The following is a 922,746-nucleotide window of genomic DNA, read 5'->3' as shown; positions in this document are numbered from 1 at the left end:
CCCATGTTTCTCCATTATCCACACTATACTCCATAGAAGAATTTATTCCTTCTACAATATTTTTATTATCATCAGCTTGAACATTTGGAACGTTAGGAGCATGATTAATATCAATTTTAGCAATACCTGCATTATCTTTAATTCTAACTTTGATTCCGTGTTCAGCTTTAATTGCATTTAAGTCATTCTTAGCAAGCAACATGTTATTTTCAGTGATTGACTTCCAAGTTTTACCGCTATCTATGGTATATTCCATTGACTTATCGGTTCCCATCATTCTTCCTGCATTCTCACCATCAAAGCTAAAGCTTACATCTGGAACAACTACATTTTTAACATAAGATACCTTCCAAACCTGATTATTATTATGAACAAGTTTACCAAGAGTGATTTTTTGACGGTTACTATCTGCTGTGATAGCATACCCAGTGGCTACATTAATTATCTGGTATTCATCATTGCCTAAATTTACAATATTCCATTTTTGAATATCAAGCCCAGTATAAGTGGTTTGAGCCAATACAGTACCTTCTTTATCACTTAGTTCTTTTGGCGATAATACTTTTCCGCTATGTCTCATTACAATTTTGTATTCATTTTCACCTACAGAAACTAAATATGCAGTTTGGTTACCACCTCCACCGTATCCATATTGAATAAATGTAGCATTTTCTGAACGGCTACCACTAGCAACATCGATACTCTTTCCAGTAGCCTTATTGATGAACTTATATAATACTCTTTCGTCAAATTGTTTTTCCTTTTCTGCTGTGTAATGTAATATTACATCACTTCCCGCAAGAGTTGTACCTGTCGCCGCAGTTCTTACTATTAATTTTAAATCACCTCTTAAATCCACATTGAATTTTCCGTTATATCTAGTCCAAGTTGCACCATTATCCGTACTATATTCCATCGTGTTATCGAGCCCAGTAATTGTATTTTCCGTATCATTTCCTTCTACTTTCGGGGTCTTTGAACAAGCTGCAAAACTAATTTCAGCAGTTTCTTTTGAATTTTTGAATCTTACCTTCATAATTGTATTAGGACGAATATTCCTTAATTCTTCTGATGTTAGTGGCATATTCACTTCTGTTACTGCTTTCCAAGTTTTTCCGCCATCCATGCTGTATTCCATATCTATATTTGTACCTATAAGCTCTCCAGCATGGTTACCATCAAAGCTAAAGCTTGCATGGGGTGTTGGATCATTCGTTTTGAAAAGTCTTATTTCTGCAGCAGATACAAAATTTCTCCCTGCTTTTATCGCTTCAAGCTTTATATACTTTGTATTTCGCGCATTAAATGTAGCAGTTTTTGTTTTATCATCATTTGCCCATTTACCTTTTGAAACAAGCTTATAGTTTACACCATCTTTACTTGCATAAATCTTATACTCAGTTATACGCCCATTAGAGATACCGTCTTGTCTTGGCACATATTCAAGCTTATAGAGATTACTTATGTCCTTAAGCTCAAATGTGATTGCCTGTGGTAGTGGCTTCACATTTTCGTGAAAATTAGTATGCCAGAAAGAATAAATATTCCCATCATACGCATATTTAACTGGATTATCCCTATCAGCATCAGCTTTAACACTAACAATATCTGATGGAAGAATAAGTGAAGGATCAACTTTACTACTAAAGTCAAAGCTCTTTATTTCGCTTCCCAAAGTCTTGCCTTGAGCAGGAATTCTAGTCATAAATTTTAAATCTCCGGATAAATCTGGAAGCTTATCTTCTCCTTCATACTTTGTCCAAGTTTTTCCGTTGTCAGTACTATAATAAACCTTGTCATTCATTCCGAATAATTTATTTATATCATCGTTGGCATAAATCCTAGGAAGTGAAGGTGCTTTGTATATAGGAATTACAAGGTATTCCTTGGTACCTATAAGTCTTACTCTAATACCATTTTCTGCGGTAATAGAAGCTATTTCTTCATCACTAAGCTTCATATTATCTTCCATTACAGGCTTCCATGTTTTACCTCCATCAAGGCTGTATTCCGTATCAGTTTTACTTCCCATTAATTTACCAGCATTGTCTCCATTAAAATTAAAATCTGCTAAATACAGTCCATATCCAGACATTTTATTTCGAAGGAACTCTGCAATCTGTCTTTCTTTCCAATTGGAGCTGTAAGCTTTTTCTAATACGGAATGTAGATCAACAACATACTTCTGATACTTTTCTCTGGAAATTTCTGAATTTAATACTAAGTCTTGTATGGATCTAAACAAATCGTATACAACTGCTGGTTGGTCTTCAAAATTGTTTATGATAGAGTGAGCTGTTTCATCCCACTCATCCTGTGTAATCGGTTTGTTTTTCAACGGCTGATATACTTTAAGTTCTGAAGCAGATGCAAAATCGTTATGACCTTTTAAGGCTTCCAGTTTAAGATATTTTGCATTTCTCGTTTTAAATTCTAACGTTTTTGTGCTAGAATTGTTTGCCCAATTCCCATGTGAAACTAATTCATAATTTTCTCCATCAAGGCTTGTATAAAGTTTATATTCCGTTATATTCCCATTTCCTCCTCCTTTTCTTGGAAAATATGAGAATTTATTAATTTCATATACTTTATCAAATGAAAGAGTGATTGATTGTGGAAGGGTACTTCTTTTTCTGCCATAGTTTGTATGCCAAATAGTATCACTGTTTCCATCAATCGCTTTGTCAGCTCCTTCATTTGCATGGAAACTGGTAGTTGTTGCTGTTATGTTAGCGGATGGTATTTGTGTATTATCTACCGCATCCTGCCATAAATCCTTCATAGAATGTAGATAATCTCTCCATACATCTATATTCCATTTATCCACTTCCATTGCAACTTTACGTACGGATTGAGTTTTATCGTAATCTTTTAGTGCATCTGCAATCCATTTAAGCTGAAATGATTTGTGAAGCTTATCTTCATCAACTCTTGACTCTTCATATGCAAACCAATAGGCAACTCTATTGATTACATCGTTATAGTTCGTATAGGGAATCTTCGTACGCTCACCTATGCCTGAACTTCCCCAGCCTGATACATCGTAACCAATATCCCATTTTCCTGAAGATTTAGGTGAGTGAAAAACGTGAGCGGCATGCCCGGGTTGTCCGATTAAAAATCCAGGAATACCAAATGAATTGTGCACAATACTACCAAACATAGATGCAGTACCACAAACTCCACCTATTTCATGTACTTCTTTAATTGTTGCATCAGGACCAAAAAACTGATCTCCACTAGCACGAAATACACTGTATGGCTTTCCATTTGCATCTTTATACTTACTAATAGAAGTATACGGTGGATACCATACAGATACTTTTTGATTATTTGCATTATATCTATCTTTATGAATTACTTCTCTTACATAATCTAAATCCCAGTTACTAGCTGGAGCAGCTATAGTATTTCTAAGTTCCCATACCGTTCTTGTTTTCATACTTACAGGAAACTTACCTTCCGCTTCACGAACCTTATAATATTCATATCTCTCATATGGTGTTACTAAGGTTCTTGAAGTATACCATTTGGGCACACCATTTCCGAACTTCATCGCAGAGGCAATTGCCAACTTTAATTCATAACCAGTATGTGAATCAGGGTCTTTACTCCAAATTTCATACCATACGTTAAATGCTTTTGCATATTCAGTATCCGGCTCCCCACCTTCTAAGAAAAGATTCATCGCTTCTGTGTTGTCAAGCAGCCAGTCCATAAATTCCTTCTTTTCTGGTGTAGTTACGAAGTCTTCAATTGCTGAGGCACCTGCCTTATGAAGAAACTCTCTCTGTGCTATAGCTTTTTTAAAATTCTTATCAGCCAGATTATTTTCTAAGGAATCAGAACTTATGTCACTACCAACTTTTTGATTAATAAACAAAGTTAGTTTATTAAAAAAATCAGCGTATTGGTCTTTTTTATCCGGTATAGCTGGCACAGTTGCATTAGCTTCCGCTAGGGACACATTTGAAACAAATAAAAACAGTATACTAAGCAATAATAATAAGATTACCTTGTGTTTCTTTGTAGTTATTAACATGAATTTCACCGCCTTTAAATTAGATTGTATAATATTGAGCAATGCTGATTTTTTAAGCTCATCGTTTATATCGTACAGTTTTAATTTAAGATGTAGCAAAAAATGTGAAAAATTGAACATAAAGGTAAATTTATGTTCAATTGTTTTTTTACGCTTGCGTTAATCTTCTCGCTCTCTTAGTTATAGCAAAGGTAGTTCACCTCTTCCGTCATTCTAATCACCTTCTAAAAGATAAAAAATGTAATTAAAGCCCTTACATAACATTTTGTTATGCATGGCATCTAATATCGGCATTTTACGAAAGCCACCATTGGGGAATATAATAGACCTGAGTAGGAAAGAATAAAATTGAATAGATAAGGTGATACAATGCGCGCGAAAAAGTGTAAAGATACGCGAATCGTTCAAAATGATCAAGTTTTGATTAACGATTTAAATAATTACCACACTTTGTTCGGTGGAGTTTTAATGAAGAAGTTAGATGCATGTGCCACCTTGTCAGCAAGGAGACATGCACGAGTAAAGGAGTGCGTGACCGCTTCTACAGACTCAGTGAACTTTAATTCGCCAATTCGACAAAGTGATTCGGTATGTATTGAATCCTTTGTATGTTATACAGGTAGAAGCTCTATGGAAATCTTCTGTAAAGTGATTGCAGAAGATATGATAACCGCTGAGCGTCGAATTGCAGCTACGGCTTTCCTAACCTTTGTTGCATTAGATGAAGCTAAAAAGCCAACAGAGGTACCAGAAATTATTCCAGAGTCAGAAGAGGAAAAATTTCTCTATAAGACTGGAGAAGAAAGGGCAAAAATCCGTAAGCTGAAACGGCAGCAAAATAAGGATTTAGTTGCTAAATTATCAGTTAAAAAGCCTTGGGATGAATAAGAAAGAAGGGGAGATAAGAATTGATTATTACATCAAGCTATGAAGAGCTAGTTCAGGCAAAGCGGGCAATTGCAAAATTTAAAGCAACTAAACCTGAAGTATACCAGCAATTTTTACGTATTATTCACTTAACAAGACAATTACAATTTAACTTCCAATATATGGGTTGTATCATTATGGATGAAGACCCAAGCAAGTTTCGCCCAAAAGTGCATGACGAGTATATTTTAAAAGTGTATGAGGAAGAAATAGACAAGTTAAAAAGAAACCAAAAAGTTAAGGAACTAAAACAACTATTAGATGCGTATAAGCAAATAGGATATGGGAAATTAACAGGTCTTATTTTAGGTAAACAGCCGCTTTCCTTAGTTGGTCCAGCTGTTGTATAAACGAAATTACCAGTGCCGAGCTAACTACTAGCTCGGCATATTATATTCATCAATGTTGTTTTTTCTAGCTCCCCACCAACCTGTATATTTGTAAACTCCAATAATAATTGCGGTACCGAGTAAAAGAACAAGCGGAATGACCCACGTGAGCCCAGCGGCAAACAGAATTGGTGTAAAGGTGATAACGGCGATCTCAGCCGGCGCAACACCGATATAAGCCAGTGCATAATCTTCCGGAGTTTTACTTTTGAGCTCCGGATCAACAATGCGCAAAAGAGCAAGTCCCATTGCCACTGTACCCGTACTCCAGCCCCAACCAAACAGGGACTTTTCCAACCAGAAGTCCTGAAATATATTAGGACCCACAAAGCGGAATAAAATATATGCCCATAAGATCCCGAATGCAAACAGAATAATAAGTGGTAGAGCATACTCCATAACGACCGTAAGATTAATGGATGCAATCCCAATAGCTACAAGGAAATCAGTTGCTGTTCCGCCGATTCGCTCCATGACTCGTTGATCAATATAATCATCTGCTTTTACTTTGCGACTAAGGGATTGAAATAAAAGTCCAACGACAAAAGCGATACTGAATAATGGAACAGATACTGCTGGCATTAAATCAGACAGTATGTTCGTAATCCAATAAGCTATTCCAATGACAAACGCTATAACAGCTACATGTAGCACGAATGGATCAATGGAATTGGGAGAAACGGTTTCGACCCCCATATAGGAACGCTTATGATGTGGAATTAGTCCCGATTGTAATTCATTGGGAAGATCTTTAAAGCTGGTGATGAATTTGGTTTTTCCTTGTTCTGTACTGCGCTTGACGAGAAACAACCCTCCCAGTACTGCAACTAAAATTCCAACTGTAGCTGAGGTCATGGCAAGATCCATTGCCTCGTTCCAGCCAGCATGAGCAAAGCCTTCTCCAACTGCTGCTGCTGTCCCGTGACCGCCAACGAAGCCCGCTCCTAATATCAGACCAAAGCCACTTGGCAAATCAGAAAATAATGGAGTTAAAAAGAGTATTCCGAATAATGCTCCTGCTCCCCACATCGATAAGATGAGGATCATGGAATAGGAGAACATATTACGAACGCGTTGAAACACTTCTGACATATGGACTTTTGCTGCACCAATTGGGATGGCAGCGAATATCACTGCAATTAACAGACTAGGGTAGGTACCGAGCTGATCCGAAAAAGGTAGAAGGTTCCAGCCGCTTGGCCCAAGTGCAAGTCCAATAAATCCGGCAATCATACTAGCAGGTAAAAACAAAGATTGAATCCATTTAACTTTTGCCCGAAGTATCGTACCAACTAAAAGTAAAGCGGATATTATACTAATATCCATCATTAAATGCCAAATGGTAAATTGATTCATGTTGCTAGATTCCCCCTTGTATGAAACTTTTATAATAAATGAAAGGCATGCGTTTAATACGCGTGGTTATTAAGTAGTTTAACTATCTATCAAAGCGGGCTGATAGAGTGCGGAAATTTTATTATAACACCGTTAAAAGTGATTGTGAACGGTTTCAAAAAAACACATAATTTTACCATTAATTGAATATATGTGACTATTTATATAATTGCGGTGAGTGATTGATACAATTTCTGACATAAAAAAAGGGGGTAAGCTTATTTGTATAAGCTTTACCGCCATTTGATTAAAAAGTGAAAACCGTTACATATTTTCTTTGATTAATGCTGCTAATCGATCTGATAAATCGTCAACATCATCAAAGCCGTAGCGAATCGTCGCTTTACTCTCATCCAATTCAAACAAGTCTGTAAAGAAGTCTTTGTTTCTCATTTTTCGATCGACTTCTACAAGCACTACTACTTCCGATTCGTATACGAAAAATGCAGCTTCTAACTCATCTAATTTTCGTTTGTATTTTCCGCTAGTCGGTTTAAACTCAAATTCTTGAACAATTGGAAACTCTTTTTTTAATGGAAATGTACTTGGGGCAAATTCACATTCCACTTCTCTTAATTCAAAGCCAAGACGATCTGCTGCATCGAGAAAAGCATCGACTAGCGGGTGGGGTTTGACTTGTATGTAATCACTATCCCTAGGGTCCAATGCTTTTTTAATATCCATCCCAGTTTCCAACCATACTTTAGTTTTTCCTAATGATGCTGGTGTACGTAGAGGTAGTTGGAAGCTAAAAGGGATGGACTTTTTTTCATCTGGTTTTATAACAAACGCATCCGTGAGCTGGTAGCGTTTAATCATGTGTCGATTATTGGTATATTCTTTATCGCTACTTTCCACAGTATAATTCGTTAAGATACTTACATAGACTTTATCAATCTGTTGTTCAGAGTTTCCACCTTCTACTTCCAATACACCTTCTACAGTCTCTCCTGGTATAAAGTCTGTTTTATTTATTTTTGCATCGACCTTTGCTGACCCAATCCCCATGGAGTTAAATAGTTTTTTAAACATATATGCCTCTCCTCCTTTACTCCTAGTATACAAGAAGTGTATGGATAATTATAGGATCGTTTTTTGCAGAAAAAGTAACAGAACATAAACAAAATGACTCCTTCAACGTAATTTCGTAGGTTAACTTGATCATACTTTTTCAACAAAAACCAAATCAGAGATAATATCTTACTAAAGCTGTTCGGCTTATGGAATATTATCTTTTAAACTTGAAAGATTAAATAAAATATTAAAATCCGCCTTTCTGTCTATCTGGCAGAAAGGCGGATTAATAGTAAATCCTAGATTCGCTTTGCGTTGTGTGCATCTACTTATCTAGCACTTTCTTCTTTGTTATTATTTTCGAATTTTATCAATTTCATCGGCAACAAATTGAACATTTGTACCAACGATAACGTGGATACTCTTTGCTCCAACTTTATTGATACCAGGTACACCAGTAGCTTTGATTTTTGCTTCATCGACATTATTTATATCTCTTACCTCAACACGTAAACGGGTGACACAGTTCTCGATGGATGCCACATTAGTATCTCCGCCCAGTCCGTCATAAATTTGTGCTGCCATTTTAGCAAAGCGTTGATCAGACTTGATTTCATCTACACTTTCTTCTTCTAATAATTCATCATCTTCTCTTCCTGGTGTTTTTAAGTCTAATTTTTTAATGAGGAAGCGGAAGAGGAAGTAATAAATAACTGCAAATACTAAACCTTGAACAATTAACATGTATGGTTTATTAGCTAATGGTAATGGATAACTTAAGATATAATCGATAAAACCGGCGCTAAAGCCAAAACCAGATGTCCATTGGAAGAAAGCAGCAATTGCTAAAGAAAAACCTGTAAGCATTGCGTGAACAACATAAAGTGCAGGAGCTAAGAACATAAATGAGAATTCAAGGGGTTCTGTAACACCTGTAAAAAATGCGGCGAATGCTGTTGCTAAGAGCAATGAAGCTGCCTGCTTTCTTCTTTTTGTTTTTGCTGTATGGTACATAGCAAGCGCGGCAGCTGGTAAACCAAACATCATAATTGGGAAGAAACCTGCTTGATACATACCAGTTATACCCTTGATACCTGTACCATCACGGAATTTACCAATATCATCAATACCTGCTACATCAAACCAAAACACGGAGTTTAAGGCATGATGCAAGCCGGTTGGAATTAATAAGCGGTTAAAAAATCCGTAGAGACCTGCACCGATAGCGCCTAAATCACTGATTGCCGTTCCAAATGATACTAGTGAGTTATAGACAACGGGCCAAATGAAAAATAAAAGACCGGAAACAAACATCATAACTACGGATGTCATAATTGGTACAAGCCGTTTTCCACTAAAAAAGGCTAAAGAATCAGGAAGTTGTACATGACTAAAGCGGTTATACATAATGGATGCAACAATACCAGATATAATACCAATAAAAACATTTTTGATTTGCTCAAATGCCGGATTTACACTTTCTACCTCAATTCCTTGCAGTAGGGCAACAGAATCAGTAGAAAGCAGGGTTGTCACAACTAAAAAACCGACCAGGCCACTTAATGCAGCTGAACCGTCCTTATTTTTTGCCAATCCTAATGCAACCCCAATCGCAAATAAAATTGGGATGTTACCAATAATAGAATTACCTGCTTGATTTAGAAAAACAGCTACAGGATTTACTTGGTCGCTGTCAATCCAATAGCCAATCCCCGATAATATTGCAGCCGCAGGAAGTACAGCTACTGGAAGCATAAGAGACCGACCGAGTCGTTGCACATAATTCATCATAATAAATTCCTCCTTATAATTGTTATGAACGAAGGCCTGAATGATACTGTAATGACATAATAGTTAGTCATTGGTTTGAAAGCGCTACCAACTTAAAAAGGAATAAAATCAGCTTGTATTATTGGTATTTTTTAAGGCGTTCGATATGCAATGTAATATAGCCCAATTCTTCCGGAGGCAGCTCAATTCCATGATTTGCAGCAACTTTTTTAGCTACGTTAACAGAACAACGGTACGATCGTTTAAACTTTTTTTTAATCATCGCTAGCATTTCATCATCTAAGGAATGAGCTTCACAGTGATTTACTCTATTCAAGGCAAACCTTAGATGGGTCATTAATCGTTCATAAGCAATTGCACCTTCATTAAAGGTCATGTTTAAATCATTCTGAATAGCTTCAATCATGTCTTTTACAATCGCTGTTTGTCTTACCGTTTCATGCAAATCACCTCCTTTAATTTTCATTGTGTGGATGTGAAGAGCTATAAAACCTGCTTCATCGATGGGCAGTTCCATATTTAGTTTGTCTTTTACGTGATTAATCGCCCAAAGTCCAATATTGAATTCTTCTCGGTACATAATTTTAATTTCTTGCAAGAGCTTATTTTTTAAGTGAATTCCTTCTTTGCTGCGTTCAATAGCAAATGAGAGATGATCAGTCAATGCTAAAAGAATATGCTCATTCAGGTTTGTACTTAATTGCTTTTCAGCATAAGCGATAATTTCTTCTGATATTAGCAAGTGTTCTTCCGGGATTCGCATAATCAACTCCTGCAATTTTTCATTTTCTTTTAGTACAAATAGTTTTTCAATTTTTGCTGGATTAACAATATCTTTTCTCTTTTTATTAAAGGCTACACCAGCACCAATTGCGATTTTTTCTTGCTTGCCGTCTGTTACGATTACTGCGTTATTATTTAAGATTTTTGTAATTCTCACCGGAGGTCACCTCCTTTAGATGCCTGTATTCTTACCAGTGGTTTTAGGGATCTATGATATTTCATTTTACGCAGAATAAATTGCGAATAGTATATGCTTCAGCTTTGCTTAGGAGAAATTTTATTGATTAGCTATGTTACTGTTATCCAATTTGCATACAAAAGAAAACTTTAACGTGAGATAATTCGTTATCCGAAAAACACTAGGTTTTATCCCGTCTCTAAGGTGCTGAAAGACTCTCAATTCAAGAGTTTAGCGAATACGAAGAAGTTTAAGTTGGAGATAACGGCACCTAAATGCCCGTTTTGTTCGGGTCGAAAGGACAAGAAAAAACCACGACAGCGACACATCGCATGTAGAAAAAGTGAACTTCTTTTTCAAGGACGCCTGAGATGTTAACCTTTGTTTTTATTTCTATCAGTAGTGGGTGAAGGAAAAGCTCTACTGATAGATGTTTCATTTTATGTATAAATGTACCTAAGTTGTTTACACCAGAAAATGGATACTAGCCAGTTTCTAAGAAAAATCCAGGGCCTTCAAGACATGTATGGAAAGGCAGCAACTGGAATCCCCTAAAGTCAAAATAAACACCGACAAAATTAGTAACCTTCTTGGGGAGCGCAACGTCGTCCGCCCCTGATAAGAGGGCGGTTTATCCAGTTGCTAATCAAGTGTTTCCGTTTGTTAAAAAAGCACAAACTAGAAACCATCCAATACCGTAATTTATAATGAAGCTTAAGCAGTTACATTCATAATAACGGTTTCACTTGCAACACTTTGTTTTTCCTCTGTAAATGTAAGCTTTCGCTCATTGCTGTTTGTGATAATAATCGGCGTAATGATGCTAGATGCGTGTTGTTTAATATAATCTAAGTTTATTTCCATCAGTGGTTGCCCTTTAGTGACCGTATCGCCTGCAGCAACTTTTAGTTCAAATCCTTCCCCTTTTAAACTAACCGTTTCCAACCCTACATGAATGAGGATTTCCGTGCCATCGTTTGTAGCAAGTCCAATTGCATGTTTTGTTTCCGGTATTTGCACAACTTTTCCATCTATCGGTGAAAGTAGTTTTCCTTCACTGGGGATAATTGCAATTCCTTCTCCCATCATTTTTTGATTAAAAACAGGATCAGGTACTTCTTCTAACGGAACTATTTCTCCGTTTAATGGTGCATAAATAGCTTGTTCTTTTGATTTTTTAAATAGGTTCTTTAACATTTCTTGCACTCCTTGCTATTCTGAGTTTGATTTTTACTATTTTGTGACTAAGGGAGTATGTCTTTTTAGTTATAGCAAAAAAGGCACGGTAGTATACAGAGTCACAATAGTCACTCTATTATACCACCATGCCTAATCGTATTAGTAACATGTGATCGAATATTTATTATTACAATTATCATAACACCAATATTAGGAAAAATCAATGCATAAACGAAACCGTTTCCTTTTGCAATTGATCAAGTCTATAGAAATAGGATGACAAGTATACCAACAATAAGACAGTAATATGAAAAATAACCTAAATTGCCTTTAGCCATGATATTTTTAAGCCATTTAAATGCAACATAAGTAGCTATAAATGAGGCAAAGAAAGCAATCAGATTAGGGACTAGCAATGTACTAAATTCTGGACTTATTATAAAGTCAGGAACTTCTATGATCGTTGTACCTAAACTAACCGGTATATATAATAGAAAGGAGAAACGAAGTGCCGTTTCCTGCTTCATACCAACTAGCATGGACGCGACAATGCTTGCTCCGGAACGGCTAATTCCAGGCATAACAGCAAAAGTCTGGGCAATACCAACAATGAGTGCATCTTTTGTTGATAAATCTTCATCTGCTTTTTTCCCGCTCCGATGACGAATAATCCATACGGCAGCAGCTGTGATTAACAAGGTAAATCCAACGACATTTGTACCACTTAGGACTTCCCCAATCACATCGTTAAACAATAGCCCAATTACCCCTACTGGTATTGTAGCGATGATAAGATACATAATAAAATGAAAGTCATTTTTATACGTATCGTTTCCTTTCATGAGGTAAAGACTCCCATTTTTTATTAACCGCATGATATCATGACGATAAATCAGTAAAATAGCTAATAGAGAAGCAAAATTCACAAATATTTCAAAGGAGAGCCCTTTTGTTTCAATCCCAAACAATTCACGAACAATAACAATATGTCCACTGGAAGAAATGGGGAGCGGTTCAGTAATTCCCTGTACCAGTCCCAGTATTAAATATTGAATGATTGTCCACGTATCCGTAATTATTTCCATGTATGTAATTCCCCCTATAAGATGATTGGCTAAATTTATTTATGTTTACATAAACTGGGTTTGAAGCGATGAAGTTGGGAGACAATATTCAATCCACACAAATAGTAACATGAGAGAAGGAATTATTAGTTTGTTTTTTCTTACAATCATCTTTCAATTTTGTCACATATAAGGGAAGGTACTAAAAAGTTCATTTGTTTTGTATAATAAAGGAAATAACATCCTCCCAAAAGTGGTAAAACGTTTTTTGTCCTTGCTAAAACTTTTCCTTTATCTCTATCAATATACTTAATATAATCTTGGTATTCTTTTGCCCTTGGTATAACAAACGTACTTACTATAATTATTGCTGATCTAGTCATAGCTTACCTTTACAAAAAAAGACTTCTACCAAATCGTAAGTAGTAGAAGTCTCCACAATCATTAAATTTTTTACGCAATCTTCTGTTTTTTGCTTTTTCTTTTTAAAAGGTTCATGTCATAAAATCCATTTTAAAAAACAGTTCCTATTTCCACTTGATCATTTTTATTTTGAAAAAGTTTTTTTAGTGTTAATCCATCTATTTATTTTAGCTTTTTCTACAAACTCTTCCTCATTTTTGATATTTGGGGTTAAATTTTCTCCTTCGTCGTCTAATAAAACTCTTCCTTCTTTGTAATTAGGAATAAAATACCCTTTATTATTATAAAAAAACTCAATTTCTCTTCCTTGCTTCAATATGAAGTGTTATTGGCAAATCTTCAAAGTTCTTGTTTTTCAAATTGATCCCCCTACTTTCTTAATGTCCACTTCTTTTGCCGTTTTCTAATAATATCCGAAATTTTATATTTTTTTCTGTACTATGGAAAGTATATAGGCTTTATAGTATAAGAAAAACGATAGCTTTCGCCATAAAGATTTGGACAAGCCAAGTTTTTTTACCTTTTCCATTAAAGCATGTCGCTAAAGGACTTTTCTCTGTATGTACTAATACCTAATTTTGATGACAGTGAGTATTTTAAATTTCAGGGATTATTTATGCAACACTCGTGATCTACTTATCAATAATTGCATCATCCAATGTTTATGACACACAGCTTTAATGGAAGCAGAAAAGCTTGCTTACTTGATTTTCCCAAAGCATAACTTCATTGACCGACCACTTTGTTTGCTTTTATTTGTTCATCATTACTGTATAGACAATATTCTAAAAAGGGAATTAAAAAAGAACAAAAGTACAGGAACTTATTTAATATGAACGAACGGCAGAACTTCTGACGGGTTAAAGAAAACATTGGGGATGTGAGGAGCAATGTGGAAAGAAATTGAAGTTCACTCATAGCTAGCAATGCAATTAAACGACGAAGCTACCTTCAAATGAAATATTCACCATGTAGTACCGGGGATTTTTCCCTCGACAAATAAGGGCATGTTAAAAATCGGAATAATTGGTTGAGTATTTGCAGATGGATTAGGTTCAATGTTTATTTTTGAAAAATAAGATAGCCAATTAAAAAAAGGAAGAGAGCAGGGAATAGGAAAGCAGCTCTCTTCCTTAGACATCTATGATTATTGTCCTGCAACGTCTCGTTTTATAAACACGATCCACGAAGTCAATATGAAAACAACATAGTAGACAATCAAGACAGTAATGGAAAAGCCCAATGTCATCCCTTCAATCATTGGCGAATTCCCTCCAAAGTATTGTCTTAAATCCGTATTGGCGAACAAAATATATTTTACCCATTCTTTATCTGCAAGCATCTGAACAATAGAAGATCCGCCCATCAATAAAAACAGGGAAACACCGATTGCTAAGGAGCTATTACGGAACACGGTTGAAATCATAAATGCTAGGGTGGTCATCATAAGAAGATCCACTAGTCGAAAACTATAATTAGTGAATATATCTTTTATTAAGGGAATAGATGTAAAACCATCTTTAGCATCTTTAACAATGGTAGCGTCTATATCGCTAACCCCAAAGAAGATTGCTCCGATTAGCCATGCCGTGATAAAGAGAAACATAAGCGTATATAATGCGAATAATAAAACTGCAATATATTTGGAAAGCAGGATGCCACTTCTTTTAATTGGGCGAATGAGTAGCAGCTTAATGGTTCCCCAACGGAATTCGTTGGCAACGATTCCCGCGGCAATAATAATCACTAATAAACTGACAACCGTTAATAACCCAGCGTTTTCTCCAACGAACTGCCAGGCGTCATAAGCAGCTGGTTGAATATTCTGTTCTAAATAATAATTGTTTTTCTCAATAAGATAAGGATTATTGCTTGCTGCAAATTCGTCTTTTTCCATTTCCTTAGTTAATTTTTGATTTTCTTCTTTCAATTCTTGACGCCAGTTATCACCTTGGTAGTTTTCATTCGGAACACCATAGTAATTGGTGGTAAAGGCAAAAGTGAAAATTAATCCGGCTAAGATGAGATACATAAGCCAGGTAGATTTTCTTGTATATATTTTTACTTGTTCATTATGAATAAGCTTTATCATTCTACTCAATTGTATTCTCTCCAATCAGTTCAAAGAATTGATCCTCTAACGAACCATTTGCTGTTGTTATTTGATAAATAGCGCAATTGTTTTCAACCATACATTTAATAATTTTTGGAATTTGTTCTTTTTTACAGCGGAATGATAGATTTCCATCTAATTCTACTGCCTCTAATTGGAGTTGTTCATTTAATATTTGTTTTGCTTGATCCATAGGGGCTACTTTCAGATGATGCAGCAGGTTATCATTTTCTACTTCTCCAACTTGTTGAAGCTTAATAAGCTTACCATTTTTAATAATTCCGATACGATCACACATTTGTTCAATCTCAGACAACAAGTGGCTGGAAATGATAATAGCTACATTTTCCTCCTTGGCTAACTTGCGAATATGCTCACGCATTTCACGAATTCCTGCTGGGTCTAACCCATTAGTAGGTTCGTCAAGTATTAATACGGATGGTTTATGTAACAATGCCTGGGCGATCCCTAAACGTTGCCGCATTCCTAATGAATATTTTCCAGCCCTTTCATGGATTGGCTTTTCAAGGCCCATTAGCTTGACTACTTCTTGCATTCGTTCTTTTGTAACACCCGGCATCATACGAGCGTAATGTTTTAAATTTTGCCAACCAGTCATAAAAGGGTACATTTCCGGATTTTCTACAATCGCACCGACTTCACGAATGGCTTTTTTAAAGTCTGTTTTAATGCTGTTTCCTTGAATTAAAACGTCTCCTTCCGTGATGTTGATTAATCCAACCATCATGCGAATGGTTGTGGTTTTCCCGGCACCATTTGGTCCAATAAAACCGAATACTTCCCCAGATTGAATAGAGAAGGAGAGCCCTTTGATAATTTCTTTTTTTCCAATCGTTTTTTTCAAGTTAACTAATTCCATTGCTGCATTAGCCATTAGGTTACCTCCGTAAATTTAAAGTTATTGCTTGGTCATTTTTTTGCAATTAACATACTAGATTTTTGAATGATCGTAACTAGTAGCATGACTGCTAAGCCAGCCAAAAATAAGAATGACGTTACAAGTATTTTTTTCATTATTTTAATTCCTTTCTAAAGTTTTAGTTGAAGTAATGTAAGGATTACAACAAGAAAGCAATTTTATATGATTGGGTGAGTACAATTATTTATAACCACTTCATTATTGTATAAATTATAAATCCCTTTGTTAATTGGCTAAAGGAAATAAAACTAGGTACGACTTAAGATGTATTTTTCCAAGTAGCGCTGCGATAGGATCACTTCTAAATGAATCATACCACTAGAAAGTAGAATGATCGTTTGTTTTTCCTTACATTTATCTTTCAATATTGAAAGATATAAATCTATCCATTCATAATTATGACAAAGCTGAGTCTAATTGATTTTTATTCGTTTATGATGTTGATATAAATAACCTACATTTAAGTCTTCATAGAAGAGATTCACCTTATTTAACTATTGTATAATGTATAATACCTGTCAATAGTATATACCTCGATATTGAGTAATGCAAGATACTTATTTTAAATTAGGAAAAAGCATCCTTTCTTCTTCATTTATCAGATGTAAGCCGTGGTAAGACTCCCGCTTCCAAAGTGATAGAGAATACGAATAAATCTAAGTAGAGGCAATTTAAGTGGCCCTCGTTTGGATTGACAGGACAAGAAAGAACCACGACAGCAACACATCGCACGTAGAAAAAGTGCCTTCCTTTTTCAAGGACAAGAAAAAACCACGACAGCAACACATCGCGGTTTTTCAAGGAGAAAAGCTCTCCTTGAATGAAGTTGCATATCTCGTCAGAAGTCGCTAACCTATTTCGAGTCTCAATGGCTAATGTTTGTAGTTTGTTTAAATAAAATGTTTCTGCATGTTTCATACTTTCAGTGGTCGATTTCTTCCCTCCATTTACCAAACTATGCGTGTTTGCTTTTTACCTAACCTGCTGATGCTATGGGCAATGAAAAATTGAGCAGCATAATACGTAGACATAACGAGTACATGCTCATAGTTAACAGGCGAAACAAACATATTCCATGCCAAAATAGAGTCCGAAATAACAAATAAGATACTGCCTAAGATGACAAAGCCATTTCCTGTCATAATGGCAAACCAAGCCATACTAGCGATGGCAATAATATATAAACTAACAGGGAAAATGAGGGCTTGTTCTTCAGAATTCGAAAGTGCATGGATAAGTTTACTTCCAAACAGCAAGGAATAAATCATGATGGGGAGAACACATGCAACCCTCCATTTGGAAAATCTCCATTGAAAAAGAAAACTAGTTAGATAGAATAAATGACCAATCAAAAAGGCTGTAAGACCAACAACAAACCAATGCAACGTTCCATCACCGATGGTGCAAAAGCCTAATCCAATCAAAAGTAGCCAATGTGTTTTTGTTTTTTGCTTTGGTAATTTCAAGAAGGCGTACATTATAATTAGTATCATTGGGACTAATTTAAAAAACAATTTTAACTGGATAGGTTCGGAGGGAATAATAAAAATATATAAGACACTAATAGCAAAAATAAGAGCTGGCAAACGATTAACTTGCAAATTACCACCTTCTCCCTTTGGTTTTGTTCACACTTTTATTCCGAATGTAAGGTGCCGTAAGACTCCCACTTCCAGAGTTATAGAGAATACGAGTATTCTAAGCGATAGATAACGGCACCTAAATTCCCGCTTTGTTTTCCCAACATTCAGTAGGGGTGAAGCAAAATTCTGACTGTTTCACTATATAAATCTTATAAAGTATCATACTATATTGTTACGTCCAAAGAAATAAGAATTCCTTTTTTTCTAATAAAAACATGTTACTGATAGCTGAGAGGCTATTTGATGTAAAAGTTTTTATACTTCAAGAGACATACAAGAAGTTCGGAAAACAAGCGTTCATATTTATCAACGGTTTATTTTTGATTAAGTGTAACTAATTGGCTTGGAAAAATATCATGTAGTAAAAATTTCTTCCTATTATGCTTTTCTTTTTAAATATACACTTATAGTAATAGAAAATCTGCTATGATGATATTCCATAGAAATAGTTTATAAAAAGCGCTGATTTCATCATATCAGCGCTTTAATTTTGCTATTTTACTTAGCGGTTCTGACAACAATAGCCTGCGTTATCTTTGTGTCTTTACAGTCAGCAAAGTCCTCTTCATTTACTAACCCCAACCTAATTGCAGCTTCCAGTTTTTCGGTGTCTGGACGTTTTTCTGTAATAACAAAATCGGATAATTGCATTTCCTCTAATTTGTTCACTGTTATCTCAGGGGTGTAATAAATAGAAGTGCGAATTTGTCGCTGTATACAGTAATCACCGCGATGAATTTCCCCCCTTTTATTCTTACCCGCGGATTCATCTAAAAAATGATGAAATTTTTTCTTTAATTGTTTCATTTCATGCTCCATTTCTTTTTTCTCCTGCTGTAAAATATAATACCTTTTCACTTCTTCTTCACTAATCGCCACTGTATTTTCCATCTCATTAGCTCCCTATTAGAGTTTCTTAATCTATATGTATGTCCATGAAATTGGGTTCATGCCTGGATTTTTAGAAGCGGTATAAAGAATGCTAAGGAAGATTCCATATTCTTATAAAAGAACCGAGCGAATCGTTTGTCACAAGGTCAAGCTGTATTTAGTTGTAAAACATTTACAAATGAATTATACTATCCATAAATCGATTTACTAAACCGATTTAGTAATTGGAAAAGGAGTACCGAATGAAAAAAGTCACCATTGCTGATGTAGCAGCATATGCAAATGTTTCTAAAAGTACTGTATCGCAATTCTTAAATAAACGATTTGATTATATGGGGGAAGATACCAAAAAACGAATTGAGTTAGCAATTGCGGAACTAGGTTATCAGCCAAACATCATCGCTAGAAGTTTGAAGCAAAAATCTACCAAGACAATAGGTGTTATTGTTGCAAATATTCTTCATGGTTTTTCTACGCAAATTATTCGGGCAATTGAAGATTATTGCCATAAAGAAAAATTCCATGTCATTGTTTGCAACGCCGATGACAATTCGGCAAAGGAAAAAGGTTATATTGATATGTTACGTGCTAAGCAGGTTGATGGAATTATTACGTTTCCAACTAGCGAAAATAAAGACTTGTACCAAGAATTAATTGATGAAAAATATCCTTTTGTATTTATGGATAGACTAGTACCAGAAATAGACATGGATGCTGTATTACTGGATAATCATCAGGCCTCTCAATTAGCGGTTGATCAATTTATTGCTTCTGGATATCAAAAAATAGCTATAATTTCCCCGCCAATACAGCAACCAGTAACACCGAGACTAGAGAGGATAGCAGGTTACAAAGCAGCATTAGCAAACAACGGTATTTCCTATAATAAAGCATATTTAGCAAGTGGCGATTTTTCTGAAATGCAGCAACTCATTCGAAACCTATTGACATTATCGGACCCACCTGAAGCTATACTTGCTTTAAATGACCGTATCCTGTTTGAAATACTGCAATATATAAAGAATAATCACGTTCGCATTCCAGATGAATTGGCAATTATTGGTATTGATGATGTGGTGTTTGCCTCATTTTATCGTCCAGCATTAACGACAGTTGCGCAACCGACTTTTGAAATGGGCAAAAAAGCTGCTCAATTACTATTTAGGCAAATAAAGAATAGAGAAGTACGAATGAAAGCAAATGTTTATCGTTTTACACCACAATTAATAAATAGAGAATCTTGTTAAAGGAAGGGGATTTTACAAGCAAAATGAGGAAGACACTAGATGCTATAGCATCAGAAGTAACTCACGTATTACAAGCAGTTAATTCAGATGAACTAGTGGTATTAGCAGAAGAGCTAAAACGGGCGAAATCTATCTTCGTAGCAGGAACAGGAAGATCAGGTTTGATTGGAAAAGCGTTTGCCATTCGGATGATGCATAGTGGTTTTTCTGTTTATGTTGTTGGAGAGACAATTACCCCAAGTATGGAGTCTGATGACTTATTATTAATTATTTCTGGTTCTGGCAATACAGGGACACTGACGTACTTTGCTGAAAAAGCAATGGCTATCCATGCGAAGATTGCTTTAGTAACAGCCAATCGGCGATCTAAAATTACGAAGTATACGCATTGTCTTGTAGAAGTTCCGGCTGCTACAAAACAGCGGCTGACCTCAGAGCCGATTACTATTCAGCCGTTAGGCAGTCAATTTGATCAAGCCGCCCATATCGTGTTAGATGCTGTCATTGCCTATTTAATACGGCAGTATCCCGAGCAAACGTCAGAACAAGCATTATTGCAAAAACATGCCAATTTAGAGTGAAATGGAGAGAGGTAACATGGAACCTATAAAAGTTATTAAAGAAACCAAGGTAGTTGCTGTGATAAGAAAGGCAAATGAGAAAAATATTGTAGCGATCTTACAAGCTTTAGCTGCTGGAGGAGTAAAGGCAGTAGAAATCACTGCAGAAACTCCAAATGTAGCAAGCGTCATTGCAGTCGCACACGAAAAAATGAAAGACGATATTTGTATTGGAGCAGGGACAGTACTTGATCCAGAAACAGCGAGATTGGTTATGTTAGCAGGAGCGGATTTTATTGTTTCGCCAACATTAAATATAGCGACACTTAAGCTGGCAAATCGTTACGGCATCCCAGTGATACCAGGAGTGTTAACCCCAACAGAGATTGTGACAGCCTATGAACATGGAGCAAGCATGGTAAAAATCTTTCCAGCTGAAACGGTAGGAACTTCCTATATTAAAAATATTTTAGGCCCACTTCCACATATTGAAGCAATGGTAACTGGCGGCATAACGTTAAATAATATGAATGATTATTTAAAACAAGGTGCTAAAGCAGTAGGAATCGGCAGTAATCTTGTTAACGCACCATCATTAACAACAGAAGCAGACTATGAACAGTTAACCAAAACGGCAGGGGAATATATAAAACGAGCAGCGGAATAACTCCGCTGCTTTCGCGTAGGGGAGATAATTAGTGAAGGTTATGGATAGGACTCTCTCTTTTGGAGTGGCTTGTTCTAATGATGGTAATCCAGATGGCGACGTTTTGCTGCTCACAATCAAACATCACCTGATAATCCATATCAAACTGGTATGCCTAAGTTTAAAGAAGTTATAGACAAGAATCAAATGGAACTATTAAAAGTTGACGTTCATGCAGGAACTATGGGAGCAGAAGAGACAGTGGTGGATTAACTCATGCAAACATACTTGTTTCGATGATGTTTGCAGGTTTGTGCGGAACATCACAAGCAGATGCCGCAAGTGTATTAGGAGAATTATTGAGTTATTATAAATGAGGTAGTATAGCTCAGGAATTTTTTACAAATCACTGAGGAGTGTGGAACAATGAATGATGTAAATAGAGATAAACGCGCAGCTGCAAAAGCTGCCGTGGCCTACGTTAATTCTGGGATGACAATTGGGTTAGGAACCGGTTCAACGGTAAATTACCTGTTAGATGAATTAGCAAAGCAAATTGGTCAAGGATTAGAAGTAGAAGGGATTCCTACATCGATAAAAACGGAAAAGCTAGCAAGAGAAAAAGGGATTCCGTTGACTGACTTTTCCGAAACGACGAAGGTTGATCTTGCCATTGACGGGGCCGATGAAGTGGATTCACAGTTACAGCTAATTAAAGGTGGCGGTGGATCGCTCGTACGCGAAAAAATTGTAGCAGCAGCAGCTGATCAGCTTATTATTATTGTTGATGCTTCAAAGAGAGTGTCTAAGCTAGGAGCTTTTCCATTACCGATTGAAGTCGTGCCCTTTGGCTGGGAAAAAACAGCGGAAAGAATTGCGGCATATGGATGTACTCCGGTATTAAGGAAAAGCGGAAGTGATCCGTTCATTTCTGATAATGGTAATTATATTTTGGATTGCTTATTTCAAACAATTGCACAGCCGGAGCAATTACATCAACAAATGAAACAATTAGTTGGCGTAGTGGAAACAGGGTTATTTCTCCACATGACCGATAGACTTTTAGTTGCAAGAAATGGGATTGTCGACGTAATCACAAATCATACTATAGATTAGCAGAAATTTTGGAGGAAAAAATGGGATGGATGTTATAACGATAGGCGAAGCAATGATCGTATTTAATCCAGGATCTACGGGACCATTGAAGTTTGTTCACACATTTGAAAAGCAAGTTGGCGGTGCAGAACTCAATGTAGCTATTGGCTGCTCCCGATTAGGACTCAAATCAGGTTATATTAGCAGGCTTGGAAATGATGAGTTTGGCTGTTATATCCGTAATTTTATTCGCGGGGAAGGTATTGATATATCACAACTAGCTTTCGTTGATGGTTACCCTACCTCGCTGAATTTTAAAGAAAGAATGGAGGATGGCAGCACTCGAACGTTTTATTATCGGGATAAATCACCGTTGGTAACGATGACGGTGGATGATTTAGATGAAAGCTATATCCAACGAGCAAAGATTCTGCATCTTACTGGGATATACCCAGCCATTGATGATCGAAATATTGCTGTCATGGAAAAAGCCATTGATCTTGCTAAAAAGCATCATGTAAAAGTTTCTTTTGATCCAAATATTCGCTTGCGGATGTGGTCTAAGGAAAAAGCGAAAGAAGTATTAGAACAGTTTTTGCCTCAGGTCGATATTTTGCTTACCGGTGATGAGGAAATGGAAATAATAATTGGTGAAAAAGACCCGTTATCGATTATTAAAAAAACAAAGGAATTAGGAATTTCTTTTGTAGCAGTTAAGCAAGCTGATAAAGGATCAGTCGGTTATTATCAAGGAGACATTGTAAAGGCAGCTCCTGTTCCAGCTCTAAAAGTTGCTGATACCGTAGGAGCGGGTGATGGTTTTAATGCTGGCGTACTTTACGGCTTGCAACAAAATTGGGATTTAACTGAGATATTACATTTCGCCAATACGATAGGTTCGATGGTGGTGCGGGTTGTTGGAGATAACGAGGGACTCCCATATTATGAAGAAGTACTTCAACAGCTTGGCAAAATCAAACGGATTGACAGGTAAAAGAGTACCAAGAAATGTGAAAGTTCATGAAGTACTCTTAATGACAAATAAATTTATATAAGTCAGTTCCTTATCCTCAACTTGTTCCAAAGGAAATTAAACAACCGGAGTCCCTATCAGTTCAGGACACAGGCTGGATAATTTGCTTTTTTAATACTGTCTACTTGACAGGGGACACATCAATCAGCGGGAGTTTTCTTTTACCTCCCACTATGGTTAATAACACATGGGTATGACCTAAAGGCCTCTGAACAGTATCGGACATTTGACTTGCAGTTGATTTCCCCACTTATCTAGGTTTCACCTCGTAACATGGAACGGCAGGTCTTACTGGCTAAAAGTTAGATGGAGGCAACTGATATTAAGGGAGTACAATAAATTTCCAAATATCACTTTTAACACGATGCTTTAACAAGGATTGCTGAAGCTTTCGATAACAACACCATCAGATAATCTGAAATTTTTGCTATTTATACTGAATTTATAATGGAGGTTGAATCAAAATCGATTGCTAAGGAATTTATGCAATCATGCTGAAATAACGAAATAAGCAGGAGTACGTACGATTATATTGCAAAGAATATGAACAATAAAGATTTTGTGTTTAAGATTCCCGGATGAAGGAATAATACAGATAAGACAATTAGTTGGATATGTCTATGAAAAGGGGTGTAAATATTGAAGCAAGAAGCATTAAGAAAAGAGATTGAGCATATCTTAGAAAATAGCTATATAGGTCCGATGGCAACAGTAAAAAGGAATATGCCTCACTCTAGGTATATGACATTTTATCATAATAACTTAACTCTATATACATTAACCGATAAAGATACGGAAAAAATGGAGGATCTTGAAAAGAATCCTTATACGCATATTATTCTCGGATATGAAGGAGAGAGAATGGGCGATGCGTATGTTGAATATGAAGGCAAGGTAAGCTTTAACGAATCTGCAGAACTAAAAAAACAATTATGGAGTAATCAACTAAAGCAATACTTCTCTAGCCGAGATGATCCAAACTTAATCGTTTTAGAAATAAAACCCTTGCATATCCGCTTAATGAATAAAAAAGGTGAAGAAAGTCCACAAGAATTAGAAATAACGTAACGAATAAGCATTAGAGTCAACGGTTAGAATTCGTCATATAGAGTGCAACAATCCGCTGTGAAAGCTGAAAAACAAAAAAGATGTCGTAAAATCGGAACAGAACACTGTAAAGTCGAACCCAATATACCCGAAAGTCGAAACAAAGCTTCATCAAACCGTACTAAAATGCCCAGAAATCGGAACAGAACACTCCGAAGACGAACCAGAGTATCTCCACAGTCGGGCGAACATACCACGAAGTCGGACCAAAAATGTATGAATAAGTATAACTAAAACAATGCAAATTCAGGGCACGAAAAAAGTAGCCAGTTGCGGTATTCATGCAACTGGCTACTTACTTTATCGTGCTTAGTATATCTGCTTTTTTCGGAAGAATCAATAATGGTGCGGTTAGCTCTTGGTTCTTTCTGTTTGTAAGCTAAGTCTTCCATCGGTAATCTTGTATACTTTGTTACAGTAGTCAATGAGTCGCGTATCATGCGTAACGACAATAGTTGTTTTATTATTGTTTACGGTTAGCTCTTTAAGCATTTCCATAACTTCAAACGCGCGATCAGAATCAAGCGAAGCAGTTGGTTCGTCAGCAAGTATAATACTTGGATTTGTATACAATGCTTTTGCGATAGCTACACGCTGTCTTTCACCACCTGATAAATCGGCTGGAAAACTGTTTAAAAGCTTCTCCATTCCTAAAGTCTGATAAAGCTCTTGAAGTTTTTCTAAAGGTAAATTATCTTTTTTCACCTTATCTAATAACTGCAATTGTTGTTTGACATTTAGATAAGGAACTAAATTTGAGGCTTGCAGAACAAAGCCAATTTCCCTTAATCGGATTGCTGAACGTTGTTTTTCTTTTAACTTGGTAATATCCGTACCGTTGATCAACACAGTTCCATTCGTCGGAGTTTGTAAACCTCCTGCAATCGTTAAAAAGGTACTTTTCCCTGAGCCGGAGGGACCAATTACGGCAATTAATTCGTTCTTATTCGCGGAGAAATCAGTTGGCTTTAACGCTTCAATTTCCGTATGACCTGAACCAAAAACTTTATTTACTTGCTTCATTTCAAGAGTTGCCATGGTTTAACCTCCAATCGCTTTTAGTGGATCTACTTTTACAATTGTTTGAACAGAGAAGAGTGCTCCTAATATGGAGACAAAAATAAGCACGACTCCATAGATAATCAGGTCTAGATAGTTAAAGTCAACAGGTACGGCTTCAGGTAAAAATAATCCAGTAATTATCGTTAAAATAAAGCCAATGATAACACCGGCAATGGAAAGCAAGAATGTTTGGGCAATAACAGACCCTGCTAAGTATTTACTGGAGATCCCTTGAGCCTTCATTACACCAAAAATACTTACTTTTTGAATGGTAAGGACGTATAAGAAAATGGCGAGTACTAGAGCAGAGATAACAAATAAGAAATAAATCATCAATGTTAATGTTAAATTTTGCTCCGAGTAGCCGGGAAGATTTTCTATAAATGTAGAAGTATCCACGACTTGCAGATTTTCGTTTACTTCCACATTTGACAGATCAGTAGTCCGAATAACAAAGGCATTTATCTGATCTTGATAGCTATCAGCAGCTTCCCCGTAGCGAATTTTTTGCACGGTATCTAAATCAGTATAAAGGACAGGAGAAGCACTGAATTTCGCATTCTTCGTAAAGCCCACAATAGTCAGCTTTTCCTCTGTCGACGAAAGATTTAATTCATCACCAAGCTCAAAACCCTCATTTTTTAGGGAATCATTTGCGATGACTTCACCTGTTTTGTCAAACTCTTCTCCCTCGGTTACATTTGGCATAATAAATTCATTTTTATTTATACCAAAAATTGCTACATTGGACTTATTGTTTCCTGAAGTAGCTATGGAACTGATCTGAGCAAGGCTTGCATATTCATCTGCGCCTTCGCCATTGTAATCATCCAGCTTTAAACTGGATTGAGGTAGATTAATGTCTGATTCCTTTGTCAAAATAACTCCTTGACTATTCCATTTATCAACAGCTGCTTTATTCATATTTTCTAAACCATTTGCCAGTCCCGATAAAAAGAAAACAAGGTAGGAAACGAGTATTAATACACCAATAATCAAGGTAAAACGCAATTTATTGTTTTTTATTTCATTCCAAGCTAGAAACATGTTCTCCCTCCCAATAATAAGTTTCTTTTTATGACATAAACACCCTTAATAAATTGTAAAGGATTATTTTAGCGATTCCTAGCATATAAGCTTAAGATAGCAGAAACAGAATGGTGATTGCTGAAAGTAAATTGCGTTATGTTATAGTAATGTCAAGAGGGGAAGGGGTCGATAGTCAAAGCAGTTGTATGGGTTTGGGCTATTATATAAGTGGAGAAACAGAATTTGCTAGTTAGTTGTCAAAAGATATGGCGGAATATGTTAGGGGAGGATGGACTGGGTATATATGAAAGACGTGATTGTTTTTTGTGGTAAACGTTCCTGTCGAAGCTGGAAAATGACGGTGCCAGAAGTTGCTCGAATATAATGATGAATCCATGCATAGTTAAGATGAATGAAAAAATTTCTCATCTTAACTATGCAATAGCTTTCCAGGACTATCTTTGCAGGAATAAAATAACGTTTTTTTTTGCTAAATGACTAAAAAAATTACATTAAAATATATTGCGTTACGCTTTACTTTTCCCTTACCTTTAGGGTCATATAAAGCAGTCATTCGTTGCAAAATACCTCTAGATATTTCCGTACAATATGTTTTGTGGTAAAGTTATATGCTTTTACTACTTCTTCTCCTTTACCAGAAGCGCCAAACTTATCAACACTTATATTTATCCCGTCTAAGCCAGTATATTTACTCCAGCCAAAATTAGAACCTAATTCAATCGAAACTCGATTTCGTATATGATTTGGCAGAACATGAGCTTGATACGTTTTATCTTGTTGATCAAATAAATCAAAACTTGGCATAGAGACAACAGAAACATCAATTTCGTTTTCTGATAATTTCTTTTGAACTTGTATCGCTAAGTTAACTTCAGATCCGCTTGCTATAATAATGCCATGTTGGGTGGTACTTCTAGCGGGGGATAATATATAAGCCCCTTTTTCAACTCCCAACCTGGCTTTTTCTCTAGTACCAGGTAAGATAGGTAAGTTTTGGCGACTTAAAATAAGCAATGTTGGTTTAGATGTTGAGCGAATCGCCATTCTCCATGCTTGAGATGCTTCATTTCCATCAGCAGGACGGATAACACTAATATTAGGCATGGAGCGAAAAGATGCTAATTGTTCAATCGGTTCATGAGTAGGACCGTCTTCACCGACGCTAATAGAATCATGGGTGAGAACATAAATTCCAGGAAGATGAGAAATCGCTGCAACTCGGATCGCTGCCCGTAAATAATCAGAGAACACAAAAAAAGTCCCCACATACGGTATCGTTCCACCATGTAAAAGCATTCCATTCATTATTGCACCCATAGCAAATTCTCTAACGCCAAACCAGATGTTACGTCCTGAGTAATCCAGAGGCGAAAAGTCTTTAGATTGGTGGATCATAGTATTATTAGAAGAACTTAAATCTGCTGAACCTCCCCAAAATGAAGCTAGCTTTTTGCTAATTGCCTGAATAGCGGCTTCACTTGCTTTTCGTGTAGCTATAGGTGTATCTGTAGTCGAGTATCTTGGTAATAGATCTTCCCAATTTGCTGGTAGATTACCGTTTAGAGCATCTATTAACTGTTTGCCCTTCTTAGGAAATTGCTGCTCATAGGTAGCAAGTAAACTATTCCATTGTTGCTCTCTTTTTTCACCTGGTTTGACTAAATGTTCATGAAAGCAGAGCGCAACTTCTTTTGGTACAGTAAATGGAGGAAAAGCCCAACTATACTTTTCTTTAGCTATCATGGTATTTTCTTCTCCTAAAGGTGATCCATGTACTTTATTCGTACCTTGATGAGGAGCACCATAGCCAATAATTGTTTTAACTTCAATAAGCGTAGGCCTTTCTATTTCTGCTTTTGCTGTTTCGATTGCTTTAGAAATAGATTCCAAATCATTTCCATCTGCTACTACAATATGCTGCCAACCATAAGCAATAAAGCGGGCTCCGACATCTTCCGTAAATGCTTTACTAGTTGGACCATCAAGTGATATATCGTTGGAGTCATATAACACAATTAACTTTCCTAATTTTAAGTGCCCGGCTAATGAAGCGGCTTCTGCAGCTACTCCTTCCATTAAATCACCATCGCCACACAAAGCATACGTATAATGATCGATAATGGGAAAACTGTCTTGATTATAAGAAGCAGCTAAGTGTGCTTCAGTCATCGCCATACCTACTGCATTGGCAATACCTTGACCTAAAGGTCCCGTTGTAGCTTCAACGCCATCTGTTACACCAAATTCAGGGTGTCCAGGGGTACGGCTTCCCAACTGGCGGAAATTTTTTAGATCATCTATTGTAACATCATATTCTGCTAAATGTAATAAACTATAAAGCATGGCAGAGCCATGACCGGCTGATAGTACAAAACGATCCCTATTAGCCCATTTTGGGTTTTTAGGATTTACTTTTAAATGCTTTGTCCACAGTACATAAGCCATTGGTGCAGCTCCCATTGGTAATCCGGGATGACCTGAATTTGCAGCGTTGATTGCATCAATGCTTAATGCCCGGATCGTATTAACTGCTAAATGATCAATATTATCAAACATAGTAAACACTCCTAGGAAAAACAGAAAAGGGGACCTTCTTTAACCATCGACTAGAAGTATTTCTAATCAAGAGTTATTGAAGGAAACATCTAGTAATAGTAATAACCCGATTGGCAAACGATTAAAATCAGTGGGGATGAGTAGTACCTTCCCCATCCCTATTGATTAGAGCTATCTATCCCTTCAATTCTGCTTTTTTATAGTTTTTCTTTAATTCTCGTCGTAGCACCTTGTAGGTTATAGCATTCTACATAATCGCGTATCGGTCGTTTAATATGTTCCACAATAAAGCGCTGTCCATTAATATTCACCTGATTTAAATTAGCATATAATTTATCAATCTCCTTCTTCACTTCTGCAAGGTTGAATGTGTAATGTCCGGCAATGTCTAAAATAGCAGTAGATAGTTCAGCGTCCTTCATAATTTCATCAACCGTGAGCTTTGTTTGGTCTCCAACCATCCATTTTCTCCATCGTTCACTTTTAATAGCATGATAGAGCAATACATCTCGTAAATTAGATGGATTTTCAATCAAACCATAATCTTTTAACTTCTGTTCGACACTAGCTAATTTTAAATAGCCTCTTGTTTCCTCTGTTCCATACTGAGGTGCTACATTTGTTGCTGCAATCTGTGATGGAATATGCTCTAGTAACGAGACATCATCTAAATAATCACCATTATGTTCTTTTAAACCAACACCATATTTTTTGGCCATTTGGGCGAGCTCATAGGCATTTTCAAAATTAAATTGTCCCACTTGTTCCGTTTTTCTCACTAAAGTTCCGGTTTGTCCAACAATAAAAGTAGGCATTGGTAATCCCTTTTCATCTAATTCTTCTTGTAAGCGAAGAATAAATGTTTCATAAATATTTGTAGATGTTAGTCCCCCATTTGTTTCTTCTGTACCTACTTCATAGCCAATTTCCGGCAGATTTCGAGCTTTTCTCTTCTGTTCGCAATACTCAATTAATTCCACGGTGCGTTCAATTACCGTCTCAAGTGGTATTACTTTTCCCACTTCGAAGGGATCTTTTGTCGGGTCAATCATTAATAAGTCAAAGCCCGCTTCAATATCCGCTAAATATGATTTTTTTCCTAGAGCCATTGCTTCATTTACTGGTAAATGCTCATTTCTTTCTTTGTCTCGTTGCCACGGACCACCGTGATCTCGACAAACATAGTACAAGCCGTTAAAGTTTGTTTTTACTGCCATTTCTTTAATAGCTTCCATAAAGGTAAACTGATTCCATCCATTTACATAACCACCGCCAAGTTCATCCATATCTACTTGGTTTCTGCTAGCAATGAACATTAATGGAAAATCATAATCTCTAGCTAATTCAAAGCTTGCTTGTAATAAATTCTTTGACATTGGGCCAATACCTAATAATGTTGCGCTTTTATCTTCTTCTTGCAATTCTAACAATGCTTTAACAGTTGATTTGATAGGTGTTTTCATAATTATGATTCCTCCTGTTGTAAATAATGGTGCTGTTCAAAAAGCGGGCAGTGAAGGTCAAGAAGTACTAGAGTGCCAACGTCTTGGTTAGATTTAATAATTGCCGGTTAGATGTTAGATCTATTGGAAACCAATACAGATATTCGTATGGTTAATTTCTTGAAGAAGCTTTATTAAGTTAAAAGATTCACATAAAGACCAACATTTATTTAGTTTTAGGTAGCTCAGCTTCTGGAAGATCAGGTTTTGTAAAATGTAATATTAAAGCTGTTACAAGTGACCCTATCAGCATGGCTAAGAAGAACCATAGTTTCCCATCAACTGCGCCAATGACGATTAATCCTCCATGCGGAATATACGTACCTACATTTTGCAGCATGCCGATTCCACCGCCAACAGCGCTACCAATCATAATGGCAGGAATTACTCGTTTTAAGTCATTTACGGCAAACGGAATTGCTCCTTCGGTAATACCAATCAATCCCATAAAACCAGCACTAACACCCATTCCACGCTCTGCCTTCGTATATTTTCTTCGTGAAATAAATGTAGAAATAGCAAGTCCTAATGGAGGAATAGCAACAGCGATACGGTGGGCACCATTTGGCTCAAAAATACCTTCTGCCATTAAAGCTAACGTAAAGGCAGTCACAGTTTTATTAATTGGTCCTCCCATATCAATAGCGGTAAATGCACCAATGACCAATCCTAAAAGTAAGGCGTTACCTCCCTGTAATGAAGATAGGAAATCAACGAGTGATGTTACAAACCCAGATAGTGGTTGAGCTAGGATATAAATATAAACCATCCCAACAATAAATGTAGTAATAATAGGAATGATTAAGATAGGCATAATAGTCCTTATCGTAGGACCAACTTTCCACGTTTTTACATATTTTGCAAGATAGCCAGCCATAATTCCGACAATCATAGCTCCTAAAAACCCAGTAGATACACCTTCATCACCCAATGGGGTATTAGCAATATGACCTAGTATCATACCAGGAATAAGTCCAGGCTTCCCTGCAATAGAATAGGCAATATAGCCAGCTAAAATTGGGATCATCATAGCAAAACCTGCTACTCCGATTGTGTTTAAATTTTGTAGAAACGGGTTTGTTACAACCATTCCTTCATCTGTTGGCGTTCCTGAAGATAATGCGATTGCTAAAAATATCCCCCCGACAATTACGGAAGGCATCATGTACGATACCCCAGTGCTAAACGCTTTTTTTAAATCCTCTCCTACTTTTTTACCATTGAAGGACATAATTATCCCCTCCTAATTCAGAATGTTCAAATAAAATAACTGACACGAATAGTAGGACAAATGTATCGCTTTTTTAAATTATAAGTTTTCTAGCTGATCAATGACATTGCTTACATTTTTAATAACGACAGATGGATCTAATGTAATAACTTTTCCTTCCTCTCTTTTTTCATCAAAACGCTCATCACCTTCAATGCCAATAGAAATAGCGAGAATGACTGCGTCTGCGTTGGCAATTTCTTCATCAGTTAATTCATTTTCAATTCCCATTCCACCTTGGGTCTCTATCATTGCTTCATACCCTCTTTTTTGGCATTCCTTTTCTATAGCTTCTTGTGCCATGTATGTGTGTGCAATTCCCGTTGTACAAGCTGTAACACCTACGATTTTCATGGTTCATTTCTCCTTCTTAATAGTTAGTTCTTGATTCTTTCATTAATTTCATTTAATTGTTTAAATGCAGCTTTCGCATCCGTACATGCGAATAGTTTTTTTCTAAACACTTCATCCATTAGCTTTTTGCTTACTTGAGAAATATATTTAAGATGAATTTTACTACCGCCATTTTCAGGAACACCGATTAAAAATATATGCTTTACGAGATCATCTCCTCTCTCATCCCATTGAAAGCTGTTTTTTGTACTTAAGTAAGTTATAAATGGTTCATTTATAACATGGGATTTTCCATGGGGAATAGCAACATTAAAATCAACAGAAGTTGGAACTTGCTTTTCTCGATTTAAAACAGCTGTCATAAACGTTTGTTTATCAGTAATTAAATGGTTTGTAAACGCTTGGTTAACTAAAAACTCCAATACATCAAGTCTATTATGAAGGTCGACATTTAAAAAAATCATTTCTTTGTTGATCAAGATATACCACTTCCTAACAAGCTGATAAATTTATCTTTACTGGATTTTATCCATAATTGTTCTACTGTTTCTTTATCTTCAATTAAATTGTAAACACAGCTAAGTATTTCTTTAACATGCTGTAAGTCTCGTTTGGAAATACAGATAAAGAAGACAACATGGATTAATTGCTCATTCCATTTCAACGGTTTCTTATTAACATAAATGGCAAGTACGGATTTTTTCACGAATTGTGGGTTTCCGTGCGGAATAGCAACTCCAGTTGGTAACACAATATCTCCTACTCGCATTCTCTCGAATACGCTTTCTTTATATGCCGTATTTACATAACCTTTTGCAACTAAATTATCTATGACATCGTGCATAGCTTCAGTCATACATTTATATTCACAGTCAAATTCAATCAATCTTTTGTCGATATATGGTTTAATTTTAGTCAAGCAATAATGGACTTCTTTTTTTGCTTTGCGTTTATTGTCTGTTAAAACAAAATTAGCATTGTAAAATCTCGAAATATTTTCCATGTCATCATTGCTTATAAGCGGTGACACCACAATTAATGGTGTATTCTGTACTTTAATATGTGCAGTTGAAATAATAAAATCTACTTTTTTTAGATTGACTTTAGTCATTTCATCAAAAGATGCTATTTCTATTAGATCAAGGGGCGGAAGTATTTTCCGAACTCTATTTAATAATAGTCCAGACATGGTGATTCCGGTTGGACAAATAATTAGCACTCGTTTTCTTAGCTGCATACGATCAAGTGCAGATTGGAAATAAATCATTAGAAAGCCAATTTCATTTTCGGTAAATTTTATATCTAATTGATCTTCAAATCCGCTCATCACAAACCATGTAATGTTGTACATTAATCCAAATTCATGCTTGATTTGCGTTATGAATGGATTTTGAACAGAATAATTATGTTTTAGTCGATAGATCATCGATGGAAAATGCTTTTCTAATTGACTGGATAATTTATTATCTTTTGTTAAGTCTACCTTTAGCATTTTGCTGACTTTTACTAATATCTTTTCTATAATTGGCTTAAAATCCATGTCTATTTCGCCTAAGCTCATTTTATTGGCAGCCATATGACGATTAAGATATGTTGCGTCACCTTTAGTAAATTTAATTCCAGTCATACCAGATATTTCTTCTAAAATGATGTTAGGTTGATTAGAGTTTATTGATTGCTTTAATGACTTAGCTTGAATATGGTGTCCTAATGATGCTCTGTAGGTTAAAACAATAATGATACTTAAAATATTGTATACATAATAGTCGGCAATCAATTCCAATTTATTAACGGCAAACTTATAAAGCGAGTTATGACATATTTCTACTAATTCTTTTCCATAAAGTTCATTGAGAAAATCATATTTTTGTTGTTTGTTTTCTGAAAAAGCCATCTTTTTTGCTTCATATTTGCTGATTAGTGCATTGAACAAGACAAGTGTGTTTTGCAGCTCTTGCTCGGTTCCTTCTATTCGTGTTCCTTGTGTATCGCTCACTAATTGTACAGTTGATTGATTTAAGAATTGTTCCTTAATAAAATTTAAATCATTATTAATTGAACTCTTGCTGACGAAATAGTGATCGGCTAGATTACTTAGTGTGACCGTTTCCTGATTAAACAGTAAGCGTCTAATAATTTGAATTCTTCTTTCTTTCACACCATATAGCAATTTAGAAGTTAACGTATCTGAATGGTCGAATTCAACAGCCTTTTTATTACCAATTAATTTAATTCCTACCCCCCTTTTTCTGACAAGTTTAAAACCTAATTTATGAACGTAAAGCTCCATTTTTTTGATATCTGAGTGAACCGTTCGTGTAGATACATGCAATTTATTTGCAAGATACTCTGCAGTTTTCATTTCAGATTCTTTCATAAGCAATTTGATTAAAAGCATTTGTCGATTCGTTAACTCCACTGTTGTAAACCTCCTTTAGAGCAAAACTTAAAGAGATTTTTATGACGATAAAATGTGAACCTCATTACATATTTAAGTTTATTCCTACCTGCGATTAATGTAAATGACAGTTTGTTTCAATAACTAATTGCAAAATTATAAACGCTTTCATAATAAGCATTGCAGAGATATTGGAACCTTTTCCCAATTAATGGGGAGGTGAATGATGGTATTTGACAACCCGGTATTATCTGATACTATCTTGTACTATAAGAAAGTATAAAATTTTAGGGTTTATCCCGCATGTAAGGTGCCGTAATCTCCCACTTCAAGTCCTGAATTGATACAAAAGGGTCAAAGTGGGAGAAAACGGCACCTAAATGCCCGATTGGTTCAACTAACATTCCGTGTAAAAAGCATTCCACGGAATAAAGTTTCACTTTATCCCGCATGTAAGGTGCCGTAATCTCCCACTTCAAGTCCTGAATTGATACAAAAGGGTCAAAGTGGGAGAAAACGGCACCTAAATGCCCGATTGGTTCAACTAACATTCCGTGTAAAAAGCATTCCACGGAATAAAGTTTCACTTTATCCCGCATGTAAGGTGCCGTAAGTTTCCCACTTCAAGTCCTGAGTTCGTGCAAAGGGTCAAAGTGGGAGAAAACGGTACCTAAATGCCCGATTCGTTTAACTAACATTTCTTGGGAAAAGCATTCCAAGAAATGAAGTTTCACTTTATCGTATAAGAAAAACTACAGCTTTCGCTAAAAACTTGGCGATAAGCCAAGTTTTTCTAATAAGAGTACTCAGTTTAAGTTGAGGAGCGAAACCATGACTATCATAGCCTTTGATTTAGATGACACCTTATATGATCGAACCTTGCCACTACAGAAGACATTTAAAGAGTTTTCAGCAACGAAACAGCTTAACTTTAGTCAAATTTATCCCATCTATCAAAAAAATAGTGATATCGGATTTGAACAGGTGACTAGAAAACGTTGGACATTAGAAGAATCTTATGTATTTCGTATTCAAGAGACGTTACAGGAATTAAATATTACGATTACTGAGCAGGAAGCTCTAGCATTCCAAGCAATGTATAAAAATAATCAGGAGCATATCGAATTAAGACCTTATATAAAAGAGATATTGGATTTCTTGCAAGATAAAGGGATACAAACGCTTATTATCACGAATGGGCCATCACGTAACCAGCGGAAAAAAGTAAAAAATCTAGGGTTAAATAACTATTTTTCTGACAAAGAAATTATCGTTTCAGAGGAAGAACATCTTGCAAAACCAGATCAGAAAATATTTGAATTAGCCGAAGATAGATTCCGCTTTACGAAACAGGGTGCCTGGTATATTGGCGATAACTATCAAATCGATATGATTGGTGCCCATCAAGCCGGATGGACAGCCGTTTGGCTTAATCCAGCAAAGCAATTACCCGCAAATCAACCTAGTGTAGCGAATAAAACAGTACACACTACGGAAGAATTAAAGTCTTACTTATTTCACGTGTTATAAAGCAATGTTAAGTGATTTTGCTATACGTTAGCTGTAACTAGTACATGTATTACGTAGATACATTACTAGTAGATTGTAAGAATTATCCGCTTTCTGTACTCCATTATTCTAAAAGTGATGTTAGGATAATGGATTTTCTTATTGTATAAGAAATTATACATTTTATTGATGTTTTAAGAGAAGAGTATTCCTTGAATGGAGTTTCACTTTACCCCATGTAAGGTGCCGTAAAACTACAACTTAGTGAATAGAGAAGTATACATTGTAGAAACGGCACCTAAATGCCCGATTGGTTCAGAGGCCTTTAAGGTCATACCCTTGCGGTACTAACATTTCTTGGTTAAAGCATTCCAAGAAATGAAGTTTCACTTTACTGTTTTCAGAAGGTTTGCCGTTTGTACGCTGGAAACCAAGTGTTTTAGATTTTGTTCGGTGAACATGATTATCTGTAATTTATGGTATGTAACATAAATAAGTGCATTTGGGAATACATCTAGTATAAGTAGACATAAGTAGTAATTTATGTTATTTTTATTATGAATTAAGATATTTTTAATTCATAATAAATTCGGTGGGAGGTTTTAATATGAATCAGTTAAAGGGGATTCATCATGTATCGGCTATTACGAGCAGTGCAGAGAAAATTTATGAGTTTTTCACATATGTACTTGGGATGCGCTTAGTTAAAAAGACAGTAAATCAAGATGATATTCAAACGTACCATTTGTTCTTTGCAGATGATAAAGGCAATCCTGGTACGGATATGACCTTTTTCGATTTTCCGGGAATTCCTAAAGGCTCACATGGAACGAATGAGATTTATAAGACGTCTTTTCGTGTTCCTTCTGATGCAGCTCTTACCTATTGGGTAGAACGATTTGATCGCTTGGAAGTGAACCATACAGGAATCCAAGAGCAATTTGGCAAAAAAACAAATTGGAAAACGCGAATGGAAAACGTCGGATTCCAGACTTCCGGGTTCGTTAATCGATATTATTTTGAATCGCTTTACACGCGCGTGGTACCGCAAATTTTGTTTGAATTCGCAACAGAGGGACCTGGATTTATGATTGATGAACCATATGAAACACTAGGGGAAAAGCTGTCTTTACCGCCATTTCTTGAGCCGAAACGAAAAGAAATTGAGCACATGGTACGACCGATTGATACAGTTAGAAGCACGATTAAATTTACGAAGGAATAGCTCTGGTATATTGTGACAGCAAAATTAATGAGATAAGCTTTATTTATAGAAGCGTAACGAAAGCAAGGAAACACCTTCCATTCAGTGTGTTTATGAATTTGTATAATGGATAAGCAAGACTAGTCCTATCATGATGGAAGCCATTCGATCTTGACGGGGAAAGCTTTAACGAATACGATAAGATATAAGATGAAGCATTCTCTATACTCTTTCCGTTTAAAGTTTGTAAAGGTAGTTTACAACGATTAATTGTTGAAATGGACTGAAATATCCCCCACTAGCGGGTGGGGGAAAACGTCATTTTCTAACGATCAGTAGGGTTGAAACCCCCCTGATTAGTATGGCATATTTCTGACGTACCCCATGAATGGGAGGGTTAACATGGACAAGCCTTTATTCAATATTCCTCATCAAACGTATTCCATGCTCAGTCAAAGTGAAAGGTACTTACTTGAGTTCATTCATGAGCATATGGATGAAATAGCTGATATGTCAATTGTTACACTTAGTGAACAGGCAAATGTATCGACAGCAACGATTGTCCGATTAATGAAGAAAATTGGTTATAATGGTTATACTTCATTTAAATATCGGTTGAAACAAGATAAGCAAATGGTGGATACCAATGATTTACTGGCAGATATTGATGATGATATTAAACAGGTCATTAAGAAAAATGAAGAAGAAGTATCGCGAACGATTCAGCTACAGAGCATTGGACAAATTGAAGATGTTGTTCAGAAAATGTATAAAGCAGAGCGGATTTACATTTTTAGCCGCGGTTTTTCAGAGATGATTGCAAAAGAAATGATGATTAAGCTGCAAGCATTAGATAAAATCTGTGAAACGCATGAGGATCCGAATATTATTCGGGTGAAATCCCGCAAAGTTACGAGACATGATATCGCGATTTTTATATCGTTAAATGGTGAAACGGAAGAGCTGGTAGAAGCGTGTCAAAACTTAAATATTAGACAAGTAACGACAATCACCTTAACCACCAAAGTGGATTCGTCCTTAAGCCGTTTATCTGACATGACTTTATTAGGTTATAAAACAGAGCATTCCCTGTTTCCGGAATATGAAGTACGCTCTCGTCTATCGCTTAATGTCATTGCGAGGATACTGCTTGACTCTTATGTGATTCGAACAAGAAAATAAGAAGTTGTTTTAGCCACTTACTGAGGTAGGAATTGTTTATCAGTGAGTGGCTTTTTTGTTTAGGAACTGATATCTGTTTCCCCATGGTGGATAACTTTTTTTAAAAGAGTAGCTTCGTCGTCTAGCTTAAGCGCTCGTGTTGCATATAGTAAACTTCGCTTTTTTCCTACGCTAAGTCAGCATGGACTTGAATCTAAAGCGGGCTTGCCACTTAGGTATCGGCATATCCCTAGGTTTCCTTTATCCCAATCCCGAATGAAAGGAACCATACTTTCCTTATTCTAAAATCTGCTTATGTTTTGCGAACATAATAAGAAAAACGGCTCCTAAATTCCCGATTCGTTTAGGGCAACAGGGCAAAATTGCTGCGGTAGCAATACTCGCGATTTTTAAAAGGATGTCGATCACAAAGGCGTTACAACAAAGAAATTACGAACTTCGCCTTTGATCTACTGTTTTATCCTGTCAGAAATTCTCCAGTTTGTACGTCTAACTTGAGTGCTTTTAGCTTTTGCTCTTGTATATGGGTTTACATAAACTGAAAACATTTACATAAAAATCTGTGCCATACTAAAAGTAACAAAAGAGAAAGAAGGTGAGGCTGTGATCTATACATGCACAATGAACACCGCAATCGATTTGTACGTGGCGATGGAAGCGTTAAAGCCGAATACTGTGAATCGAACATACGATGAAGATTACCAGCCAAACGGAAAAGGTGTCAATGTCTCTTTGATGCTGAAAAAAATGGGAATAGCTAATACGGCGTTAGGATTTATCGGTGGATTCTCAGGTGATTTCATTCAAGAAGAACTAGAGAAATTAGATATTACTACGGATTTTATTAAAGTCGATGGCAATACACGTATTAATGTATTTATAAATGCGGATGAGGAATACAAAATTGTCAATCGAGGACCAGTTATTCATCAACAGGCTTTAGCTAAACTGTTGAAAAAAATAAACGAAATTCCTGCAGAAAGTATCTTAATCCTATCCGGAAGTCTTCCGCGTGGGGTAGATGAACGCGTTCTAGTTACCATTGCAAACATTTGTAATAAGAATGATGTGAAACTGATCCTTGATTCTAGTTCACCTGTTGTATTAGAAACACTTCCTTATGGTCCATATTTATTAAAGCCGAATGAAGATGAACTGGCACAGCTATTTGGCGAAAACTCCTTATCGGAAGAGCAGATGATAGCATATGGCGAAGAATTGATTCAACGGGGAGCAAGACATGTCATTATTTCCAGAGGAGAAGACGGGGCATTATATATAGATAAGCAAACTGTCATCAAATCGAGTTCCCCTAAAGGGAAAGTAGTCAACACTGCTTGTGCGGGAGATGCTTTATTAGCTGCTTTTATCGCCAAAACAATCGGTAATAAAAGTCCGGTTGAGGCACTTGCTTATGCTGTAGCTACAGGTGCTTCGACAGCATTTTCTAAGGGATTAAGTGATTTAACGGATATACCAGAGTTAATGAATCAAGTTCATATAACAAGTTTAGGGAGGTAAAAAAGCATGACAAAGAAAAAAATTGTTGCTGCTACAGGTTGTCCAACTGGTATTGCACACACATTTATGGCTGCGGAAGCTTTACAAAAAGCAGCTGAAAAATTAAATGTGGAAATCAAAGTAGAAACACATGGGCAAGTCGGTATTGAAAATGCATTGACACCACAAGATATCAAAGAAGCGGATGGTGTCATCATTGCTGCTGATAAAGATGTACAAGCAGACCGTTTTCATGGCAAGCCGGTCGTAGATGTTCCGGTTGCAAAAGGAATTCGGGAACCAGAAGCACTTATTCAGCAAATAATAAATGGACAAGCTCCAGTGTACTATGCTTCCGATTATGAGGGATCCGGTGAACAGGACGCAAATAATGTTGAAGGTGCAACTCACCATACGAATGGGAAGTGGGTCCATACGATTTACAAACATTTAATGAATGGTGTATCTCATATGCTGCCATTTGTTGTCGGTGGCGGGGTACTCATCGCTGTATCATTTTTATTTGGTATCTACTCCGCTGACCCGAAACATGAGCAATACAATGAATTCGCAGCTCTTTTGAAAGAGGTTGGGGGTTTGAGTTTTAGTCTGATGGTGCCAATTTTGGCAGCATTTATTGCCGAATCGATTGCGAAACGACCGGGTATGGTAGTTGGCTTTATTGGCGGTTTATTAGCTAGTCAAGGTGGAGCTGGGTTTTTGGGAGGTATATTAGCAGGATTTATTGCAGGTTATATTATCATCTTCTTACAAAAACTATTTAAAAATTTACCACGCTCGTTGGATGGATTAAAGTCGATATTTTTGTATCCAGTACTTGGTATTTTTCTAATCGGTTTGATTATGAAACCAATTATCATTCCGGTTACAGGGTTAAATGAAGGTTTGATGGATTTCTTAGCGTCTGTTCAATCAACGAATCCATTATTACTCGGTCTGATTGTCGGTGCTATGTGTGGATTTGATATGGGTGGTCCATTTAACAAGGCGGCCTATGTAACAGGCACTTTATTACTAGCTGAAGGTAACTTATATTTTATGGCTGGTGTTTCAGCTGCTTGTATTGCCCCACCATTGATTATTGCTTTTGCAACTGTCATGTTTCCAAAATATTTTTCTAAAGAGGAGCGAAATGCTGGAGCTGTTAATTTTATTTTAGGCTCTACCCATATTACGGAAGGTGCTATTCCATTTGCCGCTAAAAACCCAATCGTCGTTTTACCAATTATTATGCTTGGTTCGAGCATTGCGGCAATAATGACGTATCTGTTTAAAGTACAGGTACCAGCACCACATGGAGGATTTTTAGTTCTACCTGTCGTAACAGGAGCATTTCAATGGGTACTATCTATCCTTGTAGGATCGTTAGTAGGAGCATTTCTCTATGGAATATATCGGAAAAACGCTGCTCAAAAGAAAAAAATCGAAGGGTGATGAAGTTATGAAACAGATGATTCAGCCAGAATTTATTAAACTTCAAGCAACAGCATCTTCACAGCAAGGAGTCTTTCAAACGATTGCTGATATCGCTGTTGACAATGGAATTGCCAATTCTGCCGAAGCTGTTGTAGAAGGGCTAAAGGCTCGAGAAGAAGAGAGCACAACCGGCTTTCAGGAAGGGTTTGCTATTCCACATACCCAAGTGGATGAAGTGGAGAAGCCAGCAATTATTATTGTACGTACGGAAACAGGAATAGAGTGGGAGTCATTTGATGGGAAGCCGGCATTTTTCTTTCTATCCTTGCTCATTCCGAAATTAGAGGCAGGGACAACACATTTACAAGCACTATCTGCATTATCGCGAGCATTAATCAATGAAGAAATCAGACAAGCGATGCTAACAGCAACAACAGAAATCGAACTTGCTCGTATTGTAAGTCAAGCTATCTCAGGAGAGGACGATTAATATGCCACTTATATCAACGACACCAATGCTAGAACAGGCAAAAAGCGAAAATTATGGAATTGTTGCTTTTAATATTCATTCTTTTGACAGCATTTATTGGGTATTGGAAGCAGCAGCGGAAATGAGATCACCAGTTATTTTACAAACAACTGTAGGTACTGTGAAAGCACTCGGGGCAGAAAATATCGTGAAAGTTGCTACAGCAGCAGCAGATTTTTATAACATCCCAACAGGTCTCCATTTGGATCACTGTACTGATTATGAAGTCATTAAGCAAGCTGTTCGTGCAGGCTACACATCTGTCATGATCGATGCTTCCAGGCAACCATTTGCGGAAAATGTGCAGCAAACGAAGCAAGTGATGGAACTGGCAGGATCTTTAGGTGTAAATGTAGAAGCAGAACTAGGCAAAGTTGGTGGGGTAGAAGAAGATATTGTCGTTTCTGAAAAAGATGCCCAAAAAGCGGTACCAGAGGAGTGTAAGAAGTTTGTTTCCTTAACTGGTGTACCAACGCTTGCCCCAGCAATAGGTACAGCACACGGGATATATAAAGGTGAACCTGAGATTGACTTTGCACGAATTGAACAAATTAGTAAAATCGTAGACATTCCGCTCGTATTACATGGAGGTTCGGCTGTACCAGAAGATGATGTACGTAAATGTGTAGCACTAGGTATGGCAAAGGTTAATGTTTCGACAGAACTTAAAAATGCCTACTCTATCGCCATTCGGGAGCATTTTGTAGACAATCCTGATAGCCTGGATCCACGAGCTTATTTACAAAAAGCGAAGGAAGCAGCAAAATCAATGGTAATATCCAAAATTAAAATGGTTGGCAGTGAAGGTAAGGTGGAGGATGCGGTTATTAAATAATGGGGATATAGCTCACGTTATTAACCAATTTTATTTTAGAAACCTCAATTATAATTCGGATAGCATTCACTATCAACGATCAATTTGTGTATAAATAAATACCTTTACGCTGCACCTTATACGAAGCACATTATGAAAAGGTCTTTCTCGAGCATTGAGGAAGACCTTTTGATACAATAATAGAGTAGATAATGTGAAGAGGCTAACATTAATACGATTGCTAAGTAAATGAGGAGGGGACGCATTGAAGCTAATTGCGATTGACTTAGATGGAACATTACTAGCAGATGATGGGACGATAAGTATGGAGAATGTTCGTTCTATTCGCGAGGTACAGGATAAAGGACATGTTGTATCCATTGCTACCGGAAGATCTTTGCAGGATACGAAGGAAATTCTTCGTCGCTCTAATCTTGATTGCCCCATAATTGTCGGCAATGGTGCAAGATCATTTCATCATGGAATAGATTTACATCAGCTATATTTAAAAACCGATGTAGCGAAAGAATTAATATCATTTTTACGAGACTTGGAAGTATACTTTGAGATGTATACAAATGATGGTATATTACTAGAAAAGCACATGGAAACAATTTTACGAAAAGAGTTACCTAATGTCAGTAAAGATATCCCCGTGAGTCTTGATCAACTGATTGCAATTCAGCGTGGACAACATGGCTTACAAATAGTTGATGACTATGAAACGGTCTGTTCATCGTATGAGGGAGTGTATAAAGTATTTGTACTATCTCTGCTTAGCAAAAAGCGGGATCAATTAAAGAATTGGATTGACTCAAGGAAGGATATATCCATCACTTCTTCAGGGAGAGAAAAACTTGAAATTGCTCATCATCGAGCAAGTAAAGGATATGCACTTGAACTACTGGCAAAACATTTTAATATCCCAATGAAAAATACAGTTGCAATTGGGGATAATTTTAATGATCTATCTATGTTCAGAGTAGCTGGAATAAGCATTAGTATGGGAAATGCCGAGGATGAAGTAAAGCAAGAAACGACATACACAACTAAAAATTATGATCAACATGGAGTCGCTTATGCATTGAGAACCTATGTCCTTGATGATGCAGTGGTGAAGAAATGATGAAGACATGTGTCAATCATTAGTGGATCTATGCTATCACAAAGCACTATGTAAGATAACGTAGTGCTTTTGTTGTCGATATCTGCTTTTTTTTACTAGTTTGAAAGTAGCTTCGTTTAGCCAAACCCAGTGATAATTCGGCTCTTTCCGTCATTTTATTTTTTATTGGTGAACGTATAAATGTTAGCGAAATAACCATATTTAGTTTTACTCGTATCAAGTACTTCTATGTTAAGAGTAAAGATAATACGTCAAGTCTAAGGGGGAAATAACAGTACCTAACCTGATCCGTTGGAACAAGAAAAAGAAAGATTTCTTGGTAGTTCTGTGCGGTGTTGATGTAACTTCCGATGCTGCTCCGACAGAAAAAATGTTTTTCATTTTCGGAGATAACAAGTAAAACGATAGAGTGCACGCAAAAAAATGTCTTTCTTTTTCAAGGAGCAGTTAGATAATTTAGTGTTTGTTTTACTTCTATCAGTAGGAAATAAAGGAAAAGCGTTATAGAATGAAGCTTCCCTTTACTTATGTATAATAAATACACTAAATAGAACACCTATATTTACTCCGATTAAGATGGCGATGGCAAATAAACCAATCCCTATCTCCGCCCACTTTCCATCAGCAAAGATACTAAGAATAAATAGGGTAAAGCTAAGCAGGCTAACAACTGTAGTAATCAGATAAACAATGGTTCGATGGAGATAACGTGCTAGTACAATGATTGTAATTGCTGCGAAAAAACCGGCAAGAATAAAGGGGCTCCATCCATTAATAAGATATTTATACATCATAAAACCTCCAATAATAAATAAAAATCCCTACGAAGTGTTTCTAGAAAGACGGTTACATGTAAATTTTAAATAGGAATGGGTGGACTAATAATGGTACGAATTTTTTATAAAATATCAATATTATAGATCACGAATGAAGTCCTTTGTATGTATATTCTTGTACCTTTAAAAACAGCACTATTTTGGTCTAATCTGCCGCCAACTTTTGATTCGTTATAGTCTATGCCATTGCTCTAACTGAAGTAATTGCTTACTTGTACTTAAGTGACAAAGAATTATTTCTAAGCTGGAATATTTCCTCATGTACAAGTAAAAACAAGCGCCTTTTTCATAAAAAGGACACTTGCTTGTATCGCTTACATTCAACAATGCTACCTTTTTAACGATTTTCTCTAACTATATAGGCATCTGGCACACCTGCGCGTTTTACTTTGGCCAAATGTGCTTCAGCATTCGTTTTATCTGTAAATGCACCTGCCTGAACTCGATACCACTTTTCTCCAGATATCGTAATTAATGCAACAAAGGAATCAATCCCTTTTGTTTTTAGCATCTGAACACGTTGCTCCGCATGATCTTTTGCTTTAAATGAACCAGCGACAATTCGAAAAACGGTCCCGGAGCCTGCCTTTTTTTTCAGATTGAACGCTTTTTCCAACCCATTAATGTGGCCGCGAGCAACTGTTTCTCTCCATGAAGCAGTGCGCATCAATGCAGCATCATTAGGATTATCAATAAAGCCGTTTTCCGTTAACAGAGCTGCCATAGCCGACTCTCGCAATACGTGAAAATTTGCTTTTTTCTGTCCCCGATTCTGCAAATTATTTACTTTCGTAATCTCAGCGTGAAGCAAGTCTTGATAACGCCCTGTTTCAGAACTATCGGAGAGCGAAGAATGAATATAGTCCTCATACCCCCTAGCAGAACCATTAAAAGCATTACAATGAATCGAAAGAAAATAATCTGCACCCCAGCTATTTGCATCATTAGTACGCTGAGCGAGGCTAACGGTAGTGTCTGTCGTTCTGCTCATCCTTACTTGAACATTGCTATACTCATTCGTCAAGATATTTTTTATTCTTGTAGCGATATCTAATGTTATATTCTTTTCATATAGTCCATTACCAGATGCGCCGTTGTCAGATCCGCCATGACCAGGGTCTAAATATAGCTTCATGATCATTCCTCCATTCTTTTATTTTTCCTTCCCTACCAAAATATGCTGTCGAATTTAATCGAATTGGATAGTCATCATATTTTAGCTGCAAATCCATACCTGTCACCTTGTTTATTAATGGATAGATTAGTGAGTTACATGTAGATCAACTAAAGTTAGCCTAACTACTCAAATTAGCAAGGAGGTTTCATGAAAAAAGGGGAAAAGGCTTGATAAAAAAATGATAGGAGAGTCCGCTCGAAGTTGAACCAGAACATCGAAAAGTCGCGTTTAAAGCTACAAAGCCTGAAAACGAAGCATGCAAAAGGAGCTGCCCAATACATCAACTGATTGGACAGCTCCTTACCTTACCTGCTAGGAAATAAAAGTTGAATTATAGTAAATTCTATACATCTTTGTCAACTTTTTTTGTAGGCACTTTTTTTTCTTTTTGTCCGACTAATACTTTCTTCGCTTTTACTCTATTTTTCTTATTACTCAACACATAAACAGTATCGTCCTCTAAAAGAGCTGTATCACCGGTTGGTGTGATAATTTGTTTGTCGCGAATGATCCCAATAACTAATGTATCGTCGGGAAATTCAATATCATTTAATGTTTGGTTAGTAGCAGGCGACTGAGAAGAGATACGTACTTCCATAATTTCTGCTTCTGTGTTGCCTAAGTGAATTAACTCCAGTGATGGCTGACCAGGCTCCCTTTTTTCTCCGGTTAAATCGAGCTTAGAGGCCAGCCAAGATAATGTGCTTCCTTGTACAAGTGCGGATATAAGCACAACGAAGAAGACAGCATTAAAAATAAGATCACTATTTTCAACATCAGCAACAATCGGGTAAGTTGCTAGGACGATTGGTACAGCGCCTTTTAGTCCTGCCCAAGAAATAAACAGCTTTTCCTTTAGGCTATATTTCATAAATAACATCGTAATAAATACAGCGACAGGTCTTGCGATAAACATTAAGATAAGTGTTAATAATATGCCTTGCCAGAAAACAGATGGCAATTGATTGGGAAAGACAAACAGTCCAAGTAAAATAAACATAAGAATTTGCATCATCCAAGCAAATCCTTCGTTAAAGCGCATAATCGAGAAGCGATACATTAAATCGCTATTGCCGACAAACACTGCCATCACATAAACAGCAAGTAAGCCACTACCACCGAGGAAGTCAGCAATAAAATATGTAGCTGTTGCCATACCAACTGCAAGAGCAGGATATAGTCCCGATGTATCCAAATCAATATTATTAATGAAAAGCACGGTAACTTTTCCAAGCACTATTCCAAGAATTAGACCTAAGCTCATTTGTAGAAAAAAGCTGCCGACTGTTGTCCATATGGAAGCATCGGGAATTTGAATTAACTCGATAAAAGCTACGGTGAGGAAGACAGCCATCGGATCATTCGAGCCTGATTCTGCTTCCAATGTTGATTTTAGTTTTGCTTTTATATTTTTACCGCCCAGAACCGAAAATACAGCAGCGGCATCAGTTGAACCTACAATTGCTCCAAATAACATACCTTCTAATAAGGTAAGATCTAATATGTACATTGCAGCAATTCCAGTTAAGATGGTCGTAAGTAAAACACCGATTGTTGCGAGTAATCCGGCTGCGCCAAGAATTGGACGAACAAGCTCCCATTTTGTTTGAGTGCCGCCTTCAAATAGGATAATGATTAATGCCATAATTCCAATTAGCTGCATCAAGTGAACATTTTCAAAGTAGATGAATCCATTTAAGCCCATACCGATTAAGAGGAATAAAACAAGGGCAGGTAATCCGAGTCTTGAGGAAAATTTTGCGGCAACTACTCCGACAATAAGCATGGCAGATACAAGAAAAATAAGCATTTGCAACGATAAGTCCATGTTGAACAACCCTTCCAGAAAATAATCTTCTTTTATTATACCGATAAATTTTATGTTTTGAAAAAAATTGAAACTTTGTCTTATATGTAAGCGTGTAAAATTGTATAAGCGATGAGAGCAGACCAATATAACGCTTTAATGTTCCATTTATTTCGGAATGCAGAATGAAACATTGCTTGAATCAAGATTACATGAAGAAAAGGAATAATGCACCTACCACATAGCAGCAACAAAAAAACAGGCTTCATTGACAGCTTACTTTTATTTTGTTTTTTCCGCCATGAGAGAAAACTAAACTTTCTTGGAAGAGTTTTTACTAACAAATGTATGTTTATTGGAATAAGTTAAGCCATTAAACGAATACTAAACATAAAAAAATATAGCTAGCTATTTCATTTTTGCAAGGAGGTAACGTGATGACAGATAAGCAGCGACAATTCAAAGAAACGAGTAACCATGGAGAGCATCGAAATGGACGTAAAAGTCCATATAAAAATAGTAATTCACACGGGCAAGATATACCAAATGAATATGTAAGTGATCGGAAAAAATAACATGATGGGCATAAGCTAAATAGCACAAACCGAACAATTATAAAAGAATTGTTCGGTTTGTTTGTGTTTAGAAAAACTTGGCTTGTCACCAAGTCTTTAGCGAAAGCCGTAGTTTTTCTTATACGATAAAGTGAAACTTCATTTCTTGGAATGCTTTTCCCAAGAAATGTTAGTACCACAAGGGTATGACCTAAAGGCCCTTGAACCAATCGGGCATTTAGGTGCCGTTTTCTCTCACTTTGACCCTTTGCACGAACTCAGGACTTGAAGTGGGAAACTTACGGCACCTTACATGCGGGATAAACCATAAAAATTTTATTCTTTCTTAATATAGTGTAAAAAATTCCCATCCTCGCTACGTCAACATATTTCGCTTTCCGCGGGCACGGCTTCAGCTTCCTCGGAAAGCAAAGATCGCTTTCCTGCGGGATCTTCAGCTCGAGCTATTCCCGCAGGAGTCTACATATGTTGACTACGCTAAAAACTTGCGTATACATTAGAAAAGCTTGGCTTATCGCCAAGTCCTTAGCGAAAGCCGTAGTTTTTCTTATACTATAAACCCTAAAATTTTATACTTTCCTATAGTACAAGGGCGATTTTTTGTTCGTTTTTTACCCAGCTGTTTTCGTTATGTCCCAGCCCCTTTATCAATGTTTAGACTTAAGTAACTTAGGTTTTTATACGTTAAAAAGTAGATTCGAAAGGGAATTAGAGAGTGGTCTGTACTAAATGCCTTTCGAGTTTTCTTTATAGTTAAAGTAACAAAAAAGTATAAGTTAAAAATTTTTTATAAAAAACCTTAAACATTCTATGAATCTACCGATATAAAGATTGAGTCAGCGAAAGGAGAATAGTTAACTATTTGAACCGATAAAAAAAAGTTTATCAACTGCGAGTGCTATTCCCATAACTGATTAGCATTAATATTGGTAATAACTCCTTAATAGGAGATTATTATAAATAAAACTAGCAATTCACAAGGATAGGGCTTGCTAGTAAAAAACAATCACATGGAGGTAGGAAAAACATGATTATTAATCACAACATTGCGGCGCTAAATACGCACCGTCAACTAGCAGCAAACAACACTGCTGTACAAAGCTCTTTAGAAAAACTTTCTTCAGGTCTTCGCATCAACAAAGCTGGAGACGATGCAGCTGGCCTAGCTATTTCTGAAAAAATGCGTGGTCAAATTCGTGGTCTAGAAATGGCTCAAAAAAATGCACAAGACGGTATTTCTTTAGTTCAAACTGCTGAAGGAGCTCTAACAGAAACACATGCGATTTTACAACGTATGAATGAGTTAGCAGTACAATCAGCAAACGATACAAACATGGATGACGTTGACCGTGAAGCAATGCAAGAAGAAATCAACGCATTAATGGAAGAAATCGATGAAATTGCAAATAGCAGAACTGAATTTAACACGCAAAAATTACTTGATGGATCATTTAAAGATAAAGTATTCCATATTGGTGCAAATAAAGGTCAAAGCATCACTGTTTCTATCGATGCAATGGATACGAAGTCAATTGGACTAAATACTGAAAAAACAGCGACAGCTGAGACTCTAGATAAAGCTGGATTAGAAGCTCTAGGATTTACTGGTGTTGATGCTGCTGCAACAGCAGATGTACTAAAAGATGAAAACGACCAAGTGATCGGATTGGAAGTAGCTGGTAAATTCTATAAACAATCTGATGTACAACTAAATGCAACAGGCGATGCTTTAGAATTAAAAGCAGGCGTTGATGCAGATGCGGCAGCTCTTAAAGCTACTGACGGAACGGATCTTGCAGATGGTGGGAAGTTTGGCGGAACTATCTCCATTGCAACTCAAGAAGATGCAGATGCAGCTATTAAAACGATTCAAGATGCAACAAATGTTGTATCTACACAGCGTGCTAAGCTTGGTGCAATCCAAAACCGCTTAGAGCACACAATTAACAACCTAGGAGCTTCTGCAGAGAACTTAACTGCTGCTGAATCTCGTATCCGTGACGTAGATATGGCTAAAGAAATGATGGCATTCACAAAGAACAACATTCTTACTCAAGCAGCTCAATCTATGCTTGCGCAAGCTAATCAAACGCCACAAGGTGTACTTCAATTACTTCGTTAATTTTAAAGAATTTATTGGGAGTTCTAGTTATGTCTAGAGCTCCTTTTTAATTGTCTAAGAAACGATATCTGTTTGTACATGTTGGATAAATTTTTTTGAAAAGTAGCATTGGAGACATCCGACGAAGGAAAAAATCTAGATATTCCCTACAAATTTATCAACATTTACATTTATTTTACATTTACTTAATATTCAATTGATATACTAAGGTAAAGTAGGTAAAAAGTAGGGGGTATTTCGTTTGAATAAAAAAAGACAACCATGGAGAAACAACATGGTTTCGTTTACGAAAAATATCCAAGCAAAGTTCAGCTTGCAAAGCCGGTTACTCATTTTATTTATCGGATTATTACTTGTTTCCGTTATTGCCGTTGGTATTAGTTCCTATACGCAGGCTAAGCAGATGACGACAACGACGATAGAGAATCGTTTGGAACGGGAAACGGAATTGATGGGATACATAGCAGATAATTTAAATTTTTTATACGTAAGTGATGAAGATTACTTTAAACAACAACTAGAAGCAAATGTGCGTACACAAAAAAATAAGTTAGCTGATGAAGGAATCCGTTCCGAATATTTTTACATAGAAGCTGGTAAAGCGATCCCATTTAAAGAAAGTGAGGGTAACCTTCCAAGTGTTTCCAAATCCATTCTTAATGAAATAGGGGACAAGGAGAACGGATTAATACGTAAGAAGATAGACGGTGAATCTTACACGTTTGCATTTCAGAAAATGGATGAAATAAACGGAATTTATGTATTAGTCGTACCAACTTCCTCCTACATGGGGCCAGTTCAAGAAATGGCAGTTGATATGAGCACGATTATTATTATCGGTGTTATTATAACGGGTATAATAGTTGCTTTGTTTGTACGAAGCTTAACCAATCCATTAACTGCCTTACGGGAAACGATGAGAGAAGTTAGAGATGGTCAAATTAAAGCACCTGTACCCTTACAGACGACATTGCCAGATCTTATTTCGCTACATAAGAGCTATGAAATGATGATTACGTATATGCGAACCATGCTTCGAGACATTAAGGAGACAACGGTTCAGTTAAAGGAAACGGGAGCAGACTTGCAAGCATCAGCAACAGCTAGTCTTGATTCTGGTGAGCAGCTGAAAGAAGCAATTCTTATCGTTAAAAATGGTGCAGAAGAAACAGCATCAAGTTCTGAAGAAAGTGTGGATCAATTTCGTGAAGTAAAGGAAAATCTCGAACAGACGATGGAGCATATGGATCGCTCTTATCGAAGTTCAGAGGTGATGAATCATTCTGCGAAAGTGGGCGAACAGCAAATGGAAAAACTTATGAATACTATTACATCATTTGAGTCTGATTTTACGCATCTAACAAATACAGTTTACCAGGTACGAGAAAATTCCAGAGTGATTACGAAACTTGTTGATATGATTCAAGGCATTGCGGAGCAGACAAAGTTGTTAGCCTTAAATGCAGGAATTGAGGCAGCCCGAGCCGGTGAAGCTGGGAGAGGATTTACGGTTGTTGCTCAAGAAGTACGTAAACTGGCAGAAAAGTCCTCCGAAGCAGCAGTTGAAATTACGGGTTCAATTGCGCAAATGGATGCAAATACGGTATCTGCTGTTGATGAATTTGAACAAATGCTAGCGAAAACAAAAAAAACGTTAACCATGTCAGAAGTTGCGAAAACATCATTTGACGAATTATTGCAGGAAATAACGCAAGTTACTAGCCATTTGCAGGGGATGCAACATCAGTTGCAGGCAGTTGAAGCGATGTTACCCGGACTAGAGGAGCGAGCGGCAGGGTATGAATCTGTTTCTCAAGAGAATTTAGCAAGTGCTGAACAAATGCTTACGACCAGTGATGAACAGGTAGTACAATTAAGGGCGAATCAGCAGATTGGAAAACAGCTAACGGATATATCTGCTGCTTTAGCTCAACATACGGAGCAATTTCAAATTTCTTAGGAAGAATTGAACCCATGACAGAAAAGCATTCATTTAGAATACATAAGAGTGAGGATACTACGATTAGAGCTAGAAGAGCGGTCTCACCCGTAAAGCAGAACGCTGTAAAGTCGGAAAAGAATGCTGCTACGGACGAAGAACAAGATAAATAAAGTCAACAAAGTAAGAACAGCTAGCTGAAAGCCGGAGTAGTCTAACCATAGCAAATGCATAAAGGATTTGCTGTTCATATTACAGTTTGATCTAGCTTTCTTCTTGTGCGCGTATAGTTTTTAAACTTTATAGACGAATAAAAAATCCTGTTCGTTAACGGTCAGGATTTTTTGCTCGTCTACAAACTTGCGTCCGATATCATTTAAATGTGGACACAGAAATAACCGAAAATGATAGATAAACGCAATTAGGCAATCACCAGTATAAAGCTTAGTGATTGCCTAGTTTTTATATATATAATATATAGGGGAGCGATTTTACAAAATATCTTTAAACTTCATTCACATCGTATCCAATGAATCATTTTATCCAAAGCGGCCGGAAATATAATCTTCTGTACGGCTATCTGCCGGGTTGGTAAAGATAGTATCTGTTTTGTCAAATTCTATGACTTCTCCATTTAGGAAAAACGCAGTACGATCGGAAATACGTGCCGCTTGCTGCATATTATGCGTAACGATAATAATTGAATAATCCTTTTTCAATTCTTGAATAAGCTCTTCAATACGTAAGGTAGACTTCGGATCGAGGGCGGAGGTAGGCTCATCCATTAAAATAACATCTGGCTCGATCGCTAAGCAGCGGGCAATACAAATTCGTTGCTGTTGTCCACCGGAAAGGCCGTAAGCATTTTCTTTCAATCGGTCTTTTACTTCATCCCAAATCGAAGCACCACGTAAACTTTTTTCCACGATCTCATCGAGAATCTTTTTGTTGCGAATGCCATGGATTTTTGGGCCATAGGCGATATTTTCATAGATGGATTTTGGAAATGGATTTGGTTTTTGGAACACCATACCAACGCGCGTGCGTAAATCTTCTACTTTAAATGATTTATCTAAAATACTTTTGTCATTATACATGATTTCTCCAGTAGTTTTAACACCGGGTACGAGCTCAACCATACGATTTAGTGTTTTTAAATAAGTTGATTTACCACAACCGGATGGCCCGATAATAGCTGTAACTTCTTTTTCATAAATCGATAGGTTAATATCTTTTAACGCATGCGTATCGCCATACCATAAATTTAAGTCTTTTGAATCAAAAACGATTCTTTTATCTGATTTTGCTTTTATTGTTGCAGCAGTTTCTGTAATCGTAACCTGAGCATTCGTTGTAACCTTTGGTTTTGTTAATGTGGCCATTTGCTTCACTCCTCTTAATATCGCTTTTGGAACTTATTGCGAATAAAAATTGCCGTTGCGTTCAAAATGAATAGTAATACAAGCAGGACAATGATTGTTGCGGCAGCTAAGTTGGCATATTCTGCAACTAAGGAAGAGTCAATTGTCCAATAGTAGACTTGCATTGGGAGCACGGTGAATTTGTCAAATAGTCCAGTTGGAAAAGGAATAAGCAATGCTGGAATTCCAAGCACAACTAGTGGTGCTGTTTCCCCAATCGCTCTGGACAAAGAAAGGATCGCTCCTGTTAAAATACCAGGAAGTGCTGCCGGTAAAACGATGTTTTTTACGGTTTGCCATTTTGTTGCTCCCATTCCATAGGAAGCTTCACTAAGATGTTGTGGTACTGCACGAATAGCTTCTTGTGATGCTACGATGATAATTGGCAGTACAAGTAAAGACATGGTTAGACCACCAGCCAATACAACATTGCTAAATTCAAGCGCACGAACAAATAATGTCATCCCAAGAATCCCATAAACAATGGAAGGGACACCGGCTAAATTGGCGATGTTCGTTTGTACAAATGAATGGAATCTTCCTTTTTTGGCGTACAACTCTAAATAAATAGCTGTACCAACTCCTAAAATTAGAGTTACGGGAATAACAACGACCATGAGCCAGAATGTCCCTAAGATAGCTCCCATAATTCCTGCTTGTTCAGGAGAAGTAGATAAACGATTGGTTAAGAAATCCATATTAATCCAGCTGGCACCTTGCACGATGACACGGATAATTAAAATGGCAAGTACGACTAAGCCAAAAAGGGTAGATAGAAAGAAGATCGTTTTTAAGATATTATTTTTTAAAATTCGTCTGTTCATTTTTTGTTGAACTTGCTCTCTATTTACATGTTTCATAATTAATATTCCTCCCTAAACTTACGAGAGACATATCTTGCCAATAGATTCATAATTAACGTGAACACAAACAATGTCATAGCCACCGCATATAAACTATAGTAAATAGTTGAGCCTGCAGGTGCTTCCCCGCCGGATACTTCAACAATGTAAGCCGTCATTGTTTGCATGGATTGTGTAATATCAAATGTAAAGTTCTTAGAGCTTCCACTTGCGATCGTTACAATCATTGTTTCGCCAATCGCACGAGAAATACCAAGTACAAAGGATGAAATAATTCCAGATAGCGCTGCTGGAATTACAACTCGAAAAGTAACCTCTAGTTTCGTAGCTCCCAATGCAAGTGCACCTTCACGCATCGCATTGGGAACGGAAGTCATTGCATCTTCAGAAAGGGATGCAATCATTGGAATAATCATAACCCCCATTACTAATCCAGGACTTAAAATATTCGTTGCTTCCACATTTGGGAAAAACTCACGAATAAGTGGTGTTACAAATGTAAATGCAAAGAAACCATAAACAATTGTAGGGATTCCCGCAAGTACCTCGAGCATCGGCTTTAGCATTCTTCTTACCCGATCAGATGCATATTCACTTAAGAAAATTGCTGTCATAATTCCAATCGGACCGGCAACGAGCATAGCGATAACCGAAGAAATAATAGTACCGTTAATAAGTGGAAGTACACCGAATTCAGGATTTTGACTTAATGGTTTTAGCACGGTTCCAGTAAAGAATTCTAAGATGGGAACGCGCTTAAAGAATTCTACCGTATCCGTTAATAACGTATATACAATACCAATTGTTGTTAAAATAGAAACAGCAGCAATCAAGAAAAGGAGCACTGGCATTATCTTTTCCATTGCTCTATTTATATTTGGACCGTTTTTTTTCTCTGCAATCATGTGTTTAATACTAACTTTATCGTGATTGTCTATCTTGCTGTTCAGTGCCATCAAGGGGCCTCCTTTCTTGAACGAAAAAACTCACAAGAAGATGAGAGCGTATCAGCCCTCATCTTCTTAAGTTATATGGTAAATGTTAACAATGAATAGAGGATGTACAAAATGGTAGTTTATTAAACTTGTACTTAACTAAGACGAGTTAGATCATGTATGCAGCTGCCTTCCTCTATTTGAAAGAAGCACTTTTTCTAAAAAATAAGAGTGAAACCATTAGTAGGTTTTCCTACTAATGGTTGAGGTCACTATATTATTTTTTTAGAGCTTCCAAATCGCTTATTAGGGTTTTTGCTTCTTCTTCTGGAATTGGTGCAAAGCCAGTTTCACCAGCGAATTTATTCACGTTATTCATAATAAATAGTGCATAATCAAGTACTTGAGGCTTCTCTTTTGCATGATCTACATTTAAGTAAGTGAATACTGGACGAGTGTAGCCAGCGTAGTCGCCGTCTTCAGCAATGGTGTCAAGAGATGGTTCAACTGGACCTTTACCAAAGTCAATTTTTACAGCTTTCACTTTATCTTTGTTATTGTCATAGTAACCAAAACCAAAGAAGCCAATTGCATTTTTATCTTCAGCAACAAGAGTTACAAGCGTTGAATAATCTTGTTGTAGGTTAATTCCACTTACTAGATCTTGTTCTTCTAAAATATTTTCATAGAAAAATTCGTATGTTCCATGGTTTTCGTTTGGGCCATAAGTTTGAATTTTTTCATCTGGCCATTCTGGATTTACATCAGACCATTTTGTGGACTTACCAAGGAAAATATCTTTTACTTGGTCTTGAGTTAATTCAGTAGCCCAATCATTGTCCGGGTGAGTTACAATTGTAAGTCCATCTAAAGCAACTTTTAATTCTTTTATTTCCATTCCAAGCTCTTCAGCTTTTGCTTTCTCTTCATCTTTAATTACACGAGAAGCATCATTAAAATCAGTTCCATCTTCTGCTAAGAATTTTTTAAATCCTGCACTAGTTCCAGCTCGGCTAACTTCTACAGAGACATCAGGTTTTTCTGTCATATACTCTTCAGCTAATTTAGCCATTAGAGGATAAACCGTACCAGATCCGTCGATAACGACGCTACCTTCTACTTTTTCCGAACCGCCTTCTGCGCCAGTATTTTCAGATGTTTCGTTTTCTTTCTCTTTGTTGTCTCCTTCTTTTGAATCTGAGCCACAAGCTGCAACTACTACTGCAAGTGCAGCGATAAGAAGGAACATAAGATACTTCTTGAACTTCATTAAAATTGCCTCCCCTATTTTGAGTAGATATAAAATTGAGGTTTATGCCTCTCACTAGCTAGTATAGTAGGCAAATATTAAATAAGTATGATGTGAATGTAAAGGTTTTGTAAATTATTAAGAAATTCTCTCACATTTTGCTAGTAAATTTAATAGTAGGCTTGAAGAAAACGAGGGAGTTTTTTATTTAGGGAAACGTGATGGGACGAGGGGAGTGCGTTTGCCATGTAACAAAATGAGTTGCTACAATAGATGAGGAGATAGATATGATTGTAACATGTTAAGCGAATGTAAAAATGCTAAAAGTGTGTATGCAAAAGGAGCTTGATAGAGTATGCAAACTTATGAAGTTATATATAAGAAGTTGCTACATTATTATGGTCCACAAGGTTGGTGGCCAGCAGAAAGCATATTTGAGATAATGGTAGGAGCTATTCTTGTCCAACGTACAAACTGGAATAATGTCGTTAAAGCAATTCAAAATCTATCTCCTGTTTTGACCCCGGAGAAGCTAGCTTCGATGCCGACAGAGAAAGTAGCAATTGCAATTCGGTCAAGTGGATTTTATAATCAGAAGGCTAAGCGTCTGAAAGCCTTTCTTCATTGGTATAAAAACTATGATTATCATCATGAAAAATTACAATATAAGGAAACAGAACACCTAAGAGCAGAGTTGTTGGGTATTTACGGAATTGGGGAGGAGACAGCCAACGTCATGCTGCTTTATGCGTTTAATCGTCCTGTCTTTGTTGCAGATGCGTATGCGAGGCGAATTTTTAAACGATTTGGTTTGGATATGCCAACGAGTGACCAATCTTTTCGACTCGAGGTTGAATCAAATTTCCCCACTAATCTCCAAGCATATCAAGAATTCCATGCTCTCATTGTGGAGCATGCAAAGGTATATTGCAAAGTAAAACCACTGTGCAGGAACTGCCCTTTATTTAATAATTGCAAGCGAGTAGGTGTTTAACAAGTAGAACGGATTTTGTCCCGCATGTAAGGTGCCGTAAGACTCCCACTTCAAGAGCCTTAAGTTGATACAAAAGGTCTAAGTGGGAGAAAACGGCACTTAAATGCCCGATTGGTTCAACTAACATTCAGTAGGAGTTGGAAGAAAACTCCTACTGAATGAAGGTTCATTTTATTAAGGATTTGCTTTCCTCTGATAGATGTTAAAAAATACATGAAGCAGTAGAGTCAGCTACCGAGAAACTAGCTGTGATGTACATAGCAGCCTATGTATGGCTATTCAACTGTGTAGAATTGTACATGTATGCAGTTTATTTGCTTCCCCCTTATTTGTTTGTCATAATTAAAAAACAGGGATTTTTTTACAGTTGCCTCCATAAATACATGCAACCCTTTTTATACTATAGGAAAGTATAAAATTTTAGGGTTTATCCCGCATGTAAGGTGCCGTAAGACTCCCACTTCAAAATCGTGAGTTGATACAAAAGGTCAAAGTGTTAGAAAACGGCACCTAAATGCCCGATTCGTTCAAGGGCCTTTAGGTCATACCCTTGTGGTACTAACATTTCTTGGGAAAAGCATTCCAAGAAATGAAGTTTCACTTTATCCCGCATGTAAGGTGCCGTAAGACTCCCACTTCAAAATCTTGAGTTAATACAAAAGGATCAAAGTGGTAGAGAACGGTACCTAAATGCCCGATTCGTTCAACTAACATTTCTTGGGAAAAGCATTCCAAGAAATGAAGTTTCACTTTATCCCGCATGTAAGGTGCCGTAAGACTCCCACTTCAAAATCTTGAGTTAATACAAAAGAATCAAAGTGGTAGAGAACGGCACCTAAATGCCCGATTCGTTCAACTAACATTTCTTGGGAAAAGCATTCCAAGAAATGAAGTTTCACTTTATCGTATAAGAAAAACTAAAGCTTTCGCTAAAGACTTGGCGACAAACCAAGTTTTTCTAATAATTATCGTACAAAGGAAACGAGTTTTTTATCCATCATGTACGAAAAAAGCGAAAAGGAAAGGAGTTAGCTATCATGAAGGTATTTTTAGTTGGTGCAAATGGACAAATCGGTAAACAGGTGTTACAGCAGTTATCAGCGAGTGATAAGCATTCGGTTAAAGCGATGGTAAGGAAGCAAGAGCAACTGGATGCTCTAAAAGAACAAGGGTTCGACGCAGTATTAGCTAATTTAGAGGGATCTGTATCTGAACTTAAAAAAGTGATGCAAGGAGCGGATGCGGTTGTCTTCTCTGCCGGCTCTGGTGGAAGTACAGGCTATGATAAAACCTTATTAATTGATTTAGATGGAGCAGTAAAAACGATGGAGGCGGCTGAGAAAGTAGGAGCCAAACGGTTTGTCTTGGTAAGTACGATACAGGCACATCGTAGGGAAAACTGGATTGAAGAACTAAAGCCATATTATGTTGCCAAGCATTATGCGGATCGAATGCTCGAGGCAAGTAAGTTAAATTATACGATTATCCGTCCAGGCTGGTTATTAAATGAACCCGGTACTGGAAAAGTTGTTGCTGCAGCTGATTTAGAGATTGGAAAGATTCCAAGAGCAGATGTTGCTAAAGCCATTGTTAGAGCATTAGATGAACCTAACACAATCCGTAAATCTTTTGATCTTATTTCTGGAGAGACAAATATTAAAGAAGCGCTACAGCATGTGTAGCTGAATGAACCTGTCGAATGGATATGTATATCAATTTGGCAGGTTCTTTACATCTTGATAAGTATAAATTTAGTTTCATATCGAATACGATGGTGTTGTTCTTTATCCGGTTATTGACGGTCCATTTCTAAAAAGGTTTTACATCACCATATGTTTTTTAAAAGTAAACTATATCCGTTTTTCTACATTGTGAATAAATTTATTAGAATAGCGCCGTTTAGCTTGAATGCTTAAGCTGTAGCAAATGGTCTTACTTTCGATAAATTCATCTAAGAAATGAACAGAGAGTTTATTGATTAAACTTTTCATTTACCAACTGATTTAACACATGATTAATTCCAATAGTTTGTTCCACATCAATCACAAAAGCAATTCCTTTTCCTGCCGTGTTTAATTCAGCTTCTTCTTCAATCGCCTTTAATACATCATTTGTTCTTTCCTTGTTAATTAACGTTAGAACGATTTCTTTTTCTGGTTCAATTAATATGTTAAATAGTTTAGCTTGTTCATGGATGCCGGTACCGCGCCCGCTTAAAATAGTACCACCTTCTGCTCCTGCGCGTTTAGAAGCATCAACAACCTTTTCATAATCACCTTTATTTACAATGGTAACAATCAGATCGTACATGATTTTCTCTTCCATTTTGAGTCCCACATCCTCTTCATCTGGTTCGTTATCTGTATTATTTAAGTCCAGTAAGTGTTGGACGCCGGTAATGTGTTTTGCGTTAATGACGAAACCAATTCCTTGCTTGGGTTTATTTAAGTTAACGGAGTCGATAATTGCTTGCATAACGGCTGGATAAATATCTTCGTCTACTAATGTTAAGATAATTTCCCGCTCACGCTCAATCGGAATGCCAAGAAATCTCTCTTTGTCATGCAGTCTGAAGCCTTTTCCAAATAAGGTCGTTCCTCCGCTAGCACCGGCTTTTTTTGAAGCAGATATGACCTTTTTTGCTTTTTCTTTTCTAACGATCGTGACGATGAGCTTTTGCTTGAGTTTCTTGGGCATATTGCTCCTTCTCCTTTCTACTGTATAAAATGCCTAATGTAAGTACAGATAAAATAGGAGCTAAAGCTACAAGCGCTACCATACCAAATCCATCAAGTAATGGATCACGGCCTTCCGTTACGGAAGCTATACCAACAAACATAGCTAGTATGAATGTAGCTGTCATTGGGCCTGTAGCAACCCCTCCAGAGTCAAACGCAATGGATGCGAACGTTTTCGATGAGTATTTTACCATAATTAATGCAATTATATAACCAGGCAAGATAAAATACCATAGAGAAATCCCTAAAAGAATCCGGATCATGGAAAGAGCGACCGAAATGCCAACACCAGTTGAAACGGTGTAAAGTAATATTTTTTGTGGAATGTACCCACCGGATGCTTTTTCTACCTGATGAATCAGCACTTGAACAGCGGGTTCGGCATATGCAGCAAAGAAGCCTAAGATAAAACCAATTGGGATGAGAAGCCAAACGAATTCAATGGAACCAAGGTCAATTCCAATCATTTCACCAATTGGTAAAAATCCGATATGAACCCCTTGCAGAAAGAAAGACAGTCCAAGAAATGTTAAGATAAATCCAACGGCTATATCCATTAATTTTCGATGGGGAAGTTTTAAAAAGAAAAATTGGAAAAACAAAAATAAACCAATTAGTGGAAGCAAGGCAAGGGCAACCTCTTCCGTCGTTTGTTGAAAGCCTTTAAAAATATGCAGGTTCATCCATAAATCACTCCTAAGATCAATACAGATATAATTGGACCGATGGAAGCTAAGGCTACTAACCCAAAACCATCCTGAGATGCTGTCTTTCCTTTTAATACGGAAGCAACTCCTACTCCAAGTGCCATGATAAAGGGCACGGTTAACGGCCCAGTGGTTACACCGCCTGAATCAAATGAAAGAGGTACAAATGTTGTCGGTGTAAATGCAGCTAAGAGAAATATAATCCCGTACCCACCTGCAAGCATATAGGTAATAGGGATAGAAAAGACAATTCTTATCATAGATAGCGCTACGAATATACCTACACCAAGGGCAACAGCTAGAATAAGTACACTTTTGGAAATACTCCCGTTTGATACTTGATCCACCTGTGTCGAAAGTACACGCACATCAGGTTCAGCAATCGTAACAACAACTCCTAGTAAAAAGCCAAAGATCACAATGAGCCAAATACTTTTTGTCTTGGATAGGGCAGAACCTATCATTTCACCTACAGGGAGTAAACCAATATTAACTCCTAATAGAAATAGAATTAAGCCAAAACCAACCATGCCAACACCAATTAAAAATTGTAAAAATGTTTCTGTTGGCAACCAGATCAATGTGAACTGTAAAATAGTAATAACGATCGTTATTGGTAAAATCGATTGGATAACTTCAATAATTGTGTCTTTAATATTGTCCATTAACTTCCTCCTTTTATTGGGGGTGAGATCTAAAATGGTGGTATTAACATAATCTTCAGTTTGTTAATCCAATAGAGCAGAAAACAGCTTTAACAGAGTTAACATTTGGGTGCAATAATTAGATGTCTGACCATGTCAAGTGCTTCCTTCCTATAATGGTTTTATCCTGTTTTCTTATAGGCAAGAATACAAAGCTAGAAACAAGGAAGCTGGAGCAGTTAGCCTGTATCTAAAGCCTAATAATAGTAAAGGTGAAGAAGAAACATAGTGAAGTGTCAATGCTTAAATTTTTTAAAGTGGACATACTTTTTTTCATTTGTAAATGGCAAGATGATATGCCTAGCTTATTGTCTAGGAAGTGATATCCATCTTTACATGGCGGGATACCTTTTTTGAAAGTAGCATCGTCTAGCTTAAGTGCTCAAGCGGTAGCAAAAACTTCAATATCGGCTCGAATCTAAAGGGCTTGCCATTCAGGCATCGGCATACCCTTGGTTTAGAGGCATGTTTCCTTTACCCCGAATGTAAAGATCCGTATTTTTCTCATTTCAAAAATGTGCTTATGGTAAGAAAGACACTCCTAAATCCCTCATTCGTTTGGGCCAACAAGACAAGGAAAGCTACGACAGCGACAAATCGCGGTTTTTCAAGGACAGGGTATGCTTGGACAGCAATACACCGCAGTTTTAAGGATAAGGAAAGCTATGGCAGTGACGCATCGCGGTTTTTCAAGGAGAAAACACGCCTTGAATGAAGCTTCATTTTTCTCGTCAAAAGATCTGCCGTTTGTACGTCGCTAACCGAGTTTTTGTTCTGAAATGGTCTTGTATTAAGGTGGGAAAAGAAAATATATCTATCAACCCTGCAATTTTTTATTGGATAGCTATTGCAGGCAATTGAAGACTCTTATACAAAAAGCTTGATACATAAATTATAACATTTTCGATCTAAATGAAAAAACGATAAAGTTCAAAACAAAGAAATTTTGCAATAAATGAAATTAAAGCTTGAATATTTATTCGTGATGGTGCATAATATTTCAATAATAGAACGAATAAAGGAGTGGTCGGTGTGGAAAAGGAAAAAATTGTGTTAGCTTATTCGGGCGGATTAGATACATCTGTAGCAATTAAGTGGCTACAGGATAAATATAATTATGATGTAATTGCTGTAGCGCTTGATGTTGGGGAAGGAAAAGATCTTGATTTTATAAAAAATAAGGCACTGCAGGTAGGTGCAATTAAATCATATGTGATTGATGCTAAATCATTATTTGCCGACGAATTTGTATTACCGGCATTACAGGCTAATTTATTATATGAAGGAAAGTACCCATTAATATCTGCTCTTTCTCGGCCTTTAATTGCCAAAGTACTGGTCAATATTGCTAAAGAAGAAGGTGCAGTTGCCGTGGCACATGGCTGTACTGGAAAAGGAAATGATCAAGTTCGTTTTGATGTGGCCTTTACAGCTCTGGATCCGGAATTGAAAATTGTTGCACCTGTCCGTGAATGGGCCATGTCACGGGAAGAAGAGATTGCATATGCACAGGAACATGACATACCTATACCGATTGATCTTGATAATCCGTTTAGCATTGATCAAAATCTCTGGGGACGCAGTAATGAATGTGGCGTGCTGGAAGATCCTTGGGTAGAAGCACCAGAGGAGGCATATGAGTTAACAACAAATCCAACTGAAGCACCCGATGAACCGCAAATTGTCGAAATCATGTTTACACATGGGAAGCCAATATCTTTAGATGGTAAGAAGCTTGCACTGGAAAATTTGATTCAAGAATTAAATAAAATTGCTGGAAAGCATGGGGTTGGTAGAATTGACCATGTAGAAAATCGACTCGTCGGGATTAAATCACGGGAGATATATGAGGCACCTGCAGCGATAACATTAATTACTGCCCATCAAGAGTTAGAAGCATTGACATTACCAAGAGAGGTAGCACAATTTAAGCCGATAATCGAACAAAAATTAGCTCAAATAGTTTATGATGGTTTATGGTATTCTCCGCTAACAGAAGCATTATTGGCATTTGTTACACAGACACAGAAGGATGTTTCCGGAACGGTTAAAGTAAAATTATATAAAGGTCATCTACAGGTAGTAGGACGCGCTTCGGAGCAGTCATTATATAATTATGATTTGGCCACATATAATGCAGACGATTCATTTGATCATGAAGCGGCAATAGGCTTTATCAAACTGTGGGGACTACCAACAAAAGTACATGCAACAGTGAATCAAACCCATGCTTCTGTAGACGAAGCTATTAAGGATGCAATTTTAGATGTAAAAGAAGCAAAAACAATCGAACCATAGTCAATGTATTACTGCTTAACTAGAAGTAGAATGGAGAAGTAGTATATGGATAGTTAGTTTCGGCGATTCCAAGTAATAGCCCGGATCTTTCCGCTAATCGTAAACGAATTCTCTTATGGATCAAGCGTTGCTCTGTACAGAGAACGATTCTATTTTAATCTGTATGGTTAGTGGTGAAGGCAGTAGATAAATAGTTTGTCCAAACCGAACACGTTTAGTGTGATTACCCCCAAAAGTTAGAGTTTTATTATACAGTTGATTGGCTGGATTGCGTTCGATACTCGACTGGGCTCAGCCCGGCCAATTTTTCTTTTATTCGTTCATGATTATACCAATAGATATATTCTTCAATCCGACTTTTTAATTCTTCATAGCTTACTAATTTTTCTCCATAATACATTTCTTGTTTTAAAATGCCAAAAAAATTCTCCATGGAAGCATTATCCGCACAGGTTGCTTTTCTAGACATGCTTTGGAATACTTTATTCTCTTTTAATGTTCTCACCCATTGGTTGTGCTGGTAATGAAAGCCTTGGTCAGAATGGATGGTGGTGCGATAGGTTGCATGATTCTTTATTATCTCTATCGTTTCTTTTAAAGGTTCTATGACAAGATCTAACGTTGGACGTTCCTTGATTTTATACGCAATAATTTCTCCGTTATAAAGGTCAAGAATCGGATTTAAATATAACTTCTCTTCACTTAGACATTTGAATTCTGTAATATCGGTTACTAATTTTTGAAGAGGAATTGGCGTGTTAAAACGGCGAGACAATCGGTTTTTCGCCACTTTTCCAACGTTTCCCTTATAGGAATTGTNGAACAGGATAAAACTTCCTAGCTTTTTTTCTTTTTAACCCATCCATTCCCTGAGACTTATAGACTTTCACCCATTCAAATATTGGTGTTGCGCTACCCATATTATATTTTTTTGCTAATAATTTATATCCTAGGTTGCCATATAAATACTCGGTGACAAGATTTATTTTAAATTCTTCACTATATTTAGCCATAAAAACACCCCCGAAAATTAGATTTCTACTCTAACTTTGGGGGGTCGGTACCTAGAAGTTCGGTTTTTCTTTGTACTATAGGAAAGTATAAAATTTTAGGGTTTATCCCGCATGTAAGGTGCCGTAAGTTTCCCACTTCAAGCCCTGATTTCGTGCAAAGGGTCTAAGTGGGAGAAAACGGCACCTAAATGCCCGATTCGTTTAACTAACATTTCTTGGGAAAAGCATTCCAAGAAATGAAGTTTCACTTTATCGTATAAGAAAAACTACAACTTTCGCTAAAGACTTGGCGACAAGCCAAGTTTTTCTAATCTGGAAAACGATTCATTCTTTCATGGTGGGTATCTTCTTTGGAAGTATGTTTTGTCTAGCTTATGCGCCCAAGCACCAGCAAACTAAACTTTAATCATTTAAGTGTACAATGAAAATTCAACCCGTCTCTTTTAACCAGTTTTTTAATAATTCTTGTTAAGCGCTTAACAAGATTATTTAACTAAAAACGGAGTAGAATCCTTAACATATCATGAATAATACTGCTATAATATAGATTATCTTTTTAAAAAAGGCAAGGAGGAAAAAGAGTGGTTAAGTTAGGAAAAATGATAGGGAGTATTGTTTTATTGTATATCATTTTTCAATTTGGAAACTGGGTACAACGCACATTTCATTTGTTTATACCCGGGAGTGTTATCGGAATGATAGTTTTACTTTTATTACTTAGTACAAAGCTTGTTCGTATGTCCTGGATTGAGGAAGGGGCTAATTACATCATTACGAATTTAGCTTTCTTTTTTATTCCGGTAACCGTTGGGATTATTGAGTATTATCATCTGTTTATGGGGAAGGGCTTCTTATTAATTGTGATCGTGTTGGTAAGCACGATTTTTGTTATGGGAGGATCTGGTTATGTTAGCCAGTGGCTTATTCGTAGAGAGGAATGGAAGCATGAGTGAGTTTATTATTGCTGTCTTAGCAATTATCGGAACGTTTGTTATCTATCATTTTGCGTTATTGATTCATCGGACGTGGAAGTATTCATTAACTGCGCCCGTTTTAGTAGCTACCGTAATTATTATTATTCTATTATTTATATTTAATATTCCATATGAGACGTATATGGTGGGTGGAAAGTGGATCAATGAGTTACTTGGACCAGCTGTTGTAGCACTGGCATACCCGTTATATAAATATCGCAAAACGTTAAAGAAGGTAACGATCCCCATTTTAGCAGGTACCTTTGTCGGCGGTATCGTTGGTATTTCTACCGGATTATTACTTGCACAATGGGCTGGATTCGAGTCAACCATTGTTTACTCCTTAACGCCAAAATCAGTAACGACTCCAGTAGCGATGGCTGTAACGGAGACGATTGGGGGAGTAATCCCATTAGCTGCAATCTTTGTTATGATAGCAGGAATTGGTGGTGTAATCATGCATCGCTATGTATTTCGCTTGTTTCAGATTGACCATTATATTGGCCGAGGTGTAGGAATGGGAAGTGCATCGCACGCCGTTGGGACAGCCACGTCCATGGAGACGAGTCAATTAGAAGGCGCCATTAGTACAATCTCTATGGTTGTAAGTGCCGTGCTAGTTTCGATGATTGCACCTGGTCTTGTACATATCATGATGTAGATAGATAACCTTAGGAAAACCCGAAATCATTGGTAACTGATTTTGGGTTTTCCTATATTTTTAGTGTCGTTTATTTAGCCACAGCACACCAGATTTAGCTACTCGTGGTAGCCAGCCAATTATTGGCTTTTGCATCATATTTCCAAATCCGTCTGATTTTCCGAGAGAGCCAAGTGTTCCCTTCAGTTTAATTTCCTTTGGTTTTTTCGGTTCTTTGCCTTGAAGAATGGCTAATAGAACTTCTGCAACACGCTCTCCCTGTTGCCCTGCTAGCTGTCCACTTGGGGAAAACTCCGACGAAGCGCAATCGCCAACAATATAGATATTCGTGTTTTCCGGTACTTGGAAAAAATCATTGACAATGATTTTTTCTTGTTCGTCTTTAGCAAAAGGCAACTCTCTTACTAAATAGTTCGGTCGTACCCCGGCTGTCCAAATAGTCACATCATTCACATAACAGACGCCGTTATTACAAACACCATCTTTTTCCACGTACTCTACATTGGCATGGTGTATCACATCAACATCATTAGCAACAAACCATTCAGCTACGTACTGTTGAATCTTTGGGTCAAATGCTTTTAATACGGTTGCTCCACGATCGAGTAAGCGAATGTTTAAGTCTGGTCTGCTTTCTCTTATTTCAGAGGCTACCTCAATTCCACTTAACCCGGCACCAACGATAGAAACCTTTCCATAGGCTTTTAAATCGCAAACAGCAAGTCCTGTTCTTCTGGCATTGGAGAAAGTCTGTACACTGTTTGTGTATTTTTCGGCACCCTTAATCCCATGATAATTATCCTCACAACCCAGTCCAATAACTAAATAATCGTAGGGGATGACTTCACTCGTGTTGGAGAATAAAATTTCTTCATTGGCTGTATCAATTTTTTTAATTTCTCCATAAAAATAACGAACACGTTGGTCGTCTGGAAAATTCAGCCTAACATCCTTGTCCGCAGAGGTGCCAGCAGCAATCGTATAAAATTCTGTTTTTATAGAATGATACGGGTTCCTATCTACAAGTGTAATCTCCACATCATCTGGCAGCTGATAATCAAGCAGTCTTAATAGCGCTTTCAGCCCACCGTATCCCCCACCTAAGATGACTAATTTTTTCATACCACAAAACCCCATCTCTCTATTTCTTATTGTTTGGTGTTCTCTCATCTCCTGTAAGTGTTAGAACTTAAAATGGTAGAGCTCTAAAATTTATTGTGGAATGGAGAAGATAGTAAACTATTCATATACTTTTATTCTAGCGAACATCTAATACAATGTCATCATTTGATTCTTGATACTGTAGATAACAGAACTTTTTAATAACTATAACAGTTAACTAAATGATGAAAAGTCGCTATCATACCTTCATATTAAGCTACTATGCTATACTAGTCAAAAAGAGGAGGAAATGCAGGTGGTGACAAAAGCAATTCAGGATATTTATTTAGATGATTATGCTTGGTGTTATGGTTGCGGAAGGCTAAATCAGGATGGACTCCATTTTAAAACAGTTTGGGAAGAAAATAAAACCGTTACGGTTTATACACCTAAAGAAGAGCATACTGCTATTCCTGGTTTTGTTTATGGGGGCTTAATTGCTTCATTAATTGATTGTCATGGTACAGGATCAGCGTCGATGATGCTTCATCATAAAAATGGACATCGCATTGGTGATGGAACAGAGCCACCACGTTTTGTAACCGCTTCATTACATGTTGACTTCATAAAGCCAACACCTCATGGTGTGCAGCTAAAGGCTGTAGGAACTGTGGAAGAAATTCACTCAAAGAAATTTAAAGTGAAGACAGAAGTGTTTGCTGAGAAAGTATGCTGTGCCAAAGGGGAAGTCATCGCAGTTATTATGCCTTCTACATTTAAATAAAATGAGAGATAAATAGAATCATAGTAGGTTAGGGAGATAGTAACGAAACATAAAGGGGTAACGAAAGATTATGCAACGACTTACAACAAGTTCTTTACTAGATGTTATTGGGGAGCTCTTTTCCGATGAAATATCAATTGCGGTTACATCGACGACAGAATATATTTATTACCGACCCAGCGTACGTGTTGATTTGAAGATTAGGCCGGGAGACCCCATTAAGGAAGGGACGCTAGCCAACAAAGCAATTGTTACGGAACAAAAGGTATCAGAGTTTATTCCTCGTAATGTCTATGGTGTTCCTTATCATGGAATGGCTGTACCATTTCATTCTCAAGGTAAGTTAGAAGGATGTGTCATGGCCATTTATCCTGCATTAACAGAGGGGAAATCTGTTATTACTGTGAAAACATCAGATGGCTGGAAGCCGCTTCCTTTTAACGACGTAGTGTATTTGGAAGTAAAAGAAAGAAAAACCCGGATAGTTACAAACGCCTTTACAGGTGTTCATCGTAAGGCTTTGCAGGAGTTTGAATATATGCTGCCCAAGGCATATTTTATTCGTTGCCATCGCTCTTACATTGCTAATGTAAATCATATTGTGCATATATACCCGGATACTCATTCAACATTTGTATTGGAAATGGATAATGGAGACCAGTTGCCTGTTAGTCAGTCCTATTCAAGTTATTTTCGCAAATTGCTAGGTTTTTAATGTTATAGTTAGTGAATTTCCAGATCTTAGCGAAGCGGTGGATTAGACATGGAAGATGTTGATGTATTACGTGTAAGTTCTTATTTGTTTGATTGCGAGCTTTTGTAACGAAAATTAAAAGGAAGTAAGATAAGAATTCATGAAAAAATATAAGATTTATTTAGGTTTAATTATTTATTGTATAATTGTTTTTACTGCCACTATATTATTTTATTTACCTAATGTTCCTTATGCGTTTGTAATCATAGGATTTGATGTTAATGCAATTGTAAATAAAATAAAAAACAGGTACTTGTTTTTTAACTAGACGTCGTCTGTACTTAAAAGCCTGTCATTAGCCAAGTTTCGTGTTCTGCTTTAGCCATTAATTATGCTGTCTCATACCGATTATAGCTCTTTTTGACACCTATCCACAAAAAAGAAAGCGCTTCATATAAAATAGATTGTAAATTCTAAATAAACTAGAAAGGGGTCTGGGGATGGGTATAATGCAGGAAAGAATCGAGGACAGTCGATTACATGATCGAATTGTCACCGCAGACGAAGCAGCATCATGGATTCAGGATGGCATGACGTTGGGACTTAGTGGCTTTACCCGGGCAGGGGATGCAAAAGCTGTTCCAACTGCGCTCGTCCGAAGAGCAGAGAATGGTGAGCAATTAAAGGTAAATATATTTACAGGTGCTTCTTTAGGCTCCGATATTGATAAAATGTTGGCGGAATCTGGATTAGTAAATAAACGCTTGCCGTTTCAGGCTGATCCAAGCATGCGAAAGAAAATAAATGAAGGGGAACATTTATTTGTTGATCAACATCTTTCACATACCGCAGAATTATTAAGAAGCAATGTACTCGATCGCGTTGACTATGCAATTTTGGAAGCGATTTCCATAACGGAAGATGGGCAGATCATTCCGACAACATCTATTGGAAATTCGCTTGCTTTTGCAGAAAATGCGAAAGCAATTATTGTTGAAATTAATACAGCTCATTCGCCATTGCTAAAAGGGGTGCATGATTTATACAATCCAAATGAACAAGGTAATCGTGATCCCATACCGTTAACAAAAGTAGATGATCGTATTGGCTCAATTGGAATTTCGGTAGATATGAATAAAATAAAGGGCATTGTCTTCACAAATCAACATGATTCGCCTTCTACCATTGTTCAGCCAGATAATGAAACGGAAATAATGGCGGGGTATTTATTGGACTTTTTGCGTGATGAGATTGCAGAGGGACGTTTGACGAAGAAGTTAGCACCATTACAGTCAGGTATAGGATCAGTTGCCAATGCAGTTTTGCATGGAATAATCAATTCTGAATTTGAAGACCTGCAAGTATATTCAGAAGTATTACAAGACGCTGTTTTTGACCTAATTGATGCTCATAAAGTTAAGACTGCATCGGCTTGCTCGATCACGTTATCTCAGGAAAAGATGGAACAGGTCTTTAACAGCTTTGAAAAGTATCGAGATAAAATTATAATGCGACCACAGGAAATTTCAAATCACCCGGAAATTATTCGCCGTTTGGGAATTATCGCTATTAATACCGCATTAGAAGTTGATATTTATGGGAATGTGAATTCAACCCATGTGCTAGGAACGAAGATGATGAATGGAATTGGCGGATCAGGTGATTTCGCGCGAAACGCAAGATTGTCTATTTTTGTTACGAAATCAGTTGCTAAGCACGGCAAAATTTCGAGTGTTGTCCCATTTGTATCTCATGTTGATCATACAGAACATGATGTAGATGTACTTGTTACCGAGCAGGGCTATGCTGATTTAAGAGGACTTGCACCAAGAGAGAGAGTACCATTAATCATTGAAAACTGTGCTCATCCTATGTATCGGGAGCAATTGTGGGAGTATTATCGAGAAGCATTAAAAGGTGGTGGACAAACACCTCATAACTTGGAGAAAGCGCTTAGCTGGCATATTAATTTTTCAAAAAATGGAACAATGCGTAGTCTTATCCATCAAAGATGATGTTTAGCTTTTATATTTAGTTTTTGCTTAGGATTTGTTAACTTGGCAGTATCATACTAAACTGCAACAAACAATCTTTTATAGTAATAATCGTTTGAATCAACATTAATGGAGAACAAAATAGATAACGTCTTACGTTATCGTAAATCGATGTATGGAAACAAAGGGGTATGAAATAATAGTAATAGGGGCTTCATTTCTTAAAAAGAAATGAAGCTTTTTTATACTATAGGAAAGTATAAACTTTTAGGCTTTTTCAAGAGCCTTTAGTTGATGCAAAGGGTCAAAGCGGGAGAAAACGGCACCTAAATGCCCGATTGGTTCAACTAACATTCCGTGTAAAAAGCATTCCACGGAATGAAGTTTCACTTTATCGTATAAGAAAAACGCTAGCTTTCGCCATAAAGACTTAGCGACAAGCCAAGTTTTTCTAATGTCTAGGAGATGATATCCGTTTTTCCATGATGGCTATCTTATTTGAAATTGCATCGTCTAGCTTATGATCTATGCTGAATAAGTTTTAAGGTGTTAGAGATTCGATGATGTCGAATAAATACAATTGACAGCAAGCTTTCTAAAATAAGTGAGCCTCTAATTACCTAGACTAAACGTGGGCTTGCTCAAGTTAGTTCGATTTCATTTTCCGTACTTTAAAGTTTGAATAAGCACATCGATTGTAAAGGAGCTATCTTCTGAATAAGGGATGGTACGGGATTTACTATCTTTTCTGTCGGTAAATCGGTACGGAAAAATATCCATTCGTTTGTTAGTGTAATACCCGTTGCTGTATAAAACAAGCGCTTTTTAAAGAAAGAGGTGATAAATATGGGAAAACGAGCTGTATATTTGGATCGAGATGGAGTAATTAACGAGGTACTGACAAAACGAGTTACGTTTGTCAATCACCCTGATGATTTCTATCTATTACATGGGGTTGGGCCGTCTATTAAGCGGTTTAACGAGTTAGGTTATTATGTATTTGTTGTAACTAATCAAGGCGGTATCGGGCTAGGATATATGACGGAAGCAGAATTGACTCGTGTACATGAAAAAATGATAGCAGAGCTTGCAGCATACGGTGCAGAAATTCATGCAATTGCTTATTGTCCACATAAGCCTGATGCTGGATGCAGTTGCCGAAAGCCTAGTGCAAAAATGATTAACGATTTAGCAAGACAATATAACGTTGATTTAGCAACTAGTTATATGATAGGGGATCGTGATGTGGATATAACAGCGGGGAAAAATGCTGGGTTAACTACCATTTTGATTGGGAAACGTGAGAAAACAAGTAAGAAGGCAGATTTAAAATTTTCAGATTTAACAGATGTAGCTGATTATTTGACCGATCAAGCACACAGGTAGATATAATAATGGTCTCCCGGGCAGGACTTTTGTCTAGGGATTGGGGGACATTTTAATATGGAATAGCTGTGTTCAAAAAGTTCCGTAAAAATGACCCAGTCACCTAATGTCTCTATATAAAACCATTTTGCTCCTGTTCCACTTTAGAACTTAAGAACAGGATGTAGAGAGTTAGTGTTTTAACCGATAAGGAAAATGGAGGGAGCGATATATTGCTCGCAGAAAAAAGTGTCTTTCTATTATAAGGTTTATTCCTTTGTTCTACTTCTATCAGTAGCAGGGGATAAAGGAAAAGTTCTACTGATAGAAGTTTCACTTTATTTTAAGCGGCTAATTCTCTCATCCAAGCTTGGATGTGTGGAGAAGAAGGAGGTCTTTTTCGTGCCATTTATTTTTAAGGTGGCAATCGCAGTTTCTTCTTCCCGCATGCGATTTGAATAAAGCTTTAGTGATTCTAAAGCATGTTTCATTTTATCCTTTCCAGCTAAGTCAGCTCCGCCGCGATCTGCATGAAACTCACGGTGTCGTGAGTAAGCAAAAACAACCAGACTGCCAAGTACGGAAAAGATGAGCTGGAAGAAAATAATCGCTATAAAATGAATAATAGGAGCAAGTTCCTCTTTTACAAATCGTGACACAATAAACGCTGCAATCCGAGCCAGGAAGACAACAAATGTATTGACGATACCTTGTAATAAAGTCATAGTTACCATGTCACCATTGGCAATATGAGCAACCTCATGAGCAATGACTCCTTCAATTGCATCATCGTCCATTTCATTTAATAGCCCACTTGAGACAGCTACTAAGGAGCGTTTCTTTGATGGACCTGTTGCAAAAGCATTCACTTCTTTTGCCTGATAAATGCCTACCTCGGGCATATGCATTAATCCAGCAGCTCTTGCTAGACGGTGAACTTTTTCCACTACTTCTTTTTCTTGCTCTGTTAAACGACCATTTGGTTCGATAATTTGCACACCCATGATTCTTTTTGCCATCCAACGAGACATGGATAATGAGATAAATGAACCGGTAAAACCGATAATGGCGCTAAAGATTAATAGTGTTCCCAACTGTAATTGACCATCTTCTCCAATATACTTCCAGGTTCCGGGAATCAGTGTGAAAATAATGGAAATGGTTAACAGTACAAGGATGTTTGTTAACAAAAAATATAAAATTCGTTTTCCCATTGTTTCAATCCTTTCTTTTTTCCCCTCTAAACTAGTATTAATTATATGATGTTATTAATCAACTAACAACAATAAGGTATAAAAAGTTACAGAAAATTTATAAATTATTTTTATAAATGATGAAAGTAAGAGCGAATACCTAACAATGGCAAAATTGAATCATCCAGCATGTTTGAAGACTCTGGATCTAACTGAAATAAGTCAGCTCCCCAAACTGAATCTAGCTGGATTTTCAGTAGCTTTTTTGCTAATTTGGACAATGCTATAAAAACAACGAGCTGAACTTGAGCAACACACTAATTTTATGTATGAGTTAGTTAGTTGACAGAACATATTTTGTTGATTATTATAGTTACGTAAAGTAACTAGTTTATCAAACGATATTAATGTTGCTTTCATGAATAATTCAGTGCAGTAAGGGAATTTTATGTAACAACAATTTCATAAACATTAACTGCAAGAACATAAAGGAGACGATATAATGGAAAAAGTAAAATTATCTATTATTTACTACAGTTCAACCGGAATTAACTATCAATTAGCTACATGGGCAAAAGAAGCAGCTACAGAAGCTGGTGCAGAAGTCCGCCTAGTAAAGGTTCCAGAACTTGCACCAGAATCAGCAATTGCACAAAATCCAGCATGGAAAGCTCATTATGAAGCAACAAAAGATGTAAAAGAAGCTACATCTGATGATATTGAATGGGCAGATGCTATTATCTTTTCAACGCCGACACGTTTCGGGAATGTTGCTTCTCAAATGAAGCAATTCATTGATATGCAAGGTGGACTTTGGAGTGCCGGGAAAACTACCAACAAAGTAGTTAGTGCGATGTCCTCAGCATCCAATCCACATGGTGGACAAGAAGCTACTGTTTTATCATTATATACTTCCATGATGCACTGGGGAGCAATCATTGTACCTCCTGGATACACGGATGATAGTGCGTTTGTTTCAGGTGGAAATCCTTATGGTGTGAGTGTGACACAAGACCAAAATGGTAAGATGGTGGAAGATGTAGAAGCAGCAGTTAAACATCAAGCAAAACGGACGATTGAAATTGCGAAGAAAATAAAAGCATAACCCTTTTAAAAACAAGCTGATCGGCTAATCGATCAGCTTGTTTAGCTTATTTCAATCGTGAAGTGATAGCTTAAAAAGCTGATATTAATGAAACTTTACTTAGTGAGTTTTTTTCTACGAAAGAGTAAGGCTAAGATTGCAACGCCTATGTATCAGTGAGAAGTTTTTGCTTATTGTCAGGAAACGTTTTAACATGGTAGCTATCTTTTTAAAAGGATCTTCATTTAACTTTATCACCTTAGAAGCTCTCCAATTTGTACGTTCAAATCGAACGTGTATTTCTATGGTGCCCGAGTTGTAGATTTCTTAAATCTTCGAAGTAAACGGTATCTATTCGCAATAAATAAAGGAAAAGAAATTAGGAAAATAACAGAAAATTTGCTATAATTTTTAAAATACAATCTTTTAAAAAAGGGTTCCATTCGGCACCTATTATCTATAAAAAAGAGTAGCTATAGAGAATGTTTGAAGATTTACCCTACTTTCTACCAAGACTGGAGGATAAAAATGAAATCAACAACCGATTTTCGGCAAATGAAACGAGCAGGAGAAAAAATTACCATGCTGACTGCGTATGATTATCCACAGGCGAAGCTTGCTGAACAAGCAGGTATAGATTTGATTTTAGTCGGCGATTCACTAGGAATGGTTGTTCTTGGCTATGATTCAACCGTTCCTGTTACTATAAGCGATATGATTCATCATACTAAAGCAGTTAAACGGGGAGCACTAGATACATTCATTGTAACAGACTTACCTTTTATGTCCTTTCATATAAGTAAAGAAGAAGCGCTTCGAGCTGCGGGTAAAATCATGCAGGTAGGTGGAGCACATGCAGTCAAGTTGGAAGGCGGAGGAGAAGTAATAGAAACGATCAAAGCTCTAACCAATGCCGGTGTTCCAGTGGTGGGACATCTTGGATTAACACCACAAACAGCTGGGGTGTTTGGCGGGTATAAAGTACAGGCGAAAACTGCTGAGCAAGCGACAAGGCTGATTAAAGATGCCAAAAGATGTGAAGCATCAGGTGCTTTTGCACTTGTGTTGGAATGTATTCCCCATCAGCTTGCAAAAGAAGTCTCTTCCCAGCTAAACATTCCCGTCATTGGGATTGGTGCAGGTCCTCAAACGGATGGACAGGTGCTTGTATTTCATGATGTGGTTACATTTGGAATAGATCGCATTCCTAAATTTGTTAAAAAGTTTGCTGATGTAAATCATGCAGTTTCTCAGGGGCTAAGTGACTATATTCGAGAGGTGAAAATAGGTACGTTTCCCGAAATAAACAAGCATACATTTAAAATGGATCAGGAAGAAATTGCTTCCTTGTATGGAGGGGAATAAATTGAAAATAATTTCATCAAAGCACGATATAAACCAATTGGCAAAGCAATCAAAGGCAAGTGGTAAATCAATTGGGTTTGTTCCGACAATGGGATTTTTGCATGAGGGACATCTAGCACTTGTAAAAGAAGCTAGACAAGAAAATGATTGCGTAATTATGAGCATTTTTGTTAATCCAATTCAATTTGGACCAAGCGAGGATTATGATATGTATCCCCGAGATGCAGAACGTGATAAAAAACTGGCTAAGGAAGCGGGTGTTGATATATTATTTATGCCAAGTGTAGATGAGATGTATAAGAAGAAACAGTCTGTAAAGATGATGGTAACAGAAAGGACAAATAGGCTATGCGGAGCTAAACGACCAATGCATTTTGATGGTGTGGTCATGGTTCTAACTAAACTATTTCATCTCACCATACCCGATCGTGCTTATTTTGGCTTAAAAGATGCACAGCAGTTTGCAATTGTATCAGCACTTGTCGATGATTTCGATTTTTCTGTGGAAATTGTTCCGGTTAATACTGTAAGAGAACCTTCTGGATTAGCAATCAGCTCTAGAAATGTCTATTTAACGGCTGAGGAAAGACAGAAAGCTCCTGCTTTGTATCATAGCTTATTGTTAGGGAAAAAACGGATCGCAGAGGGAGAGACCGACGTCACCGTTATTACCGATGCTGTTAACGACTATCTCCATCAACATCTGACCGCCAAAATTGATTATGTAGAGCTATTAAGCTTTCCTGAATTAGAAACAATATCTGTAGCCAGTGGCAACATGATTCTTGCAGCAGCAATTCAATTTTCAGCGGCAAGGCTTATTGATAATATTATTATGGAGAGCTAGCCTTTGTTCTCAGCAAAACAAGAAGTTAATTGTAAACTAGAAACCTTTTACAAGTGCTGAAAGAGAAAGCAAATATTTACAATATATTTGTTTGGGAATGGGAAAAAGAAGTGTAATTAAAAAAGCGGTTTTTATCATCATTCTAAATGCTGTACAAATGAAGAATTTTTATACGTTCTAACGCTCCAGGAAATTCGATGCGTCATTTTTACCCCATATGTAACTGGCAGTTAGACCTGCCCTTTAAATGCTTTGAGGTGAAGCCTAAGAGGATAAGTGGAGGATCCGACTGCAATTTAAATGTCGATTCTATTCTTTCTAATCACATCAGTGGGGGATAAAAGAAAACCCTACTGATGGAAGATTTACTTTATCCTACCTTTTGAACACCTCTTAATAAGCAATGATAAGTGTAAATTAATGGAGCGTCCAATGATCAGCTTCATAAATGATGCTTGAATATAGGATGGGGATGATTAAATTATTCACGGAAACGGCAAAAGATTTGAATTTTTTATGACAAACTGCTTTCACTCAAAAGTAGTTGAAATACATGCATTTATCATGCATAAGAAAATATCCAACCATTTGATCATAGCGTTTACAACTTTTAAATTTAAATAAAAATGCATGAAAATAACTTATCTGAATTTTGAGTTAATCGTAATTTTGTGATATAGTATTTCTACTACACTATTTTTCCGAAACAATTAGAAAATTAATTATTGGAAAAATAGGTATAATAGGATTTTTACAAATATTATCAGTGACATAACCGATGTCAAGGAAGGGGATAGTTGGATGCCAAGAAATAAACTCCCTGAAGCGCAGGGATTATATCATCCACAATTTGAGCATGAAGCATGTGGAATTGGGATGATAGCAAATATCAATGGAAAACAAACTCATCATATTGTCCAAAATGCCATTAGTCTTTTATGCAATTTGGAACATCGAGGCGGACAGTCTGCTGATACGAGTACAGGTGATGGTGCAGGAATTTTGACACAAATTCCTAATCGCTTTTTTCAAAAGCAATGTGTCAAAGAAGGGATTCAGCTTCCACCTAAGGGTGAATATGGAATCGGGATGATCTTTCTTCCGAGAGACCATGGGCTTCGTCTGAAAATCAAGGCGATGTTTGAACAAATTATTCAAGAAGAAGGTCAACATTTTCTCGGCTGGCGTCCTGTTCCGACGAATGAATCATTTATAGGAAAATTAGCCGTAACATCGATGCCAACGATTCGCCAACTCTTTATCCAAAAATCACCGGATCTTCAAGATCAAAAAGCATTTGAACGAAAGCTTTACGTGATTCGCAAACGCATGGAGCAAGAAGCTGGTAAGTTTCCAGAACTGGAAGATATTTATATTTGCAGCTTGTCCTCTCGTACAATTGTATATAAAGGTATGCTCATTCCAGAGCAATTAGATGCCTTTTACATTGATTTAAACCATCCTGATTTTAAATCTGCACTTGCTTTAGTTCATTCTCGATTTAGTACAAACACATTTCCAAGTTGGAAGAGGTCACATCCGAATCGTTATACCATTCATAACGGAGAATTTAATACACTGCGAGGAAATGTTAATTGGATGCGTGCTAGGGAGAAGCTATGCTCATCTGATTATTTTACAGAGGAAGATATGAAGAAAATTCTTCCAATAATTGATTACGATGGCAGTGATTCATCTATTTTTGATAATACATTTGAATTTCTTCATTTATCTGGACGTTCCTTAGCACATACAGCTATGATGATGATTCCTGAAGCCTGGTCCCATGATCAAGCGATGAAGGAAGAGAAACGTGATTTCTATGAATATCATAGTACATTGATGGAGCCTTGGGATGGACCGGCAGCACTTGTCTTTTCGGACGGTAAACAAATAGGCGCTTGTCTTGATCGAAACGGTTTACGGCCAGCTCGTTATTATGTAACGAAAAGCGGTATGATTGTCTTGGGGTCAGAAGTAGGCGCACTGGATATATTTGCAGATGATATTTTGTATAAGAAACGTATAGAACCTGGAAAAATGCTATTGGTAGATTTGGAAAAAGGTATAATCGTTCCTGATGATGATATAAAAATGCAAATTGCCTCCGAACAACCGTATAAAGAATGGTTAAAAAACAAGTTGGATTTAGATGATCTCCCAGAAGTCAACTATCAACCACCTGTTGAGGAAGATTTAATCAAGCTGCAACAGGCATTTGGGTATACACGAGAAGAACTAAATAAGATGATCAAGCCACTGATTATCAATGGTAAAGATCCGATTGGTTCAATGGGATATGACTCACCTCTAGCTGTATTATCAAAAAAGCCGCAATTATTATACAACTATTTTAAACAACTATTCGCACAAGTAACGAACCCGCCGATTGATGCCATTCGCGAAAAGATAATCACGATGACAGAAACAACCATTGGGGCGGAAGGTAATCTCGTTCGACCTACAGCCCTAAGTTGTCGACAGATTCGCCTAGGGACCCCCATTTTGAAAAATGAGGAATTAGAAAAATTACGCGTTCAGCAATTGGATGGCTTTAAAGCAGAGACGTTACCGATACACTTTGAGACAACTACAACAAAGCCTGGCATGGAAAAAGCACTTAATCAGCTGTTTCTTCAAGCAGATCAAGCGATTAAAAATGGAGCAGTTCTCTTGATTTTATCTGATCGTGGAATTGGTAAAGAGAAGGCGGCTATCCCGGCGCTGTTAGCTGTATCGGGCTTACATCATCATTTAATTCGCCAAGGAATTCGCACGAAGGTTAGTTTATTACTGGAAACTGGTGAGCCGCGTGAAGTTCATCATTTTGCTGCACTGCTTGGTTACGGTGCAGAAGCGATCAATCCATATCTTGCAATTCATTCCATTAAAGATCTAGTTGAAAAGCAGCAACTGGAAGGATATTCGAAAGATCAGGCGATTGAAAAATATATTCAATCTGTCACTGACGGTATCATTAAAGTGTTATCGAAAATGGGTATCTCGACAATTCAGAGCTATCGTGGAGCACAAATCTTTGAAGCTATCGGTATTAAGCGAGATGTCATCGATAAATACTTTACTCATACCGCTTCTAGATTAGGTGGAATTGGACTGGATATCATGGAACAAGAAGCGCAAATGCGTCATCAACATGCCTTTCATGAAAATCGTGGGGCAAATAGCACCCTGGAAGCAGGGGATGAATATCAATATCGCCAAGGTGGAGAAGACCATCAGTATAATCCTAGAACGATTCATACTTTGCAGCATGCTTGCCGTACTGGAAATTATGAATTGTTTAAGGAGTATTCAAAGCTATTGACCGACGAAACGAAAAACTTGCAAACGTTACGAGGTTTAATGTCTTTTAAACAACGTAAGCCAATTCCGATTGATGAAGTAGAGTCTGTAGCGTCTATTTGTGCTAGATTCAAGACAGGGGCGATGTCATTCGGTTCCATTAGTAAAGAAGCGCATGAAGCGTTGGCGATCGCCATGAACCGTATCGGCGGACGAAGTAATAGTGGAGAAGGTGGGGAATCACCAGATCGGTTTACCCGAGATGCTAATGGTGATTTACGACGCAGCGCCATTAAGCAAGTGGCTTCTGGAAGATTCGGGGTGAACAGTCACTATCTTGTCAATGCCGATGAAATTCAAATAAAAGTTGGGCAAGGAGCAAAACCGGGAGAAGGGGGCCAATTACCTGGTAATAAAGTATATCCATGGGTGGCAGAAGTGCGTGGATCTACGCCAGGAGTTGAACTGATTTCACCACCGCCTCACCACGATATTTACTCCATCGAGGATTTAGCCGAATTAATTTATAATCTAAAAAATGCAAATCCTCAGGCGCGAATTAGTGTGAAGCTCGTATCGGCAGTTGGTGTAGGTACAATTGCTGCAGGTGTTGCGAAGGGGCGTGCAGATCTCGTGTTAATTAGTGGCTACGATGGTGGTACAGGAGCGGCTCCACGGACAAGTATAAAGCATACGGGATTACCGTGGGAAATAGGCTTAGCAGAAACACATCAAACGCTGTTATTAAATGGATTAAGAGACCGGATCGTAGTAGAAACAGACGGAAAATTGATGACAGGAAGAGATGTAGTGATTGCTAGTTTATTAGGAGCTGAAGAATTCGGTTTTTCCACAGCGCCGCTTGTTGTTCTTGGGTGTGTCATGATGCGTGTATGCCATTTAGATACATGTCCTGTTGGTATTGCTACCCAAAATCCAGAGTTACGTAAAAAATTTATTGGTGATCCACATGATGTTGTTGCCTTTATGAAATTTATCGCCCAAGAAACAAGGGAAATCATGGCACAATTAGGGTTTCGCACCATCAATGAAATGATCGGCAGGACAGATGTATTGGAGTTTAATGAGGCGCTGGATCATTGGAAGGCAAAAGGCATTGATTTATCGGCAATTTTTTATCAGCCTGATGTTCCGGAACATGTCGGGCGTTACGCTACAATGCAACAAGATCATGGCATGGAAAAGACGTTAGACTATCAAGAATTAATTCCAAATTGTAAACCAGCTCTGGATAATGGTGAACCAGTTGAGTTTACTACTGCTATTCGTAATATTAATCGTGCGACAGGTACGTTATTGGGAAGTGAAGTATCAAGACGATATGGGGAAAGAGGGCTTCCGGAAGATACAATAAAACTGAATTTTAGTGGATCAGCCGGACAGAGCTTTGGTGCTTTTACCCCTCCTGGTATGACGCTTCGATTAATTGGTGATGCAAATGACTTCGTTGGTAAAGGACTATCCGGTGGGAAGATTATTGTTCATCCTGACCCAAATGTTACCTTTACCCCGGAAAAGAATACGATCATTGGTAATGTTGCTTTTTATGGATCATCACGGGGTGAAGCATATATTCGTGGACTTGCAGGAGAACGGTTTGCTGTTAGAAATAGTGGTGCCACGATTGTCGTTGAGGGTGTTGGTGACCATGGCTGTGAATATATGACAGGAGGAACCGTTGTTGTTTTAGGTAAAACAGGACGAAATTTTGCCGCAGGAATGTCCGGTGGTATTGCTTATGTGTTGGATGAAAGTGGATCGTTCCGTTCCCAGGTAAATCAGGAGTTAGTAACGCTGGAAACCTTAGTTGAACAAGATGAAATAGACCAATTAATTCAGCTGATTGAACAACATGTGATCGAAACAAATAGTGCACATGCAAAGCGAATTTTAAACTATTGGGACAACTATATGCATTATTTTGTCAAAGTTATTCCGACAGCTTATCTGCACATACAACAGCGGATCGCTGCGCTAAGAAAAGAAGGACTCAGCAAGTTTGATGCAGAAATGCTTGCCTTTGAAGAAAGAAAACAAGTAGTAACAGAAAAGAAAAAACAGCGGATCAGTGTCGTGTAATAGGTCTTTTCAGCTACTTATGAAGCTTCGTCAATGGACAGACAATGATAAATGTTATAAAGGAGGCATATGATGGGAAAACAAACCGGATTTATGGAATATGACAGACAAACAAGAAGAGAAAGAGATCCGCTTAAACGAACGAAGGATTGGTTTGATTATACCATTCCACTAACCGATAAGGAAATTCAAATTCAAGGGGCACGCTGCATGGACTGCGGCGTTCCTACTTGCCATACCGGTATGGAATTAGATGGAGTTACTACGGGTTGTCCAGTCTATCATCTGATCCCTGAGTGGAATGAGTTGGTTTATCAAGGAAAGTGGAAGGAAGCTTTGGAATTGGCGCATGTACAAAACAATTTTCCGGAATTTACAGGGATAGCATGTCCGGCACCTTGTGAGGGAGCATGCGTACTCGGGATTAATAAGCCGCCAGTTGCTATTCGGACAATAGAACGAGCAATCATTGAAAAAGGATTTGCAGAAGGATGGGTCGTTCCAAGTCCTCCTAAAAAGCGAACCGGAAAGAAGGTGGCAGTTGTTGGGTCAGGACCAGCGGGTCTTGCTGCAGCAGCCCAACTCAATAAAGCAGGACATCTTGTAACGGTCTTTGAACGGAGCGATCGAGTGGGGGGATTATTAACATATGGGATTCCGGAAATGAAGCTCTCCTATGATATTGTTATGCGACGTGTAGCTATTTTAGAGCAAGAAGGAATCAAGTTCCTAACGAATACGGAAGTTGGCAAGGATATTACCAAAGAAGCGCTAAAACAGCAATTTGATGCAATCATACTTTGCAGTGGAGCAACGGTACATCGGGATCTCCAAGTAGAGGGAAATCATCTAAAAGGAATTCATTTCGCCATGGATTTTCTTCATGCTAATACAAAAAGTCTATTAGATTCGAATTTACAGGATGATAATTATATCTCAGCAGCAGGTAAAGATGTGGTAGTAATCGGCGGTGGAGATACGGGGACGGATTGTTTAGCGACCGCTGTCCGTCATAATTGCAAAAGCCTCGTTCAATTTGATATTTATGATAAAAAAGGGTTCGTACGTGAGATGGAAACAAATCCTTGGCCGCAATATCCAAAAATTCATCGTGTTGAATACGGTCATAAAGAAGCTGGTCGTGTATTTGGCTCAGACCCTCGAGCGTATACAGTGATGACGAAAAAGTTGGTAGGTGATGAATACGGGAATGTAAAAGAAGTTCATACCATGAATGTAAAGCTTTGCTACGATGAGGCTGGTAATAAAATACGTAAGGAAATTCCCGGTACAGATAAAGTTTGGCCTGCTGATCTCGTATTAATTGCTATCGGATTTCGTGGTCCGGAACAAACGTTACTCCAGCATTTTGGTGTAGATACTACAGATAAATCAACCGCTTTAGCAGAGTATGACGACTATCGCACGAATGTAGATGGAATTTTTGCAGCTGGCGATATGCGCCGTGGCCAAAGTTTGATCGTTTGGGCTATTCATGAAGGGCGAGGTGCAGCAAGGGAGTGTGATCGTTATTTAATGGGAGAGACAGTATTGCCATAGAAGAAACAATAGAGCTGTTCAATAATACTCACAGGTTTGAACAGCTCTTTATGATGCCTCGATAATTATATTTATTCTACATGGTGGATATCTTTTTTGAAAAATAGCTTCGTCGACTAGTTTAGGCCCTCGTCCTCATGTTGTTAGCTTTTGGTTTAGAGTTATATTTTAGCTGTCATTGTTAAAAATATAAGATATAAAAACATCGGTATTTGCAACAAGCTCATTCATGAAGTAAGATAATATGGTGAATCATAATTTAAACGAGATATCTAATGTTTTTACATCACTCTGTAGACTAGATTTTCTAGAAATGAGGGTTAATCATGAGTAAACCGTCCATTTATGGAATGACATATGAACAATTAAAGGATTGGCTAATGGACCATGGACAAAAACGGTTTCGTGCGGATCAGGTGTGGAATTGGTTATATAAAAAAAGAATTAATCACTTTTCTGACATGAAGAATATCAATAAGGAAACGATTGGCTTACTAGACGAACATTTTGTCCTTGGTGTGCTTGAAGAAGAAGTAAAACAAGAATCAAAAGACGGTACGATTAAGTATTTGTTCCGCCTGACAGATGGAAATTTAATTGAAACCGTATTAATGCGTTTTAATTATGGTCTATCTGTTTGTGTTACGACCCAAGTAGGGTGTAATATTGGCTGCAGTTTTTGTGCCAGCGGTTTGCTAAATAAAAGTCGTGACTTAACAAGTGGTGAAATTGTTGAGCAAATAATGATGGTGCAAAAGAATCTCGATTTAAAAGGAAAAGACGAGCGAGTAAGTCATATTGTCGTTATGGGAATTGGCGAACCATTAGATAATTTTGATAATTTAATGGATTTCATCTATATCGTTAATGATGATCGTGGGTTAAATATTGGTGCTAGACATATTACTGTATCAACCAGTGGTCTTGCTCATAAAATTTATAAGTTTGCGGATACCGGAGTTCAAGTGAACTTAGCTGTTTCCATTCATGCACCAAATAATGAATTGCGCAGAAGTATTATGAAGATAAATAAGGCCTTTCCAATTGAAAAATTAATGGATGCCATTCATTACTATTTACAAAAGACAAACCGACGCATTACGTATGAGTATATTATGTTAAAAGATGTGAATGACCACCAAGAAGAAGCAATTCAGTTGGCTGAGCTATTAAAGGACCATCGCAAGCTCGCTTATGTCAATTTGATCCCATATAATACCGTTGATGAGCACAGTCAATATCAACGCAGTGATTCTGCTACCATTCAAGCTTTTTTTGAAACATTGAAAGAGCAAGGAATTAATTGTGGTGTACGTTGGGAAAATGGTGCAGATATTGATGCAGCTTGTGGTCAGTTGCGTAGTAAACAAATCAAGAAGATGAAGCCAAACAGATCAAGAAGCCTAAGTAAATAGTTTTTTATAATCCGTACTATACAACAAATAAGAAAGTGTTTCTCCATCTATACGTATTGTAAGGGAAGCTTAGTATAGATAACAATATTAATATTCAATTAAGTAAATTAAGATTCAGCGGAGGCTTGGAAGAACGCCCCGCTGAATTACATTTTAACCTGGATAGACAGGAGTACCTCCTCTGTTAATTAATAACCTTTTGTTTTCCCCCTCTAAAACTAAAAGTTCCTACAAAAATACGAGGCGTATTTATATAAATAAGTTTGCTTTACTTTTAAAAGTTGAAGTATAGGAATTATTAAAAGTTACCCTATTATCTGAGGCAAATGATGAGTCTGTTTGGGGTTTAGGGATGACGCTTGAAAGTTCAATAGTTTGACAGGATTGCTCTTCCATTTGTTCAACGTTTAGCTCAAGAACGTTAACTATGGAAATGGTAGGCTTTTGGAATTATAAAAATCGCTTTCTCGTTTTAGCGGAAGGTAAACTGCAACTTTTCTTTTGTCCAAACCATTGATAACGATGGTTTGCAATAAATTGATAAACAAAGTCGCGAATTGGTCTGGGAATGATGATGAGACCGTATAATAGCTTCCATACCCCTGCAAGCTCTTTACAAATGCGAAGCGCAGCGGTTGATTTAACATAATACTTTTCTCCGTCAAGCAGAACAAGGCTATTCATGTTCGAAGGAATTCGGTATTTTTTGAATAGCTTTTGCCCGACACCTCCTTGTAGCGAGGCAAACAGAAACTGTTCTTGTTTATCCCGTTTTAAAATAAATTGGACACTTCGATCACAAAAGTTACATATCCCATCAAAGAGTATTATTTTGTCCATCACTGCTCACTCCTTATACTTAAAAAAGTCCACCGAAGGCTTATTTCTAGCGATTTATGTTTTTAATTGAAACCCTTTCTCCACGCAAAAATTACGTCGCCTTGCACTTTGACGCACAGACATGCTGTGTCGGCGTCCAACATGTCAAAAAGCTTGGCAACATACACAACGTTTTTTCACGGACAAGAAAAACTCAAGCCGCGATACATCGCGTTTTTTCAAGAATGATGCGGTCTAAGCCAGCCTTAATGCTTTTTGAAAGGTAATCTAGTTTAAATTATAACACCACTAATATTCTGTTTCACTTACTACACGATATGAAACGTCGAAATAAATCTTCTCTATTTCCCTGTGCATGTAGTTCCAATAGATCGTCTTTTTTGGACCTTTGATTAGATGTTCATCATGATAAGTATTAAAACAGTTTTAATTGGCAGTCAACTCGTGCAGTGTTTCACTTAGGAGTAGATACGTAACGAAAAAGCGCCACCTATCCTTATTAACCACCTTAAATTAGCGGAGAGATAAAACGTCAACCTTGATTACAGTGATAAAAGTTTCGGTTTAAACAGGCAGACTAGTTTAACTGTTTCGTCATTCGGGAACTGGGTTAAGGAAAGGTTTCCAAATAGTACTACAGCACGGTGTGGAATTTGTTATTCTCAAAATTGTAAGGAGGAAAAAGGTAATGGCTGATGGGCAGAAAGGAAATAGTAAGCAAAAACAATTAGACAATTTTCGTGTCGATGATAATGGGAAAAAAATGACAACGAATCAAGGGCTAAAGATTTCGGAAGATGAATTCTCTTTAAAAGTTGGAGACAGAGGACCAACATTGATGGAAGACTTTCATTTCCGTGAAAAAATGACGCATTTTGATCATGAACGGATACCGGAAAGAGTAGTTCATGCTCGTGGATCTGCAGCGCACGGGGAATTTGAACTTTATGAATCGATGAAACCTTATACAAAAGCAAAGTTTTTACAAACCCCTGGTAAAAAAACACCTGTATTTGTCCGGTTTTCAACAGTCGCTGGCTCAAAGGGCTCTGGCGATCTTGCTCGTGATGTAAGGGGTTTTGCTACTAAATTTTATACAGAAGAAGGAAATTATGATCTTGTTGGTAATAATATTCCCGTTTTTTTTATTCAGGATGCCATTAAATTTCCGGATTTCGTCCATGCAGTGAAGCCTGAACCTCATAACGGCAATTCCTCAGGCTGCTTCTGCACATGATACTTTTTGGGATTTTGTTGCAAATAATCAGGAAACAGCTCATATGGTTATGTGGCAAATGTCCGATCGGGCTATTCCACGCAGCTATCGAATGATGGAAGGCTTTGGTGTGCACACGTTTCGATTAGTCAATGACCAAGGAAAAGGTACGTTTGTAAAGTTTCATTGGAAGCCAAAATTAGGCGTTCATTCAACCGTGTGGGATGAAGCGCAAAAGATTAACGGGAAGAATCCTGATTTTCATCGCCAAGACTTGTACGAATCGATTGAAAACGGGGATTATCCAGAATTTGAACTAGGCGTTCAGTTAATCTCTGAAGAGGATGAAGATTTGTTTAGTTTTGATCTATTAGACCCTACAAAATTATGGCCAGAAGAAGATATACCAGTAAAAATAATTGGAAAAATGACATTAAATCGAAATATCGATAATGTGTTTGCTGAAACGGAACAGGTAGCTTTTCATCCGGGTCATGTTGTTCCTGGCATTGATTTTACAAATGACCCATTATTACAGGGCCGTTTATTTTCCTATACAGATACACAATTGATCAGACTCGGTGGTCCTAACTTTCATGAGCTACCAATTAATCGACCTGTTTGTCCGTTTCATAATAACCAGCGTGATGGCTATGGCAGACACACAATAAACGTTGGACAGGTCAGTTATCACAAAAATTCACTAGCTAATAATACTCCTAAGCCAGCAACTGTTGCAGAAGGGGGTTATGAGCATTATCAGGAAAAAGTAGAAGGACGGAAGATTCGTGCCCGCAGTGATAGTTTTAAAGATCATTTTTCACAGGCAACCTTATTTTGGAACAGTATGAGTAAAATAGAGAAGCAGCATATTATTGATGCTTTTAGCTTTGAGTTAGGTAAAGTAAAAAATCAAACTGTTAAACAGCAAGTAGTGGATATGTTTAGTCATGTAGATTTAAAAATGGTGCAGGAAATTGCAACAAATATTGGGGTGACACCTCCAGAAAAAGGAGGTTCTTCGATTACGAAGCGGTCACCAGCGCTTAGCCAAGAAAATACTACTAAAAAAGCTGCAACAAGGAAAGTCGCTGTACTCATAGATGACGGGTTTCTTACCGATAAAGTCGTTGTTATTTTAAATCGTTTAGCTAAAAATGGAGTCCATCCGATATTAGTCAGCAATAAACTTGGACACGTAACTGGCTCAGACGGGCAAACACTAAATGTTAATAATAGTTTTTTTACAGCTGATTCAGTATTGTTTGATGCTGTATATATTGCTGGTGGAAAACGAAAAAACATAGAATTTCATTATAAAGCACGCTATTTTGTACATGAAGCGTTCCAACATTACAAGCCTATTGGTGCGATGAATGAAGGAAAGAAAGTCTTGGATGAAATAGGTATCAGAAGTGATGCAGGCGTAATTACGGATTCATCCGTGGAGCGATTTATTGAACGATTTACAGAGGCTATTTCTGCTCATCGGTTTTGGTATCGAAAAATAGACTAAATATAATTAGCGTAAACGAGTGCTGTACAACAGCACTCGTTATGTTAGTTATCTAGGAAATACATCCGTTTTTATCTTGTGATATATTTTTGAAAAGTAACTTCGTCTAGCTTAAGCGCAGTCTTGGTCATACCCGTCAGACCAGCTTGTCAATTTCAAAATAGGCAAATCCTGCTTCTTCATCCATATTAAGAGATTGAATTGTAAATGATTCCTTATGAAGCAAGAAAGCCGATGACTAGTTCTTTTGCATATTCCGGTGAGCAAACCAGCGTAGCAAATTCTTTGCCATTTACAATAATCGTAATCGGATTTTCAACAGCAATCGAAGTTGTTTGTTTTACCATTGTTCCGTTAAGAAAATGAGCAACCTCCCAATCGGTTAAATTATCCACCATACGATCTCTCCATATCGTAAGTATCCATCTCCAATTCCTCCATTCGCTTTTTAGCCTATTTTCTCTCTTTTTGCGCGTAGTAAGTGGTAGCCTTTTCTATTATAACGGTTGTATATATTCTGGTAATCCGCCATGTTTTTCGTACACACTTATAGGAATAAGTACATTACCTTCTGGAAAGTACCTCCGGATTTCACGGGAGCAAATTTTGTTTTTCAGCAAAGAGACCGTGCTGATTATCATTCATATTAATGGCTCTTTTCGTAATGTAGTATTGATTTGGGTTCTTACTAGATAGTAGTATTACCAAAGTTAACCTGCGAAGTTATGATCCAGAAGTCTATTTTCGTTCATGATAACTTTGCCAATCCCGAATAGAACTTTGCCCGCCTAAGTGAGGCTTGAGATTTCTTGACAGCTTAATTGGCCCGGTATGTTTGGTTTTTTCCGTAATTCTTTCCCTATAGATGCAAGTACGTTAGTTGTTCTCATCCTATCATGAGAACGGGTACATTTCAATTTGCTTTTATTTGTTAATGGGCTAAGGAGGATGCAGCTATTTATAGAGGTAAAGACCTATACCTATCAGGGAGGCTTTACCTGAGTTTATTCTACGTATAAATCGGCAATGGTTAATTTCAATAAATGAAGGTTAAAAGAAGGAGTGAAAACTTCAAGTGGATATAACTTGAGTTTTTAAAAGCCTATATCCATTGTAATTGCAGGAACACTTTTAATATGCTTAAATAACGTTACGAATGATTCTTCATTACCGAGTTAAGCAAATTTATTTCAGGAAGTAGCAAGTAACAACATAATGATCGACCAACTTTACCTTTGCAATTAGATTCATTTCAATGAAGAAGAAAAGAGGATTCAAAAAATAAATTTCTGCATGGCTTGTTTCTGACAACTCTACTTTCTAACTGTTTACACTACTCGAAATCATACCGCTCACAAATTTCCATTGTACAAGACTATCGGCATTACAACAGGAAGAGAGGAATTTCGGCAATCATACATCATACATCGCGATTTTTTCGAAGGACGTTGTGATCTTAGTCTCAGGTCTATATCCTCTTTTTGAACACCACTTGAAACATATAAACTATTAAATAAAGAAAGGATTGAAAAATGCCTGCAAAGGGAACGTGTAGAGTATAAGAACGATTCATACCATGGATGATATGAGGAAAATCAGCATTTTGAAAAATTGTTCTCAACTACCATTTTAAAAGTGAAGAAAAAAGTATATAATAGAGTTTGTGTGTTTTCAGAAAGAGTTCAATTTACAGGTAAGATGTAAAATTTACGGCTAGATATAAAATCGTACACGAAGCTGTTTTTTGAAATGATTGTTTTTTGACTGAAACGAAGAGGAAAATTATTTTTTCTAGCATATAACGTTGTTCTCACATCGTCTTAAGAAAATTTCTCTCCATTCTCCAGCTTTAATAGATTGCAATAATAGAATTTATATGCTAAGCTTTTAACACAATATATTGTTGGTGTAATCATACTAACATACTATATATTGTGTTTTAAATGTATGAATCAGTATTTACTTATAAGAAAATTAAGATCAAGCACTACCATCCCCTCAAGATGATGGGCAGATATGCCTCTACGTTTTTCAGATTCACACCAAATAATATACATACAATACACGATTAAACTTACTACTACGTTGGACTACTATCAACTATTTATAGAATTTCGATTTTGAGGGAAATAAACTCATGTAATCAAAATGTTTTTAGCATATAAAGGGAGGATAAGGAATGATCACCGATATCGCATCTACAAGGGATAAACTTGTAGAAATCATTGATCAAGCACAACAGGGACTGTCTATTGAAACAGATGCCTACAAACAGAAATCTTTTAAAACTATTGAGGAAGATACACCACTTGATAAGGCACTTGACACGCTTGTGCAAAACGCATTGGAAAATATTGATGAATCTGCGCCGGATTGGTCATATTTAGCTAGCCGGATTTATTTACAGCTGCTTTATCATGAGGCACGTCAGAATCGGAAGTATGAAGCAGATAGATATGGTGAATTATATCAATTAATTACGATGCTTACAGAAGAAAATATTTATCAATCTACAATTTTGGAAAAGTATACCAAAAAAGAGATTGACTTCTTCGCTAAACATATCGATCCGTCAAGAGATTTATTATTTACTTATTTAGGGTTGTACACACTAGCGACACGTTATCTTGCAACTGACCATGAAAAAAACGTCTATGAATTGCCGCAAGAGCGCTGGATGATTATTGCCATGACATTAATGCAAGATGAGGATAAAGAAAAGCGAACAGAACATGTTTTAGAAGCTTATTGGGCATTAAGCAATCTATATATGACAGTAGCTACACCGACATTAGCCAATGCCGGAAAGACGCACGGGCAATTGTCCAGCTGTTTTATCGATACGGTTGATGATAGTTTGCAATCCATTTACGACAGCAACACTGACATTGCTAAGCTTTCTAAAAATGGTGGCGGAATCGGTGTTTACGTGGGGAAAATCCGTAGTCGCGGAAGCTCCATTAAAGGTTTTAAAGGAATGTCGAGCGGTGTTGTTCCATGGATTAAACAATTGAATAATACTGCGGTGAGCGTAGATCAATTAGGGACAAGAAAAGGTGCGATTGCTGTTTATTTAGATGTTTGGCACCGTGATATTGAGGCATTTCTTGATTTAAAGCTTAACAATGGCGATGAACGAATGCGAGCACATGATATCTTCACGGGCGTGACGCTTCCAGATTTGTTTATGGAGCAAGTAGAAAAGCGCGGTGATTGGTACTTGTTTGATCCGCATGAAGTTCGCCAAGTGATGGGCTATTCACTAGAGGATTTTTATGATGAGCAAAAAGGCAGCGGAAGTTTTAGGGAAAAGTATCAAGAGTGTATGAACAATGAGCAGTTAACGAAGCGCAAAATCCCGGCAATTGATATTATGAAACGAATTATGAAGTCGCAATTAGAATCGGGCACGCCATTTATGTTCTATCGCGATGAAGTGAATCGCCAGAATAGCAATAGTCATGAAGGAATTATTTATTGTTCCAATCTATGTACGGAAATTACCCAAAATCAGTCCCCCACGGAGTTTATCGAAGAATTTCTAGAAGGTGAGAATACCATTGTAAAGAAATATAAATCAGGGGACTACGTCGTTTGTAACTTAAGTTCCATTAACCTTGGAAAAGCTGTGCCAGATCAAGTGTTGGAGCGTCTGATTAAGATTCAAGTACGCATGCTGGATAATGTCATTGATATTAATCATTTACCAATTATGCAGGCGCAATTGACAAATAAAAAGTACCGAGCTATCGGGCTAGGTACATTTGGTTGGCATCATTTGCTCGCTCGTAACAATATGAAGTGGGAAACAGAAGAAGCTGTTACTTATGCAGATGAATTATACGAAAAGATTGCTTTCCTTACGATTAAATCCAGCATGGAACTAAGTGAGGAGAAAGGAAGCTATCCTGCATTTTCAGGAAGTAAGTGGAGCACCGGAGAATATTTTGAGCTTAAGGGATATACAAAAGATGAATGGCTTGCTTTAAAAGAAGATGTGAAACAGCATGGAATAAGAAACGGATATTTAATGGCTGTTGCCCCAAACTCTACAACAGCAATGATCGCAGGTTCAACTGCTAGTATCGATCCGATCTTTAAGCCGTTTTACTATGAAGAAAAGAAGGATTTTAAAATCCCAGTAACGGCGCCTGATTTAACACATCGCACCTATGATGTTTACCGTCGTTCTGCCTATATCGTGGATCAGCGCTGGTCCGTAAAACAGAATGCGGCTAGACAAAGACATATTGACCAGAGTATTTCGTTTAATCTATATGTACCAAATACCATTAGAGCTTCCATCTTATTGGGTCTTCATTTACAGGCGTGGAGGGAAGGGCTAAAAACCACCTACTACGTTCGTTCTACTTCTAATGATGTGGAAGAATGCGAATGGTGTCAAAGTTGAAGGCACTCATTGCTTATTTAACCTATAGCGGTAATACACAGGAAGTTGCGAGACTGATCGCTAATGAATTGCAAGCAAAAGGGATAGACACGGCGGTTCACCGAATTGGGATTGATCCGCCAGTCAATCCTTCTAGTTATGACGTTATCTTCATTGGCACTTTCACCTGGGATCGGGGAAGTACTCCTGAAGAAGTAAAAGATTTTATTCTTGAAGTAGGTTATAAGCCAAACAATGTCGCTGTATTTGGTACTGGAGATACACAATTTGGTGGAGATGATCTATTCTGTAAAGCTGTCGATAAGCTGGTTAAATTTTACGAAAGTCCATGGCCTGGATTAAAGGTTGAACAGTCACCAAGAGGAAAACAGGAACAGAAAGTGAAAGAATGGGTGGAAGGAGTATTATATCATGGCAAAAGTATTGCTGGAAAAAGCGAAGACACTGGAACCGTTAAATCCTAATAAGTCAACAGGAGTATTCGGTGGTAAATCAAGCGGAATATTGAATTGGAATGATATTGCTTATCCACATTGGTATAAAATGTATAAACGGCTGATAGGAAATTATTGGCAAGCAGACGAAGTCAATATGCAAAGTGATATTAAGCAGTTTCCAACACTTACAGAAGAAGAACAAGATGCGTATTTGAAGATAATTGGCTTATTATCGACATTGGATGCGCCACAAACAAGGACAGCATTATTAATTTCATTATACGCAACAGATCCTTCTGTTCAATCTATTATGGCGGTTATTGCTCAGCAAGAGGCAGTGCATAATGAAAGTTATTCTTACGTACTGTCCTCTGTCGTATCCTTGGATGAACAGAATAAATCATTCCAGTTAGGAAGAACGGATCCTGTTCTATTGAAGCGTAATAAAAATTTAACCAAGCAATATAATACATTTGTCGAAGAACCGACAATTGAAAATATTTTGAAAACACTAGTATACACAGCCCTACTGGAAGGAATGTTTTTCTATTCTGGTTTTGCGTTTTTCTATAATTTAGCTCGTCATAATAAAATGGTCGGAACCTCAACAATGATTAGCTATATTAATCGTGATGAGTTAGAACATGGCCGGTTTATTTCCGAGCTGTTCCGGGCTACATTAGCAGAAAACCCGGAATATAATAATGAAACATTTATCCAATGGGTTTATGATCATTTTAAAGAATCCGTGGAATTAGAAATCGAATGGTCCAATTATGTTCTCGGAAATGTGGAAGGTATTGATTTGGATGAAATGGCAGGATATGTTAAGTACCGCGCTAATAAGATGTTGCGCATGATGGGATTACATGATGTTTATCCAGATTATACGGACAACCCGATGAAATGGATTCGTGCTTATGTTGATAATTTTGACGGAACGAAAACGGACTTCTTTGAACAGAAATCACGTCAATATACAAAAACAAGTGATTTGAACGGTTTTGACGATCTATAAGTTTCGATATTGTACCATTCAATTAGTGAATGGTAATCGAGAAGAAGCAGGCAGTTTATAAGGAACATAACTAGTTCTCATAAATGCCTGCTTTTTTAATTGTTTAAAACTATATCCGTTTGTACATGGTGGATAACTTTTTTTTTGAAAAGCATTTTTGTCTAGCTTAAGTGTATAAGCAAACTTTGAACTTATTCCTGCGATAAGTAAACATCGCTCGAATCTAAAGGAATGCCTCTAAACAGGGGCTTACCACTCAGGCGTCGGCATCCCTCTGTTTAGAGGCATGTTTTCTTTACCTGTATGGTGCGGTAAAACTTTCACATCTAACGTAATGTATATGCGATAAGTTCAAAGCTACAACAGCGTACATCGCAATTTTTCAAGGATGTTAATCAACAGGACAAGAAGGAGGACTTCTTATCTGTAGGGATGAGGGCAAAGCCCTGCTGAATGAAGCTTCATTTTACATTTTGCTGTTAAATATGGAAGGAAAATATGGCAAGAGGTGTTGTGTTTGAATATTGTTAAGTGATGCCAAAACGCTTAAATCTCAATACTCATCCAAATCGATCACCTTCTCAGATACTGCATCTACTCCGTATTGACATTCTACCTTACCGCTAAGTACATATCGTTTCGATTCTTGATGATAAATGTAAACAGGAGTGACCTCTATCTGGTTGGAGAGCTTTTCAAAAGCTATATCTCGTGAAATAAATTGGTGGCTCTGCAGCAGAGAAATCTTCAAAAATCGTAAGTAAAAAGCGATTATCAATGTAATTAAGTACTACTTTAATTGTATCGGCATCTAAGATAACTTTTAATCGAGGCTGGATAATACGATTAGATGAATCAACCAAATGTAATGTTGCAAATAGGAAGTATGGCTCGCGTTTTATCGATGTTATTTTCCATTTACCACTTTCATCAGGTAATTCCTGCTGCAAAAGTAACTTAATCTCTTGGCTCGCTTTAGACACAATTGATTCAGAAATCGGCTCTAACTCACTAATAGCTTCAGCTGTTAAAGCTTCCGTCTCGGTAATCTCCATAGTTATATCAATCGGTGTAAGAGAAATAGATTGTTCTCCTTCTCCCTTCCAAGTTAGGAGCTTATGGAGAGTAGTACGAGGATAATAATCCTCTACGGTTTCGTAGGCTAGGACCTGCTGATTCCTATTCATTATAAAAACGGTTGCTATCCCAAATACCGTCTTCCATGTTTGTAAATCCTCCATCGGAATTTCTAATAGCCTGCATTGCTGCTTCGCTATTGGTTTATAACTGGCAGGAGTTAGTGAAAAAGGTTCCCATTCAACCTCTTCCTGTTTCGGAAAAACTCCGTCTATATAAAACGTTGTTAATTGTCCATCTTGATTAAAGGAAACCTCGATGGTTCCTTCTGGATAAATCGGGATATTATCAATTGCTGCACGAAAACGCATCGTATCAGCAGTTTCATGAACAAGCTGAAATTGTTTGCCAAGCTCTAATCCGGTCAATACCTCCAACCATTCAATTGTCTTCTCACTGTCTTGATAAAGATTGCTTAACTCTTCTCTCTTAGCATAGGAAATATCCCCAACAAAAAGGATGCTTTTAATTTGCTCACTTTCTACCTCAACATCGACAACTGCTGTTCCTGGGGGATTTAACCCGTCATCGGTTTCTGCTTTTCCATTAGGAAACCATTCCATTGTTACCACGTAGCATATTCTTCCCTCGATATTTTGTTCCTTAGAAAAGCTATGTCGTTTCAAATAATACGCATCTAGTCCAAGCCAATTTGCTGTATTGTCTATAATTTGTTGGATTCTTTCATGCATATAATACCCTCGCTTATCTTAGTTTTTTTCAGTATACCATTTTTTCCTTAACTTACAGAACGATTTTTTCCAGCGTAAATCAAGATGACGGAGAAATAAATATTATTACGTTTGAAACAGATAAACGTTTTTGCTTGTTACGAAAGCAAATTCATCCTTCATAATTATTTGGAATATGTAGGAAAGTATCAAAATGTAAGTTCAGGAGCTAAGACAACGAGTTATTTCTTTTGATAAAGTATAGAATGCCATTAATTATGTATACAAAAGCTATCCTCTTTAGCTTTAAAACAAGCTGGCCTATAAAAAAAGGATAGCTTATTTAATTGTCTTAGATTTATCCGTTTTATATGGAGGATAACTTTTTTGAAAAGTAGCTTCATCGTCTAGTTTAAGCACTCAAGCTATAGCAAACTTTGATTCATCCTACGATAAGCCAACATCGGTTCCTTGTACCTAGTTTTCTTTATCTCGTAGGAAAGGTGCGCATTAACGTAATGTGTATGCGATAAGTTCAGTATGAAGTGGGTACCTAATGCGTAATTCGTTTGGGGCGACAGGACAGTGTTGCTACGACAGCAATACTTCGCACGCAGAAAAAGTGGTTTTCTTTTTCAAGGACGAGAGAAGTTACGACAGCTATACATCCGTGGTTTTTCAAAGACGCCTGCGAAACGTAGCCTTTGATCTACTGTTTTAAGGAAAAATAACAACTTGAATAAGGTTTCATTCGCTTTATTTCATTAGAAGTTCACTAGTTTTCCCATTGCTAAGCGAGTACTTCTAGCTTTTATTCTAGATGATTACAAGTTAATGTGATTGAAAATAATGTTGTAAACCATTGGTAATTCCTTCTGCTACTTCCCGTTTGAATTGATTCGTTTGAATAATTCTTATATCATCAGGGTTGGTGATAAATCCGAGTTCTAATAAGATAGCAGGTGCAGTATTATTCCGTAAAACATAAAAGTTTTTTTGTACTACCCCACGGTCTTGTAAGTTAACTTTTGACGTTAAATTACGATGAACATGTTTAGCAAGTTCTTTGTCAACATTAGAATAATAAAATGTGTTCAATCCTTGTGCGGAAGCATCTGCAAATGCATTATAATGCACACTAATAAACACATGCGTCAAATAAGCTTTACTAATAGCTACTCGATCTTCTAACGACACATATTCGTCCTTCGATCTAGTTAAGAATACATTGGCGCCAATTGATTCTAGCTGCTTAGCTATCTCGTGTGTCGTAGCTAATGTTAAAATTTTTTCTTCCATACCATCTACTCCGATCGATCCAGGATCATTTCCACCGTGACCAGGATCCAGCATAATATTGTAACCGTTTAGAGCTGAACTCTCTGTGGTATGCGAATTAGCCACTTGTGGTTGCTCTGATTTGGTAATTGCAGTGGTTGACTTTTTTCGTGTTTTGGGTTGAAGATGGTTCATTTGTTTGCTTTTTAATAAATATTGCTTAGCAACCCAAGCTTCTTTCCCTCCATAATATGTTTGAACCCAGCCATGTTTTTCCTGAAATTCTACTACCTGTTCACCAACTTGCAGTTTTCCAATAATTTCTGCATTGATGGATGGTTCACTTCTTACATTTAAGTTGGTTTGTCCAACATCATAGATATCACCGCTTGCAGCATATGTTTGATTTGGAAAAAGTAACAAGATTGCTAGAATAATTGCACAACAAGTTAACGAAATATAGAGTTTTTTCAAAATAATAAACTCCTCCTTTTTATTGATAACTTAACTGTTTTACATGCATTTTGTTGTCTATTATCTGTCGCTACAAAGTTGATGTCTTCTTGAACGTAGCTTCGTCCAGCTTAAGTGCTTAAAAACCTTTTTATATGCAGGAGACAATCGTATAGAGAAAAAAACTAGAAAATATTGTGTATTGTTAAAAGCATTAAATGAAAGCTCGTTAATAGAAATTTTCTCCAATAAATCTATGATTTAAACAAATAACGTGAAAAAATCATGCAAAAGTACTAAAAGGTTAACAGATTAATAGGCCAGGGGAAATTGCAAAAAAAATAACAACCGCAAGTTTTGCAGTTGTTTTCTCCTTTAATAAGTAACATTGGCTTCTTTTGTCCCCATGTTTTTTAATATGCTATCGAAGGTATGTAAAATTCCGACTTCAAAATTGAACGAGAATAGAAGAAGTTTAAGCAGGAGATAAAGGCATCTAAAATCTCGATTCATTGATTGACAGGACAAGAGAAGCTTCGTCAGCGACACATCGCATACATAAAGAGTATATTTCTTTTTCAAGTATGTTGTGAACTTAGTTATTGTCTATTGTTTTAAGGAAAAAAGCGCTCCTTATAACGAAATTTCACTTTATCTCGTTAGAGCTCTGATTTGTGACCGTTTATCTTTTGTTCTTTGTTAAATCGTCTGGTTACTCAATGACATAAACGGCTAGTTTTCTATTAAAAATTGCATCTCTACATGTTTTTAAGTGTTCCACATACATTTGAGAGAACAGGTTCAGGTTAACTGGAAGATTATAAGTTTATGTTAATTAATGTGAAAAATAATTTCGTAAACCATTTGTAACTGCTTCTGCTACTTGTATTTGAAACTGGTTCGTTTGGATATTTGCTAAATCAGAGTAATTCGTAATAAACCCAAGCTCTAATAATATAGAGGGCGCATAATTATTTCGCAGTACGTAATAATTTCCTTGCTTCATTCCTCTGTCTTGCAGGTAAATGGATGAAGCCAGGCTAGCATGAACTTTAGCTGCCAGCTTTTGATCTGCTGAGGAATAATAAAATGTGTTTAGACCATGTGCACCAGAGTTAAAAAAAGCATTATAATGTATACTAATGAAAGCATGCGTGTAATAAGCTCGACTAATTTCTACTCTATCACGTAAAGAAACATATTCATCACCTGATCTAGTTAATAAAACACTTGCTCCAGCATTACGTAGTTGTTCAGCTATCTGTCTGGTTGTTGCAAGTGTTATAGCTTTCTCTTGCAATCCACCAATCCCAATAGATCCAGGATCATGGCCTCCGTGGCCTGGGTCTAACATAATATTATATCCTTTAAGTGAAGCATTTCCTCTTGTTGACACTTCACGTTTTTTCTGTGGTGCAGTCACTGGCTTGTGAGCTGTTGGTTTTATATTTGTTTGTTTATCTTGTTGAAGAGGAATTAAATGTTGTTTAGCTACCCAAGCTTCCTTTCCCCCATAATAGGTTTGAACCCATCCATATTTTTCCTGAAATTCTACCAATTGGTCACCTGTATGAAGTTTTCCAATAATTTCAGCATGGATAGAGGGCTCATTTCTTACATTTAGAATAGCTTGTCCAACTTGATATACTTCACCTTCGGCAGCATGGCTTTGTTTAGGAATGAGAAAAAGGGAGGTCAACATAATGATTAAGCTTGTGATGATAAGATAGATTTTTTTCAAAATAAGCAAATCCTCCTTAACGTTTAATTTAGTAAGTTGTTTTAGTTGTGCTTTATACCTACGTTTTTCCTGGATATTTTTGTTACAGTTAATTTCGAGCAAACGGAGTAACCTTGAATTTGATAGGTCTTTTCTCATTTTTATATATACAAGCTGTAGGTATTACCTACTCCTATAATAGGTTTTTAAACCCAACTAAAAATATTATTTAGTACTTTTATAGTATCGGTATAATAGATACATATTTTAAGAGAACTATAATAATTTTTATAATGTTAAATAGCGGCCGGTAAATTATGTTTATGCATACATTGTTAGTATAACTACTCAGAAAGGCTATGTTTGAACAGCTAAATACAAAGAATTCTCTTTAAGCATGTAAAAATTCTATAAAGCTACTACAAATTTATAGTAAGGATTCTTATTTCTTGATTTCCTCTATTGGTAAACTGGTTATGGGGGAATAGGAGAATAAATTACTACTAACAGTATTTTAAAAAACAGAAGGCATTTTTATAAAAAAACATCATTCAGCAGAGATTTTAGATGCAGGAGACAACATTTAGAAGATATAGAAAGGAGATGTCAAAAAAATAGACATCTCTCCGTATCATATAGATTATAGAAGAATAAATAAAAATATAGCTTTAAAGAAACAGGGAAATTAAGAAGAGTAAGATAATAGATCAACTAGAAGATTATTTACGAATTGTCGCTAATGAGATACTTGGCAGATCGAATTGCTTTTTCATTGGCGATAATATCACCTGGTTTTCGAGCTTGCCCAATCACATAATCAATTAGTTCCATATTAAAAAACTGGCATATATAACGGAATTGTTGGACAAGTGGGAGGCCTTTTATATGTGGGTTGTCTCCTCCTACAAGTACAAGATATACTTGTTTTCCTTTTAGTGCTTGACGAAAACTAGGATATTTTGGATCCCTTAATGTTTGCGACCAGCGATCAATGAAGCGTTTCATCGGCCCCGACATTCCATACCAGTAGATTGGGGTGGCAAAGACGATGATGTCATGATTTAGCAACTGTTCAATGAGGTGATTATGATCATCCTCTATGTTGGGAAACCCTTTTTCAGAATGTCGTTCATCTACAATCGGCTGAATATGATAATCTCTTAAATAAATATGTGTTGCTGATTCCTTAGGCACTGCTTGGTGTGCTAAGTATTCCGTATTTCCATTCTTTCTGGTGGAACCGTGAAAGACTACTGTATTCATTGTATATCCTCCTTTTTTTCTTAAGAAAGTACTGTAATACTTAATTGAACTGTTTAACGGTTTTATATTTTAATAATACACGATTGCCAAGTTTTTCCCGAGATAAAAGTGCTAGACGATAAGCTTTCCCTTTTAAAATTGTATGCATTCATAGAAAAATTAGAAGTGTAAACTAAATAATGCAAAGTAATTGGAAGGATGAATAGTGCTTTAAGAGGTTATTCAAAAAGTTAGGTAAAACTTTAGGAAATAACCAGCTGGTAAATATTTTATATATATTACTTTTCTATAGTATAAAAAAGTAACGTCTTCGTTGCGTTAGCCATGATTGGTTCTTTCCTATTTTAGTAGAAATCAAGAAACTTTTTGGTAATGGTTTCCGTATAAATAGATAAGACGTGATAATTAATCCTGGGTCAGCTATAAGTAATGTTAATATAAAGAAAAAAGTCAAGGTGACACAATGAAAAAAATAGCTATCTTTATTTTACTAATCGGCATCACTATATATACGTTTTTCTTAAGTTACTGGACCGGTTCTTATTTGATGTTGGAACCGAATTGGAAGGATATCGTCGTATTTACGCCGGAAACGGTAACGGATCGCAGGGATATTTATCTGCTTGATAAGTGGATTTTTGCATTTAAGGCACAGCCATTAGCTAGTATCACCTTTCTTTTATCAGGAATCGCTGTTACTGGCTTTTGTATTTATTTTTATCGAAGGTTTAGAGAAAAACAAAACCAAAAAAAGGAAATTTAAATAGCTAAACTGGGGGTTGTTCGTTCATGGAGCGTAAGAAAAAAAGCGATAAAGAAGATAATTATAACCATTTTATGTTATTCGATATACTAACGGATGCCTTGGATATGCTTCTTTTTATCGGTAGAATGCTTGGCAAGATGATCACATCGGTCTTTAGATCATGGAATTAATGAAGCGGAGATTCTGTTGAAATCGCCGCTTGTATGAACTTGCTTTAAGCTCTAATCCATTTCCAAATTTCTGCAGGTGTTACATTTTTCCCGTACATCAATATCCCCACTTTGAATATTTTTCCAGCAAGTATGATAAAGAGCAACACACTTATTATTAGAACAGTAAGCGATATTGCTATTTCCAACCACGGCCACTCTTCTAAAAGTGTGAGCCGTAATAACAGGACACCTGGTGATGTGAAAGGAATATAAGTACCGATTTTAGCCATTAACCCACTCGGATCACTAATAACTGAACTTATAAAGAGAAATGGTAAAAATGGCAGCATCATCACCATACCTTGAAAATTTCCTGCAGTAGTCATATCGGACATCGTTGCTCCAATTCCTACAAAAACAGCAGCAAATAGTAAGTAGCCTAAAATAGCAATCGCTATATATAAAGCGAGCTCTGGTACAAATAAATACTTTACAATCTCAAGGTCAAACCGCCATGAGATAACTGGTAATAAAATAACAAGCGAGATGATGGATTGCAGAATACCTAATGCAAAATAACCGATAATTTTTCCTTGCATTAGTTCTGCTGGTGTTAGGGAAGATAAAATGATTTCAGCAATTTTATCTTTTTTCTCTTGTGATGCACTTTGGAAGATAGCCATACCGGTAAACACGATGGAGAGCATAATAAATCCGGCAAATGCCCCCGGTATAATTCGTTTTAATGGATCACTGTTGTGAGAACCGCTTGCTTCTTCGGCAGGAGATTCAGGTTCTCCTACAGCCGTCTCTTGTATAGTAATGCCACGATTAATTACAGCTAGCTGTTTATCTGATAATCCGAGTTCTTTCATTTGCAGTGCTTGAATGGGTGCTGTTATTAAATGTGCTTGATCCATAAAATAAGGGTCTATTTCTTCAGAAGTATATACAGGGATTTTCCCGTCATCTATAGCTTCCTTATTAATAAAAAGATAGGCAGTGTTTTCTGCATCTTGTAATTTTTTTCTTACTTCTTCCTCACTAATATCCGTTTGCTTTACTTCCCAGGATAAATCATTTGCTTTCACCACTTTTTCAACCGTAGAAAATAAATTTACTTCATCATTAATATATACGGTAGTAGCTCCTGTTTCTTCCCCTGAGCTGTCACCGAATAATTCACCAAGTAGCATAAAGCCAACGATTAATAATGGGGTTAAAAAGATACCAATAATAAAAGATTTATTTTTCATATATCGTTTTACTTCCCATTTAGCAACCTTTATGGAGTTATATGCATGCTTCTCACCTGCTCTTTGAAGTACCTGTTTATCTGTCGCAATATCAATAAAGATTTCATGTAAGGAAATACGATCTAAAGTAGTTTCTGAACGTCTAAATGGTCGGGTAATTGTTTTAACCATTTAACTGGGTCAACTTCTTTGTCTAGATAAAGAATATGTTGGTATTCACTTGTTCTACCCGCTGTACATAGGGCAATCTTTCTAATTCATACCGGTCATTTTTTCCATGGATAGTACATTTAAAATTAGCATATTCTGTTTTTACGGTATCCATATCTCCGTAAATCACTTTTTTCCCATGGTGGATCATAAATAAACGATCTGCCATTTCTTCAACCAGGTTCATCTGATGGGAGGAAAGGAGAATAGCCGTTCCATGTTGAGCCAGCTGTCGAATCTCCTGTTTAAACAACTCTTGGCTAACAGGGTCAAGACCTGAGAATGGCTTATCCAGAATTAATAACTCCGGTTCATGAATAATGGAAGCGATAAACTGAACTTTTTGCCCCATTCCTTTGGAAAGTTCCTCCACACTAACTTTTTCCTTTCCTTCCAAATCAAATTTCTTTAAATAATCAAGTGCTCGTTGTTTTGCTCGGTTGAGTGGATAATCTTTTAGCTTTGCTAAATAGAGGAGAATATCCATCACCTTTACATTTTTATACAGTCCTCGTTCTTCTGGTAAATAACCAATTTTATTTTTAGGAATACTGTCATTATAAGCGTTTGGGAACATAATTTTTCCTTCGTCTGGATACATAATTCCCATGATGTTACGAATAGTTGTTGATTTTCCTGCACCGTTTGGTCCAAGAATAGCCATAATCTCTCCCTGTTTTACTTCAAACGAAATATTTGAAATAATTTGTTTGTCCTTAAATGACTTTCCTAAGTTTTCAACCGTAAGAATTGTATTCAATGGAACCCCATACTTTTCATTTCACACTGTGAGCAGTGTAATAATTTCTTCAATTTTTAAAGCTTCCTGTGTCGTCCATTTGATTTGCTGTGTACTAAGAAATGTTTCCGTTTGTTCAGGAGAGCTAGAAATAAGGTAATTGGCAGTTCGCTTCACTTCTCCAGGAATTGTAATAGCTGGAAGCTTTTCCGTAAGCCAATAACGCTGATAGGTTGCAAATAAAGTTTCTTTTTCAAAATTAGCGATTAATTTCCCATTCTTTAGTACGTTAATATAATCAGAAAGTTTCATAATATCTGCAGATTGATGACTTGTCATGATAATTGCCCGCTCGCCTTGATCTATCCAGTCTACAAGCAGATCCATCAGTAGTTGTTTTGCTGGTATATCCATAAATGAAGTCGGTTCATCAAGCAGTAATAATGGTGTATTTTTTGATATTGTAAGAGCGATAGTTAGTTTTTGTTGCATTCCCTGTGATAGCTTACGAAACCGTCGATTTAGCGGGATTCCGAATAAGGAGACCATTTTTTGAAACAGTTCTTCGTCCCAGACACGATATAACGGAGCAATAAATTCTTTTAATGTTTGTCCGGTAAACGCATCCCAGCCAATAATCGTTTGTGGTTGATAGGCAATAAATTGCTTCCAGCTCTCATCTTGCCCATGTGTAAATACATCCAGCAGTTTAATGTTCCCTTGATCCGGTTTTACTAGATTCATTATCAGCTTGAGTAAGGTGCTTTTTCCGGAACCATTTCTGCCAACAAGGGTTGTGATAGTTCCAGATTCAACTGTTAATTGAATTGGTCCGATATGCAAGCTCTCCAGCTGCTTTTCTAAATTGGTTATCTCAAGCAATGTTTCCATCGTTATCGTCCTTCCTTTTCCTGTATGACTTCTGTAAAGATTTCTTTAATTTGCTCGATCGTATAGTCATAGCTAATGGCAATGTCAACGGCATGTTCAATCGCTTGATATACTTCAGAAACTTTAATTTGTTGCTTCATTGTATCGTCTACTGCTGCCACAAAGGTTCCTTTTCCTTGAGTTGTTCGAATAAAGCCTTGATATTCTAAATTTTGATAGGCGCGGCGAATAGTAATGACGCTTGTTTCCAAATCCTTTGCCAGTACTCGAATGGATGGCAATGGTTCGCCTTCCGCCAGCTGTCCACTTGCGATCAACGTCTTTAGTTGATTTTCAATTTGATGATAGATTGGTTCGCGTGATGTTTTTGAAAGACGTATTGGCAGTTTCATGGCTGCTCTCCCTTTCTTTAATCTATAAATAATCCAGCTTGTTTATTTTCTTTTTCATATACACTTGATGTACGTTCACTGCTGTAAAGCCGATGATTAATGAAATGGTGGCAGCTAACCATGGCCATTTTTGAGCTAGTATAATGGACCAGTAGACAATTCCGTGGTTGGTAAGGATATAAATAGGAAACATAAAGATAAAAACGATAGAAAAATATAATAATGCTCCCAATATTCCTCCTATTTTAGTAGAAAAAAATCCTTGTTCACCGGCATCATTGATGGGGAAAATTGTTCCAGCATAAAGAGTGACAGAAAGCCACATAATCGAAAAAATGAGATATGCCGTGACGGACAAGACTTCATTTATTGATGAAGCATAGAATAAAATTAGAAAGCAAATTTGCCAAGGCAGGGAATAGAAAAAGTAAACGATAAATCTGCTTTTAATTAGAATATCTTGTTCAATCGGCAATTGTAGCTGCATAAGGAATACAGGAGCAGCAATAAAACCGCTAGATTGATGTTGAAGTTGGAAATAATTTGGTTTGGCCCATACAAATCCGAGAAAGAAAAATGTGATAAATAAGAGATCGTAGCCCATAACTTGAGTATTTAAATAAGCGTCTAAATTATAGATAAACAGAAAGCTTAAGAAAAAAGTTAAGATTAGACAAAGAATAAAGCCTTGCCATGAATAGCTTAACTCTAGCTTAGCAACTTGGAAAGCCTGCTTCCATTTTTGCATATTAAATCCCTCCAAAACTGTTATACTGTGTATGTGTATATACACAGTAATATATTGTTGGTGAGATGTCAAGTATTATTTGAAGGTTAGTAACAAATGAAGTTGAAAATGAGCCTATGGTATTGGGTATCTTAAGAACTTTACAATCCCATTTCTATCTTAAATAACCTGTTATCCCACATGTAACTGGCAGTAAAATCTGAGAGGATAAACGAAAGATCCAACTGCAAGTCAAATGTCCGATTCTGTTTATCTAACCCTCAGTAGGGGATAACAGAAAGCCTTCACTGATTGAAGATTAAACTTTTATATCTATTAATGGACAATATCCCCTCTTAAAGTCTTTGTGTTAAACAAAAGTATAAGTGAGGACGTTAAGCAACCTGTGCAGACAATGCTTCAATGGAGATCTTTTTTGGTATTGTAAAATAAGAAATGTATGATGGAGAAAAATTAGGAAGCTATAAAGAATTAAAAAAAGTCGGATTGAAAAATATATATCTATCTACTGGTATAAACATGAGCGAATAAAAGAAAAATTGGCTGGGCTGAGTTCAGTCGAGTACCGAACGCAATCCAGCCAATCAGCTGCATAATAAAACTCTAACTGTTAGGGGTAACCACCTGCTCTTACATACAAAGCTAATTTTATACTCTCTTTTTCTTTTTAAGACAAAGATCGTCTCATCCTAATATACTTCAAATTTTATAACTATTTAATATAAACTTCTTCTGTTATTTACATATCTTAGCCGCAAACATAATTAGCTAAAACTGCCTGAACTTTATATATGTTTAATTGTTTGTTGAAGGTCTTTTCAATTGGTTCGGAACTTCCAGAAACCCACAACTTTAATTCTGCATCTAAATCAAATGTTCCAGCTGTCTCTACAGAAAAATGAGTAATATTCTTGTATGGAATTGAATGATATTCCATTTTCTTTCCGGTCACTCCCTGCTTATCTAGGAGAATTAATCGTTTGTTCGTGAAAATCAACATGTCCCGTATTAGCTTATAAGCATGTTCTACATGTTCTGCATTCGCTAATAAATCCGCTACTTCTTGCTCTGCTTTTTTGGCATCCATCTCGGAAGCATTTCCCATCATTCCATCAAATAAGCCCATTAAAATCTCTCCTTTCAATTGTACTCTTATTATACGCTATTGGAAACTTTCTGCGAAATCGTCCGATGTTTAATTCGCTAAAGTAATGTAGAGACTGGTAATAAATGTTTTTGAAAAAAGAAGGTATAACAAGTCCGGCAAAACTTTTAACGTTGGTCAAGTTTATTAACGACTATTAAGATGCCGGGAAGGATACTTGAAACCTTTTTTATCCTGCATCTAAGGTATCATAAGACTTCCGCTCAAGAGTTAGAATAAGTCTAAATGGAAGATGAAGGCACTAAATTTCCGATTTGTTCGGGGAGTAGGACGGGGTAGCTTCAGTAGGAAGATAACTGGGATGTTGAAGACAAGGAAAGCTTCGATAGCGATACATAGCGATTTTGAGGGGGATTGCTATTTTGGTCTTTGATCTACTCGTTGTAGCGAAGAAAGCCCTAGTGAATGGAAGTTTCATTTTACCCTCTTTTACAAACGATTGAAAGGAGCAAAAACGATGAGGCTAAAACATGTACGTTTATTTCTTGCAGTAACTTTCCTTGTCCTATTGAGCTTGGTAGCTTGTAATGTAGATAATAACGAGCAACATCGAGATGACGGACGTGGAAAGAACGAAGAAACAGACGAAACAACAGCTACTATAAATGAAGCAGCAAAAGAGGTACTTGTTTCTCTAAAAAATCAGAGTCAACAGATAGTAGCGACTGCAACATTAACGGAAAATAAAGATGGTGTTCAAATTAAACTAAAGGGAGAAAAATTACCTCCAGGAAAACACGGATTTCATATTCATGAGACAGGTTCTTGCGAAGCGCCTGATTTTTCTTCGGCAGGTGGACACTATAATCCTAATCATGCGAAACATGGAAAAAAAGTATCAGGAGGGCCCCATGCCGGAGACCTTCCCAATATTGAAGTGAATCAAGATGGAACAGTACAAACCGAAGTAATTGCAAACTTGGTGACGTTGGAACAGGGAGAGAGCCATTCGCTGTTTAAAAAGGGCGGGACAGCGTTAGTTATTCATGCGAAAGAAGATGATTATAAGTCCCAACCTGCAGGTGATGCAGGGGAGCGGATTGCTTGTGGAGTGATTGAATAAGAAGGAAGTCAGCAGGATTCACTGTATAGCTTTACGCTATGTAAAATTAATAAAGCGAGCTGAATGCACAGCTCGCTTTATTAATTTTTACGGTATATGGTTTACATGGTTTGCGCTGAAAATCGGTAATGTTTTTGTATTCTCTTTAATAAGACGGGGGTAAACAAATGAAGGTTGGCAACAATTCTGGATAAATAATGACGCTATTCGTTTCATTTGGTTCATGCCCTTACCTATTTTCAATTTTTATAGCACGCTATTTTTCCCGAATGTTCAAAATTGCACTAAACTTTTTAAAGTTATTACATATAGCTTTCCTTGATCAACGAATACAAATGCCTCTGAATAGTACCAATCGATTGTCTTGTTTTTTCTGTAAAGGATGTGAAGGAAGGATACTTTTTAGACGTTTTTTTAGGATTGAGAGCCGTACAAATTGCCTGTGAAATCCCTTTAACTAGCGTACCCTCAAAACGATGAACAGGATCCAAAAAACGGTTTATTTCACATCCTGCGCTTTTTTTATTTTTCGTCATCGAGAGAAAAATTCAAGTGTTCTAACCCTAAAAAAGCGGACTGGAAGTTTTCATTCTATCCGTGATTAAGTTATAAATAAATTGGGAGGTCAACCATAAAAACCAAATTGCTGAATGGAAAAATACATGATTAAGATTGCGTGTTATTATTTACGACTGCGTGACCACCAAACTCATTTCGTAATGCTGCTACAACCTTACCAGTAAATGTATCTTCTTCTAGCGAACGATAACGCATCATGAGTGATAGAGCAATGACTGGTGCAGCGACTTGATAGTCTAAAGCCGTTTCGACCGTCCATTTTCCTTCACCTGAAGAATGCATAATTCCGCGAATGTTGTCCAGCTTAGCATCCTTTCTAAAAGCCTGTACCATCAATTCCATGAGCCATGAACGAATCACAGAGCCATTATTAAATACAGTTGCTACTTGTTCATAATCATAATCGAATTCACTTTTATGGAGAATATCAAAACCTTCAGCAATTGCTTGCATCATTCCATATTCAATACCATTATGAATCATCTTTAAAAAATGACCACTGCCGGATTTTCCAGTATATAAATAGCCATCTTTAACAGCGATATCTTTAAAAAGCGGCTCGATCTCTTTAAACTTAGCTTCATCTCCGCCAATCATTGTACAAACCCCATGGCGAGCACCATTGATGCCACCGCTTGTACCACAATCAAAAAAGTATATGCCTCTATTAGCTAAAAATTCATTTCGTTTTATCGTGTCTTTATAATTTGAATTACCTCCGTCAATAATAATATCTTCTTTATCTAGGAGAGGTGCAATTTCCTGAATGACTCGTTCTGTGATATCACCCGCGGGAACCATTAACCAAATAATACGGGGAGCTGGCATACTTTTCACTAATGTTTTAATCGAAGTGTGGAACTGAAAGTTGTCATGTGTTATTCCTTCTGCCTGTTTTTCTATTTTGTCAAAGCCACGTACATTGTGATGATGATCTAGTAAGTTAAGCGCTAAATGATAGCCCATCTTTCCAAGTCCGATAATACCGATTTCCATTATTTTCACCTCATGTTTTATTACATTCCATATCCATTATATCAAATATTTTTCCGTATTCAAATTATATAAAAGAAATTTTTTTCGTGTATAATAGATGATATAAATTCATTCTATTCTTTAAACGAATTACATTTAAGTGTTTTAGAGCGGTGGATAAATATGATTCATTCAAATTTGGTAAGAGATGACATAGTAGGAATACTTTTCTGTTTAATTTAGTCAAGATGCCATCAGATTTCAGAGATGTAGGGAATACGGAAAAGCCTAAAGGGAATATTGGTATTCAAATGTCCTATTCGTACGGGCAACAGGATAGAGAAGCTCCTTGAATTAGACATCGCACAGCAGAAAAGTGTTTTTCTTTTTTAAGGATGGAGAAGCTCGGTAAGCACATACCACATGCAAGAAAAGCTTCGGTAGTAATCCATCGAAGGGCCCCCGAGATTATAGCCTTTATACTACTTCAAGGAGAAAAGCGCTCCTTGAATGAAGTTTCTCTCTATTAAAAAAGGAGTACGTTAATATGGAACAAGAAACTCAACACGGCTTAGCACGTATCCGCAGTAATTACAGCAGGCTTAGTGAGAAAGAAAAAAAGATAGCCGATTATATCTTAAAGCATCCGAAAGAAATTACTCATTATACGATTAATCAGCTTGCTGATAACTTAGAAGTTGCGGAGTCAACGATTTTTCGCTTTTGTCAGCGAATTGGTTTTAAAGGATACCAAGCTTTAAAGATTGCGCTTGCTGCAGAGATTGTTACACCAATCGCAGATATACATGAGGATATACAAGCTGGCGATGATGTGGTTACGGTTGGTGAAAAAGTATTTCGTTCAAATATCAAAACATTAGAGGATACATTGAAAATTATCGATGAAGAGGCTCTGAAAACAGCAGTTCAAGCACTTGTTCGAGCAGAAAAAGTGGAGTTTTTTGGGATTGGTGGATCGGCAATTGTTTCCCTTGATGCATATCACAAATTTATTCGTAGCGGGATAAATGTGTATTCCAATTTTGATGCTCATATGCAATTAATGTCAGCTTCACAATTAGGAAAACAGGATGTTGCTGTAATTATCTCTCATTCCGGTTCTACAAAGGATATTATTGATTTGCTTCAAATATTAAAGGAGAAACAGGTGATGACAATTGCGATCACGAATTTTGCTAAATCTCCTTTGACAAAGAATGCTGATATTTTACTATATACAGTTGCAGAGGAAACTGAATTTCGTTCAGAAGCGTTATCCTCAAGGCTTGCTGAGCTTAGTATAATTGATGTATTGTATACGAATGTGATGCTTGTAAAAGGAGAGTCTGCTCAAGAAGCATTACAATATATGCGGAAAGCAATAGCTCTAAAACGGCTATAAAGAACAGAATAGTGAAACTTCCATTAGAAGAATAAACTTGATAACTAGTAAATAGTAAGTGGGAAAATAATCGTTATATACGGGTAATTCGTAAATACAAAGGGAGTTGGGTGAAAGCAATTTTGTTTGATTTTGATTGATGGAACATTAGTGGATACGTTGCCAAACTGCTATCATGCATTTCAAGAGGTTTTTAAGCACTATGATGCGAAAACGCCTCATTGATGAGGAAGTAAAGGCTATGTTTGGCCCTTCTGAAACAAATATCATGAAAGAAAATTTAAATAGTAAAGATTTGGGATGACGCTATTGAGTATTTCTATGAACAATATATGAAGCATCATGCGGAGTTAGTTGATCATTATCAGGAGATAGATGACATGCTCTTCCTTTTAAAAAAAACGCTGGGATGACGTTAGGAATTGTTACGGGGAAAACAAGAAGAAGTCTAGATATATCTCTAGAGGTGTTGCAAATGAGAAATTTATTTAATGCGATCATTGCAGGAGACGATGTGAAGCAATCTAAGCCCTATCCTGAAGACATTTATAAAGCATGAACAAAAATAAAAATAAGTAATCATGAAGCAATGTTTATTGGTGATAGTGATGCTGATATTCAAGCAGGACTAGAAGCGAATGTTCATACGATTGGGGTAAAATGGTTTCCTAACGCACAAACGTTAACATTCTCGAAGCAGCCTGATGCGTATTTTGATGATATTACTGAGTTCGTCAATTATGTAGAAAGGCAAATAGATAATTTGTTACACTGCTGTACTGAGAATACAGCAGTGTTTATGTTTATAATTGAAAGGAAAATAAACATTTTTTAATGGAAGAGCAATTTACTATATTGGTAAAAAAAAGTGTAAAATTCTTGCGGTAAATAGGATTGATTTGACATCTTTTTGCCGTAGGATTTATCAGGCAAAAGGCTAATCAGAGACCTGACTCTGGCTGGTTTTTTTATACTATAGGAAAGTATAAGACTTTAGGCTTTATCCCGCATGTAAGGTGCCGTAAGTTTCCCACTTCAAGTCCTAAATTGATACAAAAGAGTCAAAGTGTGAGAAAACGGCACCTAAATGCCCGATTGGTTCAAGGGCCTTTAGGTCATACCCTTGTGGTACTAACATTCAGTAGGAGAGGGAAGCAAACTCCTACTGAATGAAGTTTCACTTTATCGTATAAGAAAAACGATAGCTTTCGCCGTAAAGACTTGGCGATAAGCCAAGTTTTTCTAACACTATAGGGAATTATAAAATTTTTATGGTTTATAGTATAAGAAAAACTATGGCTTTCGCTAAAGACTTGGCGATAAGCCAAGTTTTTCTAATCAGATTTAGCTCCCCTAAGGAAATAAATGAAATGAGGAGTTATACTAGTAGGTTGTACGGATTCATTGCTTTCTTCCTTGATTTCTGTATAATATATTTCGAGTGTCGAAGCAAAGTGCTGAACCGTTTTTTATACTATAAGAAAGTATAACTTTATGGTTTATAGTATAAGAAAAACGATAGCTTTTGCTATAAAGACTTGGCGATAAATCAAGTTTTTCTAATAAAGGAGGGCGATTAATGGACGCACAATCTGCGATGATTGATAAAAAAGCGGAGAAAATTTGGACACGTGACTTTATTCTTATTTGTTTAGCTAACTTCTTTATTTTTTTAGGCTTCCAAATGACTTTACCGACCTTGCCATTATTTGTTAAGGAGTTGGGAGGAAGCGATCAATTAATTGGTGTTATTGTTGGAATATTCACATTTTCTGCATTGATCATGCGCCCATATGCTGGATATGCTTTAGAAACGAAAGGAAGGCGCTTTGTCTATATGCTCGGTTTGCTAATCTTTGTTTTATCTGTCGGCTCATTTGCTGTCGTTTCTACTATTTTCTTCTTACTTGTATTACGAATTATTCAAGGTATTGGTTGGGGATTCTCAACGACAGCAACAGGTACGATTGCAACGGATCTAATCCCGCCTTCCCGTCGTGGAGAGGGAATGGGCTATTTTGGACTCGCAGGTAATATGGCACTGGCAATTGGCCCTTCGCTAGGCTTAATGCTAGTAGATGTTATTAGCTTTTCTCACTTTTTCCTTATCTGTGCTGCTGGTGGAATAGTAGCATTTATTTTATCTAGTAAAATTAAATATAAGAAAGTAGAAGAATCACCGCATAAGACAGTAGCTTTAAAGTTTGATATTTTCGAAAAGACTGCTATACAGCCATCGCTATTATTGTTTTTTATTACGTTTACTTTTGGAGGGATTGCTACATTTTTGCCGCTTCATGCTGCAGAGAAAAGTATTGCAGGTATTGAAGGGTATTTTTTAGTGTATGCTCTATTCCTGATGGTTTCTCGAACCTTTGCCGGAAAAGTATATGATCAAAAAGGTCATTTATATGTTTTCTTACCTGGAACGATACTTATTTTTATTGCGATGCTGTTGCTAGCTTGGCTCCCAAGTACTGTTATTTTATTAGTGGCAGCTGCAATGTATGGACTTGGCTTTGGAACCATTCAGCCGGCGTTACAAGCTTGGGCGGTTGAGAAGGCACCGGAAAACAGAAAAGGGATGGCAAATGCTACCTTTTTTTCCTTTTTTGATTTAGGTGTTGGACTTGGAGCAATTCTATTTGGACAGATTGCTTTTCTATTTAATTATGCAGTGATTTATGTAACTGCAGCAGGTTCTGTACTTGTTTCCATTGGCCTTTACCTCTATTTAGTATTTCTCGCTGTACGTAAGATCGATTAAACTTTCAATTACTGGTACAGGATGTTTAGCTATCTAGGAAGCAATTTTTTGCATGTTGGCTATCTTTTTGAAAGTAGCTCGATCGTCTAAGTATGTGCTCGAACACCTAGTAAATCTCACACTTCTTCCTGCTACGATAAGCCAACATTGGCTCGAATCTAAAGGAAAGCTGACTAAAAGCGGGCTGTTGCTAGGCGTTGGTAACCCCTGTTAGAAGAAGGCATGTTTTCTTATCCGGAATGTAAGGATCTGTATTTTTTTCATTTCAAAACACTGCCTTCATGTTTAAAAAGCTTACATTCGGCAATTTGTTTACTAACGATTAAATGATCAATGACAAAGCTCTTAATTTTTTATTTTTTCTTGTAATATAGCATACTAAGAACTCATTGGAATCGAGTAGTAACTAAAATTTTATAAGATTACAAATTTGGTATATACCAATTTTTTTGTATCCAGTATTTCAAGAAACGCTAAACATCCTATAGGTATTTTGCTATTACGTCGTAAAGCAGGAAGAGCAGAAGGCGGAAGGAGATAATTACCTACCTCTATCTTGATCTAATTGTCGAGTGCCCACCAAACCCTCGATACATTTCTCTCCAGAAATGTTCTGGATTCTCTATTTCTATATTATCATATTTGCATATAATCTCTTCAAGTCCCATCGGAGTGTCAATATCAATTTCATGCCATGGATTCATGTCTGGTGGACCAAAACTAACCTTTAAATTCTTCTCTGATACATCAAATATCATACTTCTAAGCGTGCCCATTCCACTTGAATAGAAATGGCAGCAAGGACCATATGGATACGGAGTGGAAAGTAATTTCCTTATTTTTTCATCATTAATATTAGGTGCATCTCTTAATAATGAGTTCCATACAGAGGTGTATCGCAATTCAGAATTCCAAAAATGATGTTCATCAAATTCGTTCATTTCATGGCTCACATAGTGATTGGTAGCGACTAATAAATCGCCAAATGGTTTCCGTTCGATCATTCTTTTTTTGTCCGTTGAAAAGCTTGCCACCTCAAATATAGCAGCATGATTAGAAGCGTCTGCCACTAAGAAATTCGTATTTGTGCACAATGGGATTTCTTCAAGTAAACATTTCGCTTCATAAACGTTTTTACAGCGGTCTAAAATGGCACGAATGGCAACCCAAAATTCACACCCATTTCCATCGAGAGGTTTCAAGTAGGCTGTACTTGACATGGAAACAACTAAACCGTGTTCATTCATGCCGTCCATTCTTCCTGCGTTTTGGAGAGAGAAGCCAATATGCTTTGGTTTTCCTGTTACACGGGTAATGCATAAACTTCTTTCGTCCCTTACAAAGTATTCATAGCTTCTTCCAACATAAAAATGTCCATCGCTCGTGTTTGAAGGGAGTACTGCAAATTGACAACAATTATAAGAATTGTGATATGAATTTGCATAGCAAATTATTTTTTCCGATTCTACTCCTATTTCATCTGCAAATCCCTGTATTTCATCTGTAAAGCCGGGACATATTTTATCAATTAACATCATCCTCTTATGGGCAGTCGCTGCAGATATATAACCCTGTCCTTCCATGGGACTGGTGTAATAGGGAATGTCGTCCGGATAGTGTTCTTTTAAAGTCTCGGCCCGCTGTTTACCCACCTCATAATTGCTTCCCTCAGCCACATGGATGTCAAATATCATTGGTTCTTTCTTTTCTGTATTTGCCATATTCATCAACCCTTTCTGATATTAATTTTACGTTGTCTTTAAAAGTTACTGCCATCCTAACATAATAAAAAAATTAGGTCTATAAGAAAAATGATGAATTAGCATACAATACACAATAACTAAAAACAATTTGTTTTTTCCTTATTAAATTAGTTTAGAATGTAGAAAAAGATAAAGCTTACTATTTTCCTGTTTAACTTGACGGGATAAAATGTTATACATATTTTTGATTTAGATAATAGGTCTGGAGAACTTATATTTGAGCAGCTCGGTTTTCTATTTCATTATGTGATGCTTCTACGTCCTTTATCTCTATAATATATTTTAGTAACATGTAGGAAGGAGGCCATAAGCTTTCTGATCGTTTGGGAATATTCACCTATTTAAGTAGTCTGCAATAGGTTCTTTGTTCGTTCTCATGTATAGTTTGATAGAATATTATTTAAGAAAATCCTTACATAAGGATTTTATAATGAATAAAGAACCAAACAATTTTACCTGCTTGGTTCTCGAAAGGGTTAATGGTTCTTAGGCAGTACAATTCGCTTGTACAATTGGACAGTAATAACATAATATGAACCGTAGATCAATAAGAAAAGGCTAATTGGCAACCATATTTTTGTATAAGGCTCAACTAAGATGAAAGAGAACATTTGCATGCCAATTAAGACGTGTACTAAACCAACGATTGCAGGGAATAAGAATAACAGGAACAGTTCTCGGTAAATCGAACGGTTCAATAGCGATTTACGTACGCCAATTTTTCGTAACATTTGATAGCGTTGAATATCTGCTCCGGCACTTGATAATAATTTAAACATCAGCACACTAGCCATCATCATTAAAAAGGCAATGCCTAAGAAAATACCCATAAAGATTGTACCACTGGAAAAACTTTTTAAACTAACGTAATTATTGTATTTTCCTCCTGCGTTTTCTACAGGTTTACCAACATAACTTTCAGCAACCTTTCTTTGCCTTTCTTCCAATTGCTTAAATTCCGGCAAATAATTTGAAAAGTCGTCTGCCTTAACTAAAATAACTTGTTTTTCTTCGGCTTTTACTTGTTGATAATGACTCTTATCAACAACATGGATCACTCTTTCGCCAAACATATTATAGCTTGCATTTAATTCATAAGAAAAGGCAGTCAACCATTTATCAGGAAGTTCCTCTCCTTTTGTCCCTTCCATCGAATATACAGGAGCAGGGAGTTTGTCTTCTATCCGTTTTATTTTTACATCTGACAGCTTTTCCATTCCTTTTTCCATACTAGGAACTAAAGGTGGCTGCTTTAATAGACTCTCTTTAAGAAAAAATACCCCATCATCGCTTACTTTATATACATACGTATGTTTTTCAGTTAATTTCATCTTTTCCAATGTATTTAAATCTTCTGCTGTTGGTTGATAAATAGCAGCATCATTCGCTTGGAGCTTAGATGATTGAATTTCAACATTATGGTAAAACGAAATTCCTGCTGTCATCGCACCTAATCCAAGTGCAATTAACATAGCTACTGTTCCTAGTACTTTTGTTAAGTTAAGCATCCGGAAGCGTAATTGTCCTAGTGTAAATGAGTTGATACCAGTTTCATTTAAAGTACGGTTTTGTTTCAGCTTTTTCACAAAGAATGGTAAAAACGAAATAAAAATCAAGTATGTTCCTGGAACGACGGTAATGGATGCTAAGATAACTCCGAAATGTTGAAGCTTAGCCATGTTAATCATAATATAATAGCCAATGACGATTAGAATAATGGAAAAAAGCACGCCGAAAAATGTTTTTACTCCACTTGTTTTAATAAAGTCTTGTTTTTTATTAGCTTGTAACAAATCAAGAACTTTTTTCTTACCAATTTGCCATGCATTAACCATTGATGTTAATAAAAACAGGGCAACATAGAAAATGATTGTTGTCAAAATCGATCCTGTATAAATAGCTTTAAACCCAGTAGCTTCTGCTGAAAAGTCAAGCTTTTCCATTAATAAATCAGCGATAACTGTCGTTAATCCAATCCCGATTATAATGCCGATCACAAGGGAGATCAGCCCAATAAACAGTGTTTCCATAAACATCAGTTGGGTAATTTTGCTTTTTTTAGCACCCAGTGTCATATACATAGCCATTTCCTTTTGCCGTAATGTTTGAATAAACGAAGTGGCATAAAAAATATAAAAAATGGTAATAAACCCGAGAATAAATGTTCCTACATGAAAAACAAACATCGTTGCACTAATCATAGAATTTGCTTCAACAAAGGCTTCATTTTGTGCCAGTGTTTGGAACATATAGAAAATGGCGATCGAGATCGTTAGCCCAAATAATAAAACTAAATAATCTTTGAACATTTTCCGCATACTCGTTAAAGACAGCTTTAATAACATTGTATGACCTACCTTCTAATTCAATTCGCTTGGTGTGTTAAATTCAGAAAGAACATCCAGTATGTTTTGATGAAACTCGTTTCGTGTATGATTCCGATGGATTTCTTTATACAGTTGACCATCTTGAATAAATAAAATACGCTTGCAATAACTGGCGCTAAGCGGGTCATGGGTTACAAGCATAATGGATGTACCGAGGTTTTCGTTCATATGCACCAATGTTTCCATTAAGCTTTTCGCATTTTTGGAATCGAGTGAACCCGTTGGCTCATCAGCCAGTATCATGGCGGGTTCGTGGATAAGGGCACGTGCAGCAGCAACTCGTTGCTTTTGTCCACCTGATATTTCCGTTGGATATTTTGTAAGGATGTCCTGGATGCCCAGATTATTTGCGACTTTTAATACACTTGGTTTAATCTGCTTTGTTGCTACTCCCTGTAAAGATAAAGGCAAGGCGATGTTTTCATAGACAGTAAGGTTTTCTAATAGATTAAAGTCTTGAAAAATAAATCCAAGCTGTTGGGAACGAAAATCGGCCAATTGATTTTGTTTCATTGTAGTAATATTGGTACCGGCAATTTCAATGGTGCCGCTTGTTGGCTGATCTAATGTTGAGATAACATTTAGTAAGGTTGTTTTTCCTGCACCAGAAGGTCCCATAATCCCAACAAATTCGCCTGCTTCTATATGGAAAGCGACATCTTTTAAAACGTGAAATTGATTCTCTTTATTTTTTCCATAACATTTATTTAGATGATTTACTTCTAATACGTATTGACTCATGATCATACCTCCAACGTTAATTGCTATGAATAGCTTATCGCTAACTGGAAAATGAAGGTATGGATTTTCCTTTCAACAAGCTTACAGTTTTGTAAGCCTTTAAATAATAGCAGTTAAATTAAGATTGGTTTAAAAACAGGGGAAACTTGTTTACAATAGAAACATACGAATTAGTAAAGGAAGGTAATTCTATTTTGAAAAGTATGAAACATATTAATGTGGAAAAGTTATTTCCTTCGGCTATTTATAAACGTGGATTAAAATACTATTTGCAAGATAGAGTTAGTGATCTTTTATACGATATAAATTTTCAGGAATGGTCAGCGACGGTATATGGATCTGAGGATTATTATGTTGAAATAAATGTAAAAAATTTAGCCCAAGGTTCGATCGATACGTCTTGTGACTGTCCAGCATTTGATACGTTTGGAACATGTAAACATATTGCTGCCGTGCTTATTAAACTAGTGAATCAAGATAATCAAGTACGACCGGGTTTTTCATCTTATGACTATGATTTGACGCAAAGCTTTATGAACGCATTAAATAATGCACCGCAATTAGAGAGAAAACATTCGCAGATCATGAAGCAAACAGAACTAAAGGTAGAGTACATTTGTAAGTTGGAGGTTCAAAAGCAAATCCAAGTAGAGATAAAAGTAGGAGAAAAGCGGTGTTACGTTGTCAAAGACGCCGAAGCACTTCTTACACATATTATAGAGGGAAAGGAATATCCACTGACTAAGCTGTTTGCTTATAGTCCAGAGTTCCATACATTTTCCCGTGAAGATATGAATATTCTTGAAAAGTTATATGCCATTTTACAAAGTGAGCGTGTTTATCACTTTGATTATTCCTTTATAAAAAATCAGGAAAGCAAACGTTCTATTATTATACCTCCGCTTGAAGCAAAGCCGTTATTAGAACAAATGGCTGAGCGGTCACTTACGGTGATCACACGTGAACAAAACTATTCAGCTGTCTCCATTCAAAAAGGACAAATGCCGTTTGCTTTTTCCTTATCGGCAAACGATAAGGAAGGGTTAGTCCTTGAGATGAACCGAGTAAACGATCTAGTCTACTTAACCAATTATGAACTGTTATTTGCTGATGGCATTTTCTATTTTCCCAGACAACAGCAAGTGCCTATTGTAAAAGAGTTAAGTCAATTTCAACGTTATGACTTAGAGTTGCCGATAGCGAAACATCAGGCTGATGAGTTTGTTTCAACGGTTATTCCTTCGTTGAAACAGGTTGGCGACGTAAAAATTACAGAAAAAGTAGCTCAAGAAATTGTTCAGTTTCCGCTTAAGGCTGAGTTGTATTTAGAATTTAAGGATTCATGGATCGTTGGTCAATTGAAATATCATTATGGAGAGGAGATAATAGATCCATTTAATGGTAGAGAAAAAAATGATGTTATCATCATTCGAGATGTTGAAAAAGAACAGCAAATTATGCAGCTGATTGAATATGCTGATTTTCATTATAATGGAAAAGAACTATATATTCATATGGAAAACGAAGAGGATATGTATGAATTTGTTTACTATACATTGCCAAAGCTAGATGATTATGTAGAACTGTTTTTAACAGCAGAAATCCGTAACTTATTAGTAGAGATGGAGCCAATTGCTCATACAAAGGTACAGGTAGAACGTTCCTCTAATTTACTAGATATTGGATTTAATATTGATGGGGTTAGTGAAGCAGATATTAGCCGCATTTTAGAAGCTGTTATTGAGAAAAAACGTTATTACCGGTTAGATAGTGGGGCTTTCATGTCACTCGAAAGCGACTCGTTTTCATCTGTAAGACAATTTTTTGCTGATATGGATATTGATGCAAAGGATATTGCCGAAAATAACATTAAAGTTCCTGTTTATCGAGGAACGCAGGTGGATGAATTACTAAAAACAGATAAAAATTATGATGTATCATTTCGCAAACTCTTGCATCACCTAAGGTCACCCGAAGAGCAGGTATATCCGCCTCCGGAAGGAATAAATGCTACCTTACGCAGTTATCAGGAAACAGGGTTTCAGTGGTTTAAGTCGTTAAGTGAGTATAACTTAGGCGGGATTTTGGCAGATGATATGGGTCTTGGAAAAACATTACAAAGTATTTGTTATCTTGCTTCAGAAAAAGGAGAGTATCCACACTTAATTGTGACACCATCTTCCGTTGTTTATAATTGGAAAAATGAGTTTGCAAAATTTACCCCACATTTAGAAGTAGCTGTTTTAACAGGAACACCACAGGAACGAAAAGAGAAAATTGCCAGTTCCCAGACAATGGATGTGTGGATTACTTCTTATGCAACAGTACGGCAAGATATTGATATATACAAGGAGCTATCATTTCAAACGTTAATTCTTGATGAAGCTCAATTTATTAAAAATTACGCAACAAAAACCTCAAGAGCAGTCCGGAAAATAAATGCATTACGTCGATTTGCCCTAAGTGGTACACCGATTGAGAACTCGATTGATGAACTATGGGCTATTTTTCAAGTCATCCTTCCCGGACTTATGCCGAATCAAAGAACGTTTAAACAAATGTCTTATGACAAAATTGCAATGATGACAAGACCGTTTATTTTGCGCCGATTAAAGCAGGATGTGTTGAGTGAACTGCCGGATAAAATCGAAACTGTTCATACATCTGAACTAACCAAAGATCAGAAAGAATTGTATATAGGGTATCACCGACAATTACAGAAGGAAGCTCAACAGACGATAAGTGAAAGCAGCTTCCAGAAAAATCGAATGAAAATTTTAGCGGGGTTAACCCGACTTAGACAGATTTGCTGCCACCCTTCCTTGTTTATTGAAAATTATCAAGGAGAATCTGGAAAGCTTATCCAGCTCATGGAAACTATTCGCAATGCTAGAAGAAATAGAAAGCGTATGCTGATCTTCTCGCAATTTACATCCATGCATGAAATTATTAAACATCGGTTAGAAAATGAAGGAATTGGCTATTTCTACTTGCACGGGCAAACATCATCACAGGAACGCTTAGAGATGAGTGAACGATTTAATAATGGTGAAAATGATGTATTTTTAATCTCTCTTAAGGCTGGTGGCACGGGACTAAATTTGACAGGCGCAGATACCGTTATTTTATATGACTTATGGTGGAATCCTGCTGTTGAGGACCAAGCGACAGGGCGAGCTCACCGATTCGGACAAAAAAATGTCGTTCAAGTCATTCGTTTAATAACAGAAGGAACGATTGAAGAAAAAATTTATGAGTTACAACAGAAAAAACGTGAATTGATTGATCAAGTTATCCAACCAGGAGAGACAATGCTTTCTTCCTTAAGTGAAGATGATATTCGTGAGTTGTTAAATATCTAGAACATTTTAACCGGCTATTAGTTGTACGAAAATCTTGTTTTAAAATCATCAAGGGAAACGAATCAAGGTAGAAATGATTAAATCCTTTATAAGAATATCTGATGTAAATTGACCAAAAAACATAGGCGGACAGGATAAGAAAAACGACTCCAACATTCCTGATTTATTTGGATTGACAGGACAAGGAAAGCTTCATTGAATATGTATCCCACGCAGAAAAAGCGTTCTTCTTTTTCAAGGAGAAAGGTACTCCTTGATTGAAGTTTCCCTTTATCCCGTATGTAAGGTGCCGTAAAATTACAACTGAGAGAATACGGAGAAGTTTAAGTTATCGAAACCGGCACCTAAATCCCCGATTGGTTCAAGGGCCTTTAGGTCATTTCCTTACGGTACTAACATTTCTTGGGAAAAGCGCTCCAAGAAATGAAGTTTCCCTTTATCGCTTCAGAAGCTTTCCGGTTTGTACGCTGCTAACCGAGGCTTCTAGCTTTTGTTCCTATAAATGTAATGAATCATTTTCTTCTTTCTGACCGGCTATGTTAGGAAGCTGTTTGTAAACGGTGGATCATAAATTTAAATTAAACAGCTTTCTTGGTCTTCCTCTCACGTAAGGCTTCTCTTCGCCGGCTATTTTAATAACCTTGCCTGATAACAGCTTATTAATAGTACGCTCGGCGCTACGCTTGGTCACTTTATAGTGTAAGGCGAAATCATGGGAGGAGAAAGGTTCGTTATTTCGTTTCGTAATAAACTGGATAAAGTTATAAGATAGATCATTGTTTAAACGTGCTTCATGAATGAGTGCATGGTATAGTTTGGAAGTGTCAAAGGTTTTCGGGACACCAATTGGACCAATGATATCTTGGCACTGATTAACGAGGTAGCACTTACTATCATTTGTAGCTTGAGCGGATTTTAATGCTAGTCGGGCATTTTTTTCTGCTTCGTTGGCGTTTAAAGCTACACCAAATCCCATAGCAACCGGAGCTTCTAGTTGTTGCTCAATGATGTGTAATAATGGAAAGTCACGGTAATACTGTTTTATTTGCTCTAAGACTGGGTTTGTGCCGAAAAGTACAAGTTGTTTATCATGATTGGTAACAACCGTTGCCTTCGTTTGCTGAACAAATTCGGCAATAAGCTGATGTAATGTATAGCAAGCTTCTTTGCCTGGTTGGTTTACTCCTTTCAATTCTAGGTATCCTATTACAACTTGAACGTTGTTTTTTTGGTAATTGTATAATTGTCCGATTTTCCTTGCTTCATCAATTGCGGCTGCCAGATTTACTTTGGGGATTGACATACAACTAACGGGAATGTTTTTTTGTTTTAGCGTATGCTTTACCTCATCTAAGGAGGTCAATACGAAGTCAATCTTCCCTTGCTCCCATAAATGCTGATGATAGTTGGTAACTTGGTGATAATTGATAAACATTGTTTCGTCCATTTTTAAGATGTGAACTTCATTCTCTTGAATGCCTAATTCAGACAGGACATTTTTAACCGGTCTGTCATCGCAAGCATCGATAGAAAATCGCTTGTGTGCTTTTGTTTTTTCTGTTTGCAGCTGATGCAATGTAGTTAATAACATGTATTCATCAAACGAAACATGAATACAGGGAAGTTTTTTTCGAATTAATTTCTTCTTGATAAACAAGTAAGGGAGTTGTTCTGTAAACAGAAATATATCACATAGGTATGCTTTATCGATTAATAATCTGATCTCTTCCATGTTAGAGTAAAGAAAAAAATTAAATTCCATATCCTTGTAACTATTCATAACTTTATTCGTATGATTGACCATTGCTTTTCTGCCAAATATGGCCACTTTCATCCTCATCGTATCGCCCCTATAAATTATATTTTGTAGTACTTGCCACATGATAGATAACATGATTAATAAGAAAACGCGCTAATGTATTAAAGTATTAGTGTGATTTATACAAGTAAGAAAGTTGTAGTCCTATTTAGATTAGCAATATGGTAGCCAATCTTCTGATAATTGTCAAGATTATATTTGAATATACCTGTTAAATCTATTTTGTAATATCATCTAATGAGAAAATAGTTTCTATTAAAAACAGATTTTTAAGAATGGGGGAAAATGCTAATCTATTAATGTTTTCATGGTATGATCAAATTATCTGGAAATTAGAAGGAGGAGAAAATGGGATGAACCGTTTTTTGCAACTTACAGGTGTTAACATACCAATTATTCAAGCAGGAATGGCTGGTGGGATTACTACGCCTGAATTAGTAGCAGCAGTGGCAAATGAAGGAGCATTGGGAACAATTGGGGCAGGCTATATGAACCCGGAGTCACTGCGAAAAACTATTCAGCAAATAAAGCAACAAACAAAAAAGCCATTTGCGGTGAATGTTTTTGCCACCAATTTAAAGGCTTTTTCAGATGATGTCTCGGGTATGCAAGCGGAATTAAACAAATTCCGTGAAGAGTTAGGGATTACCAGTGGCATGGATCATGTACAGACAATGGATTATTTGCTGGAAAATATAGAGGTTATTTTAGAAGAAAAAGTGCCAATAGTCAGTACCGCATTTGGACTGCTTTCCAAGGAGCATATTCTAAAGCTAAAAGCAAATCAGGTAATTCTAATTGGTATGGCGACGAATGTTGAGGAAGCGAAGCAGCTTGAAGCAGCAGGTTATGATATGATCGTTGCTCAAGGGTATGAAGCAGGTGGACATCGTGGAACTTTTCATATGGAGAAATATCCGAACGGCTGTGATATAGGGTTAGTTTCTTTACTTGCTTCTATAATTGAAGCAGTAGAGGTTCCTGTTATTGCTACTGGGGGAATCTATAGCAAAGAGCAGATAGAAGGCTTATTAGCGATGGGAGCAGCAGCGGTACAGCTTGGTACACGTTTTCTTGTAGCAAAGGAAGCGGGTACAGCTGATTCTTATAAGGATGCATTAATCAAAGCAAATGATGAGGATACAGTGATTACTAAATATTTTTCCGGTCGTCCTGCAAGGGGAATCGTAAATACATTTATTAAAGAATTGGAGCAAAAACAGGTACCAGCGATGCCATTTCCGATTCAAAATGAATTAACAAAGGATATCCGAAAAGTAGCTCAACAACAAGCTAATCCGCAATATCAATCATTATGGGCGGGGCAGCGGGTCGGTAGTATAACAAGAGAAGAAACAGTAAGCGCAATAATTCAATCATTAAGTAATAGATGACAGAAAACAGATTAGTTGTGGCGAACTAATCTGTTTTCTGTTTATCCCGTATGTAAGGTACCGTAAGTCTCCCACTTTGAGAGCCGAGTATTACATTAAGAAAAAACCTTAGCTATCAGAAACGAGTCAATTATAGACAGTTTCTTTTAATTTCGTTAGATGATCGCCTTTGTTTCGTTCCTATTTCTAAATAAAATGTTTTCAAATAATATTGTTTTCGCTTACAGTTATAATATTTAACCTATTTGTTCTGTTTATAATAGTTTGACAATAAAATACTAAACAGGGTAAAATATATTCGATATTATGCTAAAAGGGGGAGAATTTTCATGAAACAGAAAAAATGGCTATGGTTGATATCAATTCTATTTGGATTTACATTATTTTTAGCTGCCTGTGGTGGAAATGATGAAGGAGAAAAAGCTAATGCAAATAATAAAGGAGACAATGAAAAAACAACTGAAAAACCGGAATTCTTAAGCATGTTGACGGGCGGTACAAGTGGTACCTATTACCCACTGGGTGGAGAGATGGCCAACATTATTAGTAAAGAAACAGGTATTCAAACAGATGCACAATCATCCAATGCTTCTGCGGACAATGTGGTTGCACTAAGGGATGGGGATGCACAAATAGCATTTGTACAAACAGACGTCATGTCGAATGCTGTTGAAGGTATTAATACATTCGAAGGTGATCCTATTGATAATGTTGTAGCATTAGGTTCGCTTTATCCAGAAACCATTCAAATTGTTACAACAAAGGATTCTGGCATTAATTCTGTGAAAGATTTAGCTGGAAAATCCGTTTCAGTAGGAGCCCCTGGTTCTGGAACGTATGTCAATGCTGAACAAATTCTAGAAATTCACGATATGTCTATGGACGATATTAAAGCACAAAACCTTGATTTTGGTGAATCCACTGGGGGTATCCAAGACGGAAACATTGATGCAGCATTTATTACTGCAGGGACACCAACTGGAGCAGTCGAAGGATTAGCAGCACAAGTAGATGTTAGCATTGTGCCAATTGAACAGGATAAAGTGGACGCCTTAATAGAAAAGTATCCATATTATGCGAGTGATACAGTAAAAGCAGGAACGTATGATATAAAGAATGATGTACCAACAGTGGCTGTTTTAGCCATGTTAGCTGTTACAACAGACCTTTCGGAAGATGTTGTTTATGATATTACGAAAGCAATATATGATAATACAGATAAAATTTCCCATGATAAAAGTGAGTATATAACGAAGGAGTCTGCTCTTGAGGGTATCGGTGTTGACTTACATCCAGGTGCTAAAAAATACTTTGACGAAGAAGGAGTATCTTCATCGGAGTAATGTTATTTCATGGCCGGCTTTAAATCTATAATGAGTAATTTGCTGCCGGCTCTTTCATGTTTAACTCGAATGCCTTTCAGGTTTAGGAAAGTTTCATGCTATCTGTGCTTTAAGTTCGTGTTCAAAAAGGTGGTAAAAGCTTAGGATCGGATACGACCTTGGAAAAACGCAATGTATTTTTGTTGACGATTTCATTATTATCTAGAAACAATATCCGTTTGGAGCATAATGGATATTGTTTTTTGAAACGAGCTTCGTCTAGTGTGCGCTCAAGCTGTAATAAACTTCCTACTCCCTACGATAGTATCAGCATTGTAACAGGATAAGGGAAGCTCCGTAATCGTACATCCCATATAGAAAAAATGTCCTTCTTTTTCTAGGAGAACAAAAGCTAGAAGCAGTCGGTTAGCGATGTACAGACTGGAGAGTTCTTTACGAAAAAGAAAACATTCTAAAGGGGGATGCCGACGGTGGACGGCAAGCCCGTTTTTCGTCGGCCTTTCTTTAGATTCGAGTCCATGTCGATTGACGTCTTGTGTATCGAAGTTCGAAGGAAAGCCGTCTCGAGTGGCAAAGTGAATGTATTTGAATACACGAAGTAGCGATGAAATAAGCGGGTAAAGAAAACGTAGCTGCTGGCGTTGTGCTTTTTATGTTGAATTTTAAAATTCTGTTCGCGTTATTTTAACGTTAGCAGTAATGTTTTATACGTTCTAATGACGAGGAATTTCGACATATCTTTTGACCATCCTCTTTAATTTATTAAATCTAAGGTGAGATGAATATGAAGGGAATATACAGAAAAAAATATCTTCTCATCACTATTTTGCTCCTTTGCATAATCGTATGGATCATGCTATTTGTACCTTTTCGTTCGGCATTAATATTCTATCAAGAGAATACAGAGCGAGTTGCTGCATTTTTACCAATTAATGAAGGCGAAGAATTTCAATTAATTTTCACACATTCTATTCATTTAAAAGATGTGATCGAAAAATATGTTGTTACTGAACAACAATCGATTCGGCAAACGGAAATCATTTTTGAAGAATTTGGGATCGGTATGCCTGCTAATGCACAAAATGGGGAAGAGTTTTCCTATGAGAATGGGAAGTACCATATTAAAAATTTGAACAATCAATTTCAACAAATTAAATTACGAAACGGGAAAGTTGTTTCTGAAAATCGTTTAGTATGGGGAGAATATGCGGAAAATCAGATTTACTTAAATGAATTTTTTAAGCCTGGTGATTGGTTTACGTTGAAGATTGAGAACCTAACGTTATGGCAATTCTTGAAAGGAATGAGGATACATGAATGATGCAAAAGATGAGATTACGAGACAAGAGCAAGAAGAGTTGCTACAGAAGTATGATGCGGAATCTAATACGCGAAAGTTAGCCGGAGTAGCTGCTGCCATCGTCTTTATAGGTCTACTATCCTTCTCTATTTTTCAATTATATACGGGTGCATTTGGACAAAAGACAGCGTATATTCAGAGAACGATACACTTAGGATTTGCTCTATCATTAATTTTCCTGCTATTTCCCGCTAGAAAAAAACAAGGGATAAAGCATAAAGTGGCATGGTATGACTATATTCTAGTAATGTTGTCAATCATCGTATGTGGGTACTGGCCATTATATTATGATACGATTGTTCAGCAGGTTGGCGGTATCTCCCAAGTACAAATGGTTATTGGGGGATTAGCGATAATATTGGTCATAGAGGCAACAAGGCGCGCTGTCGGTTTACCAATAACGGTAATTGCCGCTCTATTTTTAATTTACGCTTTCTTTGGTAGACAAATGCCTGGTATGCTTGCGCATAGAGGATTAAGCCTAGAGCAGCTTATCAATTCCATGTTTTTTACAACAGAAGGTATCTTAGGTACACCTTTGCAAGTTTCCTCGACCTATATTTTCCTCTTTCTATTATTTGGTGCATTTCTTGTCCAAACGGGCGTCGGAAATTATTTTAATGATTTGGCCATTTCTCTTGCTGGAAGGCGTACTGGTGGACCAGCAAAGGTTGCAATTTTTTCCAGTGCATTAAATGGAACTATTTCTGGAAGTTCTGTTGCCAATACGGTTACAACTGGTTCGTATACAATACCAATGATGAAGCGATTAGGATATAAACCAAATTTTGCAGGTGCAGTTGAAGCAGCTTCGTCAACCGGCGGTCAAATTATGCCACCGATAATGGGTGCAGCTGCTTTTTTGATGATTGAGTTTGCGGGTGTAGGATATTGGGAGATAGCTAAAGCGGCTTTAATTCCAGCTATTTTATACTTTTCAGGGATTTGGATCATGACACATTTAGAAGCGAAACGCCTCGGGCTTTATGGTTTACCAAAGGAGCAAATTCCACCAAAAAAGGAAGTTTTAAAGAAGATTCATTTGCTTTTGCCTATTATAGCGATTGTTTGGTTGTTATTTGAAGGATTTAGTATTGAACGAACAGCATTATATGGTATTGGGATAACGGTTTTAGTGAGTTTGTTTAGAAAAGATACAAGAATTACGCCGAAAAAGTTTATTATAGCGTTGACTTCAGGAGCGAGAACTGCTTTAGGAGTCGCTGCAGCAACAGCATGTGCGGGAATTATTGTAGGTGTAGTAACGAAAACCGGGCTTGGATTAAAATTAGGAAATAGTTTAGTAAGCATGGCAGAAGCTATTACAACCTCTGCAGAAATACAATTACTATTGACTCTATTTTTTACAATGATTACTTCCATTGTTTTAGGAATGGGTTCACCGACAACAGCAAATTATATTATTACCTCGACAATAGCTTTACCAGCTATTTTAGCGTTAAACAATCAACTTGAGGTTGCAATTCCGGTTTTAGCGGGGCATATGTTTGTATTTTATTTCGGAATTGTTGCAGACATCACGCCTCCAGTTGCGTTAGCTGCTTTTGCAGCGACAGGAATTTCCGGTGGCGAACCAATTCGTACCGGGGCAAATGCTGCCAAACTGGCAATTGCGGCCTTTATCATCCCATACATGTTTGTATTACAACCGCAACTGTTGATGATTGATGCAACGATTCTAGAGGTTACTTGGATTTTGATTACGGCAATTACTGGGATGATTGCTATTGGAGCTGGGTTAATTGGGTTTTGGTATATAAAACTTCATTGGTTAGCTCGTTTGCTAGCAATAGCAGTTGGTTTATTATTAATCTATCCGGAAGGTAATACGGATCTTTTTGGTCTTGTGGCATTTATTATTATGATCGCTGGGCAATTTTATCTGAAGCGATCAAAAGGTTCGGATGAAGAGGAAATACAAAAAACAGCCAGTGGTTAATGGAATAATCACATTTATAAAGAACCAATATTCAGAATAGATAGTACTCTCGGAAAGGTGATCAAATAAACGGATCACCCTTATTTTATGCTTGAAAAAAGTGAATTACAAGAATCTTATCACCTTATTCCAAGCGCATTTGCAGCTTGTCTCAGATAGAGATGGAAGAGAAGCTAGTTTTTAGGTGAGTAGGGGGCATTATGAATGAAAAAATAGATTTAAAGGTAAAACCAAAATTAATCCTTCCTTTAAACAACCTAGATGAAATGCAAGTGGTAAAACAATCTGACTCGAATCCATTCGGTCTATCCCTGTACTAAAGCGCATTTTGGCATCACGTCCTGTTTTTCAAGGATTAAAGTGTTATTGCTCCTAAGAGGCATTATTTTTACATAAGCAGGGATTTGATGACATTTTGATAGGGATCTATCATTAGATGAAGAATCTATAATAAATATTGCTCGAGCGAATAAGAATGGAGCTAAAAAAATCACTTCCAGCAATTAGAGACACTGCAAGCCATTGCTAAAGAACATGGTGTGCTTATTTATACATGTTTGGATATAGATATAAGTGTAAAAATTACTGGTTTCCATTTTGGTGTTCGTCGTTCCCCTCTAAATCATGTAGACGAGGTATTGCCGCATATATAAAAAAACAAACCCATTTACTCATATTTTTCAAGTCTATTTGGACTTAATATAGAAGATGAATGAACTGTTTCTCATTCATTCACTTTGAAATAAAGAAGAATTGTTTTAATATAATAGATACAGAGTAAAGGGGAATATTGGGAATTAGTAAACTAGTAACAATTGGCTTATTACGGATTTTAGATTGGAGGTTGTTTAAAGCTTATTCAACTAGTTGCGTCCACATGATACACCTTATTACTAAATGTTGACTATATCCCTGTTTTTAACGCATGGAACGAATGAAGCGAATTTGGTCTTCATATGATGGTTTCTATCATACTTGTTGCTATTTTGTACTATAGTTTGAGACAAATAAGGCGTGAGCAGAGTATATTAGTATACATATTGGTTAGCAGTTTAATTGGCGTGATTCTGTATGTTACTTCAAGCTTTTCTGATTGGACACCAGATATATCTGATAAAGCAGCCTTTCTTTTTTGCTATTCAGGTGGGTTGTCAGCACACTTGTATCTTACATGATAAAGGATTAAGATAAGATGAAACACAACAAGAGATTATCAAAATCAATTAAAAAAGCTATGTTTATTGCTATCGTTTTTATTGTCTTGTTTACCGGGATTCCGCTATTGGTTAATCAAACAGACAACAACCAGTCTTCTGGGCAAACGGATTCGTTGATTAGCGATAACGTAAAAGCCTATCGTCCGCTTGTCGAAAAGTATGCAAAACAATTCGGTATCGAAAAACATGTTGACACCATTCTTGCGATCATGATGCAAGAATCTGGCGGGCGAGGAGATGATCCGATGCAAGCATCTGAGAGTTATTGTGGAAAGAGAAACTGTATCAAAGATCCAGAGATATCCATTAAGCAAGGTATTTATTATTTTTCTCAAACGTTAAATGATGCAGACGAAGATTTACTCGTAGCAGTACAGGCTTATAATTTTGGCAGAGGATTTATTAACTATCTCAATGAACAGGGAAAGGGCTTTTCACAGGAAGCTGCAATTCACTTTTCGCAGGAAATGTATGCTAACGATCCTGATAAAGAGAAATATCGTTGCTTACGTGATGGGGCGAGAGAACTTGATGCTTGTTATGGAGATATATACTACGTGAAATCCGTAATGGCGTATAGGGATGAGTTAAAACAAGAGAAGTAATCGAAATAGCATAATTGTTTAAAGGAGGAAATAGGATGAATAAAGCAATTCAAACCGAACAAGCACCAGCTGCTTTAGGCCCGTACTCACAGGCTATCCAGACCGATAATTTGCTGTTTGTATCTGGTCAAATTGGTATCAATCCAGAAACTGGCCAGATGGTAAAAGGGATTGAGAGCCAAACAAAGCAAGTTTTACAAAACATTGAAGCAATAGTTAAGCAAGCAGGAGCGGATTTATCAAAAGCGGTTAAGTTTTCTATTTATTTAAACTCGATGGATGATTTTGCAATTGTTAATGAAATATATGGAAGTTTTTTACAAAAACCGTATCCTGCGAGATCTACCATGGAGGTTAGTAAGCTACCGAAAGATGCTTTAGTAGAGATGGATGTTATTATCAATATGGACGCTTAAGAGACCGAGGATGCAAAATTTTATGTATTATAACCCAACAAAATAAATCTTTATTAAAGGTCAATTAGTCATTTTGTACTATTTATCCTGACGTAACTGGCAGTAAGACTTCACCACCATGCTAGGGGGTAAGCCCTAGGAGGAAAAGCAAGGAATCCAGCTGCAAGTCAAATACCCAATTTTGTTCATTCTAACAATCGGCGATAAAGAAAAACCCTCACGGATAAGATTTACTTTATGCTGATGTGATTTACGACATATTTCCCGGGAAATTGCCAAAATAAATAAGTTGGCTATACAGCTAACGCAGGTTACCTGCTAGTTGTACATATGCAACCCCAAAATTCTACCACGTTTAATTAATCTATGTGTAAATTTTTCTAATATAAAAAGAAGAACGGGCTCTTATTCATATTTAGCCAGTTCTTCTTTAATAGCTGCTCTAATTTTATCTAAGCATTCTTCTGGTGTGTTTCCGAAAATGCGTTTATTGTTTACGATTGCAAATGGTTTCACCCGGCATAATCCGCAAAATGATAAACAATCGTTTATAAGCACAGCTACTTCGGGAAATTCCCGTTCTAAAATTTCCTCTATATCAATAGAAGTGATTGCATTTCCGTCACAGACTTCAACTACGACAATGCCCATTTTGTGCTATCACTTTCTTTCTATTTCAAGTTACCCTAGATAGGATGTTCAAAACTCGCATAAAAATGACACGTCGAATTCCTGCGTTGTCTTGTTTCTGCGCTGTTCATGTATTACTGTATACATTCCACTGCTCGAAACATCGCCGCCTTGAACTTCTTGGTCCTTTTTATCCTCTTTTGAACTTTTAATAGGATAGGATGTTCAAAATTCGCATAAAAATGACACGTCGAATTTCTGCGGCGCTTTATTAAAACTGTGTCGTCCAAATTTACATTTCTTTTTTGAACACATCATAAGGGGCTTTGTTAGTTGTAGCATATATTCACTAAGAAATCAATCTTCTAAAACGTACTAGGTTTATTCTCCTCACTATCTACAAAGCTCATCGATACCCAATTCCGCTTCTTCCAACGTCGTAACATGAACATACCCCGTAACCATTCATCGGCAATAAAGGAAATCCAAATACCTATAAGCCCGAGATGTAAATAGATACTGAAAAACCAAGCAATGGTAACCCCAATTCCCCACATTACAGCAATGCCAATATATGCTGGAAATTTCACATCACCAGCAGCACGCAGGGAACTAATCATAACAATATTTATCGCGCGTCCAGGCTCAAGGATGATGGTCATTAATAATAATGCACCACCTGTTTCTATAATCGAAGGGTTATTGGTAAAAATGCCCAATAACGAATCAGAAAACAAATAAGCAATAGTGGCAATGCTTAAGGAAATAACGATAGAGATCTTCAAGCTTTTTATTGCTCGTTGATAAGCTTCTTCCATTTTTCCAGCACCGATCATATGTCCAATTAAAATTTGTGTTCCTTGTCCAATCGCAATCGAAAACAAAAAGATGAACATCATTAAATTTTGTGCATATACTTTTGTCGTTATTGCCAGTGTTCCCAATTGAGCAACAAAGTATGTGATCATCATTTGACTGGCGTTATAAGATAATTGCTCACCTGCTGAGGGAATCCCAATTTGCAGCAATGGTTTAATATGTTGTTTTTGGTACCGGAAAAAATTAGAGAAATCCATTTTTTCTTGACTGCGCTTTAGTAATAAATAGAAAATAAATAGAAATCCGATGAAGCGGCTTATAGCTGTGGAGTATGCTACCCCTTCAACTCCTAAAACAGGAAATCCAAATGGTCCAAAGATAACAATGTAGTTACCAATCACATTTAAAATATTCATCCCGATTGTTACAGACATCGTATCTTTGGTGAATCCGTAGCTACGTAAAATAGCTCCTACTGTCATGATTAATGCTTGTATAAAGATAAGACCGCCAACAATTTTCATATAGCTAGAGGCTTCATCCATAATTTCTAATGGCAGATCGATTAACTGAAGGATTTCCTTTGTTCCTAGAAACAGAGCAGTACTTAGTACGATAGCGAATAATAAATTTAAGCTAATAGCAGTTACTGTTATTTCCCTAGCTTGCTTACGGTTATTTGCTCCAAGATGCTGAGCGATTAATATAGCTGCACCTTGAGCTACAAATCCAAACATAACAATGACTACAGAGAGAACTTGGTTAGATACCCCAACAGCAGCTACTGCATTATCGGAATATTGGCTAAGCATTAACGTATCTGCATTACCCATTAACATATGAAGCAGTATTTCAATGAATATTGGCCATGTTAAGCTAAACAATGTAATTTTTCTTAGTTTGTTAGAGGACATATCATCCCAACTTTCCAAGCAAATGTAAAGCTAGTTTATCTTTATTTGCTAAAAATGGAAAGCTTATTTTGAAAACGGTAAAATTATTGTCATCTTTAATCGTTTTTTATCCGATTCTCTTGTACTATAGGAAAGCATAAAACTTTATGGTTTATAGTATAAGAAAACGATAGCTTTCGCCATAAAAAATGATCGCTACATTTGATAAGAATCTATATGAATAAGTTAAACCGAGAACAAAAATGTCCTCGGTTTAACTTTTCCGTGTAGATAATGAGCGGGAATGGGAATGATTGTATTCGTACTTATACCAACAAACGAGCATGGTAATACCACCTGTTAAGAGCAATACACCTGTAACAACAAATACTGCTGAAAACCCGAAAAAACCTGCTATTGCTCCACCTAATACAGGTCCAATAATATTTCCAAGGAAGCGTAAGCTTGTGTTATATCCTAACACTTCACCTTGCATAGAAAGTGGTGCTGTTTGCCGGATGTAGGCAATTCGAACCGGAATAATACCGCCAATTGAAATTCCCAACAAGAAGCGTAAGATGACAAGCTGCCAAATATTTGTAACTAAAGCGCCCGGAAGGTATACAATCCCTGCCATGAATAGTAGTGTAGTCATCACTTTAATGTAGCCAACTTTATCACCAAGTCTTCCAAGCCTTCTAGACATGAGTAAGTTACCAAGACCCGCTGCGGAGAAAGCTACACCGGAGAAAAAGGCAACATTTACTGGTCCGTGAATATCAGCAACAAATAAAGATAATATTGGTTGAATGCTAAAGTGAGCGATCTGAACTAATGTTGACATTAGCAAAACTGCTAATAAAATTGGATTAGCTACAATATGGTGGATAACTTGCTTACTTGTATATAGTTTGTTTTCCTTTTCATCATCAACATGTAGTCTTATTTCTTTAACGCCAAAGAGAACGATTAGAGCAGAAAGAAAAATCGTAACGGATACCCATTTGAATGTACTAGCAAAGCCAAATGTATCAGCAAGCGTTCCTCCTAATAAAGGTCCCATTAACGCCCCCGTAATACTCCCTGTCTGTAGTGTACCAAGTACTCTTCCAGCGATATTTTTTGGTGTTTGTGTTGAGATAAAAGCTTGTGACATAGGGATAAACCCGGTTGCAATCCCCATAATGAAGCGGAGAAAAAATAATTGCCAAACCGTAGTGGCAAAGCCCATTAGGAAAATGGACAAGCCAATTCCAATTGCAGAAAATATAAGAATGTTCTTCCGTCCGTACTTGTCACCGATTCTTCCCCAAATAGGTGAAAAAATAAATGCGGTAACAAAGGTAATAGCAAAAATCCAACCTGACCAATTTTGTACATATGAGTCCGAGAAATTACCCATAGATTCAATGTACAAAGAAATAAATGGAAGTACCATTGTCATACTTCCAGAAATAAAAAAGTTAGCAAACCACATGATTGCTAAGTTTCTCTTCACGATCGGATAATCGTCAATAATGGCAATACCCTTCTTTCTGATAAGATATTTCGTCACCCTAAATATTATCGCATTTATGAAGCAAAGGAAAGTTATCTGCTTAGCACGAAATATTGAAAGCGTCATTGTCGATTTTAACAACAAAGACACGTTAATCTTTTAAAGAATACAACGAAAATGTTCTATTGATTCTTCTCATAGGTATTGATGAGTTTTTTTACACTATAGGAAAATATAAAACTGGCTTTATAGTATAAGAAAAATTACAGCTTTCTAAAAATAATTTTATGTTCCAATGGGCATGTTTTCATATAAAGCAATATATATGATGAACAGTAAGGGGCTGTTCAAAGATCGGTTAAACATCAAACTCAGACGGCTTGCTTTGGTCTCTAATAGTGTCTATTCTGCTTATCGCTAACAGCTGAACTTCCTGGTTCTTGTATTTGATATGCACTTTAGTGCTGTTGCATACATTAGCAGTAAAATACATCCCAGGTTGTAATTTTTTTCAAAAATGTATTCATACATAAAAAAAAGAGGTATAATGATATTTAGCTTGAAGAAAGCATAAAATAAAGCAAGAACTGATAAAGGAGAAATAAAGGATGATAAGAAAAGGAAGTAAATTTCTACTAATCATGTTAATTGCTTTACTGGTAATAGGGACAAGCTTGTCTGTTCATGCTGATAGTGGAGCTAGTAATTCAGATAGTATTAATGAAAAGTTGGGACAGCCAATTGTTGTTTATGGGGCTCAATTAACGAGTGATCAGCGTGCTAAAGTTCGTGAATTGTTAAATGTAAAAGATGGAGATGCTGTTGACGAATATGATGTATCTGGAAAAGATGCAGCCAAGTATATTAATGGAAACCCAAATTCAAATATGTATTCAAGTGCTAAAATAGCGCTTCAAGAAGAAGGAAATGGACTAACTATTAATATTGTAACTCCAGAAAATATTACAGAGGTCACGAAAGAAATGTACGCAAATGCGTTGCTTACAGCTGGTGTCGAAAATGCAACGGTTGATGTGGCTTCTCCTGTAAAAGTTAGTGGTCATTCTGCATTAACGGGGATTTATAAAGCGTATGATGTAGACGGGCAAGAGCTTGATAAAGAGCGGATGGAGCTTGCTAATGAAGAACTGGGAGTAGCAACACAACTAGCTGGAAAAAAAGGTGTTGGAGAAGAAAAGGCTAGTCAACTGCTTACGGAGATCAAAAAGACGATTGCCGAACAGAACCCAGCTACGAAAGAAGATGTAGAACGGATTGTTCAAGAGCAACTGGATAAGCTGGAAATATCTTTAAGTGAAGCAGATCGACAAATGCTAATTAATTTAATTGATAAAATGCGCGATTTAAATATAAATTTTGACCAAGTGAAAAGTCAATTAGATGATATCTCGACAGCAATCAAGGATAAAGCTGAAGAACTTGGTTTAGATGAAGGGTTTTGGGAAAAAGTAGCTAACTTCTTCAGTGAGCTTTTCCAAGCAATTGCCAACTTTTTTAAAGGGCTGTTTAGCTGATATTTAATAGAACAGACAATAAACATATCCTTCATGGAACTGCACCCGAAATGTTGAACTTTCAAACAACATGTGGTGGTGCAGTTTTTTTACTATAGGAAAGTATAAAACTTTATGGCTTATTGCGTATAAGAAAAACGATAACTTTCGCAGACTTGGCGACAAGCCAAGTTTTTCTAATGGCTAAATTTACAGCTAATGAAAAATTAGTGCGGTCAAAAATTATTTGGAAGGAAAAAAGGTATAAAAGTATGTATCCCATACAATTGGTGTTGGCGTCGTAATCATTTTATACTGTCTAAGGTGCTGAAAGATTCCCAGTTCGATAGTTATGCCGAATATGAACTAGAATGCTTGATTCGTATGAAGGAACAACCCCACTAACGAAATTTCACTTTAGACGTTTTAAAGGTGTAAAAAGTGATGAGGATATCGACGACCTGTCTTCTGCGCGTTACGTGATAAGTTAGTTTATGTCAGCTTTCATTCTAAACGAAAGGAGACAAATTTTTGGTGTTCGTTTTTTCCGGAATAGAGGATGCGATATTACAGGATAAGTGACTCTATGACTATAGTAAGTCAAAATGAAAGATTGGTAGTCCTTTTGTCTCAAACACATTACAAATGTAATATAATTCATTGGTTTTGGTAATTCTTGTAATGGAGTTTTAAACATTCTGTAACTGCACTACCTGAATTGCTGTGTTAGGATAGGCTATGTCAGATATTTAAGGAGGGAAAACGAATGAAAAAGATTATGGCTTCATTCGCGACTGGTATGATTATCGCTGGCACTGCTGCTACTACAGTATCAGCAGATGAGTATGATGTAAAAGCAGGAGATAACCTTTGGAATATTGCTAACGAACACAATACGACAGTAGAAAACTTAGTTGAAATAAATGATTTGAAATCTACAGTAATTTATCCGAAACAAACATTACTAATAAATAAACAAGCAAAAATGAAATATAAAGTCCAAAAAGGAGATACATTGTTTGCTATTTCTCAAAAATACAATGTATCTGTAGAAGATCTAAAAAATTGGAATAACCTAGGCTCAGATCTTATTGTAATTGGGCAAGAATTAACTTTAGAAGGAGTTACTGTTTCCCAAAATAAGCCAGCAACAAATGTAGAACAGGCAGCACCACAACCGAAAAAACAAACGGAGCAAACAGTGGATAAGCAGGAGACAACTCCAGAACCTAAAGCAGCGGCTCCAAAAGCTCCAGAGGCTAAAGCAACAGCAGCAGCTCCAAAAGCTCCTGCAAGTAATCAAGCACCCGCGCAAGAAAAACAGGAAAAACCTGCAGGTAAAACATTTTCTGTAACAGCAACTGCTTATACGGCAAGCTGTGACGGCTGCTCGGGTATTACGGCTACAGGTGTAAACTTAAAGGAAAATCCAGATGCAAAAGTAATTGCTGTTGATCCAAGTGTTATTCCACTAGGTTCAAAAGTTTATGTTGAAGGGTATGGCTATGCAACAGCTGCTGATACTGGTGGTGCAATCAAAGGTAATAAAATTGACTTATTTGTCCCAACAAAAGGTGAAGCAACCAATTGGGGTGTAAGAACAGTTAACGTAACTATTGTAGAATAAGAAAATTTATATCATTTCATACATTTCCTGTAATCCATTGAGTGGGATACTTATCTCACTCGATTTTGTTATTGTTTTTAAGAATTATATCTGTTCTATACGTTGGATAACTTTTTTAAACACTATAGGAAAGTATAAAACTTTAGGCTTTATCCCGCATGTAAGGTGCCGTAAGTTTCCCACTTCAAGTCCTAAATTGATACAAAAGAGTCAAAGTGTGAGAAAATGGCACCTAAATGCCCGATTGGTTCAGGGCCTTAAGGTCATACCCTTGCTGTACTAACATTCAGTAGGAGAGGGAAGAAAATTCCTACTGAATGAAGTTTCACTTTATCGTATAAGAAAACGATAGCTTTCGCCAGAAAGACTTGGCGACAAGCCAAGTTTTTCTAAAAGTAGCTTTGTCTAGCTTAAGCGCCCCTGCTGTGAGCAAACGGAGCACATAATTGCCGGTTCTAGAAGAACTACGATTTTACAACCTTTACCTTTAATTTAAAAACTAACCAAATTTGATGCACGAATTCCAATTGGTTTGGAGATTATTAACGCCCCAACTTATTATAAAGTTGTTTCTACATAACTGCTACACTTAATTTGTTCCCATTTATTAAAAAAATAAAACTACCAATATGGAAAAACAGAAAAAAACTTTTAACATTTTCTTCAATTCTAAAATTTAAAGACAACGAATTTTATCCCGCATGTAAGGTGCCGTAAGCCTCCACATCAAGACCTGGTTGATACAAAGGGTCTAAATAGGAGAAACGGCACCTAAATGCCCGATTCGTTCAAGGGCCTTTAGGTCATACCTTTAAGGTACTAACATTTATTGGGGAAATATTCCATAAAATGAAGTTTCACTTTATCCCGGATGTAAGGATCCGTATTTTTCTCATTTTAAAATTAGCTAATGATGTTGCGAACAAGATGAGAAAAACGGTTCCTAAATCCCCGATTTGTTTAACTAACATTCAAGGAGAAAAGCACTCCTTGAATGAAGTTTCACTTTATAGCATGTCTCTACAGATTGATTTTTTCAACCTGTTTAAATGGTGATGTTTTCCTTAATTAGAAGATATATGACATTTGTCAATTTAGAGTAGTGACAGAAGCTACTGCAATTCGTTTTCCTAGTTAGCTATCCTTATAGCAAGGAGGTATTCTATGGATGACATGATTGTTCAGACAGATCAATTGAGTAAAACTTTTAAGCAAACCCAAGCATTATGTGATGTATCTTTTTCCGTTAGGCAAGGGGAAGTAATTGCAATTCTTGGACCAAATGGTGCTGGCAAAACAACAGCTATTTCACTGATTTTAGGACTGTTAAAACCAACGAAAGGGAGTGTGCATATATTTGGTCAAGATCCAAGGAATATACGTGTTCGCGAACGATTAGGTGTTATGATGCAGGAAGTTAGAATGATGGATGGGTTGACCGCTAATGAATTGTTGCAATTATTTCGTACGTATTATCCGCAACCTTTGGCGCTTACGGAGATGATTACGTTAACAGGATTATCGAAAGCCGATTTAAAAACAAAAGTAGAAAAACTTTCCGGAGGCCAGAGAAGGAGGGTAAACTTTGCTGTTTGTTTAGCGGGAAATCCAGATTTTATTATTTTAGATGAACCAACAACTGGAATGGATACCACTTCCAGAGCAAAGTTTTGGGAAACAATTCATTTTCTAGCGGATCAAGGGAAAAGCATTCTATTCTCAACACATTATTTACAAGAAGCAGATAATGCTGCTAATCGTATAATTTTACTTGATCGAGGACGAAAAATTGCTGATGGCATTGCTGCAGATATTAAGCAAACGCTTTTAAAGCAATATGTATCGTTTCGTATTCACAGGAAACTAGAAAAAGCAAAGCTTGACATCCCGGACATATTAAGCGTGGAGGAGCGGGATCAGCGAATCTGTTTAGAAACGAAGGATACAGACGCTTTAGTTTCCTATATTATTCAGCATATTCCGGATGCATATGATCTGCAAATTGACAAAGGGAGTATGGATGATGTGTTTAAATCATTAGTACAAAGGAGTCATGCGGATGGATAAATTCATGTATCAATGTAGTGCTGAGATAAAACGAGCAATTCGTAATCCGTATTATGTTTTTTGGTCACTATTTGTCCCAGTTTGTTTTTACTTTATTTTTACGAAAGTATTTACATTTAATGAAAGTACTGAGGATCAAGCATTATGGGCTGCGCATTACTTAATGTCGATGGCTACTTTTAGTGTGATGGGTTCTAGCTTAATGACACTCGGAATTCGTATGGTACAAGATAAGCAACAAGGGTTTACTAAATTTTTAAAAGTGATGCCACTTCCTGAGTCTGTCTATTTAATTAGTCAAATGCTTGGTCAAAGTGTCATTCATATATTTTCCATTGCAGTAATTTTCTTAGCCGGAGTGTTGATTCATGATGTATCGCTTCGTGCTGTAGAATGGGTGTCGAGCGGATTATGGGTCTTACTTGGTTCTGCTGTATTCTTGGCATTAGGAACGCTTGTCGGTACGATGAAAAAAGTAGAGACAGCTAGTGGTGTAAGCAATATTTTGTATTTAGGAATGGCTTTACTCGGAGGCATGTGGATGCCATTAAATGTCATGCCTTCATTTTTACAAGATGTCGCCAAGTGGTTGCCTTCCTATCATTATGCAAATGGTCCGTGGGAAATAATTCGGGGAAATTGGCCAGAATGGCAAAATGTACTATTGCTTGTCGCTTACACGGTTCTATTTATGATATTATCGATCTATATTAGACGAAAACAAGAAGTGGTGTAATTTCAATGACAAAACAAGTAAGAAGGGAACTATTTCCTAAAAAATATGGCTTTTTTCCATATGTGTTTCTCATATATTTAATTATGCCAGCAGTTTTATTGTTAGAGGTAGAAGGAATGAAGCAAGTATTTGGCTACTTGCTTTTACTTCTATTTCTAATTAGCTATCATCAGCTGTTTCATAAAGAAGGTACGCGGATGTTTTCCTGTTGGCTTGGAGTGCAAATGGGAATTATTTGTGTTCAAAGCATTGTTTACGATTACAACTTTCTATTTCTTGGCTTTTTCACAGCGAGTTTTATTGGCTGGTATGGGAATAAAAGGAATTTTTGGATTGGTTGGTCAGCATTATTTATAACATTGCTGCTACCAATTATGTATCATTTGATTATGATGGAACATGTTTATGTTATCAATATTATTCCATTTATGATAGTCATTTTAGCCTCTCCATTTGGAATCCGCTCTATAAATAAGAATATGCAGTTAGAAAAAGAATTGGATGAAGCGAATGCTAAAATAGAAGAGCTTATCAAACGGGAAGAGCGGACAAGGATTGCGCAAGATCTTCATGATACACTTGGTCATACATTATCGCTGATTACGTTGAAAAGCCAATTAGTCGAACGCTTAATAACCAAGGATGCACAGCGGGCTAAGATGGAAGTGAAGGAAATAGAAACGACGTCAAGAGCAGCTTTGGACCAAGTACGGGAATTAGTAACCGATATGAAGGCACAAACACTAAAGGAAGAATTGACCCAAGTGGAGCAACTATTAGATACAGCCAATATGGATGTACATATCCAGTTTCACGAAGATATCAGATTTTATTCAGCAGTTACTGAACATATGCTTAGTCTTTGTTTAAAAGAAGCAGTAACAAATATTGTTAAGCATAGTCAAGCAAGTAAATGCTGGCTTGAGCTTAAAGAAAACGACAGGATGATTTTTTTGTACGTAAAGGATAATGGCGTTGGCATGTCTACACAAGGTGTGGAGGGATATGGTTTACAAGGAATAAAAGAAAGGCTTGCCTTATTAGGTGGTACCCTGTCTCTGGTCACAAACGGCGGTACTACTTTGGAAATGACGGTGCCAAAAGTAAAAAGACCGGAGGGAGGAGGGAAGCTTCATGTATAAAATTGTCTTAGCAGAAGATCAAAAAATGTTATTAGGTGCTTTAGGATCATTATTAGATTTAGAAGCTGATATGGAGGTTGTGGGTCAGGCTACTAGTGGTGACGAGGTAATAAAACTAATCGAAGAAAAGCAACCGGATGTTTGTCTATTAGATATTGAAATGCCTGGCAAAAGCGGGCTTGAGGTAGCTAAGCTTGTAAACGAGATGGATCAACGACCACGGATTATTGTATTAACAACGTTTGCTAAGCCGGGTTATTTTGAAAAAGCAATGAAAGCTAGAGTAGATGGATACTTATTAAAAGATCGTTCCATTGAAGAGTTAACAACAGCCATTCGTAAGGTTGTTGATGGGGAGCAAGTATATAGTCAAGAATTAATGGTCGATTTCATACGGGAAAAAAATCCACTAAATGAACGAGAACAACAAATTTTGAAGTTGATCGCTACTGGTATGACGACAAAGGAATTAACAACTACCTTATATTTATCTTATGGTACGGTTCGTAACTATGTATCGGAAATCATACAAAAACTAGAGGCAAAAAACCGTTTGGAAGCGATTGAAATTGCTAGAAGTAAGGGATGGATATGATGTTGTACACGTAATATAGCTGCTTACATCATTCATTGTATACAGCAAATATTGACGAAACCTTGTAAATAACGTAAGCTAACTTTGATTACTTTTATTTTATTGGAGGAAATTTACCCGCATGATAAATGTATCTAATGTTAGTTTACGATATGGTGATAAAAAGTTATTTGAGGATGTAAACTTAAAATTTACTCCCGGTAACTGTTATGGATTAATTGGTGCAAATGGAGCTGGAAAGTCAACCTTTTTGAAGATTTTATCTGGGGAAATTGAGCCTCAGACCGGTCACGTCTCACTTTCCCCAGGTGAACGGCTTGCTGTTTTAAAACAGGATCATTTTGCTTATGAAGATGATCATGTATTAGATACTGTTTTAATGGGGCATGAAAAACTCTATGCTGTAAAACAAGAAAAAGATGCTATCTATATGAAAGGCGATTTTTCTGAAGAAGATGGTATGCGTGCAGCCGAATTGGAAGCGGAATTTGCTGAAATGAATGGATGGGAAGCAGAATCAGATGCAGCTATTCTTTTAAAAGGTTTGGGAATTAGTGAGTCCTTACATGATAAAAAGATGGCTGACCTAACTGCAGATGAAAAAGTCAAAGTGTTACTTGCCCAAGCTTTATTTGGTAACCCGGACATTTTGTTATTGGATGAGCCTACTAATGGTTTGGATATTCAAGCAATTCAATGGTTAGAAGAATTTTTAATTAACTTTGAAAATACGGTTATTGTTGTATCTCATGACCGCCATTTCTTAAATAAAGTATGTACCCATATCGCTGATGTTGACTATGGAAAAATTGAAATTTATATCGGAAATTATGATTTTTGGTATGAGTCCAGTCAGCTAGCCACTAAAATGGCACAAGAGGCGAACAAAAAGAAAGAAGAAAAAATCAAAGAATTACAATCATTTATTGCTCGCTTCAGTGCTAATGCTTCAAAATCGCGACAAGCAACATCACGAAAAAAATTATTAGAAAACATTACCTTAGACGACATTAAGCCTTCGTCGAGAAAGTATCCATATATTGCCTTTTCCCCGGGAAGGGAAATTGGTAATGATCTTCTCCGTGTTGATGGTTTAACAAAAACGATTAATGGTGTAAAAGTGCTTGATAATATTAGCTTTACAATGAATAAAGATGATAAAATTGCCCTTCTAGGTAAAAACGATATTGCAAAAACGACGTTATTTAAAATTCTTATGGGTGAAATGGAGCCTGATTCCGGCATGTATAAATGGGGTGTAACTACATCTCAATCTTATTTCCCAAAAGACAATAGTTCCTATTTTGGAAATAGTGAACTTTCTTTAGTTGATTGGCTCCGGCAGTACTCCCCAGAAGATGAAACAGAAACCTTTTTACGTGGGTTTCTAGGAAGAATGCTTTTCTCTGGTGAGGAGGCATTAAAAAAAGCAAATGTTTTATCAGGAGGAGAAAAAGTTCGTTGCATGCTTGCTAAGATGATGTTGAGCAATGCCAATGTTCTATTATTAGATGAACCGACAAACCACCTTGATTTAGAATCGATTACTGCTTTAAATAATGGGCTTATTAAATTTAAAGGCTCGATTTTATTTACATCTCATGATCATCAATTCATTCAAAGTATTGCCAATCGGCTAATTGAAATTACACCAAATGGCATGATTGATAAAGAAATGAGCTATGATGAATACGTACAGGATAAAGAATTACAAACTAAAGTAGCTGCTATGTATTCCGGTTAATGATAATAAACAAAGAGCACTCGGAAAAAAATCCAGTGCTCTTTTCTTGTTTAGCGAGCTATACCCTATTTTTACATCGTGGATAATTTTTGTATGACTTTTATCAATATCCATTCTCCAGAGCCAGACTCTAGAGGCCGCTCTACTCTTACAGCCTCATCGGTTGAGTTTTTAGCACTTGTCTGTACTGAATAAGAGCACATGCTTTTATAGGAAAGTATAAAACCTTAGGCTTTATCCCGCATGTAAGGTGCTGTAAAACCACAACTTCCGAGAAGTTTAAATTGGAGAAAACGGCCCCTTAATGCCCGATTGGCTCAAGGGCCTTTAGGTCATACCCTTGTGGTACTAACATTCCGTGTAAAAAGCATTCCACGGAATAAAGTTTCACTTTATCGTAAAAGAAAAACGATAGCTTTCACCATAAAGACTTGACGACAAGCCAAGTTTTTCTAATCGTCTAGGAATTTATACTCATTTCTACATTATGAGTAACTATTTTTGAAATAGCGTTGCCTAGCCTAAGTACTTGTGTTGCTAGCTTTTGCTCTAAGTTTTATCTTTCGATTTTGATTTTGATTTTTTCAAGCATGTTACTTGTCATCTTATCAAGATCATATTCTGCTTTAAAGCCCCATTCTTCCATTGCAGCTGTTGAATCTAAGCTGTTTGGCCAGCTGTCAGCGATTTTTTGTCTAACTGGATCAACCTGATATTCTAATGTAAAGTCCGGAATATGTTTTTTAATTGCACTGGCAAAATCTTCTGGTTCGGCTGAAAAAGCAGTGATATTAAATGCATTTCTATGTTTTAAATTGGCTGGGTTTGCTTCCATTAACTGAATGATAGCGTTAAGCGCATCCGGCATATACATCATATCCATATAAGTACCTTCGGCAATATAAGATGTATAAGTTTTATTTTTAACTGCTTCATAATACATCTCTACTGCATAGTCGGTTGTTCCTCCGCCAGGTAATGTAACATAAGAAATTAATCCTGGAAAGCGGACACCGCGAGTATCAACACCAAAACGAGTATAATAGTAATCTGCTAACAGTTCACCGGCTACTTTGTTAACACCATACATTGTTGTTGGACGTTGCAAGGTATCTTGAGGTGTCTTATCTTTTGGTGTAGTTGGACCAAAAGCACCAATGGAACTAGGAGTAAAAAACTGTAAATTTAATTCCCGTGCAGTTTCTAATGCATTTACTAAACCACCCATATTAATATGCCAAGCGAGCTTAGGATTTTCTTCTGCTTTTGCCGATAATAATGCAGCTAAATGCATCATCGTATCTATTTGGTATTTCTTTGCCACTTCATAAAGTTGGTTTGCATCGGTCACATCAATAACTTCACATGGACCTTCAGCTATGATTCCTTCTGCCTTACGAATATCAGTCGCTACTACATTATTTATTCCATAGCGTTCCCTTAATTTAATAACAAGCTCTGAGCCTATTTGTCCTAAAGCTCCTGTAACAAGTATTTTCTTCATTACTCGAAATCCTCTCTTATTGCTTCACTTTCTGCTTAAATTAGCCCAAGTTCTTTTCCAACTATTTCATAGATGCTAATCGCTTTATCCAACATTTCTTTTGTATGTGCTGCAGTCGGCATATTTCTTACACGCCCTGTTCCCCGCGGTACTGTTGGAAAGACAATTGATTTTGCATAGACTCCTTCTTCATTTAATCGTTTACTAAATGCTTGTGTTGCGTTTTCATCTCCAATTATACAAGGCGTAATAGGTGTTTCACTATTACCAATATCAAAGCCTAACTGTTTTAAGCCAGTCTTTAAATAATTTCCATTTTCCCATAACTTTTCATTTAGTTCCGTACTTTCCATTAGAATATCAATAGCCTTCGCACTAGCTGCTGCATCAGCTGGTGAAACTGCTGTTGAAAATAGAAATGGACGAGAACGAACCTTTAACCAGTCAATTAAGTTTGCTTTTCCAGCAACATAGCCGCCAATAACACCGATCGCTTTGGATAATGTTCCCATTTGGAAATCAACTTTATCTTGTAGGCCAAAATGCTTTACTGTTCCTGCACCTTTACCTAATACACCAGATCCATGTGCATCATCGACATACGTGATAAGGTCAAATTCCTCAGCAATTTCAACAATTTCCGGAAGCTTCGCAATATCGCCGTCCATGGAAAAGACCCCATCCGTAATTACCATAATCTTTTTATATTGACCGGACTCTGCAGCTTCTTTTGCCTTTTGTCTAAGATCTTCCATATCCGAATGGTTAAAGCGAATAATTTTTGCCTTTGATAAACGGCAGCCATCGATAATTGAGGCATGGTTTAACTCATCTGATAAAATGGCGTCATGCTTATCCATTACAGCAGAAATTGCAGCCATATTACAATTAAAGCCGGATTGGTAAGAAATAACCGCTTCTGTTCCCTTAAAAGCTGCTAACTTCTTTTCTAATTCAAGATGTAGATCAAGTGTACCGTTAATGGTTCGAACGGCTCCTGCACCGGCACCATGAGAATCAACCGCTTGTTTTGCAACTTTTTTTAACCGTTCATCTGTAGCTAGCCCAAGGTAGTTATTGGAAGAAAGGTTAATTAGCATTCTTCCACCTATTTTGATTTCTGGACCATTTGGCCCTTCAACCGGATCAATTTCATTATATAAACCACGTTCTTTTAAATCTGCAATATTTTCATTTAAAAAAGAATCCAATGCTTTACTTGTCATTTTGCTTGTTTCCTCCTTTTATGTGAGTTTATGTAGTTTCTAAATATTTTAAACAAATAATGGATAAAAGCATGTTTCTTTTTCAGTTTAACACAACTTATACGAAATGTTTAATGGAAGAATACGTACAAACAGTAGTTAAGAAAAACTTAAAAAATAAATCGTTGTAAACATATTGTTAACTTTCTGGGAACCTATATCTGTTTCTACATCGTGGAGATTTTTTTGATAATAGATTCGTTGTCTAGTTTATCCCGCATGTAAGGTGCCGTAAGACCACAACTTCCGAGAAGTTTAAATTGGAGAAAACGGCACCTAAATGCCCGATTGGCTCATCTAACATTTCTTGGGGAAAGCATACCAAGAAATGAAGTTTCCCTTTATCCCGCATGTAAGGTGCAGTAAGACTCCCACTTCAAGTCCTGAGTTGATACAACAGAGTCTAAGTGGGAGAAAACGATACCTAAATGCCCGATTCATTCAAAGGTTTTTAAGCTCAAGCTTCTAGCAAACCTGTTCCTCCTCCTGTGATAAGTTCACATTGGCTCGAATCTAAAGGAAGGCCGACGAAAAGCAGGCTTGCCGCTTAAGCGTCGGCATACCCTTGTTTTAGAGGCATGTTTTCTTTTACCTCATCAAAAGCTAACCGGTTTATCCATCGAAAAACAAGCACGTGCACTTTTATTCCTTGCTTATGCTTAAGTTGCAAACTTGTAAGATTTACCTGCGAAAATGTCACCAAAAACAATGGTTTAAGCGTGTGAACTTTTTTATACTATAGGAAAGTATAAAACTTTAGGCTTTATCGTATAAGAAAAACTACAGCTTTCGCCATAAAGACTCGACGGCAAGCCAAGTTTTTCTAATACTGAATATAGATACTAGGTAGAAAAAACGAAGAACCAATCGCTCCCTATCTCTACTTTGGGCGAAGGGAAAGGAAGAGGACAATGAAGAAAATTCTTGTTGTACTATTTTTAATCTTAATCATTACTTTTGGCGTGTTTGGATATATTGAATTAAGCAGTAGCAATACTAATAAAATTGTCCAAACTGTATTAAAATAAATCTTTAGAAGTTTGTGTTTAATCATAACGTATGAAATAACGTTGTTGATATTCAATCAAATAGACAATTGTATTTTTAAGTGTGATGAAGTGATTGAAGTCATCGACAAAACAAAAATTTATTGTAAAATAAATGAAAGGTAGTAATTAGCTTTCATTATCATTTAGTTGTACTTAGAGAAAATAGCTTTTTATTAGACTTGTGCAATTTGCTTTTTTTTGTACTATAGGAAAGTATAAGAAAAAACGATAGCTTTCGCCATAAAGACTTGGCGACAAGCCAAGTTTTTTCTAATATAGTAATAGAAGGGGGAAGCTTAGTTCTTTCATTTACGGCTGGGGAGGAGGACTGGATATTGAGTGAGAAAACCATTTATTTTCTTTTTACAGATACGGGAACAAACTTAGCGAAAGCGATTAACTTTTTTACAAAACAATCTTTAAATCATGTTTCTATTGGATTTGATAAAGAGTTACATGAGCTTTACAGCTTTGGACGTAAACAGCCAAGGAATCCGTTTATTGGTGGGTTTGTAAGAGAGGATATTCACAGTGATTTTTTGAAAAAGTCAAACTGCGCTGTTTATCGCTTTATTGTAACAGAAGAGGAATTTAGAAAAATAGTAGATCATATTAAACGAATTGAGAACCAAAAACGGGAATATCGTTATAATTTTATTGGGCTAATTGGAATATTGCTACAAATTGAGATTAACCGTAAATGTGCATTTTTCTGTTCACAGTTTGTTGCTACTGTTTTAAAGGATGTAAAAAGCTTCCGTCTTGCTAAACCAACATGTTTTGTTACACCAGGAGATATTCGAGCACAAAAAGGGATGGAGCTTATCTATCAAGGGGTGTTAGAAGAATATCCGTATAGTAAAAAGAAGCAGAATAAAACTAACATAGAGTCAACAAAAGTGAAGCAATCATTTATTTTTTTATTATCTTCAAAGGTAAAACGGTTTGTAATCCGTTAAACAGAATTCAAAAGAGACTGGACGAAATCCCAGTCTCTTTTTTGACATATCAAGTTTTGGGGGATAAAAAATAAAAATTTTTACGTTTGCAAGTGGAAAAAATGGGAGACAGAGATTTGGTATCAGCTATGTTTTTTGAGGAAAAGTCTTCGCAGGCACAGGTGGCTTTTTTACACTATAGGAAATATAAAACTTTAGGCTTTATCCCGCATGTAAGGTGCCGTAAGACTCCCACATAAAAATCCTGAGTTGATACAAAGAGTCAAAGTGGGAGAAAACAGCACCTAAATGCCCGATTCGTTTAACTAACATTTCTTGGGAAAAGCATTCCAAGAAATGAAGTTTCACTTTATCGTATAAGAAAAACGATAGCTTTCGCCAGAAAGACATGGCAACAAGCCAAGTTTTTCCAAACTAGTTATCTTACTGTAAGGTATGCCTGACACCTGAGAATCCATGTTCTCATGGTACAAAAAGATACAGTTTGATTATTCAATTCCCAATGTTTGATATGGCACTCTAAATTTGAATGCTATATTATTTGCTTCTAAATCAATGTGCTCGACCTCAATCTGAAAGTTGCTTTTTAGCTTTATATCGGTAACAGCAAGATAAATTTCTTCTTTTTTCGGATTAACTATAACCCACTCTGGCATTGGCAAATATTTTTTAATATACTCCATAATCTTTTGGTTTGGTAATGCCAATAAACCAATGGAGATAGATCTTTGTTTTAAAATAATATCCCCGTTTTCTTGAACAAATGGTTCTAAATGGACAGATAATGGAACAGTTGAAGAAAATACCGGCAATTCTCCAATTAAATGCACATCTTCACCTAATTCAACACGATATCGATGATTTGTTCCCTCTAAAAGCTGATCAATATAAGCATTAACCAGTTCGTTCAAATTTTCTTTTGTTGTTCGTACTACAAACTCGGAGCTTTCACTATTTGGCTTAGCAGAAGGATCAGGATAATCCACTTCTGAAACCGGCCAGAAAATAAATATTAGAAATAGCAGGAACAAAATGATATTTAGAGATAATAAGGCTATAAACCATTGCTTCCATTTCCTTTGTTCAATCCTATTCCCCATACGAGTCATCTTCTTTCTCTTTGTTAATATACTCCAGTACGCGTTCGGCTATAAGCTGATAACCAAGACGATTAGGGTGAAAGTTGTCATCTGCAAATACTTCTTTGGCAGTATTATCAAACAAATCCATCATAGGTATAAAATACGTATGGTCGATTTTTTTTGTAACGTTTCCACCAGTTGTGTTCCAATCTTTAGCTATGATTTCTAATTCTTGAATATCTTTAAAATACCTCGCAAAGGGGTTGTAAAAGCCTAATAAATAAATGTCTGTAGCAGGATTGATACGCTTTATTTTTCCAATGATTTTAACTAAGCGATTTTCATAGTTTTGTCGCTCGATAGTAAAATCGTCCATTTCCAAATTTGTGATATTTTCCTTCAATACTTGCATAATATCATTAGCTCCAATGGTAATTAATACAATATTTGCCCGTTGAATAGAGGAATTAATATCTGGTTCATTTAAACTTTTTAGCAATTGATCGGATCGATTGCCCCGTTTACCAAAATTATCAAACGTACCAGTACTTTTGCGCTTGTTGAACATTTGCTCTAAAACACCTATATATCCTCCTTGCTTCGTTTCATCCCCAATTCCTTGTGTTAACGAATCACCAATCGCAGTAATATGGACCGGTTCAGAAAAATATTTAATCACTGGCTGTTCTTTTTTTAATGCTGATGTATGATATGGGCGCTGTTTATGTTCTTTTATTATATTCACTTTTCCATATGCTTTTGTCTTATGTGGCTGCCCATTTGTTTCTTGATCTTTATTGGTTAAAGCGATTGGCGATTGGAACAGAATGAATAACCCTATTCCAGTGATTAGCATAAAGATAATGCCAAAAAAGTACTTGTTTTTACTGTTTTTTTGCATATTTCATCACACCGCTGCTGTATTTATTGTGTAAATTTAATTAGGGGGTAAACTCGTTAACTCCAAATGATATGTTATGTATAGAGTTCGGTCATCTACTCTTAGTTTACCGCAAATTGACTATTATAAACCTTTCTATCTGTGAAAAATAAAGATCGCCTCCAAATTTGTAAGGCGATCAAGAAAGGGAAGGTTACTTATAATTTTTCCAATTTTATAATAAAGTAAACCTTTAAATATAATAATATTGACTTTTAGAGGCTGTTTAAAAAGTAGGGTAAAATGGACATCGAGTTTCTTCGCACGTTAGAACGGATAAATTTTTTTTAGCGTTGAAGTTCATTCAACGTAGTTAAAAATTTTTAAGTTCTAAGTATACGTGTAACTAAGGCTATGGTCTGCGCTTTGCTGCTAGCCAAGTTTTTCTAAACATACACTTTTATTGGATTTTTTAAGAAAAATCAAGTTTAGCAGAACTTCAACTGGTAACAGAATCTTTACTATTGCTTGATTTTCTCTGATTTTGAAATTTGATTTAATTTGAGACCATAATCTGGATCCTATTCGTCCAAAATCTCAAACCCAGCAAATAATGCTGAAAAAGATACCATTCATTATACGGTAACCAGACTTTTTTGATTACATCGGAGAGAAACAGCCAACTCATAAGGATTCTTCCCAGTAATAATCGGTATTCCTGCAGCTTTTACATTCTCTAACACAGTAAGATTGGCATCTGGATGTTCGATCCATAAAATCTTACCATCTTTATTAATGAACTGTTGCAATACAGTAGCCGGTAACTCAGGTTGAATGAACCAGATTGCATCCACTATGGTTGGAATAGCAGACAATTCATCATATTGAGGAAGCGTTTCTGAATGAAAGGTTTTGCCAACTTCGACGAGATCAAATCCTAATTGTTGCAATTGCTTCACTTTTTCTTTACTGCTATTATTTGCCTGTCCCAGCCCATATACTACAATCGTTTTCTTACGGACATTCCCATCTTCTCTAGCGAATGGAGAATGGAGTAACCATTCAATGGCATCATCTTCATCAGATCCAATTGTTTCAGCATTCCCAGTTGCTTTGGCAATGGCAGTATCTAATGTTTTTAGCAAATCATTTATCGATTCCAAACCGATAGATAAACGAACCATTTCTTCTGTTGTTCCACTTACTGCTAATTCTTCTGTTGACAGCTGTTGATGGGTGGTGGATGCCGGGTGAATGATTAATGATTTTGCATCACCAACATTAGCGACATGTGACCATAGTTCAATGTTGTCAATTAACGTACGACCTGCTTCTAGCCCTCCCTTGATACCAAAGGTAATAATCGATCCAGCACCATGACTGAAATATTTTTTTGCTAAATGATAGGATGGATGACTTTCCAGACCTGGATATGATACCCACTCAATTGCCGGATGGCTATTCAGATATGCAGCAACTTTCTGGGCGTTTTGGACATGCTGTGGCAAGCGTAAATGCAATGTTTCCAATCCTTGTAATAATAAAAAGGCATTGTAAGGGCTCAAACAGGCACCTATGTCACGTAACAATTGAACTCGTAATTTTGTAGCAAAGGCAGCTGGTCCTACATCGACAAACCTTAGACCATGATAGCTTTCATCTGGAACTGTAAATCCCGGGAATTTTTCATGATTCCAATTAAATCGTCCGCCATCGACGACGACACCTCCAATCGTGGTACCATGTCCACCTATCCATTTGGTCGCCGAATGTACGACAATATCTGCACCCCAAGCTAGGGGTTTTGTGATATATGGTGCAAATGTGTTATCAATAATTAGTGGAATATGATGGGCATGGGCAATCGCAGCTATTTTTTCTACATCAAATATCTGGAGGCTTGGGTTCGTAATCGTTTCTCCAAAAATAGCTTTTGTTTTGTTTGTAATAGCTGCTTCAACCTCGTTCGGATTCGTTCCATCAACAAATTTTACATGAATACCATAACGCGGCAATGTATTCGCAAATAGATTGTAAGTACCGCCGTAAAGGTTACTATCTGTGATAATTTCATCTCCTGCACTTGCTACATTAAGAATGGCAAATGTAATGGCGGCCATTCCTGAAGAAGTTGCAACAGCCTGAACTCCATCTTCTAATTCTGCTACCCGTTGTTCAAACGCAGCAACGGTAGGATTGCCAATTCGCGAATAGATATTGCCTGCTTCCTTTAATCCAAATAAGTTTTGTGCATGTGTTGTATCGTTAAAAACATAAGATGTCGTTTGATAAATTGGTACAGCTCTTGATCCTGTTGTAGGGTCAGGTATTTGCCCTCCATGTAGTAATACGGTCTCCCTGTCATGCTTTTGAAAATTTGTCATTACTTATTCCTCCCTAATAGTTTTGATGAAGAAAAAGTGAACAGCTCTTAAGAAAAAAATTTTTGACTATGCCTAGTCAGCATCGGTTCCTTCTGTTGCCTTGTTTTCTGTTTGGACGTTGCAAACCGACTCCTTTCGTTTTTGCTCACTTGAGAAGAAGAGGTAAATAAAAAAACCTCTTCCTAATAAGAAGAGGGTTTGGGTCATTCTGTTCCTCCTCTTATCTTTCAGATCATTTACAAGATGATCTGTAGGATTTAGCACCGTAAAAAGCAATATGCAGAATTGCTTTCAGGTTGCTGGGTTTCACAGGGCCTATTCCCTCCACCGCTCTTGATAAGAGATACAATTGTTAAATTACTGAATATTATATGAGTATAATGGCTTTATGTCAACTCGTAGTTTTAGAAGATGACATCTGTTTGTTTCTAAACGGATGATAAAAACTCGACAGCATATAGTTTATTAACGCAGCCCAAATAAATAAAAAAGCGATAAAATGGGCTGATGTGAAAGCTTCATCATAGAGAAATACACCTATTAACAGCATTAATGTAGGAGCAATGTATTGTAAAAAGCCAATCATTCCTAAAGTGATTCGTTTTGCTCCACTAGCAAATAATAATAATGGAACAGCAGTCATTACTCCAGCTCCCATTAATAAAAAGTTAGTGTTTGAAAAAAATTCGTTTATTTGAAAAGCATGGTCTGGAATCATAATCACATAAATAATAGCGATTGGTACAATAAGCATCGTCTCTATGGTTAGTCCAATCATTGCTTTTATATCTAGCTTTTTTTTCAATAATCCATACAGTCCAAAGGTAGTTGCAAGCAGTAAAGAAACCCAAGGAAACGTGCCATAACTAAATGTTAAATACAGAACTCCAATAGTTGCAAGAATAAACGATACGGTTTGTCTCATGGTAAAAGCTTCTTTTAGAACAATGATTCCTAATAAAATACTGATTAATGGATTAATATAGTAACCTAAACTTGCTTGTACAACATGATTACTATTTACTGCCCAAATAAAGGTTAGCCAATTTAGGCTAATGACAATAGTTGCCAATGAAATGCCTATTAATTTCCGTTTATCATGAAGCAAAGCCTTCCATTCATCTATAAATTCTTGCCAGTTTCGGGTAACTAAAACGATGATAAACATGAAAATAAATGACCAGATACTGCGATGAGCTAACGTTTCTCCAGGTGAAACATGATCAAGGAATTTCCAATAGATTGGTAGAAACCCCCATAGAACGTATGCCCCTATTGTATATAAACTACCTGATCTAATCTGAGAAACATCATTCATTTTTCTCCTTCTTTCTTTGGATAGAAGTATGGATATGATTTCTTCTTCCATTGTATGTAAGCAAAAGTCTAGCTTTCCTATGCTCGGCTAATTATATTTATTTTAGAGTTGTCTCATTAAATAATCAAGCATTGATGTTTAAAAGATTTGAATACTATTAAAAAAGGTAACATCGTGAAGGAATACTAAAGAAAAGGGACTAACACTATGTATCAGAAAAACATTTCCAATCAAATGGATGAATGTGCTTTTGAAAATAGTCGTTCCTCTAAAACAAATGAGTAGAATATTTTTCATATTCTAAAAGCAGATATTATGGGAGATGACAATAAAAATGGGAACAAATGTGATTTATGATGGAATGATTCAGCAGAATTGCTGGCAAGCTTAGCCGCATCCATATTAACCTTTCAAACTGCAAAGCAAAGCTACGTCAGCAACACATTTCCATTTTTCAAGGTCAAGGAAAGCTACGTCAGCGACACACCGGACAACGAGTTTTATGGCTTCTTAGATGTTTAACAAAGAGAAAAAGCCCTGCCAAAAAGAAGTGGATCTTAATAACATAGTTGTAAGCGGTTTTGGCTCTATTTATAGGGCTGAGGCCGTTTTTTATGTTAAGCGTGTATAAAATATATGAATCTGAAGATAATGGTTGCCTTTAAGAAATGTTAGGAAAATAACTGAATCATTAATAATAACAAAAGTGATCTAGGTCATTTTTGTTTACCTATGTAAGTTAAAAGGATATGAAAGCGCTTTTTATCTTTGGTTTTGCTGATAAAATAAAATATAAAATGCTGGTTGAGGAGGTTTAAATGGATGAGTAAGAGGAAAATCAGCGACACTATCCAAAGATTCGGGCGAACTTTACTCCTGCCAATTGGAGTACTGGCACCAGTTGGTATGATCTTAGGAATTAGTGGAGCATTGGTTCAAACTTATATGATTGAAAGGTTTCCCTTTTTAGGCTATGAAGTAGTAAACACAGTATTAATTAGTATTCGTACAATAGCAAGTGCCGTGTTTGATAATATCCCATTATTATTTGCAATGGGTGTAGCTTATGGAATGAGTAAAAAAGATAAGGGGATATCTGTCTTTGCCGCTACAACTGGTTATTTAACTTTAATCATTGCAATGCATGTTTGGCTAACCGTAACGGGTAAAATGGCAGATCCGGAGATCATGACTCAATTTGGACAAATAGAAGTATTAGGTATTCAAACAATGAATATTAATGCGGCAGGGGGGATCATCACCGGATTAGTAGCTGCCTGGGCAACGGATAAGTTTTATAATCTAGAACTGCCAACGGCTTTTGCATTCTTTTCGGGAAAAAAATCCGTCCCCATTATTACAATTGGTCTCATGACCGTCATTGGCCTGGTGATTCCTTTTATCTGGTCTTTGTTTGTAGGACTTTTAACGAATTTATCTGCCGTATATTTAAGTGTAGTTGGTCCGTTCTTTACTGCTGCAGGAGAAAGATTGTTTATTCCCTTTGGGCTTCATCATGTGTGGAATGTTCTGTTTAGATTCACGGAGGCTGGAGGGTCATATGTTATTGATGGTGAAACATACGTAGGAGTTGTCCCTGCGATGACGGAGATTTTATTTAATCAAGGGCCTAATAGTGAGTATTGGTCGATGATGCCAAAACTAACTCGTTTTATGGCACAGCAGCAAATGTTGGTAACGTTATTTATTTTTCCGGCGATTGCTTTTGCAATGTATAAAACGGCTTATAAAGAAAATAAAGCCTACGTCAAATCAATGTTAATTACAATGGTCTTAACTGCTGTTCTTGGTAATGTTACCGAACCGTTAGAATTTACATTCGTATTTATAGCTCCATTGTTATATGTTGTTTATTCTTTTATTGTTGGAATTGGTGCTGTTTTATTATCTTTTGCAGGGGTGGCGATTGGATATATACGTGGAACTATTTTTGATTTTACTATTTTCGGATTGCTTTATGAAAAAACAAATTGGATTTTTCTTGTATTGATTGGTACAGGGTTAGCTATCATAACTTATTTTTTGTTTCGTTGGGCTATCGTTCGCTTTGATATTAAAACTCCTGGACGAGAAGAACAGCAAAATTTGGATAACTCATTATTAAAGGAAAAACGTTATGGTGATATTGCAGGAATTGTCGTTAAAGCATTAGGAGGAAAAGAAAATATTTTAAATGTCGATAATTGTATTACCCGACTACGGATCGATTTAAAAGATGTTCGGGTTATCGACAAAGATTTATTAACTACCTCTGGGTGTACAGGATTTTTCTTTCCAACGGCAAAACATATTCATGTTGTGTATGGTCCCCAAGTTGAATTTGTAAAAAATGCGGTTGATGATGAAATACGAAACTAAAATGGAGAGAGATAAATGAGAGCATTATATGATTCAAAAAGTAAGACAATGGATGATCAAGGTATAAAAAAATTATTTACACAAGAGGAAAAATATAAAACATGGTTATTATTTGAAGCTGCTTTAGCACAGGCACAAGCTGAATACGGATTTATTCCCCAAAAAGCGGCAGACGATATTAAACAAGCAGCTAAAATAGAAAATATCGATTTTGCAGAAATGGATCAAATATATAAAAAAATAGGACATGGTTTTGTTCCTTTTTTAAAGGTATTAGTAAAAGCTTGTCCAGAAAATAGTGGAAAATATGTTCATTATGGGATAACAACACAAAATATACAACAAAGCTCACAACTTTATATTCTAAAAAAAGCACATCATCAGTTTATGAAAATAATCGGTAAAATTTTAGGTAATTTAAGTGCTTTGGCATATGCAAATAAGAATACGGTAATGCCTGGAAGAACCCATGGGAGACATGCGATTCCTATTACATATGGGTATAAGGTTTCGGTATGGATTAGCGAGTTTATTCATTGCTATGAACGTATGGCAGAAGCAGAAAAAAGGGTTTTTAAAATTATGATGGGAGGGGCTGTAGGTACATTTAGTTCGATGCCGGAAGTTGGCATTCAAGTACAAGAGCGTGTTGCTGAGTTAGTAGGAATGTATCCGATGGAAGTTCCTTCAAGAAATATAAGTACACATAAATTAGAGTATATGATGAACTTGTCATTACTAGCCAATGTCTGCCATAAAATAGCTGAAGAAGTATATAGTACAACATTGGAAGAAATAGCAGAGGTTTCGGAAGGATTTAGTGAGGGTACGATTGGCAGCAGTACCATGCCACATAAAATTAATCCGAAACTAGCTAAAGGGATTATTGCAAACTCTCAAAAACTGTATTCTTTACCTGGAGTCGGAATGTATTCAGCCGTACGTCCATATGAAGGGGATAGCAGTTCCTATATGCTATTCGATGGTTTGCTTGAAGAAGCAATGGAATTAATTACGGAGGTTTTATTACGGTGTGAGGAATTAACAAGAACAATAGTCGTTCATAAAGACAGGATGCTGTATAATGCTTTACGTAACAAGGGATTGGATAATAGTGAATATGTGATGATGAAATTAGCAGAAAAACTGGGTAAAGATCAAGCGCATTCACTCATGTATGAAATTGCAATGAAGACTGCTGCGGGGGGCGAAGACTTCTTTGCTAATTTAAAAACAAATGAAAAGATTGCCAGTGACTTTACAGATGAAGAAATTAAAGAGATGATTGACCCGAGAAACTATATCGGGCTTTCCGTTACAATAGCGGAGAAGGAAGCCAATAGAGCAAAAGAAGTTAAAGAAGAGATATTAAATAAGTATAACTGATGACATTACCCCTTCCTACTTAGATGTAAGAAGGGGTAATGTCATTTTTGTATGAATGTTTTTATCCCGCATGTAAGGTGCCGTAAGACTCCCACTTTAAAATCTTGAGTTGATACAAAAGGTCTAAGTGGGAGAAAACGGCACCTAAATGCCCAATTCGTTCAAGGGCCTTTAGGTCATACCCTTGCGGTACTAACATTCAGTAGGAGATGGAAGAAAACTCCTACTGAATGAAGTTTCACTTTATCCATAAATCACTGGTGAGAATAGTTTAACATGTTATACTAAATCGTAGCAATTTGTCTAAGAACATAGCCAGATAACAGGAAATATTTGAATGGATTGAGGAATGAAACATGTTGAATTTTTTAGATAATTATGAAGAGATGACGGCGAGTGAACGAAAGGTTTTGAATTATATTGTTGAAAATATGGATGTTATCCCTTACATGAAGATAAACGATTTAGCGGAAACCACTTATGTATCAAAAACAGTGATAATCAATCTTGCTCAAAAACTGGGTTATAGTGGGTACAAGGAATTAAAATATCATATTAATCATTCTGTAAAAGATAAAGTACTTGATCAAAAACAAAGTGTTTTATCTTACCGTGAAATTTTAGATCAAAGTATAAATAAAACATTATCTATTGTTAGTGAAGAAATGCTTCAAAATTGTGCTAAAAAAATACAAACATCGGAAAATGTGTTTATTATGGCTAGAGGCACTAGTAAGGCAGTAGGTTATTATTTAGAGCATCTTTTATTATCAATCGGAATTCAATGTATTTTTATAAAAGATTATAATCTATCTGAGCTATTTACAAACTTTGTGGCAAAAAACGATATGGTTATATTTATTTCCATGTCGGGAAATACCAAAAAGATTATTAATACAGCAAAAAAAGTACATTTTAAAAAAGCAAAAATAATTAGTATTACTTCTTTTCAAACAAATGAATTAACTAAATATACAAACGATAACTTATATTGTTACTCTGATAACAATGATACAAAGAAAAATGATAAAATATCGCGGATTGGATTTTTCTTAATTGTTGATTTATTAATTAATGAATTAACACGTTTAAATGAATATTAACTTTTTCAGGTAAATGGTGAATGCTTCAGGGGTATCTCTCTATATATAGAATGTCTCATGGACTTTTTAAAATCCGTGTTATGGAGCTTGCGATCAATAAGTATAGTTTTAGTTGCAGGCTCTTTTGCATGAAACGTAACACCTACTTATTTACCTCATACATAAAGTGGGAATTAAACAATACAATAACGTATAATAAAGAAACCGACTATTTTAGCGTGATATCTAAGATTGCGAAGAATAAGTTAATTAGTCGAGTAGTAAAAATAAAATGCGCTAGCGTTTTAACGCAAATGTTAGGACGTAATGAAATTTTAAATGCCAACTGTATAAGTGAAAGAAAGCCAATAATCTGCACGAAAGTCTTGTGTTGGTCACGTTTTCTCTAGTACTATAGGTAAGCATATAACTTTAGGCTTTATCCCGCATGTAAGGTGCCGTAAGACTCCTGCTTCAAGAGCCTTTAGTTGATACAAAGGGTCAAAGTGGGGGAAAACGGCACCTAAATGCCCGATTGGTTCAAGGGCCTTTAGGTCATACCCTTGTGGTACTAACATTCAGTAGGAGATGGAAGAAAACTCCTACTGAATGAAGTTTCACTTTATCCCGCTGTAAGGTGCCGTAGGGCTTCCACTATAAGATCCTGAGTTGGTACAAAAGGGTCAAAGTGGAAGAAAACGGCACCTAAATGCCCGATTCGTTCAAACTAACATTCCGTGTAAAAAGCATTCCACGGAATGAAGTTTCACTTTATCGTATAAGATAAACGATAGCTTTCGCCATAGAGATCCGGCGAAGCCAAGTTTTTCTAATAAAATATTAGAAATTAAAGTCGTTTTATAATTGAAACTAACGACAATTGTTGTTGTATGCTATATTATTGGTGAAATGTTTGTCATTATCATCCAATTTTTGTTAGGGAGTAACAGTTTATGGGAAGGGGAATCATAAGTAAATGGAAATTATGTCTTATTTATTTGGTTCCATGTTAATTTTTAATATTACATTAGGAATTTCTATCGTCTTTCTAGAGCGGAAGGATGCAAGTTCCACATGGGCATGGTTAATGGTTCTATTGTTTATCCCAATTGCAGGATTTTTTTTGTATCTAATTTTCGGAAAGCCTATCAGTAAACGAAGAATCTTTACATGGGACACGAAAAGCAGGCTTGGTGTGAAGGCAGCCGTACAAGCCCAACTGCGTGCACTGGAAGAAGGTACATTCGCATATAAAAATGAAGACATCGCTGAGTATGAGGATTTATTTTATTTACATTTACGAAATGATGATGCTATTTTTACGCATAATAACAGTGTGAAGATATTTACGGATGGAGCTGAAAAGTTTGAAGCTTTAATCGAGGACTTAAAAGCGGCAACAGATCATATTCATTTGCTCTATTACATTATTCGTAGTGATAATCTTGGTCAGCGAATTGCCGATATTTTAGTTAAAAAAGCAAAAGAAGGGCTTGAAGTGCGTGTTTTGTTTGATGACATGGGTTCTCGTTCGCTCAAGCGCAAATACATTAAGCGGCTACGTAAGGCTGGAGTAGAGGTGGAAGCTTTCTTTCCGCCCAAAATACCAAAGATCAATTTTAAAATAAACTACCGAAATCATCGTAAATTAGCAATTATTGATGGCAAAATAGGCTATATTGGTGGTTTTAACATTGGTGATGAATACTTAGGAAAGAAGAAAAAGTTTGGATATTGGCGTGACACGCATTTACGTATTTATGGAGATGCGGTACATCAGATGCAGACGCGCTTTATCTTGGATTGGAATCAGGCTTCCCGTAATGATATTTTATATGAAAATCGTTATTATAGTTCCGTTCCAACTGGCGATGTGGGGGTACAAATTGTCTCTAGTGGGCCGGATTCTGACTGGGAACAGATCAAAAATGGTTATATTAAAATGATTATGAGTGCAAAAGAATATGTATATATTCAAACTCCTTATTTTATACCCGATGAGAGTTTACGTGATGCATTAAGAATCGCTTCGTTGTCCGGAGTTAATGTAAGAATTATGATTCCAAACAAGCCGGATCATCCATTTGTCTATTGGGCAACTTTGTCTTATATTGGAGACTTACTGGAAGCAGGCGCAGAGGTCTTTATTTATCAAAATGGTTTTTTACATGCAAAAACAATTGTCGTTGATGGGAAAATTGCTTCCGTTGGAACTGCAAATATTGATGTTCGCAGTTTTCGTTTAAATTTTGAAGTGAATGCATTTTTATATGATCCGGACCTGACTCAACGGTTAGTCTTTGAGTTTGAGAAGGACATGATGCTATCTACACAAATGTCGAAAAATCTTTATCGTCAGCGCTCCATAGGTATTCGTTTTAAAGAATCCATTTCTCGACTTCTTTCACCAGTATTGTAAGCATCAACTAAATACTTAAGAGGTGATAACATGAACAAGAAGACATGTGCCAAATCTTTAGCTGTTAGAACATCTTATGTATTACCGCCAGACACGAATTCTTACGGTACACTATTGGGTGGTAAACGGATCTCAATGGATGATGTAGCGCTGATTGCAGCTTCTAGGCATGCCAGAAAGCCGGTAGTTACAGCTTCAACTGACTCTGTTGATTTTTTATTCCTGTCAAAAATGGTCATTCTATTTGTGTAGAGGCGTTTGTCACATACGTCGACGGAGTATTTGTAAAAGCATTGACAGAAAACTTACGAACCAGCGAAAGCATGTTTGCTCGACTGCTTTTTTGCACTATAGGAAAGTATAAAACTTTAGGCTTATCTCGCATGTAAGGTGCTGTAAAACCACAACTTCCGAGAAGTTTAAATTGGAGAAAACGGCACCTAAATGCCCGATTGGTTCAAGGGCCTTTAGGTCATACCCATGTGGTACTAACATTCCGTGTAAAAAACATTCCACGGAATGAAGTTTCACTTTATCGTATAAGAAAAACGATAGCTTTCGCTAAAGCCTTGGCGACAAGCCAAGTTTTTCTAAACGTTTGTGGCAATTGATGAAGATGGTAACCCAAGTCCGGTACATTGTATGATTCCCGAAACCGATGATGAAAAAAGGGTTCATCAATCAGCTCCGATCCGTGCTGCACAACAGAGAGAGCGGCAAATACCAGTCAAGAGAATTCGCAGAGATTTTTGGGACAGATTATCCATGGAATCAGTAAGGATTTTGGTTTAAAATATTAAAAATAGGTTTGGAAGGTCTTTTTATTTTTAGCAAATAAAGAGTATTTAGAAATAAAAATCTTCCATTTTAAAGGAGGGATGTCCTGAGATAAATTTACACGATCTTTACGTTAAGCAGTCTTACAACGAAGTCCTTGTTGTAAGCAGAAGGAGGATACGAAAATGGTTTTTTTAGAAAACATAGTAAGTCAGGTAAATGACGTATTATGGACGTATGTGTTGATTGCTGTTTTATTAGGTTTAGGACTTTGGTTTACGATAAAAACTGGATTTGTCCAGTTTAAGTTTTTACCTGAGATGTTTCGCGTGATTACTGATAAACGCGCAGTTAGTGCCTCAGGGAAGAAGGGTACCTCTTCTTTTCAGGCGTTTGCAATCAGTGCTGCATCAAGAGTCGGTACAGGAAATATGGCTGGTGTTGCAGCGGCAGTAGCTACTGGTGGGCCCGGTGCAGTATTTTGGATGTGGCTTATTGCTCTGTTAGGAGCAGCTTCTGGATTTGTAGAGAGTACATTAGCACAAATATATAAAGTTCCCGATAAGACACAATATCATGGTGGACCGGCCTATTACATGGAAAAGGGTTTGAATAACAAATGGCTTGCAGTATTATTTGCGGTTACAATAACATTTACTTACGGACTGGTATTTAATTCTGTTCAATCGAATACAATTAGCTTAGCATTTGAAAATGAGTTTGCTATTAGTAAAAACGTAATTGCAGTTATTTTATTTATTTTTACAGCTGTTGTTATTTTTGGTGGATTAAAAAGCATAGCCAACGTGTCGCAAATTATTGTTCCGATCATGGCAACCTTATACATTGGTTTGGCAATTTATGTTTTAATCGCAAATATTACTGCAATTCCTGATATGATTTCTATTATTTTTACGAATGCATTTGGAATCCGTGAAGTAGCTGGTGGTGGATTTGGTGCAGCGATTATGATGGGAATTAAACGAGGTCTTTTCTCCAACGAAGCTGGTATGGGAAGTGCACCAAACGCTGCTGCCACTGCTGAAGTAACGCATCCGGTAAAGCAAGGTTTAATCCAAGCGTTAGGAGTATTCTTTGATACTATTTTAATTTGTAGTGCTACTGCTTTTATCATTATTACAGCTGGCGGTTACGAAGGGAGCAAAGCCGATGGCATTCAAATCACACAAAACGCGTTTGCATTTCATATTGGCGACTGGGCGAGCGCTTTTATAGCTATTGCCATCCTTTTATTTGCTTACAGCTCCATTTTAGGAAATTATTATTATGGTGAAACAAATATCACCTATATTCGCAATAGCAAGATAGGTTTATTTTTATACCGTCTTGCAGTGTTAGCGATGGTAGCCTTTGGTGCGATTGCTACCTTCGACTTTGTTTGGGCATTAGCGGATTTGACAATGGCCATTATGGCATTAATTAACTTATACGCGATTGCAAGATTGTTTAAAATTGCTAATCAAGCATTGCAGGATTATCGCAGGCAACGGAAACAAGGAAAAGATCCAGTATTTTATCGTGATGTACTAGATAATCAAGACGGGATTACTTATTGGGGGCGCGATCAAGCCTCTGATCATGAATAATAAAAGGTGCGAACTCCTTTAAAAGAGTTCGCACCTTTTGCTTTATCCATACACCTCGAATATCATCCTAAAGGAAGCTATGTTAAATTTTGCTACATACATGAAGGAAAAGAGAAATCCTGTTGGAATTCTTATTTTGTGTTTTCATTTAACTCGTCTAAAGAGATATAATTCTCTGCCCAATTTTGAATTTCCTGAATAACGGGTGCTAAAGCTTTGCCTTTTTCAGATAAAGAGTACTCAATTCGCACAGGGAATTCTGAATATATGTCCCGTGTTACAATGCCTTCTTTTTCTAACATTTTTAGTCGATCAGAAAGTAATCTTCCACTAATTGGCAAGTCAGCTTCCATTTCAGAAAAACGTTTGGTTCCCTTTAATAAATCAAAAAGGATAAGCCCTACCCAGCGTGTACTTAAAAGGACCATAGCCTTTTCAAAGCGCGGACAAAGGTTTTCCATCATTATCACCTCAGATCGTATCTATTCCAACAATTGAAACAGTTATTACGAAAAGTAACCTATTATTAGGTTAACATATTCTAAATAACACGTAAAGTTTAGTATAGAGAGCTAATCCAGTGATAATAAGGTAAGTATCATCTACTCTCTTAAAATGTCTAGGAAACATATCTTTTTTTATTCCCAGCATGTAACTGGAAGGAAAACCTGCTCTTCTATGCTACGACCCTAGAAAGATAAGTGGAAGATCTAACTGCAAGTCAAATGCTTGATGTTTTTACATTCTAACAATCAGTGGGGGATAAAGAAAACCGCTGATTGAAGATTCACTTTATATGAAGGATATCTTTTTTTGAAAGTAGCTCCGTCTAGCATATGTGCTCGAACGACTAGCAACTTCGATCTTCTTCCCAGATAAGTCAACATGAACTCCTCATGTCACAGTTTCCTTTATTTCGTTAAAATACGCTCCAATTTGTACGTAGCTAAACGAGTGCTTCTAGTTTTTGCTAATTGACTACACCCATTATTCGCATTTGACGTGTTCTCTGTAATAAAATTCTTATATACTAATACTATTATTCGAAACGGGAGGAAACAGTCTTTAATATGGCTTTTGGTGGAAGATAAAGGAACTTTGTTGATTAATGCACAATATTTTTTGGTAATTTTTTTTGGTTTGTGAAATAATATTAGTGTGAAATAATTTGAGTGGAGGTAAGGTAATGGTTAGCCAACGAACACAAGAAAAATATGCTGAATTAGCATTAAAAACAGGTGTGAATTTACAACAAGGTCAAGCCCTTATGATAAATGCGCCTATTGAAGGTGCTGAATTTACAAGGATCGTTGCCCGAAAAGCATATGAAATGGGAGCAAAAGATGTACATATTAATTGGGTGGATGATGAGCTGACAAGACTAAAATTTGAACATGCCCCGGATGAAGTCATCGCAAGTTTTCCTGATTGGAAGGTTAAACTTCATGACAGTTTTGCCGAAGATGGAGCAGCTGTATTAAATATTCGAGCTACGAATCCGGACTTACTAGAGGGGATTGATCCTACAAGAGTTGCCAAAGCGAATAAAGTTGCAGCAGAAGCCATGAAAAACTATAGAAAATATACGATGAACGACCGGATCGCCTGGTCAATTATTTCGATCCCAACTGGAGACTGGGCGCAAAAGATTTTCCCAAATAAGTCCCGAGAGGAAGCAGTTGAAAGTTTGTGGGAGGCAATCGTAAAAATAGTTCGAGTTGACCAAGAAGACCCAATTGCTGCTTGGGATGCTCATAATGAACGACTAAGAACAGCACGGGAAAAATTAAATCAGAAGAACTATAAGAAGTTAATTTTTACGGCACCAGGTACTAATTTGGAAATGGAACTTCCAGAAGGGCATATATGGAAAGGCGGGTCTGCGCAAACAGAGGGGGGAGTAACATTTAACCCAAATATGCCTACAGAAGAAGTGTTCTCTCTTCCACATAAGTATGCCGTTCATGGAACAGTGGCCAGCACCAAACCACTTAATTATGGCGGCAGTTTAATTGACGGTTTCAGTTTAACTTTTAAGGAAGGTAAAGTAGTCGACTTTCAAGCTGAAGAGGGAGAAGCTGTGTTAGAACAAATCCTAAATATTGACGAAGGATCGAAGCGTCTTGGAGAGGTTGCACTTGTACCGCATGAATCACCAGTTTCACAATCAGGCTTAATCTTTTATAACACATTGTTTGATGAAAATGCGTCTTGTCATATCGCCCTTGGAAAGGCATATCCAACTAATCTGAAGGGTGGTTCTTCTATGAATGAACAAGAGCTTGATCAACATGGAGTAAACGATAGCCTGGCACATGTAGATTTTATGATTGGCTCAGAGCATTTAAATATTGATGGTGTTCTTCAGGATGGTACGACTGAACCAGTATTTCGGAACGGAACATGGGCGTGGAAATAGAAAATTAAAGATGAAAACAACCAATCGATTTGGTTAAAAGAGATGGATTGGTTGTTTTTTAATTGTTCAGGAGACTATAAACTTTGTTCATTGTGGATAATTTTTGAATGATAATTTATCCACATCAGTTTCAGTGCCTAGCCCCTCGGGGTCGCTTCATTTCTCCTGAGGCGCGAGCAGCCTCTTTGTTGGAGTTTCAGCACTTGGTGGGGGCTGTCTAATGCGCTTCTAGCTTTTGTTCTAGAAATTATCTTTGCTTCTATGTTATAAATAACTTTTTTAAGTAGCGTTGTTGACTAGCTTAAAGTTCTCTTGTTCATTGAGAATGGCTTATCTTACATATATCCATTTTTTGTTAGAACAGCTTTAATTTTTGTATAATCAAATGTTTCAGGAAGTGACTCCTTTAACGGTTTCAGTTTGGAAGCATTCAGTTTGTCTCTAGACTCTAAGACAGTATCTTCTTCCTCGGGTGTAAAAAAGATTTCCCATGCAATTGGATATCCATCTTTGAACGCTTTAAATAAATGTGCCTCGACAGTTTGTAGCGACAATTCACGTATAATAGCAATATCCTTAATCGACTTGCCAGATTGGAACATTTGGTAACTAACTAAGTGACTTGGGCGGTTATCCGGTCGATGAGAGTCTCTTTTTTGGACAGGAGCATTTTGAATGGGAATTACTTTTTTTACATCGGGATGGTTTCTTTTCCAGTCTAGAAGCACACTCAAAAAGGCTTCCCCAAATTGCTCGAACTTTTTTTCTCCTACACCCTTGATCATGAGCATTTCATCTTTTGTTTCTGGTAAATATCTGCTTAGATCCTTCAATGTTACATCGGAAAATAACACATACGGCGGGACGTTTTTTTCATCGGCAATTTGTTTTCGCAGCTTGCGCAGCATGTTAAACAAATCTTCATGGTAGTCAGCAGCCTCATTTACTGGAACGGAGGCAGTAAACATGGTTACCGTTTTCTTTCCCATTAATACAGCTACCGATTGCTTGTTTAACCGTAAAGTTGGATATTTTCCTTCTTCAATCGTTAATACTTGTTCAGCTACTAAAAAATGAATGAACTCGGTTAGTTCTTTTTCTGTGTAGGAAGAGAGAATTCCATACGTAGACAACCGATTCAGTCCAAATTCTTTTATTTTTTTATCTTTCGAACCTTTTAGTACTTTTGCAGTCATACCTACACCAAATCGTTCATCCATTCGCTTCACACAAGATAGGATTTTTTGTGCTTCTTCCGTGATATCGACTTGTTCTTGGCGCTCCACACAATTACTGCAGCGTCCGCAGTTCGTCTGCTGATTTGTTTCATGAAAATAATTTAAAATAAACGATGTTAAGCAGCTATGTGTATGGCAATAATTAATCATTGCTTGTAGCTTTCGATATTCTCCCTGTTTTTTTAGCTCATCCATGAAAGACTGCTCAATTAAAAATTTTTGCATTTGTACATCCTGAGGGGAAAACAACAAAATACAATCGCTTGGCTCGCCGTCTCTTCCAGCTCTTCCAGCTTCTTGATAATACGATTCTATATTCATTGGCATGGCATAATGAATAACAAAACGAACGTTGGATTTATCGATTCCCATCCCAAAGGCATTGGTTGCTATCATTAACTGTTTTTCATCATGAATAAACGAAGATTGAGCAGTTTTTCTTTCCCATTCTGTTAATCCCGCGTGATACTTGCTAACTTCATATCCTTGTTTCATTAATCGTTCATAAAGTGTGTCCGCTTGTTTTCGGGTAGCCGTATAAATTATTCCTGATTCTCCTTCTCTTTTTTGCAGAAAGGAGCGGATATACGACAGTTTATCTCTTCCTTTAATAAGATAAAAGGATAAGTTTTTTCTTTCAAATCCTGTATTAACAACGTACTGAATATGTAACTGCTGCTGTATATCTACAATAACTTCCTCCGTTGCCGTCGCTGTTAAAGCTATGATAATTGGGTTACCAGATAACTGTTGCAACTGAGGAATAATGGAACGGTAACTAGGACGGAAATCATGTCCCCATTGCGAAATGCAATGTGCTTCATCGAAAGCAATTAACGATATTCGAATTCGCTTTAGCACACGAATGAATGAATTCGAATCAAAACGCTCTGGTGCCACGTATACAAATTTATACCTGCCTAAAGCAATATCTTTAAGGCGAGTCTGCTGTTGCTCCATGGACAATGAGCTATTAATATAAGTTGCGGCAATCCCTAATGCAAGCAAGGAATCAACTTGATCTTTCATTAATGAAATGAGTGGTGAAATAATGATAGCTGTTCCTTCTAGAGCTAGACCAGGAATTTGATAGCAAATCGATTTTCCTCCGCCAGTTGGCATGACAGCAAGAACGTTGTTTCTGTTAATAATATGGTTAATGGTATCTTGTTGGCCTGGTCGAAAATGCTCATAACCAAAATAGGTCTGTAATAACTTTTCTTCTCGTACACCCATTTGGAGCGTCCTCCTTTACATCCTTTATCTTAACATAATATCCCCTTTAGTTTAGCTGAAAAGGTTAGGATAACTGATCTTTGGATTGTAAAAAAGTAATTTGCTTTCATAGGGATCTCTTACCCCTGTTCATGAAGAGGTCGATGTTGTCGAAATAGAGATAGAATCCAGCCAAGAATACCCCCGATTAGAGCAGGTACCAGCCAGCCTAATCCAATATTGCTAAATGGAAGCACGGCAAAATAATCAGTAACTAGTGGAATGGTTACTTCTAACTCTTGTAAGCCATCATACAAGCTCACAATGGAAGTAAATAGAATAGCTCCTCGGTAAACAGCTTTCCTACTACCAAATAAAGGTTGCATAAATGTTAACAGAATCAGCACAATAGCGATTGGATATAAAAATACTAATGCTGGAACAGAAAAGCGAATAATCGTATTAAGTCCTTGATTAGCAATTAAATAACTTGCTAGTGTAATAATAACCGCAAGCCATTTGTATGATAGTGGACTGATTTTTACGAAAAATTGAGCAGTTGCAACGACGAGTCCTACAGATGTTGTAAAACAGGCTAATGTAACGATAATCCCAAGTAATAATGTGCCTGACGTGCCAAAAATGCTTGTAGCAGCATGAGACAATATCTCGCCACCATTTGCAAACAGTTCCCCTTTTGGCAATTTCGCACTAATCCAACCGAGAGTAGTATAAACAATAATTAAGCCTATTCCGGCGATAAATCCTACCTTTAACGTAGCTTTAATTAGCGCTTGTCGAGATGAAAGTCCACGTTCTTTAAATGTTTGTACAACAATAATCCCGAATGCCAAAGCTGCTATGGCATCCATTGTTAAATAACCTTCAATAAAACCAGTGAAAAACGGGCTTTCCTTATAATCTCCTGTAGCTGGCTGAAGTGGTTTATCAAATAAAAGAAGGCCGCCAATGACAAGGATGGCTATCGAAAGCAATAAGATCGGCGTTAAAATTTGGCCAATTCGGTCAACCATTTTGGAAGGATTTAGGCTCACTAAAAAAACAGCTAGAAAAAATATACTTGTAAACAACCATAAACTTTCTGAGGAGGCTGTTGTTAGAAAAGGTTCGATACTCATTTCATAACCTACTGTAGCAGCTCTAGGAATTCCAAAAAAGGGTCCGATCGCTAAATAAACAAGACAAGTAAAAAATAGTCCAAATAACGGGTGTACGGGGTTACCTAATTCCCTAGCATCTTCTTTTACATAGGAGATAGCAGTAACAGCAAGGACAGGGAGCCCGATTCCAGTCATGATAAATCCTACAATGGCTGAAAAAAATGAAGAACCTGAAGACACCCCTAATACAGGTGGGTAGATTAAATTACCGGCACCAAAAAATAAGGCAAATAACATAAAGCCGACGATAAACGTATCTTTTTTCAATTTCTTTCCCTCTTTCTAAAATATAAAAATAAAATAAATAATAAGCTGATTTTTCCAAATTAACTGACAATAAAAATAAAAGTGCTTGAATCCTTAAGGTTACTGCTAAAGCATTTGGACGTTATTTTCTGAAAAATAATGAAAGCAGCAACTATAATAACAGTAGTTTGTTTTAATTGTCAATAAATACATGGAAAAGAAAAAAAGTTTGCAATTATTATTTTACAATCATGTTTCTATAAAACAGTTTACATTCTTGCTATTCCCCTTTAAAATGTTTTTATCTTATGCGTTAAAAATGTATAAGTGCAACGAACAGGTTGCTAAACGTCAGGGCTGAAGATAGCCAAGCTTTCTTGCGCTATAAGTAAAGTATAAAACTTTAGCTTTATCCCGCATGTAAGGTGCCGTAAAGCCACAACTTCCGAGAAGTTTAAATTGGAGAAAACGGCACCTAAATGCCCGATTGGTTCAACTAACATTCAGTAGGAGAGGGAAGCAAACTCCTACTGAATGAAGTTTCACTTTATCGTATAAGAAAAACGATAGCTTTCGCCATAAAGACTTGGCGACAAGCCAAGTTTTTCTAAACTTTGGAAAGGTGTTTTAAAAAGGAATGCATAGTCTGGGTTTTCTAGCTCGTTTCGCTAGCACAACTTAGATTTATATTTTTAAGGTTGCCTTAGCAGAAACTACTCGCGATCCAAGAAGTGTGGGAGTCATTATTGGGGATGGAATGAATTCAATATTGGCGCCTTATAATATATTTAAACTAGGGGGTATGACATGGTTCCGTCTTTATTATTTGAAATCATGCTAATAGGTCTTTTAGGGATTGGTTCACAATGGGTTGCATGGCGTTATCGAATGCCGGCAATTGTTGTAATGTCGATCACAGGTCTGTTGGCTGGGCCTGTTTTAGGTATTATGAATCCTGAGGAAGACTTTGGTAATTTATATAGCCCGATCATTTCTGTAGCTGTTGCTATTATATTATTTGAGGGTAGTTTAAATTTAAATTTTAAAGAGCTGCGAGGGCTTGGTAAGCCGGTATTTCGCATTTCTACAGTTGGTGCATTTATCGCCTGGATTCTCGGCTCTCTTACTGCCCATTATATTGCCGGGCTTTCCTGGGCCGTTGCATTTGTGATTGGCGGCTTGTTTATTGTTACTGGCCCAACAGTTATTATGCCATTGTTACGTCAATCCAAGTTAAAGGCAAGGCCTGCAAAAATCCTGAAATGGGAAGGGATTATCGTTGATCCGATTGGTGCATTACTAGCCGTTTTTGCTTTTGAGATTATCACCTTTTTAACGGCAACAAATCCAGATATAAACCAACTGTTACTATTTTTTGCTGCTTCCATATTTGCTGCTATCTTTGGCTGGGCATGTGGAAAAGGGATTGGCTGGATGTTTGAAACCGGGCATATTCCGGAATTTTTAAAGTCGCCAGCTGTCGTTATTGTCGTGATTCTTTGTTTTACAGTTGCGGATGAGATTGTTCATGAAACGGGCTTGTTATCCGTTACCGCAATGGGAATTACGCTAGCTAATATGGGAATCAGTTCTATTTCAGATATGCGCCATTTTAAAGAAAATATCTCTATTTTGCTTATTTCCACGATCTTCATCATGTTAACTGCATCTTTACAATTAGAGACATTGCTGCAAATTTTTAGCCCCAATATTATCGGTTATGTTTTGTTAATGATGTTTGCCGTTAGACCATTATCGATTTTTCTTTCAACCATTGGAACAAGCCTATCCTTTAATGAGAAAGCATTAGTAGGATGGATTGCTCCAAGAGGAATTGTAGCACTAACCGTGTCTGGCTATTTTGCGGGTGTTTTAACCGAACAGGGTTATGAGGATGCACATATTTTAACTACTCTTACCTTTGGTCTTGTTTTCTTTACCGTTGTGGCACATGGTTTTTCGATTGGCTGGTTATCAAAAAAGCTACATCTATCTATGGAAGGAAAACCAGGGGCTTTAATCATTGGAGCAAATCGATTTACAGTGGAGTTAGCAAAATCGTTGTCCAAGGCGAATTTTCCAGTCATTATTGTCGATTCTTCATGGGAAAGACTTCGCCCCGTACGTGAGGCCGGGATTAATTTTTACCATGGGAATATTTTGTCTGAGCAGACCGAATACAACTTAGACACGATCCCTTTTGAGTATCTGCTGGCTGCAACGGATGATCATGCGTTTAATTCATTAGTGTGTACGACATTTATGCCGGAGTATGGTCGAACAAATGTGTTTAAAATAAGCCCATTCGATCAATTGAGTAAAGAAGCAACAGTTGTATCTAGAGTTGGCGGGCGTATTTTATTTGATAAAAAATTTACGATGGAAGATTTATTGGATAAGTTGGATAACCATTATGTTTTTAGACAGACGACGTTAACTTCGCAATATAATTATAAGCAATATTTAGCGGATAAAGATGATTCGACCGTTTTTCTGTATTTGATTAAACCATCTGGACAACTCAAGTTTTACTCCGAGGAAATGCGGACAGTACCGGCAGTAGGTGACCGAATTGTTAGCTTAACTCCACCAAATAAAGAAAAAGCAAAAATTCAAGCAAAATTGGATAATCAGCGAAATGGGCAAAATAAAGAAAATTAATTTTGAGGATAACTTGAAATGGAAGAATAGAATTAGAAAAATAGCTTGGGGATGAGCCAAGCTATTTTTCTAATTCAACTAGTTGTTTATTTACTTCCGCAATTTCCCCTTCCAAACGAATAAGCTGTTCTTCCGCAGATGAAACTCGACCACCTACATATTCCAGCTTATCCATATCCCCTTGGATCCGGACATAATCAGATTTTAATTCATCCAGTTTAGCAAGTAATTTTTGTTTAGACATCTCCAGTCTCTCCCTTTTTACTCTAGTGTAACGAAGAATTGCTTTACAAAACAAGAAGAACCTTTTCTTTTATAACGACGCATTAACTTCTAACATGTTTAATGATAAAGGGTAACTACTATGAGGGGTTGTTTTCTTTCACCCCCCACTCATGGTAGTACCGGCAAGGGCTGTGACCTAAAGACCCTTGAACCAATCGGACATTTATTGCAAGTTTTCTCCACCTAGATTTCTTGATTCCTCTTACTCCTCTAGGTGGAGATCTTACTGCCAGTTAGATATGGGATAAAGCGGAAGCGAAGTCTTACATCTCGCTTCCGTTTTATATGAATTAAAGTAATGCATCCTCTTTATTTTTTTTTGAATCGACATATGTTTGGTAAAAGTGGATAATGATCGTTTTAATAACGGCATAAAATGGTACAGCAAATAAAATACCTAAAAAGCCAGCAATACTTCCTGCCGCTAGAATGACAGTAATAACTGTTAACGGATGTAAATCCAACGCTCTTCCCATAACATTTGGCGAGATTAAATTACTTTCAATTTGCTGGGCCGTGATCATGACTATCGAAACCCAAATGACCATTATAGGTTCCTGAAAAGCACCAACGATTAATGCAGGAATAACGGCAATAAATGGCCCGACAAATGGGATAACATTCATCACCATAGCAAATAAGGCAAGTGTCAGGGAATAATTTAAATCGATAATTAAATAACCAATAAATAATAAAACCCCTACAGCAAAACTTACAATCAGCTGTCCTTGAATAAATGAAGTTAACGTTCCGTCAAGCTTTGCAAGCAATGCACGAATATTCGCAGCTTTTTTCTTAGAAAATACTTGCGTAATAAATGGAACTAGCTTTTCTTCGTCTTTTAACATAAAGAACAAGAAGAATGGTACAAGTACTAAGGATGTAACAAAGCCAATTATATGACCGATAAAACCAAACAGATAATTTAACATGCTGTCAATATGTGATTGCAAGTTATTTGTAAAGTCATTAATGGCTTTGTCTACCTGTTCTGGTATGGCTGTTTGATTCGATTGCCATAAAGAAATCAAATCCTGTGCCCAGTTTACCATTTTAGGAACATTATTAATTAAGTTCCTAAATTGCTGTTGAGCAATAGGTGCAATATACATATAGACAAATACCCCAACAAGAATTAAAACCACAAATACAAGGATAATAGAAATGATTCGATTTATTTTCATCCGTTCAAAAAAATTTACTAACGGTTTTGTTAAATAATAGAGTATTCCTGCTCCGATAACTGGTACGGCTACCGAACCAACAATTTTTATAAACGGAGTAAATATAAAATTAGTAACAGAGATTAATAGAACTAACGTAAAAAATAAGATAAAAAATACTAAAACCTGAAACCAACGTTTATTGACCAAATACATCCCCTACTTTCCGAGTTCATCTACGGTTTATTTTACCTTTTTATCATAAAAATAGAAAGTGTAACTCTTGAAAAAAGCATGTGATAAGGATCAGCTTTTCGTTGTCATCAGATAAGGAAACTATTTGTTCCCTCAACCATGATAAGAAGTAGAATAAAAGCTGAAACTCTCAGGCGGCCTTTGAAAAACGCCGTTATTGCTGAAAAAGCACACTTTGTTCTTAAAAAACGTTTTTTTTGCCTAATTAAGAAGCCTTACATTCTTTGAAAAAGGAAAGCACTTTTCTGTCGATGGATCGATGTCGTAGTCCCTTGCTGTCTATCGTTCCAAATAATCGACCATTTAGGCGTCATTTCCACTTGTAATTTTTTGTATTCTCTATCAATCTTGAAGTAGAAGTCTTATGTCCCTTAGAGGTGGGATAAAAATAAAGGTCAGCTAAAAAAACATTTTCTATTAATTTATCCATTTTACACGTATTCTAAACGAGGGAAAGGGTTACCATAGAATAATTCGATGAAATATGCTAAAATTCGTATAGATTAAATGGTTGGAGGACAGACAATGAAAAGCTGGGAGCACATATATGAAAAGTGGAATTCCTTTCGAGATCTTGAACCAGATTTAAAAACACAACTAGCAAAGTTAAAAGACGATCCTATAGCATTGGAGGATGCATTTTATAAGGAATTAACCTTTGGTACCGGCGGCATGCGTGGTGTGATTGGACCTGGTATCAATCGGATGAACGTATACACCATTCGTAAAGCAGTAGATGGTCTAGCAAACTATTTATTAGAAAATACCGTGAATGTGAGAGATCGCGGTGTTGTTATTGCTTATGATTCTAGGCATATGTCAAAAGAATTTGCCTTAGAAACTGCAAAAGTATTAGGTGCATATGGTATTGCTGCATATGTATTTTCTTCGCTTAGACCGACTCCACTATTATCATTTGCAGTGCGTTATTTAGGAACAGTTGCTGGAGTAATGATTACAGCCAGCCATAACCCGCCAGAATATAATGGTTTTAAAGTATACAATGAGGATGGTGGGCAAATTACACCGAGTCAAGCTTCTGATATTATTACATATATTAATCAGACAGAAGATGAATTGACAGTTCCAGTTATAGAAAAAGCGGAGTTAGAGGAAAAAGAACTGCTAATTTGGATCAAAGATGAAGTTGATAATGCATATTTACAGAGATTATTGCAAATATCAAAGTTACCATCTACGGAAATAGCCAAAGAAAAAAACATGCCAGTTGTTTTCACACCTTTACACGGAACGGCTTATGAATTAGTTCCTCAAGGTTTAAAACAATTGAATTTCAAAAAAGTTCACATGGTCAAGGAACAAGCTATTCCTGATCCAGAGTTTTCCACTGTTGCCTCGCCGAATCCTGAAGAACATCAAGCATTCGCTTTGGCAATAGAAAAGGGGAAGCAGACCGATGCGGTTATTTTATTAGCAACAGACCCTGACGCAGATAGATTGGGAGTAGCTGTAAAAAACAAAGCTGGTGAATATCAGGTATTAACTGGAAATCAGCTTGGGGCTTTAATGTTCGATTATATTTTATCCCATAGTGATTTAAATTTATTAAAGAGTGGCCGCATGTTAAAAACAGTAGTTACATCCGAGCTTGGAAAGGCTGTAGCCGACTATTATGGTATTAAAACGGTTAATACACTTACAGGGTTTAAATTTATTGGTGAAAAGATTAGACAGTTTGATTCAACCGGTGAATCATTTGTATTTGGTTATGAAGAAAGCTATGGTTATTTAATTAGCAGCTTTGTTCGTGATAAAGATGCCGTACAAGCTTCAATGATGGCATGTGAAATGGCATATTATTGGCATAAGCAAGGGAAGACATTATTGGATGTATTAGACGATTTATTCGCTAGACACGGCTATTATTTTGAAGGCATGGATTCGTTAACCTTGAAGGGAAAAAGAGGTTCAGAGCAAATCACAGCGATTATGGATTATATTCGTAAAGAACCTATGCACAAAATTGGCGGACTTCGAGTTGAACAAGTGGAAGATTATCTAGTTAGAACGCGTAAATGCCTCCATGATGAAAAACAAACTGAACCCATCGAACTTCCAAAAGAGAACATGGTAAAGTTTATTCTTGAGCAAGCATGCTGGGTATGTTTGCGCCCGTCTGGTACAGAGCCGAAGCTTAAATGCTACTATGGAGTGCGCGGCAATAGTGAAGCTGAAAGTAGAGAAAAATTAGCTGCTTTACAAGCTACGATGAATCAGGTTTTAAAACAAATACTAGAAACAGAGTAGAAGTTAGATTTATAACTTAGTAGTTGACATTGTATACTTAAATGATGTTTAATATAAAAGTAATTTCAATTTCCTAATTAAAGGGGAGTAGCTGTACAATTTTAGTCGTCATTACGAGATCATTCTCCGGCTGAATTGGCAACGATAGAACGTTGTTAGCGAGACCTTTACCAATCGTGGTAAGGGTCTTTTTTGATGAGTTCTTACCGATTGGTAGGAACCATTTTTTATTGACTAGGAAACGATATCCGTTTTGCATGGTAGGTATCTTTTCTAAAAGTGGCTTCGTCTGGCTTATGCGCTTCAGCTATAGCGAACTTCGCTTTTCTTTATGCGATAAGTTAATATCGGCTCGAATCTAAAGGAAGGCCGACGAAAAGCGGACTTGCCGCTCAGGCGTCGGCATACCCCTGTTGCAGAGGATGTTTTCTTTATCCTTTCAGAAGATCTGCCGTTTGTATGTTGCTAACCAAGTGCTTCGAGCTTTTGTTATACTAATCTCTTTAACAGATTGGGATAACTTGGAAGGTTTTCATGAAAGAAAAGGTTTCTGCCGACGTTTAGAAGTTTCCGGTCGTAACCAGAGAAAGGAGAAGGATTTTATGGGCGCTGAATTATTCATTGAGTATTTATGGGTCTTAGTTGTACTTGTTGGTTTGGAGGGGCTGCTTGCAGCAGATAATGCGCTTGTGTTAGCGATTATGGTAAGGCATCTTCCAGAAGATAAACGAAGAAAAGCATTGTTTTATGGATTGGCTGGGGCCTTTGTACTTCGCTTTGGTTCGTTATTCATTATTTCGTTCCTTGTTGATGTTTGGCAAGTACAGGCACTTGGTGCTATATATTTACTTTTCATATCAGGTAAAAATTTGTATGAAAGATTTAAACCAAGAAAAGAAACGGACAAGAAAGGTACAAATGATAAAGCTAAAGGAAGCGGATTTTGGATGACTGTGGTAAAAGTTGAGTTCGCTGACCTTGCGTTTGCCGTGGATTCTATTCTAGCAGCTGTCGCATTGGCTGTAGCTCTTCCGCCAACCGGTTTAGGTCATATAGGAAGTCTGGATACGGGACAATTTCTAGTTGTTTTTGCAGGTGGCATGATGGGTCTTATAATTATGCGGTTTGCAGCTAATATTTTTGTAGATTTATTAAATAAACGACCTGGATTAGAGGTAGCTGCCTTTGTGATTGTCGGCTGGGTCGGTGTAAAGCTTAGTATGATTGTGCTTGCCCACGAAGAGATTGGGCTAATTCCAGAAGGGTTTCCACATTCTACCTTATGGAAAACCACATTCTATATTGTTCTAGTAGGAATTGCTATAATTGGCTGGTTTGCGTCAAATACGTCAAAGAAAAAGACAAAGGATCGCAGCTGATTATTTACAAGATTTTATAATTTAATGTTCTTATGTATAAATTAAACTCGATGTATTAATTTTACGTGACTTTATGAACACCCTGTACAACCATTTTTTAATTACAACAATGATTCTGCTAAATAGGCATTTATCGTTTCTTCACTGCCTGCTTTTGATCGCAGGCGGTGATTGCTAGGAAATTATATCTGTTTTTACATGGTGGATATCTTTTTTGAAAGTGGCTTCGTGGTCTAGCTTATGCCCTCAAGTATTCCTACGATAAGTTACCATGTTTTCTTTATACCAAATGCAAGGTATCGTAAGAGATTAGCTTAAACTACTGTGCAGTCTGTACAGTAGTTTTTCTATATATATAATATGAAAGGTTACTATAAATAGATATCGATGGGGAAACTATTTTCTTGACATCAGCGATAAAACATTGTATTTTTATGAAGTCATACTATTTTTATCGGATTAATATTGTATAAAAATGGAACGATAAGCGACAAGTTGCATATTTATATGCAAAAAATAAATATAGAGAGGGAGTCAAAAGAAATGGATACGCTTTTTGTGATTATTAACATTATTGTGTTACTAGCACTTATCGGTTTACTTATTTGGATGCAAAGAAAGCATTTTTCATTTACTAAACGTGTATTCACTGGACTAGGTGCAGGAATTGTATTAGGTGCGGCTCTGCAATGGGCTTATGGCGCTGGATCTGATATTTTATTAAAAACAACCGATTGGTACAGTATTGTTGGAAGCGGCTATGTTCGTTTTCTGATGATGATTGTTATTCCACTTGTACTCGTATCGATTATTCAGTCAATTATTAACTTGGAAAAAACAGCAGAGTTAGGAAAAATGGCTAGCTGGATCATTGGAATTCTTATTTCAACAACGATGATTGCAGCTTTAGTTGGGATCGGAACAGCTACTGTCTTTGATTTAAGTGCTGAAGAAATTGAAGCAGGGCAGGCAGAGAATGATCAAGGGGCAATGCTTGAGACAAAATTAACAGAAGAAGTAGAAAGTCAAACAGCTGCTCAAAAGATTGTCAACTTTATTCCGTCTAATATCTTTTTAGATATGACTGGAGAACGTTCTACTTCGGTTATTGCTGTTGTTATCTTTTCGATTATTGTCGGTATTGCAGTACTAGGAGTAAGAAGGAAAAACCCAGAACAAGCGGAAATGTTTACAAAAATTATTAATTCATTGTACGCTGTAGTAATGCGAATTGTAACTCTAATTCTTCGTTTAACTCCATATGGAATATTGGCATTGATGGCAAATACAGTAGCTAGTACAGATTTTGCAGGAATTGTAGAGCTTGGTAAGTTCGTTATAGCTTCTTACGTTGCATTAATCACTATGTTTATTATCCATCTCCTTCTTGTTGGTTTGTTTGGCTTGAGTCCATGGATGTATTTACGTAAGGCTATTTCGGTATTAGGTTTTGCCTTTACTTCGCGTTCAAGTGCGGGTACAATTCCATTAAATATCCAAGCTCAACAGCATTCTTTAGGAGTGGATCAAGGAATAGCAAATATGTCTGCTTCCTTTGGGGCTACGATGGGGCAAAATGGGTGTGCGGGTGTATATCCGGCGATGCTTGCTGTCATGATTGCACCTACCATTGGTATTGACCCCTTATCACCGGCGTTTATTGTCCAGCTTGTGTTAATTATCGGTATTAGTTCGTTTGGAATTGCCGGTGTTGGCGGTGGTGCAACATTTGCAGCGCTGATTGTTTTATCATCGATGAATATGCCTGTCGCTTTAGCCGGATTATTAATCTCTATTGAAGCGTTTATTGATATGGGACGTACAGCGCTAAATGTAAATGGATCTATGGTTACCGGTACAATAACAGCTCGCATATTAAAAAAATTAAATTTAAAAACATATCAGGATAAAACAGCGATTCAAGAATCAACGCAATTATAAAAGTAATGGAGTATCATCTTTCATTGTGTAAGATAGAATTCACATTTAATCAGCCACCCTTGCATGTGATGCAAGCGTGGCTTTTTTCTGTTCTGGACTATCAAATAGTGCGGAAACCGATTGGCAAATACAACTTTAGCAATGACTGGTCGCTTATGCAAAAACGTGCGACTGACCAAGTTTTTCTAAGCAACTTACAGGTGGAAATATGTTACTATTTTATTATTCAGGAAACGAAATAAGAAGAGGGAGAGTATATGATATTTTTTAAGCAATTATTTGTTAAAGTTATTAAGCTTAATAATTGGTTTTTATCATTGGCGACGTTGGCATTGGTTCTTGGAAGCGGTTATTTTATTTATTTTTTAGAGCCAGATACGTTTTCCAGTCCTTTTGAAGGGCTTTGGTGGACAATGACTACTGTAACAACGGTAGGCTATGGTGATATTTCCCCAACGACTGCCAGCGGTAAGCTGTTTGCCATATTTTTATTTGTTATCGGAATCGGATTAATGACGATTTTTATTGGGAAAGTTATTGATTTTCTCAGTGTACGCAAGCGATTAAAGGAGGAAGGAAAATTGAAGATCACGACGGAAGGTCATATTATTTTAATTAATTGGACCAAGAAAGCAAAAATCGCTTTAGACGAAATTTTGCATACGTTTAATAATATATCAATAGTGATTATTGATGAAAAGCTAAAAAAGACGCCGATTCTACATGAACAAGTTGAATTTGTACATGGTAATCCTGCAAATCGAGATGTTTTGTTACAAGCAAATTTGTTGAAAAGTAAATCTATTATGATTTTTGCCCCAGAGGATCTTGTCGCTACCTCTCAAGCAGATGGTCAAACATTATTAATCGCTACAACGCTTGAAGGCATGGGGAAGGAATTTAAGCAAAATATGTATACGATATGCGAAGTTTTGGAGTCTACGCATATTCCCGCTTTTAAACATGCTAACGTCGAAGAATTTATTACAGCGAATGATACCGCAGCACATCTGGCAGCCCGCTCCATTTTATTTAATGGTTCTAGTGAAATTATTAGGCAATTAACGAGCCATCAGGGCTATGATCTTTACTCAATCCGGAAAAAGGAAGATTGGAAAACATATGAACAAGCTCGTGCAGATTTAGCTGCACAGGGTGCTATACTGATTTCCAATCGAAATGACTTTTCTATTATCAATCATTTAAAAGACCCAATTCCTGAAGATGCAGCGTTATTTATCATCTGTGATGAGGAAGTTTACACAAAAATTATAGCTCAAGCAGTACTCTCTTAAGTACTGCTTGTTACCATCACGATCTTGTTATGAAAACAGATCTTAAAGTAACGTAGGTGAAATTTTTGTGTATAGGCTTTGTTCTATTTCATTCTAAGGCAAAGTCCATGGAGTGAAGTTTCACTTTCATCATGTGTTACCTTGTGTTAAAGAGTCTAGTTGCAGTTAGGATTTCTTTATCTTGAGCAATAGTCACTTTGCTTTGTACAACCTATCCGGATAGGATTCTACTTAGGTTGCTGGCCGGTTGTTCCCTATTAATTGGTACGATTTTGCAGAAAGGTTAAAACAGGATCAAGCTGCTGTTTTTCCTTTACGTCTTGATAAAATTGCATGGGACAACTTCTTTTGTTAATGAGCTCCAGCACATTTTTTATTGTAAAATTCAGAGGAGATAATTCATCTGTTACTTCATGCCAAAATAGAGGTGTAGCAACAGTACCTTCTGGAGTTTTTCGCGGCGAATAGGGAGCAATAATCGTTTTCCCTTTTCCATGTTGGACAAAATCAATGTATAGTCGGTCTCCACGCTTACGTTTCATTCGCTCGGTTGTAAATAAATTAGGATATGCACTTTCCATTGTCCATGCGATTGCTTTTGTAAATACAGCAGTTTGTTCATAGCTCATACTTCCCGATGGAATTGGAATATATACTTGGAGCCCTTTATTTCCAGAAGTTTTTACAAATGATTTGAGACTCAGTTCATCTAGTAAATGCTTTAGCAAATTAGCAGCTTTGATTGCCAAATAAAAGCTATCTCGATTGGGCGGGTCTAAATCAAATACAATCTCTTCCGGGGTGCTAGTGTTCATTGTTTGAAAAGGGGTGTGAAATTCAATCGTACCATGATTGGCATACCATACTAGTGCTTCGATATTTTCACAGAGAATAAGGCTTTTTCCTTCCTGAACAGAACGTCTTGGTATAAATGCAGGTGCATAATCAGGTAAATGCTTTTGAAAAAAAGTCTCACCCTCTACTCCTTCAGGGGCACGGATAATAGTGAGGGCACGTTCTTGTAAAAAGGGAAGGATATAAGGCGCGATTTCCCTAATGTAGACGATTAAATCTCCTTTTGTATAATTTGGGGCAGGCCAGAACAGCTTGTCGGTATTTGCTAATTCTACAGATTCTGGAAGCATTGCGAGTGATAACTGTAACTGCTCCCAGGTCATATCTTTTACTAAGGCGTCTGGAAGCAATTCTTTAAACTCCGGTTCGCGCAGCTCTTGCTCGTATAAATCAAGACTATATATTGATGCACAAATGGCAGGTGGTAAATGATAGAGGTTATGTTGCTTTTTTCCTTCCGTTTTAAACAGCTGTTGTAGTGCTTGAAATGTTTCCTGATTTAGACCATGCTTACATTTTCCGATTCCAATTGTTTCATCATTTTTAAATACAGCCACATGAAAATAGTGATTACTTTCATCAAAAGTCGTTAAAACTCCGGATATTTCTCGCCAGTTTTTTATTTTAAACCAATCCTGATGACTTCTTCCCTGTTTGTATGTACTTTTCTTTCGTTTTGCAACAATCCCTTCACCTAGATAAGTATAAACCGTATTCCATAACTCCTCTGCATTAAAAGAGTGAGTGACATAGCAAAGTTTATCCGTATTTATTTGTGCAAAAACTTGTTGTAATAGAGTTTTTCGTTGTTCGAGTGTTTGATTTGTCATTGGCTTCCCCTGAAACAAGATTAAATCAAATGCCATAAAGCTAGCTGGCCGCTTCATTGCCGCTGCTTGAATGGAATCCATATGATGCATTCTTGCACGCTTTTGTATCCAGGAAAAATTAGCTTGATAAGAATTATTTAATACGACTAATTCACCGTCAATGGTTAAAGGCAGATGCTGTTGCAGTTGGGCTTGTTGTGATTTACAATATTCTATGATTTCGGGAAATTTATCAGTTAAATCCGTTTTGTTTTTACTAAGTAATTGCAGATTATCTTTGGACCAACGTAAGATGCATCGGTAGCCATCATATTTAACTTCATATAACCACTCGTTCCCCAAGGGAATTTCAGAACTGGAAATCGGTTTCATTACGTCCATTTTTTTTCGCTCCATTCTCTTTTTATATTTGTATAGAGGTTATTGTAAAGACGACAGAGGGCAAATTTCGCGGGGCTTCAATAGGAAACTATACTCGCTTTACGTAGTGGATATCTTTTTAAAAACATCACGCCTAGCTATCAACTCCAGCTGTAGGAAACCTCGATCATCTTCTTACATAAAGGCAACTTTGGCTGAAAAGCCGTATTTCTTCATTTGAAAAATTTCTTTATTATTTTGAAGACCTTTCTGAGAGAAGCGGCTCCTAAACTCCTGATGCGTTTGGGTTGACGGGATATGGAAAACGATGGTAGCGACACATCGCCGCAGAAACAGCGTTCTTCTTTTTCAAAAGGAAAAAAGCACTCCTTGAATGAAGTTACATTCTATCTCGTTCCGCTATTTGTACGCCGCTAATCGAGCACTTCTGGCTTTGTTCTTAGTATGAGCTGTTCAAAAAGAAATTAACCATAGAAGGATAAAATGACCTACTTGTGTCAAACTACCAGTAAGGAGGGATTAGTGTGCATACGATGTGGAAAGGAACGATAAGTTTTGGGTTAGTCAATATACCTGTAAAAATGCATGCTGCCACAGAAAATAAAGATATTAAACTAAGGCAATTGCATAAAGAATGTCAGTCACCAATTGAATATGAGCGGAAATGCCCGGTTTGTGAACGTCCAGTCGAAAATAATGAAATTGTTAAAGCATATGAATATGCAAAAAATAAGTTTGTTGTATTAGATGATGAGGAATTACAAGCTTTAAGACAGGAGCAGGGAGATAAAGCAGTTGAAATCATTGACTTTGTTCAACTTAAAGAAATTGACCCGATTTATTATGAAAAAAGCTATTACCTTTCTCCAAATGAAGGAGGGAGCAAAGCATACGGTCTTTTACGAAGTGCTTTACTGGACACAGGAAAAATAGGAATTGCTAAAATGATGATTCGTTCAAAAGAACAGCTTGCTGTAATCCGTGTGTACAAGAATACACTAGTCGTAGAAACCATTCATTATCCGGATGAAGTTCGCAATGTAAGCGATGTCCCTAATGTTCCTAAAGAGATTGAGATGAATAAACAGGAACTAGATACGGCAAAAATGCTAATTGATCAGTTAACAACTGAATTTAATCCGGAAAAATATCAAGATGAATATCGTAGATCGCTGCTTCATTTGATTGAACAAAAGAAACAGCAGGATCAAACGGCAACCGCAAAGGATAAACCTGCAACTGGTGTCGCAACAAATTTAATGGATGCTTTACAAGCTTCTTTAGAACGAGCAAAGCAGGATCAGCCAAAGGCAAACCAACCTCAACAATTAAAGCAACCAAAAAAAGTAAAAAAGAAAAAAATAGAAACTTCTTAAAGGAATAAACTGAAGTTAACTAATCATATTTAGAAAGGTTAAGTTTTAAGTGGATAGAAGCTTAATTTATCTGTAAGTGCGTCTTCAAGAAAACCGAGAAGTTCGAGGCGGAGAAGTGTCGAGTAGCTAGAGTGTATGCAGTACAGATACATGAGCACTAGTGAAGCTTCCTCGAAACAACTTTCACGCAGGAAAAGGGATATCCTTCTTTAAGGAACGGAGAAACAAGCCGATAAAGAAAACTTGGCTTAGCAGTAAGTGAAGCGCAGACGATAGCCTAGTTGTACTTATATTAGAACCTAAAAATTTTTAACTACGTTGAATGAAACTTCAACGCTAAAATTTTATCCGTTCTAACGTACGAAGAAATTCGACGTGTCATTTTTAGTGCACTTTTTGAACAATCTGATTCAAAAAAAGAAGTAAAAATAACACAGATTTTTTTCATGGCTTGTATCCAGTGGCTAGTTAGAAGATGCGCAATCTTCTGCTCGCAAAAATTGTTGTCACTATAAAGCCTTTTTTGCGCATTTTTGAACACGTATATGAGAATAACTAGAATGCTTTTCATTATTCCCGTTTTTTAGAAAATAGTCTCTATTGATTAGAGACTATTTTCATATTCAGGATTACATAGAAATGATTATTTTTCAGCTTGGTTACAAACTGCTAACAAGTGTATGAAATCAAGCGTTAAACCATGCAAAAACATATGAAAAGGGGTAAAGTATATAGTGCACACTTTATTAATTCACAAGTTTTTAGGAGATTTTATTATAGAGAAGGATGGGATATATCAATGGAAAGGAATTCCTTTTTTGATAATGCTAAAGTAATCCTGATCTTTTTAGTTGTGTTTGGACATATGATACAGCCGCTTACGGATGGATCAAAAAATATTAATACTCTTTACCTTTGGATTTATACGTTTCATATGCCTGCATTTATTTTTTTATCAGGCTTTTTTGCCAAAGGGGCAGGAAATATGAATTATGTATTAAAATTAATGAAAAAACTACTGCTGCCATACGTAATTTTTCAAGCGTTATATACAGGATACTATTTTTTAATCGGAAAATCAGACTGGCAGACGGATTTATTTAGCCCACATTGGTCATTGTGGTTTTTATTCAGTCTGTTTTGTTGGCATATCCTCTTATACTGGTTTAAAAAAATTCCTCCGTTCTTAAGCGTTATCATTTCTGTGCAGATTGGATTGCTAGTAGGATATTTTGGTGAAATCGGCCATACGTTTAGCTTGTCGCGAACATTTGTATTCTTCCCGTTTTTCTTAATAGGCTATTTATTAACGGAAAAACAAGTGATGGTAATCAAAAATATAGGGGTGAAAGTTGCCTCGCTTATTGTGATGGGCGGCATTGCTGTTACTATTTATTCTTTACCTGAATTTAATTCCGGCTGGCTGCTTGCTTCTAAATCATATGCCGATTTGAATATGGCTGAGTTTGGCGGGTTAGCCAGATTACTTGTTTATATAACTGCGGTTATTATGGTAGCAAGTGTACTGGCATGGGTACCAACAAAAAGATTCAGATGGACTGCACTTGGAACAAGAACATTATATGTCTATTTGTTACATGGTTTCTTCATTCAATTTTTCCGTCAGGTAGACTTGTTTGAAGTGAACGGATTTCTCGACTTTATCGGCTTAGCTATTCTGTCTTTGCTCATTGTACTGCTATTATCCAGTCGACCAGTCCAAGGAACTTGGCAGCCGATTGTTGAAGGGAAGGCATCGATTCTCAAAAACATGTATCAACAAGTTGCTAATGAGAACAGTCAAAAATAACAGCATATAAATATATAAAAACAGCCAGCTACGTTTATTCTGGCTGTTTTTTCGTTATTTAATAGGCCTGAGAACGTAGCCTTGGATTTACTGTTTCAAGGACATGGAAAGCTACGATAGCGATACATCGCGGTTTTTTAAGGAAAAAACACTCCTTGAATGAAGTTCTACTTTTTCCTTGTTCAAAGCTCTTCCGTTTGTCCGCCAGCACCCAGCGCTTCTAACTATTGTCCTTATGCGTATAAGAAATTTAGTGTAGAAGTGAATCCGTCATCGGATGGTTTTAATTGTTCAGCAACTAAGTTATCGCCAAGCTCATGACACAGGTGACTGTTCGTTTTTCTTAAAAGATAAGGTGAGCGATCAATGTAATTACTGGTAAAGTAATCAACGTCCGTAATAGAAAAATAACAGTAAGATCTTTAAAGGATACAGGGACTTTTGAACCTAATAATAATCCGCCTACCTCTGACATATAAATTAATTGAGTAACCGATAAGGCAGCGATAATAAACCGAGTTATTTCTTCTTCAATGGAAGAAGCTAAAATAGAAGGTAAAAACATGTCAGCAAAGCCAATCAAGATCGTTTCTGATGCTTCCTTAGCAGATGGGATTTGCAACAGCTCTAACAGAGGGACAAAAGGTAGCCCCAACCATTGAAATAATGGGGTTGTTTCGGCAATAATTAATGCTATTAAGCCAAATGCCATGACAACGGGAGCAACACCCATCCACATATCTAAAATGTTTTGTCCGCCCTCTTTTAAGAATTGATATACACTTTTTTCTTTTTTTGCCCGATCGAGAGCTTGTTTGTAACTGTACGTTAGTATATTTTCTCCATTTGGTACGCTTTCAGATATTTTTTCTGTTTTTTCATGAATATACGTATCTTCTTTTTTGGAAAGTGGAGGGATACGTGGCATAATTAAGGCAGCGATAAAGCCAGCTGCTAAAACAGTACCATAAAACGGTACGAACATATGCTTAAGACCAACTTCTCCAATAATTACTAACGAAAAGGTGATCGAAACAACGGAAAAAGTGGTGCCAATAACGGCAGCCTCTCGTTTAGTATAATAACCATTTTCGTATTGTTTGCTGGTGATTAATACACCGATTGTTCCATCTCCAATCCATGACGCTAAAGAATCAATGGACGATCGACCGGGGAGACGAAATAATGGTCGCATTACTTTTGTCATAATCGTTCCAAATAACTCCAGCAAACCAAAATTCATAAGAAGTGGTAAGAATAACCCGGCAAAAAGGAAGACAGCAAATAAAACATGTAACAAATCTCCTAGCAGCATTTGCCCAGTACTTGCTCCATGGATAAATTCTGGTCCAATTCGAAAAAATACCATTATTGCAAAGATGGCAGCAACGATTCGGGTTATCGTCCAAAACGTATTGACGCAAAATAGCTGCTGAAAAAACGGTGTGACAGCAAACTTTTCTTGGCCGACAATTCTAGCGATAACCGTCATTACTGCAGTAATGACAATGATGATCATCATGATCTCTGATATTCTATCATTCAAAAGTGTTTGTACACTTTCGGCTAGGATAGCAATCGGAATTGTTAACCCAGCTTCTGTTTTTATTGGTAACATAAATAAAAAAACACCTACAAGAGATGGTACAATAAATTTTAAATGATCTATAAGTGAATATTGATTGTTTTTCATAAGAGCCCCCAACGTTTAAATGTTCATTAATTATTATAAGTGAAAATGAATGATTATCCAATGATTAATTTAAAATTAACTGGAATTTCTTAATTGTTACCTATAATTAAAAGCGATTTTTCCTTTTGCGTTGCTCGTTTTGTGAAATAGGGTTATCGTTAATTTATATCGTAAGCATTTTAGTTTAGTTTATAATAGGGTATACATATAATGAGGTGTTCAATGGTGAATAAGCGTTTAAAATATAATTTAGGCTATCGCTGTACGGTGATGGTATGGATGACACTAAAATTTATTATGCAAATTTATGTGTTCCATTTTAAAAACCGTATATGGGACGATCAGACAGTTGCAAAATGGAATTGTCTCGTTACGAAGATGGCAACGGAATATCGTGAGAAGGCTGGAAAATTAGGAGGAGTATTAATTAAGGTAGGTCAGTTTCTTAGTACGCGGACTGATTTTATGCCAGATGCATTTATTAAAGAGCTTAGCGAGCTTGTTGACCGTGTACCTGCAATGCCTTATTCGTATGCTCGAAGTATTTTGGAAGAAGAATGGGGTACTTCTATCTACGATGTTGTAGAGGAAATTCAAACCCCTTCGATTGCCTCAGCTTCCATTGGTGAAGTATATCGGGCAACATTAAAGGATGGAAAAACAGTGGTAGCCATAAAGGTTCAGCGCCACCGAATTAGTGATGTGTTTCACAAGGATTTTAAAGCATTACGGATTGTATTTTGGTTAATTGAAACGCTTACTACGTTTGGAAAGAAGGCTGATTTACCGTCATTATACCGAGAGCTTGTTACGGTGATGAATCGAGAACTTAACTTTGAACAAGAATTGTCAAACGCTCTTTATTTTCAAGAGCGGTTTAAAGACAATACTTCGATACATATTCCGTTCTATGTAGAGGAGTTATGTACGAGAAAAATACTAGTGATGGAATGGATAGAAGGAGCAAAAATAACGGATCTGTCCTTTATGAATCAACATCAGATTGATCCGCAGCGAATAGCTAAAACTGTATTTGATTTTTACTTGGAACAATTTTTACAGTCGGGTAAATTCCATGCTGATCCACACGCAGGAAATATTTTGATTCGCACAGATGGCACGGTGGTGATTATTGATTTTGGTATGATTGGAGAGGTGCGTAAACAGGATAGCCATTATTTTAAACAACTGATTCATAGCATTATTGTTGATGACTATGATAAAGTGATTCAAACATTAGATGAAATGAATTTTATTTTGCCAAATGCGGATCGAAAGAAATTAAAACGAATTATTCGTGAAACGGTTGAAATGTACCAAACTGGTACAGTGAATATGCAGGATACACATATTATTGAGCAATTGAAAGAAGATATTCGTCTTATTCTTCATGAACAACCTATCCAGCTTTCAGCAGAATATGCTTATTTAGGACGGGCTATTTCGATTGTAATTGGCATATTAATTGCAATTTACCCAGAGGTTGATCTCCAAAAATGGGCGACCCCGAAGTTTAAACAATGGTTTGGTGGTAAACGATTTGCTGAGTCCATGTATACGGATTATGTAAAGGATACTATTAAACCTATTTTATCTTATCCACAGGCAGTGTTAAACTGGTTGGAAAATGGGGAGAAACAGCGACAGTGGGAAAAACAAAAACAACAACGCCAACAAAAGCATCATTATTTTATCATCCTTGAGGTTTTAAATGTGACATTTTTATTGGTCACTTTAGGCTGTATGAGTGTAGGATTTTATGTAGGTTTGCAACTAATGGCGCTCATTGGACTAGTTAGTGCAAGTGTTTTCGCCGTTATGTTAATCATAGTAATTAGAAAGCATTATAAGATGATTCAATCTTTATGGTAAAGGAGGTGTAAATTATGAATGACTTATTAAAAAAAGGATTTTTACTTGGCTTAGGTGCAGCAGTTACAAGTAAAGAGAAATTTGAAAGTAAAGTGAAACAATTAGTAGACAAGAATGAATTGACACAGGAACAGGCAAAAGCCGTCTTGCAGCAGTTTATTGAAAAAGGTGAAACAAAAAAAGGTGAATGGCAAGCACAACAATATGAACAAATGAAGAAATTTGCACAAGAGATTGGCTTAGCTACGAAAGAAGATATCAATGAACTTCGTGCAAGAATTACAGAATTAGAAAGCAAACTGGAAGAAAAATAGATCGTAAAAAAGGCAGATTACCTTAGGTGGTCTGTCTTTTTTATATCGCAAGAAATATAGTTCAATACCTAAAGTTTTTTACCTGTTACACGCAATTCGTTCTCTGCCAGGGATTAACGCTTGCCCAAGTTTTCTATTTATGAAAGTAAGCAGATCTTAAGGAAAATGATGCAGCCACTTAGTATTGAAAATTTTTGTGTTAACCATATTTTTTAGAGAGGTTGTTTAAAAAGTCGGGTTAAAAATGACACTTCCAATTCCTTTGTTTAGACTTGTTTCTAGCCAGTTCTGATATCTCATGCATACATTCTACTGAATGTCTTCATTTTGCTAACAAGTAGTAAAAAACACTATGTTTTACTCCTTCGTGAAGTAGGGTAGAGTATAATTGTAGCTGATTTTACAAAAGTATCTTGCTTGTTACTATTTTTTCTTATTACTGGCGTTTTGTTGATAGCCGTTTGGGTGTTTATTATTTTAATTGTCTATTTACTTTATTTGTTATAGGTTGTCAAACAATAGAAAAGATAGTAGATAAGTTGTAATCTTTACAAAAAATCTGTCGGTTAAGTTAGCGTCTATTTTGTCAAAACGAGTAGTTATCTGTAAATTCTGCCTTTTGACCAGAAAGTTATTGCGCTTCACTCTAAACAGCGATACAATGGAAGGAAATATCAGCTCCAATAGGGGGAATTTCAAGCGTATGGTAACCTTTTTACAAATCTGTCAGGAAACCGAAGAAAAGTTAGGCAGGCAATTACAAGATAATGAAGTAGTTTTTTTGCAATGGGTGTATAGTCGATATTTAGAGGAGTTACCCAAGAAAATGTTAAATGCATAGACAAGATAAAAAATGGAACATCTGAAGGAATGTCTCTACCTGAGTTGATAGGGTAAACTGAAAATCGAATATGGAAAGAAACACAAGGTCCTGCCATTACAGGACTTTTTATTTGTCTAGGAAAATCTATCTATTTTTATATGGTGGATAGTTTCTTTAAAGGTAGCACTTGAGCGACTAGCAAATTTCGATTTTCTTGTTGCGATAAGTCAACATTGGCTTGAATCTAAAGGAAGATCAACTAAAAGCGGGCTTGCCGCTCAGGCATAGGCATACCCCGTTTTAGAGGCATGTTTTTCTTTTTACACATATAAGGTGCCCGTAAGACCCCATTTCAAGTTATAGAGAAGACGAAGAAGTAAGTAGGAGATAACATTAACATTCAAGGAGATAAGTACTTGAATGAAATTTCACTTTATCCTATCAGAGTTTCTGTCATTTGTATGTCGCTAACCGAGCGCTTTAAGATCTTTTGTTCGAGGATGTTCAAGGACGCTTGAGATTTTTTGTTCCTATTTATCAGTAGGGAATAAATAAAAAGCTATACTGAATGAAGTTCCACTTTATCTATTTCATAGCTCAAGGGAAACTGTTTGTTTTCTACTTGAACTCCTAATATAATGAAACTAGGTATTTTAAGGAAGGAAGATAGGCTATGGCAGTAGCTAATGCAACAATAATAAATAAAATGATAACTGAATTAAATAAAGCGAAAGCTGATCCTGAAAATACAATCGAAATAACTAAACATATTAGTCATGTTCGTTTGTTATGTGATTTGCTACTTGAGGAGCAACCAAAAACAGTAAATCAGACGGATGAACACACCATTTCACAGCTTGAGCTAAAAGCAATGATCGGAGAACGGGATGATAGTAAAGTAATCCAGCAACAACATCAAGATTCAGGTAATTCATCAAAGCTTGATCATGATGATGCGAATGGAGACTCTATTTTTGATTTTTAACACGATAGGAAAGTATAAGACTTTAGGCTTTATCGTATAAGAAAAACGATTGCTTTCGCCATAAAGACTTGGCGTCAAGCCAAGTTTTTCTAATAAAGAGGGGGAAGTTCAAACATGAAGGTATTTTTACTTTTAGGAGTTATAAATGGTTTTTTAGCAGTTGCCTTAGGGGCATTTGGTGCGCACGGCTTAGAAGGAAAACTGTCTACAAGTGCCATTGCCACTTGGGAGAAGGCCGTAACTTATCAGATGTTTCATACGATGGCATTATTCGTAACCGGGCTAATCATGATGAAAGTAAACAGCAATGGAGTTATGTGGGCAGGTTGGATGTTTTTAATTGGTATTGTTTTATTTTCAGGAAGTTTATACATCTATTCGACCACTGCTATTAAAACCTTTGCGATGATTACACCATTTGGGGGAGTTGCATTTCTTATTGGCTGGGTGCTTTTAGGGCTATTTATCTTAAAATATGTATGATGACATAATTAAAACTGGAACATTAAAGCTACTGCAAATAAAATAAGCAGCAGTGCTCGTACTGCTTGTTTGATGATGTAGAATGGTTGCATAATAAATACTTGTAATTGAATGAATATGTCAAAAGCGAGGCTCGCTGCAATTAGTAAAAGGCAAATGATGATAAGGAGCGTATACCCATTTATGAGGGCAATTAACCCAAGGATGACAGCTCCAAATAATGATACGGTCTCCATAAGAATGAATTTTTCATAACTTCGTTTCATCGTATCAGCCTCTCTATCAAACCTCTATTACAATCGATTAAACTGAGGAGGGATGACACAGGGGATATTGCCCGTGTCATCCCTTATTTTTCGTCTAGGAAATTATATTTGTTCTTGTTTAGGAAACGATATCCGTAGTACTGGCAGATTCCTGTTTTTAAAGTAGCTTCATCTAACTCAAGCGTTCACGCTGCTAGCAAACTTCGATCTCCTTCCTGGCACGAGAGAAAAAGTGTTCTTCTTTTTCAAGGAGAGAACTCCTTGAATGAAGTTGCCCTTCCTCCTGTCAGAAGATTCTAATTTGTACGCTGTTTTATGAGCGCTTCAAGCTGTTACTTCAAAGTAGGTATTTACCCTACATCTAAGTGCCGTAAGATTCCCACTTCAAGAGTGATAGGGAATACAATAGGCCGAAGTGGGAGATACTGGCGTCTAAAGCTGTTTCCTTAGCAAAAAATGAGTCTATCTCTGACATCGTTTTAATTAGAATCATTGTAAGCCATGCTTGCAGTCGAGTCTTTCTATTGTGCCATCTTTGTTTAGCTAACGTGGTGAATAAGTTGCGTTTGCATAGGGATAAGCATAGGTTAACTCTTCATCAAAGACAATATAATCAAGATATACCATAAGTAATAAGTATCTCTTTCCTGTTTGAGGATCGCTAAGTACAATATGGTCCCGACCTGCTGCTTCAATAATTCCATGAAATACTTTAGCATTCCACTGCTCATTATTTTCAAACGTCATATAGACAGTTGCTTCTTTACCGCGATTTAAACGTAAAATATTTTCAATGTAGGATTGTTGCTCAGGCAGCATGGGTTGGTTCTGAATGGTACTACCTGATGCAGGTGGGTACGGTTGTGTTTGTGATTGTTGATAAGGTTGATTGGTTGGTTGTTGCCGTATCGGGTACATAGGATAATAAGCAGGTGAAGCTGTTGGATAATAATAGTAAGGATAAGGCTGGTGAGAAATTTCTTGGTTATTATTCTTTTGAACTTTGGTCATATAAAAACCTCCTTATTTAAGTTTAAACTAGTACGTTACCAGTAAACGTTCGGACATTCGGATTCTAAAGGGACGAAAAAGCAATGTGATTTATAGCGTCCCGAATTCCACTGTCCATACCATTGAGCAGGACAGCTTCCTTCAGGCTCAAAAAACCATAAGGAATTTGTGGCAGGGTGTTGCCGTTCACCTTGAATAACTCTTCGTGCTAAGCGCTTTTCCTGTTCTCTTGCTCGCTGATAAAAATAACCTTTTTGGGTTGCTTCAAACCCCCCTGGGCTTTGATATACCATATCGCTAATTGTTGTTATTCCAATAAAATCTAGACAATTAGCAATCACTCGGTTAATTCCGGTATTTCCAACCATTAACATCCCTAATTGACCATCACCTTCTGCTTCCGCTCGCATTAGTCTTGCTAATAACTCTATATCTTTTTCGGTATGTGCTACAAGCGCCATTTGCATTCCTCATTTCTGTCTAATCTGGTTGCATTAGTATATGTATGAAAAACTGGTTAGGAATATGTGTAATAAAAAATTCAGGCAGAAAAATTTTTCAAAAAGCTTTTGCCTGAATTAAAACTGGCTTCAGTTTTTAATCTAGTTTTAGTATCAACAGGGATTGGGTTAGGAGTGTGTCGATTCTCCTGCATCAACATGTAAAACTTGGCCAGTAACAAATCGTGAATCATCAGATGCAAGGTACACATATGTTGGTGCAAGTTCGAATGGCTGTCCTATGCGTTGATATAAGTTGGATCCATGTAATGCATTTAAATCTGCAGAAAAACTTGCTGGAATTAATGGTGTCCAAATTTTTCCCGGTGCCACAGCATTAACGCGAATTCCTCGTTCAACCAAGCTTTTTGCCAATGATCTGGTCCATCCGACGATTGCTCCTTTAGTTGCTGAATAGTCGATTAATAATGGTTCACCTTTATACGTAACGACCGATGTAGTACCTATAATAGAGCTTCCTGCTGTTAAGTATGGCAGGGCTGCTTTTGTTGTATAAAAATGTGAATAAATGTTAACTTTAAAGGTATGGTCAAATTGTTCGTCAGTAATATCGAGCAGGTCATTTTGCTGAAATTGTATCCCGACATTATTACAAAGTATGTCTAATTGACCGAATGTATTGATCGTTTTTTCTACTATTCGCTTACATTGTTGTTTCTCACCTAAATCCCCTGGAAGTAGCAGGCAAGATTGACCATGTGCTTCTATTCGTTGCTTCGTTCGGTTGGCATCGTTGTGTTCGTTCAAGTAAGCAATTGCAACATTTGCCCCTTCTTTAGCAAAGGCAATAGCTACAGCAGCACCAATCCCGCTATCCCCACCAGTAATTAAAGCTACTTTGTTGTCCAGTTTACCACTTCCCTGATAATTGGGGTTCTCAATAATCGGTTTAGGTACCATGAATTCTTCTTGACCAGGTTGAATTAACTGACGTTGCTCCGGATTACTTAAAGGTATTTCTTCATAGCGTGTGATTTTACCATAATTCGGATACATTGGATATGGATATGTTTGTTTATTTTTTTCAAACCAATGCTGGAGCTGATGAATTTCATGTAAATGTTGTTCAGGAGAAAGTTGATGATGGGGTCTGTCTTTTTTCATCATAATATAGCCTCTTTTCTTTTTTCTTCTTGTGTCATTAATGTATGTATAGGCGTCCGCGGATGTGAAAAATAATTGAAGCTAAGTGTCCATGCTTCATTTTTAAATAAATAACGTACAATGAAAGAAAGGAGGGATTGTGTAATTGGACGTTGTATTTAACAGTGAAGTGGTTTGGTTATTAATTGGAGGAACACAGAAGAAAGTACGAATGAAATATATTAATGAGAGTTGGCTCATGCCTGTTATTGGAAGACGACCTCCGTTTTACACTTCTCCGCGCTATGACCCCTTTTATTCCCGTATATGATAAGAAAAACGCCTTGTTATGTGATGGTTACCACATAATAGGCGTTTTTTAGTTACCAATAGGTTTTCATATTTAAATAACTATATTTCAAGAAAGGATACAATATCTTGGTTGGAAAGATAATTCCCTACAAAAAATTCACCAAACTCACCATATTTAGAGCTTACTTCATCAAATCGCATTTCATAAACAATCTTCTTGAATTGTAGTGGATCATGGGCAAATAATGTTACGCCCCATTCCCAATCATCAAACCCAATCGAACCGGTAATAATTTGCGAAACTTTTCCAGCATATTTTCGTCCAGTCATGCTATGTTCATATAGCAGCTTCGCACGAACATCTTTTTCTAATGTGTACCAGTTCTCATCTCCATAACGCCGTCTATCCATTGGGTAGAAGCATATATGTTCCCATTTTGGCAAAATCGGTCTTAGACGTTTTGCTACCTCAGGAATAAGCTCTGGATGTTCTTCCTTATAAGGACGATATTTTGATAATTCTACTACAGAAAAGTAAGAATGGGCAGGAATTAAAAACTCACCCATTTTCGATTTATTAATTGCTGTTTCAATAGCAGCTAATTCATTCGTAGTTGGTCGGAGAAACATAAACATTAAATCTGCTTTTTGTCCAATAATGTTATAGAGAACGTGACTTCCGTTTTTAGCTTCTTCTGTTTCATCCCATTTAGCTAATAATTGCTGGATATCGGTGATTGCTTCCTTTCGTTCTTCTTCACTGGCTAATTTCCATGAAGTCCAATCAATTGTTCGGAAATCGTGCAGGCTGTACCAGCCATCCATTGTTTCTACTGGCTCTACCATCGTAATCTCCCCTTTAATTAATAATTTGTTTCTTTTAAGCGGTTGCGCAAAAGCGACGGGTAAAATGACACATCGAATTTCGCGTTAACTTATTTCTCTTATTACCCTAATTTTAAAAACAGCACTTTGAGCGGTTACTAAAATGCAAATCTGCTTTTACTATAGCATAATTCGGGCAAGCTAATCATGATATAGGCTTTAAAATGGATAATGGATATATAATTGTCATGATACTGTCAAAAAAAGACGGATGCCAGGGAGGAAATGCTTTAATTTAAACACAAAATCATCTACTATTTAAATATAACCATTTAGGAGGTTTAGAAAAAGTGAGTGAATTATTTGAGCAAATGAAAGAAAAAGTGATTGACCAACCCAAATCTATTGTCTTTCCGGAAGGGACAGATCAACGTATATTGACTGCTGCGAGTAAACTTGCTGCTGAAGATGTCTTACTGCCAATTCTAATTGGAGAAAAGTCAAGCGTAAAACAGAAGGCAGAAGAAGCAGGTGTAGATATTACTCGTTGCAAAATAATGGATCCAAAAGAATTCGCGGAGTTTGATTTAATGGTTGAAACATTTGTGGAGCGCCGTAAAGGAAAAGCAACCAAAGAAGATGCGGAAAAGATACTTTTAGATGAGAATTATTTTGGCACCATGCTTGTTTATATGAATCAAGCAGATGGTCTTGTAAGTGGTGCAGCTCATTCTACTGCAGATACGGTAAGGCCAGCACTGCAAATTATTAAAACAAAAGAAGGAGTTAAGAAAACATCCGGTGTTTTTGTTATGGTTCGCGGCGAAGAAAAGTATGTCTTTGCTGATTGTGCGATCAACATAACTCCCGATAGTCAAGATCTTGCGGAAATAGCAGTGGAAAGTGCGGAAACAGCGAAGCTATTTGGTATCCAGCCACGTGTTGCTATGTTAAGCTTCTCGACGAAGGGTTCAGCAAAATCTGAAGAAACGGAACGGGTAGTAGAAGCACTAAAATTAGCGAAGGAAAAAAATCCGTCACTTGTGATCGATGGTGAGTTTCAATTTGATGCTGCGTTCGTACCAAGCGTTGCAAAGCAAAAAGCTCCAGGGGCTGTACTGCAAGGAGATGCGAATGTATTTATTTTCCCAAGCCTTGAAGCAGGGAATATAGGTTATAAAATTGCTCAACGATTAGGGAACTTTGAAGCAGTAGGGCCAATTTTACAAGGTTTAAACAAGCCGGTAAATGATTTATCACGCGGATGTGATGCAGAGGATGTTTATAATTTAGCACTAATTACAGCTGCTCAAGCTTAATAATAATCAGGAAGATAAATAATTTTGTACCCTATAGTGAACTTATTCACGAAGTTTAACTACAGGGTACTTTTTATGAGAGTTCCTTTTCCTAATACAATAATTATCTATGGATATGTTCATTTCGTTTCTTCATTTGTGCTAGTCTTTTTGTATAGTCTCGATATTCTGATTCGCTGAAAGATGATTTTACCACTTGTTGATTTGCTTCTTCTAATGCTGTTATGACACGTTTCTTCATATCCGCAATCGTTAAAGGAGTGTCTAGTAATTGAGATAAAGAGCACATCACATGAGGATCGACTTGTGGATAGGAAAATTTAGTTGCTTCTCCCTTTTTACTGATGGCGTAGAAATCCCGAATAAGACTAGCTCGTTTATAGCTATTTCCTTCTACATCGAGATAAATTTGCACCGCGGCACCATCTTTTACCCGCCGCTGAGAAATTCCGGCAAATTTCTTTCCGTTAATACTTAAATCATAATCACCCGGACAATAGGAATGAACGATTTCATAAGCCTTAATTTCATCAGTTAAATCCCTTAATAGATACTGTATAAAGCTCACCATTGCTTCATAGCCATCATGAATCGACAGTTCCTTTACTCCGGGCAAAATAAAGGATATATTTAGTACACCATGATCCAACGCCACTGCAAGTCCCCCAGAATTACGAATGACGACATCAAAACCAGCCTTACGTAATAGATCAACACCTTCTTTGACAAAAGGGAGCTTACCATCAGGAATCCCCAATACAATTGTATTCTCATGCACCCAAAGGCGGATGATCGGAGGAGAAAGCCGGTTACTAACTGAAAGTGCTAATGCATCGTCAATAGCAAAAGAATGTAGCGCTGTGTAAGGTTCATGATGAAACGTTTGCAGCGATGTATGGTCTAAATAGCGAATGGTGTCATGTGCGATAATGTCTTTCCAATTTTTCATAAGCAACTCCTGACTTTCTTTATCTTTATCCCGCATGTAAGGTGCCGTAAGACTCCCACTTCAAGACCTTGAGTTGATACAAAAGGGTCTAAGTGGGAGAAAACGGCACCTAAATGCCCGATTCGTTCAAGGGCCTTTCGGTCATACCCTTGTGGTACTAACATTCAGTAGGAGATGGAAGAAAACTCCTACTGAATGAAGTTTCACTTTATCCTTTTTTATTCGGCTTATCTATTATATAATAAAAAGAAATAGTCGAAAAGAAACGGATGAATCAGACATGGCATATAAGGATGAGCAGCTCCACGAGGAAAAGGTTTTCAAAGATCCCGTACACCGTTATGTTCATGTAAGAGATAAGGTGATTTGGGATTTAATTGCTACCCCGGAGTTTCAACGATTGCGAAGAATAAAGCAGCTAGGCACTACAAATTTAACATTTCATGGTGCAGAACATAGTCGTTTTAATCACTCGCTTGGAGTTTATGAAATTGTCAGAAGAATCATATCGAACTTTGAAGGGCGTCCACATTGGAATAAAGAGGAGCGTCTTCTTTGTTTATGTGCGGCTTTATTACACGATTTAGGTCATGGTCCATTTTCCCACTCCTTTGAAAAAGTATTTAAACTGGATCATGAGTATTTTACACAACAAATTATTTTAGGGAATACAGAAGTAAATGCTATTTTAGAGCGAGTGGAAAAGGGATTTGCACAAGATGTTTCCGATGTGATTGCTAAAACATACCGTGATAAATTAGTCGTCAGTTTAATCTCCAGTCAAATTGATGCGGACAGAATGGATTACCTGCAACGGGATGCCTATTTCACCGGAGTCAGCTATGGACATTTTGATATGGAACGAATTCTTCGAGTTATGCGACCAATGGAGGATCAAGTAGTCATTAAGTCAACAGGGATGCATGCTGTTGAAGATTATATTATGAGCCGTTATCAAATGTACTGGCAAGTTTATTTTCATCCGGTAACAAGAAGTGCGGAAGTTATTCTGTGTAAAATACTACAGCGTGCGAAAGTACTGTATGAAGATAAAACATACGAATTCAAGTTAAAGCCCACTCATTTTGAATCTTTTTTTACAGGGAATGTGAAGCTTGAGGATTATTTAAAATTAGATGAAGGTATTGTCTCTTATTATTTTCAGTTATGGCAAGAAGAAGATGATGTTATCCTTCGTGATCTTTGTGAGCGTTTTATGAATCGCCGTTTATTTAAATATGTTGAGTTTAATCCCAACTTACAAATGAATGATTGGATGGAACTGCATCAATTATTTACAGAAACAAATATAGACCCGGCCTATTATTTAGTTGTCGATTCGTCTTCTGATTTACCATATGATTTTTACCGTCCTGGTGAAGAGGAAGAACGGTTGCCAATTCATTTATTAATGCCAAATGGGGAGTTACGCGAATTATCACGGGAGTCCGATATTGTGGAAGCAATTTCTGGTAAGAAGCGAACCGATCATAAGCTCTATTATCCTCATGATTTTTTAGAAAACTTAGAGGATGAGCAGAAAAAGGCGCGGATGAAAGAAATATTATCTGGTCAGGGAGAGGTAAAACATGTTAACTAACCATGCAAAATTAATGCAATTTTTTTCGGTAGCAAATGAAGTAACGGGCAGAAAAAAACTGCAAAAGATGATTTATATTTTGCAAAAATGCAATATACCTTTTGAGGAGAAATACGCATTTCATTTTTATGGTCCTTATTCAGAAGAGTTAACGTTGCGCGTGGAAGAATTATGTAATCTAGGTTTTATAAAGGAATCTAAGGAAGAAAAAAGCAATTATTATCAATATCACTATACAATTACGGAAGATGGAGCAGCTTTTTTAGAACAATTTAAAATGGACATGCCTGATTTTTCTGCACAAGTAAAAGCGATGCAAGAAAAAAGTTCCCGTTTTTTAGAGTTAGTTGCTACGCTTCTTTACTTTGATGACTTACCACTTGAAGAATCGATTGCTAAAGTTTATACAGTCAAGCCAAAGCAAAAATATACAGATGAAGAAATTCAAGAGGCACTGGCCTTTATCAATGATATTCGTCACTAATGTTCCATTGAAAGTATACGTAGGCATCATGAATATCATTGTTACTAGCTTTGAATATAGAGACCCTTTATGTCGTGGAGAGTTTTCATCACGCTTCTTGTAGTTATACATACTCGTATGTATTTGGATGCGGGGTACATGCTAAGTAAGTTAAACCTATGCTACAATGGAAACCACATACATTGGAGAAGGAGGGGTTAAATGAATTCCGATCAATCTTCGAATCAGAAAAAGAATAGATTTACAATTATTAAAGATGATTCCACAGACGGTCATAGCGGCTACGGCTATGGTTCTATCAGCTTAGAGAATATGTCTTCCATAATCGTTGATCCGAATGAGAATAAAGCATATGTTGATATGGCAGCGATGCATGCGCGAAGTGATATTGAACGTCGAGTTAAGTATTTCTCCGATAAAAGTGAGGTACCTAATGGTAAGCTTTATTGGATTGTATGGGTGAATATCGATCGTAACGAAACCGGCCCTTACTATGCTGGTGTGGCTGGAAGCGAGCTACGTGTTGACAAACCGAATAAGCGTGCATATAAATCAATGCCTGAGCATGTGACACATATGGAAAAATCACTAAAAGGAAAAGTAGTCGTTGATCATATGGACGATCATTCTAAAAAATTATTAAAGGACTTTTTAGTTGAGTTTAATCAAGATATGTGGAACAATTCTTCAGAAGAATTAAAGTCAGCTCTGCCAAAGTAAACTATCTAAAGGTAATATGGATTCTTTACTTCGAGAAACACTTTTTATTAGTATGAAATTATTTTCTTGAAGTTAATAAAAAATGAATATTTTGTGACTTTGTTATGAACCTATTGATTTTTCCTTGTACTTTGTAAAGGAAGTTTGTAAAATATAGGCACATGGGCTTACTCATGTATTACTAGGACAAAAAAGAGGCTGAATTCAGACTAGCTGGATTCAGCCTCTTTTTCCTAGTAAGGGGTTGAGAAGTTGTTAAAAAAGTCCGGTAATAAGGGCGCTTTGAATTTCTTCGTACGTTAGAACGGATAAAATCTTAGTGTTGAAGTTCATTCAACGTAGTTAAAATTATTAAGTGCCTTGTATACGTGTAACTAGGTCAGCGACGCATCGCGGTTTTTTTAAGGACACCTGAGACATTAGCCGACCGTTGGCCCTTTTTATCCCTTTTTAATGGAAAAGGTCAAAAACTTTCTCCAAGATGCTTTTGTCTTTAGGCTTTGGATCGGTTTTATTTGGTGAATCTTCCGGAAAGTGAAGGGAACAATATTCTTTCGGTTCACTTCCTTTTTCAAAAAACATAACCCTGCTTGATGAACAATAAGGAGTGGCACGTTGTCCAGTAGCAGGGTCAACGGGAACACCAATAACTCCTGAAGGGATAGGCAAACTGCTTTTTGGCAAATCTTGATGAGCGGCATCCATAAAATTAGCCCATATATCTTTGGCATAACTTGTTTCTTCTACCTGCTCTATTTTTCTGTTATCATCATAACCTACCCAAATACCAGTAACAATAGACGAGCTAAATCCAATCATCCAACTATCGGAATCTGTCGACCCTGATTTTCCTGCATATGTACGGTCGAGTTGGTCAATAATGGAAGAGCCTGTCACTTGCATATAGCCGTCAAGAGCATGGTCAAACATTCCTGTTAGCAAATGGGCTAGGATGTATGTCTTCTTTTTATCAAGAATTTGCTCTTGGGGGTAGTTCGGATGTTCATAGATTGTCTCACCTTCTCGATTAACAATTTTTTTGATCGCATACGGATCTACTTGTTTCCCACCATTTGCAATCATTCCATAACCGCGAACGATTTCCTTCATTGATACAACTTCTGTTCCAAGTGCTAAAGATGGAATCGGACTAAGCTTACTAGAAAAGCCAAATTGTTTAGCTGTATCAACGACATTTTCTGGACCCACATACATATTGGTCTTCACGGCATAAATATTATCTGAAAGAGCTAAGGCCTGGGCAAGTGAAATAGGTTTATTTGCATAATACCCATTAAAATTACCTGGTTGATATACTTTACCTCCGGACAGTTCAAATGTAGTTGGTTTGCTCATTAACATCGTTGTTGCATTATATCCATGTTCCAATGCTGTATAATAGACAAATGGTTTAAAGGCAGATCCAGGCATTCGCTTTGCACGGATTGCTCGATTAAAGGTACTTTCATCATAGTTACGACCACCAATCATAGCGATGATTTCTCCGGTTTGTGGGTCAATAGCGAGCCCACTTGCTTGGATCTCGCTGGAATTAGCAATCGTAGTTCCTAGCTCTTTTTCAAGTTTTAACTGGTGATCTTTGTTTAATGTAGTGTGAATCCGATATCCTCCCGATCGAACTTCATCAGCATCCAGATTTAATACTTTACTTGCTTCCTGAATGGCGAAATCCTGAAAGTAAGCACCTGGATTCGTTTGCTTTTGCTCTTTCGTTTGTCGATATGTTAATCGTTGTTGTTTAGCTTGTTTATACTCAGCTGAACTAATTTTATTTTGTGATAACATTGTTTTTAGAATATGGTGTTGCCGTTGGTTTGCCTTTGTATCATTATTGAATGGAGAGTAGTAGGTTGGGCCTTTAGGAATACCTGCGAGCATAGTAGATTCTGCCAAGGAAAGTTCATTGGCTGATTTATTAAAAAATACTTCACTAGCAGCTTCAATCCCATATGCTCCATGACCGTAGTAAATCGTATTTAGATAGCCTTCTAGTATCTCTGATTTCGAATAGAACATTTCCAAACGAATGGTAAAGAAAGCCTCTTTTATTTTTCGCAACCATGTTTTTTCGTGGGTTAAGTATAAGTTTCGTGCGTATTGTTGTGTTAATGTACTTGCACCTTCTTTAAGCGAGAAAGACTTTATATTTTCAATAACTGCACCAAAAATACGCTTTAAGTCAAAACCATGATGATCGTAAAAATGCTGATCTTCAATTGCAAGCGTTGCTTGTACAGCGTCATTTGCAATATCATCAAGCTTTACCCATCCTTCGTTATTTAATTCACTTGTTTTGCCAATGACTTCCCCATTACTACTGTATAGAACCGTTTTTTGGTCAAGTGATAATGGTGGGGGGCCAAGCAGAAAGCTAATGAAGTAGATGCCAGCAATAAATGCTATGCCTATTGCAAATAAGATACCTGATCCGAACAGGATAAATCTGTGTTTATGTTTTCTTCTATGTTTGCTCATAACCTTTTCCCTCTTTAAAAGTATACAACTAATACCATTATGGGAAAACAAACGAGCAAATAAACGTACAAATTATTCCTTTATTCAACAAAATAGTGTTCCCAACCGTTATGGTTTGGTTAAGGATGAGGTTTGGGGGATTAAATGTTAAATTATTTTATTTTTTACTTTGAAAAGATAAAGTTGATTCCTTGCGTTACAAGATCTCTAGATTTACGAAGAAGTACAACCGGTAGAAAGCTTAACCAATCTTGTCATTTAAGTTTCAATAAGTTTATTCACCAGGTAAATTAAGGGAAAATACGTGCTTGAACTGCTTTTAATGTTTCAACTGATTTAGCGAATTTTTTCTTTTCATCTTGATCTAATGAAAAATCTGCGACGCGCTTAACACCGGTCCGATCGATAATAGAGGGAACACCAATAAATACATCTTCGTAACCATGTTCTCCCTCTAATAAAGTTCCTATTGGTAATACAACTTGTTCATTATTTAAGATCGCCTTCGTGATTCGTGCTAATGCTATCCCAATGCCGTAATACGTAGCTCCTTTTAAACTAATAATTTCATAAGCTGCATTGCGAACCTTGGCTGCGATTTCGGTTTTTTGTTCTTCGGATAGTTTTTCTGCAATGAGTGATCCTGAAATGTTAGCTGTACTCCAAATAGGGAGTTGGGAATCACCATGTTCTCCGATAATGTAACCATGAACACTTGTAGGGGCAGTTGCAAATGTTTGGCTTAATAAGTAGCGGAATCGAGCTGAATCTAATATCGTACCGGTACCAATAATTCGTTCTTTTGGCAAATTGGAAAATTTCCATGTCGCGTAGGACAAAATATCGACAGGATTGGTTGCAACAATAAAAATTCCGTTAAAACCAGCATTCATAATAGATGCGACCATGGACTTGAAAATTTTTACATTTTTATTAACTAGGTCTAGTCTTGTTTCACCTGGCTTTTGTGCCGCCCCGGCACAGATAACAACTAATGCAGCATCGGTACAATCTTCATAAGTTCCATGCTTAATTTTTATTGCACTAGGAGCGTAGACAACTCCATGACTCAAGTCCATTACTTCTCCTTCCGTTTTCTTCGTATTAATATCTACTAAAACAAGTTCATTGCTTAAACCTTGATTTATTAGTGCATAAGCATAACTTGATCCAACTGCACCTGTACCAACAAGAACAATTTTATTTCCTGGTGTAATATTCATTAAGAAGACCTCCATCATGTTTAATTTGAAGTATTTGCTTTCCAATATAATAAAGTAATTCATCATCCGTTTTAAAAAAACAACTTTATTACTATATTACCTCTATGAGAAAAAAGAAATCCTATTTTTAATAAATAATTATTTTTTGCGCTTCGTAAAAAAGGTAATGTTTAATGTGGTTACCATTTTCCATTGTTCGTATAAGTTTATTTGAAACGAATGTTGATCATTACCCAAAAACAGTCGATTAGAAATTCGCTTAAGAAAAATAAAACGCGTTTTAGTGACGGAGATCCTTGTATAGTACAGCTTGATAAATACGTTTAGATATAATAGAATACACAAGTATACGTCATTATATACAAGGTTAACTCCATCCGTTATCTGTATAAAAATGGAGGGAATGTTTACGATGAGTAAGCGGCAAACACCAGTAATAATCGAGCTTTGTACAACTATTGAAGAAAATGGTGAAAAGGAATATCATAAAGTAGAACAGCGTGGCACTTTTTATCGAAAAGGTCATATAGACGTTCTTACATATGTAGAAGCAGGAGAAGGAATGCCTACCGTAAGCAACTTACTCACTATCCAGCCAAATAAGGTCAATTTGAAGCGATCTGGAAATGTAAAGATGAACCAGCAATTTCTTTTAAATAAGAAGACAGAAAATATAGTGAAGCATCCTTATGGCAGTTTATATATGGAGACTTTTACGACAAAGATTGTCTACGAGCCTATCCAGCCTGCAAAGGTTGGGAACCTCTATATCGCTTACGAAATAAAGCTAAATGATCAACATATAAGGCGGCAGAAGATCAATTTAATCATAAAAAAGGAGGACAATAAGGCATGAATGTCTTAACAGAGACAGAAGAAGCGTTAAAGCAGCAAATTAAAGAAGCTGTATTAAAGGCAGAGCTTGCAAGTGCAGAAGAAATACCCCCAATTGTTTTAGAAAAGCCTAAGGAAAAAAATCATGGTGACTTTGCGACCGCAATTGCCATGCAATTAGCTCGGATAGCGAAAAAATCACCTCGGTCGATTGCTGATGAGATCGTGAACCATCTGAACCAAACAGAAGCTTCGATTGAAAAAGTAGAGATTGCCGGGCCAGGGTTTATTAACTTTTTCATAAAAGAGGACTTTCTCGGCTCTATTATCCCTGCAATTATAAAGGAAGGGGATGCATATGGAAAGTCAACAGCAGGTCAAGACAAACGCATACAAGTAGAGTTTGTATCCGTTAATCCAACGGGGGATCTTCACCTAGGTCATGCCCGTGGAGCGGCGTTTGGAGATGTGCTTTGTAATGTGTTGGCTGCAGCAGGTTATCAAGTAGAACGAGAATATTACATTAATGATGCAGGCAATCAAATCGATAATTTGGCACTTTCTGTGGAAGCACGTTATTTACAAGCGCTTGGTCAAGATGCATCTATGCCTGAAGATGGATATTACGGTGAAGATATTATTCAGATTGGTAAAAAATTAAGTGAAGAGTATGATGATAAGTGGGTACATAGCGAACGAGAAGAGCGTCTTGCCTTTTTTAGAGAGTACGGATTAAATTATGAATTAGGAAAAATTAAAGAAGATCTGGAAAGCTTTCGGGTGAGCTTTGATTCATGGTTTTCGGAGAGGACCTTATATAAAGAAGGAAAAATTACCGAAGCGCTTCAGGTTTTAGATAAATATACGTATGAGAAGGACGGAGCTACTTGGTTTCGTTCAACTGAATTTGGTGATGATAAGGATCGCGTTTTAGTTAAACAGGATGGAAGCTATACGTATTTAACCCCGGATATCGCGTATCATAAAAACAAGCTGGATCGCGGCTTTGATCAAATTATTAATGTTTGGGGAGCAGATCATCATGGATATATTCCTCGTATGCGTGCAGCTATTCAAGCATTAGGGTATCCGGTTGACAAGTTCAGTGTCAAGATTATTCAAATGGTTAATCTGTATGAGAATGGTGAAAAGCTAAGGATGAGTAAACGAACAGGTAAGGCTGTTGCACTGCGTGAATTAATGGAAGAAGTTGGCGTAGATGCTGTCCGTTATTACTTTGTTATGCGTTCGAACGACTCACAACTTGATTTTGACATGGATTTGGCGCGCTCTGAATCGAATGATAATCCGGTATTTTATGTACAATATGCTCATGCGCGAATTTGTACGATGTTAAAACAAGCACAAGCAAAGGGATTCTCGATTGATGATTCAGCAGATGTATCATTATTAACGAGAGAGAAAGAAACAGACTTGTTAAAACAACTAGCTAAGTTTCCGCAAGTCATCGCTGATGCTGCGGAAAAACAAACCCCACATAAAATAACACAGTACGTCTTTGATCTAGCGAGTTTACTGCATAGCTTTTATAATGCAGAGAAGGTTTTGGATATAGAGAATCAGGAGCTAACAAAAGCCCGTATTCTTTTAATGAAGGCGGTCAAAATCACGCTTGCTAATGCTTTAAGAGTACTTGGTGTTACTGCACCAGAAAAAATGTAGAATAATGGTTTCACCATTACAAAAAAGAGAGCTTACTATCTTCAAGCTCTCTTCTTTAATTGGCTCCTTATTATGGGCTGCTATCTATCTTCTTTGGATGGCTGAGATGAGGGATGATGGCATCTATTAATCGGTTTATCCTAGAATGTATGCTGTCGTAAAATCCTTGCTCCAAGAGTTGAAGATAAAACAAAGTAGTTGAAGTGGGGACAGTGCACCTAAATTCCCGATTTGTTCGGATCACAGGACAAGGAAAAGCTACATAGCGACGCATCGCACGCAGAAAAAGCGTCTTTCTTTTTCAAGGACAAGGAAAACCCCGACAGCGATACATCGCTATTTTTCAAGATGCCCAAGATTTCAGCCTTTTTTTTATCAGTAACAACCCGCTGAATGAAGTTTCACTTTATTTTGACGTAATGGATAGTATTTGTTCAGCTCGCTCTACTTCTTCTTTGGAAGGCGGATTGACGTTAGCAAGTGGGTAGTCTAGATTTAACTGTTCCCATTTGTAGACGCCCATCGTATGGTATGGCAGAATTTCTACTTTTTTTACATTGCCAAGTTTAGTAATAAATTCATTTAATTTGGCAAGCTCTTCTGGATCGTCCGTTCTGCCGGGCACAAGTACACGGCGAATCCAAACAGGGACGTCTTTTTCAGCTAATAATTCAGCGAATTTTAAAATGTGTTCATTAGGCAGACCAGTAAGTTGTTTGTGTAATTGCGAATCTAAATGTTTTAAATCTAATAATACAAGATCGGTAACTTTTAGTAATTCATCAACTTTCCTTAAAAAAGTAGGGCTTTCACGGAAACATCCAGCAGATGTATCGATAGCGGTGTGGACACCTAGCTTTTTACATTCTTTAAACAGTTCAAGCAGAAAGTCAATTTGTAATAAAGGCTCTCCACCACTTACGGTTATGCCTCCGCTCTCCTTTATATATGGAAGGTAATCCTGTAAGTCATTTATGATGTCTTCTACACTTCTTTCTGTGCCTCCTTTTACATCCCATGTATCGGGATTGTGGCAAAATTGGCAACGCAGTAGACATCCTTGTAAAAAAATTACATAACGTAGTCCAGGTCCATCCACAGTACCGCAGGTTTCAATGGAGTGAATTCTTCCGATCATTGGTAAAGCCCCCTATCTTAGTGGAAGGGCAGTTTAATTGCCCTTCCAAGCAAATGATATTTAAAATTTACAGGTTATCGTTTCTACACCCATGACTTGATTACAAACCTTCATGGAATGTACGGTTTATAACGTCAAGCTGTTGTTCTCTTGTTAATTTTACAAAGTTTACAGCATAACCACTAACACGAATGGTTAATTGTGGATATTGTTCAGGGTGCTCCATCGCATCCTTAAGTGTTTCACGGTCAAATACGTTAATATTTAGGTGATGTCCTTCTTTTTTAGCATAGCCATCAAGGATGGATACTAAGTTTTTAGAGCGATCATCTACTGTTTTTCCAAGTGCTTTTGGAACAAAGCTCGTTGTGTTAGAGATGCCGTCTAAAGAATTTTCATAAGGTATTTTAGCTACGCTGTTTAGAGATGCAAGCGCTCCAGATTTGTCGCGACCATGTAATGGGTTTGCGCCCGGTGCAAATGGTTCTCCAGCACGACGTCCATCTGGGGTATTACCTGTTTTCTTACCATAAACGACGTTTGAAGTAATCGTCAAAATGGATAATGTTGGAATAGCATTTCGATACGTTTCATGTTGACGGAATTTATTCATAAATCTGTTTACGATATCCACAGCTAGGCTATCAACTGCATCATCGTTGTTTCCGTATTTTGGATAGTCACCTTCAATGCGGAAGTCTACAGCTAGTCCATCTTCATCACGAATGACATGTACTTTAGCATGTTTAATTGCACTTAGACTGTCAGCTACAACACTTAATCCGGCAATTCCGCCTGCCATCGTACGTTTGACATCTTTATCATGTAATGCCATTTCAATTCGTTCATACGCATATTTATCATGCATATAATGAATAACATTTAACGTATTCATATATAATTTTGCTAACCAATCTAAAACAAGATCATAACGTTCCATAACTTCATCGAAATCTAAGACATCAGAAGTAATTGGACGAAGCGCTGGGGATACTTGTGCTTTTGATTTTTCATCAACTCCACCGTTGATTGCATATAACAATGCTTTAGCTAGGTTAGCACGAGCTCCAAAGAATTGCATTTGCTTACCAATTTCCATGGCACTTACACAACATGCAATACCATAATCATCACCGTAGTGTTTTCTCATGATATCATCATTTTCGTACTGGATGGAGCTTGTATCAATAGACATTTTCGCACAATATTTCTTGAAGTTTTCTGGTAATTTGGTAGACCATAGAATGGTTAGGTTTGGCTCAGGAGCAGGTCCTAAGTTTGTTAAAGTATGCAAGAAACGAAAAGAGTTTTTGGTAACCAGTGGTTCACCGCTTATGCTTACTCCGCCGATTGATTCTGTTACCCAAGTTGGATCTCCGCTGAATAATTCGTTATATTCAGGGGTACGGGCAAATTTTACTAAACGTAATTTCATAATAAAATGATCAATCAACTCTTGTGCTTCTTGCTCGGTTAAGGTGCCTTCTTTTAGATCACGTTCCATATAAATATCCAAGAATGTGGATACACGACCGAGACTCATTGCTGCACCATTTTGTTCTTTAATCGCAGCTAAATAAGCAAAATATAGCCATTGGATAGCTTCTTGCGCATTTGTAGCTGGTTTAGAAATGTCAAATCCATAAGATGCTGCCATGTCTTTTAATTCATGTAATGCTCTAATTTGTTCTGCATGTTCTTCACGCTGTCTAATAATATCTTCTGACATGATACCATCATTTTCTAATTGCACAAGTTCTTCTTGTTTTTGCTTAATTAGAAAATCTACTCCATAAAGGGGAACTCTTCGATAGTCACCTATGATTCTTCCACGTCCATAAGCGTCAGGTAATCCAGTGATGATTCCGGCTTTTCTTGCTCTTCTCATCTCCGGAGTATAAGCATCAAACACACCTTGGTTATGGGTTTTTCTGTACTCTGTGAAAATATGCTCAGTTTCTTTATCTAATTCATAACCATATGCTTCGCAGGAGTTTTTTGCCATACGAATGCCACCGAACGGCATTAGCGCACGTTTAAATGGTTTATCTGTCTGTACACCAACAATTTTCTCTTTATCTTTATCTAAATAACCAGGACCATGTGAAGTAATCGTCGATGGAATTTTTGTGTCCATATCTAATACGCCGCCTGCTTTACGCTCTTTTGCCGTAAGCTCAGTAACTAGATCCCAAAGATCCAGCGTATTTTGTGTTGGCTCAGCTAAAAACTCCTCATCACCTTCGTAACAGGTGAAATTTCGTATAATAAAGTCTCTAACATCAACATTTTGTTCCCATTTCCCTGTTTGGAAGCTTCTCCATGGGGATGCTGTAGTTGTAGTAGTCATAAAACTACCTCCTTTGGTATTGAATAAATGAAGCTACTATTATTATAACGAAAAATCGACAATTGTGAAAGAGTTCACGTGTGATGTTTTTTTGACATTTACTTTCATTGAAAATTTAGTATAAGGCAATACGGAAGTTGTTTAAAAAAATTGGCCCTACCTTAGATAGTGGCATTTCTTTCATTGTGATTTCATAAATAGTTAGAGAAAAACAGTTGACTGAATGATCATTCATATTTATAGTAGTATATATAAGATTTAAAAAGAAGCCATTTTTCTGAATAATGCAATCGCTATCAAGCGGGGATGGAGAAAGGATGAAAACATAATAAGATGTATTACGACATGATAAGGGGGATCGGGCAAATTGGATACATTTCTACTTATTAATGCGATCGCTTTTACGGTGATTACAATTTATGGCGTATACCTGTTTGCTAGGGCGGTAGCAACGCGTGTTGCCTATATTCGACTAGGGAGAAAGTCTGAATTTGATCGGGAGTTTAAAGAACGCTTTAAAAGAATAGGGAAAATTGTTTTTGGTCAGTCAAAATTATTAAAGGATAAAAAATCAGGAATCATTCATGTTATGATGTTTTATGGCTTTATTCTTGTCCAATTTGGAGCCATTGATATGTTTATTAAAGGGCTGTCTCCAGAAGCTCATTTACCATTCGGTCCACTTTATCCGGGCTTCGTATTTTTTCAAGAAATAGTAACATTAATGATTCTAGTGGCAGTGGTCTGGGCTTTCTATCGTCGTTATATCGAAAAGCTTGTTCGATTGAAGCGCGGATTTAAAGCAGGGTTAGTACTCTTATTTATTGGTACCTTAATGCTTTCTGTGTTATTCGGTAACGGAATGGTGCAATTATGGCACGGTCATGAACCAACGTGGATGGAACCCGTTGCGAGTGTTATCGCCATGGCTTTTTCATGGCTTTCTCCTACAGGGGCAATGGTACTTTTCTATGTTGCGTGGTGGATTCATACGATCACTATTCTCGTTTTCCTAATTTATGTTCCACAGTCTAAGCACGCGCATTTGATTGCTGCACCGATCAATGTATTTCTAAGTAAACGAGTTCCAGGTAAATTACAGAAAATAAATTTTGATCTAGATGAGGAGGAAAATGAAGAGGATATTTCCTTTGGCGTTGGCAAGGTAGAGGATTTTGAACAATATCAAATGATCGACTTCTATGCCTGTGTGGAATGTGGCAGATGTACAGATGTCTGTCCTGCATCTGGTACGGGGAAAATGCTTTCGCCAATGGATATTATGATCAAGATAAGAGATCATTTAACAGAAAAGGGGGCTGCAATTACTGGAAAGTCACCTTGGGTTCCTGCTTATGCATTTGCCAATACAATTGGTAACCAAGCAAGTGCTAAACAAGAAGCCGCAGCAACGGTACAAAGTGCCAGTTTAATCGGGGATGTAATTACAGAAGAAGAGCTGGCAGGGTGTACGACGTGCCGAAACTGTGAGGATGCATGTCCAGTAAATAATGAACATGTAGGTACGATTATTGATATGCGCCGTTATCTTGTTATGACAGAAGGGAAGATGGACCAAGATGTACAGCGGGCGGTAATGAATATTGAACGTCAAGGTAATCCATGGGGGCTATCGAAAAAAGATCGAATTAAATGGCGCGAACAGGATGAATCCATTTATATTCCAACTGTGAAGGAGTTAAAAAAGGAAGGAAAGGATTTTGAATACTTGTTCTGGGTCAGTTCCATGGGTGCTTACGATAACCGCAGTCAAAAGATAGCTCTCGCTTTTGCAAAATTGTTAAATCAAGCAGGTGTTAGCTTTGCCATCTTGGGGAATAAAGAGGCAAATTCGGGCGATACAGCTCGTCGGATAGGAAATGAGTTTTTATTTCAGGAAATTGCCGAGAAAAATATAAAAGAATTCACGAAGAATGATGTGAAAAAAATTGTCACGATTGATCCACATGCATATAACATTTTTAAAAATGAATACCCAGATTTTGGTTTTGAAGTAGGGGTTTATCACCATACGCAATTGTTATATGATTTAGTAATGGGCGGTAAATTAAAACCAAAAAAGGCTATCAATCAACGACTTACCTATCATGACTCATGCTATTTAGGAAGGTATAATGGAGTTTATGATCCACCTCGAGAAATTCTTAAGGCGATTCCGGGATTGGAATTGGTAGAGATGGATCGTACTAGAGAAAATGGTATGTGTTGTGGCGCAGGTGGTGGTTTAATGTGGTCCGAGGAAACAACCGGAAATCGAATTAATGTAGCACGCACCGAGCAGGCGTTGAGAGTTCAGCCGAATATGATATCAAGTGCATGTCCATACTGCCTGACAATGATTAGTGATGGCACGAAAGCAAAAGAGGTTGAAGAAGATATAAGCACGATGGACGTAGCCGAGATATTAGCACTATCTGTATTTGCAGATAAGGAAGAAAAAAGCGCATAGTTTAATATAAAGTGAAACTTCATTTCTTGGAATGCTTTTCCCAAGAAATGTTAGCTGAACGAATCGGGCATTTAGAAGCCGTTACCTACCACATAGACCCAACACAAGGTCTTGAAGTGGGGTGGGAGTCTTACGGCATCTTACATGCGGGATAAACGATCAATCAGCAGTTTTTTTGCAAACAGCCAAATTCTGTTAATCTACTAACAAAATGGAAATATGTACAAAAAGGGAAAAATCCTCCTTTTTGTACATATTTATCGTTATTTTTGAACGAGCGTTCAATCAAGAAAAGGAGTGGAAAATGTATGAAAGAATCTGTAATTGTAGCTGGTGCAAGAACACCATTTGGAAAATTTGGTGGGGCATTGCAGCCATTTACAGCATCACAACTTGGAGGGAAGGCGATTGCCGAAGCTTTAAAGCGGGCAGACCTAGCAGGAGATGATGTAGATGAAGTAATTATTGGAAATGTGCTACAAGGTGGACAAGGACAAATCCCATCACGACAAGCTGCAAGAGAAGCTGGTATTCCATGGGATGTAAAAACAGAAACGATAAATAAAGTTTGCGCTTCTGGATTACGCAGTGTGACATTAGCGGATCAATTGATTCGTCTGGGCGAGGAAGAAATTATTGTAGCTGGTGGTATGGAGAGCATGAGTAATGCACCTTACTTTTTACCAGATGCACGCTGGGGAAATCGGATGGGTGACAAAAAAGTAGTCGATATGATGGTACATGATGGATTAACCTGTTCTTTTCAAGGAGTTCATATGGGGACATATGGAAATGCTACAGCAAATGAATATGAAATAAGTCGTGAAGAACAGGATAAATGGGCATATCGCAGCCATCAACGGGCAATTCAAGCAATAGAAGAAGGGAAGTTTGCTGAAGAAATTGTCCCTATTGAAGTATTACAACGAAAAGGAGCCCCGCTTATTATAGATCGAGACGAAGCACCAAGAAAAGATACAAGCATTGAAAAGCTGGCAGTGCTTAAACCGGTATTTAATAAGGACGGTACGATTACAGCAGGGAATGCACCAGGCATAAACGATGGAGCATGTGCGCTTGTGGTAATGTCGAGTAACAAAGCTAGTGAATTAGGAAAAACTCCACTCGCAACGATTAAAGGGCATGCAGAAATAGCTGTACCTGCTGAAGATTTTCCAAAGACTCCAGGGCTAGTCATTAATAAATTACTTGAAAAAACAGGTCATGTTAAAGATGAAATAGATTTGTTTGAAATTAATGAAGCATTTGCCTCCGTATCGTTAGCAAGTTCTAAGATCGCAGGGATTGATCAAGAAAAAATTAATGTAAATGGTGGGGCAGTTGCATTAGGTCATCCGATTGGAGCTAGTGGAGCAAGAATATTACTAACTTTAGTCTATGAATTGAGAAGACGAGGCGGTGGACTTGGTATTGCTGCTATTTGCAGTGGGGGAGGCCAAGGTGACGCTATTTTAATCGAAGTACCAAAATAGAATATTTATTAGGGGATGGGCGAAATGAATATAGAGAAAGTTATGGTCATAGGCGCTGGGCAAATGGGGGCAGGTATTGCCCACGTCTGTGCTCAAGCTGGTTTTCATGTTCGATTATATGATAATCAGGCGAAAGCATTAGAAAAGGGAATAAATACTATTGAGAAGCTGTTGCAACGTTCTGTTGATAAACAACGAATGACAGAGCAGGAGAAAAATGAAACATTTACAAGAATTCAGGCAGTAGATACATTATGGGAAGGAAGTAAAGCAGATTTAATAATTGAAGCTGTGATTGAAAATATGGATGTGAAAACAGATATCTTTCAGCAGCTGGATCATATTGCTCCGACACATGCTATTTTAGCTTCGAATACATCATCCTTGCCAATTACGGAGATCGCGGCAGCAACAGAACGTCCGGAACAAGTAATTGGCATGCATTTCATGAATCCTGTACCTGTGATGAAATTGGTAGAAATTATTCGTGGTTTACAGACGAGTGATCAAACCTATCAGGCTATTGACCAAATGGCAAAGGCTTTAAATAAAACACCCGTTGTAGTAAATGATTTTCCGGGGTTTGTTTCAAATCGTATTTTGATGCCAATGATTAATGAAGCGATATATACGCTTTATGAAGGAATTGCAACGGTCGAGGATATTGATACTTCAATGAAATTAGGGATGAATCATCCGATGGGACCGCTAACTCTGGCTGATTTTATTGGCCTGGATACATGCCTTTATATTATGGAAGTATTGCATGAAGGGTTTGCGGACAGTAAATACCGCCCATGTCCATTACTTAGGCAATACGTAAAAGCAGGGTGGCTCGGTAAAAAATCAGGTCGAGGCTTTTATACGTATACGAAACTATATACGAATGCCTAAGGGAGGAAAGCGGATGCTACATGAAACAGAAGAACAGGCAATGTTGCGAAAAATGGTCAGAGATTTTGCGCAAACAGAAATAGCTCAGGCCATACCACGGATGGAGGAAGAAGATAGGTTTCCAAAAGAAATTATTAAAAAAATGGGAGATCTTGGTTTAATGGGCATCCCTATTCCTGAAGATTACGGTGGTGCAGAGATGGGTTATACCTCCTATATTCAGACCATTCATGAAATATCAAAAGTAAGCGCTACAGTAGGAGTTGTTTTATCGGTACACACATCTGTGGGAACCAATCCTATTTTGTACTTTGGTACGGAACAGCAAAAAAATCATTACCTTCCAAAGCTTGCTAATGGAGATTACCTTGGTGCTTTTGCTTTGACAGAGGCACACGCCGGTTCTGATGCAGGAAGTATTAAAACAACCGCGGTAAAGGAAGGTAATGGTTATATATTAAATGGTTCTAAGCTATTTATTACAAATGGTGGCGAAGCAGATACGTATATAACCTTTGCTCGAACAGGTGAGGAAAAAGGTGATATAAGTGCGTTTATTATTGAAAAGGATACACCAGGACTTACGATTGGAAAAAAAGAAAGAAAAATGGGGCTACATGGATCAAATACGGTTTCACTCATCTTTGAAAATTGTAAAGTTGATAAGAAACAGCTGTTAGGTGAGGAAGGGCAGGGCTTTAAAATTGCGTTACATAATCTAAATATCGGCAGAATTGGTATTGCGGCGCAGGCATTAGGTATTAGTGAAGCGGCTTTGGAATATGCGACAGAATATGCTAAAGAGCGAATCCAATTTGGCAAGTCAATTGTTAACCAGCAAGGAATTTCCTTTAAACTAGCAGATATGGCCACCCGTACAGAAGCGGCAAAGTTATTAGTCTATCAAGCCGCTGTTTTAGTAGAACAAGATGTTCCTGCTGGAAAAGAGGTATCCATGGCAAAGTTATTTTCATCAAGAACAGCTATGAAAAATGCTATAGAAGCTGTACAAATTTTTGGTGGCTATGGTTATACAAAAGATTACCCTGTTGAGCGACTATTTCGCGATGCTAAAGTTACTGAAATTTACGAAGGCTCCAATGAAATCCAACGAATTGTTATAGCGAAGCATCTATTAAAATAGCAAACATTTGTTAAAAACATGAAGGAGGACAAGTGAGAATGAACTTTCAACTAACTGATGAACAAGAAATGTTGCGAAAGATGGTGCGGAATTTTGCGGAAAATGAAGTAGAACCGTCAGCTGCTGAACGTGATGAACAAGAACGATTTGATAGGGAAATATTTGATAAAATGGCAGAATTAGGGTTAACCGGTATTCCATGGCCAGAAACATATGGCGGCATTGGTGCAGATTATATGAGTTATGTTATTGCCGTAGAAGAATTATCAAGAGTCTGTGCATCTACCGGGGTTACTTTATCGGCTCATGTATCTTTGGCTAGCTGGCCGATTTATAAATATGGGAATGAAGAGCAGAAAAAAACGTTTTTGTATCGTCTGGCCAGTGGTGAAGCGTTAGGCGCTTATGCGTTATCGGAGCCTGGAGCAGGAAGTGATGTTGTTTCCATGTCAATGACAGCAAAGGAAGAAGGCAACCATTATGTATTAAATGGTAATAAAGTATGGATTACCAATGGTGGAGTTGCTGATATATATATTGTATTTGCTAAAACAGATGCCGATAAACGACATAAAGGCATTACGGCTTTTATTGTAGAGAAGGGTACAGAAGGTTTTACTTTCGGTAAAAAAGAGAAAAAGCTAGGCATTCGTTCTTCACCAACAACTGAACTTATTTTCGAGAATTGCAGTATACCAAAAGAGAATCGGTTAGGAGCAGAAGGAGAAGGCTTTAAAATTGCGATGACTACGTTGGATGGCGGTCGAAATGGAATTGCAGCACAAGCGGTTGGAATTGCTCAAGGAGCATTGGATGCAGCAACTGCCTACGCAAAAGAAAGGGAACAATTTGGGAAACCAATTGCAATGAATCAAGGGATTTCCTTTAAGCTAGCAGATATGGCAACAGAGGTAGAAGCAGCCCGCTTATTAACTTATCAAGCAGCCTGGTTAGAGTCGCAAGGATTACCTTATGGTAAAGCATCGGCCATGTCAAAATTATTTGCAGGAGATGCAGCAATGCGGACTACTGTAGAAGCCGTCCAAATTTTCGGCGGCTATGGCTATACAAAAGATTATCCAGTTGAACGTTATATGCGTGATGCGAAAATTACTCAAATATATGAAGGAACAAATGAAATTCAACGTCTAGTTATTGGTAGGATGCTTACGAAATAGGTCAAGGAAAGTATTAAAGTTGAACAAATAAGGAGGTAATGGAATGCAGAAGGATTCAATTCTTTCTTCCATAAAAGATCAATCCTTAATTGAAAAGCGTCGGAATCAAATTATAAAAGGAGCCATTACCTTATTTAAAGATAAAGGGTTTCATCGGACTACAACTAGGGAAATTGCCAAAGCAGCCGGTTTTAGTATTGGAACATTATATGAATATATACGAACAAAAGAAGATGTTTTATTTCTTGTTTGTGATTCCATTTATCTTCAAGTTCGTAAGCGATTGGAAGCGCAAATAGATTTGAATAATTCTTCCGCAGAGCATTTCATGAATGTAATTCGGTCATACTTTTATTTAATGGATGAAATGCAAGAAGAAGTGCTAATCATGTATCAAGAAGTGAAATCATTAAAAAATGAGAGTAAAGAATATGTGTTAAAAAAAGAATGGGATATGCTAGCTATATTAGAGCGGTTAATAGTGGCTTCTTTTCCGGATTCATTGTCCCCTCGAAAACGTAAACTTTTAGCTAATAACATATTTATTATTGGACAAATGTGGGCATTTAGAAGATGGATGCTGCAAAAGCAATTCACACTTGAGGAATATACAGATTACCAAATCCATTATTTAATGAATTCTATTAAGGGATATAAAGAGAGTGTTTAAAGAAAAGTATAAAGAACCAAGACAACAAAAAAGTATTAATGAACGTATGGAATAACCTTTTAAAACGGGTTATTCCTACACAGAGATAATAAAGGGGAATTTTTGATATGTCTTTTAGAGCCTTGTATGAGTATAGGTTCATACAAGGCTTTTTACATGTAAAACGCACTAGTTTTCAAATGAAATAGACTTGGTGAATTTTAGATTTGTATAGAACAATTAGGCTGGAATGCATGCATAAAAAGCTGTTAACAATGTAAAAAATTTAGCGGAGAAGTTAATATTGACTTCGGAATTTTTAAAGTACAACGAAGTAATAAAGGTTCCTTTCCTTTCAATCTTATTTTTGTCTAGGAATTGATTGATATGTTTTTGCATATGGATGTTTTTTCTGAAAGTAGCCTCGTCGTCTAGTTTAAGCGCTCAAGCTGAAGCGAACTTCGCTCTTCTCCCTACGGTAAGTCTACATCGGCTCCTTTATTCCGAATGTAAGGAGCTGTATTTTTCTCATGTAAAAAATCTGCTTATTACTTTTTCAAACTTTATAAGAGAAACGGCTCCTAAATTCCCAATTCGTTTGGGGTGACAGATAAGAAAGATTACGGCAGCGACGCATCGCAAGCAGGAAAAGCGTTTTTCTTTTTCAAGAAGAAAAGCAATACTTGAATAAAGCTTCATTTTATCGTATAAGAAAAACGATAGCTTTCGCATAAAGGCTTGGCGACAAGCCAAGTTTTTCTAAAGTTACTGTGGTTTTATTTTTTTCTGCTTTATCTCTAGCATAAACCCTATAGAATTGTTTATAATGTATGGTATGGTTATTGGTATAAAGACGTTAGATATATGTAAATTATTTCAGTATCTAATTGTTCTTAAGACTTTTACCTAAATGTTAGTTTAACAACAAAGCGTGAATACGATGGAGTTAGCAGTACTTCAATAGTAGATTGATTTAACTGCTACTTCCATGTGCGAAAGAATCAGCTATAGATTGAAGTTTAACTTTTATCCTACATGTAACTTGTAGTAAGACCTCTACTTCCATGTAACAAGGTAAAACCTGGAAGATAAGTGGAGGGCCCAACTGCAAGTTAAATGCCCGATTCTGTTCATTCCAATAATCGGTGTGGGATAAAAGCAAATCCCCACTGATTGAAGATTCACTTTATTAAAGTTAAGTAGCAAAGTTATTAATATAAGTAAAGGGAGTGCATGACCGTGAGCTTAAAAAAATATAGCCACGAAGAAATTCAAAAAATGTCAATGATTGAATTAGCTACTTTATTAATGTTAGAAGAAAAGAAAGCTATTCATTTTAAGGACATATTTGAACAGGCAGCAGATTTAAAAGGTTTTACTAAACAACAAAAACGGGATCTAATTGCTCAATTTTATACGGATTTAAATGTGGATGGCAGATTTTTGACAACAGGAGATAATATGTGGGGGCTGAAACGTTGGTATCCTGTTGAACAAATGGACGAAGTAGTCCACGTAACTCCAAAAAGGAAGAAAAAGGTGAGGCAAAAGTCAGAAGAGGAAATAGAGGAAGAACTGGATATTGTTGATGATGAAATTGAAATTTTTGATGAAGATTTCGTAGAAGAAGATTTTGAAGAAGATGAAGATTATGATGAAGCCTTCGATGAGGATTATGATGAGGACTATGACGAGAAAATAGAAGAAGATGAAGAATTGGTGGATGAAGATTACTTAGATGATAAGGAAAAAAAGTAAAGGAAGTATTTAATTTTTAGAGTGGATGGCAGTTCTTGGAGTCTTGACTTTTTTATTTGAGATCAGTACAATTTAACTTGGGCTCTTTCAATTAATTATCAAAGCGTTTCCCCAGCAGTTGGGGAGGCGCTTTTATTATTTTATTGTCACCTTGTGCATGATAAAGACAACAGATAACACGATTAAAATTCTTAGTGCATCCCAAAATATGAGAGAAAAAGTATTGTTAGCTTATGTTAATTAGACAGTTTAAGAATGATTAAAATCAAATCAATACTAACGGAAATTTACTTGGGATTCCTTATCTGAAAAATTCATGTATGGTCTTATTTGTGACTAGTATGCAATTATTTATAAAGAGCTAAATTCCTAAAAAAACCTTTGATTTAATAAAAATATAGAGAAAGAGGGAGTAAGATGACTAAATATATTTTTGTTACTGGAGGCGTTGTATCTTCATTAGGGAAGGGAATTACAGCAGCTTCACTGGGACGATTACTAAAAAATCGCGGTTTAAAAGTTACGATCCAAAAATTTGATCCTTATATTAATGTCGATCCTGGAACAATGAGCCCTTACCAGCATGGGGAAGTTTATGTCACAGAGGATGGTGCAGAGACCGATTTAGACTTAGGCCATTATGAACGGTTTATTGATATTAACTTGAATAAATATAGCAATATTACAACAGGAAAGGTATATTCCAGCGTTATTCGTAAGGAGCGCCGTGGTGATTATTTAGGTGGAACAGTTCAAGTTATTCCACACATCACGAATGAAATAAAAGAACAGGTATTTCGCGCAGGGGAAGCAACAGAAGCAGATATTGTGATTACGGAAATCGGCGGTACGGTTGGTGATATCGAATCATTACCTTTTTTGGAAGCAATTCGTCAAATTAAGAAGGATGTTGGCAGAGATAGCGTCATGTATATTCACTGTACACTTGTTCCATATATTAAAGCAGCTGGTGAGATGAAAACCAAACCAACCCAACATAGTGTGAAGGAATTGCGCTCTCTTGGTATTCAACCTGATGTTATTGTTTTACGAACAGAACAGGCGATTAGTAAGGAAATGAAAGAAAAAATTGCTCTGTTTTGTGATATTAATGAAAAAGCAGTGATTGAGATGATAGATGCTGATACACTTTATCAGATACCAATTTCTTTGCAAGAACAGCAGTTAGATCAACTCACATGCAATCACTTTGGTTTAAAGTGCCAAGAAGCGGATATGGGTGAGTGGAAGGAATTGCTTAATAGAGTACGGCATTTATCAAAGCAAGTTGATATTGCGCTTGTAGGAAAATATGTTGAATTACCTGATGCATATTTGTCTGTCGTAGAAGCATTAAAACATGCTGGATTTGTATTTGATTCGGATATTCATGTACATTGGATTAACTCAGAGCAGCTTGATGAACAAACGATTCATCAAGAGCTAGAAAATGTGGATGGTATTCTCGTTCCCGGTGGTTTCGGTGACCGAGGAATCGATGGTAAAATTATCGCCATTCAACATGCAAGAGAAAATAAGATCCCATTTTTAGGTATTTGTTTAGGGATGCAATTAGCTACGGTGGAATTTGCTCGTAATGTTGTAGGGCTTGAAAGTGCTCATTCAACAGAGATTGATCCAAATACACCACATCCGATTATTGATTTACTCCCGGATCAGAAGGACATTGCCAATCTAGGGGGAACTTTACGACTTGGCGCTTATCCATGTAAATTAAAAGATAATACCAAAACAAAAGCAGCCTATAATGGTGCAGATTGTATTGAAGAGCGACATCGTCATCGTTATGAGTTTAACAATGTTTACCGGGAGCAAATGATTCATCATGGATTCGTCTTTTCCGGTACAAGTCCTGATGGCCGTCTTGTTGAAACAATTGAAATTGCCGATCATCCGTGGTTTGTAGCATGTCAATTTCATCCGGAATTTACATCTAGACCGACTAGACCACAACCTTTATTTAAAGGGTTTATCGGTGCTGCCTTAGAGTATCAAAACGCTAAATAATAAAAAAAATAAAGAAGGGGCTAGAACAAAAAAACAGCTGATTAAAAAACGAACCATAAATCGTCCTAGTACTATAGTAAAGTATAAAATTTTAGGCTTTATCCCGCATGTAAGGTGCCGTAAGACTCCCACTTCAAAATCTTGGAGTTGATACAAAAGGGTCTAAGTGGGAGAAGACGGCACCTAAATGCCCGATTCGTTTAAGGGCCTTTAGGTCATACCCTTGCGGTACTAACATTCAGTAGGAGATGGAAGAAAACTCCTACTGAATGAAGTTTCACTTTATAGTATAAGAAAAACGATGGCTTTCGCTAAAGACTTGCGACAAGCCAAGTTTTTCTAAACACAAACAAACCGAACAATTATAAATGAATTGTTCGGTTTGTGCTATTTAGTATCTGCTTATGTCTCAGCTCTTTTTCATTTACAGTCATTTACATGAGATTTTTACGTCGAAATTTAGCTGGATAAGAAAAACTTCTTCAGCGATACTTCGGGGTTAGCCCTTGATTTACTCTTTCGGAGAAAAAAGCCTTAGTGAAAAAAATTTAACTTATCTTTTTGAACATGAACTTAAGACTTCATTATTATTCACTCTTCTTTATTTGGCAAAACCCGTAGAAATTGCAGGATATCTAGCAATTGATAGCGAATATTAGTGTTGGGGGACAAATGCTTTAGAAAGGGGAAGTCTATAAATGGAAAAAGCAATCCTAGTTGTTGATGACCAACCGGGAATCTGTATGCTCCTGAAAGATATTCTTACTGAAGAGGGTTATTATGTGGAGACTGCCAATAATGGTAAAGAGTGTATAGATAAAATTAATTCTTTTACTTTTCATTTATTAATGATCGATTACCATTTGCCAATTTTTAACGGTATAGAAGTATTGCGGCAAATAAAGAAAACAAACCATTGCATTCCTACTATTATGATGAGCGGAATGTGTGAAGCTGTCCTTGCTGACAATATAGAATGTGCTAATATTGTAACGATTATAGGCAAACCGTTTAATATTAAGGAAGTATGTCGGGTTGTAAATTCGATTCTTGGTTAAAATAAAATAAAGTATTGTTGCGCCTTTGGACGGTTGTTGGTATTCTTATAGTGTAATTTATTTTGACATAGGTGTAATGTTCATCTAAGAGGAGGATATACATGCCATTAGTATCAATGAAAGAAATGTTAGAAAAGGGTAAAGAAAATGGTTATGCGGTAGGTCAGTTTAACTTAAATAACTTGGAATATGCGCAGGCAATTTTGCAGGCAGCAGCAGAAGAAAAGTCTCCAGTTATTTTAGGTGTTTCTGAAGGTGCCGCAAGATATATGGGTGGTTTCAATGTAGTAGTGGCAATGGTAAAGTCACTTATGGATTCATATAAAACAACTGTACCAGTAGCTATTCATTTAGATCACGGATCTAGCTTTGCAAAATGTGCAGAAGCTATTCATGCTGGCTTTACATCAGTAATGATTGATGCATCACATGATCCATTGGAAGAAAATATTGAGGTTACAAAAAAAGTTGTTGAACTAGCTCATCTACATGGCGTTTCTGTAGAAGCAGAATTAGGTACAGTTGGTGGACAAGAAGATGATGTTATAGCAGACGGTGTTATTTATGCAGATCCTCAGGAATGTAAACAGCTAGTTGATGCAACTGGAATTGATTGCCTTGCACCAGCACTTGGATCTGTTCATGGACCGTATAAGGGAGAGCCTAATCTAGGGTTTAAGGAAATGGAAGAAATTCTTGATTTGGTAAAAATACCATTAGTTTTACATGGAGGAACTGGTATTCCTACAAAAGATATTCAACGCGCCATTTCCTTAGGTACAGCAAAAATTAATGTAAATACAGAAAACCAAATTGCACAAGCGAAAAAAGTTCGTGAAGTGTTGAACGAAAGCCCTGATTTATACGATCCACGTAAATATCTAGGACCGGGTAGAGAAGCAATTAAAGAAACAGTTATTAGCAAAATGCGTGAATTTGGCTCATCCCAAAAAGCTTAAGATGTTTTCAAACAAAATGTGGAGGAGGGGTATGAATGAAGTTTTTTATTGATACAGCAAATATTGATGAGATCCGTGAGGCTAATGCTTTAGGAGTACTGGATGGAGTAACAACCAATCCAAGTTTGGTAGCAAAAGAGAATGTTTCATTTCATGATCGTCTGCGTGAAATTACAGCAGAGGTTTCTGGGTCTGTTAGTGCCGAAGTAATCTCTGAAGACGCAGAAGGTATGATTCGTGAAGGAAAGGAATTAGCGGCTATTGCACCAAATATTACCGTTAAAGTTCCAATGACTTTAGAAGGCTTAAAAGCAGTAAAGACCTTTAGTGATTTAAATATTAAGACGAATGTTACACTTATTTTTAATGCAAATCAGGCTTTACTTGCAGCTCGAGCAGGTGCTACCTATGTATCACCGTTTCTGGGGCGTTTAGATGATATCGGTCATAATGGAATGGATTTAATCCAAACAATTGCTACTATATTTGAAAAGCACGATATTAAAACAGAAATTATTGCTGCATCCATTCGTCATCCTTTACATGTAATAGAAGCTGCTCTTCATGGTGCACATATTGCGACAATTCCGTTTAAGGTTTTAGAGCAACTTGTTAAGCATCCGTTAACCGACCAAGGAATTGAAAAATTCTTAGCAGATTGGAATAAACAAAATTAATTGCATAATAATGGAAAAACAGCGCAACCTAAGGAGCAAATGCAGTTGTATTCACTGCGATAAAGATTGCAAGTGGTGTGGACATACACTAGGATCCACATGATCCTTGCCTAAGTGGGGTTTTTATATGCAAAAAATGTTCGTTGAAGGTGGCCATCTACTAAATGGCAAAGTAAGAATCAGTGGAGCAAAAAATAGTGCAGTTGCATTGTTGCCAGCAGCGATATTAGCTGATTCTAGTGTGACAATTGAGGGACTTCCACAAATTTCTGACGTATTTACGCTTGGTGATTTATTGGAAGAGATAGGTGGATCGGTTTCCTGGGATGGACAAACCGTTAATATTGATCCTGCAAATATGGTGGCCATGCCACTTCCAAATGGAAAAGTAAAAAAGCTTAGGGCATCGTATTATTTTATGGGTGCGATGCTCGGTAAGTTCAATAAAGCGGTAATCGGTCTTCCTGGCGGCTGCTTTTTAGGCCCACGTCCAATTGATCAGCATATAAAAGGGTTTGAAGCACTTGGTGCAGAAGTCACAAATGAGCAGGGCGCAATTTATCTTCGTGCTAAGGAGCTGACTGGCGCACGCATTTATTTAGATGTTGTAAGCGTAGGTGCAACAATTAATATTATGCTAGCAGCTGTCAAAGCTAAAGGAAAGACGATTATTGAAAATGCCGCTAAAGAACCGGAAATTATTGATGTAGCTACATTACTCTCCAATATGGGCGCAAAAATTAAAGGTGTGGGTACGGATGTTATTCGTATTGAAGGCGTTCCACATTTGAGCGGATGCCGTCATACGATTATACCGGATCGTATTGAGGCAGGGACATATGCAATTGCAGCTGCTGCTATGGGAAAAGAAGTTGTTATCGACAATGTAATTCCTACACATTTAGAGTCTTTATTAGCTAAGCTGCGTGAGATGGGGCTTCCTATCGAAGAAAGCAATGAGTCACTCTTAATTAGACCAAAAGGTTTATTGAAAAGTGTTGACATAAAAACATTGGTTTACCCCGGATTTCCTACCGATCTCCAACAGCCGTTTACGTCCTTGTTAACAAAGGCGGATAATACAGGTGTCGTAACAGATACGATATATTCTGCAAGATTGAAGCATATTGATGAGTTAAGAAGAATGAATGCTTCGATTAAAGTAGAAGGTGGGTCAGCTATTGTTACAGGTCCTGTAAAATTACAAGGAGCAAAAGTAAATGCAACAGATCTTCGTGCTGGAGCTTCGTTAATAATTGCCGGTCTAATGGCAGAAGGAATTACAGAAATTACGGGTCTCGATCATATCGATCGTGGCTATGAAAATATCACAGAGAAATTAACAAATCTTGGCGCTAAAATTTGGCGTGATGAAATGACTGAACAAGAAGTACAGGAGCTGCAGAACTCTTAAATTGTTGTTCAAGAAGAGGATAAATGGACCTAAGGTGAATGTAGATTGGTAACGTCTCTTGAAAATGCGCGATGTATCGCTATCGACGCATTTCTTGTGGTTGTAAGCTGACACTGCACATCTTATGCGTTAAAACTGTAAGACGGAGGAGCTTCAAGTTGCAGAGTGTATGTATTTCAATACAGCGCCATAGAGAAAAACAAGACAATAATGAAAACTTGACCAGCACCACATATAGGTACAAGTGACCATCTAGTTATGTGTATACTCTGGAAATTAAAATTTCTATTTCGCCGTCTTAACTTTTTTACACGAAAGTTTAATGCATCCTAAGCGATGAATTGGACACATTATTTTATCTGGTCTTTTTTAATACTATAGGAAAGTATAAAACTTTAGGCTTTATCCCGCATGTAAGGTGCTGTATTTTTCTCATTTCAAAAAATGTGCTAATGATGTTGCAAACATGATGAGAAAAACGGCCCCTAAATGCCCGATTGGTTCAAGAGCCTTTAGGTCATACCCTTGTGGTACTATCATTCCGTGTAAAACGGAATGAAGTTTCACTTTATCGTATAAGAAAAACGATAGCTTTCGCCATAAAGACTTGGCGATAAGCCAAGTTTTTCTAATAATCTCTTAAATAGATATAATACAACAACAGTAGCCTTTGTAAAATTTCTTCTTGGGATGAGGATATTTTACTAAAGGGAGAGATTTATTATGGAAAGAAGTTTAACGATGGAGTTAGTACGTGTCACAGAAGCAGCTGCATTAAAATCAGCACGCTGGATGGGTAGAGGAAAAAAAGAAGAAGCTGATGATGCAGCAACTACAGCCATGCGTGCTGTTTTTGATACAATACCAATGCAAGGAACGGTTGTTATTGGTGAAGGAGAAATGGACGAAGCACCTATGCTTTATATAGGTGAAAAATTGGGAACCGGTAATGGACCGGGAGTTGATGTAGCTGTTGACCCACTAGAAGGAACAAGTATTGTGGCAAATGGTTCTTGGAATGCCCTTTCTGTTATTGCTATAGCAGATAAAGGTACATTATTACACGCACCAGATATGTATATGAATAAAATTGCAGTTGGTCCAGAAGCAGTTGGTCAAATTGATATTGATGCTTCTACCTTTGAAAACTTGGAAGCTGTTGCTAAAGCTAAAAATAAGGCAATAGAGGATATAGTTGTGACTGTATTGGATAGGCCTCGTCATCATAAGTTAATCGAAGAAATCCGCGAGGCCGGTGCTCGCATTAAGCTTATTTCAAATGGTGATGTAGCAGGAGCAATTAATACTGCCTTTGATGAAACAGGCGTTGATATTTTAATGGGAATTGGTGGTGCTCCAGAAGGTGTCATTGCAGCTGTTGCTCTAAAATGCCTTGGTGGTGAAATGCAAGGGAAACTTTTTCCAACCAATCAAGAGCAAACCGATCGTTGTTTGAAAATGGGTATAGATGATTTAAATAAAGTATTGTACATGAAGGATTTTTGTAGTGGTGATGACGCAATTTTTGCTGCTACAGGTGTGACGGATGGTGAACTATTGAAGGGAGTCCAATTCAAAGGCAAGCAAGCAACAACGGAAACTGTCGTGATGCGAGCAAAAAGTGGCACAGTCCGTTTTATTGATGGTACGCATAGTTTACAGAAAAAGCCTAATCTTGTCATTAAGTAATGTATGAAACCATCAAAAAATGGTAACAAATAAATGATAAGTATACTTTCTCCGTTATAGATAAAAGGAGAGGAAGCCAACAAACGGCTTCCTTTTCTATTAGTTTTACCTAAGAAAAAACTTTCGTATAAGCTGGTTACGGTAATAGTGTTGAGGATTTACGGATAAGCATAACTAGCAATCGGCTGCGTAAAAGGCTTAGCGCTAACCAAAAATTTAAAGCGGATGGTTGCAAGCTTCGTATATAGTGTTAAACTTATGATGAGGAAGAAATGATTTCCTGTATTACTTCTTCTTAAGAGAAAAAGATAAATTCCTAGAAAAGTTACTGTAGTCTACGTGTAATGCATGTTCAAAAAGAGGTGAGACTAGAGGTGAGGTCGGCTTAAGGCTTTTCAAAAATTGCGCACTGGATTGCTGTCGCGGCTTTCCTTACTCTTTTGTAACGCCGACACTAGCAAGTCGTGGGCCTAGGTTCGAGGCATTGCAGTTTCGAGTAGTGCATAAAGTTAGAAACATGTGCTAGAGAGAAGCATTAAACACGAATTGAACGCCTAATTGCAACTATTTAGAATTTAAAGTGAAACTTTATTTCAGGAGTGTAGTTCTCCTTGAAAAACCGCGATGCGTCGCTGCCGTAGTCTTTCTTATCCTGTCAACTTAAACGAATAGGAGCCGTTTCGCTTGCAATGTTCAAGTTAATAAAAGCTGTTTGAAGCCAGAAAAATACGTTTCTTAACTGAGGATTTCACTACCTCATCTTCATCTTCAGTGTCAAATTTTATCCATTTAATGTTTGATGTAATTTGATGAGTCATTTATTATGGGCTTTTGAACACCCTCTTAAAAAATTTTTTCCTGATGTGCTATACTAAAGTAATCGTAATCATAGAATTTCTTTTAATATTTATCATTATATTGTTGAATCTTAAGTGGTAAAAGGTTATTATGGTATATGTTTACGATATATGTGTGTAATTTGTTGAACTTCTAATCTAGCTTCTAAATCTTTCTTCTTTTCTGCAAGGACAGACCTTCCAACAAAGAAGTGAAAACTCTAATTTATAGAAAGCCGTTATGCAAATGGCATAGTATAGAAAGGAACGTTTTTTATATCTGCAGATACTTACTATAATTTTCAAGAACGTACATGCGAATGATTAAGTGGAATAAGATCTAAGAGAAAATAATTTATACTCATGATCCGTGAACGTTTTTATCATAGTTTTCTAAAGATTATAAACAAGTAAGAGTTCCATACTCAAGTAATATTTATTAGAAAAGCAAATTACTTAATGAGTATTTTTTCAAATTCCCAGTATTCAAATCATTGGTTACCTGTATCCTAGATTTGCTTGAACGAACTCTACAGTTAAAATATTTTAATAGGCGTGGTGATTATTAGATGGCAGGATTAACTATCTCCCATTTGGAGACGTTAACATTAAAGGAAATATACCAATTAGCTAGAGAATATAAAATTTCTTATTACGCAAAGTTAACGAAAAAAGAACTTATTTTTGCAATATTAAAAGCACAGGCAGAAAAAGATGGTTATCTATTTATGGATGGGATTTTGGAAATAATTCCTTCCGAAGGTTTCGGATTTCTCCGTCCAATTAATTATTCACCGAGTGCAGAGGATATTTACATTTCAGCTTCACAAATTCGCCGTTTTGACTTACGTAATGGCGATAAAGTATCCGGGAAAGTACGTCCTCCAAAGGAAAATGAAAGATATTATGGTTTACTCCATGTGGATGCTGTTAATGGAGAGGACCCGGAAACAGCAAAAGAACGAGTTCATTTTCCTGCGTTAACTGCATTATATCCAAACCGACTAATGAAGCTGGAGACAGAAACAAATAATTTATCAACCCGAATTATTGATTTGATGACCCCAGTTGGTTATGGGCAACGTGGATTGATTGTAGCACCCCCTAAAGCCGGGAAAACAACTTTATTAAAAGAGATTGCCAACAGCATCTCGCAAAACCATCCAAATGCGAAGCTCATTATTTTGCTAGTTGATGAACGTCCAGAGGAAGTAACTGATATTGAACGCTCAGTTCATCCGGATGTAGATGTAGTAAGTTCTACCTTTGATGAAGTTCCAGAAAGTCATATTAAAGTGTCTGAATTAGTATTAGAACGAGCAATGCGTCTAGTAGAGCATAAACGAGATGTTATTGTGCTAATGGATAGCATTACCCGCCTAGCAAGGGCTTATAACCTTGTCATTCCTCCTAGTGGCCGCACATTATCTGGGGGAATTGATCCAGCTGCTTTTCACCGTCCAAAACGTTTTTTTGGAGCTGCACGTAATATTGAAGAAGGTGGCAGTTTTACCATTTTAGCTACTGCATTAATTGACACTGGATCTCGAATGGACGATGTTATTTATGAGGAATTTAAAGGGACCGGAAATATGGAATTGCATTTGGATCGCAATTTGGCACAGCGTCGTATTTTTCCGGCTATTGATATTCTGCGTTCCGGAACAAGGAAGGAAGAATTACTTGTCAATAAATCACACCTGGATAAGATGTGGGCAATTCGTAAAACAATGCAAGATTCCAACGACTTCTTAGAACGATTTTTAAGAAGATTAAAGAGTTCAAAAAATAATGAAGAGTTTTTTCAACTGATGGACGAAGAAATGAAACGGCGTGGAGTAAGACGATCTTAAGCGAAACTGGAATAAAATTCTTTATATAGTATCAGACTATTAATAGAGCATCATAGCTTTGACAGCTCAGATGGTAAAGTTAATATAACTATACCGTTATGATAAAGGTAAAACATACTATTGCATTCCATGAATCATCCTGTTATAATCTTTTTATGTGAGTTTAGATAAGGTATTATACCTGTGACGGCTCTTGCAATAACTCTGTTTCTAATGGATTCAGGGCAAAAAGGAGTGGAAAGACATGAAAAAAGATATTCATCCAGAGTACAGAAAAGTAGTATTTCTTGATACAAGTTCTGACTTTAAATTCTTGAGTGGTTCTACCAAATCTTCAAATGAAACGATTGAATGGGAAGACGGAAATACGTATCCATTAATTCGTGTGGAGATTAGTTCAGCTTCACATCCATTCTACACTGGTAAGCAAAAAGCTGATAAAGTAGGTGGACGTGTAGATCGCTTCAAGAAGAAATATAATATGAAGTAAGTGGAAGAGAAAGATTCTACTACAAAAGATTTTACAATAACGTATAAAACAGGCAAAATGTCGCATCTTTGCCTGTTTTTTAGTTTTTATTGTTTATGAAACGATAAATCTTGTCATTGCAGGTAATTTTTCTATGACATTTCGTCTTATCTAGCTTCTGTTTTAGGATTAACATAAATTAAATGGACACGTTAATAGGTAGAAGAACTGATATGTCTAATTGACTAAGGCTAACAAACAGCGGGAGATAAAAGTCAGTCTCGGCTAGATTAAAGTTTTGCCTTGTAAAATATGTGAAACCGTTCTTTTTTAGAAGTATAAATTTAAAGGTTTTGTACCTTCTCGTAGTTATAAATAGATCAGATGCGGGTAAACAATTTTAGAAATGATTGAAAGAGAGGGCATAGAGCATGTATGTGATGAAACAAAGTGGCTGGGTGGAAGTGATTTGCGGTAGTATGTTTTCTGGGAAATCTGAGGAATTGATACGTCGTGTGAGACGTGCTACATATGCTAACCTGGTAGTTCGGGTATTTAAACCGGCTATTGATAATCGTTATGAAAAGGATGCTGTTGTTTCTCATAACGGTGCTTCACTAATTGCTAGACCGATTAAAGATATAGCAGAACTAATGGAACATATAGACGAAAAAGTAGATATCGTTGGGATAGATGAAGCCCAGTTTTTTAGTGAATCTATTATTACAATTGTTGAACAATTGGCGAATAAAGGGATACGTGTTATCGTTGCCGGTTTAGATTCGGATTTTCGTGGTGAACCATTTGGTCCAATGCCGAAGCTAATGGCTTTAAGTGAATCTGTCACTAAATTAAACGCAATTTGCCCAATTTGTGGATCTCCTGCAAGCAGAACACAGCGTTTAATAGATGGTAAACCTGCCTCTTATCATGATCCGGTCATTCTGGTTGGCGCTTCTGAATCCTATGAGCCAAGATGTCGGCATCATCATGAGGTTCCTGATAAACCAAACTATATCATAGCTGAAAAATTGTCCAAGCTTAATCCATAAAGGCGCTATCGAAGCGTCTTTTTCCTGTTATTAAGACTTTATTCAGTTGAGTTCGCTGCAGCATGCGAAATAGAAATTATGCGGTTGGATAACAAATGGTTCTACCAAATAAAAACTCACTTTCTTCTTATAATAGAGATTTTTTAAGCCTCTAAAAATAGGAAGGGAAGTGAGTGAATTGGTAAATAAAACTATTAGTTTGACACATAAAATTGGGTTCTGTAAATACCATATTGTGTTCCTTCAAGTATTGACAAAAAATAAATTATAAGCAATATTGAAAAAGTATAGGTGAAATGCTACGAATGTCAATATAAAGGAGTAGAGATAATCGAGCCCGATCATGTGCATATGTTTAGTACGTATTCGTATTCTGCCGAAAATATCTGTTTTAAGTTTTTAGGATCTTTAGAAGGTAAAAGTGCACAATCCGCACATATGATATATAAGCATGCAAACCTAAATTATAAGTTTGGCAATAACATTTTTGAGTGGAAAAATATTATGTAAGTACGGTTGGACTGAATGAAGCAACGATTTGAAAATATGTCCAAGAAAATGAAACAGCACATAAATTAAGAGATAGTTTAAATCTTTATACATAGGAAAAATCCGAACTAATTTAATTTCTATTTGAAGAATTTTAATAAAAGTTCGGATTTTTCTTCATCTAAAACTCTTTTGTCTCAGCTTCTTATATTTCGAAGTTAGTTCATAACGCATTCGACAATTACTGGAACGCCGGGGTTCAGTGTATCACCATCTGGGATCGTTATTTCAGTCGTAGTAAGTGTCGAAGTGTCACCTGTTTGAAGTACGCCGTTGAGGTAAAGGTTGTAGTATGCAGGTGAAGTTGGAAATGCTGTAGCAGCTCCTCCAGTATCATCTGTAAAAGCTGTTGCAGGAATAGTAAATCCGGCGCCGGTACCTGTCCCATCTCCAATTGTCGCACTAAATCTTTCTGCAGTCATAAATTGTTTAATAATTGCCATCTATATACCACCTTTCATTTTTTTAGAAGCGTATTATTTTTAAAGTCTTATGAATAAATAGACTCTCGATAAAACTCCTTGATACTTACAATATTCTTTTCAATTTTTCTTGACGCTACGTTAACCTAAAAATGAAAGGATTCTTGTTAAAATGGTTCTTTATACTCTTTAAGCACTCTTCATTGGCTAATTTGAAAGAATTTTGATGAATTGCAAAATAATCGGGACCCCTTTTCGTGGGATGTCGCTTTGCCCGACAAGAAGTTGAAGACTCCCTGGTTGAACATTATAGACGATAGCAGGTTGTAAGATTCCATTAATAAACAGATTGATATAAGATACATCATTGGGATTTAAAATATCTGAAGTACTGTATTGTGGCACTTTATCTTGGTTTGTATATACTGTCTTTACTCCATCGGATATCGTTGTGTATTGAAAAACATCTGTTTTTAGAATTTCAGACGGTGGAGGAGGTGAGGGCGGACAGTAGTTAATATCATTGATGATTTTTATGTTGCATTTACAGCAATTGGAAGTCGGCTGCTTTTTTCTGCAACATTTAAGGGTATTATAACAATTATCAGGAGACCGTTTACATTTTGTCTTTTTTATAATCACAATTGTACCCCCTTCCCCTTGTGTTAATTTTTCAGGCCTAGTTTTTCTTTATTAACGTATTCAAATTAAAATAAAAGGGAACGACGTCTATCCTGTAAGCAGTTAATTAAGAAAGTGTAAATAAATTAAATTAGAGAAGGGTTTATATTTAATTGGATGATTCATCAATTGTTATTTCTATATGTTTACGTTAAGTCTTAACCAAGACTCTCTTTGCCCTCAAAGGAATTTAAAGATTTTTTGCAAAAAACATCTTTCTTGCCTATACGAATACCAGCCTTACAATTAACAACTGATTTAAACATTAAGCAACCTGTTGGAGAGTGTACGATATTGAACTGGACCCCATGCCTTTTAATTTTGTCTTTATTCTTTTGTTGTTGTAGTAAGCCATTATATCAGTACCCACTTCCAATTTAGCATATCTGCCTTAAAATTATGCTCTAGAATATTAGATGCAACTATTCCTGCCTCCCTTTATAAGAGCGATATTTCTGTCATTCGTACCAAGCTTTTCAACCTAATTCCTTCATAATTCGCTATACTTTATGATTGACTTTGTACCCTTGAAGATCAAGTTCTTGCTTTTTACGACATTATCGGTAACAAGCGCCTGAGCTTTTGTGTCTAGCTTATTCTCCTTGAGCTGAAGTAAACTTCGAACCGCTTTCTGCGATGAGTAAACGGTGTATGTGTTGTTGGTTAATTATATGTAATAACGCTAGATATTTAGCGCTTACTTTAGCTACAAGCGATGGGCTTTCATGTCTTTTCAAATAATAAACCATGCCATTCGTTTTTCAACATTCTTATACACATCGATTTTGACCTTGAAACGGGAGTATACTATAATTATACTGTTAATCAGAAAGAGGTGACCGTGATGTTAGAACGTTTACAATCGTTAGAAGATCGTTATAATAAATTAAATGAGTTGTTAAGTGATCCGGAAGTAATTAGCGATTCAACAAAACTCCGAGAATATTCAAAGGAACAGGCTGGACTAGAGGATGTTGTTCAAGTATATCGTGAATATAAAGATGTGATGCAAGAGTTAAAAGATGCGAAAGAGATGCAAGAAGAACAGCTGGATGAAGAAATGGCAGAAATGGTGAAGCTGGAAATTGCTGATCTTACTGAGAGGAAAGAAGTCTTAGAGGAAAGGCTGAAGATTTTATTATTACCCAAAGATCCCAATGATGATAAAAACGTCTTTATGGAAATACGCGGTGCAGCAGGTGGAGATGAGGCTGCGTTATTTGCTGGTGATTTATATCGTATGTATAATCGTTATGCCGAAAGTAACGGGTGGAAAACAGAGGTAATGGAAGTCCATTCGACAGGCGTTGGTGGATATAAGGAAATTATCTTTATGATTAACGGAAAAGGTGCTTATTCACGCCTTAAATATGAAAATGGTGCACATCGCGTGCAACGGGTTCCAGAAACAGAATCAGGAGGACGTATTCATACGTCAACAGCGACGGTAGCTGTACTTCCTGAAGCCGAAGAAGTTGAAGTGGAAATTCATGAAAAAGACATTCGCGTTGATACATTTGCCTCTAGCGGACCAGGAGGACAAAGTGTTAATACAACGATGTCTGCTGTTCGTTTAACACATCTTCCAACAGGCATTGTTGTTTCTATCCAAGATGAGAAGTCACAGATAAAAAATAAAGAGAAAGCAATGAAGGTTTTACGAGCTCGCATTTATGATATGTACCAACAAGAAGCACAAGCAGAATATGATGAAAATCGTAAATCTGCAGTTGGAACAGGAGACCGCTCTGAGCGTATTCGCACGTATAATTTTCCGCAAAATCGTGTGACAGATCACCGGATTGGTCTTACCATTCAAAAGCTTGATCAAATTTTAGAAGGCAAATTAGATGAAATTATTGATGCGTTAATTATGGAAGATCAAACAAAGAAGCTGGAGCAAATCGGTGAATAAAAGGATGAAAGTAATGAAGCAATATGAAGTCCTTCAATGGGCTTCCCTTTTTTTAAAGAAACATCAACGAGAAGAACGGGTAGCAGAAATTCTTTTAGAGCATTTTTTACAAGTATCATCATCAGCTTTTTATATGAACATGCAAGAACCGGTTTCAGAGGAAGTGTTAGAGAAGTATAAAAGGGCTATTCAGCAGCATGCTGAAATGGGAATACCTGTTCAGCATATTATGGGTTATGCTTCATTTTACGGACGAAAATATAAAGTTAATAAGCATGTACTTATCCCGAGACCAGAGACAGAAGAACTGGTTCATTACGTCATTCAAACAGTAAAGAAGCAGTTTGAAAATCAGGCACTTACAATTGTTGATATTGGAACAGGAAGCGGGGTGATTGCAATCACCCTCGCTTTGGAACTAAAGAATGTAAACGTCTATGCTACTGATATTTCAAAGTTTGCTTTAACTGTAGCCAGAGAGAATGCAAAAAAACATCAAGCTTCTGTCCAATTTTTAATGGGAGACTTTTTAGAGCCAGTACACAAAAATGATATTCAAGCAGATATTATAGTTTCTAACCCGCCATATATTGCACAAACGGAAGCTAGTTTGTTGACAGATACGGTAAAAAATTTTGATCCAAAGCTTGCTCTGTTTGCTAAGAATGAGGGATTAGCTGCGTATCAACAAATAATAAACCAAACAAAGGAAATGCCTACACCGCCTTCATTTATCGCTTTTGAAATCGGTCATCGTCAGGCTGCAGCGGTATCTAAGTTAGTGCATCAAGCTTATCCAAATGGTGATCTGCAAGTGTTAAAGGATATAAATAGAAAAGACCGCATTGTCGCTGTAAAAATATAATTTATAAGAATACTAGTTTAAAATCATCAGCCCTTGTCCATAATGATGGATAGCAAAGGAGGAAATAATGATGAAGAAGCTAGTATTTTTTGTTTTTATATGTTTCATAGTATTTCTTAGTATTCCAGCGCAAGTAGTTAGTCAAAAAGATAATGCGAACGTCAAGGAGGATTTTCAAGTCATTCCTGATGAAGCGATTCGCTTACGTATATTAGCTCATAGCGATAATCAAGAAGATCAAACATTAAAGCGTCTTGTCCGTGATCGGGTTAATGAAGAAATTACAACATGGGTGGAAGAAATTACAGATATTGAGCAAGCTAGACAAATAATAGAACAACGTATTCCTGAAGTTGAAAGCATAGTTAAAGAAGTATTGGAAGAATCCGAGGTAAATCAAGAATTTGAAGTAAAATATGGTAACAACGTATCCTTTCCAGCAAAAGTTTATGGATCTTATGTATATCCTGCGGGAGAGTATGAAGCAGTGTTAATCACGATTGGAGAAGGAAAAGGGGATAATTGGTGGTGTGTGTTATTTCCACCGTTATGTTTTCTCGACTTTTCTAATGGCACAAACGCTGTCTCTGCTGAAGATGCACATCGTGAAGAGATGAAGGAAGACGAAGAAGAAGAACCTGAAGTAACGTTTTTTCTTTTTGAATGGCTAGGCTGGTCATAGTTTTAAGAAACCCTGCATAAAATAAACTAATTCGGTAAAGACTATTAAATCGTAATAGAGGTGAGTAGAAATGAATTTAATTCAGGCAAATAAGGCATCAAAGGAACAATTAGAGCAATTTTTACAAACGAACCCAAATGTGAACAAACATAGTTTATTCCAATACGGTTACGTAGTAGAGATGAGAGGGAATATTGAAGGCTGTTTTACCTTGGAAGAGATTGAGGAAGGTACGTATTGGTTGAAGCAGCTTTACATTACGCAGTCCGAAGCGGCGATCCTTCCTGTGCTTTTGGAAGCTATTTTAACAATGGCCAAGCAGAGGCATGCTCAACGTGTATATGTTCACAGTCATCAGCCGGTGGTGGATATTTTGCTGGAAGCGCTACAATTTCATCCACAAAAAGAGAGAGTATCTGTGAATAATTACGATAAAAGTAATGGGAATTGGTGGTTATACCATGTTTCTTAACATATTCACAGTATTACCCACAGAATTTGTGGATAACCATCGTGGTTCCTGTGGATTATGTGAATAAATATAATTAGCAGGAGTAATAGGCGAATTGAAAATAATAAGTCTGTGGATATCTCTGTTGAGTAATTGTCCACAGATTTTGTTTTCTATATTAAATTACTATCGTTACATAAACTTTTTAAGCAAAGGTCAACTTAAGATAGTGTCAGGGCTTTATTAATGGAAATCTAACTAAATATATAGAAAACCTTATAATTAAGGAATGGTAATCCTGTCCAACTCCCTAATTATAAGGAGCATACATCTATGAAGAATCGTTTCGTAAAAACTATATTCAAGGAAAATATACATCCATTAGATGCGATACTTATCGGAAAAAATGATTGCTCCTGCTGGGATTGAATTGGACTAAGATGATTGCGTAAATAATCTTGTTCTACTAAAATGATGATAGTAGAAAAGAGGTAAAGCCATAATGGAAACAAAATATTGGGATAGCTATAATAACGCCGACGAACAGCAATTGGCTATCCAGCAAGCAGCAAAATTACTTCAGCAAGGAGAAGCTGTTGCTTTTCCAACGGAAACGGTCTATGGTTTGGGTGCAAATGCTACGGATGAACAAGCTGTTAATAAAATTTTTAATGCAAAGGGACGCCCACAGGATAACCCATTAATTACTCATGTTGCATCGAAATCACAAATAGCGGAACTTGTTACGGATTGGCCGGATTATGTGGATAAGTTAATGGAACTATATACTCCAGGCCCCATTACGTTTGTATTACCGAGTAATGGCCGATGCGCCCCCAATGTAACAGCCGGACTTAATACAGTTGGAGTACGTATACCGAGTCATCCTATTGCTCAACAATTATTAACAGCATGTGGTTTGCCGATTGCAGCTCCAAGTGCGAACATATCTGGAAAACCGAGCCCTACTACTGCTTTACATGTATGGGAAGATTTAAACGGAAAAATTGCCGGAATTTTAGATGGAGGTCCGACCGGCGTTGGTCTAGAGTCGACAGTGATTGACTGTACAAATAGTATTCCTATTATTTTAAGACCGGGAGGGATCACCAAAGAACAAATAGAACAAGCAGCTGGATCGGTAATGGTAGATCCAGGATTAGCTGTTAAAACAGAAAAACCAAAAGCTCCTGGTATGAAATATCGGCATTATTCTCCAGAAGTACCTTTATGGATTGTTAATGGAGGAAAGCAAAACATTAAACAAACGATTGATCAACTTCAAGCTGAAGGTAAACGAGTTGGGTTGATGGGTACTGCTCAAATGATTGATGGTATCCATGCCCACTCAACCATTTCATTAGGGGAAACGATAGAGCAAGTAGCGACAAACTTATATGACGCTTTACGAACCTTTAAACGAGAGGATGTAGATGTTATCGTTTGTCAATCTTTTTCAGAACGGGGCATTGGACAAGCTGTCATGAATCGGTTGACGAAAGCAGCGAGCAACCATATTCACGTATAATACACACTAGCGCATTTTGTGTATTGCACCTCAAACATTACTAACATTAGTATGTTTGAGGTGTTTATTTATGTTTAAATCCAGGGAAAGAGTGTTAGAAATTGACCTAACGTATCTATTTTAGGGATAAGCATAATTAATCTATTTTTGTTTCAAAAATCAAATGAAATGAAGTGAAACTTAACCAGGTTGTACATATTTTTTCTTGGGCACACATATAGTTTATAAGCATGTCCAAGGAGGATTGTAATGTCAGGTTATATTGGAGAAATAACTGCTTTATTGTTTATAGCATTTGCACTTGGATTAGATGCTTTTTCCGTTAGTCTGGGACTAGGTATGCAACGGCTCCGATTAAAGCGGATAGCTCTTATCGGTACTGTTATAGGTATATTTCATATTATGATGCCGTTTATTGGAATTGTATTTGGCAAGCTGATTTCTGAGCAAATCGGGCATTTGACAACCGTTGTTGGAGCATTTTTGTTAATAGGGATTGGGGCGCAAATGTTTTTTTCTGCATTTAGCGACCAGATAAAGATCATTCAACCGATAGGAACGGGTTTATTTTTATTGGCATTAAGCTTAAGCGTCGATAGCTTTTCAGTTGGATTGAGTCTCGGTATCTCAGGGATTAAAACAGCTTTTTCCCTCATTTTATTTGGAATGATAAGCGCAGTACTTTCTTGGATAGGCATGCTAATCGGAAAAAAAGTTCATGGATATTTAGGAGTGTATAGTGAATTATTAGGTGGGAGTATTTTAATCGCATTTGGCATGCGTCTCCTATTTGGTTAGCTGTTTATAACAGGGATCTCTTAGTTGGTCAATAGTTTAAACATTATTTAGAAATGATCAGTTTAAAATATATCCTCATTTAATATTTAATTACTAGCTAAATAAAAAGCAAGCATAATTGTTTAAATTATGAATAAGGATAGACAATACATATCCCTCCACATCCGTTCTTCAATTGGATAGACAGATGAGGAGTTTTTTGCTTAACCATGAAAGAACTGTATGGATATGGTATATTAGTAGGAGAGTAACGTCTCTTAAATAAGAATAGAAGATGTGTTACAAGGATTAACAATAGAACGTATGTATTTTGGTGTTGGAAATATGCTTCAAAATTAATATGTTCTATTGTGAAAAACGTAACGACAAAAGAATGGGAACTATTTTTGTCATATTAGCACGAAAAATTTTTAATTGGAGGTACCGGCTGCAATGAAGTTGTTATTTGTATGTACAGGTAATACGTGCCGAAGCCCTATGGCTGAAGCCTTAGCAAAGCATAAAATCTTAAATATAGAGGTGAAATCAGCTGGTGTTTTTGCCGTCGAAAATCAACAAGCCAGTCCCAAAGCAATTGAAGCTCTCAAAGAGAAAGGAATCGAGCTTGATCATCGTTCCCAACCAGTTACGCAAGAATTGCTTAATTGGGCAGATATTGTATTAACCATGACGACTCAACATAAACAGTCATTAATTATGGAGTACCCCAACTTTCAAGAAAAGTATTACACTTTTAAAGAATATGTATTAGAAGCCGATAAAAAAGTATGGGAGCAATTGAAGAAGGCATATGCGGATTATGAGGAAAAAAGGTCGATATTTATCCAGAAAAATCAGCATAAATTAGACAATTCTTTGCTAGACCAACAAATACAAGAACATCTTGCAGAAGAAATAGAAAATATTAGACGATTGGAAGCAAACTTAATAAATTATGACATCTCAGATCCTTTCGGCGGTGATTTGCGTGTATATAAGAATACGTTGGAGGAATTGGATAATTATATTGACCTATTACGAAAAAAAATCTCGAAATAGGTGGGGGAAGTTTTATGGAGACAAAGAAGTATCGGTTCAGTTTACGGTTGAAGCTGGTATTATTTACGACTACTTTAGCTTTGGTAACGTATTCAGTAAGCGCTATATTCATTTATGTTGTTTATGACTATGTAAAAGATTTTATGGATGTTTCTGAACATTTTTTTACAATAACAACTTTTATATTGGGAATTATTTGGTCAGGCATTTTAGCCTTTTTTGCAGCAAGATTTATTGTCAAGCCGCTTGAAAAATTAGAAGCTGCTGCATCTGAGGCTGCTAAAGGAAACTTAAAACAAGTCATTGAAATTTCGAAGTCGGATGATGAAATTAAAGCATTAGCAATATCTTTTGATAAAATGCTTAAAAATCTAACCGATATCGTACATAATATAGACAAACACTTTGAAACCACGAATACATCAGTTATTCATATTCGGGAGGCTTCTGAACAGGCAAACCAGCACTCACTTTCAATTCGCTCTTCAGCAGATGAAATTTCCAAGGGAGCTGAAAGTGCTTCAGAAGCAATTCAAAATACAGCAGAAGCAGTGGAACTCGCTACAGAGCTTGCAGAAGAAGTCCAACGAAAAGCAGCTGATTCCAAGAATAAATCCAATGCTATGCTGGAGATTTTGGAAGATAGCAAGCAATCTGTTAATCAATTAGTAGATGGAATACAAAAACTAGCGAATGAACAAGAAGCATCTTTAAAAGATGTAGATCATTTAAAAGAAAATGCTTTGCAAGTAGAGACAATTATTACGATGGTTGGAGAAATTGCTGAACAAACAAATTTATTAGCATTAAACGCTTCAATTGAAGCAGCACGTGCTGGTGAGCATGGTAAAGGGTTTGCAGTTGTAGCGGATGAAATTCGTAAATTAGCAGATCAAAGTGCTCAGGCTGTACAACGAATTTCTGGATTGATTACTGCTATTCAAGAAGACGTTGCTGCTGTAGTAAATAAAATAGATGATAACGTATCCTATGCTAAACAAGAAGCCGATAATGGGAAGAAGACAAATACTGTCATTGCCGAAATGTCTGGATCTGTGGAAGATGTGGCTACAGAAATTGGTCGGATTACTAATTTAGTTGATCGACAGCTTCAAGCAATTCAAGAAACGGTAAAACAATCTCAGGAGGTTGCAGCTGTTGCTGAGGAAACGTCAGCTGGTGCGGAGGAAGTTAATGCCTCCATTCACGAACAAGCATCAACGATTGAAAGGGTTGATGAGCTGGCGCATGAATTAGAAGAACAAGCAAGTATTCTAAATCAACAAATCAATCAATTTAAAGTAAAGTGAAATTCTCCGACGGAATGTTAATAGAACCAAGTGGGCATTTAGATACCGTTAATTCTAGATAGAATTCTGGGGTGTACGGTATCTTTGATGCGTGATAAAGTGGACTTAGAAGCTTTTATCCCGCATGTAAGGTGCCGTAAGCCCCCCACTTCAAGAGCCTTAGTTGGTACAAAAGGGTCTAAGTGGGAGAAAACGGCACCTAAATGCCCGATTCGTTTAAGGGCCTTTAGGTCATACCCTTGCGGTACTAACATTCAGTAGGATATGGAAGAAAATTCCTGCTGAATGAAGTTTCACTTTATCTTCTGGATAAGAAGTAAAACCAGAGAAAAATAGTTCAACCATAAGAAAAGGAGTTAATTCAAATGAAAGTAATTATTACGGCTGACCATGCAGGAATGACAATTAGAAACGAGATCAAGGAATTATTAAAGGAAATGAATATTGAATTTGAAGATACTGGTTGCAGTTGTGAAGAGTCAGTTGACTATCCGGATTATGCATTACCGGCTGCAGAACGAATTGCTAATGGAGAATTTGATCGTGGGATTTTTATTTGTGGAACTGGAATAGGAATGTCTATTGCGGCAAACAAAGTCAAAGGTATTCGTTGTGCGTTAACGCATGATGTATATAGTGCAAAATTAACTCGACAGCATAATGATTCCAATGTGATCGCATTGGGAGAACGGGTTATAGGGCCTGGGTTAGCTCGGGAAATAGTAAAAGTTTGGTTAGAAACGGCGTTTGATGGTGGTCGGCATGAAAATCGAATTAATAAAATAATCAAATATGAGGATAGTTAACATACAAACCAATAAAAGTGCTTGTTCAATAGAGTTATTAAACCAGCTATACTTTTGCGCTAGAAAATTTTACGTCAACTAATTTAATTTTTAAGCTATGCTTACGTTTGTAGAAATTTGTTTTTCATTTTTAATGTGAACCACCTTGAAATTAAGTATTTCCCATTCCAAAGAGAGCCAAGTAGCGTTAACTCCTTATATAAAGCTGCTAAGTTTCATTTATCCCGCATGTAAGGTGCCGTAAGACTCCTGCTTTAAGTCCAGAGTTTGTGCAAAGGGTCAAAGTGGGAGAAAACGGCACCTAAATGCCCGATTGGTTCAACTAACATTCAGTAGGAGATGGAAGAAAACTCCTACTGAATGAAGGTTCATTTTATGTGTAAAACTTAAAAAGTTACCCTGAATGAAAGTTTCCGTAAGACTCTCACTTCAAGAATTGTAGGAGATACAAGGAAGAGTTTAAATGGGAAATAACGGTCTAATTTCCTGATTCGTTTCGGAGGTCTTTAGGTCATACCTTTGTGATACTAACATGCAGCAGAGATGGAGGAAAATCCACTACTAAATGAAGTTTTGCTTTATGGTATGACCAACTATACTTTAAATTTTACTTTCTTTTAATATAAAGGACAGGTGTTATTATCATGGATAAGCAAAAATTGTTAGGTCAATTAGCTACAATACGAGAAGAATGGCTGCAATCTAATTATTTAAAACAAGGGGAACTATTTATAGTCGGCTGTTCCACAAGTGAGGTAGCTGGAGAGAGAATTGGGACAGCTGGTAGTGAAGAAATTGCAGTAGTAATTTATAATGAATTATTGAAGCTGCAAAAAAAATCTGGTATTCAGCTTTGCTTTCAATGCTGTGAACATTTAAATCGAGCAATTGTAATGGAAAGAAGTACGATGGAGCAACTTCATTTAGAAGAGGTGACGGTTATTCCCGTTCCAAATGCTGGGGGGGCAATGGCAGCTTATGCTTTTAAACAACTTGAGAATCCAGTTGTAGTCGAATCGGTAGTTGCCCATGCAGGTATGGATATCGGTGAAACAATGATTGGTATGCATTTAAAATCAGTAGCCGTCCCCTTCAGATTTACGGAACGTTTTATTGGAAACGCCCGAATTACTGCAGCCTATACACGACCGAAACGAATTGGCGGAGCCCGTGCTGTTTATCCTAAAGCTTAATTTGAATTATTTCTAAAGAGTGTTCAAAAAATCGGTAATAATCATAGAGCGAATTGGAAGGGAAAAGCTTTTCCTACGTGGGGTAGGGTTTCGAGGAAGTCAACTTAATAACTCATGTATCTAAATAACATACACTGTACTTCGATACTACGACGCTTTAATCTTCGACTCGACAGGATGTGCTAGTCTCGGCGTTGCAATATACGGATTAAGTAGTAATCTCAATTTTTCAAAGAAGTTGATCATAGCTGACCTCGGTCTAGTTATCCTTTTTTTGAATACACCCTTCAATGAATAAATTTGTCCTTAAAACGAAATGACGATAAAATGAAATTATTACATTCGAGGAGGTATTAACGATGGAACATGTAAAGCGGACAGATGTTGAATTATACCAAGCCATCCAAGCTGAAAAAAAGCGCCAGCAAGATAAGATTGAACTAATTGCCTCGGAGAATTTTGTCTCTGAAGCAGTTATGGAAGCAATGGGCTCCGTACTGACGAATAAATATGCAGAAGGTTATCCTGGAAAGCGATATTATGGTGGCTGTGAACATGTAGATGTTGCAGAGAATTTAGCTCGAGATCGTGCAAAGGAGCTTTTTGGTGCTGATCACGCTAATGTACAGCCTCATTCAGGGGCACAAGCAAATATGGCTGTCTACTTTACCGTATTAGAACCAGGTGATACGGTGCTCGGTATGAATCTTAGTCATGGTGGTCATTTAACTCATGGCAGTCCTGTTAACTTCAGTGGTACACTTTATAATTTTGTTGATTATGGCGTAGATGAAAAAACAGAAAAGTTAGACTATGATGCTGTTTTACAAAAAGCTAAGGAAGTAAGGCCAAAATTAATAGTTGCAGGAGCTAGTGCCTATTCACGAATTATTGATTTTGCAAAATTTAAAGATATTGCAGATCAAGTAGGAGCCTATCTAATGGTTGATATGGCGCATATCGCTGGTTTAGTCGCAGCTGGTTTACATCCTAATCCGGTACCATATTCAGACTTTGTAACAACAACTACCCATAAAACATTACGTGGTCCACGCGGTGGTATGATTTTATGTAAAGAAGAATATGCAAAAAAAATTGATAAAGCAGTATTTCCTGGTATGCAAGGCGGACCACTTATGCACATTATTGCAGCAAAAGCTGTTTCTTTCAAAGAGGCTTTATCGGATTCATTCAAAACATATTGTAAGAAGATTATTGAAAATGCTAATGCTTTAGCTGAAGCTTTGCAATCAGAAGGAATACGTATTGTCTCTGGCGGGACGGATAACCATCTTTTATTACTTGATGTTACTCCACTTGGATTAACTGGAAAGATAGCTGAGCAAGTACTTGATGATATCGGAATTACTGCGAATAAAAATACAATTCCTTTTGATAAAGAAAGTCCATTCATCACTAGTGGTCTTCGTATTGGAACGGCAGCAGTAACCACTCGCGGTTTTGGAAAAGAAGAAATGAAGGAAATAGCAAACATTATTTCGCTTACATTAAAAAATCATGAAGATGAAAATGCGTTAACAACAGCTGAACAACGTGTAAAAGCATTGACAGAAAAGTTTCCGCTTTATACCGTATATGCTTAAAAAACAGAGATGCTCAAGACAAGAGCATCTCTTCTTTGCGTACAATTAACAGGAGAACTTAATTCGACATATATAGAAGTTTATAATATGGATCTATTTTTCCCGCATAAATTGGCAGTAAGAACGCTATTTCAATGCTGCAAGGTTGAACTTAGGAGAATAAGTAGAGGAATCCGCAAGTCAAATGCCCGATTCTGTTCATTCTAATAATCAGTGAGGGATAAAAGAAACTCCACTGATTGAAAATTCAGTTCTAAATATAGTTTTTTGTACTATAGGAAAGCATAAAACTTTTGGCCTTATCCCGCATGTAAGGTGCCGTAAGACTCCTGCTTCAAGTCCTGAGTTCGTGCAAAGGGTCAAAGTGGGAGAAAACGGCACCTAAATGCCCGATTGGTTCAACTAACATTCCGTGTAAAAAGCATTCCACGGAATGAGTTTCACTTTATCGTATAAGAAAAACGATAGCTTTCGTCATAAAGACTTGGCGACTAGCCAAGTTTTCTAATATCTATTCTCGAGATTTCGGCACAACTTGCAAGCAAGTCTAATATTGAGTACAATTTTAAAGATGCAACTTAAATTAAAGGAGTGAACGGCAACATGGGAAAGGTTTTCGTACTAGACCATCCACTAATTCAGCATAAACTAACGTACATAAGAGATATAAATACTGGCACGAAGGAGTTTCGTGAGTTAGTTGATGAGGTTTCTATGCTGATGGCGTTTGAAATTACTAGAGATTTACCACTTCAAGAAAAAATAATTGAAACACCAGTTACGAAAACGACCTCGAATGTACTGGCTGGTAAAAAAATAGGATTAGTTCCTATTCTTCGGGCTGGGTTAGGTATGGTAGATGGGATGCTGGATTTAATTCCTGCAGCAAAAGTAGGACATGTCGGTCTTTATCGTGATCCCGAAACACTGAAACCAGTAGAATATTATATTAAATTACCTTCAGATATCCATGAACGTGAATTAATTGTGCTAGATCCAATGTTAGCTACAGGAGGATCGGCGAATGATGCGATCCACTCATTAAAAAACAGAGGTGCAAAGCATGTTCGCTTAATGTGTTTAATTGCAGCTCCTGAAGGTGTAGAAGTAATTAAAAAAGAGCACCCGGATGTTGATATCTATTTGGGAGCTTTAGATGAAAAACTAAATGAAAAAGGATATATTGTTCCCGGTTTAGGTGATGCTGGAGACAGGCTTTTTGGTACAAAATAACGATATTTGCATTGATGGAGAAGTTACCAATATAACAAATTGGCTGATTCGTATGTGAAGATAACTTTTTAATTTTATACTTTTAAAACAATCAGCTTACGATTGTTAGCTTATTTCCCCGAAGTTAGGGACAAAGTAAAAATGATGGGTCCTGGAGTGAAAAAAATGAGTAAACGAATTAAAGTAATGACGATTTTTGGTACACGACCGGAAGCAATTAAAATGGCTCCACTTGTACTTGAATTAAATAAACGCTCAGAGGAATTTGAATCGATTGTTACCGTTACGGCACAACATCGTGAAATGTTAGATCAAGTGTTGCAAATATTTAACATTACTCCAGATTATGATTTAAACATTATGAAAAAACAGCAGACTTTAGCACAAATTACCACTCGTGCTTTAGAAGGCTTAGACGATGTAATGAAAAAAACGAAACCAGATATTGTGCTAGTTCATGGAGATACAACGACAACTTTCGCTGCTTCCCTTGCTGCTTATTATAATCAAATTGCAGTTGGACATGTAGAAGCCGGATTAAGAACTTGGAATAAATATTCTCCTTTTCCGGAAGAAATGAATCGGCAGTTAACAGGGATAATCGCTGACTTACATTTCTCTCCTACCGAAAAATCGAAACAAAATTTATTGCAGGAGAACAAGGCAGAAGAAACAATTTATGTAACGGGAAATACAGCGATAGATGCGCTAAAAACAACTGTGGATTCCTCTTATAACAGCCCTATTCTAGAACGTTTAGGTTCAAAGCGATTAGTTTTAATGACTGCTCATCGGAGAGAAAACTTGGGAAATAATATGCAACAAATGTTTCGTGCCATTAAACGCTTAGTTGAAACACATCATGATATTCATGTTATTTATCCTGTTCATCTCAACCCAGTTGTTCAGCAGGCGGCTCAAGAAATTTTAGGAAATCACGATCGAATTGATTTAATTGAACCTCTAGGGGTTGTAGATTTTCATAATTTCGCCTCACATGCATATTTAATTCTAACAGATTCTGGCGGGGTGCAAGAAGAGGCGCCATCATTAGGAGTTCCTGTGCTAGTACTAAGAGATACAACAGAACGGCCAGAAGGTATTGAGGCTGGAACATTGAAATTAGCTGGTACGGATGAAGAGACAATTTACAATTTAGCAAATGAATTATTATCAGATAAAGCTGCGCATGAAAAAATGACAAAAGCGTCTAATCCCTATGGTGATGGACAAGCCTCCCGTAGGATTGCCGATGCGATTATCGATTATTTTAGTAAATAATATACAAGGCTGGGACAAAACTAAAAGAGCTGATTAAAAAACGAACAAAAAATCGCCCTTGTACTATAGGAAAGTATAAAATTTTAGGGTTTATCGTATAAGAAAAACTACGGCTTTCGCTAAGGACTTGGCGATAAGCCAGGTTTTTCTAAACACAAACAAACCGAACAGTTATAAATAATTGTTCGGTTTTTGCTATGTAGTATTTGCTTATGTCCCCAGCCCCTTTTATGTATCTGGAGATTTGTTCATGGTGGATAACTTTAGTATGTATTTATCCACAACCCTCCAGCGACTAGCACCTCGAAGTCGCTTCACTCTTCCTGTAGTAGTACATTCTTTTTGTCGAGGAATTTTTCTCTTCTTTTGTAGTGAAGTAGGTGATCAAAGTTTTCTGCTTGTAGAATTACATCTGGAACCATAAGGAGTTATAACTAAAGCCAATAATGAAATTGGATACTTAGGCTTTGAACATCATTTTATGGGTGTATATTTTTTCCTTCACCTTCAAAAGCTAGTTGGAGAAAGGGGGAATAAGTTATGCGTACCCGTGCTTGTCTTCTGTTTTTTATATTGCTAGCAGTTATCATGGTCCCATTCCATGTTCCTAGTTTAGCTTTGCAGCATACGAAAGATAACGACGAGCTTCATTCGTTAATTATTGAAGTAGAAGGAGATCCGAAAAAGCATAAAGACTATCTGGAACAGTATCATCCTTACATTGAAGTTGTAGCAGTTTATACGAAGTTATTTCAAGGACTTGCGTTACAAGGTGAACCAAAGCAATTAAAGCGTATGGAAAACTTAGAGTTTGTGAAAAATGTTCACCAGGTCCAAACCTATCAAACCCCTAGTTTTCCCCATGTAAAACGTATTGAAGATAATTCAAATATCGTGTTTCCTTCAGAGTTGAATAAAACAGACTACACAGGAAAAGGTGTAAAAGTTGCAGTGATTGATACAGGGGTCGATTACCAACATCCAGATTTAAAAAAAAATTACCAAGCTGGTAGAGATTTAGTCGATTTGGATGATGATCCAATGGAAACAAAGCCTGAGGAAGGATTACCTACCATTCATGGTTCACATGTCGCAGGAATTATTGCGGCCAATGGTCAGTTAAAGGGTGTTGCTCCTGATGCAGAACTTTACGCATACCGTGCTTTAGGGCCAGGGGGTACAGGTACTTCTATTCAAGTGATTGCAGCGATGGAGCAAGCCATCAAGGATGAGGTAGATGTAATTAACCTTTCTCTAGGTAATCGTGTCAATGGTCCTGATTATCCTACAAGCGTTGCTGTAAACAAAGCAGTGGAAATGGGAGTAGCGGTTGTTATCGCAAATGGAAATGATGGCCCCGGTGATTGGACGGTTGGTGCACCGGCAACCGCAAATAAGGCTTTGTCTGTAGGAGCAGTAAGTAATAAACAAAAAGTGCCACACTTATACGAACGATGGGCTGATAAAAAAATTGAAATGGTAAACATGGCTGGTTCTATTCCTTGGGAACTAGATACGTTTTATCCAGTCGTAAATGCAACAGAAACCATGGACTTGAAAGGAAGTATTGCACTATATCAGCGCGATGAAATACCATTTATTGAAAAGGCTAAACAGGCTCAAGAAAATGGTGCAAAAGCAGTAGTCATTGCTAATAATGAGGATAAACTTTTTCAGGGGGATATTTCCTCCGTTAACGAACAACTTGATATTCCGGTTGTATCGATTTCCGAAGATGATGGACAATGGTTAATAAATAAATTAAAAAATCAGGAACAATTGTTATTAGAAACAATATACGAGCACCAAGAAGAAGCGATTGCAAAGTTTAGCTCTAGAGGGCCGGTGACTGTAAACTGGAATATTAAACCGGATCTTGTAGCGCCAGGGACACGAATTATTAGTACAGTACCTAATGGCTATCAGGCTCTTCAAGGAACTAGTATGGCAGCTCCTCATGTTGCCGGTGTGATTGCTTTAATAAAAGAGGCAAGGCCAAATTGGTCTAATCAGCAAATATATGGAGCTTTAAAAACAACAGCTCTACGTATGGAGTTAGACGGTAAGCCTATAAAGTCGACAGAACAAGGTATGGGAATGGTTCGGCCACAAGAAGCGATTCAAACGGATACGATTATTGATGATCCTAAGTTAACATTTGGTTTAGTTGATTCATATAGCAGCACGAAAGAAAAAGAGGTTACGATTGAAAATATGAGTGATCACACACAGACGTATTATTTTGATACCCCTTATAAACAAAAAGGAGTGAGCTGGCAATTACCAAGATCATTTACTTTAGCTCCACATGAAAAAAAGAAACTAACGATAGGAGTAAAACTAAACGCTCAACAATTAGATAAAGGTGTGCATCAGGGTTGGATGACTCTCCATCAAAAAAATAAAACATATTATTTGCCTTATTTATTTGTCAATGAATCTGCAGATAATCCAAAAGCAATGGGATTGGAATTTACTCTAAAACCACTTTCAAACCGCATATTTAATTATCGGTTTTATATGGCAGAGCCAGCGAAGCAAGTAGAAGTAGATCTATACAATTCAGATACGTTAGTTTTTGAACGCAATTTATTCATCCATAAGGATGTAAAGCGAGGAGTAAACGAAGGACAAATAGAACGGAGCGAAGCTGGCCCCCCGGGGATTTATTTAGCTATTATTACAGCTCACTTAGAAACCGGAGAGGTAGTTAGTTATGAATCAATGATCCATATTCCCCCCATTTAAAAACGTAATTCACAAAAACATAGACCATCCTTTGGTCACAAAATTGTCGCAATTTGGACAAGAAAAATCCACTATACCATTAATTAGGTTTTTCTTGTCCATTTCTATGTGAAACTTTATTTTTAAATTTGGTAAAAGATTCCTTAAAATCATGCTAATTATGCATGAAACCAATTGACATTAAATGTTTGCTAATGTAAACTTGCTTAGTGTGGAATAGTAGTGATTTAAATCATGTTTTAAAATTAGCTTCATTATGATAACTACCTGTTCATTTGTTCACATAATCTTCATAGTAAAGTTAAATCGATTATTATATACTAAGAAGATAGAGATTTTTTATTACATACGGACTCCACAATTACTTTCTTTTTTAGGTACGGTTATTACCTAAAGGCATGTCGATTTTTGTCTATAAGTTTACATGCTTTATCAATTACAAGGGAAGAGGGAATTATGGCGGAATATAAAAAAATGGTCGATCGCCAGCGAAAATGGATGTTCTATCTTCTTGCCGTTTTTGTTTTAGGAGCCGGATTTACACCGTATGATCGAATCTTTCTTGGGTTGTTACTGGGGGCCGCTATTAGTTTTTATAACTTATATTTACTTCAGAAGAAGGTGGCTCTATTAGGGGATTTAGCAGCAAACCAACAGAAGATAAAAACGTTGGGAACGCTATCACGACTAGCAGCTGCTGTCCTGGCAGTGTTAATTGCAATTCGATTTGAAAATTATTTTCATCTCATTGCTGTAATTTGTGGATTAATGACATCTTATATCGTCATTATGATAGATTTTGCTCTAAATAACTTTATACAATCGAGCAAGAAAGAGGGGTGAATAACGTGGAACATACTGCACCGATAGTAGAAGACATATTTGGTATTTCCTGGTTAGATGTCAATTTAGCAAATCTCCTTATGATAGCTGTTGCTTCAACCATCGTGTTTATACTTAGTGTCATAGCAAGTCGCAATTTGAAAATGAAGCCTACAGGACTACAGAACTTTATGGAATGGATTGTTGAATTTGTCAGAGGTATTATCAGTGATACGATGGACTGGAAAACCGGTAAAATCTTTCTGCCGCTTGGTTTGACCCTGATAACGTATATACTTGTAAGTAATTTATTAGGTGTAGCAACTGTAGGGATAGTTGGACATGATTTATGGTGGAAATCTCCAACAGCTGATGCGACACTAACATTGACGTTATCTGGTATGGTTATTTTATTGACTCACTTTTATGGGATAAAAGTTCAAGGGATTAAACATTATCTAAAAGGATATGTAAGTCCCGCACCAATTATGCTCCCATTTAAAATTATTGAAGAGTTTACGAATACATTAACGTTAGGTCTTCGTCTATTTGGTAACGTTTATGCAGGAGAAGTGCTATTTGGATTGATTATATCTTTGGCAAAAACAGGAATATTTGGATTTATAGGTGCAGCTATTCCTATGCTTGCTTGGCAGGGATTTAGCGTGTTCATCGGTGGTATCCAGGCATTTGTATTTACGATGTTAACAATGGTATATTTGTCTCATAAAGTGAGCAGTGACCATTAATAAAAAACATAAATAAAAGGTTTATTATAAAAAAGGAGGAAGTATTAAATGGAAGCTTTAGCAGCAGCAATAGCAATTGGATTGGCAGCGATAGGCGCTGGTTTTGGTAACGGAATGATCGTTAGTAAAACAGTGGAAGGAATTGCTCGTCAACCAGAATTAAAAGGTTCACTACAAGGTACTATGTTTATTGGGGTAGCACTAGTTGAAGCCATTCCTATCATGGCAGCCGTTATTGCATTTATGGCTATTTTTATGTAAACCTTCATAAGTTAAGATGGCGAGGATTAGCTTTAGAGTCTTCGCCATTACTTTATGTGATTAAATAACAATTTAATTTCAGCATGTTAACGATCACGAAAGGAGTGAAGTTCATGTATTCATACATTGACGCATTAACAGTTGGCGCAAGCGTTGGTGGGTTAAGAGTAGGCGACATGCTAATCCAACTCTTCTTTTTCCTACTTTTACTATTTCTAGTAAAAAAGTTCGCTTGGGGTCCTGTCATTAATATGATGCAAAAACGTGAAGAATATGTAGCTGATGAAATAGAGGCAGCAGAAAAAAGTCGCGCGGATGCAGAAAAAGCATCTAAAGAGGCGGCAGAACGTTTGAAACAAACGAAACAGGAAGCTCAACAGATCATCGAGGATGCAAAAGAAGCGGGACAAAAACAAGAACAGTTAATTATTAAAACAGCTCGCGAAGAGGCTGCGCGCTTGAAAGAATCCGCTCAGGCTGACATTCAAAATGAAAAAGAAAAAGCGTTACAGGCTTTACAGGATAAAGTTGCTTCACTATCTGTATTAATTGCAACAAAAGTAATTGAAAAAGAAATTGATGAAAAAGATCAGGAGAAACTGATCAATGAATACATTAAAGAGGTAGGAGAAGAGCTATGAGTCATGTAACGGTAGCAAAGCGTTATGCAGATGCTCTTTTCCAACTAGGTAAAGAAACGTCAACATTGGATTCACTTGCTCAAGAGCTGACAGCGGTAAAGAAAGCTTTTGAAGAAAATAAAAATGTGTACACTTTTTTAACACACCCTCGCATAAGTAAAGCGAAGAAGCAACAAATTCTAGATGATGTTTTTAAAGATGGTCAGAAAGAAACGCGTAATATGTTAAAACTTCTCGTAGAACGCCATCGGATTGAATTGCTTCCAGCTATTGTTGATCATTTTATCCAGTTAGTAAATGATGCGAAGGGAATTGCGGCTGCAACGGTCTATTCCGTTCGAAAATTAACGGATGAAGAGTGCCGACAGTTAGAGGCTACTTTCGCGAAGCGTTTTAATAAACGAGCGATTCAACTTACTAATGTTGTTGAACCCTCACTGATTGGTGGCATGAAGATCCGTGTTGGTAACACGATCTATGATGGTTCCGTTAGTGGTATGTTAAAACGAATTGAACGAAACCTTGTAACTGCAAACAAATGAAGATAGGGGTGAAATGGTATGAGCATCAAAGCTGAAGAAATAAGTAGCTTGATTAAGCAGCAAATAGAAACATTTGATACAGATATCGAAGTAAGCAATGTCGGTACAGTTATTGAAATTGGTGACGGTATTGCACGTGCTCACGGTCTTGATGATGTTATGGCTGGTGAGCTGCTGGAATTTTCAAACGGTGTAATGGGATTAGCCCAAAACCTTGAAGAAAGCAATGTTGGGATAGTTATCCTTGGTCCTTATTCGGAAATTAAAGAAGGCGATGAAGTTCGTCGTACTGGGCGTATTATGCAAGTACCTGTTGGGGAGGAATTAATTGGACGAGTAGTAAATCCACTAGGCCAACCATTAGATGGAAAGGGAGCAGTGGAAACAACAAAAACTCGCCCAATTGAAGCGCCTGCACCTGGGGTAATGGATCGTAAATCCGTTGATGAACCATTACAAACAGGGATTAAAGCAATTGATGCCCTCGTTCCAATTGGTCGTGGTCAACGGGAATTGATTATCGGAGACCGTCAAACAGGGAAGACAACTGTAGCTGTCGATACAATTCTAAACCAAGCAGATCAAGATATGATTTGTATTTATGTCGCTATTGGTCAAAAGGATTCGACGGTACGAAGCACTGTTGAGACTTTCCGTCGTTATGGTGCATTAGATTATACAATTGTTGTATCAGCTGGTGCATCTGATCCAGCACCGCTATTATACTTAGCCCCATATGCCGGTGTAGCAATGGGAGAAGAATTCATGTACAACGGCAAGCATGTACTTGTTGTTTATGATGATTTATCTAAGCAGGCAGTAGCCTATCGTGAACTTTCGTTGCTATTGCGCCGTCCTCCTGGTCGTGAAGCATTTCCTGGAGATGTATTCTACATCCACTCACGTTTATTGGAAAGGGCAGCTAAATTAAGCGATGCAAAAGGTGGCGGTTCTTTAACGGCTCTACCATTTGTAGAAACACAAGCCGGTGATATTTCAGCATATATTCCGACAAACGTAATTTCGATCACAGATGGTCAAATATTCTTGCAATCTGATTTGTTTTTCTCTGGCGTTCGTCCGGCAATTAATGCTGGTCTATCAGTTTCTCGTGTTGGTGGTTCGGCTCAAATTAAAGCAATGAAGAAAGTTGCTGGTACGTTGCGCTTAGACCTTGCATCTTATCGTGAACTTGAAGCATTTGCCCAGTTTGGCTCTGATCTTGATAAAGCAACACAAGCGAAGCTAAATCGCGGAGAACGCACCGTAGAAATTCTAAAGCAAGGACTTCATAAACCAATGCCAGTTGAAAAGCAAGTCATGAGTCTTTATGCTTTAACCAAAGGTTTCCTTGATGATATTGCAGTTGAAGACATACTTCGCTTTGAGGAAGAAATGAATACCTGGATGGATAATAATCGTAAAGAATTATTAGCATCTATTCGGGAAACTGGACAATTACCAGATGAGTCAGAGATGAATGAAGCAATTGAAGCATTCAAAAAAACATTTTTGCCATCTGAGGACAAATAGTTCTATGTTTACGTAACACGTAACCTTTAGCGGAAAGGGCGGTGAACAAGCTTGGCATCACTTAGGGATATTCAAAGTAGAATTAACTCTACGAAGAAAACAAGAAAAATAACTTCTGCTATGCAAATGGTATCTGCATCTAAAATGGCAAAGGCAGAGCAAAATACAAAAGCTTTCGAGCCATATAGTAAAAAAATTCAAGAAGTAGTAGCTCATATTGCCAGTTCTGCAACGGATGCAACTCATCCAATGCTTGAGAAACGGGAAGTGAAAAAAACGGGCTATATGATAATAACAGCAGATAAAGGTTTAGTTGGTGCTTACAATAGTAATATTTTAAAAAGCCTTTATCATAAAATTCAAGAACGCCATCAATCCAAAGAGGATTACACGATTATTACGATTGGTCGAAAGGGTTATGAATTTTGTAAAAAAATGGATCTGCCAATAGCTCAGAGTATTATTGGTATTGGAGATCAACCTGACTTTGCAGATATAAAACAGATCGCATCAGAAACTGTTCAATTATATGCAGATGAAGAAATCGATGAGCTATATATCCTATATAACCATTATGTTAGTGCCATTTCTCAACAGGTGACGACAACTAAATTGTTACCAATTACTGATATAGAGGAACATAGTAACAATACAAGCTTTCATGATGAATATGAATATGAACCAAATGAGCAGCAAATCCTCGAAGTACTTTTACCGCAGTATGCTGAAAGTCTTATTTATGGAGCAATATTAGAGGGTAAAGCGAGTGAGCATGCGGCAAGTATGACAGCGATGAAGAGCGCCACAGATAATGCTGGTGAGCTTATTGATAAACTAACATTGACCTATAACCGTGTGCGTCAAGCTGCAATTACACAGGAAATTACAGAAATTAGTGGTGGGGTAGCTGCACTAGAGTAGCTTCCTCGAATCATTTCTGAAAGTACGTTAGGAGGGAAATTCGATGAGCAAAGGACGTATTACACAAGTAATGGGACCTGTCGTTGACGTTAAATTCGAAGACGGTCTGTTACCAGATATACACAACGCTCTTGTTGTTAAAGCTGCTGATGGAGCAGTTAATACAGAGCTTACTTTAGAAGTTGCTCTTCATTTAGGTGATAATACGGTTCGTACGATTGCTATGTCATCTACTGATGGCTTAAAGCGCGGATTGGAAGTAGAAGATAAAGGAAGACCAATTTCTGTTCCGGTTGGAGATGTTACATTAGGGCGAGTATTTAATGTACTTGGAGACAATATTGATTTAGAAGAGCCGTTACCAGCGGATGTCCGCCGTGACCCTATCCATAGAAAGTCACCGGACTTTGAAGATTTAACAACCGAAACCGAGATTTTAGAGACAGGAATTAAAGTTGTAGATTTACTAGCACCTTATGTAAAAGGTGGTAAAATTGGTTTATTTGGTGGTGCCGGTGTTGGAAAAACGGTACTTATTCAGGAACTGATTAATAATATCGCACAAGAACACGGTGGAATTTCTGTATTTGCCGGTGTTGGTGAACGTACACGTGAAGGAAATGATCTTTACTTTGAAATGAAGGATTCAGGGGTTATCTCTAAAACAGCCATGGTATTTGGGCAAATGAACGAACCGCCTGGAGCTCGTATGCGTGTTGCATTAACGGGATTAACAATGGCAGAATACTTCCGTGATGAACAAGGACAAGATGTGTTGCTATTTATTGATAATATTTTCCGTTTTACGCAAGCAGGTTCCGAAGTGTCTGCATTATTAGGACGTATGCCTTCTGCGGTTGGTTATCAACCAACTTTGGCAACAGAGATGGGACAATTGCAGGAACGAATTACGTCAACAAAAAAAGGTTCTGTTACATCAATTCAAGCTATTTATGTACCAGCTGATGACTATACAGACCCTGCACCAGCAACCACGTTTGCTCACTTGGATGCTACCACTAACCTTGACCGTGGCTTATCAGAACAAGGAATTTACCCAGCGGTGGATCCATTAGCTTCTACATCTCGAGCACTAGATCCTGAAATTGTTGGAGAAGAGCATTATCAAGTAGCAGTAGAAGTGCAAAAAACACTTCAACGTTATCGTGAATTACAGGATATTATTGCTATCTTGGGTATGGATGAATTAAGTGATGAAGATAAACTTGTAGTCGCTCGTGCACGGCGTATTCAATTCTTCTTATCCCAGAATTTCCACGTAGCTGAACAATTTACTGGGCAAAAGGGATCTTATGTACCAGTAGAGGAAACGGTTAAAGGGTTTAAAGAAATATTAGAAGGAAAGCATGATGATTTACCTGAGGATGCGTTCCGTTTAGTTGGTCGCATCGAAGAAGTTGTAGAAAAAGCAAAAAGTATGCAATAAGTGACATAAAAGGTGAAGCAGCAAATTACAATTGCTGAAACGGTTGATGAATAATTATTATTTATTGGCCGCCTTTATGTCAAGTGGAGGAGGGGTTACTTTGAAAACACTAACTGTAAGTGTTGTTACTCCTGATGGACCAGTATTGGAAGACGATTATGAAATGGTAAGCTGTAAAGCAGAAAGCGGGGAGTTAGGGATTTTACCCGGACATATTCCGCTTGTTGCTCCACTGTCAATTAATGCTGTACGTCTCAAGCGTGGTAATAGTGAAGATAAATTGGCAGTTAACGGCGGTTTCATGGAAGTCCGACCAGATCAAGTGACAATTTTAGCACAGTCTGCTGAAAAGCCTTCAGATATTGATATTGAACGAGCAAAACGAGCAAAGGAACGCGCTGAACGCCGACTCCAGTCTAAGCAGGATCATATTGATATGTTAAGAGCGGAGTTAGCACTACGTCGGGCGTTAAATCGTTTAAATGTCAGTAGTGTCAGCAGGTAGCCAAAAAATCTCTTATAACCTTGTTATAAGAGATTTTTTGCATATATAAAGCTTATATGTATGCTTAGAATTGGAAGTGACGGTTTTACATTTTCATTATTAGCAACGGTAAACAAGTCACCTGCCCAAAATATTTGCGTTTACCAATTTCCCTGTTTAGGAAAAGCTATCTTTTTTTATATGGTGACTATCTTTCTTGAAAATAGCTTCGTCGTCTAGCTTAAGCGATCGAGCGGCTAGCAAACTTTGATCTCCTTCCTACAATAAGTCAATGCCGGCTCAAATCTAAAGGAAGGCGTCGGCTAAAACGTACTTGCTGCTTAGACGTCGGCATACCCCTGTTGCACTCCTTAAATGAAGTTTTACTTTAATCAGAAGTGCTGTTGTTTGGATGCCGCTACCTGAACCGAGCATCGGGACTTTGGTCTTGCTATATTTACTCTATTTAAAATTACTCCAATGGACTCCCCTTAGAACTTAATGTTAAATATATTAATATATCTCCCCTAAAATGAATGTATATTCATTTTACCTTTAGATTACTGGCTTTTTGTCGATATTTCCCGGGAAATGAGGAAGTATCAACGTAGTTTTGTTATGTTTTTGTCATCAAGATCATAGGAAGATGCAAGAGAAAATTAGGAAAAGGAAAAATATGATTAGTATGAAAGGGGACTTAATAAACAACACGTAAAAACTCACATTGACTTTTTTCTGTATTCATGGCAAAGTACTAATAGTATGTGTTTTAAAAAGAGAGTAAATTTGATTGAAAAGTTCGTGAGAGAAAAAGTTTCAGCCATTTAAACAAGCTGCTCTGTCATTTTTACTTGACTTCTTGAACATCTTCTAACAGTAAAGATTAAAGGTGGTTTGTATGTTTTCGATAGGTCAACAAGCGATTATTGGCATCATATCACATCTTCTGTTTATTTACTTGACATGGCGATTAATGATGTCGGTTAATTTTGAACCGTTAATAAGGAAAGGAAGAGCGAAAGAAGCTCAAATTTTGATTTTGTTTTTGACGATTGTAATAGGTTCTGGAGTAAGCCGATTCTTCTTAGAAGTGTTACAATGGTCTAGAGACTTAAATCATTTATTTTAATAAATTTGTCGCCATTTGTACTGTATGTCTTTATGTCTCCCTGATCATACTATAGATAGACTATGTGTGAAAAATGGGGGATTTTATTATGAGAAAATCTATTATTCTATGTATCCTATTATTATTTATATCGAATAATATGATGACTCAACCAGCAGAAGCTTATACCGATGAGTTGACAGATATGGCTTCGTTTGTAGTCAATAATCAAGTGGAAATAGAAAATTGGCAAACTACTTGGAAAGAATCATTTTCACATCAACAAGCAGAAGCGTTAATTAAAGCATTGAGTGCTAAGTATGACAAAACAGTGACAAAACATAAAAAAATAATAAAAATTTCTTTTAAAAACAGTCGCATTACTGGAAATATAGACGTATCTTATAGTGTGAGCCTTCCGCGTCAGAAAAAACTATCTGCAGAACTGGTAGTTGTCATTCAAGGAAGTAGTTGGAATCACATTATTGCACAAGAATATAGAGAAATCGTCAACTCCAGTGTAGATAATTATTTTTCAGCCAAGGCAAAGAGATTTTCTTGTCTGGCGACTAAAGAAAATGATATAATTAATGGTGACTATTTTTTAAACATGCTCATAAATTATTTTCAAGTTGAACAAATACAGACACAATTCGATACAGTTAAAAAATCAGTGCATAAAAAAATTATATACGGGTATACACCACTGTGGAATCAACAGATTTCAATCGACAGTGTTCCCATGAATTTTCAAATTGCAGTAACAGAAACTGGATCGGACAATCCTACATACATGATAGGAACACCTATCCTAATAAATGAATATTAATATAATGAAATTGGATCTGAAGGAGATTTGGAATATGGAAAAAATCATCGTAAGAGGCGGACACCAATTAAAAGGCACTGTTAAAATTGAAGGTGCTAAAAATGCTGTGCTTCCTGTCATTGCCGCTAGTCTTATTGCTAGTGAAGGAAAAAGCGTTATAAAAGATGTTCCTGAACTTGCTGATGTATATACAATAAACCAAGTATTAAGGAGTATAAATGCTAACGTACATTTTGAAAGTAATACAGTAACGGTAGATGCTTCCAATCAATTGATCACAGAAGCTCCATTTGAATATGTTCGGAAAATGCGTGCCTCTGTCCTCGTTATAGGACCTTTATTGGCACGCTATGGTCATGCAAAAGTTGCTATGCCAGGGGGGTGTGCCATCGGTTCAAGACCTATAGATTTACATCTAAAGGGTTTTGAAGCAATGGGGGCAGAAACTCATGTTGGTAATGGGTTTGTTGAACTAAAAGTCAGCAAGCGTCTTAAAGGTGCAAAAATTTATTTAGATATGCCTAGTGTCGGTGCAACTGAAAATATTATGATGGCAGCAGCATTGGCTGAAGGAAAAACAATCATTGAAAATAGTGCAAAAGAGCCTGAAATCGTCGACTTAGCAAATTACCTTAATAAGATGGGTGCCAAAATAGTTGGTGCGGGAACAGAAACGATCCGTATTGAGGGCGTTGAAAAGTTGCGCGGCGTGGAACATTCAATTATTCCTGACCGTGTGGAAGCGGGAACGTTTATGGTAGCAGCAGCAATTACACAAGGTAATGTGTTGATCCAAAATGCAGTTCCTGAGCATCTGCGCTCTGTTATTTCAAAATTAGAGGAAATGAATGTAAAGGTTATTGAAGAAGAAAATGGACTGAGAGTTATAGGACCAAAGAAATTGAAAGCTACAGACATTAAAACATTACCGCATCCTGGGTTTCCTACAGATATGCAATCACAAATGATGGCTTTGATGCTGGCAGCAGAAGGTACAAGTGTAATCACAGAGACAGTTTTTGAAAATCGATTTATGCATGTTGAAGAATTCAGACGCATGAATGCAAAAATGAAAATTGAAGGTCATAGTGTAATTATTGAAGGGCCTAGTGATTTACAAGGAGCTGAAGTAGCAGCTACAGATTTGCGTGCAGCAGCAGCATTAGTATTAGCTGGATTAGCCGCTGACGGTGTGACGAGAGTAACAGAATTAAAACATCTTGACCGCGGTTATGTTAACTTTGCTGGCAAATTAGCAGCTTTAGGGGCAGATGTGGAAAGGGTAGATGATAATGGGAATACAGTCGTTCCATTTATGAAAGTCGAACATTTAAACAAAACGATTGCGGCAGAGCTGTCCTAATAGTTTACCTGTCTCTTCGTAATACCTGTAAGTTAAGAATTAACTTGGTGAAATGAATCATTTGGAATTTATAGTTATATACAATTCTATTTCATTCTGTCAATTCACGCTTATATATTCCAAGTTCTATTTTAAATCACATTCAATTAATAGATAGTATAAAAACAGATGAAGAATTGTATCATCTGTTTTTATTTGTTTATATGTTATACATGAAACATATAAGGAATTGTGCGGAAATTATCTATACATTAATTTATGTATAATAGTTAGCATTTGAATTGCCAAAGATTTCAACGCTAAAAATAAATATATTAGTTTACTTAAAAACATTATATTGATACAGGACAAACTTTAAAAGCTGCCTCGAGCCTATGAAAAAACCATGTTCATTTTATCCGCCCCATCAAGACTGTGAATAAGCCTATTATTTTGATGGAAACTCCTGCTACTATATTCTCCTTTTTCACATCTTATCAACTTCACATTCACAAGTAACCTGCTTTGTTATCCTGCATCTAAGGCATCGTTAAGACTCTCTCTTCAAGACTTTAGAGAATACGGAGAAGTTTAAATTGTAGAAACGGCGCATCGAAAATTAAAATAAAATTACAGTTTTAATCATAAGAATATGCACTTTTCTTTTCATTCTATATATGGTAAAATTTAAGAAAATTTAAACATTAGAGGAGTGATCGTTCAATAATGAAATTATATATTTCTGCAGATATGGAAGGGATAACGGGCTTGCCGGATGAATCATTTGTTAAAGCTACTATGCATAATTATGAACGATCAAGAAAAGTCATGACAGAGGAAATAAATTGCGTGATTGTTGCTGCTTTAAAAAAGGGATGTACAGAAGTATTAGTTAATGATAGTCATTCCAAAATGAATAATATACTTATTGAGCATCTACATCCAGAAGCAAAACTGATTACCGGAGATGTTAAGCCATTTTCTATGATGGAAGGTTTGGATAGTACCTTTGATGGAGCAATGTTTATTGGTTACCATGTACGTGCCGGTCAGTTTGGGGTAATGTCGCATACCATGATTCATGCTGTAAGAACCATGTATCTTAATGATCACGAAATTGGAGAAATGGGATTTAATGCATATCTTGCAGGTTTCTATGATGTACCCGTTTTAGCCGTTACTGGTGATGATCAAGCAGCTCAAGAAGCAGAAGCGCTTATTCCTAATGTCACTGCTGTAGCAGTAAAAAATACGATATCTCGATCCTCTGTATATAGCCTTACACCAACAAAAGCAAATGAGATATTATCTGCCAGAATAAATGATGCGATGGAACGACGTCATCATGTTCAACCACTTATTCCTCCAAAACAACCGGTGCTGCGAATTGAATTTGCAAACTATGGCCAAGCAGAATGGGCAAATTTAATGCCGGGTACGTACATAGAGCCAAATTCAACGATTGTTACATTCAAAGCAAAAGATATTTTAGAAGCGTATCAAGCGATGCTTGTTATGACAGAACTTGCTATGAATACGAGGTTTTCATAAGGAGGAAAGTCCATGCTTCGTTACATATTAAAGCGCTTACTCATTATGCTGGTAACTCTGTGGGTAATTGTAACATTAACCTTTATTCTGATGGTTACCATACCAGGATCACCGTTTAATAGTGAGAGAGGGACTAATGAGGTCGTACAGGCTAATTTAGAGGCGCATTATAATCTGGATGAACCTTATATTGTGCAATACTTTTTATATTTAAAGTCGATTGTAACGTTCGATTTTGGTCCATCCATAAAGCAGCCGTCGCAAACAGTGAACGATATGCTGATGCGCGGTTTTCCAATTTCATTTGAATTAGGGATTATAACCATTATTGTTGCCGTTTTATCTGGAGTAACACTGGGGGTTTTTGCAGCATTAAAACATAATCAAATTATTGATTACGTAGCAATGGGATTTGCTGTTTTAGGTATATCAATTCCAAATTTCGTGCTAGCTACACTTCTCATTCAGCAGTTGGCTGTTAATATTGAACTTTTCCCTGTAGCCAGATGGCTGAGTCCAGCCCATATGATCTTACCAATTACTGCACTTGCTACTGGACCAATGGCTATTATTGCTAGATTAACAAGGTCAACCATGCTAGAAGTATTAACACAAGATTACATAAAAATGGCTCGAGCAAAGGGACTATCTCCATGGAAAATAGTTATTAAACATGCATTAAAAAACGCATTAATGCCCGTTATCACAATTATGGGCACGCTCTTAGCAGGAATTTTGACAGGAACATTTGTGATAGAAAAAATTTTTGCTGTTCCGGGCATGGGCAAGTATTTTGTAGAAAGCATAAATCAGCGTGATTATCCAGTTATTATGGGAACAACTGTATTTTATAGTGCGTTCCTCATTATCATGCTATTTCTCGTTGATATTGTATACGGACTTTTAGATCCGAGAATTAAGTTGCATAAGAAGGGAGGAAAATAAGATGAATGTGGCAGAAAAAACATCCAAACAACTTCCTTCTCCAGCAAATATTCCGGATGCTTGGTTCACTTGGAAAGAAAAGGATAAAGCGGAGATGCAGACTGTATCCAGACCATCCTTGTCTTATTGGAAGGATGCTTGGAGGAGACTTGTCAAGAATAAACTTGCAATGACGGGTCTCATCTTTTTAGTTATCCTTGCTATTTTTGCAAACGTTGGGCCAATCCTATCACCTTACGATGTAAATAAACAAGATTTGCCGAATCAATATCAGCCCCCATCCAAAGCGCATTGGTTTGGAACAGACAATGCAGGACGTGATGTGTTTACTAGGACTTGGTATGGGGCGCGAATATCATTGTTTGTTGGAGTTATGGCAGCACTCATCGATTTTACGATAGGAATAGTTTATGGCGGTATAGCTGGTTATAAAGGAGGGCGAACCGATCATATAATGATGCGGATTATTGAGGTTTTGTACGGTCTTCCATATCTGCTCGTCGTTATTTTATTATTGGTTGTCTTGGGTCCGAGCCTAGCGACCATTATTATAGCCTTAACGGTCACCGGTTGGGTAGGCATGGCCAGAATTGTTCGGGGGCAAGTATTGCAAATTAAAAATTATGAGTTTGTTCTGGCCTCTAAATCATTTGGTGCAAAGACATCACGGATTATCCGCAAAAATTTATTACCAAATACGATGGGTCCAATCATTATACAAATGACCTTAACCGTCCCCAGCGCCATTTTTGCAGAAGCATTTTTAAGTTTTTTGGGTCTGGGTATTCAAGCACCGTTTGCGAGTTGGGGTGTGATGGCGAATGACTCCCTAGGTGCAATTTTATCCGGTCACTGGTGGACATTATTTTTTCCAGCCTTTTTTATATCCTTTACCATGTTTGCATTTAATGTGTTAGGTGACGGGCTTCAGGACGCACTAGACCCGAAACTGAGAAAGTAGGTGAGCAAATGGAGAAATTACTTGAAGTAAATGATTTACATGTTACATTTTCCACCTATGGAGGAACTGTTAAGGCGGTTCGTGGTGTTGATTTTAAATTACATCAAGGAGAGACCTTAGCGATTGTTGGCGAGTCTGGTTGTGGTAAAAGTGTTACGGCTAATGCGATTATGCAGCTGATTCCCGATCCGCCTGGAAAAATAACAAAAGGGACGATTACATTTAAAAATAAAGTATTGACAAGTTTATCGGAAAAGCAAATGCGATCTGTTCGCGGAATTGATATTTCCATGATTTTTCAGGACCCGATGACAGCATTAAACCCAACGCTAACCATTGGAACACAAGTAATGGAGGGTGTACGCAAACATCAGCAACTTAGCGCCGACCAGGCAAAAGCCAAAGCATTAGAAATGCTGCAATTAGTTGGCATCCCCAATCCAATAGAACGTTTGAAGCAATATCCTCATCAGTTTAGTGGTGGGATGAGGCAGCGAATTGTAATTGCAATGGCGCTCATTTGTGAACCAGAACTATTAATTGCTGATGAGCCAACAACCGCGCTCGATGTAACAATTCAAGCACAAATTCTGGAGTTGTTTGAAAAGATTCAGGCAGCAACTAAAGTAGCTATTATTCTAATCACGCATGATTTAGGCGTTGTTGCTAAAATAGCAGATCGAATTGCTGTTATGTATGCAGGAAAGATCATAGAGGTTGGGTCTAAACGTGAGATTTTTTATCAAGCGCAACATCCCTATACAAAAGGGTTGCTAAATTCAGTTCCCCGTCTTGATGTAAAGGGAGGGAAGCTCAAGCCAATTGACGGGACTCCACCTGATTTATTCTCCCCACCACAAGGCTGCCCATTTACTGCGAGATGTCCGCTAGCAATGGAGGTGTGTGATAAAGTTTACCCGAACACGATTGATAAGAGCAAATCTCATAAGGTGAATTGCTGGATGCAGGATAGGCGGGCGAAGCAGCTGTTAGAACTAACAGCACTTAAATAAAACTAAGGAGGAAAAAGGTGTGAAGAAGTGGTTAGTCAGTATGGTCATCATTCTTTTTGTTGTCGCTTTAGCTGCATGTACTGCGAAGAAAGGAGCTGGAGAAGAACCGAAAGATAACAGTAAACAAAACGGAGCAGAGGAAAGCATTGGTCAAAAAGTTTTAAAATTAAATAATGGCCGGGAACCGACATCTTTTGACCCGGCAATCGGCTTTGATAATGTTTCGTGGGATGCTTTAAATAATTTGCTGGAAGGGTTAACTCGCTTAGGAGATGATCATCAACCGCAACCAGCAATTGCAGAGAGGTGGGATGTTTCGGAGGATGGAAAAACGTACACATTTCATTTACGAAAGGATGCAAATTGGTCAAATGGAGACCCAGTTGTAGCAAAGGATTTTATTTTTGCTTGGGAAAGGTTATTAAATCCGGATACTGGTTCAGCTGCAGGATTTCTCGGTTATTTTATTAAAGGTGGCGAAGCATTTAACAATGGTAAAGGCTCTAAAGATGATTTAGGTCTTACTGCAGTAGATGAGAAAACACTTGAAGTAGAATTAGAGAGTCCAACAGGCTTTTTTCTGCATTTAATAACAAACCCGGCTTTTTTTCCGGTAAATCATAAAGTTGCTGAAGAAAATCCAGAATGGCACACCGAAGCAAATACATTTGTTGCGAACGGTCCATTTAAGTTAGATGCTTGGAAACATGATAATGAAATGGTGTTTAGTAAAAACAAAGAATATTGGGATGCAGAAAATGTACGATTAGATGGTGTGCATTGGACGATGATTGATGATGTAAATACAGAATATCAAATGTTTGAAAGAGGGGAATTAGATTCAGCAGAAATTCCAGCAGAATTATCCGATCAATTGATTGATGGGGAAAATGTACAAATTGTTGAGCAGGGCGGGTTGGATTTTTACCGGTTTAATGTGACAGAGGAACCGTTTCAAAATATAAAAATTCGGAAAGCATTTGCTTTGGCAATTGATCAAAAAGAGATCGCAGAATTTGTAGTGAAAAACAAAGTAGAACCAGCTTTCGGTTTTGTATCCCCAGGATTTACGAACCCGGAAGGAAAAGATTTTAGAGATGTTAATGAGGATCTTATTTCTTTTAATCCAGAGGAAGCAAAAGCATTATTGGAAGAGGGAATGAAGGAAGAAGGGTATGATGAACTTCCTAACGTAACATTGTCATATAATACGGATCATGTTAATAAAGATGTAGCAGAAACATTGCAAGGAATGATTAGTGAACATCTTGGTGTTGATGTAGAACTTGAAAATACGGAATGGAATGTATTTCTAGAGGATCAAAAAGCATTAAAACATCAATTGTCACGAAGTTCTTTCTTATATGACTATGCTGATCCAATTAATTTCTTAGAAAGTTTCATTACCGGTTCTTATATGAATCGAACTGGCTGGTCAAATGAAAAATATGATGAGTTCATTGCAAATGCAAAGTCAGCAGTAGACGAAAAGAAACGTTGGGAATATATGTATGAAGCAGAAAAGCTATTAGCTGAAGAAATGCCGATTTTTCCAATTCGTTATTACAACCAAGTAGAAGTGTTACAGGAAGGAGTTACGAATATTCACCGCCACCCAGTTGGTTACCTGGATTTAAAATATGCTGATAAACAATAGGTTAACAGGGGCCCATAAATCAGCCCCTGTTTCTAGGAAAGAAGGGATCAAATGATTTATCCTCCTAGACTTCACCAAGGAGATACTGTTGGTATTCTTGCACCTGCAGGTCCACCAGATAGTAGCAGGTTGCAGCAAGGAATATTGTTTTTGGAAAAAATGGGACTAGAGGTGCGGTTAGGGGAACATGTGAATAAAGTGGATGGCTATCTCGCAGGGAACGACAGAGAACGACTGGAGGATTTCCAAAGCATGATCGTGGATCCGTCAATTAAAGCAATTATCTTTGCTAGAGGAGGATATGGAACGGCACGGATAGCATTACAGCTTCCTTATAGCTGGATGAAAAAGCAACCAAAAATCATTTGGGGATATAGTGATATAACATATTTACATACAGCCATTCGTCAACGAACAGGACTTGTCACATTTCATGGTCCCATGCTTTCCTCTGATATTGGAAGAGATGATTTTGATTCTATATCTGCAGTGATGTTTAAACAGTTATTTCAACCAATGACGTATACCTATACAGAACAAATCGCTCCTTTATATGTTATTGCTAACGGAGAAGCGACAGGAATGCTCGTAGGGGGAAATTTATCTATCTTGGTCAGTACACTAGGTACTCCGTTTGAAATCGATACAACAAATCGAATTGTTTTACTCGAAGACATTGGGGAAGAACCTTATAAGGTGGATAGAATGTTGAATCAATTAAAGCTCTCCGGAAAGCTTGCTAGTGCAGCCGGAATTGTATTAGGCGATTTTGCCGGTGCTTGCCCAAAGATCGTTCCGTCTTTAACATTGGAACGTGTTTTTAATGATTATTTGTCTGATTTAGATATACCTGTATTAGCAGGCTTTAAAATAGGCCATTGTATGCCAAATATAGCTATTCCTTTAGGGACAGAAGCAAAATTATCGACGAAACAAAAAACATTGAAAATTCAGCCGGGTGTATGCTAGTAGGATGTGGGGGATAAATATGGTCATAAAAGAAATAAAAACATTTCGTCAGCAGTGCCTTTATATACTCCGTTTAAAACAAAACAGCATTACGTACGGTTACTACAGCTGAAACAACAGTTGTCAAGCTAAGGTATGTGATAATAGAATAACTGGTTGGGGAGAAGCTCCGCCAACACATGTCATCACTGGTGAGAGTATTGAGTTTAGTATCCATCATGTGTTTAAACCGTTACTGCTTAGGAAGACATTATTATATTGAGAATGATTTTATGTTTACTAGGTTTAGTTAGTCAAGAACAAGTTAAGGGAAGGAGCACTATACATGAGTAGACAAAAGCCGGCGCAAAGTAATTATGATCTTTGGGTTTCAAGTGTTCCAGTGGCTACGGTATGGACAAATCCCGAATCACCGAGAAGTATAGATTTTCCGGGTATTACAAATCCAACCAATATGGATACGTGGATTAGTCAATTAGATGACAAAGCTAAACTGGCTTTATGTGAAGAAAATCGAATTCAGACACAATTACTATATGGTGAACAGGTTGTAATTACAGAGAAAGTAGGGGATTGGGTACATATTGTTATCCCTTCACAGCCTTCTGCTAAAGATGAAAGAGGGTATCCGGGATGGATACCATTATGTCAGCTAAAAACAGTAAAACGGGAAGAGTGGCAACAGCAAATATTAGTAATTATTCGAAGTGATAAAGCATGGCTGAGATTAGTAGATGAGCCAAAAATAAAACTAAGCTATTCAACTATTCTTCCAGTAAAAGAATATGATGAAAGTGAAGTTATGGTATGCACTCCTCATGGAATTGGGTATTTAAACGTACATGATGTGGAACTTTTTTCTCGGGAAAAGGGACTTTCACGTGGTAATGGAACTGCAATCTTAGATTCGGTGAAAGACTTTGTTGGATTAGCTTATTTTTGGGGAGGGATGAGTTCTTTTGGTTATGACTGCTCAGGACTATCATATACAGCTCATAAAGCAAATGGATATCAGATTGCTAGAGATGCTGTAGACCAGTCGAAAGGCGGTAAGGAAATCACCTTTTCGCAAGTACAACCAGGAGATTTACTGTTTTTTGCGTATGAAGAAGGAAAGGGGCGCTTGCATCATGTCGGGGTATACTATGGTGAAGGGAAGATGCTTCACTCGCCGCAAACTGGCAAGGGAATCGAAGTCATCCAGATAAAGAGTACCATCTATGAAAAAGAGCTATGTGCTATTCGACGCTATTGGTGTGATGAAGGGAGTGAATCTATATGACAGAAGAAATCTTACAAGTAAATAAACTAACAAAATATTTTAATGTTGGCAAAAACCAAACTTTACAGGCAGTTAATGATGTTTCATTCCGTATTTATAAAGGAGAAACATTTGGTCTTGTCGGAGAATCGGGTTGTGGGAAATCGACGGTCGGCCGAACTATCCTTGGTCTATATGATAAAACAGCCGGAGAAGTTATTTACGATGGGAGAGATATTCAAACACTGAAGGAAAAAGATAAAATTCAATTATACCGGCGCATACAGATGATTTTCCAAGATCCTTATGCATCTTTAAGTCCGCGTTCGACTGTCAAAGACATCATATCTGAACCGATGGAAGTGCATGCATTGTATAAGACGAATCAAGAACTGCAGGAACGTGTGTATCAGTTGCTCGAGGAAGTCGGACTAAATCGTGATCATGCCAATCGCTATCCACATGAATTTAGCGGAGGACAGCGACAACGAATCGGAATTGCAAGAGCATTGGCATTAAATCCTGAATTTATTATCGCAGATGAACCTATCTCTGCTTTAGATGTCTCTGTACAAGCTCAGGTTGTTAATCTATTGAAAGAGTTACAAATGGAGAAAGGGTTAACCTTTTTATTTATTGCCCATGATCTATCCATGATCAAACAAATTTCCGATCGGATAGGAGTTATGTATTTAGGTAATTTGGTTGAATTAACTAATAGTGAAGCCCTCTATGTCAATCCGCTTCATCCATATACACAGGCTTTACTCTCCGCCATTCCCATTCCCGATCCAGATATAGAGGAGAAAAGAGAACGAATAATATTGAAAGGAGAATTACCAAGCCCCATTTATCCACCAAGTGGTTGTGTATTTCGAACTAGATGCTCTGCAGCTATGGAAATTTGTGCTAGTCAAAAACCGCAATGGCAGGAAGTAGAACCGGGACATTATGCAGCTTGTCATCTTTATCAATAATAAAAACATAGTTAAAAATCCTACGTCTCCAGTAAATTACCCTTTATTATGGGTATATCTTAATAAGTGGCTAGGATTTTTTAAATTACCTAGAAACGATATCCAATTTCTAGTGGATATCGTTTTTGCAGATAGCTTCGCTGTCTAGCTAAGTGCTTGAGCGTCTAGTAAACTTCGCCTTTCTTCCTACGTTAAGGTAACATCGGCTCCTTTGTTTCTACATTTAAGGTGCTGTAAGAATAAATCCTCAAGCGTAAGGGACACCTAAATGTCCGTTTGTTCGATTGAACTGGAGGGAAGGCTTCTTGAACAGTCATCGAGTGAAGAATTCTTTCTTTTTAATTCTCTTTTGAATGCAAATTTGGTTAAAAAAGTAAAAGTTCCTAGGTGTATGTTTAGTTTTAATTCTACTTAATTTGTAGTGAGTTTTTACAGAATGCGTTTTCCTTTATTTTTTAAGTTCTATTGTTTTCTTACAATGTATACATATATTAGTAGGTATGCTAGATTAAATAAACTGAAGGAGGAAAGGAATGAAACGAGGTAACTATTCAACAAAGAGTGGTTCAAAAGCATGGAAGAAGCGAAACGCCACGTTGTTAAAAAAGATTAAATCAAAGCAACAATCATCCTTTCAACAACAGAGTATTTCAAAAAAACCATCAGGTAACAAACAACTGTTTTTAAAAACGAAAAAACCTTATTACTTACAAAAGTCACCAAAGCGCCCATCTGTTTGGAAAGTTCCGACCTCACTTCTATTAGCTAGTTTAATTATTGCCATCCTTGTTATACCAACTATGATCGTTGTTCCATACACAAAAGCTGATAAACAGGAGGAAAAAACAATATCCCATGCGGGCGATAAGGAAAAAGTGGCGAGTGAAGCAGAACTAGGTGCTTCGCCATTCTCTGTGTCTGTTATGCGGACAGCATCTGATAAGGTCGAAGGTATACCATTAGAGGAATATGTTGTAGGAGTGGTAGCATCTGAAATGCCAGCAGATTTTGAAAAGGAAGCATTAAAAGCACAATCCCTTGCTGCAAGAACGTATATTGTAAACCAAAAGCTTCATGGAGAAACGGAAAAAAAAGAATCTGATGTTACAGATACTGTTCAACATCAAGTATATAAAGATGAGTATCAGCTACAGAAAATATGGGGCAGTGATTTTGACTGGAAGATGAAGAAGGTGAAGGAAGCTGTTGCAGAAACAAAAGGAGAAATTTTAACATATAAAAAAGCGCCAATAACTCCAGCATTTTTTTCTACTAGCAATGGATATACGGAAAATTCAGAGGATTACTGGGAAAATAAGCTACCTTATTTAAGGAGTGTAGAAAGTCCGTGGGATAAGTCATCTCCTAAATTTTTGGATCAAAAAACCTTTTCCCTTGAGCAATTAGAGACAGCGTTAAAAATGGATTTGCCAGATCAGTTTCCATTGCCAATTGAGATAACACATACGGACAGCAAACGAGTAGAGAAGGTTAATATCGCTGGAAACAGCTTTTCAGGTAGGGACATACGAGAACAGCTCAAATTACAATCTAGTGATTTCACCATTAAACAAAAAAACAATCATTTTATATTTACCACTAAAGGGTTCGGTCATGGGGTTGGAATGAGTCAATACGGAGCAAATGGAATGGCAAAGGAAGGGAAAAACTATAAAGATATTGTTGGCTACTATTATAAAAATGTAGAAATTAGTAAGGTTAATGATATTGCTCAAACTCTCGTCGCAAAATAGGCGGGAGTTTTTAATCACTGTAGGAAAATATAAAACTTTAGGCTTTATCGTATAAGAAAAACGATAGCTTTCACCATAAAGACTTGGCGACAAGCCAAGTTTTTTTATTGCGCTTCTCTATTCTGTGCTCACCACTTCATGAACAAAAGTGCTTATGCAAAATAAAGTCTGGCTTTATCCTAGTAAATCTCCTTAATTTACCCTTCTTTTTTTAAAAAATACAATAAACTGCAAAATATTTTTTGAAAGATGTATATAAATACCTTTTTCTGATCAGAATGGTTGTTGAGGTGATGTTCTAATGAATGAAGAAAACAAAGGGACTTCAAAAAATAAGTGGAGTCGAATTTTTCGTAAAAAGTGGTTTTTCCCTGCTGTCTATTTAACTATTGCTGCCGTATTGTTATCAGTAGTTGTTTGGTATCAAAATAATGATAGTCAGGTTCCAGATGCTCAAGATGAAGGAAATGAATATACACCAGCACAACATGGTGAACGAGCGGAGCCTGTAATGGAACAGCAAGAAACAATTAAAATGCCAATAGCAGACGAAGAAGAAGCAGAAATTGTAACTAAATTTTATGATTACAACGCTGATCAAAAAGAGCAGGAGCAAGCATTGGTCTTGTACAACAATAAGTACTACGAAAGTGATGGTGTAAATATTGCTTCAGCAAGCGGTAAGTCATTCGATGTTGTAGCTGCTCTAAGCGGTGAGATTACCGAAGTTAAGGAAGATCCATTGCTTGGAAATGTTGTTGTACTAGAACATGATGATGAAGTGACAACATACTATGCTAGTTTAGAAGAGGTTAATGTCAAAGCAGGAACAGAAGTGAAGCAAGGCGATAAATTAGGAGTAGCAGGAAAAAATGTTTTTGGAAAAGACAGTGGCACACATGTTTATTTTGAATTGCGCAAGGATGGAAAAGAGGTTAATCCTGAAGAATACTTTAACCAGCCTGTAAGCAGTCTGAATAGTGTGACAGACGAAGTATCTGAGAAAACTAAATCACAAGAAAAAGAAGCAGATCCGTCTCAAGAGGATGAAGCTGCAGAAGAGTCATCTACCGAAGATCAATCACTTGATAAAGGTCAAGAAGACAAGTCTGACTCTGATGAAATAGAAGGTCAATTAAATGAGCAATCTGATAGCTCGACAAAATCTTCTAAAGATGAATAATTGGTCAAGCTCCCTTAGTAATCATAGCTGAGGGAGTTTTTATCGTTATCTTACGTCATTAACCGTTCGGTGTTACTTTAGAAAATTATAGAGCTTTTTTAAAAAATTGCCTGTCCTACTGCGCAAAGATGCTTTTTTAAGCATAAACCACATCTACTCATAATAAACTTATACAAACTAATCATTCTAAAATGTCTGAGGTGAGAGCATGTGGGGCTACTTTTCAATTGATAAGGATAGAAAGCGTCCTAAGTATAAGAATAAAATACAGAATATTATTAATGTTAAACGTATTTAGTTGTGAAATAGGTAAGCAACTACATATTGTTGCACTGATGTTTTCGGTCAATCATTTTATTGCAAACTATTCCATCCATGTAACACCTGTCTCAAACTACCACCTCGGAAATATACAACTTAGGGAGGCGAACGGTGTGCACGACTACATCAAAGAGAGAACGATCAGGATAGGAAATTATCTTGTGGAGACGAGAAAAACAGTTCGTGTAATAGCAAAGGAATTTGGAGTATCTAAAAGTACGGTCCATAAAGATTTGACAGAGAGGTTGCCAGAGATTAATCCAGAGTTAGCAAGCAAAGTGAAAAGCATATTGGAACATCATAAGGCCATTAGGCATTTACGTGGAGGAGAAGCGACGAGAAAAAAATATAAAGTCGATGCTACAAAAAAAACGGAAGCAAAGCCAGTAGGATAAATAGAGTCTAGAGCATCTTCTATTTACCCGTCGATGTGATCCAAACTCATCCAATTATTATGTAGGAACAAACTTTTTTACACTATAGAAAAGTATAAAACTTTAGGCTTTATCCCGCATGTAAGGTGCCGTAAGTTTCCCCCTTCAAGTCCTGAATTGATACAAAAGATTCAAAGTGGGAGAAAACGGCGCCTAAATGCCCAATTTGTTCAGGACGACAAGCTAAGGAAAGCTTCTTAAATTAACATCACGGTTTTTCAAGGACAAGAAGGACGACGGCAGCGATATATCGGACGATGATAAAGAGCTTTTCCTTTTCTAGACTCCTGCGATTTTAGCATTTATCTCTACCCCTATCAGTAGGGGATAAAAGAAAATCCTTACTGAATGAAGTTTTACTTTATTAGTAAAAAGCCTTCTGCTAAAAAAAGAGGCGGGAGGTTTTTTCTGTTTTTGTATAATACTTGGGAAAGGTTTACATCCAATTATATTTTCCTTAACAAAATTTAAATAAAATGCAGTTAAATGTAGAGATTTGTGGTAAAATATTATATTAGTAGCAGTATGGACAAAAATAATACATAGTAACTAATTAGGAGGATTTGAGCCCATGTTTTCAAGGGATATCGGTATTGATCTTGGGACAGCAAATGTATTGATTCATCTTAAAGGAAAAGGAATAGTTTTAAATGAACCAGCTGTTGTTGCCATGGATCGTAATACAGGAAGAGTACTGGAAGTCGGTGAGGCTGCTAGAAAAATGGTTGGTCGTACACCAGGGAATATTGAAGCTATTCGCCCGTTAAAGGATGGGGTAATTGCTGATTTTGATGTTACAGAAGCGATGCTAAAACATTTTATTAATAAAATAAATGTAAAAGGTTTTTTATCCAAACCAAGGATTTTAATTTGTTGCCCGACAAATATTACCAAAGTTGAACAAAAAGCGATTAAAGAGGCTGCTGAAAAATCAGGTGGAAAAAAGGTTTATTTAGAGGAGGAACCAAAAGTAGCAGCAATTGGTGCAGGTATGGAGATTTTTCAACCTAGTGGCAATATGGTTGTCGACATTGGTGGTGGTACAACAGATGTAGCTGTACTATCCATGGGTGACATTGTAACGTCAGAATCCATTAAAATGGCTGGGGATAAATTTGATGCGGAAGTTCTTCAATACATAAAGAAAAAATACAAACTTTTAATCGGAGAAAGAACAGCAGAAGACATAAAAATTAATGTAGCTACTGTTTTTCAGGGTAGCCGTGATGAGCAAATGGAAATTCGTGGTCGGGATATGGTATCAGGATTACCACGAACTATCTCCGTAAATTCTCAAGAAATAGGGGAAGCTTTACGGGAATCTGTTTATCTGATCGTTCAAGCAGCAAAATCCGTATTGGAGCGTACACCGCCAGAATTATCAGCAGATATTATTGATCGTGGGGTAATTTTAACAGGTGGCGGGGCATTAATTCATGGCATGGATGAATTACTTGCTGAGGAGTTAAAAGTTCCCGTGTTTATTGCAGAAGAACCTATGAACTGTGTAGCAAAAGGAACAGGCATGATGTTAGAAAATATTGACAAAGTTGATCGGAAAAAGATCATTTAATTGTATGTTAAAAAGAAGATAAAGGTAGCCAAGATCGCAACATCTTTAAAAATTGCGATGGTCGCTGTTGAAGTTTTCCTTGTCTTGTAAATGCAGAAGTGCTTTTTCTGCGTGCGAATGTATCGCTGTAGCATATGTTGTCCTTGAAAAAGAAGTGTATACCGATACAACAGAACAATTAAATGAAGGGAATAAAGAAAAACTAGGTGTACAGAAATTGTCTAAAATTTTTATTCGCTTCGTTTTAACTTCAACGCTAAAATTTTTATATTTTAACAAGAGATATTTCAAGGTGTCATATTTACCAGACTTTTTAAACATTCTCTTTGATTGAAATAAAGGAAGAAATTGTAAAAGGAGGGGAATTCTTTGCTAAGAGGTTTTTATACAGCTGCCAGCGGAATGATCGCTCAGCAGCGTCAGCAGGAGGCTTTTGCAAATAATATATCCAATGCAAACACCCCGGGTTATAAAGCAGACCAGACAGCTTTACGAGCTTTTCCAGAAATGTTAATGAATAGAATGGGGGGAGAAAAACTCCCTACTCAACATTCGCTTAGCGTAAGAAAACAACAGCCAATAGGGGCCTTGAATACAGGCGTGTATGTACAAGAAACGATTCCAACATTTACGCAAGGGGACGTGCGTCAGACAGGAATTTCTACTGACATTGCGCTTATTGATGGGCAGTTACCTGACGATACAGGAAGGCTTTTTTTCACTGTGCAAAACACTGCGGGAGATGTTCGCTATACTAGAAATGGAAATTTCACGGTAGATGGTGATGGATACTTAGTTACAAATCAAGGTTATTATGTTTTGGATCAAGCAGGTGAACCAATTCAAACGAATGGATTAGAATTTACTGTAACCTCTGATGGCTTATTACAAACAGCTGATGCTGCTATTCCGTTAGGCATTGCCTATGCTGCTGATGCTAATGAGTTAGTAAAAGAAGGAGATAATTTATACGCTGGGGATGCTGTAGCTGTACCAGCCGGAGCAACTTTTTCTATTAAACAAGGCTTTTTGGAACGCTCAAATGTGGATGCGATGCAATCAATGACCCAAATGTTGGAATCTTACCGTATGTTTGAAACAAATCAGCGAGTTTTAAAGGCTTATGATGAAAGTATGGGTAAGGCAGTCAGTGAAATTGCTCGTTTAGTGTAAAGGAGAGATTAGCATGTCAAGAACAATGATCCAAGCTGCAGTTACAATGAACCAATTACAAAACAAGCTCGACGTGATCGGAAACAATCTGGCAAATAGTCAAACAACAGGTTATAAAAACAGGCAAGCTAATTTTTCCTCGTTACTGTTTCAACAAATGAACAATTTAACAGATCCTAGAAACGCAGAAGGCAGATTAACTCCGGACGGTATTCGTATCGGATCGGGAGCCAAGCTTGGGTCAATTAATTCCAATATGCAATTAGGCGCATTGCGAAACACAGACCGAGCGTTAGATACGGCATTGCTAGATGCAAATCATTTATATCAAGTTCAAGTAATTGAAAATGGAGTAACCGAGACGCGTTATACACGAGATGGTGCATTTTATTTAAGCCCAGTTAATAACAATCAACAAGTAATGCTAACAAACAGTGATGGCAATCCGGTTCTTGGTATAAACGGCCCGATAGTTATTGATGAAGGGTTTGATGATATTACACTACTACCTAATGGGGAAATTAGAGTGACACGTGGAGCCACAACTGAAATAGCCGGGAGAATTGCTGTAGTTGAAGCAGTTCGTCCTCATTTGCTAGAAGCAACTGGAGAAAATTTATTCCGTTTACCTAATCTAGTAGAGCTCGGCTTTAATATAGCTGAAATTATTCAACCGGTGGGAGAGAACGAACAAATTTTAAAAAGTGGCACATTGGAGGCATCGAATGTCGATATGTCTCAAGAAATGTCAGAGTTAATTATGACACAGCGTGCCTACCAATTTAATGCAAGAACGATATCTATGAGTGATCAAATGCTTGGTCTCATTAATCAATTACGCTAAATATCAATTTATTCCTAAAAGAGGTAAAAGCTCTGAGACCGGTAGATGGTAACGTTCATGAAAATCATGTGTATCATTGCTGGAGTGTTCCTTATTGCTTAGGGAATTATACCTTTTTTCGTTGGGGAAATTTCTTTTGAAAAGTAGCTTCGACTAGCTTAAGCACTGAAAGCTGTAGAAAACTTCGAACTTCTTCCTATGATAAGTTAACATTTGCTCGAATCAAAAGGAAGACCGACTAAAAGCGGACCTGCCACTCAGGCGTCGGCATAGCCCTGTTTTAGAGGCATGTTTTCTTTATCCCGGATGTAAGGGGCCATAAAATTACCAACTTATAGAGAATTTGGAGACGTTTAAATTGAAGATAACGACACCTAAATGCCCGATTGGTTCAGAGGCCTTTAGGTCAACATTTCTTGGGAAAGCACTCCAAGAAATGAAGTTTCATTTTATCTCGTCAGAAGATCTCCAAGTTTGTACGTCGCTAACCAAGGGCTTCTAGCTTCTGTTCTGCTTGAAAACCCTGATTGTATTGCTGTTGAGGCTTACTCTGTGCTGTGATTCTGCTGATAGCAGCATGTCCTATCGAATCGAAGTTCAAGAGACTGTTACGAACAAAAGGGCAAATTTACATCACAGAGATTCATAAGCTATAAGGAAATTTGATGTGTCATACAACCTCTAGAAGTAAGGAGAAACAAAACTATGTTCCTAAACCAGAATCTCGTCAAGGGGAAAGGCTCTACCAAAGCTTTAGAGGAAGATGGTAGTAAATTAATCTATCGTTCCCAACAAAAGACTGATTCAAGCACTGCTAAATTACGACAAAGAAGTGAAAAACACCAAATGCAGCGAGCAGGGACTACGAAAAAACGTCCGAGACTACGCATTTTTCCTATTTGGTTAAGGATTATTGTCGTTTCACTTCTATGTATAATTGCCTTAGTGATTGGACTAATGGTCGGCTATGGAGTCATTGGTGATGGCACGCCTATCGACGCTTTAAAAAAAGAGACATGGCAACATATTATAGACATTGTTACGAAAACAAATTAAGTAAAGCATCTAAGTCTAATGTCGACTCAGATGCTTTCATTTCAGTTACCATATCAATTTAAAGTAGAAATTTCATTCAGTGCGGGGAATCCTTCATCCTCCACTAGATGATAGTATCGCAAGGGCACGACCTAAAGGCCTCCCGAACGAATCGGAGCTTTTTAGGTGCCATTATCCCCCACCTTGACGTGGGAGTCTGACGGCACTTTAGATGCGGTATAAAACAAGAAAAGAGGCTGATAAAATGAATATTGAACAAATAAAAGAGATAATTCCTCATCGTTATCCGTTTCTATTAGTCGATCGTGTAACAGAATTAGAAGAAGGAAAACGAGTTACTGGTTTGAAAAACGTTTCTGCAAACGAACCATTTTTTCAAGGCCATTTTCCGGAATATGCTGTTATGCCGGGTGTTTTGATTTTGGAGGCGTTAGCACAGCTGGGTGCAATTGCCATGCTTGGCTTAGAGGAAAATAAAGGGAAAATTGGATTTCTAGCAGGTGTTGATAATTGTCGTTTTAAACAACAAGTTCGTCCTGGTGATCAATTGCAAATGGAAGTGGAGATACTTCGATTAAAAGGTCCAATCGGTAAAGGAAAAGCAGTTGCTAAAGTGGAGGGAAAAACTGCTTGTGAAGCAGAAATTTTATTTGCTATAAAATAAACTTTGCAGGAAGTTCAATATTTGGCGAAAATGCCATAGCTAATGTTTTTGTGGGTTAGGAAAATTTTTGTGCTAAAGTTAAGGTAACATAGTTATTGTCTGACGTTTATAAAAATAGCCTAATTAAAAAATCAATCTTAATTAGGTTCTCACGGTTAAAAATAACCATTCAGCTTTCCGAAACCACCTTGAAATTTCCGGCCCTTTTTAAACCTTAAAATTAATGATTATAATTAAAAAAATCACTTCATCTTTCAACTTTAGGAAAAATTGGATAAAAAATTGTATGACTTCTTTCGATTTGGTTATGCTAAAAGCGAACGAATACAAAAGGAGGCATTACAATGAAATCAAAACTTCTTATGAAACTTGGAGCATCTATTTTAATGTTATCATTAATTGCTGCTTGTGCAACAAATGATGATCAAGGCCCTGCAGATAATAATGATACACCAGTAGAAGATCAGGGGGGTAACAACGATCGTCCTGCAGATGACAACGGCATGGATGGAAATGATAACGATCTCCAAAATGAAGAAGATAATACTGACACTGATAATAACGATGATAATATGATGGACGATCAAAATAAAGATAATAACCAAGGAAATCAATAATGGTTTGATTTTTTTCGTTCCATACTTAAAAGGGGCAGAACATACACAGTATGTTTCCTGCCTCTTTTTACGTTAAAAAGCATAAAATTTTAGTACTAAAGTTAATATCTTAACCCATTATATCGATCTGTCTGCCAAGCGTAGGATGAGTTATTTTAGAAACAGAGGAATCTACAATCATTTTTTGAAGCTGTGCGCCTTGAGTTTCCATAACTCCTAATGCATTTTTCATCACCGCTATACCTGCATTAGTTTGTATTTGCTGATTAGCTAAACCAATTGATAATGCAGCTATATCCATCCAAACATCAACTCCTTAATCCATTTAAAATTAGGTATAATTATAACATAGCATGACAACAAAAATTGAAATTGAATGAAAGCTTTCTGTAATTAAGGTAAAAGGAACTGCATATCCGATGATCATCCTCCTCAGTTTAGAGAAAGAGACGAGTAAGCAAAAATGATACGCAAGATAAGATGAATTACTTCCTAAATAAAAGTCTTTCATCATCTTTTAGTTATTGAAACTATTTGTCGTTAAGTAAAGACAAAGTATAGACAAAATAGTAGAATTAATGTTAAAAGTCTAATAATTACTAGAGGAGGAGACTAAGTTGAAGCAACGTATTACATCAGTGTATATTGTATCAGTAAAAACAAAAGCTATATTTTGGAGTGAATATACTTATTATCGTTCACTCATTTTAGAAGATGATGTACAAAGGAGATCATTGCATCGACCAGAACAAATTATTGATTATAGTTGTCTGTTATATGGATCTACCTTAGAAGGCAGGAGGATGGCTGTAAAAGACGTTTTACATTCATCCAGCAAGCTCCCAATTCCAGTAATACCAGAACAAGGTGTTTATATGATGCCGACAGCTTCTATTAAAAATAAAAGCAATGCTTGGATCGCTTATCACCACATATATCGATATGAAAAAAAGAATTCCGGCACATACGTTACGTTTTATGATGGGAGCGGCTGTTATGTAGAAATATCTTTAAATGCATTTGATCTACAATATAAACGAACAAGTCAATTAATCGTACATCTAAATCGCCCTGTTTTATTTGGACAATCCAGATTTCCTACAATGAAATTATTTCACCAGCATTTATAACACTGATAATTTTTACAGTAAGGTAAAAAGGAAAATAGCAAGTTTTATAACCGGTATAAGTGAATTAACTTAACTGTTTTGTCTACCATAACCGATAAAGTATGAATCGTTATTTAGTACCAATAATTAAAAATGGTAATTAATCTTAAAGTATTTTTACTTGTTTTTCAGATGGTTCGCTTGTTATTATGAATACGTTTAAAAATACTCGTATCTATAAAAGATTAATATTACTTAACAAGTAGTAGTTAATCATGTAAAGACCGAAATCAAACAATAGAAACTAGAAAAGTAAAAGTGATCTTTATCGTTAGAAATACATCCTAAGTCGTAGTTAGTTATATTACCTTAGCCAGTTATCAACCAATGAGATATTCTATACAATAATGTTAGACATAACTGGAACAGATACGGAACTTATCGTTTTAAGTTAGAAGTGTATAAAACAAATGTACAGGTTAGTTTATTTCATTAAAAGTGACAATAATTAGGTCCATATGCACACTAAAACATAATTCAATTGTACTAGGTTTTTGGACTTCCTCGAATACGAAGTATTTCGCTTGTACATTACCTTACGTAACACCTCATAGTAGTTAACAGATGATAAGATTTAAAAGTTAAAGCTAGGTTCATTAGAAAATGCTAAGCAGTCATGTTTGTAATTTGATTTTTTGCAGTTACTATTCTGTACTATAAATAAAGGAGAAACTTGTGTAAAATTAAAGCAAGCATGTAGTTGTCTAACTTAAATCTAAATCTAAGGTGCTGTGGCAAGACCACTCCTTTAAAAGTTATAGAGAATACAAAAGTTTAAGTGAGATAACGGCGCCTAAATACCTGATTTGTTCGCATCCTTAAAAAATGTCCTACTTTTTTAAGGATGCCAGAGATTTTAGCCTTTTTTCTACTTTTATCTGTATGTGATGAAAGAAAGTCAACATTGAATGAAGTTTCGCTTTATAGCCATCGCCAGAGATATGGAAGCCTCACGAAGATGGATAAAACGAATGAGTGTAAAGGAGTCAATTTTCTACAGAGAATTAGGAATCACATTTGAGAGGAACAGGAAAAACCACCATGCGTACAATTTGGTCGTTTATAATTTATGTATTTCGTGAAACAAATGTTTAACCAAATACGTATATACTGATAATGAAAAAATGGGTTGAATTCAATAGAGGGGAAAAACGGTAGTTTCCTTACCTGTACGTTAAAAGCATATCTTTGAATTTTACTGTATACTAACAGACATATACATAAGAATGCTGAATACGAAGCCTATCAAGTTAGATATTTTAACTAAAAATATCCTACCAAAAAAATAATCTTCAAGAGTTGGTAGCAATAGATGCTATCCAAGAAAATACATTAAATTTCAGCAGCAGCTTTTCTGAATGGAACCTAAATGATATTAATTCCTATACAAACACTTTAAGTATATCTATAACATGATATGTATGTTCTTGTATAGGAAATGATATCTGTTTCAGCAGAGGTTGTGCTGTTAGCAAACTTCGATCTTCTTTCTGCGATAAGTCAACATCGACTCCTCGTAGAAGTTTTCCTTTATCTCGGATGTAAGGATCCGTATTCTCTCAATTCAAAAATGTGCTAATGATGTTATGAACATGATGAGAAAAACGCTCCTTGAATGAAGTTTCACTTTATCTCGCCTGAAAGCTCTCCGGTTTGTACGTTTCTACACGAGGGCTTCTAGCTTTCGTTCTTCATCTAGTTTTATTTACTCAATTAGAATTAGATATACTGCTCGTTTTTGTGAAGGGTTAAAAGATAAATCTAGATTACATCATGGTTATGTGACAATTATTTGTGGCTTATCCAGGCTCTATAAAAGAATCCATTGGTGAAAAACATTACAATAGTAGATAAGAGAGGAGCATTATTTAAGTGAAAAAAATTTATTTTGGCTTAGTCATTATCGTCATAGCTTTAATGCTTACTGCATGCAATGAGGAAGATGATAAAAAGGTAAAAAATGAAGAACGTGTTATTCCTGTTGAAACAGAGAAGATAAAAGAAGGAGATATTGTTATTGAAAAAAGCATCTATGGCAGGACAGAACCCAAAGGGGCCATGCCCGTAATGGTGCAAAACCCAGGTGAGGTTGATCAAGTAGAAGTTAAAACTGGGGATAAAGTCGAGAAGAATGATCCAATTGCAACCATTCAGTCTCCAGCTGGTAAGCAAACAATTCGTGCTCCTAAAGATGGAAAAATAACTCAGCTTAATGTTAGCGAAGGAGAATTGGCTTCCACCGAAGATCCGTTAGCGATTATTGCTGATTCTGACTCGTTAAAACTGACCTTTACCGTCACGGATGACGATCGTGATTTACTAGAGGTAGAGGATGAGTTTGATGTATCCATTGATAATAAAAATTATAAAGCTAAGATAACATCAGCTGATGCAATGCCAAACGATACTGGATTATATCCAATCAAGGCAACCGTAAAAAATAAAGAAAATAAATTACTACCTGGTATGATAGCAAAATTACAAGTTCCTGAAACAAGAATAAAAAAAGCGTTAATCGTTCCTACTCAAGCTGTTGAGGAAGAAGGAAATGAATCGTTTATCTATGTGGTAAAAGATAATAAAGCGGTCCGTACTGTTGTTTCCATAAAGGAATCTCAATCGGATCAGACAGCTATTGAGGGAGACTTCAAAGTTGGTGATACAGTTATCGTAAAAGGACAACTATCTCTAACGGACGGTAGTAAGGTTAAAGTTGTGAAAGGGGAATAAACTTGAAGCTAATTAAAACATCTGTAAAACGTCCAGTAGGCGTTATTATGATAGTCCTTGCAATACTCGCTCTCGGTGCAGTTTCATTGCGCAGCTTAACTGTTGATCTTTTCCCCAAAATAGATCTCCCAGTGGCTGTTGTGGCAACATCATATGAAGATGCGGCACCACAAGAAGTTGAGAATCTAATCAGTAGACCGATTGAGTCGGCAGTGAGCACTGTAGAAGGGATAGAAACAGTCCAATCTCAATCTCAATCAGGCTCCTCCTTAGTTATTATGATGTTTAGTAACGGAACAGATTTGGATCAGGCTTTACTTGATGTCCGAGAAAGTGTTGACCAAGTAAAGGGGATGTTGCCTAGTCAAGCAGGCGATCCGAATATTATGCGATTTAATCCTGACCAACTGCCGGTGATATGGGTTGGCTTGACTGGAGATGACACAGCTTCCCTAACGAATATAGCTGATGATCAATTGGTGCCATTTTTTGAACGGCAAGGTGGAGTGGGATCTGTCAGCGTCGAAGGTGGTAAAGAAAGAGAGATTCAGTTAGTTCTCAATGAAGCCAAATTACAGCAATATGGTGTTACAACGCAAACAATTATTCAATCATTAAATAGTAGCAATCAGTCAGCTTCGGTTGGGACAGTTGAAAAAGGTGATAAGGATCTTCAACTGCGTGTGACTGGTGAATTCAAGTCGATGAAAGATATTAAACAAACGCTTGTTCAAACGGAAGCAGGAGCTACTGTACAAGTAGAAGATTTAGCAGAAGTAAAAGATGCTTATAAAGACGAATTTGGATTGACGTTAGTAAATGGAAAACCTTCCGTAGTTCTATCTATACTTAAAAAAACCGACAGTAATACGGTTGAAGTAGCAACAAATATTAAAGAAAGTATGAAAGAGATAGAACAGGATTTGCCAAAAGATGTTCATTTAAATGTAATTATAGACACATCAGATTTTATTCAAATGTCCATTGATTCTGTGGTGCAAAACATTTTAATTGGTGGTATCATATCAATCTTTATTTTGTTGTTATTCCTAAAGAGTATTCGTGCAACCCTTGTAATAGGCTTGTCGATTCCTATTGCGATCATTACCACTTTCATTTTAATGTACTTCACAGGAGAGACATTAAATATTTTAACCTTGGGCGGGTTGGCATTGGGATTAGGAATGATGGTGGATAGCTCAATCGTTATTCTGGAGCATATTTATTCTTATCGCCAACAAGGATACAATTTAAAGGAAGCAGCGATTAAAGGAGCGAGTGAATTGGCTCCTGCTGTAATTGCTTCAACAACAACTACATTGGTAGTATTTCTACCGATTGTTTATGTAGAAGGAATAGCATCTGACATGTTTACACCACTTGCATTAACCGTATCTTTTTCATTAATTACTTCGTTGGTGGTAGCTATCACATTAGTCCCGATGCTTTCTTCCAAGCTCCTGCAAAAAGCAATAAAAGATAGTGGCAGACGTTATTGGTTTGATCGCTTCTTAGGTTGGTTAACGAATGGCTATAGAAATAGTTTAAAATGGGTGCTTGGTCATCGAAAAACAACTATTTTTGCAACCATTTTAGCGATTGTTGCCAGCTTGGCGCTTACACCATTTATCGGAGCGGAGTTTATTCCTTCTGCTGATCAAGGGCAATTAGAAGTACGTGTGGAAACTCCTCCAGGAAGTTCGTTACAACATACAGAGAAACTTGTTGAACAAGTAAACAAGGAATTAAAGGAATTTACGCCATTGATTGAAACAAATTATGTAAATGTTGGCAGTGGAACCTTCACTTCCGGAGGAGGAATTAGTAATAGTAATCAAGCAATTTACACGATTCAGCTCATTCCTTCTGGAGAACGCGAAAAAACAACCGTCGATATTGTTAAAGAGATGGACGATAAATTAAAAGAGATTGCCGGTGCAGAAATAACCGTTAATTCCATGGACTCAGGAATGAATATGGGTGATCCGATCCAGATACAATTAAACGGACCAGAACACGAATTGTTAAGGGAGCTTGCTGGTGAAGTTACTAAGGAAATTGATGATGTAAATGGGGTTTATAATCCGGAAACCTCTGCATCGGAAGGTGTTCCACAACTGAATATTGAGATTAATCAAGACCGCGCTGCCATGTATGGTTTAAATCATGAACAGATATTAGGACAAGTTCAAATTCAGTTTACTGGTCAAGTAGTTACACAATATCGAGAAGATGGTAAAGAAATGGATGTTACATTAATTTACCCTAAGGAACAGCGTAGCAAAATAGCCGACTTGCATGATATGAAAATACAAACTCCACAAGGTACAACTATTTCACTAGATGAAGTAGCAGAATTTAAGCAAATGAGTGGACCTGTTAGTCTACAACGAGAAAATCAACAGCCACAAATAAATGTGAGCAGTCAAGTTGTTGACCGTGATTTAGGAAGTATCACAGCGGATGTGGAATCCGTATTAGATAATATGAACTTTCCGGAAGGCTATAGCTATCAAATTGGGGGACAGGCGCAAGACATGACAGAATCATTTACAGACCTTGCAATTGCGCTAGTTTTCTCGATTTTCCTGGTCTATGCAGTAATGGCTGTTCAGTTTGAAAACTTCTTATTCCCGTTCATTATTATGTTTTCAATGCCAGCAACTGTTATTGGAGTAGTGCTTGGGTTATTTATCATGGATATTCCGTTAAGTATACCTGGCTTTATAGGAATAATTATGCTGGCGGGAATTGTCGTTAACAACTCGATTGTGTTAGTAGACTATATTAACCTTTTACGGCGAAAAGGAATGTCGCGTTATGAAGCAATATTAGAAGCTGGGAGAAGCAGACTCCGTCCAATTTTAATGACAACTTTAACCACTATTTTAGCTATGGTACCATTAGCTCTAGCATTAGGTGAAGGTGCAGAAATGCAACAGCCATTAGCAGTAACGATTATTTTTGGTCTGGGTATTTCCAGTATATTTACATTATTATTAATTCCAGTAATTTATACGTTGTTTGATGACTTAACTGCAAAGTTCACAAGAAGAAACAAAGGAAAAGAAAAAGCATAATTAAAAAAATCCCCTTAAGGAAAACAGATTTTTATTTTTTAATCTGTCTACTTAAGGGGAGCATATCACAAAATTCAGGCGAGGATTTTTTTAATAAAAGTGATATAGGTTAAGGTATTCGTTGCTAACGATAATACGTGAATAAAGTTAGTGTTGGCATATTATGGAGTAACTCGGTACGCAGGAGTGTGTTTTCCTGTACAAATCTCCAAGAAGTAATATATTTATAATGGGCTGAAATGTTTCAGCTATTTTTTACTTGTTAGTCCTTCATAAATCTTATCCATGTTATATTGCAAGTATTTAACATACGTATCTCCTTCTTCGCCAGGTTTACCAATTTCATCTGAGTAGAGTTCGCCATATATTTCAACCCCGGATTCTTTTGATACAGTCTCCATCGGCCGTGGATCTACGTTTGTTTCCACAAATAAGACGGGTGGATCATGTTTTTCAATAAACTTAAGCAATGAAGTGATTTGTTCTGGTGAACCATTTTCCTCTGTATCAATAGCCCAAATGAATCCTTCTTTCAATCCATAACGTTTTGTCATATACTGATAAGCTTGCTCACTTGTAATAAACACGCGATCTTCTTCAGGAATTTCATTGATTTTAGTTTTATATTGTTCATCAATTTCTCTTAATTGATCCAAATATTTTTCGGCATTTTCTTTATAATGCTTTTTGTTAGCAGGATCAATTTCGACTAAAGCATCACGTACATTTTCAGTCATTTGTATGCCAACAATAGGATCTAGAAACGCATGGGGATTAATTTCCTCCGCTTTTTTATCGCCAGAACCTGATGTTACATACATTGGTTCTACCCCTTTTGTCAGTTCAAAAGCATTATCCCAATCTTGACCAACCGATTCCATCATTTTTGCAAACCAGCCATTTTCGCCACCTTCTAAGTTCAGCCCGTTATAAAATAAAACATCAGCATCTGTCGCAGCTTTAATATCTTCTGGAAGTGGTTCATATTCATGCGGGTCGGTTCCTGTTGGTACAAGATTATGTACGTCAACACGATCTTTACCGATTTCTTTAACTATATCCTCTAGCAACGTAAAAGAGGTTACAGCGAGAATTTTATCCCCTTCCCCAGTTGCTTCTGTATTTGCTTTACTACTTTTGCTTGCACTATCTTTCGTTGTTTCATTATTTCCACTTCCACATCCGGCTAATACAATGAGTGTCATCGATACGACAGCCATTAATTTAATAATTTTTCTCATAAAAACAAATTCCTCTCCTTTAATGATAAATTATATTTTACTATTTTTAACATATAGAACATTTAGCCCGTATCTAATGTATTGAAAAACTCCCCCTTCCCGAGTTATAGAGAATAACACATAGTGATTGATTAAGGAATATAACACTGCATTAATGTTCCATAGCAGTACGTGATTTTCTTGATCGTAGTGACCGCCATAATACTCCTTGTTTTGGAGAAAAAATAAAGACTAGGATAAATAAAGCAGTTGCAGTTAAAACAATGACAGCACCAGATGATAAATTATGTTTAAAACTAATATATAACCCTATCACTGACGACAATGCTCCAAAGAAGGAAGAGAATAGGAGCATTACCCAAAAACGATTTGTTAATAAGTATGCAGTCGCCGCTGGAGTAATAAGCATTGCAACAACCAGTACAACTCCTACAGTTTGTAAAGACGCAACAGTTGCCATTGTGAGTAACACCATAATCCCATAATGAATTAATTTCGTTGGTAATCCATAAGCCGCCGCCATTGTTTCATCAAATGTACTTATTAATAATTCTTTGTAGAAGGCAGTGACAGCGAAAATGATAATTCCACTTGTAATCAATGTCATAATCATGTCCGAATTTCTGATTGATAGCACATTACCAAATAAAATTTGGGTTAAATCTGTAGCCGTTTGGGCCTTTGCTATAAGGATAATGCCTAAAGAAAAAAATGCTGTAAAAACAATTCCAATTGAAGAATCACTTTTGATTCGACTATTCTGACTGACAACTCCGATACCAATAGCTGTTAATATTCCAAATGCTACAGCACCGTAAAAATAATTGATTCCAAGCATGTATGAAATGGCTACACCAGGAAGTACAGCATGGGATATAGCATCTCCCATTAATGCCATTCCTCGTAAAATGATAAACGAACCAATAATACCGCAAATGATTCCTACTGCAATAGAAGTTATTAACGCCTTCTGCAGAAATTGATAATTCATAATATCGGTTATAAAATCCACTATACCTCGACCCCCATTTTATGAAGTAAATGAAAGTCCATTCTGTATGCTCTTGTCATTAATTCAGGTCGGATCACTTGCTGTACAGGTCCAGATTCAATCAATTCTTTATTCATTAAAATCAATTCATCAAAATACTCTTTCACTTTTGTTAAGTCGTGGTGTACAACAAATATGGTTTTCCCTTCATCTCTTAAAACTTGTAAAATATCAATAATCATTTTTTCACTAGCAACATCAATCCCTACAAAAGGTTCATCCAAAAAGAAAAAGCTTGCTTTTTGTGCTAGTGCCCGCGCGATAAATACTCGTTGTTGCTGTCCACCTGATAATTCTCCAATTTGAGTTTTACTGTAATTTTGCATTCCGACTTTTTCCAAGCAGTGATATGCCCACTCTTTATCAGATTTTCTTGGTTTCTGAAATAGTCGAAGCTTCGGATAAGTTCCTAATAGTACTGTATCTCGAACTAAAATTGGAAAATCCCAGTCAATGTTACTTCGTTGTGGAACATAAGCAATATTTTTTTGGCTCTCCTTGATTGATTTACCACAAATTTCAACTCTTCCACTATCACGTGGAACTAATCCTAATACAGCTTTCATCAAGGTGGATTTTCCAGCACCATTGGGACCGATAATTCCTATTAGATTACCAGTTTTAAAGGAGAAAGAAACACCACGAACTACTTCTTTTCCATAATAGGAAACACTTAGATTGCTAGCATTTACGAAACCATTCATTATTTCACACCCCCACAAATATTAAACTATCAATAAAAATTTTACTCATTTCTATTATTTTTACCTAATACAAAATTTATTAACAATAGTCTACTACATAATATTTTGTTTGTAAATAAGAAGGGATGATTTATCTTTCATGCTTTTTAGATACAAATCAAGGAGAGATAAAAGGCAAGGGGGAATCAATTGTCCATAAAATCTTTTACTAAATTAACTATGGAAATAAAAAGATAACAGCAAATCCAAGGCTGGTTTTAGATGATTGGTTCAAATACTTCACTGAAATAGCCTGAAGATCGAACATATTTATAAATCTGTAACAAAGCCGCAATTTAAATTACATAAAAAATAAAATCTAGTAGAGTGGAGTAAGTGTGAAATTAATCGAAACAGTTAAGTATGTAGATTAGAAAGGGAATTGTGAAGACAATACCAAACGATAAAATACCGAATTAATCTTTATCCCGAATGTAAGGAACCGTATTTTTCTCAATTCAAAAATGAGCTAATGATGTTACGAATATGAGAAAAACGGTTCCTAAATCCCCGATTGGTTTAACTAACATTTCTTGGGGAAAAGCATTCCAAGAAATGAAGTTTCACTTTATCCCGAATGTAAGGAACCGTATTTTTCTCAATTCAAAAATGAGCTAATGATGTTACGAATATGAGAAAAACGGTTCCTAAATCCCCGATTGGTTTAACTAACATTTCCTGGGGAAAAGCATTCCAAGAAATGAAGTTTCACTTTATCCCGAATGTAAGGAACCGTATTTTTCTCAATTCAAAAATGAGCTAATGATGTTACGAATATGAGAAAAATGGTTCCTAAATCCCCGATTGGTTTAACTTTTTTAGTAAGAGTTGGTGGGTTAGGAAATTCAGGTTTCATCCGTAAAAGCATATTGGAATTTAACGTGAACATGAGGTTATAAATCTTATGTGATTTTTTGTGTTGTTTGTAGTCATTAAACAGCAGATTGTTAATAAGTATGCCTGTTAAAAACCATATAAAAAATAAATGCCAAGGCTCTAGCAATACAAGCTTTGCCTTGGCATTATCTTTCATTTTCAAGGAGGTCATATGCGTTTCTTGGCATTGTGGATAATCTGTTTCGATAGTAGCTTCGTCTAGCTTAAGCACTCGTGCTGCTTACAAACTCCGATTTTCTTCCTGTGATAAGTCAACATCGACTCGAATCTAAAGGAAGTCTGACTAAAAGTGGGCTTTCCGTAAAGCGTCGGCATACCTCTGTTTTAGAGGCACCCTTTTCTTTTCGTGTCAGAAGATCTCCAGTTTTCGTCGCTTACCGGGTGCTTCTAGCTTTTGTTCCACTATAGGAAAGTATAAAACTTTAGGCTTTATCCCGCATGTAAGGTGCCGTAAGACTCCTGCTTCAAGATCCTTTAGTTGATACAAAGGTTCAAAGTGGGAGAAAACGGCACCTAAATGCCCGATTGGTTCAAGGACCTTTAGGTCATACCCTTGTGGTACTAACATTCCGTGTAAAAAGCATTCCACGGAATGAAGTTTCCCCTTATCATATAAGAAAAACGACAGCTTTCGTATACAGACTTGGCGACAAGCTTAAGTTTTTCTAATTTAAGTATCACGAATTTAATCATCATAAGTATGGAGTATATACAGGATTTGTCCTACACGTGAAGTAAAGCATGATTTTATAATAATACAATATGTTTTAATTGAGCAAAATAGGATAAATTATAACTGAAATTAATTTGGAGGTGAAGTTGTTGTCCATATCACAAATTTTGAAATGGATTACAGGAATTTTTGAAGGTTTACTTGGTTTTCCTATTCTTGGAGGAGTATATATTGTTTCGAATTTATATACACCATTATTTGTTATGCTTATCCTTCATATCATTACATTAATTTTAACGAAGAGAGACGAAGGAGCAAGTGCAGGCAGTATTTTAGGGATTATTACATCCTGTATAGGCTGGATTCCGATTGTAGGAATGATCATGCATATAATTACAGCAATTGTATTAATTATTACTGCATTTATGCCGGACAGAAGAAGTTGGATTTCTTAAGGCTATCCTTGTTGTCTAGGAAATCATGATGGATATCTTTTTTGAAAGTAGCTTCGTCTAGGTAAGCGCTCAATCTGTAGTAAACGTAGTTAACCGAGCATTTCTAGCTGTTTTTCTTTTCGATAAAAGGTATAGGTGGTTGTGCAATAGTAAAGTATGGATAATTGGTAGCTGCTTTTATGAAAATTGGAATGTTTAAGCAGCATTTATCCCGCATGTAAGGTCCGCAAGTCTACCACTTCAAGTGAGAGAAAACGGTTCCTAAATCCCCGATTGGTTCAAGGGCCTTTAGGCCATACCCTTGTGGTACTAACATTTTTGGGGGAAAAGCATTCCATGAAATGAAGTTTCACTTTATAGAATAAATCAAGCAACAGCGACTTTCTTAAGATGAATCAGCCTTTACATTAAACTTTTATTAAAATAAAGCCAAGGCTTGTCACAATTGATAGCCTCGGCTTTTTAGATGGCAGTAGGATTTTTCTCTGAACATCAATTATAAATGGAGAAGGTGAAAGAAACTTTCACTACTTTATCTTAGTCTAAAATTGGCCACCAGTGGAAGCCGTCTTTTTCTAACAGACGATTTGCTGCTTCAGGTCCCATGGAGCCAGCTGGATAGTTAGGGAAGTTCGGTTCTTTTTTCGACCAAGCATCCAATACAGCATCGACAAATTTCCAAGAGTAAGCCACTTCATCCCAATGTGTGAAATTCGTTGTATCGCCAATAATACAATCATAAATCAATTTCTCATACGCCTCTGGTGTATTGATACCATCTATGCTACTGTGCGTATATGATAATTGTATAGGTTGAGCAATTGATCCTACACCTGCTTTTTTAGCATTCAAATGAAGTGTGATTCCTTCATTTGGCTGAATATTAATGACCAGTAAATTTGGATGTTTTTCTGCTCTATGCTTATAATAAAGATTCATTGGTATATCTTTAAATTCAACAACAATTTTAATTGATTTTTCTTTCATTTTTTTACCAGTTCGAATATAAAAAGGTACTCCAGCCCAGCGGTAATTATCTATCATAACTTTTCCGGCAACATACGTTTCAGTAGTCGAATTCTCTAATTCCGGGGCTTCTTCCCGATAGCCTTTTCCTAAGCTGCCAGGACCATATTGACCACGGACAAAATAATCATCTACTTGTTCATGCTCAACATTTCGCATAGCACGAAGCACTTTTACCTTTTCGGAACGAATTTCATCCGGGGTAAGTTTAATGGGTGGTTCCATTGCTAAAAGAGCGACCATTTGCAGCATATGATTTTGTACCATATCTCTCGTGGCGCCAGACCGATCATAGTAACGAGCTCGATCCTCCACACCTAACTTTTCACTGGAGGTTACTTGAATATTAGAGATAAATCGGTTGTTCCACAAATGTTCAAATATTCCGTTTGCAAATCGAATTACCTCAATATTTTGTACCATTTCCTTGCCAAGATAATGGTCAATTCGATATATTTGATCTTCATCGAATGCTAAACGAATTTGACTATTTAATTCTTTAGCTGATTCAAAATCATGTCCAAAAGGCTTTTCAATGACTAATCTTGTCCAACCGGCACCATCCTTCAACCCATTCTGTTCAATTTCTTTAGCGATGGATCCAAAGTATTCTGGCGCCATTGCTAAGTAGAAAATACGATTGCCATCTGTCTCATAGTGCCCTTCCAACTCATGTAGTAAAGTGTTTAAATGATTGTAGGAGGAAGTATCAGTTACATCAAATGGCTGATAATAAAAATGGGATGCGAAAGCTTGCAAATCATTTTCTTTCTCTTGATCAGCTACTTGAACAGACTCACAAACTTTTTCTCGAAATATATCATTCGTCCATGGACGGCGAGCAAGACCAATTACAGCAAAATCCTTACCAATTTTTCCACTTTGATAAAGACGATAAATGGAAGGGAATAATTTTCTTTTAGATAGATCCCCTGTGGCTCCAAATATGACAATAACAACGTTTGGCTTATCTATAGTTTTCAATAAAACCCTCTCCATCTGTAGTGTATTAACAAAACTATCATATAAGGTTAAAAACGGAAAAGCAACTATTCGGGACGCAACCAATTCCATGTTTTCTTCAGCAACTGATTAGCCACTTCGGAAAACATTAATCCGATAGCGATCCCGCCAGCTAGCAACATAACCTTTGCTGAGAGCTGAACAGCGTTGTAGTAATCATTTTCCACAAATTTACGCATCGCATCATAAGCCATGCCCCCTGGTACTAGTGGAATAATACCTGATACATTAAAGATAATAATCGGTGTTTTATATAATTTTGCGCAAAGCTGACTCAGAACAGCTACTAGCATGGAACCGAAAATCGTAGCAGGAACGACATCCATTCCTTGGTCGGCTAAAATATAATAGACAATCCAACCAAACATACCTACCATTCCACATTGAACTAGCGTATTTTTTGGAGCATTAAAGATAATGCCAAATCCAAGAGCAGCAATAAAGCTTGTAATAAGTTGAGCAAGTACCATTAAGATCAACTCCTATATTTTAGTACATACTCTAAAAAGTCAAGGACAAATTACAGCATTGATGATAATTTAGTTCTATTTAGAAATAACTGTATGGAGCATATGTGTGTAATCTAGAAATGTAACTTTCCATTTAGATAAAGGCGAAAACTACAGCAACGCCAGCTCCAATTGCAAAAGCTGTTAAACATGCTTCCACACCTTTGGATACGCCAGATACAAGGTGACCTGCCATTAAGTCACGAACAGCATTTGTAATATGCAGCCCAGGAACGAGCGGCATCACTGCACCAATAATAATTTTATCCATTTGTACACCTATTTTATACTGAATTGCTAGTACAGCCATAACAGCAATAATAAATGAGGCAATAAATTCAGCAATAAAACGAATTTCTAATAACTTTTCAAACCAGATCATCGCTGCATAACCAGCTGCACCAGCAATAGCAGATGGTACGAAATCACTCCACATGCCACCAAACATTATGGTAAAGCTACCACTTGCTAAAGCAGCAGCAACAAGCTGTAACCAGAAAGGAAATGTTTCACTTGAATGCTGTATCCCTTTTAATAGTAATAGCGCTTCTTTAACATCAAGTGCTTGAGCAGTTATTTGTCGCGAAATGTGATTGACATCTGCAATTTTTTGTAAATCATTAGAGCGATTGGAAATTCTCCGAAAATAAGAAGCCTCTCCTTCAGTAGAAAACTGAATTCCGGTAGGTGTAGCATAACTTTCCGCATTTTCGAGGCCAAAAGCTGTAGCAATCCGGTTCATCGTATCCTCAACTCGATATGTTTCAGCTCCATTCTCCAGCATGATTTTTCCCGCCAGTAAACAGACCTTTGCAATTGTTCGTGAACTATTATCGCTCATCTGCTTCCCTCCGTTCGCCGTTAAAATAAGTGAGTTTGTTAACTGTTCAAGCTTTTCACCCAGTTAGGCATCTTTAAGGAGCAGAGTAAATNTTCTCCAGAATTTTTTTCCCCGCCAGTAAACAGACCTTTGCAATTGTTCGTGAACTATTATCGCTCATCTGCTTCCCTCCGTTCGCCGTTAAAATAAGTGAGTTTGTTAACTGTTCAAGCTTTTCACCCAGTTAGGCATCTTTAAGGAGCAGAGTAAATCTAATTCCTCTTTTCGCTTATCTGTGTAGGAACTTATTTTACGCAAACCATCATCTACAAAGCCGGGATGAGTCATCACTTCTACGCTATTTGCAGAAAGATGTTTGAGCTTTGAAAAAAGATCTTCATTTACACCGTCCCCATAAAAATCTAACCAAATGTCCTCCGTTAATAAAATATCTGGCTCCGATCGCAATGATTTTGTAAAGCGAACGGGTACATTGTATTTTTTGGCTAGTTGAATCATTACGGGCTTTAATGGCTCCCAACCGTGAACATGATGGTGACTGTCAATATGGTGAAGTGGTAAACCTACTGATAAAAAAGCTTCTAATTGGGTCTGCCACTCTATTTTTATTGCTTCTATATCTGTAGCTAGAAGCTGGGAGTCTGGGTTAAATTTAAAAAAGCCATCTCGGTCTGTTAACTCTGTTACATGTTTGTTCATCGGTTTTCCCCATGTTAACACAAGATGGATTCCAACCTTGAGACTAGGGTGCTTTTTCGCTTGGGTTACAGCGTAATCAGTAGCATTTCCATTCATCATTAATGTTGTGGACTGTACAATACCATCTGTATGAGCTTTTATAATACCATCTGTGACCCCTTTTGTTAATCCAAAATCATCTGCATTAATTAAAATTTTCAATTTTATACCTCCCTAATTTTCTCTGATTTAAAAAACCTTAAAAAGCATGGGCGAAAAAGACACGTCGAATGATTTTTTGCTGTGCTTATTAGTGGAGGAAGAAAAGCCCATCCATGAATAAAAATTTTACGCTATAAAGGATAATTTCGTTCAATTACAAAGTTTGTTTTGTCTCCTCTAAAATAGGCACGGGAATATTCTATTTTTTCTTTTTTATCATTTTCAGCAATTGTTTCAATATGAAAACAAGGGGCGTTTAATTCGCAATGAAGATGTTTAGAACAGCGTTCATCGGCAAGTGTTATTTCAATATGCTCGATGGTTTTTGCAATATGCACATTAAAATCATCTTTTAATGCTGCATAGAGCGATGTTTTGGCTTGTTTTTCCGTTATCCCGGGTGCAATGTTCCAAGGAATATAAGAAATTTCATACTGAGTTGCATTTCCATTAGCCTTTCGCACTCTGTCAATTCGTTGGATCGGATCATTTAACGTGACATCCAGCTGATTCACTAAATAATCGTCTGCAGGGATAACAGTAATAGCAATTACCGTTATTTCAGCTTCTTTACCTTGTATAGCAACTTGATCACTATAGCGTTTGACTGTTTGGGTTAATGTTTGTTTTACTTTTTGATCCGCTACAAATGTGCCTTTTCCTTGTTTACGCACCAAGTAACCTTCAAGTGTTAGCTGGTTTAAAGCAGTTCTAACCGTTGTTCTGCTTACGCCAAAATCCTTGCATAATTCAAGCTCTGGAGGGATCTTATCGCCAGGAAGATATTTATTAGCTTTAATTCGATTTAATAATTCTTCTTTAATATATGCATGTAAAGATTTGTTTTTTTCCATTTTTGTTTCCTTTCGTAGTTATTTTAAATTATTAGTTACTTTACTTCATTTTTATCCGAATGTAGATCCGTAAGACTCCGACTCATGGAGAAGTCTAAGTGGAAGATAACGGCACCTCAATTAGCGGTTCACTCCGGTCGAAAAGACAATGAAAGCTACGTTAGCGATATATCGCGGTTTTTCAAGGATGTCGATAACAAAGGTGTTGCAACAAGACAATGAAAGCTACGTAGCAACGCATCGCACGCAAAAAAAGTGTACTTCTTTTTAAGGACAGAGTATGCTTCGACAACAATACACCGCACGGAGAAAAAGTGTTTTTTTCCAAGGATATTGCAACTTTAGTGGTTGTTCTACTTCGATCGGTAGGGGATGGAGGAAAACTCTCACTGATAGAAGTTTTACTTTATATTTTGGTTTAACATAAAATCTATTTGTATTCATACATGATAGGTATATCAGACGTAACTATATCTTTATTAAAGCTTTACCATGTTTAAAAGAGCGAAACTTGTATTTTTAACTTTAATGAATTAAAAAAGAAATATTTAAGTTATAGCATTGCTGCAACTAGATGGTTGTTAGTTGAGTTTTCTAACATCCCTATTAGTCAAAGTTTACAGGATAATTCTATTGAATACAACTTTTTCAATTGTTGTAACAATATATTTAAATTGTTATTTACAATCAATTAATTGTATGGTACATTTTGGGTAACATTTCAATTGTATATGTAACCTCATTAATTTGACAAACGTTGTAAAGGAGAGCATAAAAATGGCATTAAAACTAGTAGTAATTGGTGGAGGTTCTAGCTATACACCAGAAATTATTGAAGGGATAATTTTACGCCATTCCTCTTTTCCGGTAGAAGAAATCGTATTAGTAGATATAGAAGAAGGGAGAGAGAAACTTGAAATTGTTGGAAATCTGGCTAAACGGATGATTAAAAAATCTAATAAAAACATTTACTTATCGTGGACATTGGACAGAAGAAAAGCTTTAAAAGGTGCTGATTTTGTTTCGACTCAAATTCGAGTTGGTGGACTGGAGGCGAGATCTAAAGATGAGCGCATCCCACTGAGCCACGGGTATATTGGGCAAGAAACAAATGGTGCGGGTGGAATATTCAAAGCTTTGCGGACTATCCCTATTTTAATAGAACTGGCAAACGATGTACATGAGCTTTGTCCGAATGCTTGGATTATTAATTTTACCAATCCTGCAGGTATTGTTACGGAAGCGTTATTAAAACATTCACCACACAAAAAGGTAATCGGTGTCTGTAACATTCCCTATAATATGCGCTACTCAGCTGCTGAAGTGCTAAACGTGAAACCAGAGGAAGTAATGATTGAATTTGTCGGCTTGAACCACTATGTATTTGGTCGAAAAGTTTTAGTCAATGGAGTCGATCGCACACAAGAAATATTAAAAAAAGTTACTGAAGGATTAGATTATTTACCAGCAAATATTATTAATCTCGGCTGGTCTAAAACTTTTATTGAAGCCACTTCGCTCATTCCAAATCCATATCATCAGTACTATTTCCAAACAGCGGATGTACTAAAAAAAGATATGCAATCATTACAAGAAAATGGCACACGAGCGGAAGTTGTACAAAGACTAGAAAAGTCCTTGTTTGAACTATATAAAAATCCTGATTTACATGAAAAACCTGAGGAATTAGAAAGGAGAGGAGGTGCATTCTATAGCAATGTAGCATGCAGTTTAATGGACTCTATTTATAATGATAAAGCAGATGTGCAAACCGTTAATACATTAAACAACGGGGCGATACCAGAATTACCAATTGATTCTGTTATTGAGGTGAATTGTGTAATTACTAAAAATGGTCCTAAGCCGATTGCAGTCGGTTTTTTACCACAAAGTGTCAAAGGACATATTTATCAAATGAAGGCATTTGAAGAACTAGTTATCCGTGCAAGTATGTCTGGTGATTATAATGAAGCTTACTTGGCGATGGTAATGAATCCATTAGTAGCAGATGAAACCGACAGCAAGATCATTCTTGACAAGTTATTACAAGCTCACCAAGCTTACTTGCCACAATTTTTTAAAAAATAGGGAGGGGTATCCATGGATAATAAAATGATGCAAAAGTTCATTGAAATTGCTGGTCGTATTGGATCACAACGTCATCTTATAGCAATACGTGACGGGTTTGTTGCTATTATGCCGTTGATTATAGTGGGATCTTTAGCTATTTTAGTTAATAATTTTCCTCCATTTGGATCATTTAATTTTGTGGAGTGGATGAATACAATCTTTGGTGAGGGTAATTGGCAGACAGTAGGGGGAAGTATTTGGAATGGCACATTTGCAGTATTAGCTCTTTTAGTAACCTTTGCAATCGCATATAATTTAGCTAAGTCGTATGAAGTAGATGGGTTAGCAGCTGGTATAATTGCAACATCCGGATTTATTATGTTAGTACCGTTTACAGAGGATGGTGGACTAAATATAGGTTGGTTAGGAACACAAGGATTATTTGTCGGTATCATTCTTGCATTAATTGTAACTGAACTTTTTCGAATACTTATAAGCTCCAATATGAAAATAAAAATGCCTGAAGGTGTTCCGGATGGTGTGGCCAGATCCTTTGAAGCCTTAATACCTACAGTGATCATATTAATTATACTTGGATTTTTCCAAGCGCTTATGAATGTATTTGCTAATATTAGCATTTTTGAAGTAATTTTTAATATACTTCAAGAGCCTTTACAGGGACTCGGAAATACGTTACCTGCTGCTATGCTTGTTTCCTTTTTAAATCATCTGCTCTGGTTCTTCGGATTACATGGTACGAATATTATAGGTTCGGTTATTGAACCGGTATATTTACCGTTAATTGAAGAAAATCTTAACTTATTCAAGGATGGTATGTCAGCATTTGATGTTCCAAATATTGTAACTAAACCATTTTTGGACTCATTTGTATTTATGGGGGGTTCCGGTACCACAATTGCTCTATTAATTGCTATCTTTATTGCTATTCAAAAGGAGAAAAACCATCCGTATCGACAAGTTGCTAAACTATCTGCTCCAGCTGGAATATTTAATATCAATGAGCCCGTTATCTTTGGACTACCAATTGTGTTGAACCCTGTTATGTTGATTCCATTTATCTTAGTTCCGGTAACCTTAACAATTACATCGTACATTGCTTTAGCCACAGGTCTGGTGCCCAGAACAGTTGCTATTTTACCATGGACAACACCACCAATCTTAAGTGGATATCTTGTAACAGGGGGAAGTTGGCGAGGAATCGCTCTGCAAATCGTTAATTTAGTTATCGCTGTTGGAATGTATATACCATTCATTATGGCAGGAGCAAGAACAATGAAACGAAATGGGGAAAAATCATCATGATTGGAAAAGAAGAATTACAACGATTATCATTTTCTATTATTTTACATGCTGGAAATGCCCGTTCGCTTTCTATGGAAGCGATATCAAAGGCGAGAGTAAATCAAATAGAAGAAGCCCGTAATATGATAGGAGAGGCTGAAACTGAATTTACCGAAGCCCACCACTTACAAACTAAGCTGCTACAACAAGAGGCAGAAGGGAAGCATACAGAAGTATCAGTTATCCTTGTTCATGCGCAAGATCACTTAATGACAGCACTGACAGTAAAAGATTTAGCCATAGAAATGATTCATATGTATGAAAAAATAAAAAAAATAGAGGAGGAAAAATGTTGAAGATTATCCTTGTTTGTTCTGCAGGTATGTCTACATCCTTGCTTGTTAAAAAAATGAAAGAAGCTGCTGAGAACAGAAAATTAGAAGCAGATATCCGTGCAGTAGCGGAAACTCAATTGAAACATGAACTTGATCAGCTTGATGTTGTATTAATTGGACCACAAGTTCGTTATTTAGCAACAAAAATAAAGGCTCAGCTTGAACCAAAAGGGATAGCGGTAGATGTAATTGATCAAGTGGCCTATGGAATGATCCAAGGAGAGAAAGTGTTAGATCAAGCGCTATCTTTAGTGACCCATTAGAAATATTTTAATACTGTAATGAATTAATCTATACAAAAAAAGAAAATCTCACTAACTGAAAAATGCTTGTGATACCTGCTTAAATTTGAATATAGCAGGTTTTTTATTTTATAGGAATCTATTTCTATGGTAGCTTTTTTTAGCTTAAGCGCTAAGCTGTAATAACGAACTCTTTTCTAAAATAAGCCAAGCAGAAAGTTTCAACTCTAAAGCTTTGTATCTTCCTAGTATCTTCTAAATTTTAAAGAACTAAAAATAACTCTTGATTAAAATAATTTTCATATATATAATTAAAATGTAAATAGTTATCAAAATATAATTTAGAAAGAAAATCATATTTAACCAATTTTACTAGGATTCCTGGCAGAATGTCTGTAGAGAGTTCACCTTATATTCACAGATAAGGTAAGCGGTTTCATATAAGCATATGCCTTATAAAACTTTTAATAAAAAAGAAAATGAGGTGCTGACATGGGAAAAGGTTTTTTTGAACAGGCACAACGCTTTGGTAAGTCATTTATGCTTCCTATTGCTGTGTTACCAGCTGCAGGCTTGCTTCTTGGAATTGGAGGGGCATTCAGTAACCCGACAACAATCGAAGTATATTCTTTCCTGGATCAAAAAGGCTTACAAGCTATTTTTACCGTTATGAGTTCAGCTGGTAACATCGTATTTGCTAACCTAGCCTTAATCTTTGCTGTAGGGGTTGCTATCGGACTAGCGAGAAATGATAAAGGAACAGCAGGATTAGCAGCGGTACTCGGGTATTTAGTAATGAATGCTATGTTAATAGTTACAGAGGAATTAGCAGAAAGTAATTGCGCAACTCGTTTGCGAGTAAGTGTGTGTAACCCAGAGCACGTACAAAAAGAAACATTGATGAAAACAGGGGCAAAAGGCGTTGTTCGAAGGGCAGTGGTATCCAAGTGATTTATGGACCTGAAGTGACAACAATAAAAAATAATGTAGACAAAACAATAGGAGAGTTATGATATGTATTTAAAGCAATTAAAGAATCAACTAATTGTCTCCTGCCAAGCGTTAGAGAATGAACCATTACATTCTTCAGAAATGATGGCGAAAATGGCATTAGCTGCTATTGAGGGAGGAGCTAAAGGAATTAGAGCCAACTCTATAGCTGATATAAAAGCAATTAAACAACAAGTAAATGTTCCTATAATAGGAATTATTAAACAAGACTACCCAGATAGTGATGTTTACATTACACCAACAATTAAGGAAGTAAAGGACTTATTATTTGTGGGTACAAACATCATAGCAATGGATGCAACAATGAGAAGGCGTCCAAACGATCAACGCTTAAAAGAGATGATCTCATTTATCAGGGAACAATCAGCTGCTATGATTATGGCAGATATTTCGACGGTTGATGAAGCCAAACGTGCAGAAAAGCTTGGATTTGATTGTGTATCAACGACATTAGTTGGATATACGGAAGAAACAAACGATCAACATATAGCAACAAATGACTTTACATTATTAAGGGAGATTATTGCTCAATTAACTATACCTGTGATCGCAGAAGGTAAAATAGATTCGCCACAAATGGCGCTTCAAGCTCTAATGAATGGTGCTTATTTTGTTGTAGTTGGAAGTGCCATCACTAGACCGCAAATCATCACGAAAAAATTTACCGATGAAATGAAAAAATATAGCGCCAATGAATAAGTTGGTTGCTATATTTTCTTGTATTCTTCTAATTTTTTCAGTGTTTGTCGATATGAACGGATTGCCTCTTTATCGGATAATAAAATCATACTAAGTATATCTAAACAAATTAAAATAGATAGTTGACTATTCATAAAACCTTTTGAATGATATAGATGCAGGCTTGAGGTATACAGAATCAAATCGGATTGATTTGCTAAGGCGGTCTCTGAAAAATTAGTAATAGAAATTATTTTTGCACCATTGGACTTTGCAACCTTTATACTGTCAATTACCTCTCTTGTCTGTCCGGAAGAAGAAATAGCAATAACGACGTCTGTTGATGAGAGAATGGAAGCATTAATGATCATACCATGAGAATCAATATGTGTATCAACACTAAATCCCATTCTTGATAGTCTAATTTTTAATTCTTGTGCTGATAAACCAGAACTGCCCAGACCATAAACATGAATTTGTCTAGCACTTCGTATCCAATTTGCAGCTAGTTCGTAATCCTTGATTTCTGCTACTGAATGTGTTGATTTGATAACAGCATGATAAAATTGAGCAACTGTTTCAATTGTTTCGCCTAATTCAAACGTTTGTTCCACGGCATCACGTAACAATATTTTAAACTCAACAAAATTTTTTGTACCAATTTTTTTGCAAAAGCGCGTAATCGTAGCAATGGATACATCTATTTTATCTGCTAATTCCTGAATATGAATATTCAACAAATTTTGGCTGTTGTTTATCACATAATCAGCGACTTTTTTTTCGGTATTACTTAGTGTTTGATATTTCAAGAGAATTTGGTCAAGAATAGAGCCCATTGTTTATTTCCTCCACAAACCTTTATTTGTCCTGTAATAGCTGATAGTAAGTCCTTTACATGAATAACTTCAAAAAATGTTAAGGTGAGGTTATGCTAGTAATTGTCAGATTAACCCAACTAACCATCCATAAGAAATAAGGACATATTTTAAAAAACTTCTTTGATAAGACTAATACTAATTATATAAAAGTATAAGATGAATTGCTAATTGCGAACGTAAGATAATCAACATATACCTTTTCAAATAATCTAAACTAATTTGTTGAAAACAGTCGGAGGATTCCATTTTTTACTTTACAATTAATACCATCGTTGTTAAGCTAAAAATAGCTAAAAAATTGAAACTGAACCTTTAAACACTAGGGGAGCTAGAGAATAGCTGAGAAGAACATGTATGTTTTGACCCTTCGTACCCGAACAGGATAATGCCTGCGTGGGAAAGTGTAGTCATATTTGGCTGCATTCACGTGGTGGATGCAGCTTATTTTATACGTTAAGAGGGATAAAATTTTTTAAGGGGAACATTCTTTAACCGTGAAAATTTGTAATGGCATTTGTACAAGATGCTATAGCTTACGATACGTAAAGAGCGACTAATCCTTTTACTTTAAGCGGCAAGAAAATAGGAATAATCGAGCTTAAACAACGATTAGTCAGCCCATAGCAACTTTTCACTTATAGACGATGTGCAAAAATGCTAATAAAAAGACACATCGAGTTTTTATCGTTGGTTTGTTTTCTTAAAATGATCCCATCTTAAAATCAGCTTTATTGCATTCCGATCAAGTTTAACTGCTGATTTATCCCGAATGTAAGATGCCGTAAGACTCCCACTTCAAGAGTATAAGAGATCTAAAGAAATCAAAGTGGTAGATAACGGCATCTAAATACCCGATTCGTTCAACTAACATTCCGTAGAGGATGAAGGAAGACTTCTACGGACGGAATGAAGTTTCACTTTATCCCGAATGTAAGGTGCCGTAAGACTCCCACTTAAGAGTGTAGGAGATTTGAAGAAGTCAAAGTGGTAGATAACGGCACCGATAGCGTATAAAAACGTTCCAATTCTATGACTAACTGCTTACCTCTATGCAATATTTAATCTAAATATTGCATTAATAGGCGGACTTGTTCCTTTTTTAAAGAATGATTTCAATTTTAGAGGGGTCTCTCACAGAAAAGAAGGTTAGGGACACGTCTTTTTTCTAACCTCTTATGTATGAATGTACAATTTACCATGCTTCTCGCTCCCTCATAAACAAATATGAAAGTTTTAAAGGTTCTCTTATTCTGGAGGCGATTTTTCATGAAAGAACAATGGGGGCTTTTAGAAAATGTTCCTCATGATGCAGCGATTAATATGGCTTTAGATGAAGCATTGCTAAATTGGCATCATGAAGGAGAAATACCGCCAACATTACGTTTCTATCAGTGGATTGCTCCTACTCTGTCTGTAGGGCATTTTCAAAAAATAGATGGAAAAATTGATTTGGATGGTATACGTAAGCATCAATGTCAGTTTGTACGCAGGATGACAGGGGGAAGTGCTGTCTTACATGATGATGAATTAACGTATAGCATCGTTATTTCCGAAGATCATCCATCCATTGCGACTTCTATTCGCCAAGCGTATTATGATTTATCGAAAGGAATTCTTCAGGGGTATAAAAATTTGGGGATTGAAGCAACGTATGCAGATTCACTTTCTAAAGAAAGAAGCAGTATATGTTTTGAACGGCCAGCATTTTATGAATTAGTTGTTGATGGAAAAAAACTATCCGGAAATGCACAAACTAGAAAGAAAGGTATATTGCTTCAGCATGGGTCCATTCCGATATCAATGAATATCGATATGTTATTTGATTTATTTGTATTCCCAAATGAGAGAATAAAGCAAAGGAAAAAACAGGCTTTTTGGAATAAGGCAACAACCATTAGTCAGCTATTACAGGAGCATGTTTCCTATGAAATAGTAAAAGAAGCATTTAAGAAAGGTTTTTCAGATACGTTAGATATTGAACTTAAAGCTTTCTCTTTAACAAAGAGTCAGTGGAGTGAAGTTTATGAGTTAGCTGAAGTAAAGTATGCAAATACACCATTAAAAGGAGCGGTTTCTCATGTCTAAAGAAGCAACATATATAAGAAAGCCGGAGTGGTTAAAAACGAAAATTAATACGAATAAATCGTATCGGGGTCTAAAAAAATTAATGCGCGATAATCGATTAAACACGGTATGTGAAGAGGCGCGTTGTCCTAATTTACATGAGTGCTGGAGTGAAAGAAAGACAGCTACCTTTATGATTTTAGGTGATACATGTACAAGAGGTTGCCGCTTTTGTGCCGTAAAAACAGGGTTGCCAAATGAATTAGATTGGGGCGAGCCGGAACGAGTAGCTGATTCCGTTAAAATAATGGGGCTGAAGCATGTTGTAGTAACAGCTGTTGCACGTGATGACCTAAATGATGGCGGTGCAGCTGTTTTTGCGGAAACAGTTCGGGCAATAAGAAGGAAAAATCCAGGTTGTACGATTGAAATTCTTCCTTCTGATATGAAGGGGGATTATGAAAGCTTACATATGCTTATGGATAGTAAGCCGGATATCTTTAACCATAATATCGAGACAGTGCGTCGTTTAACAAAACGAGTACGTGCAAAAGCTACCTATGATCGTTCATTACAATTATTACAGCGTGTAAAGGAAATTGCTCCACATACACCAACAAAATCGAGTATTATGGTCGGGCTAGGAGAAGAAAAAGAAGAAATTATCCAAGCAATGGATGATCTTTTAGCCCATCAAGTAGATATTATGACAATCGGACAGTATTTGCAGCCAACGAAAAAGCATTTAAAAGTTGAGCGTTACTATCACCCAGATGAGTTTGAAGAATTAAAGGAAATTGCATTACAAAAAGGATTTAAGCATTGTGAATCAGGGCCATTAGTTCGTTCTTCTTATCATGCTGATGAACAGGTAAGTCAAACAGCTGCACAAAGAAGAATTAATTATATGAAAGGCTACGAAGAACAAGAAAACAAAGTAGTTGATTTTAAATTTACTAAGTAAAAGGAAGCTGCATTTACCGTGGACCTCTCACTAAAAATAAGCATAAAAATTGGATAGACATGAGACTATACATTCTAGAGCACCCCCGTTTTGGAGGGTGTTCCTTTTGTCCATATGCATGAACAAAATAATAAAGAGACTCCCGGTTGGTAACAATCAGCATGGACGTAATGAACTATTTACGCAGTTTCGTAGCTAATAAAGTTTATCCCGCATGTAAGGTGCCGTAAGACTCCCACTTCAAGAGCCTTGAGTTAATACAAAAGGGTCTAAGTGGGAGAAAACGGCACCTAAATGCCCGATTCGTTCAAGCTAACATTCAGTAGGAGATGGAAGAAAACTCCTACTGAATGAAGTTTCACTTTATACTTCCGATACGAACTCTCTATTTCGGGTTTATTGTATTAACATGTATAATAGGATTAAGTTTATCCCGCATGTAAGCATGTAAGGTGCCGTAAGACTCTCACTTCAAGACCTGAGTTGGTACAAAAGGGTCTAACTTGGGAGAAAACGGCACCTAAATGCCCGATTGGTTTAAGGGCCTTTAGGTCATACCCTTGTGGTAGTAACATTCCGTGTAAAAAGAGTTCCGCGGAATGAAGTTACACTTTATAGGATTTTAAGGTGTTCAAATAGTTAAGAAAAATTGATGAAAATGCCCATAAAATTTATACTTTATCGTACGTCTCATAAGTAACCGCAGAAGTTTGAGGCATCGCCGTTTCGGAAAGATGCCACGTTCATGGGAACAAGTTAATAAAGAAAATGTCTAGCGTCAAGTCTTTTAGAGAGATGACTGCCTAGTTATACGGATGCGTTGGACATTAGCATTTCCACTTGCGTTACCTTTAACTTCAGCATGTAAAAAAATCATCCATTCTAACATAGGCAGAAAATTCAACGTGTTATTTTTAAGCAACTTTTGAACAATCTCTTATAGGTAAAAGAAATGGAGCGTATAACTATGAAGTCCGTCACCGTTCAAGATTTGGCACAACAATTTGATTTGGAAGTACTGGTGGGAGAGGATAAACTACATCGGAGAATAACGAAGCCAAGAACCCATCGCCCAGGACTGGAATTTATCGGATATTTTGACTTTTTTCCAATGGAGCATGTTCAAGTACTCGGTAAAAAGGAGATAACTTATTTACACCAGTTGACCCATAAACAGCGGCGTCTACGAATTGGTAATATTGTAAAATACCATCCGCCTTGTTTTATTGTAACTTCTGACCAGGGGGGGCTGCAATATCTGACTCAATTTTGCAAGGAAGAGGGGATACCACTACTTCGTACGAAAGAGCCTACTTCGACGTTTATTGAAAAGTATGATGCTTATATGATCAAAGCATTAGCACCAGAGACAGCAATTCACGCTGTATGTGTAAATATTTTTGGGCTTGGGGTATTACTCCGTGGGAAATCAGGAATTGGTAAAAGTGAAGTAGCTCACACACTAATTGGCAGAGGACATCGATTAGTTGCTGATGATATTGTCGTTTTAAAAAAATTAGGTCCTGATACATTGCTTGGTACACATAACCGGACGAATAAAGAGTTCCTTGCCTTACGCAGTGTTGGACTTTTGAATGTCGTTCGATTATATGGACGAAAAGCATTTCAAGAGGAAACAAGAATTGCATTAGATATTCATTTAACCGAATGGGAAAAGGATGCACTAAATAATGAATTGGAATTAGAAACTCAGACTTGTAATTATATGGGTGTAACGATTCCGAGTATTGAAATTCAATTACAACCAGGACGTGACGTGGTTGGGTTAATAGAAGCAGCGGCTAATAATTGGTATTTACAACAGCAGGGCTATAGTGCGGCCGAAGAATTTATTCAACGATTAGAATCGGATATGGAAAAAAAGGAAAAATGAGCCCCTTAATGCAAGGGACTTCCCTACATCGGCGAACTCCAGTTAGTACGGCGTGCTTTTCCGCTTTTGTTCTACAAGAATACTATTAAAAATTATCGATAGATACAATAAAATTTGCTAAAAACTGCTAGGGTTCGATATAATTTAAGACGATTACATGTTAACGAAAAGCAAGGAGAAATACAGCTAAGAATCTTAGGAGAATGATATGTTAAATTATGTGGATTTAATTATAGCCTTTAGTATCGCCGTGATAACATCTTTTCTGCTTACCTATCCAGTAAAGAAATTAGCCTTTTTTATCGGTGCTGTTGATTTTCCTAACTATCGAAAAATACATACAAAAGTCACCCCTCGTCTGGGGGGGTTAGCCATTTTTTTGGGAACAGTAGCTGGATTACTTTATCTGCAGCCATATCATCCACATTTGCCTGAAATAGCTGCTGGAGCAATTGTTATTATTATAACTGGTGCACTAGATGATCGATTTAGTATTCAGCCGATGGTTAAACTAACGGGACAATTAATTGCAGCTTCATTTTTAGTTTCATCAGGGCTGATTATTGAAAAATTAACTCTTCCACTTTTCGGAACCGTTGAACTGGGGTTTATTAGTGTAATGATTACAGTTTTATGGGTAGTCGGAATTACAAATGCGATTAATTTAATTGATGGCTTAGATGGTCTAGCAACAGGTGTAACGACGATCGCATTGATTAGTATCTGTATTATGGCATTTATAGATATGCAAATTATTGTTGCTTATCTTTGTATTGTATTAATTGGGAGTAATCTTGGCTTTTTGTATCATAATTTTTACCCTGCAAAAATTTATATGGGAGACACAGGATCAAACTTTCTTGGGTATATGATCGCAGTTGTTTCCATGTTGGGTTTATTTAAAAATGTTGCTTTATTTAGCTTTATTATTCCAATCATTGTCTTAGCTGTTCCAATATTTGATACATTGTTTGCCATTGCCCGCAGAGCTTATAATAAAGAAAATATTATGATGCCGGATAATAAACATATCCATTACCAGCTTTTACAGGCAGGCTATAGCCATCGTAAAACAGTGTTAATTATATATGGATTTAGCGCATTGTTTGGAACTTTAGCTATATTATTTTCCAATGCAAGTATCACCGTTTCATTTATTATTACGATTATCGTACTGGTTCTCCTCCATCTTTTTGCGGAAATGGCAGGGATTGTTATGGGAGGGAAACGGCCTGTATTGCGCATGCTTCGTTTAATAGTTACACGACAAATAAGGCGAAAAGGTGAAGATAAAACAAAAACAAAATAAATCGTCAAAATGATTAAAGTCTACTATAATAAAAAAGAAGTAAATGAGGTATATACAGTTTAAAGTTGGAAAGGAATGATATACAAACATGGGTAAACAACAAATTGGTGTAATTGGCTTAGCAGTTATGGGAAAGAACCTTGCATTAAATATTGAAAGTCGCGGCTATTCCGTCGCTGTTTATAATCGATCCAGTGATAAAACCGAAGCTTTTTTAAAAAATGAAGCAAAGGATAAAAATTTTAAAGGTGCTTTTTCCCTTGAAGAATTTGTTCAGTTACTGGAAAAACCACGTAAAATTCTTTTGATGGTAAAAGCAGGGGCAGCTACCGACGCAACCATTGAAGCACTCCGCCCGTATTTAGAAAAAGGCGATATTTTAATTGATGGTGGAAATACATTATTTGAAGATACGATTCGTAGAAATAAAGATCTTGAGAAAGCTGGTATTCATTTTATCGGTACTGGTGTATCCGGTGGAGAAGAGGGTGCGTTAAAAGGACCATCCATCATGCCTGGAGGCCAAAAAGAAGCTCATACACTCGTTGCTCCAATTTTCGAAGCTATCGCAGCTAAGGTAGAGGGTGAGGCATGTACAACGTATATCGGACCGGATGGTGCAGGTCATTATGTGAAAATGGTTCATAATGGTATTGAATATGGAGATATGCAACTTATTTCAGAAGCATACTTTATTTTAAAGCATGTACTTGGTTTAAATGCAGACGAGCTTCATGAGGTGTTTGCAGAATGGAATAAAGGTGAGCTCGATAGCTATCTTATTGAAATTACAGCAGATATTTTTACGAAAAAAGACGAAGAAACGAATCAACCATTAGTTGAAGTTATTTTAGATACTGCAGGTCAAAAAGGTACTGGAAAATGGACGAGCAAAAACGCATTAGACTTAGGGGTTCCGTTACCACTGATTACGGAGTCGGTATTTGCACGCTTTATTTCAGCAATGAAAGAAGAACGTGTATTAGCAAGTAAACAATTAAAAGGGCCAGAGTCTACAGCATTTACAGGAGATAAACAAGCATTAATTCAAGCAGTTCGTAAAGCATTATATATGAGTAAAATCTGTTCGTATGCCCAAGGTTTTGCGCAAATGCGTGCACAATCAGAAGAATTTAATTGGAACTTAAATTATGGCGAAATTGCCATGATTTGGCGTGGTGGCTGTATTATCCGTGCTCAGTTCCTACAAAAAATTAAAGATGCGTATGATCGCAATCCTGAATTAGCTAATTTACTGCTTGATCCTTACTTCAAAGAAATTGTTGAGACTTATCAAGGAGCACTGCGTGAAGTTGTTGCTGTTGCCATTAAGCATGGTATTGCTGTACCAGCATTTTCAAGCGCCATTGCTTATTATGACAGCTACCGTTCTGCTGAATTACCTGCGAATTTAGTTCAAGCACAACGTGATTACTTTGGCGCACATACGTATCAACGAAAGGATAAAGAAGGCGTCTTCCATACGCAATGGTTTTAAGTAAAATAAGCTCTCTTCAGATAGTCTGAAGGAGCTTTTTTATTGGAAAGAAAACCATATCAATTTGTTCGTCACTAACCTAGCACTTGCGCTTTTGTGACCAGCTTTCGCGCTCGTGCTGCCAGCCCAAACTGTACGATAAGTCAACATCGGCTTCATCATCAATGTACTTCCTTTATCCACCAGTTAAGATTTTCGTATTTCTCTCATTTACATAATCTGCTTCTTATTTATAAACCTTGATTCGAGATACCATTACCTATTATAAATGTGCATAATTTGACGAAAAAATAATCTATATTACCTATGGTTTTGTCGAAATATCAAAAAGTTATTTCATATATTAGAGATTTTCAATAAGCTATCTTCTTAAACATGATAACTAAAAGAATGGAGGAAAAAGGGAAGAATATAATTTTGTTCAAAACATGGTTATACATGCGACGCTAATTAAGCAAAAGCTTCTATATATCATAAATACGTATAATTCCCCTTATCATCTGTTCCACAATCTATTTATAAACGTATCTCTGCTAAAAAACAATTGCTAGATAACTTCAAATTATCGCTCTAGAAATAACCATAAAAATTCTTTTTAAATATATTTTTCTTGTAGTTATTTGTCGATTAATACACAGACTTCATTTGTATACGGGACTATTAGCACTTCTTTAATAATCCAAATTTTACTATTATTAAATCTATCAGAATATTATGTCTAAAGGAAGGAGGCAAATGTAGCAAACGGTAAATGATTAATAAAAATAAAGGGGGAACATGTATGAAGTCTCATTCGACACGAAAACGTTCTTTTATTGTTTTATTTGTCTTTTTGCTCATATTTAGTAATTTTTCTACGGTGCAAGCAATGAAACAATTACCTCAACCAGCAAAAAAGTCAGATTTGTTATCAGATAAGTTAATGGAAACAGAGAATTCTGATCAAGAAGTTCGTGTTATTGTGGAGCTAGAAGATCAACCTACGATTGAAATAGCAACAAAGAAAGGTATAACATTTAATAGCATGCCGGAAAAGGAAAAAAAGAAGCTGGATAAAGCTGTAAAGACGAAGCAAAAGTCGATTAAAGATGAGATCAAGCAAAAAAAAGTAACAGCAAAATATCTGCAGGAATTTACCACTGTCGTAAATGGTTTTAGTGCAGAGGTAAAGGAGAAAGACATTGGAAAAATTCAGGAAATTCGCAGTGTAAAAAAAGTGCATATCGTAAATGAATACGAGCGCCCAATTGCCAAACCAGAAATGAAATATAGTAAAGAACTAGTAGAGGCCCAAACGGCTTGGCGAGAATACCAGTTCAAAGGTGAAGGGATGCTAATTGGTATTATTGATACAGGTATTGATCCGAATCACCAGGATATGAAAATATCGGATACAAAAACTGCTGCATTAACTAAAGAAGTAGTTCAATCAGTCATTAAAGAAGAGTCACTTCCAGGTAAGTTTTATTCAGATAAAGTACCTTATGGCTATAATTATATGGATAAAAATGAGGAGATAAGAGAGATTCATTCCAAAGCAAGTTACCATGGAATGCATGTAGCGGGTACAGTAGGGGCGAACGGAGATGAGGAGAATAAAGGAATACTTGGAATCGCACCAGAAGCTCAATTACTTGCTTTAAAGGTATTTGGAAATGATCCTCAGATGCAATCAACATTTGGAGATGTTTATATAAAAGCGATTGATGATGCGATTAAATTAGGGGTAGATGCTCTAAACTTAAGTCTAGGTTCACCTGCAGGCTATGTGAGTAAAGATTCACCAGAGCAACAAGCAGTCTCACGCGCTGTTGAGAATGGAGTGTTAATGTCCATATCCGGTGGCAACTCAGCCTTATTTGGAGATGGATTTTCTTTCCCATTTGCTACTAACCCAGATTATGGGCTAGTCGGTTCTCCAGGTGTTGCTACAGAATCATTGCAAGTTGCTTCTTTTGAAAATACATTTATGGAAGTAGATGAATTAACGCATAAAATTGACGGCGAGGAAGACACTGCTGCATTCCTCTCAGCAGGTAATACAAGTCCACCAACAGATGGTAGTGAATTTACTGTCTTTGATGCTGGGCTAGGGCTTCCAGAAGATTTTAAAGGAATAGATGTGGAAGGGAAATATGCATTGATTCAGCGTGGAGAAATTACGTTTACAGATAAAGCGTTAAATGCACAAGCTGCAGGCGCTGCCGGGGTTATTATTTATAATAATACAGATGGTGTCGTCAGTATGGCGACAGATTCAGAAATTACAATTCCTCATTTGTTCATGTTAAAAAGCGATGGAGATAAATTAGTTGAGGCAATTAGGAAGGATCAATCTGTATCCATTGCCTTTTTTGGAGAATCGGGAACGATGGACAATCCTGATGCAGGTAAAATGAGTGCTTTTTCTTCTTGGGGTTTAACACCGAATCTTGACTTTAAACCGGAAATTACTGCTCCTGGTGGACAAATTTATTCCACTTTAAACGATAATCAATATGGATTGATGAGCGGAACTTCCATGGCAGCCCCACATGTTGCGGGAGGTGGAGCATTAGTTTTACAACGTGTGGATAAGGAATTCGGTTATGAACAAGCTGATCGGATCAAGCTAGCTAAAAATTTATTAATGAATACATCTAAACAAGTGACATTTGAAGATGAGCTTGTTTCTCCTCGCCGTCAGGGTTCTGGTTTGATGCAATTACATGCGGCACTGGCTACTCCAGTAATGGTAACAGAAGCAAAAACGAAAGAAGCGAAAGTAGCGTTAAAAGAAGTTTCTGCTGATCGAGTTTCCTTTGAATTAACAGCAGAAAACTTTAGTGATGAACCGATCCAATATGAAGTGGAAGCCAATGCTCAAACAGATACAACAGCAATTAGCAATGACAAGATTGTAACGGCTCCAAACGTTTTAGCAACAAATGATCTAGGTGACATTGTTAAAATTAATGGTAAGGACAAAGCTTCTATCGAAGTGCCGACAAACGAGGCGGTAACCTTTACCGTAACGATTGATGTAAGCTCTGTAGACGATTCATTAATAAAACAGTTTACAAATGGTTACTGGCTGGAAGGTTTCGTCACATTGACAGATCCGACAGACACACATCCGAAATTAACAGTTCCTTATGCAGGCTTTAAAGGTGATTGGAATCGTGCACCAATTTTTGACCAGCCTATGTGGGAGGATGACTCTTTTTATGGTATGACAGGTGTTATTACATCGGCTGGAAAAGACGCGGATGGTGAGATACAATATGACTTTTTAGGCAAGGACTTGGTAACTGGTAAAATGAACCCGGAAAAAATTGCATTCTCCCCAAATGATGATGGCGTTCAAGATGATGCATTAATGATATTATCATTTTTAAGAAATGCCAAAGATGCAAGATTTACTGTCTTAAATGAAAAAGGGGAAAAAATACGTACAATTCGCTTGGAGTCTAATATTAGGAAAGATTTCTATGATTCTGGTATTGGAACCTCTTATTCTATTTCAAGTGCAAGGGCATGGGATGGTAAAATCAAAGGTAAGCCTGCGCCGGAAGGTAAATACTATTTACAAGCAGAAGGGATCATTGATTATGAAGGAGCAAAATGGCAGGCTCTAAAGCTGCCAGTTATTTTAGATAAGACGCCTCCAAAGCTTGAAGCTTCCTATAGCTTTGATAAAGAGTTGCTTACGGTTCATGTGGAAGACACAGAAGTTGGAAGTGGTGTTGCTTCCTGGGATGTATTGATAGATGGTGAATCGGTATTAAAGGAGCCTTATGTAAATGGTGAGACAGAACACTCCTTACCAAATATGGACCCAGAATCAACTATTACGGTTGTTGCTACCGATTATGCCGGAAATAAAGTAGAAGCAGAAGCGGAAATGGTGAAGCCAGATACAACCGTACCTGATCTTCGTTTACAATCTCCAGAATCATTGAGTGTAAGCGATAGTAAGGAAGTTGTATTCTCAGGCTATGTAACAGATGAATCGGAAGTAAAGGAAGTAACCATTAATGGTGAGAAGGCAGAATTAACTTTTAATAAAGAGAAAAACCGCTATAATTTTTCCTTACCGGTAACACATAAAAAAGACGACTATCATTTTGCCAAAATAAAGGCAATTGATAAACGTGACAATGAGACGGAAATTGGCCGCCGCTATTTCGTTGATAGCCAACCTGCTAAGTTAAGTGTAAAAGGAAAAAAGAAAACGAAAGCAAATACGATCACAGTGAAAGCAAAAGTCAGAGATAATTTTGATGCCATCCATTTATTTGTCGATGGTGATCATGTATATAGACATGACCTATCTCAACCATATGGGAAAAATCGTTTTCATGAAGAAATTGAGGTAGAGCTCGATCTAACAGAAGGAAAAAATAAATTTGAATTTAAAGCAGTCGATTTAGCTGGACATGAAACAATTGCAACCTATACAGTTACTAAATTAGTGGATAAAAATGAAGATAAGAATAAGGATAGCGGAGAAGGCAGCTTGTTCGGCTATATTTTTACTAAATTAGCATTATTATTTGGGTGGTTTTGGGAAATTTTTGCTTAAATAAAGAAAATTCAGTATTTTATGCACCTCAAACGTTAGAATGAAATTAGACTTTTGAGGTGCTTATTTATATTTAATTTCGTTTTTTAACAGATGATTGTAGGCGTACAAGGAAGGGTTCAAAAGTGTGCTACGAAGATGGATAAAAGTTGCTTCCAATTATTTAAAAGTTTTCTAAGTTTAAGACTATGTAAAAAGAAACAGTACTAGATCAAAACCGAGATGTATGATCGCCTTTTGTATGCCTTAAGACGAACAGTTTCTAAACTTGCTGCTCACATGGCATTTTATAGTAAAAATTCTGGATTATAAGGTAGAGCGTAGGGGATTGTAAAAAACAATTGAAAATGAGCCAAGAGGTATTGAGCATATATAAAGGTAGAATAGGCTAAATAGAGAGTGGTTAAAATGAGATTAAAAACCATCATTTAGGGTAAGGAGCTTGCTATGGGAATAGGTAAAGAATATTTACAGATAATTATGAAGCGATTTAAACATGTAAAAGAACAAGGAGATAAAACCTTGAACAGTTGTCAGAAGAGGATATTAACTGGGCACCAAATGAATGTTCAAATAACATTGCCGTTATTGTGAAACATTTGCATGGAAATATGCTTTCCAGATGGACGGAGGGATGGGGTGTATTATTTACAGCATTATGTGAACTAACTGAAAAAGATTTAGAAAAGCATGTCATGATTCGAGCAGAACCACTATTAGTAATAGATGCAATTGAGAGGCAGCTTGACCACTATTCTGGTCATGTTGGTCAAATTGTATATATCGGAAAACAGCTAAAAGGAGATAAATGGAAGAGTTTAAGCATTCCAAAAGGAACATCGAAAAAATATTTGCAATATATGAAAGATAAATATGAGGGAGGAGGTGGATAAATACGGGGGTTAAATAGTAAGAAATGCAGTTGACAAGAAAAGAGAGCCGGATGACTTACAAGCACTAGCTTTAAATAAGAAAGTTTAAATAATTAGTAGGATGTCGTAGAACTTATGATATCCTGCTAAATATTTACCGTTTAATAACCGGTATAAAAATATTTTTAAATTAATATTTGTTAAAATTTACAAAAAATTTACCTTTGGCTAATATTTAATTAATATACAATGTTTACACTAATAAGTATATCAAAAATAATTTTGAAGTCCCCCAGTCATAGTAGGGTGAAGTATGTTTTTAGGATACCCTCTTTTTTGGTGCAATTGAAAATGAATATAGCGATTAAAACAAGTGAATAATAATTAAGAAGGCACAATTTAATCTTGTACTATAGGAAAGTATAAAACCTTAGGCTTTATCCCGCATGTAAGGTGCCGTAAGTTTCCCACTTCAAGTCCTAAATTTGATACAAAAGAGTCTAAATGGGAGAAAACGGCACCTAAATGCCCGTTGGTTCAAGGGCCTTTAGGTCATACCCTTGTGGTACTAACATTCCGTGTAAAAAGCATTTCACGGAATGAAGTTTCACTTTATCCCGCATGTAAGGTGCCGTAAGACTCTGCTTCAAGAGCCTTTAGTTGATACAAAGGGTCAAAGTGGGAGAAAACGGCACCTAAATGCCCGATTGGTTCAAGGGCCTTTAGGTCATACCCTTATAGTACTAATATTCAGTAGGAGAGGGAAGAAAACTCTTACTGAATAAAGTTTCACTTTATCGTATAAGAAAAACGATAGCTTTCGCCATAAAGACTTGGTAATAAGCAAAGTCTTTCTAAGAGAGGGGTGGGAAGATGGTTATAAAAGTACCAAAAACATTGATTATCGTTCCAGCTTACAATGAAGAAGCGAGTATTGCTTCTACATTGAACAGTCTAATGAAATTAAAAAGTAACATAAAAAGCTTGGAAATATGTGTCGTAAATGATGGATCCACTGACAAAACTGCAGACATTGTAGCAAGTTTTGATGTTGTACTGTTAAATCTTCCAATGAATCTGGGGATAGGCGGAGCAGTTCAAACAGGATATAAATATGCTTATAACCATGGATATGAGATTGCAGTTCAGTTTGATGCAGATGGTCAGCACAATACCAATGATTTTCTAGAGTTAATTAAGCCAATCATAAAGAATGAAGAAGATATGGTTGTTGGTTCAAGATTTTTACAAAAGACGAGCTATAGCGGAAGTAAGACAAGAAGAATAGGGATTTACTATTTTTATTTAATTTTAAAATTACTGACTAACAAAAGTTATACAGATCCAACTTCAGGTTATCGTGCTATAAACAGACGAGTAATTTGTTTATTTGCACATGATTATCCTAAAGACTATCCTGAGCCTGAGGTTCTTATGCATCTGAACAGAAAAAACATGCGAATTAGAGAAGTAACCGCAAATATGGCAGCTCGGCAAGGTGGAGAGTCTTCAATAACATTTTGGAAAAGTGTTTACTATATGGGGAAAGTAACACTATCCATATTGATGCAATCAATTGTTAAGGAGTAAGTTGTTCTATGGATATTACGTTTTTTAGTTTTATTATCGTATGCGCTCTCTTTATTTTAGTAATAGAATCGGTTCGTAGAGGGATCTTAGAAACGAGGGACTCCATAATTTGGATCTTTACCTGTGTTCTGTTAGGAATATTAAGTTTATCTAGAGGCTTGTTAGAATTTTTAGCTGATTTATTAAATATAGTATACGCTCCAAGTTTACTGTTTTTGTTTGGATTACTAAGTATTATTGTGATGATATTCGATTTAACAAAGCGAATATCGAAATTGAACAATAAAGTATTTGTTTTGACTCAAGAATTTGCGTTACTTAAAGAAGAGTATCAAAAACAAGTTTCTAATCAGAGGAATAAACAAACATGAATTACTTATTGTTAATTATAAATATTATATTATTAGTAAGCGGGCAAATGTTATGGAAAGTCGGAGTATCGAAAATTGGAATAATGGGGTTGGGAAATATTATTTCAATTATAAAATCTCCGTATATTATTGGTGGGGGCATTATTTATGTATTTGCAACAGGTCTATGGCTCTATATACTTTCAAGAATGCCATTTAGCATTGCCTACCCATTTCAGAGTTTAGCATATGTACTAGGTGTTTTTATTGGTTTTTTTATATTTAAAGAGGTTGTGACGCCAATCCAATGGGTTGGAGCAGTAGTAATCGTATTCGGGGTGTATTTAATTGCAAGATAAATTTAATCACATACAAAAAAAATTAACCTTATATATACTTGTAACCATTTTAATTGGATCAACTTTATTACATATTTATTATTTGATAGAGCATCCAGGAAGTAATTTCATAAAACCATCAAAAGAGGAAATTGAAGAACAATTAGAAAATGGAGAAATAAGTGAAGAGGTAGCTAAACTTAAGGAGCATACTTGGAAATATGGCAGCAGAGATGCTTATTTATATACTAAAATGGCAAACCAAATCATTGAAGATGGTATATATGGCTACAATACAGATTTAAAAAGTAATGCGTTTGTAACACCCGGTTTTCCGATGTTACTTGTTGCCTTATTTCAAATTGCAAATTTATTGAATATGGAACAGATGACAATAGTAAAGGTATTTAATTTATTATTAAGCGTAGGGACAATATGGTTAGTTTATTTAATTGCAAAAAACGTCGTTAAAAGCCGTTGGGCAGGAGTTATTGCAAGCGGACTGTATGCAACTTATTTTACACCGCTTCATTTTTTTCGAACCGCTTTAACCGAAATACCAGCGATTTTCTTTTTTTGTTTAGCAACTTATATATTTATTCTAGCAATCAAAACAGACAAAAAATATCTCCATTTTTTGTTTGCAGTTATTTTCTGTTACAGTGTTATGATTAGACCAGTTATTGCACCTTTAGTTTTGATTGGATTTTTAATAATATCTATGAAGTATCGGTCCAATCTAAAGCAATGGTTAATTACGAGTGGAATTTGGGCTTTAGGAGCTTTTATTGTAATTGGCCCTTGGGTTATTAGAAACTTTATTCTTTTCCATGAATTCATCCTTTTTTCTACTCATTCTGGCAATAGTTGGTTTGCCGGTAGTAATCCATTTAATATGTATGATTTCTCTGATTATTTTAAGGAACAAGAGAAATTAGGGTTGGACAGTAAAGAATATGCTTTGATGAAAATCAAAGAAGGTTTCCAAACTAACTTTGGATTATGGTTCGCTTGGTTTACTGTAGGGAAGACTTATGAATTGTTTAAGCTGCCGGATGCCATTTACTTTTATCCGGCATCTAATATTACTTTATATTTTAAAATTGTGCATACTATTATTGTTAATACAGCCTTTGTATCATTATTTATTTCTATGTTTATTCGCAATAAAAGAATAGTCGCAATTTCTGGAATGATTATCATGTATATTGCATTATCTAATTTGTTTTTAACGATCCCACGTTATGGATTTTTTATAATTCCAATGATGTGTGTATTAAATGGCTGTGTAGCAGTAACTATTGTAAAGAAATTAATGAGTGCTGTTACGAATAGCAAATCGAATTATCAAATTTCATGAGATGGATTACTTATATTAGGTAAAGCTTCCCTATAAGGATCTTATTTTGTTGGCTAAGAGTTTATTCTAAAAGTGGCCTCTAATATGGTTTCTTGATTTTCCTGTTATGATTTAGTAATACCTTTAGCCTAAAAGGAAGTTAAAATTTACAAATAATTTACTTTTTTCTAATATGATTTTAATAGTCTAAGTTTATAATGAAATAAACAAATGACATAAATTTTATTCTCAAATCTAGGAAGGAGAATTCATTTGCATATTAGAGGAATTGGTCATAGAGGCTATCCAGTTAAGTATCCAGAAAATACATTGTCTTCTTTTCAAGCCGCTATTGAACTAGGCTTTACGCATATTGAATTAGATGTGCATTTAAGTAAAGATGGTATTCCTGTTGTTATGCATGACCATAAGATCGATAGAATGACTAATGGGAGTGGAGAAATACGTCATTATACGCTATCAGAACTATTACAATTTACAGTAGGAGAGTTTGAGAGGATCCCCACTCTAGAGGAAGTACTTCGATTAGCTAAAAATAAAGTGATTGTTTCTATAGAAATGAAAAATACGAAATTATATAATTGTATGGAAGAAAAAGTTTTTGCAATTATAAAGAAGCTTGATATGTTAGATCAAGTTTATGTTATATCATTTGACCATCAATCATTAGCAAAATTAAGAAAAATTTCTAGCGATATAAAAATAGGTCCACTCGTAAATAAGTTAAAACGGTCCCATTTTAGATTAATAGAAAAGCTTCATGCAACTTATATTGCTGTTAAGTATGATGGTTTAAAAGAAAAATATATTCATAAATGTGATAAATTAGGAATTCAAGTTGTAGCCTGGACGGTCAATAGCGTTGACCAAATGAAACGCTTTAGAAAATACCCATCCGTACTTATAACCACAGATGAATTGGAAAAATATAAAATATATGCTTATTCCACTGAAATTAACAGGGCAATTGTTTAACAAAATATAGTACAGTGTATGTGAAAATAGAGGATTAAAAAGCTTAATATCGATTAATTCGCAATGTCCTTAAAAAACACTTTTTCTTCCTGTGATGTATCGCTGTCAAAGTCTTACTCCTAAAAAACGCGATATATCATGCTAGCTTTCCTTTTCTGTAACAACGCTGACATACCAACACGTCCTGTGTGTTAAAGTTCTGAGTGGTGCAGTGCATCTAGTTACGAAGCATGAGCAACAAGAAACAAGCCAATGAAAAAATGGATGTGTCATTTTTACCGGACTTTTTGAACAGCTTTCTAAAAGTAGAGATTGTGCTTCGATGTTCTTTTGCGCATTTTGTTTTAAAAAGGGAAGGTTATAAACTATTGCCTAAGTAGGAGGATCTCCGTGAACTACAGTAGTATTATTATATGCTTTATTGCAGCAATTGTTTTAACACCACTTGTAAAAAAACTGGCTATTAAATTAGGTGCTGTTGATAAACCAAACCATCGTAAAGTTCATAAAAAGCTTATGCCTAGACTTGGAGGATTATCTATTTATGTTAGCTTTTTTATTGGTTTTTTGTTATTTCTTCCAAGTACGGCTCCTTTTTGGCCAATTGTTGTAGGATCAACCATCATTTTATTTGTGGGAATAATGGATGACTTGTTCCAGCTTTCCGCAAAAGTCAAGTTAATTGGTCAAGTTATTTCAGCGATGGTCCCTGTCTTTGGGGGATATAGCATAGAATTTATAACGGTGCCTTTTGGAGATAAAATAGAATTTGGTGCAGCATCAATACCTCTCACTATACTTTGGGTTGTTGCGATTACAAATGCAATTAATCTTATTGATGGTTTAGATGGATTAGCTGCAGGAGTATCTTCTATTGCATTATTAACGATATCTGGTTTAGCAATTTCAATGGGGAATTTCCCTATAGCTTTAATTTCTTTAATGTTATTAGGAAGCACTTTGGGATTTCTAGTATATAATTTTCATCCTGCAAAGATTTTTATGGGCGATACTGGATCTTTGTTTCTTGGATATATGATCAGTGTAATAGCAGTTATTGGTCTGTTTAAAAATGTAGCTATATTTTCATTAATGGTGCCAATTATTATCTTAGCTATTCCAATACTAGATACGTTATTTGCGATTATTCGTAGAATTATTCATAAGAAACCATTGTCCTCACCGGATAAATCCCATTTACATCACTGTATCATAAAAATGGGATATACACATAGGCAAACAGTGATCTTACTATATGCTATTAGCGGTTTCTTTAGTTTAGCAGGGATTATCTTGACGCGATCAGCGATGTGGGGATCAGTCATTATAATAGTTTTGGTATTAATTATGGTAGAGTTACTAGTAGAATTAACAGGTATTATTAGTGAAAAATATCGACCGGTTTTAAATTGGCTTGAGGGAGCTAAGATAAAATCGAAATGAATGATGGCATCTAAGTAAAATTTTGCTTTTCAACTACAGTTATCCTGAATTTAAGGTGACATATGATTCTACTTCTGAGTCATTGAGAATACGCAAAAGTCTAAGTAGGAGGTAACGATACGTAAATACCTAATTTGTTTGGAGCGGCAGAACAAGGAAAGCTACGACAGCGATACACCGCACGCAGAAAAAGCGTATTTCTTTTTCAAGGACAAGGAAAGCTACGACAGCGATACACCGCGGTTTTTCAAGGATAAGGAAAGCTACTTGAATTGCCATCGTGGTTTTCAAGGATGCCGAAATTTTAGCTTTTGTTCTACTTTAATCAACAGGAGATAAAGCACACTGCATAAAGTTTTATTTTACAGTCGGCAATCCTGTATATGTAAATTATATTAGTTTGGGTGATATTTGTGAATACAGTAAAAAGGCCATCATTAGATGAAATACAGCTTGCTAGAGCATTTGCCATTTTAGCAGTGGTGGTAGTTCATGCCTCATCAAGCGGAGTAACAAATATTCCTACAGATTCAGTGCTATTTCCAATATATAACTTTTTTAATATAGCTGGTAAATTAGGAACACCAACATTTATTATGTTAAGCAGTTTTGTATTGTTTTACAATTATTACCCTAGAAAATGGAGTATGGGATTAATGAAGCGGTTTTATATGAAGAGGCTGAAGTTCATTTTAATTCCATATTTTATTTTTTCTTTCATCTATTTTATCGTAAAAATGTATGTATATTATGATTATTCTAGTATCTCCTATGCAGTTAGTAGGTTTTTTACTTTATTAGCTTTAGGAAAGGCGCATACACACTTATACTTTGTCTTTATCAGTGTTCAACTTTATTTGTTATTTCCACTGTTTTTAATCCTGTTTAAAAAATCTTTATTTCTAAGAAAGCATGCTATCTGGATTGGGTTATTATTACAATGGGCATGGGTCATATTAAATAAAAGTTATTTTCATATTCCATGGAAAAATTCTGTTTCACTTTCTTACCTTTCTTTTTATTTTATTGGGGCTTATCTTGGTATATATTATAATGAAATTAAACTTAAATTAAGAAAATCTACCTTCAGAGATCGTATCTTAATAGTGATAGGTACTGGATACGGTGGATTATTAATTCTCTATACCAGTTATATGTATGCTGTGCGCACGAATATATTTTCTTCTGTTTCAAATAACATTCCAACAATGGTAAGTAATTATCTTGGAGAGTTCGCCTGGGCGACTCACGCGTTATTTGCTGGATTGTTACTGTTTTATTTAGCACATATAGCAAATAAAACATTTAGTTTAAAAACTAAATTAATTTTTATGGAGATTGGTGCAACTTCATTTGGAATCTATTTAGTACACCCATTATTTCTAATGATTTTTAGAGGATTAATTAGTTCGGGAGCTCCGATAATCTATCACAGTTGGCAATTGGTTACTTTCGTGCTTGTAAGCTTACTTAGCTGGTTAACCGTTAGGCTTGTATATAAGTTTATACCATTCTATTGGTCTATCTTTGGAAAAATGGATCCGTTTCATTTGAGTTTAAATCGTGCTAAGAAAGAAAATATCTTGTTAAGAGATATTAAATAAAATGCGAACAAAGCTTCAAGTTTTGTTCGCATTTTATTTATGTCTTTAATCAGAGGAGTTTGGTTGGCATGCAATACAAAAATACGGACTGTTTTACGGTCTATATTCTCAATAAGGATATTTTAAAAGAATAGGAGATGAAAATTCCAAATAACGTGAATAATTTGGAACACTAATTATGTAAAAATTTGTTCATGTCTGTAAATCTAAATCCGTTTCGTCTAGCAGGCGGCAGCAGCTAGCAAACTTCGAACTTTTTCCTTCGATAAGTTAACCTCAGTTCGGTTGGAATCCAAAGGAAGGGATTGGGACATAAGCAAATACTAAATAGCAAAAACCGAACAATTCACTTATAATTGTTCGGTTTATATGTGTTAAAAAATCCTATCCTCGCTACGTCAACATATTTCGCTTTCCGAAGAAGCTGAGGCTTGAACTATTCCCTCAGGAGTCTACATATGTTGGCTACGCTAAAAACTTACTTATAGATTAGAAAAGCTTGGGCTATCGCCAATTCCTTAGCGAAAGCCGTAGTTTTGCTTATACTATAAACCATAAAATTTTATACTTTCCTATAGTACAAGGACGATTTATGGTTCGTCTTTTAATAAGCTGTTTTAGTTTTATCCAAGTCTCTTCCTTTATCCCGGATGTAAGGATCCGTATTTTTCTCCATTCAAAAATGAGCGAATGATGTTGCAAGCAAGCTGAGAAAAACGGATCCTAAATCCCCGATTGGTACATCTAACATTTCTTGGGGAAAAGCGTTCCAAGAAATGAAGTTTCACTTTATCCCGGATGTAAGGATTCGTATTTTTTTCCATTCAAAGATGAGCGAATGATGTTGCGAACAAGCTGAGAAAACCGGATCCTAAATCCCCGATTGGTTTAACTAACATTCAAGGAGAAAAACACTCCTATGAAGTTTCACTTTATCCCGTTAGAAGATCTTGAGTTTGTACATGTACATTGCTAACTGAGCACTTGGCTTTTGTTCTTGCTGAAAAACAAAAGCCAGTATTCTAATACGCTCTGGTTAAGAAAGCCTTCGTTATTAATATGCCTTTTTTGAAAAAACACTTAATGCTAGCTCTGGTGTCTTACGAGCCAGATGTTGTAAAATCTGGACTTTTTCTTTAAGTATGTCAGTGTTTCGCTCATAATTGGATAGCATATTTTTTACTTGTTGATATAATGTTTGACCATTCCAGTTATCTGACTCTACATTTCCACCTATTGGTTGCTCACATAGCGAAGCAAAAGCATCTATTTTTGGATCATAAGATATTGCTACAAAAGGAGTATAGTTTATTGCTGCGAAAATTAATGAATGTAGACGTAGCCCAATTAAGAGTTTAGAATCCCCAATCAGTGAAATTTTAGATTGTAAAGGCGTGTCAGCAGGTGATATATAGCTTTTTTCTTGCATTATTTTAGCAATCTCCTGCGATTTTATTTTATCATGTTTGCCATGCATCGGTACAAAAACAATTCCATAACCATCTTTAACAAGTAGATCTAGACAATGAGCAAGCTTTTCGTTAAATGGATATTTAGTATGCCAATTACGCACACTTACAGTAATAAATTCTTCTTGGTTAAGTTCATTGATTGGTTGCCAATTATGTTTATAATCATGCGGATTTAACCCTAAAACAGGATCAGGTACAATTTTTGCCGGCTGTTTAATTCCGATATCCTTTAATAAATGTTGGGAGGCTTCATCACGAACGGTAATTTGGTCAACTTTATTTAGAGTTGCTTTAACTAGCAACTCACTTAAGAATCCATTTATTGGTCCCATTCCCTGAGCGTAAATAAAAACAGGTTTATTTAAAAGTTTTGCTAGCTTTATAATTCCTAAATAATAAGGAATTGTAAAGTGCCCTGTTTTGTCTTGTAATAAGCTCCCTCCACCACTAATTAATCCATCAGACTTTTTAAGCGCTTGGATAATTTTATTTATGTTATTACGACTAACGGACTTAACATCATAAATTTCTGATGTTTTTTTAGGATGATGCGATAAAACAGTGAGTTCTATATCCGGCTGTAATTTTCTTAATGCCTGAATAATCGAAAATAGTATTGCTTCATCTCCAACATTGTCAAACCCATAATATCCAGAAAGTACGATATGCATTATGCCCACCTCTTGCTAATCCATTTTTCAACTACAGGTGCACATTTTTTATATAAGAATATAAATAGCAGCCCAATAACATAACCAATTATTATACTATAAGCTGACCTTAATAATGAAATATGCAAAGGAATATGAATATGCGTAAAAGTATTCATAATTGATAAAAATCCAATTACACCAGGTATTAATAGTAACTTTCCTAATAGGCTTTTGAAGTTAATTACATAAATAGCTAGCAGATAAAGTGGAAAACCTATTAAAAATTCCTTCGTTCTTGGTCGGACATATAATAATTCTTCTAACGAGCTTCTAACCATTAGCTCAATGCTGCTTACTGCAGCATTATTACCTGTACGAGTAATATAATATAATCCAACTATGCCAATTAGAGATAATAAGGCAAGATGCCAGTATTTCACAGATTGGTTTAAAAGCTTCAAACCTTCTCTCCAAAGCAAATATACGCTTATGAAAACAATCGGGACTATATATACTAATTTAACCCCTCTAAATATTTCAAATCCCGTAATAAATTCGTTTCCATTTAATAATCCGATGACAATTAATATCCCTACAAAGGTAATACTGAGAGCTTTTAAATATTGTAACGATATATAGCGTATGGTAGTTCTCTGCAACGTCATTGTAGACAATATACTAAAAATTGGCGCTACTATACCTATGATTAGTGCAAATCCTTGCAGTAATAATAATTTTTGGCTAACTAGATATAAAATAGCTAAACAGGTCATAAATATACTAGCAGCAATAACAAGCATTCTACTTCTAAGTGTTGATACTTCTAATCCAGTGAAGAGGATACCTGAAATTAAAATAACAATTTGGGTCCATTTTGGTATATTTATTTCCTTAAAAGTTGATGGAGAACCACTATGGTAATTTGGCGATAATTTTGTATGGACATTTTTAATAAAATGTTTAGCACTTTCTATACTCGCAATAGCATCACCATCTTCAAAACGAAAGAAAATAGAACGTATTTTTCTTTCTTTTACTGCTCTTGCAGCTTGGTCGATGTTTTGTTCCATTGTTTTATTGTTCAAATTAATACTATGGAGCCTAATCATATCATAATTGGTTTGGCGAGCAACGGTCTGTATTCCTCTTTGAAGACTAAATTCGATAGCATAAAAATGATACCCTACTTTAGATAATTGGTTTGTCCATTTTTTTAAGTTATTAATATTCGGGTAACCGATAACTTCTTGGCCCGAAAATAAAATGTTAGCATTATATTTATTTTTTACATTAATAAGTTGATTTATTACTATTTGGTTTAATGGTTTCGTTGAATTTTCAATTCTAAAAATGGGATTTAAGTCATATTCATGTACTTTATCAATGATTTTTTGATTATATGCAAAGTTATGCGATAAAATATCTTCTTCTTTTTTTAAAAAGTAGAAGTTTTGATTTTTTATCGAAATTGTAGCTGGTTGTAAAAGTTTTTCGATTAAATTTTTAAAATAGGGGTCTTGCGGTGGTGTAATATAATAGCCTTGTTGCTTTACATTAATAGCGCCTTTTTGCTCGCTAAACAGTAATGCACTAGCTAGCTCCTGTTCACTAAAAATGTTAATTATACTTTGATCCTCCATCCAATTTAATGAGATTGGCGTTATGCTGACGGAGTTTAAACCAGCTTTTTTTAAAGAAGTAAGAATAGAGTCGATTGTTAATCTTTCATCTTCAATGGCCAGCTTCTCAACTTCTTCATATGGGACAACTATTTCATATGTATTATTTTCAGATTCTACGTTTATTCTCTCCATGGTCTTTGGCAAAGTGATTACTAATAATACAGTTAAGATCATCCATATCCATTTACGTTTAAACATATTTTTATTATCCTTTCCAGCTGGTTTATGAGCCATTTTAAAGATGGATTTTATTGTTTCTTTTATAATTGAACTATCAACGACCTTGAATATAAGTAATTGCAATGTATATAATCCAGCCCCGGCTAAAATTGCAAAGATTAGATATAGTAAAGCTTGCAGGCGTGACCAGTTTTCTATATTTATATATAGAAATGGTAATGCTATAACCAGTCCCATTATAATTGAAGAGCAGATTATTTTTACTACGGTTAATTTCATGAAAGAAAAAGGTTGATTTTTATAAATAAAAAAGGAGTTTATTAAAAATAAGCATAAGTAAACAATTAAAGTTGATAGAGCGGCACCGGTTAAGCCAAAAAGCTGAATGAAATAAATATTTGCTATGGATTTTATTAGTACACCAAATATAATAATGGTGGCTGCTAATTTAGCTAAGTTCATTCCTTGCAAAATTCCTGTACTTAAAATAGTTAAGGAAGTAAATACAGAGCTGAAACCAATAATAGCTAACACCCAGCTTCCTTGTAAGTCCGTAAACAAAGCAATATTTATAGGGAGTGTCAAACTAAAAAGTCCCAATGCTGCTGGCCATGAAATAATATGTGTTACTCGTTGAGTTTTCTCAATAATGTTTTGAGCGCCGTCCCGATCCCCTTGTGCTACCTTTTTTGTTAATAAAGGTATTAGTGGTAATACAATGGATGTTGAAAAGACGGTTGCTATTTGAACGATTGAGAGGCCTCGTCCATAAATTCCATATAAATAGTTAATATTTTTTTCACTTACTCCTATACTCCGTAATCCATAGGGGATAGTGAACGAATCAATAAAATTTATTAAAGCCATCGTTATAGCACCAATAGCAATAGGAATGGAAAGCTTTAGTATTTTTTTACTCCATTTTGAAAATAACAGAAGAGTGTATTTTCTATTAGAAGAATGGTTTAAGTTAAAACGTTTATATCTGATCTTTAAATAAAAAAGGGAAATAAACGCACCTGCAACGGAACCAGTCATAATCCATCCACCTATAGTTTCATCCGAAGCCTCTTTTTGCACGAAGTAAAATGCTGTAATAAGAATTAATCCTACTCGTACCAACTGTTCAATAACCTGTGAAATTGCTGTTGGCCTCATATCCCCAAATCCTTGGAAGTATCCTCTATAAACAGCCATGTACGGTGCTATTAGTAACGTTGCAGTTACGACTAGTAAAGCTGGCTTAATAGAAGTACCTCCTAATGCATTAGAAATCGGAGTCGAAAAGATATAAATAAGGATAAAACTGCTGATTCCAAAAAGTAAAGCAAGTATACTTGCTGTCATGTAGATTTCTTTAATATATGTAAAGTTATTTTTTGCTCTTGCATCGGCAATTAGTTTTGAAATTGCGATTGGTATTCCTGCCACAGAAAGGGTAAGAGAAACCATGTAGACTGGATAAACAAGACTAAAAATACCTAATACCGTATCACCAGCTATATTTTGTAAAGGTATTCGAAAAATACTGCCTAGAGCCTTTGAAATGAATGTAGCAATCGTTAGTAAAATTGTGCTCTTTACAAAGGCTGATTTACTCATGAAGTTTTCCCCTTTAGTTTCTGTTTAAAAATTTTAATAGCAAATTGCGGTAGAACAAGCATCCGTTTCCATCGACTAGGTTGCTTAATTAGGCGATAAAGCCATTCTAAGTTTAATTTTTGAAATAATACAGGTGCACGCTTCACTGTTCCGGAGATTACATCAAAAGAACCGCCAACTCCTATGAAAATTCCATGTTTAAAATAAGAAATATTGTTAGCAATCCATTTTTCCTGTTTTGGAGAACCTAATGCAACAAAAGTTATATCTGGCTGTAATTGCATGATTCGTTCGGATATATCATTGTCCTCCCAATTAAAGTAGCCATCTTGGGAACCAACTATTTTAATATTCGGATAATCCGTATTTATCTTTTCAATTGCTTTTTTTAATGTTTTCTGTTTCGCACCAATTAGAAAAATTTTATACGAATTTTTGTTGGCAATTTTTAGTAATTGGATCATTGTATCGTAACCTGTAACTCGTTCTGGTAGAGGTTGTTTTAATATTTTAGCCGCTTTAACAATTCCTATTCCATCAGCAACGACAAAAGTAGCCAGTTGAATATGTTGCATTAGTTCCCTGCTTTTATTAGCTCTCATTACAATTTCAGGATTAGCCGTAATAACAAAAGTTTTTTGCTTTTTCTCAATACGTTCTTGCAATAACAAAACGAAAGATCGTTGATTAGTATTTAAAAAAGGTACATTCATAATGGTTACAAATTTCATATTTATTAAACTCCTTTATGCTTAAGCAAAAGTTGGCTCAAATTCAGTCTAAATATTATCTTATGCATGATGAAGCCATCCATACATATATTAAAACGCAGTGATTTTGAACTTGTGTTTAATTGTAATTTATTTATCCCCGTATCTAAGAGGCAACAAGACCCCCGTTATCAAAGGTTGTAGATAATACAAAGAAGTCTGAATGGGAGATAACAGAACCTAAAAGCCTGATTTGTTCGGGTGCCAGGTCAAGAAAAAATCACGGCAGCGATACTTCACGATTTTTAAAGGATAAGGAATGCTTCTTGAATGAACGTCGCGATTTTTCAAGGACATGGAAAGCTACGATAGCAATACATTGCTGTTTTCCAAGGATGTTGATCGTAAAAGCGTTTGTAACAAGATGTCACGATCTTAGCCTTTATTATGCTCCTATCAGTAGGGGAGAAAGAAAGCCCCCCTAATGAATGAAGATTCACTTATTAGTTTAACTTCTAAGCAGTCGAATTAAGATAATTTTGATTTGTAATCTCCGTTTAATTTTTAATCAGTAATAATTGATCTGTATTAAATATACAATAAGAATCTAAAACCTTTATTACCTCAAACTTTTGGTATAAGTAAAGTGCATTTGAACACATGCTTCTTGTTGTCTTCTAATAGTATGTATTTAGGTGCATTTAATGTTTTTTAAGTGGCTAAAGCTATTAAATCTTATTGTATCTTATTTGTCTTTTGCTTTCTATGAGTAGATAACTCAATTAAAATGATTTACTTTTGCACCTAATAGAGCTATCCATTCGAAAATATGATACAGCTTTCAAACCATATAACAAGAGCATCATTTGCTGTTCTACAGTAAGAAGTCGGGTATTAATAATTCTTGCTTCTTCTTTTGCCGTTATTGCTAATGATCATGGGTATCTGAATTACCCGCAATACTCTTCATTTATCCATGAGGTTGCTGTTTTGAGTAGTGCCCTTGTTCTAACTAATACGTACATAATCTATTAAAGAATATTATTTGTTTAAACAAAACAATAGTAGTATATTTTAGAAAGAATTTCAGTAAAGTTTACAGATAATTTACATTTTTTACGAAAACTTAACAGTAGAAGGGGGGGTTATATGGTATTCTATTAATGAACTTAAATAAAAGCGGGGATAAAAATTGCACATACATGTAACTGCCTTTCATCTTTTTAAACATTAAAAAAGCACCCTGATTAACGAAGGTGCTAGATAATAACTTTTTCTTTCTTTGTTTCTTCTGTACGTGTAATGTATTTTGCTAAGTGAATACTAGAATTTCCTTTTGAATATTCATTCCATGTATTTGCAAATTCTTGAATTCTTTTATAATCGAACTTATTGTTTTTAATTGCCAAGATAATAGCTTCTGTTGAAAATACTACGGGACCAGGGACTTGATGTTCATAATCGCTAATTAGCCCACTTTTAATTCTGTATTCTTCCATATCATACGCGAAAAAGACCATTGGCTTTTGCAGCAATGCAAATTCAAATGGGATGGAAGAATAATCTGTGATTAATAGATCTACAATCAGCAAGAGCTGATTCGTATCATAGAAATCCGATACATCATATACAAAGCCTTCATATTGTTCACTAATTTTATAGGTTATTGCAGGATGTGGTTTTATAAAAAGAACATATTCATCTGAAAGTTCACGATACAATTTATCTATATTTAATTGCGATTGGTAATTGGACAGTTGATTACTGCGAAATGTAGGTGCGTATAATATAATTTTCTTATCTTTAATGCTTGGATGTTTTTCTACCATTTCATTGTAAACATGTTCCTTCATTGAATAATCAAATAAAACATCAGACCGCGGTATTCCAGTTCGAAGGATGCGGTTATCAGTCAGACCAAAGCTTTCTTTAAAAGTCTTAGCCATCATTTCGGAACCTACTACAGTATAATCAAATTTACTGTATACTTGTTTAAAACGTTTAATTGCTTTTTGGGATCTAACCTTATTACTAGGATCCAATAAGCCAAATTGCTTTATGGCTCCACCTGCATGCCATAGTTGAATACATGTCACATCTTGTCTAAAATTGCTAGCAGCCAAAAAACCGTAATACGTATCTACTAAAATTGTAGTAGCTGTTGCAAGATGATAGATCGATTGAATATAGGCAATTGGATGACGTAAAGTAAAAGGAATGACGGTTGTATTTAGTCCGTTAAAGCGATATTTACATGAAGCCGTTTTTAGTATAACCATTTCTTCATTGGATAATTTCGTCATTGCTTCCATTGTATAGAAAATATTATCTCCAAAAGTAGCCACACCAACAGTCTTTCTTTTCAGTGGAAATATCTTAAAGAAATTAAAGAGTATACGGAAAACAAATAAGTATACGCTTATAATAATTTCTTTAGCCATTTTTCGCCATGTTCAAATCAGTTTTAATTTTAGTTGTTGAGATTCCGACTGTTCTTGGTAAATAAATGACTTCACAGTACTCCTTTAAAAAGTCAAATTTACCTGTCCAGTCATCCCCCATAACAAATACATCAATATCGTGTTTTTTAACATCTTCTATTTTTTGTTCCCACGTATACTCCGGGATAACCTCATCTACATAGCGAATGGCTTCTAAGATAGCCTTTCTTTGTTCAAAAGTGTAGTATGCTTTCTTTCCTTTTAGAGCATTAAACTCATCTGCTGAAATGGCAACCACCAAGTAGTCCCCATACTCCTTTGCGCGACGTAGTAAATTTATATGACCTATATGCAGTAAATCAAAAGTTCCGTAAGTAATTACTTTCTTCATTTTAAAACCTCCATATCATAAACATGATAAATATATTATACTATAATTAATTTACTTTGTATTTACAATTAGTTAACAATAGCTTAATAAGCAAGACCTTTAAAATTAAGCGAACCGTAGTTAAGTATTCGTTCGTTTTGACTGTTTAGTTTGAAAAATATGACAATATTTTTTTAAAAATAAACTTTACAATTAACTCTATCAAAAATATTGAAACAAATCAAAGTAAAATGTGAATAAAATGTTAAATATCTATGAAATTTGTAGAATAAAATAAAACAATATTTCGTAGAATTTAATGTTTTTGATACTTTCTACATTTGTATGCTTTAAGAAAGCTAAAGCTTCTTAAATGGAACGAAAGTTGATAGTATGTAACTTCAGATGGACTGTGCAAAACAGATCTTTTCTATCGTAGGAAAAGAAGGATATAATCATATTTCAAAAAAGTGAATGGCGCCAAAGTTCAGTCAATAATTTCAAAATACTAAAAGTCTGAACTTATATAAAAAAAAATATGTTATTATATAATTGTTTAGTTTGCTCTTAATAAGTTATTAGACTAACCGATATAAGATGTAAACCCGAGCAAATAATATAGGGGGGAGTAGAATGAGGAAACTATCGGTTTTATTAATTGTTGCACTCATATTGTGGAGCTTTATTAGTCCACAACATTTTGCGGGCGCAACCAGTGAAGTAGAGGTTCAAGACTCTTCACAAGTACCAGATAAACAGGAGGTGAATATACAATCAGATGATAAGGCTAATGAGGATACCTTAATCGAAAGTGAAGATGCAAAAAAAGATGAAATTGATAGTGTAGAAGAAAGCGTAAGAGAAAGTAAAAGTCAAGCAGAAGAAATACATGAAGAAAATGAAGTAACTGTTAATAAAGAAGAGTTACAAAATGGAAAAACTATTGACAAGGAAGAACCGCAAAAAAATAATATTGAAACAGAGTCTGTTTCTAACAAATTGAATTTGTCGTTAGTAAATAAAAGTAAAACTAGTAGATTAGGGCATATTAGACATGAAAATGTAAAAATTTATCCAAATGCTGATAATGCTGAAGCCTTTAGAGCTGGTAGTACATATACCAATGCTGTATACTACATTAAGTTGCAGGCAAAAGTAAACAATGAAATCTATTACTTAATTAGTAAACAACCAAGTTCTATAAAAGGCGTTGTAGGTTGGGTAAAGGCATCCGACCTTTCCACTCACAATCATACCGGAGTAGATAGGAAAGCAAAGACGCTTTATTTTAAAGGAACCGGAAGTGCGTACGACACAGCATGGGGAGGCAGTAAAAATCTAGTATATAAAGATATGTCACCATATGCGGGTATGCAATTTAAAGTAGACCTAACCGAAAAAGTAGGAAACAATACCTGGTATCGCGGACAGCTTAATGGTAAGACAATTTGGTTACATTCTTCTTACCTCAGATCAGAAATTACCATAAGTAAATTAGGACATATTCGAAGCAGTAAGGTAAAAATATATAATGATAATTTTTCTTCTTCCAAGCAAGCAGGATCCACGTATACCAATGCGGTTTACTATATTAAAGCACAGACAACCTATCAGGGTAATACTTACTATTTAATTAGTAAACAGCCAAGTTCTACCAAAGGTGTAGTAGGCTGGGTAAAGGCATCCGACCTTTCCACTCACAATCATACCGGAGTAGATAGGAAAGCAAAGACGCTTTATTTTAAAGGAACCGGAAGTGCGTACGACACAGCATGGGGAGGCAGTAAAAATCTAGTATATAAAGATATGTCACCATATGCGGGTATGCAATTTAAAGTAGACTTAACCGAAAAAGTAGGAAACAATATCTGGTATCGCGGACAGCTTAATGGTAAGACAGTATGGTTGCATAAATCATTTATAGCTGCTGACAGTATATATTATTCGAGATATAATCTTACATTGGAAGAAGCAGTTAAAATGCAAATGGCATTATCAACTCCGCCGCAAACTGATAAACCATATGCTTATGTTTCAGCAAAGTATATAAATAATAAGAATGAAGTAACTGCTGATGTTTTAAATGTAAGAACAGGTCCTGCCACATCAAAAAAAGTTGTCGGTAAACTTACTCGTGGGACAAAGGTTAAGGTGTTAAGTAAAATAGGTGATTGGTATCAAATTGAATTTCAAGGTGCTGGTTGGGTAGACGCTAGTAAAAATGATGTGTTGTACTACCTTAACCCTAATAACTTTATAAATGACACGATACTTAGATTTCAGTTTTTAGATCTCTCAAAAACAAGTAATGCATCAGTTACTCTTTTAAATAATTATTTAAAAGGGAAAGGAATATTAGAAGGAAAAGGGCAAGCCTTTATAGATGCAAGTAGAACACATGGAATAAGCGATATTTATTTATTGTCACATGCTTTGTTAGAAACAGGAAACGGTCGTTCGGATTTAGCAAATGGGATTGAAGTAGGAAAGAATAAAAATGGTAATCTAGTGTTGGTTACATCAAAAAATAGGAAAGAACTAACTCAAATAAAAACAACATATAATATGTATGGATATGGGGCTGTAGATGGCGATGCTCTAAAGGGAGGCGCGTTTACAGCATATAGAGAGGGTTGGTTTACACCAGAGAAAGCGATTATTGGTGGTGCTAAATTTATAGGTAATAGCTACGTGAAATCTGGTCAAAATACTTTATATAAAATGCGTTGGAATCCTTCCGCAATGGTAGCAGGAAAACCTTCACATCAATATGCTACAGATGTCGGCTGGGCAGTGAAGCAAGTATATACGATGTACAATTTATATAAAGATTTAGGAATAATAAATGTTCGTTTAGATGTTCCTTCTTATTCTTCTAAATAGTTATCGCAGTGTTCTAATAAACTATTTGCAAAAAATTACTAAATGAACCCTGAAAAGAGCTCTGTAATTCTTTGAAAGGGTTCATTTTTTTATTACAAAATATAATAAGATTTTTTAATAAAACCTTAATAATTCTCCATTAAAAACAGCACTACAGTTGATAATTTTTAAAAATAAGAATCTCGATGCTTTAAACATTTTAAGTTAAGTGCAATAGTTAGAAATTAGTAGGAATATTTATTTCAAAATAAAATACATTCTGAAAACAGAACTATTTAATATGCTTTGAAAAAAAGTACTAAAAAAAGGAGAAGAATGGTTTATTAGAAAAAAGATATATAGTAAAATTAATTTTTAGGTATTTATGTTTTAATAGGGAAGCAGCAAGGTAATTTTATATTTCAGAAAACTAATCTTTAATTCTATTGTTTATAACTTCCTTAATTCAATAAAATCCAATTTATGAAGGAGTGAATGAAATTGAAAAAAATTACACCTGTAATAATCGTTAATTCATTGAATGTTCAACGGGGAGGAATTACAAAAGCTACAATAAAGCGTGCTAATTTTTTGGCAGAACATTACAATGAGGTTCTTATCATAACGTTTCTTTATCAACAATATCATAATCAAATAATACAGCAGCTATACAATCAAAAAATATTAAGCAAGAAAGTAAAAGTATACAACTTTTTTGAAAATATAAAACCGAATAAAAATATTAGAAAGAATAAAAAAGTTCAACAAATAGAAGAGAGGGGATTTGTAGTTCTTCCAGTAGAAAAACTACAAAAGGAACCCTCATATCGATACTATAAAGATGGTTTATATGTCAAATATAAAAGGTTTAACTCAAATGGGTCTTTAAAGTTTATTGACTATATGGACGAAAGCGGAAGGAGGAAACGGCGAGAAGAATTTAATGAACATGGTATTTTGGTTAGAACACGGCATATGGATATCTTAAATAACAAACCTAAATATGATCAATACTTTGATAATAAAGGAAAGTGTTTTTTAAGTGTGCATATAAATTCAGAGACAGGAAAAGAAGGAAGAGTGGCAACTTTCCTAAATAAAGCGAAAGAATATCCAGAGTTTTATCATTGTCAATTAGAATGGGTGAATCATATTTTAAGTGAAATTGAATATCCCGTAGTATCTAACGAACTAAGGAGGTTCTCTAAGTTACTTATTAATGTTAAACATAAGAATATCAAAAAAATAGAAGTATTTCATTCAAGTCATCTCTCTGAACCTTTCAATGATATTAACAAAATAAAACCAGGTAGTCACTATGTTTTTGAAAATGCAAAGTACTTTGATAAAATAGTATTTTTGACAAATGAACAGAAAAGTGATGTAGAAAATGTGTACGGAAAAAACAATAATTTTACAGTAATTCCACATTCGACTTATATAAATAAGGAAAAAGAGTATGCTGTCAAGCGTAATCAGAAGCTTGCAGTAACTTTAGCACGATATCATGATGTAAAAAGATTAGACGAAGCAATCAAAGCATTTAAACATGTCGTTGCAAAGATCCCGGAAGCAAAGTATTATATCTACGGATATGGTGAAATGAAAGAAAAACTTCAATCATTAATTAAGGAGCTAGGCTTAGAGGATAATATTTATTTAAAACCATTTACCAGTACACCTCAAAAATCATACAAAGAGGCAAGCTGTTCAATTTTAACTTCTCGACAAGAAGGATTTGCGATGGTTATTACAGAAAGCATGGCTGCAGGTACACCAGTTATTGCATATGCTTTTAAATATGGGCCAAAAGATATAATTTCAGATGGCGTTAATGGCTATATAGTTGAAGAAAATAATAGAGAAGAACTATCACAAAAAATAATAAGAGTAATGGAGGATAAAAATCTTAGTAAATCTTTATCTGCAAGTGCATTGAAAGTAAAGGAAACCTTTAGTGAGGAAAGGTATAGAAGAAATTGGCTTGAAATATATCAGTAGGGAAGATTACAATTAAATTAATATCTTTTAATTAAAAGTCTGTATGTTTCTTAAAGTGAACTATTCAGTTATTTATTGATGGATTATTAAAGATTCTTAGATATTGGATGAATAGAAGTATAGAAATAAAAAGTATTTCCTGGTAAATTGAAGAATAGATGTTGTTAAACAGATAATCGTCTCATAATGTTATAGCTAAGTAATTAAATTAGTCTACAAATTTTTGTTATATTACTTTGATTGGTTTATAGCTTAAGAATTAATTTTTAAGAGAAGATAGTGAACGTTTTATTTTTTGCAGTAGATCGAGATAGACCTTCCGATTTTATTTATAGGGGGTACTTTCTGTACGTACCCTTTATTGGGCTGTTTGTCCAACTTTAATTTTTTATAACCATATTACATGTAACTTATAAGTTTATAGCTTGATACTAGTATACCCCTTCATGGACACATCTTAGTTTTAAGTATTACAATCAATCTTAGGAGAAGGATGTGTCCAAATAAACATAAAAAATGGAAGGATATAAAGATGTTTTGTAAAATGGTTATTAAATTATATCACTCTAGTTATTAGTTAGAGATCTAAGTTGCGAATATGTTCTTTCGAAGTATCGATTTATAATTGGATTAAGGATTTTACTCGAGTTTGATGGTATTGATAAAAATTTACTTTCCACTAAAAGAAGTAGCTGAAATTCAGAAAAAAATCTAAAGCTAAAAGAAACTCAATATATAAATCCATTGAATTTTTCCAATACAGCTTAGGCTGGTATAATTGTAAAAGCATTCATGGTAGCATTTGGCTAAAACGACTTAAAAAATGGAAAATCTACATACTTGACTTTTTCGCGCCTGAAATATTGACGTAGATCCAATATATACCGTTTCCGGCTTTTTACTTATAAGTTTAAAAAGAGAAAAAAAGATAAGAGTTTGCTAATTAAAAAAAACCACCATATAATATTGATAGATATGCAATAGAGAGGAGCCTTATTTGTAACATGGATTTAGAGAACATAAGGGATAACCAAATTTTGGATATTACCCTTAAAAATTATACTTATGACTTTTCGGTTTCTATAAAAGATAGCTTTCTTCATGAAATAGAAGAGTGTTTTTTTATATTAGAAGAACGTTATAATAGTAATCAGTTGTCTTTAAACTATACTAAAATTCAAGAGGTACAAGAATATCAAATTTTCCGATGTGAAATTCCTTTTAATGATTATAAACAAATCTTTTTAGAAAATACTATTTGGGATTTATACCTTGTTCGAAAAAAAAACAGCGAGGACGTTTATAAAAGTAGAATAAAAAGTAATTATGATAATATTCGCTTTTTAACAATTATATATGAAAAAGAAAAGAAAATGTTTTATCCTTACACTACTAGAAACGGGAATATATCCTTTAGACTAAATGATTATTTCTTATGTTCTAAATTTGAAACAGTTGATTTAGAGAATGATAACTTTTCCTTTTCCGGGTATTTTAATTTCCCCCCATACTATAAAACAAATAAAGTACAAGTGAATGAATTAAAATTAGTAGTGGCTAATAATTTTAATGAACATGAAATTGAATTGCCTGTAAGGAGATATGAAAGAGAGGATTTAGCAAAAAATTACTATTGTAATACGAATATTTTGGATATAGGAATAAAAGGAGAAGTTAACTTAAAGAAACTCATAAATGAAATTAACCAATTAGATAACAAAGTTTATTTTAAATTTTATCTAATTATGTATTATCAGTATGAAGATCAAATGGATGTATTAAGAAGTACTAGAATACGTTTACACCATTTATCGAAATTTCCCAAAAAGAAAATTATCGAGTTTAATAATCATAAGATAAAGTTTTTAGTAAAGCCTACTAAAAAGTCGAAATATCTTTCCGTTCAAGCATCGAAATATAATTTTAAGAATGAAGTGGTTAGATCCATGAGGAAAAAGTGGATAAAAATTAGAAGAAGTAAAGAGTTAAGAAGAGTTTATAAAGCTGTTTTTTCATTATTATCTAAACTGCCGAGAAAGAAAAACACAATTATGTTTGAAAGCTTCCATGGTAAACAATTTAGTGATAGCCCTAGAGCAATTTATGAATATATGATGAATAATAAGATGAATTTTGATATGTATTGGAGTATGGATAGAAGACATACACATGTTTTTAAAGATAAAAATGTTAAAGCGGTAAGACGATTTTCTGTAAAATGGCTTCTTCTTATGGCTCGAGCTGAATTTTGGGTTTCTAATAGTCGATTACCATTGTGGATACCTAAGCCGAAGCATACGAAATATTTGCAAACATGGCATGGTACTCCTTTAAAAAGATTGGCAGCCGATATGGATGAAGTTCATATGCCGGGAACAAATACCACAAAATACAAGGAAAATTTTATAAAAGAATCGAGCAAATGGGATTTCCTTATATCCCCAAATGCATATTCAACAGAAATATTTAAAAGAGCGTTTCAGTTTGAACGAAAGATAATAGAATCTGGTTATCCACGAAACGATTTTCTAATTAATTCGAATAACCAAGAAAGCATAAATAATATAAAAAAATCTAACAACCTACCATTAGATAAAAAGATTATCTTATATGCTCCTACCTGGAGGGATAATCAATTTTATGCAAAGGGGAAATATAAGTTTAATCTACGAATGGATTTAGATCTAATGAAAGAAAAGCTAGATGAAAAATATATACTTGTATTAAGACTTCATTATTTAGTAGCTGAAAATTTAGACCTTACAGGATATGAAGATTTTGTTTATGATTTTTCAACGTATGAGGATATTCGGGAATTATATTTAATAGCTGATTTGTTAATTACCGATTATTCATCTGTGTTCTTTGATTACGCTAACTTAAAAAGACCAATGCTTTTTTATGTCTACGATATAGAAGAGTATAGGGATAATCTTCGTGGTTTCTATTTTGATTTTGAGAAAAAAGCCCCTGGACCTTTAGTAAAAACAACTGAAGAAATAATTAGGGAAGTACTGGAAATAGAAAGGCAAGGATTTAAGCCTTCCACAAATACAGAAGAATTCTATCGGAAATTTTGTTACTTAGAAGATGGCAGTGCTAGTGAACGAGTAGTAAATGAAGTATTTCTGAAATAGATATAAAAATCAGGCCTTAAGAGCACGGGTCTGATTTTTATATCTATAAATTTAATTGTATTTTATTACTTTTGCTTGTATAATTTAATAGCGTTAGAGAAAGTATATTTTATACTTGAAAGGGTTTATATAGATGAAATCTGCATTAAAGGTTATAAAAGAACAAGTAGATCATTTTTATTTAGTAAGAAGACTTTCCATGTATGAACTAAGAAGTAATAATAAGAGTAACTATTTAGGAATACTATGGGAAGTATTAAATCCGTCAATACAGATAGCTATTTATTGGTTTGTTTTTGCTACCCTTAGGTCTAGAAAGCCGATTATTATGAATGGAGAAGAAATAGAATTTTTTAGTTGGTTATTGGCAGCTTTTTTCCTTTGGACATTTTTTTACCAAGGTATAATACAAGGTTCTAAATCCATTTATACTCGATTAAAAATGCTATCAAAGATGAACTTTCCAATGAGTATTATACCAGGTTATGTTATCTTTTCTCAATTTTACATTCATTTAATCATGCTAGCTATATCTATTGTTATTTTAAATTTGAGTGGATACCTTGTATCTATTTATTATTTACAGTTAATCTACTATATAATTGCAGCCTTATCCCTGATATTTTCACTTTCATTAATTACTTCAACACTATCAACAATTATTAGGGATGTGCATATGTTATTAAACTCAGCATTAAGAATGCTTTTATACTTATCTGGTCTGTTATGGCCGTTATCGTTATTAGCCAACCAATTCCCTGATATATTTAAGATTTTGCAGTTAAATCCACTTTATTATTTGATTGAAGGTTATCGAGCTGCACTGTTTGGCACTGAATGGCATTTTATTACTCATTGGGAGTATACTTTAATTTTTTGGGGAATTGTAATTGTACTATTCCTATTTGGATCTATGTTACATGTGAAATTCCGTAGGCATTTTATTGACTACTTATAAAGGCTTGTGATGAAAATGGAGAAAGCTATTATTGCAAAGAATCTATCAAAAAAATATAAATTATATAAAGATGCGAAGGAACGTTTACTAGATTTAATTATGCCTAAAAGCTACGGTAAAGATTTTTATGCGCTAGCTGATGTCAGCTTTGAGGCTGAAAAAGGAGACATTATTGGATTTGTAGGTATAAATGGATCAGGAAAGTCTACCTTATCAAATATCATTGCCGGTATTGTTCCGGAAACAACAGGTAGTGTAGAAATAAATGGACAGGCATCTCTTATTGCGGTAGCCGCAGGATTAAAAAATGACTTGACAGGAAGAGATAATATTGAATTAAAGTTACTTATGTTAGGTTTTAATAAAGGAGAAATAAGAAAATTAGAACCAGAAATTATTGAGTTCGCAGAATTAGAAGAGTTTATCGATCAACCTGTTAAGTCATATTCCAGTGGAATGAGGTCAAGACTTGGTTTTGCTATTTCCGTTAATGTTGATCCTGATATTTTGATTATAGACGAAGCCCTATCAGTAGGAGATAAGGCATTTGCTGAAAAAAGTTTAAACAAAATGATGGAATTTAAAGAAAAAGGAAAAACAATGATTTTTGTTAGTCATTCTATAGGACAAATGAGGCAGTTTTGTGAAAAAATATTGTGGTTGGAGTACGGTATGGTGAAAGATTTTGGTTCCGTGGAAGATGTTTTACCAAAATATGAGAAGTTTTTAAAAGATTATAGAAAGATGTCCAAGCAGGAGAAAAAAGCCTATCGAGATGAGGCGTATAAAAAACAGCAGGAAGCCCTTAAATCTCTTCAATTATAATTTTTTGTCTTGGAGTATAACTTATGGAATAAACATCAAATCCTTATAGAGTAATATAAAAACTGAAGTATTCGTGTTTATACTTCATTTAAATTACCCAAAATCAAGCAATTGAATTCTCGAAATTCATTGCTTGATTTTCTTTATATGTTAAGGTATTTATGGTTTATAGTATAAGAAAAAAGATAGCTTTTTAATAGTATATGTGAAACAAGCTTTATATCACGCTCATCATATATCGTTTAATTACTTATTCAACTGGAAACAAAAATAACAAGTCTATCTTGGCATTACGTGTTGGTTGATGAATACATCATTTATATTTGTTTTCATCGCTTTGAATACATAAATAAATAAAAAAATAAAACAAATGATATCAGTACATTAAATGTAAAATATTGATCAAATGGATAGGTGTCTTTATTGAGTACTTATTTTTCACAAAAATTATCTTGAAAAGACAATGATGCTGGCGATTATTTTATATAATTACTGGAAATTTTTAGATGAAACTATTCGTACATTTTTATTAAATATAAGGGTACATTACTACTATTGAGGATAAGTTTTTTATCCGAAATTTTGATGATAATATTTGCCATGTTTATCGGATCTAAAATTGATATTTTATATGATAGGGGATGAGGTAGGCTCTATGCTAAAAATAGCTTTGCTCGCCGGAGTAACCCTGTTATTTTCGCTTATTATACCCCCTTTTATTATAGCAATTTCAAAATTCTTGGATGTTAAAGATAGGCCGAATAACAGAAAAGTTCATAAAGACCCTGTTCCTACTTTAGGTGGGTTGAGTATATTTATAAGTTTTTTATTGGGAATAACCATCTTACAACCCCAAAGTGATTATCATCTAGCCATTATGTTAGGGGCAACATTAGTTATTATTTTAGGGTTCCTTGATGATATTTTTGATTTACCGCCAAAATTCAAGTTTGTTGCTCAAATTTTTATAGCTTCATTTGTCGTTTTTGGGGGAGGATTACAGGTGGAATTTGTTAACCTTCCTTTTGGGGGACAGATTGAATTTGGGCTACTGAGTTCAGTAATAACCATATTTTGGATTGTAGGCGTTACCAATGCAATGAATTTAATTGATGGACTAGACGGGCTTGCTGCAGGAGTATCTGCAATAGCTTTGTTTACAATTGCCGGAATAGCGGTAAGTATGGGAAATGTATACGTAGTTACTCTCGCGTTCGTGCTATTTTTTAGTACACTTGGGTTTTTGCGATATAATTTTTTCCCCGCAAAAATATTTATGGGAGATACGGGATCTTTATTTTTGGGTTACATGATTTCGGTGTTGGCATTATTAGGTTTTAAAAGTGTAACGATTGTCTCTTTTCTTATTCCAGTATTTATCCTGGCTGTACCTATATCGGATACATTAATTGCAATGGTAAGAAGGTATGTGAATAGTCAACCATTATCAAGCCCAGACAGTTCTCATTTGCATCATCGATTATTGCAGATGGGTTTTTCGCATAAGCAGACAGTATTATTAATTTATGCACTAAGCACTATGTTCAGCGCTGCCGGTATTTTATTTTCAATGGCAACATTGTGGGGGGGAATAGTTATTTTTGTTATTTCAATGGTGTCCCTGCAATTGCTAATTGAAAATCTCGAGTTGATTAGTAGCAATTATAAGCCATTGACCAATTTTTTAAAAGCATTAAAACATAAATTGTAAAGTCCAGCTCAAGTAGTTAGAAGCTTTAAAGGTAAGAACAATGTTAGAACATAAATAACTTTTCTGTAAATAAAAATAGGTTCGTTAATCTTTGACTTATAAAACCAAAGATTAACGAACCTTAAACTTTTATCTTTTTAGAAAGTAAAAATAAAATGGGAATGTACGATTTTCTTATATCTTTATCTTATTAATTTTTGTTTTCTCATATCGACACACAGTAACCGTGAATTTTGTACACATATGTGTGGCTTTTATTGAATATCAAGATGACGTTTAAGCATATTTTGAGTTTCACTTAAGGCAGTATCATCAAGCTGCCAGTAATAAGATCCGTTTTGCTGATAATCTGCTCCTTCAAGTGTATAGGTTTCAAAGTCAAGACGTTTTCCTTCTGTACCATAAGCAATGAAACTTTTCATTTCACTAAAAGTCATATTCGTTGTCATATTGCTACCGATAGCTTCTAGAATATCATCATATTTCAATACTGAATTAACCGAAACGGCTTTTTTTACTATAGCTTTAATAATTTCCTGTTGCCTTTTTCCGCGCTCAATATCATTATCGAGCTTACGAGTTCGAGCTAGGGCTAGAGCTTCTTCACCGTTTAATTCTTGTTTGCCCGGTAGAAGGTGAACAGCATTAGCTTGATCTTTTGAATTTTGTTCTCTTAGTTCATATGGAACGTCAACGGTTATACCATTTACTGCATCGACTACCTCAATAAAAGCTTCAAAATTTACTTTTACATAATAGTCAATAGGTATATCTAATAACCTTTCTACTGTTTCTCTAGTGGCCTGAGTTCCTCCATAGGCATGAGCATGATTTATTTTACTCTCATATCCAACCTCTGGAATATAGACATACGAATCACGTGGGATACTGACTAATTTTATACTTTTGTCTTTTTTGTTTAAAGTAGCTACCATTAAAGTATCTGTTCTAGCGTTATCTTCATTTTTTCGCAGATCGCTAGAGTCAACTCCCATAATGAGCACAGAAACATTATCTACTGATGGATCTACTGTTGATTCTCTAAGAGCAGACTTATCCATCCCATCATCTTCATAAGAATTTGACAAGACACTATCTGCTTTAATATATAAATATGAAGCGTAAATTACTACCGAAAAAAATCCAAGGATTAGTGGAATTAATATAAAATACGCCCTTTTCCTTAACTTTCTTTTTTTTCTTTTTACTATCCTGGTTTGTGTAGGCATTTTTGACATCGGACTCCATCCTTAAAAAATTAGATATCGAATTGTAGATTTTTGTCGAATTATAGACATGGTAAGGTTTCAATATAATTAATCTTACTATGAATAACCATATTAGTAAATAACATATCTGCAGATTTAAGAAATGTCTAGGAAAACGAAGGAATAGAAAACCGTAATTTTATAGGTTTAACCGCTTGTCTAGGGTTGACTTTTATATTTAGACAATATCATACATTTTATGGTGAAATTTAGATAATTTTTTTCTTATACTATAAAACTTTAGGTTTTATAGTATAAGAAAAACGATAGCTTTCGCCATAAAGACTTGGCGGAAAGCCAGGTTTTTCTAATATGAAATTACAAATTTTCACTAGTTTCTTGCGTATATTCTTGCCCATTAGGAGTGGTTGTTTGAAAATTAAGGTGATCTCTTAATTGATTCTCCGCTGCACTCCTACTTTGTTCGTCTACCTGATAATACCATAATCCGTCATTTAATTTGGTTCCTGTTCCTTCTAAATTTATCGTGTTTATTGCCAAACTGTTATTTAAACCATAACTAATGAAGCTTTTCATTTCATTGAAGGATAAATTGGTGCTCATGTTATCACCAACAGCTTTAATTAGTTCATCTACTTTTAATATCGAAGAAGCTGTGGCAGCTTCTTTGCTATCGTACTTTCTTGTTCTAGCTAATGCTAATGCTTCTTCGCCATTTAATGTCTGATATCCGGGATTTAATTGGACGGCATTTGGATTATCGTTAGAATCCAATTCATTTATCGCAAACGGTACATCATATTGAATTCCGCCAATTGTATCAATAATTTCAATAAAAGCTTCAAAATTCAGACGTACATAATAATCAACAGGTACATTTAAAAAGTTTTCAACTGTTTCTATTGTTTTTTTTGGTCCGCCATAAAAGTAGGCATGGTTAATCTTTGTAAAACCATAGTCGGGTACATTTACATACGAATCTCTAGGGATACTTAAAATATTTACATCTTTCTGTTGTTTGTTAAAGGTGGCAAGCATTAGTGCATCAGATCGACTTTTCCCTTTAAAATCACGTTTTACGGTGTCGTCTACGCCGATGATAAGGACAGAAACATTATCCTCAATAGGAGTGACTGCTTCGTCTCTTAATTTAGATTTTTCACCATTTCTTCCTATTCCTTCATAAGAATCATCAGCTGCTTCTTGAGCAGTGTTATATACATAAATTCCATAGGAAGCAGCCCCAATTAAAAGAAGGGATAATGGAATGATTAAAAAAAGCAAGCGTTTTTTACGCTTTTTTTTCTTATGATTCCTCACTCTATATATATTTTCACGGTTTTTCGACATAAATACACCTCATTAAAAACCTAACTATTCACTATTTTACTACTATATTTGTCGAACGTAAATTACAATTAGGTTACATTGTTGTAAGGCTAGATATATAATTATACTTATTATGAAGTTTGCATAAGACAATTATGCAATAATATCCAGAATATGTATGAATCTGCTAGGAAGTATTGTTATTATACATAATATAGAGCAGATTTACATTTATGCGAAATAGTAAAACGTAACTTGAAGATTTTTTGAAAACGTTACAATATGTACATATACTATATTTTGTATTTTGGATTAAGAATCAAATAGGATTGGAAGGTTATGTAGTGACAATTAAGAAAAGAATGATTTTAGCTGAGAGAGAAATAGGCAGATCCGTTGTTACGTTAAACCCATCTTTAAAATTACGCGTAAAGGATAAACATCCATTATTGTTTTACGGAATTAAAGACACAAATTAAATACCAAAGCAAGTGTTGGTTAGATTAACTCTGAAAATCACAAATGGTGTTCTTAACAATAGATAAAGCAGCCCATCTTGGAAGAGCTATTGATCCTGATTTGAATAACCCTATAACCTACAGAGAAATGACAGGATCTACTAGTGGTAGTCCGATAAATATTTTAAGAGGATTAAACGACTTTGCCATAGGAACAGATGGCGGTGGTTCTTGCACCTATGAGCTGTCAATTGCCTTCTGTAATAGGAGCTGGGCTTGCATGTAAGGTGCCGTTATCTCCCACTTAGACCCTGTTGTATCAACTCAGGTCTTGAAGTGGGATTCTTACGGCACCTAAATGCTCGATTCGTTTAAGGGCCTTTAGGTCATACCCTTGCGGTACTAACATTCAGTAGGAGATGAAAAAAAACTCCAACTGAATGAAGTTTCACTTTATTTACGAAGAACAAAAGCATTTCAACAGATGGAATTGAATTTAATGCGAGTGTGGGCGTTATTGCAAAGAACATATCTATGCTGAATAACATAATGGGGGGTTATAACAGCCAAAAAGCTTACTGGAAATATGGTCGAAAAGTTAAGCATAGTAATCCCAAAGAAAAGTACAGTAAATTGCCCAGTAAGTGGATATGAATGACAAAGTAATGCATTGCTGTCAAAAATTGATCAAAGACTGTTCGATTGTAGAGAAGTAGATATGACCGGAATAGAAGATCGAAAAATTGGAATGAAGTTAATTCAGGGCATTCTAGAAAAAAATAAGCAGGAATTAATTATAACCTGTGAAGGGCCTATAGATGTTTTTGGATACGGAGAAACAATAGCTCGGAATTTTGGAAAAGTAGGCGAAAAAATTACTGAGAATAGTGGAAAATATTTAGTGCGCTCTGCAAATATTTATCAAACAACTGCTATTACGGTTCCAACAAATAACTTGGCAACTGGTTTATTAATCATTGCTAAAAAAGGTTTTGAAAATGCTAAAAAGCATTGTTTTTGCCAAAAAATTAGAAGAAGCATTTCACTTCCCGCTGTTTGGAAAAGGTATTTTTTTACATCAGGAAAAGAAGTTGACAGATTTACATTTTACTAACCGATGGTTTTGAAGAAATAAATAATTAAAATTATCATATAAACGGTTGCAAAGATAAATGAAAACGTTATAATATAATTATACAAAATATAGTATATTGATTTAAGGATGATAATAATGTGGGAAAAGTTTTACTCTAAAAATGGGCTAACTGCTAAAAATATTGCCAAGGAGTTAATACAATTAGAAACAGGAAATAAAATACCGCGAGTTTCTGATTATAGTAAAAAATTATCAATAGGTAGAGGAACTGTACAGAGTGCACTTAGTTTATTAGAAGAATTAAGAGCAATTAAGTTAGAAGCTCGAGGTCATCTTGGTACATTCTTAACAAATAAAGATAATGATTTATTACTAGAGATTGCAGGAATTGCACCTTTAGCTGGGTCAATGCCACTGCCATACTCTAGAAAATATGAAGGTTTAGCTACAGGCTTAGTAGAAGTGTTTGAATCAGCAGGAAAGAAAGTAAACTTAATGTACATGAGAGGCGATTTAAATCGAATAGAGACTGTGCGAACTAAAAGAAGTGATTTTGCGATTGTTTCAAAATTGACAGCAAAAAGCGTACTATCTAAATATTCTAATCTAAAAGTCTTCAAGGAATTTGGTGCTAATAGTTACGTTTCTACTCATAAAATTTTTTTGGCTGATCCAAACCAAAGTAAGGTTCAGGATGGAATGAAAATTGGCGTTGATATGGAATCTCCAGACCAAATGAAGTTGACATTTGCAGAATTTGAACATAGAAATGTGGAATATGTTAATACCAATTATATGCAATTATTTGATATGTTAATGTCTCTCCAAATTGATGCTACCATTTGGAATGCAGACGAAAGTAAAATGAGTCAAACGTTTAGATCAACAAGCTTTCAATCACCAAAAGCGATAGAGATATCAAAAGATACTTCAGAAGCAGTGATTGTAATTGATGGTGATAGAGAAAAGGAAATTATCGAAAAATGGCCTTTGGTTGAAACTAGCCAAATATTAAACATACAAAAAGAGGTTGAAAAAGGTATAAAAATACCAAGCTATTAAAAGTTTAATTTTTAAATTCAAAATACTAAATACTGTACATTGGAGGTTGGTGTGGTGGAAAGGTTAGAAATCCAGGAGAAATTAAATATTTTGCTAACTAATCAAGTCATTATACAAAATGCATCTGATATAACTTTAAGCACATACGACTTTTTAACAAAGAAATTTAATGTAAAGATCATACAAGATTCTGAGATGTTCTGGACGCATTTGTGTATGGCTTTAACAAGAATGGAAAGGGGGGAACAAATTGAAGGACCTCCAGCAGCAATACTTAAGGAAATAGATACAATGCCACATAAAGAAGCCATCGATGAGATTATCACCTATGTTAACTCACAAATAAATAAAAAGTTACCAAACGAAGAAAGAAACTATTTTTACCTTCACCTTCATCGAGTAATAGAATCAAATAAATAATTAGGAGGTTTTTAAGATGTTAAAGATTGTTATTGGTGGACAGCTGAATAAGCAGGCAATTGAAAAACAGGTTAAAGAATTGGGGGGAAGCAATCTTGAAGTGACGGTAAAAACCGATCTAAATGCTGTTATGGATTTAAAGAATAATAAGGCGGATTACTATATCGGCGCCTGTGAAACTGGTTCAGGTGGAGCGTTAGCCATGGCAATTGCATTATTAGGTAAAGACAGATGTGTTTCGTTAGCTTCACCAACTTCCATAATGAAGGAAGAAGATATTTGTAAACAAGTAAATGAAGGTAAAATTGCATTTGGTTTTACTGCTCCATCTACAACAAATGTTTTAAATATATTAATCCCTGCACTATTAAATAAGGAATAGAAAGAAGAGGTAGAGAATATGGACTTTAATCTGATTCAAATTATTGTCATAGCTGCTCTAGGTGCATTAGGTTCTATACTTGTGAATCGTGGTGTTGCAGTATTTAACGATGGTCTTCGTCCCATTATGCCTGAGTATTTAGAAGGAAGAATTACAAGGGGGGAACTTGCAGCAACTAGTTTTGCATTAAGCTTTGGTTTAATCATCGGTTTTGGTATCCCACTTTCTATAGGGGCTACAATTATTATCGGGCACAGCATTTTACTAGCATGTGACATAATTGGTATTTGGACTCCTTACAATAAAATAGGAATGGCCCTTGCGGGTATTATTGGTGCTGTCTATAGTATTGGCATCGTTTTAGGACTACAATTCGTAGTTGATATATTTAATCAGTTGCCTGTTAACTTCTTGGATTCCTTAAGTCTTATTGGCAATCCGATTATTATTGCGTTTACAGTATTTCCGGCGGTTGCAGTTGGGTATCAACACGGTTTAAAGAAAGCTGCTGTGACTGCCCTTATAACATTGGCTTCTTACTTGCTTTTAGCAAAATACGGAACATTTACTTTAGCAGGCTATGACGTTTCTCTAAGTCCTGAAGGCATTTCTCTATTAGTAGGTATGCTAATGATGGTTTACTTAGCATCACGAATTAAAGACGATGAAGAAACAACAAATGCAGATTTAGTAAATATTTTTGAAGAACGTGTCAATCGGATTCGGAAAAATCGATGGTTATTAGCTTTAATGGGAGGTCTTGTTGCTTTGGCCTCGGCAATGTTGATTCTAGCAGTTGATGCAATGCCTCAAGCGTTAATTAATGATGGAAAGATAACAGAGGCAGCTATTACTACGTTTGCTAGAGCAATAGGTTTTATACCTCTAGTATTTTCTACTGCTATTGTTACCGGGGTTTATGGATTAGCAGGAACTACACTTATTTTTGCGGTTGGTCTTATTTTTAGAGATATTCCGATTTTGGCATTTGTATTGGGAGCGCTTGTAATGTATGTAGAGGTAATTTCTCTATCAGCAGTTTCAAAGGGAATGGATAAACTACCTGGTATTCGTGAAATGGGAGAGCATATTCGTACGTCTCTTACAGATGTTCTTGGGATCGCTATTTTAATTGGTAGTGCGATGGCAGGTGAAAAAATTGCTCCTGGGATCGGGTTTTTCTGGGTGATTGGTTTCTATTTAATCAATCGTATCTCCAAAAAGCCACTTGTTGAGTTAGCTGTTGGTCCGATAGCAGTAATTCTATTAGGTATTTTAGTAAATATTCTACATTTAGTTGGCTTGTGGTAAATCTATATTCGTCAATCAATCTCTCCAATTAAATAAAACTAGTTGGAGAGATATTACTCCAAGAAGAAAGAAGGTAATTTTTTTGTTAGAAAGCGGTATTACTTATATGCATGAGCATACGACGATTGATTTGTCAGAAGTAAAAAATAATGAAGATTGTCATTTAGATGTATTTCCGGAAACGGTTAGAGAGTTTAAAAAGCTATACCAAAAGGGAGTTAGAAATATTATTGATGTGACTAATTTTGGAATGGGAAGGAATATCCCATATGTACAAAAAGTTTCCAAAGCAAGTGGAATAAATATCATATTTTCTACTGGGTTCTATCAAGAGGCATTCTATCCCATTTTAGTATTTCGAGAAACAAGGGAACAACTTGCGAAAAGAATGATGAAGGAGATCGATGAAGGAATTAAGGGGACGAAGATGAAAGCAGAAATAATTGGAGAAATAGGTACTAGTTATAACAAATGGACAGAAGCAGAAAAAAGAGTGTTTGAAGCAGCTGTAATTGCTCATAAAGAAACAAAAAAACCAATAACAACTCATACTTCAATTGGAACACTGGGTCATGAACAGGTTGAATTCTTTAAGAAACATCACGTCGATTTAAGTCGCGTCATTATAGGGCATGTTGATTTAACTGGTGATGCAGATTATGTCTTAAACATGTTAAGAGAAGGTGTCAATGTAGAGTTTGATACAGTTGGAAAGGAAAATTATATGCCTGATAGTGTTCGTGCAAAGATGTTAAAAAAAATACAGGATGAAGGATATATAGAACAAGTGTTTTTATCCATGGATATTACAAGAAAATCCCATTTAGAATATAAAGGTGGTTTAGGCTATTCCTATTTATTAGATACTTTTGTGCCTCTTTTACAAAAGTATGGCATTACGGAGGAAAGTATTGAGAGAATGCTCGTTAAAAATCCAGCTATATTTATGAGGGGGTAAGCTGAAATGCAAACTTTTCCTTTAGAGAATATTTCAATTGATGAAGCCCAGCAAAGACAATTTACATTAATAGATGTAGTTACTAGACATTTTCGTGGAGATGAATTGCTTACATTAGGCGATTTAGGGGTTACAAAAGGTATCAATAAACCAACTTTTACAAAAAAAGTAGAAGAAACATTAGCAGATTTTTTTAATGCAGAGCGAGCAGTATTAGTACGTGGAGCAGGTACTGGTGCATTGAGAATGGGATTTTTCTCTTTTTTAAAGGCTGGTGATCGACTGCTTGTTCATGATGCGCCAATCTATCCAACAAGTAAAACTACCTTAGAAATGATGGGGATTGAACTTGTATACGTTGATTTCCATGACTCCAAGGAACTAAATCGTATTATTTTACAAACTCCAAATTTAAAGGGTGTTTTAATTCAGCACACGAGACAGATAATAGATGATCATTATGATTTGTCTGAAGTTATCCAAATCATCCAATCGCTAAGTCCAAATCTAACCATTATTACGGATGATAACTACGCTGCCATGAAGGTGAAACAAATTGGAGTACAGGCTGGAGCTGATTTATCAACATTTTCATTATTTAAATTAATGGGACCAGAAGGGGTTGGATTAGTTCTAGGGAAAAAGGAATTAATTAATAAAATTGAACAGGTAAATTATTCTGGAGGCAGTCAAGTACAAGGGTATGAAGCGCTTGAGGCTTTAAGAGGTCTTGTCTATGCTCCTGTTATGTTAGCTATACAGGCAAAAGTTAATGAACAATTACTGCTATTCCTTAATAGTGGAGCTGTAAAAGGAGTGAAAAATGCTTACTTGGTAAACGCACAATCAAAAGTGATTTTGGTTGAGTTTTCTAAACCAATTGCAAAAAAAGTTCTTTTATATGCGAATGAGTTTGGAGCCACTCCTAATCCAGTAGGTGCAGAGTCAAGATATGAATTTGCACCGATGTTTTATCGTGTGTCAGGAACTTTTTTAGCGGCTAATCCATCGCTTGAAAATAGCATGATACGAATTAATCCTCTGCGCAGCGGTTCCGAAACAATCATTAGAATATTGAAGAGTTCAATTGAGCGAGCCTTAGAAAGATAAAAGGAAAGAAGGATATCATCATGGAAAGAAGAGTCATCATCATCATATTAGATAGTTTGGGTGTAGGATATATGGAGGATGCAAAATATTATCATCCTCAAGATGTAGGTGCAAATACGTTTAAACATATAATCGACAAAGTGCCTTCTATAAAAATACCCACCTTTCAAAGACTAGGTATAAATAAGATTTTACATCACCCAAATCTAAACAATGTGTCTAATATAGCAAGCTTCGGTGTTTTAAGACTGATGCACCATGGGGCGGATAGTTTCGAGGGGCATAACGAAATTATGGGAACTAAACCAAAGAAAGCCTATTTAGCTCCATTTATTAAAAACATGAACCACGTAAAAGCTGCACTCGAACAAGCAGGCTACACGGTAACTATACCAAATCCTGATTTGCCTTATTTGTTGGTTAATCATCTTGTAATTGTAGCGGATAATATTGAAACCGATTATGGACAAATATATAATGTAAGTGCCCCTTTAGACTATATCACGTTTGAGGAAGTGCTAAAAGTTGGTAAATGTGTACGTGATCATGTAAGAGTAAATCGAGTGATCGCTTTAGGAGGTGAAAATGTTACTGCTGAAGAATTACAAAACTCAGTAGAAAGAAGGAAAGATGGTTTAGTAGGAGTGAATTCTCCTAAATCTAAGGTATATAACCAGGGGTATCAAGTCCGACACTTAGGGTTTGGTATTTCACCAGAATATCAGTTGCCAACATTAGCAACAACATCGGGTCTCGAAGTATCTCTCGTCGGAAAGATGCAAGATGTCATTTATTGTGAAAAAGCAAAGAAGTTTCCTGGTGTGGATACCGAACAAGTAATGAAAGATATTCTACATGAAATGAACAGTTTAAATCATGGCGTTATTGCTGCAACAGTTCAGGAAACCGACTTAGCAGGGCATGCACAAAACCCAGAACGATATGCTGATCGTATTGAAATAGTGGATCGATATTTATCAGATATACTACAGAATATGAGAGAAGAGGACCTATTAATGTTAAGTGCTGATCATGGCAATGATCCTACCATTGGTCATAGTCAGCATACGAGGGAGAAAACTTACTTGTTGGTTTATAATAAGCAATTCTCACCAGTTCGTATTGGTGAAAGAACAACATTATCTGATATTGCTGCAACTGCAGCAAATTATCTGGGATTAAACAAAACAGAAAATGGAACATCTTTTCTTCCGTTATTACAAGACATGTAGAGAGGGGATACAATTATGTTTTTAGAAGCTGTAAAAAAATACAACAGAAAATTAATAGATGTCTCATTAGAACTTCATCAACAAGGAAGTATCTCCCCAAATACGTATGTACTTGATTTAGATATGATACGAAAAAATGCAGTAGCTTTAATTAAAGAAGCCAAAAAACAGGATATTGAACTACTCTTAATGACAAAACAAATTGGTCGTAATCCTGTAGTGACAGAAGCGATTGTTGAAGCTGGAATTAAAAAAGCAGTTGCTGTTGATCCTTGGGAAGCAATTACACTAAGCAAAACGTCAGTTAAATTAGGACATGTTGGTCATTTAGTACAAATACCAAAACAAATAATATCACAAATATTAGACCTTTCCCCTGAATTTGTTACAGTTTTCAGCTATGAAAATGCCAAAAATATTAGTGATATAGCATCGCAAAAAGGAATAAAACAAAAAATATTTTTGCGTATAGCTAATAAAGGCGATTTTGTTTTTAATGGGCAGGAAGGCGGATTTACGTTAGCTCAATTAGCCGAAGACTTCAAAAGGATAGAACATTTAGAAGGGATTGAACTAGCAGGATTAACAAGTTTTCCTTGTATAATAATTGAAAATGATGTTCCTATGGTTACTGCAAATGTTACGTCAATGCAAAAAGCCAAGGAATTCTTAATGGCTAATGGACATACCAATCTGGAAATGAATATGCCCAGTGGTACATCTGTTGCAACAATGGATATATTGAAAAAAAACGGGGCAACACAAGGGGAGCCAGGACATGCACTAACGGGAACAACACCACTTCATGCCTCAAAAGAATTAGCTGAGAAACCAGCAATAGTTTATGTGACCGAAGTTTCTCATATTTATAACAATCATGGATACGTATTTGGAGGAGGATTTTACCCCCGCTCACATATGAAAAACGCGCTCGTAGGGACAAGCAAAGATAACTTAAGAGAAGTTAGGATTATTGAAAATGATCCGACCAATATTGATTATTATGGGAAGTTGGCTACGGATAATGTAGAAGTTGGAGATACTGCCCTTTATGCATTTCGTACCCAAATTTTTGTTACAAATGCTCAAATTGCTGTTGTAGAAGGAATCTCTTCCAAGCCTAAGCTAATAGGTATTTATGATTCTATGGGCCGACTAATCCGTTGAGATGTTTAATTTACTAATATATTCTCTTATTTTCCTATATGGATATCTTTATTTACTAATGGGCTTATATTAAGTTAAACATTTTTAGGTACGGGCACACATTTAGCAATGTACAAACTGGGAGAACTTTTAACGAAATAAAGTGAAAACTTCATTCATGGAGCGCTTTCTTCCTTGAAAACCGCGATGTTTATTTAAGAAGCTTCTACTTCCTAGAAAAAGAAAATCACTTTTTCGTCGTGCAATGTGTCGCTGTCGTAGTCTTTTCTTGTCCTGCCGACCGTAACGAATCGGGATTTAGAAGCCGTTTTTCTCATCGCAGCATCATAAGCAGATTTTTGACATAAGAAAAATAAGGCTTCTTACATCCAGGATAAAGAAAAACATGCCTCTAAAACAGGGAGGGCCGACGCCTGAGCGACTAGCCCGCTTTCAGTCGCACTTTCTTTAGATTCGACGAGATTGACTACTTATCGTAGGAAGAAGATCGAAGTTTGCTAGTCACTGAGCACCTGATTTAGATGAACAAAAAATCCACAGTGCATAAATGGATAAAATGCAAAAAGACAAAGCAACAATTTGTTTTGCTTTTTTCACTTTGATAATACGTATTTTAAATTATAATAGGAGTTCTTTTTGCCACCTTTTTGATGCTACATTCGAATGTTAGGTCAGAAGGAGGTGATCAAATGGCTTTGGCAACAATTACAGATTCATCATTACGTTTGGAGTTTAATAGCGGATTGGATGAAGGATCAGGGAAGCCGCTAGTAAAAGCCAAGAGCTTTAACAATATTAAAATCGATGCTACCCCTGATCAGCTTTACGCTGTTGCACAAGTGCTTGCAGGATTGCAACAACATTCATTAAAGAAAATTGAACGTAAAGACACTTCGAGTATTGTTTAATAATACGTTTAGAAACATATGGAGAAGGAGGGATAATGTGAAAAGGCTAGAATTAAAGTTTACGAATGAGGAAGGAAAAGTAGTTACTTATTCGATTGACAATCCAATAGAACCAGCTAATCCATCGAAAATTAATGCCGCAATGGATGAAATTCTGAAACAAAATGTATTTACCACAGGTGGCGGAGATCTTACAGCCAAGAAAAGTGCAATGATTGTAGAAAGGGTTGTTGAAGAAATTGAAATGAATTAACCCGTAGCGACCAGTTAACATTTCAGGTTAACTGGTCGCTTTTTTATAAGCTATAGACAAAAAAGTAGACGGATGGGGAACTTTTATCCAGCATGTAACTTACAGTAAAGATCCCACTTCCATGCTACGAAATGAACCCTGGGAGAGTATAGTCGAGGAATCAAACTTGCAAGCCAAATGCTCGATTCTGTTCGTTCTAACAGTCAGTGGGGGACAGAGAAAAATTCCACTATTGAAGATTCACTTAATAATGGAGATCGGGTTTTTATTGCGGTAACCTTTATTTGCTTAATCACATTAAAGGAAAGTTAAATATTTTAATTATATCTATCTCTGGTTGCCAAGTAAAATGAAGAATTAATCCTAATAGCAGTTATAGACTATCTAGTATAAAAGGTGCCGTAACACCACCTTAAATCGGTTAAAAGTTAAAGTGATGGATATTACGGCACCTCATGCTCAATTGATTTAGTGGAAGAAAAGAGCTTCACTAACTGGAGGTTTACTTCATCATTGTCCTTCTTTAAATAAAGATAAGTAATAAATTAATATTCCATTTCCTTTAACTTAAGTCACTTGGGCGATATTTGTCAAAAGTCTTATTCATTTCCCGGGAAATATCGACAGCTTGCTTAATAATTTTCTCCTGCATGTAACTGGTAGTTAAGATCTCCACTTCAACACTACGAGATGAACACTAGGAGGATAAGTGGAGGATAAAAGAAAAAACACGGATTGAAGATTCACTTTATTAAACAGTTCTATATATAATAGGCATAAATGGATTTAATATGTGAATATTGTTCAATTGGAGATGACAACGATATAATAGATTGTGGCTGGTTATGTCGTCGGAGGTGATAAGGTGAATGCGACTAAGGTAATAGCAAAATTAAGGGATCGTAAGCCAACTATTTTAGGACGTGAACACTTTCGAGAATTTGGTATATTTATTCCTATGGTAGAAATTAAAAATGAAACGCACTTGTTATTCGAAGTACGCTCATTAAAAATGCGCAATCAGCCTGGCGATATTTGTTTTCCGGGCGGGAGAGTAGAAAAAGATGACGAAAGTGAACTGCATTGTGCGTTACGGGAAACATCAGAGGAAATAGGTGTAGATATTACGAATATAAGTGATGTTGTTCCACTAGATTATATTGTATCTGATTTTGGAAGAATCATATTTCCATTTGTTGGAGTGCTTCATCATCCAGAAAAAATTGTACCAAATCGTGCAGAAGTAGATGAGGTATTCACAGTCCCTTTACAATTTTTCCTAGAAACAAAGCCTGAAGCATATAAGGTGAATTTTAAAGTCATTCCTGAAGTTAATTTTCCATATGAACATATTCAAGGTGGGAAAAAATATGAATGGAGTGTGCGAGCAGCAGATGAATTATTTTATTACTATAAAGGAAAGGTGATTTGGGGACTAACTGCAAGGATAATTGCTCATTTTGTCGAGCTAATAAAACAGTGACGAGTAATTTGAACTACGCTTCTATTAATTAATAAGAGCCGAGTGTTTTATAGCATATGCTTAAACGAATTTTTGCAATTATAGATAAAGAATTTTGTTTCGTTAGCCCGATACTGGAAGACTTCAGTTTATGTGCTGGAAATAATTGTATAACAGTGCACTATTAATTTGTCATCAGTGGGGCATAGAAAATCCCACTGAATGATTTCTCTATCCATAACAGATAAGCAAGAATGGCAGATTAATTTTCCGATTAACCTACCATAAAGAAATACAAGTATTGCAATAACGATAACTTTGTAAATCCTCTCCATTAACTTTTTTATACTATAGGAAAATATAAAACTTTAGGCTCTATAGTATAGGAAAAAGGATAGCTTTCACCATAAAGACGTGGCGACAAGCCAAGTTTTTGTAATAGTAACCGATCTTTACATATGGAAACTGAAACGCGCCTCCTCTAGCTTACATAAGGCGTCTATTGTTCAGCCAATATGAAAGCGTTCTTTAGGTGCATGTACAGACCTTACTCTTTCTTATCCACGAGCATGAAAAAGTAATACATTAACTAAGTGAGAGTATTGCAAGATATTTAACTCATTGTAACATGTACGGAAAAATGAGCATGCTATCCTTTTTAAATTCTGTTTATAGTTGGCTTCTTCGTTAATATTTCTGCTCAAAGAGACTTTGTGTCAAGTTGCAACATTCTCAATTTACAATTGCATTTCTCTTGTAAAATACATCTCTGTCTGAATTCTAGTATATGATTATTTTACTAAGACATGATAGAATACTCCTTAGTGTATAAGTATGTTCTTAGAAACAAAAAAGCGTTCGTTTAAACTAGCAATTAGTGAAGAACACAGCATGGGAGATGACATGAAGTGAATCAGGTTTTAAAAAATAAATGGGTTGTCGTAGGCATAGCTGTTTTCTGCTCCATTTTATGGGGCAGTGCATTTCCTGTGTTAAAAGTGAGCTATGAGGAATTGCAAATGGCTGCAGATGATACAATTGCTAAAATTGTGTTAGCAGGAATGAGATTTTTGCTAGCTGGAATCATGATCCTAGTCGGTTTACTAATAGTAAATCGAAAGTACTTAATGGTAACAAAACGACAACTGTTTTTTCTTACCATATTTGGGTTCATCCAAACAGGATTACAATATTTCTTTTTTTATAATGGATTGGCCAATGTTTCCGGTATGCAAGGAGCAATTTTAATATCTAGTGGAACGTTTTTTACCGTTGTACTAGCGCATTTTTTCTATACAAATGACCGCTTGAATTGGAACAAAGCAATTGGCTTAGTAGCAGGATTTACCGGAATTATTGTGGCTAATTGGGGACAGGAACTACAGCTCAGCTTCCAGTTAACCGGTGAGGGGTACATGATTTTATCAGGACTAACAGGGGCTATCGGTACCATTATGGCAAAGGAACTAGCAGTTGGTATCCACCCATTTGCTCTCACTGGATGGCAATTAACTATTGGATCCGGAATAATGTTAATCGTAGGGGTGCCTCAGCTGAGTGATCATGCAATGACTTTTACGACTTTGGGTTGGTGGTTATTTATTTATTCAGCAGTATTATCGGCAGCTGCTTTTGCTTTGTGGTACTCTATTTTAAAATATAACAAAGCTGGGGAAATTAGCATGTATAAATTTTTAACACCTGTTTCTGGCGCAGTGTTATCAGCAGTCTTTATTCCTGAGGAAAAACTAACGATCTTTATTATTAGTGCACTCGTTTTGGTAGCAATGGGTATTATCTCTGTGAATTACAAAAAGAAAGTGCAAGGGAAAGAAATGCAAACTTAGTGAGCAGAGATTGTAGATTGTCTTGAAGGATACATGAAATAAAATTGAAAGAAAATATTTATAAAAGACGGAATAGTGTGTTGTGAAAATTATAATAGAGCTTACTGGAAAAGAACGATATTCTGGTAAGCTCTTTTGTTGAAAAAAGCTTTTAGAGCGGTTGTTGTCTGTGAAGAGTACGTAAAGAGAGGTTAAAATGCGGAATAAATGATTTTTGTTTGGTGAAGACTTTTTTATTTGCCCAAACGTCATCACGGAGGACTGAAAAATTCAAGTTTACATTGTTCAGCTCTTTTTTTATATGATCGAATTCTTTAGCATTGTCCATACGCATTCCATCAATTTCTGCTTTTAGATGTTCCTGTCCGGAACGAAGGGCAACTAGAATAGATTGTTGTTCCTCGAATCTTTTTCCGTGCTCATCCAGTTTTAAGTTGTCTTCATCTAATTTTCTGCCTTGCTCATCCAATTTATCGTTGATTTGTTCAAGTGTCGTTAATATTTTTTCTTTCTGTTTCATATAATTCACCTCCTAATATAACAAGAGTATATCATAAATAATACATCAAATACTTCATGTAAAAAGAAACAAGCTCTTTCATAAGATCCACATAATTTCCACATAAATTCTTCATCTGTTATGTGTATGATTTACCAGTAAGGGAATAGTATCTAAAAATTGATTTTTATTCTAGGGCTGTTTAGCTTCGCCTTGCTATGACGCTCATAAATATTCAAAACAATCAAGATTCATTAATAGTATGAGCAGTGGAAGGAACGATAAAAAGGACCTAGACTCTATGCGTCCTTTGTTTCAGGGAGAAGAATATGTACAATTACATACATGGACACCAACAAAACAAGTCGCATCCATTGTAACGAACTTTTTTGAACAGACTCTAATAGCAATTTGAAAGGAAGTTCAAGATGAATAAACAAACAGAAACGATTAAAAAAAGATACAATCGTATATCAGGTGTTTTTGATTTAATGGAGCATATCATGAAAGAAGAGTGGCGAAAGGAATTGATTCAACAAGCAGATGGAAGTGTACTAGAAGTTGGTGTAGGTACAGGAACTAATTTAAAGTACTATTCTAAAGAAGTTCAAGTGACGGGGATAGATTTTAGCCCGAACATGCTTAAAAGAGCAAGGGAAAAAGCAAATCGACTTCCTGTAGATATTCAATTACTCGAAATGGATATTCAAAACTTGGAATTTCCCGATAATACATTTGATACGGTTATTTCTACATGTGTCTTCTGCTCTGTTCCAGATCCTGTTCAAGGACTTAAAGAGATTCGACGTGTTACGAAATCAAACGGAAAGATTATCATGCTTGAGCATATGCGAAGCGAAAACCAAATCATCGGAAAGTTTATGGATATTCTTAATCCAATTGGTCTGTATTTTATTGGTGCTAATATTAATCGGAGAACAATAGACAATATCCATTCTTCCAATATGAAAATAGTAAAACAAGAATTTTTTCTATCATCTATCTTAAGAAAGCTAGTCCTCTCACCGAATAAAAACGAACTTTAGTCCTTGGCTTTTTTACCCTTGGATGATGAGGTCAACCCCCTTAATATATTATTGCCTCTGCAAGTGGAGATTTCTATGAGCGGAACTCTTTCGTAACCTCTACTAATAGAAGGACAATAGCTCAGTTAGCAGCAGCTTACAAACGGGAACCTTCTGATGAGATAAATAATATAAGAAAGTTAGCTACTTTCGAATATAGCGATAGTTGGTAACTTGATTCAATTATTAGAGGATTAGTTTTTTTATGTATCTCATGTTTGGCAATTGGACCAACATGAACTATTCATGGTATCGAACGAAACAGGCTCTAATTTGTAGCACTTAGATATATGTAGAAAAATAACAGTATATAGAATATTTTTCTCTATGTTCAAAAATTTGTCCTGTAACCTTGATAAAAAATGGACAGTTATGGATTATGATTCAATTTGAAAAATAATTGAAAGGGGATTTGGCTTTGAAAAAAGTTTTACTATCAGCTGTTTTATTGTTTCTTTTCTTTCTTGCTGCTTGTGGTGGTGAAGATGATTCTGAGCAAGCTAACGGAACGGATGCTACGGAGAGTAATGCAACGAACCAAATCGATATGACTGCTACAAACTTTACATTTGATAAGCCTGAGTATGTTGTGAATGCTGGTGAAGAAATTACAATATCGCTAACTAATGAAGAAGGACAGCATGGGATTGGGATTAATGAGTTTGATGTTAACATTCAAGGAAATGGAAAAGTAACTTTTACACCTAATGAACCAGGAGAATATACAATTTATTGTAATGTACCGTGTGGAGAAGGTCATGCCGATATGAAATCAACATTAACTGTTCAATAAAAAAACGGGCTGGGATAAAACGAAAACATGGATTAAAAAACGAACAAAAAATTGTCCTAGTACTATAGTAAAGTATAAAATTTTATGGTTTATAGTATAAGAAAAACTATGGCGTTCGCTAAAGACTTGGCGACAAGCCAAGTTTTTCTAAACGCAAACAAACCGAACAATAATAAGGTACCGACCCCCCAAAGTTAGAGTAGAAATCTAATTTTCGGGGGTGTTTTTATGGCTAAATATAGTGAAGAATTTAAAATAAATCTTGTCACCGAGTATTTATATGGCAACCTAGGATATAAATTATTAGCAAAAAAATATAATATGGGTAGCGCAACACCAATATTTGAATGGGTGAAAGTCTATAAGTCTCAGGGAATGGATGGGTTAAAAAGAAAAAAAGCTAGGAAGTTTTATCCTGTTCAATTTAAATTAAATACGATACAATTTGTGTTAAAGACAGGTGCTACTTTTTTAGAAACTGCTGTTCAATTTAAATTGAACAACCCTTCCTTAATTAGACGCTGGATGAAAGAATTTAAGGAACAAGGAGTAGAAGGCCTGAAACCAAAGGGGGAGTCTTCTATGTCTAAGAAACCCAATAAACGGAAGAAAAAGGAAGAAAAAAAGTTAACACGTGAAGAAATATTAGAACGAGAGAATGAACTATTAAGGCTAGAAAATGCGTACCTAAAAAAGCTACGAGCTTTTCGGGAGAATCCAAATGCCTTCCACGAAAAGCACAGGCAAAGGTAGCATTTGGACTTAAAGAAGAAGGATTCCGATTAAAAGATATTCTCCTTGCTGTGGGCATACCTGAAGCAACCTATCACTATCATGTGAAAAATTTTGGCAGAGAAGATTCAGACAAAGTACTAAAAAAAATCATTATAGATTTATTTAAAAAGTTCCATGAACGTTATGGCTATAAACGTATTACTAGAGAACTAAATAAATTAGGATACGTTATCAACCATAAAAAAGTATATCGCATTATGTGCGAATTGGGATTGAAATGTGTGAAATTTATGCGAAAATCCCGTAAATACAATTCCTATAAGGGAAACGTTGGAAAAGTGGCGAAAAACCGATTGTCTCGCCGTTTTAACACGCCAATTCCTCTTCAAAAATTAGTAACCGATATTACAGAATTCAAATGTCTAAGTGAAGAGAAGTTATATTTAAATCCGATTCTTGACCTTTATAACGGAGAAATTATTGCGTATAAAATCAAGGAACGTCCAACGTTAGATCTTGTCATAGAACCTTTAAAAGAAACGATAGAGATAATAAAGAATCATGCAACCTATCGCACCACCATCCATTCTGACCAAGGCTTTCATTACCAGCACAACCAATGGGTGAGAACATTAAAAGAGAATAAAGTATTCCAAAGCATGTCTAGAAAAGCAACCTGTGCGGATAATGCTTCCATGGAGAATTTTTTTGGCATTTTAAAACAAGAAATGTATTATGGAGAAAAATTAGTAAGCTATGAAGAATTAAAAAGTCGGATTGAAGAATATATCTATTGGTATAATCATGAACGAATAAAAGAAAAATTGGCCGGGCTGAGCCCAGTCGAGTATCGAACGCAATCCAGCCAATCAACTGTATAATAAAACTCTAACTTTTGGGGGTAATCACATAAATGAATTGTTCGGTTTTGCTATTTCGTATTTGCTTATGTCCCAGCTTCGGTTCATTTCATGTCTAATCAAAAATTTTCTGATGTTAAAGGTAAGATACTAAAGGGCGGTATCGATTCGATGTTTTCGGTATTGACCTGGAGTAACACCTACTGATTTTTTAAACTTTCTAGTAAAATTAGCCACATCATAATAGCCAATCTGGGCAACGATATCTTTGATAGGAATGGAAGTATCTAATAGAAGTCGTTTGCATTCTTTCATTCTCATTTCCCAGATAATTTGTGTAAAGGTATATCCTGTTTGTTCTTTAATAAAGCGACTAGCATAGGGAACAGATAAGTTAAAATAATCCGCTAGTTTTTCCAAGCTTAGCTCAGGATTAGTAAATTCCTTTTGCAAGTACTTCATCAACTTATGACAGAGATGATTATTTTTATTGCGCTTCTTTTGATTCATTTCCTTGCAAATATAAACAGCAATTTTATCAAGAGTATTATACAATTCATCTATCGTTTGAAACTTGAAAAGCTGTTTAATATAAGCAACATCATATAGTAAATTTTGTTCTGCAATGACTTTTAAGATAGAATTAATAAGATCATATGCCATAGCTTTGGTCATATAGATAGAAGTTTGAATAGAAGTAGTATGGTTTAAAATTTCTTTTAATGTTTCATTAGCAACAACGTAATCTCCTTGTTTTAAACTTTGCGAAAGTTTAACTTGTAATTGTAATGGAAACCAAGAGGCGGGAGTCATATTTAAAATTCGATAAAAAGTAAGTCTAGGACGAAACATGATTGTCCGTTATCGTTTTAATAAATTTTTCAAAATGAAGTAATGTAACCCCTTTACATATGAAGCTAAATGTTCTATACTAAAGACAACTGGTTATAACCACTTAGTAAGAGAGGTAGGAGGAAGGCTTGGATAAAAATAGTAAGGTGCCCTTATATTTACAATTAATGGAAGAAATCATTCAAAAAATAGAAAATAAAACATATACAGAGCATCAAAAGTTGCCATCTGAACGTGAACTTTGCAGTATGTATAATCTTAGTCGAATAACTGTTAGACAGGCGCTTCAAGAGTTAGAAAGAGAAGGTTATATTTATAAATTACATGGTAAAGGTACCTTTGTTGCAGCGGCAACATTTGAGCAAAATTTAGTCAAATTATATAGTTTTACAGAGGAAATGAAAAAATTGGGGAAAACTCCAATGACACAAGTAATATCGTTTGAAGAAATTGCGGTTGAAAAGCGGTTGGCAGAAAAGATGAATTTACAACCACTTGATGAAGTATTTCAAGTTGTACGGTTACGATTAGCAGATAACGAACCGCTCATGTATGAAACATCGTATTTACCAAAGAGAATATTTCCTAAGCTGACTAAATTACAGCTAATGGAAAAACCGATGTACGATGTCTTTTATCAAGATTATCAAATTACTGTAACAAGAGCTGTTGAGAAGTTTTCAGCAACTCATTTACGTGACGCAGAAGCCGATTATTTAAACGCAACCGTACAGCAGCCGGCAATGCTTATTAAACGATTTGCATTTCACCAAGACCAATTAATTGAATATACGGTAAGCGTAGCCAGAGGAGATAAATTTGATTATACAGTTGAATTAACGTAAAACAGCTCTATTGGGCAAACAAAAAGCAATAGAGCTTTTCCACAGACTAACTGGTTATGTCAACATGACCACATGATAAAAGGAGGAATAACATGTTTCACTTAACAGAGAAAGAATTACAAAAAAATTTGGCTGGGCACACGGCACAGGAGATTTATCAACAACCTGAAATTTGGCAGGATACTATCAACATCGTAGTAGAAAACCAAACAAAAATTGAACGTTTTTTAACAGCTATTTATGATCAGCATGAACAAGTACGAGTCGTAATGACGGGAGCAGGAACATCGGCTTTTGCTGGAGATATACTCGTTCCTGAACTGCAAAAGCAGCATCAAGGTAAGATACAATTTGAAGCAATTGCAACAACAGATATCGTATCTAATCCTACCCATTATCTATTTAAAGAGATACCAACTATTTTAGTATCCTTCGCAAGATCAGGTAATAGTCCAGAAAGTGTGGCAGCAGTAAAACTAGCAAAGGACATCATTGATGATTTTTATCAAGTAAATATTACCTGTAATCCGAATGGTCAACTAGCTGAAAATACGGAGCATGATGAAAACAGTTTAACGATACTTACACCAGAAAAGGCGCATGATCAAGCTTTTGCAATGACTAGTAGCTTTACGAGTATGATTTTAGCATGTTATATGATTTTTTCTAAACACTCTATTTCCCATAATACAATAGAAGGAATAATAGCGAATGGTAAGCGGCTTGTTAAGCAAGTAGTAGAAGTTGTTGAAGAAGTAATCGCTCATGATATGGAACGAATTGTCTATTTAGGCTCAGGATCGCTTGGCCAATTAGCTCATGAAGCAGCGTTGAAAATGCTTGAACTCACGGCAGGAAAGGTAGTAGCAGTTCATGAGTCATCACTTGGTTTCCGACATGGTCCTAAGTCAATTTTAAATGATCAGTCTGTAGTAGTCCTATTTTTGTCTCAAGATGCGTATACAAGAAAATACGATCTGGATATGTTAAGAGAGCTATCTGGTGAGACGACTGCAATCAAGACGATAGCGCTAACAGAAAGGCAAGATGAAGAAGTAAGTAAATTAGCAGACTGGGCCATTTCTGTAAATCCTGAAGGAAAAACGTTAGGGAATGATTTTTACTTAGCCATACTTTACATCCTATTTGCTCAAGTCCTTGCATTGAAAAAGTCGATTCAGTTAGGAATTACACCTGATAATCCAAGTCCAGACGGATCGGTTAATCGGGTCGTAAAAGGTGTAACGATTTACGACTATGAAGAGAAATAGTAGCTGTTTTAATGTATGTTCAAAAAGAAATTGAAAAGGAATAGGTCGGCTAAATCTTAGGCCCCCTTGTTGCAAAGCTATCACGAGTACGTCACGTGTGTTGAAGCACGAGACGATGTCATTTCAAGGAGTAGCATGATGCATGAAGTACATGTGCATTTGGGAAGGCTTCATTGAAAACACCATCCCAAGCGCGAAAAAATAGCTTTCTTTTTAATGGAACAAAGGATCAAGCCAATGATGAAATTGGATGTGTTATTTTTGCCGACCTTTTAATCCATCTCTTTTAAGGTCTTTAATTGAAGCTGTATTGGTAGCGCTTATATAAATTTGAATTATAGAAAGGATGAATAAAATGACAACACCAAATATTTTATTAACAAGGATTGATAATCGATTAATTCATGGACAAGTAGGGGTAACATGGGTAAATCATTTAGGAGCGAATTTAGTATTAGTTGCCAATGATAAGGCAGCAAAAGATAAAGTACAACAAAGTTTAATGGACATGGTCCTTCCAGATGTTATTCAAGCGAGATACTTTTCGTTACAAAAAACCATTGACGTCATTCATAAAGCATCACCAAGGCAAAAAATATTCCTCGTCGTAAAAGATGTACATGATGCCCTTACATTAAAGGAAGGAGGAGTGCCGATAGATCATATTAACATAGGAAATATGCATTATGAAGAAGGAAAAAAACAGATCTCTGCAACGGTTTCTGTAGATGAAAAGGATATAGAAGCATTTAAACGGCTTGATGAATTAGGTGTAACTCTGGATGTAAGAGGAGTTCCTAATGAAAAAGGTCAAAATATAATGGATCTAATTTGATTTGTGGAAGGAGGAAATTAAATGTTACTAGAAGCCATTTTAATAGCTATCTGGGCAGGAATTATTGGCATTGATTTATATGTTGGATTAACGCATGCGCATCGTCCTGTTGTTACTGGGCTTGTTGTTGGTTTAATTTTAGGTGATGTTACTACCGGATTAATAGTTGGAGGTACGTTGGAATTAATTTGGATGGGAATGGTTCCGTTAGCAGGAGCTCAACCCCCAAATGTGGTTATTGGTGGTGTGATTGGTACGGCATTTGGCGTTATAGCTGGTCAAGATCCTAAGGTTGCGGTTGGGGTAGCCATACCTTTTGCGGTAGCTGTTCAAGGTTTAATTACTCTATTTTTCACTATTTTTGCACCAGTAATGCACAAAGCTGATCAATATGCATTAGATGCAAATGCTAGAGGTATTGAAAGAATAAATTATTTAGGTATAGCCATTCTGTTTACGTTTAATGCTCTCATTGCATTTCTTCCTATTTATTTTGGAGCAGAGAAAGCAGCAGCCTTTGTAGAAACAGTTCCGCAATGGATTATTGATGGATTGTCGATTGCTGGTGGCATTATGCCTGCTATAGGCTTTGCAATGTTATTACGGATCATGATGAAGGTCGAATATATTATGTTTTTCATTGTTGGATTTATTTTAGCAGCATATTTAGAATTACCAATCTTAGCCATAGCTTTAATTGGTCTAGCCATAGCACTATATGATTATTACCAAAATAAACACAAGCAATCCCCAGCCCTAGAGGAGGAGATAACCGATGGTATCTAATAGTTATCAATATGAAGATATTACTCCTGCACAAGACTTACAGCCAAAACAAATTAGAAAATTAGCTTGGAGATCATTGTTGTTACAAGCATCCTTTAATTATGAACGTATGCAAGCAGCTGGTTGGTTGTATGCTATACTCCCTGGTTTAAGGGCAGTTCATAAGAATAAAAAAGATTTGAGCAAGGCAATGAAGGATCATATGGAGTTCTTTAATACGCATCCTTTCTTAGTTACCTTTATCATGGGAGTTATTTTAGCCATGGAGCAAAAAAAGGAAGATAGAGAAGCCATTCGTGGAATAAAAGTAGCTACAATGGGCCCATTAGGCGGTATAGGCGATGCATTATTTTACTTGACCTTACTACCAATTACTGCAAGTATAGGTGCTTCGTTGGCAGTAAATGGTAATATGTTTGGGCCGTTTGTATTTTTGATCCTATTCAATATTATTCATTTTGGTGTACGATTTGGTCTCATGAGTTACGGTTATAAAACAGGCGTTAGAGCTATTAGTAAGTTGAAAGAAGGTACCAAACACGTTTCACGCGCCGCTTCGATCGTAGGCTTAACAGTAGTTGGTGGATTAATTGCAACCTATGTTGCTTTCAAAATTGATTATACATGGGTACAGGGAGAAGCAAAATTAAATGTGCAAACTGATATTTTAGATCAAATCATGCCAGCTTTGTTGCCTTTGGCGTATACGCTTTTAGTTTATTGGTTATTAAAAAAAGGACGTTCACCATTAGTATTGATAGGACTTACAGTAGTTGTCGGACTGGTTGGTTCGTATTTTGGAATCATGTAAATAAAAAAGCAAGAAAACAAAAGTTTAATTTTAAAGGGGAATTCAGAATGATTGGAATAGTAATAACAGGACATGGATCATTTCCAAAGGGAATATTAGAGTCACTCCATTTAATTGCAGGAGATGTAGAAAATTTAGTGATGGTTCCCTTTGAAGATGATCCAGTCGAATTAGAAACATCTTTACAGCAAGCTATTGAACAAGTGGATTCAGATAGTGGAGTGGTTTGCTTTGCTGATCTAGCTGGGGGTACACCTTTCAATGTAAGCTCTCGGATCGCAGCGTATAAGGACGATCTTCGGGTAATTGGCGGGACAAATCTACCAATGATACTAAGTTGTTTGTTTAAGAGAAATCAACCTTTAGATGATTTTGTAAAAACTGCTTTAAATGAAGGGAAAGAAAACATAAAAGCTTTTGAAATTAAAAAGAGTGAACGTGTAGATGAAAATCTAACGATGGATGGTATTTAACAAATTTTAAAATTTAATTTCAATTCTTAATAAATAAAGGAAGTATATGAATGAATTATTATATCAAAGCAGATCAGTTTATGTTAGAAGATCGAATGCTAGAAGCAGGTTATCTCGCAATTACAGACGGTCGATTTGGAGAATGGAGTCCATCATTGCCGGAAGAGGCGGAAGTTGTCGACTGGAGTGGATATACAATTGCTCCCGGATTGTTCGATACACATATTCACGGAATAAACGGCTATGACGTGATGGACGGGACGAAGGAAGCAGTCCATCAAATTTCTAAAGCGTTATTGCCCTTAGGAGTTACCAGGTTTTTACCAACCACCTTAACTTCTTCAACTGAGGCACTGGAACAAGCCATATCTGTTATTGTAGAAGCAACAAACGAGGGTCTGTTAGGTGCTTTATCGGAAGGGATTTACCTTGAGGGCCCTTTTTTTACCGAGCGTTATAAAGGAGCGCAAAATCCAAAGTACTTTCGTGATCCAGATATCGATTTGTTCCAACAATGGCAACAGCTTAGCAATCATACAATTGTAAAAATAGCCCTTGCACCAGAGCGAAAAGGTGCCATTGATTTTATGAAGGAATTGAGTAATTACAATATTTTAGTAAGTATTGGTCATAGTGATGCAAGCTATGACTGTTCCAAACAAGCAGTTCAGGCAGGTGCAAGAAATTTTGTTCATTTGTTTAACGGCATGTCTGGATTGCATCATCGGAACCCGGGTGTTGCTGGTACAGCTTTGATGACAAACGATACATTTGCTGAATTGATTTGCGACGGTCACCATGTTCATCCTGATGTAGCCAATTTTGCTTGGCAGGTGAAAGGCGAGAAGATTGTACTGATTACAGATTGTATGCGTGCAGGTTTAATGCCAGATGGACATTATTATTTAGGTGAATTTCCTGTAGTAATGCAGGATGGAATTGCTAGGACAGAAACAGGTTCACTAGCAGGAAGTACCTTGAAACTGATTGATGGAGTTATACATCTACAAAGCTGGTCACATCGCCCTTTACATGAAGTTTGGCATTTAGCAAGTTTAAGTCCTGCTAAAAGCATCGGACGTGACCACGAGCTTGGCAGCATCCATCCAGGAAAATATGCGGATTATGTAGTAGTTGATAATGAACTGAAGATACATGCTGTAGCAGTAAATGGCGAAGTGAAATTTCAAAGGAAAGCAACTGAATAGAGGAGGAATAAAGATGGGTCATGTACAAAACACAAAAGACATGTTAATAAAAGCTAGAAAAGAAGGGTATGCGGTACCTGCATTTAATATTCATAACTTGGAAACCATTCAAACCGTTGTTGAAACAGCTAGTGATATGGAATCACCAGTGATTTTAGCTGCAACTCCAGGAACAATGAATTATGCAGGTCGGGCATATATTCAAGCAATGATTGAAGTTGCTGCTAAACAGCATGATATTCCAATCGCATTACATCTTGATCATCATGAGACGTATGAATCGATTGTCGAATCGTTAGAACTAGGTACCAAATCAGTAATGATTGATGGTTCACATTATCCATTTGAGGAAAATATTGCGCTTACTAAGAAAGTAGTAGAGAAAGCTCATTCTTATGGTGCGACAGTAGAAGCAGAACTGGGTAAATTAGTCGGTCAAGAAGATGATTTGATTGTAGAAGCAAAAGATGCCGCCTATACAGATCCGGATACAGTAGTAGAATTTGTCGAACGCACCGGAGTGGACTCATTAGCAGTAGCAATTGGTACAGGACACGGCTTATACGAAACCGAGCCTAATCTTGATTTTGACCGGTTAGAAAAAATTAAAAACTTAACATCTCTTCCAATTGTTTTACATGGGGCTTCAGGTATTTCTAAAGAAGATATTCAAAAATGCATTTCGTTAGGCTGTGCAAAAGTAAATATTTCTACGGAATTAAAAATCCCATTTTCACAAGGACTGCGTGAACACTTAGTTGCACACCCAAACGAGACAGATCCACGAAAATATATGGCACCAGCAAAGGCTAAAATGCGAGAAGCAGTAATCGATAAAATAAACATTTGTATGAGTAATGGGAAAGCATAATAGGGGTTGAAACTATTATTTAAATACATGGTACATGAATGTGCTTATAAAAAAAGATTCCATGGTTTAAAGAAGGAAATCGACTAAAAATGACATGCGATAAGCTGAAAGAGGATAAGGAGGTAAGACATTGATTTTAACGATAACGTTGAACCCTTCTGTTGATATTCAATATCGGCTTCCAGATTACCAAGAAAATGCCGTAAATCGGGTTTCAGATGTTAGTAAAACAGCTGGTGGCAAAGGGTTAAATGTAGCAAGAGTTTTGAAGCAACTTGGAGAAGATGTGGCTGCCTCGGGTTTTCTTGGTGGCAGCTTAGGAAATTTTATTGGCTCAGAGTTAATGCGATTGGGAATTCAAAACTCTTTTGTGCCAATAAGTGGTGAAACACGTAATTGTATTGCTATTATTCACAATGGAAAACAAACGGAAATACTAGAAAGCGGACCAGAGATTAGCCAAGAAGAAGCAAACAAATTTCTTGCTGCGTTTCGTAATTATGCTAAACAGGCAAAAGTAATTACAATTTCTGGGAGCTTACCGAAAGGGCTTATGAACGATTATTATGCTAAAATGCTGCAAATTGCTGCCGAAGAAGAAACACCTGTCCTGTTGGATACAAAAGGGGACACGCTAAGACAAACCTTACAAAATAACCAAAAACCATATTTAATTAAGCCAAATCAAGAGGAGATAGCAGATCTGCTTGGGGAACGCAATCTCTCTATAGATTCTATAAGACAAGCACTTAAGTCCTCTATTTTTAAGGGGATCACGTGGGTTGTCGTTACGTTAGGAGAAGCAGGAGCATTAGTAAGATACAAAGATAACGTATACCGTGTTCTTTCTCCAGAAGTTCAGGTAATTAATCCGGTTGGTTCAGGGGATTCTGTTATAGCAGGATTTGCAAGTGGAATATCACGCGAGTTAGATGGAACGGATTTGATTAAATTTGGTTTAACCATGGGTGTTTTAAATGTAATGGAACAGCAAACGGGCTATATTAACCCGGCTAATATTGACTGGTGTGTCCATGAAATAAAGATTACGGATTACTAATCATCGCCATCTTTTAATCAACACAATACAAACAATCCGAGTATTTAGGTTTACTCGGATTGTTTTTCGTAAAATAAAATACTGGCCGATATACCTATTATAAATAAAATAATGACAAATACGGCTATCTTCATGACAAAAATGAATGTTGAACATTACCAAGACTTTTAAAACTTACTTGGATACACTTTGAAACGGACTTGTTTTTTTACAATGCATCCTATAATAGGAGCTCATGTTTTTAAGGAAATAAGTTAGATCAAAGCGAAAGTTTTTACATAATTAAACAAGAAAAGGATAAGGTTTTTTGACTTTGATGGGACATTGTCGGATTCTAAACGGTGTAGATATATCAAGAAAAATAATACCTAAAATCAAAAAAAGGAGGTATTCTTATGCTTTCTGATGTGATGTGGACAGGGTTTAACAGGTATATTGGTGATTACTTTTTCTGTCGCCGTTAGAAAGAGAAAGCGGGCTGGGATTAGTGGGTTAAAAAGTACAATTCCTTCTATTGCACTATTCTTAATAGTGTTAATCCATATCATCGCTTATTGGTTTCAATTTTTTGGCTTCTTTAGTTTGACAATAACTGTCGGTCTAATAATAGTGGCTGCTTATTTTACAACATACATTCCTAGCAAAAAAGCAAAAGAACCTCTTGAAATTCCTCCTTAAAATAAAATTCGCGAAACATAAATAACAGCTGTTACCGTAATCGTACTAAATAAGGTAGAAAATAAGACGATTTGAGCTGCAAATTCTGGATGATTATTGTATTCTTGTGCGATGACGGAGCTGTTAACAGCTGTTGGCATAGCTGCAGCAATAAACAATGCCTGTGCAATTATTCCATTGATTTGCAATAAGTAAATAATACCCAAAGCAATTACTGGACCAAGGATTAAACGAATAACTAAGCTTACATATACAGTGGAAAGACTTTTACTCAATTGTAGCTGTGCAACTTGTGCGCCTAATGTAAGCAAGGCCATAGCGACCATGGCATCGGCAATATAGTTAGCTGGAACCCAAATAAAAGAGGGAATCACCACATTAAAAATATTTAATAGAATACCTGCTAACATAGCATATAAGACTGGCATTTTAAAATAGCTTAGTATCGCTCTAAGCTTGCCGATTTTAATCACTTGCAGAGAGAAAATTCCATACGAGAACAGCAAAATATTTTGCATTGTCAGTATCATTACTTGAACGGACATGGCCAATGGATCACTTTTAAATACGAGATCATTTACGGGAACGCCGTAATTTCCCGAGTTGAAAAATATCGTGCTGTTGGAAAAAGTCGTTGCTTTTCCTTTATCAAATCCAATCATTCTTGCAACAATGGATGATACGATATAAAGCACGATAATTAAAAGGAAAAAGAAAACAACTATGTTAAGGAGCAATCGACCGGAAAATTGTGTATCATATAATTTAACAAAAATAAAACCAGGAACAAGAAAGAAAATATTAAGTCTGGCAAGTGTTTGTAGCTCAAGCTGAAATTTTTTCTGTAAAAAGAAACCGATCCCCATGATAATAAATACAGGTAAAATAATATCTTTTAAAATGATTAAAAATGCTTGCAATCCTCTTCCCCTTTCTGTCCTAATAACGTAAATAAATAACCTTTTTGTCGATTGTAGTGATTACCTGTTAATGGATATCTCTCTGAGTATATGTACTCCCCATCCTCTGAAGGAGGCGTCTTACCGCCGCGTTAGATGTGTGAAATAAGCAAACGCTTACTATTTTAGTATAGCATGAATGATTTTCTTCCTTGTCTAATCTTATTTTCCACCATCGTAAAGATTTGCGAATTTAAAAAAATAAAAAGCTCATTTCGTGCCCTTCCCTATTTAAGGATTAAAAAATTTCTTTACAAATCTTCTGTCAATATTTAATATATTTAACAAATACAATTAAACAGGGGATGAATAGGTGCACCAATTTCCTATTTCACAACTGTTAGAACGTTTACCGCAGTAATTTTTTGCCTAAATTTGCGTAAAAAGTGCAATGGGTTATAGGATAAAGGGTATGATCAACTTGGATCAAGTAAATTCAGATTTACCAACACTCTGGCACTTTGGCTAGGAATTAAAGAAGGCTCTAGCTAGTCCATCACATCATAAATATTCGCTATTTCTGGGCAGGCTGTCTTGAAAGCAGTAGTTTCTCGCGAGGTATGGAGTAAATGACCCGGAAACAGATGTGGCGATTTTTGGAACAAAAACAAGATGGATAGAGATTAGCCCAATGATATTGTTTTGTTACCTGATTCCGGATATCAGAATTATATGTCAGAAATTAGAGAAAATCAATTTTTCCCAGATTTTACAAGAAGCTATTTGTTCATCCGGAAAGCTTATGCTCTTTAATTATTCGAATAAACTGATCTATAGTGTTGCAACACCCCTTTTTTCCAGCCGGTAGCTTTTGCAAAAAATAACACATATATGTTGTGCATGATTTTGCCTAAGGTGCAATTGGCTTTCGTGGTAAAAAACCGTTAAGCTTTTTGTATAGTCTTAAAACAATCGTTGTATTAAATGCAGTATTTCAGTTCCCGTTTATGACGGGGCGGTGCTAAAGATATTGGGGTAGAATTATATATACATCAATATAATATGGCGGGCTGGCATATTGGCTTTGCAGTTGATAACGCTTTTATGAAAAGCTTGAAATTGTTACAGGATCATTTATACGTAAGCCTATGTCGTGCTATACAGCAAGCAGATGAAAAAGCGTTGCTTGGAGATCCATCAGTAGTGGGGAAATCTTGTTAAAATGTATAAATGAACAAGAAATGTTTACATTAACATCTTATTGTCATGAAATGGAATGTTACGTCGTCCAAAGGTACATTTTTCTCATTGTTATCTGTTCCAAAAGGTTATTCTCCGGAATTTTGCCGAACGATATTAAACGAAGCACATGTGGAAGTAGTTTTGGGTATTGGTTCCTGAGAATATTGAGGAAGGGTATGTACGAGTTGGACTGTTAGCGAGCGAAGAGGGCTAAACGAAGCTGCAGCAAGAATTGACGCTTTGGGGTTATTGACATATAGCTTGAATAAAATAGGTTTTTAATGAAAGTGGGAGGAAGTTTATGATAAATTTTAATTGGAGTAAAGAAGCGGCACAGGAGTGGGATAAACGAGCAAGCGATTGGAGTGAACGAAGCCAGCACATGTGGGATACTGGAAGTAGAAAGCAAATCATCCCTTTGATAAACAAGTACATCAAAAAGAATCAATACGTGTTAGATATCGGTTGTGGTGATGGCTATGGTACATACAAACTATATCAACAAGAATATCAAGTTACTGCCATTGACCTTTCTCAAGAAATGGTTCGTTATGCAAAACAACGACTTCCTGCTTCCGTAACTGTCATCCAAGGTGATGTTAATCATCTGCCGTTTGATAATGGTACTTTTGGTGGGCTGATGGCAATAAATGTTTTAGAATGGACGGAAAGCCCGAAAAACGCACTCAAAGAATTAAAGCGTGTTGTAAAACCAAGGGGATTTTTATGCGCAAGTATATTAGGTCCGACTGCGGGACCGCGGATAAATAGTTATCCGCGGCTTCATGAACAGAAAATAATTTGTAATACAATGATGCCTTGGGAATTTCACAAGCTTTGTTTAGAGCTCGATTTAGCATATATAGATGGGCTCGGTGTATTTAAACAAGGGGTGAAACAAAAGAATTACGAGAATTTATCACTGGAGTTACAGCAGGCTTTATCATTCTCATGGATATTTATGTTAAGAAATGGTGATTCAAATGAACAATAAAGATAAACGGATTATTGAAAAGTATCAACAAGATGAAAAAGCAATGATTTTGGCATTTGCTCAGTGGTGCATTAATCATAATTTAGACCCGATGAAGGTCTACCAACGAGCCTATCCGCAACAAAAGGAAAATAAAGCTCTCTTAGAAGCCATAGAATTAACTGTACCAAAGGAAGAAGGCGAAGTTATTTCAACGGAGATGGTTTTACAAATCCTTCAGTTATTTGGTAATAATGACTTAGCATTTATCGTACAGGAGGAAGCAGATAAAGATAAGCTTTAATCAGTGGGGATTACTGTCCATTCCCCACCGAATATACTAACTTATCGTGCTAAGTTCGAAGTATTGTAGTTTCGATGAAGCAAGTGTATGCATATTAAAAATAGGAATAGAAAGAAGCCAATGATGAAAATTCACTGTGTCATCATTGGTGAACTTTTGGAAAAATCCGCTTATGCGGTGAATAACTTGATTAATGCTTGAGTTCCACTATTTGCTTCTCCTTGTTCTTCCATCTCCTGATATAGCTTTAAAGATAAGGATAACCCGGGTGTAGAGAGTCCTAGTTCTTCTGCGGATTCGAGTGCGATTTTCATATCTTTAATAAAATGCTTTACATAAAATCCAGGCTCATAATCCCCTCGGATCATTCTTGGGGCTAGATTAGAAAGGGACCAGCTTCCAGCGGCGCCGGCTGTTATACTGTCCAAAACACGTTCAGGATTGAGACCTGCCTTTAGCGCATAAGCAATAGCTTCACAAACGCCGATCATGTTCGAGGCAATCGTTATTTGATTAGCAAGTTTTGTATGTTGGCCAGCACCTGCATCCCCTTGTAAAATAATATTTTCTCCCATTGCTTTCAATATTTCTAAAACATCTTCGTATACTTGTTTTTCACCACCTACCATAATGGTTAATGTTCCATTTTTTGCTCCAATATCGCCGCCTGAAACAGGAGCGTCTAAAGCATAGCAATGATTGGCTTTAGCCATGTCGGCAATTTTAACTGCCAGGCTTGGTTTGGATGTAGTCATATCAATTAAATATGTTCCTTGTTTAACGTTTTGTAATAGTCCATCTTCGTCAAAATACACTTCTTCTACATCATGAGGATAACCGACCATGGTAATAATCACTTTAGCTGATTTTGCTAGTTCAGTAACAGATGCTTTCCATTCTGCTCCAGCTTCGATTAAAGGTTTAGCTTTAGCTTTTGTTCTTGTGAAAATTGCTAAACTATACCCTGTTTGTAATAAATTTAACGCCATTTTAGTACCCATGACACCAGTTCCAATAAAGCCAATTTTATCTGCTTTAGTAATCATATTAAAAACTCTCCCTTATACTCTTTTATTATCAAAGTGCAGAAGTTTTTCCACTTCAACATTCACATACTATAGGAAGATGATACCAAATATATATTCATTATTTACATTAAATAAAACTATTCTACTCAATGAATGTTACATGATAGAAGATGTTCAACATGTTCGGTAAAATGATGGTTCTCCTTCTCATTTCAACATACGTTAGAATGAATAAAATATTCACGCTGAAGTTAAGATACGAAGCGAGTGGAGATGTAATGGTCTAAATATCATGTTAATTAGCCGATTTTTAGTTCTGAGTCTTTTTTAACTACGTTTTCTTTAGACGTTAAGAATGGATATGATTTTTCATAGAAGTTAAAAAAGTTTTATTTATAGCTTCGACTAGCAGAAAGTATCTGTTCAATACTTCTAAGTTAGCCAAGTTTTCTTTTGGATTGGTTCTTCGGTTCGCAAAAATTATTGACTACACTCCGTTATTTAACGACACCGGACTATTTATCCTCTATAGCTTTCTTTCGACATGAGGTTATAAAAATCCTGTTATACTGAAAAGAAAAAAGAAACCATTTGGAGGTTGCAATATGGAGTGGGTAGTTAAATCATTTCGAGAGCTTGAAAAAGATGAATGATTTCACTTGTTAAAAACAAGAATTGATGTGTTTGTAGTAGAACAGCAATGTGCTTATTCAGAAATCGATGAATTTGATTTACAAGCTACCCCTATTTTTTTGCAAATGAATCAGAAAATAGCTGCATATGTGCGGAATTTTACCACCGGGAAGTAAGTATACAGAAGCTTCTATCGGCCGTATCTTGGTCGTTAAAAGGACAACGACTTGGAAAGATAAAAATGCAAGCACAGCAGTACTTAATTCATTTTTATGAAAGTTTTGGATTCCGCCAAATTTCGCCAGCCTATTTGGATGATGGAATTTGGCATATTGACATGAAATAGTTGCTAACAATGGACGATTAAGCTGCCACGACGGTGAATTTAATATTGATGAGGTAGACGATTACTTAGCAGAAAGTTTTTTAACTCTACTAGATTGAGTAGAAGCACTCCGGTTGGGATGCTTCTTTAATTTTACAATATAACAACCAATTAGTTAAACGGCTAGTCCAATAGGGTAGTCCGTTTTTAAATATTTTTCAAGTAGGAATCTTTATGAAAATCAATTGGAAAGTAAAGCAAAGAAGAAATCATTTTGGTTGATCTTAGTTCCTGCGATTGTATTGTTGGTACGCTCTGGAACACGGTATCTAAGCTTGTGCGGATTAACGGAATTAAAAACCCGAATATTATTTATGTGGTCAGAACATCAAGATAACAGGTTCTCCTGCCAAAAAATCCAGCAAAAAATATCACACGTTTAAAAGTGTTGATACGGTCAGTGAGCTAGCTGTTAAATATGGTAGCACACAGAAACAACTTCAAAAATGGAATAACCTTTTTAATCCAAATAAGATTTATGTTGGACAGCAATTGCGGGTGAAATAACATAAAACCCCTCAACTGAGAGGGGTTTGTAAGAATATCCTATAGGAGGTTGAAGGAGAATTTTTTTCATAATATAATAATGAATAAACTAAAAAATCGTGTATTAAATCGCAATCGTTGACTATAGATTAAAAAGCCTTCACTTATTATGAATAATATCTATTCAATGTATTGTATTCCTGCAACTAGAATAGTTAGTAAGTATTTTGTTTGTGTTTAGATTTATAAAAGATAATAGCTAAAGCCTATTCCTTTTATGAGGGGAGTAGGCTTTTTTCCAAAACGATTCCTACAGGAGGATAAAGCAAATAGTTACAGTATAAGGTGTTTGCAATTTTAATATATGAATAAACTACAAAACTGTGTAATGATTTTAAGGCCTAAGATGTTCGCTCAATCATATCGGATACCGTTATACATTGAAAGTTATTTTCCTTTAAAAACTTAAGAATCTTTGAAAGTGCTTCTACTGTCTGTCTTCTGTTACGCCTGAATCGTGGAAAAGAATAATGTCTTCAGGAGAAATATTAGAAATATTACATCTTAATTATATGATTAGTCCCTGGACGACTCCAATCTTGTGTATCTTGAGCGCAAGACCATAGAACGATAGTATAACCTTTCTTCAGTATAAGCATGTAAATTTCCATCAGTTGGAATGATCAATACTGCAGCATAACAGAATAGTAAAACTCACCTTATCATTCAATCTTGTTTTAATTATCTGTTAAAGGAATGGTCTCATTAAAAAAGATGTAGCTTTTGTTTTCAAAAGTTGTGATGATTTTATATTCTTTGCGTTAGAAATATTTTTATACATAATTATTATTTAACTATGCAGCATAAGATAGCTATCTGCTTTCTTCATTTTAAAGGAAAATGGTGGAATTTTTTAATGTCTACTAAGAATCAACTAATCATGGCGTTTTTTACGTTTTTCTTCATCAATATCAACATCAACACGTTCTTTTTCATCAATATCAACATCAACATTAGAATTACCGCTTCTAATAACTTTAGCAATATTAACATTGCGATTTTTATTTTTTAGATCGTTATCGTTATCATTATCATTGTCATTATCTACTCGGATGTCACTATCAAAATCTACGTCCGTTCTTGCATCAGCATCGGCGTCAGCTTTAGCGTCTGAAAAACTGAACTCCTCTTCTCTACGCTTGTTTCTTTTCTTCTTATTTACTTTCCTCCACATAAAGATTTACCTCCTTCATTATTTTCGTTCTAATTTATCTTATTCGTTATTTACTTTTTGGAGTTGGCTTTTATCTTGAGTAAATAGTCTCTTTTAATCACATAATAAAAAAAGAGTTAACTTCCATAGACAATTCAATAAATTTTGCACTTTTAGTGTAATGCAAATAAGTGGGCAATGGAATTTCAACTAAGATGGGAGGAGATGGCCATTAAGGCGCTTTATGTAGGGGAATGTCATAGCTTTATCGACAAAACATTAGCGCAGCTAGAACAACTACATAATCAGATTAAAAACGTCCAGAAAAGCATAGAAAGCATTATCGCCTTAGAGGAAGCTTTTAAAGGCAAGACAGCAAGTCTATTCGAACCTTTTATTTAGGAGGTACACATGCAGTTCCTATTGTTCTTGGAGGGTTTTAATACCAATTACTCGGATACGTTACGCGAAATAAAACAATCCCCTCATTCAACAAAGAAGAGGGGGATTTTAAAAAAGTTGTGATGCATTTAAAAATTAGGATTCACTTAATTAGAACCTTTGTTCCCATCGAATTATATAATGTCACAAAAATGTACGGCAAAAAATAAGCAAAACATGCTATATGTCAATGCTCAGTAACGTGCTATATATACCAAAAAACAATGAGAAGAATCAAGAAAATACCTATATTCTTATTGACATGATTTGGGAACAAAAATAAAGCATGATACCGTCCTTTTCTGTGCATAGTATAGATACATAATTCGTGTCAAGAGAGGACGTATCGTTTTATGATTACAAATCAGCAAATAGCAGCATGTAAACAAGCTTTATTACAACGACAATCAGAATTAATATCACTAATCCAAAATCATTTAGGGCTCACTTTAGAATCAGTACAACAGTCAACCGGAGAGCTTTCCAATTATGATAATCACCCTGCAGATACAGGTTCTGAACTATTTGAAAGATCAAAAGATGTGGCACTTAATGAGCATGCTGAAAAAGAGCTAGAAGCGATTAATAAAGCATTGCATGCCATTGAAGAAGGAACATATGGCATCTGTCGTGAATGTGGGGGAGATATTCCTTATGAACGACTTACCGCTATACCAACTGCAGATCGTTGCATGCAACATGCGATAAAAAATTCATTTAATCAGTATCGAACGATAGAAGAAAAAGTCTTTAGTCCCAATATAAACCCTGATGAAGTTACCGAGGAAGTGCAGGTTGGGTATGATGCAGAAGATGCGTGGCAGGAGGTAAGCGCCTACGGGACGTCCGAATCAGCTTCTGATTTTTTCGGGGATAAAAAAAGTTATTATGAAATGTATCCAAATAGTAAGGAAGCAGTTGGTTCAGTAGAAGATGTTGAAGCCTTTTTAGCAGCAGATCTGCACGGTAAATATATCGAGCCAGCACCTAATCACAAAGATTATGAAGAAAGTTCCGATTAAATGTTACACATGTGAAACCTTCTTTCTGTTAAGACGTATAAAAAGGAAAGAGGTGAAGACATATGGAACAAAAAGGTTGCATTAAATGTGGAAGTAGAGATGCGGATAAAAAAGAAGTTGCGATGACAGGAACAGGATTATCGAAAATGCTTGATATACAAAATAATCAATTTTTAGTTGTCTCCTGTAAAAATTGTGGTTACTCAGAATTTTATAATAAGCGCAGCTCGAAAGGGAGCAATATACTTGATTTGTTTTTTGGCTAAGCTTAAAAACCAGTACTATTTGACAATGACGTAATAAAGAGAGATCAGCGATACGATACTGATCTTTTCTTTTTTTTGGAGAGAGCACATTGAGACGAGGTAAGACAGCGCAAAATGGTCTAGAACGCTGAGCTGCAGCAAAGGTTTAAACGGAAACTCCGTAAATCGAAACAGAATGCCTTCAAACCGAACCAAAGCGTAGCCCAATTATACAAAAAGTGGTAGTGCTGAACAAGCTAATTTTTAAATCAAAATCAATAAAAGATAATAAAAAACTCCCCCAAGCAGCAGCTTGGAGGAAGGGTTCTTCTATTGTTCGGTGTTTTCTTCAGGGTTATCTCTTGCTTCAAGAGTTATGTTTGTTGTCTTTTTCTTTCCGTCTCGATAGTATTCAATTTCAACTTTATCACCAATGGAAGCTTCAGAGTAAAGAAGCTTACGTAGTTCTAAGATGGATGTAACTTCTTTTCCGTTAATTTTAGTGATGACATCAAATTTTTGAAGGCCAGCCTTAGCTGCAGGTGAACCTTCTTGCACCTCTGCAATTACCATGCCGCCTTTTACACCTTCAGGGAGTGGGAAATTCATGCGGTATTGAGGCGGAACTTGATTAATAGCTGCAGTTGTAATACCGATCATTGGCCGCTTAATTTCTCCTTCTTTCTCCAATTTTTCAGCAATTGGTAATGCTGCGTCTACAGGAATGGCAAAACCAATTCCCTCTACTTCTTGGCGAGCAACTTTCATAGAATTAATCCCTACAACAGCACCGTTGCCATTAACCAGTGCTCCACCACTGTTACCGGGGTTAATAGCAGCATCGGTTTGAATGACTTCTGTTATCCAATCAGGTTGTCCATCTCCATTTGTATCGATCGGCACAGAACGATCTAAACCGCTTACTACACCTTTTGTAACAGTATTGGCAAATTCCATACCTAATGGGTTACCAATTGCCATCACATTTTCACCTACTTTAAGATCTTTGGAAGACCCCATATTAGCAACGGTAGTAATTTTATCTCCATTAACCTGTAAAACAGCTAAATCGGTTAATTCATCTGTTCCTAATACTTTTGCTTTTAAGCGCTCGTCTGAATAATTAACCGCTACCTCTACTTCCTCTGCACCATCTACCACATGGTGGTTGGTAATTACATAAGCTTTACCATTTTCCTTTTTATAGATAATCCCAGAACCAGTTCCTGCTTCTTCACTTTCCGTCCAAATGTTTTGTTGTTGCATATTAATGACACCAACCACTGCTTTGGATGTTTCCTCAATATTTGTCGCAACATCTGCATCCTCTGAGGCAAGTGTCTCAATCACTTCAGGAGATTTATCCTCTTCTGCAGAAGAGGATCCCTTATTACCTCCATTGTTTAGGGGAATAACATTTGTAAAAACTAATGCTATAATTAAAATAATAGATACAATACCACCGGAGATTCCCCCTAAAACAAAATGTAGCAAGGATTTATTTTTAGGATTTTTTGTTTTTGAGGTTGAATGGTTATCAGCAAAAGTATCATTATTTTCTGTTTCTTCGGTGAAGTGCTGATCGGAAGCCTGGTTGGTTACTTTATTTTTTTCAAGTTCTTCTGTATTTTTATTTAGCGTGTTGTGCTGATTTTCATCTTTGTAATCCATTTACCTCACACCCTTTTAGAAAATTAGAGTACAGGCCTATAAGCAAACATCTGAAAGCGCCGAGGGGAGTCAGGGGGACGCGGAATAGATGCTTGTTACGGCCTGATATAATGAAACGGTCACTTCAATGGTAATAGATGCTTTTGATGAAGTTCCCATTGTTACTTTATAGTATACCCACTTACTTTGGTAAACATTTGGTATAAATGTGGAATAAATGTGTAAAACCGTTTTAGCTGTAACATCGTATACTTTATGTAAAAATAGAAATAAATAATGGAGAAAAGGTGAAGCTATATGAATAATCATATCGGTATTGTCGAAGATGATGCAAATATACGTAATATAGTATCAGCATATTTAAAAAACGAAGGATTTAAGGTTAGTTTACTGGAGTCCGCTGAGGAGGCTTGGGAGTTATGGCAAACGAGTCCTCCGAATATGTGGATATTAGATATTATGCTTCCGGGAATGGATGGTTACGAATTTTGTAAAAGAATTCGAAAAGAAAGTGAAGTCCCGATCATTATTATTTCTGCAAAAGATGAAGAAATTGATAAGATCCTTGGTTTGGAGCTTGGTAGCGACGATTATTTAACAAAGCCATTTAGCCCTAGAGAATTGGTTGCAAGAGTAAAAAGACTATTTAAACGTTCCAGTGCAACTTTTAAAACGTTAGAAGCAAATGATGGAAGAATCACCGTCGATAAGCTAACGATCGATAGAGAAGAACGTCGAATATTTTTTAATAATGAAGAATGTGAAGTAACAACCAAAGAATTCGATATGTTGTTAATTCTTGTAGAAAATGTTAACCGTGCCTTTTCAAGAGATGAGCTATTAGTTAAAATTTGGGGAGATAATTATTTCGGAAGTGACCGTGCGGTGGATGATTTAGTAAAACGAATTCGTAAAAAATTACCTGATTTACCATTAGAAACAGTATGGGGATATGGTTATCGGCTTCGTCATGAAGGAGATACAACATGAGACTACAATCTCAATTAAATTCCGCTTTTACCACGTTATTGCTAGTAATTCTGGCAATAACAGGTTATGTTATATACTCACTGATTTTAGATATGCTTATTCAAGATGAACAGCGACAATTACGACAAAAAGGAGACTTAATCGTCGATGTTTTAAACAATCAATATGAAGGTACAAACCTTAGTAATTTAAATAATTTACTGGAAGATCAAGGTTTGCAAATGTTTATTTATGATAGAAATCAAAATGTCGCTGTATCCCCGACACTTCCGGAAAATGTTGTTGCTGGTTTTTTCAAAAAAAATGATTTTTCCGATAAAAATAAGACTTTATGGGAATATAAGGGAGATAAATTTGTTACATCACGCATCATTTTTGCACCAGAAAGCACTGGGGTTGAATTGATTCTCTTAACACCATTGAGTGATCTTGAATCCGTCCAACAAAGCTTTATTTTTCGATTAATGATCGTGTTTTTATTAGGTGGTGCTATCGCGATTATTTTAAGTTACTTTTTAACTCGTAAGCTTGTGACACCACTTTCCCAATTAAAAAAGCAATTAAAGAAAATAGAAAAAAGACAGTTTAATGCCGTTGAGAGAATTAAAGCAACTGGGGAAATCAAAGAGGTTGAGCAAAGTGTATATGATATGGCAAAGGAACTGGAACGTTACATTAATTCTCAGCAGACCTTTTTCCAAAATGCTAGTCATGAGTTAAAGACACCACTGATGACTATCCAAGGTTATGCAGAAGGGATACGCGATAAGATTTTTGATGAGCAAGAAGAAGAAAAAGGTCTTGAAATGATGGTAACAGAAGTAAATCGGTTAAAGAAAATCATCAATGAAATGATTTTATTAGCGAAATTGGATAGTGAACCTGACGTCTATACTCCTGAAAACTTGCAGCTTTCACAAATTTTGGAACAGGTGATTGATCGGACACTTCCAATTGTGAATGAAAAAGGAATCGAATTAAAACATATGATCGATGGTTCTCCACAATTATATGCTGATGGAGAAAAGTTATTACGTGCAATATTAAATTTAACGTTTAATGCGATCCGTCACGCGAAGTCAAAAGTACATCTCCATATTTTTGAACAAAATAAGAATATTATGATTACCATTGAAGATGATGGAGAAGGAGTATCGGAAGAATTAATACCGCATATTTTTCACCGCTTTGTGAAGGGAAAAGGCGGCGAGACAGGACTAGGTCTTGCAATTGCCAGAGCGATAATTGAACAATCGAATGGGAAGATCCGTGTTAAACGTTCGGACTTAGGAGGAGCGAAATTTGAAATTGTGTTTACCAGGTGACAATTATGAATCCTTTTACTTTTCATAGGTGATTGTGTTATAATTGAATGGTTTTCTTATTCCCTACAAAATAGAGGAGAGTACGTATGCAATTAAGAGAAGATATTCGTAACATCGCTATTATCGCCCATGTTGATCATGGGAAAACAACTTTAGTTGATCAGCTGTTGAAGTATTCAGGCACTTTTCGTGAGAATGAACAAGTGCATGAACGAGCGATGGATTCTGGAGATATTGAACGAGAACGTGGGATTACAATTCTGGCTAAAAATACAGCCATAAAATATAAGCATACAGTAATAAATATTTTAGATACCCCCGGTCATGCGGATTTTGGCGGAGAAGTAGAACGGATTATGAAGATGGTCGATGGCGTTATCTTGGTAGTTGATGCTTTTGAGGGAACGATGCCGCAAACACGATTCGTTTTGAAAAAAGCTTTAGAGCAAAAGCTCACACCAATCGTTGTGTTAAATAAAATTGACCGTCCAAATGCCAGACCGAATGAAGTAATTGATGAAGTATTGGATTTATTTATTGAACTTGGAGCGGATGATGATCAATTAGAGTTTCCAGTTGTCTATGCTTCAGCACTAAATGGTACGTCTGGATATGAAGCCGATGATCAGGAAGCTACTATGGATCCAGTGTTTTCAACTATCTTAGAGTATATTCCTGCCCCAGTGGATAATCGACAAGAGCCACTACAATTTCAGATTACATTACTTGATTATAATGACTATGTTGGCAGGATCGGTATTGGTAGAGTAGTCCGCGGAACCATGAGCGTTGGCCAGCGTGTTGTGGTGTTGAAAAAAGATGGAACACAAAAATCATTCCGTATTACTAAATTGTTTGGTTTTATTGGTTTGAAACGAATTGAAATAAAAGAAGCAGTTGCCGGAGATATTGTAGCAGTAGCTGGAATGGAAGATTTAAATGTAGGAGAAACGGTTTGTCCAGAAGATCATCCTGAGGCGCTTCCTTGGTTGCGAATTGATGAACCCACATTACAGATGACTTTTCATGTCAATAATAGTCCATTTGCCGGAAAAGAGGGTAAATATATTACGTCACGGAAAATTGAAGAACGCTTATATAAACAGTTGGAGACAGATGTCAGTCTCCGAGTAGATTCTACAGACTCTAAGGATGCATGGACTGTCTCTGGTCGTGGCGAATTACATTTATCCATTTTAGTTGAAAACATGCGACGTGAAGGTTATGAATTACAATTATCTAAGCCAAAAGTTATCATTAAAGAAATTGATGGAGTTAAATGCGAGCCTGTGGAGCGTGTCCAAGTAGATGTGCCTGAAGAATATACAGGGGCTGTAATGGAATCACTTGGTGCAAGAAAAGGCGAAATGCTCAACATGATAAACCAAGGGAATGGACAAGTTCGACTTGAATTTAAGGTACCATCTCGGGGCTTGTTAGGTTATTCAACCGAATTTATGTCGCAAACACATGGATATGGAATTCTAAATCATACGTTTGAGGGGTATGAACCTGTAGTTAAAGGACAAGTTGGCGGAAGAAGGGAAGGCGTACTTGTTGCTTTAGAAAATGGGAAAGTATCAAGCTATGGGATTATGCAGTTAGAGGATCGTGGAGTTATCTTTGTCACTCCTGGGACTGAAGTATATGCGGGTATGATTGTTGGAGAACATAATCGTGATAATGACTTGACTGTAAATATTACGAAAGAAAAACATTTGACAAATGTTCGTTCAGCAACAAAAGATCAAACGATAACGATTCGTAAGTCACGTCATATGTCTTTGGAAGAAGCTTTACAATATATAAATGAAGATGAATACTGTGAAGTCACACCGGAGTCTATTCGTCTACGGAAAAAGATTTTAAATAAGAGCGAACGTGAAAAAGCAGCGAAAAAAAATAAGTAGAAATTTACCCCAGCGATAGGAAAGTGATATGCTCCCCTTAAGGTAGACAGATTAAAAAATAAAAATCTGTTTTCCTTAAGGGGAGTTTTTGGTATGTTAACAGTGTAAGATACTGTAGTACCATGCTGTGAATATATAGCGCTTGGGCTCAAAAAAAGTTAAAGTTCAAGATAGTGTAGTTTACTGTAAAGAAAAATCGGTTTAAATAGAAACCATGCCCAAACAACTTAGTAGAGGAATGTTCAGGGACAAAAACTCCGTACAAATTAGACAAGAAATTTTTGTACTTCCTTCTTGGAGTTTTTATGGCACTTACTTACCTTTCTCTTGGAATTAATAATTTTAAAAAGTACATCGTTTTTTGTCCTTTTACAAGGAAATTTGCCATATTTTATACCCAGACTTTATCAAAAAGCAAAGATAAATTTGCTACTATTATAATGTGCTATCCCTCATTTTTACAAGTATTTGTTAAATCATACATAAACTGGTCTAATGGTCAAGCTTGTTAACAAACAGATCGTGATTGGGTAAGAAGTAACGATAATGGTAAAGTGAACAAGCTTTTTAATTGAGCTACGGGAGTTAGGTATGTTATGCTTTTTCATACAATTTATTCTTTATAATAAAGTTGTTTAGAAGTCTAGAGATTAAAGGTGTTTATAGATGAGAAAAATATGGTCGAGAATCCGTTTTTTGTTTACATTTCATAAGTCAATTCCTTTTGTAAAAGATTTCTTTTTATCAAAGGAAGTTAGTAAATCCAAAAAGCTTCTATTTGTAGCTGTTATCACCGGTTATTTTCTGTTTCCTTTTGATATAATTCCCGACTTCTTACTTGGTTTTGGTATGGTGGATGATGTTACACTGTTACTATTTATCCTGCAGTGGATGGTTAAAATAGCACCCGAAGATATAAAAGATAAGTATTCCTTTTAATCGGTAATAGCGCTGAAAGTTTTTTACTTGCCTCTATTAGAAAATATTTAAAAAAGTGATCTTTGCTTTTTGTTGTGCAAAGATCACTTTTTTTGACAGTACTTTTTCTTGGGGTGTGAAAACATTTATCCTGCATGTAACTTGTGGTAAGGCCTCTATTCCAGGCTACGAGGCAAACCCGAGGGTGGAGGATCCAACTGCAAGTCAAATGCCGATGCTGTTCATTCTAACAATCAGAGGGGGATAAAAGAATCCTCCCCTGATTCCAAGATTCACTTTATTTTCCTTCATCTTCGTTTGAAATATATTTTGTAAAATATGCAGCGCATATTAAGAATATAAAGGATAATCCCCAGGAAACAATACCGCTCCATTGAGTATTTGTACGTAACCCAATTACTAAAATAACTGCGCTTAAGCCAATGAAAAATATTGTTAAGTACCGCTTCACTGAAAACACCTCAATTGCAAAGGTCGATAACTTTAGGGTATAGTTATGCATCTATTATAATACGCTACTTTAAAAATTAATACTCCCATGTTGCTTATAGTCATCTGTTATTGACCAGCGACATCTCTTTTTGTGAAAACAATCCATGACAAAAGCATGAATATAACATAGTAAACGATCAGTACAGTGATTGAAAAGCCAAGTGTCATCCCTTCAATAATCGGTTCATTTCCTTCAGCATACTGGCTTAAGTCAGTATGGACAAATAGAATATATTTTGCCCATTCTTTATCAAGGAAGAAACTTACAATGGTGCTGGACCCCATCATCAAGAAAATGGCGACACCAATTGCTAACGAGCCGTTACGGAATACCGCTGAAATAGTAAAAGCAAAAGTAGCCATTACTACAAGCCCCACCAATTGATAACCATAATTAATAAAAATTTGCGGCACAACTGCGAGTTCTTTAAAGCCATTCGCTGTTTCTGCTACTATGGAAGGATTTAAGCCATTAACCCCGAAAAAGATAGCTCCTAATATCCAGCTAAAAATAAGACCAAAAATAAGGGTATATAACGCAAATAACAAAATAGCGATATATTTAGATAATAGTATGCTGCTTCTAGAAATTGGTCGAATTAACAGGAGTTTGATCGTCCCCCAATTAAATTCGTTAGCTACAATTCCTGCAGCAATAACTATAGTAAAGAGACCAGCAAGAGAGCTGACTGTTAAAACTGCATCTTTCGTAAATTGCCAAGCATCATAGGGCTCTGGTTGAATGTCGTTTTCCAAATAATAATTATTTTTAGCAATAGTTGAAGGATTCATTTCTGCTGCAAATTCATCTTTTTTCATTTCTTTCTCTAGTTTTTTATTCTCATCTTCCAAAACTTGACGCCAATCATCATTTTGATATTCCGTATTTAAATCAGCAAAGTTTTTCTGTATAAAGACAAACCCTATAAGAATGGCGGCTAAAATAATATACATCACCCAAGATGACTTACGGATATATATTTTTGCTTGTTCATTTTGAATTAATTTTAACATTCTACTCAATCGTATTCTCTCCAATCAGTTCAAAGAATTGATCCTCTAGTGTACCGTTTGCTACATTTACTTGATAAATAGCACAATCATTTTCTACTAAACTTTTAATAATCGAAGGCACTTGCTCTTTTTCGCAACGGAAAGATAAGTTACCATCTAATTCAACCGCTTCTATTTGATATTGATCTTTTAATAATTGGATTGCTTTATCTAGTGGTTTTATTTCAATGTGGTGGATTAGGTTATCTGTTGTTTCACCACCAACGTTTTGAATTTTAATCAGTTTTCCATTTTTAATGACGCCAATACGATCACACATCTGTTCAATTTCGGACAACAAGTGACTAGAAATAATAATCGCTACATTTTCATCAGTGGCTAACTTTCGAATATGTTGCCGTATTTCCCGAATTCCGGCGGGATCTAATCCATTAGTTGGTTCATCAAGTATTAATACAGACGGTCTATGTAGCAATGCTTGGGCAATCCCTAATCGTTGGCGCATCCCTAACGAATATCTTCCAACCTTTTCATTAATCGCTTTTTCAAGTCCTATCAGTTTAACTACTTCGTGAATGCGTTCATTCGTAACTCCCGGGACCATACGAGCATAATGTTTTAAATTTTGCAGTCCAGTCATAAATGGATACATTTCCGGATTTTCTACGATAGCTCCAACTTCACGAATAGCCTGTTTAAAATTCGTCTTGATACTATTTCCTTGAATTAAAATATCTCCATCCGTTAACTTCATTAGACCAACTATCATCCGGATCGTCGTTGTTTTACCAGCACCATTTGGCCCGATAAAGCCAAATACTTCTCCTTTTGGAATTGAAAAAGAGAGACCTTTAATAATTTCTTTTTTGCCGATTGTTTTTTTGACATCGACTAACTCAATTGCTGCTAAAGACATTCAGTAAACCTCCTGGTTATTTTGTTAGTAGGTAGTACGATATAAGTGACAAATTTGTTTCAAAAAAACTCCCGATTTGTAAAAAACTTTACAAATCGGGAGTTCATAATAGGGGAAAACTATGCTTACAGTATGAAGTTGTTTAATTTTGATTAGGATTTTCTTTATTTGCTTGTTTCACACGTGGTTTACGAAAGCCACCAGCAATATCTGCTTGCTTAAATGCTTTAGCATAGAGCACTTCTTGAGCAGCGGTCAGCTGCTTATTCTTGGTAGGCTGATATGGTGTGTGTTGCATTATCAAAAATCCTTTCATAAGTAATATGGTTATATTTCTCTTATTCCCTTAAGGAAAAAAAATAAACATAGAATTCTAAAAAATTACTGTTGTAACGGAGTATTTTAAAGAAAAACGAGAAAATGCGTTATAATCGGGAACGATAGTTCACAAATTAAGCTGTGAGCATATAGTTAGTTTCAATATTTATGCCACATCTAACGAAGGGTTCCCACTGCAAGAGTTATGAAAAATTTGAAGAAGCCTAATGGGAAATAACGGCACCTAATGTTGCCCAAAAAATAATATACATTAATCACCATTTATCCTAGTATTAATAAAGTTAATATATATAGTAAATAAGGAGGATAAGAGGTAGAAATGAGGGGAAAAAAATTAAAGAATATATTATTAATATGACTTGTTCTGATAGGCAGTTTCTTTACTTACGTTAGCTACAAGAAAAAAAGTCTAGAGAATAATGTGATTGAATATGTAACAACTAAACAAAACGTTCCCAAAAATGATATTCTCTCCAGTGAACCATTTATCTCTAATTTAAAAGGCGATAAAAATTGTATGGTAAGTATTATCAAATTGAAAAACGATAATAAAATCTACTTTTACTATCAAAATAATGACAATAAAATAATTTTAGAATCTTACAATGAAGATGGAGTAGAACACATAATAGACAAACAGGAATAATATGTAGGAAATTATGGTTTTGGTCGATAAGGAGCTCGATCATAATAGCGTGTAATCAACAAAAAAACTTCGGCAGCGATATATCGCATTTTTCAAGGACGTTGTGTCATCTTTATTCATTCAAGGATAACAGCAATCCGTGAATGAAGTGTTACTTTATACTTGAACAGGTAATTTTTTTCGTTCTAAACATGTGCATTAGTACTTCCGATATGATAAAAAAGTACAGCTACGATAAGGAGCAGACAAAATGGTTAAACGAATTGTAAAAGCAATTATTGTCATTTCTTGTTTTTTGATCATTATTGGTTGTAGCAATGACCGACAATTGGAAGTAAATAATCATCAGGAAAAAAAGCTAATGATAGAGAAAAAAGACCAGCTAAAACAACAAATTTCAATAGCTGCAGTTGGTGATATGCTCATTCATAGTGAGGTATATGAGGATGCAAAAACGAAAAACGGTTATGATTTTACGCCGATGCTCAAAGACGTAAAACCATTTCTTAAAGATGCAACCATAACTACAGCTAATCAGAAAACAGTGATTGGTGGACAAGCTCTTGGATTATCCTCATATCCTTCTTTTAATAGCCCCTTTGAAGTTGGTGATGCATTAAAAGATGCTGGTGTCGATATTGTAACACTAGCGAACAATCATACGCTTGATCGTGGAGAAAAAGCTATCCAACAAGCAATTAAGCATTGGGAAAAAATTGATATGATGTATACTGGTGCTTATAAAAGTAAGAAAGATCAACAGAGGATACGCGTTTATAAAACAGAAGCAGGAATTGATGTCGCTTTTCTAGCTTATACGTACGGTACAAATGGTATACCTGTTCCAAAGGGAAAGGACTATTTAGTGAACTTAATCGACAAGGAGAAAATAGCAAAAGATGTTGCACAGGCAAAAAAACAAGCTGATGCTGTTATTCTCCAGTTGCATGTTGGCACAGAATATAAGATGTTACCAAATCAAGAACAGAAAGATTTAGTACAATTTGCTGCGGATCAAGGGGTTCATGCTGTTATTGGTCATCATCCGCATGTTCTTCAGCCATTTAATTGGGTAAAAGGAAAAAATGGAAATAAAATGTTTGTAGCTTATTCTTTAGGAAATTTTTTATCCGGACAAGATGAAATATATCGTCGTTTTGGCGGGATCGTAAAATTTCAGATTACCAAGTCAGAAAAAGACGGAAAAACGACCATTGAAGTTAATCACCCTGCATTTTTACCTACCTTTGTAAAATTCAAACAGGAAGCTGATTTTCAAGTGTTGCCGTTAGCTAAAGTGACGAATGAAGATTTAAAAGGTACAAAGGAATACTACTATGAAATAAAGGAACATGTATCTCAGTGGATGCCTGAATTAAAAATTATGGAGCCATAATTTACTAAAAAAGGAAAGGCAAGCGAATTAAATTTGCCTTTCTTTTTTCGATAGCGAAATAACCGACTAGTCACGTCCGGCTCCATCGCCCAGCAACGATGCGACTTCACGAAATCGCCCTACGATAAGTCATCATCGGTTCGTCAACTCACCGTGATTCCTTTATCTCGGTTGATTCGTTCCATTCACTACGTTGCTAAACGGGCGCTTGCGCCTTTGTTCTTAACAGATAAGAAACAATATATAAAGTAAGACCTATCCCGATCAGTACAAGTGTTGGTATTTGAATTGCTGGTCCAAATTCAGGAATTAAATACACAATTGCTAAGAATAGTAAAATAAAGATGGTGGAACCGATCCAAGCTTGGAGAAATTCTACCCATTTTTTAGTTCGTTTTCCTGCGAAGGTGGAACGTTTTAACCACCAAAATACTAATTTAATAAAGATATAGAGTAGAAGTAAAAAACATATAAAAGAAATCAAGGAGGAGCCAAGGTACAAGGTAGCCGTATTCTCGCCTTTATGAAAGAAATAATAAAGAGCAGAGCTAATTACTCCATCGACGATCGAGAAAATAGCTGCAACTTGGATAATGATTCTCGTTGCAAATAAAAGATTATATTTGCGTTTTTCTTTAGGGAGCTCATTAATTAGTTCTTCGCAATAAACCCTCGGATCACGACCAAATATATTCTCTGCTGTTTTCCCCTCGGATTGGGCTTCAATTAAATGCTCCAACAATTCCAATAAAATTTCTTCCGTTTGTTGTTCAGATTTATTACTAGCTGTTCGAATATAAACAAGCATATCTTCATAGAAAGCTAAATTCTCTTCGTTTAGTTGGTTGCGCTTTTCGTTATTTATGGAGATTAATTCGTTTGCATTCATTATCTATTCCCTCCCGATTTTAAAATTCGATCGACTGGATGCTTTATCAATTCCCATTGCTGATTAAACTCAGCTAATGCTTTTTTTCCTTTAGCAGTCAATTGATAATATTTTCGTTTTGGTCCAGCTTCTGATTTTTTCATTTCTCCGCTGATCAGTTTTTCTTTTTGCAATCGTAGTAAAATTGGATAGATGGAACCCTCACTAATATTGGTTAGTCCAAATTCTTTTAAGACAACGGAAAGCTCATAGCCGTATATAGGTCTTTTATTCATAATCGCTAAAATACATCCTTCCAAAATCCCCTTTAGCAATTGACTTCGTAACGACATTTGTTCACCTACCTTGCATAACAATATAGCGTTTTTAAAAACAGCTACCTTGTTATACAAAGTAGCCTGTGGACTTATTTTACAATTTACTGCTATAAAAAGCAAGGATTATTTGATATGATAATTTTATGTATTCTGGTTCATGTTCCTAAAAGGATGGAGCGAGTTCGATGTGACTTGGAATAGTGCAATTACTTTGAACTGTAAGAAGCTAGTCTATGAAGAAGTTAGCTACGTTATGTTACTAGACTTTTAGCACATCATTTATAGCAATTGACATGAATTTGTGAATGACTAATCGACGATGGATAATATAAATATGACTTTGATCTGAAGGGTGATTGATCAACATGGAATGGAAAAATATTTATCGGGGAATTTTAATGGGAGCAAGTGACGTTATCCCAGGAGTAAGTGGAGGGACAATTGCAGTATTATTAGGAATATATGATAGATTAATAGCGGCCATCAATGGTTTGCTAAGTAAGGATTGGAAGAAACAATTAGGCTTTTTAATACCGCTTGGTATCGGTGTTGTAACTGCGATATTAGTGCTGAGCCGTGTTATTGAGTGGTTATTTGATCATTATCCAGCACCAACTCAATTTTTCTTTTTAGGCCTAATAATCGGTATCTTGCCATACTTGTTTTATAAAGCAGATGCTAAGAAAACATTTAAGTTAAACCATGTTTTATTATTGCTCATTGGTGCTATTATTGTAGGATCAATGGTTTTTCTAAATGAAGGAAAGGCTGCGGTCATTACACAAATAGATACTTCTACGTATATTTTGCTGTTTTTTTCCGGTATGATTGCTAGTGCTGCAATGATTTTACCTGGGATCAGCGGGTCGTTTTTATTACTTGTTATCGGTGTTTACCCAACGGTTATTAGTGCAATAAGTAATTTTCAACTCGATATTATTGCAGTTACCGGCGTTGGTATTGTGATTGGGATAATTTTTATGAGTAAGGTGGTTAATTATTTTTTAACCCATTTCACCACCGCCACATTAGCCATTATAGTCGGTATGGTTATTGGATCTATTTTTGTTGTATTTCCCGGCTGGCCAACATCTGTGAATATCGGGCTGCTTAGTATTGGTTCATTTACTGTTGGATTAGCAGCAGCTTATATTTTAGGAAGAGTAGAGTATGTATAGTTCAATCTAACGGCAAAAAGCAAATGGTAAGACAAACGATATAAAAATGGTTACAATAAAGGGCAGGAGAGGGGGAGTTAGTATGGAACGATTAAGTACAGAACAAGCTTTCAATCAAGTTATTCAAAGCGAGAAGCCTGTAATCATTAAATTTTTTGCCGACTGGTGTCCGGATTGTAAACGACTGGATATGTTTATTGGCGATATTATTAATAAATATAACAATTATAAATGGTATGAAATAAATACGGATGACGTGAAAGGTATTGCTGAAAAATATGAGGTTATGGGAATTCCAAGCATCTTGATTTTCCAAGCTGGGGAGAAAAAAGCACATCAACATAGTGCTTACACAAAAACTCCTGAATCGGTAAAGGATTTTCTGCACCAACATTTAGCATAAATATTAGGGTTTGCTGATGGTTATCGGCAAACCCTTTTTTATGTGTAGGCAGGTTGGTGCTTAAAATAAGCACCCAATGTAAAACAACAAGCTTCTAAATAACATCTTTAATTTATTGTAAAGGATAGACCTTTTTCACTTTCTAGTTGTAATTGAGTATTTTGTAACCGGATGTTTTTCTTAGCTGGAACTTGATAAAGCACCGAAATCGTACTAACTGGTAAGTGGGAGGTAATTTCGGTAATTGTTTGTGGGTTAATCGAATGAGGATTATCTGGCAAGTTTATTCCCTCTTTCCATTCAATTAGAAACGGAACAGAATCATCTGCATGGGGAAACAGCATGTTCCATGATAGGGATGACCCGTTTGGTTTTTTTCGATTTCCTGGGATTGGCTCCGTTACCTGTATGGAGGCTTGTAAATAATAATCGGCAAAGTAGGCAAGTTCATTTGTTCTTAATGCAAATTGTATTGGTCCTTCCTGTGATGTTTCTAATGAATGAACAAGTTGGATAATAAGCGGATTTTTAGCCTGTGCTGCAACTTCTTTATTTACGACTCCAAGCCATTCAATATAACAATCATTAGCAAAGTATGCTAAATAATTATACGTTCCCCAGCTTCCATGCTCTCCACCAGCAACTATTTTTACATGATGATTTTGGCTAAATTGTCTCGCTGCTTCTTTTGGATTGTGTGTGGCGATTACAATATGATCAAGTGCTAACACGATCATTCCCCCTTTAACGTTTTTACCTTGCAATTTAAGGTGTTGGTTACTCCCAGTTTCAAGAATTGTATAGGTATGATCAGCCTTTTTATTTAAACGTTGCCAGTGTTTCTTCAGAGAAAACTTTATACGGAGTGGCAGGCATAATAACCTCGTTGGTTTAGTCAAAGGCTTCTTTTCTTTTTTACTTTCCAGATTACATCTTATAGAACAAATAGTTTAATTTAACCAGTAAAACAAGCAAGTTCCGTTAACTAACAGCATGGCACCTCTTTTCATCTTTCTTATTACTAAGTATAATAGATAAAAATTATTCGTGAAAGGAAGAGAGCGATGGTAAATCCAGTTTTAAAGGAGTTCCCCCATGAAATTCATACCGAAAGATTACTGATTCGTCTACCACTTCCCGGAGATGGAAAAGCTGTTCATGAAGCAATTCAGGCAAGTCGACCAGAGTTAAAAAAATGGTTACCGTTTGCAAAGCAGGAGCAAACGCTTGAAGAGACAGAAGCAAATGTTCGTGAAGCACAGATCCAATTTTTGCAAAGAGAAGATTTACGCTTCCATATATTTCATAAGCAATCAAAAGCATTTCTCGGCTGTACTGGACTGCATCGGATTAATTGGCAAGTACCAAAGTTTGAAATAGGTTACTGGATTGATACGAGATACGAAGGGCAAGGTTTTATGTCCGAAGCGGTAACTGGATTGACGAATTTTGCATTTCAAGAGCTAGAAGCAAATCGAGTGGAAATACGTTGTGATGAACAAAATAATCGTAGCAGGGCAATACCAGAAAGGCTAGGGTTTGTATTAGAAGGCATTTTTTATAATCACGCTAGATCAGTAGAAGGGGATGAACTGCGGAATACATGTATATACGCTAAGACCCAACGATAGCAGACTTTTTTCCAATTATTTGTTATGTTTAAGTTAAGTCGAAATACGGTTGAAACCTATTACCTATAAAACATTTTATTAAATTTAAAGAGATACTTTTTTACAAATACAAGAACTATTATTTAATGTAATGATTTGCGTCATTATTATTTTTCAATAATCGACGGTAAGGTAAATTTGTTTTTAGAAGCCATAGGGAGTTCGTTAGCTATTGCTTTGATAACTAATCTAATTGTATAAATAGCTATTTATATATTATTGCAATTATATTTTTAAGTAAACACGCTATATCCTATGACATTTAGGTAGCCTACTATTTCACAAGTCCATAAGTACAGAGAATGAAACATGTGAAAAAAAGATAAAACATACTAACTTAGGTAATAATATACAGAAAATGAATGAGTTAGCACTATATAAAAAGCAGGTGTAAACATGGAGAAACCCAAAATATTGATTGTGGAAGATGAAAAAAAATTAAGCAGAGTACTTCAGTTAGAGTTGGAATATGAAAATTACGAGACAGAAATAGCTGAAGACGGTAAAATCGCGTTAGCGGAGATGGAACAGAAAAAATGGGATCTCGTGCTACTTGATATTATGTTACCAAAACTAAGCGGATTGGAGGTTCTGCGGAGGGTTAGAAGATTCGATGAAACAACTCCAATTCTATTGTTAACAGCACGTGATCAAGTACACGATAAAGTTAGTGGTCTTGATTTAGGGGCAAATGATTATATAACAAAGCCGTTTCAAATTGAAGAGTTACTAGCCAGGATCCGTGTACACTTACGTAATCCGATTAGTAAACGAGAAAATGGGGATGTTTTTACAGTCGGTGATTTGTATGTGAATGTTAGCAGCAGAGAAGTAAAACGCAACGAAAAACAGATTGAATTAACACCTCGAGAGTTTGATTTACTCGTTTGTCTATTAAAAAATAAAAATATCGTGTTAACTAGAGAACAGCTTATCGAAGACGTCTGGGGATTTGATTATTATGGAGATACAAATGTTGTTGATGTTTACATCCGTTATTTGCGACAGAAAATAGATAAAGGATATGATCAGACATATATTCAAACGGTTCGAGGAGTAGGCTATACAATAAAAAATAAGGATATGGAAACATGAAGCTAAAGACAAAAATCCAATTATACTCCAGCTTGTTTATGCTAATTGTAATATTAATTATTAATACAGCAATCTACATGTTGTTTTATAAAATTTCTACAGATGGTTACTTAGAGGATCTAGTACATCAAACGGAAAGATTAGTTGAGACGATTAAAAAACAGCCTGATGTCGCTTCGAAAGAGTTATTTCGCTCCTTCTCTCCACAGCAAGGGATGATTCGTGTAGTTAATCAAGCTGGCACGGTATTTATTTCTGGTGGGCAGGCAGTTAAGTATGATGTACCATTAGATTTTTCCACGAAAGAAACACAGCAAATTATCAAACAAAAGAATGCGCCCAATGTTGCAGTTATAAATAAACCAGTTATTTGGGGGACCGGTAGACATGCAGGTGAAGTAGTTACGCTTCAGGTATCGAATCAGTTAACAACCTTGGATAGTACGATGACAACTTTATTTTATGTGTTACTTGTCTCGTCTGGAATTATATTAGTTCCAATTATATTTGGCGGAAATATATTGAGTCGATTTTTATTAAATCCAATTAAAATGTTAATTCAAACGATGCAAGAAAATATGAAAAAGGGCAATTGGAAAAAAATTAATGTAGAAAACCGTTCCCGTGATGAATTATATGAAATGGAAATGACATTTAATGAAATGATTGATTATTTAAAAGATAACTTTGAAAAACAGGAGATTTTTGTTTCCGATGCTTCCCATGAATTAAAAACACCAATCTCAATTGTAAAAAGCTATGCACAGCTTCTAAAGCGTAGAGGAATAGACAACCCAAAACTTGTTAAGGAAGCAATGGAAGCAATTGACTCGGAAGCAGATCGCATGAGTAAATTAGTAGAGCAAATGCTCGTATTAGCAAAAAATAAACATGCTGCTAGTATGGAACAGGTTGATCTTGTTACTTTAATAGAGGAAACGGTAAAGACTTTTCAAGGTGCGTACGGAAGAGAGGTACGATTTCATAAGCCGGAAAGTTCCATTATTCTTACTGGAAATAAAGATCAGTTGGAACAAGTTATCTATATATTGATTGATAATGCCTTAAAGTATAGCAACGATCGCGTAGAGATTCGTTTATCAGAAAAAAATAAGCAGGCTATCATCAACGTAAGAGATTACGGATCGGGTATTCCAGAACAAGAACAGAATCGTATTTTTGAACGCTTTTACCGGGTGGATAAAGCGAGAAGTCGGGATACTGGTGGAACCGGACTGGGCTTAGCAATAGCTAGGACGATTGTAAAAGAACATCAAGGTGAGATTAGGGTGAAAAGTAAGATGGGCGAGGGGTCAACGTTTATCGTTACACTTCCTATCGAAATTCTTAGCAAATTTTAATGTCATTAACATTTACTTCTCAGCTAGCTATTGTATGCTATAAGAGGATAAGTTGAAACAGAACACCGTAAAATCGAACACTTCGAATTTCTTCTTTTGCACATACATGATAAGAAAAAAGCAAGGGGTGATGAACATTGAATAAAAAAACAGGAGTTATCCTTGCATGTATTATTGGTTTAGCTTTAATTGGTTTTAGTGTATTTTATTTTGGTTCCACATCTTCAAGCGCAGAAATAACAAAAGTAGAAGCTAAGAATATTATTTCAAACCAGTATCCTGGTAAAATTAAAGGTGATGTGGAAAAGGATGAAAAAAGCGGCTATTATTATGCCCTTATCGATCATGAGGGAAAGATTTTCGAAATAAAAATAAATGAGAAAACGGGAGAAGTTATGAATTTAAGAGAACGGAGTACTCCAGATAAAAAGAAGGATAAACAAGAAAAACAAGATAATCAACCGAAAGATGTACAAGATTCTACTGAAAAAGATAATATGATTAAAGATAAAGACAAAAGCAATTCCGAAGAACGTAAAGTAGTTGTTCATGAGGAGCAAGCCAAGGAAGTTGCCCTTGAAAAATTTGCAGGAACGATTGAAGATTTTGAACTAGAGGAGGAAGAAGGTAGTTTTGTGTATGAAGTAAAAGTTGTTAATGGGGAAGATGAAGCAGAGATAACGATTGATGCTTTTACTGGCGAAATTTTATTTACAAAAATTGAAAGAGAAGATGATGATTAGCTTCTGGTGAAAAATGACCAGAAGTTTTTCATTTGTCCTTTTTTAGGAAATTATCTCCGTTTTTACAGGTGGAATTAATTTCGCATCAATTAGTAAGTTAGCGACACTAATGCTAGCTGTATAGCAACATTTCTAAATATACTTACCGAAAATCCTTCTATTTCTCATTGAATTCTAATCTTATTCACACAGTGTTCTTATTCCCTATGGTTATGATATAAATAACAACAAACAAGGAGTGAAGAAAAATGAAAAAAAAGCTAGGTATTATTATTGGAGCTGTAGCAGGAGCGGTTATATTAGGGTCAGGTGTTTACTATACAAATGCTGATGAAGTAAATCCAAAACTTGATAGTGAGAAAATAAGAAGTATGGTTCAGGAACAATATGACGGAACCATTACAGAGTTTGAGTTAGATAAAGATCAAAACAAAGCGGTATATGAAGTCGAAGTGCAAAATAGCAATACCGAATATGATTTAGAATTAGATGGAGATACAGGCGAAGTTTTGCATGAAAGTAAAAAAGAAATAAAACAGGATAGAACCAAAGAGGATCACGATGATGACGCTGCTTTGGAAAATATGGATAAAAAGAACTCTATTTCTGTAGAAGAAGCTAAGAAAATTGCTAATAAGCAATTTGACGGTGATGTTATAAGTGTTGAATTAGATAAAGACGATAATCAGTTAATTTATGAAGTAGAGTTAAGGAATGGCAAGAAAGAAGCAGACTTTGAAATTAATGCAGAAACAGGAGATATCTTAGAGCAAGATATTGAAACGGAAGCATATGATGATTAATTTAGTGTAGAAGGGTATAAAAAACCAAGAAGTTCGGGATGGCATAGTTTTGTCGAGTGAACAGTTTGCATTTAAAAAGGAGCCGTATTTTTCTCATTTCAAAAAATATGCTAATCATGTTGCAAACATGATGAGAAAAACGGCCCCTAAATGCCCGATTGATTTAACTAACATTCCGTGTAAAAAGCATTCCACGGAATGAAGTTTCACTTTATCGTATAAGAAAAAAGATAGCTTTCGCAGACTTGGTGATAAGCCAAGTTTTTCAAATTCGTTGGCATTTTGGCAGCAAGACATTCCTGTTTTTCAAAGACACCTACGAACGGAGATTGTGATCTGCTCATTCAAGTAGAAAAGTATCTTTTGAATGAAGTTTCACATTATTTCTGGGGAAGCTTCCAGTTTGTACGTCACTGACCAAGCATTTCTAGCTTTAACGCTCGGCTTTTAGTAAACTTAGCTCTTTAAGCTTTTGTTCAGTCGCTTACTTAGCCACGACGGAAAAGTTTTCCGTTACAGTAGCTTCTACGGTTGTATATTTTTCAAAATATGCTCGTATCAACTCAACCGCATCTTTTTGAATTTCTTTAACAATCGGTTTATTTTGAAACATGGTGTAATCTCCTCCACCACTTGCTCTATAGTTATTTAATACCACATGATAGCGGTCATGTTCTATAATTGGTTGATCATGATAACACAATTTCTCGATTCGTTCGCCAATTGGCTTTGCAACGTTTATGGTGTAGGTAATTCCTTCCCACATATCATAATTATAATGCTGGGGTTTTGGTTGCTCATAACTAGGATTAACTATAATATTTCCTTCTTCATCCAGCATAAAGTAAGCTGCACTTTTTTCTAGAGCTGCTTTCATGTCTTTTCCTTGCAATTCTAAAACGACGAGCGTATTCGGATACATATAGTTAGCGACAACGTCTCGCATAGTAACTGTAGACTTAAAGCCTTTGGAGTTGTTATTTAATAATGACGTAACTGATATATCCACATCACTTGCCTCCATCTGTACCTTTTGGATAAATTCAATAAATGGATGTTTTTTTATTCTAGCAAAAAAAGGATCATCAATCGTCATATCACCTTTAATATAACCAACCGGTTGATCAAGCCATTTTTGGGTAGACTGTTCAATCTCTTCCGTTTCTAATAATATTTCCTTGTCAGGTGGTATATCCGATAAAAGTTGAACAGAAGCCTGCTTGTCCTTTACTTTCCAACCCGTTCTGCTGTTTTCAAATACTACTTCAATCTCTCCATAGGCGATCCCATTATTTCCAGGTTGGATAACTAATACATTATTAATATAACCGGTTAATTGCCGATGTTGGTGACCAGTGAGGAGTATATCAATGCCATCAATCTGACATATTTCGTATCCTTGATTTTCACCTGTTAATGGTTCTGTTACTTCGTGAGTTTCAATATCTCGCTCGAACCCACCGTGATAAGCAACGATTACTAAATCAGGTTGCTCCATTTTACGAACAAAAGGAACTAATTCCTTTACAGTAGTAAGGGCATCAGTAAAATGAAGACCAGTAATATGTTCTTTTGACTCCCAATTGGGTATGTAATGGGTAGTCACACCAATAATAGCGACTTTTATACTTTTATTGATTATTTTAATAATATAAGGTGGTCCGTATTTGGGCTTGTTTGTATTTTTATCAATAATATTAGCTGAAATCCATGGATAGTTTGACTGATCAATGGCCGCCTGTAAAATTTGTTGACCAAAATTAAATTCGTGATTCCCGATCACTCCGGCATCAATGTTGATCCTATTCATTGCTTTTATCATAGGATTAGGTTTGTTACTGTGTTGCTTTATATAATGGGTCATCAATGGTGTGCCTTGAATCAGATCTCCATTGTCAAGAACAAGGACATGATCAGATTTACTGCGAATCTCTTTTACTACAGTACTAAATCTTGCCAAGCCGCCAACAGCTTCTTGTTTTGTTCCATAATTTATTGGCATTATATGACCATGAACATCACTTGTGTATAAAATTAGCAGCTTTGTATTATCATTTTTCAACATAAGCATCCTTTCTTATCGTTATGAATTTTAGCGAGAGAAGTGGATTTCGCATAAAAATTTTTATGTTTATAGAGTCAGTACATGTTCAGAAAGAGGATAAAAAGATCATGAAGTCAGATGTCAACATTTTATCAGTTTTTTGAATGTTTTCCATACAATGCAATCTCGACTTTACTTGGTTAAAAAGCAAAAAGTTAGTCATCCGTGGAATGAAACCACGGATGCCCCTTTTTTTAGATGATTTTTCGCCGAATCCGTGCAGAGATAAAGTCAATAATGGTGACAACGATGATAATAGCTAATAAAATTAATCCCATTTCGTTCCAGTTACGGTTACTGGAAGCGAAAATAATCATTGTACCGATCCCGCCAGCACCAACAATACCTAAAATGGATGAAGCCCTAATATCTACTTCAAAGCGGTAGATCGCATAGGATAAAAACTCAGGGATAATTTGTGGGATAACGCCATAAAAAAGAATTTGAATTTTGTTTGCGCCATTTGCTTCGATTGCTTCAATAACTTTCATATCAATCGATTCAATGGCTTCCGAATAAAGCTTTCCCAGCATTCCAGTTGAACCAATTGCAATCGCCAGAACACCTGCAAAAGCATTGGGACCAACAGCCACAACAAATAAAATAGCAAGAATAATATCTGGGAATGCACGTACTGCTGATAAAATCCATTTACCAATGGTAGCAAGGATTTTACTGCCTGTCATATTTTTTGCAGCTAGAAAGCCTAATGGAATAGCTAATATTGCTGCCATTAGTGATCCAGCAAAGGCAATAAGCACCGTCTCCCAAATCTTTAAAGCAACTTCTTCTGTAGCTGACCAATCCGGACTAAATAGTCTAGGTATAACACGGTCAAAATTACTTAGCATCCGTTCAAATGATCTCCCCCAGTCAATTTCAATCCCTAAGAACGTCCAAATATAAATGGAAATTAAAGCTAAAGCGATGAGGATATACTTTATTTTCTTAAACACAGACTTTGGTTGCTTTGGAGGTAATGAATAAGAGCTCATTAAATCAATGCCTCCCTTAATTTAGTACTTATATATTCAATCACAATGACGACAATAAAAATTAAAATAATGATTGCCATCGCATTTGGATAATTATAAAAACCAAGCTGTTGATCAAGTATTAAACCAATTCCACCAGCACCAACGAGTCCTAATACAACAGAAGCTCGCACGTTAATTTCAAATACATACAGTACAAATGATGTAAACTGTGGTAATACTTGCGGGATAAGCCCATAAAAAATGACCTGAAAAATATTTCCTCCTGAAGCGCGCATAGCTTCAAGTGGATCCATATCAACTGCTTCAATTGTTTCACTAATCAGTTTTGCTAAAATGCCTAATGAAAAAATAAACAACGCTAAAATGCCTGGCAGAATCCCAACACCAAATAAACCTACAAATACAACTGCTAATACTAAATCAGGAATGGTACGTAAAATATTTAAAAAGGTGCGAGTAATGACATACAATGGCTTAAAGGTTGTAATATTTTGTGCTGATAAAATAGCTAATGGCACTGTTAAAATCGCGGCTAATGTAGTTGCAATAATTGCCATTTGAACAGTTTGAGCCATCTCTTTCCAGACTTTAGGTATTACTTCAAAATTAGGTGGAAAAAACTTTTCAATAACGACATACATATTACTTACTGCATTACCAAAGCCACCAACCATCTCTTGTTGTGTCCAGAACATACTAAATAAATAAAAGCCGAGTACGAAAAAGAATACAATGGTAATTTGCAATTTTGTTTTGACTGGATATATAGATGGTGCTTTTCCCGCCGGCGAATGATGTGTTTGTTTTATCACGATTCTTTCGCCCCCCCACGCAAGTCATCTTCACGTATTGCTCGACCGTAGATCTCTTCGAACGTTTTTTCTGTTACTTTAGACACCGGTCCGTCAAATACTATTTCACCTGCTCGCATGCCAATGATCCGATCTGCATATTCCATCGCCATATCAATAAAATGGAGATTGACAATCGTTGTGATGTTGTCTTCTTTATTTATTTTTTTTAAATAGGTCATTACTTGGTGAGATGTCGGTGGATCCAGTGAAGCAACGGGTTCATCCGCTAAAATATATTTTGGCTGTTGGGTAAGTACACGAGCAATACTGACACGTTGCTGCTGTCCGCCACTTAGCTCATCAGCTCGATTGTATATTTTTTCTCCTATATTTACACGCTTCAGGCTTTCATATGCCAACGCGATATCTGCTTTTTTATACAAATTTAAAATAGACCGTAATGTACCTGTATGACCTAAACGGCCTGCCAACACATTTTTTAGCACATTGGTTCTGTTAACAAGGTTATAGTTTTGGAAAATCATACCAACTTTTGTCCGCAACTTTCGCAGTTCTCTACCTCGGTAATGAAGAATATTTTCATTGTCAACGGATAATGTCCCGCTTGTCGGAGTGACAAGACGATTAATACTGCGAATTAAGGTGGATTTTCCAGCACCTGATAGTCCGACAATAACGACAAATTCACCGTCATTGATAGTTAAATTAATATTTTTTAACCCTTCTGTCCCATTTGGATAGACGAGCCCAACATCTTTAAATTGAATCATATATGTATAGCCCCCCATTATAGAAATAAATTGTTTAAAAATTGGGAAAAAAGGGACAGATTGAGCTCTCCCTTTTTACAATGATTTTAAAATATATCATGTTTTGCTTTAAATAAGTTTGTTGTTTACAACTCTATATCGTCTTTGAATTTTTGGTACGTATCTTTAACGATTTGATATTCTTCGTCCGTTGCTTCATCGATGCCATCCCAATTATACACGTTGTTCATAATTTTAATCATTTCTTCATCGTCATTAAAAGAAAGGAATGTTTCTTTAATTTTTTTCACTAATTCATCATCCAGATCTTTGGTTACAGATATGGTATCGTTAGGAATTTCGTCTGTGTAGCCAATAACTTTTAATTTTTTCATGACATCAGGATACTCTTCTTCCAGCTCTGTACGGGCATCAACAAAAGTTGTAGCTACATCAGCGTCCCCTTCATAAACAGAAATGGCTGCATTATCATGCGCACCGGTGGCAGTAGTACTTGCGAAAAAGTCACTCTCTAATTCTGTGCCAGAATCATAGCCGAATTCTTCCATCATTTGATAGGCTGGGAATAAGTAACCGGATGTAGATCCTTTATCCGCGTATGCCCATACCTTCCCTTCTAAATCTTTTAAGGATTCAATATCAGAGTCAGAACGAACAACGTATTGTGCTTTGTATGTACCAGAACCATGTCTGATGGATTTAAGAATTACTTCTACGTCATACTGTACGTTGGCAAGGACATAACCAAATGCCGGGATAAAACCGATATGCACCTGATTAGCACCCATTGCTTCAACTAGGGCATTGTAATTGGTCATTACTTCTCCTTTTACCTCTATATCTAACTCTTTACTTAAGCGTTTTGCTAATGGTTCTACTGTATCAGCGATTGTGTCAGAATCTTGTGAAGGAACAAACCCCATAACTAATTGATCCGGTTTTCCTGCTTGCTCATCGACATCACTTGCTTTGTCTTCTCCCTTGGAATCATTAGAACTTCCACAGGAAGCCAGTAAGAAAGCTAAAAAAAGTATAATAAATAGGCTGTACCACTTTTTCATGTAGACCCTCCTAGAAAAGATATTATTTAAAAAGCATTTCTCTCTTATTAAATACTATTTTAGTTAAAAATTCTATAACAACTTTATAAATTTTATGTTGCTTTAATATAAAACCGCTAAAAATCAATGATCTAACGGTTAAGTTTTTTTAAATAAAATTTTAAGGTAATAAATATAAGGTATTACCCCCTAAAAAGACAGGAAGTATGATATGTTTCAAAATAGGAAACAATAATCGCTTTCAGTGAAAGAAATATCAGCTATGCAGTGTTAAGATTACTATTTGAGCAGAAAATAACAACAAGAAAGCCAGCCCAGCCAAGCTTAACAATCAGTTTATGGCAGAGAAAATCTTATCATTAAAATTTTGTTTTATTTCGCATTTAAGGTACCGTAAGACCCCTGCTAGAGAATACAAAGGAGTCTAAAGTGCTGGGATAACGACAACGGCATCTAAATGCTCGATTCGTTTGGGTCGACACAACAAAAAAGATGCGACAGAGACATATTTCGGTTTTTTCAAGGATAACAAAATGTCGACAGCGATACATATGATTTTCTCAGGTTGTTTGATCTTAGCTGACCTTCGTCTTTTTATCAAAAGCATTTTTAAAGACAAAACGACGCTATTTTTAGTCGGGATAGTGTTGTTAGATGAATCTTTTTTATGTAATTTTACGTACTATTATATATACATATCTAGTATTTTTTGTAGAGAGGGGAATTAGATTGAAAGCGTTAGAAGTGATTGAAGTAACGACAGAAATTGATCAAAAAAAACTTATTGATCATGCCTCGTTTTCATTGCCCCAAGGAACCATTACGGCACTTGTGGGGCATAACGGTGCTGGAAAATCAACGTTACTAAAGACAATAATGGGAATGATAAAAAAGGCTCAAGGGAAAATAATCATTAACGAGTCTTTCCATCAAGATGACGATTTTATAACGTTTAAGCTATTACTCTCGTACCTGCCTGAAGAACCGATGTTATTAACAGAATTAACAGTTATGCAGCATTTTCAGCTCTATGGAATGAGCTATGAAATAGCAAAAAATGAATTGAACGAACGAATTGATCGAATGGTAAAAGGCTTTGAGCTTGTAGATAAGCTTGACGAATATCCTGAATCGTTGTCCAAAGGAATGAGGCAAAAGGTGCAAACGATTTGTGCGCTCTTGCCGGATACACCGTTATTATTGATCGATGAACCATTTATGGGGTTAGATATTTATGCCGTAGATTATTTCGAACAGTTGATAAAAGAGAAAATAGCAAGCGGAACAACCGTTCTTGTGACTAGCCATCAGCTGGATCGAATGAAGGGAATAGCTGATGCCTTTATTATGCTAAAAGAAGGGAAAATCCATAGTCAAGGACCGATTAATCAATTTGCAACGATAGATAGGAGAATTAAGAAATGATTCGGCGTCCATCGCTTTTGAAGAGTTTCTTATTCATTCGCAGAAACCGGTTTAAAAAGAAACGAAAATTGAATAAAATGGCTTTAGAACTGCTACTGGATAAAACAACCGCTATTTATGCAGGATTACTATTTGCTTACTTGTTTGCCGCCATGTTTATCTTTGGTGATATCATGGCAGAATTTAATGATTACTTTTTAATTGTAGAAGAACATGCGCAAAAAGGGGTTTGGTTATTAATTGCTGTTCTACCGATTCGTTATATGTTCAATGCTTTTCGTGAGCCAGGTGTCTTGTTTTCCACTGCTGAATATCAATTGTCATTACTACCGTACAAAAGGGGAAATATTTGGTTTTTGACATTGGTGGAAAGGTGGATAAATAAGCTGTTCAGTTACGTCTTTATTGGTGGAATTACTGCACTTTTAACACCTATTGATACAAAAATTATTTTTATGTTTGTTGGTTTGACTCTCAGTTTTGATATTTTCATGTCGATTCCTCAGTGGAAGTTATTTCAACAGCGGTTGTCTGTTAAAATAGGGCTGTTTTTATCGATGCTTATAATCAGTGGAATTGGTTTTTTGGTAAATAGTGAAAGGGTAGGAATTGCAATCATTGGAGCAATTGTTTTCATAAATATCATTCTAATACCAGGTTTGTTTTGGCGAATAAATTGGTCAAAAGTAACGGAAATTAGTGATTTTACGCTTTGGCGAATGCAGCTGGCAGGATTCGCTTCAAAAACTAAGTTTAGGCGGCCTAAAAGCTATACGATATTTCAAAATAGCTATAAACAAAAGCAGTCGTTTCAATCAACGGTACAAATGTATAATCGTTTATGGAAATTGTATGTTACGAAACAACATGAGTTAATCTTTCGTTCTCTTGCTTCGCTTTTTATCATGCTGACTGTTTTTATATTTGTACCTAAATGGCTGTTTTATGTAGGCGTAGCTGTTACCATTTATGTGTATACTTCAATAGCTTCTAGCTTTTACCTAGATCGGTTTAGTAATGATATGATACAGATACTACCATGGTCACTTGAAGACTATAAAAAAGGTTTCCTCAAATTGGCACATATTGGAATCCTGTTCTTATTTATTCCAATAATTATTTTTTATATTTTATATCCCACTTGGTGGATACCTTTACATGCACTGCTGTTTTTGACTTCGTATATTTATTTAATGCATGTAAAAATAATTAAAACAAATCAGATGATAAAAAACCAAAAATACGTTTCACAGCTAGAAGAGAGTCTGGGGTATTTATCTGTTATTTGTATAGCTATCAGTGGAATATATCCAGCTGTTTCCATAAGTTCTTTTCTATTTGTTTTTCTACTTTATTCCAAATTAATTGAAAGTAAGTCTCCAGCTCAAGATCAAGTATCAAATGAAGGGTAAAATGAGAGATTGAGTATGGTAATGGTTCGAATTGGCATGGTTTTATGTTTTTCGAGAGAAAAATAATGCCTAAACATAATATATGAGGGGGAAATGTGATGAACTACGATCGTTTATTAAAAGAGAAACAAGAAAATAATTCGCTTAAATTATTTGTTGTTTTATCGAAGGCTTATCGTAGTCTAATGGAACAAGTAGAAGCAGATATTCAAAGCAGAGGGCTTAATTTAACTGATTTTGCTGTGTTAGAATTACTTTATCATAAAGGTGCTCAGCCATTAAAAGCAATAGGTGAAAAAATTCTACTAACAAGTGGAAGTATTACGTATGTAGTAAATAAATTAGAGAATAAGCGTTATTTAGTTCGAATTCCCAATCATCATGACCGTCGTGTTACGTTCGCAAAAATTACTGATAAAGGTGCTGATTTACTTCATCATATCTTTCCCGGGCATTGGGCACGAATTGCAAAAATTACTAGCGGTTTAAACGAAACGGAAAAGGTAATGGCAATTGACTTATTACGTAAGTTGGGAAAATCAATTCAGCATGTATCAGCTGTAAAAAAATCTTCCATCTAAGCTACTTCACCATTAGTTTTAACCATACAATTTTTCAAAGGCGTACGAGATTCTAGCCTTTGTTCTACTTCTATCCGTAGGGGTGAAGGAAAAGCCCTACGGATAGAAGTTGCACTTTATAAGAGTTTCAAGGGGAGGGATTTTTCCTCTCTTTTTTTTTGCACTATAGGAAAGTTTTTCTAAGAAATGAGGAATAGCAATAACTAAAATAGGGAAGAAGGTATATTGTCTACTTAGAAGTCCTTAACTAGTTTTTCGGCTGCCTCTAATTACTTACACTATAAAAATGAAAAATTTCTTGTGTGCGTTGATTCGATTTCATTAAGGGTTATAGGTAAGGTGGCTAAAACCATCTGCGCTAAGACTTTATACTATATGGAGTTTTTATAGGTCAAAAGAAATATGTCAAAAGTGTGGCAAATAGGATGCAATTTGGTATGACTTTGGCCTTTTTTACTATAGGAAAGTATAAAATTTTAGGCTTTATCCCGCATGTAAGGTGCCGTAAGTTTCCCACTTCAAGACCTGATTTCATGCAAAGGGTCAAAGCGGGAGAAAACGGCACCTAAATGCCCGATTGGTTCAAGGGCCTTTAGGTCATACCCTTGTGGTACTAACATTCCGTGTAAAAAGCATTCCACGGAATGAAGTTTCACTTTATCCCGCATGTAAGGTGCCGTAAGTTTCTCACTTCAAGTCCTGAGTTCGTGCAAAGTGTCAAAGCGGGAGAAACGGCACTTAAATGCCGATTCGTTCAAGGGCCTTTAGGTCATACCCTTGTGGTACTAACATTCCGTGTAAAAAGCATTCCACGGAATGAAGTTTCACTTTATCTTATAAGAAAAACGACAGCTTTCGCTAAAGACTTGGCGACAAGCCAAGTTTTTCTAACGTTTTTGTTATTTTGTCCCGGGTAATTATATAATTGTTGGTTCAATTCAGTTGAAAGGGGGTTAAAAAATGGAAGAACCAGAAGTACTTGTTTATATTAGTGACTACAATAAGGAATGCGAAAGAGTAATACAAAACTTAAAAAAGTGGAAGATCCCTTATGAAATAAAAAATATTAATGATATTAATCATATGAAGGAGTTACAAGATAAAGGTATATACGGCACACCAGCAATATTTATTAAAGGCGTGAAAGAACCAATTCTTGGATTTCAAAAAAACAAAATAAAGTATAGCCTTGGCTTATTAGATAATCACATATCCTATTACAGTTCATTCTTTGATGGTTATAAAAATGATTCAAAGTGATCACACACATGAAGGAGTAGTCATAAACTATAAGAAAAGATAAAGAAGGTGTGTAGGAAATGTATTATGGCCCTTATTTTGATTATGTCAATCATAACGATGATGGTTTTCGAAATTATCCTTTTTCTATACCTTATCCACCTTATTTTGAAAATAATCCGGGACAAATGGATTTCTTTGGGGGTATGCAACAAAGCCTACAAGCAAATCAGCAAACTCCTTATGATTACTTCACCAAGCCACCACAACCAATGAATTGGCCAGGAATAAAATCAGAATCATCCCAACAAAATGCACAACAAAATATAAATCCACAAGCAAATTATCCGCCAAATCAACCACCTGGTCCAGGGCAAGCATTAAATTTAGATAAGATGTTATCTACGGTAGGTCAATTAGCTAATACGTATCACCAAGTTTCCCCAATTTTTAAGCAGTTCGGCTCGTTAATAAAAACATTCAGATGAAAAAGCTGATGTTTCCTTTCATCAGCTTTTTTCATACGTAAGAAAACGCGGAGGTTGATTTAATACTTACAAATTTTTCAATGTAAGTAACAACTATACTGGTAGGACTATAAATTAACGGGATTGATTCTTTTAAGAATGGACAAGGTAAAACGGTAAAGACCTTAGAAGTTCTAGCCAAGAAATTATGCTAATTATGGAAAACAAGGAAAAATAGTTGCATATGTAAAAGGCTGTCATAATTTTTGCCAGAACGGGTAAACAAATATAGACAAGAAAGAGAGGAATCGAGATGATAGCTTGTTTAATTATCCATGGATATACTGGTGGTCCTTATGAAGTGGAGCCTTTGGCAAATTATTTTAAAGAGCATACAGATTGGCATATAGCTGTACCAACCTTACCTGGTCATGGGAGGAGGTTAAATTTAGAAGATGTATCCCATGATGAATGGTTGGAAGCAGCGGAACAAACATTATTGCAATTAAAAAAAACATATGAGACAGTCTATTTGATTGGTTTTTCCATGGGTGGCATGATTGCAGCATACCTCGCTGCCATGCATCATGTAGAAAAGTTGGTCCTTTTAGCTACATCAGGTAAATATTTATCGTTTAAACAAATAGGTTTAGATATTGGAACAGTTATTAAGGACGCGATAAAAGGAGACCTGAAAAAAAACAAACTGTACATTCATTATAAAAAAAAGCTTGGTGCTGTACCATTTCGGGCTAATATCGAATTTTTAAAATTGGTTAGATTTACCAGACGTTATTTAAATAAAATTCAATCACCTGTACTTATAGCTCAAGGTCAGCAGGATGGGATGGTTCCTTACAAAACAGCTTATTACCTAAATAATGAAATTACATCAGAGGAGAAAGAGGTTGTATTTTTTGAGCGATCGAAGCATTTAATTTGTTTAGGAGAGGATAAGGATACACTTAATCAAATGGTATATTCTTTTCTTACTAAACAAAACAAACATTAGAAAAACTTGGCTTATCGCCAAGTCTTTGGCGAAAGCTATCGTTTTTCTTATTATACTTTCCTATAGTATAAAAAAGAGTCTGAAGTAGTCAGACTCTTTTAAAAAAGCATAGGGATGGATAGGATTATAAGCTTGCTTTCTCCCTAAATTTCTTCTATGTATGGTTGTAAGAAGCGCATTCAGTATCCATCAGTTTACGCTAAAATTATTGTGGCCAAATTTATACGTTAGATTAGAATCCTACAAAAAAACAAGGGATAACATCGGATGAATTACTGTAAGGTCCATTTCTTTAAGCCGCTAGCAGAAACAATTCTCACTTATTTATTATGTTTAAAAAATGAAATAACTAGCGCACCTTTTCCGCCGTATGTGGAAATTAATGGACCTGTGTCCATGATATAGGCATCTTTAAACGGGTATTTGCTGCGTATTTCAGACAGCACATTTTTAGCGCGTTCTTCTGCATTACAATGGGATAAGGAGATAACTTTATCTTCAAAGCTCTTTGTATATTCACCAATTTGCTCGATAAACCGTCGGATTGATCTTTTGTCTCCTCTAACCTTTTCCGTAACTTCAATTTCCCCGTCTTCACTTGCACGCATTAGTAATTTGATGTTTAATGTCTTAGCGATTTTTCCTTTTACTCGATCCAGTCGCCCTCCTTGAATTAAATTCTCTAATGTTTTTAATACAAATAAAGTGGCGGTTTGATCTGCTCGCTTTTGTATATGCTCAACTAATTCAATGAATGTATAGTTTTCTTCTATTTTTGTTATTGCTTCATGAAGTAAGAGTGCAATTCCACATGATGCCGTCTTTGTATTAATTACAGCAATGGTTCGCTCTGGTTCTTCCTCTAATAGCATATTCATCCCAGTAACTGCATTTTCATACGTACTGCTTAACCCTTTTGTTAAGCTGAGCATTAAAATCGATGTTTGTTTATCCACTTGTTTATACGCTTTATAAAAATCATGTGGGCTAGGTGCAGAGGATCTCGGTAATTCCTTCGTTTCTTCTATTTTCTTATAAAAAGAAGGAAGATCCATATCCACCCCAGCTCTGTATTGCTTATCACTAAAATGTAAATAAAGCGGCACTTGAATAATATCAGCTTTACGTGCTAGACGCTCTGGAATATCAGCTCCGCCATCTGTCATTAATTGAATGTTCATATGCTCACCCATTTCATGTATTTTATTCATGTTGTTCTTTTTTGGAAATCGTTAAGGTTGACTTACGATTAGTACTGAGGATAAATAAAAACAGCCCAAATAACACGATCGTACCACCTAGTAATTGGAATGCTGTGATCTTTTCGTCCAAGATAAAATAGGCCAGAATGGAGGCGCCTACGGGCTCGAATACAATTGCCATGGAAATAGTTGAAGTACTCAACCATTTTAGTGCCCAATTAAACAGGGTATGGCCTAAAAAAGTTGGGAAAATAGCTAAAGCTAGAAATATCCACCAGTGGTCAACTGGATAACCGATAAATGAATTGCCCAGCATGAGGTTATACATAATTAATGTAATGGAACTTATACCATATACAACAAAGGTATAGGTCATGATAGACAAATTTCTTCTAACTTGTTGTCCAAGCAAAAAATATGCCGTTACCGTTACAGCTCCAAGTAATGCCAATATATCGCCAAACAAGGCTGTTCCACTAATCTGAAAGTCTCCCCAGCTGATAATAATACTTCCAATTAGCGCAATAAGCATACTAATAATTGCACCATATGAAAAACGTTCCTTAAAGAAAAAATAGGTTCCCAAAAAAGCAAAAATAGGTTGAAGCGTTACTAAAACAACTGAGCTTGCTACCGAGGTGTAATTTAACGATTCAAACCATAATATAAAGTGAAAGGCTAAAAAAACGCCTGCAAAAATGGAAAAGATCCAATCTTTTCGATTTATTTGTTTTATTTCATGACGGTATTTCCTCAAAATAATTGGAGCCATTAACAGTACAGCTAATAAAAGCCGGTAATTGGCAATAATTGCAGCCGGTGCTTGGTCTGCTAACTTTACAAAAATGGCTGAAGTAGAGACAGATATGACTCCGATGGTTACTGCAATATATGGATTAAATGGAGGAAGGCGCATTCAAAACCTCCTTATCTTGTTTGTATTCTATATAAATAAGTAGTACATATCTAATATATTTTACCACGGTTAGAATAAAAAATCATTTATCTAATTAGTATCATTATAAAAAATATGTTATGATATTCTTTGCATGAGTTCACGTGAGGCCTCTTACCATTCGGTGAAGCCTTTTTGTACTTTAGGAAGTAAAAAACACATTCTATGATAAGTGCGTGTTCAAAGAGGAACTAAGATTTTATTTGTCTTTCCCCTTCTTTTTGAATAACCTCGGAAAAAGATGAATTTAGAAATACGCTTTATTTATATTCCCTTGTGGTCAAAAAGGTGTAAAAAAGACCTGAGAAGTTCAAGGTGAAGTTTTGGCGAAGAGAATGATAAACAAGCCGTCAGAAACAGACTAACGAAGAAACTACATGTGTCATTTCCTTAACTTTTTGAACAACCTCTTTAAATAATTACATTTAGTATGATACGACTGCATTTTTGGGAACTATATTAAGAACTAAAGTATATAGAAGCGTCCAAGGCCTCTTGTTATAATAAAATTTTTTACAAAAAAAGGAGTAGAGGAATAGGTGACAACATTTAAAGAATTAGGCATCTCCAATCCGATAATGAAGGCATTGGCAAAAATGGGATTTGAAGAAGCCACCCCAATTCAAGCGGAGACCATTCCACTTGCGCTTGAGGGCAATGATATGATTGGACAGGCTCAGACAGGTACAGGAAAGACAGCCGCATTCGGAATACCAATGATAGAAAAATTAAATGCAAAACTACGTAAAATTCAAGGTTTAGTAGTAGCTCCTACCAGAGAGCTTGCTATACAGGTAGCTGAAGAGCTAAACCGTCTTGGAAAATTTAAAGGTATCCGTGCGTTTGCAGTGTATGGCGGTCAACATATGGAACGGCAAATCCGTGCATTAAAAGACGGTCCACAAATTGTTGTAGCAACACCAGGAAGATTGCTGGATCATATGCGCAGAAGAACAATACGCACAGATTATATTCGTATTGCTGTTTTAGATGAAGCAGATGAAATGTTAAATATGGGGTTTATTGATGATATTCGCGATATTCTAAAACAAATACCAGAAGAACGTCAAACCTTACTTTTCTCAGCAACTATGCCTAAAGAAATACGCGATATCGCTACAAATTTAATGAAAAACCCAAAAGAAATAAAAATCAAAGCGAAAGAAATGACCGTAGAGAATATTGACCAATATTTTATCGAGATACCGGAAAAATATAAATTTGATACGTTAAATAACCATTTAGATATCCATTCTCCTGATCTCGCAATTGTATTTAGCCGTACGAAAAAACGTGTTGATGAAATTACGGAAGGCTTACAGGCTAGAGGCTATCGAGCAGAAGGAATCCATGGCGATTTAACACAAGGAAAACGGATGTCCGTTCTCAATAAGTTTAAACATGGTCGAATTGATGTGTTAGTCGCAACAGATGTTGCTGCAAGAGGTTTGGATATTTCTGGTGTTACGCATGTTTATAATTTCGACATACCACAGGATCCAGAAAGCTATGTTCATCGAATTGGACGAACTGGGCGTGCGGGACGTACGGGTGAGGCTATTTCGTTTATTACTCCAAGAGAAATGGCACATTTACAATTGATTGAAAAAGTAACGAAAAGTAAAATGAAACGGATGGCTCCACCGACATACCATGATGCGCAAAAAGGACAACAGCAAGTAACAGTAAGTAAAATAATTGAAACAGTTGAAACAAAGGACTTGAAAGATTATCACCAAGCAGCTAATCAATTATTAGAAGATCATGATTCCATTAGCGTTATTGCTGCAGCATTGAAGTTGCTTACGAAAGAACGTAAGGATACTCCAGTTAAAATTTCTTCTGTAGCACCAGTAAGCGTGAAGAAAGCAAAGAGCATAAAGGATAATCGCAGGTCGAATAACAAGCGTTTTTATGGTAAACGCAGTCAAAGTGGACGTGGTGGCCAAAGTGGACGCAATCAGGGTGGCCGTAATCGGAAGGGTAATTTTCAAAAACGAAGAAACAGAGATTACTAATACGAAAAAAGCTTCTTTCAAAAAAAGAAGCTTTTTTCGTTGTATATAGGAAAGTATAAAATTTTAGGGTTTATCCCGCATGTAAGGTACCGTAAGACTCCTGCTTCAAGGGCTTTTAGTTGATACAAAGGGTCAAAGTGGGAGAAACGGCACCTAAATACCCCGATTAATTCAAGGGCCTTTAGGTCATACCCTTGTGGTACTAACATTCAGTAGGAGAGGGAAGAAAACATCTACTGAATGAAGTTTCACTTTATCGTATAAGAAAAACTAAAGCTTTCGCCATAAAGACTTGGCGATAAGCCAAGTCTTTCTTATCTAAGAAACAATAGTAGTTTCTACATGGTGGATATCTTTTTGCAAACGAGCTAGCTTATGTACTTGAGCTGTAGCAAACTTGCTCTTCCGCTTAGGATGAGTCAACACCGGCTTGAATCTAAAGAAAGGTTGATTAAAAGCGGGCTTGCCGCTCAGGTGTCGACATCCCTCGGTTTTAGTGGCAGGTTTTCTTTATTCCGAATGTAAGGGGGGCCGTATTTCTCTAATTTGAAAAGCCTACTTACATGAAAACTTAAAAGAGAAATGGCTCACAAGGTTAGTGGATTTTGGCAACAAAATAACTTAAACTGAAACTAGTTTGATTTAGATCATATACATAATTGAGCATGAGTGTTAGTTCAGATATTTGTAGGTAAGGACAGTAATGGCTTATTTCAAATGTGATTCCTGCTAGCTTAAAAATGGGGGGTGGTTCGATAAAAATAACACTTCGAATTACAATATTCGTTTGAAAGTATAAAATCTTTTCATAGAAGTTAGTTCAACGTAACCAAATTTTTTACTCGTATGTTAAAAAAACATATTGCGTTAAGCATCTGTTATTATCTTGACGACATTAGAATTTCACTTTAAATTGTTCAAAGTAGTACAATAGGCAGTCCCTGTATGCCAAACTTACTTTAGTGCTGGTTTCTTGCTGTATAACCAGTCGAAACTACGTCACCTCTCTTTTTTAGCTCCTTTTTGAACAAGACTTATAACTATATTGGCGTAAAGGCGAACAAAATCAAAAGAAAGGATGAAACAATGAGACAACCCCCTAAGCATGAAATAGCTAAAGATGCGATTAAGGTGTGGAAAATAACGTCAGCAATTTATTTTGCAATTATAATTGTAGTAGGTGAACTGATTGTTAGTTTTCTCTTTGATTTTTTTTCGTGGTATAACGTGTTAGCTCTAGTAGTGACTGTTCTACTAGGATATATATGTACGTTTGTGGTTCCTAAACTTCGCTGGAGACGCTGGCGGTATGAATTGTTTGATCAAGAAATATATGTACAGCATGGTATATTAATTGTCTCTAGAACACTCGTTCCGATGGCGCGGGTTCAGCATGTGGATACGAAACAAGGTCCAATACTAAAGCGGTATGGCTTGGCAAGTGTAACGATTTCAACGGCAGCAACAGTACATGAAATACCAGCATTAAACGAGGAAGATGCTTCAATTTTAAGAGATCATATTTCTGAGTTAGCGAGGACGGAAGACGATGATGTATAAACCAAGACGTATGCATCCTGCTGTGATTATCTTTAAAGTCATTCATTTATTTTCATATCGCGAGGTTATTATACCAATTATTGTTTCATTTATTTCGTTTTCGAAAGATTACTTTTTATATGTCTTTAGTGGCATCGCGTTACTACTCGTTATTTTTACCGCATTTAGTATTATTTCTTGGCTTCGTTTTACCTATGTTGTAACAGAGGACGAGCTACAAATAGAGTGGGGAATATTCGTTCGCAAAAAAAGATATATATCTAAAGGGAGAATACAATCGATTGATCTAACAGTTAATGTTCTCCATCGAATTTTTAAGCTGGCAAGGGTACAAATTGAAACAGCTGGATCCGGAAAAGAAGCAGAGGCTTCGTTAACAGCTGTAAAACTAACAGAAGCAGAGCGGTTGCATAAAGAATTAAAAGGATATTCTAAAACTGCTGCTTTAAGAAAACAAGATGTCGAAGCTCAAGTACCATTTCATCAAATTTCCAATAAACGATTATTTATTGCCGGAACAACTTCTGGTAGTATCGGTTTCCTTTTAGCTATTATCGCTTTTTTCTTTTCTGAAGTAGAGCAATTTATTCCAAAACATGTTTACGATGATATGCTTAACTGGATTATAAGTCTAAGTGTATTTCTTTTAATTATCATTATAAGCAGCATCTTATTGATTCTTTGGTTACTTGGAATCGCTGGTACGATGATTAAATTTTGGAACTTTAGAATTGAAAGGCATGAAAATGAATTATTTATCACCCGCGGCTTATTTGAAAAAAAACAAACAACGATACCTTTAAAGCGAATTCAGGCAATTGGAATGGAAGAAAGTATTTTCCGACAGCCATTTGGCTATGCTACTATTTTTGCTGAGGTGGCTGGCAATGTTGAGGATAGCGGAGGAGCTTTTGTGCTGTATCCGCTGTTAAAAAAGAAAGAAGTCGAGGAATTATTATCAAGCCTTTTACCTGCCTATACATTACCGAAAGGACAAATCCAAACACTTCCTAATCGGGCATTAAAATATTATTTATTACGAGCTTGTGTACCTATGGTTTTAATTAGTATAGCTATTCTTATCTTTTTACCAACCTTTAGCTGGACAGCTCTTATATTATTGGCAGTAGGGATCTGGTTTGGTTATTTACGCTATCGTGATGCGGGATTTCTGCTGGAAAAGGAGCGGATAATACTTACATATCGAAAATGGTATAAACAGACGTTGATTATTTTTCACAAACGAATTCAAACTATGGGAAAACAACAGCATATCATACATCGAAAACAGCATTTAGCAAACATCGAAGCATCTATTCTTGGAAATTATAGCTTAGGTAGTCATTATAAAATTAAAGATTTAGAGGAAAGAGATGTGGATCGCATAGCATCCTGGTATTCCTATCGAAAACGGTCTTCCTCAAAAAATGTAACGAAGAAATATGATTGTGATGTTTAACGTTTGTAAGCTACCAAAATTGGATTTTAACCTTGAAGTATTTAAAGATTGTAACTTATAATTTAACGGACCATCCAAGGCTTCCACTTTTCATGGATGGTCCGTTTCAACCGTCTCCATACTAACGAGGTTGTTAGACTTTGCCAATCTGAAAGCTGGGAAGTGTAACGAAGTAAAGTAAAGGTATTGACAACGACAAAAACGATAGGTCTGCCGATAAAGGAAAGGGGGCAGTTATTTAAATGATTTTCGGCATGAATATAACTAGCTTCTTTCCTTGTTAAGAATGACAATCAGATTGTGTTCCAGCAATAAGAAAACGTTACGCATTCTGAAGAAAATACGTTTTCCTTTTAGAAGACTTGTGATCTGATTCGTTCTTCTTAGGAGGGTCATCTCTCACTAAAGCAAATTTATATGATATAGGATGTTGGTGTGTTGTCTGCTTTTAAACGCAAGATATCATTAGGAGTCTCGAAAATATAATCCGCTTCGATAAATTTAGAAGTTGAAGTTAACCCCCAAGCAGCTACCCCAAATTCTACGCCTGCTGCTTTAGCACAGCGCATATCATAGATGGAATCTCCAATGTAAATGGCTTCATGTTTTTTAATTTTTAATAATTGTAAAGCAAATAATAAAGGATCTGGATTAGGTTTATGTTTTTCTGTATCATCTGCACAGACAACAGTTTTAAAATAAGGAGCGATCCTTAGTTTTTTAAATCCTGCTTGCAATTCTTTTCTGTTTTGGGAAGTTACAATAGCTAAGTTTGGTAGTTGTTCAAGAACCTCCGTTATTCCAGGAAATATAGGGACATTTTCCATAAATGGTTTCTGCTTTTCAAGCCAACTATGGAGTGCGGTTGGAATGTCTCCAATTTCCAAGATTTCTAGGGTTCTTAATCCGGGTATACCTATTGAAAAACGAAGTTCTTCTAACGTTTTATTTATTCCTATCTCTTTTAACGCTGCTTGTAACGCTTCAAGACCAATTGTTTCTGAATCGATAATCGTTCCATCTAAGTCAAAAATAAATGTGTGATACAAGTTGTTCATCTCCTTTTTTGTTGTTTGATATTTAGTTTAGAAGATGAAACGCATTTCAGGTCAACACATTTTATAGTCTCTTTATATTTTTCATCTGTGTAATCAAAAGAAATGAAAGTATGGAGAGTGTGTAATGTTATGAAGGAAAAGTAAAATGCTCTAACATTCTCCATTCGTTTGGAAAATAAGAGTGGCCGTTTTACATATTGCGGGTAGTGGGAATGGACTGTAAGAAGGGTTGACTAATTTTTCTTTTATACAAGGGGGAAACTATATTCCCCACGTAATAAAAGAATTTTTTACAAGGATAAGAAAGCAATAATTATGTTTCATGTATAACCGCTATAGATGAGGTTGATACAAATTCCATTTGTATTTTTAAATGGAGGCTCGTTGAATAATTTCATATGATGTTTTTACTTTAGCTGAAGATTTTTTTACTGCAAGCTCAAACGCCTGCTCACCAACTGTTCCTAAACGGTGATGAAGCGTTGAAATTCCGAGAGCGACCCCGATTGGCTGATTTTCTTGACCGATAATTGCAATGTCTCGCGGCACATGAAAGCCAATGGATTTTGCATACTGATAAATGGCGCCGGCTATCTCATCGCCGTTAGCAAAGATTGCAGTAGGCCGATTTTTTAATGCTAACAATGTTTTAGCTGCTTTATAACCATCTTCAAAGCAAAAGCAGTTTGAAATATGCAATTCTGAATTTACATGGCCAATGACAGATTCATAAGCGGCAATTGTTTGTCTTGTACTTAAGCTTTCAGCGGCTTCTCTTCCGGTAGTAAAAGCAATGGTTGTATATCCTTTATTTTTTAATGTTTTAAAGACATCGATATAAGATGCGTAGCGATCCAAATATGAACAACCGATTTCCTTGAACTCCGTATATTCACAAGAAATGATGGTACCGTATTTAGTAAAAGGAATGATTTTATCCCAGCTGTTTGACCTGGAAGTTATAATTATCGCATCCAGCAGTTTATTTTTAAGCATTGCTAAATATTCTAGTTCTTTTTGCTTGTTATATTTTGTTGGAAGAACGGCAACAGAATAATCAAGTTCAGTAGATTTATTAAGAATGCCATGTAGCATTTGATCAAATGCCTGATTATTGTTATACGGAATAATAACACCAATCATTCTCGTCTCTCCTCGTATCAAATCAACAGCATTTCTATTCGGAGTGTAGTTCAATTCTTTGATTATTTGTTGTACTCGTTTTCTCTTTTCTTCCGATACATATTTATGGTTATTTAATACTCTGGAGACAGTCGAAACAGAAACATCAGCTAATTTAGCAATTTCATAAATATTTGCCATATATTTTTCTCCTCCTAATGCATTTTTTAATGGTCTATGGCAATTGTTTTAAGCTAACGGTAGAGTTTTGGGAGAAAGATCGTATTAAAAAGTTAAGGATTCTCTATGTCCAACTAATATTAAGAGAAGTCCGCAAATAAAGTTTCACAATACCAAGCATTAACTGGTAGTCATTCATTTGGACTGCTTTCAAAATTAAAACATGGCGATATTTGATTATGGACTATAATAGACATCAAAAAAACCGGCTAAGGAGTCCTAGTAATGCTAAAACACCTAAAATAATCCACAAAATGTTTTTCTTTGTCGAACGTGGAAACCGGCGTTTTTCCCAACGGTTAGGATCGAATTGAATGCTGTCATCATCATTTTTATAACGTTTACGTCTTACTAAAGAAGCCCAAGGGTTATATGCTTTAGCACCAGCTAAGACGACCGGGGCTATAATGAATCCGCCAATAAATCCAAAGATATGACCATAAATATTTATATTTGGACGAATGAATGTCATTATTAGTCCAATGACTAATATGGTTGTTATTATTTGTGAACTTACTTGATCAATTAAATGCTTACGAAAGGACACCATAAATAGATAAATACCAAATAAACCAAATATAGCTCCAGAAGCTCCAACATGAGTAAAAAAGTAGTTAGATGGTGCAAACAGATAGGTTCCTATATTACCAATCAGTCCTGCAAGCAGATAGGCGAGAGTAAACTTACTTCTTCCTAACATTTGTTCTAGAGCCGGTCCAAATAACACGAGTGAAAAGGAATTGAACAGTACGTGCATTAAATCGGCATGAAGAAAAATTGGCGTAATTAATCTCCAATATTCCCCTTGGGAAATAAAGTAATTATTACCCTCGCCTAATTGATAAATCATTATTCCAATAGGTAACTGTAAGAAGTTAATAATGAACCATAACACTAGATGGATGATAACTAATGCAGAGACAACCGGATAAGATTGCATAAATTCTTTTATACTTCTTTCGTTTCGAATAAACATTGGACTCCTCCAAATAGTTTTTTTCAAATTGAAGCGATCAATGGATTGGTGCTGAGTGAAATCGATTAATTCTATATAGATATTTTGATTCTAGCGTTGTTTTAAATATACATGCTTTTTATCCCTGTTTCTAGCGGGTGGTAAAATTCGCTTATTTAAGGTTCAAGTATATTAGGATGAGTCTAAGAACAAAAGCCTGAAGTACTCGGTTAGCCATACAAACAGGAGATCTTTTGACGAGATAGAGGAAATATGCCTCTAAAATAGAGGTATGCCAACGCCTGAGCGGCAAGCCCGTTTTTAGTCGGTCTTCCTTTAGATCCGTGTCGATGTTAACTTATCGCAGGAAGAAGATCGAAGTATGTTGCAGTTGACCGCTTAAGCTTACGAAGATACTTTTCAAAAAGATTATCCACCATGTAGAAACGAATATAAATTCCAAAACAACAAGGAGAGAATATTGCTTAAGTTCACAGTTATTGGTTCAAGGTCGAAAAGTTCCCTTAAATTTGACCTTAAAGAAAACTATTTTCTAATTTCTAGGATGTTGCATTTAGATTTTTTAACTCGTTATTTTTTGTAGAAATGGAAGAAAGGCTCTTATTAATCTTTAGAATATATTTTCATACGATCATAAATAGTTTTCTCTACACGTTAAAATAAAATTAACATGTAGAGACTTCGACGTTGTAAAAATTTCAAGGATTTAAGTATAAGTGCAACTAGGCAATCGTCTGCACTCCGCTTGAACGCTAGCCAAGTTTTCTATATACGTTAAATAAATAAACGTAGAAGCAGATTCAATGTTGCAAAGATTTCAAGGTAATAAGTATAAGTGCAACTAGGCAATCGTCTGCACTCCGCTTGAACGCTAGCCAAGTTTTCTATATACGTTAAATAAATAAATGTAGAAGCAGATTCAATGTTGCAAAGATTTCAAGGTAATAAGTATAAGTGCAACTAGGCAATCGACTGCGCTCCGCTTGCCGCTAGCCAAGTTTTCTTTATCATACCATAATTATTACTTATTATTACAGTATAATTATGAAATAAGAGCAGGATGACATTCCTTCTTGGAAGAGGTTTTAGCACTGTTATATCGAACAAAGTAAAGTGAGAAAAAATACAATCTAAATGTCTAATTTGGGCTATTCCTACTTTACTGTGAATAGAGGTTTAAAAATGCATGTTAATTATTTTGTGAAAGAGGTAGAAGAGTTATGATTAAAGGGATTGGAATTGATATAATAGAATTGTATCGGATTAAACAAAATCTTGAGAGAAACTGCCGATTTATTGAGCGTATTTTAACACCAAAGGAAAGAGAAATTTATGCTTCGTTAAAAACTGATAAAAGGAAGGTAGAGTTTGTTGCCGGAAGATTTGCAGCAAAGGAGGCTTTTTCTAAGGCAGCTGGTACTGGGATTGGAAAGTTAAGTTTTCAGGATATGGAAGTGCAAATATTAAAAAGTGGTGCACCTCATCTATATGTAAAAGGATTTGAACAAACTAATTTATTTTTATCAATCAGCCATACAAGAGAATACGCGGCTGCTCAAGTTATTATTGAAGAGCTTTAAAAAAGCGATTAAAAAATGACTGATTATGGTTCTAAAACAAGATCTGTAAATGCATAATCACTTAGGTTGTCTCATATTATTTTAGTGCGGGTAGGAGGGAACAGATTTGTATATTGTCACCGCGAAAGAAATGTACGATATCGATCATTTCGCAATGCATACGATCGGTTTAGATGGGAAGCTGTTGATGGAAAATGCCGGACGAGCAGTTGCTGAAAAAGTAACTCGTAAAATCTCCAAGGAAGATAAAATATGTGTGCTGGTAGGAGCAGGGAATAATGGAGGGGATGGATTTGTTATCGCACGTACGTTGCTTGATGACGCGTATGATGTAAACGTGTTACAAATAGTTCCAGATGAAAAGATAACTGGTGATGCCCATTACCATAAGCAAGTTTATGAAAACTGTGGAGGTACTTTATTAAAGTTTGCTGGTGAAGATGTACGTGCGATTAAAGAAGCTAATGTGTTAATTGATGCAATGATCGGAATTGGTGTAGATGGTGATTTGCGCGAACCCTTTGCATCATTGGTTCCGTTTATCAATAAGCAAAAACAAAAGCTCATCATCTCTGTTGACATTCCATCCGGACTTCCAGCGAATGAAGGTGTGGAAGCTTATACTGCTATTAAAGCAGATCACACGATTATTATCGGTGCACCAAAGCTAAGTGTTTTTCTTAATGACACGTTTTCTTATTATGGATCTTGGGAGGTTGTCTCCATTGGTTTGCCTACATTAGCCTTCAAGCAACATACAACTAAATCTGTTTGGAATTTAAAAGATGTGAAAAGAAGTCTTCCAAAAAGAGAGCCGAATGATCATAAAGGCAAGCATGGAAAAGGTATTATCATTGGTGGGTGTATAGGAATGCCCGGTGCACTGTCCATGTCGATAAGAGCTGCATTAAGAGCTGGTGCCGGTTTAATTACCGGAGCTACTTCGGAAAAGGTAATCCAAGCCGTAGCTGCAAATTGTGTAGAAGCAATGTATATGGTTTTATCTGAGAAAAATGGGTTTCTTGATAATCAAGCGAATCTTATTTTGAGCGGTTATCATGCTGTAGCTATTGGGATGGGGATTGGGAGAAGAACTTGGACAGGAGAGCTTGTTCAGAATGTAATCGATAATGCTAACTGTCCTCTTATTATTGATGCAGACGGTTTATATCACTTATCACAAGCTTTAAGCAAGTTAAAAGAACGAGATCAACCTACTGTTATTACACCACATCCAGGAGAAATGGCCATGCTGTTAGGAGTATCCATTCAGGAACTGCTACAAAATCCTTTTCGATATGCAAGCGAATTTGCAAAAGAATACCGTACTTATGTGGTGTTAAAAGGACAGTATACCATGATAACTTCTCCGGATGGGAAACAAGCGGTAAACCAAACAGGTAATCCTGGGCTTTCCAAAGGTGGAAGCGGGGATGTGTTAACGGGCATTATTCTAGCTATGATCATGCAAAAACAAGATCTGTTTCAAGCTTTATGTAATGCATGTTTTATACACGGTCTGTCTGCAGATTTATTAGTTATCCAACAGCATTCTGAACATGATCTATTGGCAAGCGATGTGATCAATGGAATTTCGGCTGCATATCGTATGATTTCTGACGAGGTATAAGGTGATAAGGTTCCCTTTGTTTTAACTGAGACAAGGGAGATATGTCCATGAAGAAGAAAATCGGTAGTTTGATTATTTTAATGAGCTTCGTATTGTTATTGTCAGCATGTGGAGAGAAATCGCAAGAAGATGTTATAGCAGATTTAAAAGAAAATATGGAAAAAATGGACGGGTACAAAGCAAAAGCTGAAATGAACATGAATACAGGCCAGGAACAGCAAACATTCCAGATTGACATCTGGCATAAGAAAAAAGACATGTATCGAGTTGGCTTGTCAAGTCAAGATGATGACAAGGGCAATCAAATAATTTTAAAAAATAAAGATGGTGTGTTTGTCTTAACACCTGCATTAAAGAAAAGCTTTAAGTTTCAAGCGGAATGGCCACAAAATAGCAGTCAACCGTATCTTTATCAATCATTAATCAATGATATCAAAAAGGATAAGGAAGCCAAATTTGAAGTAACAGATGCACACTATGTTTTTAAAACGAAAACAAATTATCAAAGTAACAACAATTTACCTTATCAGGAAATTTACCTTGATAAGAAATCATTAAAGCCAGTGCAAGTAAAAGTTCTAGACAAAGATAAAAAAGCTTTGGTGGATGTAACTTTTTCTACTTTTGATCAAAAAGCCAAATTTGCAGACGATGATTTTTCTATGAAAAAAAATATGGGAAGTGAAAAAGCCGAAGAAACTACTGCAACAGCTGGTGAACAGCCGCTTACGGTTTACTATCCTTCTTACATGGCAGGAGCTGAACTAACAGAAAAGAAAGAGACGTCTACGGATCAGGGAGATCGAGTCATCTTAACGTTTGAAGGTGATAAGAGCTTTACTTTAATTGAAGAACAAGCAAAACCTCAAACAGCGATGAACTCTCCAAATGAAGTAAAGGGGGAAATTGTTAACCTGGGATTTGCGGTGGGAGCCATGACTGAAAACTCCGTGGAATGGACTCATAATGGTGTCGATTTTATGCTGGCCAGTGAAGATCTAACAAAAGAAGAACTGATTGAAGTAGCTAAATCTGTTACAAATAAAGAAGTGAAATAAATGTTAGGCTAGATAGCAGACTCTTATCATATAAAGAGTCTGCTTTTTACATGGTGAAATTTAATGTGCTGTAAATAGAAAAGTACGGTCATACTATACGTTTTTGAGATAAGCTCATAAGGGTAGTCTGTTTTTTCATTTTGCAAGATGTAGTACAATCTGTATAAAGGGAGAAATAGTTCTAAACGATAAATAACGGATTTAAATGCGGATAAGTTAAGCTTAATAGCATAGAGAAATGTGTATATTTAAAAACGCATGGTAATTATTGTAAATGAGCTTAAATTTAATTTATTTAACATGATTAGAAGTAAAATAAAAATAGTATCATTTAGGCTAGGTTTACCCCCGCGATTAAGATCAGCGGAGGCTTCAGTGGGGGGGAATGCCACCTAAAGCATTAAAAAATAACCAAAGGAGTTAGAAAATTGGATTTACATAGAAATACATGGATAGAAATAGATCTGGATGCAATTGCATATAATATAAAACAAATAAAGAAAAAGCTGTCAACTGAAACAAAGGTAATGGCAGTAGTAAAAGCCGATGGATATGGCCATGGCAGTATACAAGTTGCGAAGAAGGCTCTGGAAGCCGGAGCGGATTATTTAGCAGTAGCACTGTTGGAAGAAGCCATTAAATTGCGGAAAGCGTCTATTACTGCTCCTATTTTAGTACTTGGGTGGGTTCCGCCAGAATCTGCTGTAGAAGCCTGTAATAATGAAATAACGCTTACTTTTTTTCAAAAAGAATGGTTGGATGAGGTGAGTACGTATTCGCTTCCTAAGCCGCTTCATCTTCATTTGAAAGTTGATACGGGTATGGGGAGGATAGGGATAAGAACGGAAAAAGAACTAGATACTATTTTAGAAGCATTAAAAAATAATCGAAGCATATATTTAACAGGAGTATTCACGCATTTTGCTACAGCCGATGAATTAGACATAACCTATTTTAACAAACAGCAATCACGTTTTACCCATTTCCTTTCTAAATTAAAGGAGCGCTGGCAAGGAAACCTCGATGTCCATGTTGGTAATAGCGCTAGTGCGATACGTTTTCCCGCTGAAATGTATGACTATATTCGGTTTGGCATAGCAATGTATGGCTTGTATCCATCTAATGCAGTAAAAGAAAAGGGGGAGATAGAGTTAAAGCAAGCCTTCTCTTTACACAGTAAACTTGTTCACGTTAAACAAATCCAGCCAGGTGATTGTATTAGCTATGGATGCACATATAAAGCAAGACAACAAGAATGGATAGGTACGGTTCCAATTGGTTATGGAGATGGATGGCTGCGCAGAATGCAAGGCTTTTCTGTTTTGGTCAATGGAAAAAGAATGCCGATAATAGGTAGAATTTGTATGGATCAAACAATGGTGAGGTTGGATAAAGCGTATCCTGTTGGTACAAAGATAACGTTCATTGGTCGTCAAAATGAGGCATTTATTTCCATGGATGAAGTGTCTAAATATGCTGAAACGATTAATTATGAAATCCCTTGTGTAATAAACAACCGTGTTCCGAGAATCTACAAAGGTCTTTAAAGAGCTCGTCTGTAATAAGGTATTCTACACTATATACCACGTCGTATAAAAAATAAACGACAAAACAAATGATTTTTCGGAAAAAATTCCTACAACCCTTTGCAAATGGGCGAATTCAATGATATTATTAAAATTGAATTTTACAAAGTTCGTTCAACAGTTGGCGGAGGTGTATGGTTTTGTCAGAAAGCTTACAAGAAGTTTTAGTTAAAATACCGAAAAACCTGTTAAATGAGGTGGATGGTCTGGTGAAATATGAGAACAGTGATTTGAGTGATTTCATTTGTCAGGCAACAAGAAACTATCTTCAGCAAAAACGAGATGAGCATTTTCGACGATTTCGTGAAACCATGGAAAAGGGTTATGCAGAAATGGGCCGCATTAATTTGACAATTGCTTCAGAAGCTTTCCAAGCTGAAGAGGAGGCAAAAAACACCTTGGAACGTTCTGTGATCGGGGTGTAACCATTTGATCGTGCAAAGAGGCGAAGTATATTTCGCTGACCTTTCCCCTGTTGTCGGGTCAGAACAGGGAGGCGTCCGCCCGGTATTGATCCTGCAAAATGATATCGGGAATCGTTTCAGTCCTACCGTTATTGTTGCTGCTATTACAGCGCAAATTCAAAAAGCCAAGCTCCCAACACATGTGGAGATTGATGCAAAACGATATGGGTTTGATCGTGATTCCGTTATTTTGCTAGAGCAGATTAGAACACTTGATAAACAAAGGCTAACAGATAGAATAACAAAATTGGATAAAGAAATGATGTCTAAGATCAATCAGGCATTGGAAATCAGTTTAGGACTGAAGGATATGTATGGTCAATAATACCCTTGTGTTAGTACAAGGGTATTTTTGTGTTGAAAATTCTGCATGTGAGGTGCCGTAAATATCTAAATATTATACAGATTGTCAAAAAAAGAATAAAAGAGAAGCAAAACGGCGTCTGAAAGATTGATTGGTTCGCATCGAACAGGAGGAATTATGAAGAGGCATCGCGTTTTTTCAAGATAAGAAAAACCTCGATAGCGAGACATGATATGCAGAAAAAGTGTTTCCTTTTCCAAGGGTGCTTGAGATTTTAGCCTTGTTCCACTTCAAGAAGAAAAGCACTGCGTAAAATAAAATTTCACTTTATCCCGCATCTAAGGTGCCGTAAGACTCCCACTTCAAGAGCCTTGAGTGGATACAAAAGGTCTAAGTGGGAGAAAACGGCACCTAAATGCCCGATTCGTTCAAGCTAACATTCCGTAGGAGCTGGAAGAAAACTCCTACGGAATGAAGTTTCACTTTATCCGTTTTTTGTTTCTATGTTACAATTATTGTTGATAACTTTAGAAAAAAGTACAATTTTAGGGCTTTGAAGCAGCTCTATAACATGACTTAGAATAAAAATTATATTTTAATTAAGTGGGGGTAAGGAAATGGACGAGAAGTTTAAAAAGATTGCAATCGATAATAGTGATGCCATTGTACAAATGTGGCTGGAAGAAATAAATTCATTAAAAAGTGATAATTATACAGCTAGTATTTCTGAAGAACTATTTGATAGTACTAATAGGGAATTTGTGAATGTGATATTTACAAGCATAAAAAATGCTGGTTTTTCAAAAGCAGTTGAGAACTTTTCTGAAAAGATTATTAATCTTGGATGGCCATTAAGTTATATTACCGACGGCTTACAAGTGTTTCGTAGAGTTACAATTGATTATATTTTAAGTCAAACAGAGCAAATAGGTTCTACATTTATTTCCAATGTATTAGAAAGTGTAGATAATTGGGTTGAACCTCTAATTCGGCAGCTCGTTAATGAATACTCAGGGAGTTGGGAGAACACGGTGTCGTTACAAAGGGTAGCTCTTCAAGAGTTATCAGCTCCGTTAATTCCTGTGATGGACGGTATTACAATTATGCCTTTAATTGGAACGATCGATACGGAACGGGCAAAATTAATTATGGAAAACCTGCTTGATGGCGCGATTAAACATAATTCGGAAGTTGTTTTAATGGATATAACGGGTGTTCCAGTTGTTGATACAATGGTTGCTCATCATATTATTCAAGCGGCAGAAGCAGTACGCTTAATCGGTGCAACATGTATCCTTGTAGGAATCCGTCCGGAAATTGCTCAAACCATTGTTAATTTAGGGATCGATTTAAGTAAATTCCCAACGAAAAGTTCTTTAAAGAAAGGGTTTGAAAGAGCTCTTGAAATAACGAATCGTCAAGTTGTCGATATTGAAAGTAAAGAGGATAGTATTGAGCAATTAATTCAATCATTGAAGGGAGAGTGAAATAATGCGAATACCCATATTAAAGCTACATAATTATTTATTAATCTCCATACAGACAGAGATTGATGATCAAACAGCTATCCAATTTCAAGAGGATTTATTAGATAAGATTCATAAGAACGGCTCAACTGGAGTGGTTATTGATTTAACATCGGTTGATATTATTGATTCATTTATTGCCAAAGTGCTTGGTGATGTTGTTACAATGTCAGATTTAATGGGGGCGAAGGTAGTTTTAACAGGTATTCAGCCTGCAGTTGCTGTAACTTTATTAGATTTAGGAATTCATTTAAAAAATGTGTCAACTGCATTAAATTTAGAGCAAGGCCTTATTAAACTCTACCAGGAATTGGGGGAATAGTGGATGCAACCTCAATCTTGTGTGAATATAAAAAAAGAATGGGATATAGTAGGTGCAAGACAGTTAGGTAGAGATATTGCGAAGAAATTAGGTTTTGGAACCGTCGACCAAGCACGTATTGCAACAACGATATCGGAGCTGGCAAGAAATATTTATCTATATGCAGATCACGGCCAAATATGTTTTGAAGTGATCCATACAGTCGAGCATAAAGGAATCTGCATTATTGCCATTGATGTAGGCCCCGGGATTGTGGATATCGGACAAGCGTTAGAAGATGGCTATTCAACCTCCGGAGGTTTGGGAGCTGGATTGCCAGGTGTCAAAAGGTTAATGGATGAATTTGACATCCGAACAGAGGTCGGTAAGGGAACGCGAGTGAAAGTAATTAAATGGTTAAGGTAGTTGTTCTAATTTGAAATGGTGAAAGAGAGTATACTGTGAAGACTTTTATCTATACGGATCTTAGATATGAGTCTGACAGCTTCCTTTTATTTGGAGTTAATTCACTTGTAACCATTCAGTTGTTTTGGCTACGATGGATAGTGAGGGGGAAAATAATGGAGAGTATACTGAAATTAGATGCAGAAACTTATAAATTATTAATGAAGCGTTATATTGAAACAAGAGATGAGCGCTCCCTTTATGAAATTGAACAAGCTAGTAAATCTTTTATAAAGAATAATATTTTGCCAGATGAAATCGTTAATATGCATATTCAGGCCCTCGAAGATTTATATCCTAATTTAAGTGAGGGTATTAAATATTCCATGAATTTTCTGTTAGAGGCGATGATTGCATATGGAATTGCTCATCGAGAGTATCAACAGCTTCGGGAAAAACAGTCAGAGTTAAAATCAGAAATATCGGTAGCGGCTAGTATGCAGGAAACGCTTTTAGAGACCAAAAAGCCAGATATTCAGGGGTTGGATATAGGTGTTATTAGTATGTCTGCTCATCAAATGAATGGAGACTATCATCATTTTGTAAAAGGTAGAGATGGATCATTAGGAATTGCTATAGCTGATGTTATAGGAAAAGGGATTCCCGCTGCGCTTTGCATGTCAATGATTAAGTATGCCATGGACAGTTACCCTGAAGATGCGATGACACCAAAAGCAATTCTTGTTAACATGAACCGAGTTGTTGAAAGAAATGTTGATCCCAGCATGTTTATTACAATGTTTTATGCACAATACCTTCCCTTTGAACATACACTCCGTTATGCCTCAGCAGGTCATGAACCTGGTTTTTATTACAATGCAAAGCGAGATATATTTACAGAACTAAAAACAAAAGGTCTTGTTTTAGGTGTAACTCCAGATACAACTTATCCACAATATGAACTTAAAATTGAACAAGGGGACATGGTTATTCTATTGACAGATGGAGTTACAGAGTGCAGAGATGGTGAACGATTTATTGAACGCCAAGAAGTGTTAGATGTGATTAGAAAGTATATTCATCTACCAGCTCAACAGATGGTTAATCAAGTTTTTAAATATTTTGAGCGTTTACAGGACTTTGAACTGCGAGATGATTTTACTTTACTAATTATAAGAAGAGAAGTTTAACAGATTGTTTTAATGGGTAAATGTAAGCAGGATCTAAACAACAATCTAAAAAATATGTTTATGTACATATTCTATATATTTGGCGCTGTAAACCATTCTTTTTAAATAGAGTGGAAAAGAAAAAACGGCGACTAATCTGATTGCTTCGGGAAAAAGGAAGCAGCAATAGATGTGCACGAATAAGAAGCGTTTTTCTTTTTCGAGGACAAGAAAAAACTTCGGCAGCGATACATCGCAATATTTTCAAAGTTATCGATCAAAATGTGTTGAATAGAACAGAGTATGCTTCGATAGCAATACACCGCAATTTTTCAAGGGCTCCCAAGTTTTTAGCCTTTGTTCCACTTCAAGGAGAAAAACACTCCTAGAACGAAGTTTTACTTTTCTAATACTATAGGAAAGTATAAAATTTTAGGGTTTATCCCGCATGTAAGGTGCCGTAAGTTTCCCACTTCAAGTCCTGAGTTCGTGCAAAGGGGCTAAGTCGGAGAAAACGGCTCCTAAATGCCCGATTGGTTCAAAGGCCTTTAGGTCATACCCTTGTGGTATTAACATTCCGTGTAAAAAGCATTCCACGGAATGAAGTTTCACTTTATCGTATAAGAAAAACTACAGCTATCGCTAAAGACTTGGCGACAAGCCAAAGTTTTTCTAATATTTCGTAGCCAAAGATCGTCTACGAAATAAAGTTTCACATATATAGGAGGAGAAATATGAATCTAACTATTAAAATCACAGATGAACCAAATAAGTCTATTGTCCACTTATCTGGAGAAATAGATGCATATACTGCCCCAAATTTGAAAGAAACGTTAATTCCCCTTACACAACAAAAAGGCAGGATAGTGGAGGTTGACTTAGAAAAGGTAAGCTATATGGATAGTACAGGTTTAGGTATTTTTATTAGTGCACTTAAATCAACAAAGGAGCATGATAGTAAGTTAATATTAGTAAATATACAGGAACGTGTACTGCGCTTGTTTAAAATTACAGGGTTAGATGAGATTATAGATGTAAATGCTGCGATTCGGGGTGGAAGTGAATAATGGAAAAATTTGATTTTATTGAATTGAAGGTTCCAGCAAAGGCGGAGTATATTGGTGTTGTGAGGTTAAGTATTTCCGGAATAGCCAATCGTATGGGCTTTTCTTATGAGGATATTGAAGATTTAAAAGTAGCCATTTCTGAAGCAATTACGAATACCGTCAATCATGCTTATCATGATGGTGAAGGTGAAGTTACGATCGGTTTTGGTGTCTACGATGATCGCTTAGAAATTATGGTGGCAGATCGTGGTGACAGTTTCAGTCTAAATGAAATAAAGGATAGTATTGGCCCATATAACGAAACGGAATCAATTGAAGATTTACGAGAAGGAGGGTTTGGTCTGTTCTTAATTAATGCATTAATGGATAAAGTTCAAATCAATAATAGTTATGGTGTCATTGTACTAATGACGAAGTATATAAATGAAACTGAGGTGGGCTTTGATGACGACCAAATCTCAACCACACAATAACGGAAGGGATGAGGTTTACCAATTAATTGAATCATTGCAAAAGGAGCCCACGAATGAGCAATTACAAGAGAAATTTGTTCTGATATATAAGGATCTTGTCGAATCAATCGCTCGTAAGTATTCAAAAAATAGTGCTATTCATGAAGATCTTGTCCAAGTGGGAATGATCGGACTATTAGCTGCAGTACGCCGATATGATTCAACATTCGGTAAATCTTTTGAATCTTTTGCAATACCTACAATTATTGGAGAAATAAAACGCTTTATCCGTGATAAAACATGGAGTGTACATGTTCCAAGGCGAATAAAGGAATTAGGACCAAAAATAAAAAAAGCAGTAGATATATTAACGGCACAAAACCAAAAATCACCATCCATTAAAGAATTAGCAGACTATCTAGAAGTGTCAGAGGAAGAAATATTAGAAACAATGGAGATGGGAAAAAGCTACAAAGCACTTTCGGTTGATCGAAAAATTGAAGCAGATTCAGATGGGAGTACCGTTGCTATTTTGGATTTAGTAGGAAATGAAGAACGTGGGTACGATCATGTCGATCAAAAGATGCTGCTAGAAAAAATATTTCCAATTTTATCTGAAAGAGAACAACAAATTTTACATTATACTTATTTTGAAAATAAGAGCCAAAAGGAAACAGGGGAACTGTTAGGGATTTCACAGATGCATGTTTCAAGACTTCAACGCCGCTCATTACGGAAGCTAAGAGAAGCTATTCAGATGGAAAGCACGGAGGTCTTTGATTAGTATGAAACATGTAGATGTGTCTGTCTTTCAACAAGCGAAGGTCGGTAACTATCATTGTGGAGACAGTTATTTTTATAAAGAAACAGAGCGTGAATTTGTTTGTGCCATTGCGGACGGATTAGGAAGTGGTGAGTTTGCCAAGGAATCCTCACAAATTGTTATTGATATTATTAAAGAAAACATGAATACTAATATTGAAACGATTATAAAAAAATGCAATGAACAATTACATGGAAAACGTGGTGTTGTTGTTGGTATTCTCAAAATTGATTTCCAAACAGCAATGTATTCCTTTTCTTCCATAGGCAATATAGGTATTTTAATCATTACGGAAAACCAGAAGAAAAAGCGTAATATTCCCAATGCCGGCTATTTAGCTGGATACCATTGTTCGTTTAAAGTTATTCGAGAAAAGCTACAGCCAAACATGATGTTTTTAATGTTTTCTGATGGTGTAACGGATAAAGATTTGTCACAAAAGTATTTAACGACCAAAAATGCTCAGGAGATTACGCATATATTCAAGCATATAAACGATTCCCCTAGACATGATGATACTACTTTAATAGCTATGCACTATAAAAGAGCTGACTAAGACTGCAGCTCTTATTTTTTGTCTAGGAAACTAAATTTTTTTCTGTATGGTCATAGCTTTTTTGAAAGTAGCATTGTCTAGCTCAAGCGCCTGTTCTGCAATCAAACTTTGATTTCCTTCGTTTGATAAGTCAACATCAGCTTATGTTTTGTGAGAAACGGCACCTAAATGCCCGATTGGTTCAACTAACATTTCTTGGAAAAAGCATTCCAAGAAATGAAGTTTCACTTTATCCCGCATGTAAGGTGCCGTAAGACTCCCACTTCAAGGACCTGAGTTGATACAGAAGGATCTAATTATGAGAAACGGCACCTAAATGCCCGATTGGTTCAACTAACATTTCTTGGAAAAAGCATTCCAAGAAATGAAGTTTCACTTTATATCGATCCCTTTTTAAGATTTATAAAGAATACGAAGGAGTCCAAGTAGGAGATAACGACATTAGGAAAGTTCTGCTATTTTTGATAAAATAGACAACGTAGTAAAGGAGGAGAACTTGTGACAAATGAAATAAATCAAGATTTAACTTTTTGGGTAGCGAATGAGACAAAAGTAAAAGTACCTATTGTAAATAAAGTGATTGCATTATTGAAAGATGGAAATACCGTTCCTTTTATTGCACGTTACCGTAAGGAAGTAACAGGTGGTCTGGATGAAGTACAAATTAAATTAATTCAAGATAAATGGAATTATGTCGTAAACCTATCTGAAAGAAAGCAAGAGGTTTTAAGAAGTATTGAAGAACAAGGAAAGTTGACAGACGAGCTAAGACAGGAAATTCTACAAGCTATGCAACTGCAACGGGTAGAGGATCTTTATCGTCCTTACAAGCAAAAACGCCGAACAAGAGCTACAATTGCAAAAGAGAAAGGATTAGAGCCATTAGCAGAGCTGGTTTGGCAACAGGAGATTACCAAGCTTAATGAGGAAGCGGTCAAATATATTTCAGAGGAGCATGAATTACATACTGTCGAAGATGTGTTAGCGGGGGTAAATGATATTATTGCAGAATGGATATCAGAAGAACCTGCATACCGAGAATATATGAGAGATGAAACGGTCAAGCGAGGATCGATTGAATCGGAAGCAAAAGATGTTGAAAAAGATGAAAAGCAAGTATATGAAATGTACTATGAGTTTCATGAACCCATTCGTTCCCTTGTTTCTCATCGAATTTTAGCACTTAACCGAGGTGAAAAGGAAGGGGTTTTAAAAGTCTCCATTCATCCATCAACAGACAGAATTGTTGAATTTTTAAACGAGCGAATCATTAAACAGTCTGTAAGTAGTGACGTCAAAGAACTGCTACAACATGCGATTGATGATAGTTATAAGCGTTTAATCCAGCCTTCTATCGAAAGAGAGATACGCAGCAGCCTAACAGAAAAGGCAGAACAACAGGCGATCGATGTGTTTTCTAAAAACTTAAAAAGCTTATTATTACAACCGCCTTTAAAAGGGAAAACCGTACTTGGTGTTGACCCCGCTTTTCGTACTGGATGTAAGCTGGCAGTAGTTGATGAAACAGGAAAAGTTCATCATATCGGTGTGATGTATCCTACTGCACCGAAAAATGATATAGCGGGGGCTGAGAAAATTGTTTTGGAGCTTATCCAAAAATATCATATTGAATTAATTGCAATTGGTAACGGCACAGCTTCAAGGGAAACGGAACAGTTTATCTCAGATGTAATTAATAACAATGAGTTAGCTATTCCATATATTATTGTAAATGAAGCAGGGGCTAGTGTATATTCAGCATCAAAGCTTGCTAGAGAAGAATTTCCCGATTTACAGGTTGAAGAGAGAAGTGCTGTATCCATAGCACGACGTGTTCAAGATCCATTAGCTGAATTGGTAAAAATTGATCCAAAATCGATTGGAGTAGGTCAATACCAACATGATGTCAGTCAAAAAGCATTGAATGAATCACTTTCTTTTGTTGTCGAAACAGCCGTAAACCAAGTAGGAGTAAATGTGAATACGGCTTCTTCATCGTTATTACAATACGTGTCCGGACTTAGTAAAACAGTTGCTAATAACATTGTTAAGCGTCGTGAAGAAGAAGGGAAATTTACGAATCGTAAGCAATTGAAAAAGATTCCTCGTTTGGGGGCAAAAACATATGAGCAAGGAATTGGTTTTTTGCGTATTATGGATGGAGATAATCCCCTCGATCGTACACCAATTCACCCTGAAAGCTATGCCAATACCGAAAAATTACTTTATATTTTAGGTTGTGAAGTAGAAGATATTGGTTCAGACAAGCTGCAAGAAGCAATTCGGATGATTGATAAAAAAGAAATTGTGAACCAGCTCAAAATTGGCGAACCTACGCTTAATGATATTCTAGAAGCATTAATGAAACCAGAGCGAGATCCTCGGGATGATTTTCCACAACCGATTTTAAAGAAAAATGTATTATCTCTTGAAGATATAAAACCTGGTATGGAACTGGAGGGGACAGTAAGAAATGTTGTCGATTTTGGGGTTTTCGTTGATGTTGGTGTAAAACAAGATGGTCTTGTTCATATATCAAAGATGTCGCATAAGTTTGTAAAGCATCCAATGGATATGGTATCCGTCGGGGATGTAATCACAGTTTGGGTAGATAGTATTGGTGCAAATAAGGGTAGAATAGGTTTATCCATGATTAAAGAATAAAAGTCTTTTGTCTACCTACCTATACAGAATGTTATGTTTAGAGAGTGTAAAGTTAGATAACGTAGTCACATAGCTAGACAGTTAAAATTTATGATATGGAGAAACAATATATTAGAATATATGTACTGTCTAATAAGGAAAACAAGCATGGTTTTTAGCCATGCCTGTTTTTTTAAAGCTGACGTGGATTCTGCCTTTACGATGATGTGAGACAAAACAGACGATGTTAACTTCGTATAGTTCCTCATATGTTACTTTACACTTTCAGGAACTTGAAGACCGAGTCCTTGTGCAATTCGCTCGCCCCATTCAGAGTCAGCTTTATAGAAGTGACTGATTTGACGGAGCTTAATTTCGTCTTTGGTTACCGGCTTCATATGGTCGACAAATGCTTTAATTAATCTATCTTTTTCATCGGAGGACATTAAACGATATAAGTCACCAGCTTGAGTGTAATGATCATCACTGTCATAAGGAACACTATCTGCTTCGCCATAAACTTCAAATGGTTTTATTTTTGTTGAGGGGTCTTCAACAGGACCATGAAAGCTATTTGGTTCATAGTTTGGCTTACCTCCACCATTTCCATTAACAGTCATAAATCCATCACGCTGATAATTATTTACTTCTACTTTTGGTTTATTTACAGGAATTTGGTGATGGTTTACTCCGAGACGATAGCGATGGGCATCAGAATATGCAAATAAACGCCCCTGAAGCATTTTGTCCGGTGATGCCTCAATACCGGGTACAAATTGGCCAGGTGAGAACGCAGCTTGTTCTACTTCCGCAAAGTAATTCTCTGGGTTTCTATTCAATACCATTCGACCAACTTCAATGCGCGGGTAGTCTTTCTTAGACCAAACCTTTGTTACATCAAACGGATCCCATTTATATGTTTTTGCATCTTCATAAGGCATAATTTGTACATATAGCTTCCAAGCTGGATAATCGCCATTTTCAATTGCATTATATAAATCTTCTATGTGATAATCAGGATTTTCTCCGGCAATTTTCTCAGCAAGCTCTGCAGCTAAGCCTTTTACTCCTTGCTCGCTGATGAAGTGATACTTAATCCAGAATGCTTCCCCCTCTTGATTAACCCATTTAAATGTATGACTTCCATATCCATTCATATGACGGAGAGTAGCGGGAATACCGCGGTCTCCATGAAGATAGGTTATTTGATGGAGTGATTCCGGTGATAGTGACCAGAAATCCCATACCATGTCTTTGTCCTTCAAATGGGTTTTTGGATTACGTTTTTGAGTATGAATAAAGTCAGGGAATTTAATAGCATCACGGATAAAGAATATTGGTGTATTATTTCCAACTAGATCATAATTACCTTCGTTTGTATAGAATTTAATGGCGAAACCACGTGGGTCTCGTACGGTGTCAGCAGAACCTAACTCTCCGGCAACAGTTGAAAAACGAGCAAATACTTCTGTACGCTTTCCAATTTCACTAAGAAAATCTGCTTTTGTATAGTTAGAAATTTCATCATTAGTTACTTCAAAGTATCCATGAGCACCTGCTCCCTTTGCATGAACGATTCGTTCAGGAATACGTTCTCTATTAAAGTGAGCTAACTTTTCCAGCAAGTGGAAATCTTGAAGTAGTGTTGGTCCGTGATGACCAGCAGTGATTGAATTTTGGTTATCGCTAACCGGAGCTCCAGCAGCTGTTGTTAATCTATTATTAGGCAAAATACTTCCTCCTTCTAACATTTAGTCGAACTATAACTATATTATAATCTAAACTAAATAAAAATCAATACTTTTTTATAATGATTTTAAATAAATAAGTATAATAATTAGGGACATTGATTAAAAAACTATTTTTGTGCAAGAGAATGTATTTTTTTATATGATAATACTGTGATATGGAAGAGGTGAATTTTCAAATGTATCAACTAACTGATAAAGAAGTATATGATTTAGTGAATACGTTGTCACTCCGTTATTTTCATAAACCTTTTTTACATGAAGTGAAATTCAATCATCGACTGCGTACAACGGGGGGAAGATATATTCCGGCAAAAAAGCTGATTGAATTAAATCCAAAGTATTTAGAAAAAGAAGATGAATTTATTGGTATTATTAAACATGAGCTTTGTCATTACCATCTGCATATTGAAGGAAAAGGTTACAAACATGGAGATCAGGATTTCAAGAGGCTTCTACGTGCAACGAATTCACCAAGACACTGTAAACCCCTTCCTTCACAACAAAAATGTAAATATATTTATAAATGTGAAGTTTGCGGTCAGGAATTCAGGCGGATGAGAAGAATGAATACGAATAAATACAGATGTGGCAGATGTAAAGGAAAAATAGAATTACAACAAAGTTAACGAGTTGGTATATTAAGTAGAAACAAATAAACATGTTAACTTAGGAGCGCTTTCACACATTTTTAATGGTTTACGATGAAAATGTGAGTTCTAAAGGTGGCTAATAGACCTGAGACTGACTAATACCGCAACATCCTTGAAAAATCGCGATGATCGCTGTCACCACTTTTTATTTGTTGCAACTCCTACACGGTCATATCCTAATGCGTCGAAGCTCAGTTCGGCCTAGTTTCTAGTTTCAAGTAGCGCAGTAAAAACCACTCAAGGTATACGAGCCACAAGAAACAAGTAATTAAAGAAAACCCAGTTAGCAGCAAATAATAACTTAGTTGCAGCACGTTTACTTCGGATATAAAACTTCCACTCAAATGTATGATGATATTGAGTACGACATTTTTATCGAGCTGTTTGAATAACCTCTAGTAAATGAGACAATCATTTTTATCCCGCATGTAACTTGCAGTAAGACCTCCACTTCTGTGCTTCAAGGAAAAAACTAAGAAGTTAGATGGGAGGATCTAACTGCAAGTAAATGCCCGATTTGTTCAGCTAATATTTCTTGGGAAAGGCATTCTAAGAAATATAAGTTTCACTTTATCCCGCATGTAAGGTGCCGTAAACCTCCCATTCAAATCTTGAGTTATACAAAGAGGATATGCGGTAGGTATAACGGCACCTAAATGCCCGATTCGTTCAGCTAATATTTCTTGGGAAAGGCATCCAAGAAATATAAGTTTCACTTTATCAGAGCTTGGATATTGCTAAGTTGTCTTTAAAATTATAAATATAAAAAAATAGTCGTAACCCATTGACGAATTATGTCATTCATGGTACATTAAATTAGCTGTCAATTATAACAGGTCTTATTACATAAAGTTTCAAATAAAATCACATAAAATGTTGACAATTTTCCTTAGATAGTGTATTATATTTTTCGTTGCAATTCTTTATTTGCATTTATTCCACAGTAGCTCAGTGGTAGAGCAATCGGCTGTTAACCGATCGGTCGTAGGTTCGAATCCTACCTGTGGAGCCATACAAGGAGAAGTACTCAAGTGGCTGAAGAGGCGCCCCTGCTAAGGGTGTAGGCCGTTGATAACGGCGCGAGGGTTCAAATCCCTCCTTCTCCGCCATTAAAAAATTGGCCCGTTGGTCAAGCGGTTAAGACACCGCCCTTTCACGGCGGTAACACGGGTTCGAATCCCGTACGGGTCATCTGGTTTTTACTTTTATAATAAAATAGAAGGTCCGGTAGTTCAGTTGGTTAGAATGCCTGCCTGTCACGCAGGAGGTCGCGGGTTCGAGTCCCGTCCGGACCGCCAGTGTTGGGCTATAGCCAAGCGGTAAGGCATCGGGTTTTGATCCCGTGTATCCTAGGTTCGAATCCTAGTAGCCCAGCCACTTTTGTTTAGTTTATAACTTCACAATGTTTTATTAGTTCGGTACAGCAACAAGCTGAACATCTACCGAATACGCTACGAGTAAACCCGATGCACAAAGTACCTGTGAAAAAACAAGAAGAAGCAGGGGTCTACTTTGAACAGAGTTGTTTTTACAATCACTTATCCATTATGAGCCATTAGCTCAGTCGGTAGAGCATCTGACTTTTAATCAGAGGGTCGGAGGTTCGAATCCTCCATGGCTCACCATTACAATGAAAGACTTGCGGGTGTGGCGGAATTGGCAGACGCGCTAGACTTAGGATCTAGTGTCTTCGGACGTGGGGGTTCAACTCCCTCCACCCGCATTGGAATTTTGAATCTATACCATCCTTTAAGTTTTTTATAAATGAATTTAGGCGGTCGTGGCGGAATGGCAGACGCGCTAGGTTGAGGGCCTAGTGGGTGTATAACCCGTGGAGGTTCAAGTCCTCTCGACCGCATTTAATGGTCTCGAATCTATTGATGGATTACACTCTATTAAAAGATTGAAATTAGCGCCCGTAGCTCAATTGGATAGAGCGTTTGACTACGGATCAAAAGGTTAGGGGTTCGACTCCTCTCGGGCGCGCCATGATTCGGGAAGTAGCTCAGCTTGGTAGAGCACATGGTTTGGGACCATGGGGTCGCAGGTTCGAATCCTGTCTTCCCGACCATTTAGTTATTTTATTTCCTTATTATATTACATTATTTTATATTCGCGGGTGTAGTTTAATGGTAAAACCTCAGCCTTCCAAGCTGATGACGAGGGTTCGATTCCCTTCACCCGCTCCAAAACAAATTCTTGTGGGCCTGTAGCTCAGCTGGTTAGAGCGCACGCCTGATAAGCGTGAGGTCGGTGGTTCAAGTCCACTCAGGCCCATTTGCAAAAAAACAAAAAAACATTTGACAAAACAAAGTAGTATATGTTATTCTAATAAAGTCGCTGTTTTAAGAAGAGCGATTTTAAAATCAAAAAAAGTTATTGACAGCTACTTCTTAAAATGTTATATTATAAAAGTTGCTGTCGCAAAAGACATTAACAATATTTGCTCTTTGAAAACTGAACAAAACAACCAGTATGTCAAGAAAAGCAGTCTCTGTTTTTCTAAGAAATAACTCAAGAGAGATCTTGAGAGAAGCTAAGAAATAATGAAGAACGGTGTTTTTCATTACAAACTTTTTTGGAGAGTTTGATCTTGGCTCAGGACGAACGCTGGCGGCGTGCCTAATACATGCAAGTCGAGCGCGGGAAGCAAGCAGAACCCCTTCGGGGGTGACGCATGTGGAACGAGCGGCGGACGGGTGAGTAACACGTGGGCAACCTGCCTGTAAGACTGGGATAACTCCGGGAAACCGGGGCTAATACCGGATAATACGTTTTCTTGCATAAGGAGACGTTAAAAGGCGGCGCAAGCTGTCACTTACAGATGGGCCCGCGGCGCATTAGCTAGTTGGTGGGGTAAAAGCCTACCAAGGCGACGATGCGTAGCCGACCTGAGAGGGTGATCGGCCACACTGGGACTGAGACACGGCCCAGACTCCTACGGGAGGCAGCAGTAGGGAATCTTCCGCAATGGACGAAAGTCTGACGGAGCAACGCCGCGTGAGTGAAGAAGGTTTTCGGATCGTAAAACTCTGTTGTTAGGGAAGAACAAGTGCCGTTCAAATAGGGCGGCACCTTGACGGTACCTAACCAGAAAGCCCCGGCTNCCACGAGAGTTGGTAACACCCGAAGTCGGTGAGGTAACCGTAAGGAGCCAGCCGCCGAAGGTGGGACCAATGATTGGGGTGAAGTCGTAACAAGGTAGCCGTATCGGAAGGTGCGGCTGGATCACCTCCTTTCTAAGGAATAAGATAAAGCGTAAGCGTTCGTTTAGCGACGTATGAACTGGACGGAACCGAAGGAGATAATGGAAACACGAAGAGCCGAGAGGCGAATCGATGTTGACTTATCGTACGGAGGGGAAGGAAGTTTCACTAGTCGCTGAACGCTGGAGCTGGAATAAGATAAAGCGAAAACGACGATAGACGTTTGAGCTGATTATACGGAAGACATACTAGGTTGTTTGGTTCAGTTTTGAGAGAGTAAATAGTCTCTCTTTAAAGATGGTACCTTGAAAACTAAATAAGAGTAACAACGACATCAAACCAAAAGCAATAAAGGCGAAAAAGCGTCTAGCTTATTTCACATAAAGCGAGTTAGTTAAGTGAATAAGGGCGCACGGTGGATGCCTTGGCACTAGGAGCCGAAGAAGGACGGGACTAACACCGATATGTCTCGGGGAGTCGTAAGTAGACGTTGATCCGGGAATTTCCGAATGGGGGAACCCACTGTTCGTAATGGAACAGTACCTCTATCTGAATACATAGGGTAGAGGAGGCAGACCCGGGGAACTGAAACATCTCAGTACCCGGAGGAAAGGAAAGCAAATGCGATTTCCCAAGTAGCGGCGAGCGAAACGGAACGAGCCCAAACCAGAAGGCTTGCCTTCTGGGGTTGTAGGACACTCCATAGGAGTTACCAAGAAGTTCTTTAGATGAAGCGATCTGGAAAGATCCGCCAAAGGAGGTAACAGCCCTGTAATCAAAAAGGAACTTCCTCCGGAGTGGATCCTGAGTACGGCGGAACACGAGAAATTCCGTCGGAATCCGGGAGGACCATCTCCCAAGGCTAAATACTCCCTAGTGACCGATAGTGAACCAGTACCGTGAGGGAAAGGTGAAAAGCACCCCGGGAGGGGAGTGAAAGAGAACCTGAAACCGTGTGCCTACAAGTAGTCGAAGCCCGTTAATGGGTGACGGCGTACCTTTTGTAGAATGGACCGGCGAGTTACGATCGTATGCAAGGTTAAGTGGAAGACACGGAGCCGCAGCGAAAGCGAGTCTGAACAGGGCGAACAGAGTATGCGGTCGTAGACCCGAAACCGTGTGATCTACCCATGTCCAGGGTGAAGGTCAGGTAACACTGACTGGAGGCCCGAACCCACGTATGTTGAAAAATGCGGGGATGAGGTGTGGGTAGGGGTGAAATGCCAATCGAACACGGAGATAGCTGGTTCTCTCCGAAATAGCTTTAGGGCTAGCCTCAAGGAAAGAGTATTGGAGGTAGAGCACTGATTGAACTAGGGGCCCTCATCGGGTTACCGAATTCAGTCAAACTCCGAATGCCAACTACTTATCCTTGGGAGTCAGACTATGGGTGATAAGGTTCATAGTCGAAAGGGAAACAGCCCAGACCGCCAGCTAAGGTCCCAAAGTATACGTTAAGTGGAAAAGGATGTGGAGTTGCATAGACAACCAGGATGTTGGCTTAGAAGCAGCCACCATTTAAAGAGTGCGTAATAGCTCACTGGTCGAGTGACTCTGCGCCGAAAATGTACCGGGGCTAAACGTATCACCGAAGCTGCGGATTGTTCTTCGGAACAATGGTAGGAGAGCGTTCAATGTGCAGTGAAGTCAGACCGTGAGGACTGGTGGAGCGCTTTGAAGTGAGAATGCCGGTATGAGTAGCGAAAAAAGAGTGAGAATCTCTTTCACCGAAAGCCTAAGGTTTCCTGAGGAAGGCTCGTCCTCTCAGGGTTAGTCGGGACCTAAGCCGAGGCCGAAAGGCGTAGGCGATGGACAACAGGTAGATATTCCTGTACCACCTCATGAGTGTTTGAGCGATGGGGGGACGCAGTAGGATAAGGAAAGCGCACGGATGGAAGCGTGCGCCCAAGCAGCAAGGGAGTCGGATAGGAAAATCCGTCCGATAATTCTAAGCTGTGACGGGGAGGGAACATGAGTACCGAAGTTCCGGATTTCACACTGCCAAGAAAAGCCTCTAGTGAGCTCATAGGTGCCCGTACCGCAAACCGACACAGGTAGGCGAGGAGAGAATCCTAAGGTGAGCGGGAGAACTCTCGTTAAGGAACTCGGCAAAATGACCCCGTAACTTCGGGAGAAGGGGTGCTCCTTGTAGGAGGAGCCGCAGTGAATAGGCCCAAGCGACTGTTTAGCAAAAACACAGGTCTCTGCGAAGCCGAAAGGCGAAGTATAGGGGCTGACACCTGCCCGGTGCTGGAAGGTAAAGGGGAAGCGTTAGTACTTCGGTACGAAGCGTAGAACTGAAGCCCCAGTGAACGGCGGCCGTAACTATAACGGTCCTAAGGTAGCGAAATTCCTTGTCGGGTAAGTTCCGACCCGCACGAAAGGTGCAACGACTTGGGCACTGTCTCAACGAGAGACCCGGTGAAATTATACGATGCGTGAAGATGCGCATTACCCGCGACAGGACGGAAAGACCCCGTGGAGCTTTACTGTAGCCTGATATTGAATGTTTGTACAGCTTGTACAGGATAGGTGGGAGCCATCGAAGCGTGAGCGCCAGCTTACGTGGAGGCACCCGTGGGATACCACCCTGGCTGTATGAACCTTCTAACCCAGGGCCGTGATCCGGTCCGGAGACAGTGTCAGGCGGGCAGTTTGACTGGGGCGGTCGCCTCCCAAAAGGTAACGGAGGCGCCCAAAGGTTCCCTCAGAATGGTTGGAAATCATTCGCAGAGTGTAAAGGCAGAAGGGAGCTTGACTGCGAGACCTACAAGTCGAGCAGGGACGAAAGTCGGGCTTAGTGATCCGGTGGTTCCGCATGGAAGGGCCATCGCTCAACGGATAAAAGCTACCCCGGGGATAACAGGCTTATCTCCCCCAAGAGTTCACATCGACGGGGAGGTTTGGCACCTCGATGTCGGCTCATCGCATCCTGGGGCTGTAGTCGGTCCCAAGGGTTGGGCTGTTCGCCCATTAAAGCGGTACGCGAGCTGGGTTCAGAACGTCGTGAGACAGTTCGGTCCCTATCCGTCGTGGGCGTTGGAGGTTTGAGAGGAGCTGTCCTTAGTACGAGAGGACCGGGATGGACACACCGCTGGTGTACCAGTTGTTCCGCCAGGAGCACAGCTGGGTAGCTACGTGTGGCAGGGATAAGTGCTGAAAGCATCTAAGCATGAAGCCCCCCTCAAGATGAGACCTCCCATCACGTCAAGTGAGTAAGATCCCTCAAAGATGATGAGGTAGATAGGTTCGAGGTAGAAGCGTGGTGACATGTGAAGCTGACGAATACTAATCGATCGAGGACTTAACTAAGTCTAATGGAAAGATAGTCGTTGAATGATCTCTTATTTAGTTTTTAAGGTATAAAATCTTTTTTTATGAAGAATAATAAAAATCACAAGTATGTCTGGTAGCAATAGCGGAGAGGTCACACCTGTTTCCATACCGAACACAGAAGTTAAGCTCTCCAGCGCTGATGGTAGTTGGGGCTTTGCCCCTGCAAGAGTAAGACGCTGCCAGGCGGTATTTCTCTCTATATAGAGAGAAATTGTCAATACCTCTGAACTATAAAATATCTTGGTTAAGCTAAAAGTTGTAGGGATCTTCAAGTAATATTAACCTTATTTTTCATCATACCGCGGGGTGGAGCAGTCTGGTAGCTCGTTGGGCTCATAACCCAAAGGTCGCAGGTTCAAATCCTGTCCCCGCAACCAATCTTATTTAACTACATAGAATAACCTCATTAATTAAAATCTAGTTTATTTCGAAAAAACATAAAAATTATTCTGAAACAATGACTTTAAGTAGCATATACATCCAAATAAAGAATTAATTTGGTTCGAATATCTTCTATATAACTTTCTATACAATACATATTTATTTACTTCTTAACTAAGAAAACCCAAGGCAGATCAACTGATCAGCGGAAAATTGGGATTAATATAGCCTTGGTTCGGTAGTTCAGTTGGTTAGAATGCCTGCCTGTCACGCAGGAGGTCGCGGGTTCGAGTCCCGTCCGGACCGCCACTTCATAGTATTGGTATACACAGGATTTCATGTTTGAAAATCGTGTGTTTTTTATATGTTTAAATTAATCTCATATTATTGGTAGTAAAACTCCTTGCTTCAGATTCTATCGTTAAATTGGGATTAGTTGGGCAAGAATACTGCTAATAAGAGCTAGATCGGTGCCATTATAATCATTAGTTATTGACCTCCCTATGTTAATTTGTGGTAAACGCTTCTACACGGTAAATAACCTATTTGAAAGCAGCTTCGTTTAGAGTACGTATTCAAAAGGACAAGAAGGAACTACGATAGCGATACATCGCGACTTTTTCAAGGATAAGCGCTCCTTTAAAGAATTTTTACTTCATCTTGTCAGAAGCTCTCCAGTTTGTATTGCTACCTAAGCGTTTCTAGATTTTGTTCTTTCTATCCAGAATATATCATCTTCGTCAGATAAAAATCATTTAAATATCTTTTCTTCTAAATCCAGTATTTCCTTTTTCCTTTTACAATAATTTTTGCTATCATTAAATATAGTTAGAAAATGAAAATGGTGATAGATAAATGGATGAGTTCACCTTTATTAATTCAATTAAACAGCAATATTATAGACAATCTTCATTAGTTAAGGGGATTGGTGACGACGCTGCTGTATTTCGACAATCGAATACAGATATTGTTACTGCTGTAGATACTTTTGTAGAAGATGTACACTTCAAGAAGAGTACGATGAGTGCTTTTCATATAGGTTACCGAATTCTAGCTGCCAATATTAGTGATTTAGCTGCTATGGGTTCCACACCTGCTTTTTATTTGGTTTCCATTGTTATTCCAAAGTCGTGGACGCATTTGGAAGTTGCCGATATTTTTAAAGGTATGAAAAAAATTGCCTCCTATTATAAGATGGATTTAATTGGCGGTGATACGGTCTCTGGGAAAGAAATGACAATATCTGTAACAGTAATTGGGTATTCGGAAAAAAGAGTTCGTTATCGAAGTGATTCAAAAGACGGAGATATTGTATTTGTGACCGGAACTTTAGGCGATTCACAAGCTGGTTATCATATTTTGACAAATCCCGCAAATTATCAGGAGGATCAATACTATATCGCAAGGCATCGAATGCCAACGCCTCGTGTAGAGTTTGCGACAGGTTTATCCAAAGATGTTCGAGTGGCACTTAATGATGTGAGTGATGGTATAGCAAGTGAAGCTGCAGAAATTGCTGTTGCTTCTAATGTAAGTATATTAATACATGATGATAAAGTGCCAGTGCGTGATAGTTACAAGCAATTTCCAGAGCATTCTCAGTATCAGTGGAAATATTTTGGTGGAGAAGATTTTGAATTAATTGGGACAGTAGCAAAGCAAAATTGGGAGCATATTGTATCACTCGCTAACCAATTAGGACTTAGATTAACATCGATTGGAGAAGTATTTCTCGAGGATAACAATCATGTCTATTTGAAAAAAAATAATAAGATTAAAATTTTACCAAAGCAAGGCTATAACCATTTAAAGTAGGTGAAATGGATTGGCAATATATCAAATTACAACAAATACGGAAGAAGCGACAAAAGGTCTAGGAGAGAAATTAGCACTTTTGTTAAAGCCAGGAGATGTTGTTACATTAGATGGTGATCTTGGTGCAGGCAAAACAACCTTTACGAAAGGGATAGCCGCAGGTCTTGGAGTAAAACGTAATGTTTCAAGTCCAACGTTTACAATAATTAAAGAATATGAAGGAGAAATTCCACTTTATCATATGGATGTTTATCGTTTAGAAGGATCAGATGAAGATATTGGTTTTTTAGAATATTTTAATGGAGATGGGGTTACCGTTGTAGAATGGTCAACATTTATTTCTGATTTTTTACCAGAGGAAAAACTGGAAGTACATCTTACTTCTAATGGTGAGCATTCGAGAACGATAACATTTATTAGTCATGGCCCCGATTTTGACAGAGTAATAAATCAATTAAAAAGTTAATAAATATAGAGGAGTAATTTACATGAATATACTTGCAATCGATACATCGAATCAAGTATTGGGTGTTGCCATTCAACAAAATAAACAGATTGCTGGAGAAATTATAACCAATTTACCCAAAAACCATTCTGTACGATTGATGCCTGCTATTGATCAATTAATGAATGAATTAGCATTAAAGCCTGAACAGCTTGATTTAATCGTTGTAGCAAAAGGCCCAGGTTCATATACTGGAGTAAGGATCGGTCTTTCTACTGCGAAAGCAATGGCGTGGGCTTTAAATATTCCAATCATTGGCGTATCAAGTTTGGAAGTGCTTGCTTATCAAGGACGATTTTTTAATGGTATTATCTGCCCTTTTTTTGATGCTAGACGTGGGCTTGTTTATGCAGGTGGTTACCAATGGAATAACTTTTCCATGCAACATGTTCGAACTGAAGCAAATCTTGTCATGGATGATTTATTAGAAGAGCTTAAAAACCGTAATCAGCCAGTCATGTTTTTAAGCCCTGATATGGATATGCACCGTGAACGTATAGTGACAAAGCTTGAAGGTATGGCTGTAATTCCTGATGAAACTTTTCACTTAACTCGTGCTTCTCATTTAATAGCTGCAGCTAAAGGAAAAGAACCTGATCCAACACATACGCTAACTCCTAATTATTTGCGGCTGACTGAGGCTGAAGCAAAGTGGATAGAACAAAACAAGGGAAAACATGAAAATGCATAATAAAGTAATTAGGGAAATGGAAATAAAAGATATTGAGGCAGTACTGGAAGTAGAAAGAGAATCCTTTCATACAGCGTGGACAAAGGATATCTTTCACCAGGAAATTTCCAAAAACCCACATGCACATTATTTTGTAATTGAAGTAGAAGGAAATATTGTTGGCTATGCGGGCATTTGGATTGTGTTTGATGATGCGCAAATTACTAATATAGTAATACTACCAGCCTACCGCCGGAAAAAACTTGGTGAGCAATTATTTCGTCATATTATGCGATACGCCGTGTTGAAAGGGATTAGTCGTTTATCTTTAGAGGTTCGCCAGTCGAATATAGTTGCTCAAAGACTTTATCGAAAATTTGGCCTTGTTCCAGGTGGAATTCGTAAAAACTACTATACAGACAACCAGGAGGACGCAATCGTCATGTGGGTGAATATACTATGAAAAAAGATATTATCATCTTAGGAATTGAAACAAGTTGTGATGAAACAGCTGTTGCCTTTGTTAAGAATGGAAAAGAAATTCTAGCTAATGTTGTAGCTTCACAAATTGAAATTCATAAACGGTTTGGTGGTGTGGTTCCGGAAATCGCATCACGGCATCATGTGGAACAAATTACGTATGTACTTGACCAAGCAATGCAGGAAGCAGCTGTTAATTGGGAGGATATTGATGCAATAGCTGTAACAGAAGGACCAGGACTTGTCGGAGCGTTATTGGTTGGGGTAAATGCGGCAAAAGCAATAGCATTTGCAAAACACAAGCCATTAATTGGTGTTCATCATATTGCGGGTCATATTTATGCAAATCGTTTAGAGCAAGAGTTTGAATTTCCATTGCTTGCACTAATTGTATCTGGCGGACACACGGAATTAGTTCTTATGAAAGAACATGGTACGTATGAATTAATAGGAGAAACGAGAGACGATGCAGCTGGAGAGGCTTATGATAAAGTAGCTCGGATGTTGAATCTGCCATATCCAGGTGGTCCACAAATTGATCGATTAGCTGAAAGTGGAAAAGAAACGATTGACTTTCCCCGTGCTTGGCTAGAACCGGATAGTTATGATTTTAGCTTTAGCGGGTTAAAATCATCGGTCATAAATAAAATTCACAATGCAAAGCAGCGTGGAGAACAGTTGAATTCTGAAGATATTGCAGCAAGTTTTCAAGCAAGTGTTGTTGATGTATTGACTACAAAGACCGTTCGAGCAGCAAAGCAATATAAAGTAAAGCAAGTCATTGTTGCTGGAGGTGTTGCAGCCAACAAAGGGTTGCGTAATGCGATGGAAAGAGAGTTTTCTAAATTGGAAATACCTTTACAAATACCACCACTGCATTTATGTACAGATAATGCTGCAATGATAGCAGCTGCCGGTACGATTGCTTTTGAACAAGGAATTCGTTCCACACTGGAATTAAATGCGCGTGCTGCGTTGCCGTTAAAGTAATCCACACTAATCCACAGGCTTGTTCATATAACGAGAGAAACCCTAGTGTAAAAGGGGGTATAGAGTGGATAACTTCTGTGGATAACACGGGATATTTTTGTGGATAATGTGTATAACTTTTCAAAAAGCTTTTATCTTAGTCTAGGTATTAATAATTTCAGTTTGTGGATAAGTTGTAGATAGAGTAATTTAGAAATTTGGTGATAACATTGACTAAAAAGCAATCTTTTTATGTACAAACAGATTTAATTACATTATTTATTCTGTTTGTTTGTGTAAGCTTACTATCTATTTATAATGCGCAGCAATTAGAACAATATGACGGTAAGAACTTTGTGTTACAGCAAATTGTATGGTTTGTAGTGGGGGTCGGGATTGTTGCAGCCATTCAATACCTCGATGTGGAACAACTGTATAAAGCAAGCTTATACGTTTATATAGCTGGTTTACTTGTACTTGTCATCTTATTAATAAGTCCGGCTAGTATAGCGAAACCGGTTAATGGATCGAAAAGCTGGTTTACGCTTCCTGGTCTGTCATTACAACCATCGGAGTTTACTAAAGTAACAACGATCATGTATATGGCTGCGATCATTCAAAAGCATAAAGAAAAATTTCAAGTAAGTCATATAAAATCAGATATTCAGCTGCTTTTGAAAATTTTGGCCATTGTTGCTGCACCAGTATTATTAATTATGAAACAGCCTGATTTTGGGACTTCAATGGTGTATTTATTTATAGCAGGGATTCTTATTATTTTATCAGGTATTAACTGGAAAATTTTGGCTACTTTAATTGCAAGTATTTCTGCTTTTATCGGAGGAATATTGACGTTTATCGTAAAATTTCCGGATTTAGCAAAGGAAATTGTCGGTAAAAGTAATGCTTATCAAATTGACCGAATTATGACCTGGTTTGATCCAGCGCAGCAAACCAGTGATGCAAAATGGCATTTTGAACAGGCTTTTATGGCGTTAGGTTCCGGGCAATTATTTGGAAAAGGAATAGGAAATCAGCAAGTATCCTTTCCAGAGGCCCAAACCGATTTTATCTTTGCCATTATCGGGGAAAGCTTTGGCTTTGTTGGTAGTGCTTTTGTTGTTTTTCTTTATTTTATACTGTTGTATAAACTAGTCATGCTTGGTTTATCTATTTATAAGCACTCAACCTTTGCGGCATATGTTTGTTTTGGTTATATGAGCTTAATGCTTATTCATGTATTTCAAAATATTGGAATGGCATTAGGAATTATGCCGGTTACAGGCATTCCATTATTGTTAATAAGTTATGGCGGAAGCTCGGTGTTGTCCACGATGCTAGGATTAGGAATCATATATCGAATTGCTGTTGAAAACTCGATACAAAATGACTATTTATTTAAATAAACCTTGTGGATAAAGTGTAATGCTCCCTTTTAGGTAAGCAGGTTATATAATAGCTCGCTTACTTATATGGGAGCATTTTTATTGGAATGCGGAGCTAGCCCAAAGTTATCATACTTTGGACTTAGTTGAAGTTTAAAATGGCAGAATATTACCGAGATTATTTAGGATATGCTAAAACAAGGTCTAAAGTAACTATACTTTCATTAAATAGAAAATTAATGGAGTTTTAATTGGTGTGCAAACGTAAATGTTATGTTTAAAACTATCAATTATTTAGTTAAATAGAACAATGTGGGCGTAGACATCCCAATGCGGTACAATTTATAATATCAATCCTACTTTATTTCATTATAGATAGATTTTTAATTTATTCTTGCAGTTCAGCCCATTCCTCCATGAGCTGTTCTACTGTTTGCTTTCGCTTGTTCGTCTCATTGGATAACTCCAATGCTTTTTCATGATCTTGATAAATTTCAGGACTTTCCATGCTCTTTTCTAATTGTTTAATTTCTATTTCAAGTGCTTCAATTTTTTCTTCCAGTGCTGCAATTCGTCTTCTTTTTTTTCGCTGTTCTCGTTGAATTTGCTTATCCCGCTCATAGTTACGCTTCGTTTCTTTTACAGGTTTTTCTTTTAGCACAACTTGTTGCTGTATCTTCTCCAGACGTTTTATTTCTGCTTCTTCTGCTTTTTTTTCTAAATAATAATCATAGTCTCCCAAATAGACAGTGGTTTTGTGTTTTTGTAACTCGGCAACTTGGTCAGCAATTTTATTTATGAAGTATCGATCATGAGAAACAAATAAAATACTTCCCGGGAAATCCATTAATGCCGCTTCCAGCACTTCCTTACTATCAATATCTAAATGGTTTGTTGGTTCGTCTAAGATCAATAGATTTGCTTTTTGCAACATTAATTTAGCTAATGCCAATCGTGCCTTTTCCCCACCACTTAGTGCTTGCACAGGCTTTAACACATCATCCCCTGAAAAAAGAAAGTTTCCCAATACAGTACGTATATCTTTTTCGTTCATCGTTGGGTAATCATCCCATAGTTCCATCAGCACTGTCTTGGTGGAATGTAAGTCTGCCTGTTCTTGATCGTAATAACCGATTTGAACGTTTGTACCTAGCTGAACGCTACCTTGACTAGCTTTAAGTTTACCAATAATTATTTTTAAAAGCGTCGTCTTTCCTACCCCGTTTGGTCCAACAAGAGCAATTCGCTCGCCTCGATTTATTTGTAAATGGACGTGTTGAAATAAGTATTCCTGTTCACCTGGGTAGCAAAAGGCAAGCTCGTTTACTTTCAGCACATCATTTCCACTGCGCCGATTAATTTGAAATGAAAAAGCAGCAGAGGCCTCATCTCCAAGGGGACGATTCAGCTTCTCCATTTTTTCTAACTGTTTACGTCTACTCTGAGCACGCTTTGTGGTAGAAGCGCGCACAATATTTCGCTGAATAAATTCTTCCATTTTTTTAATTTCTGTCTGTTGCTTTTCATATTCTTTTAATTCTCTTTCAAAATCAAGCGCCTTTTGTTCTAAGTATTTACTATACGTACCAATATAGCGCTTAGTTTGGTGACGTGCTATTTCATAAACGATGGATACGGTTTTATCCAGAAAATAACGATCATGTGATACCACTACAACGGCACCAGGGTAGCCAATTAAGTAGTTTTCCAGCCAGTTTAATGTCTCAATATCTAAATGGTTTGTTGGCTCGTCCAAAATGAGTAATTTCGGCTTTTTTAGCAGTAGTTTTCCTAGCGAAAGACGTGTTTTCTGTCCACCACTTAATGTCTGGATTGGAGTGTCATAATCAAATTTATCAAATGCCAACCCTGTTAACACAGATTTCATTTCTGCTTCGTAAGTATAACCACCATTTTGTTCAAATGTATGTTGAAGATGATCATATTCATGTAATAACTTTTGATAGGCTTCTTCTGTTTGGTTTCCAGCTTGTTGCATCTGCTTTTCCAGCTTCCTTAGTTCAGCTTCTTGCTTACGTAATTCAGAAAATACATCAAGCATCTCTTGCCAAATCGTTTTTTCCGATTCTATCCCCACGTGCTGTGATAAATAACCAATTGTTAAACCTTTTGGCATGATTAATTCGCCTTGATCATAGCTCAATTCTCCAGCCATGATTTTCAGCAATGTCGATTTACCAGAACCGTTTCTGCCTACAATTGCAATTCGATCATTGTCTTTTACTTCTAGTTTTATATTTGATAAAATTTCATCAGCACCAAAAGATTTATAAAGCCCATTTATTTGCATTAATATCATATAATGTTCACCTCATCTCCCCTAGTGTATCTTACTTTACTAAATATAATCAATATAATTGTGAACTAGGTCACGACTTATTTCCAGTTTTCTGCTAGAATAGAAATATGGATCTAGTATGTATGACTTAAATTTTATTTTGTGAGATTTTTTTATCTTACAAATGATAAAGCAGAAAGTAGAAGGAAGAACAAAATTACCACAGCGTGATGCAGGTGGAACTTGATTACGTCCGTCTCGATTAACAGAAGATACTTTCATGGTAATATCGAAAGAGACTTCTATTGTGAAAATTTGCTTAAATAGAGAACATAGTAGAGTGAGCAATTATGGTATTCTATTACTAGAGGGGGGTAAAAACTTCTTGTATACCAAATGCTTTATTAAGCGTGCAGGCTTAAAATGAATGAAGATTCATTTCGTATTTTTATTCTTTAGCATACGAAACACAAGTAAAAGTATAGGACTCTGAATAAACCGTCCTGTTTTAAGTAAGAAATTTAGTTTGTAAAAGAATTACATTATTATGTAAGCGATACATAATAGAGTAATTCCTAAAAAATAGTTTCTTTTACATTTGTATGAAGATGCTTTATTTTAAAGTGAAAGATTATACAAATCTAACGAAAAGGAGAAGAAAAAGAATGATGGAACAAAACAAAATACCTCAAGCAACTGCAAAACGATTGCCCCTGTATTATCGATTTATTAATAATTTAAACCACCAAGGAAAGAAGCGTGTGTCTTCTAAGGAGCTTAGTGATGCAGTAAAAGTTGATTCGGCCACAATCCGGAGAGACTTCTCTTATTTCGGTGCATTGGGCAAAAAAGGATATGGATATAACGTAGAATACTTACTTGAATTTTTTCGTAAAACTCTAGATCAAGATGAAGTAACGGAAGTAGCCCTGATTGGTGTTGGTAATTTGGGTACTGCTTTTTTACATTATAACTTTATGAAAAATAATAATATTAAAATCAAAATGGCTTTTGATAGTGACCCTGAAAAAGTTGGTAAGACGATTAGCGATGTTCCAGTATACCACATCGATGAATTAGAGCATAAATTAGGAGATATTCATGTTGCCATTCTTACGATCCCAGCAGGTGAAGCTCAAGGAATGACAGAACGTTTAGTAGAACATGGTATCGAGGGTATTTTGAATTTTACTCCTGCACGAATTACGGTACCTAAGCATATTCGTGTTCACCATATTGATTTAGCAGTAGAGCTGCAAGCACTTGTGTATTTCTTAAAGCATTATCCATTAGTGACAGAAGAAGATGAGGAAGCAAAATAAAGTTATTTATTCTTGAAGATAATGGAGAAAATCTAATTAGTTGACGATAAACTAGAATAGTCATGCTAAATAGATATGCAGTTATTAATCGTTATAATGTTTTATTATCTAGGAAGGAATTTATATTTGTTTTAGAAGATCTGCCGTTTGTACGGGTCGCTAACCGCGCCCCTGAACTTTTGTTCTTACTACATACGAATTGATTTTCCTTGTAGTAAATATAGGAAAAAATAAGAAGAAAGAATAGAGCTGTTAACCGCTATTCCTTCTTCTTATTTTTATAGCGAAAATGAATGGACAACAGACGAATAGTGACTCCTATTTCAAGCGTCGCAAAAATTGCTAGTACAATGGTTGTGATATTCCAAACTGTTTCTTCTACACTTAAAATAGCAATATAGGTAAAGAATATGCCCATTATAAAATAAATAATCCCCATTGTTTTGGGTGAAATTTTCATGTTAAAGCCTCCAAAAATAAAAACATTTATCGATATGATTTTGTCATAACCCTTTCCAAAAGAAAACATGATAATAGGTTTAACCATATTGTTCGTATTTAAAAGAATCAAGCTGTTTCTTACACTATAGGAAAGTATAAAACTTTAGGCTTATACCGTATGTAAGGTGCCGTAAGACTCCCACTTCAAGAGCTTGAGTTCGTGCAAAGGGTGTAAGTGGGAGAAAACGGCACCTAAATGCCCGATTGGTTCAAGGGCCTTTAGGTCATACCCTTGTGGTACTAACATTCCGTGTTCCACGAAATGAAGTTTCACTTTATCGTATAAGAAAAAAGATAGCTTTCTAAAATATTGAGTGCTAGTGGATAAGAAAGGTGCTAAAGCTATATTTAGTAAAAACATCTACACCTTTTCATCTTTGTTTATCAACATAAAGCTTAATAACGATGAAATAAAGAACGTTTTGCTTGGTAATGTTGGAATGTCAAGTAGAATTACTTAAAAAAAGTATATATAATCGCTTTATAAATGTAGGATGGTCTGCAACTTATTTAATTGTCGTTCAATTTCTGCAGGATCCATATTGTATTGTGAGATAACAACAAAAGCGTTCATAGCCATGTGAGCAATAATTGGCACTATGATACGTTTTGTCTCTACATATAGATAAGCGAATACTAAGCCCATAGAAGCATATACCAAAATATGTTGAGGTTCACGGTGGATAAATCCAAAAATCACTGCTGATAAGATTGCTGCAATTAAGAAATTTGTTCGCTTATATAATGTACCAAAGATGATTTTTCGAAAAATAATTTCTTCCAATATTGGTGCTGCAAAAATTGGAATAATCATAAATAACGGTGTCGCTCTTGTAATGTCCATGATCGCTTGGGTGTTTTCCGATCCTGGTTTAATTCCAAATACCATTATTTGAATGAAATTGGCTAAGAATTGAGCGAAGAAAGCCATAAACACTCCTAAAATTGTCCAGAGAATCAGCTGCGTTTTAGAAAAACGGTCACGCTGATGAAGACCTTCTTTAATATCAGGCTTCATCAAGAGCAGTACAATAATAACCCCTAATATAAAACTAATTATGGACCAATAGCTTACAGCTTCCACTTTAGTAACAGGAAATAATTTATACAATATCGGGGCGAAAACAACTCCGGAAAATTGCATAAGGATATAACTGATAATGACCCACCAATATCTTTTTGGCAAAATAAAACGACTCCTTTTTCCTGTACGTTATCCAAAGTATAAAATTTTTTGTACAGATTGATTTCAACGTTGTAAAAATTATATGTTTTCACATAAGTAACTATATGTTTTGGTCTTTGATCTTCTATAAATAAATGAATTTGTTCAAAGATAACAAGCGATAAAATCGTAGCAATATTAAACAGAACAGGTAAGTTTTAATGTAAAGAAGATGTGTAGTTTTGATAACGGCATAAGTTTAAAAAAACGATTGTAATACGTGTATTATTAAACACATCTTAATCAAGCTGCATCAGTTGGGTGCCATTCAGCATTCATAGCATCCCCCAATAGTTTATGTTTGAATAAATTAGTCTATTAACGATAAAATGAATTTGTACATTTTATTTTATCATAAATCCTTCATGTCATATAATAGAATGATTTTATCAATAGATTTTTAAAGAGAACGTTTAACAGTTCATCAAAAATAGATATCGATTTTCATCTTACGTTAGACTGGATCAAACTTTAGTGCTAACGTTAAGGCGATTCAAGTAGAATTTATAATCCTTTTAAAGATGCCAATTTTTCCTTTTCTAATGGTTTTCGTATTTTAAAGGTCCGTGAGAGGATACATAATCTAAATGTCCAATTCATTCAGGAAGAAAGGATAAGGAAAACGACAACAGCGATACATCACGGTTTTTCAAGGACGATTATATCTTAGAACTCTGGCTTGATTAACTCTTGTTTAAAAAAATGCTTAAAATAAATAAAAAAATATGCTTTCATGCTTGCATTTTTTCCAATAATTATTTATCATATTAAGTGGAATTAGCACTCGACGGAATAGAGTGCTAACAAAACAAAAATGATAATAGAATTAAGGAGGCTTTCTACATGATTAAACCACTAGGAGATCGCGTTGTTATCGAGCTTGTCGAGCAAGAAGAGAAAACTGCAAGCGGTATCGTACTTCCAGACTCTGCAAAAGAAAAACCTCAAGAAGGAAAAGTTGTTGCAGTTGGTTCTGGTCGTGTAACAGAAAATGGGGAAAAAATTGCCTTGGAAGTAAAAGAAGGAGATCGTATCATTTTCTCTAAATTTGCTGGCACAGAAGTTAAATACGAAGGCAAAGAGTACTTAATTCTTCGTGAAAACGACATCTTGGCTGTAGTAAGCTAATCTAGATATACAAAAATACTTAACTTAAACAAACAATTGAAGGAGGATATATATCGATGGCTAAAGAAATTAAATTTAGTGAAGAAGCACGCAGAGCAATGCTACGTGGTGTTGATACATTAGCGGATGCTGTAAAAGTAACATTAGGACCAAAGGGACGTAACGTTGTATTAGAGAAAAAATTTGGTTCACCACTAATTACAAATGATGGTGTTACAATTGCTAAAGAAATTGAGCTAGAAGATCATTTTGAAAATATGGGAGCTCAGCTTGTTTCAGAAGTTGCTTCCAAAACAAATGATGTTGCTGGGGACGGTACTACAACAGCAACAGTATTAGCTCAATCCATGATTAGTGAAGGCCTTAAAAACGTTGCTTCTGGAGCAAATCCAGTAGGCGTTCGTCGTGGTATTGAAAAAGCTGTAGAAGTAGCAGTTAAAGAACTAAAAGCAATTTCTAAGTCAATTGAAAGCAAAGAATCCATTGCTCAAGTAGCTGCTGTTTCTTCAGATGATGCGGAAGTTGGAAATCTAATTTCTGAAGCTATGGAACGTGTCGGTAAAGATGGAGTTATTACCGTTGAAGAGTCAAAAGGATTCAATACAGAGCTTGAAGTAGTAGAAGGGATGCAGTTTGATCGCGGATACGCTTCTCCATACATGGTAACGGATCAAGATAAAATGGAAGCAGTGCTAGAAGATCCTTATATTCTAATTACAGATAAAAAGATCAGCAATATCCAAGAAGTGTTGCCAATACTAGAACAAGTAGTTCAGCAAGGTAAACCACTTCTATTGATTGCTGAAGATGTTGAAGGTGAAGCATTAGCAACATTAGTTGTGAACAAACTTCGTGGAACATTTAATGCAGTAGCAGTAAAAGCTCCTGGATTTGGTGATCGTCGTAAAGCAATGCTTGAAGACATTGCTACACTTACTGGCGGAGAGGTAATTACAGAAGATCTTGGTTTAGACTTGAAGAGTGCTACAATGGATCAATTAGGTCGTGCTGCTAAAGTAGTCGTTACAAAAGAAGATACAACGATTGTTGAAGGTGCAGGAAAACCTGAAGATATTTCTGGACGTGTTGCACAAATTCGCTCACAAATTGAAGAAACTACTTCTGATTTTGATAAAGAAAAACTACAAGAGCGTCTAGCTAAATTGGCTGGCGGAGTAGCAGTAATTAAAGTTGGTGCAGCAACTGAAACAGAATTAAAAGAACGTAAACTACGTATTGAAGATGCATTAAACGCTACTCGTGCAGCAGTAGAAGAAGGTATTGTTGCCGGTGGTGGTACTGCATTTATGAATATCTACCATAAAGTAAGTGAACTTCAATTAGAAGGTGATGAAGCTACTGGTGCAAATATTGTACTACGTGCTATGGAAGAACCAGTTCGCCAAATTGCACAAAATGCTGGTCTTGAAGGTTCACTTATCGTTGAACGCCTAAAAGGTGAAAAAGTAGGTGTTGGATATAATGCAGCTACAAATGAATGGGTAGACATGGTTGAGACAGGTATTGTTGACCCAACAAAAGTTACTCGTTCTGCATTGCAAAACGCTGCATCTGTAGCAGCTATGTTCCTAACAACTGAAGCAGTAGTAGCTGACAAACCAGAAGAAAATGCTGCTGGCGGCGGAATGCCTGACATGGGCGGCATGGGTGGAATGGGCGGCATGATGTAATAAATCCACTCAAGAATGTTGATATAACAACATCTTAAGCGGATATGCAACCGTTCAAAACCCTAAAAAATAACATAAAAATAACAATTTTTAAGAAATTAAGTTTGAAAGGGCGTCTTCGTATAAAGTTCTTACTTTTGCGAAAGCGTCCTTTTTCATTTTATTCGTTGTTACCGATGGTTTATATTTTGAACCAAGAAGTTACCAAAAAATGCTTCAGAAATATCTTTGCCTGATGGAATGTACAGACCTCCAAAAAATCCAGTAAAAGATACCAAACTGTTAAAAGTGGTGACACGGTTAGTGAATTAGCTGTTAAATATGGCAGCACCCAGAAACAAATTCAAAAGTGGAATAACCTTTCTAATCCAAATAAAACTTACGTTGGACAGAAATTGCAGGTTAAATAAAATAAGCGTCCCTCTCTTAGCTGAGGAGCTCCCAAGGTGGGATTCGAAAGTTATAAGCTTCCTATCTTTTTAGTTTGTCCAGATTGAGATTTTTATAAAAAACAATGATGAAATTAGTCGATTCCAAAATATTGACTAGATCCAACAAAAATGAATCCAAATCTATAGGTTAACCTGTTTTTAATTCGTAATTAATAACAATTTCTTTTTTGTTTAGGTAAATGACTAGTACTTCACTATCTATACGGATTAACCCCTGTTCTGAACCAAGATAATATTCCAATTCCTTATCATTCTCGTTTTCAGGTTTCCCAAGTAATGAGTATATTTCTCCCTTTGTCATTCCTTTTAATTTATAATCTTCTAGAAAGTCATCTATCATATACACTCTATCATTAGGTTTATTTAACCATTTTTCTGTATTAAATTGAGAATTATAATGATTAATTCCTAATAAAAGAATACAGAAAAAAGGTAGAAATATGCTCATGATAAGAATACGTTTAATTATTTTTTTTCTATTATTATTATGATTTGACTTTTTTAGTAAAAATAAAACCCAACATACCACCAAAACAAAGGGAAATAAAACGAAAAGCATATTTAAGAAACTATAGGTTAGGTGAAAATAAATAATAAAAAGAAATAACCCAATGTATGCTAAAATGTAAAATAATATATGCAAACTTAAAAAAATACTAATCTTTCGTTTATTAGTCATAGTAAACCCTTTTATTTGTAAAAAAATACATTATTTTAAATTGTTTATATTAAATTGTATGTTAATTATACATAACAGTAAAAAAATATCAATATTAAGGGGGATCTTGCTGTGAAGAAAAGATTAGTTTTATTAAGCGTTATTTTAGCAACTACTATTTTTGTGTCATCACCCGCATCGGCTTCCACAACCTCAGAAGATCTTAAACCATACAACTATGAAAATGTTATGGACTCCTATTTTTCTAACATCCCAGAAAAAGTAAAAAATATCGACGTCAATGAAGTAGAAAAAGAGAGTAAAGAATATTTAACAGATAAAGAAATTACTAAAACCACTCCAGAAATGTTAACCAAAATAAATGATAAGATTGAAAATAATCCAGATATGGATACATACACAGAACATGAGGCTAAGAATTCGTAGCTAAATTGATAAAGGAAAGTATAAATAAAGAAAAGCAGCCTAGATATGGATTGTCGGCTTATATTCCTGGATATAAAAACTTAAATTCTGCTGAAAAAAAGCTTGCTAAAAAACATCCAACTGAATTTGTAAAGTATACAGATGCAGCACTTGAGGCTAAAAAAGAATCTGAAAAATATTATGGTAAATCTCAATTATATCAAGGCAACGGTGATGCTTTTAGACATGCTTTTTGGAACGCTAGAATTGTTCAAAAATTTAATGGTCCTGTTATGGATAGAGTAACCAGAGCTCAGGTTTGGACTAATGCTCATGAAGCAACTTCTTCTGGAATTGATAAGGAAATGGATTTAATTAATAATGAAAAAGGACGTTATCATGCTTATCTAAATCTTTCTGATATTAGATCTAAAGTGAGTAGAGACTTGAGAAAAAAGGTAGCTAATGGAGTAATGGTAAGAATTGTTAACGGTAAATTAATGGCTACAAGTAGATATACGGGAAAATAAATTTATTAAACTATAAAAGGAGATCTTCTTAAAAATAACTAAACAAATAGATTATAAGATGAGGAAATGTTCATTGATTATATAACAAAACTTTTTAATGATATTATACCGTTAGTATAAAAATAATCGCAATCTATGAATATACGAATAATTATTGAACACCCTTATTCATAGATTATCGCCATTTAATTTATCCTAATGTTAAATATATTAAATCATCAACTTAACGGTTTTATTTTTAATATTATAGTATAAATAAGAAAAGAAGCCCTCTATTTATGGAGGGCTAAGCTTATTTAAACAACTTCTTTATTAGTTTGAATAAATCAAATGTCGTTTTATTATTATTGCCTTTTTAGGATTACGTACCCATCCATATCCTCAGCAGGTCAAATAACCCAGTCAACTGCCCTGGCATTATTCTTTCCACAACAAAACCACCTCCCTATGACCATAATCGAAATGAGTTACAAAAAGGTAGCATTATTCAAGATTATTTTTAGGATAAAAGATCTATCTAAAATTTACGTAGTTAAAAATATTCATTTAAAACTGGGAAAAATGATGCATGGTGAATGGATGAATTTAACATTATGATTTATATAGAGATAAATGCTCTTTAAACAGAAGCAACTAAACGTTCTAGTGATTGAAAAATTAGAAAACAGCATATAATTCTAGCATTAAAGGGGTGAAGGGAAAGAGCTAATTATGAGGGGGATGGTTCGTGAAGCGGGACTTACAAATCAATTATGGGGTATTGGATGATATTATAAGAGAACTACATACATACAAGCATGCTCTGGTAAAAATGAATGATTCCCTGGATAAGGTTTCTACATTTATTCAAACCAACAAGGGAAAAAGTGTCGAGGCATGGGATCAAAATATTGATACTTCTAGGGATAAAATCGAAAAATACGAAACACAAATTAATGACTTGTTGTCATTATTTGAAAACTATGTACAAGACACGACGGCTTACATATCTCCTATTTCCAGAAACCAGATGATGCGGGTAGACAGAAATGATATATGGGCGAATCTCAAGCAAATAGACAAGGGCATGGAAAGAAACGTGCTTAAGGCATTGAACCGAAGTTATCAGACACCTTCATCTTTTTCGAGCTTGTTGGAAGATCCAACCGATTCGGAAAAGGATGCAAGCGAGAGTAATAGAAGGAATATGGAACGAATCCAGGAAAGCATTCGATCAACAATAACAAAACTTCAAAACAACATGGATGACTTGTGGGAGCTGTATAACACAAAGATAAAACGGTTTGAAAATGTTGATGACGCTTATAATGATTTAGCTGGAAATGTAAAGAAGAAATATACGAACTTCTTTGAAGGAGTACAGGATATTGCCGATAGTATAAACAAAGGTGTGGACAATCTCGTAAAAGGGTTGGCACATAGCATAGCTGGGTTAGTTGAAGGGTTAGTAACGGTTGCGATGGATGTAGGTGTTGTTGGAACATCAGGTATTATTCCTGATTCCATTGAACCAGCTTGGTTAAAGGAAAAAGCAGATCAAACGGTTGATAATTATAAGCAAGCTATGATACAACTTTTACAAGACCCTATACGTGTGGCGGAATCCGCTGCACAGTCTTTTACCGATACAATTGAACAAGAAGGAATTATGTATGTAACCGGTGCTGCCCTGCCCTCTTTAATTCCAAGCGCTTTGTCTGTCAAAGGAGTAAAAGGGGTTTCTAAATTAGGAAGCGGGGGAAAATTGCCAAAGCTGACTGGCGGGAAACCATACAGTAAAAGATATTTTCAAGAGAAGGTAAATGCAGGTAAAGTAGCACTATCTAAGGTGAGAATGCCTGTGTTCTATCGAGAGCAACTTTCGACAGGATATTCTACAATTCCGATGATTGGGGTTGGCTCAAAGCCTCTTGGTGAAATTCGCCCGCATATGTTTTCTTTAAAGAATGGCGGGGGAAGCTCGCAAAAAGAGGTTGAGGTTAAGGGTACACGTAAAGGTACTGAGCACGTAGGTAGGTTAAAAGGAAAAGAAGTTTTATTAAAGAATATCATGGAAAAAGAAATAACCTATACTAAACGTGATCGACAAGAATTTAAACAATTAAGAAATAAATTTAATAGTTCTGTGAGAAAAAACTTTTTACAAGATTTAGTGAATGATGAGAAAAAAGTCAAACAACTATTTGATGCCGGTTTAACGGAAACCGATATCAAAAATTTAAAAAATGGGTTAGTACCAGATGGATATCAGGTTCATCATAAACTGCCTTTAGATGATGGAGGCACAAATGATTTTGAAAATTTAATTTTAATTAAAAATGACCCATATCATAAAGTTTTAACTAATTCACAAAGGGATTTAACTAAAGGTTTGAAAGTCGGAGATTCAATTAATATAAATTGGCCACTTCCCGAAGGATTTATATATCCTACTACTAAAAAATAGAGGTGAGAGCATGATTTTAGATTTATTAGTTGAGATTGAAAAAATTAAAAACCAAGATGGAAAGTCAATTATGTTTCCTGCGAGCGATAAAAATATTCAAACTATAAAAGAATGGATTGCAATAAACGTGAATGGAAATGTATCTATAAGAGAATACGAAGATTTATTAAAAATAGTAAATGGATTAGAATTTAATGGGCTTGTTATCTATAATGCAAATCTTGATGATGAAAATAATGGCTTTATTGGGGCAAATGAAATTTGGCAAGAAAGTGAGTGGGAAAGTAATTATTTGTTTTTTGGAGATTCAAATATTTCATGGTATTGCCTAGATATAGACAATAATGTATTCCTTGAACTCGATAAGCCAAGTGGGGATATAGTGGAGGAATATAATAGTTTTCAAGAAATGATCAACGAAGCTATTAAGAGTGTTTTATACAATTGAAACTCTACTTATTTGCAGATTTTTAATTGTAAATTTCCTATGAAATAAGGTATATAAGGTAATACTTCTGACCTTCAATCCACACCACACTGATTTTAAATCCTGCCGCCAGATGTAGGGGGACAAATATACTATATTATAAAGCAGAGTGAAAAAAACATAGAACGCCTTATATGACTAATTTCTATTTTTTTAAACCGTTAAAAATATGTACTAAAAAGTAAACAAAGAGAGGAGATTATAAAATGACTATAAACGATTCAATTTTTGGTGAACTTGTGTATGATTATGGTTGGTCAAGAGTCATAACTATTGATTTCTTTAGAAATGAAACAGAAATAGATTTACTAATAGATGGTGAAGAGGATGGCAGTTTGATGAAGGCCAATATACTGCATACCAATTATTGGTGAAAATTGGTATGATTTACAACAAAGCCTATTGGATTCCATCTTGGAATATTACAAACAAAAGCGACATGAACTAGGCTATGATATTGAATTAAATGAAAATTACCCATTAGTTGAAACAACTAATCAAATGTTAAAAATGATAAGTTTAGATGGAATTGTTGTTCCATATGCGGATATTTTTGAAGCTCGACATATCGGAATTACATTTAATTGTACTTGGGATACAGAAAATGGACTAGGGCTTCGTCTATTAAATGAAAAAGTAACCGAGGTAAGTTACCATGATGTTGCAATTTAAATATCACTATTTAGTATATTATGTATTTTGGACATAAGTTAATATTAGACTCTTTAAGTTAGTTAAAAACTTTGATTAGCATAGCCTTTAAAGGATATTTTTTTAAAAAAAAATAATAAAATGAAATTCGACGAAAAACAATAGTTAAAGTGCATTTAAAAGAAATGAAGTAATGCGGAGAAACAATATCAATTATGGACGACATGATGTAATTCATGCACCCATAAACCTTGATATAGCAAGGCTTGAAGTGTTAGTCAGGTGATTTTGAAGGAGAATCTTACAGAAAAGAATAGACATCTTTTCGGTTGAATATCCTTTTTCATTTTTTATCTGTTACATATGTACAGATTCACAAGTAGTTCTATATCTTCATGTCCAACTCTTTTCATTAAATGTAACCTAGTAAATGCCAGCTGCAGTCATCATTAAATATGAGTATGTCTAAAAATAGAGATAATAGATTTTTTCGTTATTTTGTATATTATCATAACCAATTATTCTGGTTATGATATCCCTTTAGATATAAGGGTATCCATAGCCTCTTAAAAAAGTATAACTTCAATGAATTCTTCATTTCTTGAATAGGTATCCATAAATCACTCTTTTGGAGTGTACGTTCGGTTTAGGGTGTAAAGAAAAGGTGCACAATATATTTGTACACCTTTAGAAGATTATTGACTTAATTGATCAGATGGAATTTTCCAGATCGCTTTACCAGATTTGAACGGATCAGAAAAATGTAATTCATAGTTACCTGATTTTGGTACATCAAATGGGATTTCTCCCTTAAGTTTTCCGCCTGGCTCAATGGATCCATCAAACTGTCCCTTAGTGCCTTCAGTTAATATTGTAGTTGAATAAGAATAACCTTCAGCATCTTTTAATTCTACATTCATTATTGATGACATTACTTGTTCTTTATCAGTATTATTTTCTGCTGTGAGATTTACTACAACAAATTGTTCTTCTTGAGGTTGATCGAATTCGCCACCAGACTCAATTCTTGCTTCGTTTAATGTTATTTTTATGCCATCAAACTCTACTGTATCACCAATAGCAAGCTCTTGAGTTTCAGGCTTTTCTTTGCTCTTTTTTTCTGCTTTATTTTCGCCAGCTTCTTCTGCCTTATTATCTGCATCTGCCTTTTTTACTTCTGCTTCGCCACATGCTGCTAGCATAAAAGTTAATAATACAGCAAAAGATAAGCCTATTAACTTTTTCATAATAATTATCCCCCTAATTATGCAGCCTTTTTCTTTTCGTTATCTTTTTTAAAAACGCCCATTAGTCCAGCAATGCCTATCAAGATTGCCGAAATCAAATAGAACATAGAAATACTTATTAGACCGCCTATTGCTGAGATCAGTAATAATACGCCTCCGACTTTAGCCTTTGATTTGACTACAACTGAACCCACGATGGCTAATGCAGAAAATATAAAAGCTGCCCAACCTAGACCAATTACGTCACTTGTACCAGTATCGCTAAAGGCAGCGTCTACACCGCCGATGAATAATGCTAAGATTGCACCAATAAAACCAAAAATACCGCCAATTAGACCTAGCACAAATTCAGTAGTTCGCATGCAAACTCCCCCTTCCCATTTTGAATTTATGTAATCTATGCAAATGCATAGAAATTACCATCTTTTTTCTTAAACGTTTCCCATATCCTCTTTAAACGACGTAAATCTTCTTAAAAGGGATGATTTTTGGGAAACTAAGTTACGGAATGTAAGAATTAAAAAAAGGTTTAAGATGTTGGAAATAAAGGAGAAGGACGATTTTTTATTGGAGTTCGAGAAATAACGGGAAAAGGGTAATTTGATTTTGTTATTCAGCAATTGCGCTAAAAATTAAACAATTTTTCTATCATTACATAATAAGTTTATAGGGAAAGCTGGAACAGATGAATTGCTTTACTCTTAAATCCCCAATACTTCACTCGTCTTTTTTCTTTCAGAGATATTCATGATATTAAGTTGATTGGGATGTTTAATGTTTAAAAGCATATCTTCAGTTCTTGAATAGGGTGTACTCGAAATTTCTTTTTTTAGAATGTACGTTCGATTGGAGGGTTTAAGAGAAGGTGCGTGTAAACGCACCGAATTTTTAGCGACTAGGGAGTTAGAATTTATTCACAAGCTACTCCGTCGCCATCTCTATCTAAATGACTGCCATATCCAGGGTCGCCTCTCCTTACTGGAGCAGCTCCTGCTTGTCTAGCAGCATCACAATTTTTGTAGTAAACATTTGAGTTAGATGAGTTCGTACTGCTTGAACTAGAATTTGTCCCTGAACCGGTATTTTTACTTGCAGAGTTATTTGATTTTGAGTTTGATGTTTTCGTCTCTGATAATTCAGTATTTAGGTTATCAACTTTGTTTTGTAACGTAGAGTTTTTTTCTTCTAAGTTGCTGATTTTTTCATTTAGAGATTCTTTTTTAGAATTAAAGTCTGTTCGCTCTTCTTCAAACAAAGCTATTTCTTCCTCATACTCCGTAATTTTATCTGTAGTATTTTCAAGCTTAGTTTCAAGTTCATCAATTTCTTTTTGAAGGTTTTTATTTTCAATCTTTAAAGAATCATTTTTAGTCGATAGTTTTTCATTGTCTTCAAGAGCAGCATTTAGTTTCTCTTGATCAGTTGTATCAGTAAAAGCACTTCCAATTGACAAAAGTAGAAAGCCACCAAACAATGTTGGATAGAATAATTTTTTCGAGAGTACTTTCTCTTTATTTTTTCTTTTTTTGACTAAATGAATAATAAGATAAAGAATTGAAAAAATGAATGTGAAAAATCCCATTAGTAAAAAGAAATCAGCCATCATTATCCCCTTTTTTCTTCTAAAACAACATAAATGTTTTATTATTATTTAATATAGTGGTTTAAACTCACATAAGTAGTGGATATAGTCTTAGTTCTATTTTACTATTAAATGGTTAAAAATTTTTATTGCAACCTTATTTAGCGCTCCCTAAAAATGGTAACTATATCAAATTGGTTAAATCTTTACCTTGGAGCGATATTATCATTTTAAATATTTCCCAATGCTTATAAATTTACGATTAAAAACTTAAAGGTAATTCGATATCTTCACCAAGAGAATCAAGATTTTCATTTGAAGCACCATTGATGATTAACTTAATTTCCGAAATATCTTTAGCCGGTGTATCTAATGTAAAGATGACTTCTCCTTCTTTTTTTGTAGGTCCAAAAAAGTCTCCCCCAATATCTGCACTCAAAATTAATTCTGCTTCTACTTGATCTCCAGCATTTGTTGTTAGTGTGGCTTGATTTGGATGGAATGAAACTGTTTCTTCTGATGTATTTTCAACTTTCATCCCAATTGTAATAATGGTTAGTTTATCTTTGTTGTCAAACAATTCTTTGTAATTATCGCTAGGCTCAAGCGTAGCACTCTGTATGCCTGTTATCGTTAACTTCATTGGTCCGTTTTCTACAAGCTTATTCATATCCTTCTTTTTATTGGCAATCATGAGCTTACCGATTTCACTTTCGACCGTTTCTTCTTTGGAATCAGCCTCTTTTTTTTCTTTGTTTTTTGCTTTGTCTTTTTCCTCATCTTGGGTTGATGCATTATCATCAGCTTTTGCTGAATCTTTATCTTCTGATGACGATTCACTCCCGCATGCGGTAAGCACTAAAGACAAGACTAAGGCCAACATTAACATATAAAACTTCTTCAAACTAATTCTCCCCTTATTAAATTTATATTTATGTAATCTACGTAAAGACGTAGTAATTACCAACCCTCTGTTTAGATTTTTATGTATTTTTCGAGCTTATAAAGCATTTTATTTTTAGAATGTCCTTTATGCCCATACCTTAATTTAGCATAAGGATGCCACATTACATTGCTAGAGACTCAATTAGATAGGTTAATAGATAGTTTGCCAACGTGGAAAAAGCGCATTTTATACCTAGAATTCCTGTTAAATTGTTAAAATCAATGTAATCCTTTACAAAAAATGCTGTTATTTTCCAACACTATCTCATAATATCATATAAATTTTTTTCTTTCATGGAGAATGGAATATGTTTATGAAACCTTTGATACAAAGGGGGAAATATATTTTTTATAAAAAGGAAAGAAACACGAGTTGGAATAATTATCTATATTCATGAATAAAAGCCTGACGATACAAAAATCGGCAGGCTATAACTATTACAAATCAACTTTTAAGTTATTTGCTCTATTGGTTCGTGCTTTTTTAAAGAATAAGAACGTGAGTATCACGGTAAAGATTGCACCGATGATAAATGAAATATTTAAGTCTAAGCGGAAACCAATTTTTGCATTTAAAATATAGACAAATACCATATAACTCATAAAAATGGCTGGTATAATTGATACCATATAGTTCTTGCCCTTAACAAACAAATACATCGTTGCTATCCACAATGCTATTACTGCAGTTGCTTGGTTGGCCCAAGAAAAATAACGCCATAAAATATGAAAGTCAATTTTAGTTAAAATATAAGAAACAACAAATAATGGAATAGCAATTGCTAATCGATTAAATAATTTTTTCTGACCAATATTTAAATAATCGGCAATGATGGAGCGAGCAGCACGAAATGCAGTATCTCCTGAAGTAACTGGTAATACGATTGCTCCAAGCACTGCAACTGTCCCTGCAACAGCACCTAACAGTGTTATGGCGATTTCATTTACAGCAGCCGAGGCAGTACCAGTTGCAATGATTTCGTTTAACGTTTGCCCATCAAAAAGACTCATTGCAGCCGCTGCCCAAATCATAGCGATAATAGCTTCAGCAATCATCATACCATAAAAAATATAACGTCCTTGTGATTCCTTTTGTGTAGTTCTAGAAATAATCGGTGATTGTGTAGCATGAAAACCTGATAAGGCACCACAAGTAATTGTAAAAAATATCATTGGAATAACCGGTATATTACCCGGATGCATATTTGTTATCTTCAATTCCGGTATAGAATAATCTGAAAATAATAGAGAAATACCGATAGCTACAGTTCCAATTAACAAAATGGCGCCTAAGATAGGATAAATACGTCCAATAATCTTATCAATCGGCAAAACCGTTGATAGGAAGAAATAGAGGAATAAAGTACCTAAAATAATCGAGAAGGCAACCTTGCCGTCTAGTAATATATCAATTAAAGAAGCTGGCGTTGTAACGAAAACGGTTCCAACTAAAATTAATAATAATAAGGAAAACGCGTTTACAATATGTTTTGAAAATTGACCAAGAAATCTGCCAGCTAATTCAGGAATATGAGCTCCTTTATTCCGTATAGATATCATCCCCGTAAGATAATCATGAACTGCCCCAGCAAAAATGGAACCAATTACAATCCAGAGAAAAGCAACCGGACCAAATAATGCTCCCATTATGGGACCAAAAATTGGCCCCGTGCCTGCTATATTAAGTAATTGAATCATGGCATTCTTCTGTTTGCTCATTGGTACGTAGTCAACACCATCATGATTAGAGTAAGCTGGTGTAGCTCTCTCATCCGTTGGCCCAAACAACTTGTCAATAAACTTGCCGTATGTGAAATACGCAATAATTAATAAAATAATCGATACAATAAACGTAATCATACAGTGCCCCCCTTTGTTGTAAACTAATGAAAACGTTTACCTAATTAGTATATCTAGTTATGATAAATAATCAAGGTATTTTTCGACATTTAGTAATAAAAATGAACGAAAATGATTAGGGATAAATAATTAAATCTTTCACATGGCATTGATATTACAGTTATCCTGTAGTTTTATCTTTATGTCGACAAAAACAGTAAAATATTATTAACCCGGTAAAAGAGGCTAATAAATACAAGATATACAGATTTTTCAACCAGAAGTTAATAATGAACTGCGAATTATAAGTAAGTTTTTTTATTTCCCGACTTATTTTATTAAGCAAGGGATAGAAGAAGGGAGTGCTTTCTATAAAAGAAAAATACCCTGTTATGATCGAGGCAGAAGCATTTTATTTTCCTGAAGAGATAGGAGTTTTGTCATGGTTTTACAGGAACCGCTAAAAAGTATGTATGATCTTGGAAACCAGATTGCAGATCAAGAATATATCGTTTACGGATCGAGACTGACAGGATATGGTACACATTATGAAGATATGGAAAATGCTACATATCAGGAATGGATAAGGGATGTTTAAGGAGGACCTGAAAAGCTGAAGGAGTCCTGCTCTACTATTTTGTAGGTGGTTGGTCAATGGATGGGTGGTACGGTGGTACAATATACAGACTGAAAATCACTCAGATATCGCTAGTATATAAACAGTAAGATGCTTACGAAAAGTAAAATCTATTGTTCATTTTTTGAATATGGGTGCTTTAATACAATATTTGTTTTTAGAGCAAGGAAAAAGGCTCGGCGCTTGATGCTACGTGAAAATATCAAAACCAATTCATAGTGATAAAAAATCCCGAACTTATTCGTATTCTAACTGAAGAAATTCGAATCAAGTTCGGATTTTCATTAACTAAAACACTTTTATCCCAATCTTTTTCTTACGATTAGTCAAGTCTAAAATCATAAATCAGGTTTAATTTATGTTATCTGTTTTTGAGCATAAGAAATAAACCTCAGGCTTCGATTTTTTAACGGAGGGGATTTGTGCAGTATAATATTATTATAATTATTGGTCCGTATGAGTTATGCACTTTCTATTGTTCCTGACCATCGAATATATAACATTTTAGTAGCTTGTTTATACAAGCTACCGTGGCAACCTTATCCTTTTTGGAGTTAGGTTGCTTTTTAAATTTATAATAATAATTAACAATATATTCAGTGCTACTTTTTAATCACGAATCCCGAATAATTAGATATAAGATTTTCCTTCCTTTTGGATTTCCCCGTTTATTGATGTGATCTTATCCTTATACTTCACGGATTGGTATCTTCGAATATCGATACCAATAAATGCGTTGGTTTTTTTATGATTCGAAAAGCGAGAATGGTCACCAAATTCACCAAGGAAAAGTGCTACGCTAATCTCACCGATCCCCGCGATGCATATGAGTAGATCAAACTCCGAAAGCTTTTTTTCGTTCGCAATTTAATCGATCAGAAATTCTTCTTTCTACTCCAATAGATGAAGTAGTTGCCGTGTATAGTATTGAACTTTTTGAGTTTGAACACTGTTTGAAGAAACACCGGAACAAGAATTCTTCAGGTATTCTATAATTTGACTTGTCTTTGCTTAGAAGGATTGATAATAACAACATATACCATTATTAGTGAAAATTTTACAAGAAGGTCCAACCTGAAAAAGCTGGGCCTTCTTCCTTTAAACTACTTATTTTGGTTGTAGTTCACCTGAAATAATTTTTTCAATATGGTGACAAGCTGCTCGATGTCCTTGGTTCGTATGATCTAAATTCCTTAATTCAGGTACTTGTTTTTTACAAATATCGGTTGCAAACGGACATCTCGTATGGAATCTGCATCCTGTTGGCGGGTTGATTGGAGAAGGTACATCTCCTTTTAGTATAATCCGTTCTTTTTTCCTCTCTGGATCAGGGGAAGGAATAGCTGATAATAGAGCCTTTGTATATGGGTGCTGAGGATTTTCAAAAAGTGATTTTTTGTCAGCAATCTCTACAATTTTTCCTAAATACATAACAATAATTCGATCAGAAATGTGACGAACAACACCAAGATCATGTGCGATAAATAAGAAGGTCAAATTAAATTCTCTTTGTAGGTTTTTTAGTAAATTCAATACTTGTGCCTGCACAGATACGTCTAATGCTGAAACAGCTTCGTCACAAATAATCAGCTTTGGATCTACAGATAAAGCACGGGCGATACCGATACGTTGACGCTGTCCACCAGAAAACTCATGTGGGTAACGATCAATCTGCTGTGCATTTAGTCCAACAGTTTCCAACAGTTCAACGGCTCGCTCGCGTCTCTTTCCTTTAGGAATAACGTTTTGAATGGCCATTGCTTCTGTTAAAATTTGCCCGATAGTTTGCCGTGGATTTAAAGAAGCATAAGGATCTTGGAAAATGACTTGTAGGTCTTTTCGCTTTTTTCGCATTTGACTTTTATTTAGAGCTAACAGATCGCCTCCGTCAAACTCAATTTTTCCAGCAGTAGGCTCATCTAAACGAAGAATAGCTCGTCCTGTAGTTGATTTACCACAGCCGGATTCTCCTACAACACTTAAGGTTTCACCTTCGTATATTTCAAATGAAACATCATCTACAGCCTTCACATAATTTACGGTTCTACCTAAAAAGCCACCCTTAATCGGGAAATATTGCTTTAAATTAGTTACTTTCAGCAGCTCTTTTTGGGCCATTTGTCTTCACCTCCGGATCGCCATCCCAACGGTCAGTATAAATCCAACAACGGACTTCACTTTCGCCTTCAATATGGTCAAGTGATGGTAATTCTTCTGCACAAAGATCAGTTGCAAATGGACATCTTGGTGCAAATCTACAGCCTTTAGGCATTTCTGTTGGGCTAGGAACAGTTCCTTTAATAGGCTCTAACTCATCTACATCAATATCATGGCGCGGGATGGATTTTAATAGTCCAATCGTGTATGGATGTCTTGGGTTTTTAAATAAAGATTTAACATCCTGATATTCTACTACCTTGCCACAGTACATCACTGCTACATAGTCACAAGTTTCTGCAACCACCCCAAGGTCATGCGTGATCATAATAACCGACATACCTAGTCTATCTTGCAAATCATTAATTAACTCAAGTATTTGGGCTTGGATCGTTACATCCAGTGCCGTTGTTGGCTCGTCAGCAATAAGCAGGTCTGGATTACAGGCTAATGCCATGGCAATCATGACCCTTTGCCTCATCCCGCCAGATAGCTCATGTGGATATTGTTTAACACGACTTTCTGGTGAAGGGATTCCCACTAACTTTAAAAGCTCAATTGCCTTTTGTGTTCCCTTCTCTTTTCCTAAACCTTGGTGAACTTTCAACGTTTCACGAATTTGTTGTCCGATGGTATAAACAGGATTTAACGAAGTCATTGGTTCCTGAAATATCATGGAAATTTCGTTACCACGTATATTACGTATTTCTTTATCAGATAATTTCGTTAAATCTCGTCCTTTAAAAATAATTTCCCCGCCGGTAACTTTTCCGGGGTGATCTAATAATCGGAGGATGGATAATGCCGTAATACTTTTACCGGAACCTGATTCCCCTACAATGCCGATCGTTTTCCCTTTTGGTAATTTAAATGATACTCCGTCAACGGCCTTGATTTCAAAATCATCTACAAAGAATGAGGTTCTTAAATCCTTTATTTCTAAAATATTTTCTTCGCTCACCCTATTTCACCTCTTTTCTATTAATCTAAATCAATTCGTTTGTTTAAGTATTTATAAGAAACATCGACAATTAAATTAACAAATACGAAGACAACAGAGATAATTAATACAGCGCCTTGGACAACTGGAAAATCACGTGCCAAAATACGGTCAACAATTAATTTTCCCATACCATTAATAGCAAACACGGATTCTGTTAATACAGCACCGCCTAGCAAGCTTCCAAATTGTAGACCAATAACTGTTACAACAGGAATCAATGCATTTTTCAGAGCATGTCGATAAATAACGACTTTTTCTTTTAAACCTTTTGCTCGTGCTGTACGAATGTAGTCTTGGGAAATAACATCTAACATGCTGGAACGTGTCATTCTGGCGATAACGGCAGCTCCCATTGTTCCTAAGGTGATCACCGGTAAAATAAGTTGCTCTGGTGATCCCCAACCAGTCGGCGGAAGCCACCCTAACTTAATCGAAAACCATTGCATCAACATTAATCCAAACCAGAAGTTAGGCATCGATAATCCAAATAGAGCGACTAACATAATCGCTACATCCGAAAACGAATACTGTCTAACTGCGGATATAATCCCCGCAAATAAACCTAAAACGATACTGAAAATCGTACTGTAAACGGCTAATTCAAATGTCACCCAAAACTTTGGCCATAACTCTTCACTAACTGGCAAGCTTGTTCTCCAGGAACTTCCAAAATCTAACATAGCGGCATTTTTAACAAAGTTAAAATATTGAACTGGGATTGGATCATTTAAACCTAAACGCTCTTCAATCTGCTCAACAGTACTTTCTGGCGCGCTCTCACCAGCAATAATATGTGCAGGATTTCCCGGAGACAGGTGCATAAGGGAGAATACAAGAATAGTAACACCTATTAAAACAGGGATCAGCTGTAATAGACGACGCACAATAAATTGAAACACGGTTTGCACCTACTTCCTATTTTTTTGTTTTTGGATCTAACGCATCACGTAATCCATCGCCAAATATATTGAAGGCTAGGACAATTAGCATTATTGCCAACCCTGGGAATAAGGCTATATGACCAGCTTCCCACATAAAGTCGCGCCCATCACTTAACAGTGCGCCTAACTCAGGTGACGGTGGCTGAGCCCCCATTCCTAAAAACGAAAGACCACTTGCAGAAAGCACTGAAGTAGCAATGAACAGGCTGCCTTGTACGATAATTGGCGATAAAATATTAGGAAAAATATGCTTGAATATAATTCTCGCATCGGACGCGCCCAATGCTTTCATCGCATCAATATATTCAAGGTTCCTTGTCGCCAACGTAGACCCTCTAACAATTCGTGCAAATGTCGGTATAGCAAAAATAGCGACAGCAATGATAACATTTTGTAAGTTTGCTCCTAATATACTGATTAAAGCCAATGCTAGTAAAATACCAGGAAAAGCTAACAAAATGTCCATGATTCGCATAATAATAGTATCTAATTTTCCACCGTAATATCCTGAAATAATTCCTAAAAAAATACCTACTATACCACCTAAGATAGTAGCTGTAAAGCCAATACCCATTGTAATACCTAGCCCATGAATAACCCTTGTAAAGATATCTCTACCGTGGTGATCTGTTCCGAACCAGTGTTCTGCTGAAGGAGTTGCAAATTTAACCCCATAGTTGACAGCGTTTGGGTTTTGAGAAGTTAAATGTGGACCTATCAAAGCGATGATTACTAAAGCGATAATTAAGTAGCCACCTACTAGTGCACTTTTATTTTTCCTTAATTTACTATAGAAATCTTTCAGCGAACGCATGAAAGGACTATCCACCTTTTTTGGTTTTAAGTTCGTGTTGTCGTTTGCTTGTATAGCACTCATGTTGTAACCTCCTTATCTGTAAAAATATGTAGAATTTTTTGCTAAAAATCTGATATCTTGTAAGATATTACACAGTAATGTGGAAAATTGTCATACTATTTATAGTACAATTAAACTAGTTATAATTCAATACGAGATATTGAATTAATAGTAAACTAAATATTCAAGTGAATAATTTCACGCGCAAATATTCTTGCTATTTCGTAAAAGATCGTTTATATTTAAACGTACTAATAACTTTTAAACTCAAGATAAAAAGATAGTCAGGGGGTATCGTACAGATATGAAGACAAAGAAGTTATTATGGTTAGTTTCTCTTTTAGCAATGCTTACTCTCGCATTGACAGCCTGTGCTGGCGATGGAGAGTCGAAAGACAAATCAGGTAAAGATGAAGAAGGAAAAGCAGGAAAAGGCAGTGGTGGTGATTTAGTGATTGCCACTGGAGCTGACATTGTAGGTTTATCTACGCATGGAACGAATGATGTCCCATCTAGTAACGTGATAGAGAACATTTATGAGACATTGACGAAGCTTGATGAAAATCAGAAAATTCAACCAGGACTAGCGAAAGAATGGAAAGAAGTAGATAAGAAAACATGGGAGTTCTATCTCCAGGACGGTGTGAAATTCCATGATGGTTCCGAACTGACTGCTGAGGTAGTGAAGAAGAACTATGATCGAATTCTAGATGAAAAAGTTGCCTCTCCACGAGCTTTTTTACTCGAAGCAGTAGAAAGTGTTGAAGCAAAAGATGAAAAAACAGTCGTTATTAAGTTGAAATACCCATATGCGCCATTATTAGCAAACTTGGCACATAGTGGTACTGGGATTATGAGTCCAAAGGTTATTGAAGCGGACTATAAACAAATGGAAGATGGTGGAAAAGCAGACGAATACATTAACAAAAACCCATCCGGTACGGGTCCATTTAAGTTCAAGGAATGGACACCAGGTGAAAAAGTGGTGTTAACCCGTAATGATGATTACTGGGGAGAAAAGGCAAAGCTTGATACAGTCACATTCAAAGTTGTTTCTGAACAGAGTTCCCGAATTGCTGAGTTGGAAACTGGGGTCTCCCATATAGCTGACCAGATTGGGCCGAATAACATTTCCCGTGTAGAAAAAATGGATGGTGCTAATCTCGAACAGGAACCTAGTGTTTCTTTATCCTATGTCGGATTTAATTTGAAAAAAGAACCGTTTAACGACAAAAGAGTACGTCAGGCGATTTCAATGGCTATCAATAAAGAAGAAATCATTGACGGTGTTTACAATGGTGTAGCTATTCCAGCCAAAGGTCCGTTGGCACCACCAGTATTTGGTTACGATGAAAATGTAAAAGGTTTAGAGTACAATGTAGAAAAAGCGAAAGAACTATTGAAAGAAGCCGGCTATGAAGATGGCTTTAAGACAACCATTTGGACAAATGATCAAGAGCAGCGAGTAGACACTGCTGTTACCATTCAATCCCAATTAAAAGAAATTGGTATTGATGTTAAAATTGAAGAACTTGAATGGGGAGCGTATTTGGAAAGAACAGCAAACGGTGATCATGATATGTACGTGCTTGGCTGGTCTGACGTAACTTCCGATGCAGACTATGGTTTGTACCCATTATTCCACTCTTCTGCAGTTGGTGACCCAGGTAACCGATCCTTCTTAGAGGATAAAGAGCTGGATAAAGTATTAGACGATGCACGACATGAAACAGATCCAGAAGCTCGTAAAAAATTGTATTCAAAAGCACAAGAAATGCTTGTTGACTTAGCACCAATGATCTATATTCTCCATCAAGAGTACTTGCTTGGTGTAAGTGATTCCGTAAAAGACTTTAGCATTGATGCTAATGGAATTTACCAAATTAAACAAGCTTATATTGCAGAGTAATTCCTTTATCAGAACCGAGTACTGCTTATGTACTCGGTTCTTTTTGAATACGTTCTAGACGATGGCAATTTCCTAATCTTTATCTCAAACGTTAATAGCATACCATATAGCCTGTTGATAGCGTGATTTTAATAAAATCAATAATTAGATTATTAATGTTAAAAGCCTTGGTACCTACTTTATGTTAGCCGGAAAAATTTTGCTTAGCATTTACCTTAATGCAAAATAAGCAATGAGAATAAATATTCCGCCAAAACCAATAATATATGCGATAAATACTGGATTGAGTAAGATTGGATAATTCCTTGTAGCTCTAGTATCCGGATCATGCGTATCTTCTTGAGTTTCCACTTCCTTACCCACTTTAATCGTAAAAAATAATGCGACTAAACTTATGAATCCTACAGCACCTACTAATAACCACATATCTATACCGCCTTTTTTCTTTATATTTTTTGCTCGTAACCCATTAATATACATAAAACAGCACAAATTTACTGGAAAACCATAGGTTGTTGAAAAAATGACAGATTTTTTAAAAAATAACTATTGACAATTTTATACAATTCTTTACAATTGTATGTAACGGGTTTCATAGTTGCCTATACTATTTTTTGATTATTTTTTAAAAAGATAGGATCTAAGGGAGTGGTATTTGAAATTTCAATCTTTGTGTAAACGATTGCATAGGGGGTAATGAAAGGAGGAAGATCAATGGCAACGATTAGGGATGTGGCGAAATTAGCTAATGTGTCAACCGCAACAGTTTCCAGAGTTTTAAATAATCAAGGTTATGTAAACAACGAAACAAGAAAGCGAGTCAATGATGCTATTAAGCAGCTAAACTATCGACCGAATGATGTTGCAAGAAGTCTTTTTAAAGGACGCTCTAAGATGATTGCTTTATTTGTTCCCGATATTAAAAATCCTTTTTTTCCAGAGCTTGCTCGGGCAGTGGAAGATGTAACGAATAAGCATAACTACACATTTGTACTTTGCAATACAGATGATAACCTCGATAAAGAAATCACTTATTTAAATGGTTTACAGCAAAAGTCTGTAGATGGACTAATTATGGTGTCAAGTACGATTTCTCAAGAAGATATAAAGAATATTTCGGTTCCTATAATTTCACTTGACCGTAAGTTTAGTTCAGAAGTTTCATCCGTAACTGTAAATAACCGGAAAGGTGCTGAAATTGCAACTCGCTACTTAAAATCCATTGGATGCAAACGAATTGCGCATATTTGTGGTCCCCAGTCTGCCAGCAACTCAATGGATCGTTTAAAAGGCTACCTTGATGTCGTTAAACATGAAAGCTGGTTTTTATCCAGTTACGTCGTATCTGGCGATTATCGCTTTCAACAATCATTTGAAATTACGAGGGAGATGCTAACACAACATCCGGAAATTGATGGAATTTTTGTTGGAAATGATTTAATGGCGGTAGGGGTTTTGAAAGCAACAAAATCTTTAAAAATCAAAGTACCTGAAGAATTATCAATTATTGGTTTTGATGGTATATCCATAGGGGAAACAACCACTCCAACCTTAACTACCATGCAGCAACCGATTTATAAGCTTGGTGTTCGAGCAGCACAAATACTATTAGATCATATTAATAATCCAAATCACGACATTATTCAAGAAGAATGGGATGTTACACTAATTAAACGCGATTCGACAAAATGAAGGGAGTAACAGCAATGAACAATCAACCAAAAGTTTGTGTAGTAGGTAGTATTAATATGGATTTAGTCATCGAAACAGCAAAAATGCCACAACAAGGGGAAACGGTGCTTGGAGAATCCTTTGCAACTTATCCAGGCGGAAAAGGAGCAAACCAAGCTGTTGCAGCAGCTCGTCTTGGAGCAGATGTCCGTTTAATTGGTGCTGTTGGTAATGATCCATTTGGAAAAACATTGATGAGTCGACTCCAAAAAGAAGGGATAAATATAAATGGTGTCATCAATGATCAACTATTACCAACAGGTGTTGCAAATATTATTTTATCAGATAAAGATAACCGCATTATTGTTGCCCCCGGTGCCAATTCAGCTATAGTACCAGCCGTAATCGATAAACATGATTTGATTATTCGTCAGAGTCACATTATCTTATTACAATTAGAAATTCCGTTAGAAACAGTGCTTTATACGGTGAAAAAAGCAAAACAATATGATATTCCTGTCGTCGTTAACCCTGCTCCATTTCAACAGCTTCCAGCTAAACTTTTAGAATACACTACATATTTTACCCCAAATGAACTAGAAGCTAAGGCAATGAGCAACGATCCTTTATATACATCCATAGAAGAAAAAATGATTATAACCCTCGGAAAAGAAGGGGTGTCTTTTATAGAAAATGGTAAAAAACAGCATGTTGAAAGCTTTAACGTAGATGTAAAGGATACAACTGGAGCTGGGGATACATTTAATGGAGCATTTGTAACTTGTCTGGCGAAAGGTCTTTCTATCGCTGAGGCTGTAGAATATGCGAATGCTGCTGCAGCTCTGTCGATTACGAAAGTAGGAGCCCAAGAGGGAATGCCAACGAAAGAAATGGTAGAGAAATTCATTCAGGAAAGGTAAGGTTAACATTGAAGAAGACAGGTATTTTGAATCGATATATATCAATTGTACTATCCAAACTAGGGCATACAGATACAATAATTATTGCAGATTGCGGTTTACCTATCCCTGACGATACCATATGTATTGATGTTTCCCTTCATCTCGGAGAGCCACCGCTATGGAAAGTGTTGGAAGAGCTGATGGAGCATATAGTTGTAGAAAAAATTACAATGGCAACGGAAATGAAAACGAATAATCTTAATTTACATGATGAAATAATAACTACCTATTCGGATATTGAAATGGATTATATGTCACATGACGAACTTAAAGCTTGTATTAAGAACACAAAAGCAGTTATTCGAACAGGAGAGGCAACACCTTATGCAAATGTTATATTGCAAGCTGGTGTGATTTTCTGACGAAAGGGGTGAGAATATGACTGATAAATCGTTTATTGTCATGAAGGATATCAGCAAATCTTTTTCTGGCAATCAAGTATTACGACAGGTCGATTTTAGAATAAAACGTGGAGAAATTCACGCCTTAATGGGAGAAAATGGAGCAGGAAAGTCAACATTAGTAAAGATTTTAACAGGAATTTACCAAAAAGATGAAGGTGAAATTTTTTTAGAAGGAGAAAAGATAACGTTTACTAATCCAAAGGAAGCTGAAGAAAAAGGAATTAGTATGATCCATCAGGAATTAAATATTATCCCCCAGTTAAGCGTAATGGAAAATATGTTTTTAGGAAAAGAAATAACTTATGGAAAAACTGGAATTCTAAATAAGCAAGAAATGAAACAAAGAACAAAAGAGAGTTTAGCTAAATTGGGAGTAGAGTCTATTTCTCCAGAAGATATAGCTGGCAATTTATCTGTTGGGCAACAACAAATGATTGAAATCGCTCGTACTTTAGCAACAAATGCGGAGCTGCTTGTAATGGACGAGCCTACTGCAGCATTAACAGACCGAGAGATTGAGAGGTTTTTTAATGTAATTAAAAAGCTAAAAGCCGAAGGTGTCAGTATTATTTATATTTCTCATCGCATGGAGGAGATTTTTGAAATATGTGATCGTATAACAGTGCTTCGGGATGGTGAGTACATCGGAACAGAAAAAATAGCAGATACATCATTTCAAGCGATTGTGAAAATGATGGTTGGCAGGGAGATCGGTGAGCGATACCCAACTAGATCAAATAGTATAGGAGATACCGTCTTTGAAGCAAAAGCATTAGCGTGCGATAACATCGTTAACGATGTTAGTTTTTTCGTGAAACAAGGTGAAATCTTAGGTGTTGCTGGTCTCATGGGAGCAGGACGATCAGAATTAATGGAAGCTATATTTGGGTTTCGAAAATTAACGAAAGGAACGATCTATATTAATGGAAAAAAAGTTGATATTAAACACCCAAATGATGCTGTAAAGGCGGGCATTGGTTTTATCACGGAAGATCGTAAATCAAAAGGTTTAGTAATTGATGCTTCGATTAAAGAAAATATTGCTTTAACGAACTTGAAGACGTTATCAAAGAAGGGGGTTATTTATAAAAGGAAAGAAAGAGATCTGGTTAAAAGATTAATGGAAAAATTAAAAGTAAGAGCGACAAGTGAAGAACAGATAGTAAAGTCGTTAAGTGGCGGTAATCAACAAAAAGTAGTTTTAGCAAAGTGGTTAGGTATTCGTCCCAAAATACTCATTTTAGATGAGCCAACTAGAGGAGTGGATATCGGAGCTAAAAAAGAAATTTATACCATCATTAATGAACTTAGTAAAAATGGTGTAGCGATTATTATGGTTTCTTCCGAATTACCAGAAGTGCTAGGGGTCAGCGATAGAGTTATGGTCATGCATGAAGGAAAGATAACTGCTTTTTTTGATCGAACAGAGGCGGATCAGGAAAAGATTATGATGGCAGCTACGGGAGGAGGTCAAACATGAAGAGGTTCAACGGAATAAATATAGCAAAGCTGGGACCTCTGCTTGGTTTAATACTTATTACTGCTGTTTTAGGAGTGATGAGTGAGAACTTTTTTACGTTAAATAATCTCTTTAATTTATTGAGGCAAGTTTCTGTGAATGCATTGATTGCTTTTGGAATGACATTTGTTATTTTAACAGCAGGTATCGATCTTTCAGTGGGATCTATTTTAGCTTTGGGAAGTGCACTTACAGCTGGAATGTTAGTAAATGGAATAGACCCATTACTAGCAGTACTTATTGGTCTTTTTATCGGTTTAGTTCTTGGTGCTGTAAATGGACTGATTATTACCAAAGGAAAGGTAGCACCTTTTATTGCGACATTAGCAACGATGACTATTTTTCGTGGAGCAACACTTGTTTATACAGATGGGAAGCCAATTACCGGTTTATCTGATAGTTTTATGTTTGAAATGATTGGTCGAGGCTATGTATTTGGAATTCCGTTTCCAGCGATTTTAATGATTATCGTGTTTGCTATTTTATTTTTCGTTCTAAGGAACACGGTATTTGGTCGGCAAGTGTACGCTATTGGTGGCAATGAAGAAGCTTCGATCTTATCCGGTATAAAAGCAGAGCGGGTAAAGATTTGGGTTTATTCTTTAACAGGTATGCTATCCGTATTGGCAGGTATTATTATTACAAGTCGGCTGGATTCCGCACAACCAACAGCTGGAACGATGTACGAGTTAGATGCTATTGCTGCAGTTGTCATTGGCGGTACAAGTCTCTCGGGTGGCAAGGGAAGGATTGTAGGTACGCTTATCGGAGCGTTAATTATCGGCGTCATTGATAACGGTCTAAATTTATTAAATGTCTCCTCATTTTACCAACAAATTGTTAAAGGTGGCGTGATTTTACTAGCAGTACTCTTAGATAGAAATTCGAAATAATTTAAAAGTGTTTGTTCAAAACAAGGCAAAAAGGAATGAGACAACAAGAGGGAGAAGTTTGTAGATCTTAGATCATAAATCGCCAGAACCAAGAAATTCTGTAGCATTTTCACCAGATGTTTTGAACATCTTCTTATAGGAATTTCGATACGATTTCATGTATCGTTCCAAAAAATAAATAGGAGGTAATTTTTAATGATGAAATGGTTGAAAGGGTTGCTGATTGCTGCTGCTATGTTAATCGTTTTAGGGGCTTGCTCCACAGAGGGTCCTAAAGATGCAGAAGGGAAGAAAGACGGGGAAGATAAGGATAGCGTAAAAATTGGTTTATCTATTTCTACATTAAACAACCCGTTTTTTGTTACGCTACGTGATGGAGCAGAAAATGCAGCCAAGGAAGCGGGATATGAACTGGTTACCGCAGATGCTCAAAATGATCCATCTACCCAATTAAGTGATATTGAAGATTTGTTACAGCAGGATATTGATATATTGCTTGTAAACCCTGTAGATTCAGAGGCAGTTGTTACAGCGGTTGAATCAGCAAATAAAGCAGACGTACCAGTTATTACAGTAGACAGGAGCTCAGATGGCGGGGAGGTTGTAACGCATATAGCTTCTGATAATATCGCTGGTGGGGAAATGGCTGGAGAATTTATTGCAGAACAGCTAGGGGAAAAAGGTAATATTGTAGAATTAGAAGGTATATCTGGGTCGTCAGCTGCCAGAGAAAGAGGAGAAGGATTCCATAATATTATTGATAAATTGGATGAAATGGAAGTTGTTGCTAAGCAGACAGCTGATTTTGACCGAACAAAAGGTTTATCTGTCATGGAAAATATCATACAAGGCAAAAATGATTTTGTTGCATTATTTGCGCATAATGATGAAATGGCATTAGGCGCAATCGAAGCGTTGGAATCACAAAACAAGCTAGAAGATGTAATTGTTGTAGGCTTTGATGCAACAGAGGATGCAGTTAAAGCTGTTGAAGACGGAAGAATGGCTGCTACGATAGCGCAACAACCCGAAATTATTGGTCAACGTGGTGTAGAAGCAGCAGGAAAGATTGTCAAAGGTGAAGAAGTAGAAGAATTTATCCCTGTTGAATTGAAATTAATTACTAAATAATGAAGGGTCTGTCACCAAAAATATAGCACTTTTGGTGACAGGTTTTTTTAATTGTTTGAAGAGATATAAAATTATTTCATTGTGAATAATTCTTTTTTTAAAAAAAGCTTCGTTCAGCTTAAAGCGCTCAAGCTTAAGCAAACGTCGCTTTTCTTCCTACGATATCGTCAATATCAGCTCGAATCTAAAGGAATGCCAACTAGCCGCTCGCCATACCCCTGTGTTAGAAGCATGTTTTCTTTATATCGAATGTAAAAAGCCGTATTTCTCTCATTTAAAAAAACCAGCTTATATTTTACGAATTTTATAAGAAAACGGTTTTGTTTGAGCCACAGGACAAGTAAGACTTCCTGAATAAGCATCGCGGTTTTTCAAGGATGCTCGAGTTTTTAACCCTTGTTCACTTCAGCAAAGAATACCTTCTAATGAAAGTCGCATCTCGTTGTTGTACGGTCGTCTAAATGAGCACTTTGTTCCATTACAAGGAGAAAAAACACTGAATGATTATAATTGCTCATTCTATTCATTAAGTCTCGATTGATTTCTTCGCTAAAATCTATTAATAAAAGTAACAAATAATTGTTGACACAACCATAGTTAACTATGTAATATAAAGGAAAATTAGTAAGAGTAGAGGATGTAGCTTTAGTGAAAAAATTCATTAAAAGTTAATTACAGCAGAACCAGCTTTCCAATGAGTTAGCAAGTTCATCTATGAGCACTCCAAGGTTAAACAGGAATTTGAACTGTTTACGAAATGTAATCCATATAAATGTCCAATTCCTAATGAAGTGGAGCCAACAGTCTTGAAAATATAATCAGAATTTACGGAATAATCTAACATCTAGAAAGAGGGAATGTTATGAAAGAAAAGAAAAACCTGTTTCAAAAGTTTCTTAACGGTATTGAGAGGGTAGGTAATAAACTTCCCGATCCATTTATCTTATTTATTGCTTTAGCAATTATTGTTATCATCGCATCCTCCATCTTTAGTATGTTTAATGCCTCTGTAATCCATCCAGGTTCTGGAGAAGAACTTCCAATCAAGAATTTAGCATCTGGAGAAGGAATTCAATTTATATTGACCTCCATGCTAGAGAACTTTACAGGTTTTGCTCCGTTAGGATTAGTCCTTGCTATGATGCTTGGGATTGGCTTAGCTGAAAAAGTAGGTTTATTAGATTATGCAATTAGAAAAACAATTTTAAAATCGCCACCAGCGCTTGTTACGTATACTGTTGTGTTTGTCGGAATTTTAGGTAACCTTGCTTCTGATGCTGCAATGGTTTTAATTCCACCGTTAGCAGCGATGGTTTTTTATAAAATCGAACGTCATCCACTTGCTGGATTAGTAGCCGGTTATGCGGCAACAGGAGCAGGATTTACGGCTAATTTATTTATTGCCGGAACAGATGCAATATTAGCTGGAATTTCGACGGAAGCAGCTGCAATTATAGATGATTCTATTGTTGTGACGCCAATTGATAACTGGTATTTTAATATTGTTTCTGTATTTGTAATTACGATTGTAGGCGGACTTATTACAGATAAGCTTATTGAACCAAGACTAGGTACGTATAAAGGAGGAGTCGTTGACAACGTAGATGAGGAAGATCATCCGAAAGCAAAAAAGGCATTTATTCTTGCATTAATTGCAGGAGTTATGTATATAGCAATGATAGTAACAGCTATATTTATTCCAAACAGTCCATTGAGAAATGAAGATGGCGGACTAGCCCCATCGCCATTTTTAGATGGTATTGTACCACTAATTTTATTTTTCTTCATTATTATCGGAGTTACTTACGGCATTACAGTTGGAAAAATTAAATCTAGCAAAGATATTAGCAAGTACATGGCGGAATCGATGAAAGATATGGCAGGGTATATAGTATTAATCTTTGCGATTGCACAGTTTATCAGTTATTTTAATTGGTCAAATATTGGTACATGGGTTGCCGTAAATGGTGCAGAAATTTTAAAAGAAATAAACTTTACCGGCATTTGGTTGATCATTGGTTATATTCTTTTTACCGCTACATTAAATTTCCTAATCACGTCTGGATCAGCTAAATGGGCATTGGAGGCTCCGGTATTTATTCCAATGTTTATGCAACTAGGTTACAGCCCTGCGTTTACACAAGCAGCATACCGTATTGCAGACTCGTCTACGAATATTGTCACACCATTAATGCCATATATGGTCATTATTTTAGCGTTTATGCAAAAATACGATAAAAAGGCCGGTGTTGGTACATTTATTTCACTTATGATACCTTACTCCGCTGCATTTTTATTTACATGGATTATCTTAATTTTAATTTTCTATTATGCAGGCATACCGTTTGGTCCTGGTGTCACCCCATTTTTATAAAAATTAAGATTAAAGCTGGAGGAGGATGTTATCTTCCACCAGTATTTTTTGAGAAGAAGGAGTGATAAAGAGATGTTAGGAGAAAAACTACTTCATTGGAGAAGAGATTTATCAGTATCCAGAAACAGGGTTTTTAGAGATGCGAACAGCTTCCATCGTTGCTGCTGAGTTAGCAGAATTAGGGTTTGAATTAAAAATAAAAAAGCAGTGATGTCTCCTGAGCATTGTATGGGAAAACCTGCTGCTGAGGTGGCAGAAACACATGATAAATGGGCATTAGAACATGGAGTAGACAATGACTTTATTATATATTTTTCCAAATAGATTTTTCAATAGATTAGTAGCCGTTTTTATGTTCACTTACTGCAGGATTCTTTGCTGTTTGAAATAAATCGAATCATTCTAACTACAAAACTAGCTCATTTGCTTTTTCTCTCACTTTCTAATCATGGTAGAATAGTAACCAGTAAAAGAATAATCAACGAGGAAGGATAGCATGAAAAAGCAAATTTTATTTAATGATTGGGAGCCTTTATTAAAGGAAGAGTTTGAAAAGCCATACTATCGAAAGTTGCGGGAGTTTTTGAAACGGGAATATGCAACACGTACGGTCTATCCAGATATGTATGATATTTTTAATGCACTTCACTATACACCTTTTGAAAAGGTAAAAGTGGCAATTTTAGGTCAGGATCCTTATCATGGCCCTAATCAGGCGCATGGTTTGAGTTTTTCGGTTAAAAAAGGAGTTGCAATTCCACCGTCCTTAAAAAATATGTTTATCGAAATGCAAAGTGATCTAGGTCATCCAATCCCTAGCCATGGCTACCTTGTAAAATGGGCGGAACAAGGTGTGCTTCTGCTTAACAATGTATTAACGGTGAGAAGGGGGCAAGCACATTCTCACCGAGGTATGGGCTGGGAGCAATTTACGGATCGTGTTATACAATTATTGAATCAAAAGTCGGATCCTATTGTCTATATTTTATGGGGATCTGCTGCCCAAAAAAAGCAAGCACTAATTGATACAACGAAACATTATATTATAAAAGCACCACATCCTAGTCCGTTATCTGCATATCGAGGTTTTTTTGGCAGTAAACCATTTTCTAAAACGAATGCCGTATTGAAGCAATTAGGTAAAGAAGAAATTGATTGGCAAATTGATGATTAACTCATTGTTTATCTTATAAACTTCAATTCATTTTTGGCTGATGACAGCATGATTTATCCAGATCTATGGTTCCGTATGACTCCCGCTTCAGAGTTATAGAGATTACGAAGAAGTCGAAGTAGGAGATAACGGCATCTAAATGTTCGCTTCGACAGGACATGAAAGGCTACGACAGCGATGCATCGCACGTAGAAAAAGCGTTCTTCTTTTTCAAGACTTCTTGAATAAGCATCGCGGTTTTTTAAGGACAAGAAGGACTACAACAGCGATACTTATCGATTTTTCAAGGATAAGAAAAACCTTGATAACGACACATCGCGATTTTTTTAGAGCGCCTGAGATTTTAGCTTTCGTTTTTCTTCTATCGGGGAGGGGTGAAGGAAAGGCCATACTGAATGAAGTTTTACTTTTGTAGTTAGTGTCTTTAGTACATACTTATTAACTAGATTTTAAGAAAATGAATGTATTCGCTTCATTCTATGTATCGGTTCCAAGTTCCGACTTTTCTCCTGTATCTTTTAAATATCAACAACTTAATTGACAAAACAGAAAAGCCTATTGTAGGATAATAATAATATTTAATGCATATTAATACAATATAGAGGTGAGCGGTATCATTTCTTTAATACCGCTGATTACTGCAATTGTTTAGCTGTTTTCTTCAATAATGTAATGTACCTTTATTTACTTATTTATTGGACTTTTAATTATATCCAAGATGACTTCTGATAAAGTTATGGCAGGAAGTCATTCTATATTAATTTAGTTGCCGTTATGGTATTATTTGTAACTTTATTTAGTTTACTGGTTTCTTACGGATTTCCAATAAAATCAGTACCTGTGCTTTAAGTATTGCTTATTTATTTGCAGCAGTCGTATTTATTTTGCTAATTCTAGTATGTAAAGTGAAAAATAAATGTGATTTTTGATCTCGAGTATGCGACAAATGATAAGTGTTATACTGATTTTAGTATTAGTATGGGCAATAGAAATAATAAACAAGAAGTGGAGGATTTATCATGAAGCTGTGGGGCGGGCGATTTACTAAAGCAGAGGATAAATTAATGGAACAATTTAATAGTTCATTAACTGAAGATATGGTACTAGTAGATGAAGATATCCAGGGGAGTATCGCACATGCAGAAATGTTAGTGCATTGTAAAATTTTAACTAGAGAAGATGGTGAAGAGATCATTCGTGGTCTTTATTCTATTTGGAATGAAATTCGTAGTGGGAAGTTAAAAATAGAAGGAGATCATGAAGATATTCATAGCTTTGTCGAGGCAACGCTGACAGCAAGAATAGGGGAAGCAGGCAAAAAACTTCACACTTCACGGAGCAGAAATGATCAAGTAGCAACAGATTTGAAACTCTATGCAAAAAAGCAGGCAAAATCTGTAATAGATTGTCTGCAAGCGTTGAAGAACAGTCTAAAGGAAAAGGCACTTGAGAACAATAACGTAATCATGCCCGGGTACACACATCTCCAACGTGCCCAAGTAGTAACCTTTGGCTATCATTTACGCGCATATATAGAAATGTTTTCCAGAGACGAACAGCGGCTTAAACATACGATTGAGATTTTAAATGAAAACCCGCTAGGATCAGGAGCGTTAGCTGGTACAACTCATGATATTGATCGAGACATTACGACTAAAAAGCTAAGATTCCATAAACCAACAGCTAATTTTATGGATGGGGTAAGTGACCGGGATTTTATTATCGAACTTTTATCTGATTTTTCCATCATTATGATGCATTTAAGCAGATTAAGTGAAGAATTGATATTATGGAGTAGTCAAGAATTCTCATTTATTAAAATAGATGATGCATATGCGACCGGCAGCAGTATTATGCCACAGAAGAAAAATCCCGATGCAGCAGAATTGATTCGAGGAAAAACAGGAAAGATATATGGTGCACTTATTTCTACACTTACAACAATGAAAGGCTTGCCGCTTTCCTATAATAAAGATATGCAGGAAGTAAAGCTGCCCATGTTCCAAGCTGTGGATGAGGTGCTGCTTTCCCTACAGATAATGGATAAAATGATTGCTACTTTGCAAGTAAATGGAGACGAAATGAAAAAAGCGATTAAAGCAGGCTTTTTAAATGCAACAGAAGTAGCTGATTATTTAGTAAAAAAAGGTGTTCCATTTAGAGATGCCCACGGGATTGTCGGAGCCATTGTTTTGTACTGTGAAGAAAAGGGGAACAGTATTGAGGATTTAACATTAGAAGAGTTAACGTCGTTTAGTGAGTTCATCACAGAAGACATTTATGATTATGTGAATTATTCGTCCCTGCTAAACCGGGGAAATAAAAAAGAAATGATAGAATAGGTTATCCGCCCTTTATGGTAGTTCCATCACCATAAAGGGGTTCAACTATAGTGAATAAAGAGTAGGGGAATCGAAAAGTAAGGTTATGGTGAAATTAACTGATTTCGTTGAAAGCTAAGGAAAATTCCATCACCTTCTGCTCTTGAAGTAATTTCTTTAGCAATTCTTTTTAGATTTTTTGTGGCATTTTCCATAGCAACACCATAGTTAACTGCTTCAAACATTTTAATATCATTGTCTCCATCTCCATATGCCATTGTATTGTGTTTGGGGATGTTTAACTGCTTCAAAACAAACTGAACAGCTTGAGCTTTATCTACTCCCTTTACGGCAATCTCTCCACTATTCTTTCCAAATCGGGGAACATTTGTTCGATATATTGTAAAACACTTACTAAATTTATTGGTAATCGTATGAAATGGATGCTCTTCATTACTAATAAACGATATTTTATTGACATTTCCATAGTGAATTTCTTTTTTGAAGTAGCTATAAGTACTCAGGCCTAGCAAACTTCTTTATTTATGATAGGTTAACCTGTCGTTCATAATGCTTATACAAAGAATGAAAGCTTCCATAATAATTTTTATACCAAGGCTTTTTCTTACCGCAAAAATGAATAATAGCCGTATGATTAATGATAAAATCCATATCTACTTTATTTTTACTCACCATTTTATAATAATAATAAAATCTAGCATCAAAGTTATATAAAGTTTCTTCCACATTTTTTATCTGCTTTGAATATAAGCCATTTAAAATATCCTGATCTGGCAGAATAAGCTTCTTCTTATTTTTTTCAACAAATTCAAAAATTTTTTTCTCCGATATTTTCTGACGCTGTTCATTTAAATTTAATAGGAGTACACCAGAATTATAATAAGCTTTTATATTATATGGTTTTAATCTAAGTTTATTTATATTTGTAATTGGAGTTCTGTCATGATATGCAGCAGCATACAAATAACCAGTCAGATCAAGATAATACAGCTCTCGAATAGAGTTAATAATGATCATATCAGGGTCAAGATAGAGTACCCGGTCAATCGAAGGTGGTAAGAATTTATACGCTAATAGGCGATAATACATTTCTACTGAAAAATGCTTGACTACAGGTGCATTTGCAAATTGGTCACTATCGACCGTAATAATTTTGAGTTGTTGATTTCTGCTTTCTATAAAGTTATTTAACATGGTAAGCTCTCTATCCTTCAATGATGAGTGCATTAAATAAATGCAAAATTTATCGTTCGAATGATTTATAAATAAGGAATGGAGCATTACTTTAAGAGGATGAATATAATTGGAATTAATCGTGACTAGAATATTCATATACATGTCTCCAGAATTATTTTGTTTAAGTTCATTAAGTACATTAAAAGATGCATCTTTCTTCATTCATCGTGTTATGCATTTAAATGCAACTGTCCGAGCTTTTAGTTCATTTTAACTTCTTTTTGAACACACTTTTCGTTTATGTAGAATATCAGGCACACATTTAAAAAAGTAAGATAGGGCTAACCTGCTATTTTCCATATTATAAATGTATCTTACCACATATACCTGTGCAACTTAGGTTCAGGAATATCCACATTTTTTTAGCCTTTATTTTCTACTTATTTCAATACGACGTTTTTTGCTATCTTTATTTTTAGGAATATTGATATAGAGAATGCCGTTTTTATGATCAGCATTAATTTCATCAGTATTAACATTATCTGGAAGCATAAAGGAACGATGGAAAGATCCATAACTATGTTCAATTACATGCATTTCCGTTTCCTTATCTTCGGATTCAATATGTTGCTTTTTCTCTCCTTTAATAGTGATCATATTGTTGTCAATTTCTATTTCAATATCTTCTGGATCAATACCTGGAATTTCTGCTTCAACGAGATAGCGATCTTTTTTCTCTTTAATGTTACAAGCTAATAGTCCTTCCTCGTTCCTGTTCCATAATGGTTTTGTTGTGAAGAAAGGATCATCAAAAAAACGATCAAACATAGTATCTAATTCATTTTTAAATCTGTGCATAGGGTGATTATCTGAATTCCAACGTTTTATAGGTTTCATAGCTATTCCTCCTTTTAATTTGTTCGTTAGTTGTAAAGATTAATCGTCGAATTGTGATTATGTCTGTTTCGTTGCACAGGTTTCCAATCTAGGTTAGCCCAAACTCCCCTCACTATATATATTGCCGCTATTTTAAAATTAAAACCTATTGAACTTTAGTTTTTTTAATTTCCATTTTTTTTAGCATCTAATTGCCCAATCCGTTTGGGTCGTAGGATAAGAAAGACTTCGTCAGTGCACATTACGATTTTTCAAGGATAGGGAAAGCTTTGAAAGCAATACATGACGATTTTTTAAGGACGTACAGACTTAGCCTTCGATCTTCTCTTTCGTAGTTAAAAAAGTCAATTTGAACAAGAATTCACTTTATATGGAGTTATAGAAGATATGACAAAATTGGAATTGACCTGTAGAAAATGTTGATTAATGGTAAATGATAACCGATATAAAGAGAGACGAAACAGTAATATCATCCAAAATAGAGTGGACGATTCATAAGCTTATATCTTTTATATGTACATTACCCTATAGTTTACATTAAAATTTAAATGAACCTGTATATAAGGAGCGAAACCTTTCCTTATTATAATAATCCAAAGAAGTGAAGGGAAAAGTAATTGCTCCTAAATGCCTAATTTGTTTAAGGGCCTTTAGGTCATACCCCTGCGGTGCCAGCCTTTCAGTAGTGAAAAGCTTTACTGAAAGCAGTTTTGCATTTTTAAGCCTACCTTACTAACTAAGAAAATGATGCATCTAGACTTGTTTTTACCGTCAACTATAAAGGGGGCTTTTTTATGAAAGTTGTCCTAATTGATGATGAACAACATGCTTTAGACTCTTTAGAACGTAAATTAAATAGTATTGGTCAGATAGATATTTGTGGTAGTTTTTTATTTCCAAGTGAAGGTAAGGCATATATTTTAATGAATGATGTTGATGTAGTGTTTTTAGATATTCAGTTACCGGAAATAAATGGATTAGAGCTGGCTGAGGAGATTCAAAATAGTAAACCGCACATTACGATTGTGTTTGTAACAGCCTTTGATAAATATGCTGTTCAAGCTTTTGAATTACATGCTTTAGACTATCTTGTAAAGCCATTTAATAAGGAACGTTTGGAAAAAACAGTATCCCGGATACAAGGATACCTAGAGAGTAAAAAAGCTATTTCGTATAGTACCTTGATTCAAGTTAATATGTTTAAGCAGTTATCCATTGAATCACAACAATATAAAAAACAGTTTTTCAATTGGCGAACTTTACGAGCACAAGAATTATTCTTATATTTGTTACAAAATCGTGGTCAGTTTATTCAAAAATCAAGGTTAATTGAGTTATTATGGGAAGATGCAGAACCTAGTAAAGTTTTTCCTTTACTTTATACGACCGTATATCAAGTCAGGAAGGTGTTAAAACCATATCACAATCATATTAAAATTATAAGTAAGAATAATGCGTATATGCTTGAACTGAAAGAAGTAAAAATTGATGTCGTGGAATGGGAAAAGCAGTTAAACGAGATGGAAGTTATTCATTCTGGAAATATTGAGCGATATGAACGTTTAATGGAGAAAAGTGTAGCACCATACTTACAGGATTATGATTATATATGGATAGAAGCAGAGCGACAGCGCATAGAAAAAAGATGGTTGGAGACAGCATTACAAATCGCTTCTTTTTTCCAGCAACATGGGGATAAGCAAAAAGCGATAAATTGGTATAAAATAATATGTCACCGACATCCTAACGCAGAACAAGCTTATCTTGAATTAATGAAAATATACGCTTCAGAGGGGCAAACTGTACTGGTATATCAAGAGTATGAACGGTTGAGAAAAGAAGTGATTGAAGGATTAAATGTATCGTTAGGAGAAGAAACGGTCAATTGGTTTTATCAGTGGCAACAATCAGCTTCGAAAACAGTAATGAAATCAATATTTAATTGACGAACTTTTTTAATATGTAGGAGATGATAATATTCGTTTTTACATGGTGGATATTTGTTCCGTCTAGTTTACGTGTTCAAGTCCCTAACAGACTTCGTATTTCTTCCTACAATAAGTTAACATCGCTTGAATCTAAAGGAAGGCCGACTAAAAAGCGTTCTTCATTTTCAGGGACAAGAAAGGCTTCGGAAGCAAATACATCGCGGTTTTTCAAGGAGAGAAGCGCTCCTTGTATGAAGTATTACTAAATTTCTCCAGTTTGTACATCGTTAAATACCTGCACTTTTGTTCATGATCGTAGTAATAGTTCATCATTATTATTGTTAATCAGTTCCTCACAATGGAGAACTGATTAACAATATAGTTGATAGAAAGATACTATAATTTGGGTACTTGAAAGCTAATAAATGTCCCTTGATTAGGACGGCTAGTAATATTTAATCCCTTACCAAATAATCGTAGTAGGCGCTGATGGGTATTAGGTATCCCAATACCAGAATTTTCCCCTGGAGAATTTGTTAACAGCTTCTCGTAAGTACTTTGATTCATACCTATTCCATCATCGTAAACAGAAATTATCACATAATCTGCAAATTCTGTTGTCCGAATGACAACGCTTCCCCCTTTTTCTAAACTTAGAATACCATGCTGTAACGCATTTTCAACGAGTGTCTGAATTACTATAGGCGGGATTTTTAGTTGTAAATGTTCGTCAACCTCCCATCTAACATCAATCCTGGAACCGTAACGCTCTTTTTGAATGTACAAATATGATTTGGTGAATTCCAGCTCTTTATGCAAGTCAATCATGCTATTTTCATTTATATCATTAAAGCTTCTCCGTAAAAAGAAGCTAAATTCCTCAATTACTTGAATCATTTTCTCCTGATTTATTTCGCCTAAAGATGCAATCAGATTCAATGTATTAAATAAAAAATGCGGTTGAACTTTTGCTTGTAATAGGGCTGCTTCTGTTTGTAGTAGTTGTTTCTGCATCTTACTAATATAAATAAGACTACGAATACGTGACTTTATCTCAAGTGGATCCATTTGTTTTAATATATAGTCATTAGCTCCTGAGTGAAATACAGCCTGTATATCAATTAATTTGTTTCGTGGTGGAAGCAATAAAACAGGTAAATGGAAAAATGTATGATGTTTACGAATTAACTGCGTCAGTTGATACCCGGACAAATTTGGTAACATGGTAGCAGCAATAACTAGATCTACTTCATTATGATCTATCAGCTTTAAAGCTTCGGTTCCATCCATTGCTGTTAGCACTCTATAGTCAACTGTTAACAGTCTAAGTAAAGTAGACACATTTTCAGGGTGATTATCTACTATAACTACAGTTGGTTTTTGATTAGATGATGTCTTCTTTTTTAAAAGAGTGAAATCTTCTTCTGTCTCCTTTTTATCTTCTCTGATTGCTAATGGCAATTGAAAAGCGACGATAGTACATTTTTCCTGCATTGCTCCCTTATTTATTCTTCCTCCATATAATTTTATAAGCTGTTTTAATAAAACTCTTTGCTTCATGCCAACTGGAAACATGCTTTTTTGTTTGCTAATCGTGTTTCTCTTGTCCATTATATAGATTGTTGCCATCTGGTCTAAAGCTCTTGCTTTTATTAAAACATGATCTGATTTTATCACTGTATAAATATAATGAAAAAGTTGCATGAAAAGATCAATAACTTGATTTTCCTCCATTAAAATATGTGGAAAATTCGACGGTATATCTATAGAAATAGATGGATGTTTATCTTTTTTGGTCAAATAAAGTATATCCCGTATGGCAATAATGGTAGTATGGATGTTTGTTTCTAGTCTATTTGCTAGAAAACAATCTACTTGCGTATCAGGTGGATATCCCCAACTGTTACTGTCTTGATACATATTGGAAAGATTTTTTTTCGGTTGCTTCCACACTTGTTTTTGATCACTTATTTTTAATGATGTTTTAAATAGTTGAAATAAAAATAGAAAAAAAAGAGTGGCGGCTAAACTAAGTAGTAAGTAAGCAAATAAGCCACACCTTGTTACTTGTTGCATACTGAATAATTTTTGATGGATGCTGTATAAGACAGGTAAAAACAAGGTATCTCATCATCCTTCCCTTAAAAACTTATTTTTAATGATTATATAGGTATATTGACCTATAATAAAAGTTATAAACATTTGGTTTTGTTTAGGTAAAAAGTCCAGTATGTAAAAATTTTCAGAAAAGAATAGATATTGTTTAGCTTATCTTAAATTCGTTTGTTTTTCAGTATGAATGGACTAAAATTTTACTCAATTGGTGAAGAAAGCAATTCATGTAACATTTATAAGGTATCTATTGATGTGTATGTAAATTTTTGGTAAAATGGAGAGAGATTAGTGAAATATAAACGGTGATTTTAGTATAGTATATAATTTAGCAAGGATAGTTGGAAGATTTAAAATAATGGATGTTTTTAAAAAATAAATAAATGTGAATGGTCCACATCATCATGTGAAAATAATAAAGAGGAAAAATGGTACTATCATATTAATCTTTAAACGAAGCTTTTATCCTACATCTGAATTAGAACAACAATATCCTCCACCTAATAGCGTAAATAAAAAGAAAGGTGGAGGTAACGTTTGTATTCACTAATCGTGTTGGGTGGAGAATTCCCTTAATCAGATTCCATCATTTCAGTTAATAAATTTATTGCGAGTGCCCGTTTATTTACACCTAATTTTTTATAGATAGCACTAACATAATCTCTTACTGTTTTCTCTTTTAGATCTAATAGTTGAGCAATTTCTATATTCTTTTTTTGTTTATATAAAAGATAAACAATATCCAATTCCCGTTGTGTCAAGTGGATTCCCATGTCTAATAGCTGTGAGTTTAAATGTTTTTTAGGGTTTGTCTTTCGAAAATGCTTCATAATCGTATCTTTTACTTCCTTAGGAAGCACATAATGATTGGAATAGACCATATGAATCATATGAACTAGATGGACAAAATGTAATTGACTAAGGAAGAATCCTTCTACTCCTGCTTTAAAACCTTTTATAATTAATGCTTCATCATAAATAGACAGAATGTAAATAATTTTGACATCCTCAATCAATTCCTTGATTTTTTTAGTTAGTTTAAGGTTGTACGTATACGATTCCTGAACATGAACTAGAATGATATCTGGATGTTCTTCCTTTGCAGTTTTTAATACCTGTTCCTCGTGAATCTGTACACCGAGAAATTTTAAATCTTCTTCCTTATCAATGATAAAACGCAAGCCCTCACTGGTTATACCTTCATGATCTATTAATAGTATTTTTATCATGTGAAACCTCTCCATTGTATATTTTTAAACTCAGGTTAAACGAGCTAGTTATAGAGTAGAGTAACTTTCTATACATAATCTAAACATGATATGGGTAAGTTATTCATTCCACTATTAAATACTGTAAAAATGGGGTTTCATGATAAGTTAATCTGTAAATCTTTGTAGAAAAAAATAATAGAATTTTTAAAATGGATAATGAATACCATTACCCCTCTGAATTTGTAGATGTAGTTATATATATTCTTCGGTAAGAGTAAAATTAATATAGGGTTAAAATAAGAGGAAACGATCTAGCGTTAGTCAACTAATTCATAGTGAAGATTAAATTAGGAGAGAATATAAAAGTTTGATACGTATTGGTATTCACTTTGATAATAACATAAAACCCCATTGCTTCGCTTAAAAGAAACAATGGGGATAGGGTATAAAGGGCTATATTAAATGTAGACTTTCTAGATCGTTTTTGGTACTAAACCAAAACAGCGTTTATAAATCCATTGGTAATCCTTTTCAGTTAAATCTCGTGGATTACCGACCGTTTGTGGATCGTTCATAGCTTCTTTTGATAGGCGATCAATCATATCTGGTGAGACACCTTGTTCTTCAAGTGTAGGGATATCAAGATCTTCAACAAGCTGATATACTTCATTTACAGCTGCTTTTGCTGCTTCTTCCGTTGTCATATGAAATGTGTCGACACCTAACGCTTGCGCAATTCTAGCAAATTTATCAGGATGCCCTTTCCAGTTAAATTCCATCACCGGACCAAGCATAGCGGCGACACACTGACCATGAGCAACTGGAATGATACCTCCTAATGTTTGAGACATGGCGTGTGCAGCACCAGCTGATTCGCTTCCGTAAGACAGCCCGGCAAGCATAGCGGCTTGGGCCATTCCGTAGCGTGCTTCTAAATCACTACCGTCAGCAAATGCACGACGAATATATTTTCCTGCATATTCTATCGCCATTAGTGCGACAGCGTCTGTTATTGGTTGGGCAAAATGCATGGTATAACATTCAATTGCATGAGCCAATGCATCAACCCCAGTCATTGCTGTTACATGAGGTGGCATAGTGACATGCAATTCAGGATCAATAATCGTTAAATGAGCGGCGATTAACGGGCCACCAGTATTAAATTTAAACTCCCGCTCTTCATCCGTAATAACTGCCCATTGCGTAACTTCGGATCCAGTTCCTGCTGTTGTTGGGATTGTAGTTAATGGCGGAATCCGATGTTCTAACGGTTTTTTTCCTTCTGCAGCTTCATATTCTAGTACACTGCCATGATGTGTAGCTTCTACACCAATTCCTTTTGCTGTATCCATAGAACTCCCGCCACCAACAGCAACAAGTCCATCACAGTTTTCCTCTTTATATAGCTTAGAACCTTCTGCAATCAACCGAACCGGTGGATTAGGTTCCACTTTATTGAAAACTACTACCTTCATTCCAGCATCCTCTAAATATTTTTCTACTGGCTTTGTTACTCCAGCTTGATAGATACCTGGATCAGTTACTAATAATACTTTTGATACACCAAGCTGTTTAACTTCATTTCCAATATGTTTAATTGCCCCAATGCCATGCTTTATAGTAGTTGGAATTTCAAATGTATGCAATTTGTGCATATGTTCTATTTTCATATTTAAACTCATGTACAAAACCCCCTATAGTATTAAAACCAATTTAATGCTTCTGGTTGTAAGTTTTGAAAAATATGCTTTGCTTCTTGATACTCTTCTAATCCTGCTTTGCCGAGTTCGCGACCAATTCCGGATTGCTTAAATCCACCCCAAGGTGCATGTGGAAAATATACATTATAATCATTAATCCAAACCGTGCCCATTCGCATTTTTGCAACACAGCGTTCTGCTTTGGCAATATCTTTTGTCCAAACGCCTCCAGATAAACCATATATAGAATCATTTGCTAGTTGAATGGCTTCCTCTTCGGTTGTAAAAGTTTCCACAGTTATCACAGGCCCAAATCCTTCATTTTGCACGACACTCATGTCTGATGTGCAATTAGTAAGCACAGTAGGTAAGTAAAAGAACCCATCCTTTAATTCAGGCACATCAGGCTGTTTTCCGCCGACAGCTATTACTGCTCCTTCACTTTTTCCGACTTCTACGTATTGAATGACTTTATTTAAGTGTTCTTTAGAAATAAGCGGCCCCATTTGGGTAGAAGATTCAAAGCCATTTCCTAATTTAATGTTTTTCACCCGTTTAATCAATGCTTGAACAAATGAATCATGAATCTTTTCTTCAATAATGATTCTTGTACCGGCTGAACAAATTTGTCCAGCATGAAAGTAAACGGCGTTTAATGCTTGATCAACCGCTGTATCTAAATCGGCATCGGCGAAGATAATATTTGGGTTTTTACCACCTAATTCTAAAGCAAGTTTTTTCACATTTGAACTAGCCGATTGCATAATTTTCTTTCCGGTATTCATTCCACCTGTAAAAGAAATCAAATCAACTTCCTGATTAGACGATAGTTCAGCGCCAACGGTATCTCCCTTTCCTAGTACGAGGTTGACAACGCCTTTTGGCAGTTCTGCTTCTTCCATTAATTCAAAAACTTTTACCGTTGTTAATGGTGTTATTTCACTTGGCTTCATAATTAATGTATTTCCGGCAGCCAGTGCTGGTGCGAGCTTCCATGAAGCCTGTAATAATGGATAATTCCACGGAGTAATTTGACCGCAAACTCCAACAGGCTCATAAACAACTTTGCTCATTGTATTCGGTATAGGAGAGTCTATGATTTCTCCTCCATTTTTATCTGCTAATTCTGCATAATAACGAAATACACCTGCTATATCCTCCATATCGCCACGACTCTCATCAAGTGTTTTACCTGTATCGAGTGTTTCCAACTGAGCTAGTTCTTCTTTATCTCGTTCGATTAAATTTGCTATTGTATGTAACTTTCTACTACGATCTGTTGCCGATGTCCGGGGCCATTCTCCTTTATCAAATGCTTCTCTCGCAGCGGCAATGGCAGCTTTTGCATCTGTTTCATCGCTTTCAGTCGCTTGAGCGATAATTTCTTGGTTAAATGGGTTGATAATATCACGTTTGTTACCTGTTTGAGATGGTACCCATTTGCCATTAATAAAGTTTTGTTTGAAGTTCAAAAAATCTCCCTCCCATTATGTTAAGTTTGTTAAATATTTATTTAACGTTCTTAATAAATTTAATCTAACATGTTCAAACTTTTTTGTCAAAATCAAATTTATCCCGTATGTAACGGGCGATAAGATCTGCCCTTCATGCTACGAGATGAAACCTAGGAGGATAAGTAGATGATTCAACCGCAAGTCAAATGTCCGATTCTGGTTATTCTGACAATCAGTGGGGAAAAAGAAAACTCCACTTTTGAAGATGCGCTATATAATTTTTGGTGATCACTCATTTAGTAAAAATAAAAATGTAAGAGATGAAGTCTATGGGGCTGCCATGTTTTCTCCGATATCTGCGCTTAAAACACCATAGACTCATAGCGAATATCAAGAAGTTTAAACAGGTGTAATAACATTAGTTCCTGATTCATTCGGATTGTTAGGACGGTGAGCTTCAGTAGGAATAAATCGCAGTTTTTAAAAGGACAAGAAAAACGATGGTAGCGAAGCATGCAGTTTCTCAAGGGATGAGAAAAGCTACGGCAGCGGTACTTCGCGGTTTTTTAAGGACGCCTGCAAAAGTTGTTTTTGATCTACTCATTCATGGATAAAAGTAATCTTTAAATGTCACTTAATGTCCGGAAGTAATGATTAAAATATTAAAATTTATGATTACACAAATATTTACCGTGATGTTAATTCAAGTGTAGTGAATTTTTAACGTTTTACGTTGGTACCCCCAGGAAATAATTTGTACCAGTAGCATATTGCTAACCAAGTTTTTTTAATGAAGTATATTAAAAGATTTTGCTAGTTGAATGGCGGTGCAATTTGTTAGAAGTAATGTTTAAGCAATATAAAATAACTTATTTTTTTATTTGACATATTTCAATGATACGTTAAGATTAAGTTTATAAAATATATTCTTAACATATTTAACAAATTTAATTATAGTATTGGAGGTGAATTAATGGCGGGATCTAATGATGACATAGCTAAAGAAAAGTTAGAAGAAGCTAAAGGGTATGTGATTGAAGCAATCGCAGAGACCATGGATGTCTATGGGGTAACTCCAGCAGCTGGGAAATTGTATGCTACCATGTATTTTAAGGATCAAATGAACCTTGATGAAATGCGAGAAGAACTAGGAATGAGTAAACCAAGTATGAGTACAAGTGTCAGGAAACTACAGGAAATTGAGATGGTAAAGAAAAAATTCCAAAAAGGTTCTCGTAAACATACGTACGCTGCAGAGAAGGATTTTTTTCATTCGTTTATGTCCTATTTTTGTCAATTGTGGGATCGGGAAGCAAAAATGAATATGGAAGCAATTAAACAAGCAGAATTTTCCTTAGATCAAATTTTTGAAGATGAGAATGTTTCAGCAGAACTGATAGATGAGGCTCGTCACATTTATGAACAACTTGAACAATCAAAAGTTTATTATCGTTGGTTGGAGCGGCTGGTGGCTAGTATAAGATCTGAGGAAATTTATGAGTTTTTACCAAAAGAACCAACATAAAAAAGAATGGGAGAGAGTTAAATAACTTATGCGTTTTAATAAAAGGGTATTTCTTGTACTTAGTATCGTCTTTGTTACTATATTATCAGCATGTGGGGATAGTTCAAAGTCAGAATCTAAAGGAACAGGATCAAAAGATGCAACCAATGAGGATAAGGGAACCATAGAAATGGCGCAAATCAGCTGGGCAGAAAATATTGCTGTAACCAATATGTGGAAAGTTATTTTAGAAGAACAAGGCTATAAAGTGAAGTTAAATTTGTTAGATATGGGAACGATCATGAAGGCACTTGCTGAAGATGAGTTAGATATCAATTTAGAAGTATGGTTGCCGATACAAGATAAAGCTTACTTGCAACAATATAAAGATCAGGTTTTCTTTGCTGAAGAGCCTTGGTATGATAATGCAAAAGTAGGTCTTGTCGTTCCAACATATTTAGAGAATATTAATAGTATTGAGGATTTAAATAAACATAAAGATATGTTCGCAGGAGAAATAACTGGTTTTGATCCTGGAGCAGGAACTATGGAAGTTACAGAAGAAGTAATCAAGGAATACGATTTGGATTATGAATTAATTCCCAGCTCTGAGCCGGCAATGATTACAGAAATTGATGAAGCAATTAAAAAAGAGGAGCCGATTGTTGCCCCACTGTGGAATCCACACCGAGTTTTCTCACAATTTGATTTAAAATATTTAGAGGACCCTAAAAAAGTCTATGGAGAAGTAGAAAAAATTTATTACGCTACTCGCTTAGACTTTGAAAAAGATTTTCCAGAAGTTAGTGAGTGGATGAAAAACTGGAAAATGGATGACGAAGCGATTGGGGAATTAATGACATATGTGAATGAAACAGAAGAACCAATCGAAGGAGCTAAAAAATGGGTAGACGAAAATCAGGATCGAATCAATAAATGGATGAAATAAATGGATTTAGAAAGGAAGTCTTCGCGGCTTCCTTTTTCTTTATACTATAGGAAAGTATAAAACTTTAGGCTTTATCCCGCATGTAAGGTGCCGTAAGTTTTCCACTTTAAGAGCTTGAGTTCATGCAAAGGGTCAAAGTAGGAAAAAACGGCACCTAAATGCCCGATTGGTTCAAGGGCCTTAAAGGTCATACCCTTGAGGTACTTACATTCCGTGTAAAAAGCGTTCCACGGGAATGAAGTTTCACTTTATCGTATAAGAAAAACGATAGATTCGCCATAAAGACTTAGCGACAACCCAAGTTTTTCTAATCAAATTAGTTTACCTAAATGTAATGGAAACGATCTTGACTGTATATATGAATACGAATTATGATGATATTAGTTCATTGATGAAAGAGTATATGAATTTATTTTTAATAAGATGTTTAAAAATTCATTAAAATTCAAATGGCAAATAACCGGCTTGTTTCTGAGGGATATGGAAAGGCTACGATTCAGAGCTTCAAATGCATCGTTTTGAACTTCTAGGTTTTTTTAAGTTTTTTATAAACACGGATTTTTATTTTTATAATATTATGTCAACTATAATGAATCTGTTATTAAGGTGAAGCGGAAGGTACTTAGAGGCGAATAAAAATTGCGAAAGGGAGATAATTAATGGCTGATCATCAAAATAATTGGCTTTTTGAACAATTAATGAAGACGTACGACCTAAAATTTGAAGGGGATGGAATTAGCGGACAAAGAATTGCTAAACGATTAAATGCATTAGCTAATATTGGGAAAACTGCAGAAAATGGTTCCAATCGTTCCGGTTATTCGGAGGCAGAAGCACATGCTCAAAAATTGGTAGCTTCGTGGATGAAACAAGCCGGATTAAATGTAAGAGAAGATGGTGCAGGGAATATTATTGGTCGGTTAGCAGGTAAAGAAGATACACTTCCTGTAATAATGAGCGGTTCTCACGTTGATTCCGTCCCTAATGGTGGACATTTTGACGGTACATTAGGTGTAATAGCAGCACTAGAAGTTGTCGAAGCATGGAATACTCAAGGGTATCAACCGATCAAACCATACGAAGTAGTTATCTTTGCCGATGAAGAAGGATCTCGATTCAATGGTGGTTTAAATGGAAGTGAGGCGATGGTTGGCAACCACGTTATAGAAAGAAAAAAACAACTGCAAGATAAAGATGGCTTGAAGTTTGCAGAGGTTTTACAAATGCGCGGATTAAGTGTAGAAAGCTATCAAAATGCCGCACGTGACATGAAAGAGATCGAGTTATTTGTAGAACTACATATTGAACAAGGTAAAATTTTAGAGAAGGAAAACGTACCATGTGGCATTGTCACTGGCATAGCAGGGCCATGCTGGTTAGAAATAACATTTATCGGTGAAGCAGGTCATGCTGGAAATACGCCGATGAATGATCGAAAGGATGCGTTAGTCGCGGCAAGTGAATTGGTGTGGAAAGTAAATCAATTGCCGAGCCAAGTTAGTGACTCAGCGGTAGCAACAATAGGCAAACAAATTGTTGAACCAAATGGAGTAAATGTAATTCCAGGAAAGGTAACATTGTATGTAGATATTCGAGATATTTATGAAAAAACAAGGGATGAGCTTATGGAATTGGTTAAACAGTTAGCAGGAGATATTGCAGCAAAGCATGGTATGGCTGTGAATATTATGGAAAAAACGAAGGTAAAACCAGTTCCGATTAATAACAATATACAAGATTTATTGGAAACAGCAATGAAGAAACACAGAATTCGACCGTTACGCCTGCCGAGCGGTGCTGGACATGATGCAATGATTATCGGTGAAAAAGTGCCCATCGCTATGTTATTTGTGAAGAGTCGAAAGGGAATTAGTCATAATCCTGAAGAATGGTCTGATTTGACAGATTGCGTGCAAGCAATTCAAGTTTTAAAAACATCTATTGAAAACTTACAAAGTGATGAGGTTACTTCCGGTGTGTTTAAATAAGTAAAAGCTCACTTTTAAAATGAAAATGAGCTTTTACTCTAAATGTGAAATAGTTCAGGAACACGCATATCAAGTTCTGTTGTTTAAAGCCCTCAGGTAAAAGTCAACCTAACCTGTCCATTAATCGAATTAGAACATCACGAAGTCGTAACAGGAAGACCAGAAGTCGAACCAGAACATCACAAAGTCGGAAGAGAAAGCTCAAAAGTCGAAGTCAGACTATAACACAGGAAAGTTGGAATAGAATAGCAATTGTTTTTTTCAACACATCTAATTCTATTTAAAACTCATCTGGTACGATTTTTAGAGAAAGTTACATAAGTTACTCGGTTGCACCCTTACGTTTAGGAAATGGGTCAAGTAATCCCTCTCGAAAGTGAACTATTTCTCCAATTAGTCATAATCCGATCACCTATGTTAAACATCTTTCTCTTTACAAGCTTTCTTCTAATTTCGTTTTTATAGTAAGCCTTCTTGCTCGTAAAGAAAACTGTATGGAATATCAATAAAAATAAAAGTATTGTCAGAAATGGGATGAGAGTATGTGCGAATGCGCTCATCCTTCTCAATATCTGTATAAAGGTCAGATAGGATTCCTTTTTTTTCCACATTCATACGAACAACATTCTCGAAAAAATAGGGCCGCCAGCTCCAGTTTTTTTGTTTGCCTTCATGATCTAAATTCCAGTTTCCTTTTTCGTCTTTTTCTGCGTTTGCGGATAATTGAAAGCCTGCTTCATTACAGATGTAGACTCGAAAGCAAAAGGAGTCACAATCTTTAGCAACGGTAAGGATTGTTTTATCATAAGGATCGTCAGGGTTAATATTTTTTAACGTTGTATTTAATTGTTGATTTATTTTTTCTGTTAAATCTAATTGTGCTTTCATTTTTTTTCGTTCAAATGTAGTGAAGTATTGAAAGTCTTTTTTTACCTTGTCTTTACAACTATCAGCTGCTATAAAATGTTCGTGTGTCTCCTCTAAATAACTGCCTTGATAGTATCGACCGCCATTTCTCCACGCATAATTGAGCTGATGAAAAGAAGTAATCCCTTTAAATAATAATGTAGCTCCAATTTTGCGCGATAGCATCGATAATAAGTGATGCACATCTTGATATAATTGTGGCAGGTCATTATTCTGTAAAAAAGATACGTCTACCTTAATAATGTTTGGTTTGATTAAAGCTAATTTATCTAAATTACCATTACGTTGTCCCACATCATCAAGAGCGATTTGAATTCCAAATGTTTGTATATAAGCAAATAAATGTTTAAACGAAGATAGATGTTCACTGACGTATGCCTCAGAAAATTGTAAGACAAGCTTTTCTAGGCGCAAGCCTTGATCGGCATAAGTCTTCAATAAAGAAAGCATACTGTCTCCATCATCTTTTAAAAGTAATTTTGCGTCATAGTGAATAAATAAAAGTTGGGACTGATCGGTTTTCATATAACTGTCTAATACTTTATACAAAATAGTATGAATAAGCTCTAAACGAAAGTCACTTGGTATGTTTTCATCATTGAAAAACCATGAAAGACTATGTAATTCACCAGCATCATCTTGAAAGAATGGCTTTACTTCATGGCCAATGATTAATTGATTTTCTGCACTTACAATCGGATCGAAGTATGGAACGATCTGATCAAGCCTCATCATGATATCAAGTGGGTCCATACTAATCAACTCCATTACTATACTCTTTACTACAGTATAGCATGGAAGCAATTGATTTTTCTTCCAAAAACCAAATCAGAAGACAAATAATAAAGAAATACATTTTATGACTGAAATTATTTCTTTTTAGTTATAAAAGCTATTAATGATGTAAGAATGATTAACAGTTGAATGAATGTACTTGGATAGCCATGATTTTTAGGAAGCTAAAAGGAAAGATAACTAATGTTAACAACTAGGATTAATCTAAAGCATAGCTGGTCAGTACTTGCATGAAGAAAATATATGGGTGGATCGAATTAAAGATAAGCACTTGACTACAAGGAAGGCTATTCTAGAATGAATCATTCTCTTCTTTTCCGGATTAACTGCTTTAAACCATCCTCATGACCGATTTGTGATTAGTTACGTGGGGTGACAAACGAATCCCTGTTTCTTTTTGAGTAGACCATAACCAATAGATTTATGTAATTAGTAAAAGATGGGAACAAAATATATAAAAAATAGTTGTTAATAATCCCCTGAAACGGTATAATATGCTCATTAATAGGAAGAATTTGTTAGTAAATGGGTATTTTTTCCGATAATTGTAAAGCACTTATGCTAATATCCGATAAGTTTTATCCGCTTAATATGAAATGGCAATATGAATTATACGAATAAAGCTGAAGCCGCTAGAGTATAAGGTCAAAAATAAAAATGCACTTTTCAAGAGCTACAGTTAAAAAATTGCCAAAAAAGAGATAGAAATACTAGATGGACTGATTTGGCAAGTTATTTTAAAGTGTAGAAAAACTTTTTTGCTTTCACGACTTATTACTAGATGGACAATGTTACATGGGATCTCCTAAAAGTGGGTTCTTCCAAAGCCAACAAGGCGACTGGCGAACCACAGTTTAGCAGGGGAAGACAAAAAGACTACTTTTTTCTCCCATCATAAACGGTCACTGATATGTTAATAAAATAATGAATCAATGTGGTGTAAATAGATAGGCGATAAAGCAGTCTACTTCATTTAAAATAACTATAAGCAAGAATTTGTCTTTTAATCCTTACTACAATTAAGGGATTAGTAAATAAATTCACATTTACTTGGTATATTTGAGGTAACTCCATATTACCTCATAATATAAATAATATTGGCATTTAATAAGGTTATCCTTTGGCGGTTTTTATAAAAGGATCGGATACTTGAATCATCATCTATTACTTTATCAGATTATTACATAGTATCTATCTAGGTTATTAATAGATTGCCATACAAATTAAATGACCAATACAAATTTAATATATGGGAGATGTTAAGATTGCAAAAGAAGCGTTTAACTTTGGTGTTAGCACTAATAATGAGTATTACTATTTTAGAGCCTGTCACAACATCAGCAGCATACTACACATCATATAGCGAAAGGGGGATAAAAAGAATTGCTTACAGTAAAAATATCATATCGTGGTCAACTAATTCCTCAAGAATAAAAAGTTCAGATGTAGATCAGCGAAGAAGTGGGATTTATATTAAAAATAAGGGCGTAAAAAAATTGAAGTCTCAATCCACCAAAACACGACATGTCTACAATTACAAGAATGAATTTTTAGCAGGCGCTGTAATAGGTGGAGTTACTTTAGGCTGGGCAGATACCATAGTAGATCAGGTAAGAGCTTATAGAACTGGTAAAGCTAAATGGTACTATAATAGATAGTTATCTCTATGTATAGAACCTATTTACTATATAGTAAATGGGTTCTAATTAATGGGAGGGGAAATAGAAATATGATTAAATGTATCAATATATCTAAAAGTTATTCTAATAAAGTTATTATAAAGGATTCCACCTTTGAAATAATAAAATTTCTTTTTTAATGGGGCCGAATGGATCTGGAAAAACAACATTGATTAAGTGCATGATGGATATGGAACAGCACCAAGGTGATTTTCTTTTTCATGGAGAAAAAATAAACAAAGTAAGAAATGACTGTTTAGTACTTTGGGATGATTGCCCTTTTTATACAAATTTAAGTGGTCTTAAGAACCTTGTCCTTTTTGGAGAAAGTAACAAAGAACAACAACAAATTGAAAAGATTGCATCTAAATTCTTAAATCACGAAATATTAAAGAATAAAGTAAAAACGTATTCTTACGGTCAACGAAAAAAATTGGCATTAGCACTTGTTGAAATTTTAGAACCAACGTATTTGATCATGGATGAAATTTCGAATGGGTTAGACTATGAGATGATAAGAAAAACGCAACATTTTATTAAAGATTGGTCGAAACAAATGACTATCTTATTAACAGGACATCAATTTAACTTTTACAACGAAATAATAGATGACGTATTTATATTTAAAAACAACAGAATTCTATTATTAAAAGAAAATTTTCGTCACAGTGAACTAAAACTGGAGGATATATATGATGATGAAATTCTTTAAACAAGAGATACAGTATGGAATTTATTCAAAAGTATATTATATAATGCTATTATTTCTTATTTTATTGTTTAGTATAATCTTATTCTTAAATTATGCCGCAGTCATGGATACATATAATGATTATCAAGCAACCGAAAAATTTTATAAGAAAAACAACGTTGATGATATTGAAAAAGATTTAGCCGGAGAATATAAGTTTGAAAAGACTGAAACAGGTGGAGTGATAACTAATCCTATTCTATATTATAAAGAAACAGTTAGTAAGTATCTTTATACTGCAAGTCCAAAATATACATTATCACAACTTTTAGAATCAGCCATTCTCTATTTTCCAGTGGTATTTGGAACTTTTGGTTTGTTAATTGCAATCACTGATTTTCGATACAAAACGATTAAATTTAAAACAGTAAGGGGTAATAAAGTAAAATTGGGAATTGCTAAACAATTTTCACTGGCGTTAAGCGGGTTTATTATTATGGTTATATCTTTAATCGTTTCTTATCTCTTCAGCTTTCTTTTCTATAACAAGATATCAGCTACCATTCCGATATCCGAATTTGATTTGAGTTTACCATTTATGAATTCGAGTTCACCTATATTTTTTAAATTTATGTTCGCATATGCCATTTCTGTAATTTTCATGGTAGTAGGATACACTTTAGGGATCGTATTTAAAAACATGTATATAGGTATCGTCTTGATCATTGTCTATATGTTTCTTTTACCTAATTTAGGAGTTTTTGATTTAAAGAATGCCCTATATTATATTGAAAAAAAACTATTTGATTACCAAGGTGTAGTATCTGTGGAACATCCTAAAGATGGTACTACATGGATAACTTCAATGATTGTTTTGCTTAGTGTTTTGATGATATCATTTATAATAAATATGTTTATTATAAAAAAACGGAGCTCTTTTGAAAGTTAATATAAATTAACATGAGCTTAAAGCTAGCCTATACGAGATGATGTATACATATTACCGAATTTTGAACTAGTACTTTTCAAAAGTCAATCATCCCATCAAATTTTAAGCTAACTTATACAGAAAATAATATAAAAAGGGCTTTGGGATAGCCCTTTTTTGTTTGTTTGGCTTTTTCCGTTAGAGCTTGCCTAAACTTGACGGATGTTTTGATTGGATCATTTCATACAAACACGATTGTTCTCTTTCCAGCAGCTTGCTTCATCTTTTTTTGTAGAGGGTATATCATGTGGATTGTAATTATCCCGCATCTAAGGTGCCGTAAGACTCCCATTTCAAGAGCCTTGAATTGATACAAAAAGGGTCTAAGTGGGAGAAAACGGCACCTAAATGCCCGATTCGTTCAAGCTAACATTCAGTAGGAGATGGAAGAAAACTCCTACTGAATGAAGTTTCACTTTATATCAAAGGCTGTACTTCTAAAAATTATTGACGAAGCTAAAGAATTGGGGAAATGTTACATTACAGGATTCTTATCGTGCTCGAATCAGTTAATTTAGTTGTTGTTGTGTAATCGAATAGAGAGGGCCCCTTACTGCTCGACAGCATGTCAATCACAAGACGTAACAGATAAGGGAGACATACAGGGGAGGTACTGGAGCAATTGTGATGTTTGCCTTTGTACTATTCATCCGTAGCAAAGAAGAAAAAACTTAAGGAACCTATGGAAAGCATAAGTTTATCTTAAATAATGATTTTAATAAATAAAGTAGATTATATAGAATCAAATTAGAATTAGTGCCGATCACAGGCGGAGTAGCTTTATATAGAATGCTAGATTTATTTTTTTGTAATAAATGTTTTTGCAGAAGGAGCTTCATATGTAAAGAACTTTGTCAATAACCCTGAAGCATCATTATCGATTAAGACCATATCTCTGTGTTTTTGCTCCATAAATTGTTCATTTGTCATATGCTGAAATAAAGAAACCAAAGGATCATAATAGTGATTAATATTTAGCAGTCCGCATGGCTTACGATGTAAACCGATTTGCGCCCATGTGAATACTTCAAAATATTCCTCCAACGTGCCCGGACCCCCAGGTAAGGCAATGAATCCGTCGGCTAAAGATGCCATTTTCATTTTTCGTTCATGCATGGATTCTACAATGATAAGTTCAGTTAAATAAGGGTGAGAAAGCTCTTTATCTTGCAAAAATTTTGGCATAACACCGATTACTTTACCACCGTATTCAAGCACTGTATCAGCAATAGCCCCCATTATACCAACACGTGCACCTCCATAAACTAAGGTAATTTTTTGCTTAGCTAACTCCGTTCCAAGCTGTTTAGAACCTTGAATATAAGCGGCAGAGGCTCCATCTCGTGATCCGCAAAAAACAGCAATGCTTTTCATTACACATTCCTCCTTAAATTTACTTCTATCTAAGTATATAAAAGCTAGGATTATTTGTTAACCTGAATAAGCTTTGTTCAATGTTAAGAAAACATATAATTTCGTAGGTTTGAATCCAATTTGTTCGTATATCGTGATTAACTAATTATTACTTTAACGCCAGCCTAATCTTCTTGAAGAACAGAATATTATGTAAATGCAGTTATATATCTAATTCTGCGATTTTAAGCCGATATAATAAGTAATAGTATAGGAAAAAGAGAAAGGGATGACCAAATGGAAAAAGTTATGAATTTTAAGTACTTAAAAAGTAAACTATATGTCAGCTTTATGGTCATTATCGCTGCAATCTGTATACTAGGTATTTATTATTTTATAGTAAATCAACAGACGAGTCAGCGTATTGAAAAGATAATCAACGAGGATTTAACAATTGTTCATTTAGAGGAGAAATTAAATACTAACTTTGCTGAGCAAACAGGGGTAACTAGAGCATACTTACTATATGGGCAAGTAGAATATAAAGAAAAATACGATCAGATACAAACGGAAAATGAAACGTTAATGAAGGAGTTAGGCAATTTAAACCAATTGAAAACAATGGAGGAATTCACAGCTAAAACCAAACAATGGGAAGAGGCGTTGCAAGAAGTTTTCCGTTTACATGATAGTGAAAAGCTAAAAGAAGCAAAGGAACTGCTAAGTAACCAAGTTGAACCTATGCAGCTCGAACTTCAATCTGATTTGCAGCAAGCTTTAGCAGCAGGTAAAGAGGAAATTTCTAAAGATGGGAAATCGATTATTACGAGCAGTAAAACAACCTCATTATGGGGATTGACAATTACTATTGCTGTAGCATTGATTGGTATAGGGATTGCTTTTATGACAGTAAAACTTATTTCTAACCCTATTACACTTGTATTAAAACGTTTACAGCAATATGCTCAAGGTGATTTGCAGCATGAGTCGTTAACAACAAATTTACGAGATGAGTTAGGACAATTGATTCAGATAACTAATGAAATAAGTGAAGATAGAAATAAACTGATCCATAAAGTGGAGACGGTTTCTCAAACAGTTAGTAACCATAGCAGATTATTTGCCAATTCTGCCAATGAAGTAAGAGATGGCTCAGAACAGATAGCAACAACCATGCAGGAATTGGCTGCAGGATCAGAAACACAAGCTAACACCGCTAGTGATTTAGCAATGAATATGGAAGGATTTGTTACAAAGGTTAATGAAACCAATGATAATGGTAAGATCATTGAACAAGCTTCACATGAAATTTTAACCATGACGAAAGAAGGAGACAAAATGATGAAGTCTTCTTCAGAACAAATGAAACAAATCGATTACATTGTAAAAAGTGCAGTGGATAGAGTGAAAGATTTGGATGAACAATCGCAAGAAATAAACAGTCTTGTTAATGTGGTTAAAGATATTTCTGAACAGACCAATTTATTAGCGCTAAACGCAGCCATTGAAGCGGCTCGTGCAGGGGAACATGGTAAGGGATTTGCTGTCGTCGCTGATGAAGTAAGAAAACTAGCTGAACAAGTAAGCGATTCCGTGACTGATATTACTAAAATTGTTTCTCATATTCAACAAAATTCCGTCTCTATCACAGAAGCGTTGCAAAGCAGCTATACAGAAGTAGAGGCTGGAACAGCGCAAATTAATACGACCCAAGAAACGTTTAATGGCATTTCTATGTTTGTAACAGAAATGGTACAGATTATAAAAACAATGGCAACTAATTTGGAGGAAATGAAAGCGAATAGTAGTACGATGAACGAAGCTATTCAAGATATTGCCTCTATTACCGAAGAGTCGTCGGCGGGGATTGAACAGACAGCTGCAGCTGCTCAACAGTCAAGTGGTGCAATGGGAGAGATGGTAGATAATGCAAAGCAATTATTAAAACTTGCTGATGAGTTAAATGACGTAGGCAAAGAATTTCAGTTAAAGTAGAAGCGTAAAGGCTGACCCAAAACCACTAACAAGTGGTTCTAAGGTCAACCTTTTTTGTTTTCCTATTAAAGGGAAATCGGTCTTAATTATACTCATTACTTATAAGCATAATTGTATTTCATACTTGGATGATAACTTGAATCAATAGATGTTCAAAGGGAGCCAGATATTGAATGGAGATAGGATATTCAAAGCTGCTTTACTTGCATTAGAGATTGCAGCTACGTCTTTCAAACTTTGACTCATATTATCCGCTGATTCTTTTAAATTCTCCCAATTGTCCTTAGCGGTGTTTAATTTATTTTCTATAAATGTAAGCCTTTCTGGATTAATAGAATCTATATTTCTTAATATTATTCTATAGTTTGACGCGATGGTATACCAATAAGTTGATATATTTTCTAGTGAAGTAATTGCACTATCCATTATTTCCGTCATTCTAGTATAATTATGCTCTACATCTGTCAGAAAAGCTACTTCTTTTTCCGTTCCAGAAATTCTTTGTTTTAACTGTTCTATGTTGTAATAAGCATTATCTAGATTGGATCTAGTATCATCAAACAGTGGATCAAACAACCTACCAATTGTAGAAAAATTTAAAACCTTGTTAAATATCAATACTCCTTCGTAAGTTTTTACTTCTTGATAATATCGCTCGAGTTCTTTTTGTAAAAGTGAAATACCAATATTACTAGTTGCTAAAATAGAAGTTAATTCATTTATATCACTTTTGAAATAATTTGTGTCTGTGGTCAACTTATCTCGAAATGAGATAAGATGTCCGGATAAATTATCTACTTGTTCCTTATTATTTAAGATATCATTATATAATAAAGACAATTCTGACTTAAATGCTTCTATATTTTTTTCTTTTAAAGCAGTAATTAAATTATTGTAATGGGATTGAAACTGTTCATTATATCCCGCAATATTTTGAATAGTTTTTATAAACAATGGTTTATAAAAATCTAACCAGTCTTTTCCGTGTATTTTAGAAAATCTCTGATCATATTGCAGTCTGTTTTTTAAATCTTCATCTATTAGACTAATATTTTTATAACTTGGTATAACTTGTTCATACATTATCTTAGCATGTAAATCCAGAAAATATAAATTGTTTGTTAATATTGCTAATTCATCTTGTAATTTGCCTGGTCCAAAGTCATACTCGTCTTCTTGTTGTATGGAATCGTCAGCAAAAGTTTGTTGAGGTGCTATGTGACTAGTTATAATTCCAACGGCTATCAAGGATAATATCATTTTTTTTAACCATTCTTTACGCATCGTGTTCACCTGCTCCTCTTAAAAATTATCTGTCTCTTATGATGTTAGAAGCCCCTTACTAATGAATCTAGAAGAAGCTCCTAACAAACAGTCACGTGTTTTTTAGAATTTGTTTAGCATGGTATAATCTTACCTATCCTTTAATATACAATTTAAAACAGCCGGTATATTATAACTCTTTTTCTACAAGTTGAATATCATTTAAATACAGTTGTTCAGCATATTCTTTGATGTCTGCCCATTGATCTTTTGCTGTGGATAGCTTATTAGTAATGAATGTAAGTCTTTCTGGATTTACCCTCTGAACAGCTTTTGCTAGATTAGTGTATTTAGATGCCATCGTACCCCATTGATTTGAAATATTTTCAAGGGCTGTAATGGCCTCGTCAATTGTTTCACTTAAATAATTTAATTGAGACCCAATAGCAGACAACAGAACAACTTGTGTTTCGCTCTCTGTTACTTCTTGTGTTAGCCTTTTAATCTCTGCCGTAGATTCATCAAGTCCTTCTTTTCCTTTTACTACAAGAGCAATACCTGTTGCAGTCCCTCCTGCTCCAAGAGAGATTAAAGCTACGCCACCTTTTGTTCCTGCGCCAGTCCAAATAATAGCTGCACCACCTACAATGGCTACTGGCCCTAGAGCAGTAGCAACTGCACCTCCAATAATCATGTCATTATATTTATTGATTAGTTCCGTATGTGTGTCTAGTTGCTGTTTCAACAAAGGGATACCTGCATCTTCACTTGCCAAAATAGACGTAATTGTATTTGAATGTGTTTTAAAATTCTGAGTATCAGTGGTTAATCTATCCCTAAACTTCTTCAAATCGTTTACTAGATCGTCTACTTCTTGTTTATTAATTTCAATGGATTGAGTTAAATCTAGAAGTCCCTCACTTAATATGTCTTTCGCTTCTTGAGCTTCGTTTTGCTTCCTTTCTTGAGTTGATAAGTCTTGAGCTTCTTTCCCAACTCTTACCGCTGTATCTGCCGCTTCTTTTAATGCACCATAATAATTCTGAAATTCTATGTCATAACTTATGATATTTTCATTGGTTTGAATCAATTGTGGTTTTAATTCATCTAACCATGTTTTGGCGTTTTCCTTTGCAAGTAATTGGTGATTAAGTATTGTCTGTTTTAAAGCATCATTAATTAAGGTTACTCCTCTAAAATCAATGTTAGGTTGTTTGAGAAGTGTTAAAGCGTATAAATCCATTCCTAATGCATTAGAACCGGTTTTTTGGATAGCTTCCCTTATACCATCTGGTCCTAAACTAAACTCAGCATATTGTTCAGCTAAATCGTCTACATTTTCAGAACTAGGAATTGGTGTTGGATTTTCTGCAGCAAACGTATGTGCAGCAAAGATATTAGTTGATAAAACTGTTGCTATTAATGTTGATATAGCAATTCTTTTAAAAGGTTTTTTGGTCATGTTGAGTTTACTCCCTTTTTATTTTAAATGGTTTCCATTAGTTTACATTGACGTTTATAACGACATCTTGAAATTGTCGAGTCTGCTTATTAATCTCATCATTTATTTGTTTGAGGTTCTCTAACTGAGTTTGCAATGTTTTTGCATCTGTGCTGCCTTCATGAAGATTTGTTAATATTTTCCCTATTCTATTATTTAAACCTTCCCAATCATCTTTTACATATCCTAAAATAGTAGCTTGTCGTTCAATTAGCTCCGAAAACCCATTCACTTGATCTTCTATAAAGATAAGATTCGTGATCTTTATTTCCTGTTCTGATAATTTTTGAATAAGTGGTTTTAATTCATTTATTTTGTTCTGGATTATAGTCGCTGATTCTTTAATTTGATCATTTGAAAGAATGAAAATTTTGTTAGTCAATCCTTCTAATGCAGTAAAGTCTAGCGTATTATCATTGATGCCTGTTGCAACTATGTCCGTTGTTAATTTTGAAATTTCAAGGGATTGTTTAGTGACTTCACTAGGATTATTTGAAATTTTAATAAGCTCCTGTTGTATGTCATGAAGAATGTATTTCACTTCTGTTCGCAGATGATCCACTTCTCCATTTGATCCTTGTAATTGATCAATTGTTTGTTCCACTCGGTCAGTAAGATTACTGCTATCTTGAGTTAACAGTTCTTTATAACGATTGTAATTTCTTGAAAGAATCGCCATATCTTCATGAACCATTTGTGCTTGTCCCAGTATTTCTTCAAAAGCTTCTATCAATGATTCTTTTGCTTCTGTGTCATCTACTTCTGTTGCTAAATCATATATTGTATTGTAATAACTATTAAATAATATACTAAATGCTCTGGTGTTTTCATTTAATTCCAATAATTTTGGATTATAATTATCCAGCCATTCTTTAACACGGTTTTTAATAATATATTGCTGATTTGTTAAACTGCTATTATTATTTACTTTTACATTTGGTTGTTGCAAAATAGCCAATCCATAGGCTTTTAATAATGGAACTTGTTTGCCTAACTCACTTATAGAATTAAACGATTCGTCTAGCCCTGTTGTATTTTCCTCCATACCTAAAGACCGTAATTGTAAAGTATTGTCCTCTGCTTTAGCTACTTGAGGTATCAATGTACTGGTAGATAATGCTGTAACCACTAAGCCTGCGACTATTACTTTCTTCATATACCTTCCTCCTAATATTCCGTTATTAATTAAATAATTCGTTACAACATAAAATCAAATAGCTTGTTCGTATTGAAATACTACGGTTGTACGGTAGAACGTTCTGTACTTAACTAATTCTATCTCACCTTACTAGTCACATACCTAAATACGTACCACCATTTTGAATAATTAGAAAAATCAATCATCACCTCTTTATAAGATTAAAATTATGCAGTAATTGTTGAATAGAAGTAAAGATCTTATAACAAAGACATATACCAATTTTGGAAATCATCAGATATTTTAGGCGAAATAAGAGGATGGATCATTCATGAATTCATCTCTTTAAATGCCTTTTACTATTCGCTAATTACTACAAGCTCATTAAATCACAATAAGTAAATTTATGTCAATAATTTATGAAGTTTTTTCCAAAAATGTTCAAAAAAAAAGTCAAATACGAATGTGCAGAATAATTAAATTGTAGTCTTCGATCTTCGATGGATATTATAAAATTTAGTAAATAAAAGGGGTTTAAGATTAAAGTTTTTCCTTTCCAAAGTAAAAAACCCTCTGATTCAGATGTTTCCTTTATAGTAGACAAGAATAAGAGAGCATACTAATCTGTCTACTATAAAGGGTCATCAGGATGAGGGGTTGAATTGTTGCGATATATTTTAGTCAAAACCCATTGAATGAATCCGCCTATACTTAATCCGATTGGCAAAAAGAGGATTGGTAGCCACATGGGTCCAATTAAATAGCCAAAGATTTTTATCCTTGCTGAGAAAATTAGTCCTATTGTTACAAAATATGCAGAAAATACCAATGGGAGATAGGCGAACGGCTTCTTTCCACCACCTGCATCCCTGTACGCATCCCAAATTGCAAAAAAATATAAACAAGGATAAAACATAAGCCAAAGGTAATTTGTTGCTTCAATTGCTTCTTCAATTTTAAATTGAAAACTGTATATAATGATCTGGTTAAAGTTTCCCAACACGTTAATAATAAATTCTAATCCAACTAGTAAAAAACCCTTTACATATTTCTGATTCAACAGTTGCCCAAACCCCGGCAAAGCAATGCTCCATAGTACTGCTTCTAACTTTCTGCTTTTTTCCGTTAGCTTTGTCTCCATATGTCAACCTATTTCGCTAAGTCTTTTCTGTCAGCTGCCATTGGCGCCTGTTCAAGCCAACCATTGTTGATTAGGATTTTATAGCCTTCGTTCGCATACTTGCCAACCTCAACCATCAAACGGGAATATTGGACATTTAAATCATGACGAGGACTGGTAGATAAGGAAACTCCATATTGTCCCATACTGGAAGCAATCAAGTTTGCAACAAAGGTTACCATTAGTCGATCAGAAAAGGGAGCTATCTTTGAATTGGTAACTTCCGAGGTCAATAAAATAGCGCCATCTGATAAAAAGTCTTCATGTAAAATGGAAGTAAATATTTCAAGGTGTTTACCAGATATGTCTCTGCCTTTTTCGAAAAAATGTCGAACTTCTTCTGATTTCGCTACTTGACTAAATCCGGTAATAACAGCATGTCCTAACGCGTTTCGTTTAGAATGGAACACCAGATTAGTAATTTCAATTCCTAATAAAGGTCTACGATTTCCTAACCAACCGGAAATATAACGTTGATCTTTTACAAATTCTACGTTTTCTTGATTAGGGACTCGTGGTGAACGGATATAAATACCTTTCTTTTTTTCCAATTCTTTTGCTTGTTTGTTTAGCTCTATGGCAGCTTCGATGTTAGCTGCATAATAATCGCTTATCTCCTTATGGTCTGCAACAGAAAAGGCCAAGCTATAAGTACTCATCATAAAATAAGTCATATTGAAGATGTATTCTAAATAGAGATGATCAGAAAATAGTCGAGGAGCGTTGAAATTAACGTCCTTTTCTGTAAAAGCATGAGGAACTTGATAATTTGCTTTTTCGAAAATTTTCTGCATGTGGATCAAGTTTTTTTCAATAAGTTTTAGTGATTCTTCAAGAATATGTTTAATTTCTTTATCTTCAGCATGCTGTAAAAAAAAGGTTATTCCCAATTTTGCTATTGTTTCACTTTGGTACATATCCCATAATGGGGAAATATCAGATGAAGTAAGGGCAATTGAGTAATTATTTTCCATTTTCATAGCTCCTTTCAAAATGTGATGTCCGTTTTTAAAGTATATTTATACCGCATTTAGGTAGTGGAAGAATCCATCTTCAAGAGAATACAAGAAATCGAAGTGGTGATGCCTGCACTTAAATACCCGTTTTGCTCAGAAACACCGGAAGCGGTACATCGTACGACGAAAGAGTGCTTTCCTTTTTCTAGGACAAGAAAGGCTTCCTTGAATAGACATCGCACGACGAAAAAGTGCTTTCCTTTTTCTAGGACATAGTATGCTTTTTACAGCTATACACCGTACGTAGAAAAAGTATTTTTCTTTTTCAAGGACAAGAAGGACTACGATAGCGATACATCGCGGTTTTTCAAGGAGAAGAAGTTTCTTCTTCATTGGACTTCGCGGGATTTTCAAGGACAAAAAGACTCGTTGATGACATACCGTGATTTATCAAGGACGTTGTTCTAATTCCATTATCTATGGAATTAGAACAATAATGCTGATTGAAGCTTCACTTTATTTCAAGCGCTACTGATATGAATACTTAATCGTTAAGAATGTTTGTGATCTTTACATCGACTAACTTATTGACGCTATATGAAGCAGAGGCTTTGGTTTGATGCCGAAAAAATGTACACATATAAGGAAAGTTAACTAGACGCTTCCCCCTTATTTTTTAAGTCTTTGATGGATTAAAATTCCTATTAAATTGTCCAAAGTTCTAGGGTGCATTACTTTTATATCTTGTAGTTTAAGCCGAAAAAAAATTCTTATACAAAAAGGTGAGTGTATAATGTATTGATTTAATGGGCAAAAGAAGAGGGAAGATACTCCATATGTAGGAGGTGATTCCATTTGGCTAGACGAATATTTCAGCGGAAAACGAAGGGGAATAGTCAGAAAACTATTAAGAACGTTGATAATATAACATTATCTTTAAAAGAGAATCTGGATACAATAAAAGAATTGCTGGACTCACCAATGGATTTAGTCATACGAAAAATGTATTTAGCTGACCGTCCATGTGCGATTGTTTACATAGATGGGTTAACCAATAAAACGGAAATTGAAGAAAATGTGCTGAAAAATCTTGAGGAAATTAAGGATGAAAAGAAACTTACTGAACAAAATCAGAAAAATCTTTTAGCGATTATTCATCAAGAATTAATAAGTATTTCTGACATTAAAAATGTAGATAGCATGGATGATTTAATGCTTGATCTGCTCTCAGGAAGCTCCGTTTTTTTATTGGAACAGGTAGATCGCGCTTTAATACTGGATACGAAAGATTGGGAAAGCCGAGCAATTGAGGAACCCATATCAGAATCCCTTATCCGTGGTTCTCGAGAAGGTTTTGTGGAAAATTTAAGCACAAATATGGTACTCATTCGACGGCAAATTCGCGATCCTAATTTACGATTTAAAGTTCATCAAATTGGTAGAAGATCGAAGAAAAATTTAGTAGTAGCGTATATTGCAGATATTATTCATCCAGATGTATTAAAAGAAGTTGAGCGCAGGTTGAAATCAATTGATATGGATGACGCTTTGGAATCAGGCTATATTGAACAATGGATAGAAGATAGTTTTTTGTCACCATTTCCACAAATGGAAAATAGTGAGCGTCCTGATAAAGCAGCTATCGCTTTGACGCAAGGAAAGTTTGTTATTTTGTTAGATGGAACACCATTCATTTTAATCGCACCTTCTACGATAGGCAGTACATTTCAATCCCCTGAGGATTATTATGAAAGATGGATAATTGGAACATTAATTAGGTTCCTGCGTTATCTTGCGGCCTTTATTACGATGTTTTTGCCAGCATTATATATAGCTTTGATATCTTATCATCAAGGTATGATTCCTTCGCAAATAGCTTTCTCAATTGCAGCTACCAGACAAGGTGTACCATTTCCTGCTTTTGTTGAAGCATTACTGATGGGGACTACGATGGAGTTATTACGGGAAGCCGGTGCACGATTACCTAAAACGATTGGTCAAACGATTGGGATAGTTGGTGGTCTAGTCATTGGTGAAGCTGCTGTATCAGCAGGGATTGTTAGTCCGATTATGGTTATTGTTGTAGCATTAACGGCGGTAGCATCCTTTACCATTCCCATTTATAGTATAGCCATTTCGTTTCGCCTCATCCGTTTTGCTTTTATGATAGCGGCGGCTATGTTTGGTCTTTACGGGATTATTCTTGTCTATATCATGATTAACATCCATATTGTAAATTTAAAAAGTTTTGGTGTACCTTATTCAGCTCCGTATGCCCCAACTTTTGTAAAGGATTGGAGGGATCTTGTTTTACGTCTGCCGATACCTTTACTGACAAGAAGACCGGAACACTTGCAACCAACGGATAAAATAGCTGCTGATAAAAGGGGGGAACAGATTTGAAGTCGTTTGAATATGCTGATGAAACAATTAGTGATAAAGAATTAATGATTGCTGTCCCCTCCATTATAATTGGGTTAGGGATCCTTACATTACCAAAGGATCTTGCTGAGGACACCATTGCTGCTGATGGCTGGTTAGCTATCTTTATTACTGGGCTTTTCTTTATTGGCTATGCTTGGTTGCTGACCAAACTTGCTTCGCTGTTCCCCCATCAATCATTTATTAGCTTTGCATCATCCTTAGTAACAAAACCAATAGCGATCGTGTTCACTTTCTTGCTCGCCTTGGAAGGTATTTTTATCGGTGGGTTTGTTATTCGTGCTATCTCTGATATTGCAAAGGAATATTTGTTTGATCGTACGCCAGTTGAAGTTATTTCCTTAACCTTTTTACTTGTTGTCGTCTATGCGATATCTGGATCAAGAGCAGGATTGTTTCGAATAAATATGATGTTTTTTCCAATTATTATTTGGATTATCCTGATCGTTGGTATTTTTTCAATTAATTTTATTGATGTGACCAATTTTTTACCGGTACTTCAAACGGATGTTTCAGGGTTTGTTCATTCAACAAAAACTAGTCTGTTCGCCTATTCAGGTCCATTTATATTGCTGCTTTATACATCATTGGTACGCACTCCGAAAAACGCGCCAAAAAGAGCGGCTTATGGGATGGCATTTGTTCCTCTGATGTACATATTTATTTATTTCATGTGTGTTGGTGTGTTCGGATATACAGCAACAGCGAATGTAAACTATCCGATTATTGAATTGGCAAAAGAAATTGAAATACCTGGAGGCTTTTTTGAACGGTTTGATTCGATTTTTTTTGTAATTTGGATTATGGCAATTTTTAATACAATTACGATGGCGCTGGATGCTTCCGTTTTTGCACTTGAATCGATTTTTAAGCTGAAAAAAATGCAATTACTTTATATCCTATCGCCACTTGTATTTTTAATTGGTATGTTACCTGCGGATATTCTCGCTGTAGAGCGATTTAGTGAATTTGTCAGTATCTACGGATTAATTATAAAAACGTTAATCATTTTAGTTCTTTTGTTCATGGTAAAAATAAAAAAAACGACTAAAAAAGATAAAACAAAAAAGTAGTTTTATCCCGCATGTAAGGTGCCGTAAAGAGAAAAGAGAGAAGTTTTAAAATGTAGAAAACGGCACCTAAATGCCCGATTGGTTCAACTAACATTTCTTGGGAAAAGAAATCCAAGAAATGAAGTTTCACTTTATCCCGCATGTAAGGTGCCGTAAAGAGAAAAGAGAGAAGTTTTAAAATGTAGAAAACGGCACCTAAATGCCCGATTGGTTCAACTAACATTTCTTGGGAAAAGAAATCCAAGAAATGAAGTTTCACTTTACCCCGCATGTAAGGTGCCGTAAGAGAAAAGAGAGAAGTTTTTAAATGTAGAAAACGGCACCTAAATGCCCGATTGGTTCAACTAACATTTCTTGGGAAAAGAAATCCAAGAAATGAAAATTCACTGTATTAATAAGATATATAAGAAGTTAACAAAATAACAGGAGAGAAATTGACTATGAAAGAATGGATTCAGCTACCGGATATAAGGACAATTATTTATATCATCCTAGCTTTTATTATCCCCTATTTGATTTCCAAAATAAATATGAAAATGCGCAAATATGGTGACCCCCCGTGGAAAAAAGAAGAGGAGCGTACTAAAAATTAGCGGGGTGTTATTGGCATTGTAATCTTTCAATGTTACACTTATGACAAAATAAAAAATGAGGTGTAGCAGTGAATATCAGAGAATATATTAATTATGATGCAACTGCTTTAGCTGATTTAATAAAACGGGGAGAAACGACGCCAAAAGAGGTTTTACTCGCAAGTTTAAAGCAGCTTGAAGCTGTTAACGCAACCTTAAATGCTGTGATCTTTGAGCGGAAGGAAAAAGTATTAAATGAGGTTGAGCAAAACGAACATGCTGATAGCCCATTTGCAGGTGTACCTGTATTGTTAAAAAATACAGGCCAGCGTTTAGCGGGAGAAAAAAACACATCCGGATCCAGGTTGTTACAAGATGTTGTTGCTGATCAAGATACGAACTTTGTACGGGTGTTTAAAGAGGCAGGATTTCAATTTATTGGGCATACGAATGCACCTGAATTTGGCTTAAAGAATATCACAGAGCCAGAACTTTATGATGCAACGAGAAATCCATGGAATAAACAGTACTCACCTGGTGGATCAAGTGGTGGTTCTGCAGCTGCTGTTGCGGCTGGAATTGTTCCATTAGCTGGTGCTAGTGATGGTGGTGGGTCAATTCGTATTCCAGCTTCATTTACCAGCTTATTTGGGTTAAAACCAACGAGAGGAAGGACGCCTGTAGGTCCTGGAGCGGGGCGTCAATGGCATGGAGCAGCAATTGATTTTGTCCTCTCAAGAAGTGTAAGAGATAGTGCAGCTATGCTTGATTTACTCAAAACTTGCCAGCCAGAAGCTGCTTTTCAAGCACCTTTATTTTTAGAACACTATGTAGATTGGCTACAAAAACCATTTCAACAATCACTCCGTATTGCTTTTTCAACTGCTTCACCGGTAGATACACCGGTGTCAGAGGATGCAAAATCTGCTGTCATGAAAACGGTGAAATGGTTAGAAAACTGCGGACATCATGTGGAGGAAATAGAACCAAAAATTGATGGTAAGCAGTTAATGTGCAATTATTATTTAATGAATAGTGGAGAAATAGCTGCATTACTTACCCAATTAGAAAAATTAATTCAAAGAAAAATTACAGAAAACGATGTCGAATTAGAAACATGGTTATTACATCTTGCTGGTCAATCTGTATCTGCAGCTGAATTCTCTACAAGTCTTACTGCTTGGGATATTGCGGCTGAGCAAATGGCTGACTTTCACCAAACGTACGATTTCTATATTACACCTGCTACTGCCTACACAGCTCCAAAAGTAGGGGAATTATCATGGAGTAGCGAAGAGAAAAAACGAATGATAGTAGAAATGGAAAAAGCAGATCCAGTTGAACAGCAAGAATTAATATATGATATGTTTTTACCAAGCTTAACGTATACGCCATTTACACAACTTGCTAATTTAACCGGTCAGCCTGCCATGTCTTTACCTGTTCATCTTTCAAAAGTAGGATTACCATTAGGAGTGCAGGTGATGGCAAATAAAGGGGAAGAACATCGCTTATTCCAATTAGCATACCAGATAGAACAGTCTGACTTGTGGATAGGGATGAATGGAAACCCATATTTTCAAAATAAAGAAGGTTTATTTGTTTATACTATAGGAAACTAAAAAATTTTAGGGTTTATCCCGCATGTAAGGTGCCGTAAGATTCCTACTTCAAGAGCCTTTAGTTGATACAAAGTGTCAAAGTGGGAGAAAACAGCACTTAAATGCCCGATTGGTTCAAGGGCCTTTAGGTCATACCCTTGTGGTACTAACATTCAGTAGGAGAGGGAAGAAAACTCCTACTGAATGAAGTTTCACTTTATCGTATAAGAAAAACTACAGCTTTTCGCTAAAGACTTGGCGACACGCCAAGTTTTTCTAAACAGCATACCTGCATCTGCGTAGGCTTTCTAAAGGAGAAGAACCGGCATTTAAAGGTGTGCTGTAAGATTCCTATTTTCGATTGATAAGAAAATACGAAGGAAGTTTAAACAAGGGATAATGGCACTTAAATACTCGATTCGCTTGGGCCAACAGAACAGGGAGGACTACAACAGCGATACATCGCGTTTTTTCAAGGACGTTGCTATCTTAGTCTTTCATCTATGCTTTTTAGAGAAAAACGCCCACTGAATGATGCTCCATTTTATTTGCAATTCTAAAGACAAGACATCTCACGCAGAAGTACAACGGGATTGTATCATGGGAAATTCTACACCTTATTTACTATTAATGAAGCTTTCCAACTTGTATGAGGAAATAGGTAATAGTTCTTCTAATCGTAAAAGTTAATGTAATGAATTCAAAGACCCGTGGGGATTTAAATTATCCTAAGGTTCAAGTTAGGTTCGTTACTGCTATAGTTTAATAAAAAACGTCTGAATTTTAAGAGGTGAACGAGTTTCTGATAAACATAGTTTAACTTCAAACTAAATGTTTTAATTTTGTTAATAAAAACACTAATTATTTAATTTTATTTCCTATTTTCAACGATGGATAATATATATATAATGGGTAGTATGCGCTTCCAATTTGAATATAGTTTTCAAAATATTTTACATTTGTGCCTTAATAGGAAAGGGGAGAAAGTATGCGTAAAAAGAAGGGGATCTTTCAACGTTCATTGGATGGAGTGGAGATAGTTGGTAATAAATTGCCTCATCCTGTCTCATTATTCGCAATATTAGCTCTATTGGTATTGCTTTTATCTGCTGCTTTATCACCACTTGGAATTAGTGTGGAACATCCGGGTGAAGAGGGTGAAATGGTAGAAATAAAAAATTTATTAAATGGAGAAGGAATAAACTATATTTTTACTAGCATGACAGATAATTTTATTGGCTTTGCGCCACTAGGGGTTGTTCTACTCACCATGCTCGGAATTGGAGTTGCCGAACGAGCGGGATTAATTAGCGCTTTACTTCGTGGTTTCGTACTAGCTGTTCCTAACCGTTTTATAACATTAGGACTAGTATTTGCAGGAATTATGTCTAGTGTAGCTTCTGATGCTGGTTATGTTGTACTTCCACCGCTTGGTGCTTTAATATTTGCTGCTGTGGGTCGACATCCTCTAGCTGGACTGGCTGCTGCCTTTGCCGGTGTTTCTGGCGGATTTAGTGCGAACCTGCTATTATCAGGAACAGATGCATTGCTAGGGGAATTGACGATTGCTGGAGCTGCTATTATTGACCCTACTTATGCAGAAGGTATGAATATTTCAATGAACTGGTGGTTTATCGCTGCATCGGTATTTTTGCTAACATTTATTGGCGCATGGGTAACAGAGCGAATTGTTGAGCCTCGTCTTGGGGATTATAAAGGTGAATATCGTGAAAAGTTAGAGAAGTTAACTAAGTTGGAAAAGAAAGGCTTGATATGGGCTAGTATTTCAATCGTCATATCTCTCATCTTAGTTTCCTTGCTTGTACTTCCTGAAGGTGCACCTATGCGAGGAACAGGGGAGCAACCAATTATTCAATCACCATTTATGAGTTCACTCGTACCGGTTATTGCTATTTTGTTTTTTATTCCGGGTCTTGTTTTCGGAATAGTGACAAAGACTATAAAAAATGATAAGGATGTTGCTTATCAGCTTTCTGATACGATGGCATCCATGGGTATGTTTATCGTACTGGCGTTTACTGCAGGACAATTCGTCGCCTATTTTAATGAATCAAATATGGGGCTGGTATTGGGAGTTTACGGAGCTGAGTTTCTCCAAACGATTAATTTAACGGGTATTCCGTTAGTAATTATTTTTATTCTTTTAGCTGCTTTTATCAATATATTTATTGGTAGTGCATCAGCCAAATGGGCCATGATGGCACCGGTGTTTGTGCCGATTATGATGCAATTAGGTTATTCGCCTGAATTAACACAAATGGCTTATCGAATAGCAGATTCTTCCACGAATATTATTTCTCCATTAATGACTTATTTTGCGATTATTATCGCTTTTGCACAGAAATATGATAAAAAGATGGGGATAGGTACTTTAGTATCGACGATGATACCATATTCGCTCTTCTTCTTAGTTGGGTGGACGTTGATGCTTGTTATTTGGATGGTATTAGGTATTGAGTTAGGACCGAATGCACCAATATTATATAAGTAAGTGTTAAAAAAATTAGCATCATCCATGCAAGTTTAGCAGGATGATGCTTTTTTGGGTATTTAGGGAACGATATCCGGATATTTTTAAAAGTAGTGCGTCGTCTGGTTTAGACGCTCGTGCTGCTAGCAAACTTCGCTTTTTTCTTCCGATAAGTCATCATCGGTTTGAATCGAAAGGAAGGGCGACTAAAAACGGGCCTTGCCGCTCAGGGTCGGCATACCTTTGTTTTAGAGGCATGTTTCCCTTTATCCCGAATATAAGGTTCCGTACTTTTCTCATTTCAAAAAAGAGCTAATGATGTTGCAAACAGATGAGAAAAACGGCTCCTAAATCCCCGATTCGTTCAAAGGCCTTTAGGTCATACCCTTGCGGTACTAACATTCAAGGAGAAAAACACTACTTGAATGAAGTTTCACTTTATCCCGGATGTAAGGTTCCGTACTTTTCTCATTTCAAAAAAGAGCTAATGATGTTGCGAATATAATGAGAAAAACGGATCCTAAATCCCCGATTCGTTCAACTAACATTCAAGGAGAAAAACACTACTTGAATGAAGTTTCACTTTATCCCGTTAAAGATATCTTGATTGTAAATTGCACTTTTAATCTGTAATAGGAAAGGATACTATAGGAAATATAAAATTTTAGGGTTTATCGTATAAGAAAAACTATAGTTTTCGCTAAAACTTGGTAACAAGCCAAGTTTTTCTAAAGAAGGGAAGGATAATCTGGACCAGCCTTTCACCTGTGTAAGATAAACACGAGCTAATTTTTCTCTTGTTCAAGATCGTAGTACAAGAAATGGCTTTTAAAAAATTAACCCTTCTCATGTTGTTCATTCTCCCAAACTTCTGGATTAATGAGGTTTTTCGGCTTTTTTCCAGCCAGCCCAGCTAATAAGTTTTCGGCAGCCAGCTTCGACATATGCAGTTCGGTTTCATACGTTGAAGACCCCATATGCGGCAGAGTAACAACATTGTCCATCCTCAATAACGGATTATCAGGATCAATTGGTTCTTTTTCAAATACATCAAGTCCAGCACCTGCTATCGTTCCTTCGGTTAAAGCATCAATTAAATCCTGTTCAATAATTGTTTGTCCACGTGATGCATTAATAAAGATCGCCGACTTTTTCATACGTGCAAATTCCTTTTTTCCAATCATCCGCTCTGTTTCCTTTGTTAATGGGGTGATAAGGCAAACAAAATCAGATACGCTTAATAGTTCTTCTAAACTTAGATGAACAGCGGAAAAGTCCTTCTCTGCTTGTGGTTTTTTAGTCCGGCTATGATAAACGATATTCATATGAAAACCAGCATATGCGCGTTGGGCGATAGCAGAGCCAATTCGTCCCATACCAATGATGCCGAGTGTTTTGTGGTGAACATCTACTCCGTAATAGGTACTATCTACTAACTCTACCCATTTTCCTGCTTTCACAAATCGATCTAATTCTGGTATTCTTCTGGCAGTTGATAAAATTAATCCGAATACCAAATCCGCTACCGTATCTGTTAAAACTCCCGGAGTATTCGTTGCCATAATTTTTCGTTTCGTCAATTCATCAATCGGTAAATTATTATATCCAACCGAAACATTGCTAATAATTTTTAAATGAGGTGCTTGATCTAGTAATGGTTTATCGACTTCCAAACCAAGACCAATAATACCATCTGCCTGGTGTAAAAATTGCAGAAAATCGGGATCTGTTTTTGGATTAATATTTTTAAAAAAACGCACATCGTGTGCTCGATTTAACTGCTCCAGTACGGGATCTTCTACTCGCTCGTACGCCAAAATTTTCATGGATTGCAAGCTCCTTACTTTTTAGGGTCTCCTGTCTTGCTCAAAAAATATAGAAATATATCCCATCCTTGCTTATTCTCTTGTCACTTGTTATGTATGACAGATATTTTTGGTAAATTAAATATATTCCCAACATAGACACTACATATGTAAAAGTCAAGTAAGATGATACGTATGAAGAAGGTCTTTCTAAGACGGATAATGAAGTCCATTCCTTATTTGCTCTTTCAAAGTTTTATATTTTATCCCGCATATAAGGTGCCGTAAAATTACAACTTATGAGAATTCGGAGAAGTTAAAATTGTAGAAAACGGCACCTAAATGCCCGATTGGTTCAAGGGCTTTTAGGTCATACCCTTGTGGTACTAACATTCAGTAGGAGATGGAAGAAAACTCCTACTGAATGAAGTTTCACTTTTTTATTAAATTATCAGGTCATTTTGATGGACTTTTAATAAAAGAAATAGCTGTATAAGATTCTAGTAAACTGTTTATACTAAAACTAAAAACGAATGGAACGTGAGTAAGACAAAATAAAAGAATGAAGGAGTTCCAATATGGTAAGTATTGGGAACTGTATATAGAAAGTGAAATACGTACGAACCATAGAACAAGCAACAAAGAAATAAGCTGTGTATTGTGAATAAATTTTTTGAGTATTGTCGTTCTTTTACTAGGTATCTTTTTTTAGTATAGTAGGATTAGGGAGAATGGATTTACATTACGATATTACTTAGTTATTTAGTTGCAGCTCCATGAAGACAACAGCCAGCAAGCAAATATGGCTTAATCATGGTAATGAATGGAAAATAGAGTATTTGGAAAGGGGCTCTTCCATGGAAAGTACGATAACGTTTCATGTAAAAATTGAAAATGTAATAAATAATATAAATAAAGTAATGATTGGAAAAGAGGAAACAGCAATCTTGAGCCTTGTTGCTCTGTTAGCACAAGGGCATGTATTGTTAGAGGATGTACCAGGTGTTGGAAAAACAATGCTCGTAAAGGCATTAGCGAAGTCTTTAGACTGCGATTTTCGTAGAATTCAATTTACTCCAGATTTATTACCCTCTGATGTTACAGGCGTTTCCATTTACAATCCAAAGACGTTGGAATTTGAGTTTCGAGGTGGGCCGATTCTTGGTAATATTATTTTAGCTGATGAAATTAATCGAACTTCACCAAAAACGCAATCCGCCTTATTAGAATCGATGGAAGAAAAAAATGTAACCATTGACGGTAAAACAATCCCTTTAGCCAATCCTTTTTTTGTCATGGCAACCCAAAATCCGATTGAATATGAAGGAACTTATCCTCTGCCAGAAGCACAATTAGACCGGTTTATTTTAAAACTGAAAATGGGATATCCATCATTTTCTGAAGAATTGGAAATGCTTGAACGTACATCCAGCGAGCATCCGATTGAAAAGATAGAGGCAGTACTTTCGAAAGAAGAACTGCAACAAATTCAAAAGGAAGTGAAGCAGGTTTATATCGATAAAAGTGTACAGCATTATATTATTGATTTAACAATGAGTACAAGATCTCACCCAGCTATTTATTTGGGGGCTAGTCCTAGAGGATCGATCGCTTTAATGAGAGCTGCTAAGGCGTATGCATTTATAGTAGGACGAGACTATGTGCTTCCGGATGATGTTAAATATTTGGCACCCTATGTATTAACCCACCGAATTATTCTTCATTCTGAAGCAAAATATGATGGTGTGATTGCAGATGAGGTAATTGCTGCAATTATTCATCATACGAATGTACCGATTCGAAAGGAATTTCTTTGATGAAATTACGTTTTCGGGCTTTGATTAGTTGCTTATTTATCGCTACTATTTTTATTGGTCTATATTCTTATGCTATGTTTCAGGGGGGATTTGTTAGCTGGTTTTTGTTTTTTAGCTTTGTCCCTATTCTAGTATACGAGATTGCTTTTTTACTCTATCCATTAAAAAAATGGACGATTTCAAGGAAGCTTACACATCATATGATCGAGGCTGGAGATGCTGATACGTTGCATATGATGATAAAGCGGTTCCCATTTCCACTATTTTATTGCATTTGTGAAGAAGTGGTACCGGAATCATTAATGATGGTTGATCCAAAATCTAAAAAATATCAATATATAAATCAACCAAACAAATTAGTTGTAAAAAGAAATTTAAAAAAAGTCATCTCCCCTGTACTTACAGGTGAATTTTCTTTTACTTATCCATTACATCAAGTTCCAAGGGGAGAACATTATTTTACAGCCGTTCGTATTAAAATTGGAGATCTATTTGGTTTCGTAAAAAAGGAACATGTATTTTTCTTAAGGGATTTACTAGTAGTCTATCCACGTACAAGACCGTTCGTACTAAATGAAAAAATCAATAGTTTCCAACATGGTGGGGTAATGAGTTCTTCTTTTCGTTTATCCAACTCAAACGTTGCTACAGGAATTCGTGAATATATGCCGGGAGATCGATTTTCCTGGATTGACTGGAAACAGACGGCAAGAAAAAATAGGATGATGACCAAAGAATTTGAAAAGGAAAAAAGCACGAATATACTCATTGTGTTGGATTGTTGTAAACAGTCGAATCATAATTCTATCGTTTTTGAGGGGATGGTGGAGGTTACGGCTTCGCTTTTGGCACAATTAAAAAAGCTATCTACTCAAGCTGGCTTATTAACCGTAGGAAAAGCAACAAATTTTTTCCCACCATTTGACGATCCGGGGAAAGCTGCTTCAATAAAGCAGCATTTGGCAAGTATTCAACCTGGTGATCATGCAAACTTCGCTTTACAGTTAAAATCAGAAATGGAAAAGTTAAGAAATGACAATATCATGATTATCATCATTGGACAGATTGACCACTTCCTTCCAGAGACATTAAAACAACTAAGGCAAAGGTCAAGGCGAGTCATCGTCTTATTCGTACAACCTGCAAATAAGCAAGGTGAGCATGCTTCATTCGTAAAACAAGTATCACTTTTTAATATCGAGGTTTATGGAATAACGGAACAACAACTAACTAAAACACCGTTAGAGGTGAAAGGGTTATGAATCAGCCAAAACAGCATTTACCAAATTTTTATACATTCATCCTCTATATTTGTGGGTTCCTGTTGTTTTTAGAATGGTTATATCCACTCAAGCAGCTTACGGACACGTCTCACCTGACTATTCTTATTATTTATGGTGTGTTTTGCTTTTTATTGTCTGCGCTTGAAATTAAATGGTGGCTGTCCTTTATCTTGAAAGGTTTTGCATTATTGCTTGTTTTAAATAGTTTGTTTTTTGAGTTTGCGTTTATCAACCCTATATGGCTAGAGCAGTTATTTCATGATACGATGGCTAATTTAACAGCATTATCTACACAAGCATGGCATGAGTTTACTCCAATGTTTCGCAGTCTGTTATTTCTGCTGCTTATTTGGCTGATGAGTTACTTATTGCATTATTGGCTTGTGATGATGAAGCGAATCTTTTTAATTGTATTATTAACGTTTGCGTATTTAACAGTTTTAGATACATTTACTGTCTATAATGGCAATTCTGCGATCATCAGAACATTTATTATTTCATTGCTTGCCATGGGGATAGCAAATTTTTTAAAAGAATTGGACAGAGAATCGCTTGCCTCTACGTTGCTTAGGAAAACACCATTCTGGATCATCCCGCTTATTGCCGTCATCTTATTTTCCTCAGCGGTTGGTCTGGCAGCACCGAAGTTTGATCCCAAATGGCCCGATCCCGTTCCGTTTATCCAAAGCTCAGCAGAAAATGCCGGCCTTGTGGAATCTGATGGTAAATCCGGTGTTCAGAAAGTCGGTTATGGAGAAGACGATACACGATTAGGGGGATCGTTTGTTCAGGATTATACGCCTGTTTTTCGTGCAGAAGCAGAAGAGGAGAATTACTGGCGAGTAGAAACAAAGGATTTTTATACGGGGAAGGGATGGGAAAGCAGTCAAGCCGAGAATTATGCAGATTTTTTAAAAGTCCCACCCATGTATCCAAAAACAGTAGAGACTAGGAGAATGCAAGCCTCCATTGAGTTTCAAGGCAAAGAAGCTTTAGATAAGCTTGTTCACCCTTATGGTATCGATGATTTTTCTGAAGTAGCAGGAGATCCTTATATTGATTTAGCAACAGAAGCCATTCAATTACGTGATGAAGATTATAAACCAATAAAACAGAATAGCTACACATTAAGTTATGATTATCCGACTTTTAACATTGGAGATTTAAGAAAAGCTCCTTTTACAGGAGGGGCAGATGATGCCTTTACTCAATTACCGGATTCATTACCAGATCGAGTAGTAGAGTTAGCAAAGAAAATAACAAAAGATGAGAAGTCCCGTTATGATAAGGCAAAGGCAGTAGAAAGCTATTTTTCCAGAAATGGCTTTACGTATCAAACAACGGATGTACCCGTACCTAAAAAAGAACAAGATTATGTAGATCAGTTTCTTTTTGAGTCACAAGTAGGTTATTGTGATAATTTTTCAACATCAATGGTTGTTTTGCTTCGTGTCTTAGATATACCAGCCAGGTGGGCAAAAGGATTTACGAGTGGTGAAATGGTTGATTCTTCCAATGAAACCAATATATACGAAATAACGAATGCAAATGCGCATTCATGGGTTGAAGTCTATTTTCCTGGTTCCGGTTGGGTGCCATTTGAACCGACAAAAGGTTTTTCTAATTTAGCTGACTTCCAAACAACGATGACCAATAATGGCGCTGAACAAGATCAAGCAAAACAAGAGGATAAAGAACAACCAGAGCAAAACACAGAGCAGCCACCAAATGAAAAGGAAGAAGCAGAGCAAGACACAGTTGCAGCCAAAACAGATAAAAAAAGTAATGGTACTGGTACTAGCATCTGGACTTGGGTTGCAATCAGTTTAGCAGCATTTATGGGGATATGTATATATATTGCTTACCGAACCCGATTTCGTTGGTACACGGCATGGTTAAGTCGGAAATTTACTGCTAATTGGAATGCCAACAATTATCAAGAGGCGTATCATTATTTAATGAAGTTATTGCAAAAGCATGGTGAACCAAAACAACCAGGTGAAACATTACGGGAATATGCCAAAAAGATTGATGAAAAATATCAAACAAACGAAATGCAACAGTTAACGAAACAATATGAACAATTCATTTATCGCAGCGACTATAATGAAACACCAAAGTTGGAAATCGCGCAATTATGGCAAAATTTAATTAAGCGAATATTGACTTGACCTGTACTAGGATATGTTAGTAGAATAAGAACATAATCGAAGAAATAGTAAATAAATTGCCATTCGTATATCCTCGATAATAAGGTTCGAAAGTATCTACCAGCGCACCGTAAATGCTCTGACTATGAAGGCAGAAGAACAGTATAGCTGGATTCTGCCTTTTTGTACTTCCACTAGTACAAAAGGCGGTATCCAGTTTTTTGATACGGTGGAAATGTAAATTTTTTAGAGAAGTTGCTTTCGCTTCGCAATTACTTCATACTTTAATTATAGGTACTGAGGTCGGGCAAACCTTTGCGAAACAGCTTAAATTATTACCAGTTTTCTCAGCGCGCTTAACCTAGTAATACGTGTCCAAAACGAGGGTTAGAAAAACTTGGCTTGTCGCCAAGTCTTTATGGCGAAAGTTATCGTTTTTCTTATACGATAAAGCCTAAAGTTTTATACTTTTCTATCGTGTAAAAAAAGACCAAGGTTGGCTAAGGGCGCAGATATCCTTGTTGCAATGTCGACACGAACACGTCCTTTAAGTCGAAGTTCAAGACAGTGCAGTTTCGAGTGGAGCAGTGTATGCAGCGAGGTACAGAACAAGGAAGAAACAAGCCAATAAAGAAAACGTGGTTGTCCTTTAAGCTTTTAGTACAGGAGACTTCCGAAGTTGCACTTACACTTAAAGCTTAAAAATTTTCATGACATTGAATTAATTTTAGTACATGTTCTAACATCCGAAGAAATTCGATGCATCATTTTTGTCGATTTATTGAACATCCTCTAGCAGTATACTTATGTGATGGAATAAGCTAATAGACGATAGATAGGAGTTACGTAAATGGAAACGAGTGAAATGATATTAGTATTAGATTTTGGCAGCCAATATAACCAGCTGATTACTCGTCGAATTCGAGAGTTTGGTGTGTATAGTGAATTGCACTCTCATAAGCTTACAGCGACAGCTATTAAGAAAATGAACCCAAAAGGAATTATCCTTTCTGGCGGACCGCATAGTGTGTATGATGAAAATAGCTTTCGATGTGATCCGGAAATCTTTGACTTAGGCATTCCTGTATTAGGAATTTGTTATGGAATGCAGCTTATGGCACTTCATTATGGAGGAAAAGTAGAAAAGGCAAAGAACAGAGAATATGGTAAAGCCGAAATCCATGTAAACGAGTCACCGATACTCTTTAAAGAGACACCGAATACGCAGATTGTGTGGATGAGTCATGGAGATAAGGTGGTTGAGGTACCGGAGCAATTTCAAATTAATGCAACAAGTTCATCTACGCCAATTGCTGCAATGAGCCATCCGGAAAAAGGACTATATGGAGTACAATTTCATCCGGAAGTTCGTCATTCGGAATACGGAAACCACTTGTTAAAGCAATTTGTTTTTGATGTTTGTCAAAGCAGTGGAAACTGGACCATTGAAAATTTTATTGAGATGGAAGTAGAAAAAATTCGGAACAAGGTTGGCGACCGTCACGTACTATGTGCATTAAGCGGTGGGGTTGATTCGTCTGTTGTCGCAGCATTAATTCATAAAGCGATTGGTGATCAGCTAACTTGTATTTTTGTCGATCATGGTTTGCTTCGTAAAAATGAAGCCGACGATGTGATGAAGGTATTTGCTGATGATTTCCATATGAAAGTGATTAAGGTCGATGCCAAGGATAGATTCCTATCCAAGCTAAAAGGAGTCGATGATCCAGAGCAAAAGCGTAAAATTATCGGTAATGAATTTATTTATGTGTTTGATGATGAAGCAGCTAAATTAAAAGACATTGATTTCCTTGCGCAAGGAACACTTTACACCGATATTATTGAAAGTGGTACGGAAACGGCACAAACAATTAAGTCACATCATAATGTAGGTGGGCTTCCTGAAAATATGCAATTTGAATTAATTGAGCCGTTAAATACATTGTTTAAAGATGAGGTAAGGGAGTTAGGTACACAACTGGGACTTCCTGAATATATTGTTTGGCGCCAACCATTCCCAGGTCCGGGACTCGCTATTCGTGTACTAGGGGAAGTAACGGAAGAAAAATTAGAGATTGTACGGGAATCCGATGCTATTCTTCGTGAGGAAATAGCAAAAGCTGGATTAGACCGAGATATTTGGCAATATTTCACGGTATTGCCGAATATTCGAAGCGTTGGTGTAATGGGAGATGCAAGAACGTACGACTATACGATTGGTATTCGCGCGGTAACGTCCATTGATGGCATGACTTCGGATTGGGCACGAATTCCATGGGATGTATTGGAGAAAATCTCAACCCGACTTGTGAATGATGTAGAGCATATCAACCGAGTTGTTTATGATATTACATCTAAGCCACCTGCGACGATTGAGTGGGAGTAGTTGTAGCAGAGCTAGAAACCTTTGTGTATCAAGGGTTTTTGGCTCTTTTTTATTTTTCATTGCACTTTTATTGCACTTTTTGTTTTTGCTTTCTTAAATAGTTAACAGTGAATTGATTTTTCGGTGAGGAATCATAGTTTTGTTTCGTCTCCTTAAAGGAGATGATCCCATTTAATTTGTTAGCTACCTCAAAATTGCTGTTAGGATAAAGGTGTCCATATGTTCCTAAAGTCGTTTCAATATCTTCATGTCCTAGACGATCTTTAATGATGAGTGGGTTTTCTCCCATACTAATAAGTAACGAAGCATGCGAATGACGTAATCCATGAATTCTAATTCGGTGAATCCCAGCTAGTTTAGCGTAACGCTCAATAGCGTGTGCGAGAGTATGTTTTTGTGTTGGAATGCCATTGTAACTCATCACAAAATCCGTTTTGATAAGACTTGTTGGACATTCTTCCATTCTGATAAAATATTTAATGTACACTTATCAAGTACAATGTGTCGAACACTCGCTTTTGTTTTTGGTTCAACAAATCTGTAATTACTTTGATTCTTGTAATAAAGATTTTTGTTGATGGTTAGTATCCCCGAATCAAAATCAACATCCTCCCATTGAATGGCGGTAGCTTCACCGATTCGCATTCCTGTCATAAACAAGAACCATAAAGAAACAAAAAGGAAATGTTGGTAGTAATCCTCTTTATAAATGAAAGAGATTACTTTTTCAAATTCTTCTTTTGTCCAGAAGTCAATTTTTGTCTTTTGTTTTTTTACATTTCCAATAATCTTAGAAGGATTTGTCGTTGTAATGCCTAATACAATCGCTCTATCCATAGCAACAGAAAACAATCCTTGAACGGCTCTTACATAAGAAGATTTTAGGTTTTTCGATAATTTCAGTTGCCAATTTTGTACATCAATAGGCTCAATATCAGAAACAGCCATTTTATAGAAGTAAGGGAAGTGCTTCTTAATACTTGGTAAGCGATTTTCATATGTTCTAAGCTTTACTTGTGTTTTATACCAAGGAAGAAAAATTTCAAAGATATAATGTTCAAACAACATTTTGTTCTTGTTTTCACTTAATTTTTCTGGTTTCATAAGTAGTAGCTTCGAGTATTCTTCTCTTGCTTCTTTTTTAGTAGCAAATCCACTACGATATTTTTGAATCTTTTTCCCTTTAGAATCATATCCTAGATTTGCACGAAAATAGTAAGTGCCATTTTTCGCTTTTTTAATCGGATCTTTAGCCATAGTTTTTACTCCTTACCGTGCAAAAACTAATCAGACCTGTTGTCATCCGAAAAATTGATTCCCAGAATTTCTTCTACAGCTTCACGAGGGACTCTATCTAGCTTTCTAGACTCATAATAGGAATGCCCCTTTGTAATCATCAATTCTTTTGCTTTTTTAATGATATCTGCTGAAAAAGAAGTTCCGTATCCTAGCTCAATTAAGTCTTTTTTAGTGACTGTTATCATTGATACTCCTTTCCATTATAGGCTAGGAAAACTCCAATATTCGCCTATAATTATAACGCACTATTTAAAATAAATGAATTTTATGTTGCATCTAGAGTAGATACTTTTATATGGTGGTATGAACTACAACTACTCTCAAATTCATATATAAGTAATCGAACAGCTTTGGTTAAGCTCACGGGAATTTCACCCCTGCATGGTTCGCATGCAGCTATACCCATTGCCTGTGACGCTTTAAACGCTCGGGCTGTGGCTGTACAGGAGTATCATTATCACGATAGAGAAGTCATGGCAGTGACTTGTCCAAAAGACACTTACGGATCACTGAAAACAATCGCTCGTTTTGCATTATCTGCAAAGTCATGGCGTATCAGTCCGTCGGCTCAATCTCTACCGAAATGTATTCGATCACTTTTTATTCAGTTGTCAAAGAACATTGGCTTGTCAGCCTATTAAAATACACTGAGACAGCTTATTTTAATAGAATGACAAACTACTAATCAGGAAGCGTGAACGCTCCAACACGCTTCCGCGAATGGAGATCGGTTTATTTGATTTCAAAAGACAAAATTTTGGTGATCAGTCGAGTTTGCATTCTACCCTGTAGCATTTCATCCACAACCATTAGTTGATTACCATGTTCATCTTTCATGGGACGTAAGGAGCGTTTTGAGATATAACCTCTATAATGTCTTACAATGTAGTAAATCGCTTCTGTATCACCGTCTGTCGCTTGTACAATTAAAGAGAAGGGAACCATCGGATATGTTATTTTCATTCTGCACGCTCCTTCATAAATTCTTTAATAATGGCTAGTCCACTAGTTCGTTGACGATAGATTGTAGAACGACTTAAATTTAATAACTTCGAGATTTCTGTATCATTCATTTCCACAAAATAATACAGTAAAATAATGTTACGCTTTTTATCTGGCAAATTTTTCAACGCTTCACTTAGTAAGTTATTTTTCACACCAATACTAGAGCCGTACAATGAAAATATATGCATATCGGTAGCATAGTAATCGACAGTAGAAAACTGATTGACAAGGTGTTCTCCTGCATTAGAGAAGGAAACTTCTTGTTTTGAAATTCTTGATAGATATTTGAGATAATCTTTCCGTTCATCTTCTATCGCACGCTTACAAATGTAATCAAACTGGTTTTCTATGGTAGTTTGAAAAGAAGTTGTTCTCATTTTTCTCACCCCCTTTTTTGTGATGAAGAGAAGTGAGCGATGCTCTTTTGTCTCCCTTTGTAATTAGTCCGACGCGAAAGGGCTGTTTGTTGCATTTTTGATAAAAAAACTTTTAAAAAGTTATTAATAAACAAAAAAACACATAAATAGATTGTTCAATCTGCTTATGTGTTGTAATTATTCGTTCTATATGCTCTAAAAAAATACGTATATAAGCGTTTTTGTCTAAGGTAAATGAAATAACCTTTGTCAGAAAACAAACACTGTTGAATAACAATATATTGCATGACGACTACCTCCTAGAAGCCGTCATCTTTTTAGAAAAGACTAAATCTCACACATCATCTATAAATCCTGTATAAAAATAGAGACGGCAGCTATTTAAACCGTCGTCTGGAAAGGAAATATAATTTTAAGACATGAAAAGAGTACTGCCAGATAACGGTTTTTTTTATTGCCGTATGGCAGTATCTTTTGTTGTATAAAGCATATAATAGGAATCGTGTAACCATATAATGCTTTTTGCTATAGCTATTCTAAAATAGAAGGGAAGAAATAAATTCTTTATTTATTTTTGGATATTTATTATTAATCCAATTCATATCCCTTATTAGCCTTATATTTTTACCATTAACCAAAAGTGATAAATGATTAGTCAAGACAAATGTCACAATTTTATTCAACTAGAATTTTTGGTTAATGTTAAAAATTTAGGAAATTGCCGACTTTGCTTTCTTTTTAGCTGATCTATTAACAAAGGTAAATAATACTAATGCAATAAGAACTAATACACCACTTGCTAATCCTACATAATTTACTGAACTTATACTTATAACGCTTCCCCCTACAAAAGCTCCTAATCCAATCCCCGTATAAAGAGCCGAAGCACTGAATGATAAAACCATTTGAGCTTGCCGAGGATTCAAAGATATGAGAAATGAATTAAGAGCAGGGTTCATTCCAAAACCAGAAATTCCCCACAATATCGCCACAATTGAAACCATTACAATTGCAAATGTAGATGGATTTAGCAGCGATAAAAATGAGAATGCTGTTAATAACACTGCAAAACTTCCAAGTGACAGCATTAATGTTTGTGGTGCACCAATCTTATCTGTAAAATAACCTCCAACTAAATTTCCGAAAAGTGCTCCTATGCCAAATAACATAAGAAAGACACTAATATTTTCTACATTCGTAATACCCGTAATGATAGGGGCTATATACGTATAAGTCATGAAGCCACCAGTAGTACCAATAATGTTTACACATAATGTTAATAAAATAATTTTATTGAAGCCTTTTAATCTTTCCCTAATACTTAGTTCTGCTTCTCTTTTAATTTTAGGTAAAAATAGTAAAACTCCTATTACAGTGATAAAAGAAACCACAGAAACAAAAACAAAAGAGTAACGCCAAGTCATGGCATTTCCGATCCACGTTCCGATAGGAGCCCCTAAAACCAATCCCATCGTTATACCTGCTAATATAAATGACAGTGCTTTTCCTCTCATTTTGCCAGATGCTAAACTAGTAGATGTAGTCATTGCTAATGGTGTAAAAATAGCAGCAGCTAGAGCGGCTAAAATTCTTGTGAAAAAGAGCATTTCAAAAGAAGTAACCATTGCAGAAAGTGCATTTGCAATTGCGAATACTAACATAGATATGACTAAAAGAGTTTTTAATGGCAAATTCATAGTTAGCGTGCCAAAAATGGGGGCTCCTATAGCATAAGCAATAGCAAATGCAGTAACCAATTGACCCGCCACAGCAATTGTAACATTCATATCTTCAGAAATATGAGGTAATAAACCGGCAATAACAAAATCATCTGTACCAATAATGAAAGTCCCAAGTACTAAAATGAAAATACGGTAATTCATTTTATGTCACTGCCTTTACCTTGATTTTCTACATTAGTCCAAAAGTCAATGAAGTTTTCTAATTCTCTTTCGACTTCCTGTAAATTACTTATTTGCTCACGAGTTTTCTCTAATTTTTCTTTGTAAAGAGAAAGTGCGATTGACGCACAGTCAGCAGAGTTATTATCTACTGGATGAAAGGAGTCACAGGATATAACAGGATATATCTCATCCGTATTTAAACCTAACTCTAAAAAAGTTGAACCGCTTTTACACGTTCCATATCTTTTTCGCTATATATACGATATCCATTTTCTAATCGCTTTGGATAAATTAAGTTTTTCTCTTCATAATATCGAATGGATCGGATGCTGACTCCGGTTTTTGATGATAATTCGCCTATTTTCATAACAATTTGCCCTCCCAATTTACTATGTTATAGCCATATTAAAGTATGACATGGTGTGAGGGTCAATATCTAATTTTTGAATTCGGATGTTCTTTTATCCATTGATGATTTCATTACTAGAAAGCAATTTTGTCTTATATATCGTTTTGTTATGCTTTTCCATCATAATTGTTATTAATTCTTTACTGGCAATATCCTCTGAATGTTGAGCAACAGTAATAGGATTAGTTGTTGATCAATTGAGAAATAAGCGAATAGAAAAAAATAAAGACTACAGGAACAATAATACTCAAAATAAGCAAAGAAGGGTTCCGAAAAGATGTCTTTAAATCCATTCCAGTTATAGCATGAAACATGCCACACACCTCCTAGTTTCACAACTTGATGGTTACTTTAACTTATCTTGATAAACTGAAAGCTAAAAATCAGACGGCCACTGGTGCAGCTCCACGGGAATTTCACCCCTGCAAGTATTTCTTCCAGCCCTACTTATAGTTTGCGACGCTTTGAACGCTCGAACCATAACGGTAGGGGAGTATCATTATCCTAACTGATGGGTTTTTCGCCAGCAACCCACCACGATTGCATTAGATTCATAGACTATCGCTCGTTTCTAACGAAAGTCGTGGCGTATGAATCAAGTGGCTCATCATCAGTAGAACGTATCTGATTTTTTGTTTATACGGCATGGCGTTATCTTCCATGCTTTCTTTGTCAAAGATCAAATTATGATTAATGAAAGGGAAAACCTAACCATTATTTCATCAAATCTTGAAAGCTAAAAAAGATTGCATAAGCTTTGCTCGTAAGCGTTCGCGTGTATCTTCATCGATGCCCCAATAAGTATTTCCTTGTTCATCACGGAGCTTACGCATAGATAAGTTTGTCATGTAGCTTCCATAATGCAGAACAACTACTTTCATTGCTTCTGGCTCACCCTTATTTGCAGCTATAATAATTGGATATGGTAATAAGCCACGTTCGTTGTTTTCAGTATTAGAATTAATAATCATCCCATTCATCTGCATGTTCCTCCAAAAATCGTTTTAACCGTTCAAAAGAGCTTGTCCGTCTATACTGAACTGTACTACGTGGTATTTCGAGTAGTTGACCAATTTCCACATCAGACAGTTGAAAGAAATAGTATAGTAGGACAGTGATACGCTTTTCTCTTGGCAAGGTACGCATTGCTTCAGCAAGTAATTTCGGAGTGATTTTCTTTCCAGCCACTTGAAAACTTTGTCCTTCTTCTCCTTCATATTGCTTATCTAAGGTAAAGAGTTGATTTTCTTCTTGCGGTGTGAGATCAGAAAATGTCATCTCTTTTTCTTGTCGTTGTTGTCTTTCATTGAAAATATTAATTGCTTCATTCTTCAATACACGTTTCCAAAAAGCATTAAAGGCACAACGAACTTGCCACTCGGTACGATCTGGTTCTATCATGCATTTCCTCTCCCTTCGCAACTGCAAAGGTGGGTGATGATTTCCCCTTTCATAACCTTCAACAAGATTTTTTATGAAATGCCAAAGATAGAGGATGTTTTTTGCGGAAAGCTCTTAGTAAGTACAAAAAAATCCCAACTGAATATAAGCCAGTTGGGCATAAAAAGAAACATTTTATCATATGACATTTGTTTGCACACTAAAACTGTAATCAATTCAAAGTTATTTAAAACAATTTTTATATCAAGTAACGTTTTTAATAGATGAACATAAATAAACACGACGATAACCTCCTTTATACCGCCGTGTCCCTAAAAAAAAGAACATACTTAATACACCTTCCATAATTCTATTATTTTAGAAAAACGGCGGTTTTGAATTTTGTTATTTTCAAAACCGCCGTTTAAGTCTTAATTGTATATAGTTTTGCTTTCAACAAACAACGGTTTCTTGCTGTATTAGTGCGTGAAGATAGATACCGTAAGCTCTGAAAATCAGCTCCTATTTATAATTGATTTTTTGATGTCGAATTTAAGTTAGATTTAATTCCTGATAAACCACCAACATTATAATCATTACAGAAATAGAAAAAATTAAAAACATCCCCCAAAATCATAAAATATCTTCTTTATTAAATTTAATTATGGTTACTGATAAAAAGAATATAAAATACACAGATATTATTAGTAATGAATATGGTAAAGCTAACCCCTCTATTGATTGTCCAACTTCTGCATTCACATAATTCACTAAGTTCATATGTGGAAACGGGGTTAATTTATACCATGCAAGATCATTCAAAATTTTCAATCCACCAATCATACTCCCAGCAAAAAGGAATAAAGTTCCTAAACCTACTGCAAGAGCCTGATTTTTTGCAATTAATGAAATAGTAAAAGTAAATACTGCAACGAATATTACAACAATCATTCTTAATAACAGAATTAACATACTTGAAGACAATACGCTAATTGTATCAAAGTAACCTTCACTATTTTGTGTTATTAATTGATAGTTTGGACTCCCAACTCCAAAAAACAAGCTTCCGACAATTATAGTTATAATATAATAAAAAACTGATAAAATAAAAACTACTGTAAGAGCACCTAAAAACTTCGATATAATAATATCTCTTCTTCTATTAGGAGTAGCAACCAGATTCTTCATTGTATTTTGATGATATTCAGAGGTAATTAACGAGCTAGCTATAATAATTACAACTATCGATATAAGAATATCCATTCCATTCTGGGATAAGCTATTTGAGAATCTCCAACTATTCCATTCATAAGGATTAATGCCCTTTTCCAAATAAACATCCTTATGTTTAACTTGATCAGAGAAATAGATTCCTTGTGTTTCATCTTGTGGATTATTACCTTCCTCTTTTTGCTCAATTTTTAATTGGGACTCCCAATTTTCACCTGGATTATCTGGGAGAAATGATTTCATAAGTATACCTAGGATCAGAACTACTAATAATATACAAAGAAATCCATAAACAAAACCCTTTGATTTAAATATCTTTTTCATTTCTATCTTATAAAGATTAAACATACTCTGTTACTCCTCCAACAATGAAATATTCATATAAGATTGTTCTAAATCATTATCAACATTTATATTTAGCACTTCCAAATCATTATCTACTAAATACTTTAATAATTGCTTATGATTGGTAGATGATGCTATATATATGATTTTATTATCATCTATCGTTACATTAAATTTATTTGTTATTTTTGTTATTAATGGGGTTATTTCTTTTAATAAATAGGTTTTACTAATAGTATCACTCGATTCTACATTTAATTCTCTGACACTCCCATTTTTAACAAATAAAAAACGATCACAAACATTTTCTAATTCACTTAATAAGTGACTAGATATTAAAATAGCCATTCCTTTTGATTTGAGTTCTAGTAAAATGTTTCGAAATTCAATCATCCCTTCAGGGTCTAAACCATTCATTGGTTCATCTAGTAGCAGTATCTTTGGTTGTATCGCTATTAATTGGGCTAATGCTAGTCTCTGTCTCATTCCTAAGGAGTAAATTTCTACTTTTTTATTTAAATGTTCATATAAATTCAGCTCTTTGGTTACTTCATTAATAAGATGGGCATCACTTTTTCTATATAATTGCATAAACAATTTTATGTTTTCAAGTCCTGTTAATTTTTTATAAAAACTTGGAGTTTCTATTAAAGTACCAATATTTTTTCGGTAATCAATTGGTGTAGTAAAAACATTTATTCCATTATATTTAATTTCACCACCATCAACAGAAACTAATTGAGAAAGCGCCCTTAAAATAGTAGTTTTCCCCGCACCATTAGCACCTATTAATCCTATAATTTCTCCAGAGGATAAATTAAATGTTAAATCTTTTATTAACTCTTTTTCTTTAACCTTTTTTCTTATATTTCTTACTTCTAAAAGATCATTCAAAACTTCCACCCCTAAATCGAAATATATCTTTGAATTGACAATCACTAAAACTTATTACAAGAGAGCGTATTTTAACATATTTACTGATTAAAGCTTCCGAAACTATATACTAAAAATCCCCACAAAACTAATATTTAAAAAACTTAACACAAACTGTGATTACACCTCCATTTCTAATAAGTCAAAAAATAAAAAGTAATAACAAGATAAAACAATTGTTAATGAAGTAAATACAAAAAATGTTTATTAATTCTTCAGGACAACCTTACCAAGACTGATTCATCTAGACCATATGCTGTAACCTACTGTGTACATTTTAAAAGATGAAAGTAAAAATAAAGTAAACTAGAAGGAAACTGTACGTAACTTTTTCCTTTAGGTTAGTTTGATAAGAAAAATTTTGATAAGATATAATAAGGAAAGAGGGATTGAATATGATAGATGATACTAAAATTCTAATTGTTGATGATGAAGTTGGTATTTTAGAATTATTAGAAATTACATTAAGAAAAGAACATTTCTCGCATATAACGACTGTCTCAACGAAAGCGGATGCACTTCAAGCATTAAGCGAGCAAGATTTTGATATTATATTACTCGATGTTATGCTTCCTGATGGGGAGGGTTTTTCACTATGCACAGAGATTCGCCTTCATACAACAACACCCATTTTATTTATTAGTGCACGTTCAAGTGATTTTGATAAATTAACAGGACTGAGCGTTGGTGGTGACGATTATATTACAAAGCCATTTAACACGCTTGAAGTCATTGCAAGAATACGGGCTATTTTGCGTCGTCAACGAGACTATGAAGGACGGGATTTAGAGACTGAGCCAAACATTTTTTCGTACGACACATTTGCTTTTTCACCTGGAGAAGCATTATTAACTGTAAAAGGTAACGTGGTGGAAGTAACGGCGAAAGAATTAGAACTCCTCCATTTCTTTTGTAAACATCCGAACCATGTGTTTACAGTACCTCAAATCTATGAATCTGTTTGGGGAGAAGAAGCATTTGGGGTGGAAAAAACAGTGACGATTCATATTGCTAAATTACGAAAAAAGTTAAACGACCATACAGGACAGCCAAAAATCATTGTTAATTTGCGAGGAATTGGCTATAAATTCATTCCACCAACAGGTGATTTCCTTTGAAAATTGAAAAACGTTTTATCATACATTTACTATTAGTATTTAGTATGTGGATCCTTCTGTTAGGTATAACAGTGCCAATTGTTATAGAAGTTATTTTGCCGAAGTTAGGACTTGGCGATGAACGTTATGAATGGATAGTGCTCATTTTTATAAGCATTGTGACGATAGTTTGTTTATTGTTATTTGGTTGGTATTTCGGACGTCCTCTACTACTTATAATGAAATGGATCAACCAACTTGCTTATGAAAACCTTTCTCAGTTTGGTGAATACGAAAAGATGTGTACACGACAAGGTAAATTTAAAATGCAATATAGATTATACCAAGAGGTATTCACACAGCTTGAGGATATGCGTTTACAGCTAGAAAAAGCGAAGGTTGAACGTGCGCAAGTAGAAATAGCAAAGCGTGATTGGATAGCAGGTATTTCACACGATTTAAAAACACCATTAACATATATTCAGGGTTATTCTACATTGCTGCTAAACGTAGATTATAATTGGTCAAATAAGGAACAACATAAATTTATTCAAGAGATTCACGATAAAGGCACACATATGGAACAACTGGTGCAAGACTTAAGTTTAGCCATTCGTTTTGATGGTTCACAAAAGGTACCGGTTCATCGAACATCACAAAATATTGTGATGTTCATTCAACAGGTGTTAGCCGATGTTAGCAATGAATTGTATTCACAGCAACATCACTTTGAATTACAGACGACGACAGAGGACATACGAATTGCATTTGATGCTCATTTATTAAAGCGTGCCTTTATAAATATTTATATGAATTCGATCCTTCATAATCATGAGCCTGCAAACATTTTGACGCTCATTGATTGTGATAAAGAACATGTTGTCATTCATATTCGAGATGATGGTAAAGGGATGACCGAAGAAACAAAAGAGAATATATTTAATCGTTATTTTCGCGGCACAACGACCGATCAACCATCGGATGGAACAGGTTTAGGTATGGCAATTGTGAAACAATTAATCGAAGCACATGATGGTAATATACAAGTAGAGAGCGTATTGCAAAAAGGTACTACCTTTATAATTACATTACCGAGAAATAGTTAGATGGACTCAACAAATTACTAAATTTATTATTAATGGTACATGATGATAAATATATTCTGATATAACAATGCTTTTTAACAACTAATCAAAATTTCTTTTAAGTATCATTTAAAGTACCAGTTTATATTGAATCGTCTATAAATTAGCACACCTTTTATTTTCTCAGAAATAAATGGTGTGCTTTTATACGTGTAGATATATTAGGTTATTTTATTCTACAATCATCCAATTAGTATCTTTCTCTAAATACAATTCATACTGTGAAATTTGTATCGCTTTGGTTCTTTCATTCAAATATTTTACTGTGGCCCAAACTTTTATCTGATTCTCTTTTTTCTGAAAGACTGGATTGACTAATTCGGAAAAGATATATTCTTGATTAATGGGTGGCAAGGCATTATTTTTCACATAATAAGCAAGTTCCTTATCAGTCGCAGTCGGATAAAATGCAAAGAATGTCTCTAAAAACTCTGTTACCTCTTGCACCGTATCGGAATCTACTGTTCCATTGCTATCAGGCTGTTCTGGCTCATAATCCGATTTATTCGGTATGCTCCATAAGGTAGGGTTTTGTATAATAACTAAGTTTCCCGCATTATCTTGATGAAGCAAGATTCGATAGGTGGAACGAATCCTTTGGCTATCTTTATCTTCTGTAACCTTTTGATCTACCGAATATACAACCACATAGGTATTATCACTTTCTGGTGTCACAGACCAGATATCAATATTACTCACGCTGGAACTAGTCGGAATATCATCTCTTACCGTATCGGTACTTAAAGCTTGTAAATCCTCTGTCAAGTAGTCATTGATTTTTTCAGTCCGTTGTTCAATGGAATCTTTTTCGTTTTGCCAAGTGTAGTAGTCTTTCACAAAGTTTTTCGTAAAACTTTCAATCGCATTCGTATCTATGATTCTAGTTTCAATGATTTCTCTTTCATGAACGGTATGCTGATCAATCGCTGTAAAGTTTTTGTAAATTCCAAAGGCAAGACTTCCAATTAAGAGTATCCATAAAATAGTCACTGTTTTTTTGCGTGTACCAACAGTCCGTACTTTTGTTTTTTTAGGTTTTGTTGCTAGCGGTTGTTTTTCTTTTTTCTTAAAAAAGCTTTTCATTTGATTCAATCCTTTCTATTGTTTAATACGTCCAGCTCCGATTAAATGTTTTTGCCAGTAAGCAGTAGTTAAATCTGCATAACCAATCGGATCGCCCGCTTGGTACATCTGGTTATTTCCAAGAAAGATTCCAACATGGGTGACATAAGTTCCCGCATTATACGTGGAGTGAAAGAACACTAAATCCCCAGGTTTTGCTTCTGATAAGGGAATCGACTCGGTTGCATCATATTGCTGCTGTGCTGTTCGTGGTAAATTAATCCCTGCTTTCTCGTAACTCCATTGTGTCAGTCCGCTACAATCAAAAGAAGTGCTCGGATTGTCCCCTCCAAAGACATAGGGATATCCCTCATACTTTAAAGCTTCATCCATTACACTCTGAACTAATTCATCATCAAATTGTGGCGAAATAAAATATTGACCCACTAAATCGACATAAAACATATTGCCATAACGCCAACCGCCGTTTTTCTGTATTGCTATCGGATTCGAATATGTGACTTTGTTGCCACCTGAACGTTCCTTTGCAAAATTCTCTGCAAGTTCAAAGTTGTACTGAGAACCTCTATTCGCGACATAATCAATGAATGCACCGCCATAGTTGTATGCTTGAAATGACTACATTAATATCGCCCCCATTTTTTTCTACGGGATGTAATAAATTTGAAAAGTATTTTGTTCCTTGTTTAATTGAAGCTTCGGTATCTAAAGAATTGGGTGGAAGTCCCAGTGATTCACTTGATTGCATCACATCTGGAACTTTTCCACCACTCTCTACTTGAATAATGGCAAGTAGTGTAGGGACATACTCACTAATTCCATATTCATGTGCATACTTTTCTACCATTGGCTGATGTTTTAACACATCTTCGGAGAGCGATACATCGCCTATATCATGAATAAAATCCCTGTTGTCTGATGAATGTTCTTCATTTGAAATAAAAATAGCTACAAATGTTAACAGCCCTAAAAAGGCAAGAAAACCTATTCCTCCAGCAATTAACTTGATCTTTAATCTCATGACTTTCATTAGTGTTTCCTCCTAACAGCATGGATTGAACGCTTGGTGATTTGCTTCTGATTTGTACGTTTCAACGGTTTAGAAGGACGCTTGATGATTGTCCGACTATTTTTTGGTTGAGAACGTTCTGTATTGAGAGATCGATTTTCTTTTTTAACAGGTTGTTTGGGATGATCAGTAAAATGTTCTTTTCTGTCTGGGCTCGATAACTGTCGTTGTAATTTGAATTGCTTCATATGCTCGTTTTTTGTGACAGGTCTTGTCTCTTGTTTTTGTTGAACAGCTGGGTTCTTTAATCTATCTTGATGTACAGATTCATTGGCATCATGCGTGATTGGTCGTTCATAACTGGCAGTCTTTCGAGAAGGGGTACGTTTTTTATCCAATGCTTGCCGCCTATCTGCAATGGTTTGACGATGTTTTGCTTGACGGTCTGCATCTATTTTTTGTCTTTTTTTCTTTGCTTGCTTCATACCTTCTTTAAAATCACGGGCAGGTTTTATAAGCTGTTCTTTTCCTTGCATCACCGCATATTGAGCAGTAGTAGGCAAATCATGCAGTTGTTCTTTTCGGTGATCTATATTCGCACGGAACTGATTTTTCGCACCAACCATTTTCCCTGTTACTTGACCCACTTTTTGGCTTAAAGATGTTCGTTTTGTATTGTCATTTGGGCGTTCTTTATTATTTTTTGAAGTTGATGTTAGTCGCTGTAATGGTCGAAGTGGGGAGAAGGAACCTTTTGTTTGCTTTGATTTCCCTACCATTGCCCCGGCGGTTGCTCCAGCTGTTGCCCCTGCAAGGGTGCGTCCAATTGTTCTCTGTAATCGACGACTGCCCCGATTAAACATTCGGTAAGGACGACGCATGACTTGACGTCCAACTTGTTGCGAGTCACTACTTTGTAGTTTAAACATGCTCATAATATCACCGAGTTTCATATAAATGCCTGCAAACGTCACGATCTGTAAAAAGGCGATCAAGAAAAACGGATAACTTGTTGTTAAGCTGTAAAGCATAGATGAAATGCTAAAGGCAATTGTAATAATCAATGTAATTCCAGCCCGAAGCATAATCACATTAAACAATTTCATAATCGCTTGTTTTCCCATGTTTTCAAAAGTCGGTATCATGGAAAGTAAAAAACTAATGGGCAAAAACATCGCATAGATAATAAACAGAATTTGCGAGAAAATCATCGTTCCCGATAGAAGAAATACAAAAATTGAAATCCCGATATTGAATAGAAACAAAAAGAAGACCATTCCTAAACGTGTGGTGGTCTTCGTAATGGTTAAGTTTTTATTGTCATGATCTTCAATTTCTGCTTTGACCGCATCTTCCCGATCTTTTCCATTATTCGTATCAGGATTGATAGAAACTAGAGCTTCAACACGTTCTTCGCCAATCGTCTCTTTATCTGAATCATCAAACTGCAACAGCAGCCAAGGCTGTTCCACTTGAATCGAAAAAAGGTTATTTCGTATCAAATCGACACTATCTTTTCCCTGACTAGTAGAGCTAGGCATTAAGATTTTTGTTCCCAAATCTAAACTTGCTTGACTAATATCAGCTGAAAAGTCATTGATTTTAGTAATATACGTTGGTGCATACGCGATAAAAGAAGCTGACAAAATAAACACTACTAAAAAGTTTAGAATCGCTCGAAATGCTTTCGTCGTTTCTCGTTTCATTAAGCCTGTATAAGCCACGTAAATCCCGATTATTAAAATAAAAATGAGCAAAAAGCCAACATAAAAGCCCGAACTACTAAACCCGCTTGCCGTAATCCCAGCTAATGTTTGCATATTTTTCCCGATGGCGTCTGCCGTTTGCGAAATGAAATCCAAAGAATAGGCTTGTTGAATTAAGTAGCCTGTTGCATTAGACAAATACAAACTTATAATCCAGATGAAGTTTGTTATCGTGTATAGCCCATACATGACTTGTTTTCCGATTCCATCATTCCAATTCCACGGAAGCCAATCCCAACCTGTGTCCACATAAAAATCTAATTGATAATGGTCAAGGGCATATTTAGAATACAAATTATCTTCTGATACCGTATCATCTACTAATCCAGCTGCTTGAGCAAATGTTCCAAGTAAAAGAAGGCATAGAAAAACGGCAGCACTAATCAGCACTACCGTTATAACTATCTTTTTTAGTTTTTGTTTTTTCAAATTAATCGCCACCTTTCTTCTCCTGTGTCGGTGGACGCGTGTCAAAAGCATGAAATAAATCTTCAAAGACAGGATGGACTTGAATAATCCCCACACGTCCATATAAGTCTTGAATTAAACATTGTCCGTTTTCCAGTTCCCGTAATCGTCTTTGATTCGATTCATCTTCCGCATCCACACCAAAGAATTGAAGGGTTTTCTTTATTTCTGTCATATCTCTAGAACGAAAGGCGAACTTTACACCGATGTTATTCTTCAATTTTTCATCGGTTAAATCGTCCGCATTCTGTGTAACAAAGTAGACACCAGCATTCATTGCACGACCTGCTCGTACTAGTTTGTTAGATAAAGTCTTTCCTTGTGCGACTTGTAGAAAGCTCCATGCTTCATCCAAATCAACAATTTTGAAAATGCTACGGTCGGAATGGATAAAGTCTAATGCAAAAGTAGAAATAACAATCAGCATAGCGACGCTAAGCAACTCCATCGTCGTATATTCTTCAAAACCTGTTTCCGCATCTGGTAATACTAAATCCGCCACTTGAATCATATTCAATTGTTTTTCTAAACTAATCGAATTTTCCACAGTCCCATCCGAAAACAGAAGGTGAGCGAAGTCATAGTCGGTAAAACTTTCGATATGGTCAGCAATGGGACCAGCTAACGGGTTAGGATCACTTCTAAGTTCATGAATCACAAGAAGCAAACCACGTTCCTCCTGTTGACCAACAGCTCGAATCGCTCGTCGTAATACAGGGAATTTATCTCCATCCCGACTGGATATACCTGTGAGAAAGGTAAGAATATCAATCGCAAGACTTTCCGAATCCTTTTTCTTTTTCATAATAACAAAAGGATCAAGTAGTCCTTTGTTGCTTTCCTCACTCGTTAGATTAACAATATTTATTTCATGAGCAATTTCAGGCAACGTTTCTTTCCAGTTTCCCCGTTCCTCTTTTGGGTCAACTATTAAGGCTTGACCACCATACAGTACGGCATAATAGACTAGTAAGTTGTTAGAGAATGATTTCCCGCCACCAAGTGAACCTAAGAAAGCAGAAGCTAACGCATTGGTGACGGAACCTTTCACACCTTGACTGGCTAGGCTTGGGTTAAGATACACATTTCTTCCAGTATCTAAGTTGTAACCAAAATAAATACCTTCCGTTTCTCCTAGCATTTGTGTTGCACCAAATCCAAGTCCTGCCAAAAAGTCAGAAGTCACGTACTGGATATAATCATTCATATACCGTTTACTGGCTGGGATAAATTCACTGTGTAAACCGATCATATCTCCAAATGGACGAACAAGTTTTACGTTTAAATCATCATAAAAATCTTTTACCTCATTACAACGCTGTTTAAGTTCGTCTACATTAGAAGCAGATACTCGAATGACATAACTTAACTTGTACATCGATTCTTTACTTTGGTCGAGCACATCTTCTAATTCATTTACCTGTTCCAACGCATCGATGACATTGCTGCCTGTTTCATTATCGGATTCCCAAGCATGGTTATCCAAGTCTTTGAGTTCCTTTTTCTTGTTCCGAACGGTAGATAATGCCTTTTTGTTCGTTACAATTTCTACGTTCATGGAGGTATCGATTGGAAAATCGAATTGTTGTTGTTGATAATAAAAGATTTCATCCGATGGAAACTCAAGATCGCCGACAATCGAATTAATCGTAAAGTAAGCCACATATGTTGTCTGTTCTTCCTGTTCGATTTTTAAATAACGTTGATTTTCCTCAATCAAGCAACGAGTCGGTTTAATCAGATCATAACGCTTCACTAAAGTTTCCCTTTTTAATTTCTTTAGAGGTAGGGCATAGTCATATTCGTCATAAGCAATTCCCGTTTGTCCATGAAGATGTTCACTCAGATAGCCAAAGTCATTTTTATCTAGAGGGCGTACTTTAAAACGCCTAGATATTTTGTTTTGTAATAACGATTCCATTTTAGAAAAACGTCTCATTTCTTCATGTGGCATCGAGACAAAATCCCCCATTAGGTGGTGGTTTACATCACGGACGAATGAAGATAGTGAATTTTTAATATTTTTTCCCATTGCTTTCATACTGACTTCTTCTTCATTCAGCAACAGTTTAAAACCGATAAAAAAACGATAGTCTACTTGATGTTCACCAATCATAGAAACTAGGGCTTCCGTTTGGTCATCAATACGCTCATAAGCAACTTCTTTTAATCGTCCTGTCACTAACTCTTTACTTCGCTCCTGTACCGATCGGATACTGCTTGCCGTACTAATTTGTAAAGCATGAATTTTTCCATCTTGATTTTGTGCAATTAATTGACGGAAGTGATCGTGTACTTGTATTTTTTCGTCTGGTGAAAGAAACGAATAATTATAAGGGAGTAATTCATAATACACAAAACATTCCCCGTCATGGTTAAAGACAAGATTGTTTTCAATATATTTAATCGGATAACGCATGGATTTCACTCCTGACAGCCGTTAAGTTTTCATTTACCTTTACATGTTGTAGTTTGATAGGTTTTCCTGCATACGTAACTTTAGGTCGAAACCAATAGGTCAATGCAGACTTGAGAAAACTATATGGTTTTTTGCCATCAAATGTTTTCTGACTCATAAACCATGTCAAACCAACTGGAATTCCGACATATTTTAATAACGCTCCATTAATCAAAGAAAGTGGAGGAAGATTCCCTAACAACATGACAATTAAGAGCGAAAGTACAAACCATGACATTTGATTGAATGTTACGGGAAAAGGTAAACGAAAATCATTAATCGCATAAATCACTTTTTCAACTGACCAAATTCGGGTATAGTTCTTTAGTTTTTTCAAATGAAATCACCCTTTCATCAATAGAAAAAGCAGCCTGTACGATAACAAGCTGCTTTCATAATTTATTCTTATTTATAAAGCTTTTACTGGAAATTTAAGTGTTTTCCATGAAGCAATGCCCCCAAATAGTTCTTTCACTTCATATCCATTTTGTAATAAAAGAAGACTTGCTTTCTTACCCATGTTGCACCATGTATCCCAGCAATATACAACAATCAGTTTATCTTTGGGGAGTTCTTCCAGCCTTTGATCTAATTCATTCAAAGGAATTTCAATCGCACCTTGAATCTTCTCCTTTTTTAAATGTGGTGGAGCATTTCGAACATCAACTAAAGTACAAGAATCAGGATTATTTTTGACATGTCCCATATAATCCATAGGACTTAATGTTAGTTCTAAATGAGTTTCTAAATATTCTATTTTATTCATTATCAAATTCCTCCTTTTGTAGGTAATGATAGATATCATGAATTACCTTCTTTTGATCGGCTGACATTTGAGAGACAACGTGTTTTTCATAGATTTCAAGTTTTTTCTGATTTTTTTCTAAGATAGAAAGGCCTTCCTCTGTGATTTGAATGAAGTTAGCCCTTCTGTCATTTGGATTACTAACACGTTTTACTAAATTTTTAGATTCTAAAACATCAATTAGTTGTACCATTGTCGTTCTATCCACTTTCAGCAATAATCCAATATCTTTCTGGGTTAAGCTTTCGTTATTATAAATCGTAGATAGAATCCCAAAATCTCTTGATGTAAGCTCATAATTTGTTAACTCTTTTGCAAAACTTTCTCCCATCTCTTGAGCTATCTTACTTAATTGATATCCCCAAGATTGGTTAACGTCCACCAAAGTAATCACCTCGATATATAATCAGTAATACTGACTATATTCTTAAGTGATTATCTGAAAATGTCAATGGATTACTTTTATTAATTAATTGGTATACTCAAAAACCCCATGAGAAGTGACAAGAAAATTCCCGCTTATTTCTAAGTCACGTCCAAAGGCTTCATAATCAATATAATTTTGTAGATTGGTAGGAACTTCTCCAAGTGCTCCTGTTTCTTCAACAAAATACCTTGCGACATCTGCCATATTCTCACAATCGGGGTAATGCATAATATCGTCTCGATGTTCTAGTAATTCTTCTAAATTATCAAACCAGTAACTTTGAATTTCAGAAAGTTCATGATAAATAGGCGAACCCTCTAATTCTTGTACCATCGTACATAAACGATTGATTTCAGTAATTGGTGTATATTCATCAATTTCAAATGGCAGTTCGTAATCGTGCACGGCATGTTCTTCATATTCGCTGTTTAATCCGATACGCTCTTTTACATCTTCCATATCTATAGGTGGTGTAAACCAAGCGCCAACCAGTTCGCCCTCATTATATTTTCCGAGATTGGCAATGTAAACTTGCATTTCCATAAAATTTTCACATCCTTAATAATAAAAATAAACACAAAAAAACAGCTAACTAGTTAGGAAGTTAGCTGTTTCTTTTTCTACTATTCGCTTCAAGTTTAATCTGTATAAAGGGAGTGATATCTTTTTTAAAAAACTCAGAACAAACATTTATACATCTTTTCGGAGAGTTACAAGGAATAAAGTTCTAGCATTTTGTCTATCTGTAATTTATTTTGATCACTCATATCAACAAAATAGGGTAACTGCCATTCTTGAGTTTTCATAGCTTGTTTACTAGTTGGAATATCCCATCTAGGATAAACTCTTATTGCCATTTTTCCCTTTGTTGAACTGGACCTAAGAATATTCTGTTTGAATAAAATTTCCTTTGGAAAAATAAATTGTCCAAACTCCTTATCATTTTTAAAGGTAGTTATAACCAATAAGTCATGTGCTTCTTCAAATGAATAAGGTTGATTTTTATTATTTCTATCTTTTTCCCAAAAAGCAACAAATTGCCCTATTTTAGTAGGTGTTATATTAGCAACTCTAAATCGTATTGATTTAGAAGCTAATCCTGAAGATAATTTAAATGTTCCAGCACCATACTTAGAATTTTGTCTTTCTTCTTGAACCAACTCTAATGTTAAGTGGTTCGGCTTATATATTATTTTATTTAAAAAAGATAATATTGTATGAAAATCTTTCATTTTCCGCTCCTGTCATTCTAATTAATCTAGTTCATTAGTTGAATAAACGATACTATAATCTCAATCTATTGTAACATCTATGCCCCTATAATTCGATTGAATAGGTTCAACAATACATCTTTCACTCCACTTGCATTAAAGACTAATCCTACTGCAATTAAGGCAACGATCAAAAAGCCAATCAATTTGCAGAACTCACGCTTAAATCCCAAGTAAATCCCAATCACAACAATCGCCATCAACACTAAAGACTGTGCATTACTTAAAAACCAGTTATAGAGATTCTGCCCAAAATTCATCTTTCATTTCTCCTTTCGTCATCTAATACTTTGTCACTTGACGCATACATTCGATAAATCATAAAATGACACCGCTCACGATTGTAATAAAAGTGTACTTCAATAGTTTCATGGAATCTCTCCAATCTATTGTTTAATTACTTCTTCTGTCGCAAGTGCCTGTTGCATTAATAATTGTTGATGGCGTTTAGTTAAGGTTGCCTGATCTAACATATCTTTTATTACAGTCGTTTGATTGATTTCATCAAGTTTTGTTGCTAGTTTCCACGTGGGAGCGACTTGTCGTGCAAGCCACCTTAACGTCTTATCGAACGTATAAGGTTCAGGTTTTGTTGTTAAAGAAATTTTTCTATTCACGCCTAAATCCAAAAACCGTTGCCATTCTTTATTGATTTCCCAACTACTACGACGTTTCTTCTCGTCTTTATCGACAAAACGGATATAGCGATTAATAATGGAAAAGGCCGTTCGTCCAGCATCTTCATATGTCATTAAATCGACAATTGCATGATAAGCACGATCATTCTTTAAGCGAATTTCAAAACGGTTCTTGATGTCTGTATCTTCGAGTGATGTTCCATGCTTTACATATTGTTCATAATCCTTCTCATAGGCGCAAAAATATACGTCGCTTTTTAATGACCCGATATATAATGTATTGCCCATATCAGGCTTTTCTTCACTTTGCACCAATTCACCAGAACGATAGCTTTTAAAACTACGAAAAACAGAGATACATTCTTCATTTCGGCATTTGTTAGTCAAAAACGGAATATCCAATATGCCTGTCTTGTCGTTTATCGCAAGGTCAATTCGTTTAAAAACCCCATTCACACGAAATACATCCATGAAAAAGTCAAACCATGTTCGCTGTTGAGCTAGTAGAAAGCTTTCAAATTGCCGACAACCTTTTCCTTTGAGTTCGAGTAGACAACCTTTGTCCTCATCAGGCGAAACCATCACCACAATATCGCCAAAAACGTATTTTTCCATATAAGAATAAAACGCATAATCTTCATGTAACATATACTCTATTTTCAGCTTCAAAATTTCTTCAATAACAGGTTTTGGATTGGTTGTTAAAAATCGAATCCGCACATAGTCAAATAAAATTTCCAAAGGAGCATCTGGATTAAATTGTTCTAAAACTTGGAACATAGCATTTTGTAATGTTGGAGTCGGAGTTACTTTTCCTGTTTCAATTTCACTGATATATTGTCTTGAAATACCTATATGAACAGCTAATTTATTTTACGATACACCGTATTCCAATCGCTTTTCTTTTAATTGTTGATACCAAGGTACTTGATTCATGTGCATTCCTCCAAACTAAAAAAGATGTCAACTAAAGTGTAAAAGTTGACATCTTTGTAATGTGCTTTAAACGGTTGTGCCATCAGGCTTTGTTGGCTTTTGAAACAGTTTCCTATTGCTTTTCTACCCCCCTGTTAGAAATAGGGGGTTAAGGCGTGGCTGTCGCCACGCAGGCTTAGCCCAGCACGACGGCTTTCGCTTCGCACGCCGCCGCACTGGGCAGCCTTTATTGGGCTAGTTTAGCAATTTCATTTAAAAAGTCATGTTCTTTCGGGACAAGTGGTGTATAAAATTCTGAAATGACATTATCTCCTTTATCAACATACCCTCGTCCTTTAATCTGTTTTAAGAAAAATTGTTTTTGTACGTCCGATCCGAACATCATGCCATACCCAAGTTCACTCATACGACCTAAAGCAACCCGAAAATTAAATTGATCTCGAATGCCATCTCCAAGATATTTTGCATCTGGACGTTGACAAGCAAGGATAAGAAAGAAGCCACTTTGTCGTCCCAACATAACAATTTGTTTCAGCTTACTCATCACTTTTATGCTTTCTTTGCCGATCATTTCCATGAACGATGTGTACTCATCAAAGATTAAAAAGCGAGCAGGCAAACCCAAATAAGCATAGTTTTCTCCTGTCTTGTAGTTCGGCATTTGTTTCATTTCTTCATTTCGTGTCATCATATCCTCATAAAATTGGTCAATACAAGCTGTCATATCATCCTTTTTATAATAGACATCTGGCATAACAGTGGCTAAATCCGCTAAATCGGCATTTTTCGGATCTAAAATATACAACTTTGCATCTGTTTTTAATAACGATTCAATCAGCGTGAGAATAAAATATGTCTTTCCACCGCCCGTTCCACCAGCAATCAACATATGCGGCAACTTATCATATTCCCAATACATCGCATCCATGAGCTTTAAACTACCATTTTGTGCAACCACTTCATCAATGGAAATACGACTATTAATTGTGTCATAGAGCAAAATATATTCCACAAAGGAATCATGTAATTCTTTCGATACCAATTCACAGTACAAACCACTTTCCAGTTTACTTTCTAAGCTGAGTAGCTGATCTTGATATTTACCCAATGTGATTTCCACTTGAATATGAAGCAATCCTTTTTCAAGCCGATAGTACATTTTAGGAAAATGACTAATTTTATCTTTTGCTTTCCCATTTGGTATGTCCTTAAAGAAGCTACTTGATTGTACTTGTTTCGTTTCATACCAACCATTTTCCATAATCATTTTGGCAAGCTTTTGACGATGAATAATTTGCCTGATACGATCATAACGATACCGATAATAAACAAAAGCACAGCAAGCTACCATCACTAGGCTAATCACTAGTGAAACCAATCCATACGTACTCATAAAATGTGCTTGAAATAGATCAAGCTGCCACGTTGTACAAAGTAAAAATGGCAGATGAAAAGGAATAAAGGAAATAAGCCATACACCAGCCAGCCCAAAGACTACATATTGAAAAACGAGGGATACATCACTCGCTCGAATTCGTTTCCCTCGTCTTTTAAAAGTTTTCATTATTTTTCTTTACTAGGGATAGACTTTGGAATATTACTAGTTGATGTTGTTGCTTTTCCCTTTAAGACTAAATCATCTGCCTTAATGTACCAATCCACATCTGCGCCACGAAAGGTTGCATTTGCGACGGTATCTGCGACAGGGTTAATAATTTCTACTTCTGCATTATAATCAAATTCTTTTAAGGGAACGGAAGCAGGAATACTCACTTGAATCATGCGACCTTGTTCACGAGACTTTAAGTCATACGTGCGTTCCTTTACCTCGGTTGAAACCGTACCATCTTCATTTTGAATGAATACTTCTCTTCGTAATGCGGAAAACTTTAATAATCCAAACGTCTTTTCTTTATCAATGATAATCCCTTGTGCTAATCTCATCTTTTTTCCTCCTTATGCTTTGACCATGTCATCTGCATGTAAAATATAGTTTGTAAAACCACGTTCTCCGATTTTATAGCCTTCTGCGGTGATTCTCGCATTGACTAATTTTACTTTCTCCTCATGTTCAAAGAACTTTTCTCCTGCTTCTTGGGGGAGAACCACTTCGATATCATCAGCACGTTGAATATCAGAATACAGATTATAACTCCGGGATAGAGTAGTCATACGTCCATTAATCCGTCGCTGTTCAACTTTGCCTTCACCTGCATATTCTAAATTTCCAAACGTCTTTTCCATATTTGGAACGACATGTTTTAATTCCATCATATAAACCTCTTTTCTTGTTTTAATATTTGGTTATTTATTCATATGGAAAGCAAGGGCAGAAGGGAGGGGAACGAGAAAAATATATCTTCATTTATCAATCACTCCTTACGCTTCTTGTAGTCGATAATCCACACGCCCATAAATGACACACCAAAATACAACCATTGTTTCTCCATTTTCATCCCGTATCAATTTCCCATGAGGAAAAAACGGAAAATCTTCAATCTCAATTTCATTCATTATAAAATGATCATCGATCCATTCCATGACCTTTTCTTCGTATATATCCTGTTCATTCAAAGACATCATACAACTTTCCCCTTTCTATGAACCCATAAAAAAAAGCATGTCAGATGTGAATAATCCAACAGGCTCAAACATTGATTTATCTATAAAGTTTCCACCAATACCAACCTTGATATGTTCAGAGCATGGAAATCTTGTTTCTAATTGCGTTATATTTTCACCCAATATTTTTCTGAATCTGATAATTTCGTTTCGAGAAGTAAAAGAGGAAAGACCCTATTTCATCAAAAGGCTTCCTATTTTATGTGTGTTACGACGTTTTCAATATGTTATCATTCAAATATTTCACCTTTAATTTCGCAACAAGAACGCTATTTTTAGATAAACAACAATCAAATGAAATTAGATGGTATTTTTGAATACAAGAAAAAACTATATTTTTTCATAATTGATATTTCGAATGGAGTTAGAAAAAATCATAGGGTTTCTTATTTTAAGGGAACTCTATAGTTTTATGTGTTATAATGATGCCGATTTGATACTAATTATTTAATAGTATTAAGAAGGGCCTATAATGTCGCATATTATATTTATATTAAAAAATTAATATATAAAGGAGGAATAATATGGATTCATTTGGAAGAAAACCCACTGTTTTTATAAGTTCAACTTGTTATGATCTAAAGCAGATTAGAGATGATTTAAAAAATATTATAGAAAAAGATTTAGGTTTAGAAGCCTTACTCTCAGAATATAAATCATTTCCTTTAGATCCTTCGCTAGGTACAGTCGAAAACTGTTTAAGAGCAGTTCAAGAAAGAGCAGATATTTTTGTTTTAATAGTTGGTACTAGATATGGAGCTATCACTGATAGTGGAAAATCGGTAACAAATCTCGAATATCTAAGAGCGAAAGAAAAGGGCATTCCTATATACGCTTTTGTTGATAGAAAGATAAAAAATAATATTCCTTTATGGAGAGACAATCCTTCGATGGATTTTTCTTCATCGGTAGATACCCCTGAATTATTCAATTTTGTTGATGAATTAATGAGTATAGACAATGTGTGGGTACATGAATTTGAATTTGCTAGTGAAATATCAGAAAGGCTAAAGTATCAATTTGCGTACCTTTTCTACGACTCATTAACAATTAGAAAAAAAATTAAGTCAAATAACTTATCTAATAAAGTTTTACAAACAAGCCCAGATGCTTTACAAATTGTACTGGAAAAACCGCTAGGTTGGGAGTATCGTTTTTTTTCTCAATTGCTGTCTGATAATATAAAAAGCTGTAAGGAATTAAAAAGGGATGTTGAATATCAAATTTTTCTAGAATTTAACTCTTCAATAAATGATTATTCAGACCTTTTCTACTGGATTACCGAGAAAAACGATCAAATATTAAGGATAGTTAATGCCCTTTCATCTTTAATTAATAATGCGTTTAAGATAGCTATTGGAAACCCTGGTGAACCATCAGATTTGGATTTTTTAGTGTATATTGCTAATAAAATTTCAGATGTTTATAAAAAAATAATCCAATGGGAAGTGGACCTAGGAAGCACCACAGTTCCTGAAGATGCAGAAAAACTTATTTTGTCATTTTCAAATATTAGCCATTCAATAATTGCTGATATTGAAAGGTTTGAGAATGAATTGACAGAAGCATTCAATAAAATACCTCTTTCTATTCAAGAAGGAGAGGAATTCCGTTTAGACATTACGTTGAAATTAAATGAACCTGATTTTACTGAGTTTCATTATGAGTTAGAAAAAGTAAAAACAAAAATAAATCTATAAGGATAATGCTATTTTTTGAAACAAAAGAATTAAACTAATAGTAAGGAGGTTTTTAATGGGTATTTCAAATTTGATTGCAGCAGCAGCCCTCTGTTTATCAATTATTAGTTTCTTTAAAAGTAATAAAAGTAATAAAGTAGCTAAAGAGTGGGAGATTCATAAAGAAAATGTAAGGAAAAAGGAAGTAGATGAACAAATTTTTCATTCTAAAAACAATAGTAGGATATCCCTAATTCCTTCATTTCATTTATCGTTCAATGAAAAAATATTTATCAAAAATATTGCTAATGAAGAACACTTTATTTTACCAATTTCTTTAATCAACTTGGGACGAGAGTCTGCAACAAATATAAGACTTGAGCTAATGACGCAAAATGGAGGTTTAGAAGATTACTTCAAAACCGGAAGATTAAAGGAAAATATTCATTTTATACACGAATATTTAGATAAACAGTATGCATTTCCCGGAGAAACTGTAAAATTTTCCGCGTGTTGTAAGAAACATGATAAAGCGCATGATGTTTTCTTTAAGATAAAGTTTAAAGATTTAGTGGGACGTACATACGAGCAAGAATTTCGTTTCCAGTATTGCCATAAAATCACAAATAATTTTTCAATGAATCATACCTCGAATTTGCCAGTATGCATTGAAGATGATGATAAAACAGCTAACTCTTTTTCTATAATCTAATAATAAAAGTGTGGTACACATTAGCTTTACAATTTAATTCCTCAAGATTGTATTTAACAAAATTTGAATATTGGAGTTTTGGGAATCCGTAACAGAATTCAACAAGTATTTGATTAGGTGCAAATTGCACTTTTATTGCACTTGTTATTATTTTCTATACAGTTTATTTGTTTTTATATGCTCCCAAAACCCTTGATATTACAGCATTTTGCTTTATATGCTGTACGCTTAAAACAGAGTGGGAATAGTAGAAGGAGAGCCGAAACCCCTTTGTTCATAAGGGTTTCGGCTCTTTACTCTATTTTCATTGCATTGTTATTGCATTATTAAATTCTTTACGTAGGTAACGAGCAGTGAATTGATTCTTGGGTGAAGTATCTTCATTTTCTGTTGCTGTTTGGTAAGACATAATACCTTCCAATTTATGGGCTACTTCAAAGTTACTATTAGGATACAAATGTCCGTAGGTGCCGAGTGTCGTTTCAATATCTTCATGCCCTAGGCGGTCTTTAATAATTAATGGATTTTCTCCCTACTAATAAGCAGAGAAGCATGAGAATGTCTTAAAGCATGTAATCTGATTTGATGAATCCCAGCTTTTTTAGAATAGCGTGTAATGGCATTTGCTAACGTATGCTTTTGTTAGAAGCAATTTTTTTGAAAAAAAATCTTATTAGACACAAAAAAGCCCAAACTGAACATAAGCTAGCTGGGCATAGATATTGTATATTGATAAATTACATCCATAATAATCCAATAACACTTCAAGACGTTTCTTGATATGTCGAGTGATATCCAATCAGGGTAAACATAAATAAACACGGCGATAACCTCCTTCATACCGCCGTGTCCTAAAAAGGGCGATTTAATACACACTACTATATCTTGTTTTTTTAAGAAAACGGCGGCTTTAATTATAAAATTTAAAACCGCCATTTTTCTGTTCCATAAACAATCAACCATTATCTCAAAACAACGGTTTTAAATTAAAGTGTTATTATCACATGAATTATTCCCACTTGAAAAATTTGATAGAAAGTCCTATACAAATTACTGCAACAATCCCCATTACAATGATTGGAAGTAAAATACTGTCAATTTCCATTCCAAGAGAGGCCGCTTTTATCAGCTTAATACCCTGTGTCAACGGCATAATATCAGCCATTCTTTGAAGTGCCTCTGGCATAACTTCATAAGGCAATGTTGCACCTGAAAAAATAAGCATAGGAAAATACAATAAAGTTGCTAGTACACTAGCTGTTTTTGTATTAGGTGCGAGACCGCCAACCATCATGCCAATACTAAAAATAGATAGCATAACTAAAAAATAACCACCAAAAAAATAAAACCATGAGCCAATCATTTGGAAATTGAAAAAAAATACGGCAACAAGATAAAGAAGTAGAAGTGACACGACTGCATATAATGAATAAATTACTACTTGCACGAATAAAATCATGACAGGTGTAACAGGTGTTACCTTAAACCGTTTCAGTATTTTTTTACTACGATATTCAGATATAACTAAAGGAAGTCCCATGACTCCACCAGCCAAAATGGAGATGGTAACAAGTGCACCGAAGGACTGCTGTAAAAAAGTATAATCTGCTCCATTAAAAGCGGGATTATCTCCATAAATAATGCCGAGTAAGACTAACACTATTAGCGGCATACAGATAGCAAAAATGAACATATCCATTCCTCTTAAAGAAAGTTTTAATTCGGTTTTAAGCATTGTTCTAAAAGTACTCATTTTCCATTTCCTCCTCTGTATACCATAAATAAGCATCTTCAAATTCATCAAAAGGACTTGAAGCTATAGCTTCCTCAACTGTTCCATAAAACACTATCTGCCCTTTTCTTAAAACGCAAATGCAATCACATAGAGCTTCAACTTCGTCCATAAAATGTGATGTTAAGAAAATTGTTAGTCCTTTTTTCTTTAGACCAGAAAGAATTTTCCAGACATCCCGTCTCGCTCTTGCGTCAAGTCCGGTTGTTAATTCATCCAAAAAAACAACTTCTGGTTGAGGAATAAGGGCAAGAATAATGAATAACCTTTGGCGCTGACCTCCAGAAAGATCACTAACAAGATTTTTACGCTTATCATAAATACCAAATTGTGTCAATAAATCTTTATAATTTTCCGTTTTTTTATAAAGTGATTGGGTGACTTCACACAATTCTTTCACTGTTATTTTTTCTTGATAATTTGCTTCTTGAAATTGAACACCCACCTTTTGAAATAATTGTTTTCGTTCTGTCAATGGATTCTTCCCTAAAATAGTAACCCTTCCACTATCAGCTTTTTTTGTCCCTAGCATACACTCAATCGTTGTGCTTTTTCCTGCACCATTTGCACCAAGTAAACCAAATACCATTCCCCTTTTTATGGAAAAACTCAAATTTTTTACTACTGGCAACCCAGTATAAGTCTTAGATAACTGTTCAACATGAATGACGGCTTGCATAAACATTTCCTCCTTGTTTTTATCACATAAATTTGTCCAATAAAAGAATAACACCAGCAAGAAGGCTGGTGTTAAAGTGTAGGGTTTAGTGAAATATGTTTTTCATATATTGCAGTTGATTAATCATGATCTGTGCATTTCTTTCAGCTTTGTTCAATGAATCTATTAACTTATCACATACTGAAATAATATCCTCGTTCTTCGTAGGTGTATTAAGTACTTTTTTTAAGTTTGTATTAGTATTTGAGGACAATGCATTAAGCATACGCAAAATTGACTCAAGGGAATAATTTGCACAACGGAGAGAGCGGATAATTTTTAACTGCCGAATATCTTTATCTCTATAAACGCGATAACCATTTTTTTTACGTTTAACTGATAAAAGACCATTCATCTCCCAGTTTCTAAGTGTATCCATAGAAATGTTAAGATATTGGGAAACTTCTTTTCTTGCATGTACAGTTTATTTATTATTGATTTACCGTCTAAAAGCCTTTTCACTATTACTATAGCTTCTTCCGCATTTTTTCGCTCTTCTTGTAATTGGAGTATATATTCTTGAGTATGCTGAAGGGCCTTATCGTAATCGCCTGATGCTGAAGTCTTGACCATTTTGACAATTTTTTTCTTAATCCATTTTGTAACACTTCTATTTGAAAGGCAAGTCGAGCAAGTCTGAATTGTTCTAAGTGAAGATCAGTGAAAACACGATAGCCATTTGCTTGACGTTTAGGTTTTGCAATAAGTTCTAAATCTTCATAGAGTCGTACTGTATTGGGATGAACTCCAATTATTTCAGCGATTTGTGAGGTTTTATAGATTCATGGTTAAATCACCTCCGTACATACTATCATCGTAACATCGATTAAAAGTCTGGTGTTATAATGGAGAGTTATATTATACAAAAAAATATATTCTGGATGTAATATATTTAATGGAAATGAGCTGAATAATGCAATGCATGTAATTCTTAACACCTTCAGTTTTTTATTTTAGGCTTTTGGAATGAAAAGTAAATTATGTTATTTACTAGAATCAATCGTAAAAATATGCTACATATCCTTCTATTCCTTTATGAAATTTAATAAGAGATAGATTATTCATCATAAAGTTTAATTCAATTAACTTATAATTAAGGAGAAAAGGGGCAAGGTAAGATTCAAGATTTCTTAAATAAATGCAGTGATATAAAATATTCTGTAAAACTTAATCCGATTTTAAATTTTATATTCAACAACCATCTTGAACAAATATATAAATTACAGAATGAATTAGATGTTCTCCAACAAGAAGTTAAGAATTTGGAAATAACTCTCAGAAAGTATGAATTTGTTATCGATCAAGTAAACGCTAATTTACAAAAAAATTGATGGAGATATTTGGTATACAGGTAGAAATTCAGACGATGTGAAGGCATATCTTTCTTCTGTAGTTGAAATGCAAAATGTAGAAAAAAAGCTCTACAAATACTTGACTCAACCCTTTTTAATGTAAATGTTGACACCAATCAAAAAATGTGATAACTTAAAGCTATAATTAAATAAGTTAATCTTAAAATTTAAGGAATGTAACCTTAATTGGGCATAACCTGAATTGATTTGAAAACGCTATACGTGCGTTTTTAAACAGTTCGGGTTTTTTTATTGCCCACCGCTATCCCATGCATGAGGAATCGATTTTCAAAGAAAGAATGAGAGGTTTTAGTAATAGGAGGTCATTTTAATGAGTAAAGACGTTAAAATTGTCACAATAGGTGGGGGGTCAAGCTATACTCCAGAATTAGTCGAGGGATTTATAAAAAGATATGATAGTTTACCAGTCCGTGAGCTTTGGTTAGTTGATATCCCAGAAGGACAAGAAAAACTGGAAATCGTTGGTGGCTTAGCTAAGCGTATGATTAAAGAAGCTGGTTTGCCAATTGATGTACATCTTACATTAGACCGCCGGGAAGCATTGAAAGATGCAGACTTTGTAACGACGCAGTTACGTGTCGGTTTACTGGAAGCACGTGCAAAAGATGAACGTATTCCTTTAAAATATGGCGTCATTGGTCAGGAAACAAATGGGCCGGGTGGACTTTTCAAAGGTTTGAGGACAATTCCGGTTATTTTAGATATCGTTAAAGATATGGAAGAATTATGTCCTGATGCATGGTTGATTAACTTCACCAACCCAGCAGGAATGGTGACAGAAGCAGTTCTCCGCCATAGTGATTGGAAGAAAATCATTGGTCTATGTAATGTCCCGGTCGGAATGAAAATGGGGATTGCAGATCAATTAGGTGTTGATCCTGAGCGGATTCAAATTGATTTTGCAGGATTGAACCATATGATTTACGGATTAAATGTCTATCTAGATGGGGAAGTTTATACCGACCAATATATTGAAAAGATTGCTTCAGGTGACGTGTCAAGTGGAACGATGAGAAATATCGTCGACTTGAAATGGGAACCAGACTTTCTGAAAGCACTCCAAGCGATTCCTTGTCCTTATCACCGTTACTACTACAAAACAAGTGAGATGTTTGAAGAAGAAAGTAAAGCAGCGGCGGAAGAAGGAACTCGAGCTGAAGTTGTTCAAAAACTAGAAAAAGATTTATTTGAGTTATATAAAGATGAAGACTTAACGATCAAGCCTCCACAATTAGAGGAAAGAGGCGGTGCTTACTATAGTGATGCAGCATGTAGTCTAGTCGATTCTATCTATAATAATCGCAGAGATATTCAGCCTGTTAATACTATTAATAATGGAGCAATTGCAAGCATTCCAGATGACTCAGCTGTTGAAATCAATTCTGTTATTACAAAAGATGGTCCAAAACCAATCGCTATTGGCGATTTACCTGTAGCAACAAGAGGTCTTGTACAGCAAATTAAATCATTTGAAAGAGTTGCAGCAGAGGCTGCTGTAACCGGCAATTATCAAACAGCACTTCTAGCAATGACAATTAATCCACTCATTCCATCTGACACCATAGCGAAAGAAATTCTTGATGAAATGCTTGAAGCTCATCAAGAATATCTACCACAGTTTCAGAATAATTAATGACAGATAAGAAATAGTAATAGAATAGTCAAAAGGAGTTGGGCGAAGAGCTGGTTTTAGTACTTTGTCCGCCTCATACACTGATTGTATATCAGATTTCCTAAAATATGATTCAGGTGTGAGTAATATGAAAATCAAAAAAATATTAAACAATAATGTAGCATTGACTTATAATGAGCAGCATCAAGAAGTTGTCGTTATGGGTTTAGGCTTGGCTTTTCAGAAAAAAGAAGGCGATTCCATCGATCCAGAAAAGGTAGAAAAGATCTTTATATTGGAGCATAAAGGTATATCTAATAAGATTGCTGAACTATTAAAAGAAATACCAGAGATTTATTTGGAATTAGCCCATCAAATTATTGAACTGGCCAAGTCTAGACTATCCTACCAATTAGATGATTATTTATATGTCGCTTTAATTGATCATTTGAACTTTGCGGTGGAACGCCATAAACTGGGATACGATTTGAAAAATGCATTGTTATGGGAAATTAGCAAGTACTACAAGCAAGAATACAAAATAGCGCTAGAAGCGCTGGACATTATTAACCAAGAATTAAATATAGAATTGCCAGAAGACGAAGCGGCTTCCATTGCATTGCATTTTGTTAATAGTCAGCTTTCTGGTGAGAATATGACAAAGACTGTTCAAGTGACGGAAATGGTCAATGACATATTAAATATCGTTAAATATTATTTTCAAATGGACTTAGATGAAGACTCAGTCAATTATGAGCGATTTTTGACACACTTGCGCTTTTTTGCCATGCGTTTTATTCGCAAAGAAAAATTGGAAGACACGTATGATGAGTTTTTATACGAGCAGATTAAAGTGAAATATGATAAAGCATATCGATGCGCAGAGCGCATTGCCTCGTATATTAAAAAAGACTATAACTGGTCCATTTCACATGATGAAATATTATATTTAACTTTGCATATTCACCGGTTAACCAATCGAATTTAAGTAGGATTATTTAAAAGACTTTAATGAATAAACAAGCATTTCCCGAATGTTTTGTTAAAAGGGTTTTTTGTACTTTAAAGAGACTAAGAATAGTAACATTCTTTTCTGTGAAAGTGCAAACAAACAGTATGGAATCTTGTCTGTAAAAGCATTCGGGTTTTTATTTTAAAAAAACAGATTAAAATTGGAGGGGTTAAAATGAAATATAAGAAGCTAGCGAAAGCCATAATCGAAAATGTCGGCGGTAAAGAAAACGTTAACAGTGTTGTGCATTGTATTACTCGCTTACGCTTCAAACTAAAAGATGAAGGAAAAGCGAATACACAAGTGCTGGAAAAGATGGATGGCGTTGTTACGGTTAGACAAAGTGGCGGGCAGTATCAAGTTGTTATAGGGAACCACGTGCCTGATGTTTATAAAGCAGTTGTTGCTGAAGGTGGTTTCGAATTGAATAGACCGGTTGATGACCCGGATGATAATAGTGATAAAGGTAGCTTATTGGACCGATTTATCGATATGATTTCTGGTATTTTCCAGCCAATCTTAGCTGTATTAGTAGCCTCAGGTATGATCAAAGGGTTTAATGCGTTATTTATTGCGGCGGGTTGGCTTAATGAAGCAAGTGGAACCTACCAAGTTTTAAATGCAATTGGAGATGCATTGTTCTACTTCCTGCCAATATTCCTAGGATATACAGCAATGAAGAAATTTGGCGGAACACCTTTCTTAGGAATGTTGATAGCGGGTGCACTAGTTTATCCAGCGCTTGATCCGAGTGCTCAAGCGGGCGAGCCTTTATATACATTATTTGCAGGTACCCTATTTGAATCACCCGTTCATATTGAATTCTTTGGTATTCCAATTATTTTAATGACGTATGCGATGTCGGTTATTCCAATTATTTTTTCTACATTTTTCGCTGCAAAGCTTGAAAATTTTTTTGCGAAAATAGTACCAGACGTTGTAAAAACATTTATCGTCCCGATGCTGACCGTACTTATCATTGTTCCATTAACCTTTATTGTCATTGGTCCAATTGCTACATGGGCAAGTCAGTTGCTCGGAGCAGGAACCATTTGGTTATATGAGCTAAGTCCTGTGATTGCTGGAGCGGTTGTAGGTGCTTTCTGGTTAGTATTTGTTATGTTTGGACTGCACTGGGGACTTGTCCCAATCGGGATCAACAACTTTGCCAGTCAGGGGTGGGACCCGATCTTAGCATTAATGTTTGTCCATTCCTTTGCACTAGCTGGAGCTCTTACAGCAATCTGGATTAGAACGAAAAAACAAAAGTTGAAAACACTAACCCCTCCAGCTATCATATCAGCTATCTTTGGGGTAACAGAGCCTGGTATGTACGGGATAGCCTTACCACTTAAAAAACCATTTATCTTCACACTAATCGCATCAGGAATTGGCGGTGCATTATTAGGACTGTTTGGTACGATTGGCTATACAATGGGGGGACTTGGAATATTTCAGTTACCTAGCTTTATCCATCCAGAAGAAGGCATGAATGCTGCATTCATTGGTGCCCTTATCGCAGCTGTCGTTGGAACAGTGTTAGCTTTTGTACTGACTTATTTCTTTAGTGGTGCAAATAAAGAAAATGAAGAATCAACTCAACCAGCTCCACAAGCAGAAGATAACACGAAACAAAATGTAACAAGTGAAGTAATAAAAAGTCCGTTAAATGGTGAAGTGTTCAAGTTAGCTGACATTTCCGATTCCGTTTTTGCATCAGGTGCGTTAGGGAAAGGTGTCGCAATCAAACCTTCAGAAGGAAAGTTAATTTCACCTGTAGCTGGTACGGTTTCTGCTTTATTTGAAACACAACATGCGATTGGTATTGTAACAGAGCATGGTGCAGAATTATTAGTTCATATTGGTATGGATACGGTTCAATTAGAAGGAAAGTTCTTTAACGCACATGTTGCTCAGGGAGACAAAATAGAAAAAGGACAATTGCTCATTGAGTTTGATATAGAGGCAATTGAAAAAGCTGGCTATAATATTTTTACTCCCGTTGTTATTACAAACTTTGATCAATATACGTCCATTGAAACTGCAGAAGAGGGAACGATTCAGGTTGGAAAGCCAATTATATTTTTAGAGAAATAAAATAAAGCCTTCTATGGATGCAAGAAAAGATGCACCATTAAAAGCAGTAAACTTGTCAGAAAAACATAGGAGGAATTAATAATGTAATAAAGAGTAAACTAGTATCTATTTCATTGCTGGTATTGTTGTTAGTGCTTAAGTGCCTGTACAGATAGTAATTCTGCTACTAAAGAGAGTGGAGAAAGTCAAGACGGCCAAGAAAGCGAAGAGAGTCAAGAAGCTGAAGATGCCCAAGATCTTGTCTATTCATATTCTCTGATGGTGAAACGCCATTTGGTGTAGTGGAGAACCCTGACGGGGCCAAGGATTAATTTTTCATTAAGTAGCGGTATTCATATGTTGACTGAGGAAGTAGATGGGGAGACTTATTACTTCATAGATTTAAATAATACCGGAGAATGGGATACTTTTGAAGATTGGCGTGAGGGCACGTGCAATTGCACTAGCAGAAGTATTATCCGTAGATCAGATTGCTGGTTTGATGTTATTTAGTTCACATAAATGGGATCTCCTGGTTTAACAAACGATCAAAAGCATATTTAGAAAATGATAACCTGCGTAATGTGTTACATGCAGGATCGAACGATGTAGAGCAAGTGTAAAATGGACGAACCAGATGCAAGCATTTGTTGAAGAATTAGGAACGGAAGATGAACCAACCATTCCGGTAAACTTTAGCTCTGACCCAACAAGTACAGCGGGTGAGGCGGATGTTATAATGCAGTGGCGATATTTCACGCTGGCCATAAATTTAGGCTTGGCAGCAACGTTCAATCCGGATATCATGCGAGATTTCTCTAAGACATCATCTGAAGAGTACCAGGCATTAGGGGCACAAATTGATTTAGCGACTGAACCTCGTTGGTTACGGGTAGATAGAACGTTTGGTGAAGGAAGTAAATTAGCTACTGGGCTTGCGGAATCTTATACGAATGAATCTTAGTCAATATTTGATGGAGATGGGAATGATTTAGGCTCGGGCGATGATTCCATTTCTATTATGATTAAACACTTCTCAGGAGAGGGTGCTGGCGAAGGTGGTTGTTAATCACATACGTTTCAAGGTAAGTTTGCTGTTTTCCCAGGTGACAATTATGAGGAGCATCTAAACATATTCACAGGCGGGGGATTAAACCTAACTCGTAAAACACAAAAGAACCCGCATCTGTCATGACTGTCTATTCCATTCAAGTAGATGGTAAAGGAGATGTGTTATTTGGTGATGAATACGTCGCTTCCGCATATAACGCTGACATCGTAGATCTCTTACGAAAGATAATGATTATGATGGTATCATTGACGATGAAAAAACAGAATGCTTTGTAGAGTAAGTTCACGAAAGAAAAGTTAGGTTAATACTTGAATGAAAGATGTTATCCAAGCGTTTACTCATAAAAACATTGCTTGGATGGCATTACAAAATGAAGGAGGTCATTACATGACAAAAAATACGAGATTTCCAGAAGGATTTTTATGGGGCGGAGCAACGGCTGCGAACCAGTTAGAAGGTGGCTTTGGTGAAGGTAATAAAGGATTGAATATTGCCGATGTCTTACCAGGTGGTAAAGAAAGGCTTAAAGTATTAAGTGAACCTGGGTTTGACTGGGAGATTGACAAAGATAAATATTACTACCCGAACCATTTAGGTATTGATTTTTATCACCGGTATAAAGAAGATATCGCTCTTTTCGCCGAAATGGGATTCAAAACCTATCGCTTATCCATTGCATGGTCTAGAATTTTTCCTAATGGAGATGAACTGGAGCCAAACGAAGAAGGATTGGCATTCTATGATCGTGTCTTTGATGAATTGGCAAAGTATGATATTGAACCTGTTGTTACTTTATCGCACTATGAAATGCCATTAAACTTAGTGAAAAATTATGGCGGCTGGAGAAATCGTGTGGTGATTACATTTTTCGAAAGATATGTTGAAACGGTATTAAACCGCTATAAAGATAAGGTAAAATATTGGTTGACATTTAACGAAATAAATAGTGGATTTATGATGCCGATCATGGGACTTGGATTTGCGATTCAAAAAGAAGAAGATAGGTACCAACCAACATTTCAAGCCCTGCATCATCAATTTGTCGCAAGTGCACTTGCTGTTAAAGCAGCACATCGAATTATCCCGGGATCTCAAGTAGGCTGTATGATTATTTATGCTCCAGTCTATTCCTATGATTCCAATCCTGAAAACGTCATGTATGCACATGAAGAAAGTCGTTTATTTAATAATTTCTGTACAGATGTTCAAGTTCGAGGGAAATATCCTACTTTCATTAATCGCTATTTCAAGGTACATGACATTAATATCGAAATGGAAGATGGCGACTTAGAATTGATTAAAGAAGGTACTGTTGACTTTATTTCTTTAAGTTACTATATGTCTCGTACAGAAAGAAAAGAAAAAACTACAGATGAAATCGGTCAAGGTAACATGGTTGGTGGTGTTAAAAATCCATTCCTTAAAGCAAGTGACTGGGGATGGGAAATTGACCCAACAGGTCTTCGTATTACACTTAATGAACTTTATGATCGGTATGAAGTACCGTTATTTGTAGTGGAAAATGGTTTAGGTGCTTATGACAAAGTAGAAGAGGATGGCAGTATCCAGGATGACTACCGTATCGAATACTTAAGAGAACATATTAATGCGGTCGGAGAGGCTATTAAAGATGGCGTAGAAGTGATGGGCTATACTTCTTGGGGATGTATCGACCTTGTAAGTGCATCAACAGGAGAAATGTCCAAGCGTTATGGCTTTATCTATGTAGACCTAGATGATGAAGGTAATGGTACATTAGAACGTAAAAAGAAAAAATCATTTTGTTGGTATAAAGACGTAATCGCTACGAATGGAGAAAAGCTATAATCTCTCGGGGAATCCTAAACAAATTTAATTTGTTACTTCCAATTGTCAAGTACACTGAATAATTGAAGGTTATTTATTCATCATTGATGTAAGATAAATGTAGTACAGGAGTTGGATAGGTTGAAAAAAATTATTTTTATGGATATCGATGGGACACTCGTCAATGATAATGGAGTGGTCCCTGAATCAGCAAAGTCTGCGGTGCAAAAAGCGAGAGAGAACGGTCATCTTATTTTTATCAGTACAGGGCGTTCGAAAGCAGAACTATATGAGGATATACTGGACATAGGATTCGATGGCATTATTGGCGCAGTTGGAGGATATATTGAAGTTGGTCAAGAAGTCATTTTACATGAAACCGTGGACCCTGAAGATGTCCAGCATCTGGTCGATTATTTTAGCCAGCATGGTATTGATTTTTATTTAGAGTCCAACGGTGGGTTATTTGCTAGTAAATACTGCAAAAAACATATACGCTCCATCATTGATAAAGAAATCAAGGAAAATCCCGGAGCGAAGGAGGAAATTGAAAAAGGAATCCTTCCATTCCATGATGCGCTGATTGAAGGTGAAAGTTCGATAAGAGACGACATTAACAAGATCTCCTTTTTAGGATCAGACATACCTATCGAAAAGATAAGTGAAGAGTTTGGAACAAAATTCAATATTTCTAGCACCGTACCTATCTTCGGGGAAAATAGTGGAGAATTATCCATTCCAGGTACCCATAAAGAGACAGCTATTGTAAAGGTATTAGAACATTTGAATATAAATAGAAAGAACTCATTTGCTTATGGTGATGGGATGAATGATTTGGAAATGATTCAATATGTTCACCGTGGAATTGCTATGGGAAATGCTAAAGAAGCTCTGAAGCTAGTGGCTGATGATATTACTGATACTCCTGATGAAGATGGTATATTTAATAGTTTTGTAAAGTACGGGTTAATATAAAAATTGGGGCCCGTCACTCGCTGAATTTTGTGATATCCTACGAAAGTAGCTACCCCATCTGGATGAAGATGGGGTTAGAAATCGGTGTATATTCATCAATTTCAAATGGCAACTCGTAATCATGTACGGTATATTCTTCATATTGCCATTTAAACCAATTCTAATTTTTACGTCTTCCATATCAATAGGAGGGGTAAACCAAACACCGACAAGTTCACCTTTATTATATTTTCCAAGGTTTGAGATATAGACTTGCATTTCCATTTGAATTAATCGTCCTTGTTTCTGAGAATAGGCAATAAAAAACAGCTAACTGTTTAAAGTTAGCTGTTTTTTATAAGATATTTTTTCCAGTAGTATGTTAAATTAGGTTCCATCATACAGTTGTCACCAATTATCACTTCAGCCATATCTAAAATAGTACAATATATCCAGCATAAAAATCATTGCCAACATGAATGTTATAACCTAAGTTATAATGGAAATTATGTTTTATACTTGGGTTGATGTCCGCATTCCCAAACAAATTCTTAATAATTTCCTCTTTCCTTGCTTCATCATCACAATATTATTAAATCCCTGAATAAGTTTATTTGCGTGATTGTTTTCTTTTTTTAAATCCTCCCTATTCCTCCTAAAAGTTAACGGTTCATTTCACGTTGCAGTATTTCAAAAAATAACGTCACATGATAGCCATCTACTGTTGCATGATGAACCTTAATATTCACTGGCATTAGCAACTGTGAACCAACTTTTTCGTACTTTCCACTGGTAATCATTGGTGTTAAATTATTTTTGATAGCTCCTGGTTGAGATGAAAAATGTTCAAAATGCATCCAAGGAATTGATGAAATATTCACCACGTTAGGGGGAACAGCTCCCATTGGTGCGATATCTGTTGTGTTTGCATACTCTTTTATAAGCTTTTTGTACTCACGGTCAAATGTTTTATAATCTGTTAATCCTTCCAACCATAAACTATAAAATAATTCAGTTTCCTGATTAAAGTTCGTAAACGTTGGTACTAATTCTTGCCATTCTACTAATTGCTTATCTATGTGGGCATATCTCAAATTCGGAATCTTGTTAACCGATCTAGTCAAATTAAAAATAGAGTAAGCATAAAAGCTTATAGATTCATCTTTGCATTTTTTAACTGCCCGAGTAACATCAATTTTTACTGTCATTTCAAACGTTGTGTCTGTCGCCATAAAATAATCATAATAGTCTCTTCTTGGAAAACTTTCTAAATCAATGACTTGATAAGTTGTCATCTATTTCAACCTCTCATGTAATATATTCAATTATTATTCTATCACTACATTGTCGGTAAGACAGCATTTTAACGCTGTCTTACCGACTACAGCATGTATAAAACTTTGCATAAATATCATCAAAATTTAATTTTACCTTTTATGATAAACAAAATATTTTAAGCCTTCATACGTCATTTTAAGCCACTTAAAATCAAAGTACGAAGGGAGCTGATGTTATGAAACAAACAAAGCAAGGAAGGTCTTCCCTCTACTCTCAACAAATGATATATGTATGTGAAATTTAATCAGAAAGTTAAAAAAGAAAGAGGCGAAAACATATGAAACTAAAATTTGTTATCCCGAATACAGAATAGACGTTCGTCAATTTGGAGTTTGCCGGAGAAGGCAAAACACAGCAGCCAAGAATCAACGGGCGCATGACCGTATTATCCACACAGGTATAACTTGGTAAGCGTCAATAGCTATGTATTTGGACACAGAAACAATAATTGACTAGTTTTCAAAACATTAGATGCAATAGCTACTTTAAACGAAGAAGAACATCTACTTATTCATAGTGATCGAGGATTTCAATATACTTCACATGGATTTAAACGTAGGATAGATAAGGCTGAGATAACACACAGTATTCACGAGTTGGTAAATGTATGGATAACGGACCAATGGAATCTTATCTTTTTGGGGAACACTCAAAAGTGAAAAGTATATTTACATAAGTATGAGACATTTGAGGAGCTATCTAAAGCGATGGATGAGTACATATATTTTTATAATCATGATAGATATCAAGAACGATTAACGGCCTCAGTCCTATAAATATAGAACTAAAGCCGCTTAAATCATTTTTATTATTTCCACTGTCTACTTGACAGGGGGTAGTTTATTAATAGGTGGGGACTATTTACGCTTACATATATTGGTAATATATTGGAAGTGAGATTTATCAATACATTAAAGTAAAAGTCCATTTCCGGAACAACAGATTCTAACAAAAAGATAAGGATTACGAATTTTAAATCGAACGTAAAATCAATTAGTAAAAACTAATAAAACAGCTAACTGTTTAAAGTTAACTGCTACTTTAGTTTGGACTATTTGAATTTATTTCTAATGTTCACTTCAATTTTAATCTTTACATTAGAAATGACATCAATTTTTTTAGACTCATCTTAAACAATCGCGCCCATGATTAATGGAACATCTATTTAATATTTATAAATTAAATATTTTATCTCACTTAAATTGACAAATCAAATGATAAAAACTTAGGCCGTTGTTGTTCATGCTTGTCGAGTATAATCTGTTCCGGCTTGATGCCCTGTTCACGCAGTACTTCAATGTTCTGTACGAGGAACTCGTCACTGCCGACAACATAAAAAAGTCCATCCTTGTCAGCAGCAAGTTTTTTTACTTCTTCATAGTAGTCTTTTCGGTTATCAACAAAATGTGATGTGAACTTCTTGTCAGGAACGGTTTCGAAAATATTAGTGAATAAGAAATCTTTTGATGAATCGATGTTCAAGGAATGAATTTGATTGACGTTGTCAGCACGTTCGAAATAATCAAGCACAAGCGGTCTGAAGGTTGCCAGACCAACACCTGATGACAGCAGGTAAACATTTTTTCCATCTCTTTTAAGCGGTACATTCGAATGAGTTTTAAAGAGTGCAATCTTATTGCCGACTTCAAGGTTTCTTAAAATCGCTTTAAACTCAGAGCATTGTTCTCTGATACGTGTTGTGATACCGATTGAATTTTCATGCGGTAAAGTCGAGATTGACATATGGCGAATTAGCCCGCGGTTTGGTTTATCTCCAGCATTAAAACCTTCCAGTGCGAAGTGGGTGTGAGCACCTTCTTCCCATGTAAAGCCTTCCGGACAGTCGAGCATGTACGTTTTAATCTCAGGCGTTTCTTCAATAATTTTATTTATTTTAGTCCAGTATATTTGCATTATACATTCTCCTTATTCAATTATATGTTCGTTACTATCTAATATACAACAATTGATAATAGTTATCAATTAAGCAAATTCAATATTTCAGATAATTTATGTGACTTAAATTTAGAAACAAATTAGCAAGAAAACTGGCTCTGAACTTTTTTGTATTTATTATGTTAAAGCATTTAATGCTACACAAGCGGCTATTAAAGCAGATTATTCACCAGATAAAGCACATGTCCAAGGTAGCAAGTTGTTAAGTAATGTTAAGGTTAAATCCTATTTTTTATAACCATCACTTCCCATAGTTAAGTCAATAAATTAACAAAATAGCAATTATTATCCGACAATGCATCATCTAGCTTATAGATGGAAGTGTGGATATCAAATATAATTTTGATTTGAATAAATAATATTTTATTCGCTTTGAAAGAAAAAAGTACTAGTACTTTATTACAGAACTTACTTTAAAAATTAAGTTGGTGAGAAAAACGTATGTTTTATAATGGTTTAAAAAAAACAAAAAATAGAGAAAAGTGTTTACTTTATTAATAATATATGGTAATTTTACAGTAGTTAACTGTAATTATATATCATATATAGTAATTATTACCTAATATAATCAATAATTACAGTTAATACTACAAAATAAATTCTTAATATTAGGAATTTGTTTTTAATTTATATAAAGGAGGTGAATATAATGAAAAACGTTACAGTTCGTAGAGCAGTAAAGGTTGATGCTACAGCATGGTGGATTATTGTTTAATATTTTATTACTCAATTATCAACGATCAAGTCGAGACTTTATAATCTGATGTCTCGACTTGGTCGTCTCATCAAATTTAAAATAAGGAGACTATATTATGAATTGTAAATACGATAGACCTCGAATCAAAGCAATTTATCCACTATATAGACTTAATGAAATGGAGTTTAGAATTGGAGCACAATTAGGTATTACTGCTGAGTTTGGTGACCCAGATGGTCATTTATGGGAGCTAGCTTCTCGATTAGATGGAAGAAAAGTAGAGGAAGTAATAAAAGAGATGCTGGAATTATTTCCAGAACTTACCAAAGGGGAGGTATTAGAAGGTATCCAATTACTTGATAACGAAGGTTTTTTAGAAGAAACACTTGATGGTCATGAAAGTGGTATCCAAGAACGTTACATAGCAAATGTTAATTACTTTAGCAGATACACTGGAACAGAAGGGAATAGATTTAGTTTTCAAAAAAAAATTAATGAATCAACTATTCTTCTATTAGGACTTGGTGGAGGAGGATCAAATGTATTAACCCTCTTGTCAGGAATTGGCGTAAAGAAGGTTATTATTGTAGATTACGATAATGTAGAAGAGAGTAATTTAGGACGGCAGTTATTATATAGGGAAGCGGATATTGGTTTGCCTAAGTGTGAAGTGGCAGCAAAAGCTATTTCCGAAATGAATACTCAACTAATAGTTGAATCACATAATAAAAAAATTGAAACTCCAGAAGATATTTTACAATTTACCGATGGGGTGGATTTGGTAATTTGTGCTATTGATGAACCTCCATTTGAAGCGCAAAGAACTGTTAATCAAGCAATAATAAAAGCTAATGTACCATGTGTTTTTGGAGCTCATCAAGTTAGTCGTGGAAGGGTTTTTACTGTATTACCAGGTAAAACAGGTTGTTTTGATTGTTTGAACCTCCATTTTAGTGTTAATGACCCGAAATTTATAGATCAATTCGTAGGTTTTAGAAATATCAACTTTTCACCTCCTTCAATTGCATATGCCCCATCAATATTCCAACTTACATCTGCAATTGTAGACGAGGCAGTAAGAGTTATTACGGGATACGCACCACCAAGAAGTTTAAGTACTCAATATGAAATAAATTTTGAAGATGGTTCATCTTTTACACACCCGGCGTGGGATAGGTACACAGAATGCCCTACTTGTGGTAACGGTCGTTCAGATGACTGGGAAATATTTGAATACTACAAAACGAAAAACAAGGCGTAATTTTTAATGGAAAAAAAACATTCTCTTAAACCAATTAAGGGGAGAAGATTGAAGAGTGGCGATTGGATAGTTGTAGCAAAAGAATCAGACGCCCTTATAGTTAACGAAGAACTAGCAAAATCTTTAATCCATAATAATTCATTAGACTGTTATGATATTGAGACGGTACATCTTCTTCAGGAAAATGGTTTTTACATTGACGAAAATGATAAAATAGAGTCTTTTCCAGATGAGAAGAACAATATAAGATGGAATATTAAACGTATGACTCTTTTTATATTAGGTGGACTTTCTATATTAATTTCGCTTGTCTTAAGCTTATTTAAGGGAATACCTAGCGGAAGTGTTCTTATTAATAGTAGAATCCCTTTACCCGCTAACTTAATCTATCTAATTGCTTTTTCTTTAATAACCACTTTAATTCATGAGTTAATGCATATAATATTTTCACGTTCATATTTTTTTAGAACAGGAGGACTAAGATTAAATTTCGTTCAAGCTAAGGCGACTGTATCTATGACCCATATATGGGTCTGGTCTTTCTTATCGAGACTGGCTGCTTTATCTGCCGGTTTAGCATTTGATTCCTTTCTCTTAGCTACTTTATTGATTTTAGATTATTTTGTAATAGATTGGAAAGTGTCCGCGGCTATTTCGATTCTATGGTTAAGAATCATTTGGCAATTTAGATTTCATAAAAATTGCGACGGATACTTTATTGTTTCGGCTTTATTTGATAATCCAATACTTGGAATAGATAGTAATGAAAGTAGTAAAGAAATTAAAATTTCGAGAGTATTGAAAATAATTGGGTATGCTGTTAATCTGTTAATAATTGTTTACTGGGTTATACCTTTTTTATGGATTCTATTTTCAAGTATTTTTTTGTAATTCATTGAAAGCGGATTATTTAAGATAAAAAAGCATTGGAGGTTGCAATGATGATAGAAATTAAGGGGGATAATAAAAATTTAAAAATTAATGCTATTTCTAAATCTTATAAGCGTGGAACTGTAAGAGCAAACTGTGACATTTCAGCTGTACTTCACCCAGGGCAAATTGTAGCTGTTATAGGTCATAATGGAGCTGGTAAATCAACATTATTAAATCAAATCATTGGTATCGTTAAACCTGATCAAGGTCAAATTGATTACCAAGGAATATCATTTATTAATAATACAAAATCTGCTAGAAATCTTGTTTCTATGATGCCACAATTTCATGCACCATTATCAGGTGTTACTTTGCGTCAGTCGGTTGAATCAATATTACATATTCGTGGCATTTCAGGTAAAAAAAACAAAGAACTTTGTAAAGAAATCTTAGATGAACTAAAGATTGATAAATGGGCAGATAGACCTGGTGAAAAGCTTTCTGGTGGTTTACAAAGATTGGCATCATTTGCTATGGCAGTGATATCACCATCTCCTATACTCCTACTTGATGAGCCTACAAATGATGTTGATCCTGTAAGAAGAAAGTTAGTTTGGAATTATATGAGAAAGTTAGCTAAAAATGGGCATATTGTAGTTGTAGTTACTCATAATTTATTAGAAGTTGAGCAGTATGCTGACCGCTTTCTATTATTGAATCATGGTAAGTTGATTCAAGATGAATTGATAATAGGAGAACATAAACAAATATCGACCAATACACTTTTTGTAATCATGAATGATTGGGGTTCCCTATCAAATCTACCTAAATCATTAGAGACTAGATACATAGAGGAGGAGATGCAAATTATTTTTAATCTTTCTGCTGAACAAGTTCCTGATGCAATAGCATGGGTATTGAAACAAATTCATGAAAGGAAAGTGGTTAATTACAGGCTTACATCTGCATCGCTAGAAGCATCATATAGGGGGTTAACAGATGGAAATGAATAATACTATAACAATTAATGGGAATAATGGATTGGTATTAAGAATCAAAAAGTTCTGGGGGCTAATTCGTTGGAGTCTTGTAAGACATAAATATCTTTTACCCATATTTAGTATTGTACAAGTAGCTTTTGCGTTGGCAATTGTGTATGGCCTGGCACTACTAATTCCAGATATGAATGATACCTTGGCTTTATATTTATCCTCAGGAGCAATTGCTCTTGGAATTATTGCGGTTGGATGTGTGCTAGCTCCACAGATAGTCAGCACAGCCAAGCAAGATGGTATCTTTAAATACCAAAAAACACTGCCAGTTTCTCGTAGTTCAATACTTGTGGCGGATATTATAATTTGGTGCGTTGCTTCACTACCAGGAGTTTTTATGGGATGTTTAGCTGCAATACTTCGATTTAATATCTCTTTACATATAACATATTTAAGCTTTTTATTTATTTTAATTGCTCAGATAACTATGATATGCATCGGTTTTGCAATAGCTTATACTTTTAAGCCAAATGTTATGGCTTTAGTAACACAATTAATAATGATCGGTGGTTTATTATTTTCTCCTATCACTTATCCAATGGAAAGATTACCGGAGTGGACGACTTACATCCATCAAATACTCCCATTTGTCCCAACAACAAATTTATTACGTTCAACATTATTTAATTATGGTGTGTTTTCACTAATTGATTTAATAGTCGTATTACTTTGGGCTATTCTTGGGTTTCTAATATCTTTTATTGTGCTTTCGAGAAGGGACTAGATTTTATGGTAAATATATTAATAGATAATCTATGTAAGGTTATTAATGAAAATGAGGTTATAAGGAAAGCTGATGCACATATTTCTGGAGGAGAAATATGTGCATTCATTGGACCAAATGGAGTAGGTAAAACAACTTTATTGAAGTGCTTATTAGGTTTACTCTCACCAGACCAAGGATCTATAAAGATAGATAATCAAGTGTTGTCTAAATCGAACCGTTCAGAAATGTTGAAGGAATTTGGCTCTGTAATTCAACTCCCTCCGAGTACTTCTGATATGACCGTTTATGAGTTATTTGTTGAACACTATAATTACATGGAAATAAAAGAACCTACTCCTCATATGGAGATGTTAGAGCTACTTGAATTACAAGTTCCACTAACAAAAAAGATAGGTCAATTATCTTTAGGGATGAAACAGCGTCTTCAGTTAGCAATAGCTTTATCTCATCGACCAAAAATAATTATATTAGATGAGCCCTTTAATGGACTTGATTTTGATGGTATAAACCTAATGAAGGAAATCCTTTCTGATTTAAAAGGTAAAGGCGCTTGTGTAATAATAACTAGTCATTCCTTATCAGAACTTGAGAATTTCGTTACTAGTGTAGTATTCATGTTGAATGGTAAAACTTATAAAAAAAGAGAGCTTAAAGATATAGTTAAGAATTATTCCGGAGGTCTTAAAGAATACTATTATTTTTTGAAAAGGGGAGGAATAACTAATTGAGAAGAATAAATTATAATTTTGAACGCTCCAAAGTAAAGAAATTCAATAAGTCTATCCTTTTAACAGCTTTTTTTGCTCAGATTATTTCACTTTATTTTTTTACTATTATTGGGCGTTTTGATGCTTCTGAATCCGATAATATATTAACTAACTATAGCGCTCTTTCAGGATTAGCTTCTACAATCTCCATGTGTATATTAGTTATTTATGGAGCGATTATTATAAATGGAACTCTTGTTAAAAATTATATTGGAGAGAATAAAATTAGAACTTATTCATACCCAAACGGAAGGTCTCAATTATTCTACGACAAAGTAATGGCTTTTTCGAGTGTTTTTAATTCCTTTCAGTTCTTAGGTATGGCAGCGGCTAATATCGTTTATTTAATTATAGAATCGCTATTTCCAATACTTGATTCCCACGTATTTGCTCTAAGTTATTTAGTTCACTTTTTTATTATTAATATATCAACAGCTATACTAACTGTATCATTAATAATTTTTTCAGGGCTAGCAGGTGTATATTTGAATTCAACAGTCGCAACTATTGTAACGGGAGTTGTTCTAATAGCTGTGCTTGGTAATGTACTAGCAATGGCTTTCGCTAGTCATTTACTAGTCACATTAATTTCAACTATTCTGATTGCATTCCTATCCGTAATATTAATTAAATTAACCGGTATAAAAATAGAGCAAGATGAAGTGTTATCATAATAAGATTGTTTTTTATACTTTGTGTTTGTGAAGAAGAATATGACAGACAGAGGAGTTAATCAAATTAGGAAATATATGTAAGCGTAAAATAGGTTCTTTCCATTGTTAGTTGAATTTGCGTGATTCAAGTAGTAATAATTTATTTCGTAATAGATCAAAATTACTTCTGCCATACAGGATACGTTTGATGGTTTTTAACTTGTTGACACTGCCTTCGGCTAGCCCATTACTATAAGAGAATATAAATGCATTCTCTAATGCATTTCCTTTTTCAAGCCGTTCAGAAAACTGTTTAATTGAGTTAATTCAAGGGTTTCTGCCTTGGTAATTCATGCATGTAATTCTTCTCTTTGTCCTGAAAGAAGAATTGATTTAAAACTCCAAACTAAATCATGAAGTTTTTCTAAGATTGGATATTTGTTGAAAGCATTCTTTACTTGTTCGTCAGTGAGTTTTCACTTGAACCAGCGTCGTCATAGTCTTCTATATCTTTTTGAAGCCTTTTTTCTTTCGCTATAAATTGTCTTATTGCGGCTTGGGAACCAGTATATCCTTTCTTAGCGATAGATTTATGAATATCTTTATAAGGAATTCCTTTGGAATGCATAGAAATGACTTCTTTTCTAAAAGGAGAAAGTTTGCCAGGCCGTTGTACACCATATTGACCATGAACGGGGTTGAAATCGGGAGATATGTAGTTTTTAATTATTTTCTTTGTGTGACCAGTCTTATCTATTATTTGTCTCACACTGTATCCTTTATCATGTAATGCTCTTACTTTCTCAACTTTAGACATAATTTTTTCGATAGCTTCTCTGTGTTCTTGTCCACGCTTATCATTTGAACCTTTAGGGATGTTCTCTTCGTCCATTTTAATATATTTTCGGATGGTTTGAATGCTACACCCCGTTAATGATCTGATTTCTTGTAGCTTTAGAATCGATAAAGGAAAAGTACTCAGTAAACGTTGTTCGATCACATAATGGATTATCTTCGATTCATCAGCGTAATAATTACCTTTTACCCTTGGATAGGCAAATCCTGAAAACTTCGCTTATAGCGTGAATGAGTTCTGGAAGATATAATTTGACAATTCGGGCATGTGCAATTTTTTCGAGTGGATTCAACATAGAAATAGATAGAATTCGTCGATATCTCAGTACTTTTACAAATCAAATTTTCATCAAGTAAAAATTTGATTAGTTTATCCATCTACAACACCCTTCCGATTGATAATCGTTGTGTATATTCTAATAGATTAGAATATACAGTAACTTTGGAAAGAACCGTAAATAGTCCCCATCTAATTAATAGGTGGGGACTATTTTACGCTTACATAACGTTTTCCTTTTCTACGGATCACTGATTATAATTCTGTAATTTGCATTAAACGATAAATGCGTTTGTGATTGAACATTTTTCTTCCCTTTCCGATTTAATATTTAATGGAATTCTTCGATAACCATAAACCTATAGTGGACATTCACGACCAAGTTATCACCCATGCCAGGCGCACAGTAAAAAAACCTTATTCGATGTCGAATAAGGTTAAGGGGTTTGAGCTTCTTTTTTCTTCAAACCATTTGGGACAATTGAACTTGTCCCTCCGGACCACCTTAGAAAAAGTCTAGTAGATTAGAAGAATGCTTTAATACTTGATAGAACTACTAGTATGCCCACAATAATGACAAATGCGTTGCTAAAATAATTTTTTCTGTATTTAGCTAGTGCAGGCACTTTATAGATTGCATACATTGGTAATAAGAATAAAATTAGCGCAATTAGTGGTGCATTAATCATATCGATTAAATCAAGAATACTTGGGTTTGCATAAGCAACTAGCCAGCATGTCACGATCATAAATCCAATGATGATGTTCTTCACGGTTTTACTATTTATATTTTTTCCTCGGGATTTAGCGGCTTGCACAATAATGTCTTCTAATCCTTCATATGCACCCACATAATGGCCAAGGAAAGATTTTGTAATGGCAATGAAAGCAATGATAGGAGCTGCATATGCGAATAATGGCATACTATATTTATTAGCAAGATAAGAAAGAATTGGTAAATTTTGTTCTTTGGCAAGTGCAAGTTCACCAGAAGTCACACTTAAGACAGTACTGAATACAAAGAACAGTACAACAGAAATCGTCATGATATAACATACCTTTTGAATTTGGGCACATTTGCGGTCTACATTTTCTATTCCATAGCTTTCCCGTTGTTTAATAACAAAAGTAGATATCATAGGAGAATGGTTAAACGAAAATACGATGATTGGTAGGATAAACCAAGCCATTCCTAAAATATCTGTAAAACCTACTCCTCCATTTACAGATGCAAAATTACCAGCTAAACTTAAATTTGAAAAATCCCATTGTGGAATCAAATATAGAGAAAGAAACACCAGAGTTGCTATAAATGGATATACAATCCAGCTCATTACTTTTACAGTAACATCATGACCAAAATTCACGATAAATATTAGACCGAGAACTAAAATAAGTGATAGTATAATTCTAGGTGGTGATTGCATTTCCAATTGATTCTCCATGAAACTGCCTGCAGTATTGGTTAATGAGACTGCATACATAAGCAATATTGCATAAATCGAAAAGAAATAGATGATATCAAAAACTGTACTGGCCTTTTTTCCGAAATACTCCCTTACTGTAGCTGTAATTCCCTCACCAGCAGATTCGGAAGAGTAGATCATTTTAGCCATCGCCCTATGTGAAAAGTACATGACAGGGAATGCAAGTACCGTAATTAAAAGTAAAGATAATATCCCCCCTGCCCCAGCATTAATTGGTAAAAAGAGTACACCTGCCCCAATTGCTGTTCCAAAAAGACTCATTGCCCAAGTGGTATCTTGCATATGCCATTTATTAGGGTCTTTATACTGTTTAACATCTTCTGTAGTTTTTTTAACTTCATGTACTTTAGCCGCACTTTGACTCATTTTAATTTCCTCCTTGTGAGGCATGGATTTTAATTATTGTTTACAACTTCACAATATGTTTTATTATAATATGGGTAAAATCTTATTGTTCTTTTCCGAGAATTTTATTTCTAATAGCAATGCCTGTCGGTGTGTCTGCAACCCCACCTAAGCCAGTTTCCCTTAATTCCCGAGGCATCTGTCTACCTACTTTATACATTGCTTCAACTACTTCATCAGCATTTATTAGATTGTCTACACCAGCTAATGCTAAATCTGCTGCAACTAATGCATTAGCCGTTCCAACGGCATTTCTTTTTACACAAGGAATCTCTACCAAACCTCCAACTGGATCACAAACTAAACCGAGTAAATTTTGTAGTGCGGTTGAGAAAGCGTGAGCTGATTGCTCTGGTGTTCCTCCTGCAGCTTCTACTGCCGCTGCAGCCGCCATTGCGGAGGCACTACCTACTTCAGCTTGACATCCTCCTAAAGCTCCTGCAATACACGCATTATTTGCTACAATCATACCAAATAATGCTGAAGTAAACAGAAAATGAATCTGTTCCTCACGACTTAACTGTAACGTTTCTTTAATGGTAAAAAGTACACCCGGGATTGTTCCACTTGCTCCAGCTGTTGGCGTTGCACAAATAACTCCCATAGCCGCATTCACTTCATTTGTGCCTATAGCACTCTGGACGCCTCTCATCATTATATCGCCAGAAAGCGTTCTTCCACTTTCACGGTATTTTTTAATTTTAACCGCTTCTCCTCCAGTTAACCCAGTCAGCGAAAATACGCCATCGCCTTCAATACTCCTATTTACAGCATTTTCCATCGTTTCTAAGTTTTTTTCCATCTTCTGCCAAGCTTCATCAAAAGTAGATCTCATTACTTCCATTTCCTGTTCTATTGCTAATGTATAAATGGGTACTTGTCTTTCATTTGCAGCATCTACTATTTCTTTAATAGACATATACATACCGTTTCACCCCCTGGTAAAATTAAAGTATAATGATCTTAGCCATCTCACTGAGTTTTTCTAATTCTTTCCGGGCATCCCTACTTAATTGTGAATCCAAATCGAATTGGTATAAGTATTTTCCGTCTTTCTCCAAACTGATGGAGTTATTAATATCCACATCGTGCTTTTTAAAGATTCTGTGTAATTCAAGTTCAAGATTATTTCGATCCGAAATCGCTATCATTATTGGTAATGAACCTTGAGGATGTAAGCTAAATCCATCGATTTCAATATGTTTCACTTTAATTAATCCACCACCGACTGAAATGCCCATTGTTCGAATATATCGGCTATCATCCTGTAGATAAATGTCAGCAGTATTGGGATGCCCGGCAGGACTATCACCTGATTCTTCTAAAAAGGTGATGTCAATGCCTTGAGACTCTGCTATTTTAATAGCATCTGGTACCCTACTATCATCAGCCTCAAAACCTAATATACCGGAAATAATGGCAAAATCAGTTCCGTGTCCTTTATGAGTTTCTGCAAAAGATTCATAATACTTTACCACCACTTTTTTTGGAAGACCTTTAAATAATTTATTTGCAACCAATCCCATGGCTAAAGCACCTGCCGTATGTGAACTTGAAGGTCCGATCATAACTGGTCCAATCACATCAAAACAACTTTTGTAACTGACATTCTTTTTTTCTCTCGCCGTTACTACGCTCATGGCTAATCCTCCCTTGAATTTAATTAATTTACTGGAATAATCTTGAAATAACATTTATTAAAAATTAAAACGTATTTAAATTTGGCTGAATTTTACATGAAAGTGCTTCTAATGTGTCAGTAAGAATGGGGTACCAATTATTTCAAATTCTTATTGAGCTGGAAAATTTTTGTTTTTGCTTTTAATTGGTGCTTACTTATTATGAAGTTAAGTTTCAATAATTCTTTAATCACTTGTTAGACTAGAAATGATTTGCATATGCAACAATAAAAGCAGACACATAATAAATTTTTAGTAATTAGATTCCTTATTACGGATAGAAATAACTATATAAAACCGCTTTCAAAATACGCCAAATAATCGATCAGAATACCTTTTTATTTTGTTATTCCTGTTTTTGAGTTCACCTCCTATTATTATTATTTTGAAAAGATCCAAGGACAAGATTTCATAAGTTTCTAAGAAAAACGATATAATGTCTCTACTTGTAATAAAAATTTATCAATATAATAATTTATTATTACAAGTTAAAAATATCACATAAAAAATATACCGTCAACATATTATAATAAAAAATTTCTTTAATAAAAAATTTTTATTATAATATTGGATTGTTTGTAAAATCTGTTATAATTATCTGTATAAAAAAAGGACGTGCCATTCGACATCTTTTCTTTCATTGGAAAGGTATTCTTATCCATTTATAGTATAGTGGCAACTTTTTTAAATAAAAATTGGATCCTTTCCTCTTCCACAGCAGTTGGAAACCAGGATGTTCCTTCTTATCCAGCAATACGAAAACGGTTTGCCAAATAGTTAACAGTTACTTGTAGAATAATTTATTTGAATAGTTTAGGAAGATGCTTTTACCAGTTTGTGAATTATATAACATTTCAATCATGAATAAGGATGAATGGGATAAATGACTACTCCTTAAATATAGTCGTAACCGAAAGGTAAAATACTGAATTTATGGTTAAATAGAGCCTTTCTAGAAGACAGAAGATTGATTTGCAAAAGCTGGACTAAATGAAAATTGCATCCAAAAAAAGGACGAGTAAACCTTTTTTAACTATTATTATAGTAAATAGTTGTAATTCAATTGTGATTAAAAACGATTTACTTAAAATTATCTTGGAAATTCATAACCAATCATTCAAAAAGAAGAATTTATAAAAAGGAGGAGTACTGATTGGATGATCATCTTTTTCGGCACTATAAAAATATAATGAATTATTTTGGTGAAATTTGTGGATCTCATTATGAATTTGTATTACATGTTTTAGATCCTGATGGAGGTTCGCACATTGGTCACATCGTCCATGGTGAATTAAGTGGAAGGTCATTAAATAGCCCCTTAACCAACTATGCGAAAAAGTTAATTGAGGAAAAAGTATATTTAAAAAAAGATTTTATTGTAAATTATGTTGGAGAAGGACCAAAAGGTAAAAAATTTCGTTCATCAACCATGTTTATAAAAGATCATGAAGGTCAATTACAAGGTCTTTTGTGTATAAACTTTGATGCGGATGCCTATCGAAAGGTCGCAAAGGATTTATTAAATTTAGCTAATCTAAGCTGGGATATAGCGTATATAGACAAGAAAACAGAACAGGAACAACCCGTTGAAAAACTGACCGAAAATATTCATAACATTATTTATACACAAATAGACAAAGATATATTAGAATCTGGTGCTCAATTATCACCTGAACAAAAAAAACTCGCCATTTCCAAATTAAAGGAATCTGGTGTATTTGATATTAAAGGTACTGTAATTGACGTTGCTAAAGTAATGGGAATGTCTGAATCAAGTGTTTACCGTTATCTACGGATAGTATCACTTAACGAAAATAACAATAAATAAATTATCATTTAATATCAAGAATTACTGGGTACTAAGCGCATCCATTGTGGATTTATACCGCGATAGTATCCAGAAAACAGGTAGATAGGTAGGAATTTTCTATAAAAATACAGATGGGAAAAAGTTAAGCCATACCTTATGTTGTTTGTTTTATCAAACACTTATTACAAATATGAAAATAGTTACGTCGTCGGTGGTACGATTGAAGGTCATGATTATGAGTTAATATTTGGGGTCTCAGAAGAAGTTCCTTACTAAAATTTTAAGTAAGGGGGCTGGCTGAGGGTCTTCACGATATAGAAGTGGATGTTGTTGCCACGCTTTATGCTATTATTTAGGTACCTCGAATTGGAACAGCCCCTATTTTATTCATCAATTTTATCTAGTTTAGTCTTTACTACCCATATAAGGTCTTAAAATTTCTGGTATTCGTACTTTTTCTTCCTTCTGTTGATTATTTTCTAAAATGCTGCAACAGTACGCCCGACTGCCAATCCAGAATCATTTAGCGTATGAACGAATTCGGGCTTCCCTTTTGGTTCTCTTTTAAACCGGATATTTGCTCTTCTTGCTTGGAAATCTTCAAAATTACTGCAAGAAGAAATCTCACGATATGTGTCGTAGCTTGGTAGCCATACTTCTAAGTCATATTTTTTTGCAGCAGTAAAACCTAGATCCCCTGTACAAATAGCTACTACCCGATAAGGAAGTCCTAGCAATTGTAATACCTTTCTGCATCATTTGTTGATTTTTCTAATTCCCCTTAAGAATCTACTGGTTTAACTAATTTTACCAATTCAACTTTATTAAACTGATGTTGACGAATTAAACCACGTGTGTCTCTTCCTGCCGATCCAGCTTCAGAACGAAACAAGCACTGTACGCAGCAAACTTAGCAGGAAGATCATCTTTGGATAATATTTCATTACGATAGTAATTCGTAACAGGCACTTCCGCCGTTGGTATTAAGAAATAATCCTCCTTCTCAACTAAAAACACATCTTCTTCAAATTTTGGCAGCTGCCAGTCCCTGTAAGGCTTAACACGATTCACTAAATACGGAGGTAATATTTCTGTATAACCATGTTGTTCAGTATGAAGATTAAGCATAAAGGAGATTAGTGCTCTTTCTAATTTTGCGCCAAGGCCTTTATAAAAAACAAAGCGACTTCCTATTACTTTTCAGCACGTTCAAAATCAATAATTTCTAATTCAGTAGCAACATCCCAATAGGGTTTCGGATCAAAATCAAATTGAGGAAGTTCTCTACACTTACGAATTTCAACATTCTCATCCTCTGTATCACCAATGGGTACGGTTTCATACGGCAAATTTGGAATGGACAAAAGTAATGCATTTAATTCTTCTTCAATCACACGTAATTCTTCATCGAGTTTCTTTATTTGTTCTCCAACTTCACGCATTTCTACAATTAAAACTTCAGCATCTTTATTCTCTTTCTTTAGAACGGCGATTTGATAAGATACATCTTTTCTCTTTTTCTTTAATTGTTCAGTTTCGACGATTAATTTCCGACGCTTTTGGTCAAGTTCAGCAAACTTTTCTAATTCGGTTAAGTCTTCACCACGATGTTGTAATTTTACTTTTACCTCTTTAAAGTTCTCCCTAAGTGGTTTAATATTAAACATTTTACTACCTCCTTTTTAGTTTGAAAATAGAAATAAAAAAACTTCCATCCCTAAAAAGGAACGGAAGTTTGATATCCGCGTTGCCACCCAAATTGCAAGTATTGTAAAAAATACTTACCTCTCGATAATATATCGGTTTCGCCGACAGTATCTACTCAAATTCTTTTCAGTACCACTCTCAAGGATGGATTCACAAATATGTCGCTCATTCTCTTTATTTAACGTGATAATGTTTACATTGAAAAAGGTTATTCAGTCGTTCAGCAAATGTTTTTGCGGATGAAGTATCCAAACAATAGATACAAATAGTGAAATAGCTCATGGGCATTTAACACAACTCTATATTGTAGAAACAATACATGAATGTAATTTAAAAATGATAAATATTGTAAAAGGAGCTATTGCTCTTCATGGAAGTGCGGGAACACTAGATCCAAGAATGGTTTGAAGTGTTTATTTAGGCACAATTTGGATATCATCAAAAATCAGCTTTCTTTCAAATCAACTTCTAAAGGAGAAAAATGGGCAAAGTCTCTATAGCCGTTTTAATTGTCTAATAATAAAAAAATCCTGCTAGAAGACACTTTTGTAACTAGGAACTATTGTTGTTAAAATGTTGCAAAACAATTAATTAAGGAAGTACTTACATGACTTGATACATGCGATTTAGTAGTTACTCATATCTAATGCTAGAAAATAAGGAATTTAGTCCGGAATTTACGCATCTTTCAGAAAGATAAAGGAAAACTACTGCCCAATAGGGTTGGGAGCTTTATGCATCATCAAAGTTTTGTTCCTTTTACTGTACCTTATTTCACTAAAACATTAAAATAAAAGTCACAATGTTAACCAGGGGCAATGCTAGAAAATGATTTGAAAATGTATATAGAAATGGAGGATGTAACGGATGCAAGACAAAATATTGTTAATAGAAGATGACCCATCAATTTCCGAGATGGTTACAAACTTTTTATCCAAAGAAGGATTTTGTGTCATCCATTCATCAGATGGAAAAGAAGCGATGGATTTATTTGAACAACAAACATTTGATTTGGTCATATTAGACTTGATGTTACCAAAACAGAGTGGCATTGATTGCTTGAAGGAGATAAGAAACCAAAGTCTCGTTCCGGTACTAATTATTTCTGCTAAAGACAGTGATGTAGATAAAGCGATCGGTCTAGGTTTTGGCGCAGATGATTATCTCACAAAGCCATTTTCCATGATTGAATTACTTGCAAGGGTGAAGGCATCCATCAGAAGAGCAACCGAGTATTCCGGACATAAAGAAAAAAGCCAGCGACAAATGCTTCACATTCATAAGCTTACGATTGATATAGATAATTTTCATATTAGTAAAAAAGGAATTACTATCAAATTAACAAACAAAGAATGGGAAATATTAAAGTTATTTATTCAACATCCTACAAAAGTATTTACGAAAGAACAAATTTATCGTTTAGTTTGGAAAGAAGAATATTATGGAGATGAAAATGTGATTAACGTCCATATGAGTAGATTAAGAGAAAAAATAGAAGATGACCCAGCGAATCCACAATATATTGAAACATTATGGGGAATCGGCTACAGACTAGGAGAATTGAATTCTAAATGATGTTTATGGTGATGGGCGTTATCTTTATTTTAATAACTTTAAATATAATTCAGTATGTACAAATGACAAATAGAGATAAAAAACTAGATTATTTGGCTAATAAACTCGGACAAATTTTAGAAGAAGAATCTATGGAACAATTATTATTAATGACGGATGATAAAAAGTTAAAAGCTTTAATAATTGAAATAAATAAGTTGCTTGATATGCATAAGGGAAAAATTGCAAAATACAATCAGTCAAGACAGGCTATGAAAAAAATGTTAACCAATATTTCACACGATTTGAAAACACCATTAACCGTCGTACTAGGGTATATCGAAATGATTCAGAAAGACAAAACAATTGATCAAAAGGAACAAGAAAGGCTGCTATTACAAGTTCATCGAAAAACAATTGAAATTATCGATCTAATGAATGCTTTTTTCGATTTGGCAAGAGTGGAATCAGGAGATAAAGAAATTCCACTAATGAAAATAAATATCAATGAGATTTGTAAAGATAATTTACTTTCATTCTATGATGTAGTTCAAACTAAAGGGTTAAAGATAGATTTCCAATTACCAGATAACCCCATTCATGTAGTAGGAAATAAAGAAGCGCTGAACAGAGTCTTACATAATCTTTTGTCAAATGCCATCCAGTATGGCAGTGACGGTAAGATACTCGGTTTAGCTCTAACTTTTAACGAAAAACATGTTTGTATTGACGTATGGGACAGAGGAAAAGGAATCGAGGAACAGAAGCAAGATCTCGTTTTTGAAAGAATGTTCACATTAGAAGAATCAAGAAACAAAGCCTTTCACGGAAGCGGGCTAGGATTAACAATTACGAAAAGACTGCTAGAACAAATGAATGGAACGATACATGTACAGAGTATGCCATATCAGAAAACAACATTTACGGTTACGTTACCACGAATCACTTACTAACTTAAGAAATAAGTAAGAATTAAGAAAGAGAAAAGCAACAGCTGGTTGGTACGATGCATATAACTAACCTTGAAGAAAGGATGGAAATATGGTGTATATCATAAAGACACATAACGTAACAAAGTGTTTTCAAGAGAAAGAAGTCGTATCAAAAATAAATATGAATGTAAAAAAAGGCGAAATTTATGGGTTCCTCGGTCCGAATGGATCAGGAAAAACAACACTCATGAAAATGCTAACAAACTTAATAAAACCTACTGCCGGTGAAATTGAGATTTTTGGACAGCCATTGACCCCTTCTTCGTCATACGATGTGTTAGGAAGGATAGGAAGTATGATCGAGTATCCGATTTTTTATGAGAAATTTACAGCTAAGGAAAACTTAGAACTTCACTGTGAATATATGGGTTACCATAATAAAAAAGCGATAAATGAAGTATTAGAAATGGTTCATTTAATAAATATTGACAATAAACCGGTGGAAAACTTCTCATTAGGGATGAAGCAACGTTTAGGTATTGCAAGAGCCATTATTACAAGACCTGAGCTATTAATTCTCGATGAACCAATTAATGGACTTGACCCTATTGGTATACGAGAAATTAGAAATTTGTTCAAACTACTCTGTAAAGAATATGATATTACGATGCTAATCTCTAGTCACATTTTAGCTGAAATTGAGCAAATGGCGGATACGATCGGAGTTGTTAACAAGGGAAAATTAATCGAAGAAGTTTCGCTGGAGGAAATGAGAAAAAAAAATAGAGAATACATGGAGTTCGTAACGTCAAATCCGACAAGGGCATGTTTTATTCTCGAAAATAGACTTCATTTGCGTAATTTTAAAATAATTGACCAGAAAATCATTCGTATTTTTGAACAGAGTGTGTCACAATCGGAGATTTCAAAAACAATGATTTTAAACGGTATCGAGATTGAGTCAATGAGTAAAAAAATAACGTCCTTAGAAGAATATTTTATGGGGTTAATGGATAAAGAGAAACAAGATGAAGTAAGGTAAAAATAATTGGAGATGGTTTATACATGTTTACATTAATGAAATTGGAATTCAAAAAAGTGAAAATGGGATGGTATGTAAAGGGAGCAGTTATTGCAAATATCCTAATCCTTTCTTCCCTTTTTATCATTGGTTATATTGAAAAGTTGGAAGGTAATGTTGTTTTTCTTGACTACGACGAAGTTTTTATTATAATAGGTGCATTTGTAAGAGCCACATTTATTATTTTTGCAGCGGTCTTAATTGTAAAATTAGTGATCGAAGAGTTTAAAAATAAAACAATCACCGTATTGTTTACGTATCCTATTAATAGAAAGAAGTTAATTGGTGTAAAACTATTTATTGTCGGCTCCTTAACCTTTATTACAATCATTATATCTAATTTTTTTGTACTTGGTTCATTTTTTGCATTGAATCCATACTTTCAAATCATTCCAGGTACTCTTTCATTGGAAATGGTAGTCCAACAAATTATTCCAATCATTACATTTGCTTTTGCGGCAGCAGGAACAAGTTTAATTAGTTTATATTTCGGAATGCGAAAATTTTCTGTCCCAGCAACAATTATTTCGTCAATTGTGATCGTTTTTTTAATTAGTTCTCATAATCCAGTCTTTTCTGTAGCTTCGATTGTTTATATTCCGTTATTATTAGCGGTCATTGGTATTTTAATATCTATTTTGTCAATTAGAAAAATAGACAAAATAGATATTATTTGAGGTAAAAAATTTGGCAGGCGTGGGATTTCGATCTAAACTTATTATTTTATATGATAGGTTAGTTATAATAAGAATAGTTTTCTGAATCGAGCTAGCTAGGTGACTTAAACTTGTTCGCCTACCTTGAAATAGTTAATAGATCTTTATTAAAATGTAAAGCTGCTTTTAAAAAAATTTGAGAGAATATCTTGAGGTAATACAATATTAAGGCTACTAAAATTATAATATTTAAATCCAATGTTTTTACCTTTCTAATCACAAGTTCTCATAACGACACAATCTTTTTAATTGAATTTTCTATTAACAGAAAATATAAATGTGACCTTGAAATCAATAAAAAATTCCTTGTCCATTCTCATAGTGTCTTTGAATATATGAAATAAAGCTAGTTCTTGATATAATAAGTCTACAAACATTGATGATCTGATGATAATCCATCATATCAAAAAACACGGGAACTCGGGTGGTTGTATTGAATTCTGACTAATTTGTTTATTCTTAGATATCTTGAAAGTTTACAGGATAACTTTATTCAAAATCATGATGAGCAAAAAACAATAAGGGGGAAACTAACATGACAAAGAGAGATAAAACCAGCAATAATAAAGAGCTGTCACTAGAACAACGTGAAGAATTACTCAGAACATTGCAAGCTCGTTTTGAGAAAAACATGAACCGTCATAAAGGTCTTAAATGGGCTAAAGTCCAAGCAAAGCTGGAAGCTAATACTGAAAAACTATGGTCGCTCAATGAAATGGAACGAACTGGCGGTGAACCAGATGTTGTTGGTTATGATAAAAAGAAGGATGAATACATTTTTTATGATTGTTCAGCGGAAAGTCCTAAAGGTCGCAGAAGTGTTTGTTACGACCGTGAAGGGCTGGAGTCAAGGAAAAAACATAAACCGGAAAATAACGCTATTGATATGGCAACTGCCATGGGCATTGAACTATTAACGGAAGAACAATATCGAGCGTTGCAAAAACTTGAAAAATTCGATATGAAAACGTCGAGTTGGGTGCAAACACCCTCTGATATTAGGGAACTCGGCGGTGCCCTTTTTTGCGATTATCGCTTTGGGCGTGTTTTTGTGTATCACAATGGTGCGTCCTCTTACTATGGAGTCAGAGGGTTTCGTGGTTCCCTAAGGGTTTAAATTTTGCACAGACAGCTAAATTTGAAGTTAGGGAACGGATCACCTACTTAGACTTTCATTTTATTCTTCAACAAATAGGTATGATTGCGGAAGAACAGTCGAAAACAAAATTCTACATGATATATCCGAATACCTAATCCAAATATCCAAAATTTTAAAATATTTAGCAGTGAACTGAAAAAGGTTACTGCTATTCTTTATTATATAAATGAAGAGATTAAAAAGTTATAACCCCCAAGTATCTGATCGGTGGAAATGGTTATATAGCGATCAATTCTTTTGCTTGTCCTGTGACTTTTAACCGAATGGTGTAATGTGTCCCTATCTGTTCATTGTGATGTCATTCGGTAAAATACTCCCGCACTCTCTCATAGGAGGGGGCTATTAAAATACATTGGGATTTCTATAGGATTAATGTGGTTTATAAGTCAGAAAAATTTGAGGACAAAAAGTCGTATGTTTTTTCTAAAATCTCTTGTTGACTTATCTTTTCAGCCAAAAGTCACGTATGCAGGAAACCCGAATTCAATCAACGGAGTCTTTAAATTATCTTATGGTAAAATCATATCCTTCTCAATTACTATTTGACAGTGTGTCCAATCTTCTGCCATTAACATGTATTATTTCGTGTCGGGTTGATTTAAATCCGTTTAGCATATCCCATAAATTACATCATAAAGTACAAGCCATCTTATTATTTTAGAAGGTCTTTACAGTTATCGGTTTGGCTAAATCACAACTATTTTGGACCTTTTTAAAAGATAATCCAAAGTATCAATTACCCTGTTATCGACACTATTCCGTTGACTTTTACTTTATCATCTTCTTGCTGTTCTGATAAAGTTACTCCAAAATTTTATCCACGTCAACCTGCTCCCTCAAAGGTGAAACGCAAATTGATTTTCTCCCATTTTCCTTCATCATTTTTTTAATATACGATCTTGCTTGCCCCGTTATAATCACTCGTATACCTCCTCTACATAAACAGTTAATAATTTACACTGTGATCCACAGACACCGGTAGAACAACACATTAATGGATCAAAAATCTCGATCTTTTTCATTAATTAGCCCTTCTTTATTTTTGTAGAAAAAGTCATATAACCAATTGATTATATATTCAATTGGTTATATTCTATTCCTATATTTAATTTATATCAATTAAATATAATAACCTAATTATTAGTTGTTATATTCATATATATTAGCATATAATTATGTGAGGGTGGTGAATTTCATGATAACTTATTCTAATGCTGAACAATTTTTAAAAGCTATTGGTGAAGAAACAAGATTAAAAATTATTTTCTATTTGACCTATGATTCCTTTTGTGTTTGTGAATTAGTTGAACTTCTTCAAATGAGTCAGCCATCCATTAGTCAACACTTAAAAAGATTGAGACAGGTTGAAATTATTTTGGAAGAAAGGAGAGGCAAGTGGGTCTTTTATTCTCTTAATAAGGAGCATGAACTATATACATTAGTTCTTCATCTGATTAGCATGTTACCTCCTAAAACAGAGAATATTCAATCCCTGATTGTTGATGGAAAAAGAATCCTTTGTGAATAAATGGTGGCGAAATAGAGAGGAGATTTATATTGGTTTATTGGGCTAGCTCAATTTTTATAATAACTTTGATTTTTGTAATTTGGCAACCTAAAGGATTATCCATTGGTTGGTCAGCAATTGGTGGAGCGATAATTGCTTTAATAGTAGGTGTTGTTGGATTTAATGATGTAATAACAGTAATTGAGATGGTCTGGAACGCAACTCTTGCATTTGTTGCTATTATTCTAATCTCACTTATTTTGGATAAGGTTGGACTATTTGAATGGGCGGCACTTCATATGGCAAGAATAGCAAAGGGTAATGGGATAAGGATGTTTGTCTATATAAGTATTTTAGGTGCAATTGTGGCTGCCTTGTTCGCAAATGATGGAGCAGCGTTAATACTTACACCGATTGTTCTTGCTATGGTACGGAATTTAAACTTTAAAGATAAAATGGTTTTCCCGTTTATCATGGCGAGTGGCTTCATCGCAGATACTACTTCACTACCTTTTGTCGTTAGTAATTTGGTTAATATTGTTTCAGCTGATTTCTTTGGGATTGGGTTTGTGGAATATGCTTCTAGGATGATTATTCCTAACTTTTTTTCATTAGCTGCAACGATTACCGTTTTACTAATCTATTTTCGAAAAAGTATTCCGAGATCCTACGACATATCTAAATTAAATGAGCCTGCAAATGCTATTAGGGATTCAAAGATGTTTCGCTTATCATGGTATGTTCTTGCATTGTTAGTTATAGGTTACTTTGTAAGTGAGTTCATCCATCTACCTGTTTCTATTGTTGTAGGGGCTATAGCGATTTTCTTTATTTTTATGACGAGAAGCAGTAAAGCAGTTGATATTAAAACAGTAATTAAAGATGCCCCATGGAATATCGTATTTTTCTCCATTGGTATGTATGTAGTGGTATATGGATTAGGGAATGTGGGACTTACTGATGCGTTATCAACTGTGATTCAAGCAACAGCAGAACAAAGTTTATTCGTTGCTACAGTAGCAATGGGTTTTATTGCAGCATTTTTGTCATCGATTATGAACAACATGCCGACAGTTATGATTGATGCTTTAGCGATTGCTGAAACCAATACATCTGGTGTATTGAAGGAAGCACTTATTTATGCTAATGTAGTTGGTTCTGACTTAGGACCGAAAATTACGCCAATTGGCTCACTTGCCACTTTAGTATGGCTCCATGTTCTATCACAAAAAGGTGTAAAAATATCCTGGGGAACCTATTTTAAAACAGGGATCGTTTTAACAATTCCAATTCTATTTATAACCTTAATCGGACTATTCCTGGTGTTATGGATTTTATAAATACGTTTTAGCCTGCGTTCATGGTAAAATGAAAGAATTTATAGTCTCTATAATAATTATTTTAGTAGATGTGTTTCTTAATTGCAGGATTAAGAACTTTAAATTTTTACCTATCGTTAATTGGACTTGTTGTAGGAATGTTATTCTTTCCATTAGCAAGATTTATTTCCAAAGTATTGGTAACAAAAGAAAAACAAAATAGTAAGGGGATTTAGATGAGGAAAAAAATAATCTATTTTCTATGTACTGGGAACTCGTGCCGGAGTCAAATGGCAGAAGGGTTTGGAAAAAAATATTTAAGTGACGAATATGATGTTTATTCAGCAGGTATTGAAACACATGGACTAAATACTAACGCTGTAAAAGCAATGAAAGAAGCGGGAATCGATATTTCTAATCAAACTTCCGATATCATTGATCCGGAAATATTAAACAATGCAACTCTTGTAATTACGTTATGTGGGGATGCCGAAGATAATTGTCCAATGACACCGCCATATGTTAAAAGATGGCATTGGGGTTTTGACGATCCAGCAAAAGCAGAGGGGACGGAAGAAGAAAATTGGGCTGTTTTTCAACGGGTAAGAGATGAGATCGAGCAGAGAATAAAAAAGTTTGCAGAAGAAGGTAAATAAAAAAACACCGAAGGGCAAATAAGTCTTTTGGTGTTTTTATTGTGACTTTAATTCGTTGAGGTCGAAACAAACTGCACTCCAATTTTTCGACACTGAAACAATTAGGAGGTGCAGTTTTATTATGAAAAAATTTACAAACACAGGAAAATTAAAAGATTAGAAAAATAAAACTATCTTGTTTCTCACCACATGATGGTAATATTATTTTTGTTTGCTGTTGAACTAATAATATCTTCTGATAAGCGTGTTACAACTAAACGTGCTTATTCATAACCAGTTGTTAGAAAAAGTTAAAGTTTTTCCCTGAAATTCTATCCGTTAATTTCTTGTTTTTATTTTCTCCTATTAGCAAGGACTTCGATTTTTAAATAGATATGAAATTAAAAATGATAGGATTTTAGAGCTATTTTTAACGAATCAAAAATCAAATACAGCTGTTCAATACGCAATGCTACATATAAGATTTCGAAACATCTAAGTTTCTGAAGCCAATGAGAAATCCAACTAGTAACGCTAATAATAATGATCGTATAAATTTAAAAAAATTGGCTAGGATAAATATAAAAATAAAAGTCGGAAACAAATTACAATATACAGTAAAGGTTAAAAATGGTTGTAGATCTTTAATAAAAGAAATTTTAGAAAGAAGGCTCTTTGATGTATTTCAATAAAGAAATAGTTTTACTTAATTTTGATGGCAACTCTAAAGAAGAGGCCTTAAGGGTCTTATCGGATTATTTTATTAAATATGGTCTAGTTACATCAGACTTCTATGAAGGAATAATATCCAGAGAATCTAATTTTCCAACCGGATTATTTGTTAATGGAACTGGTGTTGCAATACCGCATACAGATAGTGAAAAAGTAAAACATTCACAGATTGGGTTTATGTCACTAAAAAAACCTGTCAAATTTAGGGATATGGCCAATAAAGATAATGAAATAGATGTATCATTAATTTTTATGCTGGCATTAAAGAAATCGGATGAACAGTTGTCGATGCTGCAAAAGCTTATTGATCTTTTCCAAAACGAAAGATTAGTCAATCAATTAAAAGAATGTACGTCACGGATTGAATTTAAAAACATAATGAAAAATGCTGAAATAGAATAAAAGGCTATTTAAAAAGGAGGAGTTTCGATGCAAGTCTTTCAACAGGTAATTCAATGGTTTCTTGATCTAGGAGCAAGTGTTATGCTTCCAATTATTTTCTTGGCATTTGGCTTGATTTTAAGGATAAAGCCAGGGAAGGCCTTTAAATCTGCTTTAACCATTGGGATTGGCTTTATTGGATTGAATTTAGTCATTGGTCTTTTGACTGATAACTTAGGTCCGGCCGCTAAAGCAATGGTTGATAATTACAATTTATCGTTACAAACAATAGATGTTGGTTGGCCAGCAGCATCAGCGATTGCATATGGTACCCTTTTGGGAAGTATGGCAATAATTGTCGGTATTTTAGTAAATGTGGTATTACTTTTATTTGGATTGACCAAAACGTTGAATGTTGATATTTGGAACTTTTGGCATATTGCCTTTACAGGATCAATTGTATATGCAGCAACAGCAAGCTTTGCTTTAGGTATTTTCACCATGATTACGCATTCCATGCTTCTCTATTTTATGGCGGATAAGAGTGCGAATTATGTTCAAGAATATTATCAGTTACCTAATATGTCATTTCCGCACGGTTCGTCAACGCCGGGTTTTCTTTTGGCATTACCATTGAACTGGGCTTTTGACCGAATTCCCGGTTTAAATAAAATAAATATCAGCCCTGAATTAGTTCAAAAAAGATTTGGTGTTTTTGGTGATACAACGGTTTTAGGTTTTTTTATTGGAATAATTATTGGGTTATTAGCTGGTTATGATGTTAGTGGCACTTTAAATTTGGGTGTTGTAACCGGTGCTGTCATGTTGCTTATGCCTCGGATGGTTGCCTTATTAATGGAAGGGCTTACCCCCATTTCTGAAGCCGCAAGTAGTTGGGTGCAAAGACGGTTCCCCGGTAAAGAGTTATATATAGGAATGGATAGTGCATTGGCTGTTGGACAATCATCGGTTTTATCTGCTTCATTATTATTGGTACCGATTGCATTACTGTTAGCAGTTATTTTACCTGGAAATACGGTACTGCCTTTAGGCGATTTAGCCACGATTCCTTTTATGATTTGTTTAATGGCGGCAGTCTTTAGGGGGGACATACTTCGTACTGTGATAGGGGGAGCATTATATATTGTTACAACACTGTATGTGGCATCTTGGGCAGCTCCGCTCATCACCGATTCCGCAATAGCATCCCACTTTGATTTAGGAGGAAATCCCTCCATAAGTGTATTAAGTGATGGCGGTGCATGGACGACCATTTTATTTGGTGGTTTGGGAATAACTTGGCTAGGGATCGGATTCATTTTCGTTGTTGTCTTATTTGCCTTGATTTACCAAAGTAAGATCAAAGGCAGTAAAAAAATAGAGTCTTAAGTCTTGGGTAAAACAAAAACATTGGTAAACATCATCAACCTTAAAGCTTTTACATTCAAAGTAAGAATTGAAAATTAAGGTTCTGCGTCAAAATTCAATGCTGACATGGAAAGGGAAATATGGTAATTGAGCCCATTAAATAACCAAACTCTTTTAACCCTGCTATAGTGAAGCTATATAAGCCAACATAGCACCATGTAATTTAGCTCATATGGTATTGCTTCATTCTTCAAGCATACATGTTGTTAGCCGGAATTTATAAGTTAAATTTATGGGAGGAATGTAAATGAAAAAATTATTAATTATGTGTGGAACGGGAGTTGCAACATCAACTGTCGTTACAGGCAAAATAAAAGATTGGCTTAAGGAAAATAATTTGGAAAATACAGTGAAGTTATTCCAAAGCAAAATTTCAGATGAGATAAATAATATTGACAATTATGATGTAGTCATTAGTACAACCATTGTGCCTGATCATCTTAAAAGCAAGGTGATTAATGGAGTCCCTTTATTAACCGGGGTCGGCAAAGAGGACGTTTTTATTCAACTTAAAGAAAAGTTAACAAATTAATATCTTGGCTAAAATCGAATATTTGATTAGAAAGGAATTTTCAATATGATTAACTACAATTTTAAAAAACCGGTTTTTATTGTAAATCCTAAATCATATCTTTACGGAGATGATTTATTAAAATTAGCTAAGATTTCAAACGGATTGGCAGAGAAATATGATATTGACATACTATTTACAGGTCAATTAGTGGATCTACCGAAGATAATAGAGAATGCACATTTAATCGTTACCGCTCAACATATGGATCATTTAACGCCAGGGAGAGGTATGGGTCATGTCCTTCCGGATGCTTTAAAAAATATCGGCGTGAAGGCTGTAGTTTTAAATCATGCAGAAAATCCGTTAACTTTATCCAACCTAGATAAAACAATACGAAGAGCTGATGAATTGGGACTTATTACAATTGTTTGTGCTGACACGGTACAACAATGTAAGGCAGTTGCAGAGTTAGAGCCTAATATGATTATTTGTGAACCAACCAGTTTAATTGGAACCGGTACTACGAGTGAATCGTCTTATCGAGAAGAAACAACATCTGCAATCAAACATGTGAATTCAGATATCCTGGTTCTTCAGGCAGCAGGTGTAAGTACCGGAGAAGATGTCAGACAAGTTATTCGAGAAGGTGCGGATGGTACTGGTGGAACAAGTGGAATTATTAAGGCTCCTGATTGGGAAGCAAAATTAGAAGAAATGGTAAGTAGTTTATCGCGTATGTAAGGTGCCGTAAGACTCCCACTTCAAGAGCCTGAGTTGGTACAAAAGGGTCTAAGTGGGAGATAACGGCACCTAAATGCCCCGATTCGTTTAAGGGCCTTAGGTCATACCCTTGTGGTACTAACATTCAGTAGGAGATGGAAGAAAAATCCTACTGAATGAAGTTTCACTTTATAAAGGAGGAACATAAATGATTGTTTATAACGATACGTTAATCATAACTTCAGTAGGAAATAGAGTTTCATACCATGAGATTACAGATCAAATTAGGGAAATTGTTAAGAAAAGTAAAGTGAAAAACGGCTTGTGTGTCGTTTCTTCACCACATACAACTTGTTCTGTATTCTTTGAGGAATATTCACATGATAGGAACTATGCGGGTGATGAATATCTTCAAGTTGATTTAAATAATGTTTTAGAGAAAGTGGTGCCTAGATGCCTTTCGGAAGGACAGTATTATCATCCGGGACCTGAGCATACAAAATTCGGAATAGAACTGCCAAAAGAAGAAATGAGCACTGAGGGCACAGATTTAGTCCCGGATAAACGGTCGTTATTAAATACAGAGGCTCATATAAAAGGTACACTGATTGGCTCTAGTGAAACGTTTATTATTGAGGATTCAGAACTACAAATTGGAAAAGTAGGTTACATTTATTTTGTTGATTGGGATCAAAATCGAGAAAGAAATAGACAATGCAAAGTGCAAGTTCTTGGGGAATAATGAAACAAACCTTGAAACTTCAATCAAAGGAGAGCGGGCTTAATGCTAGTTACGTTAAAAGAAATTTTGGAGATCGCAGAAAAAAGAGATTGTGGAGTTGCAGCAATAAATACACCCACATTTGAAAGTCTAGTTGCTGCCATAAGGGTAGCCGAAAAAAATAATGCTCCGATAATTATTCAGCATGCACAAAGCCATGAATATATTAACCAAATAGAAATGATCGGACCAGCTATGGTTGCCTTGGCCAAAAACGCAAGTATACCGGTATGTGCACATGTTGATCATGGTGAATCCATAGAGTATCTGGAGAAAGGTTTAAAGCTTGGATTTACATCCATCATGTATGATGGATCGAGACTAACATATGAGGAGAATGTTAAAAACACGAAAAAGGCGGTAGAACTAGCTCATAAATTTGGTGCAAGCGTGGAAGGCGAACTAGGTATGATGGCAGGAAATGAGCTGGGGGAAGATTCACCAGATGATAACGAAGAAAGTTATTATACGGACCCACAATTAGCTCATCAATTTGTAAAAGAGACAAATATAGACGCATTGGCAGCTTCTTTTGGTACAGTTCATGGATTTTATAAAAGGCAACCAAAATTAGATTATGAATTAATAAAGGAGATTGCTGAATTAACAAAATTACCATTGGTCATGCATGGGGGCTCAGGCCTAAGCCCGGAAGAATATAAACGATCGATTAAAAACGGCATAAGAAAAATTAATTATTATACGTACGGCGCTAAAGCTGGTGCAGATGCCACTAAGGACTTTATCAAGAATAATAAGGCAGTTTTATTTTCTGAAATATCACGTGTGGCACAAGATGCTATGGAAAAGAACTTTCAACACATCATAGATATTTTTTGCTATTAACCATTTTAAAAATGATACAACATTCGTGTTTGGCGGAAATAAACGAACAATAAAGGTGTTTTTAAATTTAATGTTCGTATTACGTTGACTTTTGACAAAAAAACACGTATGATAATCCTGTGTTTGTAAAATAAATGCGTATAATTTGGGAATAGGGCCCAGAGTTTCTACCAGACTGCCGTAAATAGTCTGACTACGCAAAAGATGAATGATATTTTTAGGATTATTGTTTTTAGTGATAATAATCACATTCGTTTTTTGACTAGATATAAAGAAGCTCTTGGGGAATTATTCTCAAGAGCTTTTTTGCACTATAGGAAAGTATAAAACTTTATGGTTTATAGTATAAGAAAAACTTTCGCCATAAAGACTTGGCGGCAAGCCAAGCTTTTCTAAGTGGGCTTATTTTAACAGCTAGATTTAGAAAGGGGAAGCATGATGAAGAAGTACTTTCGCTTTGATGAACTAGGTACGAATTACCGTACTGAATTTATGGCGGGATTAACGACCTTTTTAGCAATGGCCTATATTTTATTTGTTAATCCAGCTACATTAGCATTAGTGGGAATTGAAGAGTTGCCAGAGGGCATTACTCGTATGGATCAGGGAGCGGTTTTTGCCGCTACTGCTATTGCTGCAGCAGTTGGTTCATTATTTATGGGGGTTATCGCTAAATACCCAATTGCATTAGCACCTGGTATGGGTCTAAATGCATTTTTCGCTTATACCGTTGTTTTAGGTTATGGCATCCCATGGCAAACAGCATTAAGTGGAGTTCTCGCTTCTGGACTTATTTTTGTTTTACTTACATTAACAGGCTTAAGGGAAAAGATTATTAATGCTATTCCAGCAAATTTAAAGATGGCAGTTGGTGCAGGAATTGGGTTCTTTATTGCATTTATCGGATTTCAAAATTCCGGAATTATAATCGCCAATGAAGCTACGTTGCTGTCATTAGGTGATCTAACATCTCCAACTGTTCTACTATCGGTTTTTGGGCTGGTTATTTCGATTATTTTAATGACCATTGGTATTCGTGGAGGCATCTTTTATGGCATGATTATAACTGCTATAGCTGGTATGGTAACGGGTTTAATTGCACCGCCAACAGGTATTGACGGAGTTGTTAGCAGTGTGCCAAGTCTTGCCCCAACATTTGGACAGGCATTTGTGAATTTTGGCGATATCTTTACATTACAAATGCTTGTGGTGATTTTAACATTCTTATTCGTAGACTTTTTTGATACAGCAGGTACATTGGTTGCTGTAGCTAACCAAGCAGGATTAATGAAAAATAATAAGCTGCCACGTGCAGGTAAAGCACTGTTTGCAGATTCAGCTGCTACTGTAGTTGGTGCAGTAGTTGGTACATCAACGACAACTTCTTACGTTGAATCTACAGCTGGAGTTGGAGCAGGGGGACGTTCTGGCTTTACCGCTGTTGTTACTGCGATGTTTTTCTTGCTTTCTTTATTCTTCTCGCCGTTATTAAGTGTTGTAACGACCGAAGTTACAGCGCCTGCATTAATTATTGTTGGGGTATTAATGGCTTCTTCGTTAAAGAATATTGAATGGGAACAATTTGAAATAGCTGTACCGGCATTTCTAATTATAATTGCAATGCCTCTAACATACAGTATTGCGACTGGAATTGCTATTGGTTTTGTATTCTATCCGATAACGATGCTTTTAAAGGGCCGTGCTAAAGAAATCCATCCTGTTATGTATTTATTGTTTATTATCTTTATTTTATATTTTATCTTTTTAAGATAAAGCTAAAGGTGGTTGCTTCAACAAAGAGCATCCACCTTTTTAACTATTGGATTATAGAAAACGATATCTTTTTTACATGATGCATGTCTTTTTTTTAAAGTAGCTTTGTTTTCTAGCTTAGGTGATGAGCGCTGGTTAATATAACCTTTTTGATAAGTTAACAGTTAAAATTTTGCAAAGTTTGTCGGTTGCTAAGCAAGCGTCTGCGCTTTTATTATAAACGAATACATAAAATCACTAACCTCTTTTAAGATTAAAAGCTTGTTAAATTTGCTTTTCCAACTGTGCTAATAAGGAAATCACTTGACTAGATGCTGCTCGGAGCTGTTCAAAATAATGCTGTGCTGTAGCTCGATCCCCTTGTTCATAACTTTCAATTGCTAATTTCGCATAATTGATGCACTTTTTGATGAGGCTCTTCCAACTGCTGAAATATGGAATTGGATGTCAAGTGAACAGGCAGGTCACTGTAGTACCATTTTCCAAGTCTGCACGTCTTGTGTGAGGAAACACTCTTTGAATCAAGTGTTTCTAAATCAAGCAACATGTTGTAAACCCGCCATTTCCAGAGAAGATGATCTGTTATTGCGGATTTAACAATATCTTTTGCTTGAAATTCGATATTGGTTTGAAAAAAAGTTAGCCGGTACTTACCTATTTGCTAATAAAATCAGAGGTCAGGTAATTCCTAATTGTGATTTTCTAGAAAAAGTATTGTAAAATCAAATGCTCCCGCACCAATTGATGCGGGAGTCTATTGTTGAAAACGTTCAATTTGACATAATGCTTGAGCAAATTATTTATCTTTGGCATGTACATATGTTTCTTTACCATATGGTAATAGGTGATAAATGGTAATTAATATGGTTCCAACAAGAGCGATGCCTCCCATAACAAAATATAATGTTCCGCCTCCATACGAATCAATCAATGCACCTCCTAATAATGAGCCAATGATCCCTGAGACTCCGAAAAAAGTGGCAAAAAAGACAAGATGTCCGGTTGATTGTAAAAGCTTAGGTATCAGTCGAGAAATATAGTTGAAAGAAGCTAGATAGAATGTACCGAATGTTAAGCCATGTAAAAATTGCATGCTAATAATGTGCCATGGACTAGTTGCTGAACCATAGATAAACCAGCGAATACTATATAGAATTCCAGCAACAATGACAAATACGAGTGGATGATATTTTCTAAACCAATACCCAGCGGTTGCAAATACAATGGCTTCTGTAACGACTCCAACAAACCAGGCAACTCCGACCAGCCCTTCACTTCCGCCTAATTGTTCGACGTAGAGACCAATAAAGCTATCATTTGCTCGGTGTGTAACACTTAGAAACATAATAAAAAATAAAAAGATAACAAACGGTTTGCTTTTAATAATTGCATTCACATCTTTTAGTTGGATAGGATCAGATGCGACCTCGACATCTGTTAGCTTAAAGCTAACAATGAAGGCAAGAAATCCAAACACTAAATATGGAATAATCATATATTGAATTCCCGCTCTTGTGAGCACTTCACCGATTACAAGTGATGATGTTGCAAAACCGATTGATCCCCATAGTCGAATGGTACCAAATGAAACACCTAAATCATGCGCTCGCCGCTGTGCTAAACTATCGCCTAAAGCACCGATTGGTGTTACAAAAAAATAGAACACAGCACCGACAATCAGAATTGGCAGTAGCGTATTCATTTGGAAAAATAGGATACTTAATAGAAGTAGTCCAATCAGACAAACTTGGATAACTCGTTTTACGGTCTTATATTTATCACTCATATACCCCCAAAACGGCTGTGCTATAATAGAAGCAAGTGGACCGACTGCAAGTACATAACCAATTTCCGTTCCATTAAGTCCCTTATACTTTAAGTATAAAGGTAAATAACTAAGGATAATCGTATTTGTAGCATGAAAGGCAAATAATAGCATTTTTAAAGGTATTAACGATTGCTGTTTAGACAAAATTCTCTCTCCTGACTTAATAGTATGCTAAAAAACTAGATGCTCGGTTAGAAAGGACAACTTACGGGACAAAAACCAGGGATATTATTAATAATTCATATAGAAGCTGTTTAAGAAGTGAGTCCGTTAGTATAAACATATCTCGATACGGAAAAGAGATTCCCCGTAAGTAACAATTTGAAGTTTTGCATCTTGCTTTATTTTCTCGCAAAGTCATAGCTTGTTAAGCTTTATCTTTCTATTACCTAAAAATAAATATGTAGTCTAGCAATAAGATGAATCGTTTCTATAGTGGATATACTTGCATAGAAAAAAAGATAAGAATGGTATTCATGATAGTAACTTTCCCTTGTAAAGGCTCAATTGTAATTAGAAAGAGCAGAGTCTTAAAAGCTTCATTGGCCCAATAGCAGCAATCTGTAAATGCTGCTATGAATAAGTTTTCGGATAAGCTAGAAGTAATAATTATGCTGGTTTACTATCCCTAATCCATTAATGAAATTTCAAACTTTTTATTTCATTCGTAGCGGGTTTTTAAATGAACGCGTACAACATTCTAGTTTAAAGGTGAAAGCTAGTCAAATTTTCTGCATGATTCTAGCGATGTCATAGGAAATACTTTGTCTGCCATAACTATGTTGAGGTTAACGATGTTTCCATACGTTTTCAATAAATTCATCTCTTCCCGATTTGGCACGATCTGCTTTATATGCAGCTTCATGCTTTCGATAATAATTCTGATGATCGTCTTCTGCAGGATAAAAGGTTGTGGCAGGTAAGATTTTCGTTACTATTGGTTTGGTGAATTTTCCGCTCTGTTCCAGTGTTTGCTTAGAGACTTCTGCCAATTCCTTTTGATGTTCATTATGATAGAAAATGGCTGTTCGATAGGAAGATCCTCGATCATGGAATTGTCCGCCATCGTCTGTTGGATCAATTTGTTTCCAGAAAACATCTAAAATGGTTTGATATGTAATAATTTCAGGATCATAGGTTATTTCTACCGCTTCATAATGTCCGGTTGTTCCTGTTTTTACAGTTTCATAGGTAGGGTTTTTTAAACTTCCACCTGTGTAGCCGGAAATAACACGTTTAACCCCGTCCCATTGGTCAAACGGTTTTACCATACACCAAAAGCAGCCGCCTGCAAAAGTTGCTAGTTGTTTCGTCATCGTATATCCTCCTTATAAAGGGTATGCTGCAAAAAGAAGTAAAAAAAGGCTATTATTTTAAACAATCTTGAAAAATGCAATGTGTCAGTGTCTATTCTTTCTTTTTTTTAAAAAAAATACTTCTACGTGCGATGCGTCGCTATCGATGTTTTTCTTGTCCTTGAAAAAGAAAAGCGCTTTTTCTGCGTGGGATGTGTCGCTGCCGAAGTTTTTCTTGTCCTGTTGTCTTAAATGAATCGGGTGTTAGGTGTAGTTATCCTTCGCTCAAATTCTTTTCAAACTGGTAAATTGAGAAAGATTACTACGGGTAAACTTCTGCTCGTTTCGTCTTAACTTCAGCATTAAAATCTATCTATTCTAATGTACAATAAACGTTAAATCATTTTTGTAGACCTTTTTGAACATCCCTTTATAATAAATCTATATTTTCAGCACTTCTTTTTAATAGAATAAAGATACTATATCATATTTTTATAGGCAGGTGATAGTAATGGAGGAGCCATATATTTATAAACTTTTTCTACATAAAGTAAAAGGAAATACGGAGTCAGCTAGTGAAAAGAAGGAATGGGTCACTGAGGAAGTAGAGGAGAGCATTTGGTTAGCAGCAAATGGTTTAATTGGAGATGAAAAAGAACAACCAAAATTGGATCAAGCCTTGTTTGCTTATCCATTTAAACATTATTACTCTTGGGTAGAAGAAATGCAATTTGCTTCCATCCCATCAGGATATGTAGGGGAAAATTTATCCGTATTAGAGATGGATGAGTATTCTGTTTTTATAGGTGATACATACCGAGTTGGTGATGCTGTTATTCAAGTAACCCAGCCATATTTGCCAACATGGAAGCTGGCTCAGAGGTTTCAGGTTGAAGACTTTGCGCTTCGTATGCAACGATCAGGGCGAACAGGATGGCATTTTCGAGTAATTGAGGAGGGAGAGATTCGAGCAGACCAAGATATAAAACTACTTGATCGTCCATATTCGCAATGGTCAATCGCAGCATGTAATGAAATCATGCATATCCTTAAAGAGGATTTACGATTAGCAGATGATTTATTGCAATGTCCAGTACTTGGGAAAACATGGAAGCATTTGTTAACGAAACGGCTGCGTGGAATTCCTTTACAAACAAAAAAACGATTATTTGGACCAAATATATAATAAAAGACAATAATTTTATAACACCATGATCAAAAAGCCGCGCTACTATCAAGCGCGGCTTTTTGATTTTACCTGGGAAAATGATTCCATTTCGCGTAGTGGATATATGGAATCGCCGTTTAGTTGAAACATACAAGGCGCTAGTAAACCGAACGTTCCAAGTTTTTGTTATCTATTTCTATCCTGTATGTAAGGTGCCGTAAGACTGCCACTTCAAGAGCCTGAGTTGGTACAAAGGGGTCTAAGTGGGAGAAAACGGCACCTAAATACCCAATTCGTTTAAGGGCCTTTAGGTCATACCCTGTGGTACTAACATTCAGTAGGAGATGGAAGAAAACTCCTACTGAATGAAGTTTCACTTTATTTTTCCTCCAAGACACGGACATTAATTCTATTTTTTCGATTTGATTCCGAAATAAGCCGGTGCAGTTGAATATAGACGAGCCCATTTTTATAGGTGGCGTTTATTTTATCCGCACGGACTGGGAATGGGAGAGGAATCTTTCGTTCAAATACACCATGCAGTATTTCTTCTTTTACGACAACACCATGTGAGTTGTCCATATTAATGGTTCCTTTTAATTCTAAGGTGGAATAGTCAACATAAATATCGAGCTTATCGAGATCCTCTAACCCTGGAATATTAACAATACAGAATAGTTCGTGATCGGTTTGATAAAGATTAATTTGTGGAATCGTAGGTTTAATGAGACCTTCAAATTCATTCCAAAAGCTATCGCCGAAAAAATAATCCAGGTTCTTTTTCCAATCGCCCATTTGTTGAAATGGATTCATATTATCACCTCATTTTAACTAAAATAGAAGAGTCCATTTTCTTCTATAGCTTATGCCCAGATCGCTTGAATGTGCCATGAAGTTAACGGACGGACAATACAAATAGCAGTGGAAAAATTTGTCTATTGGGTATGTGATTTCACTTTATTCTACATCTAACGTGTGCCGTAAGAATCTCCTTCAAAAGTTGTAAAAATACGAAGAAGTCTCAGTGGCAGGTAAGGACACCTAAATGTGAAAGTAACTTATGTATATACAGATAATAAGGAGGAGATATTCAATTGTTTTTGAAGATAAAAACAAGCGATATGTTTAGACAGAAGTAAATTCATCTGACAAAATTTAAGCTAAAACACTGATGAGGTAATTATCTGTCAAAGGAGCATGCTTCCCGTTTTTATGTAATTTTTGGATATGCAAAAGAATGATTAAAAAAATATTTCATATGATTAAAAAATGAGGTATTCTTAAACAATAGAGATAAGGAGGGTTTCGTTTGTTAAGTAATGCATTCGTAATGGTTGCCATTATATTAGTAATTAATATTGTTTATGTATCATTATCTACAGTTCGGATGATTTTGACTCTGAAGGGCCGACGTTATATTGCTGCAATGGTCAGTATGTTTGAAATCGTTATTTATGTACTAGGTCTTGGGCTTGTATTGGATAATCTAAACGAAATTCAAAATTTAATCGCTTATGCGATCGGTTTCGGAATCGGTGTTATTTGTGGCTCCATCATTGAAGAAAAATTAGCCTTGGGATATATAACTGTCAATGTTATTTCAACGAATCCAGATATCGCCTTTACTAGAAAATTACGTGATAAGGGCTATGGTGTGACAAGTTGGTATGCATATGGCATGGAAGGTGACCGTCTGTCGATGCAAATTTTAACTCCTCGAAAATATGAACTTCGTCTCTATGAAACAATTAAACAAATTGATCCAAAGGCTTTTATAATTGCCTATGAACCAAAGCATATCCATGGTGGATTTTGGGTCAAGCAAGTACGTAAAGGACGTTTAATGAATCCAAAGAAACAAGCAGAAGAACAGACCAAAAAACAACAGGCAACGATGAATGGAACTGAAAAACATAACGATTCATAAATTAATTTAAAAAGAGCGCCATTACATTCGAAAATTTGCTATAATAGATTATAAATTTGGTTAAACATAAGTAAAAACCGAACGTTATTTAGAGTAAATTAAATAATGTTCGTTATTCCTGTTGACAGAAATGAATTATATTGTTATTCTAAAATCGACAACTACAAATCGGTTCCTCATATATACCTGAGAATATGGCTCAGAAGTCTCTACCCGGCACCGTAAATGACCGGACTATGAGGGAAGTAGAATCGTTTGCATTGCGATCTGTTGGACTATACCCAAAACAGGTCTATTCTCTTCTCTCATTTTATATGAGGGGGGTAAGATAGATCTGTTTTTTGTTTTTACTTCTAACAGACAAAATTGATTTGCTAGCTTTTACGGACTTTTTTATACCATAGGAAAGTATAAAACTTTAGGCTTTATATAGTATAAGAAAAACTACAGCTTTTGCTAAAGACGTGGAGACAAGCCAAGTTTTTCTAAATATCCTCTTCATAGTGCAAGAGGCATGATATAATCTCTCAAATATATTAAAAAGTTAAGGTGGTTATAGAAATGATTGGAGTTATCATGGGCAGTATTTCTGATTGGAAAACGATGAAGCATGCTTGTGATGTACTGGATGAATTACAGCTACCTTATGAAAAAGAAATTATCTCCGCTCATCGTACACCGGATGATATGTTTGATTATGCAAAAACAGCTAGAAAGCGGGGAATAAAAGTTATTATAGCAGGGGCTGGCGGGGCAGCACACTTACCGGGGATGGTTGCTTCCCAAACAACGATACCAGTAATTGGCGTGCCTGTTGAAAGTAAATCATTACAAGGACTGGATTCACTGTTATCGATTGTGCAGATGCCTGGTGGAGTTCCCACGGCTACAGTTGCTATCGGAAATGCAGGAGCGAAAAATGCTGGGATTTTAGCTGGACAAATAATTGGTACATTTGAAGAAAAAGTTGCAGAGCGGCTAGAAAATTATCGTAAGCAAATGAAAGCTAAGGTAACAGAAATGAGGGAAGAGCTTGCAAAAAAATAACACTATTTTACCTGGAAAAACAATTGGCATTATTGGTGGCGGACAATTAGGTCGCATGATGGCACTTGCGGCTAAATATATGGGATATCGTGTTCGTGTTCTTGATCCGACAGAAGATTGTCCAACAAGTCAAGTGGCTGACTCTCAAATTATTGCAGATTATGATGATATGGATGCGATTAAACAATTAACGGAACAAGCTGATGTGATCACCTATGAGTTTGAAAATGTAGATTTACGAGCTGCAGCGTATATCGAAAAGCAAGGTAAACTACCCCAAGGTGCTTATCCATTAGAAATTACGCAAAATCGGGAAAAAGAAAAAACGATATTGAAAAATCTTGACTTACCGGTTCCAATGTTTGCCATTGTAACGAATGGATCAGAATGTAAGAAAGCATTAGCTGACTTTTCATTGCCTGCTGTAATAAAAACGTGTCGAGGCGGATACGATGGCAAAGGTCAGTTAAAGATAGAAACAAATAGTGATATAACGGCTGCGATCGAATTTGCCGACAAACACAAACATTGTATTGTAGAAGAATGGATTTCATTTGATAAAGAAATTTCCGTTATTTTTACCCGTTCGCAGGGGGGGAAGATCACATTTTTCCCAATTGCGGAAAATGAGCATAAGGGTCATATTTTATTCCAAACAACCGTACCTGCAGCAATTAGCAAAACCATAGAAAAGCATGCACTTGAAGCAGTAGAGAAACTAGCTCATTATATGGACATTGTTGGAACATTTGCTGTAGAATTATTCGTTCAAGATGACAGGATATACATAAATGAAATGGCCCCACGCCCACATAATTCTGGACATTATACGATTGAGGCTTGTACGATTTCACAATTTGCACAGCATATCCGTGCTATTTGTGGGATACCATTGATGGAGGTGCTCCTGCTTCAACCCGCTGTCATGATAAACATTTTAGGTGAAGATTTGCCAAGAGTGCTTCGGGCTATTCCAAAGACTTCGACAGGCTTTATTCACTTATATGGAAAAGCCGAAGCGACAACAAAACGGAAAATGGGACATATTACATTCACTAGTTCTTCAATAGAACAGGTACAAAAACAAATTCAAACATTCTGGGAGGCCGAATAATGATTGAACGCTATACGAGAGAAGAAATGGGTGTCATTTGGCAAGAGGAAAATAAATATAAAGCCTGGCTTGAAGTTGAGCTTCTAGCTTGCGAAGCGTGGAGTGAGTTGGGAATCATTCCAAAAGAAGATATGAAAAAGCTTAGAGCCAATGCTTCATTTGATATGAAACGAATTTATGAAATCGAACAAGAAACGAGACATGATGTAGTTGCTTTTACGCGTGCAGTATCAGAAACATTGGGTGATGAGAAGAAATGGGTACATTACGGTTTAACGTCAACGGACGTAGTGGATACGGCTCTTTCTTATTTAATCAAACAAGCGAATACAATTATTCGTAAGGATCTGCAACGTTTTATCGAGATTTTAAAAAACAAGGCAATCGAGCATAAACATACCGTGATGATGGGGAGAACGCATGGTGTCCATGCTGAGCCAACAACATTCGGCTTAAAGCTGGCACTATGGTATGAAGAAATGAAGCGGAACTTACAACGCTTTGAAGCTGCTGCCGATCAAATCGAATATGGTAAATTATCCGGTGCGGTAGGTACGTATGCTAATATTGATCCATATGTAGAGCAATATGTATGTGAAAAACTTGGACTCTCTCCGGCACCAGTATCCACACAGACATTGCAAAGAGATCGTCATGCAGCCTATATAGCAACATTGGCTTTAATTGCGACTTCAATTGAAAAATTTGCAACTGAGATTCGTGGTTTACAAAAAACCGAAACGCGTGAAGTCGAGGAGTATTTTGCAAAAGGACAAAAGGGATCTTCAGCAATGCCGCATAAACGGAATCCGATCGGTTCAGAAAATATGACTGGTATGGCAAGGGTATTGCGCGGTTATGTTACGACAGCTTATGAAAATGTTGCTTTATGGCATGAACGTGATATTTCACATTCTTCCGCAGAGCGAATTATTTTGCCTGATGCAACGATAGCCATTAATTATATGTTACATCGCTTTAGTAATATTGTAAAAAATTTAACCGTGTTTCCGGAAAACATGAAGCGTAATATTGATAAAACACATGGCGTTATCTTTTCTCAACGCGTCTTACTGGCATTAATTGATAAAGGGATGACTCGTGAGACAGCTTATGATATGGTTCAGCCAAAAGCAATGGAAGCATGGGAAACAGGCATCCACTTTAAACAATTAGTGGAAGCGGATGAAAAAATTACTGCTCACTTATCTAAGCAAGAAATCGCCGATTGTTTTGATTACACGTATCACTTGAAAAATGTCGATGTAATTTTTCAAAGAATTGGATTAGAGTGAGGTGAAGATCCGTGGAACGCACGTTATTGTATGAAGGTAAGGCAAAAAAAGTGTATCAGGTAAACGACAGAACAAGGGAAATCATTTTATCCTATAAAAATGATGCAACTGCCTTTAACGGCGAAAAAAAATCAGTTTTTCCCGGCAAAGGTCGTCTAAATAACGAAATTTCTTCCCTGATTTTTACCAAGCTCCGGGAAAAAGGGATCAAGTCACATTTTATTAAACAATTAAATAAGACAGAACAGCTTGTCTATCAAACTGAAATTATCCCATTAGAAGTTGTTGTTCGTAATGTTGCTGCTGGCAGCATTACGAAGCGGCTGGGTATGAAAGAAAGAACACCGTTTAACCCACCGATTGTAGAGTTGTTTTATAAGAATGACGATCTCAAAGATCCATTGATTAATGATGAGCATGCGATATTATTAACGAATATTTCGCTAAATGAATTAAAGGAAATCAAGGAAAAAGCTCTCGAAATAAACGAGACACTAAGCGAAATTTTTCAGAGAATTGGGATAAAACTAGTAGACTTTAAAGTTGAATTCGGTCGCTTGGCAGATGGGTGGATTGTCTTAGCTGATGAAATATCACCTGATACATGCCGACTTTGGGATGTGGAAACGATGGAAAAGCTGGATAAAGATGTTTTTCGCCAAGGAACAGGCGATTTAATTGAAGTTTATGAGGAGATTTTAAACCGACTGGAGGAGCAAAAATGAAAAGAGTAATGGTGCATATTACATTAAAACCAGGTGTACTTGATCCACAAGGGAAGGCGATTGAAGATTCATTACATTCTTTAGGCTATGCTGAAGTGGAAGAAGCTCGTGTTGGAAAAGTCATCGAATTACATGTGCAGGATGGACCTGAATTGGAGGCTCGTGTTACAGAAATGTGCAAGAAACTGCTGGCAAATCCTGTGATTGAAAATTATCAAATCGTAGTGGAGGAGGCTGTTCAATCGTGAGATTTGCTGTCATTACATTTCCTGGTTCTAATTGTGATTATGATATGTACTATGCGGTGAAAGAAGTCTTAGGGGAAGAAGCAGAGCTTATTTGGTATGAAAATAGCAATCTAGAAAGCTATGATGCTATTTTACTTCCTGGTGGCTTTTCTTATGGAGATTATTTACGAACTGGAGCTGTAGCAGCAACCTCTCAAGTAATGAAGCAAATTAAACAGCATGCAGCCAAAGGAAAGCCGGTATTGGGTGTCTGTAATGGCTTTCAAATATTGACAGAAGCAGGACTGCTTCCGGGAGCATTACTCCGTAATCAGCAGCTTTCATTTATTTGTCGAGAACAGAACGTTGTTGTGAAAAATAATCAAACTATTTTTACAGATGGATTTCGTGAGGGGGAAATTATTCAGCTGCCAATTGCACATGGGGAAGGAAATTATTATTGTGATGAGACAATATTGCAATCATTACAGGAAAATAAGCAGATTGTGTTTACGTATCAAGATAATCCAAATGGATCTGTAGCAAATATAGCGGGAATTGTGAATCAACAAGGTAATGTACTTGGGATGATGCCACATCCGGAGCGAGCTGTAGAACAGATAATAGGCAGTAAGGACGGATTACGTTTATTGAAGTCATTGGTTCATAATTGGAGGGAATCATATGTTACAAACGCATGAAGTTAGTCCAGAACAAATAGAGAAAGAAGCGCTTTATCGGGAAATGGGATTAAGTGATGAAGAGTACAAAGTGATAAAAACAATTTTACAGCGACAACCAAATTTTACGGAAACAGGTATATTTTCTGTGATGTGGTCTGAACATTGTAGTTATAAATCATCCAAGCCGTTACTGAAAAGGTTTCCAACAAAAGCACCTCATGTATTGCAAGGGCCGGGTGAAGGTGCCGGAATTATTGATATTGGTGATGAGCAGGCAGTTGTTTTTAAAATAGAAAGCCATAACCACCCATCTGCTGTAGAACCGTATCAGGGAGCAGCGACTGGAGTGGGCGGTATTATTCGTGATGTTTTTTCCATGGGTGCACGCCCAATCGCATTATTAAATTCATTGAGGTTCGGAAAGCTTTCCAATGATCGGGTGAAATATTTGTTCACGGGTGTCGTAGACGGTATTGCAGGCTATGGCAATTGTGTAGGTGTTCCTACAGTAGGTGGAGAAGTGCAGTTTGATGATAGCTATGAAGATAATCCACTTGTTAATGCAATGTGCGTGGGATTAATCCATCATGAGGATATTCAGAAAGGAATTGCAGCAGGAATCGGTAATACAGTCATTTATGCAGGGGCTGCAACTGGTCGTGATGGAATTCACGGGGCAACATTTGCTTCTGATGATCTAGCAGATGATGTGCTAAAGGATCGTCCAGCAGTTCAAGTCGGCGATCCATTTATAGAAAAGTTATTAATTGAAGCGTGTTTAGAAGTGATAAAGTCAGATGCTGTAGTAGGTATGCAAGATATGGGAGCAGCTGGGCTAACCTCTTCAGCCAGTGAAATGGCAAGTAAAGCAGGAACTGGGGTGGAGTTGAATTTAGACCATGTTCCGCAACGGGAGCAGCATATGTCAGCATATGAAATGATGCTTTCAGAATCACAGGAGCGGATGCTGCTTGTTGTTAAAAAGGGTCGTGAACAAGAAATTATCGAAGTATTTCAAAAATACGGACTAGAGGCAATGGCGATTGGCAGAGTTATTGAAGAAAAGATATTTCGCATTTTTCATCTTAATAAGCAGGTAGCTGATATTCCTGTGGACGCACTTGCTGAGGAGGCACCAGTCTACGATTTACCGGCTAAAGAGCCTTCCTATTTTAGGGAATTTCAGCAAATGGGAAATAAGCCATTGATGGTTGACGATCACGCAGATGTTATCAAGCAGCTATTACAACAACCAACGATTGCTTCCAAGGAATGGGTTTATCATCAGTATGACTTTATGGTGCAAACGAATACAGTAGTAGGTCCTGGTTCAGATGCAGCTGTGATTCGTATTAAAGGAACGGATAAAGCATTGGCAATGACGACGGATTGTAATTCCCGCTATATTTATTTAGATCCGGAGACTGGCGGAAAAATTGCTGTAGCAGAGGCAGCTAGAAATATTATTTGCTCTGGTGCAAAACCACTTGGGTTAACAGATGGTTTAAACTTTGGAAATCCGAATAACCCGGAAGTCTTTTGGCAGATGGAAAAAAGCGTTGAAGGGATGACAAAAGCATGTGAAGCGCTTTCTACACCAGTGATTAGCGGTAATGTCTCGCTTTACAACCAATCCGGAGGAAAAGCAATTTTCCCTACACCAATCGTCGGTATGGTAGGTCTTCATGAGTCGACCAGCCACATCACACCGAACTATTTCCAGGCAGCTGGAGATACGATTTATATCATTGGCAAAACGGATAGTTCATTTGGTGGAAGCGAACTACAGTATCTCCTTCTCGGAAAATATGAAGGAGCTGCACCAACTATTGATCTCCATGTCGAAAAAACAAGACAAGACCAGTTATTGCATGCAATTAAACAAGGTGTAGTTACATCAGCACATGACGTATCAGAAGGTGGTCTGGCAGTTGCTGTAGCTGAGTGCTTATTTGCAAATAAACAGTTAGGAGCAACTGTAGAACTAAGTGGAGAACCAACTGCCGCCTTATTTAGTGAAACACAGTCCAGGTTTATTGTGACAGTAAACGAAGCAAACAAAAAACGCTTTGAGCAACTCGTCGATGATGCTATTGAAATAGGTAAGGTAACAAGTGATGAAGTGTTATTGATTACGGTAAATGGCAAACAGATTGTATCTGAGGAGGTATCCCCATTAAAGTCAATATGGAAAGGAGCCATTCCATGTTTGCTGAAGACAAAGGCATAAACGAAGAATGTGGTGTATTTGGCATTTGGGGACATGAAAAAGCAGCTGAATTGACGTATTATGGGCTACACTCGATGCAACACCGTGGTCAGGAAGGCGCCGGAGTTGTTGTAAGCGATGGAAAGCAATTAAAAGATCATAAAGGTTTAGGGCTAGTCAACGATGTTTTTAAGGATGCTAATTTTCAAGCGTTAAAAGGAAACGTAGCGATTGGTCATGTACGTTACTCTACACAAGGCGCTAAAACACTTGAAAATGTACAGCCGCTATTATTTCGTTCGCAAACAGGGAGCATGGCGCTCGCCCATAATGGCAACCTGATGAATGCTTATAAATTACGGGGGAAGCTCGAACAAGAGGGGAGCATTTTACAAACAACATCAGATACAGAAGTACTCGCTCACCTTATTAAACGGGGAGGAAATAGCGTAACGGAAACAACGATTGCTCAAGCACTTAATCAAATTGTTGGAGCTTATGCCTATTTGATCTTAACAGAGGATCGAATGTACATTGCCCTTGATCCTCGAGGCATTCGCCCATTATCAATTGGCAGACTCGGAAGGGCATATGTATTTGCATCAGAAACATGTGCCTTTGGACAAATTGGTGCAGTGTTTGAACGAGAAGTATTGCCCGGGGAATTAATTACCATTAGTGAAGCTGGATTAACTTCTACACGGTTTGCTATTCGTGAGCAACGGAAAATGTGTGCGATGGAATATGTATATTTATCTCGTCCGGATAGTGATGTAAATCTTGTTAATGTCCATGCTTCCCGTAAACGAATGGGAAAAGAATTAGCAAAAGAGGCCCCGGCAAATGCAGACATTGTAGTGGGTGTCCCAGATTCAAGCACTTCGGCAGCAATTGGTTATGCAGAGGAAAGCGATCTACCTTATGAGATGGGGATTATTAAAAATCGTTATGTAGGAAGAACATTTATTCAGCCTTCCCAAGAGTTAAGGGAGCAAGGGGTGAAAATGAAGCTTTCGCCGGTAAAAAGCATTATTGAAGGAAAGCGTGTGGTTATGATTGATGATTCCATTGTCCGAGGAACAACAAGCAAACGAATTGTGCAAATGCTAAAAGCGGCAGGAGCGAAGGAAGTGCATGTTCGAATAGCATCCCCAGCGATTCAACATCCTTGCTATTATGGAATTGATATGTCAACACGAGAGGAATTGATCGCAGCCAATTATTCCATCCAAGAAATAAGTGACATGATTGGAGCAGATAGTTTAGCTTATTTATCCGAAGCAGGAATGGAAAAAGCGATTTTAAAAGATAAAACAATTCATCAAGGAATTTGTACAGCCTGTATGAATGGAAACTATCCTGTACAACTGGAAGGAAAAAAGAAATTTGCCTTTATTCCGCATTAACACTAAATGAATATATATAAGTGTGTGAGTTTAATTTTGAATGGAAAAACTCGATAAGAGACAGAAAAATATTATTTCAGAGAGGACCAATTTGTTCTTAGAGAGGATCAAAGTGTTTCACTTTATCTCGCATGAAGGTGCCGTACAATCCAATCGATAACACTAGTATGATCAAGAAGTCTAGTGTTAGCTGACGGCACTTAAACGCTAAATTGGTTCAACTAAAGAAGTGGATAAAATGCACTCCACAAAATGAAGTTTTATCCCGCATGTAAGGTGCCGTAAGACTCCCACTTCAAGAGCCTTGAGTTGATACAAAAGGTCTAAGTGGGAGAAAACGGCACCTAAATGCCCGATTCGTTCAAGGGCCTTTAGGTCATACCCTTGTGGTACTAACATTCAGTAGGAGATGGAAGAAAACTCCTACTGAATGAAGATTCATTTTATTTATAGACAGGAGAAGTGGCAAACGTGACTGAACTTTATAAACAAGCGGGTGTAGATGTAGAGCGTGGTTATCAAACTATTGAGCGAATGAAAAAGCATATTCAGCGAACCTCCAGAAAAGAAGTTATCGGTGGAATCGGATCATTTGCTGGCTTGTTTGATCTATCCACATTTACGTATAAGGAGCCAGTATTAGTATCTGGAACAGATGGAGTCGGTACGAAACTCAAGCTTGCTTTTACATTGAATAAACATGATACTGTTGGCATTGATTTAGTAGCTATGTGCGTCAATGATATTGTTGCCCAAGGTGCAAAGCCGTTATTTTTTCTTGATTATATTGCCTGTGGGAAGAACGACCCGGACCAGATTGAACAGATTGTTGCAGGTATTGCAGCAGGTTGTGTTCAAGCAAAGGCAGCTTTAATTGGTGGAGAAACAGCAGAAATGCCAGGAATGTATAGCGAAGGTGAATATGATTTAGCCGGTTTTACTGTTGGCATTGCTGAAAAAGAACACTTAATTACCGGTAAAACCATTACAGCAGGTGATGTATTACTTGGACTCCCATCGAGTGGAATTCATTCAAACGGTTATTCACTTGTTCGTAAAGTAATAGCTGATCTCAGCTTGGATCAATCATATGGATTAAAGAAATCACTTGGCGAAACATTGCTTACTCCGACAAAAATATATGCCAAAGCCGTACAACAAGTAATTGAAAAAGGTTTTACGAAAGGAATTTCGCATATTACAGGCGGCGGTTTTTATGAGAATTTGCCACGAATGCTTCCTTCCCATCTAGGAGTGGAAATCGATACGACATCATGGGAAGTACCAGAAATTTTTCCGTTTTTACAGAAACAAGGATCGATTTCTACAAATGAAATGTACGGTGTATTCAACATGGGGATCGGTCTAGTACTAGTTGTTACCAAGGATCATGTGAATGAAGTGAAAGAAATAATCGAGAAACAGGGAGAAACAGTACGGACAATTGGTATGGTGACAGATCATAAAGGAGTGCATCTTCACTCATGAAAGCATCAATAAAAGTGTGTGTATTTGCATCTGGTACGGGAAGTAATTTTCAGGCGATCATGGAAACTGAATCGTTGGCTTGTGAAATAGTTCTCTTAGTTTGTGATCGCCCGGGGGCTCTGGTTATTGACAAAGCAAAACAAAAACAAATTCCTGTACATGTATTTGATCCAACATCCTATCCGTCCAAGCAGGCATATGAAGAAGAGTTAATTACTGTACTTAGGGAAAGAGAAGTTACATGGATTTTCTTGGCTGGTTATATGCGCATTATTGGTGCTCATTTGCTTCAGGCGTATCATGGGAGAATTGTTAATATTCATCCTTCACTGTTGCCGAAGTTCCCCGGAAAAGATGCAATTGAAAAAGCGTATCGAGCGAAAGTAAACAAAACAGGAGTAACGGTCCATTATATTGATGAAGGTATCGACACAGGACCAATTATCGCTCAGCAAGAAGTAAAAATTTACCCAACGGACTCGCTAAAAACACTTACAAACCGCATTCAAAAGGTAGAACATCAATTATATCCGAAAGTTATTAATCAACTTATACAGAATGAGGGATAATTATGAAAAGACGTGCATTAATGAGTGTATCTAATAAACAAGGGATAACGGAATTTGCTAAAGGATTAATTGAAAACGATTATGAAATCATTTCAACAGGAGGAACGCTGAAAGCATTACAGCAGCAAGGAATATCCGTTATCCCAGTAAACGAAGTAACCGGTTTTCCAGAAATTTTAGATGGACGGGTAAAAACATTGCACCCTTTTATCCATGGGGGATTACTGGCTAAGCGGGAAAACGAGCTTCATCGTCAAGAACTGGATAAATACAACATTACGCCAATTGATATGGTGGTTGTTAATCTTTATCCATTTAAAGAGACATTAAACAAACAGACTGCAAGTAAAGAGGACATCATTGAAAATATAGATATTGGCGGCCCATCTATGCTTCGTGCAGCAGCCAAAAACTATCAATCTGTAACCGTAATTGTTGATCCTAATGATTATGAAGATGTGCTTCAAGGCGTAAAGGGTGGAGAAGTGACTTTGGAAAAACGGCAGCAGTTAGCAGCAAAAGTATTTCAACATACCGCTAGTTATGATGCATTAATTACCCAATATTTTACAAAAGGGATCGGTGAAGCTTTTCCGAAAAGCTATACCATGACATATGAAAAAGTACAAACACTTCGCTATGGTGAAAATCCGCATCAAGCTGCTGCTTTTTACCAACAGCCAATTAGCGAGGCAGGAAGTCTTGCTAGTAGTAAACAATTACATGGCAAAGAACTTTCTTATAACAATATTCAAGATGCGAATGCAGCTTTAGAAATTTTAGCAGAATACGATGAGCCTGCTGCTGTTGCAGTGAAACATATGAATCCATGTGGAATTGGAGTAGCAGATAATTTATCAAATGCCTTTCAACAAGCATATGAAGCTGATTCCACCTCTATTTTTGGCGGGATTGTTGCTTGTAATCAAGTGATTGATGAAGCAACAGCAGAAAAAATGAGTAACATCTTTTTAGAAATTGTCATCGCTCCTGGTTTTACAGAAGAAGCGTTAGAAATATTAACGAAAAAGAAAAACATCCGTCTGTTAGAACTGGAAGTTAGAGCAGAAAAACCAGCTTTAGAACATAAATATACATCCGTTAAAGGCGGAATGCTCATTCAAACCATCGATAATAAACGGATTACTGCCAGTGATTTGCACGTGGTGACAAACCGTAAACCATCTGAGGATGAAGTCAACCAGCTAATATTTGCTTGGAAAGCAGTTAAGCATGTGAAGTCGAATGCCATTGTACTAGCAAAGGATAATCGTACGGTTGGTATTGGTGCTGGACAAATGAATCGAATTGGTGCTGCTAAGATTGCCATTGAGCAAGCGGCTGAACAGGCAGCAGGAGCAGTAATGGCTTCTGATGCATTTTTCCCAATGCCAGATACGGTAGAAGCTGCTGCAAAAGCAGGCATTACAGCAATTATTCAGCCGGGTGGCTCTAAACGTGACCAAGATTCGGTTGATGTCTGTAACGAACATGGAATTGCTATGGTTTATACAAGCATTCGTCATTTTAAACATTAAAGAGAATGTTCTAAAAGTCTGGTAAATGATGTACCAAAATTCCTGCACTTGCTTTGTCTCTGAAGTAAACTAGTTCGATTGCAAAAAGGATAAAGTCACGAACTTCATTGCTCTTTTAATTAGGCACTTAAATGGAAGGGGAGTTTTATGAATATTTTAGTAGTTGGCCGAGGCGGAAGAGAACATAGCATTATTATGAAGCTAAAAGAAAGCGATAGAGTAACAAAACTATATGCTGCACCCGGAAACGGTGGTATAGCACAAGAAGCAACTTGCATTCCCATTGACGAAATGGATACAGAAGGACTAATCGCCTTTGCTAAAAAGGAAACGATTGATTTAACGATAGTCGGTCCGGAAAATCCGTTAAACAATGGAATTGCCAATGCATTTCAGCGAGAAGGTCTACGAATATTTGCACCTACAAAGGAAGCTGCTTTATTAGAAGGAAGCAAGCAGTTTGCAAAGCAATTTATGGAAAAATATAACATACCAACAGCTGCTTATCGATCATTTACCGACCCCGAAACAGCAAAAGTATATATTGAGGAAAAAGGAGTACCGATTGTAATTAAAGCTGATGGATTAGCTGCTGGAAAAGGGGTTGTCGTTGCTTCAACAAAACAAGAAGCATTTACCGCTGTTGATCAAATGCTTATTGAGAAGACTTTCTCTGAAGCAGGCAGTAGGATTGTGATTGAGGAATTTTTAGTAGGTAAAGAATTTTCACTTATGGCGTTTGTTCATGAAGACCAAGTATATCCAATGGTATCTGCACGTGATCATAAGCGGGCATATGACGGGGATAAAGGACCTAATACTGGAGGAATGGGGGCTTTTGCACCAGTTCCTGACATTACGAAGCAAGTGCTGGAGTTTTCGTATACGCATATTTTGCAAAAAACAGTAGGTGGGATGATACAGGAAGGAAGACCATTTACTGGAATTCTATATGCAGGACTAATGAATACAAAAAATGGACCAAAAGTAATTGAATTTAATACACGCTTTGGTGATCCGGAAACACAGGTCGTTCTGCCACTGTTAAAGAATGATCTTGTCCAAGTAATGTTGGATGTATTGAACGGAATTGATCCTAAGCTCCAATGGGAAGATAAATCATGTGTGGGTATTGTCGTAGCGGCGAAAGGCTACCCAAACGCTTGTGAAAAAGGAATGGAGATTCCGGAATTTTCACCTAAACAAGCAATGATCGTACATGCAGGTACAAAGCAGATCGGAAAAAGACATGTTAGTGATGGAGGACGTGTACTGCTTTCAGCTGCAACTGCACCTACATTAGGTCAAGCGGCAGCTCATGCCTATGAACCGCTAAGGGCACTTCATAATAATGATGACTTTTTTTATCGAACCGATATAGCCAGATATAAAGCCACCCAAGTCTAAGTACTGTGGTGGCTTTAAGCTGTCTTAAACAAGTAAAGAAATAGAATTAATGTAATACCATTTTAATGTTTCATGTACCCGTGTGATTGGTTACTTCATTCAAATACTTCTCACTTATCAGGTTTATTCCAGTTTTTTATTTAATTGAATCAAGAACAAAACCTAGAAGCGCTCAGTTAGCGCCTAAGATAAAGCTATTTTTAAAAAATATCGACATGTAGAAACCGATTTTAAACAATAAAAAATGAAACCTTTTGTGGTTGTAAGCGTATAAAGATTAGTAGTATCCATTTAACATATTAGTATTCTACAATGTATAAAGCGTCACCTAAAGTCACAGGCTTTCTTGTATTATAGGAAAGTATAAAATTTTAGGGTTTATAATATAAGAAAAAACTACAGCTTTCGTTGAAGACTTGGCGACAAGCCAAGCTTTTTTCTAAAAATCTTAAAAAATAATAAGAGTTTACAAAATTGAAACAGTTAAGTGGCGAAAAATATGTTAAAATGGAATGACATATATTGGTTATGGGATTTTTTTCCTTTTACCCCTTGTGGATTTTTCGCTAACATGTTAATCTACAACCATCGTACAAAATAATTATTGGAGTTCATCCTTTGCTTTATCATAGATATATAGATGATATTAACTAAAAGCTCGTGTTCAAAAAGAGAATAGAAGGACTAAAGGAGAAATTCGATGTGTCATTTTAAAGGGCACTTTTTGAACAACTTCTAAAAAAGAGATGATGTAAATTGGAGAGATGTTGAATCATGTTACGCAATGGATTTTATTGGAGAAACAGAGATATGAGGCAGCATGTACGAGTTATTGATGGAGAAGTACCTCCAACACTTGTACTTGCAAATGGAACGTATTTAAATACGTATGTAAAGAAATGGTTGCAGGGCCATGTTTGGGTGTACGAGGATCGAATCGTTTATGTTGGTGATAATTTACCCATTAACCAGAAAGGTACGGAAATAGTTGATTGTACAGGAAAGTATTTAGTCCCGGGGTATATTGAACCACATGCACATCCTTTTCAACTATACAATCCGGAACAATTAGCAAATCATGCTGCAAAAACAGGGACAACCACATTAATTAATGACAATCTATTATGGTTATTTATGTTAAATAAAAAGAAAGCGTTTTCCGTGTTGGATGAATTCAGTACCCATCCCGTATCGATGTATTGGTGGGCACGTTTTGATCCGCAAACTGAATTACAGGATGACCATGAACTTTTTAGGACAGAAGATGTCTTAGATTGGATTAATCATCCAGCTGTTGTACAAGGTGGAGAATTAACATCTTGGCCGCAATTATTGGCCGGAGACGATATTTTACTGTATTGGATTCAAGAGACGAAAAAACAAAGGAAACCGGTAGAAGGACATTTTCCGGGAGCTTCTGTTCGAACATTAACAAAAATGAAGTTGCTTGGTGCTAATGCAGATCATGAATCAATAACAGGGGAAGAAGTAATGCGGCGTTTACTGCTTGGCTATCACGTTGGTCTCCGTTATTCCTCAATCAGACCGGATTTGCCAAAGCTAATTGAGGAATTGCTTGCAGCAGGTCTAACCTCATTTGATAATCTTTCGTTTACAACTGACGGAGCAACGCCGGCATTTTATGAACAAGGATTGATCAATCGTTGCATAGATATTGCCATTAAACAAGGATTACCCGTGGAAGAAGCTTATTTAATCGGAAGTTATTATCCAGCCAAGCATTTACGTATGGAAGAACAGCTCGGCAGTATTGCTCCCGGGCGACTTGCACATATTAACATTTTAACTGATACAAAAGTTCCTCAACCGGAAAGCGTCTTGGCAAAGGGGCAATGGATAGTAAAAGGTGGAGTAGAACAACGAATTTCCACCTTAATTAAATGGAAAAATTATGATATAGGCCCATTAGAATTAGACTGGCAAGTAAGTAGTAAAGAATTACAATTTTCAGTACCAATCGGGTTAGAAATGGTTAACGATGTGATTATGAAGCCATATGCGATTGAAATTGATATTACGGTAGATCATTTGCCTGCTCATACAAGTGATTCCTTTTTAATGTTGTTGGATCGACATGGTAAATGGCGGGTAAATACAACCTTGCGCGGGTTTACAAATGAATTAGGTGCAATTGCCAGCTCTTATTCGGTTACCGGTGATTTTGTGTTTATTGGAAAAAATAAACATGATATCCTCTTAGCAGGTAAACGATTAAAAGAGTTAGGAGGAGGCATTGTTATTGTACACCAAGGTGAGGTACTGTTAGAAATACCGCTTGCATTAAGAGGAATGATGTTCAAAGGGGAAATGACAGATTTAATCGCTAAGGAAAAAGAATTGAAGCGGCATTTAAAAAATTTCGGTTATCCATTTTCTGATCCAGTTTATTCTATATTTTTCTTAGCATCCACTCATTTACCATATGTTCGAATTACGCCTCAAGGTATCATAGATGTGAAGAAAAAAGAACTACTATTCCCAGCAACAATGTGTTAGCCTTATAATGTAAGTTTTTGTGCAAAAAGAGGGCAATAGACTTAAAATTGGATCAAATGGAAACATCCTTTTTTTAAAAAACGATGTATCGTTGCCGAAGTCTTCGTTGACCTTGAAATATCACCAAATATTAGTACAGGTACTTTCACTTTCCTTAACCTTTTGAACGCTGATACAAGTATGTCTTGTGCATCGAAGTTTGAGGCGGTGTCATTTGAGTAGTGCGCTTGGACAGGACGTGGGTGCTTTTAGTAGATACATGAGTACTAGTTACTTCCTTGATCAGCAAGAAAAGCAGTTTTCTTTTCCAAGGAACGTAGAAACAAAGCTACGATATAGTCGATGGAAGAAAAAGTAAACAAGCATTAATGTAACAGGTAGACTAGCCTCACTTTTTAAGGTGAGGCCTGCTATCTGCAAGTTATGTTTTAAGGGGTTGTGACATGTGAAAAAAGGATTACTTATTCTACTCATATTAACGTTTTTGATTACAGCATGTAAAGACGATCAAGCTGAAACAAATAATCAAGAAAAAGGGGATTCCAATCCATCACAGTTGACGGATACATATCCATTAACCGGTATGGCTGAAGATAACGCTGTTGATAACAGGATCGTTGCAGTCATGGTAAATAACCATGAAAAAGCAAGGCCACAAACCGGTTTGTCGCAAGCAGATATCGTTTTTGAAATATTAGCAGAAGGTAAGATTACACGCTTTTTAGCACTTTATCAAAGTGAATTGCCTCCGGTAGTTGGTCCGGTTAGAAGTGCACGAGAGTACTATTCTGAACTAGCACAGGGTTATAACGCTATTTACGTATATCACGGTGCAGCTGATTTTATAAATCAGTCAATTCAAGACAGAGGAATTGACCATTTAAACGGTTCGCTTTATGATAATGAGGGATTATTTAAACGGGAAACATTTAGACAAGCACCGCATAATTCTTATTTACAGCTTGATGAGCTGTATGATGAAGCAGAAGCAAAGGGGTATCAGACAACAGCTGATTATTCTCAAATGTTATTTTTACAAGAAGGAGAAAAGGTGACGGGAGACGAGGCTTTAACCGTCGAAATCGTCTATTCCGAGAATCCAATGGAAATCGTAGAATATCAGTTTGACAAATCTACACAAGTGTATACTCGCTTTAATGATCATCAACAAACAGTGGAAATGGACTCGGAAAAACCGATAGAAATAAGTAATGTTTTTATTATAGAGACAAAACATGAAGTGATTGATGATGAAGGCCGCCGATCCATTGATTTAGCTTCCGGCGGGGATGCGTATTTATTGCAGCAGGGTGTAGTCCAAAAGCTTCAATGGGAAAAGCTAAATGGCAGAATTGTTCCTGTGAAAGAAGGTAAAGAAGTCCCATTAACTCCGGGAAAAACATGGATTAATGTTATACCTGAAGATCCTGGATTAGATACAGCGGTCACCTTATCAAGCGAGTAATGGGAAGGAGGACGTAACGTGCAGATTGATAAATTACGTGGCGAACAATTGGATCAGTTATTTGATGCTATCTTATCGTTAAAAGATAGAGAAGAATGCTATCGCTTCTTTGATGACATCGCTACTATGTCGGAAATCCATTCGTTAACTCAACGTTTACAAGTTGCTAAAATGCTGACACAAGGAGCTACATATAATGAAATAGAAAAGCAAACGAATGCATCAACTGCCACCATTTCAAGGGTTAGAAGATGTATCGATTACGGTAGCGATGGGTATAAGCTAGTACTGGAACGGATAATGAAGGATGATCATAACCATAACGTTTAAGCCACCATTTGCTTATAACTGTTAAAAAGATGCGTTCGTTCAGGGGAGTATTTTTGTCCGGGGCATCTAGGACCAAGCCTGAACCTCACTGAAACGAAGTTCATAGTGTAAGATTCTAACTAGCTGTACGTTAAACTTAAGCTTTAAAAATTTTTACGGTATGGAATGAACATAATCGCAAAAATTTTATTATCCAACATATGAAGAAATTCAGCTTGCCATTTTTGCCGTACTTTTTGAACATCCTCTATAAAATCAAAGCTTCTCTAACTTATGAATATCAGGAAGTTACATCTGCTAATAGATTTTGCCGTCGCCTTTTTGGTGGCGTTTTTATTTTTATTCAAGAAACAGGAAGGCACTCCTTGAATGAGGTTTCCATAATCTCATCAGAAATTCTGCCGTTTGTACGTAGCAACGCTTCAAGCTTTTGTTCTACGTTTAGACATGAAGTGGAAAAACCGAAGTCTTAAGTGCACCACTAGTGGCTTATTCTTTGAACTTGACTTGTACTTAGACATATCATTGAAGTCAAATCATTTTCATCTTACTTATTTCTAAATTCCCTCTATAATTTTTGGTATAATAAACTAACGGAATAATCATAATGGAGGATTTCATATTGGATAAATTAATGAAGGATTGGAAACACGTATTTAAGCTTGATCCTGCCAAGGAGATATCAGATGAACATTTGGAGATGGTGTGTGAATCTGGAACGGATGCTATTATAGTTGGTGGGACAGATAATATAACATTAGATGGTGTGTTAGACTTGTTATCCCGTATTCGTCGATATCCAGTACCTTGTGTTTTAGAAATTTCTTCTATGGAGGCGATCACACCAGGATTTGACTATTACTATATTCCAATGGTGCTTAACTCTAAAGATAAAAAATGGATGATGGATATGCAGCATCAGGCTATTAAGGAATATATGGACATGATGGATTATAGTGAAATTCTGTTTGAAGGATACTGTATATTGAATAGCGATGCAAAAGCATTTATTCATACGAATTGTTATTTACCAGATGAAGAAGATGTTATTGCCTATGCGTTTATGGCAGATAAGGTATTTCACTTACCAATATTTTATCTGGAATACAGTGGGATATACGGAGATCCAGAGCTTGTGAAAAAAGTAAAAACTCAATTGGAGCATTCCTTATTGTTTTATGGTGGAGGAATTGAGACAATAGACCAAGCTAAAGAAATGAAAGAATATGCAGATGTTATCGTAGTAGGTAATAGTATTTATACAGATATAAAGAACGCTTTAAAAACAGTAAAAGTAGTAAAAGATAGTATTTAGATAGGCGGTGTTAGGATGAGTCAGACAAAGGAATCCTTACTAAGAGGATTAAACGAGCAGCAAAAAGAAGCTGTCATCCATACAGAAGGACCATTATTAATTATGGCAGGAGCAGGAAGTGGAAAAACACGTGTATTGACACATAGAATTGCCTATTTACTAGCAGAAAAAGGAGTGGCAGCACGCAATATTTTAGCAATTACGTTTACAAATAAAGCTGCTCGTGAGATGAAAGATCGGGTAAGCAGGTTAGTTGGAGCAGAAAGTGAGTACATGTGGGTGTCTACATTTCACTCGATGTGTGTACGAATTTTACGCAGAGATATTGATCGAATTGGTTATAATAGCAATTTTACAATTTTGGATAGTAGTGATCAGCTATCTGTTATCAAGCAAATATTAAAAAACCTCAATATTGACCCGAAAAAATTTGACCCAAGAGCAATGCTCGGCCAAATCAGTGCAGCGAAAAACGAACTTATTACCCCAGAAGTCTATAACAAGCAAGTTGGTAATTTTTATGAGAGACAGGTTGGACAAATTTATGAAGCATATCAAAAGATGCTTGTAAAAAACCATTCGCTTGACTTCGATGATTTAATTATGCAAACCATTCATCTGTTTAAACGTGTACCAGAGGTATTAGAGTATTATCAGCGCCGTTTTCAGTATATTCATGTTGATGAGTATCAAGATACGAATCATGCTCAATATGCGCTTGTTAAAATGCTGGCAAGCCGTTACCAAAATCTATGTGTTGTTGGTGATTCCGACCAGTCTATCTATCGCTGGCGTGGAGCAGATATCACGAACATCCTTACCTTTGAAAAGGATTATCCATCTTCTCGGACCATTTTTCTAGAACAAAACTATCGGTCAACGAAATGCATTCTTAAAGCTGCTAACCATGTGATTGCCAATAATAGCGGCCGGAAACCGAAGAACCTATGGACGGAAAATCCCGACGGAAAACACATTCATTATTTTCAAGGTGCGACAGAACAGGAAGAAGCATTATTTGTTACGGAAAAAATTCAGCAGTTAACAAAAGAAGAAGGATATTCTCTTAGTGATGTGGCGATACTATATCGGACAAATGCACAATCACGTGCCATTGAAGATACGTTTGTAAAATCAAATATACCGTATCAAATGGTTGGTGGAACAAAATTCTATGAACGGAAGGAAATTAAAGATATGGTCGCTTACCTCCGTTTAATTGCTAATCCTGATGATGATTTAAGCTTTGAGCGAGTGGTCAATGTTCCAAAACGCGGGATTGGAAAAACATCAATAGAGCGACTCCGTGAATATGCGGCATTACATGATATCTCTTTTAATGAAGCTGTAAAAGAGATTGACTTTACAGGTGTTCCTAAAAAAGCAGCTAATGCCTTAGTGGAATTCACCGAACTAATTCGCACATTATCAAAACAGCAAGCGTTTTTAACAGCAACGGATATGGTTGAAGCAGTGTTAAAACAGACTGGCTATGAAACGATGTTAAAAAATGAACGATCCATTGAAGCACATAGCAGATTAGAAAACTTAGAAGAATTTATGACGGTTACGAAAGACTTTGAAGCGTCAAGTGAAGATAAAACACTGATCGCTTTTCTTACGGATTTAGCGTTAATCGCAGATATCGACCAAATGGATGAATCGGACACAGTGGATGAAGATAAAATTACATTAATGACATTGCACGCAGCGAAAGGATTGGAATTTCCAGTTGTTTTCCTAATCGGTATGGAAGAAAACGTATTTCCACATAGCCGTTCTATGCTAGATGAAGAAGAAATGGAAGAAGAACGCAGACTGGCTTATGTTGGTATTACACGTGCTGAAAAAGAATTATATCTCACGAATGCTAAAATGAGGACCTTATTTGGTCGTACAAATATGAATCCGATTAGTCGTTTCATCCATGAAATCCCTGAAGAATTGATGGAAGGGATTGAATCAGTTAGAACAGCGATGTTTGGTAGTAATCTAAGACAAAATCCGGATAAACTTGCACCGAAGCGAAAAGCAGAACGCATTCAAAAAACAACTGGGGCTGAACAGCAAATGTGGTCACCTGGAGATAAGGCTAATCACAAAAAATGGGGCATTGGTACAGTTGTAAAGGTTCAGGGAGAAGGCGAAGCTATGGAGCTTGATATTGCATTTCCAGCACCAATTGGAATTAAACGCGTATTAGCAAAATTTGCACCAATCACGAAGGAATAAGGGAGGTACTTGGGTGGATAAACAACAAGCAAAACAGAAGATGGAGCAACTAACAGAAGAATTAAACCAGTATAATTACGAGTATCATGTACTTGATCAACCATCAGTAGAAGATGCTATCTATGACCAAAAAATGCAGGAACTGCGAAAGTTGGAAGAAGCATATCCAGATCTTGTACATCCAGACTCCCCGACACAACGAGTAGGTGGAGAACCGCTTGATGCGTTTCAAAAAGTGGAGCATAAGATCCCAATGCTCAGCTTAGCCAATGCTTTTAATGAACAGGATATTCGTGACTTTGTTCGTCGTGCAAGTCAAGGAATTGAAGAGCCGATTAGCTTTGTATGTGAATTAAAAATTGATGGTTTAGCCGTATCATTAACCTATGAAAATGGAAAATTTGTCCGAGGCGCAACACGAGGCGATGGATATATAGGTGAGGATATAACAAGTAATTTACGAACCATTCGCAGCATTCCTTTAGTTATTAAAGAAAAAGAGACATTGGAAATTCGTGGAGAAGCCTATATGCCGCACCGCTCTTTTTTAGCTTTAAACAAAGAAAGAGAAGTTAACGGAGAACCACTATTTGCTAATCCGCGTAATGCAGCTGCCGGTTCTTTACGGCAATTGGACCCAAAGATTGCTGCTAAACGTAATCTAGATATCTTTTTGTATGGTGTGGGCGAATGGAATAACAGCAAATTAACAAAGCATAGTGAGCGCTTAGTGAGGCTAAAAGAATTAGGATTAAAGACCAATCCGGAATGGAAAAAATGTAATACGGTAGAAGAAGTTATGGAATATGTAGATTATTGGACAAAGGAACGTCCTCATTTAGATTATGAAATTGATGGTATCGTCATTAAAGTAGATGATCTCAAGCAACAGGAAGAGCTTGGTTATACGGCTAAAAGTCCAAGATGGGCAATCGCTTATAAATTTCCAGCTGAAGAGGCAATTACAAAGCTAACCGATATTGAATTGAGTGTTGGAAGGACTGGAGTAATTACGCCAACAGCTATTTTAAATCCAGTAAAAGTTGCTGGAACAACGGTACAACGAGCTTCCCTACACAATGAAGATTTAATTCGCGAGCAGGATATTCGAATTGGCGATACAGTTGTCATTAAAAAAGCCGGTGATATTATTCCCAAAGTCGTCCGTGTATTAGTCGAAGATCGTACTGGTGAGGAAAAAGAGTTCCACATGCCGAAAGAATGTCCGGCTTGTGGCAGTGAGCTTGTTCATTTAGAAGAAGAGGTAGCCTTACGTTGTATTAATACGAATTGCCCTGCACAAGTAAAAGAAGGGCTGATTCACTTTGTTTCCAGAAATGCGATGAATATTGACGGCTTGGGTGAAAAGGTGATTAACCAACTATTTCAAGCTAATTTGGTGAAGACAATCGCTGATATATACCGATTAGAAAAAGAAGAGTTATTGAAACTCGAGCGAATGGGCGAAAAATCAGTAACAAACCTACTACAGGCTATTGAAGCATCCAAAGCCAATTCACTAGAGCGTTTATTATTTGGATTAGGAATTCGCTTTGTGGGGGCAAAAGCAGCTAAAACGTTAGCCATGGAATTTGAGACGATGGATAATTTGCAACAAGCAACATACGAGGATTTGCTGGAAGTAGATGAAATAGGTGAAAAAATAGCAGATTCTATTGTTCAATACTTTCAGGAGCAAAAGGTTATTGACTTAATCCAAGAATTAAAAGAACTGGGAATTAATATGTCTTATTTAGGTGCAAAGCCAACAGAATTGGAAAAAGGAAGCATTTTTAATGAAAAGACGATTGTGCTGACTGGAAAAATGGACAATTACACTCGCTCTGAGGCAAAGGAATTAATTGAACAACTTGGCGGTACAGTAACCGGAAGTGTAAGCAAAAAGACAGATCTTGTTATAGCTGGTGAGGATGCTGGTTCAAAATTAACGAAGGCGAAACAGCTGGATATTCTCGTTTGGGATGAAAACCAGTTTCAGCAAGCATTGAAAGATGAGGGTGTGGAATCGTGAAAAAGCTTAGTATATGGATAATCGGTGCACTTTTATTGCTAGCGGGTTGCGGACCTGATGTAAATGAAGATAAAGTTGTCCAAGATAATGAATCTAATTCGAAAGAGAAACAAGCGATTGTCCCCAGCTATCAGCTCTCTGAAGAAAATTATAAAATGATACTGCCATTTGAACCGGGAAAAGCAAGAGGAGTAATAGTTGATCAAGTTGCCAATCGTCTAGATATTGATGAAATGGAAGAAGGGCTGCGCAGACACTCTAAAGATGTGTATGATCCTAGCAAGTACTTGTTTCAAGAAGGACAATACATTACAGAAGAATTAGTTATAGAATGGATTGACAAATTAAATCCTAAGAAAAAAGAAAAGGCAGATAAGGATTATTATGAAAAAAATCCGCGTTATCTTTCACATATTTTAGAGCAAAATTATCTAGTGAAAAAGGAAGATAACTCGGTTTCCTTGCAAGGAATATCAATTGGTATTGCAATGAAGTCCAATTATCAATTTCAGACGGAGACAGGCGGTCCTACTTATGAAACAAATATTTCTCAAGCGAAGATGATGGAGCAAGCGAATAAAATTGCACAGAAGATAATTAAGGATGTCAGGAAAATTAAAGGACTTGAAAAAGTACCAGTAATGATGGCAATATATCGTGAAGAAGCACAATCATCTCCTGTTCCGGGAAACTTCGTAGCAAAAACAACCATTCCGGAAGGCAGTTCTACCATCGGGGACTGGAAAAAGATAGATGAGGAATATGTTTTATTCCCTTCTGAAGAGGGCAAAAAGAAGTATTATGAAGATCAAGAAATTGTCAATAGTTTTGGTAAAGAAATAGCAACGTATTTCCCGAATTATGTCGGCATTATTGGGCAAGGATTTTACGTAGATGGTAAACTACAAAAAATGACAATTGAAATCCCTATCGAATTTTATGGTAGAAGTGAGGTTGTTGGTTTCACGCAATATGCCTATGGTCTCATCCAGGAAATGTTTGCTGATCACTATGCTTTAGAAGTAAAAATAACTTCCAGTGACAAATTAGAAAGCTTTATTTATCGAAATGCAGATGCAAAGAAGCCAACTGTGCATATATTAAACTAAGAAGAAATCACTTTTTAGGAGAAAGTCCACAAAGGAATGATTTACATTCTGAACTGCCTCTTGTCAAGTAGACAGTGGAAATAATAAAAATAAATTTAAGCAGCTTTAGCTCTATATTCTATGGGACTAAGGACGTTTAGTAGTTATAAAAATATATAATTGATCGAACGAGAAATCTCCTTAAATTTCCATATTGTGTAAATAATATTTGGCTTTATACTAAATATGCTGGTGTTTTTTATCTCGACAAGGTTTATAAGCAAACAAAAATACACGCCTTGGTGGTGACCCAAAACATACTAAGATTAGTAGCACAAGACCAAGGCAATGGTTCTGTGCTACTATTTTTTTATAGTAGAAGCGAAGAAAAGCCGTTCTAACTTTGGGAACAATATAGAACCCGCTCCCCAAACAGGATCACTTCACACCCTTATTTGAATATTTAGTATATTGGGTCCACAGAGACCGTGTACAAGAAAGTGGAATCGATAAGGTTATGTGAGGACTTCTAGGAGTAATTATCTGGAGGAGATGAAATGACACATGTAGTTTATTTGATGTAAGTAAAGGTAAAAGTACGTTGGTTATTTATAAAGATCAAAAACACTGTATATTTGAAGGTGAATTAGTGCACTGTCAAACGGATTTCAAAATATTACATGAGCGAATGGTAACGTTAGCACAACAATCGCCAGAAATTGTTTTTGAAGCAGCAGGAGTTTATTCAACGGCCTTAGAAAAATTTCTTCAAGATCATGGATACGTATATTTGCCTCAAATGGGTTTAAGCGATAAATAAAAGTGATGCACACGAGTTGGCTAAAACACACTTTAAAATAAATCGCAATCCAACATTTCAACAGACACCTATTATAATCAAATGCGGGCTCTATCACGTTATTACGATGAAGTAGATGAAGAGCTAATCCAACTGCGAGGCAAGAAGTATGCGATTTTACATCTATCTTTTCCAGAACTGGAACGAGTGATTAAGCCGAGCTCAGGCACTTTTTTAAAACATCGTTCAATTGCATCGGCATCTTTCATTTTTATTAGCGCATTCGAAAACAATAATTCGAAATGGGCCGAAAAGGAATACTAGGAAAAACCTTTCTCTTAACTAGCGGATAAGAAGGACAAAGGAACGTTTACTAGTTGCCAAAATTCATACCCAGCTATCGATGCATCAGATATACGTTGTGAACAAGTACGGGATTACGCAAGTAGAAGAGAAAGAAAGAAGAAATTGTCGCAAAAATGGTTGCCCTATCTGTGGATAGAAAGGAATATCATATCCTTCGTTCATTCCCTGGCTTGGTGATGCAGACCACATGTAGAATCATTGGTGAATTAGGAGATTTACGACGCTTTAAAAATGTAAACAACTTAATAAATACGTTGGAATCGATATTATGCGTTATCAATCAGGTAATACACGATATAAAAACCGTATTAATAGACGTGGAAATAAGAAACTACAAAAAATATTATACTTTATGATTTTTTCCATGATTTCATTACGAAAAAAAGGAAACAATCATATCATTGATTACTATGACAAATTGAAAAAACAACCTCAGAGGAAACCTCATAAGGTTGCGGTGATAGCGTGGTATAAATAAGTTCTTGAAAGTGGCGTTTCACCTTATTTTACACGACATACCATACGATTACGAAACAGCTTCTGCTGATTCGTAATCACTTAAGTTAATTTAACTATACCATAAAAAACCTTGCGAAAAAAATGAAAAATCGTTAGGTCAATTTGTCAAGCAAAAATTTAACCAGGAGGGGGACCCTCCCTGGTTAAATCCAAATAAATTGAGTAAAACATTTGACTGGAGGTGAGAAAGTTAGAGTTTTTATTATACAGCTGATTGGCTGGATTGATTTCGGTATTCGAACGGACTCAGTCCAGTCAATTTTACTTTTGATCGCTCGTGGTTATACCAGTAGATGTATTCTTCAATCCGTTGTTTTAATTCTTCATAAATTACTAATTTCTCTCCATAATACATTTCTTTCTTTAAGATGCCAAAGAAATTCTCCATCGAAGCATTATCCGCAGGTTGCTTACGTGACATGCTTTGGAATATTTTTTTTCTTTAATATTTTCACCCATTGGTTATGCTGGTAATGCCACCCTTGATCCAAATGGATGGTAGTGGGGTAGGTTGCATGATTCTTTATTATCTCTATTATTTTATCTAAGGATTCCATGACAAGATTTAATGTTGGAAGTTTCTTGATTCATAAGCAAGAATTTCTCATTATAAAGGTCTAGAATAGGGTTTAAATACAACTTCTCTTCGCTTAGACATTTGAATTCTGTAATGTCCGTTACTAGTTTTTGAAGCGGGACAGGTGTACTAAAACGCCGCGCCAATCGATTTTTCGCTATCTTTCCAACTTTCCCTTTATATGAATTGTACTTACGGGATTTGTCCATGAATTTTACACACTTCTATACAGGGGCCAATCTTATCCAATACACCTGTGAAAATATATTAAAGAAAAGGCGATACTTGTGTACGCATTGCCATCATACGTTGTATGAATGATTACAACTAGTGGATCGCTACCAAAGGTGTACGAATTCTGCACAGACTTCTGCTTTAACGTATTCTGCCGTAGGTTCATTTACCTTGGCAGCGCGATTAGCAGGAATCAGTACCAATCGGTTAATCCGTCTATTTACCGACATCAACTAAAAACAAATAAGATCCTCGCTTAGAAGAAGCTTACCAGTTAAAGAATAAGCTAGATACATGGTTTAAAGAAAGTAACAAACATACCTAAAAGCAAGTTTAGAAGTTTGTATGGAAGCCATGAAGAACTCCGGTTTGGAAGCATTTCAGCGTGTAAGAAATACATTTGGGCGCTGGAAAACAGAAAGAATTATACTCTTTTATGTATCCATATAATAATGGCTATATAGAAGGAGTAAATAACACCATAAAAGTGTTAAAGCGTAATTCATTTGGAATTAATAGTTTTAAGCGAATGAAAAAGAAAATACTGTGGCAACAAGAGATTAAAAAAATCAGGGTCAAAAGAGATAGTGGAGTCGATTTTCCACCATCACATTTGACAGAGAACCGAAAAAATTAGAAAAACGACCGCTGGTAAAGTAAACATAGGCGTCTCCTGTGACTGTGATGGGTCGCTCGAACCACAAATGATTCTAAAGCGTAAAAGAGATGTATTCCCAATAGAGATAAGATCAATTTCATGTATTTAAAGGCATGTCTTAACAGACATTGATTTTTGGATCGAAGATATTTATGGATTTTGAGTGTCTCATGAAATGGTGTCTAATTTACTGATAACGTGTTTTTCCTGAATTAAAAGAATAATAAAGTCGACCTTTAGATAACTGTTATTCTCTTTTATTTGTAGATTGTTTTTACACAATCATTTGGAATGACTAAGAATTAAAAAAGTACGTGTTTATAAAATATTAGGCTATACCATGGAAGGAAATAAAGATATCCTTGGTCTACGGCTAAACGAAACAGAAGTAAGCATAAATGGATAAAAAATTTTTGATGAAATCAAACCACTCGATAGATGGCGATAGCGGTCTATAAGACTGTTACAACTAATTAAATAAGTAAGTCGATTGTAAAAAATTGACACCAGTGTTATTTTTTATTATTATACATTATGTAAAATATATAAAGGGTGGTGGAAATTATTATTAGTCAAATGGTAATAAATTACATAATTACATTTTTGCTTGTTTTGGCTATTGCGAGCTTATCTTTAACTTTTTCTGGTAAACAAAATGGTGATGAGCGTCAAAAATTAATCAGAAGAGAAGCTGCAACTACTAGTTGGTTTGTTATTATGCTTTACGTATCATTAGTTTCACTAAGTAACCTAGAATATCTTCAATCCATAATTCCTTCATTTATTAGTCATTTCAATGTATCTAGTACCATAATATTACTAATAGGTACTATTACCTACTTTTTATCCTATTACATTTATATGAATAAAAAACAATAGGGTCACGTTGTTAAAGATAAAGTATTGGATTGCAAGAGAGATAATACTTTAGAGTATTTGGATTTACTCAGTTGAATCTCTCTCCTGCAACTCCTGAGTTTAATAATATAGGAAGAAAACAATGAATCCTGTTTAATTTCTAATATTTCTTTTAGTGGTACTAAAAATGATTGATGTGTGCGAACAAAATTATAGTTTATTAATTTTTCCTCTAAATTTTTTAAAGTACCATAAAATATTAATTCCTTTTTATTCTTTAAATAAACGATTACCTTTTTTTCTCTTTTCTCTATAAAAATTATTTCTTCGACGTTTAATATATATAGTCCTTCTTGAACTTTAAGGTGAAAATAATGGTCACTTCCTCCTTTTACATTATTTTTATAATATATACTATACACCTCATTTAATAATTCACCAAAATCAATCGGGAATACAAAAAAGTTGATTGGTCTAAACTCAAACGATTTATAGGCAAAACTAGCATTCTTAGAAAAGAAAATGATTTCCGTATTAGGAACTTTGTCGCGTAAATTTTTTGCAAATAAAAAGGAATTAATATCATTTACTACAATCAATGCTACTAATAATTTATTTTCATTGATTTCTTTAAATTCATGTAAACTCATAATTTCTAGAAAGTGAAATTGTTGAATATTATTCAACCTTGATTTTATATTTATAGGAAAATCTCTCCCATTAATTAGTAAAATTGTATTTTTCAATTTATCACCCCTTGAAATAACAAAATATTCCTTTATTTATAATATATTATATCATAAATAGAAAGGAATAGTACAAAAAATGACAAAATTACTACTAAATAGGAAAAAAGTATTCCATTTATTTCTATGTTATTCTAAGATTAATTTGTATAAAATAGGAGGTGACAAAATGGAAAATGTTTTAGATTTGGTTTCTTCTATGGGAATCTCTCATGACACAGCCAAAAAAGTTGTTGATATGGTTAATGCCGGAGCATCAGCTTGGTCAATTGCTGCACTTATTATATCTTCCGGTGGAATTATTGGAATGGGGTATGCTGCTCTAGTTCTACTTATTAAACGAAAACTTAAAAAATTGGGAGAAGCAGCTGTAGTAGCTTGGTAATTATACTTACAAGTAGCCGGCAAGATTTTTATCTTGTCGGTATTTCTTGGATAGGAGTTCGTTATGACTACTTTATTACGCATTGTAAAGATTCAGCATATACTGTATCTTAGATGGATTATTAACCAAATAAACCCTTACATTGTTTTAAAAGGTAAAACTATGTACAGTTTTTTCATCTTTCTTCCATTCTTAGTTGGTATTCTTTTTTATTTTATAGCAAATGGATTTACAAATTTATTTATTTCTAATGGAATTAGTTTTAACCTCCATACTATAAAGATAATATTTGGTTTTTTATATCTAATTCTATCTTATATACTTGTAACCCAATCATTTAGAGAGGTATATCTAAGAACCTTTTTTTCTAATGATTTCTCAACACTAAAGTTACAAGGGATTTCCCCATTAAAGATACGTATGTCTAAGATGGTAGATGTGTATTTTCTTAGTGTTATCTTTTTTTATATTCCTATAATGGTTGGGGCAAGTGTCGGATTTAATTCGGCTAATCCAATAAATATTCCAATATTTTTTTTCACATTAAACCTTTTTTTAATTATAATATCTTGTCTTTTTTTTAAGATGTTATTAATATCCCTTTATTATTTAATTAATCCATCTATTAAAAAAGTTAATAAAAAGGGTATTTTAAAAACAGTTATTATATTATTTTTAATTTTTTTAACAGGGGTAGCTGTATCAAGTTATTTAACTGGAGGACAATTAATTCATTTGGATAACCTAGCTAACCAAAGTAACTTTGAGTGGATATTATTAGATCTATTTGTAACTAGTTCATTATTAAATGGTAATGTTGTGTATTTTTTTGTTGTTTTTATTTGTCTCTTTTATATGCTAATTGTTTTAAATATAAAGTTGGATTCATATTACCCCTTAAAAGGATTAGACTTTGGAGAACAAAAAGAATTAAGGTTAAAATACCTATCAAAGAAACTGGAGATTTCTAGCCCAATAAAATCTTTTTTAATAAAAGATACATTACTCTTATTAAGAAGCTATGATCTAGTGATTCCTTCAATGAAAGTTTATTTTTACCTTATTTTTTTCTTCTTAGGAGTATCTACAACCCTGAATCAAATAGGACTGTTAGATTCTAGTATTACCTCTTTCATTACAATTTTTGCTGTTGTTTGTCTAACCACACCTATATGTGGAACTTTTTTAGGTAAAATAACAAGTATAGATTCTGAAGGTAAATATATTTATCAACTTAAAACAAACATAAAAAATTATAACATATTAATAGTAAGTAAGTTAACATTACATTTTTCCTTATTACTAATTATTAATTTAATAGTATTTTTTCTTTTTTCTTTTACAATATCATTGAGTTTTACGATTTCATTGTTCACGGTTTTGACAATTATCCTTGTTACGTTTGTTATTAGTATAACGTTTATTTCTAGTACAGTCATTTTCCCTAGATTTGATTGGGAGCACGAGTCGCGTATAGGAACATCCCAAAAAGCTAATATACTAGAAACTGCCTTGACGACCTTTTATGAATTCATTTGCGGTTCAACTTTAGCAGTACTTGGTGCCTATAAATACGCAAAAATATTGAACAATGTTGAATTCTTTATGTTCTCTTTAGGAATAATAATATTTATATCTATAATATATAGTATTATTTTATTACTTATTTTACGTAAATCATGGTGGAAAAGGTGGGTTTACTAAAATGGAGGTTGCTTTGAAAGTAGATAATTTAAACTTTTCATTCTCTGATGATGAAGTCCAAAATGAAATATTGAATGATGTCTCTTTAGAAATATACAAGGGTGAAATAGTTGGTATACTTGGCCACAATGGAGCAGGAAAAACTACTCTTTTAAATTGTATGACTAATATTTATACGGATTTTGACAGTGGCTCAGTTACCATTACTAATGATTTAAAGATAGGCTATGTTCCAACAGAAATGTATATTTACAATTTATTAACTCCAGAGGAATTCTTATTATTTATCGGTAGGTTGAATAATATTAAACACAAAGCACTAAAACAAAATATATTAAAGTATTTAAAAGAATTTGATATGTATGATATGAAAGATGAATACATAAAAAAACTATCTTTTGGTACTAAACATAAACTATCCTTAATAGCAGGTATTATTCCTAATCCCGATATTTTAGTATTAGATGAACCTATGACAGGTTATGATGCAAAATCTACATATAAAACAAAACAATTTTTAAAAAATTTATCTTCTAAAAATGGAATTAGCATAGTTATGTCATCGCACAGATTAGATATAGTTCAAGATCTGTGTAGTAGAATCATTGTTTTAGATAAAGGAAAAGTTTTGTACCAAGGAGATATTAAAAATTTAATTAAGGATTATTCGGATAATTCCCTTGAAACTGTTTTATTGTCTATTACTAAATAAAAGATTTAAAAGGAGTTTCTATGTTATACAGACTAAAAGAATATAAACTATTAATTATATGTGCGCTAACTATTTACTTTCTTTCTATGGTATTTGGTATATATTTTGGAAAAAGTATAGATGGTTCTACAAATGAAAAGATAATAATGTCTAGTGACCCATTGGATTACCTCAAAAATAACATAAAAGCTATATTGGTATTTATCGCTGGATTGTTAACATTTGGAATTTCAAGTATTATCCAACTTACTTTAAATGGTATGATGCTCGGTGTAGGTATTGAAGGGTTAACTAATAGAACAACTCTTTTGGAATCTTTCTTGTATATTTTACCTCATGGTTTATTTGAGATACCAGCAATAATATTGGCTGGAGCAATTGGATTATACCCTTATAAAATTATAATTAGTCTGATAAAAGGTCAAAAAATTAAAGTTAACTTTGTTAATATGATTTATATTATTGGATTAATAGTATCTTTACTTGTGCTCGCTGCTTTTGTTGAATCTTATATAACACCCCTAGTAATTAACTTTATTGAATAGAGAGGTGCAAAATGAAAAATATAATATCTTTAGGAAAAGTTTTATATAAACCTAATAATACTTTAAATATGCAACTACAAAAGAAGGATTTATCACCTAAAATTATTATAATTTGCATTATTACTACTTTATTAGCTATAGTTTCTACTCTTTCAACGAGAGAAGAACAAATAACCTTAATTTTAGGCTCATCAATAGATGAACATCTTTTTGATGCATATAAAACATTCATGTTGGTTGGAGTAGCTTTTTCAGCACTAATAAACCCTCTTATCATTATTTTCATTAATACTTTATCTTTTTATATATTGTTTATTATATTACGTGTTAAATCTAATTTCAGAGTAATTTTTTGTTTAGGTATATTTGCATATATTCCTTTATTAATTGATTTATTTTTAAGAACTATCATTCAACTGATAACTAAAGAGCCAATTAGTATATCTCCAACAAGCTTATTTTTCTTTCTTCAGGGTTCGGAATCATTTATTGCAAATATTTTAATAACAATATCTTTAACAAGTTTATGGCAGTTCTTTATTTATTATAAAGGGTTCAAACTAATATTTGAAAATAAACAACAAACTAAAGTTAAAAGTGTACTTATATTTATAGCGATGTTCTCGTTAATTATAAATCCTATAATTCAAATGTGACAAATGAAGCAATAAACATTGATTTATAAGGAAGACCTCTTTCCTGTAAAATGAATCGACAAAAGGAGCTTCCTATGTTTAGTCATCTATTTAAACAAAGTATTTTATATTATGAGAACCAAAATAGTATTTTTATTAATTTGATTTGTAGGTTGAATCAATTTCATAAATCCCATCCCTTGTCTCCCAACGTATTTGAGAGACAAAAAAGGAAGTACCTCCCCAAATCTTGTATAATGGTAGTTACCATACAACCATAAAAGACTGGAGGAGTACTCCCTATGACCATTATACGACAAGAAAGCTTATTTGGCATCCAAGAATTATACGACATGGAACCTACCCAAAAATATGAAGCAATTATTTCAACTATAAACTTGGATGCCATCTATTACGAAATTAATAAAAAATCACGCCTGGGTGCGCCCGTAAAACTTAATTACGCAGCTATGATTATTTCTATTTTTGTACGGATCGTGGAACGCATTCCAACGATAAAGGATCTAATCAAACGACTAAATGATGATATTACATTTAAATGGAATTGTGGCTTCCTTGTTTCTGATAAGGTCCCTTCTGAAGCTGCCTACTCCCGGATTTTAACCAAGTTAAGTGACTCGAAAATCCTAGAAAAGGAACAAGAAAAAGTTACTCTTCAAGCAATTGTAGGGGGCTTTATTACGGATGACACCGTAGCTATTGATGCAACCCATTTCGAAGCACGTGATCAAGCACCGCCAAAAGAAGAAAAGCCAAAAGCTGAACCCAAAAAACGTGGGCGAAAATCCAAGGAAGAGCGTGAAAAATGGCTGATTGAACAAGCAGAGAAGGAAGCTCATCTCCCGCTTTTCGAAAAGAAAATAAAAGCACAATTGAATGTACCTTTAGCCGAATTGCGCGCTGAAGTTCCTCAGGACCCAAAATGGGGTGTGAAAAAGAACTCGGAAGGAAAGAATGTTTTCTGGTATGGCTATAAAGGCCATTTAGCTGTTGGCACATCAAGTCAATACATTCTACAATCCCTTTTTTCCTCAGGCAGTATGAATGACGGAAAGGCTGCCATCCCATTATTAAAGGGTGTTAATGGACTTCCTCTCTCGACATTACACTATCAGACAATGGATGCCGGCTATGATTATGATCCGATCTATGAACAAGTGCATCGTATGGGACAACAATCTGTCATTGCTTACAATAAGAAAAATGAAGGCGATCCAGTGGGCTTTGACAAACAATTTGCCCCGACTTGCTTTCGTGAACATTCTTATCGTTATGATAGCTTTGATGCCAGGTACGAAACGTTGAAATTTACAGGACCAAAAGAATGCAAGGACTGTCCTTTAGCAAACGAGGGGATCTGTCAAAAGGTTGACAAGGTAAAAATTACGACAGACCTTCGAAGATATACAGCACCTGCTCGTGGATCCAAATCTTGGAAAACTATTTTCAAACGTCGCACGGCTGTTGAACGTGTGAATGCCTATCTCAAGGAGTTTTTCCAACTCAACAATGTTCGTTATCGAACTGGAAAACGAGCAAAAGTACACTTTGACATCGTAACACTTGTTTATAATGCTTCAAAATTGGCTGCGGATCGTATCAATGTACTGTTAAACCAGCAACAAGCTGCTTAAGAAAAATTTTTAAAAATACATTTAAAAATTCTGCAGATCTGTGTGTTTTTAAAAAGAGCAATTGTGAAATTGATTCATGTTATAAAAAAATTGTAAATGATGTCCATTGCTGTAGATCCACTTTAAAAAAAGGATTTTAATAAACGAAACTAAGCTAATTAAAGTAGTGATGCTAGTATAGTTTCATTGACACAAACAATCACGTTAAGTTTTTCGAGGAAATTGACAATACTTTTTATTGAAAGGTTGTGTCTATATGGGAAACAAAAATAACGGTAAAAAATATAATAAAGATTTTAAAAAGATGATTGTAGATCTTTATTATTCTGGTAGTTCAGTTAAAGATTTAAGTAGTGAATATGACGTTTCCGATGTAACCGTTTATGCTTTAAAAGATATACTTCCATAAAAACGGGGGATGGATCAACTGTTACAGTCGATGAAATTGCTAAAATGAAAAAACAAATGCTCCGTTTTCAGGAGGAAAATGAAATCTTAAAAAAGGCTATGGCCATATTCGCGAAAAAATAAATCCTTACTGGGCTAACTACTGTTATTGAAAAGCATTCCATTCAAATCCTTTGTGATGTATTAGATGTTCCAAGAAGTACGTATTACGATACGTTAAATAAAACAGAATCTAATCGTGAACGGGAAAATAAAGAGCTAACTCAACAAATTAAAATAATTCATACAGAAAGTAAACAACGTTACGGTTCACCCAAAATTCAACATATGCTTAAAAAAGTCTAAAGCGGGTTCAACGTTTGATGAAAAGCGAAAATATTCGTTCCATTACAACGAATAAATATAGACCAATACCAAGTAAAGAAAAAGTAACTGAGCGAGAAAACCTTCTGAAAAGAGACTTTACAACAACTACCGTTAATGAGAAATGGGTTGGTGATATTACTTATCTAAACACGTTACGGGATGACTGGTGCTATTTAGCTTCTGTCAGGGATTTAAACACAAAAAATAGTTGGATACTCTTTCTCACGTTTCACGACAACTGATTTAATTTCAAATGCTTTAAAAAATGCTTTTGATACACAACAACCAATGGATGGATTGATCTTTCATTCCGATTTAGGCTCCCAATATACAAGTGATGATTTTGCGAAAGTTACGGAGTCCTATAATATGACCCATTCTTTTAGTCATAAGGGATACCCCTATGACAATGCCCCCATAGAATCGTTGAGAAGAAGCTAATCATGTTAGTTATTTCGATTTCCACTCAGCCAATGTAGAATTATTTAAATATATTGAGGGCTGGTACAATCGTAAAAGAATCCACGGCAGCATCGATTATAAAACACCACGAGAGTTAGAAAATGAGGTGATAGGAATTGCGGCATAACGCACACACTTCGTCCAGTGCTTGGCTTTACATGGAGAGGCGGGCATGATAGCTTCATATAGCATGCCAGTTTTATTTTTGTCTAAGCTGGCTTCCTGGCATAGAATTCATGCCCGCAGAGGACCCTTGTCAAGCCATGTAAGGTATTTCATATCACAGATTGAGAGTTGCTTTTCAACTTAATTGTTTTGTGTCAAATATTGACTCAGATCCATAGTTGATCTTTTAGATTTCACCATTTTTATAGTAACTTTAATAATTTGTGTTCGTATAGTTTATCACTAGCGTTGCATAAAAAATATCTAAATTTTCTGTTTTAATTATTTAGCTAAGAGAGCCAAAAAAGTAAATGCCCAACTAAAGGTGGCTCCATCCATTTGGAATATATTTACAATTAGACTAAGTTGACAGCGCCGTTTTTCTTATTAAGAAGCACCTTTCCCTTCTATTTTTCGAAGCCAGATATAGGCTGGTTTCCATAAGGATGCTCTTAAATAGCGGCTAATTTGTAATAAACTTCGCTTGCTGTTTGCTTTGAGTTGAACGAGTACATTTAAACAAATTACGATAATCGCAATAAACACCTGATTGTAAACGGCTGATTCGCTATGGCCATAAAACTTTTTGATGTTCACATGCTGTTTCATCCATTTGAAAAACAATTCAATGGCCCAACGTGATTTGTACATTTCGGAGATTTCTTCGGCACTCCAATCAAAACGGTTGGTAATAAGCTGAAGGATATTTCCTTTTGTATCCTCCACTTTGATTAGTCGGAAATAATTTTCTGCCCGGTTTTGTGGCGTGCCAATCAACACCATTTGGTCCGATAAAACCGTTGAATCTTCCGGCAGTTTAAAGTCATAAACAGCTCGTATAGATGCATTTTTCCGCAGTCTTGTGAGGAAAAAGTAGCCATCATCCATCATGTGATCCAAACGTTCGTAATCAAGGTATCCACGGTCAAACACATACATGCATTCCTTATCATCTACTAAGACTTCAAGCTGGCTGCGATCATGTTCTTTCGCATTCGTCAAAACGGCTTTTTCAGGGTAGGATGTTCCTTTTGCCATAAAAACGAGTTTTAAATGTACTTTTATACCCGCTTTTGTTTTACGAAATTCTGCCCAGCTATGATTGGTTAAATTTAGTGGCAATGTAGTTGAATCGATGATCTTCAAGGGCATATGAAGCTTTGGATAGTGTGTTTGAGTGTGAATCTGAGACACTAAATCAAGAAATAATCCTTGAAATAGTTCTGGATTCATCCTGTTTAATCGACGAGACAGCTGGGAGATACTTATCGAGTCAAGATCGATTTCGTTTTGAAGTTGGTCATCGAGAAGACAAGCGTTTCATTCATGTAAACTCTCCACTTCTTCCAGCTGCGCAAAAAGCAATAATTTTAGAAATGATTCGGTCGTTAACTTTTTTGTATAGTAATCTAATTTCATGGTTTTCACGTTTTGTTCAAACTGTTGAAGATTAATTGATGAAAACCATTGTCCAAATGACGTTTTTGGTGTAATCTTGTCCATGTGTAAGGTCCTTTATTTTTGGATTTGGACGAATAACCACCTGACTATATCCATTATAAAGGACTTTTTCTTTGCGACATAGTAAATTAGCGAATATTTCGGGTATTTTTAATATTTTGTTTTAATTAATGCAACGCTAGTGATAGTTCATATATTAAAAATAAGGAGGAAAAATATATGAAACTTTATTTAGTTTCAAAATATTTATTGAAACCCAGAGGAGGTACTGGAGTTGGTGGAGGCGGATCAGGAGCCTTTTAGACTATCTCAGCCTTCTTGAATTTTAGGAACCAATAAGTTAAGTTATATGGACTCTTTGATTGTGATAAGTTTTTTGAACTGCCCCTGTCAAGTAGACAGTAGAAATAAAAATAAATCTAAGCGGCTTTAGCTCTATATTCTATGGGACTAGGTCGTTAGTAGTTATAAAAATGTATAACGAGACATTTTCTCAAATGTCTCATACTTATGTAAATAATACTTTTCGCTTTTGAGTGTTCCCCAAAAAGATTCCATTGGTCGGTTATCAATACATTTACCACTCGTGACATACTGTGTGTCATCTCAGCTTTATCTATCCTACGTTGGATAGGTTATTTGACGCTTACTCATGTAGAATTTAGCAGCAATTAATGAGGTGTATAAAAATGAATAGTAGTTATTCAAAGCTTATAGGTACTCTAGAGTATTTGAAGTTAAACCAAATGATCAAGCATTTAGATGAAACGATTGATTTTATGAATCATAATCAATTGTCATTTGTGAAAACACTAATTAAGTTAACCGATTACAAAATTGATATGAAAGAAATTAATATGGTCAAATCAAAGGTAAAGGTTGCAGCATTTCCAGAGATAAAAGATTTTACTTTTCATCCTTCTATTAATAAAGATCAAATTTTAGATTTTGCCACTTTAAGATTTATTGAAAGAAAAGGAAACATCGTTTTTATAGGATCCAGCGAAGTAGGGAAGACTCACTTAGCGACCTCAATAGGTATTGCAGCAGCCAAGAAAAGGATAAGCATTTACTTTATAGAGTGCAATGATTTAGTCTTGAATTTTAAAATAGCAAAATTAGAGAATAGGCTGGAAGCTAGGTTGAAACATTACGTAAAATATAAACTATTAATCATTGACGAAATTGGTTACCTAAATTGATACAGAGGATGCCAAGCTGTTTTTCCAGTTAATTGATTTAAGATATGAAGCAAAAAGCACTATCTTACTACAAATGCGATTTTTAAATTATAGGGAGAGATATTTCAGGATCCGAAGATAGTTAACGCGATTTTAGATAGAGTTCTACATCACGCAACTATAGTTAATATCGTGGGAGATTCTATCGTTTAAAAGATCACATACAAACGGAAAACAAAGAGTCGTAAGCTCACTCAGGTATATTGTATATGGTTTGGCAAGTGAAATTGTACATACTCAAACAACCAAAAATGTACATTCTTATCTTGACATTTATATATACACAGTGCTCAAGCATTTTAAAACTTAATAGACGAGAGAAATTAGTCTCTTAACAAGTGCTAACAATCATTATGGGAAAATTAAAGATTTGTTAGTAAACAAATGCCGTTGTGTACTGAAATGGAAGTGAATTTTAGTTTTTGAAATCAGTAAGTTTACAATCAGTTATCGTTTTTAGATCTTTAATGGTTTAGTTAGAAAAGAGAAAACTTAGTAATGGGTAGCAACCAAAAAAAGATATCTTGTTAAACGCAGCATTATATACAGTTTGACAGAAATAGCTCAGATACTATATTTAATGTTTTTGTTGTTGCACACAATGGTAATTTTCTCCCTTAACTTTTTTGGTAATCTTAATGTTATACTTCTCCGTACCTAAATTTTAGTTTGAAATTAAACTTTTTACCGATTGCGAACAATTTTTTACATAAAAAGTACTAATAAATAAATCATAGGTTTTTAGCAATTTTAGCCAAATTTATGTGTATTTTCCTGTTAGAGGAAAATAAGAAAGTTATATGACGATTTTTGATGGGGAACCATATGAAAAATCAGATTATTTTCCCAATATGAATTATCTGAATTTATGTTATAATAGCACTAAGCACATGCAAGTATCAATTGTAGACGGTGGGTGAGAGCTTAATGGAAATTGGCCCTTTTATTAAATTACAGCGAACAAAGCGTAATATGACACAAGGTGAATTATCGAAAGGCATCGTTTCCTTATCCTATTTATCAAAAATAGAAAATAAAAAGACAAAGCCAAACCCGGAAATCATTCAATTACTTTGCAACCGATTAGGAATTGAACTAACGGATGAGACTGACTTACAGATTGAAGAGAAGTGCAAAGAATGGTACGATATGCTGTTTGACAGGTATGATAAGCGCGTTATGACAGAGAAGTATGAAGAATTACAACAGCTGATGGATCGAAGTATTAATAATAACACACTCTTGTTCGAAATTCATAAAATTCGTTATTATATCGTTTTAAGGGACTATGGAAAAGCATTACAGAAAATCAATGAGCTGAATGAAATGGTAGACACATTTAGTGATACACATGCCTACTATTGGTATAAATTTAAAGGCAACTATTACTCACATAAAGAAGAGCAGCATCAAGCAATGCGTTGTTATAAAACAGCAGAGGAAAAGATTCGCCTAGCCAATATTAATGAAGCGGAAATCGCCGATTTGCATTATATATTTTCAGTCACCCACAGCAAACTATGGGAAGACTTAGAGGCTATCGATTATGCGAAGCAGGCAATGGAAGTATTTCAACGGGATTATAATTTTATTCGCTGTGCACAATGTCATATCTTATTAGGAATATCGTATCAAAGAATTAAGATGCCAGAGAGAGCGTTAAAAAATTATAATCTGGCAAAACACTTAGGAGAATTAAATCACAGTGAAGATGTCGTTCAACTAGCGCATCATAATCTTGGATATATGCACTCAACAATGGGCAATTCGGAAGAAGCAATCAAGAATTACTTAATTGCTCTTGAAAATAAAGAATTAGAACACAAAGATAGATTAGCAGCTATTACTCGTTTAATTCAAGAATATTACACAATTAGTGATTTTGATAAAGTAAAACAGCATTTACGACAGGCCGAGGAAATATTGGAATTAGCTAAAAACAAGTATTACTACAAATTTTTTAATTACATTATTCAAGTATATATGTATTTGTTAAATGGCGATGTAAAAAAGTTTAGATTGGTATTAGCAGATGACTTTATACCTTATCTGAAACAGCAAGGCGATTACGGCAATCTAGCAATCTACGCAAAATTGCTGGCAGCAAAGTTAGAAGAGATAGGGAAGTATAAAGAGTCTGTTCAATATTATAAACTAGCAAGCAACAGTTATAACAATTTAATTAAATTATAGAGGAGGGATAGTGTGAGAAAAGTAGTAGTATCATTAGCATGTGGTGTACTACTTATTGGTGGCCTTTTATTTGCAAATCATCAATATGATGACAAGGCATCAAATCAGCCTGGAGTTTTGTCTAATCTTACCAGCCAACTTTAATACATTTTTTTCAAACTGGTTCTTTAACTTTTTTACCCTATTAATTTATGATAGAACGTGCCTAGGACGGATTGGAGCCCCGTTCTGGGGTTTTTTTTGTACTTAATCACTTCAAGTACTGATCTTATTTCTGTCTCCAGATTATTAATCTGATTTTCTTTAACAGATTTGTTCAGACAACTATATCTGTTTGTACATGTGATAACTTTTTTGAAAAGTAGCTTCGTTTAGCTGAAGCGTTCGAGTTACTAGCCAACCTCGATCTCCCTCCTATAAATCAACATCTGGCTCGAATTTAAAGGAAGGCCGACTAAAAGCGGGCTTGCTGCTCAGGTGTCGGCATACCCCTGTTTTAGAGACCTGTTTCCTCTATCTAGATTGCAGGGAGTCGTATTTCCCTCATTTGAAAAATTTTGCCTTATCATTTTGCGATCGTTATGAGAGTAACGGCTTCTAAATCCCCGATTCGTTTGAGTCGATAGAACAAGGAAAACTACGTCATCGTACGAAGAAAAAGAGTACTTCTATTCCAAGAACAGAGTTGCTACGTTAGCAATACATCGCAATTTTTCAAGGATTTCGATCACAAAGGAGTTGCAACAGGAGGTTGCGAACTTAGCCTTTGATCTATAATACCCGATTGGTTTAGAGGCATTTAGATCATACCCTTGAGGAACTAACATTTGGGGAAAAGCATTCCAAGAAATGAAGTATCACTTTATCTCGTCAAGATCTGCCGTTTGTCCCGCTAACCGAGTGCTTCTAGCCATTGTTCAAGACTCTCGTAATATATGAAGAAAAGCTACTGAAGTAAATCCTCATTGATAAAGCTTGTGAGGGTCTAATAATTGTCAACAACCCTATTAGTCCTCATCTATTTAGAAATAGATCATTCACTTTTTCATAATTTTCCTCAACGTAGAAATATTTCTTATCAGAAAGACGTTGTAAATACTTTCAGGTGCTTCTCAAGTGCTTCACAGTACCTATAATTTTAGCTTGAAATTAAACCAATTACTCATAGGTTATAAATTTTGACTTAAAAAGTACCAATTATATATATTGATTAATTGTTAATTTTAACCAGTTAAACACTAGTTTTCCTCTGGTAAGAAAATCAGAAAATAATAAGCTGTTTTTTGCGAAATAATACATAAAAAAGCGAATTATTTTCCCAATAAGAAATATCAGAAATCATGTTATAATAGCAATATACTAAAAGTATTAATTGAAGATGGCGGGTGAGAGTTTGATAGAAATGGGTCCTTTTATTAAATTACAACGAACGAAGCGCAATATGACACAGGAGGAATTGGCGGAAGGTATCGTTTCATTATCTTATTTATCTAAAATAGAAAATCAAAAGACAAAAGCTAGCCCGCAAATCATTCAATTACTATGTGATCGCTTGGGGATTGAGCTTATGGATAAAGCAGATTCACAGATTGAGGAGAAGTGCAAAGAATGGTATGATCTGCTGTTTGACAGGTATGATAAGCAACTAATAACAGCAAATTATGAAGAACTACAACAGATGATGGACCGGAGTATAAATAATCATTTAATAATGTTCGAGATTCATAAAATTCGTTACTATGTCGTTTTACGTGATTTTGAAAAGGCTTCCAATAAAATCAACGAGCTGTATGGAATGGTTGATTCATTTAATCATACACAAAGCTATTATTGGTATAAATTTAAAGGCAACCATTACTCACTTAAAGAAGACCACCAACAAGCGATGCGGTGTTATAAAACAGCAGAGGAAAAGATTCGCTTAGCAAATATTGACGAAGCGGAAATCGCTAATTTGCATTATACATTATCCGTAACGCATAGTAAGCTGTGGGAAGAACTAGAAGCAATTGATTATGCAAAGCAAGCAATGGCAGTATTTCAGCGGAACTATGATTTTATTAGCTGTGCTCTCTGTCATATTTTATTAGGAATATCATATCAAAGAATTAAAATGCTAAAACGAGCAATGAAAAATTATAATTTAGCAAAGCATTTGGGGGAATTAAATAGCAATGAAGAGGTCGTTCAACTAGTTGACCTTAATATTGGATATTTATACAGGATTACGGGAAACTCAGAAGCAGCAATCAAAAATTATTTGATTGCTGCTAAAAGTAAAAAAATAGATTATAATCACAGGTTAGCAGCGATTATTAACTTAATTCAAGAATATTTCACGATTAGGGAGTATGCGAAAGTAAGAGAGTATTTAAGACAGGCCGAGAATATATTAGAACTAGCAAAAAACAAGTATTATAACAAACTATATGATTACAGTATTCAAGTATATAAATATTTGTTAAATGGTGATGTAAATAAGTTTAAAAGTATATTAACAGATGACTTTCTACCTTACCTGAAGCAACAAGGTGATTATGGTAATTTGGTGATTTATGCAAAATTGCTGGCAGCTCAGCTAGAGGAAATGGGTAAGTATAAAGAATCTGTTCAATATTATAAATTAGTAAGTAACAGTTACAACAAACTAATCAATTTGTAAAGGAGGGATAATGTGAGAAAAATAGCCGTATCTTTAATGTGTGGTGCAGTAATTATTCTAGGAGCATCTCAACCAGTCGTTATATTCTAACGTTACACTAGTATGCCAATCAGTAATTTTATTTCTTTTCAAACTGGTTCTTTAACTTTTACCCTATCAATTTATGATAAAGCAAACCCAGGACGGACTGGAGCCCCGTTCTGGGATTTTTTTTGATACTCAAGCATGTGGAATCTAAACACTACTCTTGTTTTTATTGATGTTTTCTTAGTATATCTTTCATCTACCATCATTATAAAGAAAACATATTTTTAGGTTAAAAGTTCTAATTAAATATTTATATAGTTATAAATATTCATTAAAAACCAGGATAAAGGATGTATGGTTAATGGATGAATTTAACATTATTATTAATATAGAAAAAATTAAGCTAAACAGTAAATTAGAAAAGTGAGTTGAGTATACTGATGACTGCAAATGTTGAAAATCAATGGAAAAGGCTAGTTTTACAGAAGGTAGACCAAATTGCTCAGTCATTCATCAAGGAAACCCAAGTGGAATTAAGACAGCACGTACGGGAGTTTTTTCAATCTTTTTCGCAAGAGGAAAAGCTATTACAACAACTCTATCAAGCATATAAGAAAAAACTTCCTGTTCTTGATGTATCGTCCGATCGCGGTACGGTTTCGTACAAACAAAATGGTACCTCATGCATTCTTGCATATGCAGATAAGCAATTTTCACTAGAGGAGGAGATATTTGTTTTGCTGTTAACGAACACGCTAGAAATCATGAGAGAAGTTCTGCCGCTTGGATCGATCGTGGAATTAGATCCAGCCTATTTTAAGCCGGATCGTCATTCCACATCCCCTTCTAAAGTAGTCATCACCGGTCGTTTTGTAGCTCCAAAGCATTATACCAGCTATTTTCCGTATGTCGGCATTCTTTATCCAATCGGTGAAATGAAAGCTGGCACGCAAATTCATTTTACGGCTCCATTGATAAAGAGAGTGATTCAGAAAGGTTATAAGGATGAGATGGAAGAAGCTTTTGTTTTCCTGATGAAACAAGAATTTATAATAGAAAAAGACATGAACTCCATTGAATTTTCCCACCATGATATGACCAAGCTTCAACAGGAGATAGAACAAAAGCAAAAGCAGGTGATTGATAATGAAATTATATGATTACGAGTTTTGCCAAAATTTATTGTACGGTGGCTGGGATTCGGGAATTATCAACAATTTACGAGATGCCCAAAAGGAAATCAAACAGAACTTTGCCGATATGGATTTGGAAAATGCCTCGGTACAAGAGGATATGGAAGCGATTATAAATGAGATGGTGAACGAGCTGAATCAACTAATCAATGAAATCCAATCCATTCGGTTTCGCTAATTTGTGAGAAAGGGAGGGGTTTTGTGGTATCCGCACAAGAAATTAAATTAAATCTGATAGAGCTGCGAAAAATCATTCAACAATTACAAATTGGAATTGATGATTTTACAGGCTATACAACTACCTTTCGTTCCAATACGAGAGGTCGTCTCAAATCATTTCATTCGGATTTTATTGATAAAGTCGATGCCCTACTGGACAACATGAACAATGATATCAACCAAGATTTGATCTACCAAATGGAAGAAATCCACCAAGCGGGAAAAATATTACTGGAAAGCATGAAGCAATTGGATGAAGAACTTGGCGAGGCAATTGGGGGCAATGGTTCATGAAGCGGGATTTACAAATCAATTATGGGATTTTGGATGATATTATAGGGGAACTTCATTCGTATAAGAATGCTCTAGTAAAAATGAATGATTCTCTGAATAAGGTTTCTACGTTTATTCAAACCAACAAGGGAAAAAGTGTCGAAGCATGGGATCAAAATATCGATACATCGAAGGATAAAATCGAAAAATACGAAACGCAAATTAATGATCTGTTGTCATTATTTGAAAATTATGTGAGAGACACCACTGCTTATATTTCCCCTATTGCGAGAAACCAAATGATGCGGGTCGACCGAAATGATATATGGGCAAATCTAAAGCAAATAGACAAGGGTATGAAAAGAAACGTACTTAAAGCATTGAACCAAAGTTATCGGACACCTTCCTCTTTTTTCAGCTTGTTGGATGACCCTACGGAAGCGGAAAAAGAAGCAAGCGAAAGCAATAGAAGGAATATGGAACGCATTCAGGAAAGCATTCGATCCACAAGAAATAAACTTCAAAACAAAATGGATGACTTGTGGGAACTGTACAACACGAAAGTGAAGCGATTTGAAAATGTTGATGACGCCTATAATAATTTAGCTGGAAATGTAAAGAAAAAATATACGAACTTCTTTGAAGGAGTATGGGATGTCGTCGAAACTATAGCTGAGGGTGCTGGCAACCTTTTAAAAGGATTGGCAAATGAAATAGTAGGACTGGTTAGCGGATTAGTGACGGTTGCGGTGGATGCTGGTGTAATTGTTGCATCAGGCTATATTCCTGATGTAATCGAACCAGCTTGGTTGAAAGATAAGGCAGATAAAACGCTTGATAGCTACACCCAAGCTGCGATACAATTTCTACAAGATCCTATGCGTGTAGCGGAATCCGCCGCCCAGTCTTTCACCGATACCGTGGAACAAGAGGGAATCATGTATGTAACGGGTTCTGCTTTGCCGGCACTAATACCAAGTACCTGGGCCTTAAGAGGAGCAAAGGGGATTTCCAAAGTAGGAAGTGCAGGGAAATCGCCAAAGCTGACTGGTGGGAAACCTTACAGCAAGAGTTATTTCCAAGAGAAGTTAAATGCAGCTAAAGCGGAACTGGCTAAGGTAAAAGTGCCTGTGTTTTACAGAGAACAACTTTCAACAGGCTACTCAACGATCCCGATGATTGGAATGGGATCGAAGCCGCTTGGTGAAATCCGCCCACAGATGTTTTCGGTGAAGAATGAGGGGAAGGATACTTTAAAGGGGAATGGAAGTAAGAGAGCTAGTATTGCAACAAGCAAAATTGATGGACTTGATATAATCGATGGAAAAATTGGTGGAAAAATCCCCGTCGAGGATTTCAAAGATATTCGTAAAGCTTCTATGCATAATATAGACAGTAATTCTATGACCTTAGGAAAATATACACCAACAATTGAAAATGGTGTGGAAAACTGGGGAAAGGCAGGAACAGATTCCTATATTGGAAAGGCAGGTAAAGATTCTATGTACTTTGATTTAGGAAGTGAATGGGGAAATATTCAAAAGAAATATGGTTTAACGAATGATGAAATGTTTAAGTATTTCAATGTTCCTGCTTTGGATGATGCTGTGAAAAGTGGTAAAGAAATAAGGTTTTCTCACAATCCAGAAGATTATCCAGATAGTTTTTTATTCAGCGAATGGAGCTATCTTCAAAGAGAACATGGATATATTAAATTAGAAACCAAAGGAGATGTTTGGATTGCAAAATAGTGAAATCCTTGAAGATAAAATAATGAGAGAAATAAAAGATTACTTTAAAGATAAAATAACAAGTAGTTTTAATGTTATTACTCGCACTGATAAACCTTATACTATGTTTAGCTTCAGTTTTATTGCTTATGATTATTTTAATGTAATATTTAATTATGATAGAGGAAGATTTGGCTGTCACTTATTCATTGGTGATAAAAGAATTCCATTGAAAAACACTCAGAAATGGTATGACAAAGCTGATATGCAAGTTTTTTACCAAGAACTTGAACAACAGCTAGAGCTAAGAATTCCAGATAAATTTTTAGAGTACAATGGATGGAAATAAGCGGGAAAATACGAGAGCCTAGGTATGATGACACTTTAGGTTCTCGTATTTTTATCTAACCTTGTGGCAGTTAGTAAGGATACTATTAATAGTGATATTGTTTGAGAAATTCCTGCTCTAGCTTTTAAGTCGACTTTTTATTTTAGTTTCAAGCACATTTATTAATTCTATTAATTATATTTTCAATGTTTAATTAAGTGATCTTTATAAAATCACAAGTTAAGGGTAATTTCATCTCCACAAAAAAGGAAAATCGAGAATACACTACTGAATTAAAAAAAATTGTTTTTTGAATCAGTCTTTCACCGATACCGTGGAACAAGAAGGAATCATGTATGTAACGGGTTCTGCTTTGCCGGCACTAATACCAAGTACCTGGGCCTTAAGAGGAGCAAAGTGAATTTCCAAAGTAGGAAGTGCAGGAAAATCGCCAAAGCTGACTGGTGGGAAACCTTACAGTAAGAGTTATTTCCAAGAGAAGTTAAATACAGCTAAAGCGGAACTGGCTAAGGTAAAAGTGCCTGTGTTCTACAGAGAACAACTTTCAACAGGCTACACAACGATCCCGATGATTGGAATGGGATCGAAGCCGCTTGGTGAAATCCGCCCACAGATGTTTTCGTAAAGAGTGAGGGGAAGGGAGTTACTAAGGGTACGGTTAATAAGGAGGAAACCTTTACTGTTCCTAAATGGAGTAATGATGGCAAATATGATGAGATTAGAGGATATAGAGGTAGAGATCTTACAAAGTATGATAAAGAGTATTTAGTTGATCCTAGACTTGTAGTTGAAATGAACTTTAAAGGGAAAGCTAATTCAGGAACAAATGCTTCTGGATGGGAGAGAAATGCAAAAAAGTTTTTTAATGCATTACTTAAAAGAAATCCAGAGTTTTGGAGTGTAGAAAATACGGCTTTGATAAAGAGAGGCCGAGTTCCAATTGTTGATGAACAATTTATAAAACATTTTCCACAGTATAAGCAGTATATAAAAGATCCAATGAGACATCACCACATAGGAGAAGGTGGTCAAGCAGTAGCTTTACCAAAAAGTTTACTTCCTAGATATGATGGTATTCATAATGTAGAAAAGGAGTGGGGAATTACTGGGATAGATGGTGAAATTGCAACTAGATTAGAAACTTTTTTAAATAATTTAAGAAGGTGAGAAGATGATACTACCAGAGGAATTCAATAATAAATGGGATGTCAGCAAAGATGGTCCACTAATTAAATTTAATTACAAAGACTTAATGAGCAAAGACTTTTCAGATGAAGTGAAGGAATTTTTATCTACGGGTGGCTTACCAGAAACCCCTCCACCATATTTAGAGTTTACTTCGTCACAACCGTTATTAAGGCCTATTACAAAAGTATTTAATATGCCTGAAGAATTTCAAAAATATTGGTTTTTGGGGTCTACTGGTTCTGGGGATCCGATATGTATAATAGAGAAACAAGAAAATATAGTTTTTCTTAATAATAGTGATAATTATAAAGAAGTATTTATTAATTCTTCTATAAACCAATTCGCAGAATGTTTATTAGTATATTCAAGAATGATTGATAAGGCAATAGAGGTAAATGGTGAGGATGCCTTTATTAATAATGAGATACCAGAATTTGTGATTATTTGGTTAAAAGAAGAATTAGAAAGAATTGACGCTAAGTGTATGGAAAAGGGATACTTTTGGTTTACTGAGATTGAGAATTTATATGAATAGCTATTAGCATTTTATTAAAAATAGGCTGTTATTTTTTAAAAGTTATTAGTTAATATGATTAAAATTTCATATTTATATTAAAAAATATATGGTATCATGCAGAAGGATGAGAGTGGTTTCATGATGAATTTTTATTTATTTAGCAGGTAAAGGATTAAAGAAGGTGAAAAAAGGTTAAGTAACATTACCATATTGTATAGCATTATGGTAGAAGCACAAAACGTACCAAGTGATTTGTTTTCACTTGTAATAAGATCCCATTTAGAGTTTTGTTATTGACCTGTTCTTCTGTTTACTGTACTATTTGAAACTACAATGCCTCAAACTTCGCTGGTCTATGTATCTTCTTTTGACGACATCATTATAAGAACAACTCAACTAGGTAGTCTCTTAGTCAAATTATCGACCAAGAGGGCGCCTAGTTTTTTGTTTGAGAAAATCACTCATAACTAAAGGTTATTAATAAGTTCATCCTACTTTTTAGTGTTCAATGTAAACTTACGACACGGTGATTATAACAAACTGCAAGTCTTTCCCGGAAATTCTACCCCGTGTTTATACATGTTTAACCTTAAATCAATAATGCGTTATATCCCGCATGTAAGGTGCGTATTTTTCTCCATTCGAAAATGTGCTATTGATGTTACGAACATGATGAGAAAACACACCTAAATGCCTGATTCGTTCAAGGGCCTTTAGGTCATACCCTTGCGGTACTAACATTCAAGGAGAAAAGCACTCCTTGAATGAAGTTTCACTTTATCCCGCATGTAAGGTGTCGTAATTCTCCCACTTCAAGAATTAAAGGAACACGGAGAAGTCGAAGTTGAGAGAAAAACGGCACCTAAATGCCCGATTCGTTCAAGGGCCTTTAGGTCATACCCTTGTGGTACTAACATTCAAGGAGAAAAGCACTCCTTGAATGAAGTTTCACTTTATTAACAAAACAAGTTATTATAAGCATAAAATAATAATGATGAATGAAAATTCGGATTTTACAAGCAATACATACTTTTAATAAACTATAGAAAAGGAGGTCTATCTTTTATGGAATATTCAATTCAAGGAGTTACTTGGTTTTGGTTGTTTGTTCCGATGCCTAGTTTAATTGTTTTATCGTTTAATACTTTAATTATAGAAAGGAGAAAGTAGTACATGGATTTCCCCACGCTGATAACGTTTATTATTTACCTAATAATTATGTTAGTAATCGGAATCATTATGTATTATCGAACAAATAGCTTATCGGATTACGTCTTAGGTGGTCGCAGTCTTGGGCCGGGAGTTGCTGCATTAAGTGCCGGTGCATCGGATATGAGCGGATGGTTATTATTAGGTTTACCGGGAGCCGTTTATGCTACGGGAATTTCTGAAGCATGGATGGGGGTTGGTCTGGCTATAGGTGCTTACTTAAATTGGCAATTTGTTGCTAAGCGACTGCGAGTCTATACAGAAGTTTCCAATAACTCCATTACCATTCCTGACTTTTTAGAGAATCGTTTTAAAGACCAATCTCATATTCTTCGAGTGATAGCTGCCTTAGTAATTTTAGTTTTTTTTACTTTTTATACTTCATCTGGTTTAGTTGGTGGAGCGAAATTATTTGAAGCTTCATTTGATGTTCCGTATGAAACGGCGCTTTGGATTGGAGGAATAGTCGTTGTTTCTTATACATTACTTGGTGGGTTTTTAGCTGTAGCTTGGACTGATTTTATTCAAGGTAGTCTTATGCTTTTTGCTTTATTAGTTGTACCAATTGTTGCATCAAATGAAATGGGTGGATGGAATGAAGCAGTTCAAGCAGTTGGTGAGATTGCACCATCTCATTTAAGTATGGTTGAAGGTATTAGCATCATGGCAATTATATCTTCACTTGCTTGGGGACTCGGTTATTTTGGTCAGCCGCATATACTTGTTCGATTCATGGCTTTACGCTCTTCCAAAGATGTACCATTAGCTAGATTCATTGGGACGACATGGATGATATTAGGGCTGTATGGTGCTATTTTTACAGGGTTTGTCGGTTTAGCTTTTATAAGTACAGAGGACGTTTCCAGGCTTTCCGAATTTGGAATTCAAGTTATTCATGAGAATGGATTACAAGTACTAGCAGATTCGGAAAAAATCTTTATTGCTTTTTCACAAATTCTCTTTCATCCGGTAATCGCAGGTATACTTTTAGCTGCCATTCTTTCAGCTATCATGAGTACCATTGATTCACAGTTGCTCGTCTCATCATCGGCTGTAGCGGAAGATTTTTATAAAGCTATTTTTCGTAAGAAAGCTTCAAGTAAAGAACTAATTTGGGTTGGTAGAATTGCAACAGTATGTATAGCACTGATTGCAATGGGAATTGCTTTAAATCCAGAAAGTTCTGTGTTAAAGCTTGTTAGTTATGCTTGGGCTGGGTTTGGTGCAGCTTTTGGACCGATTATTCTTTTATCTTTATTTTGGCGAGGAATTACAAGAAATGGTGCATTAGCAGGAATCGTCATTGGTGCTGTAACCGTTATTGTTTGGGAAAACTTTCTTGAAGGTGGTATATTCGAGCTATATGAAATTGCTCCTGGGTTTTTATTTAACTGTATTGTTACGATCATTGTCAGTTTATTGGATAAGTCAAACACAGAATTAACGCAAGACTTTGACCAAACAATTAAAAAGTTGCAAGAGTAATGGTTTTAAGAATAAAAGCGTGGCATGATAAAGAGAGGTTGACTATAAAAATGTAGCTGATTACACATATGAAACTTATTGAGGCTCAAATCAACTTTTTATTTAACTTTAGTTGCTTAGTAATAGGTCATTCTGCTATCATCTATAGTGTTACTAACGTTTAAAATGAAATAGTAGGGCATGTTCAAAAAGTTCGTCAAAAATGGCAGATCGAAATTCTTTGTTCGCTAAAAGTATGTACGAAGTTAAGAGAATGCAGTGGAAATTTTAATGTCCTACTTATGTGCAACATTGGATAGTTTCCCGCAACAAAGGCTAGGGTTCAGCCAAGTTGGCTAATTTCACGGTTCTATCATAGATCCGTTTGCCCCAAAACTTGGCTGCTTCTCGGTTCTTTTTGTACAGTTGTTTGGAAAAATGAATAGTGCCGATTCTGTTCATTCTAACAATCAGGAGGGGATCAAAGAAAACCCCACGGATTGAAGATTCACTTTATGGATGAAGGACTTATGTATATAATGAAAGAAGATAACTGTTTGGAGGGAAAATAGTGGATAAAATTTCAAAAGATCAAGTAAAGCATGTAGCTCACTTAGCTCGTTTACATGTAACAGAAGAAGAAACTGAAATGTTTACGGAGCATTTAAGTTCCATTATTGCTTATGCAGAACAGCTGAATGAACTGGACACCACGAATGTTGAGCCGACAACACATGTGCTGGATATAAAAAATGTAATGCGTAAAGATGAGCCAAAGCAATGGATTACACAAGAAGAAGCACTGAAAAATGCTCCAGATCACAAAGATGGTCATTTTCGTGTCCCATCAATTTTGGAGTAGGAGGGAATAAGCATGTCATTATTTGATCACACAATAAAAGAATTAGAAGAAAAACTACATAATAATGAAATTACGGTACAAGACTTAGTAAACGCCTCTTATGAACGAATTCAAGAAGTCGATGATAAGGTCCATGCATTTTTAACATTAAACAATGATAAGGCTCTTGCTTACGCAAAAGAGCTGGACGAGTCAGTGGACAAAACCGGAGCTCTATTTGGAATGCCAAGTGGGATTAAAGATAATATTGTTACAAAAGCTTTACGCACTACTTGCGCCAGCCAAATTCTCGATAATTTTCATGATCCATTATATAACGCTACTGTTATCGAAAAATTGCATAATGAAAAGGCAGTTACGATTGGTAAACTGAACATGGATGAATTTGCTATGGGATCTTCAAATGAAAACTCCAGTTATGAACCAACCCGTAATCCCTGGAATATAGACTATGTACCGGGGGGATCGAGTGGTGGTTCAGCTGCAGCTGTAGCGTCAGGTGAAGTCCTATTTGCTTTAGGATCTGATACTGGTGGCTCGATCCGCCAGCCTGCTGCATTTTGCGGTGTTGTTGGTTTAAAGCCAACTTATGGACGGGTATCTCGTTTCGGTCTAGTTGCTTTTGCATCTTCATTGGATCAAATCGGTCCTATTACGCGAACCGTAGAGGACAATGCACGGGTATTAGAAGTTATTGCTGGATACGATTCCATGGATGCAACAAGTGCAAATATTGAGGTTCCGGCATACACAAAAGCTTTAACTGGAGATGTGAAAGGATTAAAAATTGCTGTACCTAAGGAATACCTTGGTGAAGGGGTAGCTCCTGAAGTGAAAGAGGCTGTCCTTCAGGCATTAAAAGTATATGAATCATTAGGTGCAACTTGGGAAGAAGTATCTTTACCGCATTCCAAATATGCTGTAGCAACGTATTATTTATTATCCTCATCTGAAGCATCAGCAAATCTGGCTCGTTTTGACGGGGTTCGCTATGGGGTTCGTTCAAAAAATGCAGATAATATGATTGATATGTTTAAAAAATCTCGCAGCGAAGGCTTTGGTGATGAAGTAAAACGCCGTATTATGTTAGGTACATTTGCACTTAGCTCTGGCTACTATGATGCTTATTACAAAAAAGCCCAAAAAGTACGTACTTTAATTAAAAATGATTTTGATAAGATTCTTGAGGATTATGATGTCGTGATGGGACCAACAACACCAACTCCAGCATTTAAAGTTGGTGAAAAAGTAGATGATCCATTAACGATGTACGCAAATGATCTTTTAACTATTCCAGTGAACTTGGCAGGAGTACCGGGTATTTCCATTCCTTGTGGCTTTTCAACGGATGGTTTACCAATTGGTCTGCAAATTATCGGTAAACATTTTGATGAAATGACGGTATACCGGGCAGCACATGCTTATGAACAAGTGACAGATCATCATAAACAACGCCCTCAGCTAGGAGGTGCCAACGAATGAATTTCGAAACAATTATTGGCTTAGAGGTACATGTTGAATTAAAAACAAAATCAAAAATATTTAGCCCTAGCGTGAATGCGTTCGGGACAGCACCAAATACGAATGTCAACCCAATTGATCTAGGTTATCCTGGGGTTTTACCTGTTTTAAATGAAGAAGCAGTTAATTTTGCAATGAAAGCGGCAATGGCTCTTAATTGTGAAATTGCAACACATACAAAGTTTGATCGTAAAAATTACTTCTACCCAGACAATCCAAAAGCTTACCAAATCTCTCAATTTGATCAGCCAATTGGTGAAAATGGCTGGATCGAAATTGAAGTGCATGGAAAGAAAAAACGAATTGGAATTACTCGCCTGCATTTGGAAGAAGATGCTGGAAAATTAACACATGGTGATGATGGATATTCATTAATTGATTTTAACCGTCAAGGAGCGCCATTAATCGAGATTGTCTCCGAACCGGATATGCGTTCTCCAGAAGAAGCATATGCATATTTAGAAAAACTGAAAAATATTATCCATTATACAGGCGTTTCTGATGTAAAAATGGAGGAAGGCTCGCTACGTTGTGATGCTAACATTTCACTTCGTCCAATTGGGCAAAAGGAATTTGGCACAAAAACCGAATTGAAAAACTTAAACTCCTTTAGTTATGTACAAAAAGGGTTAGAATTTGAAGAAAAACGTCAAGAAAAAATCTTGCTTTCCGGTGGAGAGATCCTTCAAGAAACTCGCCGTTATGATGAGAGAACCAAAGAGACGTTATTAATGCGTGTGAAAGAAGGTTCGGATGATTATCGTTACTTCCCAGAACCTGATCTTGTTCCATTGTATATTGATGATGCTTGGAAAGAGCGAATTCGTCAAGAAATTCCTGAACTTCCAGACGCACGTAAACAACGATATATGGAAGAAATTGGGTTGCCGGAATACGATGCAACGGTCATTACGAATTCGAAACAAATGGCAGATTTTTTCGAGGAAGCAATTACTCATGATGTTGATATAAAACAAGTTTCCAACTGGTTAATGGGAGAATTATCTGCCTATATGAATAAACATTATAAAGAATTAGATGATTTAGCGATTACTCCAGAGGCATTAAGCAAAATGATTAAGCTCATTGATGATGGTACCATTTCATCAAAAATAGCGAAAAAAGTCTTTGCTGAGTTGGTTAAAAAAGGCGGCGATCCAGAGAAAATCGTTAAAGAAAAAGGTCTGGTTCAAATTTCTGATGAGGGTCAGTTAAAAGAGATTATTTCAAAAGTCCTTGATGAAAATGAACAGTCCATCATAGATTTTAAAAATGGTAAAAAGAAGGCTGTTGGTTTCTTAGTAGGTCAAGTAATGAAAGCGACCAAGGGGCAAGCAAACCCGCCAATGGTTAATAAAATCTTATTAGAAGAAATTAATAAGCGATAGTAGTTAACCTAGACTATCATGATTTAAAATCTATGATAGTCTAGGGTTTTATGTAAGAAAAGAGCTGTCTCCTAGGTATCAGGTTCCATTATATATATGTCTTGTGAGACCCAAAGCTATTAACTCCTCTTTTCAAGCGTTAAGGATCAGGCAACTCTTATGTTAACCGTATTCGAGTATTGGGAGTTCATTCATTTCTTTAATAGTTCATGAATTTTTGCTTAGTATTAACTTAATGTTCGCTATTATAAATAGAAACAGTTCTGCATATCAGTGCATGGTGCATTGCGGAGGGAAAACAATGAAGAAAGCACGTATTATCTATAACCCTACATCTGGGAGAGAAGCCTTTAGAAAAGAATTACCAGTTGTTTTAGAAAAGCTTGAAGTAGCTGGATATGAAACTTCTGCTCATGCAACAACTTGCGAGGGGGATGCTACCACTGCTGCAAGATTAGCGATTGAGAGGGGACATGATCTTGTTATTGCTGCTGGTGGTGATGGTACCATAAATGAGGTAATTAATGGCCTTGCTGAGCAAAATCACCGACCAAAGTTGGGCATCATCCCTGTGGGAACGACAAATGATTTTGCGAGAGCTTTACGGATTCCAAGAGATATTCAAAAAGCTGTAGATGTTATTATCGAAGGCAAAACAATGTTTTTAGATATTGGAAAAGTAAACAACCATTATTTTATGAATATAGCCGGTGGAGGTAAGTTAACCGAGCTGACTTATGAAGTGCCTAGCAAATTAAAAACCATGTTGGGACAGCTCGCTTATTATATGAAAGGTATTGAAATGCTGCCTTCTTTAAAACCGACAAGAGCCAAAATAGAATATGACGGAAAAGTAGTAGACGAGGATATTATGCTTTTTCTTATTTCTAATTCAAATTCTGTTGGAGGGTTTGAAAAGCTTGCTCCTGATGCAGATATGCAGGATGGTTATTTTGATTTAATTATTCTACGAAAAACGAATTTGGCTGAGTTTATTCGAATTGCGACGCTTGCTTTACGAGGAGCACATTTAGAGGATAAACATGTCATTTATGACAAGGCAAAGTATATTAAGGTGACTACGGATGAAAAGATGCAATTAAATATAGATGGAGAATATGGTGGTCTGCTTCCAGGCGAATTTGTCAATCTGCAACAACATATTGAATTTTTTGTTCCAACTGAATTCATTGAAAAAAGGTAAAAAGGCTACTTGTACAGTAGTCTTTTTTATACTATAGGATAGTATAAAGTTTTTAGGTTTATAGTATAAGAAAAACTACAGCTTTCGCTAAAGACTTGGCGACAAGCCAAGTTTTTCTAAAAAAATGGGTGTCCATATGAAGAGAGCTTAAGCTTCGGATAACACATAATATGATTAAGCCGATTTTTAGGGAATGATTTCTGTATTGGAAAAACTGTTTTAAGTTAAAAATCTTCTGCTGAACCTGAAATTAGCTGAGGACAGTTTAAAAAGACATATTCCCGCTCATTAGTAAGGATCTTGTATGTAGCCGAATCTTTAGTAAGAGTGAAACGCCATGGCTCTTTAAAACAGTATGGGTATGGGGGGAGATGTTCATGTGGAAAATGCAAATTATTATGTTGGCTGGGGAACGCTTGCATTAATAAATGCCGTTCTGGCACAGGGGAAAAATAGAAGCGGTCTGAATTGGTTTCTTGTATCACTCTTACTAGGACCATTTGCAACTTTAATGCTGTTGTTTACAGAAAAAAATTAAGTTAGACTATAGTTATTCTTGTCGCTTTACATGTGGATACCTCATAGAGTTATGCGATAAGGAATACATACAAGCGTATAAAGGAAGAGAATAATGGCAAAAAGAGTAGTACCAGTAAAAAAGAATGAAACAGTAACACTTACTTTTGAAGATTTGACCCATGAAGGTAACGGCATTGCAAAAATAGACGGCTATCCATTATTTGTCCCAAATGCTTTGCCGGGTGAAAAAGCATTGGTTAAAGTCGTTAAAGTAAATAAAAACTTCGGCTATGGCAAGCTCTTGCAAATAGAGAAGCAAAGTTCGGAGCGTGTAGAGCCACCGTGTAATGTGTATTATAAATGCGGTGGCTGTCAATTACAGCATATGAGCTATGATATGCAGCTTGAGATGAAACGAAATCAAGTGAAAAATGTCATGCGGAAGATTGCGCATCTAGATGATGTCTCTGTTTTGCCAACACTAGGGATGAGAGATCCTTGGCGTTATCGTAACAAAGTACAAATTCCAGTAGGCGAAAAGAAAGGCGAACTAATTACTGGATTTTACCAAAAAAGAAGTCACCGTATTATTGAAGATATGAATACTTGTGTTATTCAAGATGAGGTAAATGATCGGATGGTAGAGGCTGTACGGCGAATTGCTGAACGTTTAGGTATACAAGCATATAATGAGAAGAAACATAGCGGTGTTCTGCGTCATATTATGGTGCGTACAGGTAGAGAAACAAATGATACGATGATTGTAATTGTAACCCGAACGGAAAAACTGTCTCAGCAAGATAAGCTAATTAAAGAATTAACCGAAACATACCCTCATGTTAAATCTGTTGTTCATAATGTTAACAAAGAAAGGACGAATGTTATTTTAGGAAAGGAAACAAAGGTTATCTGGGGGGACGCCTACATCTACGATACGATTGGTGATATTCGTTTCGCCATTTCGGCAAAATCCTTTTATCAGGTCAACCCGCAACAAACAAAGGTATTATATGAAAAGGCATTGGAATATGCAAATATTGGAGCAAATGATGTAGTAATTGATGCCTATTGCGGGATTGGCACTATTTCATTGTTTTTGGCTCGACAAGCAAAAAAAGTATATGGTATTGAAGTCGTTCCGGAAGCGATTCACGATGCGAAAATAAATGCAAAGCTCAACGGTATTACGAATGTAGAGTTTATTGTTGGAAAAGCTGAAAAAGTTATGCCACGGTGGAAAGCTCAAGGACTTCAGCCGGATGTTATTGTCGTTGATCCTCCGCGTAAAGGTTGCGAAATAGATTTTCTTCAAGCCATGATTGAAATGGAACCAAATCGGATTGTATATGTTTCCTGCAATCCTTCTACACTAGCACGCGATTTAAAAATACTTGATGAAGGCGGCTATGAAACAAAGGAAATACAGCCAGTTGATATGTTTCCTCAGACGAATCATGTGGAGTGTGTATCGTTGCTACAAAGAGAATTGTAGATCAATAATAAACACCTGACTGTCAAAATAAACATCTGCTACTCCCACCACCGATTTCGTAATAATAAACATTTGCTTTTTCAATATAGATCCAATAATTTCTCGGGTTTTCCTCATCAGGAGCCCGAGTTTTTTTATGTCTTTTCCAATATCTTTTCAATGCAGTTATGTTCCTAAATCCTTGTCATTACTGGGTTTATCCAATATCCAATTCAATAATAAATCAATACTCATTCAATATTTTCTCTTTATTTTATCCCTCTTTTCTCCACTATCTATTCTAGAATTTTTCCTTATTCCATTCCCAAAACTTTATTCCAACTTCGAAAAAACCATGAAAAAACAGCCGAAAAAGGCCGGAAAAACGGTCATTTTTGAACCAAGAAAGTGTGAAAATAGGGGTTCCGTAGCAAAACTTTATTATGACTCAAACGGTGGAATGCGGGTTGGAGGGGTGGGGTTTTCCCAAATGATTAATCTTATGGTACATAGTTAGAAAAAAGAATCTAGTTAGGTTTGTAATATTTCATCCATAAGGTGGAAGAGAGAGATAAGAAGATATGAGAATAGCTTTTCTCTTTTCAAGGTACAGTAATTAATTCGGATTAACGTGGTATTCTGAGTTGTTCATATCCATTCAAGTAAAAACAGGCGGATAAGATAATATTTATGAAGGCTAATTCAGGGGTAGTCTTTATTGTTTGAAAAAATCTAAATGTGACTTCTCAGGCAACCCTTTTATACCATTGACTATATAAAATGGAATCATAGAAAAAATAAAACAGAATGGAGATGCAAAAATGAAATTGATTAACGGTTTAAATAGAAAATACATTGAAGGGTCGGATGTGGAGTATATATATTACAGCAAACATATGCTAAAAACTAATTTAATTATTGTTGCAAACACGTTGCCATACGAAGATTGTTCAGAAGAATTAGGGTGGAGTGTTGAAACTTCCATAGAAGTTAAACATTATAATGATATAGATGCCGTTTCATTTACAGTATACCAAGGGGATTACTTACATGATATTCAAGTTTATAGAATTGTAAAAGATATTTATGACTTATATCTTGATAATGCATTATCTGATTTTCTTTATATAATTAATGAGTTAAGTGTAGGTTCTCAATCACAATCTATGCAAAGTAAGAAGGAAAATGCAGTTAGTGTCAGAAATAGGATTTTGTCAGACTTTGCAGAAATTAATTGAGATGTTATTGGCATTTCTACCAACAATCAATCACTTTTAGCCGATCCAATACCAAATCGAGTTGTATCCTAATGGTGCTTCATAAATAATTAAATACGAGTAAAGGATGAAGGGCATATGACAAAAAAGAATATTATTGATATAAGCGAAAATCTCAATTTTAATACCGAGGATTTGGAATTATCCGTTGATTATTTAGAATTCATTACCGAAACTTGGCACAACAGAGTACCGGAAACAAGAGGTTATAAAGTTTGTCCCATGCAAGAAGCAACCCATGTAGTATTTTCTAGATTAGATCTAGCATTGGTAGGGGAATATGGTGAGGATCTTTCTATACATCGTGTTTATCCAATTGGTAAAGATGAAGATTTAGGGGAAATTTTAATTTTTGATGATACTGGACAAGCTCTTATTGGATTTGATGTCTACATACCTTGTGAGTATCTGAAAGAGTTGAAGAAAATAGAATATATAGAGAAAAGTAATGAAATATGTCCAAGCAACGTTATCTCTCTTTCAGAATATAAGAACAATATAAAACAATAGGATATAAAAATGTTTTGTGTAAAAGGAATCCTGTTTAATTCGCTATCTTTAAATTGGAAAATCTAGTCATTTCAAAATCAAAGGTAAGATGGAGATAGATTGTTTAACATTGTGAAGAAATGTACTTAAACTATTGAGGGAGGTTAGTGAGAAAACCGACTGTAAAAAGTACAGTCGGTATTATTTCATATTATAAAAGCCAGTCATTAGGCCTATCTGCGAATTCCTGAATAGTGTTCATAAACAATCCTGCGTGATAACCATCACAAACAGAATGATGTACTTGTAAAGATAGCGGTAAATATATTGAATTACCTTTATTAATGAATTTTCCTGCTGTAATAATGGGGTGAAGATAATTGCTATTATTATTGATATTTAAGTTAAACCCAGTGAATGAAGTCCATGGAATAACAGAAATAGAAAAAGCATTTTCAGGTATAGGAGTTTTGGGAAACAATTTCCCCGAACCATTATATTTCTCTACATCAGAAAGGTATAAATCATAAAACTCTTTGAATTCATTCTTTACAGGAGTCCAAATACCAGAGAATGTTTTAGATACACTATCAAAAATTGTATAAAGTGGCTCTAACTTATCCCAATAACCTAACTCTCCGTCGCTATTGTAACCAGTTCTAAAAGCTGTATTTGAGTTTATCACCCTTGTCACTAAGAAAATAAATGCAGGGTAAAATTTATATCCTTCTTGTTTTATGTTTCGGTATAAAACACTAATATCAATTTCTGTGGTTATACTAAAAGTCGTTTGTTGGTTCAAATAATGATTAAATATCTCTTTTCTCTTCCAATTGTCTAAATCAATTTTATTAAAGTTCATTTGATATGCCTCCTAAATTTTTATCTAAAGTGAATTTAGGAGGCTGACTTGTCTGCTTTCTTCATTAGAATCAACCCTTTTTTAAAAGTCAATATTATTGTAACATAAATATATATTTTAAAAATACCCCACTTTATCCAATTTTCGTTTGTAAAAATAATTGTTGCTTTCTAAAAGGAAGAAACCAATTCTTGTTTGTTAAATGGACATTGAATAGTATCTATCTTTATTGTTCAAAAGCCATTTAATTGAATACTAACAAAACAAACGTACATTAGAGGAATATAATCAGACGAGAGGAGTATTTAGTATATGTACAGTTTGAGTAACAAAAAAATTCCAGCACAAGCAATTAAAGCATTAAAAATTGTGGAGGAGTTACTCGGAAGTTCGATAATCGGAGTATATTTATTTGGTTCAGCAGTAAAAGGAGGCTTACGCATCAACAGTGATGTTGATGTCCTAGTACTAGTGAATAATAGTTTACTTGAAGTAACTCGAAAAAAACTAACTGACAGACTAATGCTTATATCTGGAAAGATAGGAAATACAGATTCATTGAGACCTCTTGAACTCACGGTTATCAACCATAGCGATGTTGTACCTTGGAAATATCCACCAAAAAAAGAATTTATCTACGGTGAGTGGCTCAGAGGTGAGTTTGAGAAAGGACAAATTCAGGGACCAAGTTATGATCCCGATTTGGCAATTGTTTTAGCACAGGCAAGAAAGTATAGCATTTCCCTATTTGGTCCTGATGCTTCAAATATACTTGCTCCTGTGCCTTTGACAGATATTCGAAGAGCAATTAAGGATTCTTTGCCAGAGTTGATTGAGGAAATCAAAGATGATGAGCGTAATGTAATTTTAACCCTAGCTCGGATGTGGCAGACGGTAACTACTGGTGAAATTTCTCCAAAAGATGTGGCTGCAAAATGGGCTATACCTCTTTTGCCAAAAGAGCATTCGAATTTAATGGATATAGCAGGAAAATCCTATCGAGGAGAGTGTATTGATAAGTGGGAAGGACTAGAGAGCGAGGTAATAGCACTCATTAATTACATGAAAAACGCCGTGAATTCTCATCTTAATAACTGAGCATGAGCTAAATTTACTTAAATGCATGTAAAAATAAGAAGTAATTGTGAAGTAAAACACTTAAAGTAACTGTTGCGTTAATGAAAGGTGAAATAAGATTAATTAACTGTATTAGAGTTATACAAGTTAAGGCTGGCCTATATGGGTTCAGTCTTTTTTATTTGTCTTTTTGATGAGGCGACAAAAAGGGAGGAGCAAACTCCCTTTCACTATTCTAATTCAAATTTATCGCATAATTCTATTCAACAGAGAACATAGGTGATTCCCCAAATTCAACTAAGTACTGATCAATTTCAATAGGATCGTAAATTTCTTTTTCTATAAAATATCCAATTATATTATCAAAGACAGAATTTTCTTCTGCTAAAGTAAGTCCAGCCCATCGCAATAAATCATCTGTTTCTTCTATATTTAATCGTAATGCAACTGCAAAGCAAAGAAGTTTTTGTTTGGATGGGTTTATTTTGTTTTTTATAACTTTATTTTTATAAAATCGGTCAACATCAAACTTTTCAAGGTCAACAGAAAAGCTCTTATTCCGTTCATTTAAAAGCGACTCCACATACTCTCCGAGTGTATAAGTGTTTTTCACCCTTTTGATCCTTTGTTTTAAAGCTCCAAAGATACCTTTACCATAATAAGTATCCACAGGCGGTGATGATGGACTATATACCGTAGTTGAGTCATTAGCAAGGAACTGTCTTTTTAGGGCTGTAGCTGCTTTATTTAGACCATTGTCTCTAATGTATAATTTTAATTCAGCTATAGTCTGTTGGTCTAATGTTTTGTTCATGAAATTCCTCCCAAAATTCTAAATGTGACTTGGAACGTCACCTTTTAATTCCATTGCCTATATATAATAGAATCATAAACAAAAGAAATATGAATTCAAGGAGCTAGAGTAAGGGAATAATTGTAATTTTCTCAGTTCCATGGACTCCATATTTAAAAATCATTAATATAGGAGGAATCGAAATGAGTACACAGATGGAAGTAAACAAATTAGATAATGGTTATGGAAGTGCAATTAAAGTAATAGAAGCAGGACATGCATTTATATGTAGGGTGGCTAATTGGAGTCTAATCTTCGTCAAAATGAATCAGGTTGGAACAGGCTTTAAAGTGGTTTACTATGATCCATTGAATATGGATTATTATGACCAAAACATAAATAAATCGACATTTCATGCGGTATATGAAGAGATGTATAAACCTGTGGTCAGTGAGTACTTTGAGATTATAGGTGCTGGTAATATTGAAACGGTTGATGATATTGAGAGAATCGTGGCTGCTTTACCTGTTACAGATATAGGAGCTGATCATGATAAGATAAGGAGATTTATTGATACGAAAAAGTTGCGTTTTCCAACAAGAAAAGCAAGTTTTGTACTATTTCCAAAGGTTACAAAAGAAGATTCAAAGAAGAAACAAAAGTGTAGCAGCGATAGTAATTGATTCGTTAGGTGATTTTATAAAACAGTATGATAAATATGGAGAAAATGAAATTACTATGGAGGTCCAAGAGGTTAATGCAAAAGTGATGGAAATGGACTTAGTGGAGTACATTAAGAAAGTAATGGATTTATATCAGAAAAGATAGGATTTAACTTTGGGGATGGACATTGGGTGACTGTATATGTAAAAGAATAGATAAATAAATCATTTATGCACTTAAAAGGATTTGCATTAGCATCTTCCAAGCGTATTAAACACCAATTCAGGCTGGATTCCATGGCGAGTCCAGTTCTTTTTTATACCAATATCCCTCTATTTCCTTAGAAATTTCGACCCATAGGATTCAGATTCATATAGTACATATCCAACGTATCGCTATTCCCTATTCAGTAGTTTCCTAACTGTAAAAGCATTTAAAGTTATGCTACAATACTTCATTTTTACCCTATGTTTTTAAGGGGAAAAAGTAGTTATCGAAAGAGAAAACACCTCGAAACGCTCGACCAGCTACTTATTGACTACTATCTAGATAAAAAAATATCGAAAATACCTTATCCTTTGACTATAGGAAAAGGTATATAGGAAGAGGTCTTTGGGCATAATAATTAAGTTTGTATAAAAGTATTTATCCTGGCAATACTCTGTATTACAAATACTTGTAAAAGGAGTATGAATAAAGGATATATGACTATTATATGGACACGGACATTGGTTGAAAGCAAAATGGGCGATGGCGATGGGTACAAACTTATGGAAATTATTAGGGGTAAGAAGGCTACTCATTTTATTATTAACTGCCCAAACGAAATACACCCTCCACAAGAAATTAGTACAAGAACTTTCTCTAGGAGAATAGAAAAAGGGGAAAAGTTATGTGATATATGTACTGGTAGAAAACATCACAATTTCAATAAGATCATGCCGAAGGAAAAGCTATATAAGTTGTATGTGGTAAAAAATATGAGTAGTGCAAAAATTGCCGAATCATTAGGAAAGGAAGTAACCAGGCAACATATTAATTATCTATTAAGAAAGTACGGCATCCCAAGAAAGCAGAAACATCAAAATAGAAAGAGGCCACTTCAAGAAAAAATTTCAAAGGATGACCTTTATTATCTTTATATAATAGAGCAAAAGAGCCAAGCAGAAATAGCAAAAGAATACAATGTTAACTCTAGGAGTATTAGTTATTTAATGAGTATTTATGGAATTAAATCAAGAGGTAAAACAGAGGCCAATAAAATTAGAAGTCTTAGAGAATCTAAGGTAAATTTGAGTTTTTTTCTAACATTTTCTTCCTCCTTTTTCTATGTGTTAGGTGTATTACTAACTGATGGATGGAGGTCAGGAAATAAAATAGGAATTGAAATGGCTGATAAGGATGTAATTGAACATGTAGCGAAGGTGATAGGTTATACTGGTGCAATTACAATTAGAAAACCAAGACAAGGCGGAAAGGTGAATGGCAAAAAGATTCATGGAAGAAAGAAAATGTATGGTATTCAATTTCAAAATTACATGGTTGCACAAATACTGAATAAGTGGGGATTAGTTGAGGGGAAATCCAAGACTTTATCTTTTCCTAAGATCCCTAAAGAGTTTATAGGAGACTTTTTAAGGGGGGTATTTGATGGTGATGGTTCGGTAATCATTCAACAACAAAAAAATAGTAAGGGAGTTTATAAAACTAAGCAATTTAGATTAGTTTTTTATACTGCATCCCTTGATTTTAGAGATGCTCTATGTGAATACTTGAGAAAGGAATATGGCATTACTGGTGGTACTGGGTTTGAAGAGGAAAGTGGTAAGTATTATTTATCTGTAGGAAATAAAGAGAGTGTTTACCTTCTGTGTCATCTTTTGTACAACCAAAATAATACCTTTGGTATGCGGAGAAAAAAAGAGAAAGTACTGTATATACTAAAATACCAAAAGCAGGATAATCCCCCTAAATATAGAAGGTTTTCGAAAGATGAAGTAAAATTAATAAAATCTCATTTATCGCAGGGAATAGCAGTAGGAAAAATTGCTACAGATATGGGCTGCTCGAGATCTGCAATATACTCAATTAAAATTGGAAGAACCCATAAAGATATAAGTCTTTAACATAAGTGGAAATCAAAGAGATATATTTCTTCAATATTGTCAAACCTTATTATCACACAAATACTAAGTCGTGATTACTAAGACGAGCAGATATCGAAGATTATTGAACACTCTATTTTGTTAATATAAAGCGTATTTGATAGTATTGGGGTTTTTCATAATTAGTCTAAAGGAATACTCCGTACATATACTTGATTACTGAAAAATGGTCAATTATAATTGGCATTAACATAGTATTTGGAAAAAGTGGGGATCAAAATGATCTGTATAAATAAGTCTAAAAATATATTAATATATTTTAAAAAACTCGCATCCTAATCAAGAGGAAATGCGGTTTTTTTTTTGCCTATAGTCACTGGTATAAAAGAGAGGCAAACATTATTGATGAAAATTTACTTCAGGAGGTGGATCGAATGAATAATATACATGATTTAAAAAATGAGGAGTTTGGAGCATATATACGAGAATTAAGAGGAAAAGAGGTCTAACTCTTGCCCAAGTAGCTGGAGGTTGGATGTTACGATAAATTATGTCTTATTACTAGAAAGAGATCTTCGAAAACCAACAGATAAGGTAGTTATACAGTTATCCCAGCTCAATAAAGTTGAGGAAGATATTTTATTGATCTAATACCGTTGTGAGTAAGAAAAGTAATCACCAGGAGTATAAATCTGCAAAAGTCCCTTTCTTTTGTTGATAAAAGTAACCTATTTCAGGAGGAAGAGAATCAAATAATGATTGAGATTCACCGTATGATTGCAACATCTTTAAATGAAGATGAAGGTGGTATTTTAAGTGAATAACTTTTAAAGACTAGTTTCTCATTATTATATATATATCAAAAAGGTGGAGGTAAACTAAATGAGCAGAAGAATTGATATTATCAAGAATCGACTGAAGATTGGAAGTGGGCAGGGACAACCTTATTGATGTTTAGTGCTTTAGTTGTTGATAAATAGATAAATATCTGGAAAATAAAATTGAAATGCAGGGAATGGATTAGTGTACGACATTAAGCAAGTATTAAACAACAATTAACAGAGAGGATGGCTCAGTATGACTAAGGGTGATTTATGTTCTAATAACAGAATGGATGAAGAACAAGCAGTAGGGTATATGCTTTTAACATGCAGAGAAATGGGTTTATCCATGGAACAAATTAAGCAGATTAAATCCATCATGATTACTCAATTTCAGCAACATTCACCTGATGAGGCAAAGAAGCAGGGTGCAGAGTGGTTTCGTTCCATCCGGGAAAAGCCAATAAATCAAAGTAAGTACAACAGTTTAGAGGATCGTATACCAAATTCTATATATAAAAGAGTGAATGTTAAAATACCCAAGATTCCTGAATCTCATCATACAAGGAAACTACGGGAGAAAAATGAGAGGATTATTGAAGAATTGCAGCAGATGCAGAATGGTCCTTTTGGGTTATTCAAATTATTTAGAAGGTGTAAATGTAATCCATATTATGAAAGTAGGAAGGAGTAGATTCATTTGTTATTATATCACGAAATCCATAAAACGTTTGATGACTTTGAAGAGGTATTTCGTTATCGAATGGATAGGGATGACGGTACTTTAATTGAAACAGATAAAGAACTACAAAAAGGACAAGTGATTATTATAAAAGACATAAATGAGTATGCAATTATTGTTGAAGATGTTTGGGAGGAATACGGTCAAAGATATTTTTCTCACGTTTCTGCTGAGGATCTTATTGTTAGAGCGAGAGTTCGTAATCAAGTTAGATTTTTATAAGAGGATTGGCGATCAAGAGTAATTTTTCATTGTTCTTATTTATAAGCATTCATCCTGCTACTCCAATCACACGGCGTTAAATGCAATATGTCAGCAATAAAACCACTTGAAGAGGTATAAGCAAAATACATCTTGAATCAAAATGTGGGAATATGGAGAAACAGGGTAAAAGTATTCTGGTTTCCGCTATTAAAGATAATGATTGATTATTAAATGGAGCTAATTTATAATACAAGATAATAATAAATACACAAATGGTGTTTCAAGTGAACAGAAACTACTTGTATTCCAAAATTAGAATAGTATCTTTAAACTCGTTTCCTAACAAGGGGACGAGTTTTTTATTTTGTTACTAGTGTTTATAGTCGTTGGTATAAATGAGAGGCAAACATTAATGGTGAAAATTTAATTTAAGGGTGGTTCGAATGAGTAATAAACACGGTTTAAAAAATATGGAATTTGGAATTTATATACGGGAATTAAGAGAAAAAAGAGGTTTAACTCTTGCCCAGGTAGCTGAGAGATTGGATCTTTCGATAAATTATGTCTCACAACTTGAAAGAAATCTTCGAAAACCCACAGATAAGTTAGTTATAGAGTTTTCCCAACTTTATAAAGTAGATCAAGATATTTTATTTAGAAAATCAGGTCAAATCCCGTTGCGAGTAAGAAAAGTGATCAACAGAAATACAAATCTGCAAAAATCTCTTTCTTTTGTTGATAAAAGGAACCTATCACAGGAGGTTGAGAAGCAAATAGTGATTAGGATTCACCGAATGATTGCAGAATTTTTTAATGTAGATGAAAGTGATATTTTAAGTAAATAACTTTTCAAAGTTAGCTTTGTATTATTAAAAATATAAGGTGGAGGAAACTAATGAGCAAAAGAATTATATTATCAAAATGCAGTCTCCAGAAGATTGGAAGTGGGTAGGTACAACTAGTACCTCATTGAATTGTAGTGCATCAGATATTGATAAATATATAGATATCTGGAAAAAAATTGAAAAGCAGGGAATGGATGTACTAGACATACATGTTTTTACTAGGGGTGTGAAGGATGGCTATGACATGGTAAATATTCAATTTTTAAAAAGACCTTCGGAAGATAACTCTTCACGATAGGTTGTATCATTTGATTTTAGGAGGGATTCAAATTGAAGATATATGGAGGTAAAGCAGGATTTAATTCTGTAAGTTTTACAGGGGAAAGGTACCGATCGGTAGCACGATTAAAGGGGGGAAAAATCATAACAGTAACTGAACGTAAGAAAGAAGACTTGAAAATAATTAAAGTTCTATCTAAAGTACCTTTCGTTCGCTCATTTAATTTGATAGTCGAGACGGTAATTGAGTCTTGGAAGTTATTTTTATTTGTGACGATTGTATTGCTATTGATGCGAGTGTTTTTCAATGAAAAAACCAGTGTTGGTCTATTGTACCTCATCCCAAGCAATAGATTGGTACTGTTATGTAGCGTACTCATTATAGCAGGTTTAATTATTAAGCTAAGTTCCGTGAGTAAGTATCACGCTGCGGAACACATGTGTGCTAATACTTATGATAAGAGTCTAAATCTAACATTAGATTATATAAAGAATCAATCGAGGGTACATAAAGATTGTGGAACAAATCTAATCATTTCTTTCTTCATATGTTTCGTTATTCTATTTTTAGTTTTTGGAGATACTCCTTGGTTGATTCTAGTAGCATGGAGTATAGGCTATGAGCTTTGGAGAAGTGAACCAAAAGTAATTTGGAGCCTCATATTAATAATTGGCAAAATTACACAATATGTCCTCTACACATCAAAGCCTAATGAAAAACATTTATTGGTTGCAATAGCGGCACTTAGAGAACTAGAAAAGGAAGAAATCAGGGGAAATATTGAAACTTGAAACTGCCTTAGTCATGTTTAACTTTTACTAGTAAAACTGCACGAAGTAACGGCGATGACTGCCAAAGTTTCATTAAATCTGCACGAAGTAACGGAAGGGTAGTCCAAAGTTTACTGCAAACTGCAGTAACTCACGAAACCAACATCCAAAGTTTAAGTAAAACTGAAAGATATTAGGTACCCTACTTCTTTGTTTCCTACAACAATCATTTGATCGAGGTGAGGTTATGAACTACTTTAAGTTGTTACAAAATAATGATATCGAAGCACTGGGGAAGTATTTGAATAAACATGATGCCAATGAAGAGATTCAAGGACAGAGTTTACTTTATTGGTCTGTATACATGGGGAACATGGAATTTACGAAGCTATTAATTGAAAGTGGTGCAGATGTAAACAGAGAAGATAAATTGGGTAGAACACCTCTTGAAATTTCCTCGTACTTTGGGTTTACGGAAGTTGCTGAGCTTTTATTAAAACATGATGCCAAAGTCATTTCTACATGTATGGATCGTGCTTATTTCGGTTGGGATCGAAATGTTCAATCAGATGTTTTAGATCTGTTTCAAAAGTATGGATGGCTCAACATTTATCTGATGATCTACGAGACATACCTATAGGTTTTAAAGGGGCAAGAACAATAGAACATGCTATCTCCATAATGGAACAAAACACTGTCCATATGCTTTCTCTAGACCATGACTTAGGAGTAGATGAAGAGGGAGATCTTTTACCAACTGGATACGATTTGGTTAAGTATATGTGTGAGAATGGATTAAGAGCAAACAGGATCTATATACATACAGACAATGTTGTGGGGCGAGAAAATATGTATCAAACGTTGTTGGCTGCAAGAAGGCGAGGATTTATTGACAACGATATTGAAATCTATCGGTATTCAATCACAGTCAATAGATATACAGAGAGCTAATTTTATTCTGTATAAGATGTAGGAGCCCCTTAGTTAATTCTCAGAAGGGGCTTCTTCGTACTTTCTGATAAATTCTAGTAGACTCATACTGATGATATCTCTTTGGCGAAGATGTGGAAATTGTCTAGTACATAATTTGGAGAACTGATTATAGATATCAGCGTTGACCTGAAAGGATTTGTTAATTGTTTTAGAGGCTGGATTGTAAACAATTGGGTTTATGATTAATTGGTTCTCATGGTCGCCTAATAGACGTTTTATTTCACCCAAATGATCTTCTATAAACCGTAATGTTTCATTTGGCTTTTCACTTTTATCTAGTTTCTCTACTGAGTCAATATATACCTCGTACTCTTCCAAACTCATCAGTTTCTCGTATTTTTTGGTAGTCTGGTTATATTGGAAATTACCGTTATCCCTCATAAGTTTTGTGAAGGCACTGTATGGGATACCGATCTTCTCGCTCACCTTCTTTAAATGATCTTTCTCCTCCTTTTCTAGCATTTTATTAACTGTACGTACCTTGTCATTCATTGATAGACCCATAAATTCTTCTGTGGTCATTCTGTATCACTTCCTTACTCTTTGATGAAATTTACTATACTTTATATTAGATATCTCTGAATAAAATATTCCATTTAGGTACATAAATGTGGTTTTACTGTAGATAAATTAAAGACTCTTTCGGGATTAATCTATAGCAATAAATACCCTTTCTATCGGTTATAACTTGGGAAATGAAGTCTAGTATAAAGAGTAAACAAAATAAATCAGGGATTGGAGACATCCAATAGATTAGGAGGAATTTAGGAATGAATAACGAGGAGAAAATAATGCTGGTAGATCAGTTGGTAGAGGACTTTGGTAAAACTGTAAAAGAGTTCAGGGTAAAAAGCGGGTTAACACTTCAAGACATGGCAGAAATTGTTTCGATTAGCCCGAGCTATGTGTATAGGATCGAAGCACACAAAAGAAAACCGGAAATTGGAACTAGAATAAGGTTTATGACTGAAGCAATGGGCTTTACTTCAGAAGAGATAAACTTATACTTGGAAAAGTATATTGCGAAAGAAAAGTTAAACAGGGAATCAAATTAGATACAAATTTGGAAAACTACTAGATGTAGGCATGAATTCTAATCTAGTAGTTTTATTTTCTTATAATTAGTCGGAATATTGTCTTAATATCAGGATTGCCTAATCTTAACCCTATATATATATAGGGTTAAGATTGTCCTAATAATAAAATTCCCTTGAAAGTGACAGTCAGTAGAACTGCTAGATTAAATTAGGAACCCGTTGTTGGAATCCTCTAGTCGAGCTGATTGAGGATGAATCGAAGATAGCACTATAGGGGAGAATTATGGGAAAAAGTAAAAATACATTAGATGAAGGGAATCAATATATATATATAAGAGCCACATTGGTCCCATTTTGGGACACAATTATTTACGATTGACGAAAGTTAGAAACAAGGAATTGCAAAGGGTGCTTGAAACGGTTCGAATAAGGTACAAATACTGTTCCTTATATAAATTTATTGTTAATCAACGCAGTGTCCGGTAATTTGCTGCACAAAATTCCATTACTCATTGAATATTAAAATCAGGATTGCCTAATCTTAACCCTATATAATATATGTCGAAAATAAGGTTTCGGCAGTCACAAATATAAAAATCCCCATGATGAGTGACTCTTAAAAAGAACAACTAAGCCAGACACCAGTTAACTAACTAATTGTCACGGAACAGAAGAAACCTTATTACCTACAAGTTAACGTTAACATGCTGATCAGCAATAAGGTTAGGTGCCCGTCAGTGAAAAATATTTGATAATAAAGAAGCATAGTGACTCATCTAGGTCGGGTACTATTGAGGAAAAGCCTTATTTACAGCAGGGGTGAAAATGGCATTACTCATATCGAAGTGTACTTGTTTATCTTCTTTCTTCCTGTTAAAATAGGAACATATGTTTTCTGTTTTTCTGTGGCTAACGTATATGATATTTGTTTGTAAAAGGTGGAGAATAAAATGTTAAATGATAGAGGAAATATCAAATGGACATCAATAATGATGCCTGAACACATAAATATGTTAAAACAAATGTGGAAGGAAAAGGAATATAAGACAAAACCGATATTGGATGAGCAACAAATGAATGAAATTAGTTTAAAGTTACAGTTGGCGATTACAAACGACTTGAATGTATCTATTGATTATTATGAAGAGCATGATTTTCATAAGATTAATGGCAAGCTACAAAAGGTTGATTCATTGCAAAAGTATTTAGAGCTGAACGACGCAGATTCTACCGAAATATTGCTGGAGAATATACTTGATGTGCACATAGATTAATGGGTCTATGTGTTTTTTGTTTTCCAATTTTATGGCTGATTGTGAATTTTACCCTTTTGGTCATATAAAAGGAAATGATAGAAGATTTCCATTCGGTATGATATGTTACCTTAATTAGATGGGAAATTCGTAAGGCTTCCGTTTTCCAAATAAGTGAGGAACAACACAGAATAGAAAATGAACACATAAGTGTCTGATATAGTAGGTGTAGCCATATCTAAAGGTGGGAATTGCCTAAAACACCCCATTTTGCGATAATTACAGTAGAGTGATAAATATCTACTATTATATAAAATAGAGGATAGCCGGAGGACCCTTATTAGGGTTGGATAAATTTAGGAGGAGCATAATGAATACAAAAGTAACGCAACAGGAGATAAACGCCATTTTATGGCAAGCAGCGGATTCATTCCGGGGAAAGATAGACTCAAGTACATACAAGGATTATATCCTTACAATGCTTTTCATTAAGTATCTTAGTGATTCTTATAAAGAGAATTTAGAACAATATAAAGAGCGATATAATGGGGATGAGCTTCGCATCCAAAGGGCCCTGTCCAGAGAACGTTTTGTGTTAGATGAACAATCAACATTTGACTATTTATATAGTAAACGTAATGATCCAGAAATTGGAGAAATTATAAACAAAGCATTGGAACGAATCGAAAATGAAAATACTGGAAAACTGAGAGGTGTTTTCCGAAACATTGATTTTAACAGTGAATCCATTCTTGGAAAAGCGAAAGAGCGTAATGCGATTCTTCGGTCATTACTGGAAGACTTTAATCAACTATCATTGAGACCTTCTCAAATTGGAAATGAAGATGTTGTAGGTAACGCTTATCAGTATATGATTGGACAATTCGCCTCTGATGCTGGGAAAAAAGGTGGGGAATTCTACACGCCAGCAGAAGTATCCGAATTATTAGCACGTCTAGTAAAGCCTCAAGAGAATGATCGTGTATATGATCCGACTTGTGGATCAGGTTCACTGTTGATAAAAGTAGCTAATAAAGTTCCAAATAAAAAAGTAGCGATTTATGGGCAAGAACGGAATGGTGCTACACATTCTTTAGCTCTCATGAATATGTATCTACATGGTATAGATGATGCAAATATTGAATGGGGAGATACTTTAGCTAATCCATTACATTTGGAAAATGATAGATTAATGAAATTTCAGAAAATTGTAGCGAACCCACCCTTCTCATTAGACAAATGGGCTATGGGATTTGCTGGTGAAGGAAGTACTGATAAAAAATTCAAAATGGAATCAAGCCTAGATCCACATAGACGATTTGAATGGGGAGTTCCTCCTAATTCTAAAGGGGATTATGCTTTTGTACAGCATATGCTTTATTCGTTAGCTGAAAACGGCTGTATGGCTACATTCTTCCACATGGTGTTTTGTTCCGTGGAGCAAGTGAAGGAAAAATACGTAAACAAATTATAGAAATGAATCTTTTGGAAGCTGTTATAGGTTTACCAGGAGGCTTATTCTATGGAACAGGAATCCCTGCATGTATTCTGGTATTTAAAAAGAATAGGAAGCATAACGACGTTTTATTTATTGATGCTTCAGGAGAAGAGCATTATGAAAAAGGAACGAACCAGAACAAATTAAGAGAAAAGGATATAGAAGAAATCATTAATACATACGAAGAATGGAAAGAGAAGGAGAAGTACTCTTATGTTGCATCAATGGATGAAATTAAAGAGAACGATTATAACTTAAATATACCTAGATATGTTGATACATTTGAAGAGGAAGTACCTGTGGATATGGATTCCGTGAAAAGTGATATAGCAAATATACAGTATGAACTTCAAAAAGTTGAAGCACAAATGGAAAAGTATTTGAAAGAGTTGGGATTATGATGCTAAATGAGAATCAAAAATTTATAGTGAACACCGAAACTCTCAGACAAGAAAATATTCCTACAGGCTATCAAAAAACTAAATATGGTGTAATTCCTTCAGATTGGGAAATAAAGAAGGTTAAGGACATTTTAAAAAGAGTAAGGAATCCGGTTGATGTTCAAAAAGATGTAGATTATAAACAAATAGGGATACGATCTCATGGAAAGGGGATTTTTTATAAGGAATCGGTCAAAGGTGAAGAGTTAGGTAATAAGGCTGTTTTTTGGGTTGTACCTGATTGTTTCATAGTTAATATTGTGTTTGCATGGGAACTTGCAGTAGCGAAAACAACAGATAAAGAAGTTGGATTTATTGCTTCTCATAGGTTTCCAATGTATAAGGCTATCGAAGGTTTACTTGATTTAGATTTTATAACTTATATGTTTAAGTCTCCTCGAGGGAAGTATTTACTGAACGTGGCATCTCCAGGAGGTGCTGGTCGAAATAAAACATTAGGTCAAAAAGAATTCGGAGAGCTTGAAGTTCCAATACCTAGTAGTATAAATGAACAACAAAAAATAGCAACAATCCTTACCACTTGGGATAAGGCAATTGAATTAAATGTTAAGTTAATTGATGAGAAAAAGGAGCAGAAAAAAGCATTACTGCAGAATTTGTTAACTGGGAAAATAAGACTCCCTGGGTTTAATGGTGAATGGAAAAAAGTATTTTTAAAGGATATTGTATTAGGGAAAGGTTCTTACGGAATTAATGCACCTTCAGTAGAAAATAACCCAAAACTTCCTACTTATTTGAGAATAACTGATATAAGTGATGAAGGATATATATTAACTAATGGGTTGAGGTCTGTAGATCATCCTGATTCAGGTAATTACTTTTTGGAAGTAAATGATATTGTTTTTGTACGAACAGGGGCATCTACAGGCAGAACGTATTTATACGATAAATCCGATGGCAAGTTAGTTTATGCAGGATTTTTGATAAAGTTTAGTATTGATTCAGCTAAAGCAGACCCTAAATTTATTAAATTTAGTACGGAAACAGAAAAGTACAACAATTGGGTTAGAGTGATGGGTGTGAGAAGTGGACAGCCAGGAATAAATGCAGAAGAGTATGGAAAACTTCCACTTTATCTCCCGCCCATATCGGAACAGAAAGCCATATCAAGTATTCTAGAAAATATAGACAGAGAGATTTTATTATTAAAGTCCAAACTAGACTTAATAAAGAAACAAAAGAAGGGACTCATGCAGAACCTTCTTACAGGAAAGGTTCGTGTGGAGATATAGCATGGGATTAATTAATTTTTGAACAGGAGGTGTAAAAATGACAAGGATTTATGGCGAGAGATTAAGTAGTCAAGTTCCAGCACTTGAAATTTTGCAAAACATAGGTTATCAAAAACTCCTATCAGAAGAAGTTGAACAAATGCGTGGGAACTTACATGATGTTCTGCTAAAAGATGTATTAGTTAATAAACTAAAATCAATGAATTCATATGAATACAAAGGGAAATCTTACAGCTTTAGCAATACGAATATTGAGCAAGCAATTCGGGATTTGGATGAACCTTTAACAAATGGTCTAGTAAGAGCAAATGAATCCATATATGAAACATTAATGAGTGGAAGAACCTATTCTGAATTTCTTCCTGATGGATCAAAAAAGTCCTTTACAATACAGTTTATTGATTGGAACAATATCGAAAATAACATATTTCATGTTGTAGAAGAGTTCGAAGTAGAACGAATGGATGGGCGTGGAACAGTTCGTCCGGATATAGTGTTATTCGTAAATGGAATACCCTTTGTAGTGATTGAATGTAAAAAGGCTTCTATATCCATGGAACAAGGAATCAGTCAAATGATTCGGAACCAGGGTAAGGAATATGTTCCCCAATTATTTAAGTTCGTTCAAATAGTAATGTCCACAAATAAAAATGAGACAAAATATGCGACATGTAATACGCCTAAGAAGTTCTGGTCGGTCTGGAAAGAAGAAAAGGAAGAATGGCTGAATTCATGGTTGGATGAAATAATTGAAGGCCGGATGCCAACCATACAGGATAAGAATATCATTTCATTGTTTCACCCTAACCGTTTGCTAGAAGTGACTCAATTCTTCACTCTGTTTGATAAGGATGTTAAAAAGGTAGCACGTTACCAACAATACTTTGCAATAAAAGAAATTATTAAAACAATTGAAGAACGAGATGAGAATGGGAATAGACAGAGCGGTGTTATCTGGCATACACAGGGCTCAGGGAAGTCACTGACAATGGTAATGCTTTCAAGATATATATTATCAGAGTTACATAACTACAATCCCAAAGTAGTAGTTGTAACAGACCGTGTTGAATTAGATAAACAGATTCATAAAACTTTCCGACATACAAGGTTAAAGGCGAGTCGAGCAACTTCAGGTGGTCATTTAATAAATTTATTAAACGACAATAATGCAGATATTGTTACTACATTAGTCCATAAATTCGATACGGCATCTAAACACAACACTGTAGATTCTAAAAATGTATTTGTTTTAGTAGATGAATCCCACAGAACGCAATATGGGGAACTTCACATTAAAATGAAAAAAGTATTTCCGAATGCATGTTATCTAGGTTTTACTGGTACTCCATTAATGAAAAAGGAAAAAAACACAATGATCAAGTTTGGGAAACTTATTCATACTTATACCATTGCTGATGGTGTTCGGGATAAGGCTATCGTACCTCTTTTATATGAAGGGAAGATGGTAGACCAAACCGTTAATCAGAGAGCTATTGATAAAAGGCTTGAGATGATTACACGCCATCTCAATGATAAGCAAAAAGAAGAAGTTGAGAAGAAGTGGAGTAAATTCGAACGCATTGCATCCTCTAACCAACGATTAAGTATGATAGCGTTTGATATTAATGAGCATTTCTTTAACAATTACAAAACACAGGGCAGCCAGTTTAAAGCTATGCTTGCAACAAATAGCAAGATTGAAGGTATACGTTATTTAGAGGCATTCGAAGAACTTGGGGACTTAAACTGTGCTGTTGTTATTTCACCACCAGATCAACGAGAAGGCCATGAGGCAGTTGATGTAGAATCAAAAGATAAAATTCAACACTTTTGGAAACGTATGATGGGAAGATACGAAACACCCGAAGCGTATGAAGATGCCATTAAAGATGAGTTTGTTAATGGAGATGACATTGATTTATTGATTGTTGTAGATAAGTTATTAACTGGTTTTGATGCCCCTAGAGCGACTATTCTTTATATAGATAAACCAATGAAGGAACATACTCTTTTACAAGCAATTGCGAGGGTAAATCGTCTATATGAAGGAAAGGAATATGGATTTATTATTGACTATCGAGGACTATTGGAAAGATTAGATCAAGCAATGCAAATGTATTCAGGTTCTGGCTTAGAAAACTTCGATCCAAAAGATTTAGATGGTGCTATATATGACGTAATTAGTATAATTGGTTCACTGAGGCAGTATCATTCAGATTTACTACAAATCTTCGCCAATATAAAGAACAAAAAGGATATAGAAGAATACGAAATCTGGTTGGAGGACGAAGAACGTAGAGAAACATTTTATGATGCATTAAGTAAATTTGGAAGAAACCTGGGAATTGCATTAGAGTCAGAGAAGATATACAACTCTTTGCCTAGTGAAGAGTTAAATGGATATAAGAGAGATTTCAAATTCTTCCAAGAACTAAGGAAAAATGTTAAATATCGCTATTCTGATACTATCGACCATAAAGAGTATGAAGCCAAAATGCAGCTTTTAATGGATCATTATATTTCAGCAGAAGATGTAATTCGGATTACAAAACCTGTAGACATTTTAAATGAAAAAGCATTTGAAGAGGAAATGGATCGTCTTGGATCAAAACGTGCAAAAGCTGATGCAATTCGGACTCGTCTAACAAAAAGTGTGAGAACTAAATGGGATGAAAACCCGGCATATTATAAGAAGTTTTCCGAACGGATTCAAGAAGCAATCAAAGAATACAAAGACAAACGAATCTCAGAAGCAGAATATCTAAATAAAATGAAAGACATCATGAAAGATTATCGCAATGGAGAATCAACTGAGAATTACCCTGAAGTGGTTAGAGAGAATCGGAATGCTCAAGCATTTTATGGTGTAACAAAAGACTTGTTAAGTCAAGTAAAAGAGGATTCACCAACTTACGGTATTGATCCAATTGGAGAATTAGCGTTGAAAATGGATGAGGTAATTAAAGAACATCAAAAAGTAGATTGGCATAATAATCTTGAAATCCATAATCGAATTGCTCAAGATCTAGATGATTTGCTCTTTGACTTCAGCGGTAAGTATCATATTAAAATAGACTTCGATACAATTGATAAGATTATCGAGCAGATTAAAACCATTGCTATGAGACGGTATTAAGGCGTGAACAACATGAAAAGACATCAAATTCAATATGCAAACAAAACGATAGAGTTTGCGGTTCAAAGGAAAAATGTGAAGAATGTAAATCTTAATATTAAGCCTGATATGACAATTGAAGTTTCAGCTAATGAAGAGGTTCCTCTCACCTATATATATGATTTTGTAAAGGAGAAAGGATCTTGGATATTAAAACATGTAAAGCACTTCGAAAATGTACAACCAATTAAGCAAAGTAAAAGGGAATATATAAGTGGTGAGTCCTTCAAGTATCTGGGTAAGCAATACCGGTTGCGTGTACAGCAAGTAGAAGATGAGGAAAAAGTAAAATATTTTCGTGGATTTATCTATCTATTTGTAAAGGACTCTACTAACTATAACCGCAAAGAAAAACTAATGAATGAATGGTACCGAGAGAAGGCAATTAAGATATGTAATGAGTCATTGAATAAACTTTCACCTCTAGTAGAGAAGTATGGTATTGAAAAACCTATGATTACTTTACGTAGTATGAAAGCACGGTGGGGATCAGCATTAACGGATAGAAATACTATTCAATTAAATACGGAACTAATAAAAGCACCAAAGCATTGTATTGACTATGTTATCCTACATGAGTTAATCCACTTTAAGTACAATGACCACAGTGAAAAGTTCTATAAAATGCTTTATGCACTAATGCCTGATTGGGAGAAAAGAAAGAAGATATTAGATGAGGAAATAGTAAAAGAATTATAAGGATAGCGGTTCTCGCAACAAGTCGTGTGTATAGTTCCTGAGAAAACAAAATTTATAATAAAATAGGCATTTCAAATAGAACCGGTTATTGCTGGTTCTATTTTATTTGCTTCCTTAATTTTTGCAACCCCTTAAAGTTTTTTGCTTTTTTCTCTTCTTAATTAAAGGCAGCAATCATAATTATGAAGACAGTGAGATGGCCAAGGACTAATCTACTAAAAACAGTGACAATAAATGAAGTTGTATTTAATACTATACTTCAAAAACTGTCACTGTTATTTTTATATTAGCCACTAACTACACTAAAACACCAACACGTTTTAGGGGTGGGCGGCTCAACCCTTGCTCGAACATGAAAATAAAAAATAACGTTATATCTTTTGAAAAAATATCTATCATATAGTACCAAATAAAAGGGAAGTGATAGATGTGAATAAGCCAAATAAGAAATACCGAGATAATTTTTATGCAAAAAAGGCTAGCGAGTTAAATGTTAAATCACCAAAAGATGCAAAGCAAATTTATGAGGGTTTAAAGCACTACACCAGACTAATTGAAAAATATGGGTATGATCAAGTTCAACAATGGTTTAATGTTTTACAAGGAAAAAGCAAAGATTTGTTTGGTGGTGATAAATAATGAATAAAGCCCCCCAAACAATAAAACCTTCGAAATCACCTCAATTTCCTCAGTCCAACCTTCTGATTACACCCTACACTCATGGGTATAAAACAAAACCCTCAAAGTATGAAGCTGGTAAAATTCAAAACTACTTTAAATCAGTAAATATCGGAAACAAAACAGAGTACAGACATATGGATGAACATGAATTTGCTCATAATGTATTAGAAATTGGAACACCGCATATTGTGGCAAGTTATTTTGATTCTCCAAATAAACGGGATGAAGTAAAGGGCTTTATGTCAAATATTATTGAGTTCGACATTGATGATATCAAGCACTTGTCCTATGAAAGAAAGAAGGAACTTGAAAAGAAGCTATTTAAAAACTTCTATATGGTTCAGAGATCCTTCTCAAGTAGTGAAGATTACAACGACCCCCGATACCACGTTTATGAACGAGTTGTCCCTTTAGAAGACTGTTCCTATGAGTCATGGGCCTATGCGTATAAGAGAAGAATGGAGTATTGGGAACAAGAGCTAGGGATTTCCTTTGACCACAGTCAACACTTGTTAAAAATGATTTATGCTTCTGGAAAAAAGGTTCATATCAATAGGAAACAAAAACCCACAAATCTTCAACAATACGTTGATGAATTCCTCGAAGAAAAGAAGAAGATGAAGAAGAAAAAAAGAAAAGTAAGCAATAAGCAAGTTGCAAGGAAGCTAGCAGATGAGCGGTTCAATAATTTTTACAAAATTAACGGGGTTAACTTTGATGCTATTGTGAAGGCTCTTGAAGAATTACCATTTATTGATGATTACGATACCTGGTTTAATCTATTGCTGACATTTCATAGCATGATGATTGAAGGACTAATTGATAGAAACCAAGTATACGAGCTATGTGAAATCATTGATGATGGTGAAGGAAAATACAAAGAAGAATTCAACAAGATTGAGAGATATGGATATGTTGGTAGAACAATGGGAAGTTTCATTTACGATTTACAAACGTTTGATATTGATACTAAAGGAATCTTTCAGCTTAGTGAAAAGTATGAAATGAGAATTGATAAGGAATGGGAAATTGAAGGCTATCTTTCAGACAATGTACAGGTTTGTAAGGAATTCAAAGATCTGCTATTAAGTAGTCCAGGAAAACGTATCCTATTCATTGGGGATACTGGGATCGGCAAATCTAGGTTTATTTTAGATGTACTTGATGAATTCAATGTAAAATTACAGTCCTTTAAAAAAATGTACAGAAGTATTAGCAGCTTATCTTATTCGATCATGTCGATTCCGAGAAGAAATTTAATCAATAACCTCAAGAATAGTTTTTCAACGGAAAAATCAGCAGTTTTAACAGGTTCAGATGAAATGATTAAGGGACAGCGTGAAAGCATTATTGCGAACAACGACAAGTTTCTTACAACACCAGATCATGCAAATGTAATTCTTGATATGAAGTTGACTGAAGGTGAAAATGTAAGACGACGTGGCTATGATTCAGCAACATTAGATGTATTAAAACATCACCGGATTATGATTCTTGATGAGTGCCACATGTTAGCTAATGACTCAACATTCAAGTCAGAAACGATTGAAAGATATTTGGCTGAGGAAGAAGAACATTTAAAAAATAATGGAGTAGTATTGCATATGACAGCCACACCCGAGAGCCTAACCATTGGGGGCGTTTATGACCTGGTTATCAAGGTAACACAAAAGAATCGAAAGAATCCTTTTCGCAAGGCTGGATATAAAGTTCTTTCAGGTAAAGATACCAATGAAGTAGATTCAATGATGCTAAAACTAATCAGAGAAGCGATTAAAAAGGATCCGGCAAAGAAAATATTGGTATTTATTGAAAATAAAAGGCTAATCGAAGACTTTAAAAAGGACCTAGAAATGAAGGGTATTAAAACAGTTGGAATATATTCGAAGAAAGAGAAAGAACGGGGGAAAGAAGAGCTATCCATAATCGAATTAGGACATATTCCAGAAGATGTACAAGTTATACTTGGGACAACAGCCATTAGTGCTGGTATGAGTATCATCTCAGGATTTAATGAGAAGGCAGAAACCTGGGTGTATTGTAGTAGTTCGAGTATGAATCATGAGTTTACCCGTTTGGTACAAATGTCTAACCGTTTTAGAACCAGTAAGCAAGTTCCATCATATGCAGCATTCAAGGTTTTCTTTCAAGAGAGTTCCACAGAAAAACAAGGCAATGTATTCCGTTACCACGCTTATGTAGAAACCGAGAAAAGAAAAGCTGAGAATTCAAAGACTTATATTGAACTATTGAGAGATGACAATTGCCCTGTTATTGGTAATGTAGATGAAATTGAAAGAAACTGTGGTGTTTATTCGGATAAAGACGGTAAATTACGTATAAATTTTCCTGCGATTGAGTCTGAAGGAATTATGATAAAGACCTACAACAATTACAATAACTTCCATTCACTCATTAAGGAATTAGAAGAAAAATTCAAATGTCAGTTTGAGGACATAAATGAATCTGTAATGGTGAGCAAAAAGGAGTTACTGAAAAACAATAAAATTAAAGGTGACTCCAATAGTATCATCAAACAAATTGCCTCCGATGAAAGCTATTTTAATCAATTGAAGGAGGAATATATGGCAGGGCGAAAAGATGGAGAACTTGAACTTGTTCGCAATACCTTAAAGGGCGGAGTTAAAAAGGATCTAAATCATTTTCTAGAAACGGAACTAGATTATGAACTGGTAAGGAAAGTATTTAAGGTCCACCAAAAATCAATCAAGAAGTCCAAGAAATATTGCTATATTGATGATATAAAAGCAATAGAAAAGATTAAAAACATTAAGAGAAGAAAGCAAGTCACGTTAGAAGTTCAGTTGATGGAAGTGCTAGATAAAGTGTTTGCAAGAAATAAAAAAAGACTAAAATTTAAGTCTAGTAATGAAATAAGTGATTTCTTAAAGAGATGTCTTGCCAAAAAACTGAAAGAAAAAGGACTTGAATTGGATGCCAGCCGTTTCAAGCCCGATACTTTCAAAAAAATGCTTAACATTGATGTTCGACCATCGAATGGGAAGAAGTTTTACACATTGCTTGGTTTCAAGGATGAAAGATATATTACGCTCATTTATGGTCTGGAAACCGTGAATGAAGAGGTTAAGGAAGTTGCATAGCAGCTTCCTTTTCTTGTGGTGCAATATATTCTATTACAGAGAGGCATTAAATATAATAGGAAACTTTAATACTATTTAATGGGTTTTTATAACAAATTACAAATTTTTTCAAAAAATCATAAATGTGACTTGGCACGTCACCTTTTTTTACCAGTGACTATATACAATAGAATCATAGAACGCAAGAAAAGATAGAAAGAGGGAAGAAACAAGTAGTAAGAACTACTAAATTAAATTTAAAAATACCAACTAAAAAGGAGAAAAGAAAATGACACAAACTACATCAGAAATCGTAAATGTTTTAACAAATATGAAAGAGGTATTCAAAGGTGAACTATTAGGCTTAGCCCAAAGAACGACATTTGAACCTATCTACGTAGAGAAAACAGAAGAAAAATGGGTTGTTGATGAGATTAAATACCTACAAGTAAATGATGGCTATCTAAAAGGATACCTATTAAATAGTTATGACATTGTGTCTCGTGTTCATGAAACTGAATCATTATCTGTTAAAAGAGAAATTTTTCTGCTTGAAAACGGGGAGTTATTAGTCTTCAACCATATTGAAGATTGTTTTGAGGAATCGGATACATGGTTTACCTTTTCACGTCGGGAATTGGCAGCGGATCAAACATTAACTGAGAAGGAATTTGCTTCTTTAATTAGCATATTAGCAGGAGAACTTAAAAACTCATCTATGGAATAAGTTGTGCTATATGATTGGAACGATCTCAAACATGGTCGAACCTTAAAAACGTTTCAGTTAAGTAGATAGATAATAGAATAAAGATAACGACGATAAAACAAAAAAATTTAGAAGAGGAGAATTATGATATGAATAATAATATTGTTGAATTACCTATAAACAAAGAGGAAATTTGGATGCCAAAGAGCATTGACGAACTAGTAACGATTGCATTAGAAACTGTCCCATTTGTGCCAATCAATAAAAATGCCAGTGGGGATGACTGGGAGTATGATGAGGGTGAACTCTACTTGGATGGTAATGGTGAAATTCTTATGGGCCATCTTGTTTACGAGGATGAAGAGTTCATTCAAGAGGGCATAGATGGTGACATAGTAGTGACCAAACAGATATTTATCATTCCAGAAGGCGAGTGCCTTGTATTTTATACTACAGCAGAGGAAAATTACTGTGGTTCTTGTGAAAAAGTACATTGTAGATTCAATCGTATAATATCAGCAGAACAGTCACTGTCCTCAGTGGAAAAAGAGGAAGTTCTTTGTCGTCTTGTTTTCGATATAAACAATAAAGAATGAAATCATTTCATCCTACGAGTCTTACACATTTCCACAATACGTTCCATGTAAACTTATTTCCAAAGAAATCTGAATCAATATAAATCTAATGGATTAATCATCAAGGCGAAGGGGGTAAAGAATACTTATCTTCTGAAATTAAGGATTCTTTATCTCCTTTATAATCAAAAATCATTAAGGAGATGATATAAAATGAATGAAATAGTGGAACAAATACAAGGTTGGTATCGAAATGAAAGAGAGTTGTCTAATTACAGCATGATGGATGTTGGTGACAAATTAAAATACCTAGCGGAGAAAGGAGTAATTTGGGTTCTTAACGATATGAAAGATATGACAGAAATTGAGAAGATTGTTATCGAGTCCTATTTGAATGAGTATAGAGCAAATCAGATATATGATAATCTCGATGACACTTTCAGCTTACAATCTTCAAATGAACCACCTGCACCCTCCTCCCAATCATCAGCACCAAAAGTCGTATCCTTCCAAAAGTCACAAAACATAAAGAAGAAAACCCTTGAAGTAAAAGATGTACAGCAATTTATCGGTTATAAGTTGGCAAAAAATATCGAAGAAAAGGTTATAGAAATTTGCAAGTCCTACCCTTCATACGATGCAAATATTGTAGATCAAATAGGAAGAAGTGCTGAATCAATTAAAAGAAGAATTGCAATGGGGGAGCAAATGTACATCGGAGAAAAGTTTTATCAGTATTCACTGTCCATTGGATCTGCAAAGGAAACTTCCACCTGGTTGCAGGTATCGTTAGGGCAGCAATATATATCACAGGAACAATATGATAAGTTAAACAACCAAGTTGAACAAATAGTGGCTATTTTAACAAGAACCCTAGTTAACATTAAAGAGAAAGAAGGTAAAGGAATGGATTTACCGAGCCCTTATACCCCTAATGTAAAAAACTTCATAGCCTATGAGCAAGCATTATTATTGGTGGAGAAGATTTATGAGATAACAAGGGAACGAGCATTTTGGGGAGAAAGAGATCTTGTCTTCAATCTCCGAAAATATTCGACATCAACTATAGCTAACATAGCAGAAGCACATCAATTCTACACACCAATGACGTTTCGTTTTTTCAATGATGCATTGCAAGCGTTAAATGCTCTTGATAGTTTGCTGGATACTACTTTGAGCAAAGGTATTGTATCGGAGGAGAGCTTAGAAGATATCAGGCAATTTAGGGTTTCAGTAAGAAATATACTGTCAAAGAGAATGGCGAACATTAGTAAGAAAAAAGCAAGTTAGAGAAGTAAGAGGTAAGGAGAGTTTACTCTCTTTATCACTTATTTCTACATAATTAAATACCTCGTTTAACAATATAGTTAAACGAGCATCAAGATGTGGATTTTGAAGTTGATAGAATAAAGTAAAAAAAACCAGGTAAATGCGTTAAGGGTTAAACTTATTCGTTAAGAGTTTACATTTTTTGTTAGCCGCACACTGTTTCATATTATGATTTCAGATGTTATTAATTGGCCATACTAACCCAGAGAGGAAATCTACTATTCTTTGTTTTTCATTTGAATTTAATATTTTACCATTGAATGTAATTTCCTTTTCTAATACATCTGTAAGTTCAACAGATTCTTTTGTGTGTGAGATTATTTCCTTCTTTTTTATTGAGGCTTTAGGATTTTCTTTATGGGTGTATTTTTCATCCAAGATTTGGGAAAGATTATCTGCTGTCTCTTTATTAGTTTCGAATATACTCAACTTTGCCTTTTCATAAATACCTTCCATTGTTCATTTTGAAATGTTTCGATATAGAAACATAGTGTTTTAGTTTAGTTTATAATTAATATATACAAAAATATTTAAGGAACTTTATAAAAAACATTGAGATGAAGTTGTTTGGCAATAACGGATATTAAATTAGAATCATACGATTCATGAAATTCAGTCTGTTAGACATGACAATTACGGGGCTATAAACAAAAAAGGAGATGATGCAAACTTGTTTAGAGAAGATATTAAAAAAGCTGCAGAAGAGAATGGAATTCAATTTTTATTGCATTTCACCAGAGCAGACAATCTTGATAGCATTTTCCGATATGGAATTTTATCAGTTTCAAAGCAAAAAAGTATGGGCTTTGAAGTAAAGAGGAACGATCAAAATAGACATGACTATTTTCTAAATGCAACCAGTACTTCTATTCACTTACCAAACAATATCCTACTGTACAAATATAAAAATCAATTTAATTGTGACTGGGTTATAATAGGCATAAAACCAGATATCATTTGGGAGAAAAGATGTGGGTTTTGTTTTGAAAATGCTGCAAATTCTAAATTCTCTAAAATCCCATTAAATAAAAGAATGAGTGTTGAAGCCTTAAATGGTATGTTTAAAAATATAAATGGTAAACCTCCAAGGGATAAGTTGAATATTAATAAATCCTTGACAACTAGTCCTCAAGCAGAAGTGTTAGTTTTTGAAGATATAGAACCTTCATATATTTGGGGGATTGCATATGAAAGTAACCGTTCCAAAAATAAATATAAAGATAACATCCCTAATTCAATTAAATTAGAAGTAGTTCAAGAATTGTTTCTATTTGATGTAAGACCTGATTCTAAGTATTGGTAAGACTAATATTTATAAATTAAATATTACTAGGGGGTTATAGGCGTTCATAAAGTGTTTTTACATTTCTGAATGTATGGAGTAAAAGGACTGATATCAAAATAAAAAGTGCAGGCTATCATTAAATAAACCCTGCACTTTTTTCCTTCTGTCGTTTGTTAATTCTCCAAAATAAGTTTTAATATTTTCATTGTCCAAATTTATCATTTATTAATATCTTGTTTTTAAGAGTCTAATTTTCTTTTTTGGAATACTTAATGAGAGTGTTGTGATTTATTCGTTAATTGTATATGCGTCATTCACTAAAACATTGTTTTTGTTAATAAAATTATTTACTCAATTCATTTTCAATCCATTGAAGGAAATCTTGTGCGACCCAGTATGGATTAGTTTCACAAATATAATTGGAATAAGAACGAATAGGTACACCATGATTTTGGTAAAACCTAGCAGTTTCAGCATCATTTTCACTCGAATGAGTTTCATTATTTAATATATCCAGGATGAATGTTCTTCCTTTATAAATCACCAAAAAGTCAGGTTCTTTTCTTGTTTCAAAAGATACAGACGAGCTATTTGGTAGGAGTAATACTCCAGTCTCTTTAAGCACAAAGTAAATAATTACTTCTGCTTTAGAACGAAATTTTAAGTTATCTAAAGTAGAATACATATAATATGGTTCTGACGACTTAAAGCTACAATTGTTATTTAAGGAATTACTTACTAAAGTATTTTTAGAATGCTCATCTTCGTAAACAAATACTTGGTGAGTGTCATTTCCAATTTGAATACCAATTGATCTGTTTGAATAGTTCTCAGGTTTATACCATATGGGATCGGCTATTTTTTCAGTACTCACTGAAAATGGGTATTCTTTACTGTTTTGACTATACGTTTCCTCAAGTAAATTAAATGTATTGGAATAATGATTTGTTAGGTCTGTATAGGAGTCGTTCTGGAATTTTGATACTTGATTAATTGGATCAAACTGTAAACGATTTTCGTTAAAATTATAATTCATTTGTTATCACCTTTCTTATTTCTTTTTCTTTCTCTGTCTTTGCGTAGTCTATATTCATCTTGACATTGTTTGTTTTTGTGGATAGTAGCATAACCTCTCTTAGCATTTGCAAACTGATGAGGGCTGGGATTTGATATATAATTGTCACAAGCAGCACAAACTAATACAGAATGGTGAGTATTTACATATTGTATGAAGTTGTAATATAAACAAGTTTCGAAATCTACTAAGTTCGGTACTATTACCTGTGCAAAAGTGTAATTAGGTAGAGTTTCATCCTGAATTTTATAGTGAATTCCACTTAATTTCTTGTTAAGTTTTGGAATTTTTTCTTTTGAAACAATCTGTATATACTTGAAATATCCAGGTTGCGGTTGCTTTGAATTTTGATCAGCCATTTTGTTAAAGTCAATTATAAAATCTTGCATTTCCTTTTGGAATTTTATAAATCTCTTCCTTTTTTTTGTTATAGCTGGTATTAACTCCCTATCAAATGCGTTGGCATTTGGTTCAACTTCTTGTAGCATTTTTAAAAGAAATAAACTGTTTTCATTCCTTTTGCTGTAATAATCTGGCATCCATTTGTTCAAAAAGAAAACAAACTCATTTTCGCTTTCAATATTCAAATTAACAAAGTCAATCACAAACCATTCTTTATAGTATGCATTCTCCATTGTTTAGCCTTCCTTTCTTTAATCGTTACTCTAATTCTATGATATAAACTTATTCCTAACCAGATGGAATTTGGTTAGGAATTTTATAAGGTTTATAAAATCAGGCGGAGGAAACAGAATAATGTTGATTTACTAGCATTCCTTAATTGATAATAGAATCGTGAGAATACAATTATTTTGTGTTTTAGAAAACCTTGTACTATCTACATAAGATAGAGTATTATTATCTTTAAAATAAATTTATAGTAACTTGAATAGGGAGGCGTAGTATTGGCAGGGAATTTACAACATTTTGTTCCACAATTATATTTAAGAAGATATACTGATGGAAATGAAGGTATTTGGGTTTTTGATAAAGTAGAACAGAAAAAATTTCCTACTGGAATTAAAGCTGTGGCGGCTGAGAATCTCTTCTATAAATTATCTGAAATGGAAGTGAAAGAGATTCAGCATTTCGCCTCTGGTACAATTAGTGAGAGTTTGATAGATGATATTATTACAGAAGAAATTGAACCATTATTTAAAAAACATCTTGATAAAATTTTGGCATCTTATAAAAGTTATAAAGAGGAAAATAAAGAGTTTATAATAGATTCTGAAGAAATTGAATACCTAGCTCAGAGTATAGCTTTCCAATATTATAGAACAAAAGCATATAGAGAAGCTATGAAAAGAAATAAAAGTAGTGAATTAAAATATTTATATTATCAAGATGAAAAAGATGTTCCTATTAATATAGGGGCTTTGGAACACTTTAAACAAATGATTGAAAGGACAAATATTTTAGCAGAAGATCTTAGAGATAATTTTTTTTGGATAATCATTGAGAATAAAACCAATGTACCGTTTTATACTTCCGATAACCCAGTTATACTTCGAATCCATAAAAATAGAGAAGTAATGCAGGCCTTATTCGATAATCCGATTATTGAGGTAAACGAGTATGTCTTTCCGTTAACAAGTAAATTACTTCTGGTATTAGTTAAACAAGAAGATTTTCTTGGTGAAATTTTAAATCATAGAAAAGCTAAACATGAAACCAATCAAGATGTCATAAAAGCATATAACGAAGCACAATTACATTCAGCCCACAGACAATTATATTGTCCGACAGATAATTTTGAAAGTATTGATGGACTAAACACGATTTTACCTGATACTACTACAATAAGGGTGAAGTTGTCTTAAAAGATAAGAGAAACAATTTCATAAGGGGAATTTTGTTCCTTTCAAGAAATTTTTTTGCTTTTTGGGGCATCCACTAATTTTTGGAATTTCATTATGGTTTAGTTATGTTTTACTTTACATAAACCCGTTCTGTAAACAAAGGAATGTTGTTATATCAGCATTCCTATTTTTGTTCATTAGATTATTTTGTATGAATGTTACAGTTTATTTATTTGAATGAGTTTTTGTAAGATTCATATACTTGGTGCTAAAATAACAACAGACATTACTGACAGGTAAAAAATTTGAAATGTAGGTGTGATTAAAATTGGAAAAAATATTGAAGTGCTTAAAAAGTAGTAATAAAAAGATTGTTTTGTTAATTATTATAGCGATATTCTTAATCCCCATTATAACAATCCATACTTTATTTAAGTTCCCTGCAATTGATCCCTTTTTTGTAGCTGTATGGTCTGCAGGTGAAATTATTACCTATTTTATTACATTTATGTCTTTTCTTGGAACTGTTTCATTAGGTGTATTAGCATTAGTTCAGAACAATAGATTAAGTAAAATAAATAAAGATTTAACACAGCATCAATTTAAACCTGTTATCACGGTAACTCCTTTTTACGGAGAAATAGACGAGAGGGAAGCGTTAATAACGTATGATAGAGAAGTAAAAAAGGACAAAGAAGGTAATTTAATAAATAGTGGATGGTCGTTACATCAACCTATTAGCTCCAGGAAAAGAACTGGAACTATTAGTATTAAGAATATAGGACTAGGTCCTGCAGTTAATTTTGAAATATATTGGTATAAATTAGATAGTGTAGAGGGACTTTCTAAATTAGATCAAATTAAAGAGATCCATATTGAAAATTTTTACGATAAGGTGAGGTATTCTTATTTTACATATAAGGATAAAGAGAAAATGAAAAATGAACCATGGATGATTTTTACAGAATTTGATTTAGGAATATCAGAAGAAAACAATAGAATAAATATGTTATTTTTGTTTGATGATAGTGTGGGAAAAATGCATACAATTCTAGAGTTTAGATATAAAAATATATTGGGAAGAAAAGTGAAAAAACTCTCTTATTTAGGATATGATTCAACAACCCAAACGACCTCAGTTATGCCTGTTTCAAAAGAATACGATTGTGATGACTGATACGATGAGTGGTTAGTTCTGGTTTTAATTTTATTGCCTCCAGGCTCTTGTGTTTCTTCAATCATTGTATAGAATTGTTGTGTAAGGTATCTAAGGAGGGGGAGCAATGAAAGTAGTTCATCCAATAAGGGATAAGAAACAACTTGAAGCGGTAAAAACCTATTTACGAGGAAACAATAAAAGGGATTATTTGCTCTTTTATGTAGGCATTTCTTCAGCATTACGAATCAGTGATATTTTAAGATTAAAGGTTAAACATGTGTGGAATGGTAGTAGACCTTTAGAGTTCATTGAACTGAATGAAAAGAAAACCGGGAAATATAAAAGATTTCCTATCACTCCTAATCTAACAAAAGCAATCAAAGAATATATGAAGGATTTTCCTGATAAGCGGCAGGAAGACTATCTGTTCACGAGCAGAAAAGGGATTAATAAGCCTATTTCAAGACAATATGCTGCATCAATGTTAAATGAAGCGTGTGATATGGTCGGTATTAAAGAGAGATTCGGTACGCACGGCCTCAGAAAAACGTGGGCCTTCTTTGCTTTCAAAAAAGGCATATCTCTCGATTATATATCTATTGCCTTAAATCATAATTCTATAGCAGAGACAAAACGTTATATAGGATTGTTACAAGAAGATCTTGATAATTTATATCTAGAGGTGAATCTATAGATGATATTTAAAATTTTATATTTTTTCTTAGTTGACTTCCGATAATGAACTCAAAAAAAAACAAGTTCATTTGCCGGGAGTCAATTTTTTTATTGGAGGAAGGATAATGGCTAAAATCCAATGGAGCAAAGAAAAGTTACATAGATATATAAAAGAAGGAAGGGGTCAGGGAGTTGGGAAAGATTATACCCCTTGGAACTATACATACAATTACAGTTCTAAAGGCAGGGCTTCAAGAATTTTTGGTCTGAAAACAGGACGCATTCACCACCTTCAATCGGATAACCAATATAGAGCTTTCCTTTTATTTGAGTTTAGCTCGAAGGTTGTTGATATAAGAGAGTCCTTTCCACTATTAGATGTTAATGAGGTAATTGACGATAAAGAAGATTTACGTTTTGACAAGTTCACAGATCGGGAGACTAAAGAACCTTATGTATTAACGACGAATTTTCTTTTGACTGTAAAAGATATGGATGGCAAAGAATTTCTTTTAGCAAGAACCATCAAAAATACAACCGAATTAAAGCGGAGAATTACTTTTGAAAGACTAGAGATTGAAAGAAGATATTGGGAGCACAAAGGTATTGATTGGAAAATAATTACTGAAAAGCAATTATCGAGACAATTAGCAAAAAATATCGAATGGGTAAGAGAAACAATGTTAGAAGGTAGTGAGGGGAAGCTAAATAAAGAAGAGTTGTCAGTAATTTTACTGAGATACCTTCTTGAGAATGATGAACTACCGTTAAAAGAGTTACTTAAATTATTCGACAAGATGGAAGGATTACAAAAGGGATCTGCGTTATTCCTATTCCGTTATTTGATAGCAATGAAAGAAATAGTAATTGATATGGAAAAAAAGATAGAATTATCATTAACCGTTAATGATTTACTAAAGTAAGATGGGTGATTCATATGCAAATTATGGAGAATTTGTTATTACAGTATCAAGATAAAAAAACAATTCGTATTACATATTATGAACGAATTTCTTCTATTATATATGCCATAGATATGGAAAAAACGAGATGGCCATTTCTAATTAAAAAAGAAGAACTTACTGCTGATTACAAAGATGGAAAAATAACTATTTTAGAGGATGAAACATTTATACGAAGTGTTGTAGAAGAAAAGCTGAGTAGAGCAGAAAAAGAAAAAAGGGATTGGGCATGGGAGATTGTGAATTTTATCCATAAACAAGTAGATTCTGAATCTCTAATTTATAAGTCTAAATACAGGAATCAAGCTATTCAGGCGGCTACAGAAGTTTATAAGGTTAGTTACAACACCGTAAAGAATTATTTAGTTCGCTATTGGAAAGGTGGCAAGGTTCGAAATGCACTTCTTCCTGATTTTCATTTGTGTGGGGCTGGTGGTCAAACAAGACAGGCTGGCAAAAAGAAAAGAGGAAGACCGAGAAAATCTAAGTCAGGGCAAGGAGTTAATATTGACGATAAAATTAAAAAGTATTTTATGACAGGATTAAATCGCTATTATTATAATGAAAGACAAAATTCATTAAGAGTAACTTATGAGTTAATTCTAAAAGACTTCTTTACAGAGGTATACACTGACAGTAAAGGCAAAAAGATACCTATGTTAAAGGATTCTTCTGAACTACCTACTTATACTCAATTCCTATATTGGTTTAATAAAATAAATGACCCTAAAAAGGAAATAATCGAAAGAAAGGGTACACGAAATTACTTTCAAAACTATAGAACAATCATCGGTAACTCCACTCAAGATGCAGGAATTGGTCCAGGAACTTTATGGCAAATTGATTCGACTCAATTTGACATATATTTAGTTTCTTCAGTTGATCGAAATCTGATTGTAGGAAGGCCGCAAGTTATTAGCATAATAGATATCTACTCAAAAAAAATCATGGGCTTGAATGTCACATTTGAGTCATTTAACTCTTATACAGGCACCATGGTAGCTCTTGCTAATGCAATGTTACCTAAAGAAGAATATTGTAAACAGTATGGTATCTCACTAGAAAAGGATGAATGGAATGTAGCTTGTGTTCCTCAACGAATTTTCGCCGATAGAGGTGAGCTAAATGGGAAACAAATTGAGGAGGCAATTGCAGGTTTAGGTATAACAATCCAGAATGCCCCACCATATAGGGCGGATTACAAAGGAGTTATAGAACAAGCATTTAATCAATTGAACATAAAGGTTAAGCCTTTTGCAGATGGGGTTGTACAGAATGGGAATATAAAAGAACGAGGAGAAACAGAATATAGGCTACAAGCTAATCTTACTATTGATGAATTTACAAGAATTCTTATTAAATGTGTACTCTTTCATAATAATCACCATGTCCTGAGTGAGTATGTGTTAGATGAAAAGATGATTGAGCAAGGTATTGAGAAAATCCCATCTCAAATATGGGGATACGGTGTGAAATATATGAAGGGACAATTGCGAGTATTACCAGAGCAGACAGTTAAGATGCACTTGCTACCTACTGATACAGCATCCATTACATCACGTGGAGTTAGGTATAAGAAAATGCTATATGCTTCTGATTATTCATTGAAAAATAATTGGTACCAGTTGGCTCGGATAAATGGAAGAAAAAAAATAAAGATATGGTACGATCCGAGAGATTTATCAGATATATATACAATAAATGAAGATGGAGAGTTTCATAAGTTAAGTCTTCTCGAACATCTAACTAAGTATGAGCACAAAGGAATCTATGAAATAGAACAGATAATTAAACATGAGGGAGCCTTGGATGAAAAAAGCAAGGAACGAGAATTAAAGGAAAAGATGAAGTTGTTTGAGGATATTCAAACAATTGTTGGACAAGGAAAGAGAAAAACGGAAGAGGAGAGGGATGAAACTTTAAGTAAGACTGAACGATTAAGAGGGATTAGGGAAAATCAACGGGAAGAAAGGGAACTACAGCGAGAATTGAAGAAAGATAAGGAAGAAGTAGTCGAAGCCTTTATAGTACCAACTGAAAATAATATGAAGCAAGATGGTGAACTTGATTTGTTTAGGGCAATACAAAAGTTAGATTGGGATGATGATATTGAATAAGACTATATTTCTACCAAATGGAATGGAGGCTGTACAGGCAGAATATAAGGAATTCCCGTTAGAAGAATTTAATCAAAATCCGTTAATTCAGGCACTTCCTCCTTTATTAGATAAGGCAGCAATCATTAGAAAGCTCATGGTTAGACCAATCTACAAGGAGGAAGAAAAACACGCAGAAAGTATTTATCGTCTGCATATGGTTAACCGATTGTTCCAACTTTACACTCCTCTTCCTGTACATATTGAAGTCTGGAATATGATCCATACATTGATTCTACAGGGTTATTTGGCTAGAAATCCTTTTGATAAGAACTATAAAAAGTATATTAATGAGTCTGGAAAGCAAATAATTAATCGTTCCTATGAAATAAATAGTAGGCAAAATTTCAGAACTACTTCATCCTGTGGGACATTCATTGGATTTTCAGGTATGGGTAAGACGACAACAATTAATAGAGTTCTTAGTAATATCCCACAAGTAATCATACACAATGAATATAAAGGAACTCATTTTAACCAAATCCAATTGGTTTGGTTGAAGCTAGAAGCCCCGAGTAATTCAAGCCTCAAAGCATTGTGCTTACAATTTTTTATGAAAGTTGATGAATTGCTTGGTACAAATAATTATAAGAAGTATGTTTCAAGAAATATGTCCGTAGATAGTATGCTCCCTTTAATCAGTCAGGTAGCACACAATATAGGACTGGGTCTCCTAGTTATAGATGAAACACAGAATATAAAAAAACGTGGTGCAGACCAAATTATGAATTTCTTCGTCTACCTTATAAATACCGGTATTAACCTTTGTCTAATTGGAACCCCAGGTGCGTATGATTTGTTTGGAAAGGAATTACGAATGACAAGACGTTTAACAGGAAACGCTGAAATTATCTATAACAATATGAAGTATGGCAATGAATTTTCCTTTTTGCTGGAGTCTGTATGGAAATATCAATGGACACGGAATTTCGTACACTATAATGAGGAGTTTGGAAAGGTAATTTATGAAGAGACTCAGGGTATATCGGATCTGGTGATAAAGCTATTTGTATATTCACAACAGGAGGCAATAGAAAGCGGAAAAGAAGAACTTACCATAAATCTAATAAGGAAGGTAGCAAAGGAAAAGTTTAGGTTGCTTCAACCTATGTTGGATGCTATCCGTTCTGGTAATCCACATAAAATTGCTAAATATGAAGATATAAGGAAGATTGAATTAGAAGGTGCTAACATAAGGAAAAGAAGCGAAGTTAAAAGAGAAGAACCGGTAAGAAGGAAAAAGGTAGATGAGGTAAAAGCAATTGAGAAGGTTGAGAAACCCAAGAAGAAAACCAAACGTAACGAATATAATGAAAATGATTTACGTTATTTACTTCAACAAGGAAAAGAAGAAGAAAAATCACCATATCAAATGCTTTTCGAAAAAGGTTATATTGAGGATGCTTCTAAGTGGATTGAGATGAAGCAACTATGATTAACTTTCTTCCAGAGTTGTATGAGAATGAACTTTTTTATTCAGTGATCGCTCGTTACCGTACAAAGTGCGGGATGGTTAGCGGAAGAGCATTAATTGAAGATTTATTTGGTCGATATATCGTTATCACTTCTTCTAATTTTCCACTTTATATTAAAGATTTCATTAGGAATCTTCCTCCATCATCAAAGATAGCAGAAAAAGAAATAATTGAAAAGCACACCACTTTTCGATTTTATACATCCTTTCTTTCTGGGGAAAAGACAAAATTAATTTATCAGACAATGGAAGATGGAAGAAACGGATCCAAGTTAAACATTGAGCAGCGATTAGGTTTTGGTGGAAGTAAGGTACGTCAATTGAGTTATTTAAGGTATTGTCCAGTTTGTTATCAAGAGGATTTAGAAACATTAGGTGAAAGCTATTGGCGTACTAATCACCAAATAATTGGAGTCTTTTATTGCTCTAAGCATCATGTTCTTTTAAAAGAAAGTTCTGTTTTAAGTACCGGAACTGGTATTGATTTTATATGTGCAGATGAACGGGTTTGTAATGCAGAGTTATTAGAAGATAAATATCCATGCACTATAAAATCATTAAATCTTAAATATACTCATAATGCTGAAGTGTTACTGAATGGAAACTTTCCTAGGAAAGAATTATCTTATATTATTGATTATTACATTGATAGATTAAGGGAAAGAAGATTAGCTTCTAAAAATGGAAGTTTATATATGAAGGATTTACAAGAACGGTTCATGCACTTTTACCCGAAGCAGTATTTAGAAATGATGCAGAGCAGTGTTGATCCAGATAGTCCTTCTAATTGGCTTCGGTTATTTGTAAGGCATAACAATAGAAATAGAAGTCCATTAAGACACTTACTGTTCTTGCAATTCTTAGGAGTAGAAATAGATGATCTCTTTGAAAATAAAAAGGTTATTGGGAAGAAGTCAGTGCAAGTCCAATACAATCCGACTTTTGATATTCAAAAGCGAAGGAAAAAGTGGTTACAATTAATTGCAGAAAATCCGAATGCAAATAGAAGTCAACTAAAAGAAAAGGGGAAAGGGCTACATACTTGGATTTATAGATATGATAGAGATTGGTACAATAAAGTAACGCCAAAAGCAGCTTTGGGTAAAAAGAAATCGGCCGTTATTGATTGGGATAAAAGAGATGAAGAATGTTTAAGACTTGCTAAAGAAGCTGTTGAAATTATTTTACATAGAGAAGGTAAACCAATAAGAATTACGCCTTCGAGCATAAGAAATACATTGGGTTTAGGATCGTGGTTTCATAATAAAAAGTTAGTAAGAACACAACGCTATCTAAAAGAAGTGAAAGAAGATATAGATGAATTTAGAATTAGAAAAATCAAGTGGGCAATTGATGAAATAATTGAAAATAATGGTGTGCTAACACCATATAAGGTTCAGTTGTATGCTGGTTTTGGTGGGAGCAATAAAGTAATAAGGAAATTAATATTAATAGAATTAGATAGAATGTAAAAAAAATAAAGCTAGCATTAATAGCTTTATTTTTTTATTTAAGTTTACAAAGTAATCCCTTAGAATAAATTGAATTATAAATACATTCAGTATAGAATAATTATAAATAGGCTTGGTTTCCAAATCTTTTTAATAGAAAAGGGGAACTTTATAATGAAAGGGCTCTCACCTGTCAAACCATATATTAATGTTGTTTATTGGATTTTACTATTGCTTGCTGCTGTAGTAGCTATCTTATTCATTTTAAGTACATATACGCTGTTAATTAAAAATTGGTATATTACTTTAACAAGTATTATTTCCTTAATAGGTTCTTTTATTACGTTAAAGGACATTTCTGTAAGGTTTCAGAAATTTTTATATAAAAGTAAAGTGATTTTGCAAAATAAACAAGTTGCGTGGTCTATAACTAGCAACTATAAAGGAGAAACAATTTCTATTGATACATTTAATACTTTAAAAACTTTCTTAAAGGATCTAGGCGTTAATAACTTTCTTATAAAAGAAAATGATTCAGATATATATTTAAGTGTTGACGGAATTACTTTTCATTGTTCATATAGAGCCTATCTCAATGATGATGTTTATTCTGATGCAGATACCATAGGTGAAATAATATTTTATATCCCCGAATACCATGCCCCGTATGTAGAAGCAAATGTTCTTCTTGAGGAAAGATTGATACCGATATTAAATGAATTGAAAAGCAAAATGGGTGATTGTACAGAGAGTTTCAATTTTGAAATCTACTTTAAGGATTATCATCCATATTTAGGGTTATATTTAAAAGATATAAAAAGGACTAAAGACTTTTCATTTAATTTTAGCTATAAAGAAGAACCAAGTTCTAAAGGAATAGAAGATGATGCTACAGTGACAGTTTCAAAGGATAGATTATCTTTAAAAACAAAGACTCTTTATACTTTGAATCGGCTAATTCAAAAGCATTTATTTTTGTCAGGGGGCTAAGCAAAATTGAACAAAACCTATTACTTTGTAGAATTTGAATATATAGACATTCCACCAGAAGGATTCCATACAAATCAACAACTAACAATAAAAGGAACTAAATTTGATGCAGACCCCATCACTATCTTGAAAGTTGTTGAAAATGATTATTATGAAGGATGGATACACCTACAGGCGATTCACGAAACAGTTGATAAAACACCAAGAAGAATGGCGGGTGATCCAGAATATCTTCATCAAAGTATTGTTGGGGGAGACAGACCTTTTAATTGTTATTACAAAAAGGATGAAAATATAATGATATTAAATACGTCCAAAAAGAATGTTATTGGTTTGCAGAGGGCCTTGATTCAACACTTCCCAGATAGATTTAAACCTTATCAACATGAATTGGAATTTAAAAAGTTATTAAAAAAGTTAAGTCACACTCAAATTGTTAGTTCATGGTTTAATAATATACAAGGAAAAGTTAATGCTGTAGGGTTGTATGGACGAAGGGTTAATTTTGATGAAATTTTCGATCATTACAATGAGCTTGGTAGGTTGTCTGCAATTACCGTAGAATGGCAAATTAAAGATGAGACACAGCCTATTAATGTGATGTTTACAAAAAATTATGGTGTAATAATATATTCTGATTGGCCTTTTGAAAAGGATTTATATTTTTTATTAGAAATAAAAAAATTGCTATTTTCAGATGAGTTGATTAAATCATCATGATAACCTTTTATAACAAGTAATTAAATTATATACTTGTAAAAAGTTAAAGGGATTTATATATTTTATTTGCACAATCTATACATCATCGTATTTTTTGTAATAATTTCTGTTTCTAATCCCAAAGATAATTTTGTATCAGGCTGAGTCTAAATATGCTCAGCCTATTTCAATTTCAACAAATCACTACTTTCTTTTACGGATTAGGTTGGTGAAGATCCCTAGAGATTAAATATTAAGAATAGTTTGCTGGAAAGACGAATAGGTTATTAACATTTTGTTGAAGTTAACTTTGAGTGCAGAACAATAGGCCCCGTGATTTTTTCCTTTTTTTGTTATTCTCTTATTCTATTTTTCTTTGTCCTTTTCATAATGAGGAGAGAATATTGGCAATAAAAAAGAGAGCAGAACTTAATCCACTCTCTCTTCCCTTTCCTATTTATTTTTTCATTCTGGGGCTTACTCGCCAACCATACCATCACCATCACAGTCATCCATATATTGGTACAACCAATGTTATATTTAGGTTATCTAAGTAAAATATTTGATATTAAAAGGACCACACATTTTGGATATGTCTAAAATGTGTGGTCCTAATCCATTGCTACTTAAACTATGCCTCTTTTAGTTGAAGAGTCGGAAACAGCTATTTAAGTAACCTCTGAACTATTTTTGTTTTCCAAATACCAAAACCTATCAAAGCACCTACCATATTTAGTATAAAATCATCAATATCAAAACTTCCTCTTCTTGTAACTAATTGTGTTACTTCAATAACTAATAACAATATAATCATCAAGAGAATAAATCCACCAACCTTATTTATCTTTTTTATATAGTAAGGTAGGTAAATTCCCATTGGTAAAAACATAATTAAGTTACCAAGGAGGTTCTTTATAGGTATAGCTATATTTAAACTTCCGTCGAACATTGCCGTTATATATGTACTAATAGTTTTAAATGGAACGAAATTTGAAGAATTCCTTATATACTCTATTAACGATAAGTCTGTCCATATATGACCTCTAATTCCCACAAACATAACACCTACAAACAACAGCATTACCAGTGCTAATAAATAAAATATGAAACTAATACCAAAAATCATCTTTATTACTTTTTTCATTTCCAACAAAACCTGTCTTTCTTAGAATTTTTAATGTTAGCTCTTAAACAATCCTGCCAGTTTAAGTACATTCGTCCACAACCTTTAAAATAATACTTTAACATAAAATTTCCATTTACCTTCACCACCATCCACTTCAATCAGTTTATATCCTTCGAATCGTTCATTCTTGGATGAATCTTTCTTTTCTTCCCCTTCATTTTCAGTCTTTATCTTGGCTTCCTTTTCTGCTTTTGCTTTTCTTTCAGCTTTTTCTTTCGCCTTACGCTCTTCCTCTTTATCTTCTTTTTCCTCTTCAGCAACTGTGTCTACCGGAGTAGATTTTGACTCCGGTTTGTCTGTTTCTGATTTCTTATCTTCATTTCCCTGAACTTCTTCTGCTATAGATGAATCAACATCCGAAGTTGTAGTGGAATCTGAAGGACTTAAAACGAGTGCTAAAACAAAAATAAAAAAGAAATAGGTAACATATTTCCCGTGTTTCTTGGCTTTACCGTTTCCTTTAATGAGTGCATAAACAGCCAGAGCACCATATAGTAATACTGCAACAAGGCTGAGTAATCCAACAATTGCTATAAAAGTATCCATTCTTCTTTCCTCTCCTTATTACAAAACCAGCAAAATAGACTTGGACCAAAACGCCTTATGTGTTATGTATGTTACAAGAATATGAGTCTATTATACTGTATATAAGCATTTCAACAATGAGTGTAGTTTATCAATTGATAGGGAACATTGACTTACTATACTAAGTGTAGTAAGGTGTAAGTAATTTATAGTCGAAAGGGTGAATAAATGCACATGATCATATAATCCTAACTTTAGAAGAAATCAATAATTATTTTTGTGTTCATTAGGATAATTTAATGAACAATGTTTTCTTATTGGTTACTTTTCTGAGATAGGATTAATGTAATGTGCATTTTTGACTTTGATAAATATTTTTTCTCATTGAACATGTTTATTTAAGTCTATATTTTTGTTTACATTACCTCCTGTCTCAGAATAAAGAGATTGGAGGTATTTCTATGTCAAATAATTTAATGGATTATTCATATCAAGAGTTAGAACTAAATTCTCGAAATACAGGTCCTTATGGAATAGCTGTTTCAAACAGTGGAGAGGTATGGTTTACACAACATAAAGCAAACACGATTGGTTGTATCCAGATGGATGGAAGTATCGTTGAATATTCAATACCGACTCCTAATGCAAAAGTGATGTGTTTAACAGTATCTTCAGACGGTGAAGTCTGGTTTACAGAGAATGGGGCAAATAAGATAGGTAGGCTCACTAAAAAAGGTAATATTATTGAATATGATTTACCGAATGAAAATTCAGGACCATATGGCATTACGGAGGGACCGAATAAAAAAATATGGTTTACAGAACTTAATGGAAATCGAATTGGACATATTTCGAGGGATGGTACCATTCGTGAGTATGACCTACCTAATCTGGGTTCTTATCCATCCTTTATCACTATGGGGCATGATAATGCTTTATGGTTTACAGAAAATCAATATAATGCAATTGGAAGAATTACAGAAGACGGGAAAATAACAGAGTTTAAAATCCCCACACCGGAATCAGGACCAGTTGGTATTACAAGAGGAAATGATGGTGCACTATGGTTTGTCGAGATTATTGGAAATAAAGTAGGTCGTATAACAACATCAGGGAGTATAACTGAATATGAAATACCAACGTTAAATTCCCGCCCACATGCAATTACAGCAGGAGTGGGAAATGAGTTATGGTTTACAGAGTGGGGAGCTAATAAAATTGGAAGAATACTGGATAATAAGATAATAGAAGAATATCCAATAAACACACCAAATGCAGAACCACACGGTATTTCGAGTTTTAAGGGTAAAATGATTTGGGTTGCGTTGGAATGCGATAAAATAGCTAAGTTAACTTTAAACGACGATATAAAGGAGTGATTCTATGACAGCTAAAAATTTCCTTGGACCAAATCCACAAACCCCATTTCCATTAGAAGGAAATAAAAGCGTTCAATTTATCAAGCCAACTATAGCTAGAAAAAACATTTCTGTTGGTGACTATTCTTACTACGATAGTAAACATGGAGAAGCATTTGAAGAACAAGTTTTATATCACTATGAAGTAATCGGTGATCGACTAATTATCGGGAAGTTTTGTTCGATAGGTCCAGGGGCAACCTTTATTATGAATGGAGCGAATCATCAGATGGATGGCTCAACCTATCCTTTTCATTTGTTTGGTAATGGGCGGGAAGTGCACGTACCTTCCTTAGACGACCTGCCGATAAAAGGAGATACTGAAGTCGGAAATGATGTATGGATAGGAAGAGATGTTACAATTATGCCTGGAGTCAAAATTGGGGATGGTGCAATTATTGCTGCACAATCTGTTGTTACGAAAAATGTAGCCCCTTATACAGTTGTTGGAGGAAATCCTGCTAAAATTATAAAAGAACGTTATTCAGATAAAGTAATTGAGGAATGGTTAAAAATAAAGTGGTGGGATTGGGATATGAAACGAATTAATAAACATCTACATTTCATAATAAAAGGGGATGTAGATAATTTAAAAATGGATATTACTATTTAATATCTATTCGGGCTGGATCTATTATAGGTTCAGTCTTTTTTATTTTTTTCATTAATCTATTAATCCCCTGTCTAATAAAGGTCTTAAGATCATTGGTTATTATCTGATATTCTCTGTTCCGATGTCGTTGTTCCTTGAACTATACCTAAGATAATTATATACTAGGTATGAAAGGTTATACTTGTAGGAAAATAAATACATTTGAATGTAAGAGAAAGGCGGAATTATAATGGCACATCCAGAGGGAAAACATATTTTTGGGACGGTGAAAGTCGGTACTAAAGGACAAATTGTCATTCCAAAAGAAGCAAGAGATATATTTAATATTAAACCAGGTGACTCTTTACTAATGCTAGGTGATGAGAAACAAGGTATAGCACTAGTTAAACAAGAAGCGTTCTTTGAATTAGCTGAAGCGATTTTAAATTCAAAACCTATAAAAGTATCGGATGAGGAATCGGAATGATATATGTTGTAGTAATAATACTGCTGCTAATAACATTAATTGGATCTTACTTTTACACGAATATGACATACATGAAGAAACCATTAACAAAAATGTACAATAAAGGATTTACTGAAAAGCAAATAAAATTAAAAGATGGTACTGTATTAAATTATGGTGAAGGACCAAGTAACGGAAAAACACCACTGCTATTAATTCACGGACAAGCTATGATGTGGGAAGATTATGCAAAAGTATTGCCTGAAATTTCAGAGCACTACCATGTTTATGCGGTTGATTGTCATGGTCATGGAGAATCCGATTGGAATCCTGAAAAATATTCAGCTAAGGCAATGGCCAAGGATTTTGCAGAATTTATCGAAGTAGAGATTTGTGATAAAGTAGTTTTATCAGGTCATTCGTCTGGTGGTATGATTGCAGCATGGTTGGCGGCCCATTACCCTGAATTAGTGCTAGGCACAGTGATTGAGGACTCACCTTTCTTCGCAACAGAACTAAATCGACGAGAAAACACCTATGTGTGGGTATATGGATTTCAAATGTATGAAGATTATAAGAATCAACATGGAGTGAAAGATTATTTTGCTTATTCTTTAGAGCATAGCTACTGGAAAAAGTTATTTGGAAATTTTCTTTGGAATAAATTTACGAAAGATGCTATAAGGTATCATGAAAAACACCCAAATGAGCCAGTCCATTTAGTGTATTTGCCTCCACAAATTAATCGAATGTTTGAATCAGAAACGTATCCATATGATCGTAAATTCGGAGAAACATTTTATGATCATTCATGGTTTGAAGATTATAATCAATCAGAAGTATTATCAAAAATCAAAAGTCCTACCGTATTCATAAAAGCTAAAACAACTTATGATGGAGACTTATTAGTAGCAGCCTTATCAGATGATGATGCTGACCGAGTTGTTGAATTATTGAATAATGGTAAAAGAGTTGATGTCGATACACCAGGACATGATATTCACTACGATAAGCCAAAAGAATTTACGGAAATTCTGGTTCGTTTTTTGAAAGATTTATAAAAGTTCAAAAGCAGATTACATCTAAACAATAAGATTTTAAAAAGAAGTTTGGTAAAGATTTATGAATGTTTAGTTCAGGAAGAATTGAAATAAAAATGAATAAAGGCTTAGTTGTTATTTTACAATTATCTTATCTCTTGAACTCTTTTTTCTTCTATGTAGATCACAAATAAACAATTGCTCGTCATAATAAACATTTGCCTTTCCAATACAAAATCCAATATTCTCTCGGGTTTTCCTCATCAGGAGCCCGAGTTTTTTCATTCCTTTTTCAATATATTTTCAATACTGTTATGTTCCTAAGCATATGATTTCTAAAAAATTTTTTTTAGTTGAGTGGGGGAATTGTAGAAACGGGAATACATGGGGTAACTAACGTTTATAATAACAAGAATTGAATATCCTAATTAATTGGAGGATGTTATTCATGAATATCATAAAAAGATTCTTTACTAGTAGCACGACAACAGCCAACAAGAAGATTGTTGTCGTGTATGTTATATTTCGTGTAATTGCTGTTTTTATGCTAATTAATCAGATTCCTATGCAAAGATGGGGGGATGCTCTTCTTCTTATTCTTACGCTCGTTTTATTTGCTATCCCGCAACTTGTGGAACGAGTGTTTAAAATTGAAATACCTAACTTATTGGAGCTAATTATAATAGTCTTTATTTTTAGTTCGACTATTCTGGGAGAACTGAGTGATTTTTACGGTTACTTTAAAATGTGGGATACGGCACTTCATACGCTAAATGGATTTCTAGCGGCAGGTATCGGTTTTTCCCTTGTCTATCTGTTAAATAGGAATGCAGAGGGGATGAATTTGAGCCCAATATTTCTAGCGATAGTAACCTTCTGTTTTTCTATGACTGTTGGCGTTATGTGGGAGTTTTTTGAATACGCCGCAGACCGATGGGGGAATCTCGATATGCAGAAAGACAGAATTGTTCAGGAAATTAACAGTGTAAGTATTGATGTAGAAAACAACGCCGTTTATCGGATTGAGGATATTCAACGTACAGTTATTGAAAGTAAGGACCCTTCAGGAGATATGATTGAGACCGTTATAGATCACGGATATCTTGATATTGGAATTATTGATACAATGAAGGACTTATTTGTCAACTTGATTGGTGCTATTGTCTTCAGTGTGCTTGGCTATCTATATGCTCGGCATGACCAAAAAAAGTATAGGTTTGTTCGGAATTTTATACCTAAAAAAGGGAAGACAGAGTGAAAAATATTTTCTGTTCAAAAGATGGAACTTCCTCTTCCACGAAGGGGTGCAATTAATGAAAAGGAAGGGGACATTCATATTAGTAATATAAAATATGGAATGTCCTATTATTTAATTTGAATGATTAAAGTTAGAGAAGGGTATTTCCCTATGTTTAATAAAGAGTATACAGATAATCCAATAGATCTTGTTTTTTAAGTGGTTCTGTGTGTCCTAAAATACAATATTCACAATCAATATTTTCTATATGATTAACCAATGTCTTCAATTTTTCTATATCCATATATCCATCATTGAAGAAATCCTCACTTGTCGCATCTCCTAAAAATAGTAATTTTTCCTCTGGTATGTAGATAACTACAGTATCTTCCGAGTGAGGTGACTCAGTATGAAAGATTTCTGCTGTTATTCCACCGAGATTCAAAACAATTTTATCCTTAAATTGAATATCTGATAAAACAACAACGATTTTTTGATTAGCAGAATACTCCCTAGTGATAAATTCATTTTCTTCTTTTAAATACTTTGTATATGAATTATCACGTAATCTTTCCCTTTCATTTTCTAACATCACATTCGTTTTACAATGTGCAATGGATAGACCATGAATATGGTGCATTCCGAATGTATGGTCCCAATGCCAATGAGTAATTACGGTAAAATCGGGTTTTTTTAGTCCCTTAGTTTCTAACGCTGTGTAAAATTCGTCAACATGGGCAGCCGAATTACCTGCATCTATAGCTAGTGCAATTTTTTCACCTTTCAAATAAGCTAACATAGGCCGATCTGTTTCAGGTTGATGTGGATAATAAAACATTCGATCATTTAATATTTTTAATTCCATTTGTAATCCCACCTATCTGGCAAAAGTTCACCTAATGTTCTAATCACATGATCTGGCAACAGAATTCCACAATTATCATTATCATCATTAATTTGACTTATAAATTCTCTACACCTGCCACAAGGTGGTAAAATACTTCCATCCTCGTATACAGCAACAATTTTAACGATTTTGCTTTCACCAGCCGTAACCATAGCCGCAATCGCTGAATGTTCAGCACAAAAACCTATCGAACATGGAACGGTAATAGCTACTCCGGTATATACATTACCAGATTCGGTTAATAAAGCTGAAGCAACATGACCGGCTTCACCATTTCTTGATATTTTCCTTGGATTCAAGGTTTCTTTGGCAATTTTATATAACTCTTGCATTTTCATAATCCTTTATCTCCTTTATTGGGATTGATTCTGAGCAATTCCAAATAAAAAGTTTCGAGTAGTATGGGTAATGAAGTCTTCGTGTGTCATTTTTTTGTTTTGAACGAGAAGGCTATAAATAAGCGGATCCGAAATAATTAATAATTGGTGTGCGGTGTATTCATTAGAGATTTCATCATGAAACACTTGCTCCCTTTTTCCTTGATCAATTACTTTTTTAAAGCATTTAATCATTTCATTTTGAACCTTTTCTAATTCAGAACTATTTTTTTCTTGGAATAAAGCTGCCATGTCAGGAAAGCTAAGTAATACAAATTGAAAGTATGAACTTTCTAAAGTTGCTCTAATTAGCTCTTTAATTTTTGTAATAGCATCAGTCTGTTTATTTGCAATTATTTTCAAAGTTGTTGTAGATTGTGACATCTTCGGATAAATAAGGTTAAAAACTAATTCTTCTTTTGATAGAAAATGATTATATAAAGTTCCTTTTGCGATATCTAGATAATCAGACACATCACTCATTTTAAAAGCATAATATCCTTTATCCTTAATAATCTGTTCTGCAGTATTCAATATCAGAGAATGTCTCTTTTGAAATTTTTCTTGTTTTTTACTCATTAAACCACCTCGAAATGACTTTAAAGTCAAAAATGACCCGTAAGTCATTTTATGATATTCTTGTGAATAAATCAATTACATATTGATGAATCTTGATAATTTGCAGGGGTAATATGGGGATACAAAGAGTAGGTATCATTCATTTACGAAGCAAAGAATCACGGTAATACATTAAAGGACAAGTCGTTGCAACACTCGCTCATCATTAGAACTTGACGGTTGTAATATTAGAGCCTTGGTTGGATGGATTTAATGAAAATTTGGAGGAATGCCAACGAACTCAATGTAGCGAATAGCGTTCTGCCTAAAATTGCAAAGTGAAATCTATGCTGAATGCTGATGCAACGTTTAATTCTGTAACTTTACAATATAGTATTCCGGTTTTATAATGAATAAATGTTCATTAATTAAAACTGATCAAAGGAGATTCATATATGAAGTCAGAGAATAAAATATTTACAATAGTCCAAGCGGATAAAACAGATTTAGACGTAAGGAAGCAGATGTCTGAGATTTTTGCGGAAGGTTTTACACAATGGCTAGGCTATTTTTCAAAAGATAAAAAGATTATCGCAAAGGCTTTTGCTCATATGTTTGTGTTAGATCAATTTTATGTGGCGATTGCAAATGGGGAAGTTGCTGGAGTTACAGCATGTACAGATGGAATAAAAAAATCGGTAAAATTAAATAAAAAGGAATTGAGAAAGCATTTAGGTTACTATAAAGGAAGCATTGCAGGGATCTTTTTGAAGAAAGAGTTTGAAGCTCCTTATGAAAATTTCCCTCCTAAGACTGGGTCGATTGAGTTTGTTGGAACGGCTCCTGAATTTAGAGGACAAGGTGTCGCAACACAGATTATCCAACATATCATTGAAAATACACCGTATGATGATTACGTCATTGAAGAGGTTGCAGATACGAATATGCCGGCAATGAATCTATATACAAAGTTAGGCTTTGAAGAATACAGAAAAAAGCCGATCCCAGAAAAGAGAGCCAAGAAGATTGGAATCAATAATTTTTTATCTTTGAAGTATGTAAAAAATTAAGGGCCATATTGATAGATTCAGGAAAAGGCGATAAGGAGAGAGAAAAATTGCCTAGAACAGAAGAACAATTTGAGGCGATGAGAATAGCGACAAGAGACAAAATCCATTCGTCTGCTATCAAGCTATTTGCAAAGAAGGGGTTTGCTGCTACAAGTGTGAAGGATATTGCGGAAGGTGCAGGGATCAGCATTGGACTAATGTATCGGCATTATAAAAAGAAAGAAGATTTATTTTATGAATTGGTTACTTATGCTACTAAAGGATTGGAGAGGCTAGTGGAAAGATTTCAAAGTGAGGAATCTCCAGTTGAGTTAATTCAACAGTTTACACTAGAAATATTAAATGATCTTGATAAAGATGATGAATATGCTCAGTTTCATATGCTGATGAACCAATCTTTGACAATGGAGAACCAATCACTACAATTACAAAACCTTAACAAGATAAGTGAAGAATTGATACAGCAAACGACTCGATTAATTGAAAAGGGTCAAAAATTAGGTCAATTTAGAGAAGGGAGTCCTTCAGAGTTGGCATTGTTCTATTTTGCCTCCATACAAGGAATGACAATGTTTAAACTATTGAAAAATGAGCAATTTGTTACTCCAAATATAAAAATAGTTACTGCCTTTTTAATGAAGGATTGAAACTAGATCTGGCCGAGAAGGTATGAAACTATCTCCATCTATAGTTGCCTAATACCTTTTAGTGTATTTTAGATTAATCTCGATACTATGACTTAAATTGAGAACAGGAGCTATGAAAAGATGAACATAAAAATTAAGCAAGAACAGGTCGAGGACTATAAAGTAACTGAAGAAGTGGTAAAGTGTACATTTGCTAATGCAGAACACAGTGATAGCAATGAACATAATTTGGTGTCTCGAATTAGGAACTCAAATGTATTTATTCCAGAATTATCTTTAGTGGCGATGGATAATGAGAATAATCGAGTAGTGGGACATATTCTTTTATCCAAGATAAAAATTAAGAATGACGATCAAGTTGTAGAGTCGCTCGCACTTGCACCTGTATCTGTCTTACCAAATTATCAAAATAAAGGTGTAGGGAAGTTTTTAATTAGTGAAGTATTAAAAAAAGCAAAAGAGCTTGAATATGATTCGGTTTTCGTCTTGGGGCATACAGAATATTATCCGAAGTTCGGGTTCAAAAAAGCATCTACTTGGGGGATAAAGGCACCTTTCGAAGTCCCAGATGAAGCATTCATGGCAATTGAATTACATGCAAATGTTCTTGATAAGGTTTCAGGAGTTGTAGAATATCCTAGCGTATTTTTTGAATGATTAGCCGAAAGTTGCAAATGAGAAATTTGACAATATTTAAGGAGCTGAAAGTTTATGATCGTGCAAAACATTATGAATGAAATAAGTAAAGAGTTAAAAGATGTGGCTGGCATTGTTGGTGTAGTCTTAGGAGGTTCAAGAGCAAGGGGTACAAATCACGCAACTTCAGATATTGACATTGGAATCTATTATGATGAGTCAGCAGGATTTGATGTTGAAGATGTTGGTAAAATAGCAACAAAATTGGATGATGACCACAGAGAAAACTTAGTTACCTCTTTGGGTGAATGGGGTGCTTGGATAAATGGTGGTGGGTGGATTGTCGTTCAAGGGTACCATGTAGATTTGATTTTTCGGGATGTAAAAAGGGTATCTCAAGTAATTGATGATTGTTTAGAGGGCAAGGTTTCTACTCATTATCATACGGGACACCCACATGCCTATCTAAATGTTATGTATATGGGGGAAATCTCCATTAGCAAAATATTGTTTGAGCGTACCAATCAAATTTCAGATTTAAAAGCAAAGACAAAGCCTTATCCGAAAGCCTTAAAGGATGCCATAATCGGCTATTTCATGTTTGAAGCATCTTTTTCTTTAATGTTTGCGAAGGATACCGTGGATAGGGATGATATTTCGTATGTTATGGGACACAGCTTCCGAACTATTTCATGTTTAAATCAAGTATTATTTGCTTTAAATGAAGAATACTGTATCAATGAGAAGAAAGCAGTCCGGATGATTGATAACTTCAGTATAAAACCGAAAAGTTACAAACATAGCATCGATCAGATCGTTACATTGATTTCTTCCGATCCTGACAGGACAAGAGAAGGAATAGAAATGTTACAGCAACTTATTTCAGAAACAGAAAAGTTATTAAGTTAAGGCTAAATAACTTTCTCAGATTGTATAGGCATTATTTTCCTTTGACTTTTGACAAAAGATTATCTATACTAATTACTGTATTTATAAACGGTAAGGAGGATTATTAAAAAATGACACATTCGATGAGACTACGTTTCTTAGGCTTTGAACCAGTAATTGAATACGTTCAAAGGCTCTGTTTTGTGTTTGCAGAGTAATGGGATTAGTCTGTCCTTTTTTAATAATCTTTCATTTCATATTTGAAAAGATATCTATTATCCCGTTATGGGGGTGTTTTTAACCTATTTAACGATAGGTACTAACAACAATCTCTATTCAGGATAATGATATGGAATGTTTAGAAAGGCGGATGGTTCTGCCTTTCTTTATTTTTTGTACAAATTTTCTTTACCTTTGTTATACTAAAGGTAGGTTTATTTGTGGACGGCTATTCATGGCTTCCTTATAAAATATGGATAGGGCTTTTTCCCTTTACTTCAATCACAGGCAGATGCTTGTGATTTTTTTATTTTGGAGGGAACATTATGGAAAATAAAAATTGGAAAAGAAAATTTATTGCGATTTTTACTGGGCAGTTCTTTTCGTTACTGAGTAGTGCTGCTGTTCAATTTAGTATTATTTGGTGGTTAACGGATACAACGGATGGTTCGCCGCTCGTATTGACACTAGCAGGTCTTGCTGGGTTTTTACCACAAGCATTAGTTGGTCCGTTTGCAGGAACGATTACGGATCGCTACTCACGTAAATTGATGATGATTATAGCAGACATGACTGTTGCACTTGGGAGTTTAACCTTATTTATTACGATGTACTTTTATGAACCAAGTATTTTGTTGGTGTTATTTGTTTTAGTTATTCGTTCCCTTGCAACCGCATTTCATATGCCGGCAATGCAAGCGTCGATACCTTTACTTGCACCTGAAGAGCATCTTACAAAGGTAGCTGGTTGGGGACAGACGATAAGTTCTATTTCAAATATTGCAGGACCAGCAGTGGGAATGTCTTTGCTTGCAGTTAGCTCTCTCGAATGGGTATTAATGTTAGATGTCTATAGTGCTGTGATTGCAAGTAGTATTTTATTGTTTATTCACATTCCGAGGGTGACAAGAACAGAAGACGGGGGATTTGGTAGCTTTATTAATGAAATGAAAGAAGGCTATCATGCGATAGTGAAGCATCCTGTTGTTTTGAAGCTAACTATTACAATGACCATCGTCGCTATGCTTTATATTCCGCTTGGTACTTACTTTCCACTTATGACACGAAATCATTTCGAAAGAGGTGTTGTAGAAGCTGGTATAGTGGAGGTTACTTTTGCTATTGGATTAATTGTTGGGGGATCACTATTAGGTGTACTAGGTGATCGTTTCGATAAAATACAAACAATGGCTACAGGAATGCTGTTGATGGGGGTTGCATTAATCATATCTGGTATAGTACCGCCGTCATTCTTCATTGCATTTATTGTGATGGCTGGTTTGGTTGGTTTATCTGGACCATTGTTTTCAGCACCATTCTATGCCTTTATTCAAACAGAGATACAACCTCATCTCTTGGGAAGAGTTTTTAGCTTTGTAACTAGTCTTTCGTTATTGGTGACACCAATCGGTTATGCGATGGCTGGAGTTTTGATTGAACTAACAAATGTTGCCTCATTATTTTCTATAATAGGTATTTTGATTGTCATAAATGCAGTTATAACAAGGAAAGCAAAATAGGAGGAGATATTCATGCAGTTTTTATTATTTTTTTGATACGAGCTTGAACTTGAAATAAAAGCAAAAAGCTCGTATCGATCCTAGCTATCGGTACGAAATTATTAATTTTCGGGAGGTAGCAAACATGGAAAAAGTATGCTTTGAACTAGAAAATATAGAATTGAATTATTTAGATAAAACAGTATTAGAAATAGAACGACTAGCGATACATCAGTTTGATCGTATCGGAATTGTTGGGAAAAATGGTGCTGGAAAGAGCACATTGTTAAAGTTGCTCGCAGGAATCATTCATCCGTCAAGTGGACTAGTCAAACGTCACGTAGATTTTGCTTATTTTGACCAATTAACAACGCCTAATGAATCAGAGATTGATTACGATTTAAAGGGGAAACTGGCGATTCCAGAAACTGAAATTAGTAACTTTAGCGGTGGGGAACAAACGAGACTCAAACTTGCACAAATCTTCTCTAGCTATTATGAAGCTCGATTAATTGACGAGCCAACTACTCATCTTGATTCAGATGGTACGCAGTTTTTTATAGAAGAATTGATGTACTATTATGGTGCACTCGTACTTGTAAGTCATGATCGATATGTGTTAGATCAACTAGTGACAAAAATTTGGGAAGTAGAAGAAGGAACTGTAACAGAATATACAGGGAATTACACTGAATATGTCCGTCAAAAAGAGCTTGAGAAGAAACAACTACTAGAACAGCATGAAAAATATGTTAAAGAAAAAACACGTCTCATGAAAGCTGCTGAGGAAAAAATGCAAAAGGCGGAAAAAGTAACACAAGGAGATAAAAAAGTAACAAAAGTTAAAGGAAATCGAATGTTTGAAACGAAATCAAAAGGTACGAGTCAAAAATCCATACAACGTGCAGCAAAAGCGATCGAACAGAGAGTGGAACAACTTGAAGCTGTAGAAGCTCCTAAAGAGGAGCAAATCATTCGTTTTCATCAGTCAAATGCTCTTCAATTACACAATAAGTTCCCGATAATGGGGGAGAATGTAACACTGAAAGCTGGGGATAAAACACTTCTCAGAGAGGTGAACTTTCAATTTCCTTTAGGAAAGACGATTGCTATAACAGGAAAAAATGGATCAGGAAAAACAACGTTGCTTCATCATATATTAAAACATGGTGAAGGGTTAACGATTTCGCCAAAAGCTGTCATAGGAACGTATCAGCAAATGGACTACCGATTTTCAAAAGGAGAAACGGTATTGGAATTTATTAAAAATCGAAGTGATTACAATGAAAGCAAAATCCGATCTGTACTTCATGCCATGAATTTTGCTGGTAATGATATAAAAAAGAATGTCCAGGATCTAAGTGGTGGAGAGGCAACTCGTTTAGTATTGTGTCAGTTATTTCTTGGAAGGTATAATGTATTGGTTTTAGATGAACCAACAAACTTTTTGGATGTTTTTTGTATTGAGGCATTGGAAAGATTTTTGAATGGATATGAAGGTACAGTTCTTCTCGTATCACATGATCGGACCTTTGTTAAGTCAGTGGCTGATTCTGTATATGTTATCGAAGAGCAAAAATTAATATTGAAAAGCTAATATAAATGTAGAGAAAGTATAAAAAGAGTTGGTGAACAAGAAAGATAATAACAATAATATAGATTAGATACTAAAAGTTGTTATTTGTATAAATAATGAAAGGGAAATAAATTATGCTTATTTTTAGTGTTTTTGTAATAGATACAGTTCATTATCAACCAAACGAAAAATAAATGGTTATAATGAATTGTTAAAATGGAATTCATTATAACCTAAATAGGAGAGGTTATAATGAACAAGGTAAATATAAAGGATAGTCAAAATTTTATTACTTCAAAATATCATATTGAAAAAATAATGAAACAGATAGATTTAAACGAAAATGATAACATTTTTGAAATTGGTGCTGGTAAAGGGCATTTTACTATTGAATTAGTAAATCGGTGTAATTATGTGACAGCTATAGAAATTGATCCTAAATTATGTGGGGTAACTCAGGATAAACTTTTAAATTACGCTAACTATCAAATTGTAAATGATGATATCTTGAAATTTAATTTTCCTAAACATAAATCATATAAAATCTTTGGAAGTATACCTTACAACATAAGCACAAGTATAATTAGAAAAATTGTTTATGAAAGTACGGCTACAGTAAGTTATTTAATTGTGGAATATGGTTTTGCAAAAAGATTATTAAATACAAACAGATCACTAGCATTGCTCTTAATGGCAGAAGTAGATATTTCTATACTAGCAAAAATTCCTAGGCATTATTTTCATCCGAAACCTAAAGTGGATAGCTCATTAATTGTATTGAAAAGAAAGCCTATAAAAATGTCATATCAAGATAGAAAAAAATATAAATACTTTGTAATGAAATGGGTTAACAAGGAGTACAAAAAACTGTTTACCAAAAATCAATTTAATAAAGCCTTAAAACATGCGAAAATAAATGATTTAAAAAATGTAAATTACGAACAGTTTTTATCCCTTTTCACAAGCTATAAATTATTCAATGATAATTAGAAATACAAGAGATGAACAAAGAGTGCCTGTGATAGAAAAAAAGCTAAATGATATGTTTAGTGAGATGGGCGGTATGAAAAACTCCAGGAAGTTCTTTAAAGAACAAGAGAAAAAACGTAGATAAAAATGAAGGGTTGAATCTAAAACAAGATTCAATCCTTTTTTGCTATTCACTTCTATTAAGAATCCAAAGAAATGCTCTATACAGAAAGGGTATGTATATGTATAACATTGAATACATCAATTAATGGTGTTTAAATATGTCTTTTTCTGAATAAGTTAGGTTTTATTCTTGTTTCCTATCTCTTTAATCTACTATGTAGATCAATATTAAACTCTTAGCAACCATAATAAACTCTTGCTAATTTCATCACCAATTCTGTAATAATAAACATTTGCCTTTTCAATAAGAAATCAAATATTCTCTCGGGTTTTCCTCATCAGGAGCCCGAGTTTTTTGATGGCTTTTTCAATATCTTTTCAATAAGGTTTCTTCAATATAAGTTCCAATAGGAAATCAATACTCATACTTTTATTAATAACAAAAAGGGTGGAAGTAGATAATCTAATGAGAATAAATTATCTACTTCAGTATTTTTTATTTATTACAGAGTGTTTTTAAATGGTAACTGATTACTTCCTTCACCTTTAATGGAGTATACACATCAGGTCGTAGCAACGCATGAAATGACAGACCTTCAATCAATGCAGATAATCGACTTCGTTCTAACTCTACGTTAACTGAATCTGATAGAATCCCTTTTAGAGTTAATATCTCAATCATTGAATTTGCTAATTCATATGTACCGTCAGTCAATTCGTCTTTCTTCTCCTTTAATGCATGGCTCGTAAGGGAACGGAGTGCAAAAATCCACCAGACACTCGTTTCAATTTTCTTTTCTTCATCGATTGGTACTAGCTCTAGTAAAACTTCCTCAACGGCCTTTAATGGATCTTTTGACCATTCTTTATGATCAGAGCGTTTTTTTCCTGCATCAAAGAAGTAGTCCATAATAAACAAGAGCATTTCATCCTGAGTTGAGAAGTAATGTCTTAAAGCACCAGAAGACATGCCGGCTTCTGCTGCAACCTTTCGTATAGATGCTTTTTCAATTCCTTCGTTTTTAATTATCTTCCATGCAGCTTCAGCAATTAATTTTCTTTTTTGCTCATGATTAACTATTTTGGGCATAGAAAACCACTTCCTTTTTTTAATACAGTGTGTTATTATCTTTTTAACACATTGTGTTATTTTAATGGTAACACACTATATAAAGGGGGACTAATTATTTGATTGAAATCATTGAAACAATGATGCCTTCCTCATCAATTGATATATCCGTAGCCCTACTAATTATTTCCATTTGTGCCTTAGTTGATATATTAAGTCCTGGTGTGCTAGCTATTACGGGCTATTTATTACTTACACAACCTAATCAGCTATCTTCTCGTCTATTTGTATTTTTGCTTGTTATTCAGTTAGGTTATTTCATGATTGGTTTATTCCTGTACTTTGGTGGAGATACACTATTGGAGTTGATTGAACAGTTATCTGAATTTGATTTTATCAATTGGTTCTATACTGTTACGGGAACACTTCTTGTTTTAGTTAGCTTCATAAAACCAAAAGAAAGCACAATAGAACGTTTTACGTCATGGATTCCAAGACAGACAACAATAAAGGGAATAATTATTTTGGGTATTATTGTATTTCTTATTGAATTTGTAACGGCATTGCCTTATTTCTATTCGATTTTTTTATTAAATCATCTGTCAATTAATTCTTTTTCTTCTATATTTGTAATAATTGGGTACAATCTTGTAATGGTGTTACCTTCCTTATTATTGTTAGGAATTAGTATTGTGTTTAAAGATAAACTGCAGCACTTTCTGAGAAATATAAAAACAAAATTAAATGAAGCACCGATTTCTTCAGTTTTAGTAGCAATAGGTGTAGTAGGAGCAGTATTTTTTAATATTGGTATTAGAGGTATCTTAAATTAAAAAAATGAACGAGGTGTTTAATATGAAAGAAATTATTAGTGGAATTAGTTTACTACTCCTAATTCAGGGAGTAGGAGGTTTGTTAAATCATTTGACAAATGGTGGGAAAAGTTGGTTTTTGGTGAATTATATTGATATGTTTCAAGGTTGGGAAATTGCGATAGATATTTTATTGATTGCTATTGGTGGAGTTATTGGTTTATTTTCCATAAAAAAATCTAGTTTATCTTAGCGTTATTAGCGTAAGACTAAAAATGTAATAGTGATGATGATGGTTACGAAAATGTATGTACCAGGCAAGAGGTGAAAAAATGAATCAACAGAAAAAAGCATTACATGAGGGTTTAGCAAATTTTCCAGGAAGATGGCTTGGGGGAATTTCTTTAATCGTAGCTCCCATCCTATTAGTTATTTCTGCTTTGCTGAGAATAAGATTTAATTTCTTTTTCCCAGATCAGCTAGCTGCTTATAATACACATCCGACCTTAATGCTTATATCCTATAGTCTTTTTTTGATTGGAACAATTCTACTATTTCCAGCTGTTTTAATACTTGTACAATTAATTAGTAATAAAAAACCACGTTTAGGTTTTTGGGGTGGCTTATTAGTCATTGTTGGTCTATTTGCAAGAGCGTTCCACTCGGGAGTAGATCATTTCGCTTTTCAAATTGTAAGAAGTACAGACGTTGACGTTGCTACAAACCTTGTAGGAGATTTTTATGGCATGTTCCATGTTGTTAATATATTAAATTTCTCTATCTTTTTTGGATGGATTGTATTAGCTATAGGAGCATATGCGTCTAAAGTTTTTGGATGGTTTCGTTCGCTTGCTCTAGGAGTGATGTTTACCTTAGCGTTAGGGGTGCTAAAAGGAACAAATATGACAACGATTATTTCATTAACTGGGCTCTGCATCGCACTTCTTCCATTGGGCGTTGAAGTTTTAATAAATGGTAGTAGGCCTAAATTGAAAACGGTTCTGTTTTACGTAGTTATTATTGTTTTGGTACTCGGTTCGTGGTTATTCATGAGTGAGATGGAAAGACCAAATTAACTAAAACTCTATATAGAAATCAGAGATTGGTTTGGATGTATAAACATATCTATTTCACAAATCAGAGACATACCAGACGGAATACGTGTTTCTCTTTTATCATTGAAATCATTATTTCTATTATGTAGATCTCGAATAAACTCTTGGCAACCATAATAAACTCTTGCTAACTTTACCACCAATTCTGTAAGAATAAACATTTGCTTTTTTAATATAAAACTCATTAAAAATTCGGGTTTTCCTCAACAGGAGCCCGAGTTTTTTCATGCCTTTTTATTAATAGAGTTCAAGATTTCTTCAATACGACTAAATGGTAGAACTTAACGAGTTCGATTTATTAATGTTTTAGTTAGGGAAACGTAAAGTATACACTAGTGTCGTTATGATGTATAATAAAAACGACACTAGTGTATAGTATGATGTTAAATTTGTTATGGAGGTGGGATTTTATGGCCCCGATTGTGAGTGAAGAGTATAAAAGGAAGAAAAAGATAGAATTGATTGAAGCAGCTAGGAAGGTGTTTATTGAGCAAGGATTTGTTCGTACTTCCATGCAAGACATTATGGATGAAGCTGAAGTATCAAGAGGAACATTATATAGCTATTTTAATAATATTGACCATACTTTTATTGAAGTTTTAAAGTATGAAGATCAAAAAAATATAGATTATTTTATACCTTCTAGTGAAATAACTTTATGGGAAAAATTAAAGAACTGGGTTGAAAAATGGCAATTCTATATTGAGAAAATTGATCAAACATTGGTCCATGCAAATACGGAATTCTTCTTGTCTTCCGATTATGTAAAATCTAAAGATGATTCTTCTTATCTTTCTAAACGTTATGTTCGAACAACTGAAGCCATAGAAAAGTTAATCGAAGAAGGTACTCGTACTAAAGAGTTTAAACCACAGCAATCTTCCCGGTCCATTGCAATGTTTATCTTGTCATTTTTGAATGGATTAATGTTAGACACTTACCAGTTGGGAGATGAACAAACCATAGTAAAAGATCAACTGACAGTCTTACTTTATTCTTTAGAAAAATTAATAAATCCAACAATTATAAATAAGGAGTGATTTAATGTTATTTGAATCATCGAGATTGAAGTTAAGAAAAATGACGACGGAAGATACGAAACTATATCATAAATGGAGAAATGACTTGGAAGTGATGCATTTCACTAATCCTTCTTTAGATGTTTATCCGATGGAAACGACAAAGGAATTTGTTGAACAAGTAATTTTAGGCTCACATAGTGCGAAGAGTTACATCATCGTTGAAATAGAAAATGAACGATCAATTGGAGTTGTGTCATTAACAAATATTGATTATAAGAATAGAAATGCCGAGTGTATTATTGATATCGGAGAAAAGGATTATTGGGGGAAAGGTTATGGTTCGGAAGCACTCAAGTTATTGCTGGATTATGCCTTTTACGAAATGAATCTTCATCGGGTTTCTCTTAGAGTATTTTCGTTTAATGATAGAGCAATTCGTATGTATACAAAACTCGGTTTCTGTCAGGAAGGAAACAGTAGACAAAGTTTATTTAGAGATGGCAAGTGGCATGACATTATTTATATGGGAATATTGCAAAATGAATACTTTGAGAAGCGAGTGTAAGGAAATGGAGATAATAGAACTTCCAATTGAATTTGATTTTAATGGACAGAAACAGAAAATTTATCCTAGCTTAATTGTTTTAAATAACGATTTAACATTAGTAGATACTGGTTATGTCAATTTTCTACCCCTAATTGAAAATGAGATTATAAAAAATGGCTATAAAATGAATGATTTAAAGAGTATTATCATTACTCACTATGACGACGATCATATTGGTTCTTTATATGACTTTAAATCAAAATATCCTTGGATAAAAATTATTGCTAGTGAAATAGAGTCAACATTCATTAGCGGTGAAAAAAAGGCGGAAAGGTTAGTTCAAGCTGAAGAAATGTTACCCATGTTAGCAAAGGAAGAAAAGGAATTCGGCATATGGTTTGTTCAACAATTAAAAAGTTTGAAGCATATTTCAGTCGATACAAAGGTTCGTGATGGTGACAAAATTCTTGACGGACAATGTACGATCATGGAAACACCTGGACATACTTCCGGTCATATTTCCTTATATATTCCTTCAATAAATAGTGTTATTACGGGTGATGCAGCGGTTAATGAGGAGAACAAAATGGTGATTGCAAATCCGCACTTTTGTTTGGATATCGAAAAAGCTGAGCAGTCTTTGAGAAAAATTAAATCTCTCAATCCTAAAAATATCTTTTGTTATCATGGTGGCAAATTAGTGCTTTAAAAGGAGAAAATAATTGGAGGAAGCAACATGAAATATAAAAGATGTTCGGAAGTAGATAGGTCATCCATTCATGAAGCATTTTTGTATGGTTATTCAGATTATGCCATTCCAATGAACATTACAATGGGGCAATTCTTTGAACGATTTTTTGGTCAGGAAGGAAATACATTCCAAGATTCGTTTATTGCATTTGATATCGATGAACCTGTTGGATTGGTGCTTGGCGGTGTAAGAACTTATGGTGGGTACAAAAATTTAAGATGTGGTACATTGTGTGTGAAACCAGAATATCGTGGAGAAGGCGTGAGTCAAGAGTTATTCCGCTTATTTGTTGATAACGGAATTAGTCAGAAATGCGAGCGTTTAAGTTTAGAAGTACTCTCGGAAAATAAGCGTGCCATTCGTTTTTATGAAAAGCAGGGATACAAAAAGAATCATAAACTAATCTATTTCAGTCATGCACTGGATGCTAATAGATTAAAATTAGATAGACTAAATCGCAAATTAGAAATAGAAGAAGTTGATTTATTTGTTGCCGCCGAAGTAAGGAAGAATATTCTACCTACACATATCAATTGGCAAAACGAAGTGGAATACTTTATGAAAGATCATACTGCTCATCGTTTTGCTGCTTATGTTGGAGAGTCAATAGTCGGAACGTTGGTCATTACATATTCAGGGAAAATATATTTTTTATTTGTAAATGAAGAAGTAAGGCGAAAGGCAATTGCTAGCAGCCTTTTATCCCATTCAATAAAACAATTAAATTTGCAAAAATTAAAGATCAGTATGCCAGATAATATTGATATCGCTGAATTTCTAAGAAAGATTGGATTTAAGAAAGATACAATTGAGCAGTACGAAATGTACAAACTCGTTTAGAAAATAGATTCAGTCTGGATCTATTTTCTTATTCCTTAAGCTCTTTGTTCAAGTATGTAGATATGTGTTTTAAGCAATACTGACTCTGGATTAGGAAGAATTACAGATTAAAGGAGGTACATTAAATGAAATTTGGAAATTACAAGATAGATTCATTTTGGTTAATTATGATAGTAGGAGTTTTAATCGTATCTATTTTTACTCCAATGTTTCTTTTCGCAGCTTTACTTTTATTAATTGTTGGAATAAAAAAAGAGAAATGAATATAATCTGAACCATGTTGTGTGATTTTAACAAAAAAATTTCTACCCAGTTATTGTTATTCTCCAAGTATCTTTTTATCTATGCCTACAATATTAGTTTTGACTGTAGTGCTTTCATTAAAATGATTTCAAGTAGATTTATCAGCTTTTTCGGCTACACTTATACAGGTGATAAAAAAACGATATCCAGATCATTAGTTGAAGATTGGTTAGCTTTAAAATGGTGGGATTGGGACATTGAAGCATTGGAGGAGTATAGATAACGGGGCTTTTACGAAATTAGAGAATAGAATGGAGGGTTCATTTTTTATGAGGATACCATTCCATTAAAGTACTATGTGGTGAGGAAATAAAGAGTTTAAGGGATGGACATTCAAGTTTAATCCATCCCTTATTTTTTAAATCTATAACCCACTCCCCAAATTGTTTCGATAAATTGTGGATTCGAAGGAACAGTTTCAATCTTTTCCCTAATCTTCCTTATATGAACGGTAACAGTATTCACATCCCCAATTGAATCAAAGCCCCAGATTCGCTCCATTAAATGTTCTTTGGTAAAGACGGTGTTTGGATTTGTGGCTAAAAAATTTAAAAGATCAAACTCTTTGGCAGTAAGTGTTTTCTCTTCATCATTCACAAATACACGCCTTGAGTCATTTTGTATACAGAGGCTACCGAATTGAAGGTCATTTTGTTCATAATCCTGATTAACAAGACGGTCATATCTTGAAATATGTGCTTTTACCCTAGCGACCAACTCATTGGGGTTAAAGGGCTTTACAATATAATCATCGGCACCACGATCAAACCCCCGTATTTTATCTATATCTTCTTTTCTAGCTGTTACCATTAGGATAGGTATATCTAATGTTTTCCTTAGTTTTTTGCATAATTCGAACCCATCCATCCCGGGAAGCATTAAATCTAAAAGAATGAGACTATAAGAATTAGTCATGGCGAGTCTCAAACCTTCTTCACCGGTTGTAGCAATATCACTCTCAAATCCATTAACCTCTAAATAATCCCGTTCCAACTCTGCAATATTTCGTTCGTCCTCAATGATTAATACTTTTGGCATTTTTATATCACCTTTTTCAGTGTTAAATAAATACTTGTACCTTTGCCTAATTTACTATCAGCCCAAACAGTTCCCCCGTGTTCTTCAATAATTTTCTTTACAATGGATAGTCCAAGCCCACTACCCCCAGTGGAAGAATTTCTTGAGGCATCGGTACGGTAAAAAATTTCAAAAATAAAGGGAATCGCTTCTTTACTTATACCAATTCCATTATCGCTCATTTTGATAGTTACCGTATCAGGCTGTGAGGATAAAAGGACTTGGATACTTTTATGTTCCTTATCCATATACTTTAGGCTGTTCTGAAGGATATTTGATACGGCACGCCTCAATTTTTCTCTATCAGCCATCACAACATATGAATCGTTTTTCTTCGCTACAAGAGTTGCGGTTCCTTGTTCTTGTTCCAAATTAAATGCTAATTCTTCAATAAAGTCAGCAAAAAATGAATATAAATCCACCTTTTCAAATTGGAATGGCGAACTTTTTAAATCCAACTTAGAATATAAAAATAATTCATCAATGAGTCCATCCATATCATTTGCCGTTTTATAGGTGATGTTTAAATAACGCTCTAACTTTTCTGGAGTATTCGCCACGCCATCCTGAATTCCTTTTATATAGCCTTTTATGGAGGTTAAGGGTGTTTTCAAATCATGAGAAATACTTGCAATTAGCTCATGCCGATTTTTTTCATATTGTAGCTGGGCATCCTTTGCTTCTTTTAGTTTTAAACGCATTCTTTCAAATGTATTACTAAGCTCACCAAGTTCATCCTTCTTGTTGGATTCCACACTATAATCCAAATTACCCTCACTAATTTTATTTGCAGCAACAGATAGCTCCTTAATAGGGATGAGGATACTTTTTAAGACATAGTATGTTAATAATCCATTTGTTACAATTAATACTAAGATCATTGCAATAAATCGAACGCTAATAAACAGGGTTAAATCTTTGCCTGTAGGGTTTCCATTAAAAATGACAAACAGTATGTATCCCCAAATGATTTCTACTAGGAGAAAACCAATAACCGGAATAACAATCACTGCTATATTTGAGAAAATTAATCGCTTTTTTATTGACAAGGTTATCACCTGCTTATGTTCGTTGCTTTATTATAATAAAGATTTGCAAAATTGGAAAACCAAGGCTTTCAAGATTGCTTGACAGCCTTGACTATTTAATCCTTATCAATTAGTTTACTATCTTCCATATATAAAACACGATCAGCAACATGAAGCACTCTTCATCGTGTGTCACCATAATTACTGCTTTATTTTTTGATTTTACTTTATGGGATATCATTTCAACAACCTTTCTACCTCGATCGGAACCAAACTGGCGGTAGGTTTATTTGCTAGCAATATGGAAGGATTATTCAAAAAGACCCAGACGATAGCTACTCTCTGTTTTCACCACCAGGAAGGTTCTTTGGATAATGTTTTAATGGATGACTTATCCCTAAATCCATACATAATTCATTAACTCTTTGTAAATTCGACTTTTTATTCCCAATTCTAATGTCTGCAATGAGCATTAATTGATCTTTTACTTTTATTGTTAGGTAAGGAATTAAATTGGACGATTGAAATATAAACCCAATTTTTTCTGCCTTTACTTATGTTTGTTTGGGCGAATTAAATATTGTTATATCCTCATATACTAACAAGACTTTGCCATTAGCAGGGGTTAACAATAACAAGGCTCGAAGACAGATTTAATTGCCTATGTCACAATCTTAGAACTTAAAAATTAATACTACCTAAACCATTTCTATTTCTTAAGTAATTCTTAAATGTAACAAACGCATATAAAAATACGCCAATCCCTCATAAAGTGGAAAGAGATAGTGTTTTGAAAAAATGTTTATATTTTACTTTCCTTTAATCTTTAATAATGAACTAGCAATTAACCCCGAAATTAAACCCCAAATAACATTCGTTAACAATACACTAACGATGCCACGAGGATTCGTTAATGGCCCTTGCAAATGACCCGTTAGAATAGGTGATAAGATTCCACTAATAATAATTGCCAATATAGCGTAACCAATCCCCGTAAAAACCAATGTAACGATGGGGTGGGAATCTTGTGTTAAGTATACTGTTGTTATCCAAATGATTGTAATGAGTATTGTTGCCGTTATACTTGCAACTGGCTTACCAAGTGCATCTGATATCCCCAAAATGCTCATAAATGGTCTCACAAGTGCAATTATGGAAAGTGTTGAAATAAGTTTCCAATTTAATGTTTTAAATGTGTTAATGTTTGACATAATTAACTCCTTCTTTCTCCATTTAATATTTTCTACCAGTAGAATACCCTCAATATCTTATAAAAACCTAAAAGAGTTATTAAATATTTCTTAAATATGATTTGTTTTCTAAGGGAGAGAAAAGATGCAACAAGTGATTGTTTACGTGCGATGGAAGCAATTATGAAGCATTTAACTAATAGAGCAGACATTGATAATACCGATATTGTGAAGAGAAAAAATCAAAAACATAACTGTAATAAATTTTATTTTATTCTTGAGTATCTAGTATTTTTTCTTGAAATTATCTATAGTCCATGCTAGTATATACGTCGTATCTAATGTAATTAAACTAAGGAGGGTTGTTAAATATTATGGGAGTAATTAAGACTTACCGTGCTTTGAACATGTAATTTAATACGTTCGAAGGCTCTGTTAATTTCGCTTACAGAGTAAACGGGATAAGTCTGTCCATTTTATTTAACAATCCCCATTAAAATATTTTGTTAAATGAGAGGGAAGGGTGATTATTCACTCTTTCCTTATATTGTTTTTACGATTGAGTATTCGGTTTTTTGGCTTTTCAATGCTAAAAGGCCTGTTTAGTGACGTTTAAATTTCTGTTACGTCGCAATGTCTTTTTGTCTTAATGTAAAATAATTGATTCCGTTTACTGGAAACCACAGATGTCTTTTTCTGTGGTTTTTTTGCGTTATAGTTCAGAGCTGAAAATCAATTATTTTAAGGAAGGATTGTATGATTAATGACAAAAAGAAGGAAAAAATACCAACATACAAAAAGAATTAAAAGAGATTTCCCGAACTTTAGCGGGCAACATTTGCTGAATAACAAAGAAGTTATAAAAGATATTATAAACATTGCTCGTATGTCAAAAGGAGATCTTGTATTAGAATTGGGTGCTGGAAAAGGTGCCATCACTAATGATTTAAGTAATCGATCAAGAAAAGTTCTCGCTGTAGAATACGATCAAAAGTTTATTAAGAAATTAGATCAACTTGAATTAAAAAATACAGTTATAATCAAACAAGACATATTAAAGATTTCGTTACCCCGAGAGCCTTTTATTGTTGTTTCGAATATCCCTTATGCAATCACAACACCAATTATGAAGAAACTCCTTAACAACCCATTAAGTAATTTCCAAAGAGGTGTGCTTTTGATGGAAAAAGGAGCAGCTAAGAGATTCACATCTAATTACGTAAAAGATCCATATGTGATTGCTTGGAGGATGTGGTTTGATATCCGGTATGTAAAAGGAATTTCAAGAAAAAACTTTTCTCCACCACCTAAAGTAGATTCTGCAATGGTTAAGATTAATAGAAAGGCTAATCCGATTGTCCCTTATAGTGATTATTTGGTATTTTGGGGATTGGTTGATTATGTATTGAAAAATCCTCAATTATCGCTCGATTATGGACTAAGGGGTGCATTCACAGTACCACAAATTAAGCGTTTGAAAAGAAATCTTCGGTTAAAAAATGAGATACCAGTTGCAGAACTAACAGAAGAACAATGGGGAATCCTATATGAAACGATGGTAAAGCATGTGCCAAAATTTAGATGGCCGAGGATTAGAAAAGAGAAGTTAAATCATTATTGAAGGAAGAAGTAATTTTAATTAACAACATTTACTATGAGGGAAAGAATGACATATTATGAGCGGTGAAATGGTATTTGAATTCTTATCTCTACAATTCTTCTTTCTACTATGTAGATCAATAATAAACACCTGACTGTCAAAATAAACATCTGCTACTCCCACCACCGATTTCGTAATAATAAACATTTGCTTTTTCAATATAGATCCAATAATTTCTCGGGTTTTCCTCATCAGGAGCCCGAGTTTTTTTATGTCTTTTCCAATATCTTTTCAATGCAGTTATGTTCCTAAATCCTTGTCATTACTGGGTTTATCCAATATCCAATTCAATAATAAATCAATACTCATTCAATATTTTCTCTTTATTTTATCCCTCTTTTCTCCACTATCTATTCTAGAATTTTTCCTTATTCCATTCCCAAAACTTTATTCCAACTTCGAAAAAACCATGAAAAAACAGCCGAAAAAGGCCGGAAAAACGGTCATTTTTGAACCAAGAAAGTGTGAAAATAGGGGTTCCGTAGCAAAACTTTATTATGACTCAAACGGTGGAATGCGGGTTGGAGGGGTGGGGTTTTCCCAAATGATTAATCTTATGGTACAAGAAACTATATAGAAATCCTTAATTTTAAACACTTTCACAAGCATTTCGTGTTTGTAGGAGAAGGTGAAAAAACGAGAAATAAAATACTGAAAAACCACATTACCGTTTCGGTGGTAATTGATCTGGGGTGTGGGAACACAATAGAAAAAGTATAAAACTATTATTTGATAGTTCATAATTAATAGTAGCTCTTTTAACGGCGGCTGTAGGATAAGAAAATTTAAAGTCGCCATTTACTTGTTAAAAAATCAATGTGATGTTTATCAGCTTAGATTTTTGACGTGGTTATTAAATATGACGATATTATTTGTTAACCTAGAATAGAATGGTTAAAAATTAGTTTATAATACCACTCATAATATAAAAAAATTTAAGATTAAATGTTTCACTTATAAATTATGACTATGTAATATGTTGATGGGAATATTTAGTACTCCTATTGTAAGAGTGATATAATTACTGTAAACTATTAGTCTTCTAGGGGGAACAATATTGAAAAAAATCTTTTTTTCCAATGTAAATACAATCGCTTATGATGATAAAGGTGTATATGTAGATGGTAAGATATTATCTGAAGAAGATAAAGAAGAGAACGAAAGCATTGAAGACTGCGCAAATAGATTAATGCGTAATACTTATCAAAATATTTTAGCTAAACAATATGAAAATATAGTTGTTTTGACAGGTGCAGGTAGCTCATATAATATTGGTAAAACTAATCAAGGCAAATTAATGACTGGATTATGGAATGAAGTGAAAGAAGCGCTTTCTTATCAGAGGATAAAAGAATTTGCTAATCAAATAAACTTTTTAGATGTTTCCGAAGAAAATACTAATTTAGAGGATTTTATTTCACATGCCGATTTATACCAAAAAATATCTACGTCTGATAATAAAATTATTTCTACAATTAATGAAATAAAAAGTATTATTCGTAATAATTGTCATATTATAATTCCTGAAAATGCACCGCATCATGAATTTATAAAAAAACTTACCTCTCGAAAAACAAAGTATGCTAGAACTAAAATTTTCACTTTAAATTATGACACCCTTTTTGAACAAGCCGCTTCCGACAGAGGGTATATTATTATAGATGGTTTTTCATTTAGTTCTCCAAGACAGTTTAATGGAGCATATTTTGATTATGACATCGTTTCACGTGCAAGTCACAGATTATTATCTGAAGAAAATTTTGTTTCTAATGTTATTCATTTATACAAGCCACATGGCTCAATTGATTGGGAAGAGAGTAATGGAAAGATATTTAAAACAAATAACACTAAAAAACCATTAATGATTTATCCTAGTTCAACTAAGTATGAGTCTTCCTATAGACAACCTTTTTTTGAAATGATGTCAAGGTTTCAACAAGAAACGAGAAGCAAGAATACCCTACTAATCATAATAGGGTTTAGTTTTGGTGATGCCCACATTACAGCAATGATTAAAGAAGCTTTGAATGTGAATTTAAGTATTACAATGCTTATTGTCTCACCTGATGTTCATGAAGAAAAAGAGCGGTATAAATTCTTCAAAGAAAAAGCTGAAAAGTCAGGAAACATTAATTTAATTAATGAAACATTTGAGAGTTTTGTAAAATACTATCCATTATGTGATGTTTATGACCGCTCGGAAGAAAGGAGAATTGGAATTGACTAATAGTAATCCATTTGATAACAAATATTTTCTTGGATATATTAATCATGTAAATCCCCAATTTGTAAAAGTACATTTCCCTTCTTCAACTTTATTGAGCAAAACATTCTTTTCTGGTGAAGAATTTAATGGTGGATTAGTTGGTAACTTTGTAACAATAGAAGGAGAAAATCATGGTTTTATTGGGAAAATCTCTGAAATTGATTTACCAGAAAAAGAACGATTAGCACTTAGTGATAAATCTTTTAGAAGTTCAGATCTTCATCCAACTGCAAAAATAGAAATATTATTGTCTTTCGATTACTTTGAAAGTAATAAAGCTAATAATTCCTTCAATAAATTTCCGAGCATAGGTTCAAAAGTTTATGTATGTTCAAGTTCATTTATTCAAAAATATGTTTTGAGATTTGGAGAAAAAGAAGAATCTGATAAAACTTTATTTTTAGATTTAGGAAGCCTGACTTCTAATAAAGATACGAAAGTAGTTGTCTCTCAACAATCAGTGTTTAGTAGACACTGTGCCGTTGTTGGAACAACTGGTGAAGGCAAAAGTTGGACTATATCTAAATTACTTGAAGGTATTTCTAAAAACAGAACAAAAGCAATATTATTAGATCCAACTGGTGAGTACTCTACTTTATCTGAGTTGGATACTGTTGAATCATTAATATTAGGGGAAGACATACATTTTTCATATAAAAATCTTACTATTGAGGACTTATTTTTTTTGATTAAACCTTCTGAAAAAACTCAAGCACCTAAACTATTAGAAGCAATACGATCATTAAAATGTGTTAGAGTTTATAAAGAAAATCAAGAAGATCAGTATAATGATTATATAAAGGAATTTGTTAATACTGACCTATTAATAAAAAGTGGAAAAAACATAAAGAATTTCGAGAGGTTTGTGTATTTAAAATATAAAGAAATTGAAACAGGATATCTTGATTTTGATATAAGTAAATTAGAACATCAAATTCGTGAAGAATGTATTTGGGCTAATGATTGGGAAAATAAGGAATTGTTTGGTCGTATTAATGAACAGGATTTTGGATATTGTTTAAGTATGATTACTAGAATCGGTAACCTAATGAAGACAGACTTATTTAATTCTATATTCAATTTTGATAACTCATTAACATCTGATAGCTTAACTGATAGAATCAATTCATTTATTTCAAGTGATAGTACTTTGTTAAGAATAGGGTTTGAAAATATTGGATTTGAATTTCAGGCTAGAGAAATTGTAGCAAATGCAATAGGAAAATATTTACTTAACAAAGCTAGAGATAAGGTTTTTAAGCAAGATCCTATTGTTTTATTTATTGATGAAGCACATCAATTTCTTAATAATAGTATTGTTGATGACTATTTTGATACTAAGAGTCTCTCCGCATTTGATCAAATTGCAAAAGAGAGTAGGAAATATGGCTTATTTCTCTGCCTAGCTACACAAATGCCAAGGGATATACCTTTAGGAACTTTAAGTCAAATGGGAACATTTTTAGTTCATAGATTAATAAATTATAACGACAAAGAAGCAGTAAGACAAGCGTGTTCATCCGCTAATGCTGCAATACTAGACTTTTTACCAGTTTTAGGTGAAGGTGAAGCTATCCTAACAGGTGTAGATTTTTCTATGCCACTCAGTATAAAAGTTAATCCACCTGTTATTCCACCTGATTCTAAAACTCCTATATTCAGAAAGATGAGTTAATTGATATAGCTTTATCAACGGCTACTCCCTAAGTGTATTTGAAGTTAAAACATTTGCTTGATACTATTTTGATGATTATTAAAACGATTAAAATAAACAGATATAGATGAATCTAGTAAAAGGAAACGAAAAAGAGCATGAGATATTGTTAAGGTAGTATGCTTAAGATTAGTGAGACAAGGGAGATGAAAAATATGCAACAATTTAAACGTTTGGGTGGGGATAGAAGAGTAGGAAAGTTTACAGAATGGAGTAGGAATGATGAAAATTATTGTATTTATTGCGGAGATGTTGCTGAAACAAGGGATCATGTTCCATCGAAAGTATTCTTAATTGAACCTTATCCAGATAATTTGCCTACAATATCGGCTTGTGAACCATGTAATAATGGATTTTCTTTTGATGAATCTTATGTAGCATCCTATATAAATGTATTCAGAAGAAAGTTAGATCGAAGATTTTTCAATGAGAAAATAGATAAAGCATTAAAACGAGATAGAAAATTAAAAGAGTTATTGGATTCACAAATTAATACAGTAGAACAGGAAATTTATTATTCGTTTGATAAAGATAGATTTCAAAATATTATTATTAAATTAGCTATAGGTCATGCAGGGTTTGAGTTTGATCATGTTGATGTAGATGGAGTAACTACTTTATGGTATGATTGGAAATTTAATTTAAATGCAAACGAAATAGAAAGCTTTAACATGATTCCGTCTGTAGATATTATGCCAGAAGTAGGATCAAGGGTTTTTAATCGCATCGAATCGGGATTGAATCTTCAAAATAGTGAATCAAGCATATATTTGAATTGGATAGATGTTCAAAAGGGAATCTATCGTTATCTTGTTTATTTTGATGAGAATCACAATATTAGTGTTAAAATATCTATTTGTGAGTTTCTGTTTTGTATAATAAGTTTTTAACATTAGTAATTCATGAAAAAATTGATGTTAGCTATTCATTTTTTAAAAGGTTCTTATGTAGATTAACTTTAAGATTAGCACCATGTTTGAAATTTTTATAAATAAAATATAATAATAATTTTTAGCTTAATAAAACCTATTGTATTTAGACGTTCAATTAAAATTAGCGTCTTTTTTTACGCCTAAAAATGGAGAATAGAAGGTGGAGTATGACAAAACTAACTTTAGGAAGTTTATTTGATGGTATTGGTGTATTTCCATTAGCTGCTTCTCGTTACGAGATTCAACCAATATGGGCAAGTGAAATTGAAAAAGCACCTATATCTATTACGAAGCGACATTTTCCAAACATGCATCATTTAGGAGATATTACAAAGGTAAATGGTGGAGAAATACCGCCTGTTCATATCATTACATTTGGTTCCCCTTGTCAGAACTTATCTAATATTGGTAAACGAGAAGGCCTTACTGGAAGTCAATCTAGTTTATTTTATCATGCAATAAGAATTATTGAAGAAATGTGGTGTGCAACGAATGGAACATATCCAGTTATCACTGTTTGGGAAAACGTCATGGGAGCTTTTTCATCAAATAACAGGCTGGATTTTAAGGCCGTGCTTGAATCGTTCGCAAATACCGAAATTCCAATGCCTGATTCTCAATTCTGGGCAAACGCCGAAATGGTCCGAGGGAATGATGTTGATGTCGCTTGGCGATTGTTGGATGCCCAATATTGGGGAAGGCCCACACTTGCTCAAAGAAGAAGACGTATCTTCCTCGTGGCAGATTTTGGAGGAACACGTGCCACAGAAATATTATTTAAAGGCCGTGATTTGCAATCGGTTTTTACGTCTTGCAGAGAGAGCAGGCAGTCCTCCACCATTGCCAGTAGAATATCTACTCAAAAAGCAGGGGGGGAAAATACCCATCATCCGTCCCTTTCCAGAAAGACGCATGCGAAGTACAGCCAAAGAAAAAAATGAAAAAGGGTTTCATGGAAGTTTCGGAAGAACAGGAGATCCTTTCCCCACTTTACTCGCAGGATCTGTAAATTATTTTTCATTTTGGTATGAAGGAGAAGAAAAAGAAGGATTTATTCGTCAGCTTACGCCATTGGAATGTGAACGTTTGATGGGATTACCAGAAGGATGGACAGCCCTTGGATATAAAGACGAAGCGATAAGTGATTATGCTAGATATAAAGCAATTGGAAATGCGATTGCTGTACCGTGTGCCGAATACATTATGGCTGGTATTGCAGAAGTTTTATAAATATAACCAAACTATCGTGTGACAAATTTTATCTGTCATGCCTTTTTTTATTGTCTAAAACAGGCGGGAGTGTGATTTCTTTGGAAGAAAATGAAGTAAAAGTGATGGATTGGATTGACGATCATTTTGTATTGAGTGAGATAGAGATTGAAGACTTTCCGTTTTTTCCTCATGGGAAATTGATACGTGATAGAAATGGAGAAAGCATGGTTGTTTTTTGGTGTGTGATTTATGGACGTGTGGATTATCGACTACAAGAAGCGTAGGAGTGATTGATAAATGAAAAAGCACTTTTCTCGTTCCCCTCCCTTCTCCCCTTGCTTACTTATAAATAACAAAAATTAAAACAAGAAGAGAGGTTTATATAATGGAGTTAAAACATGTCATTCCAAATATGGAAAAAACGTTTGGAAACTTAGAATATGCTGGTGAAGGTAAGGTGGAACAACGTCGTATTAATGGGCGCATGACAACTTTATCACGCAGTTACAATCTGTATTCCGATGTTCAACGAGCGGATGATATTGAGGTGATTTTGCCGCAAGAAGCAGGAGAAAAGTTCTTTGAACATGAGGAAAAGGTAAAATTAGTCAATGCAAGAATTACCGCAGAAGGTTATAAAATTGGTGATCGTGGTTTCACATAATATATTTTACATGCTGACGATATGGTTAAAGCATAAGGAGGAAAAAAGATGAGATTAGCGGAAGGAATTGTGATTGATAAAGAAAAGACATTCGGATTATTAAAATTTTCGTCATTACGTCGTGAAGTTTTTCTACAAAATGAAGATGGTACGGTATCAACAGAAGTAAAAGAACGCACCTATGATTTAAAGTCTCGTGAACAAGGGCGCATGATTCAAGTCAGTATTCCTGCTTCTGTTCCATTAAAAGATTTTGATTATAATGCAGAAGTAGAACTAATTAATCCTGTCGCAGGTACAGTCGCAAATGCAACTTTTCGTGGGGCAGATGTGGATTGGTATATCAAGGCAGATGATTTGGTTTTAAAAGGGAAAACGGTTACACCAAGCACTAACAATCAAAAATCTATACCTAACAAAGATAAATAATGAAATTTTACCGAAGAAGAGGGAAGCGAATCCGACCGAGTAACGCTTCTCTCTTTTTTCAATTTATCTTCTTTGGACTGTTTGGTGTATGGCTTGTTTTCTTTATCCCTTTTCATGTAAATTTTTTACTTTCTACAACGTGGGAACTTGATCCATTTCAAACTCATTTTGTAAGTAGATATGGATTCACTTCACTAATCATTAGTTTGGTCATGGAGGCAATATGTGCTTTTCTTTATTATTGGTATCGTTATAACCATTTAAAACAATTGATGCATCGACAAAAGCTCGCAAAGATGATTTCAGAAAATCAGTGGTATGAAACAAAACAAGTGATGAATGAAGGGTTTTTCAAAGATATCCCATCTAGTAAGGCGAAGGAAAAAATCAGTCATTTTCCAAAGATGTATTATCGGTATGAAAAAGGCATGATCCATATTCAAGTAGAAATAACGCTTGGTAAATATCAAGAGTCACTGTTAAATTTAGAAAAGAAGTTGGAAAGTGGCTTGTATTGTGAATTGGTGTCAAAGGAATTACATGATTCCTATGTGGAGTACGTTCTTTTTTATGATATGATTGCCAACCGTATTTCAATTGATGACTTCATTGCGCAAAATGGTCGTTTAAAGCTCATGAAATCGATGGATTGGGAATATGATCAGCTAACACATATGTTGGTTGCTGGCGGAACAGGTGGTGGAAAAACGTATTTTATTCTTACATTGATTGAAGCCCTGTTAAAAACTAATGCGAAGTTATATATTTTAGATCCAAAAAATGCAGATTTAGCAGATTTAAACACGGTCATACCTGATGTCTATTATAGAAAGGAAGATATGATGACATGTATTGATCAATTTTATGAAGCGATGATGGCTCGAAGTGAAGAAATGAAACAGATGGAAGGATATAAAACAGGAGAAAACTATGCTTATTTGGGCTTAGCTCCTCATTTTTTAGTTTTTGACGAATACGTTGCATTTATGGAAATGCTTGCGTCTAAGGAGAGTACCACTGTATTAACGAAACTAAAACAGATTGCCATGTTAGGACGTCAAGCTGGATTCTTTCTTATTCTTGCTTGTCAGCGGCCAGATGCAAAATATTTAGGGGATGGGATTCGTGATCAATTTAATTTTCGGGTTGCTTTAGGCAGAATGTCCGAACTAGGATACGGCATGATGTTTGGATCGGACGTTCAAAAACAATTTTTCTTAAAACAGATCAAAGGACGTGGATACGTCGATAAAGGGGATAATGTCATTACCGAATTTTACACACCACTTGTGCCAAAGAATCATGACTTTTTAAAAGAGATAGAGAAACTTGCACCATAAAGGCTGCCCAGTGCGGCGGCGTGCGAAGCGTAAGCCGCAGTGCTGGGCAAAGCCTGCGTGGCGACAACCACGCTTTACCCCCCGTTTCTAACAGGGGGGTAGAAAAACAATAAGAAACTGTTTAAAAAGCACAAAAACCCTTGTGCATCAAGGGGTTAGGGCGTATTACGAAGATGTCAGCTTTTAGCCCTTAGTTGACATCTTTTTTGTTGGGAGGAATGCACATGAATGAGATACCTTGGTATCGACAATTAAAAGAAAAACGATTGGCATATGGCGTATCGCAAAATAAATTAGCGGTACATGTAGGAATTTCAAGGCAGTATATAAGTGAAATTGAAACTGGAAAAATCACACCGACCCAAACGTTACAACAAGCGGTGTTCGATATTTTAGAACAATTTAATCCAGAAGCACCTTTGGAAATTTTACTTGATTACGTGCGAATCCGTTTTTTAACAACGAACCCGAAGCCAGTTATTGAAGAAATCTTACGATTGAAAATGGAGTATATGATCCATGAAGATTATGCGTTTTATTCTTACTTGGAACAATATGTTTTTGGTGACATTGTTGTCATGGTTTCGCCAGATGAAGATAAAGGCTGTTAACTTGAACTGAAAGGTAAAGGTTGCCGTCAATTTGAAAACTTTTTATTAGCTCAACAACGTACATGGTTTGATTTTTTCATGGATGTATTTCGAGTAAGTGGGGTATTTAAACGAGTTGACCTTGCAATTATTGATAGGGATATTAGATATTCCTTTTTTGACGAACAAATGTCGAAATGAAGAATGTATTTCTGTTTTTCGAAGCTTTAAAAGTTATCGATCTGGTGAATTAGTTCATGGAGAAGAAAAACGAGATATGGGAAATACGCTGTATATTGGTTCCTTGAAAAGTGATGTGTATTTTTGTGTGTATGAAAAAGATTATGAACAATACGTGAAACACGGAGCATCCCTTGAAGATACAGACATTAAAAACCGCTTTGAAATTCGCTTGAAAAATGATCGTGCGTACCATGCGATTGTCGATTTAATGACGTATGAAGACGCTGGACGAACAGCTTTTTCCATCATTAATCGGTACATTCGGTTTGTCGATAAAGATGAGAAAAAACGACGAAGTAGTTGCCAATGAATGCGGAGTGGCAGCGTTTTTTAGATTTAGGTGAAAATAGAAAAATTTATTTAACAACAAAACCTGAATCTTACACATTCGATAAAACACTTAGATGGTTGGCTCGACAAGTAGCACCTACTTGGAAACTAGCTTCTAAACTGGATGAAATCAATCAAACAACTGTGATTAAAGATATGTTAGATCAAGCAAAGTTAACCAAACGTCATCAACAATTATTGATGCAAAAAGCACTTAAAACAGACGAAGTGATTAAATGATAGATTGGAGGGCTTACATGAAACTTTTGAAATACATTTTTATTACAATCCTGAGTGGTATTATTTTATGGTTTATCGAATGTATGCGTCAAGTGACAAAATATTAGATGGTGGAAGGAGAAATGTGAGATGAATTTTGGACAGAATTTGTATAACTGGTTTTTAAGTAATGCGCAGTCTTTAGTGTTAATGGCAATTGTTGTAATTGGAATTTATTTAGGATTTAAACGCGAGTTTTCTAAACTGATTGGATTTTTGATTGTGGCTTTAATTGCGGTTGGATTAGTATTTAATGCAAGTGGAGTGAAAGATGTATTGTTAAATCTATATAATCGAATTATTGGAGCATGATATTTAGATCGGTTTATTTAAAGAATGGAATTATTATTCTGAATATTGGGGGTTAGATTTAGAAAAGGGAGGATGATACAATAGATTTAAAAGTGGAAAGGAATTGGTAGTTTTGACGAATAAGAAAACGGAAATACGTTTTAATAAATTGCCGCTTTTATTAAAGGATATGGAGAAAAAACAATGGATGATAGACTCTTTTTTCTTTAAATATAAAAGTGAACAATACATTGTTATATTAACTCTGTATAATGAAAAAGAAAGAAAACCAGATAAGTATGCTAAAGCTAAAGTAGAATTTATAAAAGATAACAATACGAACCACTCAATTAAAGGATTTATTGACTTTTATGAAGTTCGTTTTGAAGATTTTAAAGAATTTTGTGATTTCTTTGGCGTGGAAAGTAGAAATGCGGGGAGAAATTTGTTTGTAGATTTTGCCGAAGTTTTCTCTAATTTTATACCTAAAGAAAAAATAATAAAGAAAAGTGAGAGGATACAAAAAATAATTGGTAGTCGTGCAGAAGGGAATAATCCAAAAGCGGTATATTGTTATGAGGTTCGTCGTAATGGTAAAAAAGTTGATGGAACATCGAAGAAGCGCAGTATTGCTAATAGTAATAAAGCAGAAATGCTTCGACCAGAACTATATGAAACATTTCGTACAGATACTAATTTGAGCTTTTACTTTTCAACAGAAAAAGCTGATTGTAAAAGCGACTTAGAAATTAAGAGAGCATTTGCAAAGAGATAAATTAAATTTTCCAGTGGACATCTATTGTCTGCTGTTTTTTTATGCCCATTTTTAACAAAAGGATGTGAAAACTAATGGACATGCAAGTATATATAGCAAATCTCTGGAAATATAACGAAGGAGAACTAGTTGGGGATTGGTTTACAACACCAATCGATATGGAAGAAGTGAAAGAACGTATTGGATTAAATAGTGAATACGAAGAATATGCTATACACGATTTTGAATTACCGTTTGAAATCCATGAGTACACGCCTATTTCTGAAATCAATCGGTTATGTGCGATGGTAGAAGAATTGCTAGAAAATCAAGAAGATATTATTTGTTATGCAGATTGTGAAGATATGGAAGATGTTGCTCGTTATTATGTAGAAGAAACAGGCATGCTTGGTGAAGTACCTACTAATTTACAGAACTATATTCATTATCAAGCACTTAGAAGAGATTTGGAAATAAACGGAAATTTTCTCGTTACGTCACATGGTGTGTTTGAATATCTTGGATAAGTAAATATAAAAATGCGAAAACAGTCTGTCTACATGCAGGCTGTTTTCTTTTTGAAAGGAGAACCTATGAAAAAATTAAAAAGTTATACACGTATTTGGTCGGTTAAAAAAGTGATTTATGCGATTAATGATTTTCGATTGCCCTTTCCCGTCACATTTAATCAAATGTCGTGGTTTGTACTTTCGCTGCTAATTGTCATGTTACTTGGGAATCTTCCGCCACTCTCATTGATTAATGGTGCGCTATTAAAATATGTGGGAATTTCAGTAGGTTTAACATGGTTTATGAGTCAAAAAACATTTGATGGCAAAAAGCCATATAGCTTTCTAAAATCCGTCATCACTTATTTTTTTCGTTCCAAAGTGACTTATGCTGGGAAGCCAATCAAATTACAACGGGTGAAAGTGAATGAAAGTATTACAGCTGTGAGGAGTGAATTGGATGCGTTATCCGATTAAATATATGGAAAACAATCTCGTCTTTAATCATGATGGAGAATGTTTTGCCTATTATGAATTGCTTCCCTATAATTATTCCTTTTTATCACCAGATGAAAAAATCTAAGTGCATGATCATTTCCGCCAATTGATTGCACAAAATCAAGACAGAAAAATTCATGCCCTACAAATTAGTACCGCTAATAGTATTCGTTCTGTTCAAGAACGAAGTAAAGACTTAGTAACTGGAAGATTAAAAGACGTTGCTTATGCACGAATTGATGATCAAACCGAAGCGCTTGTTTCGATGATTGGGGAACATCAAGTAGACTATCGTTTCTTTATCGGTTTTAAGCTGTTTTTGAATGAAGAAGAAGTCAGCATGAAATCAATGGGGAAATCAATAAAAAATGCACTTTCTTCATTTATTCGTGATGTGAACCATCATTTAATGGGTGATTTTGTTTCAATGCCTCATGATGAAATGAGACGCTTCTCTAAAATAGAGTCTTTGCTGCAAAACAAAATTTCTAGACGTTTCAAAATTCGACCTTTAGAGAAAAATGATTTTGGTTATTTGATAGAACATCTACATGGTCAATCAGATATTGCTTATGAGGAATATGACTATGTGCTTCCCCTAAAAAAATTTCTTTCTATATAACAAATGTTAATAGGGACAGATTATTTCAATTTGAATTCGTAGTTTTGATAGAAGATTTTCAAAGTAAAGAGATATAATATTGAGGGAAAATAATATGTGTAAAATTTTACGCATATTTCACAGCCCTTTTTAATCAAATACTGTTAGCCTGCTATTTAAGGTGGGCTATCAGCTTTAACATTCCTGTCATTCTAATGGATCATGGACTGTTGTAAAAACAAGTAGTTGAGGCATAATTCACTTGCAGTAAAAAATTCGCAAGAGACATTATTGTCTTTCACGGATTTTTTCATAAGTTTCAATAATGAAATCTTTGTATGGGACATAGCTGAAATACTATCGAATGTAATTTTAGCGTGTCTTAATGCTTTTTCTGGATTCCCAATACTCATATGACAAAGTGCTATATACGCATCTTTTCGTAAAATTGGACAAGACAAACCGAATGGATATAGTCTGCAATTGTAATTTTTTCAAGGAATCCGAGTGCTTTGTGGTGGGAAGCAGATTATCGTGTAGAAATCTATTTATAAATAATATTTTTTTGTAAGACCCTATCTCTTAATTGAAAAATGAGTTTCTCTTTGACAATTTATAATAAAGGTTTATAATATTAGTGAATATAAAAATTTTTTATTCACAGGTTCATAAAGGGGTGTTTTTAGATGTCAAGGAGATTTAATGAATATGAAAAGCAATTCATCGCCAATTCTTTAATAGAACAAGGAAAGATTCTTTTTAGCAAATTCGGATTTCAAAAAACAAGTATTCTTGAAATTACTAAAAATGTTGGTATTGCACAAGGAACTTTTTATAAATTCTTTAATTCAAAGGAAGAATTATATTTTGTGATACTTGAAATGGAAGAAGAGAAAATAAAAGAACAATTTACTAATGTAGATATTTTCAAAGAAAACCAACCGAACAAAGCAATCAAGAGTATGCTTAGACAAATGATCAAAACAATCGAAACTAATCCATTAATTCGTGAATTGTATTTTGGAAGTAATATGGAAAAAATGCTTAGAAAACTACCTCCTGAAGTGCTTGAGAAACATTTCAATAATGATGCCACTTCATTATTATCTTTGATTGAAAAATGGAAAAATGAAGGGATCATTGTTGAAGTAAATCCTCAAATTATTGCGGGAATACTTCGTTCCTTATTCGTACTTACGCTTCATCAAAAAGAAATTGGTGTAGAGGTCTATCAGGAAACAATGGATCTATTTATTGACCTTACTGTAGATGGTCTTATTAAAGAGGAGTGAATATAAATTGCGTCCTATCATTCAAACGAACCACGTATCAAAAAAATACAAAGATCTTCAGGCCGTAAAAGATGTTTCTTTAAATGTTAATAAGGGCGAAATTTATGGTTTTATCGGGTTAAACGGGGCGGGAAAGACTACAACAATTCGAATGTTACTTGGGATGATTCGTCCAACTCAAGGTACTTGCTTTATAAAGGGTGAAAAAGTAAGTCGCACTAATCATCGTATTTGGAGAAATGTAGGGTACATGGTTGAAACTCCCCATTCCTATCCCGAACTCACTGTCGAAGAAAATCTTGAGATTTATCGGCGGCTTAGAATGATTTCAAATCCCAATATAATATCGAAAGTGATGAATCAACTTAATTTAACACAATATGCCCAAAAAAAAGCGGGAAACCTCTCTTTAGGGAACGCCCAACGTCTAGGGATTGCTAAAGCCCTTCTTCATACGCCGGAGATATTAATTTTGGATGAGCCAGTCAATGGCTTGGATCCTGCGGGGATTGTGGAAATCAGAGAGTTACTTCAGGATCTAGCGTTTAATAAGGGAGTTACTATTTTAATCTCAAGTCATCTTCTTAGTGAAGTAGCCAAAATTGCTACCAAAATTGGCATCATTCATGAAGGGCAGTTAATACAAGAAATTGAATCAATCAAATTAAATCAACTTCTTCATCAATGTCTTATCATTGATTCTCGTGATAATAAGGCAGTTGTAATTAAACTATCAGCCGCTGGATATACGCCAGTTCTAAATAAGAATGGATTAATTGAGACTTACAATAAAAAAGCTATTCAACATCCAGATGAGATATCCCGTTTGCTTGTTTACGAAGGATTTCCCCCAACTAGATTGTCATTGGAGGAAGAGAACTTAGAATCCTATTTTCTAAGAATAATCGAAAGGAAAGGAGAAATGTTGCAATGAACTTTTTTTTGCTGCACTACAGACCGAGGGGCTTAAAATTCGCAAGTCCAAAGTAATTTGGATTACCGTAGCAGCTTTTACGATTGCACCTCTAATGGCGGGATTTTTTATGTTTGTATTAATAGATCCAGAAATTGCAAAAAGCTCTGGCTTGCTCGGAGCTAAAGCCCAAATTGCAGGAGAGGCAAATTGGCCTTCATATTTAGGTTTACATGCACAAATGATTGCAATAGGTGGAATTCTAGTCTTTGGCTTTGTTACAAGCTGGATATTTGGAAGAGAATACACTGATAAGACAGCAAAGGATCTCTTAGCACTTCCCTATTCAAGGTCAGTTATTGTGATATCTAAATTTGTAGCATCTTTTATAACAAATATCATATTAAGTGTTTATGTTGTGACCCTTGGCTTTTTAATTGGATGGATAATCGGGCTCCCACAATGGTCTCCAGCAATAGTGACGCATGGTCTTTATATACTGGTAGTAGTATCTATTTTAACTATAGTTCTAAGTTCTCCTGTCGCTTTCTTTGCAGGTTACGGTGGAGGATATTTAGCTCCGCTAGGCTTTGTAGTTTTTACGCTTGTTCTTTCTCAAATTGTTACAGCTGCTGGCTATGGTGAATACTTTCCATGGGCTATACCAGCACTCTATAGCGGTATAACAGCGGGAGAGAGCGTTCCAGGTTGGTGCAGTTTATTAATCATCTTCATTACAAGTTTATTGGGATTGTTCGGTACATTATATTGGTGGCTTTTTGCAGACCAGCATTAAGTGATGCAATAATGTTACTAATATAAATTCAATTATTTTTTCGTTTGTACTTTTAAGGATATTGCTTTCTGTTATATTTATGGTGTTTTCGATTCTTCTACAGTTCTATAGTGTTAATAAATTTAAATTAATAGAATGAATGATCTTTTAAATTCGATATTAGAGAAGTAAAAATAGGATCTGATTTTTTGAGCCTGCTATATATAACTTCAACCACTATTACAACCTAAAAACCGTTGTTTGTTAGGAGTGCAAGAAATAGATCGTTAAAGTATCAAATGGCGGTTTTGAAAATAAGAAATTTCAAAACCGCCATTTTTCTAAAAAATAGAATTACGGAAGGTGTATTAAGTTTGCTCTTTTTTAATGACTCAGCGGTATGAAGGAGGTTATCGTTGTGTTTATTTATGCTTATCTTGATTGGATTCCACTCGATATTTTAAGAAACATCTTTAATTATTATTGGATGATTATTGTTGCACTGTGCCAAACAAGATTTAATAAAATATCAATTTTTATGCCCAACTGATTTATGTTCAGTTGGGCTTTTTGTGTATAATAAAGATTTTTTCAAAATATTGCTCCGATCTTTGGCATTTCATAAAAAATCTTGTTGAAGGTTATGAAAGGGGAAATCATCACCTCCTTTGCAGTTGCGAAGGGAGAGGAAATGCATGATAGAACCAGATCGTACCGAGTGGCAAGTTCGCTGTGCATTTAATGCATTTTGTAAACGTGTATTGAAGAATGAAGCAATTAATATCTATAACGAAAGACAACAGCGACTAGCAAAGGAGATGACATTTTCTGACCTCACACCACAAGAAGAAAATCAACTCTTTACTTTAGATAAGCAATATGAAGGAGAAGAAGGACAAAGTTTTCAAGTGGCTGGAAAGAAAATCACTCCAAAATTACTTGCTGAAGCAATGCGTACTTTGTATCACTGTTCTACTATACTATTTTTTTCAACTGTCTGATGTGGAAAGTGGTCAACTACTCGATATTCCGCACAGTACCGTTCAGTATAGACGGACAAGCTCTTTTGAACGGTTAAAACGGTTTTTGGAGGAACATGCAGATGAATGGGATGATTAATTCTAATGTTGAAAACAACGCGCGTGGTTTATTGCCGTATCCAATTATTATAGCTGCGAATAAGGGTGAGCCAGAAGCAATGAAAGTAGTTGTTCTGCATTATGGAAGCTACATGACAAGCCTATCCATGCGTAAGCTCCGTGATGAGCAGGGAAGTACTTATTGGAGCATTGATGAAGATATACGCGAACGCTTACGAGCGAAGCTTATGCAATCTGTTTTAGCTTTCAAAATTTGAATACAGAATGGTTAGGTTTTCCCTTTCATTAATCATAATTTGATCTTTGACAAAGAAAGCATGGAAGATAACGCCATGCCGTATGAAATAAAAAATCAGATACGTTCTACTGATGATGAGCCACTTGATTCATACGCCACGACTTTCGTTAGAAACGAGCGATCATTTATGAATCTAATGCAATTGTGGTGGATTGCTGGCGATAACTCATTAGTTAGGATAATGATACTCCCCTACTGTCATGGTTCGAGCGTTCAAAGCGTCGCAAGCTATGAGTAGGGCTGGAAGAAATACTTGCAGGGGTGAAATTCCCATGGAGCTGCACCAACAGCCGTCTGATTGTTCTTTATGAAATTGTGTGAGGAGGTAGGTTTTATGAAAAAGAAGTTGGTTTTATACAGTATGCAAATTTCTATGTTAAAAAAATTACTTACTCATAAGTTAATTTCAGAGGAAGAGTACAAAACTGTAAAAAGGAAACTAATGAAAGATTATCATATTATCTCTGATATTACAGGCTGACTTTTGTTAGGGCGCAGTAGAATATTGGTAATAAAATCCAGGGAGGGAATTGTAATGTCAGAGGTTGAAATTATAAAAGGGAACCATTCACGATTTAGTCATAGGCAAGAAAAGGCTATTGAACAACGTCGGGTGGCAGCATATTGTCGGGTTAGTACAGATTCAGAAGATCAATTAAATAGTTATAGGTCACAAGTTATGTACTATAAAGATTTAATTAGAAATAATCCAGAATGGGTATTAGTAGATATCTATGCGGATGAAGCAATTACAGGAACACAAACGATTAAACGGGAAAATTTTCAGAGAATGATAAATGATTGTATGAATGGAGATATTGATATGGTTATTACAAAATCAATATCTCGATTTTTGCAAGAAATACCTTAGATACGCTTAAATACGTTCGAATGCTTAAGGAAAAAGATGTTGCTGTATTTTTTGAGGATGAAAAAATTAATACGCTTACTATGGATAGTGAATTATTACTTGTAGTATTGAGTTTCGTAGCGCAACAAGAAGTTGAAAATATTTCTGCTAACGTCAAAAAAGGATTGAAAATGAAGATGAAGCGAGGGGAATTGATTGGGTTTCAAGGTGCCTTGGTTACGATTATCACTCGGAGGATAAAACTATCACTGAAAATGAAAAAGAAGCGGAGACAGTACGATATATATTCGAGAGGTATGTTGAAGGAGCAGGAGGTAGAATGATTGCTAGAGAACTTGAAGCTTTAGTTCATAAAACCAACAGAGGTTTTACAAAATGGCATGAGTCAACTGTTCTTGGTATCATTAAAAACGAGAAATATAAAGGTGATCTTTTAATGGGGAAAACTTACACTGTTGATCCCATTTCAGGACGCAGGTTAGAGAATTATGGAGAAGAAGATCAATATTATGTGAAAAATCATCACCAACCAATTATAAGTACTGAAATGTTTGAAAAAGCAGAAGAAATTAGGTTGCGCAGAAGTTGGAGTAAAAACACTGTAGAAAAGAATGGAGGAAAACGAGAAAAATATAGTCGTAAGTATACTTTTAGCAGCTTGGATGAAATGTGCATATTGTGGAGCTTCTTTAACAAGGCGCAGGTGGCATAGTGGAAAAAATTATAATAAGGCGATATGGCAATGTGTTACTAGTACGAAGCAAGGAAAAAAACATTGTCTAGATAGTAAAGGAATATCGGAGAAGATAATTGAAAATACATTTTTAGAAAGTTATCGTATTATGTGTAATAATAATCAAGATGTTTTAGAAGAGTTTTTGCAAAGAATGGAAGAAAATTTAAGTCCAGATGTTATATTTAATGAAGTTTCTAAAGTAGAAAAAGAGATCGAAAGGCTAGAAATGAGAAAGAAGAAGTTGATTGATCTGAGGTTAGAGGATAATTTAGATAGAAATACGTATGAAGAGAGATACAATGAAATTTTACAAAAGTTGGATGAAAAAGAGCAAAGGAAATCCTATTTAAGAGAAAATCTTCAAGAAGAAAAGGGTATTAAAAAACGTCTATTAGGTTTTAGAAAGTTATTAGAGCAGGATAAAGGATTATGCACTTTTGATCGACATGTATTTGAAAGTTTAATAGAAAAAGTGATAGTTGGCGATGTAGACAAAGATGGAAATAGCAAACCTTATGATATAACATTTATGTATAAAATAGGTTCTAGTTACTCATTAGACGGAAATAACTTTAAGCCACCAAGAAAAAATGCAAAAAAGGAATCATCTAATGAACTGTGTTCCTATACACGAAACGAGGTTAACGAATTGTGTTCAAATAATAAGGTCGACACATGTGGAGTGTGTTTGTAACATAGTTAGAAAGCCCAATCAATAACAATCCTCCAAACTCAATAAACATTTCCTAAGCCGGGGTATTTTTCTATCTGAGCCCTTATCCTTCCTCGGCTTTTTCTTCTTTCTCCAAAGCGAAATTTTGACAAAACTCTATTTTAACTCCTGAAAAGAGAAAAAAACATGTGAAATACAGGCGGAAAAGCTGGCATTTTTGAATTGAAAATCCTCCGTTCAGAAGGAAAACTTTATTTTAACGACAACGAAGGAATGCAGGGTGGGCGGGTGATGGGGCGGAGTTTATTTTAGTTGCACAACAACAAGGCTGAAAACCCTCTTTTCAAGCATGTGATGTTTATATCAAAGTAAGGTAACAACCCCAGTTAGTCTTTTGATTAACTACTATTATACGAGTTTGAGGTAGGTACTTCTTTTTTGTATTTTATATTCTTTATCCTGTAAGAGTGAAAAATTTCATTCATCTATGTAAAATATAAATTAAGAAAGTTATTACCGAAAAGTTAAGGATGTGCTATATGAATTATACTACTAAGCGAACACGACGCCATATTATACAAAGCTTAATTAATTTACTTCATCGTAAACGTTTTACATCTATCACTGTCCAGGACATCTGTGACGAAGCACTTATACACCGATCCTCATTTTATCGATATCATAGTGATAAATATGGCATATTAGAAGACCTAATTTATTATCTTGTAGAAGAACTAGAAAATCGTAGTAAACAATTAGATGATTATACGTTTTACTATTTTAGTGGATTATGTCGAAGAGAATTTCTTACTATTTAAGAACATCTTATTAGAGTGGGAAGGTCACCTATTATTTAAAAGTATGACTAATATCGCTAGTGAAATGCTATATAATCGTGCCAAGACAGAAAAAGACTTAATTTCAATAAAAATTAATCAATCAAAATATCCATACGTCATTTCTGAAATATATGCTGTTTCCTTTATGACAATCATTCAAAATTGGATTAGCAAAAAATATGATTATGATAAAGAAGATTTATTCGAAATATTCAATTATATTATAGCTTAATAAGACAAAATGAGATATTTGTTTTATTTTAAGAAAATAATCTTAAAATGACTTTTGACCCTCTAATTTTATGCATGTTAAAGTATTTTACATGAGGAGGGAAAGCATGTTTGAAAAGTTTTTTTCAAGATTAGGATAGTTTTTCGTTAAAAAAGCTAAAACAACTATCTTGATCATTACATTAATAACCATTTTCTTTACTATAGGAATCGCCCGTTTAGAAATCGATATGGGCTATGAAATGATGGTTAGTCCAAAATCTGATGTTTTTAAAGACACAGAAGTATATGAAGATAACTTTGGTGGAGACGGCGTTTACTTATTACTAAGTGGTGAACCTGAGGAAGTAATCACACAAGAAATGCTTCAAAAGGTAACTGCCTTTACTACAGAAGCAAAGAAAATACCAGAAATAACTGGATCGATTGATTTTATTACATTGATGAATGAAATGCTTGACTCCGATTTGCCAATGTCAATGCCTGAGCCCGAGTTAAGTAATAGTGATCTAACAAAAGTGATTCAGAACGAATTTTCTGAAGATGATCTTATAGCTATCCAGCAAGAAATGCAAGAGAGTCTTACGAAAGATCAAGCTAACAAAATTGGTGCTTATACACAATCTTTACTAACGAACGAACAACAACTGGAAATATCTAATAGTTTAGCTGCAAGTAATGAAGTTCCTTCAGAAGAAATGCAGGGTAAACTGATGCAATCTGTTTTTACAAAAGAACAGCAAGACAAAATTCAAGAATACACTCAGTCGATTTTAACTGATGATCAAATGAAAGATTTACAATCTTCATTTATGAAAAAGTTGCCTAACTTAGAGGAGCTTAGCACAGAGACTATTCGAGAGCTTGTTTTTTCAGATAACGGAAATGTTCCTGAGATGCTGGAACAACTTATTCCTGAGAATGGAAATCATCTATTAATTAACCTAACTACTTCTGGTAAAGTAACTCCAGCCGGTAGTAAAGAGATCATCGACAAACTGAACGAACTCATTGATGAGGCGAAATTTAGTGATTCTATTTCTATAAAAATTGCTGGTAATCATGCGATTAACGGGCAGATTGATAATGTTGTAATGAATACGATGGGTAAAATGCTAATTTTGTCTATCATTCTAATGGTTATCGTATTGTTTTTAATTTTTCCTGTCCGTCGCCGTCTTATTTCATTAGCCTATGTCTTAGTTGGAATGTTTTGGACTTTTGGAATTATGGGATGGGTAGGTATTCCAGTTACCATAGCAACGATGGCTACACTTCCTATTCTCATCGGTTTGGGCACGGACTTTGGGGTACAATTCCATAATCGTTATGAAGAAGAATATGCTAAATCGAATTTTAATGTAACAAAAGCAGTTGTCAACTCATTAAAACATATTGGGCCTGCTGTCGGGATTGCAGTTGTCCTAATGGCACTTGTTTTTCTAACAATGTTCTTATCTAAAGCTGCAATGATGCAACAATTTGGATTAGCATTAGCGATTGGTGCAATATCATGTTACGTTGTAGAAATGGCGCTTTTGTTCGCTACATTTGGTCTAGCGGATAAAAAGAAAAAGGAAGTTGCTATAAAACAAGTTAATACTTCAAGAGTTTCGAGAGTACTTTCCGGTTATTTGAATTTTGTAAAGAAATTCCCGGTATTAATTTTACTAGTTGTTGTTGCGCTATCCGGATATGGATTTTTGTCTGAAAGTAAGATTGGGACGGAAACAAACATTCAACGAATGTTGCCGAAGGATATGCAAGGGGTGAAGGATTCAAATTATCTTCAAGAAGTAATCGGTTCGACAACTCATATCACATTCTTGATGGAATCAGAAGATGTCTCGAAGAAAGAAACACTATCATGGTTATCTACTGTGAAAACAGATTTAGAGAATAACTTTGAAAAAATCGAAGGGATAACAACTCTTGCAACTACCTTACAAGATATGGGGCAAATAGAGGCATTTACAGATCAGCAAGAAATCGATCAATTAATCGATAGTGTACCAGATTCGCTGATGAAGAACTTAATGAGCGAAAATCGTCAATATACCACTATCCAAGTTCAAGTAGATCCCGATTTATCTTCTTCTGATCAAGTCGTTTTATTAAATGATATGATGGATGAATTAGACATTCCATCTGAGGTAAAAGTGTCTCCTGCTGGTGTGTCCGTCTTATCTCTTTATGCTGTCACAAATATCGGAGCAAACTCTACATTAATGAAAGTTTTAGGGATTGGCATTTTATTAGTCGGGCTTTTCCTAGTGTATCGTCGCATCAAATTCGCTGTCTTTTCGGTTGTACCTATTGTATTAGTTCTTGGATTTACTCCATTATCTTTACTTGTAATTCATACGGACTATAATCCATTGACGATTGCTTTAAGCTCTCTTGTTTTAGGAATTGGAGCAGAATTTACAATTTTAATAATAGAAAGGTATAAAGAGGAATTAGTTAAAGGACATGATGCTGTAGAGGCAATAAAGATTGCTGTTGCCAATGTCGGTCAAGCAATCACTGCATCTGGTCTAACAGTTATCGTTGGCTTCTCTACTTTAATGTTCATCGATTTTCCAGCAATTCGAGAATTCGGAGTAACCACTGTAATCGATGTTACGTTATGTTTAATCTTTGCTTTAACGATCGTACCTGCGTTAATTTTTATATTTAACAAAAAAGATGTTAAAGTAAAACGCTAGTCAATTAAACACGTATATTCTATAGCTCATAACGCTTCGTGTTGGGTAGTAACTAACATACTGCACGAAGCTGTTATGGGCTGTTTGATTTTATCTCCGCTACAGTAAGGTCTCAGTGGTAAGGGCTTATCATAGCTATTCATAAGTAGAGTATATAGTGAAACAATTGCTAAACAATAAGTCTAATTAGAAGAAAGAAGGTGAGGAAAGATTGTATTAAAATGGATATAGTAAGGGGGAAAATGTAATTATTGCTTTTTAATAGTTGGAGATAGACATAATGAAGGAAACGCTATATCAAATTTTAACGACCGGGAAACCATATCGGAGAAAGGCAAATAGTATTTTTGTAATGTATTGAAAGATTAACAGATAACTTAAATTCCAAAGAAGCCCTTCATATATTTCTAATACTAAGATGTATGAATAAAAGGACAGTTTTTTGGTAAGATGATCGATTTTTTACATCATTCTTTATATAGGATTACTAATGCTTGACCTTAAAATTTATTGCTAATTTTTATAAAAAAATAATGATAACAGCGTCAATAATATTGCGAAAATTCCGGTTGTAAATGGAAGGAAATAACTCTGTGGTATAAGTTGGGATAGAGGACGTCTGCCTGTATCGGTCAATTGACCGAAAATATGCTGAAAGCTGAAAAAAACGATATCAAAAAAACGCCCATTTATGACATAGCCTGTTAACGATATCAAAATAAGAATGGAACCAATGATAAAAGAAACATTTATATATGATAAAAGATCTATTCGCTTGTAAAATATAACTGACAATAAAAAAATCAATGCTTGGGACATTACAATCCAAATAAAGATTTTTTTAAACATTGGTATCCGCTCCCTCTATAAATATATATTTAAGTAAAAGCTTTATCCCGCATGTAAGGTGCCGTAAGACTCCCGCTTCAATATATTGAGTTGATACAAAAGGGTCTAAGTGGGAGAGAACGGCACCTAAATGACCGATTCGTTCAGCTAACATTTCTTGGGAAAGGCATTCCAAGAAATGAAGTTTCACTTTATAGTAAGCAGTTGCTTATTATATGATGATTACTTATAAATCAAACTACTATTTTTACTCGTGACGATTTAAAAAATATGGTAAGAAACGCATATATTGATATAAATTATAAATTAAATTTAAAAAAAGTCACTATTTTCTATCTAATATTTGTATTTTTTAAAAAATTCCGCGTAGATATAATAATAGTACACTTATAATACTTTTGTATTATTTATTAAATATAAAAAACATTTACAATTTAGAATATTAATGTATAATAAAATTGAAAAATAATAAAGAAAAGGGTGGTCATATCAATGGTAAAGTCAAAAAATTTTATTATTTTTGCTTTTATGCTAATTTTAACCATGGTGCTATTTGCTTGTAGTGGGGGAGCTGACTCAAAAAGTAGTAACAATGATGGTGAAAGCAAAAAAGAATCTGCTAGTAGCGATTCCTCAGATAAACAAGTCTTTAATATGGTTGAAACAGCAGAAATTCCAACCGGAGACCCGTCCCTTGCGACAGATGCAGCAAGTTTTATTGTATTTGGGCAAACGTTGGAAGGACTTTATGTCTTAGATAAAGATGATAATCCGATCCCTGCAATTGCAGAAGGAGAACCAGAAATAAGCGAAGATGGTAAGGTTTATACATTTAAATTGCGCGAAAATGCAAAATGGTCCAATGGAGATCCTGTTACAGCACATGATTTTGTATATTCCTGGCGGAGGGCACTCGACCCTGATACTGGATCAGAATATGCATACATGTTCTCAGGAGTTATTGAAAACGCTACCAATATAATGAATGGAGAAAAAGACCCGGAAGAATTAAATGTCGAAGCTGTTGATGATCATACATTAAAGTTGACATTGGAACAACCTGTTGAGTACTTAAAATCATTACTGGCATTTAGTACGTACCTTCCGCTTAATCAAAAATTTGTTGAGGAGAAAGGAGACAAATTTGGAACAAACAGCGACAATATGCTCGCAAACGGCCCATTTGTATTAACAGAGTGGGACGGATCAGGACTAAGCTGGAAATACGTGAAAAATGATAATTATTGGGATAAAGACAACGTAAGCTTAGATGAAGTAAATGTTCAAGTTGCCAAAGAGCCAAGTACGGCGGTTAATTTATTTGAAACAGACAAAGTGGATCGTACAGCAGCATTAAATGCAGAATATGCAAGACAGTATAAAAATAATGAAGCTGCATCTACCTTTGAAGAAGGAAGCTCTTGGTATCTTAAGTTCAACCAGAAGCGTGATGGAAAAGATACTCCTTTAGCAAACGAAAATATTCGTAAGGCATTAGCCATGGCGTTTGATAAAAAGTCTTTTACTGAAACTGTACTGGCAAATGGCTCAATTCCTTCTGACGGCTATGTACCTAGAGGACTGGCAAAAAACCCTGAAACAGATCAAGATTTCCGTGAAGAGAGTGGCGATTTAATTTCATATGATTTAGAAAAAGCAAAGGAACATTGGGAAAAAGGCTTGAAAGAATTGGGTACGGATGAAATCACTCTTGATTACCTTAGTGATGATTCGGAAAACGCCAAAACAACAGCTGAATATTTTAAAAATCAACTGGAAACAAATCTTGAAGGTTTAACATTGAAATTGGCAAATGTTCCATTTAAAGTACGTTTGCAAAAAACATCAGACCAAGATTATGATGTCGTTATGCATGGCTGGGGACCGGATTATTTAGATCCAATGACTTTCCTTGATTTGTATGTCACAGATGGAACGAATAATAATACTGGTTATTCAAATGAAAAATATGACCAGCTCATCAATGATGCAAAAGTTAAATACGCGAATGACCCTGTAAAACGCTGGGAACTAATGCTAGAAGCTGAAAAACTTTTGATACAGGAAGATACAGTAGTTGCTCCTATTTATCAACGTGGCAGAATCGTTCTAATTAAACCATATGTCAAAGGTTTTGAAGAGCATTTATTTGGTTCGGATTATACGTTTAAGAACGTTTCTATCGAAAAGTAGAATTTACAAATTTTTAGAATAGGTAAATTGGAAAAAGGGGGTATTTCAATCATAAGTACTCTCTTTTCCTCATTTTTTTATGGATTTAAAGGAATTTTTTATACTATAGGAAAGTATAAAATTTTAGGCTTTATCCCCCATGTAAGGTGCCGTAGGACTTCCACTATAAGATCCTGAGTTGGTACAAAAGGGTCAAAGTGGAAGAAAACGGCACCTAAATGCCCGATTCGTTCAAACTAACATTCCGTGTAAAAAGCATTCCACGGAATGAAGTTTCACTTTATGTATAAGAAAAACTACAGCTTTCGCTAAAGACTTGGTGACAAGCCAAGTTTTTCTAATCTGCCTTTAGGAGGAAATAGGATGGCAAAGTATATTACAAAACGAATAATCTATTTAATTATTACGTTATTTATTATAGCTTCAGCAACATTTTTTTTGATGAAGTTTTTGCCCGGAACTCCATTTCAAAATGAAGAAAAACTGTCCATGGAACAACGTGAAATTTTGAATGAAAAGTATGGTTTGGATGAGCCGATACCTGTACAATATGGGAATTATATGGTCAATATTTTAAAAGGCGATCTTGGAGTATCCTTTCAGTTCGACAATCAGCCAGTAACAAACCTCTTAAAAAATCGAATTGGTCCATCATTACAACTCGGTTTTCAAGCGATGTTTTTAGGAACCATAATTGGTATGATACTTGGAGTACTAGCAGCTATGTTTCAGAATACGTGGATTGATTATGGAAGCACGTTTTTGGCTGTTTTAGGAAAATCTATTCCATCCTTTGTTTTTGCTTCTGTTTTGCAATATATCGTAGGAGTGAAGCTTGAATTGCTTCCGGTTGCCTCTTGGAATGATTTTGCATCATCCATCATGCCTACTATATCATTGGCGATTTTTCCAATTGCAACAGCCGCTCGTTTTATGAGAACAGAAATGATTGAGGTTTTAGGTTCTGAATATATTATATTAGCAAAAGCAAAAGGTAATTCAAGAATAGAAGTATCATTTAAGCATGGCGTTCGTAATGCACTAATTCCTTTAATAACTGTGCTGGGGCCAATGGCAGTTGGTTTAATGACAGGTTCGATGGTTGTAGAAAAAATATTTTCAATTCCTGGAATTGGCGAACAATTTGTGAAATCAATTCAAACGAATGATTTTCCACTTATTATGGGAACAACATTATTTTTCGCTTTCTTGCTGACGGTAATTATTTTAGTAATAGATGTACTGTATGGCATCATTGATCCAAGGATTCGCTTGTCTGGGGGGGATCGATCATGATAAAAAACACAGGAGAAATAGAAAAACATTGGTTTGATCCTGCTCCAAAGGTCGATTTTGAAAGTGAGCGAATTGCTAAACCCCAAGTATCTATGTTTAAAGATGCTTGGCTCCGCGTGCGAAAGAATAAAGGCGCATTAATTAGTTTAGTTATTTTGTTTTTTATCATTGTGATGGCGATTATCGGACCGTATCTATCACCATTTGATGGTTATGAACAAAATGTTACCAGAGCTAATCTACCTCCAAGAATTCCCTTATTAGAGGATTGGGGAATATTTGATGGTAGTCAGGAAATCGGTGGTGTAGAGACAAATAAATATAAAGATCTTCATATTGATGAATATTACTGGTTTGGGACAGACGGTCTTGGCCGTGATTTGTTTACTCGGACTTGGTTGGGGACAAGAATTTCCTTATATATCGCTTTTTTAGCAGCAATTATTGATATGCTGATAGGTGTAATATACGGTTTAGTTTCAGGTTTTAAGGGCGGCAGAGTGGATAATGTAATGCAACGAATACTAGAAGTAATGTCAGGAATTCCTAATTTAATCGTTGTTATATTAATGATGTTAATCTTAGATCCGGGGGTACTCTCAATCACTATCGCTATGGTAATAACAGGTTGGATCGGAATGGCAAGAGTTGTAAGAGGACAAGTATTAAAGTTGAAAAATCAGGAATTCGTACTTGCTGCAAGAACATTGGGGGCTAAAAATAACAGACTGCTGTTTAAGCATTTATTACCAAATCTATCAGGGGTTATCATTATTAATACAATGTTCACCATTCCAAGCGCTATTTTTTTTGAAACTTTTTTAAGCTTTATTGGAATTGGCTTACAAGCACCTGAAGCCTCACTTGGTACACTAATTGAGGACGGATATAAAACATTTCAATTCTTACCTCATTTAATGATAATTCCATGTATTGTTATTTGTATTATTTTAATAACGTGTAATTTAATTGGTGACGGGCTGCGTGATGCGTTCGATCCCAAGATGCGTGATTAATATTAAATATTTTGAGGTGTTTATATGAAAAAAATATTACAAGTTAAGGATCTCCATGTATCGTTCCATACGTTTGCAGGAGAAGTGCAAGCGGTCAGGGGCGTTCATTTCGATTTATATGAAGGGGAGACTCTTGCTATTGTAGGAGAATCAGGCTCCGGTAAATCAGTAACAATCAAATCTATCATGCAATTGTTGCCACAAAGAAATTCAGAAATAAAAGCTGGAGAAATCATATTTAATGATACAGATATTGTGAAAGCATCAGAAAAACAAATGCAAAAAATACGAGGAAAAGACATTTCAATGATTTTTCAAGATCCAATGACGTCTCTTAATCCGACAATGACGATTGGTAAACAGATCATGGAGCCACTATTTAAGCATCGTAAGCTGAGCAAGACAGAAGCAAAAGAACGTATGCTACAGCTATTAGAGTTAGTAGGTATTCCCCAACCGGAAATACGCATGAAACAATACCCGCATCAATTTTCTGGAGGAATGAGGCAGCGGGTTGTCATAGCTATTGCACTTGCTTGTGCTCCAAAAGTACTGATTGCGGATGAACCGACTACGGCTTTAGATGTTACGATACAAGGACAAATCTTAGATTTAATGAAAGAACTGCAACAGCGCTTTGAGACTTCGATTATTTTTATTACACATGATCTCGGTATTGTTGCAAATGTTGCAGATCGAGTAGCAGTTATGTATGGAGGAAAAATTGTGGAAATTGGTACAGTAGATGAAATATATTATAATCCGCAGCATCCCTACACTTGGGGGTTAATTAGCTCCATGCCTAATCTGGATACGAAGGAGGAAGAACTGTATGTCATTCCAGGGACACCTCCGGATATGCTGAATCCACCAAAGGGCGATGCGTTTGCTCCTAGAAATAACTATGCAATGAAAATTGATTTTGAAGAAGAGCCACCGATGTTTAAAATATCAGATACCCATTATGCTGCTACATGGTTATTACACCCTAATGCACCTAAAATAGAGCCCCCTTTGGTTATCAAAGAAAGAATGAATAGATTTTTAGAAAAAAAATTAGTTCGTTAATGAGGGGAGAATGGCATGGAAGAATTAGAAAAATTAATTGAAGTAAAGAATTTAAAGCAGTATTTTAATATTGGAAAGCCGAAAGAAGTTCGTGCTGTCGATGGTATTACATTTGATATTTACAAAGGAGAGACACTGGGGCTTGTCGGGGAATCAGGATGTGGAAAGTCAACAACTGGCAGAACCATGATTCGCTTATATAATGCAACAGCTGGGAAAGTGCTTTACAAAGGGGAAAACGTTCATGGGAAAAAATCTAAATCCCAGCTTAAATCATTTAATCGAAAGATGCAGATGATTTTTCAAGATCCTTATGCATCTTTAAATCCTAGAATGAAGATATCGGATATAATTGCAGAAGGTATTGATATCCATGGGCTTGCCAAGTCAAGTAAAGAGCGGATGGAAAAGGTCTATTCACTTTTAGAAACGGTTGGCTTAAATCGTGAACATGCAAATCGCTTTCCGCATGAATTTTCCGGAGGTCAAAGACAAAGAATAGGAATTGCAAGAGCATTAGCAGTAGAACCTGAATTTATTATTGCAGATGAACCAATATCGGCGTTAGATGTATCGATTCAAGCTCAAGTGGTTAATTTACTAAAAAAATTACAAAAAGAAAAACAATTAACCTACCTATTTATTGCTCATGATCTTTCCATGGTTAAATATATAAGTGATCGTATTGGTGTTATGTACCAAGGTAAATTGGTGGAACTTGCGCCTGCGGAAGATTTGTATCATAGTCCGTTACATCCCTACACACAGTCCTTACTTTCTGCAATTCCTCTTCCTGATCCTGATTATGAACGTACCCGTGTGCGTAAGACATATGATCCAAGTTTACATCATGATGCAGGAGAAGAAGTAAAAATGAGAGAAATAGCTCCAGGACATTTTGTGAATTGTACAGAAGACGAATTTATACAATATAAAAAAGCATATACTCGAAAATAAACAAAAAATATCTTCAATCATTTTAATAAATCGGTGAATTTAAATAATTCACCGATTAAGTTCTTTTCTATTCATTGATTACTACATTTCTGAATCCAATTTTTACATGGAGACTTATAGAGAGTCTACCCGTATGCTCTGCAAGATTTTTCGGCTTTTAGCCGAGCCATACCTGTATGGAAAAACCTTCATTTAATTTATACCGTATAGGGTTTTAATCGCAAAATATATTATTAGGACTCTGTAAGTCAGCGTGGTACTAAGCTATCTAGATATGAAACGAAATATGGAGTAACGAGGTATCTTTATAATTTTCGACTATAGTTTTTGTTAAGATACTTTTCACCATTTTGCAAAAATCGTTAGGTAAATGAAAGTAAATGAAAGATCCTATTTAAAGTAAAAAACCCGTATAAGTGACACGTTTTAGTTATGTCCTTTATACGAGTAGTTTTCAAACATTAGAGGATATTTTACCATTTTCTCTTAAACTGTAAGGGTAAAGTTCACTTTTTCCTGCCTTTTTATAGTTGGTTGTTGATTTGAATTGGTTTTCCAGTTTTTAATGATTCTAAGCCGGCAGCAGCGGCGCGTTGTGCCAAAATAACATCTTCAATCGAGCATACTACTGGTTTGTTGTTAACAATCGAATCAATGAATTGTTCTAATTCAGAAATATATGCATGTTCATAACGATCCATAAAAATTGGTAATGGATTTTTATTGCTTTGGCTATCTTTGTTGTAATATTCTACAGTAGATTCGTTGACATTTTCTACTTTTAACATTCCTTCTGAACCAAAAACTTCTACTCGCACATCATATCCATAAACAGCTTGACGGCTATTGTCGATTAGACCGAAAGCACCATTTTCAAATTCAAGTACTAACGCCAATGTGTCAATATCATCCACCGTTTTTAATTCTGGTTCAATCAATATACCACCTTTTGCATACACTTCTTTAATATTGCTGTCCATCATATAACGAGCCATATCAAAATCATGCATCGTGAAGTCAACTAACAGGCCACCAATTCGTTTGATTAGATCAATAGGAATAACAAACGGATCACGAGAAGTAATTTTTAAAATTTGTGGATCTCCAATTTTACCTTCTTGAATTTGGTTATAAGCGGCTCGATATTGTTTGTCCATGCGGCGATTAAATCCTACTTGGAATTTAATATCGGCATCTTTTACTAGATGATAAACTTTTAAGCTTTCTGTTTCGTCGGTTACATTTGTATCTAAAGGTTTCTCACAGAAGATATGTATCTTTTTTGGATGCTTTAGAATATACTGGCACATTTCCGTATGAAGATCTGTTGGGGAAGCAACAACGATAGCATCCATATCTTCTTCATCTAACATTTTTTTGTAATCCTTATACGTGTTTTTAAAACCTAGCTCCTTTGCAGTAGCAAGTTGCTCATCATCTAATGCACAAGCAGCAACGGGTTCAAGTTGATTGCTTAAAGCAGCAATATTTTTTGCATGTTCCATCCCCATGCGCCCTAGTCCAATGATACTCATTTTTAGTTTACTCATCATGTTCCCTCCAAATAATTCATAGTTGAAGCCGCATATATAGATAACGTTTACAAAAAGATAATAGTATAATTTAGCGGATTAGTCAATAAAAAAACCAAAAAAATTACAACAAACAACAAACATTTAATCAAAATGAATCAAAAATGTGATATTAATTTCAAAAAAAGGATTGATATATTACCAACAAGAGGTTAAAATGTACTTGTAATCTACAACAAATCATTTTATATTTAGGTTTGAGTTGGTGATAATTAAAAGAGAGTACGAAGAAGTAATTGGTGAAAAGAAAAACATGAATGGAATATAGGAAAGGAGGAATTAGCAAATGCAAAAAATAAATATTGGAATTATTGGTTTTGGAAGAATCGGTAATGTTCATTTGCAAAATTTATTACGAAATAATAGATATACGGTTAAATATGTTTGTGATATAAAGCCAATAGGTGATTTTAACAAAAAATATCCGGAAATCACATATGTTCAAGATTATCATGAAATTTTGCAAGACCAAGGAGTGGATGCTGTTTTAATCGGTACGCCAACGAATCTTCATCCAGAAATGATCATGGAGGCAGCAAAAGCCGAAAAGCATATTTTATGTGAGAAGCCGATCGGATTTGATTTACACGCAATTATGGAAGCTTATCATGAAGTACAACAACATGATATTATTTTTCAATTAGGGTTTAATCGCCGTTTTGATGATGACTTTTTGAATATCCGTAATCAAATAGAAAAAATCGGTAAACCGCAAATTTTGAAAATAACTTCAAGGGACCCAGAAGTGCCGCCAATTGAATATGTAAAAAATTCAGGTGGAATCTTTATGGATATGGCTATCCATGATTTTGATATGGCTCGTTACATGTTTGGTGAAGTAGAAGAAGTTTATGTAAATGGTGCTACTTTAATTAATCCTGAAATATCTAAATATGGAGATATCGATACAGCAATTATATCTTTAAAATTTGAAAACAATTCAATTGGTGTTATTGATAACAGCCGACAAGCCGTTTATGGCTATGATCAAAGATTAGAAGTTTTTGGTTCAGAAGGAATGTTGCATAATACAAATCATCTAAATCATAATATTACTTTTTCTGCTAGACAGGGAGTCCAATTAGAAAAGCCAATGTACTTCTTTTTAGAGAGGTATAAACAGTCTTATGCGACGGAAATGGAATATTTTGCTGACTCTATTCTAACTAACGCACCCATTGCCTGCACCATAACAGATGGTATTATGGCGGTGAAAATTGCCCAGGCAGCTGCTGAATCTTTTGCGACGGGAAAAGCAGTTTCAGTAAAAAAAGATTTTTAACGGTCTATTCTAAGCTAAAATGTGAAATGTTGAGCATTAAGAGGAAGAGGTGGATATATTGTCGAAAACAATATCAAAGACGAATTTAATGACAGTCGCTCTTATTGTTACTATCGGCGGGTTGCTATTTGGTTACAATACAGGGGTAGTTAATGGAGCATTAACCTTTATAGAAAAAGACTTAGGCATTGATGCTTTGCAAAAAGGTATGATCTCTTCTGCTGTTACTTTGTCGGCGGCATTTGGTGCTGTATTTGGCGGAAGCATAAGTGACCGGATTGGTCGAAAAAAAACATTGCGTATGATTGCCTGGATTTTCTTGGTCGGTGCTTTAGGTTGTGGAGTTTCCACAAGCTTTACTATGCTAGTTTCTGCACGTTTCTTTTTAGGCTTAGCTGTAGGATCCGCTTCCGCAGTAATTCCATTGTATCTTGGGGAAATATCCTCTGCTAGTAAACGTGGGAAAATGGTTGGTTTAAACCAAGTTATGATTGTAGGCGGACAATTCCTTGCTTTTTTACTTAATGCAATTCTGGGCAATATGTTTATGGAAAATGTCGAGATCTGGAAAGTAATGATGGGACTTGCTATTGTTCCAGCTTTAATTATGATTATTGGGATGACAAAGGTGTTTGAGTCACCAAAATGGCTAGTGAAAAATGGAAAATTACAACAGGCTATTGAAATCATAAAATCAATTTACCAAGAGGATCAAGAACAGGCTGATGAGATTGAAAAATTAAAGCAGTTAGAAGACGATGCGAAGGAAAAAACGCAGGCGAAAGGGAAAATTCCTGGATGGGCGTTAAAAGTTCTTATTATTGGCTGTCTTCTAGGAGTAATTCAACAATTTGCCGGTATTAATTCCATTATGTACTACGGTGCAGAAGTTCTTCATACGTATGGATTTGGTGAAAGTGCTTCACTAATCTTTAATGTGTTAAATGGTGTGATGTCTGTTGTTGCTTCAATAGTAGGAATGAGCATTGTAGATAAAATGGGTCGTAAAAAATTAGAAAACACTGGTTTATTGATTTGCGCAACTTCTTTAATCCTGGTAGGTGTATTATCTGGTATTTTAACCGGTCAAAGCTATGCACCATATGTGATCATGATTTTAATTTTTATTTATATTTTTGCTTTCCAGGGTGCTGTTGGTCCTGTAACTTGGATCTTAATTTCAGAAATTTTCCCAGCAAAATATCGAGGCTCCTTTTCTGGAATTGCAGTATTTGTATTATGGATTGCTAACTTCTGCGTAGGACTTTTCTTTCCAGTGTTGGTTGAAAGTATCGGTATTAATACAACCTTCTATGCTTTTGCCGCATGTGCAATAATCGGGGTCATTATCGTATCCACAATGATTCCTGAAACGAAAGGAAAAACATTAGAAGAAATTGAAGGATTTTTTAACAGCAATGCTTCTTAAGTAATCAATCTTGAATGATCAAGTTTAATTTAATATTAAAACTCACATAGAGAAGGAGTGTCTTTCATGGAAAAAGTTAACGTTGGCGTCATTGGTTTAGGTCGCTTAGGTATGGTTCATGCTGATCATTTAGTAAATTTAATTAGTGATGCAAATGTATTGGCTGTTTGTGCTTTGGATCAATCTCAACTAGATTATGCGAAAGAAAATTTTGGCGTTAACACATACCAAAATTATAAAGAAATGATTGACAAAGAAGATATCGATGCAGTTGTCATAGTAGCTCCAACTGGCTTCCATCCGGAGATGACGAAATATGCATTAGATGCTGGCAAGCATGTTTTTTGTGAAAAGCCATTAGGATTGGATATGCCGGAAGTAAAAGAAATGGCTGAGCATATTAAAGCACATCCGGATAAAGTTTTTCAGCTAGGCTTTATGCGTCGCTTTGATGAGTCTTATCAACATGCGAAAGAATTAGTGGATAATAAACAGATTGGCGATATCATTTATATTCGTGCTTATGGCATTGATCCAATTTCTGGAATGGAAAGCTTCACTAAATTTGCAACAGATAACGATAGCGGTGGTATCTTTGTAGATATGTGTATTCATGATATTGATCTAATCCGCTGGTATACAGGAATGGACCCAGTACAAACATGGTCATTAGGTAATAATATTGCCGCACCACAACTAAAAGAAATTGGCGAATTTGAGACGGGAGTAGCAACGTTGAAATTTGATAATGGCATGGTAGCTACTTTAATTGGCGGACGCCATGCAGCACATGGCAACCAAGTAGAAATGGAAATTATGGGCTCTCATGGTTGGATTCGAATCGCTCAAGAACCGGAAAAAGATTTTGTAACGTTGTTTACCGATGCTGGAGTTATACGTCCAAGCATGCAAAGCTTTTCTGAAAGGTTTGAACAAGCTTTTATTACTGAATTAAAAGACTTTATTAAAAATGTTAAAGCTAATCGTCAATCAGATATCTCTGTAGAAGATGGAGTAAAAGCATTACAGATTGCCAAGGCCTGCAAAGAGTCCGCAGAAACTGGTGAAATTGTCAACATTGCTTTAGACTGAGGAGGAATATAGTTTGAAAAAGATGAATTGTGGAGTAATTGGTGCAGGACGTGTTGGGATGATGCACATCCGAAATATTATAACCATTCCTGAAGTTAACATTTTAGGAGTAGCAGAACTATTTATTGACCATGTCAAAGACGAATTACATGAACTGGGAATTACGAATACGTACAAAGATTATCATGAATTATTGGAAGACAAAGATATTGAAGCGGTATTTGTATTTGCATCTACAGACAGTCACGAAGAAATTGTTACCGCCGCAGCAAAAGCAGGAAAACATATTTTCTGTGAGAAACCACTGAGCATGGACGTAAATGAAGAAGCTAGTCTTAATGTGTTAAGAGCGGTGAAAGAAAATGGGGTAAAATTACAAATAGGCTTCAACCGTCGGATCGACAGACAATTCCGTGACGTGTTTGAAAAAGTTAGAGCTGGTAAAATTGGAGATCCGCAAATTGTGAAAATTACCTCTCGCGACCCAGATTTACTTCCACATGACTTGATTAAACGTATTGGTGGATTACTATTCGATTTCACCATGCATGACTTTGATATGGTCCGTTATATGATGGACAGCAATGTTACCGAAGTTTATGCTAAAGGTGGAACCTTAATTGATCCAACGCTTCAAGAAATAAATGACGTCGATACGATTGCAATTGTTTTGCAATTTGAAAATGGCACATTTGGGTTAATTGACAATAGTCGTAGAGCGGTGTATGGGTACGATCAGCGTGTTGAAGTATTCGGATCAGAGGGAATGCTCAAAGCGGATAATGTTAACAATTCCACAGTCGAATATTACAGTAAGGAAGATACGAGCTTAAAAAAACCACTACCAATCTTTACAGAACGTTATAGAGAGGCTTATATTGCTGAAATGCGTTTCTTTATTGATGCATTACTAAATGATGGTCCGCTTTTAGCTACTGGGGAAGACGTAATTATGGCTCAACGAGTAGCTGTTGCTGCTCAAAAATCGCTAGAAACAGGATTACCAGTAAAAGTTGATACGACATTGCCAAAAATTTAGTTCCAGATAAATTTGCGATCAATTGGAATATTAGTCCATTATTCGATTCCACCTAGTTTAAATATAGAAATAACATAATAATACCTTCAGCTGAAAAATAACCACGGAGATTTTCCGTGGTTATTTTGTTTGTGGATAAATAGGGATAAGGATTGATTTAAGAATATTTTCATACGGATAAAATAAAAGAAACGAGGTTTTACAATCAATGTACATACCGCTAAATAAAATTGTATATACTATTATTTGTTTTTGGCTACGAGATTATCAATGAGATAATTTTTGTAATTAATATTAGCCATATTAGCTCCAGCGCTAAGCCACTTGAGATTGTCTCACTTCTTTTTCTCAGTTTGTCCGTCGCTTATCAAATGCTTTCAGCTTTTGTTCTACTATAGGAAAGTATAAAATTTTAGGGTTTATCCCGCATGTAAGGTGCCGTAAGACTCCCACTTTAAAATCTTGAGTTGATACAAAAGGTCAAAGTGGGATAAAACGGCACCTAAATGCCCGATTGGTTCAAGGGCCTTTAGGTCATACCATTAAGGTACTAACATTCCGTGTAAAAAGCATTCCACGGAATGAAGTTTCACTTTATCGTATAAGAAAAATGATAGCTTTCGCTAAAGACTTGGCGACAAGCCAAGTTTTTCTAATTACATCTCTTGTTTATTTTAATAATAGGTTGATTTTCCGTTATATGTTATAGGTTTTCCATTAAGCGTTTGGCGATCTTTTTATAATCATCTTTATCAATCCCCGGTGCAAACTCCTCAGGTAAGGCATCTAAATTTGGAATTGGTGCTCCTTTTGGTGCTCCTTCTTTAACAACTAATTTTTCTCCATTTTCCGGATTCGTTCCTTTCCATATTTGTCGGATATCTGTGTAATCGCCAACATCGTTCCAAGTATATAGTACGTTGGCTAACCCTTGCTGTTCAAATTTCAGGGCATGGTCAAACTTCGTATTAGATAAATCAGGAACGGGGACCATTTTTTCTACATTTACTCCTGTTGCAATTTCTAAAGCTTTTGCAAATGCCAAAATATGTGTACCGCCCCGAACTAATAAATATCCAATCATTTCTCTGGCCGTTTCATGTTCCGTCATTTCATAGACGCGCATTTTATGGGTACGTGCCCCAATTTCCAGAAAGAAATTATGCAGTAAGTCCAAAACAAGATTGCCACTGTTAAATACATTGTCTCCTGTCCAAGCACGTCCCATTGAATCCCCGGCTAAAGCAGTTTGTGCAGTAACAATAAAATGGTAGGTATTACGACTATCCTTTCCCGTACGAAGTGGTGTAGTATCTGGATCACCTGTGTAAAATGTATTTCCTTTAGATAAAAGATTGATCGTGTTGGAGACGAGTTCAACGTGCCCGAATTCTTCAGCTGTAATGCTGGCTACTAAATCATAAAACGGTTTGAGCTTATTTTTTTGCCGAAAATTAAAGGATTGAAACATATAATTATTTAATGTTGACATTTCGCCATACTTACCGCCTAATAACTCTTGTACAGCAGCTGCTGCGTTAGGGTCACCGTGTTCTGGTACAGGAAGTTCAATTGCCATTCGATTTTCACGCTTAAACAATGGTACACCCTCCTTCTATGCTTTAGGAATAAACCAAACGATTTGTTGTGTACGAATAAAGAAAGAAGAGCCACCTGATTTCATCACAACATGATCTGGCATTACCGTTTTTAGCTTACCAGTAACGCTTCCTTTTGTTGTTTGTATAATTAATTGTGAACCTGTAATGGACTGTAAGGCTTGATAGATATAAGGATCAAAATGGCTAACAAAAGATGATGGCGTCTGTCCATTCATGCTTCTATTCCTCCTTAATAAGACATCACTATATAAGGCTATGACTTTGAATAGTCCTTTATTCATAAGGACAAGTAAAAATATATATTCTAAAAATATATTAAAAATCTGGTTGTATAAAGCATTATAGAAAATTAGATTTCATTTTATCCTAAATCTAAGATGCCATAGATCCTAACTTCAGAAGTTATAGCTACGAACTTGGAAAAATGCCCAATTCGTTAGGCCTGAAAAAGAAAGCTTTGATAAAATATACTGTAGCATTTCAAGAACATTGAAATTACCCTCATTTATGGAAAAAGCATCCTTAAATGAAAGTTCATTTATGGAAGTAAAAACTAGCGGAAATGCAAGGAGGAGTTTGAAGTAGTTTCATGCTTAGACTTTGACAGGGATATTTACTATACTAAAAGAAAATATTCGATTGAAGAGGAGGACAGAGACTGATTACAACGTATGATGGGAAAAATGTGAAGAATATGTAAATGAATAGTTTTAGAATTGGAATAGTTGAGCAAGAAGTGGCTAGTGCTTAAAGCAGTTATATTGTTTTTGGCATGTAAACTAATAGTTTATCAATAATAATAAAAAGGAGAAAAAATGTACACGTATGAAGGATTTGAACAATTCGGGACATTTACCTTATTAAGGCCTATTTTTATAACATTTTTAGCTGCTACCATTATCTTATTAAGCTTATTGCTATTTGAGCGTTCCAAGAAATATATAAATGCATTTACTATTTTTAGCTTATCCATACTATTAATCATTGCTTCTGTACAGCTTATGTTTTACGATGCAATTATTACGGATGAGCTTAACTTAAGTGGAGATACTGTTTCCTTTTTTATATGTTTAGGGGTCGTTGGAATTAGCTTAGTCAATATAGTCGTTTACTTCAAGACTAAACAAAGTAACAGATAATCTTATAAATCAAGCCATTGAAGTACGCAATTGGGCCTCAAGATTTAAAAAAGAATCACTCATTTAACCAATACAAAGGCTTAAAACTTATTAAACGTTCATTCGTTGATTTTATAAATCAACGAATGAACGTTTTTGATTTTAATCAACACGATAAGCTTCTGACATATTAATAAACGCGCGTACTGAATAAGGTAAGTATTTGTTTTTCTTCCATATCATTGCCAGTTCAAGATGTACCGCTGGTTGTTTAAACGAAATGGCAATCACATCATGATGCGTAAGTTGCTGGCAAATTTTACTTGGTAACAGTGCCACTCCTAATTTTGCTTCTACCATTTCAATCATAAAGTCTCTTTGTGAGCTTTTACATACAATATTTGGTTCAAAGCCGTGTTTTCTACAAGCTTCAACAATTCTATCGTAGAGAGAAAAATCTTGTTGATATAGGACAAACGGCTGGTTTTCCAAATCTCTAAATTCAATAGTCGTTCTCTTAGCTAATGGATGATCCTTTTGTACGACAAGCTTTAATGGATCGTTTAACAATTTAATAATTTCAAAATTTTTCTTTTGCACAGGGATATTACAGATTAATCCAATATCAAGATCACCACTATGAATGCCCTGCTTAATTGTATTACTGCCAACTTCATTTAATTCAATATTAAAATTTGGATATGCTTCTTTGTATTTGCTAATCAATTTTGAAAAGAATGTAGCACCAATAATTGGAGGAATGCCGATTTTAATTTCTCCCTTTTTTAAATGCATCACATCATCTAATTCAGAAGTTAAATTATTATAGGCATCAAGAAATTGACGAGCATTAATTAAAAATGCTTTCCCGGCATCGGTGAGATCAATTTGCTTACCTCCGCGATAAAACAATAAAACTCCAAGTTCAGTTTCTAAGTTTTTTATTGTTTTACTCAATGAGGGCTGAGAGATATGAAGCTCAGCGGCTGCTTTTGTGAAATTTTTTTGTTTGGAAACTTCTACAAAATACTCTACTTGGCGAATATCCACGATAGACACCCTTTCCGCAGAAACATTTACCTTTTGTACTTCATTATACTGGAACTTATAGCTAAAAGGAATAATCACTATGCAAAACATATATTTTTGTTTAAAGGGGGTTACTATTACAATGGAGGAAAGGGAGTATAGAGGAGGAGTCAACATTGACAAATTATGTATCAGTAGGAAATTTACAAATTGCTGAACAGCTTTATGATTTTGTGAATAAAGAAGCAATACCTGAGACGGGTCTTGATAAGGAAAAGTTTTGGCTGGATTTGGGAAAACTAATCACGGATCTGTCTCCCAAAAATAAAGCACTACTTCAAGAGCGTGAAGAAATTCAAAAGAAAATAGATGCATGGTATCGTGATCATAACAACTTTGATGCAAATGAGTATAAGGAATTTCTAAAGGAGATCGGTTATTTAGAGCCGGAGGTAAAGGACTTTTCGATAACAACAGAAAATGTTGATGATGCAATTACTGCCCAAGCTGGACCACAGCTTGTCGTGCCAATCGATAACGCTCGTTATGCCATTAATGCTGCGAATGCACGATGGGGTTCGCTTTATGATGCATTATATGGCTCCGATGTAATAAGTGAAGAAAATGGAGCAGAAAAAGGGAGTTCGTATAACCCATTACGTGGTGAAAAAGTAATTGCATTTGCAAAGGATTTTCTAAATCAGCATATTCCGCTAAAAAGAGGTTCACATGTTGATGTTACCAAGTATGTCGTTGAGAATGGAAACCTAAAGGTAAAACTAAAGAATGACGAAACGACAAAGCTCAAGGATGCTTCTAAATTTGTTGGTTACCAAGGTACGAAAGAAGCACCAGCAGCTGTCCTGTTTCGTAATAACGGATTGCATTTTGAAATTCAACTTGATCGCAATGATCCAATTGGTGCACAAGATAAAGCAGGAGTGAAGGATGTTTTACTAGAAGCTGCAACAACCACGATTATGGACTGTGAAGATTCTGTTGCAGCTGTGGATGCAGAAGATAAAACACTTGTCTATCGAAATTGGCTAGGATTAAATAAAGGAGATTTAACAGCTACTTTTGTAAAGAACGATAAAGAAATGACTCGTGTATTACATTCTGACCGTACGTATTTAAGTCCAAAGGATGATGAATTTACTTTACCAGGTCGAGTTTTAATGTTTGTGAGAAATGTTGGGCATTTAATGATGACCAACGTAATTTTAGATGAAAATAGTGAAGAAATTCCTGAGGGTATCATGGATTGTGTATTTACGAGTTTGATGGCTAAGCACGATTTGTTAGGTAATAGTCGATATAAAAACTCGCAAAAAGGTTCTATTTATATTGTAAAGCCAAAAATGCATGGTTCAAAAGAAGTAGCCTTTGCAAATGAATTATTTAATCGTGTAGAAGATATGCTGGAAATGGAACGATATACAATTAAAATTGGGGTCATGGACGAAGAACGGAGAACAAGCCTAAATTTAAAAAATTGTATTTATCAAGTAAAGGAAAGAATTGTATTTATAAATACAGGCTTTTTAGATCGTACAGGTGATGAAATTCACACTTCAATGGAAGCAGGTCCAATGATTCGAAAAGGGGAAATGAAATCATCTGTTTGGCTGCATGCATATGAAAAAAATAATGTCCGTGTTGGTTTGGATACTGGCTTAAAAGGAAAGGCACAAATTGGAAAAGGAATGTGGGCAATGCCTGACCTAATGAAAGCTATGCTGGAGCAAAAAATCGGGCATCTACAAGCAGGTGGAAATACAGCATGGGTACCTTCGCCAACGGCAGCTATCTTGCATGCACTACATTATCATGAGGTGGATGTCAGAAAAGTGCAGGATCATCTGGCAAAAGAAAACGAAACCTATCAAGATGAGATTTTACAAATACCAGTTGCTATAAATACCAATTGGACAGCTGAAGAAATTCAGGAAGAACTTGATAATAGTGCACAAACATTATTAGGTTATGTCGTGCGCTGGATCGATCAAGGAGTAGGTTGCTCTAAAGTGCCAGATATCAATAATATAGCATTGATGGAAGATCGGGCAACATTAAGAATTTCCAGTCAAATGCTTACAAATTGGCTATATCATGGCATTTGCAGTAAGGAGCAGCTGCTTGAAACATTAAAGCGTATGGCTAAAGTAGTTGATAAGCAAAATGAAAATGATCCTGTTTATCGTCCAATGGCTGATAATTATGATAAATCGATTGCTTTCAAAGCTGCTTGTGATTTAGTTTTTAAAGGAAAAGAACAGCCAAATGGCTATACCGAACCGATTCTCCATCGTCGTCGTTTAGAAGTGAAGGAAAAACATCAGGTAAAAAGCTAAAATTCATGATAAAGGACCAAGGGTTGTAGTTACTCCCCTTGGTTTATTTTTTCATACCCTTTGATGTTAAATAACCAATAAGAACAGAGGAATAGGAATAAAAAAATGAAAAAATCATACAATGTTGACCAATTTTTAGGGTTGTAAAAACCTATAGCTTTGAACAAGTTCATCCCCCCAAATGCTGCAAAAGCAGCAAAAATACTTCCTTTTAAGAAGGGGTTTGCCTGGGGCTTTATTTGTAAGACAAACATTATAGCAACTGGAACTAGTGCTAAATGATATGGGAGAAACAATATTGGTGATATTGGCGAAAATTTCATTGGATACGACCAAAAACCATATGATTGTGCAATAAGATCGATTAACAATGATAGAGTCATGGTAAGAAAGGCACTACCAAGTAGTCGACCTGTACTTTTTTTAGGTCTAAATAAAATCCATAGTAACCAAGGAAGTATAAATAAGATGATACCTAACCACCATTGCCATGTGAAGAGAAATGCATGAATGACTGCATCTGTTAGCATTTGGTTAGCTTCCATTAATTTTAATGCTGCTTTTTCTGATAGTTCCAATCCTTGTTCAACTGTCACTTTACTGCTCCTAACGATAAATTTTGACATGGGTATCCCGTAAAACAATAAAGACTAAAGAAAATGATTTGATTTATATAACCATTAAACTCTTGTTTACTTTTTTATAGCGTGTTCCATTTCTCATACTTTATGTATAAAATTTAAAAGACCAGCGTATTTAACTTCTTTCGGAAAATTTCAAATAACTATGTGGTAAACTAGAGCGTGACATTACCTGCCCGATTAGAAGAGGGAAGGACTTGAAGACTAAATCAAGAGACCATCGCAAAGTTGCAACAGTTCGCCCCAAAGGCGGGAGACCATTGCTTAAGTCGCAACAGTTCGCCCCAAAGGCGGGAGACCATTGCTTAAGTCGCAACAGTTGGCCCCAAAGGCGGGAGACCATTGCTTAAGTCGCAACAGTTGGCCCCAAAGTCAGGAGAGACCATCGTAAATTCGCAACAGTTCGCCCTCGAAGTCGGGAGAGACCATCGCAAAGTCACAACAGTTCGCCCCGAAGTTGAGAGAGACAAGCGCAAAGTCACAACAGTTCGCCCCGAAGTTGAGAGAGACAAGCGCAAAGTCGAATTAGCTCATCTCCGCAGTTGAGAGAGAGAAACGTATATTACTGCAAAAAAAGCTTATTTTAGGTTTTAAAGTTGAACAGTCGCATTTACCACACAGAAATTATCCACTCTCTGCAACCGCATGTTCATCTGCATTAATAAAATTCCACACGAAATACAACAGTAACAAGCTAATGGCACCCATGGTAATATAGCTAATATTTAGATAGTTTTTCATAACAATAGAAATCAATGGCGGTCCAAAAGCTACACCAATAAACCTGGAAGCACTGTAAAAAGCCGTTACTGTGCCACGTTCTTCCTTATCAATTCCTTGAGTAATCATGGCATCTAACGTAGGCAAAATAGCGCCAACAGCAATACCTAAACAAGATGTAACGATTAATAAAAGAATTAAACGTTCACTAAAAAAGCCAACAAAGGTAATGCTTACAGAGGTGATAATTAAGCCTGAGAGTAAGACACGCTTCATTTTTATTAAATCACCTTTAATTTTTTTCCCTGTTATATAAGAGGAAACACAAAGACCAAATAGGGGAATGGCTAAAACAAATCCCTTTGTAACTCCATATAGTCCATGCTGCTTTTCAAAAATATCGGACAGGAAAAACAAAACACCAAATAAAATTAACATTAAATGAACGCCAACTAGAAAAACGATATAGAGCCATTTTCCTTCTATTTTAAATGTCTCTTTTGTTTTCTCGAAAAACTGGCGAAATGGAAGTGGCTCTTCTTCCTGTTTGGGAACTTTTATAAAAAAATAGATAAGCACAATGGAGATTAAACTAAAAAATGAAATTGAAAAAAAGGGAATATACCATAGAAATGAAGCAAATAATGCTCCTAAGATCGGGCTTAATACTTTCCCAAATGTATTCGATGTTTCAACTATTCCTAAACAGGCACTAGTCTTTGTATCATCATCCTTAAAAAGATCACCGACTAACGGAATAATAATTGGAAACGCACCTGCTGCACCAATGCCTTGCAGTACCCGTCCAATAATTATCCAAACGAAGGGATCAGACGCTTTCCAGGAAGCAAACCCAGCTATTAGACCACCAATAAAGGCTAATATTAGACTAGGCATGATAACCATCTTTCTCCCAAATCGGTCAGACAAATAACCAGCAACCGGAATCAGAAAGATCGCGGCAAGCGAGTAGCTTGTAATAATCATGCTTGATTGGAAGGAAGTAATCCCTACCTTACTTTCAAAAATAGGCAGTACGGGAATTAACATGGAATTTCCTAATGTCATGACAAGCGGGATCGATGCAATGCTTATAATACACCATGTGCCAACCTGTTGATTTTCATGATTACTCATTTTAATTCTCCATTCATTTCGTTTTTTCTTTCTTATCATGCCAATCCCAAATTTTCCTATACATAGTAAAAGAAGGGTAAAAATGGGAAAGGAGCTAGTTTCAATGAGAATGTTGATTTGGTATAGTCATGCGATTTTTGAAGGAAAATATAAACTAAGATATGAAGGAGTAAGTTATCACCTTAGGTTTAATAGAGGTTATAAGTGTGTAATGAAAAGAGTTGACCTCCTTAAAGAAGGAGGTGCAGCAGAGAGCTATTGACGATTTTGCAACGTTTTAAGTGCTTGTTCATAGGTTTGATAATCTTTATTGGAAAATAAAACCATGGCAACATATCCAAATTTATGTTGTTCTAAATAAGTTTTAATTGTGGTTAACGCAATCTTTGCTGCTCTATCAATCGGAAAGCGGTAAATACCAGTAGAAATGGAAGGGAAAGAAATACTTGTTAAGTTATGTTTGTTGGCAAGTTCTAAAGCATTTTTATAGCAATTGGATAATTGTTCATCTTGCTTTATATGGTTTTTATCCCATATTGGTCCAACTGTATGGATTACATAGCTTGCCGGCAACCGAAACCCGGGAGTAATAACTGCTTCTCCAGTACCTAAGTAGTCGCCATGCAGTTCTTCCTGCCGTACTTGTTTGCAGGCTGATAGCAATTCACTACCAGCTGCTTTATGAATAGCTCCATCAACACCTCCGCCTCCCATTAATGTACCATTAGCGGCATTGACAATAGCGTCTGTGGTTTGTTTCGTAATATCCCCTGTTAGTAATTTTAACGTATTGCCATTTACATTCATTTTCAATTTGAATCACTCCTCCTATTATCTCCTTTACTATTATGATGGAATAAAAGGAAAGGGTTGTCCAGCTTCCAGCTAGGGGAGGGTTCGAATCTTTGCTTTAAATTAGTGTTTAAAATAAGCATTCATTAGTCTGATTCAAGCAGGGTTACAACGCTTTCACATTTAGTGTTTGAATAAACTGTACAAATGCTCTAATAATGTTTAACTGTAACGTTTCTTTATGATAATACATCCATGTTTTCCTTGTTATTGGTTTTCCAGATGGAAGGTGGAGTGGTTTCGTGATTAGCTCTGGATAAGGACGGACAACAAGATTAGCCATAATAGCATAGCCTAAGCCATTAACAACCATTTCTTTACAAGTCTCTACCTGGTTTACATGAATCTTTATATTCGGATTTTGTTTATAATTACTGTACCACCATTGCTCAACAATACTTTTCATTTTTTCATCGGTATGATAATCAACCCTTGGTAGGCTAGGAAGATCTTCCCAAGCAAATTCCCATGGAGCTGCAACGCATATTTCTTCTTCATAAAGCAAATACTTGTTTTCATTCCAAAGATAATCACCCTTGATAAAACCAATATGCACATCATGATTGAGAATTAATCGATGCATCTCACTACTCCAACCTGTAACTACTTGAAACTCGACATTGGGATAACTCTGTTTAAATAGACGAAGCAACTTCGGCATTTTATTTAAGGCAAAAAAGTTGGAAACACCAACGCGAATGGTTCCCGATACTTGTTCCCCCATATTATGTAGTTCTTCTTCAATCTTTCTTTGTTCAGATAACATTTTTTCCGCATGAAGTGCCAACTTTTCGCCTTCGGGTGTAAAGATAATCCCCCGTTGCTTGCGAATAACGAGCTGCACGCCATAGTGATTTTCTAGTTTTTTTAATCTGGAAGTGATCGTGGGCTGGGATATAAATAGCCGTTGTGCAGCTTTTGTAATATTTTCGGTGTCATATAATGTCGTTAACATCTCCCAATCTTGTATTCTCATTGAATAACACCCCCCTTGAACAGATTTCTGATATTGAAAAAAATTATGGCTATTAATTAAAATTATATATTTTCCTAATCTTCATTTCAATTTTATAATAGTTATATAGAAAATAAAGAAATTATTGAATTATATAAGGAGGATGCATATGAGTACGAAACAGCAGTTTGTTCCTGGTTTGGAAGGTGTAATTGCAGCGGAGACAGCCATATCTTTTCTTGATACAGAACAAGAAAAAATCATTATTCGGGGTCATGATTTAATAGATCTGTCCAAAAGCAATGATTATATCGATGTTGCGCATTTATTGTTAGATGAGAGATTGCCAAATGACTCAGAAAAATCTGCGCTGGAAGAAAAACTGAAGAAAAATTACGACATCCCTTTCTATGTAATGGAGATTTTAAGTTTGCTACCGGAAACAACACATCCAATGGATGGCATGCGCACAGGATTGTCAGCGCTTTCTGGAAATGACAAAGATATCGACAGTCGATCTACAGAAGCGAATAAAACTCGGGCTTATGAACTGCTAGGAAAGCTGCCGGCCATTACGGTAAATAGCTATCGGCTGATAAAAGGTAAAAAAGCTGTCGAGCCTGATCCTAGTCTTTCATACAGTGCTAACTTTCTATACATGATTACTGAGAAAAAGCCAGAGCCATTTGAAGCTAAAATTTTTGATCGCTCATTACTTTTGTATAGCGAGCATGAAATGCCAAACTCGACATTTACAGCTAGAGTAATTGCTTCAACAAACTCTGACATTTATGGAGCATTGACTGGTGGAGTAGCTTCATTGAAAGGAAACCTCCATGGTGGTGCAAACGAAGCAGTTATGTATATGTTAAATGCAGTAAAGTCAGCTGGTGAGTTTGAGGAATTAATTCAGAAAAAACTGATAAATAAAGAGAAAATAATGGGTTTTGGTCATCGAGTTTATATGAAGAAAATGGATCCGCGTGCATTAGAAATGAAAGCGTCTTTAAAGCAGTTATGTGATAAAAAAGGAGATCATTCTCTGTTAGAAATGTGTGAAGCCGGAGAAAAAGTCATGCGTGAAGAGAAAGGATTATACCCTAACCTAGACTACTATGCAGCACCTGTGTACTGGATGCTGGGAATTCCAATTGAATTGTATACGCCGATATTCTTCAGTGCCCGCACAGCAGGCTTAGCCGCTCATGTCATGGAACAGCATAATAATAATCGTATTTTCCGCCCTCGAGTTAATTATATTGGAGAAAGCTATTAAACCTATAAAAGGAGAATCAATATGGTACAAGTAACGGATGAGAGAAAAACAGATGTATTGTTAGAGGAGATTGCTGATTACGTACTGAATAAAGAGATTACAAGTGAGGAAGCATTGTCTACTGCACATTACGTATTAATTGACACCATTGGTTGTGGAATATTAGCCTTAAATTACCCAGAGTGCACGAAGCATCTCGGGCCGATTGTTCCGGGAACGATTGTACCAAAAGGGGTAAGAGTACCGGGTACTTCACATGTGTTGGATCCAGTTCAAGGTGCATTTAATATTGGAACCATGATCCGCTGGTTAGATTACAATGATACGTGGCTTGCAGCTGAGTGGGGACACCCATCGGATAACTTGGGAGGAATTTTGGCAGTAGCTGACTTTATTAGTCAAGAAAACCTTTCGAAAGGTAAAGAGCCACTAAAAGTGAAAGATGTATTGGAAATGATGATTAAAGCACATGAAATTCAAGGAGTTTTAGCTCTAGAAAACAGTTTAAACCGTGTTGGACTCGATCATGTACTTTTTGTTAAAATTGCTACAACAGCGGTCGTTGCTAAAATGTTGGGAGGAACGAAACAAGAAATCATCAATGCGTTATCCAATGCATGGATTGATAACTCCAGTTTACGTACGTATCGGCATGCACCAAATACGGGATCTCGTAAATCATGGGCTGCTGGGGATGCAACCAGTCGTGCAGTTCGTTTGGCAATGATGGCTGTAAAAGGGGAAATGGGCTATCCAACAGCTTTAAGTGCACCAGGATGGGGCTTTCAAGACGTGTTATTCAATAAACAAGAACTCGTATTGAAGCAGCAGCTTGACAGCTATGTTATGGAAAATGTGCTATTTAAAGTATCCTATCCGGCTGAGTTTCATGCACAAACGGCAGCGGAGGCAGCCATAGAACTACACCCAGAAGTAAAAGAACGCATAGAAGAAATTGATCATATTACGATTTCAACCCATGAGTCGGCTATTCGGATAATTGATAAAAAAGGTCCATTATATAACCCCGCCGACCGGGATCATTGTCTGCAATATATAACGGCAATTGGCTTATTAAAAGGGGATATTGTTGCTGAGGATTATGAGGATGAAAGAGCAGCCGATCCGCGTATTGATATGCTTCGCGAAAAAATGGTAGTTACAGAGAACCAAACGTATACGGAAGATTACTTAGATCCAAATAAACGCTCCATTGCAAATGCGGTCCAAATTCATTTTAAAGATGGTACATCAACCGATAATATTGAGCGTGAATATCCATTAGGACACCGTTTCCGTAGAGAAGAAGCTATTCCGAAAATTTTAGAGAAATATGCAGCCAATTTAGAAACACAATACGCAAGTAAACAATTGCAGGAAATCGAAGCAGTAAGTTATGACTATGCTAAATTAACAGCAATGAATGTTGATGATTTTATGGAGTTGTTTGTGAAGTAAATAAGGAGGACGTTTAGGAATGGCATGGATTGTTGAACAACCGAAAACACAGCAGCAATTAGCTGATCAATTCAGGAAGCTGATGGAAGAAGAAACTATTTTGCAAATTCCTGGTGCCCATGATGCAATGGCAGCACTAGTTGCCAAAAATACTGGCTTTCCGGCTCTCTATTTATCAGGGGGAGCTTATACGGCAAGTAAGGGGTTACCAGATTTAGGAATCGTTACATCCACCGAGGTTGCAGAACGAGCAAGAGATCTTGTGCGGGCAACCAATTTACCTGTACTTGTAGACATTGATACTGGTTTTGGAGGTGTTTTAAATGTAGCCCGAACGGCACAAGAGATGCTGGAAGCAAATGTCGCAGCTGTTCAAATTGAGGATCAGCAGCTGCCGAAAAAATGTGGTCACTTAAATGGTAAGCAGCTCGTTACGACAGAAGAGATGAAGCAAAAAATCCAAGCAATTAAAAAAGTAGCACCGTCGTTGGTGATTGTTGCTAGAACTGATGCACGGGCAAATGAAGGTTTAGATGCAGCTATCGAACGAGCGAATGCCTATGTCGATGCCGGAGCTGATGCTATTTTTCCGGAAGCATTGCAATCAGATGAAGAGTTTCGGCTTGTTGCTGAGAAAGTAACCGTACCATTATTAGCAAATATGACAGAGTTCGGAAAAACGCCGTATATTACCGCCGAAGAATTTCAAAGCATGGGCTTTAAAATGGTTATTTATCCAGTAACTTCTTTACGGGTCGCTGCCAAAGCGTATGAGCGTATTTTTAAATTAATTAAAGAAGAAGGAACGCAAAAAGCTGGGGTTAAGGATATGCAAACAAGAAAAGAGCTTTATAAAACGATTTCATATGATGAATTTGAAGCGCTTGATAAAAACATTGCTAAAACCGTATTAGGTGAATAGATAATGATTGGGCTATACTGCGAGGGAGTTTTTCTCGCAGTGTAGTTCTCTTTTTTTGCACGAAAAAAGTAATCAGTGTAGAAGTTGATTCGACACGAGGAAAATTAATATTTGTAATGTGTAATAATTTAGCAAGAGAGGTTTCATGATAGTCAGGCTTTAAAAGTAGGTATATGTTGTGAGAGAAAAATAAAGAGTAGAAGGCAGGTATAACTGCTTCTTTTCATGTACAATTGTAGTATAAATGATCTGGCATGAAAAGAGGTTCCCGCCTTATAGAAGATGTTTAAAAAGTCTGATAAAAATGACGCATCGAATTTCTTCATTGGCTTGCCGACTGTATACAATGCGCGACTCGAAACTACGCTACCTTGAACTTCGGTGAATAGGAAGTGATAGTGTCGGCGTTGGGGTTTTAGCTGACACTGGTCTGTTTTATCCCCTATTTGAACCCGTACCTGTAAATAATTATTTAGAAAGGTAATAGTGAATTCTCCTTTTACTTGCTTTTAAAAAAATTAAGTAAATAAAGCTTCTTGTACCGTATATCTAGTATGTTATTTACCATGATCGAAACAGATTACGTTTGCGCGATGAGGCTTCTTGAACAACCCGTATTAGATGATTCTTTATATGCAATGATAATAAGTAGGAACAATCATGGTATGGGAGTATCTGCCTCTTTCAGAGTTCCTCATCATGTAAAATGCTTCGCATAATTGAATGATAATTCATTCAACTAAGAGATAAAAGATATGATTATAAAACCAGTGATAAATACGGGCTTTAAGTTATTTTGTAAATTTAATAATGTATCAAGCTGTTGGCTACATTTAACAGTTCGCCAGTCAGTTAACCCATATTTCAATCCAAGGGTAACCATTTCTTTTTTTTTCCTGTTAATGGTTGCGGATAAGTGTGAAGACTTTGGTTCTATAACTTTCATTATAAAAATCTTCCCTTCTACATGATAAAAATTTTTAGAGGTTATGTCGTAAACACACAAAAATAAGTATGCTCATTTCTAAATAAAATTGCAATAGATTCTACAAAGAAAGTCAAAACATTTCATAAAACGACATAAATTGACTAACGAAAATATGATTTTTTAATTTCGTCCCGAATAATATTGGTTAAATAGTAAAAATTGGTAATCAATAATAAAAGTAATAGAAGCATGTAAATTCGCTTACAAACTGATACAATAAGAGCAGTAGAAATATTATAAAAGAGGTTTGAGAATGAGTCGATTACATGATATTATGAATCTTTTATTGGAAAATGATAGCTTAAGTGCCTCTGAAGTTAGCGAGATGCTTCATATTGATCGTTCTACAGCCAGTCGCTACTTAAACTCCCTTGTTAAAGAAAACAAAGCAGAAAAAATTCCAGGAAAACCAGTAAAATACAAGGTCAATTCACTATTTAATGGAAACGCTGACTTTCGTAGTATGAAAGGAATTGGCAAAAGCTTGCAGCCTATTTTAGAACAAGGGATGGCAGCACTACTTTACCCGTCCCGAAATATTCCGATTTTACTTACAGGTGAAACCGGCACAGGTAAAACGTATTTAGCAGAAACGTTATGTAAATTAGCGCAAAAACGATTAAATAAACAGCAAGAAGTACCATTTGTTTCATTTAACTGTGCAGATTATGCGCAAAATACTGAATTATTAGTTGGACAAATTTTTGGTATAAAGGAAGGCGCGTTTACAGGTGCTATGGAAGACCGGGTTGGATTAGTAGAAAAAGCAAATGGAGGAATTTTATTTCTTGATGAAATTCATCGTTTGCCCCCATCTGGTCAAGAAATGTTATTTTATTTAATGGACAAAGGAATCTATCGTGTATTAGGAGAAACGACGAAGGATCGTTATGCAAATATCACGTTAATCGGGGCTACTACAGAAGATCCTCATAAAGCCTTGCTACCAGCGCTTGTACGCCGCTTCTCCATCAAGCTTACTCTTCCTTCGTTGCGGGAACGAACACGTGCGGAGCGAGAAGAACTTGTTCATCATTTCCTCATGCAAGAAGCGAATAAAATGGATACCAATTTGGCCATTACTGATAATAGTCGAGAGGCATTGTTAAATTACCCATGTCCAGGAAATATTGGCCAATTAAAAGGCGATATTCAGATTGCTTGTGCCCATGCATATTTACGTTATTTAAATCAACATGAGGAAAAAGTGCTTATCCAATCATCGGACTTGCCAGATAATATTGCGTCCTATGCTACTTCGGATTCGATGAAACAGCAAGAAGTCTCTGCTACGTTAGCTGCTGAAGAAGAAATACCTGAACTTTCGATTGGGATACCTAATATCTATCAAAAAATAGCAAACCAAAATGATCATAAAACCATTCATGAAACGATTAGAAACTATATTACTGACTTAGCCAAAAAGTATCGTCAACCATCCCCTTCCCAACAAGGATGGCAGCAATTAATCGATGACGATTTGTTCAATGCCTTACGAGAGGCAAACAAACATTTAAATAATCTAGCTTTTCACTTGGATGTTAATCAATTATATGTCATTGGTTTGCATTTACAGAATTATCGAGATCATGAACATGAAGAAAAGAAAGATTTACCTATTATTATTCATCCAAATGCCGTATATCGACAAGCTGCACAACAGCTGGCAGCATACCTAGAGTCCGCCATTGGTTTACAGCTGCCAGAGGAAGAAGTTGAATTAATGGCACATTTTTTAACGGCTGATGAATCTAATGCGCCAACGAAAGAACAGACGATAGCTGTGATTTTGATTACACATGGAACAGCAACTGCTTCCTCCATGGCCGAAGTTACGAATACATTACTAGGAAATGAGGTAATCCAAGCAATTGATATGCCCCTGCACATGTCAGCTACAGAAATATATCAGCATGTTAAGCACAAGATCAGGAATATGACAAATATTAAAGGTGCGCTTTTATTGGTTGATATTGGATCACTCATTACAATTGGTGATGCGATTCAACATGACCTAGATGTAGAGATAAAAACATTATCAAGTGTAAATCTACCAATGGTACTGGAAGCGGGTAGAAAATCGCTTCATTCTAACATTTCGTTGGAGGAGATATATCATGATACGAAAAAAGCGATGACTGTATTTGTGAAAGAGGAAACAACATATTCTCCTATTGAAAAGAAACGAATGATTACTACAGTTTGTTTTACCGGGGAAGGTGCAGCACAATTATTGGAAACATGGATTGAAAACCAGCTAACAGATATAGACGAGGATGTGCTGATTCGTTCGGTTCGAATTGATCCGACGACAAAGGATACGACAATCTTAGAGGATTTGAAAAATCATTACGATATTGTAGCAATTATCGGTACAGTGCCGGTAGCAATTGATGGAATCCCATATCTACCTGCATGGGAACTACTACAGGAAGAAGGGATTTCTCGTATGCTAAAACTACTGGAAGTGACGCGAAAAACGCCAAAATTAAAAGATGGAGAAATTAAAAGAAATGAAATTTTACCACTTGTTTTGAAGGGACTCGGTGAAATAGTAACGTATATTAATCCGAAACCACTAGTTCAAGTATTAAATGATAAAATGCCAATCATTGCCGAATTTTATGGATGGGATATGAATAGAAAGCTAGGGATGTGGATGCATATCGGCAGCCTGATGGACCGCTTAGTAGGTGCCAAGCTAAAGAATAATGTGGAACAGTTGCTTTCTTCTATTCCACTAGACCGCCAGTTTACGATGCAGGCTCGGGAAAAAGAAATTTGGGAGCCGCTATTTTCTGAACTAGAAAAAATGTATTATTTTCAATTACATCCGCCAATTAGGGAAGCATTAGTGAAACTATCTCGTTAATGTGTGCAGTTAAACTGCACACATTTTTTAATTGCCTCATTAAAGCTTGTCCTTATTGCTTTTATCTGTGTTGGCATGAAATTTGCATATAAAAAAGTGAAAAGGCAATAATAAAAAAAGTTTAACCCTTGTCACTTATTTTAAACGAAAGGAGGATAACAGTGAAAAAATTTTTAGCCATCTATGCAATTGGATTTTCACTAATTTGGGTAGGCTATGGAATTTATGCAATATGGTCTCATCATGATTCAGCAACGCTTATTTTAGGATTTGGGATTGCATTTTCAATTGTTATTTGTTTAGCCTCATGGTTTTCTTATTGGCTTATGCGCCATTATAAAAGAATTGACAAGATGGCCAAAGATATTTTAAGCAATACACCAAAAAAGCACTAATCAATTACTATTTATAGATGGGAGTTTTTAAAATGGAAACAAATCAAGAAATTAAATTAATTATTCTATGCAGCTGGGGTGCTACCTCAAGTCAGTTAGCAAAAAAAGTACAAGAAGCAGCTGAAAAAAGAGGGATCTCGATAACCGTAGACGCTGGGGGTACTGGTGAATTTAAACAAAAAGCTAGTAATTATAATGTAGCTTTACTAGAGCCGCAAGTACGTCATTTGAAAAAGGAAGTATCTAAAACTGCAGAACAATATCAAATCCCAGTAGAACTTGTTGATCAACGCGCATTTGCCTTGATGGACGGGGATAAGGTGTTAGATCAAGTTTTAAAATTAATGAATAAATAGGAGGCGTTAAATATGATTGAATGGTTGGAAAATCACTTAATGGAGCCATTAGGTAAAATTGCTCAAAACAAATATTTGCAAGCAATTCGTGATGCATTTGTCATTTTCGCTCTACCTGTCATTATCACAGGAGCTATTTTCCTTATTATTGCTAATCCGCCAACTTCATTGGACTGGGGTATCATTAATGCTTGGGAAAATGCAGTAACACCAATTCAAGCGGAATTATTATTTCCATTTAATTTAACTTTTGGTTTAATGGCATTAACCGTGTCCTTTGGGGTTGGTTATAGTCTGGCAATTCGCCAAGAAATGGATGCGGTAATGGCTGGGATTCTTTCCATGCTGGCGTTTTTCATGACTGCATTTCCTGTCACAGACATTACCAAGGTTCCATTCGGTGATATTTTAAATTATCTTGGAGGACAAGGATTATTTGTTGCCATTATTTTAGGGATTGCAACAACGGAGGCGATGCGGTTTTTAATTAACAAAGGATTTACCTTTGAAATGCCTGCCGGTGTACCACCATATGTAATGAGAACATTTAGAGCACTTATTCCATTTATGGTTATTTTACCGTTAGTTTGGATCATTGCCTGGATTGTATGGGCGAATTATGAAGTAACCCTGCCACAATTAGTGCTTGATTTATTCAGTCCATTAGTTAGTGCGTCTAATTCATACTGGGCAGCACTTGGTATGATCTTATTGATGTTAATTTTATGGTCAATTGGTATTCATGGGATGAACGTTGTTTCTTCTGTTGCCTATCCGTTTTGGATGACACAACTAGCAGAAAATGCGGATGCAGTTAAAGCTGGTACAGAAGCAACTGGTATTGTAACAGAGCCGTTCTTCCATATGTTTACTCATGTTGGTGGATCAGGTGCAACACTTGGACTTGTTATATTTATGTTGTTTTCAGCATCTGTTCAGTTGAAGCAAGTAGGAAAAACGGCAATTATTCCGTCGTTGTTTAATATTAATGAACCGGTTATTTTTGGATTGCCAATTGTGTTAAATCCAATCTTGATTATTCCGTTTGTTTTAGGTCCGGCGGTTATCGTGACCATTAACTATATTTTATTTGCAACCGGAATTTTACCACCCGTCGTTATTCAACCACCATTTACTGTACCAATTTTCTTTGGTGGATTTATTGCAACAGGGGGTTCCTGGTTAGCAGGTCTCGTACAAATTATGAACGTCGTTATTGCGACATTAATTTACTATCCTTTCTTTAAAAAATATGAAAAACAATTGGTGCAACAAGAACAAGAGGAAGCAGTTGAAACAAGCGTCAACTAGAGGAGTGTTTACTTATGGACTATGAAGCAATTATGATGCAGCTTATCTTGCACGGCGGCAATGCCCGCGGTGCAGCATATGAAGCATTAGATGCCGCAGAAGAATATGATTTTACCGAAGCAGAAAAGAAACTCGAAGAAGCGCATGATGAATTCGTTAAAGGGCATAAATATCAAACCGAACTGATTCAAAGTCAAAATGAAGACACGGTTCCAAGCTTTTTCATGATTCATGCGCAGGATCACATTATGACAGCGCAAGCAGAAATCCAGTTAATTAAGCGGATGATTGAACAGCTACGAAAAACAGAAGTGATGGAGAAACGTTTGGAAAAACTGGAAAGCAACTAATATAGCGTTTTTACGACATCCCATAGATAAATGAGGTCTATGGGATGTTTTTATTGGAAGAACTGTATTTTATTTTTTGAAACATCACAGGAAAAGCCACCCCCTGAGTTTGTGAAACGCTGGCTAAGAAATTATGCTACACAAGGAATCTTGCAAGCAGCAAACGGAATGATTTTTTGCCAAACCACAGTATGAGCAGTATGATGAAGAATATAAAGCTGTTATTCGTACCGTTATACAGGAATATCATTTGCAGCATTTACCAGTTCTTTATAATCTGAACTTTGGTCATACAGAGCCGGAATTTATTTTGCCATATGGTGCAATGGCCGAAATAAATTGTAAAGCAAAGACGTTTTCCATTTTAGAACCAGGAGTAGTAAGCGATATATAGCATGCTGAAGCAGGCTTAAATGTTAAGAAGTATAAGAATTAGTTATTTAGATTTCAAGTGTGTTTTGAAAAAGACAATGTTCGAGACAAGACATTTTGAACAGAAGAATGTATTTTAAATGATAGAAATCTCACAACCAGCGAAGAATTCCAATTATGTTTTTTGTATATCCTTTTAAGCTAAAGCAGAACGATCAGAGACTCGTGACTACTTCAAATTCTTATAAGTATGTATGATACGTTAACATATGATTCAAACTAATAAGGATTTTAAATTACGTTTATCCCGTATCTAAGGTGTAGTAAGACTCCTGCTTATAAGAGTGATAGAAAAAAAGAAGAAGTCTAAGTGGGGGGATAATTGCACATTTGTTCGAAACGAAAGAACAAGATAAACTTTGGTAAGCAATACATCATACGGGAGAAAAGGAAAAAACGATTTTTTGTTTCTAAGACGCCTGGGGTTTTCTACATCAAGAAAGAGCACTACTGAAAGTTTCACTTTATAAAGTCTTAGGCGAAGTAGGAGGTGTACAGTAAAAAGTGGAGATAAAAAAAGGTCAAAAGAATTTCTATGTTGGCGATAAGAAAAATCCAATAGCAGAAATAACGTATTATCTATCGGATGATGGCAATATCGTTATTGATCATACGGAGGTAGCTGATGAGTTGCGCGGAAAGGGCATAGCTGGAAAATTAGTAGCTGCAGTTGTAGAACAAGCAAAAGCAGAAGGGAAAAAAATTAAACCTATTTGTTCTTACGCTAAAAATAAAATGGAAAAAACTCCAGAATACCAGGATGTCCTAGTATAATAAAAGTAATACTTAAAGGACTAAAGAGTTATGACTCGCATGTAAAAGGTTGTCATCTTCCTGCTTTTTGATGAAGAAAGTAGCCTTGGTTATAGATGAGAAACCAGGTGCGTAACAGAATAAGAATGCTTTAGTAGTAAGTCTTCCTGTTTCTTAAAGATTTGCGATGTTAGTCATTGTTTTACTTTATATTTAAAAAGGGATGGAAAGGAATGACGAAGAATGTACTTAACGATACCAGAAACAGCAGAATTCCTATCTATTGATGAAAAGAAAATTCATGCATTAGTCTTGCAAGGACGGATACGGGCTGTTCATGATGGCGAGCAATTTCTCATTAACAACGAACAGTTTAATACGCATTTAAAGCAAATGGAAAAGTACCGGGCAATGATACAGGATTATTTGCGTGAACCTATCCCTGAAGATATGGATGTAAACGATGAGGATTAAATGCAAAGGAATCCATTTGATAACATAGGTAGTGCAAACTAAAACAGGGTGGAATAACCCTGTTTTAGTTTGGGTTATCCCACATGTAAGGAGCCGTGAGACTCCCACTTCAAGACCTGAGTTGATACAAAAGGGTCTAAGTGGAAGAAAACGGCACCTAAATCCCCGATTCGTTCAACTAACATTTTTTGGGAAGAGCTCCAAGAAATGAAGTTTCACTTTATAGTTAGGAGGACATCCCCAAAATTGCTTTTATCTCTAAAAATTCTTCGATACCAAAGTCGCCCCATTCTCTGCCGATCCCAGATTGTTTATAACCGCCAAATGGTGCCATGAAGTCAATTTTACCATTATTCACAGTAATTTGTCCTGCTTTAATTTTATTTGCCACATAGGATAGTGTGTCTTTATTTTTACCTACTACATATCCAGCAAGACCGTAAACCGTATCATTAGCAATGTTTAATGCTTCTTCTAAATCATTATAGGCAATAATCGACAGTACCGGACCAAAGATTTCTTCTTGTGCAATAACCATATCATTGGAAACATCCGTAAACACAGTAGGTTTTACAAAATAGCCTGTTTCCATCCCTTTTGGTTTCCCTAGTCCACCGACAAGCAAGGTTGCTCCTTCATCTATGCCCTTTTTAATATAAGACTGAACCGTCTCCCACTGTTCTTTTGATACGACTGGTCCGGTTTTGACATCGGTTTTTTTCGGATCGCCATATTTAAATGAAGGAAGGGTATGTTTGATTGCCTCTTCAAAATCGTTTTTCATGGTTACAGGAATAATGGCTCGAGTTGCTGCCGAACAAACTTGTCCTGTATTCATCATAATATGGGAGATGGCTGTTTTGGCTGCTTCATTCACATCGGCATCGTCTAGAACGATGAGTGGTGACTTTCCACCAAGTTCAAGTGCAACTTTCTTAATCGTTTTTGCGCTATTTTTCATGATTTTTTCTCCCACTTTCCCAGAACCAGTGAAAGAGACAAAGTCAATATCTGGATGCGTACTAATTCTATTACCAATAATGGATCCGGTTCCATTTACTAAATTAAATGCTCCTTTTGGTATACCAGCCTTCTGAATGACCTCAGCTAGTATCATCGCTGCAAAAGGGGTTCTTGAAGCAGGTTTTAAAACAACAGGGCTGCCTGCGGCAATAGCACTTGCTATTTTTGTGGATACTTGATTGGTCGGAAAGTTCCATGGTGTAATTAATCCACTAACACCGATTGTTTCTTTTCGAATGATGTGATTACCACGGTTTTCCTCAAAGACAAATGACTTTAGCGCTTTTGCAACATGTGTGAAATGATTATATCCCATTTGATAGTGGACTTTTTCTGACATAGTTACCGGCGAACCAAGCTCTTCTGTAATAACTTCAACCAATTCATCTTTTCTTTTTTCATACTCTGAAGCAATTGCCTTAAGCATGTCTATTCGTTCTTCTTTCGTTGTTTCTGAAAATGATGGCAGTACAGCTTTAGCAGCAACAACAGCTTTATTTAAATCTTCTTCTGTACCAGAGCTTATTTTTCCAATTACTTCTTCCGTTGCGGGGTTGATAACGTCAATGGTGTCCGTGCCAGTAGACTCAACCCAATCCCCATTTATAAAATGCTTTACATTTGTTCGCATACGAAACTCTCTCCTTTTTGGAAATCATTGTATAATGGGTATTCCCTAGAGAAGATAGAATAAAACATAAAGTAATTTAAACAATAAGTTTTTCTTGTTAGGTAATTGACTTATAAAGGTGCTTTTTCCACTATTCTTCCTAATCTGCCAATAGTCGTTTCTGCCATGAGCAAGGAACGAATTACCGCCTCCTCTACAATCTCTACCACTGCTTGAAATAGCTGATTCATTATTGGGTGATCATCGCGTAGCCACTCTTTTGTCTCGGTTATTGCGTCCGTTTGGTGTGAACAGGTAGTAGCGGTAGAAAAAGCAATTGCAATATCACCACTTCCGTTAGCAATATTACTTCCAGTGCGCCCTAATCCTAGAGCACTGCGTTTTGCCAAACGTTTCAGCTGACGATCGTAGAGGGGGGCATCTGTAGCAATAACAATCATAATGGAGCCATCTGGTGTTTCTTGATCAAATGCTTGCCAATTTGCAAATAATGCATCCTCGCGCTTTCCAAAATTGCTTACAACTAGGCAGCCAATTTGATAGCTTGATTGTTGATATGTAACATAACGAGATGCTGAGCCAATTCCGCCCTTATATCCAAGACATACCATCCCTTTTCCAGTACCAACCGCCCCCTCTACTACCGGATTAGAGGATGCAGCCTCAATGGCTTCTATTGCGTGTTTAGGTTGGATAGCCGGGTAACGAGCGGCATTTAAATAGCTGTCATTACATTCACCCACGACAATATTAATGGAACTCGTGGTATCGCCAATTTCTTCCGTCGTTCTCAGCATATATTCGAGTGTTCCTTGCCAGACAGCACCTACGCTAAAAGTATTGGTGAGCATAATCGGTGATTCGATAAGTCCTAACTCATTCACTTGAATAAGTCCGGTTGTTTTGCCAAATCCGTTTAGTACAGCACTGCCTGCATGAACTTTATTCCGAAATAGATTGTACTTATGCGGCAAAATTGCTGTTACACCGGTGCAAATCGTCGTTTTTTCATCCATCTTCTCATATAATGTCACATGACCTACTTGTACTCCTTTTACATCCGTAATGCAATTATCCTTGCCTTTTTTTAGCTTCATATTAAAAACCTCCTTTTGAAAATGTGAAATGTGATATTTTGTTCTTGCCTTGCAAAAGCCATTCGTTTTTTCATAGTGGATAAGTTTTGAAACAACTTCGTCTAGTTTAAGCGCTCAAGCGACTAACAAACTTCAATTTTCCTCTACGATAAATTAACATCGGTGCGAATCTAAAAGGAAGGCGACTAAAAGCGGGCTTACCGCTTAGACGTCGACATCCCCCTGTGGCAGAGGCATGTTGTCTTTATCCCGGATGTAAGGATCCGTATTTTTCTCATTTCAAAAAAAGTGCTAAATATTTACGAACATGATGAGAAAAACGGTTCCTAAATCCCGATTCGTTCAAGAGCCTTTAGGTCATACCCTTGTGGTACTAACATTTCTTGGGAAAGCTCCAAGAAATGAAGTTTCACTTTATCCCGTCAGAGTTTTTCAGTTTGTCCATCACTAACCGATTGCTTCTAGCTTTTTCTCATTATAACAGAGTAGCATCTTTTTCCCATTTCGAGTGAAGAGAAAACTTAAGCTGTTTATTGGAAGCTTACATATTTTTAAAAACTGATTTCGTAAAATCAAGTGAAACTAAAATTTCAGACAGTTTCTTTTAAAGCATGCTAAAATGAAGCTAGAAAGAAATAAGCAGGTGATGGGATGGAAAATATTCTACTTCAAACGAAACAGCTATATAACTCCATTGTTCAGGAAATGAATCGATTAATTAATGAAGAAGTGATTGTAACGGATCAGCAAGGAATTATTGTAGCGAGTACAGATGCAAAACGGATTGGAAATTACCATGAAGGTGCGTATATAGCGATGAACCATAAAGAAAAAATAATCATGACGAAGGAGCTTACGGAAAGGCTACAAGGTGTGCAAGAAGGGGTCGTCTTTCCAATTATTATTAATAAGAATCCCTTAGGTGTATTGGGGATTACTGGTGACCCAATTATGGTAGAGCCATATGCTAGACTAGTACAAAAAGTAACCGAGCTTTTCATCCAGGACACGATGATGAGAATAAATCAAGAAAGTAAAGCACGAGATTTAGAGTTTTTTATTTTTGACTGGTTAAACCACACTGGAAGCTATGCCAGTTTAGTAGAGAGAAGTAAATTTTTCCATATTGAAATGGAAACATATAAACAAATTGTTGTCTTTAAACGAAAACAGTTAGAAACAGGCTTTTCCTATCATCGATTTGAAAAGTTAAAATCAGCTTGGGACTATTCGATTAATGCTTTATTTGTTCGGTGGGGGCAGGATAGAATTGTGATGTTGTTAGAGCCAGTGAAGCAAACCATACTAGTAAACCATCTTCGCCGATTTATAGAGCTTGTGAACTGTGATTTAAATATTCGTTTGTATGCAGGGGTTGGAAATCGGATGGACTATGAGCGGCTGTCAGAATCTTTTGCTCAAGCAGCTAAAGCAAGCGAGCATGCCGATGATAACAATCCAATCTTGTTTGAAGCTGATCTACGTTTTGAGATGCTGGAATATGAAATAAGTGATAAAACGAAACAGAAATTTATTTTACGAACATTAAAAGATTTACCTAAGGAACAAGAGATGATGAGGACATTGGCTAGTTGGTTTTCCCATGATATGCAAATACAAATAACAGCAGATGCACTCCATATTCATAAGAATACGCTACATTATCGCTTAAAGCGTATTCAGGAACGAACGGGTTTACATTTAAAACAGATTGATGACTTAATGTTGCTATACATTGGCTATCGTCTGTATTATTGTTAAAATTTAGTCTTACGTACAAAAGTATTCGATTTCTTAGTAGTATTTTTGTGTTTATGAATATATATTTTTCTTTTAATTTTTCTTAAAATAGAATTATTACTGATTAGGAGAATGCATATGTTAAAAAGGGATGTAAGAGAAAAGTTAATCGCTATTGTTGGGAAAGAAAACGTAGAAGATAATAATGCCAGTTTACTAGCCTATTCCTATGATTCGACAGCAAGGTACCAAGCATTACCTGATGCCGTGGTTGCGCCACGAAATAAGGATGAGGTTCAAGCTGTCGTAAAGCTTTGTAATGAACATAAAATTCCGATTGTACCAAGGGGATCTGGAACAAATTTATGTGCTGGTACTACACCAACAGAAGGCGGGATTGTCCTTATTTTTAAGCACATGAATCAAATTTTAGAAATTGATGAAGAAAATTTAACAATGACCGTTCAGGCTGGCGTGTATACAAAAGATATTTTAGAAGCGGCACAGGAAGTGGGCTTATTTTATCCGCCTGATCCAGGATCCATGCATATTTCGCAAATTGGCGGTAATATTAGTGAAAATTCTGGTGGTCTCCGTGGTCTGAAATATGGCGTAACCAGAGACTATGTGATTGGGCTAGAAATCGTGCTCCCTAATGGCGAGATCATTCAAACAGGTGGAAAACTGGCAAAAGACGTAGCCGGATATGATTTGACCAGACTGTATGTTGGGGCAGAAGGAACATTAGGAGTAATTACGGAAGCAATTTTAAAATTAATTCTACAACCGGAAACGAAGCAAACGATGCTAGCGCTTTATGAAGATTTAGAAGCTGCTGCTGAGAGTGTTTCAGCAATTATTGCGAATCGGATTATACCTGCAACATTGGAATTCTTGGATCAAGCAACGGTAAAAGTAGTGGAGGATTTTGCCAAGATCGGTTTACCAACGGAAGCAAAAGCAGTGCTTTTAATTGAGCAAGATGGTCCACATGAAGTAGTCATTCGCGATATGGAAAAAATTGCAGCATTATGCAAAGAGAATCGTGCATTTGCTGTCCAATTAGCGAAAACGAAGGAAGAAGCAGAACAATTAACTGCTGCAAGAAGAACAGCATTATCGGCATTGTCACGGCTAAAACCAACGACTATTTTAGAGGACGCGACTGTTCCGCGTTCAGAAATTGCTAACATGGTAAAAGCAATTAGTGAGATTGCAGAAAAATATCAATTAACCATTTGCACATTTGGTCATGCTGGAGATGGAAATCTCCATCCAACCTGTTTAACTGATGTACGCAATGAAGAAGAAATTGAATTAGTCGAAAAGGCGTTTGCAGAGATTTTTGAAAAAGCGGTTGAATTAGGAGGAACGATTACCGGGGAACATGGTGTGGGAATGATGAAACTGCCATATTTACAATTGAAGGCTGGAGAGCATGGTATTGAGATAATGCGCAGCATTAAGCAAGCAATCGACCCAAATGCGATCATGAACCCAGGGAAAATGTTCATGCCTTATGAAAGACAACAAGTGGTGGTGGAAGAATCATGAATACAGCAGAAAAACAACGCATTCAAGAAGCATTTAAAGAAAAAATGGACTATGATGAATTAATGAATTGCACCCGTTGCGGTTTTTGTTTACCGACATGTCCCACGTATATTGAAACAGGTCGTAATGAAGTACATTCACCACGGGGACGTATTGCATTAATGAAAGGGGTTGTCGATGGGGTCATTGAACCAAGTGAAGAGGTAAAAGAATCCATCGATATGTGTCTTGGTTGTAGAGCTTGTGAACCGGTCTGCCCTTCTGGAGTAAACTTTGGCAGATTACTGGAACAAGCTAGAGATGCGATCTATCAAAGTAAAAAACAAACATTACCTGAAAAAGTTTTAAAAGGTATTTTTTTAAAAAATGTATTTCCATATCAAAACCGAATGATTGGTTTAACCGGGCTACTGGGCTTTTACCAGCGCTCAGGTACACAAAAATTAGCTCAATCAATTGGAATTATGAAACTATTTCCTGAAAGTCTACGAACGATGGAAAAAGTATTGCCAAATGTACCAAAGCGAAAAGAAATGAAGGAGCGTCCACGTCATTTACAGCCATTACAGCAGAAAAGGAAAAAGAAAGTTGCTTTTTTCTCGGGCTGCTTAATGGACACGATGTTTATGAAAACAAATGATGCTACGATTAAACTATTACAGTATGCAGGCTGTGAAATTGTCGTACCAGAAACTCAAGCGTGCTGCGGAGCACTACATGGGCATAGCGGTGAAGTGGATCAAGCTAGAGAAATGGCGAAACGGAATATTGCAGCATTTGAACAGGCAGAAGTAGATTATATTATTACAAATGCTGGGGGTTGTGGAGCTTTCCTAGTTGAATATGCACATTTGCTTAAATACGAACTAGATTGGGTTGAACGCGCAACTCAATTTTGTAATAAAATTAAAGATATTACCCGTATATTAATAGAATTAGATTTTCATAAACAACCCTTATCACTTCCAGAACAGATTGTAACGTATCAGGACTCCTGTCATTTGAAAAACGGGCAAAAAACATTTATGGAACCTCGGCAATTATTAGAATCTATTCAAGGTGTTCATTATGTTGAAATGAAGGATGCCAGCCGTTGCTGTGGATCAGCAGGAATATATAATATTGTACAATCTGAAATGGCCATGCAAATATTGGATTATAAAATGGAGCAAGCGATTCATACCAAAGCGAAAACAATTGTTACAGCTAATCCGGGTTGTTTATTGCAAATGAAGTTAGGAATTGAACGTGAGGGACTTTCGGATGAAATGGAAGCTGTTCATATTGTCGATTTATTACTCCAAGCTTATGAGCATGCTAACGCTAAACCAGTTGTTGAAAAACACATTGCTGCTACAAAAATATGAGAAGTAAAAAGGTTACAGAAAAAATCCTCTTTCTGTAACCTTTTCCTTTTCAAGTACCACCGAGTTTTAGCCTTTGTTCCGCTCCAAAAAAAGCACAACACTTGAATGAAAATTTACTTTATCCCGAATATAAGGGAGCGGTATTTCTCTCATTTCAAAATCTGCTTATGATTTACGAACATGATGAGAACAACGGCTCCTGAATCCTCAGGTTCGTTCGAGTCAACAGGACAAGGAAAGCTACGGCAGCAATACACCGCGATTTTTAAAGGAGAAAAGTGCTCTTTGAATGAGTTTCACTATCTCGCCAGAAGTTCTTCCGTTTGTCCGTCGCTAACCGAGTGATTTAATTCCTAATTTAGTTTCATGCGTTCAGTTTTTATAGAGAAGAATTTTTAATGGTTGACAAAATACCTGGCAGGGTATAATATGGAGTGGAATTGCAATCAAATAAAAACATGTTAATAAATAATAGGACAACATTTAAAATAGATATAGAGAGGAGTTAGGAGGAATGAAATACGATAGTCGCGTTAAAAATCGCATGAAACGTATCGAAGGCCAAGTAAAAGGAATATTAAGAATGATGGAAGAAGAAAAAGACTGTAGAGATGTTGTCATGCAATTATCAGCAGTAAAGAGTGCACTTGATCGTACTTCGGCTTTGGTAGTCAGTAAAAATCTTGAAATATGCATTCGGCAAGCAGACGGTGAAAATGCAGAAGAATTAATTAATGAAGCAGTTAATTTACTTGTTAAAAGCAGATAATCGCTTTTATTAATAAACATTAAAAATCACTGACATATTCACCTAGAAAGAAAAATTAGCATTCCTTCTTTATGCGTATAGGAAGAGTAGTTTTTAAGAGAACAAAATTAATGCAATGTGGTAATCGTTTTTATATTGATAGACTTATAAAATTTCTGACAGAAGTAAAGTTAATACGACAAAGTGACACGTTTAAAATTCAATAACGTCAAAGGATTGACACATAGTTTTCTTTCGATGCAAAATAGACGGGAGAGCAGTAGATGGAGATATTTCAAGGGATAATTATAATTTTAGCAATTGCTTTTCTCATTAGCCGGTTTATACCAGTAAAAGGAATTAATCAAATTACATCTCAAGAGGCAAAGCGTAAGTTTACGAACAAAAATGTACAGTTTGTAGATGTTCGTACGCCGCAGGAGTATAAAGCGAATCATCGAAAGCCATTTACAAATATTCCGTTGCATGAATTGGCTAATCGCATAAAAGATTTAGATAAACATAAGGAGATTATTGTTATTTGTCAAAGTGGAATGAGGAGTATGAGAGCAGCAAAGTTCCTTAAGAAAAATGGTTTTGAAAAGATCTCGAATGTTAAAGGCGGGATGAGCTCATGGATGTAAGTTCTTGACCTTTAAAACTGCAGTCATCTTTGGAAAAAGGGGGATAGAGCATGAGTTTAATGATCGCAGGACTAGCAATTTTTACACTTTATATTATATATAAAAGGTATATCCCGGTTCGAGGTGTAAATAATATGGAGCGAGATAAACTTGTTAAACTGGATGATGGTACAGTATTACTGGATTTAAGAGATTATAATATATCCCATAAAGATAAGCTCGATCAAGCGATGCCTTTACCTTTAGCTTATTTAAACCGACATTACCAAGATATTCCTGCTTGTTCTGTAATTTTAGTTACATCCAATCATGTTGATAAAAATATCGCAGCCAGATTTTTAATAAATAAAGGATTTTATGTAAAAGGGTATTATTTTATAAATAACAGTTAAAAATGATAAACAGAATTTTAAAAAAATTTACTGTTGACAAATTATTATTTAATAAATACTATAAGTATAGTGATATTGGTAATCACTTATTTTTTTAACAAAACAATATACCCGTACACCTATAAGTATATTGAGGAAGGAGTATGCAGATGTCTGAAAAAAAGAAAACAACGATTATACTGTTTAGTGGAGAGTATGATAAAGCAATGGCTGCTTATATTATAGCAAATGGAGCTGCTGCTTATGACCATGAAGTAACCATATTTCATACATTTTGGGGGTTAAACGCTTTACGTAAGGATAATCAAGTACCCATTAAAAAAGGCTTTTTAGAAAAAATATTTGGAAAAATGATGCCACGTGGAGCGGATAAAATGGGACTTTCTAAAATGAACTATTTAGGCATGGGACCAAAAATGATAAAACATGTTATGAAAAAACATAATGCAATGCCATTACCTGATTTAATAAATATGGCACAAGAACAAGATGTTAAGCTACTTGCATGTACCATGACAATGGATTTATTAGGTCTTCAGAAAGATGAACTTCTAGATAATATTGAATATGGCGGAGTCGGGGCTTATGTTGGTGATTCTGAAGATGGAAACATCACCTTATTTGTATAAAGTGAAACTTCCATGAGTGGGGGTTTTCTATCATCCCCCACTCATGGTTAGTACCGCAAGGGTATGACCTAAAGGTCTTTGAACCAATCGGACATTTGACTTTCAGTTATCCCCCACCTAGACTTTTTCGATCCCTCTTACTCTCTGAGGTGGGGGTCTTACTGCCAGTTAGATGTGGGATAAATCAAGTTATATATGAGACTGTGCTATCATCATGAAATATAGTTAATAACAATTTTACAATTTGGAGGGTATGGTATGAATGAGATTACAGCAAAAGAATTAGCTGAAAAACGAAAGAAAGGTGAAAAATTAAATATTATTGATGTTCGTGAGGATGAAGAAGTAGCGCTAGGAAAAATTCCTGGAGCTCGACATATCCCATTAGGAGAGATTCCCAATCACCTAAATGAATTTAATAAAGAGGAACATTATTATATGGTTTGTCGTTCTGGAGGCAGAAGTGCACGAGCATGCGAATTTTTAGCTGATTATCATTTCAATACGACAAATGTTTCTGGTGGCATGCTTGCATGGGAAGATGAAGTAGAAAAATAAGGGAGGAATAAAGGTGAGTATTACAGCAAATCAAGTTTTGAATGCGAAAGGACTTTCTTGTCCAATGCCAATTGTTAAAACTAAAAAAGCGATTCAAAACCTTAAAGCTGGGGAAGTAATCGAAGTACAAGCTACTGACCGTGGTTCTACGGCTGATATTCAAGCATGGGCAAATAGTACAGGTCATCAGTATATCGGCACGGTGGAAGAAGGAGAAGTGCTCAAGCATTATATTCGTGTGGCAACCGAAGAAGAAATAAAAGAAGAAAAGCGCTATAAAGCTGTCATTGATTTAGCTGATTTACGTAAAAAGGTAGAAGGAAATGAACGAGTTTCTATACTTGATGTTCGCGAACCAGCAGAATTCGCTTTTGGTCATATTCCAGGTGCCATTAATATGCCGTTAGGAGAACTGGAAGAAAGAATGGCTGAACTTAATAAAGAAGCCGATCTTTATGTGGTTTGCCGTACTGGAAATCGCAGTGATTTAGCTGCCCGAAAATTAACGGATAACGGTTTTAAGCATGTGAAAAATGTCGTACCTGGAATGATAAAATGGGAAGGGCCGATGGAAAAAGATAACTAAATATTGGAGGAATTAACATGGCGAATACTAAAGTAGCGATCATTGCGTCAAATGGTAATTTGTTTGATGCGTATAAAGTGTTTAATATTGCTTCAGCAGCTGCTGCATCGGATGCTGAAGTAGGAATATTCTTTACATTCGAAGGTTTAAATTTAATCCATCAAGACGCACATAAAAACCTTCCGTTACCAGAAGGAAAAGAACAGTTTCAAGAACGTTTTAAACAAGCAAATGTTCCTTCCATTGAAGAATTACTAAGTATTGTGCAAGAATTGGATGTTAAATTAATTGCATGTCAAATGACAATGGATGTTATGAATTTAGATAAGGATCAATTTGTAGAGGGCATCGAAGTCGGTGGCGCTGCATCCTTTATTGAATACGCAAAAGACGCGAATATGACGCTAACCTTTTAATTAGATATAGATAAACGAAAGAGGAAAACTATTAATTTAAAATTGATAAAAAGTAGAGTTTGACTTCAAAATATAATTGATATCGGACTCTTTAGATAATAAATGCTAAAACGCAATGTGTTAAGGAACAGATTTAAGGAGGAATTTTATAATGGAAGCAGTTAAAGTGTTAGATGCAAAAGGGTTGGCATGTCCAATGCCGGTTGTAAGAACAAAGAAGGCGATGGATGATTTGAAATCAGGTGAAATTCTAGAAGTTCATACTACAGATCAAGGTTCAAAAAGTGATTTAACAGCATGGGCTAAATCCGGTGGTCATGAAATTGTTAAAAACACGGAAGAAGGCGAAGTATTAAAGTTTTGGATCAAAAAGGCATAATTTTACCTCCACAAGCATTACCTGGGGAGGTACTAAATGACGGTTTACCTCGCATGTAAGGTGCCGTAACCATAAGACTCCGCGCGTTAAGAGCGTGAGTAGGTACAAAAGGGTCTAAGTGTGAGAAAACGGCACCTAAATGCCCGATTGGTTCAACTAATATTCCGTGTTCCACGGAATAAAGTTTCACTTTATTAGCTAATTATAAAATGAATGGAGTGATTATTTTGTTTCATTATACGTTAGATACAAGTAAATCCATGAAAGAAGCAGTACATTCGCTTGAGAGTAGTTTAAAGGAAGAAGGCTTTGGTGTACTTTGGAGTTTTGACATTCAGGAAACGTTACAAAAAAAGGGGTTCGAATTTGAGCAGCCATTTCTAGTTCTAGAGGTTTGTAATCCAAAGGAAGCAAATCGGGTGTTAGCAAAAAACCACATGGCAGGTTATTTTCTTCCATGTAAAATAGTGTTGTACCAAGAGGAGAACAAGATAAAAATAGGTCTCCCTAAGCCAACAGCACTCATTCAAATGGTTAATGATGAGTCCCTAAATAAAATTGCTCAAGATATTGAAGAACGATTAATTGCCTGTATGAATAAAGCAATCTAGCTTTACCGCTTCGTAGTCAGAGGTGTTTCCCCCTTTAATTAGTTAGATATAAGTAGTCATCTTCTTCAAAGATAGAGTGAATAAGAAAAATGGGAATAATGTGATTTCATTATTCTGCATAAGGGTAAAACAGCATTCATATGCAAGTTCACGATATCTTAAGCAGACTTAAGGAAAAAAGAATTTGTTTCCTAATCAACGTGAAAGGGGATTTTAAATTGTGGAAAAAATTTATTCCAGCATTCGAATGGCTGACGAATTATAAGCGGGATGATTTGAGCGGGGATATATCTGCAGGGTTAATTGTAGCAATTATGTTAATCCCTCAAGGTATGGCGTATGCAATGTTAGCTGGGTTAGATCCGGTGATTGGTTTATATACCTCAACGATTCCTTTAGTGGTTTATGCACTATTTGGCACTTCACGGCAATTAGCAGTTGGACCTGTAGCTATGGTTTCTTTATTAGTTCTTAGCGGTGTTTCAACACTGACAGAACCAGGAACAGCTGAGTATATTTCTTTTGTCCTTCTACTAATGCTAATGGTTGGACTGATTCAAATGTTACTCGGGGTATTAAAGTTAGGGTTTTTAGTTAACTTTCTTTCACATGCTGTGATCAGCGGGTTTACTTCTGCAGCAGCTATTATTATTGGGCTCAGTCAATTAAAGGATTTAACTGGAGTTCATTATGAAGCAGGTAAAAGTGAAGTATTTTTGCTTATTGCTGAGGCAATAAAGAGATTTACGGAAATTAATCCAATCACATTTATTATTGGTTTAATTAGCATTCTGTTATTGGTGGTTTTCAAAAAATATTTCAAGAAAATACCTGGTCCGATTGTTGTTGTAGCATTCAGCATATTAGCTGTGTACGGATTTAAATTGTACGAATATGGTGTTTCTATTGTTGGTGTGGTTCCAAAAGGTCTTCCAGGTATTTCTATTCCTGCTTTTAATCTTGACTCTGTAATTGCATTATTACCTATTGCTTTAACGATTACCTTTGTTGGTTTTATGGAATCTATTGCAATGGCGAAAGCAATCGCTGCAAAGGAAAAATATAAAATTAATGCAAACCAGGAATTAATCGGTCTAGGATTGGCTAACGTGAGCGGTTCATTCTTTTCTGCATATCCTGTAACAGGCGGCTTTTCCAGATCAGCAGTAAATTATCAATCTGGTGCAAGAACTCCGCTGGCTTCGATGATTACTGCCGTTCTTATTATGCTAACATTGCTTTTCTTTACTGATTTATTCTACTATCTTCCTAAAGCAGTTCTAGCAGCAATCATTATGGTCGCTGTTTACAGTTTAATTGATTTTGGTGAGGCGAAACAACTTTTCAAAATTAATCGTGCAGATGGATGGACGTGGTTTATAACATTCGGGTCAACACTTGTACTTGGTATACAAAAGGGTATTTTCATTGGTATCGTCTTTTCTCTAATTGTATATGTAAGTAAAAATGCTTATCCGCATATTGCTGAGTTAGGATTTATTCCAGATCGTGAAGTTTATAGAAATATAGAACGTTATCCGAACGCTAAAGATGATCCAGAGGTGATGATTTTTCGTGTGGATTCCGACTTGTTTTTTGCCAACATGTCATTTATTGAAGATAAGTTGTGTGAACGAATAGCAGTTAAACCAACAACGAAATATATTATCATGGACTTTTCTGGGGTTAATTCAATGGATGCAGTTTCTATTCACTCATTAGAAGAAATGATGAACACATGTAAGAAAGGTACGACCTTTTTATTTGCAGAGATAAAAGGACCGGTGATGGATGTATTGAAAAAAGCAGGTTGGCATACAAAATATCGAGAAAACATCCACTATTTGTCTATTGATCAAGCATTAAAGGCAATTGGTAAAACAGGGTGAATTTATATGGATGAAATGAATTTAATTAAAAATAACGAAGATTTTATTCGTAAGATGCAAGAAGAAGATCCTGATTTTTTTCGCCATCTTCAACAAGGACAACATCCTGAATTTTTTGTATTAGCATGTAGTGATTCCCGTGTTAGCCCATCAGCTATTTCTCAGATGAAGCTGGGGAACATGTTTATTCATCGTAATATTGCTAATCAAGTTTCCAACAACGATGATAGTTTTTCAGCAGGTCTCTACTATGCTTTGGTTCATCTTAAAGTAAGTCACATTATTATTAAAGGTCATACAGAATGTGGTGGAATTCATGCTGCATGGAATGGTAATAATGAAGAAGAGTTACAAGCATGGCTCACTCATATTCGAAATAGTTTGCCGGATCGAAAGGATAATGAAGAAATGTCGCTGGATGAGCTTTCAAAAATAAATATCCTGAAGCAAGTGAATAATATTAAAAATCATCCGATCTATAAAGCTTATGGCAAGGGTATTGATGTAAGTGGATTTCTCTTTCATTTAGATAGTGGACAGCTGGAAAAAATTATCTAAGAGACAACACAGAAATTAGCATGGCCAGAAGTTGATTATAGTAGTTGACAAACTGAATTAAATCACTTATTACCTAGAAGGGTATAAAAGAAAGGGTTATTTTTTTACAATAAATAATACCCATACCGGTATATGCGGATATTAGAATAACGCCCATATAATTAAAATGTAACTAGGTTAGAAAAGAGTAGCTGATCGTTAATGCAGATGTTGAAAATAAGTGACGATGATAATTATTTGCAGAGATTGTTCAAAAAGTCGGTTTAAAATTAATACTTCTGCCCAGGTCCCATAGTATACGTTTTGCTCTCAAAGCACTACATCTCCGCTGATTGGCATCCTTTTTGAACATTTTCTTGAAGATGATTGAAATAAAATTTAAATTTATGTAATGGAGGAATGAAAAATGTCTTTAATGGCAAGAAAACCAAAAGAAATTGCAAAAAAGGTAATTAATAAAGAAGAGTTATTTATTCTGGATGTTCGAAATGAAAATGAATTTGCGGATTGGAAAATTGAAGGAAAAAACATCATATATATGAATATTCCTTACTTTGATCTAATAGACGGGGTGGACCATATTTTGGATAACCTCCCTTCTGATAAGGAAATCTTAGTTGTCTGTGCAAAAGAAGGATCTTCTGTAATGGTTGCGGAGATGTTAGCTGAAGAAGGGTTGTATGTTTCCTATCTAAAAGGTGGAATGAAAGCATGGAGTGAATATATGGAGCCTGTTAAAGTTGGTGATTTAACTGGTGGTGGTGAGCTGTATCAATTCGTTCGCCTAGGTAAAGGATGTCTTTCGTATATGGTTATTTCTAATGGGGAAGCAGCAATTATTGACCCTACACGAATGACAGATGTTTTTATTGAGTTTGCTAAAGAAGCTGGAGTTACTATTACACATGTACTCGATACACATTTACATGCAGATCATATTTCCGGCGGAAGAGCAATTGCTAATGAAACAGGGGCAACCTATTGGCTACCACCAAAAGATGCTGGGGAGGTAGTATTTGACTATCAACCATTAGAAGATGGTGAAGAAGTCAAAATTGGTAATACAACAATTACTATTCATGCACTATACAGCCCCGGACATACCATTGGATCCACTTCATTTGTGGTAGATAAGAAGTATTTGATGACGGGGGATATTTTATTCATCGATTCAATTGGCAGACCTGATCTTGCTGGATTAGCAGAGGATTGGGTAGGAGATTTAAGAGAAACGCTATACCAACGCTATCGAGAATTATCAGATGAATTAATCGTGTTGCCAGCTCATTATATGATTATTGAAGAATTAAATGATGATGGGTCTATTCAAGAAAAACTAGGAACTTTATTTGCTGAAAACCATGGTTTAAATATTGATAGTGAAGACGAGTTTAGAAAAATTGTTACAGAAAACTTGCCACCTCAGCCAAATGCTTATCAAGAAATTCGTCAAACAAACATGGGTAAAATTAATCCAGATGAAGAAAAACAACGTGAAATGGAGATAGGTCCAAATCGTTGTGCTGTACGGTAAATAGTAAAATAAAAGCAGACAGAATATTTATTGTTCTGTCTGCTTTTATTTTCATTTAAGTATTGTAAGTATAAGTTACAACTTGCAGATCACCTTTAGTAAAGACTTGCACTGACTAAATTTTTATAGGAAAATATTTCTAAATATAACATTCTGCTGGAATTGTGTCGATATTCTTATTATAGACAGAAAAACGTACATAGGTATTTTATACAGTATAATAGTAGGTAAAAAGTATGATTTCATGTAAAATAGGAAATAATTGGGTATTCTCAGAGAGACAGAGGGGGAAGAACATTGATTTTTAAGAAAAACAAGCATGTATTATTTGTGGATGAAATTCAAGAACAAGAAATGAATACAGTTCAATTAGAAGTGGAAAAAGGAAGCGAGGCAGCTAAGCAAATTCAGATGATTGGGCTTACGAGATTTGACTTGGCAGTTATGAAGTGGCTAAAGCCATATGTTGTAGAAAAATTGGATGCAATTGTTGATCGCTTTTACAAAAATTTAGAAAAAGAACCGACACTGATTAACATTATAAATCAATCTAGTTCGATTGAACGACTAAAACGGACATTAAAACGGCATATTGGTGAGATGTTTAATGGGGCTATCAACCAGGAATATTTTGATAAGCGAACACAAATAGCTAAAATTCATGTAAAGATTGGACTTGAAACAAAATGGTATATGAGTGCTTTTCAAGACATTTTACTGTCTTTGATCGATATTATCGAAGCAAATATGGAGCGAAAAGAGGAATGTCTCATAGCGATACGTGCAGTATCGAGATTATTAAATTTAGAGCAGCAATTAGTACTCGAAGCATATGATCGAAATACCGAAAAAATAAAACAACAGGCAGAATTACAGAAACAGCAAACACGAAAAAAAGTAGCGGAGTCATCGGAAAATCTCGCTGCCATTTCTGAACAAACAAATGCTGCATTTCAGCAACTTCAATCGCAATCGGAAGAAATTATTACAATTACCAATAATGGAACAAATTTATCGGAGGTTGCTTATAAAAGAGCAGATGAAGGAAAGCAACAACTAAATAAATTAAATACTAATATTTCAACGATTTATGGTTCCGTTAATCACTTATCAAATGAACTGCTTCAGCTCATCAATATATCTAAGCAAATGCAATCCATTGTAAATATAGTGAACGAAGTAGCAGAGCAGACAAATTTACTTTCACTCAATGCCTCGATAGAAGCAGCAAGAGCGGGTGAACATGGGCTTGGTTTTGCGGTAGTGGCTGAGGAGGTTCGCAAGCTATCTAAGCAAACAAAAAACTCCGTAACCAATGTATCTACATTAATTGGGAATATGGGGACACAAGTAGAAAAATTAACAGATTCATTACAAAAGGTAGGGGATGACATAAAGAACGGTAATTCTGGTTTAAAAGAAACGGAGGATTATTTCTACCAAATTATGAAGACGATGGGTGAAACTAAAAATCAAAATAGCAAAATTGAAAATGAAATCGTTTCATTTATGGAAATAATTGCCGAGTTAAGTAGAGCAGTTGAAGAAGTAGCTTCATCCGCTGATGACCTAAGTGAAATTACACATGAGATGAATTAAAATGTAAAAATATACAATAGTTGAATGTTATCTTATATTTTGTGTGTAAGCAATAACAGTAATTTCACAGCATTTACATTAATAAAAACATCCCTTATTCGTTTCGAATCATTTTTGAAATTTTGGTTTATTTTTCAAATCTATTTGAGTGATTCATGCTTTTTTATAGGCTTAAAGAAAAGCCTCGAATACGAATGAAATAAAGTGAAAAGCCTTAATAACGGAAGCCCTATAATCTAGGCCCAAGCCCAAAAGTTTACCTAAATAATAATGAGTGAGATAGTATGTTAATTCCTATAAATCCATCATAACGCAATACAAGAATAATGACAGCATCATTTTTTAGGAAAGGAATGAAAAAATATTCTGCCAAATAATAAGATACAAACAGCGAAGAAAAGCCGATAATTGGCACATTCACCACTTTTTTTGTTTTGGTTAATTATATTTACTTAGGGAAACTTTGGTTCATTATACATTGGAACCACATTTTAGTCAATCATTTAATCGTTTTAATCAGTTATGTCATTATTTAAGTTGCTTCGCGTGGTGCATTTAAACAGTCGGGACTAGTCTTTTGACGATTATTATTGTTATTATGTTGTCTAATCCGTTTCTGTTGTTAGGTGTGTTGTAATTTTTAGCGTTATTAATTGCTTTAGTGTTGCCTTTTGCATTTGTCATGAGTCTTATTCCATATTTTGTTATGGGTGGATTTAATAAGCTAGGGAAACTGGTGACAACCTTTTTATTTAAGCGTCATAAGGGATATTTATGTTTATTACAAATTTATTTATAGAAATAAGAATGTATCTAATGTAGAAGAAAGAAAAAAAGAGCGATATATATAATATGCTCCCTAAGGTAGACAGATTAAAAAATAAAAATCTGTTTTGCCTTAGGGTGGGAGCATATTAAGGAATGTCTTAATGGGCATTCCTTTTTTTATTTTTATGGAGGTGAGAGATGAATATGAAGTTTAAATTAGAAAAGATACCTGTTGTAAAAATGGTCAAATGGAAAATAAAAATCTATGTATTTATCAATTGTTATTTGATATGGGTATTCTTTTTGTACTTATGTCTAGTACAAGTGGTGATATGATTGGAGGTTTTTTAAAACAAGAGGAAAATGAAGACCTTACGGGTGTTTATGTTTTGGTGGGATTTTATTAGGGACAAGGTACAAAAGCTATTTTCAAAAGTATGCCAAAAAAATGGCATAGAAAAGCATGTAGATGTAGTAATAACAATGGGTATGCAGGAATCGGGCGTTAGATATTTGAATGTTATGCAAAACTCTGAATCTCTTGACTTACGAAATGCTTTAACTGATCCAGAAAAATCCATTGAACAAGGTGTTAAATACTTTTCACAGTTTTAGAACATGCTGGCGGTGATGTGGCATTATCTTACAGGCTTAACATATGGGGCATGGATTTATTGGGTCTGTGAACAAGTATAACAATAGGGAAATATAGCTAATAAATGGAAAATTAATTTAGTAATACGATGTCTCAAAAAATGGGGATGGTCAAGGTATGAAGATACTAATTATGTTCGGCATGTTATGCGATATTTGGAACAAGATGATTCTGTTACCCCTGTTAATATTAATGGTGATTAACGGTTACCATTAATAGAAATTATTGTAACAAGTGGCTTGGGGAGAAGCGTAAACCCTATAAACTGGTAAAGATAGTTTTCACGTTGATATAGACTTTAGTTGCTCCTGCGGATGATATGTTGGCAGTGAAAAGTGGGGATTAGTAGAAGCTATTCATATAATATTAGTTCTGTGCTATGATTGGTTATATAATTATTCTAATGCGTAAACACATGTTGAAATTGGGTTTTCTAATAATTTTATTATTAGTGTTAGCATCATGTGGAAACGTAGAAGGAATAAGCGATTGAGGATTTTATATCTTATGAAAACGATGAATTTCTTCATTCGACATGCTCTAAAAATCCAAGTGTTGATGATATAAGAGTGGTAACAGATATAGAGAGATGGAACGGGAAATAGATAAAATTAACTTGTAAAAGGTGATATTGAGGTTCGTTGGGCTGGGTGGAGAAAATAGATATTTATATAAGTTTGAGGATGGGGATTTGTTAAATAGTTACCATTGAGAAGATAATTCTTATATGCTAGGGTCTGCTTTTGGTGCACGAGAATTTGATTCAATGGATACAGAACCAGATTATTTTGAGGAAAATAATGGTGTTTTTGATGTGGCTAAGGGTCATAAATTGTGATTAATAATATGGGAGTTGATATAAAATGTCAAAATTTGAAGAGAATGTAATGAAGCTGTTAGCTGAAATAAATCAGCGTCAATTAGATTTTCAAAAAGAGGTAAATAATCGTTTTGATAATGTAAACAAGCAATTTGGTGATGTAAACAAGCAATTTGGTAATGTAAACAGGCAATTTGGTGATGTAAACAAGCAATTTGATGATGTAAACAAGCAATTTGGTAATGTAAACAGGCAATTTGATGATGTAAACAAGCAATTTGGTAATGTAAACAGGCAATTTGATGATGTAAACAAGCAATTTGATAATATAAGCAAGCAATTTGATAATGTAAACAAGCAATTTGATGATATAAACAAAAGATTTGATAAGATTGAATCAGATATAGAGAAAGTAAAAGAGGAGAATCATCTTATTAAACGTGCTGTAATGGAAACGAATGAAAGTGTTAAAATTATTCTGGAAGATCAAAAGTCAATATATGAGATGTTAGGAGAACATGAAATTTCAATTAGAACATTACGTAGAAAACCAGTTTAAATAACAGAAAATCCTAACTATTTTACCTTAGAATATAGATGAACGAGTAGACAAAAATGTCTGCTTTTTTTTATAACTATTTTAGAAAAAAGAGGAGGATGTCAAATGTCAGAGGTACTAAATCCGAAAGATATTATGAAAATTTTAGGTATAGGTATATAAATTATTGGAAAAACCACCGTTTCATACCGTAAAAGTTGGCCGTTTAATTAAAATTGCAAAGAAATCGTTTTATTTATGGCTGGACGGTGAACAAGAGCAAGCAAATTAACAAGCTTGCTTTTTATTTTTGTTACTGATATTATCTAGATAATCACAAAAGAAAAAATAAGTGGTAGGATTTCTTAGGATATTAAGAGTTTAGTGGATTTCTTGTAAATCCTTATATGAAGGTATGTTAGAGTTAGAGTATCACTGCAAACTAAAACTAAATATAAATTTCCTTCGGGGCAGGGTGAAATTCCCGACCGACGGTAAGAAGCAAGCTAATTGCTTTAAGTCCGTGACCCGTTTGATATAACAAACGGTGGATCCGGTGTAAGTCCGGAACCGACAGTGAAAGTCTGGATGGGAGAAGGAATGATATATGCAGCAACGGCAATATTTTTGTGTATATTGACTAGTATTATATTTTTCTATGTACTAGCTAAATGGAAGAGCATTTGTCTAGCCGTTTGCAAGCTAAAGATCTAAGAGTCTATGCTTTTTATAGGTAAAGTGTTTTCTTTAAGTACGTATTCAAAAAGAGGTTTGCAAAGACCAAGGTCGTGCTAAAGTCTCAAGTGTTCTTGAAAAATCGTGATACATTTCTAACTGGGCATTTCTTGTCTTGTTAAAACAAGAACACTAGTACGTCCTGCAAGTCGAAATTCGAGGGAATGAGTTTTGAGGACCGCTTTGTATATAGTTAGAAACATAATCCACCGGAAACTAGCCAATAAAGAAATTTTCACTGAATCCAAGTCTGTGGAGCAGGAGACTAACTTATACTTAAACTATAATAGTAGATTTTATAGTACTGCATTCTTCTATAATAAAACTCTATTCCAAACTGAACTTTTTGAGTATTCTCTTTTAATACGGGAGAGTAATTCATTGTTAATTAATCATGAGGAAAGTCCCGTTGGAAGCACTTCTTAGTAGACATAGCTTTATTTTGAGCAATTTTCTTTTGCACATACAGTGTAAGCTCACCAATATGCATGATTAAATCCCGAATCGTTAAGCCCCTGAAGTTAAATTTAGGGGCTTTTTGTGTGTGCAAAAGTACGATAAAGCAATAAACCCCGTTAGCAAAAATACTATTTTTAGAGAGGAGGGCGAGTATGTTTACTGGAATTATTGAAGAAAAAGGAAAAATATTGTCACTACAACGAGTTTCTAAAGAAGCAATCATATTGAAGATTAAGTCACACAAGATAGTAGAGGATGTTCATGTTGGTGATAGTATAGCTGTAAATGGCACATGTTTAACGGTTACGTCATTGGATAAGCGTAGTTTTTCCGTGGAGGTTATGCCGGAGACAATGAAGGCGACCTCGTTACAATTTGCTCAAGTCAGTTCGAATGTTAATTTGGAACGGGCTATGGCTGCAAATGCTAGATTTGGTGGACACTTTGTCTCTGGTCATGTAGATGGTTTAGGGAAAATTATACGTAGGCAATATGAACAAAATGCTATCTATTTTGATATTGAATTTCCTGTTGAACTAATGAAATATCTCGTAAAGAAGGGCTCCATTGCAGTTGATGGAGTTAGTCTAACTATATTTAACATCAGAGATCATGTATTTACGATTTCGTTGATTCCCCATACAGCAATGGCAACGATATTGGGAGAAAAGAAACAAGGAGATAAAGTTAATATAGAATGCGATATGCTCATGAAGCATATGGAAAAACTGCTTATGAGTACGGTTGGCAACGAACCTATTACAAGGAAACTTTTATTGGATAAAGGGTTCAGCTAACTAAATTTAGTTAACGAATAAGCTACAAGTCAAAATTCCCTACAAATGGTTATAAAAAATACTTAGTTAAGGAGTGGAAACCAGTTGAACACAATCAAAGAAGCGATCCGAGAATTAAAATTGGGGAGGCCAATCATCGTTGTTGATGATGAAGATCGGGAAAATGAAGGAGATTTGGTTGCTTTATCAGATTTGATTACTCCAGAGATTACTAATTTTATGATTACTCATGGTAGAGGACTGGTATGCACATCTGTTGAAAATGAATTAGCTAAACGAATTGGATTAACATTAATGACTACGAATAATAATGATCCGTTTGCAACGGCATTTACAGTAAGTGTTGATTACAAGAATACAACAACAGGGATTAGTGCATATGATCGTGCGAAGACGATTCGTGCTATGGTTGACCCTTCCACATCGAAAGAAGATTTTAATCAGCCGGGGCATGTATTTCCTTTACTTGCTAAAGAAGGAGGGGTATTAGTAAGACCTGGACATACAGAAGCTTCTGTTGATCTTGCTAAATTGTGTGGAGCTACTCCGTCTGGGGTAATTTGTGAAATTATTAAAGCAGATGGGACAATGGCAAGATTACCAGATTTGAAAAAGATGGCTAAACAATTTGGATTAATTATCATATCTGTAGAGCAATTAATTGATCGGATAAAAATAAATGAGGGGCGTGGAATTAATGAGTCAAGTATTACAAGGTAATTTAGTAGGAACTGATTTACGGATTGGAATTGTTGTAGCTAGATTCAATGAATTTATCACGAAAAAACTGTTGGAAGGGGCTGAGGATACATTAATTAGGCATGGAGTAGCAAATGAAGCTATAACGGTTGCTTGGGTTCCCGGTGCATATGAGATACCATTAATTGCCAAAAACATGGCGATACAAAAGGAGTATGATGCGATTATTGCATTAGGAACCGTTATTCGAGGAGCAACGCCTCACTTTGATTATGTTTGTAATGAAGCAGCAAAGGGTGTATCTCAAGTAGCTTTACAAGCGAATAAACCAGTGATTTTTGGAATATTAACAACAGAAACAATTGAACAAGCAATTGAACGTGCAGGAACAAAAGCTGGAAATAAAGGAGCTGAGGCAGCAACTGCGGCCATAGAGATGGCTAATTTGCTTCGTAACATATAAGATTGTAAACTTAAAGAAAGCTGTATACATTACGGCTTTCTGTTTTTGTTGTCTATGAACCGATATCCTTGCTGGTGGAATTTTTATGTGTCTAGTTATGTGTTCGAGTGACTAGCAAACTTCGATCTCCTTTCTATGATAAGGAACATCTGCTCCTCATAGAGATCTCCAGTTTGTTATGTCGTTAAATGATCGCCTGCGCTTTTGTTTTTATAATAACATATAAGCGGCTAGCGTTGTTTAAAGTATTAAGTGGCAATTAGCCAGGATATATCAATATGAGTTAGTTCAGCTAATATTTAAAAGAAGAAAAAAAGCGCTCATAAATGAAGTTTCATAGTATTATAGTTACACGGGGGGATTATTTATGAAGGTATTATTAGGGCAATTACTACTTATAACTGTAGTATGGGCCGGACTAGCTTTTTTCTTTTCTGATATGACAGAAGGAGGTAAAGTGATTTTTTACTTAGTTACCTCATGGATGCTTTTGTTAATTGTATTAATTATTAAAAAGTGGTGGAAGGATAGAAAAAAATAAGGATGATGAGATATGCTGACAATAGAAAATATAACGAAGACATATGGTGATAAAACACTTTTTCATTCTATCTCTTTACATATAGCTGGACGAGAACGGATTGGACTAATTGGAGTAAATGGTACTGGAAAATCGACGCTTCTAAAAATCATTGCCGGAATAGAACCTGCTGATGAAGGGAAAATGGAGCATCCTAAAGATTATCAAATTGAATATTTAGCTCAAGATCCTGATTTGGACTCAAGTCTGACAGTGATGGAGCAATTATATTATGGTGATTCACCGATGATGCAAGTGATGCGTGCATATGAACGAGCTTTATTACGATTACAACTGGATGCAACCAACGAAAAAGCGCAAACAGACTTATTGAATATCCAGCAAAAGATGGATGAACTCGATGCTTGGGAAGCAAATACAAACGCAAAAACAATTCTAACTAAGTTGGGAATTACCAATTTTAATAAACAGATTGCACTGCTTTCTGGAGGACAAAAGAAGCGAGTAGCTCTTGCTAAGGCTTTAGTCCAGCCGGCGGACTTACTAATATTAGATGAGCCAACTAACCATTTGGATCATGAATCCATTGAATGGCTGGAGAAATACTTAGAGATGTATCGGGGGTCGTTATTACTTGTTACCCATGATCGTTATTTTTTAAATCGTGTAACAAATCGGATCATCGAATTGCATGATGGTAATCTTTATACGTATGAAGGAAATTATGAAGTGTTTTTAGAGAAAAAAGCAGAACGTGAACAATTACAAAGAAACTATGAAATAAAACATCAAAATGCATTACGCCGAGAGCTTGCTTGGCTAAAACGTGGAGCAAGGGCTCGTTCTACGAAGCAAAAGGCCAGGATTGAACGTGTACATAACATGCAAGAGCAGACTTTTCAAATAAAGCAAGAAACGATTCATGTACCTGTAGGTTTTACGCGATTAGGGAAAAAAGTAATTGAATTAAAAGAAGTGAGTAAATCATTTGGAGAAAAGAAAATCTTAGCCAACATGAATCAATTGCTGATTCCAGGTGATCGGCTGGGGATTGTAGGTCCAAACGGTGCAGGTAAAACTACTTTACTTCATATGATAGCTGGGCGCATATCGCCGGATCAAGGCGAGGTAATTATTGGTGATACGGTCAAAATTGGCTACTATACACAAGGTGATGAGGAGCTGGACGGAGACTTACGTGTCATTGATTACATTAAAAAAGTGGCTGAGGTGATTCATACAAAGGACGGTTCGGTAATCACCGCAGAGCAAATGCTGGAACACTTTCTGTTTTCACGAAAACAACAATGGACGTATATCCATAGATTGTCCGGCGGAGAAAAACGTCGCTTGTATTTATTGAAAATATTGATGAAAGAGCCGAATGTGCTGTTGCTTGATGAACCTACCAATGATTTAGATACTCAAACATTAAGTGTATTAGAAGAATATTTAGATGAATTTCCTGGGGTAGTAGTTTGCGTATCCCATGATCGTTATTTTCTTGATCGGGTTGTGGATCGTTTGCTTGTATTTACCAGTAACGATTCAGTTACTTCGTATCACGGCAACTATACAGATTTTTTAAAACAACAAATACAAACAAATGATCAAGCCGCAAAACAGCCAAGTAAAGAGCCGGAAAAACCTATTCTAAACAAGCAAAAGAAAAAAATGTCCTATTTAGATAAGAAAGAATGGGATGAAATAGAAGATGATATCACTGCTTTAGAAGAAAAGCTAGCAGCTATTCAAGAAGAAATTATTAATGCCGGAAGTGACTCTGAAAAAGTACAGCAATTGTATCAAGAACAGCAAGAAATAGAGAAAACATTAAATGAAAAGATAGACAGATGGGAAGAACTTTCTTTACTTGCAGAGGAATAAGTAATCTTTTTAAAATTTTACAATGTTAACTAAAAAATATACCACCGTAGTTGAGTTAGGTTGTGAAAATTTTTAGGCTCCTTCAATGAAGGAATTTCCTCTGGACACTGGGCAGATGGTTGATGATATTGTATATTTTTCTTTATTGGCTTGGAAATGATACATTTTCCACATATGGACTTTTGAATAAATCGACTATATTTTGGTTACAATGTACTAAAACTAGCATTTTTTATGAAGTTCTGTTAGCACTTTAAGATGTTTGTTTACGAAGCATCGGAACTAAAAAAGCTACATGCTTCGTAAAACGGAATTTTGCAAGTTTCTTCACTACAGTCGCATATGACTTTAACATAGGTGGGTACAAGATGGATGCAAATCAATTATATGGTCAAATTTATCATTTAAAAGAAAAGTTAGGTAAACTACAGTCTGAATATTGGAATATGACTTCCGGAATAGATACATGGTATTTTTGGTTTAATGTATTGTTTTTTTTAATCCCATTAATCATTTTATATATACTTATCGATCGAAAGAGGATATTTGAAGTATCTTTTTATGGCTATTCTGTGCATATGATTGCTTCCAAATTAAATAGTGCATTAGAAGCAGGTAATTACCTTGTTCATCCTCATGATTTAACAGCTAAAGTGCCTGGAATAACAATTACAGCAGTAGTTTTGCCGGTTGCATATATGTTAATATACCAATATTGTACAAATAGAGATAAAAATTTTTATTTCTATGCTTTCCTTATTTCTTTAGCTATAGCTTATCTTATAGACGCCTTTTTTATAGCAATTGATTATTTACGATTAGATAAAGGGATGAACCTAACTTATTTATTGTTCATCAACTTTGCTGTAGCGTGCTTTGCTTATTGGTTAACCAACTTTTTTAAGTGGATGAAAAGACAAAAGAAGGAAAAATAGGCAAATGACTATTTTTATTAATCCATTTGTTTATAGTTTCGTTTCTCTTTTAGTACTATAGGAAGTATAAAACTTTTAGGCTTTATCCCGCATGTAAGGTGCCGTAAGTTCCCACTTCAAGTCCTGAATTGATACAAAAGAGTCAAAGTGGGAGAAAACGGCACCTAAATGCCCGATTGGTTCAAGGGCCTTTAGGTCATACCCTTGTGGTACTAACATTCCGTGTAAAAAGCATTTCACGGAATGAAGTTTCACTTTATCGTATAAGAAAAACTACAGCTTTCGCTAAAGACTTGGCGACAAACTAAGTTTTTCTAAACAAATACAAAAATATGTTTATGTTTCTAGTTTAAACTTACCTAAAAAATAAACCAGACCAAAGAGTTAGCTTTCGTCTGGTTTCATATATTTAAAAATATAATTTTTAGCATTGAAGTAAATCACAATACAGTAAAATTTTTTCATATCCTAATAAAACAAAACTAGTCGGGCGCCTACCTAGCATCAGTCAAAATTTCTAAAATTAGATCATTCTTTATTTGTTAACCCTTCAATGGTAATGGTCTCGACAATTGCGGTCTGGTTGTCACGAATAGTTGCTTTTAATTCAACTTTGTCTCCAGGTTGTAAGAAGATTGCGCGTGGAGCTTTACCTGAGTTAACAGTATAAATGGTTTCATCATCTTGAAGTAAAAATTGGATGATTTGTTTTTTATCCTGTGTTGTAACAAGTACACGTTCTACCTTACCACTGCGCTTTTCAAGTGATCCTTCATCGGTAGATTCTACATTACTTGGATCCTGTGCCATTGTTAAGCGGTATGATTCAAGGGCTTCGCTAGCTGTATCGCCAAAAACAACAAAGTCTGAGTCAGCAGCTTTAATAAAGGCGTAATGTTTAAATAAACCGTTAGGATCAAGGACATTAACTACCCAAGTAGGGTTTCCATCGATGTTATATAAGACAGGCATGCTTCCAGTCCATTTCTTTTCCGGAAACTCTTTATTTACAATTTCTTTAGCACCTTTACTATCCATAATTCCGTTGTTTTGCTTGCCGTTATAATAAGTTAGTTCACCGGTGCGAGCATGAATTAATGTATATCCAAGTGCAGAATCGATATTCTCTTTAGGAGAGGACATATCGGTAAAATAATACATGTCTCCATTTTCATTAAAAATAGGGGTCACACTCGATTCCGTTCCTGACTCATTCGGTATTTTAACATCTTTTTTACCAAAATATGAATTTAACCAACCATGTACATACTTACCAAAATACTCATTTTCATCAGAAGCCATTTCAGAACTAATGGATCCTTCAATAAATTCTGGGGCCTTATTAGCTTTGTAAAGCTTGACAACACTTGTAACTGGATCTACGACAGCGACATTCAGCTTGTTGAAATCTGGTTTATTCGTTAATCCGATTGGCCGATATAGGGTTTGAACATACCATGGCTTTCCATTATCATCCACTTCGATTTGGGCTTCCCCACTTTGAATATAACCAGGGTAGGCATTATAAATTGTTCGTGATACATTATGATTAAGATAGCTGGAGTTCGTGTATTTCATTTTGCTTTCTACAAACTCCGGCTGGGCGTTTATATCTGTTGCAGAAATAGTAAAATAACCTTCTGTTTCTTTTCCGCGGAAGTATTTCCAAAACCCTGTAAATTCTACGGGGGCAACAAAAACGATATCATCTTTTATTTTTTGTACTTGCAATTTTCCTAAATCATAAAATTGCGTGTTAGGTACAACACTCATTGCTTTTTGTACTTTATTTCGGGCGAATTCAGGAGATACGACTACTGGTGTAGATTCTTTATCTAAAGGTTTTGCTTCTTCCACTTCGTTGATTGTAATAGAATGATGCGTATTATCTAATGTGAACACACCTAAAATAATAAATCCAGGAATCGTAATAATTGCCAATAAAATAATTGCACCGGTAATCGTATCGAAATGTTTCGTCGATTTCGTAAATGGTTTACTTTTCGTAATTGTATATAAACCGATCATTCCTACAGCACCAGTAATAAGATTAGCAATCGTTATATTTGGTATTGTAATGGGAGGCATAACCATATATATAATAATAACGCCAATAATAAAGAGATTAATAAATATTAGACCAACTGCTTTTACCGTAGTCATCCGATATTTTTTGTTTTGAACAATAAAAAATCCGGCAATCACAAAATACAGAATAAATGAGAGAATAGTTGTTGTTAAAATTCCTGTCATGATTTTCACTCCTATGATTAAACTCTATTCTTTATACGATTCAACTAACAAAAAAGATTCAAAATACGTATTGATTTTCAAATGGTACGTAAAGAATTACAATGGTAAAAGTCATGAACCGAAATAGGGGGGAAAAAAATGAAACAAGTGTATAGTGAGGTATTCCAATACCGGGGAAGACATTATGATTTTGGATATAAACAAGGACAAGATTTAAAGCACTCCTATATTTTGGATAACCGGAAAAAACTGTGGAAAATCAGGCGACCACGATTTACGATCAAGGAAGAAGAAGTTAGAGAAGCTATTATGCCAATTGCTCCTGGAATTTGGGATGAGCTTTGTGGCTTAATGGATGCACTAGAGTGGGAAATGGATGATGTTTTACAGGAGTTTGGCGGGTATCGTTTAGAATATAAGAAAAGTGGTTGTTCTATTTTTGCAACGTCGGATTATATAATTCGTAATTACGATTATCATCCAAAGACGTATGAAGGTCGCTATGTCGTGTATGAACCTACTGATCAGGGATATGCGACCATCGCTCCTTCCCAACGTATTACTGGAAGAATGGATGGAATGAATGAACATGGATTAGCTATAGGGTACAATTTTATCCATCGACGAAAACCTAAAGATGGGTTTGTTTGTAATATGATTGCAAGAATCGTGCTAGAAAACTGTAAAAATGTCGAGGAAGCAATAGCATTATTACGAGAAATTCCCCATCGCCATTCATTCAGCTACGTTTTATTGGATAAAAATGGGGGAACATTTATTGTAGAAGCTTCTCCTCGTGCGGTAAAAGTTCGACAAGATCAAATTTGTACCAATCACTTTGAACAGTTAACAACAGAAAACCGCCATCACTTACAAGATTCATATCGCCGGCAACAAGCGATGGAAAGAGAACGACCGGAGGTGAAAAATGCCTATCAAGCATTTAAACTAATGAATGATCCTGAGAAAGAGGTATTTTCTACGAAGTATAAACAGTGGGCAGGTACGATTCATACATCTGGTTATTTTCCTAAACAGCTTAAAGCTTGGTTTGCTCTGGGAGGGAATAGGGAGCCGGTAATATTTGATTTTAATAGTTGGCTGAAAGGCAAGGATTTTTCAGTAAAACGTATAATAGGAAATATTGATACTGAATTACCTTTTGTTCATATGGAGAAAATGTAGTGGAACTTAGTTATTCATCTTATCTAAGCTCGACATGTTTAAATCATTGAAATAAAGGAAAAATAATTTTAGATTACTTTTTTCAAAAAGAGGCTAAATAGACTCAGGTCTACTAAGATCGTAGGCGTCCTTGAAAATATGCCATGTATCAATATTGATTTTTCCTTATTGTCTAAGACGTATACTCGCTTTTCCATCGTGGATATCGTCTAACTTACTTATTTATGCGCTTAAGCTTAGCAAATTTCGATCTCCTTCCTTATAGGCTAACATTGACTCCTACTGTCGTTGTGTGTCTCCCGTTTCTCGGCAGAAATCTCCAGTTTGTATGTCGCTAACTAGAGCGCCTATGTTTATCTTTTTCTATTGAAACACTGACACTGGCGCATCCCAGTGTGTTAAATTAAAGTTGTAGGACAGTGTTTTTTGAGTAGTGGAGTGTATGCAGTTAGATATATGGGCAACATGCATTTTATCGGACTTTTTGAACATCATTTTAGACTTTATTTTTTTTATATAGATGTAATATACTCAAATGGAACACCATTATAGGAGGTAGTGAAATGAAGCTTTTTCAGGTAAGAAAGGGGCAGTTTGTTTTTTACAAAAATGAGTTGCACCAAGTGTATTCAGTAAAACCGATGTTTAAGAAATCTGTACATTTGTATCGTTTAAAAGATATGCAGCAGATATTAACGAAGGCAAGCGAAATTGAATTATGCCGCCCGCAGCATAATGATACTTTTATTTTCTACGGTAAACGTTATACGATAGATAAGAATAAGATGCCGGAGCCTGGTGACTATATTTTAATTGTAAAACCAGCACCTGATTTTCTGGATCACTATTCACTGAATGCGATTGAAAAAGTTGATAGTGTAGAGGATGGAAATGTTGTTACTACTAGAGATAATGGTGTGAAGCATAACGAATATGTTGTTATGGTCCCTGGCAAGAAGGATGCAAGTAGGGAAATCGCTTATTACGATAAAAGCCTTGTACCAGAGGAACAGCAAATACAAGATGAGTCGATTAGTTATTTAGCAGAAAGCGACAGTAACCTAAAACCAGCAGTCGGTGATATTTATATTGATATAAAAAACGAAACAAAAGCGATGATCGTGGCAATGACAAAAGATGAAGTAGTATTTGGACACGGTACTCGAATACATGTGGCAGATTTATTAGATGAAGAAAAGTATAAATTAGTTTATCGGTTTGAAGAAGATTTGTAGTAAGAAGCTAACTCTAACAGAAACACGGTTTTCTGATAGGGTTAGCTAATTTTATGTAACATACACAATGTACAAAAACTGGTAAGATCTATGGTAAATATAAAATAGATGTAAGGGAACTGTTAATTGAAAAGGGTAGAGAGGATTTAATAAAACGCTGAATAGGCGTTATTTTTCAAAACCAGTTTTGCATTATCATAAGGCTCCTAATTTAAAAAGATATTATAACATTTATCCGAGAAAGCCAAAAATGAAATAGGGAGATTAGTTGTTATGAATAAATATATTTATGAATTGGAAGATGATATTTCAAATGAAAAGTTGAATGAGATTATAACTACCATTTTTCCTAATAATCAAATTATTTACTTTATGATGTCAGAAGTTTACAGTGATTTTAAGAGAGAACTCGATGAATTTTATAAAACTGATATTAACTACCTAAAAAGAAATATGTAGCAGGTTGTATAGAAAAAAGGGCATTACAATACTTATATGAATTTTACGAGAGAGGGATGGGATTATCATTTGTTGTAACTGATCAAAAAGTTGATTTTTCTTTTAAAAGTAGCCTTTCATGGAATCTCAGCAAGTTTTATGATTTATTCGAATTAAATAAAGTCTCTCACGTGAAATTTGGTCCAGATAATCAAACCTTAATTTATATAGACTATGAAAGTGATAATAATTAGTATGCTGCTATATGTGTTAAAAAGTTTGGCACATAAGTTGAGAAATAATTCTTTTTTGAGCCAGTCTTTTCTTTTGGCTGATTTATACAACATGTTACATCTTTTTGTTAATGGGTGGCATGATGTAAGTTTATGTCACCTCAAAAAGTGGGTTTTATGTAAGATGAGAGTGTAATATTAATATTTTGTTAACATTGAGGATAATTAATGGAGGCTTCTCATAAGTTGAGCAAACTTTTGAGGAAGCTTCTTTTTTTAAAAGAAAGGCTCTCTATATCAAACTAGAGAGCTAAACTATTTAAACAACTTCTTAATCAATTTAAAATATCAAATGTGGTTTTATTATATCCTTATTATATGCTACTTTTTTAGGATTACGAACCCATCCATAGCCTTTAGGCATTTTTAAGCCCGCACGATGGACAACCTGCCTTTTTACACTTGTTTTAGTAGCCACACGCTTTATAAGGCTAGGCTTTCGCATTCCAATCTTCAATGTGGTTCACTCCTTTGGCAACCCTCTTTTTGCTTCATATTTTTTTATGTCTTCCTCTAAATAAAGAGGGAGGGAGTTATCATGAACCCACATAACTGGCTGTGGAAAATCTTCATGTCTTGTTCTTATAATAATGATGGAAACAAACGTTCTTATTAAGGGAGTTATAAAATGATTGCTTTACCAAAACCGCAAAAAGGCAAGAAAAAATCATCAAGCAATAAATCTAATTTAACGGAGGAAACAATGATAGAAATATCGGAGAAATTAGGAGAAGCATTAGAATTTAAAAATGAGATGACAATCACTACATATAACAGAGGGAAATACGAGAAGTTTACAGGAGTTATTCAAAGTGCTAATCCCGAAACAAAAATGATTACGTTTGATATTGGTAATTTTCAGTATCATAAAATAAGTGCTAATATAATTGTGGATGTAGAAAAAGAGAAGGTTTTTTATGCCTTCTCTTTTTCGTGGTAACATATTTGGTAACAAATGACTAATTTTATACACTTATTAAAAAATATTACATGGTCATTAAAAGCTGATATATCAAGTGTTATGGGTTAATATTAGGCAGATAATGGAAGTAGAACTACTGTTCAGATTCTTGAAGGTTAATTTGCATTGTATATCTGTTGAGACAAAGCCAAAGTAGAAAATGATGTAGGATTTGCCTTTATCGCAGAAAACTTGTGAAGTACCCATGCTATATGGAAAAACAGATTATGAAAATCCAACAAAAAAGGTTTCTGTTATCAAAGAACGATGACAGAACCTTTTTTCACGATATTTGGCTAGTTATGTTCCACTTTATTATTTTTAAAAAACAGATATATTAAATAAATGTGAAATCAGTCACGAGAAGCTTGTATATTCTTTTCAATGATTGATATACTATATATGTGCTAACCATTAAAGTTGCTGTTCCATACTAACGTAACCGCAAACATCGGCTTGGTTTGGAAAGTTATCTTCTTTTCAAATCGATTAGCACAAAAGCTCTTATACTCCACGAATAAGTTGTTACAAGTTTTACAGTATATTTAGCACATCAGTATTGGAATGAAGCAGCAAAAAGGAGCGATGACATGTCAGACACCATTTTTATTTCACCGAGTAAATATATCCAGGGAAAAGGTGCTTTAAAAAGTATTGGTAAGCATGCAAAAACTATTGGAAAGAAGCCATTGGTTCTGTCTGATGATATTGTTTGGAATCTTACGAAAGAAATGATTGAGGCAAGTATGAAGGACGAAAATGTTGATTATCATTATGTTCCTTTTAACGGTGAGGCCTCCTTAACAGAAATTGAACGGGTAGTAAAAGAAGGAAAAGAACATGGAGTTGATACGGTAATTGGTGTAGGAGGAGGTAAAACGCTTGATACTGCAAAGGCGATTGCCGACGGGTTAGATGTAAGCGTTATTATCGTTCCAACTACCGCTTCTACTGATGCGCCAACCAGTGCGTTATCCGTTATTTACAGTGATGAAGGTGTGTTCGAATCCTATAAGTTTTATAATAAAAACCCTGACTTAGTATTAGTTGATACAGCGGTTGTAGCAAAAGCACCAGCCCGATTATTCGCCTCTGGTATTGCAGATGCAATGGCAACATGGGTTGAAGTTAGAGCTACCTTAAAAAGCGATGGAGTTACAATGGCTGGAGGAAAGCCAAGTATTGCGGCAAAAGCCATTGCTCAAGAATGTGAAAAAACATTATTTGCTTATGGAGAAGCAGCTTATCAAGCAGTAAAAAAAGGATTAGTAACAAAGCATGTAGAAGCTGTTGTTGAAGCCAATACATTGCTTTCAGGGCTAGGTTTTGAAAGTGGTGGACTAGCAGGTGCACATGCTATTCATAATGGTTTTACTGTGTTAGAAGGTGACATTCATCATTTGACACATGGAGAAAAGGTGGCTTATGGAACATTAGTTCAACTAGTCTTAGAATTGCATCCTAAAGCTGAACTGCAAAAATACATTGATTTTTATCGCAAACTTGGTTTACCGACTACTTTAGAAGAAATGCATCTTGATACTGCTTCCTATGAAGATTTATTGAGAGTAGGCGAGGCTGCAACACAAGAAGGAGAGACGATGGGTAATCTATCTAACGACATAACTGCAGATGATGTAGCTTCTGCTATCCTGGCTGTCGATCAATTAAGCAATTAAAGCAAAACGTCGATATAAGAGATTGCGTAAGTAGATAGAAGAGGCTGGGACAAAAGTGGTTTAGTCAAAGAAAAATCCGAACCATGATTCAAAATTCTTCATTAGAATTCGAATTAGTTCGGATTTTTCTTTTTATAAAAGTTTCCTTATTCCAGTAAACATTCGCATTTAAAGTTGATCTTTTTAATTATGTTCCACTCTCTTCTTTATGTGGTAACAAGAGCCCTAAAAGCCGGGAAGATGGTAGGTAAGTGTTCATAACAGGTAATCAGACAACCGGTACAAAAGATTAATATAAAAGAAAAAGCATATAAATCATCCAGTTTTACTTATTCATGAGCTTTATAGATAGAATTTTAAATCACATGTCTTTAGCTAATAAAGTAATTGCTTTATATCCAAGGATGTTAATTGGGTCTTTAGGACTTGAATAAGGGGGTGCATAAGCGAGCTCCAACTCAGGTAAATCATAAACTGTCAGCTTGCTTTTTATCGCTGTTGAAAGGATGGCTAATCGTTTATCGGCACCCGCATACCCCACTACTTGTCCACCATAAATACGACCATTTGCGGCATCAAACAATATTTTAATCCAGAGTTTGTCTGCGTCGGGAAAATATCCTGCATTCGATAGGGTTTCTATTTTAGCTTCTTTATAGTCGATTTTTTGCGTTTCTAAACGATAGCGGTTTAAACCTGTTGCTCCAAGTGTTAAATCAAAAAGTCTGAGTATACTGGATCCAATTGTTCCGTAATAAGGGATTGATTTACCATTAATATGGTTTGCTATAATAAATGCCTGACGATGTGCTGGCCAAGCCAATGCAATATTTCTCGGCTCTCCTGTTATAAAATCCTTTGTCTCAACGGCATCACCTAGAGCATAAATAGCCGGATCGTCGGTTTGCATAAATTCATTGACAACGATAGCTCCAGTTTTGCCTATGGATAAATTTGCTTCTTTAGCTAGTTTAATATTCGGCCTAATACCAACGGCCATAATAGTTATGTCTGCTTCTACTACTTTTCCACTGTTTAAATGCAGTGTCTTTCCATCATTAGAAAATTCCTGTAATCCATCATTAAGAATAAGGTCCACGTTTTTATTATTTACATACTGATGAACTATTTTAGCCATATCATCATCAATAGGGTTCATTACTTGGTCTGAGCGATCAATTAATGTGCATTGTATTCCTCTTTCATGCAAGTTTTCTAACATTTCGAGACCAATAAAGCCGCCACCGATGATAGCAGCTGTTTTTGGTTGCTTTTCTTCTATGAATGTAGCGATGGCGTCCATATCTGGAATGGTATGCAGATTGAATGTGCGCATTTTATTCATACCTGGAATGGATGGCATTACTGCAGTAGCACCTGGGGATAAAATAAGTTGATCATACGTTTCCGTAAATTGTTTAGATTCTGAGACATAAGTAATCATTTTATTTTTGCGATCTATTGCTGTTACTTCTGCGTATGTTCGGACATGAACATTGTATTTTTCTTCAAATTTATCTTTAGGGTATAAAATATCATTTCGATTAGCTACTGTTTTTCCAAGATAGTAAGGCATGCCACAATTGGAAAAAGAAACATAACCATTCTTATCAAAAAGAATGATGGTAGTGTCTTTATTGTCTCTTCGTATTTGAGCTGCGACGGTGGCACCACCACCAACTGCACCAACGATGACCATTTTTTGTGCCAACTTGAAACACTCTCCTTTGATATAGCTTGTAGTAAGACCTCCAATTTTCCATGAGGTGAAACCTAGGAGAATAGTGGAGGTCTTATTGCAAGTCGAATGCCGATTCTGTTTATCAGTGGGGGATAAAAGAAAATCCCATTGATTGAAGATTCACGTTATCTTTTAACTGAACTTCCACTTCAACAACGAGCCGCCCCTCATTCATAATGTGTTTTTATTTTCTAAGTTAACAGCTTTATTTAACTAATAAGAATGTTTTTTAGTTAATTTTTCTCTATCAAATGCGTTTAAAAAAGCGGAACATAACAAAAGGTCTGCGCTGACAGCTCTTAAGCAAATGGAATATCTGCCCTTGATAAGGAATGTAAAAACAAGTAGCAAAGAAATACACTGTATCACATTAAAAAACTTTATGAACAATCTTGATACCTCGAGAAAGAATTCAGGTTAGTTTGGATAATAGGTATCCGTTTGTTAGTGGAATAACAGTTTATTCTGAGTCTACTTTAATTCTACCCTAAATGACGCCAATCGAACCTAAAAATACGATAATAATTGTAATCGGAGCAAGCCATCGTATTAATTGATACCAGATACTATACATCGTATCTCCTAAATTATTTCCATAGTTGAATTCTTTATAAATGAGTTTTTTATCCATGGTATAGCCAATAAATAAAGAAATAAATAAACAGCCGCCAGGCATAATAATATTGCTAACAAGAAAATCGGAAGCATCGAAAAATGTTTTTCCAAAAATGGTGACATTCGCTAAATTGCTAGATGATAAAGCGGCTGGTATTCCTGTGATAAATACAAGGATTCCTGCTATAACAGCTATTTTTTTACGGGAACGTTGTTTTTTTTCTGTAAAGGCAGCAGTAATAATCTCCAGCATGCTAAAGGATGAAGTTAAAACTGCAAATAAAAATAATAATAGGAATAGACTTAAAAATAATTCTCCAAACGGCATTTGCGCAAATGCTTCTGGTAAAACAATAAATAAAAGACCTGGACCTTCTGTTGGCTCTAGCCCAAACGCGAAAACGACTGGAAAAATAGCGAGACCAGCCAATAGAGAAACAAAAATATTCATCATCGATACATAGCCCGCTGACGCAGGTAAGCTTACATCCTTCTGTAAATAAGAGCTATAAGTAACCATAACAGAAACTCCTACAGCAAGTGAGAAAAATGATTGACCGAGGGCATATAAGATACTTTCTGCATTTAATTTGGAAAAGTCAGGTTGAAGGAAAAAACGGAGACCTTCCATCGCTCCTTCAAAGGTGACAGACCGAATAACTAGAATAATGAAAAATATAAATAATAATGGCATTAAAATTTTACTTGATTTTTCAATTCCATCTTTAACCCCAAACGAGACAACAACGATATTGATCAGGATAAATAACAAATGACCTAATAAAGTTATCCAAGGACTTCCGGTAACTGTAGCAAATAAATCAGCATAGTTTGCTGTATCGTGTATTATTAATCCTGGAATCGATATAATGCTATAAGTGAGAACCCAGCCACCTACCACGCTATAGAAAGACATTAAGATAAATGCCCCTGCTACTCCCCAATGACCAATAAATCTCCAAGGGGTTCGTGGCGGTGCTAACTTTTGATAAGCAGAAACTGCTTCTGCTTGTGCACCTCTACCAATAATAAATTCAGCAATTAAGATCGGAAGTCCGATAATCAGTGTAAAGGCGATAAACAATAAGAAAAATGCACCTCCACCATTCATCCCAGTCATATAGGGAAACTTCCAAATAGCTCCTAACCCGATAGCTGCCCCCGCTGAGGAGAGAATAAAGCCAATTTTAGAAGCCCACTGTTCTTTCTTTTTGAGCATAAACGTTTTCTTCCTTTCTTTTTAAAAATAATAGTGCGTAATGTTTTACGTACGTAGCTTAAACTTAAGAAGACAGCCTGAGTAAAAGCAAGATATAGCAAGGTTTTCTGATAAAAAATGAAAAATAGAGAGGTAGGATTCTCCTCTCTTATTACCAATAAGGGAATAAAACAGATAATTCATATGAATCATTGCTTTACAGATGTAGCGGCTATCTTTGGAAAGATAAGAATAGATTTGTCAAACTTTAAGTAGAGCATTGGTAATGTAAGCAATTGGGATTAGGATGTTGATATGCGATGTGTGCACAATTATCTATATAAAAATAGTATTTTAAAAGGTTGTTTAAAAAGACCGGTAAAATAATTGCTCTTTATCTTTCGTATGAAAAAACGTAACTACAATTTTATTAAATGGTGTTCTTGCAACCACCTTTCAAAACTCCAGTTTATTACATCGCTAATCAAGTGCCTGTGCTTTTATGTGCGCCTTTTTGAACATGCACTTTAGATTACGTTTTACTTTAGTAACTTTTTTTAAAAAAGTCAAGTGTCATTTTTCCCAAACCTATTTAAACATCTTATAATTCCCATGTTAGAGTAGAGAACATGTCCCAATACTTGAATAATTTAGGGCTGGCTCTTAGACCCTCGAGCTAGCATTTTAAAGGATGCTTAACGTTTTCCTGTTTAACCGCAATAATGGATGGTTGTATCTTAATAATTTAAAAATTACGAATGGAATGAAAGTATAGATTATTAAATATTATAAATAATAACACTTTATGAATAATAATAAAGCAGATGTAGAAATGGAGGTGATTCTTGCAGTATAAAATTGCTTTGATTAATCATTACTTTTCTTTCTGTCAGAAGATCTCCAGTTTGTCTATCGTTAACGGGGTTTGTACTTCTGTTATTTTTTCTTATAAAAAGATGGTGTTCAAAAGTCTGGTGACTCAGAACACAAACTAAAAAGGAGGATTTGATGGAAAACACGTTTTGGTCATTAATTCCACCAATTTTAGCGATTGTCATGGTTTTATTAACGAAAAGGGTGTTATTATCGCTGGGAGTGGGAATCATTACCGCAGCATTGTTTATTGCCAGTTTTCATATTGGAGAATCTCTTTTATTCGTTTGGGAAGCGTTTAAAGGCGTATTTGTAGAAGAAGGTCAACCAAACACATGGAATATTTTTATTTTACTGTTTGTATTAATGCTTGGAATATTGACAACGCTTGTAACGATGATGGGAGGGACGAGATCGTTTGCTGATTGGATGATTCGGAGGGTGAAAACAAGAGCGGCTGCTCAACTAATGACAATGTTACTAGGAATTATTGTATTCGTAGATGATTATTTTAATAGTCTTACAGTTGGGCAAATAGCAAAGCCGGTTACAGATAAAATGCGAATCTCTCGTGCGAAATTAGCATATATTGTTGACTCTACGTCTGCACCAGTTTGTGTTACTGCGCCGGTATCCAGCTGGGGAGCCTATATTATAGGAATTATTGGGACGGTATTATCAACTCACAGCCTTACAGATATAAGTGCATTCCATGCATTTATAAAAATGATCCCGATGAATTACTATGTTTGGGCAGCTTTAGGAGTTGTTGTTGTCATTGCTTTAAAGCAAGTTGATTTTGGTCCAATGAAAGCTCATGAGCATCGAGCTATTCAAACAGGTGAGGTATTGAACCCTGATCGCAAAAGCAAACTAGATCCTGCACGTAGTCTACCAGTTAGTGAGCTTAGCAGAATAAAAGACTTGCTCATTCCAATTATTAGCTTATTTATTGGCACAATAGCTGCAATTTTCATCCATGGTTTATTCAGCATCGAAACGGGAACAAGAACGTTAATTAATATTTTTGGAAGTGCAGATGTATCCATTTCTTTACTTATTGGTGGTAGCATTGGATTAATCACTACATTTATTTTATTTATAAGGCATATGATAAAAGGTGTTTTTTCTTTTCACCATTTACTAAAAGGTGTATTTGCAGGCGGAAAGTCAATGATGCCTGGATTTAACATCTTAATTTTCGCTTGGACAATTGCTACGTTAATACAACAGCTTGGCACCGGGAGTTATTTAGCAGAAATTGTTGAAGCTGCAAATCTTAATCTGTATTTTCTTCCATTTATCCTATTTATCATTGCTGGTTTTATTGCCTTTTCCACCGGTACTTCTTGGGGAGCTTTTGGTATTTTGCTGCCGATTGCAGGAGAGATTGCTGCAGCCACCGATGTGACATTAATTTTACCAATGTTAGCTGCGGTACTAGCGGGAGCTGTCTTTGGCGACCATTGTTCACCAATATCCGATACAACGATTCTTTCAGCTACAGGATCTGGTTGCGATCACATTGACCATGTTATAACACAAATACCCTATGCGTTTTTGGCAGCGGCTATGGCTGGTTTAGGATATATTATATTTGGTCTGACAAATAGTGTATCACTTGGTTTAGCAGTTGTGATTGCTAGCATTATTGGGTTGTTTTTTGGCTTGAGAAAAAGAAAGGTAGATATAGATAAAGAAACAAAATTATTTTTATAAAAAGTAATTTCTGTATATTGCTAATTTAACGAACGTCTATTATACTGTTGTTAGGTAAATGAAACAACATTTCGAATAGTGAAATAATAGGAGGAAAAAAATGACCTATGTTTCCGATAAGGTTAAGCATCTGCCGCCTTATTTATTTTCTCAATTTCAAACAAAGAAAGAACAACTAGAAAAGCGTGGCGTGGATGTAATTGATTTGGGGATCGGCTCTCCGGATTTACCAACACCTGACTTTATTTATCAAGAGTTAATCGAACAGGCAAAAAAGCCGGAAAATCATCGGTATTCGAGTTATAGCGGGTGTATGGAGTTTAAAGAAGCAGTTGCCTCGTTTTATGCGAAACGGTATCAGGTTGATCTTGATCCAGAAACAGAAGTACTCGCGTTAATTGGTTCCAAAGAAGGAATTGCTAATCTCATTCAAGCAGTGATTAACCCGATGGACAAAGTAATTGTACCTGATCCCGGTTATCCGGTTTATCGCAAAGGAGTTCATCTGGCTGGGGGAATAAGCGTATCTTTGCCCTTAGATAAAAAGAATGGATATATTCCGCAGCTAGAAACTATTCATTTCACAGATGCAAAAGAAGCTAAGCTAATGTTTCTTAACTACCCGAGTAATCCAACGACAGCCGTAGCTAATTTAGATACCTATTTGGAAGCGGTTTCTTTTTGCCGTGAGCATCAGATTATACTAGCAAATGACGCGGCTTACGATTTAGTAACATTTGGCGATTATCGAGCCCCAAGCGCCCTAGAAGTTCCTGGAGCAAAGGATTGGGTTGTTGAATTAGGTTCATTATCAAAAAGTTTTAATATGGCGGGGTGGAGAATAGGATATATCGTTGGGAACCGAAAAGTAATAAAAGCGCTTTCGACATTAAAGAGTAATTTGGATACGTGCCAATTTATTCCGATTCAAAAAGCAGCTGCAAAGGCTTTGCGCAGTGATTTATCAGTAGTAGCAGCTAATAATGCTATATATGAACAGCGCATGGAGAAGTTGTATGCTGCCTTATCCGAAATTGGGATTACTGCTGCGAAGCCAAAAGGAACGCTCTTTATTTGGGCACAAGTTCCATCAGGGGAAAGTTCTATGTCATTTGCAGAAAAATTGTTGGAGAAAGCTGGAATTATTGTTACTCCGGGAACGGCTTTTGGAGAAAGTGGCGAAGGATTTATTCGCATTTCCTTATCTGTCCGTTCAGATCAATTGGATAAGGCAATTCTAAGATTGGGAAAATTCGGTTTAAAGAGGTGACCTTTCATGCAAACGACGCGAGCAAAAGAAACAGCAGCGAAAGCGATTATCGAATGTTTTAAGCGGGAGCAAGTAGAACGAGTATTTTGTGTTCCCGGAGAAAGTTATTTGCCGGTACTCAATGCACTTTATGAGGAAAAGTCAATTCAAGTTATCTCTGCTCGTCATGAAGGTGGGGCAGCTTTTATGGCGGAAGCATATGCAAAGTCTGCTTTAAAACCAGGGGTGGTTATGGCGACAAGAGGAGTGGGGGCTGCTAATTTATCGATTGGGGTGCATACAGCTTATCAGGATTCTACCCCAATGGTGGTGTTTTTAGGTCAGGTTCATAGTAAATTTCGTGGTAGAGAGGGGTTCCAAGAAATTGATTTAGAACAGTATTTTCAATCTATCGCAAAATGGGCTGTTGAATTAAAAGATGCAGAACGAACACCGGAAATTGTCCAGCGAGCATTTCGAATTGCAAGTTCAGGAAGACCTGGACCTGTGATTATTTCCTTGCCGGAAGATGTATTAAAACAGGAAGAAATAATGCACTACGCTCCGGTTATTCCAAGACCAAAGCCTGCACCGTCTGCAAGTGAACTTATTGAAGTGGAGGCACTGCTAGCTGATGCTCAAAGACCTGTGGTTATTGCCGGGGGTGGTGTAAAGCAGGCGCGAGCAGAAGAGGAATTAAAAAGGTTTGCTGAAATGTTCTATATTCCTGTGTTTACAGCATTTCGACGACATGATGTATTTCCCAATGATCACTTACTTTATGGAGGACATCTAGGCTTGGGAACGCCAAAGGAAATTTTAGAAACAGTTAGGCAGGCAGATGTTGTATTAGCTTTAGGAACACGTTTATCCGAGGTCACCACACAGGACTATTCCCTTTTTTCTCCAGAACAGAAAATAATCCAAATGGATATTGATTTTTACAGTATCGGAAAAAGCGTTGCTCCTGTTATCGGAATGGTTGCGGATATGAAGGAAGCACTCTTACGATTAAACGAATTAGAAGTAAAGGAAGCTTGGTCAGAATGGGCCTTTCATTGCAATTCTGTTTATACAAAAACGAGTAGGTTAGATGTGACTGAGCATTCACCGATAAATACACAAATTATCGATTACTTAATAAAAACGTTACCAGAAGATGCAATGATTACGAATGATGCGGGAAATTTTGCTGGCTGGGTACATCAATATTATATTTTTAAACATTCACATACGTATGTCGGGCCTACTTCCGGTGCCATGGGCTATGGATTACCCGGCGCTATTGGTGCTAAATTAGCTTTTCCTGATCGTCTTGTCATAGGATTTAGCGGTGATGGTGGATTTATGATGACGTGTCAGGAATTAGAGACAGCCGTCAGGTATGATGTTCCAGTCATATGTTTAGTCTTTAATAATAAAATGTATGGAACCATTCGCATGCATCAGGAAATGCATTATCCGGAAAAAGTGATTGCAACCGATTTAGGAGAAATTAATTTTATGGATTTAGCTAAAAGTGTAGGTGCCATTGGATATCGAGTTACTTCCATTCAGGAATTTAAAGTCGCTTTTATAGAAGCATCCCAAGCAAAACAACCAGCAGTGATTGAAGTGATGAATGACAAAGAGCAAATAGCTGTTTCGACAACGATTACCCAACTTCGTAATCGCCAATCATATAGGGAGGTTTAACAATGACGACATTTATTGAAGTGGATACGTTAAAGAATTATATCGCCGGAAACTGGGAGGAAGCGGATAAAACAACAGCAGTTATGAACCCTGCAACGGGAGAAGAAATTGTTCAAGTGCCATTGTCGAATCAGGAACAAGTCAATAAGGCTGTTGCTGCGGCAAAACAAGCTCAGAGAAAGTGGGCTCTAGTACCAGCACCACAACGTGCGGAAGTGCTATATCGAATGGGTAATTTAATGAAAGAAAATAAAGAAAGGCTGTCACGCATTCTAACAATGGAAAACGGAAAAGTACTTGAAGAAGCTAGAGGAGAAGTTCAGGAAGGAATAGATATGGCTTTTTATATGGCTGGGGAAGGACGCCGTTTATTTGGGCAAACGACGCCGGCAGAATTAAAGGATAAATTTGCTATAAGTCAGCGTTGTCCTGTTGGTGTTGTTGGAATTATCACACCTTGGAATTTCCCAATTGCTATTGCTACGTGGAAGTCTTTTCCTGCCATCGTCGCCGGAAATGCTGTTATTTGGAAGCCTGCAACAGAAACGCCTTTAATGGCTTATGAATTAGCAAAAATTTTTGCTGAAGCAGGTTTGCCGGATGGAGTACTTAATGTTGTATTTGGCAGTGGATCCGTTGTTGGCGATGCGATGGTTCATCATGATGATATACGTGTTATTTCCTTTACCGGTTCCAATGACACAGGACGGCAGATTGCTGCGAAATGCGGGCAGCAATTAAAAAAGGTTTCCTTGGAAATGGGAGGAAAGAACGCTGTTATTGTGATGGACGATGCTGATTTAGAGTTAGCAGCAGAAGGCATTATTTGGAGTGCTTTTGGAACGAGTGGTCAGCGCTGCACAGCATGTAGCCGGGTCATCGTTCATGAGAACGTGAAAGCAAAGCTTGAAGAGCGATTACTGGAAAAAATGAAACACTTAACAATTGGTAATGGTTTAGATGAAACAATAAAGGTGGGGCCAATTATTAATGAAGCAGGGCTGAATAAAATTAAGCGGTATGTTGAGATTGGGAAGGAAGAGGGAGCTACTTTACTTGCTGGAGGAGAAGTTTGGCAAGGAGAATTAGGTGGAAACTTTTTTAGTCCAACTTTATTTACAGATGCAACTCCGACGATGCGAATTTCCCAGGAAGAAATATTTGGTCCTGTTGTTTCGTTGATTCCAGTAAAGAGTTTCGCAGAGGCTATTGAAGTAAATAACGGTGTTTCTTATGGCTTATCCAGTTCCATTTTTACAAAAGATGTGAATCGTGTTTTCCAAGCTCAACGTGATTTAGATACAGGAATTGTTTATGTTAATGCTGGAACTACAGGTGCAGAAATTCACTTGCCCTTTGGTGGAACGAAGGGAACAGGAAATGGTCATCGCGATTCAGGTGTGCAGGCTTTAGATGTATTTACAGAATGGAAAGCAGTTTATATCGATTACAGTGGTAAGTTACAACGAGCCCAAATTGATATCGAGTAAATCATTCATTGATTGTCAGATATTCGAAAACTTTTTATGTTGAAATCTTGAAGAAGGAGTGGATTTGGTGAAAATAGGAGTATTGGGTGCTGGTTTAATGGGGAAAGAAGCGGCTCGGGATTTAGTATTGAGTGAGAGTGTGTCTGCCGTTGGTTTAGCAGATATTGATAGAAATAGAGCACAGTATGTATGTGATCAGTTACAATCCACGAAACTAACAGCCTATCAAGTAAATGCAACAGATGCTATCGACTTAGCGACCTATATGAAACAATTTGATGTAATTATTAATGCACTGTTTTATTCATTTAATGAAATTGTTGCTAAAACGGCGATAGAAGTTGGTGTCCATGCTATTGATTTAGGGGGGCATATTGGACATATGACGGATAAGGTATTAGCAATGAAGGAGGCAGCAAAGAACGCTAACGTCACATTAATTCCAGATCTAGGTGTTGCTCCAGGGATGATTAATATTTTGTCTGGCTATGGAGTTAGTAAACTCGATCACGCAGAGGAGATAAAGCTATACGTTGGCGGAATTCCTGTTAAACCAGAACCACCATTGGAATATAATCATGTATTCTCCATGGAAGGAGTGTTTGATCATTATACAGATCCGTCATTGATTATCCGCAATGGAATGAAACTGGAGGTTCCATCTTTATCTGAAGTAGAAACGGTTTATTTTGATCGGTTCGGACCACTAGAAGCATTTCATACTTCTGGAGGGACTTCAACACTATCTATTTCCTATCCACACTTAAAAACACTGGAATATAAAACCATTCGTTATCCTGGTCATGCTGAAAAATTTAAGCTGCTTGTTGATCTGAATTTAACAAAATTAGACTATCAGGTAGAGATTAATGGACAAAAAGTATGTCCAAGAGATGTATTTTTAAAGGTTCTGGATCCGATTGTGGAATTAGAAGATAAGAAAGACGTTGTATTATTACGTGTCATCGTTGCTGGTGAAAAGTCGGGTACTACTACCAACCATATTTATGAAATGATCACATATAAGGACGAACAAACGAACGTTACAGCGATGGCAAGGGCTACTGCAAATACCATCTCTGTCGTAGCGCAAATGATTGCTGGTGGAACGATTACGAAAAGAGGTGTCTATCCACCAGAACAAATTGTTCCCGGCGAGGAATATATTCAAGAGATGAAACGACGTGGTGTTTATATTGCAGAATATGATGAGGTAAAAGAAGAGCGTGTAACTTTATAAGGGGAGAGCAAGTGAAATTATTTTTAATGTTGTAAATGCAAAGAATGCTTTTACCTTTACTATGCTGTAAAGGATGCAGGGAATGATCCGGCTGGGTGTTACTATGTGATGTAATATTGACATAGATCCCCAGCTTCTCTTTACAGTACGGTTCAAAAAGAGGATAAAAGCTAGGTTGAAGCTGCAAAACTTTTGAAAAAGAAGAACATATTGTTTAAGTGGAATGTAGTACCACTGTTTTACCCTCTGGCAACCTTACGTTCTGTACGTAGGATTTGGACAATCCTTTACATTTATGATTGCCGTCAGCTTTACACAAATACGGAACAGATAAATGATAGCTTATTAAGGAGCCTGGATATGAATCAGAGTGTGATAAAAGCTTTAAAGCTGTTAGAGTTATTTAACGAGGATGTTGAGGAGTTATCCTTAAAAGAAATTGCTGATGAGGGCAACATACCAAAGCCGACAGCGTATCGATTATTGAGCTCCTTGGAATATAGTGGTTATATAGCAAGGACAAACGAGGTTCAAGGGGGGAAATATCAATTAGGATTAAAATTATTGGAACTGGGTAATTTAGTAGCAAATCGATTGGAAGTAAGGGAAGTTGCTTTACCACTGATGCAACAATTAGCAAAAGAAATCAATGAGGTTATTCATCTAGTTATTGTAAATCAAAATAAAGCAACTTATATTGAAAAAGTAGAAAGTTCCCGGGCACTTAGACTGTATACGAAAATAGGAAAAAGTGTGCCATTATATATTGGATCAGGGCCAAAGTTATTGCTGGCATTTTTACCGGAGGAAAAACAACAGCAAATCATTCATCAATCGCGGCTTATCTCTATCCAGCGACCGATTAATAAAGAAGAATTGGTAAAGGAATTACAACAAATTAAGGCTGATGGCTTTGCATATAGTATTGCAGAACAGGACGAGGATACAACTGGAATATCGTATCCTATTTATAACTATAAGCGTAAAGTTATTGCTGCTTTGGCGGTAAGTGGTCTATCAAGCCGTTTTACAGGTGATAATTTACAAAGGATTAAACATAAATCAAGCATTAGTGCTGAAAATATATCGAAGCAGCTTGGATACAAATAAACCACTATGTCATATACGATGAATTCTAATCATAAAGTTATAAAGGGGAAAACCTGTACTACGAAAGTGATGTATCACATCTTAGATATTCTACGGCCTTTTTAACACTATAGGAAAGTATAAAACATTAGGCTTTATCCCGCATGTAAGGTGCCGTAAGTTTCCCACTTCAAGTCCTGAATTGATACAAAAGAGTCAAAGTGGGAGAAAACGGCACCTAAATGCCCGATTGGTTCAACTAACATTCCGTGTAAAAAGCATTCCACGGAATAAAGTTTCACTTTATCGTATAAGAAAAACGGTAGCTTGCGCCATAAAGACTTGCGACAAGCCAAGTTTTTTAAAAAGAAAAATGGGGGTAGAACAATGAAAAACGATTGGGGGAAAGAAACCATGAAAACAGTTTTTATAGCTGGACATGCACGGCTGCCATCAGGGATGGCAGCTCAAAGCATTTATGAAACGTTAACGATAACAGCAGAAATTGACAAGAAGTATGGAGTAATTGTAGCAGCTGGGTGCACGTTAGCCACAAATCACGGCAAGGAATTTGTTCAGCAATTATTACGCGGTCATAGTCTGCAAGATGGTATTAAAGAGCCTGTAGCAATTTTGAAATCCCACTACTTAGGAAAAGCTGGAAATGCATTAGCCTCAGCGCTTAAAGATTTATATAGACAATATGAAGTACATCATCCATCCGTTATTGCAAAATAAAAAAATCTATTGCACATTGAAAAACGATTGCTATAGGGTAAGCTGTCGCTTGTTTTTTTAAAAAAAGTAAGTACTCATCTCTTGCATCGATTGGTGAAAAACTTTTTGTACATATTGTTTGTCTAGCAAGCGCTCGTGCTACTAACGAACTTCAATCTCTTTCCTAATATAAATCGACGTCGCTTGAATCTAAAGGGAGACCGACTCAAAGCTTGCTTGTCGCTTAGGCGTTGGCGTACCCTTATTTAAGAGGCATGTTTCCTTTCTCTCGAATGTAAGAAGCTGTATTCTCTCATTAAAAATGTAAGGTGCCGTAAGTCTCCCACCTTAAGAGTTAAAGGAATACGGAGAAGTCAAAGTGGGAGAAAACGGCACTTAAATGCCCAATTCGTTCAAGGGCCTTTAGGTCATACCTTTGCAATACGAACATTCCGTGTAAAAAGCATTCCACGGAATGAAGTTTCACTTTATCGTATAAAAAAACGATAGCTTTTCTCCTTAATGTCTTGGCGACAAGCCAAGTTTTTCTAATTTAAAAATGATTTTTAATTATCAATGCCTATGGAAATAAACTTTTTCTCTAAAAATTTGTCCATTCCATGATGCCCACCTTCTTTTCCTAAGCCGGATTGCTTTATTCCACCAAACGGAGCTTCTGGTGTCGCAGGAAACACATCATTAATCCCAACAATCCCATAATCTAGCTGTTCTGAAACACGGATAGCCCTGCTAGTGTTTTCTGTGAAAATATATGCTGCTAACCCATAGTCACTATTATTTGCCTTATCTATAACTTCTGCTTCTTCAGAAAAGACTTGGAGTGGCAGGACCGGTCCGAATGTTTCTTCATGCATGATTTTCATTTCATTGGAGACATTAGATAGAATAGTAGGCTCAAAATAGTAACCCGATAGTTCTTCTGTATTCCAAGGTTTACCTCCATGCTCAATGATAGCACCTTGTTTGGTCGCATCTTCAACATGAAATTGAACTTTTTTACATGCTTGCTCATTAATCAATGGGCCGATATCTGTATTTGCTGCTAACCCATCTCCTAATTTTAGTTTTTGCACCTTTTCTTTCAACAGGTTAGCAAAATCATTCATGACAGACTCATGTACGAACAACCGATTTGTACAAATACATGTTTGCCCATTATTTCTAAATTTACTCGCGAGTACTAGTTTCGCTGCTTTTTCCAAATCTGCATCTGCAAAAACGATACTAGGAGCATGACCTCCTAATTCTAAAGATAGTTTTTTGACGTGATTGGCACTTTCTTTCATTAGATATTTTCCTACCTCTGTTGATCCAGTAAATGTAATTAAACGAACATCTTTACTAATAAGTAATTCCTTGCCAATGGCTGTGGCATCACCAGTAACGAGGTTTACCACACCACTTGGCAATCCAACCCGTTCAAAAATCTTCACAATTTCAATGGCAGAAAGAGGTGTATCAGGTGCTGGTTTTAATACAACCGTACATCCAGCAGCAAGAGCAGGTGCAAGTTTTCTAGTTATCATGGAGGATGGAAAATTCCAAGGTGTAATTGCTCCTACCACGCCAATAGGCTGTGGTATAACAATTAACCGTTTAGAGGTAACCGAGGATGGCAACCATTCTCCGTAACTTCTGCTCGCTTCCTCGGCATACCATAGTAAAAAGTGGGCAGCCCCTTTGATTTCTCCGATTGCTTCCTTTAATGGCTTTCCTTGCTCCATTGTTAAAATTTTTCCAAGTCTTTCAGCATCTTCGTACATCATTTGATAAGCCTTATATAAAATTTTTGAACGTTCTCTTCCTGTTTTCTTGCTCCATGCAGGAAAGGCTTTTAATGCTGCAGCAATCGCTTGTTTAGCTTCTTTTGTACTGGCGTGAGAAACTTGTGTGATTGGCTTTAAGGTAGCGGGATTATAAACGATTTCAGTAGCACTTTCCTTTACTTCATGCCAAATCCCATTAATAAAAATACTTTTTGTATATGCTTCAAACATGAGAAGACCTCCTTTTATTATTTTTGTGTCTAAGCTGATAACGTAACTAGACTAGCATTTCGCCAAAGGCTGGACGCTAGTCTCGTTTTCCTTAACTATTCGTATGCATGGTTTGCTTCCATGCCGGTAACATCTTGTTTAACGGTTTATCTTGGCGATATCCTAGAGCATATTCTGCTTGCATGATCGTATGGATTTCTCTTGTTCCTTCGTAAATAACCGGTGCTTTTGAATTACGTAAGTATCGCTCAACTGGATATTCATCTGAGAAACCGTACGCTCCATGAATTTGCACGGCATCATCAGCAGCTTTATTAGCAAGATCACAAGCTTGCCATTTTGCTAATGAGGTTTCTCTTGTATTTCGTTTTCCTTCATTTTTTAATTCACCTGCACGATAAACAAGCAAGCGGCTCATTTGCAGTCCAGCTTCCATATTAGCGATCATTTGTTGTACAAGCTGATGTTTCCCAATTTTTTTACCAAAGGTTTCCCGTTCATGACAGTATTTGATGCTAGCTTCTAAGCAAGCCATAATTTGCCCAACTGCCCCGGCTGCTACCGTGAATCGGCCATTATCTAAAGCAGACATAGCAATTTTAAAGCCTTCACCTTCTTCACCGAGCAAATTCTCCTTTGGAACCTTGATGTGGTCAAAGAAAATTTCTCCTGTATTTCCCGAGCGAATCCCGAGTTTCCCTTTAATTGCTTTTGAGGAGAAGCCTTCCCACTCTCTTTCAATAATAAAAGCGGAAATTCCTTTATGTTTTTCTGAGCGGTCTTTTGTGTAGGCAAAGACGATAAAATGGTCAGCAATATCACATAATGATATCCACGTTTTTTGCCCATTTAAAATATAATAATTTCCTTGTTTATATGCAGTGGCCTCCATTGCTGCTACATCAGACCCAGCGCTAGGTTCTGTTAAGCCGAAAGCGCCAATTTTTTCTCCTTTTGCTTGGGGAACGAGATACTTTTGCTTTTGTGTTTCTGTTCCCCATTGCAGTAGAGTCATACAATTCAACCCAGTATGAACGGAAACTGCTGTTCGAAAGGCTGTATCTCCTCTTTCAAGCTCTTCACAGACAATTGCAAGTGAATTATAATCCATGCCACTGCCGCCGTATTCTTCGGGAATACATACCCCCATTAAACCGAGTGTTGCTAGTTTATCAATAATTACCGGGTCGAATTTACCCTCTCGATCCCATTGGGCAATATAAGGCATGATTTCCTTATCGGTGAAGTTACGCACTGTATTTCTTAACATCATTTGTTCTACTGTAAAATGAAAGTTCATAAACTAACAACTCCTTTTATTCGCTTGCATAGTTTTTTTGATTTAAGATAATGTCATTATGTTCTCCTGGATTTGGAGGATGGTATCGATAGGAGACAGGTGTACGTGACATTTTTAACGGACTGCCAATCATGTTAATTGTTCCAATAGTAGGATGAGGCATTTCGACAAACATCTCTCGTGTTAATAGCTGTGGATCATTTACTACTTCAGCAATATGTTGGATTGGTCCAATTGGCACCCCCATTTCTCTGCATTTCTCTAACCAATAGGAGGTTGGCTTTTGCAAGAAATGGTCTTGGAGAATTTCAACTAATTCATTTCGATGAGCAACCCGGTCGGGATTCGATTGAAACCTTGGATCATGCTTGAGTGTGGAACTGCCAACTATTTCGCATAGTGCCTGAAATTGCCTATCATTTCCAGTAGCAATAACCATTTCACCATCTTTTGTGTGAAAAGTCTGATAAGGAACGATATTTGCATGTTGGTTACCAAGCTGCTTTGGAATTTCACCCGACATTAAATAATTACTGCCCATATTGATAAGGGCGCTCACTGCCGCATCATATAAAGCAATGTCGAGCTTTTGTCCTTTTTGTGATTGCGTTCTCTCCAACAAAGCTGCTTGAATTCCAATACATGCATACATGCCAGTCAATATATCAGTTATCGCGACCCCCATTTTTTGTGGACCTGTATCTTCGTTACCAGTTATACTCATCAGGCCACTCATCGCTTGAATGATAAAATCATAACCCGGCATATCTTTATAAGGTCCTGTTTCACCAAAGCCTGTAATGGAACAATAGATTAATTGTGGATTAATTTGAGAAAGAACATGGTAATCTAATCCAAAGCGTTCCATCGTGCCGGTGCGGAAGTTATTAATAATGACATCGCAATCTTTGACAAGCTCTTTGATCTGATCTGTTCCTTCTTTTGTTTTTAAATTTATTGTAATGCTCTTTTTATTTCGGTTGGCACAAAGATAATACGCACTTACTCCGTTTTGGAAAGGCGGCCCCCATTTTCGTGTTTCATCACTGCCTCCGGGAGCCTCCACTTTAATCACTTCAGCTCCAAGATCCCCTAAAATCATCGTGCAGTAGGGCCCGGCTAGTACACGTGATAAATCAAGGATTTTAATATGTTCTAAGGCACCCGCCATGTCTTCACTCCTTCATTCTAAATGGAATTAACTGTTTTGCCTGACAAACGTGATGTATCCGGCTTTCTTTGTATTACAACCACTAAAAATCGCCTGTAAATCCCCCCCATATGATTAACATATTAAGCTGGTATGAATTTTTTTCTGAAGTCAATGTAAATTCCATAGTTGTTCTTCCTATCTAGTAGATCATAGGCTTTCTGAGAAAATAAAAAGCCAATTCAACGTTAAATTACAATGCCTGTAATTTAAGATGAACTGGCTTTTATCTGTTGGAACAACTCTGGAATGGAGCTGTGAACAGATTAGGCAGTGATTGATAGGTTATTTCCAAAGTAGGAATAATGATTTCTTATTCTTCAGTATACTATGATCATATGAAAATGTAAACGGTTACTAAATAGTTTTTTAGAAAAAGATACCTTAAGAATAGGTGAATATCTTGGTTAAGAACATGACTTTCAAGAGTATTCAGTAAAAAACTTACATCCGCGGAGATTTTCCCCACGGATGCTGGATTAAATTTGTAACCCTTAACGGTTTGTTTGACTTATTAATATAGTAAACTATTTTATTGCCTTTTGTAGCTTGCTAATCATTTTTAAAGAACGCCCTGTTCCAATTGCTACAGATTCTAAAGGATTCGGAGCAAGGTGTACTGGAACGATCAATTCGGTAGATAACCACTCCTTCATACCATGTAAGAGTGCTCCGCCACCTGTTAATACAATCCCGTGATCGACTATATCTCCACTGAGCTCTGGAGGACAATTTTCTAATGTAGATCGAATGGTTTCAAGCACCTGCCCTAATGATTCTTTTAAAGCAAGATGTATTTCTTTAGACGTAATCGTAACGGTTTTTGGCAAACCAGTTACCATATCACGGCCGCGAATTTCCATTGTTTCTTCTTTATGATTAGGATGAGCATACCCGATTTCCATTTTAATATTTTCAGCTGTCCGTTCACCGATAAGGATATTATAAGTTTTTCGTATATGATGAATAATTTCTTCATCCATTTTGTCTCCACCAATACGAACAGAATTGCAAGATACAACTCCGCCAAAGGAAATAATGCCTACCTCTGACGTACCTCCACCGATATCCACCACTACACTAGCGATTGGTTCATCAACTGGTAAGTCAGCACCAATTGCAGCCGCAATCGGTTCTTCAATTAAATGCACCTGCTTTGCACCATAGCTTGTTACGGCATTATGGATAGCCCTCCGTTCCACAGTCGTGCTACCTGAAGGAGTGCACACGACTACGACTGGTTTACGCATTGACATACCAATCTTTTTACTTACTTTTTTCAAAAAAGCCCTTAGCATTTGTGTGGTTACATCATAATCAGCAATAACTCCGTCTTTTAATGGTCGGATTGGAATAATATTTTGCGGAGTTTTTCCAACCATTTCCTTTGCCTCTGTTCCAACAGCAACTACTTGCTTCGTATTGACATCAATAGCGACAACTGACGGCTCATTTAAAACGATTCCTTTTGATTTTGTGTATATTAAAATATTTGCAGTACCAAGGTCGATTCCAATTTCAGCAGTAGAAAACATAGTTTAATCCTCCATTGATAAAATATTCCTTATATAGCATTCTCTTAATAATAATCATTTTAGGGGGTACATAGACAAGTGTTAGTTATTGGTAATTATTATTTAATTAAATAGATTTATCTGTATTTTTGCCTTCAAATGATGCAAACGGTATGTAATCTATTGTTTTTTCCAATTCCTTAATCAAACCTAACTTTTCAAAAGCTTCCCTCACTTTATTTTGCATGGTCCTTAACTTATACGGTGTATTAAAAAGTAAGTTTCTCAGTATGAAATAAAATATAAATTGTCCAAACATTAATTATATAATACTTTTTTGTCGAAAGGAAATAGAATACGTAACATTTGTATTACAAATTAACGTATTTTGTAATAAATTTGAGTTTGCTAGTGTTTGTCAACCCCGTTTTTTTTGAAATTTCTACCTCCAAATTGAAATTTTACCTATTCTTTTGTTTTTAATATGTTGTGAATTCTAATAAACATAAGGCTTATGGAAAAGTGATGCTTGGCATTTTCCTGTTGGTAAGGCTTGCCATAATTATTACAAAAATTCCATGCTATGATTAGTTTGCACAAAACAAAACAAAAGGAGTGTGTAAGCAACATGTTTAAAAAGATAGGTGTAGCAGTAGCATTATCAACAGCCTTATTATTCGGGGGTGCTTTTTCTTCTTCCGCAAATGCTCAAGCCAAAGCGCCAGAACAAAATCAGTCGTTCAAAGCCTTCTATTCTATTAATGGAAATTGGCAAAGCCTTTCTAAAGACGAAGTAAATAACTTGTTTAATAAATATATGAAAAATGTACAGTCAAAACATAATAAACGTAACTGTACAAATCAAGCGAAAGCTCCTGAACAAAATCAGGAACAACCAATAGAGAAGCCAACTTCCCAAAATCCAGAAAAGGCAAATCAAGCTAACCCTAATCAAGAAAAAGCAGAACAACAGCCAAATACGAACACAGCAGAACAAGGTAAAACAGAAGAAAAGCAAGAACAGGCAAAAACAGGTGAATTAAGTCAGTTTGAACAAGAAGTTGTTGACTTAACGAATAAAGAAAGAGCAAAACAAGGCTTGCCAGCACTTAAAATAGATGCGGAGTTGAGTAAAGTAGCGCGTGAAAAGTCAAGAGATATGGCAGCTAATGGTTACTTTTCTCACAACAGCCCAACTTATGGTTCACCATTTGATATGATGAAACAATTCGGTATTCGTTATTCTACAGCCGGAGAAAATATTGCCAAAGGTCAACGTAGTCCACAAGAAGTTGTAAATGCTTGGATGAATAGTGAAGGCCACCGTGCGAATATTATGAACGCAAAATATACTCATATCGGAGTTGGCTATGTAGAGCAAGGCAATCATTGGACACAACAATTTATAGGTAAATAATATAGAATACTAGTTTTATCCTTGATGTAAGGTGCCGTAAGATTCCCACTTCAAGACCTGAGTTGATCCAAAAGGGTCTAAGTGTGAGAAAACGGCACCTAAAAGCGATTGGTAACTAAACATTCCGTGTTCCACGGAATAAGTTTCACTTTATATGACCTTTACTTGCAACGATGTGAGTAAAGGTTTTTTGTTCTGCTATAGGAAAGTATAAGATTTTGGGTTTATCGTATAAGAAAAACGACAGCTTTTCTAATAGAAAATTTTAAATCTTGTACATTGTAGATAATTTTCTTGACCAAATTATCCTGAAACTAAGATGCCGTAATATTCCCGCTTTAAAAGTTAAAGGAACACGGAGAAGTCTAATTTGGAGATAAAGGCACCTCCTTTATTACCGATTACTTAATCAATTCACTGTTTTCCAATAAATTAGAGATTACTCTTTTGCCCTTGCTGTTTTTAGCTACACAAATGTATAATATGCTATGGTGAAAGGAGTTATTAAAGATGATTCGAACATTAGCAATATACATATATGCTGGGCTGCTTGTACTTGGTACAATTTTTCAATTACTGAGGGCAAAGAAATTGAAAAAGAAGCTCAGTCATGAACAATTGTTTATTCAACCAAGTCGTGTCTCAAGAAAAGTATTTGAACGGACAGGCAGTACTGTTGAAGTTTATGGTCAAGAAAAGCTTCCGGAAGGGGCGGTTCTATTTGTAGCTAATCATCAAGGCTTATTTGATATATTGACCATTCTTGGTTATCTAGGCAAACCAGTTGGATTTATCGCAAAAAAAGAAATAAAAAGATTACCTATTATTGCCCCGTGGATGGAGCTAATACGTTGTGTCTTTATTGACAGAAAAGATCGCAGGCAATCAGTTAGATCAATTAATCAAGGAATAGAGAATTTGCGAAATGGTTATTCCATGGTGATTTTTCCGGAAGGTACCAGAAGTAGAGGAAATCAAGTTTACTCGTTTAAATCAGGCAGCTTTCGTTTAGCACTAAAGGCAAAGGTTCCGATTGTTCCAATTGCTATCGATGGTACCTATCGAATGCTTGAAGAACAGAATGGGAGAGTTAGCCCTGCTAGAGTTTCCTTAACAATTAAGGATCCAATCCATCCAGAAGAATATGCAGGGATGAAAAGTACAGAAATTGCCAAAAAGGTAGAACAAATCATTAGGAAACAGATAACACAGCATCAAGTTCAGAAAGAAAACCATTCAGTTAAACCTCCCCACCCACCTGTTAATGTGCAATTGTAATCGACCTACTATGATTAAACCGTACTTAATAGAAAAAACGCGTGAATTAATAGTTGCTGTTTTAAAGGGAAAAAGCAGTCAAGTATAAATGTTCCAAGGGTTTGGTAACAATGGTAAGTCTGCGAAACGTTAAAATACATAAAGCTTTTAGTCTGGAGTTAAGAGGGTACCCGAAAGCCTTTATCCTCTGTTTGCACTTGCGCTTTTAAGGTAAATATGAATGATTTACCTGCGTTTAGGTAAGAATAAATGAGAGATAAAGATGGAGAAAAAAGATTATTGGTTTTATAATACACGTAGAGTTTTGCTTTATTATCAATTTAAACCCCTTTTTACCCTGCATGTAAATGGCAGTAAGATCTGCTCTTTTATGCTACGAGGTGAAACATAAGGATCAATGGACGATCCAATTATAAATCAAATGTCTTTTAGGTCATCCCCTTGCGGTACGACAATGGGGATAAAAGAAAACCCCTACTGAATTAAAGATTTGCTTTATATGTTTAGGGTGGGGTAAGAATCGATTCGTCCATTCCATCTACGTATAAGTTAATGGCAGTTGCCAAGCTGACACACTGCTGGTCAGGACTCTTATTATCTATAGAAACCGTGGGAGTATGTAGCAAAGCGCTCACGGTTTAAAGTTTTGCTTTTTTGCGTCTCAAGAAAGGCTGAAATATCCGTTAAGAGGTTGAGGCTATTGCTAAAGAATTGCTTGCAGCGGGCATATTGCCGGTTGAGTTTTTCTTTAAGTGAGACATACAAATAATGAGGTGATCGCATGGTTCAAGGAACAGTGAACTGGAATACAGAAATTACGCAAGAGTGGCTGCAATCCTATGTCGACGACTGGGTCAAATTTTATAAAAAAGAAACAAAACAAGGGGAGGTTGCATCCTACATCCCCATTTTAAAAAAAGCCAATCCAAACCATTTAGGAATCACGATCGTAGGGAAAAATGGGATGACGATTCGTTCAGGAGATGTTGACATTCCTTTTACGATTCAAAGCATTTCTAAGGTTTTCAGTTTTATTGTTGCTTGTATGGAAAGAGGAGTGTCCTATGTACTAGATCGAGTTGATGTAGAACCGGCGGGAGAAGCGTTTAATTCAATTATGCATTTAGAAATGCGTAAATTAAAAAAACCATTTAATCCATTTATAAACGCTGGTGCTATCACCGTAACATCATTACTAAAAGGTAAGACACCCGAAGAAAAGCTGGAGCCGATCTTCCAACTGTTTGAGAAAGCTCTTGGCCATCGTCCGCGCCTAAACTATGATGTTTACGAGTCAGAAAGAGATACTTCAATAAGAAACCGCGCTATTGGATATTATTTACTTGAACTTGGTTACTTGGAATCGGATTTGGAATTAACACTAGACACATATTTTAAACAATGTTCCATTGAAGTTACGTTAGACGATTTAGCAATCCTTGGGTTATTGCTAGCGAATGATGGGATTAACTCAAAGACAGACGAAGAAGTTATTCCAAGAAATGTTGTCCGTCTTGTTAAGTCTTTAATGCTGACATGTGGAATGTATGATGCTTCTGGAAAATTTGCCGCATATGTTGGTATACCAGCTAAAAGTGGTGTATCAGGTGGAATAATCGCTTTAGCACCACCAAGAGTTAGAAGTGAGGTTTTACCGTTTATTGACGGTTGTGGAATCGGTGTATACGGTCCGGCATTAGATGAAAAAGGAAATAGTATTGCTGGAATTAAATTGCTTAAGCATATTGCAATGAAATGGGATTTGAGTATATTTTAAACCAACAGATAACTTTAGTTAAAAGAAGTAACCAAAAAAACTTAAAAGGACGGGCGTTAATCCGAATGTAAGGTTCCGTAAGACTCCCACCTCGAGAGTTGAGGACAACACAAAAAAGTCTAAGTGGGAGATAAACGGCACCTAAATTTCCGATTGGTTCAAGGGCCTTTAGGTCATCCCCTTGTGGTACCAACCATGAGTGGGGAATGAAAGAAAACCCCTACTCATGGAGTTTCACTTTATCGTCCTTTTGCCAATCGTTCTTCTTCCTTAGCAACTTTTAAAAATTTCTTCGTTTCATAAACGACTACACCTGATAATCCTAACAGTCCAATTAAGTTAGGGACAGCCATTAATGCGTTCATAATGTCTGAAACACCCCATACGATATCAAGCTTTTCCATCGAACCATATAAAAGCGCAAGTACAAATACAATTCGATAATAAGGAATGGCTTTATCGGTAAAGAGATAGGAAAAGCATTTTTCTCCATAATAAGACCAGCCAACAATCGTAGAAAATGCAAATAAAATAATTGCGATGGTAACGATATATTCACCTGCATCCCCAAGGAACATAGAAAAAGATGCAGTCGTTAAATCTCCACCAGACAAATCGCCTTGATACATATCCGCCATTAAGATAGTGATTGCAGTAATGGAACAAACGATAATTGTATCGAAAAACACCTGTGTCATAGAGACTAGGGCTTGACGGCCTGGGTAATCCGTTTTGGCAGCAGCTGCGGCAATCGGTGCAGAACCTAAACCGGCTTCATTGGAAAATACACCTCGTGCAACTCCATAACGAATAACTGTTCCTAAAATACCTCCCCCTAGCGCACTCCCACTAAAAGCGTCGGTAAAAATTAACCCGATAACACCCGGGACAACCTCAAGGTTTAAGAATACGATAACCAATCCGCCAATAACGTAAAATAAAGCCATAATCGGAACTAAAAAAGCGGTGACTCGACCAATCCCTTTAATTCCCCCAAGAATAACCAATCCAACTAATAAGGTTAAAATAATACCTGTGGCTATAGGTGGGACTTGAAATGAATTATCCAATGCATCAGAAACAGCCTTTGATTGTACCATATTACCAATACCAAATGCTGCAATTGATCCGAAGATTGCGAAAATAATGCCAAGCCATTTTGCTTTTAATCCTCTTTCTAAGTAGTACATTGGTCCACCAGACATTTGTCCTTTACTGTTCTCCACTCTATATTTAACTGCTAGTACAGCTTCTGCGTATTTCGTTGCCATACCGAATAAAGCGGAAACCCACATCCAAAACACGGCACCAGGCCCGCCGAGAACGACAGCTGTTGCTACACCAACGATATTACCAGTTCCTATCGTAGCAGCCATGGCAGTAGTCAATGCTTGATAATGACTAATATCTCCTTTAGACTTTTTGTCTTGTTTACTAGGGCTGAAGGTTAATTTAATTGCATAAGGCAAAGTGCGAAATTGAAAAAAGCCTAAACGAAGGGTTAAATATAAACCAGTCCCTAGAATTAAGATTAATGTAGGTGGTCCCCAAACAAAGCTGCTTATCTTGTTAACCACATCCATCATATTTATTACCCCCTTTTTTTCTTTTTAATAAAATATTCCGAAAAACAAGTATAGATGTCAAGAACTTTTTTTATTGTAGGAAAGCATAAAGACTTCGGGTTTATCGTATAAGAAAACGACAGCTTTCGCGATAAAGACTTGGCGATAAGCCAAGTTTTTCTAAGAATAGTTTGGAAAAAATGACATCAGGATTATTCGAAAACAGCAGTCGGCAAATGTTAAAGACAAGAGAGGCAGGATAAATAAATTTTATTTAATTTAGGGACAAAAAACAACATATTATTACAATAAAATTGAATTTTAAATAGAAACCTTTGCCGTTAAAAGAGAAGTTGCTTATAATAGAGTAGAATATTTACTTAAAAGCAGGTGGTAAGATGATACGCGTCATGTTTGTTTGTCTGGGGAACATTTGCCGCTCGCCAATGGCAGAAGCGATTTTTTGTGATTTAATAAAAAAAGAACAATTAAACGATAAAATAACAGTAGATTCTGCCGGTACCGGGGGATGGCATATAGGAAATCCACCACATCCTAAGACGATTGCTATTTTAAAAAAACACAACATTTCTACAGAGGGTCTAGTAGCTCAGCAAATTAGTAAACAGGATAAGGACAAGATTGATTATATTATTGCGATGGATGAGCAAAATAAACAAGACTTGCTACAGCTTTTTGGCGAGGACGATTCTATAGAATTTGCCAAGCTAATGGACTTTGTTGATGAAACTGCGGAAAAAGATGTTCCTGATCCTTATTTTACAGGGAATTTTACATATACATATGAATTAATTTCCAAAGGTTGTCATCAATTATTACAGTATTTAAAAGATAAACATTCGATTTCATAAGGAGCGATAATGATGGGAAAAAGAAAATTTGTAATCGGGGTATTTCTTGGAGCTACAGTAGGCGGACTGCTTAGTTTACTCGATAAGGATACAAGAACCTATACAAAAGATAAACTAACACGAGTGAAAGCTGGGACAAGCTATGCAATCAAAAATCCATCTGACGCTGTGCATAGTGTACGAACCGCCTTTACTTCATTTAATCAAGCATTTTCAAAAGGTGCAGAAAATGCCATAAGTACATTGGAGCAAGTAGAGACAACGTTAGAAAAAATGACGAATAAAAATAAGCTAGATCGAATAGAGTAGATTAACTGATTAATTCTCATCTGTACTAACCGTTGTTTAACGCTTATTGTTAAACGTTAGGGAACATATTTAGGAGTAAGATGATGTTAAAAAAAGTTGTATGGTTTGGAAAACAGCTATATCAACGAATGTTAGAAATAGATGTCTTTGGCTTAGCTGCTCAATTAGCGTATTTTTTGCTCTTGTCGCTATTTCCTTTTCTACTATTTTTAGTGACGCTTATTGGTTATCTACCTGTGGATGAGCTGACTGTATTGGATACTATTTCTGCATATGTGCCACCGCAAATTTATGATCTGATTTCTACAAATGTGGAACAGTTAGTGCGTAAACAAAATGGCGGTATGCTTTCCTTTGGAATAATTGCCACGTTATGGGCAGCATCTAACGGTGTAAATGCTCTGATGAGGGGATTTAACCATGCTTATGAAGTGGATGAAAACCGGTCTTTCATTGTATCAAGACTTATCGCTATTGTATTAACTGTAGCGATGGTAGCAATTATTATTATCGCTTTACTTTTACCGATATTTGGCAGACTGGTCGGTATCTATTTATTTTCCTTTGTTGGACTATCTGAAGGATTCATTCAAGTGTGGGAAACGCTTCGTTGGGTTGTTTCTTCCGTTGTTTTCTTTATTGTTTTTCTAGCTTTGTACACGTTAGCACCAAATAAACAAATTTATATAAGAAATGCGATTCCTGGTGCTTTATTTGCAACGGTTACTTGGCAATTAGTGTCACTTGGATTTTCTTATTATGTAAGTAATATTGGTAACTATTCCGCAACATATGGCAGCCTTGGGACAGTTATTGCTTTAATGATTTGGTTTTATCTATCCGGGATAATTATTTTAACAGGTGGCTTAGTTAATTCCATAATCAGAAAAAATAAGTTGGAAAAATAAAAGATTGTTTTCCACTATCATTTTTTGCTAAAATAAAAGCTTCATAAGGCAGATGNTTCGTTTACTTTGTGAAATCGCGGGAATTGCACGTTCTGCATACTATAAGTGGCTAAATCGTACTCCTTCATCCAGAGAAATACAGAATAAAGAAATTATCAAAGAGGTGCAAATACTCCATGAAAAAGTGGGTGGTATATTTGGTTATCGTCAAATGACCCTTCACATGAATAGAAAGTTCGAGGAGAAACTTAATCATAAAAGAATCTATCGGTTGATGAAAGTGGCTGGATTACGCTCTGTCATTCGTGTCAAGAAGAAGCGATATAAACGCTCTACACCTCAACATGTGGCAGACAATATATTAAATCGTGAATTCCAAGCCGAAAAACCAAATGAAAAATGGGTAACGGACGTTACAGAATTTAAGTATGACCAATCAAAAAAGGCCTATTTAAGTGCGATTCGTGATCTTTATGACGGATCCATTATAAGTTATGTTCTAGGACATTCCAACAATAATCAACTTGTATTTAAGACACTTGATCAAGCCACAGTACTATTGAATGAAGAACAGCCTCTTATCCATAGTGACCGTGGATTCCAATACACCTCTAAAGGGTTCAAACGTAAAATAGATGCGGCAGAGATGACACAAAGCATGTCACGAGTTGGTCGGTGTATTGATAATGGACCAATGGAGTCTTTTTTTGGGACACTGAAATGTGAGAAGTATTATTTACATAAATATAAAACATTTGAGGAACTTACTACTGCGATAGATGAGTATATTCATTTTTATAATTATGAAAGGTATCAAAAGCGATTAAACGGCCTTAGCCCTATGGAATATAGAGCTAAAGCCACTTAAATCTTTTTTATTATTTCCACTGTCTACTTGACAGGGGGCAGTTCAATGTCCTATGAGGCTTTTATTTGTTATTTAGGAAACGATGTCTGTTTGTATATGGTAGAACTTTTTGAAAAATATCTTCGTCATCTCGCTTATATACTCGTACTGCTAGCATACTTCGATCTGCTTCCTACGATAAGTTAATATCAACTCGAATCTAAAGGAAGGTTACGAAAATGGGCTTGCTATCAACATCGGCATACCATTGTTGAGGGGTGTGTTTCTCTTAACCCGGAAGGTAAGGAGCCGTATTTCTCTGGAAAAATCTGCTTATATTTTGCAAACTTTATGAGAGAAACGGCTCCTAAATTCCCGACTTTTAGGGGACAGGGCAAGAAACACTACGCCAACATTACATCGCGCGCAGAAAAAGTGTTTTTCTTTTTCAAGGAGAAAAGCACTCCTTAAATGAAGTTTCACTGTATCTCGTCAGGAGATCCGCCAGTTTGTACGCCGCTAACCGAATATATGCGCTTTTGTTCTACTATAAGGAAGTATAAAATTTTAGGCTTTATCGTATAAGAAAAACGATTGCTTTCGCCATAAAGACTTGGCGACAAGTCAAGTTTTTTTAATTATTTTAATAATCGTAATCCATTTAGTATAACTAAAATGGTGCTTCCTTCATGTCCGATCACACCTAATGGTAAATCGAGAATTTGTAGGAAGTTGGACGCAATAAGAACGGCTATCACTCCAAGGGAGAAGAAAATATTCTGCTTCACAATTCGATTCATTTTTTTGGATGTTTGGATAGCATTGGTAATTTTAGTAAGGTCATTTTTCATTAACACAACATCAGCCGTTTCTAAGGCAACATCGGTTCCCTCTCCCATCGCTATTCCGATATTCGCCGTAGCTAAAGCTGGGCCGTCATTAATGCCGTCTCCAACCATGGAGACATGTTCATACGCTTCTTTTAGTTTTTTAATATGAACTACCTTTTCATTAGGTAAACAATTAGCTATATAATGTTCAATTCCTGCTTCATCAGCGATCGCTTTTGCGGTAAGCTCATGATCGCCGGTAAGCATAATCGTATGGATTCCTTCCTTTTTTAATAATTGTATTGCTTCAATACTGTCTTTTCTTACAGTATCCTTGAGTGCAAATAAAGCTATTACATGGTCTGCCTTTTTAATGTAAACAATCGTTTTTCCTTCAGAGGCTAGTAATCTTTTAGTCTCTTCAAAGTACTGCTCTTCACCAATATAATCCGGTTTTCCCATTTTCCAAGTTTCGCCATTTACTGTGGTGGTAATTCCATTTCCTGCGATAGTAGAAACTTGTAAGTCCAAATCATCTGTAGCAGTTCCTTCATTTGTACAATAGTTAACAATTGCCTGTGCAAGCGGGTGGGTAGATTCTTGTTCCATGGCCATAGACATCTGTAAAACTTGTTCTTTTTGGTAATCCGGATGAACATGGAAGTCCGTTACTTCCGGTTTTCCTTTTGTTAATGTTCCAGTTTTATCAAATGCTATTGCTTGGATGTGTCCAATATTTTCTACATGAACGCCACCTTTAAATAAAATACCAGATCTTGCACTTTTAGAAATAGCCGATAATGTAGCTGGCATGATCGATGCAACAAGAGCACACGGAGAGGCGACAACGAGCAAAATCATTGCACGATAAATACTTTCTTGCAAACTCCAACTAAAAATTAAATATGGAATAAACATCATCAGCACAACAACGACTAAAACTATTTTTACATAGGCATCTTCAAATCGTTCAATAAAAAGCTGGGCAGGTGATTTTTCTTCTTTGGCCGATTGAATCATTTGAATAATTTGCTGGAATAATGTTTGATTAGCTGGTTTTGTTATTTTTATAGAAATGGATCCGTCCAATGCTACTGTTCCGGCAAATACTTCATTGCTTATCTCTTTTCTCACTGGAATCGATTCACCAGTTATTGCACTTTCGTCAATAGAAGTTGTTCCTTGAACAATTTCACCATCTGCAGGAATCCGTTCACCGGCTCGAACGTAAATAATATCGTTAATCTCCAAGCTGGAAACAGGTACAATTTCTCGTTTATCATTGTTTATTAGCAGTGCTTCTTCAGGCTGTAACTTCATAAGTGAAGATATTTCTTTATTACTTTTGTTCATGGTATATGTTTCCAATGCACCGGATAGAGCGAAAATAAAGATTAAAACAGCGCCTTCAGTCCAATAACCGATAGCAGCCGAGCCTATCGCTGCAAAAATCATCAACATTTCCACATTCAGTTCTTTATTGCGTATCGTTTCTGTTATTCCTTCTTTAGCTTTCGCATAACCTCCGATGACAAAGGCGATAAGATGGAGGATGATCCAAAGCGTTTCCGAAAGATAATCTGCTAGTGACCAGGTGATTAAGATAAGTAATCCACTTAATAATGCAGCAATTAGTTCTCTGTGTTCAACAACTTTTTTGATGAAAATAGAATTACGTTGACTACTCGTATTTTCTGACATACATTGCATCTCCTATCAATAATACTATTATCTCAATTAAGGTACCGTAGTTCACCGTGTAGCATTCTATGCTATATAAAGCAGGAAACGAACCTTAAATATCTGCATAATTAGGTCAACATCAACAGATAAGCTTGTTGAATTACATCCACGTAATAAAAGATTTTTCTTTTTTAGACAAGAAAAACTTCGACAACGACATATTGCAATTTTTCAAGGATACTCGAGATTTTATTTTTTGTTCTATTTCTTATCAGTAGGGGATGAAGGAAAAGCCCTCACTAAATGTAGTTCCGCAATATTCTTTGTCTTGCTTCTTATACATGCTATGATAAAATCTTCTTTACTATAATTTATAATAGTTATTATTTAATATATATTATTATGTTATCATTATAACGAATAAAGTCAAGGAAATTTATATATCTATTTTAATTTTAATTATTAAAAGCAATCTGTTACAATCCTTAATGTACTTATTATTATAACAGGAAGAGTGATGAATATGAATTTCTTAAAGCAGGTGTCATTATTTATTATTATTTTGGTTTTATTGGCTGCATGTTCTAACACTAAGAATAATGAGAATAGCCAAAAAGACAAAGGGGGAACAGATAGTAAATGGGCGGAAATACAAAAAAAGGGGGAGCTCGTTGTTGGTACTTCAGGAACACTAATCGCAGCTTCCTATTATGATAATGAAGAAAAAAAAGAACAATTAACTGGCTATGATGTTGAAGTGATGAAGGAAATAGCGCAGCGTCTTGATTTAAAAATTTCCTTTGAAATCATGGGAATTGACAGCATGCTCCCAGCTGTGAAAAGCGGAAGAATAGATGTAGCTGCTAATGATATTGAAGCTACAGATAAACGAAAAGAATCCTTTAATTTTAGTGAACCGTATAAATATTCATATTCCACAATGGTTGTACGGAAAAAAGATAATTCAGGAATTGAATCACTGGAAGATTTAAAAGGTAAAAAAGCTGGTGGAGGTGCAACTACTATTTATAGCCAAATTGCTGAGCATTTTGGTGCTGAAGTTATAACTTACGGAAATGCACCTAATGAAGCATATTTACGTGATGTGCATAATGGACGAACGGACGTTGTTGTTAATGACTATTATTTATCCAAATTTGGTGTAGCAGGATTTCCTGAATTTGATATTCACTTGCACCCAAACTTAAAATTCCATCCCACGGAACAAGCTATCGTCATTCCTAAAGGTGCAGACATGCTAACTGAAGAAATTAACAATGCATTAACAGAAATGCGTAAAGATGGTACGCTATCTAAGCTTGCTAAAAAGTTTTATCAAGAGGATGCGTCACAAAAGCCTAAAGGTGAAATTCAAGAAATAGAAGGAATCAATTTATAAAAAATTTATCCCATATAAGGTGCCGTAATACTCCCACTTTAAGAGTGTAGGCAATACGAGAAGTAGGCGTGAGAAAACGGCACCTAAATGCCCGATTCGTTCATCTAACATTTATTGGTAAAAGCCCCAAGAAATGAAGTTTCACTTTATCCTTAAAGCCGTTTTAATTGGCTATAAAGGATCTTTGCAAGCCGTCGTCACTTAAAAAAATCGAGATGTTAAACCGGTAATAAAGCATTAGTAAACCTAGGGGAGATATGATGGCTATTAAGAATATTGATTTAGGTAATTTGTTTAATGTACAATTAGCAATTGAAAATTTTCCATTTGTAATAAGTGGTTTACCGATGACATTGCTTATTTCCATTGTTGGTATGTTAATGGGTTTAATACTGGGGTTAGTTCTAGCTTTAGCTAGAAGCTCAAGATGGATTATTTTACGGTGGCCAGCACGAGTGTACATTTCATTTATGCGTGGAACACCGATGCTCGTTTTTCTGTTTATCCTTTATTTCGGACTGCCGGTTATTCGGGTTGAATTGACAGCGATAACCGCTGCTTGCTTAGGGTTTGGGTTAAATAGTGCAGCTTATATTGCAGAGATTAATCGTGCTTCTTTAAACAGTATTGATAAAGGACAATGGGAGTCTGCCAAAGCATTAAATTTAACTTATTGGCAAACATTGCGAAAAGTGATATTGCCTCAAGCAACGAGAATTGCTATTCCTCCATTAACGAATGTATTTATGGATCTGATCAAGGCTACTTCGTTAGCGGCTGTAATTACTGTTCCAGAGCTTTTTCAGAAAGCGCAAATTGTTGGTGGAAGAGAATTTGATGTCATGACGATGTATATACTTGTAGCTTTAATCTATTGGCCCATTTGTATACTTATTTCGTTTGTTCAAGACCGCCTAGAAGCTCATTATAGTAAGTTCGTTACAGCTAGTGGCATTTAAATTTGCTTTAGTATCTATTAAGTGCAATATATTCCTTCCAAGCAAAAGAGCAGTTAAAAAACTCATTTTGCTTGTTGTGCAGATGGAGTGTTTACTTTTTTCATTAGATAGACCTTCTTTGTTTTTATCCCGCATGTAAGGTGCCGTAATACTCCCACTTCAAGAGCCTTGAGTTGATACAAAATGGTCTAAGTGTGAGAAAACGGCACCTAAATGCCCGATTCGTTCAAGCTAACATTCAGTAGGAGATGGAAGAAAACTCCTACTGAATGAAGTTTCACTTTATCTCACATTAAAAGATTTCTACTTCAATTGTTATCGAAGGATGCAGAGACAAGCGCCACTGAATGAGATTTTAGGCTTTTATGGAGTAAAGGTAACAAAAGATCCCAATTTTGACGAATAATAGTAAAAAGGATTTTAACAGGCTAATTACTGGGAAGGGTGCGGTAAAATCGTTTATGATAGTACAAGATAAGCATGCTTTAATGAATGGAGGAATAGATAATGGAGTTCGACTTAAGGGAGCACGGTTTTAAAACGGATTTAGAGTATGGGCAACTTGATATTTCTGGGAATGCCCAATTTGGTTTCCGCCCTTATCAGCTAATGGTAGCATCGATTGCTAGCTGCAGTGGATCTGTGTTTCGAAAAATCCTCGATAAACAGCGTATTCAAATAGAGGATATGCGAATAAAAGCAAATATTGTAAGGAATGAAGTAGAAGCAAATAGAATTGAAAAAATAACCTTGCTTTTTATGATAAAAGGTCATCAATTAGATGAAGGAAAGTTATCTAAAAGTTTAAAGATTGCACGAAAAAATTGTTCTATGATTCGCTCAGTAGAAAATAGTATTCAAATTGAAGAGAAAATAGAGGTAATGGAGTAAAACACTAATATTTTCAAGGTATAAAATTCATATGTCAGAAAGAAACTAAAGAAAAAAGAAAGGGTTTGACATATGAATAAACGAAGTCAATTATACTTCTTCATCATGGTAATCTTGCTTGCTTCCGTTTTTTCAATGAATAGTATAAGCGCAGCAAAGAATAAAAAGGAGTCCTTTGAGATTCCCAATCATGTGTTGAATATCTCGAAAGATAATACATTCCCTAATTCGACAGAGGATGAAGAGGTTATTGAGCCTAGTGAACTTACAAAAGAATTAATGGACGATCTAAAAATTAAAATTGAAAATCCCGTACTAATTAAGATGTTAAATGAGACTAGTTTAAATCCTTCACCTATCGCTATCGGATATCGAGGAATGGTCTATTTAGGACGGTGGCCATTAAATTATGAGTCGTTAGAAACAACAATTAATTGGGAATATCAAGAGATCAATAAAAATGAGCTTAATAATATAAGTGGGGATGAACAGCAAGAGTTGAATTATGTACAGCAAGAGCAAAAAGAGGTGAAGGGTGCGTTAACCAATAAAATTAACGATCCCTCTGATGTGAAAAAGATGATGCTGTTAAAATCGAAAGAAAAAACAAAACTACCTCTTTCCTATGAGACCGTTATTGGTAAAAATACGAAAAAAGATAATACGTATAAAGTACCTGTTGATAAAACTGCTGTACTATCTTCCTATGCGCCGGCAGTGAACGAAAAAGGTCAGGTTACTTTTGGAGAAGTCTATTTGCAGCTAAAGGGATCGAAAAAATCAATCGTCATTAAAAATGTTACGAAGCAAGGTATAGGAGCATGGATACCTATTCAAGATCATGTGTCATTTTCCTATCGTTTGAAATAATTTTTTCTGGCGGTACCAACAACATTAACTTTATCCCGCATGTAAGGCGCCGTAATACTCCCTCTTCAAGAGTTAAAGGAACACAGAGAAGTCAAAGTGGTAGAAAACGGCACCTAAATGCCCGATTGGTTTAAGGGCCTTTAGGTCATACCCTTGTAATACTAACATTCCGTTTAAAAAGCGTTCCACGGAATGAAGTTTTACTTTATTTAATTCGCATCTAAGATTGCATTAGGATTTTACTTCGAGAGAAAAGCACTTTTTGAATGAAGTTACACTGTATTTACTTCTCATTTATTTGTATACATTCGATGATCAAGGCGATGTTAAGCTACCGTTAACTTCGGTAGCTTAATTAAATATGAATATTTTCTTGCAACAAAAAATAATCTGAAGTAAAAGAAAATGAAAATAAAGGTTGATTTTTTCTCTTTAATACTTTATCATGATAAAGTATTAAAGAGAAAGAAAGTGGGGAACAAGCATGGAATGGGTTGTTGTTATATCTGTTCTTATGATGACAATATTAAGTTTATTACGTGTTAACGTTATTATTGCAATTATTGCTGCAGCAATAACAGCGGGTTTATTATCAGGTTTAGATTTAGTAGAGTCTGTCGACTTATTAGTTAGTGGAATGGGAGGTGGAGCGAATACAGCCCTTAGTTATATCCTATTAGGAGCTTTTGCTGTAGCCATTAGTTATACAGGAATCACGTCTTTATTAGTAAATTTTTTAATCCGAGTTTTAACTGGTAAAAAGACGATGATGGTATTAGTCATTGCTGGTGTAGCCTCCTTGTCTCAAAATTTAATCCCTGTGCATATTGCATTTATCCCAATATTAATTCCACCATTATTAACCTTATTTGATAAAATGCGATTAGATCGTCGGGCAGTTGCAGCTGCACTAACTTTTGGAGTAAAGGCGCCTTATATTCTCATTCCAGCGGGCTTTGGTTTAATTTTTCATGAAACTATTGTAGAAGGGATGAATCAAAATGGTGCGAGTGTTACGGTTAGTGAATCAGCTTTATCTATGCTCATCCCTGGATCAGGAATGATTGTAGGTTTATTAATAGCAGTTTTATTCACGTATCGAAAAGATCGGCTCTATCCAGGAAGTACGGAAAATGTTCAAGATATAGGGGCTGAAGAGATAAAAAAAAGCACAGTGTTTACCAAACAGCACTTTTTTACGCTTGTAGCGATAACCGCTGCCTTAGTAATTCAGATTATCACGCAAAATTTAGTTGTCGGTGCATTGACAGGCCTTGTTTTAATGTTTGCTTTTTCAACGGTTCCGTTCAGTAAAGGTGATCGGGTTGTAACCGAAGGCATCGGAATGATGGGTACGATCGCTTTTGTTATGTTGATTGCTTCAGGGTATGGACATATTTTAACAGAAACTGGTGCGGTAAATGCTTTAGTAGAAGCAACATCGGGCTTTTTGGGCGAAAACAAGCCATTGATTGCATTTATTCTATTGTTAGTTGGTTTAATCGTAACAATTGGTATCGGTTCTTCTTTTGGAACGATTCCAATTCTAGCATCATTATATGTACCTATTTGCTTGGCAGCAGGATTTTCTCCGATAGCTACAGCAGCTTTAATAGGAACAGCTGGTGCATTAGGTGATGCAGGTTCCCCTGCGTCTGATAGCACCCTTGGACCGACTTCAGGGCTAAATGCGGATGGAAACCATCACCATATTTGGGATACGGTAGTTCCAACGTTTATTCATTATAATATACCATTATTTTTATTTGGTTGGGTTGCAGCAATTATTTTGTAGGAATAAAAATCAAGCAAACGGAACATAGTAAAACCAAAAAACAGGTGATCAATTGTGAAAAAAATTAATGTTTGTTTCGTACTTGTTTGGCTTACTATTTCCGTTATTCTTATTCCGTCTGTAGCTGCCAGCGGCTATGGTTGGGGATATAGCAGAAATAACAATCACGAGATTCCGGATATAGGAAAATATAAAACGATGTTAGACGCTTATGGTTCTTATTATGTAGATGATTCAGGTGAAAAAAATGTATATTTAACATTTGATAATGGTTATGAACAAGGATATACAGCCGATATTCTTCAAGTATTAAAAAAACATGGTGTTCCTGCAACTTTTTTCGTTACTGGACATTATGTGAAAAGTGAATCAGATTTAGTTAAGCGAATGGTGGATGAAGGACATATTATCGGGAATCACTCTTACCATCATCCGGATTTTTCGATAATGACAAGAGCAAGTATTAAAAAGGAATTAGAAGATTTAGAAGCTGCAGTTGCTGAGGTTTCTGATCAAAAAGATATGAAATATTTGCGTCCACCGAGAGGAATGTTCAGTAAAAAAACACTAAAGTGGGCTAATGAATTAGGGTACATTCATGTATTTTGGTCTTTAGCGTTTAAGGATTGGGAGACAAATAAACAAAAAGGATGGAAGTATGCTTATGAACAGACAATGAAGCAAATTCATCCAGGAGCGATTATTTTACTGCACACTGTTTCGTCTGATAATGCTCAAGCTTTGGATAAAATCATTAAAGAATTGAAAAAGCAAGGTTATACTTTTAAAAGTTTAGATGATCTTGTTTTAAAAGACCAATTACCTGAACCGATTTACGGCTACTAGAGGAAGGTAAGGCACTTTCTTGTCTTATAAGAAGTTGAAAATACAACTCGAGTCTTTAATCTTCTAGGGGTATCTTGTTAAGATTTCCACTCGCAACAAATAGTTGCCATTTAAACTTATCAAATACTCCGATTGGAACTTACGCTCTTAAGGAAAATAAAGTTTTTTCTTTAAGGGCGTTTTAATTATTAAGTTATTTAAAATTTTCATAACTTTTGATATAATTTTAAAAAAGGAGTGGATGAGATTGAACAGAGAGGCATTAATTGCTCCGGATCATTATAATATCGCGATGGAAATGGAGCGCCATGCACAAGATCCAGAAAAACTAGCCTTAATTATGGAGGATCATTCAGGAGATACTCACACACTTACATATAGGGAGCTTATAAAAAGGGCAAATCAAATTGGAAACGTTTTCCTTGATAGTGGATTGAAAAAAGGAGATAAAATTTTAGTCATGTTACCGCGCTTATTAGCAGCTTATGAAGTATATTTAGCAGCACTGAAAACCGGTATTATTATTATTCCAAGTTCTGAGATGTTACGGACAAAGGACTTACAATATCGTATTACACATGGCGGAGTTAGCGGGGTTGTCAGCTATTATCCTTATGTTGATCAATTTACTGGTATTCAAGAATACGGTCAGCTGATTAAATTTGTGATTGGAAAGACTGAAGATAACTGGTTTTATTTGGATGGACTAATAGACGATGCTAGTAATCGTTTAGAAATTGTTTCTACTAGTAAAGATGATATTGCTTTTTTGCCATACACATCCGGAACAACTGGTAATCCAAAAGGTGTTGTACATACTCATGGCTGGGGATATGCCCATTTTAAAATTGCAGCTCATCATTGGTTGGCGATTAACGAGGGAGATCGAGTTTGGGCGACAGCCAGCCCGGGCTGGCAAAAATGGGTGTGGAGCCCATTTCTTTCTGTCCTTGGTTCTGGAGCAACCGGGTTTGTCTATAACGGAAAATTTAGTGCCAATAAACACTTACAATTACTAGCTGATTACCAGATTAATGTACTCTGTAGTACACCTACAGAATATCGGATGATGGCAAAAGCTGATAACCTTGATAAGTATCAATTACCCGCATTGCATAGCGCTGTTTCAGCTGGTGAACCATTAAATGTTGAAGTCATTAATACATTTAAACGGTATTTTAATATAACGGTTCGTGATGGTTATGGCCAGACAGAAAATACATTATTACTTGGATTTTTAAAAGATATGGAGGTGAAACCTGGATCCATGGGAAAACCAACACCAGGTAATGAGGTCGATATTATTGACGAAGATGGCAAGCTCGTTGCTTCAGGTGAAGTAGGTGACATTGCTGTAAAACTTGATTGTCCTGCCCTTTTTAAAGAATATTATAAGGATACCGAACGTACTAAGAGATCAAGGCGAGGAGACTATTATATTACTGGTGACCAAGCTTATAAGGATAAAGACGGTTACTTTTGGTTTGAAGGAAGAAGGGATGATATTATCATTAGCTCCGGTTATACAATAGGTCCATTTGAAGTGGAAGATGCGCTTGTAAAGCATCCGGTGGTTCAAGAATGTGCAGTAATTGCGAGTCCGGATGAAATACGTGGAAACATTGTGAAGGCTTTTATTGTTCTAAAAGAAGGAGTTCAACCAACGGATGACTTAATAACCGAGCTGCAAAATCATGTAAAAGCAATGACAGGTCCCTATAAATATCCAAGAAAAATTGAGTTCATTCATGAACTGCCGAAAACGCCCTCCGGAAAAACGCGTAGAGTCATTTTACGACAACAAGAACAATTAAAACCGGAAGTAGATTAGAAACAGAAAGTCAGTTCAGACTTTCTGTTTTAACTTTTAAAAAGAAGGAAACATGAATAGTAAAGAGGCTATAAATTGGTTTATAAGCATAAAGTTAACGTATTATCTTTCGTCCGCTTCAAGTTGAAAAGTTTCTTGTAATGATGAAGTTCACTTTATTGCAAATAGGTATTTATCATAAAAATTTTTAAAAAAATTGTGCATCCCTCTTGAAAGTCAAAGAAGGTCAGAGTATAATAAGAATCGAAAGGTCAAATATAGTCAAAGTCAAATATTGAGATAAATAAAAGAAAAAATAAAGGAGGAAAGAAAATGCTTTGTCAAAACTGTAAAAAGAACGAAGCGAATATTAATGTAGCTATGCAAATTAACAACCAACAAATGCAAATGCATTTGTGTAGAGAGTGCTTCCGTAAACTTCAAGGGCAAATGATGAATTCAAATGATTTCTTTTCCTATTCGCCATTCAATAATGCATTCGGAGCATTTTCTGCATCTGGAAACGAAAATGGCTCTCCCAAAATGGGAACACGGACAAAACAACAAAACGGGTATCAAGGTAATGGGCTTCTTGATCAGCTAGGTAAAAACTTATCCCACGAAGCAAGATCTGGAGCAATTGATCCTGTAATTGGTCGAGATAATGAAGTAAAACGTGTTATTGAAACATTGAACCGCAGAAATAAAAATAACCCGGTATTAATTGGTGAACCTGGTGTAGGTAAAACAGCAATAGCGGAAGGACTAGCCTTGAAAATTGCTGAAGGTGATGTTCCTACTAAACTGCTTAATAAAGAAATTTACACACTTGATGTAGCATCACTAGTAGCGAATACTGGAATTCGCGGACAATTTGAAGAACGGATGAAACAATTAATTCAGGAATTACAAGAACGTCAAGATGTTATTTTATTTGTTGACGAAATTCATTTAATTGTAGGAGCTGGAACAGCAGAAAGTTCACAAATGGATGCTGGAAACATACTTAAACCAGCACTTGCAAGAGGAGACATTCAATTAATTGGAGCGACGACCCTAAAAGAATACCGTCAAATTGAAAAAGATGCTGCTCTTGAACGACGACTACAACCAATCATTGTTGAAGAACCAACACCTGAAGAAGCCGTTCAGATTCTACAAGGAATAAAAGACCGTTATGAGAAATTTCATGAGGTGCGTTATTCTGATGAAGCTATTGAAGCTTGTGTGAACTTGTCAAAACGATATATCCAAGATCGTTATTTACCAGATAAAGCGATTGATTTAATGGATGAAGTTGGTTCCCGGTTAAACCTAGCTAATTCATCTAAGGATTCTGAGTCTATTCGTCAACGCTTAGAGGAAATTACGAAAGAAAAAGAAGCAGCAGCAGAGCGTGAAGATTATGAACGCGCTGCTCACTTACGTTATCAAGAAATACAATTACAAAAACAATTGGAAAAAGCAAAAGGAGAAGAGCAAGTTATTGATGTAGATATTTCAGATATTCAATTAATTGTAGAAGAAAAAACAGGAATTCCTGTAACGAAACTACAAGCCGATGAACAAGAAAAAATGAAAAATCTTGCTAAAAACCTAGGAGCTAAAGTAATTGGGCAAAAAGAAGCAGTAGATAAGGTGGCAAAAGCGATTCGCCGTAGCAGAGCAGGCTTAAAGTCGAAAGAACGTCCAATTGGATCATTTCTATTTGTTGGTCCAACAGGGGTTGGAAAAACAGAATTGACAAAAGTGCTTGCTGAAGAACTATTTGGTTCAAGAGATTCACTCATCCGACTTGATATGAGTGAATATATGGAAAAACATGCCGTTTCTAAAATTATTGGTTCCCCTCCAGGCTATGTAGGACATGAGGAAGCTGGTCAATTAACAGAAAAAGTGCGTAGAAATCCTTACTCCATCATCTTGCTTGATGAAATTGAAAAGGCACACCCAGATGTTCAAAACATGTTTCTACAAATTATGGAGGACGGTCATTTAACAGATTCACAAGGAAGAACTGTCAGCTTCAAAGACACAGTAATCATCATGACAAGTAACGCTGGAACAGGGGTTAAATCAGTAAATGTAGGATTTAATCAAGATGCACATGAATCTGTTTCCACATTAGAGAACTTAAGTGATTACTTCAAACCAGAATTCTTAAACCGCTTTGATGCGATTATTGAATTTAATGAGTTGACGAAAGAAAACTTGTTGGAAATTGTTGATCTAATGCTCCATGAACTACAGGAGACAATTGCAGAACATGAAATTTCTATCACTATAACAGATGAAGCAAAGCAAAAATTGGTAGAGCTAGGTTATGATCCACGTTTTGGTGCACGACCTTTGCGTAGGGTAATACAAGATAAAATTGAAGATCAATTAACAGATCTCATTTTAGAAAATGAGGACGTGAAAAATGTTCACGTAGACGTTGTAGATAATGAAATTGTCGTAAAACAAGCATAAAATATGATGATAGAAATAGCATGAGTTCGGTATAGAAGCGGGCTCATGCTTTTTTTATGCTTGGGAAAAAATTTGAACAAAAGATAAAAGTTAGAAAACTTTAAGGCCTAAGTGTATGAGATTTAGTTGCCTCGTCTATAGGCTTAACGAGTTCAGTTAAAAAGCATAGAAGTGATTCGACATTGTAAAATTGAAACTTTACATAAAACCGAAGCCTAGAACAGAGTTTTTTTATTTGCACTGTGATACAAGAGAATTTGCCATCTACTAAAGAGTTCAATGTTTGGCGGGTGTCAACTTTAGTTTTTACATTGATATTATTTATCCCGCATTAAGGTGCCGTAATACTCCCAAAAACTTACTACTTCATTATTTCATAATTTCATGCGATTAGATAGAAAATAATTGTATCTTTAGCATGGAAAAAGGATGTATGGATGATGAACAAGATTCGGATGTTCTTAGGTTTAACGGTACTTGTGTTTTACTTTTGTATAAATGATTATCCTATACATAGTGATGAAATTTCAGATATGCAAGTGCATTTTATTGATGTTGGGCAAGGGGACAGCATATTGATTAAAACGCCGCATAATAAGCATATTTTAATTGATGGGGGACCACCAGGTGCTGGAAAAAAAGTAGTTGCTTATTTACGTAAACATCGGGTTGAGACCATTGATTTGTTAATTGCGACACATCCGGATATTGATCATATTGGCGGACTTGTTACAGTTTTGAAGCAAGTGAATGTGGAAAGAATATTAGACTCCGGGAAGCTGCATACAACAAGACATTATGCAAAATATATTCAGCAAATCCAGAAACAAAAAATACCGGTGAAAATCGCTGAACAGGATAAAAAAATCAATATAGATCCACTGCTTGATATTCAAGTACTTAACACGTACAAGAAATTTAGGACTAATAACCAATCCTCGATTGCTTTAAAAGTGACCTATAAGGAAGTTGATTTTTTGTTCATGGCAGATGTAGAAATTCAACAAGAAAGACAAATAATGAAGAAAATTAAGGATGATACAGAAATACTCAAGGTTGCGCACCACGGTTCCAACACAAGTACGTCTTTAGCTTTTTTACGAGAAATTAAACCGGATGAAGCGATTCTAACGTATAGCAAAAATAATCATTATGGTCATCCTGTAAAACGTGTCGTAAAAAATTTATACAAAGTGAAGGCAAATATTTATTCTACTGCTGCTTTAGGAAATATTGTTATTCGTACAAATGGGGAAACGTATCTAGTTATTCCAGAAAAAGAGCCACTCGATTCCTTATATGCTAATTGACATTTACAAATATATACAAAAGTGATATCATTATAATATAAAAATGATAGAAAGGTGTGGGGATTAATGAAGGAAAAATCGGCATGGACATTAAATGGATATGTTGGGATTTTGATTATTGCGGCAATATTGGCAGGTACTGCGTTTAGCTTTATTAAAGGACAGTTTATTCTAGGTATCATTTGTTTGATTGTAGCTATTACATTAGCCAGTGGGATTACATTAGTACAACCAAATCAATCTGCTGTCGTAATTTTTCTTGGGAAATATATGGGAAGCATTCGTAACGAAGGAATTGTTATTACCGTTCCATTTTCAATTAGAAAAATGGTTTCTTTACGAGTTAGAAACTTTAACAGTAATCGGCTAAAGGTAAACGATGTAAATGGAAACCCAATTGAGATTGCTGCTGTGATCGTATTTAAAGTTGTTGATAGTGCAAAAGCAGTATTTGATGTTGACCGCTATGAGCAGTTTGTAGAAATCCAAAGTGAAACAGCCATTCGCGCTGTTGCAACCAAGTACCCTTATGATACTTTCTCAGATGAAGAATTATCACTAAGAGGAAATGCTGAAGAGGTATCGAATGAGTTAAAAGTAGAGTTACAGGAGCGACTAAAGGTTGCTGGTGTAGAAGTGATCGAAACGCGTTTAACTCATCTTGCCTATTCAACAGAAATTGCCCAAGCTATGCTGCAACGTCAGCAGGCTAGTGCAATTATTGCTGCTAGGAAATTAATTGTTGAAGGAGCGGTGGGGATGGTGCAGGATGCTATTGCACAGTTAGAAAAAGATGGTGCTGTAGAATTAGATGATGAACGTCGTGTAGCAATGGCAAATAATTTACTCGTATCGATCGTTTCAGATCATGGTACACAACCTGTTATTAACACAGGATCCCTATACCAATAATTAAAAGAGGGGTTATATGTCTAAAAAGAAAAGCTTTCCGTTACGGATTGATCCAAAGCTGTATGAAATTTTGCAAATTTGGGCCAAAGATGAATTTCGCAGTGTAAATAGTCATTTGGAATTCTTGTTACGAGAAGCAGCAAAAAAAGCGGGGAGATTACCAAAGAGCCAAGATAAAAAAATAGGGGAAGACTAAAACTGCATCCATGGATGCAGTTTTTTATCTTGTACTAATGGAAAGGATAAAACTTTAGGTCTTATCGTATAAGAAAAACGATAGCTTTTGCCATAAAGACTTGGCGACAAGCCAAGTTTTTCTAATACCTCTTTTTTTGATTGTTTATCCTGTAGCGTAAGCCTCTCATTTCAAGACTTACAGGGAATACGAAGAAATTGAAGTAGGAGATATTGGCTTGCAAATGCCCGATTCGTAAGGGATGACAGAACAAGGAAAAACTTCGAAAGCGGCTCATCGCGATTTTTTCAAGGACAGGGGGAACTTCGGCAGCACAGCAATACATCGTGATTTTAGCCTTTGTTCTCATTCAAGAAGAAAGGCGCTTCTTGAATGAAGTTTCCCTTTATCCCGCATGTAAGGTGCCGTAATCTCCCGCTTTAAGAGTGTAGGCAATACGAAGAAGTAGGCGTGAGAAAACGGCACCTAAATGCCCGATTCGTTCAAGGGCTTTAGGCCATACCTTTAAGGTACTAACATTCCGTGTAAAAAGCGTTCCACGGAAATGAAGTTTTACTTTATCTAATGTTAACTTGTAACTGTAGTTAGGAACCCTTTTTCTGTTTTTGAGTAAATCCATAAATTGCGGCAAATAATAGGGTGAGGATAAGCAATATACTAACGATTGTAGTAGAAATTAAATCAGAAGTAACGTTTCCTGTTATTAACATCTCCTCAATATGATCTGTTAATTTAGCAGGACTCCATACCATATGTTTTCCAAACAATTTCGTTACTACACTAATGATAATAGCTGTAAGTATCGTGAAAAAGGCTACTAGTCCAGGTGAGTTGACAATGGCATTGTAAAAAATAGAAAGGGTGCAAACAAGGCTGAAGTAAAGTCCATAATAGAAAATAACAAGTAGAACCGTGGTGAATGCTATTTCTCCGTATAGAATATTAATATAATACCAGCTTGTTAGCATTCCAATAATGAAAGAAAGCCATATTAATAGTAATAATGAAAGCCATTTGGCAATAATGAATTTTGAATAGGAGACAGGTTTAACCAGAATCAGTTCTAAAACACCGCTTTTTCTTTCCCCGGCAATTGTTCCCATAGATAACAGAATAATAACCAATACTCCTAAACTGGAATATTGTCCTAGGCTCATCATAATTGCATCTTCTGGTGTGAAATCAGGTAATTCAATAACAGTTCCATCAGCTAAGCCACCGACAGATTCTATAATTTCCGGGAGATAATAATTCGTAATCGGATCCATAATAGCTAAAAGAATAAAGACAAGTGGTACCCATATCCATTTCTTATTTCGCCAATTTTCTAAGCCTTCTTTTCTGAGTAAAACTGTAGTCATTTATTGTTCACCGCCTTCATAAACATTTCTTCGAGTGAGACCTGCTGGATTTGAAAAGTTATTATTGGCCAATTTTCCTTACCTGCTAATTGCAAAATTTCTTTCCGAGCTTTCGTTATGTTATTAGTCAAAACCTGAACAGAGTCCTTATCTGTCAATGTGTCACGTACTGCAGGAAGTGCTGCTACTTTTTCTTGATAAAAAGCTTGACATTCTGCAAATTGCAGCGATATTTTTGTTGTTTGATATTTGTGGCGTAACTCTTTCATCGATCCGGATTCAATGACTTCTCCATTCCGAAGCAAAAGCAATTCATCACTAATTTCATCAGCATCACTTAAAATATGCGTTGAAAATAAGACTGTCATCTCTGTTTTTAGTTTTTCCATTAAAGAAAGAATTTCTCGACGACCGATTGGGTCAAGTGCGGAGACGGGTTCATCAAGCATGACTAACTTGGGCTTATGAATAATTGCTTGAGCAATCCCAAGTCGCTGCTTCATTCCACCAGAATAATTTCCAATTCGCTTATCTTTTGCATCGGCAATCCCTACTATTTCAAGAAGTTCTTCACATCTTTTCGTTGCTTCTCCTTTAGATAACCCACCCAATTGTCCACTAAATTTCAAGAATTCATTGCCTGTCATCCACGGGTAGAATACAGGATGCTGCGGTAAATAACCAATTAATTTACGCCTGTCAATCTCCTTTCTTTGTTCAAATTCGATGTTTCCGGATGTAGGAGTAAGTAAGCCGGCAATCATTTGTAATGTAGTTGTTTTACCAGCACCATTAGGACCAATTAAAGCGATGCATTTATGAGGAGTAAACAGATAATTTACGTTTTTAACTGCAAATGTAGCATTGAACTTTTTAGATAAATTTGAGACCGAAAGTAATGTCATTTATTGTTGTCTCCTTCCGAATATAAAGTACAGAATCGGTCCAATTATATTAAGTAATATTATGATAAATAACCACATTATCCTTGACCCATTAGTATACTTGTTTTTTGCCCAATCGACTAAAGCAACAATCATTAAAATACATTGAATAACAATAAACGGAGTAACCACTGACCAGTTTACCGATTCGAATACTTCTTGCAATGTCACATCTCCTTTAGTGAGTTAATAGGACTAAACCAAGTATAACTAGTAAAAATATAAACATAATGATCCATGAGAGCGGCTTTCCCAAGTTTATAGTCCAACCAATCCCAAATCGTTTTTCTAAAAAGATAGCTGGATCATTTTTATTAACATAAAATTGTCCAAGTTTCCAATAACGATCATCATCACGATCAATGACTGCTTCATTTCGCTCATCGGGAAGCTTGATTCGACTACCACTTTGACCAGTTGAAAAAACTAAAAAAACAGCACCAATGAACAAAAAAAGGTTGATAGCGATCGTTGCTATAGTATATACCGGCTGTATATTGGGAAATATGGCTGCTAATCTTCCTAAGAATAACAATAAAGTTAGTAATACCCCGCTTAATACAATAAAAGCTGACCATCTTCTACGAAACATCACATTTTGTTGCAGCGATTTTTTCGGATTTTCTGCACTAATTTGTTGTTTCACCTTGCCGATTAGAATGTTTACCCCTAAGAACAAGCTTAATAAAAATAGCTGAGTTATCGGTAAAGCAAGAGCAGAAATATAAGACTTCGTAACAAAGTTTGTGCCGTTTCCCAGTAAATCATAATTAATAGCGAGTTCTTGAGGAAGCTTATCATAGAAATAGTAGGTAATGGTAATGGTTGTCAGAAAAGCAACAAATGGTATAATAAACCATTTGTTCGAATACCTTAATTGCTGATTATGAAATTTCATATGAATAAATATTTTTTCTGTTCTGTCATTTTTCCAATCTGCAGCTTGCTTTTTTCGTTTCATTATTCGGTGAAAAAAATAATAAATAAGGAAGTGCATCATGATTGTGCCAACAATGATGATAACGATAAGCAGATTAGCTAGATTGTCATTGAATTTAAATAGACTTAATGCAATGATGGAACCCAAAATAAAGATACTCATAGCACCTGTAACCATTGCATATTGCTTTCGCATCCTTTTCATTTCAGTTGTATAGTAAATTTTTTCTGGAATCGATACACCAAAACTTTCGGTTTTTCTTGTCAAATAAGGTGTAAAAATGAAAAAGAGACAGAGTGGTATGAAAATAATAGCTAAAAGCATTGTGCTCATTGATGATCACTTCCTTTATTAAAGTCTGCATAGATTTCTTCACAGATGATATAAAATTCTTCCTTTGTTAAATCACGACATATACTCTCGGCAATGATGGGACGTAGCTCTTTTTGTAAAGAAGCTTTATATGCTTTATTCGCCCTTGGTATACCATCTGGATTAACGACAACCCCTTTTTGACGATGAATTTGTAAAAAACCATCCTGTTTTAATTGTTGATAGGCTTTATTTACCGTATGTAAGTTGATTCCGATATCAGCTGCAAGCGATCGTACAGACGGTAATGTATCACCTGGAAGTAATTCTTGTTTTGCAATTCCTTCTACAATTTGTCTACATAACTGTAAATAAATTGGAACTTTTCCTTCAAAATCTAAAGAAATAAACAAATTATATGGCACCCCTTACAGTTATAACTGTTATATTAAATGTATAACAGTTATAACATAATGTCAATCATAAAGAAGAAAACTCCTACGGAATGAAGTTTCCCTTTTATATCCTCATTAATAAAAAAGAGAGCTGTTTATCAGCTCTTAAGAGATGTTTATATACGAATGTATTAACAAGAATAAAAACGCAAATGTTCGGCATAAGTTAGACGAAGCTAAAATAGTATCTCTCGTGTAGAAACGGATGTAGATTTCTAGACAATCGAAAACCCGTCTTAGGGCAAGCCATAAGGCGGGTTATTGGAGACAGTTAAGCAAGGGGCAATTCGCACAATCAGTGGTATTTTTTGTTCAAACCCTCACTATTAAAATTTCGCTAACTATGTAAAAACAATAAATAAATTATAATTGCTTGTATTGATAAATGATGTCTCCTAAAAGTCTGTGAATGGAGCGTTGCTTCTTAATGGAAAGCTGTTTAAGTTGAAAGATTCTTTCTTTAAATTCTGGGTAGGTCATTATATATTCAACTAATTCCACTACTTCTTTATCGAAGGCGGCAGGAGAAGAGCCATAGATACGTTTAAATTCTCTCATCAAATCTTCTTGAAATGAATAATTCCCTACTAAATGGTCAAGTGATATTTTAAAGATATCAGAAAGCTTGATAAGCGAAGTAATGTCAGGGGTAACGGTGTGATTCTCCCATTTTGCAATCACAGATCGGGAGAGAAGCAGTTTCTCAGCTAGTTCTTTTTGTGTCCACCCATGTTGTTCTCGTAAAAATTTGATGTTGTATGCAATTTTTTCACTCATTCTATCACACTCAATTGGTTAAAATTAGAAAAATATCGATAGTCCATTTTATCCTACCATGATTTAAGAAATAAATTGATAACATCGTTGTTCTTAATATGCACATATAGTAGAATGTTCTTATAAAGACCGTTTGTAGGAGGGAAATAATGATTAGTTGCATGAAACTTTATCATCCAACCATAACAACATTAACGAAATGCAAAATATTACGCTTTATCTTTAAAGATTATGAGTTTGAAATTGAAGTGATATCCAATCATACTGTAATCATTTTTATATGGAATGTTACGAAAAGTGAAGTGTGGCAAGCCTTTGCGATGTTTGAAAATACGAAAATTATTGCTGGTTATGGATTTGGTACTGACAAGGCTGAGGCAAGACTGCAGGCGGAAGGGATGGTAATGAAATTATTACAAGCTTTACACACAAAAGAAATACACCCGCAAGTTTTTTAATGGATTATTAAAAGTGGGTGTTTAGTAAGAAGATAAAAAGGAGCAGGTTGACTAATAAACGGCTAGAAAAAAGCTAGCGATGAAATGTGCTTTGTCATTTTTACTGGAACATCCGACTTTTTAAAAGAAGAAAAAATTATTGTAAATGAAGAAAACAAGTTACTGGCAGTAAAATGATCGATACTGCCAGTAAACGATTGTAGTATTAAACGGTAAGATGCAAAGGACGAAAGACTACTTGGACTTGGAAGAACGTACTATTTGCCGCAGTGCTTCTTCTAAATAGGGAAAGGAGAAAGAAAACTGGTAGTCTAATGCTTTTTGGGGGATAACATACTGCCCCTTCGTGATTAACTGTGCCATCTCTCCTAAGACGGAAAATACGAAAAGAGACGGAACGGGTAGCCAATAAGGACGATGTAATACATTAGCTAAAGTACGTATATATGCTTTATTTTGTTTTGGATGGGGAGCAGTTATATTTACTGGACCAGTTATTCTTTCGTTATCTATACAATATGCAATAAGCCTAACTGCATCCTCTATATGAATCCAAGAGATCCACTGCTCTCCGTTACCAATTTTTCCTCCAACAAATAACTTTACGGGAAGACTCATGAAAGGTAATGCTCCTTCATTTCCCAATACAATTCCAAATCGAGTAAATACGGTACGAATTCCAAGTGTTTCCGCCTCCTTTGCTGTATTTTCCCATTGCACAGTAACCTTTGCGAGAAAGTCATCTCCTGGTTTAGTAGTGTTTTCTGAGAACATCAGATCTTCTGATGTACCGTAATAGCCTACTGCTGAACCACTAATAAAAACACCAGGAAGTTTGGGAAGTTCCTGTATAAATGCAATTAGTTTTTTAGTAGTTGTGATGCGACTATTTATAATTCTCTCTTTTTTTGCTTTTGTCCAATATCCAAATAATGATTCTCCGGCTAGGTTGATGACTACTTGCATTGCAGGTAATTCTCTTGGAGGGTGATCGTATCCAATAAACGTCGTCTTTTCTAAATTGGCATGCTTTTGCGGTGAACGTGTTAGTATGTACACGTGATCATTTCGCTTGTGAAAATAGCTGGTAAGTGCATTTCCTACAAAACCAGTTCCTCCAGTAATTAAAATGTTCATGTTTCCCCGTCCTCCTTGTGTAAATTATTTCGTACCCGTTTCAAAAATGATACACTCAAAGTACAAGTGTGAGCCGGCAGTCCCTAAGTTGCTATTAGCTATTAACACATGACGGTGCTCACAGTCCCCGTTTAGTGGGAAGCACCCGCTATATTATAGAGGATGTACAAAAAACTGGCTAAACATCCATAGCAAATTTATCCCGCATGTAAGGTACCGTAAGACTCTCACTTCAAGAGTGTAGGCAATACGAAGAAGTCAAAGTGAGAGAACGGCCCCTAAATGCCCGATTGGTTCAAGGGCCTTTAGGTCATACCCTTGTGGTACTAACATTCCGTGTAAAAAGCGTTTCACGGAATGAAGTTTCACTTTATCCCGCATGTCTTAATTTACTGATGGTTGCACTCCATCTAGCTCAAATAAAATACATTCTCATTTTTCTTTGGCGCTTCTATAAAGCTGATTAGATGGAGGTTATTTTTCTAATATCATATCGTTGAGTACATCTTCTATCTATTACATGTGTATTCAAAATTACTAATAAGCTTGCGGCGGCGAAATATGGACGTGTTTTGTTAGAATGGGTTAAGAAACAAAAGAAAATGCGCCGTGTCATTTTTGACGGACGTTTTTAGAAAAGCTTGGCTTGTCGCCAAGTCTTTATGGCGAAAGCTATCGTTTTTCTTATACGATAAAGCTTAAAGTTTTATACTTTCCTATAGTGTAAAAAAGACGTCGATCTTTCATTTTGGTATGATAAACGAAAGAGGTGTGGTGTAATGACGAAAATTAGCCGTATTACAACGCAACAAAAAGCAAAGCAAAGATATAATATTTATCTAACAGATGATAAGTCAAGTGAATATTACGGATTTAGTGTAGATCAATCTGTTCTAGTTGAATTCCAACTGCGTAAAGGAATGGAACTGTCAAGTTCTATGATAGCAACTATTGAGCAAAAAGATTCGGTTTATAAATCTTATACCCTTGCAATCCGATATTTAAGCTATCGAATGCGGACAAAAAAAGAAATTCATAATTATTTATTGAAAAAAGAAGTCGATCCCAATCATATTGCTATCATTATTGATAAATTAATAAAAGAAAACTTAATCGATGATTTTCAGTTTGCCGAGATGTTTGTTCGAACAAGAATAAATACATCGACAAAAGGACCTACGATTATTAAACGGGAGTTAATGGAAAAAGGAGTGCCTGAACACTTAATAGACAGGGCATTACAACCGTATTCCTTTGAATTACAATACGAGAAAGTGCGAAAATTGGCTAAAAAAAAGCTGCAGCAAAAGAAAAAAGATTCGTTTCAAAAACAATTGCAAAGTCTCCAAGTTTTTTTACAACAAAAAGGTTTTTCCAGTGACGTCATTCAAACAGTGATTGACGAATATAAGGATACTAAAAATGACTATGCAGAATGGGAAGCTATTGTATATCATGGGAAAAAATTAATAAAGAGACATACTAGTAAACAGACGGGTTTTGAATTAAAGCAGAAAGTAAAGGAAGGTTTATTTCGCAAGGGGTTCTCTTTTGACCTGATCTGCCAATTTGTAGACGATTATATGGAAAAATAAAGTAAATGTTTTAGTACGGAATGGTTTTTCTATCTGTGTTACAATTGGACAAGTAGAGGATACTAATGAAACAAATGAGTGACGTCATTCTCAAATACCATCTTACGAGAACTGTCGAGAACTGTGAAAGAAAACAAAGGGGAGAATGCCTATGGTTAACAACAATTATCGGTATAGTGATTATTCTGTTGAACAGCTGCGTCAAGAAGTTGGAAAATTAAAGGAAAAAGCGCAAAAAGCAGAACAACTTGGTAATATATCGGAAGTTGCTATCAATCAGCGGAAAATGCAGGTTGCTTTAGCTTATACAATGAATCCGGATGATTTTATACCTAATGAAGTATATGAACTGATGATAGATCCAGGTCATTCTTTTCAAGTGAATTATATTGAAGGAATATTTGCTTGGGGCCATAGGGTAAATTTAGTAGGAGAAGTTGTTGAAAAAGAAGAAGCTGTCCCTATTTCGCTATTGGGAAAGCGAGTACGGGAGAAATAATAAGCATGCATTTTTCTATGAAAAACAAAAAACAGCAGAGCGAGCTGCCTGCTGTTTTAAATTGGGCTTTCTTCCACATATAATTTATTTTTTAATTTTTGTTCTGAAAAGATCCAGCCAGTGTAGGAACTGTGAATATGCATATTATCATCGATTTGTACGACAGCAATAAAAGGATAATGCCCTTTAGAGCGGTAGCGTAAATCGATAAAACGAACCTCAGTATAGTCATCATAATCGTTTATCTCCCAGCGATATACCGGAGAAAAGGATAAAAACGCAGAAATATTTTTGTCCGTTTTGGCAAGTTCTATAATTGGTGTTTCAGGTAATGGTTTTCTAGCAAATTCGTCGATAATTTCAATATGGTTATTATCAACGATACCTACATAAAATTTATCAGTTGTCGTAATCGCTACCCGCCAGTAATTTTGTTTAATCGTAGGTGAAGTCGCGATTTTCTCTACATCAGGATAAAAACCATTAATTTTTTTAACTATCGCTCTCTTATCAAAATAGCGTTTTACATAATAAAGCAGAATAACGCTATAAATAATTATCCATGTATACGCTGGATTTGCTCCTAATGCCCAAGCTGTTATTCCTGCGATATGGAGAAAAAAGATATACGGATCGAATGTGTTAATAAAGCCAAGGGCCACCCATTTATTTGAAAAAGGGCGATATGCTTGTGTCCCATAGGCATTGAAAATATCTGTTAAAACGTGGATAATTACTGCAATACCTGTCCATAACCAAATTTGATAGAAATTCGCTTGGGGAACAAAGAAGTGGATAATACTTGCTATTAAGATTCCCCATATTAAAACAGCTGGAATGGAATGCGTAATACCCCGATGATGACGTATATATGTTGCATTATTTTTTAACTTGAGTATGGTATCGAAATCTGGTGCATGAGAACCTACAATTGTTCCAACCAATACCGCGTTAAATAAAACAGGATCGCTTTGAATAACTGGATCTACTGTAGCTAATCCTCCTAGTGCAACACCCATGACAATGTGGGTACCAGTATCCATAGAAAAGGTCCTCCTTAAGCTGCGTTTAAAACTTGTGTGTTCCTGCGTTCATTGTTTGCAGGAAATATTATTTTTTCTATTTTTATTGTACCATATAGGAAGTGATTTTATGAATAATGAAAAACTACAATATATTGACAGTGCTGCATTTCAGCAAGATTTAATAGCATGGTATCAACGGAATAAACGTGATTTGCCATGGCGGAAAGACCAAGATCCGTATAAAATATGGGTATCTGAAGTCATGCTACAACAAACTAAAGTGGATACAGTGATTCCTTATTTTAATCGCTTCATTAAAAAATATCCAACACCCGAAGCACTAGCAGAAGCAGATGAAGAAGAGGTGCTTAAGGAATGGGAAGGACTTGGTTATTATTCCCGTGCTCGCAATTTACATCATGCTGTAAGAGAAGTGGTTGCTTCATATGGTGGAAAAGTGCCGGATACCCCGGATGAATTAGGTGATCTTAAAGGTGTAGGCCCCTATACCAAAGGTGCCATTTTATCAATTGCTTTTAATCAACCGGAGCCTGCGGTAGATGGCAATGTGATGCGTGTTTTTTCGAGAATATTAAAAATTGAAGATGATATTAGTCAGCAACGTACAAAAAAACTATTTGAACATTATGTTCGTAAGTTAATTGATACATCTGATCCATCTTCGTTTAATCAAGCCGTTATGGAGTTAGGTGCATTAATTTGTACACCAAAATCACCAGCATGTTTGCTATGCCCGGTACAAACGCATTGTCAAGCTTTTGCAGCAGGTATTGAAGAAACATTGCCTGTAAAAAACAAAGCCAAAAAACAAAAAACGATTGCTTATGTTGTTATCCTAGCAAAGAATAAGAATGATGAATATATAATTGAAAAACGACCAGATAATGGATTACTCGCTAATCTTTGGCAATTCCCAATGGTACCAATTGAAGAAATTGGCTGGGATCATCTTGAAAACTGGGTTTATGGAGAATATGGCTTACAGATAGCATTAGGAGATAAGGTAGGAAAGTTAAAACATGTCTTCTCTCATATCATTTGGCAGCTTGAAATATACCAAGCTGAAACGATGGAAGAAACAGTAAAAGACCGCAGACTTAAATTTGTAAATTGCCAAGAATTGTCTAATTATCCATTTCCTGTATCACATCAAAAGATAATGGGTTATATTGAAGAAGAGGCTGGAAAGGAAAATATTAAAGTAGAACTACAAAATGATAAAGTGAAACGTCATACAAGAAGCACTTCCTTGAACTGAAAACAAAGGCTAACATCCCCGAGATCTTTGAAAAAAGACATACTTGCATACGGTGTATTCCTGCATCTTCTTTGTTTTGGTGTTCGTATTTACAATAACTCTTGCAGTGTAGTTTTACGGCATCTTAGATATGGAATAAAAAATAATTCAAAATTAGTTTCGTCGAGTTTAAATACGCTCCCGTAATAATTAATTGTTACGGGAGCGTTTGTAAGTTTATACTATAGGAAAGTATATGATTTGAGGGCTTATCGTATAAGAAAAACTACAGCTTTTGCTAAAGTCTTGGCGAGAAGCCAAGTTTTCTAATCGTAGTGCTTTTTGGAAAAAGCTATAGATGGTTTTGGCTTGGCTCTATTTTCTTCTGTACATTTCTCGATTAATTTCATGCAAAATGGTTAACCCTTCTGGATTTACATATGGTAACAGCTGTGACAATGCATGTTGAAAATAAGCTAATTCGTCTTCATTCCACTTTGATTTACTCATCATCGATAGTTCCGTGAAATCCCGTTTTGGTGTTTCCATTGGACAACCTCCAAAAAGTATTGCGCTTCATTAGTGTGTGTAATATCTTCGTAACTATTCATTATAGGAAATATTATCCAATATATGTTTATTTTACTAATTAAAACTAGCATAACATCTAATTCATATGGACAAATTAAATATTGCGGAGGTGATATTGATGGCTAAAAAACCAAACCAAACTACTTCAGGTACAAACATTCAAAAGGTTAGGCAGCAGAACCAACAAGCCGCTCAAGGGCAAGGTCAGTACGGTACAGAGTATGGTGCTGAACAAACAAATGCTCAGGAAGTAAAACGACAAAATCAACAATCTGAACAAAATAAGAGGTAACTGCATACCCTCAAATGCGAGAGAGCTCCCTATAAATCCTGGGAGCTCTTTTTCTTTGGTCAAGCTGCTATAAAAACAGAAATTTAATAATTTACCATAGATTAAAAAAGGATTATTATTAAGACGTTTGATAATAAATGAATTTTAATGGATTTCATTGATGATGGAGTTATTACTTTCTCCATTCATAATACTTTATAATTCAAATCATTACCTTTATAATGAATGCAGGATAAGATCCGGAGGTATAACCAAAGGAAAGGGAGATTAAATGGTTGCTCCGAGAGAAGGAATCACTATACAAATACACAGTTATAAACATAATGGACAACTTCACCGCATTTGGGAGGATAGTCTGGTTTTAAAAGGTACAGAGAAAATTATCATAGGAGCAAATGATAAAACGGAGGTTAGTGAAAGCGATGGAAGAATGTGGACAACAAGAGAACCAGCTATTTGTTATTTCCATGCTGATCACTGGTTTAATGTAATCGGTATGCTCCGAACGGATGGAATATATTATTACTGTAACATTAGCTCCCCTTTTATTTATGAAAACAATGCAATTAAATATATTGATTATGATTTGGATGTAAAAGTATATCCTGACATGACATTTGTCTTACTAGATGAAGATGAATATGAAGAGCATCGAAAACAAATGAACTATCCTAAGGAGCTTGATCGTATTCTAAAACAACAACTTCAAATTTTATTGCGATGGATAAGACAAAAGCAAGGACCATTTTCACCAGGGGTTATAGATGAATGGTATGAACGCTATCTAACATATCGTTAACGTTATATCGATATGAAGTGAACTGTCATACCGTGTCCATCAGGCGATTTGAAAACAAACGCTAAGCAAGCTTCTACACAACTTCTGAGGTTGAACCAATCACTAAGTTTACCATGACTCCTTACTTCATATACATAAAGGGGAAATACGTGGAATCCATAGTAAAAATGTTGAAAGTAAATATCTAAAAACACGTAACAAACCTTGTTACTTTTTTGTAGCAAGGCTTTTCTTTGCTTGTTAGAGCTGCTTACAATTTTTTATACTATAGGATAGTATAAAACTTTAGGCATTATCCCGCATGTAAGGTGCCGTAAGACTCCTGCTTCAAGAGCCTTTAGTTGATACAAAGGGTCAAAGTTGGAGAAAACGACACCTAAATGCCCGATTGGTTCAAGGGCCTTTAGGTCATACCCTTGTGGTACTAACATTCAGTAGGAGAGGGAAGCAAATTCCTACTGAATGAAGTTTCACTTTATCATATAAGAAAAACGATAGCTTTCGCCGCCATAAAGACTTGGCGACAAGCTAAGTTTTTCTAATAAAGGACGTTTTAAATGAACTCAATTAGACAGTATATGTATTTTGTAAAACCGTACAAATGGAAAATTTTCTGGACAGTAATTGTTGGGATTATAAAATTTGGTATTCCTCTATTAATGCCACTTATTTTAAAATATGTGATCGATAATATTATTGGAAATGAAGCACTTGGTCAGACGGAAAAAATCACTCAATTAGTTTGGTTGATGGGGATATCTTTCGTAATCTTTCTTATTTTACGACCACCGATTGAATATATTCGACAATACTTGGCACAATGGGTTGGGAACAAGATTTTATTTGATATCCGTGCTCGCCTATTTGATCACTTACAAAAGTTGAGTTTAAAATTTTATGCAAAAACGAAGACTGGCGAAATTATTTCCCGGGTAATACATGATGTCGAACAAACAAAAATATTTGTCATTACAGGTCTTATGAATATTTGGTTAGACCTCATTACGATACTAATAGCCATTGCTATTATGTTATCTATGAATATGGAATTAACAGTGGTAGCGATCATCTTATTTCCACTATTTGGTTTCTCTATTAAGTATTTTTATGGAAGACTAAGAAGACTTACACGCCATCGTTCACAAGCATTGGCAGAAGTACAAGGCCATTTACATGAGCGGGTTCAAGGGATACCTGTCACGAGAAGTTTTGCTCTTGAAGCATATGAACAGGAGCAATTTGCTGATCGTAATCACAATTTTTTACAAAAAGCGCTTGATCATACGAACTGGAACGCCAAAACATTTGCGGTTACCAATACAATTACTGATTTGGCGCCTCTATTGGTGATTGCCTATGCCAGTTATCAAGTTATTCAAGGAAATTTGACAATGGGAACGATGGTAGCTTTTGTAGGCTATATGGAGCGTGTTTACAGTCCGTTGCGCAGGCTGGTTAATTCATCAACAACACTTGTTCAATCGATTGCTTCCATTGATCGCGTATTTGAACTAATGAATGAGAAATATGATATAAAAGATAAGCCTGATGCGATTAAGCTTGAACATTTGCAAGGAGAAGTCTTATTTGAAAATGTTTCTTTTCAATACGATGATGAAGAGGTACCTGTTTTGCGGAATGTTCATTTACATGTGAAAGAAGGAGAGACAATCGCTCTAGTCGGGATGAGCGGCGGTGGAAAATCGACATTGGTTAGCCTTATTCCTCGATTTTATGATGTGACAAGCGGTTCCATTAAAATGGATGGTATCGATGTACGTGATATTCAGGCACGTTCATTGCGGGATCGTATAGGTATGGTGCTACAAGATAATACATTATTCAGTGAATCGATAGCAATGAATATTCGAATGGGAAACCCCGATGCAACTGATGATGAAGTGGTAGAAGCTGCAAAAGCAGCAAACGCGCATGACTTTATACAAAGCTTGCCATATGGCTACGATACATTGGTCGGTGAGCGTGGTGTTAAATTATCAGGTGGACAAAAACAGCGAATAGCGATTGCCAGAGTATTCTTGAAAAATCCGCCATTGCTTATCTTTGATGAAGCTACCTCCGCATTAGATTTAGAAAGTGAACATACGATTCAAGAGGCATTAGAAAAACTTGCTTCTGACCGAACAACATTTATCGTTGCTCATCGATTAGCAACAATTACCCATGCTGATAGAATTGTCGTCATTGATGAGGGACAGATTAAAGAAGTAGGTTCACATAATGAGCTGATGAAAGCTAAAGGTATTTATTATGATCTTTATCAAGTCCAACATCTTGACGATGGAGTAAAAAATAGATAGGTCACGGGGGATGTATGTCGTGACCTTCTTAACGTCTCAGAAATTATACATTTAGTTCATGTGATATCCCAACCTGTATTACTGATATTGGGCAAAATGAATGAACGTCTTTTCATCTTCAATTACTCCACAGGCCGCACATTGAATTTTAAATTTAGGACCCTGATATATATGATGGTACGGTTCAACATTACCATCTTGATACGTTTTTATAATTTCTCCAGTTGAAGCATCAAGTTTTATGGGATGGGCTATCTGTTCAATTTTATTAAAACGAGTTTTATTTGTCTTACAGTTGGGACAGCGATAAGGACTAGTCATGGCTATCTCCTCCAATTTTACTTTTATAAATAGTATTCTATGAAATAGGTAGTATTATTCGTTTTTTTACCTTAGAGTGTTGTTCAAAAAGTTCTGTAAAATGACATATCGAGCCCTGATTTAAATGTAACCACTCTTAAATACCTAATCTATTTCCACCTTTTTATCTGCAGTTTACAGGCAAAATGAGAAAGAGGGTGGGACATAATTAAAAAGATCAACTCTAAGGCAAATATTTACTGGAATAAGGAAGCTTATAAAAAGAGAAATCCGAACTAATTCAAATTCTAATTAAAGAATTTTAAATCATCGTTCGGATTTCTCTTTGACTACACCACTTTTACTTTACTTCATCTTTCATTGCTTGCCATTTTTTTGAACGCTATATCTACGGCCGCAATTGTCTGATCAATATCTTTTTCCGTATGTGCTATGGTTAAGAACCATGCTTCGTATTTGGATGGAGCTAAATTAATGCCTTGTTCTAGCATGAAACGGAAAAACTGTGCAAAGCGTTCCCCGTCACTAGCTTCGGCTTCATCATAATTGGTGATTTGTCCATCTCCGAAATAAACGGTCAAAGCTCCGCAAAGGCGGTTGATCGAAATTGCAATTTTGTGTTCATGAGCTTTTTCTAGAATACCTTTTTCTAGCTTAGCGCCAAGCTGATCCAATTTTTCATATAAGCCATCTTCCTGCAAGACTTCTAAACATGCGATACCAGCTGCCATTGATGCTGGATTACCTGCCATCGTTCCCGCCTGATAAGCAGGTCCAAGAGGGGCAACTTGTTCCATAATATCTTTTTTACCACCATACGCACCGATTGGGAGTCCACCACCAATAATTTTACCCATTGCTGTCATATCAGGTTGAATCCCATATAATTGCTGGGCACTTCCATATGTAAAGCGAAATGCGGTAATTACTTCATCATAAATTACAAGTGCTCCAACACCATGGGTAAGCTCATTCACAGCTTTTAAAAATCCTTCGTTGGGTTCAACAATTCCAAAATTACCAACGATCGGTTCAACTAATACAGCCGCAACCTGATCTCCCCAAACGTCTAAAGCTTGTTTTAATGCGGCGATATCATTAAATGGAACGGTAATGACATCTTGTGCTACGGATTCAGGAATACCAGCAGAATCAGGGGTGCCAAGTGTTGCAGGGCCTGAACCAGCTTCGACAAGTACGGCATCAAAATGACCATGGTAACAACCGGCAAATTTGATTACTTTGGTACGATTCGTATAAGCACGTGCAACCCTTATTGTAGTCATAACTGCCTCAGTTCCGGAATTTACAAAACGCACTTTTTCCAATGACGGAATGGCTTCCTTTAACATTTTGGCAAATTGATTTTCTAGTGGAGTTGGTGTCCCATATAATACCCCATTTGTAGCTGTATGAGAGATTGCTTTAGCTATATGCGGGTGAGCGTGTCCAGTAATAATCGGACCGTAAGCACCTAAATAATCAATATACTTATTGCCATCGACATCCCAAAAATAAGCACCTTGACCACGCTTCATATAGACTGGTGCCCCCCCGCCAACTGCTTTATAAGCGCGTGATGGTGAGTTTACGCCTCCAACAATATGTTCTAATGCTTCACGGTGAAGTGCTTCTGATGTTGAAAAATCCACAATAATTGCCTCCTTAAATTTTGCGTTCGGATTCTTTTTATTCTAAACCTTTTTACATGACTCTTTTTAACTTGGAAATATAAATATTTCGGATAAAGATAAAGTTGATAAAATGAACAATGAAATAAAACAAAATGATATATATACTTGGCAAAAGAACCGAAGAAACAAGTATATTTTGTAATGTTTTAAATGCAAAACCAGCATGAACAACAGCTATTAAAAAGGGCAAGAAAAATAAAAAAGCGAGTTGTCTTGTAGCTATTTGTCTCATTTCTTGGTTCGTCAACCCGATTCGGTAAAGGGAATAATAATATTTAATATCTTTATCAATTTCCTGATACATTCGAAAGTAAAGAATGGATCCAGCAGCTAAAAAGAACAGGACACTAATAAATATACCAAAAAAGAAAAGATAAGACACACCCTCTTTCATACCAGTATAGGTACTCGCTCTTGAATCTATATAAATATGCTCTTGGGCTATGGCAGCTTGTACCTTTTCCACTGTTTTAATATGCTTCTCCCAGTTCGGTATTTTGGCTGTGTAGTATAATAGCTGCTCCCCTTTTTGTTGATACTTTTTAAATGTAGCATCAGGTAGAACAAGTGTATACATTCCATAAATAGTGGAATTCATTGTTTTATTTTTAAATACAGTTACGTTTTGTTCTATTTGTTCATTTCCAATCCGAAATGTTAGCCTTTTGGGAACAGGATCTATACTTGGGCGAATAATATCATCTACAAGTACAAAGGCATAGCCGTTGCCTGGTGGATTTGGTACAGCTAGATTGTTTAATTGCAGCATTTTTTTATAATCCGCATACGAAAAAACAGTAAACGAAATATCATTCCAATAACCAATTTTATGTTGTGACTTGGCTTGTATTGGAAGAGTTATAACTGACTCGAAAGGAGTAAAACTTTCTGTGAAAATTTTTTCTGCCTTTTCAATACTTTCTTCAAACAGTTCCTTATTCTCAGTGCCCTTAGTGATTATGGAAAAGTCCTGAGGCACAAAACGCTCTGTCTCTTCCTCCATACTTTGAAATAAACCATATAAAACTCCGGACGATGTGAAGGCTACAGCACTTAAAATAGCGACCATTGAAAGTAAGCGCGCATTGTCTTTTAATTTATAGGTTAAATCGGAAATAATAAGTAAATTCAAATTCTGATAGAGAAATCTTTTGTTCTTACGTAAAAGACTCGTAAAGGCAATGCTAAACTGCGTAAATAAAAAGTAGGTACCTGGAATAATTAAGACTAAAATAATAAACATCCGATATAAAATAGAAAACATATCAGCTGTATACGCTAAATAATAGGCATAGAAAACAGCAGCAATCGCCAAGATGCTTATTATCCATGAAAAGCGAGGTGTTTTTCGCGGAGCCTTAGCACCTCGAAATACTTCCATAATTGATTTTGTACGCAATGTAAAGACGACGAGTAAAGAATTTATTTCAAACATTATAAAAAACAATGCAACGGTAATGCCAATCGCTTTCCATGATAAATAAAAAGGCAGAATTTCCCCGGTATTTAAAATGGCAGAAAATATCATTAAGAATAATTTTGTTAGCAAAGCACCGACTAAAATACCAGCAATAATAGAAGCAAGACCGATAATTGTATTTTCTGTAATGAGCATCCGGTTTAATTGAGATTTACTAATACCTAATGTTGTTAGGATTCCATACTCTTTCTTACGTGATTTAATAAATGTAGCAGTAGAATAGAGTACAAATAAAGAAGAAAAAAGATAAATAATTACCTCCGATACAAGGATTCCGCTTCTAACAACTTCCACAAAATCATATTTTTCTATTTGGGGATGAAAGATAACGACAGCATACATAAAAAAGACGATTACCGCAAACATACAGCTTAAGAAGTAGCTGAGATAGGCACGTGTGTTGCGCTTTACATTATTAAAAGCGAATTGTTTGAAGGTCATTCAAATTTCCTCCCAACAAGGATTGCATATTTAAAATGTCTTGAAAAAAGTTTTGACGGTTATTGCCTCGATGAATTTCATTATACAATCTCCCATCTTTAATAAAGATGACTCGTTGACAGAAACTAGCTGCAAATGGATCGTGAGTTACCATTAATGTAGCCGTTTGTTGCTCACTTTGCAGTCTACTCAATGCTTCCATCACTTGTAAGGAAGCTTTGGAATCCAAATTTCCGGTAGGTTCATCAGCAAATATGATAGAAGGCTTATGAATTAGTGCTCTAGCAATCGCTGCTCGTTGCATTTGTCCACCGGAGACCTCCATGATTCGTTTGTCAATAATATCATCAATACCCAGTTGCTTTGTTATGGAGGTGAGTTTCTTGTTCATTTCCTTCACAGGTACTTTATTCAATGTTAAAGGGAGCAAAATATTTTCACCAATGGTTAAGGTTTCCAGCAAATTAAAATCCTGAAAAATAAATCCCATTTCCTGTCTCCTAAACTTAGCCAATTTATAATGAGGAAGAGATGTAACTGTTTTTTCATTAATCATCACTTTTCCAGAAGTAGGTGTATCGAGAGTCGATAGTAAGTTTAATAATGTAGTTTTGCCACTGCCTGAAGGTCCCATGATTCCTATAAATTCACATTGACTAACAGTGAGATTGAATTGGTGTAGTGCTTCATATGAAATCCCCCGTTTGCTGCCATATGTTTTGGATAAGTTTTCTGCTTTTAGTACGTACATGTCTAATCTCTCCTTGTAGTGTTTTCTAAAAAGTAGACATTGGATATGTTTTAACACCTTAATAACGGATGAAATACGTGAAAGTTGATTTATATAAGGTGAAACTTCCATGAGTGGGGGTTCTCTCATCCACCTCATGGTTAAATGAACTAATCGGGCATTTACAAGCAGCTTCCTCCACCTAGTCTTCTTGATTCTCCTCCCCCTCTAAGTGGAGGTTTTACTGCCAGTTTAGATGCGGAATAAATATTGGTCTTTATTTATACTATTAGGAAAATATAAAACTTTAGGCTTTATCGTAAAAGAAAAACGATAGCTTTATCTAAAAACTTAGCGACAAGCAAGTATTTCTAATGTTAATTATTTTCATTATAACTAATTCCGTTATGTATCCCTATCGTCCTTTCTTTCATATTTAAAAACTAACCTTACAACATTGTAAGGTTAGTTTAGGTGAAAATGAATAGAAATAGTCGTTCCCTTTCCTTCCTCTGAAGAAATAGTTAAGTCATGACCAAGCTCTGTACAAATTTGTTTGGATAAATAAAGTCCCATTCCTGTTGATTCACGGAACTTCCTGCCATTCAATCCTGTGAAAAAAGGATCAAAAACCCGATCAAGGTCCTGACTTGGTATTCCGTGACCGGTGTCCGTTATTTGCAACACAATTTGTTTATCCGCTGCTTTTGCTCTGAAATAAACATGCGAAGAATCCGGCTTTGAATATTTAATTGCATTCGAAACTGCCTGACTTATTACAAAGCGTAACCACTTGGAATCGGTTGTCACGATAAAATCTTCATCAATTGATAAATCTGGAAAAACTTGATTGCGAATAAAGCTTGATTTAAAGTCTTGAATTACCTCTTTAATAAGTTCCTTTAAGACGATTTGCTGTGCCTGGAAATCACGATCAAATTTTTGCAATCGTGATTGATATAACGCTAAGTTTAACCCTTGCTGCATTCGTTCTAATTCTTCATGCATACTGTGTAAAAACTCTTGCGACATTCGAAATTTTTCTTTTTGCAAAGTTAAATGCATCACGGAGACGGGAGTTTTCATTTGATGCACCCATTGTTGAATGAAATTAAACTCCATTTGCTTTTGCTGTTTTAAGCGTTCTATTTCTTCTGCATATTTGTTTGTTTGCCTATCATGCTGTTTTTTTATAGTTGCCAATAATTTAGTTGGTGGGTCTGGTAACCATGTGGCATTTTCTTCATCTTCCTTAATGGTCATGTAATAATCACGAAGTTTATAATATCGGTATACTAAAAATAAAGATAAACAGAATGTTAGTAGGATGATTAAATAGGTAATTAAATCCCAACTCATTGGTACTGAAGTAATGCCATAAAACAGTTGAACGATTGCGATGATAATGAAAAGCTGGATATAAAAGAAAAAAATAAATGGCAGGCTATCTTTTAGAAAATCTTTCATATACTTTCACTCCATGTATCAATCATTTTATAACCTGCCCCTCGTACGGTTTGAATGCTTTGGTTTACACCGATGTCTTCAAGTTTTTTCCTAACCCTGGTAATATTGACAGATAGCGTGTTGTCATCGACAAAATGTTCATCATCCCATAGCATTTCCAATAAATAGGTTCGTGATAATACTTGATTAAGGTGATCCATAAAAGCTTTTAGCAAAATAAATTCATTTTTTGTAAGCAGTACTTTCTCCGTGTTTAGGCTGATTTCCATTGTCGTTAAATGTAGGGTAAGTCCGTTAATTTCCAGTATATCAGCCTGTTTACTAATTGCATATTCTCCGTAGATTCTACGCATAATTCCTTTTATTTTTGCCTGAACAACATCAAAATTGAATGGTTTCGTAATGTAATCATCACCGCCATTTTCAATTGCCAAAACCTGATCCATTCCCGAATCCCGTGCGGAAATAAAAATGATGGGACAATTCGATACACTGCGGATTTTACGACACCAATAGAAGCCATCAAAGCTAGGTAGATTAATATCGAGTAAGACAAGGTGAGGGTCAAATGCTTGGAATTCCTCTAAAATTTGATCAAACTCTTTTACAAGTTGAATATCATACTCATATTTTTCCAAATAATCCTTCAACAAATCAGCTATTTTTTTATCATCTTCAACAAGAAATACTTTTTTCATTACTGTCCCGTCCTTTCTAGTTTATGAATGAACAGCAGATGTTTAAATCTATTATAGACGATATTTAAAAAGTCCAGTAATCGTAACGGGTCGAATTTTATATAAGTTAGTTTCTTATACTATATTAACTGGTATAGTTAACGTATTCGAATCGACAGACGACCTCGAACTTTTTATTGCTTTGAACACGCACATGTTGGATATCAGGAGTTATAACTGAATTCTATATTTTATCAGAATGTAAGGTGCCATAAGACTCCCACTTTAAGAGTTATAAAGAATATGAAGAAATCTAAGTGGGAGATATACTACCTAAGTCCCTGATTGGTTTGAGTAGACAGGACAGACTTGCTTCGGCAGCGGCACATCGCGTTTTTTCAAGGACGTCCGAGATGTTAGCGTTTGTTTACTTCTATCAGTAGAGGATGAAGCAAAAGCCTATTGGATGAAGTTTTACTTTAGTAAAAGTTCACACTGTAACAATTCCATAACTTCTATATTTTATCATAGAACAGAAAATAAATGACAAGCATCTTAGCTATTTGCATAAGCATAAAGTAAATAGGAATTGGACCAAAAAAGAAGGGGATTAAATGGAATATGTAGTATGGTTTCTCATTGGGGCAATTGTATTTATTTTAGGAAAAAGCTTATTCGATTTTATTCACGGTGAACAACTGCAACATTATATGAGGCGACGCGGTTTTTCTTTGGAATTATTTTATGTGTTAATAATGATTTACTGTATAGTTATTATTGGGTTCGGGCTTATTTATTTTGTATTGTCCATGCAAGCTCCAATTCTTGTAGAACATGGTGAACTGAAACAGGTAAGTGTCTTTGGTTCTTTAATGCATTCCCTTTATTTTAGTGGTGTAACGATATTAACGATTGGCTATGGGGATATCACCCCAATTGGAGTTGGCAGATTAATTGCAATTGTTCAAGCACTAATTGGCTATATATTACCTACTGCATTTGTTTTGCGTCTAGTACAACGCCATGATCAAAGTAGAGATCAATGAATATTATTTAAGAGTTATGCTATAGTAGAATGGAACATAGGATGGAGGGATGTAATATGTCAGTAGAAATTGGTAAAAAAGTAGAAGATTTCACATTGCCAAATCAAGATGGTGAAAAGGTCAGTCTGTCCGATTTTCAAGGAAAGCATGTTGTCCTGTATTTTTACCCAAAGGATATGACCCCTGGCTGTACGACCGAGGCATGTGATTTTCGCGATGCTCATGAGAGTTTTAAAGAGCTTGATGCAGTAATTATTGGTGTTAGCCCGGACCCAGCAGCTTCTCACCAAAAGTTTATTGATAAATATGATTTACCGTTTATACTTTTAGCAGATGAAGACCATCAAGTAGCTGAACAATTTGGTGTTTGGAAGCTAAAGAAAAACTTTGGCAGAGAATATTATGGTATTGAACGCTCTACTTTTATTCTTGATAAGAACGGCGTATTACAAAGAGAATTTCGCAAGGTGAAAGTGAAGGGACATGTAGAAACTGCGTTAGATTTTATTCGTGAGCAGTTACAATAATTGGAAAAAAGGAGATAGTCATATGTACTGTACCCTAATAGTTAGCGTGAAATTTGACTTTAGAGGGTCACTTCCATATGGCTATCTTTTTTCATTTCTACATGACTTTTTTATTTCTACATAATAGATAACTTTTTGAAATGTAGCTTCGTTGTATAGCTTCAGCACCCAAGCTGTAGCAAACTTCGCTCTTCTTCCAACGATAAGTTAACATCGGCTCCTATGCCCGTGCTAACTCGAGTATTTCTAGCTTTTGTTCTTGTGAAATTTATCGCTCATTATCGAGGGTGCTGTTTCTCTTCCACGTTAAGATAATAAAGCGTTAGAACCCTGGAAATTAAAGGAGGAGCATATTCAACAACTAGAAAAGCTAATAGATAAATGGGATGAACAGCTTGAACCATTACAAAACTTCATTTTACCATCTGGCATAGAAGCAGCCTCAGCACTACATATTGCAAGAACAGTAACTAGAAGAGCGGAACGATTGGCTGTTGCAATTGATCAAGTTAATTAGTAGTTGCTTATCTTAATCGGCTATCAGATTTTTTATTTGTAGCTGCTCGCTATGTTAATCAATTGCTTGGGGGAAAGGAACGCTTATTACGTTTATAAATTATAGTACATGTTTAAAAAGAGGATAGAAAAGTTAGGTTTGGCTAAGATTACAACACATCGAAAAATCTTGCTGTATTGCTCAACGTTCGTTGCTCTTGAAGAAAATCACTCTTTTTTCTCGTCTTAATGTATGTTGAAGTTCAATTTATGAGTTTTACTTAGCTTTTTAAACATCCATTTATAGAGAAAATCTTATATTAAAACATGTATTTATGTATATAGTGTGCTAATATTGACAGAATACACGTAAAGGGCGTAAACTATTTATAAAGATTATAATGTAATAATAACGTTATCATTAGATAAACTACTGAAAGAGAGGTGGATGAGGGTGTCTGAAAATCGATTACAGGAAGCGATTAATACATTAAAAGAATCAGGCGTCCGTATCACTCCACAACGACATGCGGTACTTGAGTATTTGCTCAATTCAACGATTCATCCAACAGCTGATGATATTTACAAGGCCTTAGAAGGAAAGTTTCCGAATATGAGTGTTGCAACCGTTTATAATAACTTGCGTGTATTGCGTGAAGTTGGCTTAGTCAGAGAGTTGACTTATGGCGATTCTTCAAGCAGATTTGATTGTAATACTTCAGATCATTATCATATTATTTGTAACTCATGTGGGAAAATTGTTGACTTTCACTATCCATCACTTGATGAGGTGGAGGCATTGGCTGAGCAGGTAACCGGTTTTAAAGTCAGTCATCACCGCATGGAATTGTATGGTGTTTGCGAAGAATGTCAGAAAACAACTAAAAAGAAACACATTAATTGATGGTACGCCAAAAACCCTAATGTCAACTAAGCATTAGGGTTTTTAAAGGTTTTAATAATGGCTAATTATGAGTCTAGCGTGTGGATTATTAAACTTATTTAAAGATATGTTAGTGCATATTATTTTCTTTTTTTGCTTTTATCTCTTTCCGATAACGTTTAGAATTGTACCTTTCATCAAACTCTTTACCTTCTAAATTTTTATCCATTGTTAACGGTTGTTTGCAGTGCATACAAGCATCTACTCGTCCAAGCATTTTTGTAGGCTTCTCGCAGCTGGGACAAATAATCGGCACTGCTTTTAAAGATAATGTCCCGATCCATAGGTAAACAACGCAGCTTAATACAACTGCTAATACACCAAGGATAAAGAAGATAATCATTAACCATTCAATCCGTTTGACTAATATTCCTATATACATAAGTATAATACCTGCAAAAATAAGAATTAAGGCAAATGATCTGATTTTATTTATTTTACTAGAATAGACGATTTGCGACATGTAAACTTACCTCCTTACTCCCCTTAAAGGTAGTATAACATACAGTCAGTTAATTGATGAATCAAAAAACGTGCATGTCTAAAGCGCATCTAGTTCCTCATCTATAAGTAATGTTCAAAAATTTGGAAACATGACGAGTTGAATTTATTTGTACATTAGAATGTATAAAATGTTAGTCTTTAAGTTAAAGCGACGCAATAGAAATTTATTCAGCATATAAGTTGTCGTATTTATTCCTCTTCTAACGTCTTTACTATCTTAACGACTTGTAGAGAACCGGGCACTAAATTGCTCGATTTGTTCGGATGGCAGAACAGAGTATGCTTCGACAGCAATATCTCGCAATTTCTCAAGGAAAAGAAAGCTTCGATAACTACAGATCGCGTTTTTTAGGACAAAAAGACTTGGAAAAAAATCTTGGCTGCGGTACATTGGGTTTTTTTACGTATGTTGCGATTTTGTCTTTGTTCTACTTCAAGGAAAAAGAGTTCCTTGAGTGAAGTTTCTGTATGCAAAGTAGAAGTAAAACTATACTAACGGCAAGCACAGTGACAAAGGATAACATCGTTTTTTGTGAGGGTATTTTTTGGGAGATGGATGATCTATATTTAATTGCATACACTCGGCTTTTTGAAAATGAAGCGGCGTCGAACTATATGTTTTTGTTTTACCCTCCTTTTTCTAAACATATTAAATAAAAGATTTATTAAAAAATTTAATAAAAAGACAGGAATTGCTAAGATTATAACGAATGTTAGTATAGTGAAAAATAAAACCTGTTTTACGGAATAAATAAACTCTTGTTTATTTCCTATGAAGTCTGAAATGTTTAATAAGAAATGGAGAAATAAATAATGGAAAATTTTCTGAGATCAATTTACCAGCAACATGCTAGCGATTTGAAAACTCTTGGTATATTAGTGTTAGAAAGAACGAAACCAAATAGCCACATTACTGATAATTTTGATGTGATTTTATTAATAATTGTTCAAGATGCTGACTCCAAATGGTGTGCTAAACATTATGAATTTGCCAATAAAACTTGTGCACTTCATATTGTTGATGAACGACTTTTAATGAAGTGGATTGATACAAGTGGTTATCGAAGTGCGGTTGAATGGATCATATATGGAAAGATTTTATTTGATAGAAATGAATTTGTTTTTAATTTAAAAGAGCAATTACGTGATTTTCCTGATAAAAAGAGAGATTTGCGAAAAGCGATTGAATTTGGAAAGCTGGTAAAAAGTTATAATGAAGCAAAAGAGCTTTTTGAAATGCAACAATATATGGATGCGAATAGTAAAATACTCTACTCTCTGCATTATTTAGCTAGACTGGCTGTAATTGAAAAAGGTCATTATCCTGAAGTAACTGTTTGGAGCCAAATAAAACAAATTGATGTTGAAGTTTATAAATTGTATGAAGAGTTTATTGAAAGTAAGGAAGCATTGAAAAAACGAATACAACTCATGTTGCTGGCAATGGATTATATCATAAAAAAGCGAGCGGAGGTATCTGTTAAGCATTTATTAGACGTGATGGGCATAGAGTATGCTTGGTCTTATGCTGAATTAAAAGCACGGCCGGAAATTCAGCCATATTCATTAGATCTATCAGCAATTATTGCTTATTTAGTAGAAAAGAGGATTGTTTATTCTGTAAAAGAAGCGACAAAGGGAGAAGGGGTTTACCATAGGAAATATAAATTAAAGAAGTAAGAGACACAATTTTTTCGTTTTCCACATATAGTATATAGGCAAACTTTACTTGCTATTCTAATTTATAACAATATAACGTTGCTCTTTTGCGATTTTTCTTCCATATTGTAGTAAAGTCCCTCCTTTAATGATCAAAACCCCAGAAGGAATGTACATGGAAGAGATGAATTAGCTTGCAGTTTTTACTTGAATCAGCATCTCAAAGCTTAAGTGAACACTAGGATATGTTATTCGTAAAGATATTGCAATCGTATCAATGATATAATACCGCATAGAGAGGCAACGTCTACGAATCTTTAATTTTATCCATTTATTCTATGGTATTACTCATATAAGTTGAAAGAGAAGCTTTACTGAAATAAAGTTGGACTTTTGGTTATGGTAGGTTTGATATATTTGTTTTATCCCGAATGTAAGGTGCTGTAAGACCCCGACTTCAAGAGTTATAGCGGATACGAAGAAGTTTAAGTGGGAGATAACGGCACCTAAATTACCGATTCACTCGGGTCGACAAGACAAGGAAAGCTACGTTAGTGATACATCGCGATTTTTTAAGGATGTTGATCACAAGGAGTTGCAACATGACAAGGAGAGCTACGTAGCCGATGCGTCGCACGACAAAAAAGTGTATTTCTTTTCAATGATAAGAAAAAAACTTCGGAAGCGACACATTGTAGTTTTTCAAAGACGCCCAAGATTCTAACCTTTGTTCTATCTGAATGAAGTTTCACTTTATATTTTAGCGCTAATTATTACATCATAGGTTTCAACCGATTTGTTAATGGACTTTTAAGAATTACTGGTGTTCAACTTTAAGAAGTTGTTAAAATTACAATAATGAAGCCTGAAATGAAGCTAGTAACAATTGAATTAGTGAATTTTTTAGTATTTATTATTAAGAGGTTGTTCAAAAAGTACGGGTAAAATGACGCCTTGAATTTCTTCGTACCTTAGAACGTATAAAATTTCAGCGTTGAAATTCATTCAATGTATTTTGAAATTTTTAAGTTCTACGTGTACATGTAACTAGGCCTATCGTCTACGCTTCGCTTGCCGCTAGCTAAGTTTTCTTTATTTGGTTTGTTTCTCCGTTGCTCGGAAAGGAAAAACTTTTTTCCAGCGCGAGAATGAGTTTCAAGGAAGCTAAACTAATGCTCATGTATCTATGTTTCTACTAAAGGACCTTTTTTAAAAAAACACGCCCTGTGGGTAACGTAGAAGTCAGTACATCCTGTACAAGTGCGCTAGCTGAAACATCACTGCCCGAATTTTTCGATCCTTTTTTGAACATGCACTATAAAAAATTAAAAATAACGTTGACTTTATGATAGAAGCGTGATAGAGTAATAAGCGTCGCAAAAATTTTGGTGATTTTATAATAAATATATCAATAAAAAGTGTTGACATAAAAGTTGGAAATATGATATATTAATAAGGTCGCTGAAATGAGAAAAGCGATTCAAATTAAAGAAGTTATTGACAGCTACTTCTTAAAATGTTATATTATAAAAGTTGCTGTCGCAAAAGACAGTTAGCAATATTTGCTCTTTGAAAACTGAACAAAACAACCAGTATGTCAAGAAAAGCAGTCTCTGTTTTTCTAAGAAATAACTCAAGAGAGATCTTGAGAGAAGCTAAGAA

At 35.6% G+C, this 922,746-nt stretch carries 770 protein-coding genes, 14 tRNA genes, 2 rRNA genes, 28 pseudogenes, 6 riboswitches and 1 other annotated feature (1 of these 821 only partly in view); of the genes and pseudogenes, 564 read left to right on the top strand and 250 right to left on the bottom strand.

Going from position 1 to position 922,746, the window contains the following annotated elements; translation table 11 throughout:
* A protein-coding gene (locus tag BN1066_RS06810; protein WP_179104306.1) for a DUF4073 domain-containing protein crosses the window boundary here: on the bottom strand, window positions 1–3,442 show its 5' portion. The gene continues 2,336 nt to the left of window position 1, outside the view; 3,442 of the gene's 5,778 nt are visible here — the first part of the coding sequence; its start codon is at window positions 3,440–3,442; its stop codon lies off the left edge, out of view.
* 969 nt (window positions 3,443–4,411) lie between these two features.
* On the opposite strand from BN1066_RS06810, the gene BN1066_RS06805 reads away from it, so the two are divergent.
* Together BN1066_RS06805 and BN1066_RS06800 are read left to right on the top strand one after the other, a co-directional pair.
* Window positions 4,412–4,930: an acyl-CoA thioesterase gene (locus BN1066_RS06805; RefSeq protein WP_077318688.1), complete on the top strand. Its 519-nt coding sequence runs from the start codon at window positions 4,412–4,414 to the stop codon at window positions 4,928–4,930.
* A 20-nt stretch (window positions 4,931–4,950) separates the two neighbouring features.
* Entirely contained in the window at window positions 4,951–5,319 is a 369-nt protein-coding gene (locus BN1066_RS06800) for a hypothetical protein (RefSeq protein ID WP_077318687.1), read from the top strand.
* Window positions 5,320–5,346: 27 nt separating this feature from the next.
* Here BN1066_RS06800 and BN1066_RS06795 read toward each other — a convergent pair whose 3' ends face one another.
* From BN1066_RS06795 to BN1066_RS06745, 11 genes are all read right to left on the bottom strand, one after another.
* Window positions 5,347–6,714, bottom strand: coding sequence for a sodium/glutamate symporter (locus BN1066_RS06795; protein WP_077318686.1), 1,368 nt, complete (start codon window positions 6,712–6,714; stop codon window positions 5,347–5,349).
* 303 nt (window positions 6,715–7,017) lie between these two features.
* Window positions 7,018–7,785, bottom strand: a complete 768-nt coding sequence (locus tag BN1066_RS06790; protein WP_077318685.1) for a sporulation protein — start codon at window positions 7,783–7,785, stop codon at window positions 7,018–7,020.
* Between the two features lie 336 nt (window positions 7,786–8,121).
* Window positions 8,122–9,558: an N-acetylglucosamine-specific PTS transporter subunit IIBC gene (nagE, locus tag BN1066_RS06785; protein ID WP_077318684.1), complete on the bottom strand. Its 1,437-nt coding sequence runs from the start codon at window positions 9,556–9,558 to the stop codon at window positions 8,122–8,124.
* A 118-nt stretch (window positions 9,559–9,676) separates the two neighbouring features.
* The gene (locus BN1066_RS06780) at window positions 9,677–10,498 is read right to left on the bottom strand and encodes a PRD domain-containing protein (protein ID WP_077318683.1); all 822 of its coding nucleotides are present in this window, start codon (window positions 10,496–10,498) and stop codon (window positions 9,677–9,679) included.
* 735 nt (window positions 10,499–11,233) lie between these two features.
* Window positions 11,234–11,716 (bottom strand): PTS sugar transporter subunit IIA, encoded by a 483-nt coding sequence (locus BN1066_RS06775; RefSeq protein ID WP_077318682.1) that lies wholly within the window; start codon window positions 11,714–11,716, stop codon window positions 11,234–11,236.
* 245 nt (window positions 11,717–11,961) lie between these two features.
* On the bottom strand, window positions 11,962–12,774 hold the full coding sequence (locus BN1066_RS06770; RefSeq protein WP_143695757.1) for an undecaprenyl-diphosphate phosphatase: 813 nt from the start codon (window positions 12,772–12,774) through the stop codon (window positions 11,962–11,964).
* Between the two features lie 535 nt (window positions 12,775–13,309).
* The gene (locus BN1066_RS06765) at window positions 13,310–13,501 is read right to left on the bottom strand and encodes a hypothetical protein (protein WP_077318680.1); all 192 of its coding nucleotides are present in this window, start codon (window positions 13,499–13,501) and stop codon (window positions 13,310–13,312) included.
* Between the two features lie 831 nt (window positions 13,502–14,332).
* Window positions 14,333–15,277, bottom strand: a complete 945-nt coding sequence (locus tag BN1066_RS06760; protein WP_077318937.1) for an ABC transporter permease subunit — start codon at window positions 15,275–15,277, stop codon at window positions 14,333–14,335.
* A 1-nt stretch (window position 15,278) separates the two neighbouring features.
* The gene (locus tag BN1066_RS06755) at window positions 15,279–16,193 is read right to left on the bottom strand and encodes an ABC transporter ATP-binding protein (protein WP_077318679.1); all 915 of its coding nucleotides are present in this window, start codon (window positions 16,191–16,193) and stop codon (window positions 15,279–15,281) included.
* Between the two features lie 992 nt (window positions 16,194–17,185).
* Entirely contained in the window at window positions 17,186–17,839 is a 654-nt protein-coding gene (locus tag BN1066_RS06750; protein ID WP_077318678.1) for a lysoplasmalogenase, read from the bottom strand.
* A gap of 540 nt (window positions 17,840–18,379) precedes the next feature.
* The gene (locus tag BN1066_RS06745) at window positions 18,380–18,772 is read right to left on the bottom strand and encodes a hypothetical protein (protein WP_077318677.1); all 393 of its coding nucleotides are present in this window, start codon (window positions 18,770–18,772) and stop codon (window positions 18,380–18,382) included.
* 242 nt (window positions 18,773–19,014) lie between these two features.
* On the opposite strand from BN1066_RS06745, the gene BN1066_RS06740 reads away from it, so the two are divergent.
* The 6 genes from BN1066_RS06740 (at window position 19,015) to BN1066_RS06715 (ending at window position 24,421) form a co-directional block, all read left to right on the top strand.
* Window positions 19,015–20,019, top strand: a complete 1,005-nt coding sequence (locus BN1066_RS06740; protein WP_077318676.1) for a LacI family DNA-binding transcriptional regulator — start codon at window positions 19,015–19,017, stop codon at window positions 20,017–20,019.
* Between the two features lie 23 nt (window positions 20,020–20,042).
* Complete coding sequence (hxlB, locus tag BN1066_RS06735; RefSeq protein ID WP_077318675.1) at window positions 20,043–20,600, top strand: 6-phospho-3-hexuloisomerase; 558 nt, start codon at window positions 20,043–20,045, stop codon at window positions 20,598–20,600.
* A gap of 16 nt (window positions 20,601–20,616) precedes the next feature.
* Entirely contained in the window at window positions 20,617–21,246 is a 630-nt protein-coding gene (locus BN1066_RS06730) for a bifunctional 4-hydroxy-2-oxoglutarate aldolase/2-dehydro-3-deoxy-phosphogluconate aldolase (RefSeq protein ID WP_077318674.1), read from the top strand.
* A gap of 405 nt (window positions 21,247–21,651) precedes the next feature.
* Window positions 21,652–22,341 (top strand): ribose-5-phosphate isomerase RpiA, encoded by a 690-nt coding sequence (gene rpiA / locus BN1066_RS06725; RefSeq protein ID WP_077318673.1) that lies wholly within the window; start codon window positions 21,652–21,654, stop codon window positions 22,339–22,341.
* 25 nt (window positions 22,342–22,366) lie between these two features.
* Window positions 22,367–23,314, top strand: coding sequence for a sugar kinase (locus BN1066_RS06720; RefSeq protein WP_077318672.1), 948 nt, complete (start codon window positions 22,367–22,369; stop codon window positions 23,312–23,314).
* 678 nt (window positions 23,315–23,992) lie between these two features.
* Window positions 23,993–24,421 carry a pyridoxamine 5'-phosphate oxidase family protein gene (locus tag BN1066_RS06715; protein WP_077318671.1) on the top strand — a complete coding sequence of 143 codons (429 nt, stop codon included), beginning with the start codon at window positions 23,993–23,995 and terminating at the stop codon, window positions 24,419–24,421.
* A 390-nt stretch (window positions 24,422–24,811) separates the two neighbouring features.
* Here BN1066_RS06715 and BN1066_RS06710 read toward each other — a convergent pair whose 3' ends face one another.
* The 9 genes from BN1066_RS06710 to BN1066_RS06670 form a co-directional block, all read right to left on the bottom strand.
* Window positions 24,812–25,498 carry an ABC transporter ATP-binding protein gene (locus BN1066_RS06710; RefSeq protein WP_077318670.1) on the bottom strand — a complete coding sequence of 229 codons (687 nt, stop codon included), beginning with the start codon at window positions 25,496–25,498 and terminating at the stop codon, window positions 24,812–24,814.
* A 3-nt stretch (window positions 25,499–25,501) separates the two neighbouring features.
* Window positions 25,502–26,569 carry an ABC transporter permease gene (locus BN1066_RS06705; RefSeq protein ID WP_077318669.1) on the bottom strand — a complete coding sequence of 356 codons (1,068 nt, stop codon included), beginning with the start codon at window positions 26,567–26,569 and terminating at the stop codon, window positions 25,502–25,504.
* A gap of 552 nt (window positions 26,570–27,121) precedes the next feature.
* Window positions 27,122–29,128: a transketolase gene (gene tkt / locus BN1066_RS06700; protein WP_077318668.1), complete on the bottom strand. Its 2,007-nt coding sequence runs from the start codon at window positions 29,126–29,128 to the stop codon at window positions 27,122–27,124.
* A 197-nt stretch (window positions 29,129–29,325) separates the two neighbouring features.
* Complete coding sequence (locus BN1066_RS06695; RefSeq protein WP_077318667.1) at window positions 29,326–30,591, bottom strand: class II D-tagatose-bisphosphate aldolase non-catalytic subunit; 1,266 nt, start codon at window positions 30,589–30,591, stop codon at window positions 29,326–29,328.
* 205 nt (window positions 30,592–30,796) lie between these two features.
* Complete coding sequence (locus tag BN1066_RS06690; protein WP_077318666.1) at window positions 30,797–31,861, bottom strand: PTS fructose transporter subunit IIC; 1,065 nt, start codon at window positions 31,859–31,861, stop codon at window positions 30,797–30,799.
* A 78-nt stretch (window positions 31,862–31,939) separates the two neighbouring features.
* Entirely contained in the window at window positions 31,940–32,254 is a 315-nt protein-coding gene (locus BN1066_RS06685; RefSeq protein ID WP_077318665.1) for a PTS fructose transporter subunit IIB, read from the bottom strand.
* A gap of 23 nt (window positions 32,255–32,277) precedes the next feature.
* Window positions 32,278–32,733: a PTS sugar transporter subunit IIA gene (locus BN1066_RS06680; RefSeq protein WP_077318664.1), complete on the bottom strand. Its 456-nt coding sequence runs from the start codon at window positions 32,731–32,733 to the stop codon at window positions 32,278–32,280.
* Complete coding sequence (locus BN1066_RS06675) at window positions 32,730–34,673, bottom strand: BglG family transcription antiterminator (RefSeq protein ID WP_077318663.1); 1,944 nt, start codon at window positions 34,671–34,673, stop codon at window positions 32,730–32,732. Before BN1066_RS06675 ends, BN1066_RS06680 begins: the two co-directional genes overlap by 4 nt.
* Before the next feature lie 266 nt (window positions 34,674–34,939).
* Window positions 34,940–35,239 (bottom strand): hypothetical protein, encoded by a 300-nt coding sequence (locus BN1066_RS06670; RefSeq protein ID WP_143695744.1) that lies wholly within the window; start codon window positions 35,237–35,239, stop codon window positions 34,940–34,942.
* Between the two features lie 244 nt (window positions 35,240–35,483).
* Between BN1066_RS06670 and BN1066_RS06665 the strand changes: the two genes are divergently transcribed.
* From BN1066_RS06665 to BN1066_RS06630, 8 genes are all read left to right on the top strand, one after another.
* Entirely contained in the window at window positions 35,484–36,182 is a 699-nt protein-coding gene (locus BN1066_RS06665; RefSeq protein ID WP_077318661.1) for an HAD family hydrolase, read from the top strand.
* A 586-nt stretch (window positions 36,183–36,768) separates the two neighbouring features.
* Window positions 36,769–37,386, top strand: a complete 618-nt coding sequence (locus BN1066_RS06660) for a VOC family protein (protein WP_077318660.1) — start codon at window positions 36,769–36,771, stop codon at window positions 37,384–37,386.
* 381 nt (window positions 37,387–37,767) lie between these two features.
* Window positions 37,768–38,547 carry a MurR/RpiR family transcriptional regulator gene (locus BN1066_RS06655; RefSeq protein WP_077318659.1) on the top strand — a complete coding sequence of 260 codons (780 nt, stop codon included), beginning with the start codon at window positions 37,768–37,770 and terminating at the stop codon, window positions 38,545–38,547.
* A gap of 603 nt (window positions 38,548–39,150) precedes the next feature.
* A complete protein-coding gene (gene pfkB / locus BN1066_RS06650) occupies window positions 39,151–40,068 on the top strand; it encodes a 1-phosphofructokinase (RefSeq protein WP_077318658.1) in 918 nt (305 codons plus the stop codon).
* Window positions 40,069–40,074: 6 nt separating this feature from the next.
* Complete coding sequence (locus tag BN1066_RS06645; RefSeq protein WP_077318657.1) at window positions 40,075–41,502, top strand: PTS fructose transporter subunit IIC; 1,428 nt, start codon at window positions 40,075–40,077, stop codon at window positions 41,500–41,502.
* A gap of 7 nt (window positions 41,503–41,509) precedes the next feature.
* Window positions 41,510–41,974, top strand: a complete 465-nt coding sequence (locus BN1066_RS06640) for a PTS sugar transporter subunit IIA (protein ID WP_245799719.1) — start codon at window positions 41,510–41,512, stop codon at window positions 41,972–41,974.
* A gap of 1 nt (window position 41,975) precedes the next feature.
* Window positions 41,976–42,848: a class II fructose-bisphosphate aldolase gene (locus BN1066_RS06635; protein ID WP_077318656.1), complete on the top strand. Its 873-nt coding sequence runs from the start codon at window positions 41,976–41,978 to the stop codon at window positions 42,846–42,848.
* Window positions 42,849–43,092: 244 nt separating this feature from the next.
* Complete coding sequence (locus BN1066_RS06630) at window positions 43,093–43,953, top strand: Cof-type HAD-IIB family hydrolase (RefSeq protein ID WP_077318655.1); 861 nt, start codon at window positions 43,093–43,095, stop codon at window positions 43,951–43,953.
* 521 nt (window positions 43,954–44,474) lie between these two features.
* Here the strand turns inward: BN1066_RS06630 and BN1066_RS06625 are convergent.
* The 3 genes from BN1066_RS06625 to BN1066_RS06615 all read right to left on the bottom strand — a co-directional run bounded on the left by BN1066_RS06625 (window position 44,475) and on the right by BN1066_RS06615 (window position 47,794).
* A complete protein-coding gene (locus BN1066_RS06625) occupies window positions 44,475–44,744 on the bottom strand; it encodes a hypothetical protein (RefSeq protein ID WP_077318654.1) in 270 nt (89 codons plus the stop codon).
* 382 nt (window positions 44,745–45,126) lie between these two features.
* Window positions 45,127–45,927, bottom strand: a complete 801-nt coding sequence (locus BN1066_RS06620; protein WP_179104329.1) for an N-acetylmuramoyl-L-alanine amidase — start codon at window positions 45,925–45,927, stop codon at window positions 45,127–45,129.
* A 382-nt stretch (window positions 45,928–46,309) separates the two neighbouring features.
* Window positions 46,310–47,794, bottom strand: coding sequence for a potassium/proton antiporter (locus BN1066_RS06615; protein WP_077318652.1), 1,485 nt, complete (start codon window positions 47,792–47,794; stop codon window positions 46,310–46,312).
* 416 nt (window positions 47,795–48,210) lie between these two features.
* On the opposite strand from BN1066_RS06615, the gene BN1066_RS20135 reads away from it, so the two are divergent.
* The 4 genes from BN1066_RS20135 (at window position 48,211) to BN1066_RS20130 (ending at window position 52,582) form a co-directional block, all read left to right on the top strand.
* Entirely contained in the window at window positions 48,211–48,348 is a 138-nt protein-coding gene (locus BN1066_RS20135) for a hypothetical protein (protein ID WP_179104305.1), read from the top strand.
* Window positions 48,349–49,375: 1,027 nt separating this feature from the next.
* A complete protein-coding gene (locus tag BN1066_RS06610) occupies window positions 49,376–50,470 on the top strand; it encodes a flagellin N-terminal helical domain-containing protein (protein ID WP_077318651.1) in 1,095 nt (364 codons plus the stop codon).
* 241 nt (window positions 50,471–50,711) lie between these two features.
* The gene (locus tag BN1066_RS06605) at window positions 50,712–52,430 is read left to right on the top strand and encodes a methyl-accepting chemotaxis protein (RefSeq protein ID WP_245799718.1); all 1,719 of its coding nucleotides are present in this window, start codon (window positions 50,712–50,714) and stop codon (window positions 52,428–52,430) included.
* Window positions 52,431–52,444: 14 nt separating this feature from the next.
* Window positions 52,445–52,582, top strand: a complete 138-nt coding sequence (locus BN1066_RS20130; protein WP_179104304.1) for a hypothetical protein — start codon at window positions 52,445–52,447, stop codon at window positions 52,580–52,582.
* Window positions 52,583–52,948: 366 nt separating this feature from the next.
* Here BN1066_RS20130 and pstB read toward each other — a convergent pair whose 3' ends face one another.
* From pstB to BN1066_RS06585, 4 genes are all read right to left on the bottom strand, one after another.
* A complete protein-coding gene (pstB, locus tag BN1066_RS06600) occupies window positions 52,949–53,791 on the bottom strand; it encodes a phosphate ABC transporter ATP-binding protein PstB (protein WP_077318650.1) in 843 nt (280 codons plus the stop codon).
* A gap of 14 nt (window positions 53,792–53,805) precedes the next feature.
* On the bottom strand, window positions 53,806–54,690 hold the full coding sequence (gene pstA / locus BN1066_RS06595; protein WP_077318649.1) for a phosphate ABC transporter permease PstA: 885 nt from the start codon (window positions 54,688–54,690) through the stop codon (window positions 53,806–53,808).
* A 2-nt stretch (window positions 54,691–54,692) separates the two neighbouring features.
* Window positions 54,693–55,598, bottom strand: coding sequence for a phosphate ABC transporter permease subunit PstC (pstC, locus tag BN1066_RS06590; protein WP_425445273.1), 906 nt, complete (start codon window positions 55,596–55,598; stop codon window positions 54,693–54,695).
* A 307-nt stretch (window positions 55,599–55,905) separates the two neighbouring features.
* Window positions 55,906–56,898 (bottom strand): PstS family phosphate ABC transporter substrate-binding protein, encoded by a 993-nt coding sequence (locus BN1066_RS06585; RefSeq protein ID WP_077318647.1) that lies wholly within the window; start codon window positions 56,896–56,898, stop codon window positions 55,906–55,908.
* A 334-nt stretch (window positions 56,899–57,232) separates the two neighbouring features.
* On the opposite strand from BN1066_RS06585, the gene BN1066_RS06580 reads away from it, so the two are divergent.
* Together BN1066_RS06580 and BN1066_RS06575 are read left to right on the top strand one after the other, a co-directional pair.
* Entirely contained in the window at window positions 57,233–57,871 is a 639-nt protein-coding gene (locus tag BN1066_RS06580) for an endonuclease III domain-containing protein (RefSeq protein WP_077318646.1), read from the top strand.
* 1,037 nt (window positions 57,872–58,908) lie between these two features.
* Window positions 58,909–59,553, top strand: a complete 645-nt coding sequence (locus tag BN1066_RS06575) for an SDR family oxidoreductase (protein ID WP_077318645.1) — start codon at window positions 58,909–58,911, stop codon at window positions 59,551–59,553.
* A 289-nt stretch (window positions 59,554–59,842) separates the two neighbouring features.
* Here the strand turns inward: BN1066_RS06575 and BN1066_RS06570 are convergent, their stop codons facing one another.
* The 3 genes from BN1066_RS06570 to BN1066_RS06560 are packed head-to-tail and all read right to left on the bottom strand — an operon-like array spanning window position 59,843 to window position 61,981.
* Window positions 59,843–60,568, bottom strand: a complete 726-nt coding sequence (locus BN1066_RS06570; RefSeq protein WP_077318644.1) for a P-II family nitrogen regulator — start codon at window positions 60,566–60,568, stop codon at window positions 59,843–59,845.
* Complete coding sequence (locus BN1066_RS06565; RefSeq protein ID WP_077318643.1) at window positions 60,525–61,292, bottom strand: DUF1538 domain-containing protein; 768 nt, start codon at window positions 61,290–61,292, stop codon at window positions 60,525–60,527. Before BN1066_RS06565 ends, BN1066_RS06570 begins: the two co-directional genes overlap by 44 nt.
* Window positions 61,289–61,981 (bottom strand): DUF1538 domain-containing protein, encoded by a 693-nt coding sequence (locus BN1066_RS06560; RefSeq protein ID WP_077318642.1) that lies wholly within the window; start codon window positions 61,979–61,981, stop codon window positions 61,289–61,291. The genes BN1066_RS06565 and BN1066_RS06560 overlap by 4 nt, the downstream gene beginning before the upstream one ends.
* Window positions 61,982–63,052: 1,071 nt before the next feature.
* Here BN1066_RS06560 and BN1066_RS06555 point away from each other — a divergent pair.
* Complete coding sequence (locus BN1066_RS06555) at window positions 63,053–64,318, top strand: argininosuccinate synthase (protein ID WP_077318641.1); 1,266 nt, start codon at window positions 63,053–63,055, stop codon at window positions 64,316–64,318.
* Window positions 64,319–64,565: 247 nt separating this feature from the next.
* Here the strand turns inward: BN1066_RS06555 and BN1066_RS06550 are convergent, their stop codons facing one another.
* Together BN1066_RS06550 and BN1066_RS21400 are read right to left on the bottom strand one after the other, a co-directional pair.
* Window positions 64,566–65,108, bottom strand: coding sequence for an IS3 family transposase (locus BN1066_RS06550; protein ID WP_179104303.1), 543 nt, complete (start codon window positions 65,106–65,108; stop codon window positions 64,566–64,568).
* 16 nt (window positions 65,109–65,124) lie between these two features.
* On the bottom strand, window positions 65,125–65,331 hold the full coding sequence (locus BN1066_RS21400) for a transposase (RefSeq protein WP_077318639.1): 207 nt from the start codon (window positions 65,329–65,331) through the stop codon (window positions 65,125–65,127).
* A gap of 581 nt (window positions 65,332–65,912) precedes the next feature.
* Between BN1066_RS21400 and BN1066_RS06540 the strand changes: the two genes are divergently transcribed.
* Together BN1066_RS06540 and BN1066_RS06535 are read left to right on the top strand one after the other, a co-directional pair.
* The gene (locus tag BN1066_RS06540; RefSeq protein WP_077318638.1) at window positions 65,913–66,284 is read left to right on the top strand and encodes a CidA/LrgA family protein; all 372 of its coding nucleotides are present in this window, start codon (window positions 65,913–65,915) and stop codon (window positions 66,282–66,284) included.
* Complete coding sequence (locus tag BN1066_RS06535; protein ID WP_077318637.1) at window positions 66,277–66,966, top strand: LrgB family protein; 690 nt, start codon at window positions 66,277–66,279, stop codon at window positions 66,964–66,966. Before BN1066_RS06540 ends, BN1066_RS06535 begins: the two co-directional genes overlap by 8 nt.
* A gap of 60 nt (window positions 66,967–67,026) precedes the next feature.
* On the opposite strand, the gene BN1066_RS06530 is transcribed toward BN1066_RS06535, so the two are convergent.
* Window positions 67,027–68,088, bottom strand: coding sequence for an NAD(P)/FAD-dependent oxidoreductase (locus tag BN1066_RS06530; protein ID WP_077318934.1), 1,062 nt, complete (start codon window positions 68,086–68,088; stop codon window positions 67,027–67,029).
* Window positions 68,089–68,377: 289 nt separating this feature from the next.
* Between BN1066_RS06530 and BN1066_RS06525 the strand changes: the two genes are divergently transcribed.
* From BN1066_RS06525 to BN1066_RS06510, 4 genes are all read left to right on the top strand, one after another.
* The gene (locus tag BN1066_RS06525) at window positions 68,378–68,851 is read left to right on the top strand and encodes a PaaI family thioesterase (protein WP_077318636.1); all 474 of its coding nucleotides are present in this window, start codon (window positions 68,378–68,380) and stop codon (window positions 68,849–68,851) included.
* A 70-nt stretch (window positions 68,852–68,921) separates the two neighbouring features.
* Window positions 68,922–69,566, top strand: a complete 645-nt coding sequence (locus BN1066_RS06520; protein WP_077318635.1) for a LytTR family DNA-binding domain-containing protein — start codon at window positions 68,922–68,924, stop codon at window positions 69,564–69,566.
* A 479-nt stretch (window positions 69,567–70,045) separates the two neighbouring features.
* Window positions 70,046–71,560, top strand: coding sequence for a succinyl-CoA:acetate CoA-transferase ScpC (scpC, locus tag BN1066_RS06515; protein WP_077318634.1), 1,515 nt, complete (start codon window positions 70,046–70,048; stop codon window positions 71,558–71,560).
* A gap of 825 nt (window positions 71,561–72,385) precedes the next feature.
* Complete coding sequence (locus tag BN1066_RS06510; protein ID WP_077318633.1) at window positions 72,386–72,925, top strand: D-glycero-alpha-D-manno-heptose-1,7-bisphosphate 7-phosphatase; 540 nt, start codon at window positions 72,386–72,388, stop codon at window positions 72,923–72,925.
* Between the two features lie 317 nt (window positions 72,926–73,242).
* Here BN1066_RS06510 and htpX read toward each other — a convergent pair whose 3' ends face one another.
* A complete protein-coding gene (htpX, locus tag BN1066_RS06505) occupies window positions 73,243–74,118 on the bottom strand; it encodes a protease HtpX (protein WP_077318632.1) in 876 nt (291 codons plus the stop codon).
* 481 nt (window positions 74,119–74,599) lie between these two features.
* On the opposite strand from htpX, the gene wrbA reads away from it, so the two are divergent.
* From wrbA to rlmN, 6 genes are all read left to right on the top strand, one after another.
* Window positions 74,600–75,202 (top strand): NAD(P)H:quinone oxidoreductase, encoded by a 603-nt coding sequence (gene wrbA, locus BN1066_RS06500; RefSeq protein WP_077318631.1) that lies wholly within the window; start codon window positions 74,600–74,602, stop codon window positions 75,200–75,202.
* Window positions 75,203–75,709: 507 nt separating this feature from the next.
* Complete coding sequence (panB, locus tag BN1066_RS06495) at window positions 75,710–76,546, top strand: 3-methyl-2-oxobutanoate hydroxymethyltransferase (protein ID WP_077318630.1); 837 nt, start codon at window positions 75,710–75,712, stop codon at window positions 76,544–76,546.
* Between the two features lies 1 nt (window position 76,547).
* Entirely contained in the window at window positions 76,548–77,393 is an 846-nt protein-coding gene (panC, locus tag BN1066_RS06490; RefSeq protein ID WP_077318629.1) for a pantoate--beta-alanine ligase, read from the top strand.
* Between the two features lie 801 nt (window positions 77,394–78,194).
* The gene (gene gltB, locus BN1066_RS06485) at window positions 78,195–82,796 is read left to right on the top strand and encodes a glutamate synthase large subunit (protein WP_077318628.1); all 4,602 of its coding nucleotides are present in this window, start codon (window positions 78,195–78,197) and stop codon (window positions 82,794–82,796) included.
* 72 nt (window positions 82,797–82,868) lie between these two features.
* Window positions 82,869–84,356: a glutamate synthase subunit beta gene (locus tag BN1066_RS06480; protein WP_077318627.1), complete on the top strand. Its 1,488-nt coding sequence runs from the start codon at window positions 82,869–82,871 to the stop codon at window positions 84,354–84,356.
* A 326-nt stretch (window positions 84,357–84,682) separates the two neighbouring features.
* On the top strand, window positions 84,683–85,771 hold the full coding sequence (rlmN, locus tag BN1066_RS06475; protein WP_077318626.1) for a dual-specificity RNA methyltransferase RlmN: 1,089 nt from the start codon (window positions 84,683–84,685) through the stop codon (window positions 85,769–85,771).
* Window positions 85,772–86,221: 450 nt separating this feature from the next.
* Here the strand turns inward: rlmN and BN1066_RS06470 are convergent, their stop codons facing one another.
* Window positions 86,222–86,611 (bottom strand): thiol-disulfide oxidoreductase DCC family protein, encoded by a 390-nt coding sequence (locus BN1066_RS06470; protein ID WP_077318625.1) that lies wholly within the window; start codon window positions 86,609–86,611, stop codon window positions 86,222–86,224.
* Between the two features lie 688 nt (window positions 86,612–87,299).
* Between BN1066_RS06470 and BN1066_RS06465 the strand changes: the two are divergent.
* Window positions 87,300–89,343: pseudogene (locus BN1066_RS06465) on the top strand (catalase).
* Window positions 89,344–89,558: 215 nt separating this feature from the next.
* Here BN1066_RS06465 and BN1066_RS06460 read toward each other — a convergent pair.
* Entirely contained in the window at window positions 89,559–89,741 is a 183-nt protein-coding gene (locus tag BN1066_RS06460; RefSeq protein ID WP_077318624.1) for a formate dehydrogenase accessory sulfurtransferase FdhD, read from the bottom strand.
* 1,781 nt (window positions 89,742–91,522) lie between these two features.
* On the opposite strand from BN1066_RS06460, the gene BN1066_RS06455 reads away from it, so the two are divergent.
* The 3 genes from BN1066_RS06455 to BN1066_RS06445 are packed head-to-tail and all read left to right on the top strand — an operon-like array spanning window position 91,523 to window position 95,209.
* Window positions 91,523–93,754 (top strand): ribonucleoside-diphosphate reductase subunit alpha, encoded by a 2,232-nt coding sequence (locus tag BN1066_RS06455; RefSeq protein WP_077318623.1) that lies wholly within the window; start codon window positions 91,523–91,525, stop codon window positions 93,752–93,754.
* The gene (locus BN1066_RS06450; RefSeq protein ID WP_077318622.1) at window positions 93,739–94,218 is read left to right on the top strand and encodes a flavodoxin; all 480 of its coding nucleotides are present in this window, start codon (window positions 93,739–93,741) and stop codon (window positions 94,216–94,218) included. Before BN1066_RS06455 ends, BN1066_RS06450 begins: the two co-directional genes overlap by 16 nt.
* Window positions 94,166–95,209: a ribonucleotide-diphosphate reductase subunit beta gene (locus tag BN1066_RS06445; protein ID WP_077318621.1), complete on the top strand. Its 1,044-nt coding sequence runs from the start codon at window positions 94,166–94,168 to the stop codon at window positions 95,207–95,209. Before BN1066_RS06450 ends, BN1066_RS06445 begins: the two co-directional genes overlap by 53 nt.
* A gap of 695 nt (window positions 95,210–95,904) precedes the next feature.
* Here BN1066_RS06445 and BN1066_RS06440 read toward each other — a convergent pair.
* The 4 genes from BN1066_RS06440 to BN1066_RS06425 form a co-directional block, all read right to left on the bottom strand.
* Window positions 95,905–97,038: a hypothetical protein gene (locus tag BN1066_RS06440; protein WP_077318620.1), complete on the bottom strand. Its 1,134-nt coding sequence runs from the start codon at window positions 97,036–97,038 to the stop codon at window positions 95,905–95,907.
* An 810-nt stretch (window positions 97,039–97,848) separates the two neighbouring features.
* Window positions 97,849–98,769 (bottom strand): N-acetylmuramoyl-L-alanine amidase family protein, encoded by a 921-nt coding sequence (locus tag BN1066_RS06435; protein WP_077318619.1) that lies wholly within the window; start codon window positions 98,767–98,769, stop codon window positions 97,849–97,851.
* Window positions 98,770–99,583: 814 nt separating this feature from the next.
* Entirely contained in the window at window positions 99,584–100,489 is a 906-nt protein-coding gene (locus BN1066_RS06430) for an N-acetylmuramoyl-L-alanine amidase family protein (protein ID WP_077318618.1), read from the bottom strand.
* Between the two features lie 702 nt (window positions 100,490–101,191).
* Window positions 101,192–101,731 carry a flavodoxin family protein gene (locus tag BN1066_RS06425; RefSeq protein WP_077318617.1) on the bottom strand — a complete coding sequence of 180 codons (540 nt, stop codon included), beginning with the start codon at window positions 101,729–101,731 and terminating at the stop codon, window positions 101,192–101,194.
* Between the two features lie 463 nt (window positions 101,732–102,194).
* Between BN1066_RS06425 and BN1066_RS06420 the strand changes: the two genes are divergently transcribed.
* Together BN1066_RS06420 and BN1066_RS20125 are read left to right on the top strand one after the other, a co-directional pair.
* Window positions 102,195–102,494, top strand: coding sequence for a DUF4306 domain-containing protein (locus BN1066_RS06420; protein WP_077318616.1), 300 nt, complete (start codon window positions 102,195–102,197; stop codon window positions 102,492–102,494).
* Between the two features lie 26 nt (window positions 102,495–102,520).
* The gene (locus tag BN1066_RS20125) at window positions 102,521–102,667 is read left to right on the top strand and encodes a hypothetical protein (RefSeq protein ID WP_179104302.1); all 147 of its coding nucleotides are present in this window, start codon (window positions 102,521–102,523) and stop codon (window positions 102,665–102,667) included.
* Between the two features lie 44 nt (window positions 102,668–102,711).
* Here BN1066_RS20125 and BN1066_RS06415 read toward each other — a convergent pair whose 3' ends face one another.
* The 5 genes from BN1066_RS06415 to BN1066_RS06395 are packed head-to-tail and all read right to left on the bottom strand — an operon-like array spanning window position 102,712 to window position 106,885.
* On the bottom strand, window positions 102,712–104,076 hold the full coding sequence (locus BN1066_RS06415; protein WP_245799717.1) for an ABC transporter permease: 1,365 nt from the start codon (window positions 104,074–104,076) through the stop codon (window positions 102,712–102,714).
* A gap of 22 nt (window positions 104,077–104,098) precedes the next feature.
* Complete coding sequence (locus tag BN1066_RS06410) at window positions 104,099–104,875, bottom strand: ABC transporter ATP-binding protein (protein WP_245799716.1); 777 nt, start codon at window positions 104,873–104,875, stop codon at window positions 104,099–104,101.
* A 21-nt stretch (window positions 104,876–104,896) separates the two neighbouring features.
* On the bottom strand, window positions 104,897–105,745 hold the full coding sequence (locus BN1066_RS06405; protein WP_077318615.1) for an ATP-binding cassette domain-containing protein: 849 nt from the start codon (window positions 105,743–105,745) through the stop codon (window positions 104,897–104,899).
* 2 nt (window positions 105,746–105,747) lie between these two features.
* Window positions 105,748–106,137 (bottom strand): GntR family transcriptional regulator, encoded by a 390-nt coding sequence (locus tag BN1066_RS06400; protein WP_077318614.1) that lies wholly within the window; start codon window positions 106,135–106,137, stop codon window positions 105,748–105,750.
* A 22-nt stretch (window positions 106,138–106,159) separates the two neighbouring features.
* A complete protein-coding gene (locus BN1066_RS06395; RefSeq protein WP_077318613.1) occupies window positions 106,160–106,885 on the bottom strand; it encodes a hypothetical protein in 726 nt (241 codons plus the stop codon).
* Window positions 106,886–107,269: 384 nt separating this feature from the next.
* On the opposite strand from BN1066_RS06395, the pseudogene BN1066_RS20665 reads away from it, so the two are divergent.
* Window positions 107,270–107,481, top strand: a pseudogene (locus BN1066_RS20665) (IS3 family transposase); the annotation flags it as partial.
* A gap of 152 nt (window positions 107,482–107,633) precedes the next feature.
* Here the strand turns inward: BN1066_RS20665 and BN1066_RS06385 are convergent.
* On the bottom strand, window positions 107,634–108,011 hold the full coding sequence (locus BN1066_RS06385; protein ID WP_077318612.1) for a PH domain-containing protein: 378 nt from the start codon (window positions 108,009–108,011) through the stop codon (window positions 107,634–107,636).
* Between the two features lie 496 nt (window positions 108,012–108,507).
* On the opposite strand from BN1066_RS06385, the gene BN1066_RS06380 reads away from it, so the two are divergent.
* Window positions 108,508–109,113: a superoxide dismutase family protein gene (locus BN1066_RS06380; protein ID WP_077318611.1), complete on the top strand. Its 606-nt coding sequence runs from the start codon at window positions 108,508–108,510 to the stop codon at window positions 109,111–109,113.
* Window positions 109,114–109,779: 666 nt separating this feature from the next.
* On the opposite strand, the gene gnd is transcribed toward BN1066_RS06380, so the two are convergent.
* A complete protein-coding gene (gnd, locus tag BN1066_RS06375) occupies window positions 109,780–110,688 on the bottom strand; it encodes a phosphogluconate dehydrogenase (NAD(+)-dependent, decarboxylating) (protein WP_077318610.1) in 909 nt (302 codons plus the stop codon).
* 526 nt (window positions 110,689–111,214) lie between these two features.
* On the opposite strand from gnd, the gene BN1066_RS06370 reads away from it, so the two are divergent.
* The 4 genes from BN1066_RS06370 to BN1066_RS06360 all read left to right on the top strand — a co-directional run bounded on the left by BN1066_RS06370 (window position 111,215) and on the right by BN1066_RS06360 (window position 114,836).
* Complete coding sequence (locus tag BN1066_RS06370) at window positions 111,215–112,069, top strand: MurR/RpiR family transcriptional regulator (RefSeq protein ID WP_077318609.1); 855 nt, start codon at window positions 111,215–111,217, stop codon at window positions 112,067–112,069.
* A gap of 409 nt (window positions 112,070–112,478) precedes the next feature.
* Entirely contained in the window at window positions 112,479–112,628 is a 150-nt protein-coding gene (locus BN1066_RS20660) for an HAD hydrolase-like protein (RefSeq protein WP_245799715.1), read from the top strand.
* Between the two features lie 30 nt (window positions 112,629–112,658).
* Window positions 112,659–112,904, top strand: a complete 246-nt coding sequence (locus BN1066_RS20655) for an HAD family hydrolase (RefSeq protein ID WP_245799714.1) — start codon at window positions 112,659–112,661, stop codon at window positions 112,902–112,904.
* A gap of 744 nt (window positions 112,905–113,648) precedes the next feature.
* The gene (locus BN1066_RS06360) at window positions 113,649–114,836 is read left to right on the top strand and encodes an MFS transporter (RefSeq protein WP_077318608.1); all 1,188 of its coding nucleotides are present in this window, start codon (window positions 113,649–113,651) and stop codon (window positions 114,834–114,836) included.
* Window positions 114,837–115,387: 551 nt separating this feature from the next.
* Here the strand turns inward: BN1066_RS06360 and BN1066_RS06355 are convergent.
* From BN1066_RS06355 to BN1066_RS06345, 3 genes are all read right to left on the bottom strand, one after another.
* Window positions 115,388–116,557 (bottom strand): C45 family autoproteolytic acyltransferase/hydrolase, encoded by a 1,170-nt coding sequence (locus BN1066_RS06355; protein ID WP_077318607.1) that lies wholly within the window; start codon window positions 116,555–116,557, stop codon window positions 115,388–115,390.
* A 518-nt stretch (window positions 116,558–117,075) separates the two neighbouring features.
* Window positions 117,076–118,944 (bottom strand): FtsX-like permease family protein, encoded by a 1,869-nt coding sequence (locus tag BN1066_RS06350; RefSeq protein ID WP_077318606.1) that lies wholly within the window; start codon window positions 118,942–118,944, stop codon window positions 117,076–117,078.
* Between the two features lie 15 nt (window positions 118,945–118,959).
* Window positions 118,960–119,727 carry an ABC transporter ATP-binding protein gene (locus tag BN1066_RS06345; RefSeq protein ID WP_077318605.1) on the bottom strand — a complete coding sequence of 256 codons (768 nt, stop codon included), beginning with the start codon at window positions 119,725–119,727 and terminating at the stop codon, window positions 118,960–118,962.
* 194 nt (window positions 119,728–119,921) lie between these two features.
* On the opposite strand from BN1066_RS06345, the gene BN1066_RS06340 reads away from it, so the two are divergent.
* Window positions 119,922–123,089: a DEAD/DEAH box helicase gene (locus BN1066_RS06340; RefSeq protein WP_077318931.1), complete on the top strand. Its 3,168-nt coding sequence runs from the start codon at window positions 119,922–119,924 to the stop codon at window positions 123,087–123,089.
* A 565-nt stretch (window positions 123,090–123,654) separates the two neighbouring features.
* Here BN1066_RS06340 and BN1066_RS06335 read toward each other — a convergent pair.
* On the bottom strand, window positions 123,655–124,929 hold the full coding sequence (locus tag BN1066_RS06335; protein ID WP_077318604.1) for a hypothetical protein: 1,275 nt from the start codon (window positions 124,927–124,929) through the stop codon (window positions 123,655–123,657).
* 332 nt (window positions 124,930–125,261) lie between these two features.
* Between BN1066_RS06335 and BN1066_RS06330 the strand changes: the two genes are divergently transcribed.
* From BN1066_RS06330 to BN1066_RS06305, 6 genes are all read left to right on the top strand, one after another.
* Entirely contained in the window at window positions 125,262–126,302 is a 1,041-nt protein-coding gene (locus BN1066_RS06330) for an NAD(P)H-dependent flavin oxidoreductase (protein WP_077318930.1), read from the top strand.
* Between the two features lie 329 nt (window positions 126,303–126,631).
* Window positions 126,632–127,645, top strand: a complete 1,014-nt coding sequence (locus BN1066_RS06325; protein WP_077318603.1) for a TAXI family TRAP transporter solute-binding subunit — start codon at window positions 126,632–126,634, stop codon at window positions 127,643–127,645.
* 784 nt (window positions 127,646–128,429) lie between these two features.
* Window positions 128,430–128,966, top strand: a complete 537-nt coding sequence (locus BN1066_RS06320; protein ID WP_077318602.1) for a DUF1850 domain-containing protein — start codon at window positions 128,430–128,432, stop codon at window positions 128,964–128,966.
* Window positions 128,959–130,965, top strand: coding sequence for a TRAP transporter permease (locus BN1066_RS06315; protein ID WP_077318601.1), 2,007 nt, complete (start codon window positions 128,959–128,961; stop codon window positions 130,963–130,965). The genes BN1066_RS06320 and BN1066_RS06315 overlap by 8 nt, the downstream gene beginning before the upstream one ends.
* 1,192 nt (window positions 130,966–132,157) lie before the next feature.
* The gene (locus BN1066_RS06310; protein WP_077318600.1) at window positions 132,158–132,787 is read left to right on the top strand and encodes a lysozyme family protein; all 630 of its coding nucleotides are present in this window, start codon (window positions 132,158–132,160) and stop codon (window positions 132,785–132,787) included.
* Between the two features lie 35 nt (window positions 132,788–132,822).
* Window positions 132,823–133,203 carry a RidA family protein gene (locus BN1066_RS06305; protein ID WP_077318599.1) on the top strand — a complete coding sequence of 127 codons (381 nt, stop codon included), beginning with the start codon at window positions 132,823–132,825 and terminating at the stop codon, window positions 133,201–133,203.
* 405 nt (window positions 133,204–133,608) lie between these two features.
* Here the strand turns inward: BN1066_RS06305 and BN1066_RS06300 are convergent, their stop codons facing one another.
* The 3 genes from BN1066_RS06300 to BN1066_RS06290 all read right to left on the bottom strand — a co-directional run bounded on the left by BN1066_RS06300 (window position 133,609) and on the right by BN1066_RS06290 (window position 137,022).
* On the bottom strand, window positions 133,609–133,854 hold the full coding sequence (locus BN1066_RS06300; protein WP_077318598.1) for a YuzB family protein: 246 nt from the start codon (window positions 133,852–133,854) through the stop codon (window positions 133,609–133,611).
* 344 nt (window positions 133,855–134,198) lie between these two features.
* Window positions 134,199–135,566 (bottom strand): MATE family efflux transporter, encoded by a 1,368-nt coding sequence (locus BN1066_RS06295; protein WP_077318597.1) that lies wholly within the window; start codon window positions 135,564–135,566, stop codon window positions 134,199–134,201.
* 253 nt (window positions 135,567–135,819) lie between these two features.
* Window positions 135,820–137,022 (bottom strand): MFS transporter, encoded by a 1,203-nt coding sequence (locus BN1066_RS06290; protein WP_077318596.1) that lies wholly within the window; start codon window positions 137,020–137,022, stop codon window positions 135,820–135,822.
* Between the two features lie 629 nt (window positions 137,023–137,651).
* On the opposite strand from BN1066_RS06290, the gene BN1066_RS06285 reads away from it, so the two are divergent.
* From BN1066_RS06285 to BN1066_RS06250, 7 genes are all read left to right on the top strand, one after another.
* Window positions 137,652–138,578: a DUF1002 domain-containing protein gene (locus BN1066_RS06285; RefSeq protein WP_077318595.1), complete on the top strand. Its 927-nt coding sequence runs from the start codon at window positions 137,652–137,654 to the stop codon at window positions 138,576–138,578.
* A 745-nt stretch (window positions 138,579–139,323) separates the two neighbouring features.
* Window positions 139,324–140,184 (top strand): 3D domain-containing protein, encoded by an 861-nt coding sequence (locus tag BN1066_RS06280; RefSeq protein WP_077318594.1) that lies wholly within the window; start codon window positions 139,324–139,326, stop codon window positions 140,182–140,184.
* A gap of 1,164 nt (window positions 140,185–141,348) precedes the next feature.
* Window positions 141,349–142,251, top strand: coding sequence for an ABC transporter ATP-binding protein (locus BN1066_RS06270; RefSeq protein ID WP_077318592.1), 903 nt, complete (start codon window positions 141,349–141,351; stop codon window positions 142,249–142,251).
* Entirely contained in the window at window positions 142,244–142,987 is a 744-nt protein-coding gene (locus tag BN1066_RS06265; RefSeq protein ID WP_077318591.1) for an ABC transporter permease, read from the top strand. Before BN1066_RS06270 ends, BN1066_RS06265 begins: the two co-directional genes overlap by 8 nt.
* A gap of 5 nt (window positions 142,988–142,992) precedes the next feature.
* Window positions 142,993–144,129 carry a sensor histidine kinase gene (locus BN1066_RS06260; protein WP_077318590.1) on the top strand — a complete coding sequence of 379 codons (1,137 nt, stop codon included), beginning with the start codon at window positions 142,993–142,995 and terminating at the stop codon, window positions 144,127–144,129.
* Complete coding sequence (locus BN1066_RS06255) at window positions 144,122–144,724, top strand: response regulator transcription factor (protein WP_077318589.1); 603 nt, start codon at window positions 144,122–144,124, stop codon at window positions 144,722–144,724. The genes BN1066_RS06260 and BN1066_RS06255 overlap by 8 nt, the downstream gene beginning before the upstream one ends.
* A gap of 121 nt (window positions 144,725–144,845) precedes the next feature.
* Window positions 144,846–146,468: an ABC-F family ATP-binding cassette domain-containing protein gene (locus tag BN1066_RS06250; protein WP_077318588.1), complete on the top strand. Its 1,623-nt coding sequence runs from the start codon at window positions 144,846–144,848 to the stop codon at window positions 146,466–146,468.
* A 556-nt stretch (window positions 146,469–147,024) separates the two neighbouring features.
* On the opposite strand, the gene BN1066_RS06245 is transcribed toward BN1066_RS06250, so the two are convergent.
* Together BN1066_RS06245 and BN1066_RS06240 are read right to left on the bottom strand one after the other, a co-directional pair.
* Window positions 147,025–147,972, bottom strand: coding sequence for an L-threonine 3-dehydrogenase (locus BN1066_RS06245; protein WP_077318587.1), 948 nt, complete (start codon window positions 147,970–147,972; stop codon window positions 147,025–147,027).
* A gap of 35 nt (window positions 147,973–148,007) precedes the next feature.
* Window positions 148,008–149,198: a glycine C-acetyltransferase gene (locus BN1066_RS06240; protein ID WP_077318586.1), complete on the bottom strand. Its 1,191-nt coding sequence runs from the start codon at window positions 149,196–149,198 to the stop codon at window positions 148,008–148,010.
* A 1,423-nt stretch (window positions 149,199–150,621) separates the two neighbouring features.
* On the opposite strand from BN1066_RS06240, the gene BN1066_RS06235 reads away from it, so the two are divergent.
* Window positions 150,622–151,245 (top strand): hypothetical protein, encoded by a 624-nt coding sequence (locus BN1066_RS06235; RefSeq protein WP_077318585.1) that lies wholly within the window; start codon window positions 150,622–150,624, stop codon window positions 151,243–151,245.
* Between the two features lie 488 nt (window positions 151,246–151,733).
* Here BN1066_RS06235 and BN1066_RS06230 read toward each other — a convergent pair whose 3' ends face one another.
* From BN1066_RS06230 to rarD, 4 genes are all read right to left on the bottom strand, one after another.
* Complete coding sequence (locus BN1066_RS06230; protein WP_245799713.1) at window positions 151,734–152,345, bottom strand: YpmS family protein; 612 nt, start codon at window positions 152,343–152,345, stop codon at window positions 151,734–151,736.
* Window positions 152,335–153,228, bottom strand: a complete 894-nt coding sequence (locus BN1066_RS06225) for a GDSL-type esterase/lipase family protein (RefSeq protein WP_077318583.1) — start codon at window positions 153,226–153,228, stop codon at window positions 152,335–152,337. Before BN1066_RS06225 ends, BN1066_RS06230 begins: the two co-directional genes overlap by 11 nt.
* Before the next feature lie 614 nt (window positions 153,229–153,842).
* The gene (locus tag BN1066_RS06220; RefSeq protein WP_077318582.1) at window positions 153,843–155,591 is read right to left on the bottom strand and encodes an O-acetylhomoserine aminocarboxypropyltransferase/cysteine synthase family protein; all 1,749 of its coding nucleotides are present in this window, start codon (window positions 155,589–155,591) and stop codon (window positions 153,843–153,845) included.
* Between the two features lie 217 nt (window positions 155,592–155,808).
* Window positions 155,809–155,934, bottom strand: a riboswitch (SAM riboswitch).
* A 48-nt stretch (window positions 155,935–155,982) separates the two neighbouring features.
* Entirely contained in the window at window positions 155,983–156,909 is a 927-nt protein-coding gene (gene rarD, locus BN1066_RS06215) for an EamA family transporter RarD (protein WP_077318581.1), read from the bottom strand.
* 822 nt (window positions 156,910–157,731) lie between these two features.
* Here rarD and BN1066_RS06210 point away from each other — a divergent pair.
* The 6 genes from BN1066_RS06210 to BN1066_RS06180 all read left to right on the top strand — a co-directional run bounded on the left by BN1066_RS06210 (window position 157,732) and on the right by BN1066_RS06180 (window position 166,559).
* Window positions 157,732–159,288: a PTS transporter subunit EIIC gene (locus BN1066_RS06210; protein ID WP_077318580.1), complete on the top strand. Its 1,557-nt coding sequence runs from the start codon at window positions 157,732–157,734 to the stop codon at window positions 159,286–159,288.
* 15 nt (window positions 159,289–159,303) lie between these two features.
* The gene (locus BN1066_RS06205; protein WP_077318579.1) at window positions 159,304–160,674 is read left to right on the top strand and encodes a class-II fumarase/aspartase family protein; all 1,371 of its coding nucleotides are present in this window, start codon (window positions 159,304–159,306) and stop codon (window positions 160,672–160,674) included.
* Window positions 160,675–161,030: 356 nt separating this feature from the next.
* Window positions 161,031–161,777 (top strand): MurR/RpiR family transcriptional regulator, encoded by a 747-nt coding sequence (locus tag BN1066_RS06200; RefSeq protein ID WP_077318578.1) that lies wholly within the window; start codon window positions 161,031–161,033, stop codon window positions 161,775–161,777.
* Window positions 161,778–162,732: 955 nt separating this feature from the next.
* Window positions 162,733–164,175, top strand: coding sequence for a cardiolipin synthase (gene cls / locus BN1066_RS06190; protein WP_077318576.1), 1,443 nt, complete (start codon window positions 162,733–162,735; stop codon window positions 164,173–164,175).
* A 30-nt stretch (window positions 164,176–164,205) separates the two neighbouring features.
* The gene (locus BN1066_RS06185; RefSeq protein ID WP_179104301.1) at window positions 164,206–164,427 is read left to right on the top strand and encodes a hypothetical protein; all 222 of its coding nucleotides are present in this window, start codon (window positions 164,206–164,208) and stop codon (window positions 164,425–164,427) included.
* Between the two features lie 710 nt (window positions 164,428–165,137).
* Complete coding sequence (locus tag BN1066_RS06180; RefSeq protein ID WP_077318575.1) at window positions 165,138–166,559, top strand: alanine/glycine:cation symporter family protein; 1,422 nt, start codon at window positions 165,138–165,140, stop codon at window positions 166,557–166,559.
* Window positions 166,560–166,690: 131 nt separating this feature from the next.
* Here BN1066_RS06180 and BN1066_RS06175 read toward each other — a convergent pair whose 3' ends face one another.
* On the bottom strand, window positions 166,691–167,020 hold the full coding sequence (locus BN1066_RS06175; RefSeq protein ID WP_077318574.1) for a winged helix-turn-helix transcriptional regulator: 330 nt from the start codon (window positions 167,018–167,020) through the stop codon (window positions 166,691–166,693).
* Between the two features lie 725 nt (window positions 167,021–167,745).
* Here BN1066_RS06175 and BN1066_RS06170 point away from each other — a divergent pair.
* Window positions 167,746–168,978 (top strand): aminopeptidase, encoded by a 1,233-nt coding sequence (locus BN1066_RS06170; protein ID WP_077318573.1) that lies wholly within the window; start codon window positions 167,746–167,748, stop codon window positions 168,976–168,978.
* A 335-nt stretch (window positions 168,979–169,313) separates the two neighbouring features.
* Here the strand turns inward: BN1066_RS06170 and recQ are convergent, their stop codons facing one another.
* Both recQ and brnQ read right to left on the bottom strand, forming a co-directional pair.
* Window positions 169,314–171,452, bottom strand: coding sequence for a DNA helicase RecQ (recQ, locus tag BN1066_RS06165; RefSeq protein ID WP_077318572.1), 2,139 nt, complete (start codon window positions 171,450–171,452; stop codon window positions 169,314–169,316).
* 119 nt (window positions 171,453–171,571) lie between these two features.
* On the bottom strand, window positions 171,572–172,879 hold the full coding sequence (brnQ, locus tag BN1066_RS06160; RefSeq protein ID WP_077318571.1) for a branched-chain amino acid transport system II carrier protein: 1,308 nt from the start codon (window positions 172,877–172,879) through the stop codon (window positions 171,572–171,574).
* A gap of 786 nt (window positions 172,880–173,665) precedes the next feature.
* On the opposite strand from brnQ, the gene BN1066_RS06155 reads away from it, so the two are divergent.
* Complete coding sequence (locus tag BN1066_RS06155) at window positions 173,666–175,519, top strand: cation:proton antiporter (protein ID WP_077318570.1); 1,854 nt, start codon at window positions 173,666–173,668, stop codon at window positions 175,517–175,519.
* A gap of 61 nt (window positions 175,520–175,580) precedes the next feature.
* On the opposite strand, the gene BN1066_RS06150 is transcribed toward BN1066_RS06155, so the two are convergent.
* Window positions 175,581–175,763: an SE1832 family protein gene (locus BN1066_RS06150; RefSeq protein WP_077318569.1), complete on the bottom strand. Its 183-nt coding sequence runs from the start codon at window positions 175,761–175,763 to the stop codon at window positions 175,581–175,583.
* 331 nt (window positions 175,764–176,094) lie between these two features.
* The gene (locus BN1066_RS06145; RefSeq protein ID WP_425445268.1) at window positions 176,095–177,183 is read right to left on the bottom strand and encodes an AI-2E family transporter; all 1,089 of its coding nucleotides are present in this window, start codon (window positions 177,181–177,183) and stop codon (window positions 176,095–176,097) included.
* A 564-nt stretch (window positions 177,184–177,747) separates the two neighbouring features.
* Between BN1066_RS06145 and BN1066_RS06140 the strand changes: the two genes are divergently transcribed.
* From BN1066_RS06140 to BN1066_RS06115, 4 genes are all read left to right on the top strand, one after another.
* A complete protein-coding gene (locus BN1066_RS06140; protein WP_077318567.1) occupies window positions 177,748–179,490 on the top strand; it encodes a phospho-sugar mutase in 1,743 nt (580 codons plus the stop codon).
* A 602-nt stretch (window positions 179,491–180,092) separates the two neighbouring features.
* On the top strand, window positions 180,093–180,869 hold the full coding sequence (locus BN1066_RS06130) for a TerC family protein (RefSeq protein ID WP_077318929.1): 777 nt from the start codon (window positions 180,093–180,095) through the stop codon (window positions 180,867–180,869).
* A 543-nt stretch (window positions 180,870–181,412) separates the two neighbouring features.
* Complete coding sequence (locus BN1066_RS06125; protein ID WP_077318565.1) at window positions 181,413–182,810, top strand: L-cystine transporter; 1,398 nt, start codon at window positions 181,413–181,415, stop codon at window positions 182,808–182,810.
* A gap of 257 nt (window positions 182,811–183,067) precedes the next feature.
* Window positions 183,068–184,105 carry an ion channel gene (locus BN1066_RS06115; protein WP_077318563.1) on the top strand — a complete coding sequence of 346 codons (1,038 nt, stop codon included), beginning with the start codon at window positions 183,068–183,070 and terminating at the stop codon, window positions 184,103–184,105.
* A 257-nt stretch (window positions 184,106–184,362) separates the two neighbouring features.
* On the opposite strand, the gene BN1066_RS06110 is transcribed toward BN1066_RS06115, so the two are convergent.
* Complete coding sequence (locus tag BN1066_RS06110) at window positions 184,363–186,171, bottom strand: DNA ligase D (RefSeq protein WP_077318562.1); 1,809 nt, start codon at window positions 186,169–186,171, stop codon at window positions 184,363–184,365.
* Window positions 186,172–186,695: 524 nt separating this feature from the next.
* Between BN1066_RS06110 and ku the strand changes: the two genes are divergently transcribed.
* Together ku and BN1066_RS06100 are read left to right on the top strand one after the other, a co-directional pair.
* On the top strand, window positions 186,696–187,547 hold the full coding sequence (ku, locus tag BN1066_RS06105) for a non-homologous end joining protein Ku (RefSeq protein WP_077318561.1): 852 nt from the start codon (window positions 186,696–186,698) through the stop codon (window positions 187,545–187,547).
* A gap of 799 nt (window positions 187,548–188,346) precedes the next feature.
* Window positions 188,347–189,357, top strand: coding sequence for an acyltransferase family protein (locus BN1066_RS06100; RefSeq protein ID WP_077318560.1), 1,011 nt, complete (start codon window positions 188,347–188,349; stop codon window positions 189,355–189,357).
* A 343-nt stretch (window positions 189,358–189,700) separates the two neighbouring features.
* Here the strand turns inward: BN1066_RS06100 and BN1066_RS06095 are convergent, their stop codons facing one another.
* Entirely contained in the window at window positions 189,701–191,050 is a 1,350-nt protein-coding gene (locus BN1066_RS06095) for a YjiH family protein (protein ID WP_077318559.1), read from the bottom strand.
* Window positions 191,051–191,272: 222 nt separating this feature from the next.
* Between BN1066_RS06095 and BN1066_RS06090 the strand changes: the two genes are divergently transcribed.
* From BN1066_RS06090 to BN1066_RS06075, 5 genes are all read left to right on the top strand, one after another.
* A complete protein-coding gene (locus BN1066_RS06090; RefSeq protein ID WP_245799712.1) occupies window positions 191,273–192,922 on the top strand; it encodes an ABC1 kinase family protein in 1,650 nt (549 codons plus the stop codon).
* Between the two features lie 14 nt (window positions 192,923–192,936).
* The gene (locus BN1066_RS06085) at window positions 192,937–193,236 is read left to right on the top strand and encodes a phasin family protein (protein WP_077318558.1); all 300 of its coding nucleotides are present in this window, start codon (window positions 192,937–192,939) and stop codon (window positions 193,234–193,236) included.
* A 703-nt stretch (window positions 193,237–193,939) separates the two neighbouring features.
* Window positions 193,940–194,077 (top strand): hypothetical protein, encoded by a 138-nt coding sequence (locus BN1066_RS20120; RefSeq protein ID WP_179104300.1) that lies wholly within the window; start codon window positions 193,940–193,942, stop codon window positions 194,075–194,077.
* Between the two features lie 655 nt (window positions 194,078–194,732).
* Window positions 194,733–195,044, top strand: a complete 312-nt coding sequence (locus tag BN1066_RS06080) for a YwdI family protein (RefSeq protein ID WP_077318557.1) — start codon at window positions 194,733–194,735, stop codon at window positions 195,042–195,044.
* A gap of 114 nt (window positions 195,045–195,158) precedes the next feature.
* Window positions 195,159–195,527 carry a DUF423 domain-containing protein gene (locus tag BN1066_RS06075; protein WP_077318556.1) on the top strand — a complete coding sequence of 123 codons (369 nt, stop codon included), beginning with the start codon at window positions 195,159–195,161 and terminating at the stop codon, window positions 195,525–195,527.
* Window positions 195,528–195,535: 8 nt separating this feature from the next.
* On the opposite strand, the gene BN1066_RS06070 is transcribed toward BN1066_RS06075, so the two are convergent.
* The 4 genes from BN1066_RS06070 to BN1066_RS06055 form a co-directional block, all read right to left on the bottom strand.
* Window positions 195,536–195,793, bottom strand: a complete 258-nt coding sequence (locus BN1066_RS06070) for a hypothetical protein (RefSeq protein WP_077318555.1) — start codon at window positions 195,791–195,793, stop codon at window positions 195,536–195,538.
* Window positions 195,794–196,336: 543 nt separating this feature from the next.
* Window positions 196,337–196,804, bottom strand: a complete 468-nt coding sequence (gene gerQ, locus BN1066_RS06065) for a spore coat protein GerQ (RefSeq protein WP_245799711.1) — start codon at window positions 196,802–196,804, stop codon at window positions 196,337–196,339.
* A 35-nt stretch (window positions 196,805–196,839) separates the two neighbouring features.
* Entirely contained in the window at window positions 196,840–197,265 is a 426-nt protein-coding gene (locus BN1066_RS06060; protein ID WP_077318554.1) for a cell wall hydrolase, read from the bottom strand.
* Between the two features lie 168 nt (window positions 197,266–197,433).
* A complete protein-coding gene (locus BN1066_RS06055; RefSeq protein WP_077318926.1) occupies window positions 197,434–198,429 on the bottom strand; it encodes an SDR family oxidoreductase in 996 nt (331 codons plus the stop codon).
* Window positions 198,430–198,574: 145 nt separating this feature from the next.
* On the opposite strand from BN1066_RS06055, the gene BN1066_RS20115 reads away from it, so the two are divergent.
* Window positions 198,575–198,739 (top strand): hypothetical protein, encoded by a 165-nt coding sequence (locus tag BN1066_RS20115; RefSeq protein WP_179104299.1) that lies wholly within the window; start codon window positions 198,575–198,577, stop codon window positions 198,737–198,739.
* An 80-nt stretch (window positions 198,740–198,819) separates the two neighbouring features.
* On the opposite strand, the gene hemQ is transcribed toward BN1066_RS20115, so the two are convergent.
* A complete protein-coding gene (gene hemQ, locus BN1066_RS06050) occupies window positions 198,820–199,566 on the bottom strand; it encodes a hydrogen peroxide-dependent heme synthase (protein ID WP_077318553.1) in 747 nt (248 codons plus the stop codon).
* Window positions 199,567–199,895: 329 nt separating this feature from the next.
* On the opposite strand from hemQ, the gene pta reads away from it, so the two are divergent.
* On the top strand, window positions 199,896–200,864 hold the full coding sequence (pta, locus tag BN1066_RS06045) for a phosphate acetyltransferase (RefSeq protein ID WP_179104298.1): 969 nt from the start codon (window positions 199,896–199,898) through the stop codon (window positions 200,862–200,864).
* 103 nt (window positions 200,865–200,967) lie between these two features.
* Here pta and BN1066_RS06040 read toward each other — a convergent pair whose 3' ends face one another.
* Entirely contained in the window at window positions 200,968–201,813 is an 846-nt protein-coding gene (locus tag BN1066_RS06040; RefSeq protein ID WP_077318924.1) for a lipoate--protein ligase family protein, read from the bottom strand.
* Between the two features lie 280 nt (window positions 201,814–202,093).
* Here BN1066_RS06040 and BN1066_RS06035 point away from each other — a divergent pair, with 280 nt between their 5' ends.
* The 3 genes from BN1066_RS06035 (at window position 202,094) to BN1066_RS06025 (ending at window position 204,617) form a co-directional block, all read left to right on the top strand.
* Window positions 202,094–203,413, top strand: a complete 1,320-nt coding sequence (locus tag BN1066_RS06035; RefSeq protein WP_077318552.1) for an HD domain-containing protein — start codon at window positions 202,094–202,096, stop codon at window positions 203,411–203,413.
* Entirely contained in the window at window positions 203,403–203,897 is a 495-nt protein-coding gene (locus BN1066_RS06030; protein WP_077318551.1) for a YwgA family protein, read from the top strand. Before BN1066_RS06035 ends, BN1066_RS06030 begins: the two co-directional genes overlap by 11 nt.
* Window positions 203,898–204,098: 201 nt before the next feature.
* Entirely contained in the window at window positions 204,099–204,617 is a 519-nt protein-coding gene (locus BN1066_RS06025) for a YwhD family protein (RefSeq protein WP_077318550.1), read from the top strand.
* A 450-nt stretch (window positions 204,618–205,067) separates the two neighbouring features.
* Here BN1066_RS06025 and BN1066_RS06020 read toward each other — a convergent pair whose 3' ends face one another.
* Window positions 205,068–207,113, bottom strand: a complete 2,046-nt coding sequence (locus BN1066_RS06020) for a transglycosylase domain-containing protein (protein WP_077318549.1) — start codon at window positions 207,111–207,113, stop codon at window positions 205,068–205,070.
* A gap of 290 nt (window positions 207,114–207,403) precedes the next feature.
* Window positions 207,404–208,336, bottom strand: coding sequence for an L-lactate dehydrogenase (locus BN1066_RS06015; RefSeq protein WP_077318548.1), 933 nt, complete (start codon window positions 208,334–208,336; stop codon window positions 207,404–207,406).
* A 412-nt stretch (window positions 208,337–208,748) separates the two neighbouring features.
* On the opposite strand from BN1066_RS06015, the gene BN1066_RS06010 reads away from it, so the two are divergent.
* Both BN1066_RS06010 and argS read left to right on the top strand, forming a co-directional pair.
* Entirely contained in the window at window positions 208,749–209,192 is a 444-nt protein-coding gene (locus BN1066_RS06010; protein ID WP_179104297.1) for a YwiB family protein, read from the top strand.
* Entirely contained in the window at window positions 209,189–210,853 is a 1,665-nt protein-coding gene (argS, locus tag BN1066_RS06005) for an arginine--tRNA ligase (protein ID WP_077318546.1), read from the top strand. Before BN1066_RS06010 ends, argS begins: the two co-directional genes overlap by 4 nt.
* A 406-nt stretch (window positions 210,854–211,259) precedes the next feature.
* Here argS and pflA read toward each other — a convergent pair whose 3' ends face one another.
* Window positions 211,260–211,991, bottom strand: coding sequence for a pyruvate formate-lyase-activating protein (pflA, locus tag BN1066_RS06000; protein ID WP_077318545.1), 732 nt, complete (start codon window positions 211,989–211,991; stop codon window positions 211,260–211,262).
* Between the two features lie 100 nt (window positions 211,992–212,091).
* Entirely contained in the window at window positions 212,092–214,341 is a 2,250-nt protein-coding gene (gene pflB, locus BN1066_RS05995; RefSeq protein WP_077318544.1) for a formate C-acetyltransferase, read from the bottom strand.
* A 367-nt stretch (window positions 214,342–214,708) separates the two neighbouring features.
* Here pflB and BN1066_RS05990 point away from each other — a divergent pair, with 367 nt between their 5' ends.
* The 17 genes and pseudogenes from BN1066_RS05990 to BN1066_RS20650 form a co-directional block, all read left to right on the top strand.
* The gene (locus tag BN1066_RS05990) at window positions 214,709–216,811 is read left to right on the top strand and encodes a heterodisulfide reductase-related iron-sulfur binding cluster (RefSeq protein ID WP_077318543.1); all 2,103 of its coding nucleotides are present in this window, start codon (window positions 214,709–214,711) and stop codon (window positions 216,809–216,811) included.
* Between the two features lie 308 nt (window positions 216,812–217,119).
* Window positions 217,120–218,304, top strand: coding sequence for an acetyl-CoA C-acetyltransferase (locus BN1066_RS05985; protein ID WP_077318542.1), 1,185 nt, complete (start codon window positions 217,120–217,122; stop codon window positions 218,302–218,304).
* Between the two features lie 24 nt (window positions 218,305–218,328).
* Window positions 218,329–219,198, top strand: a complete 870-nt coding sequence (locus BN1066_RS05980; RefSeq protein WP_077318541.1) for a 3-hydroxybutyryl-CoA dehydrogenase — start codon at window positions 218,329–218,331, stop codon at window positions 219,196–219,198.
* Between the two features lie 13 nt (window positions 219,199–219,211).
* Window positions 219,212–220,342, top strand: coding sequence for an acyl-CoA dehydrogenase (locus BN1066_RS05975; protein ID WP_077318540.1), 1,131 nt, complete (start codon window positions 219,212–219,214; stop codon window positions 220,340–220,342).
* Window positions 220,343–220,380: 38 nt separating this feature from the next.
* On the top strand, window positions 220,381–221,520 hold the full coding sequence (locus BN1066_RS05970; protein ID WP_077318539.1) for an acyl-CoA dehydrogenase: 1,140 nt from the start codon (window positions 220,381–220,383) through the stop codon (window positions 221,518–221,520).
* Window positions 221,521–221,563: 43 nt separating this feature from the next.
* Window positions 221,564–222,190 carry a TetR/AcrR family transcriptional regulator gene (locus tag BN1066_RS05965; protein WP_077318538.1) on the top strand — a complete coding sequence of 209 codons (627 nt, stop codon included), beginning with the start codon at window positions 221,564–221,566 and terminating at the stop codon, window positions 222,188–222,190.
* Window positions 222,191–223,402: 1,212 nt separating this feature from the next.
* Window positions 223,403–223,927: a DNA-directed RNA polymerase subunit delta gene (gene rpoE, locus BN1066_RS05960; RefSeq protein ID WP_342745590.1), complete on the top strand. Its 525-nt coding sequence runs from the start codon at window positions 223,403–223,405 to the stop codon at window positions 223,925–223,927.
* 417 nt (window positions 223,928–224,344) lie between these two features.
* Window positions 224,345–225,955, top strand: coding sequence for a CTP synthase (locus tag BN1066_RS05955; RefSeq protein WP_077318536.1), 1,611 nt, complete (start codon window positions 224,345–224,347; stop codon window positions 225,953–225,955).
* 698 nt (window positions 225,956–226,653) lie between these two features.
* Window positions 226,654–227,013, top strand: coding sequence for a response regulator (locus BN1066_RS05950; RefSeq protein WP_077318535.1), 360 nt, complete (start codon window positions 226,654–226,656; stop codon window positions 227,011–227,013).
* A gap of 101 nt (window positions 227,014–227,114) precedes the next feature.
* Window positions 227,115–227,972 (top strand): class II fructose-bisphosphate aldolase, encoded by an 858-nt coding sequence (locus BN1066_RS05945; RefSeq protein WP_077318534.1) that lies wholly within the window; start codon window positions 227,115–227,117, stop codon window positions 227,970–227,972.
* A gap of 35 nt (window positions 227,973–228,007) precedes the next feature.
* Window positions 228,008–228,649, top strand: a complete 642-nt coding sequence (fsa, locus tag BN1066_RS05940) for a fructose-6-phosphate aldolase (protein WP_077318533.1) — start codon at window positions 228,008–228,010, stop codon at window positions 228,647–228,649.
* 127 nt (window positions 228,650–228,776) lie between these two features.
* Window positions 228,777–230,063 (top strand): UDP-N-acetylglucosamine 1-carboxyvinyltransferase, encoded by a 1,287-nt coding sequence (locus BN1066_RS05935; RefSeq protein WP_077318532.1) that lies wholly within the window; start codon window positions 228,777–228,779, stop codon window positions 230,061–230,063.
* A 723-nt stretch (window positions 230,064–230,786) separates the two neighbouring features.
* Window positions 230,787–231,752, top strand: coding sequence for a class II fructose-bisphosphatase (gene glpX / locus BN1066_RS05930; RefSeq protein ID WP_077318531.1), 966 nt, complete (start codon window positions 230,787–230,789; stop codon window positions 231,750–231,752).
* Between the two features lie 1,405 nt (window positions 231,753–233,157).
* Complete coding sequence (rho, locus tag BN1066_RS05925; RefSeq protein WP_077318530.1) at window positions 233,158–234,441, top strand: transcription termination factor Rho; 1,284 nt, start codon at window positions 233,158–233,160, stop codon at window positions 234,439–234,441.
* A gap of 244 nt (window positions 234,442–234,685) precedes the next feature.
* On the top strand, window positions 234,686–234,931 hold the full coding sequence (locus tag BN1066_RS05920; protein ID WP_077318529.1) for a type B 50S ribosomal protein L31: 246 nt from the start codon (window positions 234,686–234,688) through the stop codon (window positions 234,929–234,931).
* A 410-nt stretch (window positions 234,932–235,341) separates the two neighbouring features.
* A complete protein-coding gene (locus BN1066_RS05915) occupies window positions 235,342–235,962 on the top strand; it encodes a thymidine kinase (protein ID WP_077318528.1) in 621 nt (206 codons plus the stop codon).
* 178 nt (window positions 235,963–236,140) lie between these two features.
* Window positions 236,141–236,501, top strand: a pseudogene (locus BN1066_RS20650) (transposase); the annotation flags it as partial.
* 168 nt (window positions 236,502–236,669) lie between these two features.
* Here BN1066_RS20650 and BN1066_RS05905 read toward each other — a convergent pair.
* Complete coding sequence (locus BN1066_RS05905) at window positions 236,670–236,954, bottom strand: DUF4183 domain-containing protein (RefSeq protein WP_077318527.1); 285 nt, start codon at window positions 236,952–236,954, stop codon at window positions 236,670–236,672.
* A gap of 186 nt (window positions 236,955–237,140) precedes the next feature.
* A complete protein-coding gene (locus BN1066_RS05900; protein ID WP_245799710.1) occupies window positions 237,141–237,575 on the bottom strand; it encodes a DUF4183 domain-containing protein in 435 nt (144 codons plus the stop codon).
* An 883-nt stretch (window positions 237,576–238,458) separates the two neighbouring features.
* On the opposite strand from BN1066_RS05900, the gene prfA reads away from it, so the two are divergent.
* The 44 genes and pseudogenes from prfA to BN1066_RS05685 all read left to right on the top strand — a co-directional run bounded on the left by prfA (window position 238,459) and on the right by BN1066_RS05685 (window position 284,698).
* Window positions 238,459–239,529 (top strand): peptide chain release factor 1, encoded by a 1,071-nt coding sequence (gene prfA / locus BN1066_RS05895; protein ID WP_077318526.1) that lies wholly within the window; start codon window positions 238,459–238,461, stop codon window positions 239,527–239,529.
* 13 nt (window positions 239,530–239,542) lie between these two features.
* Window positions 239,543–240,394, top strand: a complete 852-nt coding sequence (gene prmC, locus BN1066_RS05890; RefSeq protein WP_245799709.1) for a peptide chain release factor N(5)-glutamine methyltransferase — start codon at window positions 239,543–239,545, stop codon at window positions 240,392–240,394.
* Window positions 240,395–240,464: 70 nt separating this feature from the next.
* The gene (gene spoIIR / locus BN1066_RS05885; RefSeq protein ID WP_077318525.1) at window positions 240,465–241,076 is read left to right on the top strand and encodes a stage II sporulation protein R; all 612 of its coding nucleotides are present in this window, start codon (window positions 240,465–240,467) and stop codon (window positions 241,074–241,076) included.
* Between the two features lie 70 nt (window positions 241,077–241,146).
* Window positions 241,147–241,548: a GNAT family N-acetyltransferase gene (locus tag BN1066_RS05880; protein ID WP_077318524.1), complete on the top strand. Its 402-nt coding sequence runs from the start codon at window positions 241,147–241,149 to the stop codon at window positions 241,546–241,548.
* A gap of 481 nt (window positions 241,549–242,029) precedes the next feature.
* Window positions 242,030–243,055: an L-threonylcarbamoyladenylate synthase gene (locus BN1066_RS05875; protein ID WP_077318523.1), complete on the top strand. Its 1,026-nt coding sequence runs from the start codon at window positions 242,030–242,032 to the stop codon at window positions 243,053–243,055.
* Between the two features lie 249 nt (window positions 243,056–243,304).
* Window positions 243,305–243,853, top strand: a complete 549-nt coding sequence (locus BN1066_RS05870; RefSeq protein WP_077318522.1) for a manganese efflux pump MntP — start codon at window positions 243,305–243,307, stop codon at window positions 243,851–243,853.
* Between the two features lie 432 nt (window positions 243,854–244,285).
* Window positions 244,286–244,891, top strand: a complete 606-nt coding sequence (locus tag BN1066_RS05865) for a low molecular weight protein arginine phosphatase (RefSeq protein ID WP_077318521.1) — start codon at window positions 244,286–244,288, stop codon at window positions 244,889–244,891.
* 14 nt (window positions 244,892–244,905) lie between these two features.
* Window positions 244,906–246,201: a methyl-accepting chemotaxis protein gene (locus BN1066_RS05860; RefSeq protein ID WP_077318520.1), complete on the top strand. Its 1,296-nt coding sequence runs from the start codon at window positions 244,906–244,908 to the stop codon at window positions 246,199–246,201.
* Between the two features lie 365 nt (window positions 246,202–246,566).
* Entirely contained in the window at window positions 246,567–247,007 is a 441-nt protein-coding gene (gene rpiB / locus BN1066_RS05855; RefSeq protein ID WP_077318519.1) for a ribose 5-phosphate isomerase B, read from the top strand.
* 644 nt (window positions 247,008–247,651) lie between these two features.
* A complete protein-coding gene (locus BN1066_RS05850; protein WP_077318518.1) occupies window positions 247,652–248,200 on the top strand; it encodes a TIGR01440 family protein in 549 nt (182 codons plus the stop codon).
* 359 nt (window positions 248,201–248,559) lie between these two features.
* Window positions 248,560–249,804, top strand: coding sequence for a serine hydroxymethyltransferase (locus BN1066_RS05845; protein ID WP_077318517.1), 1,245 nt, complete (start codon window positions 248,560–248,562; stop codon window positions 249,802–249,804).
* Between the two features lie 603 nt (window positions 249,805–250,407).
* Window positions 250,408–251,037 carry a uracil phosphoribosyltransferase gene (gene upp, locus BN1066_RS05840; protein WP_077318516.1) on the top strand — a complete coding sequence of 210 codons (630 nt, stop codon included), beginning with the start codon at window positions 250,408–250,410 and terminating at the stop codon, window positions 251,035–251,037.
* Window positions 251,038–251,202: 165 nt separating this feature from the next.
* Window positions 251,203–252,318 (top strand): non-hydrolyzing UDP-N-acetylglucosamine 2-epimerase, encoded by a 1,116-nt coding sequence (gene wecB, locus BN1066_RS05835; protein WP_077318515.1) that lies wholly within the window; start codon window positions 251,203–251,205, stop codon window positions 252,316–252,318.
* 540 nt (window positions 252,319–252,858) lie between these two features.
* Entirely contained in the window at window positions 252,859–255,066 is a 2,208-nt protein-coding gene (locus tag BN1066_RS05830) for a S8 family serine peptidase (RefSeq protein WP_077318514.1), read from the top strand.
* 456 nt (window positions 255,067–255,522) lie between these two features.
* Window positions 255,523–255,909: an ATP synthase subunit I gene (locus BN1066_RS05825; RefSeq protein ID WP_077318513.1), complete on the top strand. Its 387-nt coding sequence runs from the start codon at window positions 255,523–255,525 to the stop codon at window positions 255,907–255,909.
* A gap of 5 nt (window positions 255,910–255,914) precedes the next feature.
* Window positions 255,915–256,637, top strand: coding sequence for a F0F1 ATP synthase subunit A (gene atpB / locus BN1066_RS05820; RefSeq protein ID WP_077318512.1), 723 nt, complete (start codon window positions 255,915–255,917; stop codon window positions 256,635–256,637).
* A gap of 48 nt (window positions 256,638–256,685) precedes the next feature.
* A complete protein-coding gene (atpE, locus tag BN1066_RS05815) occupies window positions 256,686–256,898 on the top strand; it encodes a F0F1 ATP synthase subunit C (protein ID WP_077318511.1) in 213 nt (70 codons plus the stop codon).
* A 113-nt stretch (window positions 256,899–257,011) separates the two neighbouring features.
* Window positions 257,012–257,539 carry a F0F1 ATP synthase subunit B gene (atpF, locus tag BN1066_RS05810; RefSeq protein WP_077318510.1) on the top strand — a complete coding sequence of 176 codons (528 nt, stop codon included), beginning with the start codon at window positions 257,012–257,014 and terminating at the stop codon, window positions 257,537–257,539.
* Window positions 257,536–258,081, top strand: a complete 546-nt coding sequence (locus BN1066_RS05805) for a F0F1 ATP synthase subunit delta (protein ID WP_077318509.1) — start codon at window positions 257,536–257,538, stop codon at window positions 258,079–258,081. Before atpF ends, BN1066_RS05805 begins: the two co-directional genes overlap by 4 nt.
* Before the next feature lie 18 nt (window positions 258,082–258,099).
* On the top strand, window positions 258,100–259,614 hold the full coding sequence (gene atpA / locus BN1066_RS05800; RefSeq protein WP_077318508.1) for a F0F1 ATP synthase subunit alpha: 1,515 nt from the start codon (window positions 258,100–258,102) through the stop codon (window positions 259,612–259,614).
* 51 nt (window positions 259,615–259,665) lie between these two features.
* On the top strand, window positions 259,666–260,535 hold the full coding sequence (gene atpG / locus BN1066_RS05795) for an ATP synthase F1 subunit gamma (RefSeq protein WP_077318507.1): 870 nt from the start codon (window positions 259,666–259,668) through the stop codon (window positions 260,533–260,535).
* 43 nt (window positions 260,536–260,578) lie between these two features.
* A complete protein-coding gene (gene atpD / locus BN1066_RS05790; RefSeq protein WP_077318506.1) occupies window positions 260,579–261,982 on the top strand; it encodes a F0F1 ATP synthase subunit beta in 1,404 nt (467 codons plus the stop codon).
* A 100-nt stretch (window positions 261,983–262,082) separates the two neighbouring features.
* Window positions 262,083–262,487 carry a F0F1 ATP synthase subunit epsilon gene (locus BN1066_RS05785; protein WP_143695742.1) on the top strand — a complete coding sequence of 135 codons (405 nt, stop codon included), beginning with the start codon at window positions 262,083–262,085 and terminating at the stop codon, window positions 262,485–262,487.
* Window positions 262,488–263,364: 877 nt separating this feature from the next.
* Window positions 263,365–263,595, top strand: coding sequence for a DUF1146 family protein (locus tag BN1066_RS05780; RefSeq protein ID WP_077318505.1), 231 nt, complete (start codon window positions 263,365–263,367; stop codon window positions 263,593–263,595).
* Between the two features lie 88 nt (window positions 263,596–263,683).
* Window positions 263,684–264,403, top strand: coding sequence for a YwmB family TATA-box binding protein (locus BN1066_RS05775; RefSeq protein ID WP_179104296.1), 720 nt, complete (start codon window positions 263,684–263,686; stop codon window positions 264,401–264,403).
* A gap of 34 nt (window positions 264,404–264,437) precedes the next feature.
* Entirely contained in the window at window positions 264,438–265,766 is a 1,329-nt protein-coding gene (murA, locus tag BN1066_RS05770; protein ID WP_077318503.1) for a UDP-N-acetylglucosamine 1-carboxyvinyltransferase, read from the top strand.
* Window positions 265,767–266,471: 705 nt separating this feature from the next.
* Entirely contained in the window at window positions 266,472–267,296 is an 825-nt protein-coding gene (locus BN1066_RS05765) for a M55 family metallopeptidase (RefSeq protein ID WP_077318502.1), read from the top strand.
* 12 nt (window positions 267,297–267,308) lie between these two features.
* Complete coding sequence (locus BN1066_RS05760) at window positions 267,309–268,241, top strand: ABC transporter permease (RefSeq protein WP_077318501.1); 933 nt, start codon at window positions 267,309–267,311, stop codon at window positions 268,239–268,241.
* 1 nt (window position 268,242) lies between these two features.
* The gene (locus tag BN1066_RS05755; protein WP_077318500.1) at window positions 268,243–269,202 is read left to right on the top strand and encodes an ABC transporter permease; all 960 of its coding nucleotides are present in this window, start codon (window positions 268,243–268,245) and stop codon (window positions 269,200–269,202) included.
* A gap of 8 nt (window positions 269,203–269,210) precedes the next feature.
* Window positions 269,211–270,215: an ABC transporter ATP-binding protein gene (locus BN1066_RS05750; protein WP_077318499.1), complete on the top strand. Its 1,005-nt coding sequence runs from the start codon at window positions 269,211–269,213 to the stop codon at window positions 270,213–270,215.
* Between the two features lie 19 nt (window positions 270,216–270,234).
* Window positions 270,235–271,872 (top strand): peptide ABC transporter substrate-binding protein, encoded by a 1,638-nt coding sequence (locus tag BN1066_RS05745; protein WP_281250250.1) that lies wholly within the window; start codon window positions 270,235–270,237, stop codon window positions 271,870–271,872.
* Between the two features lie 51 nt (window positions 271,873–271,923).
* Window positions 271,924–272,841 (top strand): S66 peptidase family protein, encoded by a 918-nt coding sequence (locus tag BN1066_RS05740; RefSeq protein ID WP_077318498.1) that lies wholly within the window; start codon window positions 271,924–271,926, stop codon window positions 272,839–272,841.
* A 19-nt stretch (window positions 272,842–272,860) separates the two neighbouring features.
* Window positions 272,861–273,097: pseudogene (locus BN1066_RS20645) on the top strand (dipeptide epimerase); the annotation flags it as partial.
* Window positions 273,098–273,166: 69 nt separating this feature from the next.
* Window positions 273,167–274,123 carry a C40 family peptidase gene (locus tag BN1066_RS05735; RefSeq protein ID WP_077318497.1) on the top strand — a complete coding sequence of 319 codons (957 nt, stop codon included), beginning with the start codon at window positions 273,167–273,169 and terminating at the stop codon, window positions 274,121–274,123.
* Entirely contained in the window at window positions 274,120–275,079 is a 960-nt protein-coding gene (locus BN1066_RS05730) for an ABC transporter ATP-binding protein (protein ID WP_077318496.1), read from the top strand. Before BN1066_RS05735 ends, BN1066_RS05730 begins: the two co-directional genes overlap by 4 nt.
* Window positions 275,080–275,612: 533 nt before the next feature.
* A complete protein-coding gene (spoIID, locus tag BN1066_RS05725) occupies window positions 275,613–276,833 on the top strand; it encodes a stage II sporulation protein D (RefSeq protein ID WP_077318495.1) in 1,221 nt (406 codons plus the stop codon).
* 301 nt (window positions 276,834–277,134) lie between these two features.
* Window positions 277,135–278,016, top strand: a complete 882-nt coding sequence (spoIIQ, locus tag BN1066_RS05720) for a stage II sporulation protein SpoIIQ (protein ID WP_077318494.1) — start codon at window positions 277,135–277,137, stop codon at window positions 278,014–278,016.
* 434 nt (window positions 278,017–278,450) lie between these two features.
* Entirely contained in the window at window positions 278,451–278,732 is a 282-nt protein-coding gene (gene spoIIID / locus BN1066_RS05715; protein ID WP_077318493.1) for a sporulation transcriptional regulator SpoIIID, read from the top strand.
* A 610-nt stretch (window positions 278,733–279,342) separates the two neighbouring features.
* A complete protein-coding gene (gene mreB / locus BN1066_RS05710) occupies window positions 279,343–280,344 on the top strand; it encodes a rod shape-determining protein (protein WP_077318492.1) in 1,002 nt (333 codons plus the stop codon).
* A gap of 369 nt (window positions 280,345–280,713) precedes the next feature.
* On the top strand, window positions 280,714–281,517 hold the full coding sequence (locus tag BN1066_RS05705; protein ID WP_077318491.1) for a flagellar hook-basal body protein: 804 nt from the start codon (window positions 280,714–280,716) through the stop codon (window positions 281,515–281,517).
* Between the two features lie 13 nt (window positions 281,518–281,530).
* Window positions 281,531–282,361, top strand: coding sequence for a flagellar hook-basal body protein (locus BN1066_RS05700; RefSeq protein ID WP_077318490.1), 831 nt, complete (start codon window positions 281,531–281,533; stop codon window positions 282,359–282,361).
* 705 nt (window positions 282,362–283,066) lie between these two features.
* The gene (locus tag BN1066_RS05695; protein WP_077318489.1) at window positions 283,067–283,417 is read left to right on the top strand and encodes a DNA-directed RNA polymerase subunit beta; all 351 of its coding nucleotides are present in this window, start codon (window positions 283,067–283,069) and stop codon (window positions 283,415–283,417) included.
* A 244-nt stretch (window positions 283,418–283,661) separates the two neighbouring features.
* Complete coding sequence (gene fabZ, locus BN1066_RS05690) at window positions 283,662–284,081, top strand: 3-hydroxyacyl-ACP dehydratase FabZ (protein ID WP_077318488.1); 420 nt, start codon at window positions 283,662–283,664, stop codon at window positions 284,079–284,081.
* 344 nt (window positions 284,082–284,425) lie between these two features.
* On the top strand, window positions 284,426–284,698 hold the full coding sequence (locus tag BN1066_RS05685; protein WP_077318487.1) for a hypothetical protein: 273 nt from the start codon (window positions 284,426–284,428) through the stop codon (window positions 284,696–284,698).
* 109 nt (window positions 284,699–284,807) lie between these two features.
* Here BN1066_RS05685 and BN1066_RS05680 read toward each other — a convergent pair whose 3' ends face one another.
* On the bottom strand, window positions 284,808–284,999 hold the full coding sequence (locus BN1066_RS05680) for a YjfB family protein (RefSeq protein ID WP_077318486.1): 192 nt from the start codon (window positions 284,997–284,999) through the stop codon (window positions 284,808–284,810).
* A gap of 316 nt (window positions 285,000–285,315) precedes the next feature.
* Between BN1066_RS05680 and BN1066_RS05675 the strand changes: the two genes are divergently transcribed.
* From BN1066_RS05675 to BN1066_RS05665, 3 genes are all read left to right on the top strand, one after another.
* Entirely contained in the window at window positions 285,316–285,828 is a 513-nt protein-coding gene (locus BN1066_RS05675) for a competence protein ComK (RefSeq protein WP_077318485.1), read from the top strand.
* A 1,911-nt stretch (window positions 285,829–287,739) separates the two neighbouring features.
* Window positions 287,740–288,597 (top strand): efflux RND transporter periplasmic adaptor subunit, encoded by an 858-nt coding sequence (locus tag BN1066_RS05670; RefSeq protein WP_077318484.1) that lies wholly within the window; start codon window positions 287,740–287,742, stop codon window positions 288,595–288,597.
* Between the two features lie 2 nt (window positions 288,598–288,599).
* Window positions 288,600–291,677 (top strand): efflux RND transporter permease subunit, encoded by a 3,078-nt coding sequence (locus BN1066_RS05665; RefSeq protein ID WP_077318483.1) that lies wholly within the window; start codon window positions 288,600–288,602, stop codon window positions 291,675–291,677.
* A 248-nt stretch (window positions 291,678–291,925) separates the two neighbouring features.
* On the opposite strand, the gene BN1066_RS05660 is transcribed toward BN1066_RS05665, so the two are convergent.
* From BN1066_RS05660 to BN1066_RS05650, 3 genes are all read right to left on the bottom strand, one after another.
* Entirely contained in the window at window positions 291,926–292,918 is a 993-nt protein-coding gene (locus tag BN1066_RS05660; RefSeq protein ID WP_077318482.1) for a metal ABC transporter solute-binding protein, Zn/Mn family, read from the bottom strand.
* A 151-nt stretch (window positions 292,919–293,069) separates the two neighbouring features.
* The gene (locus BN1066_RS05655; RefSeq protein ID WP_179104326.1) at window positions 293,070–293,909 is read right to left on the bottom strand and encodes a metal ABC transporter permease; all 840 of its coding nucleotides are present in this window, start codon (window positions 293,907–293,909) and stop codon (window positions 293,070–293,072) included.
* 20 nt (window positions 293,910–293,929) lie between these two features.
* On the bottom strand, window positions 293,930–294,673 hold the full coding sequence (locus BN1066_RS05650; RefSeq protein ID WP_077318480.1) for a metal ABC transporter ATP-binding protein: 744 nt from the start codon (window positions 294,671–294,673) through the stop codon (window positions 293,930–293,932).
* Window positions 294,674–296,431: 1,758 nt separating this feature from the next.
* Between BN1066_RS05650 and BN1066_RS05635 the strand changes: the two genes are divergently transcribed.
* A complete protein-coding gene (locus BN1066_RS05635; RefSeq protein WP_077318477.1) occupies window positions 296,432–296,737 on the top strand; it encodes a hypothetical protein in 306 nt (101 codons plus the stop codon).
* A gap of 537 nt (window positions 296,738–297,274) precedes the next feature.
* On the opposite strand, the gene zwf is transcribed toward BN1066_RS05635, so the two are convergent.
* The 5 genes from zwf to BN1066_RS05610 all read right to left on the bottom strand — a co-directional run bounded on the left by zwf (window position 297,275) and on the right by BN1066_RS05610 (window position 301,890).
* Window positions 297,275–298,747 (bottom strand): glucose-6-phosphate dehydrogenase, encoded by a 1,473-nt coding sequence (zwf, locus tag BN1066_RS05630; RefSeq protein WP_077318476.1) that lies wholly within the window; start codon window positions 298,745–298,747, stop codon window positions 297,275–297,277.
* A gap of 65 nt (window positions 298,748–298,812) precedes the next feature.
* Window positions 298,813–299,256, bottom strand: coding sequence for a threonine/serine exporter family protein (locus BN1066_RS05625; protein ID WP_077318475.1), 444 nt, complete (start codon window positions 299,254–299,256; stop codon window positions 298,813–298,815).
* A 133-nt stretch (window positions 299,257–299,389) separates the two neighbouring features.
* Window positions 299,390–300,136 carry a threonine/serine exporter family protein gene (locus tag BN1066_RS05620; RefSeq protein WP_077318474.1) on the bottom strand — a complete coding sequence of 249 codons (747 nt, stop codon included), beginning with the start codon at window positions 300,134–300,136 and terminating at the stop codon, window positions 299,390–299,392.
* 198 nt (window positions 300,137–300,334) lie between these two features.
* Window positions 300,335–301,036, bottom strand: coding sequence for a chitin disaccharide deacetylase (gene chbG, locus BN1066_RS05615; RefSeq protein ID WP_077318473.1), 702 nt, complete (start codon window positions 301,034–301,036; stop codon window positions 300,335–300,337).
* Between the two features lie 131 nt (window positions 301,037–301,167).
* Complete coding sequence (locus tag BN1066_RS05610; RefSeq protein WP_077318472.1) at window positions 301,168–301,890, bottom strand: GntR family transcriptional regulator; 723 nt, start codon at window positions 301,888–301,890, stop codon at window positions 301,168–301,170.
* Between the two features lie 777 nt (window positions 301,891–302,667).
* Here BN1066_RS05610 and BN1066_RS05605 point away from each other — a divergent pair.
* From BN1066_RS05605 to BN1066_RS05580, 6 genes and pseudogenes are all read left to right on the top strand, one after another.
* Window positions 302,668–303,978: a 6-phospho-beta-glucosidase gene (locus tag BN1066_RS05605; protein WP_077318471.1), complete on the top strand. Its 1,311-nt coding sequence runs from the start codon at window positions 302,668–302,670 to the stop codon at window positions 303,976–303,978.
* A gap of 12 nt (window positions 303,979–303,990) precedes the next feature.
* Complete coding sequence (locus tag BN1066_RS05600) at window positions 303,991–305,283, top strand: PTS sugar transporter subunit IIC (protein ID WP_077318470.1); 1,293 nt, start codon at window positions 303,991–303,993, stop codon at window positions 305,281–305,283.
* On the top strand, window positions 305,280–305,618 hold the full coding sequence (locus BN1066_RS05595; protein ID WP_077318469.1) for a PTS sugar transporter subunit IIA: 339 nt from the start codon (window positions 305,280–305,282) through the stop codon (window positions 305,616–305,618). Before BN1066_RS05600 ends, BN1066_RS05595 begins: the two co-directional genes overlap by 4 nt.
* Window positions 305,612–305,920 (top strand): PTS sugar transporter subunit IIB, encoded by a 309-nt coding sequence (locus BN1066_RS05590; protein ID WP_077318468.1) that lies wholly within the window; start codon window positions 305,612–305,614, stop codon window positions 305,918–305,920. Before BN1066_RS05595 ends, BN1066_RS05590 begins: the two co-directional genes overlap by 7 nt.
* 471 nt (window positions 305,921–306,391) lie before the next feature.
* Window positions 306,392–306,745 (top strand): annotated as a pseudogene (locus BN1066_RS05585) (PTS transporter subunit EIIC); the annotation flags it as partial.
* A 168-nt stretch (window positions 306,746–306,913) separates the two neighbouring features.
* Entirely contained in the window at window positions 306,914–307,609 is a 696-nt protein-coding gene (locus BN1066_RS05580) for an N-acetylmannosamine-6-phosphate 2-epimerase (protein ID WP_077318467.1), read from the top strand.
* An 8-nt stretch (window positions 307,610–307,617) separates the two neighbouring features.
* Here the strand turns inward: BN1066_RS05580 and BN1066_RS05575 are convergent, their stop codons facing one another.
* On the bottom strand, window positions 307,618–308,424 hold the full coding sequence (locus BN1066_RS05575) for a MurR/RpiR family transcriptional regulator (protein WP_077318466.1): 807 nt from the start codon (window positions 308,422–308,424) through the stop codon (window positions 307,618–307,620).
* Between the two features lie 353 nt (window positions 308,425–308,777).
* Window positions 308,778–308,883, top strand: a riboswitch (TPP riboswitch).
* A gap of 849 nt (window positions 308,884–309,732) precedes the next feature.
* Here BN1066_RS05575 and BN1066_RS05570 point away from each other — a divergent pair.
* From BN1066_RS05570 to BN1066_RS05505, 14 genes and pseudogenes are all read left to right on the top strand, one after another.
* Window positions 309,733–310,551, top strand: a complete 819-nt coding sequence (locus tag BN1066_RS05570; protein ID WP_077318465.1) for a lipoate--protein ligase family protein — start codon at window positions 309,733–309,735, stop codon at window positions 310,549–310,551.
* Entirely contained in the window at window positions 310,544–311,494 is a 951-nt protein-coding gene (gene lipA, locus BN1066_RS05565; protein ID WP_077318464.1) for a lipoyl synthase, read from the top strand. The genes BN1066_RS05570 and lipA overlap by 8 nt, the downstream gene beginning before the upstream one ends.
* Before the next feature lie 967 nt (window positions 311,495–312,461).
* Window positions 312,462–313,388, top strand: coding sequence for an HPr(Ser) kinase/phosphatase (gene hprK / locus BN1066_RS05560; protein ID WP_077318463.1), 927 nt, complete (start codon window positions 312,462–312,464; stop codon window positions 313,386–313,388).
* Window positions 313,389–313,596: 208 nt separating this feature from the next.
* Window positions 313,597–314,697 carry a glycosyltransferase family 4 protein gene (locus BN1066_RS05555; RefSeq protein WP_077318462.1) on the top strand — a complete coding sequence of 367 codons (1,101 nt, stop codon included), beginning with the start codon at window positions 313,597–313,599 and terminating at the stop codon, window positions 314,695–314,697.
* Between the two features lie 88 nt (window positions 314,698–314,785).
* Complete coding sequence (gndA, locus tag BN1066_RS05550) at window positions 314,786–316,195, top strand: NADP-dependent phosphogluconate dehydrogenase (RefSeq protein ID WP_077318461.1); 1,410 nt, start codon at window positions 314,786–314,788, stop codon at window positions 316,193–316,195.
* 781 nt (window positions 316,196–316,976) lie between these two features.
* A complete protein-coding gene (locus tag BN1066_RS21000; RefSeq protein WP_077318460.1) occupies window positions 316,977–320,759 on the top strand; it encodes a S8 family serine peptidase in 3,783 nt (1,260 codons plus the stop codon).
* Window positions 320,760–321,206: 447 nt separating this feature from the next.
* Window positions 321,207–321,652 (top strand): annotated as a pseudogene (locus BN1066_RS05540) (DUF1572 family protein).
* Between the two features lie 852 nt (window positions 321,653–322,504).
* Window positions 322,505–323,221, top strand: coding sequence for a glycosyltransferase family 2 protein (locus BN1066_RS05535; protein WP_077318459.1), 717 nt, complete (start codon window positions 322,505–322,507; stop codon window positions 323,219–323,221).
* Window positions 323,222–323,229: 8 nt separating this feature from the next.
* A complete protein-coding gene (locus BN1066_RS05530) occupies window positions 323,230–323,592 on the top strand; it encodes a DUF2304 domain-containing protein (RefSeq protein ID WP_077318458.1) in 363 nt (120 codons plus the stop codon).
* Complete coding sequence (locus tag BN1066_RS05525; RefSeq protein ID WP_077318457.1) at window positions 323,589–323,930, top strand: EamA family transporter; 342 nt, start codon at window positions 323,589–323,591, stop codon at window positions 323,928–323,930. The genes BN1066_RS05530 and BN1066_RS05525 overlap by 4 nt, the downstream gene beginning before the upstream one ends.
* Entirely contained in the window at window positions 323,920–325,269 is a 1,350-nt protein-coding gene (locus BN1066_RS05520) for an ArnT family glycosyltransferase (protein WP_077318456.1), read from the top strand. The genes BN1066_RS05525 and BN1066_RS05520 overlap by 11 nt, the downstream gene beginning before the upstream one ends.
* 252 nt (window positions 325,270–325,521) lie before the next feature.
* Window positions 325,522–326,244, top strand: a complete 723-nt coding sequence (locus tag BN1066_RS05515) for a glycerophosphodiester phosphodiesterase (RefSeq protein WP_077318455.1) — start codon at window positions 325,522–325,524, stop codon at window positions 326,242–326,244.
* Window positions 326,245–326,634: 390 nt separating this feature from the next.
* Window positions 326,635–327,687: a glycosyltransferase family 4 protein gene (locus BN1066_RS05510; protein WP_077318454.1), complete on the top strand. Its 1,053-nt coding sequence runs from the start codon at window positions 326,635–326,637 to the stop codon at window positions 327,685–327,687.
* Between the two features lie 413 nt (window positions 327,688–328,100).
* Complete coding sequence (locus BN1066_RS05505; RefSeq protein WP_179104295.1) at window positions 328,101–329,291, top strand: acyltransferase; 1,191 nt, start codon at window positions 328,101–328,103, stop codon at window positions 329,289–329,291.
* A 1,054-nt stretch (window positions 329,292–330,345) separates the two neighbouring features.
* On the opposite strand, the gene csaB is transcribed toward BN1066_RS05505, so the two are convergent.
* The 5 genes from csaB to tagD all read right to left on the bottom strand — a co-directional run bounded on the left by csaB (window position 330,346) and on the right by tagD (window position 338,422).
* Window positions 330,346–331,434, bottom strand: coding sequence for a polysaccharide pyruvyl transferase CsaB (gene csaB, locus BN1066_RS05500; protein ID WP_077318452.1), 1,089 nt, complete (start codon window positions 331,432–331,434; stop codon window positions 330,346–330,348).
* On the bottom strand, window positions 331,434–334,880 hold the full coding sequence (locus BN1066_RS05495; protein WP_077318451.1) for a DUF5693 family protein: 3,447 nt from the start codon (window positions 334,878–334,880) through the stop codon (window positions 331,434–331,436). The genes csaB and BN1066_RS05495 overlap by 1 nt, the downstream gene beginning before the upstream one ends.
* A complete protein-coding gene (locus BN1066_RS05490; RefSeq protein ID WP_077318450.1) occupies window positions 334,877–335,611 on the bottom strand; it encodes a WecB/TagA/CpsF family glycosyltransferase in 735 nt (244 codons plus the stop codon). Before BN1066_RS05490 ends, BN1066_RS05495 begins: the two co-directional genes overlap by 4 nt.
* Window positions 335,612–336,849: 1,238 nt before the next feature.
* Window positions 336,850–337,935: a CDP-glycerol glycerophosphotransferase family protein gene (locus tag BN1066_RS05485; protein ID WP_245799708.1), complete on the bottom strand. Its 1,086-nt coding sequence runs from the start codon at window positions 337,933–337,935 to the stop codon at window positions 336,850–336,852.
* A gap of 88 nt (window positions 337,936–338,023) precedes the next feature.
* On the bottom strand, window positions 338,024–338,422 hold the full coding sequence (gene tagD / locus BN1066_RS05480) for a glycerol-3-phosphate cytidylyltransferase (RefSeq protein ID WP_077318448.1): 399 nt from the start codon (window positions 338,420–338,422) through the stop codon (window positions 338,024–338,026).
* A gap of 612 nt (window positions 338,423–339,034) precedes the next feature.
* Here tagD and BN1066_RS05475 point away from each other — a divergent pair.
* The 6 genes from BN1066_RS05475 (at window position 339,035) to BN1066_RS05450 (ending at window position 349,895) form a co-directional block, all read left to right on the top strand.
* Window positions 339,035–341,284, top strand: a complete 2,250-nt coding sequence (locus BN1066_RS05475; protein ID WP_077318447.1) for an SH3 domain-containing protein — start codon at window positions 339,035–339,037, stop codon at window positions 341,282–341,284.
* Window positions 341,285–341,764: 480 nt separating this feature from the next.
* Window positions 341,765–343,264 (top strand): glycosyltransferase, encoded by a 1,500-nt coding sequence (locus BN1066_RS05470; protein ID WP_179104294.1) that lies wholly within the window; start codon window positions 341,765–341,767, stop codon window positions 343,262–343,264.
* 1,004 nt (window positions 343,265–344,268) lie between these two features.
* Entirely contained in the window at window positions 344,269–346,401 is a 2,133-nt protein-coding gene (locus BN1066_RS20995) for a CDP-glycerol glycerophosphotransferase family protein (RefSeq protein WP_077318445.1), read from the top strand.
* Window positions 346,402–346,534: 133 nt separating this feature from the next.
* Window positions 346,535–347,359: an ABC transporter permease gene (locus tag BN1066_RS05460; RefSeq protein ID WP_077318444.1), complete on the top strand. Its 825-nt coding sequence runs from the start codon at window positions 346,535–346,537 to the stop codon at window positions 347,357–347,359.
* Window positions 347,360–347,374: 15 nt separating this feature from the next.
* Window positions 347,375–348,184, top strand: a complete 810-nt coding sequence (gene tagH, locus BN1066_RS05455; protein ID WP_077318919.1) for a teichoic acids export ABC transporter ATP-binding subunit TagH — start codon at window positions 347,375–347,377, stop codon at window positions 348,182–348,184.
* 655 nt (window positions 348,185–348,839) lie between these two features.
* Window positions 348,840–349,895 (top strand): MraY family glycosyltransferase, encoded by a 1,056-nt coding sequence (locus BN1066_RS05450; protein ID WP_077318443.1) that lies wholly within the window; start codon window positions 348,840–348,842, stop codon window positions 349,893–349,895.
* 254 nt (window positions 349,896–350,149) lie between these two features.
* Here the strand turns inward: BN1066_RS05450 and BN1066_RS05445 are convergent, their stop codons facing one another.
* Together BN1066_RS05445 and BN1066_RS05440 are read right to left on the bottom strand one after the other, a co-directional pair.
* Window positions 350,150–351,133 (bottom strand): LCP family protein, encoded by a 984-nt coding sequence (locus BN1066_RS05445; protein WP_143695741.1) that lies wholly within the window; start codon window positions 351,131–351,133, stop codon window positions 350,150–350,152.
* 348 nt (window positions 351,134–351,481) lie between these two features.
* The gene (locus BN1066_RS05440) at window positions 351,482–352,474 is read right to left on the bottom strand and encodes an LCP family protein (protein ID WP_077318442.1); all 993 of its coding nucleotides are present in this window, start codon (window positions 352,472–352,474) and stop codon (window positions 351,482–351,484) included.
* 323 nt (window positions 352,475–352,797) lie between these two features.
* On the opposite strand from BN1066_RS05440, the gene BN1066_RS20990 reads away from it, so the two are divergent.
* From BN1066_RS20990 to BN1066_RS05375, 14 genes are all read left to right on the top strand, one after another.
* On the top strand, window positions 352,798–352,932 hold the full coding sequence (locus tag BN1066_RS20990) for a hypothetical protein (RefSeq protein ID WP_281250249.1): 135 nt from the start codon (window positions 352,798–352,800) through the stop codon (window positions 352,930–352,932).
* A gap of 697 nt (window positions 352,933–353,629) precedes the next feature.
* Window positions 353,630–354,025 (top strand): hypothetical protein, encoded by a 396-nt coding sequence (locus tag BN1066_RS05435; RefSeq protein WP_077318441.1) that lies wholly within the window; start codon window positions 353,630–353,632, stop codon window positions 354,023–354,025.
* A gap of 117 nt (window positions 354,026–354,142) precedes the next feature.
* Window positions 354,143–355,069 carry a GntR family transcriptional regulator YhfZ gene (yhfZ, locus tag BN1066_RS05430; RefSeq protein ID WP_077318440.1) on the top strand — a complete coding sequence of 309 codons (927 nt, stop codon included), beginning with the start codon at window positions 354,143–354,145 and terminating at the stop codon, window positions 355,067–355,069.
* A gap of 54 nt (window positions 355,070–355,123) precedes the next feature.
* The gene (locus BN1066_RS05425) at window positions 355,124–355,489 is read left to right on the top strand and encodes a PRD domain-containing protein (protein ID WP_077318439.1); all 366 of its coding nucleotides are present in this window, start codon (window positions 355,124–355,126) and stop codon (window positions 355,487–355,489) included.
* 16 nt (window positions 355,490–355,505) lie between these two features.
* Window positions 355,506–355,871 (top strand): DUF2620 domain-containing protein, encoded by a 366-nt coding sequence (locus BN1066_RS05420; protein WP_077318438.1) that lies wholly within the window; start codon window positions 355,506–355,508, stop codon window positions 355,869–355,871.
* 18 nt (window positions 355,872–355,889) lie between these two features.
* On the top strand, window positions 355,890–357,182 hold the full coding sequence (locus tag BN1066_RS05415; RefSeq protein WP_077318437.1) for a YhfT family protein: 1,293 nt from the start codon (window positions 355,890–355,892) through the stop codon (window positions 357,180–357,182).
* An 82-nt stretch (window positions 357,183–357,264) separates the two neighbouring features.
* Entirely contained in the window at window positions 357,265–358,140 is an 876-nt protein-coding gene (locus BN1066_RS05410; protein ID WP_077318436.1) for a phosphotriesterase family protein, read from the top strand.
* A gap of 6 nt (window positions 358,141–358,146) precedes the next feature.
* Window positions 358,147–359,250: an aminotransferase class V-fold PLP-dependent enzyme gene (locus tag BN1066_RS05405; protein ID WP_077318435.1), complete on the top strand. Its 1,104-nt coding sequence runs from the start codon at window positions 358,147–358,149 to the stop codon at window positions 359,248–359,250.
* A gap of 20 nt (window positions 359,251–359,270) precedes the next feature.
* The gene (locus BN1066_RS05400) at window positions 359,271–360,482 is read left to right on the top strand and encodes a phosphopentomutase (protein WP_077318434.1); all 1,212 of its coding nucleotides are present in this window, start codon (window positions 359,271–359,273) and stop codon (window positions 360,480–360,482) included.
* Between the two features lie 15 nt (window positions 360,483–360,497).
* On the top strand, window positions 360,498–361,649 hold the full coding sequence (locus BN1066_RS05395; protein WP_077318433.1) for a YhfX family PLP-dependent enzyme: 1,152 nt from the start codon (window positions 360,498–360,500) through the stop codon (window positions 361,647–361,649).
* A 689-nt stretch (window positions 361,650–362,338) separates the two neighbouring features.
* The gene (locus BN1066_RS05390) at window positions 362,339–362,557 is read left to right on the top strand and encodes a DUF1659 domain-containing protein (RefSeq protein WP_077318432.1); all 219 of its coding nucleotides are present in this window, start codon (window positions 362,339–362,341) and stop codon (window positions 362,555–362,557) included.
* A 37-nt stretch (window positions 362,558–362,594) separates the two neighbouring features.
* Complete coding sequence (locus BN1066_RS05385) at window positions 362,595–362,810, top strand: DUF2922 domain-containing protein (protein ID WP_077318431.1); 216 nt, start codon at window positions 362,595–362,597, stop codon at window positions 362,808–362,810.
* Between the two features lie 865 nt (window positions 362,811–363,675).
* Window positions 363,676–364,293 (top strand): NUDIX hydrolase, encoded by a 618-nt coding sequence (locus BN1066_RS05380; RefSeq protein ID WP_077318430.1) that lies wholly within the window; start codon window positions 363,676–363,678, stop codon window positions 364,291–364,293.
* A gap of 887 nt (window positions 364,294–365,180) precedes the next feature.
* Window positions 365,181–366,119, top strand: a complete 939-nt coding sequence (locus BN1066_RS05375; protein ID WP_077318429.1) for a DMT family transporter — start codon at window positions 365,181–365,183, stop codon at window positions 366,117–366,119.
* A 151-nt stretch (window positions 366,120–366,270) separates the two neighbouring features.
* Here the strand turns inward: BN1066_RS05375 and BN1066_RS05370 are convergent, their stop codons facing one another.
* A complete protein-coding gene (locus tag BN1066_RS05370; RefSeq protein ID WP_077318428.1) occupies window positions 366,271–366,639 on the bottom strand; it encodes a hypothetical protein in 369 nt (122 codons plus the stop codon).
* 407 nt (window positions 366,640–367,046) lie between these two features.
* Here BN1066_RS05370 and BN1066_RS05365 point away from each other — a divergent pair, with 407 nt between their 5' ends.
* The 4 genes from BN1066_RS05365 to BN1066_RS05350 all read left to right on the top strand — a co-directional run bounded on the left by BN1066_RS05365 (window position 367,047) and on the right by BN1066_RS05350 (window position 370,112).
* Entirely contained in the window at window positions 367,047–367,664 is a 618-nt protein-coding gene (locus tag BN1066_RS05365) for a class I SAM-dependent methyltransferase (protein ID WP_077318427.1), read from the top strand.
* Between the two features lie 457 nt (window positions 367,665–368,121).
* A complete protein-coding gene (locus BN1066_RS05360) occupies window positions 368,122–368,496 on the top strand; it encodes a cupredoxin domain-containing protein (RefSeq protein ID WP_077318426.1) in 375 nt (124 codons plus the stop codon).
* A gap of 228 nt (window positions 368,497–368,724) precedes the next feature.
* Complete coding sequence (locus BN1066_RS05355) at window positions 368,725–369,249, top strand: helix-turn-helix domain-containing protein (protein WP_077318425.1); 525 nt, start codon at window positions 368,725–368,727, stop codon at window positions 369,247–369,249.
* The gene (locus BN1066_RS05350) at window positions 369,162–370,112 is read left to right on the top strand and encodes an IS3 family transposase (protein ID WP_143695707.1); all 951 of its coding nucleotides are present in this window, start codon (window positions 369,162–369,164) and stop codon (window positions 370,110–370,112) included. Before BN1066_RS05355 ends, BN1066_RS05350 begins: the two co-directional genes overlap by 88 nt.
* Before the next feature lie 129 nt (window positions 370,113–370,241).
* Here the strand turns inward: BN1066_RS05350 and BN1066_RS05345 are convergent, their stop codons facing one another.
* Entirely contained in the window at window positions 370,242–370,943 is a 702-nt protein-coding gene (locus BN1066_RS05345; RefSeq protein ID WP_077318424.1) for a helix-turn-helix domain-containing protein, read from the bottom strand.
* 128 nt (window positions 370,944–371,071) lie between these two features.
* Between BN1066_RS05345 and BN1066_RS05340 the strand changes: the two genes are divergently transcribed.
* From BN1066_RS05340 to BN1066_RS05300, 9 genes are all read left to right on the top strand, one after another.
* Window positions 371,072–371,788, top strand: a complete 717-nt coding sequence (locus tag BN1066_RS05340; RefSeq protein WP_245799707.1) for a GntR family transcriptional regulator — start codon at window positions 371,072–371,074, stop codon at window positions 371,786–371,788.
* Window positions 371,789–371,880: 92 nt separating this feature from the next.
* Window positions 371,881–373,059 carry an SIS domain-containing protein gene (locus BN1066_RS05335; RefSeq protein ID WP_077318423.1) on the top strand — a complete coding sequence of 393 codons (1,179 nt, stop codon included), beginning with the start codon at window positions 371,881–371,883 and terminating at the stop codon, window positions 373,057–373,059.
* A 355-nt stretch (window positions 373,060–373,414) separates the two neighbouring features.
* A complete protein-coding gene (gene agaV, locus BN1066_RS05330; protein WP_077318422.1) occupies window positions 373,415–373,894 on the top strand; it encodes a PTS N-acetylgalactosamine transporter subunit IIB in 480 nt (159 codons plus the stop codon).
* Window positions 373,895–373,915: 21 nt separating this feature from the next.
* Complete coding sequence (gene agaW / locus BN1066_RS05325) at window positions 373,916–374,680, top strand: PTS N-acetylgalactosamine transporter subunit IIC (RefSeq protein ID WP_077318421.1); 765 nt, start codon at window positions 373,916–373,918, stop codon at window positions 374,678–374,680.
* Complete coding sequence (locus BN1066_RS05320) at window positions 374,670–375,491, top strand: PTS system mannose/fructose/sorbose family transporter subunit IID (RefSeq protein ID WP_077318420.1); 822 nt, start codon at window positions 374,670–374,672, stop codon at window positions 375,489–375,491. Before agaW ends, BN1066_RS05320 begins: the two co-directional genes overlap by 11 nt.
* A 47-nt stretch (window positions 375,492–375,538) precedes the next feature.
* Window positions 375,539–375,964 (top strand): PTS sugar transporter subunit IIA, encoded by a 426-nt coding sequence (locus BN1066_RS05315; RefSeq protein WP_077318419.1) that lies wholly within the window; start codon window positions 375,539–375,541, stop codon window positions 375,962–375,964.
* A 50-nt stretch (window positions 375,965–376,014) separates the two neighbouring features.
* Window positions 376,015–377,172, top strand: coding sequence for an N-acetylglucosamine-6-phosphate deacetylase (gene nagA / locus BN1066_RS05310; RefSeq protein WP_077318418.1), 1,158 nt, complete (start codon window positions 376,015–376,017; stop codon window positions 377,170–377,172).
* Window positions 377,173–377,185: 13 nt separating this feature from the next.
* Window positions 377,186–378,043 (top strand): class II fructose-1,6-bisphosphate aldolase, encoded by an 858-nt coding sequence (gene fba, locus BN1066_RS05305; RefSeq protein WP_077318417.1) that lies wholly within the window; start codon window positions 377,186–377,188, stop codon window positions 378,041–378,043.
* Between the two features lie 130 nt (window positions 378,044–378,173).
* Window positions 378,174–379,103 carry a hexose kinase gene (locus tag BN1066_RS05300; RefSeq protein WP_077318416.1) on the top strand — a complete coding sequence of 310 codons (930 nt, stop codon included), beginning with the start codon at window positions 378,174–378,176 and terminating at the stop codon, window positions 379,101–379,103.
* Window positions 379,104–379,777: 674 nt separating this feature from the next.
* Here the strand turns inward: BN1066_RS05300 and BN1066_RS05290 are convergent.
* Window positions 379,778–380,701, bottom strand: a complete 924-nt coding sequence (locus BN1066_RS05290) for an AEC family transporter (RefSeq protein WP_143695740.1) — start codon at window positions 380,699–380,701, stop codon at window positions 379,778–379,780.
* Window positions 380,702–382,223: 1,522 nt separating this feature from the next.
* Between BN1066_RS05290 and BN1066_RS05285 the strand changes: the two genes are divergently transcribed.
* A complete protein-coding gene (locus tag BN1066_RS05285) occupies window positions 382,224–382,916 on the top strand; it encodes a class I SAM-dependent methyltransferase (RefSeq protein WP_077318414.1) in 693 nt (230 codons plus the stop codon).
* Window positions 382,906–383,199 (top strand): hypothetical protein, encoded by a 294-nt coding sequence (locus tag BN1066_RS05280; RefSeq protein ID WP_077318413.1) that lies wholly within the window; start codon window positions 382,906–382,908, stop codon window positions 383,197–383,199. Before BN1066_RS05285 ends, BN1066_RS05280 begins: the two co-directional genes overlap by 11 nt.
* 170 nt (window positions 383,200–383,369) lie before the next feature.
* Here the strand turns inward: BN1066_RS05280 and BN1066_RS05275 are convergent, their stop codons facing one another.
* The gene (locus BN1066_RS05275; RefSeq protein ID WP_077318412.1) at window positions 383,370–384,245 is read right to left on the bottom strand and encodes an NAD(P)-dependent oxidoreductase; all 876 of its coding nucleotides are present in this window, start codon (window positions 384,243–384,245) and stop codon (window positions 383,370–383,372) included.
* Between the two features lie 641 nt (window positions 384,246–384,886).
* On the opposite strand from BN1066_RS05275, the gene BN1066_RS20625 reads away from it, so the two are divergent.
* Together BN1066_RS20625 and BN1066_RS20620 are read left to right on the top strand one after the other, a co-directional pair.
* Window positions 384,887–385,036, top strand: coding sequence for a GNAT family N-acetyltransferase (locus tag BN1066_RS20625; protein ID WP_245799706.1), 150 nt, complete (start codon window positions 384,887–384,889; stop codon window positions 385,034–385,036).
* A 65-nt stretch (window positions 385,037–385,101) separates the two neighbouring features.
* Complete coding sequence (locus BN1066_RS20620; protein WP_245799705.1) at window positions 385,102–385,206, top strand: GNAT family N-acetyltransferase; 105 nt, start codon at window positions 385,102–385,104, stop codon at window positions 385,204–385,206.
* Between the two features lie 1,459 nt (window positions 385,207–386,665).
* Here BN1066_RS20620 and BN1066_RS05260 read toward each other — a convergent pair.
* Window positions 386,666–386,965 carry a hypothetical protein gene (locus BN1066_RS05260; protein WP_077318411.1) on the bottom strand — a complete coding sequence of 100 codons (300 nt, stop codon included), beginning with the start codon at window positions 386,963–386,965 and terminating at the stop codon, window positions 386,666–386,668.
* Between the two features lie 204 nt (window positions 386,966–387,169).
* On the opposite strand from BN1066_RS05260, the gene BN1066_RS05255 reads away from it, so the two are divergent.
* From BN1066_RS05255 to BN1066_RS05245, 3 genes are all read left to right on the top strand, one after another.
* On the top strand, window positions 387,170–387,346 hold the full coding sequence (locus tag BN1066_RS05255; RefSeq protein ID WP_179104293.1) for a T7SS effector LXG polymorphic toxin: 177 nt from the start codon (window positions 387,170–387,172) through the stop codon (window positions 387,344–387,346).
* A gap of 392 nt (window positions 387,347–387,738) precedes the next feature.
* Window positions 387,739–388,407 (top strand): TraR/DksA C4-type zinc finger protein, encoded by a 669-nt coding sequence (locus BN1066_RS05250; RefSeq protein ID WP_077318409.1) that lies wholly within the window; start codon window positions 387,739–387,741, stop codon window positions 388,405–388,407.
* A 62-nt stretch (window positions 388,408–388,469) separates the two neighbouring features.
* Window positions 388,470–388,673 carry a zinc ribbon domain-containing protein gene (locus BN1066_RS05245; RefSeq protein ID WP_077318408.1) on the top strand — a complete coding sequence of 68 codons (204 nt, stop codon included), beginning with the start codon at window positions 388,470–388,472 and terminating at the stop codon, window positions 388,671–388,673.
* Between the two features lie 309 nt (window positions 388,674–388,982).
* On the opposite strand, the gene BN1066_RS05240 is transcribed toward BN1066_RS05245, so the two are convergent.
* A complete protein-coding gene (locus BN1066_RS05240) occupies window positions 388,983–390,323 on the bottom strand; it encodes a S1C family serine protease (RefSeq protein WP_077318407.1) in 1,341 nt (446 codons plus the stop codon).
* A 297-nt stretch (window positions 390,324–390,620) separates the two neighbouring features.
* On the opposite strand from BN1066_RS05240, the gene BN1066_RS05235 reads away from it, so the two are divergent.
* The 4 genes from BN1066_RS05235 (at window position 390,621) to BN1066_RS05220 (ending at window position 395,487) form a co-directional block, all read left to right on the top strand.
* Window positions 390,621–391,313 carry a response regulator transcription factor gene (locus BN1066_RS05235; RefSeq protein WP_077318406.1) on the top strand — a complete coding sequence of 231 codons (693 nt, stop codon included), beginning with the start codon at window positions 390,621–390,623 and terminating at the stop codon, window positions 391,311–391,313.
* Window positions 391,310–392,638 carry a sensor histidine kinase gene (locus BN1066_RS05230; protein WP_077318405.1) on the top strand — a complete coding sequence of 443 codons (1,329 nt, stop codon included), beginning with the start codon at window positions 391,310–391,312 and terminating at the stop codon, window positions 392,636–392,638. The genes BN1066_RS05235 and BN1066_RS05230 overlap by 4 nt, the downstream gene beginning before the upstream one ends.
* Window positions 392,639–392,724: 86 nt before the next feature.
* On the top strand, window positions 392,725–394,548 hold the full coding sequence (typA, locus tag BN1066_RS05225; protein ID WP_077318404.1) for a translational GTPase TypA: 1,824 nt from the start codon (window positions 392,725–392,727) through the stop codon (window positions 394,546–394,548).
* A gap of 666 nt (window positions 394,549–395,214) precedes the next feature.
* A complete protein-coding gene (locus tag BN1066_RS05220; protein ID WP_077318403.1) occupies window positions 395,215–395,487 on the top strand; it encodes a YkvA family protein in 273 nt (90 codons plus the stop codon).
* 558 nt (window positions 395,488–396,045) lie between these two features.
* Here BN1066_RS05220 and BN1066_RS05215 read toward each other — a convergent pair.
* The 3 genes from BN1066_RS05215 to BN1066_RS19765 all read right to left on the bottom strand — a co-directional run bounded on the left by BN1066_RS05215 (window position 396,046) and on the right by BN1066_RS19765 (window position 398,207).
* The gene (locus tag BN1066_RS05215) at window positions 396,046–396,993 is read right to left on the bottom strand and encodes an ABC transporter permease (protein WP_342745594.1); all 948 of its coding nucleotides are present in this window, start codon (window positions 396,991–396,993) and stop codon (window positions 396,046–396,048) included.
* Window position 396,994: 1 nt separating this feature from the next.
* Window positions 396,995–397,909 carry an ABC transporter ATP-binding protein gene (locus tag BN1066_RS05210; RefSeq protein WP_077318401.1) on the bottom strand — a complete coding sequence of 305 codons (915 nt, stop codon included), beginning with the start codon at window positions 397,907–397,909 and terminating at the stop codon, window positions 396,995–396,997.
* A gap of 142 nt (window positions 397,910–398,051) precedes the next feature.
* Window positions 398,052–398,207, bottom strand: coding sequence for a YfhE family protein (locus BN1066_RS19765; protein ID WP_143695739.1), 156 nt, complete (start codon window positions 398,205–398,207; stop codon window positions 398,052–398,054).
* A 937-nt stretch (window positions 398,208–399,144) separates the two neighbouring features.
* Between BN1066_RS19765 and BN1066_RS05200 the strand changes: the two genes are divergently transcribed.
* On the top strand, window positions 399,145–400,290 hold the full coding sequence (locus BN1066_RS05200) for a CapA family protein (RefSeq protein WP_077318400.1): 1,146 nt from the start codon (window positions 399,145–399,147) through the stop codon (window positions 400,288–400,290).
* Between the two features lie 196 nt (window positions 400,291–400,486).
* Here the strand turns inward: BN1066_RS05200 and BN1066_RS05195 are convergent, their stop codons facing one another.
* Entirely contained in the window at window positions 400,487–401,179 is a 693-nt protein-coding gene (locus BN1066_RS05195; protein ID WP_077318399.1) for a DUF1129 family protein, read from the bottom strand.
* Window positions 401,179–401,511: a PadR family transcriptional regulator gene (locus tag BN1066_RS05190; protein ID WP_077318398.1), complete on the bottom strand. Its 333-nt coding sequence runs from the start codon at window positions 401,509–401,511 to the stop codon at window positions 401,179–401,181. Before BN1066_RS05190 ends, BN1066_RS05195 begins: the two co-directional genes overlap by 1 nt.
* Before the next feature lie 350 nt (window positions 401,512–401,861).
* On the opposite strand from BN1066_RS05190, the gene BN1066_RS05185 reads away from it, so the two are divergent.
* Window positions 401,862–402,674 (top strand): DUF368 domain-containing protein, encoded by an 813-nt coding sequence (locus BN1066_RS05185; protein WP_077318397.1) that lies wholly within the window; start codon window positions 401,862–401,864, stop codon window positions 402,672–402,674.
* 82 nt (window positions 402,675–402,756) lie between these two features.
* Window positions 402,757–403,077: a thioredoxin family protein gene (locus BN1066_RS05180; protein WP_077318396.1), complete on the top strand. Its 321-nt coding sequence runs from the start codon at window positions 402,757–402,759 to the stop codon at window positions 403,075–403,077.
* A 107-nt stretch (window positions 403,078–403,184) separates the two neighbouring features.
* Here BN1066_RS05180 and BN1066_RS05175 read toward each other — a convergent pair whose 3' ends face one another.
* Window positions 403,185–403,808 carry a VOC family protein gene (locus BN1066_RS05175; RefSeq protein ID WP_179104292.1) on the bottom strand — a complete coding sequence of 208 codons (624 nt, stop codon included), beginning with the start codon at window positions 403,806–403,808 and terminating at the stop codon, window positions 403,185–403,187.
* Window positions 403,809–404,141: 333 nt separating this feature from the next.
* Here BN1066_RS05175 and BN1066_RS05170 point away from each other — a divergent pair, with 333 nt between their 5' ends.
* From BN1066_RS05170 to BN1066_RS05150, 5 genes are all read left to right on the top strand, one after another.
* On the top strand, window positions 404,142–404,708 hold the full coding sequence (locus tag BN1066_RS05170; RefSeq protein ID WP_077318394.1) for a GNAT family N-acetyltransferase: 567 nt from the start codon (window positions 404,142–404,144) through the stop codon (window positions 404,706–404,708).
* A 435-nt stretch (window positions 404,709–405,143) separates the two neighbouring features.
* Complete coding sequence (locus BN1066_RS05165; protein ID WP_077318393.1) at window positions 405,144–405,842, top strand: response regulator transcription factor; 699 nt, start codon at window positions 405,144–405,146, stop codon at window positions 405,840–405,842.
* On the top strand, window positions 405,839–407,203 hold the full coding sequence (locus BN1066_RS05160; RefSeq protein WP_077318392.1) for a HAMP domain-containing sensor histidine kinase: 1,365 nt from the start codon (window positions 405,839–405,841) through the stop codon (window positions 407,201–407,203). The genes BN1066_RS05165 and BN1066_RS05160 overlap by 4 nt, the downstream gene beginning before the upstream one ends.
* A 137-nt stretch (window positions 407,204–407,340) precedes the next feature.
* On the top strand, window positions 407,341–407,946 hold the full coding sequence (locus BN1066_RS05155) for a PepSY domain-containing protein (RefSeq protein WP_077318391.1): 606 nt from the start codon (window positions 407,341–407,343) through the stop codon (window positions 407,944–407,946).
* Window positions 407,947–408,194: 248 nt separating this feature from the next.
* Complete coding sequence (locus BN1066_RS05150; protein ID WP_077318390.1) at window positions 408,195–408,749, top strand: PepSY domain-containing protein; 555 nt, start codon at window positions 408,195–408,197, stop codon at window positions 408,747–408,749.
* Between the two features lie 484 nt (window positions 408,750–409,233).
* Here BN1066_RS05150 and BN1066_RS05145 read toward each other — a convergent pair whose 3' ends face one another.
* The 5 genes from BN1066_RS05145 to phnD form a co-directional block, all read right to left on the bottom strand.
* Window positions 409,234–410,814 (bottom strand): bifunctional metallophosphatase/5'-nucleotidase, encoded by a 1,581-nt coding sequence (locus tag BN1066_RS05145; protein ID WP_077318389.1) that lies wholly within the window; start codon window positions 410,812–410,814, stop codon window positions 409,234–409,236.
* Window positions 410,815–411,047: 233 nt separating this feature from the next.
* The gene (gene phnE / locus BN1066_RS05140; RefSeq protein ID WP_077318388.1) at window positions 411,048–411,848 is read right to left on the bottom strand and encodes a phosphonate ABC transporter, permease protein PhnE; all 801 of its coding nucleotides are present in this window, start codon (window positions 411,846–411,848) and stop codon (window positions 411,048–411,050) included.
* Window positions 411,848–412,663, bottom strand: a complete 816-nt coding sequence (gene phnE / locus BN1066_RS05135) for a phosphonate ABC transporter, permease protein PhnE (RefSeq protein WP_077318387.1) — start codon at window positions 412,661–412,663, stop codon at window positions 411,848–411,850. The genes phnE (BN1066_RS05140) and phnE (BN1066_RS05135) overlap by 1 nt, the downstream gene beginning before the upstream one ends.
* Window positions 412,660–413,436, bottom strand: coding sequence for a phosphonate ABC transporter ATP-binding protein (gene phnC, locus BN1066_RS05130; RefSeq protein ID WP_077318386.1), 777 nt, complete (start codon window positions 413,434–413,436; stop codon window positions 412,660–412,662). The genes phnE (BN1066_RS05135) and phnC overlap by 4 nt, the downstream gene beginning before the upstream one ends.
* A 125-nt stretch (window positions 413,437–413,561) precedes the next feature.
* Window positions 413,562–414,497, bottom strand: coding sequence for a phosphate/phosphite/phosphonate ABC transporter substrate-binding protein (gene phnD, locus BN1066_RS05125; RefSeq protein ID WP_077318385.1), 936 nt, complete (start codon window positions 414,495–414,497; stop codon window positions 413,562–413,564).
* Window positions 414,498–415,226: 729 nt separating this feature from the next.
* Between phnD and BN1066_RS05120 the strand changes: the two genes are divergently transcribed.
* The 6 genes from BN1066_RS05120 (at window position 415,227) to BN1066_RS05095 (ending at window position 420,633) form a co-directional block, all read left to right on the top strand.
* Window positions 415,227–415,922, top strand: a complete 696-nt coding sequence (locus tag BN1066_RS05120; RefSeq protein ID WP_077318384.1) for an ABC transporter ATP-binding protein — start codon at window positions 415,227–415,229, stop codon at window positions 415,920–415,922.
* Window positions 415,919–417,334: a hypothetical protein gene (locus tag BN1066_RS05115; RefSeq protein ID WP_077318383.1), complete on the top strand. Its 1,416-nt coding sequence runs from the start codon at window positions 415,919–415,921 to the stop codon at window positions 417,332–417,334. The genes BN1066_RS05120 and BN1066_RS05115 overlap by 4 nt, the downstream gene beginning before the upstream one ends.
* Window positions 417,335–417,432: 98 nt before the next feature.
* The gene (locus BN1066_RS05110; protein WP_077318382.1) at window positions 417,433–417,915 is read left to right on the top strand and encodes a MarR family winged helix-turn-helix transcriptional regulator; all 483 of its coding nucleotides are present in this window, start codon (window positions 417,433–417,435) and stop codon (window positions 417,913–417,915) included.
* Window positions 417,916–418,875: 960 nt separating this feature from the next.
* A complete protein-coding gene (locus BN1066_RS05105) occupies window positions 418,876–419,175 on the top strand; it encodes a glutaredoxin family protein (RefSeq protein WP_077318381.1) in 300 nt (99 codons plus the stop codon).
* A 59-nt stretch (window positions 419,176–419,234) separates the two neighbouring features.
* Window positions 419,235–419,642 (top strand): hypothetical protein, encoded by a 408-nt coding sequence (locus BN1066_RS05100; RefSeq protein ID WP_077318380.1) that lies wholly within the window; start codon window positions 419,235–419,237, stop codon window positions 419,640–419,642.
* Window positions 419,643–419,934: 292 nt separating this feature from the next.
* Window positions 419,935–420,633, top strand: a complete 699-nt coding sequence (locus tag BN1066_RS05095) for an alpha/beta hydrolase (protein ID WP_077318379.1) — start codon at window positions 419,935–419,937, stop codon at window positions 420,631–420,633.
* Between the two features lie 320 nt (window positions 420,634–420,953).
* On the opposite strand, the gene BN1066_RS05090 is transcribed toward BN1066_RS05095, so the two are convergent.
* Both BN1066_RS05090 and BN1066_RS05085 read right to left on the bottom strand, forming a co-directional pair.
* Window positions 420,954–421,814 carry a DegV family protein gene (locus BN1066_RS05090; protein WP_077318914.1) on the bottom strand — a complete coding sequence of 287 codons (861 nt, stop codon included), beginning with the start codon at window positions 421,812–421,814 and terminating at the stop codon, window positions 420,954–420,956.
* Between the two features lie 22 nt (window positions 421,815–421,836).
* A complete protein-coding gene (locus tag BN1066_RS05085) occupies window positions 421,837–422,751 on the bottom strand; it encodes a DMT family transporter (RefSeq protein WP_077318378.1) in 915 nt (304 codons plus the stop codon).
* 578 nt (window positions 422,752–423,329) lie between these two features.
* Between BN1066_RS05085 and cshA the strand changes: the two genes are divergently transcribed.
* The 3 genes from cshA to BN1066_RS05070 all read left to right on the top strand — a co-directional run bounded on the left by cshA (window position 423,330) and on the right by BN1066_RS05070 (window position 427,827).
* Window positions 423,330–424,808: a degradosome RNA helicase CshA gene (gene cshA / locus BN1066_RS05080; RefSeq protein ID WP_077318377.1), complete on the top strand. Its 1,479-nt coding sequence runs from the start codon at window positions 423,330–423,332 to the stop codon at window positions 424,806–424,808.
* Between the two features lie 1,086 nt (window positions 424,809–425,894).
* Window positions 425,895–426,368, top strand: a complete 474-nt coding sequence (locus BN1066_RS05075; protein ID WP_077318376.1) for a PH domain-containing protein — start codon at window positions 425,895–425,897, stop codon at window positions 426,366–426,368.
* Window positions 426,358–427,827, top strand: a complete 1,470-nt coding sequence (locus BN1066_RS05070; RefSeq protein ID WP_245799704.1) for a PH domain-containing protein — start codon at window positions 426,358–426,360, stop codon at window positions 427,825–427,827. The genes BN1066_RS05075 and BN1066_RS05070 overlap by 11 nt, the downstream gene beginning before the upstream one ends.
* 413 nt (window positions 427,828–428,240) lie before the next feature.
* On the opposite strand, the gene BN1066_RS05065 is transcribed toward BN1066_RS05070, so the two are convergent.
* The 3 genes from BN1066_RS05065 to BN1066_RS05055 form a co-directional block, all read right to left on the bottom strand.
* Window positions 428,241–428,876, bottom strand: coding sequence for an HAD family hydrolase (locus BN1066_RS05065; protein WP_077318375.1), 636 nt, complete (start codon window positions 428,874–428,876; stop codon window positions 428,241–428,243).
* 378 nt (window positions 428,877–429,254) lie between these two features.
* The gene (locus tag BN1066_RS05060; RefSeq protein ID WP_077318374.1) at window positions 429,255–430,208 is read right to left on the bottom strand and encodes a LacI family DNA-binding transcriptional regulator; all 954 of its coding nucleotides are present in this window, start codon (window positions 430,206–430,208) and stop codon (window positions 429,255–429,257) included.
* A 235-nt stretch (window positions 430,209–430,443) separates the two neighbouring features.
* The gene (locus tag BN1066_RS05055; protein ID WP_077318373.1) at window positions 430,444–431,223 is read right to left on the bottom strand and encodes a rhomboid family intramembrane serine protease; all 780 of its coding nucleotides are present in this window, start codon (window positions 431,221–431,223) and stop codon (window positions 430,444–430,446) included.
* 1,220 nt (window positions 431,224–432,443) lie between these two features.
* On the opposite strand from BN1066_RS05055, the gene acpS reads away from it, so the two are divergent.
* The 15 genes from acpS (at window position 432,444) to BN1066_RS04980 (ending at window position 446,808) form a co-directional block, all read left to right on the top strand.
* Window positions 432,444–432,803: a holo-ACP synthase gene (gene acpS / locus BN1066_RS05050; RefSeq protein ID WP_077318372.1), complete on the top strand. Its 360-nt coding sequence runs from the start codon at window positions 432,444–432,446 to the stop codon at window positions 432,801–432,803.
* A gap of 106 nt (window positions 432,804–432,909) precedes the next feature.
* Window positions 432,910–434,433 (top strand): bifunctional ADP-dependent NAD(P)H-hydrate dehydratase/NAD(P)H-hydrate epimerase, encoded by a 1,524-nt coding sequence (locus BN1066_RS05045; RefSeq protein WP_077318371.1) that lies wholly within the window; start codon window positions 432,910–432,912, stop codon window positions 434,431–434,433.
* A 47-nt stretch (window positions 434,434–434,480) separates the two neighbouring features.
* Complete coding sequence (locus tag BN1066_RS05040) at window positions 434,481–435,491, top strand: LolA family protein (RefSeq protein WP_077318370.1); 1,011 nt, start codon at window positions 434,481–434,483, stop codon at window positions 435,489–435,491.
* 428 nt (window positions 435,492–435,919) lie between these two features.
* Window positions 435,920–437,038 (top strand): alanine racemase, encoded by a 1,119-nt coding sequence (gene alr / locus BN1066_RS05035; RefSeq protein ID WP_077318369.1) that lies wholly within the window; start codon window positions 435,920–435,922, stop codon window positions 437,036–437,038.
* 179 nt (window positions 437,039–437,217) lie between these two features.
* On the top strand, window positions 437,218–437,502 hold the full coding sequence (locus BN1066_RS05030; protein WP_077318368.1) for a CopG family ribbon-helix-helix protein: 285 nt from the start codon (window positions 437,218–437,220) through the stop codon (window positions 437,500–437,502).
* A gap of 4 nt (window positions 437,503–437,506) precedes the next feature.
* Complete coding sequence (locus BN1066_RS05025; RefSeq protein WP_077318367.1) at window positions 437,507–437,866, top strand: type II toxin-antitoxin system PemK/MazF family toxin; 360 nt, start codon at window positions 437,507–437,509, stop codon at window positions 437,864–437,866.
* Window positions 437,867–438,462: 596 nt separating this feature from the next.
* Window positions 438,463–439,332 carry an RsbT co-antagonist protein RsbRA gene (locus tag BN1066_RS05020; RefSeq protein WP_077318366.1) on the top strand — a complete coding sequence of 290 codons (870 nt, stop codon included), beginning with the start codon at window positions 438,463–438,465 and terminating at the stop codon, window positions 439,330–439,332.
* A 4-nt stretch (window positions 439,333–439,336) separates the two neighbouring features.
* Window positions 439,337–439,693, top strand: coding sequence for an STAS domain-containing protein (locus BN1066_RS05015; RefSeq protein WP_077318365.1), 357 nt, complete (start codon window positions 439,337–439,339; stop codon window positions 439,691–439,693).
* A 3-nt stretch (window positions 439,694–439,696) separates the two neighbouring features.
* Window positions 439,697–440,098: an anti-sigma regulatory factor gene (locus BN1066_RS05010; RefSeq protein WP_077318364.1), complete on the top strand. Its 402-nt coding sequence runs from the start codon at window positions 439,697–439,699 to the stop codon at window positions 440,096–440,098.
* Window positions 440,099–440,253: 155 nt separating this feature from the next.
* Window positions 440,254–441,267: a PP2C family protein-serine/threonine phosphatase gene (locus BN1066_RS05005; protein ID WP_077318363.1), complete on the top strand. Its 1,014-nt coding sequence runs from the start codon at window positions 440,254–440,256 to the stop codon at window positions 441,265–441,267.
* A gap of 713 nt (window positions 441,268–441,980) precedes the next feature.
* Entirely contained in the window at window positions 441,981–442,313 is a 333-nt protein-coding gene (locus tag BN1066_RS05000) for an STAS domain-containing protein (protein WP_077318362.1), read from the top strand.
* Entirely contained in the window at window positions 442,313–442,786 is a 474-nt protein-coding gene (gene rsbW / locus BN1066_RS04995; protein WP_077318361.1) for an anti-sigma B factor RsbW, read from the top strand. The genes BN1066_RS05000 and rsbW overlap by 1 nt, the downstream gene beginning before the upstream one ends.
* A complete protein-coding gene (sigB, locus tag BN1066_RS04990) occupies window positions 442,758–443,549 on the top strand; it encodes an RNA polymerase sigma factor SigB (RefSeq protein ID WP_077318360.1) in 792 nt (263 codons plus the stop codon). The genes rsbW and sigB overlap by 29 nt, the downstream gene beginning before the upstream one ends.
* Before the next feature lies 1 nt (window position 443,550).
* Complete coding sequence (locus BN1066_RS04985) at window positions 443,551–444,144, top strand: SpoIIE family protein phosphatase (RefSeq protein WP_179104291.1); 594 nt, start codon at window positions 443,551–443,553, stop codon at window positions 444,142–444,144.
* Between the two features lie 498 nt (window positions 444,145–444,642).
* The gene (locus tag BN1066_RS04980) at window positions 444,643–446,808 is read left to right on the top strand and encodes a Tex family protein (RefSeq protein ID WP_077318358.1); all 2,166 of its coding nucleotides are present in this window, start codon (window positions 444,643–444,645) and stop codon (window positions 446,806–446,808) included.
* 251 nt (window positions 446,809–447,059) lie between these two features.
* Here the strand turns inward: BN1066_RS04980 and BN1066_RS04975 are convergent, their stop codons facing one another.
* Window positions 447,060–448,517 carry a catalase gene (locus BN1066_RS04975; RefSeq protein WP_077318357.1) on the bottom strand — a complete coding sequence of 486 codons (1,458 nt, stop codon included), beginning with the start codon at window positions 448,515–448,517 and terminating at the stop codon, window positions 447,060–447,062.
* A gap of 197 nt (window positions 448,518–448,714) precedes the next feature.
* Here BN1066_RS04975 and BN1066_RS04970 point away from each other — a divergent pair, with 197 nt between their 5' ends.
* From BN1066_RS04970 to BN1066_RS04860, 23 genes are all read left to right on the top strand, one after another.
* On the top strand, window positions 448,715–449,164 hold the full coding sequence (locus BN1066_RS04970) for a SprT family protein (protein WP_077318356.1): 450 nt from the start codon (window positions 448,715–448,717) through the stop codon (window positions 449,162–449,164).
* A gap of 961 nt (window positions 449,165–450,125) precedes the next feature.
* Window positions 450,126–450,200: transfer RNA gene (locus tag BN1066_RS04965), tRNA-Asn, on the top strand.
* A 5-nt stretch (window positions 450,201–450,205) separates the two neighbouring features.
* Window positions 450,206–450,297: transfer RNA gene (locus BN1066_RS04960), tRNA-Ser, on the top strand.
* Window positions 450,298–450,307: 10 nt separating this feature from the next.
* A tRNA-Glu gene (locus BN1066_RS04955) sits at window positions 450,308–450,379 on the top strand.
* A gap of 30 nt (window positions 450,380–450,409) precedes the next feature.
* Window positions 450,410–450,486, top strand: a tRNA-Asp gene (locus tag BN1066_RS04950).
* A gap of 4 nt (window positions 450,487–450,490) precedes the next feature.
* A tRNA-Gln gene (locus BN1066_RS04945) sits at window positions 450,491–450,565 on the top strand.
* 172 nt (window positions 450,566–450,737) lie between these two features.
* A tRNA-Lys gene (locus BN1066_RS04940) sits at window positions 450,738–450,813 on the top strand.
* Window positions 450,814–450,829: 16 nt separating this feature from the next.
* Window positions 450,830–450,911 (top strand) — tRNA-Leu (locus BN1066_RS04935).
* A 51-nt stretch (window positions 450,912–450,962) separates the two neighbouring features.
* Window positions 450,963–451,046, top strand: a tRNA-Leu gene (locus BN1066_RS04930).
* Window positions 451,047–451,100: 54 nt separating this feature from the next.
* Window positions 451,101–451,177, top strand: a tRNA-Arg gene (locus BN1066_RS04925).
* A gap of 5 nt (window positions 451,178–451,182) precedes the next feature.
* Window positions 451,183–451,259: transfer RNA gene (locus BN1066_RS04920), tRNA-Pro, on the top strand.
* 44 nt (window positions 451,260–451,303) lie between these two features.
* A tRNA-Gly gene (locus tag BN1066_RS04915) sits at window positions 451,304–451,377 on the top strand.
* A 14-nt stretch (window positions 451,378–451,391) separates the two neighbouring features.
* Window positions 451,392–451,465, top strand: a tRNA-Ile gene (locus tag BN1066_RS04910).
* Window positions 451,466–451,763: 298 nt separating this feature from the next.
* Window positions 451,764–452,427, top strand: a sequence feature (16S ribosomal RNA rRNA prediction is too short).
* Between the two features lie 359 nt (window positions 452,428–452,786).
* Window positions 452,787–455,706: ribosomal RNA gene (locus BN1066_RS04905) — 23S ribosomal RNA — on the top strand.
* Window positions 455,707–455,799: 93 nt separating this feature from the next.
* Window positions 455,800–455,915 (top strand): 5S ribosomal RNA (gene rrf, locus BN1066_RS04900).
* Window positions 455,916–456,030: 115 nt separating this feature from the next.
* Window positions 456,031–456,107: transfer RNA gene (locus tag BN1066_RS04895), tRNA-Met, on the top strand.
* 236 nt (window positions 456,108–456,343) lie between these two features.
* A tRNA-Asp gene (locus BN1066_RS04890) sits at window positions 456,344–456,420 on the top strand.
* A gap of 546 nt (window positions 456,421–456,966) precedes the next feature.
* Window positions 456,967–457,926, top strand: a complete 960-nt coding sequence (gene thiL / locus BN1066_RS04885; protein ID WP_077318355.1) for a thiamine-phosphate kinase — start codon at window positions 456,967–456,969, stop codon at window positions 457,924–457,926.
* A 10-nt stretch (window positions 457,927–457,936) separates the two neighbouring features.
* Window positions 457,937–458,392: a tRNA (adenosine(37)-N6)-threonylcarbamoyltransferase complex ATPase subunit type 1 TsaE gene (gene tsaE / locus BN1066_RS04880; protein WP_077318354.1), complete on the top strand. Its 456-nt coding sequence runs from the start codon at window positions 457,937–457,939 to the stop codon at window positions 458,390–458,392.
* A gap of 22 nt (window positions 458,393–458,414) precedes the next feature.
* The gene (tsaB, locus tag BN1066_RS04875; protein ID WP_077318353.1) at window positions 458,415–459,122 is read left to right on the top strand and encodes a tRNA (adenosine(37)-N6)-threonylcarbamoyltransferase complex dimerization subunit type 1 TsaB; all 708 of its coding nucleotides are present in this window, start codon (window positions 458,415–458,417) and stop codon (window positions 459,120–459,122) included.
* Window positions 459,115–459,564: a ribosomal protein S18-alanine N-acetyltransferase gene (rimI, locus tag BN1066_RS04870; RefSeq protein WP_077318352.1), complete on the top strand. Its 450-nt coding sequence runs from the start codon at window positions 459,115–459,117 to the stop codon at window positions 459,562–459,564. Before tsaB ends, rimI begins: the two co-directional genes overlap by 8 nt.
* Window positions 459,561–460,571: a tRNA (adenosine(37)-N6)-threonylcarbamoyltransferase complex transferase subunit TsaD gene (tsaD, locus tag BN1066_RS04865; RefSeq protein WP_077318351.1), complete on the top strand. Its 1,011-nt coding sequence runs from the start codon at window positions 459,561–459,563 to the stop codon at window positions 460,569–460,571. The genes rimI and tsaD overlap by 4 nt, the downstream gene beginning before the upstream one ends.
* 209 nt (window positions 460,572–460,780) lie before the next feature.
* A complete protein-coding gene (locus BN1066_RS04860; RefSeq protein WP_077318350.1) occupies window positions 460,781–461,956 on the top strand; it encodes an FtsW/RodA/SpoVE family cell cycle protein in 1,176 nt (391 codons plus the stop codon).
* Window positions 461,957–462,323: 367 nt separating this feature from the next.
* Here the strand turns inward: BN1066_RS04860 and BN1066_RS04855 are convergent, their stop codons facing one another.
* Window positions 462,324–464,255 (bottom strand): ABC-F family ATP-binding cassette domain-containing protein, encoded by a 1,932-nt coding sequence (locus tag BN1066_RS04855; protein ID WP_077318349.1) that lies wholly within the window; start codon window positions 464,253–464,255, stop codon window positions 462,324–462,326.
* A 647-nt stretch (window positions 464,256–464,902) separates the two neighbouring features.
* Here BN1066_RS04855 and BN1066_RS04850 point away from each other — a divergent pair.
* Window positions 464,903–465,556 (top strand): redox-sensing transcriptional repressor Rex, encoded by a 654-nt coding sequence (locus BN1066_RS04850; protein ID WP_077318912.1) that lies wholly within the window; start codon window positions 464,903–464,905, stop codon window positions 465,554–465,556.
* A 259-nt stretch (window positions 465,557–465,815) separates the two neighbouring features.
* Here BN1066_RS04850 and BN1066_RS04845 read toward each other — a convergent pair whose 3' ends face one another.
* On the bottom strand, window positions 465,816–466,016 hold the full coding sequence (locus BN1066_RS04845; RefSeq protein ID WP_077318348.1) for a YdiK family protein: 201 nt from the start codon (window positions 466,014–466,016) through the stop codon (window positions 465,816–465,818).
* Window positions 466,017–466,538: 522 nt separating this feature from the next.
* Window positions 466,539–467,243 (bottom strand): CPBP family intramembrane glutamic endopeptidase, encoded by a 705-nt coding sequence (locus BN1066_RS04840; RefSeq protein ID WP_077318347.1) that lies wholly within the window; start codon window positions 467,241–467,243, stop codon window positions 466,539–466,541.
* Between the two features lie 882 nt (window positions 467,244–468,125).
* Here BN1066_RS04840 and groES point away from each other — a divergent pair.
* Both groES and groL read left to right on the top strand, forming a co-directional pair.
* Window positions 468,126–468,410, top strand: a complete 285-nt coding sequence (gene groES, locus BN1066_RS04835) for a co-chaperone GroES (protein WP_077318346.1) — start codon at window positions 468,126–468,128, stop codon at window positions 468,408–468,410.
* Between the two features lie 56 nt (window positions 468,411–468,466).
* Window positions 468,467–470,101 (top strand): chaperonin GroEL, encoded by a 1,635-nt coding sequence (groL, locus tag BN1066_RS04830; RefSeq protein WP_077318345.1) that lies wholly within the window; start codon window positions 468,467–468,469, stop codon window positions 470,099–470,101.
* Window positions 470,102–470,680: 579 nt separating this feature from the next.
* Here the strand turns inward: groL and BN1066_RS19760 are convergent.
* Window positions 470,681–471,001: a hypothetical protein gene (locus tag BN1066_RS19760; protein ID WP_143695736.1), complete on the bottom strand. Its 321-nt coding sequence runs from the start codon at window positions 470,999–471,001 to the stop codon at window positions 470,681–470,683.
* Window positions 471,002–471,343: 342 nt separating this feature from the next.
* Between BN1066_RS19760 and BN1066_RS04815 the strand changes: the two genes are divergently transcribed.
* The 5 genes and pseudogenes from BN1066_RS04815 to BN1066_RS04795 all read left to right on the top strand — a co-directional run bounded on the left by BN1066_RS04815 (window position 471,344) and on the right by BN1066_RS04795 (window position 475,772).
* Complete coding sequence (locus BN1066_RS04815; RefSeq protein ID WP_077318343.1) at window positions 471,344–471,658, top strand: hypothetical protein; 315 nt, start codon at window positions 471,344–471,346, stop codon at window positions 471,656–471,658.
* Window positions 471,659–471,663: 5 nt separating this feature from the next.
* Window positions 471,664–472,167, top strand: a complete 504-nt coding sequence (locus BN1066_RS20610) for a DUF6973 domain-containing protein (protein ID WP_245799703.1) — start codon at window positions 471,664–471,666, stop codon at window positions 472,165–472,167.
* A 727-nt stretch (window positions 472,168–472,894) separates the two neighbouring features.
* Window positions 472,895–474,613, top strand: a complete 1,719-nt coding sequence (locus BN1066_RS04805; protein WP_245799702.1) for an HNH endonuclease signature motif containing protein — start codon at window positions 472,895–472,897, stop codon at window positions 474,611–474,613.
* Window positions 474,614–474,623: 10 nt separating this feature from the next.
* Window positions 474,624–475,061 carry a YrhA family protein gene (locus BN1066_RS04800; protein ID WP_077318342.1) on the top strand — a complete coding sequence of 146 codons (438 nt, stop codon included), beginning with the start codon at window positions 474,624–474,626 and terminating at the stop codon, window positions 475,059–475,061.
* 245 nt (window positions 475,062–475,306) lie between these two features.
* Window positions 475,307–475,772, top strand: a pseudogene (locus BN1066_RS04795) (DUF6985 domain-containing protein).
* A gap of 674 nt (window positions 475,773–476,446) precedes the next feature.
* Here the strand turns inward: BN1066_RS04795 and BN1066_RS04790 are convergent.
* The 5 genes from BN1066_RS04790 to BN1066_RS04770 form a co-directional block, all read right to left on the bottom strand.
* Complete coding sequence (locus BN1066_RS04790; RefSeq protein ID WP_077318341.1) at window positions 476,447–476,998, bottom strand: DUF4352 domain-containing protein; 552 nt, start codon at window positions 476,996–476,998, stop codon at window positions 476,447–476,449.
* Window positions 476,999–477,015: 17 nt separating this feature from the next.
* Window positions 477,016–477,360, bottom strand: coding sequence for a DUF4064 domain-containing protein (locus BN1066_RS04785; RefSeq protein WP_077318340.1), 345 nt, complete (start codon window positions 477,358–477,360; stop codon window positions 477,016–477,018).
* A gap of 548 nt (window positions 477,361–477,908) precedes the next feature.
* Window positions 477,909–478,601 carry an excalibur calcium-binding domain-containing protein gene (locus tag BN1066_RS04780; protein WP_179104290.1) on the bottom strand — a complete coding sequence of 231 codons (693 nt, stop codon included), beginning with the start codon at window positions 478,599–478,601 and terminating at the stop codon, window positions 477,909–477,911.
* A 241-nt stretch (window positions 478,602–478,842) separates the two neighbouring features.
* On the bottom strand, window positions 478,843–479,484 hold the full coding sequence (locus BN1066_RS04775) for a hypothetical protein (protein ID WP_077318338.1): 642 nt from the start codon (window positions 479,482–479,484) through the stop codon (window positions 478,843–478,845).
* A 479-nt stretch (window positions 479,485–479,963) separates the two neighbouring features.
* Window positions 479,964–481,385, bottom strand: coding sequence for a carbon starvation CstA family protein (locus BN1066_RS04770; protein ID WP_077318337.1), 1,422 nt, complete (start codon window positions 481,383–481,385; stop codon window positions 479,964–479,966).
* 421 nt (window positions 481,386–481,806) lie between these two features.
* On the opposite strand from BN1066_RS04770, the gene BN1066_RS20110 reads away from it, so the two are divergent.
* Window positions 481,807–481,962: a hypothetical protein gene (locus BN1066_RS20110; protein ID WP_179104289.1), complete on the top strand. Its 156-nt coding sequence runs from the start codon at window positions 481,807–481,809 to the stop codon at window positions 481,960–481,962.
* Window positions 481,963–482,631: 669 nt separating this feature from the next.
* Here the strand turns inward: BN1066_RS20110 and BN1066_RS04765 are convergent.
* The 5 genes from BN1066_RS04765 to BN1066_RS04745 form a co-directional block, all read right to left on the bottom strand.
* Window positions 482,632–482,823: a transposase gene (locus BN1066_RS04765; protein WP_425445272.1), complete on the bottom strand. Its 192-nt coding sequence runs from the start codon at window positions 482,821–482,823 to the stop codon at window positions 482,632–482,634.
* Between the two features lie 285 nt (window positions 482,824–483,108).
* The gene (locus BN1066_RS04760) at window positions 483,109–484,119 is read right to left on the bottom strand and encodes an ABC transporter ATP-binding protein (protein ID WP_077318336.1); all 1,011 of its coding nucleotides are present in this window, start codon (window positions 484,117–484,119) and stop codon (window positions 483,109–483,111) included.
* The gene (locus BN1066_RS04755) at window positions 484,088–485,119 is read right to left on the bottom strand and encodes an ABC transporter ATP-binding protein (protein WP_077318335.1); all 1,032 of its coding nucleotides are present in this window, start codon (window positions 485,117–485,119) and stop codon (window positions 484,088–484,090) included. Before BN1066_RS04755 ends, BN1066_RS04760 begins: the two co-directional genes overlap by 32 nt.
* Window positions 485,120–485,139: 20 nt before the next feature.
* A complete protein-coding gene (locus BN1066_RS04750) occupies window positions 485,140–486,060 on the bottom strand; it encodes an ABC transporter permease (RefSeq protein ID WP_077318334.1) in 921 nt (306 codons plus the stop codon).
* 16 nt (window positions 486,061–486,076) lie between these two features.
* Window positions 486,077–486,979 carry an ABC transporter permease gene (locus tag BN1066_RS04745; protein WP_077318333.1) on the bottom strand — a complete coding sequence of 301 codons (903 nt, stop codon included), beginning with the start codon at window positions 486,977–486,979 and terminating at the stop codon, window positions 486,077–486,079.
* A 283-nt stretch (window positions 486,980–487,262) separates the two neighbouring features.
* On the opposite strand from BN1066_RS04745, the gene BN1066_RS04740 reads away from it, so the two are divergent.
* Window positions 487,263–488,867: a glutathione ABC transporter substrate-binding protein gene (locus tag BN1066_RS04740; RefSeq protein ID WP_077318332.1), complete on the top strand. Its 1,605-nt coding sequence runs from the start codon at window positions 487,263–487,265 to the stop codon at window positions 488,865–488,867.
* 210 nt (window positions 488,868–489,077) lie between these two features.
* On the opposite strand, the gene BN1066_RS04735 is transcribed toward BN1066_RS04740, so the two are convergent.
* A complete protein-coding gene (locus BN1066_RS04735; protein ID WP_077318331.1) occupies window positions 489,078–489,293 on the bottom strand; it encodes a hypothetical protein in 216 nt (71 codons plus the stop codon).
* A gap of 288 nt (window positions 489,294–489,581) precedes the next feature.
* On the opposite strand from BN1066_RS04735, the gene BN1066_RS04730 reads away from it, so the two are divergent.
* From BN1066_RS04730 to argH, 9 genes are all read left to right on the top strand, one after another.
* Complete coding sequence (locus tag BN1066_RS04730) at window positions 489,582–490,559, top strand: LacI family DNA-binding transcriptional regulator (protein ID WP_077318330.1); 978 nt, start codon at window positions 489,582–489,584, stop codon at window positions 490,557–490,559.
* Between the two features lie 14 nt (window positions 490,560–490,573).
* Complete coding sequence (gene rbsK / locus BN1066_RS04725; protein WP_077318329.1) at window positions 490,574–491,458, top strand: ribokinase; 885 nt, start codon at window positions 490,574–490,576, stop codon at window positions 491,456–491,458.
* Window positions 491,459–491,466: 8 nt separating this feature from the next.
* Window positions 491,467–491,862, top strand: a complete 396-nt coding sequence (gene rbsD, locus BN1066_RS04720; protein WP_077318328.1) for a D-ribose pyranase — start codon at window positions 491,467–491,469, stop codon at window positions 491,860–491,862.
* 16 nt (window positions 491,863–491,878) lie between these two features.
* A complete protein-coding gene (locus BN1066_RS04715) occupies window positions 491,879–493,384 on the top strand; it encodes a sugar ABC transporter ATP-binding protein (protein WP_077318327.1) in 1,506 nt (501 codons plus the stop codon).
* Window positions 493,381–494,316 (top strand): ABC transporter permease subunit, encoded by a 936-nt coding sequence (locus BN1066_RS04710; protein ID WP_077318326.1) that lies wholly within the window; start codon window positions 493,381–493,383, stop codon window positions 494,314–494,316. The genes BN1066_RS04715 and BN1066_RS04710 overlap by 4 nt, the downstream gene beginning before the upstream one ends.
* Window positions 494,317–494,511: 195 nt before the next feature.
* A complete protein-coding gene (gene rbsB / locus BN1066_RS04705; protein ID WP_179104288.1) occupies window positions 494,512–495,447 on the top strand; it encodes a ribose ABC transporter substrate-binding protein RbsB in 936 nt (311 codons plus the stop codon).
* An 862-nt stretch (window positions 495,448–496,309) separates the two neighbouring features.
* Window positions 496,310–497,821 (top strand): AbgT family transporter, encoded by a 1,512-nt coding sequence (locus tag BN1066_RS04700; protein WP_077318325.1) that lies wholly within the window; start codon window positions 496,310–496,312, stop codon window positions 497,819–497,821.
* 496 nt (window positions 497,822–498,317) lie between these two features.
* Window positions 498,318–498,995, top strand: a complete 678-nt coding sequence (locus tag BN1066_RS04695; RefSeq protein ID WP_077318324.1) for a uracil-DNA glycosylase — start codon at window positions 498,318–498,320, stop codon at window positions 498,993–498,995.
* A 1,019-nt stretch (window positions 498,996–500,014) separates the two neighbouring features.
* Window positions 500,015–501,337, top strand: a complete 1,323-nt coding sequence (gene argH, locus BN1066_RS04685) for an argininosuccinate lyase (RefSeq protein ID WP_077318322.1) — start codon at window positions 500,015–500,017, stop codon at window positions 501,335–501,337.
* A gap of 83 nt (window positions 501,338–501,420) precedes the next feature.
* Here the strand turns inward: argH and BN1066_RS04680 are convergent, their stop codons facing one another.
* The 3 genes from BN1066_RS04680 to BN1066_RS04670 form a co-directional block, all read right to left on the bottom strand.
* Window positions 501,421–501,849 carry an HAD-IIB family hydrolase gene (locus tag BN1066_RS04680; protein ID WP_077318321.1) on the bottom strand — a complete coding sequence of 143 codons (429 nt, stop codon included), beginning with the start codon at window positions 501,847–501,849 and terminating at the stop codon, window positions 501,421–501,423.
* Between the two features lie 10 nt (window positions 501,850–501,859).
* A complete protein-coding gene (locus BN1066_RS04675) occupies window positions 501,860–502,669 on the bottom strand; it encodes a glycosyltransferase family 8 protein (RefSeq protein WP_077318320.1) in 810 nt (269 codons plus the stop codon).
* A gap of 273 nt (window positions 502,670–502,942) precedes the next feature.
* Window positions 502,943–503,410, bottom strand: coding sequence for an Hsp20/alpha crystallin family protein (locus BN1066_RS04670; RefSeq protein WP_077318319.1), 468 nt, complete (start codon window positions 503,408–503,410; stop codon window positions 502,943–502,945).
* A 794-nt stretch (window positions 503,411–504,204) separates the two neighbouring features.
* Here BN1066_RS04670 and BN1066_RS04665 point away from each other — a divergent pair.
* A complete protein-coding gene (locus tag BN1066_RS04665) occupies window positions 504,205–505,356 on the top strand; it encodes a response regulator (RefSeq protein ID WP_077318318.1) in 1,152 nt (383 codons plus the stop codon).
* Between the two features lie 378 nt (window positions 505,357–505,734).
* Here BN1066_RS04665 and BN1066_RS04660 read toward each other — a convergent pair whose 3' ends face one another.
* The 4 genes from BN1066_RS04660 to betB all read right to left on the bottom strand — a co-directional run bounded on the left by BN1066_RS04660 (window position 505,735) and on the right by betB (window position 511,833).
* Window positions 505,735–507,459: a histidine kinase gene (locus BN1066_RS04660; RefSeq protein ID WP_077318317.1), complete on the bottom strand. Its 1,725-nt coding sequence runs from the start codon at window positions 507,457–507,459 to the stop codon at window positions 505,735–505,737.
* Window positions 507,460–508,022: 563 nt separating this feature from the next.
* Window positions 508,023–508,679 (bottom strand): LuxR C-terminal-related transcriptional regulator, encoded by a 657-nt coding sequence (locus tag BN1066_RS04655; protein WP_179104287.1) that lies wholly within the window; start codon window positions 508,677–508,679, stop codon window positions 508,023–508,025.
* Window positions 508,680–509,134: 455 nt separating this feature from the next.
* The gene (gene gbsB, locus BN1066_RS04650; RefSeq protein ID WP_077318315.1) at window positions 509,135–510,343 is read right to left on the bottom strand and encodes a choline dehydrogenase; all 1,209 of its coding nucleotides are present in this window, start codon (window positions 510,341–510,343) and stop codon (window positions 509,135–509,137) included.
* A 20-nt stretch (window positions 510,344–510,363) separates the two neighbouring features.
* A complete protein-coding gene (gene betB, locus BN1066_RS04645) occupies window positions 510,364–511,833 on the bottom strand; it encodes a betaine-aldehyde dehydrogenase (RefSeq protein WP_077318314.1) in 1,470 nt (489 codons plus the stop codon).
* A 955-nt stretch (window positions 511,834–512,788) separates the two neighbouring features.
* On the opposite strand from betB, the gene cudC reads away from it, so the two are divergent.
* From cudC to BN1066_RS04630, 3 genes are all read left to right on the top strand, one after another.
* Window positions 512,789–513,340 (top strand): choline uptake/conversion transcriptional regulator CudC, encoded by a 552-nt coding sequence (gene cudC, locus BN1066_RS04640; RefSeq protein WP_077318313.1) that lies wholly within the window; start codon window positions 512,789–512,791, stop codon window positions 513,338–513,340.
* Between the two features lie 28 nt (window positions 513,341–513,368).
* A complete protein-coding gene (locus BN1066_RS04635) occupies window positions 513,369–514,268 on the top strand; it encodes a glycine betaine ABC transporter substrate-binding protein (protein ID WP_077318312.1) in 900 nt (299 codons plus the stop codon).
* 659 nt (window positions 514,269–514,927) lie between these two features.
* Window positions 514,928–516,256: a M20 family metallo-hydrolase gene (locus BN1066_RS04630; protein WP_077318311.1), complete on the top strand. Its 1,329-nt coding sequence runs from the start codon at window positions 514,928–514,930 to the stop codon at window positions 516,254–516,256.
* 459 nt (window positions 516,257–516,715) lie between these two features.
* On the opposite strand, the gene BN1066_RS04625 is transcribed toward BN1066_RS04630, so the two are convergent.
* Window positions 516,716–517,951, bottom strand: a complete 1,236-nt coding sequence (locus BN1066_RS04625; RefSeq protein WP_245799701.1) for an EAL domain-containing protein — start codon at window positions 517,949–517,951, stop codon at window positions 516,716–516,718.
* 1,292 nt (window positions 517,952–519,243) lie between these two features.
* Here BN1066_RS04625 and BN1066_RS04620 point away from each other — a divergent pair.
* The 3 genes from BN1066_RS04620 (at window position 519,244) to BN1066_RS04610 (ending at window position 521,297) form a co-directional block, all read left to right on the top strand.
* The gene (locus BN1066_RS04620; protein WP_077318309.1) at window positions 519,244–519,636 is read left to right on the top strand and encodes a hypothetical protein; all 393 of its coding nucleotides are present in this window, start codon (window positions 519,244–519,246) and stop codon (window positions 519,634–519,636) included.
* 148 nt (window positions 519,637–519,784) lie between these two features.
* On the top strand, window positions 519,785–520,369 hold the full coding sequence (locus tag BN1066_RS04615; protein ID WP_342745593.1) for an ATP-binding cassette domain-containing protein: 585 nt from the start codon (window positions 519,785–519,787) through the stop codon (window positions 520,367–520,369).
* The gene (locus BN1066_RS04610; protein WP_077318307.1) at window positions 520,350–521,297 is read left to right on the top strand and encodes a hypothetical protein; all 948 of its coding nucleotides are present in this window, start codon (window positions 520,350–520,352) and stop codon (window positions 521,295–521,297) included. The genes BN1066_RS04615 and BN1066_RS04610 overlap by 20 nt, the downstream gene beginning before the upstream one ends.
* Before the next feature lie 837 nt (window positions 521,298–522,134).
* Here BN1066_RS04610 and BN1066_RS04605 read toward each other — a convergent pair.
* Window positions 522,135–522,710 (bottom strand): LOG family protein, encoded by a 576-nt coding sequence (locus BN1066_RS04605; RefSeq protein WP_077318306.1) that lies wholly within the window; start codon window positions 522,708–522,710, stop codon window positions 522,135–522,137.
* Window positions 522,711–522,986: 276 nt separating this feature from the next.
* Between BN1066_RS04605 and BN1066_RS04600 the strand changes: the two genes are divergently transcribed.
* The gene (locus BN1066_RS04600) at window positions 522,987–524,684 is read left to right on the top strand and encodes a methyl-accepting chemotaxis protein (RefSeq protein WP_077318305.1); all 1,698 of its coding nucleotides are present in this window, start codon (window positions 522,987–522,989) and stop codon (window positions 524,682–524,684) included.
* A gap of 141 nt (window positions 524,685–524,825) precedes the next feature.
* Here BN1066_RS04600 and nheC read toward each other — a convergent pair whose 3' ends face one another.
* From nheC to BN1066_RS04575, 5 genes are all read right to left on the bottom strand, one after another.
* Complete coding sequence (gene nheC / locus BN1066_RS04595) at window positions 524,826–525,968, bottom strand: non-hemolytic enterotoxin subunit C (protein WP_077318304.1); 1,143 nt, start codon at window positions 525,966–525,968, stop codon at window positions 524,826–524,828.
* Window positions 525,969–526,137: 169 nt separating this feature from the next.
* Window positions 526,138–527,409: a non-hemolytic enterotoxin subunit B gene (gene nheB / locus BN1066_RS04590; RefSeq protein ID WP_077318303.1), complete on the bottom strand. Its 1,272-nt coding sequence runs from the start codon at window positions 527,407–527,409 to the stop codon at window positions 526,138–526,140.
* Between the two features lie 37 nt (window positions 527,410–527,446).
* Window positions 527,447–528,604, bottom strand: coding sequence for a non-hemolytic enterotoxin subunit A (nheA, locus tag BN1066_RS04585; RefSeq protein ID WP_077318302.1), 1,158 nt, complete (start codon window positions 528,602–528,604; stop codon window positions 527,447–527,449).
* Between the two features lie 613 nt (window positions 528,605–529,217).
* Window positions 529,218–529,727: a hypothetical protein gene (locus tag BN1066_RS04580; RefSeq protein WP_077318301.1), complete on the bottom strand. Its 510-nt coding sequence runs from the start codon at window positions 529,725–529,727 to the stop codon at window positions 529,218–529,220.
* An 8-nt stretch (window positions 529,728–529,735) separates the two neighbouring features.
* Window positions 529,736–530,740, bottom strand: a complete 1,005-nt coding sequence (locus BN1066_RS04575; protein ID WP_179104286.1) for a DUF3231 family protein — start codon at window positions 530,738–530,740, stop codon at window positions 529,736–529,738.
* Between the two features lie 837 nt (window positions 530,741–531,577).
* On the opposite strand from BN1066_RS04575, the gene BN1066_RS04570 reads away from it, so the two are divergent.
* From BN1066_RS04570 to BN1066_RS04550, 5 genes are all read left to right on the top strand, one after another.
* On the top strand, window positions 531,578–533,125 hold the full coding sequence (locus tag BN1066_RS04570) for a spore germination protein (RefSeq protein ID WP_143695735.1): 1,548 nt from the start codon (window positions 531,578–531,580) through the stop codon (window positions 533,123–533,125).
* Window positions 533,122–534,237 carry a GerAB/ArcD/ProY family transporter gene (locus BN1066_RS04565; protein ID WP_143695734.1) on the top strand — a complete coding sequence of 372 codons (1,116 nt, stop codon included), beginning with the start codon at window positions 533,122–533,124 and terminating at the stop codon, window positions 534,235–534,237. Before BN1066_RS04570 ends, BN1066_RS04565 begins: the two co-directional genes overlap by 4 nt.
* A gap of 440 nt (window positions 534,238–534,677) precedes the next feature.
* Window positions 534,678–534,830 (top strand): hypothetical protein, encoded by a 153-nt coding sequence (locus BN1066_RS20105; protein WP_179104285.1) that lies wholly within the window; start codon window positions 534,678–534,680, stop codon window positions 534,828–534,830.
* Window positions 534,831–534,898: 68 nt separating this feature from the next.
* Window positions 534,899–536,431 carry an amidase family protein gene (locus BN1066_RS04555; RefSeq protein WP_077318298.1) on the top strand — a complete coding sequence of 511 codons (1,533 nt, stop codon included), beginning with the start codon at window positions 534,899–534,901 and terminating at the stop codon, window positions 536,429–536,431.
* 967 nt (window positions 536,432–537,398) lie between these two features.
* Window positions 537,399–538,922, top strand: a complete 1,524-nt coding sequence (locus BN1066_RS04550; RefSeq protein ID WP_077318297.1) for an AbgT family transporter — start codon at window positions 537,399–537,401, stop codon at window positions 538,920–538,922.
* An 815-nt stretch (window positions 538,923–539,737) separates the two neighbouring features.
* On the opposite strand, the gene BN1066_RS04545 is transcribed toward BN1066_RS04550, so the two are convergent.
* Window positions 539,738–540,727, bottom strand: a complete 990-nt coding sequence (locus BN1066_RS04545; protein WP_077318296.1) for a 2-hydroxyacid dehydrogenase — start codon at window positions 540,725–540,727, stop codon at window positions 539,738–539,740.
* 836 nt (window positions 540,728–541,563) lie between these two features.
* Between BN1066_RS04545 and BN1066_RS04540 the strand changes: the two genes are divergently transcribed.
* The 4 genes from BN1066_RS04540 to guaA all read left to right on the top strand — a co-directional run bounded on the left by BN1066_RS04540 (window position 541,564) and on the right by guaA (window position 548,342).
* Window positions 541,564–542,523, top strand: coding sequence for an AAA family ATPase (locus BN1066_RS04540; protein ID WP_077318295.1), 960 nt, complete (start codon window positions 541,564–541,566; stop codon window positions 542,521–542,523).
* On the top strand, window positions 542,523–543,785 hold the full coding sequence (locus BN1066_RS04535; protein WP_077318294.1) for a DUF58 domain-containing protein: 1,263 nt from the start codon (window positions 542,523–542,525) through the stop codon (window positions 543,783–543,785). Before BN1066_RS04540 ends, BN1066_RS04535 begins: the two co-directional genes overlap by 1 nt.
* A complete protein-coding gene (locus BN1066_RS04530) occupies window positions 543,782–545,977 on the top strand; it encodes a transglutaminase TgpA family protein (protein ID WP_077318293.1) in 2,196 nt (731 codons plus the stop codon). Before BN1066_RS04535 ends, BN1066_RS04530 begins: the two co-directional genes overlap by 4 nt.
* A gap of 43 nt (window positions 545,978–546,020) precedes the next feature.
* Window positions 546,021–546,122: riboswitch (purine riboswitch) on the top strand.
* Between the two features lie 684 nt (window positions 546,123–546,806).
* The gene (guaA, locus tag BN1066_RS04525) at window positions 546,807–548,342 is read left to right on the top strand and encodes a glutamine-hydrolyzing GMP synthase (RefSeq protein ID WP_077318292.1); all 1,536 of its coding nucleotides are present in this window, start codon (window positions 546,807–546,809) and stop codon (window positions 548,340–548,342) included.
* Window positions 548,343–548,409: 67 nt separating this feature from the next.
* Here the strand turns inward: guaA and BN1066_RS04520 are convergent.
* The 10 genes and pseudogenes from BN1066_RS04520 to BN1066_RS04460 all read right to left on the bottom strand — a co-directional run bounded on the left by BN1066_RS04520 (window position 548,410) and on the right by BN1066_RS04460 (window position 557,185).
* Window positions 548,410–549,599 (bottom strand): annotated as a pseudogene (locus tag BN1066_RS04520) (tyrosine-type recombinase/integrase).
* Between the two features lie 26 nt (window positions 549,600–549,625).
* On the bottom strand, window positions 549,626–549,826 hold the full coding sequence (locus tag BN1066_RS04515; RefSeq protein ID WP_072741228.1) for a DUF3173 domain-containing protein: 201 nt from the start codon (window positions 549,824–549,826) through the stop codon (window positions 549,626–549,628).
* A 547-nt stretch (window positions 549,827–550,373) separates the two neighbouring features.
* Window positions 550,374–550,604, bottom strand: a complete 231-nt coding sequence (locus tag BN1066_RS04505; RefSeq protein ID WP_077318290.1) for a helix-turn-helix domain-containing protein — start codon at window positions 550,602–550,604, stop codon at window positions 550,374–550,376.
* A complete protein-coding gene (locus BN1066_RS04500; RefSeq protein ID WP_077318289.1) occupies window positions 550,601–551,023 on the bottom strand; it encodes a sigma-70 family RNA polymerase sigma factor in 423 nt (140 codons plus the stop codon). Before BN1066_RS04500 ends, BN1066_RS04505 begins: the two co-directional genes overlap by 4 nt.
* A gap of 710 nt (window positions 551,024–551,733) precedes the next feature.
* Window positions 551,734–552,906: an MFS transporter gene (locus BN1066_RS04490; protein WP_077318288.1), complete on the bottom strand. Its 1,173-nt coding sequence runs from the start codon at window positions 552,904–552,906 to the stop codon at window positions 551,734–551,736.
* A 229-nt stretch (window positions 552,907–553,135) separates the two neighbouring features.
* Window positions 553,136–553,294 (bottom strand): MerR family transcriptional regulator, encoded by a 159-nt coding sequence (locus BN1066_RS20605; protein ID WP_245799700.1) that lies wholly within the window; start codon window positions 553,292–553,294, stop codon window positions 553,136–553,138.
* 764 nt (window positions 553,295–554,058) lie between these two features.
* Complete coding sequence (locus BN1066_RS04480) at window positions 554,059–554,316, bottom strand: helix-turn-helix domain-containing protein (protein WP_077318287.1); 258 nt, start codon at window positions 554,314–554,316, stop codon at window positions 554,059–554,061.
* Window positions 554,297–554,737 carry an RNA polymerase sigma factor gene (locus BN1066_RS04475; protein WP_077318286.1) on the bottom strand — a complete coding sequence of 147 codons (441 nt, stop codon included), beginning with the start codon at window positions 554,735–554,737 and terminating at the stop codon, window positions 554,297–554,299. Before BN1066_RS04475 ends, BN1066_RS04480 begins: the two co-directional genes overlap by 20 nt.
* Window positions 554,738–555,349: 612 nt before the next feature.
* A complete protein-coding gene (locus BN1066_RS04465; RefSeq protein ID WP_077318284.1) occupies window positions 555,350–556,294 on the bottom strand; it encodes an ABC transporter permease in 945 nt (314 codons plus the stop codon).
* Window positions 556,295–556,300: 6 nt separating this feature from the next.
* The gene (locus BN1066_RS04460; RefSeq protein WP_179104284.1) at window positions 556,301–557,185 is read right to left on the bottom strand and encodes an ABC transporter ATP-binding protein; all 885 of its coding nucleotides are present in this window, start codon (window positions 557,183–557,185) and stop codon (window positions 556,301–556,303) included.
* Window positions 557,186–557,619: 434 nt separating this feature from the next.
* On the opposite strand from BN1066_RS04460, the gene BN1066_RS04455 reads away from it, so the two are divergent.
* Entirely contained in the window at window positions 557,620–558,342 is a 723-nt protein-coding gene (locus BN1066_RS04455; RefSeq protein WP_179104283.1) for a response regulator transcription factor, read from the top strand.
* Window positions 558,339–559,427: a sensor histidine kinase gene (locus tag BN1066_RS04450; protein WP_245799699.1), complete on the top strand. Its 1,089-nt coding sequence runs from the start codon at window positions 558,339–558,341 to the stop codon at window positions 559,425–559,427. The genes BN1066_RS04455 and BN1066_RS04450 overlap by 4 nt, the downstream gene beginning before the upstream one ends.
* Window positions 559,428–559,637: 210 nt before the next feature.
* Here the strand turns inward: BN1066_RS04450 and BN1066_RS04445 are convergent, their stop codons facing one another.
* From BN1066_RS04445 to BN1066_RS04375, 15 genes and pseudogenes are all read right to left on the bottom strand, one after another.
* Complete coding sequence (locus BN1066_RS04445) at window positions 559,638–560,549, bottom strand: conjugal transfer protein (RefSeq protein ID WP_077318282.1); 912 nt, start codon at window positions 560,547–560,549, stop codon at window positions 559,638–559,640.
* Between the two features lie 15 nt (window positions 560,550–560,564).
* Window positions 560,565–561,570, bottom strand: a pseudogene (locus BN1066_RS04440) (bifunctional lytic transglycosylase/C40 family peptidase).
* Window positions 561,571–561,578: 8 nt separating this feature from the next.
* Complete coding sequence (locus BN1066_RS04435) at window positions 561,579–563,804, bottom strand: CD3337/EF1877 family mobilome membrane protein (protein WP_077318281.1); 2,226 nt, start codon at window positions 563,802–563,804, stop codon at window positions 561,579–561,581.
* On the bottom strand, window positions 563,755–566,211 hold the full coding sequence (gene tcpF / locus BN1066_RS04430) for a conjugal transfer ATPase TcpF (protein ID WP_077318280.1): 2,457 nt from the start codon (window positions 566,209–566,211) through the stop codon (window positions 563,755–563,757). The genes BN1066_RS04435 and tcpF overlap by 50 nt, the downstream gene beginning before the upstream one ends.
* On the bottom strand, window positions 566,195–566,587 hold the full coding sequence (locus BN1066_RS04425; RefSeq protein ID WP_077318279.1) for a conjugal transfer protein: 393 nt from the start codon (window positions 566,585–566,587) through the stop codon (window positions 566,195–566,197). Before BN1066_RS04425 ends, tcpF begins: the two co-directional genes overlap by 17 nt.
* Before the next feature lie 72 nt (window positions 566,588–566,659).
* Window positions 566,660–567,016 (bottom strand): rhodanese-like domain-containing protein, encoded by a 357-nt coding sequence (locus BN1066_RS04420; protein ID WP_077318278.1) that lies wholly within the window; start codon window positions 567,014–567,016, stop codon window positions 566,660–566,662.
* A complete protein-coding gene (locus BN1066_RS04415; RefSeq protein WP_077318277.1) occupies window positions 567,009–567,437 on the bottom strand; it encodes a MarR family winged helix-turn-helix transcriptional regulator in 429 nt (142 codons plus the stop codon). Before BN1066_RS04415 ends, BN1066_RS04420 begins: the two co-directional genes overlap by 8 nt.
* Before the next feature lie 87 nt (window positions 567,438–567,524).
* Complete coding sequence (locus tag BN1066_RS04410; RefSeq protein WP_077318276.1) at window positions 567,525–568,025, bottom strand: antirestriction protein ArdA; 501 nt, start codon at window positions 568,023–568,025, stop codon at window positions 567,525–567,527.
* A 167-nt stretch (window positions 568,026–568,192) separates the two neighbouring features.
* Complete coding sequence (locus BN1066_RS04405) at window positions 568,193–568,714, bottom strand: MepB family protein (protein WP_077318275.1); 522 nt, start codon at window positions 568,712–568,714, stop codon at window positions 568,193–568,195.
* 77 nt (window positions 568,715–568,791) lie between these two features.
* The gene (locus BN1066_RS04400; RefSeq protein WP_077318274.1) at window positions 568,792–569,013 is read right to left on the bottom strand and encodes a hypothetical protein; all 222 of its coding nucleotides are present in this window, start codon (window positions 569,011–569,013) and stop codon (window positions 568,792–568,794) included.
* 126 nt (window positions 569,014–569,139) lie between these two features.
* Window positions 569,140–570,327: pseudogene (mobT, locus tag BN1066_RS04395) on the bottom strand (MobT family relaxase).
* A gap of 226 nt (window positions 570,328–570,553) precedes the next feature.
* The gene (locus tag BN1066_RS04390; protein WP_077318273.1) at window positions 570,554–571,891 is read right to left on the bottom strand and encodes an FtsK/SpoIIIE domain-containing protein; all 1,338 of its coding nucleotides are present in this window, start codon (window positions 571,889–571,891) and stop codon (window positions 570,554–570,556) included.
* Window positions 571,891–572,271 carry a YdcP family protein gene (locus tag BN1066_RS04385; protein WP_077318272.1) on the bottom strand — a complete coding sequence of 127 codons (381 nt, stop codon included), beginning with the start codon at window positions 572,269–572,271 and terminating at the stop codon, window positions 571,891–571,893. Before BN1066_RS04385 ends, BN1066_RS04390 begins: the two co-directional genes overlap by 1 nt.
* A 12-nt stretch (window positions 572,272–572,283) precedes the next feature.
* Window positions 572,284–572,598 (bottom strand): YdcP family protein, encoded by a 315-nt coding sequence (locus BN1066_RS04380; RefSeq protein WP_077318271.1) that lies wholly within the window; start codon window positions 572,596–572,598, stop codon window positions 572,284–572,286.
* Between the two features lie 108 nt (window positions 572,599–572,706).
* Window positions 572,707–572,910, bottom strand: coding sequence for a hypothetical protein (locus tag BN1066_RS04375; protein WP_077318270.1), 204 nt, complete (start codon window positions 572,908–572,910; stop codon window positions 572,707–572,709).
* A gap of 563 nt (window positions 572,911–573,473) precedes the next feature.
* Between BN1066_RS04375 and BN1066_RS04370 the strand changes: the two genes are divergently transcribed.
* Window positions 573,474–574,649 carry a DUF4062 domain-containing protein gene (locus BN1066_RS04370; RefSeq protein ID WP_077318269.1) on the top strand — a complete coding sequence of 392 codons (1,176 nt, stop codon included), beginning with the start codon at window positions 573,474–573,476 and terminating at the stop codon, window positions 574,647–574,649.
* Between the two features lie 55 nt (window positions 574,650–574,704).
* A complete protein-coding gene (locus BN1066_RS04365) occupies window positions 574,705–575,340 on the top strand; it encodes a hypothetical protein (RefSeq protein WP_077318268.1) in 636 nt (211 codons plus the stop codon).
* 304 nt (window positions 575,341–575,644) lie between these two features.
* On the opposite strand, the pseudogene BN1066_RS19750 reads toward BN1066_RS04365, so the two are convergent.
* From BN1066_RS19750 to BN1066_RS20595, 5 genes and pseudogenes are all read right to left on the bottom strand, one after another.
* Window positions 575,645–575,982, bottom strand: a pseudogene (locus BN1066_RS19750) (tyrosine-type recombinase/integrase); the annotation flags it as partial.
* A 367-nt stretch (window positions 575,983–576,349) separates the two neighbouring features.
* Window positions 576,350–577,093 (bottom strand): ABC transporter permease, encoded by a 744-nt coding sequence (locus BN1066_RS04355; protein ID WP_077318266.1) that lies wholly within the window; start codon window positions 577,091–577,093, stop codon window positions 576,350–576,352.
* Window positions 577,080–577,811, bottom strand: coding sequence for an ABC transporter ATP-binding protein (locus BN1066_RS04350; protein ID WP_077318265.1), 732 nt, complete (start codon window positions 577,809–577,811; stop codon window positions 577,080–577,082). Before BN1066_RS04350 ends, BN1066_RS04355 begins: the two co-directional genes overlap by 14 nt.
* 85 nt (window positions 577,812–577,896) lie before the next feature.
* Window positions 577,897–578,229, bottom strand: a complete 333-nt coding sequence (locus BN1066_RS20600) for a helix-turn-helix domain-containing protein (RefSeq protein ID WP_245799698.1) — start codon at window positions 578,227–578,229, stop codon at window positions 577,897–577,899.
* 88 nt (window positions 578,230–578,317) lie between these two features.
* On the bottom strand, window positions 578,318–578,602 hold the full coding sequence (locus BN1066_RS20595) for a MerR family DNA-binding transcriptional regulator (RefSeq protein ID WP_245799737.1): 285 nt from the start codon (window positions 578,600–578,602) through the stop codon (window positions 578,318–578,320).
* Between the two features lie 931 nt (window positions 578,603–579,533).
* Here BN1066_RS20595 and BN1066_RS04335 point away from each other — a divergent pair.
* The 6 genes from BN1066_RS04335 to BN1066_RS04310 all read left to right on the top strand — a co-directional run bounded on the left by BN1066_RS04335 (window position 579,534) and on the right by BN1066_RS04310 (window position 587,776).
* Complete coding sequence (locus BN1066_RS04335; protein WP_077318264.1) at window positions 579,534–580,856, top strand: 6-phospho-beta-glucosidase; 1,323 nt, start codon at window positions 579,534–579,536, stop codon at window positions 580,854–580,856.
* A 127-nt stretch (window positions 580,857–580,983) separates the two neighbouring features.
* Window positions 580,984–581,823 carry a BglG family transcription antiterminator LicT gene (licT, locus tag BN1066_RS04330; protein ID WP_077318263.1) on the top strand — a complete coding sequence of 280 codons (840 nt, stop codon included), beginning with the start codon at window positions 580,984–580,986 and terminating at the stop codon, window positions 581,821–581,823.
* A 198-nt stretch (window positions 581,824–582,021) separates the two neighbouring features.
* Window positions 582,022–583,944 (top strand): beta-glucoside-specific PTS transporter subunit IIABC, encoded by a 1,923-nt coding sequence (locus tag BN1066_RS04325; protein WP_077318262.1) that lies wholly within the window; start codon window positions 582,022–582,024, stop codon window positions 583,942–583,944.
* Window positions 583,945–584,560: 616 nt separating this feature from the next.
* Window positions 584,561–584,887 carry a glycoside hydrolase family 3 N-terminal domain-containing protein gene (locus tag BN1066_RS04320; RefSeq protein WP_077318261.1) on the top strand — a complete coding sequence of 109 codons (327 nt, stop codon included), beginning with the start codon at window positions 584,561–584,563 and terminating at the stop codon, window positions 584,885–584,887.
* 495 nt (window positions 584,888–585,382) lie between these two features.
* Window positions 585,383–586,822 (top strand): glycoside hydrolase family 1 protein, encoded by a 1,440-nt coding sequence (locus BN1066_RS04315; RefSeq protein WP_077318902.1) that lies wholly within the window; start codon window positions 585,383–585,385, stop codon window positions 586,820–586,822.
* 120 nt (window positions 586,823–586,942) lie between these two features.
* The gene (locus tag BN1066_RS04310) at window positions 586,943–587,776 is read left to right on the top strand and encodes a Cof-type HAD-IIB family hydrolase (protein WP_245799697.1); all 834 of its coding nucleotides are present in this window, start codon (window positions 586,943–586,945) and stop codon (window positions 587,774–587,776) included.
* 76 nt (window positions 587,777–587,852) lie between these two features.
* Here BN1066_RS04310 and BN1066_RS04305 read toward each other — a convergent pair.
* Together BN1066_RS04305 and BN1066_RS04300 are read right to left on the bottom strand one after the other, a co-directional pair.
* Window positions 587,853–588,040 (bottom strand): annotated as a pseudogene (locus tag BN1066_RS04305) (antirestriction protein ArdA); the annotation flags it as partial.
* 377 nt (window positions 588,041–588,417) lie between these two features.
* A complete protein-coding gene (locus tag BN1066_RS04300) occupies window positions 588,418–589,050 on the bottom strand; it encodes a CatA-like O-acetyltransferase (protein ID WP_077318260.1) in 633 nt (210 codons plus the stop codon).
* Window positions 589,051–589,770: 720 nt separating this feature from the next.
* On the opposite strand from BN1066_RS04300, the pseudogene BN1066_RS21170 reads away from it, so the two are divergent.
* Window positions 589,771–589,869, top strand: a pseudogene (locus tag BN1066_RS21170) (IS3 family transposase); the annotation flags it as partial.
* Window positions 589,870–590,290: 421 nt separating this feature from the next.
* On the opposite strand, the gene BN1066_RS04285 reads toward BN1066_RS21170, so the two are convergent.
* Window positions 590,291–591,007 carry a dihydropteridine reductase gene (locus tag BN1066_RS04285; RefSeq protein WP_077318259.1) on the bottom strand — a complete coding sequence of 239 codons (717 nt, stop codon included), beginning with the start codon at window positions 591,005–591,007 and terminating at the stop codon, window positions 590,291–590,293.
* Window positions 591,008–591,152: 145 nt separating this feature from the next.
* Here BN1066_RS04285 and BN1066_RS04280 point away from each other — a divergent pair.
* The 7 genes and pseudogenes from BN1066_RS04280 to BN1066_RS04250 form a co-directional block, all read left to right on the top strand.
* Window positions 591,153–591,269: pseudogene (locus BN1066_RS04280) on the top strand (terminase small subunit); the annotation flags it as partial.
* A gap of 592 nt (window positions 591,270–591,861) precedes the next feature.
* The gene (locus tag BN1066_RS04275) at window positions 591,862–593,007 is read left to right on the top strand and encodes a ThiF family adenylyltransferase (RefSeq protein ID WP_077318258.1); all 1,146 of its coding nucleotides are present in this window, start codon (window positions 591,862–591,864) and stop codon (window positions 593,005–593,007) included.
* A gap of 6 nt (window positions 593,008–593,013) precedes the next feature.
* Window positions 593,014–593,898, top strand: coding sequence for a hypothetical protein (locus tag BN1066_RS04270; protein WP_077318257.1), 885 nt, complete (start codon window positions 593,014–593,016; stop codon window positions 593,896–593,898).
* Between the two features lie 50 nt (window positions 593,899–593,948).
* Complete coding sequence (locus tag BN1066_RS04265) at window positions 593,949–594,893, top strand: ABC transporter ATP-binding protein (protein WP_077318256.1); 945 nt, start codon at window positions 593,949–593,951, stop codon at window positions 594,891–594,893.
* Window positions 594,880–595,656, top strand: coding sequence for an ABC transporter permease (locus BN1066_RS04260; protein ID WP_077318255.1), 777 nt, complete (start codon window positions 594,880–594,882; stop codon window positions 595,654–595,656). Before BN1066_RS04265 ends, BN1066_RS04260 begins: the two co-directional genes overlap by 14 nt.
* Window positions 595,657–595,661: 5 nt before the next feature.
* A complete protein-coding gene (locus tag BN1066_RS04255) occupies window positions 595,662–596,387 on the top strand; it encodes an ATP-binding cassette domain-containing protein (protein WP_077318254.1) in 726 nt (241 codons plus the stop codon).
* Window positions 596,384–597,100 carry a hypothetical protein gene (locus BN1066_RS04250; RefSeq protein WP_077318253.1) on the top strand — a complete coding sequence of 239 codons (717 nt, stop codon included), beginning with the start codon at window positions 596,384–596,386 and terminating at the stop codon, window positions 597,098–597,100. The genes BN1066_RS04255 and BN1066_RS04250 overlap by 4 nt, the downstream gene beginning before the upstream one ends.
* Before the next feature lie 105 nt (window positions 597,101–597,205).
* Here BN1066_RS04250 and BN1066_RS20585 read toward each other — a convergent pair whose 3' ends face one another.
* The 5 genes from BN1066_RS20585 to BN1066_RS04225 all read right to left on the bottom strand — a co-directional run bounded on the left by BN1066_RS20585 (window position 597,206) and on the right by BN1066_RS04225 (window position 601,743).
* Window positions 597,206–597,397: a transposase gene (locus BN1066_RS20585; RefSeq protein WP_281250261.1), complete on the bottom strand. Its 192-nt coding sequence runs from the start codon at window positions 597,395–597,397 to the stop codon at window positions 597,206–597,208.
* A 136-nt stretch (window positions 597,398–597,533) separates the two neighbouring features.
* Window positions 597,534–598,079: a hypothetical protein gene (locus tag BN1066_RS04240; RefSeq protein WP_143695732.1), complete on the bottom strand. Its 546-nt coding sequence runs from the start codon at window positions 598,077–598,079 to the stop codon at window positions 597,534–597,536.
* Window positions 598,080–598,735: 656 nt separating this feature from the next.
* A complete protein-coding gene (locus BN1066_RS04235) occupies window positions 598,736–600,064 on the bottom strand; it encodes an aromatic amino acid transport family protein (protein WP_077318251.1) in 1,329 nt (442 codons plus the stop codon).
* An 82-nt stretch (window positions 600,065–600,146) separates the two neighbouring features.
* Window positions 600,147–601,028, bottom strand: a complete 882-nt coding sequence (gene sdaAA, locus BN1066_RS04230) for an L-serine ammonia-lyase, iron-sulfur-dependent, subunit alpha (RefSeq protein WP_077318250.1) — start codon at window positions 601,026–601,028, stop codon at window positions 600,147–600,149.
* Window positions 601,029–601,050: 22 nt separating this feature from the next.
* Window positions 601,051–601,743 (bottom strand): serine dehydratase beta chain, encoded by a 693-nt coding sequence (locus BN1066_RS04225; RefSeq protein WP_077318249.1) that lies wholly within the window; start codon window positions 601,741–601,743, stop codon window positions 601,051–601,053.
* 1,192 nt (window positions 601,744–602,935) lie between these two features.
* Between BN1066_RS04225 and BN1066_RS04220 the strand changes: the two genes are divergently transcribed.
* On the top strand, window positions 602,936–603,610 hold the full coding sequence (locus BN1066_RS04220) for a helix-turn-helix transcriptional regulator (protein ID WP_077318248.1): 675 nt from the start codon (window positions 602,936–602,938) through the stop codon (window positions 603,608–603,610).
* Between the two features lie 387 nt (window positions 603,611–603,997).
* Here the strand turns inward: BN1066_RS04220 and serS are convergent.
* A pseudogene (serS, locus tag BN1066_RS04215) lies at window positions 603,998–605,259 on the bottom strand (serine--tRNA ligase).
* A gap of 907 nt (window positions 605,260–606,166) precedes the next feature.
* Here serS and BN1066_RS04210 point away from each other — a divergent pair.
* From BN1066_RS04210 to BN1066_RS04190, 5 genes are all read left to right on the top strand, one after another.
* The gene (locus tag BN1066_RS04210) at window positions 606,167–606,874 is read left to right on the top strand and encodes a response regulator transcription factor (protein WP_077318247.1); all 708 of its coding nucleotides are present in this window, start codon (window positions 606,167–606,169) and stop codon (window positions 606,872–606,874) included.
* Window positions 606,871–607,806 carry a sensor histidine kinase gene (locus BN1066_RS04205; RefSeq protein ID WP_077318246.1) on the top strand — a complete coding sequence of 312 codons (936 nt, stop codon included), beginning with the start codon at window positions 606,871–606,873 and terminating at the stop codon, window positions 607,804–607,806. The genes BN1066_RS04210 and BN1066_RS04205 overlap by 4 nt, the downstream gene beginning before the upstream one ends.
* Window positions 607,807–607,894: 88 nt before the next feature.
* Window positions 607,895–608,827 carry an ABC transporter ATP-binding protein gene (locus tag BN1066_RS04200; RefSeq protein WP_077318245.1) on the top strand — a complete coding sequence of 311 codons (933 nt, stop codon included), beginning with the start codon at window positions 607,895–607,897 and terminating at the stop codon, window positions 608,825–608,827.
* A 23-nt stretch (window positions 608,828–608,850) separates the two neighbouring features.
* Window positions 608,851–609,543 (top strand): ABC transporter permease, encoded by a 693-nt coding sequence (locus BN1066_RS04195; RefSeq protein WP_077318244.1) that lies wholly within the window; start codon window positions 608,851–608,853, stop codon window positions 609,541–609,543.
* 574 nt (window positions 609,544–610,117) lie between these two features.
* A complete protein-coding gene (locus BN1066_RS04190; RefSeq protein WP_077318243.1) occupies window positions 610,118–610,699 on the top strand; it encodes a DUF4256 domain-containing protein in 582 nt (193 codons plus the stop codon).
* Window positions 610,700–611,658: 959 nt separating this feature from the next.
* Here BN1066_RS04190 and BN1066_RS04185 read toward each other — a convergent pair.
* Window positions 611,659–611,763 (bottom strand): arsenic metallochaperone ArsD family protein, encoded by a 105-nt coding sequence (locus tag BN1066_RS04185; RefSeq protein WP_077318242.1) that lies wholly within the window; start codon window positions 611,761–611,763, stop codon window positions 611,659–611,661.
* A gap of 173 nt (window positions 611,764–611,936) precedes the next feature.
* Here BN1066_RS04185 and BN1066_RS04180 point away from each other — a divergent pair, with 173 nt between their 5' ends.
* The 10 genes from BN1066_RS04180 to BN1066_RS04135 all read left to right on the top strand — a co-directional run bounded on the left by BN1066_RS04180 (window position 611,937) and on the right by BN1066_RS04135 (window position 621,377).
* Window positions 611,937–612,269: an ArsR/SmtB family transcription factor gene (locus BN1066_RS04180; protein ID WP_077318241.1), complete on the top strand. Its 333-nt coding sequence runs from the start codon at window positions 611,937–611,939 to the stop codon at window positions 612,267–612,269.
* 29 nt (window positions 612,270–612,298) lie between these two features.
* The gene (locus BN1066_RS04175; protein ID WP_077318240.1) at window positions 612,299–613,588 is read left to right on the top strand and encodes an arsenic transporter; all 1,290 of its coding nucleotides are present in this window, start codon (window positions 612,299–612,301) and stop codon (window positions 613,586–613,588) included.
* 215 nt (window positions 613,589–613,803) lie between these two features.
* Window positions 613,804–614,223 carry an arsenate reductase (thioredoxin) gene (gene arsC, locus BN1066_RS04170; RefSeq protein ID WP_077318239.1) on the top strand — a complete coding sequence of 140 codons (420 nt, stop codon included), beginning with the start codon at window positions 613,804–613,806 and terminating at the stop codon, window positions 614,221–614,223.
* A 657-nt stretch (window positions 614,224–614,880) separates the two neighbouring features.
* Window positions 614,881–615,336, top strand: a complete 456-nt coding sequence (locus BN1066_RS04165; RefSeq protein WP_077318238.1) for a PTS sugar transporter subunit IIA — start codon at window positions 614,881–614,883, stop codon at window positions 615,334–615,336.
* A gap of 27 nt (window positions 615,337–615,363) precedes the next feature.
* A complete protein-coding gene (locus BN1066_RS04160; RefSeq protein ID WP_077318237.1) occupies window positions 615,364–616,704 on the top strand; it encodes a PTS galactitol transporter subunit IIC in 1,341 nt (446 codons plus the stop codon).
* 286 nt (window positions 616,705–616,990) lie between these two features.
* Window positions 616,991–617,275: a PTS sugar transporter subunit IIB gene (locus tag BN1066_RS04155; protein WP_077318236.1), complete on the top strand. Its 285-nt coding sequence runs from the start codon at window positions 616,991–616,993 to the stop codon at window positions 617,273–617,275.
* Between the two features lie 45 nt (window positions 617,276–617,320).
* Window positions 617,321–617,998: a triose-phosphate isomerase gene (locus tag BN1066_RS04150; protein ID WP_077318235.1), complete on the top strand. Its 678-nt coding sequence runs from the start codon at window positions 617,321–617,323 to the stop codon at window positions 617,996–617,998.
* A gap of 187 nt (window positions 617,999–618,185) precedes the next feature.
* Entirely contained in the window at window positions 618,186–618,719 is a 534-nt protein-coding gene (locus BN1066_RS04145; RefSeq protein WP_077318234.1) for a YjbQ family protein, read from the top strand.
* A gap of 42 nt (window positions 618,720–618,761) precedes the next feature.
* Entirely contained in the window at window positions 618,762–619,604 is an 843-nt protein-coding gene (locus BN1066_RS04140) for a class II fructose-bisphosphate aldolase (RefSeq protein ID WP_077318233.1), read from the top strand.
* 116 nt (window positions 619,605–619,720) lie between these two features.
* Window positions 619,721–619,820, top strand: a riboswitch (purine riboswitch).
* A 222-nt stretch (window positions 619,821–620,042) separates the two neighbouring features.
* Window positions 620,043–621,377, top strand: coding sequence for an NCS2 family permease (locus BN1066_RS04135; protein ID WP_077318232.1), 1,335 nt, complete (start codon window positions 620,043–620,045; stop codon window positions 621,375–621,377).
* A gap of 373 nt (window positions 621,378–621,750) precedes the next feature.
* Here the strand turns inward: BN1066_RS04135 and BN1066_RS21165 are convergent, their stop codons facing one another.
* From BN1066_RS21165 to msrA, 3 genes are all read right to left on the bottom strand, one after another.
* Window positions 621,751–621,963 carry a CZB domain-containing protein gene (locus BN1066_RS21165; RefSeq protein ID WP_425445271.1) on the bottom strand — a complete coding sequence of 71 codons (213 nt, stop codon included), beginning with the start codon at window positions 621,961–621,963 and terminating at the stop codon, window positions 621,751–621,753.
* A 210-nt stretch (window positions 621,964–622,173) separates the two neighbouring features.
* Window positions 622,174–623,349: an MFS transporter gene (locus BN1066_RS04125; RefSeq protein WP_077318230.1), complete on the bottom strand. Its 1,176-nt coding sequence runs from the start codon at window positions 623,347–623,349 to the stop codon at window positions 622,174–622,176.
* Between the two features lie 644 nt (window positions 623,350–623,993).
* Window positions 623,994–624,521, bottom strand: a complete 528-nt coding sequence (gene msrA / locus BN1066_RS04120; RefSeq protein ID WP_077318229.1) for a peptide-methionine (S)-S-oxide reductase MsrA — start codon at window positions 624,519–624,521, stop codon at window positions 623,994–623,996.
* 490 nt (window positions 624,522–625,011) lie between these two features.
* Here msrA and BN1066_RS04115 point away from each other — a divergent pair, with 490 nt between their 5' ends.
* Window positions 625,012–625,686: an MOSC domain-containing protein gene (locus BN1066_RS04115; protein ID WP_077318228.1), complete on the top strand. Its 675-nt coding sequence runs from the start codon at window positions 625,012–625,014 to the stop codon at window positions 625,684–625,686.
* Between the two features lie 360 nt (window positions 625,687–626,046).
* Here BN1066_RS04115 and BN1066_RS04105 read toward each other — a convergent pair whose 3' ends face one another.
* Window positions 626,047–626,481 carry an Hsp20/alpha crystallin family protein gene (locus BN1066_RS04105; RefSeq protein ID WP_077318226.1) on the bottom strand — a complete coding sequence of 145 codons (435 nt, stop codon included), beginning with the start codon at window positions 626,479–626,481 and terminating at the stop codon, window positions 626,047–626,049.
* Between the two features lie 496 nt (window positions 626,482–626,977).
* On the opposite strand from BN1066_RS04105, the gene BN1066_RS04100 reads away from it, so the two are divergent.
* From BN1066_RS04100 to BN1066_RS20575, 22 genes are all read left to right on the top strand, one after another.
* A complete protein-coding gene (locus BN1066_RS04100) occupies window positions 626,978–627,595 on the top strand; it encodes a DUF2179 domain-containing protein (protein WP_077318225.1) in 618 nt (205 codons plus the stop codon).
* Window positions 627,596–627,751: 156 nt separating this feature from the next.
* Window positions 627,752–627,852, top strand: a riboswitch (purine riboswitch).
* 298 nt (window positions 627,853–628,150) lie between these two features.
* On the top strand, window positions 628,151–628,642 hold the full coding sequence (gene purE / locus BN1066_RS04095) for a 5-(carboxyamino)imidazole ribonucleotide mutase (RefSeq protein WP_179104322.1): 492 nt from the start codon (window positions 628,151–628,153) through the stop codon (window positions 628,640–628,642).
* Window positions 628,629–629,756, top strand: a complete 1,128-nt coding sequence (gene purK, locus BN1066_RS04090) for a 5-(carboxyamino)imidazole ribonucleotide synthase (protein ID WP_077318223.1) — start codon at window positions 628,629–628,631, stop codon at window positions 629,754–629,756. Before purE ends, purK begins: the two co-directional genes overlap by 14 nt.
* Window positions 629,756–631,051 carry an adenylosuccinate lyase gene (purB, locus tag BN1066_RS04085; protein ID WP_077318222.1) on the top strand — a complete coding sequence of 432 codons (1,296 nt, stop codon included), beginning with the start codon at window positions 629,756–629,758 and terminating at the stop codon, window positions 631,049–631,051. The genes purK and purB overlap by 1 nt, the downstream gene beginning before the upstream one ends.
* Before the next feature lie 11 nt (window positions 631,052–631,062).
* Window positions 631,063–631,776: a phosphoribosylaminoimidazolesuccinocarboxamide synthase gene (gene purC / locus BN1066_RS04080; RefSeq protein WP_077318221.1), complete on the top strand. Its 714-nt coding sequence runs from the start codon at window positions 631,063–631,065 to the stop codon at window positions 631,774–631,776.
* The gene (purS, locus tag BN1066_RS04075; protein WP_077318220.1) at window positions 631,773–632,024 is read left to right on the top strand and encodes a phosphoribosylformylglycinamidine synthase subunit PurS; all 252 of its coding nucleotides are present in this window, start codon (window positions 631,773–631,775) and stop codon (window positions 632,022–632,024) included. Before purC ends, purS begins: the two co-directional genes overlap by 4 nt.
* Window positions 632,021–632,704, top strand: coding sequence for a phosphoribosylformylglycinamidine synthase subunit PurQ (purQ, locus tag BN1066_RS04070; RefSeq protein ID WP_077318219.1), 684 nt, complete (start codon window positions 632,021–632,023; stop codon window positions 632,702–632,704). Before purS ends, purQ begins: the two co-directional genes overlap by 4 nt.
* The gene (gene purL / locus BN1066_RS04065; protein ID WP_077318218.1) at window positions 632,688–634,916 is read left to right on the top strand and encodes a phosphoribosylformylglycinamidine synthase subunit PurL; all 2,229 of its coding nucleotides are present in this window, start codon (window positions 632,688–632,690) and stop codon (window positions 634,914–634,916) included. Before purQ ends, purL begins: the two co-directional genes overlap by 17 nt.
* A complete protein-coding gene (purF, locus tag BN1066_RS04060; protein WP_077318217.1) occupies window positions 634,892–636,301 on the top strand; it encodes an amidophosphoribosyltransferase in 1,410 nt (469 codons plus the stop codon). The genes purL and purF overlap by 25 nt, the downstream gene beginning before the upstream one ends.
* A 471-nt stretch (window positions 636,302–636,772) precedes the next feature.
* On the top strand, window positions 636,773–637,789 hold the full coding sequence (gene purM / locus BN1066_RS04055; RefSeq protein ID WP_077318216.1) for a phosphoribosylformylglycinamidine cyclo-ligase: 1,017 nt from the start codon (window positions 636,773–636,775) through the stop codon (window positions 637,787–637,789).
* Window positions 637,786–638,358: a phosphoribosylglycinamide formyltransferase gene (gene purN, locus BN1066_RS04050; RefSeq protein ID WP_143695730.1), complete on the top strand. Its 573-nt coding sequence runs from the start codon at window positions 637,786–637,788 to the stop codon at window positions 638,356–638,358. Before purM ends, purN begins: the two co-directional genes overlap by 4 nt.
* Window positions 638,359–638,360: 2 nt before the next feature.
* A complete protein-coding gene (gene purH, locus BN1066_RS04045) occupies window positions 638,361–639,896 on the top strand; it encodes a bifunctional phosphoribosylaminoimidazolecarboxamide formyltransferase/IMP cyclohydrolase (RefSeq protein WP_077318215.1) in 1,536 nt (511 codons plus the stop codon).
* 147 nt (window positions 639,897–640,043) lie between these two features.
* Entirely contained in the window at window positions 640,044–641,303 is a 1,260-nt protein-coding gene (purD, locus tag BN1066_RS04040; protein WP_077318214.1) for a phosphoribosylamine--glycine ligase, read from the top strand.
* 810 nt (window positions 641,304–642,113) lie between these two features.
* On the top strand, window positions 642,114–643,820 hold the full coding sequence (locus BN1066_RS04035) for an adenine deaminase C-terminal domain-containing protein (RefSeq protein WP_245799696.1): 1,707 nt from the start codon (window positions 642,114–642,116) through the stop codon (window positions 643,818–643,820).
* A 445-nt stretch (window positions 643,821–644,265) separates the two neighbouring features.
* Entirely contained in the window at window positions 644,266–645,285 is a 1,020-nt protein-coding gene (locus BN1066_RS04030) for a DUF3048 domain-containing protein (protein ID WP_077318212.1), read from the top strand.
* Window positions 645,286–645,303: 18 nt separating this feature from the next.
* Window positions 645,304–645,615: a YerC/YecD family TrpR-related protein gene (locus BN1066_RS04025; protein ID WP_077318211.1), complete on the top strand. Its 312-nt coding sequence runs from the start codon at window positions 645,304–645,306 to the stop codon at window positions 645,613–645,615.
* Window positions 645,616–646,249: 634 nt separating this feature from the next.
* Window positions 646,250–646,930: a heptaprenylglyceryl phosphate synthase gene (gene pcrB, locus BN1066_RS04020; protein ID WP_077318899.1), complete on the top strand. Its 681-nt coding sequence runs from the start codon at window positions 646,250–646,252 to the stop codon at window positions 646,928–646,930.
* A 15-nt stretch (window positions 646,931–646,945) separates the two neighbouring features.
* Window positions 646,946–649,162 carry a DNA helicase PcrA gene (gene pcrA / locus BN1066_RS04015; RefSeq protein WP_077318210.1) on the top strand — a complete coding sequence of 739 codons (2,217 nt, stop codon included), beginning with the start codon at window positions 646,946–646,948 and terminating at the stop codon, window positions 649,160–649,162.
* Between the two features lie 40 nt (window positions 649,163–649,202).
* On the top strand, window positions 649,203–651,194 hold the full coding sequence (ligA, locus tag BN1066_RS04010) for an NAD-dependent DNA ligase LigA (protein ID WP_425445270.1): 1,992 nt from the start codon (window positions 649,203–649,205) through the stop codon (window positions 651,192–651,194).
* Window positions 651,191–652,303, top strand: coding sequence for a CamS family sex pheromone protein (locus BN1066_RS04005; protein WP_077318208.1), 1,113 nt, complete (start codon window positions 651,191–651,193; stop codon window positions 652,301–652,303). Before ligA ends, BN1066_RS04005 begins: the two co-directional genes overlap by 4 nt.
* Window positions 652,304–652,883: 580 nt before the next feature.
* Window positions 652,884–653,102: a hypothetical protein gene (locus BN1066_RS20580; protein WP_245799695.1), complete on the top strand. Its 219-nt coding sequence runs from the start codon at window positions 652,884–652,886 to the stop codon at window positions 653,100–653,102.
* 613 nt (window positions 653,103–653,715) lie between these two features.
* The gene (locus BN1066_RS20575) at window positions 653,716–653,925 is read left to right on the top strand and encodes a transposase (protein WP_245799694.1); all 210 of its coding nucleotides are present in this window, start codon (window positions 653,716–653,718) and stop codon (window positions 653,923–653,925) included.
* Window positions 653,926–654,168: 243 nt separating this feature from the next.
* Here the strand turns inward: BN1066_RS20575 and BN1066_RS19670 are convergent, their stop codons facing one another.
* Entirely contained in the window at window positions 654,169–654,387 is a 219-nt protein-coding gene (locus BN1066_RS19670; protein WP_083953820.1) for an IS3 family transposase, read from the bottom strand.
* Window positions 654,388–654,873: 486 nt separating this feature from the next.
* On the opposite strand from BN1066_RS19670, the gene BN1066_RS21160 reads away from it, so the two are divergent.
* The 3 genes and pseudogenes from BN1066_RS21160 to BN1066_RS20570 all read left to right on the top strand — a co-directional run.
* Window positions 654,874–655,014: a helix-turn-helix domain-containing protein gene (locus tag BN1066_RS21160; RefSeq protein ID WP_077318207.1), complete on the top strand. Its 141-nt coding sequence runs from the start codon at window positions 654,874–654,876 to the stop codon at window positions 655,012–655,014.
* A 199-nt stretch (window positions 655,015–655,213) separates the two neighbouring features.
* Window positions 655,214–655,414 carry a transposase gene (locus BN1066_RS20980; protein WP_281250260.1) on the top strand — a complete coding sequence of 67 codons (201 nt, stop codon included), beginning with the start codon at window positions 655,214–655,216 and terminating at the stop codon, window positions 655,412–655,414.
* Window positions 655,404–655,862 (top strand): annotated as a pseudogene (locus BN1066_RS20570) (transposase); the annotation flags it as partial. The gene BN1066_RS20980 and the pseudogene BN1066_RS20570, both read left to right, overlap by 11 nt.
* Before the next feature lie 454 nt (window positions 655,863–656,316).
* On the opposite strand, the gene BN1066_RS03975 reads toward BN1066_RS20570, so the two are convergent.
* A complete protein-coding gene (locus tag BN1066_RS03975) occupies window positions 656,317–657,039 on the bottom strand; it encodes a LytR/AlgR family response regulator transcription factor (RefSeq protein WP_077318204.1) in 723 nt (240 codons plus the stop codon).
* 169 nt (window positions 657,040–657,208) lie between these two features.
* On the opposite strand from BN1066_RS03975, the gene BN1066_RS03970 reads away from it, so the two are divergent.
* The 7 genes and pseudogenes from BN1066_RS03970 (at window position 657,209) to BN1066_RS03935 (ending at window position 664,038) form a co-directional block, all read left to right on the top strand.
* The gene (locus BN1066_RS03970) at window positions 657,209–657,424 is read left to right on the top strand and encodes an uberolysin/carnocyclin family circular bacteriocin (RefSeq protein WP_077318203.1); all 216 of its coding nucleotides are present in this window, start codon (window positions 657,209–657,211) and stop codon (window positions 657,422–657,424) included.
* Window positions 657,425–657,487: 63 nt separating this feature from the next.
* Window positions 657,488–659,128, top strand: coding sequence for a hypothetical protein (locus BN1066_RS03965; RefSeq protein ID WP_077318202.1), 1,641 nt, complete (start codon window positions 657,488–657,490; stop codon window positions 659,126–659,128).
* Window position 659,129: 1 nt separating this feature from the next.
* Complete coding sequence (locus tag BN1066_RS03960; RefSeq protein WP_077318201.1) at window positions 659,130–659,840, top strand: ABC transporter ATP-binding protein; 711 nt, start codon at window positions 659,130–659,132, stop codon at window positions 659,838–659,840.
* Between the two features lie 20 nt (window positions 659,841–659,860).
* On the top strand, window positions 659,861–660,385 hold the full coding sequence (locus tag BN1066_RS03955; RefSeq protein WP_077318200.1) for a stage II sporulation protein M: 525 nt from the start codon (window positions 659,861–659,863) through the stop codon (window positions 660,383–660,385).
* Between the two features lie 11 nt (window positions 660,386–660,396).
* Window positions 660,397–661,041 (top strand): YIP1 family protein, encoded by a 645-nt coding sequence (locus BN1066_RS03950; RefSeq protein WP_077318199.1) that lies wholly within the window; start codon window positions 660,397–660,399, stop codon window positions 661,039–661,041.
* 281 nt (window positions 661,042–661,322) lie between these two features.
* Window positions 661,323–662,675 (top strand): transposase, encoded by a 1,353-nt coding sequence (locus BN1066_RS03945; protein WP_077318198.1) that lies wholly within the window; start codon window positions 661,323–661,325, stop codon window positions 662,673–662,675.
* A gap of 256 nt (window positions 662,676–662,931) precedes the next feature.
* Window positions 662,932–664,038 (top strand): annotated as a pseudogene (locus BN1066_RS03935) (IS3 family transposase).
* Window positions 664,039–664,463: 425 nt separating this feature from the next.
* On the opposite strand, the pseudogene BN1066_RS03930 reads toward BN1066_RS03935, so the two are convergent.
* Window positions 664,464–665,579 (bottom strand): annotated as a pseudogene (locus BN1066_RS03930) (IS4 family transposase).
* Window positions 665,580–666,211: 632 nt separating this feature from the next.
* On the opposite strand from BN1066_RS03930, the pseudogene BN1066_RS03920 reads away from it, so the two are divergent.
* The 20 genes and pseudogenes from BN1066_RS03920 to BN1066_RS03825 all read left to right on the top strand — a co-directional run bounded on the left by BN1066_RS03920 (window position 666,212) and on the right by BN1066_RS03825 (window position 688,554).
* Window positions 666,212–666,931, top strand: a pseudogene (locus BN1066_RS03920) (ATP-binding protein).
* A 774-nt stretch (window positions 666,932–667,705) separates the two neighbouring features.
* Entirely contained in the window at window positions 667,706–668,971 is a 1,266-nt protein-coding gene (locus BN1066_RS03915; RefSeq protein ID WP_077318197.1) for a helix-turn-helix domain-containing protein, read from the top strand.
* Window positions 668,972–668,983: 12 nt separating this feature from the next.
* Window positions 668,984–669,115 (top strand): hypothetical protein, encoded by a 132-nt coding sequence (locus BN1066_RS20975; RefSeq protein WP_281250247.1) that lies wholly within the window; start codon window positions 668,984–668,986, stop codon window positions 669,113–669,115.
* A 1,258-nt stretch (window positions 669,116–670,373) separates the two neighbouring features.
* A complete protein-coding gene (locus BN1066_RS03910; RefSeq protein WP_245799736.1) occupies window positions 670,374–671,633 on the top strand; it encodes a helix-turn-helix domain-containing protein in 1,260 nt (419 codons plus the stop codon).
* A gap of 467 nt (window positions 671,634–672,100) precedes the next feature.
* The gene (locus tag BN1066_RS03905; protein WP_077318195.1) at window positions 672,101–672,820 is read left to right on the top strand and encodes a DUF4176 domain-containing protein; all 720 of its coding nucleotides are present in this window, start codon (window positions 672,101–672,103) and stop codon (window positions 672,818–672,820) included.
* A complete protein-coding gene (locus tag BN1066_RS03900; RefSeq protein ID WP_077318194.1) occupies window positions 672,807–673,031 on the top strand; it encodes a hypothetical protein in 225 nt (74 codons plus the stop codon). Before BN1066_RS03905 ends, BN1066_RS03900 begins: the two co-directional genes overlap by 14 nt.
* 23 nt (window positions 673,032–673,054) lie before the next feature.
* On the top strand, window positions 673,055–673,366 hold the full coding sequence (locus BN1066_RS03895; protein ID WP_077318193.1) for a hypothetical protein: 312 nt from the start codon (window positions 673,055–673,057) through the stop codon (window positions 673,364–673,366).
* A complete protein-coding gene (locus BN1066_RS20425) occupies window positions 673,363–675,096 on the top strand; it encodes a hypothetical protein (protein ID WP_218668065.1) in 1,734 nt (577 codons plus the stop codon). Before BN1066_RS03895 ends, BN1066_RS20425 begins: the two co-directional genes overlap by 4 nt.
* A complete protein-coding gene (locus BN1066_RS03885; RefSeq protein ID WP_245799693.1) occupies window positions 675,086–675,424 on the top strand; it encodes a hypothetical protein in 339 nt (112 codons plus the stop codon). The genes BN1066_RS20425 and BN1066_RS03885 overlap by 11 nt, the downstream gene beginning before the upstream one ends.
* Window positions 675,425–676,141: 717 nt before the next feature.
* Window positions 676,142–676,591 (top strand): hypothetical protein, encoded by a 450-nt coding sequence (locus BN1066_RS03880; RefSeq protein ID WP_281250259.1) that lies wholly within the window; start codon window positions 676,142–676,144, stop codon window positions 676,589–676,591.
* Between the two features lie 4 nt (window positions 676,592–676,595).
* Entirely contained in the window at window positions 676,596–677,147 is a 552-nt protein-coding gene (locus BN1066_RS03875) for an SUKH-4 family immunity protein (protein ID WP_077318191.1), read from the top strand.
* A gap of 1,155 nt (window positions 677,148–678,302) precedes the next feature.
* Window positions 678,303–679,823: a sodium/proline symporter PutP gene (gene putP / locus BN1066_RS03870; RefSeq protein WP_077318190.1), complete on the top strand. Its 1,521-nt coding sequence runs from the start codon at window positions 678,303–678,305 to the stop codon at window positions 679,821–679,823.
* 550 nt (window positions 679,824–680,373) lie between these two features.
* Window positions 680,374–680,664: an Asp-tRNA(Asn)/Glu-tRNA(Gln) amidotransferase subunit GatC gene (gatC, locus tag BN1066_RS03865; protein ID WP_077318189.1), complete on the top strand. Its 291-nt coding sequence runs from the start codon at window positions 680,374–680,376 to the stop codon at window positions 680,662–680,664.
* Between the two features lie 12 nt (window positions 680,665–680,676).
* The gene (gene gatA / locus BN1066_RS03860; RefSeq protein WP_077318188.1) at window positions 680,677–682,146 is read left to right on the top strand and encodes an Asp-tRNA(Asn)/Glu-tRNA(Gln) amidotransferase subunit GatA; all 1,470 of its coding nucleotides are present in this window, start codon (window positions 680,677–680,679) and stop codon (window positions 682,144–682,146) included.
* Window positions 682,143–683,573, top strand: coding sequence for an Asp-tRNA(Asn)/Glu-tRNA(Gln) amidotransferase subunit GatB (gatB, locus tag BN1066_RS03855; protein ID WP_077318187.1), 1,431 nt, complete (start codon window positions 682,143–682,145; stop codon window positions 683,571–683,573). The genes gatA and gatB overlap by 4 nt, the downstream gene beginning before the upstream one ends.
* Window positions 683,574–683,874: 301 nt before the next feature.
* Window positions 683,875–684,777 carry a diacylglycerol kinase gene (locus BN1066_RS03850; protein WP_077318186.1) on the top strand — a complete coding sequence of 301 codons (903 nt, stop codon included), beginning with the start codon at window positions 683,875–683,877 and terminating at the stop codon, window positions 684,775–684,777.
* A gap of 379 nt (window positions 684,778–685,156) precedes the next feature.
* Window positions 685,157–685,315: a hypothetical protein gene (locus BN1066_RS20100; RefSeq protein WP_179104273.1), complete on the top strand. Its 159-nt coding sequence runs from the start codon at window positions 685,157–685,159 to the stop codon at window positions 685,313–685,315.
* A gap of 93 nt (window positions 685,316–685,408) precedes the next feature.
* Window positions 685,409–686,788, top strand: a complete 1,380-nt coding sequence (gene rlmD, locus BN1066_RS03840) for a 23S rRNA (uracil(1939)-C(5))-methyltransferase RlmD (RefSeq protein WP_077318184.1) — start codon at window positions 685,409–685,411, stop codon at window positions 686,786–686,788.
* Window positions 686,789–687,588: 800 nt separating this feature from the next.
* Window positions 687,589–688,005, top strand: a complete 417-nt coding sequence (locus BN1066_RS03830) for a hypothetical protein (RefSeq protein ID WP_077318182.1) — start codon at window positions 687,589–687,591, stop codon at window positions 688,003–688,005.
* A 117-nt stretch (window positions 688,006–688,122) separates the two neighbouring features.
* On the top strand, window positions 688,123–688,554 hold the full coding sequence (locus tag BN1066_RS03825) for a hypothetical protein (RefSeq protein WP_077318181.1): 432 nt from the start codon (window positions 688,123–688,125) through the stop codon (window positions 688,552–688,554).
* Window positions 688,555–688,684: 130 nt separating this feature from the next.
* Here the strand turns inward: BN1066_RS03825 and catA are convergent.
* Window positions 688,685–689,395, bottom strand: a pseudogene (gene catA, locus BN1066_RS03820) (type A chloramphenicol O-acetyltransferase).
* A gap of 312 nt (window positions 689,396–689,707) precedes the next feature.
* Here catA and ant(9) point away from each other — a divergent pair.
* Window positions 689,708–690,493: an aminoglycoside nucleotidyltransferase ANT(9) gene (ant(9), locus tag BN1066_RS03815; protein WP_077318180.1), complete on the top strand. Its 786-nt coding sequence runs from the start codon at window positions 689,708–689,710 to the stop codon at window positions 690,491–690,493.
* A 238-nt stretch (window positions 690,494–690,731) separates the two neighbouring features.
* On the opposite strand, the gene BN1066_RS03810 is transcribed toward ant(9), so the two are convergent.
* Complete coding sequence (locus BN1066_RS03810; RefSeq protein ID WP_077318179.1) at window positions 690,732–691,286, bottom strand: hypothetical protein; 555 nt, start codon at window positions 691,284–691,286, stop codon at window positions 690,732–690,734.
* Window positions 691,287–691,468: 182 nt separating this feature from the next.
* On the opposite strand from BN1066_RS03810, the gene BN1066_RS03805 reads away from it, so the two are divergent.
* From BN1066_RS03805 to BN1066_RS03765, 8 genes are all read left to right on the top strand, one after another.
* The gene (locus tag BN1066_RS03805; RefSeq protein WP_077318178.1) at window positions 691,469–691,948 is read left to right on the top strand and encodes a hypothetical protein; all 480 of its coding nucleotides are present in this window, start codon (window positions 691,469–691,471) and stop codon (window positions 691,946–691,948) included.
* A 669-nt stretch (window positions 691,949–692,617) separates the two neighbouring features.
* Window positions 692,618–694,054 carry an LAGLIDADG family homing endonuclease gene (locus BN1066_RS03800; protein ID WP_077318177.1) on the top strand — a complete coding sequence of 479 codons (1,437 nt, stop codon included), beginning with the start codon at window positions 692,618–692,620 and terminating at the stop codon, window positions 694,052–694,054.
* Window positions 694,055–695,110: 1,056 nt separating this feature from the next.
* Complete coding sequence (locus BN1066_RS03795; protein WP_077318176.1) at window positions 695,111–695,548, top strand: hypothetical protein; 438 nt, start codon at window positions 695,111–695,113, stop codon at window positions 695,546–695,548.
* 6 nt (window positions 695,549–695,554) lie between these two features.
* Window positions 695,555–695,818, top strand: a complete 264-nt coding sequence (locus BN1066_RS03790) for a hypothetical protein (protein ID WP_077318175.1) — start codon at window positions 695,555–695,557, stop codon at window positions 695,816–695,818.
* Window positions 695,819–696,243: 425 nt separating this feature from the next.
* Window positions 696,244–696,645, top strand: coding sequence for a helix-turn-helix domain-containing protein (locus BN1066_RS03785; protein ID WP_077318174.1), 402 nt, complete (start codon window positions 696,244–696,246; stop codon window positions 696,643–696,645).
* Between the two features lie 330 nt (window positions 696,646–696,975).
* Window positions 696,976–697,716 (top strand): DUF1385 domain-containing protein, encoded by a 741-nt coding sequence (locus tag BN1066_RS03775; protein ID WP_077318172.1) that lies wholly within the window; start codon window positions 696,976–696,978, stop codon window positions 697,714–697,716.
* Window positions 697,717–697,942: 226 nt separating this feature from the next.
* Window positions 697,943–698,335, top strand: a complete 393-nt coding sequence (locus tag BN1066_RS03770) for an ankyrin repeat domain-containing protein (RefSeq protein ID WP_077318171.1) — start codon at window positions 697,943–697,945, stop codon at window positions 698,333–698,335.
* Window positions 698,293–698,646, top strand: coding sequence for a cyclic-phosphate processing receiver domain-containing protein (locus tag BN1066_RS03765; protein ID WP_077318170.1), 354 nt, complete (start codon window positions 698,293–698,295; stop codon window positions 698,644–698,646). The genes BN1066_RS03770 and BN1066_RS03765 overlap by 43 nt, the downstream gene beginning before the upstream one ends.
* A gap of 33 nt (window positions 698,647–698,679) precedes the next feature.
* Here BN1066_RS03765 and BN1066_RS03760 read toward each other — a convergent pair whose 3' ends face one another.
* Window positions 698,680–699,210, bottom strand: coding sequence for a hypothetical protein (locus tag BN1066_RS03760; protein WP_077318169.1), 531 nt, complete (start codon window positions 699,208–699,210; stop codon window positions 698,680–698,682).
* A 248-nt stretch (window positions 699,211–699,458) separates the two neighbouring features.
* Between BN1066_RS03760 and BN1066_RS03755 the strand changes: the two genes are divergently transcribed.
* From BN1066_RS03755 to BN1066_RS03705, 11 genes and pseudogenes are all read left to right on the top strand, one after another.
* Complete coding sequence (locus BN1066_RS03755; RefSeq protein ID WP_077318168.1) at window positions 699,459–699,743, top strand: helix-turn-helix domain-containing protein; 285 nt, start codon at window positions 699,459–699,461, stop codon at window positions 699,741–699,743.
* A 932-nt stretch (window positions 699,744–700,675) separates the two neighbouring features.
* Window positions 700,676–700,999, top strand: a complete 324-nt coding sequence (locus tag BN1066_RS03750; RefSeq protein WP_077318167.1) for a YolD-like family protein — start codon at window positions 700,676–700,678, stop codon at window positions 700,997–700,999.
* A gap of 349 nt (window positions 701,000–701,348) precedes the next feature.
* A pseudogene (locus BN1066_RS03745) lies at window positions 701,349–702,877 on the top strand (type I restriction-modification system subunit M).
* Window positions 702,874–704,169: a restriction endonuclease subunit S gene (locus BN1066_RS03740; RefSeq protein WP_245799689.1), complete on the top strand. Its 1,296-nt coding sequence runs from the start codon at window positions 702,874–702,876 to the stop codon at window positions 704,167–704,169. The pseudogene BN1066_RS03745 and the gene BN1066_RS03740 overlap by 4 nt, the downstream one beginning before the upstream one ends.
* A gap of 37 nt (window positions 704,170–704,206) precedes the next feature.
* Window positions 704,207–707,305: a type I restriction endonuclease subunit R gene (locus BN1066_RS03735; protein WP_077318166.1), complete on the top strand. Its 3,099-nt coding sequence runs from the start codon at window positions 704,207–704,209 to the stop codon at window positions 707,303–707,305.
* Between the two features lie 12 nt (window positions 707,306–707,317).
* Window positions 707,318–708,043, top strand: coding sequence for a M48 family metallopeptidase (locus tag BN1066_RS03730; protein WP_077318165.1), 726 nt, complete (start codon window positions 707,318–707,320; stop codon window positions 708,041–708,043).
* 429 nt (window positions 708,044–708,472) lie between these two features.
* Window positions 708,473–708,682, top strand: coding sequence for a hypothetical protein (locus BN1066_RS03725; protein WP_077318164.1), 210 nt, complete (start codon window positions 708,473–708,475; stop codon window positions 708,680–708,682).
* A 500-nt stretch (window positions 708,683–709,182) separates the two neighbouring features.
* Entirely contained in the window at window positions 709,183–711,846 is a 2,664-nt protein-coding gene (locus tag BN1066_RS03720) for a DEAD/DEAH box helicase family protein (protein WP_179104281.1), read from the top strand.
* Between the two features lie 268 nt (window positions 711,847–712,114).
* Window positions 712,115–712,552, top strand: coding sequence for a hypothetical protein (locus tag BN1066_RS03715; RefSeq protein ID WP_077318162.1), 438 nt, complete (start codon window positions 712,115–712,117; stop codon window positions 712,550–712,552).
* Window positions 712,553–712,680: 128 nt separating this feature from the next.
* Window positions 712,681–713,127 (top strand): hypothetical protein, encoded by a 447-nt coding sequence (locus BN1066_RS03710; RefSeq protein WP_077318161.1) that lies wholly within the window; start codon window positions 712,681–712,683, stop codon window positions 713,125–713,127.
* A gap of 192 nt (window positions 713,128–713,319) precedes the next feature.
* The gene (locus BN1066_RS03705; RefSeq protein ID WP_077318160.1) at window positions 713,320–714,396 is read left to right on the top strand and encodes a four helix bundle protein; all 1,077 of its coding nucleotides are present in this window, start codon (window positions 713,320–713,322) and stop codon (window positions 714,394–714,396) included.
* Window positions 714,397–714,609: 213 nt separating this feature from the next.
* On the opposite strand, the gene BN1066_RS03700 is transcribed toward BN1066_RS03705, so the two are convergent.
* Window positions 714,610–714,891, bottom strand: coding sequence for a hypothetical protein (locus BN1066_RS03700; RefSeq protein ID WP_077318159.1), 282 nt, complete (start codon window positions 714,889–714,891; stop codon window positions 714,610–714,612).
* 214 nt (window positions 714,892–715,105) lie between these two features.
* Between BN1066_RS03700 and BN1066_RS03695 the strand changes: the two genes are divergently transcribed.
* Window positions 715,106–715,738, top strand: a complete 633-nt coding sequence (locus tag BN1066_RS03695; RefSeq protein ID WP_179104280.1) for a DarT ssDNA thymidine ADP-ribosyltransferase family protein — start codon at window positions 715,106–715,108, stop codon at window positions 715,736–715,738.
* A gap of 325 nt (window positions 715,739–716,063) precedes the next feature.
* On the opposite strand, the gene BN1066_RS03690 is transcribed toward BN1066_RS03695, so the two are convergent.
* Both BN1066_RS03690 and BN1066_RS03685 read right to left on the bottom strand, forming a co-directional pair.
* Window positions 716,064–716,756, bottom strand: a complete 693-nt coding sequence (locus BN1066_RS03690) for a hypothetical protein (RefSeq protein WP_077318157.1) — start codon at window positions 716,754–716,756, stop codon at window positions 716,064–716,066.
* Entirely contained in the window at window positions 716,753–717,430 is a 678-nt protein-coding gene (locus BN1066_RS03685) for a hypothetical protein (protein ID WP_077318156.1), read from the bottom strand. Before BN1066_RS03685 ends, BN1066_RS03690 begins: the two co-directional genes overlap by 4 nt.
* Window positions 717,431–717,700: 270 nt before the next feature.
* Here BN1066_RS03685 and BN1066_RS03680 point away from each other — a divergent pair, with 270 nt between their 5' ends.
* The 9 genes from BN1066_RS03680 to BN1066_RS03640 all read left to right on the top strand — a co-directional run bounded on the left by BN1066_RS03680 (window position 717,701) and on the right by BN1066_RS03640 (window position 728,184).
* Entirely contained in the window at window positions 717,701–718,618 is a 918-nt protein-coding gene (locus tag BN1066_RS03680) for a DUF4238 domain-containing protein (protein WP_077318155.1), read from the top strand.
* 307 nt (window positions 718,619–718,925) lie between these two features.
* Window positions 718,926–719,774, top strand: a complete 849-nt coding sequence (locus tag BN1066_RS03675; protein WP_077318154.1) for a hypothetical protein — start codon at window positions 718,926–718,928, stop codon at window positions 719,772–719,774.
* A gap of 106 nt (window positions 719,775–719,880) precedes the next feature.
* Window positions 719,881–720,450, top strand: coding sequence for a site-specific integrase (locus tag BN1066_RS03670; protein WP_077318153.1), 570 nt, complete (start codon window positions 719,881–719,883; stop codon window positions 720,448–720,450).
* Window positions 720,451–720,556: 106 nt separating this feature from the next.
* Window positions 720,557–721,354, top strand: a complete 798-nt coding sequence (locus BN1066_RS03665) for a TnsA endonuclease N-terminal domain-containing protein (protein WP_077318152.1) — start codon at window positions 720,557–720,559, stop codon at window positions 721,352–721,354.
* Between the two features lie 14 nt (window positions 721,355–721,368).
* Entirely contained in the window at window positions 721,369–723,510 is a 2,142-nt protein-coding gene (locus BN1066_RS03660) for a Mu transposase C-terminal domain-containing protein (protein WP_077318151.1), read from the top strand.
* Window positions 723,503–724,984, top strand: coding sequence for an ATP-binding protein (locus tag BN1066_RS03655; RefSeq protein WP_179104279.1), 1,482 nt, complete (start codon window positions 723,503–723,505; stop codon window positions 724,982–724,984). Before BN1066_RS03660 ends, BN1066_RS03655 begins: the two co-directional genes overlap by 8 nt.
* Entirely contained in the window at window positions 724,981–726,495 is a 1,515-nt protein-coding gene (locus BN1066_RS03650; protein ID WP_077318149.1) for a TnsD family Tn7-like transposition protein, read from the top strand. The genes BN1066_RS03655 and BN1066_RS03650 overlap by 4 nt, the downstream gene beginning before the upstream one ends.
* Window positions 726,496–726,648: 153 nt before the next feature.
* Window positions 726,649–727,464, top strand: coding sequence for a hypothetical protein (locus BN1066_RS03645; RefSeq protein WP_077318148.1), 816 nt, complete (start codon window positions 726,649–726,651; stop codon window positions 727,462–727,464).
* 6 nt (window positions 727,465–727,470) lie between these two features.
* The gene (locus BN1066_RS03640; RefSeq protein ID WP_077318147.1) at window positions 727,471–728,184 is read left to right on the top strand and encodes a hypothetical protein; all 714 of its coding nucleotides are present in this window, start codon (window positions 727,471–727,473) and stop codon (window positions 728,182–728,184) included.
* 643 nt (window positions 728,185–728,827) lie between these two features.
* Here the strand turns inward: BN1066_RS03640 and BN1066_RS03635 are convergent.
* Window positions 728,828–729,307: a VanZ family protein gene (locus BN1066_RS03635; protein WP_077318896.1), complete on the bottom strand. Its 480-nt coding sequence runs from the start codon at window positions 729,305–729,307 to the stop codon at window positions 728,828–728,830.
* Between the two features lie 84 nt (window positions 729,308–729,391).
* Window positions 729,392–729,895 carry a hypothetical protein gene (locus BN1066_RS03630; protein ID WP_077318146.1) on the bottom strand — a complete coding sequence of 168 codons (504 nt, stop codon included), beginning with the start codon at window positions 729,893–729,895 and terminating at the stop codon, window positions 729,392–729,394.
* 455 nt (window positions 729,896–730,350) lie between these two features.
* Between BN1066_RS03630 and BN1066_RS03625 the strand changes: the two genes are divergently transcribed.
* The 5 genes from BN1066_RS03625 to BN1066_RS03605 all read left to right on the top strand — a co-directional run bounded on the left by BN1066_RS03625 (window position 730,351) and on the right by BN1066_RS03605 (window position 734,648).
* A complete protein-coding gene (locus tag BN1066_RS03625) occupies window positions 730,351–731,253 on the top strand; it encodes a Vgb family protein (protein ID WP_077318895.1) in 903 nt (300 codons plus the stop codon).
* A 4-nt stretch (window positions 731,254–731,257) separates the two neighbouring features.
* Window positions 731,258–731,905, top strand: coding sequence for a Vat family streptogramin A O-acetyltransferase (locus BN1066_RS03620; protein WP_077318145.1), 648 nt, complete (start codon window positions 731,258–731,260; stop codon window positions 731,903–731,905).
* A gap of 229 nt (window positions 731,906–732,134) precedes the next feature.
* On the top strand, window positions 732,135–732,371 hold the full coding sequence (locus tag BN1066_RS03615) for an AbrB/MazE/SpoVT family DNA-binding domain-containing protein (RefSeq protein WP_077318144.1): 237 nt from the start codon (window positions 732,135–732,137) through the stop codon (window positions 732,369–732,371).
* Window positions 732,368–733,411 (top strand): alpha/beta fold hydrolase, encoded by a 1,044-nt coding sequence (locus BN1066_RS03610; RefSeq protein ID WP_077318143.1) that lies wholly within the window; start codon window positions 732,368–732,370, stop codon window positions 733,409–733,411. Before BN1066_RS03615 ends, BN1066_RS03610 begins: the two co-directional genes overlap by 4 nt.
* A gap of 427 nt (window positions 733,412–733,838) precedes the next feature.
* Entirely contained in the window at window positions 733,839–734,648 is an 810-nt protein-coding gene (locus BN1066_RS03605; RefSeq protein ID WP_077318142.1) for a DUF2238 domain-containing protein, read from the top strand.
* A gap of 154 nt (window positions 734,649–734,802) precedes the next feature.
* Here BN1066_RS03605 and BN1066_RS03600 read toward each other — a convergent pair whose 3' ends face one another.
* From BN1066_RS03600 to BN1066_RS03590, 3 genes are read right to left on the bottom strand one after another with little or no spacing between them, the layout of a single operon-like run.
* Complete coding sequence (locus BN1066_RS03600; RefSeq protein WP_077318141.1) at window positions 734,803–735,492, bottom strand: MBL fold metallo-hydrolase; 690 nt, start codon at window positions 735,490–735,492, stop codon at window positions 734,803–734,805.
* Entirely contained in the window at window positions 735,483–735,872 is a 390-nt protein-coding gene (locus tag BN1066_RS03595) for a cytidine deaminase family protein (protein WP_077318140.1), read from the bottom strand. Before BN1066_RS03595 ends, BN1066_RS03600 begins: the two co-directional genes overlap by 10 nt.
* A gap of 15 nt (window positions 735,873–735,887) precedes the next feature.
* Window positions 735,888–736,490, bottom strand: a complete 603-nt coding sequence (locus BN1066_RS03590; RefSeq protein WP_179104278.1) for a TetR/AcrR family transcriptional regulator — start codon at window positions 736,488–736,490, stop codon at window positions 735,888–735,890.
* Between the two features lie 434 nt (window positions 736,491–736,924).
* On the opposite strand from BN1066_RS03590, the gene BN1066_RS03585 reads away from it, so the two are divergent.
* From BN1066_RS03585 to erm (BN1066_RS03555), 8 genes are all read left to right on the top strand, one after another.
* Window positions 736,925–737,539: a GNAT family N-acetyltransferase gene (locus BN1066_RS03585; RefSeq protein ID WP_253288878.1), complete on the top strand. Its 615-nt coding sequence runs from the start codon at window positions 736,925–736,927 to the stop codon at window positions 737,537–737,539.
* Window positions 737,540–737,586: 47 nt separating this feature from the next.
* Window positions 737,587–738,186, top strand: a complete 600-nt coding sequence (locus BN1066_RS03580) for a TetR/AcrR family transcriptional regulator (protein WP_077318138.1) — start codon at window positions 737,587–737,589, stop codon at window positions 738,184–738,186.
* A gap of 120 nt (window positions 738,187–738,306) precedes the next feature.
* Window positions 738,307–738,843, top strand: coding sequence for a GNAT family N-acetyltransferase (locus tag BN1066_RS03575; RefSeq protein WP_077318137.1), 537 nt, complete (start codon window positions 738,307–738,309; stop codon window positions 738,841–738,843).
* 54 nt (window positions 738,844–738,897) lie between these two features.
* Complete coding sequence (locus BN1066_RS03570; RefSeq protein WP_077318136.1) at window positions 738,898–739,731, top strand: nucleotidyltransferase domain-containing protein; 834 nt, start codon at window positions 738,898–738,900, stop codon at window positions 739,729–739,731.
* Between the two features lie 524 nt (window positions 739,732–740,255).
* The gene (locus tag BN1066_RS03565) at window positions 740,256–741,449 is read left to right on the top strand and encodes an MFS transporter (RefSeq protein WP_077318135.1); all 1,194 of its coding nucleotides are present in this window, start codon (window positions 740,256–740,258) and stop codon (window positions 741,447–741,449) included.
* Between the two features lie 124 nt (window positions 741,450–741,573).
* Window positions 741,574–743,025, top strand: coding sequence for an Msr family ABC-F type ribosomal protection protein (locus BN1066_RS03560; protein ID WP_077318134.1), 1,452 nt, complete (start codon window positions 741,574–741,576; stop codon window positions 743,023–743,025).
* Window positions 743,026–743,138: 113 nt separating this feature from the next.
* A complete protein-coding gene (locus tag BN1066_RS21155; protein WP_143695751.1) occupies window positions 743,139–743,198 on the top strand; it encodes an erythromycin resistance leader peptide in 60 nt (19 codons plus the stop codon).
* A gap of 58 nt (window positions 743,199–743,256) precedes the next feature.
* A complete protein-coding gene (gene erm, locus BN1066_RS03555; protein WP_077318133.1) occupies window positions 743,257–743,994 on the top strand; it encodes a 23S ribosomal RNA methyltransferase Erm in 738 nt (245 codons plus the stop codon).
* 598 nt (window positions 743,995–744,592) lie between these two features.
* On the opposite strand, the gene BN1066_RS03550 is transcribed toward erm (BN1066_RS03555), so the two are convergent.
* Window positions 744,593–745,186, bottom strand: a complete 594-nt coding sequence (locus tag BN1066_RS03550) for a TetR/AcrR family transcriptional regulator (protein WP_077318132.1) — start codon at window positions 745,184–745,186, stop codon at window positions 744,593–744,595.
* Between the two features lie 98 nt (window positions 745,187–745,284).
* On the opposite strand from BN1066_RS03550, the gene BN1066_RS03545 reads away from it, so the two are divergent.
* The 8 genes from BN1066_RS03545 to BN1066_RS20095 all read left to right on the top strand — a co-directional run bounded on the left by BN1066_RS03545 (window position 745,285) and on the right by BN1066_RS20095 (window position 750,515).
* Window positions 745,285–745,998: a GAP family protein gene (locus BN1066_RS03545; protein WP_077318131.1), complete on the top strand. Its 714-nt coding sequence runs from the start codon at window positions 745,285–745,287 to the stop codon at window positions 745,996–745,998.
* 22 nt (window positions 745,999–746,020) lie between these two features.
* Window positions 746,021–746,230: a hypothetical protein gene (locus tag BN1066_RS03540; protein WP_077318130.1), complete on the top strand. Its 210-nt coding sequence runs from the start codon at window positions 746,021–746,023 to the stop codon at window positions 746,228–746,230.
* Between the two features lie 79 nt (window positions 746,231–746,309).
* Complete coding sequence (locus tag BN1066_RS03535) at window positions 746,310–747,053, top strand: hypothetical protein (RefSeq protein ID WP_077318129.1); 744 nt, start codon at window positions 746,310–746,312, stop codon at window positions 747,051–747,053.
* Window positions 747,054–747,502: 449 nt separating this feature from the next.
* Window positions 747,503–748,132: a TetR/AcrR family transcriptional regulator gene (locus tag BN1066_RS03525; protein WP_077318127.1), complete on the top strand. Its 630-nt coding sequence runs from the start codon at window positions 747,503–747,505 to the stop codon at window positions 748,130–748,132.
* Window positions 748,133–748,136: 4 nt separating this feature from the next.
* Window positions 748,137–748,679 carry a GNAT family N-acetyltransferase gene (locus BN1066_RS03520; RefSeq protein WP_077318126.1) on the top strand — a complete coding sequence of 181 codons (543 nt, stop codon included), beginning with the start codon at window positions 748,137–748,139 and terminating at the stop codon, window positions 748,677–748,679.
* A gap of 4 nt (window positions 748,680–748,683) precedes the next feature.
* Entirely contained in the window at window positions 748,684–749,370 is a 687-nt protein-coding gene (locus tag BN1066_RS03515; RefSeq protein ID WP_077318893.1) for an MBL fold metallo-hydrolase, read from the top strand.
* A gap of 27 nt (window positions 749,371–749,397) precedes the next feature.
* Window positions 749,398–750,252, top strand: a complete 855-nt coding sequence (locus BN1066_RS03510) for a GNAT family N-acetyltransferase (protein WP_077318125.1) — start codon at window positions 749,398–749,400, stop codon at window positions 750,250–750,252.
* A 125-nt stretch (window positions 750,253–750,377) separates the two neighbouring features.
* Complete coding sequence (locus tag BN1066_RS20095; protein ID WP_179104277.1) at window positions 750,378–750,515, top strand: hypothetical protein; 138 nt, start codon at window positions 750,378–750,380, stop codon at window positions 750,513–750,515.
* A gap of 391 nt (window positions 750,516–750,906) precedes the next feature.
* Here the strand turns inward: BN1066_RS20095 and BN1066_RS03505 are convergent, their stop codons facing one another.
* The 3 genes from BN1066_RS03505 to BN1066_RS03495 all read right to left on the bottom strand — a co-directional run bounded on the left by BN1066_RS03505 (window position 750,907) and on the right by BN1066_RS03495 (window position 753,871).
* The gene (locus tag BN1066_RS03505; protein WP_077318124.1) at window positions 750,907–751,593 is read right to left on the bottom strand and encodes a response regulator transcription factor; all 687 of its coding nucleotides are present in this window, start codon (window positions 751,591–751,593) and stop codon (window positions 750,907–750,909) included.
* Window positions 751,594–751,595: 2 nt separating this feature from the next.
* Window positions 751,596–752,690: a sensor histidine kinase gene (locus BN1066_RS03500; RefSeq protein ID WP_229740705.1), complete on the bottom strand. Its 1,095-nt coding sequence runs from the start codon at window positions 752,688–752,690 to the stop codon at window positions 751,596–751,598.
* Between the two features lie 779 nt (window positions 752,691–753,469).
* Window positions 753,470–753,871, bottom strand: a complete 402-nt coding sequence (locus BN1066_RS03495) for a hypothetical protein (RefSeq protein ID WP_077318122.1) — start codon at window positions 753,869–753,871, stop codon at window positions 753,470–753,472.
* A 742-nt stretch (window positions 753,872–754,613) separates the two neighbouring features.
* Between BN1066_RS03495 and erm (BN1066_RS03490) the strand changes: the two genes are divergently transcribed.
* From erm (BN1066_RS03490) to BN1066_RS03360, 30 genes and pseudogenes are all read left to right on the top strand, one after another.
* Window positions 754,614–755,471: a 23S ribosomal RNA methyltransferase Erm gene (gene erm, locus BN1066_RS03490; protein ID WP_077318121.1), complete on the top strand. Its 858-nt coding sequence runs from the start codon at window positions 754,614–754,616 to the stop codon at window positions 755,469–755,471.
* A gap of 1,096 nt (window positions 755,472–756,567) precedes the next feature.
* Window positions 756,568–757,737: an SIR2 family protein gene (locus BN1066_RS03480; protein ID WP_245799688.1), complete on the top strand. Its 1,170-nt coding sequence runs from the start codon at window positions 756,568–756,570 to the stop codon at window positions 757,735–757,737.
* Window positions 757,730–759,451, top strand: coding sequence for an ATP-binding protein (locus BN1066_RS03475; protein ID WP_245799687.1), 1,722 nt, complete (start codon window positions 757,730–757,732; stop codon window positions 759,449–759,451). The genes BN1066_RS03480 and BN1066_RS03475 overlap by 8 nt, the downstream gene beginning before the upstream one ends.
* A 194-nt stretch (window positions 759,452–759,645) precedes the next feature.
* A complete protein-coding gene (locus tag BN1066_RS03470; RefSeq protein WP_077318117.1) occupies window positions 759,646–760,380 on the top strand; it encodes a hypothetical protein in 735 nt (244 codons plus the stop codon).
* 209 nt (window positions 760,381–760,589) lie between these two features.
* The gene (locus tag BN1066_RS03465) at window positions 760,590–761,363 is read left to right on the top strand and encodes a DNA cytosine methyltransferase (RefSeq protein ID WP_245799686.1); all 774 of its coding nucleotides are present in this window, start codon (window positions 760,590–760,592) and stop codon (window positions 761,361–761,363) included.
* The gene (locus tag BN1066_RS20560) at window positions 761,335–761,652 is read left to right on the top strand and encodes a DNA cytosine methyltransferase (RefSeq protein WP_245799685.1); all 318 of its coding nucleotides are present in this window, start codon (window positions 761,335–761,337) and stop codon (window positions 761,650–761,652) included. The genes BN1066_RS03465 and BN1066_RS20560 overlap by 29 nt, the downstream gene beginning before the upstream one ends.
* A gap of 71 nt (window positions 761,653–761,723) precedes the next feature.
* A complete protein-coding gene (locus BN1066_RS03460) occupies window positions 761,724–761,918 on the top strand; it encodes a hypothetical protein (protein ID WP_077318116.1) in 195 nt (64 codons plus the stop codon).
* Between the two features lie 101 nt (window positions 761,919–762,019).
* Window positions 762,020–762,298, top strand: coding sequence for a YdcP family protein (locus BN1066_RS03455; protein ID WP_077318115.1), 279 nt, complete (start codon window positions 762,020–762,022; stop codon window positions 762,296–762,298).
* Between the two features lie 48 nt (window positions 762,299–762,346).
* Window positions 762,347–762,727: a YdcP family protein gene (locus tag BN1066_RS03450; protein ID WP_077318114.1), complete on the top strand. Its 381-nt coding sequence runs from the start codon at window positions 762,347–762,349 to the stop codon at window positions 762,725–762,727.
* Window positions 762,727–764,067 (top strand): FtsK/SpoIIIE domain-containing protein, encoded by a 1,341-nt coding sequence (locus tag BN1066_RS03445; protein WP_077318113.1) that lies wholly within the window; start codon window positions 762,727–762,729, stop codon window positions 764,065–764,067. The genes BN1066_RS03450 and BN1066_RS03445 overlap by 1 nt, the downstream gene beginning before the upstream one ends.
* A gap of 209 nt (window positions 764,068–764,276) precedes the next feature.
* Window positions 764,277–765,470, top strand: a pseudogene (mobT, locus tag BN1066_RS03440) (MobT family relaxase).
* 129 nt (window positions 765,471–765,599) lie between these two features.
* Window positions 765,600–765,821 carry a hypothetical protein gene (locus tag BN1066_RS03435; RefSeq protein WP_077318112.1) on the top strand — a complete coding sequence of 74 codons (222 nt, stop codon included), beginning with the start codon at window positions 765,600–765,602 and terminating at the stop codon, window positions 765,819–765,821.
* 112 nt (window positions 765,822–765,933) lie between these two features.
* Window positions 765,934–766,575, top strand: coding sequence for a DUF6037 family protein (locus BN1066_RS03430; RefSeq protein WP_218668064.1), 642 nt, complete (start codon window positions 765,934–765,936; stop codon window positions 766,573–766,575).
* A gap of 74 nt (window positions 766,576–766,649) precedes the next feature.
* Window positions 766,650–767,081, top strand: a complete 432-nt coding sequence (locus BN1066_RS03425) for an antirestriction protein ArdA (RefSeq protein ID WP_077318111.1) — start codon at window positions 766,650–766,652, stop codon at window positions 767,079–767,081.
* 66 nt (window positions 767,082–767,147) lie between these two features.
* Window positions 767,148–767,540: a conjugal transfer protein gene (locus BN1066_RS03420; RefSeq protein ID WP_077318110.1), complete on the top strand. Its 393-nt coding sequence runs from the start codon at window positions 767,148–767,150 to the stop codon at window positions 767,538–767,540.
* A pseudogene (locus BN1066_RS03415) lies at window positions 767,524–768,168 on the top strand (conjugal transfer ATPase TcpF); the annotation flags it as partial. The gene BN1066_RS03420 and the pseudogene BN1066_RS03415, both read left to right, overlap by 17 nt.
* A gap of 680 nt (window positions 768,169–768,848) precedes the next feature.
* Entirely contained in the window at window positions 768,849–769,454 is a 606-nt protein-coding gene (locus BN1066_RS03410) for a TetR/AcrR family transcriptional regulator (protein WP_077318109.1), read from the top strand.
* Between the two features lie 7 nt (window positions 769,455–769,461).
* A complete protein-coding gene (locus BN1066_RS03405; RefSeq protein WP_143695727.1) occupies window positions 769,462–770,388 on the top strand; it encodes an ABC transporter ATP-binding protein in 927 nt (308 codons plus the stop codon).
* Window positions 770,389–770,416: 28 nt separating this feature from the next.
* Window positions 770,417–771,163 (top strand): annotated as a pseudogene (locus tag BN1066_RS03400) (ABC transporter permease); the annotation flags it as partial.
* Between the two features lie 674 nt (window positions 771,164–771,837).
* Complete coding sequence (locus BN1066_RS03395) at window positions 771,838–772,143, top strand: hypothetical protein (protein WP_425445266.1); 306 nt, start codon at window positions 771,838–771,840, stop codon at window positions 772,141–772,143.
* A 101-nt stretch (window positions 772,144–772,244) separates the two neighbouring features.
* Window positions 772,245–772,499: a helix-turn-helix domain-containing protein gene (locus tag BN1066_RS03390; protein ID WP_077318106.1), complete on the top strand. Its 255-nt coding sequence runs from the start codon at window positions 772,245–772,247 to the stop codon at window positions 772,497–772,499.
* Between the two features lie 375 nt (window positions 772,500–772,874).
* Entirely contained in the window at window positions 772,875–773,021 is a 147-nt protein-coding gene (locus tag BN1066_RS03380) for an SHOCT domain-containing protein (protein WP_077318104.1), read from the top strand.
* 54 nt (window positions 773,022–773,075) lie between these two features.
* Entirely contained in the window at window positions 773,076–773,411 is a 336-nt protein-coding gene (locus BN1066_RS20555; RefSeq protein WP_245799684.1) for a recombinase family protein, read from the top strand.
* Window positions 773,412–773,431: 20 nt separating this feature from the next.
* Window positions 773,432–773,734 (top strand): recombinase family protein, encoded by a 303-nt coding sequence (locus BN1066_RS20550; RefSeq protein ID WP_245799683.1) that lies wholly within the window; start codon window positions 773,432–773,434, stop codon window positions 773,732–773,734.
* Window positions 773,656–774,123, top strand: a complete 468-nt coding sequence (locus tag BN1066_RS20545) for a recombinase family protein (RefSeq protein WP_342745592.1) — start codon at window positions 773,656–773,658, stop codon at window positions 774,121–774,123. Before BN1066_RS20550 ends, BN1066_RS20545 begins: the two co-directional genes overlap by 79 nt.
* A pseudogene (locus tag BN1066_RS20540) lies at window positions 774,074–774,187 on the top strand (recombinase zinc ribbon domain-containing protein); the annotation flags it as partial. The gene BN1066_RS20545 and the pseudogene BN1066_RS20540, both read left to right, overlap by 50 nt.
* Window positions 774,188–774,253: 66 nt before the next feature.
* Window positions 774,254–774,841 (top strand): hypothetical protein, encoded by a 588-nt coding sequence (locus BN1066_RS20535; protein WP_245799746.1) that lies wholly within the window; start codon window positions 774,254–774,256, stop codon window positions 774,839–774,841.
* A gap of 518 nt (window positions 774,842–775,359) precedes the next feature.
* Window positions 775,360–775,638 carry a TetR/AcrR family transcriptional regulator gene (locus tag BN1066_RS19725; protein WP_143695726.1) on the top strand — a complete coding sequence of 93 codons (279 nt, stop codon included), beginning with the start codon at window positions 775,360–775,362 and terminating at the stop codon, window positions 775,636–775,638.
* Complete coding sequence (locus tag BN1066_RS20090; protein WP_083953818.1) at window positions 775,580–775,891, top strand: TetR-like C-terminal domain-containing protein; 312 nt, start codon at window positions 775,580–775,582, stop codon at window positions 775,889–775,891. The genes BN1066_RS19725 and BN1066_RS20090 overlap by 59 nt, the downstream gene beginning before the upstream one ends.
* 169 nt (window positions 775,892–776,060) lie before the next feature.
* Window positions 776,061–778,598 (top strand): efflux RND transporter permease subunit, encoded by a 2,538-nt coding sequence (locus BN1066_RS03360; protein WP_143695725.1) that lies wholly within the window; start codon window positions 776,061–776,063, stop codon window positions 778,596–778,598.
* A gap of 513 nt (window positions 778,599–779,111) precedes the next feature.
* On the opposite strand, the gene BN1066_RS03355 is transcribed toward BN1066_RS03360, so the two are convergent.
* Window positions 779,112–779,447, bottom strand: coding sequence for a DUF3899 domain-containing protein (locus BN1066_RS03355; RefSeq protein WP_077318100.1), 336 nt, complete (start codon window positions 779,445–779,447; stop codon window positions 779,112–779,114).
* Window positions 779,448–779,939: 492 nt separating this feature from the next.
* On the opposite strand from BN1066_RS03355, the gene BN1066_RS03350 reads away from it, so the two are divergent.
* From BN1066_RS03350 to BN1066_RS03330, 5 genes are all read left to right on the top strand, one after another.
* The gene (locus BN1066_RS03350) at window positions 779,940–781,640 is read left to right on the top strand and encodes a peptide ABC transporter substrate-binding protein (RefSeq protein ID WP_077318099.1); all 1,701 of its coding nucleotides are present in this window, start codon (window positions 779,940–779,942) and stop codon (window positions 781,638–781,640) included.
* Between the two features lie 363 nt (window positions 781,641–782,003).
* A complete protein-coding gene (gene opp3b, locus BN1066_RS03345; protein ID WP_077318098.1) occupies window positions 782,004–782,936 on the top strand; it encodes an oligopeptide ABC transporter permease in 933 nt (310 codons plus the stop codon).
* Window positions 782,933–783,952 carry an oligopeptide ABC transporter permease gene (gene opp3C, locus BN1066_RS03340; RefSeq protein ID WP_077318097.1) on the top strand — a complete coding sequence of 340 codons (1,020 nt, stop codon included), beginning with the start codon at window positions 782,933–782,935 and terminating at the stop codon, window positions 783,950–783,952. The genes opp3b and opp3C overlap by 4 nt, the downstream gene beginning before the upstream one ends.
* Before the next feature lie 24 nt (window positions 783,953–783,976).
* On the top strand, window positions 783,977–785,020 hold the full coding sequence (locus BN1066_RS03335) for an ABC transporter ATP-binding protein (RefSeq protein WP_077318096.1): 1,044 nt from the start codon (window positions 783,977–783,979) through the stop codon (window positions 785,018–785,020).
* 15 nt (window positions 785,021–785,035) lie between these two features.
* On the top strand, window positions 785,036–785,977 hold the full coding sequence (locus BN1066_RS03330; protein WP_077318095.1) for an ABC transporter ATP-binding protein: 942 nt from the start codon (window positions 785,036–785,038) through the stop codon (window positions 785,975–785,977).
* 524 nt (window positions 785,978–786,501) lie between these two features.
* On the opposite strand, the gene iolG (BN1066_RS03325) is transcribed toward BN1066_RS03330, so the two are convergent.
* The gene (iolG, locus tag BN1066_RS03325) at window positions 786,502–787,527 is read right to left on the bottom strand and encodes an inositol 2-dehydrogenase (protein ID WP_077318094.1); all 1,026 of its coding nucleotides are present in this window, start codon (window positions 787,525–787,527) and stop codon (window positions 786,502–786,504) included.
* Window positions 787,528–787,855: 328 nt separating this feature from the next.
* Between iolG (BN1066_RS03325) and iolG (BN1066_RS03320) the strand changes: the two genes are divergently transcribed.
* The 4 genes from iolG (BN1066_RS03320) (at window position 787,856) to iolG (BN1066_RS03305) (ending at window position 792,411) form a co-directional block, all read left to right on the top strand.
* The gene (gene iolG / locus BN1066_RS03320; RefSeq protein WP_077318093.1) at window positions 787,856–788,851 is read left to right on the top strand and encodes an inositol 2-dehydrogenase; all 996 of its coding nucleotides are present in this window, start codon (window positions 787,856–787,858) and stop codon (window positions 788,849–788,851) included.
* 58 nt (window positions 788,852–788,909) lie between these two features.
* Window positions 788,910–790,280 (top strand): sugar porter family MFS transporter, encoded by a 1,371-nt coding sequence (locus tag BN1066_RS03315; RefSeq protein WP_218668063.1) that lies wholly within the window; start codon window positions 788,910–788,912, stop codon window positions 790,278–790,280.
* Between the two features lie 66 nt (window positions 790,281–790,346).
* The gene (locus BN1066_RS03310; protein WP_077318092.1) at window positions 790,347–791,372 is read left to right on the top strand and encodes a Gfo/Idh/MocA family oxidoreductase; all 1,026 of its coding nucleotides are present in this window, start codon (window positions 790,347–790,349) and stop codon (window positions 791,370–791,372) included.
* A 22-nt stretch (window positions 791,373–791,394) separates the two neighbouring features.
* On the top strand, window positions 791,395–792,411 hold the full coding sequence (gene iolG, locus BN1066_RS03305) for an inositol 2-dehydrogenase (protein WP_281250258.1): 1,017 nt from the start codon (window positions 791,395–791,397) through the stop codon (window positions 792,409–792,411).
* A 703-nt stretch (window positions 792,412–793,114) separates the two neighbouring features.
* On the opposite strand, the gene BN1066_RS03300 is transcribed toward iolG (BN1066_RS03305), so the two are convergent.
* Both BN1066_RS03300 and BN1066_RS03295 read right to left on the bottom strand, forming a co-directional pair.
* Window positions 793,115–794,011 (bottom strand): manganese catalase family protein, encoded by an 897-nt coding sequence (locus BN1066_RS03300; protein WP_077318090.1) that lies wholly within the window; start codon window positions 794,009–794,011, stop codon window positions 793,115–793,117.
* A gap of 15 nt (window positions 794,012–794,026) precedes the next feature.
* Window positions 794,027–794,248, bottom strand: coding sequence for a YuzF family protein (locus BN1066_RS03295; protein ID WP_077318089.1), 222 nt, complete (start codon window positions 794,246–794,248; stop codon window positions 794,027–794,029).
* Between the two features lie 600 nt (window positions 794,249–794,848).
* Here BN1066_RS03295 and BN1066_RS03290 point away from each other — a divergent pair.
* Complete coding sequence (locus tag BN1066_RS03290; RefSeq protein ID WP_077318088.1) at window positions 794,849–795,172, top strand: hypothetical protein; 324 nt, start codon at window positions 794,849–794,851, stop codon at window positions 795,170–795,172.
* Window positions 795,173–795,313: 141 nt separating this feature from the next.
* Here the strand turns inward: BN1066_RS03290 and BN1066_RS03285 are convergent, their stop codons facing one another.
* Window positions 795,314–796,201, bottom strand: a complete 888-nt coding sequence (locus BN1066_RS03285; RefSeq protein ID WP_077318087.1) for a LysR family transcriptional regulator — start codon at window positions 796,199–796,201, stop codon at window positions 795,314–795,316.
* 155 nt (window positions 796,202–796,356) lie between these two features.
* Between BN1066_RS03285 and BN1066_RS03280 the strand changes: the two genes are divergently transcribed.
* Window positions 796,357–798,534, top strand: coding sequence for a malate synthase G (locus BN1066_RS03280; RefSeq protein WP_077318086.1), 2,178 nt, complete (start codon window positions 796,357–796,359; stop codon window positions 798,532–798,534).
* Window positions 798,535–798,563: 29 nt separating this feature from the next.
* Here BN1066_RS03280 and BN1066_RS03275 read toward each other — a convergent pair whose 3' ends face one another.
* From BN1066_RS03275 to BN1066_RS03250, 4 genes are all read right to left on the bottom strand, one after another.
* Complete coding sequence (locus BN1066_RS03275) at window positions 798,564–799,130, bottom strand: CBO0543 family protein (protein ID WP_143695724.1); 567 nt, start codon at window positions 799,128–799,130, stop codon at window positions 798,564–798,566.
* Window positions 799,131–799,799: 669 nt separating this feature from the next.
* Window positions 799,800–801,032: an MFS transporter gene (locus tag BN1066_RS03265; RefSeq protein ID WP_077318083.1), complete on the bottom strand. Its 1,233-nt coding sequence runs from the start codon at window positions 801,030–801,032 to the stop codon at window positions 799,800–799,802.
* A 255-nt stretch (window positions 801,033–801,287) separates the two neighbouring features.
* The gene (locus BN1066_RS03255) at window positions 801,288–801,839 is read right to left on the bottom strand and encodes an O-acetyl-ADP-ribose deacetylase (RefSeq protein WP_077318890.1); all 552 of its coding nucleotides are present in this window, start codon (window positions 801,837–801,839) and stop codon (window positions 801,288–801,290) included.
* Between the two features lie 151 nt (window positions 801,840–801,990).
* Window positions 801,991–802,860, bottom strand: coding sequence for a LysR family transcriptional regulator (locus BN1066_RS03250; RefSeq protein WP_077318081.1), 870 nt, complete (start codon window positions 802,858–802,860; stop codon window positions 801,991–801,993).
* A gap of 148 nt (window positions 802,861–803,008) precedes the next feature.
* Here BN1066_RS03250 and mmgD point away from each other — a divergent pair, with 148 nt between their 5' ends.
* The 3 genes from mmgD to prpB are packed head-to-tail and all read left to right on the top strand — an operon-like array spanning window position 803,009 to window position 806,495.
* On the top strand, window positions 803,009–804,115 hold the full coding sequence (mmgD, locus tag BN1066_RS03245; RefSeq protein ID WP_077318080.1) for a citrate synthase: 1,107 nt from the start codon (window positions 803,009–803,011) through the stop codon (window positions 804,113–804,115).
* Between the two features lie 21 nt (window positions 804,116–804,136).
* The gene (locus tag BN1066_RS03240) at window positions 804,137–805,573 is read left to right on the top strand and encodes a bifunctional 2-methylcitrate dehydratase/aconitate hydratase (protein ID WP_077318079.1); all 1,437 of its coding nucleotides are present in this window, start codon (window positions 804,137–804,139) and stop codon (window positions 805,571–805,573) included.
* Between the two features lie 19 nt (window positions 805,574–805,592).
* Entirely contained in the window at window positions 805,593–806,495 is a 903-nt protein-coding gene (gene prpB, locus BN1066_RS03235; RefSeq protein ID WP_077318078.1) for a methylisocitrate lyase, read from the top strand.
* Between the two features lie 739 nt (window positions 806,496–807,234).
* Here the strand turns inward: prpB and BN1066_RS03230 are convergent.
* Complete coding sequence (locus tag BN1066_RS03230; RefSeq protein WP_077318077.1) at window positions 807,235–807,441, bottom strand: aspartyl-phosphate phosphatase Spo0E family protein; 207 nt, start codon at window positions 807,439–807,441, stop codon at window positions 807,235–807,237.
* Window positions 807,442–807,736: 295 nt separating this feature from the next.
* Here BN1066_RS03230 and BN1066_RS03225 point away from each other — a divergent pair, with 295 nt between their 5' ends.
* From BN1066_RS03225 to BN1066_RS03190, 8 genes and pseudogenes are all read left to right on the top strand, one after another.
* Complete coding sequence (locus BN1066_RS03225; protein ID WP_077318076.1) at window positions 807,737–810,355, top strand: sigma 54-interacting transcriptional regulator; 2,619 nt, start codon at window positions 807,737–807,739, stop codon at window positions 810,353–810,355.
* Between the two features lie 161 nt (window positions 810,356–810,516).
* A complete protein-coding gene (locus BN1066_RS03220) occupies window positions 810,517–810,750 on the top strand; it encodes a hypothetical protein (protein WP_077318075.1) in 234 nt (77 codons plus the stop codon).
* A gap of 32 nt (window positions 810,751–810,782) precedes the next feature.
* Window positions 810,783–811,106, top strand: a complete 324-nt coding sequence (locus BN1066_RS03215; RefSeq protein WP_077318074.1) for a PTS sugar transporter subunit IIB — start codon at window positions 810,783–810,785, stop codon at window positions 811,104–811,106.
* A 12-nt stretch (window positions 811,107–811,118) separates the two neighbouring features.
* Window positions 811,119–812,417: a PTS sugar transporter subunit IIC gene (locus tag BN1066_RS03210; protein ID WP_077318073.1), complete on the top strand. Its 1,299-nt coding sequence runs from the start codon at window positions 811,119–811,121 to the stop codon at window positions 812,415–812,417.
* Between the two features lie 14 nt (window positions 812,418–812,431).
* On the top strand, window positions 812,432–812,767 hold the full coding sequence (locus tag BN1066_RS03205; protein WP_077318072.1) for a PTS sugar transporter subunit IIA: 336 nt from the start codon (window positions 812,432–812,434) through the stop codon (window positions 812,765–812,767).
* A gap of 51 nt (window positions 812,768–812,818) precedes the next feature.
* Window positions 812,819–813,161 (top strand): annotated as a pseudogene (locus tag BN1066_RS03200) (LD-carboxypeptidase); the annotation flags it as partial.
* 542 nt (window positions 813,162–813,703) lie between these two features.
* Window positions 813,704–813,973, top strand: a complete 270-nt coding sequence (locus BN1066_RS03195) for a GNAT family N-acetyltransferase (protein ID WP_077318071.1) — start codon at window positions 813,704–813,706, stop codon at window positions 813,971–813,973.
* Between the two features lie 222 nt (window positions 813,974–814,195).
* On the top strand, window positions 814,196–814,426 hold the full coding sequence (locus BN1066_RS03190) for an excisionase family DNA-binding protein (protein WP_077318070.1): 231 nt from the start codon (window positions 814,196–814,198) through the stop codon (window positions 814,424–814,426).
* A gap of 226 nt (window positions 814,427–814,652) precedes the next feature.
* On the opposite strand, the gene BN1066_RS03185 is transcribed toward BN1066_RS03190, so the two are convergent.
* A complete protein-coding gene (locus BN1066_RS03185) occupies window positions 814,653–816,080 on the bottom strand; it encodes an aldehyde dehydrogenase family protein (RefSeq protein WP_077318069.1) in 1,428 nt (475 codons plus the stop codon).
* 110 nt (window positions 816,081–816,190) lie between these two features.
* The gene (locus BN1066_RS03180) at window positions 816,191–817,177 is read right to left on the bottom strand and encodes a DmpA family aminopeptidase (RefSeq protein WP_077318068.1); all 987 of its coding nucleotides are present in this window, start codon (window positions 817,175–817,177) and stop codon (window positions 816,191–816,193) included.
* A gap of 651 nt (window positions 817,178–817,828) precedes the next feature.
* Here BN1066_RS03180 and BN1066_RS03175 point away from each other — a divergent pair.
* The 24 genes and pseudogenes from BN1066_RS03175 (at window position 817,829) to BN1066_RS03065 (ending at window position 841,678) form a co-directional block, all read left to right on the top strand.
* Window positions 817,829–818,938, top strand: coding sequence for a CdaR family transcriptional regulator (locus BN1066_RS03175; RefSeq protein ID WP_077318067.1), 1,110 nt, complete (start codon window positions 817,829–817,831; stop codon window positions 818,936–818,938).
* A 117-nt stretch (window positions 818,939–819,055) separates the two neighbouring features.
* A complete protein-coding gene (glcD, locus tag BN1066_RS03170; protein WP_077318066.1) occupies window positions 819,056–820,471 on the top strand; it encodes a glycolate oxidase subunit GlcD in 1,416 nt (471 codons plus the stop codon).
* Window positions 820,468–821,838 (top strand): (Fe-S)-binding protein, encoded by a 1,371-nt coding sequence (locus BN1066_RS03165; RefSeq protein WP_077318065.1) that lies wholly within the window; start codon window positions 820,468–820,470, stop codon window positions 821,836–821,838. The genes glcD and BN1066_RS03165 overlap by 4 nt, the downstream gene beginning before the upstream one ends.
* Window positions 821,839–822,352: 514 nt before the next feature.
* Complete coding sequence (locus BN1066_RS03160) at window positions 822,353–822,607, top strand: metal-sensitive transcriptional regulator (protein WP_077318064.1); 255 nt, start codon at window positions 822,353–822,355, stop codon at window positions 822,605–822,607.
* Window positions 822,608–822,870: 263 nt separating this feature from the next.
* A complete protein-coding gene (locus BN1066_RS03155) occupies window positions 822,871–823,230 on the top strand; it encodes a rhodanese-like domain-containing protein (protein WP_077318063.1) in 360 nt (119 codons plus the stop codon).
* A 50-nt stretch (window positions 823,231–823,280) separates the two neighbouring features.
* A complete protein-coding gene (locus tag BN1066_RS03150; protein ID WP_077318062.1) occupies window positions 823,281–823,622 on the top strand; it encodes a rhodanese-like domain-containing protein in 342 nt (113 codons plus the stop codon).
* Window positions 823,623–823,771: 149 nt separating this feature from the next.
* Window positions 823,772–824,251 (top strand): DsrE/DsrF/DrsH-like family protein, encoded by a 480-nt coding sequence (locus BN1066_RS03145; protein ID WP_077318061.1) that lies wholly within the window; start codon window positions 823,772–823,774, stop codon window positions 824,249–824,251.
* A 258-nt stretch (window positions 824,252–824,509) separates the two neighbouring features.
* Complete coding sequence (locus BN1066_RS03140; protein WP_077318060.1) at window positions 824,510–824,809, top strand: rhodanese-like domain-containing protein; 300 nt, start codon at window positions 824,510–824,512, stop codon at window positions 824,807–824,809.
* A gap of 13 nt (window positions 824,810–824,822) precedes the next feature.
* Window positions 824,823–825,395: a sulfurtransferase TusA family protein gene (locus tag BN1066_RS03135; RefSeq protein WP_077318059.1), complete on the top strand. Its 573-nt coding sequence runs from the start codon at window positions 824,823–824,825 to the stop codon at window positions 825,393–825,395.
* Window positions 825,396–825,412: 17 nt separating this feature from the next.
* Entirely contained in the window at window positions 825,413–825,811 is a 399-nt protein-coding gene (locus BN1066_RS03130) for a DsrE/DsrF/DrsH-like family protein (protein ID WP_077318058.1), read from the top strand.
* A 151-nt stretch (window positions 825,812–825,962) separates the two neighbouring features.
* Window positions 825,963–826,190: a sulfurtransferase TusA family protein gene (locus BN1066_RS03125; RefSeq protein ID WP_077318057.1), complete on the top strand. Its 228-nt coding sequence runs from the start codon at window positions 825,963–825,965 to the stop codon at window positions 826,188–826,190.
* A 227-nt stretch (window positions 826,191–826,417) separates the two neighbouring features.
* Complete coding sequence (locus BN1066_RS03120) at window positions 826,418–826,801, top strand: DUF302 domain-containing protein (protein ID WP_077318056.1); 384 nt, start codon at window positions 826,418–826,420, stop codon at window positions 826,799–826,801.
* A gap of 218 nt (window positions 826,802–827,019) precedes the next feature.
* Window positions 827,020–828,690: a SulP family inorganic anion transporter gene (locus BN1066_RS03115; protein WP_077318055.1), complete on the top strand. Its 1,671-nt coding sequence runs from the start codon at window positions 827,020–827,022 to the stop codon at window positions 828,688–828,690.
* Window positions 828,691–828,696: 6 nt separating this feature from the next.
* A complete protein-coding gene (locus BN1066_RS03110; protein WP_077318054.1) occupies window positions 828,697–829,248 on the top strand; it encodes a carbonic anhydrase in 552 nt (183 codons plus the stop codon).
* 406 nt (window positions 829,249–829,654) lie between these two features.
* The gene (locus tag BN1066_RS03105; RefSeq protein WP_077318053.1) at window positions 829,655–830,782 is read left to right on the top strand and encodes an MBL fold metallo-hydrolase; all 1,128 of its coding nucleotides are present in this window, start codon (window positions 829,655–829,657) and stop codon (window positions 830,780–830,782) included.
* Window positions 830,783–831,079: 297 nt separating this feature from the next.
* Complete coding sequence (locus BN1066_RS03100; RefSeq protein ID WP_245799682.1) at window positions 831,080–832,381, top strand: globin-coupled sensor protein; 1,302 nt, start codon at window positions 831,080–831,082, stop codon at window positions 832,379–832,381.
* Between the two features lie 1,131 nt (window positions 832,382–833,512).
* Entirely contained in the window at window positions 833,513–833,764 is a 252-nt protein-coding gene (locus BN1066_RS03095) for a lysozyme family protein (protein WP_077318052.1), read from the top strand.
* Between the two features lie 903 nt (window positions 833,765–834,667).
* Window positions 834,668–835,183 (top strand): hypothetical protein, encoded by a 516-nt coding sequence (locus BN1066_RS03090; protein WP_077318051.1) that lies wholly within the window; start codon window positions 834,668–834,670, stop codon window positions 835,181–835,183.
* Between the two features lie 436 nt (window positions 835,184–835,619).
* A riboswitch (FMN riboswitch) is annotated at window positions 835,620–835,766 on the top strand.
* Window positions 835,767–836,508: 742 nt separating this feature from the next.
* The gene (ribE, locus tag BN1066_RS03085) at window positions 836,509–837,153 is read left to right on the top strand and encodes a riboflavin synthase (RefSeq protein WP_077318050.1); all 645 of its coding nucleotides are present in this window, start codon (window positions 836,509–836,511) and stop codon (window positions 837,151–837,153) included.
* Between the two features lie 84 nt (window positions 837,154–837,237).
* Window positions 837,238–837,816: pseudogene (gene ribB, locus BN1066_RS03080) on the top strand (3,4-dihydroxy-2-butanone-4-phosphate synthase); the annotation flags it as partial.
* A 34-nt stretch (window positions 837,817–837,850) separates the two neighbouring features.
* Window positions 837,851–838,315 carry a 6,7-dimethyl-8-ribityllumazine synthase gene (gene ribH / locus BN1066_RS03075; protein WP_077318048.1) on the top strand — a complete coding sequence of 155 codons (465 nt, stop codon included), beginning with the start codon at window positions 837,851–837,853 and terminating at the stop codon, window positions 838,313–838,315.
* 367 nt (window positions 838,316–838,682) lie between these two features.
* Complete coding sequence (locus tag BN1066_RS20085; protein WP_179104276.1) at window positions 838,683–838,856, top strand: hypothetical protein; 174 nt, start codon at window positions 838,683–838,685, stop codon at window positions 838,854–838,856.
* A gap of 12 nt (window positions 838,857–838,868) precedes the next feature.
* Window positions 838,869–840,743, top strand: a complete 1,875-nt coding sequence (locus tag BN1066_RS03070) for an ABC-F family ATP-binding cassette domain-containing protein (protein ID WP_077318047.1) — start codon at window positions 838,869–838,871, stop codon at window positions 840,741–840,743.
* Window positions 840,744–841,111: 368 nt separating this feature from the next.
* A complete protein-coding gene (locus tag BN1066_RS03065; protein ID WP_077318046.1) occupies window positions 841,112–841,678 on the top strand; it encodes a hypothetical protein in 567 nt (188 codons plus the stop codon).
* Window positions 841,679–842,206: 528 nt separating this feature from the next.
* Here the strand turns inward: BN1066_RS03065 and BN1066_RS03060 are convergent.
* Window positions 842,207–843,931 carry a DNA-binding protein gene (locus tag BN1066_RS03060; RefSeq protein WP_077318045.1) on the bottom strand — a complete coding sequence of 575 codons (1,725 nt, stop codon included), beginning with the start codon at window positions 843,929–843,931 and terminating at the stop codon, window positions 842,207–842,209.
* A gap of 138 nt (window positions 843,932–844,069) precedes the next feature.
* Here BN1066_RS03060 and BN1066_RS03055 point away from each other — a divergent pair, with 138 nt between their 5' ends.
* The 3 genes from BN1066_RS03055 to BN1066_RS03045 all read left to right on the top strand — a co-directional run bounded on the left by BN1066_RS03055 (window position 844,070) and on the right by BN1066_RS03045 (window position 846,810).
* On the top strand, window positions 844,070–845,116 hold the full coding sequence (locus tag BN1066_RS03055; RefSeq protein ID WP_077318044.1) for a C45 family autoproteolytic acyltransferase/hydrolase: 1,047 nt from the start codon (window positions 844,070–844,072) through the stop codon (window positions 845,114–845,116).
* Window positions 845,117–845,679: 563 nt separating this feature from the next.
* Window positions 845,680–846,351, top strand: a complete 672-nt coding sequence (locus tag BN1066_RS03050; RefSeq protein ID WP_077318043.1) for a hypothetical protein — start codon at window positions 845,680–845,682, stop codon at window positions 846,349–846,351.
* 273 nt (window positions 846,352–846,624) lie between these two features.
* Window positions 846,625–846,810 (top strand): hypothetical protein, encoded by a 186-nt coding sequence (locus tag BN1066_RS03045; RefSeq protein WP_077318042.1) that lies wholly within the window; start codon window positions 846,625–846,627, stop codon window positions 846,808–846,810.
* A 552-nt stretch (window positions 846,811–847,362) separates the two neighbouring features.
* Here the strand turns inward: BN1066_RS03045 and BN1066_RS03040 are convergent.
* Window positions 847,363–847,539, bottom strand: coding sequence for a hypothetical protein (locus tag BN1066_RS03040; RefSeq protein ID WP_342745588.1), 177 nt, complete (start codon window positions 847,537–847,539; stop codon window positions 847,363–847,365).
* Between the two features lie 171 nt (window positions 847,540–847,710).
* Between BN1066_RS03040 and BN1066_RS03035 the strand changes: the two genes are divergently transcribed.
* Complete coding sequence (locus BN1066_RS03035; protein WP_077318041.1) at window positions 847,711–848,022, top strand: YolD-like family protein; 312 nt, start codon at window positions 847,711–847,713, stop codon at window positions 848,020–848,022.
* 611 nt (window positions 848,023–848,633) lie between these two features.
* The gene (locus tag BN1066_RS03030) at window positions 848,634–849,722 is read left to right on the top strand and encodes a glycerol dehydrogenase (RefSeq protein ID WP_077318040.1); all 1,089 of its coding nucleotides are present in this window, start codon (window positions 848,634–848,636) and stop codon (window positions 849,720–849,722) included.
* A 361-nt stretch (window positions 849,723–850,083) separates the two neighbouring features.
* On the opposite strand, the gene BN1066_RS03025 is transcribed toward BN1066_RS03030, so the two are convergent.
* The gene (locus BN1066_RS03025) at window positions 850,084–851,433 is read right to left on the bottom strand and encodes a CoA-disulfide reductase (protein ID WP_077318039.1); all 1,350 of its coding nucleotides are present in this window, start codon (window positions 851,431–851,433) and stop codon (window positions 850,084–850,086) included.
* Between the two features lie 517 nt (window positions 851,434–851,950).
* Window positions 851,951–853,297, bottom strand: a complete 1,347-nt coding sequence (locus BN1066_RS03020; RefSeq protein ID WP_077318038.1) for a sodium-dependent transporter — start codon at window positions 853,295–853,297, stop codon at window positions 851,951–851,953.
* Between the two features lie 987 nt (window positions 853,298–854,284).
* On the opposite strand from BN1066_RS03020, the gene BN1066_RS03015 reads away from it, so the two are divergent.
* The 7 genes from BN1066_RS03015 (at window position 854,285) to BN1066_RS02985 (ending at window position 863,369) form a co-directional block, all read left to right on the top strand.
* Window positions 854,285–855,868 carry a Na+/H+ antiporter NhaC family protein gene (locus BN1066_RS03015; protein WP_077318037.1) on the top strand — a complete coding sequence of 528 codons (1,584 nt, stop codon included), beginning with the start codon at window positions 854,285–854,287 and terminating at the stop codon, window positions 855,866–855,868.
* A gap of 100 nt (window positions 855,869–855,968) precedes the next feature.
* The gene (locus tag BN1066_RS03010) at window positions 855,969–857,138 is read left to right on the top strand and encodes an aminotransferase class I/II-fold pyridoxal phosphate-dependent enzyme (protein ID WP_077318036.1); all 1,170 of its coding nucleotides are present in this window, start codon (window positions 855,969–855,971) and stop codon (window positions 857,136–857,138) included.
* Window positions 857,139–857,144: 6 nt separating this feature from the next.
* Entirely contained in the window at window positions 857,145–858,812 is a 1,668-nt protein-coding gene (locus BN1066_RS03005; protein ID WP_077318035.1) for a thiamine pyrophosphate-dependent enzyme, read from the top strand.
* Window positions 858,813–858,814: 2 nt separating this feature from the next.
* Window positions 858,815–860,302 (top strand): aldehyde dehydrogenase family protein, encoded by a 1,488-nt coding sequence (locus BN1066_RS03000; RefSeq protein WP_077318034.1) that lies wholly within the window; start codon window positions 858,815–858,817, stop codon window positions 860,300–860,302.
* A 67-nt stretch (window positions 860,303–860,369) separates the two neighbouring features.
* Window positions 860,370–861,542 carry a saccharopine dehydrogenase family protein gene (locus BN1066_RS02995; RefSeq protein WP_077318033.1) on the top strand — a complete coding sequence of 391 codons (1,173 nt, stop codon included), beginning with the start codon at window positions 860,370–860,372 and terminating at the stop codon, window positions 861,540–861,542.
* A gap of 360 nt (window positions 861,543–861,902) precedes the next feature.
* Entirely contained in the window at window positions 861,903–862,652 is a 750-nt protein-coding gene (locus BN1066_RS02990) for an IclR family transcriptional regulator (protein ID WP_077318032.1), read from the top strand.
* A 393-nt stretch (window positions 862,653–863,045) separates the two neighbouring features.
* A complete protein-coding gene (locus tag BN1066_RS02985) occupies window positions 863,046–863,369 on the top strand; it encodes a DUF3870 domain-containing protein (protein WP_077318888.1) in 324 nt (107 codons plus the stop codon).
* A gap of 545 nt (window positions 863,370–863,914) precedes the next feature.
* Here BN1066_RS02985 and BN1066_RS02980 read toward each other — a convergent pair.
* The 4 genes from BN1066_RS02980 to mreBH all read right to left on the bottom strand — a co-directional run bounded on the left by BN1066_RS02980 (window position 863,915) and on the right by mreBH (window position 869,411).
* Window positions 863,915–865,366: an NAD-dependent succinate-semialdehyde dehydrogenase gene (locus tag BN1066_RS02980; RefSeq protein WP_077318031.1), complete on the bottom strand. Its 1,452-nt coding sequence runs from the start codon at window positions 865,364–865,366 to the stop codon at window positions 863,915–863,917.
* Window positions 865,367–865,457: 91 nt separating this feature from the next.
* Window positions 865,458–866,666 (bottom strand): acyl-CoA dehydrogenase family protein, encoded by a 1,209-nt coding sequence (locus BN1066_RS02975; RefSeq protein ID WP_077318030.1) that lies wholly within the window; start codon window positions 866,664–866,666, stop codon window positions 865,458–865,460.
* 16 nt (window positions 866,667–866,682) lie between these two features.
* Complete coding sequence (locus BN1066_RS02970; protein WP_077318029.1) at window positions 866,683–867,837, bottom strand: CaiB/BaiF CoA transferase family protein; 1,155 nt, start codon at window positions 867,835–867,837, stop codon at window positions 866,683–866,685.
* A gap of 566 nt (window positions 867,838–868,403) precedes the next feature.
* The gene (gene mreBH, locus BN1066_RS02965; RefSeq protein ID WP_077318028.1) at window positions 868,404–869,411 is read right to left on the bottom strand and encodes a rod-share determining protein MreBH; all 1,008 of its coding nucleotides are present in this window, start codon (window positions 869,409–869,411) and stop codon (window positions 868,404–868,406) included.
* Between the two features lie 607 nt (window positions 869,412–870,018).
* Here mreBH and BN1066_RS02960 point away from each other — a divergent pair.
* The 3 genes from BN1066_RS02960 (at window position 870,019) to BN1066_RS02950 (ending at window position 873,862) form a co-directional block, all read left to right on the top strand.
* Window positions 870,019–870,807: a CAP domain-containing protein gene (locus BN1066_RS02960; protein ID WP_077318027.1), complete on the top strand. Its 789-nt coding sequence runs from the start codon at window positions 870,019–870,021 to the stop codon at window positions 870,805–870,807.
* A gap of 510 nt (window positions 870,808–871,317) precedes the next feature.
* Window positions 871,318–872,085: a lysophospholipid acyltransferase family protein gene (locus BN1066_RS02955; protein WP_077318026.1), complete on the top strand. Its 768-nt coding sequence runs from the start codon at window positions 871,318–871,320 to the stop codon at window positions 872,083–872,085.
* Window positions 872,086–872,866: 781 nt separating this feature from the next.
* The gene (locus BN1066_RS02950; RefSeq protein ID WP_077318025.1) at window positions 872,867–873,862 is read left to right on the top strand and encodes a glutaminase; all 996 of its coding nucleotides are present in this window, start codon (window positions 872,867–872,869) and stop codon (window positions 873,860–873,862) included.
* 239 nt (window positions 873,863–874,101) lie between these two features.
* Here BN1066_RS02950 and BN1066_RS02945 read toward each other — a convergent pair whose 3' ends face one another.
* A complete protein-coding gene (locus BN1066_RS02945; RefSeq protein WP_077318024.1) occupies window positions 874,102–875,448 on the bottom strand; it encodes an alanine/glycine:cation symporter family protein in 1,347 nt (448 codons plus the stop codon).
* Between the two features lie 377 nt (window positions 875,449–875,825).
* Between BN1066_RS02945 and BN1066_RS02940 the strand changes: the two genes are divergently transcribed.
* The 4 genes from BN1066_RS02940 (at window position 875,826) to BN1066_RS02925 (ending at window position 878,384) form a co-directional block, all read left to right on the top strand.
* Complete coding sequence (locus BN1066_RS02940) at window positions 875,826–876,299, top strand: low molecular weight protein-tyrosine-phosphatase (protein ID WP_077318023.1); 474 nt, start codon at window positions 875,826–875,828, stop codon at window positions 876,297–876,299.
* A gap of 12 nt (window positions 876,300–876,311) precedes the next feature.
* Entirely contained in the window at window positions 876,312–876,608 is a 297-nt protein-coding gene (locus tag BN1066_RS02935; protein ID WP_077318022.1) for a hypothetical protein, read from the top strand.
* A gap of 83 nt (window positions 876,609–876,691) precedes the next feature.
* Window positions 876,692–877,516: a YihY/virulence factor BrkB family protein gene (locus tag BN1066_RS02930; RefSeq protein WP_077318021.1), complete on the top strand. Its 825-nt coding sequence runs from the start codon at window positions 876,692–876,694 to the stop codon at window positions 877,514–877,516.
* A gap of 52 nt (window positions 877,517–877,568) precedes the next feature.
* Window positions 877,569–878,384, top strand: coding sequence for an IS3 family transposase (locus BN1066_RS02925; RefSeq protein WP_083953817.1), 816 nt, complete (start codon window positions 877,569–877,571; stop codon window positions 878,382–878,384).
* Between the two features lie 617 nt (window positions 878,385–879,001).
* Here the strand turns inward: BN1066_RS02925 and BN1066_RS02920 are convergent.
* Complete coding sequence (locus BN1066_RS02920; protein ID WP_425445265.1) at window positions 879,002–880,894, bottom strand: heavy metal translocating P-type ATPase; 1,893 nt, start codon at window positions 880,892–880,894, stop codon at window positions 879,002–879,004.
* Window positions 880,895–881,399: 505 nt separating this feature from the next.
* On the opposite strand from BN1066_RS02920, the gene BN1066_RS02915 reads away from it, so the two are divergent.
* The 11 genes from BN1066_RS02915 (at window position 881,400) to BN1066_RS02865 (ending at window position 894,336) form a co-directional block, all read left to right on the top strand.
* A complete protein-coding gene (locus BN1066_RS02915) occupies window positions 881,400–882,275 on the top strand; it encodes a transporter substrate-binding domain-containing protein (RefSeq protein ID WP_077318019.1) in 876 nt (291 codons plus the stop codon).
* Between the two features lie 257 nt (window positions 882,276–882,532).
* Window positions 882,533–883,234, top strand: a complete 702-nt coding sequence (locus BN1066_RS02910) for an amino acid ABC transporter permease (RefSeq protein ID WP_077318018.1) — start codon at window positions 882,533–882,535, stop codon at window positions 883,232–883,234.
* A 507-nt stretch (window positions 883,235–883,741) separates the two neighbouring features.
* Complete coding sequence (locus tag BN1066_RS02905) at window positions 883,742–884,125, top strand: OsmC family protein (RefSeq protein WP_077318017.1); 384 nt, start codon at window positions 883,742–883,744, stop codon at window positions 884,123–884,125.
* 72 nt (window positions 884,126–884,197) lie between these two features.
* Window positions 884,198–884,995 carry a YfkD famly protein gene (locus tag BN1066_RS02900; protein WP_077318016.1) on the top strand — a complete coding sequence of 266 codons (798 nt, stop codon included), beginning with the start codon at window positions 884,198–884,200 and terminating at the stop codon, window positions 884,993–884,995.
* A gap of 484 nt (window positions 884,996–885,479) precedes the next feature.
* Window positions 885,480–886,790: a Na+/H+ antiporter family protein gene (locus tag BN1066_RS02895; RefSeq protein ID WP_077318015.1), complete on the top strand. Its 1,311-nt coding sequence runs from the start codon at window positions 885,480–885,482 to the stop codon at window positions 886,788–886,790.
* 63 nt (window positions 886,791–886,853) lie between these two features.
* Window positions 886,854–887,636, top strand: a complete 783-nt coding sequence (gene pdaA / locus BN1066_RS02890) for a delta-lactam-biosynthetic de-N-acetylase (RefSeq protein ID WP_143695749.1) — start codon at window positions 886,854–886,856, stop codon at window positions 887,634–887,636.
* 247 nt (window positions 887,637–887,883) lie between these two features.
* Entirely contained in the window at window positions 887,884–889,467 is a 1,584-nt protein-coding gene (gene mbcS / locus BN1066_RS02885) for an acyl-CoA synthetase MbcS (protein WP_077318013.1), read from the top strand.
* 312 nt (window positions 889,468–889,779) lie between these two features.
* On the top strand, window positions 889,780–891,918 hold the full coding sequence (locus BN1066_RS02880) for an ATP-dependent Clp protease ATP-binding subunit (protein ID WP_077318012.1): 2,139 nt from the start codon (window positions 889,780–889,782) through the stop codon (window positions 891,916–891,918).
* A gap of 440 nt (window positions 891,919–892,358) precedes the next feature.
* Entirely contained in the window at window positions 892,359–893,228 is an 870-nt protein-coding gene (locus tag BN1066_RS02875) for a ComEC/Rec2 family competence protein (RefSeq protein WP_077318011.1), read from the top strand.
* Window positions 893,229–893,294: 66 nt separating this feature from the next.
* Window positions 893,295–894,140 carry an SPFH domain-containing protein gene (locus BN1066_RS02870; protein ID WP_077318010.1) on the top strand — a complete coding sequence of 282 codons (846 nt, stop codon included), beginning with the start codon at window positions 893,295–893,297 and terminating at the stop codon, window positions 894,138–894,140.
* Window positions 894,141–894,156: 16 nt separating this feature from the next.
* A complete protein-coding gene (locus BN1066_RS02865) occupies window positions 894,157–894,336 on the top strand; it encodes a type II toxin-antitoxin system antitoxin (RefSeq protein ID WP_077318009.1) in 180 nt (59 codons plus the stop codon).
* Between the two features lie 584 nt (window positions 894,337–894,920).
* Here the strand turns inward: BN1066_RS02865 and BN1066_RS02860 are convergent.
* The 6 genes from BN1066_RS02860 to BN1066_RS02835 all read right to left on the bottom strand — a co-directional run bounded on the left by BN1066_RS02860 (window position 894,921) and on the right by BN1066_RS02835 (window position 899,125).
* Window positions 894,921–895,697 (bottom strand): ABC transporter permease, encoded by a 777-nt coding sequence (locus BN1066_RS02860; RefSeq protein WP_077318008.1) that lies wholly within the window; start codon window positions 895,695–895,697, stop codon window positions 894,921–894,923.
* Complete coding sequence (locus BN1066_RS02855; protein WP_077318007.1) at window positions 895,694–896,602, bottom strand: ABC transporter ATP-binding protein; 909 nt, start codon at window positions 896,600–896,602, stop codon at window positions 895,694–895,696. Before BN1066_RS02855 ends, BN1066_RS02860 begins: the two co-directional genes overlap by 4 nt.
* Window positions 896,603–896,806: a PLDc N-terminal domain-containing protein gene (locus BN1066_RS02850; RefSeq protein ID WP_245799681.1), complete on the bottom strand. Its 204-nt coding sequence runs from the start codon at window positions 896,804–896,806 to the stop codon at window positions 896,603–896,605.
* Between the two features lie 13 nt (window positions 896,807–896,819).
* A complete protein-coding gene (locus BN1066_RS02845) occupies window positions 896,820–897,914 on the bottom strand; it encodes a DUF1648 domain-containing protein (RefSeq protein WP_077318006.1) in 1,095 nt (364 codons plus the stop codon).
* Complete coding sequence (locus BN1066_RS02840) at window positions 897,911–898,306, bottom strand: GntR family transcriptional regulator (RefSeq protein WP_077318005.1); 396 nt, start codon at window positions 898,304–898,306, stop codon at window positions 897,911–897,913. The genes BN1066_RS02845 and BN1066_RS02840 overlap by 4 nt, the downstream gene beginning before the upstream one ends.
* Window positions 898,307–898,711: 405 nt before the next feature.
* Entirely contained in the window at window positions 898,712–899,125 is a 414-nt protein-coding gene (locus BN1066_RS02835; RefSeq protein ID WP_077318004.1) for a helix-turn-helix domain-containing protein, read from the bottom strand.
* Between the two features lie 149 nt (window positions 899,126–899,274).
* Between BN1066_RS02835 and BN1066_RS02830 the strand changes: the two genes are divergently transcribed.
* Window positions 899,275–899,583 carry a hypothetical protein gene (locus BN1066_RS02830; protein ID WP_077318003.1) on the top strand — a complete coding sequence of 103 codons (309 nt, stop codon included), beginning with the start codon at window positions 899,275–899,277 and terminating at the stop codon, window positions 899,581–899,583.
* A gap of 234 nt (window positions 899,584–899,817) precedes the next feature.
* Here BN1066_RS02830 and BN1066_RS02825 read toward each other — a convergent pair whose 3' ends face one another.
* Window positions 899,818–900,720 (bottom strand): TIGR01777 family oxidoreductase, encoded by a 903-nt coding sequence (locus BN1066_RS02825; protein WP_077318002.1) that lies wholly within the window; start codon window positions 900,718–900,720, stop codon window positions 899,818–899,820.
* 779 nt (window positions 900,721–901,499) lie between these two features.
* Between BN1066_RS02825 and recX the strand changes: the two genes are divergently transcribed.
* Complete coding sequence (recX, locus tag BN1066_RS02820; RefSeq protein WP_077318001.1) at window positions 901,500–902,315, top strand: recombination regulator RecX; 816 nt, start codon at window positions 901,500–901,502, stop codon at window positions 902,313–902,315.
* A gap of 151 nt (window positions 902,316–902,466) precedes the next feature.
* Window positions 902,467–902,814 (top strand): YfhH family protein, encoded by a 348-nt coding sequence (locus tag BN1066_RS02815; protein WP_077318000.1) that lies wholly within the window; start codon window positions 902,467–902,469, stop codon window positions 902,812–902,814.
* 56 nt (window positions 902,815–902,870) lie between these two features.
* Here BN1066_RS02815 and BN1066_RS02810 read toward each other — a convergent pair whose 3' ends face one another.
* On the bottom strand, window positions 902,871–903,857 hold the full coding sequence (locus BN1066_RS02810) for a metal-dependent hydrolase (RefSeq protein ID WP_077317999.1): 987 nt from the start codon (window positions 903,855–903,857) through the stop codon (window positions 902,871–902,873).
* A 109-nt stretch (window positions 903,858–903,966) separates the two neighbouring features.
* On the opposite strand from BN1066_RS02810, the gene mutY reads away from it, so the two are divergent.
* Window positions 903,967–905,118 (top strand): A/G-specific adenine glycosylase, encoded by a 1,152-nt coding sequence (mutY, locus tag BN1066_RS02805; protein WP_077317998.1) that lies wholly within the window; start codon window positions 903,967–903,969, stop codon window positions 905,116–905,118.
* Window positions 905,119–905,472: 354 nt separating this feature from the next.
* Here the strand turns inward: mutY and BN1066_RS20080 are convergent, their stop codons facing one another.
* Window positions 905,473–905,646, bottom strand: coding sequence for a hypothetical protein (locus tag BN1066_RS20080; protein WP_179104275.1), 174 nt, complete (start codon window positions 905,644–905,646; stop codon window positions 905,473–905,475).
* Between the two features lie 160 nt (window positions 905,647–905,806).
* Here BN1066_RS20080 and BN1066_RS02800 point away from each other — a divergent pair, with 160 nt between their 5' ends.
* From BN1066_RS02800 to BN1066_RS02790, 3 genes are all read left to right on the top strand, one after another.
* The gene (locus tag BN1066_RS02800; protein WP_077317997.1) at window positions 905,807–905,980 is read left to right on the top strand and encodes a gamma-type small acid-soluble spore protein; all 174 of its coding nucleotides are present in this window, start codon (window positions 905,807–905,809) and stop codon (window positions 905,978–905,980) included.
* Between the two features lie 271 nt (window positions 905,981–906,251).
* Window positions 906,252–906,779, top strand: a complete 528-nt coding sequence (gene ntdP, locus BN1066_RS02795; protein WP_077317996.1) for a nucleoside tri-diphosphate phosphatase — start codon at window positions 906,252–906,254, stop codon at window positions 906,777–906,779.
* A 557-nt stretch (window positions 906,780–907,336) separates the two neighbouring features.
* Window positions 907,337–909,100 (top strand): ABC transporter ATP-binding protein, encoded by a 1,764-nt coding sequence (locus BN1066_RS02790; protein ID WP_077317995.1) that lies wholly within the window; start codon window positions 907,337–907,339, stop codon window positions 909,098–909,100.
* Between the two features lie 78 nt (window positions 909,101–909,178).
* Here BN1066_RS02790 and BN1066_RS02785 read toward each other — a convergent pair whose 3' ends face one another.
* The 6 genes from BN1066_RS02785 to BN1066_RS02760 all read right to left on the bottom strand — a co-directional run bounded on the left by BN1066_RS02785 (window position 909,179) and on the right by BN1066_RS02760 (window position 915,931).
* Entirely contained in the window at window positions 909,179–909,421 is a 243-nt protein-coding gene (locus BN1066_RS02785; protein WP_077317994.1) for a DNA alkylation repair protein, read from the bottom strand.
* A 350-nt stretch (window positions 909,422–909,771) separates the two neighbouring features.
* A complete protein-coding gene (locus tag BN1066_RS02780; RefSeq protein ID WP_077317993.1) occupies window positions 909,772–911,073 on the bottom strand; it encodes a glutamate-1-semialdehyde 2,1-aminomutase in 1,302 nt (433 codons plus the stop codon).
* A gap of 52 nt (window positions 911,074–911,125) precedes the next feature.
* Window positions 911,126–913,036, bottom strand: coding sequence for an ABC transporter permease (locus tag BN1066_RS02775; RefSeq protein WP_077317992.1), 1,911 nt, complete (start codon window positions 913,034–913,036; stop codon window positions 911,126–911,128).
* Entirely contained in the window at window positions 913,011–913,787 is a 777-nt protein-coding gene (locus BN1066_RS02770) for an ABC transporter ATP-binding protein (RefSeq protein WP_077317991.1), read from the bottom strand. The genes BN1066_RS02775 and BN1066_RS02770 overlap by 26 nt, the downstream gene beginning before the upstream one ends.
* 444 nt (window positions 913,788–914,231) lie before the next feature.
* Complete coding sequence (locus BN1066_RS02765) at window positions 914,232–915,233, bottom strand: sensor histidine kinase (protein ID WP_245799680.1); 1,002 nt, start codon at window positions 915,231–915,233, stop codon at window positions 914,232–914,234.
* Complete coding sequence (locus BN1066_RS02760; RefSeq protein WP_077317990.1) at window positions 915,230–915,931, bottom strand: response regulator transcription factor; 702 nt, start codon at window positions 915,929–915,931, stop codon at window positions 915,230–915,232. Before BN1066_RS02760 ends, BN1066_RS02765 begins: the two co-directional genes overlap by 4 nt.
* A gap of 593 nt (window positions 915,932–916,524) precedes the next feature.
* On the opposite strand from BN1066_RS02760, the gene BN1066_RS02755 reads away from it, so the two are divergent.
* The 4 genes and pseudogenes from BN1066_RS02755 to perR all read left to right on the top strand — a co-directional run bounded on the left by BN1066_RS02755 (window position 916,525) and on the right by perR (window position 918,882).
* Window positions 916,525–916,956: a potassium channel family protein gene (locus BN1066_RS02755; RefSeq protein ID WP_077317989.1), complete on the top strand. Its 432-nt coding sequence runs from the start codon at window positions 916,525–916,527 to the stop codon at window positions 916,954–916,956.
* A 56-nt stretch (window positions 916,957–917,012) separates the two neighbouring features.
* Entirely contained in the window at window positions 917,013–917,483 is a 471-nt protein-coding gene (bcp, locus tag BN1066_RS02750; protein WP_077317988.1) for a thioredoxin-dependent thiol peroxidase, read from the top strand.
* A gap of 331 nt (window positions 917,484–917,814) precedes the next feature.
* Window positions 917,815–918,098, top strand: a pseudogene (locus BN1066_RS02745) (ATP:cob(I)alamin adenosyltransferase); the annotation flags it as partial.
* Between the two features lie 328 nt (window positions 918,099–918,426).
* Entirely contained in the window at window positions 918,427–918,882 is a 456-nt protein-coding gene (gene perR / locus BN1066_RS02740; RefSeq protein WP_077317987.1) for a peroxide-responsive transcriptional repressor PerR, read from the top strand.
* A 109-nt stretch (window positions 918,883–918,991) separates the two neighbouring features.
* Here the strand turns inward: perR and BN1066_RS02735 are convergent, their stop codons facing one another.
* Window positions 918,992–919,384, bottom strand: a complete 393-nt coding sequence (locus BN1066_RS02735) for a YgzB family protein (RefSeq protein WP_077317986.1) — start codon at window positions 919,382–919,384, stop codon at window positions 918,992–918,994.
* A gap of 854 nt (window positions 919,385–920,238) precedes the next feature.
* On the opposite strand from BN1066_RS02735, the gene BN1066_RS02730 reads away from it, so the two are divergent.
* A complete protein-coding gene (locus BN1066_RS02730) occupies window positions 920,239–921,105 on the top strand; it encodes a nucleotidyltransferase-like protein (protein ID WP_077317985.1) in 867 nt (288 codons plus the stop codon).
* Window positions 921,106–922,746: the final 1,641 nt, after the last annotated feature.

The organism is Virgibacillus proomii (assembly GCF_900162615.1).
GTDB lineage: Bacteria > Bacillota > Bacilli > Bacillales > Amphibacillaceae > Virgibacillus > Virgibacillus proomii.
This window is presented reverse-complemented; position numbering and strand designations above follow the sequence as displayed.

What these genes read in the sequence shown, in the direction of transcription:
- BN1066_RS06805 (WP_077318688.1), top strand. Translation starts at nt 4,412, where the DNA reads ATGCGCGCGAAAAAGTGTAAAGATACGCGAATCGTTCAAAATGATCAA.
- BN1066_RS06795 (WP_077318686.1), bottom strand. Translation starts at nt 6,714, where the DNA reads ATGAATCAATTTACCATTTGGCATTTAATGATGGATATTAGTATAATA.
- BN1066_RS06790 (WP_077318685.1), bottom strand. Translation starts at nt 7,785, where the DNA reads ATGTTTAAAAAACTATTTAACTCCATGGGGATTGGGTCAGCAAAGGTC.
- nagE (WP_077318684.1), bottom strand. Translation starts at nt 9,558, where the DNA reads ATGATGAATTATGTGCAACGACTCGGTCGGTCTCTTATGCTTCCAGTA.
- BN1066_RS06775 (WP_077318682.1), bottom strand. Translation starts at nt 11,716, where the DNA reads ATGTTAAAGAACCTATTTAAAAAATCAAAAGAACAAGCTATTTATGCA.
- BN1066_RS06760 (WP_077318937.1), bottom strand. Translation starts at nt 15,277, where the DNA reads ATGATAAAGCTTATTCATAATGAACAAGTAAAAATATATACAAGAAAA.
- BN1066_RS06755 (WP_077318679.1), bottom strand. Translation starts at nt 16,193, where the DNA reads ATGGCTAATGCAGCAATGGAATTAGTTAACTTGAAAAAAACGATTGGA.
- BN1066_RS06745 (WP_077318677.1), bottom strand. Translation starts at nt 18,772, where the DNA reads ATGGAAAATACAGTGGCGATTAGTGAAGAAGAAGTGAAAAGGTATTAT.
- BN1066_RS06740 (WP_077318676.1), top strand. Translation starts at nt 19,015, where the DNA reads ATGAAAAAAGTCACCATTGCTGATGTAGCAGCATATGCAAATGTTTCT.
- hxlB (WP_077318675.1), top strand. Translation starts at nt 20,043, where the DNA reads ATGAGGAAGACACTAGATGCTATAGCATCAGAAGTAACTCACGTATTA.
- BN1066_RS06730 (WP_077318674.1), top strand. Translation starts at nt 20,617, where the DNA reads ATGGAACCTATAAAAGTTATTAAAGAAACCAAGGTAGTTGCTGTGATA.
- rpiA (WP_077318673.1), top strand. Translation starts at nt 21,652, where the DNA reads ATGAATGATGTAAATAGAGATAAACGCGCAGCTGCAAAAGCTGCCGTG.
- BN1066_RS06720 (WP_077318672.1), top strand. Translation starts at nt 22,367, where the DNA reads ATGGATGTTATAACGATAGGCGAAGCAATGATCGTATTTAATCCAGGA.
- BN1066_RS06710 (WP_077318670.1), bottom strand. Translation starts at nt 25,498, where the DNA reads ATGGCAACTCTTGAAATGAAGCAAGTAAATAAAGTTTTTGGTTCAGGT.
- BN1066_RS06705 (WP_077318669.1), bottom strand. Translation starts at nt 26,569, where the DNA reads ATGTTTCTAGCTTGGAATGAAATAAAAAACAATAAATTGCGTTTTACC.
- tkt (WP_077318668.1), bottom strand. Translation starts at nt 29,128, where the DNA reads ATGTTTGATAATATTGATCATTTAGCAGTTAATACGATCCGGGCATTA.
- BN1066_RS06695 (WP_077318667.1), bottom strand. Translation starts at nt 30,591, where the DNA reads ATGAAAACACCTATCAAATCAACTGTTAAAGCATTGTTAGAATTGCAA.
- BN1066_RS06690 (WP_077318666.1), bottom strand. Translation starts at nt 31,861, where the DNA reads ATGTCCTTCAATGGTAAAAAAGTAGGAGAGGATTTAAAAAAAGCGTTT.
- BN1066_RS06685 (WP_077318665.1), bottom strand. Translation starts at nt 32,254, where the DNA reads ATGAAAATCGTAGGTGTTACAGCTTGTACAACGGGAATTGCACACACA.
- BN1066_RS06665 (WP_077318661.1), top strand. Translation starts at nt 35,484, where the DNA reads ATGACTATCATAGCCTTTGATTTAGATGACACCTTATATGATCGAACC.
- BN1066_RS06660 (WP_077318660.1), top strand. Translation starts at nt 36,769, where the DNA reads ATGAATCAGTTAAAGGGGATTCATCATGTATCGGCTATTACGAGCAGT.
- BN1066_RS06655 (WP_077318659.1), top strand. Translation starts at nt 37,768, where the DNA reads ATGGACAAGCCTTTATTCAATATTCCTCATCAAACGTATTCCATGCTC.
- BN1066_RS06645 (WP_077318657.1), top strand. Translation starts at nt 40,075, where the DNA reads ATGACAAAGAAAAAAATTGTTGCTGCTACAGGTTGTCCAACTGGTATT.
- BN1066_RS06640 (WP_245799719.1), top strand. Translation starts at nt 41,510, where the DNA reads ATGAAACAGATGATTCAGCCAGAATTTATTAAACTTCAAGCAACAGCA.
- BN1066_RS06635 (WP_077318656.1), top strand. Translation starts at nt 41,976, where the DNA reads ATGCCACTTATATCAACGACACCAATGCTAGAACAGGCAAAAAGCGAA.
- BN1066_RS06625 (WP_077318654.1), bottom strand. Translation starts at nt 44,744, where the DNA reads ATGTATAAATATCTTATTAATGGATGGAGCCCCTTTATTCTTGCCGGT.
- BN1066_RS06615 (WP_077318652.1), bottom strand. Translation starts at nt 47,794, where the DNA reads ATGGACTTATCGTTGCAAATGCTTATTTTTCTTGTATCTGCCATGCTT.
- BN1066_RS20135 (WP_179104305.1), top strand. Translation starts at nt 48,211, where the DNA reads ATGACAGATAAGCAGCGACAATTCAAAGAAACGAGTAACCATGGAGAG.
- BN1066_RS06610 (WP_077318651.1), top strand. Translation starts at nt 49,376, where the DNA reads ATGATTATTAATCACAACATTGCGGCGCTAAATACGCACCGTCAACTA.
- BN1066_RS20130 (WP_179104304.1), top strand. Translation starts at nt 52,445, where the DNA reads ATGACAGAAAAGCATTCATTTAGAATACATAAGAGTGAGGATACTACG.
- pstB (WP_077318650.1), bottom strand. Translation starts at nt 53,791, where the DNA reads ATGGCCACATTAACAAAACCAAAGGTTACAACGAATGCTCAGGTTACG.
- pstA (WP_077318649.1), bottom strand. Translation starts at nt 54,690, where the DNA reads ATGAAACATGTAAATAGAGAGCAAGTTCAACAAAAAATGAACAGACGA.
- pstC (WP_425445273.1), bottom strand. Translation starts at nt 55,598, where the DNA reads ATGATTGCAGAGAAAAAAAACGGTCCAAATATAAATAGAGCAATGGAA.
- BN1066_RS06585 (WP_077318647.1), bottom strand. Translation starts at nt 56,898, where the DNA reads ATGAAGTTCAAGAAGTATCTTATGTTCCTTCTTATCGCTGCACTTGCA.
- BN1066_RS06580 (WP_077318646.1), top strand. Translation starts at nt 57,233, where the DNA reads ATGCAAACTTATGAAGTTATATATAAGAAGTTGCTACATTATTATGGT.
- BN1066_RS06575 (WP_077318645.1), top strand. Translation starts at nt 58,909, where the DNA reads ATGAAGGTATTTTTAGTTGGTGCAAATGGACAAATCGGTAAACAGGTG.
- BN1066_RS06570 (WP_077318644.1), bottom strand. Translation starts at nt 60,568, where the DNA reads ATGCCCAAGAAACTCAAGCAAAAGCTCATCGTCACGATCGTTAGAAAA.
- BN1066_RS06565 (WP_077318643.1), bottom strand. Translation starts at nt 61,292, where the DNA reads ATGAACCTGCATATTTTTAAAGGCTTTCAACAAACGACGGAAGAGGTT.
- BN1066_RS06560 (WP_077318642.1), bottom strand. Translation starts at nt 61,981, where the DNA reads ATGGACAATATTAAAGACACAATTATTGAAGTTATCCAATCGATTTTA.
- BN1066_RS06535 (WP_077318637.1), top strand. Translation starts at nt 66,277, where the DNA reads ATGAGTGAGTTTATTATTGCTGTCTTAGCAATTATCGGAACGTTTGTT.
- BN1066_RS06530 (WP_077318934.1), bottom strand. Translation starts at nt 68,088, where the DNA reads ATGAAAAAATTAGTCATCTTAGGTGGGGGATACGGTGGGCTGAAAGCG.
- BN1066_RS06525 (WP_077318636.1), top strand. Translation starts at nt 68,378, where the DNA reads ATGCAGGTGGTGACAAAAGCAATTCAGGATATTTATTTAGATGATTAT.
- BN1066_RS06520 (WP_077318635.1), top strand. Translation starts at nt 68,922, where the DNA reads ATGCAACGACTTACAACAAGTTCTTTACTAGATGTTATTGGGGAGCTC.
- scpC (WP_077318634.1), top strand. Translation starts at nt 70,046, where the DNA reads ATGGGTATAATGCAGGAAAGAATCGAGGACAGTCGATTACATGATCGA.
- BN1066_RS06510 (WP_077318633.1), top strand. Translation starts at nt 72,386, where the DNA reads ATGGGAAAACGAGCTGTATATTTGGATCGAGATGGAGTAATTAACGAG.
- htpX (WP_077318632.1), bottom strand. Translation starts at nt 74,118, where the DNA reads ATGGGAAAACGAATTTTATATTTTTTGTTAACAAACATCCTTGTACTG.
- wrbA (WP_077318631.1), top strand. Translation starts at nt 74,600, where the DNA reads ATGGAAAAAGTAAAATTATCTATTATTTACTACAGTTCAACCGGAATT.
- panB (WP_077318630.1), top strand. Translation starts at nt 75,710, where the DNA reads ATGAAATCAACAACCGATTTTCGGCAAATGAAACGAGCAGGAGAAAAA.
- gltB (WP_077318628.1), top strand. Translation starts at nt 78,195, where the DNA reads ATGCCAAGAAATAAACTCCCTGAAGCGCAGGGATTATATCATCCACAA.
- BN1066_RS06480 (WP_077318627.1), top strand. Translation starts at nt 82,869, where the DNA reads ATGGGAAAACAAACCGGATTTATGGAATATGACAGACAAACAAGAAGA.
- rlmN (WP_077318626.1), top strand. Translation starts at nt 84,683, where the DNA reads ATGAGTAAACCGTCCATTTATGGAATGACATATGAACAATTAAAGGAT.
- BN1066_RS06470 (WP_077318625.1), bottom strand. Translation starts at nt 86,611, where the DNA reads ATGGACAAAATAATACTCTTTGATGGGATATGTAACTTTTGTGATCGA.
- BN1066_RS06460 (WP_077318624.1), bottom strand. Translation starts at nt 89,741, where the DNA reads ATGGTGGATAATTTAACCGATTGGGAGGTTGCTCATTTTCTTAACGGA.
- BN1066_RS06455 (WP_077318623.1), top strand. Translation starts at nt 91,523, where the DNA reads ATGATCACCGATATCGCATCTACAAGGGATAAACTTGTAGAAATCATT.
- BN1066_RS06450 (WP_077318622.1), top strand. Translation starts at nt 93,739, where the DNA reads ATGGTGTCAAAGTTGAAGGCACTCATTGCTTATTTAACCTATAGCGGT.
- BN1066_RS06445 (WP_077318621.1), top strand. Translation starts at nt 94,166, where the DNA reads ATGGCAAAAGTATTGCTGGAAAAAGCGAAGACACTGGAACCGTTAAAT.
- BN1066_RS06440 (WP_077318620.1), bottom strand. Translation starts at nt 97,038, where the DNA reads ATGCATGAAAGAATCCAACAAATTATAGACAATACAGCAAATTGGCTT.
- BN1066_RS06425 (WP_077318617.1), bottom strand. Translation starts at nt 101,731, where the DNA reads ATGAATACAGTAGTCTTTCACGGTTCCACCAGAAAGAATGGAAATACG.
- BN1066_RS06420 (WP_077318616.1), top strand. Translation starts at nt 102,195, where the DNA reads ATGAAAAAAATAGCTATCTTTATTTTACTAATCGGCATCACTATATAT.
- BN1066_RS20125 (WP_179104302.1), top strand. Translation starts at nt 102,521, where the DNA reads ATGGAGCGTAAGAAAAAAAGCGATAAAGAAGATAATTATAACCATTTT.
- BN1066_RS06415 (WP_245799717.1), bottom strand. Translation starts at nt 104,076, where the DNA reads ATGGTTAAAACAATTACCCGACCATTTAGACGTTCAGAAACTACTTTA.
- BN1066_RS06405 (WP_077318615.1), bottom strand. Translation starts at nt 105,745, where the DNA reads ATGGAAACATTGCTTGAGATAACCAATTTAGAAAAGCAGCTGGAGAGC.
- BN1066_RS06400 (WP_077318614.1), bottom strand. Translation starts at nt 106,137, where the DNA reads ATGAAACTGCCAATACGTCTTTCAAAAACATCACGCGAACCAATCTAT.
- BN1066_RS06395 (WP_077318613.1), bottom strand. Translation starts at nt 106,885, where the DNA reads ATGCAAAAATGGAAGCAGGCTTTCCAAGTTGCTAAGCTAGAGTTAAGC.
- BN1066_RS06385 (WP_077318612.1), bottom strand. Translation starts at nt 108,011, where the DNA reads ATGGGCTTATTTGATGGAATGATGGGAAATGCTTCCGAGATGGATGCC.
- BN1066_RS06380 (WP_077318611.1), top strand. Translation starts at nt 108,508, where the DNA reads ATGAGGCTAAAACATGTACGTTTATTTCTTGCAGTAACTTTCCTTGTC.
- gnd (WP_077318610.1), bottom strand. Translation starts at nt 110,688, where the DNA reads ATGGAAATCGGTATTATCGGACTTGGAAAGATGGGCTATCATTTAGCG.
- BN1066_RS06370 (WP_077318609.1), top strand. Translation starts at nt 111,215, where the DNA reads ATGGAACAAGAAACTCAACACGGCTTAGCACGTATCCGCAGTAATTAC.
- BN1066_RS20660 (WP_245799715.1), top strand. Translation starts at nt 112,479, where the DNA reads ATGACGTTAGGAATTGTTACGGGGAAAACAAGAAGAAGTCTAGATATA.
- BN1066_RS20655 (WP_245799714.1), top strand. Translation starts at nt 112,659, where the DNA reads ATGTTTATTGGTGATAGTGATGCTGATATTCAAGCAGGACTAGAAGCG.
- BN1066_RS06360 (WP_077318608.1), top strand. Translation starts at nt 113,649, where the DNA reads ATGGACGCACAATCTGCGATGATTGATAAAAAAGCGGAGAAAATTTGG.
- BN1066_RS06355 (WP_077318607.1), bottom strand. Translation starts at nt 116,557, where the DNA reads ATGGCAAATACAGAAAAGAAAGAACCAATGATATTTGACATCCATGTG.
- BN1066_RS06350 (WP_077318606.1), bottom strand. Translation starts at nt 118,944, where the DNA reads ATGTTATTAAAGCTGTCTTTAACGAGTATGCGGAAAATGTTCAAAGAT.
- BN1066_RS06345 (WP_077318605.1), bottom strand. Translation starts at nt 119,727, where the DNA reads ATGAGTCAATACGTATTAGAAGTAAATCATCTAAATAAATGTTATGGA.
- BN1066_RS06335 (WP_077318604.1), bottom strand. Translation starts at nt 124,929, where the DNA reads ATGAGGATGAAAGTGGCCATATTTGGCAGAAAAGCAATGGTCAATCAT.
- BN1066_RS06330 (WP_077318930.1), top strand. Translation starts at nt 125,262, where the DNA reads ATGAACCGTTTTTTGCAACTTACAGGTGTTAACATACCAATTATTCAA.
- BN1066_RS06325 (WP_077318603.1), top strand. Translation starts at nt 126,632, where the DNA reads ATGAAACAGAAAAAATGGCTATGGTTGATATCAATTCTATTTGGATTT.
- BN1066_RS06320 (WP_077318602.1), top strand. Translation starts at nt 128,430, where the DNA reads ATGAAGGGAATATACAGAAAAAAATATCTTCTCATCACTATTTTGCTC.
- BN1066_RS06315 (WP_077318601.1), top strand. Translation starts at nt 128,959, where the DNA reads ATGAATGATGCAAAAGATGAGATTACGAGACAAGAGCAAGAAGAGTTG.
- BN1066_RS06310 (WP_077318600.1), top strand. Translation starts at nt 132,158, where the DNA reads ATGAAACACAACAAGAGATTATCAAAATCAATTAAAAAAGCTATGTTT.
- BN1066_RS06305 (WP_077318599.1), top strand. Translation starts at nt 132,823, where the DNA reads ATGAATAAAGCAATTCAAACCGAACAAGCACCAGCTGCTTTAGGCCCG.
- BN1066_RS06300 (WP_077318598.1), bottom strand. Translation starts at nt 133,854, where the DNA reads ATGGGCATTGTCGTAGTTGAAGTCTGTGACGGAAATGCAATCACTTCT.
- BN1066_RS06295 (WP_077318597.1), bottom strand. Translation starts at nt 135,566, where the DNA reads ATGTCCTCTAACAAACTAAGAAAAATTACATTGTTTAGCTTAACATGG.
- BN1066_RS06290 (WP_077318596.1), bottom strand. Translation starts at nt 137,022, where the DNA reads ATGTGGTTTGCTAACTTTTTTATTTCTGGAAGTATGACAATGGTACTT.
- BN1066_RS06285 (WP_077318595.1), top strand. Translation starts at nt 137,652, where the DNA reads ATGATAAGAAAAGGAAGTAAATTTCTACTAATCATGTTAATTGCTTTA.
- BN1066_RS06280 (WP_077318594.1), top strand. Translation starts at nt 139,324, where the DNA reads ATGAAAAAGATTATGGCTTCATTCGCGACTGGTATGATTATCGCTGGC.
- BN1066_RS06270 (WP_077318592.1), top strand. Translation starts at nt 141,349, where the DNA reads ATGGATGACATGATTGTTCAGACAGATCAATTGAGTAAAACTTTTAAG.
- BN1066_RS06265 (WP_077318591.1), top strand. Translation starts at nt 142,244, where the DNA reads ATGGATAAATTCATGTATCAATGTAGTGCTGAGATAAAACGAGCAATT.
- BN1066_RS06260 (WP_077318590.1), top strand. Translation starts at nt 142,993, where the DNA reads ATGACAAAACAAGTAAGAAGGGAACTATTTCCTAAAAAATATGGCTTT.
- BN1066_RS06255 (WP_077318589.1), top strand. Translation starts at nt 144,122, where the DNA reads ATGTATAAAATTGTCTTAGCAGAAGATCAAAAAATGTTATTAGGTGCT.
- BN1066_RS06250 (WP_077318588.1), top strand. Translation starts at nt 144,846, where the DNA reads ATGATAAATGTATCTAATGTTAGTTTACGATATGGTGATAAAAAGTTA.
- BN1066_RS06245 (WP_077318587.1), bottom strand. Translation starts at nt 147,972, where the DNA reads ATGAAGAAAATACTTGTTACAGGAGCTTTAGGACAAATAGGCTCAGAG.
- BN1066_RS06240 (WP_077318586.1), bottom strand. Translation starts at nt 149,198, where the DNA reads ATGACAAGTAAAGCATTGGATTCTTTTTTAAATGAAAATATTGCAGAT.
- BN1066_RS06230 (WP_245799713.1), bottom strand. Translation starts at nt 152,345, where the DNA reads ATGGGGAATAGGATTGAACAAAGGAAATGGAAGCAATGGTTTATAGCC.
- BN1066_RS06225 (WP_077318583.1), bottom strand. Translation starts at nt 153,228, where the DNA reads ATGCAAAAAAACAGTAAAAACAAGTACTTTTTTGGCATTATCTTTATG.
- BN1066_RS06220 (WP_077318582.1), bottom strand. Translation starts at nt 155,591, where the DNA reads ATGACAAATTTTCAAAAGCATGACAGGGAGACCGTATTACTACATGGA.
- rarD (WP_077318581.1), bottom strand. Translation starts at nt 156,909, where the DNA reads ATGAATGATGTTTCTCAGATTAGATCAGGTAGTTTATATACAATAGGG.
- BN1066_RS06210 (WP_077318580.1), top strand. Translation starts at nt 157,732, where the DNA reads ATGAGTAAGAGGAAAATCAGCGACACTATCCAAAGATTCGGGCGAACT.
- BN1066_RS06205 (WP_077318579.1), top strand. Translation starts at nt 159,304, where the DNA reads ATGAGAGCATTATATGATTCAAAAAGTAAGACAATGGATGATCAAGGT.
- BN1066_RS06200 (WP_077318578.1), top strand. Translation starts at nt 161,031, where the DNA reads ATGTTGAATTTTTTAGATAATTATGAAGAGATGACGGCGAGTGAACGA.
- cls (WP_077318576.1), top strand. Translation starts at nt 162,733, where the DNA reads ATGGAAATTATGTCTTATTTATTTGGTTCCATGTTAATTTTTAATATT.
- BN1066_RS06185 (WP_179104301.1), top strand. Translation starts at nt 164,206, where the DNA reads ATGAACAAGAAGACATGTGCCAAATCTTTAGCTGTTAGAACATCTTAT.
- BN1066_RS06180 (WP_077318575.1), top strand. Translation starts at nt 165,138, where the DNA reads ATGGTTTTTTTAGAAAACATAGTAAGTCAGGTAAATGACGTATTATGG.
- BN1066_RS06175 (WP_077318574.1), bottom strand. Translation starts at nt 167,020, where the DNA reads ATGGAAAACCTTTGTCCGCGCTTTGAAAAGGCTATGGTCCTTTTAAGT.
- BN1066_RS06170 (WP_077318573.1), top strand. Translation starts at nt 167,746, where the DNA reads ATGGTTAGCCAACGAACACAAGAAAAATATGCTGAATTAGCATTAAAA.
- recQ (WP_077318572.1), bottom strand. Translation starts at nt 171,452, where the DNA reads ATGGGTGTACGAGAAGAAAAGTTATTACAGACCTATTTTGGTTATGAG.
- BN1066_RS06155 (WP_077318570.1), top strand. Translation starts at nt 173,666, where the DNA reads ATGGTTCCGTCTTTATTATTTGAAATCATGCTAATAGGTCTTTTAGGG.
- BN1066_RS06150 (WP_077318569.1), bottom strand. Translation starts at nt 175,763, where the DNA reads ATGTCTAAACAAAAATTACTTGCTAAACTGGATGAATTAAAATCTGAT.
- BN1066_RS06145 (WP_425445268.1), bottom strand. Translation starts at nt 177,183, where the DNA reads ATGTATTTGGTCAATAAACGTTGGTTTCAGGTTTTAGTATTTTTTATC.
- BN1066_RS06140 (WP_077318567.1), top strand. Translation starts at nt 177,748, where the DNA reads ATGAAAAGCTGGGAGCACATATATGAAAAGTGGAATTCCTTTCGAGAT.
- BN1066_RS06130 (WP_077318929.1), top strand. Translation starts at nt 180,093, where the DNA reads ATGGGCGCTGAATTATTCATTGAGTATTTATGGGTCTTAGTTGTACTT.
- BN1066_RS06125 (WP_077318565.1), top strand. Translation starts at nt 181,413, where the DNA reads ATGGATACGCTTTTTGTGATTATTAACATTATTGTGTTACTAGCACTT.
- BN1066_RS06115 (WP_077318563.1), top strand. Translation starts at nt 183,068, where the DNA reads ATGATATTTTTTAAGCAATTATTTGTTAAAGTTATTAAGCTTAATAAT.
- BN1066_RS06110 (WP_077318562.1), bottom strand. Translation starts at nt 186,171, where the DNA reads ATGGACGTAATGAAACCGATTTCCAGTTCTGAAATTCCCTTGGGGAAC.
- BN1066_RS06100 (WP_077318560.1), top strand. Translation starts at nt 188,347, where the DNA reads ATGGAAAGGAATTCCTTTTTTGATAATGCTAAAGTAATCCTGATCTTT.
- BN1066_RS06095 (WP_077318559.1), bottom strand. Translation starts at nt 191,050, where the DNA reads ATGAAAAACAATCAATATTCACTTATAGATCATTTAAAATTTATTGTA.
- BN1066_RS06090 (WP_245799712.1), top strand. Translation starts at nt 191,273, where the DNA reads ATGGTGAATAAGCGTTTAAAATATAATTTAGGCTATCGCTGTACGGTG.
- BN1066_RS06085 (WP_077318558.1), top strand. Translation starts at nt 192,937, where the DNA reads ATGAATGACTTATTAAAAAAAGGATTTTTACTTGGCTTAGGTGCAGCA.
- BN1066_RS20120 (WP_179104300.1), top strand. Translation starts at nt 193,940, where the DNA reads ATGGTAACCTTTTTACAAATCTGTCAGGAAACCGAAGAAAAGTTAGGC.
- BN1066_RS06080 (WP_077318557.1), top strand. Translation starts at nt 194,733, where the DNA reads ATGGCAGTAGCTAATGCAACAATAATAAATAAAATGATAACTGAATTA.
- BN1066_RS06075 (WP_077318556.1), top strand. Translation starts at nt 195,159, where the DNA reads ATGAAGGTATTTTTACTTTTAGGAGTTATAAATGGTTTTTTAGCAGTT.
- BN1066_RS06070 (WP_077318555.1), bottom strand. Translation starts at nt 195,793, where the DNA reads ATGAAACGAAGTTATGAAAAATTCATTCTTATGGAGACCGTATCATTA.
- gerQ (WP_245799711.1), bottom strand. Translation starts at nt 196,804, where the DNA reads ATGACCAAAGTTCAAAAGAATAATAACCAAGAAATTTCTCACCAGCCT.
- BN1066_RS06060 (WP_077318554.1), bottom strand. Translation starts at nt 197,265, where the DNA reads ATGGCGCTTGTAGCACATACCGAAAAAGATATAGAGTTATTAGCAAGA.
- BN1066_RS06055 (WP_077318926.1), bottom strand. Translation starts at nt 198,429, where the DNA reads ATGAAAAAAGACAGACCCCATCATCAACTTTCTCCTGAACAACATTTA.
- hemQ (WP_077318553.1), bottom strand. Translation starts at nt 199,566, where the DNA reads ATGGTAGAGCCAGTAGAAACAATGGATGGCTGGTACAGCCTGCACGAT.
- BN1066_RS06040 (WP_077318924.1), bottom strand. Translation starts at nt 201,813, where the DNA reads ATGAAAAATTGGAAAGACATTATCGCACATGACACCATTCGCTATTTA.
- BN1066_RS06035 (WP_077318552.1), top strand. Translation starts at nt 202,094, where the DNA reads ATGGCATATAAGGATGAGCAGCTCCACGAGGAAAAGGTTTTCAAAGAT.
- BN1066_RS06030 (WP_077318551.1), top strand. Translation starts at nt 203,403, where the DNA reads ATGTTAACTAACCATGCAAAATTAATGCAATTTTTTTCGGTAGCAAAT.
- BN1066_RS06025 (WP_077318550.1), top strand. Translation starts at nt 204,099, where the DNA reads ATGAATTCCGATCAATCTTCGAATCAGAAAAAGAATAGATTTACAATT.
- BN1066_RS06020 (WP_077318549.1), bottom strand. Translation starts at nt 207,113, where the DNA reads ATGAGCAAACATAGAAGAAAACATAAACACAGATTTATCCTGTTCGGA.
- BN1066_RS06015 (WP_077318548.1), bottom strand. Translation starts at nt 208,336, where the DNA reads ATGAATATTACACCAGGAAATAAAATTGTTCTTGTTGGTACAGGTGCA.
- BN1066_RS06010 (WP_179104297.1), top strand. Translation starts at nt 208,749, where the DNA reads ATGAGTAAGCGGCAAACACCAGTAATAATCGAGCTTTGTACAACTATT.
- argS (WP_077318546.1), top strand. Translation starts at nt 209,189, where the DNA reads ATGAATGTCTTAACAGAGACAGAAGAAGCGTTAAAGCAGCAAATTAAA.
- pflA (WP_077318545.1), bottom strand. Translation starts at nt 211,991, where the DNA reads ATGATCGGAAGAATTCACTCCATTGAAACCTGCGGTACTGTGGATGGA.
- pflB (WP_077318544.1), bottom strand. Translation starts at nt 214,341, where the DNA reads ATGACTACTACAACTACAGCATCCCCATGGAGAAGCTTCCAAACAGGG.
- BN1066_RS05985 (WP_077318542.1), top strand. Translation starts at nt 217,120, where the DNA reads ATGAAAGAATCTGTAATTGTAGCTGGTGCAAGAACACCATTTGGAAAA.
- BN1066_RS05980 (WP_077318541.1), top strand. Translation starts at nt 218,329, where the DNA reads ATGAATATAGAGAAAGTTATGGTCATAGGCGCTGGGCAAATGGGGGCA.
- BN1066_RS05975 (WP_077318540.1), top strand. Translation starts at nt 219,212, where the DNA reads ATGCTACATGAAACAGAAGAACAGGCAATGTTGCGAAAAATGGTCAGA.
- BN1066_RS05970 (WP_077318539.1), top strand. Translation starts at nt 220,381, where the DNA reads ATGAACTTTCAACTAACTGATGAACAAGAAATGTTGCGAAAGATGGTG.
- BN1066_RS05965 (WP_077318538.1), top strand. Translation starts at nt 221,564, where the DNA reads ATGCAGAAGGATTCAATTCTTTCTTCCATAAAAGATCAATCCTTAATT.
- rpoE (WP_342745590.1), top strand. Translation starts at nt 223,403, where the DNA reads ATGACCGTGAGCTTAAAAAAATATAGCCACGAAGAAATTCAAAAAATG.
- BN1066_RS05955 (WP_077318536.1), top strand. Translation starts at nt 224,345, where the DNA reads ATGACTAAATATATTTTTGTTACTGGAGGCGTTGTATCTTCATTAGGG.
- BN1066_RS05950 (WP_077318535.1), top strand. Translation starts at nt 226,654, where the DNA reads ATGGAAAAAGCAATCCTAGTTGTTGATGACCAACCGGGAATCTGTATG.
- BN1066_RS05945 (WP_077318534.1), top strand. Translation starts at nt 227,115, where the DNA reads ATGCCATTAGTATCAATGAAAGAAATGTTAGAAAAGGGTAAAGAAAAT.
- fsa (WP_077318533.1), top strand. Translation starts at nt 228,008, where the DNA reads ATGAAGTTTTTTATTGATACAGCAAATATTGATGAGATCCGTGAGGCT.
- BN1066_RS05935 (WP_077318532.1), top strand. Translation starts at nt 228,777, where the DNA reads ATGCAAAAAATGTTCGTTGAAGGTGGCCATCTACTAAATGGCAAAGTA.
- glpX (WP_077318531.1), top strand. Translation starts at nt 230,787, where the DNA reads ATGGAAAGAAGTTTAACGATGGAGTTAGTACGTGTCACAGAAGCAGCT.
- rho (WP_077318530.1), top strand. Translation starts at nt 233,158, where the DNA reads ATGGCAGGATTAACTATCTCCCATTTGGAGACGTTAACATTAAAGGAA.
- BN1066_RS05920 (WP_077318529.1), top strand. Translation starts at nt 234,686, where the DNA reads ATGAAAAAAGATATTCATCCAGAGTACAGAAAAGTAGTATTTCTTGAT.
- BN1066_RS05915 (WP_077318528.1), top strand. Translation starts at nt 235,342, where the DNA reads ATGTATGTGATGAAACAAAGTGGCTGGGTGGAAGTGATTTGCGGTAGT.
- BN1066_RS05905 (WP_077318527.1), bottom strand. Translation starts at nt 236,954, where the DNA reads ATGGCAATTATTAAACAATTTATGACTGCAGAAAGATTTAGTGCGACA.
- prfA (WP_077318526.1), top strand. Translation starts at nt 238,459, where the DNA reads ATGTTAGAACGTTTACAATCGTTAGAAGATCGTTATAATAAATTAAAT.
- prmC (WP_245799709.1), top strand. Translation starts at nt 239,543, where the DNA reads ATGAAGCAATATGAAGTCCTTCAATGGGCTTCCCTTTTTTTAAAGAAA.
- spoIIR (WP_077318525.1), top strand. Translation starts at nt 240,465, where the DNA reads ATGAAGAAGCTAGTATTTTTTGTTTTTATATGTTTCATAGTATTTCTT.
- BN1066_RS05880 (WP_077318524.1), top strand. Translation starts at nt 241,147, where the DNA reads ATGAATTTAATTCAGGCAAATAAGGCATCAAAGGAACAATTAGAGCAA.
- BN1066_RS05875 (WP_077318523.1), top strand. Translation starts at nt 242,030, where the DNA reads ATGGAAACAAAATATTGGGATAGCTATAATAACGCCGACGAACAGCAA.
- BN1066_RS05870 (WP_077318522.1), top strand. Translation starts at nt 243,305, where the DNA reads ATGTCAGGTTATATTGGAGAAATAACTGCTTTATTGTTTATAGCATTT.
- BN1066_RS05865 (WP_077318521.1), top strand. Translation starts at nt 244,286, where the DNA reads ATGAAGTTGTTATTTGTATGTACAGGTAATACGTGCCGAAGCCCTATG.
- BN1066_RS05860 (WP_077318520.1), top strand. Translation starts at nt 244,906, where the DNA reads ATGGAGACAAAGAAGTATCGGTTCAGTTTACGGTTGAAGCTGGTATTA.
- rpiB (WP_077318519.1), top strand. Translation starts at nt 246,567, where the DNA reads ATGAAAGTAATTATTACGGCTGACCATGCAGGAATGACAATTAGAAAC.
- BN1066_RS05850 (WP_077318518.1), top strand. Translation starts at nt 247,652, where the DNA reads ATGGATAAGCAAAAATTGTTAGGTCAATTAGCTACAATACGAGAAGAA.
- BN1066_RS05845 (WP_077318517.1), top strand. Translation starts at nt 248,560, where the DNA reads ATGGAACATGTAAAGCGGACAGATGTTGAATTATACCAAGCCATCCAA.
- upp (WP_077318516.1), top strand. Translation starts at nt 250,408, where the DNA reads ATGGGAAAGGTTTTCGTACTAGACCATCCACTAATTCAGCATAAACTA.
- wecB (WP_077318515.1), top strand. Translation starts at nt 251,203, where the DNA reads ATGAGTAAACGAATTAAAGTAATGACGATTTTTGGTACACGACCGGAA.
- BN1066_RS05830 (WP_077318514.1), top strand. Translation starts at nt 252,859, where the DNA reads ATGCGTACCCGTGCTTGTCTTCTGTTTTTTATATTGCTAGCAGTTATC.
- BN1066_RS05825 (WP_077318513.1), top strand. Translation starts at nt 255,523, where the DNA reads ATGGCGGAATATAAAAAAATGGTCGATCGCCAGCGAAAATGGATGTTC.
- atpE (WP_077318511.1), top strand. Translation starts at nt 256,686, where the DNA reads ATGGAAGCTTTAGCAGCAGCAATAGCAATTGGATTGGCAGCGATAGGC.
- atpF (WP_077318510.1), top strand. Translation starts at nt 257,012, where the DNA reads ATGTATTCATACATTGACGCATTAACAGTTGGCGCAAGCGTTGGTGGG.
- BN1066_RS05805 (WP_077318509.1), top strand. Translation starts at nt 257,536, where the DNA reads ATGAGTCATGTAACGGTAGCAAAGCGTTATGCAGATGCTCTTTTCCAA.
- atpA (WP_077318508.1), top strand. Translation starts at nt 258,100, where the DNA reads ATGAGCATCAAAGCTGAAGAAATAAGTAGCTTGATTAAGCAGCAAATA.
- atpD (WP_077318506.1), top strand. Translation starts at nt 260,579, where the DNA reads ATGAGCAAAGGACGTATTACACAAGTAATGGGACCTGTCGTTGACGTT.
- BN1066_RS05780 (WP_077318505.1), top strand. Translation starts at nt 263,365, where the DNA reads ATGTTTTCGATAGGTCAACAAGCGATTATTGGCATCATATCACATCTT.
- BN1066_RS05775 (WP_179104296.1), top strand. Translation starts at nt 263,684, where the DNA reads ATGAGAAAATCTATTATTCTATGTATCCTATTATTATTTATATCGAAT.
- murA (WP_077318503.1), top strand. Translation starts at nt 264,438, where the DNA reads ATGGAAAAAATCATCGTAAGAGGCGGACACCAATTAAAAGGCACTGTT.
- BN1066_RS05765 (WP_077318502.1), top strand. Translation starts at nt 266,472, where the DNA reads ATGAAATTATATATTTCTGCAGATATGGAAGGGATAACGGGCTTGCCG.
- BN1066_RS05760 (WP_077318501.1), top strand. Translation starts at nt 267,309, where the DNA reads ATGCTTCGTTACATATTAAAGCGCTTACTCATTATGCTGGTAACTCTG.
- BN1066_RS05755 (WP_077318500.1), top strand. Translation starts at nt 268,243, where the DNA reads ATGAATGTGGCAGAAAAAACATCCAAACAACTTCCTTCTCCAGCAAAT.
- BN1066_RS05750 (WP_077318499.1), top strand. Translation starts at nt 269,211, where the DNA reads ATGGAGAAATTACTTGAAGTAAATGATTTACATGTTACATTTTCCACC.
- BN1066_RS05740 (WP_077318498.1), top strand. Translation starts at nt 271,924, where the DNA reads ATGATTTATCCTCCTAGACTTCACCAAGGAGATACTGTTGGTATTCTT.
- BN1066_RS05735 (WP_077318497.1), top strand. Translation starts at nt 273,167, where the DNA reads ATGAGTAGACAAAAGCCGGCGCAAAGTAATTATGATCTTTGGGTTTCA.
- BN1066_RS05730 (WP_077318496.1), top strand. Translation starts at nt 274,120, where the DNA reads ATGACAGAAGAAATCTTACAAGTAAATAAACTAACAAAATATTTTAAT.
- spoIID (WP_077318495.1), top strand. Translation starts at nt 275,613, where the DNA reads ATGAAACGAGGTAACTATTCAACAAAGAGTGGTTCAAAAGCATGGAAG.
- spoIIQ (WP_077318494.1), top strand. Translation starts at nt 277,135, where the DNA reads ATGAATGAAGAAAACAAAGGGACTTCAAAAAATAAGTGGAGTCGAATT.
- mreB (WP_077318492.1), top strand. Translation starts at nt 279,343, where the DNA reads ATGTTTTCAAGGGATATCGGTATTGATCTTGGGACAGCAAATGTATTG.
- BN1066_RS05700 (WP_077318490.1), top strand. Translation starts at nt 281,531, where the DNA reads ATGTCAAGAACAATGATCCAAGCTGCAGTTACAATGAACCAATTACAA.
- BN1066_RS05695 (WP_077318489.1), top strand. Translation starts at nt 283,067, where the DNA reads ATGTTCCTAAACCAGAATCTCGTCAAGGGGAAAGGCTCTACCAAAGCT.
- fabZ (WP_077318488.1), top strand. Translation starts at nt 283,662, where the DNA reads ATGAATATTGAACAAATAAAAGAGATAATTCCTCATCGTTATCCGTTT.
- BN1066_RS05685 (WP_077318487.1), top strand. Translation starts at nt 284,426, where the DNA reads ATGAAATCAAAACTTCTTATGAAACTTGGAGCATCTATTTTAATGTTA.
- BN1066_RS05680 (WP_077318486.1), bottom strand. Translation starts at nt 284,999, where the DNA reads ATGGATATAGCTGCATTATCAATTGGTTTAGCTAATCAGCAAATACAA.
- BN1066_RS05660 (WP_077318482.1), bottom strand. Translation starts at nt 292,918, where the DNA reads ATGAGAAAAATTATTAAATTAATGGCTGTCGTATCGATGACACTCATT.
- BN1066_RS05655 (WP_179104326.1), bottom strand. Translation starts at nt 293,909, where the DNA reads ATGAATTATCAATTTCTGCAGAAGGCGTTAATAACTTCTATTGCAGTA.
- BN1066_RS05650 (WP_077318480.1), bottom strand. Translation starts at nt 294,673, where the DNA reads ATGAATGGTTTCGTAAATGCTAGCAATCTAAGTGTTTCCTATTATGGA.
- BN1066_RS05625 (WP_077318475.1), bottom strand. Translation starts at nt 299,256, where the DNA reads ATGGTACTTGCTCAACTTATTACAAGCTTTATTGCTGCTCTTGGATTT.
- BN1066_RS05620 (WP_077318474.1), bottom strand. Translation starts at nt 300,136, where the DNA reads ATGAGCGATAATAGTTCACGAACAATTGCAAAGGTCTGTTTACTGGCG.
- BN1066_RS05610 (WP_077318472.1), bottom strand. Translation starts at nt 301,890, where the DNA reads ATGGAAAAAAACAAATCTTTACATGCATATATTAAAGAAGAATTATTA.
- BN1066_RS05605 (WP_077318471.1), top strand. Translation starts at nt 302,668, where the DNA reads ATGGCATTAAAACTAGTAGTAATTGGTGGAGGTTCTAGCTATACACCA.
- BN1066_RS05600 (WP_077318470.1), top strand. Translation starts at nt 303,991, where the DNA reads ATGGATAATAAAATGATGCAAAAGTTCATTGAAATTGCTGGTCGTATT.
- BN1066_RS05595 (WP_077318469.1), top strand. Translation starts at nt 305,280, where the DNA reads ATGATTGGAAAAGAAGAATTACAACGATTATCATTTTCTATTATTTTA.
- BN1066_RS05590 (WP_077318468.1), top strand. Translation starts at nt 305,612, where the DNA reads ATGTTGAAGATTATCCTTGTTTGTTCTGCAGGTATGTCTACATCCTTG.
- BN1066_RS05580 (WP_077318467.1), top strand. Translation starts at nt 306,914, where the DNA reads ATGTATTTAAAGCAATTAAAGAATCAACTAATTGTCTCCTGCCAAGCG.
- BN1066_RS05575 (WP_077318466.1), bottom strand. Translation starts at nt 308,424, where the DNA reads ATGGGCTCTATTCTTGACCAAATTCTCTTGAAATATCAAACACTAAGT.
- BN1066_RS05570 (WP_077318465.1), top strand. Translation starts at nt 309,733, where the DNA reads ATGAAAGAACAATGGGGGCTTTTAGAAAATGTTCCTCATGATGCAGCG.
- lipA (WP_077318464.1), top strand. Translation starts at nt 310,544, where the DNA reads ATGTCTAAAGAAGCAACATATATAAGAAAGCCGGAGTGGTTAAAAACG.
- hprK (WP_077318463.1), top strand. Translation starts at nt 312,462, where the DNA reads ATGAAGTCCGTCACCGTTCAAGATTTGGCACAACAATTTGATTTGGAA.
- BN1066_RS05555 (WP_077318462.1), top strand. Translation starts at nt 313,597, where the DNA reads ATGTTAAATTATGTGGATTTAATTATAGCCTTTAGTATCGCCGTGATA.
- gndA (WP_077318461.1), top strand. Translation starts at nt 314,786, where the DNA reads ATGGGTAAACAACAAATTGGTGTAATTGGCTTAGCAGTTATGGGAAAG.
- BN1066_RS21000 (WP_077318460.1), top strand. Translation starts at nt 316,977, where the DNA reads ATGAAGTCTCATTCGACACGAAAACGTTCTTTTATTGTTTTATTTGTC.
- BN1066_RS05535 (WP_077318459.1), top strand. Translation starts at nt 322,505, where the DNA reads ATGGTTATAAAAGTACCAAAAACATTGATTATCGTTCCAGCTTACAAT.
- BN1066_RS05530 (WP_077318458.1), top strand. Translation starts at nt 323,230, where the DNA reads ATGGATATTACGTTTTTTAGTTTTATTATCGTATGCGCTCTCTTTATT.
- BN1066_RS05525 (WP_077318457.1), top strand. Translation starts at nt 323,589, where the DNA reads ATGAATTACTTATTGTTAATTATAAATATTATATTATTAGTAAGCGGG.
- csaB (WP_077318452.1), bottom strand. Translation starts at nt 331,434, where the DNA reads ATGCATATCGTACTTTCTGGATATTATGGGTTTGACAATGTTGGAGAT.
- BN1066_RS05495 (WP_077318451.1), bottom strand. Translation starts at nt 334,880, where the DNA reads ATGAGTAAATCAGCCTTTGTAAAGAGCACAATTTTACTAACGATTGCT.
- BN1066_RS05490 (WP_077318450.1), bottom strand. Translation starts at nt 335,611, where the DNA reads ATGAAATTTGTAACCATTATGAATGTACCTTTTTTAAATACTAATCAA.
- tagD (WP_077318448.1), bottom strand. Translation starts at nt 338,422, where the DNA reads ATGAAGAAAGTAATTACTTACGGAACTTTTGATTTACTGCATATAGGT.
- BN1066_RS05475 (WP_077318447.1), top strand. Translation starts at nt 339,035, where the DNA reads ATGAGGAAACTATCGGTTTTATTAATTGTTGCACTCATATTGTGGAGC.
- BN1066_RS20995 (WP_077318445.1), top strand. Translation starts at nt 344,269, where the DNA reads ATGGATTTAGAGAACATAAGGGATAACCAAATTTTGGATATTACCCTT.
- BN1066_RS05460 (WP_077318444.1), top strand. Translation starts at nt 346,535, where the DNA reads ATGAAATCTGCATTAAAGGTTATAAAAGAACAAGTAGATCATTTTTAT.
- tagH (WP_077318919.1), top strand. Translation starts at nt 347,375, where the DNA reads ATGGAGAAAGCTATTATTGCAAAGAATCTATCAAAAAAATATAAATTA.
- BN1066_RS05450 (WP_077318443.1), top strand. Translation starts at nt 348,840, where the DNA reads ATGCTAAAAATAGCTTTGCTCGCCGGAGTAACCCTGTTATTTTCGCTT.
- BN1066_RS05445 (WP_143695741.1), bottom strand. Translation starts at nt 351,133, where the DNA reads ATGTCAAAAATGCCTACACAAACCAGGATAGTAAAAAGAAAAAAAAGA.
- BN1066_RS05440 (WP_077318442.1), bottom strand. Translation starts at nt 352,474, where the DNA reads ATGTCGAAAAACCGTGAAAATATATATAGAGTGAGGAATCATAAGAAA.
- BN1066_RS05435 (WP_077318441.1), top strand. Translation starts at nt 353,630, where the DNA reads ATGACCGGAATAGAAGATCGAAAAATTGGAATGAAGTTAATTCAGGGC.
- yhfZ (WP_077318440.1), top strand. Translation starts at nt 354,143, where the DNA reads ATGTGGGAAAAGTTTTACTCTAAAAATGGGCTAACTGCTAAAAATATT.
- BN1066_RS05420 (WP_077318438.1), top strand. Translation starts at nt 355,506, where the DNA reads ATGTTAAAGATTGTTATTGGTGGACAGCTGAATAAGCAGGCAATTGAA.
- BN1066_RS05415 (WP_077318437.1), top strand. Translation starts at nt 355,890, where the DNA reads ATGGACTTTAATCTGATTCAAATTATTGTCATAGCTGCTCTAGGTGCA.
- BN1066_RS05405 (WP_077318435.1), top strand. Translation starts at nt 358,147, where the DNA reads ATGCAAACTTTTCCTTTAGAGAATATTTCAATTGATGAAGCCCAGCAA.
- BN1066_RS05400 (WP_077318434.1), top strand. Translation starts at nt 359,271, where the DNA reads ATGGAAAGAAGAGTCATCATCATCATATTAGATAGTTTGGGTGTAGGA.
- BN1066_RS05395 (WP_077318433.1), top strand. Translation starts at nt 360,498, where the DNA reads ATGTTTTTAGAAGCTGTAAAAAAATACAACAGAAAATTAATAGATGTC.
- BN1066_RS05390 (WP_077318432.1), top strand. Translation starts at nt 362,339, where the DNA reads ATGGCTTTGGCAACAATTACAGATTCATCATTACGTTTGGAGTTTAAT.
- BN1066_RS05370 (WP_077318428.1), bottom strand. Translation starts at nt 366,639, where the DNA reads ATGAAACAGAAAGAAAAAATATTAACGACACTTGAACAAATCAACGAT.
- BN1066_RS05365 (WP_077318427.1), top strand. Translation starts at nt 367,047, where the DNA reads ATGAATAAACAAACAGAAACGATTAAAAAAAGATACAATCGTATATCA.
- BN1066_RS05355 (WP_077318425.1), top strand. Translation starts at nt 368,725, where the DNA reads ATGGCTAAATATAGTGAAGAATTTAAAATAAATCTTGTCACCGAGTAT.
- BN1066_RS05345 (WP_077318424.1), bottom strand. Translation starts at nt 370,943, where the DNA reads ATGTTTCGTCCTAGACTTACTTTTTATCGAATTTTAAATATGACTCCC.
- BN1066_RS05335 (WP_077318423.1), top strand. Translation starts at nt 371,881, where the DNA reads ATGTTTCACTTAACAGAGAAAGAATTACAAAAAAATTTGGCTGGGCAC.
- agaV (WP_077318422.1), top strand. Translation starts at nt 373,415, where the DNA reads ATGACAACACCAAATATTTTATTAACAAGGATTGATAATCGATTAATT.
- agaW (WP_077318421.1), top strand. Translation starts at nt 373,916, where the DNA reads ATGTTACTAGAAGCCATTTTAATAGCTATCTGGGCAGGAATTATTGGC.
- BN1066_RS05320 (WP_077318420.1), top strand. Translation starts at nt 374,670, where the DNA reads ATGGTATCTAATAGTTATCAATATGAAGATATTACTCCTGCACAAGAC.
- BN1066_RS05315 (WP_077318419.1), top strand. Translation starts at nt 375,539, where the DNA reads ATGATTGGAATAGTAATAACAGGACATGGATCATTTCCAAAGGGAATA.
- nagA (WP_077318418.1), top strand. Translation starts at nt 376,015, where the DNA reads ATGAATTATTATATCAAAGCAGATCAGTTTATGTTAGAAGATCGAATG.
- fba (WP_077318417.1), top strand. Translation starts at nt 377,186, where the DNA reads ATGGGTCATGTACAAAACACAAAAGACATGTTAATAAAAGCTAGAAAA.
- BN1066_RS05285 (WP_077318414.1), top strand. Translation starts at nt 382,224, where the DNA reads ATGATAAATTTTAATTGGAGTAAAGAAGCGGCACAGGAGTGGGATAAA.
- BN1066_RS05280 (WP_077318413.1), top strand. Translation starts at nt 382,906, where the DNA reads ATGAACAATAAAGATAAACGGATTATTGAAAAGTATCAACAAGATGAA.
- BN1066_RS05275 (WP_077318412.1), bottom strand. Translation starts at nt 384,245, where the DNA reads ATGATTACTAAAGCAGATAAAATTGGCTTTATTGGAACTGGTGTCATG.
- BN1066_RS20620 (WP_245799705.1), top strand. Translation starts at nt 385,102, where the DNA reads ATGCAAGCACAGCAGTACTTAATTCATTTTTATGAAAGTTTTGGATTC.
- BN1066_RS05260 (WP_077318411.1), bottom strand. Translation starts at nt 386,965, where the DNA reads ATGTGGAGGAAAGTAAATAAGAAGAAAAGAAACAAGCGTAGAGAAGAG.
- BN1066_RS05255 (WP_179104293.1), top strand. Translation starts at nt 387,170, where the DNA reads ATGGCCATTAAGGCGCTTTATGTAGGGGAATGTCATAGCTTTATCGAC.
- BN1066_RS05250 (WP_077318409.1), top strand. Translation starts at nt 387,739, where the DNA reads ATGATTACAAATCAGCAAATAGCAGCATGTAAACAAGCTTTATTACAA.
- BN1066_RS05245 (WP_077318408.1), top strand. Translation starts at nt 388,470, where the DNA reads ATGGAACAAAAAGGTTGCATTAAATGTGGAAGTAGAGATGCGGATAAA.
- BN1066_RS05240 (WP_077318407.1), bottom strand. Translation starts at nt 390,323, where the DNA reads ATGGATTACAAAGATGAAAATCAGCACAACACGCTAAATAAAAATACA.
- BN1066_RS05235 (WP_077318406.1), top strand. Translation starts at nt 390,621, where the DNA reads ATGAATAATCATATCGGTATTGTCGAAGATGATGCAAATATACGTAAT.
- BN1066_RS05230 (WP_077318405.1), top strand. Translation starts at nt 391,310, where the DNA reads ATGAGACTACAATCTCAATTAAATTCCGCTTTTACCACGTTATTGCTA.
- typA (WP_077318404.1), top strand. Translation starts at nt 392,725, where the DNA reads ATGCAATTAAGAGAAGATATTCGTAACATCGCTATTATCGCCCATGTT.
- BN1066_RS05220 (WP_077318403.1), top strand. Translation starts at nt 395,215, where the DNA reads ATGAGAAAAATATGGTCGAGAATCCGTTTTTTGTTTACATTTCATAAG.
- BN1066_RS05215 (WP_342745594.1), bottom strand. Translation starts at nt 396,993, where the DNA reads ATGTTAAAATTAATTCAAAATGAACAAGCAAAAATATATATCCGTAAG.
- BN1066_RS05210 (WP_077318401.1), bottom strand. Translation starts at nt 397,909, where the DNA reads ATGTCTTTAGCAGCAATTGAGTTAGTCGATGTCAAAAAAACAATCGGC.
- BN1066_RS19765 (WP_143695739.1), bottom strand. Translation starts at nt 398,207, where the DNA reads ATGCAACACACACCATATCAGCCTACCAAGAATAAGCAGCTGACCGCT.
- BN1066_RS05200 (WP_077318400.1), top strand. Translation starts at nt 399,145, where the DNA reads ATGGTTAAACGAATTGTAAAAGCAATTATTGTCATTTCTTGTTTTTTG.
- BN1066_RS05195 (WP_077318399.1), bottom strand. Translation starts at nt 401,179, where the DNA reads ATGAATGCAAACGAATTAATCTCCATAAATAACGAAAAGCGCAACCAA.
- BN1066_RS05190 (WP_077318398.1), bottom strand. Translation starts at nt 401,511, where the DNA reads ATGTCGTTACGAAGTCAATTGCTAAAGGGGATTTTGGAAGGATGTATT.
- BN1066_RS05185 (WP_077318397.1), top strand. Translation starts at nt 401,862, where the DNA reads ATGGAATGGAAAAATATTTATCGGGGAATTTTAATGGGAGCAAGTGAC.
- BN1066_RS05180 (WP_077318396.1), top strand. Translation starts at nt 402,757, where the DNA reads ATGGAACGATTAAGTACAGAACAAGCTTTCAATCAAGTTATTCAAAGC.
- BN1066_RS05170 (WP_077318394.1), top strand. Translation starts at nt 404,142, where the DNA reads ATGGTAAATCCAGTTTTAAAGGAGTTCCCCCATGAAATTCATACCGAA.
- BN1066_RS05165 (WP_077318393.1), top strand. Translation starts at nt 405,144, where the DNA reads ATGGAGAAACCCAAAATATTGATTGTGGAAGATGAAAAAAAATTAAGC.
- BN1066_RS05160 (WP_077318392.1), top strand. Translation starts at nt 405,839, where the DNA reads ATGAAGCTAAAGACAAAAATCCAATTATACTCCAGCTTGTTTATGCTA.
- BN1066_RS05150 (WP_077318390.1), top strand. Translation starts at nt 408,195, where the DNA reads ATGAAAAAAAAGCTAGGTATTATTATTGGAGCTGTAGCAGGAGCGGTT.
- BN1066_RS05145 (WP_077318389.1), bottom strand. Translation starts at nt 410,814, where the DNA reads ATGTTGAAAAATGATAATACAAAGCTGCTAATTTTATACACAAGTGAT.
- phnE (WP_077318388.1), bottom strand. Translation starts at nt 411,848, where the DNA reads ATGAGCTCTTATTCATTACCTCCAAAGCAACCAAAGTCTGTGTTTAAG.
- phnC (WP_077318386.1), bottom strand. Translation starts at nt 413,436, where the DNA reads ATGATTCAATTTAAAGATGTTGGGCTCGTCTATCCAAATGGGACAGAA.
- phnD (WP_077318385.1), bottom strand. Translation starts at nt 414,497, where the DNA reads ATGAAAAAGTGGTACAGCCTATTTATTATACTTTTTTTAGCTTTCTTA.
- BN1066_RS05115 (WP_077318383.1), top strand. Translation starts at nt 415,919, where the DNA reads ATGATTCGGCGTCCATCGCTTTTGAAGAGTTTCTTATTCATTCGCAGA.
- BN1066_RS05110 (WP_077318382.1), top strand. Translation starts at nt 417,433, where the DNA reads ATGAACTACGATCGTTTATTAAAAGAGAAACAAGAAAATAATTCGCTT.
- BN1066_RS05105 (WP_077318381.1), top strand. Translation starts at nt 418,876, where the DNA reads ATGGAAGAACCAGAAGTACTTGTTTATATTAGTGACTACAATAAGGAA.
- BN1066_RS05100 (WP_077318380.1), top strand. Translation starts at nt 419,235, where the DNA reads ATGTATTATGGCCCTTATTTTGATTATGTCAATCATAACGATGATGGT.
- BN1066_RS05095 (WP_077318379.1), top strand. Translation starts at nt 419,935, where the DNA reads ATGATAGCTTGTTTAATTATCCATGGATATACTGGTGGTCCTTATGAA.
- BN1066_RS05090 (WP_077318914.1), bottom strand. Translation starts at nt 421,814, where the DNA reads ATGAACATTCAATTAATGACAGATGGCGGAGCTGATATTCCAGAGCGT.
- BN1066_RS05085 (WP_077318378.1), bottom strand. Translation starts at nt 422,751, where the DNA reads ATGCGCCTTCCTCCATTTAATCCATATATTGCAGTAACCATCGGAGTC.
- BN1066_RS05075 (WP_077318376.1), top strand. Translation starts at nt 425,895, where the DNA reads ATGAGACAACCCCCTAAGCATGAAATAGCTAAAGATGCGATTAAGGTG.
- BN1066_RS05070 (WP_245799704.1), top strand. Translation starts at nt 426,358, where the DNA reads ATGATGTATAAACCAAGACGTATGCATCCTGCTGTGATTATCTTTAAA.
- BN1066_RS05060 (WP_077318374.1), bottom strand. Translation starts at nt 430,208, where the DNA reads ATGGCAAATATTTATGAAATTGCTAAATTAGCTGATGTTTCTGTTTCG.
- BN1066_RS05055 (WP_077318373.1), bottom strand. Translation starts at nt 431,223, where the DNA reads ATGTTTATTCGAAACGAAAGAAGTATAAAAGAATTTATGCAATCTTAT.
- acpS (WP_077318372.1), top strand. Translation starts at nt 432,444, where the DNA reads ATGATTAAAGGGATTGGAATTGATATAATAGAATTGTATCGGATTAAA.
- BN1066_RS05040 (WP_077318370.1), top strand. Translation starts at nt 434,481, where the DNA reads ATGAAGAAGAAAATCGGTAGTTTGATTATTTTAATGAGCTTCGTATTG.
- BN1066_RS05020 (WP_077318366.1), top strand. Translation starts at nt 438,463, where the DNA reads ATGGACGAGAAGTTTAAAAAGATTGCAATCGATAATAGTGATGCCATT.
- BN1066_RS05015 (WP_077318365.1), top strand. Translation starts at nt 439,337, where the DNA reads ATGCGAATACCCATATTAAAGCTACATAATTATTTATTAATCTCCATA.
- BN1066_RS05010 (WP_077318364.1), top strand. Translation starts at nt 439,697, where the DNA reads ATGCAACCTCAATCTTGTGTGAATATAAAAAAAGAATGGGATATAGTA.
- BN1066_RS05005 (WP_077318363.1), top strand. Translation starts at nt 440,254, where the DNA reads ATGGAGAGTATACTGAAATTAGATGCAGAAACTTATAAATTATTAATG.
- BN1066_RS05000 (WP_077318362.1), top strand. Translation starts at nt 441,981, where the DNA reads ATGAATCTAACTATTAAAATCACAGATGAACCAAATAAGTCTATTGTC.
- rsbW (WP_077318361.1), top strand. Translation starts at nt 442,313, where the DNA reads ATGGAAAAATTTGATTTTATTGAATTGAAGGTTCCAGCAAAGGCGGAG.
- sigB (WP_077318360.1), top strand. Translation starts at nt 442,758, where the DNA reads ATGACGACCAAATCTCAACCACACAATAACGGAAGGGATGAGGTTTAC.
- BN1066_RS04985 (WP_179104291.1), top strand. Translation starts at nt 443,551, where the DNA reads ATGAAACATGTAGATGTGTCTGTCTTTCAACAAGCGAAGGTCGGTAAC.
- BN1066_RS04970 (WP_077318356.1), top strand. Translation starts at nt 448,715, where the DNA reads ATGTATCAACTAACTGATAAAGAAGTATATGATTTAGTGAATACGTTG.
- thiL (WP_077318355.1), top strand. Translation starts at nt 456,967, where the DNA reads ATGGATGAGTTCACCTTTATTAATTCAATTAAACAGCAATATTATAGA.
- tsaB (WP_077318353.1), top strand. Translation starts at nt 458,415, where the DNA reads ATGAATATACTTGCAATCGATACATCGAATCAAGTATTGGGTGTTGCC.
- rimI (WP_077318352.1), top strand. Translation starts at nt 459,115, where the DNA reads ATGCATAATAAAGTAATTAGGGAAATGGAAATAAAAGATATTGAGGCA.
- tsaD (WP_077318351.1), top strand. Translation starts at nt 459,561, where the DNA reads ATGAAAAAAGATATTATCATCTTAGGAATTGAAACAAGTTGTGATGAA.
- BN1066_RS04855 (WP_077318349.1), bottom strand. Translation starts at nt 464,255, where the DNA reads ATGATATTAATGCAAATAAATGGGCTTTATAAATCTTTTGGTGCTGAT.
- BN1066_RS04850 (WP_077318912.1), top strand. Translation starts at nt 464,903, where the DNA reads ATGGAACAAAACAAAATACCTCAAGCAACTGCAAAACGATTGCCCCTG.
- BN1066_RS04845 (WP_077318348.1), bottom strand. Translation starts at nt 466,016, where the DNA reads ATGAAAATTTCACCCAAAACAATGGGGATTATTTATTTTATAATGGGC.
- groES (WP_077318346.1), top strand. Translation starts at nt 468,126, where the DNA reads ATGATTAAACCACTAGGAGATCGCGTTGTTATCGAGCTTGTCGAGCAA.
- groL (WP_077318345.1), top strand. Translation starts at nt 468,467, where the DNA reads ATGGCTAAAGAAATTAAATTTAGTGAAGAAGCACGCAGAGCAATGCTA.
- BN1066_RS19760 (WP_143695736.1), bottom strand. Translation starts at nt 471,001, where the DNA reads ATGAGCATATTTCTACCTTTTTTCTGTATTCTTTTATTAGGAATTAAT.
- BN1066_RS04800 (WP_077318342.1), top strand. Translation starts at nt 474,624, where the DNA reads ATGATTTTAGATTTATTAGTTGAGATTGAAAAAATTAAAAACCAAGAT.
- BN1066_RS04790 (WP_077318341.1), bottom strand. Translation starts at nt 476,998, where the DNA reads ATGAAAAAGTTAATAGGCTTATCTTTTGCTGTATTATTAACTTTTATG.
- BN1066_RS04785 (WP_077318340.1), bottom strand. Translation starts at nt 477,360, where the DNA reads ATGCGAACTACTGAATTTGTGCTAGGTCTAATTGGCGGTATTTTTGGT.
- BN1066_RS04780 (WP_179104290.1), bottom strand. Translation starts at nt 478,601, where the DNA reads ATGGCTGATTTCTTTTTACTAATGGGATTTTTCACATTCATTTTTTCA.
- BN1066_RS04770 (WP_077318337.1), bottom strand. Translation starts at nt 481,385, where the DNA reads ATGATTACGTTTATTGTATCGATTATTTTATTAATTATTGCGTATTTC.
- BN1066_RS20110 (WP_179104289.1), top strand. Translation starts at nt 481,807, where the DNA reads ATGGTTTTACAGGAACCGCTAAAAAGTATGTATGATCTTGGAAACCAG.
- BN1066_RS04760 (WP_077318336.1), bottom strand. Translation starts at nt 484,119, where the DNA reads ATGGCCCAAAAAGAGCTGCTGAAAGTAACTAATTTAAAGCAATATTTC.
- BN1066_RS04745 (WP_077318333.1), bottom strand. Translation starts at nt 486,979, where the DNA reads ATGAGTGCTATACAAGCAAACGACAACACGAACTTAAAACCAAAAAAG.
- BN1066_RS04740 (WP_077318332.1), top strand. Translation starts at nt 487,263, where the DNA reads ATGAAGACAAAGAAGTTATTATGGTTAGTTTCTCTTTTAGCAATGCTT.
- BN1066_RS04735 (WP_077318331.1), bottom strand. Translation starts at nt 489,293, where the DNA reads ATGTGGTTATTAGTAGGTGCTGTAGGATTCATAAGTTTAGTCGCATTA.
- BN1066_RS04730 (WP_077318330.1), top strand. Translation starts at nt 489,582, where the DNA reads ATGGCAACGATTAGGGATGTGGCGAAATTAGCTAATGTGTCAACCGCA.
- rbsK (WP_077318329.1), top strand. Translation starts at nt 490,574, where the DNA reads ATGAACAATCAACCAAAAGTTTGTGTAGTAGGTAGTATTAATATGGAT.
- BN1066_RS04715 (WP_077318327.1), top strand. Translation starts at nt 491,879, where the DNA reads ATGACTGATAAATCGTTTATTGTCATGAAGGATATCAGCAAATCTTTT.
- BN1066_RS04710 (WP_077318326.1), top strand. Translation starts at nt 493,381, where the DNA reads ATGAAGAGGTTCAACGGAATAAATATAGCAAAGCTGGGACCTCTGCTT.
- rbsB (WP_179104288.1), top strand. Translation starts at nt 494,512, where the DNA reads ATGATGAAATGGTTGAAAGGGTTGCTGATTGCTGCTGCTATGTTAATC.
- BN1066_RS04700 (WP_077318325.1), top strand. Translation starts at nt 496,310, where the DNA reads ATGAAAGAAAAGAAAAACCTGTTTCAAAAGTTTCTTAACGGTATTGAG.
- BN1066_RS04695 (WP_077318324.1), top strand. Translation starts at nt 498,318, where the DNA reads ATGAAAAAGCAAATTTTATTTAATGATTGGGAGCCTTTATTAAAGGAA.
- argH (WP_077318322.1), top strand. Translation starts at nt 500,015, where the DNA reads ATGAAGCTGTGGGGCGGGCGATTTACTAAAGCAGAGGATAAATTAATG.
- BN1066_RS04675 (WP_077318320.1), bottom strand. Translation starts at nt 502,669, where the DNA reads ATGAATATTCTAGTCACGATTAATTCCAATTATATTCATCCTCTTAAA.
- BN1066_RS04670 (WP_077318319.1), bottom strand. Translation starts at nt 503,410, where the DNA reads ATGAAACCTATAAAACGTTGGAATTCAGATAATCACCCTATGCACAGA.
- BN1066_RS04665 (WP_077318318.1), top strand. Translation starts at nt 504,205, where the DNA reads ATGAAAGTTGTCCTAATTGATGATGAACAACATGCTTTAGACTCTTTA.
- BN1066_RS04655 (WP_179104287.1), bottom strand. Translation starts at nt 508,679, where the DNA reads ATGATAAAAATACTATTAATAGATCATGAAGGTATAACCAGTGAGGGC.
- gbsB (WP_077318315.1), bottom strand. Translation starts at nt 510,343, where the DNA reads ATGAGTTTAAATATGAAAATAGAACATATGCACAAATTGCATACATTT.
- cudC (WP_077318313.1), top strand. Translation starts at nt 512,789, where the DNA reads ATGGCGGGATCTAATGATGACATAGCTAAAGAAAAGTTAGAAGAAGCT.
- BN1066_RS04635 (WP_077318312.1), top strand. Translation starts at nt 513,369, where the DNA reads ATGCGTTTTAATAAAAGGGTATTTCTTGTACTTAGTATCGTCTTTGTT.
- BN1066_RS04630 (WP_077318311.1), top strand. Translation starts at nt 514,928, where the DNA reads ATGGCTGATCATCAAAATAATTGGCTTTTTGAACAATTAATGAAGACG.
- BN1066_RS04625 (WP_245799701.1), bottom strand. Translation starts at nt 517,951, where the DNA reads ATGGAGTTGATTAGTATGGACCCACTTGATATCATGATGAGGCTTGAT.
- BN1066_RS04610 (WP_077318307.1), top strand. Translation starts at nt 520,350, where the DNA reads ATGATGATGAAATTCTTTAAACAAGAGATACAGTATGGAATTTATTCA.
- BN1066_RS04605 (WP_077318306.1), bottom strand. Translation starts at nt 522,710, where the DNA reads ATGAAAAGCATTGCTGTTTTTTGCGGATCACGAGATGGAGCCTCTGCC.
- BN1066_RS04600 (WP_077318305.1), top strand. Translation starts at nt 522,987, where the DNA reads ATGGAAAAAGTTATGAATTTTAAGTACTTAAAAAGTAAACTATATGTC.
- nheC (WP_077318304.1), bottom strand. Translation starts at nt 525,968, where the DNA reads ATGCGTAAAGAATGGTTAAAAAAAATGATATTATCCTTGATAGCCGTT.
- nheB (WP_077318303.1), bottom strand. Translation starts at nt 527,409, where the DNA reads ATGACCAAAAAACCTTTTAAAAGAATTGCTATATCAACATTAATAGCA.
- nheA (WP_077318302.1), bottom strand. Translation starts at nt 528,604, where the DNA reads ATGAAGAAAGTAATAGTCGCAGGCTTAGTGGTTACAGCATTATCTACC.
- BN1066_RS04580 (WP_077318301.1), bottom strand. Translation starts at nt 529,727, where the DNA reads ATGGAGACAAAGCTAACGGAAAAAAGCAGAAAGTTAGAAGCAGTACTA.
- BN1066_RS04575 (WP_179104286.1), bottom strand. Translation starts at nt 530,740, where the DNA reads ATGGAAAATAATTACTCAATTGCCCTTACTTCATCTGATATTTCCCCA.
- BN1066_RS20105 (WP_179104285.1), top strand. Translation starts at nt 534,678, where the DNA reads ATGAAAGAATGGATTCAGCTACCGGATATAAGGACAATTATTTATATC.
- BN1066_RS04550 (WP_077318297.1), top strand. Translation starts at nt 537,399, where the DNA reads ATGCGTAAAAAGAAGGGGATCTTTCAACGTTCATTGGATGGAGTGGAG.
- BN1066_RS04545 (WP_077318296.1), bottom strand. Translation starts at nt 540,727, where the DNA reads ATGAAAATTTTGGCGTACGAGCGAGTAGAAGATCCCGTACTGGAGCAG.
- BN1066_RS04540 (WP_077318295.1), top strand. Translation starts at nt 541,564, where the DNA reads ATGGAAAGTACGATAACGTTTCATGTAAAAATTGAAAATGTAATAAAT.
- BN1066_RS04535 (WP_077318294.1), top strand. Translation starts at nt 542,523, where the DNA reads ATGAAATTACGTTTTCGGGCTTTGATTAGTTGCTTATTTATCGCTACT.
- BN1066_RS04530 (WP_077318293.1), top strand. Translation starts at nt 543,782, where the DNA reads ATGAATCAGCCAAAACAGCATTTACCAAATTTTTATACATTCATCCTC.
- guaA (WP_077318292.1), top strand. Translation starts at nt 546,807, where the DNA reads ATGGAAACGAGTGAAATGATATTAGTATTAGATTTTGGCAGCCAATAT.
- BN1066_RS04515 (WP_072741228.1), bottom strand. Translation starts at nt 549,826, where the DNA reads ATGATAACAGTCACTAAAAAAGACTTAATTGAGCTAGGATACGGAACT.
- BN1066_RS04505 (WP_077318290.1), bottom strand. Translation starts at nt 550,604, where the DNA reads ATGAAAATAACATATCCGATGGTTCCCTTCTCTTTAATTGTACAAGCG.
- BN1066_RS04500 (WP_077318289.1), bottom strand. Translation starts at nt 551,023, where the DNA reads ATGAGAACAACTTCTTTTCAAACTACCATAGAAAACCAGTTTGATTAC.
- BN1066_RS04490 (WP_077318288.1), bottom strand. Translation starts at nt 552,906, where the DNA reads ATGAATTACCGTATTTTCATTTTAGTACTTGGGACTTTCATTATTGGT.
- BN1066_RS20605 (WP_245799700.1), bottom strand. Translation starts at nt 553,294, where the DNA reads ATGAAAATAGGCGAATTATCATCAAAAACCGGAGTCAGCATCCGATCC.
- BN1066_RS04480 (WP_077318287.1), bottom strand. Translation starts at nt 554,316, where the DNA reads ATGAATGGGATGATTATTAATTCTAATACTGAAAACAACGAACGTGGC.
- BN1066_RS04475 (WP_077318286.1), bottom strand. Translation starts at nt 554,737, where the DNA reads ATGATAGAACCAGATCGTACCGAGTGGCAAGTTCGTTGTGCCTTTAAT.
- BN1066_RS04465 (WP_077318284.1), bottom strand. Translation starts at nt 556,294, where the DNA reads ATGTTTAATCTTTATAAGATAGAAATGAAAAAGATATTTAAATCAAAG.
- BN1066_RS04455 (WP_179104283.1), top strand. Translation starts at nt 557,620, where the DNA reads ATGATAGATGATACTAAAATTCTAATTGTTGATGATGAAGTTGGTATT.
- BN1066_RS04445 (WP_077318282.1), bottom strand. Translation starts at nt 560,549, where the DNA reads ATGAAAAGCTTTTTTAAGAAAAAAGAAAAACAACCGCTAGCAACAAAA.
- BN1066_RS04435 (WP_077318281.1), bottom strand. Translation starts at nt 563,804, where the DNA reads ATGCTTTTGACACGCGTCCACCGACACAGGAGAAGAAAGGTGGCGATT.
- tcpF (WP_077318280.1), bottom strand. Translation starts at nt 566,211, where the DNA reads ATGCGTTATCCGATTAAATATATTGAAAACAATCTTGTCTTTAACCAT.
- BN1066_RS04420 (WP_077318278.1), bottom strand. Translation starts at nt 567,016, where the DNA reads ATGAATAAAATAGAATATTTAGAAACTCATTTAGAACTAACATTAAGT.
- BN1066_RS04410 (WP_077318276.1), bottom strand. Translation starts at nt 568,025, where the DNA reads ATGGAAATGCAAGTTTACATTGCCAATCTCGGAAAATATAATGAGGGC.
- BN1066_RS04405 (WP_077318275.1), bottom strand. Translation starts at nt 568,714, where the DNA reads ATGAAAGATTTTCATACAATATTATCTTTTTTAAATAAAATAATATAT.
- BN1066_RS04400 (WP_077318274.1), bottom strand. Translation starts at nt 569,013, where the DNA reads ATGAATTTTGGGCAGAATCTCTATAACTGGTTTTTAAGTAATGCACAG.
- BN1066_RS04390 (WP_077318273.1), bottom strand. Translation starts at nt 571,891, where the DNA reads ATGAAAACTTTTAAAAGACGAGGGAAACGAATTCGAGCGAGTGATGTA.
- BN1066_RS04385 (WP_077318272.1), bottom strand. Translation starts at nt 572,271, where the DNA reads ATGAGATTAGCACAAGGGATTATCATTGATAAAGAAAAGACGTTTGGA.
- BN1066_RS04380 (WP_077318271.1), bottom strand. Translation starts at nt 572,598, where the DNA reads ATGGAATTAAAACATGTCGTTCCAAATATGGAAAAGACGTTTGGAAAT.
- BN1066_RS04375 (WP_077318270.1), bottom strand. Translation starts at nt 572,910, where the DNA reads ATGATGTCTTTGAATGAACAGGATATATACGAAGAAAAGGTCATGGAA.
- BN1066_RS04370 (WP_077318269.1), top strand. Translation starts at nt 573,474, where the DNA reads ATGGATTCATTTGGAAGAAAACCCACTGTTTTTATAAGTTCAACTTGT.
- BN1066_RS04365 (WP_077318268.1), top strand. Translation starts at nt 574,705, where the DNA reads ATGGGTATTTCAAATTTGATTGCAGCAGCAGCCCTCTGTTTATCAATT.
- BN1066_RS04355 (WP_077318266.1), bottom strand. Translation starts at nt 577,093, where the DNA reads ATGAGTACTTTTAGAACAATGCTTAAAACCGAATTAAAACTTTCTTTA.
- BN1066_RS04350 (WP_077318265.1), bottom strand. Translation starts at nt 577,811, where the DNA reads ATGCAAGCCGTCATTCATGTTGAACAGTTATCTAAGACTTATACTGGG.
- BN1066_RS20600 (WP_245799698.1), bottom strand. Translation starts at nt 578,229, where the DNA reads ATGGATACACTTAGAAACTGGGAGATGAATGGTCTTTTATCAGTTAAA.
- BN1066_RS04335 (WP_077318264.1), top strand. Translation starts at nt 579,534, where the DNA reads ATGAGTAAAGACGTTAAAATTGTCACAATAGGTGGGGGGTCAAGCTAT.
- licT (WP_077318263.1), top strand. Translation starts at nt 580,984, where the DNA reads ATGAAAATCAAAAAAATATTAAACAATAATGTAGCATTGACTTATAAT.
- BN1066_RS04325 (WP_077318262.1), top strand. Translation starts at nt 582,022, where the DNA reads ATGAAATATAAGAAGCTAGCGAAAGCCATAATCGAAAATGTCGGCGGT.
- BN1066_RS04320 (WP_077318261.1), top strand. Translation starts at nt 584,561, where the DNA reads ATGCAAGCATTTGTTGAAGAATTAGGAACGGAAGATGAACCAACCATT.
- BN1066_RS04315 (WP_077318902.1), top strand. Translation starts at nt 585,383, where the DNA reads ATGACAAAAAATACGAGATTTCCAGAAGGATTTTTATGGGGCGGAGCA.
- BN1066_RS04300 (WP_077318260.1), bottom strand. Translation starts at nt 589,050, where the DNA reads ATGACAACTTATCAAGTCATTGATTTAGAAAGTTTTCCAAGAAGAGAC.
- BN1066_RS04285 (WP_077318259.1), bottom strand. Translation starts at nt 591,007, where the DNA reads ATGCAAATATACTGGACTAAAATAAATAAAATTATTGAAGAAACGCCT.
- BN1066_RS04275 (WP_077318258.1), top strand. Translation starts at nt 591,862, where the DNA reads ATGAATTGTAAATACGATAGACCTCGAATCAAAGCAATTTATCCACTA.
- BN1066_RS04270 (WP_077318257.1), top strand. Translation starts at nt 593,014, where the DNA reads ATGGAAAAAAAACATTCTCTTAAACCAATTAAGGGGAGAAGATTGAAG.
- BN1066_RS04265 (WP_077318256.1), top strand. Translation starts at nt 593,949, where the DNA reads ATGATAGAAATTAAGGGGGATAATAAAAATTTAAAAATTAATGCTATT.
- BN1066_RS04260 (WP_077318255.1), top strand. Translation starts at nt 594,880, where the DNA reads ATGGAAATGAATAATACTATAACAATTAATGGGAATAATGGATTGGTA.
- BN1066_RS04255 (WP_077318254.1), top strand. Translation starts at nt 595,662, where the DNA reads ATGGTAAATATATTAATAGATAATCTATGTAAGGTTATTAATGAAAAT.
- BN1066_RS04235 (WP_077318251.1), bottom strand. Translation starts at nt 600,064, where the DNA reads ATGAGTCAAAGTGCGGCTAAAGTACATGAAGTTAAAAAAACTACAGAA.
- sdaAA (WP_077318250.1), bottom strand. Translation starts at nt 601,028, where the DNA reads ATGTATATGTCTATTAAAGAAATAGTAGATGCTGCAAATGAAAGACAA.
- BN1066_RS04225 (WP_077318249.1), bottom strand. Translation starts at nt 601,743, where the DNA reads ATGAGCGTAGTAACGGCGAGAGAAAAAAAGAATGTCAGTTACAAAAGT.
- BN1066_RS04210 (WP_077318247.1), top strand. Translation starts at nt 606,167, where the DNA reads ATGCAAGACAAAATATTGTTAATAGAAGATGACCCATCAATTTCCGAG.
- BN1066_RS04205 (WP_077318246.1), top strand. Translation starts at nt 606,871, where the DNA reads ATGATGTTTATGGTGATGGGCGTTATCTTTATTTTAATAACTTTAAAT.
- BN1066_RS04200 (WP_077318245.1), top strand. Translation starts at nt 607,895, where the DNA reads ATGGTGTATATCATAAAGACACATAACGTAACAAAGTGTTTTCAAGAG.
- BN1066_RS04195 (WP_077318244.1), top strand. Translation starts at nt 608,851, where the DNA reads ATGTTTACATTAATGAAATTGGAATTCAAAAAAGTGAAAATGGGATGG.
- BN1066_RS04190 (WP_077318243.1), top strand. Translation starts at nt 610,118, where the DNA reads ATGACAAAGAGAGATAAAACCAGCAATAATAAAGAGCTGTCACTAGAA.
- BN1066_RS04185 (WP_077318242.1), bottom strand. Translation starts at nt 611,763, where the DNA reads ATGAAAAAGATCGAGATTTTTGATCCATTAATGTGTTGTTCTACCGGT.
- BN1066_RS04180 (WP_077318241.1), top strand. Translation starts at nt 611,937, where the DNA reads ATGATAACTTATTCTAATGCTGAACAATTTTTAAAAGCTATTGGTGAA.
- arsC (WP_077318239.1), top strand. Translation starts at nt 613,804, where the DNA reads ATGAGGAAAAAAATAATCTATTTTCTATGTACTGGGAACTCGTGCCGG.
- BN1066_RS04165 (WP_077318238.1), top strand. Translation starts at nt 614,881, where the DNA reads ATGTATTTCAATAAAGAAATAGTTTTACTTAATTTTGATGGCAACTCT.
- BN1066_RS04160 (WP_077318237.1), top strand. Translation starts at nt 615,364, where the DNA reads ATGCAAGTCTTTCAACAGGTAATTCAATGGTTTCTTGATCTAGGAGCA.
- BN1066_RS04155 (WP_077318236.1), top strand. Translation starts at nt 616,991, where the DNA reads ATGAAAAAATTATTAATTATGTGTGGAACGGGAGTTGCAACATCAACT.
- BN1066_RS04150 (WP_077318235.1), top strand. Translation starts at nt 617,321, where the DNA reads ATGATTAACTACAATTTTAAAAAACCGGTTTTTATTGTAAATCCTAAA.
- BN1066_RS04145 (WP_077318234.1), top strand. Translation starts at nt 618,186, where the DNA reads ATGATTGTTTATAACGATACGTTAATCATAACTTCAGTAGGAAATAGA.
- BN1066_RS04140 (WP_077318233.1), top strand. Translation starts at nt 618,762, where the DNA reads ATGCTAGTTACGTTAAAAGAAATTTTGGAGATCGCAGAAAAAAGAGAT.
- BN1066_RS04135 (WP_077318232.1), top strand. Translation starts at nt 620,043, where the DNA reads ATGAAGAAGTACTTTCGCTTTGATGAACTAGGTACGAATTACCGTACT.
- msrA (WP_077318229.1), bottom strand. Translation starts at nt 624,521, where the DNA reads ATGACGAAACAACTAGCAACTTTTGCAGGCGGCTGCTTTTGGTGTATG.
- BN1066_RS04115 (WP_077318228.1), top strand. Translation starts at nt 625,012, where the DNA reads ATGGAGGAGCCATATATTTATAAACTTTTTCTACATAAAGTAAAAGGA.
- BN1066_RS04105 (WP_077318226.1), bottom strand. Translation starts at nt 626,481, where the DNA reads ATGAATCCATTTCAACAAATGGGCGATTGGAAAAAGAACCTGGATTAT.
- purB (WP_077318222.1), top strand. Translation starts at nt 629,756, where the DNA reads ATGATTGAACGCTATACGAGAGAAGAAATGGGTGTCATTTGGCAAGAG.
- purS (WP_077318220.1), top strand. Translation starts at nt 631,773, where the DNA reads ATGAAAAGAGTAATGGTGCATATTACATTAAAACCAGGTGTACTTGAT.
- purL (WP_077318218.1), top strand. Translation starts at nt 632,688, where the DNA reads ATGTTACAAACGCATGAAGTTAGTCCAGAACAAATAGAGAAAGAAGCG.
- purF (WP_077318217.1), top strand. Translation starts at nt 634,892, where the DNA reads ATGTTTGCTGAAGACAAAGGCATAAACGAAGAATGTGGTGTATTTGGC.
- purN (WP_143695730.1), top strand. Translation starts at nt 637,786, where the DNA reads ATGAAAGCATCAATAAAAGTGTGTGTATTTGCATCTGGTACGGGAAGT.
- purH (WP_077318215.1), top strand. Translation starts at nt 638,361, where the DNA reads ATGAAAAGACGTGCATTAATGAGTGTATCTAATAAACAAGGGATAACG.
- purD (WP_077318214.1), top strand. Translation starts at nt 640,044, where the DNA reads ATGAATATTTTAGTAGTTGGCCGAGGCGGAAGAGAACATAGCATTATT.
- BN1066_RS04035 (WP_245799696.1), top strand. Translation starts at nt 642,114, where the DNA reads ATGAGGCAGCATGTACGAGTTATTGATGGAGAAGTACCTCCAACACTT.
- pcrB (WP_077318899.1), top strand. Translation starts at nt 646,250, where the DNA reads ATGAAGGATTGGAAACACGTATTTAAGCTTGATCCTGCCAAGGAGATA.
- pcrA (WP_077318210.1), top strand. Translation starts at nt 646,946, where the DNA reads ATGAGTCAGACAAAGGAATCCTTACTAAGAGGATTAAACGAGCAGCAA.
- ligA (WP_425445270.1), top strand. Translation starts at nt 649,203, where the DNA reads ATGGAGCAACTAACAGAAGAATTAAACCAGTATAATTACGAGTATCAT.
- BN1066_RS20575 (WP_245799694.1), top strand. Translation starts at nt 653,716, where the DNA reads ATGCGTTATCAATCAGGTAATACACGATATAAAAACCGTATTAATAGA.
- BN1066_RS19670 (WP_083953820.1), bottom strand. Translation starts at nt 654,387, where the DNA reads ATGTCACGTAAGCAACCTGCGGATAATGCTTCGATGGAGAATTTCTTT.
- BN1066_RS20980 (WP_281250260.1), top strand. Translation starts at nt 655,214, where the DNA reads ATGTATCCATATAATAATGGCTATATAGAAGGAGTAAATAACACCATA.
- BN1066_RS03970 (WP_077318203.1), top strand. Translation starts at nt 657,209, where the DNA reads ATGGAAAATGTTTTAGATTTGGTTTCTTCTATGGGAATCTCTCATGAC.
- BN1066_RS03965 (WP_077318202.1), top strand. Translation starts at nt 657,488, where the DNA reads ATGACTACTTTATTACGCATTGTAAAGATTCAGCATATACTGTATCTT.
- BN1066_RS03960 (WP_077318201.1), top strand. Translation starts at nt 659,130, where the DNA reads ATGGAGGTTGCTTTGAAAGTAGATAATTTAAACTTTTCATTCTCTGAT.
- BN1066_RS03955 (WP_077318200.1), top strand. Translation starts at nt 659,861, where the DNA reads ATGTTATACAGACTAAAAGAATATAAACTATTAATTATATGTGCGCTA.
- BN1066_RS03950 (WP_077318199.1), top strand. Translation starts at nt 660,397, where the DNA reads ATGAAAAATATAATATCTTTAGGAAAAGTTTTATATAAACCTAATAAT.
- BN1066_RS03945 (WP_077318198.1), top strand. Translation starts at nt 661,323, where the DNA reads ATGACCATTATACGACAAGAAAGCTTATTTGGCATCCAAGAATTATAC.
- BN1066_RS03915 (WP_077318197.1), top strand. Translation starts at nt 667,706, where the DNA reads ATGGAAATTGGCCCTTTTATTAAATTACAGCGAACAAAGCGTAATATG.
- BN1066_RS03910 (WP_245799736.1), top strand. Translation starts at nt 670,374, where the DNA reads ATGGGTCCTTTTATTAAATTACAACGAACGAAGCGCAATATGACACAG.
- BN1066_RS03905 (WP_077318195.1), top strand. Translation starts at nt 672,101, where the DNA reads ATGACTGCAAATGTTGAAAATCAATGGAAAAGGCTAGTTTTACAGAAG.
- BN1066_RS03900 (WP_077318194.1), top strand. Translation starts at nt 672,807, where the DNA reads ATGAAATTATATGATTACGAGTTTTGCCAAAATTTATTGTACGGTGGC.
- BN1066_RS20425 (WP_218668065.1), top strand. Translation starts at nt 673,363, where the DNA reads ATGAAGCGGGATTTACAAATCAATTATGGGATTTTGGATGATATTATA.
- BN1066_RS03875 (WP_077318191.1), top strand. Translation starts at nt 676,596, where the DNA reads ATGATACTACCAGAGGAATTCAATAATAAATGGGATGTCAGCAAAGAT.
- putP (WP_077318190.1), top strand. Translation starts at nt 678,303, where the DNA reads ATGGATTTCCCCACGCTGATAACGTTTATTATTTACCTAATAATTATG.
- gatA (WP_077318188.1), top strand. Translation starts at nt 680,677, where the DNA reads ATGTCATTATTTGATCACACAATAAAAGAATTAGAAGAAAAACTACAT.
- gatB (WP_077318187.1), top strand. Translation starts at nt 682,143, where the DNA reads ATGAATTTCGAAACAATTATTGGCTTAGAGGTACATGTTGAATTAAAA.
- BN1066_RS03850 (WP_077318186.1), top strand. Translation starts at nt 683,875, where the DNA reads ATGAAGAAAGCACGTATTATCTATAACCCTACATCTGGGAGAGAAGCC.
- rlmD (WP_077318184.1), top strand. Translation starts at nt 685,409, where the DNA reads ATGGCAAAAAGAGTAGTACCAGTAAAAAAGAATGAAACAGTAACACTT.
- BN1066_RS03830 (WP_077318182.1), top strand. Translation starts at nt 687,589, where the DNA reads ATGAAATTGATTAACGGTTTAAATAGAAAATACATTGAAGGGTCGGAT.
- BN1066_RS03825 (WP_077318181.1), top strand. Translation starts at nt 688,123, where the DNA reads ATGACAAAAAAGAATATTATTGATATAAGCGAAAATCTCAATTTTAAT.
- BN1066_RS03810 (WP_077318179.1), bottom strand. Translation starts at nt 691,286, where the DNA reads ATGAACAAAACATTAGACCAACAGACTATAGCTGAATTAAAATTATAC.
- BN1066_RS03805 (WP_077318178.1), top strand. Translation starts at nt 691,469, where the DNA reads ATGAGTACACAGATGGAAGTAAACAAATTAGATAATGGTTATGGAAGT.
- BN1066_RS03800 (WP_077318177.1), top strand. Translation starts at nt 692,618, where the DNA reads ATGAATAAAGGATATATGACTATTATATGGACACGGACATTGGTTGAA.
- BN1066_RS03795 (WP_077318176.1), top strand. Translation starts at nt 695,111, where the DNA reads ATGACTAAGGGTGATTTATGTTCTAATAACAGAATGGATGAAGAACAA.
- BN1066_RS03785 (WP_077318174.1), top strand. Translation starts at nt 696,244, where the DNA reads ATGAGTAATAAACACGGTTTAAAAAATATGGAATTTGGAATTTATATA.
- BN1066_RS03770 (WP_077318171.1), top strand. Translation starts at nt 697,943, where the DNA reads ATGAACTACTTTAAGTTGTTACAAAATAATGATATCGAAGCACTGGGG.
- BN1066_RS03765 (WP_077318170.1), top strand. Translation starts at nt 698,293, where the DNA reads ATGGCTCAACATTTATCTGATGATCTACGAGACATACCTATAGGTTTT.
- BN1066_RS03760 (WP_077318169.1), bottom strand. Translation starts at nt 699,210, where the DNA reads ATGACCACAGAAGAATTTATGGGTCTATCAATGAATGACAAGGTACGT.
- BN1066_RS03755 (WP_077318168.1), top strand. Translation starts at nt 699,459, where the DNA reads ATGAATAACGAGGAGAAAATAATGCTGGTAGATCAGTTGGTAGAGGAC.
- BN1066_RS03750 (WP_077318167.1), top strand. Translation starts at nt 700,676, where the DNA reads ATGTTAAATGATAGAGGAAATATCAAATGGACATCAATAATGATGCCT.
- BN1066_RS03740 (WP_245799689.1), top strand. Translation starts at nt 702,874, where the DNA reads ATGATGCTAAATGAGAATCAAAAATTTATAGTGAACACCGAAACTCTC.
- BN1066_RS03735 (WP_077318166.1), top strand. Translation starts at nt 704,207, where the DNA reads ATGACAAGGATTTATGGCGAGAGATTAAGTAGTCAAGTTCCAGCACTT.
- BN1066_RS03730 (WP_077318165.1), top strand. Translation starts at nt 707,318, where the DNA reads ATGAAAAGACATCAAATTCAATATGCAAACAAAACGATAGAGTTTGCG.
- BN1066_RS03720 (WP_179104281.1), top strand. Translation starts at nt 709,183, where the DNA reads ATGGAGTATTGGGAACAAGAGCTAGGGATTTCCTTTGACCACAGTCAA.
- BN1066_RS03715 (WP_077318162.1), top strand. Translation starts at nt 712,115, where the DNA reads ATGACACAAACTACATCAGAAATCGTAAATGTTTTAACAAATATGAAA.
- BN1066_RS03710 (WP_077318161.1), top strand. Translation starts at nt 712,681, where the DNA reads ATGAATAATAATATTGTTGAATTACCTATAAACAAAGAGGAAATTTGG.
- BN1066_RS03705 (WP_077318160.1), top strand. Translation starts at nt 713,320, where the DNA reads ATGAATGAAATAGTGGAACAAATACAAGGTTGGTATCGAAATGAAAGA.
- BN1066_RS03700 (WP_077318159.1), bottom strand. Translation starts at nt 714,891, where the DNA reads ATGGAAGGTATTTATGAAAAGGCAAAGTTGAGTATATTCGAAACTAAT.
- BN1066_RS03690 (WP_077318157.1), bottom strand. Translation starts at nt 716,756, where the DNA reads ATGAATTATAATTTTAACGAAAATCGTTTACAGTTTGATCCAATTAAT.
- BN1066_RS03685 (WP_077318156.1), bottom strand. Translation starts at nt 717,430, where the DNA reads ATGGAGAATGCATACTATAAAGAATGGTTTGTGATTGACTTTGTTAAT.
- BN1066_RS03670 (WP_077318153.1), top strand. Translation starts at nt 719,881, where the DNA reads ATGAAAGTAGTTCATCCAATAAGGGATAAGAAACAACTTGAAGCGGTA.
- BN1066_RS03665 (WP_077318152.1), top strand. Translation starts at nt 720,557, where the DNA reads ATGGCTAAAATCCAATGGAGCAAAGAAAAGTTACATAGATATATAAAA.
- BN1066_RS03660 (WP_077318151.1), top strand. Translation starts at nt 721,369, where the DNA reads ATGCAAATTATGGAGAATTTGTTATTACAGTATCAAGATAAAAAAACA.
- BN1066_RS03650 (WP_077318149.1), top strand. Translation starts at nt 724,981, where the DNA reads ATGATTAACTTTCTTCCAGAGTTGTATGAGAATGAACTTTTTTATTCA.
- BN1066_RS03645 (WP_077318148.1), top strand. Translation starts at nt 726,649, where the DNA reads ATGAAAGGGCTCTCACCTGTCAAACCATATATTAATGTTGTTTATTGG.
- BN1066_RS03635 (WP_077318896.1), bottom strand. Translation starts at nt 729,307, where the DNA reads ATGAAAAAAGTAATAAAGATGATTTTTGGTATTAGTTTCATATTTTAT.
- BN1066_RS03630 (WP_077318146.1), bottom strand. Translation starts at nt 729,895, where the DNA reads ATGGATACTTTTATAGCAATTGTTGGATTACTCAGCCTTGTTGCAGTA.
- BN1066_RS03625 (WP_077318895.1), top strand. Translation starts at nt 730,351, where the DNA reads ATGGATTATTCATATCAAGAGTTAGAACTAAATTCTCGAAATACAGGT.
- BN1066_RS03620 (WP_077318145.1), top strand. Translation starts at nt 731,258, where the DNA reads ATGACAGCTAAAAATTTCCTTGGACCAAATCCACAAACCCCATTTCCA.
- BN1066_RS03615 (WP_077318144.1), top strand. Translation starts at nt 732,135, where the DNA reads ATGGCACATCCAGAGGGAAAACATATTTTTGGGACGGTGAAAGTCGGT.
- BN1066_RS03610 (WP_077318143.1), top strand. Translation starts at nt 732,368, where the DNA reads ATGATATATGTTGTAGTAATAATACTGCTGCTAATAACATTAATTGGA.
- BN1066_RS03605 (WP_077318142.1), top strand. Translation starts at nt 733,839, where the DNA reads ATGAATATCATAAAAAGATTCTTTACTAGTAGCACGACAACAGCCAAC.
- BN1066_RS03600 (WP_077318141.1), bottom strand. Translation starts at nt 735,492, where the DNA reads ATGGAATTAAAAATATTAAATGATCGAATGTTTTATTATCCACATCAA.
- BN1066_RS03595 (WP_077318140.1), bottom strand. Translation starts at nt 735,872, where the DNA reads ATGAAAATGCAAGAGTTATATAAAATTGCCAAAGAAACCTTGAATCCA.
- BN1066_RS03590 (WP_179104278.1), bottom strand. Translation starts at nt 736,490, where the DNA reads ATGAGTAAAAAACAAGAAAAATTTCAAAAGAGACATTCTCTGATATTG.
- BN1066_RS03585 (WP_253288878.1), top strand. Translation starts at nt 736,925, where the DNA reads ATGAAGTCAGAGAATAAAATATTTACAATAGTCCAAGCGGATAAAACA.
- BN1066_RS03575 (WP_077318137.1), top strand. Translation starts at nt 738,307, where the DNA reads ATGAACATAAAAATTAAGCAAGAACAGGTCGAGGACTATAAAGTAACT.
- BN1066_RS03570 (WP_077318136.1), top strand. Translation starts at nt 738,898, where the DNA reads ATGATCGTGCAAAACATTATGAATGAAATAAGTAAAGAGTTAAAAGAT.
- BN1066_RS03565 (WP_077318135.1), top strand. Translation starts at nt 740,256, where the DNA reads ATGGAAAATAAAAATTGGAAAAGAAAATTTATTGCGATTTTTACTGGG.
- BN1066_RS03560 (WP_077318134.1), top strand. Translation starts at nt 741,574, where the DNA reads ATGGAAAAAGTATGCTTTGAACTAGAAAATATAGAATTGAATTATTTA.
- erm (WP_077318133.1), top strand. Translation starts at nt 743,257, where the DNA reads ATGAACAAGGTAAATATAAAGGATAGTCAAAATTTTATTACTTCAAAA.
- BN1066_RS03550 (WP_077318132.1), bottom strand. Translation starts at nt 745,186, where the DNA reads ATGCCCAAAATAGTTAATCATGAGCAAAAAAGAAAATTAATTGCTGAA.
- BN1066_RS03540 (WP_077318130.1), top strand. Translation starts at nt 746,021, where the DNA reads ATGAAAGAAATTATTAGTGGAATTAGTTTACTACTCCTAATTCAGGGA.
- BN1066_RS03535 (WP_077318129.1), top strand. Translation starts at nt 746,310, where the DNA reads ATGAATCAACAGAAAAAAGCATTACATGAGGGTTTAGCAAATTTTCCA.
- BN1066_RS03525 (WP_077318127.1), top strand. Translation starts at nt 747,503, where the DNA reads ATGGCCCCGATTGTGAGTGAAGAGTATAAAAGGAAGAAAAAGATAGAA.
- BN1066_RS03520 (WP_077318126.1), top strand. Translation starts at nt 748,137, where the DNA reads ATGTTATTTGAATCATCGAGATTGAAGTTAAGAAAAATGACGACGGAA.
- BN1066_RS03515 (WP_077318893.1), top strand. Translation starts at nt 748,684, where the DNA reads ATGGAGATAATAGAACTTCCAATTGAATTTGATTTTAATGGACAGAAA.
- BN1066_RS03510 (WP_077318125.1), top strand. Translation starts at nt 749,398, where the DNA reads ATGAAATATAAAAGATGTTCGGAAGTAGATAGGTCATCCATTCATGAA.
- BN1066_RS20095 (WP_179104277.1), top strand. Translation starts at nt 750,378, where the DNA reads ATGAAATTTGGAAATTACAAGATAGATTCATTTTGGTTAATTATGATA.
- BN1066_RS03505 (WP_077318124.1), bottom strand. Translation starts at nt 751,593, where the DNA reads ATGCCAAAAGTATTAATCATTGAGGACGAACGAAATATTGCAGAGTTG.
- BN1066_RS03495 (WP_077318122.1), bottom strand. Translation starts at nt 753,871, where the DNA reads ATGTCAAACATTAACACATTTAAAACATTAAATTGGAAACTTATTTCA.
- erm (WP_077318121.1), top strand. Translation starts at nt 754,614, where the DNA reads ATGACAAAAAGAAGGAAAAAATACCAACATACAAAAAGAATTAAAAGA.
- BN1066_RS03470 (WP_077318117.1), top strand. Translation starts at nt 759,646, where the DNA reads ATGCAACAATTTAAACGTTTGGGTGGGGATAGAAGAGTAGGAAAGTTT.
- BN1066_RS03465 (WP_245799686.1), top strand. Translation starts at nt 760,590, where the DNA reads ATGACAAAACTAACTTTAGGAAGTTTATTTGATGGTATTGGTGTATTT.
- BN1066_RS20560 (WP_245799685.1), top strand. Translation starts at nt 761,335, where the DNA reads ATGCGAAGTACAGCCAAAGAAAAAAATGAAAAAGGGTTTCATGGAAGT.
- BN1066_RS03455 (WP_077318115.1), top strand. Translation starts at nt 762,020, where the DNA reads ATGGAGTTAAAACATGTCATTCCAAATATGGAAAAAACGTTTGGAAAC.
- BN1066_RS03450 (WP_077318114.1), top strand. Translation starts at nt 762,347, where the DNA reads ATGAGATTAGCGGAAGGAATTGTGATTGATAAAGAAAAGACATTCGGA.
- BN1066_RS03445 (WP_077318113.1), top strand. Translation starts at nt 762,727, where the DNA reads ATGAAATTTTACCGAAGAAGAGGGAAGCGAATCCGACCGAGTAACGCT.
- BN1066_RS03435 (WP_077318112.1), top strand. Translation starts at nt 765,600, where the DNA reads ATGAATTTTGGACAGAATTTGTATAACTGGTTTTTAAGTAATGCGCAG.
- BN1066_RS03425 (WP_077318111.1), top strand. Translation starts at nt 766,650, where the DNA reads ATGGACATGCAAGTATATATAGCAAATCTCTGGAAATATAACGAAGGA.
- BN1066_RS03420 (WP_077318110.1), top strand. Translation starts at nt 767,148, where the DNA reads ATGAAAAAATTAAAAAGTTATACACGTATTTGGTCGGTTAAAAAAGTG.
- BN1066_RS03410 (WP_077318109.1), top strand. Translation starts at nt 768,849, where the DNA reads ATGTCAAGGAGATTTAATGAATATGAAAAGCAATTCATCGCCAATTCT.
- BN1066_RS03395 (WP_425445266.1), top strand. Translation starts at nt 771,838, where the DNA reads ATGATAGAACCAGATCGTACCGAGTGGCAAGTTCGCTGTGCATTTAAT.
- BN1066_RS03390 (WP_077318106.1), top strand. Translation starts at nt 772,245, where the DNA reads ATGAATGGGATGATTAATTCTAATGTTGAAAACAACGCGCGTGGTTTA.
- BN1066_RS03380 (WP_077318104.1), top strand. Translation starts at nt 772,875, where the DNA reads ATGAAAAAGAAGTTGGTTTTATACAGTATGCAAATTTCTATGTTAAAA.
- BN1066_RS20555 (WP_245799684.1), top strand. Translation starts at nt 773,076, where the DNA reads ATGTCAGAGGTTGAAATTATAAAAGGGAACCATTCACGATTTAGTCAT.
- BN1066_RS20550 (WP_245799683.1), top strand. Translation starts at nt 773,432, where the DNA reads ATGCTTAAGGAAAAAGATGTTGCTGTATTTTTTGAGGATGAAAAAATT.
- BN1066_RS20535 (WP_245799746.1), top strand. Translation starts at nt 774,254, where the DNA reads ATGTGTAATAATAATCAAGATGTTTTAGAAGAGTTTTTGCAAAGAATG.
- BN1066_RS19725 (WP_143695726.1), top strand. Translation starts at nt 775,360, where the DNA reads ATGAATTATACTACTAAGCGAACACGACGCCATATTATACAAAGCTTA.
- BN1066_RS20090 (WP_083953818.1), top strand. Translation starts at nt 775,580, where the DNA reads ATGATTATACGTTTTACTATTTTAGTGGATTATGTCGAAGAGAATTTC.
- BN1066_RS03355 (WP_077318100.1), bottom strand. Translation starts at nt 779,447, where the DNA reads ATGTTTAAAAAAATCTTTATTTGGATTGTAATGTCCCAAGCATTGATT.
- BN1066_RS03350 (WP_077318099.1), top strand. Translation starts at nt 779,940, where the DNA reads ATGGTAAAGTCAAAAAATTTTATTATTTTTGCTTTTATGCTAATTTTA.
- opp3b (WP_077318098.1), top strand. Translation starts at nt 782,004, where the DNA reads ATGGCAAAGTATATTACAAAACGAATAATCTATTTAATTATTACGTTA.
- opp3C (WP_077318097.1), top strand. Translation starts at nt 782,933, where the DNA reads ATGATAAAAAACACAGGAGAAATAGAAAAACATTGGTTTGATCCTGCT.
- BN1066_RS03335 (WP_077318096.1), top strand. Translation starts at nt 783,977, where the DNA reads ATGAAAAAAATATTACAAGTTAAGGATCTCCATGTATCGTTCCATACG.
- BN1066_RS03330 (WP_077318095.1), top strand. Translation starts at nt 785,036, where the DNA reads ATGGAAGAATTAGAAAAATTAATTGAAGTAAAGAATTTAAAGCAGTAT.
- iolG (WP_077318094.1), bottom strand. Translation starts at nt 787,527, where the DNA reads ATGAGTAAACTAAAAATGAGTATCATTGGACTAGGGCGCATGGGGATG.
- iolG (WP_077318093.1), top strand. Translation starts at nt 787,856, where the DNA reads ATGCAAAAAATAAATATTGGAATTATTGGTTTTGGAAGAATCGGTAAT.
- BN1066_RS03310 (WP_077318092.1), top strand. Translation starts at nt 790,347, where the DNA reads ATGGAAAAAGTTAACGTTGGCGTCATTGGTTTAGGTCGCTTAGGTATG.
- iolG (WP_281250258.1), top strand. Translation starts at nt 791,395, where the DNA reads ATGAATTGTGGAGTAATTGGTGCAGGACGTGTTGGGATGATGCACATC.
- BN1066_RS03295 (WP_077318089.1), bottom strand. Translation starts at nt 794,248, where the DNA reads ATGAATGGACAGACGCCATCATCTTTTGTTAGCCATTTTGATCCTTAT.
- BN1066_RS03290 (WP_077318088.1), top strand. Translation starts at nt 794,849, where the DNA reads ATGTACACGTATGAAGGATTTGAACAATTCGGGACATTTACCTTATTA.
- BN1066_RS03265 (WP_077318083.1), bottom strand. Translation starts at nt 801,032, where the DNA reads ATGAGTAATCATGAAAATCAACAGGTTGGCACATGGTGTATTATAAGC.
- BN1066_RS03255 (WP_077318890.1), bottom strand. Translation starts at nt 801,839, where the DNA reads ATGAATGTAAATGGCAATACGTTAAAATTACTAACAGGGGATATTACG.
- BN1066_RS03250 (WP_077318081.1), bottom strand. Translation starts at nt 802,860, where the DNA reads ATGAGAATACAAGATTGGGAGATGTTAACGACATTATATGACACCGAA.
- mmgD (WP_077318080.1), top strand. Translation starts at nt 803,009, where the DNA reads ATGAGTACGAAACAGCAGTTTGTTCCTGGTTTGGAAGGTGTAATTGCA.
- BN1066_RS03240 (WP_077318079.1), top strand. Translation starts at nt 804,137, where the DNA reads ATGGTACAAGTAACGGATGAGAGAAAAACAGATGTATTGTTAGAGGAG.
- prpB (WP_077318078.1), top strand. Translation starts at nt 805,593, where the DNA reads ATGGCATGGATTGTTGAACAACCGAAAACACAGCAGCAATTAGCTGAT.
- BN1066_RS03230 (WP_077318077.1), bottom strand. Translation starts at nt 807,441, where the DNA reads ATGAAAGTTATAGAACCAAAGTCTTCACACTTATCCGCAACCATTAAC.
- BN1066_RS03225 (WP_077318076.1), top strand. Translation starts at nt 807,737, where the DNA reads ATGAGTCGATTACATGATATTATGAATCTTTTATTGGAAAATGATAGC.
- BN1066_RS03215 (WP_077318074.1), top strand. Translation starts at nt 810,783, where the DNA reads ATGGAAACAAATCAAGAAATTAAATTAATTATTCTATGCAGCTGGGGT.
- BN1066_RS03210 (WP_077318073.1), top strand. Translation starts at nt 811,119, where the DNA reads ATGATTGAATGGTTGGAAAATCACTTAATGGAGCCATTAGGTAAAATT.
- BN1066_RS03205 (WP_077318072.1), top strand. Translation starts at nt 812,432, where the DNA reads ATGGACTATGAAGCAATTATGATGCAGCTTATCTTGCACGGCGGCAAT.
- BN1066_RS03190 (WP_077318070.1), top strand. Translation starts at nt 814,196, where the DNA reads ATGTACTTAACGATACCAGAAACAGCAGAATTCCTATCTATTGATGAA.
- BN1066_RS03185 (WP_077318069.1), bottom strand. Translation starts at nt 816,080, where the DNA reads ATGCGAACAAATGTAAAGCATTTTATAAATGGGGATTGGGTTGAGTCT.
- BN1066_RS03180 (WP_077318068.1), bottom strand. Translation starts at nt 817,177, where the DNA reads ATGAAGCTAAAAAAAGGCAAGGATAATTGCATTACGGATGTAAAAGGA.
- BN1066_RS03175 (WP_077318067.1), top strand. Translation starts at nt 817,829, where the DNA reads ATGGAAAATATTCTACTTCAAACGAAACAGCTATATAACTCCATTGTT.
- glcD (WP_077318066.1), top strand. Translation starts at nt 819,056, where the DNA reads ATGTTAAAAAGGGATGTAAGAGAAAAGTTAATCGCTATTGTTGGGAAA.
- BN1066_RS03165 (WP_077318065.1), top strand. Translation starts at nt 820,468, where the DNA reads ATGAATACAGCAGAAAAACAACGCATTCAAGAAGCATTTAAAGAAAAA.
- BN1066_RS03160 (WP_077318064.1), top strand. Translation starts at nt 822,353, where the DNA reads ATGAAATACGATAGTCGCGTTAAAAATCGCATGAAACGTATCGAAGGC.
- BN1066_RS03155 (WP_077318063.1), top strand. Translation starts at nt 822,871, where the DNA reads ATGGAGATATTTCAAGGGATAATTATAATTTTAGCAATTGCTTTTCTC.
- BN1066_RS03150 (WP_077318062.1), top strand. Translation starts at nt 823,281, where the DNA reads ATGAGTTTAATGATCGCAGGACTAGCAATTTTTACACTTTATATTATA.
- BN1066_RS03145 (WP_077318061.1), top strand. Translation starts at nt 823,772, where the DNA reads ATGTCTGAAAAAAAGAAAACAACGATTATACTGTTTAGTGGAGAGTAT.
- BN1066_RS03140 (WP_077318060.1), top strand. Translation starts at nt 824,510, where the DNA reads ATGAATGAGATTACAGCAAAAGAATTAGCTGAAAAACGAAAGAAAGGT.
- BN1066_RS03130 (WP_077318058.1), top strand. Translation starts at nt 825,413, where the DNA reads ATGGCGAATACTAAAGTAGCGATCATTGCGTCAAATGGTAATTTGTTT.
- BN1066_RS03125 (WP_077318057.1), top strand. Translation starts at nt 825,963, where the DNA reads ATGGAAGCAGTTAAAGTGTTAGATGCAAAAGGGTTGGCATGTCCAATG.
- BN1066_RS03110 (WP_077318054.1), top strand. Translation starts at nt 828,697, where the DNA reads ATGGATGAAATGAATTTAATTAAAAATAACGAAGATTTTATTCGTAAG.
- BN1066_RS03105 (WP_077318053.1), top strand. Translation starts at nt 829,655, where the DNA reads ATGTCTTTAATGGCAAGAAAACCAAAAGAAATTGCAAAAAAGGTAATT.
- BN1066_RS03095 (WP_077318052.1), top strand. Translation starts at nt 833,513, where the DNA reads ATGAAGACCTTACGGGTGTTTATGTTTTGGTGGGATTTTATTAGGGAC.
- BN1066_RS03090 (WP_077318051.1), top strand. Translation starts at nt 834,668, where the DNA reads ATGTCAAAATTTGAAGAGAATGTAATGAAGCTGTTAGCTGAAATAAAT.
- ribE (WP_077318050.1), top strand. Translation starts at nt 836,509, where the DNA reads ATGTTTACTGGAATTATTGAAGAAAAAGGAAAAATATTGTCACTACAA.
- ribH (WP_077318048.1), top strand. Translation starts at nt 837,851, where the DNA reads ATGAGTCAAGTATTACAAGGTAATTTAGTAGGAACTGATTTACGGATT.
- BN1066_RS20085 (WP_179104276.1), top strand. Translation starts at nt 838,683, where the DNA reads ATGAAGGTATTATTAGGGCAATTACTACTTATAACTGTAGTATGGGCC.
- BN1066_RS03070 (WP_077318047.1), top strand. Translation starts at nt 838,869, where the DNA reads ATGCTGACAATAGAAAATATAACGAAGACATATGGTGATAAAACACTT.
- BN1066_RS03065 (WP_077318046.1), top strand. Translation starts at nt 841,112, where the DNA reads ATGGATGCAAATCAATTATATGGTCAAATTTATCATTTAAAAGAAAAG.
- BN1066_RS03060 (WP_077318045.1), bottom strand. Translation starts at nt 843,931, where the DNA reads ATGACAGGAATTTTAACAACAACTATTCTCTCATTTATTCTGTATTTT.
- BN1066_RS03055 (WP_077318044.1), top strand. Translation starts at nt 844,070, where the DNA reads ATGAAACAAGTGTATAGTGAGGTATTCCAATACCGGGGAAGACATTAT.
- BN1066_RS03050 (WP_077318043.1), top strand. Translation starts at nt 845,680, where the DNA reads ATGAAGCTTTTTCAGGTAAGAAAGGGGCAGTTTGTTTTTTACAAAAAT.
- BN1066_RS03045 (WP_077318042.1), top strand. Translation starts at nt 846,625, where the DNA reads ATGAATAAATATATTTATGAATTGGAAGATGATATTTCAAATGAAAAG.
- BN1066_RS03035 (WP_077318041.1), top strand. Translation starts at nt 847,711, where the DNA reads ATGATTGCTTTACCAAAACCGCAAAAAGGCAAGAAAAAATCATCAAGC.
- BN1066_RS03030 (WP_077318040.1), top strand. Translation starts at nt 848,634, where the DNA reads ATGTCAGACACCATTTTTATTTCACCGAGTAAATATATCCAGGGAAAA.
- BN1066_RS03020 (WP_077318038.1), bottom strand. Translation starts at nt 853,297, where the DNA reads ATGCTCAAAAAGAAAGAACAGTGGGCTTCTAAAATTGGCTTTATTCTC.
- BN1066_RS03015 (WP_077318037.1), top strand. Translation starts at nt 854,285, where the DNA reads ATGGAAAACACGTTTTGGTCATTAATTCCACCAATTTTAGCGATTGTC.
- BN1066_RS03010 (WP_077318036.1), top strand. Translation starts at nt 855,969, where the DNA reads ATGACCTATGTTTCCGATAAGGTTAAGCATCTGCCGCCTTATTTATTT.
- BN1066_RS03005 (WP_077318035.1), top strand. Translation starts at nt 857,145, where the DNA reads ATGCAAACGACGCGAGCAAAAGAAACAGCAGCGAAAGCGATTATCGAA.
- BN1066_RS03000 (WP_077318034.1), top strand. Translation starts at nt 858,815, where the DNA reads ATGACGACATTTATTGAAGTGGATACGTTAAAGAATTATATCGCCGGA.
- BN1066_RS02990 (WP_077318032.1), top strand. Translation starts at nt 861,903, where the DNA reads ATGAATCAGAGTGTGATAAAAGCTTTAAAGCTGTTAGAGTTATTTAAC.
- BN1066_RS02985 (WP_077318888.1), top strand. Translation starts at nt 863,046, where the DNA reads ATGAAAACAGTTTTTATAGCTGGACATGCACGGCTGCCATCAGGGATG.
- BN1066_RS02980 (WP_077318031.1), bottom strand. Translation starts at nt 865,366, where the DNA reads ATGTTTGAAGCATATACAAAAAGTATTTTTATTAATGGGATTTGGCAT.
- BN1066_RS02975 (WP_077318030.1), bottom strand. Translation starts at nt 866,666, where the DNA reads ATGAACTTTCATTTTACAGTAGAACAAATGATGTTAAGAAATACAGTG.
- BN1066_RS02970 (WP_077318029.1), bottom strand. Translation starts at nt 867,837, where the DNA reads ATGGCGGGTGCCTTAGAACATATTAAAATCCTTGATTTATCACGTGTA.
- mreBH (WP_077318028.1), bottom strand. Translation starts at nt 869,411, where the DNA reads ATGTTTTCTACTGCTGAAATTGGAATCGACCTTGGTACTGCAAATATT.
- BN1066_RS02960 (WP_077318027.1), top strand. Translation starts at nt 870,019, where the DNA reads ATGTTTAAAAAGATAGGTGTAGCAGTAGCATTATCAACAGCCTTATTA.
- BN1066_RS02955 (WP_077318026.1), top strand. Translation starts at nt 871,318, where the DNA reads ATGATTCGAACATTAGCAATATACATATATGCTGGGCTGCTTGTACTT.
- BN1066_RS02950 (WP_077318025.1), top strand. Translation starts at nt 872,867, where the DNA reads ATGGTTCAAGGAACAGTGAACTGGAATACAGAAATTACGCAAGAGTGG.
- BN1066_RS02945 (WP_077318024.1), bottom strand. Translation starts at nt 875,448, where the DNA reads ATGATGGATGTGGTTAACAAGATAAGCAGCTTTGTTTGGGGACCACCT.
- BN1066_RS02940 (WP_077318023.1), top strand. Translation starts at nt 875,826, where the DNA reads ATGATACGCGTCATGTTTGTTTGTCTGGGGAACATTTGCCGCTCGCCA.
- BN1066_RS02935 (WP_077318022.1), top strand. Translation starts at nt 876,312, where the DNA reads ATGGGAAAAAGAAAATTTGTAATCGGGGTATTTCTTGGAGCTACAGTA.
- BN1066_RS02930 (WP_077318021.1), top strand. Translation starts at nt 876,692, where the DNA reads ATGTTAAAAAAAGTTGTATGGTTTGGAAAACAGCTATATCAACGAATG.
- BN1066_RS02920 (WP_425445265.1), bottom strand. Translation starts at nt 880,894, where the DNA reads ATGTCAGAAAATACGAGTAGTCAACGTAATTCTATTTTCATCAAAAAA.
- BN1066_RS02915 (WP_077318019.1), top strand. Translation starts at nt 881,400, where the DNA reads ATGAATTTCTTAAAGCAGGTGTCATTATTTATTATTATTTTGGTTTTA.
- BN1066_RS02910 (WP_077318018.1), top strand. Translation starts at nt 882,533, where the DNA reads ATGATGGCTATTAAGAATATTGATTTAGGTAATTTGTTTAATGTACAA.
- BN1066_RS02905 (WP_077318017.1), top strand. Translation starts at nt 883,742, where the DNA reads ATGGAGTTCGACTTAAGGGAGCACGGTTTTAAAACGGATTTAGAGTAT.
- BN1066_RS02900 (WP_077318016.1), top strand. Translation starts at nt 884,198, where the DNA reads ATGAATAAACGAAGTCAATTATACTTCTTCATCATGGTAATCTTGCTT.
- BN1066_RS02895 (WP_077318015.1), top strand. Translation starts at nt 885,480, where the DNA reads ATGGAATGGGTTGTTGTTATATCTGTTCTTATGATGACAATATTAAGT.
- BN1066_RS02880 (WP_077318012.1), top strand. Translation starts at nt 889,780, where the DNA reads ATGCTTTGTCAAAACTGTAAAAAGAACGAAGCGAATATTAATGTAGCT.
- BN1066_RS02875 (WP_077318011.1), top strand. Translation starts at nt 892,359, where the DNA reads ATGAACAAGATTCGGATGTTCTTAGGTTTAACGGTACTTGTGTTTTAC.
- BN1066_RS02870 (WP_077318010.1), top strand. Translation starts at nt 893,295, where the DNA reads ATGAAGGAAAAATCGGCATGGACATTAAATGGATATGTTGGGATTTTG.
- BN1066_RS02865 (WP_077318009.1), top strand. Translation starts at nt 894,157, where the DNA reads ATGTCTAAAAAGAAAAGCTTTCCGTTACGGATTGATCCAAAGCTGTAT.
- BN1066_RS02860 (WP_077318008.1), bottom strand. Translation starts at nt 895,697, where the DNA reads ATGACTACAGTTTTACTCAGAAAAGAAGGCTTAGAAAATTGGCGAAAT.
- BN1066_RS02855 (WP_077318007.1), bottom strand. Translation starts at nt 896,602, where the DNA reads ATGACATTACTTTCGGTCTCAAATTTATCTAAAAAGTTCAATGCTACA.
- BN1066_RS02845 (WP_077318006.1), bottom strand. Translation starts at nt 897,914, where the DNA reads ATGAGCACAATGCTTTTAGCTATTATTTTCATACCACTCTGTCTCTTT.
- BN1066_RS02835 (WP_077318004.1), bottom strand. Translation starts at nt 899,125, where the DNA reads ATGAGTGAAAAAATTGCATACAACATCAAATTTTTACGAGAACAACAT.
- BN1066_RS02830 (WP_077318003.1), top strand. Translation starts at nt 899,275, where the DNA reads ATGATTAGTTGCATGAAACTTTATCATCCAACCATAACAACATTAACG.
- BN1066_RS02825 (WP_077318002.1), bottom strand. Translation starts at nt 900,720, where the DNA reads ATGAACATTTTAATTACTGGAGGAACTGGTTTTGTAGGAAATGCACTT.
- recX (WP_077318001.1), top strand. Translation starts at nt 901,500, where the DNA reads ATGACGAAAATTAGCCGTATTACAACGCAACAAAAAGCAAAGCAAAGA.
- BN1066_RS02815 (WP_077318000.1), top strand. Translation starts at nt 902,467, where the DNA reads ATGGTTAACAACAATTATCGGTATAGTGATTATTCTGTTGAACAGCTG.
- BN1066_RS02810 (WP_077317999.1), bottom strand. Translation starts at nt 903,857, where the DNA reads ATGGATACTGGTACCCACATTGTCATGGGTGTTGCACTAGGAGGATTA.
- mutY (WP_077317998.1), top strand. Translation starts at nt 903,967, where the DNA reads ATGAATAATGAAAAACTACAATATATTGACAGTGCTGCATTTCAGCAA.
- BN1066_RS20080 (WP_179104275.1), bottom strand. Translation starts at nt 905,646, where the DNA reads ATGGAAACACCAAAACGGGATTTCACGGAACTATCGATGATGAGTAAA.
- BN1066_RS02800 (WP_077317997.1), top strand. Translation starts at nt 905,807, where the DNA reads ATGGCTAAAAAACCAAACCAAACTACTTCAGGTACAAACATTCAAAAG.
- ntdP (WP_077317996.1), top strand. Translation starts at nt 906,252, where the DNA reads ATGGTTGCTCCGAGAGAAGGAATCACTATACAAATACACAGTTATAAA.
- BN1066_RS02790 (WP_077317995.1), top strand. Translation starts at nt 907,337, where the DNA reads ATGAACTCAATTAGACAGTATATGTATTTTGTAAAACCGTACAAATGG.
- BN1066_RS02785 (WP_077317994.1), bottom strand. Translation starts at nt 909,421, where the DNA reads ATGACTAGTCCTTATCGCTGTCCCAACTGTAAGACAAATAAAACTCGT.
- BN1066_RS02775 (WP_077317992.1), bottom strand. Translation starts at nt 913,036, where the DNA reads ATGACCTTCAAACAATTCGCTTTTAATAATGTAAAGCGCAACACACGT.
- BN1066_RS02770 (WP_077317991.1), bottom strand. Translation starts at nt 913,787, where the DNA reads ATGTACGTACTAAAAGCAGAAAACTTATCCAAAACATATGGCAGCAAA.
- BN1066_RS02765 (WP_245799680.1), bottom strand. Translation starts at nt 915,233, where the DNA reads ATGAAAGATTTTCTAAAAGATAGCCTGCCATTTATTTTTTTCTTTTAT.
- BN1066_RS02760 (WP_077317990.1), bottom strand. Translation starts at nt 915,931, where the DNA reads ATGAAAAAAGTATTTCTTGTTGAAGATGATAAAAAAATAGCTGATTTG.
- BN1066_RS02755 (WP_077317989.1), top strand. Translation starts at nt 916,525, where the DNA reads ATGGAATATGTAGTATGGTTTCTCATTGGGGCAATTGTATTTATTTTA.
- bcp (WP_077317988.1), top strand. Translation starts at nt 917,013, where the DNA reads ATGTCAGTAGAAATTGGTAAAAAAGTAGAAGATTTCACATTGCCAAAT.
- perR (WP_077317987.1), top strand. Translation starts at nt 918,427, where the DNA reads ATGAGGGTGTCTGAAAATCGATTACAGGAAGCGATTAATACATTAAAA.
- BN1066_RS02735 (WP_077317986.1), bottom strand. Translation starts at nt 919,384, where the DNA reads ATGTCGCAAATCGTCTATTCTAGTAAAATAAATAAAATCAGATCATTT.
- BN1066_RS02730 (WP_077317985.1), top strand. Translation starts at nt 920,239, where the DNA reads ATGGAAAATTTTCTGAGATCAATTTACCAGCAACATGCTAGCGATTTG.